Origin of the sequence: Marinobacterium sp. xm-m-383, from assembly GCF_013283255.1 — a bacterium.
In the GTDB taxonomy this organism is placed as follows: Bacteria; Pseudomonadota; Gammaproteobacteria; order Pseudomonadales; family Balneatricaceae; genus Marinobacterium_E.
In genome coordinates this window covers 1-740817 of the sequence record NZ_WBYT01000001.1, presented here as the reverse complement: position 1 = coordinate 740817, position 740817 = coordinate 1, and the positions used below count along the sequence as shown (strand labels likewise).

Below are 740817 nucleotides of genomic sequence, written 5' to 3'. Positions count from 1 at the left end.
GTGTGGGGTTTCCCCATGTGAGAGTAGGTCATTGCCAGGCACCTAACATAGAAAAAGGGTCATCCGTTCGGATGGCCCTTTTTTTATGTTTGGCAGCAAGGAGACTTCTGAGCGAATGCCCATGTGACAACCCATGCCCCAACGGGGCGGGGTTGAGGCGCTGCAAGCGTCGCGAAGCGATGACGAGCAACGCTCGGCACCTATTGTAGGTCATTGAGAGCTTCGTAAAGGATCTCTGCCAAATCCATCGCGGCCTTTGCAAGACCGCTCCAACGGTTTTAATAAAGATCTCTGCCAACGTCAACAGCGGATGACAGGCTGAAGGCCAGTCACCGTAGCTTCGTAGTGAATTAAGCACACCAGTGACAGGCTGAAGGCCAGTCACCGTAGTTCCGTAGCGAGTTAAGCACACCAGTGACAGGCTTTAGCCTGTCACCTGCTCTCCAATCACGCTCCCAACCTTCGCAGCCTTTGCAAGACCGCTCCAACGTCTCAACTTTCTCCCCCTACCATGCCCATTTAATGCTATATTTACTCTCATCTAATCAACGCGTTTTGGAGTGGTATAGCGTGTATTCTGAAGAAGACATTCGTCGTCTTACTTGGCAGTCTCGTCGTGGTATGTGGGAACTGGATCTGCTGTTTGTTCCGTTCATGGAGAATCATTTTCGGGACCAATCAGTTGAGGATCAAGATCGCTTTGTGAAGCTTCTTGATTGTGAGGATCAGGAGCTTTTTCTCTGGTTCATGCAGCGTGAAAAGCCGGCTGACCCAGATATGGAGAGGGCGGTCACTGTGGTGTTGGATTGTGTTCGCGCCAGTAAGGTTTGATCTTATTGAATCTAAAGCCAAACGTCTGTTTACGTTTGGCTTTTTTGTTTTAGTCGGTTTAACCCCTTTACTCACCGGTGCATCGACTGCGGTGTATCTTCTGTTACTTACCTTCTCACTATGGGTCTATCGTGCTTTGGCTCCATTTGAGCGCTTTACCGGCTTTGTTTGGAATGCCGATAAAGATAGGTTTTGCCTGTTTATAGATGAGAAGATGTTAGTGACAGCTCCACCTGTTCAAATTATAAACTTAAGGTTTGTTCTCTTTATTAAAGTACAACCATTAGAGCGTGCATTACCCGTTTGGATTTGTGTCTGGTTTGACCAATTACCAGAGAGTGGGTGGCGGCGCTTATCGGTTATTTCTCAATACGCGCCTATTGCTGCTAAGCGTTAACGCCCCAGAAGTAGTTTTCCGGCACCAGAACGGTGTCATAAAGATCAGGTGACTGTTCTGGGTAGTCGAGCGTGTAGTGAAGGCCACGTGATTCAGTGCGTTTCATAGCACAGCGGATAATTAATTCCGAGACGGTCACTAGATTACGAAGCTCGATCAGATACTTACTCACTTTATAGTTGCTGTAGTACTCATTGATCTCATCGTTCAATAGATCGATACGGTGCTGTGCTCGCTGTAGGCGTTTATCAGTACGTACAATACCCACGTAGTCCCACATAAAACGGCGCAGTTCATCCCAGTTGTGCGAGATTATGACATCTTCGTCTGAGTTAACTACCTGTGAGTCATCCCAGTTAGGGACTTCTGGGAAGGCTTCTCCACTCTCTTGTAGCAGTGATGCCACCTGTTCAGCCGCGGATTTACCGTACACGATACACTCAAGTAGAGAGTTTGACGCTAATCGGTTTGCGCCATGAAGGCCTGTAAACGCGGTCTCACCAATGGCAAAGAGTCCTTTGATATCGGTCTGGCCATTTATGTCGGTCATGACACCGCCACAGGTGTAGTGTGCAGCTGGTACTACGGGTATCGGTTCCTTAGTAATGTCGATCCCAAGTTCTAAACAGCGCTCATAAATGGTTGGGAAGTGCTCTTTAATGAAATCTGCGGGTTTGTGAGAAATATCCAAGTGAACATATTCACAACCAACACGTTTCATCTCAAAGTCGATGGCGCGGGCGACGATATCGCGTGGTGCCAGTTCGGCTCTCTCATCAAAACGGTGCATGAAACGGGTGCCGTTAGGTAGTTTCAGAATACCGCCTTCGCCACGGATCGCTTCGGTGACCAAAAAGCTCTGTGCCTTAGGGTGATAAAGGTAGGTAGGGTGAAACTGATTAAACTCTAGGTTTGCAACTCGGCAGCCTGCTCGCCAAGCCATTGCAATACCATCGCCGGATGCGACGCCGTTCGGGTTGGTGTTATAGAGGTAAGCCTTAGAGGCACCGCCAGTTGCTAATATGACGGTTCGAGCAAGAAACAGATCAACGCTCTCTGTCTCTTGGTTGTAGACATAGGCACCTACACACGCATCTTCACCTAAGCCTAATTTACGACGGGTGATCAGGTCGATCGCAATTCGATCTTCAAACAGCTCAATGTTGCTGGCCGACCTTGCTTGGCTGATTAGAGTTTGTTGAATCGCTTTGCCTGTTGCATCGGCCGAGTGAAGTACACGGCGATGTGAGTGGCCGCCTTCTCGTGTTAAATGATACTGCTCTTCCTGTCGTGTGAAAGGTACACCCTGATCAATTAGCCATTGAATGCCTTTGGGGCCATCTTTTACGGTGTGTTGAACAGAGTCTAAGTGTCCAAGGTTGGCACCAGCAACCAGGGTGTCGTTGATGTGGTTTTCGGTTTGATCTTTTGGATCAAAAACACCGGCAATTCCACCCTGTGCCCACCAGGTAGCACCATGCTCTAATTTACCCTTGCTCAAGACGTGTGCCTTCAGGTTAGACGGTAAATTTAGTGCGGCTGTTAAACCGGCTGCGCCACTGCCAATGATCAGTACATCTGCTTCAAATCGTGCCATCTGTTTTGACTTATTGAGACCGTAAAAAAGAGCTCTATTATGCGAGTGTGTTTAGCTCTTGGTAAGGGGTTTGTAAAAAAACTTCAATAATTGGGGAACTTTTCTACATTTTTTGAATCTTAGTCTGTGTAAGAGATTGATCGGCTTGATATTAGGTTGGTGTAACAATCATACTGTCATCCTCCGAAGCCCTTTGGCATTGACTAGGATAGAGAGTGAACGATACCAACCACAAGATAACCGATCAGATGCTTGTTGAGCGTGTACAGGCAGGTGATCAGCGTGCGTTTGATCTGCTCGTGAAGCGTTATCAGCATAAGATTATTGCACTGGTAGGGCGTTACATTCACGATCAATCAGAGTCGTTGGATGTTGCACAAGAGACGTTCATTAAGGCTTATAAGGCTCTTAAGAACTTTAGAGGTGAAAGTGCCTTTTACACTTGGCTGTATCGTATAGCCATTAACACTGCGAAGAACTATTTAGTCGCAAGAAGTAAAAGACCGCCTGATAGAGATTTAGATTTTCAAGATCTAGAGAGCGACACAGAGCTTAGAGATCTTGAAACACCAGAAAATAGTTTGCATCGAGATGAGATGTTCGAGGTGATGACCCGAACGCTCGAGCAACTTCCTGAAGAGCTTCGAGTGGCGTTAACACTGAGAGAGCTTGAAGGGATGAGCTACGATGAGATCTCCGAAGTAATGGGGTGTCCAATTGGCACCGTCAGATCAAGGATCCATCGAGCTCGTGAAGCGATTGATAATGAGTTGAAACCAATGCTCTCTAACTAGAGCAAATGAGGATCAAATATGTCGAGCAATAGAGAAAGTCTTTCTGCATTGATGGACTCGGAGGCAACTGAATTTGAGTTGCGTCGTGCTCTTAAACATTACGACGAGAACAGTGAAGACGCTCAAGTATGGCGTCGTTACCACCTCGCTCGAACCTTGATGCGTGAACAGAGCATCAACTCTACTGTTGATATCTCCTCTCAAGTCATGGCCTCTATTTCAGAAGAGCAATCAACTCAGGTTGAAGAGACAAAAACCTCTAGTTGGAGTGCGGTAGGTAGTATGGCTATTGCTGCATCCCTTACCCTAGCTGTCATGATTGGTTTGAACAGCGCTCAGCTGGGTGAGCCGAGCGCATTGGCATCCAGTGGCTACCTAGAGCGTAATCAAGGTTCTTCAGATCTTATGCGCACATCCCTTGCTTCAGGCGTTGAAGCGGTGCAAGAGAGTAAACCAACTCTCGAAGTGATTCGTCTATCTGAAGGTCTTCGCGGTCAGATCGATGAGCATATTGCACTGTTAAACAGCACTGGGACTGACTGGCAGGTTAACTGGCTACCCGATGGTTTTGCTGAAGTATCAGAACGAGTGACTGGTAACAGTCAATCTAAGCTCTACAAAAAGGGTGATCAGGTGCTAAGTGTGGTGATTAAACCGGCTGAAGCAGTCTCTGCATCGGAAGGCGCCTTAAGCGCACAAGGTTTGGTGGCTGTCGGTCGTTTAGTTGATGATCGTTTTGTCTCGGTAGTGGGTGATTTGTCACTGACGGATGCTGATAAAGTGGCTGCAAGCGTGGTGGTCGCTAGCAATTAATTCATGATCGAAGAGCGTGCGACGGTTCTCCGTTCTGAGGCCGATCAGGTTTGGGTAGAGGTGAGTCGCCAAAGTGCTTGTGCATCCTGTGCAAGCTCATCGACTTGTGGCCAGAAACGCCTCAGCGATTGGTTCCCAACCAAACGCGTTGAAGTTCTAATCGATAACCCCAGTCGACTTATTGTATCGCCAGGCCAAGAGGTTTGGGTTGGATTGGAAGAGGGTGCCTTGGTAGGTGCCTCTGTTACCGTCTACCTTATACCGCTGGTCGGTATGATCCTTCTGCCAATTTTGGCGAGATTTTTAAACTTTTCAGAATTTTTTCAGATAGTTGGCGCTATCCTTGGATTCATAGTCGGCTTGTTCATTGGCCGTAATATGGGTTTAAGAGGCGTAGCATCAGGGCAGTATCAGCCACGTTTGCTTCGCTAAGGTTTTTACCTAAGGAGTAAATATGACCTTTCTTCGATCAATTACCTTCGTAGCGGGTATCGCTATTTCATCCTTGGCGATGGCCAAGCAGTTACCCGATTTCACGGATTTAGTGAAAACGCTGTCGCCATCGGTCGTCAATATAAGCACGATTCAAGAACAGAAACAGAGTTCTCGTTCGGCTATGCCCCACAACTTCAACGACCAGGAAGTGCCAGAGATCTTCCGCGACTTCTTCAGGGGTTTTCAGCAGCCACCTGGGCAGCAGCCTCGTATGCATCCACAATCGCTGGGCTCGGGCTTTATTATTTCGGATGATGGCTACATTTTGACCAATCACCATGTGATCGATAAAGCTGAGAAAGTTCTGGTTAGACTGAATGATCGACGCGAAATTGAGGCAGAGATTATTGGTTCTGATCAACGTTCAGATGTGGCGCTACTCAAGGTCGATGCTAAAGATCTACCGGCACTGGAGATCGGTAGCTCTTCTGAGCTTGAAGTGGGTGAGTGGGTACTGGCTATTGGCAGTCCTTTTGGTTTTGACTCAACCGTCACTGCCGGTATTGTCAGCGCTAAGGAGAGAGCCCTTCCAGGTGACTCTTATGTTCCTTTTATTCAAACCGATGTGGCGATCAACCCAGGCAACTCCGGAGGCCCGCTATTCAATCTAGATGGCGAAGTGGTCGGTATCAACTCGCAGATATATACCCGCTCAGGTGGCTTCATGGGGGTCTCTTTCTCCATTCCCATCGATGTGGCTATGGAGGTTGCCAATCAGCTTAAAGAGAAGGGTAGCGTCTCTCGAGGTTGGTTGGGTGTGATTATTCAAGAGGTTACACGTGACCTTGCTGAATCATTCGGCTTAGATAAACCATCAGGTGCGCTGGTTGCACAGGTGTTAAGTGATAGTCCTGCAGAAGAGGCAGGGTTTGAAGCGGGTGATGTCATCGTTAAATTTAATGGCCGTGAGATCGGTTTGTCAGCCGAGCTACCTGCTCAGGTTGGTCGTATTGCACCGGGCGAAACAGCGGATGTCGAGGTGTTCCGTTCAGGTAGATCAGTCAACTTGAAAGTGACGATTGGTGAGCTTCCCTCAAATGAAGAGTTAGCCGCTAACCGAGCACAACCTGAGCCTAAAGAGAGAAAGTCTCTGGGCTTGGTGGTTCAAGATATGACGTCTGAAATCAAAGAGCGTACCGGTGTTGATGCAGGGGTCTATGTTGAATCAGTTGGACAAGGTCCTGCGGCCAATGCCGGCGTACGTCAGGGTGATGTGATCACTATGCTAGCCGGTCAGTCAATTAGCTCAGTGGAGCAACTGGCCGATATAGTGGCCGACTTGCCAGATGACAAAGCGGTGCCACTTCGAGTGATTCGTGGCGGTAATCCAGTCTTTTTAGCAATGCGTCTCGAGTGAACCTAGTGGATCGTTGAAAAGATCCTCTGCAGGGGCCTTAATGGCCCCTGTTTTCTATCTATAGGGCATGAATTCGAGTAGAATTGTGCGCTAAATTTTCTTTGTCGTTCCAAGAGTATAGGTTTTACACAGAGTGAGTGAACTAGATCACATTCGTAACTTCAGTATCATTGCACACATCGACCACGGTAAGTCGACGTTAGCCGATCGCATTATTCAAATTTGTGGCGGTCTGTCTGATCGTGAAATGGCTGAACAGGTCCTCGATTCAATGGATATCGAGCGCGAACGTGGCATCACCATCAAAGCTCAAAGTGTCACCTTGGACTACAAAGCGCGCAACGGTGAAACTTACCAGTTGAACTTCATCGATACGCCGGGACACGTCGACTTCTCTTATGAAGTTTCACGCTCACTCTATGCATGTGAAGGTGCACTTCTTGTTGTCGATGCCGCGCAAGGTGTTGAAGCGCAGTCGGTAGCCAACTGTTACACCGCGATAGAGCAGGGCCTTGAGGTTCTACCTGTCTTGAACAAAATGGATCTACCTCAGGCTGAACCCGAAGTGGTTCGTCAGGAGATTGAAGAGGTGATCGGTATCGACGCTTCAGCTGCGGTCCCTTGTTCAGCTAAAACGGGTATGGGCGTTGAAGATGTTCTAGAGGCGCTGATCGATGTAATCCCACCACCACAAGGTGACCGCGAAGCACCACTTCAAGCCCTAATTATCGACTCCTGGTTTGATAACTACCTAGGGGTCGTCTCACTGGTTCGTGTGACTCAAGGAACCTTGCGTCGTAAAGATCGCATCATGGTTAAATCGACTGGCATGAACTACCAGGCTGAGATGGTCGGTATCTTTACACCAAAACAGGTGAAAACTGACATCTTACAAGCAGGTGAAGTAGGCTTCGTTGTTGCCGGCATCAAAGATATTCACGGTGCACCGGTGGGTGATACCTTGACGCATCAAAAGACACCTGATGTTGATGCACTGCCAGGTTTCCAAAAAGTTCAACCACAGGTTTATGCCGGTCTATTCCCAACGAGTTCTGATGACTATGAAGACTTCCGTGAAGCGCTCGACAAGCTAACGCTTAATGATGCCTCTCTCTTCTTCGAGCCTGAAACATCGGATGCACTTGGCTTTGGTTTCCGTTGTGGCTTCTTGGGTATGCTTCACATGGAGATCATCCAAGAGCGTCTTGAGCGCGAATACGATCTCGATCTGATTACAACAGCCCCAACGGTTGTCTACGAAGTGGAGATGAACAACGGCGATATCATCTACATTGACAGCCCATCGAAACTGCCAGACCCAGGCGGCATTCGTGAGATGCGTGAGCCGATCGTGACAGCGAATATCCTTGTGCCTCAGGACTACCTTGGCCAAGTCATTGGCTTGTGTGTGGAGAAGCGCGGTATTCAGAAGAACATGCAGTTTGTTGGTAAGCAGGTTCAGTTAAGTTATGAACTGCCAATGGCCGAAGTGGTATTGGACTTCTTTGACCGTTTGAAATCGGTATCACGTGGATACGCTTCCCTTGAGTACAACTTCACCCGTTTCGAGGCCGCTAAGCTGGTTCGAATGGATATTCTCATTAACGGTGAGAAAGTGGATGCTTTGGCCGTTATCCTTCACCGCGATAACTCAATGTACCGCGGCCGTCTGCTCTGTGAAAAGATGAAAGACCTTATTCCACGTCAGATGTTCGATGTCGCTATTCAAGCGGCTCTGGGTGGTAAGATCATTGCTCGTACAACGGTTAAAGCTCTGCGCAAGAACGTTTTAGCAAAATGTTACGGTGGTGACGTGAGCCGTAAGAAGAAACTGCTCGCTAAGCAGAAAGAGGGTAAGAAGCGCATGAAGCAGGTGGGTCGAGTTGAGATCCCGCAAGATGCATTCCTAGCCGTACTGAAGGTAGACAGCTGAGGCTAATATGAACTTAGATTTTGCACTGATTCTGGTCGTAGTTACATTAGTTACAGGCCTGCTATGGTTATTGGATATCGCCTTTTTTGCGCCCTCTAGAAAACGCCAAGAGTCGCAAATGGTGGAAGAGGGTTTCGAAGAACCTAAGGTTAATAAACCCTACTGGGCTGAACTCTCTAGCTCTATCTTTCCGGTATTAGCGGCTGTTTTGATTCTTCGTTCATTTCTATACGAACCCTTTCAAATCCCTTCAGGTTCGATGCTGCCGACGCTGAAAGTTGGTGACTTCATTTTGGTGAATAAATACCACTACGGTCTTCGTACACCGGTTGGAAACATCAAGTTTGTTGATAATAACGAGCCGCAACGTGGCGACGTTATGGTATTTAAATACCCTCAAAACCCAAGCGTGTACTATATTAAACGTGTGATAGGTCTTCCGGGTGACGAGATTGTTTACAAAGATAAGATGCTCTTTGTGAACGGTGAGCCGCAGAATCAAACGTTGATTGCTCAAATACCAGCGATCAACCCCAAGCGTCTTCAAGTTGAAGAGCAGCTAGGCGATGTTGCGCACGAGATCTATCGCGATGTAAATGCACGTGTAATGAATGGTGGCTGGCGTGTGCCAGAGGGTCACTACTTTATGATGGGCGATAACCGCGATAACAGTAATGACAGCCGTTATTGGGGTTTTGTTCCTGATGAATTGATCGTCGGTAAAGCGGTGAGTGTTTGGATGCATTGGGCTCAACTATTGAGCATTCCAGATTTCACGGCGATGCGATCCATTCAGTAAATAATACTGAGGTTGAGTATGGATAAGCACATTCGACAAAAGGGCATCAGTACACTATCGATACTGTTACTGCTTATTGTTGGCTCAGTTGGCTTTAGCCTTGGGTTTAAACTGCTAGCGCCTTACTCAACCCATACAACCGTGGTCAGCATTATTGAAGATATTATTGCTGACCCGGCTGAACTCTCAAAAAGTCGCGCCGAGATTCGTCGTGATATCGAGCGTCGATTTACGATTAATCAAGTAGCTCTGCCTGGACGTGACGCTTTGCAGATCACTCAGGATACTGGTGAACTGATATTCACGCTGGACTATGAAGAGCGCGTCCCACTGTACGGCAACATTGATGCTGTCGTTGTTTTTAAAGATGAATTTAAAGCGATAAAACCTTGATACGACCTGTCTCAGAGTTGGCTAGAAAGCTTGGCCACACCTACCAAGATGAATCCCTGCTTGAATTGGCGTTAACGCACCGAAGCTGTGGTAAGCGCAACAATGAACGCCTGGAATTTTTGGGCGATTCAATCCTAAACTTTGTCATAGCTAATGCGCTGTTTGAGCAGTTTGAACAGGCTAAAGAGGGTGAAATGAGCCGTCTTAGAGCAAAGTTGGTGAAAGGTGAAACTCTTGCAGAGATCGGTCGTGAGCTAGGTTTGGGTGATTATCTTCGCCTTGGTTCGGGTGAGTTAAAGAGTGGTGGTTTCCGTCGCGACTCAATTTTGGCTGATGCGGTAGAGGCGATCATTGGATCCATTCACTTGGACAGTGATTTTGAGACGTCTAAACAGTTCATCTTAGGGTTGTTCAAAGAGCGTTTAGCAGCGATCGATCTTAAAAAGTCAGTCAAAGACTCTAAAACGCGCCTTCAAGAGTTTATGCAGTCACGACGTAAGCCGCTACCTGATTACCAACTGGATAAAGTCGTTGGTGAGGCGCATGATCAGACCTTCTATATCTCTTGTCAGGTTCAACTGTTGGATCAAAGCTGCAAGGGTGTTGGATCCAGCCGCCGCCAGGCAGAACAAGAAGCCGCTCGTGCTGCACTGATTGCACTAGGGCAGGAGTAATCATGGAAGCGAATACACGCTGTGGCTATGTTGCTATTGTTGGCCGACCGAATGTGGGTAAGAGCACACTGCTCAACCATATCCTTGGTCAAAAGCTGAGCATCACCTCAAAAAAACCTCAAACGACTCGTCATCAGATTCTTGGTATTAAAACCGAAGAGGATCTGCAGGTTATCTACGTTGATACACCCGGGCTACACAACGACGCTACAGGTAAAGCACTGAACCGTTACATGAACAAAGCCGCCTCTGAGGCGCTGCGTCATGTCGATCTAGTCGTCTTTATTGTCGATCGTACCGCTTGGACCGAAGAGGATGAGATCGTACTCTCTAAGTTGGAGAAGCTTCGTTGCCCAGTCATATTGGCGGTTAATAAAGTGGATCTACTCAAGGATAAAGAGTCGCTTCTCCCTTGGATCGAAACGCTCAATAGCAAACGCCATTTTGATCAGATCGTGCCTATCTCTGCTCACAAAGGGCATAACGTCGATCAACTAGAGCGTGCCGTTGAATCCTACATGCCGGAAGGGATGCACTTCTACCCTGAAGATCAGATCACCGACCGTAGCTCCCGTTTTGTCGCGGCAGAGCTTGTGCGTGAAAAACTGATGCGTAATCTAGGGGATGAAGTCCCTTACGGAACCACGGTTGAGATCGAAGAGTTTACTCAAGATGAACGTGGTCTGTTGACCATCAGTGCACTGATTCTTGTTGAGCGAGAGGGGCAAAAACGTATTGTTATCGGTGATAAGGGTGAGCGAATTAAAGTGATCGGTCGTGACGCTCGCATCGATATGGAACGCATGTTTGATGCCAAGGTCATGCTGAACCTTTGGGTTAAAGTGAAACGCGGCTGGGCAGACAACGAACGTGCCCTAGCAAGCCTTGGATATCATCACGACTAAATGAACAGTCGCACTGAACAGGTCGCAGCGTTTGTTCTTCACTCGCGTCCCTATCGTGAAACCAGTGCACTTGTCGATCTATTTACACTCGAGTATGGCAAAGTATCAGTAGTTGCTCGAGGTGTGCGCAGGCCAGGCTCAAAGTTACGCCATACGCTTCAACCCTTTACAGTATTGGCCGTTCGATTTGCAGGCCAGTCAGAGCTTAAAACGCTTCATCAAGCCGAATTGGCAGAACTACTCCCCACGTTGACTGGCAAAGCGTTAATGTGTGGCTTGTACGCCAATGAACTACTGGAGCGTTTGCTTCAACCCTTAGAGGCGACACCTAAGTTATTCCTCAATTACAAAGTGCTGCTTAATGATCTGCTTCAATCTCAAGATCACGAGGTGAGTTTACGGCTATTTGAGCAGGCGCTACTGAAGGAGTTAGGGAGTTGGAGCGATCTGTCAGGCTGTCATCAGCCGTACTACCGTTATGATGTTGTGCAGGGGATAAGTGCGGTAGATGAGGTTGCCTCGGCGCATTTCACAGGTGATCAGCTTCGTTCCATTGAACAAGGTGAGTATACTGATCCCAGCGTTAAGAAAGCGGCAAAGTATTTAATGAGAGAGCTCTTAAAAGAGCAGTTAGGTGACAAGCCGTTGCGATCAAGAGAGTTGTTTCAACCGAGATCTAAAGAGAGAAAAGGAGAGAGTGAGTGATCCAGCCAAATCGTATTTTATTAGGTGTGAACATCGATCACATTGCGACTCTTCGTCAAGCTCGTGGTACTCAATACCCAGACCCTGTCTATGCAGCGTCTATTGCTGAGCACGCTGGCGCCGATGGTATTACGGTGCACCTTCGTGAGGACCGTCGCCACATTCAAGATCGTGACATTCGTCTATTGGCGCAAACGCTTCAGACTCGTATGAATTTTGAGATGGCGGTTACTGATGAGATGGTCAGTTTTGCTGAAGAGATCAAACCTGCACACGCCTGTTTAGTGCCAGAGAAACGCGAAGAGTTAACGACTGAAGGCGGTCTGGATGTACTTGGTCATGAAATTCACATTCAGTCGGCGTGTCAGCGCTTGGCGAGAGCCGGAGTCGAAGTCTCACTCTTTATCGATCCTGATCAGGCACAAATTGATGCGGCTAAACGTGTGGGAGCTCCAGTGATTGAACTGCATACTGGTGCTTACGCTGAGGCAGAAGGCCAAGAGCAGTTAGACGAGCTTGAACGACTTAAAGAGGCAGCAACCTATGCTCACTCAATAGGTCTGGTGGTCAACGCTGGTCATGGTCTGCACTACCATAACGTAGAGCCGATTGCTGAAATTCCAGAGTTCAATGAGCTAAACATTGGTCATGCGATCATCGCCCGTTCACTCTTTGTCGGCTTGGATCAAGCGGTTCGTGAAATGCGTGATCTGATGCTTAATGCCAGAGCGATGGCCAGTTAAATGCTTGTTGGAACCGGTGTCGATATTCTTGAAATCTCTAGAGTGGAGCGCGCACTTGAGCGAACTCCCGGTTTTGCTGAGAGAATATTGACCCCCACTGAGTTGGAAGCGTTCAACCAATCTAGCCAACCCGCGCGTTTTTTAGCTAAACGCTTTGCAGCGAAGGAAGCGGCCGTTAAAGCCTTGGGTACAGGTATCGCTAAAGGCGTTAGCTGGCAGCACCTCGAGGTGGTTAAGAACAGTGCAGGTCGCCCTGATCTGTTGGTGACTGACAAAGCTCTAGAACACGCCGAGGTGCTTGGCATTACCCGGTGGTTTTTAAGCTACAGTGATGAGCAGCACTATGTGGTTGCTCAAGTAATCGCTCAGGCTTAATTCACCATTTCGATGGTGGAATTCCCCTGATATAATCGAATAATAAAATCAATTCTTATAACGGATTAGAGATGAGCTCAACTCAATACCCTACTATCGCTGAGCTGGTTGGCAATACACCGCTAGTCAGACTGCAACGTATCGAAGCGCCAAATAACAACACCATTCTCTGTAAATTAGAGGGTAATAACCCTGCGGGCTCCGTTAAGGATCGTCCTGCCTTGAGTATGATCACTCTAGCCGAAGAGCGAGGCGAGATCGCACCAGGTGATACATTGATCGAGGCGACTTCTGGCAATACCGGTATCGCGTTGGCGATGGCCGCTGCAATCAAGGGGTATACGCTTAAACTGATCATGCCGAATAACATGAGCGAAGAGCGTAAATCGGCTATGAGTGCTTATGGTGCAGAGTTGATTGAGGTGACAAAAGAGGAGGGCATGGAAGGTGCTCGAGACTTGGCCGAGGCAATGCAAGCGCGTGGTGAAGGCAAGGTTCTAAATCAGTTTGGTAACTTAGATAATCCTGAAGCGCACTACCGCACAACAGGGCCTGAAATCTGGCAACAAACCTCAGGAACTATCACACACTTTGTCAGCTCTATGGGAACTACAGGTACCATCATGGGGACCTCGCGCTACCTTAAAGAGCAGAATCCAAGCGTTCAAATTGTTGGTCTTCAACCCTCTGAAGGGTCTCAAATCCCTGGCATACGTCGTTGGCCAAAAGAGTATCTACCAACGATATTCGAAGAGAGTCGTGTCGATCGTGTATTGGATGTTGATCAGGCGGATGCTGAAGTCATGATGCGTCGTTTAGCGACCGAAGAGGGTATTTTCTGTGGTGTTTCGTCAGGTGGTTCCGTTGCTGGCGCGCTAAGATTGGCTCAAGAGGTTGAAAATGCAGTAATCGTCGCCATTATTTGTGATAGAGGCGATCGTTATCTTTCGACAGGTGTCTTCTCTAAGTCATCATAGGTTAAGCCCCGTCGTTCTAATATTGACGCCGTTTTTATGAGTTTGAGCTAGGGTATCAGCTCGCTACTCGCAATACAGGAGTAGCCTACATTGGTTAAGGTTCGTGACGATCAACCGGTCCGTGAAGATGGATCCGTTGATCTGGATCGTTGGTTAGAGATTCTATCTAACCGTTATACATTCGAAGATGAAGCGCGTTTCCGTCAGGCATGCGAATTAGTTGAAGCCTCCTTGAATGAAGAGAGCTCAACTCATGATGTCTGGTCACTGGGGCAAAACGCCTATCTTACTGGTCTGGAGATGGTCCAGATCCTCGTTGACCTGCAGCAGACAGAAGAGGCTCTGGTAGCCGGTGTGCTTTACCGTGCAGTGCGAGAAGAGCGACTATCAATCGACCGGGTTAAAGCTAAATTCGGTGCTGAAATCGCTCGTCTTCTGCGCGGTGTCTTGCAGATGGCTGCAATTGGCAGTCGCAAAAATCCACGTGATGAAGAGGGCGTGTTAGGCACTGGCGGCAGTCAGGTCGACAACGTTCGTAAGATGCTGGTCGCCATGGTGGACGATGTTCGCGTTGCACTCATCAAACTGGCTGAGCGGACCTGCGCGATTCGTGCAGTAAAAGATGCGGATCGACGTAAACGTTACATCGTTGCACGTGAAGTGTTCGATATTTACGCCCCATTAGCGCATCGGTTGGGTATCGGCCACATCAAATGGGAATTAGAAGATCTCTCATTTCGATATCTAAAACCTAATGATTACAAACACATAGCAAAGCTACTTGCTGAAAAGCGTCTTGCGCGTCAAGAGTACATCGACAGTGTCATTAAGCTGCTCGAAGAGAAACTTGTAGAGGTAGGTATTGATGGTCAGGTTTCTGGCCGCGCTAAACACATCTACAGTATCTGGCGAAAGATGCAGCGTAAGAATATCGAATTCAATCAGGTTTACGATGTCCGTGCCCTGCGTATATTGGTGCCAGAAATTCGTGATTGTTACACCGTGCTGGGCATAGTTCATGGCGCATGGCGAAATATCCCGCACGAATTTGATGACTACATCGCATCACCAAAACCCAACGGTTATCGTTCACTGCATACCGCGGTATTCGGTCCTGAATCACAGGCAGTAGAGATTCAGATTCGCACCTTTGACATGCATGAAGAGGCTGAGCTAGGTGTCTGTGCTCACCACCTCTACAAAGGGACAGATACAGCGAGTCGCGCCGATGGCTATGAAGAGAAGATCTCTTGGTTACGCCAGGTTCTCGAGTGGCATGACGAACTGGGCGATACTGAATCATTGGGTGATATTCTCCACTCCGATGTGACCCAGGATCGTGTCTATGTATTCACGCCAGAAGGGCACGTCATTGATCTTCCTGCTGGCGCTACCCCAGTTGATTTTGCTTACCGTGTGCACACGGAAATCGGTCACCGCTGTCGAGGTGCACGTGTCTCGGGTCGTATTGTTCCGCTCAACCGCGCGCTGCAGACTGGTGATCAAGTTGAGATCATGACAGGCCCAGAAGAGCGCCCAAGTCGTGATTGGCTCAACACCAACCTAGGTTATGTAAAAACCTCTAAGGGTAGAGCTAAGATTGCTCATTGGTTTAAGACTCAGGCTCGTGATCAAAATGTGGATGCGGGTAAAGAGATGATTCAGCGTGAGTTTAAGCGATTGGCATTAGACGCCACTGAGGTAGACCTATCGGATATCGCACAACGTCTTAAGTTCCTTTCCAATGAGAACATGTTTGCGGCACTCGGTGCTGGCGATCTAAGAATCTCGCAAGTGATCTCAGCTGCACAAGCGCGTGAAGAGCAGGCCGAACGTGAATCACAATTGGATCTGGATGTTCCTGCTTCGTCACCAAAACAGAGTAGGTCGAGTGACTCTGGTGTCCATGTTGTTGGCGTCGGCAGCTTGATGACTCAATTTGCTAGTTGTTGTAAGCCGATTCACGGCGATGCCATTGCTGGATTCGTGACACAGGGCCGCGGCGTCTCGATCCACCGTGAAGATTGTAAAGAGCTACAACACCTGCGCGAGGTGGAGCCCAGTAAAATTGTTCAAGTGGCTTGGGAAGAGGAGGCTGAAGCCACCTACCCAGTCGATATTGTCATAGAGGCCTTTGACCGGTCTGGACTGTTGCGCGATGTTATGACCATCTTAGCGAACGAGCGAATCAATATATTGTCGGCTAACACACTGACGGATAAGAGTAGCAACGAAGCGAATTTGGCGCTGACCCTAGAGATCGGTCGACTCGATAAGCTTGGCAAGGTGATGGATAAGATCAATCAAATTCCGAATGTCAGTGACGTTCGCCGTGAACGCTCAGGGGTTCATTAATGAGTGATCGCTATACCCTGGATGACCTCATCTACCTGATGGAGCGTTTGCGTGACCCAAAAGCCGGTTGTCCATGGGATTTGGAACAGACCTTTGCTTCAATCGTGCCTCATACCCTCGAAGAGGCTTATGAAGTCGCTGATACCATCGAACGACAGGATTGGCCTCATCTAAAAGATGAGTTGGGCGATCTACTGTTTCAGGTCATCTTCTATTCGCAACTGGGTAAAGAACAATCCCTATTTGATCTTCATGAAGTGGTTGATCAACTCTGCAGTAAGCTGCTGCGTCGCCACCCTCACGTCTTTCCAACAGGTCAGTTACGTGACAGTGCAGAGTCGATCGAAATAGATCAGCAAACTGTGAATGCACAGTGGGAGCGGATCAAAGAGCAGGAGCGCGAAAGCAAAGATCGCGCCCGTGTTTTAGATGAGGTACCAACGACACTGCCGGCTATGAGTCGTGCCGTAAAGCTAACCAAGCGTGCCTCTAAGGTAGGGTTTGATTGGGATGATGCTACCGGCGTGCTGGATAAGATTGAAGAGGAGATCCAAGAGCTCCGCGAAGCGATGCAGCAAGGTGATTTGGATGCGGTTCGCGAAGAGTTAGGCGACCTACTATTTGTTAACGCCAACCTTGCACGAAAATTATCAGTCGATCCCGAGCAGGCTGTTCGTAATACCAACCTTAAATTTGAACGTCGCTTCAACCATGTCGAGGATAGGGTGCTAGCCAGTGGTAAGGATTGGAGAGAGTTTACGCTTGAAGAGCTAGACGCTTGGTGGGATGAAGCCAAAAAGATCGAGAAATCTAAAAAATAGGTTTGATAGAGTCTTTGGCACTATTCGCTTAAAGCCTAATAGTGATTCAGTTCTCAAGCTCTATACAGCCATGCTAATATGCGTGGCTTGCTCGGGATAAGTGATTCCCTTGAGCGCACTTTAAACAGCTTTATAAAGTGCTAAAGGTGACACCGCACGGCTATGGTCGAATTGTGTAATAGCCACACCTAAATTAATGTCAGCGGTAAGAATTTTAATGCTGCGCCCAGGCGCAGCGTATTTTTTTAAGGAGAAAATTAATGCGAATGATACTTCTCGGTGCACCAGGTGCCGGTAAGGGTACTCAGGCTCAGTACATCACTGAGAAATACGGTATCCCACAGATCTCTACTGGGGACATGCTACGTGCAGCCGTAAAAGCGGGTACGCCTCTAGGTGTTGAAGCCAAGAAGGTTATGGACGCAGGTGGTCTGGTATCAGACGACATCATCATCGGCCTAGTTAAAGAGCGCATTGCAGAATCAGATTGTGCTAACGGTTTCCTATTCGACGGCTTCCCGCGCACTATTCCTCAAGCAGATGCTCTGAAAGAAGCTGGCGTTGCTCTAGATGCAGTCGTTGAAATTGACGTCGCAGATGAAGAGATCATCAAGCGTATGTCGGGTCGTCGTGTACACCCTGGTTCAGGTCGTACTTATCACGTCGTATTTAACCCACCTAAAACAGAGGGTAAAGATGACGTAACAGGTGAAGACCTTGTACAGCGTGAAGATGACCAAGAAGAGACAGTTCGCGCTCGCCTAAACGTTTACCATGATCAGACTAAACCTCTAATCGGTTATTACCGTGGTTGGGCTGATGAAGATGCTGCAACTGCGCCAAAATACGTATACGTAGAGGGCGTGGGTAGCGTTGACCAGATCCGTGATCGAGTATTCGAAGGCCTAGCTTGATATCAGAGCTACGGTAAATTAAACCGCACTTATTAGTGCGGTTTTTTTATGCCTACAGGGGGTTTTATTCTCATTCTAAAAGTCTCTTTAAAGGCAGCATTCGACCCAAAGCTGACATTAACGCCTTGCTAGGTGGCCTGAAAAGTAGCTATAACTGCCCCTCTTAGCCAGGTATAGCAGACGCAGTACACTTGAGTAACTTATTAGATGCACTGGATTAATGTGCGCTAGTTTTTGAAAGCAAGTTGAGAACAACAACGCCACTAACGATTAACCCCATCCCAACATATCCCCAAAGGTCAAGTTTTTGACCGTGCATAAACCATGCGACTAGAGTAACTAAAACTATGCCAAGCCCTGACCAAATTGCATATGCAATACCAACAGGGATTGATTTCAGAGTAAGTGAAAGTAAATAGAAAGCTGCGCCATAACCAATAATAACAAGCATAGATGGGGCGATTTTAGTAAAACCTTCACTCGACTTCAGACTAGATGTTGCAATTACTTCACAAATAATTGCAGCGGATAAAAACAACCAGTTTTTCAAGGTTTGCTCCAATGTATATATATTGCGATAGAGTAAACTAACCCTTTAATAATGTGCACTCTTGTTCTTTTGGAGAGACTGTGAGCACATGTACATCTAACATTTCAATTCTAAGACGGTTTGATTTGCCGTTTACTATATACCTATAAAGCATATGATTATTTATGTCCTCTTTTGGCACCTGGCAGACTAAGCAAATGGATGAACAGTCCGAGGATAATATCCCGCCTTGAGCGTCTGGCAGGTGAAATATTTATAGGTTTTGGCTTGAAGCGAGCCCCTTCGAGGTATTAGCAGAGACGGCAGCTTTGTGCCGTTAGACGTAGCCCCGCTTAGCGGTCAAACACGACCCAAAGCTGCCACTGACAATTCAAATGGGTTGCACCTGACGTACTTCGTATATAAGTGCGCAGCAAATAATACAGTTACTAGAAAAAACCTTTAATATCTTTATTTTACTATGCGGATGTATTCCTCAGAGGGAAAAGAATGTCGGAGATCAATTCTACTATTACAGAAGGTAAATCAATGCTGATAAGTTTTGCCGACTGGGAAAATCTTTCTACTGATGATCAGTGGTGTAAGCCTGTAGCGTTCAATTCGGCTGCTGATGAGATCAGCTATGTATTTGATCGATACGAGAATTATGGAGCATCACATGTTGAGTATCTGGTTAATCCTAAAAGGAAAACCTTTGAATATCTTCTGACCGACAGGCTTTATAGAGGGTTGATCGACGAAATGCCTATCAGGTTTTATGATTATAGCCTCCTGAGAAAAGATTATCTGGAAGCCGTGATGGAACGAGGACTAGATGAAAATATTTTCAGGCGGTACAAAGAGATAGAAGATCAGAAACTGGCGAAACTATTCAAATGGCTCTCCGATATTTATGAAATTGAAAATGACTGCTTTGAACTGATACAGACATTTTTCGAAAGATTTGAAACCTATGAATCGTATTTAAAATTTATAGAAGTAATGCAGAAAGATACTGCTACTCAGAAAACTGAAAACGAATCATATAAGGTGTTACTTGATCAACTTTCAAGCATCTAAGGCGATTCGGGGCTTGCCAATGTTTTAATTGGCTAGATTCTGACTTAATTCGCAGCTGTAAACGACTGCTATGTGCCGTTAAGAGACAAAAAAGGAGAGCATTAAACTCTCCTTTTTTTATTTGCTAGCCTCTTCGACTTAGTTTCGAATCAGGTGATCAAAGGCGGATAGAGAGGCTGTAGCACCGGCACCCATCGAGATGATGATCTGTTTGTAAGGCACGGTGGTTGCATCACCCGCTGCGAATACGCCTGGTACATTGGTAGCACCGCGATCATCGATCTGGATCTCACCAAATTTGGTTAGCTCAACGGCACTCTCTTTTAACCACTCAGTATTTGGCACTAAGCCGATCTGAACAAATACACCTTCTAGCTCAACGCTGTGAGATTCGCCAGAGGTGCGGTCGGTATAGATCAAGCCGTTAACCTTACCATTCGCTCCAGTGATCTCTGTGGTTTGCGCGTTCTTGATAATGGTGACATTAGAGAGCGAGTTTGCTTTGTCTTGCAACACTTGGTCTGCACGAAGTGTGTCACCAAATTCTAAAACGGTTACTTCACTGACCACACCGGCAAGATCGATAGCTGCTTCGATGCCTGAGTTGCCGCCACCAATAACAGCTACGCGCTTACCTTTAAACAGTGGGCCATCACAGTGTGGACAGTAGGCAACGCCTTTGCCTTTGTATTCCGCTTCACCTGGGACACCCATCTCACGCCAGCGGGCGCCCGTCGCCATAATAATGGTTTTCGACTGTAGGTTTGCACCGCTCTCTAAGTTCAGTTGATGTAGGCCATCGGCTTCAGAGAGGCCCGCTGCGCGTTGCGCCGTGATGATATCTACGTTGTACTCTTTAACGTGCTGTTCCATGTTAGAGACCAGTTTTGGTCCCTCTGTGTAGGGAACTGAGATTAGGTTCTCAATGCCCATGGTGTCTTGAACCTGACCACCAAATCGCTCGGCGACTAAACCGGTGCGAATCCCTTTGCGAGCTGCATAGATAGCAGCGGCTGCACCTGCAGGACCGCCACCTACAACGAGTACATCGTATGGGTCGCGTTCCGATAGCGCTTCTGCTTCGCGCTCAGCACCGGCAGTATCAAGCTTCGCTAGAATCTCTTTGAGCTCAGTACGCCCTTGGGTAAATAGTTCACCGTTCAGGAATACAGCGGGTACGGCCATCACCTCACGCTCTTCTACTTCAGATTGGTAGAGTGCGCCATCGATCATCGTGCTGGTGATGTTTGGATTTAGGCGTGCCATCAGGTTTAGAGCTTGCACCAAATCCGGACAGTTTTGACAAGAGAGCGAGATGTAAGTTTCAAAATGGAACTCACCCTCAAGGCTCTTAATCTGACTCTGAACCTCTTCAGGCTCTTTGCTTGGGTGTCCACCGGCTTGAAGAAGAGCAAGAATCAGAGTTGTAAATTCGTGACCCATTGGAATACCGGAGAACACAACACGTGGTTCAGCATCGGCTTCACCAAGAATGGCCATGCTTGGCACTCGGTGATGATCCCAATCAGTTAGCGTAATTTTGTCGCTACGCTCAGCGAGCGTTGTCGCGAGCTCTCTAAGTTCGTTACCTTTTGCTGAGTCGTCAGCAGCTAACTTAAGCTCAATCGGTTGTTTGATGTAGCTAAGGTACTGGTCCAACTGTTGGACAATATTTGGCTCTAGCATGATGACCTCATGAATAAAAAATAACTAAGCTTTAGAGAGAAACGAGGCTGCGAGTGCAGCCTCGGGAAAGGACTTAGGTCCGATTAGATCTTACCAACAAGATCCAAAGATGGTGCTAGAGTCTCAGCGCCTTCTTTCCATTTAGCAGGACATACTTCGCCTGGGTGAGCAGCAACGTACTGTGCAGCTTTGATCTTGCGAAGAAGTTCTGATGCGTCACGGCCTACAGAACCAGAGTTGATCTCAACGATCTGAATTTTACCTTCTGGATCGATAACGAAAGTACCGCGCTCAGCAAGACCTGCTTCCTCGATCATTACGTCGAAGTTGCGAGAGATCTGGCCAGTTGGATCGCCGATCATTGGGTAAGTGATTTTACCGATCGTCTCAGAAGAGTCGTGCCATGCTTTGTGAGTGAAGTGAGTATCAGTTGATACTGCGTAGATCTCAACACCGATCTTCTGGAACTCAGCGTAGCTGTCTGCAAGGTCACCTAGCTCTGTTGGGCAGATGAACGTGAAATCTGCTGGGTAGAAGAAAACAACAGACCACTTACCTTTAAGGTCAGCTTCTGAAACTTCTACGAATTCGCCAGCGTGGAATGCTGTTGCGTTAAATGGTTTAACTTCCTGGTTAATGTAAGCAGACATTCTGTCTTCTCCTTGGTTGGTTAAATTGTCATGTTTCAAGAATGCGACGAATCTTAAAGTTCGCCGACAAAAAGGTAAAATTAATTGTAACTAATGATGTTATTAATAAATGCTATCAGGCAGTCTCTTTTTCAAGGGCTGATGCAGAAATTAATTCGCGGGTGTAATCCGTCGAAGGGGCATTAAAAATAGCCTCTGCAGTGCCAGATTCAACCACTTTGCCACCTTTCATCACCATAACGCGGTGACTTAACGCTTTTATGACAGCGAGATCGTGGCTAATAAAAAGATAGCTTAGTTTATATTGGCGTTGCAGGGATTGAAGTAGATCAATGACCTGTTTTTGAACCGTTCTGTCGAGGGCAGAGGTCGGCTCATCTAACACGATTAATTTAGGCTTTAATACCAGTGCTCGCGCGATGGCGATTCGTTGTCGCTGGCCACCTGAGAACTCATGCGGGTAGCGATGTCTAGATTCTGGATCTAGCTGCACATCCAGAAGGGCTTGAATGACAGCGGCTTCTCTCTGTTCAGGTGAGAAACTCTGTTGTACTTCCAGCCCCTCACTAATGATCTCTGCCACAGTCATTCTCGGGCTGAGGCTACCGAAGGGATCTTGGAAAACGATCTGGGCAACACGGCGATGAGGTCGCATCTCCTTTTGGTTGAGCGAATCAACACGTCTGCCATCTAGCCATATCTCACCTTCGCTTTTGGTCAGTTTCAGAAGGGCAAAGGCCAGGGTTGATTTACCTGACCCTGATTCACCGACAATACCCAATGTCTCGCCCTTTTTGATCTGCAGATCGATGCCGTCAACCGCTTTAATGTGATCATAAACGCGTTTTAGAAGGCCCTGAGTTTTAGGAAACCAGACTCGAATGTTTTTAGCTTCTAACAAGGTGTTAGCGTCTGCTTCAACAGCAGCGAGGTCGCGCACAGGTTCTGCATTGAGCAGTGTGTTTGTGTAGGGGTGGTTGGGTGCATTAAACAGTGTAAGAGTATCTCCCTGCTCAACGACCTTTCCCTGTTGCATGACGAGAATTCGATCGGCGTAACGCTGCACAACATTCAGATCGTGAGTGATGATCAGTATGGCCATTCCCAATTTTTGTTGCAGTGCCATCAGCAGATCTAATATCTGCTTCTGTATCGTGACATCCAACGCAGTGGTGGGTTCGTCGGCAATTAGAATCTCGGGTTCGTTGGCTAATGCCATCGCAATCATGACACGCTGGCGCTGACCGCCTGATAGCTCGTGGGGGTAACTTTTCAAACGGGATTCAGGTGATGGGATACCCACCAGCTCTAGAAGCTCTATCACTCGTGTACGGGCCTTAGAGCCCGATAATCCCTTATGCAGTTTAAGCGATTCAGCTATCTGTTTCTCGATGCTATGAAGCGGATTAAGAGAGGTCATCGGCTCCTGAAAAATGTAGCTGATTCGGTGGCCTCTTATTGATCGAAGTTCGGCTTCTGTTGCGTCCTGAAGATCTTTCCCCTGGAAAACGATCGAGTCTGCTTGTATCTCTGTCTGCTCAGGCAGCAGTTTCAATAGCGACAGGGCTGAGACCGATTTGCCTGAACCCGATTCGCCAACAATCGCCAGTGTTTCACCTGCGTGTAGAGAAAAACTTAGATTCTCTACAGCTGCTTCAGGCTGATCAGGAAATCGAATCGATAAATGTTTTACGTCTAGAATCGGTTTCATCGGCTCTGTTTCCTGGGATCAAACGCGTCACGAACACCTTCACCAATAAAGATCAGTAACGTCAGCATGATAGAGAGTGATAAGAAAGCGGTCACACCTAACCAAGGTGCATGAAGATTCTCTTTGCCCTGTGCCACAAGTTCACCTAAGGATGGCGAACCGGGTGGTAGGCCAAAGCCAAGAAAGTCGAGCGCGGTTAATGTCACCAGTGCACCATTAAAGATGAAGGGCATAAACGTCAGAGTCGCAACCATAGCATTGGGAAGGACATGCTTAAACATGATGACTGAGTTCGGTTGCCCTAGAGCCCTTGCTGCTCTGACATACTCTAGGTTGCGTGCACGCAAGAATTCAGCGCGCACCACATCCACCAAATTCATCCATGAGAAGAGCAACATAATCCCTAGCAACCACCAGAAATTAGGCTCCACTAGGCTGGCTAGAATGATCAATAGGAAGAGAACCGGCAGACCGGACCAGATCTCAATGAAACGCTGCATCAATAGATCGATCTTGCCTCCGTAATACCCCTGTAAAGCACCCGCCACAACGCCAATAACTGAGCTGGCAAGGGTCAGGACCGTGGCAAACAGTATCGAGATACGAAAACCGTAGATCAATCTTGCCGCGACATCACGCCCCTGGTCATCAGTGCCTAACCAGTTGTCGGTAGTAGGCGGAGAGGGGGCCGGTTGGTCCAAGTTAAAATTGATTGTGTCGTAGCTGAACGGGATAACGGGCCACCATAGAGTGCCGTTTTGCTCCTCAATCAGTTCAGTAATATAGGGATCGCGGTAGTCGACCGGTGCATCAAAGTCACCGCCAAAATCGGTCTCTGTATAGTTTTCCATTAACGGATAGAACAGCCCTTGATCCGTTTTGATTAGGATCGGTTTGTCATTTGCGATCAATTCAGCAAAGAGCGACAGGGTAAACAGCAACATAAAGATCCAAAACGAGTAGTAGGCTCGTCGGTTGCTTTTAAACTGTGCAATGCGTCGCTGAGTAATGGGTGATGCCATCGTTTAACCCTCTCGACTCTCAAAATCGATACGAGGATCGACAAGGGTATAGGTGATGTCTGATACCAGCTTTAATAGAAGCCCCACTAGGGTGAAGATGTAGAGCGTACCGAAAATAACAGGGTAATCTCGGTTGATAACCGCCTCATAGCCAAGCAGCCCTAAACCATCCAGTGAGAAGATCACCTCAATCAACATCGATCCTGTGAAGAAAATACCAATCAATGCAGCAGGCATACCCGCTATGATCAGTAGCATGGCATTTCGGAATACATGGCCGTAAAGAACCTGATGCTCGGTTAAACCCTTAGCCCGAGCGGTCAGTGCATACTGCTTATGGATCTCATCAAGGAAGGTGTTTTTAGTCAGCATGGTCAGCGTTGCGAAGCTGGAAATAACGGACTCTAGGATTGGTAGAGCAAGGTGCCAGAAGTAATCCCCGATTTTTTCGATCAGAGTCATCTCTTCAAATCCGGGTGAAGTTAAGCCTCGCAACGGAAACCACTCAAAGTAGGTGCCGCCGGCAAATAGTACGATCAGTAAAATAGCAAACAAGAAGTTTGGGATCGCGTAGCCAACAATGATGATGCTGGAACTCCAGATATCAAACGGGGAGCCATCTCGAACCGCTTTTCGAATGCCTAAAGGAATGGAGACTAGGTAGGTGATCAGTGTGGTCCATAGCCCAAGAGAGATCGAGACAGGCATCTTTTCGATAATCAGATCAACCACCGGTTTATCACTGAAAAAACTACGGCCAAAATCGAAGGTTAGATAGTCTGTCAGCATCTTAAAAAACCGCTCATGGGCCGGCTTGTCAAAGCCATAGAGTTGTTCGATCTCAGCAACCAGTGCGGGGTCCATGCCTTGGGCACCCCGATATTTTGAATCGCCGCCTTGTGCATCGGCGCTGATATCTGAACGCTCTCCTGAACCAATACGACTGGTCGCATCAACCGAAAAACCCTGTAGGTGAGCGAGAGCTTGTTCAACCGGTCCACCAGGCGCCAGTTGAATAATTAGGAAGTTCAACAGCAAGATACCGAACAGCGTCGGTATCATGAGCAGTAATCGTCGAACAATGTACGCTGCCATTATGGCTTAGCCCACCAGGTATCCAGTCCAATGGTGTAGGTGGGGCGAATCGCAGGTAACTCAAATTTATCCCAGTAGGCGACACGGTGTGAGTCGATGTGGAACTGAGGCACCACAAAATGGTTCCACTGCAATACTCGATCCAGTGCTCGAGCACGCAGCACAAGCTGCTCACGATCCGGAGCTTGAATCAGAAGCTCCACTAACTGATCAATCGCGGGATCTTTGATGCCGATTAGATTTCTGCTACCGGGTTGATCGGCGGCTTCCGATCCCCAAAATTCGCGCTGCTCATTGCCTGGTGAGCTGCTCTGTCCAAAGCTGCCGACGATCATGTCGAAGTCAGTTGAACGAAGACGATTAATATACTGGGATACATCAACGATGCGGATGCTGACCTGCATCCCCAGTTTCTCTAGATTTTGAATAAAGGGTGCAACGACGCGTTCAAAATCCTTTTGCACCAGTAGTATTTCGAAATTGAATGAATCTCCGGCATCATTAACCAATTTGCCATCTTTTAGTGTCCAGCCAGCCTCTTTTAAAAGTTTAAGTGCTGTGCGAAGTTGAGTTCGGTTGCGCCCATCCCCTTTGGTGGTTGGCGCTTGGTAAACGGTTGTAAACACCTCATCCGGAATCTGGCCTCTGAACGGCTCTAAAATGGCCAACTCTTTTTCACTGGGTAGTTCAGTGGCGGCCATCTCTGAATTAGAGAAGAAACTGTGACTGCGAGTGTATGCGCTGTAAAACAGGTTGGCATTGGTCCACTCAAAATCGAAGCCGTGTGCGATGGCTGATCGAACACGAGGATCACTGAACTTGTCGAGGCGCGTATTCATGATAAAGGCTTGCATACCAGCCGGGTTGGCATCAGCAATCAGCTCCTTCTTAATACGACCCTCATCAAATGCCGGGCCCGTATAGCTGGTCGCCCAGTTTTTAGAGGAGTTCTCCTCTCTAAAGTCATACTCTTCAGCTTTGAATGCCTCCAGTGCGACGGTGCTGTCACGGTAGTAATCAAACTGCATGGCATCAAAGTTGTAGCGACCGCGGTTAACCGGAAGGTCGGTTCCCCAATAATCTGGGTTGCGCTTGTAGGTAATGGTTCTACCCGCTTCAAAAGAGTCTACAACGTAGGGCCCTGAACCCAAGATAGGGTCCAGCGAAGGCTTGGTGAAGTCTCGTTCTTTCCAATAGTTCGCAGAGAGAATAGGGACCTCGCCAATGATCAATGGCAATTCGCGGTTCTCTTCACTGCCAAACTCAAAACGGACAGTATGGTCTGTAATAGCGGTGATTGAACGGATGTCGCGGTAGTAAGCTTTGTAGAAGGGTGAGCCCTGTTCACGCAATAGTCTGAAGGTCTCGATGACATCGATTGCTGTCACAGGGGTACCATCGCTGAAACGTGCCTGCTTACGAAGATCAAACTCAACCCAGGCTCTGGATTCAGGCATACGGACCGCTTCGGCTAGTAAGCCGTACTGAGTGAAGGGTTCGTCGTAAGAGCGAGCCATCAGGGTGTCAAAGGTTAATCCGGTACCATCCGCTGCTGTGCCTTTGATAATAAAAGGGTTAAAGCTATCAAAAGTGCCGTTGGCGGCCTGTTTAAAAACTCCGCCTTTAGGTGCTTCTGGGTTAACGTACTCAAAATGACTAAACCCTGCATCGTATTTCAGGTCGCCGTGCATCGCGATCCCGTGCGAAGACTCGACACTGGCATGAGCCGTCAGTGCAACGGCGAATGAGAGAATGGCGCCTATTTTTTTTATGGAATTTTTTTGAATAGAACCCAAAGCCACGGAAACCTCCAACGAAACAGTTTATAAAACTATACGTTAGAAATAGGGTGCAAGGGTTAAAAATTCAACTTATTTTGTTGAATTGAGTGACTCAGCAAGCTTTTCCAGTTGCTGATGACGTTCGCCACGAGGCGTCTCTTGGCTTTTAAGCTGCTGATCCAACTCCATCAGCTTAGTCAGCTTAATTTGATCGCCCATCGAGAGACTGCGAATGAGGTCTTGATCAACCCATTCGCGGATGCGTTTCATCACAACTACTTTGAAGAACACAGCTAGAACCACCGAGATTACGATGATTGCAATGCCTAAAGTATCCATTAGCCCTGCTCAGGTTGTTTAACGCGAAGGGGTTGGCCTGGCATCAATAGGGTATCGATGCTGATGTCGTTCCATTTAAGCAGTTGCTGAACACTGATGTTGTGGCGCTGCGCAATGACGCTGAGGTTATCACCCTTGCGGACCAAGTACTGTGCAGTTGAAGAGGCTTGAGCATCGGCTTTGAAAATCGCTAAACGCTCACCAATTTTAAGCGTCTTAGAGGTGCCAAAGTTGTTCCAGCGAGCGATCGACTTGTGATCAACGCCGTAGATTTTCGCAATTTTCCAGAGCGAATCACCGGATTTAACCGTGTGAAGAATCTTTTTACTGCCTGCGGGTGCGCTCTTGCGGATACTGGCGGTGCGACGTTGCGTATCACTCAAGCGGTACTGGCTGGCATCAACCAGCGCTGATGGGATCAATAGAGATTGGCCAACGCGAATCAGAGAACTTTTCAAATCATTCGAGGTCTGAATGGTCGAAATGTTTGTGTTAAAGCGCTTAGCGATGACCGATAAGCTATCGCCAGGCTTAACTTCGTAACGAGCCCAGTTGATTCTGTCTGAAGGGGCGAGTGATGCTAGTTCGGTTTTAAAGCGCGCCGCGTTATCAACCGGAACCAATAGCTGGTGCGGGCCTTCTGGGTCCGTAGCCCATTGTGAAAATCCCGCGTTGAGCCTGTAGATCTCATCCAGTTCCACTCCGCTCAACTCAGCAGCGCGTGACAGATCAATCTGCCCCCCAGTATCGACGATTTCAAAATAGGGTTTGTCTGCAAGAGGTGCTAAAGCAAGACCATGCTTCTCGGGGTTTTTGAACACCTCAGAGATCGCTAGAATTTTAGGGACGTAGTGGCGAGTCTCACGCGGCAGTTTTAGATTCCAAAAATCGGTTGGCTTGCCGGCTTTTTTATTGCGTTTAACTGCACGACCTACGGTTCCCTCACCGGCGTTGTAAGCGGCCATGGCCAACAACCAATCCCCATCGAGGTAGTCGTGCAGATACTCTAGGTAGTTCAATGCCGCATGCGTTGATGCAACAATGTCGCGTCGACCGTCGTACCACCAGTTACGTTTAAGACCGAAATGATCGCCGGTTGCTGGCATGAACTGCCATGCTCCAGACGCTTTAGCCGGTGATTTGGCAAATGGGTCGTAAGAGGACTCTACTGCTGGTATTAGAGCGATCTCTGCCGGCATGCCACGTTTGATCACTTCATGCAGTACAAAGTGGTAGTAACGAGAGGCGCGGCCTGTTAAGCGGTTCAAATATTTGTCGTGCTCAACATACCAATCGATATGCTGTTGAACGACCTTTTTGTCCAGGTTGTGGTTGAGTCGCATGTTGTTGCGGGTTATTTCCCACAAGTCTGCTTTCTTTGGATCTTTCTCAAGTTCTAGAAGTACCGATTTAATCGGGGCTTCATCCCACTCTGGCTTCACTTTGGGTTCGGTACGCTGAACAAGAACAGGCTCGCTCTCAAGCACCTGGACAGGCTCGGTTGGACTCTGCTGTGCGCTCTGTTGTGTCGCGACGGTCTGACAGCCTGCGAGTGTGATCGCAAGGGCGCCAACCATCAGTGTCGATTTCAACTTTGCCATAGTGCCTTTCTGGACATTTATACCGAAAATTTAAAGCCGCAATTCTACCTGTGAGGGGCTATTGGGTCAATTTCATTAATTTTCTGTTAAGGAATAAAAAGTCCACTTCATAGATCACTATTTAGAAGCTGTTCTTCCATTCTCGCAGTGCCGCCAAGGTCTCGACTCCAGCAGAGAGTGTTTGGTTAGAATAGTGGCTGGCGCTTTGAATCAATGCCGCTTCACGCGTTCGCATGTAGGGGTTTATCTGGCGTTCTAATCCGATGCTGCTTGGCAGTGTCGGTCTGTTATCGGATCTTAGCTGTTCGCATCGAGTGATCGCTTGGTCGATGTCACTATTTTCTGGGTCAGCGGCTTTGGCAAAGGCCAGGTTGGCTAGAGAGTACTCATGCGTACAGTAGACCTCGGTCGCATCCGGTAGGCTTGCAAAGTAGTCCATTGCTTTTTGCATCTGATCTGCACTTCCCTCAAACAGGCGACCGCAGCCAGCTAAAAACAGTGTATCGCCACAGAACAGCTGCGGTGTATCGCCGTTAACTAAGTAGGCGATATGATCCAGAGTGTGTGCAGGGACAGCTTTGATACATAGAGACGCCCCAAACAGCTCAATGGAGTCTCCGTCAGATAGAGGGTGTGTTACACCAGGAAACTTTGACTCAGATGAGCCGTAAACAGGCACTGAGTATCGCGCATTCAAGGCGTCAACACCGCCAGTATGATCTCGGTGGTGATGGGTGACTAGGATAGCAGCCAATGTTTTGTTGGATTGAGTCAGATGCTGTTCAACCACATCCGCATCACCTGGATCGACAACGGCAATGGATGAGTCATCAGGTGATTCGATGACCCAGATATAGTTATCGTCAAATGCGGGTAATGGGGTTAGCTTAAACATCCTGAACTCCGAGGCTGAAATTTCCCCTCAGGTTACCTAGAATAGAGATCAATGAGAACCTCATTTGAAGGTGAAAACGATGAGTAGTGTGACTGATTTGAACGCAGTCAGCGAACTGCAAGCCTGGTACGACTCAGAGTTGGGGCAGCAGTTTTTGGCACAAGAGCGCCAGATGATCGAGCGTGCATTGCTCTCCGTGCAGGGCAGTCGTCTATTACAGGTTACTTTGGACGGTCGTCAGTGGCTCTGTGATACAGCCAGAGCTCAGCACGCTGTATTGGTTGCTCCTAGAGTTGAGCTAGGGATGGAAGAACGAACCCTAATTGCAACGCCAGAAGAGCTGCCCGTGCAGTCGGCGGTCATTGATATTTTGGTATTGCACCATGCTCATGAGTTTTCTGCGGATCCACACCAAGTTATTCGTGAAGCGGCCCGTATCCTTCGCCCTGGTGGTCATCTGATTTTGTTGGGTTTTAATCCGACCTCCTGGTTAGGGTTGCACTCACAGTTTAAGAGAAATCAGGGCGCCCCTTGGCGTGCCCAATTTATCTCGCAACACCGTTTAGGCGATTGGTTTAAGTTGCTGCAGCTCTCATCCTTAGGTGGGGACTCTAAAGAGTTCAACTACCCTCTGGAGAGTAACCAGTGGCGGCAACGGATCAGGCCTGTGGCCAAGGTGATTAAGGCGTTGCCGTTTAAATCAGGCAACCTGTTCACAATAACAGCAAGAAAAGATGTAGCGGGACTCACACCACTGCAACCGCAGTGGAATCGTCGTCTACTTGGCAAGTTACAAGTGATAGAATCTAAAGCAACAAGTGCTGGTGTAAGGCGAAATAAGAGTTGAAAGTAGTCAAGATATATACCGACGGGGCCTGTAAAGGTAATCCTGGGCCTGGTGGTTGGGGTGCGCTATTAAGTTATGGCGGTGCTGAGAAAGAGATGTGGGGTGGGGAGCATGAAACCACCAATAATCGCATGGAGATCATGGCGGCTATCGAATCGCTAGAGTGTTTAAAACGACCCTCTAAGGTAATTCTCTACACAGATTCGGAATACCTGCGCAAAGGGATCACAGAGTGGATCCACGGCTGGATGAAGCGAAATTGGAAAAACTCCCAGGGCAAGCCGGTTAAAAATGCCGAGCTTTGGCAGCGACTTCATCAGGCGACACAACAACATGACATTGAGTGGCGATGGGTTAAGGGCCATAGTGGTGATCCAGGTAATGAACGAGCCGATCAGTTGGCTAATCGCGGATATGAGGAACAGCTCTAATGAGTCGTCAAATTGTACTCGATACTGAAACCACCGGTCTTGAGCCCGAAGAGGGTCACAACATCATCGAGATCGGTTGTGTGGAGATGGTGGCACGCCGCTTAACCGGTAACAACTACCATCAATACATTCTGCCCGATCGTGAGGTTGATGCTGAGGCGATGCAGGTCCACGGCATTACCAATGAATTTTTGGCAGACAAGCCTAAGTTCAATGTTGTGATGCACGAATTCATTGAATACGTGCGTGGTGCCGAACTGATCATCCATAACGCGTCGTTCGATGTCGGCTTCATTAATAAGGAGTTTGAGCGCAACGGGATTAAAGAGCGCATCGAAGAGTTCTGTACGATTACCGACAGCTTAGCCTTAGCGCGTAAAAAACACCCTGGTCAGAAGAACAACCTAGATGCTCTCTGTCGTCGGTACTTTATAGATAACTCGCACCGTGAATTGCACGGCGCCTTGCTCGACTCTGAAATCCTAGCCGATGTCTATTTGGCGATTACGGGTGGTCAAACCGCCTTGAGTCTATCGGTGGATGGGCAAGATGAAGAGGGTGGTGGACAGCGAATCAGACGCCTTACTCCTGAACAGGTTTCTGGTCTTAAAGTGTTGAAAGCGAGTGAAGATGACCTCACTGAGCACGAACGTTTTTTGGATATGCTGGATAAGAAATCAGACGGCGCTGTGTGGCGAAACCTTTCTCAGGAGTCATGAGACTCTAGCCATTCAATCAAACGTTGAATGGCGTTGCCACGCGTGCGACTCAACTGCCTTTCCAAGCCAAGGTCCGTTAGGTAAGTCTTGATCTGTTCGACAGTGGATCCCTGATCAATCTGGTGCTTAAAAAGCTGAATCAGAGCAGTAATCTGACGGCTCTCTGAGCACCCATCGAACTGAATAAAACCCTTTTCACTACTCAGTTTTAGCCAAGTCTGACTGGCACAACCTGTGACGAGATTTTCTGGTCGCTTTAGGCTTGGGTCTATTGAGACTGATCCCAAACTCATCAGTGCATTCAGTCGTGTTGGCCAATCTTTCGCTTGCTCAACCTGTTCTATCCAAAGCTTTGCTGAATCGCTATTCGATGTCTCATCACTCGTCACAGGTTGATGGCTACAGAGTGAACGCAAAAGGGCGATACAAGTGTCTAGCTCTTCAATTGTGTTATAAAACGCTAAAGAGATGCGCACAGAAGAGTGCAATCCAAATGACTGCATGAGCGGTTGCGCGCAGTGGCTACCGGCACGAACAGCGATGCCCTGTGCATCGAGTTGAGCGGCTATGTCGTCGGCATTGATCGTCTCATGATAGAAACTCACAATGGGTAAGCTGAACTCTCCAGCAGGGAGTATTTTAATCCCCTCTATGGATTTGAGTCCCTGCAAGAGGTGACTGGTCAGTTGCTGCTCGTGCTCTTCTATCTCTGCACGGTCTAGATTGTTTAGGTACTCAGCGGCAGCTGCCAATCCAATGGCGCCGGCAATATCGGGCGTGCCCGCTTCAAAGCGCAGCGGCGCCTCGGCATACTGGGTCTCAGTTAAGCTGACCGACTCAATCATCTCGCCGCCAACTTGCCAAGGGGGCATTGCATTAAGCAGAGCCTCTTTCCCGTAAAGAACCCCAATACCGGTCGGACCAAACATCTTGTGACCCGAAAACGCATAAAAATCAGCGTCAAGATCCTGCATGTCCAAGACCAGGTGCGGTGCCGCTTGAGCCCCATCGATCAGAGTCGTTAGGCCCTCTCTCTTGGCCAGTTTTACCATCTCTTTAATGGGGTAGACGGTGCCTAGGACATTGGAGGCGTGGGGTAGTGCCACCAGTTTTGGATTGAGTTTAAGGTAGCTTTGGTACTGATCTGAATTGAGTTCACCTGACGCTGTCAGTTCGATGACGTCTAAGTGGGCGCCAACCTGCTGCGCTAATCGCTGAAACGGAAGAATCGCAGCGTGATGAGCAGAGATAGCGATAACAATGCGATCACCTGCCTTGAGAATGGGTCTTAGGTAACTCTCGGCGACGAGATTGAGACCTTCGGTTGCACCTCGAGTCCAGACAATTTCATTGGGTTTAGCATTAATGAACTGTGCTAATTGACCTCGAGCCTGTTCAAAGTGTGCGGTTGCTAGGCTGCTCAGGTGGTGAGCCGCACGGTGAACATTGGCATTCTCTTTCCGATAAAACTGAGTTATTGCATCGATCACTTCGCGCGGTTTTTGAGTGGTAGCCCCGTTATCGAAGTAGATCAGGGGGTTCCCATCAACTCGTGTATTGAGGATAGGAAAGCTCGAACGTATTCGTCGCAGGGTTTGGCTGTCCATCAGTGACTGGTTTGCTCACGCAGCCAGCGACTCTGCCAGCGTGTATACATCATCGCAGCGGTAAACAGAGTCGAAATCAACAACACTTCAATCACACCATAGAGGGCTAAATGGGGTTGGATAGCCGTCAGTACACTGCCCAAGAAATAGAGCAGCAATACGAAGCAGAGCCAAGCGTGAGGACGCGGTGTGCCCTTTAATATAGCGGGTGTAAAACCGATCAGTGGCAGTAAGTGAACCAGCCAAATCACCCAAGGGTTATCTCCAGAACTCGGTGCTAACCATAAGAAACGTAGAGTGTAGAAGATTAAAAGGGCGATAAAGCTGACACGGGTAATTAAACCACTGATTGACGCTTTGCGTTGTAGAGACATGTTAACTCCTTTAACGACTGCTCAAACGCTGCGCTAGGGTACCTAAACGTTTACCCTGAGCGACGGCAATTCTCTGTTCGTCTTGTGATAGGCGGTGACTGTTTTGCGATACCTGACTGGCACCGTAAGGTGTGCCACCACGGGTGGTTGAGTGCAGTTCAGCAACATTATAGGGAACACCGACTAACAGCATTCCTTGATGGATCAAAGGCAGAGCCATAGAGAGCAGCGTACTCTCTTGACCGCCATGCAGTGAGCTGGATGAGGTGAACAGTGTTGCCGGTTTATCGATCAGCGAGCCAGACAGCCACTCTGACGTGGTCGTCTCGATAAATGCGCTTAACGCACTGGCCATATGACCAAACCGGGTTGGACTTCCTAATGCTAGGCCTGAGCACTCTCTTAAATCGTCCTGTGTGACATAGAGTGTCCCTTCACTATCTGCGAGGTCAGACGTTTCTGCATCCGGAACGGTTCTTATTTGAGCGTTAATACCAGATTGTTCAATGCCCAGTGCGATCGATTCAGCCAGCGCACGGGTCGCGCCATGACGACTGTAGAATAGAACCAGTACGTACGGCGCAGACATATTACAGAATCTCTAATACTTGCTCAGGAGGGCGGCCAATGCGCGCCTTGTCACCGTTGATCACAACGGGACGCTCCATCAGTTTTGGGTACTCAACCATAGCGGCAATCAATGCATCAGCTGAGGACTCTTTAGTCAGACCGGCCAACTTGAACTCATCCTCTTTGGTGCGGACTAAGTCGATAGGTGTGACACCCAGTGCAGCGATCAGTTGGCGCAGCTCATCGGCGGATAGAGGCTCTTTTAAATATTCACGAACGGTGAGTTCAGCACCTTGCTCTTCAACCAGTGCCAAAGTTTGACGTGATTTAGAACAGCGAGGGTTGTGAAGAATAGTGATGCTCATTGAAATAGTTCCTTATTGGCCCAGTTTCGCGATCAGCGCGTCCACGGCATTATCCAGTGGAAGATCAGAGGCTTTAGCGTCACGACGGCCTTTGTACTCAAGTTGGCCGGCTGCAATACCGCGGTCAGAGATCACCAGGCGGTGTGGAATGCCTGTTAGCTCCATGTCAGCAAATTTAACCCCTGGGCGCTCTTTGCGGTCGTCTAGTAGTACATCAACGCCCTTAGCCTTCAGTTCTGAGTAGAGTTTGTCCGATAACGCTTTTACGTCATCAGATTTATCGTAGTTCAGTGGTACCAGAGCAACGGTGAAAGGTGCTAGGGATTCAGGCCAGATGATGCCGTTCTCATCGTGATTCTGCTCAATGGCAGCTGCAACGACACGAGTAACACCGATACCGTAACAACCCATAGTCATTGGCACCGCTTTTCCGTTTTCATCCAATACCGTTGCATTCATCGCTTCGGAGTACTTCAAGCCCAACTGGAAAATGTGTCCCACTTCGATACCGCGACGAATGTTCAGCGTACCTTTGCCGTCTGGACTTGGATCGCCAACCTGCACGTTGCGAAGGTCTGCAACGCGTGGGGTTGGAAGATCACGCTCCCAGTTAATTCCGAAATAGTGTTTACCATCGATGTTAGCACCGGCACCAAAGTCCGACGCGCACGCCACTGCACGATCAATAACGATTGGCATAGGAAGGTTGACTGGACCAAGGGAGCCTGGACCAGCGCCCACAATCGCGCGAATCTCTTCTTCAGTCGCCATAGTCAGAGGAGAGGCAACTTCAGGCTGCTTCTCGGCCTTAATCTCATTTAACTCATGGTCGCCACGAACCAGAAGGGCAACTATGTCTGAATCAACCTCATCTGACGCTTTGACCATTAAGGTTTTAATCGTCTTCTCGATCGGTAGGTTGTGCTGTTCAACGAGCGCGGCAATGGTTTTAGCATCAGGCGTGTCAACCAAACGCATCTCTTCTGTAGGTGCATCCGGAGCGGCTTTAGGTGCGATTGCTTCCGCCATTTCAACATTGGCTGCGTAATCGCTGCTGTCAGAGAAGGCGATATCATCTTCACCAGAAGCGGCAAGAACGTGAAACTCATGAGAGCCGGTACCCCCAATAGAACCGTTATCGGCAATGACTGGACGGTAATCTAGGTTAAGGCGGTCGAAGATGCGAACGTAAGCATCAAAGTAGTCGTCGTAGGTCTTCTGTAGTGACTCTTGGTTGATGTGGAAGGAGTAGCCATCCTTCATAACAAATTCACGTGAGCGCATTACACCGAAACGCGGACGAATCTCATCACGGAATTTGGTTTGAATTTGGTAAAAGTTAGCCGGTAGCTGTTTGTAACTCTTAAGCTGGTTGCGAACCAGATCGGTAATCACCTCTTCGTGAGTCGGTCCAACACAGAAATCACGCTGGTGACGATCTTTCAAACGGAGCAGTTCAGGTCCGTACTGTTCCCAGCGGCCTGACTCTTGCCACAATTCAGCCGGCTGAATCGCAGGCATCAGTAGCTCCTGAGCACCCGAAGCATCGAGCTCTTCGCGAATGATCTTTTCAACCTTGCGCAGTGTTTTAAGACCCATCGGTAGCCAGGTGTATAGGCCTGATGCCAGTTTGCGGATGAGGCCCGCACGAAGCATTAACTGATGACTGATAACCTCTGCATCAGCAGGAGTCTCTTTGACGGTCGCAATAAGAAATTGACTAGCACGCATGGTGAAATTGTTTCCAGCTCAAATAAAAAGAGCCCATAGTTTAAGGATGGGCTCTTTCGGCTACAAGTTTTAAAAACAATTATGCGGTTTCAGATACTAAATCTAGCTCTTCTAACATCGCTTCTAAGCGATCAATTTCCGTCTCATTAAAGACTGGGATGCCAGACTCAATGACCTCTTGCGCTGCAATACCAGCGCCAGACGCCTCTTTACCACTGAAGGCAGCGCCTGAGATGTCGCGATTACCACAGGCTGGGCTATCTGCTTTCATCAAAGCCGCAACGCACCCCTCTCGCTTTGCCAGTTCTGCTGTGAGCTCGGCGCCAAGAACAAACTGCGGAGTAACGTCTTCGCCTTCATCTGTGATGACTTCAACCGGAATACGACGAGCAATAGTGGCGTAGGGGCGAGGGACAGTGAGACCACCGGCGACCTCGGGACAGATCCTAACGAGGCGATCTTCGTTTTGTAGCCTCTCTAGCAGGGGGTGATTAATGAGGTTGTGACGTCCATCGTATCGAACGTTTTCGCCCAAAAGACAGGCGCTGATAAGCACTTTATTCATAAATGTGTGACCGTGTTTTTTTATTATTGTGTCGTAGATGTCGCTGTACGACGATTTAGTGGTTGGCGATCATACAGAAGTGGAAAGGGGAAGTCAGCCTGTGAGTCTCAATCAATGGTCTTACACAGGCTGTTAGGCTGTTTAAGCCTCTGGACGGGCGTCCACCATAAAGGTTGCTTCACCCGTTGCGATTACCTTGTCGCCAACATAAACGTTGGTGTCACAAAGGACACGACGACGGCGTTCATTGATCTCTTTAACGGTGATTTCTGCTCTCGCTGTTTGCCCGATAAAAAGGGGTGCCTTGAACTTAATCTGCTGATCAACATAGATCGCTCCAGGTCCAGGAAGTTTCGTACCGGCCACAGTAGAGATTAATGCCGCACTTAGCATGCCGTGGGCAATGCGCTGGCCGAATGGAGTTGTCGCCGCATACTCTTCGTTGATGTGTACAGGATTGGTGTCACCCGAAATGCCTGCAAAGCCATAGACATCTGCCTCAGAAATGGTCTTTGCAAAACTGTCGCTCATACCAACTTCAAGGTCTTCTAAGTAGTAGCCGTGTAAATTATCCATAAATCATCCTAAACAGTGTGGAATTGGGTTTTTGCAACAGGTTACTCACTTTTTCATGGGGTGCAAGAGAGGTTTCAAGATTCCCCAGTGGGGATAAATCAGGTATCTTTGCGTTACGTTATATTGAATGGACTAAACTTTCTACCATGATCATTAAACCAAAAATTCGCGGTTTCATCTGCACAACAACTCACCCAACAGGCTGTGAAGCAAACATTCGCGAGCAAATTGCGAAGACTCAAGCGCAAGGAACGATTGATGGTCCTAAGCGTGTACTTATTGTAGGTGCATCATCGGGTTATGGTTTGAGTTCACGTATAACAGCAGCCTTTGGTGCGGGTGCTTCTACCATTGGTGTCTTCTTTGAAAAAGAGGGAACCGAGAAGAAACCAGGTACCGCGGGTTGGTATAACTCGGCGAGTTTTGAAAAGCTGGCCCACGAAGCAGGGCTTTACGCTAAATCGATTAACGGCGACGCTTTCTCTCATGAAGCGAAAGCGAAAACCATTGAGATGATCAAAGAGGACTTAGGTCAAATTGATCTTGTGGTCTATTCGCTGGCGTCTCCTGTTCGTAAAATGCCAGACTCTGGTGAGGTGATTCGTTCTGCCTTGAAGCCGATCGGTGAGGTCTACCGTTCAACAGCGATCGATACTAACAAAGATGTCATCATCGAAGCGGAAGTCGAACCAGCCAATCAAGAAGAGATCGACGCAACCGTCAAAGTGATGGGCGGTCAGGATTGGGAGCTTTGGATCGAAGCTCTGGATGAAGCAGGAGTTTTGGCTGACGGTGCTAAAACCGTTGCTTACAGCTACATTGGTACCGATATCACTTGGCCGATCTACTGGCACGGTACCCTTGGTAAAGCGAAGCAGGATTTGGATCGTGCTGCCTCTGAATTGAATGCGCGCTTGTCGAAAAAGGGTGGTCAAGCAAACGTAGGGGTTCTTAAGTCCGTTGTGACACAGGCCTCGTCTGCTATTCCTGTGATGCCACTCTATCTAGCTATGGTGTTCAAAATCATGCGTGCTGAAGGTGTTCATGAAGGGTGCCAAGAGCAGATTGACCGACTATTCCGCACCGGTCTCTACGGTGACAGCTGCGAAATGGACGAAGGCAACCGCTTCCGTCTAGATGATTGGGAGCTTCGTGACAGTATTCAAACGGCGTGTAAAGCCCTATGGCCAGATGTCACTTCTGAAAATCTGTTTGAATTGACCGATTACCAACTCTACAAAGATGAGTTCTTGAAGCTGTTCGGCTTCGGTATTGACGGTGTTGATTACGACGCTGAAGTGGATACTTTGGTTCCGTTCAAGCCACTCGAATTGTCTTAATACAAGTCAACTCAAAAAAAACCGGCTATGTGCCGGTTTTTTATTGTCAGTTGCTACAGGTGATCGTAAAGCCCATAGAGTGCGTATGGATTTTTCTGATTTCAGTCTTGGTGCACTCACATAAGATTGGCTACACTGTCACCATCAAACATTTAGAGCGTTTTTTAGATGAAATACAAAGGCTTTCCAAAATTTTCTCATAGCCAGAAAGATAAAATCGGCGTCCTTGTGACCAATCTGGGTACACCGGATGCACCGACTCCCAAAGCGCTTAAACGCTACCTTAAGGAGTTTCTTTGGGATCCTCGTGTCGTGGAAGTTCCGCGTCCAATTTGGTGGATGGTTCTCAATCTTATCATCTTAAATATACGCCCGAAGCGTTCTGCTGAAGCCTACTCAACCGTGTGGACGGACGAAGGCTCACCGCTTCTTACTCATACTAAAAATCAGACAGAAGCTATCCGTAACCATTTTGAATCGCTGTATGGCGATCGCGTCGTGGTTGATTTTGCGATGCGTTATGGCAATCCATCGATTGAATCAGTGCTAGATCGCATGCAAGAAGCGGGTGTTCGAAAGTTAGTAGTGTTGCCACTCTATCCGCAATACAGCGCTTCAACGACCGCTTCTACCTTTGATGCGGTAGCGAGTGATTTTCAAAAACGCCGTCTGATTCCAGATTTCCGTTTTATTCAGCAGTACGCTGATGAACCTGCTTACATTGAGGCGGTAGCAGAGAAGATCCAAGCTCATTGGGCTGAGCATGGGCGAGCGGATAAACTCATTCTCTCTTATCATGGTGTACCAAAACGATACCTTTTAAATGGCGATCCGTACCACTGTCAGTGTCATAAAACGACACGACTGATTGCCGATCGTTTGGGGTTAGAAGAGGGGGAGTACATGACCTGCTTCCAGTCTCGATTTGGTCGCGAAGAGTGGTTGAAGCCATATACTGATGAGACGCTTAAATCCCTACCTGGCCAGGGTGTGAAATCTGTTCAGGTGGTCTGCCCTGGGTTTTCGTCTGATTGTCTTGAGACCATTGAAGAGATCGGTGAAGAGAACCGCGAATATTTCGAAGAGGCGGGTGGTGAGCGTTATGAATACATTGAAGCGCTAAACTCTGATGCATCACACATTAACATGCTGTGTGGATTGATTGATCGTGAACTTCAAGGGTGGATCTCCAAACCTGAAGATGATTATCAATTACGAGCATCCGAAGCCAAAGCTAAAGGCGCGGAACAGTAGAGTTTGTTCTGCGCTAAAAAGCACTTTGCCTAGTGAATACTTTAGGCCACAATAGAATCTAATCTATTGGATCAGGAGGTCTGTGATGTCTGCTACGAAACCGCACCCTAAATTTCTTGAAGCGATGAGTCAGTTGTCACAGATGGACGAAGATGAGCGATTATCAGAGGCGAACAAAGAGCTGTTTGATCAAGCGATCAAGTACGCCCCACTCGATATTCAGCCTCAATTGATTGCGATTCAGAAAAAGTACGAAACCCCACTGCACTGATTGCTCGTTTATTGATCACTCCAATGCGACAGCTGGGACTTTAACCTCTCAATTTTAGCTTCAGCTCGATCCTCTCTAATTTTCGGTGGCGTATCAGTTGTGCGTCGCCCACCGTAAGACTGAACGGTCACTTGCCCATGTTTGACCTCGCTGGCGCGTTTAACACTGTTAGCGCGTCGATCAAAAGGTGAAGTACGACGTTCGGGGCCTTCATAGGCATCATGAATCGCCTGTCGCCACCAGTCATAAGCCGCATCATAAGAGACCAGTAGTTCGCTGGCGCGCTCTCCAGAGGGGAATTCCCAAAAGTAACGTATCTTTCCTTCTACAAGGTCACGAATAAGATAAGCGTCTTTGAGCTGGTTGAGCAGTGTCATGTTTAGTCCGTTAAATGGATTGTCTGGAATCTTTTCATAAGAGTAGACTATAAATCTGTGTTCTTAAACGGAAGTCTTTCAGATAAGTAAGATTTTTGTGATGACAGATAGTCCCGCTCCTCATCAACGAAGTTAGCGATCGCTTTGTGAAATTCTGGGTGATTAACCCAATGTACAGAGTGAGTAAATATAGGTTCAAAACCGCGCTTAATCTTATGTTCTCCCTGTGCACCTGAGTCAAAGCGCTTGAGCTGTCGTGCAATGCAGTAGTCGATCCCCTGGTAGTAGCAGGTCTCGAAGTGCAGCGCGTCATACTCTTCATAACAGCCCCAATAGCGACCATAGAGCGTACTGCTGTCATGGAAGGATAGGGCGCCCGCAACGATTTTTCCGTCAAGTTGTGCAAAGACAAACAGCATCTGCTCGGGCATGGTGTGCACTAATTCGGTAAAGAAACTCTCATTTAGGTAGGGCTCACGTCCCCGTTTAAGGTAGGTGAGTGAGTAGAGTTCGTAAAACTGCTGAAGTTGATCTTGGGTAATATCTGAACCTGAGAGGTGAATGAATTTAAACGCCTCGGTTTTTTCGCGCTCTTTACGCAGCTCTTTGCGTTTTCGAGAAGTGAGCCCTTCTAGGAAGTGGTTAAAGTCACGATAATCTCTATTAAACCACTGATACTGCAGTCCGCTTCTGATTAACAAATCCCTAGGCAGAGCGCTTTTTATCGATGAGTCGTTTGGAAAGAGAAGGTGCCAGCTCTCTAATTTGTACTCGCTAGCAAAGGTTTTAATCGCTTGGGATATTCTCTGTAGAGACTCTTCAGCTTTCAGTTTACCTACCCATCTCGGGCCGGTTGATGGCGTAAAAGGGACTGCGCTTAGAAGCTTTGGATAGTAGTTTAAGCCGGATTGATGGAAAGCGTTTGCCCAACTCTGATCAAAAACATACTCACCCCAAGAGTGGTATTTAATATAGAGAGGGAGATAGATAATCGTCTCACCCTCCTCAATTAATTCTAAGTGACAGGGTTGCCAACCCTGTTCCGTCGAAACAGACCCTGAATGTTCCATCGCGGCCAAGAATTCATGACGCAGAAAGGGATAGTCGGAATCCTTAAGTTCATTCCAACGATGCTTATCAATACTATTAATGGATTGATGAGTCCTAATTTCCATCTGCTTGGTCTATATTTAAGAAAAGGTTAGGTCGTTACGAGGAGTATATAGAAATGGATGAACTAGAACTCGAATTTCAGTTAGATGCTCAACTTGCTGCGGATACGATTAAGTTGGGTGATTTCCCGCTCTCTTCGGTTTTGCTGATGAATGATAGCCAATATCCTTGGCTGATTCTTGTACCTCGTCGTGCGGGTATGACAGAGATCTACCATCTCAGTGCAGAGGATCAACAGCAGATGCTGCTGGAGACCAGTGCACTGGCTCAAGCGTTATCCGATATCTTCGCGGCCAAAAAGATGAATGTTGCGAATCTAGGTAACATGGTTTCCCAATTGCATATACATGTTATCGCCCGGTTAGAGAGTGATCCTGCTTGGCCAGGACCAGTCTGGGGGAAAGTGCCAGCACAGCCTTACAGCTCAGATGAGCTAGCCTCTGTCAAAGAGCGTTTGGATGCCTTGTTAACCGGTGAAGTTGAGTTTAGAGCGGTATAATCAGCGTTTGACAGGTTGAAAACCAGTTACCGCTCTTCGTAGATAGTTTGACGTCCCAAAGGTGACAGGCCTTAAGCCTGTCACCCGCTCTAGAATCCACAAGATACTCTTTGAAATACCAAAAATTGCCCTGTAATAGCCTGTTAATTCAGGTATAATTCTCGCCTTTCGGCCATAGGCCTAACCATTTTAGTTAATACTCGTTTCAGCGGGTTTTAGTAGATAGGACAGCAGAGTTATGCGCAGCCACTATTGCGGCGATCTTCGTGAAGAACATATTGGACAAGAAATTACCCTGGCAGGTTGGGTGCACCGTCGTCGTGACCACGGTGGCGTAATCTTCCTAGATCTTCGTGATCGTGAGGGTTTGACACAGGTTGTGTTTGATCCAGATCGCGAAGAGAGTTTCGCGTTGGCGGATAGCTGCCGTAACGAGTTCGTAGTTGAGGTTAAAGGCCTTGTTCGTGCTCGGCCAGAGGGTACTACCAACCCGGATATGCCAACGGGTGCTATCGAGGTGCTGGGTAAAGAGCTGATCATCCTGAACAAGGCTGAAACTCCTCCTTTTCAGTTGGATGAGCACCAGCAAGTGGGTGAAGATGTTCGTCTTCGTCACCGCTACGTCGATCTCCGCCGTCCAGAGATTCAAGAGAAGCTTCGTTTCCGCTCTAAAGTGACTCACCAGGTTCGTGCTTACCTTGAAGATCAAGGTTTCCTAGATATCGAAACGCCGATCCTGACTCGTGCCACCCCAGAGGGTGCTCGTGACTACCTAGTTCCAAGCCGTACTCATGAAGGTAGCTTCTTTGCACTGCCTCAGTCACCACAGCTATTTAAACAGCTCCTTATGGTCTCTGGCTTTGATCGCTACTACCAAATTGCTAAGTGTTTCCGTGACGAAGATTTGCGTGCGGATCGTCAGCCAGAGTTCACTCAGATCGATATCGAGACCTCGTTCCTTGATGAACACGAGGTGATGGCAATCACTGAAAACATGATCCGTGGGCTGTTCAAAGATCAATTGAACATCGATCTAGGCGAGTTCCCGCACATGCCATACTCTGAGGCGATGCAGCGTTTTGGTTCTGATAAGCCAGATCTGCGCATTCCTATGGAGCTGGTTGATGTTGCAGATCTGGTCGCAAGTGTCGACTTTAAAGTGTTTGCTGGCCCAGCAACGGATCCAAAAGGTCGCGTCGCGGCTCTTAAAGTACCGGGCGGTTCTGAGCTGACTCGTAAGCAGATTGATGAGTACACTAAGTATGTATCAATCTACGGTGCGAAAGGTTTGGCGTGGATCAAAGTGAATGATCTAGCGGCTGGCGCTGAAGGCCTTCAGTCTCCAATCGTTAAGTTCTTGGGTGCAGAGATTGCGCTGCAGATTATGGAGCGCCTTGAAGCGAAAGATGGTGATCTTGTCTTCTTCGGTGCGGATAAAGCCAACATCGTTAACGAAGCCTTGGGTGCGCTGCGTATCAAAGTGGGTGAAGACCTTAACATGCTTGAGCGTGAGTGGGCGCCACTATGGGTTGTCGACTTCCCAATGTTCGAAGAGAACTCCGATGGCAGCATGACAGCGCTTCACCACCCATTCACAGCACCGAGCTGTTCACCAGAAGAGTTGATTGCTCAGCCTGAAGGTCAGCTGTCACGTGCCTACGACATGGTTCTTAACGGTTGTGAGCTTGGTGGTGGTTCGGTTCGTATCCACGATCAAGAGATGCAGAAAGCGGTCTTCAAAGTACTGGGTATCAGTGATGAAGAGGCGGACGAGAAGTTTGGATTCCTATTGAACGCGCTTAAGTTTGGTGCGCCACCACACGCGGGTCTGGCATTTGGTCTTGACCGTCTGATTATGCTGATGACGGGTTCTACTTCGATTCGTGAAGTGATCGCCTTCCCTAAAACTCAGTCAGCGGCTTGTCCAATGACTGAAGCACCGGGTGAAGTGAGCGCGGCTCAACTGCGTGACCTAAACATCAAGTTGCGTAAAACACCTTAATCGAGTGTTTGATTAAAAAAAACCGGCAGTAAGCCGGTTTTTTTGTGTCTCTGGAAAATGCTGAAAGACTTACAACTCGCAGATGCGAGTTGATCGCGGTTTTTCGCTGCGCTCAAATTCGCTCCTACAGTCGAGCTACGCAGAGAGATCGTTGCAAAGTCCTACTATAGGAGCGTATTGGCGCCCCGCGCCAAACCGCGATCGATTGGACTTGCTAATCGAATTTAATGCTCCGGTGACTGGCTTTAGCCTGTCAACCGCTGTCTGTTTAAGGTATTGGTCTCAATCACAACTACTGTTAGTATATACAGCATTAAAACAATCTCTACGACAGGCGACCGATGCTGATATTGGGAATCGACCCAGGTTCAAGAATTACCGGATACGGCATCATCAATGCTCAGGGTAATAAGGCTGAGTACGTTGCCAGTGGTTGTATCAAAATCGCAGATGCGACCCTTCCTGATAAGTTAAACCAAGTCTTTAGCGGTGTCTCTGAACTGATTGAGCGCTACCAGCCTCAAGAGTGTGCGATAGAGCAGGTCTTTATGTCTCGTAACGCTGACTCTGCGCTTAAGCTCGGGCAGGCTAGAGGGGCAGCTATCGTAGCGGCCGTCAATCGAGGCGTAGAGGTTCATGAATATGCGGCACGCCTGGTGAAGCAGGCAGTAGCTGGAACTGGCGCTGCGGATAAGGGGCAGGTCCAGATGATGGTGCAACGTATTTTGTCACTTCCGGGGTTGCCACAGATCGATGCGGCTGATGGGTTGGCCATCGCACTTTGTCATGCCTATACCCGTCAAGGCTTAATAGCGACAGCGGGAACTCGTCGTTCAGTAAAAGGGCGATGGAGATTGTAGATGCTTTCGAATAATATCAATGCGTTACTTTATTGAGGTCAGATTGTGATAGGTCGTTTAACAGGTGAATTGGTAGAGAAGTCACCTCCAGAGTTGCTGATAGATGTTTCCGGTGTCGGTTATGAACTGGAAGCGTCCATGAATACCTTCTACAAATTGCCGGATGTCGGCACCTTTGTAACGCTGTATACACACTTCGTTGTGCGTGAAGATGCACAGCTTCTTTATGGATTTGCCGACAAAAACGAACGCACTCTGTTTCGAACCCTGATCAAGGTGAATGGGGTGGGGCCTAAGTTGGCGTTGACCATTCTTTCGGGTATCTCCGTCCAAGAGTTCATTCGAACGGTTCAGCATGAGGACAGTACAGCCCTGGTACGTCTGCCGGGTGTCGGTAAAAAAACCGCTGAGCGTTTAATCATCGAGATGAAGGATAAGCTGGATCGACTTGAGCTACCGACCCGTGTTGAAGCGGAACTGAGTGATTTTGCAATGCCCATCGTGGATGCGAAGCCTACCGTCGATTACAGAGCAGATGCAGAGACGGCACTGGTCGCATTGGGTTATAAACCGCTGCAAGCAACTAAGGCGATTGAAAAAGCGGTCACCGAATTGGGTGAGACGGCCGATACAGAATCGTTGATTCGTCAGGCACTTAAGATGATGGTGGCAAGCTAAGATGCAGATTGAACCTGATCGTTTTATATCGCCGGTTAAGACACCCAATGAAGAGGTGCATGATCGCGCGGTTCGCCCTAAGACACTTCAAGACTATGAAGGTCAGCCGCAAGTTCGAGAGCAGATGGAGATCTTCATCCATGCCGCTCGCAAGCGTAATGAAGCACTGGATCATACTCTGATCTTTGGCCCGCCAGGATTGGGTAAAACCACACTGGCCAATATTATTGCCAATGAGATGGGCAGTGAAATTAAAACCACCTCTGGCCCTGTTTTAGAGAAAGCGGGTGATATTGCAGCTCTTCTGACCAATCTTGAGCCGGGAGATGTGCTCTTCATAGACGAGATTCATCGACTCAGTGCCAGTGTCGAAGAGGTACTCTATCCCGCGATGGAGGACTACCAGCTCGATATCATGATCGGTGAAGGCCCAGCTGCACGATCGATCAAACTGGAACTGCCCCCCTTTACGTTAGTCGGTGCTACGACACGTGCCGGCTTATTGACGTCACCACTGCGTGATCGTTTCGGTATTGTGCAGCGGTTAGAGTTCTATTCGATTGCCGATCTGACCAATATTGTCATGCGAACGGCACGTTTAAGTGGTTCTGAAATCGATGAGGGTGGTGCGCACGAGATTGCACGTCGTTCTCGCGGTACTCCTCGTATTGCCAACCGGCTCCTGCGCCGTGCACGTGACTTCTCTGAAGTGAAAGGGGATGGGCGTATCACCGAAGAGATGGCTGATCTGGCATTGAATATGCTCAATGTCGATCAACATGGTTTTGATCACATGGACCGTCGAATGCTGCTCGCCATGCTAGAAAAGTTTGGTGGTGGTCCTGTTGGTGTGGACAGTCTTGCGGCAGCCATTAGCGAAGAGCGTGACACCATCGAAGACGTTCTCGAGCCCTATTTGATTCAGCAAGGTTTTGTCATGCGCACGCCAAGAGGGCGGGTGCTAACCGACCATGCTTACCGATACTTTGGTGTCGATAAGCCTGAAGGAAACTAGTTTATTATGGCGTTTCAGTGGCCTGTCAGAGTCTACATAGAAGATACCGATTTTGGCGGTATTGTTTACTACGTTAATTATCTAAAATTTATGGAGCGTGCTCGGACGGAGTTGTTGCGTTCGGCGGGTTGGTCGCAGCAGGAACTGTCACAGCAAAATTTAATTTTTGTGGTAGGTTCAGTCGAAGCGCAGTATTTAGCGCCGGCTAAGCTTGATGATTCGTTAATTGTCAGAACGACCGTCAAAAAACCGCAAGGTGCACGCGTTAAATTTCTGCAAGCTGTTGTTAAGGAGGGGTCTGATAGAGTCCTCTGCCAAGCAGAAGTTGAAGTGATATCCGTCACTGGAGCCATGCGTCCGAAACGCTGGCCAAAAGAGTTAATTACATCAATCACCCAAGCGCATCCGGAAGCTTGGGATTAACAGGAGTTGAGTGTGGAAGATCAGCTGTCGATTTGGAGCCTCGTATTTGGTGCGAGTTTCGTCGTCCAGTTAGTTATGTTGTCGCTATTGGCGGCTTCGTTTTTATCTTGGGTTGTTATCTTTCAACGTCGCCGCGTCATTAGCGGTGCACAAAAAGCGTTTAAAGCATTTGAAGAGCGTTTTTGGTCGGGTGCCGATTTAGGTCAGCTTTACCGAGAAGCCAATGCTGAACCTAATTCAGAGAGCGGAGCTGAAAATATTTTCCGTGCCGGACTCAAAGAGTTTACACGCCTGACACAGCAGTCAAATGCTGATCCGGATATGGTGATGAACGGTGTACAGCGAGCCATGCGTGTCGCAATGGCTCGTGAAGAGGAGAAGCTCGAAGCGCACCTTCCTTTCCTTGCAACGGTGGGTTCTACCAGCCCCTATGTCGGTCTGTTTGGAACTGTGTGGGGTATCATGAATGCGTTTCGTGGTCTGGCTAACGTTCAGCAAGCGACGCTTGCCTCGGTTGCTCCAGGTATTTCAGAGGCCTTGGTCGCGACGGCTATAGGTCTGTTTGCGGCGATTCCTGCAGTGGTGGCCTACAACCGTTACTCAGCATCGGTGGATTCTTTGTTGAACAGTTACGAAACCTTTGCCGATGAGTTCTCTAGTATTCTCTACCGTCGCGTTCATGCTCGTTAAGGGTAAAAGATGATTAGGCGTCAGCGCGCAAAGCGCAAATTGAATGCAGAGATTAACGTCGTTCCCTATATCGATGTGACCTTGGTTCTGCTGATTATCTTTATGGTGACAGCCCCAATGTTGACTCAAGGCGTTGATGTGGAACTTCCGAAAGCCTCCTCTGAGCCTGTAGAGACTCAAGATGAAGAGCCTTTGATCGTGACGGTCGATGCAGAAGGGCTCTACTACATCAATTTGGGTGAAGATGAGACGGTTCCGAAAAGCGCCGAACAGATAGCGGGTCAGATCAGGCAGATACTCTCGGTTAACCCAGGAAAAATGATGTTGGTTCGAGGTGATCGCCAAGCGAGCTATGATCAGGTGGTTCAGTTAATGGTGCTATTACAGGGTGCTGGAGCTGAACGAGTCGGTTTGGTGACGGAGTAGATCTTTGTTCGATCGTAGTTATCTTCTGCCAACCCTTTTTGCTGCACTGGTTCATGCACTGGTGTTGGTGGTTATTTCAGGGGTTTGGATCGGTCAAGAGGTGGATCGTAAAGCGCAGCCGCGACATATCGAGGCTCGAATGGTCGATCTTTCGGCTCTGGCTGAAAAGAAAGCCGCTGAAGAGAAATTGATGAAAGATAAAGCGGCTGCAGAGGCTGCGAAGAAAAAAGCCGCGGAACGAGCCAAGAAAGCCAAAGCCGATGAGGCTAAGCGCAAGAAAGCAGCGGACGCTAAACGTAAAGCGGATGCTAAAAAAGCCGCTGATAAGAAAAAAGCCGATGAAGCTAAGCGCAAAAAAGCGGCTGAAGAGAAAAAGAGAGCAGAGGCTGAACGTAAAGCGGCAGAGCGTAAAAAAGCTGAAGCGGCTAAGAAAAAAGCCGATGCAGAGGCTAAAAAAGCCAAATTAAAAGCCGCAGAAGAGGCTAAGAAAAAGGCGGAAGCTAAGAAGCGTCAAGCGGAAGAGGCTAAACGCAAAGCAGCCCAAGAGGCTAAACGAAAAGCTGATGCAGAACGTAAGGCACGAGAGCAAGCCGAAGCAAAACGTCGCGAAGAGCTGGCAAGGCAGCGTGCCGCAGCAGCTGAAAGAGCAGCACAAACGGTCGCAGATGTAGGTGCCTACATTCGAACGCTAACAGAAGATAACTGGCGTCTGCCCTCTACAGCTCGTAACGGGATGACAGCGACCGTACGGATTCACTTCTTCCCATCGGGTGAGGTGGATCTGGCTGAGATTATTAAAAGCAGTGGTGACATGGCTTACGATCGATCAGTACTACAGGCGATTGAGCGTGTAGGGCAGTATGAGTTGATTGCAAGCGTCGATCCGATTACGTTTGAGCGTAATTTGCGTAGAGTGTTAATTGAATTTAGACCTGAGGGATTGAGATGGTAAATCTTTACCAATTTAAAAGCCTGATTTTTGTTCTGTTGTGGGCGCCACTAATCGTTAAAGCTGAATTGGTTGTCGAAGTGACACAGGGTCTTTCTGAGCCAACACCAGTAGCGGTTGTCCCTTTTAAGTGGACAGGGCAGGGTGCGCTTCCAGAAGATGTGGCACAGATTGTCGATCAGGATCTGTCACGTTCAGGTCTATTCACTACTTTACCAAGATCAGCGATGTTAAGCCTGCCTTCTGAGCGAAGCCAGGTCTTCTTCCGTGATTGGCGAATGACGAAGAGTGACTTCCTTGTGGTTGGTAAAATCGAGCCGATCTCTGCGACACGCGTTAGCCTTCGTTATGAACTTTATGATGTTCTTAAAGAGGAGAACATCATGATCCAGCCTCTAGAGAGTGACATTAACCAACTTAGAGATGCGGCTCACTTTATTGCGGATCAGATCTATCAGGCACTGACAGGCAATCGTGGTGCTTTTTCAACTCGCATCGTCTACGTCACCGCTGAACAGTTGACCAGTCAAACCTCTCGCTACCGTCTTGAGATGGCTGACTGGGATGGCAACCGTCCGCGTGTAATTTTAGAGTCACGCGAACCGATCATGTCACCGAGCTGGTCCGCGGATGGCAAGAAGATCGCTTACGTTTCGTTTGAAACGGGTCGTCCATCAATCTATGTTCAGTACCTGGCAACCGGGAAACGCGAACGAATCCAATCATTCTCCGGCTTGAATGGTGCGCCGGCTTGGTCACCTGATGGCAATAAGCTAGCACTGGTGCTCTCTAAAGACGGTAATGCCGAGATCTATGTGTTGGATGTGACCTCGGGTCAGTTGCAACGAGTGACTAATCACTATGGGATCGATACCGAGCCAAGCTGGGCGCCCGATGGTGAGTCGCTCTTCTTCACCTCTGACCGAGGAGGGTCGCCACAGATCTATCGTCTATTCTTGGCGACACGTCAAATGACTCGAGTAACCTACGAAGGAAACTACAACGCCCGTGCCAGCATGACCCCTGACGGTCGCTTCCTAGCGTTGATTCACCGCTCAGGTGGGTCAGGTAATCGCTTCTCTGTTGCGGTATTGGATCTAAAGACTGATCGACTCGATATTCTGACAGAGACCGGTTTGGAAGAGTCTCCCACCATTGCGCCTAATGCCAGCGTAGTCCTTTATGCAACGCAAGAGGGTAATCAAGGTGTGCTATCAGCAGTCTCTTTGGATGGTCAGGTACGATTTAGAATGCCGAATACTCGTGGTGATGTTCGCGCTCCAGCATGGAGTCCCTACCTTTATTAATCTTGGTAGTTTAATTCCACACAACCGGGCAGGTTATTCCTGCCCGGCATAAACACCCCCGCCTTCAGTTTTAAAAAGCATCTATATAACAAACCGTTAACTGTTTATTCAAAATTAGTTAGCTGTTTGTCCTGTAAATTAACTACATAATCACTGAAAGCCCCTCTCCCTCTGTAGCGGCAATAAACCTCTGTCAGGTATAATTTGCGCGATTTTGGGAAAGGTCCGTCTGTACGATTGAGCTTCAAAAGAGCGAGATGGTTTCAGTACGAGGCTTTAAAAATTTTTAGCGGATTGGAATAAAGCGAATGATCAAGATCAGAAAGGGTCTAGATCTGCCTATCACAGGTGCACCAGAACAGAAGGTATCTCCTTCAGCTGATGTTAAAACTGTGGCGCTTCTAGGAGCCGATTACGTTGGTCTAAAACCAACGATGATGGTTCGGGAAGGGGATCGAGTAAAACTCGGTCAGGTGATCTTTACTGATAAGAAGAATGATGGCGTTCAATTCACAGCTCCTGGTGCAGGGGTTGTTACTGCGATTAATCGCGGTGAACGTCGAGTGCTACAGTCAGTCGTCATTGAATTGGATTCAGACGAAGACGCAGTTGAGTTTTCTAGTTACGCAGCTTCTGAGCTTGCCTCTTTAGAAGAGTCTCAGGTTCGTGAAAACCTAATTGCTTCAGGCTTGTGGGCTTCTCTAAGAACTCGTCCTTTCGGTAAGGTGCCAGCAGTCGATGCGGTACCAAGCTCGATCTTTGTGACTGCGATGGACACCAATCCATTAGCGATGGACCCAAACGTTGTTCTAAATGCCGAAAAAGAGGCGTTTGAACAGGGTCTAACTGTTCTGACTCGCATCCAAGCCAACAACGTTTATCTCTGTGCAGCTCCAGGTACAGAGCTACCTTCAGTATCAGGTGTTACAACAGAAACCTTTGAAGGTACTCACCCTGCCGGCAACGTAGGTACACACATTCACTTCCTTGATCCGGTTCACCGTAACAAGCAGGTATGGTACTTGGGTTACCAAGATGTGATCGCGATTGGTAAGTTATTTACAACGGGTCGTTTGAGCACTGAGCGTTACCTATCTTTAGCGGGTCCTCAGGTTGAAGTGCCTACGCTGCTTAAAACACGTGTTGGTGCGTCACTTGATGAGTTGACGGCTGGTCAGCTTAAAGCTGGCGATAACCGTGTGATCAATGGCTCTGTTTGGAATGGTGCTAAAGCGTCTGGTCCAACCGCTTACCTTGCGCGTTACGCCAACCAGGTAAGCGTTCTTCGTGAAGGCACAGAACGTGAATTCATGGGTTGGGTAGCACCAGGCACAGAGAAATTCTCTGTGATGAACATGTTTGTATCTATGTTCAAGCCGGGTAAAAAGTTTGCCTTTACTACAACAACAAACGGTTCAGAACGTGCCATGGTTCCTACTGGTCAGTTTGAACGTTTGATGCCCCTAGATATTCTTCCAACTCAACTGCTTCGTTCACTGGTTGTCGGCGATATCGCTGTTGCTATGGACCTTGGTTGTCTTGAGCTGGAAGAGGAAGATCTGGCGCTCTGTACTTTTGCCTGCCCAGGTAAATATGAGTACGGCGAGATCCTTCGTGACAACCTTTCTCGTATAGAGAAAGAAGCCTAAGGAGGAGAAGATTATGAGCTTACGTGGTTTTTTTGATTCTTTAGAACCTCACTTCCACAAAGGTGGTAAGTACGAGAACTGGTACGCACTCTACGAAGCGGTAGATACCATTTTCTACACGCCAGGTGCCGTGACTAAGACAGCCTCACACGTTCGTGATGCGGTTGACCTAAAACGTATGATGATCCTGGTTTGGATGTGTACCTTCCCTGCGGTATTTGCTGGCCTGTACAATGTTGGCTTCCAAGCAAACAGCGCAATGGAAGTGCTTGGCCTGACCGAAGCGGAAGGCTGGCGGGGTGCTGTAATTTCTGCTCTTGCAGGTTACGACGCAACAAGCGCCTGGGATAACATCCTACATGGTGCCATGTACTGGCTACCCATCTATGCAACGACCTTTATTGTAGGTGGCTTCTGGGAAGTCCTATTTGCAATGAAGCGTGGCCATGAAGTGAACGAAGGTTTCTTCGTAACTTCGATCCTTTTCTCACTGATTCTTCCTCCGACTGTTCCGCTATGGCAGGTCGCACTGGGCATCAGCTTTGGTGTTGTTATCGGTAAAGAGGTGTTCGGTGGTACTGGTAAAAACTTCCTTAACCCAGCACTGACAGGCCGTGCATTCCTATTCTTTGCTTACCCAGCACAGATGTCAGGTGATGCGATCTGGACCGCAGTTGATGGCTTCTCAGGTGCAACACCGCTTGGTCTAGCCGCTGCAGGTGGTATCGAGGGCGTTCTTGCTGCAAACGTGACTTGGATGGATGCTTTCCTAGGCTCGATTCAAGGTTCAGTGGGTGAAACCTCAACATTGGCGATCATGATTGGTGGTGCAGTGTTGCTGTTTGCTCGTGTTGCCGCGTGGCGAATTGTTGCCGGTGTTTTCCTCGGCATGGTTGCGACCACGTTACTGTTCAATGCGATCGGTTCTGAAACCAATCCAATGTTCAGCGTTCCTTTCTACTGGCATCTTGTTATGGGTGGATTCGCGTTCGGTATGTTCTTTATGGCGACCGACCCAGTTTCTGGCTCAATGACGGATAAAGGTAAGTGGGTTTTTGGTGCTCTAATCGGCGTGATGGTTGTTCTTATCCGCGTGGTTAACCCAGCATTCCCAGAAGGTATGATGCTCGCGATCCTATTCGCGAACCTCTTTGCGCCGCTCATCGATAATTTCGTGGTGCAAGCGAACATCAAACGGAGGATCGCACGTAATGTCGGCTAATAACGATACGATTAGCAAAACGGTTACGGTAACCGTTCTGCTATGTGTAATCTGTTCGGTAGTGGTGTCAGCAGCAGCTGTCATCCTTAAACCCAAACAGGTTGCTAACAAAGATCTTGACCGTAAGACAAACATTCTTGCGGCAGCGGGTCTTCTTCAACCAGGCAAATCGGTTGATGAGCTGTTCGCACAGATCACAACCAAAGTTGTTGATATGGAAACAGGCAAGTTCACTGATGCAGTAGACGGTGCTAAGTTCGATATCCAGAAGGCGGCTAAAGACCCTGCGCTATCAAAATCACTGTCGCGTGAAGATGATAAAGCGTCGATCAAGCGTCAGCCTAACTTCATGCCAGTCTACGTTGTAGAAGGCAATAACGGTGCACTGGATAAGATCATCCTGCCTGTTCACGGATACGGTCTTTGGTCAACGCTGTACGGCTTCCTAGCATTGGAAGGTGATCTAAATACAGTGGTCGGTCTAGGCTTCTACTCACACGCAGAGACTCCGGGTCTTGGTGGTGAGGTGGACAACCCAGCTTGGAAAGCGATCTGGCCGGGCAAAAAAGTCTACGCCAATGACATGCAGAAGCCAGAGCTTCAGCTGATCAAAGGTAAGGTTGATGCATCGACAGTTAACGCTGAGTACAAAGTTGACGGCCTTTCAGGTGCAACGTTGACGGGTAACGGTGTCACTAACCTTGTTCAATTCTGGATGGGCAAAAACGGCTACGCTCCGTTCTTGGCTAACCTTCGTGCAGGAGACGCTTAATCATGGCTAAGTCAAAAGAGATCTTGACGACCCCTATCTTTAAGGACAACCCAATTGCACTGCAAATCTTGGGTGTATGTTCTGCACTAGCGGTTACGTCAAACATGGCAACGGCACTGGTTATGTCGTTGGCTGTTATTGTGGTTACCGCATTCTCGAACATGTTCGTGTCGATTATTCGTAACCATATCCCGGGTAACATCCGTATCATCGTTCAGATGACGATCATTGCATCCTTGGTAATCGTTGTTGACCAGTTCCTGAAAGCCTACGCTTACGATATCTCTAAGCAGCTTTCGGTATTCGTTGGTTTGATCATCACTAACTGTATCGTAATGGGTCGTGCAGAAGCCTTCGCGATGAAGAACCCACCACTACCAAGCTTCTTAGATGGTATTGGTAACGGTCTTGGTTACGGCGCTGTATTGATGTTTGTCGGTTTCTTCCGCGAACTCTTTGGTGCAGGTTCACTGTTCGGTATCGAGATTCTTCCGCTAGTCACTAATGGTGGTTGGTACCAGAGCAACGGTCTATTGTTGCTTCCTCCAAGTGCCTTCTTCCTAATCGGTATCTTCATCTGGATCATCCGCTCTTGGGATCCAAAACAAGTTGAGGCGCCAGATTTTGAAATGGCGGCTAACACTAAAGGAGGTTCTCACTAATGGAACAGATGATCAGTCTTGCCGTTAAGGCGATCTTCGTTGAGAACATGGCGCTCGCATTCTTCTTGGGAATGTGTACCTTCTTGGCGATCTCTAAGAAGGTTCAAACAGCCTTTGGTTTAGGTGTAGCCGTTATCGTTGTATTGGCGATTACGACTCCAGTAAACAACCTGATCTTCAACCTATTGCTTCGTGAAGGGGCATTGGCTTGGGCGGGTTACCCAGAAGTTGACCTTAGCTTCCTAGGTTACATCTCTTACATCGGCGTTATCGCTGCGATCGTTCAGATCCTAGAGATGTTCCTAGATAAATTCGTTCCAGCGCTTTACAACGCGTTGGGTGTCTTCCTACCACTGATCACAGTTAACTGTGCAATCATGGGTGCTGCGCTGTTCATGGTTGAGCGTGACTACACCTTTGGTGAGAGTGTTGTTTACGGCACGAGCGCAGGTATCGGTTGGGCACTTGCGATCACAGCCTTGGCTGGTATTCGTGAGAAGCTGAAGTACTCAGATGTACCAGAGGGTCTACGTGGTCTAGGTATCACCTTCATCACTGTCGGTCTGATGTCGCTAGGCTTCATGTCATTCTCTGGCGTGTCTCTGTAACTGGTCTACTAGGAGAGGAATGAATTAGCTATGAATGCAGAAATCATCCTAGGCGTGGTGATGTTTACAGTCGTGGTACTGGCACTGGTTGCTATTATCTTGGCTGCCCGCGCTAAGCTGGTTAGCTCCGGCAATGTAACAATTGAAATTAACGGTGATCCTGAAAAAACAATCACAGTGCCTGCAGGCGGTAAATTGCTGCAGACTCTAGCGGACAAGGGTGTATTCCTTGCCTCTGCTTGTGGTGGTGGCGGTACCTGTGCCCAGTGTAAGTGTGAAGTTCATGAAGGTGGCGGTTCTATGTTGCCTACTGAAGAGTCACACTTCACAATGCGTGAAGCAAAAGAGGGCTGGCGTCTAAGCTGTCAGGTGCCTGTTAAACAGGACATGAAGATTCATGTTGAAGATGATGTCTTCGGCGTTAAGAAGTGGACCTGTACGGTTGACTCTAACCCGAACGTCGCAACCTTCATCAAAGAGCTGACCCTGCGTCTGCCTGAAGGCGAGAACGTCGACTTCCGTGCAGGGGGTTACGTTCAGCTAGAGTGTCCACCACACACCGTAAACTACAAAGACTTCGCAATCGAGGAAGAGTACCACCCAGATTGGGATAAGTTCGATATCTGGCGTTACGTCTCTAAAGTCGACGAAACAACGATTCGTGCTTACTCTATGGCGAACTACCCTGAAGAGCGCGGTGTGGTTAAGTTTAATATCCGTATTGCAACGCCACCTCCAGGTCGTGACGACGTGCCACCTGGCATCATGTCATCGTACGTATTTAGCCTGAAACCAGGTGATACGATTGATGTTTACGGTCCATTCGGTGAGTTCTTCGCTCGCGAGACTGACAATGAGATGGTCTTCATCGGTGGTGGTGCAGGTATGGCGCCGATGCGCTCACACATCTTTGATCAGCTTAAGCGTCTAAACTCTAAGCGTAAGATCTCTTTCTGGTATGGTGCACGTTCTGTTCGTGAAGCCTTCTACACAGAAGAGTTCGACAAGTTGGCTGAAGAGAATGAAAACTTCGAATGGCACCTAGCTCTGTCTGATCCACTTCCAGAAGATAACTGGGAAGGTCTGACTGGCTTCATCCATAACGTCCTTCTAGAGAACTACTTGAAGGATCATGAAGCGCCAGAAGATTGTGAGTACTACATGTGTGGACCACCAATGATGAACGCAGCGGTGATCGACATGCTACTCAACCTAGGTGTTGAACGTGAGAACATCATGCTTGACGACTTCGGTGGCTAATAGATGATTTCAGGTTTTCAAAGCCTTATTAAATGGCCGGTAGCTATGCTACTGGCCGTTTTTGTTCTAACGGGCTGTAACTTTTTTGAAAATGAGAAGGTGGTTGGCATTGATGGTCAAACCATGGGCACTACCTTCAGTATGCGCTGGGTTGACCTTAATGAAGATCGAATCAACGATATTCGCAATCGTGCCGGTAAGGTTCTAGCAACCGTTAATCAGCAGATGTCGACCTACATTCCTAATAGTGAACTCTCGACCTTTAATAAGCTTCCTGCAGGCAGTGAGATGGAAGTCTCAGACGCGCTGGCAGCGGTTGTAGAGCAGTCATTGACGATCAGTGAACGATCCGGCGGGGCGTTTGATGTCACAGTGGGTCCGTTGGTTAACCTTTGGGGCTTTGGGCCCAATGGCCGTATCGAAAAGGCACCTACCGAGGCAGAGATCGCTTCGTTGAAGGAACGTATTGGTTACCAAAAAGTCGAGGTTTTAAAAGACCCCACTCGTTTGCGAAAATTAGGACAGCAGTATGTTGATCTGTCGGCCATCGCTAAAGGCTACGGCGTTGATCAACTGGCTGAGACTCTCGAAGCCGAAGGTATTTACAACTATTTGGTTGAGATCGGCGGTGAGCTTCGCGCTAAAGGCTTGAAGCCAGATGGTTCACACTGGCGCATTGCCATTGAGTCACCGGCATCGATGGAGCGCAGTATCGGACGAATCATTAATGTTAAGGATACGGCGATTGCTACATCCGGTGATTACCGAAACTACTTTGAGGAAGGCGGTATCCGTTTTTCGCACACCATTAATCCTGAGACGGGTAAACCGATTACTCACCGCTTAGCGTCAGTAACCGTATTAACGCCGACCTGTGCTGAGGCGGATGCATTAGCAACGACCCTGATGGTCATGGGCGAAAACAGAGGCTTTGAGTTCGCCAAAGAAGAGGGGATAGCAGCCTACTTCTTATATAAGTCAGAGCAGGGTGATACATTTATCGAACAGGCAACAGCAGAGTTTGAAGCCTTTGTTCAAGAAGGAGAGTAAGCCATGGAAATTATGGTCATTACATTTATTGTTCTACTGGTTGTCATCGTTGGTATGTCAGTAGGCGTGATCTTCTCGAATAAGCCAATTAAGGGCTCTTGTGGTGGCATGAGTGCACTTGGCATGGATACAGTTTGTGATATCTGTGGCGGTCGTCCCGAAGATTGTGATGGCGAGCAAGACGCGGTCCAAAAGAAAGAGATTAATAAAGACGATCTAGCTTACGAAGTTAAGTAGATCGATCGACGATAACGACAAGGAAAGTTGAGGTACTAAATGGCAGCCTACGAATACGATGTAGTGGTAATTGGCTCGGGTCCTGCGGGTGAGGGTGCTGCAATGAATGCAGCTAAAAAAGGTCGCCGTGTAGCGGTGATCGAAGAGCAGTCCACAGTCGGCGGTAACTGTACTCATAAAGGTACCATCCCTTCTAAAGCGCTGCGTCACTCCGTTAAACAGATCATCGAGTTCAACACCAACCCAATGTTCCGTGATATCGGTGAACCACGCTGGTTCTCATTTCCTAAAGTGTTAAGTCGTGCCGAGAAGGTGATCTCTAATCAGGTCATGCTACGCACTAACTTCTATGCGCGCAATCGTGTTGATCTCTTCTTTGGTGAAGCCAAGCTGGTTTCAAACAGTGAAGTCAGTATTGTAGGTAATAACGGCAGTGCTGATACGCTCAAAGCGAAAAACATCATCATCGCAACGGGCTCCAGCCCATACTGTCCACCGGATGTTGATTTTAACCACCCACGTATCTACAACTCAGACACTGTGCTTAAACTCTGCCATACACCACGCAATATGGTGATCTACGGTGCCGGTGTTATCGGTTGTGAATACGCCTCTATCTTCAGTGGGTTAGGGGTGAAAGTGGATTTGATCGACAATCGTGATCGTCTTCTATCTTTTCTAGATGGCGAGATCTCTGATGCGTTGAGTTACCACCTACGCAACAACGGCGTCATGATTCGTCACAACGAAGAGTATGACAAGATTGAAGGGACAGAGAACGGTGTCGTAATCACCATGAAGTCTGGTAAGGTCCTTCGTACGGATGCCTTCCTATGGTGTAACGGTCGTACCGGCAATACCGCACAACTTGATCTTGATAAGGTCGGTTTGAAAGCCAACGGTCGCGGACAGTTGGATGTTGATGATCACTACCGTACGGAAGTCGATGGTATCTACGCTGTAGGTGATGTGATCGGCTGGCCTGGCCTGGCATCAGCAGCGCTTGATCAAGGGCGTGCCGCTTCAGAAGATATGTTGGATGCCGATGATTTTCGTTTTGTCAGTGAAGTGCCTTCAGGTATCTATACCATTCCAGAGATCAGCTCGATCGGTAAAACCGAAGAGGAGCTTACCTCGGCAGCGGTACCCTACGAAGTGGGTCAAGCCTTCTTTAAAGATACTGCGCGTGCTCAGATTTCCGGTGAACCCGTTGGTATGCTGAAAATCTTGTTCCACCGTGAATCTCTGGAAATTCTGGGTATCCACTGCTTTGGTGACCAAGCATCCGAGATCATCCACATCGGCCAAGCGATCATGGCACAAGAGGGTGAAGCGAATACTGTGAAGTACTTTGTAAACACCACCTTCAACTACCCAACCATGGCTGAAGCCTACCGTGTTGCTGCTCTTGCGGGCCTAAACCGATTAGAGAGTAAATAAACTATTCTATGGTTGTTAAGAGCGCCTTAGGGCGCTCTTTTTGTTTAAGCCAAAGATCTATAACGGTATAACTAAATTAGCTACAATGGTTCATTACTTCACCGAAGGGGTTTGAACCGTGAGCGAGCTGACACCACTGCATGAGTTAAGGTCTAAAATCGAAGAGATCATCGTCGGCCAAGAGTCTGTGATCGATCGTCTTCTTATTGCGTTACTCAGTGGCGGGCACGTGCTCCTTGAAGGCCCACCGGGTCTAGCTAAGACAACTCTGGTTCATTCTCTCGCCGCGGGAATGAATGCCCGTTTTCAGCGTGTTCAATTTACACCGGATCTTATGCCAGCCGATTTGACTGGCAGTGAAGTGTTCGATGCCAATAGTGGCAGCTTCCGTTTTATCGAAGGACCACTGTTTCATGAGGTGTTACTGGCTGATGAGATCAACCGTGCGCCACCTAAGGTGCAATCTGCACTGTTGGAAGCCATGGCCGAGCATCAAATCACGGTGGCCGGTAAAACCTATCCTCTGCCTCCTGTCTTTATGGTGTTGGCAACTCAAAACCCCCTAGAACAATCGGGTACCTACCCTCTGCCTGAAGCTCAACTGGATCGTTTCCTATTCAAGATCGTATTGGACTACCCAAGCATCGATGAAGAGATCGAGATCACTCGTCGAGCTCGTGCCGCCCAGGAGGGGCATGTCGAGGCCGACATGCAGGCCCTACTGACACCCAGTGAGCTTCTTGCCCTGAGAGAGTCGTTAAACAGTGTCTTTATTGAAGAAAGGGTAGAGCGGTTTGCGATAGAGTTGGTCTCTGCCACTCGTCGATTAAATCAATACATCCCAGAGTGGTGTGGTTATGTGAAAGCGGGTGCGTCGCCCCGCGCGTCGATTGCTCTGCTTCAGGCGGCGACCGCAAGAGCACTACTGAATCAGCGTGATTTTGTGCTTCCTGAGGATATTTATGCGCTTGCCGTTGATGTACTTCGTCATCGCTTGGTACTCAGCTTCTCGGCTAAGGCCGACGGGGTAACTGAAGAGGCAGTGATTCATCGTCTTTTAGAGACGCTCCCCGCGGTTTAACAGGTCTGTTGTGAACAGCTTAGTTGACCAACCACTGCTGACTCCTGATGAGATAGCACAACTGATTGCCTCTGGCGCTGCCTTGGCTTCACAGGTAGTAGGTCAGATTAATCAACGTCTAAACAGTGGTGCTAATAAAGCAGCATTATTAGGCAGTGGTACGGAATTTGATGACCTAAGGGTGTTTCAGTTTGGGGATGACCCTCGAAAGATCGATTGGCGCGCCTCTGCTCGATCTCAAGAGTGGTTAGTTAGATCCTACCGCAGTGAATTTCAGCAACCTCTTCAGTTGGTCGTTGATCGCAACTCAACCATGCGGTTTGGCACAAAGAAGCGTCTGAAAGTCACTCAAGCGGCTAGATTGTCACTCTGGTTAGCAGGTATTTACCATCAGCAAGATTATGCACTGGGTGCGTTTTTATTAGAGCAGAATGCCACTGTGTTTGACTCTAGGGTGGGGGATGACTGGCTCAACCTTCTCTGTGAGGCTTTGGTCTCGCCTGCACCGCCTTCGCAGAATTCAGCGATCAACTGGGATGCTGTTTTAACGCAACTTGTTTCTGATACACCCACCGGTGCTAAAGTCATTTTGATTTCAGATTTTAGATCGTTGAACTCAGATCACCGAGCGCTTTTAACTGAACTATCAGAAAAGAGATCATTGAGCGCGTTCCTCATTTCAGACCCCATGGAGAGAGATCCAAAGGCGCTGTTAGGTCGTGATTTGATCTGGGGTCCTAAGAGGTTCTGTGTCGATGACCAAGAGTCCATCGCTCGTATTCATCAAGCCTACTTGAATCGGTTGTTAGAGATTCAGGATCTAATGTCACAATCAGGCATCCCACTGATTGAGGTCTGTAGTTCGCTCGATCAGTTTACCCTGAGCCTGTTAGGTGGTGAGTATCATGAATGAAGCACCGTTAAGGCTGTTCGATATTTTGCCAATGGTTGACCACTCATCCAATCTGGCACTGACGGCTATACTCTCTCTGACAGTACTATTTACCCTATTTATTGCAATTTGGTACCGCTTTTTTACACCGCTGGCAAAGTTGCAGCGCGCACTATCAAATCAGTCAATGACGCCGCGTCAGGGCTGTCATCAATTAGCGGGAATCATGGTCATTGACACTGCCTTACTACAGGAACTGAACAGGTTGCGGTTTCAACCTGTTGAACCGACACTTGATGAAGTTCAAACATTGATCAAGAGGGCGCGACATGTTCTCTGATTGGGGAATGTTACAACCTCTTTGGTTGTTACTAACGCCTCTGATTTTGATTCTCTTTTGGCGTCGAAGAGACTCTGATGCGCCTTGGCCAGACCTACTGCAAAGAGAGAGAGTTCGTTACCCTCTTTATGGCGAACTGACTAATGAACAGCCGGAAGCATCGCAATACCAGCCTCGTCGTGAACGCCTATTGTTGATGTCGATGACATTATTCGTATTGGCTTTGGCGCAACCCGTTGTCTACCGTGACACCATTGAGCTACCAGATCAGAAAGATCCTGTAGACCTAGTGCTATTGGTGGATACTAACATCACGATGGTGCTGAAAGACTATTTTGACGGTCAACAGTCGATTGAAAGAATGAGCCTTACCAAAGAGCTCTTATCAGAGTTCGTTAATGGCTTTCAGGGTAATCGTATTGGCCTAAGTATTATGGGTAACCCTCCCTATCATTGGTTGCCGTTTACCGATGATCGAGACGCCGTGACACAAGCCATTGCTCGTATTAGGGTGACACTCGGCGGGCGTTTAAGCGACATGTCGGCTTCACTCAAGCTGGTCAGTGACAACTATCCAACGGATCTTAATCCTGTCGTTGTGATGGTGACCGACAGCGGTATGCAGTTGGGTGAAACCTCTCCACAAGCTGCTGCGAAAGCCCTAGCTGATGCCGGCTATACTCTCTATGTCATTGCGATAGGCTCGACTGAGCTCTCTCAGGAACAGAAAGCGCGTGCCGGATTTGTCTATGATCCCGTGGACCTCGCTCTGTTGGATGAAGTGGCTAAAGCGGGCGCCGGCAAGATGTTTCACGCTCTGAACATCGATGCTTTTGAAGAGGCTCTGCAAACCATTTCACGTGAGCAGACGACTCAGAATCGATCGATTAATACATTGCCCTTGGTGGAGCCGCTCTACCCCTGGTTTATTCTGTCTGGACTCACGCTGCTGATACTGATCTTTGTTAGGAGGAGCGTCTGATGGTTTATTGGCGCGAACCTCTTCTGCTATGGCTAATGCTATTGCCATTGGCGATTCTCGTTATCTCTACTGTTAGAGAAAAAAGGAGACTGACACAGCTGGTCGATGATGAGCTGCTCCCTTGGGTTCAGCCACCCAGTCGCTCTGGACAGGAGGGGTTAAAGCCGCTCTTATTGTCATCGGTTTGGGCGCTTTTGATCCTCTCATTAGCGGGACCTAGAACCCCCCAATTCATACCAAATGATCTTACATCAGCGCAGGATCGAGTCATTATCCTGTTGGATTATTCAGACTCCATGCGAGCGATAGATGCGCGAGGTATTCAGGGTGTGGTGCCTCGCATAACTGCAGCCACCGAGCTGGCAAACTCTTGGCTGGACCCTGATGTACAGATCGTTGAGACAGGTCTATTAGCTTTTTCTGGCAGTGCACACTGGCTATTAAAACCGACCATGGACAGTCATCTAATCCAACATTTTCTAGCTCAAGGTGATGAGTTTTATCTGCCCACTCTTGGGAGTAACCTAGTTGAGGCATTGTCGGCCATTCGGTCTCTGCCAAGGGGGCCTGATACAAAAAGCCATATAGTGCTTTTAACGGATGGAGATGTGCCTCTGGAAAACAGCGAGAGCATAGAGTCCGCTCTAGTATCCCTGCATGCCTCTATGCCGATGACACTGAATCTAATCGGGTTGGGCGGTGGAGAGCCTACTCAAGTACCCGGTCACCCTTCGGCAAACACTCAAATGAACATCACCTTTCTTAAATCGCTGGCGTCACTGCATCCTGATTTAAGCTACAGGACACCGGAATCCTTGTTAGGGCAGCCCTTGCTAAAGTGGCTCAATATTGAGTCTAGGCGTATCACTCCAGAGAACTACGCCCGAGTTGTCTGGTCTGAGTGGTTTTCGATACCGCTATTGATAGCACTTCTGCTCATAGTCGTTCTCATTCATCGTTCACCAACGAGGTGGTCGAATGGTTAGTCTAAAACGAGCTGCGCTATTCGGTTATGGCTTACTTTTGCTGTTAGTGATGCTGACCTATTGGGTGGTTCCGCAGTTTATTGAACCTTCGAAATATGAATCACAGTTTCAGCAAGCAGAAGCCTGCTATCGTCAGCAAGATTGGGAGTGCGCGCAGCTCAATTTTGCGTCGGCTGTCTGGTCCTCTGAATCGAATATTGATCGTGGGATTGCACTGTTTAACCTGGCGAATACTCACTTCTACCGAGGCGAATACACACAAGCTAAGTTGCTCTACCAAGAGGCAGAAGAGTTTGGGGTGGATGCGAAAAAAATAGCGGTGAACCTAGCCTTTGCGCGTTCACTCGAAGCATCAATGAAGCAGCTGTTATTGGATATTCAAAAGAGTGCCGATAAAGCCGATTGGCATAACGCTTCAGGTAACCTACCGATCGACCTTTTGGATCAGGTGGCCGAAGGTGTCTACCTTGGTGTCAGTCAGGAGCTTCCGGAAAATATACTTAACCTATCGGCCGATCAGGTCAAACCCCTGTTAATGGCCTCCATCGATCAGCATTTAGGCAGGCAGAGCGAGCTGGAGTACCAGCCACGCTGGATCAGAACTGAATCGACCGACTCCGGAACGACTGCAGAGTTATTGAGTCGTGTGATGCGCCTTGAGTTAGATTTACCTAATAGCATCGATCCAACTCCTATCAAAGTGGAGGGGGAACGGCCGTGGTAAAACTGTTATTGATGCTCGTCTTCAGCATCGGGCAGCTTCATGCTGCCAACTTGTCTATCCTGCCTGAAAAAGCTCAGATCGAGCAGGGCCGCTCTGTGATAGTCAATATCCTCTATGTTGGCCCCACCTCGCCAGATGAGTTGAATGTTAAGCGTTGGCAAACTCAGGTGTTTACAGAAAAAGGTTATCGTAAAGAGAGAGAATTGCCCGATGGGCAGGTAGAAGTAAAGCAGCGCCTTACACTCTTTCCAAGACAATCAGGTCTGCTAACCTTGGGCCCCCTAGCATTGGGTGGGGCTAAATCGCAGCGTTTTAATCTGATGGTGACACCTGCGGTGGTTAATAATGTAGACATTACACCTATCTGGGACACACTGCCGGAACAGATCTGGCAAGGCGAATCCATTGAGAGTTGTGTGAGTATGCCGTTATCTGAGCAACGCAACCGTATTAAGATTGAGTCGCTGGAAATTCCGGGAATCTCTACAGTGCAGACACTATCCAGAACAGGTTTATTTGAGGAGCAGCTCATCGCAAAACGGTGTTGGCGCTTCTCTGCCCAACAGTCTGGAAATTACCTCATTGAGTTACCACCCATTATCCAACGAGGGCGTGGCCGGTGGACTTTCTATCTACCAGCTCAGGTTATTGAAGTCTTACCTCTGCCAAGCTATCTGCCAAACAGCATCAGTATCGGCAAGCCGAATATTGAGGTACAGCAGGGTGAGCTTGGTTGGCGAATCAGTGTCCAGGTGGTTGCAGGGTCTTCGGCGCAAACCTTATGGGGTGTAAGAAGTGCGCTAGCCAGAGCGATGGCTATTTCTACAGATCAAATCATAGATTCTGAGGGTGAATTTTTTGTCCCCTATAAGCGCTGGTCGTTTGGCCAGATTGTCACAGTAAAACTCCCTTTTTTTAATACACTAACGGGGCGATTAGACACAGTTGATCTGCTGCTTAAAGCGCCCTGGAAATTACCAATGACCGCCATTGTGCTCTTATCGTTAGTCGCTGTCGCTATCCTCATTAAAGTGACTCTTTTAGCGGGAGCATTTAGGCAAAGAAGAGAAAGAGTGCAGGCGTTTAAACGTGCGATCTACTCAGCAACGACGGCTGATCAGCTTAGATCACTCGTGTTAGCCTGTGGTTGTGCTGGGGCAGAGCGTAGCGAGCGTTATAAAACCCTTCAACACTGGGCCGATGCGCAAGGTGATCAAGAGGCGACTTGGCTAGCTCACAGCATTAACCAATTGGCTTTTTCTAAAAGCGATCAAGCGCCTCTTGAAGAGATAAAACGAGCATTGATCAATCGATTAACTCTTTAGGTTTACCAATTGATCGCTCTTTTTAGAGTTCGCCTTTGATGACAATGTCATCTTTAGACACAGAAGCAATGTCACGATGTCCCATAAAGGCCATAGTCAATTCAGCCTCCTCATGGAAAATCTCTAACATTCTTGTCACACCCGCTTTACCCATAGCGCCTAGGCCATAGACCATAGGACGGCCGACCAACACGCCTTTAGCACCCAGTGCGCGAGCACGAATCACATCTTGGCCAGAGCGGATGCCACCATCCATCCAGACCTCGATCTGATCACCAACAGCATCAACAATCTCTGGGAGAACACTGATCGATGAGCGAGCACCATCTAACTGACGGCCACCGTGGTTTGAGACGACAATGGCGTCGGCACCTAGCTCGATACATTTCTTCGCATCCTCAGCTTCTAGAATGCCTTTGATGATCAAAGGGCCATCCCAAAGTTCACGGAAGAACTTCAAGTCGTCCCAATCTAGGTTGGGATCAAAGGATCCAGCGGTCCATTTCATAAGATCGTTCATGTCATCAACGCCGGTCGCACAGCCTTGAATGTTGCCAAACTCACGATTTTTAGTCCCCAACATGCCGAATGCCCAGCGTGGACGACGTGAAATATCTAAAATATTGGGGATAGTCAGGCGGGGTGGTGCGGTCATACCGTTGCGGTGATCTGCGTGGCGCTTACCAATCATCTGCAGATCCAGTGTAACGAGCAGAGCGGAACAGCCTGCCGCTTTAGCGCGTTCGATCAACTTCTTAGTGAATTCACGATCTTTCTGAACATAGAGCTGGAACCAGAAAGGCTTGGTGGTTGCTTCAGCGACCTTTTCAATAGAACAGATGCTCATGGTAGACAGAGTAAAAGGGACACCAAATGCCTCGGCAGCTTGTGCCGCTTTGATCTCACCATCAGCGTGCTGCATACCCAGAAGTCCAACCGGAGCCATCGCAACCGGCATGGAGACATCTTGTCCTACCATCTGAGTCGCTAGAGTGCGGGGTGCAAGATCACGCGCCACCCGTTGACGGAACAGAATTTTGTTAAAGTCAGAGTCGTTCATTGCCAACGTCTGTTGCGTCCATGATCCAGACTCACAGTAGCCTTGGAACATTTTAGGGACACGTTTGTGGTAGAGACGACGTAGATCAGATAGTTCGCAAATGATACTCATTGAAGGGCTCCTTAACTTTTTTTGCACTCTATCCTGTTGCAGAGTACTCTTGCAGAAAATAAACACCACTTGTCAGACCAGTTATGTCGATCACTTCTTCTCTGTTATCGCTATTGATGGATACCACTCGAGCAGGTGAAACCCTTCCGTCTGAGTCGAGGTTGGCCGCTCACTTTTCAGTATCGCGAAGTGCGATTAGGGAGGCTATGTCAGAGTTGCTTGCCGCCGGTCTGCTCATTAAACAGCAGGGACGTCTTACTCGTCTGGTTAACCCCTTAGAGAGTGTGGTTCTTAATTTACCGGTGAAAGCGGAGCCGACATTGAATGACGTTAGGGATGTGCTTGAGTTAAGAGCTTTTATTGAATCTGTGGCCGCTGGATGTTGTGCTGAAAACGCTTCGAAAAAGCAGATTGCAATCATTCGATCTGAGTTCGAGATGATGCAGCTGCGGAGTCAAAAGAACACGACATTGATTCGGGCAAAAGCGGATCTTCAGTTTCATATGCTGATCGCTAAATACAGCCACAACTTAGTAGTCGCTAGTTTAAGTGAACTCTTCTACAACCGTTATTTCTCTTCTATTTACAAGGCTTTAGATCTAACACTTAAACGTTATGGGCGATATCCTGAGCGGATTAATCCCCAGCATCAGCAGATATTCTCGGCTCTTGAACAGGGGGATCGGTTAGCTGCTGAGGAGGCGGCAAGAGAGCATGTGCTTTACACACGCTCTCTGTTGGAACTCGCTCGCTAACTCTCCCCGAGTTGATTGGAGACTGACTCGCCTCGGATGGCCCGAGTTAGATGAAGCTCAAGTACTGAGTTTAGCTTATCTTGGTCGATCGGCTTGGCAACGTAGTCGTCCATACCGGCCTGTCGCATGCGTTTAATGTCATCCTCAAAGGCTGCCGCAGTCAGAGCGATAATAGGGACTCTATCCATTGATCCTTTGGTCCGAATTAATGCAGCTGCTTCAAAACCATCCATAACAGGCATCTGGATGTCGGTAATGATCAGATCATAAGACTGACGTTCAACTTCATTGACCAGCTCTTGTCCGTTTTCAACAATCAGGTGATCAATGGGCAATTTTTGCAGTAGCTTATCGATGACCATTCGGTTGATCGGGTTGTCCTCTGCGACGATCACTTTTGCTCGTTGCTCAAAGTTGTTCAGTTCTGATGCTGTGCCCTCAGGCTCATTTATATTGGGTGTCTGGTGATGGTGCACCGGTATTCTCTCTTTGGGTAGAGAGATTCTAAAGCTGAATCGGCTGCCTTCACCTAGTGTAGACTCAATGTGAAGTCGCCCTCCCATTTTTTCGATTAACGATGAGGCAATGCTGAGCCCGAGCCCCGTACCTGTTCCTTTTCGTGAGAGCGAGTCGTCCAGTTGGACAAAGGGTTTGGCCAGACGTTCAATGTCATTTTGGGCCATGCCTGGGCCAGTATCCGATACAGAGATTTCTACACTGATATCCGCTTCTCGATCGTCTAGCAGATCTATTTTTAAGGTGACACTGCCTTGCTCAGTAAATTTGATGGCATTGTTACAGAGGTTGCTCACCACTTGGTAGAGTCGCACGTTATCAACCAACACCCACTGTTTGGCTAATTCGGGTTCTATCAGGGTTTTAAATTGAATCCCTTTCTCTTTGGCATTGGATTCAAAGCTTGATTGAACAAGTCCGGGTAGGTCTCCCATCATTTGTGCGATCGGGTGAAGTTCAACTTTGTTCTCTCTCAGTTTTGCTGCATCTAAAATATCATTCAAAATAGCCATCAGTTGCTGGCTAGAACGGCGCATAATCATCAAATAGGATAATTGCTCATCGTTAAGATCGGTTTCTTTCAATAGATCGAGCATCCCAAACATGCCAGTTAATGGCGTCCGAATTTCATGGGAGGCGGTGGCCAAAAACATATCTTTTGATTCGGTGGCTTTATTCGCCTCGATGAGGGCGAGTTCAAGTTCAGAGTTGGCTTGCTCTATATTAATCAACGCTTCTGCAATCTCTTTGCGTTGTTCAACAATTTCAGTCAAATCAACCAGTATGCGGGCAAAGTGCGTCTGTTCATTAATTTTGAATGAGGTAACGGATAAGTGAACATTGATTGGTTGGCCGCTCTTACTAACCGCCGTAACCTCACGTCCAATACCAATAATGTTTGTCTGCCCTGTCGAAATGTGGTTGCTCAGATAGCCGTCGTGATGTTTTGCAATTCCCTCTGGCATTAAGCAGCTGACGTTCTGTTGTTGTAGCTCTTTTTGGCTGTATCCAAACAGCTTTTCTGTTGCTGGATTACAGCGCTGGATCATACCCTTTGAGTCGATGGTGATCACAGATACTGGTAAAGCACTGAACAGAGCGTCTGTAAATTGTGACTGTTCAATTAGCCGGCGTTGGGCTTCTAGTTTATCAACTTGAGCTTTGGCGGCCTCATTAGCTTGACTCTCCAGTAGTTTCAGGTAGATCAGAGAGAGGCCCCCGATAAGCGCTACGATAATAAGTAGGACAATCTCAAAGAGTTGAGCATTATTGAGCTTATTGATGGACGCTAAATTGTCTTCCGCGATCTGTTTGGATCTCTTCTCTTCAACAGATCTTATCTGCAGTAGGTGATCTCTGAACTGCTGCTGTGTTGAGTAGTTGTAGATTGAGATACTATTTGCCGCACCAGTATTGGCTAGATCCACAGAGGGTTGTAACTCCGTGACCTCTTTGAATGCCTCGAGAATGGCTGAAATCTGTACTTTGCTTATTTCGTCAAGATTGAGGTTTAGCAGTTGATGTGAGGATTCAATGCCTCTCTAAGCAAATTGTTTTGCTTGGATCAGCCAAAAAAGCTCCTCGCGCATAACAAAATAGACCAGCTTCTCATCAAGTGCTCCAGGCGTCATGACCTTATACAGCTCAGTAAGATGCGGAATGAGTTGTGAATATCGATCATTCGAACTCTCTAAGCTATCACTCAAGCGTTTGAGTTCAATGGACGTCAGCGTTATGGCGGTGATGGTCATCGCTGCGATGATCAGTATTGAAATGATCAGTGTGAAAGATAAATTGCGTTTAAACATGTTCAATTATAAGCGGCTTAGTCACTGTTAAATTTACATAGTGATAAGCAATTTCTATGCCAATAGCTAATTAAGAATAATGATTTTTATACTTCTATGTTAGATCAGTTTTTAAATTTTGCCTGTGAACTTTATGAACAAAATGCTGTTTATAAAATTAATAATCCTTATCGCCACAAGCTTTTTCTTAAGAGTGGATTTTTTTAAATTCCCGTTAACTGTTCATCAAACTGCGATGTCAGTGTTCATAACAAGGAGAAGAAAATGAAACTAGCAAAAATTAAATTTCTAGCAGCAGGCGTTGCAATGAGCGTTGCCTCTTCTGCAATGGCGGCTGAGTGTATTGCACCTGCTAACCCAGGCGGTGGTTGGGACTTCACTTGTCGTCAAATCGGCAAAATCATGCATGACATCGGTGCCGTTAAAGATCCCGTTCAAGTCACTAACATGGCCGGTGCAGGCGGTGGTCTAGCGTACGCGCACGTGGTTAACGAGCGTAACGACGACGGTGATCTTATTGTTGCTGCTTCAACAGCTACTGCAACGCGTCTAGCTCAAAACGCTTACTCAGGTATGACGTCTGATCAGGTTCGTTTCCTAGGTGCTATCGGTGCTGACCCTGGCGTTATCGTGGTTGCTAAAGACTCGCCATACCAGACTCTGAATGAGCTTCTTGATGATGTTATTGCGAACCCAGGTAAGCACGCATTTGCCGGTGGATCAGCTGCAGGCGGTTACGATCACCTTAAAGTCCTAATGGCATTGAAACGTAAAGGTTTCACGGATATCCGTAAGGTTAAGTACATTGCTGTTGATGGTGACGCTGATGCGATCACTCAGACAGTTGGTGGCTTTACGTCAGCAATGACAGGTGACATCTCAGGTGTTGTAAGCTTCATCAAAAACGGCGACGTTCGCGTACTGGCTTCATTCACTGACGAGCGTATCGAAATTCCAGGTCTAGATGCTGTGATTCCAACGGCTAAAGAGCAGGGTATCGATGTTGTCGCGGTTAACTGGCGTGGTCTGTACACTCCAAAAGGTGCGTCTGAAGCTTCTTACAAGCAGTGGTCTGATGCGCTAGCTCAGGTTGCAGCCTCTAAAGAGTGGGCGGACGCTATGGAAGCAAACGGTCTTGTTAAGTTCACGAAAGTGGGCCCAGACTTCCAGAACTACCTAAACGGTGTGATGCAGGAAGTACAAGATATGTCTAAAGAGCTTGGTGTAATCAAGTAATGACAGATCGGATAACGGGGTTGATCGTCGTTGTGCTGGCGCTCGCGTATTTCGCGGGCGCCACTCAACTGCAAGAGCCTTTTTTCTCTGATCCTCTCGGCCCAAAAGCCTTCCCGATGATGATTGCGTCGGTAGCGGTAATCTGTGGTCTTGTGATGATCATGAAACCGGATCAAGAGCCAGAGTGGCCAGGTTTAACAACCTTTATGCACATTGGCTTTGCAGTTGTAGCGCTGGTTTTCTATGCCTACACACTTAAACCGCTGGGTTTCTTAGTTTCAACCGCGATAGCCGGTACCGCTGTATCCTATCTGATTGAAGCTAGAGCAAAAAATGCTGTGGTGACTGGAGTGCTTTTCTCAGGAGCGCTGTTCCTGATCTTTAAGTTCATCTTCGGTTTAAGTCTTTTCGCGCTACCGCGCTGGTTGATGGGGTAGGGTATGGATATCTTTGCAAATTTGGCCATTGGTTTTGATGTGGCGCTCTCGCCATTTACCCTGGCCCTTGCTATAGCAGGCTGTATCCTTGGAACGATGATCGGCTCTCTGCCGGGTCTAGGTCCATCGAACGGTGTTGCGATACTAATTCCTCTAACATTCTCATTTGGTCTAGATGCAACTCAGGCACTGGTGTTAATGACGAGTGTTTACTACGGCGCCATGTACGGCGGTCGTATCTCTTCGATTCTTCTGAATATCCCGGGTGATGAGCCGGCTATGATGACCTGTCTTGATGGGTATCCAATGGCCAAAGCAGGTCGCGCCGGAGATGCGTTGGTACTCTCAGGTGTCGCTTCGTTTGTCGGTGCACTGTTGGCGACCATTGGTTTAATGCTGCTTGCGCCGTTGTTGGCTCGTGTGGCTTACCAGTTCGGCCCGGCCGAGTACTTTGCGCTCTACATGCTGGCCTTTGCCACCTTAGGTGGTATCGGTTCTAACAACCAGGCTAAGGCAGCATTAGCCGTCTGTATCGGTCTGGGAATCGCGACTATTGGTGTGGATGCTTCAACGGGTATGACTCGCTTTACCGGCGATAACATGCACCTGTTTGATGGTATCGACTTCTTGGTAGCCATCGTTGGTCTTTTTGCGGTCTCTGAAGTACTGGTGTTTATTGAGTCACACGGTAAAGACTCTGCCATAGGCGTGAAACTAGAGAAAGTACGTATTCCTTGGGCTGACATTGCTCGCACTAAATGGACCATGCTAAAGGCAACAGTGATCGGCTTTATTGCAGGTCTATTGCCGGGTGCAGGTGCTTCCTTGGGTAGTTTCTTGGCGTATATGCAAGAGAAGTCATCGGTACGTGACAACTCGCAGTTCGGTAAAGGTGATCCACGTGGTATCGCTGCACCAGAGGCCGGTAACAATGCGGCGGCAGGGGGTGCGTTAGTACCTATGTTGACGCTAGGTGTTCCGGGTTCAGGTACAACAGCCGTTCTGCTAGCACTGTTGATGACGTTGAATATCACCCCAGGTCCCACGTTGTTTAACGATCGACCTGAGGTGGTTTGGGGTTTGATCGCCTCACTACTGATTGCCAACGTTGTACTGTTGGTGCTTAACGTCCCAATGGTGAAGATGTTCAGCCGAGTGCTACAGGTATCCCCTGCGATTCTGCTGCCAGGTGTGACCCTGGTTGCCTTTGTCGGTATCTACTCACTGACCGGTAGCTACTTCGATCTACTATTGATGATTGGCTTTGGTGTGCTGGGTTACCTGCTTCGCAAGATGGACATTCCTTCAGTACCGGTGATTCTGGGTATCCTGTTGGGTGGTCACATGGAAGTGAACCTGCGCCGTGCGATGGTGCTTTCTGATGGTGACTGGACCTATCTGTTCAGCAGTAACATCTCAGTCGGTCTATGGATTGCTGCTGTTCTTGGCTTCCTAGCGCCGTTCATCTTCCGTGGCAAATTGAAACCACCTACGCAGAGTAGCTAACCACGACAGGTTGGTAGATGCTCTAATAAAAAACGCTGATAAGACTCAGCGTTTTTTTGTTTATAGCCCTTTGTAGCGCCGTTCAGGTCGGCCGACCGTGCCATAGTTAATATCGGCATTGAGTCGCTCTTGTCCCACTAGATATTCCAAATAGCGTCTCGCGGTGGTGCGGCTAGAGCCAATGCGCTCGCCTACCTGTTCTGCACTTAAAGAGTCATGACTCTCCCTGAACACCGCAACGATTTTATCCAGTGTAATCTGGTCGATCCCCTTGGGTAGAGCTTCAAGTTTAAGGCTGCTGTTTTTGCTCTCTCTGTGACGCGAGAGCAGTTGATCAACATCTTGCTGAGACAGCTCGTTAGCTTGATTGGTAAGGATGGTTTTATGTGATCTGTACTGGTTTAAGGCGCCAGAGAGTCGATCAAAAACTAAGGGTTTCAGAACATAGTCAAACACACCCAGGCGCAGAGCCTCGGATAGGCTATCGACCTCTTTAGCGGCTGTAATCATGATGACGTCGGTTTGTGAGTCCCCTGAACGCAGGGTTTTAAGAAGATCTAAACCGCTTCCGTCAGGGAAGTGGATGTCTAACAGCACAAGATCCGGCTGGAAAACGTCGAGCATATCTTGTGCGTCTCGGGTTGAGTGGCTAATGCCTATGACGTCAAAGCCATCGATGCGCTCCACAAAACGTCGTTGAATTTCAGCAATCTGTGGATCATCTTCAGCGATCAGTATTTTCAATGTATCAGACATCCTTGCCACTCCTTGGTAGATAGAGGGTAAAACGGCTTCCGCCTGAGTGTGAGGCCTCAACAGTAATGTGGCCACCTAGGGCCTCTATGGTCTCTTGCACTAAAAATAGTCCTATGCCGCGACCTTCGCCTTTGCTGCTGACGCCTGAGGTAAATAGGTTGTTGATCTTGTTGGGATCAATACCCTCACCGTCATCTTCGACCTCAATAATGATATCCGAGCCCATATCGGTCATTGATAGACGTACCTCTTCGGAGTGGGCCGAAAGTGAGGCATCAAAAGCGTTATCAATGAGGTTGCCGATTAACGTCACCATCTGCTGTGATTCAATATGGGACGGAAGTTGGTGAAGCTGTGAACCCTCATCAATCTCAAGTGTCAGCCCTAGTTCATTCGCGCGATTGAATTTTCCGAGTATACAGCCTGCTACGACCGGATCTGCCACCGACTCTTTTAGCCAGGTTAATAGCTCCTGGTGCTCCTTAGTCTCCTGCCCAATAAGATCGAGCGCTTCCTGCTTGGCATCTAAGCTGATAAGACCTGCAATGGTGTGCAGTTTATTGGCGTATTCATGTGCTTGTGAACGAAGTGCTTCAGCATACTGGCGAATGCGGGTTAGCTTTCGGCTCACCTCCGTCAACTCATCTTTCGGGCGGAAGCTGGCAACCACACCCACCACCTGGTCCTCTTTAACGATGGGTAATCGGTTAATGATCAGCTGTCGGCCGTTGACGAGAGTCTCTCGGTCGTACTCGGCTTCACCGGTCTCAAGCAGCATGGGCATTCTTGAATCGGGAAGCACCTCACTGAGTGGGCGTCCTGAAACATCTTGATCATCAATCCCCAGTGTTCTCAAGGCTGCTCGGTTAAAGGTGGTGATTTCACCTTTTGAGTTAATGGAGATGATCCCTTCTCGAACCGACTCTAGCGTGGCGTTTCGCTCTAGGAATAGGGCAGCGATCTCGTGAGGTTCAAGGTCAAAAATGGCAGACCTAAAACGGCGTGCAATCCACATGGCCAACATAATCGATACCAAGAGTAGGGCAAAGGTGCCTACGATGACGGTGCCTTGATAGTTAAAGATGGTCTGGTCGATGGTTTTGGTTAAATAACCGACCGAAACCACGCCGACGATCTTACCCTGATCATCCAGCACCGGTGTCTTGCCTCGGATTGACTCCCCAAGGCTGCCAACGGCTTTAGAGATGTAGCTCTCACCGAGTTCCAGTGCGCGATAGTTATCACCACCCACCATCGGTTTTCCGATGCGTTCTGGTTTTGGGTGAACGAGACGTATGCCGTCAATGTCGCCAATAGAGATGAAACTGGCGTCGGTTGCTAATCTGAGGTCCGCTACAATGGCTTGGACAGCGTCACTATCACTTCGACTGACAGCGTCGCGAATAGAGGGGGTTTGAGAGATCATTGACGAGAGCTGCAGGGCGCGTTGACCGATCTGATCTTCGAGTGAATCCGCTAGATATCTTAGGGTGAAAATTCCCAACACAATCGCCTGCGTCAGGATCAATAGACTGACCAGTAGTGTTAAGCGGGTGCTGATTTTAAGGCGAGGTGCTTTCATCCCTGTGCTCTTATCATTTTTGTTGTCGCAATGATGCCACGATGCTTGATAAAAATCAGTCACTTCGTGGCTAACCATTGGGTTTTAAGCCGGATCAGGGTGGAGACTGGTTGGTTAGATCTGTATAATACTGCCCTTCAATTGAAACGCGCTTCGACTGAGTCGTTCGCACATAACTTACGTGGCCTGTCGTATGGGTCACCACTGAGCACTAGGATCTATAAATGCCTGTTATTACTCTTCCTGATTCAAGTAAACGTGAATTCGATCAGCCACTGTCTGTCTTTGATCTGGCGTCTGATATCGGCCCAGGTCTAGCGAAAGCTACCCTTGCTGGTCGAGTGAATGGTGAATTGGTTGATACCTCTTTTGTCATCGAGGCGGATGCAGACGTCTCTCTTATCACGGCGCGCGATGAAGAGGGTGTCGATATCATTCGTCACTCAACTGCGCACTTGATGGCGATGGCCGTTCAAGATCTTTTTCCTGGTGCTCAAGTGACGATTGGTCCAACGATCGATGACGGTTTCTACTACGATTTTGCTTATGAGCGTCCATTTACGCCAGAAGATCTAGAGAAGATCGAAAAGCGCATGGCGGAACTGGCTAAGTCGAATCTTCCTGTTGAGCGCTCAGTTATGAGCCGTCCTGACGCAGTGAAAATGTTTGAAGCGATGGGCGAGAAGTACAAGGTTGAGATCATTGAATCGATTCCTGGTGAAGAGGATCTCTCGTTCTACAAGCAGGGTGATTTCATCGATCTATGTCGTGGCCCACACGTGCCTAATACGGGCCACCTAAAAGTTTTCAAACTGATGAAAGTGGCTGGCGCTTACTGGCGCGGTGACGTTAAAAACGAGCAGCTAACTCGTATCTACGGCACAGCTTGGGGTGACAAGAAAGACCTTAAAGCCTACTTGCACCGCCTTGAAGAGGCAGAGAAGCGTGACCACCGTAAACTCGGTAAGCAGTTGAATCTGTTCCATCTTCAGGAAGAAGCACCAGGTATGGTGTTTTGGCATCCGAATGGCTGGACTCTTTGGCAGGCAGTGGAACAGTACATGCGTGAACAGCAGCGCAAACGTGGCTACCAAGAGATCAAGACACCGCAGGTGGTTGAACGTACTCTGTGGGAAAAATCAGGTCACTGGGATAAGTTCCAAGAGCAGATGTTCACGACCCACTCTGAGAGCCGTGACTTTGCCGTTAAGCCGATGAACTGCCCATGTCACATTCAAGTATTCAACCAGGGATTGCGTTCATACCGTGACCTACCTTTGCGTATGGCTGAATTTGGCTCGTGTCACCGCAATGAGCCATCTGGTGCACTGCACGGTATCATGCGTGTTCGTGGCTTCGTTCAAGATGATGGTCACACTTTCTGTGCTGAGGACTCTATTCAATCTGAGGTGGCTGAATTCATCGACTTCCTTCATGAGGTCTACACTGATTTTGGATTCAGCGACATTATCTACAAGCTCTCTACTCGCCCTGAGCAGCGCGTAGGTTCTGATGAAGTATGGGATAAAGCCGAAAAGGCGTTGGCTGACGCATTGGATGCAGCGGGTCTGGATTGGGAAGAGCTTCCTGGTGAAGGTGCCTTCTACGGTCCTAAGATTGAATTCTCACTACGTGACTGTCTGGGTCGTGTTTGGCAGTGTGGAACGATTCAGGTCGACTTCTCGATGCCGGGTCGACTCGATGCTCAGTTTGTTAACGAGAAGGGCGATCGTGAAACACCGGTTATGTTGCACCGTGCGATTCTAGGTTCGTTTGAGCGATTTATCGGTATTTTGATTGAGCACTACGCGGGGGCGCTGCCGACTTGGTTGTCTCCAGTGCAGGTTGCCGTCATGAATATCACCGATAAACAGTCAGATTTTGTCAATGAAGTGGTGTCTAAGCTGCAAAATAGCGGCATTAGAGCAATTTCGGACTTGAGAAATGAGAAGATCGGCTTTAAAATCCGCGAGCGCACTCTACAGAAAATCCCTTATCTTCTAGTAATCGGCGATAAAGAAGTTGAATCTGGCAGCGTTGCTGTACGCACACGCACAGGTGAAGATATGGGTGTATTTAGTGTTGAAGACTTTGCTAACTTGTTGATTCAAGAGAATAATCGCAAAGGTCGCAGCGAATAAAAACGCTTTAGGAGAAACTAGCTATCAAGCGTGATAACAAGCGCGGTCAAAAGAATTTGCCGCCAATTAATGAAAATATTCGAGCTCGTGAGTGTCGTTTAATCGGCGCTGACGGAGAGCAGGTTGGTGTTGTAAGCCTTAATGAAGCGCTTCGTGCGGCTGAAGAGGCAGGATTGGATCTAGTACAGATCTCCGATTCCGACCCAATCGTCTGTAAGGTGATGGACTACGGTAAACACCTTTACGACCAGAAAAAACGTGCAAATGAGGCTAAGAAGAAACAGACTCAGATGCAGGTTAAAGAGATTAAGTTCCGTCCAGGGACTGATGTGGGGGATTATCAGGTAAAACTACGCAACCTGATACGTTTCCTAGAAGGTGGAGATAAGACCAAGATTACGATTCGCTTCCGCGGTCGTGAGATGGCGCACCAGGAGCTCGGAATGGAGCTTCTTAATCGAGTTGAAACGGATTTGGCAGACTACGGTACTGTTGAAGCTCGTCCTAAACTTGAAGGTCGTCAGATGGTCATGGTCATAGCTCCTAAGAAAAAGTAGTTGGTTCCAAACTAAGACCTGCCGTGCCATCCAGTATGGTGTTGCAGGTTTTGTTCGTTCCAACAGATAACTAACGAATGCGTGGAGAAAGTAAATGCCAAAGATTAAATCTGTCCGCGGTGCGGCAAAGCGTTTCAAGAAGACTGCTAATGGCTTCAAGCACAAGCAAGCCTTCAAAAGTCACATTCTGACCAAGAAGACTACTAAGCGTAAGCGTCAGCTACGCCCAATGCTTCAGGTACATGCAGCTGACCAGGCTCTGGTTAAGCGCATGCTTCCATACATTTAATTGGTTACGAATAGGATTAAGAAGGAGTTACCATGCCTCGCGTAAAACGTGGTGTACAAGCTCGTGCACGTCATAAAAAAGTATTGAAACAGGCTAAAGGTTACTACGGCGCTCGTAGTCGTGTATTCCGCGTAGCCAAACAAGCTGTCATCAAAGCGGGTCAGTACGCTTACCGTGACCGCCGTCAGCGCAAACGTCAGTTCCGTGCTCTGTGGATTGCTCGTATTAACGCAGCAGCTCGCATCAATGGTTTGTCGTACAGCCGTCTGATCGCTGGCCTTAAAAAGGCTAACGTTGAGATCGACCGTAAGGTACTGGCTGATCTGGCAGTGCATCAGCAAACAGCGTTTACCGCTGTTGTTGAAAAAGCAAAAGCAGCACTAGCCTAAGACAATCGTCACCCTAGGGTGATGAATTGATCGACTCAGATAGGGGAAGGGTGCTCGCTCTTCCCCTATTTTTGTATTTGGACCCAGAGAGTGGAGCCGTAAATGGAAAATCTTGACGCCCTGTTGGCGGAAGGAAAAGCCGCTGCTGAAGCAGCGAGCGATGTAAAAACTTTAGACGAAGTTCGTGTTCAGTACCTAGGTAAGAAGGGGCACCTTACCCAGCTATTGAAAGGGCTTGGTAAACTATCTAACGAAGAGCGTCCTGCTGCAGGTGCACGCATCAACGTGGCCAAAGAGGCGCTGTCCGATGTGCTGAATGCGCGTAAGAGCCTACTCGAAAATGCTGCACTTGAAGCGAAGTTGGCTGCAGAGAAGGTGGATGTCACGCTTCCTGGTCGTCAGCCAGAGTTGGGTGGCCTGCACCCAGTGACAAAAACGATGGATCGTATTGAAGCTTTCTTCAGTCGCATCGGTTACTCGGTAGAAGAGGGGCCTGAGATCGAAGATGATTACCACAACTTCGAAGCGCTCAACATTCCATCGCACCACCCAGCGCGTGCGATGCACGATACCTTCTATTTTGACGCTCACCGTCTGTTAAGAACCCACACTTCTCCAGTACAGGTTCGTACGATGGAGGCGCAGAAGCCGCCTATTCGTATTATCTGTCCAGGTCGTGTCTACCGTTGTGACTATGACCAGACCCACTCACCAATGTTCCATCAGGTTGAAGGTTTGATCATCGATAAGAACATCAGCTTTGCAGATCTTAAAGGTACGCTTGAACAGTTCTTACGTGAATTCTTTGAAGAGGATGTGCGTGTGCGTTTCCGTCCTTCCTACTTCCCATTTACTGAGCCTTCTATTGAAGTCGATATCGATCGCGGTGATGGTAAATGGCTAGAAGTACTAGGCTGTGGCATGGTTCATCCAAAAGTACTTGAGATGTCGGGTATCGACTCTGAAGAGTACACCGGATTTGCCTTTGGTATGGGGGTAGAGCGTTTCGCAATGCTGCGTTATGGCGTTGACGATCTACGACTATTCTTTGAAAACGATCTGCGCTTCCTAAGCCAGTTCAACTAATTCAGCCGATAGCAGACGAGAGTATTTAACTATGAAATTCAGTGAACAGTGGTTACGTGAACTGGTTCAGCCTGCCATCGATACGCAGGGTTTAGCGGATCAACTCAGCCTAGCAGGTTTAGAAGTTGATGAGATTGAGTCGGTTGCCAAAGAGTTTTCCGGTGTGGTTGTGGGTGAAGTTCTGAGTGCCGAGCAGCACCCAGATGCCGATAAACTGCGCGTATGTCAGGTAAGCGACGGTAGTGAGACCTTCCAAGTGGTGTGTGGTGCCCCCAACGCCCGTGCTGGAATCAAGACCGCTTTTGCAACGGTCGGTGCCGTTCTACCGGGTAACTTTAAGATTAAGAAAGCCAAGCTACGTGGTGTTGAATCCATGGGTATGCTCTGTGCTGAAGATGAGCTAGGCCTATCGGATGATCATGGCGGCATCATGGAGCTTCCAGCCGATGCTCCAGTCGGTCAGAGTGTCCGTGACTACCTTAATCTTGAAGATATGATTATCGATGTCGATTTGACGCCTAACCGTGGTGACTGCCTAGGTATGGTCGGTATGGCTCGTGAAGTGGGTGTATTGAATAAAGCCGCTGTGGCTGAGATCGATTGCTCTGCTGTTGCAGCAACCATTGGTGATACCGTTTCGATCGAGTTAGAAGCCGCTTCAGCTTGCCCTCGCTACTTGGGTCGTGTCATTCGTGGCATCGATATCAATGCACAGACGCCACGTTGGATGGTTGAGCGTTTAGAGCGTTCTGGCGTTCGCTCTATCGATCCTGTTGTCGATGTTACCAACTATGTGTTGCTTGAGTTAGGGCAGCCAATGCACGCTTTTGATCTGAATAAGATTGAAGGTGGTATTCGTGTTCGCATGGCCGAGCAGGGCGAAGCGCTAACACTGCTTGATGGCAGTGAGATTAAGCTGAACGCTGATACGCTAGTGATTGCCGATCACAATAAAGCAATTGCGATGGCGGGCATCATGGGGGGCGGTAACTCTGAAGTCTCTGAAGAGAGTAAAGATATTCTGCTTGAGTGTGCCTACTTTGACCCTATCGCGATTGCAGGTCGCGCACGAAACTATGGTCTGCATACGGATGCATCCCACCGTTACGAACGTGGTGTTGATTGGCAGTTACAGGCGCGTGCTATTGAGCGTGCGACAGCCTTGCTGATTGATATTGTCGGTGGTGAGGTTGGTCCGGTTATCCAGGCTGTATCTGAAACGAACTTGCCGAAGCCGGTCGCACTTGAACTGCGTCACCAGCGTGTCACTGATATGTTGGCACTTGAAATTCCAGCGGCAGAGATCGAAGAGATCCTAACGCGTCTAGGTCTTCAGTTGCGTGCTAATGGCGATGGCTCATGGATGGTTGCGGTTCCTAGCTACCGTTTTGATATCAGCATCGAAGTTGATCTGATTGAAGAGATTGCACGCGTTTACGGCTACAACAATCTGCCGTCTAACACACCCCGTGCCGAGCTTCCTCTGCCCTCAATCAAAGAGTCGAAACTAACGGCAAGCACCCTGCGTCGTCATTTGGTCTCTCGTGGATACCAAGAGGCGATTACCTACAGCTTCATCGAAGCGGGTCTAGCAAAACAGTTTGACGATCAGAATGAAGCGGTAGCGCTTGCTAACCCTATCTCTGCTGAAATGGCGGTTATGCGTACCACTATCTGGCCAGGTCTCTCTAAAGCAGTTGCTTATAACCAAGCGCGTCAACAGAGTCGAGTGCGTCTGTTCGAGATTGGTCAGTGTTTTATTGCCAATGGTGATGAGCTTGAACAAGAGAACAGCCTAGCGGGTATTATTTCGGGTAACCGTTCACCAGAATCGTGGATGGGTAAGAGCGACAAGGTCGATTTCTTTGATATCAAAGGTGATCTGGAATCCTTGTTTTCTTTGGGTGGCGATGCGAGCCAGTTTAAGCTGGTTGCCGATACTCACCATGCCCTTCACCCAGGTCAGTCAGCTCGCATTGAGAAGGCGGGCGTGACAGTGGGTTGGGTTGGTGCGATGCACCCAAGCTTACAGAAGAGCTTAGATCTTGCAGGTCCAGTCTATCTATTCGAGATGAAGCTATCATCTCTGTTGGAAGGGCGTCTACCTCGTTTTGCATCCCTCTCTAAATTCCCAGAGTCACGTCGTGATTTAGCGATGGTGATCGGTGCAGAGGTGAGCTTTGACTCGGTTCGTTCTATTGCGCAGTCAGAGGGCGGTGAGTTCCTAAAAGAGGTCATCCTATTTGACGTATATACCGGCCAAGGTATTGATGATGGACAAAAAAGTCTTGCTCTTGGCTTGACCTGGCAGCACCCATCGCGCACTCTTAACGAAGAAGAGATCAATGCATCAGTGCAAGCGGTCGTTGAAAAACTGACCTCTGATCTAGGTGCAGTATTGCGAGATTAAACCTAATAAAGGGGTTTGGTATGAGTGCGTTAACAAAAGCGGATATGGCAGAGCGTCTTTTTGAAGAACTCGGTCTAAACAAACGCGAAGCGAAAGAGATGGTTGAATCGATGTTCGATGAGATCAAAGAGAGTCTTTCGCATAACGAGCATGTCAAACTCTCGGGTTTTGGTAATTTTGATCTACGCGATAAGCGACAGCGTCCTGGACGTAACCCTAAGACGGGTGAAGAGGTGCCTATCTCTGCCCGTCGAGTGGTAACCTTCCGTCCGGGGCAAAAGCTTAAAGAGCGAGTAGAGCTGCATTCAGCTAAGCAACAATAATGTCGAGCGATCTTCCTACCATCCCAACCAAGCGTTACTTTACGATTGGTGAAGTCAGCAAGTTGTGTGATCTAAAGCCTCATGTGCTTCGCTACTGGGAGCAAGAGTTCGAACAAATTGAGCCGGTTAAACGCAGTAATCGCCGCTACTATCAGCACCAAGACATTCTTCTGATTCGTGAAATCAAGGGCCTTCTCTACGAACAAGGCCTTACTATTGCTGGAGCAAAACAGTATCTGACAGCAGGTAATACACACGATGATCAAGGGCGGTATAAGCAGTTGATTCGCCAATCGATTACCGAGCTGGAAGATATTCTTAAATCGATGAGAATTAACGCCAACTAGGCTTTAAACCCGAAAGCGCATCCTGTAACATGCGCGCCAAGTTTCCGGAATGTAGCGCAGCCTGGTAGCGCACCTGCATGGGGTGCAGGGGGTCGGAGGTTCGAATCCTCTCATTCCGACCATACAAACACAAAGGGCCACCCGTTAGGGTGGCCCTTTGTGTTTCTGGTGACTGGCTTTAGCCTGTCATCCGCTGTTGGCTTAAATGGACCCTCTGGAAAACGCTCATAAAGCCGATGACAGACTGAAGTCAGTCACGTCGCAGGCGATCAAAGCGCGGCCCCGAAGGGGCGAAATACAGGGGTGTATTTCGTAATCCTCTCATCTCAAATTCGCGACTTTTCGCTGTGCTCAAAATCGCTCCAACAGGAATAAAGTCACCCGTTAGGGTGGCCCTTTGTGTTTTCCGGTGACTGGCTTTAGCCTGTCATCCGCTGTCCGGTTAATTGGGTTGTCTGGAAAACGCTCATAGAGCCGATGACAGACTGAAGTCAGTCACGGAGGCTTCGAGACAAGCTGATGAGTTGTTCTTCTAGCACCTTACGCACCTCATCACTTATATCGTCCAACAGGCGTCTATTGATCTCGACAGACAGCCACTTAGCGGATCCCTCCTTGAAGGCGGTCTCAAAGTGTTCAGACGCTTTATTGACGTCTTTAGCAACGACTCTTCCAGTGAGGTAGTAGTAGCCTAGATTCCAGTGCGCGAAGGCGTGTTTTTTGGAAGCTGCGCCTTGGTATAGCTTAAACGCTCTCTCCCAATCGATCTCGGTACCTTCCCCGTTTTCGACCATCTGCGCTAAGTTGAACTGTGCGTTGGGTCCGCCTTTTTCAGCGGCTTGTGAAATGAGCTGATAGGCCAGTGCTGTCTGTTTCGGTACGCCAGGGTGTCCCTCCCGGTACATCTTTCCCAATCGAAAGGTTGCACCATTAAAGCCGGCCTCCGAGGCGCGTTTGAAATAGGATTCAGCCTTAACAGGATCTTGTTCCAGCCCTTTACCAAACAGATACATATAACCAAACAGAAAATTGCCTCTGGGGTCTTCATTGAGCTGAATATCACGAGCACCGGCGATAGCTTCTGAATACTGTTCACTGAACAGTGCTTGCCAGGTCTCCCTGAAACTGGCGGCTTGAAGAGGAGTGGTGAGAAGCAGAAATGCAACAGCGATCAGTTTCATCATTAGCTTAGCTCCCAGAACGCTTCAATCAATGGGTTTTTTAAGCTACGTGTTAGTGTAAATAGTCCGATCTCATAGGGTTTTAGAGCGGGTTGTACATCCAGTATTCTGATTCGCTCGACCAGTGGACTGTTATCCAAAACAATTTTGGGCACGACACCAATGCCGAACCCCAAGCTCACCATGCTGACGATCGCCTCGTTACCTGCAACCTGAGCATAGATATTGGGTGTGATGCCTTGCTCGTTTAACCAGTCGTCGACCCGACTTCGAGCAACACCCGCTTCAGAGAGAATCATAGGGGTGCTCTGCCAATCCTCAACGCTTTGTGGTGAGCTGTTGGGTAAGTTGGGTTGTGCCTCTGCCGGTGCAATAAATACTAAGGGAGATTGGGTAATCGGTTTAAATGAGAGGCTTTTGCTCAGGTTGTCGGGTTGAGCGGCAATGGTGATCTCCTCTATACCCTCTTGGATACGTGCAATGGCGCGATCAGGGTCCCCTGTATGAAGCTTAATCTCGATATGCGGATGTACTTGGCGAAAGCGGTTTAACAATTCGTACAGGAAGCTGTAACTAGCTGTTACCGAGCAGTAGATACTGATCTCACCGCTGAGCTGTCCTGTTTTGTCCGTCAATTCGCTGCGAATAATATTCCACTGACTGTAAGTTTCGCGGGCGTACTGTAGAAAGCGTTGCCCCTCTTGGGTAAGAACTACAGTCCGATTATCACGTTTGAACAGTTCTACGCCCAGCTCCTCTTCGAGTTGGCGAATGTTTCGAGAGAGGGCTGATAGACTGACATGGCACTCTTCACTGGCCCGTCCAAAGTGCAGAGTGTCGGCCAATGCTAAAAACTGTTTCAGATTCTTTAAATTCATGGGGGTAGTCTATCTAAATTGTCTATTGTTGCGCAAATCGGGATGTTGTGTTGCAAATATATCAATTTAAGAAACTATTGGTTTTGCTTATAATCTGCCCACTTTGATTAGAACTCTAGTCAGTTGTCCGTGTCGTTCAACGACGCACCTCCCAATTAAATTAGGATCTGTTTAGCATGGCTAACTACTTCAATACACTGCCACTACGTGAGCAGCTAGCGGAACTGGCAAAGTGCCGTTTCATGGATATGTCTGAATTTGCTGATGGCGTTGAAGCGCTTAAAGGCAAAAAAATGGTTGTAATAGGTTGTGGTGCGCAAGGCCTTAACCAGGGTCTTAACCTACGCGACTCAGGCCTAGATGTCTCTTACGCTCTGCGTCCTGAAGCGATTGCTGAAAAGCGTCAGTCATGGAAAAACGCAACGGACAACGGTTTCACTGTTGGTACTTACGAAGAGCTTATTCCTACTGCAGACGTCGTACTTAACCTAACTCCAGATAAGCAGCACACAGCCGTTGTTAACGCGGTGATGCCTCTGATGAAAGAGGGCGCTTGCCTATCTTACTCACACGGTTTCAACATCGTTGAAGAGGGTATGCAGATCCGTGACGACCTAACCGTTATCATGGTTGCACCTAAGTGTCCTGGTTCAGAAGTACGTGCTGAGTACGTGCGTGGCTTCGGTGTACCTACACTGATCGCGGTTCACGAAGATAATGATCCTAAGGGTGAAGGTCTAGCACTGGCTAAAGCTTACGCTGTAGGTACTGGCGGTCACAAAGCGGGCGTTCTAATGTCATCGTTCATCGCAGAAGTTAAGTCTGACCTTATGGGTGAACAGACTATCCTTTGTGGTATGTTGCAGACTGGTTCGATCCTATGTTTCGACAAGATGGTTGAAGAGGGTATCGACGCTGGTTACGCATCTAAGTTGATTCAGTACGGTTGGGAAACCATCACTGAAGCACTTAAGTACGGCGGCGTTACCAACATGCTAGACCGTCTATCTAACCCAGCTAAGATCAAGTGTTTCGACCTTGCTGAAGAGCTAAAAGTGATCATGCGTCCGCTTTACAACAAGCACCAGGATGACATCATCGACGGCACTTTCTCACGTGTCATGATGGAGGATTGGGCGAACGATGACGCTAATCTTCTTAAATGGCGTGCAGAGACTGCAGAGACTAACTTCGAGAAGACTCCAGCAGGCGACGTAGAGATCTCTGAGCAAGAGTACTTCGACAAAGGCATCCTTATGGTTGCTATGGTCAAAGCAGGTGTTGAGCTTGCATTCGAAACAATGACGGCTGCTGGTATCATCGCTGAGTCTGCGTACTACGAGTCACTTCACGAGACTCCACTAATCGCAAACACTATCGCTCGTAAGAAGCTTTACGAAATGAACGCAACAATCTCTGATACTGCAGAGTACGGCTGTTACCTATACAACCACGCGTGTGTTCCGCTACTAGCTGACTTCATGAAGGGCATCAAGTCTGACGTTATCGGTAAAGGCCTAGATCTTGACGACAACGGCGTAGATAACGCTCGTCTAATCGAAGTTAACGCTGCACTACGCGCTCACCCAGTTGAAGCGATCGGTACAGTTCTTCGTGGCCACATGGCTGACATGAAGAAGATCGTTTAATTTTAGATAAAATTTAAACGACTCAAAGCCGAGTGCCTCGCAAGGAGTACTCGGCTTTATGCTTTTTATAAACTCTATTTGTTGATTAGGAATCCCCATGTCGACATCCATTCACATTGAAAACCTTGACGTAAACTTTGATGAACGCTTTGACCTTAAAGGGGTCGATTGGACCATTGAGCCCAATCAGCATTGGGTCATCACCGGTACCAATGGTTCTGGTAAGTCGGCGCTTGCAGCGGTGTTAGCAGGGTTTGGTGATGCATTGAATGGATCCATAGAGGGAGTCCCAAATAGAGTTGGACTCGTTTCATTCGAAGCTCAGGCAGAGTTGATCAAACAGGAGCTTAAAAAGGATGACGCCGATATTTTAGATGTCATCTCAGAAGGAACCCCCGTTCGGGAAATGATCTTTGAGCATTGTGAAGATCAACTGTTAGCGGCTGAATTAGTCGAGCAGTTCGGTTTGTCGCCGCTGTTGGATAGAGCATTCCGCAAGCTTTCGACCGGTGAGAGCCGCAAGATGATGTTGGTCCGTGCGTTGGCCAATAACCCAGAGCTTCTTATTTTAGATGAGCCATTTGATGGGTTAGATGCTGATACGCTTGCGATGCTGCAGCAGCATTTAGCCAGCATCATTGATACCACGCCGATGATACTGGTGTTAAACCGCTTCGACGAAATGCCTGATTTTATTACTCATGTTGCCTACATGGAGAAGGTGGGTAACGATGCGGGACGTCTAGCATTTCAGGTCGATCGCAGCGATGAATCGGCTTATGCAGAGCTATACCAACTGCTTCACTTGAAAACGACAGATCTAGAGGTTCCACCGGCGGATCCTGCTAACCCGCTTCCAGAACTGAATCCGAATGATCCACTGGTCAAACTGACCGATATCTCGATCAAATACAGTGATGCAGTAATTGTTGAGGGCTTCAACTGGACGATAAATCCTGGCCAACATTGGCAACTGAGCGGTCCAAACGGCAGTGGTAAAACAGGTGTGCTCTCATTGATTACTGGCGATCACCCGCAGTGTTACGTCAACGACATCTTTGTGTTCGGTTTTCAGCGCGGTAACGGCGAGAGTATCTGGCAGATTAAGCAGTTTATTGGTTATGTGTCGACCGCACTGCAATGGGAGTATCGTGTCAGCATCAGTTGTAAAAATGTCATTATCTCGGGCTTCTTTGACAGCATTGGTATGTACACCAAATCAACCGATAATCAGAAGATGATTGCCGATCAGTGGCTTGCACTGCTGGGTATGCAGGATCGCGCCGATGTGCCGTTCAACAAGCTCTCTTACGGTGATCAGCGACTCTTGTTGATTGCGCGCGCCATGGTAAAACATCCACCGCTATTAATTCTGGATGAGCCCTGTCTAGGGCTAGATGATATGAACCGACAGTTGGTATTGGCTCTGATTGAGAAGATCTGTGAGGGTAACGAGACGACCGTCTTGTATGTAAACCACCACGCTGAAGATCAAATCAAAGGGATAGAGCACTTTATGGCGATGCAGAAACGCCAATCCTAATCCGTTAACGAACCACCCATAGTGCAATGAGTAGTGCGGTTGGAATAAGATTTTTAGTAGTTATTGACGGTCCAATATACCTGTGTACGCAATGTTTCTTAAGAGTGGGGATTAAATGAAATATCCAGAAGCCCGCGAATGCGCTGTGACAAAGCTTGTGCTGATAGACCTTTTTTACACACCACGGTAGCACCAGCACTGTAGGCAATTCGCTCCATTTCTGGATCAGCGTGTGATGACAGAACAAAGACAGGTATTTTATGTTCGCTCAAATCATGGCGGATATAACGGGTAATCTCGATACCGTTCATTGAATACATGACAATGTCGACAACCACTAGATCTGGCAGTTGACCGGTGTCACTCAATTTATGAAGCGCCTGTTCGCCACTTTTTGCGACATTTACATCTGCTAATGTATCTAGAGCTCCACTGATGAAATCTTGAGAAAACTCATCGTCATCAACAATTAGTACTCTTGGCTTCCGGGTGTTGTCTGTCATTTTTTTATCTACTTTATGCTATGAATTCATCCTAGCACTGATTGAATCAGTTCAATACTGCACAGATTATGTTTCTGGTATAAATAGGAAAAATTTAGAATAAGAGTCTCTTCTAATGAGTAATCAGATTAGTGTTTTTAGTACCCCGGATATAAGTGATCTACCTGAAGATATCCGTGATCTTATTTTAACGGTTCAGGAAAAGTCCGGTTTCGTTCCTAATGTTTTTCTGGCATTGGCTAGGAGGCCAGAAGAGTTTCGTGCGTTCATTGCTTATCATGATGCGCTTATGGAGCGGGAATCAGGGCTGACAAAGGCTGAACGTGAGATGATTGTGGTGGCCACTAGCAGCCTGAACCAATGCCAATATTGTGTCGTTGCGCACGGCGCAATTTTGAGAATACGTGCGAAAAATCCATTGATTGCCGATCAGATAGTTGCCAACTACCGTAAAGCAGATATTACTGGCCGCCAGCGCGCCATGTTGGACTTTGCCATGAAGGTCGCTCAATCAGCTAATGAGGTCGGTGAGGCAGACTTTGATAGGCTGCATGCTCAGGGGTTCAGTGATGATGATATTTGGGATATCACGTCAATCACAGGGTTGTTTGGCTTCTCTAATCGCATGGCCAATGTCATGAGTTTGCGCCCTAATGATGAATTTTACAGTTTAGGTCGCTAGTAAGGATTGTTATGAAAAAACAGGTAATTGCTTCACTATTTGTTGGCTCTTTAACCCTAGTTTCAAGCGGAGTATGGGCAGAAGATTGTAAGGTTAAAACCTATGTTTCAGCGAGTGAAGAGCTTTCCGAACATGTAGCAGATCTATATGGATTCGAACGTAAGCCCTCATTGGGCTACTTGACGATCACTTGCGTTGATCCTGTGACTTTCGGTTCTTATCAATTTGAGGATCCAAAGGTAAGAGTGTCAGGATCAACAGGAGACGTGGTATTAGAGATGCGTGAGTTTTATGAAGGAATGCGCATCATGTACACCGCTAACTTTCCGTTCACCCATGGTGAGGTGACTCGATTCAGTGTTGTAACTGATCTCAAAGAGACAGACGCTCAACTCAATCATCAGTTTGAACAGCGTCTGTTTAATCGCTAACTATTAGCTTAAAGGGACGATCAACACAGGTATTACACTGTGGCTCATGACTTTGCGTGACGTTGAGCCCAATAACATGTGCTGAAGGGTCGCATGGGTCCGTACACCCATGACAATCATATCCGCATTGATCTTGTCAGCTGTATCGATGATGACTTGCCAAGGTGTGCCTTGATCGACGCAGGTGGCAATGTCGCTCGGATTAATGGACCCTTCTGGAACCTCGTCCTCGCAAAACGCTTTGATGCGTTGTTCCACTTTTTCCATCAAACGGGCAGAGCCACTTCTCTCTAACTCATTAAGCTCATCACGATCGATGACATTTTGTAGAACAGCAGCTGCGCCGTCACTGATCTTCTCTACGGCGTGCAAGTAGGTGAGTTTGGCATCGTACAGCTCGGCGAGTTTAACAGCGTGTCGAAACGCAGGGCGTGAGCCATCATTAATGTCTGATGCGTAAAGAATATTGTTTACGGCAGGTAGCATAACACTCTCCAGATTGGGTCTAATGCCTGTACTTTAGAGAGTGTTTAGTAGGGTGTCAGAAAAAGAACATCTTTGTCTGATTTAGAGCAATTTTAAATCGGGATTTTGTCAATTCCATCCGCCACGGTGTCGATTGACTCGTCAATTGGGTCACCGACCACGGGTACAACAGAGATGATTGCCCCACCAACGCGCATAGGTACCGTCACGACTTTAGTAAGTACACAGCCTTGAAGAGTCAGGGCTGCAAGGGATAAGGTAATGAGCTTAATATTCATGCGAGCACTATACCTTAAAAATGCCTATAAAAGTGGCTATGTTCGCAGAGTGCTTAAAGAAAAAATGAACGGTGATAAGAGGTAGTAAATGGTGCCGGCACCAAGAGTCGAACTCGGGACCTACTGATTACAAGTCAGTTGCTCTACCAACTGAGCTATACCGGCACAAAGAGATGGTCGGAGTAGTAGGATTCGAACCTACGACCCTCTGCTCCCAAAGCAGATGCGCTACCAGGCTGCGCTATACTCCGACGAGGAGTGAGAAAAAGTGGTCGGAGTAGTAGGATTCGAACCTACGACCCTCTGCTCCCAAAGCAGATGCGCTACCAGGCTGCGCTATACTCCGACTTTTTCTCTTGTTGAGTAAAGTTGGCTCCTCGAGCTGGACTCGAACCAGCGACCAATAGATTAACAGTCTACTGCTCTACCAACTGAGCTATCGAGGAACTGTTTGCTCAACTGAGGGCGCATATACTAATTACGGGGCGGACCTTCGTCAAGCGCTCATTTGAACTTTTTCCTACTATTTCTTCAGGTATAATCTTTCGAATAAATAATAAGTTAGCTGACACCTCTGTTAGTCCACAAAGAGTACAAAAAATGACCAGAATTCCAGGAAAAGATGCCCCGCTTGAAGAGTCGATCGAGCGCATGAGTCAGGGGCTGAAGGATCTTGGTTTTGACATAGAGGAGGTGAGTTGGCTCAATCCTGTGCCTCACGTCTGGTCACTGCATATTCGTGATCGTCACTGCCCACTATTATTTACTAACGGTAAAGGGTCTACTCCGGAAGCCTGTCTTGCCAGTGCGCTGGGCGAGTTCTATGAACGATTGAGTACTAATTACTTTTTTGTCGATTACTTTTTCGGTCAAGATATTTCCGATGGTGAGTTTGTTCACTATCCCAATGAGCGCTGGTTCCCAGCCTCTGCAGGTCAATGGCCAGAAGGCCTGCTGGATCAAAACAGCCGAAATCACTACGACCCTGATGAGGAGCTCAGTGCCGATATGTTGGTCGACCTAAACTCGGGTCGAGCTGATAGAGGTGTGTGCGCTTTACCCTTTGTTCGTCAGTCGGATAAACAGACAGTCTGGTTTCCAGTCAATGTGTTGGAGAATCTCTATGTCTCCAATGGTATGGCTGCCGGCAATAATCTCTTTGAAGCGCGCGTTCAAGCGCTGTCTGAGATTTTTGAGCGTCATATAAAGAACACCATTATCTCCAGTGGTATTACACTGCCGCGCATTCCGGCTAAGGTGATTGCACAATATCCTCGCATCGAAGCATCCATCAAAGCACTGCGTGTTCAAGGATTTTTGGTTGATGTGCGTGACGCCTCTCTTGGGGGAAAATACCCTCTGGTAAATGTCACGCTCTTTAATCGCAATGATGGTGGCTGTTTCGCTTCATTTGGTGCTCACCCTAAGTTTGAAGTGGCACTGGAGCGAACCGTCACTGAGTTGTTGCAGGGTAGGGCTTTGGACTCTCTGAACGATTTCCCGCACCCAACCTTTGATATTGATGAGGCGGCAGAGCCTCAAAACTTGGAGACGCACTTTATCGACTCCAGTGGGGTTGTCGCATGGGATATGTTCGCCGATGAGCCTGATTACCCCTTTACCGAGTGGAATATAGAGGGAAGTTCTGAGGATGAGTTTGACGAGCTCTGTCGAATCATTCATGGCGTAGATTTACAGATCTATATTGCTGACTATCAACACCTTGGGCTCGATTGTTGCAGGATTTTGGTCCCAGGGATGTCAGAGATCTATCCTGTTGATGAGTTAATTTGGCGAAACAACAATCTAGCTGCGCCTCTGCGATCACGACTGTTATCGCCCGCTCAACTTGATCAGGAGATGGCGTTGGATCTGTTGGAAGAGTTAGAGCAGGGTGGATTTGATGATCAACAGCGTCTTGCTAAGCTGTTAGGGGTCGCAACGGACTCTGATTCGCCCTGGGATCGTGTTCGCATTGGGGATATTAAGTTCAAGCTCGCGCTTAAGTCTGGCGAGTTAGAGTTAGCCCTAGAGCAAGTTGACTGGATGTTAAACTTTGGTCACCTAACAGACGATGAGATTAAATTGCACCGCTGTCTTTCTGAATTGATACGATTAGAGATAGATTCCAATCGTGAACGAGAACAGTATGAACGCCCATTGGTTGCGCTCTATGGTGAAGCGCTATACCAAGAAGCTCTGGCTAATATTGCTGGAGAGAAGCTGTTCGATGCTCTGTCCGGGCTTGATGAGACACTCTCTAACCTAAACACTCATCACTCTCTGCTAACAGTCTATAAGCGTTTGCATGATGTGAAGTCAGGTTCTTATGAAAAACGGTATTAAGACAATAGGGACAGTCAGCACAGTTGCGGTCGCAGAGGCTCTATTTAGATGCTAGTTTTAATTTGTGATTGTCCCTTGGCTGTCTAGTTCGATTCCTATTATTAGCAGCACAATTCAGGACCCGCAGTGGGTGCTTTTTTTTTCCACAAAAAAGGCCAGCATCCGCTGACCTTTTATCCTATGGGCAGTTAACCCTTATCGACCATTAACCTGCGATCAGTGAGCCTACAAAAATTAGGGCGGGTGAAATCGCGATCAGTAGAAAGACTAGATCCAGTGCCCATACAGTTGCCGGTGTGTGATCTTTTGAAATAGCAGCCATTTGCTTGCTCCTTCTGTTTGTTTGGTTAATTGTAGATTACGCCTTTCTAATATAGCCGCATTGATATGTGTCAAAAGATTCATTTGTCTTCAATTTGTAACAAAACGCTGAAATAATTCTGTCATCTTATGAAGGAGTATTTTATGCGCGTTGGTATCAATGGGTTTGGTCGAATGGGCCGTCTGACAGCTCGTGTACTGTTTGATAGTGCGGATGTGGAGATTGTTCAGATCAATGATCCCGCTGGGGATGCGGCAACCTTGGCTCACCTTATGAATTTCGATTCCGTTCATGGACGTTGGAGCAGAGAGGCACTTCCCGTTGATGGTGGCATGCAGGTGGCAGATCAGTTCATTGCCGTTAGCTCGCACAAGACCATTGATGAGACCAACTGGAGTGGCTGTGACCTGGTCATAGAGGCGTCAGGGAAGTTCAAATCAAAAGAGGCACTCCAGCCCTACCTTGATCAAGGGGTTAAGCGTGTCGTCGTCACTGCGCCGGTCAAGCAAGAGGGTGTGCTGGACTGTGTCATGGGGGTGAATGATGACCTATTTGACCCTGAGCAGCATCGAATTGTGACAGCCGCCTCTTGTACTACCAACTGTCTAGCACCTGCGGTGAAGGTAATTCATGAGAATTTAGGTATTAAACACGGTTCTATGACGACCATTCATGATATTACCAATACCCAGACTATTATTGATGCTCCGCACAAAGATCTGCGTCGTGCTCGCTCTTGTGGTACCAGTTTGATTCCCACCACAACCGGTTCGGCGACGGCAATTACGCATATATTCCCAGACCTAAAAGGTAAGTTGAACGGCCACGCGATACGTGTACCTCTAACCAATGCATCGATTACAGACTGTGTCTTTGAGGTCAACAGAGCGACCAGTGTTGAAGAGGTTAATCATTTGCTTAAATCCGCATCAGAGAGCTATTTAGCAGGCATTTTGGGCTATGAAGAGCGTCCACTGGTTTCGATCGATTACAAGACGGATCCTCGTTCAAGTGTCGTCGATGCGCTCTCGACCATGGTGGTTAACGACACTCAGGTGAAACTCTACCTCTGGTATGACAATGAGTGGGGCTACGCGAACCGTACGGCCGAACTGGCCCTTAAAGTCGGTCTGGCGAAGTAAGTAGGGGATAGTTGGAGCGGTCTTAAAAAGGCCGCGACGCCAATCCAGGTCCAGTGACTGACTTTAGTCTGTCATCTGCACTATCATTTGGCACTATTTTGTAGAGCGGAAGACAGGCTGAAAGCCAGTCACCGAGTTTGAGTAGTCCGACCCTAATTGAGTTGCGTAATCTCTTTAACTACTTTAAGGAGGCTGCGTGACTCAAATCGCCATTTTTCCCATTCCCGACTGTGTCACCTTTCCTGGCACAGTGTTTCCGTTGCATGTATTTGAACCTCGTTACCGACAGATGATCAATCACTGTTTGGAGACAGGTATGCCGGTAGCGATTTGTCACACACAAAAAGAGATCAGTCCTGCCAAATCGGGATTGCCTCTGAAAGAGGCGTTGCAGACAAACCAAGCAACCTATCGACCCTACACAGTGTTTAGTGCTGGTCAGTGCGAGCTGATTAAGCAGTTAGATGATGGGCGTCTAGTGGTGGATGTCCATATCGATCAGCGATACCGTTTGGGTCAATCACTGCAGCAGATTCCCTACTCGGTGTATGAGTGTCAACCAATGGCTGATCGTGAGATGACTGAAGATGAGTTATCAGAAGCGATTGAGCTGGTTGATAAGGTGCGCCATCGTGTACTGGCAATGGTGCAAGGTGATAGCCGAGCGGCCAATAAATTGAGAGACATTCTCAATCAAGAGGAGTGGTTAACAAAATCGCCACAAGCGTTCAGTTTTGAGCTGTTTGGATTAATTCGATTTGATGCTCACTATTTGCAGCAAGCACTGGAGATGGAGAGTGCGGTGGAGCGACTCAGATTCACACTGGATTTAATGAATCGCTGACCTAGGGAATCTGCGAATAAGTTTCGCATCTTCTCTGCGGGACTTGTTCGCAGGTTTCTTACTCCCAAACTTCTCGGATAGGCTCTCCGAAATCGTCGTAAATGACTTTGCGTTTAGGTTTACTCAGTTTTCTAGCTAATTTAGGGCGCTCTTTGATTAGGCGTCTTGCATCGATGGTCTGCAACACACCCTCGCAGGGGGTTCTCGACTCGCGCGGTTTGCCGTCATTAAAGACGGGGCGTATCAGTCCTCCGTGCGGAACTCCACTCTGACCCTGAGGAATCTCTTTAACCTCGCCACCAGAGCGCAGAAAATCCTGAACTTGCTGTTCAAGCTCGGCGCGGATCTGGGCTTTGGTCTTTTTGTCGAACATGATTCCATCCAAATAGGTCAGCCGAGTATTGTAAGGCTTTGCGCAGTGGTTGGCGATATCTATTGAGTGGCTGGTCTGGCGGATGACAGGCTGAAAGCCAGTCACCGCAGCTCCGAAGCCAAGTCGCTAAACCAGTGACTGGCTTTAGCCTGTCATCTGCCCTTGATGCTACACCCAACTGTCTTGGCAATTTTGTTAAGGCGTTGCGTCAGACAACTCCGAGTTGCTGTGCTGTTTCAAAAACTCGTTGGAGAGTTCAAACGTGACTTTGCGGCGTTGAATAGGGCAGTTGAATGCCAATTTGACAGCAAATAACTGCATGCCTGCTAGGTTTTTGTTGTCACTTCCGTAGCGTGGATCACCCATAACAGGGTGGTCGATCTGATTGAGATGACGTCGGATCTGGTGTGTTCGCCCGGTCAGTATCTCTACATAGAGATCCGAATAGTCACGATCGGAGTTGTAGTGCAGTCGGGTGAATTTGGTATGGGCCGGTTTGCCATCCAGTTTATTGATGATTTCACCGGACTCGGGTGCCTGCCCTGAGACAAGACAGCGGTAAAATTTTTCAACCTTACGGTTTTGGAATTCGCGCGAGATGGCGCCTGCAACACCCTGTTTATGAGCGATCACGATCAGACCTGCCGTTTCACGATCCAAACGGTGTATTAAAAACGAAGCGCGTTTCGGTTCAAGTGTTTGCTCGGCTAAACGAGTAATGGCAAGGTGATCACACCAGTCATTTCCCTGTGCAACCATACCGGCTGGTTTGAACCAGACAGAGTAACCTTGAGCATCCACCAAACATTGCGCGCCTTCTGGTTTACGGCCTAAGAGTTCAGAATCGTAAAAGAGAGAGATCCGATCGTTTTTTTGCAGAATCTCCTTGGCCTTACGCAGGCGCTTACGACCTTTTTGGCCACGCTTCAGCCAGCAGGCACCTTTACTCAGTGCGTCCTTAATTTTCTGTTTGGAGATTGCGGTCTCTTGCGCCAGAAAGTCGGTGACATTGCTGCCGGCTTGTTCAGTGGTGATGGATTTTTCGAACTCTATTTTCATAAAAATTCGGCACCCGAAGGTGCCGTTATCTCGTCTTGTTGAATCAGTCTTTTACGACATCGATGTAGTAGTGATCGACGCCGTTTATGTTCTCTCGCACTAGTCCGTGACAGTCTGTTTCGAAGCCAGGGAACTGGGCGTTAAATTCGCGAACAAACTTCAAGTAGTCAACGATGGTTGAGTTAAAGCGCTCACCCGGTATAAGCAGTGGTATGCCCGGTGGGTAAGGTGTCACGAGCATGGCGGTGGTTCGACCCTCTAGTTCATCGATTGAGACACGTTCAACTTCACGGTGCGCCATCTTCGACCAGGCATCTGCCGGTGTCATAGCAGGCTCAATCTTAGAGAGGTACATCTCTGTCGTGATTTTTGCGACATTGTACTTGCGGTAGATGTCGTGCAGTGAGTGACAAAGATCACGCAGACCAATGCGCTGATATTCAGGGTGCTGTGCGACAAATTCAGGCATAACCCGCCACATGGGTAGGTTGTTATCAAAGTCATCTTTGAACTGCTGAAGTTCAGTCACCATGGAGTTCCAGCGGCCCTTAGTGATGCCGATGGTGAACATGATGAAGAATGAGTAGAGTCCCGTTTTTTCAATGATAATGCCGTGCTCTGCAAGGTATTTGCTCACAATCGCCGCGGGAATGCCGTGCTCATCAAACTCACCATGGATGTTCAATCCCGGTGTGATAATGGTCGCCTTAATTGGGTCGAGCATGTTAAAGCCAGACTCAATCTTGCCAAAGCCGTGCCAAGTGTCTTCTTCATGGATGACCCAAGCATCACGATCGCCAAGACCTTCATCATCCCACTTCTGAGGCCCCCAAACCTTGAACCACCAGTCGTTCTCACCAAACTCTTTTTCAACCTTAACCATGGCGCGACGGAAGTCGATCGCTTCATACAAGGACTCCTCGACCAGTGCTGTACCACCGGGAGGCTCCATCATCGCAGCGGCAACATCACAAGAGGCGATGATCGCATACTGAGGGCTGGTCGATGAGTGCATCAGGTAGGACTCGTTGAATCGGAAGGTATCCAGCTTACGATTCTTAGCGTCCTGTACTAGGATCTGAGAGGCCTGTGACAAACCTGCCAACAGTTTGTGCGTTGACTGTGTTGCAAACACCAGGGTGTCGTCAGAGCGTTCACGGCTCTCTGTGCCGCCAATCGCGTGCATGTGGTTGTAAAACTTGTGGAATGCTGCGTGAGGCAGCCAAGCTTCGTCAAAGTGCAGCGTATCAATGGTGTCGCCCAGCATCGCTTTGATCGTCTCTACGTTGTAGAGAATGCCATCATAGGTCGATTGCGTCAGTGTCAGTACGCGAGGTTTTTTGTTCAGTGCTTCACGAGCAAAGGGGTTCTCTTCGATCTTGCGACGAATCGTCTCGGGATCAAACTCACTCTTTGGAATCGGTCCGATAATGCCGTAGTGGTTACGAGTTGGCATTAGGAAGACCGGTATCGCACCACACATGATGATCGAATGCAGAATCGATTTATGACAGTTACGATCCACTACCACAATATCGCCAGGGGCAACGGTTGAATGCCAGACTACTTTGTTCGACGTCGAGGTACCGTTAGTGACAAAGAAGAGATGATCAGCGCCAAATATGCGCGCAGCACTCTGCTCTGAATCTGAAACAGGGCCTGTGTGGTCCAGAAGCTGTCCAAGCTCTTCAACCGCATTACAGACATCGGCACGCAGCATGTTCTCCCCGAAGAATTGGTGGAACATCTGCCCAACCGGACTTTTCAAAAAGGCAACACCGCCCGAGTGTCCTGGGCAGTGCCAAGAGTATGAAGAGTCGCTTGCGTAGTTCATCAACGCATTGAAGAAGGGCGGTGCTAGTGATTCGAGGTACTTTTTCGCTTCACGAATAATGTGGCGTGCAACGAACTCGGCAGTGTCTTCGAACATATGGATGAAGCCGTGAAGCTCACGCAAAATATCATTCGTCACATGACGAGAGGTACGAGTTTCACCGTACAAGAAGATTGGGATCTCGTTATTACGCTTGCGAACTTCGCTAATAAAGTCGCGGATGTTATTCAGTACTTCGTCGGACAGATCATCCGTTTCACCCGAATCAAACTCCTCATCATCGACAGAGATGATGAAGCAGCTGGCGCGGCTCGCCTGTTGAGCAAATGCTGTAAGATCGCCGTAGCTGGTTAAGCCGACAACCTCCATACCCTCTTTTTCAATAGCGGCTGCAAGGTCACGAATGCCTGAGCCAGAGATGTTTTCAGAACGGAAATCTTCGTCAATGATGACGACAGGGAAACGAAATTTCATCCACAACGCCTTTAAGGTGGTGAAACGAATCCGCTTCGGTGAGATAGGTCACTCTGCGGTACTGATGGGCCATGTTGGCCCGCTTTAAAGCAGATAATAACAAGCTTTCATGTTAGGTAAAACAGTTCTTGTGGCAGGGTGGTTGAGGGCTGTTTTTTGACTCAAGGGTTAAAGATTTTTCTTTTACGCCAAAGTCTCATCTAAGAGGCCTATACAGCACTCCTTTTTTTGTTAGAATCGATGGTTATTCGATTTGCTGCCTATTGAATGGGCAGCCCTCAAATGGTGGATTTTTAGTGCTTTTCAATAAGCTACCAGACGATATATTTGCGCCGCTCTCTGGGCAGAATAGACAGGTTTACCAGTCTGTTCTTCTTGAATTGGCCGATCTCTTCTTTGATGAAGATCTTATAGACCCCTTTATTGCCAAAGATTTAGTCCGTTCAACCATCGAAAATGCCGTTGTTAAGCTTGGTGTTCGTCGCTGGGTGGCTGAGTCTGAAGAGGAGGCGGAGCTGCCTACCTCTAGCGCAGATTACACAAACCGTATCTACCGACGCCTAGTGCAAACGGGCTGGTTAGAGGAAGAGCAGAAGATCTATCGCACCTATGTGTTGCTCTCTCCTTCGGTCAGTTACCTGTTGCGTAACCTGGTTTCGATCGCGCGTTTGGAAAAACGCAGTTACGGTGGCACCGTTCTTAACGTGCTGTCGTCTCTGGAATCGGCCATCAATGATCCGGTGGGTCGTGGTATTACCCTATCGGAAGCGGCAGACACAGCAGCCGAGTTCAGTGCACACCTGACCGATATGATGTTGGGTCTGCGCGAACTTAAAATATCATTGGCTGAGTCGCATAACCCGCAAGAGATTGTCCGTGGCTTCTTTGATCGTTTCGTTGAGCACATTCTTGTTTCTGACTATAAGACGTTGAAAACAAAGAACAACCCCTTCCGTTTTAGACGTCAAATTCTCTCTTTATTGCGTGATCTTCAGTTCGATACGCTGAAGGTAGAGATGCTGACTGAGCACTATCAGATGCAGTATGAAATCGAATCTGAAACTGCGGAAGCGATGGTGCACCAGCACATCAATCGCATCATCCGGATCTTCGAGTCGGTCGACCAGCGTCTGGCGATCATTGATGATTTCCGTTACCAGCTAGAGAAACGGGTAGCCGACACAGTTCGTTACATGGACAAGACAACGCCGGGTATGGCGGCTCGACTGTCGCGTGTCATTGCCAAATTGGCGGAGAAAGATGGTCGGGAGATACCACCGGTTCAGTCGCTTGATCAGTATGGCTTTATCTCGCCTTCGTCCATTCGCTCGCCAGTGCGTCGACGTGTTGAGACAGCGCCTAGAGTCATTACCCAACAGCAGATCGATCCTAAGGTTCTTTACATGCGTCAGCTCTTCAAAGAGTGGAAGGCACGCCGTGAGGTGAAAGTGGATCGAATTGAGGCCTACCTAGATCGTCACTTTTTAAATGGTGAAACCCTGGTCTCGGCGTCTGAATTTACCATTGATTCAATCGAAGATTACATCTGCTTCAGCTATGTGCGACACCTAAATTCGTTAGGTAAGAAAGCGCGTAAGACAGCTGAACGCTACCAAATAGAATTTGATGAAGAGTACGTGCGCGTTGCCGATATGGTGGAGTGCCGTGGTTTCAAAATACACAGGAACAACGCCTGATGCTTGGTGATTTACAAAAAGCGCTGACGCGCAATGAAAAGAGTACAGAAGCCGATTTCGTTCGCGCTGCAAACTCACTACTGACAAACCAGTTCCTCTATGCGGATCGCCCTGCACAGCGTGATACTTATTTCCTTATTTCGCAGAATATGGAGTACTTCCGTAACCTGTTCGCGGCACTGGGTTGGTCTCTGGTCTATCAACCTGATGAAGCCTATTTGGGTGTGCTACCCCAGGGTGAAGAGCGAGTCATGCGATTGAAGCTCGATGAGTCTCTGTTGATGCTCTGTATGCGTCAAATGTATGAACAGAAACTGGAAAATTTCGAAGTAGAGAGCGGTAAGGCGTACACCACGTCTGATGATCTGTTGAGCACTTACGAGAGTTTAACCGGTAAAGAGATCCCTAATGAGACGCGTCTAAAAGAGATCCTGTCGCTCTTCTCACGTCACGGTTTGATTGAACGCGGCAAGGCGAATGAGACCGACCCTAAAAACATTCCAATCGGCATCTACCCCACCATTCGTCAAGTGGTGGTCGAAGATTACATCCGACAGCTTGAGGCGCTCTGTGACATCGAAAGCGCTGATGCGGCCTTGATGGATGATATTGCTGACACTCCAGAGGAGTCGATCGAAGAGGTGAGTGAGCCAGCTGATGAGTCAGTGGAGTCAGAAGAGAAGGGTGCAGTAGAGGAGTCTGACGATGAAACAGCTTAATCGCATCGTTCTAGTTAACTGGTATGTATTGGGTGCTCAAGAGATCCCGATCAAAGGTAATGTCGCGATTGTAGGTCCTAACGGCTCAGGTAAATCGTCACTACTGGACGCCATGCAGACCATTTTGATGGGTGGCCATAAGCGCCACTTAAGTTTTAACGCCTCGGCGGGTGAAAAGTCTGAGCGTTCACTGCGCACCTACTGTCTCGGTTTTATGGATGATGGTGGTAAAAGCAACAGTGCCCGTGAAGATTCTATCAGCTATCTGGCGATGAGCTTCTTTGATACTGAGACGGCACAAGAGAGCTGTATTGGTGTTGCGATCAGTGCATCAACCGCCAGCCCAGATGAAGAGGTTTTGGGTCGCTTTATTCTGCCTAACTTCTCTGTTTCGCTGGATGACTTTAGTCGAAAAGAGGGCGGTGGTCGTATGCCGCGTCCTTGGAATGAAGTTCGTGAAAGCCTGCTTAAACAGTGTCCGGATATGACGCTAGAGAAGCGTGCAAGCCGCTACATTCGTGAGGTTGTGACCCACTTGAGTCACGATCCAGCGATGCCGAATGACGATGACAAATTCATCAAGAACTTCAAAAACGCTCTTAAATTTGTACCCATTGATAGTCCGACTCGATTCGTTCGCGAGTTTGTCTTGGATGAGAACGTAGTGCATGTCGGAGCCTTCCGTAAATCGCTGGATGAGTATCGAGCGATGGAGGAGAAGACGCGTGATGTGGCTAACCGTATTGATGAACTGGTTAAAGTACAAGAGCTCTGCCAGGGTATCAGTCGTAACATCAAAAACGCCGTCGAGTACGAGTGGGTTGTTCACGAGTCACGTTTTGAAAGCGCCGACCTTCGTAAAGAGGAGGCTGAAGAGCGTCTAGAGAAGTGGCAAGAGCAAGAGGCGGAAGTTGAGCGAGAGCTAACCAATATTGGTGCTGATCTCAATCAGGTTATGCAGGATCTTGCCAACGCACGTGCAGCGCTAAACAACACCGATGCTGCGCATCAGATTAACGCGATGGAATCTTCTATACGCGTTGGTCAACACGAACTCAATGTCATCGAAGAGCGCATTCAGAAGGCCTACTCGCTGATGCGCACAGCGGTGAGCTTTAATCAGAATCGTGAGTTCTTGCCTGAAGAGTTTGCAGCACTGGTGGATCAAGCATCAGAGATCTGGCGCTCGGGTGAAAACCTAATGGCAGACGCTTGGCCTTCAGATCCTGTCAGCGTCGATAACACGCTAAACGCAATGCGTAAGTCGATTGAGAACGTTCGTCGTAAAGTGTCGCGTCGTTATGAAGAGTCAGTTATCCGTATTTCTGAACTGCGCGCTCAGATACAGAACCAGAAGAGTGCCGTAGAACAGCTTCAGCAGGGGCGCGCCCCCGTTCGTCGTAACACGGCTGAATTGATGGAGCTGTTGAGTGAGTACGGTATCGACTCAACACCCATTTGTGAGTTGGTTGATATTACCGATGACAAGTGGCGCATTGCAATTGAGTCCTTCTTAGGTGCTCGCCGCGAAGCATTGGTCGTCGATCCTGATCGTGTCAAAGAGGCGATTACACTCTACCGCCGTAAAGGGCGTCACCTGAAAGGCTGTCGTATCATCAACACCACTAAATCGGGTGACTGGTTACACCGCACTAAGCCAGGTTCTCTGGCTCAGTTTATCGAGTCTGACTCTGACGATGCCCGCGCATTTATGAATCGCGCACTGGGCGGTGTCATGGCGGTTGAGACGGAAGCGGAGCTTTTGAAACAGGAGCGTGCGTTGACCTATGACTGCATGTTGCAGACCGAAGGTTCAACCACATCAATTAATGAACTGACACCAATTATGGGTATTCGTCGTCGTGGTGATCAACTTGAACTGCAGGGCAAGCAGGTCGATCAGCTGGTCAATGAGTTCACACTGCTAGGTCGTCAGCACGAATCTCTAGAGAAGCTACGTGATGCGTTAATAAGCCTTGATGGCGGTCTGTCTCAAGTGAACGAGCCTCTGTTTGATTTGACAGAACAGCGTAAGAAACTGACGCATCAGATTGAAGGGTACCAGCAGACTATTGTCGATCTCCGTAACCATGACGATACCGGTATTCAGCAGCGCATTGCCGATCTGGCGGCTAAGCAGAAAGAGACCGAGTCCACTCAAGCTGCGTTGATGGATAAACTGCAAAAAGCCCGTACAGGCCTGATCCGTGATACTGCTCAGCTAGAGGTGCTAGAGACCGATCTAACAGAGCATGCTGAAGCGCGTGCAGCCTGTGAAGCGAAGAATGAGTTCGACGCTCAGTCTGCGCAGGAGAAACGCGACTACCTCGATGAGAGCTGTGATGGTGAGTTGGAACGCATCATCTTCGAAGCGGCCAAGAAAGCTCAGTCTGAACTGGCTCTGCATGAGAAGAAAAAGAACGGTGTCCGTGATGCCGTTGCACAGTATAAAGCGCGTCACCACGGTGGCGGTTTGACTCACCATGAGTTGGATAAGGTTGGACCAGACTCCAGTCATGAAGATCTCGAGGGTTACGTTAACGAGACCGTTGAGGCACTCCGTGAATCTGAATTGGCAGAGTACACAGAGAAGGCCGAGCGAGCTCGTCTAGAGGCTGAGTCTGCTTTCCGTTCTGACTTCGTGGCCCATCTGAATGACCAGATCAATAAGATTCGTGATCTGATCCGTGAGCTAAACTCGCACTTGAAGAACCGTCCTTTCCATAAAGAGATGTACAGCTTTGAGATGTCACCTAACCCTGAGTTGAAAGACATTCTTGAATTGGTTGAGGCCTATACGCAGCTCGATTCTGCCAATGTGGGCTCGTTGTTTGATATGAAGTTTGATGACAATGCGCAGCACAAGGATGCTCTAGAACGAATTCACGAAGTACTTAAAGATGAAGGCGAGAGCAGTCTGCTTCAGGACTACCGTAACTTCTACAACTTCGAGTTGGTGGTTAAAGATCTTGACGGCAATCGTAAGACAACCCTGTCGCAGCGTATCAAGACCGGTTCCGGTGGTGAGCACCAGGTACCGTTCTACGTCGCGATGGCGGCCGCCTTGGGTGCGACCTACCGCCTAAAAGAGGGTAGTGATGGTAAGCCTGTTGGTGGCTTCAGCCTGTCGGTATTCGATGAGGCGTTCAACAAGCTGGATTCAGAGAACACCGTTACCTCGCTTGGCTTCATGAGTGATTTGGGTCTCCAAACCATTATTGCTGCGCCGGATGAGAAGTACTCTCTGCTCAGTACTTGCATGGATACTATCATTAACGTCTGTCGTGACGGTCGTGTGGTCGACATTGATGTCGAGTTCCCAACGGATCTTGGTAAAGCGCTATTGGCGTCTGATCACCCTTACAAGGTAATGGCAGAAGAGGAAGCGGCGGAGCTTTAACAAATAGCGTCGCGGCCTCAATGAGACCGCTCCAACAGGTATTAATCGAGGCCTCTTAAGATCGCTCCAACAACTTAAGTGTCGGAACCTTATCGAAGATGAGGCGATCGATTGCCCGAAAAGGGGACTGGCCCAGGTCAGACCCCTTTTTTATTGTTCCTTTTCCACTCAGCGAAATCTACTAGTGCTCCCTTTGTGCAACTGCGGTATAGTCAGGTTATATGGTTATAAGTAAATCTATGTATTGGAGAGTCTATGCGTTTGATCAACCGCTCGGGTATTAGCATTAAACCCAAGGCTCCTTTTCATGAGTGGCTTTTGGCGGGCTCAGAAGAGCCGGTTCCTTCACTAGAGGAGCTGCGCAGTGAAGCCAACCTCTACCTCTTTGATGAGGTCGATTCTGATGAGGATTTCACCTCAGAGATTGAACAGCACTGGTTGACGATCTTTGAGAACGAACTCTCTGCCTGGGATGAGTTTCAGGATTTTTGGCCCAAACCGCTCTCGCTTGATCTCTTTAAGAGTTGGTTTGACATCGATTTACAACTGATGAGTTTTGATTTGAGCGATCAGCCCCTGATGCGGGCTAATCTGGATATAGAGTAAGGAGTCTCTGATGGTTGTCGCACAGCAGCAACACGGATTGGAATGGCATGAAGACCGTGATTGGCTCTATGACGAGCTGCACTCGCGCCCGTTCCAGCGCATTTCAGGGGATGCCAGTATTACCCACATTGCGGTGCTGGCAAACCAACAGGAGCGTGCCATTCAGAGTCAGCACATCCAGCGCTTGCTAGATACCCTCAACATCGAACACGACGGAGTGGATCAGGCGTGTAATATCTACACAGCGGGCGATCTGCGCATCCGTTGGGAGCAGCATCTCGAGTTTACGTCACTGACCATCACCGATTCACGTGAAGGGGTAGCGTCGACACAACCCTTTTTCACAACGGCGTTGGATCGACTGCCAGACGGCTGGTTAAGTAACTACCCAGGTAAAGCGGTAGCCGCTTTTCATATGCGCATTCAGAACATTCAGGGTGATGAACTACCAGAGCCCAAAGATGTTCGCTCTCAGCTCGATGATATGCAGATGATCGGCAGTCTGCCACAGAATGGTGCAGCACAAATCTGGACGACATTTAGAACGCACAGCGACAACTTTGGCCGTTTCCTAATCTTCAATAACAGCATGTCGAAAGGGCAGATGGGCCGAATGGTGCAGCGTGTAATTGAAGTTGAGACCTACCGTTTGTTAGCGCTGCTCGGTCTTCGCGAAGCGCGTAAGCTGTCACCGGTTGTTGCTGATATGGATAATCGAATGGCCGATCTGACGCGTCGCTTGTCAACGGGTGATAACTCAGATGACAGTCAGCTTTTGACAGAGCTCATCAACCTATCGGCCGATATTGAAGCTGAACGTGCGAGAACCACCTTCCGTTTCAATGCTAGCCGCTCATACCATGATGTTATGGCGGCACGATTGGATGAATTGCGTGAGGATGAGGTCTCTGGTCACCTGACCTTGAAAGAGTTTTTGATCCGTCGATTGACGCCTGCTGTGCGTGGCTGTGAGACCATGCACAATCGACTCGACGACCTATCGCGTCGTGTAAACCGCGCAGCCGATATGATGCGTACCCGAGTTGAGATGGCGATTGAGAACCAGAACCAAGAGCTACTGAGCTCCATGGATCGTCGATCCAAGATACAGCTAATGATGCAGCATACGGTAGAGGGTCTGTCGGTTGCTGCGATCAGCTACTACGCAGTTGGCCTAGTCAAGTACCTCATTGATGCGGTGCATGGTGCCGGTGTCGATTTCGATAAGAGTCTTGCAACTGGTGTCTCTGTCCCACTGGTGATTGGTGCGGTATGGTTCATTACTCGTAAAATTCAAAACCGATTTAAGAAACTCGCTGAAGTGAAAACCGAATCAACAGCGAAAGGGGATCAGTAAGGTGTCAGTAGAAGATCAGATCCAAACCCTGCTCAATGAAGGCCTTAATCTAGTTCACATGGAGTTAGAGAACGAAAGCCACATGCACGGTGGTAACCGTTTGGATACTCACTTCAAGCTCGTCGCCGTTAGCGATGATTTTGAAGGTAAGCGCCTAATTCAGCGCCATCAAACCATTTTTGGTCTGCTGTCAGACCTTATGCAAAACCCCATTCATGCACTCTCAATGCATCTATACACCCAAGCAGAGTGGGCCGAAAAGTCTGGTTTAGTTCCAGACAGCCCCAAGTGTATGGGTGGTTCAATGCACGATAAGTAGTGTTTCGGTGACAGGCCTTCAGCCTGTCATCCGCAGGTTAGCTTTACTACCTTTCTGGAAATCGCTGGGAAAGTGGATGTCAGGCTAAAGCCAGACACCGGTGCTAATAGCTAAATTCACATTAAGACCTATCGCGGCCTTTTCTAGACCGCTCCAACAATGTGCCAGATTCAAATCCCGTGCCAGTCGTCCACGTCCGATCGAGAGTGAGTACGATGATTTTTTACGGTTAAGAGTTCAATCGGCTGAGGCCGGGATGGCCGAAGTCTGCAACGGAGGCAGGAGCCGACTTATTGCCATGGAAGGCATGTATTCCGTTAATGCAGGAGCAATTAACGGTTTGCAGTGTCCTATTGGACTTCAGTGAAAAATCATTGAACGGAGCGTGCCGCAGGCCGAGTGAGCGTGGTCAGTTTTTGCTTACTTTTTGCTGACCAAAAAGTAAGGCTGGCCGCCTTTAGGCGAGTAGAATGTTTTAAAGTAGAGGTGACAGGCTGAAAGCCAGTCACCACCTAAAGGGCAGGTTACTTCGTAACCTCAGCAAACAGATCAAAATACTCTGGGAAGGTTTTGCTGGTACAGCCCGGGTCATTGATGATGATCTCGCTGTTGCCGAATGATGCGAGTGAGAAGCACATGGCCATGCGGTGATCATCGTAGGTATCGATCGCGGCGCTCTGGATTTCGGCTGGTGGTGTAATCTCGATGAAATCTTCACCTTCCACCACTTCCGCACCCACTTTACGCAGTTCGGTTGCCATTGCGGCTAGGCGATCGGTCTCTTTGACGCGCCAGTTGTAGACATTACGAATGGCTGTAGGGCCTTTTGCGAACAGGGCGGTTGTGGCAATCGTCATTGCAGCATCGGGAATGGCGTTCAGATCCAGGTCTACACCGTTCAGTTCGCCTTTAGAGACCTCTACCCAAGTTGGGCCATAAGTGACCTTAGCACCCATCTTACCGAGCACTTCAGCGAAGGCTTTGTCGCCTTGTACCGATTCAGAACCGACGCCGTAGACGCGAATCGTTCCGCCAGCAATAGCCGCTGCAGCTAGGAAGTAGGAGGCTGATGAGGCATCACCTTCAACCATCACTTCACCGGGCGACTGGTAAGTCTGTCCGGCTCTAACGACAAAGCTCTGGTAGTTGTTGTTCTCGACCTCAACACCAAACAGCTTCATCGAGTGCAGGGTGATATCGATGTAAGGCTTAGAGACCAGCTCGCCATCGACAACGATCTCTAGATCCTGCTGTGCCATTGGAGCGGCCATCAGTAGCGCAGTCAAGAATTGGCTCGAGATGTTGCCTCGAATCGATACTCGTCCGCCTTTTAGCTGTTGAGCGTTAATCTTTAGTGGCGGGTAGCCTTCATCTTTTAGGTACTCAATATCAGCGCCAATTTGACGCAGAGCATCAACCAAGTCCTCGATAGGACGCTCGTACATGCGAGGTTCACCGGTCAGTGTGAACTCACCTAAACCAAGGCACAGTGCGGCGGTTAGTGGGCGCATTGCAGTACCGGCGTTGCCCAGGAACATCTCAGCACTTTGCTGCTTGAAAGGACCTGCCACACCGGTGACAACGCACGAGCGACGATCATCAGCTAGCTCATAAGAGACACCCAACGTTTTTAGTGCATTCAGCATGTGGGTAACGTCTGCGCTGTCTAGCAGGTTGGTTACCTTGGTTTCACCTTCCGCCAGTGCAGCTAGAAGAAGAATTCGGTTTGATAGGCTTTTTGAGCCTGGCAGTTGAACGTCACCGTTTGCAAAATCGCGAGGTTGGAGTGAAAGAGTTTCCATAATCTTAAAAGTGTAGTTGATCGCCAAAAAAGGATCGAAAAAGGTACAGGTAAACGTCTGTTAAGTCCATTGTTCAGAGAGATTCGTTTTAATTGATTTCAATCAATGGACGATGGAGAAGAGTAGGGCATATTAGAACCATCAACACTGTATGGAATTAGGAGTAAAAAATGATCGGAGAACACCACGATCTAGTTCATGAACTTCCAGAGTACCGCGAACGTATTCATGAGCTTAAAACATCAAACAACCACTTCTCTCGTCTGTTTGATGAGTACCACGAAATTACTAAGCAGGCTGAGCTTGCTGCAGCTGAAGTTGAACCGACCACGACCAGTCGTGAAGAGGAACTTAAAAAGCGTCGTCTTGAACTGAAAGATGAGCTTTTCAAAATGCTTCAGGGTTAACCCTTTTCATTGTCCTTTCGTTGCTTGAACGTTACCCGTCTTTTTAGGCGGGTTTTTTTTGCTTCAATTTTTTGTTGGAGCGATCTTAAAAAGGTCGCGATATTCTGAACTGCTATTTGTCCAGGTTTCTCATAGCAATAAAAAACCCGCACTAGGCGGGTTTTTTTAATGGGGTAGGCTGTTATGCCCAATCACCTGGGTAGTCAGCGAAACCTGGGTTGTCAGAGACACCCACCACTTTAGGGTTGTTCACCTTAGGTAGTTTGATCACCATGTTCTCATCGCGTTCTGCTTTTAGGTAGTCAGCAATGATATCCCAGAGTAGTCGACCCTCTGGTGTGCGGTTAACAGTTGCCCAACCAGAGACGCTGTAGTTCTTGTCATCAGCAATCACTTCACCGTTGTCTAGGCGTACTTCAGAGATACGCTGGCCAAGTGGTTTGGTTGGATCGATGGTGTAGTCAAGACCACCCACGCGAACCATGTCGCCACCTGATTGTAGGTATGGATCTGGATCGAATAGGTTGTCGGCAACGCCTTCAAGCATCTCTTTGATCGCTTTACCAGTCATCTCTTGAACGTAAGTTTCAGAGTAGGTTGTTGCACACTGGCTCATGACATCTTCCATTGTGATCCACTCACCCTCTAGAGTAGTGGTACCCCAACGAACGCCGGCTGATAGTGCGATGTCTGCCTTGTACTCCCAACGAAGTGCGTTACAGATAACTTGGTCCCAAGTGCCCATGAAGTTACCGCGACGGTAAAGAGTACGATCCGCTTTAGCCAGTTTCTCTTGAAGAATCTCTTCGAAGGTTTTGCCGACACGGATTGGGTTGTTCTGCCACTTCTTGTTACGCGCTTCGATGATGTTCTCATCGTAACGACCTTGGCGCATCTGGTTGATGTACGCTTCCATCTCACCGTCAGCTTCAAGCCAATCAGAGATAACAGGTAGCTGTTTGTAAGTCATGTTGGTGATCTGGCCATCTTCGATCGAGAAGTCCATACAGCCGACAAACTTACCGTTTGAACCTGCGTTGGTTACCCAACATTCGCCACCGTCAACGTTCTTAACTTTGATCGGTTGTGGAACACCATCGTGAGTGTGACCGCCGAATACAGCATTCAGGCCAGGAACACGTTCAGCCATCTTGATGTCGACGTCCATACCGTTGTGCGATACAAGAACAACCGCGTCTGGCTGCTCCTCTTCACGGATCTGCTGAACAAGCTCGATCATCTCTGGTTCACGAAGACCGAAAGACCAGTCTGGGAAGAACTCTTTAGGGTTGGCGTTTGAGGTACGTGGGAAGGCTTGGCCTACTACAGCGATACGCTTGCCGTTGATCTCTTTAATCACGTATGGCTGGAACGCATGACCCGTATCTTCGTCGTACAGACCACGGCCATCGAAACGCTCAACCATTTCGTAGTACTCATCACCAAACAGTGAGTCTTCTAGTACTTTAACGTTCTGACCGATGAAGTCACCTTTGAACAGAGCAACGTTCGAAAGAACTTCCTCTTCACGGTAGGTGAACTCCCAGTGACCAACCATAACGTCGATGCCAAGAATGTTAGATGCCTCAACCATGTCGACACCACGTGTCCACAGTGAAGTACCCGATCCCTGCCATAGGTCACCACCATCAAGGGTTAGTGTGTTTTGGCGTCCGCCCGCTTGATCGCGTAGACGATCTAGAAGTGTTTTAACGTGTGCGAAACCGCCCGTACGACCGTACTTCTTAGCTTCTTCTAGGAAGTTAAGGTAGGTGTATGCGTAAGCTTCAGGAGAGTTCTCTGAAAGACCCATCTCCTTAAGGAAATTTTTGCCGACAACGTGTGGTGGACGACCAAATGCATCACCGACACCAAGGTTGACGTTTGGCTCACGGAAGTAGACAGGCTTTAGCTGGCCGTGAACGTCTGTAATGTGAAGGATACGAACATCACCTTCCATTGGAACATCATAAAATCCGCTTGGAGCAGTGTTGCTTGCTAGCGCGCGAGAAGTGTAAATTGCTGGTAGGCTTCCTGCTGCAGCAGCGGCGGCCATAGCCTTCAATAGTTGACGACGATTCATAGTTATCTTAGTTTCCCACTCTTCTTAAAGGGCCCACAGGCTGAAATCCACCAAAAGCACGCATGCTTATTACTAGAGACATACCAGTGAGACTAATTCCAGGCATTTTCGTTATATGCACATTAGTTACATCCTTATTCTACCCAGTTAGGGCTGATGTTGTGAAGCCTGCATTGATAGAGATCTCTGCAAATACGACTGAAGTGGTAGAGATTGAGATCCGTGCCAGCCTCGAAGCACTTCTGACCGGTATCAATGGACAGTATCGAAACACTCAAGAGGCGCCTAACTCAGATCAATACGACCATTACCGTGCAATGGAGTCGGCAGAGCTTGAGGCGGAGTTTAAAAAGTTCATGCCGACGCTCCTAGAGGGTGTTGAGTTGAAGCTTGATGGAACGCCCGCTGAGTTGCAGCTAAAAGAGCTAGTCGTGCCACCCCCAGGCTATACCAAGGTGCCTCGCAATAGTGTGATTATCTTGAAAGGGCGAATCCCCCGGGAGACTCAAAGTCTAACCTGGTACTACCCCATGGCGTTTGGCGATCATGCGACTCGAGTCAGACAGGTAGATGAGGCCAATAACGAGTGGCACTGGTCGTCACACCAGTGGGTAAAAGAGGATAAGCCAACTGAACCGTTCATGCTGAATGAGGTGTTTGCCAAACCGAGTTTTGCGCAGGTGGTGAAAACTTACACCCTAGGTGGTTTTCAGCACATTCTTCCCAAAGGGTTGGATCACATCCTGTTCGTACTGGGGATCTTCCTACTGAGTCGTCGTTTAAAGCCGATTGCCCTACAGATTACGATGTTTACCATTGCCCACTCGATTACCTTGGCAATGGGTACTTTGGAGATTATTTCGATCTCGCCTCGTATCGTAGAGCCTCTGGTTGCGTTATCGATCGCCTACGTTGCTATAGAGAATCTCTTCTCATCCAAAATTAATCGTTTCCGTCTTCCCGTCGTGTTCGGTTTCGGTCTGCTTCATGGTCTCGGCTTTGCCACCATGCTGTCGGAGTTTGGGATGCCGACGGATGATTTTGTAGCTGCGTTATTAGCCTTTAATGTTGGCGTTGAGTTGGGCCAGCTCGCCGTGGTGTTGATTGCCTATTTTGGTGTCGCTTACTGGTTTAGCTCAGAGAAACTCTACCACCGTATTGTTGTGGTTCCGGCTTCACTGGTGATCGGTATCATGGGAATGATCTGGTTTGTTGATCGACTCGCCATTTTTTAATGCAGAATTCGTGCTTTCTGTCTAAGCTTAATCTATCAATAACGATTGGGAGTCTGTTATGCGAATGAATAGAGTGTTGATTGGTGCAGTGGCCGCAGTTGCATTAACTGGTTGTATGCAGCAGAACCTGCAAGGAACAGCCTACACCGCTGCCGATGCACGCCAGGTTCAGACGGTTGAGTACGCGACTGTCGAGCAGGTGACACCGGTGATCATTAATGGTGATCCTAACAATCCTGTTGGTGTGGGTGCTGGTGCTATTGTCGGTGGTATTGCAGGCTCAACCATTGGTGGCGGTAAAGGATCATCTATTGCGACGGTCTTGGGTGCAGTAGCCGGCGGTATTGCTGGTTCTAAAATCCAAGAGAACAGCTCACAAACTCAAGGGCAAGAGATTCAGTTGTTAATGGATAAGGGTGGTCGCATCTCCATCGTCCAGGGTGTGCAGAACAATCTCTTCTTCAGACCGGGCGATAAGGTTCGTGTGTTGCGCTCTGGCAATACCGTTCGTGTCAGCTATTAATGAAGCAGCCTAAGCTCAACTCGATTCATCACGCGGCGATTATCTGCAGTGACTACCAACGATCCAAGCAGTTCTACACAGAACTTCTTGGATTGACGGTATTGGATGAGAATTATCGAGCTGAGCGTGACTCTTACAAGCTTGATCTAGCGCTACCGGATGGTGGCCAGGTTGAACTCTTCTCAATGCCCGGAGCTCCGCAACGTTTGAGTTACCCTGAAGCTCAGGGGTTGCGCCATTTGGCCTTCGCCGTAAGCGATATTGAGGTGTGGGTCGAATGGTTGGCTGACAATGGGGTAGGGCATGAGCCGGTAAGGGTTGACCCTTATACCGGCAAGCGTTTTCTCTTTTTTGCTGATCCGGATGACCTGCCGTTAGAGTTGTACGAGCAGGCCTAACTGAATCCTTTGAAGAGAGGTCTACTTCTCTGGTGCGTTAAACTGTAGGTAGAGATCGATCAGGATTTCTGGGATCTGTTCACACATCTCTTCGCTTAACGCGCGATCTTTACGAATATCTTTTACTTCACCTTCATCGAATAGATCGGATGCGACCATAATCGGTAGTAGAAGGCCGGCCACCGACTCTTCGTCATCACTGAACCAGGCCTCTTCATTGCTGAAAACGCCTTCCATAAAGGCTTCAGCCCAGAGTGTGATCTCAGGAATCTCATCCTCTTCGTCAGTTTCAAGGCTGAGATCACAAGGCAGGTAGATTTCCTGATCGCTGTAGAGATCGTTGGCGATGGTAGAGTTCAATTTTCTCAACAGGTTCTCTATTTCTGCCTGTTGCTCTGCGCTACTCCAGTTAGGCTTCTCGTCGAAGATAAGCGTCATCCACGTCGACTCGTCGACTTTTTCAGGTGCGATATTAAGAGCGCATAAAAGCCCGTGTGCACCGACTAGATCAAGAGCGGTCTCTGCCACCGCTTCAGAGTCTAAAAAGTTCTCTAGTTGATCCAGTTCGTCTTCGCTAATTAGAGCTACACTTTGATTCATTACTGTTTTCCATAGATTGAATCTTTTAATTGTACCCCGATCTCGATTAAGTGCCTATGTTTGAGTGACTTAATCCACGGCATATCCGATAATGAGCGCATGATTGAACAAGCCCGCCATCAACTGTTACACACCTTCGGTTTTAATGAGTTTCGTGATCCGCAGCAGTCCGTCGTAGAGACCCTGTTAGAGGGGCAGGATGCACTCGTGATTATGCCGACTGGCGGAGGTAAATCCCTCTGTTATCAGCTACCCGCTCTTGTCAGATCGGGTGTTGGGGTGGTGGTGTCGCCGCTGATCGCTTTGATGCAAGATCAAGTCAGTGCGCTGTCACAGTTAGGTATACGCGCAGGTTGTCTCAATTCGGCCATCGATTTTAACCAGTTACAGGCCACAGAGCAGGCGCTGTTAAATGGTGAGCTGGATCTGCTTTATGTCGCACCCGAGCGCCTTCTTCAACCAAGAACCCTGTCACTGTTGCAGCAATCACAACTTGCTCTGTTTGCGATTGATGAAGCGCACTGTGTCTCGCAATGGGGGCATGACTTTAGACCTGAGTATCTTCAATTAGGTTCTCTAGCGGAACGTTTCCCTAATGTGCCTCGGGTGGCGCTGACCGCCACGGCGGATGCTCGAACTCAGCAGGAGATCATTGATAAACTGCAACTTCAGACCGGTCGTGTCTTTATTAAGGGGTTCGATCGTCCCAATATTCGCTATCGCATCATGCAGAAGGATCGTGCAAGGGAGCAGCTTCTCAACTTTATTCGCACCGAGCATGCCCAGGATGCCGGTGTGGTCTACTGCATGTCCCGCAAGCGTGTGGAAGATACTGCCGCTTGGCTATCTGAAAAGGGTTTTAATGCACTGCCTTACCATGCCGGATTGAATGCACAACTGCGTGAGCATCATCAGCACCGATTCCTGACGGAGGAGGGGGTGATTATGGTCGCGACGATCGCTTTTGGTATGGGGATCGATAAGCCCAATGTTCGTTTCGTGGCTCATCTGGATCTACCGAAATCGGTAGAGGCCTACTATCAAGAGACCGGTCGTGCCGGTCGAGACGGTGAGCCGGCCAACGCTTGGATGGTTTATGGCCTTCAGGATGTGATCTTTCAAAGGCAGATGTTGGAATCAGGGCAGGCGCCTGATGAGCAGAAGCGTATAGAGCGACAAAAGCTTGAGGCGATGTTGGGGCTGTGTGAGATCACCAGTTGTCGACGTCAGGTGTTGCTCTCCTATTTTGGTGAGACAGAGCACCAGCCCTGTGGTAACTGTGACAACTGCCTAGAACCCCCCGAGGTATGGGATGGTACAGAGGCGGCTCGGAAAGCGCTGTCGGCTATTTATCGTTCCGGTCAGCAGTTTGGCGTTAATGCGATTATCGAAATTTTACATGCGGAACATTCGGATCGTTCGCGTGATCGCGGTCTCGATAAGCTCTCGGTTTGGGGTATTGGTAAAGAGATCGATAAAAACACCTGGCGATCAGTGTTTCGACAGCTGGTGGCTCAAGGGTTGGTACAAGTATCTGCAGAGCATGGTTCGCTCTCCTTAGCTGAGAAATGCCGTCCGTTGCTGAAAGGCGAGACGGAGATCCAGTTACGCAAAGATAAACGCAAGTTGCGCACATCGATGGCCAGTGGGCGCTCTCGTAAACCAGAGATGCAGCTGGATGATCAGGAATTTAAACTCTGGGAAGGTCTCCGAGCCTGTCGTAAACAGCTCTCTGACGAACAAAATGTGCCACCTTATGTCATCTTCCATGATGCTACCTTGATGGAGATGGTGGAGCGCAAACCAACCTCGCTGATTCAGATGCGTCGTATATCTGGGATTGGTGATCGTAAACTGGAACTCTACGGCGATGCCTTCCTAGAGGTTATTAACGAGTCGCTCTCCAATGAACGCGAGAAAGAGGTGGATTACCAGAAGGAGGAGGTGCTACAGCTCTATCGTGCTGGCATGACCACCGATCAAGTGGCTAGGCAGGTTCATCTATCCGAACAGCAGGTGTTCAATATTCTGGCGCACTGGATCGCTTTGGGTGATCTCGCGTTAACGGACGTGGTTGAACTGCCTCTATCAGAGATCAGTCAAATTGAGCAGCAGATTTTGGAAAGCTCAAGTATACATGGCGCGTCACTCAAACCCGTTTTTGAGCACTTCTCTAACGTCTACAGTTTGGGCGTATTACGCTGCGTTCAGGCAGCAATGGAGTAGGGTTGAATGGCTTGGGAGTTACTGCTCGCTGCATTTATCTCTTCAACGCTTTTGCCCGGTGGTTCCGAGCTATTGCTGGCATGGTACGTTGCTGAAAACCCTGCGAACTTCTACCCACTTCTCTTGACTGCGATTGTCGGTAATTTGGCCGGATCGATGCTCTCCTTCTTTATGGGGTGGTTAATCGCTCTGAAATACCCTCTGACACTGTTGGACAAGCCACAGCATCAAAGAGCGAAACGCTGGATAGGGAAATACGGTGCTGTGATACTGCTGCTGGCTTGGTTACCTGTAGTGGGAGATCCGCTCTGTCTAATGGCTGGTTGGTTGCGCCTAAATCCGCTAAGCAGTTTTCTGTTTATACTGATCGGAAAGTCGATACGCTACTTTGTCATCGCATGGCTGGCGCTTGAGGTCGCTGTCTGATGTGGAGTTGGCGGACAATCTCCTATATTGCGCTGATGTTGCTGGCGCTCGTGTTGTGGCTTAATCGCTTGCAGAGTGAGTCGATAACGCCCGATTGGCAAGAGCCGGTCTCACTGCGAATCTATCCTGTGAATGCGGATCAAACGATCGCAACAGCAGAGTACCTTGCAACGCTATCTGATGACGATTTTAACGACATCGAGCAGTTCTTCTCTGATGAGTCTAGGCGCTACGGTCTTCCCCTTGAAAAGCCTCTGTCGGTCGAGCTCTATCCTGTGGTCACGTCACTTCCGCCTGAAGCGCCAGAATCTGCGAGTATTTTGGACTCTCTATGGTGGGGTTTGCGAATGCGCTTGTGGGTGGCTGGGAATGATCAGTTTGATGCGGATGACAATACTATTCGTGTCTTCATGAACTACTATTCACCAACGCTTAATAGCACCATGAAACACTCCTTGGGTTTGCAAAAGGGTAGGATCGGGCTGGTAAATGGTTTCGCGTCAGATCGTTTTCAGGGCTTGAATCACTTTGTAGCGGTCCATGAGGCGCTGCATACTTTGGGGGCTTTGGATCGTTATGATCCCGAAACCGCTGAGCCGGTTTGGCCGGATGGATTTGCCGACCCTGTTCAAGTGCCGCTCTATCCTCAATCTCGAGCTGAGGTGATGGGGGGTAGGATTCCGCTTGTGCCCGGAGTGGCTGTATTACCCTCCGATTTGAGTTTTGCTCACATAGGGCCCGCGACTGCCAGTGAAATAGGTTGGCTCGATGCGTTAGGCGATCAGTAAGGGCTGTCGCTTTGTTGCCTTTTCGTTATACTTGCGCCGCCATTTAACTAGGCAAAACATTATTTAGATCGGATAGACCATGAAAGACGACACCCAGCAAGATGAGCTCAATCGCAAGCAGAAGCTTCGCTTCAATAAGCTGCATAAGCGACTCAGACGTGAAATGGGACAGGCGATAGAGGCCTTCAACATGATCGAGCAGGGCGATAAGGTGATGGTCTGTCTGTCCGGTGGTAAAGACTCCTACACGCTTCTCGATATTCTGATCAACCTACAGAAAAGTGCGCCGATCCACTTTGATCTGGTTGCCGTCAACATGGATCAGAAACAGCCGGGATACCCTGAACACATTCTTCCAGCCTACCTCGACTCTTTAGATATTGAGTACCACATCATCGAGAAAGATACCTACTCGGTGGTTAAGTCGGTTATTCCTGAGGGCAAGACCACCTGTGGTCTCTGCTCGCGTCTGCGCCGCGGCACGCTGTATGGCTTTGCAGATGAGATCGGTGCCAACAAGATAGCGCTAGGACATCACCGTGATGACATTATTGAGACGCTGTTCTTAAACATGTTCCATGGCGGTAAGCTGAAGGGGATGCCGCCCAAGCTGGTCTCAGATGATGGAAAAAATATGGTGATACGCCCGCTGAGCTACTCGCGTGAAAAGGATATTGCCGAGTACGCTGAGATAAAGGGCTTCCCGATCATTCCTTGCAACTTGTGTGGCTCGCAAGAGAATCTGCAGCGTGCATCCATTAAAGAGATGTTGAATCAGTGGGATAAGCAGTTTCCGGGTCGTATTGAGTCTATGTTCAGGGCGATGTGCAATGTCGTTCCGTCGCATCTGGCCGATGAGCAGCTGTTTGATTTTAAATCCCTCAAAACCGGATATGCTCACGGTATTGAGGATGAGTCAACCATTCTAAAATTGACTACATCACACGCCGATACAGTTGACAAACAGTCGGCCGTTCAAGTGGTCGAAAAGATAGAAATCACCTCCCTGTAAAAGGCTGCAAATCTTCTAAAATCCCGATTTTTATTATGTTGCACCGCACTAGTCCTTTAGGCTAATGCCGATAGCTTATTGATGGTCATAAGTTTCCTGTGTGGTAGGTTAATCCTTGTAGTTCCGTGGGTTTGGCTGTCATTTTATTGTCACTAAACCGACTTATATCGATTCGTTATAGCTAAAAGCTTTATATAGCTATAATTAATTTGCATATATGGTGATTGGGAACGTAGAATTCGTTCCGCTAGAACTAATTTTGATAATTCACAAACAGCCGGGAGGCAATTGATGGCCAAAATCATCAAAGGGCCGACGACACGTGAGCTAATGTCCCAGCTTGCGAGCGAGTCAGAAGGACTCTCTACTAACGATCGTCGTGATTTTCTCCGCAAGGGTATCGCTGCTGTAGGCGGTGTTGCTGCTGCTAGTGTCGCAGGCACTGCAACGGCATCTGATGCTCTACTTAACTCAAACAACTTGCCACCAAATGAGCCAACTTGGGGTAAGCAGCTAGGTCACGGTGTTATTGAATACCCGTACGGCAACCCTTCGAAATTCGAAAGTGATGTTGTTCGTCGTACCGTACCTTGGTTGACAGCTGAGTCTATCTCTTCAATCTCAATGACACCTCTTCACGAGCTGAAAGGTATCATTACGCCAAACGGACTTGTGTTCGAGCGCTACCACGGTGGTGTTCCAACAATTAATCCTGAAGAGCACCGTCTAATCATCCACGGCCTTGTTGAGCGCCCACTGATCTTCACTATGGAAGATCTAATGCGCTTCCCATCTGAGTCGCACATCAAGTTCCTTGAGTGTCCAGCGAACGGTGGTATGGAGTGGCGTGGTGCGCAGATGGAAGCGCTTCAGTTTACACACGGCATGTTAAGCTGCTGTGAGTGGACAGGTGTTCCTCTACGCGTTCTTCTTGAAGAAGCGGGCGTTAAACCAGAAGGTAAGTGGGTACTTGCTGAAGGTGCTGACGGTGCGCACATGTCTCGTTCTATCCCAATCGAGAAGTGTCTTGATGATGCTCTGATTGTTTACGCACAGAACGGTGAGATGCTTCGTCCAGAACAGGGTTACCCAGTTCGTCTTCTTAACCCAGGTTGGGAAGGTAATACCTCTATTAAATGGCTTCGTCGTCTTGAAGTCGGTGATAAGCCTTGGCACCACCGTGAAGAGACGTCTAAGTACACAGACCTCATGGCTGATGGCCGTGCGCGTCGCTTTACATTCGTTCAGGAAACTAACTCGGTTATCACTAGCCCATGTCCTGAAAAACCAATCCTTAGCCCAGGCATGATCGAGATCGAAGGTCTTGCATGGTCTGGTCGTGGTAAGATCAAACAGGTAGATATCTCGTTCGACGGCGGTGTCTCTTGGACGCCAGCTAACCTGAAAGGTCTAGTTCTTGAAAAAGCTCTGACTCGCTTCAGTCTTGTGACTAAGTGGGATGGTCAGCCATGGTTGCTACAAGCGCGTGCGATCGATGAGACAGGTTACGTACAGCCAACACTTAAGCAGCTTCGTGAAGTTCGTGGTGTTGAGTCTATCTACCACAAGAACGCTATCCATACTTGGAAAGTTGCTAACACTGGGGAGGTTTCGAATGTTCAACTCTCTTAAGCCAACCCTAGTTGCTGCTGCAGTTGCCGGCTCACTAGTTGCTGGTTCTGTAAACGCGGGTGAATCATTCGGCTTCGGTCGTACCGCGACTGCTGAAGAGATCGCTGGTTGGGACATCGATGTACGTCCTGACGGTATGGGTCTTCCAGTAGGTGAAGGTTCGGTAGAAGACGGTGAAGGTCTTTACGAAGCTAAATGTGCTGTGTGTCACGGTCTATTTGGTGAAGGTGAAGGCCGTTGGCCAGTGCTTGTAGGTGGTCAGGGTACTCTTGCTCAGGACCGTCCTACTAAAACTGTAGGCTCTTACTGGCCTTTCGCTTCGACTCTTTACGATTACATCTACCGTGCGATGCCATTTACGGCTCCACGTTCATTGACTCCGAATGAGACATACGCAATCTCTGCGTACATTCTGTACATGAACGAGATCGTAGAAGATGACTTCGTACTAACAAATGAAAACCTTGCTGACATCAAGATGCCAAACGAAGAGAATTTCTTCGTAGATCCGCGTCCTGATGTTAAGAACACGCGTTGTATGTCTGACTGTAAAGATCCTAATGCGATCATGATCACCGGTACTATCGGTGGTGTAACCCCAGTCGGTCACTTCGTTGAAGGTGCTGACGGTCCTGCCGCTTCTCACGAAGAGCAACACGCTCTTGAGCAAGCGAAAGAGAAAGAGCGTCTAAAAGCACTGGGTGTTGAAGTTGAAGAGGAGTCTCACTCTGCTAAGCCTGCTGAGCTATCAGCTGCTGCTAAAGAGGGTAAGGCGACTTACGAAGGTGCTTGTGCCGCATGTCACGGTATGGGTATCGCAGGCGCACCTAAGCTAGGTGATCAGGCTGCATGGGAAGCACGTATCGCACAAGGTATGGATGTCCTAGTAGACCACGCGATCAATGGCTACCAGGGTGATAACGGCATTATGCCAGCGAAAGGTGGTCGTATGGACCTATCTGACGAAGCTGTCGCTAATGCGGTTGCCTACATGGCAGAATCTAGTCAATAATTGACGGATGGCGGGGCGGTTAACGCCGCCCTGTTTTTTATAATAACAAGCACGAAAGTGCACGATCACTGAAGGAGTGACCATGCGAAAGTTGATCTCAGCCCTAGCAGTTGCAGGTGTAGCATTCACCGGTTCTGCAGTCGCGGGTTCACATAGCGAAGCGATGATCAAAGAAGGCCAAGCAATCTACCACGGTAAGTCACGTGGTAACTGTGTTGCTTGTCACAACATTCAAGATCCTATTACCAACCAAGCTGGTAACCAGGGACCTATGATTATTGCTATGAAAGCACGCTACCCAAATAAAGCTGAGCTTCGTGCTCAAATTTGGGATGCTACTGCGAAGAATCCTCTGTCTATCATGCCACCAATGGGTAAGCATAATATTTTGACAGAAGATGAAATCGACGCAGTCGTAGAATACATTTATCAGTACTAATTAGACTCGATTTAGGTGGAGTAAAATGAGCATGAATCGTCGTACAGTTGTAAAAGCGATCGCTGCAAGCGGTGCGCTAATCGGTCTAGGTGCAATGATGCCACGCGTGGCAGTTGCTGCATGGAATAAAGATGCATTTAACGCAAAATCACAAGCTGATGCGCTAAACGCACTATACGGAAGCGCTGCAGAAGCAAGTGCTGACGTAATGTTGAAAGCTCCAGATATCGCTGAGAACGGTGCAGTTGTACCTGTATCAGTTGAATCTAAGCTGGCTAACGTTGAATCAATGGCTATCTTTGTAGAGCAGAACCCAACGCCTCTAGCGGCTGAGTTCGGTATCCCTGCTGGTACTGCTGCAGACGTGTCTACTCGTGTACGCATGGGTAAAACAACTAACGTAACTGCAGTTGTTAAGGCTGGTGGCAAGACTTACAGCGCTACCAAAGAAGTTAAAGTCACTATCGGTGGCTGTGGCGGTTAATAAGCGGTTTAGATTAGGAGAAGTATAATGGCTAAGATTTTTCGAGTTAAAGCTAGCGCACGTGGCGGTAAAACTACCGTTAAAATGATGGCTAAACACAACATGGATACAGGTCTTCAAAAGGGTAAAGATGGTAATCTTATCCCAGCTAAGTTCCTGGATACTGTGTCTGTTTCTCACGGCGGCAAAGTCGTGTTTGAAGCGAACCTAAACACAGCTATCTCTAAAAACCCATACCTAGCATTCACTTTCGAAGGTGGCGCTAAGGGTGAAGAACTATCTGTTGCTTGGTCTGAAAACACAGGCGCAACTGGCACCGAATCTGCAAAGATCAAGTAATTGATCTCTGCTTACGGAGGACGCATGAATATAATAAAAAGCACACTACTTGGTTTGAGTGTTGCAGCTGCTAGCCAAATGGCAATGGCAGCAACTACGGGAGCTACTGTCGCAACTGTCGATCCAGAAGCTGACCGCATTGCACTGCAAGAATATATGAAAAACCGTTTCCCAGACACTCCAATGAGTGAGTACGTAAACGGTATCTATGCTGTTGACGCTGCGTCTCGTGCGCAGTGGGAAGAGATTGAAGAGTTCCCTCCTTACGAGCTAGACCTCGAAAAGGGTGAAGAGCTATTCAATACGCCTTTCGCAAACGGCAAAGGTTACGCTGACTGTTTCGAAAACGGTGGTATTGGCATTCGTCAAAACTTCCCTTACTGGAACGACGAGCGTAAAACAGTTGTAACTCTAGAGATGGCTATCAACGAGTGTCGTATGACAAACGGTGAGAAGCCACTAGGCTGGAAGAAGGGTGCTATTGCAGAGATCTCTGCATACATGGCCTACACTTCACGCGGCAACGAGTTTGCAATTGAGATTCCAAATGATGAGGCGAAAGCAGCTTACCTTGATGGTAAGAAGTTCTTCTACTCTAAGCGTGGTCAGTTGAACCTATCATGTGCTGACTGTCACTTGACTGGTACTAACCGTTTGGTCCGTGCCGACCTTCCAAGCCCAGCGCTAGGACACACTACACACTTCCCTGTAGTACGTTCTAAATGGGGTAACATCGGTACACTACACCGTCGTTACGAAGGCTGTCACCGTGACTCTCGTTCAGAGTACTTGAAGCCACAAAGCGAAACTTTCCGTAACCTTGAGTACTTCCAGACTTACATGTCTAACGGTCTCATCGTTAACGGTCCTGGCGCACGTAAGTAAGGGGCAAACAGATGAAAAAGATCATTTCGATCGCAGCTGTTGCTGCACTTACACTGAGCTCTATGGCTTCTGCTCAAAGCTTCAGTGAAGCATTTGATGCAGCTCGTGCCCTTCAAGGTGCTAACGGCACGTTTGAATGGAACGGCAAGAAGTACAGCACACAGACAATCGAAGAAGCTTTGGCATCGAAACCAGCTAACGCTGAAAATGCTCAAGCACTATTCGATGCTGCTAAGGCTAAGTACAAAGAGTCACAAGAAGCAGGCTTTGCTTGGCGTGATACTAAAAAGTACTTGAAAGAGTCTAAAGAGGCGATTGCTGCTGGTGAATTCCAGAAAGCAATGGATCTTGCTGCTCGTGCTCACTACCAAGCACGTAAGGGTGTAGAGCAGCGTGACTACGCTGAAAAACATTGGATTGATGCAGTTCCTCCGTTGAACTAATCATATTCCTTACAAAAACCCGGTTATTGTGCCGGGTTTTTTTGTGCCAAAATTTTATATGACATTTTGTGATTAGGTTATTGTTTTTGGTAATAATGGTGCTATGATACTTACATCTTTCCAGAGCGTGATTTATCACTCTCTTCTTGTGAATGATTTAACCGTTTTCGCAGTGATCTTTGGGGCCTTTGGCCCCATTTTTTTGCCTTAACTCCACATCATTAAGATCGATAACATCGTAGGTGTAGCCAGTGTGAGCGCAACATTGGGGCCCATCAATTGATTGAGTTTCGTCTGATTAGCGGCATTGTTTAAAACCAAAATAGAGAGCCTGATCGCGGCGGTTGAAACAACCACACCAACTAGTAGCCCAAATAGATCTGTTCCCATTGTCTGAATAAGCAGTACCATCCCAGCGATCATAACCGAGTTAAATAGGGTGTATACCTTGGCGCCGGTATGGCGTCCATAAGCGATGAGCAGGTGGTATCGGCCTGAGGCACTGTCTGCATCGATATCCGGGTATTGATTCAATAGCAGTAAATTGTTCACTAGACAGAATGGAATGATGGACGCCAGCACAGCCTGCTCTGCCAGACCGCCGGTCAGGCTAATGTGGGTACCCAAAACCATGATCGGCCCAAAGCCAATTCCCGCAGAGATTAGGCAAGCGATTGGGTGTCTGTTCAGTACCGGGGTGTAGGTTAAAACAATAAAGAGACCCAAAATCCCCAAAGGCATTAACAGAGCAAGGTTCTGTTGCATTAAATAGAGCCCAGACAGCGTGCACAGTGAAAGCAGTGTTAATGCGACACTTTTAACCTCTTTAGCAGACTCAGGATGGCTGGGAAGCGCACCACTGCCGCCACTGAAGGGGGTTCGATCAGTGGTTAAGTCTAAGCCTGAGCAGTAGTCATGGTACTCATTGAGCATGTTGACGCTTATGTGAGCCAATAGCGCAGTGATAAGAACTAGTGCAGCTAATCCAAGATTTATGGATGTGACCTGGCTCGCCGTTGCGATGCCTAACAAGACACAGACGAAGGTAAGGATTAAGAAGTTGGGTCGTGCAGTCGCAATCAGAGTGGCAATTCGACGGTTCACAGCTGGGAGCCTCTATAAGGTTGGTGTCCCTATTGTAGAATCTAGGCGAAGCCGAAGCGAATGTGATTGGATGGATGAGTATCGCGGCCTTTGCAAGACCGCTCCAACAGGATGCTTTTGTTGGAGCCTTATCGAAGATGAGGCGATTTTTTTTAGAGAATCGCGGCCTTTGCAAGACCGCTCCAACTGGATGCTTTTGTTGGAGCCTTATCCAAGATGAGGCGATTGGGGTCTGACCTTCGGTCTGACCCCATTGTTCGACTATTTATCTAAAGCGTTAAACCACTGCCCGAGCATGACGCGCTCTTCCGGTAGCATGCCCGTTAGGTTGCCTAAAGGCATCGCCTGAGTCGCGACAGACTGTGCATGAATGCGTGCAGCGCTCATTAGAACATCCTCTTCTGTCTCCAGAATGACACCGGCAGGGGGAGCAGTGAACATCTCACTGGTTGGGTTCTTAGCGTGACAGCTAGTGCAGCGCTCATAGACGATCTGAGTCGCTTGCGCCAGGGTGACGTTGTTACTGCTTAGGGTAGCTTCCATACCTCGATTAGGGTGCGTCACATAAGCAAGGCAGATCATACCCAGAGCCGCGAAGGGGAGTGTCCATGCAAATTTTTGACTCTCGTGGCGGGTATTGAAGTAGTGGCGAACACCGACACTCAACAACGCAATCGCAAATAGAATGGCCCAGTTCCACTCATGGCCATAGGTGCTTGGGTAGTGGTTGCTGATCATAATGAACAGCACTGGCAGCGTCAGGTAGTTGTTGTGGCGAGAGCGAAGCAGGGCACGAGCGGGCTGTTTTGGATCAGGTTCGCGACCCTCTTTAATTGCTGCAACCAGATCACGCTGTCCCGGCATGATGACGCGGAATACGTTACCCACCATCATGGTGCCGGTAATGGCGCCGATGTGAATGTAGGCAGCACGACCACTGAACACCTGAGTAAAGGCCCAGGCCGCAATAATCAGCAGCATCAGTAGAACCAATCCAAGCAGTGCCGGTTGTTTACCTAAGGGTGATTCACACAAGAAATCATAAATAAACCAACCTGCGATCAGTGACGCGATACTGATCGCAATGCCTTCCCATGCAGTTAGGCCTGAGCCAGGGGCGAGTAGGTAGAGTTCGCCATTTAGGTAGTAGACAACTGCCAACAAGGTAAAACCAGAGAGGAAGGTGGTGTACGCTTCCCATTTAAACCAGTGTAGGTTTTCCGGCATCTGTGGCGGGGCAAGTTTGTACTTCTCTAGATGGTAGATACCACCACCGTGGATGGCCCATAGATCGCCCGATAGACCCTCTCTAGGACTCTTACGGTTTAGGTTGTTCTCCAACCAGACAAAGTAGAAAGAGGCACCAATCCACGCGATACCAACGATCATGTGTATCCAGCGGACCAGTAGGTTGAGCCATTCTGTGTAGTGCGGATCCATATCGACCTCTAAGCGTTTAAATGATTAATATCTGCATCGAGAAGAGTGATCTCTCCGTCAGCAAAAAAGTGTTCGTCGCAGTTATTACCTTCGCCTTTGCGGTCAACGATCAGAAAATCACTGCCGTTCTCTAGCGCTAGGATAGGGTGATGCCACACCCCTTTACCGTAGTTCAGACCCTGACGCCCGTTGCTAATAAAAGCGCGAATATCGTTTGGGTTAGGCTGATCTGCAGGTGGCGCGACGACGATCAGAAAGCGTTGGCGCTCCATCGGGATGAAGGCTTGACTCCCCTGAGGGTGGCGCTCAAGCATCTTGATTTCGAGCGGGTAACTTAAGGTATCTGCCTTGAAGATACTGATAATGGCTTGGTCCTCTTGGCGATTCAGTTCAACCGTTGCCAATTGATGAAACCGCTGAGTTGAGCCATTGTTAATAGGAAAGTGATCAGAGCCTTCCGTCTCGATTACTTGGCCAAAAGGTTCAAAAGCCTCTTTTGTTAACGGTTCAATGGTCAGAGATCTCATCATTCACTCCTATTAAAGGGTTGGTTTACCAAAGACTCTTAAGCGCGACACACCACCATCTGGGTGGATGTTGAGCTTAACGTGAGTAATCGGTCCAAACTCAGGATCTACAGAAAATTTGTGAATCGAGTCGGCGCTTAGCTTCTGGTTAGGTAAGAGTGTTTTCCAAAACAGGCTCTGAGTGGCGATCTGTTCAGGTGAACCGCCACGAACATAGGCCGCTTGAATGTCACAGCTGTCAGGGAAGTTGCCTTTAAAGTGAGCAGTATCGATCTCGATCTCCTCTGCAACCCCTGGACTACCTAATGCCAGAATGACCCAGTCATAGCCTGGTGAGCGGCGGCGTGCTGTCTCCCAGCCATCACCCATATTAACGCCACGGCCAGGATTGGTTAGGTTGCCCATTTTCCCGAAATGCTCATCACTACAGGATAGGGCACAACCGCCATTCAGTGCCGAGACTAGATCGATGCTTTGTGAGTTGTCGACCGAATCCCAGTCGATAAACGGACGTCCATAGACTCGGAAACGCGCAATGCCACCGTCTGGGTAGATGTTTAGGCGAACGTGAGACCAAGGCTGATCGTTGTTCACTTCAAATAGGTGTTCGCTATCGCCCTGAAGATCGACCGATGGAAGCAGTGTGTACCACTTAGTTTTATCATCTGGATCCTGATCTGGCGAGTAACAGACATCGACAGAAGCTGACGGAGGAAAGTTTCCGGTAAAGAAGTTTGTGTTGATCTCTATGGCTTGAATCATGCCCGGTGCGCCAAGACGAATGATTGCATAGTCATAACCTTCAAAACGCTTGCGGCGTGATTCCCAGCCATCCATCCACTTACCAGCATCATCGTAAACACCCTCTTTCCAGACAGGGGGTTCAGGATTTAGCATGCGGTTCACTTCGGCGAACCAGTCATCGGTAACAAAGGTCGCTTTGGCTCCTAGGCGAGCATCTGCAAGGTTAACTAAGCGTTTCAGTTTCTGTTCGTTCATCTATACAACCTCACAAATCGGCCAGACGGAATGCGGCAATTTTATTTATTTCGGCTAACGCTTGAGCAAACTCTTGCTCTGGCGAGTTATTGATACGCTCCTCAAAGCCAGAGAGGATTGCATGTTTGTTGCTCCCTTTAACGGCCATGATAAATGGAAATTGGAATTTGGCTTTGTAGGCATCATTGAGCTCGGTAAAGCGAGCAAACTCCTCGTCGGTTAGTGTATCGATACCCGCGCTGGCCTGTTCTGACGTCGATTCAGCCGTTAGTTTGCCTGCTCGTGCCGCTTTGCCGGCTAAGTCAGGGTGGGCAACAATGACACCGAGCTGCTCCTCATGGCTAGCACTCAAGAAACAGTCGGCCATTAAGTGGTGAAGCGCATCAATGAGATCGTGCTCTGCTGTGATCCCTTGATCAAATGCTTGTTCAGCAATCCAAGCGGAGTGCTCATAGATGCCACCAAATTTGGTGACGAATTCCTGTTTTGTTAGCTCGCTAGGCGATCCAAATGCAAAGGTGACACTCATCATTAAGCCTCAGGTTTGTGGTATTGATGCCAGTGACGGGCAATATCGATGCGACGTGCGTACCAGACCTTGTCATGACTTTGAACGTAATCTAAGAAACGTTGCAGCGCGGCAATACGTCCAGGGCGACCCAGCAGACGACAGTGCATGCCGATCGATAGCATTTTAGGGGATGTCTCACCCTCTGCGTAGAGGACATCAAAGGCATCTTTTAAGTATTGGAAAAAGTGTTCTCCGGTATTGAAGCCTTGCACCTGCGCAAAACGCATATCGTTGGTATCCAGTGTGTAGGGGACAACGAGATGTTTGCCTTTCGGTCCATCGACCCAGTAGGGCAGGTCATCAGCGTAGGAGTCGGAGTCGTAAAGAAATCCACCTTCTTCCATAACTAACTGACGAGTGTTGGGGCTATCTCGACCGGTGTACCAACCCAGTGGGCGTTGTCCGGTTACTCGCTCGATGATCTCAATGGCTTCCTGCATCTCTTGACGCTCTTGCTCCATCGGCATCTCTTGGTAGGTAATCCATTTTAGAGCGTGTGAACAGATCTCATATCCAGCATCAACGAACGCTTGGGTGACATCAGGGTGGCGTTCCAATGCAGTCGCAACACCAAAAATGGTCAGAGGGATATCCCGTTTTTGGAAGGTATCTAATAAGCGCCATACACCGGCGCGACTTCCGTACTCATAGATCGACTCCATACTCATATGGCGTTGACCTGGGAAGGGGACAGCGGAAGGCATTTCCGAAAGAAAGGCTTCAGACTCTGAGTCGCCATGAAGAATGCAGCGCTCGCCTCCCTCTTCGTAGTTGAGTACAAATGAGAGAGCAATGCGCGATTCATTCGGCCAAGCTGCGTGCGGTGGATTCTTTCCGTAACCGACCAGATCGCGAGGGTAGTTGTTCATACCTAAAACTCCAATATTGATGAGCAGATTGTATACAATTTGTCAGTCAGGTAAATAGCGTAAAAGCATTAAACAGGCTCTAATCATGCAGATAATGCCAATTATCCGATAGACTTTAGTCGACTATTGCTCTATTTGTTAGATTTTATGTATACAAATCGGTATACATAATTAATCAATATTGAGGATTTCATATGAACGGTTATCTAACAACTCATGTTTTAGACACTGCCAACGGTTGTCCTGGTGAAGGGATTGAGCTAACCCTTTTTAAGGTTGAAGAGGGGCAATTAATCGAAGTGGTTTCTGCAGTGACGAATGACGACGGTCGTGTTGATTCTCCAATTCTTCCTAAGGGGGAGTGTGTCAAAGGGGTCTATGAGTTGCACTTCATGGCGGGTGATTACTTTAGACGTCGCGGCACTGAGCTCGCTGAGCCTGCTTTTTTGGATCAGGTTGTTATCCGTTTCGGTATTGCTGACGAAGAAGCGCACTACCATGTACCGCTTCTGATCTCGCCCTACAGTTACTCAACTTACCGCGGTAGCTAAGTAAGAGTTTTCACAGTGGTTGAGCCTAAATCCACACGTCAAAAATCTAAGACTCAAGATCAGCATATCTACGAGGAGATTTTTGACGCTATTTTAGAGCAACGGCTCTGGCCCGGTACTCGCCTGAAAGAGGAGTCCTTGGGTGAAATCTTTGGTGTATCTAGAACCATTATACGACGCACGCTCAGTCGTTTAGCCCACGAGCGTGTAGCAGTTTTTGAACCCAACCGTGGTGCCTTTGTTGCTGAACCCGATGTCTTGGATGCTCGTCAGATTCTAGATGCTCGTCGTCTTATGGAGTTAGCCATTGTTGAGAGGGTGGCAGAGCGTGCCTCGTCGATCAAAGGTGAATTTAAGAAACTCTATGATCTGATCGAGCAGGAGCATAAAAGCAGTGCGGCTGCCGACAAAGGGACGGCCATTCGTTTGTCGGGTGAATTCCACCTAGAGTTAGCAAGACTCTCGGGCAATAAACCCCTGGAGGGGTTTCTTCACTCCCTGGTACCGCAAACCTCGTTAATTATCGCCCTCTATCAGGCCAAAGAGGGGAGTCGTTGTGCCATTGATGAGCACAGTCGTCTGCTGGATGCGCTGAAGCTCGGTGATGCCGAGGAGGCGAAACGTTTAATGGGTGAGCACCTAGATCATATTGAAGAGCGTTTGGCTCTGGATGAGTCACCGGGTAATCGCAATTTGGCTAAGGTGTTTGGGCGCCGAGCTGAAAAAGCTGGCGCATAACGGTGCGTCAAGTTAAATTGGATGCACATAAAAGGTGCAACAGCTTAAGTTTCTGACCTATTGGTTAATGATTTATCCATTTATATCAATGGGTTAGTGATGTTGGCATTTTATGTGCTAACAAAAAATAAGAAAGCTGCATTGAGCAGTTGTTTGTAGGCAATAATGAGCAATGAAAAGATTTCGGCAGCGCAGATGCGCGACCCGAATTACACCCCACCGATGCATCTAGCAATTCCGCTAGGCATTCAACACGTACTGGCGATGTTTATCGCAAACGTAACCCCAGCGATCATCGTTGCGGGTGCAGCGGGATTTGGCTTTGGTTCAAATTCACCTGACTTCCCTAACATGATCTACATGATGCAGATGTGTATGCTCCTTGCGGGTGTTACAACACTGCTTCAGACAATTGGTGCAGGCCCTGTGGGTGCACGTCTTCCGATTGTGCAAGGTACCAGTTTCGCATTCATTCCTATTCTTATCCCATTGGTAGCGGGTAAGGGTGTAGAAGCGATGGCTATGGTGACCGGTGGTGTCCTAGTCGGTGGTCTATTCCAAGCAGCGCTAGCGCCATTTATTGGTCGCCTTCGTTTTGCTTTGCCTCCATTGGTAACTGGTCTGATCGTGCTGATGATCGGTTTGTCACTTCTTAAAGTGGGTATTCAGTACGCGGCAGGTGGCGTTCCGGCGATTGGTAAGCCTGAGTTTGGTTCGTTAGAGAACTGGACTGTTGCTGGTACCGTTATTGTGGTGACCCTAGGTCTGAAATTCTACGGTAAAGGCATGATCAGCTCAGCGGCTATATTGATCGGTCTGATTGCAGGTTACGTTCTGGCCTACTTTATGGGTATGGTTAACTTCGGTAACGTCGGCCGTGCTGCAAGCTTTGCGCTGCCACAGCTCTTCCCATTCGGAATCGAGTTCGGCGCAGGTGCCATCATCGGTATCGCACTTATGTCATTCATCTCTGCGATTGAGACAGTGGGTGACGTATCGGGTATCACCAAAGGTGGTGCGGATCGTGAAGCAACTGATACTGAGATCAAAGGCGCAACTTATGCAGACGGTCTAGGTACAGCGCTATCTGCTCTAGCTGGTGCACTGCCAAATACATCTTTCTCGCAAAACGTTGGTCTGATCGCAATGACGCGTATGATGAGTCGTCACGTGGCAACCATTGGTGCGATCTTCCTGATCGTTTGTGGTCTGATCCCTAAAGTGGGTGCTCTCATCTCTACTGTGCCAATCGAAGTATTGGGTGGTGGTGTTATCGTGATGTTCGGCATGGTTGCCTCTTCAGGTATGAAGATGCTGGCTGATGTGGATTGGAACAGCCGTAACATGGTGATCTTTGCAGTATTACTATCACTTGGCCTGGGTCTAATGCAGGTTCCAGAAGCGCTTCAGCACCTAGACGGTACAGTTAAGGCGCTTTTAACAACAGGTCTACTACCAGCAGCAGTCTGCGCCATCGTACTCAACCTGTTTATGCCTCATCCTAAGAAGGAAGAGGAGTAAGTTTTTAACTTACCTTTCTAATCGATCAAAGGCCCCTTATGGGGCCTTTTCAGTTGGAGCCTTATCACAGATGAGGCGATTTTTATCAGCACGCATCGCGGCCTTTTCAAGACCGCTCCAACGGTTCGCACGCTGAATTGATGTTGGAGCCTCATCGAAGATGAGGCGATTTATATCGGTAAAAATCGCGGCCTTTTCAAGACCGCTCCAACGGTTCGCACGCTGAATTGATGTTGGAGCCTCATCGAAGATGAGGCGATTTATATCGGTAAAAATCGCGGCCTTTTTAAGACCGCTCCAACGGTTCGCGTGCCGAGTTGATGTTGGAGCCTTATCGTAGATGAGGCGATCGTTTCTGACTGCGGATGACAGGCTGAAGCCAGTCACGGCAGCTCCGTAGTTGAGTTCTCGCCTGTCAGCCGCTATATGGCTAATCCCACAACCCCAAACAAGTGCACCAAAATACCCTTAAAAATTTACTTTTGCGATCTTTTGGTGCGCATTCCTGTCGCAAATGTCACTTAATGGTGCACTGCAAAATCTCTTCATATGCGTCAAATAGAATAATATTAATTGTTTATCTTATTGTTTTTAAACATAAATAAAATTAATTTACGGACTATTTCAAAAACTGGCACGCACTCTGCAATAAGAAAAACATCTAGGTTACTAATCAAAGGAGAAGACCCTGATGTCTAAATCAACTATGTTTAAATCTGCTGCGCTAGCCTTAGCTGTTTCTGCAACGAATCTTGCAATGGCGGCTGATACGATCAAAGTGGGCGTGCTTCACTCACTGTCGGGCACAATGGCGATCAGTGAGACAACACTGAAAGACACCATGCTGATGCTGATCGAAGAGCAGAACAAGAAGGGCGGTTTGCTAGGTAAACAACTTGAGCCTGTGGTTGTCGACCCAGCGTCTAACTGGCCACTGTTTGCTGAGAAAGCACGTGAGCTAGTTGAGAAAGAGAAGGTGGACGCGATCTTCGGTTGTTGGACATCGGTGTCACGTAAATCGGTTCTTCCGGTTATTGAAGAGCTAGACAGCCTCATGTTCTACCCAGTTCAGTACGAAGGTGAAGAGTCGTCTAAAAACGTCTTCTACACAGGTGCTGCGCCAAACCAGCAGGCGATTCCAGCGGTTGATTACCTAATGAACGAGTTGGGTGTTGAGCGTTGGGTGCTAGCCGGTACTGACTATGTCTACCCACGTACAACTAACAAAATCTTGGATGCTTACCTAAAAGCGGCGGGTGTTGCTGAAGAGGACATCATGGTGAACTACACGCCATTCGGTCACTCTGATTGGCAGTCGATTGTATCGGACATTAAAAAGTTCGGTTCAGCGGGTAAGAAGACTGCGGTTGTCTCTACCATTAACGGCGATGCCAACGTACCTTTCTACAAAGAGCTAGGTTCACAGGGCATCAGCTCTGAAGATATTCCAGTGGTTGCTTTCTCTGTCGGTGAAGAGGAGCTATCTGGTATGGATACTGGACCGCTTGTAGGTCACCTAGCTGCTTGGAACTACTTCATGAGCGTTGATAGTGAAGTGAACGATGAGTTTATCGAGAACTGGCACTCATTCATTGGTAACGAAGATCGTGTAACCAATGACCCAATGGAAGCGCACTACATCGGCTTCAACATGTGGGCTAAAGCGGTTGAAAAAGCTGGTACAACGGATCCATCGGCTGTCCAAGATGCTCTCATCGGTGTCTCTGTACCAAACCTTACAGGTGGCCTATCCACTATGATGCCAAACCACCACATCTCTAAACCGGTTCTGATCGGTGAGATCCAAGATGATGGTCAATTTGAAGTGGTCTCTTCAACTTCAGGTTTGGTGGTTGGTGATGCATGGTCTGATTTCCTAGAGGGTTCTAAAGACCTTATCTCAGACTGGCGCCAGCCACTCTCTTGCGGGAACTACAACGTGAAAACCGCAACCTGTTCTGGTCAGAACTTCTAATCTTTCTTAACAAGAAAAGACCAGGCGGCAGATACTGCCGCCTTTTTTCCACCTGTAAGGAATCTCATTATGATGCGATCTGTTAGAAAATCGCTTCTAAGCTCTCTGATGCTGATCATCTCGCTGCTTGCTCTGCCAGTTCTAGCAGGCGAGGCTGAGTTTAATCAGTACGAAGAGAAGCTGACAAAAGCAAAGTTTACTGAAAAATCACGCATTATTAGCGACTGGATGGCTACCGATTCAGGCGAGGCCCTATCCTTAGTTCAACTGATGCTCGACAGCCAACTCTACTACCACAAAAAAGAGAAGCAGCTCTATCGAGTTGAGAAGGCTGAAAAGGGGGCTGAGGCAATCAGGCTGCGTGATGGCAGTTTGGTTGTGATCGACAATAAGCGCCACTTTAAACGTGTCAGTATCAATAACACTTTGCGTTCTGAATTTGGTGCGCTGCTTTCAACCGCGGCTCTGCTTGCAGAGAGTCCAGCGGATCGACGCAGTGCTGCCCTGGATTTGATTGGAACCGCAACTCCAGAGGTGGTGGGTCAATTGCGTGAGCTCATCAAGTCTGAATCCGATTCCTCTGTTCTAGAGGCCTTTAATATCGTGCTAGCTGTGGCGGACCTAAACGGTGATAACACAACACGAGCAGCGAAAGCCATTACAACACTTGCGGATACCCTTGAGCCCGCGGCTCTGGCGGCACTGACACAGTTTGTTGAGCGCTCCAGTGATGAGGTGCTTGTTGCGGCTGCTAATAAGGCTATACAGACTCACCAAGATCAGGCCTCTTTCTACTCGGGTGTTGAGACTGTCTACTTTGGACTCAGTTTGGGGTCGGTATTGGTACTTGCTGGAATTGGCTTGGCCATCACCTTTGGTGTGATGGGGGTTATTAATATGGCCCATGGTGAGCTGATCATGATCGGCGCCTACACGACCTATGTCGTGCAACTATTGATGCCTAACTCGATTGAGTACTCCCTATTTGTCGCCATTCCAGCAGCGTTTGTTGTCTCTGGTCTGGTAGGTATTGCGATTGAACGAGGTGTGATTCGCTTCTTATACGGTCGACCGCTGGAAACGCTGTTGGCGACCTTCGGTATCTCACTGGTATTACAACAAGCCGTGCGCTCGATCTTCTCACCACTGAACCGAAGTGTTGAAACACCCTCATGGATGGCCGGTTCTATAGAGATCAATCCACTTCTCTCGCTAACAGAGAGTCGTCTTTACATCATCTTCTTCTGTCTGTTTGTCTTTGTTGCTCTGTCGCTAGTCATGAAGCGAACCCGCTTGGGTCTTCAGGTACGAGCGGTATCACAGAACCGTGCGATGGCTCGTGCTATGGGCGTTCGCTCTGAGTGGGTTGATGCGATGACCTTTGGTTTGGGGTCGGGCGTTGCCGGTGTGGCCGGTGTAGCGCTTTCACAGCTGACCAATGTGGGGCCCAATTTAGGCCAGGCCTACATCATCGACTCCTTTATGGTGGTGGTCTTTGGTGGTGTCGGAAACCTCTGGGGAACCCTGGTTGCAGGCTTGAGCTTAGGACTGGCAAACAAGGTCATGGAGCCTTGGGCGGGTGCAGTGTTAGCGAAAATTCTAGTGCTTGTGTTCATCATCCTCTTTATCCAAAAACGTCCACGTGGCTTGTTCCCACAACGCGGTCGAGCAGCGGAGGGTTAATTCGATGTTTCTATTACAGATTCTTAAAAATGATAAGGGCGGACGTTGGCTTATTGGCCTCTTGATCGCTCTGATTGTTGCGGTTCCGGTGCTGAACAGTCTGCCAGCGGATTCAGCTCTTCATGTGCCGACTTATACCATCTCTCTACTGGGTAAATACCTGACGCTGGCGCTTCTAGCGGTTGCAGTCGATCTGGTTTGGGGCTATTTGGGCATCCTTACTCTAGGGCATGCGGCATTCTTTGCGTTGGGCGGATACGCAATGGGTATGTACCTAATGCGTCAAATTGGTGATCGAGGTGTCTATGGGAATCCCGATCTGCCGGACTTTATGGTCTTCCTAAACTGGCAGGAGCTTCCCTGGTTCTGGAGCGGTTTTGATCAGTTCTGGTTCGCAGCCTTAATGGTCCTATTGGTACCAGGGTTGCTGGCTTATGTCTTTGGCGCTCTGGCTTTTCGTTCTCGCGTTTCAGGGGTCTACCTGTCGATCATCACTCAAGCGTTAACCTACGCATTAATGTTGGCGTTTTATCGCAACGAGATGGGGTTTGGTGGTAACAACGGCCTGACCGACTTTAAAGACATTATCGGATTCAGTCTGTCTGATGATGCGACCAAGATAGGACTCTTTATTGCCAGTGCTGTGGCTTTAATGGTCGGATATTTGATCAGTCGTGCGTTAACTGAAAGCCGCGCGGGCAGAGCCTGTGTCGCAGTGCGAGATTCTGAATCGCGTGCTCGCTTTATGGGTTACCGTGTGGAGAACATAAAACTCTGGGTATTTACTATCTCGGCCATGATTGCCGGCGTCGCCGGTGCACTCTACGTGCCTCAAGTGGGCATCATCAACCCGAATGAATTTTCGCCTCTGAACTCCATTGAGGTCGTGGTCTGGGTCGCGGTGGGTGGTCGTGCCTCGCTCTATGGCGCGGTGATCGGTGCGCTGTTAATTAACTATGCAAAATCTTACTTCACCGTCGAGTTGCCCGATGTTTGGCTGTTCGCTCTGGGTGGTCTATTTGTACTAGTCACGCTCTTTTTACCCAAAGGGGTAGTGGGACTGATTCGTAAAAAGGAGAGCGTCTAATGTCTGGATTCTCACTGCAAGAGTTTATGCGTCGTGATCAGGTGTTCGATATTGTGAATGCCGCACAGAGCGAACGACTCAATGTCGACAAACAGATTCTTCTCTATTTGGAAGGGTTATCGGTTAGCTTTGATGGCTTTAAGGCGATTAATGATCTCAATCTCTACATACGAGATGGGGAGTTACGCTGCATCATCGGGCCAAATGGTGCTGGCAAAACGACCATGATGGATATTATTACCGGTAAAACAAAACCCGATACAGGCACCGCCTATTTTGGTCAAACGATTGATCTGCTCAACATGGATGAACCAGCCATTGCTGAGGCAGGAATAGGGCGCAAGTTCCAGAAACCGACGGTGTTTGAGAACCTATCGGTGTTTGCCAACCTGGAGTTGGCGATGGCACAAAATCGAGATTTCATCTCGCTTTATACTGCCAAGCTAAGCTCTGAACAGTCGGATCGAATTGCCGACGTGCAGCAGCTCATCGGTTTGGCGGAGCACAGTTTTAAACTGGCAGGTGCTCTGTCCCACGGACAGAAGCAGTGGTTAGAGATCGGCATGCTGTTAATGCAGCGGCCACGACTTCTTCTGGTGGACGAACCCGTGGCGGGCATGACTCACCAAGAGATGGACAAGACCGCAGAGCTGCTGATCTCGTTGGCCGGAAAACACTCAGTGGTGGTGGTTGAACACGATATGGAGTTTGTTCGAAACCTAGCCGAAGGTGGTCGCACCGTGAGCGTGCTGCATCAGGGTTCGGTGTTAGCCGAGGGTACCATGGATCAAGTTCAGAATGACGACCGCGTGAAGCAGGTCTACCTTGGAGAGTAGTGGGATGCTTGAACTTAACAAAGTGAATCAGTTTTACGGTGAAAGTCACACCCTTTGGGATCTTGATCTTGCTGTTCAAGAGGGTGAGTGCAGTGTCTTAATGGGGCGCAATGGTGTTGGCAAAACGACTCTGTTGGACTGTGTAATGGGGCACAACAAGATCAAACAGGGTGAGATTCGTTTCATGGGGGAGGATATCTCTAAGCTTAGCGTTGAAAAGCGCCCCTATATTGGTATTGGTTATGTGCCACAGGGTCGTCAAATTTTTCCGTTGATGACCGTTGAAGAGAATCTACAGATTGGATTGCCTGTATTGCCGCGCGGCGCACGCAAAATACCGGACTATATTTTTGATCTATTCCCCGTTTTAAAAGAGATGTTGGCTCGTCGTGGTGGGGATTTGAGTGGTGGACAACAGCAACAGTTAGCCATTGCTCGAGCACTCGTGGTCAATCCTAAATTGTTGATCCTGGATGAGCCTACTGAGGGTATTCAGCCCAATATTGTCCAGCAGATCGGCGATATAATTCGACAATTGAACCAAGAGCTTGGGCTGACCGTTCTGCTCGTTGAGCAGAAGCTCCCTTTTGCTCGCAAAGTCGGAGATGTCTTCACACTGCTAGATCGTGGGCGCAATGTTGCTGCTGGCTCAATGGATCAACTTGATGATACATTGGTTTCAAAGTATCTAACGGTTTAAGGGATATTGTGAACTCACTGACTGGCCGCCAAGGGTGGCATGCTGAACTGACGCTTGGTTATCAACTGCGCGGTGATAAGACGCGCTTGGTGGACTCCAAACGGGAGGGGCCATTGGCAGTACAGCGCGCCTTTTATCCTGAAGGCGAGGTATGCCACACCTACCTGCTACATCCCCCCGGAGGTGTGGTGGCCGGTGATGACCTCAATATCGATTTGCAGGTCTCCAAGGATGCTAAGGTTCTACTGACAACACCAGGGGCGACTAAGTTTTATCGCTCTATCGGCCCTGTTGCGGAGGTCTCTCAGCGCTTAACGGTCGCTGGTGGCGGCTCTTTAGAGTGGATGCCACTGGAGAATATATTCTTCCCAGGCACCCAATCCCATATTGTCACCGAAGTGCATTTAGAGGCGGGCGCTCATTTTATCGGCTGGGAGATCAACTGCTTTGGTCGCCCCTCTAATGAAGAGCGTTTTGAAACCGGGCAGTTAAGTTCAGAGATGCGAATCTATCGTGACGGCGAACCTGTGATGTTCGATCGATTTGCAACCGATGGAGCTTCCCTGATCGACAGTTCGATCGGTTTAAAAGGGGTGTCAGGTTATGCGTCGATGGTCGCGACCGTTGATGATCAGGATCTGTTAGAGCAGGTTCAACAGCTGCTGTCAGATGACCCGCTTTCAGGCGCGACCCTGATGGATGGTCTACTGGTTGTTCGCACCATTTCAGAGCAGAGCCAAGAGGTTATTTTCCTCTTTTCTAGCGTTTGGCGTCTCATTCGACCTCAATCTCTTGGAAAAGAGGCCGCGGCGCCCCGCATTTGGGCAACCTGAACCAAGTTAATTCTTAAACGCACTTAAGTGGTGCGTTTTTTTTGCCAAAAATCCAGCCGGGTTATTCTGATTGTTGTCAATTTTTGGATTTTTCTAGACGATGTCTGCAATTTGTTCGATTTTATTCGCTTTTTAGGCTTTTTATAAAAACTGGTCTCTATTTTGCTAAGTCTAATTTATTAACTCTCATGAACACCGCTTAAGGGAACTATCATGGAACTGACACCCAGAGAGAAAGACAAACTACTGATATTCACCGCAGCGCTGCTCGCTGAACGTCGTAAAGAGCGTGGTTTGAAATTGAACTACCCCGAAGCGGTTGCGCTCATCAGTGCAGCAGTGATGGAAGGGGCACGCGATGGTCGCACGGTTGCTGAATTGATGGACTATGGCCGCACCTTGCTGACTCGTGAAGAGGTTATGGAGGGGGTGCCTGAGATGATCCATGACGTTCAGGTTGAGGCGACCTTCCCTGACGGGACTAAATTGGTCACCGTCCATGAACCGATTGTTTAAGAGGTGGCTTAATGATTCCAGGTGAATACAAAGTTGATGCGGGCAGTATCAATCTCAATGAGGGTCGAGAGACCATCAAAGTCAGCGTCGCGAATACCGGTGATCGTCCGGTTCAGATTGGCTCTCATTACCACTTCTATGAGGTCAATGAAGCCCTCATTTTTGACCGTGAAAAAGCACGGGGTTTTAGACTAAACATTGCCGCGGGAACAGCGGTCCGTTTTGAACCAGGTCAGTCGCGCGAGGTCGAGTTGGTGGCACTGACGGGTGACCGCGTTGTTTATGGGTTTCAAGCCAAAGTCAGTGGCCAATTGGATTAGGAGATCAGAATGTCTGTTATTGATCGCACCGCGTATGCAGAAATGTTTGGTCCAACCACAGGAGACCGTGTTCGCTTAGCGGATACCGAGCTCTGGTTAGAGGTCGAGAAGGATTACACGACCTACGGTGAGGAGGTTAAGTTTGGTGGCGGCAAGGTTATCCGTGATGGTATGGGTCAGAGCCAAGCCTGCCGCGTTGATACACCGGATCTGGTCATTACCAATGCATTGATTCTTGATCATTGGGGGATAGTAAAAGCCGATGTTGCCGTTCGCGATGGTCGTATCTTTGCGATCGGCAAAGCCGGTAATCCTGACATCCAACCTAATGTTGATATTGTCGTTGGTCCCAGTACAGAAGTGATTGCCGGTGAGGGCAGTATTCTAACGGCTGGCGGGATTGATGCTCACATTCACTTTATCTGTCCGCAGCAGGTCGATGAAGCGCTCTGCTCAGGCGTCACCACAATGATCGGGGGTGGAACAGGCCCAGCCACCGGTACTAATGCAACCACCTGTACACCGGGTGCATGGAACATTGCTCGAATGCTGGAGGCAGTAGACTCCTTACCAATGAACTTCGGTTTTTTAGGTAAGGGTAACGCCAGTCTTCCCGAGCCGTTAATCGAGCAGGTTGAAGCGGGTGCCATCGGGCTTAAATTGCATGAAGATTGGGGCACTACGCCCGCTTCGATCGATAACTGCCTGAGCGTTGCAGAGAAGTACGATGTTCAGGTAGCGATTCATACTGACACATTAAATGAATCAGGCTTTGTCGAAGCGACTCTGGATGCGATCGGTGACCGTGTGATTCACACCTACCACACAGAGGGAGCGGGTGGTGGTCATGCACCGGATATCATCAAGGCTGCAGGGCTTAAAAATGTGCTGCCTTCGTCGACCAATCCAACACGCCCATACACCATTAATACGGTGGATGAGCACCTCGACATGCTGATGGTTTGTCACCATTTAGATCCCAGTATTGCTGAAGATGTCGCCTTTGCAGAGTCACGTATTCGTCGTGAAACCATTGCTGCAGAGGATATCCTTCACGATCTGGGCGCTTTTTCGATGATCTCATCAGATTCACAAGCGATGGGTCGAGTTGGGGAAGTTGTCATTCGTACCTGGCAGACTGCGCATAAGATGAAAGTGCAGAGAGGCCCTTTAGAAGCGGACTCTGAGCGCAACGATAACCATCGTTTGAAACGCTACATTGCTAAATACACCATTAACCCGGCCATCGCCCACGGGATTTCACACGTAGTGGGGTCAATTGAGGTCGGCAAACTGGCCGATTTGGTGTTATGGAAACCGGCTTTCTTTGGCACTAAACCCAGTCTGGTGTTGAAGGCGGGTATGATCGCGACGGCCCCTATGGGCGATCCTAATGCATCCATTCCAACGCCTCAGCCTGTTCACTATCGTCCAATGTTTGCCAGCATTGGTAAAGCGGCTCAAAGCACGTCAATGACCTTCCTATCTCAAGCAGCTGTCGCTGCTGGAGTGGCTGAAGAGCTTGGTCTGCAGTCGATGATCGGCGTTGTAAAAGGGTGTAGAACCGCCACCAAAGATCAGATGGTTCATAACGATTGGCAGCCCGATATTCAGGTGGATCCTCAAACCTATGAGGTCACTGCAGATGGCATGACGTTAACCTGTGAACCGGCCGAAATATTGCCGATGGCGCAGCGCTATTTCCTATTTTAAGTAAGACAGTAACGAGATGATTAAACTGAATAAAAAGCTGGAGTCCCATTCAGTTGAAACCGATCTGACGCTTGAGTTGACCATTGATCAGCGCATACGCAGCCGTCTGAGAGTAACGCTCTCTAATGGTACAGAGGCCGGTTTGGATCTACCACGCGGGGAGATACTTCGTGGGGGCGAACAGTTAACGAATGATGACGGGGTGGTTGTGACAGTGCAGGCCGCGGCTGAACCTCTGTCAGTGGTTAGAACCAGTGACCCACTTCTAAAATCACGTATCTGTTATCACCTAGGTAACCGACACGTGCCACTTGAGATCAATGATGAGTATGTTAGCTACCAACATGACCATGTGTTGGACGACATGGTGGTTGGATTGGGTGGTGTAGTGACCTGTGAGTCACTGCCGTTTGAACCTGAGGCTGGCGCCTATGGTGGTTCTAGTCACGGACACTCGCACAGCCATTCACACAGTCATTCAGATGATCATGAACATTCACATTAATTCTTTATAGATTAGGTATTTAACAGGAATATAAAACAATGAACATTAAATTATTGTCGCTTCTTATGATCGCCCCAACTGCGGCCTTTGCTCATACGGGTGATCACTCTAATTTGGCTTCAGCTTTGGGGCATGCCTTCTCCTCAGTTGAGCATGCTGCACTCTCTTTGGCCGTTGTTGGCTCCATCGCAGCAACACTGGCCCTAGCGACCCGTATTAAAACCAAAGCACAGGCGCAACGTGCTAAGTGATCTTCGTCTTTTTCAGCTGATCAGTCCGTCACTGCCGGTCGGTGCATTCACCTACTCGCAAGGGTTGGAGTTGGCGGTTGAAGCGGGCTGGGTAGACTCTCAAGAGCGATTTGAAGCCTGGTTAACAGAACAGTTAAATCACTCCCTAACGACACTTGAGCTACCGATGCTGGATCGAATGCTTAACGCCTTATATGAAGCCGATGCACAGGCATTTAACCAACTGACAAAAGAGTTGATCGCTTGGCGCGAAACCAAAGAGCTCCGTCTTGAAGAGAAGCAGCGTGGGGCGGCGTTAGCGCGCTTGCTTCCCCAGTTGGATGTAAACCTAGAAGGTCTCTTGTTGGAGGCCTGCCAGCGAACACAATTAGCAGGGATCGCGATTGCCGCGCATCAATGGCAAATCCCTCGCGATAAACTGTTTGCTGGTTACCTGTGGAGCTGGCTAGAGAATGCCGTTATGGCTGGCGTTAAGCTGATTCCGCTCGGTCAGACACAAGGCCAGCAGACGCTGCAACGAATGGCCTCTTCATTAGAGCAGTCAGTTGAACATTCCAAAGGGGTATTAAACCCCAGTAGCGTGACGCCAGCATTAGCGATTGCAAGCAGTCGACACGAAACACAATACACACGATTATTTAGATCTTAGGAGCAGTCATGAGTGACTATAAATCCCCACTTCGAATTGGCGTAGGTGGTCCAGTAGGTTCCGGTAAAACAGCACTACTCGAGGCGTTGTGTAAAGCGATGCGGGATCACTACAACCTTGCCGTTGTGACCAACGATATCTACACCCAAGAGGATGCAAAGATTTTGACTCGCGCTGAAGCGCTAGAGCCTGATCGCATCATTGGTGTGGAAACGGGTGGTTGCCCGCATACCGCTATTCGTGAAGATGCCTCAATGAATCTAGCGGCAGTTGAAGAGCTGGCTAAACGACATAAAACGCTGGATCTTGTCTTTGTTGAGTCTGGTGGTGATAACCTCAGTGCAACCTTCAGTCCAGAGTTGGCGGATCTTACGATCTACGTCATCGATGTGGCAGAGGGCGAAAAGATTCCTCGTAAAGGTGGACCGGGAATCACTAAATCGGATCTGTTGGTGATCAACAAAATCGATTTGGCACCTTACGTCGGTGCAGATCTATCGGTAATGGAGTCGGATACCAATCGAATGCGCCCCGAGAAACCTTGGGTCTTTACCAATCTAAAAGAGGGAAAAGGGCTGCAAGATATCATCGACTTCATCGTGCATCAGGGGATGTTGGATAGTTAATTGAAGCAGCGGATGACAGGCTGAAGGCCAGTCACCCTAACCAGTGCATCGCGGCCTTTATAAGACCGCTCCAACGGTTCGTTCGCCGAGTTGGTGTTGGCGCCTTATCGAAGATGAGGCGATGGCCACCAGCTCGGTAGCATCGCCTGTATCTCACGCGATGCAAATCGAGGATCAATCAGCGTCAGCGTTCCTCGATCCTCAGCCGTGCGTATTAAACGCCCACAAGCTTGAATTACCTTTTGCAAACCTGGGTAAAGGTAGGTGTACTCATATCCCTTTCCGAAACGCTCATCAAAACTGTTTCGCATCAGATCATGAAACTCATCAAAGGGCGGTAGCCCCAAGGTGGCAACCGTTACGCCAATCAGTCGATCTCCTGGAAGATCGACCCCTTCCGAAAAAAGACCACCCAGTACAGCCAAACCCAGTTTTCGACTCGTTGGTGAAAAAGCATCTAAAAAGTCCTGTCGCTCGGCATTGGACATGGCCTGCCTTTGCGGATGCAGATCAATATCTGGGTCCATCTCAGCAACAGCCTTTTCAATCTCGTTTAGATAACTAAAGCTGGAGGAGAAGAAGAGGTGGTTGCCTGGATTTTGGTGATACAGCTCCACCAGTAACTCTGCGATAGGTTGTATCGAACGCGCTCTGAATTGATAACGAGTATCGATATCTCTGCGAAGGGTTAATCGGATCTGGTCAGGTTCAAAGGGTGAAGGCAGCGACCCTGATACGGGTTCATTTAGACCAAGCAGTTGTTGGTAGTAGTCAAACGGCTTTAGCGTGGCAGAGAACATCGTCAAGCTGTGAAGAGATTGCCAGCGCTCAACTAGGAATAGCGATGGATCCATATTGAGTATGGCTAACTCGCCTCTGCCTCTACGGCGTTTCTCTACTCGGGCAATGGAGTGCTCGCCAAACTGTTCAGCCAACTTTAAATAGGCCGAAGAGGCAAAGAGTAGATTTTGCAGCTCCATGCTTGATGGGTCCATGGCCAGCTCTTCACCGATGACTGAGCAGAGTTTCTGCAGTGCATTCTCTAATGTCTCTGGTAGGTAGTTAATAAATTCTTGTTCACCTGTTCGATCACTAAACAGCTGTTGCCACGCGCGTTGCACAGAATCCAAGGCGCGTTGTAAATCCTGATTGTTAGTATCAAAACGATAATCAATCTGGCGAAGTTCCAGCGAGTAGAGGTCGCGACAGCGGCTGATCAAATTGTGAGACTCATCCACCAGTGCCGAGACCTTTCGCTCATCTTGAACAAGGTAGCCATACAAAATAGCACTAGATGCCAGAAATTGATTGATATCAGCCACCACAATATCCGCCCAGCGCGCCAGTTCTTGCCCTAAAAAGTAGGGGCAGAGAGAGTGCTGCTTGGCGAGCCTTTGCAGAGCGGTCTGATCAAAGGTCTGTAGTTGTTTTGTAAACGCTTCATCACGAGCAGCCGGTAGGCGATCAAAAAAGCCTTTTGCCAGTGGGCAGCTATCGCCCTGGCAGAGTTTGTCAGGTTCGATGCAGCCCGCCTCTTTTGAGGTCATCTCAATGAGCGTGAGTGGAATGGGTGAGTCGCTTTGAATTAACTCAAAGGCATCCAGTGCCACTCTACGGGCTGTATTTCGGGTTGTCAGATAGTAGAGGCTGTCCAACGACTCGGTCTGAAGCGCCTTAATCGCTGGAAACAGGGTGCCCAAGGTTTTTCCTGAGCCAGTGGGTGCCTCTATAAGTAGTTGTTTAGCTCTGTTGTTCGCTTTGTAGACGGCTTCAGCCAGCTCCCGTTGCCCTTTTCTGAAATGGGGAAAAGGGAAAGCGAGCGACGCAATATGGCTTTGCCGAGCCGCTCGGTGTTGATCGAGAGTGCTCTGCCAGGTTTGATAGTGAGTCACTCGTTGTTTGAGCTCTTCGATCAGCTCTGCAGCATTCACAGTAAAGTCGAAGTGTGTAACTTCGTCGGAAGCGATCTCCAAGTAGCTCAATCTTAGATGGATCTCATGCAGTGATTCACTCATGCATAGCATGGCACCATAGCTTCGAAGTTGTGCCATATGAAGCTGTCGCTGTCCCGTTGACTGGCGTTCAAGATCCCCTCGGTGTGTCTTTATCTCTTCAACACGATTCTGGTTAGGGTCCCAACCATCGGCTCTGCCTTTTAGCTGGAAATCTTCGATATCCACTGCCAGGGGGAACTCTGGGATATAGCTCTTGGGACGACGCATTTGCAGTCGTTTATGCCCCTGTATTCCCTCCAGCGCTGTAGGGGCCGGCGTATATCTTAGATCTATATCACCAGATCGATCACAAAACTCACATAAAGTGCGAACGGAGAGGGCTCTCATTCGGGGTGGCTCCACTCGATCCAGTAGACGGAGCAGGGGATGTCATGACGAACAAAAAAATCGAGCCAGAGTTTTTGGTTGTCTTGAATGCGATCGCCTGGCCCCTTCACTTCGATCAGTTCATAACTCTCGTCGTCACTGTTAAATCGAATCAGATCAGGAAGACCGCTACGATGCGTTCTAATATCCATCAAAAGTCGTTCAAAAATCCTTTTTAAATGATCTGCAGGGATAAAATTTAATGCCCGCTCAACAAGTTCCTCTGTCAGTACAGACCAATGGATGAAGCTGTTTGTTATACCCTGTTTCTCTCTAAATCGTTGCCGAATGGTTTCACGATACTGGCCCGTTTCTATTTGAGTCATCGCCTCAGTGATGAGAGGGTAGCGTCTCTCTTTGAAGTGACTTCGGTAGAGGTCAGCTGGGCGGGATTGGAAGGGGTTAAAAAAAGCGCCAGGAACCGGGGCATAGATCACATCCCAGAAGAGCAAGCCAAAGAGTCCATTGATTAAGTGGTTTTCGACGTAATGGCTGTGCGAGTTTTCGCTCGTTAAGTGCTCTGCAACCTGTCGTTCAACGGATACCCCCTCTATTTGATCCAGGGTTAATCTCTGTTGAGGCGGGGCTAGGAGTGTAGACGCACTGTATTCAACGCCCAGTTTTTTACTGCTACGTTTTAACAGACGCTGGTAGGCAAGTTGAGTTAGCGGGGTAGGGTTGTCCTTTTGTAATAGCCGTGTCCGCTCATGACACTCTTCCAGTTTCCCTAAGCGCTCTAACAGGCGGAGTTCGCGTATGTGAGCATCTTGAATACTCAGTTGCTGATAGACCCTTAGCGCCTGTGTTTGTTCCTCGCGCTCCAACTCTCTCGCCAATAGATAGAGGACGCGATCTTTGCGACCTGCCAGCCAACTGCTTATCGGTTCGATTCTTTGGGTGGCTAGGACTCTCTCTTCAATCGATAAGAGACTATCGCCGGTCAACAGATGCTCTAATTCGATGTATTGATCAAGGTCCTCTCTGCGATGAAACGCTCGACTCTCTAGGCTAAGTTCAACGGGCTCATATTTGAAGTAACCTAGCTCCGTAACGACAAATTCACTCCAGCTTTGATGCAGGTTGCCAAAAAACATCAACTTGAGACGCTCAAACAGCGGATCACACAAAAGATGGAGAGTATCACCAAGCACAGGTAGATGCTGGTGAAGGGGAAGGGGGGCAGTGCTACTCCTTTGCAGTGAGTCATACAGGGTCTGTTTTGAACTGCTTTTACTCAATGGCTTTGAGCTCAGTTGGTTGTGAAGCATCAACAACTCTTGCCGATTAAGCAGTTTGAAACACTCTTGAACGGATAGCGGTTGGTTGAGTGCTATCAGTTTGGCACTGACTAATGAATCAATTAGCGCTTCAGTTGGCTCTATGATCTCTTGGTAGTGATCGATGTGGCGCATCAAAAATTGAGATTGGCTGCGCATCACCATTCTTATTAACAGTGCCTTCGCTGGCTCGCTCAATGACTGAAATTGAGACAGTCTATCTAACTCTTCTTCTGTAAGAAGATCCTGATAAACCTTAACGACCCAGCCGATTAGTGTCTGTGCATTTTGTAGGTAATAGAGAGGGTTGGTTAACTCGGCTGAAGTGATTGAATGGGTCATCTTAATGAGCTTATCTCTAAACCGAAAAGGCTACAAAGTAGAAAGAAAAAAACCAAAACATTGGTTTCATTATGCCAGAAATGGACTGCTCTTAAATGAGGACAAATCCCTTTTCTATCGGAAGTTATAAATGCAGTTCTCTCTTGGTAGCAATCTATTCATCAATGTCTTTTTACGATTATTAATTGTTCTGTTAGTTCCAATAGGGCTATACAGTTACACGATTATTGAGACTGAGACAGCGCGTTACGACAGTGAACGTCAAGTTACTGATGACCTGCTTGAATCCGTTGGGGTCGTTATCCAAGAGGATCTTGATTTTCTATCACAAGATTTAGAGACGTTGATCAACTCCAAAGAGATCATAGAGTACACCAATAACCCCAGCGAAGAGGCTAGACAAGGTGTTGAAAACTACTTCGCGCTTCTTTCAACGGTCAGTCGACGTTACGATCAGGTTCGAATCCTCTCAAATCTTGGGTATGAAACCGTTCGAGTGAACTACTCTTCAGGCGAGGCTGTCATCACTCCCACTGAACTTCTGCAAGACAAATCCAACCGTTACTATTTTTTCGAAGCGTTAAACCTAGGTCCGAATGAGAGTTATGCATCATAGCTTGACTTGAATGTTGAGAATGGTCAGATAGAACAGCCCCATAAACCGATGATTCGTTTAAGTCACAAACTGATAAACGATGCCGGCGATCTGGTGGGTGTATTAATACTGAACTATCTAGCTGAGAACATTCTGCATGAGATGGATGTGGCAGCAACGCTCCCAGGGAATATTGAGTTGGTTGATGATGAGGGCTACTGGATCTTTGATGAGACAGGTCAATTTAATTGGAGTCGCCAACTCGGGGGGCAAAGCAGTTTTGCCGATACTCACCAGGCGATCTGGTACTCACTCAAAGCCACTAACGATAACCAGGTCAATAAAATAGAGGAAGCCTCGGTGTTAAGGCTTCAATACCCACGTTCTATCGGAAGTCTGGTCGTTGAATCACCCCGATCACTTTATCTTATCTCCGAGTTTGAGCCCCTCAACCTTCCGAAGCTGGTACAAAAGGAGTTGCTTCAACCCATTCCCATTGGCGTTGGACTAACCCTGGCGTTATTGAGCCTGTTATGGAGCCGCGCGGCCGTTAACGAGTTGATTGCAGAAAATACTTTAAAAAAAGAGTCTGCGATACGTGAAAAAATCATCAGTAATTCACTGATTCCGACCATTTTGATCACCGATAAAGGACTGATTGTTGAGTTTAACCAGGCGGCCGAGAAGCTCTTTGGATATACACACTCAGAGGTGCTCAATCAAAACGTCAAAATGCTGATGCCGGATCCTATGAGGTCACATCACGATGGCTATTTAGACAGCTATAAAAGAACCGGCGTTAAACATGTAGTCGAAAGCTCGCGAAAAAGTTTTGCACTGACGAAAGAGGGGCAAACCTTCCCAGTCGAAATTGCCGTGACTCAGATCTGGATTGGTGAGAAACCCTATTTTGTCGGTAACCTGCGTGATTTGACGGCTGAGTATAAACTGGAAAGCCAAGCTCAAGCCTATCGAGAAGAGCTAGAGCAAGCAGTAGAACAGCGCACAATGGAATTGGCTGCAACGAACGAAGAGCTGATCAGTCGTTCGCAAGAGGCGGAAAGGCTCGCCGCGGTTAAGAGTGAATTTTTAACCAATATGAGTCATGAGATTCGCACACCTCTGAACTCAATCATTGCCATGTCACAGATGTTACAGCGCAAAGGCAGTGAGTTAGATGCTGAACACATTGGTGCTCGATTAATGGCCGCAGGACAATCCCTACTTGCGGTGATTAATGACATTTTGGACTACTCAAAACTGGGTGTTCATAAACTGGATTTATCGCCCAGTACTTTTGATTTAGAAAAATTGGTTAACAACCTATCGGCGATCATGCACAGCGCTGCACTGAATAAACCGCAGGTTGAGTTGGTGATTAACAATGCCACCCATCTGGAAAATCAGGTAGTGGGTGATGAAGTGCGCATTCAACAGGTCTTAGTGAATCTTATCGGCAATGCGATTAAGTTTACTGAGTCGGGTTACGTCAAATTAGAGATCATTACACTCAGTAAAACGGCTGATTCTGTTGAGCTGCTTTTCTCGGTCAAAGACAGTGGAATAGGCATCGCCGAAGAGAATTTAAATCTGATATTTGAAGCCTTCGAACAGGGCGAAGCAAGCACCCATTCAAAATTTGGGGGGAGTGGTTTAGGACTCTCAATCAGTCAATCACTCCTTAACTTGATGGGATCTACACTTAAAGTTGAGAGTCAGCAGGGTAAGGGCAGTACTTTCTCATTTGTTCTAACCATGCCTTTGGGGGATGCGTCCGTTAGACACCAGAGCCGCTCACTGGATGTATTAATCGCAGACGATCATGAGGTAGCGCGTGAAGCGATTCGATCCATTGTCGACTCGATTGGCTGGCGCTCTGAAGTGGTCAATGGTGGTGCTATGGTCATTGATAAAGTGATCAAGGAATCAGAAATTAAAGACATTATTCTGTTAGATTGGGATATGCCTGATGTGGATGGATTAACGGTTGCGAAGCAGTTGAAAACTCATTTGCCTAGCGATAAAACGCCAATCATCGTCATGGTGACCGCTTACGGAATGGATCAAGTTAAAAGCTCATCTGACAGTCAATACGTGGATCTAATTCTTGAAAAACCGATCACAGCATCAGATCTATACGATGCCTATCAAAAAACGATTCAATACAAAAATGATGCGGCCCACTCCTTGCAAGACATACGACTGTTGGTAGTAGACGATAATGAATTTAACCGCGAGGTGGCGGTTCTATCGTTTGAATCAGAAGGGGCGACTGTTATTACCCTAAATGATGGGCAAGAGGCGGTAAATTGGCTGAAGAGTCATGCAACTGAGGTCGATCTTATCTTAATGGATGTGCAGATGCCCATCATGGATGGTTATCAAGCAACAGAGATGATACGCAAAGAGTTGAAACTGGATATTCCAATTGTGGCTTTGACTGCGGGCGCTTTTGAACAGCATAAGCAGGCCGCTCTGGATTCTGGAATGAACGACTTTATCGCTAAACCTTTTGATATCGATAGGTCGATCGAAGTCATTAAAAAATGGGTGTCAAATGTAACTATGGTCGATGAGCTTTCGATAGAGGATTTAGAGCTTCGTCTAAAAAATCACGCGACTCAAGACCGTAATGATGTGCTCCAGCAAAGTACTGATAATGCAGGCCTTAGACAAGAGACTGCAAACATCTCTACAGAACAATCAAAGGATGCTGAAGAGTTTGATTCCGAATTTTTCAATCGAGAGCAGGCACTCTCATACTGGAAAACAGAGTCCAAACTGAAGAGCTATTTGGTTAGGTTTAAATCGGAATATCAATCGGTTGATGAACAGCTAAAAACACTGGACCCTGTTGCAGCTGAACAGTTAGCACACAAGTTAAAAGGGGCGTCAGCGGTGTTGGGTTTACCAGCAATCAGTCACAAGGCCAAAGCGTTGATGGATGTCTACAACTCTCCAATTCTTGGAGATGTTGATCTATTAATCGATGAACTTAAGACGATACTCGATGAAACTTGGCGTTTCATCGATCAGTATACCGAGTAACTCTCAACCCATTCCTAAGGTACAATCGTCGGTACGAATTAAACGATCCGGTGGCGATTGTGCCTTAGTTACAGGGATGAAATCTTGGAAAAACTCAAATTAGAACCGACCAAGCACACACTATTTGAAGATCTGCAAGCCATAGTGACGGGTACCCTTGCTGTAGCCATGGGTGTTCTTTTTCTTAAAGAGGCGGGCTTATTAACAGGGGGAACCACGGGGTTAGCGATCTTAATTCACTACTCAACCGGTTTTAATTTTGGGTTGACCCTGTTCCTGACGAACTTGCCATTTTACTTGTTGGCTATCGCTCAGATGGGGTGGGCTTTCACCTTAAAAACCATGCTCTCTGTTGCACTGGTCTCCTTACTGACAGAACTGATTCCAAACTGGTTGGTCATAGAGGGAATCGATCCTCTATTTGCCAGTATCGGTGGCGGCCTCCTAATTGGAATTGGCCTTCTGATAGTCTTCAGACACCAAGCCAGCTTGGGTGGATTGAATGTTCTCGTGCTCTTCATTCAAGAACGCTACGGTATACGTGCTGGTAAATTACAGATGGTGCTGGATTCACTGATAGTAATTGCAGGTTTGTGGTTAGTCACCCCCTGGCTTTTGGCGATCTCTGTACTCGGTGCCATCGTATTGAATTTCGTCCTGACCACCAATCATAAACCGGGCCGCTATACTGGTTTCTAGGAGTCATAATGAATCGCCGTTGTCCTGTCTGCCAAACGTCCCTTAGAGGACCTGAGTACTCACGAAAGCGCCAATCCTACCTAACAGCATTTGACTGTCCATCCTGTGAAACGCCGCTTAAGCTGGCCAATGATGTTTACTTATGGGTGTTGCTAGCCTTTCAAGTTCTGCCAATCTCCATTTTGTCAGAACAGCTCACTGAAACTCGCTTAGCAGATACTCTCATGACCGGCTCAGGTCTTTTGACTCTAATCGGAGTGATAGGTGTCGTTGTTCGGTTTCGTTACGTGAAAGCCTAATATCATAGGGTATTGATAGCCGCATCCGCGACTCTTTTTATTTTTATTACGTAATTTATTTAATTTTTTCTTGTTAGATAGATGCTTCCACTCTAAAATGTAATTAAATTACATATAAGAACGCCTTTAGGTGCAGAGGAGTGGGAAGTGGTACATCCTAAGTTAGCTGAAGTTACTGAACGTATAGTTGAAAGAAGCCGTGCTTCACGTGCTGACTACGTCGCTCGTATGGAAGCCGCAAAAAGCTCTAAAGTAACTCGCTCTACACTCGCTTGTGGCAACCTTGCTCATGGCTTTGCCGCCTGTGGTGAGCAAGATAAAAACACCCTAAAGATGATGGAGAGTGCCAACGTCGGCATTATCTCTGCTTACAACGACATGGTTTCGGCGCATCAGCCTTTCCAGCACTTTCCTGAACTGATTAAACAAGCGGTCAATGGCATGGGTGGCGTTGCACAGGTGGCGGGTGCTGTGCCTGCAATGTGTGATGGTGTGACTCAGGGTCAAGATGGCATGGAGTTGAGTCTATTCAGTCGCGATACCATCGCCATGGCTACCGCGGTTGGTCTATCACACAACATGTTTGATGCTGCCCTTTGCTTAGGGGTGTGTGACAAGATTGTACCGGGTCTGTTGATTGGTGCGCTTAGCTTTGGGCATCTTCCTGTTATTTTTGTACCGGCAGGTCCTATGCCGAGTGGTTTGCCTAACAAAGAGAAAGCGCGTATTCGTCAGGAGTATGCAGAGGGTAAGGTAGGTCGAGATGCGTTGTTGCAGTGTGAATCAGACTCTTACCACAGTGCGGGCACCTGTACATTCTATGGTACAGCGAACTCAAACCAGCTATTGATGGAGGCGATGGGTCTTCATCTGCCGGGTTCATCATTCATAAACCCTTACACACCGCTCCGTGACGAGTTGACGAAAGCCGCTGCTGAACAGGTCTGTCGTATTACCTCTTTGGGTTCTGATTACCGTCCGCTCTATCAGGTGATTGATGAGAAGGCGATTGTAAACGGTATTGTGGCACTACTGGCTACCGGTGGATCTACCAACCACACCATGCACATCATTGCGATGGCTCGTGCAGCCGGTGTCATTGTGAACTGGGACGATATGTCTGATCTATCTGATGTAGTGCCTCTATTAACCCGTATCTATCCCAACGGCTCTGCTGATATCAACCACTTCCAAGCGGCCGGTGGCATGTCTCTTCTATTCCGTGAGTTGCTTAGTGCAGGTCTGTTGCACGAGGATGTGCTGACAGTGACGGGTAATGGCCTAAAAGACTACACCCAAGAACCTTTCCTGGAAGAGGGTAAGTTAGTGTGGCGAGCAGGCCCTGAAGCCTCTTTGGATGCAGAGGTTATCTCAACTGCAAAAACGCCGTTCTCCAATAACGGTGGGGTTAAAGTGATGCGCGGTAACCTTGGTCGCTCAGTGATTAAGGTTTCAGCAGTACCTACAGAGAATTACCTGGTTGAGGCGCCTGCTGTGGTGCTTCACGAACAGGATGATCTTAAAGCCCTCTATGAAGCGGGTGAGCTCAATAAAGATTGTGTAGTGGTTGTTCGCTTCCAGGGGCCTGCGGCTATCGGTATGCCTGAACTGCATAAGCTGACGCCCTTCTTAGGATCTCTACAAGACAAAGGGTACAAGGTTGCACTGGTGACAGATGGCCGCATGTCGGGTGCATCTGGCAAGATTCCAGCGGCGATTCACCTAACACCAGAAGCGCTACACGGTGGTGCGATTGCTAAGATCCAAGACGGTGACATGATTCGTCTTGATGCGCATACCGGTGAGCTGACGCTGCTGGTTGATGAGACTGAATTGGCGGCACGTGACTGCGCGACACAGGATTTATCGGCCCACCAGTTCGGTATGGGGCGTGAGATGTTTGCAGGCATGCGTTCTCTAGTATCAGGTGCGGAAGAGGGTGCCTCTATCTTCTTCGGAACTAAACAGTAAAAGGATTTTCGAATAATGAGCATTAACGTCGATGCATTGCTAACGACCTCTCCGGTCATGCCCGTTCTTGTCATTGAACGCGTGGAAGATGCTGTGCCCTTGGCAGAAGCATTAAAAGCGGGTGGTTTAAAGGTTCTTGAAGTGACTTTGCGCACCGATTCAGCGATTGAAGTGATCAAAGAGATTGCTGACAAAGTCGACGATGTCATTGTCGGTGCGGGCACGGTGACTAAACCGGAAGAGTTTCAACAGGTTCAAGAGGCTGGCGGCATGTTTGCCATTAGCCCTGGTGCAACTGATGCTCTGTTTAAGGCGGGCTTGGAATCTGATATGCCCTACCTACCAGCAATCAGCTCGGTTGCCGAGATGATGCGTGGTATGGAATTTGGTTTTGAGGCGTTCAAGTTCTTCCCAGCGGAAGCTGCGGGTGGGCCTAAGATGCTTAAAGCGATTTCGGGTCCATTCCCACAGGTTCGTTTCTGCCCAACGGGTGGCATTAATGAAAACAACTTTACCGATTACTTGAGCCTGCCCAGCGTTAACGTGGTTGGCGGTTCATGGGTAGTACCAACCGATCTGATCGATGCAAAAGATTGGGACGGTATTACCAAACTAGCTTCAGACGCAGTGGCTAAGGCCTCTGCACTGTAGACCTCCTGTTTCCTAAAGGTCGTGGAAACTGAGTGCATCTGCACTCCTTTCGCCGCCCCATCCCGGGCGGCTTTTTTATGTCCAGGACGGACGGTATCCTGCGAGCGCAGGACGCGCAGGAGCAGGGCATGTCCAGGACGGACGGTATCCTGCGGTTCCACGGATGGAAAGGAGCAGGCGTTGGAGCCTTATCGTAGATGAGGCGATCTAAGGTGACAGGCCTTCAGCCTGTCATCCGCGGGTCAACTTTATAGTCTATCTGGAAAACGCGGAAAGAGTGGATGTCAGGCTAAAGCCAGACACCAGTTCCGTTAGCAACTATCTTATGAAGAGCATCGCGGCCTTTGCAAGACCGCTCCAACATTTCGCATTGAGTTGTTGGAGCCTTATCGAAGATGAGTCGATTTTTCGAAAAGCATCGCGGCCTTTGCAATACCGCTCCAACATTTCGCATTGAGTTGTTGGAGCCTTATCGAAGATGAGGCGATTTTCCTCGCGGCCTTTTCAAGACCGCTACAACATTTCGCATTGAGTTGTTGGAGCCTTATCGAAGATGAGGCGATTTTCCACGCGGCCTTTGCAAGACCGCTCCAACATTTCGCATTGAGTTGTTGGAGCCTTATCGAAGATGAGTCGATTTTTCGAAAAGCATCGCGGCCTTTGCAATACCGCTCCTACGCTGTGTGGATACCTTGCCTTAGGGTAAAACTTTCACCCGGTTCGATGCGGACCTTATCCTCCATTGCATTGGCCGCTTCAATACATAAGAAGCCACGGTAGTTTTCGGCGCCTATATCCGCCATATTCTTGGCCGTCTCTTTTCCTGGGTTCCAAACCACTGTGGTACCGCTGTTCTGTTTGTAGATTCGCGTTTCTTGGTTCTTGTCATTCAAGATCAGGCAATTTGAATCGTCAAAATAGACTCTATCCGTTGGCTCTTTTAGATCGACTGAATCTCTATCTTCCGTTGCACGTGCGAAATCTTTTAGCTTATCGGCATACTCCAGACCCCTCAGACCAGCGATACGGGCATTGTCTAGATCAGAGATGGGAAGGTAGGTATGCAGTGCCTGTGTGATCTCTATCGGTTGATTGCCAAGATTGGTAGTAATCAGTTCAACGCTGAGTTTGTCGGTCAGAGTGACCTTTATCGCTAGGCTGCAGTCGTACGGGAATAGGGGATTCGCAACGCTGTTCTCAAGTCCGAGCGTGACAGAGGCAAACTCCTCGTGATCTTGAGCATCAACCAGAGTCCAGATTGACGTGCGCGCAAAGCCGTGTGCCGGTTTACTCTCATCACTTGGGTGTGCACCAAACCAAGGCCAACAGACTGGGATGCCGCCGCGAATCGACTTGCCCGTCTCTAAGTTGGCTTTAGGGCTCATCCAGAGTCGCTCCTCGCCATTGGATTGATAGCTTAGTATGTGCCCCCCTGAAAGGGAGATGATGGCAAGGTCACTCTTGAAGGTCAGTTGAACAGCGTCTAGCTGCTCTTTGAAACGGGTAATATCGATGCTCATATTGGATTACGTATAAAAATTACAAAAAAGTTAACAGTCTGTTAAGTGTATCAGTTTCAAGGAAAATAGTAGGTTTTACTGCTCTAATCACCAAATTGACAGGGGTATAGTGCATTTAAATATAAAATTAGCTCATCACTTTTGTAGATCATTTGCTACAAAATGTACTAAAATTACATAAATTTTTTACATTTACTCTTTCCACCTCCAAAGGAGTGTAGCTCATGAACGATGCAATGCATCAAGCCTGTGATTTTGTTCTGTTCGGTGCCAAGGGTGACCTGGCAATGCGTAAGCTATTTCCTGCGCTATTCCAGCTCGACAAAGCGAAGCTACTGAACCCTGAGTCTAAGATCATCGGCGTTGCACGTGCGGATTGGGACCAGGCTGCCTTTGTTGAAGCGGTGGAAGCGACACTGGTTCGATTTTTAGCGCCTGGTGAGATGAGCTCTGAAGAGTGGCAACGTTTCTCAGCGCGTCTTGATTACGTTCAGGTCGATATGACCTCCGCCGATGATTTCAAGAAGATCAAAGCTAAACTTGATGACAGTCGAATCATGGTTAACTACCTTGCAACACCGCCTGCTGTGTTTGGTGACATCTGTAAAAACCTCAGCAGTGCAGAGTTAATCAATGAGACGACGCGTATCGTATTGGAAAAGCCGATTGGTCACGATTTGGCGAGCTCTAAGGTGATCAACGATACGGTTGCTCAATACTTTAATGAGAACCGTATCTACCGCATTGACCACTACCTAGGTAAAGATACGGTTCAAAACCTTATTGCCCTGCGCTTTGCCAACAACCTGTTTGGTTCACAGTGGAACAACTCGGCAATCGATCACGTTCAGATTACGGTTTCTGAAACCGTTGGTCTTGAAGGGCGTTGGAGTTACTACGATAAAGTGGGGCAGATGCGTGACATGGTTCAAAACCACCTGTTGCAACTTCTCTGCATGGTCGCAATGAACCCGCCGAGCAAGCTGGATGCAGACTCGATTCGCGATGAGAAAGTCAGAATTTTGAAAGCCCTCCACCCAATTAACTCTTCCAATGTCACTAAACGTGCCGTGCGTGGTCAATACACAGCCGGGTCTATCGGTGGTCAAGCGGTGGTTGGCTATGGTGAAGAGGAGGGCAGTGCTGCGACTAAGTCCAACACTGAAACCTTTGTCTCTCTACGAGTCAATGTCGATAACTGGCGTTGGGCCGGCGTACCCTTCTACCTGCGTACCGGTAAACGTATGCCGCAAAAGATGACCGAGATCGTGGTGGTTTATAAAAATAACCCACACTTTATTTTTGATCCTAAGCAGCGTGACATCGTCAACAATCGTCTGGTTATTCGTCTTCAGCCAGATGAGGGGATTCGTCTTCACGTGGTCACTAAACAGCTGGGCATGCACCAAGGCATGGATCTACAAAACCGTGCGCTCAACCTGGACTTCAGCGAAAGTGATCCTAACCAACGAACTCCGGATGCTTACGAGCGTCTGCTTCTAGAATCGATGGTCGGTGATCAGTCACTGTTCGTTCGTCGTGATGAGATTGAAGCCTCTTGGACTTGGTGTGACGAGTTGATTCAGGCATGGAAAGATGTCGGTGACGAAGTGAAACCTTACAACGCCGGTACCTGGGGACCTATTGGTTCAATCGCTCTGATCGAGCGTGATGGTCGTTCTTGGCACGAGTGAGGTTTAATGATGTCCAATATGTTTCAATTTGATACACGAGAGTCACTTGAATGTCGTTTAACGGAAGAGATAGTCGCGCTATTAAAAGCCGGAATTGAAGAGCGTGGCCGTGCGACACTGGTCGTATCGGGTGGTCGGACACCGGCGGCACTATTCCAATCGCTCTCTGTCCAAGAGCTAGATTGGTCTAAGGTTTGGATTACTCTGGCTGATGAGCGTTGGGTTCCCGATACCCATGAAGACAGCAATGCTCTATCTGTAAAAACACACTTGCTACAGAATCGAGCGGCGGCTGCGCATTTTATTCCTCACTTTAATGACGCTGAGTATCCCTGTTCTGGTCAAACCAAGCTAGAAGAGGTTCTGAGTGAACTTCCAAAAGAGTTTGATGCCGTGATTTTAGGCATGGGCGAGGATGGTCATACCGCATCATTCTTTCCCAATGCACCAGAGCTAACGGCAGCGTTAAACCCTTATGGTTTTAAAGCCTGTATGGGTGTGACTCCGCCCGTCGCTCCCCATTTGCGTATGACATTGACCTTGCAAAGGTTGTTGCACGCTAAACGTATCTTTATTCACCTTTGTGGCGATTCAAAACTGCCGGTACTTGAGCAAGCGATGGGTGAGGGCGACACCGAAGAGATGCCTGTGCGCGCTGTTCTACGCCAAAGCAAAACCCCTGTCGATATCTACTGGGCTCCCTAACCCGACAGCATGTTGGAGCGGTCTTGAAAGGCCGCGATGCTCTTTAAAATCGCCTCATCTGCGATAAGGCTCCAACATGCGTTGCTCCTTTCACTGTTGGAGCGGTCTTGTAAAGGCCGCGATGCACTTTGATCCAATCGCCTCATCTACGATAAGGCTCCTACTGTTATAGATTCTCGCGTCCGTGTGGCGCCATCAGATCAAACTCTGGACCGTAGGAGATGATGCCATGCGGATTTATAGTCGGGTGGCTGCGGTAGTAGTGGTGTCTGATATGATCAAGGTCACAGGTCTCTGCTACTCCGAGCTGCTGGTAGATGTCACGCATATAGTTCGATAGTGCCGGGTACTCTGCGATTCGTTTACGGTCACACTTAAAGTGTTGAACATATACTGGGTCAAAGCGAATCAAAGTCGTGAAGAGTCTGATATCAGCCTCGGTTAACTGATGACCCACTAAGTAACGACGAGTGGTTAGCCTCTCTTCCAGTCTGTCCAGATGCTTAAAGAGATTCACCACCGCTTCATCGTAAGCTTCTTGAGTCGTTGCAAAGCCTGCTTTATAGACACCATTGTTAACGGGTTCGTAGATGAACTCATTCCACTGATCAATCTCCGCTTGGAGCGATTCAGGGTAGAGATCCAGATCATTTGCGCCAATCTCGTTAAAACCTGAGTTGAGCATACGAATAATTTCTGAGGACTCATTGCTAACAATGGTCTGATTCTGTTTATCCCAAAGTACTGGAACTGTTACCCGACCGGTGTACTCTGGATCGCACTGGGTATAGATCTGGTGCATAAACTGCTTCTGATTGACACGATCACTGGTTGCAGCTGGAAAGTCTGAATCAAAAGTCCAGCCTTGCTCAAGCATCAAGGGGTGCACCACATCAAATGAGATCTGGTCTTGTAGACCCTTGAGTGCTCTGACGATTAGAGTTCGGTGTGCCCAGGGGCAGGCTAATGAGACATAGAGGTGGTATCGACCCGGTTCAGCTTTAAAACCTGCATCACCCGTTGGGCCTTCGGCACCATCAGGGGTAACCCAGTTTCGATATTGCGCCTCTGTTCGAATAAATTTTCCATTGGATGATTTAGTGTCATACCACTGATCATACCACTGACCGTCGATTAGAAGTCCCATTGAGTGATTGCCTGTTTAATCATTAATCTTATTAAGCACTACGACAAAGAGCTCCAACCTGTTTAATGGTCCGCAAAGAAACTCTTAATTATAAGAAAGATAGATTGATATAAAATGCTCTTCTAGGCAACTAATGGTTGATCCGGCTCTCTAGGCTTATTAAGCTGTCTTTTTTGTTTGGATCTAAGGAGTTACGTGATGAGACGCCCCCTAATTATGGGTAACTGGAAAATGAATGGATCGTTGATGACCAACGAATCTCTATTGACTGGTTTGGCCGATCAGGTCGCTTCTCTAAAAGGTGTTGATATCGCGGTCTGTCCATCCTTCATTTATATTCCTCAAGCACTGGAGTTAACCGCCGACACCGCCATAAAAGTGGGTGCGCAAAACCTAAGTGATCAAGAGAAAGGCGCTTTCACCGGTGAAGTGAGTGGTGAAATGATCCGTGATCTTGGCTGTGCTTATGTACTGACGGGGCACTCTGAGCGTCGCTCTCTCTATGGTGAAACCAGTCAATTGGTGGCAGAAAAAACGCTTAAAGCACTAGAGCTCGGCCTTGTACCGGTTCTCTGTATCGGTGAAACACTGGAAGAGCGTCAATCGGGTCAAATGAATGCTGTATTAGAAGAGCAGGTCAATGCGGTTGTCGATCTATGTGGTGCAGACACTTTTGCACAAATTGTGATTGCCTATGAGCCAGTCTGGGCGATTGGTACCGGCGAAACTGCGACACCACAACAAGCTCAGGATGCTCATGCCTTTGTTCGCAGTTTGATAGCCAAACACAACACTGATATCGCTGATCGCGTGACCATTCTTTACGGTGGTAGCATGAACGACAAAAATGCTGCAGAGCTACTTGCTATGGCTGACGTTGACGGTGGATTGGTCGGTGGTGCATCCCTTAAAGCTGACAGCTTCGCGACGATCTGTCGAGCCGCTGCAAACTGATCACATAAACCCTTATCAGGGTCTGGCCTTCAGCCTGACCCTCACTCCATGGGAAATCGCCTCATCTACGATAAGGCCCCAACCACTCAATCCAATGGGTTCCTAAATGATTAAACCACTCCTCGCTATTTTAACCTTAGCAATAACATCTCTGGTTCAAGCTGATGAGTTACAGGTCATAGAGGTGGCTCCAAATACCTATTCTATTGTGGGGCCGCTGACCGATCGATCTCCCGAAAATTTCGGAAACAATGCCACCTTTGGTTTTGTAGTCTCTGACCAGGGGGTTCTGTTGATTGACTCAGGTGGTAGCTGGAGAGGGGCTGAGAAAATCGAAGCTACGATCAAAACAGTCACCGATCAACCGGTCATTAAAGTGATTAATACCGGTGGCCAAGATCACCGCTGGTTTGGCAACGACTATTTTGCGCAACAGGGCGCTGAATTGATCAGTAGCACTGCGACCCAAACCGATCAGAGGGCTCGTGAAGCTCAGCAGGTCATGCGAATTACTAACTTGATTGGTGACGCCTATCAAGGCACAAAACCTGTCTACGCCAATACGCTTTTAGACTCAGAGAGTACCCTCACACTGGGTGATCGATCGGTTCAGTTTATTCCGGTCGGTCATACTCATACTCCGGGTGAAAACTTTGTCTGGTTACCTGAAGTATCCGCTCTCTATACAGGCGATACGGTGTTTGTTGATCGGATGCTTGGTGTGGCCTCCCAATCACAACATCTAACCTGGATAGAGGCGTTTGAGGTGATTGAGTTGTTAAATCCTAAGGTGATTGTTCCGGGCCATGGAGCACCAACAACCTTGGAAAAAGCTAAGGCTGATACCCTTGATTACCTCAGGTTTCTGCGTGAACAAGTGGGTGAGTTGATTGAAGAGGGTGGTGATATGCAGAGTGTGTCATCCATTGACCAGAGTGCATTCAGTTATTTGAACGTCTACGAAGAGATCCACGGGCGCAATGCACAGCGTGTCTTTGAAGAGATGGAGTGGGAGTGACGCTTTAAAACTCCCATTTCAAATTCAGTAGTGTGGTTAAATCGCCCTGTTCGGTGTTCACCCCTTGAGTATTCGATAGTGCTTGAGCGACAGATAAGTCGAATTGAAGTGACTCATGGACTCTATAGCTGGAGGCGACGCCCCAATCATAAGCAGATATTCGGTTATGGGACTCCAATGGGCTACCATTGATGTCGGTATTGTTGCTGCGTCTCTCCAGTTTTGCCCAGTCGATAAAACCACCAAATCGCCATTGATCGTTCAGCCGTTTAATAATATCTACACGAACCAGCGCGCCTTGATCGACAATCAACTCGTCAGCACTGAAACCCCGAAGTCCCTGAGACCCGCCTGCAATTAATCGTTGACTGTCATCTAAGTTGTTAGGGCTCATTTGGCCTTGTAAATGGGTCAATACTTGCCAGTTATCGGCTAACCGTTTTCGATAGGTTAAGAATCCACTGAATGTTTTGAATGCACCCGCAGTATTAGCATTTGCTAGGTCATGACCGCGGTTGGGTGAGCCCTCAAGGTCAGTGTTACCCAAGGTGGTTTGAAGTCGATACGTGAGCCTATCTTTGTGTAAGGCGCGGTTTCCATCGAGCGTCAGTCTCAATGTGTTTACTTCGTAATCGCTGTCTGTCAGTGAAGAGTTGTTGATTATTGAGCTCTCCTCAAGCAAGCGTTGTTCTGCGATGCCTGATAGGAATAGATTGCTGCCAAGGGTTCTAATCAGTGGGTGACGAACGCCTAAAGAGTAGGAGATTGATTGATGTCGTTTGCTGTCTGTATCGGCCGAAAGCCTTCCTGCTTGCAGGTCTAACGTCGTTCCTCGAAGCCCAATGGGCCCTCTATAAGCCATACTAAGAAATTGAGACTGGGTACTATTAATGGCGTTCAGGTAGCCAGCACCACCCCGTTGAAATGGGCTAGATAGCATCGATGTTAAAACGGCTTGCTCTTCACCCGTTCCATTCAGACCCTGGTTGTTTAGATCAATGGATCCAGAGAATCTGTCACTGTTTTCTATCCAGAGTTCTAGCTCCTGATCCCCGTCATCGTTTGCTTGCAGTCCGCCTGATACGCTGATGCCATGCATATCTATGGTCAGTAACTGCTGACGCTCTCGTTCAGAGAGTATCAGCGGTGCCCCTTCAGACCCTGGAAGAGAGGCGACTGCTTCGACACGCTCAAGTGAGACATTAAAATGATCTTCAAAACCATGATCTAGTATTGCCCCGACAAAATTTGACTCGTGTATCTCAAAAACAATCGTTCCGTTTTTAGCATCCTGTGGAGGGATGCGCGCCATAGCCGCAATGTCATGTTGACGATAGGTGTCGGTGATCAGATCCGTCAGCTCAAGCAGTTGCTTAGGGGTGAACGCTCTCTCCTCAAAGGGCGAGAATGCTTGATGCAGATACTTGATATCGATGCTGCTTACGCCGGTAAACTCAAACCCTTTGACGTACAAGCTGGGATCACCTGAGGTAGCATCTGGCAACTTAAAACGACGACGATCTACCTCACCGACAGAGGGTAGGTAGATGGTTGGAAATTGACTCTGAAATTGATTCAACATGACACCGGTGGTGACATCGGCGAATAATGCTTGCGAAGATAAAGAGCAACTTAGTCCCAGTGTGATAAGAGGTATCAGTGAGTGATAACGCGGTTGTCTAATCTGAAATGGAAACATCAAATAGCCTCTCCGCATTTTCGTAAGCAATTTTTTTAGCCACCTCTGAAGGCAGTGTACTTAACCAATCTCGTGTATCCAGAGTGTAAAGCGGCATCTTCTGCCACTGATCCAGGTTGAATGTATCAGCTCCTAAGGTGAATCGATTAGGGTTAGCCAGTAGAGCCTTTTCCCACTCAGGGTTGAAGCCTCCCCAGGTAACAATCTCTGGTCTAAAGGATAGATCAGCCCAGAGGTTTGGGTATTGATCAAATAGTCCAGCCAGATCACTAGGGGCTTCAAACCCAGCGTGTGCCCAGAGTACCTTAGCCTCGGGCCACTGCAGAAAGATCTGTTGCATCGCCTGACGATCGCCATGCAGGTGCAACACTAAGTTGTACTCTTTGGCTAAAGCCACTAACCGTTTTGACACGGGTGTCTGCATCTCATCGCCAAATGCATGAAACTCACCAATGGCGAAGTAATGGTTCTGTTTGAGCTGTGTCTCTAAATATTCAGTGACCGACTCATCATGCATCCAGGTTCTTAATTCACCACTTTTTCGAAAGGGGCGAAGTGCTGGCAGCACAAGATCAGGCGCCAAGCTCTTTAATCGTTGAGTGTTGTCATCACCGCTGCTTGAAACAAGGGCCTTCTGGATATCGTACTGACGAAGAAGAGAGACGACTCTCCGATCATCAAATTCATCCTGTGTTTTATCGTTGTGGTGAACGTGCGTATCGAAAATAGGAATATTAGAAGCCCAGCTAGTTAGGCTTAAAGTCATCAGTAAGGGTGCAAAGAGAGATTTCATTTCAGCATTTACGTCGATAGTTGTTAGCCAGATTGTTCTATTAAAAAATCAATCCGCATGTGAAAACTTGGCATCGAATTTGCTTATAAACAACAAAAACCTGGCTTTGCAAATTTTTGATCTATGGTTAAGTCAGACAATAAAAATAGTTTCGAGCAGTACAGGAACTTTAAGTAACATATAAAACAGAAGGACTTTAGCAATGCTCCATGTTAATGCGTCAGAATGTTTGAAACAGTCTACGAATGCATCTCACAGATCCTTAGATGCTCACCCTATCCTTAGATCTTTAGTGCGACCTACTCTGAATGAGCGAGAATATACTCTCGCTCTAGTTGCACTGGAACATTGGATTAAAAAACATCTACCTCTCTTTTTGAATCATTCCAATGAAGCGTTAAAACAGCGTGTTTCTGAGCGTTACTCTTGGTTAATTCAAGATCTTAAGTCTCTGAATGCGTTGGATTGCATTATTGAATCTGAACCTTTTGAAACTCATCACAACTCTCTATCTGAGGTGCTAGGCGCGATTTATGTCTTTGAAGGCGCTTCATTAGGGGGGAGGGTGTTAGCACCGCTCATAGAGCGGAGTATGAATAGACATGATGTGACCCACTTTTATAACGGGTACAGAGATAACACCTTCGCGCTTTGGAAAGCGACGCAATATGAACTCGATTCTCAGCTCATTGAACCCCAGCAAATTGAGACGGCAGTTGAATCAGCTAAAAAACTATTTTTAAGCATGAGTGACTCTCTAGATATTGTCAGTCACTCATATTTTAAATTGGATGAGGTGGCAAATGGCTAGTCAAAAAAAGACCGTTAAAGTCGAGCCTGAAATTGCTACAGAATTGAATGAATCAGAGCTAAGCCAATCACGTACTGAACAGTTAAAAGTCATAGCAACATTAAGTCATGAACTACGGACGCCGCTGCATGCCATCATGGGCCTAGCTGAACTCTTGCAATCGGAACAGATGTCTCCAATGGCGAAACGGCATGTTGATAAAATAAGTGTGGCGTCGAACGGGCTTCTTGACTCACTGAACAAGGCGATCGAAGCGGCAAAAAGTGAATCGGGTGCTGTTGTCATCAATCCCGTCACAACCGATATAACGGACCTTATTGAAAGGACCGTTAAGACTTTCTCAATTGCTGCTGAGGGTAAGGGAATTGAACTCGGTTTGATGATTGATCCGAAATTATTCAGACAAAATGTTGAGGTCGATGGTGTTCACCTTCAGCAAGTTTTAAACAATTTGATCGGTAATGCGATCAAATTTACCGATAGCGGTTCGATTGAGTTTTGGGCTGCACTAAAGGGGCAGATTGGATCAGAAGTAGAGATCCATTTCTCGGTCATTGATACCGGAATTGGTATTGATCAAAAAGATATACAAAAAATTCTTTCGCCCTTTGGTCAAGTGGTTGATGTTCAAAAGGGGAGGCCGTTAGGTTCAGGGTTGGGTTTGGGCATATGTTTAGACATAGTCCAAAAAATGGGTGGAAGCCTGGTTCTGAGATCTGATTTAGGAAAGGGGACTAAGGCCTCTTTTCAATTGAGGCTACCTGTCTCTCAGTCAATAGCTGGTTCAGCGCCCCTTATATTTAGATCAGACCCGATCGTGGCGGTTGTTGCTGATAAATCAGTTAAGTTTGAAATCATTGAGACCTTCTTAAGGGATTGGGGTGCCTCGGTCATCAGAGTCCAGTCTTTCAAACAGCTAACCAAGACAAACATTGATGCGTTGGTCGTCTCAGAGAAAATTGCGATTCAAGAGAATCATCTCTGTAGGGATTGGACGTTAAAAATCCTTGAGGGACGAATAGCGATCATTCGATCTGAGAATAGTGCTTTTCCACCAGGCTTGGTCGATCGAACGGATGAAATTTTTGAGCCTATTTTGCCAAGCCTGTTACACGACTTTTTTGCAAAAAGTGGTTTAAGTGATTCAGTTGCTCAACAGGTTAAATTAAAAGCAGAGAGCCCCCCTCAAGAGTTGATGTTGAAGGTGCTTGTTGTAGACGACAGCATGACCAATCTAATCCTTCTTAAATCACAGTTATTAAAGATCGGAAAGGTCGATGTGGTTTTGGCCAAAAATGGTGCTGAGGCTGTTGATAAAGTGGAATCAGAGAAAGACTTTCACCTAGTGTTTATGGATTTCAATATGCCGATATTAGATGGACCTGAAGCCACTAAACAACTTAGGGATAAGGGGTATGACCTTCCCATTATTGGTCTAACGGCACTGGATTCTTCATCTATTGAGCTCACCAATACGGCGCATCTATTTAACGAGATACTCAATAAACCCGCGGGAATGACTGCCATTGAAGCCGTTCTTAATAAGGTTCGCCTGAATCAATACCAACCCGTGATTAATGAAAACGAGCAAAAACATTATGTCTAACGTCGTCAAACTGAATACACAATACGATTTGAGTACCTGTGAAAAAGAACCCATTCACCTGTTGGGACGCGTACAGAGCTTTGGTTATTTTATCGCGTTCAACTCAGATTGGGGCATCATTGCCGCTTCCGAAAATGTCACAGAGCTGTTTAAGGTACCCGTGGATAAGATGCTGGGTCGAAATTTAGAGACTCTATTCGATAAGACTGAAGTGAATAGGATTAAAGCCACATTCCTCGGCATAAATGGCTCTGATCATTCTGAGAGACTCACAAACATTGATCTGTTTAAAACAGGTCAGCTATACGATCTGGCGATCCATTTATCGGGCAGCACCATAGTGGTTGAGCTTGAAAAGAGTGTTGATAGTTCTTCAGATCAACTTCAGGTCCTCAAGCAGATGATCAGAAAAGTAACAGACACTGATAATTTAGAGGATTTGCTCTCAATTTCGGCCGAACACGTCTCAACGTTAACGGGCTTTGATAGAGTCATGGTCTACCGATTCCATGGAGATGGTAGCGGAGAGGTTGTCGCTGAGCATCGCAATGCATCCGTCGATTCCTTTATGGGTCTTAGATACCCAGCATCGGACATACCACGACAAGCCAGAGCGCTTTACAAAAGAAACCTCACCCGTTTGATTGCTGATGTACATGACACGGGCGTGCCGATCCATCCGCAACACGCCACCATTGATCTTTCGATCAGTTCAACTCGTTCTGTATCGCCTGTTCACCTTGAGTATCTAAAAAACATGGGTGTTGCAGCGTCTATGTCTATTAGCATTCTTGTTGACGGTGAACTTTGGGGGTTATTCGCGTGTCACCACTATTCAAATAAATACGTATCGCTGTGTGATAGAACAATTGCAGAGCTCTATGTTGAGTCCTTGGCATTGGAGCTAAGAGTAAAGCTTAACAGCCAAAGTCACAGTGATACTGAGCTCTCCCGACAGCTGCATATGAAATTGGTGACAAGCTTAAACAATGATCTGTCACTCTTTGATAACCTTAAATCGCATGTCAATTTTATTCATAAACTCATTCCCTCCGATTCCATGGTGCTGGTGGTCGGAGGTGAATACCAAGTGGCCGGAGATCCGATTAGTTCTGAAGATATCCAACTGCTTGTAAAACGACTCAATCATTCATCACAAAGCGGTATTTTTAGTGTGGAGTCACTGCAAGAGTGGCTCAATGATGATCTCACAATCGCTGATCGTTTTGCTGGTATGTTAGTGGTTCCGATGTCTAGAAGGCCTAAGGATCTGCTTATTTTTCTTCGAAAAGAGGAGCCGCAAAAGGTGAGCTGGGCTGGCAATCCTGAGAAGCCAGTTGAGCTAGGCCCAAACGGTATTCGTTTAACACCAAGAAAAAGTTTCGAAGCTTGGATCGAAATGAGAAAGGGGTATTCAGCCCCTTGGACAGATCAACAAATTGCCTTGGCTGAACAGATCAAGACCGTACTGTTGGAAATAATTGTACGTAACTTAGATGATTACAACCGCATAGCCAGTGAAGCGCAAAGTCAAAAAGATATGCTCATACACGAACTTAATCACCGAGTTCGTAATATTCTTGGGTTGATATCAGGGATTGTCTCGCAGACATCGACACAAGATTTATCAATTAAGGATTTTCAATCGATTTTAGGGGGACGTGTGCAATCTTTAGCCATTGCACAGACGCATTTAACTGAAAAAAATTGGAATTTCGCTCCGCTCACAATGATTCTCGACAATGAAGAGAGAGCTTTAGTGGCGAAGACTAATCTCATGAAACGATCAGGTCCTGAGGTCAAACTGAGTCCTAAGGCCTTCACGACTATGACCATGGTGATTCATGAGCTTTTAACCAATGCCGTTAAATACGGCGCGGCTAAATCTGAAAATGGTCAAATAAATTTGAACTGGCAGATTCACCAAGGGGAACTGCATTTATATTGGCGCGAATCAGGTGTAACGATCGAACAGTCACCCTCACAGTTTGGATTCGGGTCGGTCATTATCAATCGATCTATTCCTCATGATTTGGGCGGGGTAGCCAAGATTGAGTATCAACGATCCGGTGTGGTTGCAGAATTTGTCATACCTGCGATGCATTTTGAGACTGCAGAAGCAGAGCATAAGAGCGACTCTACATCGAGTGAGGCAGTATCTATCATTCACAAGGGGCAACCGGATAAGGAGAGTGTTCTCATAGTCGAAGATAATATGATCATCGGATTTGAGTTGGAGAGAATGCTGCAGGCAATGGGTTACAAAAATATTGAGTTAGCTGCAACCGTTCAAGAGGCGCATGAATCGATCAATAAAAAGATTCCAGGTTTGGCGGTTTTGGATATCAACTTGGGCGATGAGTCGAGTGAAACGGTCGCAGATTGTCTTCGGAATAAGAGTGTGCCTTTCATCTTTGCCACTGGCTATAGCTCCGTTAAAGATGGCTTTAAGAAGAAGCATGCAAATGTTCCTGTTGTTGAAAAACCCTTTAGTAGCTCTGTAATACAGGCCGCCATTCAGTCGCTGGAGAGTTGATTGAGTAACTCAGCTAACTCACATCGATATCAGGGGTGGTTTAGTATCAATTGATGACGATTTTTTAACTCAATAATAAGTAAAAATTAACTTTTGTAATAGTTACGTAATTTTCACAAAAAAATAGGGGTTTTGTAGTTTTGTAGTCGACATTTGTTGGTTTTTTACAAGTTATATCAATAACTTATGAACAGTAAGTTGTATATCCTTTATTTCAATCTGTGTCATAATTAACGGGTTACTTAACCTTTATAAAGGAGTGTGCTGTGTCTCAAGAACTGATGCTAGCAGAGTGGAATGCTCGTGAATCGATCGCCGAAGCGATGGTCCCTGTGGTTGGTCGTTTGTACCGTGAATCAAACGTTGAAATTTCTGTTTTCGGCCAACTGTCTGTTCGTAAATCTGTGATCGATCTACTTAAAGATCACCGTTACGTTCGTCAGGTTGAGGGTGAAGAGCTTTCAGTCGTAGATACCTTCCCAGTACTTGAGAAGGTGTCTCAAATGGGCATCCGCAACGCACACATCGACATCGGTAAATTGGCTGTTAATTTCCGTAAATCGGGTGCAGCGGATTTGAATGATTATTTAGAGTCTGAACTTGCTGGCGCATCAACAGAAGATACTGGTGGTCAAGACGTCGTCCTATACGGCTTCGGTCGCATTGGTCGTCTACTGGCTCGATTCATGTTGAACCGCTCGGGTGCAGGTCACACGCTGCGTCTGCGCGCGATTGTTGTACGTAAGGGCAAAGCCGATAACGACCTAGAGAAGCGTGCAAGTTTGTTGCGTCGTGACTCAGTTCACGGTTCGTTCAAAGGCACTATCCAAGTTGATGAAGCAACGAACTCCCTGATCGTTAACGGTAATGCGATCAAAGTGATCTTCGCCGATGGCCCAGATCAAGTTGATTACACGCAGTACGGTATTAATAACGCTCTTGTGATTGATAACACCGGTATCTGGCGTGATGACAAAGGCTTAGCGCTTCACCTTCAATCTAAAGGTGTTGATCGCGTTATCCTTACAGCACCAGGTAAAGGCATCAAAAACATCGTTATGGGTGTTAACCATGGTGACATCGATGCATCGGATAAAATCTTATCGGCTGCTTCGTGTACCACTAACGCCATTACGCCTGTCCTTAAAGCGATTGATGACAAGTACGGTGTTGCTAATGGTCACGTTGAGACCGTTCACTCATACACTAACGACCAGAACTTGATCGATAACTACCACAAAGGTGATCGCCGTGGCCGCGCAGCAGCGCTTAACATGGTTATCTCTGAAACGGGTGCAGCAAAGGCGGTCTCTAAAGCGCTTCCACAATTGGAAGGTAAGCTAACTGGTAACGCGATCCGTGTTCCGACACCGAACGTCTCTATGGCGATCCTTAACCTGAACCTAGAGAAAGAGACTGAGCGTGAGTCTTTGAATGACTACCTTCGTGAAGTGGCGTTGCACTCTGATCTTCAGAAGCAGGTTGACTACTCTAACTCACCTGAAGCGGTTTCGAGCGACTTTGTCGGCTCACGTGCTGCAGGTGTTGTCGATGCATTGGCCACTATCTCAAGCGGTAAGAGCTGTGTTCTCTACGTTTGGTACGATAACGAGTACGGCTACAGCTGTCAGGTTATCCGTCTAGCGCGTGAGATAACTAATTGTACGCTTAAGGCTTTCCCACAAGAGTAATCACTCTTTTGTAAAAAAACCGGAGTCACCGAAAGGGGCTCCGGTTTTTTTGTCTCTGATTCATTCTTAATAAACAGGTATAATGCGCCCAACTTAAAGGCATAGGTCATTATGGAACGTATTAACTGGTTTCCCGGTCACATGCATAAAGCGCGTAAAGAGATTGCGCAACTTATGGATGAGGTCGACATTGTTATTGAAGTGTTGGATGCACGCTTGCCTCGCTCAAGCGAGAACCCCTTGGTGACCTCGTTACGTCGAGGCAAACCTGTTCTTAAAATTCTGAATAAATCCGATCTGGCAGATCCCGACAAAACCAAGGCTTGGTTGCAGGAGTTCAATGCGCAAGAGGGCATTACGGCCATCGAGTTAACGACAAGTGATAAGAGAACCATCAAGTCGATTCCGCAAATCTGTAAAGATGCCGTGCCTGCCCGTGCTAACAAAGATCGCCCAGTGCGTGCCATGATCATGGGCATTCCTAATGTGGGTAAGTCGACTCTGATCAATGCTCTTTTAGGCCGACGCATTGCCAAAGTGGGTAATGAACCTGCCGTGACTAAAGCGAATAAACGCTACAGTGTATTTCAGGGGATGGCTCTGTCGGATACTCCCGGTATCTTGTGGCCAAAAATTGAAGACCAAGACTCTGGATACCGGTTGGCGGTCAGCGGTGCAATTAAAGATACTGCGATCGATTATGATCAGGTGGCCGTCTATGGTGCTAACTTCATCCTTAATGCTTACCCTGAGCGACTAGTAGAGCGTTATAAACTGAAAGAGCTGCCGGAGTTAGGTGAAGGCTTATTGGATCAAATAGGCCGTAAACGAGGCTGCTTGCGACCCGGTGGTGTGGTCGATATACACAAGGCGGCCGAGATACTAATGAACGAGATGCGCGGTGGTAAGCTAGGGCGCATCAGTTTTGAAACAGTGGAAGAGTGGCAAGAGAAAGATCGTATTGCCGCTGAATTAGCTGCCCAAGAGGCCGAAGAAGCGGCCAAGGCAGAGGAGAGTTCTAAGTGACCCGTTTAAAAAAGCAGAAGCGCATGGCTAACAAAATCGTGCTGGATAAAACGCCCCGTAAGCAGGAGCGTCTAGCCGACCCCGACAGCTATGAGAGCCGAAAACAGCGTGCGCAAAAACAGAAGAAAAAGCATGTGTCGGTTGATCAGAAACGTATTAATGCGAAACCGACTAAATCAGCAATTGAGCGTGATACCGAGGCCGGCCGTCGTGGTGAGCGCAAGGGTGGCCGCTTAGCGGATAAGATCCGTCAATACAACGCTGACAAAGAGAGCGCTGAAAAAGCCGATAACAGCCGCGAGCAGACCAGCGACAGCGAATGAGTAAACGCAGGGTTGATGTCGTAATTATAGGTGCCGGTGCGTCCGGTCTGATGTGTGCATTAACGGCTGGCTATCGTGGCCGTTCTGTTCTAGTGTTGGAACACACTAAAAAAGTCGGGCGTAAGATTTTAATGTCAGGAGGAGGGCGTTGTAACTTCACCCACCTTCACTCAACACCGGCCAATTTTCTATCGAATAACCCCCACTTCTGCAAATCGGCATTGAGTCGTTATACACCGCAACACTTTGTCGATATGGTCGATCGTCATGGGATTGAGTACCACGAGAAGACCCCAGGCCAGCTCTTCTGTAATGAATCCAGTAAAGAGATTCTGACGATGCTCACCACTGAGTGCGATTGGGCGGGTGTAAAGATTGAGACAGAGGTGAGTGTCCATTCGCTTACACAAAATGAGCATGGTTTTCTCGTAGAAACCTCGGCTGATTCAATTCAATGTGAGTCGTTGGTTATTGCAACAGGCGGACTCTCCATCCCTAATGGTGGTGCGACCGGCTTTGCTTATGATGTGGCCGAACAGTTTGACCTACCGGTTACCCCTCGCCGCGCCGCACTGGTCCCATTTACGCTGCAGCCTGACATTTTAACACCACTCAAAGAGCTCTCTGGGACTGCACAAAATGCGCGTGTCAGTTGTGCGGGTATGAGCTTTTTGGAACCTATTCTGTTTACTCATCGAGGCATAAGCGGCCCTGGGGTTCTTCAGATCTCGAGCTATTGGCAGCCAGGTCAAAGTGTTGAAATTGATCTGCTTCCCGGTATTGATATTGACGAGCAACTTAAAGAGGCTCGACAAGCGACTCCAAAACAGAGCATTGAGCGTGTGCTCAGTGAATACATGAGTAAGCGATTGGCTCAGGTATTGTGCTCAATCTGGGGCTTTGCTGGGGCAGTGGGTGACTTCTCCAATGAGAAAATTGAAGCGCTCACCAAGCAACTGACTCAATGGCGGGTGAAACCATCGGGAACCGAAGGCTATCGTACAGCTGAAGTGACCATTGGTGGGGTAGATACTCAGGCCATCTCGCAAAAAACCATGGAAGTAAAAAGCGTATCAGGCCTCTACTTTATCGGTGAGTCGTTGGATGTGACAGGGCACTTGGGCGGGCATAATTTCCAGTGGGCTTGGGCATCAGGAAATGCCGCCGGCGAAGTTGTTTAGGCAAGTTAAGTTCAATTGTTGGAGCCTTATCGAAGATGAGGCGATAATCGCGGCCTTTGAAAGACCGCTCCAACGCTTAAAGCTTTGAATTGATGTTGGAGCCTTATCGAAGATGAGGCGATTGCGTGGAGTAGATTCGCGGCCTTTGAAAGACCGCTCCAACCCATGAAGTGTTACTTAGTTTTACAGCTGTTCAGTCCGAACAGTGTGTAAGCACCACAAAATCCAAACACACCGGTTAACAGCGGTATTACACCAATGTAACCCCAGCTACCCACTGTCTCAGTGAAGGCCAGTCCAATCAGGATTAAACCGACAATAATGCGCAGAGCGCGATCCATTCCACCGACATTACATTTCATATCACTATCTCCTTTTGAGAGGGTTTTAATAATTCGTTATACGATGTTAAGTGAAATTGAGCCCACCGCTTCAACACTGCCTTCGATACGGTCACCTTTTACAACGGGGCCCACTCCTTCTGGGGTACCGGTGTAGATAAGATCACCCGGCTGTAAGTGGTAATATTTAGAGAGGTGCATGACCAACTCTGCGGGTGACCAGATCAGATCAGAGATGTCAGCTGTCTGCTTGGTTTCACCATTCACACGCAGTTCGATTCTGCCACGTTCAAGCACTCCTGTGACCGATTTTGGAACCAGGTCGGTAATGATGGCACCGCCTTCAAAGTTTTTACCTAGATCCCAAGGGCGACGTTTGTCTTTGCCTTTCTGCTGCAGATCGCGGCGTGTCATGTCTAACCCACAGGCGTAACCATAGATCATCGCTTCCGCTCTCTCTTCATCAACCTCAAAGCCCGGTTGATCGATCGCGACGACCCACTCCATCTCGTAGTGTAGATCTTCGGTTCCTGGAGGGTAGGGTAGATCGGTTCCTGACGCCTGAATGGCGTTAAGGTCTTTAATGAAGTAGAAGGGCTCTTGTGTGGTTTTATCAATCTTATCGCCCATCTCGGCCGCATGCGCTTGATAGCTTCGGCCAACACAAAAGATGCGATTCACAGGAAATTGACGTTCGTCACCGCGAATCGTTAAAGCGGTGACTGGGCGAGGCGTAAATAGATAACTGTCCGACATATCATAGACTCTGGTTTTGTTGATCTATGGATTGTAATGCTTCCGTCAATTTTTCTACAGAGATAGGTTTTGCCAGTGCCGCAGAAGCGCCGGCTTCTATTAATCGATCACGTTCTTCACCGATTGTGGCGGCTGACACGCCGACAATAGGTCCGGAAAAACCGATCTCACGAAGCGCTGACACTAAGCCATATCCATCGAGGTTTGGCATGAAAATATCCGTCACTACTAGGTCAAAGTCGCCCTCTTTAGCCGCAGCGAGAGCTAACTGACCATCTTCCTGGGCAACCACCTCGGCTCCAAGACCCTCAATCATTTTTTTGGTAAGCGTGCGAATCATTAGATTGTCTTCAGCGACCAGAACGCGCTTATTGGTAAGGTCCAAAGCCTTAGTCGATTGTGTTGATTCTTTTGGTTCTGAAGTTTTCTGTGAATCGAGCTCGCTAGTGCCAGAGTCCGTTGAGATAAGATCCACGGCTAGATTGATCAAGAAGGTAGCGCCACCACCAGGGGTATCTTCGTATTGGATAGTGCCGCCCAATTCATGGGCAATTTGCCTACAGAGATACAGGCCAATACCGCTGCCATCCGCTTTTGAGTCACCGCGATAGTAGGCATTAAATATATTGGCTTGATACTCCTTCGGAATCCCCTGTCCGTTATCACTTATTTTAATGGTGTAGTTGACGATGTTGGTGTCGATCGTCGGTCTGTAGAGATCAACAGAAACCTGGCTAGCCTCGCTATGAATAAAAGCGTTGCGCAAAAAGTTGATCAGCATCTGCTTAAGCGAGGTCGTGTCAAAATAGGTTTCAGGGTCTTCCCAGTCCAACTCTGACACAACTAGATCAATTTGAGCCTCTTTGGCTGAGATTTGCATTGAGTTACACACTTCTAGCAAAGTTTGTGAAATGCGACCGGTTTTTCTCTGTCTTGCAGTTTGCTGTTCAGGTTTAACAACATTTCGAAGATCATCTATTAGATTCAATAGATGGTTTACACTCTGATTGATCTCTAGGCTGTGGTCGCTATCATCTTCAAGCATCATTTTTATTGCTGAGACGGGTGTTCTAATCTCATGTGCAATAATGCCAAATAGCCGTTTTTCACTCTCAAAGCGCTCCTGAAGTTGAACAAACGATAGGTTTGCCTGGTGCAAGAGTTCTTTTGACTCCTCTATGAGCCTCTGTCGATCTGTTGTTTCAATTATGCTACCAAGGATTTGCCGGTCAACCGACAATAACCCCTGACTGGTCATTGTAATATCAAAATAGCGTTTACCATTTTGACTATCTATTGTGACGTTAAAATGTTTAGGTCCTTTGAAGGTATACAAATTCAAAAGTGTCGATTTAAATTCACTATCATTTTCTTCGTCGAAGAGGCCTAAAAATCCCTTAATAGAGATAAATTCACTAACCGGTAAATCTAGTATCTCTCGCAAGGTTGCAGATGGACGCACTTTTTCATTGATTGGGTCTATCTCAAAGAGACCAATGCCCGATGTATCTGTCGTGATGTTGAGTTTTCGAATGGCCAGTTCTGCATCAGATCGAGACTTCAAAACTCTATCTTGGTTTCGTTTCTCCAAGCTTATATCTTGAATAAACAGGTTGTCATTGTTCTCAGGGTCAACGCCAATACGGTCGATTTTCCACCAAATGGTTTCAGTTTTCGAAAGGTTTAATGGAATTTCGCAGCTGTCAATTTTGCCCTGTAAGAGATAGTTAATTGCCTCTTTGTGCGATGGTTTTACTCTCTCTACTAATTGATGAACTGCAAAATCGGTAGAGGGAAAATTAACGCTATGACCCTTGAAAGCGAAGTGGATAGTCTCTGACTCTTGGTGCACTGTGGCCAGATCGAAACCTGACTTTTCAGCCGCCTGTTCCAATGTCTGCATTAATGCTGTACTGATCTTCTCAAATTGCTCTGCTTGACGCTTAGCCTTTAGAGCTATCAGTCCACGTTCAAGCGTATCAGTTTGATCAATCAGTGAACCAAATAGAAAACCTTGTTGATCGACATTCGCAGTAAGTAATACTTTTTTGGCAGTCACTGAGTTGCCATTAATGCTGACAATTGCTCTGTAGGGTTGGTTATCTAGAGGTGTTAGATCTTCAAGTCGTGCCGGTTGGTCGTTAATTGATATCTTGTCTAAAAGAGCCTGCAATGAAAGATTGGTCTGTTGATCAATGCCCAACAAATTGTTTAGTTGTTGGTTACTCCATAAAGAACCTTGCGCATCCATCTGCTCGAAAAGAGCGATCTCTGTAACAGCGGATACTTTCTCGAAGCGGTTAACGGCTTGCTCTAATAGAGAACTGTTTTGGAGAAGTCTCTGTTTAGACTGCCTTAGCTGTTGAATGTTAACTGCGATTAAGCTGCTAACGAGTGTAACCACGGCCAATGTAAGCAGAACACGATCGGTTACGATTGCTTGGGTATAAGGACTGATAGAAAACTCTACAGCGTTCAGTAGCAAGGCAATTGGCAAAAAGAGACAGAATAACCTGTAGGGTAGAGTGATAGCAGCAGCGAGTAGGGCAAGGGATATGACAATGCCCGGCCTCAAAAACGCGTCGGGTGCTAGGTTTACAAACAGAAATTGTCCAATGAGCAGTGCAACCGGAGTGAGATGAGTGATGTGAAATGGCTCTCTCTCTGTTTTTTCGACGTTTAGCCAAGTGATGAAGATTCGGGCACTTAAGATCGCGATAAAGGCCGGAAAGAACTGTTCAGCAAAACTAATGTAACTCAGTTTGCCATCAAGATAAGCTATGAAAAGCGATCCGATGATAACCGAAAGCACACCCAGTAAACGCCTGCTTCGGCTCTCTCTCTTCCAGTCATCAAAAATGGGGGTGCTAGTGTGCACAACGACGGTAACCACAATGGCAACAATGACCCCTTTGATAAGTGTTTGCTCTAGTGATTCAGCTGTCAGATGCTAAAGGAGTGGGAGATACCCCAAAAGGTAGAGCCCAATTTGGCGATTACGCAGGATTAGGCTTTTAGACGCTATTGCCGAGGCCGCGACAAGCACCAGGGGTGAAAACAGTCCAATATCGAACCAAGTAACACGATGAGAAGCGTCGAAGAAAAGTTTGGGGGTCAAACCAGCACTGGCCAATCCGACGAATAACGCTAAAGCCAGTGAGTAGATTGGGTGGCGTAACAGATTGCTTAGATGTGAATTCATAGACTGCATACTTATGAGTAATTAAGCGTTAATAAGAACACTATTCTTAGCAAATTTTGTGCCATCTAATCTGTGTCTCTTCGGCTTTTTCGGTTTGTTATAAACTCATTATAGTTGGATTTTAAGAAGTGAGGCCCTCTGAATTTATACCAATTTGGTCTTATCTAGGTTTTTATAAGAAAAAAAACGCGCCCGAAGGCGCGTTTTTTGTGAGCAGTGTCTAACGATTAAACGTTAGCGAACTGGTTCATTGTGTTGTCTTTACCGCCTGCTTTAAGAGCCGCATCACCTGCGAAGTACTCTTTGTGGTCGTCGCCGATGTTAGAACCAGCCATGTCCTGGTGCTTAACAGTCGCGATACCCTGACGGATCTCTTTACGCTGAACGCCGCCTGCGTATGCAAGCATGCCTTCGTCACCGAAGTAACCTTTCGCTAGGTTATCAGTTGATAGAGCAGCCGTGTGGTAAGTCGGTAGCGTGATGAGGTGGTGGAAAATACCCGCTTCACGTGATGCATCAGCCTGGAAGCTCTGGATTTTAGCGTCCGCTTCTTTACCTAGATCTGTTTCATCGTAATCAGCACTCATTAGTTTAGCGCGATCGTAGGCTGAAACATCTTTACCTTCAGCAGTCCAAGCATCAAACACTTGCTGACGGAAGTTTAGAGTCCAGTTGAACGAAGGTGAGTTGTTGTAAACAAGTTTCGCATTTGGAATCACTTCACGGATGCGGTTAACCATGCCAGCGATCTGCTGAACGTGTGGTTTTTCAGTTTCGATCCATAGAAGGTCAGCACCGTTTTGTAGTGACGTGATACAGTCAAGAACAACACGGTCTTCGCCTGAACCCGCTTTGAACTGGAATAGGCCAGACTGAAGACGCTTAGGCTTCATTAGTTGGCCGTTCGCTTTAACGACTACATCACCGTTGTTGATGTCTTCAGGACCGTTGATTACGTCGCCATCTAGGAAGCTGTTGTAAAGGTCACCTAGGTCGCCTGGCTCGTTAGTCACAGCGATCTGCTTAGTTAGGCCAGCACCTAGAGAGTCAGTACGTGCAACGATTACACCGTCATCTACGCCAAGTTCAAGGAATGCGTAACGTACAGCGTTGATCTTAGCTAGGAAGTCAGAGTGAGGTACAGTAACTTTACCGTCCTGGTGACCACACTGTTTCTCATCAGAAACCTGGTTCTCTAGCTGGATACAACATGCACCGGCTTCGATCATTTTCTTAGCTAGCAGGTAAGTTGCTTCAGCGTTACCGAAACCAGCATCGATATCAGCAATGATTGGAACGATGTGAGTCTCGAAGCTATCGATCTTAGCGATGATCTCTTGCTCTTTAGTGTTGTTGCCAGCGTCACGTGCAGCGTCTAGCTCACGGTAAAGGTGGTTAAGTTCCCACGCATCCGCTTGCTTAAGGAAGGTGTAAAGCTCTTCGATAAGCATTGGCACAGACGTTTTCTCGTGCATTGATTGGTCAGGAAGTGGGCCGAACTCTGAACGAAGAGCTGCAACCATCCAACCAGATAGGTATAGGTAGCGCTTGTCAGTAGAACCGAAGTGCTTCTTGATAGAGATTAGTTTCTGTTGACCGATGAAACCGTGCCAGCAACCTAGAGACTGAGTGTATTTAGATGTATCAGCATCGTAATCAGCCATATCTTTGCGCATGATCGCTGCAGTGTATTTAGCGATATCTAGACCCGAGTGGAAACGGTTCTGAAGTTTCATGCGTGCAGCAGATTCAGCATTGATTGCTGACCAAGTGCCGCCGTACTGGTTACAAGTCGCTTGTTGAGCTTCAATCTCTTGTTTGTATGTAGACATATCTCATCCTCAATAATGGGTACCTGTGCACCCGAATGTGTTAAATCTCTGTCGGTTCAAAAAAATCAAACCTGACCGATGGCGACATCATGAGGATTGCTGCACCTGCTGTCAAAGTGCTTTTGTGCATAGCAGCATAGAATGGAGGGTGTCAGTTAGGGGGTGGTCGTATTTCTTGTAGTTAAACTACAAGCAGTCAATGTGGTGATATTTGTTTTAATTTATATAAAACAATAACTTACTTTAATATAGACTATGGTTTAGCGACTTAAGTTTAATAGTAAATGGTCGTAAATTGTCTGTTTTTACAGCGATTAAATACTCTTTTTATATACCAATTTCTTCTATAAGACCTTTGGTGCATGGCAAGAAGTTGTAGGTGGAAAATAGTATAAAAGCGACATAAGCTGTCCTTTGGCGAACCGCTGGTTTAATGTGAAGGCACGATTACCTACTGAATGGCTCCCTGAGTAAAGAGCTGTTTGATGAGCGATGACTCGCCAATCTTGTACTGATTAGCTGATAGGTAACCTTGATTGGCTAGCTGTTTAGCAAGTTCTATCTCTGCGTCATCGACCTCTAGCTGAACGCCGTTACAGAAGAGTTTGAACTGTTCACCATCAGAATAGAGCAGGCGGTTGTTTGGAAGAAGCTCGATACCGTCCTCGGTGGCGCCCAGTATCCAATCATCGTAATCCTCTGGGTCAAGCTGTTCAGTTTGATCAGGATACTTAGGTTCTGAAAACAAGGACCCTAAAGCGCTTTCAAGCTGTTCCCGATTGGATAAAAGTGCTTTTAGGCGCTGTTCGATTTGAGTGATGGACGCTTGATCGATCTCCCCCGGCGATTGGCAAAGAGTTCGTTTAGGATCACTAAACCGGTGTTCGCTAGTCAGGGCTTCACCGATGCTGTCTGATACGGTTCGCAGTATCTCGGCATCGGATGGTGCTCTGAATCCTGCAGAGTAGGTGACGCAATCTTCACTGGTTGCTATGCCGTTATGAGCGACTTGTGGAGGGAGGTAGAGCATATCGCCCGGCTCCAGATCAAAGCTCTCTAGGCATTGGAATTCACTCAGAATCATAACCGGCGCATCCGGTAAACGGGGTGATTGGCTGGATTCGATAGCACCCAACTCCCAGCGACGTGTCCCTTTAGCCTGAATTAAAAAGACATCGTAGTTGTCATAGTGTGGTCCAACACCACCACCCGGCGTTGCATAGCTGATCATCAGATCATCGATGCGCCAGTTAGGGACAAAGTTGAAGGCATCTAGCAATGCTTTTGCTTCGGGGGAGTAGTGGTCTACGGCTTGCACTAGAAGCGTCCAGTGCGATTCTGGAAGATGTGCGAAGGTCTCCTCATTTAGAGGACCACATTCCAACTGGTATTCTGAGCTGTCCGGTTTGAATTGAATCAGTCTCGATTCGACTTCCTCTTCGAGGGATAAGCCTGCCAATTCATCAGAGCTGACAACGGGTTCAAGGTCGGGAAATGCATTGCGAATTAACAGTGGTTTCTGTTGCCAATAGTCACGCAGAAACGTCTCAACCGTTAAATCACCCCAGTTAATTGTGTACATAGCCAATCCTTTAAAAATGATGGCTTCATTTTAAATTAAAGGGCCGGTGGGTGATATCTACTTTGTTAAGAATTCCAGTGACTGGCTTCAGCCTGTCATCTGCTTTATCGGTGTTTTCCAGATAGGTATTAAATTCTAACTGCGGATGACAGGCTGAAGGCCAGTCACCGTCGCTACTAGCTAGATGCATACGAAAATTAATCGCGACCTCTTCGAGATCGCTCCAACAACCTAACTGCGGATGACAGGCTGAAGGCCAGTCACCAATAGATGAATTAGATAGACCGATCCTGGGTGAGCTACTATTATTCAGTGATGAATGAATTACAGATTACACGAGTCGATTACCTAGACCCGCAACAGGGTAAAGATCTTGTCACTCTATTAAATGCCTATGCATTGGATCCCTTGGGGGGTGACACTCCGCTTAGTGATGAAGTGAAGCAGGCTCTTCCTGCTAAATTAGCTGAGGTAGACGGTGCAAATAGCTTTATTGCCTATGTGAATGATCAGCCAGTGGGGCTGCTTAATGCCTTTATGGGCTTTAGCACCTTTAATGCCGCTCCATTGATCAATATTCACGACGTTTATGTGGCACCCCAAGCGAGAGGTAAGGGTGTTGTCGATGCACTCTTTGCTGCTATCGAAGCGGTGGCTAAGGAGTTGAACTGCTGCAAAATTACCTTGGAAGTATTAGAGGAGAATGGCGTTGCTCAGTCTGCTTACAAACGGTTGGGCTATAAAGGCTACGATCTTGGTGAACTAGGGGGTGAAGCCCTCTTTTGGCAGAAAAAACTGTCGTGAAAATCCCTCTTATCATCCTCCCCAAGCTCTCTAAAAAGAGCTTTTTGGTTGTTTTCATAATATTGACGGCATTTACTCTGTTCAATGTGAATAAGAGTTATAAAACCTATACGGTGCTTAACAATGCGAGGTTGTTGGGTTCTGAGACCGCTGCAGATATCCGTGCTAAAGATACACTGAGTGATTTAATTGACCATTATCAGGTTTCATTAGAGGGATTGGTAGGGGTGCTAGGTGCGCCGTTGCCAGAGAAGAGCTCAACGTTAAAATCGATTGCGGAGAGTCGAGGTATGAGTGAACTGACTCTGATTGCTAAGGTTCAGTCTTTAGTTCCCCAGTCAGGTGATTTGCAGCAGAGTGATGATGGCTCTTGGTCAGCGTCGCTCAATGAGCTCTTGTATGAGGGGTTGGCTCTTTATGGTCTTCCTATCGTGCTAGCGGTTGTATTACTTGGTGCTTTAGGTTTGCCTGTACCAGCGGGTCCAATGACCGGAATAGTGGGGCTAATGGCCTTCTCAGGTCTGTTCGATGCTTTTTTTGCGGCTGTTGGGATAGTGGTTGCAGCGTTTTTAGGTGATGTTCTGTTGTTTGAGTTGGGTCGACGAATGGATACCGCTTGGTTCGATAAGCACGGCGCAAAATTTGGTTTCAATAAGAAGAGTCGTCACAGGGTAGAGCATCTTTTTCACCGTTGGGGCTCTTTGACACTAATACTGTCGAGATCTTTGGTGGCGCACATCAGTGCAGTTGTCAGCCTGATGGCAGGTGCCTCTTCATTAGGTCGAACAAAATACTGGCTAAACTGTCTAATAGGTCGGCTTGGTTGGTTGTTAATCTATTTTGGTTTTGGGTATTTCGTTGGGGATAATCTTGCAATGGCAGGTAGCTTCTTGGGATACCTGAGTTTAAGTTTGTTGGGGCTGTTACTGATCATTGTGCTCTTTGATCAGTACCACAAGCAAAGTCATAGAGTGGTATGAGGTAACCAGGGAAGCTATGTTTGAATCGGTTCGTTCTTTAACAATGGAAGCGGCACTTGAATTGGCTAAAACCGTTCAAGCTGAAGCGGATACTCAAGGGTTCGCCATGAATGTGGTTGTCGTCGATCGCTCAGGTCTGCCTTTAGTGGTACTCAGAAACCCTAAGGCGCCGGATGCCTCTTTGGAGTTTGCGGAGCGTAAAGCTTACACCGCTGCGAGCTATGGCTGGCCAACCGCTAAGTGGCAGGAGATTGTGGGTGAGCGTCCATTGGTGATGCAGGGGCTAGCGCAAAATCCTAAAGTCTCTCTGATCGCTGGTGGTCTACCCGTTAAGCTGGGCGATGAAACCATCGGGGGGCTAGGGGTAGCAGGTGCTAAAGCGCCAGAGGATCATGCGGTTGCTGCTGCGGGTTTAGAGGCGTTTTTGGAAAAGCCTTAATGCGTGTGTGAAAGGGAAGACGAGTTCAATAGATTGTTGTTGGAGCCTTATCGAAGATGAGGCGATGTCCGGTTTCGCGACCTCTGCGAGATCGCTCCTACGGGGGTTCGGCCATTTGCGATCGAGAATGCGTTCGATGGATTGTTGTTGGAGCCTTATCGAAGATGAGGCGATGTCCGGTTTCGCGCGTTAGCTTCCCTTGTTTTCGCGATCCAGGGTCTCTTCGACGGCGTTGAGAATGCCTCGTAACATACCCATCTCGGTTTTCTCTGGACGGGTGCGATTGAAGTAGCGTTTCAGTTTATCCAATACGCGTCCTTCGTGTTGAGGGATGATAAAGCTGACTCGACGTAGCACGCGCTCTAGGTGTTCAAAGAATAGAACCATCTCATGTTGGCGCGGGTAGGGTGCCTCTTCAACTTTTTCAGGTGCTAGGCGACTGGCACGGCGTAACTCATAGCAAACCAGTTGAATCGCCTGTGAAACATTCAAAACCGGGTAGTCTGGGTTGGCATCAATAAACAGGTGTCGATTACACATCAGCATCTCTTTATTGTTTAAACCCATGGTCTCGCGCCCAAAGATGATCGCGACTTCGCCGGAGTGTGATTCAGTATGAATCTGTTGTGCAGCGCTCTCTAAGTCTTGCAAGGGGAGGTCGAAGGTTCTTTCACGAGCACTGGTGCCGACCACCAGCTGACAGTCTGCAATCGCCTCTTCGAGGGTTGCAACCACCTTCGCACTCTCCAATAAATCTTTAGCGCCAGCGGCACGCGAAGTGGCCTCTTCACTTGGAAACTCACGAGGGTTGACTAGCCAGAGTTGGCCCAGTCCCATGTTCTTCAGTGCGCGAGCCGCCGCTCCAATGTTTCCAGGGTGGAAGGTCTCGACTAAAACAATTCGAATGTTGTTCAGCATGATGGGTGATCTGTTGTGTTAAACAATAAAAACGCCCCATAAGGAGCGTTTTATTCAGCGCTTCATCGATTAGATGCGAGACGCTTGTTCTGCTGCATTACCGACGTAAGTACCCGGTGTCAGTGTGCGAAGCTCTGCTTTAGCGGACTCTGGGATCTCAAGTGTTTCGATGAAATCGAGCATCACCTCTTTAGTCATCCCTTTACCGCGAGTCAGTGCTTTTAGCTTCTCATACGGCTCTTCAATCGCATAACGGCGCATCACTGTCTGAATAGGCTCAGCTAGCACTTCCCAGCTGTTGTCTAGATCTTCATCTAGGCGTGCCGCGTTCACTTCAAGTTTGCTAATGCCTTTCAGTGTCGATGCATAGGCAATCAGACTGTGGCCAAACCCGACACCTAGGTTACGCAGTACGGTTGAGTCTGTTAGATCGCGCTGCCAGCGAGAGATTGGCAGTTTCATGGTCAGGTGGCCCATTACTGCGTTCGCGATGCCCAAGTTGCCCTCTGAGTTTTCAAAATCAATTGGGTTAACTTTATGTGGCATGGTTGATGAACCCACTTCGCCAGCAATCGTTTTCTGCTTGAAGTAACCCCAGGCGATGTAGCCCCAAACGTCACGATCAAAGTCGATCAGGATGGTGTTGTAACGACAGACTAGGTCGAACAACTCAGCAATGTAGTCGTGAGGTTCAATCTGCGTCGTGTAGGGGTTGAAGTTCAATCCTAGACCTTCAATAAAGCTCTTGGCATTCGCTTCCCAGTCGATCTCTGGGTATGCGCTTAGGTGGGCATTGTAGTTACCAACGGCACCGTTAATCTTGCCAAGGTACTCGATGCTGTCTAGCTGCTTGATTTGACGACGCAGACGGTAAGCTACGTTAGCCATCTCTTTACCTAAGGTCGATGGTGAAGCTGTCTGGCCGTGGGTGCGCGATAGCATTGGCTGAGTGGCAAAATCTTGTCCGATCTTTGCAATGGCCTGTTCAATCGCTTCCATCTCTGTGCGCATTACGGCGACGCCGTTTTTCAGCATCAGTGCGTGAGACAGGTTGTTAATATCTTCGCTGGTACAAGCGAAGTGAACAAATTCGCTGATCGCGTTGAGTTCGGCATTGCCAGAGATCTGCTCTTTAATGAAATACTCAACCGCTTTTACATCGTGGTTGGTGGTGCGCTCGATCTCTTTGATGCGCTCAGCCTGTTCTAAAGAGAATTCTGCAACCAGTGTATCTAACAGTGCATTGGCTTCGCTGCTTAATGCAGGGACTTCAGTGATCTGCGGATGTGAAGCTAATTGCTGCAACCAACGGATCTCAACTTCAACACGGAAGCGGATCAATCCGAATTCGCTAAAAATAGTACGAAGGGCAGAGGTTTTGCTTCCGTAGCGGCCATCAACGGGCGATACGGCTGTTAGAGCAGTGAGTTCCATGAATGGGGTCTCTTGAATAGCGTGAATTTAAGGGTCGAGATTATATAGAAAAAAGCAGAGGTTGGGGAGTGTCTAAGGTTGTGGTGACAGGCTTTAGCCTGTCATCCGCTCTATCAGCAATTTCCAGCGCCTCCATTGGAAGCCCGTCAGTGGATGACAGGCTAAAAGCCAGTCACCGCAACTTCGCGCTAATTCGCTCCCACATCCGAGTTCCGTACTATATTTCTACGAAGCACAATTGTAGTAGCGAATTCAGCGAAGCTGAAACCGCAAAAGAACCTCGCAACGATCCTTAATTAATTCCGCTTCAGCTCTTGAAGAGCGTCACCGACGCGCGATCTAAAGAAGATCAGATGCCAGCGTTGGCCGCCAACCTGTCTCCAAAGAATAGCCGCTCGAATGCCTGCCAGTAGAAGGGCGCGTATGCGGGCTGCATTTTCATTGTTCTGCAGATTGCGTGGGTCACCCTGTACCTGAATTCTGAAATTAAAGTTGCTGATCGTCTCTTGATAGAGAGCGTCAATACCAGCTAGTACTGAACTGTGAGTAAATCGACTGGCATCGGTCGGTTCGTCATCACGGTGATTGTTCAGCCAGAAGTAGTCCGCTTTTTTTGCAAGCTCATCCAGACGCTCTGAAATGGTATTCAGGTAGTCGCTGTTCTTGGCCAGTTTGCGCTCCAATGTGATCAGGCTTAGTGCGTAGCGCATCACCATTGGTGAGTAAGCATTCTCTTTTTTATCAATAATTTGCTGTATTGAATTAAAGCCGTCATTAAGATTGATTTTAAGTTGCTGCCGGCCGCCGAAGATATCCTCAGTCGTAGCTGGGTTCATCTCGAACAGTGACGCGATAGAGACTTCGAAACTGCTGCTTGAACAGCTCCCTTGGCGCGCAATCTGATCGACGAGGTGGGCTGCTTGAAAGATGGCAGCCATTGCGATCGCCTGCTCCTGTTTTGCCCTCGACATCTATCTATCCCCCCAAGTCAGATCTCGTGAACTCTGTTCAATGACACCGCCGCCTAAGCAGAGATCGCCTTGATAGAGAACTAGTGATTGTCCCGGTGTAACTGCTCGTTGAGGTTGGTCGAAATAGACCTTGTAGCCCTTTTCATGCTTTTCGATGCGGCAGGCTTGATCCGCTTGTCGGTAACGGACTTTTGCGGTGCAACTCATCGGTAGCTGAGGCTCTTCACCGTTGATCCAAAAAATCTCGGACGCATAGAGCCAATCACTGTAGAGCAGCTCATTATCGATGCCTTGCACTGCGATCAGTTCATTAGCGTTCAAGTCTTTACCCGCCACGAACCATGGATCTTCGGAGTAGTTGGCCAGGCCGCCAATGCCGAGGCCCTGACGCTGCCCAAGGGTGTAGTACATCAAGCCCTGGTGTTTTCCGATGACATCCCCAGTGGGTGTGACGATATTGCCTGGTTGAGCGGGGATGTACTGTTTTAAGAAATCGGTAAAGCGACGTTCACCGATGAAACAGATACCCGTGCTGTCCTTCTTTTTGGCGGTAATTAAATCGAGCTGTTCTGCAATCTCACGAACCTTAGGTTTCTCCAACTCACCAACAGGGAATAGCGTCATGGCCAGCTCTTGGTGGCCCACCTGGTGTAAGAAATAGCTCTGATCCTTGTTGGGATCTAGACCTTTTAACAGCTCGCCCTTCTCACCCTGCAGGCGACGACGTGTGTAGTGACCGGTTGCGATCATGTCGGCACCCAGTAGTTGGGCATACTCAAGAAAGGCTTTGAATTTGATTTCACGGTTGCAGAGGATATCTGGGTTGGGGGTGCGACCCGCTTTGTACTCTTCTAAAAAGTGTTCGAAGACGTTGTCCCAATACTCTGCAGCAAAGTTAGCCGTATGAAGCTTGATCTCAAGTTTGTCGCACACTGCTTGTGCATCGGCAAGATCCTCAAGAGCGGTACAGTACTCAGTACCGTCGTCCTCTTCCCAGTTTTTCATGAACAGACCTTCAACTTGGTAGCCCTGTTCTTTTAAAAGGTATGCAGAGACAGAGGAGTCCACGCCGCCAGACATGCCGACAATAACTTTTGTCTCGGTGATCGATTTTGTGCTCATGAAGTCAGTCTAATTGATCGTGTATTAAATTAAGTGGGTAGCGTTTGCCTGCCAAATAGTCATCGATGCAGTCCAGTACCAGGTGGCTGCGTAAACGGTGCTTGTTCTCTGCTACCTCATCGCGCGTCATCCAGACCGCTTGGAGAATCCCCTCATCCAATGCCTGTTCAGGGTTATGCGACAGCGCATTCGCGATAAAAGTCACCCTATGGAAGGTGAGATCTAATTCAGGCACGCGGTAGACATAGAGTCCCAGTAGGGCATCCAGTTCAACGCTCCATGCGGTCTCCTCTTCGGTTTCACGCAGTGCTGCTTGAAACAGAGTTTCTCCATTTTCAACATGGCCAGCTGGCTGGTTAAGCACCTTTTGATCGCCGTTGATGATCTCTTCTACCAGTAAAAAGCGATTCTCTTTCTCAACAATTGTTGCGACGGTCGCATGTGGAAACCAGCGGTTTGGTTTGGAGTCGTGCATCGTTTAACTATCTGCAATAAAATAGCTGATTATCATATCAGATTTTAAGCCGTTTCTAGGCGGTGTTTCTTAATTTTGAGGTCAGAATGCAAGATCGCATTGAAGTCGTTACGCAACCGATTGACAGTTCAGATGGTTTGACTTGGTTGAAAGAGTCACCAGAAGGGGTGGGGGCACTGGTCTCATTCACAGGCATGGTGCGTGAATTGCCGGATGCCGATTTAGAGTTCATGGAGCTAGAGCACTACCCAGGCATGACTGAAAAGGCCTTAGCCAATATAGCGACTCAAGCACGAGAACGTTGGCCGCTAAAACGTATCTATATTGTGCACCGAGTCGGTCCTATGGGGCTGTCCGAAGAGGTTGTGCAAGTGGCTGTGAGTTCGGCGCATCGCAATGCTGCATTTGAAGCGGCCAGCTTTATTATGGATTATCTAAAACGTGACGCGCCGTTTTGGAAGCGTGAGGTGAGTGATAAAGGATCGGTTTGGGTCGAGCAGAAAGCTAGCGACGTCGAGGCCGCGAAGAGCTGGGGCGACCGCTAGTCCGCCTGTTATTCGCAGGTTGAGTTCTCTTTTTAGGCAGTGGTGCTAGGTTAACGTCCAACTTTCGCCACTCGCCTGGTGCTAAATCATCGATTGTCCACTCACCCACGGCATAGCGAATCAAACGTAAGGTTGGAAATCCGAGGGCCGCCGTCATTCGTCTGACTTGGCGGTTTTTCCCTTCACTGATGACCAGCTCAATCCAGCTGGTTGGTATGTTTTTGCGCTCACGAATCGGTGGTGTTCTTGGCCAGGGTTCATCGATCTGGATGATGTTTGCTTTGGCGGGGCGGGTTAAGCCATCTTTTAACTCTACCCCTTGTCTTAGCTGATCCAAAGCCTGTTCAGTGATACTGCCCTCTACTTGAACCCAGTAGGTTTTGGGGAGTTTGAACTTAGGATGTGCGAGCCGGTGCTGCAGTTCGCCGTCACTGGTTAAGACCAGTAGTCCTTCGGAATCGTAATCTAAACGGCCTGCGGCGTAGATTTTGGGGATATCAATGAACTGTGCAAGCGTGTCTCTACCCTGATCATCGGTAAAGGTGGGTAGGACATTAAAGGGTTTGTTCAGTAGATAGAGGGTAGACATAGGGTAGGAGTACTCAAAACGTATCGCGCAGTGTACGCGATAAGTCTGCCAGCCCCAAGTCCCAGAATGAGCCCTTTTAGGCTACGTCGAACTGAATATTGATAGCGTGGTAGCCGCTCTCGACGGGTTTAGCGTCAAAGACGACCTCTTGACCCGCTTTAAGGGTTTTATAGCCCTCTTTCTGAATAGCACTGAAGTGTACGAAAAGCTCCTGATCAAACTGATCACACAGAATAAATCCAAAACCTTTGACGTTGTTGAACCACTTCACCTGACCTCTATGCATGACATCCTCCTATGCAATCTGATCTGTAACATGAGTGCGTAAACTGGTTAAATGAACGATCCGTAATGGGTTCAACACACTGACTGTTTGTTACACTTAAAGAGTATTTAGCGGGCGCTGGGTAATGAAGCGCTTTTCGAAAAATGCATAAACTCTAAAGCGGTAATTTTTTATATTTAGATTAATTTGGTGAAAATGAGTATTACAAAGCGTCATGCACAGCCTGAAATGTCCGATCAAGACGACGATCAACAGCATCCACCGGGATTGGCCACGGCTGAGGCGAAACCTGAATTGAAGCAACCCTCGCTCTATCGAGTGCTGCTCATGAACGATGACTACACGCCGATGGAGTTTGTGGTTCAAGTGTTAATGGGCTTCTTTAACATGAGCGAAGAGAAAGCCACTCAAGTGATGTTGGCCGTTCATACCCAAGGCAAAGGCGTCTGTGGCGTCTATACTAAAGATGTTGCTGAGACAAAAGCGGCACAAGTTAATCAGTATTCACGTGACAATAAACATCCGCTACTCTGTGAAGTAGAGCAGGCATAAGGAGATTCGCTATGTTGAATCGAGAGTTAGAAGATACTCTAAGTCAGGCTTTTCAATCAGCCAGTACGTCTCGTCACGAGTTTTTGACCGTTGAACATCTGTTATTGGCCTTGATCGATAATCGTCATGCGTTTGAAGTACTGGCTGCCTGCGGGGCTGACTTTGATGCACTGGTCAATCAGCTGCACAACTTCCTTAAAGAGACAACGCCTCAGCTTCCCGATAATGTCGAAGCGTCCGAAACCCAGCCAACACTTGGTTTTCAGCGTGTCCTTCAGCGCGCGGTATTTCATGTCCAGTCGTCGGGCAAGACCGAGGTCACCGGCGCCAATGTTCTGGTTGCTATTTTCAGTGAGCAAGAGAGCCAAGCTGTTTACTTCCTTAAGATGCAAGGGATAGAGCGGTTGGACGTCGTGAACTTTTTATCGCATGGCGTTTCGGACAGTGAGTCAGACAATGAGCAGCAGTCTGCTGCAGCGGATGCGAAAGATGAGCAGAAACAGGAGAGTGCGCTCTCTAAGTATGCGATCAATTTAAACAAACAGGCAGCGGTTGGTCAGATCGACCCGCTGGTGGGGCGTGACTCAGAGGTTGAGCGTGTTGTTCAGATTCTGTCTCGTCGTCGCAAGAATAATCCGCTGTTAGTGGGTGAGGCCGGTGTCGGTAAGACAGCCATTGCAGAGGGTTTGGCGAAGCTAATCATTGAAGAGCAAGTGCCTGATGTGATTGCCAATTCAGTTGTCTACTCCTTAGATTTGGGTGCGCTGGTTGCTGGGACGAAGTATCGTGGCGACTTTGAAAAACGCCTTAAGTCACTGCTAAACGAGATCAAAGATCAGCGCGAAGCGATTCTGTTCATTGATGAGATTCACACCATTATTGGCGCCGGCGCCACTTCGGGTGGCTCTATGGATGCCAGTAATCTGCTCAAGCCTCTATTAAGCTCAGGTCAGTTGCGCTGTATTGGATCAACGACTTTCCAAGAGTTCCGCGGCATTTTTGAGAAAGATCGCGCCTTGGCACGCCGTTTCCAAAAAGTGGACGTGTTAGAGCCTAGTGTCGAAGATACCTACCAAATTTTGAAAGGTCTTCGATCACGCTTTGAAGAGCATCACGAGATACGTTACACCGATGCTGCCCTGAAGTCGGCGGCTGAAATGGCGGATCGTTACATCAATGAGAAGCATCTTCCAGACAAGGCGATCGATGTCATCGATGAGGCGGGTGCTTATCAGCGACTCATTCCTGAAGAGGATCGAGTTGAAGCGATTGATGTGCCCGAAATCGAGACGATTGTCGCTAAGATCGCTCGAATCCCGCCTAAGTCGGTTTCAGCTTCTGACAAGCAACAACTGGCTAAGCTTGATACCAATTTGAAAATGGTTGTTTTGGGTCAGGATGAAGCGATCGATAACCTGTCGGCGGCAATCAAGCTATCACGTGCTGGACTTAAAGAGCCCAACAAGCCGGTCGGTAGCTTCTTATTTGCCGGGCCAACAGGTGTGGGTAAAACCGAGGTGACATCGCAACTGGCTCGTATTTTAGGTATTGAGCTGATTCGTTTTGATATGTCGGAATACATGGAGCGTCATACTGTCTCCCGATTGATCGGTGCGCCACCAGGGTACGTTGGTTTTGACCAGGGGGGTCTGTTGACCGAGGCGGTGACTAAATCACCGCACGCTGTTGTGCTGCTTGATGAGATAGAGAAAGCTCACCCCGAAGTCTTTAACCTACTGTTGCAGGTGATGGACAACGGTACCTTGACCGACAACAACGGTCGTAAAGCTGATTTCCGTAACGTGATTCTGATCATGACCACCAATGCCGGTGCTGAGGATATGGGACGTGCCAGCTTTGGTTTTGCTAAACAAGACCACAGCAGTGACGGTATGGAGGCGATTAAACGACTCTTTACACCTGAATTCCGTAACCGTTTGGACTCTATCGTTCAGTTCAAAGCGCTGACGAGAGAGATCGTGCGTGGTGTGGTTGATAAGTTCCTTATGGAGCTACAGGTTCAGCTAGACGATAAAAAGGTCAGTATTAATGCCAGTGATGAAGCCTGCGATTGGCTGGCCGAGCATGGCTATGATGAGAAGATGGGTGCGCGTCCAATGCGTCGCCTAATTCAAGAGAAGATCAAAAAGCCGTTGGCCGAGAAGATCCTGTTTGGTGAACTGTCGGAAGAGGGCGGATCCGTTGAGATTGTAGTGAACCCTGAAGGTGAACTCGATCTTGAAACCAGCACAGAAACAAAAATGGCCACTGTATAGTGGCCATTTTTTTGTAGGTCTCGATTAACGAGCGCGGTAAGTGATACGACCCTTGTTCAAATCGTAAGGAGTCAATTCAACTTTAACCTTGTCACCCGTAAGGATACGGATGTAGTTTTTACGCATTTTGCCAGAGATGTGCGCGATTACTACGTGACCATTCTCTAGTTCTACACGGAACATCGTGTTGGGAAGGGTATCGATTACCGTTCCTTCCATTTCAAAAGCGTCTTCTTTAGCCATTAATACCTACCTTTGGAATTCTTTACCAAGTATCGCTTAGCGTGGAATTGATCGCTTTTGTGCGTTACTTGACCTGAAGGTCGCGTATTCTGCACTAAATTGCTAAAAAAGTGAAATAGTTTAGGTCGTAGACTCTGGTCGGCTAGACAATCACTTGATCATATCGTCCGTGGCATCAACCCAAACATCATCCAGCAAGATCTCAATGGGTTGATACTGTGTTTTGTAGGCCATCTTTTTACAGTTTTTCACCCAGTAACCTAAGTAGTTGTAGGGAAGGTTAATCTGTTTCAGGTAATCCACCTGCCAGAGAACAGCAAACACGCCAAGACTGCGTTGATCATGATCAGGACTAAAAAAGCTGTAGACCGCTGATAGACCATCAACGAGCTGATCAGTCACAGCGACTGCGAGCAGTTCACCCTCACTATCACGGTACAGGTGAAACTGCGTGCTTTGGTTGCTCTCCACTAAAAAGCTGATGAACTGATCTTGTGAGGGAGGGTACATATCACCGTCATCATGGCGTGCGTTGATGTAACGGGCGTAGAGATCGTAAATCTCTTCATCGAAACGAGGTTCGATCGTCTCAACTAAGATGTCTTGGTTTTTATTCCAAATGCGACGTTGAGATTTTGAGCGTTTAAAACGATCGACCGGAATGCGCGCTGAGATACAGGCAGCACAGCCATCGCAATGGGGGCGGTAAACGTGGGTGCCACTGCGTCGGAAGCCATATTGAGTCAGTTGCGAGTAGGTCGGTTTATCTAGGGGGGCTTGTGGGTCAACGAACAGAGTTTTGGCTGTCGCTCGCTCTATATAGCTGCAGTCATGATCAGGCGTGACAAAAAACTTAAGCGTTTGCAGATTCGACATCGGGATACCAATTTCGCTTTGCCCAAGGATTATGGCTAGGCGTCCTTTTGCAATGTGTTAACAGCTGCTCAAACTCGGTCCGTTCGATCTCAACTGCACCCAGTGAGGCCAGATGTGGATTGTAGATCTGGCAATCAATTACAGCATAGTTCGCTTTTTCTAATTCTGCACAAAGAATTTTAGTGGCCACTTTAGACGCGTCTGGTACACGCGAAAACATCGACTCGCCAAAAAAGAGTCGCCCGATCGCAATGCCGTATAAACCACCGACAAGTTGATCATCTTGGTAGACCTCTACAGAGTGGGCGATCCCTTGATGATGTAGCTCGGTGTAGGCGGAAATAATCTGCTCGCTTATCCAGGTGCCATCTTCACCTCTGGGCGCAGCACACTGCCTAATAATCTCTTCGAACTGAGAGTCGATTCTGACAGCGAATTGCTCTTTTCTGAGGCGTTTTTTAAGCGATTTTGATTCATGGAATTGTGTTGGGTAGAGCACGCAGCGGGGGGAGGGTGACCACCATAGAATCGGGTCGTCTTCGCTAAACCAAGGGAATATCCCCTGTGGGTAGGCGGCAGCTAACCAGGCTGCATTCAGCTCCCCGCCGGCAGCCAACAAACCGTTTGGGTCATCGAGTGCGAGGCGGGTGTCTGGGAAATAGGGCTCTCCCGGAGTGAGCCAGGGGATCATTAGATTACTTAGCTAGATCGTCAAGGTAGCGTTCTGCATCTAGGGCTGCCATACAGCCAAAACCAGCTGAGGTGATCGCTTGACGGTATGAGTGGTCAGCGACGTCACCGGCTGCGAATACCCCTTCAATACTGGTTTGAGTGGCGTTACCTTCAAGACCTGTTTTGATTTTAAGGTAGCCATGTTGCATATCCAGCTGGCCGTCAAAGAGTTCAGTGTTGGGTTTGTGGCCGATTGCAATGAAGACACCTTGAGCGTCAATCTCTTGAGTCTCACCAGTTTCGGTACTTTTCACGCGAATTCCGGTTACACCCATATCGTCGCCCAGCACTTCATCGAGTTGATTGTTCCACATCAGAGTGATGTTGCCATTCTCGGCACGTTCAAAAATCTTATCTTGCAGGATCTTTTCAGAGCGCAAGGTATCGCGACGGTGAACAAGGACCACCTCTTTCGCGATGTTCGAGAGATAGAGTGCCTCTTCCACGGCCGTGTTACCACCACCCACAACCACTACCTTTTGATTGCGGTAGAAGAAACCGTCACAGGTTGCACAGGCGCTTACCCCTTTGCCTTTAAACGCCTCTTCAGAGTCCAAACCGAGGTATTGAGCGGAGGCGCCGGTTGCAATGATCAGAGCATCACAAGTGTAGACGCCAGTATCACCGGTTAGACGGAATGGACGCTCCGTCAATTCAGCTTTATTGATGTGGTCGTAGATGATTTCGGTGTTGAAGCGTTCGGCGTGCGCTTGCATGCGCTGCATCAATTCAGGACCTTGAACACCCTCAGCATCACCTGGCCAGTTGTCGACATCGGTGGTTGTGGTTAGCTGACCGCCCGCTTGCATACCCGTGATAACAACCGGATTTAGGTTGGCGCGAGCTGCGTAGACAGCAGCAGTGTATCCGGCAGGGCCAGAACCAAGAATGATAAGACTGTGGTGTTTACCGTCACTCATAGAAATGTTTCCAAATAAGATGTCATAAAAATGGGTCTAAAGGGTTTATGGGGGTGAATCCCTTTTTTTCAATCACAAGACCTAACCTACCACTTTATGGTATTTTCCCACAGCATAAAGTTGATTGAATTAAGGGTATTTTTTTGAGTAGTAATCAATCGCTGTCAACATTGACGCTAACCACCCAGTTGAACCGTGTGGTTCGCGAAACCTTGCTGGTGTTACTGATCGGTTTAAACCTGCTGTTTATGCTGAGTTTGATCAGTTACGACACGCGTGATTCGGGTTGGTCACATCAAGGGTATCAATCAGAAATTAGCAACTGGGCCGGCTGGTTCGGTGCATGGATTGCAGACTACTCGGTCTCTTGGTTTGGGGTAGTTGCGTTTGTTATTCCCTTTATTTTGGTTGTCCCTGCCTACCGTTGGTTGCGTCGTCGCTACATTGGCACCCTAGATATGTTGCCCTTTGTGGTAATGCGAACCCTAGGTGCGCTGTTATTTGTTCTTTCGGCCTCTTGTCTAGCCTCAATTCACATTAGCAATGCGGATCTTGGGTTGCCTTTCTCCGCTGGTGGGATTTCCGGTCAAGCGCTGGGTGATTTTGCGGTTCGTTGGTTGAATGTAGCCGGTGCCACCGTCGTATTGTGGATTGCTCTGTTAATCGGCCTAACACTCTATGTTGACTCAAGCTGGCGTCAGGTATTGGATTCTATCGGTGGTGGGTTAGAGACGCTCTGGCAGAGTCTTTTTGCGAAGAGCGAAGAGGAGACTCAAAAAGCGACAGTCTCTGAGCGCCCTATGGAAGTTCGTGTTGCAAAAAGAGCAGCGATGCAACGGGTAGAGCCTGATTTTGACGTTGAGCCAGGTAGCATGGAATCCCTCCCGGTGGTCGATTTCGGAGAGCCTTCGTTTGACTCTTCGCGTTCTAAACCGCTTGAGATCAAGACCGTTGGTGATCTGTCTGTGGGTTCTGAGGCTAAGTCAGACGGTGCGGAGGATAAGCCTGCGTCGAAATCGGTTTTTGACGATGCTAACCGCGAGGATGCTGAGAAGCGAACACCGAAAATCGTGCCCCTCTCTGAGACTCATAAACCCTTAGATAGCGATGATGATGCTGAGCCGGTGAAACCCAAAGCCGCTGTGAAGCCTAAGGTGAAAATTCCGAGTCTTGATCTGCTCGATCCACCAGAGATACAGACCGATCAGGGCTATACGGAAGAGGAGGTGGAGCATCTCTCTCGTCTTCTTGAGCAGAAGTTGAATGACTTTGGGGTCGTCGCTGAAGTGGTTGAGGTCAATCCAGGCCCAGTGATCACTCGTTTTGAGATTCAACCAGCTCCTGGTGTTAAAGCCAGCAAAATTTCAAATCTGGCCAAAGATTTGGCACGTTCAATGGCCGTCAGTGCCGTGCGTGTCGTTGAAGTGATTCCCGGTAAGTCGGTGATGGGTATTGAGATACCTAACCATTCTCGTCAGATGGTGCGTCTCTCTGAGGTGCTTAACTCTAAACCCTATCTGGGTGCATCCTCTAAATTGACTCTAGCGCTGGGTAATGACATCGCAGGCAACCCTGTTGTGGCCAACCTTGCCAAAATGCCACACTTGCTTGTAGCAGGTACTACCGGTTCAGGTAAGTCGGTCGGCGTAAACGCTATGCTTCTGAGTCTGCTCTATAAGGCGACACCCGAAGAGCTTCGTTTAATGCTGGTCGACCCTAAAATGCTTGAGCTCTCTATTTATGATGGCATTCCACACCTGTTAACACCGGTGATTACCGATATGAAAGAGGCAGCCGGTGGTCTACGTTGGTGTGTGGCTGAGATGGAAGATCGTTACCGTCTAATGGCGAAAGTGGGTGTACGAAATATTGCTGGGTTCAATGATAAGGTTCGTGAAGCGGCCGCTGCCGGTCAGCCTTTGAGGGATCCTCTATGGAATCCTATGGAGCAGGGGCTTTCACCGACAGACCCTGCGCCGGAACTGCAGCCACTCCCTTACATTGTGGTGGTGATTGATGAGTTCGCCGACATGATGATGATTGTCGGTAAAAAAGTGGAAGAGTTGATTGCGCGTATTGCACAAAAAGCCCGTGCTGCTGGTATTCACTTGATTCTTGCGACGCAGCGTCCATCGGTTGATGTGATTACCGGCTTGATTAAAGCCAACGTCCCGACCCGCATCGGTTTTCAGGTCTCTTCTAAAATTGACTCTAGAACCATTCTCGATCAGTCGGGCGCTGAGAACCTATTGGGTAACGGCGATATGCTCTACCTGCCTGCCGGTACCAGTGTGCCAAATCGTGTTCACGGTGCGTTTGTGAGTGATGATGAAGTACACCGTGTGGTTGAAGCGTGGAAGGCGCTGGGTGAACCTGAATTTATCGATGCCATCCTAAACGGTGAAGCAGAGGGTGGTGCTGCAGCTGGCGGTGGCGGTGGCCTGTTTGACGATGAAGCCGACCCACTCTATGACGAGGCGGTCGCGTTTGTCTTAGAAACTCGTAAAGCGTCTATCTCATCCGTGCAGCGCAAGCTAAAAATTGGTTACAACCGTGCAGCTAGAATGATCGAAACGATGGAGGCGGCCGGTGTTGTCTCGCCACCAGGATCGAACGGTCAACGAGAGGTTATGGCACCGGCTGGCCCAAGGGATTAACGAGATGTTGAGATTCACTAAAACCGCACTGTTCCTGCTATTGTCGCTGCCGATGATGGCCTGGGCCGAAACGGCTGATCAGCTATCAGCACTGCTTCAGTCTCACGCTAGGCTCTCTGCTGCCTTTCAGCAGTACACCTTAGGTGATGATAATTTAAAGTCTGAAAATGCCTCTGGCCGCTTGTGGATCGAAGGGGTTGATCGTTTTCGTTGGGAGACAGTGAGCCCCTTTCCACAAACCATCATCAGTGATGGCCAATGGTTGTGGGTCTATGATCCTGATTTAGAGCAGGCGACTCAACGCCCATTGGGCGAGGGCGAAGTGATGACCCCGGCTCGCGTATTGGGTGGTGATGTTGAACAGTTGAATCGCTATTTTAATGTTCAGCAGATTGAGGCTGGCGCCGGGAACAGTCTGTTCGAGTTAACGCCAAAAGAGGAAGGGAGTGCGGAGTTCCAATCCCTACGTCTACTCTTTAGTGGCGATCTACTCGCCGAACTGTTGATACAAGATGGGCTAGGTCAGCGTTCCCTCATTATCTTGAGTGAACAGAGTTTTCCGGCTGCTTTTGATCAGACGATGTTTCGCTTCGTGCCTCCAGCATCGGTTGATGTGATCCTGATGGATCAAAACGGATGAGCGATCTATTCGAAGACGCTCCAGTAACGGCTTATGAACCGTTAGCGTCTCGCATGCGCCCGAGGTCCCTCGAAGAGTATCGTGGGCAAGAGCACCTCTTCTCTGAGGGCAAGGCGTTGCGACGCCAACTCGAACAGGGGTCAATCCACTCGCTGATTCTGTGGGGTCCACCTGGTGTTGGCAAAACGACACTAGCCAGACTGATTGCGCACTATGTAGACGCTGAGTTTATCTCTATCTCAGCTGTTATGGATGGCGTCAAAGAGGTCCGTGCAGCGGTTGAACGGGCCAAGATGTTACGCCAGCAGAGTGGTCGTCAGTCGATCCTCTTTGTTGATGAAGTTCATCGTTTCAATAAGTCTCAGCAGGATGCTTTCCTCCCCTATGTTGAGGAGGGGACGCTGATCTTTATTGGTGCCACAACCGAGAACCCCTCGTTTGAATTGAATAATGCCTTGCTGTCGCGTGCCCGCGTCTATCCGTTAAAAGCGTTAACGGCAGAGACTTTAGAATCGTTGCTAGAACAGACTCTTAATAGCCCTAGAGGATTAGGGGATCGTGATCTGACCTTTGAAGAGGGTGCTTTAGCGGCTCTGGCTCAAGCAGCTGATGGTGATGCGCGTCGAGCATTAAACCTGCTTGAAATCGCTGCGGATCTCTCTGAAACAGTCGAAGGTAAAGAGTACGTGTCGATCGCAGCGCTATCCGAAGTGCTTGCTGCAGGGGTGCGCCGCTATGATAAGGGCGGTGATCTCTTTTATGACCAGATTTCAGCCTTTCACAAGTCGGTGAGGGGCTCCAGTTCAGATGGTGCGCTCTACTGGTACTGTCGTATGTTGGATGCGGGTTGCGATCCTCTCTACATTGCGCGCCGCTTAGTCGCCATCGCCTCAGAGGATATCGGTAATGCCGATCCCAGGGCGATGCAGGTGGTATTGAGTGCTTGGGATGCCTTTGAGCGAGTCGGACCAGCCGAGGGTGAGCGAGCCATTGCTCAGGCCGCTATCTACTGTGCGTTGGCGCCCAAGAGTAATGCTGTCTATCAGGCGTTTAATCAGTGCTTGGCTGATGTGGCTAAAGATCCAAGTTACGAGGTTCCAGAGCACTTGCGTAACGCGCCGACCCGATTAATGAAAGAGCAGGGATTTGGTGAAGGGTATCGCTACGCTCACAATGAACCTAACGCCTATGCAGCCGGTGAAGCCTACCTGCCACAGGAGATAGCGGATCGCTCCTACTATCATCCTGAAGAGCGTGGTTTAGAGATTAAATTGAGTGAGAAGATGCGTCGCTTACAAGCGGCTGATCAAGCCAGTCCGACTAAGCGTTACCCTAAGGAGAGTAGTTGATGATCCATCTGTTAAGTGTTGCTTTAGGGGGTGCTCTGGGGGCGATGGCTCGTTATTGGTTGAGTGGTTGGCTTAACAGTGCTGATCAAAAGTTACCGGTAGGTACCCTAACGGCTAACGTTGTTGGCTCCTTGTTAATGGGGGTGCTGTTTGTTTTAGTGATGGAGCGAGCTAAGTTGCCACCTGAGATGCGCCCGCTGTTAATGACCGGTTTTTTGGGAGCTTTCACCACTTTTTCTACATTTTCGCTGGAAACTGTTACGTTGATTAACGAAGGTCATGTAACGGCAGCCATCTTTTATGTACTATTGTCCGTCGTATTATCAGTCGCAGCACTTTCTGCTGCCATTTGGTTTACTCGACTGCTTTAAATTTTGTAAGGATATTTGATCGATGTTAGATCCACGCCAGGTTCGTGAGAACGCAGAGGCTATTGCTGAACAGCTTAAAAAGAAAGGTTACGAGTTTCCGCTAGCGGCATTTAATGCCCTAGAGCAGGAGCGTAAACAGATCCAAGTTGAGACAGAGAACCTTCAGCAGGAGCGTAACACCCGTTCCAAGTCGATCGGCCAAGCAAAAGCACAGGGGCAAGATATCGCACCGCTGTTGGCTGAAGTCGGCGAGCTTGGCGCTAAGCTCGATCAATCCAAAGAGAAACTAAACGAAGTACAAGCTAAGTTGGATGATATCCTGCTGAGTACTCCGAACCTGCCCGACGCATCTGTACCTGCGGGTGAGAGCGAAGATGATAACGTTGAAGTGCGTGTTTGGGGTGAGCCAGGTTCATTCGATTTTGATGTTCAAGATCATGTCTCTCTAGGTGAGGGCTTAGGCGGTCTGGATTTTGAAGTAGCCGCTAAATTAACAGGCTCTCGTTTTGCGGTGATCAAAGGGCCTCTAGCACGTCTGCACCGAGCGCTGGCGCAGTTTATGCTGGACACTCATATTGAGAAGAACGGATACACCGAGATCAATGTTCCTTTCATGGTCAACAGTGAGTCTCTGCAAGGTACAGGTCAACTGCCTAAGTTTGAGGAAGATCTATTTAAAGTGCCGTTCGGTGAACGTCACTACTACCTTATTCCAACCGCCGAAGTGCCCGTGACTAACCTAGTTCGTGATGAGATTGTCGATGCTGAAACACTGCCGATGGCTTACGCCTGTCACAGTCCATGTTTCCGTTCTGAAGCGGGTTCAGCAGGTCGTGATACACGCGGTATGATTCGCCAACACCAGTTCGAAAAAGTTGAAATGGTTCAAATGGTTAAGCCAGATACTTCGTGGAACGCATTAGAAGATATGTGTGGGCATGCCGAGGGTATTCTGCAAGCACTGAACCTGCCATACCGTGTGGTAAATCTGTGTGGCGGTGATCTAGGTTTTTCTGCCGCTAAGACCTATGACATCGAGGTTTGGTTACCGGGTCAGGCTAAGTATCGTGAGATCTCATCCGTCTCAAATATGACCGACTACCAAGCGCGTCGTATGCAAGCTCGTTGGAGAAATCCTGAGACGGGTAAACCTGAACTGCTTCACACACTCAACGGTTCGGGTTTGGCTGTCGGTCGTACACTGGTCGCTGTGCTTGAGAACTACCAACAAGCGGATGGCTCCGTAGTTGTTCCTGAAGTACTGAAACCTTACATGGGTGGTACTGAGGTGCTGCGCGCCTAATCGAATCGGGTAGGTTAGAGATGGAAGGTAGATTTGATCTAGTCATCGTTGGCGGCGGCATGGTCGGTGCTGCGGTGGCTCTGTCTCTAGCCGATACCCAACTTAATATAGCGCTATTAGAGCGCTCTCTGCCTGAGGCCTTCAGTGCAGATCAACCGATGGACTTGCGCGTCTCTGCTTTAAGTCCAGCCTCTATCGAACTGTTGGATCAATTAGGTGCTTGGCAGCCTATTCTCTCTTGGCGAGCTTGTCCCTATCAGCGCATGCGTGTCTGGGAGATGGACGAAGATGCGCCAGGTCTAGCAGGTCAAGCAGCACGTAACTTAGCAACAGAGTTCTCTGCCCAAGAGATCTCGATGCCCGAGCTGGGCTACATAGTTGAGAACCGTCTGGTTCAACGGGCGTTATTAGATCAATTGAGTGGCCAGAGTAATATCAGTTTAATCACTGACGGGGTCGAGCGGATCGACTACTCGGCGGCATCGACCATCATTGAACTCGATTCGGGTAAGTCGTTAATGACTCCTCTGGTGATAGCCGCTGATGGTGGACAGTCAATGGTGCGTGATGCTGCTGCATTAGGTGCGCATCAGTGGGACTACGAGCAGATGGCCATGGTCATTAACGTTGAGACGCTATTGCCGCAACAAGATATCACTTGGCAGCAGTTCCACCCGTCAGGCCCAAGAGCGCTACTGCCTCTGCCAGGATCGAATGCATCCTTGGTTTGGTATGACGCGCCTGAGCGGGTACAGCAGTTGATGTCGATGGAGTTTGATCAACTTAAAACGACCATCGAAGCTAATTTTCCTGATCGATTGGGTGGCATCAAATCGATTCAAGCAAGAGCTAGCTTTCCGCTGCGCCGTCTGCATGCCCAGCGTTATGTAGAAGAGGGCGTCGCACTATTGGGTGATGCTGCACATCAGATCAATCCATTAGCCGGTCAGGGGGTTAATTTAGGATTTCAGGATGTCGTTGCGTTTTCAGAGGTAATTCATGATGCGCTGTCTCGAAATGAGTCGATCAGCTCAGTTGATGTACTTAAACGCTACGAACAGAAACGCCGCAACGCTAATTTATTGATGATGCAATCAATGGATCTCTTCTATCGCCTCTTCAGTAATCAGAAAAAGCCCCTCAAATTGGTACGCAATCTAATGCTAGGTATTGCAGGTGCTGCCAAACCCGCACGCGTAAAAGCGCTAAGAATCGCTTCAGGGATTGATCGGTTTTAAACGGTTGGAGCCTTATCGAAGATGAGGCGATTTTCTTCCGATCGCGGCCTTTTCAAGACCGCTCCAACAGAGAGCTAAAATGGAGTCTGACCTTCGGTCTGACCCCTTTAATCCGTCACCTTCAGCTTGAATTAACAACGATCTGATCCTATTAATTAACTATATCGATTAAAGGTGTCTGTTATGCGGATTGCGATTGTTTGGTTTTTTTCTCTTTTGATCAGCTCAGTGAGTCAGGCTGGCCTACCGATCAGTGACTCGCAGGGGCAATCCTTGCCGTCTATTGCCCCAATGTTGGAGAGGGTGAATCCAGCGGTCGTCAACATCTCGACCTTCTCGACACGTCAGATCGTCAACCCACTGTTGAACGACCCCTTTTTTCAACGCTTTTTCAACATTCCTAGAGATGCCTTTCCGCAACAACGCCGCAGTCAGAGCAGTGCCGGCTCTGGTGTGATTGTCGATGCCGAGCAGGGTACGATCATTACCAACTATCACGTCATTAAAGGGGCTGACGAGGTTCAGATTGGTCTTACCGATGGGCGCAGTTTTAAAGCCCGTTTAATTGGGGCCGACCCTGAAGTGGACATTGCGGTATTGGATATCGATGCCACGGGGTTGAGCGAGTTATCGATCCGCGACTCCTCGTCACTCAGAGTCGGTGATTTTGTTGTGGCGATCGGTAACCCCTTTGGACTTGGGCAGACCATCACAACGGGTGTCGTCAGTGCGTTAGGGCGTTCAGGTTTGGGTATCGAGGGGTATGAAAACTTCATTCAGACCGACGCCTCTATCAACCCCGGCAACTCCGGTGGTGCTCTCGTCGATTTGAATGGAGACTTGTTGGGTATTAATACAGCCATTATTGCGCCAAGCGGAGGAAATGTCGGAATAGGCTTTGCAATCCCCAGTAATATGGCACGACGTGTTGCTGATCAATTGATTGAAGAGGGTCGCGTGACACGTGGCTGGGCAGGGCTTTCGGTGCAACCGCTAACCGCTGATTTACGTCAGGCGTTTGGGCTTGATGATCAGCAAAACGGTGTGATCGTTTCAGAGGTGATTAAGGACTCTCCTGCTGATCGTGCCGGTCTTCAAGTCGGCGACATCATTACCGCACTGGATGGTAGAGCACTGATCTCAGCGGCTACTATTCTTAACGCTGTGGCATTTGCAGCCGAAGGGGATCAACTAATGCTGGAACTACTGCGCAATGCTGAGCCGCGATCCGCCAAGCTGATCGTCGCCTATCAACAACCTAAATCTGATCCAGAACAGGGGGCTCTTCATCCGTTACTGTCTGGTGCCGTCTTTGAGCCAGTGACCAGTGGCAGAGGGGTTCAGGTCAAAAGTGTTGAACAGGGAAGCCGGGCCGCTCGGGCAGGGTTGGTCGCTGGCGATCTTGTTGTCTCTATCAATCGACGTTCGGTTCGAACCCTAGAGGATCTACAGCGTGAACTCTCTGGCAGTTCTAATCAGTTATTGATTCAACTTCAGCGTGGCCGCTCAATGTTTTATCTGGTCTTAAGATAAATCTGAGATTACCTAGCAACTTTTCAAAACTGTTCTACACTGAACACATTAATTACCTAATTGTCATATAGGGCTTAAAGAGAAATCATTAATGAAAGGTGTAGTGTTTAATATCCTTGAGGATATGGTAGTGGAAAAGGGCGGTGTTGTTCTCTGGCAACAGCTTCTTAATAGGGCCGGCGTTGAGGGTAGCTATATTTCAGTGGATACCTATGAAGATGCCGAACTCTTTAAGATTGTTCATGAAGTCCAACAGGCGCTCGATATTCCCCTAGAGGATGTGATTCGCAGTTTTGGTGATTTCATGTTTGCTAAGCTGGCGGAACGTTACCCTATGTTTGTTGAAGCTGAGGGCGATCTTTTTGGTTTCTTGAAAAGTATCGAGCCGGTGATTCACTTAGAGGTACAAAAACTCTACACAGAGGCTAACCTTCCGACAATTGATTGCGCCAATGGTGACAACAATCGACTGGTAATGAACTATCGTTCGCCGCGAAAACTCTGTATTTTGGCAGAGGGGTTAATCCAGGGGGCGGCCACTTACTATCAAACCCCTATCAATATTGAGCACGATATCTGTATGCACAGAGAGTCTGACCACTGCGAACTCAGCATAAGTAAAGTGAATGTCTGAAGAGTTAGAGCTGTACAAACAAGCGTATGAACGAGAACGTAAAGCGCGTCTTGCAGCAGAAGATGTGCTGGAGACTCGTTCGCGTGAGCTGTTTCTAAAAAACCAGGAGCTCGAAGCCTCTTTGGTTCAGTTAAAAGCGCAGCAAGATGCACTGATTCGATCTGAAAAGTTGGCTACGCTTGGTACGCTTGTCTCTGGCGTGGCACACGAGATTAACAACCCGCTGTCGTTTGTTCACTCTAATGTAGACACCTTGGGTCAGCACAGTGACGCCATCGCTAAACTCTATCCTCTATTGATCGAATCTCTAGCGGTAGATGAATCTGAACGACCTGCGTTTGCTGAGCGTGTGTTCAAGTTCCTTGAAGAGGAAGATCTTGAATATTTCACCGATGAATTAGATGAGTTGGTTTCTGATACCAATGACGGTGTCCAGAGGGTGAAGGAGATCGTTCGCAACTTAAGAAGCTTTGCTCGAATGGATGCTCAGGTTAGAACAGAAGCCGATCTTAATGAGGGAATTCGAAGTACCCTTAAATTGATTAACAACCAGATCAGTGCCAACACGCGGGTCAACCTCTCTCTTGAAGAGATTCCTCCAGTGCTCTGTAACCCCGGTGAGATCAATCAGGTCCTTTTAAATATTCTTGTTAATGCAGCACAAGCGCTTGAGGGTCAGCGTGAACCAACCTTAGAGATCACGTCCAAAGAGAACCAAGGCTGGGTTGAGATATCGATAGCCGATAACGGTAAAGGGATGACCAAAGAGATACAGCAACGTATTTTTGAACCCTTCTACACAACAAAGGATATTGGTAAAGGTACGGGGCTGGGTCTATCCATCTCCTATGGCATTATTAGCCATCATCAGGGTGAGCTTTTGGTTGATTCCGCACCAAATAAGGGCACAACTTTCACGCTAAGAGTGCCAATTCAAACCCGCTAATCACCGCTTATATAACAACCCATTTCTTTACATAAAAATGTCATATAAATGTGACGAAATTATCTATTTTCTTCTAGCCCGCACCACAGCTGAATCTTCGCCCCTTGCCCAATAAGTCAAGAAATTTTTGACGCATATTTGCTATTGCAAAGTTCGTCTAGATCACTATATTTAGTGTCTGTTGTTTGTCGAATAACTATATGTAGTGATTTATGTTGGATAGACAACCACAAGATATAGTGTTGTGTGAAGTAGCAATCAGCACCCTCAGGCAGCACGAATAATAACACCGACTAAGAAGTGGAATGTCGTTATGCAACAGGGTTTAAAGGTCACAAAACGCGATGGTAGCCAAGAGTCACTGGATCTAGAGAAGATCCACAAAGTTGTGACTTGGGCTGCAACCGGTCTAAAGACTGTGTCTGTCTCTCAAGTAGAGCTGAGTGCCAACATGCAATTCTTTGAGGGTATCTCAACATCAGACATCCATGAGACCCTAATCAAAGCGGCTGCCGATCTTATTTCAGAAGAGGCGCCTGATTACCAATACCTTGCTGCGCGCCTTGCGATCTTCCACTTACGCAAGAAAGCGTTCGGTGAATTCGAACCACCCCACCTATTTGCCCATGTCCAAGCCATGGTGAATGACGGTCGTTACGATAAGCACCTTTTAGAAGACTACACTGAAGCGGAATTCAATGAGCTGAATGACTACCTTGCTCATGATCGCGACATGAACTTCAGCTACGCGGCCGTTAAGCAGCTAGAGGGTAAATACCTTCTACAAAACCGTGTTACGGGTAAGATTTACGAGAGCCCACAGCAGCTCTACATGTTGGTAGCCGCTTGTCTCTTCTCTAAATACCCACAAGAGACGCGTTTGGGCTATGTAAAACGTTTCTACGATGCCTGTTCTCTGTTTAAACTGTCGCTACCGACGCCGATTATGGCGGGCGTTCGTACACCGACCCGTCAGTTCAGCTCTTGTGTATTGATTGAAACGGGTGACAGTCTGGATTCAATCAACGCGACAGCCTCTTCGATCGTTAAATACGTATCACAGCGTGCGGGTATCGGTATCAATGCCGGTAGCATCCGTGCCCTAGGTAGCCCAATCCGTCAGGGTGAAGCTTTCCACACTGGATGTATTCCTTTCTACAAACACTTCCAAACAGCGGTTAAAAGCTGTTCACAAGGGGGTGTGCGAGGGGGTGCTGCGACTCTGTTCTACCCAATCTGGCACTTGGAAGTGGAGTCACTGTTGGTTCTTAAGAACAACCGTGGTGTCGAAGAGAATCGTGTCCGTCACCTAGATTACGGTGTCCAGATCAACCGAATGATGTACCAGCGTTTGATCAAAGGCGGCAATATCACCTTGTTCAGCCCACACGAAGTACCTGGTTTGTACGATGCGTTCTTTGCTGACCAAGATGAGTTTGAGCGTCTCTATGAGCAGTACGAACAGGATCCAAATATCCGCAAACAGACGATCAAAGCGGTTGAGTTGTTTGGTATTCTTGCATCCGAGCGTGCATCGACTGGCCGTATCTACATTCAGAACGTGGACCACTGTAATACGCACAGTCCGTTCGATCCTACTGTGGCTCCGGTTAAGCAGTCCAACCTCTGCCTTGAGATTGCGCTGCCAACTAAGCCTTTGAAAGAGGTGAATGATCCGGACGGTGAAATTGCTCTCTGTACACTGTCAGCGTTCAACCTTGGCGCACTAGAGAACTTAGATGAGCTAGAAGAGCTATCAGAGTTGATTGTTCGTGCACTAGACAGTCTGTTGGACTACCAGGATTACCCTGTTCCAGCTGCATGCACTGCAACCATGGGTCGTCGTACTCTGGGTGTCGGTGTCACCAACATGGCTTACTACCTAGCGAAGAACTCTGTTCGTTACTCCGATGGCAGTGCTAATGGCCTAGTACACCGTACCTTTGAAGCGATTCAGTACTTCCTGTTGAAGGCATCAAACAACTTGGCAAAAGAGCTGGGTGCCTGTCCGAAATTCAACGAGACCACCTACGCTCAGGGTATTCTGCCAATCGACACCTACAAGCGTGAAGTTGATACCTTCTGCGAAGAGCCATTGAACTACTTCTGGGAGACACTTCGCGAAGATATCCGTGAATTTGGTCTGCGTAACAGCACCCTTACGGCGTTGATGCCCTGTGAGACCTCTTCGCAGATAACTAACTCAACCAACGGCATTGAACCACCACGTGGTTATGTTTCGGTTAAGTCGAGTAAAGATGGTGTGATGAAACAGATCGTACCTGAGTACTTAGAGCTGAAAGATAACTACGAACTCTTGTGGTCAATCCCAGACAACGAAGGCTACCTACAGTTGGTCGGCATCATGCAGAAATTCGTAGACCAATCAATCTCTGCAAACACCAACTATGACCCGGCTAAGTTCCCTGGTGAGAAGGTACCAATGAAGCAGTTGTTGAAAGATCTTCTAACTGCCTACAAGTACGGTGTTAAGACACTTTACTACCACAACACTCGTGACGGTGCTAAAGATCAGCACGATGACATGGGTGGCTGTGAAGGCGGCGCTTGTAAACTTTAAATCTGTAGTTCGCCGCCCAGTACTTCGGGCGGCCGTTTAAACTTTTACGAAGAGGTTAGGGCAGATGTCTTACTCTACATTCAGTACCAGTAATCACGATGCAACTCGCGAACCGATGTTTCTAGGTCGCAGTGTTAACGTTGCGCGTTACGACAAACAGAAATATCCAATCTTTGAAAAGCTGATCGAGAAGCAGCTCTCTTTCTTCTGGCGCCCAGAAGAGGTTGATCTAAGTACTGACCGTAAAGACTTCATGGCATTGCCAGAGCATGAACAGCACATCTTCTTGAGCAATCTTAAATACCAAACCCTGCTGGATTCAGTGCAGGGTCGGTCGCCAAACGTCGCGTTTTTGCCGATCGTCTCTATCCCTGAGCTTGAGACCTGGTTTGAAACTTGGGCGTTCAGTGAGACCATTCACAGCCGTTCGTACACGCACATCATTCGCAACATTGTGACTGAACCGTCTAAGGTGTTTGATACCATCGTGACCAACCCAGAGATCGTTGAGCGAGCTGAAGCGGTGACGCGTCTTTACGATGAGTTGATAGAGCTAGTGAATGTCTTCACCATTCATGGTGAAGGTAAGCACACAATCGACGGTAATCTGGTCGATGCAACGCTCTACAACATCAAAACGAAACTCTACTTAACGCTGGTATCTGTTAACGTTTTGGAAGCGATCCGTTTCTACGTTAGCTTCGCCTGTTCATTTGCATTTGCAGAGCGTGCAGTTATGGAGGGTAATGCGAAGATTATCCGTCTGATTGCACGTGATGAAGCGCTGCACCTCACCGGCACACAGCACATGATCAACATCATGGCCTCGGGTGCTGATGATCCTGATTTCAAACAGATCGCTATTGAGCAGAAAGAGGAAGTGATCAAACTCTTCCGTGATGCGGCAGAACAAGAGAAATCTTGGGCAGAGTATCTCTTTAGTCAGGGCTCAATGATCGGCCTAAACGCGCGAATTCTGGGTGATTACGTTGAGTACATTACCAACGTTCGAATGAAAGCTTTGGGTCTAGAAGAGATCTTCGAGAACCGCGCTAACCCATTGCCTTGGATGAACTCATGGTTGGTCAGCGATAACGTCCAAGTGGCTCCTCAAGAGTCAGAAATCAGCTCCTACCTGGTCGGTCAAATCGACAACGAAGTAGGGGATGAGGATTTCGAAGGCTTTGACCTTTAATTTGAGGGTTTGACGATGTCGGGTATCCCACGCATCAAAGTCAGCAACCATCACACCTTCTACTACCAGTATGAGTTTTCACTGCTTGATGCATTGGAAGCTCAACAAATACCTGCACCTTACAACTGCCGCGGTGGATACTGTGGATGTTGTAAGGTGCGTCTGTTAGATGGCGAAGTTGAACCTGTTCAGGATGCACTGGTGGACTGTGCAGAAGGAGAGGTTTTAACCTGCTGTTGTCGTCCCAAAGGGCACATAGAGATCGAAATTCCAGACGCCGAACAGCCCCTCTAAATCCGCACCAAAATGAGACAGAAATAATTTTTGTTCACAGTGCAAGTTTTTTATAAGAAAAAAGTACAAAAATATTTTAAAAAAATTATAAAATCCTGTTGAATAATTTAAGTTATTGAATTTTAAGGATATATTTTTACCGGTTCAAAATTGAACCAATTTGCTGAACGCCCCAGTTCATCGGTAGTAGCGCACTTCTTCCAAACATTATTCACCAAGTTATCCACAGATTCTGTGAGTAATAAAAACGGTGAAAAAAACACTTTTTGGTCTTGACAGGGAGAGATCAAAATACTGTCTTACTTCGCCCTTGGGTATAATTAACTAACCACTAATTTTCGACGAGTATTGGTAAATGACTGATTTTGAAAATGAAGTAATCAAATCGACCCAGCATTGGGTGGATAAAATGGTCGTCGGGCTAAATCTCTGCCCCTTTGCCAAGAAAAGCATCGATCAAAATCAGTTACGCTATCTTGTCTACACCGGTGACGACATTGAGTCGATTACTCAGCTGTTGGTCGAAGAGCTAGAGCGACTAGTGAACGATAAGAGTATCGAAACGACCCTATTGATCCACCCCAACTTTACGAAAGACTTTGATGCCTACTTAGATTATCTGGCCGGTGTCGATGAACTGATCGACGCACTGGGTTATTCGGGCGTTTTCCAAGTGGCTGGCTTCCACCCAGATTATCAGTTTGACGGTGTCGCAGAGATCGACCCTGCAAACCATACCAATCGATCCCCTTATCCCATGATGCATCTGCTTCGCGAAGCGAGCGTCGCCTGGGCCGTCGAGACACACCCTGACATCGACTCGGTGCCGGAACGTAATGTGGAGCTGTTGCGGGAGATGGGAGAGAAGGGGATTCAAGAGTTGATCTCTGGAAAACGCTGATAGGGCGGATGTCAGGCTGAAGCCAGACACCGGAGAATTAACCAAGCTACGGAGTGACGGTGACTGGCTTTCAGCCTCTCATCCGCTATCTTAATTTCGCGGTTTGTCGCTGTGCGCCAATTCGCTCCTACAATTTCGCGGTTTGTCGCTGCGCGCCAATTCGCTCCTACAATTTAATGCTCCGTTTGTAGGAGCGAATTACCACGAAGTGGTAAACCGCGAAACAACCGCAGAGCGGTTCGTTGTTAAACAAAAAACCCGGCAAAAGCCGGGTTTTTTAAGCGTTAATCAACCGATTACGCTTGAACCGTTGGAATCACAGAAGAGGCTTTCTCTACGTAGTTTTCCATCTGATCGAAGTTTAGGTAACGGTAGATGTCACCTGCCATGCTGTCGATCTTCTGAGCGTAGCTCATGTACTCTTCAACCGTTGGCAGCTTGCCCTCTAGAGCAGCAACTGACGCTAGTTCAGCAGAGGCTAGGAAGACATCGGCGCCATCACCTAGACGGTTAGGGAAGTTACGAGTCGAAGTAGAGACTACAGTCGATTTCGCAGCAACACGTGCTTGGTTACCCATACAGAGTGAACATCCAGGCATCTCCATGCGAGCACCGGCTTTACCGAAGATGTTGTAGTAACCTTCGTCACTTAGCTGAGCCGCATCCATCTTCGTTGGTGGAGCGATCCACATACGCGTTGGGATTGAGGCACCTGATGCTTCAAGCAGTTTACCTGCAGCACGGAAGTGACCGATGTTAGTCATACAAGAACCGATGAATACTTCATCGATCTTCTCGCCCTGTACTGTTGAAAGTAGGCGAGCATCGTCTGGATCGTTTGGAGCACAAAGGATTGGCTCTTTGATGTCCGCTAGATCGATTTCGATCACACAAGCGTATTCTGCGTCAGAATCAGCACGCATTAGGCTTGGGTTAGCTAGCCACTCTTCCATGCCTTTGATACGACGTTCGATAGTACGCGCATCACCGTAGCCTTCAGCGATCATCCACTTAAGCATGACGATGTTCGACTTCAAGTATTCTGCGACTGAATCTTCACCTAGAGTGATAGTACAGCCTGCTGCAGAACGCTCTGCAGATGCGTCAGATAGTTCGAATGCCTGTTCAACTGTTAGCTCTTCAAGACCTTCGATCTCAAGAACGCGACCAGAGAAGATGTTCTTCTTACCCGCTTTAGCAACCGTTAGGTGACCCTCTTTGATTGCGTAGTAAGGGATCGCGTGTACAAGGTCACGTAGCGTGATGCCAGGGTTACGTTTGCCTTTGAAACGAACCAATACTGACTCAGGCATATCCAGAGGCATAACGCCTGTAGCCGCAGCGAATGCAACTAGACCAGAACCTGCAGGGAAAGAGATACCGAGTGGGAAACGAGTGTGCGAGTCGCCACCAGTACCCACAGTGTCAGGAAGAAGCATGCGGTTCAACCAAGAGTGGATAACACCGTCACCTGGGCGAAGCGATACACCGCCACGGTTCATGATGAAGTCAGGAAGCGTGTGGTGAGTGTTAACGTCTACTGGTTTAGGGTAAGCCGCTGTGTGACAGAATGACTGCATAGTAAGATCAGCAGAGAAACCAAGACAGGCAAGATCCTTAAGCTCGTCACGCGTCATTGGACCAGTGGTATCCTGTGAACCAACCGTTGTCATCTTAGGCTCGCAGTACATGCCTGGACGAACACCGTCCATGCCGCATGCTTTACCAACCATCTTCTGAGCTAGAGTGTAACCTTTGCCAGAGTCAGCAGGTTGTTGTGGCTTACGGAACAGATCCGTTTGACCTAGACCGAGTGCTTCACGTGCTTTATCCGTTAGACCACGACCGATGATCAGTGGGATACGACCGCCTGCACGAACTTCGTCTAGAAGAACCTGAGTTTTCAGACCGAATTCACAGATCACTTCATCAGTGCCGTGCTTACATACTTTACCTTCGTATGGGTAAACGTCGATCACGTCGCCCATGTTTAGGTCGTCAACTGGCATCTCGATCGGTAGTGCGCCAGCATCTTCCATTGTGTTGTAGAAGATAGGAGCGATTTTGCCGCCGAAACAGTAGCCGCCAGCACGTTTGTTAGGCACGTTCGGGATATCATCACCGAAGAACCATAGAACTGAGTTCGTTGCAGACTTACGAGAAGAGCCAGTACCAACAACGTCACCCACGTAAGCAACTGGGAAGCCTTTTGCTTTAACTTCTTCGATCTGAGCTAGAGGACCTTTAACACCAGGTACTTCTGGGTTAATGCCTTCACGTTCCATCTTAAGCATCGCGTTAGCGTGCAGTGGAATATCAGGGCGTGACCATGCATCTGGAGCAGGTGATAGGTCGTCAGTGTTTGTTTCGCCAGGTACTTTGAATACAGTCACTGTGATTTTTTCAGCAACTTCAGGCTTGCTAGTGAACCACTCAGCGTTAGCCCAAGACTCCATCACCTGTTTAGCTGATGCGTTACCTGCATCCATCTTCTCTTTTACGTCGTGGAACGCATCGAACATAAGAAGTGTGTGCGATAGACCTTTAACAGCAGCAGGTGCTAGTTCAGCGTCATCTAGGCTCTTGATCATTGGCTCGATGTTGTAACCACCTAGCATTGTGCCAAGAAGCTCAACCGCAGCAACTTTGCTGATTAGAGGAGATGAAGCTTCACCGTTAGCGATCGCCGCCAAGAAACCTGCTTTCACGTAAGCAGCTTGGTCAACACCGGCAGGAACACGGTTAGTTAAAAGGTCTAGAAGAAACTCTTCTTCGCCTGCTGGTGGGTTTTTAAGTAGCTCAACCAGTGCGCTGGTTTGATCAGCGTCTAGTGGCTTTGGCGGTACGCCTTCTGCGGCACGTTCTTCAACGTGTTTACGGTAAGCTTCAAGCACGATATGGCCCTCATTAATGGCTACACCTAACACCCTTGTGAGGCGAAAGGAGGATATCTTCCCGATATCAATGGTTATTAAAAAAACGCCGTTATTCTACAGGAGTCGCCATTCTCTGTTAATCACCCAAAGGCTAAAAGGCCTTTATACTTTGGGCTTGTAACCGGCTGTTTATAGAACCTTTTCTTATTTTTTTAAAAAGAAAAAGTATATCGCTGCAGCGCAACATATCTAAGAGGGTACCGGACGGGTGCGCTGATCGTTATAATTCGCCCCACCCAACAATCATATGGAGAGAGACGTGGACGCGTTAACCGAGATTCAAAGCTTTTTAGGATGCCAAACACCGGATCAGTGGATCCAGGTGGCCAAAGATCCTAAGCATCAATCTCTGCTACTGACCGACCACGCTCACTGTGAGAAGAAAGCGGCCTCTACGGCCATGACACTGATGTTTCGATACGTCGATCGTCCAGAGCTTCTCAATAAGATGTCACGACTCGCACGAGAGGAGTTGATCCATTTCGAACAGGTGTTGGGTCTGATGGACAGGCGTGGTTTTAAATATGGCAACCTTTCTGCGTCGCGTTACGCCAGTGGTCTGCATGAGTTGGTTCGACGTGAAGAGCCGGGTCGATTGATCGATACGTTGATTGTCGGTGCGTTTATTGAGGCACGCTCCTGTGAGCGATTCGCCGCATTGGCCCCATACCTTGATGAAGAGTTGGCTAAGTTCTATCGCTCACTGCTGCGCTCTGAGGGCCGTCACTATCAGGACTATCTAAAACTGGCTGAAGATTATGCGGGTGAGCCGATTACCGATCGAATTGAACTTTTCCGCCAGAGAGAGCAAGAGTTAGTGGAGTCAGAAGATGATCTGTTCCGCTTTCATTCGGGTAAGCCTACACTCAATTAAGTAAAATCTTCTGGGGGTTCAAACTTAGAGAGTGTGAACTCCTTTTTGTGACTCAGAAGATAATAACCGCTTGAGCTCCAGTCACCCAAAACAACCCTGGTTAGCGAATCATTACCATTGATATTGGTATGAATGCTGGGTCTATGAGTGTGTCCATGGATCAGTATCTGACACTCTTCTTTTGTAAGTAATTCTTCGCAAAATCCAAAATTTACATCCATGATGTAATCTTCTTTGTTGCTGTTTTGCTGTTGGCTTTCATCGCGAATTTGGCGTGCAATGGCGAGGCGTTCCTCAATACTTTTCGCTAGAAAGCCTTGCTGCCAGTTTGGGTCTCTCACCTGGTTTCGAAAGGCCTGGTAGGCGGCATCATCAATGCAGAGTTCATCGCCGTGCATCAGTAGGGCGGTGCCGCGTTTGGGTAGCTCAATCTTGATCTGTTCAGGTAGTAGTTCGGCTGACAGTTTACTTGCACTTTTCTTGCCTAACAGGAAGTCACGGTTGCCGTGCATGAGATAGATGCTCGTACCCGTTCGGCTTAAGGCTTCGAAGTAGGGTTGAATCTCTTTGAGAACAGGGTCGGCAAAATCGTCACCAATCCAGGCTTCAAAAATATCACCCAGTAGGTAGAGTTCATCGCTAGAAGGCGCGATATGTGAGAGGAAGTAACGAAGCGCCCGAGTGATCTCGGGTCGCTCCGCTTGCAGGTGAAGGTCTGAAATGAATAGACGTTTCAAGATTAAGCCTGAACTTCAGCCTTCTCAATGATGACATCGTCAACCGGTACGTCTTGGTGACCCACTTTCATAGTAGTAGGTACCAGTTTGATTTTGTCGACTACCTCTTGGCCCTCAACAACTTTACCAAATACCGCGTAGCCCCAGCCTTGCGTGTTCTTGCCAGAGTGATCAAGGAAGGCGTTATCCGCTACGTTGATGAAGAACTGAGCAGAGGCTGAGTGTGGGTCCATTGTGCGTGCCATTGCAACGGTGTACATCTCGTTGCTTAGACCGTTATCGGCTTCGTTCTCAATCGGTTCGCGAGTTTTTTTCTGGTGCATGCCTGGCTCAAAACCACCGCCTTGAATCATGAAGTTGCTGATGACGCGGTGGAAAATCACACCGTCGTAAAAACCCTCTTTAACGTACTGTTCGAAGTTCGCCGCAGTTTTTGGAGCCTTGTCAAAATCGAGTTCAATTTTGATTTCGCCGAAGTTGGTCGTAAGAACGATCATCAGTTTTTCCCTTTAAGTTGAAATTTGTGCGAAGTATATCAGATCAAATAGAGGTTTCGCCCTGTATTGACGTGTTCGGATGGCATATAATTCCGCGCTTATTATTTTACAGTCACGTCAAAGTTGAATTATGAGTAAAAACGAAGCGGTTACCGTTACCAATTTCATTCATCAGATCGTTGAAAAGGATCTAGAGCAGGGCACGCATCAGGGTAAGGTTGTTACCCGTTTCCCACCAGAGCCCAATGGTTTTCTTCACATTGGTCATGCCAAATCGATCTGTCTGAACTTTGGTACGGCTGAGAAGTACCAAGGTGTCTGTAACCTTCGTTTTGATGACACCAACCCAGAGAAAGAGTCACAAGAGTACATCGATGCAATCACGCGCGATGTTGAGTGGTTGGGTTACAAATGGAATGGTGACATCCGCTACACCTCAAACTACTTCGATCAACTCTATGCTTGGGCGGTTCACCTGATTCAAGAGGGCAAAGCCTTTGTCTGTGAGCTGAATGGCGAAGAGATGCGTCAGTACCGCGGTAATTTGACCGAGCCGGGCAAAAACAGCCCGTTCCGTGATCGCTCACCTGAAGAGAACCTAGCGCTGTTTGAAAAGATGCGTGATGGTGGCTTCGAAGAGGGTGAAGCGGCGTTGCGTGCCAAGATTGATATGGCATCGCCTAACATGAACATGCGTGATCCGGTTATCTACCGTATCCGCAAAGCACATCACCACCAGACGGGTGATAAGTGGTGTATCTATCCGAGCTACGACTTCGCACATGGTCAATCGGATGCGATTGAAGAGATTACACACTCGATCTGTACGCTCGAGTTTGAAGATCACCGTCCACTCTACGACTGGTTTGTTGCCAATCTGCCAGTACCGGCAACACCCCGTCAGTATGAATTTGCACGTCTCAATCTGAACTACACCATCACCTCTAAGCGCAAGCTGAAACAGCTTGTCGATGAGCAGCACGTTTCAGGCTGGGATGATCCGCGTATGCCAACCATCTCTGGTTTGCGTCGTCGCGGTTATACACCCGATTCAATTCGTAATTTCTGTGACATGATCGGCGTGACACGCTCTAACTCAACGGTCGACATGGGTATGCTGGAAGCGGCTATTCGTGAAGATCTGGACGCTAAATCACCTCGTGCTATGTGTGTGACGGATCCCATCAAACTGACCATTACCAACTACGAAGAGGGTAAAGAGGAGTGGTTTGAGGTGCCTGTACACCCTAAAGATGAGTCGATGGGCGTACGTCGTATTCCGTTTACTAAGAACCTTCTGATTGAGCGCGAAGATTTTGCGATGGAAGCGCCTAAGAAGTGGAAACGTTTGGCACCAGGGTTTGCCGTACGTCTGCGTGGCGCTTTCTGTGTCACCTGTGAAGAGGTGATCACCAATGAGCAGGGTGAAGTAACCGAATTATTAGTAACCTATGATCCGGCGACTAAAGGTGAAAACCCAACCGATTACAAGCCTAAGGGTGTCATTCATTGGGTCAGTTCAGACAACTCAATTCCTTGTGAAGTGCGTCTCTACGATCGACTATTTACTGAAGCGAATCCAGATGGGGATAAAGAGCGCGATTTCTTGGAGTTCATCAATCCAGAGTCTCTATCGGTATTCCCCAATGCACGTGTAGAGGTTGGTATGGCTAATGCGGCAATCGAGAGCCGTTATCAGTTTGAGCGACAGGGTTTCTTTGCGGTTGATCCAGACAGTAACTCAGATCGCTTAGTCTTTAACCGCACTGTGGGTCTTCGTGACTCTTGGGCGAAAATGGCGAAATAGATGCGCTGGATCTCTCTGGCTCTTCCACTGCTGATCTTGATCGGTTGTTCATCGTCACCGGTGAATCGAGCGCACTGGTCAGAGCTGAGATTGATGCCAACATCGATTCGCTCCTTAGGCGAAAATTTGCCAGAAGGCTCTGGTTTGGCGCTTCACAATCAGACCCTATGGTCAATTAATGATGGCGGTAATGATCCCATCCTTTATGGGTTTGATTTAACGGATGACTCAGCCACAAAGGTGGAAAAGGTTACCCTAAGGAATGCGGCTAATCTTGATTGGGAGTCACTGATTACCACCAGTGAGGCGCTGGTCATTGCTGATTGCGGAAATAATCGCGGTGATCGTATCTGGTTTCAGTTCCACTCAATCAGTTGGGATCAGCTAGTGGAGAGCCAAGCCTTGGTGGATGCCAATACCATTAATGTGAAATTGGCCGATGTCACGCCAGCGGTAGAGCGCCAGGATCACAATCGTGACTGTGAAGCAGTCACAGAGGTTGACGGTAACTACTGGCTCTTTACTAAGAATTGGCGAGATCAAAAGAGTCGGCTCTATATAGTCGATCCAAACTCTGATCAACAGTCGGTAAGTTCGCACCAGAGTTTTGATGTGGCCGGTTTAATTACCGGTGCTGATTATGACGCAAAGAGTCGTCGTTTAGCGCTTATAGGTTATGGCAGTGGCTTTGCCGTCACCCAGCCCTTCATCTGGATAGTTCCAGTGTATCAGGGAGAGGCAGAGTTTGATCAGGCGGTGCGCTACTCACTGGCGAAGATGGGGCAGTGGGAAGCGATTCACTGGTACCAAGGTCATTTATTGATTTCACGCGAAACCAGTCCGCTGGGTGGCGCGTTGTTGGCAGAGGTTAAGCTGCCAACTCAAATGCATTAATACGGATAGAGTATGTTTCAACTATACAACACACTTTCAAAATCAAAGCAGCCCTTCACCCCGATTGAAGCGGGTAAAATCCGCATGTATGTCTGCGGGGTGACCGTCTACGATCTGTGTCATATAGGTCATGCGCGAGTAATGGTCTCGTTTGATGTGATCACTCGTTACCTACGGGCGCGTGGTTGGGATGTTGAGTATGTTCGAAACATCACCGATGTCGATGACAAGATTCTAAAGCGCGCAGCTGAGAACGGTGAGACTCCTGATCAGCTGACTCAGCGTATGATCGCGGCGATGCATGAAGATGAGGCTTCGCTAAGCGTACTGCGTCCTGATCAAGAGCCGCGTGCAACCCATCACATTCAAGACATTATCGACATGGTCCAAGCCCTTATCGACAAAGGTTTTGCCTATGCAGCGGCCAACGGTGATGTCTACTACCGGGTTGAGAAGTTTGAGACATATGGACGCCTAACCAATAAGGTGATTGACGAGCTTCGTTCAGGTGCTCGTGTCGAGGTTGAGGCAGCAAAAGAGAGTCCACTCGACTTTGTACTTTGGAAAGCTGCTAAACCAGGTGAGACCAGTTGGGAATCGCCTTGGGGAGCTGGCCGTCCAGGTTGGCACATTGAGTGTTCAGCCATGTCTAAATGCTGTCTAGGTGAAACCTTTGATATTCACGGTGGCGGACCTGATCTTCCCTTCCCGCACCATGAAAATGAGATTGCTCAGTCGGAAGCTGCTAATGGCAAGACCTATGTAAACTATTGGATGCATGCTGGCCCTGTGCGAGTGAACAAAGAGAAGATGTCCAAGTCGTTGGGTAACTTCTTTACGATTCGTGAAGTGCTTAAAGAGCATAATCCAGAGGTGGTTCGCTACTTCTTATCGAGTGTGCATTACCGCTCTTCGATCGATTACTCGCTGGATAGTCTTAAAGAGGCCCGTTCAGCACTGGATCGTTTCTATCAAGCGCTCGACGGGGTAGAGATACCTGAAGTTGAGATCGCCTCAAATGACTACAGCGATCGATTCTTTGCAGCGATGGATGATGACTTTAATACTCCAATGGCGTTTGCTGTGCTGTTTGAGATGGCCAGTGAGCTAAACCGCCTGAAAGGTAAAGATGAGGCAGCGGCTTCACAATTGGCAGGTCAGATTAAGGCGCTTGCCGGAGTTGTCGGTCTATTGCAGCAAAACCCTAAAGATTTTCTACAGCAGGGCGGTGCCGGAGAGATCAGTGGCGATGAAGTGGAAGCGTTGATCGTTGAGCGTAAAGAGGCGAGAGCGAACAAAGACTTTGCCCGCTCTGATGAAATTCGTGATCAGTTGGCTGCTGCGGGTGTGATTCTTAAGGATGGTCCAGAGGGTACGACCTGGTATCGGGAAGGGTAAACGTACAAACCGCTTGAGCGATTTGATCGCGGTCTGCCTTAGAGGCAGAGCGCTCCTACAGTAAGACTTCGCAACGCTCTTTTTGCTTAGCTCGACTGTAGGAGCGAATTGGCGCGAAGCGACAAACCGCGAACGTAATTCTCCGGTGACAGGCTGAAAGCCAGTCACCGCCACTCCGTAGCTTGGTTAATTCACCGGTGATAGGTCTTCAGCCTGTCATCCGCCACCTCACCGTCTTCCAGAAACCCCAGCTAAAGCACCGAAATCCCCGGTTTCTGATCAACTATTAATCAAAACGAAAAAAAATCTTTAAAAAAGTAAAACAGGGTATTGACCACCTGCAGGTCAGGTCGTAGGATACGCACCTCCTCGCAGATGACGACTTCCATCCAGTCACTTGTGAGGTCGGGCAGCACGTTAGGCGCCCATAGCTCAATTGGATAGAGCAACGGCCTTCTAAGCCGTAGGTTGCAGGTTCGAGCCCTGCTGGGCGCGCCAAGCAACCTGTCCAGATGTACCACAATGGTGGGTGTAGCTCAGTTGGTAGAGCCCCGGATTGTGATTCCGGTGGTCGTGGGTTCGAGCCCCATCATCCACCCCAATTTTTGGGTACATCATAAAAGTATGCGGTCGTGGTGGAATTGGTAGACACGCCAGATTTAGGTTCTGGTGCCGCAAGGTGTGAGAGTTCGAGTCTCTCCGACCGCACCATACTTTTATAATGAGCAACACTATTCGGCTCAGCCGAATCGCAACAATCCAGATGCGGTCGTGGTGGAATTGGTAGACACGCCAGATTTAGGTTCTGGTGCCGCAAGGTGTGAGAGTTCGAGTCTCTCCGACCGCACCATCTGGAAACACCCCTTAGAAGTTCCCTCTTTTTTATCGCTCACATTATCAAGCTCATCTTCGTTTTCTATACCTTGTAACTTTTTCAGTTCTGTTGGCATGTTTACTTGACTAATGGGCTCAGTTACCGGAAAATTTCGCGCTTGATTTTAATGACTCGGACTGCGTCATTTTTGATGACAGAAGAGTTTGACACTCTCAAAAGAATTAATGAGGAATTCCATGCAAGTTTCTGTAGAGACTACTTCAGGCCTTCAGCGCCAACTAACCGTGACTGTTCCGGCCGAACGTATCGATACTGACGTTGAGAAGCAGGTTGTACAGCAGGCTCGCACTCGCCGTATGGACGGTTTCCGTCCAGGTAAAGTACCTGCAAAAGTAATTAAGCGTATGTACGGTGACGCGATTCGTTACGAAGTACTAAACCGCGTCGTACAAGAGACTTTCTACGAAGCTGTTCAGCAGGAATCACTAATGCCAGCAGGCGCTCCTTCTATCGAGTTCAAAACCGATAAAGAAGGTGAAGACTTTGCATACGTTGCGACATTCGACGTTTACCCAGAGATCGAACTAAAAGATCTAGCGGGCGTTGAAGTTGAGAAAGCAACAGCATCGATCAAAGCGGCTGACGTTAAGAACATGATCGACACACTTCGCAAGCAGCAGAGCACGTTTAAAGCGACTCGCGGCATGGTTAAAGAAGGCTTCCAAGTTAACATCGACTTTGAAGGTTTCGTAGATGGCGAAGCGTTCGAAGGCGGTAAAGCAGAAGGCCAAGACCTAGTAATCGGTTCTGGTAGCATGATCCCTGGTTTCGAAGATGGCATCATCGGTAAGAAGAAAGGCGAAGAGTTCGACGTAGAAGTCACTTTCCCTGAAGAGTACCAGTCTGAAGCGCTAGCGGGTAAAGCTGCAACCTTCAAGATGAAGCTTAACGAAGTGTCTAAGCCAGAACTTCCTGAGCTAAACGAAGAGTTCTTCGCTAAGTTCGGTGTCTCTTCTGCAGACGAAGCTGAATTCAAAGCGGAAGTTGAAAAGAACATGGCTCGTGAAATGAACCACGCGCTTAAAACTAAGACTAAAACAGCTGTATTCGATGCACTGATCGCTCAGAACGATATCGAAGCACCAGCAGCAATGATCGATGATGAAGTGAACGTACTTCGTCAGCAAGCGGTTCAGCAGTTTGGTGGCCAGGCTCAAATCGATCCAAACACTCTACCTAAAGAGCTGTTCGAAGAGCAGGCAATCCGTCGCGTTAAGATCGGTCTTCTAGTACAAGAAGTGATCAAAGCGGGTAACCTTGAAGCGACTGACGAGCGTGTTGATGCGATTCTTGCGGATATCGCAGAGAGCTACGACGATGCTGATGAAGTGATCAGCTACTACAAAGGCAACGAACAGATGCTAAATCAGATCCGTAGCCTTGCTCTAGAAGACGAAGTTGTTGACCACCTTCTTGCATCTGCTAAGGTGAAGGAAGTTAAAGTCAGCTACGAAGAAGCTCTTAAGCCGGCTCAGCAGTAATTATTGTTGAGTAATGGATCTAAACCTCGTTTAGATCCCTATAAAAAACGGCAGTTAGCGAAAGCTGGCTGTCGTTTTTTGGTTATTAGTGCCGTGAATAAGGAAAACTATTGATGTCAGATATCTACTCAGGCCGCCCATTTGATGTAACAGACAGTGGCTTGGTGCCAATGGTTGTCGAGCAGAGTTCCCGTGGTGAGCGTGCTTACGATATTTACTCTCGCCTATTAAAAGAGCGAGTAATCTTTATGGTCGGTCCTGTGGAAGATCACATGGCGAACCTGATCGTCGCACAGATGCTCTTTTTGGAAGCGGAAAATCCAGAAAAAGATATCCACTTGTACATCAATTCACCTGGTGGATCGGTCACTGCCGGTATGGCAATCTACGATACCATGCAGTTCATTAAACCGGATGTCAGCACCATGGTATTGGGTCAAGCGGCTAGCATGGGTTCATTCCTTGCGATGGCCGGCGCCAAAGGTAAGCGCTTCTTGCTACCTGAATCACGTACAATGATTCACCGTGTCAGCTCAGGTACACCAGGTACACGTGGCTCTGTACATGTACAAGAGCTTGAGTTTGAAGATGCTCGTCGTCACATGGAAGAGGCTAAGCGCCTTAACGATCGTCTGACCGAGATCTACGCTGAACGTAACACAGCGGGTAAGTCGTACGAAGAGTTGTACGAAATCATGAAACACGACACCTTCCTATCAGCCGAACAGGCGGTGGAATTTGGTCTAGCTGACAAAGTGCTTAGTAGCCGAGAAGGCTAATCTTTTTAGAGGAATTAACATGTCTGAAGAGAACAACGATCAGAACGACAGCAAGCTATTTTGTTCATTCTGTGGCAAAAGCCAGGATGAAGTACGCAAGCTGATTGCTGGTCCTTCAGTCTTCATCTGTGATGAGTGTGTCGATCTGTGTAACGACATCATCACCGAGGAGATGGCGGAGATCGAAGAGTCACACTATGACGAAACGCTCCCTACGCCAAGTCAGATTAAAGACAATCTTGATGAGTATGTGATCGGTCAAGAGCGTGCCAAGAAAGTGTTGGCAGTAGCGGTTTATAACCACTACAAACGCCTACGTGCTACGGGTAAAAACAGTGACGTTGAGCTGAGTAAGTCCAATATACTTCTGATCGGCCCAACGGGTAGCGGTAAGACTCTGTTGGCGCAGACGCTAGCGCGTATGTTGAATGTACCCTTCACTATGGCTGACGCGACGACGCTGACTGAAGCGGGTTACGTCGGTGAAGACGTTGAGAACATTGTTCAGAAGTTGCTGCAGAAATGTGACTACGATGTAGAGAAAGCACAACAGGGCATTATCTACATTGATGAGATCGATAAGATCTCGCGTAAATCCGACAACCCATCGATCACGCGTGATGTGTCTGGTGAGGGCGTACAGCAGGCGCTTCTGAAACTGATTGAGGGTACCGTTGCCTCTGTACCGCCACAGGGTGGCCGTAAACACCCTCAGCAGGAGTTTTTGCAGGTAGATACCTCTAACATCCTGTTTATCGTCGGTGGTGCCTTTGCCGGCCTCGAGAAGATCATTGCCGATCGCAGTGAGCGAAGCTCAATCGGCTTCAGTGCTACCGTGCGTAGTAAAGATGACGAGAAGGGTGTCGATCGTATTCACGACGTCGAAGCAGAAGATCTAGTGAAGTTTGGTCTGATTCCAGAGTTCATTGGTCGTCTACCGATGATCGCGACGCTCTCTGAATTGGATCAAGAGGCATTGATTCAGATTTTGACTGAACCTAAAAACAGCCTGACTAAGCAGTACCAAGCACTGTTTGAGATGGAAGGTGCTGATCTAGAGTTCCGTGAAGACGCACTGTTCGCTGTGGCTGAGTTGGCGCTTGAGCGTAAAACCGGTGCGCGTGGTCTGCGTTCAATCCTAGAGTCTAAACTGCTTGAAACCATGTACGAACTTCCTTCATTAGAGGGTGTCTCGAAAGTGGTGATCGATCAGGGTGTGATTAAAGATAAGAACGATCCGATCCTGATGTATGAGACACAACAGCTCGATAAAGCGTCACCGGACGCTTGATCTAATCAATAAAAAAGACCGCCTATTGGCGGTCTTTTTTTACTCCGTGTTAGGTGACTGGCTTCAGCCTGTCACCCGCTTTCGATCTAAATTGTAGAGGCGGATCAGGCGGATGACAGGCTAAAGCCAGTCACCAAGTTGTTCCGTTACTCCGCATGATCCCGCGTAAACACCCACTTATCTCCTTCACTCATCGACGCATTAAATGCATAACCCTCTAGATCAAACTGTTTCAGATCCTCTGGATTCTCAATGCGGTTCTTGATGGCGTAGCGGGTCATCAGACCTCGAGCCTTTTTCGCGTAAAAACTGATGATCTTGTATTGACCGTTTTTTAGGTCTTTAAACTCAGGGCTGATAAGGCGAGCATTAAGTGCTTTAGCTTGCACCGACTTGAAGTACTCGTTCGACGCAAGATTCACAACGACCGGTGTTTTATCACTGGCTAACTCGTCATTGAGGCGATCGGTAATTGTTGAACCCCAGTAGCTGTAGAGGTTTTTGCCGGCATCGTTTTGAAGTTTTGTGCCCATCTCTAAGCGGTAGGGCTGCATCAGATCCATCGGTTTTAGGAGACCATAGAGGCCGGACAGAATTCTTAGGTGGTTCTGTGCAAATTGGTAGTCCGCTTCGTCGAACGAATCAGCATCCAAGCCGGTATAGACATCGCCTTTAAAGGCTAACATCGCCTGTTTAGCATTCGTCTCATTATGCTCTTTCACCCAGCTTTGGTAACGCGCTACGTTCAAAGAGGCCAGTTTGTCGCTGAGCTTCATCAGTTCAGCGATATCTTGCGGCGCATATTCACGCAAGTTGTTGATCAGCGTTTCAGCTCGGTCGGTAAACTCCGGCTCACTTTTCAGTTGGGTGCTGGCCGGTGTTTCATAATCGAGAGTCTTAGCAGGTGATATCAGTAGTAGCATGGATACAGTCTTCAGATAATGTACTTGAAATAGAGGGTTTGATAGCTGTTACGCGAAGCGTTTTATCCAGATCAATCTCGCAAGGGTGGCAATTGTAGATCCAAGAACCACCATCCCTGAGGTGAGTAGGGGGTTGCTAAGGCTCAATAACTTGATGGCGGCCCCAGAGAACAGGAAGCCAACAAATAGACAGAGCAGAGCCATCAACAGTGCGTGTACGATAGTCGCTGCTTGGTATCGGTCTAAACGAATGATAAAGACTAGAGCAGGCACTACAAAGCCTAGCAGAGTGATGTAGGACGGAAGTTGGCTATCCATCAAAAGATTCCTTAAATTAACAGTTCCTAAATTAAACCTTCATTAACCGGTAAGTGCAAATGGATTGGGGTGGGCGTTACAGCCACAACTGTGTAGAATCTGCACCTTAATTTTCACACAGACTCTTGAGTGTTCCATGAGCAATACACGCGTTTTAACAGGTATCACAACCACCGGTACTCCGCACATTGGTAACTACCTTGGTGCGATTAAACCTGCGATTGAAGCGACCCTTAATCCAAACACCAATTCGTTCTTCTTTTTGGCGGATTACCATGCACTGATCAAATGTCACGATCCGGAACGCGTGGCGCAATCAACACGCGAAATTGCGGCGACTTGGTTGGCACTTGGGTTGGATACCGACAAAGCGACCTTCTATCGTCAGACCGATATACCAGAAATTCCAGAACTCACTTGGATTCTTACCTGTATGTGCTCTAAGGGTTTGATGAACCGTGCTCACGCTTACAAAGCCTCAGTCGATGCTAACCGTGATGCTGGGTCAGAGGATCTGGACGATGGCATCACCATGGGCCTGTTTAGCTACCCCATTCTAATGGCGGCAGACATTCTGATGTTCAACGCGCATAAGATTCCGGTGGGTAAAGATCAGATTCAACACATCGAAATGGCGCGTGATATCGCTGGTAAGTTCAACCATACCTATGAAGAGTTGTTCGCACTTCCAGAAGCTCAGGTGGATGAGGAGACTCAACTGATCCCCGGTTTGGATGGTCGTAAGATGTCGAAGAGTTACGACAATACGATTCCTCTGTTTGCGCCAACTGATCAGCTACGCAAGCTCATCAATCAGATTAAAACCGACCTGCGTGAGCCCAGTGAGCCAAAGGATGCCGATAACAGCACCATCTTCCAACTCTACAATCTGTTCGCCAATAAGGACGAAAGTGCAACAATGCGATCAGCGTTTGAAAATGGCATCGCTTGGGGTGAAGCAAAGCGAGAGCTGTTTGAGTTTCTGGATGCCAAATTGTCAGCGCCACGTGCACGTTACAATGAACTGATGAACAATCTTGATGCCGTTGAAGCTGAGCTTCACAAAGGGGCTGAAAAGGCACGTGCAGAAGCGGCTCCACTGCTTGAAAAGGTTCGTATCGCGGCCGGTATTCGTCCGTTGACCTATGTAGCACCTAAGGCTGAAAAGCAGAAAGCCAAGCAGAAAGAGCTTACAGCAGAAGAGTTAGCGCGCATTGAAGAGGGGCGCCGTCGTGCCATTCTCCGTGGTGCCCAGCCTCTATTGGATCAGGTAGCCAATGCCGAGGATCCTGCAGCAGAAGCTAAAGCGATTGTTGCAGCGAAAACAGATGAGGTTGCAAGCCTTAAGAAAAAAGCGAAGCAGAAAGCGGAAAACGAGCTCGAAGCACTCAAAGCTGAGTGGGCTGATCTGCTGGCACAATGAAAAAGCTTGATATCTCGCAATGAGCTGAATCTAATAAAGGGATCTACTATTGATCCCTTTTTTATTACCGAAAAAATAGGAGTGAAGATGTCACTGCTGGGTAATTTAGCAGCTTGGTCTGCCTACGCCATATTTAGAAGCCCATTCGCACGTCGCTCTAAATGGATTCACGATAAGACGATGAAGCTCTTCAGGGTAGGGGCCCAACGCGGTAGCGTCAAAGCGCTCTCTACTTATGGGTTTCTTCTGCACTTTCGCGGTGCCGATGCTGCCAGCAAAGAGCAGGGGGCTTTGTATATTCAGGCTGCTGCTGAGCGCGGTGATGGAAAGTCACAATACCAAATGGCTAAGCTCTATGAGTCTGGGTATCCGCCAGTGATTTTCAAATTGGCTGATAAAGCCTATGAACACTACAAAGCTGCGGCGGAACAGGGCCACCCAGTTGCCATTCAGCGAATGGTGGATATCTACACCAAGGGCGAGCTGGGTAGGGAGATTGATTTAGAGAGAGCTCAGCAGTGGGAAGCGAAGCTTGGGCAAAATGCCGGGGTTTGACAGCAGTGACTGGCTTTCAGCCTGTCAGCTGCTTTCGAATTACATTGTAGATTCTGGAAGATGCTGATAAAGCGGATGACAGGCTGAAAGCCAGTCACCGGCACTCTGTAGGAGCGAATTTGAACGAAGTGAAAAACCGCGAATGGACGAACCCGCCAAATTAATTGTTCACGGTTTGCCTTCGGCAATTCGTTCCTACAGGATCGCGTTACTCCGCCGACGTATCCAACGCGGGGAAGGACTTAACCAACTCATCCACCGCTTTCATCTGTGCTAGGTAAGGCTCTAGCTTGGATAGCGGCAGGGCGCATGGGCCGTCGCACTTCGCAACATTTGGATTAGGGTGTGCTTCCAAGAATAGGCCGGCAATACCCTGTGAAAGACCCGCGCGTGACAGCTGTGCTACCAGTGCACGACGTCCATCGGCTGAATCCGAACGACCACCTGGCATCTGCAGTGCATGGGTAGCATCGAAGATAACTGGGTAACCAAACTCTTTCATGATGCTAAAGCCAAGCATATCGACCACTAGGTTGTTGTAACCAAAGGCGCTGCCGCGCTCACACAGAATCAGTTGGTCGTTACCGGCCTCTTCACACTTGGTTAAGATGTGCTTCATCTCATGAGGAGCTAAAAACTGTGCTTTCTTGATGTTAATCACCGCACCGGTTTTCGCCATAGCGACCACAAGATCAGTCTGGCGAGAGAGGAATGCAGGTAGCTGAATCACATCACAAACTTCAGCGGCAGGCTGACACTGGAAGGGTTCGTGCACGTCGGTAATAACAGGTACCTTAAAGGTCGATTTAACCTCTTGAAGGATCTTCAAACCCTCATCCAAGCCAGGGCCACGGAAAGAGTTGATAGAGGAACGGTTTGCCTTATCAAAGCTCGCTTTGAAAACATAAGGAATGTTCAGCTTGTTCGTCACTTCAACGTACTGCTCAGCAATGGTCATTGCTAAATCACGCGATTCCAATACGTTCATACCACCAAAAAGCACCATCGGCTTATCGTTATTCACATCGATTTGACCGACTTTGATACTGCGCTGTTCCATTGTTGTTCCTTATAAAAATGATTCCGCGATTATAAAGTAACTAGCCGGTATATTGTAGAAGGTAACTACTTTAGCAACGGTGACTGGCTTTCAGCCTGTCATCCGCTTTCGAATTACATTCAATCTTCTGGAAAACGCTGATAAAGCAGATGACAGGCTAAAGCCAGTCACTGGTGAATCCGGTAATTGCTTTAAATCGAGCCGCCGATAAACTCAACGATGATCGATTTTGCTAAAAAGGCAGCAAGGCCTAGGCCGAGTGCAAAGAAAAGAATAAAAGTACCGAATTTGCCGGCGTTCGATTTTTTAGCAAGATCGTAGATGATAAAGAAGATGAAGAGAGCGAAGACGGTGACACCGACGTTAAACATGATCGCTTCCATTTCGGCTAAACGCATAGTTCTCTCCTCTCAATTTGAGCGCGCATCATAGCAAATAGAGAAGAATTAACACCCTGTAAAAGGTAGGGTTTTTTACAGCTGGTTCGCTTTACGATAGCGCCCCTGGTAGTCAAAGATGCGCTCGGTCACTTGCCAATACTTACCCGATTTTCTGGAGACGACAAAGTCCGGTACGGGTAAAGGGCTGCTCAGCTCAAGTACTGATTCCACGCTATTGAAAAGAGTGGGTGATTGACCACTATTCACCCGTGATCCAAAGAGTTGATTAAACAGCACCCTTTGTTTGGGGTTGGTGAGGTTGAACTTCTCCGATAGGGTGTTTGCATCTTCATCATAGTAGGTCACTCGTATCGCCATATCCTCTTGATTGACTCTAAGTCCCGCACAGCGAATCACTTTGCAGCTGTTCAGTGATAGAGCTTTTTTGATCAGATCATCAGGGTCGATCAGAGCCTCATGACACCCTTGGCAGTTTCGTGCCGCGATATCATTTTCAGCGCCGCAATGAGGGCAGCTTTTGAACTTAAAGCGAAACTGACACTGCTCCCCGTCATCAGAGAGACCTTGGCAGCGGCGTCCATAGTGCTCAATGACGGCTCCATCTTGATCGGTTCTTCCCCAAAAGAGGTTAGCAAAGTCGCAGATAGGGCAGAACACCTGTACCGGCTCGGTATCAGGTGCTGGCTTGGGTACGCCGACTTCAGGGTCGAATAGATCGATTCCGTTGTTGGCGTAGTCGATGACTAAACACTCTTTTTTACCTTCACTCAGTCGTAAGCCGCGACCGACCATCTGTTGGAACAGACTGACTGATTGAGTGGGGCGAAGAATCGCAATTAGATCGACATGTGGTGCATCAAAACCGGTGGTCAGTACCGCAACGTTAACGAGGTATTTAAACTGCCGCTGTTTAAAGCGGTTGATGATCTCTGTACGTTGCTTAGCATCGGTATCGGCTATCACCAGCTCCGCTTCCCCTTTAGGGAGGTAGTCCAATATCTCTTTTGCGTGCTTAACACTGGCCGCAAACAACATGACGCCTTGCCGATCGTTAGCAAGTTCCACGACCTGCTCACAAATGGCTTCAGTGACTCTGGGGTATTTAGCCAGCAGTTCATTGACCTCCCGCTCTGCAAACAGTCCGTTAGGTGAGGGTGTCAGTGCTGAGAAGTCGTAGTGTGCGGTCGCTGCATTGATCAGCTTAGGCTCCGTTAAGAACCCCTGTTTGATCAGGTTGCGCATCGGCAGATCATAGATGCAGTGTTGGAAAATGGTGCTCTCTGATTGGCGGAAAAAACCACGGTAATCCCGATGGTATATCCAGCCATGGCCTAAACGATAGGGGGTGGCAGTGAGTCCTAATACCTTTAGCGATGGATTACTCTTCTTAATCTGGCTGATCAGTTGTTGATAGAGCGATTCGTCGTTATCAGAGACACGGTGGCACTCATCAATAATGATCAATGAGTACTGATGATCAAACTGATCGAGATTTCTGGCGATTGATTGGATCGAGGCAAACACCACTTGATGTTCAGTGTCACGCTGCTTTAGTCCCGCCGAGTAGATACCCGGTGTCAGCCCTAATGCCGCATATTTGGAAGCATTCTGTTCGACCAGTTCTTGAACGTGAGTGACCACCAATATTTTACGCTTTGCTAGGCGGGCTAGCTCGGCAATGATTAGGCTTTTACCGGCTCCGGTAGGGAGCACCAGTACGGCGCTCTCGGAGGTTTGGCGGAAGTGCGTCAGCGTCGCATCAACCGCCTGTTGTTGATAGGGGCGAAGAGTAAAGCGCTGTGTCACTCCCACTCCATCGCTTCAAAGATGCGCCCCGCGTTTTTGCCCGCTAGCTCATCGGCTGTCTCTAGATGAAGGTAGGGTGTTTGGTCAATTTTGTAGGCGTCATCGAGTGTGCCGCCCTCATCAATCAACTCTCCGATCTTACCCCGAACGTACTCAAGGTAACCGCGAGTATATCGATCGACCTCGGCAAAGTTAGTGGGCTCTCCGTGACCCGGAACAATGATCATATCCTGTGCTATCGGTGTAAACTCATTCACCCAAGTCTCTATCCATTCAGCCGTATTGGTCTCTGGAAAGACGGGCAGCATGCGTTGGTGAAACGCGATATCGCCGGCAATCATGACGTTGCGCTCAGGAATCACAACACTGATGTCCCCTTTTGAGTGGGCTGGGCCAAGGTGCATAAGTTCGGCCGTGATGCCCCCAAGATCTAGCGTCATGCTCTCTTCAAAGGTTTGATCGATCTCGGTCAATTCGGTGCCATTGATGCGCTCTTTAAGTGTCTCTTTGAGCATCTCTAGACCGCGAAATCCCTGTTCTTGAATCTCCTCTTCGGCATCGACGTGGGCAATAATGGTTGCCCCTTGCTCTTTCCAGTAGTTATTTCCTAGAGCGGCATGGGATTGGCCATTTTCATCAACGACGTATTTAACCGGTTTGTCGGTCAGTTGTTTGATCTCATCATGTAGGGCTTTGGCTAATAGGTAAGTACTTGAACCATTCACCACCAGGACTGACTCATCGCCAATCACGAAGCTAAGGTTATTGTTGTGGCCGGCATTCTCATAGGTGTAAAACTTCAACTGCCCGATGGCCGAGTAGACATCATCGGCGACTTTGACGGGTTTATCGTAGAGTAGGGACTCTTTGTACTTATCATCGGGCGTCACAGCAAAGGCTGAGGTCGACACTAGGCTTGTGAGAATTGACACACTTAAAGAGAGGGCTTTTAACGGCATAGCACACACCTTGTTCTGTTTTTATAGACCAGAAATATAACACGCTTTTATCGAACGGGTAGTGCCGATTCACTCTTAACATTGCGCATGACAAAACTCGAATGCACGCCGGTCACGCCCTCTATGCGGGTGATCTTTTCGAGCAATAAGCGTTGAAAATCTTCCATGTCATGCACCACCACTTTGAGTTGGTAGTCAGCATCCTGACCGGTAATCAGCAAGCACTCTAATACCTCTGGTAGATCATTAATGACCTTATCAAAGTTGGCGAAACGCTCTGGGGTGTGGCGATCCATCGAAATCATAATGATTGCGGTAAGCGTTAACCCCAATTTTTTGGCATCCAAGTTGGCGCGATAGCCGCTAATGATGCCGCTCTCTTCAAGGGCTCTGACACGGCGTAAGCAGGGGGAGGGTGAGAGACCGACCTTATCCGCTAACTCTTGGTTTGAGATGCGTCCATCTAGCTGAAGCTGCTGAAGAATAGCCTTATCGTAACGATCCATTTCTACAATCCGCAAAAAATTAGAATAAAATTGCTTAATTAATTAATTTATAGCAATTAATGATAATAAATTCATCTATTTCTTAGTTAATTCGCAATCATTCACCTCCGTAACCCCAGTAAACTGTGCAGCAATGAATTAACTCGAAGCCACTGTTGAGGATTGTATGTCTAACTTCGATTACCGCCGCTATCAGCCAGCTCCACAGATTCAAATTGAGAATCGTACTTGGCCTAACAACACAATCACCCACGCGCCGATTTGGGCGTCGGTGGATCTGCGTGACGGTAATCAGGCGCTACTTGAACCGATGACCGTAGAACAGAAGCAGCGTCTATGGCGTCTGTTGGTGAAGATTGGTCTAAAAGAGATTGAGGTGGGCTTCCCGTCAGCGAGTCAGCCGGACTACGATTTTGTTCGCTGGTTGATCGACAACGGTGAGATTCCTGATGACGTGACGATTCAGGTACTGGTTCAGGCCCGTAAAGAGCTGATCGACCGTACCTATGAAGCGCTTCGTGGTGTTAAAAGTGCGGTGGTTCACGTCTACAATTCAACCAGTACGATTCAGCGTGAGCGCGTATTCAATCAGGATCGCGAGGGTATCAAAGCGATTGCGACACAGGGTGCGCGGTGGGTCATGGAGGGTGCCAAAGATTACCCAGAAGTTGATTGGACCTTCCAGTATTCACCAGAGAGTTTTACCGGAACTGAGATCGACTATGCGATCGAGGTCTGTGATGCGGTAATGGATGTTTGGCAGCCAACGGCTGAGAACCGCTGCATTATCAATCTACCGTCAACGGTAGAGGAGTCGACGCCCAACATTTTTGCCGATCAGATTGAGTACTTCTGTACCCATATGAAGAATCGTGCTGGCGCGATTATCTCAGTTCACACTCATAATGACCGAGGATGTGCTGTGGCGGCTGCTGAGCTGGCAGTTTTGGCCGGTGCTGATCGTGTGGAAGGGACGTTGCTAGGCAATGGCGAGCGTACCGGTAACATGGATTTGGTCACAATGGCGATGAACTTATACAGCCAAGGCGTTGATCCTAAAATGGATCTGTCTAATCCGGATGAGATTATTACCACCTTTACTGAGTGTACGCGCTTGCCGGTTAGTCCCCGTCATCCTTGGATTGGAGAGTTGGTCTACACGGCCTTTTCGGGTAGCCATCAGGACGCTATACAGAAATGTTTGCACCGACAGGGTGAGGATGAGCACTGGCAGGTGGCTTACTTGCCAATCGACCCAAAGGATATTGGCCGTGATTACCAAGCGGTTATTCGCGTTAACAGTCAATCAGGCAAGGGCGGTATGTCCTTTGTACTTGAACGTGATTATGGCATTACTCTGCCGCGCTGGATGCAGACTGAATTGGCTCCGCTGGTTCAAAAAGCTTCAGAAGAGAGTGCTTCGGAAATGGGCAGTGATGCGATTTTTGAGATCCTTAAAGCGAACTTTATTAAATCGGCTGAGCCAGTAGCGTTGCAAGGCTTCTCCATTGATCGTCAGCAAAACGAGCAGTTCAAAGCGACAGTATCGATCAACGGCCAAGATCGTGAACTGATCGGTCAGGGGGAAGGGGTAATCTCCTCTTTCCTTGATGGTTGGGCCTCGTTGACTGGGCAGGCAGTCAACGTCATCGACTACTCTGAACATGCGGTCGGTAGTGGCACCGATGCATTGGCAGCAGCTTACTTCTTAATCAATGTTGATGGTCAGCGTGTCGTCGGTATGGCCTTTGATACAGACAGTTTAGGGGCTTCTCTAAAGGCACTGATCTCGGCCATCAACCGATCAGAGGTCGCTGTACAACTAGCGGCTTAGTGACGCTAACAACTGATTTAATCCGTTAATTGATAAGGCCGGTTCGCATTGTGAAATGTGTACTGGCCTTTTTATTTTCAATCAATCTATCAAAAAGTGTCATGAAATAGGCTGAAGGAGTAGAATATTGGCCTTAATTGAAACTTTCTAATTGTTAGTTGGAACCCTTCATGCCTCACTCTCACAGTACGCTTCAAGAACTTCGCGATTCTGATCAATTCATTCAGCGCCACCTCGGCTCAAATGATGCTGAGCAATTACAGATGTGCAGCACCCTGGATGTCTCTGATCGAGCTGATTTGATTCAGAAAACCGTCCCTGAATCGATCCTACTGAGTGATGCGCTCTCGATTGGTAATCCGGTGACAGAGGTTGAAGCCCTGTCGGAACTTAAGCAGATCGCGGCTAAGAACCAACTGAACAAAAACTTTATCGGTATGGGCTACTACGGCACCTTGGTACCGGGTGTTATTCAGCGTAACGTGCTGGAGAATCCCGCTTGGTACACCGCCTACACCCCTTACCAGCCTGAGATCTCACAAGGCCGTCTTGAGTCACTGCTCAACTTCCAGCAGATGGTCATGGATCTGACTGGCATGGACTTGGCAAACGCGTCGTTGCTTGATGAAGCGACCGCTGCAGCTGAGGCAATGACTCTGCTTAAGCGATCTAATCGTAAGAAATCAGACACCTTCTTTGTCGATTCTCAGGTACACCCACAGACCTTGGATGTTATTCAAACACGTGCCGAGTACTTTGGTATTGAGGTCGTTGTTGATGATGCCACAAACCTCTCTTCACACGACTGTTTCGGCTGTCTGGTTCAATACCCAGGCAGTGAGGGGGAGATTATCGATCTTGCCAGCGTCGTTGAAGATGCTAAGGCACAAGGTGCACTGGTTGCAGTGGCAACCGATCTTTTAGCATTAATGTTGCTTAAATCACCGGGCTCTCTCGGTGCAGATGTTGCACTCGGTTCAGCACAACGTTTTGGTGTACCGATGGGCTTTGGTGGTCCACATGCTGCATTTTTCGCGACCAGCGAAAAGCTTAAGCGCTCGGTTCCTGGTCGTATTATTGGGGTATCGATCGATTCTCGCGGTAACCAAGCCTACCGCATGGCGATGCAGACACGTGAACAGCACATTCGTCGCGAGAAGGCGACCTCTAACATCTGTACAGCGCAGGCACTGCTTGCCAATATGGCTGCGTTTTATGCGATCTACCATGGCCCAGTCGGTCTGAAAAAGATTGCCACTCGCGTTCACCGCCTTGCTCAGCTTGCAGCGAAACAGCTTAACTCTGCTGGCTTAACGACCAATACCCACTTCTTTGATACCTTGAGTTTTGATGCTGACGCGTCGGTCTATCAGCGCGCGCTGGATGCCAATATCAATCCTCGTAAACTGTCTGATACTCGCTTTGGTATCAGTTTCGATGAGACGCACAGCGTTGAAGATGTTGCCGAACTGATCAGTGTCATTACTGGTAGGGTCATCTCAGTTGAAGAGTTAGACGATGTTGAGGAGTCCTTCTCATTACCGACTGATTTGGTTCGTGAAGACGAGGTTCTTACACATCCTGTATTCAATCGATACCACGCTGAGCACGATATCCTTCGTTACATGAAGCGTCTAGAGAATAAAGATTACTCTCTGGTTCACGGCATGATTCCGCTAGGTTCATGTACGATGAAGTTGAATGCGACTTCGGAGATGGCGCCGGTCACTTGGCCAGAAATTGGTAATGTTCATCCGTTCGTTCCTGCAGAGCAGGCACAGGGCTACGCTGAAATGCTAGAACAGTTGGATCGTTGGTTGATTGATATCACCGGCTACGATGCGATCTCTATGCAGCCAAACTCAGGGGCTTCGGGTGAGTACGCTGGTCTGTTAGCGATTCGTAAGTACCAAGAGTCTATCGGTGAAGGTCACCGTAATGTCTGTTTGATTCCATCGTCGGCGCACGGTACCAACCCTGCTTCAGCCGCAATGATGGATATGAAAGTGGTTGTGGTTGCCTGCGATGAAGTGGGTAACGTGGATGTGGCTGACTTGAAAGCCAAAGCGGAACAGCACAGCGACAACCTGTCGACACTGATGATTACCTACCCATCGACGCACGGTGTCTTTGAAGAGGCTGTGGGTGAAATCTGTGAACTGATTCACCAGCATGGTGGTCAGGTCTACATGGACGGTGCTAACTTGAATGCGCAGGTAGGCCTGTGTAAGCCAGGTACGATTGGTGCTGACGTATCACACCTTAACCTGCACAAAACCTTTGCTATCCCTCACGGTGGTGGTGGTCCAGGTATGGGGCCTATTGGTGTGAAAGCACACTTAGCGCCATTCCTTGCTAGCCACAGTGTATCGCCCGTGCCAGGTAATGGCAGCAATGGAGCCGTAGCAGCAGCACCTTACGGTTCGGCGTCTATTCTGCCGATTACCTGGATGTACATCCGTATGCTCGGTGATCGCGGTTTGCGCGAATCGACCGAACTGGCGATTCTAAATGCTAACTACATTGCTAAACGTCTTGAGAATCACTATTCGATTCTCTACCGCGGCACGAATGGTTTTGTCGCACACGAATGTATTATCGATATCCGCCCTCTGAAAGAGGTCTCTGACATTACTGAAGAGGACATTGCTAAGCGTTTGATGGACTATGGCTTCCACGCGCCGACCATGTCCTTCCCTGTGCCGGGCACGCTAATGGTGGAACCAACTGAATCAGAATCTATTCAGGAACTTGATCGTTTCATTGAAGCGATGATTAAGATTCGTTAAGAGATTGCGGCGGTTGAGCGAGGTGAAGTCGCTGCGGAAGATTCTGTTCTTAGACATGCACCGCACACCCTGGAAGATCTGGTGGATGCAGAGTGGACCCGCAGCTACTCAAAAGAGCAGGCTGTGTTCCCAGTCAGTGCGGTTCGCCAAGCGAAGTTCTGGCCAACGGTTAACCGTATCGACAACGTCTACGGCGATCGAAACTTCGTCTGCACCTGTCCACCGGTGAGTGACTACGCAGAGTAGGTTATTTTGTATTAACAAAAAGGGGTCAGACCAAAGGTCAGACCCCTTTTTTTTTGGAGCGTTGGAGCGGTTTGAATGTTGGAGCGGTCTTGAAAAGGCCGCGATTATAAATCGCCTCATCTACGATAAGGCTCCAACAAGATCACTCCACAAACAAAAAATTTCGAATCAGCTCTTTACCGCCTTCGGTCGCAAAGGACTCTGGGTGGAATTGAATGCCGTGTATTGGATACTCTTTGTGCTTAACACCCATAATCTCAAAGGCACCGCCTTGGCGGATTCGATCGATGTTGGTCAGGTCGTTCTGCTGTAGCTCACCGACAGCTGCAGTGACCTCTAAACAGTCTGGAATCGATTCCGACTCTGCAATGAGAGAGTGGTAGCGCATCACCTCAAGTTGATCGGGGATATTTTTGAATACACCCTCGGCGTTGTGGGTGATCGGACTGATCTTGCCGTGCATCGGCAGTGGGGCTTTCACCACCTTTCCACCAAAACAGTGGACTATGCCTTGCATACCTAAACAGACGCCCATTAATGGCGTCTCTTTGCCTAGGCTGGTTATCACATCAGCACAGACGCCAAAATATTTAGGGTCATCCGGTGAGCCAGGGCCGGGCGAGATAATGATTCTATCTGGGTTGGCCTGGCGAACAGCCTCAACATCGACCTCATCGTTGCGTTTTACAATGATCTCAAAATTATCCAAGTTGCCTGCGAGGTGCTCAGCTTCAAGAATCTCGCCAATGAACTGGTAGAGGTTGTAGGTGAAGGAGTCATAGTTATCGATGATGTAAACCTTCATGGTTGTTGAGTCGGTCACGCCTGTTCCTCCACCATAAATTGATCCAGTACTTTTTTAGTACCGGCAAACTTGCGACGAATCTCTTCGTACTCATCTTCCGGATTAGAGTCGTAGACATTACCACCACAGGTCTGCACATACGCCTGTTCACCGTTGGCAAATACCGTGCGAATCGGAATGGCAAAGGTACAATCACCATTGAAGGAGAAGTGACCGACTGCACCTCCATAAGGGCCCCGGCCATCTGCTTCCAACTCATCAATGATCGTCATCGCCTCAATTTTTGGCGCGCCTGTCAGTGTGCCGGCAGGGAAGTTGCTGGCTAAAGCAGAGAACATGTCATGCTCATCAGAGATAATGCCGACAATCTCACTTGAGATGTGTTGGACATGACTGAATCGTTTGATGTCCATAAGGTTGCGCACTTTAACCGTACCAAAGCGTGCCACTCGACCGATGTCGTTTCGATGTAGATCGACGATCATATTGTGCTCGGCAATCTCTTTAGGATCGTTGAGTAGGGCGCGAGCTAACTGCTGATCTTCAACGGCATCGGCGCCACGTTTTGTTGTGCCGGCCAGTGGGAAGGTCTCCATTTCACCCTGACGTAAGCGGAAGAGTAGTTCGGGGCTTGCGCCAATTAGCTTCTGCTCACCAAACTTTACGTAGTACATCTGCGGCGATGGGTTCACTTCGCGCAATTGTTCGTAAATGTTGATGGTGTCACCCTCGAGGCGGAAACGCTTTTTAAAGCCCACTTCCGTCTGGAAAATCTTACCCTCAATGATGTCCTGTTTAACCTTCATAACAGCATCAGCATGATCTTGTTGGGTCATGGTATCGCCGAGGTTGTAGATCTTCAGCGGGCCATTGGCAGGGCAGTCGGAAGCGAGAATCTCATCGACCAACTCAATGCGGCTATCAGTGTAGTAGAAGTAGAAAACTTCACCGGTCATTTTGTCGAGAATTAGACCGTCTTTAAAAACACCAAAACGGAAGATATCGAACATCTCACTGTGTTGTAGGTTCAGTGAGGGTTCAAAGTAGTTCATACAGTCGTAACCGATATAGCCGGTCAAACCACCCGCATATTTTCGCGAGATGATGTTTTGAGGAACGATCTCACGTAGAAGGTAATATGGGTTTTCACTGGCGTAAGACTCGCGGTTGCCCTGGCGATCCTCGATATGAAGATAACCTTCGTCGGCCCACAAAATCTGCTCAGGATCAAAACCGATGATGGAGTGGCGTGAGATGTAACTCTCTTCACCCAAAGATTCGAGCATCACGCAGTTATCAAAGCGCTTTTCGATCTTCTTAAACAGTTGGAAAAAATCGATGTCGGCCGCCATTTTGACGTATTGAGGTTTTCGGGGAAGCTCAATTTTGGCCGGTTTACGGTTAATCATTCGTTACCTTCTTTGGCTTTCAATGCGCGCGAACCGCGCGTCACAGTCGCTATACCTACACCTAGCTGTTTCGCAATTTCGCGTTGGGGAACACCATCCTCTAAAAGTCGGAAGATCTGTAATCGTTTACTGATCTCTGTGACTTCACTGGGTGTTAACAGTTCCTGCAGCGCAACGGAAAGTGTCTCTTCGCTTTGACAAGAGAAGAGGTGAGTAATGAGTTGATCAAAATGGCTAGATGTATTCATGTACTAGTACGATAGCACAATGCTTTTCCAGTGAACAGCGCTTTTTAGGATTGTCTGAAGGGCGCTAGGGGATTAAACTGTCGCCTCTTTTTTGAACTACTGGAGTGACTTCCCGATGGGTCGTGCGTATCAAAACCGAAAAGCCTCGATTGCTAAAACTTCTGACCAGAATGCTAAGGTCTACAGTCGTTACAGCCGTGAAATTTACATGAGTGCCAAATCCGGTGGTTCGGATCCCAATGCTAACCTGTCTCTGCGTAGCTTGCTTGATCGTGCTAAAAAAGATCAGGTACCTGCGCACGTTATCGATAAAGCGATCGATAAAGCGCAAGGTGGTGGCGGTGAAGACTTCGCACCTGCTCGATATGAAGGTTACGGCCCAGGCGGCTCAATGGCGATCATTGAGTGTCTAACTGACAACCCGAACCGTACCTTTGGTGATGTTCGTCAAGCCTTTACTAAGACTAAGTGTAAAATCGGTAACCAAGGTGCCGTAGCGCACATGTTTGAACACGCTGCGGTATTTGTATTCAAACACGATGATGAAGACGCTGTGCTTGAAGCGCTGATGGAAGCCGACGTTGATGTAACCGATCTTGAGAACGAAGAGGGGTTGCTAACCGCCTTTGTTGCTCCTACCGACTACTTTAAAGCTAAAACAGCTCTAACTGAGATGGGCATTACGGATCTTGAAGTAGAAGAGATCCAGTGGGTACCTAACAGCTACACAGAGATCAGCGAAGAAGATCAGGTGTTGTTTGATAAGTTCTTAGGCATGCTAGAAGATCTTGATGATGTTCAGCACGTTTACCACAACGTTCAACTGTAAAGAATGACGTTGAATGAAGGCTCCATAGGGAGCCTTTTTTGTTGGAAAAAACCTTATTGTTGGAGCGTTGTTGGCACCTACGTTGGCACGATACTTGCTAGATAAACACAAGATTTAAGAAAACTGAGTATCAATATGTTTCGTGCAATCACTCTATTTTTACAGCTAATTTCTCTAATGCTCATTGGAAGTTCAAATGCCACTGCTAATGATGAAATATGGCTGTTTGAAGATACCACAGGGACTAAAACCTACGATGAGGTGATGGCCAATCCACATTGGTTTGAGCAGACCAGCGACACCTCGCGTGGGTTCAGCGACTCGGTATTCTGGATTAAGCTGAGCGTCAACAACTACTCATCCGCTCCAACAACGCAGGTGGTACAGTTCGACTCCCTGCGCCTGCCCCTGGTTGAGGAGTATCTGGTGACTGAGGCTGGCACGCGACTGCGTAGCAACGGTTTTTCGGTGTCTATGGCGTCGCGAGCTTCGACACTTACCAAAACCAGCTTCCCGATAGAGTTAGATGGTCAGTCTTCGGCCGAGCTGCTGTACAGAATTGAGAGTAACTTCAAGGTCGATCTGGGTTACCAGGTGACTGATCTTAATCAGGGTTACTTTTCAGATCACAAAGAGTCAGCCGTTGGGTTGCTTCTCTTCGGTGGCTTGGTTGTACTGGTGCTTTATAACCTCATTCTCGCGGTATCGCATGGAGGATTGCTCTATTTCGCCTATAGCGGTTTTCTGCTCTGTTCTGCGTCCGTGACACTATCGTACTTTCGCCTTTATGAAATCCTGGGTATTAGTGTAAATTCCGTTGCACTAGAGGCCTACTCCGGTGTGGCGCTCTACGCCTTTGCTTATCTGTTTTTATCGCTGTTGTTCAAGGATAACCAGACCAAGACAACGAAGCGATTGCTGATGCTCGGCTACGCAATCCTTGCAGGACATCTGATTTTAGAGCCGGCCGCACTGATAAAGTCTTACGCCGACTGGGCGGGGCCTATTGTCTTCTTTGTATTCACCTACCTTGTCATCAATGCGCTGTTGCAAAGAAATCCGCTGGCAAAATATGTGCTGTTGGGTTGGGGTGTCTACGCAACCTGTTCGCTTTTTTACGTTGCTAACTTAAACGGTTGGGTTGGGAGCGAATTTGAACATATCGTCTCCTACGCAAACCTGTTTGAAGGTGTCGTCCTTAGCGGTGTTCTGGCCTACCGTTTGCGCGGCATGGATCGCACCGAGGCGCTACTCAAGGAAGCCCAGGTTGAACTCCAACGCGAGCGCTTGGCAAGCGAGATCGGCTACGGCTACAAGTGGGAGTTTGATCTGGAGCGACAACTGATTCGACCGGATGAGACCTTTGCCGCTTGGCACGGTAAGGGTTGGCAGGCTGGGGAGTGGTATCCAGCAGAGGAGCTTTTTGCAGCGGTGCCTGAGGAGTGGCACGCCCGGGTTGCCGAGGATATGCAAACGTCTATTGAGTCTGCGATGGCTGACCCAGAGTTTATATTGCAAACACGCCATCCACTCATCCGTGAGGATATCGGCGCCACCATCTGGATTCAGTTATACGGGAAGTTGCTTGAGGTTGATGGCCGTAAGCTGCTCATCGGTACATCATTAGACGTAACTCAATTGGTTGAGAGCAATCAAGCCGTTGTGTCTGAAATTGAGAAGTTTGAAAGTCTGTGTGAGCGGACAACGATGCTCTTCTGGCGCCTCGATCTGGCGACGAAGGTAATAACCTACAACCGGACCTACGCCAAACGCTGGTCTTTGGAGCCGGGTGGAACTATCAAGTTCGGCGACTTTGCTAACTTTATGACTCCGAAATATGTCAAGATCTTCGAGGAGTCGGTCGCTCAGGTTGTTAGAACCCGCGAGCCAGTTGAGCGGGTGGTTCAGGCTCTGACTGGGCCGATTAAAGGGCAGTGGTATCGTATGCAGTTCTGGCCGCTGTTCAGCGAGCAGGGTGAGCTCACCGGGGTCGATTTTTTAAACACCAATATCAATACTATGATGGAGGCCCAGGCCGAGCTGCAGTCAACCCTCGCCAAACAGAAAGAGCTGTTTGCGATTGTTGGGCACGAGCTGCGTACCCCGGTCTCCACCATTAAGATGCTGACTGAAGATGAGCAGATAAACGATCGCGAGCGTACCCAGCAGATCGCTGAGATCTCAGAGAGTCTGCTCAATGTGCTAGAAGATATGCGTGTGGTGATCTCACCGGAACGTGCGCTAGAGTCGAAAGCAGTTGCGGAGAACCCTGCCAAACTGGTGTGTCGGGCACTTAACAGCCTTAAGGGCATCATTACCGAGAGAGGTCTGTCGCTCTCTACTGATGGGGTACAATGTTCAGCTGCAACCTACCTGCTGCATGCGCAGTCACTGCGCCAGATTGTAACGAACCTGGTGAAGAACGCTGCGATTCACTCGGGTGGCAGCCGAATAGATGTGGGCTTTGAGATCTCCTATGCCAATGGGGGCCCTCAAGGCTGTTTGAGGGTGGAGGATGACGGTAAGGGTATTCCTGCGGAGAAAGTCGAGCAGCTGTTTGAGGCGTTCTCTCGTGGTGATACCACCCAAGACGGCTCGGGGCTGGGACTCTACATCATCAAGCAGTTAGCCGAACGCCTTGGTGGCCAGATTCGTTATAGCCAAAGCCCATTGGGCGGCGCTTGCTTCACTCTTAACTTCGCGCTGGGTGATGAAGTTGTGGCTGTTGAACAGATCGCTTCAGAATCGACCCCGGTCAGCCTAGAAGGCATGCGTGTGCTCCTTGCAGAGGATGACAATACCCTGCGTATGCTCACCGAGCGGATGCTGACGAAGAAGGGGGCGATTGTCACTGCTTGTGTTAACGGCAGAGAGGCTTTGGAAGCCTTTGATCCCGAGCAGTTTGATCTGGTGGTTACTGACCTGATGATGCCTGAAATGGATGGCCACGAATTGACTCGCGCAATTCGGGCGACCGGGGCAACGACGCGCATTGTTGCAGTGACTGCGGCGGTGATTGGCGAAGAGACCGAACAGTTTATGCAGGAGGGTGCCGATGCGGTGCTCTCAAAACCACTTAAAGCCGAAGCATTGGTTGAAACACTAATGCAGATGGAAATAGCCACAGAAAGTATGTGCTAGTCCTTATCATGGAGCGATCTTGTAAAGGTCGCGATAGTACTTGCGCTGTTGTTGGAGCGGTCTTATTAAGGCCGCGATGATGCCAATCGCCTCATCTGCGATAAGGCTCTAACAAAAAGCCCCGCGTGTGCGAGGCTTTTGCTTTGGATGGCGGTTGAGGAGGGATTAACTCGCGACATCCCTGTCGCTCGGGCTCTGCCCAGCTTCGCTGTTCAAAAACGCTATCCTGCGTTTTTGTCGAACCCTCTGGTCGGGTTCTTATCCAAACAACCCAAAGCAAAAAGCCCCGCTTGTGCGAGGCTTTTTGTTTTGGATGGCGGTTGAGGAGGGATTCGAACCCTCGATACGTTGCCGTATACACACTTTCCAGGCGTGCTCCTTCGACCACTCGGACACTCAACCTAAACTTTAATTTGGCACAACACTTTCCAGGCGTGCTCGTTATTCGCGTCTCCTGACGCTCACCCCTTTGGGGTCGGGCTTCGTCCGTTCAAAAACGCTATCCTTGCGTTTTTAGTCGACCACTCGGACAACTGACCTAAACTTTTTATTGGCACATCACTCTTCAGGCGTGCTCTTCAACGCGAGCGCGGATTCTAGCAAAGATGGTTTAAATCACAAGGGTTTATCGCGGCTTGTGCTGTTACTGTGGGTGGTTTCGTTTAGAATACACTCAGATTTAATATTTTCATTAGGAACTGATTGATGTTGATGCCTATCTTGGCTGTGGTTGCGGGTCTTGTGTTATTGGTTTGGAGTGCCGATCGCTTTGTCGATGGGGCGGCTGCTACCGCTAAACATTTGGGTATGCCAACCTTATTGATCGGTATGGTCATTATTGGGTTTGGTACCTCTGCACCTGAGATGGTGGTCTCTGCTTTGGCCGCATCCCAAGGTAACCCTGGCTTAGCAATTGGTAATGGCTTTGGCTCAAACATCACTAATATTGCGTTAATTTTGGGGATCACCGCGCTGTTAAGTCCTATCAGCGTTAAGTCCAAGATTCTGAAGACGGAGCTTCCTCTATTAGCCCTTGCAACCCTGCTTGTGGGAGCGTTGATCTACGATTTAGAGATCACTCGTTTTGATGCTTTTCTGATGCTGTTTGTCTTTGCGCTGATCATGGGCTGGTCGATCTACTCTAGCATGAGAGCCAAAAACGACACACTCTCTGCGGACTTTGAATCTGAGTTTGAAGATGACGACTACCTGCCGTTAAGTCGAGCGCTTTTCTGGTTGGTGTTAGGCCTAGTGATTCTGATCGGTAGCTCACGCCTGTTGGTTTGGGGCGCTGTCGATATTGCGATGGCTTTGGGTGTCAGTGATTTGATCATTGGCTTGACCATTGTCGCGATAGGCACTTCGCTGCCTGAGCTGGCTTCGTCAATCATTGCGGTAAAGAAGAACGAGCATGATTTAGCCTTGGGTAATGTCATTGGATCTAACTTGTTCAATACTCTTGCCGTTGTGGGTATAGCCGGAGCTATTCAGCCTTTGGGTATTGAAGCTGCAGCTCTCTACCGCGATTGGACCATCATGGGCGTGTTAACTCTGTCCCTGTTTGTTCTAGGTTACGGAGTGTTGGGGCGTCGTCGCATTAATCGCGTTGAGGGTGGGTTGTTGGTGGCCGTCTACATTGGGTATGCGGGTTACCTTTTCTTTACCTTGTCGGCGTCTTTTTAACTCTTAATTCGCTTCGCCCTTTGGGCTAGCTCCTACAGTCATCATCGCGGCCTTTGCTAGACCGCTCCAACAATTTTTATCGCGGTCTTAAAAAGGCCGCGATAGCTTTTCAGACAAACTCCAACAACCAATTAGCTGGCACGATACTTGCCTTAAATTTTCTAACGAAAGTTTGTAGAGAGCAGTATGTTTAAGTTTGTGTCCAAGTTAAGTATCAGTGCTAAAACCATTATTGGTGTAGCATTAATCGAGATCTGCGCCTTCTCTTTCTTGATTCTGACAGAGTCAACCATTGTGCATGACACGAATAAAGAGCTTTATGAAGAGTCTGCACGAGGCATCTCAGAGCTCTTTACCTCGTCCATCACCAATGCGGTCATCAGTTTTGATATTGCCGAGGTAGAATCGACCATATCTCAATTCATGCAGCGTGAAACGGTATTGGGCGTTTCGGTTATAGCAGCCAATGATCGAGTCATGGCGAGCCAGACACAGAAGGAGCTTAGTGGGCTTGAATCCATATACGAAGTTCAGATACCTATTATTATCGATCAACAATCCTTTGGCTGGGTCGAATTTACCTATGACATCTCAATCGTTGACGATAACTCCAATTTTGCCAAAGTATTAGGTTTTCAAATCGCGATTGGCGGGCTTCTGTTGGTAGCTTTCTTTTCATACCTGCTTGGTCGATACCTGACTTATCGCATACGCGAGCTCTCTAAAAGTGTCGAATCGATTGCCAAGGGTGACCTAAATACTAAGGTGAAGATTATTGGCGATGATGAGATCTCGCAGTTTGCTAAGCTGCTTGAAGCGATGCGCAAAGAGTTAGTTGAAGCTCATACACTTATGGCTCAAAGCCAGGACAATTTAGCGCAGCAAGTCGAAAGTAAAACCAAAGAACTTCAGCAGGCGCTTGCACTATCGGAAGAGTCCAAACAGCGTGAAGCCGATGTGTTTGCCATTTTAGGTCATGAGATCCGCACGCCCATATCGATCATCATGATGGAGTTAGAGAATAGAGAGTCCATTAATCTCAATCGCATTCGCTCAAATGTTGAACATACTCTATCGCTTATTGATGATATGAGTTTGGTCGCACGAGCCGGTTCTGGTCGTGATATGAACGTCGATTCAGTCAATTTGGGTCAGCTATTCAGTGGTCTTATTACCAGCTATCGACAGCAAGCCTATGCACACGGAATTCGTTTAGTCGATGAGATAGTGCTTAGCGAGGCTCATGTTAAAACATCAGAGAAGGCGCTGCGTCAAATCGTCTCAAATCTAATGCGAAACGCCATCATTCACAGCCAGTGTAAAACCTTGTCTATCTCGGCCGATCTGCAACGCATTAACCCAAGCTCTGCACGTCTTGAAGTCACTATTACCGATGATGGTAAGGGCATTATGCCTGAGCTTCAGGCTCGGGTGTTTGAGAGCTTCACTCGGGGTAATAGCCAGGCTGAGGGGACCGGTATTGTACTCAGTGTCTGTAAGGAGTTGGTGACTAACATGGGCGGTGAGTTGGTGTTAGAGAGCGACGGAAAAACGGGAAGCCGTTTTACCTTTAGACTCTCATTGGCGATTGAAGAGGCTGAGAATTCTTTGCCAACATCTGAATTACCTCAGGTGGAACACTCAGTGTTAGAAGGATTATCCGTTTTGGTCGTTGAGGATAACCTAACAATCCAACTGTTAACCAAAAAGATGCTGGAATCAAAAGGCGCATCGGTTGTGACTGCTTCTAACGGGGATGAGGGGCTGCAAAAAGCTAAATTACAAACCTTTGATCTTATGCTGTCTGACCTGATGATGCCGGTCATGGATGGGGCAGAGATGATTAAAACCCTAAGGTCTATGGATGTTGATACACCCATTATCGGTGTAACAGCGGCAACCATCGGGGGGGAGCGAGATCAGCTATTAAAAGCGGGTGCAGATCTTGTGTTGGCAAAACCGTTAAAAATCGACAGCATTGAGGCGTTTTTGCACTCTCAATCTGTCAAAATCGTTAATAGTTAAGAGGAGTGAGTGATGAATAAGTTATTAAAGCGTTTTGTGTCAGTTGGCGTTTTGGCGACGGCGATTAGTGGTCAAGCTTGGGCAGAGACGTTCACCTTTGGTGTTGTCCCTCAGCAGTCAGCAACCAAGTTAGCTAAAGTCTGGGGGCCTGTTCTTAAGCATTTAGAAGATAAAACGGGCGTGCAGTTTCAGTTTGCCACCGCTACCGACATTCCTACCTTTGAGCAGCGTTTAATGGATGGTGTGTATGACTTTGCTTACATGAACCCCTACCACTTCACCTTCTTTAATGAACACATGGGTTACACTGCGCTTGCGCATCGAGCGGATAAGAAAATTCAGGGTCTTCTTGTAACGCGTAACGACAGCTCCATTACTGAGTTAAGCCAGTTAGAGGGTAAGGAGGTCGCGTTCCCTTCGCCAGCAGCCTTTGCGGCTTCGTTGGTTCCACGTGGGGAGTTGGCAAAAATGGGTATTACTATCACTCCCCGTTATGTCAGTTCGCATGACTCGGTTTATTTGGGTGTGTCCCGTGAGTTTTTCTTGGCTGGAGGCGGAATAGGACGCACGTTTAATAACTCCAAAGATGATATTAAGAGCCAATTAAAAGTGCTTTGGAAAACCGAAGAGTACACCCCCCATGCCTTTGCTAACCACCCAAGAGTTGATGCCGATATAGCCAAGAAAGTTTCAGCGGCATTGGCTGATATGGGTAATTCTGAAGAGGGTAAAGCTGCGTTATCAGGTTTAGGTATTCAATCGCTTAGAGCCGCTAATGACAGTGACTGGGATGATGTACGAGCGCTTAAGCTAACGCTGTTGGATAGTTTGTTGGATTGAGCGATCGCGGCCTTTTCAAGACCGCTCCAACATAAAAAGATCTCGAACCGTTGGAGCGGTCTTAAGAAGGCCGCGAACTTAAGAAAAGATTTCGAACCGTTGGAGCGGTCTTGAAAAGGCCGCGAACTTAAGAAAAGATTTCGAACCGTTGGAGCGGTCTTAAAAAGGCCGCGAACTTAAGAAAAGATTTCGAACTGTTGGAGCGGTCTTAAAAAGGCCGCGAACTTAATCCAAGCGAAACCTAAGCTGGAAAAGCGCGCTAGGTTTCGCTCTAACCAGCTCAATATCACCATCCATGCTTTTCATCAGGGTTTGCACCTTAAATAGCCCTAGCCCTGTTCCAGCCCCAATCTCGCGTGTGGTAAAGAAGGGATCAAAGATGTTGTTGATGTCTTTGGTCTCTATACCCAAACCATTATCTTCGATCGTCAGTTTAAGTTCTGATCCTTCTCTTTCACATTGAATGTTGACCAGAGCCTCTTTTTCATGAGGAACAGCCTGTATCGCATTGGTAACGACGCCAGATATTGCATCGATTGCTAAGCGTGCCTTCGCTCGAACAAATAGAGAGTCGGGCAGTTGAATCAGTATCTGACAATTACCTGCAGCGCGATCAGGTAACTGCTGTACAGCTTGTTCAGCGCTTTGTTCAACTAGGCTTCGTAGGTTGACCAACTCTAACTCTGACTCCTCTCTGTTTAACTCCAGATTACGAAGTTGCGAGATGATCAGTGTTACCCGCAAAATAGCCGCTTCGGACTCATCTATCAGTGACGGATAATCTGATGAGAGGTAATCAAAATCAGCTCTTTCTAAGATTGGATTGAGCTGTTCAGGATTGATCGACTCTTTTTTTATCTGCTCTATCGCGCTCACACACTGCTCTATGTAATCGCGCAGGGTGTCGATGTTAGAACGGACAATCGAAAGCGGGTTATTCACCTCATGCGCAATGCCTGACGCTAGAATTCCCAGTGAGGCCTGTTTTTCAGCAGCAATAAGTTTGGCTTGTGCGGCCTTGATTTCATGATTGGCTAATTCAAGCAGATGGTTTTTCTCTGATAGCGCTAGAGTACGCTGTTCAACTTTGTTTTCTAGCTCTTCATTTAAATTACGCAGCTGCTGCTCTAAGGTCTTTTCCTGTTCGCGAGTCGCTTTGAGGGTGGAGCTCATTCGGTTAAAAGCGGTTGCCACGACATCGATTTCGTCGTTTCCTTTAACCTCTATTTGAGTCTTAAGTTCGCCTCGGCTAATGGTCTCTGCAGCATCACGAAGCAGGGAGAGTTTATTAATCAGATAGCGTCCCAAGACAAAAGAGAAGATTGCCACTAATACCATTTCTAAAGCGGCAATGGCGTAACTCCAACGTTTAGCCTCTTCAATCGTGTTGAGTATAGGGTAGATACTAAACCCGACCTCTACCATGCCGTACTGATCGCCTTCGACCTCGATGACCGCTTTTGCATCAAAGATACCGTCATCAACTTCTGACGCTTCTAGGTCGATGTCACCAGGAGAGATAGTATCGGATTGAGTTAAGATGCGACCCCGTTGATCGAGAACACGCGCGTACAGAATGTCATCACTTTTCATGACCTCATCAACAAACGCATTCAGAGAGGCTAGATCGTAAGCTAAGACAGAGTCTTTAACAGTTATGGCAAAGAGTTTTGCGGTCGCATTTGCGCGCTTATCCATCTCGTTGAAGTTCGTATCACGAATAAAACCGAGCATCATAACGATCAGTGTGATCAGCAGGACCGCCTCGATAGCAGCTACCCCTAGGATCGTCTTAGTTTTAATGGAGTTTCGAATCAACGCGCTGTCTCAATAAACATCTGTTTCTCATTCGTTAACTATAGTCTATAGATCCTGAGTTGTTTTACTTCTTTTGTAGTAGAGAGAATATACGCCCATCTATAACAAGCAGTCCGAATCCAATGAACAAACCTCCTGTCACTTGAATCAGTGTAATGGTCTCATTAAGAACACTGATACCGAGCAGGGTGCCGCTAATAGGAACCAGAAGGGTGACCAGCATGGCGTTAGCGGCACCTGCTTTACTGATTAACTCAAAGAAGAGAATGTACGCAAAGGATGTTGAAGCCACTGCCAGCGCCAATATTGAAGCGATTACGCTGAAGGAGGGTAGCGTGTCGGGTATTTCGGTTGAGGTCAGTATCAGTACTGGAATCATGATAAGGCTTGAGGCGCTAAGCTGGCATGTCGCAGACTGAATCGAGTTGCGTCCGGCGAGGTGGCGTTTCGCCCATAATCCTGAAAAACCATAACTTACGGTCGCTAAAAAGCTTAGCAGAACTCCCAGAGGATCGGTGTGGAGAGCCAATTGGGTTAGGCAGCTAAGCAGCGCGACTCCCAATACGCCCAAAAGACTGCCAATGATTTTATTGGGTTTGAGTAACTCCTCTTTAAATAGCGCCAACACAATAAAGGTGCAGATCGGTGTCATGGCATTGATGATGGAGGCCAATGAGACACTGATCAGTGTTTGTGCATAAAAGATGAAGGTAAAGGGGATGACGTTATTGAGCAGCCCCATAACAAAAAATTTCTTCCAGGTATCAACATCTTTAGGAAGCGGAACTTTGAAAAGAGGCAGCAGGCTTAACATCACCAATGCTGCAATCATCACCCTTAAAAAAACCAGTAGAAGGGGATCTATCTCTTGAACGGCAATGCCGATAAATAGAAACGAGCCACCCCAAAGCAGCGACAGCGTAAAAAGATTGAGCAGTTGTGAAGTAGGCATCTAATTGGTTGATCTCTAATTATTTGCAAGCTTTGCCATCATAAGGGAACCGATGGTTGTTCACCTAGTATTTCATCATGTGACTTTGCCTGATTATGCCTTGATTCAAAAACGGTTCTTTCGCATTATGTGCTCAATAATTATTGATAAGGACAGACTATGTCAGGACTACTGCCAAACGTTGATCCAGATGGATTGCTAGAATTCTCGGTTGTTTACACAGACCGTTCCCTAAACCACATGTCGAATGCCTTTCAGCAAGTCATGCGTGATCTTTCGGGTCAGTTAAAATCCGTCTACAACGCCGATGCAGTTGCGATCATTCCTGGTAGCGGTACCTTTGGTATGGAAGCGGTGGCTCGACAGTTTGCTAACGGCAAAAAAGCGATGGTGATTCGCAACGGTTGGTTTAGTTACCGTTGGACTCAAATTTTTGAGATGGCTGGCTTGCCTCGTGAAGAGTTGGTTTTAAAAGCCCGTTTTGATTCAGACGATGCGCAAGCGCAACTCTCTCCGTACCCAATTGAAGAGGCGGTGGATGCCATTCGTAACGAGCGTCCAGATGTGGTCTTTGCACCACACGTCGAAACCTCGGCCGGTATGATTCTGCCTGATGAGTACATTAAAGCGGTTGCGGATGCGGCTCATGAAGTGGGTGCGCTGTTTGTTCTGGACTGTATAGCTTCAGGTGCTATCTGGGTTGATATGAAGGCTCTGGGTGTTGATGTGCTCTGCAGTGCGCCACAGAAAGGGTGGAGTGGTTCACCTTGTGCGGGCCTTGTGATGATGAGTCAACGAGCTCGTGATGCGATCGAGAATACCACTAGTAACTCCTTTGCTTGCGACCTTAAAAAGTGGCTTCAGATCATGGAAGCTTACGAAAACGGTGGCCACGCCTACCATGCCACTATGCCTACCGATGGTTTGCGTCAGTTACGTGATGTTATGGCCGAGGCTGAGAAGTTCGGCTTTGCTGAACTGAAAGCGGCTCAAGCACGCTTAGGTAAAGAGGCTCGTGAACTACTGGCATCACGCGGCATTAAGAGCTTAGCAGCTGATGGTTTCGGAGCGCCTGGTGTCATCGTTAACCATACGACGGATAGTGATATTCAGAATGGCTCTCGCTTTGCACAAGCAGGTTTCCAAATCGCAGCGGGCGTGCCACTCATGTGTGATGAGCCGGAAGGCTTCTGTACCTTCCGTATCGGTCTGTTCGGTATCGATAAGTTAATGAACGTTGATCGTACGTTGGATTACTTGAAAGAGGCGCTAGATAAGGCGGGTCTTTAAGAGTTGGAGCGGTCTTACCAAGGCCGCGATGCTCTTCTTCGCGGTGTCTGGCTTCAGCCTGACACCTATTCGCCTCATCTTCGATAAGGCTCCAATAGGTCACTTCGCACTCCGTGCTAGCTCCTACGATTGGGTTCGTCACTGTTGGAGCGGTCTAGAATAGGCCGCGATGCTCTTCTTCGCGGTGTCTGGCTTCAGCCTGACACCTAATCGCCTCATCTTCGATAAGGCTCCAACAGGGCGAAGCGATCAGTTTTAATAAAACACCCGCTCAACAAACCAAATCGCTCCAAGTAGCGAAATCCCCAAACTTAACGGTATGCGTACCCAGCGATTCCAAAAAGCTTTGGATGAGAACCAGTATCCAACCAGCAGATGCGCAATCACAAGGGTTGCGAGTTGCCCCAGCTCCACGCCAATATTGAAGGCGATTAAGCTCTCTACGAAGCTATCCGACTCTAAGCCGATTTCCCGTAGCACACCCGCAAATCCTAGTCCGTGTAACAATCCAAAGCCAAAGACCAGCCCAATTCGGGATTTAGAGACTCGATCTTTAAATAGGTTTTCAATAGCGACATAGACAATCGACAGGGCGATCAGAGGCTCCACAATGTATGGGGGTATGTTCACAAGCCCTAAAATGGCCAGTGCTAAAGTCAATGTATGCGCGGCTGTGAAGGCGGTGACCTGCCACAGAAGATCTTTAAGACGTTGACTTAATAGATAGAGACCAAGCACAAACAGAATGTGATCAAGGCCTAAGGGTAATATGTGTTCAAAGCCCCGCTTTACGTAATCCAAAAGCCCTTGGCGCTTCAACTCAAGACGACTTAAATTGATCGATTCTGATTGAGTGCCAGCGGCTACCCAAGATGCCCCTTTGATCTCACCCTGTTCACTTAACCGGACGACGGCATCGCTATAGGCCTCTGGCCAGCTAAAGGTGATCTCTGACGAGGTTGATTCGACAGTAAAGCGGTAGGTGACCAAAGATTGGCGGGCCAGATCAATATCGGGTTGATCGATAACGGCTAGATCAGAGCTAAGGAGTGATTTAGGTACTGGCCCATCTGTTGAGGCGAGTGTGATCTGATTAAACAGCTTAGCAACGAAGGGATCTGCTTTAGTTGACAGTTCAGCAGTGGGCAGTGCTCTTAATTGATTATACTGCTCAGCGGTGGGGGCGTTATCAGTATCCGCATGTTTAGTCCCGATTTCGCTCATCAGAGCCTCTAAGTTGGTATCAACACGCATTTCCAAACTATTGTCGGGTAATACTTCCATCTCAATGATGGTTGGAGTAATTTCATGGGCTCGGCTTAACGTGCTGACTAATAATAGTAGAGTGCCAAGAAGGCCAAAATAGAGACGAGCACGTAGAGTCATTGAATTTCCTTAACGGAGCTGGATGTGAAAATAGTTAAACCATTAGCACTGATAGTAGCGATTAGTTCATCGTTCGCAAGTGCTCATGAGCAATGGTTAGAGCCTAGCCAGTATCAGGTACGTCCGGAAGCTACGATAAAAGCGGATATCCGGATTGGGCAAAACTTCAAAGGGTACGCCTATCCCTACCTAGAACATGAGACTGAGCAGTTTATTGAACGAGATCTGTCTGGTGTTCGAAATGTTGATGCCATCACCGGAGATAAGCCGGCTTACACCTCTAAAATGCCCGAAATGGGTTTTCGCTGGGTGGCGCTTGAGTCTAAGGCTTATGATCTAACCTTTGATAGCGAGAAGAAGTTTGTCGATTATATCAACGGCGAAGGCCTTGAGTGGGTGCTCGATTGGTATCAGGCGCAGGGTAAATCCAGAGAGGGTGTAACAGAGACCTACTATCGCCATGCTAAAACACTCTTTTCTGTTGAAGGCAGTGAAGAGGCTGAATGGCTAACCGAACCTTTGGGTCACCGTTTGGAGCTGATCCCGGTTGCATCCTTCACCCAGTGTTCCACCGCCCCCACATTCCAACTCTTATGGCAGGGTAAACCGCTTGAGGGCGCCCTTGTAAGACGGTTTGTTAAAGGTAAACGCGGGACAGAACAGTACCGTACTAACCAGAATGGTAAAGTAAGATTTACTGCACAAGAGGGTCCATTTTTAATCAATGCCGTTCGTATTGATTACGGATCTGAACCAAGAGCTAAGGGTAAGGATTGGGTCAGTGATTGGGCCTCTTTAACTTACCAGTGTCAAAAATAAAGGATTAATAATGAGCGAGACAGTTAAAGCGATTCGAATTGAGCAGAATGGCGGTCCAGAAGAGATGAAGTTGGTTGATGTCGAACTTCCTGAACTGGGCGAGTTTGATGTGTTGGTTCGTCATGAAGCGGTAGGTCTTAACTACATTGATGTCTACTTCCGCACCGGTCTCTACCCACAAGAGATGCCGGGCAAGATTGGCATGGAAGGTAGCGGTGTGGTTGAGGCAATTGGCTCAGGTGTGACTTATGTCAGCGTCGGTGATCGAGTGGCTTACGCGGGGCAACCTCTTGGCGCCTACAGTCAAAAGCGCGTGATGCCGCAGGATACGTTGATTCAACTACCAGAGAGCATTAGCTTCGAGCAGGGTGCTGCTATGATGCTGCAAGGTCTTACCGTTCAGTACCTTCTGAATGACAGTTACAAGGTGCAGGCGGGCGATACCATCCTGCTTCATGCTGCAGCAGGCGGTGTTGGTTTGATTGCTGTACAGTGGCTTAAGGCATTAGGTGCGCGTGTTATAGGTACGGTCGGCAATCAGGCTAAAGCGGATTTGGCTAAGAGCTTTGGGTGTGATGAGACGATCATCTACACCGAAGAGGATTTTGTTGCTCGTACTCGTGAGCTGACGGACGGTAAAGGGGTGCAAGCGGTCTACGACTCTATTGGTAAAGATACCTTTATGCAGTCACTCGACTGCCTAGCGCCGCGTGGCACGATGGTTTCGTTTGGTAACGCAACCGGTGCGGTCCCTGCGTTTGAGATTGGCATGTTGGCAGCAAAAGGGTCCCTTAAAGTGACCCGCCCGACACTGATGACCTATGTTCATGATCGTCCTATGTTGGAGAGTATGGCCAAGGATCTGATCGCGCGCGTTGAATCAGGGCAGGTGAAGATTGAGGTCAATCAGCGTTACCCCTTGGCTGATGCGGCACAAGCTCACATCGATTTGGAGTCGCGTCAAACGACCGGTTCAACGGTGTTGTTGCCTTAATACTGGCAGTGGGTGACTGGCCTTTAGCCTGTCATCCACTCTTTGTATAGCGTCTGATCTACTCTGTTGGAGCCTTATCGAAGATGAGGCGAAATAGGTGTCAGGCTAAAGCCAGACACCTCTAGGAAGGTAATCGCGGCCTTGTTAAGACCGCTCCAACATTATTTGGTGCTAGTCACACACTCTTGATTTCACACCCCAATCGCTCAGCTTCGCTGCGCTGGTGGGTCACCATAATCAACATCTTCTGTTGTTCGGTTAATTGTCTATCGATCCAGTCCAAAACCTTCTGCTTAGTTTCGCTGTCTAAGCCTGTTAGAGGCTCATCCAGGACAATAATCGGTTCAGGACGCAGTAGGGTTCTGATGATGCCAATACGCTGACGTTGCCCGCCAGAGAGCTGATTAGGCATCTTGTTGAGATAGCCGAGCAGATCCAGTTCTTGCATCGCCTCTTGGATGCGTTTGTCCGGGTTTTGACGTTTATCCAATCCCAATCTCAAGTTCTGCTGGATGGTTAAGTGTTCAAAGAGATTATCCTCCTGAAACAGCATCGCGACAGGACGCTCTTCTGGAGGCTGATCAGTAATGACCTGATCATTGAAGCGCACTTCACCTGATTTAATCGGTGCAAAGCCGGCAATAGCCAACAGCAGGGTTGTTTTACCAATGCCGCTTTGGCCGAGGAGAGCGACTCTGGATTGGTCAGGGACATACAAGTCGTAACAGTACTCCCAATCGGGGTAGCTGACTATGAGGTTGTTGATCTGCAGGCCAAGGTTATTGCTCATGGTGAACACTGCGCTCCAGTAGAATTAATAGCAGGTAGCAAAGTCCCAACAGAATGACCGATGTGATAGCGGCCTCTGACATACGATAGGTACCAGCAAAGGTGTAGATCAGCCAGGGGAGGGTCGGTGATTCATAACTGCCAAATATAGCAAAAATGGAGACATCACCTAAGGCCAACAGAAGTCCCAAAGAGAAAGCGGCTAGTAGTGAGCGTCGAATAAACGGGTAGATGATGCGTACTCTATCCGTCGGTGTGAGTTTTAAATTGCCTACTAGTTTTGCATATTGCGAATCAAATTGAATGAATCTTGGGCGTAGCTGGCTGAGCAAAAAGGGTAGCAGAACAAAGGCGTTAAGCAGTATTAGCATCAGTGTGGCGTAAGTCTCGAGTAGCCCACGGCTGATCAGCCAAATGTAACTACCGGTCGATAACACCATGGCTGGAGCGACCAGTGACTGATTGGCTAACCAACTGAATAGCGTCTCTTGTATCGGCTTAACTTGTTGGGCTGCTTTTCTGATAGGTGTCAGCAGTGCGATGGCGGTGAGAAGTGCCAACAGTGATGCGCTTAATGCGATGAGCAGTGAGACGCCCATTGCTTTCAACATGGCAGCGTAGGGGTAGTTAATTAGTGCCTCTTGATTTAGTGTGATGAACAGTGCAATTAGCGGCCCTAATAGATAGACCCACCCCAGCAGGTAGAAAGCTAATTGAATAGGCACTTTTACCCCTTGCTCTAATCGATAAGCAGGCTGCTCTCGAGTGGAACCGAGCCAGTTCACTCTGCTGGCATAGATCAGGGCAAGATAGATAAGACCGGCTATCGCAAACTGCAGCCAGGCAAGGGTTAGCGCCTCGTTGAGGTTGAAGTCGTATTTAAGGGCTTGGTAGATGGCCAGTTCTAAGGTGGTGGCTTTAGGTCCACCGCCGAGCGTTAATACGATCGCAAAACTGTTAAAGCAGAGAATAAAGATTAAGCCCGCCAGTGTTGCGACCTGGCTCTTAATAGCAGGCCACTCAATGTGTCGAAGGCGTTGCCAAAAACTGAACTTAAGCTGGTCGGCTAATTGCTCTCGGCTTAAAGGGATAGAGCTGTAGCCCTGATAGAGAATACGAACGGCTAGCGGAAAGTTCAGATAGATATGGGCAATTAAGATTCCATTGAGGCCAAAGAGTTTCCACTCTTTTAACAGATCTGTAGAAGGCGATTGCGGTCCTAGCAGGTTGACGATGCCGGTAATCAATATGAGTGATGGCATCACGAACGCCAGCAGTGAGAGTCTTAGAAACTGATCTCTACCAGCGGGTCGCAATCGATGCAGGGCTCTTGCGATGGGTATTGCCAGTAGAAGAGAGCCCAAGGCACTTAACAGGGCCTGGTAGAGGGTAAAACTTAAAATGTTTTGTAGGTATGTGTCTTGTAACAGTTCGGGGGTGAATCGGGTCTCTTCGAATCCGATCAACCCCCAAAAGGCGAGCACCGTCAGAGAGAGGGTGCCCAGATAAGCAACCGCACTCATCAGTGGGGTGAAAGTGCGGCCTAGTAACATCAGGATTGGTTCACGCGATCGCTTTATTGTGAAACAGCGGTACGCCACTCACGAATCCAGCGAGCACGGTTTTCGGCCAGTTCGTCGCTGCCAAGGTTGATCTGCTGTGGGGTTACCAACTGCTCAAACGCTTCTGGTAGCTCTACATTATCAATAACCGGTAGCATCCAGTTGGTCACTGGTAGGATCTGCTGCGCTTCGTTTGAGATTAGAAACTCAAGGAACTGGTTCGCTAATTCAGTTTGATCGCTGTATGCGCTGATCGCGGCCACTTCAACCTGTGCTACATGTCCGTCTGTAAACTCTGCGGCCTTGTACTGATCCTTACCTTCAGCAACAACGTGGTATGCAGGCGATGTGGTGTAACTCAAAACGTAGTCAGAACCGCCCTCTAGGAACAGACTGTAAGCTTCCCACCAACCTTTGGTGACGGTAACGGTCTGCTTAGCTAGATCTGCCCATGCAGTCGCCGCTTCCTCACCGTACGCTTTATTAACCCAGGTCATTAACCCCTGGCCTGGCGTTGACGTACGTGGGTCTTGGTAGATAACTGAGGCGTCGGAAGCTAAGAGTTCAGCAAAGCTTGTTGCTGGCGCTTGGATCTTTTGCGCGTCATAAATGAATGCAAAATAGCCGTAGTCAAAGGGTACAAACTGATTATTGTTCCAGTTTAAGTCGCTGGTGATCTTTGAGGTGTCGACGCTGTGAGATTGAACCAGACCCAGTTGCGTAGCTTCTGTCATCAAACCGTTATCAAGGCCAAGCAGTACATCGGCTTGGGTGTTGGATTTCTCGACACGTGCGCGATTCAGAATGCTGACACCATCCTCTGCTGCGACGAAATTAAGAGTACAACCACATTGTGCTTCAAAGGCTGTTTTGAGCTGAGGGCCTGGACCCCACTCAGAGACGAAGCTGTCGTAGGTGTACACGTTAAGTTCGGGCTTATCGGAAGCGACTGCCGCAAAAGAAGCCGTTAACATTGCACCGGCAACAGATAATTTGAGTGTGGTTGCTGAATCCATCAAGAAACTCCTGTAATTTAAAAAACTTAAACATCCATTATTAAGTTAGGCGTTGAATGATACTAAGTGAGCTAGAGGCTGTCATTGCATCTAGGGCGGTTTCGGGAAGTTTGTCGCAATTAATTTCAGACAAAATTCCTTTGAACAGTCAGATAGCACCTCTTGATACGTCTGCTACGCGTCATAGGATGTATCTACTTGAGGAAAAAGGGGAGCGGTTTGTTGTTAGGGCAGAACCTGACAAAGAGACCCTCCCAGGGGTGGACCCGTTTCGTGAGCGAAACATTCTTGATGCCATCGCTCATTTTCAATGGTCCCCTAAGTTAATGATCAACGAGCCTCAGCAGGGTGTGTTGATTATGCGTCACGCAGGAGAGTGCTCAGGCGTGCTCTCATCGGCTCAAAAAACGGTTCTATTGAAGGCTATCACTGAGATGCAGAGCCTTACTGAACTGCCCATGTTAGATTATGCTGCGCTATTTCAGCAGTATCGAGACGAGTTGCGTGATTCAGGACATCAACAGTTAACTGATGAGACTGAGCAGCAACTACTCTCCCTTCCTAACATGCCTAGGGTGTTAGTTCACCATGATCTTCACCCGGGTAATATTTGCTGGCAGAATGGCGACGCCACCATTATTGATTGGGAGTACGCAGGCGTTGGAATCGCATGGTTGGATTACGCGGTGTTAATTCGAGATCTAGGCTTTACCGCAAGTGAGTTGATGCAGTTGCCTCTGTTGAACGCTTTTGACGAGCAGGCGTTAACCCACTGGCTGGCCCAATCAATTCAGGTGGTCGATCAGCTTGAGATGCTCTGGTCACATTATAAATCACAGGTTACAGGTTAAGGGTAATTAGAATGAACATGAATGAATTATTGGAACAGATTAAACAGGCACCTGAGAGCGTAGAGTTCGCTGAGGTGATGGCGGTTATTGATGCATCGTTTGACCATAAACCTTCTGCTTTTGTAAACGGTGATCTAGAAAACTCAGCAGAGCAAAACCAGGGCTCGGCTAAGATTTTGAGCTTTGCTAAGCTGAATAATCTTTCTGAATCAGAGACGCTGGCCTGTTTTGGTACTTACTACCGCGATGATGTGTTGGGTAATCCTGAAGGAACCGATCACGGCAATATTCGTAATTTCATGAATTCGGGTTGGGCTGGCGTTCAGTTACCTGAAGGTGTGTTGACGGCTAAGTAGGCTAATTCGCCTCATCTTCGATAAGGCTCCAACAGGTTGCGTCGAAACATGGCTGTTCCTGTTGGAGCGGTCTTGAAAAGGCCGCGATGCTCTCCTTCAAGGTTTCTTGCTAAGCTTGACACCTGTTCGCCTCATCTTCGATAAGGCTCCAACAGGTCGCTTCGCCCTTTGGGCTAGCTCCTACAATAAGGTTGGCATGTTGGAGCGGTCTTGAAAAGGCCGCGATGCTCCAACAAGTTTATTCACTCTCTTTCAGCGCATCGGTCGCTTTTTTCCGCAACACCAAAGAGTAGAGGTCGGTTCGACGGTCCTTTCCGTTGGTCACTGACCCTTTCTCCCTGACGTCGTACAACGAATCCAAGTTTAAATCGGCTATCAGTGCCATCTCAGTATTAGGTGTACTCTCCGCGATGATCGCATCGTGCGGGAAGGCGAAATCAGACGGCGAATAGACAGCCGACTGAGCATATTGGATATCGACATTGTGTACCTGCGGTAGGTTGCCGACACTGCCTCCGATGACAACATAGATCTCATTCTCAATAGCGCGCGCCTGTGCACATCGCTGTACTCTAAGAAATCCGTTCTTTGTATCTGTCCAGAAAGGGACAAAAAGAATGTCGATGCCCTCATCACGCAACAGTCGACCCAACTCAGGAAATTCAACGTCGTAACAGATCAGAATACCGATACGACCCGCATCAGTATCAAAGGCCTGCAGTGTGTCACCACCCTCAATGACCCAGTCACGACGCTCGTGCGGTGTGATGTGGAGCTTCGGTTGCACCTCTATGCTGCCATCACGACGGCATAAGTAGGTATTGTTGTAGAGAGTGTCACCTTCCAGTACCGGGATGCTGCCCGAGATGATGTTGATGTTATAAGCGACGGCAAAGCCAGAGATCGCTTCAATGGTTCTCTCGGCATAGCCTGCTAGGAATCTGATCGCCTCATATTGATTCTCTTGATTGCCGAGCCCCATGAGCGGGGCGTTAAAGAACTCTGGGAACATAATGAAGTCGGCCGTGTAGTCGGCCATAGAGTCGACAAAGTACTCAACCTGGGTTAACCAGTGTTCAAAGGATTCTGTGGTGCGCATCTGCCACTGTATGGCGCTGACGCGAACGGATCGTTTTCTGAAGTTTTCGGCTTGCAGAGACTCATCTTCTGGTTCGTAATCGATGTTGATCCACTCCAGCAGAGTCGCGAACCCTTTAGATCGCTCATCCTCTGGCAGGTAGTTTCGAAGAATACGTTTCACTTCAAAGTGGTTAGCAAACTGGAAACTTAGAATGGGATCATAAGCCTCACGTTTGCGCACCGCTTCGATGTACTCTTTAGGCGTCATCTCTTCAGCGTGCTTGTAGTAGTTTATGATGCGCCCACCCGCTAAAATTGATCGTAAATTCAATTGGATACAGATCTCTTTTCGAGCATCATATAATCTTCTGCCCAATCGATATTCACGATAGTCTGGGTGCACAAATAGGTCCAAACCGTAGAGTGCATCGCCTTTCTTATCGTGTTGGAAGGTCTCACGTCGACCGATCAAATCGTCGTAGGTGTGGGCTCGAGTGAAGCGGTTATAAGCACATTGAACAGAGAGCGCGCCAGCCACAATGGTGCCGCGATCTTCAATGACAATTTGCCCTTCAGGAAACTGTTTTAGAAGAAGAGCAAGGGACTCTTTTGGCCAACTGCCACCCAGATCATCGTAGACGCGATCCATCAACTCGACCAGTTGATCCAGATCGTCCAGGGTTAGGTTGCGCAGTTTCAGTTGAAGATCTTTCGGGTTTTCGTAGCTCATAAAGGTCTCTCGAACAAATTAAGCACTGTTTAGATAACTTAAGCATAGACCTGTTATGGGTTTTCTCGAAGTTTTATTTACAATGGCGTTTGTGATTATTGGAGGGATACTGTGTCATTGCCAACCCCACCGGACGCTATGTTTCCGGAACTCTTTCTTGCCATTCAACGTTCAGGTCTATTTCCTGACTCTAAAACCTTTGTTGATCTAGTGCCTACGGCCTCATCTGATGAAATAAACCAAGCATTCATAGAGTGTAAGAGTGAAGTTGGGTTTGAGCTGGCTGACTTTATTCCACGTTTCTTTAAGCGAGAAGCCCTTGAATCCTCGGTATCAGAGCGGGGGAGTATCAATCCTCATGAGCACATCGAACAGCTCTGGTCTGTGTTGAAGCGCCCGTCAGATCAGCATGTCGAGGGCAGTAGTTGTATCCCGCTGCCTAATCCCTACATCGTGCCGGGTGGGCGATTTAATGAGATCTACTACTGGGATAGCTACTTCACCCAGCTGGGTTTAGTAGAGTCAGGTGACGTGGAAACTGTTCGCCATATGGTGGAGAACTTTGCACATCTTATCGAGACACTCGGTTTTATACCCAACGGCAACCGCAGCTACTTTGCCTCACGAAGTCAGCCGCCTTTTTTTGCTTTGATGGTCGAGCTTCTGGCGAATCATACCGATGAGTCGGTGCTGGCTGAGTTTTTACCCCATATGATGCGTGAGCATCTTCTCTTCTGGATGGATGGCGCTGCAAACCTCTCTGTTGGTGAATCCCATCGTCGTGTTGTTATGACGGAAAAAGGGCCATTGAACCGCTACTGGGATGACGCCGCCACACCGCGTCAGGAGAGCTTCAGAGAGGATGAGTCGCTTGCTAAGGCTTCTGATAGGGATGAAGAGACCCTTTATCGAGATCTAAGAGCGGGGGCTGAGTCGGGTTGGGACTTCTCATCTCGATGGTTCAATGGTGAGGATCTCGGTTCGATCTCAACGTCAAACATTATCCCTGTGGACCTTAACTCGCTATTGGTCATGGTAGAGCGAGTCATTGCAAAAGCAGCGTCGATCAAAGGTTTACCAGAGCTGTCGAGCCACTATGAGCAGTTGGCTAATCAGCGTGCCGATGCGATTGAATACTACTTCTTTAATGACGACCTTGGCTGTTATGTCGATTTGGACCTAGATGGGTTTAAACAGAGAGACCATCAGTCACTGGCGATGAGTTTCCCATTATTTGCTGGTATTGCTTCACCACAGAGAGCCGCTTGCGTCGTTGCTAAATTAAATGAAGAGTTTTTGAAACCGGGCGGTTGGGTAACAACCAATGTTGAGTCGGGTGAACAGTGGGATTCCCCGAATGGATGGGCCCCTCTGCAGTGGATCTGTTTCCAAGGTTTAAAACAGTACCAGTTTGATGAGTTGGCAGAAGAGGGCGCTAAACGCTGGCTGAGCACCCTAGAGCTAGTCTTTAGCCAAACGGGCAAAATGTTGGAGAAGTACAATGTAGTCACACCCGGTGAGATCGCCGGTGGCGGTGAATATGCCGTTCAAGATGGTTTCGGTTGGACGAATGGGACTTATTTGGCACTAAAGCGCGCAATGGAGACTTAATTTTGGCACAATCATTGCTTAGTGTTTTGGATAGATCATAAAAGGAATGGATTAAATGAAAACTGTAATTATGGCCGGTGGCTCCGGTTCACGTTTATGGCCACTGTCTCGCTCCCTCTATCCGAAACAGTTTCTAGCCTTGGCAGGCCAACAAACCATGCTGCAGACAACGGCTTCACGTGTGGACGGTATCAGCGATGGAAAGCCGTTGGTGATCTGTAATGAGGAGCACCGCTTCATCGTTGCAGAGCAGATGCGTGCGATGGATGCCCAGGCCGATATTCTATTGGAGCCAGTCGGTCGCAATACGGCACCGGCCATTGCATTGGCTGCACTGCAGGCACTGACTTCCGAAGATGACCCTTTGCTACTGGTGTTAGCGGCGGATCATGTCATTGAGAATGTCGAGGTTTTCCAGCAGCAAGTGAACAAAGCCAAACCCCTTGCTGAAGCAGGTGCCCTAGTGACCTTTGGTATTGTCGCCACGGGTCCTGAAACCGGCTATGGCTATATTCGTCGAGGCGCTGCTGAAGCTGAGGGCTATCAAGTAGCGGAATTCGTTGAGAAACCAGATCTTGAACGTGCACAAGCCTACGTAGATTCGGGTGACTACTACTGGAACAGCGGTATGTTCCTCTTCAAAGCGTCACGTTACATCGAAGAGTTGGGTAAACACCGCCCAGATATCCTAGATGCTTGTACCGCTTCTTTAGAAACTCTTACTCCGGATCTAGATTTCGTGCGCATTAATGAAGAGGCGTTTAAAGCCTGTCCGGATGAGTCGATCGACTATGCAGTGATGGAGAAAGCTGACAATGTTGTAGTCGTGCCAATGGATGCCGGTTGGAATGATGTGGGTGCCTGGTCATCGCTTTGGGAAGTTACCCCTAAGGATGGCGACGGTAATGCCGTCAGTGGTGATGTTATGACCCACAACACCCAAGACTCCTTGATCAAATCGACCAGTAAACTGGTTGCGACTGTCGGGGTTAAGGACATTGTTGTGGTTGAAACCAAAGACGCAGTGTTGGTGGCAGGCAAGGATCAGGTGCAAGACGTTAAAAAGATCGTTGAGCGCTTAAAAGCAGAGGGTCGCAGTGAGTATGAGCTGCACCGTGAAGTCTATCGTCCATGGGGTAAATACGACTCCATTGATAACGGCGAACGCTACCAAGTTAAGCGCATTACCGTGAAGCCGGGTAATAAACTCTCGGTTCAGATGCACCACCACCGTGCTGAACACTGGATTGTTGTGTCGGGTACGGCTCGTGTCGGGCGCAATGACGAAGAGATCATGCTAACCGAGAATGAGTCGGTCTATCTCCCGGTTGGCTGTGTTCACTGGTTAGAGAACCCAGGCAAGATCCCACTAGAGTTGATTGAAGTTCAGTCAGGTTCTTACCTAGGTGAAGATGATATTGTCCGTTTTGAAGATCTCTACGGCCGTTCTTAACGCATTTGTAATTTGAGTGTGTGACTCTAGCTAGCTGTTAGCAGAGAGACAGACTTAACGATTAGGATTTTTATATGACAAAGATAGCGGTTGCAGGCCTAGGTTATGTGGGCATGTCCAACGCCGTTCTTTTGGCTCAACATAATGAAGTGACAGCCATAGATCTTGATGAGAATAGGGTAGCACTGGTCAATGACCGTAAAGCGCCTATTGAAGATACTGAACTTGAACTCTATTTAGCCGAAAAAGCATTAAATCTGGTTGCAACAACGGATCCGGAAACGGCGTATGCAGGTGCTGAATACGTCATTGTCGCGACACCCACCGATTACGATCCGGTGACTAACTTCTTCAACACTCGTTCAGTTGAAGCGGTGATTTCAGATGTTATTCGCATTAACCCGGAAGCGACGATCGTCATTAAATCGACCATACCTGTCGGATACACTCGTAATCTGCGTGAAGAGTTCAATTCACCCAATATTATCTTTTCGCCAGAGTTCTTACGTGAAGGTAAGGCGCTGTACGACAACCTATACCCATCACGTATCGTGGTAGGTGAGCGGTCTGAGCGTGCAGAGAAGTTTGCTGCAATGCTCGTTGAGGGGGCTCTTAAAGAGGATATCGACACACTATTCACCGGTAGTACCGAAGCTGAGGCGATCAAACTCTTTGCCAATACCTACCTTGCAATGCGTGTGGCCTATTTCAATGAGTTGGACACCTACGCGCTGTCACACGGCTTGGATACGCGACAGATCATAGAAGGGGTAGGGTTAGACCCGCGTATCGGCACTCACTACAACAACCCAAGCTTTGGTTACGGTGGTTACTGCCTGCCAAAAGATACCAAGCAGCTACTGGCTAACTACAATGACGTACCCAGTAACTTAATCGGTGCGATTGTTCAGTCCAACACCACCCGTAAAGATTTTATTGCGGACTCTATTCTTAAGCGCAATCCAAAGATTGTCGGGCTCTACCGTCTTGTCATGAAGTCTGGATCGGATAACTTCCGCGCCTCTGCTATTCAGGGGGTGATGAAGCGCCTGAAGGCAAAAGGCATTGTGGTCGTTGTTTATGAGCCAGTGCTTGAAGAGGATCTATTCTTCAACTCCATCGTTTACAAAGACTTGGATGCATTCAAAGCCGATGCGGATGTGATCGTCTGTAACCGGATGGATGAAGAGTTAGAAGACGTTCTTGATAAAGTCTTTACCCGCGATATATTCAATAGCGACAGTTAGTTTTTAACTAATAAAAAAGGTGGCCAGCTAAATAGCTCGCCACCTTTTTTGTTGTTACTGGACCGGTAAAAGAGTGGCCCTATTTAAATATTCTTTAAGCTTACTTTGATGGCTCTTGCAAAGAGTCGAAAAGGACCAAGCTTCTCGTTCGCCAGCTCTAACCCCCAAAGTTGTCGTTCAAACTCATCGAGTGATTGATTTTTAAACACCGATTGAGGCGTAAACAGACCCTGGGAAATTGGAAGCTCTGTTAGGGGGCGCTCATCTTCGATGGACTCATACTCGCTTCCAAATAGCTTTAGATCCCCATCGATCACCCCTAAAAGCTCAGGCCAGCGTTTTACCCAACCAATATTTGATGTGAAGTTAAGTTTGGTAAACCAGAGCGGGTGTAGACGAGATCCTCGGTTTGAGAGCTGATCTTCTCTATTTAATACCCCCGATTTTTGAGTAATCAATGCCAGTGGCAATGCGACGGGTGCTGATAAGATCATAAGCATAGATGCCACTAATCGTTCGCTGGTATTCGTTTTAACCAATGAGCTGCTGGGTATGATCGGACTAATTAATGCAGGATCTGCAATCTGTATAACACTCTGGTGTTTCAAGTCGACCAGTAAACTGCCCATCGCAATTGAGTCCGTTAAACTGACGTCCTGTCCAACATAAGTACCTGGAAATACAATAGCTCGATTCAGTTGAGCGCCTTTATCGACCATAGAGCCTGCCTCAACCGCCGTTTGAGACAAGGTTGCGTTCTGATCAATCATTACATCTCTGCCGATGTAGAGAGGTCCTTCAATTGAGTCTGAGCGACTTGAACTGAAGGTCGGTGTCGCTAGCCATTTGTCATCGTCTGCACGCAACCCCCTAGGAACTAGGCCATAGTGATCGCCGTTTAGCAGAGCAAAATAGGCTTTTACGTATGCATCCAGTGACGCGAGTGAGTTGGAATCACGCTGTTTATCTTCACTTCGATTCCACTCTAGGGTGTTTAGCTGTTCAACCGATTCAGAGTCCAGCGTTAATAGATTACTAATCGCTCCCTGTTCTGTTTTGACGGGCAAAACATCGGCTCGTGCAGCAATCATCTTACCTGTCATTGAAAAGTGCATCCTACTCCAAAAAGCGAGAGGCGGCTCTTCACCGGTTGATAAATGGTAGTTAAGTTTTAGCCCCCAATGATCACCATTGGGTACCGCTTTTTTAATCAGATCAGCGAACTGATTGATCACAATATCTACCTCTTTAACACCCATATCACAGAGCTGCTCAAGCCAGAACTCTAGGGGTGTTTTACCAGCAATGGGTAGCAAACAGATAGGGTAGCGATCATTGAGAGGAGTTAGCTCTTTCCCTTTTCGATCAGCGAAAAGAATGGCACGTTCAATGGTCATTAGTAGGCTCCTTTACCGCTAACTACAGCAGGTATGGTTTTAGCGATCAGCTTTACATCATTCATTGCTGATTGCTGGTTTACATAGGCAGTGTCCAACAGAACCTGCTTATCAAAGGGGAGGTCTGATCGACCTGAGATTTGCCACAGACCTGTTAAACCAGGCATAGCTTCTAAACGAGCGCGGGCTAGCACCGGGTACTGAGCGACTTCAGCTTCTAGAGCGGGTCTCGGGCCAACCAGCGACATATCACCGATCAACACGTTATAGAGTTGTGGTAGCTCATCAATACTGAGTCGACGGATGATGCGACCTATCGGTGTAATGCGAGGGTCTTTTTTCATTTTGAAAATGACGCCGTCAGATGATTCATTCTGTTCCATTAGTGCCGCTTTACGTGCGTCGGCATCGATATACATTGAACGGAACTTCCACATTCTGAACAGCTTGCCTCGGTGTCCTACCCGGACTTGAGAGTAAAAGAGAGGTCCAGGCGAAGTGACTTTTATCCCTACAGCAACGGGAATTAACAGCGGTAATAGCAATAGCAGCCCCAAACCGGCGCCTAATAAGTCAATAGATCGTTTTAAAATGCTTTGCATTTTGCATCGCAATAGCCACAGAGATGACTTGGTTCGTATTGATAGGCGCTTAATGCGGGTTGACCATCCCCACTGTCTTAAAATCGTATTGATACGTGAGTTTCGTTTCTCGTCACTGTTAGGGATTTGATAAAGCGTTCCTACGAAGGTTTTAAAAAATCGCATTGGAGAGAAGAGGACGCTGTGTCTTAGGCGAGATAAGTTAAAGCCCTCACTCACCTCAAAAATAGCATCAAACAGTGGATGCCCCAAAGTGACCAACAGAGGTACTTCACACTTTGATTTTACTCGAGACATTAAACGCTCTTGAAGGGGAGTCTCGAGAGCGAATAGTACCGAGCTTGGGTTTTTCTCTTTGATCTTATCTAAAAACCATTGTGTGCTTTTATCGTATTGTGTATCGCAAATAGTGATCTGGAGATTTAGGTTAGGGTAAAGTTTAGTAATCTCGAGCTCTGTTTTATGCGCGGCTTTTTTATTGTCTGTGAACAAAATGACCGGTTTTTCAAACGCTTCAAGTGATAGCAGTAGCTCTCGATAGAGTGATGAGCTGTTTGCTGACGGCATTTGTCCACGATTAATCAGGTTCATCGATACATTGATACCACGCCCGCGAGGGATGAGCAGATCGACAGATGAAAATGCCTGCTTGAGATCTGCCTGCTCATTCGCCATTGAAAGCCCTGCAGCGTCAATGAAAGAGACTGTTTGACTGCCACTGCTTTGGCGAAGTGAGAGTTCAATGTACTGACGAAAATCTGATTCATTGATTGGAGTGATTGATTCTAATATCTGCATATCATGCACCAACCTTTGCGTTTGAAATTTTCGATGCCTTATCAATCAATTCGGCCTCTTCATCCGTTGTGAAGCTTAAATTTGATTGAATTAGAACGGCGATAGCCGATGGATCAACTTTGGCGGTTCCATTGGAAACTGCCTTAGCGGCCTCAGAATCCCAGCAACAGTGACAAAGATCTTTGCTTGTTTCGTAGTGGTTTGATCGGTTAATACCTAGCACTCGTGTCACATACATGCCGTACAGAATGTACTCAGACACAGTCAAAGAGCGTGCAATCGCTCTTGTCCAGTGAGTACCGGTTTCTCTGCTAATGTCCCTTAACATAGCCATCAACGTCTCTCGATCCCATGTGATCAACTGTCCAACGTAATCAGAACCCGCATAAGCTGTGTCGCAGCCGAGCAATTCTCCAGCTTTCGCATGCCATTTAAGGTGAACACCGTAGTCCATATCCCCTGGAATAGAGTGCAGACGTGTGCGTCCTGACTGTTCAATTAAAGAGAGGTCAAGCGGGCGTATGAACTGTAGATCTGAGTCCACAAACATTAAGGTTTTAGCCTTAGTGGAGAAGCCTGCGCTTAGTTTTGTAATCTGTTGCATGACCCAACCGCGTGTTGGAAAACCCCAAGCCCCCAACCACCACTTGTTCGAAAATGGGAGTTGAATAAATGAGTCTGGTACGACAGATTCAACACTGACTACTCTGCGTCGCTCGTTTACGAGCGTTAAAAACTTTTTGAGATCACGTTTAGGAACAATCAAGACATGTTCGTAGATTGAATCAACGAATCTATCCACCGATTCGCACAATCGTTTACAACGATCTAAGTCCGGACCATACGAACAGGTGATTAGCGCCAGTTGATCAGATTGAGAGTTTGAACTCATTACTCACTCCAGTATGCATTTACTGGTGATTAGCATTAATCGTGCCAACTTATATTCATTTATATGAATACATTGGCACGAAATATGCTGTAGAGGTTCAATCGATCAATGTTTGGGTTTACGACTGATGATTTCTCGACTTAAGCACTTTCTAAATAAGGATGCTTTTTTAAAAAATATAATGGTGCTGGCCAGTGGCACGGCGCTGTCTAATGCTTTAACGCTTCTATTTTCATTGGTCATTACACGACTGTATGGTCCTGAACAGTATGGTTATTTAGGTGTTTTCACCTCGTCAATTTATATGTTTGCCCCTGCCATTGCTCTGACCTTACCTATGTCTATCGTACTGGCGAAAAGCGATGCCGAGGCTTGGAAATTGGCTAAGCTATCGCTGTTTATAAGCTTATCTCTATCGACCACTTTACTCATAAGTTTGCTGATCTTTGAAAAAGAGGTCCTGACATTAATAAATGCCGAGTCCCTTATTGGTTTGGGTTGGCTACTACCTGTGGCTATTTTTATTGCTGCGATATTCCAGGTTAATGAACAGTGGCAGATTAGAACTAAGAAGTTCTCCAACCTGGCAAAATCACTCAACATTAGGGCGCTGTTTATTGGAGTGAGTCAAACCTTGATGGGTTTGATTAAAGCCACCGGTGGATGGTTAGTCCTGTTTTATACCCTGGGTATGATGATTCAAAACCTCTATCTAGCGAAGCGATCTGGTCTATCCACTGAGTATGTCACTAAAGATTCCTATCGTGATTTGCTCAAACGCTATTACGATTTTCCAATCTATCGCGCACCACAGGTGCTATTAAACTCAGTCTCGTTGGCTGCGCCTACGTTGATGTTTGCCTGGGCGTTCGGATCAGCTGCTGCAGGTTATTACACCATCGCCTTCGCGCTGTTGACTGTACCTGCAACCTTGTTGGGGAAAAGTGTAGGGGACGTCTTCTACAAAGAGGTTGTTGATAGGGTAGAGCAAAAACAGACTATCACCGCACTTCTTAATAGAACGACGAGAAATTTAGTCTTATTGGGCATATTTCCTTTTGGTTTCATCGCTCTACTTGGGCCTAGCATTTTCGCTCTGCTTTACGGCGAAGAGTGGAAAACGTCGGGAGAATTTGCACAATGGATTGCCCTGTGGTTATTGATGATGCTGGCCTCAAGGCCTGCCATTGCATCAGTCCCCGTTCTAGGTCTGCAGGCTCATCTGCTTGCTCATGAAATCGTTTCACTCTCTGTTCGGGTGTTAGCCATCTACCTTGGCGTGCTAGCACAAAGCCCACTTCAATCGATCATCTATTTAAGCATTGCTAACGGTTTTCTCTACGGGACTTTAATCCTGTTTGTCTACCAAAAATCCAAACGCTGTAGTGATTTAACAGGAACCCAATGATGAAAATTCTGCTATTTAATTCTGTCTTCTTTCCTACCAAGCTAGGAGGTGCTGAACAGTCAGTTTATAACCTAGCGGATGGTCTGGTCTCCATGGGTTATGAGGTGGCAGTAGCCAGTATCGTGAAAGATCCCAGCTTGGTTGGTTCTCGGCGTTTAGAAAATGGCGTAAAAGCCTTCTACTTCCCAGATAGAAACATCTACTGGCCTTTCGTAACGCTAGAAACACCCAACAAAGTTAAACGTGTTGCTCAGAAGCTTGCACAACGTCTTCTGGATCTTAGTAATTTTCGTTATCGAAAAGATATTTTATCCGTCATTGATCAGTTTCAGCCAGACATTGTGCATACCAACAATCTTAAAGGAATCAGTGTATTGGTTTGGAAGATTGCTAAGCAACGAGGCTGCAAGGTCGTTCATACCTTGCGGGATTACTATATACAGTGTCATCGAGAGTCGAGAAGAAAAAATGAGATAAATTGCGAAGCAATTTGCAAGGAGTGTAGATGCTATTCGACGCCAAAAAGGTGGGGTTCTGAGCGAGTCGATGGCATCGTAGGGATTAGCAATTTCATCTTAAATAGCCACACCGAAGACGGTTACTTTAAGAAGAGTCATCAGCGAGTTATCTATAACAGCATCTCCCCTAATGACAATTTTGAAGAACAGTCACAGACTCCTCGGTCGAGTGAGGCGAAAGTCTTTGGTTACATTGGTCGTTTGGAGTACGACAAGGGTGTAATGCAGTTGGTTGATCGCGTGAAACAACTGCCTGAAGGGAGTGATTACCGCTTCGTTTTTGCCGGAACTGGTGAGAAAAGGATTGAGTCACAACTGGAGAGTGATCCAGCCATTGATTATAGAGGATTTACAAAACCTGCTGATTTCTTTGCAGAGATCGATGTGCTGATTGTTCCCTCCTTATGGTATGAGCCTATGGGGCGCGTTGTCATTGAAGCCTATGCCCATGGCATACCGGTAATGGTTCATGGTGCTGGTGGATTGCTCGAGCTCGTCAGGCAGGGAGAGACAGGTCTTGTCATAGATATTAACAGCCAATCAGAGTTTGAATCAGCACTGCAAACCTTTGGTCAGTTGGATTACGAAACACTCTCTAGGCACTGTTTAGAACAAGCAAAAAATTACTCTAACCGAGAAATGCTCTCTAAATACAGTGAACTCTATCAGGCTATTTGATTTGCACTTTGCAAAACTGGCAAGGTTTTTGCTTATTGCTATCTGAGAATTAATGATTAGGTAGCAGTGTGCAGGATAAAACCCGAGAGAGTAGTGAAGTATTTGCTGATTTTACGATCAGTCGAATTCCTCATAAAACTCTCTCTAGTCTCAGTGTTGAACAACTCAACGACGTCAGGTCGGCACTGGTCGCTCAGTCCACCGAAACACGACACAGTCTAGATATCCGCATTCGACTCCCGCTTTTTTTTAGAGCCTACTATCTCGTTCTGTTTGCAGGTCGTGATCGAAGACGTAAAACACACAATTTAGAGTTGAACCGGATCGAGCGTTTGCCCATTGGTTTACGACGAACTGTCTACCTGCTGGTGTCTGGCAGTTTAATGATGACCGCTCTTATTGTATTGGCTGCAGCTTTCTATCTAATCAAAAGCTTTGCTGGTATCGATTTGATGCCCAATTCTCATCTTAGTGATTATCTGCCTTTTGATCTGTTTCAGGAGGCTAAGGACCTGTTAGGTCTCAAAGGAACGTCAAATGAAAAGTGATCTACTGAAGCTTTTGTTACCGATAACAACGCTGTTTTTAGCGGGTTGTTCTGGTTTTGAACGAACCATCGATGTACCAGAGAGAACACTGTTAACGTCGATTGACGAATACAACACTTCATTGAATAAACGCTCACTGCATATTTTTGATCCACTCAATATTGAGCCGCGGGTTAATCAACTTCAGCTTGAGAGAAGAGCTGACCAATTTACCCTGATTGCTGACTGGACAACCCTAAAGGGTAAAGAGTATCGAGGTGTGCCCAGTACAGATTATGCCGAAGAGGTCGTGCGTCGTTTTCTGGTAACGGCACCCAAGACAAACCTTGAAAGCCGTTTGCTAGCTGCCAATGACCTGGCGCAATTCTCCTCGGACTTCAGCTTTAAGCCACTATCTAAGCTCGATCCTTATCAATTAGATAGTGAGCAATTTCAGTTCGTCGCTGAGGATTTGATCTCTCTGCTAAACGCTTTACATCAACAGTCTGCACAGGTGAGGGGTTTTCAAACGATAGTGATTCTGACGGATTGGAGTGTCGTTGATGAAAATTTAGTCAATGCCATTAATCGATTGCGTCAGGCATATCGCTACCCAGAAGGCCACCTTATTCAATCAAAAACGCCTAAATGGATGTCGCCAAAAGAGTTAAAAGGTAGCTGTATCTATTTGATTGGAATCAGTAACTCTTTATCAAGATCGCTTATAGATCAGATCGGAGACTGTGGTTTTTCAAGTGCTGCAGACAAAATAATGCCGCCTGAACAAATGGCGCATTTTGTTGAGAGAGTACTTTATAAAGGACCTAAAGATAGTGATGGCGATGGTGTTTTTGATTACAAAGATCAGTGTCCAAGCACCGCTTTAAATGCGCTGGTCAACTTTAACGGTTGCGAGAAGTTTGCTGATGAGTAAGAGGGTAATGAATATGTTTAACACGAATAGCTCTGTTCTGAGCGCTCTCTGTCTGTTAATGGCATTCACGGTCAATAACGCGTCGGCCAATTCACTGCCCGAGCGTCAGCAGCGTCAAGCAGCGATTAATGCGGCTCCAACCGGTCAGGACTTACCCTTAGAGGAGGTCCCTTTGGGGGTTGTGAAAAGCTTAATCATCGATGAGTTACAAGAGCCTTCTGAGATAGAGAAAAAGATTGCAGAGACGCTGAAGCCGGTTGAGTTAACGGAGAAAAGCCGCGATTTGAAAACTCAGCCTTCGCTTGAGCAATTTGGCTATGACATGTTCACTACGCTTGCCACAACCTTTGCACCCGTTGCAGGTATTCCTGTTCCTGAAGATTACATCATTGGGCCAGGTGATACCTTTGTGCTGCAGATTTTCAGTGTGACCGATTTGGAGTATCGACTTGTCGTCACTCGTGAGGGTCAAATCCTGGTTCCAGAAATTGGCGCCATTCAAGTTGCGGGTCTCAATTTTTCAGACGCTAAACTGTTAATCAAAGAGTCCATTGATCGCGTCCGAGTCGGTGTGAAAAGTATCGTAACGCTAGCTGAGCTTCACTCCATTCAGGTTCTAATGGTCGGTGAAGTCAATCAACCAGGCACCTACACGGTGAGTGGTATGAGTTCGCTACTGAATACGTTGATTCAGGCAGGGGGGATTAAACGAACTGGTTCACTACGCTCCATTCAGGTAAAGCGTCAGGGCCGGGTTGTTGCAGATTTTGATCTCTATGATCTGCTTCTACGGGGTGATGACAGCGGAAATGCGTATCTGCGCCAAGGCGACATCATCTTTATCAAACCTATCGGAATGACGGCAGGTATTGCGGGAGAAGTGCATCGACCAGCAATCTATGAAATCGAGGAAGAGCAGAGCGTTACTGACTTGCTCAAACTGGCTGGTGGACTGTTGCCGACGGCTGCCAAAAGCACCGTTATGATAGAACGTATAGGTTCAAGCGAGTCCTATGAGTTGATCTCTGCCGATATGACGAAGCAGGGTGGGGATATTCGTCTGATCAATGGCGATCTGGTTAAGGTGCTACCAGTGATAGATCGTGTTGAAAATGTTGTGTTGCTTGATGGTCATCTGCTTAAACCCGGTGCAATGCAGTGGCGAAGCGGTATTAAAGTCACTGATCTGATTAAGGATGTTGCCACTCTTAAACAGGGCGCTGACTTATCAACCGCACTGGTAGAGAGAGAAAATCCTGTTAGCAAGAGAACAGAGGTACTCTATTTTAATTTAGGTAATGCACTCTCTAACCCATTTTCAGAAGATAATTTGACTTTGCAGGCGCGAGATCGAATTGTCGTTTTCAATACGCACGATCAGCGTGCAGATCAACTCAATAATCTGGTTAAGAGAATGGAGCGCGAGGCGTCTGCATCAGAGCTTTCACCTCTGGTTCGGATCAAAGGGTTCGTTCGTCATGGCGGCACCTATCCAATCGCCAATGAGATGCGCTTAACCGATTTGATTGAGTATGCTGGTGGCTTCCAGGTAGGTAGTGATCGCTCCTATGTAATTTTGTCGCGCACCGATGCTGACAGCTTAAAGGTGGATGTGACAGCGTTGGATTTAACAGAGAATCGCTATAACCCTAAATTGAAAGCAGGGGATGAACTCTTCTTGTTTGGCCGAGACAGTAAACGATCTGAGATTTTAAAAGGTCTACTTGAGAAGCTTCGCCAGCAAGCTTCGATCAATACTCCTACACAAGTGGTTAAAGTGAGCGGATCAGTACGTTCTCCTGGCCTCTATCCCCTAGTGGCTGGAATGCGTATTGAGGATCTTGTGGTTGCTGCAGGTGGCCTAAAAGAGCAAGCATTCAACTCAGAGGCAACGCTAGCCCGTCGCTCAATTATCAAAGGCGATTATTCGCGCATAGATCAATACGATGTCTCTTTAATTCAAAGAGAAGGTATAAGCGAAGATTTAACCACTGTGTTGATACCCTCGGATCATCTGGTCATCAGACAAAAACCTGAATGGATCAGTAACCGTAAAGAGGTGACCATCGAAGGTGAAGTTCTATTCCCGGGCACATACACCGTTGATAAGCGTGAAACACTCTGTGGATTATTGCAGAGAGCCGGTGGCTTTACAGAGGACGCTTATCTCTTCGGTACGGTATTTACGCGTGAATCTGTCCGTCTTCGTGAACAACAGGCACTTGATCGCATGATGGGCGAGCTTGATGATCTGTTAGCGGATGTACATCTTTCACCAGGTTACCAAAAACAGGATAAACAGCCCGAAAACAACGGCGCAGAGGAAACTTTGAAAATCATCAAGCAACTGGCTCCTAAGCGTGCAGTAGGACGTATGGTGGTTGATATGGAGGCCGCTGTTAAAAACTGCTCAGAGCTGTCTGATGTGGTTCTAGAGTCTGGAGATCGCATTAGGGTTCCAAAATACCAAGATGAGGTCTCTGTCGTCGGTCAGGTCTATTTTCCAACGTCACACAAATATCGAAAAGATAGAGCCTCATTGGACTACATCAATCTAAGCGGTGGTATGAAAGAGTTAGCGCAGCATGAGCATGCTTTTGTGGTACAAGCTAATGGAGAGGTGATGAGTGTTCGTTCTAAAGCATCGAGTTGGGGCTGGTTAGGTAGCGCTTCAAACGTCAAAGTGACTCCAGGGTCTACTATCTATGTGCCGTTGAGTGTCGATCGAATCAATGGTCGAGAGTTCACACAATCTTGGGTCGATCTGTTCTATAAATTGACCTTATCAGCCTCAAGCGTCAGTTATCTTTTTAAGGGTAATTAATTATGAAGAACACAAATGAACCACCTATTCATATCGATCAACAGGTGGATCTTTTAGAGTATTTAGACGCTGTACTCCGCTCGAAATATCGTCTGTTGATCGCGGCCATTTTTTCAGCAGCTGCTGTCTTTGGTTTATCAAAGTTTGTGGATGATAAGTTTACCGCATCAGGAATCGCGGCTGTGAATATCAATGAAAATCCAGGTGGCGTAGCCCCAGAAAGTTATCGAGGTAGCGATGCCTTAGGATTATTAGAGCACGACTTCATTATTGATGTTGCACCTAGTAATGAACTTGATCGCTTGTTAGCTAAGTTAAATAGCTTTGAGTTTACAAAGTATTTTATTGATAAGCGCGGACTGCTGCCGATGTTGTTTCCCAACGAATGGAATGCAGAATCTGCCTCATTTCGTGAGGGGTTTGTTCCAGATTATCGAGTTGCCACTAAGATTTTTAGGGAAGAGCACGTTGGCCACTCTCATGATGAAAAAAGTGGTCTCTTGACCGTTTATGCGACCACTCACTCATCCGATTATTCTGCAGAGATTGTTAATCACTACCTTGCTGATTTTAATGCGTTTATTAAACAGCGCTCTGTAGAGACAATGAATTCTCGTCGTGACTATTTAGAACGCCGTCTGAGTGAGGTAAATAATATCGAAGTGCAACGTTCTATTTATCGTTTATTAGAAGCACAGTTGGGTGTCGAATCGATGATCCATGCTCGAGAGAATTATCCTTTTGAGATGATACAGCCTGCTAATCCACCGCTTTACAAGTCATACCCGAGCCGAAAAAAGTGGACCGTATTAGCTTTTGTAGGGGTGCTATTTTTAGGCCTCTTCTTTGTAATTGGGCTCGTCATTCTAAGAAAAATGAACGCTGCACTTTCTGAATACAAAGCCCGAGTTGGAAAGGTTCAAGCAAAGCCCATTTCTGGTGATGAGGTTACATCTCAGACTTTTGAAGAGTGGATTGATAAATAGAGACTCTCTATGCATTCGCCAGTTTCTATAGTGTCTATCTGTGATTCTGATACTCGAGTCTATAGATGACACTCAGGGCAATGATTATTGATGCATGGGCTAGACCATGGATATAAATATAGTGCACGGACAGTAAAGAGTTGAAAATATCGGTAATTAGTTTCGCAATGGATGCAACAAAAAATATGTTAGCTTTCCCCGTATGCTGAATAATTAACCAGTTGGTAGTCACTGCTTTCTTGAGTGTATAGATCATCAGTGCCACATAGAGCAAAGCACCCGTTATGCCAAATTTAAATGCCACACCTATTAAACCGAGATCTGAGCTGTAGAACTTATACCAAAAGATCTCTTGCTCTGTGATTGTCGCTGCACTTTGTTGACCAAATCCAAAAAATGGATGGTCCATCACAGTGTTAAGAGCAATCATGTAGGAGCGATAGCGAACACCATCATCGGCCCCTTCCATAACGGCAAAATATTGTTGAATGGCCAGTGTATAAAGCGGAATGATTAGAGCCATACCCAGGAAAAGCAATCCCATGCGTGGCTTTCTTGCAAACCATAGGTGATAGAGAAGAACACCCAGAATCATCATTGCCGTTGGTGCTCTTGCTTGAATAATGGACCATATCCAAACGGAAACACAAAATGTGATGCCCCAACCCAATTTTGCTCTTAAGCTTTCGGAAGTCACCATTAGATAGGCTGAAATTATGGTCGTTAGAAATAGAGCTACCTGTGGCGCTTTTAATCGATATCCTCGATGCTCGTCATGCGTTGTCATCCCTTTTATAGTTGGGTCAGAGGAGTTGTAGGCAGCTTCAAGATCGATACGGAAATAGTGAAATACATAACTAAAAACAATGGCAGCAAACACCAACAGAACGACTCTATTAATGTCCTCAACTTTGTAACCAATTCGGTACAAGAAGTAGAGAGTAGGGGCAATAAACACAATCAGAAATTCACGTGATGCCATCATGCTGGGTAGCATTGACACACCAGCATTCACAGAGAATTGATAGGCCGGTAGCACAAAGGTGTAAGCCACAAATAGCAGGGTGGTGAACACCCAAAAACTCCATCGAAGGTTTTGCTCTTTAACGTTCAGTGCTGCAACCAGTGCAGAGTAGCCAAATAGAATAAAGGTTAGGAGAAAACCGACCTCCTGTAATCTATTGGCCATAAAGTAATAGGCACCCTTAAACGCTGTATAGAAGATGACAGCCAGTGCAAAGGTGATAAGGGCTCGAGTCGAGATGAACACAGGGTCGATTAAGCCGATAGCAGATTGATTTCGTTGACCATGAAACCTAGAACCCTATCCCAGGTGTACTTTTCACGTACCCGCTCACGACTCTTTTGTTCCAGTGTCTCCCATAGCCTTTGATCATGCAGCAAGCGATCAATTGAGTTCGCCATATCTGCAGCGGTATCGTCTATGCATAGGTGGGTTAAGTGGTCCGCATCTATGCCTTCGGCACCCACCGATGTGGTTGATATGGGAAGTCCTCTGCACATTGAGTTGAGCACTTTGACTTTAATGCCTGAACCAAATGTGAGTGGTGCAACAAACACACGAGAGCGTTTGAACAGTGGCTCTAGGTCATCAACAAAGCCTAGCAAGTGAATGTCTTGGATCTGTGCAACTCTGTCGACAAGACGTTGTGCAGGATTACCACCTGCGATGTCTAGAATCAGGTTAGGATTGTTGGCCTTTATCTCCGGCCACACTTGTTCAATAAACCAGAGTAAGCCATCAACATTGGCTTCCCAACTGAGTGTGCCTACATAGAGAAGTCGCTTCTCTGTCTCTTCAAATCTGATGCTAGGGAGAGCAAGTTGAGTATCATCCCCAAGGTGGTATGTCTCTCTTGCTAGAGAGGTGTCTGCTCCGATTTTGGAGAGATTGTCTATATCGTTGGGAGAAGCAAAAAATAGATCAGAGCGACGACAGACATCAGATTCAAACTTTGCAACGCGTTTGGCTTCGCAATTTGCGATGGTACGCATAACCCAATTATTACCCTCTTTGCCATAACGATCCCACATTAGGTAGGTGGCGTTATGAGCATGAAATATTACTTTGCCTGTAAAATGGTTGGGTATGTATTGAGCTGCTTCGTAGTGATCTACCAATATGATTTCGTAATCGTTCGCGATCTCTGCAATACGCTCTTTCAGTTTTTTTGAGCCTGACCTTAAGACATTAAGAGGGATCGATTTCAGATAGCTCTTAACCAAGTTTTTAGGTGAACGTGGTTCTTCAACCCTTTCAAAGAGTAACTCCTCTAGATCTATCAACTGCGAAAATTCAGTTACATGTTCACTCCCATATTTAAGTGGGCAGGCCAGGGCAACAGAGTAGTGGTTGGTTAGGTACTTCAGCATATTCCAACTCTTGACTCGCCCACCGCTATTAGCGGGGTAGGGAAGCTCTATGCTGATCATTAACAGTGTCTGTTTACTCATAATATTTCTCAAGTTGGCCTGTAAATTGCTTATCACTTGGCAAGTAATGGGTTTGCACCCAGCTAGTTAAAGCAATTTGTGTGCCACATAGAGAGGAATTAGATGAGAGCTCTGTCGAAAATTTTATTCATCTTAGGATATCTATCTGTTATCGGACCACCTCGAGCGTCTAATCTACAGACTATGGAAAAAGCGGAGGCTGGTGAGTTGAAGAATCAGCCATTGGTCGTTGTGCTGATTGTTGAATACTTAATGAGATCGGTGATGCTGTTGCTTATCTTTTTTGGCATCGAATTCGTTGTAGGGAAGGCAATTTATGAAACCTACTATCTGGATTACCTTGGCTTACTGATGCTCAGTGTTGGCGCGTTCCACACATTCAGTTATTACCTCTGCTTTGCCCTAATAAACCCTTCTAAGAAGATAGTTCGATTCAGACTCTATCGACTGCTAAGAAATCTAGCCTACTCTTGGTTGCCCGGAGTTGGGATTGCCGCAGTGATCTTTTTGGTAGAGTTTTTACAAGAGAAAGACCCTTTTACCCATTTTGAAATGGTGGTGAACGTTTATCTTATCTCAACTGCACTGGTGTTATTGATCGCTATGATTGAGTGGGCGCTAGTGAAACGTCATCCACTGGGCTTGGATGTTGAATAATAGTGAATTGATCAGATACGCAAGCGTATTCAAACTGTTGCAGATGAACTGAATCAAGGTTTTTAAGCGTCAAGCTGTGACCGCTTATATTGATCTGCTTTTGCACCAGTTGTAGCAGGGCGATGAATGAACCATCCAGCCGAGATAGGCCTTTGAGATCGATTACCCGAACTCTCTCCTCTTCAATTAACTCAATTAATGCACTTCTAAGATTTGATAAGTTTCTGTGAAGTGCATCACCCGATATTTGTAGGGTGTTTGAGTCGTTTAGATAACTAAACTCCAAAGGTATCTGCGGTAGCTGAGACTGCTTCTGCATTAGATCTTTATAGGGACGTATTTTGGTGAGGTATTGCCAAATAAATGCACGACCATCATGCCAATACCGCTTAAATAGACTCGTCTCTTCCCATATACGCCATAACCACTCTAAACCGCTGCGTTGAATCCAAAGAGGGGCCCTGTTTACTGTTCCTGCAACAAAATTGATGACCGCACCGAGATGTGAAATGACCGGAACATCAAGATCGTGGCGGTTTAGTTCGATCCATTGCTGGCCTCGTTTTGCCCCTAACGCAACAATTAATAGATCCGCATCTGACTGATTGATCTGTTTTATGACCTTGGGGTCGCTCATCTCATCCATGGATCCAAAGCCGGGGCTGTAAAAACCAACGACTTCCATGCTGCTGTTGTCTAATGCGATCTTTTTGAACGCTTCAGCTGCGGTACCATCGGGGCCACCAAAAAAGACCACTCGGATGGGGCGATCTGGGTTTCGATACTCTTGCCTAACCCTTTCAAACACTGAAGAGCCAGCGACGCGTTCTGGCAAAGGAATCCCTAGAGTTTTTGCAATCCAGATAAGCGGCATGCCATCTGCGACCACCCAATCTGAGTTGATGACTGAATCTCTAAATTGCGAATCATTTTGTGCAGTGATTGCAAAATTTAGGTTCGGTGTAGTGAAGAAGCAGCGCTCCTCTTTTAGCATCGCATCAATCAGATGATCTGTCGTCTCTTGCTCTGTTGTGCAGTCAAACGGCAGGCCCATAACGGTCCATACATTTCGCGTTAGATCACGTGCAATCGCTTCTTCTCGTGTCATGATTTGGCTCTATTAGAATAGTGATAGAGTGACTCGTCGATTCAGTTGACGGCCCTGTTCGGTTCGGTTATTTGCAACGGGTTGGGATTCGCCCATGGAGGCTGTGGCCAGTTTTTCAGCTGGATAGCCAATATCAACCAGTGTTAGTAGGACGGACTCGGATCGATTTAACCCCAGTTGATCATTGTATTGTTCACTTCGATTCCAATCGGTATGCCCATTCAAAATGATTGACGGACGCTGCTCACCCAGTGTCTTAACAAACTCTTTGAGTTTGACCCTTTCGGTTGGCGTCACTTCATGACTGTCGTTGGCGAAGTAGATGATCGGTAGCACAATGTTGACTACTGCTTGAGGCTGTAAAGGCGTGGCGATATTCGGCAACGAGTGCGAAAAATAGATTGTCTCGTTTTCGTTTTGTATCGGTTGTTGGCTGCAACCAGACAGGAGTAAACTGACCAATGACTCCAGCATGAGGCCGTCATATTTTTTCATGATCACTCCTATCCGTTCACAACTGATTTCAACGGGGTCAGTAAACCTAGCCTCTTAAAGACTAAAAAGGGTGCCGCTAAACACTTAACTTTTTGGTCCCGTTTTATTAAACCCGGCATTAACAGGTTGGCTCTGCCGCTAAAGGGCGCACTGAGTACAAACTGCTCAATATCGATCGCATTGCGGTGAATATTAGCCAAAGATTCGTGCGTTAAATGGGTATCACTGTAGTAGACCTTCTCTAGCTCAAGATGCAGATTAGAAATGGCATCTAACCAGTGCTCATAACTCATCATGCAGTTGGGCGTAAGGAGCGAACGACGGACATCTTCTGGAAGTGTGTCCAGGATGTTCATCTGTCCGTTATTGAACCGTTCAATCAACTCAATGGCCGCCTTATAGAAGATAATTGAGGTGATGCGCGACTCAATAAGTGCATTGGGTAGCTTTGATCCCTTTGACTCCGCCAGTGTTAGGACGGCGGAGTCTAGGTGTTCACGAAGGGCTTCGTACATCAGTTAAGCCGCTTTGCTAACTCGCTCAATGGCAGCATTCGGATCTTGATAGATCTCGAATAGCTCTTGCAGGCGTGTAAGTTCCAGCAGTGATTGCACCGCTGGTTGAGGTGACAAGATCACCGCTGAACCACCCAGCTTTTGAATGTTTTTGTAGACAGCAACAAGCACGGCTAAACCACTCGAATCGGTAAAACTCATACCAGCCAAATCGATGACTAGGTTGGTTTTTCCTTCATCGATCATCTCTGTAAGTTGCTGTTTCACGCTGTTCGCATTGGCCATAGTAAGTTTCTCTGGCATGTGAACGACGTTAGCTGAATCGTAAGAACTGACTGTAAAACTCATCGGTAACTCCTAAGTTAATTATGTACCTATATATCCTTAGCAATAGGTGTGCCAACTTAGGGGGTTGTTCCGATTATCGAGGCAGTTTTAGTCTATTTTTAATAAAACTTTTTACATCTGAGGGGAGAGCGTCAATTCTAATATCGGCTTGATCGCGATATGGGGCAATGTGACGTTCGAATCCAGGTCGCACTTGGTCGTTGTATTGACGACGAATGTCGTCTGGTTCACGACCACGTTCAATTTGGTCTCGATCAAAACGGCGTTGGAAACAGATCTCTTGAGGGACATCTAAGTAGATTTTGACATCAAAGGCTGAGACTAAATTCGGTTGTGACAGTAGAAAAAGACCTTCAACCAGGATCACATCGAGTGGTTCAATGATCAGAGTCTCTTGCTGGCGTCTGTGAACGACAAAGTCATAGGTTGGAATTTCAGTTGCTAATCCCTGTTTAAGCTCGTGTAATTTTTCGGCCAGTAGATCAAGCTCTAGCGCTTGAGGCTCATCGTAATTATTGAGCGGGTGGCCAATAGGGTTGTAAAAATTGTCCTGGCTAAACAGCGTGGCCGTTAATCCCTGTGATTGAATGCCCTGCAACAGGGCGTTAGCTACGGTGGTTTTCCCAGATCCTGAAGCACCTGCAACGGCAATCAAAAGAGGTTTCACGTCAATTCCATCGGTTCAAAATGTGCTCAGATTATAGAGAGATCAGTGCTGGAAATGAATAAGCCGCAATAGATGCGGCTTATTTTGAGTGACTTTATTAGCTGTTTTTAAAACGCAGTCGCCATAGGTTTGCATCATTGGCACGCTTACAGCTGATTTGATCGATCCAACTCATCATTATGTGTTGGCCACGCCCTGACTCTGATTCACCTGAATAGGGCTTAGGTGGGCATAGATGAGGAAGCTCAACGGAATATTCTTGAATATTGAACTCAATCCAGCTTTTAGAGGTCGTTGTGATGATCTCTATTGGAAGCTCCGCGTAATCTTCAGGCCAAACAGTATGTTCAACAAAATTGTTCAGTAGTTCAGCTAGCGCGGTTCGTACCTTAGAGAGGATTAGATCATCGGTATTAAGCAGCTTTAAGTGAAGATAGATACGATCCAGTGTATTTTCTACGTCGCTCTCTGTAGGGCGTAAACTGGTCAGAAATGGCTGGACGTTCAACTCTGTCTCTTGGTTGTTTTCCGAGGAGCGTTTAATCAACATGACCGATACATCATCTTCTGGGGTCTCTTGGTTACCCCAATCATAGGCAAATTGCTTAATGATATCTAACTGAGTTGCGGCATCTTTACTGCGTTCACGTTTCAGTATGTTTTCAATCGCATTGCGGCCTATGGCTGAGTTTGTTTCATCAACAATATCAAACAGTCCATCACTACTTAACAGTAATGAAGAACCTGGTAAAAAGGGAAGTGATCGTGTTTCAAAGTCGGCAAACTCAAACATTCCAACTGGAAAGCTGCCGCGGCTTATCTGCATCATATCACCCTGTTCGCTTAACACGCAGGGGTGAGGGTGTCCTGCTTGGCAGTACCTTAGGGTATTGGCGTGTTCATCTATCATGCCAAGGAACATAGTGAAGTAGAGGCCTGAAAAACGCTCACTCGGGAAGCGCTCATTCAATCGACGAACAATTTGATGCAGCGGTGGCAAGACGCTCTGATTGATGTAGTACCCCAGCATCTGCTGAATGGCATTTTGTAGGGTAAAGGAGAGCATTGCCGATGCAACACCGTGACCCATTACGTCGATCTGATAAACGAGCACTTGATTGTTATTGGTGGTAACAAATCCCATCGAATCACCACCAATGCCACGTGCTGTTTTAAAGTGTGTAGCGAGTTCTAGGGTGGGTGATAACCACTGATTGTTTGGCACATACTCCTCTTGAAGATGCGTCGCAAATTGCAACTCTTCCTCATTTTGCTTCTGTGCAGCTTCCAGTGCAGTCACGGTTTCGTTAAGTTGCTCGTTCTGGTCGGTGACACTCTTACGCATGCTTACCAACCGCGAACCTGCAGCCAGCCGTACACGAAGTTCCTCTTTAACAGCGGGTTTACGCAAAAAATCATCCGCGCCTGCATCCATACAGGTGACCAGCTCATTTTGATCATTCTCTGCGGTCAGCATAACGACGTAGGGTGATCCGTATCGATCGTCACTTCTCAGAGTGCGACAGAGTGTTTTGCCATCCATCTCTGGCATCACTTGATCTGAGAGGATCAATTGAAACTGGTCTCTCTCTAACAGTGCGAGTGCCTCTTTACCATCACAGGCTTCAACGACTTCATAGCCTAGGTCTTTTAACATCGCGCCAAGGCGAGCTCGTTCGGTAGGGCTGTCATCAACCATTAGGATTCTATTGATATCAAAATGGTCTTGTTCGCTAATCTTCGCTGATACTGCAATATTCATCTTAAAACTCGGTTTATTTAGTTCGTATTGCAAGAGGGTAAGCACAAACCGTGCCAACAGCTCTGAATCAAATATCTAGACTTTTTGCATTTTGCGAATCACTATGAATAGATCTTTTTATAAGCAGTAAGAAGAGTTGGCATGGACCTTGCTTTCTCCTGTTGTACCTTCACTGTTTAGAAGGGTTATTTTAAGGAGATAGTTAAATGGGACAAATCATCGATTCAATGGATCAGGCGGTTGCTTCAAAGGTTTCTGAAGTACTGGATCTTGCAGTACTGGAGCGTCTTTTAGAGGACACGTCGATCGATTTTTTGCCAAGCCTTATCGAAGTGTTTGAATCAGAATCTTCACAGCGTTTAGAAAACATCAGTAAAGCGATGTCTGAAAATGATTTAGCGACTTTAGGTATCGAAGCACATTCACTGAAAGGTACCTCAGCAACCTTTGGTGCTGAAACGCTTCGTTCTACCGCTGAGCGCATAGAAAAAGCAGCCATATCTGGAGATCAAGCGACGGTTGATCAGTTTGTGCCTTCTGTATCCTCGCAGCTGGAATCTGTCCTTGCAGAGTTGAACCGTTTTTCATCAGCGCTATCGGCATAATAAAGTTAATTGAGGAAATTTCTGATGTCTCAGAATCAAGTATTAATTGTTGAAGACAGTGCCAGTCTGCGACGTATCTATGCACAGTACGTTGAGAAGGAGGGGGTACTAGTTGATGCCGCCGCAACACTGGCTGAAGCTCACACCGCACTTGATTCCAAGGTCTATCAGGTCGTTCTTCTGGATCTGCGCCTGCCTGATGGTGATGGCTTTGAGCTTCTTAAACGAATTATTGAGCATCAGATTAAGTCGTTGGTGATTATTATGACTGCGCACGGGTCGATCGATGTGGCCGTCGATGCCATTCGTTTAGGCGCTTATGATTTTCTAGAAAAACCTTTTGATGCGCGTCGACTAAAGGTAGCGATCAGCTCAGCATTTGCACAGGTGGCAAAACTCAACTTTGCTCCTGTCGATTTGGCAGAGAAGAGGGAGCGTGAAACCTTCCATAGCTTTATTGGTGCCAGTCCTGCGATGCAAGATATGTATCATCTTATCGAGCGTGCGGGCCCCAGTAAGGCATCTGTCTTTGTGACAGGGGAGAGTGGCTCAGGTAAAGAGCTCACTGCAGAAGCCCTGCATAAACAGAGCGCTCGCTCTGAAGGCCCTTTCGTTGCGATAAACTGTGCTGCAATACCTAAAGATCTTATGGAGAGTGAGATCTTTGGTCATGTAAAGGGTGCATTTACCGGTGCCAGTGCCAATCGTGAAGGTGCAGCCAGTAAGGCTAATGGTGGCACACTCTTTTTAGATGAAATTGGTGAAATGAGTCTTGATTTGCAAACCAAATTGCTACGATTCATTCAGACCGGCATTATCCAGAAAGTGGGCAGTAATTCAGATGAGGTGGTCGATGTCCGATTCATCTGCGCAACGAACCGAGACCCTCTGGTTGAGGTGCAAGCGGGTCGTTTTAGAGAGGATCTCTACTATCGCCTGCATGTAATTCCTGTTCACCTGCCGCCGTTACGGGATCGCGGTGATGATATTTTAATGATTGCCGAATTCTTCCTTAACCGTTACGCGCGTGAAGAGACCAAGTATTTCGAGGGCTTTGAAGATGAAGCTAAGCGTAGACTCCTGGAGTACCACTGGCCGGGCAATGTCCGCGAGCTTCAGAATGTGATTCGTAACGTCGTCGTTTTAAACGAAGGGGGTACAGTCGGTGTAGCCGATTTCCCAGCTCCGTTGAATTCGCTGCAGGAGATTGTGGCACCCCAACCCGTCAAAACAGAAGAGCCAGTAGAGGTTCAAACGATTAAATCCTCTAAGAAGTCTAAACCCTATTCAAAAGTGATGGCTCAGAGTTTAGACGAGATTGAACCTCTGGATGTATTAGAGCGAAAAATCATCGAAAATGCCGTCAAACTCTGTAAAGGCAATGTCCCTAAAGCGGCCGCGTTACTTGAGGTTAGCCCCTCTACACTCTACCGCAAAATAAAGGGTTGGAGTTAAGCACTGCGATCGCGACTCTGTTCATTAGGGTTAGGTATGCTGACCATGCCTAACTCTACCCGATCCCTTCCTTTTGCTTTGGCTCGATAGAGCGCATCATCCGCCCGTTTAAATAGCTCATCTGCTTCGACACCGGCAATAAAACTACTGATACCGATACTAGCCGTTACCTTACTCACGGGTGTGAATGGGTGATCTCTTAGTGTGTTTCTAAGTTTTTCTGCAAGAATCAACGCTTCAGATTGGTTGGTGTTGGGAAGTATCAGCATAAACTCTTCACCGCCCCAGCGACCCAATATATCCACATCACGAATATTATTCTGAAGTAGTTTGGCGACAGCATAGAGAACGTCATCGCCTACAAGATGCCCGTGGGTATCATTGATCTGTTTGAAGTGATCAATATCTAACAGCAACAACGAAAATTGAGTGCCGTATCGGTTTGCACGTCGCAGCTCTGCTTCAAATAGCTCATCTAGCCTCGAACGATTGTAGAGACCGGTTAACTGGTCCGTCATCCATAGCTCTTCCAGTTTTTTCTGAGTCGAAATGTCTTCGCGAATCTCGGTGAATCCAATCAGATTAGCGTTTCGGTCGTATTGAGGCTCGATCTGAAGCTTGACCCAATAGAGTCCACCGTAGGCATTTTTCTCTTGGGTCTCAACACTCACGCCCCCTTTCTGACTTGCCTCTTGATATCGTTGTTGCAAAAGGCGTGCGCTGTTTTCGTCTGGAATTAAACGAGCTAATGTGCCTGATTTAAGTTGCTCTTTTGTATATCCCGTGTGATCGCAAAAGGCGCTAGATGCCTTAGTCACCTTGCCGTTTGGATCGGTATTCACCATTAAGATATGTTTGTCGATGATAGCAAGATGTCGCTGTGTCTTGTGACGCTCACGCTTAAGCTGTCTAAACTGCTTATGTCCACGTGAACGAAGTAGCTGCAGGGTTCGAGTCATTGTGGCCAGCACAATGATGATAAGGGTAACAGAGACTAAAAAGATGACGGGGTGGAGTCTTATCTCAGCCATTAGAGAGCTCTCATTAGCCCAAAGAGGTTGGCTAATGAGTAACAAAGATAGGCAGGAAACTAGGTAACTAAAACCCATACAAAACCCTTCCAAACATAATGAAAGCTTAAGCCTAGCAGAGGATTTTGATTTTGCAGGATTTTTTTAGACGTTTTATTTATGTAAAACAGAACGTCCAAACAAAATAATACTTTATTTAAAATCAGTTACTTATCGATAACTTCTGATAGTGGTTGTGCAAAGGTTTGCACCATATCCCAAGGGAAACGAATCCAAGTATCTTGGCTGACCTCAGTAATAAAGGTATCAACCAGTGGTTTGCCAGCCGGTTTTGCATAGAGTGTTGCAAAGTGCGCTTTAGGAAGCATTTCACGAACGTATTTTGCGGTGCGGCCGGTATCAACCAGGTCATCGACCAAAATCATCCCTTCGCCATCACCTTCTATGCCTTTAAGTACTTCTATCTGCCCCTGAACAGAAGCTTCACCAGTGTCTGAGTTTGAGTAGCTAAGGACACAGATCGTATCGATCATACGAATATCCATCTCTCGAGCTAGGATGGCTGATGGTACTAAGCCGCCGCGAGTGATGGCAATAATGCCTTTCCAAGGCCCTTGTTCTAGAAGGCGCCAGCTCAGCGCTCGTGCATTTCGGTGCAGTTCATCCCAGCTTACGGGAAAGTCTTTGCTGTTGGGTGTCATTATCTTCTCCTAAGAAATCGCAGGAGCCGCAAGTGTATTTGCAGCCTCTTTATGTTCATGCATGATCCGTTCAATATCTTGACCGACTAACTCACCGGCCTTAACGCGCCACTCGCCATTCACCATAACGGCTTCTGCGCGATGCGCCCCACACAACAGCAGGGCGGCTAATGGATCGTGTGCACCGCTAAAGCGCGGCTCATCAAGCTTAAATAGAGCTAGGTCGGCAGCTTTACCCACCGCGAGCTCACCAATATCGTCACGGCCTAATACCTGTGCTGAGCCTTTGGTACCCCAACGATAGGCGTCAAAATGGGTGACCGCAGAGGATCCGTAACGCAGGCGCTGGATGTACATGGCTTGGCGAACTTCTTGAATCATATTCGAGCAATCGTTCGACGCAGAACCATCGACACCCAACCCCACGGGTGAACCGGCCGCTTCAAGCTCCTTCACTTTAGCAATGCCCGATGCGAGCATCATGTTCGAGCTTGGGCAGTGACAGACTCCGACGCCAGCCTTACCCAATCGGGCAATCTCTTCGTCATTAAAATGTATGCCGTGCGCCAACCAAGTGTTACTGGATAGCCAACCAACAGACTCTAGGTAATCTACCGTTCGCATACCAAAAGAGCGTTCACAGAAGTTCTCTTCGTCGATGGTCTCTGCTAGGTGGGTATGGAGTCGTACATTGAGTTGTTTGGCCAGACTGGCTGTGTCACGCATCAACTCGGTCGTTACCGAGAATGGAGAACAGGGTGCTAAGGCGATTTGTGACATCGAATAGGGTTCTCTGTCATGATAGCGGGAGACCAGACGTTCAGAATCCTGCAAGATCTCATCTTCTGTTTGAACCACGGTATTAGGCGGTAATCCACCTTGGTCTTGGCCAAGACTCATAGAACCTCGGGTCATCGCCATACGCACACCCATCTCACGACCAATTTCGATCTGATGATCAATGGCGTCAGTGAGATTGGCTGGGAACAGATAGTGGTGGTCAGAAGCGGTTGTGCAGCCGGACAACAGTAACTCGGCCAGTGCCAGTTTTGTGGCGGCACGATGAACCTCAGGATCTAAATTGGCCCAGACAGGGTAGAGCGTCTGAAGCCAAGGAAAAAGCTCTTTATTGAGCGCTGCGGGCAGTGCGCGAGTCAGTGTCTGATAGAAATGGTGGTGGGTGTTAATCAGACCGGGAATCAGAACCTGATCACTGACATCAATCGTTTGATCAATATTAACGGGTGTTTCACCCTTGGCAACCAGCTCTACGATCGTCTTGCCACTGACAACAATACCGCCAGAAGCATCCTCATCGTTTCCCGTGTAGATGGCTAATGGATTGGATAACCAGATGCGAAGATTGTCTGTCATACTTTGGCGGATCTCAAAGCTTGTTAATAATTGAAAAATAGTCGTCTATTGAACCCAATATTTGACTCAAAAATCAAATAAAAATTAACTTCAAGGTCAGTTTATTTATTTGACCACTTGGTTAGGTTTTAGCACAATAAGTCTATTATATATGACCCTTCAGGCAGCATTCATATGATCAGTTACTGGAAAAATGGTTCCATTGAGCAGGATAGTCCGCTTTCCAATACCGAGACTCTATTGGAATTCCTGCGTGAATCTAAACGTCTCACAGGGACCAAAGAGGGGTGTGCCTCTGGTGACTGCGGTGCCTGTACGGTTGTGCTTGTCTCTTTAGATGATAATAAAAGGCTTAAGTATGAGGCGGTCAATAGCTGTTTGATGCCGGCTGCTGAGTTGGCTGGTAAAGCGCTGATTACGATTGAAGATCTAGCGCAAGGCGATGATCTACACCCACTGCAACAGGCATTTATAGAGCAGCACGCATCGCAGTGTGGATTTTGCACCCCAGGGTTCATTCTTTCTGCACTTGCATTGAAAAAGCACGAATCCAATCCTGATGTGGAGGCGATCGATGAAGCCCTAGGCGGCAATCTTTGTCGATGCACCGGCTATTCACCCATTGTTAAAGCGGTTCAATTGGCCGATTGCAGCCAAGATCGATTTGCTCAGTGTGAAGTTGAGTTAATCAACTCCCTGAAGCAGCTACAAAACTCAACGGCATCCGTTGTCGGTTTCCATCAACCTCGAACATTAGAAGCCCTTTGTGAATTGAAATCGGAGCATCCAGAGGCCATTTTGTTATCCGGTGGTACTGATTGGATGCTGCGGGCGACTCAGGGGCTTGAACAGGTCGAGACGCTTATCAGTACTGATAGGGTTGCCGGCTTAAATCAGTTAACCCTTGTGGCTGGGCACTGGTCAGTCGGTGCAGCGGTCTCTTTGAGTCGAATTAAAAATCAGGCAAAAGCGTCTGGTTTTCATGCTCTTGATCAGTTGCTCAGTCGATTTGCGTCACAACAGATCCGTAATTGCGCGACCTTGGGGGGTTCTATCGGAAATGCCTCTCCAATTGGTGATTTGGCGCCGTTGATGCTCGCCTTAGATACAGAGTTGGTTTTGAACTCTGTTCACCAAGAGCGCAGGGTTGCACTAAAACATTTCTTCTTAGGCTATAAACAGACAGCGTTGAGTCCGGATGAGGTGATCAGTCAGATTAACTTCAACCTTGGTGATCAGGCCCAGGTTCATTTTGAGAAGGTATCCAAACGTCTGGATGATGATATCTCTGCCGTTGCTGTAGCGACTCATTACACCATGCATGAGGGACAGTTAACCTCTTTGCGAATAGGGTTAGGAGGTATGGCGGCCACTCCGGTTTTGGCACTGGGTGTGATGGCTGCTTTTGAAGGTAAAGAACCCTCATCCATTACCCTGGATCAGGTCACTGATGCGTTAGGCGAGTTAACACCTCTATCAGACCTCAGGGCCAGCGCTGATTATCGCCTCAAAGCCTGTGCCCGTGTCATTCACTTCCATCTAATCAGTGCGAAGGAGTCTGTATGAAACCTGTAGGCGTTTCAGTCACTCACGACAGTGCGTTGTTGCATGTGACGGGTAGAGCACGATATGTGGATGATACTCCCTTACCTGAAGGCACCCTGTTTGCTGCCATCGGGCAAGCATCCATCTCCCGAGGCCGTCTGTTATCTTTGGATCTGAGTGCAGTGCAAGAGGCTCCAGGTGTTATTGCCGTGCTGACGTCCAGTGATATTCCTGGAATCAAAGATATCGGTCCTGTCTTTCCGGGTGACCCACTTTTAGTGGATGGCGACGTGCTTTTTCACGGTCAACCGATCTTTCTTGTGGTGGCTACGGATGAGAAGCAAGCTCGCTCTGCGGCATTATTGGCTGAGGTTCAATACGAAGAGTCTAAGCCAATCCTCTCTATTGAAGAGGCCAAGTCCCAGGCGTATCGAGTACGTCCTCCTCATGTGATGCAGAGAGGCGATCTGTCCACAATGGACAGATCTGAACATCAGTTCTCTGGTGAATTGCGAATTGGCGGTCAAGAACATCTCTATCTTGAAGGGCAGGCCTCTTTGGCAGTGCCAACAGAGGAGGGAGGTATTCATCTTCTCTGCTCTACTCAGCACCCAACTGAGGTGCAAACCCTAGTCTCTGAAGTGTTGGGCCTTCCATTTCATGAGGTGGTTGTTGAAGTACGACGCATGGGAGGCGCTTTTGGCGGTAAAGAGACACAGGCAGCGCCTTGGGCTTGTTTAGCCTCACTGGCGGCGCACAAGCTAGGTAAACCGGTAAAACTTCGTCTACCTAGATCAACTGATATGACGGTAACGGGGAAACGACACCCCTTTATTAACCAATATCAAGTGGGATTCCGTAGTGATGGTCAAATCGAAGCGGTACAGATTGACATTAATGGCGACTGTGGCTGCTCTCCAGATTTGAGTGATGCCATTGTGGATCGTGCGATGTTCCACAGTGACAACGCCTACTATTACCCGGCTGCAAAAATCACTGGTGAGCGTTGGCGAACCGATAAGGTTTCTAACACGGCGTTTCGTGGCTTTGGCGGGCCTCAGGGGGTCATCACCGCTGAAGCGATGTTGGATGATATTGCACGCAACTGTAAACAGGATCCTTTAGATACACGGCTTAAGAACCTCTATTCAGGTCAGCAGACACACTATGGTCAAACCGTCGACGGAACAACGCTGCGGGAGATCATGACCCGCCTTAGAGAGAGTGCTGACTATGACCGTCGTCGTCAGAAAATAGCTAAACATAACTTAGCTTCATCTCGTTATCTTAAAGGGCTGGCGTTAACCCCGGTGAAGTTTGGTATCTCCTTTACTGTTAAGCATCTCAATCAAGCGGGCGTGCTTGTTCACATCTATACAGACGGTTCCGTTCTGGTCAGTCAGGCGGGTACTGAGATGGGGCAGGGACTTTACACTAAAGTGGCTCAAGTGGTTGCCTCAGTATTGGGCATTGAGATCGATCGAGTGAAGATGAGCAGCACTCGAACTGACAAGGTTCCCAACACGTCACCGACGGCTGCTTCAAGCGGTAGCGACATGAATGGTATGGCAGCCCATGACGCAGCGACCACACTGAAAAGTCGGATTGCAGAATTCATTGCCAATCGCGAATCGATTAATGCCGAAGAGATTGAATTCAAACAGGGGCTGTTGAGCTGGGGTGCCAGTTCAATCACGTTTGCCGAGGCTGTAAAAGCGGCCTATATGGATCGTGTTCAGCTCTCTGCCACAGGCTTCTACAAAACGCCCAATATCTGGTATGACAGAGCTTCTGCACAAGGCAACCCATTTCTCTACTACGCTAATGGGGCCGCCTGTTCGGAGGTCATTATTGACCGATTAACGGGCGCCACTCATATCGAGCGTGTCGATATATTGCACGATACGGGTAACTCATTGAATCCAGCCTTGGACAAGGGTCAGATAGAGGGAGGGTTTATTCAGGGAGCGGGTTGGTTAACCAGTGAGGAGCTTAAGTGGGATGACGAAGGGCGTCTACTGACAAACTCCCCAGCTACTTATAAGATCCCAGCGATTAGTGATCGACCCACTAAGCTAAGTATCGAACTGCTGGATAAACCGAACAGTGCGGCAACCATAGCAAGATCTAAAGCAGTCGGTGAGCCACCCTTTATGCTTGGCATCTCTGTCTGGTGTGCAATTCGCGATGCAATTTCGAGTGTTTCCGGCTATGGTATATCGCCTACCTTAGATGCACCGGCAACCCCTGAGGCCATTTTAAACGCCATTACTACCCTTGAGGACTCTCTGTGATTCAACGTTGGAGCTACAAACTTGCTGAGCTGTTAAAGCGGGGGCAACCGGTTGTTTTAATCACACAGGTCGGTGAGAGAGGCTCCAGTCCACGTTCGTCAGGTGCCAAGATGTTGGTCACCAGTAACGCCACGGTGGATTCACTCGGTGGGGGTAATCTTGAGCATCAGGCGATTGAATTCGCACGACAGCTACTGACAGAGCAGAAAGATGGTCTGCACGAACTTGAGTACACTCTGGCCGGTAATCTTGGGCAGTGCTGCGGTGGAGAGGTTAGGGTGCTGTTTGAGGTTTTTAATACCTCTCTACAGCCTCTTTACCTATTTGGTGCCGGCCACATAGCTCAAGCGTTAGTGCCTCTGCTCGCGCAACTGCATTTTGCCGTTAACTGGGTGGATGACCGAGATGAGCTCTTTGTTCAGCCTATTCCAGATGGTGTGACCCGCATTGAACGTGATCCCATTGATGTGGCGCGAGATATTCCGAATGATGCATGGATGTTGATTATGACCCATGATCATCAACTGGATCTGGATCTTCTACTGGCAGCTATCGATGGAGGTCTGCCGACCTATACTGGCATGATAGGCTCAGAAACTAAGGCATTGAAATTCAGACAGCGTCTTGCTCAGCGGGGTATCTCTCAGGAAATCATTGACTCCATTCACTCGCCTATAGGCTTGCAGAATTTGCATACTAAATTGCCGGTAGAGATTGCGATTTCGGTTGCGGCTGATGTCATGACTCGGCTGCAGCAACAGCGGGGTGAATTATGAGTCAATCCTGGGCGTTACGTTGTCAGATCCTGAGTTGTACTTCTCAACCTAAAGATGATGAAGGGTGGTTCTATCACTCAGATGGGCTTATCTGGATAGTCGATGGATTGATTAAACGGGTAGGCAGTTACACTGATTTAAGAGAGCATATCCCCTCTGATCTTCAAATCGAGCATCGTCCTGGGCATCTACTGATTCCTGGATTTATCGATACCCATGTTCACTACCCACAACTTGAAATGATCGGTGCCTACGGGACTCAACTGTTGGATTGGTTGAATCGATACACCTTCCCTGTGGAATTAAAGTATCGCGATATTGATTACGCGACAGAGCAGGCTGGACGGTTTCTCGACCAGTTATTGGCGAACGGAACGACAACCGCCCTGGTGTTTGCGACCTCTTCGGTTAACTCAGTGGATGCCTTTTTTGCAGAATCCCTACGTCGTAATCTACGTATGGTCAGCGGCAAGGTTTTAATGGATCGGCATGCACCAGATGATCTGTGTGATACCCCTCAATCGGCCTATGACGACTCCTGTTCGTTAATTGACAAATGGCGTGGTAGTGGACGGTTGGGTTACGCGGTAACACCTCGCTTTGCACCCACATCGACCGACGCGCAATTAGAGGTCGCTGGTGCTCTAATGAAAGAGAATAGTGATGTCTACCTACACACCCATCTCTCTGAGAATGTCGATGAGATCGCATGGGTAGGGGAGTTATTTCCTGATCGCCAGGGCTATTTAGATACCTATGATCACTTTGGACTCGTGACCGATCGTTCGGTGTTTGCTCACGGCATTCACCTCAATGACGCTGAGATGCAACGTCTTCATGACTGTGGCTCCGCTATTTGTCACTGCCCATCCTCCAATCTTTTCTTAGGATCGGGGTTATTTCCTTTGAAGCGTCTGCAACAGGCTGGCGTTAATGTGACTATGGGTACTGATGTTGGGGGTGGTACGTCGCTCTCTATGCTGAGCACCCAAGGTGACGCCTATAAAATTCAGCAGATGGCGGGACATCTTCTTAAACCTTTAGAAGCCTTCTATATGGCCACTCTGGCCGGTGCTAAGGCATTGGGGCTGGATGATCGAATTGGCGCTTTAGCAGAAGGGTTTGAGGCCGATATGGTGTTGCTCGACTTGGCCTCTACACCGGTGATCGAAGAGCGGATGAAACGGGCTGATCAGATTGAAGATGTCTTATTTGCACTCTCTATTCTGGGGGATGATCGATCAATCGCACAGACCTATGTGATGGGCGAGCCTGCCCTTTAGGTTATATCTTTACTTTTACTATCAAACGCTTGCCGCGACCTTCTCCAGCAATATTTAAATCCAGTTCGCCATTTAACTGATCAACCATAGCACCGACTATGGCCAAGCCTAAACCACTGCCTGGTTGCGATCGCTGATTACCGCGAACAAATCTCTGCTTCAATCCGTTTAGATCTTCTGGCGCTAAATCGGGTGCCAAATTCTCAACACTAAAGGCACCGTTCGACTCTAATCGAATAATGACGGGGCTCTCATTAGGCGCATACTTCAAGCCATTTTCGACTAGGTTACTGAGTATGACGGCTAAGGCGTCAGGATCGATATCTAACAGGGGCGGTGATTCGCTGATGATTTCGACTCGATCATTACGAGGGTCTAGCTCGCGAGCAATCATCTTAACGATGAGCTCAAGATTGGTTGGCTCACCCTTGTATAGGGTTACCGATTCGGCACGCGCTAATTGAAGCAGCTTATCAATCAGACGAGTTAGGCGTGCTAAGCTGGATTGAACAATCTTTAGTCGCTCAGCTTGATCCGTCGAACCAAGCTCATCAGAGAGTCTCTGCAGTTGAACGGACGCTACAGCCAGTGGGGTTCTTAACTCATGCGCACTGTTGGCCGCAAACTCACGTTCAGCTAGCAGTGCTGTTCTGAGTCGTTCAAGCAAAGCATTGGTAGCCTTTTGCACCTCTGTAAAATCTTCTGGGAGTTCGGCTTGTGCCATCGGCTCTAGATTGCTGCCGCCGCGGGTTGCCATATTCTCAGCAAATTGTTGAACGGGCACTAGACGTCGTTTCACTGCAATGTAGACCAGCAAAACGCTCAAAGGTAGCGCAATGGTAAAGACCAGTAAAAAGAGCAGGGCGGTATCAAATAGGACGCCGTAGCGGTGATCGACGGTCTCGGCGACCTGGAGATGGTAGCGACCATCTAGCGATGAGGCTGTGTAGATGCTGAAATTTTTGCCATGGGTAAAGCCTGTCTGCAAACTATCAAGCATTGGCGTCATCGGCGCATTATTCGAACGCACCAGTATTCGCCCCTTAAAGTCACGCAGTTGATACATTAGGTATTCAGGTTGATCACCCAAAATTCTTGGACCAACGCTTAGATTGAGCGTGCCCAGTAAGCTTAGCTCAGGTCTTAGATCAAGCAGACCGAATTGGTTAAGTCGGTAGTCGGATATAGCGAGGGGCAAAACGCGTTGTGCGGTCTCTTTTAGGCTTTGATCGTAGGTTGAATTGAGCTCTTTAACGAGTACCCATAGCGCGACCACCGTTGCCAATAACCAAACCAGCACCAAGCTCAGTGCAATTTGTACACCGAGCTGAGCGGCTAAGGTTTTGGGTTTTAGAAACACGCTAGGCCTCTAAACGGTAGCCAAGGCCACGTGCCGTTTTTATCAGCTCTTTACCCAGTTTCTTACGTAAGCGACTGATATAGACCTCGACGGTATTGCTCTCTACCTCATGTCCAAAGGCGTAGAGACGATCTTCGATCTGCTCTTTGCTGACAATGTGTCCGGGTCGTTTAATCAGTGTATCTAAGATACTCCACTCACGAGCTGTCAGCTCGACATCTTGCTCATCGACCTGCAGTGAGTGTTTTTGAAGGTCGGCTGTGATTCGACCAAAGGTGACCGCATTGGTCGCTAATCCGGCTCCTCGGCGTGTTACCGCCTGAATTCTGGCATTGACCTCATCCAAATCGTAAGGCTTGATCACATAGTCATCGGCACCGGCATCAAGACCGGCAATTCGATCGCTGATTTGATCACGCGCTGTCAGGATGATGACAGGGGTTGTAAGGCCTGCTTGGCGACGCTTTTTAAGCCATGGGATGGCATCGCCGTCTACCAGCTGTAGATCGAGAAGAACAATATCGTACTCTGTTGTTAGTAGAGCGGTTTCGGCTTGGCGCAAATGATCGAAACCATCAACTGCCATGCCTGACAGCTCCAGATGCTCTGTTAAAGCGTTAGCTAATGCCAATTCATCTTCGACGAGTAGTACGCGCATGGCCAGCTCCCTGGTAGTGAATGCTCAATTTGGTTATTGGGCCAAAAGAGAATGAAAACAACCTTAACTAAGGCGTTTAGCTGATCTGCATACCTGCAAGAACCAATGCCGTTAGCGTTTTCTCAGCCTGATCATAGACCTCTAAATTGAGTCGTCTTTGCCCCAGAGCGGCTTTCACTTGAAGTTCGTAATCGGCGTAGTGTTGGGTAGATGCCCAGATGATAAAGAGTAGATGCTCTGCAGAGAGGTCAGGATTAACCTTGCCTGTTGATTGCCACTGTTTGATGATGTCACAACGGCCGGTAAACCACTCATGGTACTGCTTACCGAAGCGTTTTTTCATATGCGGTGCGCCGTTGATCACTTCCGCTGCAAAGATACGCGAAGCTTCTGGGTTTTCGCGTGAAAAGGTGATCTTTTTAGAGATATATTCCGTGATGAAGGCTTTAGGATCATCTTCGGCGACCAGTAGATCGAGGGATCCATCCCAAAGTGAAAGAATGTGTGTTAACACCTCTTGGTAGAGAGCCTCTTTAGAGCCAAAGTAGTAGTGTACATTGGGCTTTGGAAGCTCGGCTCTATCCGCTATGGATTGAACGGTGGTGCCTGAAAATCCTTTTTGGGCAAATTCACGTACCGCAGCGTTAATAATGAGTTGGCGGTTACGTTGACGAATGGCGCCGGTGTTTGAATCTTGGTTCATAGTAGATCTCTACTGAAGGGTATAAATACCACCCGTTTGATGGGCTGTTCTGTTACTCTAACGACTTGATCTTGTGGGTCAAGTTTTTACCGATCTCAATCTGTTAGCTTAAGGTTTTTACTGTGTTTCGACTCTTTGAGCGTTTTACTCAGCCCTACCCAGAACAGGGTGAATTACAGCCCCCTTCAACGCTGTTTGCGTTCATGCGTTTTTATACCAAAGGGTTTGAGATTCCGCTGTTAATCCTGTCGTTAAGTACCGCTTCCATTGCGATTCTAGAGGCGGTTCTATTCAGTTTTATGGGTGATTTGGTTGACTGGATTTCGACCATGACACCAGCTGAGTTGCTCTCTGAAAAGAGCTCAGAACTCTGGATGATGGCAGCTGTGCTATTGATCCTGTTCCCGTTGCTAACGCTAATCCACTCTTTGGTGATGCACCAATCCCTGTTGGGTAATTATCCAATGGCGATTCGCTGGCTGTCTCACCGATACCTGCTTAAACAGAGTGTCAGCTTCTATCAGAATGACTTTGCGGGTCGTATAGCGACCAAAGTGATGCAGACAGCGCTCTCCGTTAGGGAAGCAGTGATGAAACTCTTGGATGTGATGGTCTATGTGCTGGTCTACTTTATCAGTATGTTGGTGCTGGTGGCTCAATCAGACTGGCGCCTAATGATTCCCATGCTGGTTTGGTTGATCTGCTACATCGGCATTCAACTCTTTTTTATTCCTAAGTTAAAGCGGGTTGCGACTGAGCAGGCCGATGCTCGTTCAGTGATGACAGGCCGTATTGTCGACAGCTACACCAACATAAGCACGGTAAAGCTGTTTGCCCACACTCAGCGTGAGTCAGATTATGCCAAAGAGAGCATGGATGGCTTCCTAAAAACGGTCTACAGCCAAATGCGCTTAGGGACCGGGTTTAACGTGCTGGTTAACCTCATCAATTACCTTCTGACCTTTAGTGTTGCCGGCGTTTCCATTTATCTCTGGTCAGACTCAATTGTTACAGTGGGTGCGATAGCGATCGCGGTGAGTCTCTCTCTGCGATTAAGTGGCATCTCTCACTGGATTATGTGGGAGATCAGCATGCTGTTTGAGAATATCGGAAGCTCAGTTGACGGCATGAGAACGCTCTCTAAACCGATCGATATCATTGACAAGCCTGACGCGTCTGAATTGGCGCTCGTGAATGGCGAGATTGAGTTTGATGCGATTCAGTTCAACTATGATGTCGAAAAGCCTGTGCTGAATAAATTGAGCTTACACATCAATCCGGGAGAGAAAGTCGGTATTGTGGGGCGCTCAGGTGCCGGTAAATCAACGCTGGTCAATCTTCTGTTGAGGTTTTACGACCTGCATTCTGGTCAGATTAAAATTGACGGTGTCGACATTACCGATGTGACGCAAGACACGCTTCGAGCGCAGATTGGCATGGTCACTCAAGATACATCTCTACTGCACCGAACGATTCGCGAGAACATTCTCTATGGACGCCCTGATGCCAGTGAGGAGGAGCTGTTGAAAGCCTTAAAGCAGGCTCAAGCGGATCTGTTCATTAATGACCTAACAGACCCTGAGGGTAATCGTGGTTTGGATGCGCAAGTGGGTGAACGTGGCGTCAAACTGTCCGGCGGGCAGCGTCAGCGCATCGCCATCGCGCGTGTGCTGCTTAAAGATGCGCCTATTTTGGTCCTAGACGAAGCAACGTCCGCCTTGGACTCTGAAGTGGAGGCCGCTATTCAAGAGAGTCTTTACCAATTGATGCAAGGTAAGACCGTCATCGCCATTGCGCACCGTCTATCAACCATTGCAGCAATGGATCGACTGATTGTGATCGATGAAGGGCAAATTGTGGAGCAGGGGACACACCAAGAGCTACTCAATTCCGGTGGGATCTATGCGCAACTCTGGGCCCATCAAACCGGCGGTTTCCTGGGTATAGAGTAAATATCTACTACTCAATACAGGATTGAGCTTGTCGCTCTTGCTCAGACAGGTGTGATTCTCGTTTGCGCATCCACAGGCGTGTTAACAGTGTGCCGATAACGTAAGCTGTTAACACGATCAAAATATCACTGTTAACAAAGCTGACCGCGGTGATCATTGGTCCTGGGCAGTAGCCAGCGATTCCCCAACCCACGCCAAACAGAGCCGCGCCAAGTATCAGGCGGCGATCAATCTGTTCCTTAAGTGGTGTTCTGAATAGTGTGTCGCAGACCGGTTTATTTCGCTTTAGAATCAAGGGTGTAGCCACTATGTTTACAGCTAAGGCTCCTGCCATGACAAAGGCTAATGAGGGGTCCCATTGCCCTGTAACGTCAAGAAAGTTGACCACCTTGGCGGGATCGATCATCTGGGCTACAGAGAGACCAAGACCAAATAGGGTGCCTGATATCAAAGCGACTAGTAAGGATTTAATGTTCATTAAGCGCCCCCTACAAGATGGCGAACAATGAACACTGTTATCATCGCTGTCAGCATAAAGATCAGCGTTGCTACAAGAGATCTAAAGCTTCTACGAGCCAAACCACATATGCCATGGCCGCTGGTACAGCCAGTGCCAAGTGCTGAGCCGATGCCGACCAAAAGACCGGCAAGGATCAAACCCACTTTTCCAGTAACGGGCTGAATGCTCTCTACACCAGGTGAGATGCCAAATAATTGGTAAAGCACACCGCCTACAACTAAGCCGACTAAAAATAGAATACGCCATGGGATATCACCTTTTTCGGGAAGAATAACACCACCGGCTATCCCTGAAATACCCGCTATCCTCCCTTTAAAAAGCAGAAGAACGGCAGCCGACAGGCCAATTAAGGCACCACCAAGGAGTGCACTGTAAGGTGTGAAATTAATAATTTCCATGGGTAATAAAAGAGTCTGAAATTTCGCGATCGATAATGCTAATGGAGATGAGTCGTTTTAGCTAGAAGTTTGGTAGATTAAAGGGTTAGAGTCTTAGATGATATTGAACGCTTATTGCGTCTCTCGGAAACGCTTCTCGATTTTATCGAGGGTTGAATAACCTAAGGCTAAGGGTATTACCGCCTCGTCGTTGACCAGAAGTAGGGCAGGAAATCCTTGAATGCCAAGGGTTCTACAAAACTCCAGTTCACTGTTCAGTTTTGATTCTATCCTATCGCTGCTGAGTAATTCAGCGAACTGGCTAGCATCAAGCCCAATCGATTCTGCGCACTCAAGCAGGGTGCTTGTTTCAGAGGGGTTTTTAGCATCCAAATAGTAGGCCTTTTGAATGGCTTGGCTCATCAATTGCCGACCCTCTGGATGAAGCTCACCTGCCGCTATGACGGCTCGACAGCTAGGGTAGGTTGAACGTCTTGGTGTATTGCGAGTCCAAAAATCGTAGTTGAAGCGAGTACCTGTTTGAGACTCAATCCGTTGCCAGGTCGATGCGATCGCCTCACGCATCGATTGCGGCATAGGCTCATCAGAGTCTGGTGCCAGACCACCCATCACCCAAAGTACGTCGAGATCGGGATGCTGTTGCAGCCAGTTATCTAACGTCTTTGAAAAGGCCCAGCACCAGGAGCACATCGGGTCCATAACATAGATGAGTGATCTGTTTTCCATGTTTTAAATCTTCACTGCAACGCGGCCACGCACTTTACCTTCCAGTAGAGCAGCCCCTGTTTCGATGACCTGATCTAGAGTGATCTCGTTGGTCATGGTGTTAAGATCATCTTGATTGATAATCTCTGCAAGAGCCGCCCAAGCGAATTCACGTTGAGCGATAGGTTGCATCACACTGTCGACACCCAAAAGCGATACCCCGCGCAAGATGAACGGAGCAACGGTCATTTTCAGATCCATGCCCTGTGCCAGGCCACAGGCAGCCACAGCGCCACCCCACTGGGTTTGAGCACAGGCATTCGCCAAAGTATGACTACCCACGCTATCGATAACCGCTGCCCAGCGTTCAGCTTGCAGAGGTTTGCCCGGCTCAGAGAGCTCGGCACGATCAATAATTTCAGATGCGCCCAATGATTTAAGATACTCAGCCTCTTCAGGGCGTCCTGTTGATGCACAGGTGGTGTACCCAAGTTGTTTCAAAATGCGAAGCGCAAAGCTACCGACACCGCCATTGGCACCCGTCACCAGCACCGTACCCGACTCGGGTGTAATACCTGCTGATTGAATCGCTTGTACACAGAGCATTGCAGTGTAACCTGCCGTGCCAATGGCCATTGTTTGGGCTGCGCTGAGTGCTTCAGGTTTCTTGATTAGCCAATCGGCTTTCACTCGCGCTTTCTCTGCTAGACCACCCCAGTGGGTTTCGCCAACACCCCAGCCATTCAAAATGACTTGATCGCCGGCTTGGAAACGACTGTTTGTGCTTTCGATAACGGTGCCTGCAAAATCAATTCCGGCAACCATTGGAAAGCGGCGGACTACAGGCGCTTTACCCGTAATGGCTAAACCATCTTTATAGTTAAGGGTTGAGTACTCAACTTGCACCAGAACATCACCCTCTGGAAGCTGCGCTTCATCTACCTCAGAGAGTTTGCAGGTGTAACCAGCTGTTTCGTCTTTGTTAATGAGAATGGCTTTCATCGAATGGATACTCCTCTAGAAAGGTTCGACTGGATATAAATTGATTAAAAAACAGGTAGAGCGGGGTGGCTGACTGCTGAAGTTTTGCTCGCAACACAGCACCTTCCCAACCGATCCAAAACGCTTGAGCGAGTTGAGAAGAATCGGCACTTCGAACAACTTGTCCCGCGTGTTTACCTAGCTCAAATAGATCACTTGTTAAATCAGCCCATTGATTAAAAATCGATTCAATCGCATTACGAAAATCATTATCCAACGCGCTAATCTCTTGCCCTAAATTGCCAATCAAACAGCCGCGTTGAAAGTTGTACTTCTGCATTCCATTAGCGGCGGAGGTAACAAAGGCTTTTAATCGCTCAATAGGGGATAGATCGGCATTTAGAAACTGCTTATTCAGTTGATGCTTAAAGAATTCGTTGTAACTTTCGATTACCGCTAACCCAAAGCCAGTTTTAGAACCAAAGTGGTGATAGAAAGAGCCCTTTGGTACCCCGGACTGTTTAAGTAACTTGTCGAGCGGCGTTGAGGCAAAACCCTGTGAGGTCATTAACTCGGTGCCTATTCGTAACAGCTTCTCTTTAGCGCTTAAGTCATTCATAGCAAAGTGTATAGCCAATTTTTAGCCATACTAGACCGAACGGTCTAGAGCGTCAATCAGTTCTAGTCCTCTTTAAATAATTAAAGTTGGCACGCTGATTGCTAGTTGATGGGTTGTATAGATCAACAGAGATATTGGACGAATTTAAGGGTGCATTATGAATAGACAAATCTGTGAGTCGCTAACGGATCAAGCGGTTTTTAATGTTGATAGCTTAACTAACAGCCAATGTAACCTGAACGATGTATGGATCACGGAGCAGATCGATGAAGATGGTAAAGATATCCTGACGACTATATCTTCATGGGTGAATGGCGAGGGAGCGAAATTCGCACTTCAGATCAATTTTCGTTTTGATCCAAACTGCCCCGGTAAAATATGGGCCGACTACCGCTCACAGCCATCGATTATGAATGGGCACATTCTTGATGAATATGGCTTTAAACTACCGACTTACAAGTACCGCCGCTTAAGCTGGGATCTGTTGATGCAGATAGATACCCAAACCTTAGAGGAGAGGGTATCTGAACTGCATAGAACAACCCATTAATCCAAAATGCTTAATTTTTGCTCGGCTATGCTCTTGTTAGGATTTAATTGATGAGTGAGTGAGTCGATACAGGCTGATAGAGCCTCTTCGACCACAGGATGGTATGTCGGCATTTTGGATAGCTGCATTGCTGTCTGTTTTTGCTCAATCGCCCAGGCCATTAAATGGGCCAGATGCTCACCATCAACCGAGACAATCTCGGCCCCTCTAATAGTCCCTGTCTCTCTATCTGCGATTATCTTTATACCGCCAACAGTGGCGTGTTTAACCTTTGCTCGCCCGTTAGCTGTCAGTTTAACGAGAGAAGAGAGAGTCGTTTCATCCTCGACTAAATTGCCGACACGTGCAATGTTTGGCTGTGTAAAGACAATGCCAAGCGCTGTTTTGCGTTTAAACCTTTTAGCGGTTGTTTGATTAGCGTTATAGCCTGCAATCAGACCTTCATCAGCAGCTTCATGCATAACCGCGCGTTCTGAGGTTGCATCACCTGCAATATAAAGTGATGTACCCTCGACGCCCATTGTCTGCTCATTAAAGCTCACCTGTCCATCTAAGATAGCTGCTCCCGCTGCTTCAAGGTTCATTTTCAAACTGTTTGAGCGTCGACCCAGTGCGAGCAAGACCGCATCAAACGACTCTTCAATGCCGTTGCATGCAACATTTACACCGCCAGAATCATTTTGATTAAGGGTCACGGGCTCCCCAAGGTGGATTGGGAAATACGTGGATAGTGATTCTAGTGCATCCTCGAGTAGTTCATTATCTTGAATTCCGGCAACCGTTTGAGCTTGATCAAAACCTGCAACACGAACACCCAATTGACTTAAAGCTTGACCCATTTCTAGGCCTATAGCACCCATCCCTATGATGGCAATTGATGAGGGGAGTTTCTCGATCTCAAAAAAAGTGTCTGTCGTGTATAGGTTAGCAAAGTCCTGCCAAGGTTTAGGTATAACAGGGGATGACCCAGTAGCGACGATAGCATTATTAAACGTGATATCTTGGCCGTTAGCCCTAAGGCTATTTTTACCTGTGAATTCAGCATAACCACGGATTAAATGGTTATCATCCATTCTCTCAGTGGTGCGTCCGCGTACACCATTTGTGAACATGTCGCGCATCTTCCTAAGGTGCGTCATTACAGCGACAGGATCCAACTCAAGATGCGAGCTGCCTAAAATACCTTGGCTTTCAAACTGATCTCTACTACTGAATAACTCAGCGGTTTTTAACAGTACTTTCGAAGGCATGCAGCCAACGCGAGCGCAAGTGGTTCCATCTTCACCACCCTGAATCAACAGCCAGGAACGACCGCTCTTTTTGACTTCTGAAAGAGCGTATAAACCAGCCGTTCCAGCACCAATGATGACGGTATCGACTTTGCGATTCGACATAAAAATCCCTTTAATTGATTAATATTAGATAATTCTAATGTGTATCAAGGATTAGATGTATGATCAAAATCAATATCAGGTCAAAAACTATCGATACACTTCATCCATTGGCTTAGCGTGTTGATTAGAGGTGTAGATCAGAGCATTTTTTCGGCTCAGTTTAGAGGGGGAAGAGACCCCACAGCTCTTAGCGATGGTCTCAAGCTCTTTGTGCATCTCTTTAGCATAAGCAGCAACACGAACTGATTTGTTGACGGGATCTAGACCCGCTTGAAGTCGCTTATCATGCGTCGTGATTCCGGTTGGACAGGAGTTTTTATGACACTGCAAAGCTTGTATACATCCCAACGAGAACATGAAGCCTCGGGCTGTTGTGACAGCATCTGCACCGGCACAAAGGGCCCAAGCTACATCAACAGGAGTAATCAACTTGCCTGAGGCGACCAATTTTATCCGTTCTTTTAGGTTTAACTCAGTCAGAATGTTAGAGACTAAGGGGAGTGATTCTTGCAAGTTCATACCCGCGGCATCGATAAGAGACATGGGCGCTGCCCCTGTACCGCCGTTACCCCCATCTAGAGTGATAAAATCAGGGGCATAGGCGTTAATCACATCATCAAACGCGCTTTGCTTTGATTGGCTATCAGCTATATCTGCGGCAGCCGCCGAAGCTCTACTCGTTAAGGCGGTAAGCATCTCCCTGAACTCTGAAATATTACCCACACAGAGTTTGATGCCTACGGGTTTTTCGGTCACTAATCTGACGTGCCTAATGAAATTGTAAAGGTCGTCATAATTCTGAATTTCTTGATGGGTAGGCGGGGAAATGCTGGCTTTACCCTCAGGAATGCCTCGCTGTGCAGCAATCTCAGCAGTCACTTTGTCAGCCGGGAGTATGCCGCCTTTACCGGGCTTGGCGCCCTGAGAGAGCTTAATCTCAAACATTTTCACATTTGAGTTTTCTGCAACGACCTTCAGCTTCTCTTCACTTAATGAGCCATCTGAGTTACGTACGCCATACTTTGCGGTACCAATTTGGTAGACCACATCCGCTCCACCTTGAAGATGCTCTGTGGAAGCTCCTCCTTCACCCGTGTTAATCCAAATACCGGCTTCACGTGCGCCTGCAACGAGCGCTTTGACAGCGGGTTTTGAAATAGCACCAAAGCTCATACCTGAAATATGAAACACCTTGTCTGTGGCGTAGGGGTTGGGACAGTAGGGGCCAAATACCTGTTGTTGAGGCTCTTCATTGCCCGTGTAGGGAAAGACCGAGTTCGCAAAGAGAACATCCCCTTCATGTTGAAGGCGCGTAGAACCAAAGGCTTGAAGAGTAGATTCCTGCTTAGCCGCCTGATAAACCCAAGTTCTATCGGCACGGTTAAAGGGCATCTCCTCACGATCTTGAGCAAAGAAATACTGCCTGAAAAAGACGCCCATCTCCTCAAACATGTAACGTAGTCGCCCAACAACGGGGTAGTTACGACGAATGGTGTGGTCAACCTGATGACGATCACTGACATAAAGCAAGATAAGGCCAGAGACAAAAATCAGAAGGATAACGCCCGGTAGATAGCTCAGAATGAAATCAAAAAAACCAGTAATAATACCCATATACACCTCAATCTATTTGCTTTAACTTAACACGAAGAGATTAATCAAATGTTAAATTTCTTATCCATTTATCATAGAGCAGGGAACAGAAAGTGACTAACCCTTTGACGACGTTAATGAGTACGAAAGAGTTGATTTCATTGGATTGTGAAACGGTTATTTTTGATTGCCGTTTTGATCTGATGACTCCAGAAACAGGGCAGCAAGAGTACGATGAAGGGCATATTGAAGATGCTATTTACGTTAACTTAGATGAGGTTATGTCCTCTCCAATCACATCCACAAGCGGAAGACACCCATTGCCATCAAAGGAGTCGTTCGCACAGTTTCTAAGGTCCTGCGGTGTTTCTGAGAATACACAGCTGGTTGCCTATGATAATTCGGCTGGTCTGTTTGCGGCTCGTTTCTGGTGGATGTGTCGATGGATAGGCCATGAATCAGTGGCTATTCTTGAGGGTGGCATTAACGCTTGGAAACAGCAGGGCGGAAAGGTCACAACAGAAGCGCCTAATATAAATCAAAAGGGTGATTTGACGGTTAAGGAGAGTTTGGAATCCGTTGTTGATGTTGATGATGTTATTAAGGCTTCTAAACTGAAGGATCGTATTATTGCGGATGTACGTGCAGCCGAGCGCTTCAGAGGTGAGGTAGAACCCATTGATCCGGTCGCAGGGCATGTTCCAAACGCAAAGAACATTCCACTGTCTGATAACTACGACGCTGAAGGACAATTTCTATCTGCAGACCAACTACAACAGATCTATCGCCACAAGCTGGGTGACTATAAAGCGCAGGACCCAATCCTGATGTGTGGTTCTGGTGTAACCGCTTGTTTAAGTCGTTTCTGCATTGAGTTGGCGGGATTGCCACCAGTCAGTGTCTACCCAGGATCCTGGTCTGAGTGGATTAGAGATCCCAATAGGGGTGTTGAAACTGGGAACTAAACAGTCAGGGCAGGGTGTCAGGCCAAAAGCCTGACACCTTAATACTTTAGGCCTTTTTAACGAACTCTGATTTCAGCATCAATTTGCCACAATCGATATTGTGATCCCCGTCTACTAAACGTCGCACTTGGAATTTAGTGCCAACTTTCTCTGTACCACCACCTTTGACTTTAAGATCTTTAATCAAGGTTACAGAATCACCTTCTTGCAGCTGATTACCGTTTGCATCTTTAACAATCAGCAGGTCTTCAGACTCAGCCGCTGCATTGGGATCCCACTCATGTCCGCATTCAGGGCAGACAAGTTGTCCTTGATCTTCATAGGCATATGGAGAGGAGCATTCAGGGCAAGCTGGGTATGAGTCTGACATCGGAAATTCCTTAATAAAAATAAGGGATTAATCATACCTGATTTAAAGCAGTTCATAAAAGTTATCCACACTGAAAAACCGCATCAATCCTCACCTAAAAGCATCATGAATCATTTAAATAGAGCCAAATAACGGCGGTTAGCAGGCTTAGATACGCGCGAAGATAAAGGGGTATAAAAATAAGGTTGATTATTGTTTTGTTCGGTAAACAGCTGTTTTTAAATATTTAAATAAAGGAGATAAGGCAATTTTCGTTAAAGGTTAGATAAGCTCAACTGTTTTTAACCCTTACGCAAATATATGACGGAAGGCGCTACAAGCTCTGAATGTGATTGTTTGCACACAAGTGATCCTCAGATTGATTAACACAACTATCAACAGCCAATGGTTTGGTTGGGGTCAATCGGTTTTCAGTGCTTATTAAGCCTTAAGGGTGGTGATTGATTCTTTTTAGGCGCTATTAGATGTGTTGATCTGATGGTTTTTATCGGTCTTTCAGTAATAGGTTAGCGAATAATTACCTAAACATAGCTACCGCAATAACGATATATAAAGATACGTATAATATATATTATGTTAAATATAGTATTATAAATAAAAGGCAGGAGATCCCTACCTCTATCTTTTGCCACAAAGCGAATAAGAACCTTACAAAGCGCCTTTGTAGATGCCCTTGGTGTCTATGTCGATAGCAAGCTCACCAGTTTGCAATGATGAGTCATCTGCAATGGTTGCGACCAGCTCGTCACTGTAGCCGATTAGGTTGATCCCCTCCTTGTCGAGAAGCGTCATGACGCGCTCTAGCGCAGAGATAACGGACATTTGGCGTGCTGTGAAGCCTGGGCTCTTTGCGGCGCTACTCTGGATATCTCGACGCTTAGTGGAGATCTGTTTTAGCACATAACCATCATCATCAATCAGTGATAGCTTAAGATCTATCGCCCTTGCATCAATGATTAGACCTTTGAGCTGCTCAAATTGCTGCAAGCTAGAGACATTGATATTGTCTCCAGGATTGCTGTTCGTAACAATTTTCTTGAGCTTATCGGTGTCCGCACAGGGTTTAACGTGAATGAGCATGCTATTTCCGGTCTCTATTTAAGCTTCAGCTGCGCGTTTTCTGTCGATAATCTCAACACTTCAGCATTAAGGCGCGCAATCTCTTCGGCCTGTATTTTCAACCGTACTTGTGCTTCAAGCAAGCCCTCATTGTTGTGTACGCCCGCTTCGGATTGCTTTAGCTTGGTCTCAGCATCCATTAAGGCTTTGGCTGCCCTGTATGACTGATCTCGCTCATTACCAAGATTGGTTACAGCCTGGTTCAATTCCATTTTAAGCTTGCTGATCTCGTTATTTCTTTCGCTAATAATAGTATTTAAATCAACTATTTGTTGGGTATATTTACTGTCAATTGTTGACAGCTCTTCTGTGAGTTTCTTGCGCTCTTCGTCAGCCTCTTTGTGCTTGCTTTCACTGGCTCGGTTTGCGTAGGCAATCGCATCCGTCCAGATCTTGCTGGCGAGCTTAATAACAGGCTCTGGAAGATCGTAGCCACTGGCTTGCGCGTCTAATCTCTGCCCTAACCCGCTCCACCACTCATTGAGTGCTTTGTTAATTGTGGTTAATGAGCCAGACCCGAGTCTGTCTCTGACATTTTGTTGGGTGGGTTTGATGCCCTGCCTTAGCAGTTCGTCGGCAATTTCGTAGACTTGTTCGCGTTTTATACTGGTCATTTGATACATAATACATATTTAAAATACGTACTATATAGATAAGACGAGCTGTTATCTAGCAACACACTGCTCAACAACTTCCAGAAAGGTATTCATTGATATGGGTTTTGCGATGACTTTATTCGCACCGGCATCGAGTAGTGCCTCAGACTCCTGCCCCATGACGGCGGCAGTCACTGCCACTATGGGTACAGACACACCCTCTTTTCTTAGCTTTTGGATCATTTGCCGGCCATCCAGTACCGGCATAAAGAAATCACTTAGAATGAGGTCATACTCTTTGCGAGTCGCCATTTCGTATCCTAGATGGCCATTTTCCGCGACATCCACCTGGTTTACTAATTTACCCAGTAGGTTTTTAGAGACCATTCTTATGATGGGGTCGTCCTCAACGACCAGTAGGTTAAGGCGCTTAAGCAGATCTCCAGTATCTTTAGATTCTTGTCTAAACACTGGCTCAGACTGCTTTGCATTAAGATCAACCATAGGTATCTTGACAACAAAACGAGCGCCACCCTGCTCATTTCGATCGACATCAACGTCGCCATGCAGCTCGTTGAGTGATTGCCTTACAATAAACAAACCAAGTCCGCTGCCATCAACCTTTGTGCCCAGCCTTTCAAACGGCTCAAAGATCTTATTGGTTGCCTCTTTCGGTATTCCTTGGCCATCGTCAGATACAGTGAGCACCAAGTAACCCTTATCTACTCTTTGTATCCACTCAACCTTCACATTAATTGTGCTGCCTTTTGAGTGATGTATTGCATTCTTTATCAGATTTAACGCTATGATTTTTATACGTTGTTTATCTGACTCAAGTCTTATATTTTCGTTATCGATGAGCTCTAATTTCACAACCATACCGTTAAGCTCAGCTAACCTTGTCATCTGTGAATGAGCATCGATTAATAGCTGATTAGGGTGGAATGCTGTCTTGCTTATTGGTAGCGCCCTTTCAGGATTAACGGCTTGGGTCATGTCCTGCAGTACAGACATCAGATGATCAACGGTATTTTTCATCTGTTCTGTATGTTTTGGACTAGGAGCACCCTGCTCTAGATCTTCAATAAGCATTTGCAGGGTAGCGACAGGCGTTCTCATCTCGTGAGAGATGATGGCGAACAATTGCCTCTGATTGATCAGTTTCTCTTCGATTTCGGTCAATTTTGATGGATCAAAGAGATCGATACGCTTAAAGCGAATATGTTTTAAATGAGGCGCAGTTTCTGTTCTCGTTTCATACGCTGACAGATGATGCAGCTCTTTATCAATTCCTCTGTATCGAAAGTTGGTGCCAGACCGTATTGGTGCCGTTTCAATGAGTTTATTAGCTGGGGTGAAATAAGCGTCGAACTGATTCAGAGGTAGAGGTGTTGATAAGACAAAAAACTGCTGAGCCCTGGCATCTAAATGAACCTTCTCAGTACTAGAGTCTATGACAATATCAAATTGAGATTCATCGAGTGAATCAAAGGCTTTACACAACTTTGTATATTGCGTGTCTGACTCGATTTGATGATTGTTTGATCGATTCTGCTTCAATGGTCACTGCTTTAACTAATAACTTTAGTTAAAACATAGCAGGAATTATGCCAATCGCTACTCGAGCTCTAATTTTTTTAATGAGTCAGGCGAGTTTTGCTCATCCGCTAGGGTAAAGTTCATCGGACGATTGGTGTTCGTGGTTGTTGATGAATTGTCTCTACTGTCCTTTATCTCTTCAACTTGAGAGACATAACGTTTAGATATCATCACAACCGGGTTGTTCTCTTTGGTGTCGTCTAGGTAGAGTGGGATGAAGGAGCGGTCATCATTCATAATATCTTGAAGTCGCTCCCCTGGGGCTAGATAGAATGCTCCGACTAGACGGGCCCCATCATGCATACGGACATACACTTTCAAAGCGCTTTTACTTACGACTTTACTGCCCTGCATGCTATTTCCCCTAGAGTGTTTTATTGCATTCTAGCCTAAATTATTAATTTTGAGTAACTGTAGGAAAAGCGCAGAGTGATCTAAGTCACCTTTACCCATATTCTCAGAAAGATCTTGATACCGCTCATAAATGGCTTTTGTAACAGGCAGCTCTAAGTTCAATGATTGCGCAGCTTCGAGAACATTTTTCTCATCTTTGAGTTGAGTTGTGACTTTGCCGCCCGGTTCAAATGTTCGTTCGCTCATACGCTTACCGTGTAACTGAAGGATGGTGCTATCAGCAAACCCGCCTGACAGTGCGCGTCTAAAGGCTTCAGAATCAACGCCTGCTCGTTCCAGCAGCAATACAGCCTCCGATACAATAGCGATGGTACCGCCTACTATAGCCTGATTGGCCAGTTTAGATAGCTGACCAGATCCTACATCCCCTACTCTTGTGGCTCGCCCCATTGATGAAAAAACGACATTGGCCTCTTCGAATGTTCGCTCATCACGACTTCCTGCCATAATGGCCAGTGTACCCTCTTCGGCGCCTTTTACTCCTCCTGACACAGGGGCGTCTATGAAACGAGCACCGGTTGATTCAACTTTGTCAGCGATGCTGATGACCTCTTTTTGCGATGTTGAGCTCATATCGATCACCAGATGCTGTTTCGTGAGTTGAGGCAGTAGCATAGAGATAACCTCTTCGACGACCTGGCCATCAGCTAGCATGGTAATAATGATATCGCTCTGTGCGACTTCGCTAAGGTCTTCGGCAACAGCGGCGCCATCCTCTTTTAAGGACAAGCATTTCTCTTGCGTTCTGTTCCAGACGGTTAACTCTACACCCTCACTCAACAAGCGCTTTGCCATAGGCAAGCCCATTAGGCCAATCCCAAGAAGAGAGATCTTAGACATAATTACCTCAAAATTTTTTAGCACTTTTTTATTTTTGTACTAATTTGTTAATAAACACCTTATATGTGAATTTACGACACATGCAGTTTGGGTGAACTTTAAACCGATTGATAAAAGGTGTTTTATGAGAATCGCCGCTCACCCTGAAGATGAAACTCAACGCATTGCTAGCTTAAAATCCATTGGTCTACTCGATACGCCCAGTGACCTCTATTTCGATCAGCTTACAGCTCAGGCGGCTCATATTTTTAATACCCCTATCTGCGCTGTCTCAATAATAGATAGTAAGCGACAGTGGTTTAAATCCATTTACGGATTAGATGTTTGTGAAACCGGTCGTGATGAAGCTTTTTGTTCCCATGTGGTTCACGATCACAAACTACTCGAGGTGCGTAATGCCCTTGAACATCCTGACTTTCATGATAATCCACTGGTGATCGGAGCGCCAAACATACGCTTCTATTGCGGCACCCCAATACACGACACTAATGGTTTCTGTCTAGGTTCGTTCTGTGTCATTGATACAAAGCCACGCCAGTTTACTGAGGAGCAGAAGGAGCTTCTAAACTCTTTTGCCCTGCAGGCTGAGGCTCTCATCGCCTTACATGTGCGACAAAAAGATAACGAAGAGAAAAACAGAGAGATTATTAGTTCACGTGATCTTCTTCGCCGTGAATTGGCTAGGCAATCAAGCCTTGTATCGAATGCAGCCGCTGCCGTTATTCGGATCAGTCACCGCGGCATTATCGAGGATGCTAACAAAAAAGCTGAATCTCTATTTGGCTACTCTATCGACGAGCTTGTAGGTCAAAACATATCAATGTTGATGCCTAAGGATATTGCTAAACACCATGATGGATACCTAAAACATTACGACCGTGATAAGCGCCAAAATGCCACTCACAACAGTTCGGTGATCGGTGAAGGTCGTGAAGTATCAGCCATCAGTAAAAGTGGCGAGCTGATACCCATACATTTGGCCGTCAGTGAAGTGGTTATTGATGACCAATCTCAAAATGAGTTCATTGGGATAGTGACGGATCTTCGTGAAACCAAGCGCAAAGAGCGTGAGTTAGAGCGACAAAGTATGCTGCTGGATAAACTTCACAAAGGTCTAACTGATTATGAAGCGCTGATCAGTGGCAACTCTATATGGTCTTTTCTGCAGGAGTCATTACGCGAGTTAACCAATAGCGAATATGCGCTGATTGGTGAGGTGGATCCAAGCAAGTCAGAACCTGAACTGATCGTTCACTCGTTAACTGATCTCTCCTGGGATAAAGAGTCGAAAAGTTTGATGCAAAAATTCTTGGCAGGTTCGAGTCGGGTAACCAACACGAAATCCCTGTTAGGTCGTGTGTTTGCTCAAGGCGAGGTGGTCTTAACAGAATCACCCGCCACAGCACCGGGTCGACGCGGTCTTCCTGATGGACACCCTCCTCTGCATAATTTGCTAGGAATGCCTATTAAACAAGGTGATAAAACGCTAGGCATGATCGCCATTGCCAACTCAGAATCAGAGCTGAATGATGAGCTGGTCAATTGGTTAGAACCCTTTGTTGCCACCTGCTCTTTACTGATTCAGCTCTACCGTCAGATGAATGAGCGGGAACGTTTCACAGCGGAGCTTGAAGCAGCGAAGGATCTAATCGAAGATGCAAGCCGTGCTAAGAGTGAATTCTTAAGCTCTATGAGCCATGAGTTAAGAACACCACTGAACTCAATCATTGGCTTCTCAGAACTGCTCCAAGCTAATAGAAAGACCCCTCTCAATGAGAAGCAGTCAAAACAGGTGCACCAAATCAACTCGAGTGGTAAGCATCTTCTGACACTGATCAATGACATTTTAGATCTTGCCAAAATTGAAGCGGGTAAGCTCTCAATTTCACTAGAACCTACGCTGGTCGATAGCGTTGCCAATGAAACCCTAGAGGTGCTGCAGCCAATAGCGGACAAGAGTGGTATCTCTATTCTGGTTAAAGCTAACGCACAGCATATTGAGGCGATGGCAGACTACACCAGACTCAAACAGGTACTGATCAACCTGCTCTCCAACGCCATTAAATACAACCGCCAACAAGGTTCAGTTGAATTGTCTTGGGAGGTGGTTGACCAATCAGTACTCGTGCATGTTCAGGATACCGGGATCGGTATCAGCGATGATCAGATTGATCATATATTTGAGCCATTCAATCGAAGCAATGCAGAAAACTCTGGCATAGAGGGAACCGGTGTCGGGCTAGCGCTAACAAGAAAGGTTGTCGAATATATGAATGGTACGATCGATGTGAAAAGCGATCACACCGGAAGTACCTTCACTGTAACGCTACCACTGGCTAACTGCCAGGTTAAGAGTGACTCATTCACATCCGGCAAGGTACAAAATGATCAACTCAATACTGATCTAACCAGCCAATCAGAAAAGGTTGTTCTTTACGTTGAAGATAATCCAGCCAATCAGCGACTCATGCAGGATATTTTTGAAGATTTTGAAAGCATAAATCTTGTCGTTGCTCATGAGCCCTTCCTGGGTTTAGAGATGGCTAAAACCCATCGGCCTGATCTTATTATTCTTGATATCAATATGCCGGGAATGGATGGATTTCAGTTATTAAAACGCCTCAAACAGGAGCCAAGTTTGGAGGGCACTCCCTGCATCGCGCTATCGGCCAATGCTATGCCAAACGATGTTAAACGAGGCTTAAACGAGGGATTTGATCACTACCTAACCAAGCCGATCGATATACCTAAATTTTACGACCTAATTGATGACTACTTTGAGGAGGTAAATTAAATGAGCCGCGAAAACATTCTTGACGCCAATATCCTCATAGTTGATGACAACGAAGCGAACGTACTTCTTTTAGAAGATCTATTAGAGGATCAGGGTTTTACCCACCTAAGGTCTTTAACAGACCCGTTACAGGTTCTTCAAGAGACAAAACAGAGCCTGCCAGACCTGATACTTCTAGATATTCGAATGCCTGGCATGAATGGCTTTGAAGTCATGCAACAATTGGACGAAGCATTCTCCAACAAACATCCTCCCATCATATTGCTAACCGCGCAAACTGATATGGAGACCCGCACAAAAGCGCTGGCATTAGGGGCGGTCGAGTTTTTAAATAAACCCTTTGATCATCAGCTGATTATTGAACGCATCAGCAATATTCTAAAAACGACATTGGGTTCGGTTAGAACAGCCTCTGACTCAACTTATGTCAATGCTTACATAGCGGATGATGATATTGCCTCTCTGAAAGCCCTGGGTTACACCGATGAAACCACTGGATTGCCTAACCGAAGAGCAATTCAGAAACATATCTTTGAAGAGTTTGCGCTAGAGAAGGACTTAACGGCCTACTTTATTGAAATAGATGGAGCGGATGCTTTAGCAAAAACGTACGGCTATGAGATATACGATCGAGCCATGCAAACGCTCGCCAAGCTTATATCGGAGTCAGCTGCTAATCAGGTCGCAATGATCGGTGCTTGGAATGCCAATCAATTTATCGCGATTAAAGAGACTGAAATTGACCCTGCTTTCGAAGAGCAATTCGCAAGACGCATGCATCGATTGTTAACCGGTATTCATGAAATCGGCACACTGCACTATAAACTTTCTGTCCGAATTGGATTCGCTGTATCTAAAGGACTGATTAAACAACCCGGTGAATTAATCCGGAGAGCGGTACTGGCTGTTCCCTGTCTTAATAGCGGCCTAGATTATGATGCCTACGACCAACAGATGGATGACTCGAACAATCACGAAGCAAAGATTGAATCTGAATTGAGACGTGCCATCATCAATAAAGAGCTCTATCTAACTTACCAACCTAAGGTTTCGATCAGCAAAGGATCTGTCATCGGCGCTGAGGCGTTATTAAGATGGGAAAATAGCAACCTTGGCAAAATTTCACCAGAGCTGTTCATTCCCATTGCGGAGCGAATTGGCATGATCAATGAAATTGGTGAATGGGCGTTTGATGAGTCAGTCAAACAACTTAACAGCTGGCTTAAATCGGGACGAGTCGGCATGGACTTTACATTGGCGATAAACGCATCGCCTATTCAGCTATTCAACCCAAACTTTATATCATTTGTGCAATCAACATTGGTCAAACATGGCGTCTCACCCTCTCAAATTCAAATTGAGATTACAGAGTCTATGTTCATCTCTAATGTCGACTATGCAATCTCAGTTCTTAATGAGATTCGTCAATTAGGCATATCCATTGCGATGGATGATTTTGGGACAGGTTTCTCTTCTCTCTCTTATCTTCAAAATTTACCTTTGGATACGTTAAAAATTGATCGATGCTTTATCGATCAGATGACTTTTTCTGAAAAATCGCGACGCTTAGTTCAAGCAATCATTGCTTTAGCGCATACCTTTGATCTGGTGGTAGTCGCTGAGGGTATAGAGACTAAAGAGCAGTACAGAATGCTCGTAAATATGGGGTGTGAAGAGGGACAAGGTTATCTATTTGATGCACCCCTACTACCAAATGAGTTCCCACCGCAGCCATTAGTGACCAGCGCGAATAGACAATACTCTTTCTCTTAGCAAAGAGGTAAGCAACTTTCTAATAATCGACTATGCTTAAGGTAGTTAACCATCAAGGCTGATTATATGTCGCGCTACACAACACAAATTGTGGATTCCCTAACGACTGAGTGGTTCAGGGATCAGCCACTGTTGAACGTGATACTAGAAAACTGTTTCGATCAGGTATTTATTAAAGATCTCTCGTCAACCTTGATTTACGCAAATAGGAACCTAGCCCTACATTATGGGCTAAAAGAGGTTGACCAAATACTGGGCAAGAGTGATTTTGACTTTTACACTGCTGAACATGCAGAAGCGATGAGACAGGAAGAGTTGGACCTTATGCAGACTGGTGAGCCACTGCTTGCCAAACTCTATACTGAAACCTGGCCTAAGGGCGGTGAGACATTTAATCTTTGTTCAAAGTTACCCCTTAGGAACAGTGATGGAAAAATTGTCGGGTTGATTGGTTTTGGTCGAGACATCACCAAAGATAAGCGTCGTGAAAAGCTCATCTGGCAACACACAAACTATGATGCCCTGACTGGACTACCTAATCGTAATTACTTTGTGGGTTGTTTGAATTCATCTATTCACGAGGCTAATACTGGGCACCGCTACACACTACTTGCACTGGATATAGATCGGTTTAAATCGTTTAATGACAGTTACGGTCATGGTTGCGGCGATGCGATACTGATTCATGTTGCTGAATGCATTCATAATAATGTGTCTGACCATGACATAGTGGCGCGAGTCGGTAGTGATGAGTTCCTGTTGCTCATCAATAATCAAAAGAATAAAACCAACATAGTCGATTTAGCGATTAAAATTCGATCCAACATTCAAGCACCATTTTTCTATCAAAATCAGCAATACGATATCTCCTGCTGTATTGGTGCGGCTGAATTTCCATCAGATGCGCTTGATGCAACCGACCTGCTGAAGTTTACTGAGCAGGCGCTCTATCGAGCAAAACAGCTCGGAGACAATCAATTTGTTTTCTATTCACCTGAAATGACGACCGCTTCGATTAGGCGTCAAACACTCATCGCAGATCTAAAACAGGCGGTTGCAGACGATCAAATCGAGGTGATGTTTCAGCCAATTATTAGTTGTGATACGGAGCAGTTATACAGTGTTGAAGCCCTAGCGCGGTGGCAACACCCCTACTATGGCCAGATTTCACCAGATGAATTTATCCAAATTGCAGAAGAGATAGGCATTATTGCGCAATTGGATGAGCGAGTTTTTCATAAGACGATTGAGGCCGCTCAGCGGTGGCAAACCGTTATCGACCCTTTGCCCGTTTTCTCTGTGAACGTCTCTGCGCGAAGCCTTAATACTGGTGAAAATAGTAGTTCAGATATCATCAATCTCCTCTCTAACTTAAACCATGGAAAACTGCTCAAGTTACGGCTTGAATTGACGGAAGGCTCGCTCTTTCTTCCGTCTGAAAAGCTCAATGATTTAATGGGATACTGTTCACAAAATCAGATTGAGCTGGCGTTGGATGACTTCGGAACCGGTTACTCTGCCTTATCTTATCTACTGGACTTTAAAATTGATTATTTGAAAATCGATAAAGTATTCATCGACGGACTACCCGAAAACAGTCGAAACCTATCCGTCTGTAAAGCGATTATTCAGATGTCAAAATCGCTAGGAATCAAAGTGATCGCTGAGGGTGTGGAACAAGAGGAGCAACTGCTTGCTCTGAAAGAGCTGGGTTGCGATTACATTCAAGGCTACTATTTCAGCAAACCGTTAAGTTCGCAGGAGATGTTAGATCGCTACTCAGCTTAGAGAGTGCGATCTAACAAAGTATCTACTCAGTCTCTAAAAACTTAGCGACCATCTCTTTAATGTAACGACCGTTACATGGCTTAGTTAAAAACGCCTTTGCTTCTAACTGTTCTGCACGCTCCTGTATCTCAGGGGTGGCAAATGCACTCAGGAAAATCACAGGTATATTGCTGGTCATGGTGATTTTGTCGAGCAGATCAGCCAACTCTAATCCATTCATTCCCGGCATATTGACATCAAGTAGAATCAGATCGGGTTGGCGTTTGACCGCTAATGAAAGTCCCACTTCAGGGTCAACTGCACAGACCAATTTATAATCAGACTCCAAAGCATCACGGATCTGGGCAAGGGTAAACGAGTCATCGTCAATGCAAAGGATGGTTTTTTTAGACATATCTCAACTACTTAATAAGAATGTTAAACGTAAATTTAGTTTAGCAAGAAGATGAAAGTAGACAAGAAAAAGTAGATAAAAATGGTGCCCCGGACCGGACTTGAACCGGTACAGCCTAACGGCCGGCAGATTTTAAGTCTGCTGTGTCTACCAATTCCACCACCAGGGCATTGATGATGTGTATCGTTTGATACATCCCTAAAGAGAGATCTTTAGGAAGAGAATATGGAGGCGAGCACCGGAGTCGAACCGGCCTAGTAATGATTTGCAATCATTTGCATCACCGCTCTGCCAACTCGCCATATTGGAGCGGGAAACGAGGCTCGAACTCGCGACCTCAACCTTGGCAAGGTTGCGCTCTACCAACTGAGCTATTCCCGCACTTGCTGAACAAGTGGCGCGTATTATAGACGCTTCACCCACCCTGTCAATCGCTAGATTGAAATTAGATCTGCTTAAAAAATAACCACTTACTCGACTTTAAGGCCTATCACTGATTAGGTTTAAGGTGTGGCCAAGCAGCACGCAGGTAGACAAACATAGACCATAGCGTTAGTAGCGCAGCAGCATAGAGAATACCGACCCCGATCCAGGCCAGAGTCGTTCCGGGCGCAGCACCAATCATGATAAAGATGGCTAGCATTTGAAGGGCTGTTTTAGCTTTACCAATCATAGAGACGGCAACCTGAGCGCGCTCCCCTATTTCAGCCATCCATTCACGCAATGCAGAGATCACGATTTCACGACCGACTATGATGATGGCTGGAATCGAGAGAATGGCAGGCCAATCAGAAAAGAGACGTCCATAGGTATCGACCAGTAAAATCAAAGCCGCAGCGACCATTAACTTATCGGCCACAGGGTCAAGGAATGCCCCAAAGCTGCTCTCTTGCTGCCATTTGCGAGCGAGATAACCATCCAACCAATCAGTAACGGCCGCTAAGGCAAAGATTCCTGCTGATATCCAACCGGCAAAAGGTGTCGGCCAGTAGTATGCAATGATGAAAAATGGAATTAAAACAATACGTAACAGAGTTAATACGTTGGGTAGATTCATGCAGAGAAGCACCTTTAGCTATCGGGGTGCAGAGCGAGATAGATCGTCTCTGCAAGACTATTACTAATACTAGAGACTTTTGCGATTTCTTCAACACTTGCTGACTCAACCGCTTTCGCACTTCCGAAATGTTTCAGTAGCTCTCTACGGCGTTTAGGGCCGACGCCATCAATGCCTTCGAGTAGTGACTGCTTTCTCGCTTTAGCACGACGCGCACGGTGACCCGTGATGGCAAATCGGTGGGATTCGTCACGGATGTGTTGCAACAAATGAAGCGCAAGAGAGTCAGACTGCAATATATTCTCGCTGCCTGTTTCGGCATCAATCAGAATTTCAAAGCCCGCTTTACGTGTTGGGCCTTTCGCGATACCAATTACCTTGATCCCTTGAATATTGAGCTCATTAAGCACCTCAACAGCCTGAGCTACCTGTCCTTTACCCCCGTCAATAACCAGGATATCAGGGAGTATTGCATCCGCACTGGTCGCCTTTTCAAAACGACGGTGCAAGGCTTGGTTCATGGCGGCGTAGTCATCACCCCCAGTAATACCTTCGATATTATATTTACGATAGTCACGTTTCAGCGGGCCATTGCGATCAAACACTACACAAGAGGCCACAGTAGCCTCTCCACTGGAGTGGCTGATGTCGAAACACTCAAGTCTTGAGGGGATCTCCTCCATGCCTAGCGCTGACTGAAGATCTAGGAATCGGTTATAGATATTTTGTTTATTGGCCAGCTGTGACTGTAAATTCTGTTCGGCATTTTGCTGAGCTAACTTAAGCCAACTGTTGCGATCAGAACGCACTTTACTAGTAATAGAGACTTTACGTTCGCGCATTTGACTAAGAGCTTCACTGAGAAGGTTAGACTCGGGCAGTTCAATCGCCGTAATAATAGACTCTGGTATCTCGCGCCCGCCAGCCAAGTAAAACTGAGCAATAAAAGCGCTTAAGACATCCTCTGCACTGTCTTCGATAGCAATTCGGGGATAATACACTTTGGAGCCAATAACTCGCCCCTGACGGACAAAAAGAACGTGTACGCAAACGCCGCCAGGTTGAACGGCTACGCCAAAGACATCCGCCTCACCTTTTTGACCGATAACGGTCTGCTGCTCTTGTACGTGCTGCAAGCGAGCCAATTGATCCCGAAGCTGAGCGGCTTTTTCGAACGCTAATTGACGAGAGGCAGCCTCCATTTCGGATGCGAGCTCACTCATCACTTTTGGGTTTTTACCCTGCAAAAAAAGCTTGGTATGACGCACGTCACGCTGGTAATCCGCATCGTCAACTAAACCCACACAGGGAGCGCTGCAGCGCTCTATTTGGTACTGCAGGCAGGGTCTAGAACGGTTACGGAAAAAACTGTCGTCACACTGACGTACTTTAAACAGCTTCTGTAGAAGATTCAGACTCTCTTTTACCGCGCCACCGCTAGGAAAAGGGCCAAATAGAGTGCCGTTGGGAGAACGTTTTCCGCGTTGATATCTAACGGCTGGAAATTCGTCTTTATCGGTGATCAATATGTAGGGGTAAGACTTATCATCACGCAACAATATGTTGTAAGGCGGTCGATACTGCTTAATTAAATTCTGCTCTAGCAGCAGTGCTTCTGTCTCAGAACCGGTTGACGTAATCTCAATGGATTGGATTTTGCTGACTAATGCTTGGGTCTTAATAGAGAGACCAGTCTCTCTGAAATAGCTTGAGACACGGTTCTTTAAGTTCTTTGCTTTACCGACATACAACAGCTCACCAGAACTGTCGTACATCTGATAACAGCCAGCTTTGTTAGGGAGTGTTGCTAAGAAGGCTTTAGGATCAAACGTCGTCAATCAATTAATCCCTGGCACGGTTACGTTTCGATTCCATGTAGATGTAAGTGGCCTCTTTGTAGAGGTTGTTTAAATCATCGCGAGTATCGTCGGTGATCCCTGCGCCACGTGAAAGTGACACCTCAAGGTAAGCACTGATTTGCGCATGATAGTAGAGACGATCATCATAGGCATCGGCACGTTTCATTTTGCTCAGTGCAATTTGTGCACCGTTGATGAGGATGTAATTAATATCCGTATCAGAGAGACGTGGACTACGAGTGGTTTTCTCCATTCGTGCTTCCGCTTCAGCTTCTAGAGCTTGACGTTTAGTCATTAAAGCCATTCCCTGCTCCTTAACTCGCTCACTAAAATTGAGACTATAGAGTACCGTATTGGCCGCTAGAATGTTAATTTGAATTTAAAATTCAGCCAGCGTGTTTTATGAAAAAGATCGTCTACACAACAGAGCAGACAGCGAGTGAACTTGCCTGGTTAAGCCAAGCCCAAACACTGGTGGGTGAAAACAAGTTTAGACGTGACCCTCTCGCTATTAACGCTTCCTTGATTTCGAAGCTTAAACATCATCACAGGCTAGGTGTTCACTTTGAGGACCTATTCGAGCTTCATCTTAAAACATTTTCTCAAATAACTGATTTAAAAAGTCATATTCAAATAATTGAGGATAAGAAAACCTTAGGCGAAGCAGATTTTCTAGTCTGCAAAGATGGCGCTTGGCAGCATATAGAGGTCGCCATAAAATTTTATCTTCGTGTTGGGAGTAGCGGTCAGATGAGTGACTATTTAGGTCCTAGTCTGACGGACTCTCTGGATAGAAAAATCACACATATAGAAAACAAGCAGTTAAAACTTCTTGAGTCTGAGCCAGCAAAACGCACTCTGCAATCGTTAGGGGTCGATTCGGCGGTTGAGAGCTATGCACAAATATTTGGCTGGCTCTTCTACCATGTCAGCGATAACCAATCGAAGATACCGGATAACATTCACCCGCAGCATTCTCGTGGCCGCTGGCTTTGCATCAACGAATTGGAAGGCTTTTTAGATGAATACCCAGACGCAGTTCGTTTTTTAATGCCATCGAGATCTGAATGGTTGACCTCCCCTTCACATATCCATGACATCGCAGTGAGTAAAAGCAACCTGTTAAAGAGAGCAAAGAGTGTGATCGACCGACCACAACAACTGTTCGTGGTGTTGGGCAAAGGCTGTTCAAGACAGTTAGTGGAAAGGCTGTTTGTTGTGCCAGAGGCCTGGGTGGATAATGCAGAGTCGATGATCAATCAGAGATAAAAAAACCGCCAATGAAGGCGGTTTTTTTAACAAGGTCGCTTATTCGCCAGCTTTCGCCGCATCTTTAGCAATTGCACCTTTTAGAAGCTTAATGCCGACAACTGTCATAACAAGCATTGCACCGATGATCACTAGGCTTGGAGCTAGAGAAATCATGTTGTATTTATCGATTGAGCCCATCTGACTAAACCTCATTAATTTGTTTGTTTAAGACAGAGTGCATTTTATTGATCTAAATCAATTCCTGCAAGATATATACAACTATTTATCCATCGACTGCAGTCGCTTCAGCAGACTGCTGGTATCCCAACGATTGCCTCCCAGCGCCTGAACTTCCGAATAGAATTGATCCACAATCGCTGTCACAGGAAGGCGTGCGCCATTGCTGCGCGCTTCATTAAGGACAATACCTAAGTCTTTACGCATCCAATCAACAGCGAAACCGTAGTCATACTTTTCATCGATCATTGTTTGGTGACGATTAACCATCTGCCAAGAACCGGCTGCCCCGTGCTGTATAACATCAATAACGGCGGCAACATCAAGGCCACTCTTCTGGCCGAAGTGGATCGCTTCAGCTAACCCCTGCACCAAACCTGCAATACAGATCTGGTTCATCATCTTAGCCAACTGCCCTGCTCCAGCATCACCCAACAAGCTTTGTGATTTAGCATAAGCATCAATAACTGGTTCAACCTGTTTGTAGACCTCTGAATCACCACCACACATCACACTAAGCACGCCATTTTCAGCGCCCGCCTGTCCGCCAGACACAGGAGCATCAATGAATCCCAATCCCTGTTCACGGCAGACCGTATTGAGTGTTCTAGCCGCTTCAGCGGATGCCGTGGTGTGATCAACAAGAATTGCACCAGTCTTCATGCCTTTAATGGCACCCTCGTCGCCCGTTGTAACCTGGTATAGGTCATCATCATTACCGACACACACAAATACAATGTCACAGCCTTCAGCGGCTGCTTGTGGGGTTTTAGCTGCTTTACCTGCGTATTCGCTGACCCAGGCTTCTGCTTTAGCAAAGGTTCGGTTGTATACAGTGACTTCATGTCCCGCCTTAGTAAGATGCCCTGCCATTGGGTAACCCATTGTACCTAAGCCAATAAAAGCAACGTTTGCCATGATATGATCCTTATTCTCTATATGATTCGTATTAATAACTATGAGCTTACACACTATTAAGTCCTATACGCTAGGAATGTTTTTATCGATTTGTTCGATCACTTCACAGGCCGCGCAACTTCCACCGCTGGATTTCAAAACCCTAGAGGGTGACCCTATCACGCTTGATGCGTACCAAGGTGAAGTACGCTTGATTAACTTCTGGGCAACCTGGTGCCCGCCCTGCATTCGTGAGATGCCTGCATTAGGGCGTTTAGAGGAGGCTGTTGAAGGTCACGCGCGAGTGGTAGCTATCAATGTAGGTGATATGAGTGATCAGGTGGAGGCCTTCGTATTGGAGAACTTTGATGGCGCAGAACCCGAAATCTGGCTGGATGAGCCGGGAGCGGCCTTTATGACTCTGCGTCTTGAGGGATTACCCATGACATTGGTGCTCGATAAAGAGGGCGAAGTGATTGATAAGGTGATCGGTGAGCGCGAATGGGACAGTGAATCGGTCGTCAACTATCTGAAAGAGCTGGCTGCTGAATAGCAACCAGCGACTCTTCGGATCAGCTTAGTTTTGCAAGTCTGGCAACAATTGCTAAAACCATCTGAGCCGAATTTTCTGATGCCGTTTCGATGAACTGATCAAAGCTGACATTAGATTCTTGGCCTGCGATATCCGACAACGCCCGAATAACTAGAAACGGAACCTCAAAGCGGTAACAGGTCTGTGCAATGGCAGCCGCTTCCATCTCTGCAGCTTTCATCGTAGGAAAGTTGGCTCTAACCTTCTCAACATGCTCTGGATCGCTCATAAAGGCATCACCGGTCGCGATTAAACCACGCTGACATGCGGTGTTTTCAAACTGAGCTATAGACTCTTCAGCCACCTTAAGTAGCAGTTCATCCGCTAAGTAAGCGGCTGGCATTCTAGCCATTTGACCGATCTCGTAGCCAAATACGGTTAGGTCAACATCGTGGTGACGAACCTCATCAGAGATCACCACATCCCCTACTTTCAACGTTGGATCAAAGCCACCAGCAGAACCTGTGTTAATCACACAGCTTGGTTTAAAGTGATCTAACAGCAAGGTGGTACCCACTGCAGCATTGACCTTACCGATGCCCGATTTAAGCAGCACCACGTCGACACCGTCGATCTGCCCTGAAAAAAAAGTAAAGCCTGCGATTTCACTTACTTGTAAAGATTGAATACTGTTTTTTAGGCGTTCAATCTCCTGATCCATGGCACCAATCAGTGCGATGACGGGGCTATTTTTAAGTGCGCTCTCTAAACTGGATGAAGTGGCATTGTCAGTTTGGATCTTGGCATTGATATCGTCAGGACGGCTCATCTGAAACTCTTAAGGTTTGGACTAATAAGGTGTAAATTCTAACACGATTTATTAGGACTTATTCAGCCCTATCGCTTCGTATAACCGCTCTATATCAACAGGTAGATCGGCATGAATTGTCATCAGTTCATCAGTCACTGGATGGGAAAACTGAATCGATCTCGCCATTAATACCAATCGATGAAGGTTGAAATGGTCTCGAAACATACGATTATGACGCCCCTCTCCGTATTTGGTATCGCCAATAATGGGGTGAAGATGGTGCTTCATGTGACGGCGAATTTGGTGCTTACGCCCTGTGTGCGGGAAACAGGCTACAAGGCTGTAGCGGGATGTTGAGTAGCGCCCAACCGGAATATCCAGCTCAGTTTGCGCGATGACTTCAAAGTCGGTTACCGCCTCTTTGGCCTCTTTATCCTGGCTTGCTAGGGGATCTGCATATTTATCGTATTTGGGCACCAATGCATGATCAATTCTGCCCTGGGGTTCACTAAACCACCCTCTTACAAGACACTCGTACTCTTTTTTTACACCTCTGGCCTGAAACTGCTCTTGCATTGTTTTCGATGACTCAAGCTCTTTACCAACCAACATAACCCCACTAGTTGCCCTATCAAGTCGGTGGATAGTATGCAGCTTTTCAGCATTAAAGTGCTCTTTCAGCAGGCCCATTAAGGTGGGTTCATCAGGCTTTGTAATCCAACTCGGATGAACCAATAAACCCGAGGGTTTATCTACTGCTATAAGATAGTCATCTTCGAAGAGTATAGAGAGTTGCATGTCGGTTTCCTTGTGTTGCCGCCATGATACCTATTCGTGAAAAAAACCACAGTGGGAGTTTCTAAATATATTTTTGTTGCGGTGCACAAAAAGGTTTGACAGTTAGCAAAAACCACAATATATTGACCCTATGGTGCAGTGCACAATAAATTAAATTAGGAGTATGACTCATGATGAACGAACTAAAAGATAGCATGAAGCCAATGATGGCGATGGCTGAGATCAACAAGAAGACTGCTGAAGCCCTAATTGGTCTTCAATCATCTTATGTAACAGAGGTTGTTAACGCATCTCTTTCACAGATGAAATCTCTAACTGAAGTTAAAGATCCAAAAGCAGCTCTAGAACTTCAAGTTAAATACTTGAAAGAAGCTGAAGCTAAAATGACTGAAGTTGCTGAGAAAGAGATCGCAGCACTTGCAGCCGCTAAAGCTGAATTGACTGAACTGATGGAACAGAGTGTAGAAGATTACGCTTCAGCTCCAATGTTCGAAGAACTAAAAAAGTTCATGTCTGCTAAAGCATAATGAGCAACTAAACATCACTGCACTTTGCATAGCAGAATGCTGTGATTTTAAAAAAGAGAGCTACGGCTCTCTTTTTTGTCTCTTAACGGCACTTAGGCGACATCTAAGATCCAGCTGCACGGCGACTGTTTATCTCATGAAGTGCATCTAGTAGAGCGGATTTAGATACTGGCTTGGGAATGACATAATCCGCTCCCTCAGCTAGAAATTGATCGGTTTCAATTCCAACAACGGCAGCTGTGACAGCGATGATAGGAGTCTCCGATGACCATGATCGAATCTTTCTAGTTAGCTCGTGACCGTTCATCTCGGGCATCATCAAGTCAGTGATTACGAGATCAAACTTTTCTGGTGAGTATGCAGCGAGGGCAAGCCTTCCATTTTCGTAGGCACTAACCTCTGCTCCCTCTTTAGTCAGCATATTTATCGTAAGCATTCGAAGCATTCGATCATCTTCAGCAAGTAGGATACGCATATTGGAGAGGCCTGCACGCTGTGTCTGTGTCTGTGCCTGTGCCTGTGCCTGTGCCTCAGAGTTAACTGCCTTGACGGGGAACGTGAGCTCAAAACAAGCGCCACCGTACTCGCTCGCCGAATAAGCGAGCGTACCACCCATCTGCTCTGCGAAATTCTTGACGATAAACAAGCCTAACCCTGAACCCTCTTGATTCGTACCGCCTCGCCTGAAAGCATCGAACACTTTATTTTTCAGTGTATCTGGGATGCCCGTGCCGTTATCCTCGACCCTGACGCGACAGATTACCTCGTTATTTTTGTTGACCTGATGCTCGTACTTAACGTGAACCTCAGATCCACCAGAGTGTAATGCGGCGTTTTTAACTAGGTTGGTAACACACTGTCGAAACTGCTGTGACCGGATCTCGAATAATTGACCTTTGGATTGCGCGGACTCGATATGCAGGGAGAAGCCATTTGCGGCGAGCATAGAACTCATCGGTGAGAGCGCACGCTTCAGAATTTCGACTGGGTCTGCTAACTCTAATTTGGCAACCAAAGCACGTTCGGGCGCCACCACAATTCGCAGATCCTCAAGAACATTCAAAAGATTTTCAGCGATACTTTTTATCTGGGCGACTTTATCGTTTGGTTGCATGTCGGCGTTATCAGCAACCATAGATATTATCGATACCGGTGTGCGCAGCTCGTGGCCAATTATGGCAAACATCTCTTTTTGGCGCTCATTGTTCGCTCGCTGATGCGCTAACAAGTCGACAGTCTGGTCACGGTCATGCAGACGATAGGCAAGGAGAACGGAGAACAAGGTGGCCTCAAGCAAGCTTCCAACAGCGTAGGCTGATTGAAATTCGAACGGTAGGACTCCGTTTCCGCCCATCAAGGCCAGAACCGTTCCACCCACAAAGGCCGTCCAACCCGCGAAAACCAACTTACTGTAAGGTTTACGTTTAACCAGCGAAACAATCACTTGTGCGCTGAGTAGCAATAAGTTGAGTGGAACGGACAAACTCATCAACGACTGATAGGCAGCCGCGGGTCCGTAGAGCACAAGGGGGATTAGGCTTGCAATGGTGCAAATAGCTATGCCCGAGCGGACAAACTTATCTCGTAGCTGATTGAAAAGAGAGGCGAGAAAAAGCGTTCCGCAAATCAAACCTAAAGCGCCGCTAACTGCGGCGAAGTGCCTGCCTAAAGGAATTAATTGAATCTCTATGGCCTGCGTGCAGAGCATGAACGAGACAAACACTACATACAACCAATGTAACGCCTGTCTAATGATAATCGCTGAGGCTATGTTGTAAGCCAGCAAGATCAAAAGTCCCAGCGTTAGTGCATAGCGAAGATTTTCAAACCTTCCGTTGTCCGCTAGGGCTACATTAAGGGTTTTAACCCCATAAGCCAGCTCAATTTCGAAGGACGATGTGATTTTAAAATGTAGAGTTGCAGAGCGGCCCGCCTCTAACTCAATCGGAAAACTGGGAAGCAGAGTGGGGAGCGGGCGCTCAGCCCTATCGATAGAAAGACCACTTACAGCGGCGTTCTCTAGGACACCGTAGAGCTCTATTTTGGGCAGCAGATGTGACTCGAACTGCACCACCTGCGTCTGCCTCTGCGCGGTCTCGTTTGTCAGATCGACACGGAGCCAAAATACCGACTGACTAAACCCTTTATGGGTATCGGTGGTCTTTACAAAAGAAGCAGGACTTCCAACAACGTCTTCAATACTTCGCGAAGCCGTTGTGTCTTCGAATACCCAGATCGCTTCTTGCGCCCATACGGGAAGTGCTACAAATATTTGAAGCAAACCAACTATCAAGAACCTAATCAACAATGCACATCCGCCAAAATTCTAGCTTCCAGTAACTATAGACCCAAACCTGACATTTAGGAATGATTTTTCAACGCGTGCAGTGGTCATAAATGACCGAGAAGGGTCGGGAACGCCACCTCATTCATTTTCACACCCTGCCACACACTCGGCTCAACCCGTCGTAAATCAATCAACGCTCGCCTGTTCTACACCTGAGCTCTGCAAGTGAATCGAGGTCAATGTATCTATTAGCTTTTCGCTGCTTATAGGCTTTGAGATAACAGCGTTGGCACCAGCCTCAAGCAGTTCGTCAGTCTCGTCACCAACAACGGCGGCCGTTATAGCAACGATGGGGACTGTATGATCGACCTGCCGGATACCTCTAATTAACTCCAAACCGTTCATTTCGGGCATCATTAAGTCCGTTAATACTAGATCAACGGGTTGTGCTAGGAAGCTATCTAGAGCCAGTCTCCCGTTCTCGTAACTTCTGATGGTAGCTCCCTGTTTGGTGATCGTTTTCTCAGTAAGCATTCTCAAAACACGATCATCCTCAGCCAATAGAATACTCATCCCAGAAAGGTTAACCTGTGCCTGTGCCTGTGCCTGTGCCTGTGCCTGTGCCTGTGCCTGTGCCTGTGCCTGTGCCTGTGCCTGTGCCTCAGTATTTGCGGCCTCGGCCTTAAATTGCATACTGAATTGAGCACCACTCGATGCCCTTTCTCGATACTCTAGTTCACCGCCCAACTGCGCTGCCAGCTGCTTCGCAATATATAAGCCTAAACCCGAACCATCCTTGCTGGTGTCGCCACGCCCAAAGGCCGAGAACACCTTAGCAACTTGATTACTTGGAATACCAATCCCGTTATCAGCAACCGCTAACTGGATTTCTAAATGTTCGCCGCAAGACGCAGCCTCAAGGGAAACCCAAACCTTGGAGCCTCCCGAATGGAGGGCTGCATTTTTGACTAGGTTTGTTACCAATTGGCGTAGCGCCTGGTCCTTCAGCCATACCGGTTCAACGCCAACTGGTGCCTGCAAATTAAGCTGAATTTGATTCTCTTTCAGCAACGGTGCCAGAGGCGCAAGTGCGCGCTGTACTATATCAACAGGATTGGCAATCACCGCCTTAGCCTCAATAGCGCGCTCAGGGGCTACAACTGTGCGCAAATCCTCCAGAATGTGAAGCAGGCTGCGTGATATCTCGCGAATACTAGTCAGACGCTCAGCGAGGTCTAGGTCGGTATCATTTAGCACCATGTCAATCGCAGCTACGGGGGTTCGCAGCTCATAACCGATCACGGCAAATAGCTCTTTTTGTTTCTCAGTAGCCGAGCGCAACTGTTCGTTTTTCTCTTGAAGCTCAGTCACATCGAGCCGCGCAAACAACCGCTTAGCTCTACCCTCGCGTTTATATTGGCTCCCCGTAACCACCTGACCCCATACCGGCTTATCACCAGTTTCGAACTGTACACGCGCGGTGTAACTGGCATTATCGCTTGCAAAGGTATTCTTCAAAGCCTGCCTAACCTCGGTCGAGGCAGAGAGACGATGAATCATCTGAACATGATCAAATGGCTGATTCCTTGGAATCAATTTGTGCTGGCCAGCTACCAATTGGGCAGTGCCCGATTCGATATCCAGCTCAAACAGCACAATTTCAGCGGTCGCTAGCAACAGATCCGTCTCACGCTGTGCCGCCTCAATCCGCGAGTTCTTTGCCTCCAGATCGCTGACCAGTGCGCTACGTGCTACAAGGTAATTAAGCTTTTCCCGATAGCCCGCAGCAACGCGTCGACGTAAATAGAGCGAGTAAGCGCCTAGCCCTACAAGCATTCCGAACACTGTAGCTGCCTCGTACCGGTACGCCTCCCATAATGTTGGCGTCAACGGTCGACTGAGCTCAACATCCGATGGCAGGTCGCCCTTTGTGAAACCGTGCCTTGATAGCGCTTCGCCATCATAAAGGGCTGGGTGATTGAGGAGACTGGGATCTCCGCCCAGGGCAGCAGTCCCGAGCGTCTCTCCCAAGCCAAGAACCGAGAAGAGCTTTCCGCCTAAAATGCCAGTACCCATCAATACCGAAACTGTAGAGAGGACCGGAACGCTAAGCTGTGCGACTAACCGCTGCATCTCACCAATAGGCTGAAGACCCCATTCAATTGGAGAGAATCTGGGGACTGCAATAACGATACTGTCAGATCCAATCGAGTTAAGCCGCTGCTCCAACTGCTTACCATTTTGATCATGCAGTATCTCAACATTAAGAGATCTGCTTGCTAGGACTGCTTTTAGAGCGTCAAATCCGGCAGCACCCACCGGATCTCTGGAACTTCCCAGCAAATATACAGTTTCTGGTTTAGTCAGACGAAGAGCTTCGTCAACGAATGACAATGGGGAAAATAGGTAATCGACATAAACTAGGTCAGACTGAACCTCTGTGGCGCGCCCAGCAAGGTTGTCGGTGACTTTGGTCACATTCTTGAGCAGATTGGGATGCATTTCAGCCAACTGCCGAGCGATATGACCAAAAAAGATGACACCCTGAAGATCCGTATCACGATATTTGCTCTGTAGATACTCAGCGGTCTCTTCCAATGGAAAAGATGTATGACGCAAGGCATCCAAGTTCTCCACGTACAATTGCCGCCCCTTGTTTTCGGTCGCAATCGAACGCTCTACACCGCTAATTAACTGCGTTGTGAACGGATCAGGCCCAAGCGTATTCACCAACAGAATGCCGGATGGTTTCTCTCCTGCGTTAGCCAGTGAGGCTGCCGAAAACAACCATAGAAATGTGGCCCAAATAGCACTCAGAAAAAACTTTGGTGAACTCATAAGCAATGTTAAACCCGCAAACTCATTAGCAAAACGCAACGCATATTGCATTGCATATTTCAATAAATTAGCGCTCAGCACGAGTTTTCTTAGAAATATGGCTGACGCTTGTACGCTACAGTGACAAGCAAGAATTGGGCCACCTTTAGACATTAATGTCACATATGTAGCTTGGCCTGATCAATGGCTGGCTAACTCTGAAAAGACCGAAGCAGGAATGAGCCCCCGAACTGCTTGCAGACAATCAAGCACTCCATGTGGTGAATCTAAGTGTACTAACCCCCACGTTAGCCCATAAACAAGACTACACAGAGGCCTCGGAGTGGATTGGAAATGACCGAGAAGGGTCGTTAATTGCCAGCCAGACTTAATGCACCAATAGTGGTGCATGAACGCGTGCATATCGTTCTATCGAATTTTGTTGGCTGTGCAAAGCTGTTTGGTAAGCTAATAGGCGCAGTGAGCTTCGTTTAATGGCTCTTAACGAGTAGTTACCCTTATCACTAAGAATGGCGATCTCTTTAGACATTGCCTCTTTAAGATCCTTAGCGTCCATCATCAGCGTTTCTAGTTCGAAGCTTGCTAAGTAATTTGAATCGTTTTGTGAAAGTTGCATATCAATCCCCTTATTATTGTTGGTGCGATTGATTAGGTTAAGCAAATGGCGTGCCAACTTTTGCAAAATAAAAAACCCGGCAAAAGCCGGGTTTTCAAATCAAACATCAATTAAGCATGTTTCTTCCAATGGTAGTGGTAGTAGACCACCGGAATTACGACTAAGGTCAGTATGGTTGATACCATCAAACCGAAGATCAATGAAACTGCAAGACCACCGAAGATTGGATCGTCAATGATAAAGAAGCCACCCATCATCGCAGCGACTGCGGTGAGTGCAATGGGTAACGAACGAACTGCAGCCGCATTAATCGTTGCTTCTTGGAAACTCATGCCCTCTTTCACTTGTTGCTGAATGAAATCCACCAACAGTATGGAGTTTCGAACAATGATGCCGGCCAGTGCAATCATGCCGATCATAGAAGGCGCCGTGAACTGCTGCCCCAGTATCGCGTGACCTGGCATGATGCCGATAATCGTTAGAGGAATCGGAGCCATGATAATCAATGGGATGCCGTAAGAACGGAACTGAGCAACAACCAGTAGGTAGATCATGATCAGACCGACTGAGTAGGCAATACCCATATCTCGGAAGGTTTCAAAGGTGATCTGCCACTCGCCGTCCCACTTCAAGCTCCACTCATAGGGATCAGAAGGTTCTGAGAAGAAGAAACGCTCTATCGGATTACCACTTGGTGCGACGTCATCCAGCTTCGATTCAATCTCAAATAGACCATAGAGCGGGCTATCCGTATCACCTGCCACATCACCGGTGACGTAAACAACAGGCAGTAGATCTTTGTGGTAAACACTCTGCTCTACTTGCGTATCGATACGCTGAGTAACATCAGCCAAAGATACTAAGGTGCCTTTATCTGATCGAACTTGAATAGACTCAATCTTAGCGATGTTTGCCTTATCTTGGTCACCCAGCTTAAGCGTTAATGGCACGGGAACGCGTGAGTTGTCATCATGCAGGTATCCCAAGCTTTCACCGCGGATCGCACTGTTTAGTGCCGCAACAATGGTCGCATCTGCTACACCAAAGTGCGCTGCACGAACGCGATCAATCGCAAAGATCTCTTTAGTCTGTTGGGCCTCAATGCTGTCATCGACATCGACCACGCCATCGGTAGACTCAAATTGCGCGCGAACTTGTTTGGCTACGTCAATTTGACCCTGCTTATCCAGACCATAGATCTCTGCCACTAGAGGTGCCATAACCGGAGGCCCTGGCGGCATCTCGACGACCTTCACGTTGGCGTTGAATTGCTTAGCCGTGTCGGCAAGCAGAGCGCGTGCCTCAAGCGCTATTTCGTGACTCTTACGATCACGTAACACCTTATCACTGAGGTTAACTTGAATGTCACCCATATGAGGTGCTGAACGCAAGTAGTACTGACGAACTAAACCGTTGAAGTTAATCGGTGAGGCAGACCCTGAGTAGATTTGGAAATCTTTCAGCTCAGGAAGTGCCTGCAGATCCTCTGCCAACTCAGTTAAGACACGCTGCGTCTGCTCTAGAGAGGTTCCCTCTGGCATATCAACGATAACCTGGAACTCACTCTTGTTATCGAAGGGTAGCATCTTAAGAATGACCGACTGATTAACAACTAAGTAGACGGATCCACCGATCATCGCCAGAATTGATACCAGCAAAAGGTAACGGTTCAACGCTCCTTTGCCTTGACGTAGCATCGGTGTCAGTAGCTTAACAAATAGACCTTTGAAGCGAGATTCAGAGTGGCCATGGTCCGCTGAATGACCTGTTTCAACATGACGTCTAAACAGCTTCAAAAAGAGCCAAGGGGTCAAGATGAAGGCGACGGCTAGTGAGATCAGCATACCTGTTGAGGCGTTGATCGGAATCGGCAACATGTAAGGGCCCATCAAGCCGCTGACAAAGGCCATAGGCAGTAGGGCTGCAATGACAGTAAAGGTTGCCAATATTGTTGGGCCACCCACTTCATCGACTGCAAGGGGAATCGCTTCACGTAGTGATTTAACACCCATCGACATATGACGGTGTATGTTTTCTACAACGACAATGGCATCGTCAACCAAAATGCCGATCGAGAAGATCAACGCAAATAGCGACACTCGGTTAAGGGTAAAGCCCCATGCCCATGAGGCAAAGAGTGTAATAGCCAAGGTGACGATAACGGCAATGCCCACCACAATAGCTTCACGAACACCCAGTGCAAATAGCACTAGGACGATGACCGACAGCGTAGCGAAAATCAGCTTTTTGATTAGGGTTTGCGCCTTATCATCAGCTGTCTCACCATAGTTACGGGTAATCGTTGTCTCGATGTTATCCGGAACATAGATACCCTGAATCGCTTCAAATCGATCGATCAATGCATCAGCGACTTCAACCGCGTTCTCACCCGGTTTCTTTGCCACGGCAATGGTGATTGCAGGGGTCAATGCAGTCTGATCTGCTGCAGCCTGCCCAGTACCAAAAGAGACGTATTGATTCGGTTGTTCTGGAGCATCGTAGATATTAGCAATGTCGCGAAGGTAAACCGGTGCGCCATTTCGAACGTTTATCACTAGGTTTTTAACCTCTGAGACATCCTGAAGTAGTTGACCTGCTTGAACTCGAATGGCGCTGTTCGCTTTGACGCGATCACCAGTATCGGCTGTCACATTAGCGTATTGCAACTTAGCGCGAACATCATCCAAAGTAACCGAGAGTGCCGCCATCTTGACTGGATCGAAGTCGATCTGAATGGCACGGTTAGCGCCGCCAATCACAGTGATATCGCGGGTTCCTTCAACTCGCTGAAGCTCAGACTGAATCGTATGAGCGACGTTCAATAGATCGGCACTGCTAACTGATTCATCACGACTCCATAAGGTCGCAGCTAGAACTGGTACATCATCAATGCCCTTAGGTTTGATGACCGGTTCACCAATACCCATATTCGGCGGGAAGATATCTCTGTTCGAGTAGAAGGCGTTATAGAGACGGACAATCGCATCGGTTCTTGGCTCGCCGACCTCAAAACGAACCGTCAACAGCGCCATGCCTGGGCTGGAAACAGAGTAGATGTTTTTGACGCCACTGATCTCTGACACCACCTGCTCTGCAGATGTGGTGATAAGCGACTCTACTTCAGCAACACTTGCGCCTGGAAAAGGAATCATCACGTTGGCAAAGGTGACGTTGATCTGTGGTTCCTCCTCACGCGGTGTCACCAGCGCGGCAAAAAGACCTAGCAGAAGACCCACGATCGCCAGTAGCGGGGTAATTTCAGTCGTTAAAAAACTCTTGGCAATTCGTCCCGATATGCCCAGTGTTTGAGTGTCATTACTCTGCACGATTCGCCTCCTTATAAATTGAGGCCGCTTTAATAGGATCAAGTGCTACGGTTTCGCCCTCTGCGAGACCAGAGATAATTTCTACCTGTTCACCAGCAGTTTGACCGGTTCTGATGTATCTAAATTGGAGAGCTGAATCGCCTGAAGCCACATAAACACCTTCCACTTCACCACGAGTCGCTATAGATGACTTAGGCAGAGTCAGCACAGGCTCTTCATCAATGGTAAATTGAACACGTGCTAACTCACCTGGAAGCGGCATTTGAGCAGGGTCACCCGCTGGTAACGTTAGAAGCAGTGTAAAGGTATGACTTAGTGGATCGGCTGTCGGAATTAAGCGTTGATCGACAGGTTCTACAACCTGATCACCCAACACAACATTAACAAACTGACTCTGTTTGGCATCGACCAGGTTGGCTTGCGGGATTTGAACTCGAACACGTAATCTATCCAGTGCAATCCCCTCTATCAATGGTGTACCTGGTTGTACCGTCTCCCCTTCAGAAACTAGCTTGTTAACCACTACACCTGAATAGGGCGCGATTACCTCAGTGTAATCAAAACGAGCACGGGCATTAGAAACCTGAGCTTTTGCTGCATCGAGTCTTGCTTTGGCTGCATCACGTTGTTGGCGAGCGCTGTCTACAGGCGCGATCGCGACCAATTTGCGCTCAAACAGTGCGGTTAAACGATCCAATTGACGAGTAGCTTCATCAAAAGCGGTTTGTGCTTCATTGATAGAAGCTCTTGCAGCATCCAGCCCTGCGCGCTGTTCACTCTGTGTTAGGCGAGCTATCACACTGCCCTGCTCAACAAAATCGCCATAATCAAAAGGTAATTCTAGAATTCGACCAGAAGTTTGTGCGGCAACAATAGCTCGATTAACCGCTTCCACAGTCCCGTCGAATTCGACCTTGATCGGTTGCTGAATAATTTTGGTCTCAGTAAACGCTAGCTCTTGGGCTGAAGCCAGTTGCGTTAGTGAAATGGTTGTCACTAGGGTGCACGCGGTCACTGCTAGGTTAACGGCCTTTCTGATCTGCATATCAAACACTCTATTCGTTTATAAGGGTTAAGTTCCGGTAATAATATATTAGGCAAAACTAATATAAAAGATTTTTTAATATTTTCTGTACTTTCTGAATGCCCTGCTACACTGAATGAAATTCAATCTATTAACAGAGATTATGAAAGTACTGATTGCCGACGACGATAAAGTCTTAAGAATGCTGATGGAGCGCCAACTTGAGGGTTGGGGCTTTGACGTAATGACCGCGCAGGATGGTGAAGAGGCATTTGAAATTCTGACAACAGAAGCAGAACCTCCACGTATGCTCGTTCTTGATTGGGAGATGCCCAATCTGGATGGCATAGAGCTTTGTCGTAAAATCAGAGCGCTTGAGAGTAATGACCCACCCTACATTGTGTTGGTCACTGCACACTCCGATCAAGAGCACTTGGCAACTGCACTGCAAGCCGGAGCTAACGACTACATCAGCAAACCTACTAAACCCGTTGAGTTGCGCGCACGACTGGGCGTTGGTTTACGAACTTTAGAGCTGCAAAATCGACTCAATATTGCCAATGAGATGCTCGCCTACAAGGCAGAGCATGATGAGCTGACCGGTTTGCAAAATCGCGCCTCTCTGATCGAGCATCTTGATAATGAAATTGAACGAACTAAACGAACCGGTGAGCCATTAGCACTGGCCATTTGCGATATCGACTTTTTTAAACGGGTAAACGATACCTATGGACACCCCGTTGGCGACAGAGTGCTTAAAGAGTTTGCTGATCGAATGAAAGAGACATTTAGACCCTATGATCTAGTGTCACGATACGGCGGTGAAGAGTTTGTTGTCTGCTGTACGGCGCTTGAATCAGATCCTAAAGCGATTTTCGAGCGATTCAGAGAGGTGATTGAATCAACGACCTTCTTAGAGAGCGATCTTTCTTTAGGAGTAACCGTCAGTGTCGGAATTGCGACCTTTGATGGCATCAGCACAATGACAACAAAAGAGATCATGCTGGGGCTGATCAGCGATAGTGACAAAGCACTTTACGCAGCCAAACACTCAGGCCGAAATCAGGTCGTGATGTATGATTCTGTAATACACTCTGACTCTGAAAAATCTGAAGAAGCCCTTACCGATGGCCAGATTTGCTAAACAGTGCATCCCCCATCTGATCAATCGTCATTTTTGCTTTGTTCATGGTGACCTCTACACAGATCTCTTTTGATGCCATGCTGTCAGCACGAATAAACGGCTGTTCCAACCATTGGCCATCAATCTCCTTGGAGATCATGCCACCCACACCATAGCCGCCATCCACTTTTCTCGGTTTGACTGAAACCTTGAACCCTTTGTATTCAAACTCCGAAGCCACCGGCTCTTCAACAGGGTCTGAACGGAGAAGTTTTTTTATAAACTCAATCACTTGGATACCTCTACAGGGGTGACGACCCCCTCAAATTGGATTAAACGTTTAGATAACTCAGAGAGAGCCTCTCTGTCTCGTCCTGTGGTCAGTATCTCTAATTTACCCGCTTGATTGGAGAGAGAGAGTAATTTCTGTTCAGTTAAACGACGTTTAACTTCGAGCGCGATCGATTCCGATGTGTCGATCACCTTAACTGGATGACTGAACAACTCGCTGATCTCTTTCTCAACAAATCCATAATGCGTACATCCAAGCGCTAAGGTATCAATATCGGCTGCTTCAAACTGATCAATATAAGTGGTTAGTAGTGTGCTGAGTTGTTGATTGGTGGTGTTTGGGTTTTCAATTAATTCGACCAATCCAGGGCAGCCAAGTGCTGTAATCGACTCTGCTTGCTGTTTAAGCTGGGAGACCAATCGTTGGAACTTCTGACTCTCTACCGTGTATTGAGTTGCCAGAACGCCAACGCGTTTTGACTGACTCATCTTAATGGCAGGCTTTAGTCCGGGTTCAACACCAATGATCGGTAAGGAGAATAGCTCTCTGCACTCGTGAACAGCAGCAGCGGTTGCTGTATTACACGCGATCACAATCGCCTTGGCGCCCTTCTCAATGAGGTAAGAGACGATCTGAACCACCCTCTCACGGATCACTGCATCGCTCTTATCACCATAGGGTGCATAGCCACTGTCAGCGATATACAGGTAGGACTCATTGGGTAGGTTGTTAAGGCAAGCGGATAAGATACTTAACCCGCCCACTCCTGAATCAAAGACTCCAATCGGAGCGTGTTCATATGGATTCATTAATCGTCAAATACAGATCTAAAGTTACGAATAAGTTTAACGCAGAATGATATGAGATGGTCAGAATAATTATTTTTGTGCAATGCACAAAAAAGTGTTGATTGTTTTTTAGTCAATGTCTAATATGGCGTCAAATGTTGCAGTGCAACAAACTTTTTAGATAGAAACTTAAAGACCTCGGAGGTCACCATGTACAACGAAATGATGAACCAGTTCAAAGCACAGATGGCTCCTTTCACTAAAGCAGCTGAAATCAACAAACAAACTGCTGAAAAACTATTCGGCATGCAGCAAACTGTTGCTACAGAGATGCTAAACCGTGGTCTTGAGCATGTTAAAGCATTGACTGAATCAAAAGAGCCAAAAGCTGCTCTAGAACTTCAGGTTGCTTTCTTTAAAGAGATGGAAGCAAAACTAAACACTGTTGCTGAAGAAGAGATCTCTGCTCTAATGGCTGCAAAAGCTGAACTGACTGAAATCTTCGAAAAGTCTACTCAAGAGATGACAGAAGAAGCGATGGCTCAGTTCTCTAAGTTCGACCTAGCGAAATTCGATCTAGCACAGTTCGACCTTTCTAAATTCGACATGAAAAACTTTGATCTTTCAAACTTCATGCCTTCAGTTGAAGCGGCTAAACCAGCTGCAAAAACAACTCGTAAAGCGGCTGCTCCAAAAGCAACTGCTTAATCGATCAGTCGATACAAAAAAGCCGCTTGAGATACCTCAAGCGGCTTTTTTAGTTTTAGAGATTAGCTTGTTAAATTAGCTAAGCTGAGCTTTTGCCCACTCAACCACCACTGCTTCACCCTCATCCAAGTGAGGCTCGAGTTCGGACAAGCTTTCAACTAGTGCGGAAACAGTCGGTCTAACGATGTTGAGATGACCTACCTTACGACCAGGACGGATCTCTTTACCATACCAGTGCACATGAGCGCCCTGTACCGCCAGCCACTCTGCTTTCCAGTCTCGTCCAAGCAAGTTATACATCATAGAGACACCACGAAACTCAGGGGTGATCAAAGGTAAACCAGCAAGCGCTCTTAGGTGCAATTCAAACTGACTGACACTAGCACCCTCTTGGCTCCAGTGTCCGGAGTTATGGACACGTGGCGCTAACTCATTAACCAATAATTCACCATCGACAACAAAACACTCCATCGCCATGACGCCGATGTAGTCAAAGTCATCCATGATCGATCCCAGCCAACCTTCAGCACTTGCTTGCATCGCAGGGTCATTATCTAACCCAGGAATACTCGCACGCAAAATGCCGTCTTGATGCCAGTTACGCGTCAATGGGTAGAAGACCTTCTCACCCTGTGCATTTCGTGCGCCAACTAACGACACCTCATGTGAGAACGGGATCATCGCTTCAGCGATGGCAATGCCATCCCATTCAGCAAGAATCTCATCACCCTGCGTCCAGCGCCATTGACCACGCCCATCGTAACCACCCATACGAGCCTTTACGACGGCACGCTCACCCAGAGAGGATAGCGACTCGGCAATGGATGCATCGGCACTGTTTAAATCAACCCAAGGGGCCGTTGGGACATTAAGGCGATCTAAGGTCGATTTCTGACGAAAACGATCAATGACCTGATATAGAGCCGCATCGTTGCGAAAGTTTGGGTGAGATTTAAGCTGATTACCGACAGGGTTCTCAGGCCAGTGCTCAATCTCTACCGAGATAACGTCGTCGTCATTCAACTCGACCAGTTGATCACCTATCGGGTGAATAGGTTGTACTTCAAGCTGCAGGGGTGCACCTGCTTGCTGAAGCATTTGACCTAGTTGACCATTACCGGCAATGACAATACGTGGCAACTGCATGCTTAACCTCGTGGATCTGGATTATCTAGAACCGTTTGGCTCTGTTCATTACGCCAATTTTGCAGACGAACGGCGAGCTCTGCATCGGTTGTTGCTAGCATCTGAGAGGCCAGTAGCGCGGCATTAAATGCACCTGCTCCACCGATAGCCAGGGTTCCAACAGGAATACCACGTGGCATCTGAACAATGGATAGAAGACTGTCTTGGCCGCTCAATGCCTTGCTCTGCACAGGCACACCCAGCACAGGCACAATGGTTTTAGCAGCAATCATACCTGGGAGGTGAGCCGCACCACCAGCACCGGCAATAATAACTTTGATGCCATTGTCGGCAGCTTGTTCAGCAAAGCGGAACATCTTATCTGGGGTGCGATGTGCCGATACCACTTCAGCGGTGTACTCGACACCCAGTACATCTAGCATCTTGGCGGCTTCTTCCATGGTTGGCCAGTCTGATTTAGACCCCATAACTATTGCAACGCGGGCGCTCATTCATTTCTCCATATCGAGTTTGATCTCGAAAAATAGGCAGTCGGTATCGACAAAAAAATAAGCGTGAAATTATAGCAAGAAAGAGTCAGCCAGACCTACCCTTTTAAACCAGTGCTGACTGAAAGTTGAAGATCAACACCAGTATTACAAGGCTAACAGGAATACTGGTAATGGTAAGAGCGGCAATACGATCGACAGGACCGCCATATCGAACCGTTAGAACATAACTCATCACAGCAACCGGCATCGACATCTGAATAAGCAGTGAGAGCGCTGCAGTGGTATCGATAGTAATTAGGGATACAACCAGCCAGGCAATCAAAAAACCCGACAAGGGTCGGTAGATGGATAAACCTGCAATGATGCCAACCTGACGGGCACCCCCTATCTTTAAACGGGCTAATGAGCGGCCTAACAACATGACCATAATCGGTATGGCTATACCGGAGATAGAATCTAAAGCACGACTGATAGGCACAGGAATCGTCAAATCCATCGATACCACGATTGCACCTGACAAGAGTGCTAACAGAGGCATATTGGTGACCAGTGAGCGCCAATTGTATTGGCCTGACATGGCGGTGGTTCCTAATGTCCAGTGACTAAGCGTCACAGTTGTTGAAATGATGACCGCAGATGCCAGAGCCTCAGGCCCCAACAGTGCAAAGACCAGTGGAATACCTAAATTGCCCGTATTGGGGTTGACCAGTGTCGAGAGATAGAAGCGCGGTGAGGTGTTAAGCAGCTTGCAAAAAATGGCTATCAGAGTAGCACCGACCGCTAAGCAGAGAGCGGTCACTCCCATCAAATACCCCATCTCTGTGACGGGAACTTTCATCTGAGTCACCGAGGTAAACACCAGAGCGGGCAAGGCGATCTGGCTGGAGAGCATGGCCAAACCAGGGTGTTCTAGGTAGTCCGTTTTTCGTGCCAGAAAGAAACCAAGGACGGCGATCAAAAAAACCGGAGTAATAGCAGAGATAAAAGCTGTAAACATGGAGTCACTATCTTAATGTTGGATGATGATTATACAGTTGTCCGCAAATAGATAGGCAACTATCATTGAGCGATTCTTCTTTAAGCTGGATCAAACATGACTCAGAGACTCTCCCCTTCAACGATTTTCCTGATCGCCAGTGGCTGCCTATTATTGATGATCTCCTTTGGTATACGGTCGAGTTATGGTTTGTACATGCGTCCTATTGAGGCTTCAACCGACTGGGGGCGTGACATCATAGGCTTTGCCCTAGCCTTGCAAAACCTGAGCTGGGGAATTATGTCGGTTTTCACTGGCGGGCTTGCCGACCGTTTCGGAAATCGCAACGTCCTGTTTGGTGGCGCACTGGTCTATGCCCTAGGTGTTTATCTAACAGCTGGTGTGTCGGATCTTTTCACGCTTAATGCAGGATTAGGGTTTCTCGTGGGTGCTGGCGTCGCCGGCACTTCGTTTGGCATCGTTCTTCCTGCTTTAGTTCAATCCGTTCCACCAGAACGACGTGACTGGGTACTCGGTTTGGGCACCGCTTGTGGCTCTGCTGGTCAATTTGCGCTTGTTCCATTGGTTCAGATGTTTATCTCTGATTTTGGCTGGATCAACTCACTGCATATTCTAACGGCTATCGCACTATTGATGATGTTGTTAGCCATTCCTCTGAATGCTAAAAAAAGTTCTGTCATTAAAGAGACGGATCAAGGATTTGCTGAAACAGTGCGATTAGCCGCTGGTCACAAATCCTACTGGCTTCTGGTATTTGGCTTCTTTGTCTGTGGCTTTCACGTCGCATTTATTACAGCGCACATGCCAGCCTATTTATCAGATTTAGGCTTCGCGCATCAGGTCGGTGCTTGGTCTCTCTCATTGATTGGTCTGTTCAATATCGCTGGGGCGTTCTGGGCCGGCAATATCTGTCGCAAGCACTCACGATCGAAGCTACTGGTGGCAATCTACGGAGGAAGAACGATTGCGATCGCCCTCTTCTTGATATTCCCTATCACGCTGACATCGGTGCTTATCTTCAGTGCAGTCATGGGGCTGCTGTGGCTAGCAACCGTTCCACCTACGTCCGGTATCGTTATGAACATGTTTGGTACACGATACATGGCCACCCTGTATGGTTTCGTCTTCTTTAGTCATCAGGTCGGGAGTTTCTCTGGAGTCTGGTTAGGCGGCTATCTCTACGAAACTTATGGTCATTATGAGTACATCTGGTGGGCCGGTATCTTCTTTGGTTTGATGGCGGTTATTCTTCACTGGCCGATTGATGAAAAACCACACCCTGCATTTGTGGCTAAAAAGAGCTAAGGGTTAAATTAAGATCCGCAACGACTTGCTATTCGTAACTCAGTAAAACAAAAGGATTCGTTTATGAGTCATACCATTCATTATTACCTATCACCAATCTCGCCGTTTACCTGTCTAGCAGGCAATCTATTAGAGAGAGAGGCTCCTGCCGAGGTGGTCTATCACCCATTCGATATTGGTCGCCTGTTTGCTGCGACAGGCGGTGTACCTGTTCCTCAGCGTTCGCCACAGCGTCAAGCTTATCGTTTAGCTGAACTTGGCCGAATTCAAAAACAACGCGGAATCACCATTAATCTTAAGCCAAAGAACTTCCCCGTGGATGGTCGCCCTGCCTCTAAACTACTACTTGCGGTTAGAGACGCAGGGTCGGATGTGCCAGGTTTAGCCCGAGCACTCTTGAGTGCCGTATGGCAGAGAGATCTGAATATTGCAGAGGACGCTGTGTTAGCTCGACTTCTCGATGAACTGGGTATTGATTCAGCTCTATTAGAGCAATCAAAAGGCTTAGATGATCAGTTGGACAAAGAGACTGACGAAGCCATTGAGGCTGGTGTCTTTGGCAGCCCCTTCTACATCGTTGATGGAGAACCCTTCTGGGGACAGGATCGTCTAGAACAGGCGATCGAAAGAGCCAAAAGTTAAATTGTCGCGGTTTGCACTTCGGGCAATTCGCTCCTACATATAAATCCGTGCATCTTCGCAACGAAGTTAAACTGTGGTGTCAATCGCGGTTTGCCCTTCGGGCAATTCGCTCCTACAAACGGAGCGTTAAATTGTAGGAGCGAATTGGAGCGCAGCGACAAACCGCGATCCATAGGGCCACACCTTCTATCAAGTAATAACGTCAGGTTCTGTGCGTCCTGTAAATTGCTTAATACCGATCAACTGATTCGCCAACTCGATTAAAGGTTTCAAAGCTGCTTGTGTGTCAGTAATCGACTCATCCTGAGTAAACTGATCTAGATAGACACGCAGCGTAGCACCGGCCGTACCGGTTCCAGATAGCCGAACAACGATACGACCTCCGTTATCGAACAGCATTCTAACTCCTTGATTATGACTGACGGAGCCATCAACAGGGTCTGAGTAGCTGAATTGATCGGCCAGAGTCAGGGTAACGCCATCAAAGGTCTCTCCTGCAAGACTATCCAAAGAGGCTGTTAGCTGCTGCATCATATTGGCTGCACTGTCTGAATCGATTGATTCATAGTCATGGCGGGTAAATAGATCCCTTCCGAATAGAGACCAATGATCTTTAACCAGATCAGAGACCGATTGACCGGTCGCGGCCAGAATATTGATCCAGCATAGAACAGCCCAAAGTCCATCTTTCTCGCGAACATGATCTGAACTGGTACCAAAACTCTCCTCACCACAGAAGCTGATACGGCCATCATCCATCAGGTTGCCAAAAAATTTCCAACCGGTAGGAGTCTCATAACAGTTGATACCGAGTTTTTCAGCCACACGGTCAACTGCACGACTGGTTGGCATTGAGCGAGCGACACCCTTCAATCCATCTTCATAGGCGGGAATCTTTTGTGCGTTCGCGGCTAATACAGCCAAACTGTCACAAGGGTTTACATAAAAATGGTTGCCAATGATCATATTTCTATCGCCGTCCCCGTCCGAAGCGGCACCGAAATCTAACCCTTGTTCATTGACTTGTTTGACCAATTCGGCTGCATGTACAAGATTGGGGTCGGGGTGATGACCACCAAAATCCTCTTTTGGAATCGCGTTGATAACGCTCTCTTTTGGTGCGCCCAACCGGTTGATGAATATCTCTTGTGCATAAGGCCCAGTCACGGCATGCATGGCATCGAAACGAAATGTGAAATTTGAACCGCTCAAGAGCTGTTTCATGATTTTAAAATCAAACAACTCCTCCATCAGATCGGCATAATCTGTGACAGGATCAATCACCTTAATCAGCGCATTTCCAATGCTAACCTCTCCAACACTATCAAGATCTACAGGTTCAGCATCAATCGTAAAGTATCGAGTAATGGTTTCCGTCGTTTGGTGAATACTGTCCGTCTGGGTCTCACTTGCAGGGCCACCGTTGGCACGATTAAATTTAATGCCAAAGTCTTCATCAGGGCCACCTGGGTTGTGACTGGCTGACAACACCAGTCCACCGACTGCACCATATTTACGGATCACACAGCTGGCTGCTGGCGTTGAAAGAATTCCTGCTTGACCCACGATTAAGGTTTCAAAGCCATTGGCGATCGCCATTTTAATAATGGTTTGAATTGCCTCACGGTTAAAATAACGACCGTCACCACCGATCACGAGTGATTGGCCTTGGCAGCTCTCTAAAGAGTCAAAAACAGCCTGAACAAAATTCTCTAAGTAGTTAGGTTGTTGAAATACTTTAACCTTTTTTCGAAGGCCAGACGTACCTGGTTTCTGACCAGAGTAAGGTGTTGTTGTGATGACTTTTCTATTCATTAAGACCACATATAGATTAGGTTTAAACCATTAACGATTGGAAAGAGTTAGATAAAAACTAGCAAGATATATGCCGCTTTTTAAACATCATCTTCAACTAATTCTAAGCCGTAATATTGAAGAAACTCAGTAGCCGGCATCGGTTTACCAAATAGGAACCCCTGCACCTGATCAACACCTAATTTAAGCAGTCTATCTGCCTCCGAGGCGTTCTCAACCCCTTCTGCTACGACTGTCAGCCCCTCCGCTTTGGACAAATATACGACCATTTTCGTTAAATGCTCAGACGAGGGGTTTAGATGAATGTCTTTGATAAAGGCTCTATCTAGTTTGATGGTATCGGCGGGTAGGTTTTGAAAATAGGCGAGTGAGCTCATACCGGTACCGAAATCATCCAAAGCGATTGAATAACCTAGCTCTTTCACGGCATCTAAGGAGCGCTTTAAGTTATCCAAAGAGACGTCTGTCTCCTGTTCAGATAGCTCAATCTGTAACTCTCCGGCACTAAAACCGTACTTTTCTTGGACCTGACTCAACTCGTAGGTGACACGCAAATCCTGAAGATCATTAGCGCTTAAGTTAAATGAAACCGAGATCGGTAGACCCGACTGTTTCATTGTTTCACAAAAATGTGCGGATTGCTCAACGACACTGTTTATAAATGTAAGCCTGTATGGGGAGGACTCAAGAAGATCGACAAAATCTTTTGGTGTTAGCAAACCTTTCTCAGGGTGAATCCAGCGGACCAGTGCCTCCGCACCTACCAGTCTATTGTTATCTTTAATATCGACCTTAGGCTGAAAGAACATCTGTATCTCATGGTTAGCAAATGCCTGAGAGACTTCATAAGATTGAATATCTGTTTGGCCGTTAAGATGATCACGATCTTTCAAATTGAATCGAGCAAAATCTGTTTTCTCTTTGGTGGCACGCACAAATACTGTATCCAAGTTATGCAGTGCACTATCCAGATCAGTTGAGTCATTAGGGGTATCGGTTGAAACAACAATCGGCGAGAGATCCGTTGCCTCTTTTTTTAACTGACGAAGTCCACGCTCAAATGCGTTCCAAAACCGTCGCTCTGACATCAGAACGTAAACCCCATTATCAAGCCTGCCAATGGATGCACCTGCAGGACAAACTTCCCTTAACAACTGATTAAATTGAGTAACGCTCTCTTTAAATTCAATCGAACTTTCTGAACTTTTTCCTACACTATCCAAGATATTTTTAATGTAGACACCATAGACTCTTACAACACCGTCAGGATTCTTATTTTTGAGCCAATCAAAATGCTGATGAATTTGATAATTGTCTATAAATTCAGACGTTAAGTCGCTGTTTTCTTTACACTCTTTATAAAAAACAAGAGAGTAGATACGATTAAACAGCACCGCTACTGAACCATAGACCAGCAAGGAGTAAGAGAGCGTTATTAGATGGGTATAGAGCTCAGAAATCAGCTCCTCTTGTACTCGATAGGAGTGAATAAATAAGAGGAGAGAGAGCCAGATAGGTATGAAGAGTAATACCCATTTTTGAGCCAATACAAAGCGAAGCAATACTGGCAAAAGCGCACCTGACAAATAGGCTAATGCTATATCATCCGACACTAAGGCTAGCGATATTGAACCAGCTCCCATAGTAAGGAAAGCTACAGCTCCACCCCAGCTTAAATGAATACGGTGCACAAAATATTGGATGACTAACAAAGAGAGAGTGAGCGGGTAAAAGTAGGAGCCCGTCAATGAATCTGTGAAAAGCTGCTGAAGCAGAGATAAAAGTGAAAGTGCTAATGATATCAACAGCAACGCATTAATCAGCAACCTAAACAGGCTTCGACGGTTCTTGAACCAGTTACTGCGGTTGTAATCTCGAACTTGCATTAGCCATCACTTTTTCGAATAGATTATTGATTTTATGGTAATCAGGGGCGAATCGCTACCACCAAGTCTCAGGGCTCGATAAGATAGAACCTCTTTGATGACAGGTTTAGATGATGAACGTTCTCGGGATTACCGCACCGCTCTTTACGTTAATGGCTATTGGGTTTTTAGCCGTTAAATATAACGCACTGTCTAAGGAGGCTATCCCTGGGATAGCCCGCTTTGTTTTGGTTTTTTGCATACCGGCGATCATTGTCGGCAATCTATCTAAGAATAGCCCTGCTGATATCTTTAATAGCGATTACGTATCGATTTATGCTATTGCCGCAGTCGCTACCTTCTTCATTTCGTTGGGTCTGATTCGGAGCGTCAGACAAGGTGATGCTAAACAGTCATCAGCATTAGCCATTGGGGCCGCTATGCCCAACAGTATTTTTGTTGGCTACCCTATTCTGCTGCAGGTCATGCCCGATATGGCCGCTCAAGTATTAGTTGTCTGTATACTGGTCGAAAACCTAGTGGTGCTTCCGTTAGCGCTCCTGACTACTGAGTACTTCTCAGCTGATCATAAAGACAAAACGCTGTTAGGCTCACTAAGCTCAATTTTTAAACGCCTGATCAACAACCCGATACTCATCGCAATAGCGGTTGGCTTAATTTTATCGTTGAGCGGCTTTCAACTGCCGTTGTTCATCGACGAAAGCTTAGGGGTGCTCGCAAAAGCGGCTGGTGGCGCAGCACTGATCGTTATTGGAGGATCTTTAGTAGGAAACTCTATTCGCGATGATTTGAGTACTTTAGGAATGATTGCAGGGGCAAAACTGTTGATTCAACCTGCTCTAGCCCTTCTGCTGATTACCCTCTGGTGGGACTTTGATCGACAATGGCAGATAGCTCTAATTGTCATCACCGCTTCACCCATGTTCACTATCTACCCTATTCTCGCTGCACCTTATGGCGCAGCAAAGACGGCTTCCAGCTCATTGCTGCTGACTACGGTCGCGTCTTACGCGACGCTAAACACTGTTTTGGCGTTTGTGTTGTAGGTTGGAGCGTAATTTGAGGGCGGATGACAGGCTGAAGCCAGTCACCGGTGCTTGCCTTGACAGCTTCGTGCCAGTGACTGGCCTTCAGCCTGTCACCTGCTCTCTCAGCGTCTTCCAGTGAAGAAGACAACAAAAAGGCCGCTACAGCGGCCTTTTTAACGACAAGCCAACACTTAATCCAAAAGCTGTTCTAGCTGGTGTAGTGTCTCCATCGCAGGCAATACTTGCTGAACGCTTGAGTTTGGCTCGCGGCCTTCGCGAATTGCAGAAATGAACTCACGATCCTGAAGCTCGATGCCGTTGTTAGAAACAGCAACGCCAGAGAGATCAATTGGGTTCTCGTTACCATCAACCAAATCATCGTAACGGGCGATGTAGGTACCCTTGTCACAGATGTAACGGAAGAAAGTACCAAATGGACCGTCGTTATTGAAAGATAAAGAGAGTGTACACAGTGCACCGCTCTCTGATTTCATACCAATCGACATGTCCATTGCAATGTTAAGTTCTGGGTGAATCGGACCCTGCATCGCTTGTACTTTTGTACACTTCTCGCCAGTCTGGTACTGGAATAGATCCACGGTGTGACAAGCGTGGTGCCAAAGCAGGTGATCCGTCCATGAGCGCGCCTTACCCAGAGCGTTCTTGTTAGAACGACGGAAGAAGTAAGTTTGAACATCCATCTGTTGAATCTTAAGCTCACCCGCTTGGATTTTGTTATGAATCCACTGGTGGCTTGGGTTGAAGCGGCGAGTCTGACCCGACATGGCTACCAAACCCGTGCGCTTTTGTGCCTCCACCAGTTTGATTGAGTCTTCAATGTTATCCGCCATCGGAATCTCAACCATGACGTGCTTGCCTGCTTCAAGACACTGAATAGACTGAGAGGCGTGCATTTGAGTCGGTGTTGCAAGAATGACCGCATCCACATCATCGCGCGCAAGCGATTCAGCAAGATCTGTTGTTGCGTGAGCGATACCACGCTCTTTAGCAAACTCAGCAATGGCATCAGGTTTAGTACCAACGACTGACGTCACAACAACATCCTCAATGTTACTCAATGCATCTAAGTGTTTTAGACCAAATGCGCCCATAGCGCCTGCAACACAAACTCTCATTAGTGTCTCCCTAATTCGAATGGATAAATATTGTCCCTAAGATTATCAAAATGGATCTTTCATAGAACCGTTAAAAATTCTAGACGTCATTCAAAAATGTGAATGTAAGCTTAGACAAAACCGCTTCTAAGATACGGCCAGCCGCAGTAGATCAATAAATTTTTGCTGGGCATTAGTGGGGTTCCATGAGCTGCGACGGGTAATGCCGATTGGGCGTTTAGTGCCTGACATCTCAAAAGGAAGCACCGCCAAATCCCCTTTGGATAACTCAAATTCCAACTGATGCTGAGAGATTAATGTGAGTCGATCACCGCCAAGTAACAGCTCTCGAATCAGCACATGGGAACTGGTTTCGACGATGGATAGACCTTCCCTCTCCTCACCTTGCAGAATCAGTTCTTCAAATAGGTTGCGGGTTGGCGCCCCACTTCTTGGGATAACCCAACCGTAGTTAAGAAGGTCCTCTCGAGTAATCTGATCTATATTGAGAGCGGGATGCCCTTTGCGTGCCACAATTGCTAATGGAGGCGCTATGAGTTCTTCTTGAACAATATCACTGGTTGGGATCGGGAAACGCAACGCACCGACCAAGAGATCCACATCCCCCTGAAGGATATGGGCTAAAAGATCTTCATAGGGCCCATCAACCAACTCTAAAGTGATACCAGGATAAGCTTTGGTAAATTCATTAATCGCTTTGGGCAACAGAGAGGTGCGTGCTAGTGGCATGCTGCCGATGCGCATCCGTCCCACTTCACGACCATCACCAAGGCCTGACAACTCTTGAAGCCCCTGATGAATCTCTGAAATGGCCAACTTGGTTGATTTGGAGAACACTTTGGCCGCTCGTGTTGCCGCAATGCCAGTACTGGTCTTTTCGAACAGCGACAGCCCCATGAGTGACTCGAGCTCACGAGCTGATCGATGCAGTGAAGATTGTGATACACCCAGATTACGACCTGCAACGCTGTAGTTTTGCGCATCGGTAACCGCTACTAGTGCTTTTAATTGGGTCGTCGTCAGCTGCGTCATGATGCGCTCAATCGTCTCCATACGACGATTCGACATGGACGACAGTGCATCGGCCAGACCTAATCTTAGAATAGCAAAGGCGCTGTTGACCCTCGCTTCCCAGACGCCACCAGCTTCAGTCAGATACATCCCGCTGGACTGGCGTTCAAACAGCTTTACACCCAGCAAGCGTTCTAACTTCGCAATGGCTTGAGTCATCGCAGGTTGAGAGAGAAAGACACGCTCTGCAGCCTGACTTATACCTCCTGCATTGGAGACCTCAATGAATACCCGAAGATGTCGTATGTTAGGAAGATTCTTGAACATAAGGGTCATTGTAACCTGATGTGATTTAAATACCTATATCAAAAACAAATACCTAAAAAGTAAAAACTAAATAGCTTAAAAAAGGCGATATAGAGAGGATAGAAACATAGAAATCCAATTCATTATAAAAGGACGTTTGAGACATGATTATCGATTGCCATGGTCACTACACAACCACACCTCCTGGTGTTGGCGCTTGGCGTGAAGCTCAAAAAGCAGAAGTAGAAAAGAATCCAGATTTTGTTGGTGAAAAAGGCGACTTTGGTGTTACTGATGATGAGATCCGCGAGTCGATCATCAACAATCAGTTAAAACTTCAGCAAGAGCGTGGCACTGATCTTACTATCTTCTCACCTCGTGCTAGCTGGATGGCTCACCATGTGGGTAATGAACACACCTCTAAATTCTGGACTGAAAACCAAAACGATCTCATTCGTCGTGTCTGTGACCTATTCCCAGAGAACTTTGTTCCTGTTGCTCAGCTGCCTCAATCTCCAGGTGTTGATCCAGCTAAATCTGTACCAGAGATCGTTCGTACCGTTGAAGAGATGGGTTTTATTGGTATTAACCTTAACCCAGATCCATCAGGTGGCCACTGGAATGGCAGCCGCCTTTCGGCTCGAGAGTTCTACCCTATCTACGAGAAGATGTGTGAATACGACATTCCAGCAATGATCCACGTATCAGCTGCCTGCAACCACAACTTCGATACGACAGGTTCACACTACCTAGGTGCTGATACCACGGCATTCCAGCAGTTGATGATGTCTGATGTATTTAAAGACTTCCCAACACTTAAGATCATCATCCCTCATGGTGGCGGTGCAGTTCCTTACCACTGGGGTCGTTTCCGCGGGATGGCATTGGATAAAGGTTTCGAACTTGAAGAGCGCGTATTGAATAACGTCTTCTTCGATACCTGTGTCTACCACCAGAAAGGTATCGACTGCCTTCTAGATGTCATCCCAACTGAAAACATCCTTTTCGCATCAGAGATGATCGGCGCGGTTCGTGGTATCGATCCAGAGACAGGTCACTACTTTGATGACACTAAACAATACATCGACGCGACAACTAAAGTGAATGCTGAGCAGAAAGAGATGATCTTCTCTGGCAATGCTCAACGTGTATTCAGTCGTTTGAAGGTTTAAGGAGAGGATTATGGCAGAGAACGTAGTTGTTCAACATATTGAACGTGCTGATTCAGAAGTAATCGCAGGTCTAGCTAAATTGGGCGTTGCAACCGTTCATGAAGCTCAGGGTCGTCGCGGTCTATTAGCGCACTACATGCGCCCAATCTACTCAGGTCGCTCTATTGCAGGCAGTGCAGTGACAATCTCTGGTGCTGCCGGTGATAACTGGATGATGCATGTTGCTATTGAGCAGTGTAAACCCGGCGACATCATGGTGTTTGCGCCAACTTCACCTTCTGTAGATGGCTTCTTTGGTGATCTACTGGCGACCTCAGCTAAATCGCGTGGCGTACAGGGCCTAATCATTGATGGCGGTGTTCGTGATACTGCTATCCTTAAAGAGATGGATTTCCCAGTCTGGTCTAAAGCTGTTTACGCCAAGGGCACCATCAAAGAGACTCTGGGCTCAGTGAACATCCCTCTGGTCTGTGCTGAAGCATTGATCTACCCAGGCGATATCATTGTTGCTGACGATGATGGCGTCTGTGTTGTTCGCCGCGATGAAGCCGAAGAGGTTCTTAAAGAGGCGCTAGCGCGTGAAGCTCGTGAAGAGGAGAAGCGTGTTCGCATGGCGAATGGTGAGCTAGGTCTTGATATCTACAACATGCGCCCTCGCCTTGAAGAGAAAGGCCTTAAGTATGTCTAATGGCATTCGCTGCATGTGGATGCGCGGCGGTACATCTAAAGGCGGTTACTTCCTAAAGAGCGACCTACCTTCAGATACTACCGCACGAGACGCTTTTCTTCTTGGCATGATGGGTTCTCCAGATCCACGCCAGATTGATGGTCTCGGTGGTGCTGACCCACTGACCTCGAAAGTTGCCGTTGTTAGCGCTTCTGATCGTGACGACGCCGATGTCGATTACCTCTTTTTACAGGTATTTGTTGATCAAGCAATCGTTACCGATGCGCAGAACTGTGGCAATATCTTGGCAGGTATCGGTCCCTTCGCCATTGAGCGTGGCCTAGTTCAAGCAACGGGCAATGAGACTCAGGTTCGTATCTTTATGGAGAACACGGGCCAGATCGCTATCGCGACAGTAGCTACACCAAACGGCCAGGTTTCCTATAAAGGCGACTCAAAGATTGATGGCGTACCAGGCACTTCGGCTGCGGTCCCTCTAGAGTTCCTTGATACAGCGGGTTCATCTTGTGGCGCCCTTCTTCCTACCGGTAACGCAGTTGATCTGATCGACGGTGTTGAATGCACCCTGATCGATAACGGCATGCCAGTAGTCGTAATGCGGGCATCGGATATGGGTATTACAGGCAGTGAGTCTCGTGAAGAGTTAGAAGCTAATAGCGACCTTCGCGCCAAGCTTGAAGCCATTCGCTTACAAGCGGGTCCAATGATGAATCTCGGCGATGTGACTGAGAAGTCTGTACCTAAGATGAGTATGGTGAGCGAAGCAACCGATGGTGGTGCGCTATCTACACGTACATTCATCCCTCATCGCTGCCACGCCTCTATCGGTGTATTGGGTGCAGTCAGCGTTGCTACGGCAGCTATTTTGCCGAACTCACCTGCCGCTTCAGTGGCCACTCTACCTGAAGGCACTAGAAAAACCTTAGCCGTTGAGCACCCGATCGGAGAAATGACGGTCGTTATTGATATCGATCAGGATGGCCAACCGAAAAGCGCTGCACTATTACGCACAGCGCGAAAACTATTTGATGGCGAAGTTTTCGCTGAATAATTAGGAATAAAGAACATGGATGCAGATTACCGCCCGTTTCACGACAACCCTAAAAAGCCTGACTTTGTAGCGCCTGCTGGTGCAGTGGATGCACACTGCCACGTATTTGGTCCTGCGGATAAATTCCCATACCACCCCAAGCGTAAATACACACCTTGCGATGCATCTAAAGATCAACTCTTTGCTCTGCGTGATTACCTTGGTTTCAGTCGTAACGTGATCGTTCAGGCTTCTTGTCACGGCACAGACAATGCAGCACTGGTTGACGCACTTGAGACTGCAGGCGATCTAGCACGCGGTGTAGCGGTCGTTGACCCAGCGATCACGGTAGAAGAACTTGAAGCGATGGATAAAGCGGGTGTCCGCGGTGTTCGATTTAACTTCGTTAAACGTCTAGTCGATACAACCCCTAAAGAGGTATTCCTATCGATCGCTGAGAAGATCAAACCACTAGGCTGGCACATCGTTGTCTACTTTGAAGCGCCAGATCTAGAAGATCTAATCCCGTTCCTTAACGAGCTAAACACAACCATCGTGGTTGACCACATGGGTCGTCCAGACGTGGCTAATGGTGTTGATCACCCTGACTTCCAGCGTTTTATGAATCTTATGCGTAACAACGATAAGGTGTGGACGAAAGTCAGCTGTCCTGAGCGTTTGACGCTACAGGCACCGGACTACTCTGACGTTGTGCCGTTCATGCGTGCACTCGTTGAAGCTTTCCCAGATCGCGTACTTTGGGGTACAGACTGGCCGCACCCGAACATGAAATCACACACACCTGATGATGGTGCACTGGTTGACGTGATTCCACAGATTGCCGTAACTGAAGAGCTACAGCGTAAACTATTGATCGACAACCCAATGCGTTTGTACTGGGAACGATAAGGAGTTCTTATGATTGAACCGATCATTGAAGGAACATACAAATTTGATGGCGTAGCAGCAAAACTCGGCTACAACCTCAATAAGATGTGTTTCTCTTTCAACGAGGAGAGCTGTCGCGAAGAGTTTCGTCAAGACGAAGCGGCTTACTGCGATAAGTTTAAGCTGAACCCTGCACAGAAAGAGGCGATCCTAAAACGCGACATCATCGCTCTACTTCGTAATGGCGGCAGTATCTACTACCTTGCAAAATTTGCAGGCACGCTTGGGCTTAACGTACAGGACGTTGGCGGCATCATGACCGGCCAAACGACTGAAGAGTTCCAAGCATATTTAGACAGTCAGGGAGTGGGCAAAACGAATGGCTAAAATCTTAGGTGCTATCGGCACATCACACGTTCCTGCTATTGGTGTAGCAGTTGATCGCGGCATTGAGGACACCCCTTACTGGAAAGACCTATTCGCTGCTTATGTACCAGTTCGCGAATGGATCAACGAGAACAAGCCAGACATCGCTGTACTGTTCTACAACGATCACGGTCTTGAGATGTTCTTGGATAAGAAACCAACCTTCTCTATCGGCTGTGCAGACGAGTACTGCAACGCTGATGAGGGCTGGGGTATCAAACCAATTCCACCTCTAACGGGTGAAACAGATCTATCTTGGCACATCGTTAACCACCTGATCGAAAACGACTTTGATCCAACTGTCTGTCAGGACATCAAAGTGGATCACGGCGCGACAGTTCCTATGTCTGTCCTCTACCCAGGCCATACCTACAAAGGCACTAAGGTGATTCCCATCGCCATTAACTGTGAACGTCACCCTATGCCTAAACCATCACGCTCATATGCTTTTGGTAAAGCGATAGGTGATGCCATTCGCTCTTGGGATAGTGACCAGACAGTTGTTGTTCTGGGTACTGGCGGTCTATCGCACCAGCTAGATGGCGAGCGTGCAGGCTACCTAAATACTGAGTTCGACCAGATGTGTATGGATAAACTGGTCACTGATCCAGAGTCACTGACCCACTACACCAATGATGAACTCACGGAAATTGCCGGTGCACAGGGTGTCGAGCTCGCCATGTGGTTAGCAATGCGCGGTGCTTGTTCTGGCCCTGTTGATGAGTTGGTTAACGTCTTGATCGCTCCAATATCAAACACTGCGGCTGGTGTACAGCTTCTTGTGCCTAAAGATTGATTCTGCGTGATGGTCTAAAAAAGCGCCTGTTGGCGCTTTTTTCTTGCCGAAATGATTCGGATTATTTTCGCGGTCTCAGCTGGGCTGAGATCGCTCCTACAGTAGGACTTCGGAAAAAATTATCTACGTAGCTCTTCTGTAGAAGCGAATTGGAGCGAAGCGACAAACCGCGACTTGCTTTTACCGCTCTGGAAAGAGCGTATTCATCACCTTCTCATTGGATGAACGGATGTGCAGTCTAAGCAGTTCTGTAGCCGTTTTAATATCTCGCGCAAATGCGGCATTCATAAGCTCTTCGTGTTCATCTTTACCTGATGGTTGATTCAATGGCTGGCTGGTTAATGCCAAACGGCGAAAGCGTTCACCCTGATCATACAGCGTCGATATGAAGCGTAACTGCCACTCAGAGGGACAGGCGCTAATGAGTGCCATGTGAAAACGGCGATTCTCACGAGTACGCGCAAGTACCTGATCATCTTCTTGCCCAGCAGACTGTGACTTAACCGCTAATTCGCGGTGGCGTGCTCCTGCAATGGCCGCCTCCCAATCGAGATCACCTAGCTTGATCGACTGCTTAAAAGCATCCACTTCAAGCATTTCCCGCAGACGACTCACCTCAACAAACTCATCCGCTGAAATAGGTGCAGCCCAATAACCACGCTGACCACGACGAGTTACCAACCCCTCTGCGGCGAGCCTTGAGAGTGCCTCACGAACCGGAGCCGCACTGGATCCATAACGGTTAGCTAAGACAGCAATCGATAACTTCGATTCAGGCTCTATATTGCCCTCTAAAATATCGGTACGCAGTTGTTGGTAGGTTGACGGGGTTTCTTGGTTTTCCACCCTTAGGCTCCATTTGTATCTATTAGCCTATATTTTCTCTTATCTTGAAAATTAAAGCTATTGAGCATTTAACTGTTTAAGTAGGTCTTAATCTCTTAGATATGTAGAATTCTGCTCTTAATATTTACAAGCTAATCCCGTATCATTGCCAATATTAGAATTTACTAATTAATAGGCTTATCTATGTTTCCTAAAAAACGCGCTCCTCTTGTTCAATCAGTGTTAATGTCTCTGGTGATGGTAACGATCATGACCTTTGTGATTACCACGGTGAATACCGGTTTAGATGAAGGTTTTATGGCTCGTTGGGGCTACGCTTATCTGGTTGCTTGGCCGATTGCCTTCTCTGTGATCCTAATTTTTGGTCGCCGAGTCGCTGCATTGACTCAAAAGCTTTGCACTAAGTAGGTTTTTAGATATCGTTGGCTGAACTCATTAAGGATTCGTGAATGGCCATTTACAACCTAGGCTCAGTCAACATAGATTACTTCTACTCACTGCCCCACCTAGTTAGGCCGGGTGAAACACTCGCAGCCAATAACTTTACACAGGGGTTGGGTGGCAAGGGTGCCAACCAGAGTGTTGCCATTGCTAAAGCGGGTGGTCGCGTTAAGCATATAGGTGCGATGCACCCTGCAGATAAACGATACTTCGACCAATTAGAAGCGTTAAATATCGATACGACCCACCTATTTATGTCGGAAACGCCAACAGGTCATGGCATTGTTATGGTCGATGAAGAGTCGGCTGAGAATCAAATCCTTGTCTACCCAGGTGCTAACTTTGCTATTACCGAACAGATGGTAGATGAGGGCTTAAAGGATGCAACCGCGTCTGATTGGGCGCTCTGTCAAAACGAGACCTCGCAAACTGAACACTTCATGAAATGCGCAAAGGCTAAAGGGATGAAGCTCTGCTATTCAGCAGCCCCCTTCGACGCAGATAAGACCCTAGTGATGCTCCCGTTAATCAATATGTTGGTCGTCAATGAGATTGAGGCCAAGGATTTAGAGCGCGCATTGAACCGCCCGATTAAAGAGTGCGGCGTTGATCATATTCTAGTGACACTGGGTAGTCGTGGTGTTCGATATATAGGCTCAGAGGATGAGTTTATACTGCCCTCACCCACTGTCGACGCCGTTGATACGACCGGGGCCGGTGACACATTTCTGGGGCTTTTCCTCGCGCGCTATGACCAAACCGGGGATCTTAAAGCATCACTTCACTTTGCGGTTACCGGTGCGGCGATACAGGTGACACGCCCAGGGACAGCGGATGCTATTCCCTCTTTAGAAGAGATTGAATTAGCCCTTTAATCGGTTAAGCGATGATAAAGCCCACTGGCTCTATCGGTCTGTGTACTGATTGTCTGCTGTGTCACACTGCTGTTCATCTCGATAAGAGTAAATTGTGAACTGGCACGTGTAATGGCGGTGTAGAGAAGCTCTCTACTCAGTACAGGATTCGCTCGACTAGGTGACAGATACGCAACGTGCTTGAACTCCGAGCCTTGTGATTTGTGCACCGTCATGGCGTAAGCCGTCTCTACCGACTCTAAACGAAGGGGGTCGATCCATCGTACCGCATCTCCGCATTCGTTGATAAACGCCACACTAGGCTTGCCCTCTCGCTCTAAACAGACACCCACATCTCCGTTCGCTAGACCTACCGCGTAATCATTGGCAGTAACCATTACTGGACGGCCGATATACCACTCTTGACTCAGATCGATTAGCCCTTTTCTGGCTAATAGGGTCTCACAAATATGGTTAAGCGATTCAACACCCTCTGGTCCGCGACGCAGAGGGGTCAATAACCTAAAGTGGTCAAACAGCCTAAGCACCTCAAGTGGGTCGCAACATGGCTGAGTGAGTTTTCCTAAGTAGCTCGTATAACCCGGTATCTGTGGATCGCTACTTAAGACTCGATCAGCGATCTGCTGACGCAGGTCAGCTCCCGTTTGATAGTGAATATCGCTGTAGGTCTGTCGCCAAACAGCTTGGTAGTCAGTTAAAGACCCCTGGTTGACGGCCTTGGCTAGCTGACCAATGCCAGACTCACTGTTGAAGCGGTGACTGATTTTAAGTTGGCTAACAAAGCCTTCTGGGTTTGTATCACTCTCAACACGGCAGAGGTCTGCCAAGACAGAGCCTGCCTCAACTGAGGCTAACTGATCCTTATCGCCTAATAGAATAAGCTGTGTGCGATCACTCAATGCATCAAGCAGCGCATCGAATAGCTCAATATCCAACATGGATGCTTCATCTACAATCAACAGATCAACCGCCAAAGTATGCCCCTTATGATAACGATTTCTTCGACCAGCCGAAGAGACACCAATGAGTCGGTGGACCGTATCAACTTGAGCGTGTAACCCCTCTCCAAAACCTTCTGGAAGGCGCTCAAGTGCACTCCCAATTGAGGATGACAAACGTGCCGCCGCTTTGCCAGTTGGCGCTGCAAGTGCAATGTCAAAGGTATCACCTTGGTCATCCGCTAGACGTTTAAGTAGCGCCAGCAATTTAACCACTGTCGTCGTTTTACCGGTACCTGGACCACCGGTAATAACTGAAAAACGCTTAATTGCAGACTTTGCACAGGCCTCTCGCTGCCAATCAATGCTGGCGTCATCGTTCGGAAACAGTTGGTTCAGATACTTTTCTAACGAGTCCGTGTTGCTGGAGGGTTTCGATAGACGCTGTTTTAACCGCTCTGCAACGCGAGACTCTACCTGCCACATGCGCCTTAAGTAGAGACGCTCATGATCAAATATTAGGGGGGTATTCTCATCGGGCAGGCCCATCAACGGACTCTGATGAACTGCGTCAAGCCACTCACTCTTTGTTAATTGCTTAAACAGCTCACTGGGTAAAGGTATACCGGCTAATTTTGCAAACTCCGGTGGAAGTGCCAGGTAACGATCAGGATCCTTATAGAGGGAGTGAACATCGACACAACTGTGCCCACGCCCTAGCTGATGACTGACTAAGACTAAGGCTAAACCCGCCCATGCCGATTGATTGTCATACAGTTCCGATAGGTGAAGTGCGAGTTCCATATCAATAGAACGAATCCAACCTGCTTCCAACCAAAGCTCTAAGATCTGATTTAGATTCAAATCAGTGTTTGAGTCAGACCATAAATCAACTTGCTGCACTGTCTGCTCCCTGTTTAAACAACTGATCCAAACGCTCGATCTGTTCATAGCTTGGCTTGATTGCTAAACACCCCTCTCCCTCTGGCACGCCACGAAGATAGAGGTAGAGTGCCCCGCCCACTTTCTCATTAAATCCTTTGACTGGATTCTCTCTATATTCAACATCGCGGGCCAACAGCTGTCGATGCAGGGCGAGCAGGTAGATCATCAACTGCAGATCATAACGATGCTCCACCAACGCCTCTTGCATCTTGGACTCAGTGTAATAGGAGGCATCAGGTCCTAGCCAGTTGGATTTATAATCACATACCCAGTACTGCCCATTCACTTCAAATGTAAGATCAATGAACCCTTTTAACAGGCCATTGATCGTCTGCTGTTCCAATCTCGGCCGCTCTAACTCAGGATAGATTGACTCAATACAGAGCTGATCCAGTTCCGCGACAGAGAGATGATGGGCACTGAAGATAAACTCCATCTCAGCTTGGTAGTGAGATAAGCCTGCAAGTGTCAGCTCAAAGCCAAGAACAATGGGTGTGGTTAGCATCGATTCAAGCCATTGCTCTATCATCAATCCACTCTGATGCCATCGACTTGGCTGTTGCTCAATGCATACGGCACTCTTTATGAGTTCGGAATGGGTCGCGGTTTGAGAAAAACTCTGCTCTGCTGCTCGCTCTAATACTTCATGCAAAAAATTACCTGGAATCGCACCACGCTCAAAGGCGTGAATGGTTCCGGTCTTGGCTTGATCAAAGCGAATTAAATGATCGAACGGCTCCATTTCAGCAATCGATTGATCCAACAAATTCTCTTCGATCTTAGAGTCGACTGCATGAGATTGAGTGCGACTTGCGATGGCAGAGTAACTGGTCATCCACCAAGATTCACGATTAACGGGTAGAGATAAATGTTGGCATTCGGGTGAGAACAGACGATCCGTTTTAACCTCTCTTTGTTCAACTTGATCAGAGACCGATTCCAGAAAAACCCCATCTCGCTGGGTCACATTGAGAATGGCCTGACTGAGTGCGTCGTAGAGATCCTCTTTGGACGGTTTTTTAGGAAGTGCCTCGTTGATTCCAAGAAGGCTTGCCATTGCGGATTTCTCAAAACCGTCAACGGCACCCAAGCCTATCCAACAGGCATATTTTGCTCGAGTGAGTGCGACGTACATTAGCCGCACCTCCTCTTCAAGCATCTCCCGTTCACTGAATGGCTTCTCGTGTTTCTGAGTATCTTTATTCAGTTCTTGAACTTTTTGCCCATTAAGACGATAGGTTAAGCCCTTATCACTCACCTTTATGGACTGGCTGCTGACACCAAAGGGGATAAATACAATCGGATACTCTAGCCCTTTGGATTTGTGCATGGTGATGACTTGAACTCGCCCGGAGTCCGATTCCATGCGAATGAGCTGCTCCTCACCTGTACCGCTCGGATTGACGATCTGCTCGCCTAGGTAACGAATAATACCCAGCTCACCATCCACAACCGATACCTGTTTCTGAAGCAATTCAGCCAGGTGCAATAGATTCGTTAAACTTCTCTCTACCCTATTGCCTCGAGTCGCTCTCAATTTACGAGGTAGATCAAACTCGGTGATCAGAGCTCGAATGACGGCCGCAATATTAGTTCGCTTCCAGATCTGATTGAGCTCAACAAAGATCTGACTAATATCGACCCACTCAGACTCAGATTGATTCAGATGCAAGAGTTGGTCACGTGTTAAGCAGAGAACCGGCGAGGCTAACGCAGCCATGATTAACGATTTTGACCGTGGATGAGCTATAGCATTTAGAATTCGCCAAAGATCTTCCGCCTCTTGTGACTCAAACACACTCTCTTTATCAGACAGATAGACTGAAGAGATACCTGATTGATCGAGTGCTGTTCTTACCACTTTAGCTTCAGTGAAATTTCTCACTAGCACGGCAATATCGTCATGCTGTATAGGCTCATCACCCATTGATAGTTCGCCAGCATCTGACCGGTTCAGTAACGAGGCGATTTTGCTTGCGGTATGAGTGGCCAGCGCTTGATGATAACGAGGCTTATTAATGCACTCGCCATCGTCCAAGCAGAACAGATGTAGACCATCGAGCCTCTGATTATTTGAGGTTAGGCTGCTCTTTAAGCCGTTGGCGTTAACCGGATAAAACGGCAGATGATTCACACCATGGACGTCTCTGAAGAGAAAAGCCCCCTTCTCTTTGAGATCAGCATCGACAAAGAGTCCATTAACCGCAGAAATGACCGATTCACTCGAACGATAGTTGGTGCCAAGGGTATAGAGTTTATCTTGGCTCTCCTCTCTCGCCTCGAGATAGGTATGAATATCAGCCCCCCTAAAACTGTAAATGGCCTGTTTTGGATCTCCAATCATGATCCACGCGCAACCATCGACATTTCGATAAAGCGTACTGAATATACTGAACTGCAATGGGTCGGTATCTTGAAACTCATCAATCAACGCAACTGGATACTGTGCACGCACTCTGGAAGCTAAGTTACTCCCTAGTGGCCCTTTAAGCCCCCTCTCTAGAAGGACTAAAAGATCATCAAAATCGAGGGCACCTGTGCTCTCCTTGAGGGTTGTAAAACGCTCTGATACCCAGTCTAAGGCGTGCAGTAAAATGGGTTCGAGTTTTGGGCGACACTGAAGACGGTCTGTATAGGCAGAAAGTAGATCCACTGCTGGGTGATCAGGCAGAGGCTTGCCTTTGTTTAGTTTGCCTTCAAAGGTCAAATATTGAATCAATGAATCCGGACTGTCAGGCACCTCTCCATCAACGGCCCACTGTCGCATCGCCAGAAGCTGATCACTGAAACCAGGCTCTTTAACTCGCCCAGCATTAAAGTGTTTAGCCTCAAACTGGCCTCTCAGTGATGCTTCAATCTGATCAATATTGTCGCGCCAAATAGTCAGCAGTTTAGTGCTACAGCTCTCTAAGTCGTTAAGCCACTCATTGATGGACTGAGCGACAGTGCGAGGATCAACACTCTTATCAATAGGCTCCCCTTTCCAGTGCAGTTTGGCATCGCTTGACAGTGATCGATAGATCCAACTGTAGAGAGCCTCTGGTGACTTCAAGAGCATCCCTATCTGTTCAGCCACTCTGGGCTCTAACACTGAACAGTGAATACGCCAGTAATCTCGACACGCCTCTTCGAGTTGGGACAAGCCATCATCACCCAGTTGGAGATCAAACAGAGTATTAGAGTCGAACGCATGTGCTGTCAGCATGCGCTGCGCCCAACCATGAATGGTGAAAATTGCCGCTTCATCCATCCAGTCAGCGGCGCGTTCCAATTTCAATGCGCAGCCTTCCCACTCCTCAGGGGGATAACTCTGCATCAATGCAGAGGTAAAGTGATCGTCACTCTGCTCTAGTTCCCTAAACACCCGTGCTGTCGTGCTTAAGTTACTGCGAATACGGTCTCGCAATTCGAGAGTCGCGGCATTGGTAAAGGTTACGACCAAAATTTCGGGTGGTAGTAGCTCTCTTGTGAAAGCCTGATCGCCGCCATGACCAAGCACCAAGCGAACATAGAGGGCCGCCAAGGTATAGGTTTTACCAGTACCCGCACTCGCTTCGATCAAGGATGCGCCTGAGAATGGGAACTCTAGTGGGTTCAGTGGCATAGGAATCATCGGCTACCCTCGCGCCAAATATCACTGTAATCAATCAGTGGCGAGTAGAGGCGCGCCGCAAAATCCGCTAATCCAGCCTCTTTGATCTGTTCAAAACTCTCCCAGAGTTGAGCCAATTCAGGCTCACGTTGCCGTTCATTAAAGGTGAACTCACCCTCAAACTGAGTGGCAGCCTGTGACTCGCCCTTATTTAACAGAGCCAGCGAGGTTCTAGCCGCGATCGGTTTGGGGCTTTCAAGCATCTCTCGACGCGCTTGATCTAAGGCTTCAAGCAACCGGATCGCTTCATGAGACTCAACTACTCTAAGGTAGGTCACAGCATCAGGACCAATGAAATAAGTGGTCGTAGGCCCTAAGCAGGCATTTAAGAGAAGGTGTTTTGGCCAACTGCCCAACATGCGATCCTGTTTGACCGCTCCTTTCTCAATGGCTGCTCCGCTAAGCTCAACCACAGTGGCCCACTGCTTTTCTAGCTGGTAAAGAGCACCAGTTTCACCGGTAATAGTCGCACCACTCAACGCAAGATGAAGCTTAAGACTGTCCTGCTGCTGCCAGTCGTATCGATCGATGAGCCAATCAAGATGTCGACAGATCGATCCAAGGTGGCTCTTTATGGCCCTAACGGGTTTTTCCGCGTAACCACCCCAGGGCAAGGTGCCCAGATCTTTTAACCGATCGACAACAGATGCTATCTTGACCTCACGATCCTCTTTGTTGGGGTATCCGAGCAGTTCTAATGCCGCCGACTTGAGCAGATGATCATCAAGCTTAGAGATCACGAAGGGTTCACTCTCCTGTGACTGCTCTTTCGGGAGTGGCAGTGAGGTTCCAATCAGTGATTGATAGTAGTATCGAGCAGGCGCTTTGTAAAAACGATTGAGCTCGTCAATGGACAGCTGCGGATCTAGCTCAACCGATGCTGCAACCGAGCTCAGCTCTGAATCAGGCTGATGCACTGCCTGCCACTCATGGGCAAAGGTGTTTAAGGCAGAGTTTTGATCAAAATAGTCCTGTGCGAATGGCTGCAGAGGGTGCTTGTCGGTTAACAGGTCTAATACCGGTAGTGCCTTGTCAGGATTGACCCAATGCGCATCAATAAAATCACGTAGCTGAGCCACCAAGACCGAGGGGGGGCGTTCACTATTGTCCACCGCACTGCGCCCTACCCAACTGATTGAAAGCGACTCCCTCGCTGATAGCAAGGCTTCAAGAAAGAGGTATCGATCATCGTCCCTGCGAGAACGATCACCCGGTCTAAAGAGTGACGAGCGAGCCATTAAATCAAAGTCGTTTCTAACCTGGGGTCGAGGGTAAGCGCCGTCCTGCATACCCAGTAGATAGATCCGTTTAAAGGGAATCGCACGCATTGGCATGAGGGTCGCAAAAGTGACGCCGCCGGACATAAACCGACGGTTAAGATCGGGGGCATCCAAAGCATCAAGCAGAAGCTGACTGAACAGATGGAGCGGGACAGGTTCTGAAACCTCAGCTGAGGCGGATCGCTCCTGTATCGCCTTAAGTTCAGTCAACAGCGACGACTCAATAATCTGCTCATCAGGTTCGATGCAATCGAATATCTGCGTCATCAGGTGCTCGATTCGCTCCACCCACAGATCAAGTGTGTGGTGATTCTCGATAAAACTGGCCCACTCAGAGAACACCCTTAAGAGTTGCGCCAGCGATCCTACGGCATTGGCACTGACCCCTTTAACTGACGTCAGAGGCACCACGCCTTTGACCCCATCAGATTCGCCTAGTGCGTAACCGGTCAGCAATCGGCGCAGGCCAAACAACCAAGAGTTCTGCTCTATTCCAGTAGTGACACCCAATAGGGATCGATGTTGTGCATTTAATCCCCATCGAACACCCGCATCATTGATCCACTCTTGAAGTGTCGCTAAAGACTCAGTGTCAAATTGGAACTTACGCCGTATTGCGGGCACATCTAACAACTCAAATAGGACCGTAACGTCCATGCGTTGGGTGTTTAGTGTCAATAGACGCTCGAGCGCACCAATCATGGAGTGGGTTGAAGAGCGACTTTGATCACTAATGCTAAAGGGGATGAAGCGTTCATCACTGGTTGAAAGTCGGCCAAACACGCTTTCGATCTGAGCACGATAATCATCGACATTCGGTACCATCACCAAGATATCGCGTGGTCGCAAGCTTGGATCATCCCTCAACGCGCCGATCAATTGATCTTGCAGGATATCTACCTCACGTTGTGCGCTGTAAGCTTCAAAAAAACGCAAACTCTGATCACCACTGGCTAATACCCTAGGTTCGAACTGAGGTGACTCTAGCTCGAGTATGTCATGCTGTATTTGGTGCAACAAACTGTTAGGTGTGGCTTCATCTTCAAATAGATCGATTCGATTTAAACCAAACTGACTCTGGAAAGAGTGACTCTCATCATAGAGATCCAACAGACGAACAAAATCGCGCCCCTGTTTACCCCAGGCCGCTAGCAGTGGCTGGGATGGATGCTCAATGGCGAATAGATCCTCTGCAGGTTTTTCTAACTGTCTTCGATTCTTAGCCGTTAACAGGTCGCGACCATCAATGATATCGGCCCAGTAGTGCTTACAAGGATTAAGAACACAGAAAAGAATCTGGATATGCTGTGATAAGGCATCAATCGCCTCTAGGGCTTGTTTAGGCAGCGACGAGACGCCAAATATGATCAATCGTTTAGGCAGTTTTGTCCGATCAACATGACCTTCTGAGCAGATTTGCAAAAAGCGTTGGTGTACAACAGGACGAGAGAGTGATTGTTCTAAACCCAAATCGTCACAGATGAATTGCCATAAAAGCGACTGCCAGCAATCATCCGCCGCAAGGGGTAATGAACGATTTTGGGCGTCAGTAACCTGCTCACCACCCTCTGCCCAATGGTTCAGCCAATCGCCACGATAGATCTGATATTGATCGTAAAGATCCGCCAACTGCTGTGCCAACTGCCAACGCCTCTGTTGATCAGAGTCGTCCTTCAGAAACTGAAGGAGAGGTTCGAAAGGTGCGGTTTGAGGTAAGCGATTGAGTAATCTGAATAGACGCCAGCTTAAGCGTGGTTTATCAAATGGAGAGACTTTAGGAACGGCTTCTTCACCCAGTACCGCTCGATAAGCGCGCCAGATAAACATAGAGGGTAGAGAGAATTGGATGTTAGCGGCAATACCCACACCGCCCTGCTCTCTATCTTCAGCTAGGGCAAACTTAATCCACTGTCCAATACCGTTGCTTTGAACCAGCATCTCCTCTTTATCGAAAAGATCCAGAGGATGATTGGCAAGCCACTCAACCAAGACTGATTTCAGAGTCTCTTGACGGTTTGAGTGAAGCATAACCAAACCCGGTTCTGGTCGGTTTTGACTGGCGTATGACTGATCCATTCACTCTCCCTGATTAAGATCTCCCATTGTCTCAATCAGGATAGAAAAAACAAGCATTTAGACGATTTGTCTGACTCGTTTAGCGATGGTGTTTACAGCAAAGCCAGCACGTGAACTCAGCTCTTTAATCCGACTCTTCATCTGAGAGCTGCTAACATCAACGGGCCCGTTCGTCGCAAAAAGAACCCAGTTACCATCGCCCGTAGTACAACTAAAAAGAGTATCGAATCGTTCACGCAGCCTGTCTAAAATCTCCACTTCACGATGATCACTCCAACAGTTAAGCACCAACCAACCCTTTTGACTTAATCGTGCCACTGCCGCATCGATAAACACCGCTTCAACTTGAATCTCATTTAATCCCTCAGAGGTGTATAAATCCGCAGTGATCAGATCAAACTTACGTTTTACTGGTCTTTGCAGATATTCATAGGCATCAGACACCTCAATGTTGATTCGTTTAGACCGAGGCAGATAGAAGTACCTGTGAGCAACCTCAACCACCTCAGGACTGATCTCAACAATCTCCTGTTTCACATTTGGCAAAATGGAGTGAAGCGCCCCATTCAGAGAGCCAGCTCCCAAACCTAGCGAGAGAGCACGGTTAGGAGAAAGATATAGAAGAGGATAGATCATCGCCCTTATAAAGGCATACTGAGGCACTTCTGGAGACTGTTTAAGGATACAGCTCTGCTCATCGGTTTCACCAAAGCTCAAATAGCGACAGTTTCCATCATCCAAAACAATGACAGAGCCAAACTCATCATGGCCGCGATAGATCTCTTTAGGCAGCATGACAACGATAGATCACGGTAGTACCTATGCCCAACTGACTGTCTAGCGTTAATTCAGCATTGTGTTGTCGTGCAATACCCTGCGCCAAACTCAACCCCAACCCTAATCCAGATCCAATAGATCGCGTGGTATAGAAGGGATCAAAGGCTCTCGCTCTCTGCTCATCACTCATGCCAACACCGCTGTCTTTAACCGATATCTCTATCTCACCACCCACTAAGCGACCTAGTATCCTGATCGTGCTCACCTCTTGAGACGCCAACACAGCATTCTCTATTACAGCGGCAAACATCTTCTCTAACTGTTTTGGATCGGCCACAACAAACAAGGCTTCAGGAAGCGACAATGTAGCTCCTTTAGGTAGAAGCTGAGTCAGCAAACTATTCAGATCAACAGACTGTCGCTGCAAACCCTGTTCGGAGTTGAATCTGAGTAACCCCTCGACTATCGATTGTATTCTGGTTACCCCCTGCAGTGACTCACGGGAAACCTCTTCGAGTTCATCAATCAATTCAGAGAAGTGGTGCCTGTTAAACCAATCTCTTAACTGAGGCAAGCTGGTCTCAGAGGAGTTAAGCAGCTCATTCAGTGTTGATAGTAGTGATGTTTGACTCGAAACATAATCCAAATTAGATCGCACAAACGCTAAGGGGTTATTGATCTCATGTGCCGCCCCGCTGGCTAGCTGTGCTACAGAGGAAAGCTTTTCAGCGGCAATGCGTTGCTCATTAATGGTTAGCAACTGCTGTCTAAGCAGAATATTTCGCTGCCCAACGGACAAGCGAGCCGCTAGCTCATCACGATTAATCGGTTTGGTTACGTAATCATCGGCCCCTGAAGAGAGACCATCAACAAGACTGGTTGTCTCGTCTCGACTGGTTACAAGAATGATGTGATTTGCTAGATGGGGATAAGCTAAGCGTATCTTTTCACAGAGGTCTGGGCCTGACAGACCTGGCATCTCCCAATCGAGTAGTAGTAGAGAGGGAGTGAGCCCATGTGATTGAATGTGCTCCCACAACTGGTCACCGGTTTCAAAAACACTAGGGTTATGGCCAATTTGTCTGGCTACAAATTCAAGCTGCGCCCTAAACGTTGGGCTGTCATCAGCAATCAGAAGCTGCATGTGAAATCTCAATAGAGGGGCCGAAGCCCCTTAGCGTTAAGGGCGTAAGTAAGCATAACCCTCTTTCTGAAGCTCCATCAAACGCACGACGCCAGAGGGTACTTTTTTGGCTTCACTCAGCAACACCAAATCCTTGCCAGCTTTCTTGCTCATTTTTGTATAAGTGTTATTACACGCCGAAAACTTGAAACTCTCATCCATACCTAGAGTTTCCAGACGCTCTTTTACCGGCGAATTTTCAAGATACATGTTTAAACCAGGGCCATAGGCAACCAGTTCAACAATCACATCATCACCTTTCGCTGAATAGTAAGCTTTAACATTTTGCGCATTGTTTAGTGCTAAGTTCATTACTTTAGGATCGTTTTCATCAACATGAATTGCGAGACGTTGAGTGTCAGCGAACGCTGAAGTTGAAACTAAAGCTGCAGCGAGTAGAAGTGTTTTTTTCATGGTAAAACCCTGTTTTTTTTAGTTATAAAAAAGCCCCGGCACTGCCGAGGCTTTCATTTTTAGAATCATAGGGTTAATTAGTCAAGCACTAGTCAATAACCCTAATGATTGAAGTGATGATATCGTGCTCATGGGCATCAACCTCTTCACGTTTAGCAACGTCATGAACTTTGACGATTGAGCCATCTCGACGTTTGATCTTGTAGGTCATGTCCCAGCCTTGCGTCTCACTGTCCTTGTAGTGATTAGCGACACGCTCCCTATCACCATGATCAACGATATCTAGGAAGGTTTCAGAATCTCTTAAGAGAACATCAGAGTTACGCATTGTGATCTGCTCTAAGCGCTGAGATACATGCAGGATCTTTGCAAAGCCTGGTGCTAGGATCATAACGCCTTCTGAAATAACTTTACCGACCTCATTTAACATGGCATCTACGAGAGAGGCATGATCAATCGATTCACTCAATTTGGTGGTTTCGGTAAAGGTCAGTACAGCACCCGAAATAATTCCTTGATCACGGCGATATGGGCTGATGTTCATAAGGTATTTTTCACCCTTACTTTCCAACTCCCGGCGCACAGGAGAGCCTGTCTGGATGACATTATCCAGAAGCTTTTCAAAATCTGGAACATCAATGTGACGAGGCAGCTTAGTCAACTTATGGCCTACATCGTCCGGCAAAATACCGAAGAGTCGAACGGCTTGCGGTGTGAATCGAGCGACGCGATGATCAGTATCCACCACGATCAAACCCATATCCAATGAACGCTGAATATTCACTAGGGTTTCATTACTGTCAGTCAACAGAATCGATTTAGCCTGTAACTCGTCGTTAACGGTAGTTAACTCTTCGTTGGTGGCTTGCAACTCCTCGTTAGTCGTTTCCAACTCTTCATTAGAAGCCTGCAGCTCCTCGGTCGACGCTTGCAGCTCTTCATTTAGAGCCTGAAGCTCTTCATTTGATGTCTCAAGCTCTTCAACAACAGCCTGAAGGTGATCGCGAGTACGTTGTAACTCCTCTTCTAACTCTTCAACCACTCCCGCATCCGCAGAAGCCTTAGGTGGATTATCGGTGCTGACGGCAGGAGTCTCTACAATACGGTTGAAACTCATGAGGTAGGCCTGAGTTTCACTGATGTTATCAACCACGCGTTGAACCGAAATATTAACGGTAGAGGTAACATCATCAGGAAACTTAAATCGCACGATGTGATCAATTCTGTCCTGCTCGCCATGGGAGACCCTATTGATCAAAGCGCGAACCTCGGTCTGTATCTGAGGATGTGACAGACTGACTATGTCAAAGTTAGCTTTACCTGGATTGATTTTTAGGTAGGGAGAGATATCCCCAAAGTACTTAATTGGTTGGAACTGATCACTCAACTGGATACTAGGAGGGGCAAAACTGTCGATCAGTGCTGAAAAGACCTTCTCCTCTATCCGGTGAGCTGGCGTTGGATTATTGGTGTTTTTTAATGACTGAACCGTATTGTTAATACCTTTCACCAATGCACCAGAGAAGCGACCATAAGAGACGGCACCTGGTTTACGCTTGTAGAGCTTGTTCGATTTATCTACAAAATCGAACAGTTTGTCACCCGTTGAACCTATGGATTCAGACTTTCCTAAGAATAGGTAGCCACCAGGGTTAAGAGCGTAGTGGAAATTATTGACCAACTGATCCTGCAGAGGGTTATTCAAATAAATCATTAAGTTACGGCAACTTACAAGATTCATTCTGAGGAAAGAGGGGTCTTTTACTAGATCATGCCTAGCAAACATACACATGTCTCTAACCCACTTTTTAATCCGATACTTATTAGCCTCTAGATCAAAATAGGTACTTAACACTTCAGGTGTAAGGTTTTCTACCGCAGCATCGACATAGACACCCTGCCTAGCGACATCTAGATTGAGCTCGTTGATATCAGTAGCAAAGATTTTAACGTTAAATCCTCTTAGAGTTGCCCCTAGACGCTCCGCCAACATAATGGCGATGGTGTAGACCTCTTCACCGGTAGCACAAGCAGGAACCCAAATACGAATGGAACCACTCTGTTCTGCTTGTTTAATGATGTTATCAAGAACTTTACCAAGTGCTTCAAACGCCTCTTCATCACGAAAGAAGCTGGTGACAGAGATCAGAAAGCTACGCTGAACTACCTCCAACTCATCAGGGTCTTTGTCTACATGCGCAAAATAATCATCGATAGAGTTGAGCCTTAACGCTGACATACGGCGCTGAAGTTGGCGCTCAAGCGTTGCGCGTTTGTATTGACGGAAATCCAGGCCAGTCTCTGTCAAAATACGCTCAATAAGAGTGTCGACTGAGACAACCGTCTCTTCATCTTTACCAACAGACTTCAACACCTCAGGACGGTGGTGACTGTCGGATAGGTAATTAGCAATCTCTTCTGGGGAAAGGATTAGATCAGCCAAACGCGCACGGATCGCTGAATTTGGCATGCCATTGTACTTAGCCGTATCCGGTTGTTGAGCAATCGTAATACCACCTGCATCACGCACTTCACGGAATCCCTGCGTACCATCAGAGCCGGTACCCGAGAGAACCACGGCAATGGATCGGCTTCCGTAGTTGATAGCTAGCGATTTAAATAGCTTATCGATAGAGGGCTTAGCACCCACATCATCAGAAGGTAACGAGATATGTAATCGACCATCAACCACTGAGATATCGGTATTGGGAGTATTAACGTAGACAGTGCTGGGTTTAATCTCGACCCCATCTTCAGCGCCAACCACTTCGTAATCACAGTTTTTAGAGAGCAACTCAACCAACAGACTGCGATGCTGAGGCGCCATATGCTGGGCAATAACAAAGGCTAAATGTTATTGGGTTGGGAGCTTCTTAGAAGGGCTGTAATCGCCTCAAGGCCACCAGCAGATGCCCCCAAAGCTACAACAATTAAACCATCAGACAACTCGGCAGGTCGCCGAGAATCATTCACATTATCCAAAACAGACCTCTAGTATCAGTGTTTATAGATTCAGAATAGTTGAATCATGTAAAAAAGGGAAAGTTATAAAAAAATAATCTGCATCCATCACTTTACTACTTGCAGAATAAATTTCACACCATAAAATACGCAGCCAAATACGACCGTAGCTCAGTTGGTTAGAGCACTACCTTGACATGGTAGGGGTCGGCAGTTCGAATCTGCCCGGTCGTACCAGACATTAAGCCTCGCATCAGCGGGGCTTTTTTGTGCTCTTCTGTTGGAGTCTTATCGAAGATGAGACGATACCCTATCGCGGCCTTTTCAAGACCGCTCCAACTTATACCCCATACAAAAGTTGAATATTGTTATAGACTTAAACAATCATAATTGTAACAGCAGTTATTTCTAATACTTGGCCTAATCTATTGGCCTTAGCTTTATCACAATAATTAATACTATTTCGTACAGAGGAATTTAGAGTGTCAGTCATTCTTAAAGAGAAATTCGAAGGCCCATCAGCTTGGAAAGGCAAAGATATAAAAGATGATGGATCTTGGATCTACCACTGGTCCGATGAGTCAATCGCCATTCTTGAAAAAGGACTTGCCGCAGTCAAAGCGAAAGGCCTAACTACACCTAACTTCACTAAAGAAGATTTCCCGATCACCGAGCTTGCGGAAGAGATCAACTACTTCAATACCGAGCTTGAGGATGGCAAAGGCTTCATACTTATCCGCGGCCTACCTATTGAGCGTTACACTGACGAAGAGACCGCAATTATCTACTACGGCCTTGGCCTTCATATGGGTATCCCTGTATCACAGAACATCAAAGGCGATATGATCGGCCACGTGAAAGATATCGGTGCAAAAGATCCTAAATCGGTCCGTGTTTATGAAACCAATGAGTATCTACCCTACCACGCAGACCTCTCTGACGTTGTCGGACTATTAAGTCTTCGCAAAGCCAAATCCGGCGGCATGAGCAGCTTGTCTAGCGCCATTACTCTTTTCAATGAGATTCAAGAAAACCATACCGAGTACCTTGGCCTGTTGCACCGCCATTTCCTAATGGAGCACATCAATAATGGTGATGCCGGCCCGGTACCAATTTTCAGTTACTACAAAGGCAAACTGAGTGCGATGCATCTGCGCCAGTACATTGAAATTGCACAAGAGAAAGCTGGACTGCCACTGTCACCAGTAGAGGTAGAAGCCTTTGATCTGGTTGATTCGATCTTGAATGACCCCGATATCCGCTTGGATATGATGATGGAACCGGGTGATATTCAGTTTGCTAATAACTATACAATTTTCCACTCTCGTACTGGCTTTGAAGATTACGAAGAGGAAGATAAGAAGCGTCATCTCCTACGACTTTGGCTGAAGATGCCGAACGCACGAGAGTGTGCACCTGACTTCCCTGGTAAAGAGGGTATCGCTAAGCGATAGTCGGTCTCTGTGTTATAAAAACCTCGCTTTTGCGGGGTTTTTTATTGGTTGTTGGAGTCTTGTCGAAGATGAGATGATTAACCCATCGCGGCCTTTGCAAGACCGCTCCAACAGACCGATCCAATATTTTAGAGGCTAGTCTTGTCCGGTATCGATTGCCGAGTGCTTCAACTGCTCTAGCTGATCGCGCAACTGAGCCGCCTTCTCAAACTCCAAGTTCTTAGCGGCTTCATACATTTTATCTTCCAATGTCGACAACGCTTTAGAGAGCTCTTTAGGCGACATCGCTTTGGCAGAGAGTTGGTACTCTGGCGTTGGTTCAGCCGCTTTACGAGCTGACTGTTTACCCACCTTCTTACCAGGAATGGTTGCCCCTTCCATGATGTCAGCAACGGACTTCTGAATACCTTTTGGCGTAATGCCGTGCTCTTCGTTGAATGCGATCTGCTTTTCACGACGGCGTGCGGTTTCATCCATCGCGCGCTGCATAGATCCGGTAATTCGGTCGGCATAGAGAATCGCACGACCATTTACATTACGCGCGGCCCGCCCAATGGTCTGAATCATAGAGGTATCCGATCGTAAGAAGCCCTCTTTATCGGCATCAAGAATCGTCACTAGAGAGACCTCCGGCATGTCGATACCCTCACGCAGCAGGTTGATACCAACAAGTACATCAAACTCCCCTATTCGAAGATCTCGTATGATCTCAACACGCTCCACGGTATCGATATCAGAGTGTAAATAGCGCACTTTGACATCATGTTCCGCTAGATACTCTGTTAAATCCTCGGCCATCCGCTTAGTCAGCACAGTTACAATAACTCGCTCACCTTTAGCGACGGTTTTCCGTACCTCCCCAAGCAAGTCATCGACCTGCGTTTGAGCCGGCCTCACTTCAACCACTGGATCGACTAAGCCCGTCGGTCTAACCACCTGCTCAACAATCGCTTGAGCATTAGCCGCTTCATATTTGCTGGGCGTGGCAGAGACAAAAATCATTTGGGGCGCTAGATGCTCCCACTCTTCAAACTTAAGCGGTCGGTTATCTAGCGCTGAGGGTAAGCGGAAACCGTACTCAACCAGCGTCTCTTTTCGTGAACGGTCACCACGATACATAGCACCCAACTGCGGAACGGTGACATGAGACTCATCGATCACCAACAACGCATTATCTGGAAGGTACTCGAACAGTGTCGGTGGCGGTGCACCGGCAGGCTTGCCTGACAGGTAACGCGAGTAGTTTTCAATACCTGAGCAGTAACCTAGCTCGAGGATCATCTCAATATCATAGAGCGTGCGTTGCTCTAACCGCTGCGCCTCCACCAACTTGTTGTTGTCGCGAAGCTGCTTGAGCCTCTCTCGCAACTCCTCTTTGATATGCTCGACCGCCTCAAGCAGTGTCTCGCGCGGAGTAACATAGTGGGTTTTAGGGTAGACCGTTGCACGCGGCACGCGACGCAATACTTCACCGGTTAACGGATCAAACCAGGCGAGCTCCTCAATCTCATCGTCAAACAGTTCAATGCGAAGCGCATCACGATCCGATTCTGCTGGGTAGATATCGATCACATCCCCTCGGACGCGATAGGTACCACGGTGCAAATCAATATCGTTTCGTGTGTATTGGAGCTCCGCCAGTCGACGCAGTAACCCGCGCTGATCAATTCGATCGCCCCGGTCTAAATGGAGCATCATCGCCAAATAGGATTTAGGGTCACCCAAACCGTAAATGGCTGAGACGGTGGCCACGATGATGGCATCGTCTCGCTCTAACAGAGCCTTGGTTGCAGAGAGTCGCATCTGCTCAATGTGATCGTTAACCGACGCATCTTTCTCGATGAAGGTGTCCGACGATGGAACATAGGCCTCAGGTTGGTAGTAGTCGTAGTAGGAGACAAAATACTCTACCGAATTATTTGGAAAAAACTCCTTAAATTCACCGTATAGCTGGGCCGCTAGGGTTTTGTTGTGCGCCAATATGATCGTAGGTCGTTGAACTTCAGCAATGACGTTGGCAACGGTAAAGGTCTTACCCGAACCGGTCACACCCAATAGAGTCTGCGACGCAAGACCCGACTCCAAACCATCCACTAGGCCAGCAATCGCCGTTGGCTGATCCCCTGCAGGTTCAAATTTGGATGAGACTTTAAACGGAGTTTTCATTCATCAGACCTAAAATATTAAAAAACGCGGAGTTATAAGGGTTTCAGGGGATTATAACGGAACTCAAACTCCTATATAATGTGCAACGCTTTATAAAAGCCACACGAACATTTCGTTTTTTGAGGATATTTCGATTGGACGTTCGACTCTCTAACCGCGTCAACAACATTAAGCCGTCACCTACTCTGGCTGTCACTAACCGTGCTGCTGAGCTTCGTGCTGCTGGTCAAAACATTATTGGCCTAGGTGCAGGTGAACCTGACTTTGATACTCCTGAACACATCAAAGCCGCTGCTATTGCAGCCATTAACAAGGGTATGACCAAATACACCGCTGTCGATGGTACACCAGCGCTTAAAAAAGCGATTATTGAGAAGTTCTCAAAAGACAACGGTCTCTCTTACGAGCCAAACCAGATTCTAGTCTCATCTGGCGGTAAACAGAGCTTTTTCAACCTATCACTGGCACTGATCAATGAAGGTGATGAAGTGGTTATCCCAGCACCCTACTGGGTCTCTTACCCTGATATGGTTCTGGTCTCTGACGGTGTGCCGGTCATTGTTCCAACGACTCAGGAACAGCGTTTTAAAATGACTGCTGAGCAGTTAAAAGCGGCTCTAACGGACAAAACTCGTCTTGTTGTTATTAACAGCCCTTCAAACCCAACAGGCGTTGCTTACACGCTTGATGAGCTGAAAGCACTAGCTGACGTACTGAAAGAGTACCCAGAGGTTCTGATTGCGACGGATGATATGTATGAGCACATTCGTTTTAATGACCAACCTTTTGTGAACATTCTTAATGCAGCACCAGAGCTTTACGATCGCACCATCGTATTAAACGGTGTCTCTAAGGCCTACTCAATGACTGGCTGGCGTATCGGTTATGCCGCAGGTCCCGCTAAACTTATCGGTGCAATGAAAAAGGTGCAGTCGCAATCGACATCTAACCCTTGTTCGATTGCACAGGAAGCGGCCCGTGCTGCACTGGAAGGCGATCAGGGTTGTGTTGCTGAGATGGTTGTTGCTTTCAAAGAGCGCCATGAATTTGTCGTTTCAGAACTGAACAAAATCGAGGGTGTTGAGTGCATCCCTGCCGATGGCACTTTCTACGCATTCCCAAGCTTCCAAGGTGTCATCGATGCACGTTCAGACATCAACGATGATATTGAACTGGCTGAATACCTACTTCAGGAAGCCGGTGTCGCACTGGTACCTGGTTCTGCATTCGGCGCGCCGGGCAATATGCGCCTCTCCTTTGCAACTAGCAAAGAGATACTGGCCGATGCGATTGAGCGAATCGCGAAAGCACTCGCCTAATCAGGTCTAACTGAACTACACTAAACCGGATCTCGTATCCGGTTTTTTTATGTACAGACCTTTGTTATTGATTTAGAAGTTGCTAATATAGCCTTCAATGACCATTTAACGAATTTAACAGGATCTTTTATGAACGCTCGCTTTGCAAAGCAGTCACTTGCGATTTCGATTGCCACCCTGATTTCAGCGTCAACACAGGCTGGTGTTTTGACCGATCTTTACAACAGCGCCCTTAAAAATGACGCCTCTTACCAAGAGAGTCGCGCATCTGCACTAGCAACAGAGACTGGGTATGACATCGCACTGTCTAATCTCTACCCAACGGTTGGTATGACCGCTACTCGATCTACATCGAACCCTTCAGGCAACTCTTCTACGACTAAAGGCATGACTCTGACGATCGATCAGACTCTTTTCAGTATGCCCGCTTGGTACGGTTATAAAGCAGCCAATCAGCTGCCAGAGATCACTCAGCTCTCTATAGAGGCTGCTGATCAGGGCTTGATGTTCCGCCTTGTCTCGACCTATCTTGGTGCTCTTAAAGCCAAAAACGGTCTAGAGGTCGCTGAAGCGCAGGAGCGCGCACTAAAACGCCGTCTAGATCAGGTGAACGCACAGTTCGAAGTGGGCTTAATTGCGATTACCGATGTGCTAGAAGCTCGCGCCTCTTATGATGATGCGCGCGCATCCCTGTTTACAGCACAGAGCGGTGTCGAAAGTGCTCTCGATTCGTTGGAGAAGATGACGGGCGTTAGCAGTGTCGATCTTAAGAAGATTAAAGCGAGTTACCCTATCGAGGGCATTACTGAAGGGTCAGAATCAGAGTGGGTAGAGAAAGCGTTGGCGGGTAATATCGCCCTTCGTCTGAAGAAATTGTCAGAGATTTCAGCCGGCTATGAAGCAGAAGCCTATGCATCTGCTCACCTGCCAACTCTATCATTCCGTTACAACGCACTGAGCGGTGATACTGCTTATGAAACACGTGGTGATTACAACACATCACTAACGCTAAGCATTCCGATCTTTAGCGGTTTTGAAACGACTGCGAACCAAGACAAGTACGCCTACAAACACACCGAAGCACTTTTCGCTTACGAAGGTGAAGTTAAAACGGTTAAAGCCGACACCCGCAAATTACTGCGTGACATCGAAGCGAGTGTTAAAACCGTTGAAGCTCGCAAAGTCGCACTGGAATCTCGTGAAAAAGCTCTAGAAGCAACTTCACAAGGGTTTGAAGTCGGCACACGTAACATCGTTGATGTACTTAACGCTGAAACCGCACTCTACGCTGCTAAAACAGACTACGCTGAAGCGCGTATCGATCACATCGCGCTTGTCACAGAAATGAAATCTACTCTAGGTACACTTAGCCCTGCAGACATTGAGTCTCTTGATAGCTGGCTAGAAGGTTAAGTGTATGAATGGTGCTGTCCGTCAGTACCTGCTAATTACGGGTAATTACTGGGCGTTCACCCTCACGGATGGCGCCCTTCGTATGTTGGTGGTGCTCTATTTCCACCAACTCGGTTACTCTCCTCTTCAGATCGCCTTTCTATTCCTCTTCTACGAACTCTTTGGGGTCGTCACCAATATAGTTGGTGGTTGGCTCGGAGCTCGTATTGGCCTGAATAGGACCATGAACATTGGGCTCGCCTTACAGATTGGCGCACTAGCCATGCTAGCAGTTCCTTCAGCCTATCTCACCATTCCCTGGGTGATGGCCGCCCAAGCGCTTTCCGGCATTGCTAAAGATCTGAATAAAATGAGTGCGAAAAGTGCCATCAAGCAACTGGTTCCTGAAAACGCCGAAAGCTCACTGTTTAAATGGGTCGCACTGCTTACAGGATCGAAAAACACGCTAAAAGGTGTGGGTTTCTTTATGGGTGGTGCCCTGCTAGTCTGGCTAGGGTTTCAAGGGGCGGTTACCGCGATGGCCGCGGTCTTACTGATTGTCTGGATCAGCTCTCTACTGCTGCTAAAAAAGGAGTTAGGTAAAGCGAGCTACAAACCTAAATTCAGAGAGATTTTCTCTAAAAGTGACTCCGTTAATAGACTTTCTGCTGCCCGGTTCTTTCTATTCGGTGCACGAGATATCTGGTTTGTGATTGCACTGCCCGTCTTTCTTGCCGATACCCTTAACTGGGGTGAAGAGGCAACTGGGGCGTTTATGGCAATGTGGATTATTGGCTACGGTATTATTCAAGCATCCTCGCCAAAACTGCTGAATAACAGAGAGCACCCACCCAGTCGTGACCGAGCCGTCACACTAGCAGCCCTGTTAACCCTAGTTCCAACCGCGATTGCTGCTCTACTCTTCGCAGAGGTCGAGCCCACCTGGGTCATAATGGTGGGTTTAGCGCTGTTTGCGCTGATCTTTGCCCTCAACTCAGCCGTTCACAGCTATTTAATTGTTAGCTATGCCAAAGCAGACGGTGTCTCGTTAGATGTGGGGTTCTATTACATGGCTAATGCCATGGGGCGCTTGATCGGCACCCTGCTATCGGGTGCACTGTTTCAGTGGACTGGATTAGGCGTTGCGGGGCTAGTGGCTTGCCTTGCTGGATCTGCGATTATGGTTTTAGCAGCGGCGCTGCTCAGCCGAAAACTGCCAATCTAACCCAACCTTATTAATGCAGTGTCGGTGGCTCTTCATCATCGACAAATAGAGGCTGACCTTCTGAATCCATTCCGATGGCGCCCTTTTCAATGGCATGATCCACCATTTGAGCTACCATCATCTCAGTCAGATGTGCACTAAGAATCATGCCAGCGGGTGGATCTTGATTGAACATCTCGGGATCCACCAATCCATCGTTTCGTAACCCCAACATTAAAGGGTTTTCGGCCAACAGCGGTGCCAAATCATCTGGAGCAAAAACAGCATAGTCCGACGCAATTTTAAGACTGAGCTGATAGGCATCCATCGTCTCACTGCTCAGCGCACTTTCGAAGGCTGTTTCAGCCGCAGCGAACAGATCAGAGAGCTGACTCCGTCCACTTTGCGGAACGAACTCTTTAGGGGTTTTCGTGTAATCGACACCTAAAACGGGTTTGCAGAGGTCCAGTTCATGCGCATCAACCAACAGATCGCCATGCTCATCACGCTCTAACCAGTCGCGCTTGGTCGCAACCATCATTAGACCATCCATACCCGCCGCCACAAGATTGGCACTGATGATCGCTCCGATGGTCGGGTTTGCACCCTCCTCTTCACTCTCGATCAGATCACCGGCACGTGAAGCCAACAGGCGTGGCGCTGATAGAATGAGCTTTACTAACTCGTCAGCTGGCAAGGCTAAACGCCTATGAGCAAGCTGGTGAGCCGTTTTAAAGGGGTAGCTGTGGCCGTTAGCCTCCATCTCTTTGAGATAGGCTTCGCGAAGGTCATCAAGCAGTTCGGTCAACTTGTCACTCATATTAGTGCAGATTGATACCAATGGGTTTAATGTCAGATTTAATCTGATCAAATTCAGATCTGAGCTGGGATAGCGGCGATAGCCCAAAATCACGTGGACAGGCTGGAAGTTCATACCAATCCAAGGCCCAAATTCGCACCATAATCTCGTACTCACCAATCAGCGCATCCAGTAGAATCATGACTGCCTCAACTCGCGGATCCATATCGAGCACGGTCGGTGCATCTTCCATGTAGATTGCGAGCTCTAACTTGCCATTAATGGTGCGCAGTGAATACCAGTAGTCGTTGATCTCACAGAGCTCTCCGCCCAGATCGACGGTGCGTGGCACAGGATCATGACGCTCATTGAAGGCGCGTACTTGGAAGCCATTCAGTTTAGGCGCAGCACCGACCAGTGTTAACACACTGTGAATCGACTCTGGGTAGCCATCACAACCAAAGACCAACTGAACAGGACCATCCTCTTGATTACGCTCAAAATGGAACGTCAGGTTAGAGTCGATCTCTTTCAGTGTCGGTCTGTAATCCATAAGCACACGCTCACCTTGCTCAGCGAGCTGCTCGAGCGTGGCGTGTTGAAGGGCATCTAGGGTAATCGCAAGATCATCCCAAAAGGCTTTAATACTATCGACTTGTTCTTGCATATTAAGTGCGTGGTAAGGTCACACCCGTTTGACCCTGGTATTTACCACCACGATCACCGTAGGAGACTTCACACACTTCATCACCGCCAATAAAGAGCATCTGAGCTACACCCTCGTTAGCATAGATCTTAGCAGGCAGCGGCGTGGTATTAGAGAACTCAAGTGTCACGTGACCTTCCCACTCTGGTTCGAGCGGTGTGACGTTCACAATGATGCCACAACGTGCGTAGGTACTTTTACCCAAGCAGATTGTTAGCACATCACGGGGGATCTTGAAGTATTCAACAGTGCGAGCCAGTGCAAAGGAGTTTGGCGGGATGATACAGACATCCGACTTCACATTAACAAAGCTCTCGCTGTTGAAGTCTTTAGGGTCGACAACCGATGAGTTGATGTTGGTGAAGATTTTAAACTCGTCAGCACAACGAACATCATAGCCGTAGCTAGACGTACCGTATGAGACGATCTTTTCACCATTCACTTCACGAACCTGACCCGGCTCAAACGGATCAATCATCTGTTGCTGTTCCGCCATGCGACGGATCCACTTATCGGCTTTGATACCCATTACTTATCACCTAAAAAGAAAACCGCGAAATAATAGCAAAAAAGGCTCCAGAAATAGAGCCTTTTCTTTACACATCAATCATCCATGATGTTGATGAAAGGCGCCTCAGCCTGTGTGTGATTGGCAAGCACTTCACTGACGGAAGCCGCAACCCTTTGATAGAGGCTGGCATACTCAGATTCAGGTTCGGCAATGACGATGGGTGTGCCCGAGTCGGCCTGCACGCGAATTGGCATTGCCAAAGGTAACTGACCCAAGAGCTTGGTTTGATACTGCTCTGCCATCTTATCACCGCCACCTTCCCCAAAAATGGGGTCAACATGACCGCAGTTTGAACAGACGTGCACGCTCATGTTTTCAATGATGCCTAGCACTGGAATATCGACCTTACGGAACATCTCAATGCCCTTCTTGGCATCAAGCAGCGCAATATCCTGAGGCGTGGTTACGACGATGGCACCATCGACCGGTACCTTTTGCGACAGCGTCAATTGAATGTCACCTGTACCAGGCGGCATATCGATCAGCAGAAGATCCAAATCATCCCATTGTGTCTGCATCAACAGCTGCTGAAGCGCACTACTTACCATGGGACCACGCCACACCATAGGTGTATCTTCATCGATCAAATAACTGATCGACATAGTCTGAATGTCGTGCGCGACGACGGGAATAAAGTACTTCTCTTCAGCTGTTTTCGGGCGAGTACCTGCAGGTACACCAAACATCATTGCTTGGCTGGGACCGTAAATATCAGCATCCAACACGCCGACACGAAGACCCTGTACAGATAGAGCAGCTGCCAGGTTAGCTGTGACCGTCGACTTACCCACTCCGCCTTTACCAGAGGAGATCGCGACAATTTTTTTAACACCCGCAAGATTTTCAAGTTTCTGAGACACGGTACCACCCAAACATAATAACCAAGTAATTTAGTAGGATTATTTCAAAAAGAGGATCGATTAACTAGACCTTCTTAGTAAGGTATACGCCACATTCGACATGATGGGTGTATGGGAACTGATCAAACAGAGCAAAACGCTGCACGTCGTGAGTCTGAGACAGTATCTCTAAATTCTCTTTTAAGGTTTCAGGGTTACAGGAGATATAGACAATCGCCGGGTAGGTCTGCACTTGCTTAACGGTCTCTGCATCTAAACCTGCACGAGGCGGATCAACCAGTACGGTTTGAAAATCAAAGCTGGTCAGATCCAACCCTTCGGTTCTACGAGAAGTACGAGTGCCTTGAAGTACCTCAGTAAACTCTTCTGAAGAGAGGCGCAAAATAGAGACGTTCTCAACACCATTTACCTCAATGTTGTACTGCGCACTGCGTACCGACTCTTTAGAGATCTCAGTACCGACAACTCGATCGAAGTTCTGCGCTAGCGGCAGACTGAAGTTACCGTTACCACAGTAGAACTCCACCAGGTCGCCCCTAGCATCTTGAGTTGCATCCAACGCCCACTCGATCATCTGTTCACACACCTTAGCGTTGGGTTGGGTGAAACTGTTTTCGGTCTGTTTGTAGGTGAAGGGCTGACCATTGATCTGAATCGTTTCAATAACAAAATCACGATCCAACACAATCTTGTTTTTACGTGAACGGCCTACAATATCAATGCCAAACTCTTCACGAAGGGGTTTTGCCGCCTCAATCCACTCTTCTCCGATCGCGCGGTGGTAGAGCATGCTGACCAACAGCTCCCCTTTTAAGGTCGCTAGGAAATCTATTTGAAATAGACGTTTACGCAGCTCAACGTCACCTTTTAAACGCTCGAGAAAATCGAACATCATCGATTCAATGCGCGTATCGACCATTTTGCATTCTGTCACCTTGACCGGTTTGCGCTTATCTCCCGGTTCAAACATCACGTAGTCGATCTCATCACCATCATGCCAAACTCGAAACTCTGCTCGCATACGGTAGTTCTCTGGTGGGGAGCGAAACAGCTCGAGCTCGGGAAGATCAAACTCTGAGAATAACTGCTGCATTGTTTCTGCTTTTTCAGCAAGTTGCTGTTCGTAGAGGGCAGGATCAATAACCGGTAAAGATGACATGCAATGGGTGCCTTTAAACGTCTAAAAAGAGTAATTGGGGCGCAGTGTAACAGTGCATTGAGTAGTGACCAAACCTGAGACCTTTAATCAATCGAAGTAAACGCGTAAAATCGACGCTCAATTTTTTCGTAGTAGATAGTGATTAACCTAGATGACTGATTCTAATCGCAAGATTCTTGTTACCAGTGCCCTGCCTTACGCTAATGGACCTATTCACCTGGGCCACCTAGTTGAATACATCCAAACCGATATTTGGGTTCGCTTCCAAAAGCAGCGCGGCCATCAATGTACATACGTCTGTGCAGATGATGCTCACGGTACACCGATCATGCTGAAAGCGGATCAGATGGGTATCTCACCTCAAGCATTGATCGACAAAGTCAGTGAAGAGCACCAGCGTGACTTCTCAGGTTTTTTGGTCAACTTCGACAACTACTACTCGACGCACTCGGAAGAGAACAAGCAGTTTGCTGAACTGATCTACACGCGTTTACGAGATAAAGGTCACATTGCTCGTCGCACCATCACTCAAGCGTACGATCCTGAAAAGGAGATGTTCCTTCCGGATCGTTTCATCAAAGGTGACTGTCCAAAATGTGGTGCGGAAGATCAGTACGGCGACTCGTGTGAAAAGTGTGGTGCAACCTATGCCCCGACTGAACTGAAAAATGCCTACTCTGCTGTATCAGGTGCAAAACCGATCGAGAAAGAGTCTGAGCACTACTTCTTTAAGCTTGAAGATTTCGAATCCTTCCTTAAAGGCTGGGTAGACACACACGTTCAGGATCAGATGAAACACAAGCTGAATGAGTGGTTCGAATCCGGTCTTCAACAGTGGGATATCTCACGTGATGCGCCCTACTGGGGATTTGAGATTCCTGACGCCCCTGGCAAATACTTCTACGTTTGGTTGGACGCTCCCATCGGCTACATGGCTAGCTTTAAAAATTGGGCGGATAAAAATGGCGTCGATTTCAATGAGTACTGGTCAGAAGATAGCAGCGCTGAACTCTATCACTTCATCGGTAAAGACATCGCCTACTTCCACACCCTATTCTGGCCTGCTGAACTGCATGGTGCAGGATTTAGAACACCAACAGGGGTTTTCTGTCACGGTTTCCTAACAGTCGATGGACAGAAGATGTCTAAGTCTCGTGGCACCTTTATTATGGCCGAGACCTACCTGAAACACCTACGTCCAGAGTATCTACGCTACTACTTTGCAGCGAAACTGGGCTCAGGTATTGATGACATCGACTTAAGCTTAGAGGACTTCCGTCTTCGTGTTAACGCCGATCTAGTTAACAAAGTCATCAACATTGCGAGCCGTTGTGCAGGATTTATCACTAAGAAGTTTGATGGCCAACTGGATAGCACACTGGCTCAACCAGAGCTCTATAACGAAGCAGTTGCCGCTGGTGATTCGATTGCAAATGCTTATGAAAAGCGCGAGTACGCCAAAGCGATGCGCGAAATCATGGCATTAGCCGATAAAGCCAACCAGTATATTGATGCAGCTGAGCCTTGGGTATTGGCTAAGCAGGAAGGTAAAGAGGCTGAGGTTCAAGCCTGCTGTACCATGGGCATTAACCTATTCCGAGTAATCATTAGTTACTTAACTCCAGTTCTTCCAGAGGTATCTGAACAAGCTAAAGGCTTCCTTAATATTGAAAGCTTTGCTTGGGATGAGATTCAAACACCTCTACTGGACCAAAAGATCAACAAGTTCAAGCCGCTTATGCAGCGTGTAGAGCCTGAAAAGATCGAGGCGGTCATCGAAGATTCAAAACAGAATCTACAAGCCGCTGCGCCTGTTAAAAAGGCTGAGCCTAGTAAAGAGCCCATTGCTGAGACCATCGAGTTTCCAGACTTTGCCAAAGTCGATCTTCGTGTCGCTCGCATCGCTAAAGCTGAGCATGTTGAAGGTGCTGACAAACTCCTTCGATTGACGCTTGATCTAGGCGATGAGACACGCAATGTCTTTGCAGGTATCAAATCGGCCTATGCTCCAGAAGACTTGGAAGGCAAACTGACCGTTATGGTCGCTAACCTTGCACCGCGTAAGATGAAGTTTGGAATGTCTGAGGGGATGGTACTAGCGGCTGGACCTGGCGGTAAGGATCTTTGGATATTAGAACCCCATGCCGGCGCTCAGCCAGGAATGCGCATCATGTAAGCCCTGTTTTCGAACAGTGCGTCTTTTTAAAAAGGAGCTTCGGCTCCTTTTTTATTACCTCTTGTTGATTAAATTACATCCCAATAAGAAGAGAATTAAGCTAAATCTTAAGCATCCTGAAAAATTTTAATAATCCGTATAAGTTAATTCAGTTTGGTTATTAATAACTTTCGTAGTAGATTATAAAGATTAGTTTTAGGTTAATTCTATTTAGTTATGGAATGGCCATATTATATAGGCTTAGCTTCTATGCTGAGCCAGGGTTATCAACAGCCATCCTCGGGTGGATACTATAAGAGAGGTGAAATCGATGAGAATCGGTGTACCCCGCGAGAACGAAGAAGGCGAAAAACGCGTCGCCCTCACTCCAGACGTTGCAGTTAAAATGCAAAAGCTGGGTTTCGACATCTCGATGGAAAGCGGCGCTGGCGCAGATGCTAGCTATGCGGACGAAGAGTATGAGAAAGCTGGTGTAGAGATCATTAAAGATCCTAAAGAGCTATGGGGTAATTCAGACATTATCCTGAAGGTTCGCCCACCTAAAGCCCACCCTGAACTTGGTTTCAATGGCGTAGAGTTGATGAAGAAGGATCAAACCATCATCAGCTTCCTATACCCAGCGATGAACCCTGAGATGCTCAAAGAGATGGCTGATCATGGTATCAATGCACTGGCTATGGACTCTGTACCACGTATTTCACGTGCACAGAAGATGGACGCCCTATCTTCAATGGCTAACATCGCGGGTTACCGTGCTGTTGTTGAAGCAGCGCAGCATTTCGGTCGCTTCTTCACTGGTCAGATCACCGCAGCAGGTCGAATCAACCCAGCTAAAGTACTGGTTATCGGTGCCGGTGTTGCCGGTCTTGCCGCTATCGGTGCTGCGAAAGGCATGGGTGCCATTGTTCGTGCATTTGATACTCGCCCTGAGGTTAAAGAGCAAGTTGAGTCGATGGATGCTGAATTCCTGATGCTCGATTTCGAAGATGACGAAGATGGCAGCGGTTCTGGCGGTTACGCTAAGACCATGAGCCCTGAGTTCATCAAAGCAGAGATGGATCTATTCGCGGCTCAGGCTGCAGAAGTGGATATCATTATCACTACCGCACTGATCCCTGGCAAAGAGGCACCTGAGCTGATCACTGAGCGTATGGTCGCTAACATGAAGCCTGGCTCTGTCATTGTTGACCTTGCAGCGGAAGCGGGTGGTAACTGTAAACTTACCGTCGCTAACGAAGTGGTTAAGAAGCACGATGTCACTATCATCGGCTACACCAACCTACCGAGCCGTCTTGCAGCGCAATCCTCTCAGCTCTATGCAACTAACATGTTGAACCTGTTGACTGAACTTTGCCCAGAGAAAAACGGCGAAATCGACATCAACATGGAAGACGAGGTGATTCGTGGTGCGACGGTTGTCAAAGAGGGCAACATCACTTGGCCACCACCAGCGCCTCGTATCTCGCTTGCACCTAAAGAGGACGTCGGCCTTAAAGCGAAGCAAGAGCTTGAGCCAGAGGTTGAAAAACCGGCTCACCCACTTGCGTTCCTGATCCCTCTACTGATCGCCGGTGGCGCTCTATTTGGATTGGGTTCTGTTGCTCCACCTGAGTTCATTGGCCACCTAACCGTATTCGTATTGTCATGTTTTATCGGATACATGGTTATCTGGGGCGTATCGCACTCACTGCACACACCATTGATGTCTGTCACCAACGCAATCAGTTCCATTATTGTGATTGGCGCTTTAATTCAGATCTCAAGTGACAATCCAGTGGTGATGGCGCTTGCCGGATTGGCTGTGTTCATTACCAGCATCAACATTGTGGGCGGTTTCGCCGTAACACAACGCATGCTTCGCATGTTTAGGAAGTAAGGAGATAATCGATGACTTCAGGAATTATTACAGCTTCCTACATTGCAGCCAGCGCCCTGTTTATCATGGCACTAGGCGGTCTTGCGCATCAGGAGTCTGCACGTCGCGGTAACTTCTATGGCATGCTGGGTATGGCGATTGCTGTCGGTGTTACCATCGTTGGCCTAGTCTCTAACAACTACGGACTTCTGGTCGGTGGTATTGTTGTCGGTGGTATCATTGGCTACATTCTGGCGCAACGTGTAGAAATGACCTCTATGCCTGAGCTAGTGGCGATTCTTCACAGCCTTGTGGGCCTAGCAGCCGTATTTGTGGGTTGGGCGAATGCTCTAGAGCATGCACCACTCACCGGTGTTGCTCAGTCGATTCACGCCGTTGAAACCTACCTTGGCATTCTGATCGGTGCGATGACCTTCTCTGGTTCCGTCATGGCTTACTTGAAACTAAGCGGGAAGATTGGCGGACGCCCTCTTCAACTACCAGGTCGTCACCTATTCAACATTGCACTCGGTGTGATCGCTTTATACTTCATGATTCAGTACATGGATACAGCGGCAACTGGCGGTGTCTTTGAATTGACGGTTATGACCATCATCGCACTGGTATTTGGTGTGCACATGGTGGCAGCGATCGGTGGTGCTGATATGCCTGTTGTAGTCTCAATGCTGAACAGCTACTCAGGTTGGGCTGCTGCAGCGATGGGCTTCATGCTAGGTAACGATCTACTCATCGTCGTCGGTGCTCTAGTCGGTTCAAGTGGTGCTATCCTCTCTTACATCATGTGTAAGGCGATGAACCGCAAGTTCCTAAACGTAATCTTTGGTGGTATTGGTCAGAAAGCTTCAAGCGGTGGTCCAGCAGGCCCTGCGGGTAATGCTGAAGACATTCGCTCGGTTGAATCGGATGAAGCGGCAGACATGCTTCTTAACGCTAAAGAGGTCATGATCCTACCAGGTTACGGTATGGCGGTTGCTCAGGCTCAACACACCGTATTCGAGATCACTAAGAAACTTCGCGACAAAGGCATCAACGTTCGCTTTGGTATTCACCCTGTAGCGGGTCGTATGCCTGGTCACATGAACGTACTGCTTGCTGAAGCGAAAGTACCTTATGACATCGTTTACGAGATGGAAGAGATCAACGAAGACTTCCCTAACGTTGACGTATCTATCGTTATCGGTGCCAACGACATCGTCAACCCTGCAGCACAGGAAGTACCAGACAGCCCTATCGCAGGTATGCCTGTACTTGAGCCTTGGAACGGTAAACAGACCATTGTCATGAAACGTTCTATGGGTACTGGTTATGCGGGTGTCGATAACCCACTCTTCTACAAAGAGAACACACGCATGCTATTCGGTGATGCTAAAGAGCGTTTGGATCAAATCCTTAAAGCGATTAGCTAATCCAGAGTTGATACTAAAACGGCACCCTCGGGTGCCGTTTTTTTTATGAGTAATCATTATCAGGAAGGCTGATATCAACCAGCAGAGGTTCAACCTTGTCGCCCTGCAACCCAATCATTTCGTCATAATAGGATTGATGCTCTAGCACCGCCCTTTCAACCCTTAATCCTTTGAACGGAATCTTGGCCGCTAGCTGAGATCGAAACACCTGAGGGCGCCCAGTGTCGTCAACTAGGGTTGATTGCCCAGTCTCAGTCGTTAATTGAACCAGATAGTGTTCACATTCAAAGGACTTCAATCTCAATTCAGATATAACCGGACGCTCACGATTGAGCTGCTCGATAGTTACTTTCATATGGCTTCCTTAAATCTACTTTTCAGGTTACGTCAGCTATACTCTTTCGGACCAAGCATTCATGCCAAACCTTCAAACCCAATATAAGTACAGAGACAAGACCTTGTGAATCCAATCTCTTTTATTGCTGTCGTTATACTGATTCTGCTGATACTCGGCTGGGTGAGATCTAAACCCAAAGAGCATCGACGCAGAGCTTGGCTTCAAGCCGGACTCATCACCCTAGCGCTGGTGATGCTCTTTTTAGCCATTACCGGCAGGATGCACTGGCTAGGCGCTCTGATTGCCGGCCTACTTCCCTTTGTTAAAAGTGCGTTTCCCTGGTTGCTGCGCCTACTCCCTTTTCTAAGGGCTCGACGCCAGCAACAAAAGAACAGCCCTAAACCCTCCGGAAACCCAAGCAAACAGGAGGCCTATGAAATATTGGGTCTTAAAGAGGGAGCATCAAAAGAGGAGATCCTTGCTGCGCATAAGCGATTGATGCAAAAAGCCCACCCTGATCGCGGTGGCAGTGATTGGCTTGCCTCTCGCATTAACTCGGCCAAAGAGACGCTTCTAAAGGACTAACCAGAGATGAAACTCGTCGACATCATCCGCTACCCGATCAAGTCGGGTCAGGCCGTGCATTTAGAGCAAGCGAACATAGAAACTAAAGGGATCGTTGGCGACCGTCGTTTCATGCTAGCGGAAGAGGATGGGCGGTTTATAACAGCTAGAAAAGATCCGATTCTGCTGGATCTGAACATCGAGTCAGACGGTCAGACTCTCTCTATCCTCTACAAAAACAAGATGATTGCGAAGGGTGATTTCAGCTCATCGGAGAGACTCAGCGTCACTGTTTGGAGTCGGATTACCTCAGTACAACGAATCAGGCTCAATAATAAGACGCTGGATTCCCTGTTCGAACGCAAAGTCTGCCTAGTGTTTAACGACAGTCAGGCAACAGAACTTGCAGAAAAGCGCTATGAGTGGGGCCCAATACTCAGTGATGGTTACCCTATTCTACTGACCAATACCGCCTCACTGGATGCACTTAACCATGCATCAGGCGGGCTGTTTGAAATGGCTCGATTTAGACCTAACCTTGTCATCGACAGTTCAATACCCTGGATTGAAGATAGCTGGAGTCGGTTTCAAATCGGAGAGGCCATATTTGAACGTCGCAAGCCATGCGAACGCTGTGTTTTAGTCACACGCGATCCCATCACTGGATTGAAAGATAGCCATCAGGAACCGCTCCGCACACTGCAGGCAATTCACTCTGGACCGAATGGGGAGATCAACTTTGGCCAAAATATTAGCTTGGTAAAGCCTGGAAAGGTCTCTCTTGGGGATAAAGTGACCCTAGTCGATGAACTGGGACACCCTATGTCGTAAAGCCTTGAGTTGATGCTTGTTCGGTTTAAGTTCAAGGTGACCAACCTCGTTATGCGCAACCCCCTTATCTAACAACTCAATCCAAGGTCTTACTAGTGTGAGTGGCGCACTGCCCTGAGCAAAGCGCTTTAAAGACTCAATCTGATGAGACGATAAAGCTCTCTGCTCAAGCGTTTTAGGTAGAGCCTCAAAACCAACTGGCATTGCCGACCTCAACTCTCTCTCAATCTCAAATTGATAACGAGAAACTGCCTGCTCGCATAGAAACTGAATATCGTCTGTGGCGTTGGCGTTTAACGCTTTCATAACCAGCAATGCGGGCTCACCCGCCACCGGATCGATACGATCGCCCATACGAATCGCTCTGTAGCCAGAAGCGTTCCAAAACTGCCACACCTCTTGGTATCCAGCAAAGCTAGCTCCCATGAAGTCGATCTGAGACGCAATCGCTTTCGCTTCAATAGAACGGAGCATAGCTGCGGCAATGCCTGATCTTCTGAAATCTGGCACGACCGCAATACGTGCAATTCGCCAGAAGCGCTTGGTACCTAGTGTGACCATACCCTCAGAGAATATGAGTGTTTGCGGAAGTAGATTGCCATTTGGCCGTCGAACACCCTGAGCGATCGCCTCAGAGAGCTCAGCAGACAGCTCACCCTCTTCTGAAATCCACGCAACACCAACCAACACTCCGCCCTGCACTGTCGCGAAAATAGATTGCCCTGGGGAGTCGAGTAGAACTCGTAGGTCGTTGGGTGAGGTTCGGTAGTGAGCTAGGTGTAGAAGCTGATAGATCGCCTGTAATCGATCAGGATGGCTAACAAGGCCATCGAGTTCTAAACCATACACGCAGTCATCAAAGCCTGAGAACGCCTTAGACGGCTCGCCTTCAGTCAGAAACAGCAGTTCATTGATCGTCTCTTCAAGCTGATCCCCTTGAGACCATCGAACCGGTTCAGCCAGCTGGGAGTAGTTAACACCCTCTCGCTGTAGACCCAAACGTTGTAGAAAACGAAGAGAGAAACCACGCCCAAATCCTTCATAGCCATTAACCGTTGTCGAGACTGCTAGATGATTGGCAATTTCAACCAGTTGATCAAGCAGAGGCGTTGCAATCGCGGCGGCTTCATCAATCACCAACAGTCGAATATCGGGGTTGGTACGCAGCTCCTGTAAGGCTTCAGCAGGATGGAGGAAGCGCGGCTGAAACTCATCGCTCTGCTGATAGAGAGAGTAAACGGCGCGCTTATCCGGTGCCGTCACAATGACCTGATTGGACTCCCAATCAGACTGTTTTAACGCATGGCCCAAAGCTGAGGATTTGCCGCGACCTCTGTCTGCTGTAATAACTCTGGTAGAGGTCGATAGAGACCAGTCATCAAGCAGGTTATCCACCACAGCCTGTTGGTCAGCAGTTAGGGCTATTGATTCAGATAATTGAGTGCTAGTTGTACTATTGAGCTCGACGGCGTCAATATCATAAATAATATTACTACTATGATTTAAACTATTGATTAATAATTGTATGTAGTTTGAATAATAACTTTCAGACTGCCCCAAGGCTTGTAAAAACGGATCAGCATAATTGGGCCAAACAGACGCTTTAGGAGTGATCAAAATCAGTACACCAGGAGCCCGAACAAGGCCCGCCCCTTGGGCCAGAGCATTAGGTGTGAAGCCGTCAAATGCATTGAAGATAAGGTAGTCAATGGATTGACCAAGCTCTGTCGCTAATCGATCGGCTCTAATCGAACTAAAACCCTCTTGCGACTGACCGACTAACAACCCTTTCATAGAGTTGAGAGGGAGTTGATCCTTAAGCTGATTGATCGCCTGACCTGCCTCTACTTCTGACTCACACTGAAGCCAAACCAGTTTTCGATCGTTGATGGCCACTATCGATGACGCTCTAGATTGGCGAGGCGCTGCTCTTCATTCTTACGTAACAACAGATAGATCGCTGCAAGCCCCCCATGCTGGGGCTGACAGCTATGAAAGGCTAACACCTCATCAATGTTTGGCAGCCAGAGTGTCAGTGCACTTTTCATCTTGTTCTGAGGTGCCTGCAGATGCTTGCCACGTCCATGGGTAATCATGACTGTGCGTAGACCCAATCGGTAACACTCCTTTACAAAATTAGGCACCTCTTCACAGGCCTCAGAGAGCGTTCTGTTAATCAAATCAAGGCGCGCATCGACAGTGTATTTACCCAAACGGAGATTGCGATAGACCCCCTCTTGAACGCCATCGCGTTTCCACTCGACAGGGTCCAAGGGGTTCAACAGTTGATTGTCAGTAAATCGAAAGCGCTCATCAACCCCTTCGGCCTCACGTCGACGCTGTTCAAGAGCCTGCATATCACCACGTCTTAAGTGCTCGCGCGCAGAGACCTTAGCCTCTGCCTTAATCGGTTTAACTCCTTCACCTAGCATTAACGATGTGAAATCGTTTGTAATCTCTTGATCAGACACACTCATTACCTCAAAACCGGCAGAAAGACTTTAAACCGGTCAATAAAGTGATTATTGTTGCTGTAATAACGAATAACAACCCTGATTCGAATCAGTCGCCTGTTAAGGACACACCACTATGCAACGCGTCATTATCGCTCTTATTCTGATTATCATTGCAGTATCGACTTACCTTTTCCTGAACAAACCGGAAATATCCACTGACTCCCAAACCGGCGAAAGTGTGCAACCACAAAGCACCCCCTCACAACAGCCCCTTGCAGAGACAGAAAAAGCGGCCAAAAAGGTCATTAAAACACTGACCGAAGAGACCAAAGATGAAGCGCTCGATATTAAACAAGCGAATAACTTTGTTACCGGTGATCAACTGCTAGAACTACCCAACATGAAGAGTGAGGCCGCTCAAGTAGAGACCATTCAGACAGCTATGGAGGCCGCTGATGAGGCTCAAACCCAGGGTGTACAAACCTCAACCCTTGTTGTGAAGCAGCCACTCGTCAGCAATGAATCGGTGAAGCCTGATCAGATGATGAAACTCATCTCTGAAGACAATGTTATCAATACCAAAACACTGTCACCCGGAGACAAAATTCGTCTTAAAGAGCTTCTATCTAATCCCGACATCGCTGCCGGCAGTGTCTTCTACATTCATGCGGTAACCCCCAACGACATGCAAGGGCTCTGGGGCATATTGCAGCGTGGCCTTACCAACACCTTCCGTGAAGGGATCAAGCTCAGTGGTGAGAACGGACAAACGCTCATCGCAGAGATTCCAGAACTTGCTGACGAAGTGCTTGAGAATCAACGCTCCTCTTTCTTAGGCGAGTTCCTCTACTCTAAGGTGAACGACATCTACATTTACAACTACCAACAGGGAATGCTGGGTCAGGATCCAGACCTGATTAAACCCGGTCAACAGTTGGTGATTGTTAGTTATAGTGAAGAGGAGCTGATTAAAATTTACCAACACTTCACACGAGGCTAATCAGATGATCGATTTCTACACCTGGGGCACACCAAACGGCCATAAGATCCGAATCATGCTTGAAGCCTGTGGTTTCGAATATCAACTCCATAGAGTCGATATTCTTAACGATGAACAGTTCAAACCTGAATTTCTAGCCATCAGTCCCAACAATAAGATACCCGCCATCGTTGATCATGATGGTCCTAATGGCGAGGCTATCTCCCTATTTGAAACCGGTGCTATCCTGCTCTATCTCGCCGAGAAAAGTGGCCAGTTTATGCCCACAGAACCTAAAGCCTACTGGCAAGTGATGCAGTGGCTAATGTGGCAGATGGGTGGATTTGGACCTATGCTTGGACAGGCACATCACTTCAATAAATTTGCACCGGAACCTATCCCCTACGCGGTTGATCGCTACTGCAAAGAGGCGCATCGTCTTTGGGGTGTTCTGGATAAACAATTGGAAGGACGCGACTTTGTTTGTGATCAACTGTCGATTGCTGACTTCGCAATCTTTCCATGGGCAAATCGCTTTGAATTTCAAAAAATAGAACCTGATCAATACCCCAATGTGGCCGCTTATATTGAGCGAATGAAGTCCTTTGACTTTGTCTCTAAAGGGCTAGAGATGCCTAGCACATAATGTTCAGGCCCGCTTTCATGGCGGGCCTTTTTGTTGTTTAAAAAATAAACAGCTGGCTTATTAGCCTAAAGTCTGTATAATTTGCGCCTCTTTCAACGATCCTCCACCTGCTTTTGACTTATGGGCCGCGGGTAACGGGATCCCCTAAAAGCAGGAAATCTGATGTCTGATACTGATCAGCCGATCACATTTAGTGATCTTGGCTTAAGCACGCCTATTCTCGACGCACTCTCTGACGTAGGCTATGAAACACCTTCTCCTATCCAAGCCGGCGCTATTCCAGCCCTTCTTGATGGCCGTGATATTCTAGGGCAAGCGCAAACGGGTACTGGTAAAACAGCCGCCTTCGCTCTGCCGCTTCTACAGAACGTCGATACTAGCAAGATCCACCCACAGGTATTGGTACTTGCTCCAACTCGCGAACTCGCCATTCAGGTAGCTGAAGCCTGCGAAAAGTACTCTAAGTACATCCCTGGTCTACGTACACTATCAATCTATGGTGGACAGGGTTACGACACACAACTTCGCTCTCTACGTAAGGGTGTGCATGTCATTATTGGTACACCAGGCCGTGTCATGGACCATGTTCGTCGCGGCACTCTTAGCCTAGACAAACTAAAGTGTTTGGTACTGGATGAGGCGGATGAGATGTTACGCATGGGTTTTATTGACGATGTAGAGTGGGTGCTTGAACACACGCCACCTACTCGTCAGATCGCACTCTTCTCGGCGACGATGCCACGTGAAATTAAAACGATCACTGAGCGTTACCTACAAAACCCTGTGCACGTAAAGATTCAAAGCAAGACTGAGACAGCCAGCACCATTCGCCAGCGCGTTTGGGAAGTTCGTGGCCTCTCTAAGTTCCAAGCGTTAACTCGCCTACTCGAAATGCATGAGCACGACGCAGCACTGATCTTTGTTAGAACTAAGACAGCGACTGAAGAGCTATCAGAACAGCTTATTCAGGCAGGCTTCTATGCAGCTGCACTGCACGGTGACATTCAGCAAGCACAACGTGAACGCGTTGTAGGCCGTCTAAAGTCTGGCAAACTTGATGTTGTCGTGGCGACCGATGTCGTAGCACGCGGTCTTGATGTTGAGCGTATTAGCCACGTTATTAACTTCGATATCCCTTACGATGTTGAATCTTACGTACACCGAATTGGTCGTACAGGACGTGCAGGTCGTCAAGGTGATGCGGTTCTTTTTGTGACTCATCGTGAGCGCCGCTTGCTTAAGTCGATTGAACGCCACACGCGTTCAACACTTGAAACACTTGAACTTCCCGATGCTAAAGCTCTGAACCAATTACGTTCACAGCGCCTAAAAGAGCGTCTTGTTAATGCGATTGATAAACCGCAGACAGCTGACTTCCATAACTTGATTACAGAACTCGTAACAGAGAGCGGTATCACAGCCTCTGCCCTGGCCGCTGCTGCACTTCAGCTTATCTACAAAGATAAGCCCTTCTATCTTGATGAGAAGGAGCCCAGCTTTAAAGAGCGCCCACGTCGTGAACGCTCTGATCGTGGCGAGCGCGGTGAAAGAGGTGATCGTAAACCTCGTCGTGACTCTGGTGCAGACGAAGGTAAGACCCGTTACTGGATCGGCGTTGGCCACCAACAAGGCGTTAAGCCGGGTAACATCGTCGGTGCGATCGCAAACGAAGCGAATATCAGCAGTGATCTGATTGGACGTATCAGCATCAGCGAGAACTTCTCAACGATTGATCTTCCAAATGATCTTAAGCATGCACAATTGAAGAAAATTGCCGATGCTCGTGTCTGCGGCAAACAGTTGTCGATTCGCCCATGGCAGGATGAGATGTCAGGTAAACCAACGCGTCGTAAAGGACCACCGCGCGACCGCAACAGCAAACCTAAAGGCAATCGCAAACCACGCGCAGAAAAAGCCTAACGGTATCCGATACTCAGCCTAAGGGGCTGAGTATCCTCCTCTACCCAACTATAAGCTTATGCAAAACCAGTCTTAAAAACCCACCTAATACGTTGATTTATTAATAATCAAATCCAACTAAAGTAGTAAACTGACGATCCTTTAGAGGCACAGCTTTGCCAATATCTGATAAGGATTATCTATGCTCCACTACACTCTCATCGCTTTTGCTCTGATTGCACTGTTAGCCATTGTGTTTGAAGAGGTAATTCATCTGAACAAAGCGAAATCGACTCTGTTTCTAGGCACGCTCTCTTGGATATTGATCTTCCTGTTTCCTGAACAAGGTGTTACGCCTGAGCAACTCAGGGGTATGCTCAATGAAAACCTTTTAGATATCGCAGGGCTTTGGCTATTTTTAATGTCCGCGATGACCTTTGTCGCCTTTTTAAACCATCAAGGACTGATTGAGACGCTTATATATAGACTACTGCCCAGTCAAATCAGTGAACGCAAACTCATCTTTCTGGTTGGCATCTTCTCCTTTGTCTTTTCAAGTCTTTGTGACAACATCACAGCCACCCTGGTCTCCATTGCCTTGGTACTATCGCTAGGGTTAGAGAGACGCAAAACCCTTAGACTCTCTGTACTGGTTGTATTTGCAGTCAACTCTGGTGGTGTATCGCTGATTACCGGCGATGTGACCACATTAATGGTATTTCTAGCCGGCAAGGTAGAGATTACTGACCTACTGCTACTTTCAGTACCAGCCTTCGTAAGCACCATGCTGTTAGCGGCCATGCTCTCTAGACCCTTGGTAGGTCAGGTGATTATTACCCCTACCCCTCGCAAGGACGACAAGGTCGGTAAAGCCATTGCGGTTATATTTCTAGCAACCATTATTTCGACCATTATTCTCAATATTGTTGCGGGCATCCCACCGGTTTTGACCTTCCTTTTTGGACTATCCATCATGTTTCTGCTGGGCCGTTTTCTCTACGAAGAGGACACTCGTGAAAACCTGTTGGACTACGTTAGACGCATCGAGTTCGATACATTGATGTTTTTTTTGGGTATTTTGCTATTGGTGGGGATGCTCAAAGAGATTGGAACCCTAGACAGTTTAGTAGGCATCTATCAGGTCCTACCCATCACCGTTGCAAACTTTGCGATGGGTGTCTTCTCAGCCTTTGTCGATAACGTACCTTTGACAGCGGCACTGCTCAAATCTGGAGTAGAGATGTCTAAAGCCGAGTGGTTATCCTTAACTTATTCTGTGGGTGTTGGGGGGTCGCTGTTGGCAATTGGGTCAGCAGCCGGCATCGTTGCAATGTCTAAAGTGGATATCCTAAATTTCGGAAGCTATGCACGCTACGTCGTCTATCTCTCGATTGCGTTTTTAGTCGGTTACCTTAGCAGTTATCTTTTAGGTAGCTATTTCGTCTAACGCACAATGAAAACGGGCGACACTCTTACTGTTAACCATAACTTCTAAACAGTGAGTTGCCGCCCGCTTGGCCGAAAGCAATATTTCGACTCGTAATACCCTTCAAACCCGGGCCAGGTAAGCCAACCACTGGATATCAGCTTCAGACTTTTCACTATTCAGTTTAGACCCATGGGTCTGGAGTTCAACTGAAAAAAATTCCATTCAGTAAGCTAAGATCATCCTAACTGACACGACCCTATTAATTGAGTTTTTTGCTGTAAAGTCATCCGCTTAATTGCGCACTCGCGCTGCGTGGCACTTGAACGATCTGCATGTTGCTCATGCCAGATAAGCTCCACAGGTCGTCTAGCTCGTGTGTATTTAGCGCCCCCAACCAGTTCACCATTATGTTGACGGAGTCGTCTAGTGGGATCCGTGGTAACGCCTGTATAGAGGGTTTTATCGGAACAACGAACGACGTAAACAAACCAGTGAGACAAGCCAAACGCTCTTAATAAAGATTAAAGCCTAGATATAATCACACCCTTAGCTGCAACTGCAACAGAGCGTTTTGCAAAGATTCAGAGGTGATCGGTTTACCCATAACGACATCAGCACCAGCTTTTAACAACAGATCTCGTTAGTTACCGACCGTTGCGGCGGTTACTCCTAACACCTTCACATCACTTCCTGTCGCACGTATCGCTTCGACCAACTCATAACCGTTCATCTCCGGCATAAAGATATCCGTTATGATCAGATCCCATTTCTGTTTATTAAACAGATCTAGAGCCAGCTGGCCATTTTCCACAAGAACGGGGTTAGCCCCCAATTTTTGCAGTAAGTTTTCACTAAGCTTTCTGAGCATCAAATTGTCTTCTGCCATCAAAACACTCAATCCCTCTAGTGATACCATCGATGCAGTCTCATCCGGGGTTGCTGACTGCTTAAGCTCAACCGGCATATTGATTGTGAAGCAAGCACCTCCTAGCGCCTCACTCTCTTTAACATTGAGCGTACCGCCATTCGCTTGAATGATCTCACGACAGATTGAGAGCCCTAATCCGGTTCCATCCGCATCTGTATCGCCTCTTTCAAAGGGTTCAAAAATCGACTCATACTGAGAGGTAGGAATACCACGACCATCATCTTCAACCGAGATACTAAGCTGATGCATAGCCCCCTCATCGGCTGATGATGGAGTAAATACTTCGACCTGAACTTGAACCATACCTCCATGCCCGTGCACAACGGCATTCTTAACCAAGTTGGTTAAAACCTGTCGAATACCCCGCTGATCGAGATTAAATTGGTGACCTGCCATATCATTCGATTTTACCGAGCATCGAATCTGTTTATTATCGAGCATCGTTTTAAGTGGTGTCAGTGATCGCTCTATTATCTCTATTGGACGAGCATTAGAGAGCGCTCTCTCTTGAATCAGTTCTGGTTCAACCACCGATCGTAAATCATGCAATACCGCTAACAGGTGCTGACTGGTTGAGCGAATATCACCAAACGACTCTGTAATCGCCGCATCGTCCGCTTCCAACATCATATTCAGTGCCGCAGCCGGTGTTCGAAGTTCATGACCAATCACAGCAAACATCTGTTTCTGTTTTTGCAGCGTCTCTTCTAACCGTTTGACAGCCAGACTGCGCTCAGTAAGCGTAACCTCCAGTTGATGCCTGAGCAGAACATCATCTGTACGATTGATGACTGCGCCGCTAAACCCCTGCAATACACCCTCTTTCACTTCAGGACGAGCATTCAACTCAAGGTAACGCCTCTCACCAGAGGGGAGTAACAACTCTCTCTGAATCTTTTGAAAATTATTTGATTGCCAATTGTGGAGTTGATTTTTAAGCTGATCCTCTCCACTGTCCGCAGCGATACGTGTGCTGATATCCTCTTGAGTAATCGTCGGATACTGATCTTTAGGGAGATCATAGAGGGATCTAAAGACATCATTCGCCGTGACGACACCGTTGATCAAATCACTGTGAAAGAGTCCTATATCACCAAATTCAGAAACATCGTTAAGCTGCTGCAGTACTTTTTCAGTCCGTTTTACCGACTCTGCAAGCGCCAACTCTTTCTCTTTAATGTCCGTTACATCCTGTGACAGCTGAATCCGAATCAGCTCACCCTGACTATTGGTATATTCAGAAATTGAAGAAGTTCTAACCCATTTCTCCATATTCAATTCTTCTATAAAGAGTGGGTACTCAACGACCACACCCGTTTGAGCAAGCGCATCACTGATTTGATCGCGATATCTAGGTTCAGTGGCATTTAATCTAGCCTCACCTACAAGTGGCAATCCAGGCTCATTTGGACCTTTTTCTATCCATTCAGCCGTCTGATGAGTAACATTCTCCTCAAATAGCACCAACTTCGATGTTGATAATGCTAAATGGAGCTGTCTATCTAGAGACTCTATCTTCGATAGCTGGCGATTTCGAAGGGTTAACTGATGCCAATTCCACCAGGCAAACAGAGCTGACAACAGTGCAGCCATCAATAAAAGTAGGCCGATGTATGTCTGAACTTGTCTCTCGGTAAATATAGAGAGAGGCTCATTGATGATCGAGATTGGCCCCTTAAGATTAGACGTATCAGCCTTCCAACGCTCTAGCTCGTTATAATCCAAAATATAGCGCTTTTGAGGTGGTTCATAACCTTCAGATTGACCATAAGCCAATAGTGCTATCTTTTGACCCAGCTCTTTAGATAGGGTCATATAGCCACCTAAACCACCGGCCTTAAGGCTTGAGCTCTGCATCGATATAAAAGGGGCCACATCAAGTTCAACAATCTGTTTAGTTAGCTGTATCGGCAAACCATCTTCAGAGACCGACCCAGTACCACGACCTAACCATAGAATGACTCGATCTGCCGGGAGCTTTTTTAATGTGGATAGGGTCTCGTCAAAACTTAACGACTCATCAAGTAGGGTTAAATCAAACTGATCGGCAAAGTTGAAATCCCAGAGATCTTCAACCTCTACTCTACGTGAGGCTGGGGCAAGAACAACCAACTCTTTGATGTTTGGAAATAGCCTTGGGATTGAATCCAGCGTTTTCTCTAGATCAAACAGCTCCCCTTTCGAAAATCCGGGAAGTGCAGACATGTTGGTGTTAACAGAAACAACATCAATTGCATTGGGTTGCTTACTGGAGAGACCCTGCGCGACTCGCAGGGCAAAATTGCCTTCGGCTATGATCGTAGCGGGTAGTTTAGGGTAATTTTTATAAAGGGAATCGATATTGTGACGAAGGTAATCCGGCTCACTTCTGAAAGCATCCAATCGGTGGATGTAAACCTCTTTTGTAAATAACTCAGATTGATTAACCAGTAGCTGATACTGTTCATCAATAAATCCCTGAAAAACCTCTTGCTGAAAAGGGATCTGTTCGTGGCCAGTAAACAGAATCATTATCCGATTAGGATCCACTGGCTTATGGGACGCCGAAGTCGCTGTTAATGGGATTGAGATCAGTAGAGAGAACAACAACTGGGATTTAGCTTTTGCAAAATATTTGCAAAACGCGACGCATAAATAAAAACAATAGTTCAGCATGAATAATCCAACACCTAACCTAAACAGTTTCGAGCATCATTAACTTTGATGCCTATCTACTGTGGGTTAAGCAAAAGCCATGCCAACCTACAAACTATTAAGCGGAAAGTTGCTGTACCTGCTCTAAAGCATGATTAGCCTCTTGATGAACCTCACCAAACCAGGCCAGTTCTGAGTGAAGCTTAACCACCTCGCCGACGATGATGATGGATGGCGCGGGAAGTTGGGCACTCTCTTGTAGATCGGATATTGTCGATAGTGTACCGGTTAACACTCTTTGATCCTTACAGGTACCACGAGAGACAATGGCGACCGGTGTAGAGGCTGAACGACCCGCACCCATCAATCCCGCAGAGATTTCTGGCAAAGTGTGCAATCCCATATAGAAGACCAGCGTCTCATTCGTAGCTAATAGATCTGAGAAATCCAATTCTGCTTGTCGGCTCTTTAACTGCCCGGTTACAAATCGAACGGATTGAGCAAAATCGCGGTGAGTTAAGGGAATACCCGAGTAACTACTGCAGGCACTGGCCGCTGTAATGCCTGGCACTACCTGAAAAGGCACTCCCTGCTCTGACAAGGTTTGAAGCTCTTCACCGCCACGGCCGAAGATGAACGGATCCCCCCCTTTTAGGCGGACCACTCGCTTACCCTGTTTCGCATGTTTGACTAGCAGCTCGTTAATCCCCTCTTGTGGCAAGGTATGTTGATCACGGCGTTTACCCACAAAGATTAAATCGGCATCTCGACGACAAAGATCCACCACCTCCGGTGAGACCAAGGCGTCATACAACACCACATCGGCCTGCTGCATCAAACGCAGTGCTTTAAAGGTCAGCAGTTCAGGATCCCCTGGCCCTGCGCCGACCAGATAGACTTCACCCATTGGTGCTTTATCTTCGGCCGCTTCAATCGCTGACCTAAGTAACTGCTCAGCCTCATCTTGCTGTTCTGCAAATACCTTTTCGGCGACAGGGCCTGACAGTATCTTCTCCCAAAATAGGCGACGACCATCAACGGTGGAAAATTTCTGTTTCACCTGCTGTCTAAACCGTCCCACCAATGCACCTAAGTCGGCATAGCCTTGAGGGATGAGAGTCTCCAGTCGTGCTCGAAGATTTCTCGCTAAGACCGGTGCTTTACCCGCCGAAGAGATACCGACAACGATTGGGGATCGATCGACAATAGCCGGAAAGATAAACGTACAGAGTGCAGGACTGTCTACAACGTTGACCGGAACATTAGCAGAACGCGCGTCAAAAGAGATCGACTCATTGAGCGACTGATAATCGGTCGCGGCGACGACCAAGACTCTGCCTTGCAGTAGAGATTTACGATACTTACCTAGCTCAACCTGACCACCCTTCTGCTCAACCAGCATTTTCACCTCTTCACACACCTCTGGTGCTATAAGATGAATGAGCGCGCCAGCACGTGTTAATAGCCGTGCTTTACGCAAAGCCACGTCGCCGCCACCTACCAGTAGAACAGGTCGGTTTTTAAGATCAAAAAAGAGCGGTAAATATTCCATAAGAGTGGCTCTACAGTTGCGTATGAAGCCCGCACTCACGGGTCTCTAGCGCTTTAGTTGGATCAAAATAGTCATGCTCATTCGGCAAATTGTGTTCTAGCAGATAGGACTCAAGTTGAGCCTCTGTCAGCTCAAACAGTGGCGCCACCTTCAGCACACCATCTTTTGATTGGCTTAAGACGTCCAGTGACTGTCTAAACTCAGTCTGATCTTTTCGAATGGCGTTAAACCAGACGTCCGGCTTCAGATCAGTAAGAGCCCGCTGAAATGGCTCGATTTTGACCTGCTGTGTAAAGGTTTCATGCAGTGGGCTATCCACGTCAGGGATGCCACCCATGACCACATTACGATGCGCTGCTGTTTGTGCTGGCACATAGGTAATCACATTCAGATTTAGGTCTTGGATTAGCTTTTCGGCGAAGCGGTAGGTCGCCGAGGTGTTGTAACCTGAGTCAACCCAAAGCACTTTAATATCCGGTTTAATGGAGGTCACTAGATGCAGAATGACCGACTCATAGGGACGAAAATTGGTCGTAATAATCGGGTTATCACCCTGCTCTAGTGCCCACTCGACAATCGCTTGAGGGGTTGCACCGGCGAGTTGTTGATTAGCCTTTTTAATATCTAAGCTCATAATGTCTGCCTATAGATGGGTTGGTCGTTTCGCGCATCAGCCTGATAGTGCACGGAAATTTCTTGATAGGCTGTTTGGGCTTGTTCAGCATCGATCGGAGCCTGCAACAGCACTGAGTCAAAGCCACACCGATAGAGATAATCCAGTCGATCACGGCTCACCTCACCGCTGGCACGTATCTCACCCTGGAAACCTTCACGACGTAACAGGCGAGCAAAACTGAAGCCTCTACCGTCGCGTAGCGCTTCAAAATAGATTTCAACCAGCGATACCTGATTTAAACGTGGAATCAGATCATCCAGTGACTCCTCACTGCTGAGTCTGACGCCCAATCGTTCCTGAGGTTGTGCAATCGTCACTTGCTGAAGAAGCTGAGTGAATGGCACAACGATGGATGACTCTGTAACGTCTGAAAACTCTTCCTGAAAAACCCAAGGATCATCACTGACTAAGGTTTTATGCTTAAGCAACGGCATAGACTCTCTCCTTAAACGGCTCAACACCTAGTCGGCGCACGCAATCGATAAACAGCTCATCACCCTTTCGTAGTTCCACATAGGTTTCTAGAAGACGTTTTAACGTATCGGCCACCTCATCAGCAGCGACAGCTCGTCCCAGCACTTTACCCAGTGATGCATCGGCTTCGCTCGATCCACCCAGTGTGATTTGATACCAATCCTCACCCTTCTTATCGACACCTAGGATACCGATATGGCCCACATGGTGATGGGCACAGGCATTAATACATCCCGACATATTGAGGCGTATATCACCAAGATCATGCAGATAATCAACATCATCAAAGGCATCATTAATCTGCTGAGCAATGTTCAGGGTTTTTGCATTGGCCAAAGAACAGAAATCAAACCCAGGGCAGACAATCATATCGGTTAACGTACCGATATTGGCACGAGCTAAATTTGCATCACTGAGCGCTAGCCAAACGGAGTACAAGTTTCTCTGTTCAACATCGGCCAATAGAAGATTTTGATGATGCGTTGAGCGTATCTGTCCAAAGGAGTAACGATCCGCCAACTCTGCCACCAGATCCATCTGCAAGGCTGTGATATCCCCCGGCGCTCCCAACTGCGGCTTAAGGGAGACAGTCACTGCACGATAGCCAGGCACTTTGTGCTGATGTGTATTTCTCTGATACCAATGTTTAAACTCTGAATGGGTCTCTAGATAGTGATCCAATGTCGTGTCAGCAGCAGCTTCAGTGTTGTAGTCATGTGGCGTGAAAAAGTCACTGACCCGTTCAATCTCCTCTTGAGTAATTTGCAAATCACTCCCTTTGAGATGCAGCCACTCCTCTTCGACAAGATCACGAAACGCATCAGCACCCAGCGCATCAACTAATATCTTGATTCGAGCTTTATACTTGTTATCACGACGCCCCTTTAAGTTATAAACCCTCAGGATTGCCTCCAAGTAAGAGATCACCTCATTAGCGGGTAAGAACTGACGAATCACTTTACCTATCTTCGGTGTACGCCCTAAACCACCGCCAACTAATACCTCGAAGCCTAGCTCGCCCTGAGCGTTCTTGATGAGGTGCAAGCCAACGTCATGAACTTGAGTAGCTGCACGGTCTTCTGGCCCTGAGGTAATAGCGATCTTAAATTTTCGTGGAAGATAGGCAAATTCAGGATGCAGAGTCGACCACTGACGAATCAGCTCACACCATGGCCTAGGATCCGAAACTTCAGTTGCGGAAACGCCAGCAAAGTGATCAGTGGTCGTATTTCGAATACAGTTGCCTGAAGTCTGGATCGCATGCAGTTGAACCTTAGCGAGATCCGCCAAAATATCAGGCACCTCTTCAAGTTTTGGCCAGTTAAATTGAATATTGGTACGCGTCGTAAAGTGACCATAGCCTCTGTCATATTTTCTAGAGATCGCAGCCAAAGCTCTTAACTGAGTCGAGGTCATCGTTCCATAGGGAATAGCTACCCTAAGCATAGGTGCCTGTCTCTGGATATAGAGACCATTCATCAGACGGAGTGCTAGAAACTCGTCATCACTCAAGTTCCCTTCTAGGTACCGCTTGGTTTGATCGCGATACTGTTCAACACGCTCATCAACGATCTTTTGATCAACGTCGTTATAGATATACATCGTCTACCCTAACCCTTTACTGAAATATTCTTTTAAACCGCTAAAACGAAACGGATACCTATCGCCATTAACAGACTGCCGATAATCGGCTGCATCAATTTAGGAGATAGATTCGCCCCTAATCGACTGCCTAACCAAACCCCGGGCAGTGAGCCCACTAATAGGTAGGCCAAAAGCTCCAAATCCACTGTACCCATCTGCATGTGACCAAACCCTGAGAAAGCCGTGAGCACGACGGCATGGACTAAGTCCGTTCCAACGATCGTACCCATTGAAAAACGCGGATAGAGCAAGATCAGCATGGCGGTTCCTAGCGCACCTGCCCCTACTGATGAAAGTGTGACCAACCCACCCAAAAAGAGACCACATAGCACCGTTAGATAGGGACGCAACTTTACAAGTGTTTGCGCAAAAGGCGTATCGGACTGCTTGTCTGAAAAACGACGAATTGCCTCACGAAAGAAGACTGCAATAGAGGTGAGTAACAGAGAGATCCCAAGCGTTAAGTTGATGGTTGATTCGAGAGTTGCCACCGAATCAACCTGACTGAGAAGAATCAGCGTCAAAAATGAGCTTGGCAAACTCCCCAACAACAGCAGTGCCGCTACACGCCACTCGACCAACTGTCTCTTTGCGTAATTAATGATGCCACCCGCTTTAGTAAATGCGGCGTATAGAAGATCCGTACTCACAGCCACTATTAAAGGCACACCAAAACCGACAATTAATATAGGCGTCATCAACGCGCCACCACCTATACCGGTTAAACCAATAACGAAACCAACCAAAAGGCCAGCAAAAGAGTATCCAAATTCCATGTGGTTGCTCCGTTATAAAGATAAGAATATAAATTACGAAATGGAATATATATACCTTTCTATATAACTCAAAATAATATTTAGTCGTAATATTATCCGAATCAGTTATATAGCTAATATTTATAGATGATAAATTTTATATAACTAAAACTGCTATCTTAATTTTTATATATTCTTTTGGGTTATATAAATTGGTATGCATAATGCGTTTTCGAAATTAAGGAGGCGCTATGAATCTTATTAGCTCGGATCGTTTGACCCATCTCAAACAGCTTGAAGCAGAGAGCATTCACATCATTCGTGAAGTGGCTGCTGAGTTTAATAACCCTGTTATGCTCTACTCTATCGGTAAAGATTCATCAGTCATGCTGCACTTAGCCCGTAAGGCTTTTTACCCTGGCAATCCTCCTTTTCCACTGCTTCATGTCGATACCACTTGGAAATTCCGAGAGATGATCGAGTTTAGAGATCAGATGGCAAAAGATGCGGGTATGGAGCTGTTGGTTCATATCAATCAGGAGGGCGTCGATATGAACATCAACCCCTTTGTCCATGGGTCCGCAAAACATACTGACATCATGAAGACTCAAGGCCTTAAGCAGGCTCTAAATAAGTATCAGTTTGATGCCGCATTTGGGGGTGCTCGTCGTGATGAAGAGGCGTCTCGCGCCAAGGAACGCGTCTTCTCATTTAGGGACCAAAACCACCGTTGGGATCCAAAAAACCAGAGGCCAGAGCTGTGGAATATCTACAACACTGAGATCAATAAAGGCGAGAGCATTCGTGTCTTTCCTTTATCGAACTGGACAGAGCTAGATATCTGGCAATACATATACTTAGAGAATATTTCTTTAGTACCACTTTACTTTTCTAAGCCGCGTCCAGTGGTTCAGAGAGATGGCATGACCATCATGGTCGATGATGAGCGTTTACCACTTAATGACGGTGAAGTACCTGAACAAAAATCGGTCCGTTTTAGAACCCTAGGCTGCTATCCATTAACGGGCGCCGTTGAATCTACAGCCACAACACTGCCTGAGATCATTCAAGAGATGCTATTGGCTACCACCTCTGAAAGGCAGGGCCGCGCTATAGACCATGACGGTGCAGGGTCCATGGAACAGAAGAAAATCGAAGGATATTTCTAGGATAGATATTATGAGTCATCAATCATCCCTTATTGCCAGTGATATTAACGCATACCTTGAGCAGCACGAGAATAAAGAGCTGCTCCGTTTTATCACCTGTGGCAGCGTCGATGACGGCAAGTCCACTTTGATTGGCCGCCTGCTTCACGACTCTAAAATGATCTATGAGGACCAACTTGCTGCCATCAATAAAGAGAGTAAGCGTGTTGGCACAACCGGCGATCAACCTGATCTAGCGCTGTTGGTCGATGGCCTTCAGGCCGAGCGTGAACAAGGCATCACCATTGATGTCGCTTATCGTTATTTCTCTACTGCAAAACGTAAGTTCATCATTGCCGACACACCCGGTCATGAGCAGTACACACGAAACATGGCGACCGGCGCATCAACAGCGGATTTGGCGATTATTCTGGTCGATGCCCGATACGGCGTTCAGACACAGACACGTCGCCACAGCTACATCGTTTCCCTACTGGGTATTAAACACATTGTCGTCGCGATCAACAAAATGGATCTCGTAGAGTTCGATCAGAATCGTTTTAACGAGATTCAGGCAGAGTATCTCGCTTTGGCCGATAAACTGGGCTTATCCGATATTCACTTCTGCCCTATATCTGCACTGCAGGGTGATAATGTTGTCGATCCATCCATCAACACTCCCTGGTACTCAGGTCCAACCCTTATGGAGTTGCTAGAGGATGTAGATACTGGACGTGCAACGTCTGAGGCTTTTCGCTACCCCGTACAGTATGTCAGTCGCCCTAACTTAAACTTCCGTGGCTATGCAGGAACCATCGCATCAGGCTCCATAGAGGTAGGTCAAGAGGTCAAAGTCCTTCCCAGTAATAAGCAATCCAAGGTTAAATCGATCGTTACGATGGATGGGAATCTTGAACGTGCTTTCGCTCCGATGGCCGTCACGCTGACGCTTGAAGATGAAATCGATATCTCACGAGGTGACACGCTGGTGCTGGCGAATGATGAGGTCGAGCCCATTAACGCCTTTAGAGCCAAACTGATCTGGATGGACCAATCTCCCCTTAAGGTAGGCAACAACCTTCTCATTAAAACAACAGCAGCGAAATCCTCTGGTCGAGTCACTGATATTCATTTCAAAGTGGATGTGAATAGCCAAGAGGCCTTGCCTGCAGATTCATTGACGCTTAATGAGATTGCAGAAGTCAGTCTGCAACTCGATCGCGCGATTCAGATGGATCCCTACCTAGAAAATGGTTCGACCGGATCCTTTGTTGTTATTGACCGCTTAACCAATAGAACCATTGCCGCGGGCATGATGGTTGACGCTGAGCAGCCGATTGAGAACAACGAAATACACTCTGAAACGGTGGTTGATGCTAGCCTTCGAGCTCGTCGCCTAGGCCATAACGCTCTGATTGTTGGACTACCGAATGTCACAAATTCGGTGCTGTTCACTCTGGAGAAACGTCTCTTCGATAGAGGCCTTCTACCGGCGGTGAGCAGCCGACTAGACGATGCAGTACTGTTAAAAGAGGCAGGACTCGTTGTTCTCAGTACTATCGAGGATGGAAGTGATATTGTCATTGGACCGCATGCAAACGCTGAGGTTTATCTCGATATCACCCTACCGACCGAAAAACAGGTAGATTTGATTCTGCAGTCACTGACTGAACTAAAGTTACTTTAGCGACGTCTAATTGACCTGAAACAACCGTTGATACTGGGTTATAGAGGCGGTTTAGGGTACACTCTAAACCGTTTTTATTAAGCTTCTTTTTGCTTTCAACGCCATAGCGATAGACGATGACTGAGTTTCTATTAATTTTAATCAGTACCGTACTGGTGAATAACTTTGTACTGGTTCAATTTCTAGGCTTGTGCCCCTTCATGGGGGTATCCAACAAGCTAGAGACCGCCATGGGGATGTCGCTCGCGACCACCTTCGTACTGACGCTCTCTTCTGTCTGCAGCTACTTGGTCTACACCTATCTGCTACTGCCATTTGATCTGATCTATCTACAGACGGTCAGTTTCATTCTCGTGATCGCTGTGGTTGTGCAGTTCACGGAGATGGTCGTACATAAAACCAGTCCACTGCTCTACAAGCTACTGGGTATCTTCCTGCCACTGATTACCACCAACTGTGCGGTATTGGGTGTAGCACTGTTGAACATTCGCAAACAGAACGACTTTATCGAATCCATTGGTTATGGTTTTGGTGCTGCAGTTGGCTTTTCGTTGGCACTGATTCTTTTCTCGGCGCTGCGTGAGCGCATTGCCGTTGCTGAGGTGCCAGTTGCCTTTAAAGGTCCAGCCATCGGTATGATTACGGCTGGCCTTATGTCACTCGCCTTCATGGGCTTTGCTGGCCTGGTTCAGTTCTAAGGTGGCCGCATGAGTAGCGTTGCACTAGCCATTCTTGTTCTCGCCATTCTGGCACTGATTTTTGGTGTCATTCTTGGCTTCGCAGCCGTCCGCTTCAAAGTGGAGGGTGACCCGATTGTTGATCAAATTGACGCCCTGTTACCACAAACTCAATGTGGCCAATGTGGTCACCCTGGCTGCCGCCCTTACGCTGAGGGTATCGCAGCAGGTGAAGCGATCAATAAGTGTCCACCTGGTGGGCAGACCACCATTGACCAATTGGCCGAGTTGCTTAACGTTGATTCTATTCCTCTGGACTCAGAGCACGGGGTCGAGGATGTTCGCAAGGTCGCTTACATTCGTGAAGATGAGTGCATTGGCTGTACTAAGTGTATACAAGCCTGCCCAGTCGATGCCATTTTAGGTGCAGCAAAACTGATGCACACCGTGATTGTCGATGAGTGTACCGGTTGTGATCTCTGTGTTGAGCCCTGCCCTGTCGACTGTATTGATATGTTGCCAGTGGCGACGACAACACTGAACTGGAAGTGGCCAGAACCACCTCAAACCAATAATCTGATTGCGACGGATAGACAGCCTCGCTTTGAGGAGAATCCATCGTGAAGGTATTCAGTTTTCACGGCGGCATTCACCCGCCAGAAAATAAGAAGCAGTCTACTCGCGCTTCAGTGCGGACCATGCCCATTCCTAAAAGCTTGGTCATTCCAACTCAGCAACACCTTGGCCTAGCCGCTGACCCTGTTGTCTCTGTTGGAGATAAAGTACTTAAAGGACAAATCATCGCTGAACCCGTAGGTCGTATTAGTGCGTCGTTGCATGCACCAACCTCCGGCACCGTTACCGCGATCGAAGCACAACCCGTGCCGCACGCGTCGGGTCTAACCGCTGAATGTATTGTGATTGAATCAGATGGCCTAGATCAGTGGATTGAACATCAGGCAATTGATTATAAGGGCATAGAGCGTTCTGCACTGGTTAACCAGATTCGCCAAATGGGTATTGCAGGTATGGGTGGTGCAGGCTTCCCAACCGATGTGAAATTGAACTTGGGTTCAGATCACATTGTCACCACCTTGATTATCAATGCGGCTGAGTGTGAGCCCTACATTACTGCTGACGATATGCTGATGCGTGAGCACGCCTCTGAAATATTAGAAGGTATTAAAATCATTCAGCATCTGTTGGAGCCAACTCATACCCTAATTGGTATAGAGGATAACAAGCCCAACGCGATTCGCGCCCTCAATGAGGCGCTCGCTGAAACTGATATCGATGTGGATCTCGTCGTGGTTCCGACCAAATACCCTTCCGGTGGTGAACGCCAATTGATTCAGCTTTTAACCGGTGTAGAAGTACCGAGTGGCAAAATACCGGCTGACATTGGCATTGTGGTGCAAAACGTTGGGACGGCTCAGGCGCTGCATCGCGCGATCAATCACGGGGAGCCATTAATACAACGTATTGTGACGGTAACCGGTGAGGCAGTTGAGCACCCTGGGAACTTCTGGACACTGATCGGAACACCTTTTTCAGAACTGCTTTCGGCGGCTGATCTAAAACCGGGCGCCATGCATCGTCTGGTGATGGGCGGTCCAATGATGGGGGTTGCCGCAGAAACCGATTCAATTCCGGTCATCAAAACAACCAACTGTCTGATCGCGGCGACCGATAGCGAGATGCCCGAAGCGCCTGCGGCACAGCCCTGTATCCGATGTGGAATGTGTGAACAGGCCTGCCCTGCACAACTGCTTCCGCAGCAGCTCTACTGGTTTGCAAAAGGCAAAGAGTTTGAGAAGGCGAAAAACCATAACCTGTTTGACTGTATAGAGTGCGGAGCTTGCGCCTACGTCTGCCCTAGCAGCATTCCTCTGGTGCAATTCTACCGTTTTGCCAAATCTGAGATCCGTGCAGAGGAACTTGAACAACGCAAAGCTGACCATGCTCGTGAGCGATTCGAAGCGAGACAAGCTCGCCTAGAACGCGAGGCAATCGAGAAAGCGGAACGACGTAAAGCACGCGCGGCTGAAGCGGCTAAAGCTCAAGCAGAACGTAAGAAACAGTCCAGCAGTGAAACTGCGCAAGATGACACAGCGGCACTGAAAACAGCTGCGGCCGTTGCCAGAACCAAATTGAAGAAAGCCGAAATCGCCCTCAAAAATGCCCAAGATAAAGGTCTGGATGGCGTTGAAACTCTGCAAGCGACTGTCGATAAACTTAAACAGGCAGCGACTGAGGCTGAACAGGCCCTTCAGAACAGCTCTACAACGGAAGCAGTCCAATCAACGCCAACTAAGAGCGAACCGAAAGAGACTAAACCGGATCTAAAAGCGCTGAAGCAGCAAGTTTCGATCATGCGCACCAAGTTGAAGAAGGCAGAAGCCGCCGAAGAGAGAGACGAAAGCGAAATCGAAGCGTTGAAGTCTCGCCTAGAAGAGGCAAGCAAAGCCCATACTGATGCTGACAATGCTCTGATTGAACTGGCCCAGAGCGCAGGAATTGATCTTAAACAGCTGCGCATTGATGTTGCCATGGCGAAGGTTGCCATAACCAAGATTGAACGTGCGATCAGCAAGAGTGATGACGAGACAGAGCAAGAAGCTCTGAAAACCGATCTTGAGTCAGCCAAAAGTCATTTCGCTCAACTTGAATCACAACTTAAACCGTACGAGTAGGATTAACAGATGTCACTGATACGGATGAGTTCACCCCACGTTACCCGCAGCAATACCAGCTCTGGTGTCATGCAGCTAGTCATTCTGGCGATGATTCCAGGCATACTCGCGCTGACCCTCTTCTTCGGTTGGGGTACTTTGATTCAGGTTGCGATCTGCCTAGCCTCAGGGCTCGCGTTTGAAGCGCTTGCTCTGAAGATGCGCGGACTGCCCATTTCACGCTACCTAGGTGATTATTCCGCCACGGTAACGGCACTTCTATTAGCAGTCTCTATACCGCCCTCAGCACCGCTCTGGATCGGTATTGTTGGGATGTTTGTTGCGATTCTATTTGCTAAACAGGTTTATGGCGGCATTGGTAATAATCCCTTTAATCCAGCAATGGTCGCCTACGCCCTACTGCTGGTCTCATTCCCGGTTCAGATGACCAGTTGGAACCTTCCCTACGTATTAAGTGGCAGTGAGGGTTGGTCCATTCCAGCTATATCGGAGTCACTGTCACTGATCTTTGCCGGATCATCACAGATGATGGATGCCTACACCGGGGCGACCCCTTTGGATATTCTGCGCAACCGTGATGGTTTTACGACAGAAGAGATGTGGCGCAGCAATCAAACCTTGATTGAGGGTGCCGCAGCCTATCACGCCCTTTCGGCCGCATGGTTTATGGGTGGCATCTACCTGATCTACAAAAAGGTATTCACTTGGCATACCCCTGTCAGCATTCTTGTCACCCTAGGCTTGGTGAGTGCCATCGCTTATGGTGTCGATCCCAGTAATTTTGTTGACCCGTTTAATCACCTAACACTGGGTGCCACTATGTTAGCGGCGTTTTTTATCGCTACGGATCCGGTTTCATCCGCTACCAGTAACCGCGGTCGAATCGTTTTTGGTATGGGTATCGGATTGTTAATTTTCATTATTCGAACCTGGGGTAACTATCCTGATGCGGTTGCTTTCTCGGTTCTTCTAATGAATCTAGCGGCGCCAATGATCGACCACTACACCCAACCGCGTAGTTACGGCCATAAACGTGCACGTCTTGGACCCAAAGGAGAGTGAGTATGGAGATCAATGAGAACCCTACCACCACTCAATCCATCTCTAAGAGCGCGGTTGGTATTGGTCTATTTGCCGTTTTGTCGGCTGCTGTGATCGCCATTACCCAAGTGACGACGGTCGATCGTATTGATGCCAACGTTCGTGAAGCTGAATCGAAGGCACTCTATGAGATCTTCCCTGCGAGCATTGATGAACAGCTGTATGACCATCGCATTGAACTGGATGCAGGACAGCTGAACGTCGAGACTGGGACCACTGGTTACCAAGCGATACAAAACGATCAGGTAGTGGGGGTTATTTTACCGGTCACCTCCTCTCAGGGTTACTCTGGCGACATTGATCTGATTGTCGGAATCAATGCGGACAGCTCCATTGCTGGTGTGCGAGTCATCTCCCACAAAGAGACCCCAGGGCTTGGCGATAAAATCGATAGAGCTAAATCAGATTGGATAGAAAGCTTCAGAGGGACTCGTCGACAGGGTCAAGATGATTCAAACTGGGCCGTGAAAAAAGATGGCGGTCAATTTGATCAATTTACCGGTGCAACGATCACACCTAGGGCTGTCGTCAAAGCAACCAGCGTTGCGTTAGACTACTTTGAGACCCACAAGAATCTGTTATTGTCACCCGCGAATCGTGAGAAGAGCTATGCAGAGTGAAACACAGACACTGATTAAGAATGGGTTATGGACTAACAACCCAGCCCTGGTTCAACTACTTGGACTCTGTCCACTACTCGCCGTCACCAACTCGGTGGTTAACGCGCTAGGACTTGGATTGGCGACACTGGTCGTTCTGACCGGCAGCAACTTGACGGTATCACTGTTCCGCAAGCTAACACCTGAAACGGTTCGTCTACCCATTTTCGTGATGATTATTGCCGCCTTTGTCACCGCCATCGAATTACTGATGCAGGCCTTCACTTATGAACTCTATACCATTTTGGGTATTTTCATTCCGCTCATCGTCACCAACTGCGTGATTATGGGTCGCGCCGATGCCTTTGCCTCTCGAAATGCGATCAAAGAGTCGTTTATTGACGGCTTCTTTATGTCGATTGGCTTTATGCTGGTCTTGGTCATTCTCGGCGCGATGCGTGAGCTACTGGGCACCGGTGCTCTGTTTGCCAACATGGATCTTCTATTCGGAGAGATGGCAACGAACTGGCATATTACACTGGCAGATGACTACCCTAACTTCCTATTTGCCATTCTACCGCCGGGCGCATTCCTCGGTTTAGGCCTTTTGATCGCACTGAAAAACCTGATTGATCAGCGAATCAAAGAGCGACAACCAATCCCTGAGCCAACCGAAGCTCCCGTAAGTACGGGTTCGAAACGGGTCCGCGTAACAGGCTAAGCGATGAACAAACTAAAACGCATCGAGATCTTCGAGCGACTAAAAGCGGACAATCCACATCCAACAACCGAACTAGAGTACAGTTCGCCGTTTGAGCTGCTGGCAGCCGTGCTTCTATCGGCTCAGGCTACTGACGTTGGAGTGAACAAAGCGACTCGCAAGCTATTCCCTATCGCCAACACACCGCAGGCGATCATTGATTTGGGCATTGAAGGGCTTAAAGAGAAAATTAAGACCATCGGCCTATTCAATACCAAGGCTGAGAATCTGATGAAGACCTGCCATATGCTGGTCGATCTTCATAACTCAGTGGTTCCAGACAACCGAGAAGATCTTGAAGCGCTCCCAGGCGTTGGACGCAAGACCGCCAATGTCATTCTAAATACCGCCTTTGGCCAACCCACCATGGCAGTTGATACCCATATATTCCGTGTCTCCAACCGGACCGGGATCGCCCCAGGTAAAAATGTATTAGAGGTCGAGAAGCGACTGCTGCGCCTTGTGCCAAAGGAGTATTTAATCGATGCCCACCATTGGTTGATACTGCATGGCCGCTATGTCTGCGTCGCTAGAAAGCCTCGATGTGGCGCCTGTAACATTGAAGATTTGTGTGAATTCAAAAAGAAAACAGACTACTAGGATCCATTATGAGCAACGATGACAACAAGCCCTACCAAGGTGAAACCAACCAGACCAAAAATGGCTTTTTAACACTGATGTCTCGTTTAGTAATTGATGAAAAGTTGCCGGTTCGTTTTATGTATAAAACCGTCCCTGAGCATCTAAATGATACCGGATGGCGACTATTCACTGGGTATGAAGATGATGAGTTTCTAGCCAACGAACAGGTGAATATGATTCCCATGCCCACAGAGAAAGTCGTGAAAATAGACCCCTCCTTAGAGCCCCTGCTTGAGTACAACGCTGGCACTGTCTGGGAGCGTGCACCTGAATCCGAAGGCTGGGAGCGTGTCTACGACTATAAGATTCCAAGTGCTAACGTCGATGTCGAGATCACCAATGATGTGGATCAGTTCGGTAACGAAACAACCCACTGATTAATCTCTATTAATCGCGACCCTTTTTACCCTACTCCCTTGGGTCGCGATTCAGTTAAATTCCGCTCTTGAATTTTCTAGTTACTATCCCCAAATAATCTATGTAGGCAGTGACCATGAGGTACTGCACTTCCTAACCACGCCGATTGGGTGGTTTAACTTTGAACTACATATTGCTTAATTTGAGGATATGACCATGCGTAATTTTGACCTAACACCCCTATACCGTTCAGCAATTGGCTTCGATCGCCTAGCCAACATGATTGATACCGCTAACCGAAGCGAACAATCAGCTTACCCTCCGTACAATATCGAAGCGACCGGAGAGAACTCTTACCGCATTACTATGGCTGTAGCCGGCTTTACTCGCGAAGAGATTGAGATTACCAGCGAGAGCGGCAACCTAGTGATTCGTGGTAACAAAGCGGAAGATCAAGTAGAGCGTACCTACCTCTACCAAGGCATCGCAGCCCGTAACTTTGAGCGCAGATTCCAACTAGCCGATCACGTCCGCGTTGAAAATGCGTCGATGGAAAATGGACTGCTTCACGTTGAATTGATCCGTGAAATTCCAGAAGCGATGAAAGCACGTCGGATTGAGATTAGCTAAGAATAGACTTAAAAAAACGCGGCATTTGCCGCGTTTTTTAACCGTGACTGGCCTTCAGCCTGTCATCGACCCTTGCCGCTTCTTCCAGAAGATAGAGCAAAATCTACCAGCGGATGACAGGCTGAAAGCCAGTCACCGTCACGAGATGTAGGAGCGAATTAGCGCGAAGCGATAAACCGCGATCTGTTATGAAAGCCAAAACTGATTACTGGAGTCGGCTTTTAAGAACATCCCCAATCTTCACAGCATCCCGCTCTGTTCTTAGCTCTTGGAATAGCTCTTTGGCTTGCGGATAGTGCCAGCCCAGCATATTGCACCACTGTTTAATACGACCATGCACATGACGCTCTTCAATTAACGAGAAGATATCATCATAAAACTCAAGGATATTCGGCTTTAGCAGCTGCCAACACTCATCCAAATCGGTCGGGTAGCTTCTATCTTTAATCTGAAGCGGTAGCAGTGGGTTAGCGACCCAGCCTCGCCCAATCATGACATCCTCACACCCACTGACCTCTCGGCATCGGTCATAGTCTTCGACGTTCCAGACTTCGCCATTGGCAATCACCGGGATCGAGACCGCATTTCGAATCTTGGCGATCCACTCCCAGTGTGCCGGCGGTTTGTACCCTTCTACCTTTGTGCGGGCATGCACAGTAAGATAGCTCGCACCAGCCGCTTCGATCGCCTGCGCATTATCGATTGCCAATGATTTGTCTTCATACCCTAGGCGCATTTTAGCGCTGACTTCGATATGGCTAGGAACCGCATCACGCACCGCTTTAACGGCATCATGAACGACCTCGGGCTCCTTAAGGAGAATCGATCCACCCCTACTCTTATTAACGGTTTTGGCGGGGCAGCCGAAGTTCATATCAATAGCAGGCGCGCCCAACTCAAGTGCAGTTAAAGCATTTTTAGCCAGGGATTCAGGATCAGAACCCAATAACTGAACAACCAGAGGGGTATCGCCGTAACCGCAATAATCCTGTTTCAGCTCTGGGATCAGTTTATGAAAGACTTTAGGGGGAAGCAGCGTGTCGTTAACGCGCACAAACTCGGAGACCATCTGATCGGCGCCGCCCACTCGAGCGATGAGGCGACGCATGCTGTAATCAACAACGCCCTCCATCGGCGCAACAATCAGACGCATAAAAGTCGATTTTAAATGGCGTCTAAGCCACGCTGTAGATCGCGCTTGAGATCGTCAACGTTCTCTAGGCCTACAGAGAGACGAATCAAGCTATCTTGAATACCCGCTTCTGCACGAGCTTCAGCTGACATACGTCCGTGAGTCGTCGTTGCAGGGTGAGTGATTGTGCTCTTAACATCGCCTAGATTACCGGTAATCGAGATGACTTCGGTTGCGTCGATAAACGACCAAGCCGCCTCTTGCTGGCTCAGGGTATCGCTCGCAACTTCAAATCCAAGTACCGCACCAAATCCTGATTGCTGACGAGCAGCCAGTTCATGTTGTGGATGCGAAGCGAGACCTGAATAGTAGACTCTCGCTACTTTAGGCTGGGCCTCTAGCCACTGTGCAATCTCTAGTGCAGCCTCGCTGTGCGCTCTCATTCGCAGTGGAAGTGTCTCTAAGCCTTTTTGGAAAACCCATGCGTTGAATGGACTCAGACAAGAGCCCGCTGTTCGGATAAACCCGAACACCTCTTCCATATCAGCGTCTGAACCAACCACAACGCCACCGACAACACGCCCCTGTCCATCAAGGTGTTTAGTAGCCGAGTGCATGACAATATCCGCGCCGAGCGACAGTGGCTTTTGCAAAGCGGGTGTTAGAAAACAGTTATCCACCACCAACTTAGCGCCCGCTGCATGTGCCACGTCAGCAACGGCCTGTATGTCCGTCACCTCGGCTAAAGGATTACTAGGCGTCTCTAAGAAGAACATACGGGTTGTAGGGCGCACGGCCGCTTGCCATGCGGTTAAATCTTTAGGGTCAACAAAGGTCGTTTCGATCCCCGCTCGACTCACGTACTTTTCAAATAGTGATACGGTTGAACCAAACACAGAGCGAGAACAGACCACATGATCGCCATGTTTCATTAATGACAAACAGAGACTCATAATGCCCGCCATCCCTGAACTGGTCGCGATGGCGCGCTCCCCACCCTCTAGCGCCGCAATACGACGCTCAAAGGCTTGAACCGTTGGATTGGTAAAACGTGAGTAGACATTGCCTTCGATGTTGCCGGCAAAGGTATCAGCAGCCTCTTTTGCTGAGCTGTAGACAAAACTAGAGGTTGGGAAGATTGCGTCGGAGTGTTCACCCTCTTCACTACGCCACTGACCCGCTCTAACTGCGAGCGTCTCTACCGCGTAGTGATCATCACTGAACTGAATCCTTTCAGGTCGTTCGAACTGCTTACTTCCCATGCTTCATCCTTAAAAAGCTTTATGTAGGTTGGTAGACTCGTTTCCTTCGGTCTGTTCATCATCAGCACTCGCCTTAGCACCGTCGTTGCGCTTAGCATCGATGTTATCAAGGTAACTGCTGGTCACTGTTCCAGTGACATACTCGCCATTGAAGACACAGGTATCGAACTGAGTAATCGCAGGGTTAAGATCTGTGACACAGGCTTTTAGATCATCAAGATCTTGGTAGAGCATCCAATCACAACCGATCTCTTTACCCACCTCTTCCGCAGTACGACCATGTGCAATCAACTCACTGGCACTGGGCATGTCGATACCGAATACGTTGGGGTAACGAACTTCAGGGGCTGCTGAGGCAAAGTAGACTTTACGCGCACCTGCATCACGTGCCATTTCAACAATCTGAGCGGACGTAGTACCACGTACAATAGAGTCATCAACCAGCATAACCACTTTGTCTTTAAACTCAGATTGAATCGGGTTCAGTTTTTGACGAACCGACTTCTTACGCTGAGTCTGCCCAGGCATGATGAAGGTACGGCCGATGTAACGGTTTTTGATAAAGCCTTCGCGGTAGGTCACTTTCAGGCTTTTCGCCATCTCAAGTGCCGCTGTACGGCTGGTATCAGGGATTGGAATGATGACGTCGATATCGTGCTCTGGGAACTCACGGCGCACCTTATCCGCCAATTTCACACCCATCGCCATGCGCGCGTTGTGAACCGGTGTCTCATCAATGATCGAGTCTGGACGAGCTAGGTAGACGTACTCAAACAGACAAGGAGCAAGCACGGGTGTTTCAACACACTGCTTGGTAAAGATCTCACCCTCTTGAGTAATGAAGATCGCTTCACCAGGCGCCACATCACGCACCATCTCGAAGCCGGCAGTATCCAACGCAACACTCTCTGAGGCCACCATGTATTCAACGCCTGCTTCGGTTTCACGCTTACCGTAAACCAGTGGGCGTATGCCAAAAGGATCACGAAAAGCGGCCAGACCCAGACCGGTGATGATCGCAACAACGGCATAACCACCCTGACAACGCTTATGGACCGTTTCCACGACGTTGAAGATATCTTCAGAGGTTGGGTGTAACTTGCCCAACAACTGCAGCTCATGGGCAAAAACGTTCAGTAACACTTCTGAATCAGAGGTGGTATTGATGTGGCGAAGATCAGAACGGAACACCTCATCAGCCAACTGCTCAGAGTTGGTTAGGTTACCGTTGTGTGCCAACGCAATACCGTAAGGTGAGTTGACATAGAATGGCTGAGCTTCTGCTGAGCTTGAGCTACCGGCTGTTGGGTAGCGCACGTGGCCAATACCCATCTCGCCATTCAGTTTTTTCATGTGTCGTGTACGGAAGACTTCGTTGACTAAGCCATTATCCTTACGCAGATAAAAGCGGTTACCTTCACAAGTAACCATACCCGCAGCATCTTGGCCACGGTGTTGTAGGACTGTTAACGCATCAAAAATTGTCTGGTTAACATAGGTTTTGGCTACGATGCCAACTATTCCACACATCCGATCTACCTATATCGAACTAATTCACGGCACTGGCGCTGGCTGGATCACTGCTGAGTGTCCAGATTACACCACCTATCTCTTTTGCAGTCTCTTTGGTCCACTCCTCCATCAAAACGAAGTGAGGAATGAGCTGAGAATCTTTCCACCATTGATCCTCAACGGCTGGGGTTAGCCCCAACAGAGCAACAATGACAACAACAACCAGACCGCCACGAACGGCACCAAAGCCCATTCCAAGGATACGATCGGTTGCAGACAAACCGGTTGCACTGATCAATGCGGTAATCAATTTACCGACAAGGGCACCCACGATCAGTGTTAATACAAATAGAGCGGCAAAGGCTGCCAACATACGGAGGGATGGGGTCTCGATGTAATCAACCAAATAGGTACTCAGACTGGTTGAAAACAGACGCGCCACTATAAAAGCACTGACCCAAGTGACAAGTGATAGAGCTTCTCGCACGAATCCACGCTTGAGGCTTAATAGACTGGACACGGCAACGATGCCGATAATTAGCCAATCAGTCCAGATCATCTTCTCTATCCAAAGTTAAAAACAGCTGCATTTTATCAGAGTGGATCGGTTTACCCAATGAACTCTTGATCTATTTATCATCGCTTACTGAGTTGTAAAGCGCACAATCATACCATCCAATGAGTACTGCTCTTTGATCGACTCTTTTAGCGACTCTAAACGGGTACGTTGCATTTCTGGGCCGATGTAGACACGAACTAGGTCGTTGGCACGACGGATATAGACCTTGTATCCCGCTTTTGTCAGATCAGCGCGAAGAGACTTAGCATTTCGCTCATCTTTGAAACTTGCTAACTGTAAAGACCAGGCCGCCGGAATTCCGTTCTCATCCAAAGCTGGCATATCTTCTGCCGGCGAGACCTCTTCAGGAGCACGTTGCTTCATCTTTTCGACCACCTCTACAGGGGGTGCTTTTATCACAACGGGCTGAGCCACTGGCGCTGGCTCGTTAATCACCTCGGGTTCGTTGATTGTATCATCCAAAACAACCGCTGGAGCCGCTTCCATAACGGGCGGCAAGGTCGGTGCAGGAGGAATACGATCCACAATTTTACGCTCTTTATAGCCTGCGGCATCGAAGATCAGCGGAGCGATAGAGAGTGAGATTACCAAGAGCGCTCCCAACCCTAACAATCGACGGCGAATACTTGCCTGAATTAATGCGTCTTGAGCCAACTCAGGGCCTCCGTAACGGTTAGAAAAGAGCCGCAGATCAGAACCTGCTCACTCTCTGAAGTAGAGTTTGATAATTGATCAAGCGCCTCGGATACAGACGCGAAACATTGATGAGGGTTGTTTGCCCCAACCAGATTCACAAGCTCTTCAGCTTGACTGGCGCGCGGTCCTTGTAGTGAAACCAAGTACCACTCATCGGTGATCGGCCTCAGTGCCTCAATCACACCCTGTCGATCTTTATCATTAAGCATACCCAGCACTAGGGTTCGCTTCGACGGCTTTGGCTGTTGCTGCAATCGATCCGCTAAGTACTCAGCCGCTTGCGGATTGTGTGCCACATCGAGCAGACACTCGGTTACACCGATTGTTTCACTCTGCATGCGACCGGTGAGATGTACACTCTCTAATCCACTAGCGATCGACTCAATGGAAACCTCAGGAGCAATCAGCGTCAATACTTGCAGGACAGTCGCAGCATTAATCAGTGGCAAAGGAGGCACTTGCAGATCAAAGTAAGCGATATGCTCACCCTTCAGATCGACACCCGACCAGTTCCAGACCTTCTGAGCGTCATCTAATCGATAATCTTGGTTAAATTGGTAGAGCGGAGCATTCAGTTCAGCCGAGTGTTGAACAATCGATCGAGCTGCCGGTGACATCGCACAGACCGCTGGTTTATTAGGTCGAAAAATACCCGCTTTTTCGCGCGCGATGGACTCGATGTCGTCGCCCAACCAATCAATATGGTCCAACGCAATGGAGGTAATCACAGCGATGTCAGCATCGACAATGTTAACGGCATCCAATCGCCCGCCGAGCCCAACTTCTAAAATCACATAATCAAGAGCCAGGTCTGAAAAGATGATCAGCGCAGCCAGTGTGCCGTACTCAAAGTAGGTTAAAGAGATCTCTTCTCGAGCTTGATCTATCCGACAAAATGCATCAACAATGACTTCATCAGATGAATCTAATCCGTTGATCTTTATCCGTTCATTGTAGTTTAAAAAATGAGGGGAGCTGTAGACACCGGTGGTAAAATCCGAGGCGCGAAGAATAGAATCCAACATCGCGCAGGTAGAACCCTTACCGTTGGTACCCGCTACAGTGATGACTTTACTGCGAGAAAAATCCAGATTCAGGCGACCGGCCACTTCAGCAACACGATCTAAACCCAAATCAATCTCAGACGGATGAGCGGCCTCAATGACTTCGAGCCACTCTTCCAAACTGTTAGTTGAGCTCAATTTGCTCATAACCCAATCGTCTTCTGAGCGCTTAGTCGGCGAGTTGTTGAGCAGGCTGGCCCTGCATTTGACGAAGCATTTTAGCAAGACGGCTACGCATCTCACCGCGCTCAATAATCATATCAACTTGCCCGTGCTCTAAAAGGAACTCACTGCGCTGGAACCCTTCAGGAAGTTTTTCACGAACGGTCTGCTCGATAACACGTGGACCTGCAAAGCCAACCAGTGCACGAGGCTCAGCAACATTCAAATCACCCAACATCGCTAGGCTGGCAGAGACACCGCCGTAGACAGGGTCAGTTAACACAGAGATGAAAGGAATACCTTTAGTACGCATCTCTTCAAGTACTGCCGATGTACGAGCCATTTGGAAAAGCGAGAATAGCGCTTCTTGCATACGAGCACCGCCTGAAGCAGAGAAGCAGACCAGAGGAATACCCTCAGCCAAAGAGACTTCAGCAGCACGAACAAAGCGCTCACCTACAACAGTACCCATTGAACCACCCATGAAGCGGAACTCGAAAGCGACCGCAGCAACTGGGTTGCCCTCTAAGGTACCCTTCATAGCAACCAATGCGTCTTTCTCGCCGGTATCGCGCTGAGCAGCCGTTAGACGATCTTTGTATTTTTTAGAGTCTTTGAACTTAAGACGATCGATTGGCTCAATATCAGCTGCAATCTCTGTAGTTGACCCTTCATCAAGGAAGTAGTTCAAACGCTGACGGGCGCCAATACGTAGGTGGTGATCACATTTAGGGCAGACGTGTAAGGTCTTATCTAACTCTGGCTTGTACAGCACACTTTCACACTTTGGACACTTCTCCCAAAGCCCTTCTGGAATGCTGTTACGTTTTTTCTCATCATTACGTGCCAGTGACGGTACGATCTTTTCCAACCAGTTACTCATGGTACTCCCTAAATGATCGACTTAAGCGTCGATCGCTTGACGCATTTCTTTAACTATACCTGCAACTGCAGCAGGAATCTTCTCTGGCGTGTTTGCCAGTTCTGCAATTTGATTAACCAGCACGGAACCGACAATGGCACCATCGGATACTTTAGAGACGGCTGCAGCAGACTGACCATCACGGATACCGAAGCCTACACAGATCGGCAGATCTGTATCCTGGCGCATATCGCTGATGTAGGCCCCTACTTCATCTACATTCAATGCTTTTGATCCAGTCACACCTTTAACGGATACATAGTAGAGATAACCACTGCCCTGCTCACAGATCGCCTTACGACGTTTTGGAGAGGTTGTCGGTGCAATGAGGAAGATGATATCAAGTGACTCAGCCTTCATTGCCGCCATTAGGCCAGCAGACTCAACCGGTGGCATATCGACCACTAGCACACCATCGACACCTGCCGCTTTAGCGTTTTTAGAAAAGGTTTCGTAGCCCATCACTTCGATAGGGTTAAGGTAGCCCATTAGAACCACCGGTGTTGTCTGATCCTGTTCACGGAACTGAGCAACCATTGCCAATACATCGGTCAAACTGGTGCCGTGCTCAAGGGCACGCTCACAGGCTAACTGAATCACGGGGCCATCGGCCATTGGATCCGAGAAAGGCACACCCAACTCAATGACATCCGCTCCCGCTTCAACTAGTGCATGCATTAGAGGCACGGTAACGCTTGGGTTTGAATCACCACCGGTTACATAAGGGACAATCGCTTTACGTCCCTCTGCCTTCATGGCAGCAAAGCAGGCTTCAATACGACTCATTTAACTCTCCAATTACATCTCAATGCCGTCGATGCCTGCGACGGTATGTATATCTTTATCACCACGACCCGATAGGTTTACAACAATCACTTGATCTGGACTCATCTCTTTTGCCATCTTCATGGCGTAAGCAACCGCGTGAGAGGATTCAAGTGCTGGCATGATACCTTCAACCTGCGTCAACGTACGGAATGCATCGAGTGCCTCGTCATCATTGATCGCAACGTACTCTGCACGGTTAATATCTTTCAAGTAGCTGTGCTCAGGACCTACACCTGGGTAATCAAGACCGGCCGAGACAGAGTGTGTACCGATAATCTGGCCGTTATCATCTTCCATCAGGTAGGTACGCATTCCATGCAGTACGCCTGGACGACCATCACTTAGCGGTGCTGCGTGTTCACCCGTTTCAAGACCGTGACCACCCGCTTCAACACCGATCATACGAACCGACTCATCTTCAATGAATGGGTGGAACATACCGATGGCGTTCGAGCCACCGCCCACACAAGCCACAACAGCATCCGGTAGACGACCAATCTGATTCATACACTGCTGTTTTGTTTCACGCCCGATGACGCACTGAAAATCACGCACAAGCATTGGATAGGGGTGCGGACCTGCAGCAGTTCCAATGATGTAGAAGGTATTATCGACATTGGTTACCCAATCACGCATCGCTTCGTTCATCGCATCTTTAAGCGTTTTAGTGCCCGAAGTAACTGGAATCACTTCAGCACCCAACAGCTTCATGCGGTAGACGTTTAGCGCTTGTCGGCGAACATCCTCTTCACCCATGTAGACCTTACACTCAAGACCCAGACGAGCAGCAACCGTTGCCGAGGCAACACCGTGCTGACCAGCACCTGTCTCAGCGATAACACGCGGCTTACCCATAAACTTAGCCAGAAGTGCCTGACCAATGGTGTTGTTCACCTTGTGTGCACCGGTATGGTTAAGATCTTCACGTTTCAAGTAGATTTTAGCACCGCCCACTTTTTCTGTGAGGCGCTCAGCAAAATAGAGTGGCGAGGGACGACCCACGTAGTGAGCGAGGTCTTTATCAAACTCCTCTTGGAAGTTTGGGTCGTTAGAGAGTTTTTTGTAAACTTCTTCAAGCTCTTCCAGAGCACCCATTAACGTTTCAGAGACAAATCGACCACCGAATTGGCCAAAGTGTCCATTCTCATCGGGTAGCTGCACCTGTGTATTATCTGTTGTTGGCACGGTAAACCTCGTTCATAAAATCTGTCATTTTATTTGAATCTTTAATCCCTTTAGATGCCTCAACACCCCCACTCACATCAACAGCGTAGGGAGACACCTGAGCGATGGCTTCAGCAACATTCTCTGCCGACAAGCCACCCGCCAAAATAATCTTGGTTGCCAGTTCAGTTGGTATTCTGGACCAGTCGAACATTTCACCAGTACCCCCAGGTATCCCAGGGGTATAAGCATCCAAAAGAATCCCTTGTGAGGATGCGTACGTCTCAAACTGAGCCGTTAGATCTAACTCCGGCTTCATGCGAAGCGCTTTGATGTAAGGTCGAGAGAATCTGGAACAAAACTCAGCACTCTCATCACCGTGAAACTGCAATAGATCAACACCTGCTGTGGCGATAACCTGATTAACGACCTCAGCAGATTCATTCACAAACAGAGCCACACTGGTAACGAACGCAGGCAGCTTGGAAATAATTTCAGCAGCCTGTTCTGGAGTAACAGCTCGCGGACTTTTAGCGTAAAAAACAAAGCCAAGCGCATCACACCCAGCATCAACGGCCGATAGCGCGTCATCTATATTGGTGATACCACAAATTTTTACACGAGTTCGCACAATAGAGGCTCTAAATTAGGTCGTTAAAGACAACTGAGTTGATCACTCAATTTATCGGTTGGAAAGTCTACCAAAACAGAGAGAGTTAGTCAGTCTAATGGCCCAAGAAATATGGCCCTGTACCACCCTTCGGCAGTGCAAACTCTTCAGGGTATTCAACATCACAAAAATAGAGTCCCCAAGGCGGAGCGGTCACCCCACCTTTGCGACGATCTTTGGCCTCTAGCACCTCAGCCGCCCACTCTACCTCAGCCTCTCCAGAACCAATTTTCATTAACACACCGGCAATATTTCGAACCATATGGTGTAAAAAAGCATTGGCTTGAATATCGATCACAATGATCTCACCGCTTTTATAAACCTGCAGATCATGCACCGTACGAACGGGACTGTTCGCCTGACAGGCAACCGCTCGATAAGAGCTGAAATCATGCTCACCGATCAGACAACGACTTGCCGATTGCATTCGCCCAACATCAAGACTCTTGTGAGTCCAAGTAACCCCTCTAGAGAGAATCGCCGGTTTAACAGGTGCCGAGTAGATCAGATAGCGGTAGCGTCTTGCTTGAGCAGAAAAACGGGCGTGAAATTGATCCGACACCGGTTTTGCCCAAAGCACCGCAATGTCATCAGGGAGGTGTCGATTCGTACCCATCACCCAGGCACGATCGATTCGCTGATTGGGTGTATCAAAGTGAACAACTTGATAACAGCCATTCACCCCGGTATCGGTGCGGCCAGCACAGACCAGATGCACATCGTGATTCGCAATCTTTGCTAACGCCTGCTGCAGACGTTCCTGAACCGTGACAACCCCTTCATCTGCCTGAATCTGCCAGCCATGATAGTTTGCACCAGCGTACTCAATCCCAAGGGCGTAACGAAAAAGGGCGACTTCCGTCGCCCCTTTGATGTTTTCAATATCGCTCATTAACTAAGCTTTATCCAATTGATCCAAGAGGTTTGCGACCTCCTGCTGCTGAGCAGAAGAGCCTTTGTCTTTCATACTGACAAGGATATCACGAGCAGCCTCATAATCATCCATTTCAATGTAAGCTCTTGCTAGATCTAATCGGGTTTCGTTTTCATCTGCACCACTGTAGAAGTGGGTATCAAAATCTTCTGACTCTGCGGTGTCATTAATCTCTTCTACCACCTCTAGATCGCCATCAACTTCATCGAAAATCTTTTCGATCTCCCCGTCCAGCGCCCCAGAATCACTCTCTTCTACGACAAATTCCCAATGATCGTCAGACTGTCCGTCAGCTTCAACATCTTGATCCACCTCGATATCAAATGCCTCATCGGGAACGCTGGCATCGCCCATCATTGCCTCTAGAGCGACCAGGTCCTCATCAATGGAGTCAGTGTGCGCTGGTTCATCCGTTGAGTCTGCTTGCGGCATATCAACGCCCGGAATTTGGCTCTCTTGTGGTTCTTCGTCAGATTCTGAATCAAACGGCTCGATAACAAAATCGAGGTCTTGCAGCTCTGCACTCTCCTCTTCTACAGGCTCCACAATCGATTCAACCGAATCGGCATCTGCCAGTGAGGCTTCTAGCTCAGAGTCAAGAAACTCCTCTAAATCATCATCTTCCGGCTGCGACTCATCGGCTTCGTTAACCATCGCCTCTTGCTCTTCAGGTGATGACATAGCTGCATTAGCTCTGGAGAGGAAATCATCAGCGTCAGAACTTGTTTCTGTTTCTGTTTCCAGTTCATTATCATCAATGACCTCAGGCTGAGGTTCAACTGAAGCGAGATCACCTGTATTTGATGATTCATCAACGGATTCATTTGGCGGTGACTCTTCAGCAACCTCATCGCTGATCGCTTCCATCTCAGCTTGGGCCGCCTGCTCACTGGCACGAGCTCGAAGCACCTCATCGATCATCGACTGAATCTCAGCTTCAGCCTTAGCGATACTCTCTGAATCAGAATCAGGCTTTGGATCGATGACTGGCTCAATCGACGTTTCCAAAGCGGGTTCAACAGCTGATGGCTCAACGACAGCCATAGTTGGGGTCGACGATGCTGAAGGTACTAGAGGCGCTTCAGAGATAACCTCATCCTCTTTTGCCGCACTGCTCGCGGGTTCACGATAAGGCGCAGGCTTTCTTGAAGATCGTATTAACAACAGCAGCAACAATAGAAAGGCTACAGCACTGCCACCAACGATTTCAGGATTCATTCGAACATAGTCGATCACAGCAGCGACTGGGTCCTCATTACGCTGTTGAGCTAGCTGCATCTGCTGTTCCAACTGCTGTTGCAGTTGCGCAACCTGTTGATCTTTTAGCTCAATTAGACGCTGCATGGTCTGTAGCTGCTCAGCTATAGAGTCCAATTTTGCAGAGAGATCAGCATTGTCACGTTCAACTTTCTCGACACTCTCCTGAGTTACAAGCAGCTGATTTTCCAAGTCTCGATTGAGTGCTTGAAGCTCCTGTTCGCGAGGCGTTGATTCAACGGGCGTAGCAACAGAATCTTGATCTAAAGAGAGAGAAGCTCCCTCCTCTTCAGTTTCAACCACAGAGTTAGAGGGTTCGCTATCAGCTCGGACCTCTACTGAATCTGATACCGTCTGACTAGCCTCAGCTTCTGAACTGCTGGTTGATAGAGGTTGATCTTGTGTCTCGTCAACAGAGACCAACTTCAATTTAGCCTCTGATGGATTAACCACTTCAGAGGTTTGAGCCGAGGGAGCTTCACTCTCTGGTTTAGCAACTGGAGTAACGTCCGCTTTCTCAATAGCTGCAGAAGCGGAGGAACGTCTGCCATTTTTCCAATCTTCATACTGCTTGCGAACTTCGATAGCCGCTTGCCTAACTGATAGCTCATTCGCTTGCGCACTATTGGGCAGCGTGACGACCGTACCGGCTTTAAGAACATTGATATTGTTGGTCGGAAAGCTACTAGGGTTTAGACGCTGAATCGCCAGCATCATCTGGTTGACCGAGACGGATTCATCAGGAAGATTACTTTGAGCCAATGCAAACAGGGTATCATTTACATCGACATAAACCTGATTCGCTGATGAGGTCTCAGTTCTCAGTGTGGTTTGGACAGTTTGCGCCGGGTTCGCTTTTAAAACCTTTTCCGGTTCAGCCTTAAGACCCTCTTTCTGAAGTGAGTCAGTTACTGGAGTGGACGGCACGGATATGGGTGTCGGTTGAGCTGCAGCCTCTACAAACAGAGGAGGATCCAACAACAGGGTGTACTCTCGAACAAGACGACCATTGGGCCAATTCACTTCCATCAAGAAGCTGATAAAGGGCTCACGAACAGGGGTGTCCGAACTAATGACGACTTTAGCACCACCCTGGGCATTGAGCTCAACGTCAAAATCAACCGAACTCAACACGCCAGATCGGCTTAAGCCAGCCAGACTGAAGGCGTCATCATCAGCCAATTTAGGACGAATATCGGATGCTTTTAAATCACGAACTTGTAGCAGTTGAATTTCAGCCTGAAGCGGCTCGTTCAATGCAGATTTTACATTGAGTTCACCTAGGCCTAGGGCATTAGCCTGACTGGCTAACAATGCGGATGAAACGGCAATACTGAGTGCTAAACGACGCACAATAACTTCACTCCACTCTATTAATCCGAAAGGATTAATCTCTCTCTATTGAATGAAGTATTGTTGCTACCCGGTAATGGGTCAAGTTTACCGGGCAGATTTTTTAAATTAGTGCTTAGTTACCAATGTAGCAAGCAGCTCTAAAAGTGCTGAGGCACGGCCGAAACGGTTCTCATCAAACATCAGGGTAGCTTGAATCGTCTGGTCCACACGTGCATCGACACGCAGGCGCGATACCAAACACTCAGTCTGCCCAATCATCGATTGAGTAGAGGCGTTGGGGCTGTGACTGAAACGCAACGCATTATCTCGATCAATGAGCGCTACTAGATCAGAGACCGATTGGTCCGCTTGTGTCTCAACCATCAGCATTGCAGAGGTACCGTGGAACATCGGCACTTGAACGGTTGATACCGTTACTTCGGCATCGTCAAACAGTGCATCAGCACCCTCAGCAATACGACGCTCTAACCCTGATTCACCTTGTTCGTCCAATACAAACGGCTGAGCCAATGCATTAAAGGCTAGGGTTGCATCTAAAAACTGCTCTGTCGCTTCACGACCATTAAGCAGTGCGGCTGTTTCACGTGCTAAAGCCTCAGCGCCTTTGCGATCATGAACACTGGCAGGCAAAGTCGCGGCAATGTGCATACGAAGAGGCTCAACTTTAGCGCTAATCGCCTGGCAGAACTTGTAGACTGCTACTAGCACAGGCTCAGCGAGCTGATACCACTCGCCAGACTCCAGACGGTCACGACCCGCGACGGCCAACTGAGACGATTCAGCAGACAGGTTAGAGTAGAGATCGATCAATGTAGCACCCAAGGAAGCGCGCTCCAAAAGATCTGCACTCGCCTCAGGTTGAGCCAGAATAACCACAGACGCTTCAGCAAACGGAGCTTGATCAACGGGACGCACCAGTGTGGAGTGCCCGTTAATCATCAATGAACGACCCGCTTCGCTCTCGTCATCCCATAAAGAGAGCTCAATTTCGCTCGCTAGAGGGTGATCTTCGAAGAGTTCAAAAAACTGGTCGGCTACTAGAGATGAGACACCAACAAAAAATAGTTTCATAGCTTTTCCAAAAAGATCGGCCCGCAAATGAGCGGGCCGTTAATTGATTCGTTACGCTTATTGAGCCAGAAGTATACGAAGCATTCGGCGAAGAGGCTCTGCAGCACCCCAAAGCAACTGATCACCCACACTGAATGCGTTTAGGTACTGTTTGCCCATCTTCATTTTACGAAGACGACCCACAGGGATACTCAATGTACCGGTCACTTTGGTTGGTGATAGCTCTTCCATAGTGATCTGACGATCATTAGGCACCACTTTCACCCAGTCGTTCGCCTCAGCAACCATCTGCTCGATCTCATCCATTGGAAGATCTTTATTCAGTTTGATTGTAAATGCCTGGCTGTGACAGCGCATTGCACCGATACGAACACAGGTACCATCGATAGCAATCGGGTTAGAGTTACGGCCAAGAATCTTGTTTGTTTCAACATAGCCCTTCCACTCTTCCTTAGACTGACCATCGGCAACAGGTACATCGATCCAAGGGATCAACGAGCCCGCAAGCGGCACACCAAAGTTATCAACGGCTAGATCGTTACGCATGGTGCTAACAACCTGACGATCAATATCAAGAATTGCCGATGCAGGGTCATTCAGAAGCGCTTCTGAACCATCGCGAATCTGCCCCATTTGAGTGATCAACTCACGCATATTGCGTGCGCCAGCACCTGATGCAGCCTGATAAGTCATTGAAGAGACCCACTCAACGTGACCCGCTTTAAATAGACCACCTAGACCCATCAACATGAGAGAGACAGTACAGTTACCGCCAACGTAAGTTTTGATCCCTTTCGCTAGACCCTTCTCAATTACATCGCTATTGACTGGATCCAGAACAATGATCGCTTCATCATCCATTCGCAGAGCAGAAGCAGCGTCAATCCAGTAGCCATTCCAGCCAGCAGCACGAAGCTTAGGGTAAACCTCTTTCGTGTAGTCGCCACCTTGGCAGGTAATAATCGCGTCCATCTCTTTTAGCGCATCAATATCAGATGCATCTTTAAGTGGAGCAATCTCTTTACCAATGTCTGGACCAGCAGCACCTACCTGAGAAGTGGTGAAAAATACCGGTTCAACGATCTGATCGAAGTCACGCTCTTCCTGCATACGCTGCATAAGAACGGAACCCACCATACCGCGCCAGCCAACAAAACCTACACGATTCATATTTACCCTCAAAAAACTTTTTCGCTATTCAATAGCTCTATCAAAAAAGGCCGGATCTAACCGGCCTTCTCGGTTAACGTTTGATTATGCGCTTAGCGCAGCAATCACCGCGTCACCCATTTCAGTTGTCGAAACCTTCGTCATGCCTTCAGAGAAGATATCGGCAGTACGCAGGTTTTGATCCAAAACCTTACTTACCGCGGCTTCGATTCGATCCGCAGTTTCGCCCTTATCAAGCGAGTAGCGCAACATCATAGCGGCAGACAGGATGGTTGCCAATGGATTTGCAATGTTTTGACCCGCAATATCCGGAGCAGAACCGTGACAAGGTTCAAACATACCCTGACCCTTCACGTTCATAGACGATGAAGGCAGCATACCGATGGAACCCGTCAGCATTGCAGCAGCATCTGAAAGGATGTCGCCAAACATGTTACCTGTTACCACCACATCGAACTGCTTAGGTGCACGTACTAGCTGCATTGCAGCGTTATCTACGTACATGTGGCTTAGTTCAACTTCAGGGTACTCAGCGCTCAACTCTTCCATCACTTCACGCCAAAGCACCGTCACTTCTAGTACGTTTGCTTTGTCGACAGAGCAGAGTTTCTTACCACGTGCCATTGCCGCTTCAAAAGCGACACGACCGATACGCTTGATCTCATCTTCGTTGTATACGTAAGTGTTGTAACCTTCACGTAGGCCATCTTCAGTGGTGCGAATGCCGCGTGGCTGACCGAAGTAGATACCACCCGTTAGTTCACGAACGATAAGAATATCTAGATCTGAAACCACTTCTGGCTTCAAAGTAGACGCGTGAGCTAACTGTGGGTAAAGAATCGCTGGGCGCAGGTTACCGAACAATCCAAGCTGAGTACGAAGACCTAGAAGCCCCTTCTCTGGGCGAATCTGAAAATCAGGGTTTGTATCCCACTTAGGACCACCCACAGCACCCAAAAGGATGCCTTTGGAGTCATGCGCCTTAGCTAGGGTCTCTTCTGGAAGAGGTACACCTGTCGCATCGATCGCAGCACCACCAACGTGTGCTTCATCAAATTCAAGACCAAGGTTATCTTGATCGTTAACCAGTTCAAGCACACGACGCGCCTGAGCAACAATCTCAGGACCAATGCCATCACCTGGCAAAATCAAAACTTTGTTTTCGTTCATTTTTCTATTCCTTATTTACCGTGTCTGGCTTTCAGCCTGACACGACTCTCTCAGCGTCTTCCAGACTACCGAGCGTAAATTAATAGCGGATGACAGGCTAAAGCCAGTCACCATCAATAGCCGCGAACAAATCAATTATTTAATCGCGTCGAACAACCAAGGCGCTTCGGCACGGCGTTTCGCTTCGTACGCACGGATATCATCAGCATGCTCAAGCGTTAAGCCGATATCATCCAAACCGTTTAGCAGACAGTGCTTGCGGAAGTCATCAACTTCGAAGCTATACTCTTTGCCGTCTGGGCTAACCACTTTCTGATTTTCAAGATCAACCGTTAGGCTCATACCGGGTGCTGCAGCAACGGCTTGGAAAAGCTCTTCCACTTCATCCTCTGTAAGAATGATCGGTAATAGACCATTCTTGAAACAGTTATTGAAGAAGATATCGGCATAGCTTGGTGCAATCACTGCACGGAAACCGTAGTCATCTAATGCCCAAGGAGCGTGCTCGCGGCTAGAACCACAACCAAAGTTGTTGCGTGCTAACAGAATGCTAGAACCAGCGTACTCTGGTTTGTTTAGAACAAAGTCTGGGTTGATAGGACGTCCAGAACAGTCTTGATCTGGCTGACCTTCATCAAGGTAACGAAGTTCATCAAATAGATTAGGACCAAAGCCAGAGCGCTTAATCGATTTAAGGAACTGCTTTGGAATGATCATATCGGTATCAACGTTGACGCGATCAAGCGGAGCAACAACACCGGTGTGAGTCGTAAACTTTTTCATATCTCTATCTCCGCCCTAACTTAAGAGTTCAACTCAAAATCGCGCACATCAACGAAGTGGCCTGTAATCGCAGCAGCCGCCGCCATTGCTGGGCTCACTAGATGGGTACGACCACCGAAGCCCTGACGGCCTTCGAAGTTACGGTTAGAGGTTGATGCACAGTGCTCACCATTACCCAACTTATCTGGGTTCATCGCAAGACACATTGAACAGCCCGGTTCACGCCACTCAAGACCCGCTTCAACAAAGATCTTATCCAAACCTTCCGCTTCTGCCTGCGCTTTTACAAGACCAGAACCAGGAACAACAAGCGCCTGCTTCACTGTGCTTGCAACCTTACGGCCTTTAACAACTGCAGCGGCAGCGCGCATATCTTCGATACGGCTGTTAGTACAAGAACCGATAAAGACACGATCAAGTTTGATATCGGTAATCGCCTGGTCCGCGTTCAAGCCCATGTACTCAAGCGCACGAGTAATAGAGTTCGCTTCATCTGCATCTTTAGCGTTCGCTGGATTTGGCACAGTGCCATCGACAGCAACCACCATCTCTGGCGAGGTACCCCAAGTCACCTGAGGTTTGATATCAGCGGCGTTGATCTCAACGACCTTATCGAACTGAGCATCATCATCAGAGACTAGATTTTTCCAGTTTGCTACAGCCGCTTCCCACTGATCCGCAGTTGGTGAGAATGGACGACCTTTAAAGTACTCAATCGTCTTATCATCAACCGCTACAAGACCTACACGAGCACCCGCTTCGATCGCCATGTTACAGATAGTCATACGACCCTCAACAGAGAGCGAGCGTATTGCAGAACCACCAAACTCCATCGCATAGCCTGTACCACCAGCCGTACCGATAACACCGATTACATGAAGTACAACGTCTTTAGCGGTGACGCCAACACCAAGATCACCGTCTACTTTAATCAGAAGGTTCTTCATCTTCTTAGCGATCAGACACTGAGTCGCAAGAACGTGCTCAACCTCAGAAGTACCAATACCATGCGCTAGCGCACCGAAAGCACCGTGGGTAGAGGTATGCGAGTCACCACAGACAACGGTAGAACCTGGCAGAGTCATACCCTGCTCTGGGCCTACAACGTGAACGATACCCTGACGCTCATCAAGCATCTTGAACTCAACAATGCCGTACTCGTCACAGTTCTCATCCAGTGTTTTTACCTGAATACGAGAAACGGGATCGACAATTTGATCGACGCCGCCAGCTCGTTCAGTGGTGGGTACGTTGTGATCAGGCGTCGCTAGGTTAGCATCGATACGCCAAGGTTTGCGACCCGCCATACGCAGGCCCTCAAAAGCCTGAGGTGAAGTGACCTCATGAAGAATTTGACGATCGATGTAGATTAATGAACTGCCATCATCGTTCTGACGCACCAAATGGGCATCCCATAATTTGTCATAAAGTGTTTTACCAGCCATCTCTCTCTCCTGGTTGGTGACCTATCCGTAAGGATTTAAAAGTGTCTAAATTTTATCCACACCTCTTTCAATAGACAAACTCTTATTATTTATAATTTCCATTCCAAATAAGAATAGTTAAATTATTTTTAAAAAAATTAATCTTTTTTTTGTAAAGTTCAAAATATGGTCTACATTTCATTGGTAACACATAAAAAAAACAGATTAACTTTTCCTAAGAAGGGACTCTTATCCATGCTTGTACTTACACGTAACGTCGGCGAAAAATTGATTATTGATGGCAACATTGAAGTAATGGTGGTTGAAGCAGGTGGCGGCAGTGTTCGTCTCGGCATAGAAGCACCAAAAGATGTGCACATCGTTCGCGAAGAGCTACTAGAAGAAGACGAATCCTGAGATAAGTCTTTGATCAAAAAGCACCCTCTGTGGTGCTTTTTTTATGCCTATTTCAACCGCTCTCTTGTAAGCTTAGGCTTATGGATACCTCTACCCTACAGGCTTTTGTTGAAACCGCTCAGCTAGGCAGTTTCTCCCAAGCATCACAGCGACTGTTTATAACTCAATCAGCAGTCAGCAAACGCGTGGCTCAGCTAGAAGAGCAGGTTGGAGCTCGGCTGTTTGATCGAATTGGTCGAACCATAGCATTGACCGATGCCGCTAAAGCACTGCTCCCCCAGGCACGTCGCATTCTGGCGGAGTTAGAAGACGCCAAGCGCGTCGTTGAAAATATAAAGGGTGATATCTCAGGTCGCCTGTCGGTCGCAGCAAGCCACCATATTAGCCTTCACCGACTTCCCAACACACTGCGCACCTTCACCACCCAATTCCCTGACGTAGAGCTAGATCTGCGCTTTTATGAGTCAGAAGTGGCTTATGAGGCGGTATTGCATGGTGACATTGAACTGGCACTGATCACACTCTCGCCAGAGTCAGACCCACGTCTCCACTCAGAAGTATTGTGGTTAGATCGACTCTTTTACTGTGTCTCCAACGACCACCCTATCGCTAAACATGGCTCAACCGATTTTGAAACGTTGAACCAGTATCCAGGTATTCTGCCAGCACCTAATACCTTCACCTCTCTGATTGTGCACGAACAGTTAGCCCAGCGAGGTCTAACACCCAATTTAGGTATCAGCACCAACTACCTTGATACCATTCGTATGATGGTCAGTGTTGGTTTAGGCTGGAGCCTACTTCCAGAGTCGATGATTGATAACAGCCTGCATAAGGTGGTGATCGACAGTGACGCCATTGAACGCCCACTTGGGTTTATCTACCACCGTGACAGAACACTCTCTAATGCGGCGGGTAAACTGCTCAATCTACTAAAAGAGGATGCGCAGAAGGGTTCATAACTGAATCAGGGTGAATTACTATGATTCAAAGAGTAAATAAGGGCTTAGCGTGAACCATCCGCTTCTAGATCAGTTCAATCAATGGCTGCAGCAGTTCGAGCAGACGGGATCTGTTATCGATACCACTCGTTTAAATGAGTGGAACCATCTAATGGATCAGTTCCAAACGCACCCTGAACAACTCTCTAGTAATCATGCCCAGTGGATCAAAACGCTTGCTCAAAACTCCAAAGCGATGATGAGTGTGGTTGAAGCACTGCAGGATCAAGCGACCGACTCCAGCGAGCAACTGAAAAAGCTAAGAGAAGAGTTGCACCAATTCAACGTCCAACTTCTTCTGCAACAGGCGAGTTTGCCACAGCAGATGGCACCGCTCTTGTTCACTCACACCCACTTATCGACCATGTTTAATGAGGAGCAACTCGCTAAATTTGAGCAGTTAAAATCCTCATTGAACACTCCTCAGTTTGAAAAACTTAACCAACTGATTGAATCCTTTATGCAGTGGCAGCAAGCAGGCCAAACACTGACCGAAGAGATGAATCAGATTACTGAGTTGGCAACGCAGACCTGGCAAGAGCAATTCGATGACTCACTCTCTGCCAAGGATCAGATTGAGCTCTGGGGTAAGATCTACGACAACACCTACCAGGTTCAATTCCAAGAGCCATCGATGCAGCTAGCGCAAAGCGGGTGGCTGAATGGATGGGCCGATCTAAAACTTTCTTGGAAACAACTTCTGACGCAACTGACAGAACAAGCGGGACTCCCCTCACCTGAGCAACTCGATCGCCTGATTGAACAGCTCGATCAACAACGCAGACGCATTCGACAGCTAGAGAAGCGACTCTCTGCCCTAGAATCAGGTGATCACAATGGCTAATCGGCATAACCAAGCCCTGCTCGATTCACAAAAAGAGCTGGCTAAGGCTATGGCGGTACTCAGTGAACTCCCCCCTTTGGAGGATAGCTCACTGAAAGCCGAGGTTGTGTTAACCCTCGATAAGATGAGACTACTGCACTTTAAACAGTCTGGACGACGCAGACAGCCACCGCTGATTATCTGTTACGCGCTGGTTAATCGACCCACTATTCTCGATTTAGCCCCCGATCGCTCTCTGGTTCAGGATTTACGTGCCAAAGGGCGTGATATCTATCTGATCGATTGGGGTTATCCTGATCTGTGTGATCGACATATTGGACTTGATGATTACATTGGCGACTATCTAGATAGCGTCGTACAGTGCGTTATAGAGCGTTCCGGTTTTGAACAGATTGACCTAATGGGCATATGCCAGGGTGGCGTATTCTCTCTCGCTTATGCGAGTTTAAAACCAGAGCGTGTTCGTAAACTGGTCACTTTGGTCACACCCGTGGAAACTGATGTCGAAGGGTTTACCCTTAGCGAAATGGTCCGAGAGACGAACATTGAACAGCTGGTCAAAGCCTATGGAAACCTTCCTGGTCAGTTTCTCAATCAGATCTACGCTGCGCTTAAACCACTGCAACTGGGTGTCGTAAAAGAGATGGGGCTGAGCCGCTCGATTCAAGACGCGACAAGCGCCGAGCTATTCTTACGCATGGAGCAGTGGATCAATGACAGTCCTGATCTAGCAGGCCGGGCCGCTATAGAGTTTGCAGAGACGTTTTTTAAAGGGAATGGACTGATGCAAGGATCATTCTATGTCGACTCCAAAGCCGTAAAACTAACCTCCATTCGATCTCCCATTTTGAATATCTTTGGCACTAAAGACCACTTGGTACCACCTGCCTCAAGCCAAGCGTTACAAACAGCCATTACTCCCAACACCCCCTACCAAGAGCTGGCTCTCCCTGCCGGCCACATCGGCGCCTTCATCAGTGATCGCTGTCGTGGCCAAGTGATTGATGCCATCGAGACGCACTTGAGCCAAAAATAGCAAAAGCACTCATTTTTTCGTAAATCACCAAATACCAGGATTGCAAAAAGGTTCAACACACTGTGGTTTGTTGGTAGACCTTGGCAGAGCTTTGCCATCCAATGATAAAGCCAACCACCCCTGCGGCATGGAAAGCATGTATGGAGCCGGAAGCTGTTTCTCACTGATCGATTGAAACCCCAGTTTGGAGTAAAAATTGGGGTCGCCATAAGTAACCAGAAATGGGTAAGACGCCTCCTTCAACTGCTCGATTGCAAATCTGATTAGATTTTGACCGACCCCCTTACCTTGAGCCTCAGGAATTACAGCCATCGGTGAGAGAAGTAAGCCATGTATTTGATCGGTGTAGATAAACTTCGAGAATAGCACTGCCCCAAGAAGCTGATCATCCTCAAGAGCCATAAAGCACAGGACATCTTCTTCTGGCAGGGTAAATAGATCAGTAACCAGCTCACGAATTAATGCGCCTTCACCCTCACCCTCACCTTCGGATGCGGAAAACGTTGTTAAAAACAGACCCGGAATGTCAGCAGCATCCGACTTAACTCTTTTGATGAAATCCATCATTTGTGACCTACTTTTTTTCTAACATGGTGAGAATATTAGAAGCATTCACTTACAACAAGCCAACGCTAAACGGTACATGACTAATGTGACATATTGAACTTGTTTCAAACTCTGATCGTACATCACAGTGATTTAAAACCCTCACATAGGAGTACTAAGTTGAACCCAGCCCCTCACGAACTGGATATGCTGATAACCAGTATCTTTGTTTTTGCACTGGTTTTGTTCATGGTGTTTGTTGTTTTGAAAGACCTTGTCCTTCCAAGCAAAATGAACAGATTTGGTGTCTTTTTAACAGTAGGCGTTCTACTAACAGCACCTGCGGTTTTCGTTGCGAAAAATATTTACGTGGTTTTCGCTTCATTTAACCTGTAAGGCATTTATCGACCTGCAAAGAACGCACTGTGAAGGTGGATAAAACTCGAGTAACGATGATCTGAAAGATGTAGGTAGTCGGGTTCGCCTTCACAATTTACCAAACAGGTAGACATGTTCGCGTTGCGTCCAGCCTCTAGATCGTATTTGTAATCACCCACCATCATGATGGACGGGTTAGGCAGAGAAAAATTCTTTGCAATTTCATTCAATGCAGTTGGGTCTGGTTTGGGCGCTGAATTTTCACGAGTATACACAAGCGAAATCGGTATGTTGTTTTTCGCAATCTTCTTGTTAGAGGAGAACTCAGAGTTTCGAGTCAAAATAGCGAGAGGCATTCCCGATGTCTGACATTGATCGACAAACTCTTTTGCACCAGGAAGCCATTCAGAAAGTTCTGCATCCTCAACTTCGTGTTGGTGGATAATCGCTTCGGCGTCAGCCCTCTCTGGCAATGAAAGTGTTTCAACAAAACTCAACACATCTACATCAGCTGGACACCCGATATCCAAACGAATTTGATTGAAATCCAGTGTGGATGTCACAAGCGTTCCATCAAGGTCAAAAACAATACCGCGTATATGATTCAATTTAAGAGTCCTCAATTTATGATTTGATTACGTAAATGTTCAGAACAGTGATCAATTCTCAAAGGCCAATAGTGTTAAATACTCCTCAACATTTCCAAAGCTGGCCTATTTTTTGCATTTGTTTATTGATGTTTCCTAATTCCCTACTAGAGTCAATAGATGCGAAACCGACACTTGATAAACCGTCTGATTGAACTGTCAAAAACAGCAGATCATCACGATATTCTGAGTAAGATCACACAGGCTTTCAGCGAAGCCTATTCACCCTCTCTGGTTTTTGTAGGTGTGTTAGTTGATAGCCACGCTGAGCTGATTGAAGGCCATGCCGCTTTTCGTGGGGAGGAGCCTTCTGAACCCTGGGTGTACTGCATGACCGATCAACCCTGTGCACTGGTTTATAAAGGGAAAAAGGTCTCTATACCCTGTGATGTCCAGAAAGACTTCATCAAAAAAGAGGGTTCAGGATTAGAGAGCTTTCTTGGCTTACCGATCAACCACCCCACTGCGGGTACCCTAGCTCACTTTGCCGTCTATGACAGTCAACCCAATCACTTTGATGACATCAAAGAGGAGACCCTCTGCCTCCTTCAAACGCTCATTGAGCGGGAATACTGGCGAATTCATGCGTTGCGTGCAGAACGTGTCGTTGACCTATTCAGCGACCTAGAAATCGGCATTCACCGCACCGAGACTGCAACCGGAAAAATTGTTGAGATAAACCCTTATCTGTCAGAAAAAACAGGGATTAAGATTAATGCTCAACAGGCTGTGCCAATCTGGGAAATGGATCTACTCAGCTCAGAGAACCAGATCAAGAATAGGGTTTTTGACCAAAACTTGTCTCATGAGTCCCTGTATAAGCTAGATGATGATCGTGAGTTCCCTGTTGAAGTGAGAACGATTTGTAACCCAGCGGACAGTCTAATGAATGAACATTGGGTAAGCGTGGTACTGGATCAAACAGAGCGATTAGCCAGAGAGAAAGAGCTCAGACTTGCGTTAGAACAACTCAAAGCTAAACAGGAACAACAAAAACAGTTTTTCGCAGTGGTTGGACATGAATTGCGTACCCCTATTGCATCGATCAACATGCTACTTAAAGATGAATCGATACCCCGCGAAGAGATCGATACCTATTTAAAATCGACTGCCAGCAACTTACTCGATGTTTTAGAAGATCTTCGCTTTATTGGCGAACCAGAAAAACGAGTAGTTCAATTTAAAACAGCAACTCCGGAATCCATTATTCAAGGTGTTTGCGGATCGCTTCATGGACTTCTGCTTCAACGCCAACAGCAATTGACTCTCAGCTTACAAGAGAGCGGTCAATTTGTACTGCCTGTACAAGCCATTCGACAAATCTGCACAAACCTAATCAAGAATGCATCGATTCACAGCGGGGGTCACCAGATTGCTGTCTCTCTGACACATGCAAGCGATCAAAACCTGTTGCAAATCGTTGTTGAAGATGACGGCGTAGGCATCCCTAAAGAAGCATTAGAGGATCTATTAAAGCCATTTAATCGAGGCAAAACAGACGCGGACGGTACAGGACTTGGGTTGTACATCGTAAAAGAGATTGCCAATGCTATTGAGGCTAAATTGGACTACAGCACTTCAGAACTAGGGGGTGCAAAATTCATACTGGAATTTGCCGTTAATGAACCTGAGATTAAAAATTCATCGCAGATAAGAGATTCAATCAACTTTTCAGACATGCGAATTCTGATAGCAGAGGATAATAAGACGCTTCAGCTACTGACCCAAAAGATGTTAAGTAAAGTTGGTGCACATGTAGAGGTTGCTGATAACGGTCGTGATGCGTTGCAGCTTGTAAAAAGAGATAGTTTTGATCTGGTGATTACGGATCTGAACATGCCAGAAATGAATGGCTTAGAACTGATCGAGCAACTCACGAAACAAGATTTCAAAGGGACGATTTTGGGATGCACGGCAGCGATTACGGGTAATGAGACAGAGCAGACGATAATTAAAGGCGCCAAAGAGGTTATCCCCAAGCCGATCTCATTGGATCAGATAGAACAGGCACTTAAGTAACAAAAAGAGAGCAAAAGCTCTCTTTTTTGTCGAATGAGAAACCAAGAAAAGAGCTATTTCTCCTCTTTCTCACCCTCTTGTTTAGCCGTTGGATTGAACATATTCCAGAAGGCCATGTTCTGATCCGTCAATTTGTTCATCATCGTTAATGGATTGGCTGCGCCCATCATCGTCTCCATCTGATCACGGATACGATCTTGGTGCTCTAGGAAGGCGCTGATGCTCTGTTCTAGGTACTGGCTCATCATGCCCTGCATGCTATCACCGTAAAAGCGGATGAGTTGCTGAAGCACCTGATTGGTTAGCAAGGTACCACCCCCATCAGCCTCTTGCTCAGAGATGATTTGCAGGAGAATGTTGCGCGTTAAATCTTGGCCTGTTTTAGAATCCTGAACCTGAAAGGTCTCACCGTTCATTACCAGCTGCTTTACATCTTCTAGGGTAACGTAGCAGCTGCGAGATGTGTCGTAGAGACGGCGGTTTGTATATTTACGAAGAATGCGCACAAAAGTACCTCAACAATTATTTATCGTTCTTATCGCTAGTGTTGCTGGTCATCATTCCGAAGAAAGCCTTTTGCATGGCCTCCATCGAATTTAGGCCTGAATTTAGATAGGGCTGCATTAAAGAGAGAGCGTCATAACCATCTGCGCCATTAAGCATCTGCTGTCTAAACTGTTCAACTAACTCTTTTTGAATTTCGGACACATCGGGTAGACCTAGGGTGCGGCGAAACTCTTCTGGGGTTAAATCAACATCTACACTGATTTTCATAACGATCTCCATGCAGCACTTTTAAGAAGCCTGTAGGCTTGAGCATAACGCGTTTATTTTCGCACTGCAAAAAAACCTTTTTAGCTATTTTGCTGCACTTTTGCCGGCAACTTTCCGAAGGATATCAACAACAGAGCTACGAGACTGGCCGCCGCCGCAAAGATGAAACTAACGCCAGAACCGAAGTGGTGCCAAAGGTAGCCGGCAATGATGGAACCAAACAGACCACCCAAACCAAAGCCGAGACTAGAGTGCAGAGCCTGCGCCCTGCCCTCGCTTCCAGCGGGAAAGAGCTGCTGCACAATACGAATACCACTGGCATGCAGCACCGCAAAACTGGCCGCATGTAGCAGTTGAGAGAGTATGATCATTAACAGTGAGTCAGACAGGGTTGCCATCATTAACCAGCGCAGCACTGCCAGCATTAAACTCGCCATAAAGACACTTACGAGCGAAAAGCGTTGCCACAATTTGTGCAACACAGCGAACATCGCTATCTCAGCCAGAACACCTAAAGACCACAATAAACCTATGGATAAGCCGCTGTACCCCTCTTGTTGCAGCAAGAGCGTGTAAAAACCGTTGTAGGGGCCGTGAGCCAATTGTGCAAAAAAGATCAGCGCAAAGAACTGCATCACTTCAGGACGTCTCATCACCTTTGCAACAGAGACAGATTTGGCTGAATTGATCGGTGCGGCAGCCGGCTTGGGAACCGTCCAGGTTGCAAAGTAGATAGCAATTAATACCACCAACAACCCAATAGGCACCCACTCGATCTGATCGTCTATGAACAACTCACCACCGATCAAGGTAGCCGCTATGAACCCAACGGAGCCCCACAAACGAATTTTCCCATAGCGATCTCGCTTCTCACCTAGATGACTTAAGGTCACTACTTCAAATTGCGGCAAAATCGCATTCCAGAAAAATGAGAAGCAGAGCATCGCAAGCAGCAGCGGCCAAAACCCCTCAATGAACAGCACCGGAATAAAGGCTAATACAGCCAGCAGCGCACCCAGTTTAACAACCCGCATGCGCTCCATATGACGATCGGCCACATAGCCCCAAATGCTGGGAGCATAAAGCCTAGAGAGGTGAAACGCGCCCAACAGGAGTCCAATCTCCTCAGCATTGAAACCTTCATGACTCAGGTAGGGAGCCCAAAAGGGCATCACCACCCCTAACAGCGAGAAGAAGGTGTAGTAGAAAAGCGAAAGTCTCAGCTCAAGGCGCATCGTTAACTACGCTCACCAAGTAAGAGGCGTAGTCCGAACATCAGATAAACAGTTCCACTTAAGCCATCTAAGGCTCTGATCACACCTCTATTGAACAGAAGATGACGGGCTCGATCGACACCTAATACCAAACCACCCTGCCAGACCATGGCAATACAAAAATGGATTAACGCCATCATCAGAGACTGTAGGAGAGGTGAATAGCCCGATACCAGAAATTGCGGTAACAGAGCCATATAGAAGAGTAAGGTTTTCGGGTTTAACAGATTGTTGAGAAAACCTTGGTAGAAGGCCGAGCGTAGAGCGCTTTCATTAGTAGCAGTTTCCAAAATCAATGCGCGTCCTCTGAACAGATCTTTAAACGCTTGCAGTGCAAGATAGATCAAATAGCCTGCTCCTAACATCTGCATGTAAAAGAACAGTGTTTCTGAACTGGCCAGAATGGCAGCCACGCCTAATGCACTCAATGTTCCGTGCACAAACAGCCCCAAGCAGATACCAAGACTGGCTAAAAACCCCTGGCTTCGACTGCCTACAGAGCGTCGCAATACCATCATCGTATCGACACCGGGGGTCAGTGTTAATAGGGTAATGGCCACCAGAAACGCGGCCCAAGGGAAGAGTTCAAGCATTAAAAAAGCCCAGTGCGATAACAAGTTTTCGTTATAACATCTGGGCTTGATGGGAGCTAGTCGATATTAAGAGAAATCGAGCGGACGCTCTCCATTTTCGTCACGGATCCATGTTGGCAGACCCATGTGGTTAAGATGATTCAGGAATGGACGTGGATCCAACTCCTCTACGTTAACCATCGTTTTACAATCCCATTCACCCGTCGCAATCAATAACGCAGCTGCAACCGGTGGAACACCAGCGGTGTAGGAGATACCCTGGCTACCGACCTCATTGTAGGCATCTTTATGGTCAGCAACGTTGTAGATGAACACTTCACGCTCTTGACCATCTTTAGTTCCTTTCACCTGATCACCTATACAGGTCTTACCGGTGTAGTTGGGTGCAAGTGACGCAGGATCTGGAAGACAAGCTTTAACCACTTTAAGAGGGACAACACTCTGCCCTTCAGCCGTTTCGATTGGCTGCTCAGAGAGAAGACCCAGATTCTTTAGAACCGTGAATACGGTGATGTAACGTTCCCCAAAGCCCATCCAGAAACGTACATTAGGACAACCTAGGTTGGCTGATAGAGAGTGGATCTCATCGTGACCCGTCATGTAGCTTGTGCGCTCACCCACCACAGGCAGATCGTCAGTACGACTGATCTCAAACATCTGGTTGGTTTGCCACTGATTGTTCTGCCAAGAGTAGACACGTCCGGTAAACTCACGGAAGTTGATCTCAGGGTCGAAGTTGGTGGCGAACCAGTGACCGTGATCGCCCGCATTGATGTCGATAATGTCGACTGACTCGAGCGTATCGAAGTACTCATTTTTAGCCAGTGCCGCATAAGCGTTTACGACACCTGGATCAAAGCCACAGCCCAAAATAGCCGTGGTGCCTGTCTCTTTACAGCGCTCGCGACGTTTCCACTCGTAGTTACCGTACCAAGGTGGGTTTTCACAAATCTTAAGTGGGTCTTCGTGAATAGCGGTGTCTAGGTAAGCGACACCCGTTTCAATACAGGCTTCAAGTACCGACATATTGACGAAGGCTGAACCGACATTAAGCACGATCTCAGAGCCCGTCGCTTTGATCAATGCATCCGTCGCGGCTGTATCCATTGCATCCAGTGCATGAGCCGTTAACTTGCCATCCACCTTCATTGCACCCTTCTCGTGGATGCTGTCGATGATCGCGTCACACTTCGATTTGGTTCTTGAAGCGATCGCTATATCACCGAGGATATCGTTGTGTTGGGCGCATTTATGCGCCACCACCTGGGCAACACCACCGCCGCCAATAATTAGTACATTCTTTTTCATAAGATCGCGCACTCCGATGCGTTACTTAACACTATTAAGAGAGGTTATCGACAAAGTCCTGATAACCAAATTCACGAACAAGTTTGATCGAACCATCAAACTCTTTAATGGCTATAGAGGGCATTTTCACACCATTGAACCAGTTTTTCTTAACCATGGTGTAGCCACCCGCATCCTCTATTGAGAGTCGATCACCGGCTTTAAGCTCATGATTAAAATTAAACTCACCAAAAATATCGCCTGCCAAGCAAGACTTACCGCACAGTTGATAGCTGTACTCACCATCACAAGGTGACATACGAGCGTCCTCTCGATAGATCAAAAGATCGAGCATATGCGCTTCAATCGAGCTATCAACAATCGCTAGGTGCTTACCGTTGTAGAGTGTATCTAATACCGATACTTCGAGCGTTGTGCTCTTGGTAATGGCCGCTTCACCAGGCTCTAAATAGACCTGAACACCATAGGTTTCAGAGAAGGACTTCAAACGCTGACAGAATTGATCAAGCGGATAATCATCCCCGGTAAAGTGGATACCACCCCCTAGACTGATCCATTTCATTTTGGCAATCAGGTGGCCAAAGCGCGCTTCGATATCACTGAGCATGGCACTGAAACGCTCAAAATCGCCATTTTCACAATTGTTGTGGAACATGAAACCGGAAATTTTATCGACTACCGTTTCGATACGCTCAGGGTCCCATTCACCCAGGCGGCTATACGGACGTGCTGGATCGGCAATGATGAACTCAGAGGTTGAAATACCCGGATTCACGCGCAAGCCACGCGTCTTGTCACGGCTCTGCTCTTCAAAGCGTTCAAACTGATTGATGGTGTTGAAGATGATCTTGTCACAGTTAGCGAGCACCTCCTCAATCTCATGATCGTCATAGGCGACCGAGTAGGCGTGTGTTTCACCTGGAAACTTGTCATGACCTAATTTAACTTCATAGAGTGAGGATGATGTAGTACCGTCCATATACTGCGACATTTGATCAAACACGGACCAGGTCGCGAAGCATTTCAGTGCAAGCAGTGATTTAGCACCCGAATGCTCACGTACGTAGGCGATCTTCTCCAGGTTCTTTTGGAGTTTCGATCGATCGATAAGGTAGTAAGGCGTTTTCAACATATGAGCAAATAATCAAGTTAATAGGGTGACAGGCTGAAAGCCAGTCACCGGTACACTCAGTTAACTACGGAGTCGCCGTGACTGGCTTAAGCCTGTCACCGACAGTACCAGCAACTCCATAAATTATGGATAAATTTTAAAGCTGACCCAGCACCGGCGTATCAACCGATACATCCGCATTTTGGCCGCGATGACGCAGCAGATGATCAACCAAAGTCAGAGCCATCATCGCTTCTGCAATGGGTGTGGCACGAATACCGACACAGGGGTCATGACGGCCTTTGGTAACCACCTCCACTTCATTACCAAACTTATCAATACTGCGTCCAGGCAGGCGCATGCTTGAGGTTGGCTTAAGCGCGATGTGCGCAATGATATCTTGGCCACTGGAGATACCGCCTAAGATTCCACCCGCGTGATTCGAAAGGAAGCCCTCTTTCGTCATCTCATCGCGATGCTCAGTCCCTTTTTGCGCAACCGATGCAAAACCATCACCAATCTCTACCCCTTTCACGGCATTGATACTCATCAGTGAGTGGGCAAGATCGGCATCCAAGCGATCGAAAATAGGTTCACCCAGCCCGACAGGAACACCCGAAGCAACGACAGAGATCTTAGCGCCCACTGAGTTACCCTCTTTGCGTAACTCGTCCATGTAGACTTCCATTTTTGCTGCAGCATCAGCATCAGGTGAGAAAAAGGGGTTATTACCCACTTCATTCCAATCAAACTGAGTGTGATCAATAGCGATAGGTCCGAGCTGTGACAGGTAGCCACGAATTTCAATGCCCTGCTTCGCTAGTACTTTCTTCGCAATAGCACCGGCTGCTACACGCATCGCAGTCTCACGAGCCGAAGATCGACCACCACCACGGTAGTCACGGATACCGTACTTGTGATGATAGGTGTAGTCGGCGTGAGCAGGACGGAATTGATCTTTGATGTTGCCGTAATCTTTTGAACGTTGATCGGTATTCTCGATCAGCAAACCAATGGATGTACCGGTGGTCTTACCTTCAAAAACCCCAGACAGAATCTTCACTTGGTCTGGTTCGCGACGCTGCGTCGTGTGACGTGAGGTTCCTGGTTTACGACGATCAAGATCCAGCTGAAGATCCTCTTCACACAACTCAATCCCAGGAGGACAGCCATCGACAATGGCACCCAGTGCTGGGCCATGGCTCTCGCCAAAGGTGGTGATTGTGAAAAGCTTTCCGTATGTATTACCGGACATGGTCCTAATCCTTCTGTTTGAGCCGCAGCTCAGTCATTAAATAAATTCTTGGTGTGCACGAAGACTGGGAGCATCAATAACAAAGACACCATTACCGCCCTGATCGAGCTCAACCCATATTAGTGGAAGCTCAGGGTAAGCCTGCATTAGATGCACCTCTGAATTGCCCACTTCCACCACCAGAAGCCCCTGTTCACTCAGATGACGACCCGCCTCTCTCAAGATCCGGCGAGTAATATCCAAACCATCATCACCTGAACCTAACGCCATTTCAGGTTCATGCTGATATTCAGCAGGCATTGAGGCTACATCCGGAGCATCAACGTACGGGGGATTGGTGACGATTAGGTCGTAAACCTCACCTTCTAAATTGTTAAACAGATCACTGTGGACAACGCGCACACGCTCTTCCATCTCATGACGTGCCACATTGATATTAGCCACCGCAAGTGCATCGTCTGATAGATCGGCAAGATCTACCTCAGCTTGATCAAATGCATAAGCACAAGCGATACCGATACAACCACTTCCGGTGCAAAGATCCAGAACGCGCTCTACATCCACATCGCCAAGCCAGGGCTGGAACTGCTGTTCGATCAGCTGTGCGATCGGCGACCGCGGAACCAAGACACGCTCATCAACAGTGAATGGCAGTCCCATAAACCAAGCCTCACCGGTGATGTACGGTAGTGGTTTACGTTGCTGGCAGCGCTGCTGCACAAAATCGATGACACGCTCTCTTTCTGAAGGCAGAAGTTTTGCGTCTAACAGTTCAGCTGAACTATCCCACGGAAGATCCACCGCATTAAACACTAACTGCAGCGCCTCATCCCAAGCGTCTACATGGCCATGACCAAAATAGACTTGGTGACGGTTCATCTCACTGAGTGTCCAGCGAACGTAATCGCGAAGAGTGAGAAGTTGTTCGATCACTGCTTGATCTGAGCTCATGGCTAACCTGATAATATCCGAATCAAAAGTTGCCATAGTTTACCTGTAATCAACATGTCTGATAAGAGTGATAAGATCAGTGATTTCGCTTCTCTAAAGGAGCTTTTTAAGGATGTGACGCCGATTGAGCAGAATCGCGCTGATATTCAACGCCCCGTCAACAAACCCGATGAGGGATCGATTGAATATCGTCGACTGGCGGCCGCCGAAAAAGAGGAGCTTATCGTCGATGGGCTAAACTCTACTCATCACGAATTACTCAGTGCCGAAGAGAGCATTCTTTTTGCAGTACCCGGTGTTCAACTGAAGTTAATCAAACGGATGCAATCGGGTCACTTAGGTTGGGATGCTGGTCTTGATCTGCACGGATTTACCGTCGACCAAGCACGCAACGAGTTGCATCTGTTTATTAGGGATTGTCGTAAGCAGGGCCTCAAATCGATACTGATTGTTCATGGCAAATCCTATACTGACCCTAACAAACCTGCCCTTTTGAAGACTTACGTCAGCGAGTGGCTGCAACAGACAGAGGGCGTGCTAGCGTTCTGCTCTGCTCAGCCAAAAGATGGCGGAACCGGAGCACTCTACCTGCTTCTTAAATCGGATGAGCGTCATAAATCCAATCGGTAAACCTTTACCCAAGGGTGACATTGGCGTATGTTTGCCCGCTTAGTTGTTAACGGGCATAAATAGGCCCGAGAAAGGAATAGAGTCATGGAAAAAGCCTACGAAAACATCATTGAAGCGATTGGCGAAGATCTTAACCGCGAAGGTTTGTTAGATACGCCTAAACGCGCTGCAAAAGCGATGAAGTTTCTGACCAAAGGCTACGACCAGTCGCTTGAAGAGGTGGTTAACGGAGCGCTTTTCCCATCAGACAACTCTGAAATGGTGCTCGTGAAAAATATTGAGATCTACTCAATGTGTGAACACCACCTACTCCCTTTCATTGGCAAAGCCCACGTTGCATATATTCCACAGGGTAAAGTGATTGGTCTGTCGAAAATAGCGCGCATCGTAGACATGTACGCACGCCGTCTTCAGATCCAAGAGAACATGACCAAAGAGATTGCCGAAGCACTTCAAGAGGTGACCGGTGCTCTGGGTGTAGGCGTTGTGATTGAAGCGCAACACATGTGCATGATGATGCGCGGTGTCGAAAAGCAAAACGCGATGATGAAGACATCAATGATGCTGGGAAGCTTCCGATCTAATCCCGCAACACGTGCTGAATTCCTGTCACTGGTAAACTAGTCACCTCAGCTGTTTGGTGTCTGACTTCCAGTCTGACACCCAATCGGATCTTCTATTTAGCGATCACGACCACAGCAGATTGGTCGGCACCCAGCACACTGGGTGCTAATGCCCCTATTCCGTGTACTTCGAGTTGGCCAGTGGCTACGCCTGCCCTATCCAGGTAAGCCTTCACCTGTTCAACTAAGCGCATTGATTCCTGTTCAGCAATTCCTTGATCACTGCCCTGCTGATGACCGACCAATCGAATTGGCGAAAGATTTTGCTGCAGATGATCAGCTAACAGCTTAAGGGTTGGCTCTTCGATGTTGGGTAATTTAACCCAGCCACGTTCTTCTAGTAGCACCAACCAAGGCACCGCCTGTTCCGCTTCAGTGATCTGATCGAGGTGAAGATAAACACGTCGGTTACCCCGTCTTACCGCGTAAGCCGCAAGGTATTGATCATCCAGCTTAGCAGCAAAATAGCGTTGGTAGTCATCACGACCATAGAGGTCGGCATTATTAAATAGGTCATTCGCCCAGATATTACTGGTTCCGCAATCTCTACCATCACACTCAAACAGGATTTCACCTTTTTGGGTAATTACCTGATCACGAAGCACCTGCAGCAGTTCATGGGGATCAAATGATTTTGGCATCTCCCAGGTTGTACGCGTGAGTTGGCCCGACAGTTGCTGCTCTTTATCGATGCGAACATCTCGATTGATCTTAACGACAGCGCCTAAAGGAAAGCGATAATCTCGAACGGTTTGAGTGATCTGTTTATCGAGCTCAGCGGATGGGTCAATACTGATGCCATTGGGCAGAGGAGCAGCCCCATTCGCAAACGCCATGGAGGAGAATAGAAACAGGGGTAACAGTCGATGTAACACTAGCCTAATCATTCAACACACTCACTCAACCAAAAAACTCATTAAATGCCGCAGCCATCTGTGGCACGACCTCATCCTCTAAGTGTAGATGATGCCCACCCGGCATCCATCTAAATTCGATATTTTTTACGAAGGGTAAGCGTGCTTGGGTCAGCTCCTGGCTCAAACCTGACTGACCCGCAATCACCAAAACAGGTGACTCTATCTGAGCAAGAGTGCTGCGAACCTGCTCTTCTGTTAAACGTACTGAAGAGCGCAATTTGAGTCTGGGATCCACTCGTATTCTGAGCTCTCCATTGGGCAGTTGTTCACTACTGCGCACCACTAAGCGCTCAGCCGCATCCACTGGCACAGGGAAGCGACCCGTTGCTCTTAACTTGGTCAGCAATGCTTTGGATTTAGCAGAAGCCTGTTTTTGAATCGACAAGTTATCCGTTATCGACTGGCTTAAATTCTCAGCAAATTGATCGGGGGCGTTTGTAAACGGAGCTAGGTTCTCTATCAAGCCAAGTGTTAACACCTGATCCGGAAATGTCCCGGCGTAGAGAGACGCCACACCAGCACCTAAAGAGTGAGCCAGTATTCGAATTGCCCCATCGGGTTGAAGTTGGCGCTTAACCGCATGAAGATCTTCTACATAACCCCAAACAGGATAGCCCGAATCCGCACTGCGCCAATCTGACTGACCATGCCCTGCCATATCGATAGCGACAACACGAAAACCCGCCAAGTGAGGCGCTAATTTGTAGTAACTCTCGGCATTATCTAGCCAACCGTGTAGTGCCAAAATCAACGGTTGGTCATCCTCACCCCACTGCAGTGCAGTAATGGTTCGACTGTGAACGGTAAACCTAATCTCTCTTGGATGAATCATGCTGTTTTCTATCAAATGTAAGCGGTAGGTTCAGGGGTAATGAGTAAACTGAGCAATGGAGCGACCCAGCCCCGCTGCAGGCAGATCACAATCGACCACCTCGATTTGAGCGGGCATAAACCCAACGCCAAAGCGACTTTCACCCTCAACGAGCGAGCTGAATAGACGACCCACCAAGGGCATGTGTGTCACTAATAGAACCCTGCTCTCATCGGGCAGAGATTGCAGATAGTTAAACACGGCTTCAGGCTCACCCTCAGGGGTAATCAGATCAAGAAGCAGAGCCTCCCGATTGGGCAGAAGGTTAGCTAATGTCTGCTGAGTACGCTGATAGGGGCTGACAAAGATGTGGGTCAATTCATCTAAGAAAGGCTGTAGACCTTCAGGGCGATTTTGCAGTGACGCCTCCCCATAAGGGGTTAAGCGACGTGATTCGTCTGGGAAGCCAGGGGCAGCCTCCGCATGACGCATCAATAGGATTCGCATGTTCAGGAACCCGAGAGTGTAAACTCAACATCGGCACTGTGGGCACCTTCCATCATCTTACCGATGACCACTTTGACGGGCGCCTGATTAAAGACTACCTCGTAGAGGCCACGCACAAGAGGCATGTAGACATCTTGCTGCTCTGCGTGCTCGCTCACCAACTTCAGTGTATTGACACCCTCAGCGACCTCTCCCAGCTCAGCCACTGCTTGATCCAACGACTTACCCTGCCCCAACGCATAACCAACTCGGTAGTTACGTGACAGAGGTGATAGACAGGTCACGACCAGATCTCCCACACCCGCTAATCCAAGGAAGGTCAATGGATTAGCGCCCATGCTCACCGCAAGACGACTCATCTCTGCTAGAGAGCGCGTGATCAGCATGCTTTTAGTGTTTTCACCCATACCCAACGCAGCACTCATGCCGGACGCAATGGCGTAGATGTTCTTCAAGGTGCCACCGAGCTCCACACCGAAGGTATCAGCGCTGGCATAGACACGGAAATAGCTAGACTGAAGAAGCTCTTGAACCGTCTCTCGAAGATTCTCATCGGTACTGGCAATGACCGTAGCGGTCAGTTCACGCTTGGCGATCTCTTTAGCCAGGTTAGGGCCACTGATCACACCCGATCGATGCGCTGGGCACTCCTGCTCCATGATTTGACTCATCAGACTGAAGCTAACAGCTTCGATGCCTTTGGTCGTGCTAACGATCAATTGTTCATCGTTGAGGTAGGGTTTAGCTTGATTCAGAACCGCTCGAAAGCCACTGCTTGGAATCGCAATAAAGACAACCTGAGCGTCTTTTAATGCGGACTCGATATCATCAGTCGCAACCAAGGAGTCGGCTAATGGGTAGTTGGGCACATAGCGATCGTTACAACGCTGCTGGTTAATATCATTAGCCAGTTCAGCTCGACGTACCCACAAGGAGGTCGGGATACCTTTTTCAGCCGTCATATTGGCGATGACGGTACCGAAACTCCCACCGCCTAACACGGCAACCTTAGTCACTGTCTGCATTACCTTTACCTAACTCAACCTAACCTAAGGAATCTAAAATTCGTTCAACCAACTTGAACAACATCGCAATCACATACCAAGAGATGATCGCTGCAACGAGAAAGAGGATCAGTTGAACCGGATCTCCACTATTGCTAAAGCCTAGCAATCCAATCACTGCGAAAAACGCACTGACAATCATGGCCACTATTTTTTGAATACCCGCTAGGCCGTGACGATCACCACTCATTAACTGCGAGACTCCTTATCGTCGTTCTCTTCAGTGATCTCTAAATCTAACTGCTCTTCGCTTGTCTCAGCAGCTCTTTCAAGGGGTAGCACATCAATCTCGCCAGCCGTCTCTTCTGATGAGACTTCCGTTAGGTCGACTGACTCATTTGCTAGAGGCTCTTCCGCCACTGGCGCGTCAACAACGGTTTCAGTCTCTGTCGCTTCCAATTCGGTCGACTCTGTTTCAACAGCCTCTTCCACTACAACACTGTTTGGATCAACCAGCAATTCAGCATCAGGGTGGATACAGTTCAATTTAACACCGGTCATCGACTCAATGTCTGGGATAAGGAACGAATCGTCTTCACAGGCAAAACAGATTGATTCACCGGTAGCGCCTGCACGGCCGGTTCGACCAATACGGTGAACATAGTCATCCGCATCTTCAGGAAGCTGATAGTTCACAACATGGCTCACACCATCAATGTGTATACCGCGACCAGCAACGTCGGTAGCCACTAGGACTTCGATCTTGCCACTGCGGAAACCCTCTAGGGTTTTGATGCGTTTGTTCTGTGGGATCTCACCCGACATCATGGCCGCTTTGACACCGTCTTTCTCTAGACGCTCTGCCAACTTACGCGTCTCATGACGACGGTTACAGAATACGATCGCTTTCTCGACGCCATTGATACGTAAGTAGTTACGCAGCAAGTTGTACTTCTCATCACTTGAGACAAGAAATACCGTTTGAGAAACGTTATCCGTAGTTTGATGCTCTGATTCGATCTCAATCGTGACCGGATCACGCGTCCACTGCGCCGCTAAACGCATAATCTCATCGGTGAAGGTTGCACTGTAGAGCAGTGTTTGACGCTCAGCGCCCTTACGCGGTGTTGAACGAATGATGGTACGCACATCGGGAATGAAGCCCATGCTCAACATACGATCAGCCTCATCCAGCACCAACACCTCTACGTTGTAGAGATCGATATCCTGATTTCTGACGAAGTCGATCAAGCGACCCGGTGTCGCGACCAAAATATCGACAGGCGCTTTGGCGAGTGCTGCACGCTGCACGTCATAATCCATGCCACCTACCAGCGAGACGATACTTAAACCAGTGTATTTACATAGGCCTTCTGCATCGGCTGCAATCTGCAGAGCCAACTCTCGTGTCGGTGCAATGATCAATGCACGGGGTTCACCCTTGCGCGGTTCAACATCCAACTTGAAGTCGAGAAGATCGGTAATGATCCCGATTAGAAAAGCTGCAGTTTTACCGGTACCGGTCTGAGCCTTACCAATGATGTCACGGCCTTGAAGTGCCGGCTTAATCGTTGCCGCTTGAATCGGTGTTGCGTACTCAAAGCCAAGCTCATGAATACCACGCATCAATGAGTCTGGCAGATAGAAATCGTGGAAACGATCCTTACCCTCTTGAGGCTCTACAACAAACTGATCAAGACTCCACTCTTGCGAGCGACGAGGTTTGTCGTCACGGCTTTTGCGGGGACGACGACGCTGGGTGCGACGCCGCTTTTCATTTGAATCTTGATTACCTTGTTGCTGTTCAGGGTTGGTATCTGTAGTCAAAATCGGGATCTCTCAATCAATAGATCATTCAAAATGGCGCGCAAAAGGAGGAAGCGCATCGATCAACTGCTGTCCATAACGACGTGTCACGACACGCCTATCAAGTAAAACAACACGACCGGAATCATTCTCCGTACGCAGTAATCTGCCTGCCGCTTGAGTTAGTTTGATAGAGGCTGCGGGTACACTTATCTCCATGAAAGGGTTACCACCGCGGGCTTCTATCCACTCAGCCAAGGTCGCATCCACAGGATCATCTGGAACACTAAAAGGCAACTTGGTAATGATAACATCTTTTAGGTAGTGACCGGGTAGATCTACACCCTCTGCAAACGACGCCAAACCAAAAATAACACTGGGTTCGTCACGGTCGATTCTCGCTTTGTGCTCTATCAGCATCGCTTGCTTACTGAGTTCACCTTGAACCGTTAAACGCGACAGCAGTTTGGTATCCATTAACTCTTCGACTCGACGCATTTGGCGCCAAGAGGTAAACAGAACCAATACAGAGGTTAAATTGGGTAACTCTCGGTTAAGCCAATCAGCAACCTCTTCGGTATGAAGATCCGCTTTTGAAGGATCGAACTTCATTTTCGGGACATGCAAAACGGCCTTATTGGCGTAGTCAAAAGGACTAGGCATTCGCAGTGCTGGCGTATCCAAAGGGAGACCCAATTGAGTAAAGAGGGAATCAAACCGCCCAAGGGCCGTTAGCGTTGCTGAGGTTAAAACCGCACCGTAACACTGATCCCAGAGCAGATCTTGAAGATGGTTTTGAGCGGAGACAGGGGCACTGTGAAGCTCAATATCGCGACCCGCTTCAGATTCATGACGAACCAACCATCTTGCAACTTTATCCTCTTCATTTTCAATATCTTGCGAAAAACTTCTACACAGCCACATCATCTTCTGGACACGGCTAAACTGGGTACTTAGCGGTGGCAACCAGCGCTCCCCTACACCCTTATCGAGTGCAGACTCTTCATCTTCCATCGCCCCTTTAAGGGCATTAATAATCTTCTCTAACTGAGGATCAACCTGTGATAAAAACTGAGCCAATTCACGTGTCAGGCTAGCCAAACTGTCGGGTACCCTGCCTTGCGGGTAGCGCAACCTGCGCTCATCCACCGGGAGTGGCAAAAACTGTTCAGAGACTAGATCGTCCAGACGCTGCAAATGCCCCTGAACCACATTGAGACTGGATTGAATACGACTGATTGGATCTTGCAAAACCAATGCAGAATCCGCTTCATCCAACAGCCCTTTTAACTGACGCTCCAGGGTTTTGAAGGCCTTTTCACTCGCTTTAACTCGCATAGAGAGCGCGAAGTGGTTAGTCGCCTTATCACCCAGATGATGCGCCTCATCAAATATGTAGATTGATTCGGCCGGTTCAGGAAGAATCGCACCACCGCCTAACGCCAAGTCAGCCAGTACAAGATCGTGGTTGACCACCAAGAGATCGGTTGTCTCAATATCGGCCCTAGCACGATAAAACGGACAGGCGTTGAAATGCGCACAGCGACGATTAGTACACTGCATATGGTCTGAGGTAAGCGGCATCCAGGTCTCATCATCCAGGTTGCGCTCTAGCTCATCACGATCACCCTTCCAACGACCACTGGCAAACTCATCCAACAGGCCGCTGTACTCTTTGATCTGTTCAGGCCCCAAAACTTGGGCCAACTCATCTTCAAACAGGGCTGACTGTGAAAGATCCTGCTGATTACTAAGAAGAGACTCTAATCGGCTAACACAGAGGTAGCGCCGACGCCCTTTAGCAATTTCGTACTTAAATTCAATACCGGCGTGCTCAGCCAACTCAGGAAGATCTTTTAATAAAAGCTGCTCCTGAAGCGCAACGGTAGCGGTCGAAATGATCAGCGTTTTACCTTTAGCCTGCGCTATTGGAAGTGCGGCCAGCAGGTAAGCAATGGTTTTACCGGTGCCCGTTCCAGCCTCTACGGCGACCAGATGATTTTCACCCAGACGCTGACCCGCATCGTCCGACAAGATACCGCCCAACTGCCGTGCGACCGCTGCAATCATATGCTTTTGTGCATAACGAGCCTTTAAATCGCGAGCATTTAGGAATGCGCGATAAGCTGTCTGTATGGTGGTTTGGGTCTCTTTGTTAAGCACATCGCCTCCGAATTAGTTGGCCATCATACAAAAATACTGGATATACAAACAGAAAAAACTTGACGACATTTAAAATACTGTATAAAAATACAAATACTGAATAAACAGACAGTCATTTAAATTCCAATCAGTACTGTCATAGGGGGCGTTTATGAAGCTTACAAATCGTCAAGAAGAGGTGCTGGATTGCATCCGTCGCCATATTGATGAAACAGGATTTCCACCTACACGCGTCGATATCGCACGTGATCTAGGGTTCAAATCTGCCAATGCAGCAGAGGAGCACCTAAAGGCCTTAGCACGTAAAGGGGCCATTGAGATGATTCCTGGCACCTCTCGCGGTATCCGTATCGTCGGTGAAGAGGAGGAGCAAGAGGGCCTTGCGATCATCGGTCAAGTTGCCGCAGGTGAACCCATCCTCGCTGAACAACACATCGATGATTACTGCACCATCAGTTCAGACTTCTTTCGCCCAAGAGCAGACTACCTACTCCGTGTACGCGGCATGAGTATGAAAGACATCGGCATTATGGATGGTGATCTCTTAGCAGTTCACCAAACACGTGAAGCACGTGAGGGTCAGATAGTCGTTGCTCGTGTCGGTGAAGATGTCACAGTAAAACGCTTCCATCGCGATGGTCACATGGTTTATCTAATTGCAGAGAACGAAGAGTTCGACCCGATTAAAGTTGATCTTCGTGAAGAGCAGTTAACCATCGAAGGCTTGGGTGTTGGTGTAATTCGTCAACAGAATGACTTTTAAAGGTGATGACCATGCTTGCGTACAATCAATTTGCACAGAATGATGCGGGTCTTAAACCACTGGTTTTGACTGAGCTGGTTCAGCACACCTCAGAGGTAAATCTGAACACCATGCTTCTGCCGATGCTTGCCGCATTAAGTCAAAAAGAGAGCTGGCTGGTTATGTTAGAGCCGCCAAAATCTTTGACTAAGCAGGTGCTGGCGGATGCAGGTGTCGACCTCAAAAAAGTGTGGATACTTCGTCGTGATAAGCGCCATGGTTTAGACAAACTTGCTCAGCGCGCACTGCAAGCGGGAACCTGTCACACACTGATCTGCTGGCACAATGACCCTGCCGATGACGCGTTAGTCAGCCAACTGAAACGCACTCAGATCTGTAGCGACACTGAGTGTCTATTGCTACGTAAAAAAATTTAGCCTCCCCCTTTGCTGCGTTGTAGCAAAGACCCCCATAGCCGCTCTTTGAGCGGCTTTTTTATTTAGCTTGAATCAGACCCTGAACCATCATAGGCTCAATAGAGGAGTACCACTTACAAGGAGAATAGTGTGGGATCGCACAAGCCAAATCAGCAGCCGTATCAGTTAACCGACTTCCCTATCCAAACATTTGATAAGATCCGTTATGCCGATACCGATCGTCAGGGCCACGTGAACAATGCCGCATTCAGTACCTACCTAGAGACAGGCCGTGTCGAATTTCTCTACGATCCAAAAGACCCACTGGCCAATGACAATTGCGAATTTGTCATTGCCAGTCTGCATTTGAACTTTCTAGGTGAGATCACCTGGCCAGGACGTCTGGATATTGGCACCGGTGTAACTCGGGTGGGTACCAGCTCATTTGGGCTCTACCAGGTGCTGTTCCAAGATGACGTCTGTGTCGCGACGGCAGAGACGACCATTGTTCAGATGGATGTGAGCAGTCGCAAATCAGCCCCACTTGCGGATGCGACAAGACACTATCTGAATGATCATCTCTTTGTGAAGGGTGTTGAAACAAAAGGAATGAACTGAGTTTACCACTCTTGCGCGTTAGAGCGATGTCTTAGGATCATCGCTCGCAACTGCTCAAACCATCCCTGCAACTGAGTCTCCAGTTGCTCCTCAAGGCTTTGTTCTTTGGCCAAATCTATAATTGCTATGTCAGATTGGCTAGCGCTCTCTTGCAAGGGAGGTAGGGGTTTATGAATAGCTTTGATGGCACTGATCAACTTAGACAACCAACTTCCGGAATCCTGACAGAGCAGCTCCATCTCATCCAACTCACTGGAATGGACTCCCTGTTGCTGAAAAGCTTTGCTTAATTCAAAGGGTGTTGCCTGGGTCAGCAGGACACGCTCACGTTCAGCCAACTCATTAAGATAGGCTTTAAAGGCGCTGTCTAAATGAAACAGCGCAGCCTCTTGCAGGCCACGAAGCTTCATACGATTGGTCGATTCACCGGTCAACTCAGTGTTGATACCCACCAGCGCGTATTGTGCAAACGCGAGTGTCTGATTCACACGCTGGGAGTATAGGTCAGCCATTAACGCTTCTTAGCTTTGGCTGCTTCAATTTGCCACATACCATTGGTGAAGTAAGCTCTCCAACCAGTCGCCTTACCGTCAACTTCCGTCATAAGGTACTGCTCTTTGGTTTTGCGGCTGTAACGTATTTGAGCGGGGTTACCCTGCTCATCTTGCTGAGGTCCTTCCATTAAGAAGTGATATTTAGGGTCAATCGCATTTTTATGTGGAATCAACTCTTTGACCAGAGGTGCACGGGTCTCACGATTACGTGGGAATTGGCTTGCTGCCAGGAATAGACCACTGGCTCCATCACGCAGGATGTAGGTATCGTCAACCTTCTGACACTTAAGCTCCGGCATCGGAACTGGATCCATCTTAGGCGGAGCCACTTCACCATTCTTGAGCAGCTTACGTGTGTTTTTACACTCTGAGTTGGTACAACCAAAGAACTTACCGAAACGGCCCGTTTTAAGGTGCATCTCAGCGCTACACTTATCACACTCGACTACAGGGCCTTCATAGCCCTTGATACGGTAGTTACCCTCTTCGACCTCAAAGCCGTCACAATCTGGGTTGTTACCACAGATGTGTAACTTGCGCTTCTCATCGATCAAGTAGGAGTCCATAGAGGAGCCACATTTACCACAACGGTGCTTCTCTAGAAGCAGACGTGACTCTGCCTCATCGTCTGCATCCACTGCGACAACCTCATCACCAGGAATCAGGTTGATGGTCGTTTTACAACGCTCTTTAGGTGGCAAAGCATAACCAGAGCAACCCAAGAAGACGCCCGTCGTTGCCGTACGAATCATCATTGGGCGCTGACATGCTGGACAGCTGATATCGGTCTCGGTTGGATCATTGGCACGCATGCCACCATCCGCTGATTGAGCCGCTTCCAGTTCGCCTTCGAACTGTGTGTAGAAGTTGTTAAGAAGATCCTTCCAGTTGATGTCACCATCTGCCACATCATCCAGCTTCTCTTCCATACGCGCGGTAAAGCTGAAGTCCATAAGGTCTGGGAAACTTTCAGCCAGACGATCCGTAACGATATCGCCCATTTTTTGTGCATAGAAGCGACGGTTTTGAACTTCGACGTAACCACGATCTTGAATTGTCGAGATAATCGCTGCGTAGGTGGATGGACGACCAATACCGCGCTTCTCAAGCTCTTTAACCAAACTCGCTTCTGTGTAGCGCGGTGCCGGTTTCGTAAAGTGCTGGCTAGGGTCCAAGGCTTTAAGTGTTAGTGATTCACCCACCTGCATGTCAGGTAGGATCTGATCTTCATCCGATTTACCGCGGAAGTTCATCACACGGGTGTAACCGTCGAACTGCAAGACACGACCTTTAGTGGTCAGCTCATAGGCACCCGCTTTCACTGTGACACGGGTACTTAGGTAACGAGCGGGTGTCATTTGACAGGCTAGGAATTGGTTACGAATCAGGTCGTACAGACGAACAGCGTCGGCATCGACACCATTCAATGTGTCAGAGGTAACATTGACATCCGATGGACGGATCGCCTCGTGCGCCTCTTGTGCGCCCTCTTTAGAGCTGTAGCGAATCGGCTGAGGTGGCAAGTATTCACCACCAAACTGAGAACCAATAAACTCTCGTGCCGCTTCAACCGCCTCGTTACTTAAGTTAGTCGAGTCGGTACGCATGTAGGTAATGTAACCCGCTTCATAGAGACGCTGAGCGAGCATCATGGTCTTCTTAACACCGAAACCTAAACGGGTGCTGGCGGCCTGCTGCAAGGTAGAGGTAATAAAGGGTGCAGAGGGCTTGCTGCTGGTTGGACGATCTTCACGATTAACGACCTCATAAGAGGCACTTTGCAGCGCTTTGACAGCAGCCATCGCCTGATCTTCATTGGTCGGTTTAAATGCCGCACCGGCCTGTTTAACGACCTCTAGACGAACCGCTTTATCACCTTGAGTCTGCGCATCCGCATGCAATTCCCAATACTCATCAGGAATAAAGGCACGAATTTCACGTTCACGTTCAACGACCAGGCGTACCGCAACGGATTGAACACGACCCGCCGACAGACCACGAGCGACCTTCTCCCAAAGAAGTGGAGAGACCATATAACCAACAACGCGATCAAGAAAACGGCGCGCTTGCTGCGCATTAACGCGGTTTAGGTCTAGATCGCTCGGTTTTTCGAACGCTTCATTGATCGCTTTCTTGGTAATCTCGTTAAAGACAACACGACGGTAGCGTGAATCGTCACCGCCAATCGCTTCGCGAAGGTGCCATGCAATGGCCTCCCCTTCACGGTCCAAATCGGTTGCGAGATAGATCTGATCAGCGCTCTTAGCTAGTTTGCGCAGTTCATCAACGACCTTCTCTTTACCGGGAAGGATCTCATAATGAGCTGCCCAATCCTTGTTGGGATCAATCCCCATACGGGCAATAAGCTGCTCTTTCTGTTTGCGCTTTTTATGCTCAACCTTCTGCTCTGGCGAGAGTTTGCGTGTCAAAGCAGCCTGTTTAGCGCGCTCTTTAGGATCAGACTTCTGGGCACTACCACTGGTCGGCAGATCACGGATGTGACCAACACTGGACTTAACCACGTACTGGTTACCAAGATACTTATTGATCGTCTTGGCCTTGGCTGGTGACTCCACAATTACCAGGGTTTTACCCATTTTTATCTACCTATTCAAAACTGTGTCTTTTTTTACAAATACGTGGAAACTGACTTCAGCGTCAAGTGAGCATTGCAAAAAATTTATCGGCGCAACAATACAGCGCTAAAAAATAAATGCAAATAAACGCCTTAATAATAAGTGCTAAGAGAGCTGTTTAGATCAGTGAAAATCGATCAACCTCTTCCCCAGACTCTAAACGCACTTTTTCAACAAACATCTCATAGGGACGCACCCAGAGATCGAAGTTGCCATAGAGTGTTCGATAGACCACCATCAACTCTTCTGTCTCTGAGTGTCTGGCGGTTCCAATCACTTCGTAGTCATTGCCTTTATAGTGTCTGTAAATCCCTGGGGTTAACTCGCCGCTCATTAAATCATCTCCGTTAACAGTTGATTGGCCTTTTCACCTAGCTCATCCAGTGCGCCAGCCCGCTCGGGTTCGCGCCAATAGAGCGTCAGGTGAATGGCGGTTGATTCAACCGCAACGACCTCTTCAGGCAACTGATCAAGCCAATCACTGAGCGCTTTCAGCTTAGTAGGACTCAACGATCTTTCACCCTTTGCCCAGGACCAGCCCTCAGGAAGGCCATCAGCGGCCATGGCGTCGACTCGAGCCACCATCCACTCAACCCACTGCTCTTTTGCTGATCGATCCAATTTGCCACGCAGCATACGGTAAGCCGCCATGTTGATAATTTCTGACTCCATCTCGCCCTTGGCTCTGGGTATCTCTAGACGCGATAGCTGCACCTGAAAACCGAGCTTGCGTGCCTCTAGTCTGAGCTTAGATTGGAAGCGCTGACGAGGACTTGGCATGACCCACATCATAGAACCGATCAAAGAGAGCATGATCAGAACAATAATTGCCCACTTCATATGTTAAAAACCTTCTTGTCTGCTATTAATAGTAGTAGGGACTAAACAGGGAGAATCACCATGAGTCACTACAATCGTATTCTTGTTGCCATCGACCTTTCTGAAGAGTCTGGTGTTGTGCTTGAAAGAGCCAAACTGCTAGCCGAACAGAATCAAGCTGAGCTCAATCTGATTCATGTGGTCGAGATTGTCAGCTACGCCTATGGCGGTGAGATCCCTGTCGACATTGCCGACATCCAAACTCAAATTGAGAACCACGCCGAGTCTAAACTGAGCGCCCTTGCCACCAGCCTTGGCTACCCTGTTAATAAAGCGATTGTCGCAACGGGCAACACTGGTTCAGAGATTCATGCCGTCGCGAAAGATCTTAAAACTGATCTCATCGTGATTGGCTCTCACGGTCGCCATGGTCTATCGCTGTTACTTGGGTCCACCTCCAATGGCGTTCTGCACGGCGCAGAGTGCGATATTCTGGCCGTACGATTGGGGCATTAACCCTCAGCCATCGCCTCTAACTCCATCCAGCGCTCCATCTGCGTCTCCAGCTGGGCTTCTAGAGTGCTTAACTTTTCAAGTTCAGCGGTGACCTCTTCATGAGGTCGCTGATAAAAGTCCGCTGAACCACAAACGGCCTGCTGCGCTTCAACGGCCGCTTCAGTCTGCTCCATCTGTTCTGGAAGCATGTCCAACTCTCGCTGCAGTTTATAGGAGAGTTTAACGGGCTTTTTAGCCTCTGCAGCTTCCTTTTTACCCGGTTTAGCTGGCTCAGATTTTGGTACAACACTCTGAGTCACTACATTTTTAGGTCGCTGACGTAACCAGTCGTTGTAACCGCCCACATATTCACGAATGACACCCTCACCCTCAAACGCAAGCGTGCTGGTGACGATGTTATCGAGGAATTGACGATCATGGCTCACCAACAAAAGAGTCCCTTGATAGTCGAGCAGAATCTCTTCGAGCAGCTCCAGTGTCTCGACATCCAAGTCATTGGTCGGCTCATCGAGCACCAACAGGTTCGAGGGCTGACTGAACAACTTAGCCAACATCACGCGGTTAGTCTCGCCGCCGGACAGGGCTTTAACCGGTGTGCGCGCACGCTCTGGTGTGAACAGGAAATCTTGAAGATAACTGATGATATGACGTGATCGACCGTTAATATCGATACTTTCACGACCGCCTGAGACGTTATCGATGATGCTCTTCTCGGGGTCCACTTGGCCACGCAGCTGATCGAAATAACCCACCACCAGTTGGCTACCAAGGCGCACATCCCCCTGATCCGGAGCCTGCTCCCCTAAAATCAACTTAAGCAGCGAACTCTTACCAATACCGTTCGGACCAATCAGACCGATGCGATCGCCTCGCTGAATACGCACTGACAGATCCTTAACGACTGGCTGTCCCGCATAACTCAGCGAGACATTCTGCAGCTCGGCCACCAACTTACCCGAGCGAACCGCCTCTTCCACATCGAACTTGGCTTTACCCTGACGTTCACGGCGTTCGGATCGCTCAACACGCAGCTGCTTCAGAGCACGAACACGTCCCTCGTTACGGGTACGACGAGCTTTGATACCTTGACGTATCCACGCCTCTTCCTGCGCCAATTTTTTATCAAACAGAGCAGCCTGCTTGGCCTCCTCCTCGAGCAATTTCTCTTTTTGCGTAAGGTAGGTTGCATAACTGCCTGGAAAGTCGACCAACTGACCTCGGTCTAACTCAATAATACGGGTTGCTAAACGCTCGACTAGAGCACGGTCGTGCGAGATAAATAGAAGCCCGCCTTTGTAAGCGGCTAATACCTCTTCTAACCACTCGATGGTCTCAATATCCAAGTGGTTGGTTGGCTCATCCAGCAGCAACAGATCAGGGCTTTGAACCAGTGCAGCCCCTAAGGCAGCTCGACGGCGCCAGCCACCTGAGAGTTCAGACATCAGCTTTTCGCCAGGTAGCTGAAGTTGACTAAGAATGCGATCCACACGCGTCTCAAGTGACCAAGCATCACGGGCTTCCAGATCATGCTGAAGACGCTCCAACTCATCGAGCGAAGCATTACTGTTAGCCAGTAATGTCTCGTAGCGATCTCGCAACTCAACCAGATCAGCCAAACCTGCTTCTACAACACTGCGAACCGATCGTTCATCGGCCGCGGGTAGGCTCTGTGGTAACTGAGCAATTCGAGCGGTTGGGCTGCGCCAAATGACACCGCTATCAACGTCCATTTCACCCGAAACGATTTTTAGTAGGGTTGATTTACCCGTACCGTTAATACCGACCAGCGCTACTCGCTCACCCGCCTCAATTTGCAGGTTTGCGTTGTCTAAAATTGCTCGGGTACCAAAGGCCAGAGAGACCTGATCAAATCGAATAAATGCCATGTGAGTCGCTTAATTGTAAAACTGGTCGCGTAGTTTAACTCAGTTGCTAAAAATTAACCTGACAAGGGGTGAAATTTTTGCAGATTTAAACCATAGTTAGTGCAGAGACTTATTTGAGTGCGAGCTTTGTTAACAACGAATAAATTGAACAAATACTTAGCCCCCATTCTCTTTAGCACTTTTGCCATCAGCATAGAATCCATGGCCAAAGGTAAAGAGAGTGCAGAGCAACTCGCATTTCTAAAAGCCGAGAGACTCGCCAAACTGGGTCGCTTAGATCTTGATGACCCCGCCGCTAAACAGCTCGAGTCTTACCCTCTCTACCCCTACCTAGTCTTCAATCAGTACAGTGCCGAACTGAATCGACTCACGCCAGAGGATATTCAACAGTTTGCCAACCGGTACCCTGATTCACACTTAGAGGGGCTATTGCGTTTCAACTACACAGAGCATCTAGGGGAAAAGAGAGATTGGGGGGCATTCCTCAGCCACTACACTGAGATCGATTCCCCTAATACTGAGATGCAGTGTCGCTATGCCGAAGCTCTCTATCGACAAAAGCGCACAACTGAAGCCTCTAAACTTGCGGCATCACTCTGGAGTGTGGGCCGCTCTCAGCCAGACAGTTGTGATGATCTATTCAGACTGTTTAGAGCCAATGGTGATCTGACCAGCGATGTCGCACTCAAACGGGTTCTCAATGCGTTGGATGCCAACAAATGGGGACTGTCGGGTTATGCGCTGCGCTTTGTTAAGTCAGAGTCTGATCGTCGCATTGCTGATGCGGCTCGATCGGTCTATCGATCACCCTTTAAAGTCCTTCGAATGGGCAGCGGTTACTCAGCTAAGCAGCTCGCCAAAATTCAACGCATTGCGATTGAACGTGCGTATCGTCACGACCCATATGAAGCGTTAAATCTGTTGCTAAAACTGGGCAAAGGATTTGATCTGAGTCTGGCGGATAATTTACAAGAGCTCACGCGTGTTGGTGTAAGGGTCGCTAAGGAGCTTGATGCACATGATCGAATCAAACTCGCCAAGCTTGATCCAACCTTTGCCAGTGCTGAACTCACTGAATGGCGCATACGCTTAGCCCTGCTTGAACAGGACTGGCAGGAGGTCGCCACCCTGATTGCCAAGCTCCCTAAAGAGCTGCAAGACTCCCCTCGTTGGCAATATTGGCTAGCCGCACTCCCCAATAATCCAATGCGAACAGAGATATTAGATACACTTCGTACCAAACGCAGTTTTTACGGATTTCTAGCAGCTGATCATCTTGGGCAACCCGCTGATTTGAATCATGAACCGATCACGCTTGATCCAACCCTGCTAGCTAAATTAAGAGACTCCAAACACTATCTGCGCATTAAAGAGCTGACAGCGCTTGATCGCTATACAGTTTCACGATCTGAGTTTAATCGTTGGATAGAGACGATGTCTTCGAATGAGATCCAACACGCCGCGCACTTGATGAATGAGCTAGGTTGGTACCAACAAGGAATACTCGCTGCCGCTTACAATGAGTTTTGGAATGATATGGATCTTCGCTTCCCAGAAGGCTTTGAGAATCTGTTTATCAAACATGCCAATAAGCGAAATATAGACCCTATCTGGGCACAGGCTCTTGCTAGACAGGAGAGCGCCCTATTCCCCTGGGCTCGATCCAGTGTTGGTGCTAGAGGGCTCATGCAGCTGATGCCCAGAACGGCTAAGCGCACTGCCAAAGCAATCAAGGTGAAGTATAAAAGTAGTAACCGCCTCTACGATCCTGATTTCAATGTACAGCTAGGTACAGCTTACCTAGCGCAGATGTATCGTCAATTTGATAAAAATCGAATCTATGCAACGGCGGCCTATAATGCGGGGCCTCACCGTGTCAGCCGTTGGCTGAAGGGCCGTGAGAATTTGCCGTTGGAGATATTCATAGAGCTCATCCCCTTTGATGAGACCCGTACCTATGTGCAGAATGTTCTCAGCTTCTCTGTAATCTACGCACAGCGTAAGGGCCAAACACGACAGATGCTAACACCGACCGAACAGGCCCTACTGGCCCTCAACTGATCTGATAAACTGTGCCAACTGCTCAGCATCAAACGGCCAATCCAGTGACTGCTTAGATTGAGGATCGACCAAGACCGGTATCCGGGTGGCATATTGATTCATCAACTCGTCATCAAAGGCTATATCGACCAGATCCACTTCATACTTTGACGGATCAATACCAGAGACCAACAGAGGGAGTGCTTGATCACACAGATGACAACCTTCTGTCGTCATTAATTCCAACAATTTCACGATTTAAAAATCCCTTAGTGTTAAAGCCATAGAGTAAGACTAACCTCTAACTTGTTCCCTACGAATCTTGGGGTTATTCTACGATAATATTTTGCGGTGCAACATTCACTGCATCAAACGTCATTCACACTGGAGTTTTACCATGGCGACTAAAGGTAACGGACCTACTGATCCTCAAGAGTTCATCAACTACGTAAGCCAAGAGACAAGCAAGATGCTTGAAAACTTCTCTGGCAAGGGTGCTGAGGATATGTTCTCTCAATTCACCAAGTCATGGACAGAACTTGCGACGCGCTCACTGCAAGATCCAACCCTGTGGATGCGTGCAATCGCCGATTACCAAACTGCGCAGTTTAACCTATGGCGCAACTTGTTAACCGGTAATACTACTGAAGCACCGGTTGCTGAGCCAGAGCGTGGCGATCGTCGTTTCCAGGCTGAAGAGTGGTCAACTAACCCTATTTACGACTACATCAAGCAGTCTTACTTACTGAGCTCTAAGATGCTGACTCAGATGGCTGAGAGCGCGAACCTATCGGATCAAGATCAGAACAAACTGGAGTTCTACACTCGCCAGTTCATCGATGCGATGTCGCCAACCAACTTTGCAGCAACTAACCCTGAAGTCCTGCAACAGGCGCTTGATACTAAGGGTCAGTCACTGCTCGATGGTATGAAAAACCTGCTAGCCGACTTTGAGAAAGGTCGCATCTCAATGACTGACGAGAGCGCGTTTACGCTGGGCGAGAACCTTGCCACAACCGAAGGCTCTGTTATCTTCCAGAACGATGTCATTCAGGTTATTCACTACAAGCCAGAAGGTGAACAGGTCTACACTCGCCCGACGCTGATCATTCCACCGAGCATCAACAAGTTCTACATCCTTGATCTTCAGCCACACAACTCATTTGTTAAGTACTGTATTGAACAGGGCCAAAACACCTTCCTAGTCTCTTGGCGCAACCCAACCTCTGAACAGTCAAACCTTAGCTGGGATGATCTTGTGTCAGAAGGTATCTTCGAAGCCGTTCGTGTGACCAAAGAGGTCTCTGGCAGCGATAAGATCAATACGGTGAGCTGGTGTGTCGGTGGCACATTAACAGCAACTGCACTAGCAGTAATGGCGAAGCGTAAAGATACCAGCATCGCAAGCGCAACCTTCCTTACAACGCTGACAGACTTCTCTGATCCAGGTGATCTCTGCGTCTTCATTGATGACTACCAAGTCAAACAGCTGGAGCAGAAAGTGAGCCAAGCAGGCTTCCTGAACGGACGCGAACTGGCGACGTCGTTCAACATGTTGCGCTCGAACGATCTCATCTGGTCATACGTTGTTAACAACTACCTAAAAGGTCAGACTCCACCGCCGTTTGATATCCTCTACTGGAACTCGGACAGCACCAATCTGCCAGCGGCCATGTACACCTACTACATCAATAAGATGTACCTAGAGAACAAACTGGTTGAGCCGAATGCACTGGAGATCTGTGGTGAAAAGATCGATCTTGGCGAGATCAAGATCCCTTGTTACTTCCTATCGACCATTGAAGACCACATTGCACCTTGGAAAGCGACCTTCAAAGCGACAGAGACCTTTGGTTCAGAGATCGAGTTCGTCCTTGGCGCAAGCGGTCACGTTGCCGGCGTAATCAACCCAGCTTCTAAAAACCGTCGCAACTACTGGGTTAAAGGTGAGCAGGGCCAAGGCGCTGACCACTGGTTTGAAACCTCTGAAAAAGTTGAAGGTTCTTGGTGGCCAAACTGGGCTGAGTGGGTTCGTCGTCGTGCTGGTAAAAAAGTGGATGCACCGAAAACTCTGGGTAGCAAAGAGAACAAACCGCTTGAAGCCGCACCTGGTAGCTATGTAAAAGTTCGTATCGATTAATCTTCCAAATCGATGTAAAAAACCGGACACTGTGTGCCCGGTTTTTTTATGTGTGACTGAAACGATCAGGAGATCAACATGGATAACTTTTTTGATAAGGGTTTAGAGATGCGTCGCAGCACACTGGGTGCTGAATACGTTGATAAAAACCTAGCCGCTGCTGATGACTTTAACCGCCCCTTTCAGGAGGCGATGACCGCTTGGTGCTGGGGATTTGGTTGGGGCGATGATGCCATTGATCCCAAAACACGTTCGTTAATGAATCTAGCGATGCTTGGCGCCATGGGCAAAAGTCACGAATGGGCAACCCACTGCAAGGGCGCATTGAATAATGGTTGCAGTGTTGACGAGATTCGAGCAGCTATTCATGCCGTCGGCATCTATGCCGGTGTGCCTGCAGCCGTTGAGTGCTTTCGTATTGCACGGACAGTGCTTGAGGAGGCAGGAGAGCTTTAAGCGCCCCTGATACAAGAAATAGCATGTCATTTTTTCCGCCCAACTCCAGAGTAGAGATCAAGCAGCTACTACACCTTGCCTGGCCCATGCTGCTGGCTCAGTCCTCGCAAACAGCGATGAGTCTATCCGATACTCTGATGGCCTCTTGGGCGGGCGCTGAAGAGCTGGCAGCTATCGCTCTGGGCTCCAGTATATGGACGCCACTCTCGCTATCCTTAGCAGGCGCTATGATGGCATTGACTCCGATCGTGGCACATCATGTTGGTGGAAAACGTGAAGAGGAGACCGCCTCAGAATTGTTTAACAATCTTCTGATCACACTTGCGATCGGCGTGCTCAGCTGGCTTTTCATCAATGGCGCCTCTGACTGGATTCTTACCCTACTGTCTGTAGAACCGGCTCTGAAATCCACAGCCAATGACTATCTGTTTGCGATCAGCTGGGGCATACCAGGCATGCTGCTCTATCAATCGATCAGGGCTTTTGCTGAGGGACATGGGCAGACAAAGATCGTCATGAAAATAGGCATCAGCGCTGTACTGCTCAATCTACCTCTTAACTATATTTTCATCTTCGGCAAACTGGGAATGCCTGAAATGGGCGGTGTAGGCTGTGGATGGGCGACAACAATTGTATTCTGGTACATGTTCATAGCCGGTGCTGCTTATCTGATCTACAGCCGCTATTTCAAACCGTTGAACCTCTTCAAACAGACGCTCAAACCGAACAGAGAGAAGATCAAACATCAGCTCTCTATTGGCATACCGATTGCCGCGAGCCTTGGCGTTGAGACCACCATGTTCTGCCTGATTGCGCTCTTTTTGGCCGATTACGGTGCAACGGTAATCTCTGCTCACCAGATTACACTCTCGATATCGAGCCTGATCTTTATGATGCCGCTCTCGCTCTGTTTAGCCGTCACCATCAGGGTGGGCCAACTGAATGGCGCTAAACGCTTTGCTGACGCCCAGCAAGTAGGTTTCCTAGGACTGCGCATCGCCCTTTTGATCGCCTGCTTCAGCTCAACGATTTTGTTTATACTGTCCGACGGAATCGCTGCACTCTTCTCTAAAGATGTTGAGTTAATCGCCATCGCCTCAACCCTGATTGGCTACGCCGCACTCTACCAGTTCTCCGATGCGCTTCAGCTGACCGCGAATGGCGCACTGCGCGGATACAAGGATACTCGAATCCCACTGCTGATCGCGTTTATCGCTTACTGGGTGGTTGGGCTACCCAGTGGGTATGTCATTGCCGAACATTTAGAGATGGGGGCTATCGGTTACTGGTTAGGCATACTCATCGGCTTAAGCTTTGCCGCCGTATTACTGATAAAACGACTCTATAAGCTATCCAATGAAGCACTGGTTAACCCTCCTACTTTCAACTAGTTTTATCACGGGCTGTATCAATACCGATCCAGCCCAATCTCTGGTTGAGACCTATGCCGAGCGTACCAGTCGAGCCATAGATATCGATTTTGATCTTCAACTGAACAAAACCTCTAAGCTCTACCCCATTCTTCCCGATCGAAGAGAGCGAACTGAAACCCTGAGACCCATTACCGAAGGCCTGATCGATGTTCTCGATCTTAAGCAGTGCGGGCTGATCGATCTAATCGCACAGAGAAACACCAGCCTTGGCAAATTGGCCGGTGGCTCACAACGACTGATTTACGAACTGGGGTTCATCCCAAAATTACGCAGCTGTCAGAAGCTGCTCACAGGTGACAGTAGTCAAACTGATGTGTTAGCGCGTGTTCAAGAGATCAATCAGATCAAGAGCGATAACTGGCCAAAGCAGATATGGAACAGCCTATACAGCAGCCCAGAGATGGAACAACACTTCTCACTGGGGGCTGCACCACTGTTACCCGATGCAGACTACTCAACCTCAGAGTTAATGCTGACAATGCAGCGCTTTGCTGAGATCGCTGAAACCCAAAACAATACAGACTGGCAAACACCCTCTTTTGCCAATGAGCTAGAGCGTGACTACGAAACGCTCTATCGATCCAATTTCGGATCAGAGTGGCTCGCCAGCATGGCACTGTTAACTCAGGTTTTAGAGCAGACCTCAGAAGCGATTAACCAAAGACTCAATGACAGACCGATCTGCTTTAATCAGAGGCAAAACCAGAAGTCAGAGATACTCTGGAACGTCTTTATGAAGTTTTACGTCAACAGTTTGCAACCCTACATCGCTCAGGTTGAACGTACAGGCCGCCAATGGAGTAACCTTCATCAAGCCATCATCGCGTCACTCAACCTCCCTCAAAGCCGATGGCTAGACACCTATACCCATCCCGAAGGAGAGGTCTGGTCTAGGTATCTAAAAGCTCGAGAGAACCACACCCAATCTTGGCAGAATATTTTGGATCAGTGTGGACTTCGTCCGGGTAATCAGAACTGAATTAACCCACCCACTGCTGCAGCTGGCTGATGTTCATTGCGCCCGACTGACGCTTAACCTCTTTACCGCCCTCAAAACGGACAACGGTTGGAAGGCTTCTGATGTTATAGCGAGCGGCCAGCTGTTGATTGGCTTCGGTATCAACTTTAACGAAGCGCATCTCAGGCTCAGTGCGTTTTGCCACTTCGGCAAAGGCGGGTGCCATCATTCGACAGGGTCCACACCAACCTGCCCAGAAATCAACAATAACCGGAATATCCGTATTGCGAATAAACTTAGCGAAATTCTCTTCGCTCAGGGCGATCGGTTGCTGAGTAAAGATCGCTTTTCGGCATTTACCGCAGGCAGGCCCTTTATCGAGCTTATCTTTGGGCACTCGATTGGTTGCTAAACAGTGGGGGCAGCTGAGATTAACTGATTGACTCATAACATCTCCTATATCATTAACTACTAATATATAGGCAGAAATTCAGAGTTCAAGGGGAGAACAAGACAGAGCAGCGAGAACCGTTGCCCTGCCTAAGCGATTAGAACTTCTTAACTAGGGCTTCTAGTTTAGAGGTAAGACGCTCCTCTTTTTGAGCAACGCGTTGTTGTTTACGAGCCTCTTGGTGGCGCTCTTTACGGCGCTGCTTGTACTCGTCTAGCTTAGCTTTAGCGTGCTTTTCATCTTCAGCAGTCACTTCAGCCACTTCAGCACCGGTCAAATCAACACGCTGAGCGCCAACAACCATTGACTGAAGGTAACGTGGGTTACGAACATAAGTCGCTAGCGCACGCTTAATCTTACCGCGACTGACCTTTTCATCCGCCACTAAGTCCTCTTGAATACCAATTTTCAGAGGCTTGGGTTCTTCAAGGTTGAATGTATTGGGGTAAGCGGCAATCAGCAGTTCGACTGCGGCTTGGTTAGCTTCACGGTTTTTATTGCGAGGCTTAGCTGTGTTCTGTTCTGTCACTGTTTTATTCTCTTGAAGTTGACGAGGTTCAGTTCGATCAACTTGTTGTTCAACTCTGATTAAAATTTCTTCTGCCTCTTGCAGAAGACGCTCTGTATCAGAGGCTATCTGTTGAATGATTTTACTCATCCACCTTTCCGTATTCGATAGATGAAAAGATCATCGTTCACTTCATGACTGACCAACTCGTGCCCTAAGAAGTTACAAAACTTAGGGATATCACGCTCTGTAGAGGGGTCCGTGGCAATCACCTCAAAGAGATCACCCACTTGAAGTTGAGCAATTTTACCATGCAACATCATCACTGGCTCTGGGCAGTAGAGACCGCGCGCATCCAGCTGTTCTATGGGTTCTTCAATGCTCATGGCACTATCCTTTCAATCAAGTCGCGCATTGTCGCAAATAGTTTTTAAAAACACCAACGAGTTTAAGGCCATTTAACCTTTACCTATATTAAGCCGAACGTTATTCTCAAGATATAACAAGTAGTTAGAGGACAAATCGATGATCAAGGTTTTTATAAACCGCAAGGTTCCTGCCGAACTAGAGCCACAATACACGGCCATTGCCAAAGAGACTCTGCAAGCGTCTATGCGTTCACCAGGTTTTATCAAAGGCGAGGTCATGCATGACATCAATGATCCAGAGCACCGTTTAGTCATTGCCACCTACAGCACACTGGCTGACTGGGAGCGTTGGTATCAATCTCAGGAACGTCTTGAGCTGATGAACAAACTGCGTCCCATGCTAGAGCGTGACGAGCTGATCAAAATCTACGAGCACTGATTAGACGTCTAACTCCAGGTAGCAAGTGATCTCTTCACGGTCGTGGTAGAGATGCTTGCTGACGAGACGGTAGGGTTTTTCATGCTCCTGAAGAATCATCTCCAACTGCTCTATTCGATCTGATACTTCAATGTAGCGCTTTTTCATTGGCAACTTTAAGTTGAAGATCAAACGATCAGCCCAGCCATTAATGGCCCACTTTGCCATCAACTCAATGACACGTGTCGGTTTATCAACGACATCACACACCATCAGATCCACTGGCTTGGCAGGCGCAAAGGTAAAGGCATCCTCGCGTTGGTGATCAACCTGACCGGTCTCCATTAGATCACCCTTCATGGGCCCATTATCAACCGCTGTGACAAACATGCCGCGTTTAACCAGCTGATAGGTCCAGCCACCGGGGGCCGCCCCCAAATCGACTGCTTTCATACCGCGCTGCAACCGCTCATCCCAGGCTTTTTGTGGGATAAAGTAGTGCCACGCCTCTTCAAGTTTTAATGTAGAGCGGCTCGGTGCATCGGCTGGGAATTTAAGTCGCTTAATCCCCTGCTCCCATTTGGAACTGTTATTGATCGGACTGACACCGACCCAAATCTGATTATTTTCGAGCAGGAAGATATGTAGCCGATATTCAGCCTTTGATTTTCTTGGAAGTAAAAGATCCTGCTGTCGTAAAAAGCCTGCTGCAGCACTACCGAGTTTTTTAGCCAAACCATTAAGGTTGCGGCCATCAGTAGTATCCGCACTCTCAACCAACAACTCAGAGGCTTTGGGCAGCTTAGCAACCGCTTCACTTATGGGTGTTAGGCGATCTTTTGACGAAACGCCCTGCAGCATTGGCTCACAGGCGATCCATTGGCGCGCAAAGATGAGATCGCGAAAGCGCAGCTTACTCATCAACTGCAGCGCGTTGTGAGGAGGGTTGATCACAAACTCTATATAACCCGCCAAATCATCAAACTTCGGATAACCGTAAACTCCAGCCTCCGCCGCTTTTACTGATATTTCACTGGCGGCCTCACTCTCAAAGCCACTGCGACAATAGATAATAATGTGATTCAAAGGAACCTCTCCCTAAAACAGAGGCAACAGTTTAACGAGTTAGCCGTCGTAATAGCAAAAATCAGTCACTTTTATGAAAATTGATACATATCAAAAAAGCGTTATTTTTGATGAATCAAAAAATTGACTAAAATCGAACAAATAATAAACAGATATATAGTTTGAACCAATCGTAATAAATGATTAAGTCATTTAATATCAGTAACTTACACCATTAACAAATCGTATCCGCCTTTTTAAAATTCACGACAACCGACTTATTAGATAATACTAATGGATAGCTACAACGCCCTATTTAGGGGCGTTTTGCATTGAAAAATCTTGCCCCATAACTGATAATTCGCAACGGTTTCAAAAACTATCAATTCACTTAGCTTTGATGAGAGCATGAAATGAGCACTGCAACAGCAAACACGACCTACAACTACAAAGTTGTACGCCAGTTCGCCATCATGACTGTAGTCTGGGGCATAGTTGGTATGACGATGGGTGTACTCATCGCCGCACAACTAGTCTGGCCGGCACTTAACTTCGACACTGCATGGTTCTCTTTCGGACGTCTTCGTCCGTTGCATACCAACGCAGTTATCTTCGCCTTTGGCGGATGTGCACTATTTGCAACGTCTTACTACGTTGTACAGCGCACCTGTCAGACGCGTCTAATCTCTGACGGTTTAGCATCGTTCACTTTCTGGGGTTGGCAAGCAGTCATCGTCGCAGCAGCAATCACGCTGCCGATGGGTCTGACAACCACTAAAGAGTACGCTGAACTTGAATGGCCTATCGATATCTTGATCGCGGTTGTATGGATCTCATACGCAATCGTGTTCCTAGGTACCGTTAAGAACCGTAAAACGTCGCACATCTACGTGGGCAACTGGTTCTACATGGCATTTATTATCACTGTTGCAGTGCTTCACATCGTTAACAGCATCTCTATGCCTGTTACACTGTGGAAGTCTTACTCTGTCTACCCTGGCGTTGTCGACGCGATGGTTCAGTGGTGGTACGGACACAACGCTGTAGGCTTCTTCCTAACGGCAGGCTTCCTAGGCATGATGTACTACTTCGTACCTAAGCAAGCAGAGCGTCCAATCTACTCATACCGTCTATCGATCGTTCACTTCTGGGCACTGATCGCGACGTACATGTGGGCTGGTGGTCACCACCTACACTACTCTGCGCTTCCAGACTGGACTCAGTCAGTCGGCATGGTCATGTCTTTGATACTTCTTGCACCTTCTTGGGGCGGTATGATCAACGGTATGATGACGCTATCTGGCGCTTGGCATAAGCTTCGCACAGACCCAGTTCTTCGCTTCCTTGTTGTCTCTCTATCCTTCTACGGTATGTCAACATTCGAAGGCCCAATGATGGCAATCAAGACAGTCAACGCACTGTCACACAACACTGACTGGACTATCGGCCACGTACACGCTGGTGCTCTAGGTTGGGTTGCAATGATCTCTATCGGCGCGGTTTACCACATGATTCCTAAGCTGTTTGGTAAGGCTCAGATGTACAGCGTCGGCCTAATCAACACTCACTTCTGGTTGGCAACAATCGGTACAGTTCTTTACATCTGTGCAATGTGGGTTAACGGTATCCTACAGGGTCTAATGTGGCGCGCAGTTAACGAAGACGGCACGCTTACTTACAGCTTCGTAGAAGCCCTAGAAGCGAGCCACCCAGGTTACTTTGTACGTTTCCTAGGCGGTGTCTTCTTCGTAACCGGTATGCTTCTAATGGCTTACAACGTATGGCAGACCGTACGTGCAGGCAGCACAGTAGCTAAAGCTGAAAACCCAGATCCATCAGCAGCTACTGCGTAATTAGTACCGGAGACATTAAGATGATTAAACACGATACTATTGAAAAGAACGTCGGCCTCCTTGCCCTACTGATCATCATCGTGATCAGTGGTGGTGGTTTGGCTGAGATCGTACCTCTGTTCTTCCAGAGCTCTACGACTAAGCCAATCGAAGGTCTTCGCACCTACTCAGCTCTAGAGCTTGAAGGTCGCGATATCTACATCCGTGAAGGCTGTCACGTATGTCACACTCAGATGATCCGTCCTTTCCGTGCGGAGACTGAGCGTTACGGTCACTTCTCTACTGCTAACGAGCACGTTTACGAGCACCCATTCCTTTGGGGTTCTAAGCGTACAGGTCCAGACCTAGCTCGTGTCGGCGGTCGTTACTCAGATGACTGGCAGCGTGCTCACCTATACAACCCACGTGACGTTGTACCTGAATCAAAAATGCCATCTTACCCTTGGTTGTTCGAACAGAAGCTAACGGGTAAAGACACAGCTGCGAAGATGGAAGCTCTTCGTAAGTTAGGCGTTCCATTTGACGATGCAACAATCGCTTCAGCGCGTGAAAACGTAGAAGGCAAATATGAGATCGATGCTCTAGTTGCTTACCTACAAGCGCTAGGCAAGATGCATACTGTGTACAACAACAAGCGGTAATTAATAGTGAGCTACGACGTCTACGGTCCATACATCCCAGTAGTAATGCTGGTAACGTTTCTGGCCCTGTTCATCTGGGTACTGAATCCGAAAAACCGCAAACGGTTTGACGATGCAGCCAACCTCCCCTTCCAGGATGAGGAGATTGATGAACGCACCAGAAAAACTGACAAAGACGTCGAGTAAGGAGTAGAAAGATGAGTGCTTTTTGGAGCGCATGGATCACAGTCATCACTCTAGCCGTTATTATCGGCTGTACTTGGCTGCTTCTAGCAACGCGCAAAAGTGAAACACACAAAGAAACAACTGAAGCGACTACGGGCCACGAATTCGATGGCATCGAAGAGCTTGATAACCCACTACCACGCTGGTGGTTCCAACTATTCATTGGTACGGTTATCTTCTCTCTTGGTTACCTAGCGCTTTACCCAGGTCTTGGTAACTTCAAAGGCCTTCTTGGTTGGACGTCGGCTAACCAGTGGGAAGAGGAAGTGGCACACGCAGAAGAGGTCTACAAACCTGTTTTCGCTAAATACGCTTCGCTATCAATTGAAGAGCTAAACCAACCAGGTAACGAAGCAGGCCTTAAAATGGGTCAGCGTATGTTTGCCAACAACTGTTCTGTTTGTCACGGTACTGGCGGTCAGGGTGCTTACGGCTTCCCTAACCTAACCGACAAAGATTGGTTGTACGGTGGCGAGCCACAAACCATTATGATGTCTATCGTCAATGGTCGTCGTGGTGCGATGCCTGCTTGGGGTGCGGTACTGGGTGAAGATGGTGTTCAAGACGTGACTAACTACGTGCTTAGCATCAGCGGCAACGAACACGACGCAGCAGCAGCTGAACGTGGTCAAGCACAATACAACACTCTGTGTGCGGCATGTCACATGCCAACAGGTAAAGGTATGGCGGCACTGGGTGCACCAAACCTAACTGATGACACTTGGCTATACGGCGGCAAGTTTGAGCAGATCGCTCACACTATCCGTGCTGGCCGTGCAGGCGTAATGCCAGCGCACAAAGATCTTCTTTCAGAAGATAAGATCAAACTGATCTCTGCATACGTCTACAGCTTGTCTAACAACTAATAGACCCCCTGCAGAAGAAAAGGCGACCTGATATATATCAAGTCGCCTTTTTTTTATTCCATTTATAATAGACAATCAAATCAAGTCATATAAGCACAGGCGAGTTGCATGTCTAATATCCCAGTTAAAGATGTCACCCCAAAAAAAGGCTCTGGCGCTGCTGAAACCTACGATCTATACGCTAAACGTGAAGAGATCTACGTCAAGTACACGACCGGCCTATTCAAGAATCTACGAAACATCTCAAGTGCGATCATGTTGCTGATGTTCTACGGTTTCTCTTGGATCCAATACGATGGCAAACAGGCCGTACTATTTGATCTACCAAACCGCCAGTTCCATGTCTTTAACTTCACGTTTTGGCCACAAGATTTCATGCTGCTTTCGTGGCTGCTGATCATTCTCGCCTTTACCCTCTTCTTTGTAACAGTGTTTGCCGGTCGCATCTGGTGTGGCTATGCCTGCCCACAGTTTGTCTGGACTTGGTTGTTCATACGCATCGAACAGCTGACCGAGGGTGATCGCAACGCTCGCATGAAGCTGGATAAAGCGCCTTGGAGTGCAAATAAGCTTCTGCGCAAACTGGCTAAGCACCTTATCTGGCTTGCTATAGGTGCCGTATCAGCCGTTGCGTTTGTTGGCTACTTCTCGCCGGTACGCGAATTGGTTCCAAACATCCTAAGTTTCAATCTTGGACCCTGGGAGCTTTGGTGGTTGGCCTTCTTTACGGTAGGCACCTACGGTGCGGCTGGCTGGTTGCGCGAACAGGTCTGTATCTACATGTGCCCATACGCTCGTTTCCAGAGCGTTATGTTTGACCAAGATACCTTGATCATCTCTTACGATGAGAAACGCGGGGAGAACCGTGGTGCTCGTAAGCGCCATATCGATCACAAGGCTGAAGGCTTAGGTGACTGTATCGACTGTGGTCACTGTGTGCACGTCTGCCCTGTCGGTATCGATATCCGTGATGGTCTTCAATATGAGTGTGTCGCTTGTGGTGCCTGTGTCGATGCCTGTGACAACATCATGGAGAAGATGGGCTATGAGAAAGGTCTGGTTCGCTACACCACCGAGCATGAGCTTAACGGTAAAAAAACCCATATCTTCCGCCCTCGCTTGATCGGTTACTTCGTCGCGATCTGTGCCATGTTCATCGCCTTCAGTTATGTACTCTTTACACGAGTGCCGCTTGAGGTGGACGTTATTCGTGAACGCGGTCAGCTCTACAGCACCACCAATGAGGGTTTAATTCGTAACACCTACACACTAAAACTGGCAAACAAATCACAACGTGATTACCAGTACGAGATCCGTGTTGAAGGGTTAGAGGATGCCATCATCAAAGGTGATACCGTAGTAAACGTAGCCGTTGGTGAACTACTCGATCACAACCTGTCGATCATTCTGGATCCTCGCGCTATGGAGCGAGCAAACTATGAGATCGATTTTATCGTAACAGCGACTGATGGCTCAGGCGTTGAAGCTGAATCAGAAAGTCGTTTTATAGGTCCTGCGCCGAAGCGTTAAGACAGTGTCACAGAGAATCTGTGATATACTCGCGCGCGGATATTCTTAGGGGTATCCGCGCTTTATTTTAGTCACTATTTTGAGGTTTACATGACTGAACAGACTCACGACATTGGCCCTTGGTACAAGCAGAAATGGCTATGGTTTGTATTGGCGCCGTTGATCGCTGTGGTTATCTATGGAACAACCTTCCTCTATCTTGCTATTACGACTATGGATGGCGTGGTTAAAGACGATTACTACAAAGAGGCACGTGGTACTAATGTCGACACCAGCCGTTCAGATGAAGCGGATCGCTTAGGCATTCACGGTGAAGTATTGCTGGACACACTGACCGGTGACATTCGCTTGGATCTTAAATCGAACAGTTTTTTGGGTGATCAACTCTCTGTTGATCTGGTTCACCCTACCCACCAGAAGTATGATCAAAGCCTTACGGTTCGTTCAGTGGGTGGTACAGGTGTCTACGTTGGCAACTTACAGAGCACACTTACCGGCAAACGCTACCTGATCATTACCAACACTGAGGGTAACTGGCGTCTACGTCGCGAAATATTGCCCCCTTACGATCAAAATACCTTCAAGGTGGGTAAGTTCTAACAGACCAAAATGAGTAATCCAAAAGACTCTTGTTTTCACTGTGCCACCCCTATTCCTAAGGGGGTGAAGGTTGAGCTTTCAATTGATGGAAAGCAAGAGTCATTTTGTTGCCCCGCCTGCCGTGCGGTCACTCAAACAATACTGGGCTCAGGTCTAGAGAAGTACTACCAGCACCGCGGCAGTCAACAGCAAGAACGCCCCACTGAAATAGAGTCCGAAGATCAACTCGCACTCTATGATAATGAATCCATTCAAGCACCCTTCGTCAGAACCATAGACTCCGATCGCAAAGAGGCCCTCTTTGTCATTGAAGGGATCCACTGTGCTGCCTGTGTTTGGCTTTTAGAGAAGCATCTGACCGAACAGGTTGGTGTCACTAGCTTTACCGTTAACCTAACCAACCACCGCGCTCGACTCGTTTGGAACCCGTCAGAGAAACCCTTAAGTGAACTGATGGCCGCCATCATTTCGATCGGTTACACACCTCACCCGTTTACGCCCAACCAAGAAGAGAAGCTCTACGAACAGGAGCAGAAAAAGGCGATGCGCCGACTGGGTGTTGCCGGTGTCGGCATGATGCAGGTGATGATGATGTCATCGGCACTCTACCTAGGTGACGCCTTCTTCATGGAGGAGCACATCCAGAACTTTATTCGCTGGACCAGCTTCATTGTTGCCACCCCTGTTGTATTTTATGCCGCGCGCCCCTTCTTCAACGCGGCCCGACGGGATCTTCGCACCCGACACCTCAGTATGGATGTGCCGGTATCTATCGCTATAGGTGGCGCTTATATAGCCAGCGTATGGGCTACGATCACGCAGAGCGGCGAGGTCTACTACGACTCGGTCTCGATGTTCACCTTCTTCCTATTGATTGGCCGCTTCTTCGAGATGAAAGCGCGCCACAGAACCGGTATGGCCGGCAATGAGTTGGCCAATATTCTTCCAGCCAGCGCTACGCGATTGACCGAGACAGGCGAACAGCTTGTCCCGGTATCGGAACTCAACCCAGGCGATCGCGTACTGGTTAAGCCCGGTCACTCCATACCAGCTGATGGCATACTCTTTACGCAACACACCAGCATTGATGAGTCGGCCCTCACCGGTGAGCCTCTGCCCGTCAGCAAAGCGCTTGGCGACCCTTTAGTAGGCGGTACCATCAATATGGAGCAAGCGATTGAGATGGAGATCACCAGCAGTGCTGAACAGTCTCGCATGTCCTCCATTTTGAATCTATTGGATCGTGCTCAGGCTGATAAACCCAAGGCGGCTCAGATTGCCGACAAGGTTGCGAGCTATTTTGTCGCTGGCGTTCTTCTAACGGCTGTCGTTGTCAGTCTTATCTGGTGGCAGATATCCCCTTCAGACGCTTTCTGGGTGACACTCTCCGTCCTAGTAGTCACCTGCCCTTGCGCACTCTCCTTGGCTACACCGACGGCTTTAACAGCAGCCATAGGTTCTCTGCGTAAAATGGGACTGCTGGTTACTCGCGGGCATGTATTAGAGAGTTTGGCACAGTGCACGGCCGTCTACTTTGATAAAACCGGCACACTGACCACCGGCAAACTGACGTTGCGTGAGACCACCCCTCTCTGTGAGCAGTCCGTTGATGAGCTCAATCAACTAGCGGCAGCAATTGAGAGCCGCTCAGAGCACCCCATCGCGTCCGCTTTTGCTCCCTACTTTGAATACTCTGTTGAAGAGGCCACTAACCATGTGGGTAGAGGCGTAGAGGGAACGATTAACGGAAACACCTATCGTATTGGTAAACCCGGGTTTGTATCCGAACTCTTTGGAAACCAACCTCCCACTCACCCAGAAGGGACAGGGATTTTTCTTCTGATGGGTAATAGCTCCGGCCCTCTCGCCTGGTTTTCGATTGACGATCAACTTCGACCTGAGGCTATTGAAGCGGTTAAGCAGATCCAAGCATTGGGATTACCTGTTGGCATGCTAACCGGTGATCGCGAAGCGAATGCACAACGCATCGCCTCTGAGTTAGGGATCGATCATGTTGAAGCGCACTTGTCGCCAGAAGATAAGCTAGCTCGTGTAAAGGCGATGCAAAACGACGGTGAACGCATCCTGATGATTGGCGATGGTATCAACGACATTCCCGTTCTGTCCGGTGCGCAGACCTCTATTGCGATGAACGGCGCGACAGACCTTGCCAAAACATCCTCTGATGCTGTGTTGGTCAGCTCTGATCTAAGACGCATCCCTGGTTCACTTAACATGGCTCGCAAAACACGCAACATCATTCGTCAAAATATTGGCTGGGCTTTGTTATACAACCTAATCGCGCTACCCTTAGCAGCAAGTGGTTTTATTGCCCCCTGGATGGCGGCTATTGGCATGTCCCTTAGCTCTCTGATTGTTGTCGGCAATGCCCTTCGTTTAACTAAACAGCTGTAGGATTTTATGGAAATCGTCTATCTACTCATCCCTGTCGCAATCATCTTAGTGGCATTTGCGACCTGGGCTTTCTTCTACAGCGTAAATTCTGGTCAATTTGATGACCTAGAGTCCCCTGCTCATCGCATTCTATACGACGATGATGAAGATATGATTCCTGAAGACGCGCGCGTCAAAAAAGAGCCTGAAGCTCCATCCTCTGAAACACCAAAAGATTGAGCATGCTGCCCGCCTCTCTTAGCTTCACCTCGGCATTCATCATTGGCCTTCTTGGCACAACACACTGCCTAGCCATGTGTGGTGGACTTGCCTCGAGTCTCAGTATAGGTGGAACAGGTCGAGCCAACTCCCTATTAGGTCTGTTTAGCTACAATCTTGGACGTATCGCTAGCTACTGTGCAGCGGGTGCCATTCTTGGTCTGTTAGGTGCAACCCTACAACAGACAGAGATAGCCTTTGCGCTACGCTGGATTGCAGGCCTTCTACTGATCAGCATGGGCCTCTACATCGCACAGTGGTGGTTTGGTTTAACCAAACTGGAACAGGCTGGTTCGCTATTGTGGAAACAGATAGCGCCTCTCCTTAAACCCTTTATGCCTGCCGATACCCCGTTTAAAGCCCTAGTACTGGGCATTGGCTGGGGCTGGCTACCTTGCGGTCTGGTCTACAGCACCTTAATCTGGTCATCGGCCGCCGGGAGCGTTACAGAAAGCACTCTACTCATGCTGGGCTTTGGCTTGGGTACATTACCAGCCATGCTCGCCACTGGACTACTGGCTAAACAACTACGCGAGCTGGTCGCCCACACTTTGGTACGCAAACTCTCGGGGCTGCTGTTGATACTGATGGGCATTTGGACACTGCTAAGCGCGTAGCGGTTGACCCGTATCAACACATAAACCTCTATTATTGCCTAATATTCTTAAATCTGATGATTAAGGAATATTACTGTGCTGCAACAGACCAACATCCAGTGGGATACCGACCTGATTCGCCGTTATGATTTAGCAGGTCCACGCTACACCTCTTACCCAACCGCACTGCAATTTACTGACACTCCAGACAGTGTCAAAACGCTCTCTAAAGCGATCAGTGAGCGCGACAGTCGTAAGCCTTTATCACTCTATATTCACATCCCCTTCTGTGCACACGTCTGCTACTACTGTGGATGCAACAAAGTGGTCACAAAAGATCGTTCCCGCGCAGAACCCTACCTTCAGACGCTGTTAAAAGAGATTAAACTGCGCAGCGCTGAACTGGGCAGTGACGTTCAAGTGGATCAGCTTCACTGGGGTGGTGGTACACCCACCTTCATCGATGATGAGCAGACCGCTCGCTTAATGCAGGCACTAAAAGAGGCCTTCAAACTGCGTGATGATGATCAGGGTGACTACGCCATCGAGATCGACCCTCGTGAGATGACACCTGGCCGCTTAAAACTGCTGCGTGAATTAGGTTTCAACCGCATCAGCATAGGGGTTCAGGATGTTAACGAAGCGGTTCAAATCAAGGTAAACCGCGTGCAATCTCTAGAGATGACAACGGACCTTCTTAAAGAGGCGCGTGAACTGGGCTTTCGCTCAATCAATGTCGATCTAATCTATGGCTTGCCGCTGCAAACTGAAGAGAGCTTTGCCGAGACCTTGGACCGAATTCTAGAGCTACGACCCGATCGTCTCTCGGTATTTAACTATGCTCACCTACCCGAGCGTTTCAAACCGCAGCGTCGCATCAATGCCGATGAGTTACCCGACGCGCTCACTAAACTTGCGATTCACCATCAAAGTATTGAGAATCTGACGGCAGCGGGCTACCGCAACATTGGTATGGATCACTTTGCTCTGCCAGACGACACACTGACACAACACCAAGATGATGGAACGCTGCACCGTAACTTCCAGGGCTATACCACTCACTCACAGTGTGACCTAATTGGTTTAGGCGTCTCATCTATTAGTCAGATTGGCGATTACTACCTACAGAACAGCCCTAACATTGAGCGCTACACTCAGGATATTGAATCTCAGGGCTCAGCATTAACCAAAGAGTACTGCCTCAATGAGGATGACAAAATTCGCAGAGCGGTGATTACCCGCCTGATCTGTGACTTCCAACTCGATTTTGCCGATCAATCCAAAGCGCTCAATATCGACTTTAAAGAGTATTTTGCTAACGAATTAAAACTGCTTGAGCCGATGGCACAGGATGGCCTGATTCATTTAAGAGAGGATGGAATGGATGTCACCGCCGCTGGGCGTTTGTTGATTCGTCGAATCTGCATGACCTTTGATGCCTATATCGATCACTCAGAACAGCGATTTTCTAAAATCATCTAATCCGATTTTGCACAGTAAATTTAACTAAAAGTGGACCGTTAAAAAGTCCACTTTTTTATCTAAATTGACTTGGGTCAATAAAGCGCTTTTGGATATACTGTCAGGCAACTAAGGAGCAGTTATGTCTGACACCAAAAACATCAAACTCGCCAGCATCGGCCAGGTAAGCTGTAACACCTGCAGCTTGAGTACACTCTGCTTGCCTGTCTCTCTAAACGACGAAGAGGCGCTTCGCCTCGACGATATCGTTGATAAGAGCAAACCACTTCACAAGGGCGACTTCCTGTTTAGACAGGGTGAAGAGTTCACGTCACTGTTCGCCATTCGTGCGGGGTCGTTAAAAACTTACTCTGTAAACCCTGAGGGAGAAGAGCAGATCAACGGTTTCTACTTCCCAGGTGAACTGGTTGGCCTAGCCGGATTCGATTCAGGCAGCTACCCAATGTCGGCTAAGATGCTTGAGACGACCACTGTCTGTGAGATCCCTTTCTCACGCTTGGACGATCTGGCAGGTCAAATGCCAGAGCTGCGTCGTTCTGTGATGCGCTCTATGAGCCACGAGATCAGCGATGACCAACAGATGATGATGCTGCTCTCTAAAAAGACGGCGGAACAACGTATCGCAACCTTTATTTTCAAGCTGTCGCAACGTTATGCCCTGCGTGGCTACTCTGCACAATCCTTCCGACTTTCGATGTCACGTAACGAAATAGGCAACTACCTTGGCCTAGCGGTCGAGACGGTCAGTCGAATCTTTACACGCTTCTCTTCACAAGAGCTGATTCGTGTTGAAGGTAAAGAGCTGGAAATTCTTGATCAAGCAGCGCTGCTGGATGCGGCAGGTGAAGCACCTAGCCCAGAGTGCAATCAACACCACGGTTAAATAAGGATCTTTAATGTCTTACGACGAGCACTATGTAAAATCGGTTGTCCGCTCTATTCCAGATTGGCCAGAGCCTGGCATTCTGTTCCGTGATATTACGCCGATTTTTCAAGATCCACGTGCCTCTCGCATGGTCGCAAACGCCTTTATTGATCGTTACATGCAGATGGATATTACCCACATAGCCTGTATCGATGCTCGAGGTTTTCTATTTGGTGCGATTATTGCGCACCAGCTGAACAAGCCTCTGATTTTGGTTCGTAAAAAAGGCAAGTTGCCCGGTGAAACGATTCACCAAGACTATACGCTAGAGTACGGCACAGCCTCCGTGGAGATTCAGAAGGATGCCGTTACCGCTGGCGACAAAGTGGTATTGATCGATGACCTTATTGCCACTGGGGGCACAGCACTGGCGGCCTGCACACTGATCAACGGTCTAGGGGCTAGCGTTGTTGAGGTGGCAGCGCTGATTGACCTGCCAGACCTTAACGGATCACAAAAAATCCAAGACACCGGCGTCCCCGTATACTGTTTACTGGCCTACGACGGTCTCTAATAGAAACCGAGGTTTAGCCACCTCGGTTTTTTTATACCTATTAACGATAAAAATTTTAAGTTTAATGGAGTTTTAAATGCTTCGACTATCGACCACCCTACTCGCTGCATCACTCATGGCTGCAACTGCACAGGCTGAACAGGTTCAGATACCGTTTGAGGGTTTAACACTGAACGGCAACCTTGAACTGACGGCTGATAAATCCCTGGCAGACGGTGTACTGATGCTGACGCACGGCACCCTGGCTCACAACGAGATGGAGATCATCAGCTACGTGCAGGAACAGATGGTCGATTACGGCATCTCTACTCTAGCCATCAACCTGAGTTACGGCCTAGATAACCGCGAATCAGCGATGTACGACTGTACCCTTCCGGCTCAACACACCATGCAGCAAGCACTGGCTGAAATGGATGCATGGCAAACCTGGCTAGATGGACAAGGCGCAGGCGATCGTTGGGTAATGGGTCACTCGCGTGGCGGCAACCAGACGGCTCAGTTTGCTGCAGCTAACCAAGATAAGATCAAAGGCCAAGTTCTATTAGCACCTGCAACTTGGGACTACACTAAGACCATAGAGGGTTATGGCAAACGCTATGAAACGCCTATCGAGCCGATTCTAGAAAAAGCTAAGGGAATGGATCCTAAGGCGATGATCGATGGCATCAGCATCATCTACTGTGAGAACAGCGGTGCGTCAGCTGAAGCGGTCCTAAGCTACTACGGTAACTACCCTGAGTACGACACACCCACCGTGTTAAAAGAGACTAACATCCCTACTCTGGTCATCGCAGGCAGCTTGGATACCGTGGTTGCAGATCTTCCTGAAAAGATGGAAAGTATCGACAAAGAGAACATTGAACTAGTAGTCGTTGAGGATGCGGATCACTTCTTCTTAGATCTGTTTGCCGACGAGGCGGTGGAATATGCGGTCGATTTTATCGAAAACCTGTAGTGCACTTCTTCTCAGCTTGGGCCTTATGATAAGCGCCCAAGCCGAGGTAACACTTAAGACAGCCACAGATCTTCAGTCGCTTGGTAAAGCGAACCCAAATGAAGTGATTGTTCTGTTGGTCTCTCAGGATGGTTGTGCCTTCTGTGTTACCGTCAAAGAGGACTTCCTAAAACCTCTTTTACAAACGAACGATGCACCCCCTATTCAGGTACTGGATCTGAGCAACCCTACTCCCGTCATCAACTTTGATGGCTCAACGGGCTCGGCAGAACAGGTCGCTAAGAGCTTGGGTGGACGCTTCACCCCGACCATTCTATTTGTCGATGCAAAGGGCGAGACTCGCGCTAAAAAGATCGTCGGTGTGAACACGCCAGAGTTCTACGGTTACTACATCGATGAAGCGATTAAATCGGCTCGTAACAGCTTTTAACCTCAGAAACTAACCGCAAGCAGAGGGCTCTCTGCTTGCATCCCTTCTATCAGAGCAACATAATAGCGCCCCTTCACCTAATCCGCATTTAGAGGTTTTATGCTCTGGTTTCGTAACGCCATTTGGTACCGTTTTTCTCCCAGTGATTCATTTAATGAAGCCGCACTGATGGAGGCGCTAGAAGCCAGACCCTTCGTACCCTGTAAAGGCGCTGAACCACGTTCAGTGGGTTGGGGTGAAGTGGCGCCTGGTGTCATAGATCTACCGGTACTGACCAGTCACGGTTTTCACCTAATCTCACTGCGTGAAGAGGAGAAGATCCTCCCTTCGAGTGTGATTAAAGATCAGCTCAACGAGAAGGTAGAGCAGATAGAGGCGACTGAAGATCGTAAGGTCTACCGTAAAGAGAAGGTGCAGCTTAAAGACGAGATTACCCTGACGTTATTGCCACGTGCATTTACACGCCGTAAAACCACACGTGCTCTTATCGCGCCTCACCATAAACTACTGATTGTGGAGGGCAGCAGCTTTAAGCGCGCAGAAGAGCTGCTAAGCACACTGCGTGAAGATCTAGGGTCACTATCGGTAAAACTGACCTCGACCGCGCTTCCGGCCAACAAAGTGTTCAGCGACTGGCTACTAGAGAACCGTGATCTACCCCGTGCACTTGAGCTGGGCGCTGTCACCGAGTTTACCGATCCTTTAGAGACCAGCAGCCAGATCAAGATTAAAGGCCAAAACCTGACTGACAAAGAGATCCAAGCGCACCTTAGCGGCGGCATGTTAGCAGAGCGCCTAGAACTGGTGTGGCGCGATCAGCTGCAGTTTGTCATGCACTCGGATCTAACCCTGCACTCGATTAAAATGACGGATCAGTACCAAGAGCAACAGAGCGACCGCGAGCAAGAGGACGAAGCACTGGCACTGGATGCTGATCTAGCCCTGTTGGGCATTGAATTTACCCGCCTACTCCCTGAGCTTTTGGAAGCCCTGGGCGGTGAGGCAGAAGAGGCTTAATTTTGGCAAAGACCTACTCCGTAAAAGAGATCTTCTACACCCTACAAGGCGAAGGCTTTCACGCAGGACGCCCTGCGGTGTTCTGTCGCTTTACCGGTTGTAATCTTTGGAGTGGTCGTGAAGCCGATCGAGTGGCTGCAGTCTGCCAATTCTGTGATACCGATTTCGTGGGTACGGATGGTCAAAACGGCGGCAAGTTCACCTCCGCCGAAGCCCTGGCACAAAGGATCGCTAGCTTCTGGCCAGATCCTAAGCAAGGACAACCCTTTGTCGTCATCACCGGGGGCGAGCCTGCCCTGCAGATGGACAGCGATCTGATCGATGCTCTACATAACCAAGGGTTTGAGATCGCCATTGAGACCAACGGCACCCTACCGCTTCCAAACGGAATCGATTGGGTCTGTGTCAGCCCCAAAGGGAGCTCCGAGATTGTTCTTTTAGAGGGCCACGAACTCAAACTGGTCTACCCGCAAAAAGAGCTCAGAGCACAGCCAGAACAGTTCCAAAATCTAAGCTTCGAACACTTCTACATCCAACCCCTGGATGACCAAAACGCGCTTGAAAATCGTGCACGTTGTATCGAATATTGTATGCAAAATCCTCAATGGAAATTGAGCATTCAGACCCACAAAATCCTTGACATCGACTGATCGTTTTTAACCTTTAATCCTCTAAAATCGAACACCCCAGTAACCATGCGGGCTAGCAAAGTGTGCTCACATTATCTGTGGATAACCCTGTGCACAGAGTCATCGAAGGGGAACTAAAGCGTCATAAAAAGGTAAAAGCAGCAAATTGGTTAAAAATTAACCAATACTATTAAAGCTTAAATAAACAATAACTTAAATAGGTAATGTAATCTTGAATTGTCTATTTTGGGCCTAACCTGATCTTAATGTCGAAAATAGAACTTAAGTTAGCACTTTAGCGACACTGATGCAGAATTACTCACTCGCCTCTTTAAAAAAGCGCTCAATATCATCTCTTAGCACCCTGCCTATGTGTCGGCCCTTTCTAGTGACAAGCAACTCATCTTGGCCACTCGATTGCATCAACTCCATCGCTTGTAACAGGGTCGCTTTGGACTCAATCACTACCTGATTATCTGTAGCAAAATCCGCATCACTCTCACTCAGCTGAATCATTAACTCTTTAACGCTGTGGCTGGTCATGACGCGTCTGTAGATTTTCGTGTTTCGACTCACCCCTTGAAGCAACAGCAGTCGCTCAAAGATCGAGGGGCGGTTAAACAGCGATCGCATGATCAGGTCTGAGAGTACGATTACCGTGAGGGCTAGCGTTAGGGTGTGGACATTGCCGCTTAGTTCAAATACGGCCAGCAGCGCTGCCAGTGGTGCATGTATGACCGCTGATAACATCGCAGCCATTGCGATTAGCGATAGGCTTGCCTGATCAATCTCAAAATCGGTACCGAGTAATTGATACCCAAGGATGGATCCAATCAACGCGCCTAAGGTAAGCGAGGGGCCTATCATTCCTCCAGGTATGCCTAGGCCGATTACTAGAGGCGGTATAAATAGGTAGAAGAGGAGTAATAGATAGAGGGCTTGTTCCGCATAGGCTTGATCAAGCGTACCCAGCATCACTTCGTGTACTGGGGTGAACAGGATCGGCTCATAAGCAACCAGCGCACCGACTAATAGACCGGAGAAGATCAATTTCGCTGGCCAATATTGCCCACGCTGCTTTGCTAATCGCGTGACGATCTCGTGAAACAGAAACGCCCCCACTCCAATAAGGGCTGCCAACAGCACTAGAACCGGCAGGTGAGCAAACAGGTCACTGCTTTTCAGGCTGTGGCCCAACAGCTCTGGCGAACCAAATAGAGCTCTGGAGATGGCATCGGCACTGATGGAAGCGACAATAATGGCGGTAAAGCCGACCAGGCTGTATTCAAGAAGAATGACCTCCATTGCAAACAGGACACCGGCCAACGGGGTATTGAAGAGCGCGGCAATGGCGGCCGCAGAGCCGCAACCTATCAGTAGCCTTTGATAACTGTTAGAGACGCCGACTTTGGTGCCCAACCAACTACTGAATGCTGCACCAATATGAACACCAGGCCCTTCACGACCTACGGGTTGTCCGGTGCCTATGGCTAGTGTCGCGCCCACTATCTGATTCAATAAGTTTTTAAAGGGTAAGGCGCCATGTTGGTAAGAGAGGTGCTCAAAAAGATGCGGTATGCCCACTCGGCGACTGTCTTTAGATTGACCACTCCAAAAGAGCCATAAGAGCACAGAACCCGTTACAGGCAGAGCAAAAAGAACCCAAGGATCAGATGTCGACAACCCAAGCCCGCTAACCAGTTCAGTCGGTAGCGTAATGAGCCAACGGAACAGCCCCATCACCAAAGCGGTGACGACGCCGACGGCGATACCTAATAGCACAAGCTGGGGTAACTTATTAAACGACGCTCTACTTGAGTTAGGTGTCGTATCTGACGGCTTTGAAGACATGTCGCTAGGCCAATAGTCATGAATGAATAGACAAAATTTTATCACATTCATTTTACAGACACTCTGGCCCTGAATGCCTTAGTCACTTATCCTTATCAAAGTTAACTCTGGGAGCTTTCATGCAAAACGAATTGGATACCCGCCGTAAAGAGGCCGAAAAAGTCACACTCATTGGTTCAGCCGTCGACCTCTTTTTAGGGGTGACTAAAATTGTGGTTGGTTTTTTTGCCAACTCGGCTGCCCTGATTGCTGACGGTGTTCATTCGCTCTCAGATCTTGCCACCGATTTTATGGTGATTGCGGTTCTGCGCATTTCTCATCAAGAACCCGACGAAGATCACCCTTGGGGGCATGGTCGTTTTGAGACGGTGGGTACCACGGCGCTGGGTGTTGTCTTGATTCTGGTGGGTCTTGGTATGGCCTACGAGTTAATCAGCAATCTATTCTCAGGTGTCCCTGCCGAGGTGCCTACCTGGCCGGCTCTGGTTGTTGCTGCTATCTCAATCATCTCTAAGGAGTGGATCTTCCGTTATAGCCTTGCGGTGGGCAAGCGCCTTAAATCGGATCTATTGATTGCGAACGCCTGGCACTCTCGTACCGATGCACTGTCATCGATTGTGGTGTTTGTTGCACTCATTGGGGCCATGCTCGGCTGGGTTTGGCTTGATGCTGTTGCAGCAGTATTGGTAGCGGGCCTAGTCACTAAGATCGGTTGGGGACTGGTTAAACGCAGTCTTACGGAGTTGGTTGATACCGCCCTACCCGAAGAGCAGGCCGCCGAGTTTCGTGCTGTTGTGAATGAGGTTGAAGGCATCATTAACGTTCACGACTTCAAATCGCGTCCAATGGGAAGCCAGATCATTCTTGAGATGCATCTTCAGGTTGCGCCGCATTTAAGCGCCAGCGAAGGCCACTATTTAGGTGACCAAGCGGTCTGCGCGTTGACCGAGGCGTTCCCGGAGATCAGCCAAGTGATCTTCCACATCGATACCTACAATGATGAGCATTTAGATGAGTTGAGCTGTCCGATCATGCCGACTCGTGGCACCATTAGAGAAGCCGTAGATGCAGCATTGCACGATGCCGTTGGCAGCAGCAGTGGATATCAGCTGCAGCTCTACTACTCACCGAAGAAGGTTGATTTAGAGATTCGTCTACTACCGGCTATGCAGCCGTTGCTGGATGAGAAATCACTTACGCCCAGCCAGTTGAAGCAAGCGCTCAAAGAGACGTTAAGCAAACACAGTTGGCTTCACCATCTAGAGGTGTTGGTTGTAGCGCAATAGGTAGTAACACACTGGTATCGGCCATCTAACAAACCGATACCAGTGACTTCAATGCTTAACGGGTTTTCTGCCTCATCGTAACAAACTCTTCAGCAGCGGTTGGGTGTATACCGATCGTTCGATCGAAATCACGTTTAGTCGCGCCAGCGGTGACTGCAACAGCAAGACCTTGCAAGATTTCACCGGCATCCGCCCCGACCATATGAATACCCACGATTTTGTCAGTAGCAGACTCCACGATCAGTTTCATCAGTGTGCGCTCTTCACTACCCGAGATGGTGTGGCGCATCGCTCTGAAATCAGAGACATAGACATCCACGCTGTCAAAGCGTTCACGCGCCTGCTCTTCCGTTAAACCCAGGGTTCCGATATTGGGCTGGCAAAAGACTGCCGTTGGGATTAACTCATAGTTAGGCAGCTCGCCCTCATCGCTGCCATAGAGGTGATCAACCAACGACATCGCTTCAGCGAGTGCGACGGGCGTTAACTGAACACGATCGATCACATCACCTAAGGCGTAAATTGATGGCACTGAGCTTTGAAAACGATCATTAACCTCAATGGCACCTTTGTTATTCAGCGTAACGCCGGCTGATTCGAGCCCAAGGTTGGCCGTTTTAGGCACACGACCTGTGGCATACAGAATCTGATCAACAACACGGACTTCACCGTTAGACAGGGTCACATCGAGTGCACCGTCAGAGCGTTTCTCAATGCTAGCGACATCGGTATTAAAGCTTAATTTAATCCCTTTGCGAACCACTTCAGTTGCCGTGAACTCACGAACCTCTTGGTCAAAGCCACGCAAGAATAGATCGCCTCGGTAGACCAGTTCCGTTTGTGCTTGCAGACCAGCAAAAATACCGGCGAACTCAATGGCAATGTAACCGCCACCGACCACCATGACGCGCTGTGGGAAGCTGTCTAGATCAAAGACTTCGTTTGATGTGATTGCGTGCTCTTTACCAGGAATATCGGGCACAAACGGCCAACCACCAACTGCCACTAAAATACGCTCAGCCGTTATTGTTTCACCATTCACGCTGACTGAATTAGGACCTGTCACCGTCGCACGTCCATTGATGCGGGTACAACCCGAGTTATCCAACAATTTACCGTAGATACTATTGAGGCGAGCGATCTCGTGCTTTTTGTTATCACGCAGCGTCGCCCAATCAAAGCTGACTGAGTCTGCATTGACACCAAAGCCGCGCCCCTCTTCGATCTCTTGCATGTACTCCGATGCATAGACATAGAGTTTTTTAGGCACACAACCGACGTTGACACAGGTACCCCCCAAATGGAGATCCTCTGCCACGGCCACTTTAACCCCTTTCGCCGCCGCCATACGCGCCGCACGCACACCACCAGACCCTGCACCAATAACAAAAAGATCGTAATCGTAACCGCTCATGCTCTACCTATCTGAGATCATTAATATTCAATCACTTAAGCTTACCCTGTGTGAGAGGCTGCATCCAATTAAGAAGCGCAAATGATGTGATTGAGTGGGGCTATTGGCACCGGTGTCTGGCCTTCAGCCTGACATCCACTATCTCAGCGTTTTCCAGGTAAGTAGTAAAGCATACTTGCGGATGACAGCCTGAAGCCAGTCACCGAAAAGATCGCCTCATCTTTGATAAGGCTCCAACAATAACAGGGTTATTCTTTTAACCCTCCCCCATTTTCGGTAGCATCCAAGCCACTAAACTTTGGAGGTTGTTATGTTTGTTGTCTCGTTTAATACCAATGGCATTCGTGCGCGTTTTCATCAGTTGCAGGCTTTGGTGGATAGCCACTCGCCCGATGTCATCGGTATTCAAGAGACCAAGGTGCATGATGATCAGTTCCCGATTGAAGAGATGGAGAAGCTGGGTTACCACGCCTATTTCCATGGTCAAAAGACCCACTACGGGGTTTGCCTTCTCTCCAAAGAGCCGGCTTTGTCGATTCAAAAAGGGTTTGTCACCGATGATGAGGATGCTCAACGTCGCATGATCATCGGGGATTTCAAAACAGCCAAGGGAGAGACACTGCGTGTCATTAACGGCTATTTCCCGCAAGGCGAGAACATAGCTCACGAGACAAAATACCCCGCTAAACGCAAATTCTACGCTGATCTCAGTGACTACCTACAAAATGATAATGACCCCAACAGCAATCTACTGGTGATGGGGGATTTGAACATCTCTGCGACCGACAAGGATATCGGTATCGGTGAACCCAACCGTGTGCGCTGGCTTAAAACCGGTAAAACCAGCTTCCAACCCGAGGAGCGTGAGTGGTTACAGCGCCTGTATGACTGGGGACTGGTTGACTCATTCCGTGAGCAACATCCTGAAACCAACGACCTGTTTAGTTGGTTCGATTACCGCAGTCGCGGGTTTGAAGATACGCCTAAACGGGGTCTGCGTATCGATGCGATCATGCCGACCAAACCTCTAATGCAAAAGTGCGTGGAGACCGGCATCGATCTGGATATTCGCGGTATGGAAAAACCCTCTGACCATGCACCAGTCTGGGCTAAGTTCGATCTTTAAATACTTTATTGATCGTGAATAACCAAAATATCGGACTCTATTCTATTTAAAAGACGTGCGGTGGTGCTGCCCATTAAGAAGCGCTCCACCCACCCTTTTTCGGGTGCGCCCAGAATCAACAGATCGATCTTCTCTTGCTGACAGAACTCAGGCAATTTTTCATCCGCATCCCCCACAATCAATTTAAGCAGTGGCGAACCCAATGGACGGTTTAGAGGTTCAATCAACGATTCAATTCTTTGACGATGCTCCTCACCCACCTGTTTTTGAAGCGACTCAAAATCTTCCACTAAATGCTCATCATAGATGACGCTCTGTGGAAGTGTTTGAAAACAGTGAACGACATGAAGCTCAGCTGACAGCCGTTGTGCAAACTGATCAGCCACCTCAAGCAGTTGCTTCTCCAACTTGTGATTTCGACTATCCAGGTGGAAAGGATCAATGGCTACAGCAATCCTTGGGTGGGCCTGCCAGGGTTGATCATTGGCTAGCAGAACCGGTTCATGGAGACGACGCACCAACTCTTGTTCATCACCGCCGATTAGCCAATCCAACAGATCATGTTTTCTGACACGGGGTACCACCATCAAGTCAGGCTGGTAACGATCTGACTCTTCTAGTGCCGCTTTAAGAAAGCTAGGGTGCCAACGAATATCAGCCGCTACATCCTGTGGTAGGTCTAACTCTTCGATGTGCCGCTCAGCTTGGTTGAGCCTGTGCGTCACATAGAGTGCCAACGCATCCTCTTGTGATGGTTGATCTTCCGCCGTCGCCGTTTCAAACGCAGCGTTATAGACCGACTGAAACCACTCAATATGAGACGACTCTGCACAGAGTGCCGACGCTTTTAACAGTGGCTGCGGGGAGTAGTGTGACTCTTCACTGGTGACCAGGACTCGTTGGAACATAAATACTCTCCTACCCTCTACTATGCGATTAATTGCAGTATAGCGTTAACTGTCGAAATGAGCGTGACTCAGCGCAATTAAGGGCGATTAAACGATGCGAGTGGATAATAAAAATTTACAAACACCCATCAAGTCGTTATATTCAAAACTGCTAATTAAGCAAATCAACATCCCTTTTGGGACAGATCAATACCGAGTTCAACTATGACAGATACACAACGCCTACCCGCAGACACATTAGAGCTAATGCGTGAAAACTCAAAAGAGGCCGCGCGCTTGATGAAGGCACTCGCGAACGGTAGTCGCTTGATGATTCTTTGCTACTTGGAAGGTAAAGAGCTCTCTGTCACCGAACTAAACGAGCATCTGGATCTTAGCCAGTCTGCCCTGTCACAACACCTAGCGGTGCTGCGTCGTGATGGCCTAGTTAAAACTCGTCGAGATTCGCAAACGATCTACTACTCACTTGAAGGCGATCGTGCACAACGAATTATCAGCACTCTGCACGGTATGTACTGCGGTATTTAAATCAATAGCATGTACAACAGGCTGCCCAGCGCAATGCTGAGCAGCGCATTTTTGCTCAACCACTGAGTCACGGCCACCAGTATTAAACTTCCCAGACTGATTACCCACTGTTGATTGGCCATCGGCAGATCAGAGACCGCATACACCACCAACAGCACCATCAAAACCGGTGGCAGATAGCGACCCAGATACTCCAGTAGTGGGTGCTGACTGTGACGCGATAAAAAGAGAAACGGTAGCGCACGTGTTGCCACTGTTGCCAACGCTGCTAACGCTATAAAGCTGATCAGATAGAGTGACTGGTCCATCGCTGCCTCAAGTAGTTAATTAACATTAGAACCAGTGCGGTAGTGATCGATAGCAACAGCATCTGATCTTGCCAAAGCCAAATGGCAATCAGCCCAATCAAACAGGCTATCAACATCAAACCCGCCGCTCTATGCGTTCGATACTGTTCAACGGCCAGTACCACGAACAGTGCTGGCAGCACTATCTCCAAACCTAAATCGGGCAGTGTCAGTTGAGCACCCAATAGTGCACCAATCAATGTACCGAAAACCCAGTAGCTCTGATTGATGCCTGCCAAGCGCCAATAATCTTGCTGCTGCAGGCCGCTCTCTTTTGGCAGCCCGGTAATCAGTGAGAAGGTCTCATCGGTCAATGCGAAGACCATATAGGCCTTACGCCACCCAGTAAGCTTTAGCGAAGATAGCAGTGTCAGGCCATAGAAGATGTGGCGACTGTTCAGGAGGAAAACAGCCACAAACACTTCTAACAGCCCTGCATGATTGGCAATCAAACCCACCGATAAAAACTGGGCAGAGCCGGCAAACACAATGACGCTGAATGCGACGGCCCAATACCAATCCAATCCCAACTCGGTGACAAACAGCACGCCGAAGGCCATCCCAAGTGGAAGGTAGCCAAATAGAACCGGCAATGAGAGTCTAAAAAGATGCATGCATTCACTTCTCGTAAAAAAGCGATCCTCGCTCAGGCTCTTGATCAGGTCAACTTTATAGATAGTTAAAATATCGATTTTTATTGAAATCAGATTGAAAAAATTAATTTTCTCAAAATTCTAAGCATGAACTATATTCCGCATTAACGGTAACCCTCGACCGTGACTAGCGTCAGAACTGAGCGATCAATTTTATAGAGTGAGATTAAGAGATGGGCAGCAAAGTCCGTGTCGATGAAAAGATCGAAGACCTCGACGATTGGAATGATCAATTCGAAGAGCAAGAGAGCCAACGTAACCGATCCAGATACACTGCTAAGCGCAGACGTCAGATCGAAGATATTATGGATGATCGCGTTCTAGCCAGTCAGTTACGTGACGCTTACGACGAACTTTACTAGGCCTAAGTCTTAATAAAAAAAGGTTGTGGTCAAAGTTTAACTTTGTTTATATGGAGTTGACTGAAGTTGACCTTAATTATTGAGGGCAAGTTCGGCACACCCGACCGGTGGCAGTATCAATAGCTGACACCGGTCGACCTCTTCTTCTTTCCCTACTTCGCTTCTGATACTATCTCAGCTCAAATTTATCCATTTGTAAGGTTTCGTTATGAGTAAGTTTTGGAGCCCGCAGATCAATGATCTCGTTCCTTATACACCCGGTGAACAACCTAAGGTTGCCAACTTAGTTAAACTCAACACCAATGAGAATCCTTACCCCCCTGCACATGGGGTTCAGGAAGTGTTAAACGCGTTTGAGACCGATCGCTTACGCCTCTATCCAGATCCTGAGTCTTCTGCGCTCATCAACGAGCTTTCAACCACTCTGGGTGTGCCTAACGAAAATCTATTTGTCGGTAATGGCTCAGACGAAGTGTTGGCTCATGCGTTTATGGCTTTCTTCCGTCAAGAGAAGCCACTGGTCAAACCAGACATCACTTACAGCTTCTACGATGTTTATGCTGATCTATATGGAATTGAGATTAAGAATCAAAAACTTAATGATGATTTCTCAATCTCTTTAGAGGATTACCCACTGGATAATGGCGGTATCATTTTTGCCAACCCGAATGCTCCTACTGGGTTAGCTCTGCCGTTAGATCAGATCAAAAACCTACTCGATCGCAACACTGAAACGGTGGTATTGGTGGATGAAGCGTACGTCGATTTTGGTGGCGAATCGGCCATTGAGCTAGTGAATCAATACCCTAACCTAGTAGTGACACAGACCTTCTCTAAGTCGCGCTCACTTGCTGGTTTGCGCATTGGTTATGCCGTCGCACAACCCCATCTGATCGACGGTTTAAATCGAGTTAAAAACTCATTCAACAGCTACCCTATGGATATGCTCGCGATCGCTGCTGGTGTTGCCTCATTGAAAGACAGCGCCTACTTCAAGGAGATGTGTGACAAAATCATCGCAACGCGCGAGACCACTCGTGATCGCCTTGAAAAGCTAGGTTTCAACATACTTCCATCAGCAACCAACTTCCTCTTTGCCGAGCACCGGTTTATTGAGGGGAGTGAGTTGATGGGCTATTTACGTACTAAAGGGGTGTTAGTTCGCCACTTCAGTCGCCCTGAGATCGCGAACTTCCTTCGCATCACCATTGGTACCGATGCTGAGATGGATGCATTGATCGACGCACTCAAATCGCACCCTGATATGGTCGAGCTAGACGCTTGAACCAATCAATAGCGTCACAACAGGACTCACACAAAGAGTATCGACAAGGACTCTTCCAAGGCACCCTAGCCTATCTAATCTGGGGTTGCTTTGGACTCTACTTCACCCTACTCGCCGAGGTACCCGCCGACGAGGTGTTAGCACACCGTATTGTCTGGTGTGTGCTCTTTGTTGGCTTGCTGATTCTTCTACAGAAAAAAATCCGTTCCACCTGGACGATGTTAACGTCCAAGAAGACGCTGTTCTGGTTAACCATTTCATCACTGCTAATCAGTGGTAACTGGTGGATCTATATCTGGGCGGTAGGCAGTGGCCAAGTGATCGCGGCCAGTCTGGGGTATTTTCTGTCACCTTTGGTTGCGGTGTTGTTGGGGCTGATCTTTTTTAAAGAGCAACTCAATAGGCTACAAAAAACATCGGTCTTTTTTGCCTCTGTCGGGGTCTTATGGCAGATAGTCGCCATTGGCGAGTTCCCATGGATCGCTGTTAGCCTCTCGCTGCTGTTCGGCTTTTACGGCGTCGTGCGTAAGCAGATAGCGGTCGATTCAGTCAGCGGATTGTTGATTGAGACCCTAATCATGTTGCCGATCGCTCTGATCTACCTAAGCTTGCTAGCCACCCAGGGTGTTGATCATTTCGGAGCATTCACTTGGGAGTTAATCGGTGCCGGCGTCATGACCGCTGTTCCACTGATGCTGTTTGCCTCTGCCGCCAGAAAGCTTCCGTTAGGTACCGTAGGCTTCCTAAACTACATCGCCCCGATCATGCAGTTTCTTAGCGCTGTGTTCATTTTGAACGAAGCCTTCGGCATCGATCGTTTTATCAGCTTTGCTTTTATTTGGGTGGGGCTGATTGTGTTCAGTGTCGATCTATTTCGTAAGGCTAAGGCAAACGGTTAACAGCGGTGTCAGACCTTAGGTCAGACACCAGAGTGTTAAACTGGCTACGCAGCTGCGGGTCTGACCTTTGGTCTGATCCAACTGTGCCTAATTTTGTTGGAGCGGTTTGAAAAGGCCGCGAACAAAAAAGGCCTGACAGTGTCAGGCCTTTTTGCTTCAAGTGGAGTGTTTAAGCACTCAACTCTAACAGCAGTTTGTTCAGACGAGCTGTGTAAGCTGCTGGATCCTCTAGCTGACCGCCGGTCGCTAGTTGAGCTTGATCCAACAGAATCATTGCCAGATCAGCAAAACGATCTTCATCGGACTCTTGATCAAGCTTACCGATCAGTGGGTGCTCTGCGTTGAACTCAAAGACGGGTTTAGTCTCTGGAACTGCTTGGCCAGCCGCTTCCATGATACGACGCATCTGTAGACCCATATCGTAATCCCCAAGCACCAGACAGGCTGGAGAGTCGGTTAGACGCTGTGAGACACGGACAGAGTCGACACGGTCGGTAAATACACCGCCAAGACGTTCAATCAGTGATGCGTACTGCTCGTTCTGCTCCTCTTGAGCTTTTTTGCTCTCTTCAGACTCTTCACCATCCAGTTTCAACTCGCCTTTGGTGACGTCTTGGAACGACTTGCCTGAGTAGTCCATCAAGTGGCTCATCATCCACTCATCAATGCGATCAGTCAGAAGCAGCACTTCAATGCCCTTCTTACGGAAGATCTCTAGATGTGGGCTCGCTTTAGCCGCGTTGTAGCTATCGGCAACTAGGTAGTAGATCTTCTCTTGATCTTCGCCCATACGCTCGATGTAGCTGTCCAGGCTAACGTTCTGATCGCCGTTGCTGTTCTCGGTCGATGCAAAACGCATTAGCTTAAGAATGCGCTCACGATTCGCATGATCTTCCGCAGGGCCCTCTTTCAAGACCTGACCAAACTCTTTCCAGAACTCTAGGTACTTCTCGGCATCCTTCTTAGCGAACTTCTCGATCATATCGAGGCTTCGCTTAGTCAGAGCGGACTTCAGCTTATCAACGTTTGGATCTTTCTGAAGAATCTCACGAGAGACGTTTAGTGATAGGTTTTTCGAATCAACGACACCTTTAATGAAGCGCAGGTAGAGCGGCAAGAACTGATCCGCTTGATCCATGATAAAGACACGCTGAATGTAGAGCTTAAGCCCTTTAGGTGCTTCACGGTTCCAAAGATCATACGGTGCTTTGGACGGTAGGTAGAGAAGACTGGTGTACTCTAAGTTACCCTCAACGCGGTTGTGGGCCCAGCTAATTGGCTCCTGGAAATCATGAGAGACGTGCTGGTAGAAGTTTTTGTACTCCTCCTCGGTCACCTCTGACTTGTTCTTAGTCCACAATGCCGTTGCGCTGTTAACCGTTTCGATCTCAGGCGCATCCTTTGATGACTCCTCATCACCCTCTGCCGGCATGGGCTGTTTCTCCATCTGCACAGGCATCGCGATGTGATCTGAGTATTTGGTGACTAGAGAGCGAAGGCGCCAATCGCTGGCAAACTCTTTCGCATCCTCTTTCAGAGTCATGACGATACGCGTGCCACGCTCGGGCTTGTCGATGGTTGCGATATCGAACTCGCCTTCACCCTTAGAGGACCAGTGAACACCCTCTGCCGCGTCTAGACCAGCACGACGGGTGTATAGATCAACCTGATCAGCCACAATAAAGGCCGAGTAGAAACCGACACCAAACTGACCGATCAGTTGTGAATCTTTTGCAGCATCGCCGGTCAGATTTTGCAGGAAGCTAGCGGTACCTGATTTAGCGATGGTACCTAGGTGCTCAATGACCTCATCGCGCGACATACCGATGCCGTTATCTTCGATGGTAATGGTATTGTTCTCTTCATCAGCAGAGACGCGAATACGCAGTTCACCATCGTTTTCGTAGAGGTCGGCGTTAGACAAGGCTTCAAAGCGTAGCTTTTCAGCCGCATCTGAAGCGTTGGAGATCAATTCACGTAGGAAGATCTCTTTATTAGAGTATAGAGAGTGAATCATCAGCTGCAGCAGCTGTTTCACTTCGGTTTGAAAGCCAAGAGTTTCTTGTTTCGTTTCGGTTGTCATAGCTTAGACCTGAATTCCCAAGTTACTGATTAACACTCCATCAGATATGGGGGATGCCGATCTAATTTCAACCCTTGGCGTTGATATCAGTACTCATCATTAAGGTTCTTAGCGTCGAAGAGCTGAATTCACGACGATAGAGAATCCAGACAACCACTGCACACAAGAACATAAAGAGCCAGGTATTGACCATCCACCCTAGCACTGCGATGGCAAAGTAGTAGGTTCGTAGGCCGGCATTAAAGTTATTTGCCGCCATACTGGCCATGCGAGCCGAGCGTTCTGCGTGCATATCGAGAGTCCGTGGATCGGCATTCTCTTTGGGGTTGGGGCCGCCACCAATCATGACCGAGACAAATCCATACTGGCGAATAGACCAGGTGAATTTAAAGAAGGCGTATACAAACATCACCATCAGCACGATGATGCGCAGGTCCCACTGCAGTCTGGTCATCGGCTCCGTGAACGGCAGTTCCGAAAGAAGGTCGATCGCCATATCAGAGCGAGAGAGCAGGGTCAGAAGACCGGCCAAAATCAGCATCGTGGTGCTGGCAAAGAAGGTGACACCACGCTCTAAGTTGGTGATCGTCGTGGTATCAGCCACCCTCACCTCACGATCCAGCGCCGCGCGCATCCACTCCTTACGATAGAGGTGCATTAGGCTAGCCAGACAGGTAACGCGATAACTGGCGCGCTTAGCGTAGACGAAATAGCCGTTGAAACAGATCAAAAACCAGATCAATGCGACCAGGTCCAGATTGAGTGAGATCAGCATCTCTAACAATGAGTTCATGCATTGCCTCCTTGCTGCGCTTGACGCTGTGCTGCCGTTAAAGCGCGATCCAACGCGTTGGCAAACTCACGACGATCTGCCTGACTCATACCCGATTGGCCACCAGACTGAATACCGCTAGCGCGCATGGTTTCGTAGAAGTCACGCAGATTGAGGCGCGCTTTGATGTTCTCTTTCGTTAAGGCCTCGCCACGATGGGTAAGTACGCGAGCCCCTTTATCGATCAGATCATTAGCCAACGGAAGATCTGTAGCGATGACAAGATCACCAGCGGTCACTCGATCAACGATCTCTTGATCAGCCTGATCGGCACCCTGAGGGACTCGACGCCAGTTTAAATAGGGGGAATTAGGTAACTGATAGAAGTGGTTTGCAACGAACTCCATCTCTACTTTTCGATTGAGTGCTGCCTTGATGAGAATATCTCTAATCACCACAGGACACGCATCCGCATCAACCCAAACTTTCACACTCATTCCTTGAAATCTAAGAAGCGTTCAGTATCCCCTCTTCCCCGTCGAGAAAACAAGTCTGAAACTGATATAGATGATCAATTTCACACAATTGGTAAGATAGAGAGGAGGTCAGATGGGGACCTACTCGATTTTTGGGACGGTAACTGGTGTTGTTCATTAACTCAAACACACTCAGATCGATCGTCTCAAATCGATTCTGACAAACGCCTATTGGACGCCAATGGCGATCGCTAAACCAGTCATACAGCCCACCCAAAAACTGATCAAACGAGTCGTGAGGCAGTTCAAAGTTAGACGTTTGACTCTTCACAGACTCAGCATCTAACTGAAGACCCGAGTGAATCAATGACTCGCATATCCATTGATAAGAGTGAGTTGAGAGTGTTGAGTCTGTTCCACCGCCAACATCTCCATGCGATCCGGCAAACCACCGCTGCTCAACACTCTGATGCGCCTCAAGCATAGGTGACCAGAGTGTCGGTATGAAATCAGCACGATGCTCATCAATGGCCAGTGCTTGAAAGCCTCGCTTCACATTGGAAGCTAAGCGTGTGTCATGAAAGCCCCAAAGATAGCGGTTTAACTGTTTAAAGCTACCTAATGGAATGCCCAACGACCCGACGGTATCCCAAACGGCAATCGCCTCAATCTGAATCTGAGTGGCAAACTGGGCTTTGAAGCGATTTTGTTCACGACGGGTGCCGCGTCTGTAGAGCTGGTAGCAGGATTCGAACTGCTCTAGATGCTCAAATTTAAGCAGACCCAATCGATCAATAAGACCTGACAGGCTTCTCGCCGCAAATGCCCCTCGACTGTAGCCGACCAGGTAGACCCGATCGCCCGTTTGGTAGTGCTCCATCAACCATAAATAGGCTTCGGCTATCTTGTCAGAGAGCCCCCAACCAAAGATACCTCCTCGAATCTGTTGCCAGGCTGAAGTACCAACGCCAGAGAGATAATGGACCTGTTGTGGGAGATCTGTGTCTGAATTGTGAAGAGCCTCAACCAAGCGCACAACATGGCTGTTTTGATCGCCATCACTCAAATCCGAATCGGTTTTTTGCCAAGTACCATCAAATGCTAGCAGTAAATTGCGCACCAGATTCTCCTGTCATTATTAGAAGTACTGTGCGCTTGAGATCGCTATGATGAGCAGGTTAAGAAGATTCCCTCTGCCCATTTCGGTGGAGCATCTGCATAGTCTGCCAGTGGCGCATAGTACTTGGTTGGTTCACGAACCATGGCAAGCAGATGATTCACGCGTTGATAGTCACCTTGGTGAGCGTCGCGAATCGCCTCTTCACACATGTAGTTACGTAAAATATAGACAGGATTTAAGGTTTTTGCGTAATCCAGACGTGATTTTAGTTGCTCATCTTCTGAGTGACGTACTGCATAGAATCGGCTTAACCAGTCTGAAAAGGATTCGGGACTCTCTACTTCAGCACCCAAAGCCTCGCCCTTTTCTAGATCCGTTAAAGCCAGCAAAAAACGATTGAGATCACCCTGCTGTTTTTCTAACAACGCGAGCATCTCATCGATCAGCGCTTTATGAGTGACCCCTGGATTCGGTAGTGCCAACCGCTGAGAGAGCTTAGTGTAATAGGCGTCAAAATAGAGTGTTGAGAATCTCTCGAGTTGAGCTTCCAGGTTGGATTTATCTATCAGAGGGATTAACGCCTGAGCTAAGGCCGCAAGATTCCACTGCATGATGCTCGGTTGATTACTGAACGCGTATCGACCTCTGTCATCGTTTTTATTGGCGATGTGATCCGGCTCATATCGATCCATGAAGGTAAACGGACCATAATCAAAGGTCTCTCCTATGATCGACATATTGTCGGTATTCATCACGGCATGAACAAACCCGTAACTCTGCCACTGTGCAACCAGGTAGGCACTTCGCTCAACAACCTGTTGATACATGAACAGGTAGGGATTTTCAGTCAGTTTCGCGTCAGGGTAGTAACGATCGATCACGTAATCGGCAAGCTGTTTCAGGTCCTCATGCTGACCTGAATAGTAGAAGTACTCAAAGTGGCCAAAACGTATGTGACAAGGTGTCACCCTAAGCACTTGAGCACAGGGCTCTGCCCCATTTCGAAGCGTAAACTCCTCACTGCCAAAAATAGCCAGCGCACGTGTGGTGGGAATGCCCAGACCAAACATCGCTTCACTGACAAGGTACTCACGAATACTGGAGCGAAGCACCGCTTTGCCATCAGCAAAGCGCGAATAGGCTGTTTTACCCGCCCCTTTAAGGTGGAAATCCCATCGATTACCAGCAGGGTCCAGATGCTCGCCGAGCAAGATACCTCGCCCATCACCGAGATCTGGGTTATAGACACCGAACTGGTGACCTGTGTATTTCATGGCCAAGGGTTCGGCACCCTCTGGGCCCTGTTCAGTGGTGAAAGTTTCCACCAACTGACTGGGCGCCCATTCACAGGGGTTTAGCCCTAATGCTTGAGCCAGTGGTGCGTTGAAACTGATTAGATGCGTGTTCTTTAACGGAGTGACAGAGACCGACTGATACCAATGAGAGGGTAAACGGGCATAGCTGTTATCAAAATTGAGCTTAGACATGGCTAATCCTCAAACTTATGAGCCTCTGAGGTAATACTCTCTAGACGATTACCAAGAAGAATTACTTGGCCACGGTAGCGCTGATCGCCGGTCGTGGTGAACTCAAACTGATATCGACGCCAGGGTGCCAAGCGGCCTCTATCATCTCGTTTTAGCCAAAGCGCACGCAAAGAGACATTTTGGTCCAACAGTTGCAGATCCAATTTGTTGCAGTAACTCTCAACCGCTTTAAGTGCGCGCTCTCTAACGGCTAGGCCTTTGTACCAAATATAGATAACAGCAGCGACTAGAGTCAGGAGAAAAAGATCGGTAAGTTCAATAAACACGCTGATGGCCTATAAAGTGTGAGAATGTCGACAGTCTAATCAAGCAACTTTATTTAGTATAGAGGCGATCGTATCGCCACCGTGCCCAGCGCTTATAGGCCAGATTAGCTATGGGCTTGATGATTGGCCAACCAAGAATGCGCCAAATCCAACCCCAGCGGGTATGCTGCCAAGCGGCTATGTTCGCATCGATTCCAGTTACCCACTGATCACCACGCTGCAGATGAAGAACCTTAAGCATGTTAATACGCTCCTCTTCTGTCAGTTGATCCGATACCTCATGGATATCTTGGAGTTCTAACTGTTCTCCCTTAATGACTGCCAACTTATCCATCTCGGCAACACAGAGCGAACATTTTCCATCGTAGTAGAGTGTCTCTTTCATGTAAGAAGATACGAAACACTTCTCAAAGCGGATGACCGGATAATCTGTCGATTAAAACAGATTACAGATCGCGGTTAACTGGCTTTTTGCGATTACCACCAAAACGGCGAGGTTTACGTTTGGGTGTTCCATCAGCCGGTCTATTGCGTCTTGGTTGATTTTGACGCGGTGCTGGTTGTGCAGATGCACCCTCCGCTTTCTGCTTTGGTTTCTTAGGTTTTTTCGGTTTTTTCGGTTTCAACGGCGGTTGTAGCTTAGACTCTGGCAGTGGATTGTTTGGAGCAAACCCCTTCAAGTCGCGACGTTCGAGAAGCTTTTGCGTCAAACGTTCAACCGCTCGAAGCTGATCGAACTCATCAATAGAGACCAAGGATACCGCCTGACCCACACTGCCGGCACGACCGGTGCGGCCGATACGGTGTACATAATCTTCTGCCACGTTGGGAAGATCAAAGTTAATCACATGAGGCAGCTCTTTAATATCGATACCACGTGCTGCTATGTCGGTAGCCACAAGGATCTGAATATCGCCCTGTTTAAAAGCTTGTAAGGCACGCGTGCGAGCGCCCTGGCTCTTATTGCCATGGATAGCCGCTGCCGTAATACCCGCCTTATCCAGCTGAACGACCAGACGGTTTGCACCATGTTTAGTTCGGCTGAAGACCAACACCTGAAACCAGTTATTGGTCTTGATCAAATCGATGAGAGCCGCTGTCTTGCTCTTCTTATCAACCCCAATGACCCACTGCTCAACGGTGTGGGCGGTCGCATTTTCTGGTGAAACCGAGACCTCTACAGGGTTGTTGACGATGTCGTGGGCAAGCTCTTTGATCTCTGGGGAGAAGGTCGCAGAGAACATTAGGTTTTGACGCTGTTTAGGCAGCAGGTTAAGGATCTTGCGAATGTCACGAATAAAGCCCATATCGAGCATGCGATCCGCTTCATCTAATACCAGCACTTCAAGCTGATCAAAACGAACTGCATTCTGCGAGTAGAGGTCCAAAAGGCGACCCGGTGTCGCTATCAATATATCCGTACCCGAGCGAAGCTTTTGCATCTGTGGGTTGATCTTAACCCCACCAAAAACCACATTGCTTTTGAGGTCGGTGTATTTGCCATAGAACTCAGCATTGTCTTGGATCTGAGCCGCCAGTTCACGAGTCGGTGTCAGCACTAATGAACGAACATTGTTGCTTTTTACCTTAGGGCCAGATTGCAATCTCTCGAGCAGAGGCAGAATAAAGCTAGCAGTTTTACCCGTTCCCGTTTGCGCAGCCGCCATAACGTCCTTACCGGACATCACGGCAGGAATGCCTTCACGTTGAATAGGAGTCGCTTCTGAATAGCCTTTTTCAGCTATTGCACGAGTAAGAGGAGCCGAAAGGCCAAGAGATTCGAAAGACATGAGGACACTCAAAATGTTAAGGCGCGCACAGTAACATAAAGCGTGGCTAGGCACACGTGAAAAACCATTGTGCTCGTTCTCAGTCGGACGGGGACTACTGGCACGAGATTTGAATCTGGCACCCTGTTCCCCGTCCGACTGAGAACGAGCTAACCTGAATAGGCGAAGCGATGTTTTTGACATTTCGCTTCGACCTTAGGGCTAGCTCCAGTAGGACTCCGTTGCGGGCTTATCGCGAAGTCCTATTGTAGGAGGGAATTCAGCTCTGCTGAAACCCCGATCGATTTCAACAGCGGGTGACAGGCTGAAAGCCAGTCACCATAGTTCGTAGGAAGATCAGCGCTCCAGTGACTGGCTTTAGCCTGTCACCTGCTTCAATTTAAACCTTTCTCCACGAGAACCAAGCCGCTAGCAGTGCGGTTAACAGCGATACTGTCAGGGCATTGGTTGTGACGCTCTCTAAAAGCTGTGGATCAGACTCCCCTATTGCGGCGCCAGCAAAGTAGAGTCCAAGTAACAGGGTAATCACCGCCATTCCGATCAACTGGCCACTCTGTCTCGATAGACTGAGGATGGCTGAGCCTATACCCATTCGCTCTGCAGGGAGTGTTGCCAGTGCGGCGGAGTTGTTTGGGGTAGAGAACATGCCATGGCCCGTTCCAATCACCATTATACAGAGCCCGATCACCCAAAGTGGTGTCTCGTGATTCATCAACGCTAACGCCAGTAAGCCAAGGGCTATGGACAAACTTCCTCCCGTCGCCAGTAGACGGTGCCCTATTCGATCAGAGACGCGTCCTGCCAGAGGCGCGATGATCGTCATCATCAACGCTTGAAGCATCATCAGCTGCCCAGTATCCGTTGGCGACAGTTGGCGGTTGTATTGCAGATAAAGTGACAAAATCAGGACAATGCCGTACTGGCTAGCGTACATAAACATGGCCGCGGTTGCAGAGTTGATGAAGGTTTTATTCTTCATCATCAAGTCGATTCTCACCAGTGGAAATGCCTGTTTGCCAGACCATTTGATGAAGAGATAACCCAGACCTACTCCTAAGAGTGCAAGCAACCAACCGTTGAGTTCAATCAGGCGAGTACTGCCAAAATAGAGAGCTGCAATGGCGGCTGAGAAAATGGCTGTACCGACCCAGTCGATCTTATGCTTTTCACTGCTTTTCCATTCACCCGGAATAAACAGTCGAATCGATAAAATGACCCCTAGCAATATCGGTACCGGCAACATAAACACAGATCGCCAGCCAAACAGATCGACCAACCAGCCACCTATTAGCGGGCCTGCAGTCATGCCGAGATAGACGGCTGATGTCATCCAACCCAAAGCGGCCCCTCGTCCACCTGCTGCGTAGATACGGGAGATCATGGCCATACCCGCGCTGGCTAGGATAGCCCCGGCAGCCCCCTGTACCACACGCCCTGCTAACAGTATTTCAATATTGGGCGCAAAAGCCGCCATGGCACCACCCAACGCAAAGAGACCACAACTGATGAGGAAAGCCTTTTTGAGACCGATTAGATCCGATAGACGACCGCCTGGCAGTTGGGAGATCAAACTCACCAGAAGGAAGATGGCCGGTATCCAACTGATCAATACCGCATTGACTTGAAGATCTTGAGCAATGGCAGGTAGTGCGACCAGAGATGCCGACACGGCTAAAGGAAACTGCAGAATCGCTAGACTGAGGATAATCAGTGCTTTTAGTCGAGCTTTTGAATAACGCTGATAGTAACGCGCAAACTGTGTCATCTAACGTCCTTGTGAAAAAATTTTAGCCATCAGCTAAATGTCAGCTTTGCACACTATTATGTACACAGCTGTTGTAAACACCCCTTTGAGAGGGTGAAGCCCTTTCCCCTCTCTTTCTTTTTTCTTCCCTTAGATGGCCCTGTCTGTGTAGAGCTCAACATTGGTCAGTTGTGCTACTTCATTGATGTAATCTACAACCTGCGTGGGCATCTGAAGATCTTTGATCACGGTTAAGTTGCGTAACATTGGAAAAATCATAACGTCATCCCAGCTAAGCTGCCCACCTCTATCCGAAGGCTTAATCAGCTTAGGCAAATCATTTAAGACCTGCTCTACAAGGGCTTGGTGTTCAGCTGTATTGTCCAGAGCTTGCTCAAAACTACACTCAATCATCGCTTCCTTGTTCACACGATAAAAATCAATTGCCGATTGAGTTTCAAACTCAGGCAAACCGATCTGTACATTGCGAGGAAAAAGCAGAGAGAAGATCGCGCGATTTACTGACATCAGTGGTTGTGTGAAACGATCAGAATCACCACCTTCGACTATTACCTGATCAGCCTTGCCTAACTCATCCAACTTATGAGCGATATCCAGACTTTCGCCCATAGATTGGCCATCAATCTGTAAAATCGGCACCATTTTTTTGCCAACACGCTCAATACAGCTGTCGGCATCGTCATTCAGCAGGTAAATCGACTCAAAATTAACCTGTTTGTATTTAGCGACCATGTCAGCACGAACACAGAATGGACAATGATCATATTGGAAAAGCTTCATAACACCTCTCTTACATCGGGGATGGCTTATTAGAGCACAACTTATCCATCAGTATGTATCAACCTAGATAAGATAATTGCTATTCTCTATTCAAAGATGTGAGAAGGAGTCTCAATGAAACAAGCCATTCAAGATCTCTATCCAGAGAGCCATAGCCACTGTTTTGGCTGTGGTCGATCAAACGCGGATGGATGGCACCTGAAAAGTTATGTAACAGGTGACACCATCCTAGCTCGCTTCACGCCAGAGACCAAATACAGCGGCGGCGTTCCTGGACACCTTTACGGCGGCGCGGTCGCTTCCCTACTCGACTGCCACGGCACTGCATCAGCGGCCGCTTTCAGCTACCTGCAGAAGCATGAAACACTCGAAAAAGATGCAAAGATTCAACGCCACGTCACAGGGCAATTAAATATTAAATACATCACCCCCACTCCGATGGGCGTGGAGTTAGAACTGCATGGCGAGCTGATATCCATCGAGGGGCGTAAAGTGCGAGTTAAGTTGACCTTATCCGCCGATGAAAGGCTCTGTGCAGAGGCTGAGATGGTTGCGTTTGGCGTTGAGTGATTGTTGGAGCGGTCTTGTAAAGGCCGCGATTGGTATTCATTAGAGTTTATCTGAAAGCAACAGTGACTGGCTTCAGCCTGTCATCTGATTTTTCGGTGTTTTCCAGATAGGCATTAAATTCTCACGGCGGATGACAGGCTGAAGGCCAGTCACCGTCAATACCGCTCACACAAAGAAGAAGGCTAGCCGACGCCAGTCGGATAGAAATGCTTTTGATCTTAGGAGATATCGCGGCCTTTTCAAGACCGCTCCAACGTTTTGAATGGATCTTGGGTCGATTAGTATCGACCCGCCATGTCATCCATTGAGATCGGTTTGATCTTACTGCCCTGTCCGGCACAGCCGAAGGCTTCGAAACGATCTTTGACGATACCTGAGGCTGCATCGCGGGCTGCGGCTAGGAATTTACGTGGGTCAAACTCGCTCTTCTTCTCGGCCATCATACGGCGCATAGCACCGGTCATTGCCAAGCGAATGTCGGTATCAATGTTGACCTTACGAACACCGTTTTGAATCCCTTTAACGATCTCCTCTACAGGGACACCGTAGGTCGGTTTCAACTCGCCACCAAACTCACGAATGATCGCTAACCACTCCTGTGGCACGCTGGAACTACCGTGCATCACCAGATGGGTGTTCGGGATTGCTTTATGAATCGCCGCGACACGATCAATTGCGAGAATATCGCCCGTCGGTGGGCGTGTAAATTTGTACGCACCGTGGCTGGTACCAATCGCAATTGCTAGGGCATCGACGCCAGTTTTCTCAACAAATTCTTTAGCTTCATCAGGGTCGGTCAGCATTTGATCATGGCTCAAAATACCCTCAGCACCCTGACCATCCTCTTCACCGGCTTCACCCGTCTCTAGCGAACCCAGACACCCTAGCTCACCCTCAACCGATACGCCAACGACATGCGCCATTTCACAGACTTGTCGGGTCACCTCGACGTTGTATTCATAAGTCGATGGCGTTTTACCATCACTCATTAACGAACCATCCATCATGACACTGGAGAAGCCAGAACGAATCGACTGCATACAGACTGCAGGTGATGCACCGTGATCCTGATGCAGGACAACCGGAAGATCCGGGTGTGTCTCGATAGCCGCCAAAATGAGATGGCGAAGATAAGCCTCACCGGCGTAGGTGCGAGCGCCAGCAGATGTCTGCAGAATCACAGGACTGTCTGTTGCCTGCGCTGCTTGCATGATCGCTTGCACCTGCTCAAGGTTGTTAACGTTAAACGCAGGAACACCGTAGCTATTCTCTGCGGCGTGATCAAGTACCTGACGTAGGGATACAAGTGCCATTATTTACCTCCGAAGAGTCGATTAAGTTATTGAATTGATGGGTTAATCCACCAACTCTGAAAAGTCTTGAATGACGCGATCGGGGTTAGCCGACTCAATCGGTTCACCCATGTTGTAACCGTAAGGAAGTAACCAAACATCAATGCCTGCATTACGCGCCGTGGCCGCATCGATCGAGGAGTCACCCACAAACAGTGCATCCTCTGCTGAGATTTGCCACTGCTCAAGGCAGTCTAAAATTGACGTTGGGTCAGGCTTCTTCACTGGAAAACTGTCGCCGCTGACTACAATATCGAAGAGTTCCGTTAAGCCGTGAGCCGCTAACACACGATCGGTGTATCGGCTCTCTTTATTGGTAACCACTGCCAACTTGACCCCTTCAGACCCAAGCTTTTTAACCACCTCTAAAACATGTGGATAGAGGTAACTGGTGGTACCGCAGCAGCGTTGATAGTGCTTATCAAAGACAGGTAGTGCGCCTGCCAAAATAGGTCCAGACTCAATCTCTTCAATGGATTGGTTGTGGATGTAAGCCAGGGCTTTAATCAACAGCGCACGTGTGCCGTGCCCTATCCACGAGTTGACCTGTTCTTGAGTCACCCTTGCATAACCACACTCTTCTAAAGTGGCATTGGTGGCATCATAGATCTCCGGCGCCGTCTCGACTAAGGTACCGTCAAGATCAAATAACATCGCTTTATACATTTCTGTTACCCCTAAACTCGCTGGCGAACAGCATCAGCAACTGCGTTAGCAGTAATGCCGAAGTACTCATAGAGAACAGGAGCCGGTGCTGAATCACCAAAGCTGTCGATGCCTACAACACCACCTTTTCTGCCCACATATTTGCGCCAGAAATCGGTATGCGCTGCTTCCACTGCAACCGCAGGAAGGTCCGATGGAATCGTCTGCTCTTGGTAATCTTCAGATTGGCGATCAAACAGATTGGTACAAGGCATTGAGACAACGCGGGTTGAGATACCCTCAGCCGCTAAAGTCTCTTGAGCTTGCAACGCCAATTGCACTTCAGAACCGGTTGCCATGATCACCGCTTGTGGACTGGCCATATCAGAGAGGATGTAGCCACCTTTACGAACTTTGTCTGCATCAGAGGCCGCCTTCAGTAATTTAGGCATCCCCTGTCGTGACAGCGCTAGAGCAGAGGGACCATCCTGTCGCTCAACCGAGTGCGCCCATGCCGTGGCCGTTTCAAGGGCATCACAAGGACGCCAGACATCAAGTCCAGGAATAATGCGTAAGCTTGGAACGTGCTCGATACTCTGGTGTGTTGGGCCATCTTCACCCAGACCAATCGAGTCATGAGTAAAGACATGAACCACACGCTGTTTCATCAGTGCAGCCATTCGAATCGCATTACGAGAGTAATCACTAAACGTGAGGAAGGTACCACCATAAGGTAGGTAGCCACCATGCAGTGCCATACCATTCATAATCGCAGCCATACCAAACTCACGAACACCGTAAGAGAGGTGGTTACCCCAAGTATCTCGGCCTGCATAGGTGGCTGTTTTGAAGTTAGTCAGGTTCGAACCGGTCAAATCAGCACTGCCGCCAAAAAACTCTGGAACAAGAGGTGCGATAGCATCTAGTGCATTTTGACTCGCTTTACGAGTCGCTACGTCCCCTTCTGCTGCAGCAATCTGAGCCATGACATCGGCAATCTTAGATTGATACTCATCGCTCAATTCACCGATCATACGACGTCTGAATTCTGCGGCTTTTTCTGGGAATGCTTTAGCGTACTCAGCAAAACGAATATCCCATTCCGCCTCTTCTGCTCTGCCTGAATCGGTGCAGTCCCAAGCGCTCTTCACGTCGCTAGGAATCTCAAATGGCGCATGATTCCAATTCAGTGCAGCGCGTGTCGCAGCGACCTCGTCAGCACCCAGTGCGGCACCATGAACGTCGTGTGTACCGACCTTATTGGGCGACCCTTTACCGATCTCGGTTTTAGTACAGATCAGTGTCGGTTTGCCATCAGCTAAGACCGCTTGAGCTTTGGCTGCACGAATCGCTGCATCGACAGCTGACGCATCATGACCGTTTACATCACGAATCACATTCCAGCCATAAGCTTCAAAACGTGCCGGCGTATCATCAGCAAACCACCCTTCGACGTGGCCATCAATCGAGATACCGTTGTCGTCGTAGATCGCGATGAGCTTAGACGTTCTTAGGGTCCCAGCCAGTGAGCAGACCTCGTGACTGATCCCCTCCATCATGCAGCCATCACCCAAGAAACAGTAGGTGAAATGGTCCACTATAGTGTGCCCTGATTCATTAAACTCTGCCGCCAACATCTTCTCGGCAAGTGCCAAACCGACAGCATTCGAGATACCCTGGCCTAATGGACCCGTCGTAGTCTCCACACCCGCTGTAACGCCCACTTCAGGGTGACCTGGTGTCTTAGAGTGCAGTTGGCGGAACTGTTTAAGTTCATCGATTGGAAGATCGTAGCCCGTTAAATGCAGCAGTGCATAGATCAACATTGAACCGTGACCATTAGAGAGAACAAAACGGTCGCGATCTGGCCAGTGTGGATTGGCTGGACTGTGTTTCAAGTGACGGTTCCAAAGAACCTCTGCAATTTCTGCCATACCCATCGGTGCACCTGGGTGTCCCGATTTTGCGGCTTCGACGGCATCGATCGCTAGAAAGCGAATCGCATTGGCCATCTCATTTGCCATAGCGGCATTCGGTGCTGTTCTGTTCATCTGTTGCTCCTAATTAGCGACGGCCTTAACCACGACCCAAGGCGCGATTACGACGTTCCATCATGCGCCATACAAAGGGTGTGAAGATCAACTGCATTGCCAGCTCCATCTTGCCCCCAGGGACAACAATGGTATTGGCACGTGACATGAAGCTATTGCCAATCATGTTCAAGAGATACTGGAAGTCGATCCCCTTAGGGTTAGCAAAGCGGATAATCACCATGCTCTCATCGGCAGAAGGGATGTCCCGAGCGATGAAAGGGTTAGAGGTGTCGACCATCGGTACGCGTTGGAAATTCACATGCGTATGTTCAAATTGAGGGCAGATGTAGTGAATGTAATCAGGCATGCGGCGCAGAATCGTATCCGTTACCGCTTCAGCACTGTAACCACGCTGGTTCTTATCGCGCCAAAGCTTCTGCGTCCACTCAAGGTTGATGACGGGAACCACACCGATACGTAGATCTGGGTATTGGGCTATATCGTTCTGCTCAGTTTTCACCGCGCCGTGCAGGCCTTCATAGAAAAGGATATCGGTATCTTTATCGATCTCTTCCCAAGGTGTGAAGGTGCCTGGCTCTTGTCCGTAAGGCTCAGCCTCATCTTGGTTGTGCAGGTAGAAGCGTTTTTTACCGGTACCCGTCTCAGAGTAGCTTTTAAACAGGCCTTCGAGCTCATCAAACAGGTTGTTCTCTGGACCAAAGTGGCTGAGATGTTTATTGCCCGCTGCATCGGCTTGCGCCAACTGCTTTTTCATTTCGGTACGATCGTAACGGTGGAAGCTATCGCCTTCGACAATCGCGGCTTTAACATTTTCACGACGAAAGATGTTTGAGAATGTGCGAGTAACGGTTGAAGTACCTGCACCTGATGAGCCGGTAATCGCAATAATTGGGTGACGTTCTGACATAATGTTTCTCCAGGTCCAGTAACTTAATCGCGGAATAGACTGCGTTCAGCAAAGAGCGGCATATCTTCGCCTTTCTCTTCGATCGGTTCGTTGTGGTAACGCTCAATGCGCTCGACCTCGTTTTTAGAACCAAACACCAAACCTATGCGTTGGTGAAGCTCAGTCGGTTTCACATCCAGCATGGGGTAGCTGCCTGTACTGGCACGACCACCGGCCTGCTCGATAATCATACCGACAGGATTTGCCTCATAGAGCAGTCGTAACTTACCGGCTTTGCTTGGATCTTTGGTGTCACGTGGATACATGAAGACACCACCACGCATTAGGATACGGTGCGCCTCCGCTACCATCGAAGCGATCCAACGCATGTTGAAGTCTTTACCGCGCGGACCCGTCGATCCCGCAAGACACTCATCTACGTAACGTTTAACGGGCGCTTCCCAGAAACGGCTATTAGAGGTATTGATCGCGAACTCTTGAGTCTCCTCAGGAATGGTGATGCTGGGGTGAGTCAACATAAACTCACCTAAAGCGGGATCCAGAGTAAAACCAACTACACCGTTACCCACCGTAAGAATCAGCATGGTCGAGGGACCATAAAGCGCGTATCCCGCCGCTACCTGTTGTGATCCGGGCTGAAGAAATACCTCTTCTTGAATAGGCGCTGTTGCATCATCCGGTGCACGAAGAATCGAGAAAATACTGCCCACCGAGACGTTCACATCAATGTTCGATGAGCCATCGAGTGGATCAAATACAATCAGATAGCGACCTTTCGGATTCCCCTCTGGGATATCCAGCGCCTCATCCATCTCTTCCGAGGCCATGCCGAGAAGATGTCCGCCCCACTCGGTCGTTTTGATGAAAATGTCATTACTGAGCACATCCAGTTTTTTCTGAGCCTCACCCTGGACATTGATACTGCCGCCTGCATCTTCATTATGCTCACCGTGTAGGCCCGCTAATTCACCATAGGCTACGGCTTTAGCGATCTGCTTACAGGCCATCGCCACATCCAAAATCAAGGCGTTAAAATCACCGCTGGCACTTGGGTAACGACGACGCTCTTCAATTAGGTATTGAGTTAAGGTCGTTCTATTGGTTCTAAATGGCATATCAGTTGCCTCTTATTATTTTTGAAAATCGGTATTGTTAAGCGATCAGTCGAGACAACTGCTCTAAATTCACATCGCTTAATGAGGGAACAATTAAGTCAGCCCCTGTGAAATCATGGTGCTTGGAAAACTCATTAGGGGTTATTACAGTAGCCAATTCGGCGCCTTTAGCGGCTCTTAACCCATTGTTGGTATCTTCAATGGCTATTGCCTCTGCCGATGAGACACCAAGACGCTCCAATGCTTGAAGGTAGACACTGGGGTCCGGTTTTTTATTCGGAGCAGTTTCTGCGTTTTCGACAACGGTGAACGTCTCCTGCCAGTCATCGCCCATGGCGTGAGAGAGCAGTGCTTCGATATTGGCAGGAGTGGTCGTTGTGGCGATGGCTAGCTTTAAACCAGCAGACTTCGCGGCTTTAATTAGCTCTAAAACACCAGGGCGCATCGCAACCTCTCCGCAAGCAACCATCTCTTCATAACGAGCAGTTTTAGTGGCATGCAGCTCTGGAATGATTGAGTCGATGCGCTCTTCGCTGACTTGAACACCTCGATCAGGCCGTTGGTTCCAGTAGTGACGAATTCGCTCTTTGCCGCCCGAGACTTCAAGCAGCTCTGTATAGGTCTCTAAATCCCATAACCAAGTGAGGCCCGCTGTTTCAAAGGCATAGTTGAAAGCAGCCATATGCGCCATTTCGGTGTCTGCCAATGTACCGTCGACATCAAAAATTAACGCTTTAAGTGCCATTTAATACCTTCAGTTATATTCTTATGTTTATTTTCTATTAACTAAGAGTATTCAGTGTGCTAAGTAAGCGCAATTAAAATGAGGTTATATTAGGATTAAGAAATCACTTAACTAACAACCGACGTAAAAAAGCCCCGGTGCTTTTACATCGAGGCTTACTAAATAAAAGTTAATCTGCCATCAAATCTCTATCCGCGTCCCACCCCTTTGATTTTGCATGAACAATGGCTTGTTCTTGAATATGTAGGTAACGCACTCGGATCTCATCTGGCAACTGACTGACAGAAAATCCATAATTCTCCCACTCATCATTGACCTGACGCCAGAGTGTCTCCAGCCCCTGCACTAACCAACCCTCACAACTTTCCGTTTCCGGAATCAAACCAAAAGCCCAAGCATCCCTGATGATTTTTCCGGTATCGGTCATCCCTCCGTAAAGGTCATTGTGAATGCCGACGTATGTTTTTGATTTTTGCATAACGACTCCTAACAGGTCAGGCTGGCAAATAAGCTGGGTAGCTTTTCTGGCAGACGATCAACGTTATCGACCACCGTATAGTTATTGGCCCCAAAAATTCGTTTAACATAACTATCAGCATTGGGGTCTAAGGTTAAGCAATAGGTTAAAACACCTTGGCTGTACAGCTCTTCGACAGCTTTCTTGGTATCGTGCCTAAGGTGTTGGGGATCACGCTCATCGATATCAGCTGGTTCCCCATCTGTGACCAACAGGAGCAGCTTGCGGCGTTCAGGTTGTTTCATCAAAAGACTTCCAGCATGTCGCATGGCTGCTCCCATACGAGTTGACAGCCCTCCCGTCATTCCTGCAAGACGACTTTTTGCTTCGTCATTAAAGCTCTGATTAAAATCTTTAAATTTAAAGTATTGAACATCGTGTCGACCATCAGAAGCGAATCCATGTATCGAAAAAGGATCACCGATGCCATTGATCGCGCTTGAAACCAGCGTCGCTGCTTCACGCGTCAACTCAAGCACACTTTTATCAGATCCCTCCATGGTCTCATTCGTCGACTCAGATAGGTCCAACAATACAGTCACTGCAAGATCGCGATTTTTGACAACATTACGCATTGTGATTCTGGGGTTGGGTTGTTCACCCATTCTGATGGCAATCATCGCATCGATGGCCGCATTCAGATCAATCTCATCACCATCTTCCATATTTCGCTCTCTTTGAACGCCATCCGGTGAGAGAAGATCAACAACCTGTTTAATTTTCTGCACTATCGGCTTATGTTCTTGAAAGATCCGATCAATCGTTTCTGGATCCCCTTTTTGAGCTCTTTTTTCGTACACCGTTGCCCAATCGGGTCGGTATAACTGCACCTGATAATCCCACTCCTGATAGTGGTATGGATCTGAAATAGGCTCTTTACCCCAGCGGTCATTAAAAGACTCGGTCGCTTCACCTGCATCCTCATAAGGCATGAACTCTGTCGCGCATACCCAAACTTCTTGGGCATCATCGCCCGCTAGCTCACAGTCCACCTCATTCGCCATTTCGACGGCACTGACATACTTTCTTACCTGTCGTTGCGAAGCGGGAATATACTCCAGACCATGCTCAGCTAGATTGAAAGGCTCAAACTCCCAAACAAAACGATTATCATCACGATAAGGTGTGCGCATGGACTGCAGAATACGTAGACTGGGCACCTCTTTACGGTCATCAAACAGAGCAAAAAGCGCCAGTCCTAACTGAAAGCTGATTTCAGAAGAGTCTTTTTTAGCAGAAATTTCATGATGAAACTTAGCCGATAATTCATTCAACTCTGGGTCGTCTGATCTTACTGTTTCATCCATCAGCATCAATGCAAACTGACCCAACCGCTGTAAGGTTGGGTGTTCCTCACGGCCCTCCGGCTCAATTGACAGTAACGCTTGCCAAGTGGAACGCAGTCCAGGAAAGTCTTGCATCGCACAATACTCAACCCTGGCATCTTCGATCAATGCGATAAAGAACATCTGCGCCTGACTAAGGCCGCTAGCATCCATTCGGTCAGTCGTATAACTCATATGAGCAGCAGCGTGTGCCACTTGAGCACGATATAACGAGACGCCATCCACCTGGTTGAGATCATCAACCGCATCTGGCAAATGCATAACATGATGTTCAATGTAAGGTTTAAAGTCTTCGTAATCTGCCGAGGTGGGACGAAGAAAAAAATCTCTTCCCCATAAAGCCCTTAAGTAAAAATTTAATTTGCGTTGCGCATCAATAAACAGCGTACCCTTGCGCTCTTGTTGCAGCATTTTTTGACTATCAGCGGTCTTGAGCTCGAAATAACTGACTAGATTAACAAAATCTCTTCGATAAGCATCCGCCCCAAAGTTAGCCCAACGTCGAAGTCCTGAAAGCGTCAGCTTTGATAGCAGCTCATCCATATGATTCAGCATCGGCCTAAGGCCGCGAGCTGCCTTAGCAGACAATTGATGGATGAGAGTAAGGTACCCTCTCAGCAATTCAGGATCACCAAGACGATTTGCAGCAATCGGCAGGGATTGCAATAACAGAGTAATGACTTCACCAGAGGTCATCGAAGCGAGTTTCATGGCTGCATGAATACAGTCACTCATGACATCCTCACCACACTCTTTCACGACCTGTGGCATGCATTCAATAAACGCGATCACGAGCTCTTTACCACGACCTAGATTCGCCAAACTCTGTGCACCCTCAAGATAGTCTTGTAAGGCAGGCGATGACATCACTCGTGCGGCTTCATGAAAGTGACTCTCTAAAACATCGTTCATTTCTGGAGCGATGCTCTCAAGAGATTGGCGATACTGGTCCATGTCGATACTCATCGGTGCTGCCCCTGTTAGCTCACAAAAAATGTGTTGACTGCAGCATCTAGGGTTTCTCGCATATCTGGATCATCGGTCAACGGTGTTACTAACGTCATTTTGCACGCAGACAACGGATCTACACCTTCAGCGATCATCTGCCCAGCATAGACAAGCAAACGAGTTGATATTCCTTCATCAAGGCCGTGCCCTTTCAAATTCCTCGCACGGTGGGCTATTTGAACCAATTTATTGGCGATATCAAGACCCACACCTGTCTCTTTATCTACAATTTCAGCTTCATCATAATCTTTCGGATAGTCAAAGTTCATCGCACCAAATCGCTGTTTAGTGGATTGTTTAAGATCTTTCATCAGGCTTTGATAACCGGGGTTATAAGAGATAACCAATTGAAAATCAGGGTGCGCCTCGATCAGTTCCCCTTTTTTATCCAAAGGCAGTGTTCTGCGATGGTCAGTTAAGGGGTGAATCACAACGGTGGTATCTTGTCTTGCTTCAACGACCTCATCCAAGTAACAAATTGCCCCTATTCTGGCAGCTGTCGCTAATGGACCATCCTGCCAATGGGTACCGTCCTTATCGAGCAAAAAACGTCCAACCAGATCTGAGGCCGTCATATCTTCGTTACAGGCAACCGTAATCAGAGGACGCTTCAGTTTCCAGGCCATATACTCCACAAACCTTGATTTGCCGCATCCCGTTGGCCCTTTGAGCATCACCGGCATACGTCTTGCATAGGCGGCTTGATACATATCGACCTCATTGCCTACCGCCTTATAAAAGGGTTCGTCCTTGATAATGTATTGATCCGTATTCACTGCACTCATACTCTTACCTTTTGTATTCATTGAGAGCAAAACCCCCTCATTAGAGGGGGTATCTATAGCGTTATACTGGGTTGCCTCGGTAAACCACCATCTCAGCACCTTTTGACTGAGCATAGTTGTCATAACCGACCAACCTAACGTGGTTATTAGGGTGGGCTTGGTGGCAAGCTTCAGCCTCATTCAGAACTCGATCAACGTCGGTCTCACCGAACAGTGGCAACTTCCACATGTACCAGTAGTGATCGAACGCATTCTCTGGCTCTGTATGCTCTATCGCCGGGTTCCATCCTTTAGACACGATGTACTCAACTTGCTTTCGAATTTGTTCAGCATTCATCTCAGGCAGGTAAGAGAATGTCTCGAATTTACGGCTATTCACATCACTCAGGCTTGATGCGTAATCTTGCATTTCACTCATCATCTATTCCTCAACTCTAATAAGAGCTCAATTTATTAAGGAGGGTCTCTAAGGAACCCTCCCATTACTTTATTTATGAGAGACGTCTAGCTTATCGACCGTATCGAATTCAAACTTGATCTCTTTCCAGGTTTCCATGGCAACTTTTAGCTCAGGGCTGTGCTCGGCTGCAGAGAGAAGGATTTGTTTACCATCTTTCTCAAGTTCAGCACCGTGATTTCGCGCTTCAACACAGGCTTCAAGAGCCACACGGTTCGCAGCTGCACCTGCGGCATTACCCCACGGGTGACCCAAAGTACCACCACCAAACTGTAGAACTGAGTCATCACCAAAAATGTTAACCAATGCAGGCATGTGCCAAACATGGATACCGCCCGAGGCAACCGGAATAACACCCGGCATAGATCCCCAGTCTTGATCAAACATAATGCCGCGACTGCGATCCTCTTTTGTAAAAGAGTCACGCATTAGATCGATCCAGCCCAAGGTCGCCTCACGGTCACCTTCCAACTTACCAACCACCGTGCCAGAGTGAAGATGGTCACCACCGGAAAGACGAAGCATCTTAGTCAGCACTCGGAAATGGATACCGTGATTAGGGTTGCGGTCTAGAACAGCGTGCATGGCACGGTGAATGTGCAACAACATGCCATTTTCACGACACCAATTTGCTAGACCTGTGTTAGCGGTAAAACCACCGGTCAGATAATCGTGCATAATGATTGGGGCGCCGATCTCTTTTGCATACTCGGCACGCTTATACATCTCTTCCGGAGTTGGAGCTGTCACGTTCAGGTAGTGACCTTTACGCTCACCCGTTTCAGCTTCGGCTTTTTCAATGGCTTCCATGACAAAATCAAATCGTTGTCTCCAGCGCATGAACGGTTGAGAGTTAACGTTCTCATCATCCTTGGTAAAATCGAGACCACCGCGAAGACACTCATAAACTGCTCGTCCATAGTTTTTGGCTGACAAACCCAGCTTAGGCTTGATGGTGCACCCCAACATTGGACGACCGTATTTGTTCATAATGTCGCGCTCTACCTGAATGCCGTGCGGTGGTCCACCACAGGTCATTACATAGGCGACTGGAATACGAACATCTTCCAATCGCAAAGAACGCACTGCCTTAAAGCCAAATACGTTACCAACAAGAGAGGTCAATACATTGACAACAGAGCCCTCTTCGAACAGGTCAATTGGGTAGGCAATGAATGCGTAGAACGCCTCGTCATTACCAGGAACATCCTCGATAGCGTAAGCGCGGCCTTTATAGTACTCAAGATCAGTGAGCAGATCTGTCCACACGGTCGTCCAAGTACCGGTAGAAGACTCTGCCGCAACTGCTGCTGCCGCCTCTTCACGTGGCACTCCATCTTGTGCAATTACCTTAAAACACGCCAGAAAGTCCGTATCTTTTGGTGTGTAATCGGGCATCCAATACGTCTCACGGTACTCCTTTACACCTGCTTGATAGCTTTTTGCCATGGTCAATTTCTCCTGTTGGATTAAACCTTGATTATTGTTGTGCTGTTTGAGTGCCAGGCTGAAATCAACTTAGCAATCGCATAGGAGAGACGTTATGGGAAAGTAATGTTAAGAACAACACAAACTTTCTTATCAAAATGATAAGTGATTACTTAACATTAATATTCAATCAGGAATTAAATAGATACTGTTTACATTAAGGTTAAACTTAACTATTTTGAATAAACCACAATAAATAACTCAAAGCATTAATCGGAGGAGCCAGTGCGTAATACAACCTTTCGTCAGCTCAGAGTCTTTAATGAAGTCGCAAAACAGCTGAGTTTCATTAGAGCCGCGGAATCTCTTCACCTAACTCCCCCGGCGATTACCATGCAAATTAAAGAGCTTGAAAGTAACGTAGGCATGCCGTTGTTTGATCGTGCTGGCAAAAAAGTCACGCTAACCACAGCAGGTGAATATATGCTGGTCTACGCTAGAAGAATCCTAGCGACCGTTAAAGACGCTGAAGATGCTGCAGCAAGATTAATTCACGCAGAAGCTGGAACAATTACGATAGGGATTGTTAGAACCGCAAAATACTTCATGATGCACCTTATTTCTGAATTCATTGAAGAACATAAGAGTGTCGACATAAAGCTATCGATTGGTAATCGTGAACAGCTGCTCAAATCTTTGCAAAACAATGAAGTTGATCTCGCTATTATGGGTCGACCACCCAAAGAGATGCGGACCCGAAATGAACCCTTTGCGGCTCACCCACACGTTTTTGTGGCCGCGCCCACAAACCCGTTATTTTTAAGAAGCCTGGATGAGCGGTTAACACCCGAGGAGCTGCGAGATATCCCGTTTATTGTTCGTGAAGAGGGCTCAGGCACACGAGCAGCGATGGAACGCTTTTTCGAGGGGAGAAGTATTGAACCGCATTATAAGTTTGAACTGGATTCCAACGAAATGATCAAACAGGCCGTAATGGCCGATCTGGGGATAGGATTTGTGTCACAGCACACAGTCGGTTTAGAACTGGAGCACCAAAAACTGGGGATACTCAATGTCGATGGCGCACCCATTGTTAGAGCCTGGAACCTTGTGCATACACAATCGAAGGTACTCTCCCCTGCTGCAGAGGCGTTCCGATACTTTATGCTTGAGCGTGCAGAGAGCTTCCTAGCTGAGCAGTTTGGGCGGTTAGAGTAAGCTTGGGGCGATCTTTTCGGTGACTGGCCTTCAGCCTGTCAACCGCATTTCTATCCGACTAGCGTCGGCTAGCCTTCTTCTTTGTGTGAGCAAAGAAGAAGCAAGAAAACACACCCCGCTCCTTCGGCCTTCGGCACACTGCGCGCGATACTCTTTTTCTAACATCAAAAGGCACATTTCAGAGCCTGCTCCGTGCAGGCGCTGAAACTCTCGCCCATCCGGGGCTCGATCCTTTCAACGTCTTAACGAAAAAGAGCACCGTGCTCGTTCTCAGTCGGACGGGGAACGGGGTGCCAGATTCGAATCTGGCACTGTTGGAGCGGTCTTGAAAAGGCCGCGATGGGTATTAAGTTAAGCTTAGCTATTGGCACCGGTGTCTGGCTTTAGCCTGACATCCACTTTCTCAGCGTTTTCCAGATTATTAGTAAATCTTACCAGCGGATGACAGGCTGAAGGCCTGTCACCAAATATCGCGGCCTTTTTAAGACCGCTCCAACTTAGATTACTTACGCGCTGCTTTAAGTGTATCCGCAATCATAAACGCCAACTCAAGTGACTGGTCAGCATTAAGGCGTGGGTCACACTGGGTGATGTAGCGCTCTGCCAGGGCAGATTCTGTGATTTGGTAGGCACCACCGACACACTCAGTTACATGGTTACCAGTCATCTCAAAATGAACACCACCGGCGTAGCTACCCTCTGCCTTGTGAATCTCGAAGAAGGATTTCATCTCTGAGAGGATCGCATCGACCGAGCGGGTTTTGTAGCCGCTGCTCGCTTTTACCGTATTGCCGTGCATCGGGTCGTTGCTCCAGACCACATTCACGCCCAGATCATTCACAGCACGCACTAGCTGTGGCAGGTGATCGCCGATCTTCTCGGCTCCCATGCGAGCAATCAGATTGATACGACCCGCTTCGTTCTCTGGGTTTAAAATCTCCAGAAGACGTTTCAAATCATCCACTTGAGTGGTTGGGCCCACTTTCACACCGACCGGGTTTTGAACACCGCGCAGGAACTCAACGTGAGCATGATCAGGCTGGCGAGTACGATCACCAATCCAGAGCATGTGCGCTGAACAGTCATACCAACCGTTGGTCAAACTGTCTTGACGCGTTAGTGCCTCTTCATAAGGCAGCAAGAGTGCTTCGTGTGAGGTGTAGAGCGTTGTCTCAGAGAGCTGCGGCGTATTGTCTGAATTCAATCCACAGGCCGCCATGAACGACAACGCTTGATCGATCTGTGCGGCTAGCGCTTCATACTTTTCATGCGCAGGCGACTGAGACACGAAGCCTTGGTTCCATTTATGAACCTGATGCAGATCGGCAAAGCCACCACGTGAGAAGGCGCGCAGTAGGTTTAATGTGGCTGAGGATTGATGATAAGCCTTCAACATACGCTCAGGATCTGGAATCCGTGCTTCTGCAGTAAACTCGGCCGAGTTGACGTTGTCACCACGGTATGAGGGTAGCTCGACACCATCAATCGTCTCAGTATCACTAGAGCGAGGCTTAGCGAACTGACCAGCAATGCGCCCGACTTTTACAACAGGACAACTGCCCGAGAACGCCAATACAACGGCCATCTGCATCAGCAGTTTAAACGTGTCTTTAATCTTATCGGCACTGAACTCGTTAAAGCTCTCTGCACAGTCACCACCCTGTAACAGAAACGCTTCACCACGACTGACACGAGCCAGATCAGCTTTTAAAGATCGGATCTCTCCTGCAAAAACCAAAGGCGGCTGTTGTTTCAGCTCAGCCTCAATCGATTGCAGTGCCGTTAGGTCTGGGTAAGTCGGTAACTGTTTAACCGGCAGATCGCGCCAGCTATTGGGCGTCCATACGCTCATGTGAAATATTCCTTTAGGTGGTGATTAAAGAGGTTGCTAGTCTACTAAATTAATGCCAACAACTGCAGTAGGTAGAGCCCGAAAGTTATCGTGATCATCGACACAAAGGTCGTCAGAACAATAATGTTGGCGGCAAGCTCATCGTCATCTCCTGCAATTTTAGCCATCACATAACTGGCAGCCGCGGTAGGAGATGCGAGAAACAGAAACAGAGTCCCTAACTCCATTCCACTGATACCCAAGTAGGCGCCAATGGCCGTGAACAGCAGCGGCACCCAAATCAACTTTACCAGCGTGGCATTGACGGCCAACCAACCCGACAGTCGAAAGGCTTTTAACGACAGCGTTGCGCCAATGCAGAGCAGTGCTAGCGGCAGTGACATAGAGCCGAATAGTTGAGCCGACTCCTCTACCCAGAGTGGCAATCGCAAATGCAACAGTGACAACAGCGCACCAATTAACACCCCGATAATCATCGGGTTCAGCACCACCTCTTTGGCAACAACCAATGGCGTAGGGCGATAGCGTGTACTGAAGACCGAAAAGAGCACAACCGAAAGACCGTTGTTTAGGATTCCCGCTAAACCTGCCATTAATCCGGCCACTTGCAGCCCCTCATTGCCATAGAGGCTCAATACCAGCGCCAGTGCGATGATGCCATGATTACCTCTGAAACCCGCCTGAATAAAGACAGCACGCTGATCCGGCCGAATCCACCGATAAGCGACGAATCCCATGAGTATGACTACTGCGAAGTTGGCCAGGATGTAGTAGCCAAACAGAACGGAATCAAGCAGTCCCACCACGTCCGCTCGGTAAGTAGCTAAACCTAACAGAGTAGGCAGGGTTGCTTTGTAGACCAACATCGAGGCGCCACTGATGAAACCATCACTCAACAGGTTAAATCGTTTTAGCAGCAATCCGATGATGACCAGGGAGAAAATGGGGGCCGTAACAGCAAATATTTGAGCAAACAGCTCGAAGTGATTCATGCGATTCCAAGTCCATGTGGAGTAGACGTCTATTATGGCCGATACCGCACCTGCGAAACAGATAAAAACTGTGATTTTTTCTCTACTTACCTGCCCTAATTACTGTTTGATCGCTACAATAGAATCTTTCTCATGCTATTTTCACTGGAGTCCAGGATTGTCAGGTCTAGATCAGTTTATTGCCCCAACTAAAGCCGGTGATTTGCGCCGTATTGGTGATGTAAAAGGGGCCGCCACCGGTTGGCTAATCGATCAGATACGCGACAAGCATCAGGGACCTATACTGATGCTCTGCAACGACAGTGAGAGCGCTAGCCGTATTCGTCGTGAGATACGCTTTTTTGCCGGTGACTCTCTGCCTGTGATGCTCTTTCCAGACTGGGAAACCCTAGCTTACGATAGCTTCTCTCCACACCAGGATATTACTTCCACTCGCTTAGAGACGCTCTACCGACTTCAAGGTTTAAAGTCAGGTGTCATTGTCGTGCCTGCTTCGACGGCGATGCAGCGTGTCGCTCCTAAAGAGTTTGTCAGTGGTAATGTCTTCTGGCTTGAAAAAGGTCAGCAATTAGACGCCGACAGGATGCGAGAGCAACTGATCGATGCAGGGTATAACCTGGTCGACACCGTCTATGAGCACGGTGAATTTGCTGTACGTGGCGCCATTATTGATCTCTACCCTACCGGCACTAGCGCGCCTCTTCGTATCGACCTATTTGATGATGAGATCGATACTCTAAGGACATTCGATCCGGAGACACAACGCTCCATTGAACAGATCGAGCGCATTCGCATTTTGCCGGCGCGTGAATACCCTTTTCACTCCAACGCGATTGATGGCTTTAAACAGCGTTGGCGTCAACGATTTGATGTCGATTATGGCAACTGCTCTATCTACCAGGACATCTCAAGCGGTTTAGCACCGGCGGGTATCGAGTACTATCTGCCGCTCTTCTTTGAGCAGTGCTCTACCCTGTTCGATTACCTTCCTGAATCAACCCTAGTGATTCAGCAGAAAGGGATACTGGAGGCCGCATCACAATTCCACAGCGGTGTGGTAAGTCGACATAACGAACGCCAAGGCGATATCACTCGCCCAATTTTGACGCCAGATGAGCTCTTTTTAACACCGGATAACTTGGCAAGTGACCTAAAACGTTGGCCTGGAATACGTCTATGCGCTGAACCAGAGGAGGTTAAACCGGGGCGTGAAAATATTGGTGCGACTGAGCCACCCAGTTTAAGCACCTCTCCCACTGCGGCAGAGCCTCTGCGCCCACTGGCCAATCACCTAGACAAAGCCACTACTCCGGTTCTCATTCTTGCTGAATCAGCGGGCCGTCGTGAATCTCTATTAACGCAACTGCAAGCGATGTCGATCAAGCCTGTGCAACTCGACAGCTGGCACGCTTTTCAAAACAGCAATGAGTCACTCGCAATAAGCGTTGCACCGCTTGAACAGGGTCTTGCCATCAGTGATCAATTTGAGGTGATCTCGGAGGCACAGCTGTTTGGCAATCAGGTCTTCCAACGTCGTCGTCGCCAGCGTGAACAGAGCGATGCCGACCAAGCCGTTAAATCACTGTCTGAACTGAGCGTCGGGAATCCTGTGGTCCACATTGATCACGGCGTAGGTCGCTATCTCGGTCTGCAGACGATCGATTTGGATGGATCAGCCACCGAGTTTCTGACCCTGCAGTACGCGAATGATGCCAAACTCTATGTTCCGGTCTCCTCTCTGCATCTGATTAGCCGATACACCGGTGCCAGTGAAGAGTCTGCACCGCTGCACCGTCTTGGCACAGAGCAGTGGTCCAAAGCGCGCCGTAAAGCGGCCGAGAAGGTACGTGATGCAGCTGCCGAGCTGTTAGATATCTATGCACGTCGTGCCGCTCGCCAGGGGTATCAATACAGCATTGATGATGCTATGTACGATCAATTCTCACGTGCATTCCCATTCGAAGAGACGCCAGATCAAGCGATGGCCATTGAAGCGGTGCGCCGAGACATGCAAGCCGTGCAACCGATGGATCGTCTAGTCTGCGGTGATGTTGGCTTTGGTAAAACTGAAGTGGCTATGCGGGCCGCCTTCATTGCGGCACAAGCTGGCAAACAGGTCGCTGTATTGGTACCAACTACCCTACTCGCCCAGCAGCACTTTGAGAATTTCCGTGATCGTTTCGCCGACTGGCCTATGGAGGTTGATCTGATCTCTCGCTTCAAAACAGGCAAACAACAGGATCAGATCGCAGCCAAGGTAGAGGCCGGTCAGGTCGATATTTTGATTGGTACACATAAACTGATTCAGGGCGATTTGAAATTCAGCAACCTAGGGCTGTTGATAATCGATGAGGAGCACCGTTTTGGTGTTCAGCAGAAAGAGAAGCTCAAATCGCTCCGTTCTGAGGTTGATATTCTAACCCTAACCGCAACGCCTATACCTCGCACACTGAACATGGCGATGTCGGGCATGCGTGATCTTTCGATCATCGCGACGGCACCGGCTAAGCGTCTATCGGTTAAAACCTTTGTGCGTCAATCAGATCCAGCGCTGATTAAAGAGGCCATTCTGCGTGAGTTGCTTCGCGGTGGTCAGGTCTACTATCTGCACAATGAAGTGAAAACCATTGAACAGACCGCTAAAGAGTTGGGTGAGCTGATTCCAGAGGCCCGTATTGGTATCGGCCATGGCCAGATGCGTGAGCGTGAACTGGAACAGGTGATGAGTGACTTCTATCACAAGCGATTCAACGTATTGGTCTCCACCACCATCATCGAAACCGGTATCGACGTTCCTAACGCCAATACGATCATCATCGATCGCGCTGATAAATTTGGTCTGGCTCAATTGCACCAGTTGCGTGGACGAGTCGGTCGTTCGCATCATCAGGCTTACGCTTACCTGCTTACACCGCACCACAAGGCGATGACTTCAGATGCCACCAAACGTTTGGAGGCGATTGTCGAAGCGAGCACTCTAGGGGCAGGCTTTACCCTAGCAACCCACGACCTTGAGATACGGGGTGCCGGTGAGCTGTTAGGTGAAGAGCAGTCGGGTCAAATGCAGACAATTGGTTTCTCCCTCTACATGGAGATGCTAGAGCAAGCAGTAGAGTCGATTAAAGAGGGTAAAACACCCAACTTTGATCAGCCTCTTCATCACGGCTGTGAAGTGAACTTGCATCTACCAGCACTGATTCCCGATGACTATCTGCCGGATGTGCATAACCGATTGACGCTCTATAAACGCATTGCCAATGCAGCCAATGACGAAGAGTTGCGTGAGCTTCAGGTGGAGATGATTGATCGCTTTGGTCTGCTACCAACGCCTCTTCAGAACCTAATTCGACAGACTTCAATCAAGTTGCGGGCTGAAAAACTCGATATTATCAAGTTGGATGCTGGCGCTGGGTCAGGACGCTTGGAGTTTGCTGAGGAGACCTGTGTCGATCCTTACACCCTTGTAAAACTGGTGCAGACACAGCCAAAGGTCTATAAACTCGATGGGGCTACCGCGTTTAAGTTCAGTGTACCGATGGAAAACAGTGAAACTCGATTCCAGACAGTTGAAGCGCTGCTTGATACACTGACACCGGCAAGTGATTGATTTGAACCTTCAGGAGCATATTAAAGTGAGAGTGATTGCAACGACCCTTTTGCTATTGGCTGGTATCGGCCAAGCCGTGGCTGACGATGAGGCGGTCAAGCTAGCGGTTGCCCCTGAACTGATCAGTGAAGAGAGTCTCTACACTGTTGAAGTGGTTATTTTCAAACAGGCTGAAGCCGACAAAGAGAGCGAAACCTGGCCTGCCGACTTAGAAAGTATAGAATTCACCAACGCTGAGCTTCCTCTCGTCAATGATGGCGAACCCTTAGCCCTGAATGAAGAGTTGCCAATAACCACCTTTGCATTGACTGAACAAGCCAATCGATTGGCGCAAAAAGGGTATGAGCTGCTCTACCACAATAGCTGGCTGGATCAGTTTAAACCTGGCGCTAACCGCACCACTCTGTTATTGGATGCATTTGGAAACTTCGAAGGTACATTACGCATTGAGCGTCAGCGTTATCTGCATATCTACCCATCGATCAACTACTACCCTAACGGTTTAAGCTTGACCGACGAGCCCGCTGAAACGATCCGTTTTGAGGAGTCACGTCGCATGCGATCGAAGGATCTGCACTACATCGATCACCCCGTTCTGGGAATGCTGGTACTCTTTAGACCGGTTGAAGCAGTCGAGATGGAGGTCACCGATCTGGTGACCTCAACAGAGACAGCAAACACCGTAAACTAGTTCGACGGCGCCTCATTCGGGGCAATATGAATTGTAGAGGTTGGGAAAGCGATCTCTGCGCCACGCGCTTCAACCAGATTGATAATCTTAACCAATACATCCTGCTTAACCGAGTGGAACTCCACCCAGTTAACCGTTTTGGTAAAGGTGTAGACCATGATATCGATCGATGAAGCACCAAAGTGGTTCAGGTTTACGATCAGAGTTTGACTCTGATCGATCTCAGCATGGCTCTGCAGCATCGCTTTAATATCCGCAACAATCTGCTCAACCACAGCCGCATCGTCATAACGAACACCAATGGTTTCATAGATACGACGGTTAGTCATACGCGATGGATTCTCAACGGCAATACTGGCGAAGGTTGAGTTAGGGACGTAGAGCGGTCGTTTATCAAAGGTGCGAATACGGGTTAAGCGCCAGCCGATCTCTTCAACCGTACCCTCAATCTCTTTGTCGGGGGAGCGAATCCAATCCCCCACTTTGAAGGGGCGATCCATGTAGATCATCAACCCGCCGAAGAAGTTAGCCAACAGATCTTTTGCGGCAAAACCGACGGCCAAACCACCAACACCACCGAAGGCTAGTATGCCTGAGACACTGACGCCCAAATGTTGAAGCAGCACCAAACCTGCAAACAGAAGGACGGTTAATCGCAGTAGTTTTGCGACCGCATCAGCGGTGGTACGGTCAACACCAGGACGACCAGAAACGCCATCCACTAACTGCTGCTCAACCCGTTTAATCAAACGGATCAACGTCCATGCTGCCAACAGAATATAGGCTAACGAGCGCAAAGATTGCGTCAGAACCAGGTCGATCTCGTCCAGTGCTCGTGCGGCAATATCGAGTGAGAGCGTAATACCCACCACCCAGACTAGAAGACTTAATGGGGCACGCACGGTATCAATGAATACCTGATTCCAAACGGACGAGAGATTATTGATGAAGGGAATCAGTCGATTCAGCAAAGTATTGCTGACGAGAGAGACGATCAGTGTCATCAACAGAATCACAGCGCCTTGCAGCAACCACTGATATTGATTCAAGGCAGGTATGGCATTTAATAGTGGGTTAAGCACCCAACTCAACAATTCAGTCACTTAAAAACTCCAATAAATAATCAGTTAGACCAACTCTTTCGCCATCGTTCTTACGCGAGCTAAGCGTTCTGAATCACTCGGGCGCTTAGGTCTAGCACGCATTCTTACAATTCGATTTGAGCCAGTGTGCCCAATGCTGCTTAGATGCTGAAGTACCTCCTGAGCACGCTCGGGGGCGTTGCAGACAAGCACCATGTCACACCCGGCTGCCAGCGCGGCATCGGCTCTATCAGAATAACTGCCAGTCTCTGCTGCACCCTCCATAGAGAGATCATCACTGAAGATCACGCCATCAAAACTTAATCGCTCACGCAGTTGGCGTTGCAACCAAAACTCTGAGAAGCCTGCGGGCTGTGAGCAGACACTGGTGTATTTAATATGGGCCGGCATGACCGCATCCAAGCCGCGTTTAATCAACTTGGCAAAGGGCTGTAGGTCTTGAGCATCAATTTCAGCGAAACTGCGCTGATCTTCTGGAAGACCCAAATGTGAATCCACCTCCACCCAGCCATGCCCTGGAAAGTGCTTACCCGTGGTCGCCATGCCCGCTTCATGCATGCCTGACATGAAGGCTCCCGCAAGTGCTTCAACCTGTTCGCTATCGGTGCCAAACGAACGGTCGCCGATCACCTCTGAGTGGCCGTAATCGAGATCTAACACAGGGGCGAATGAGATATCGATGTCATAGTCGCGCAACTCTGTCGCCATCAACCAGCCAAACTCATGAGCCCAAGCGACCGCTTTGCTCGGGTTGTCCTGCCAAGCTTCACTGAATACTCGCATTGGTGGCAGTCGGGTGAAGCCCTCTTTAAATCGCTGCACACGACCACCCTCTTGATCGACCGCCACTAACAGGTCAGGACGGACCTGACGGATCGACGTCATAAGTTGTCGAAGTTGTGCAGGGTTTTGGTAGTTACGAGCAAAGAGAATCAACCCTCCCACTTGGGAAGACTTGAGCGTCTCAACCTCAGCGGGCGTTAACTCAGTCCCAGCAATATCCAGCATTAGGGCGCCACTGCTCATTACTCTCTCCAATTAAGCCGTAATATTTACGATCATGTTGTTGTTGACCTGATCAAACAGTTCAATCAGATCCTGGTTTCTCATTCTGATGCAGCCGTGTGATTTAGGCACCCCCATCGGCTCAGTGTCAGGTGTGCCATGGATGTAGATGAAACGACTTAGTGTATCGACCTGACCACCACGATTGAAGCCGGACTCCATACCCTGTAGCCAGATGATTCGTGTCAAAATCCAATCGCGTTCCGGGTAATGCTTGGCAAGCGTTTCTGAGTAGATTTCACCGGTTGATCGACGACCAACAAAGACACTATTGATCGGTGCAGATTCGCCAATTTTAAGCTTTACCTTGTGCTGCCCAAGCGGTGTACAGCCTGACCCTTTTAGATTTCCCGACCCGTTTAAAGCCGTTGAGACGCTCCAACTCTGCTCACCTGAATCAGTAAGTAACCTTAAGGTTTGATCATCAATGGAGATCTCAATACGACTCATCAGCGCGCCCAGAAACGGCTCTGCGTCAGGCTCGACCAAGCTTTACCAGCAATGCCGGTAATGGCCGAGACTCCAAAGTGTTCGAGGCGCTCTTGTAGACTCTGCTTCACCTGATAGCTCACTTTGTAGATATCCGCTTCATCAGCGGCATTAACCAGATAGTCATCACTGGTCTCAATCTGATCGATAAGACCATTGGCAATGGCGCGACGTCCAAACCAGACTTCACCCGTCGCGACTTTTTCGATATCTAAATCCGAGCGGTAGTCAGAGACAAACTCTTTGAAAAGAGCGTGCGTATCTTCTAGCTCCTCAACAAACTTTTCACGCCCCTTTTCGGTGTTCTCGCCAAACATCGTTAGAGTTCGCTTGTAATCACCGGCCGTTAACACTTCGTAATCGATGTCATTCTTCTTAAGAAGGCGATGAAAATTGGGGATCTGTGCAACCACACCAATGGAACCGATCAGTGCAAAGGGAGCTGCGACAATTTTGTTAGCAATACAAGCCATCATATAACCACCGCTGGCAGCCACTTTATCGACACACACCGTCAGTGGAATCTGCTTACGACGAATGCGCTCTAATTGTGATGCAGCCAAGCCATAGCCATGAACCAAACCGCCAGGACTCTCTAGACGAACAACCACTTCGTCGACCTCTCTTGCTAGTGTCAGAACTGCTGTGACCTCTTGGCGCATCTTGTCGACTTCAGAGGCTTGGATATCTCCATCGAAGTCGATGACATAGATTCGTTTGCGATCCTCTTCTGCTTGAGCATCGGACTTGGCGGCCTTTTTACGGGCTTTAGCCTCCTCTTTATCCTGCTTCTTTTGCGCTTTATGCATCTGTTTGAGGCGATGCTCATCCAATATGTGGTCTTCTAACGTCTCCTTTAGCTCGGTGAAGTGATCATTCAGCGATTCGACTTCAATCTCTCCGTCGTTAGGCTTACGACGTTTTTGAGCCGCCGCTGCAATCATCGCAAGCACCAGCCCAATCGCAACCACCCAAGTGACCGTTTTAGCTAAGAAAAGACCGTATTCAGAAAAAAACTCGACCACTGATTACCTCGTAAGAAAGTCGATTAACAGAGAGGGGTAGGTTAACATAGCCACTTCTAATGAGCGCTAGGTTTTTATGTCTTCAAACGTCACCCTCACGCAGGTTTTCAACAAGCTGCAAGATCGATTCAATTCTGACAACGCCAAAGGTCTAAATAAGACCTTTCAGTTCTCGTTGAATGATGCAGATTCATTCTACCTAACGATCGAGGATTCAAAGCTAGACGCCAACTGGGGTGAGCACTCCGATCCAAACATCACTCTGATTATGGATGAAGCGACCTTCATTGGTGTTATACAGGGTGAGATCGATGGCATGAGTGCTTTTATGAAAGGTCAACTGCGCGCCGAAGGCGATGTTATGCTGGCCACCAAGCTAGGCAAACTCTTTAGGCACTGATACCCAGCTATAGCTGCAAATCAGCTTTGACGTGCAACCCAGTCGTCGATCAACGCTCTAGAAATAGCGAATTTGGGTGGCAGAACCACAGTGTGCAGCTCTTCCTTGGTAAACCAACGCCCTTCTAATATTTCGTGACCATCAGGTTTAATGTCGCCACCTGCATACTGAGCAAAAAACGCCAACATCAGTGAATCAGGAAATGGCCACTGCTGACTTTTGAAGTAACGGATATCGCTGATTTCAACACCCACTTCCTCTTTGACCTCTCGTGCTACCGCCTGTTCAGCTGTTTCGCCAGCATCGATAAAACCTGCAAGCGTACTGAATCGATTGGGTGTGAACTTAGCATTATGGGCCAATAAAATACGATCTCCGTCCTCAACGAGAGTGATGATACAGGGAGATAGCCTCGGGTAAGCGTGATGCCCACAGTCCGAACATTTCAAGACCATCTCCGTTAAACCGAACGACATGCTGCCTCCACAGCGACCACAAAACTGATGATTTACTCGCCAATTCAATAACTGCTGAGCTCTGGAGAGCAACTGGTACTGGAATGGATCGGACCGTTCAAGTTCAGCTCGAAGATCCACTACTTTGGCACTGTCAGGTACCTCAGACATTCTGACCAACTCATAGCCCGGTAACACAGGGTAACGTTCGATCTCACACTCGCTGTCAAAAGATAGGGAGAGATCAATACGATCCAACACGACCCCTAGTTTTGAGTCAGCTAAGATCAGACGATTTTGATGGGCAATTAAGTAGTTCAAAAAGACCCCCTAAAAACGGCAATGCTTATTTGTAATAGTTATATAAAACTAAAGTATTAAAACCACAGTTTCCAAAATAAAGGAATAACCTTATAATCTTTGCGCTTTTTTGCTTTTGGGCAAATTAAAATAACTGTAAGGACCCTACATGAATCAATCAACCATGTCGGCAATTACCCGAAACTTTTTGGGCAACTCGCCAATTTGGTACAAGCAAGCAATCCTTTTCTTCCTTGTAGCCAATCCTATCCTACTTTTAACAGCTGGCCCTGTCGTAACAGGCTGGTTGCTCATTTTCGAATTCATTTTCACACTGGCGATGGCGCTTAAATGTTACCCACTTCAGCCGGGTGGTTTGATTGCAATTGAAGCGGTCGTGATCGGCTTAACCGATCCACATAACGTATACCACGAGATCAACGCCAACTTAGAAGTCATCCTTCTGTTGATGTTCATGGTTGCTGGTATCTACTTTATGAAGGACCTTCTTCTGTGGGTCTTCACTAAGATACTGGTTAAGGTTCGCTCTAAGACAACGATCTCTCTGCTTTTCTCTATCTCTGCAGCCTTTCTATCAGCCTTCCTAGATGCGTTGACAGTGACTGCTGTATTGATCAGTGTTGGTGTCGGTTTCTACTCGGTCTACCACAAGGTCGCTTCGGGCAAAAATAACGACTCGGCACACGACCATACGTCTGACCATGACGTTCATGAAGAGCGTCGCCAAGACCTAGAAAACTTCCGTGGATTCCTAAGAAGTCTCTTGATGCACGGTGCTGTGGGTACAGCTTTAGGCGGCGTCTGTACACTAGTCGGTGAGCCACAAAACCTGTTGATCGCTCAGAAAGCAGAGTGGACCTTTATTGAGTTCTTCGTACGCATGGCACCGATCACTATGCCTGTACTGGCGGTTGGCCTTCTAACCGTTGTAGTACTAGAGAAGACCGGCACCTTCGGTTACGGCGCTAAATTGCCAGAGAATGTTCGCCAAATTCTGGTTGATTACGATAAAGATCAATCGGCTAAGATGACTAAGAAACAGCGCGTTAGCCTAATCGTTCAGGCTGCAGTAGCTGTATTCCTAGTTATTGGTCTAGCCTTCCACTTGGCCCCAGTGGGCATGATCGGTTTGACCGTAATCATTCTATTGACCGCCTTCAACGGCATCACAGAAGAGCACCAGATCGGTAAAGCCTTTGAAGAGGCACTCCCTTTCACCGCGCTGCTGGTTGTCTTCTTTACCGTAGTATCCGTGATTCACGATCAACACCTGTTCCAGCCGATCATTCACATGGCACTCTCACTAGAGCCAAGCCAACAGCCATCTGTCTTCTTCATTGCAAACGGTGTGCTATCGGCAATCTCGGATAACGTATTTGTTGCGACGGTCTACATTAATGAGATCCTAGCAGCATTGAATGCAGGTGATATCACTCGTGAACAGTTTGACCACCTAGCAGTTGCTGTAAATACCGGTACTAATATCCCATCGGTAGCGACTCCTAACGGTCAAGCAGCGTTCCTATTCCTGCTAACCTCTGCGATTGCTCCGTTGATTCGCCTCTCGTACGGTACGATGGTGTGGATGGCACTGCCTTACACGATTACGATGTCGGTAACCGGTCTGCTTGCAGTCATATATGCACTCTAAAATCTGACTTGAATAAAAGCCTGCCCTGCTCACGCTCGGCAGGTTTTTTTATCTTTAAAACTTCCCTCAGTCCTCTGAAGGCTATTGGCCGAGTAAAGAGATGTGCAATAATATCGCTTTAATTCTCTCATTAAGCAGTTTATATGACAGACCTACCCGCAAAAATCGCTTATCAGGGTGTTCCTGGTGCCTACTCTCACCTCTCTTGTACCCGTGTCCACCCAGAATTGGAGGCACACGCATGTGAGAGCTTTGCTGATGCAATGTTTATGGTTGAACGTGGTGAAGCGCGTTTAGCGATGATCCCACTTGAGAACAGCACTGCCGGTCGTGTCGAAGAGATCTACCGCTTAATGCCTAAGACTCAACTGCACATCATTGCTGAACACTTTGAGCCGGTTAATCACTGCCTACTCGCTATTCCGGGCACTAAAGTTGAGCAGCTAAAACGTGTTTGGTCACACCCCCAGGCGCTGGCACAGTGTGATGGCAACATTCGAGCACTAGGACTTGAACCTATCGCGGCACTTGATACGGCAGGCTCTGCGTCGGATCTTTCAGAGAATCCAGATCCAGAGCTAGGCGCTATCGCCTCTTCACTTGCTGCAGAACTCTATGGTTTAGATATCGTCAAAGAGGGGTTTAGAGACGTCGAAGGTAATACCACGCGCTTCTTAATTCTGGCACGTGACAGTAAGGTGCCGGAATACGATGCTGACAAAGAGTTCATGACCTCGATCCTGTTCACCGCTCGAAATATCCCAGCCTCGCTGTATAAAGCATTGGGTGGTTTTGCCACTAATGGCCTGAACATTCTTAAGCTAGAAAGTTACATGGCTTCGGATACGATGCAGGTCACCAGCTTCCACCTAGATGTAGCCTCGCACCCTCAAGAGCCAGCCATGCAGCTAGCCCTACAAGAGCTTCATTTCTTTGCTAAAGAGGTTCGCGTCATGGGCACCTATGCCGCACACCCATTCAGAAAGAGCAATCTAATTATCGAAGAGTAGCCTTATTCCGCACCGCAGCATACAGGATTGAGTCTTATAAATAAGTTGACTTAAAAATCAGCTTTTACATATTGTGCACCGCACAAATAAGACTTATATTTAATACATGCCTAATGGATTAGGTAACGAACAAATCCCTTGTGTTCGTTTTCTTCATTTTTCATCGATTGAAGATTCCTTTTTAGCCCCGCAATGCGGGGCTTTTTTATTCCCAGTGACTGGCTTCGGAATATTTTCGTGGTTTGCCCTACGGGCAATTCACTCCTACAGTAGGACTCCGTTGCGGGCTTATCGCGAAGTCCTATTGTAGGAGGGAATTCAGCTCAGCTGAAACCCCGATCGATTTCAACAGCGGATGACAGGCTGAAGGCCTGTCACCGAAAAGACCGCCACATCTTCGATATGGCTCCAACAGAAAAATCACTCTGCCTCAAAAAAGAAATCGACAGGGTAACTCTCGCCATCCTGTTCGGTAATGATCAAGCGAGCCTTCCAGACCATTAACCCCGTCGTGCAGACTGAAAGCTCGGTGACTCCCGACCAACTCTCACCATTGAATTTAATCGGTGTCTGGTTGATACCCATATACTCAGTGGTCCCTTGCAGATCGAGCCAGGCACTCGCAGGCTGCTGCCCATCGACTGTAAAGCTGAATGTCAGAGGCACTAGAGATTTTGCTGGCTTTGGATTCATGCTGAGGCTTAGCACCCTGCTCTTCTCGTTACCTGAAGGGAGCTCAATTAGGCAGGTCTCCAAATTAACATCGCAATCCGTTGTTATGGGATATCGCTCTAAAAAGCCACTCAACACCGATTGCAAAAGATAGACACTGACGCCCAGCGGCAGAATGATTAACAACGCCGTCAGGAGTGGCTTAATACGCTGCATTGAAACTAGTTTCCAACGTTAGCGGCATCGATATCCGCTTGCATCTCTTCTAGAATCCAGTCACGGAAGGCCATCATTGCAGGCGTTAGTCCATGATTCTTGCGGTAGACCAGATAGAAAGCGTTATGGCTATCCAAACTGATATCAAAGGGCGCGATTAAGCGACCACTCTCTAGCTCTCTGCCCAACAGAGCAGTATCTGCCAGTGCTATACCGATCCCTTCTGATGCCGCCGATACCGCCAACGAGGTGCTGGAGAAGGAGATGGTTTTGTTTATCTCAGTGATGGAGATCCCCTGTTCTTGGAGCAGCTTTGTCCACTCATGACTACGACCTGAGACATTAATCAAAGTGTGGTTTAGCATGTCTTTGGGTGTGTTGAGTGGATCTTTACCCTCAAGGAGTTTGGGACTCATGACGGGTGTCAGAAAGATATTACGCATCATATGCGACTCGATGCCTTTCCAATGGCCAGTACCATAATAGACAGCCATATCAGTCTCGGAGTTATCAAAGTCGATGTACTCAATAGAAGATTCAACTCGAAGCTCAACTTCAGGAAAGCGCTCTTGAAAACGCGTGATGCGTGGTACCAACCAACGTGTTAAGAAGGCTGGCGCGATGCTCACCTTCACCACGTTGGTATTAGGCGCTGCAACCAATCTGCGTGTCGCCTGCTCCAGTTCGTCTAAGGCTATCTGCACCGAGGGTAAATAACGCTCCCCTGCAGCCGTCAACGAAATGGTTCGCTTCTCACGTTTAAAAAGCTCAACACCTAAAAACTCTTCAAGTGACTTCAACTGATGGCTAACCGCCGATGGCGTGACACAAAGCTCTTCACTGGCGCGGTTAAAGCTACCATGGCGGGCAGCAGCATCGAACACACGAAGAGCATTAAGTGGTGGTAAGCGTCGCATAGAAGATTCCTGTAAGTGAATTTAACTCAACAATAAATCAAAAAAGGATCGTTTGTCGAGAGGCTTATACACCTTTAGTATGATCACAAATTGAACAGCGAAACGAATTAGAGGAAATGAACATGCCTTACACATACGCAACTGTAGATCTAGAAGCAGCAATCAAAGAAGCTCAAGCACTTCGCAGCCAAGCACTGGCTGAGTTGGTTGACACTACAAGCAAACGTCTAAGCCGTGTTTTTGTTAGCGAACTTCGCACAACTCGTGAATCAGCGCTAGCACGTCTAACTCAGGCTGCTTAAGCCTCCAAAGCATATTGCTCTTTGGCCGGTCAGACTCAGCTCTGATCGGCCTGTTTTCTCTCTCGGGCGACTCGCTCACTCATCTTGATCAACACTCGGCTTACTGCAACATTTGCGAACGCAGCCGTGACTGAAGTAACTGCTCCTAAGCCTCCAGAACAGTCTAAACGCACATCACTCTCACCAAAGTTTTTTGTTGCACAGACAGATCCATCCAACTGTGGATACCTAGCCTGCTCCTGCGAGAAGACACACTCGACACCAAATCGTTTACCGCTTCGACTGAACCCGAAATGGCGTTTCAATATTGAACGAACCTTAGCGGCCAGCGCATCGTGCTGAGTTTTACTTAGATCAGCTACTTCGATTTTAAGCGGATCAATGAGCCCACCAGCCCCGCCGGTAGTAACGATCGGAATCTTGCGGCGACGGCAGTACGCAATCATTGCTGCTTTAACACCGGCACTATCAATGGCATCGACGACATAATCAATCGGCTCAACCAACAGGTCGGCAAGATTATCTTGCGTCGCAAAACACTCATGCTCGTGAATAATTAAATCGGGATTAATCTCGCGCGCACGATCCGCCATCACCTGAACTTTTGAGGCACCTAAATTTGAGCTAACCGCATGCATCTGGCGATTCGTGTTTGAGACACAAATTTCATCTAGATCAATGAGGCTAAGCTCACCGATACCACTCCGGGCAAGCGCCTCTACCACCCAGGAGCCAACGCCACCTAAACCGACAACGGCAACATGAGCCTTGTGAAACTTTTCGAGTGAATCAGTGCCATAGAGGCGCCCAATACCTGCGAATCGATCAAGGTAATCAGAATTCATCGTCTGTAATCTCAGTCAGAACAACCTCTCCACACATCTGGCATTTCCCTTCCAGAAAGATAATACCGTGCAGTTCGTACTCAACAGGATCACTCATACCCAGATCCACTTTCTGACAATGGTCGCACCAGGTATGCAGTAGCAGCTCTTCACGATCCTCTTTGCTGCGCAGTGTAAAATCTCTAATGACTCGATCATCACTCATAACTTTTGTCTCATTAATTCTGGTTCTTAAGCCAATGTTCTGGCCAATAGTTGCCATTTTCAAGTTGCTTCAGCTTGTCGATAAAAGTGTTTTTGTTGAACCACTCACCTTCTAGAGGGGCTGACTCTATCTGAAAAGCCTCTTTTTGGTACTGAAATGCGATACGCCAAGCATGCAGGTAGGTACGATCAGAGGGCTGGCCATATCGCTGGTCACCGAGTATTGCCGCACCTTCACTTTTCAGGGCGACTCGAATCTGGTGCGTCTTACCGGTTTTAGGTCGACAGACGAAGAGACGTAAACCCGGCTCAATAGAGAGTGAAAAGAAGTCAGTAATAGCAGGGTTAGACTGAGTTTTGAGCAGCTTATAACTTCCATTGCGAGCTGCTGCCATATCACCTTTGATGCGACCCTGCTTTCGTTTCGGCTTCGATTGGCTTAGGGCGAGATAAGTTTTTTGAATCGACTGTTCACTGAACAGGTTTGATAGCTGCGCGGCTGCTTCGGCATGTTTAGCGAACAGAAGCACGCCCGATGTCACCTTATCTAACCGGTGCACCATCCAAAGCTTTAACCCAAACTGTTGTTCAGCAAGCAATTGAAGACCCAACTCTCCTGACTCAGAGTGCATCCCAACGCCTATCGGCTTGTAGATGGCCATAAAATCGGGGTGATCAAAAAGGCGTTGCAGCGTCACAGCCAACCCAACACCTGTTTAGCAAAGGGGATGGTCAGTTTTCGTTGCGCCTGCAATGAGGCTCGATCCAACTGATCAAGGTATTCATACTGTTTCGAAAGATCTCGCTCACCATGATTCAGTAGATACTGTGCAACCTCATCAGCCAACACCAAGCCTCTAGCGGCAGCCTCCTGCTGAATCGCTTCTCGCTTCTGCTCATCCGAGAGAGCCTCCAGCTTAAAAGTCAGCCCCCAAGCCAAGCGTGAACGAAGGTCTGGAAGCTCTATTTGACTATTTGCGGGCGAATCCATACCACTGATCAACAATGAGTGGCCAATGTCTCGAATGCGATTGAATAGATGAAAAAGCGCCTCTTGCCAAGCTGAATCACCAATCACAGAGTCAACATCATCCAAACAGACCAACTGAAAAGATTCTAACCCTTCTAGCATCTCTATCGACAGTTCATCGGTTTGACTCAGTGGTAGATAGATCGCCGAAATACCGAGAAGCTCTGCCTCGTTACAGACTGCCTGAAGAAGATAACTCTTACCGGTATTCTCGCGACCGTATAGATAGACAAAGGACTCTTGAGACTGATTCTCTTGTATATTAATCAAACCCTTTAACGCTGGTATTAATGCACTCTGTTGGGACTGTACAAAACGAGATAGCTTAGCGTCACTGCGAAGCTGAACACCTAAAGGGAGTTGCTGAGGAGTATTCTGTGATGAGAGGGACATCAGACTGAGGGTTCATCCTGATCAACTGCGTGATGGTAAAGCGAACTCTGTTTATAGCCACTGTGAAGATGTGACAATAACACGCGAATAATAGCCGCCACCGGCAGCGCCAACAACACACCAATGAAGCCAAACAGCTGACCACCCGCCATAATCGCAAAAATGACCGCAACCGGATGAAGACCGATCTGATCACCGACGAGTTTCGGGGTCAGGACCATACCTTCCAGCAGTTGGCCGACCATAAAGACCGCTGCTACACCAAGAAGAATGGTCGGATCTTGGAACTGAACATAGGCCGCAACCGAAGAGGAGAGAATGCCAATGATCACGCCAAGGTAAGGAACGATACTCGCCAACCCTGCAATCAATCCTAACAGCAGAGCAAGATCTACCCCGAGAAGTGCCAGGCCTATCGCATAGATAACACCCAACACCAGCATGACCACTAACTGCCCTTTCATGAAAGCACCGAGGACAAAATCACACTCTTTTGCCCAGATAGAGACCTTAGGTTCTAGATTTCTTGGCAACAACTCAGCGATGTTTGCGACCATCGTGTCCCAATCTCTCAACAGATAGAAAGTGACGACTGGAATCAATACCAGATTGGCTAACCAAGCAGCGATAGCCAATCCAGACTGTGTAATAGAGGATATAAGAGCGGTCGCGATTGAACCGGTACTCTGCCAGTGTTGAGCCAACACGGCTGTAATTTGAGCCAGATCCGGTTTAGCAATGGACAGACCTAAGTTAGCTTCAATCAGAGGGATCAACTCGTTGTTAACCAGTTCGATAACTACTGGAATTCGCTGAGCGACAATCTGAATTTGATGTGACAACTGTGGTATCAGCAGCAGTAATGCACCCACCAGAACCAAGGCTAAGGAGGTAAATACAACAATGACGGCCGGGGTTCGACCCATGCCTTTTGCCTCTAATCGATCAGCAATAGGGTCTGATATGTATGCCAATAGAGCACCCGCAACAAAGGGACTTAATACCGGTGCCAATAGATATAGAAGGATTGTGATAACAATTAGAACTGAGAGAATAAACCAACGCTGCTGCATTATTCGATCACTTCTTCAATTGATGGAGTGATTTCTGCCTCAGGCACAAGAGTAGCATCACTATCAGTAGACAAAGGCTCTAATAAGGCTTCAAGGGTTGCTGGCTCTTCCAGCTGAAAGGGTTTGTACTGGTAAGCATCAATACCCGTCTCCTCTAACCAAGATTGCTCAACCAATAGAGCACTCAGTTCGGCAAGCCCGAGATCAGAACCCACCACTAAACGGATTTCAACGTCGTTCATCTGTGACACATACAAAAATTTAACACCCTCTGTCTCACGTAGTTTACCTGTCACTCGTAACAGTGAAGAGAGATCATCCAGACCTGTCACGCTGATCTCATGACCAGTGTGTTGATAGTTACTGGAAACAATCGCAGAGCTCTGTGTGGGTAAAACGGGCGCAGCGGTTTCAACAGCCGAGATAACCGGAGGCGCAACCTGATCTACCTGAGCCGTTGGAGCCTCAACCCTTTCCGGTTTAATCGATTCTACGTCTGCGGTGTTAGCATTGGGCTGCTCGACTATTTCATCAGCGGTGGAGCGCTCATCAATGGCCGGACCCGCCTCTAAATCCAGTTGCATTTTTAGCCAACTCACACCCAAGGCAAGCCCATCGCTGGTCACGGAAGTACGAAGATTTTGACCTACACCCTCTTTAATAAATCGCCAATTGATACCACCCTCGTTCAATTGCACGAGCACTGCAGCACCATTTCCGGTGCCGGCCGCACTGCGTTGAAGTGTTTCATCAATGGCTTTGCCCTGAACCAGTTGAGGGTAGAAGAGTGGCCCGACGCCAAATTCACTGGGCAGTGCGACTGAGATAGATTCAGATCGACCTTTTTCGACCAAGAATTGCACCCAACGAGCACTCTCCTGCTCAGCTTTAACCGGCGATTCGCGCCCATCAACTGGCCACAATAGTAGATCTTTAGCCACCGCACTCACTGAGCAAGTCAGTAGAGCTGAAGCTAGAGCTAGAACCTTGATTTTCATTAAATGGCGAGACATCAAAAAACCTAAGAAAAAATCATCGCTAAATTTGCTAAGAACTGTAACACACAATAGCTCAGCGGTGCGCAAACTGATAGAATTCACAACCTATTAAATTCGCTTTCACCCCTGAGGTTAAACACAGATGTCTAGCAATACCAATACCCCTTCAATCAGCTACAAAGATGCTGGAGTCGATATCGATGCAGGTAACGCCCTTGTCGAGAAAATAAAAGGTGTTGCTAAACGCACAGCCCGTCCAGAAGTGATGGGTGGTTTGGGTGGCTTTGGTGCTCTGTGTGAAATCCCGGAGGGTTACCGCCAGCCAGTACTGGTCTCCGGCACCGACGGTGTCGGTACTAAACTGAAGTTGGCCATGGATCTTGGCCGTCATGACACCATCGGTATCGACTTGGTGGCTATGTGTGTTAATGACCTAGTCGTTGCTGGTGCAGAGCCTCTATTCTTCCTTGACTACTACGCAACAGGCAAACTGAATGTCGATATGGCAGCAGACGTTGTATCCGGTATTGGTAAAGGGTGTGAACTGGCCGGTGCCGCACTGGTTGGTGGTGAAACAGCCGAAATGCCAGGCATGTACGAAGGCGACGATTACGATCTAGCCGGCTTCTGTACTGGCGTTGTCGAGAAATCAGAGATCATTGATGGTACTAAAGTACAAGCTGGTGACGCTCTAATCGCACTGGGTTCATCGGGTCCTCACTCAAACGGTTACTCACTGATTCGTAAAATTCTTGAAGTGTCTAACGCTGACCTAAACCAACCAATGGGTAAGGGTACGCTCGCAGATGCACTGATGGAACCTACTCGCATCTACGTTAAATCGGTTCTTGAGCTGATCTCGAAGGTACAGGTTAACGCTCTGTCTCACATCACCGGCGGTGGCCTTCTAGAGAACATCCCACGCGTACTTCCTGAGAGCGCAAAAGCGGTGATCGATACCAATAGCTGGGAGATTCCAGAAGTATTCCGTTGGATTCAAGCCGGCGGCAACGTTGATCAAACAGAGATGTACCGCACCCTAAACTGTGGCGTTGGCATGGTGATCTGTGTTCCTGGCAGCGAAGCTGATAAGGCCATTGAGATCCTATCAGCCGCTGGCGAAGAGGCTTGGTTGATCGGCTCTATCGCAAACGCTGCCGCGGGCGACGAGCAAGTTGAGCTGGCAGGTATGAGCCACTAACGATGAAGAACATTGTAGTTCTAATCTCAGGGTCGGGATCGAATCTACAAGCCATCATAGATGCTACTGCCAACGACCAGCATTGCCGAGTTGTTGGCGTTCTCTCAAACAGAGAGAGTGCCTATGGTTTAGAGCGCGCTAAAAAAGCCGGTATAGAGACAGCTGTGGTTGATCATACCCATTTCGATTCACGCCTTGCGTTTGATAGTGCACTGATGGAGCAGATCGATGCATGGCAAGCGGACCTCGTGGTATTAGCTGGCTTCATGCGGATCTTGACCGACGAATTTGTTCAGCACTTCAGCGGTCGACTTCTCAACATCCACCCCTCTCTTCTGCCTAAATATAAAGGCACCAACACCCATCAGAGAGCATTGGAGGCTGGCGATACAGAGCATGGCTGTACGGTGCACTTTGTCTCAGAAGAGCTGGACGGCGGAGCTGCCATCATTCAGGCTGCTACCGACATCGAGCAAGGCGACACTGTTGATTCATTGATCCAAAAAGTGCATCAGCTAGAGCATCAAATCTACCCACTTGCAGTCTCTTGGTTTGCCTCTGAACGCATCACTCTAGAGAACAACCGAGTCTTTCTAGACGGATCACCTTTGGGTGAAACAGGCTACCTTTACCGAGTGTAAATGAGGATTAATGGGAAGATGAGAAGTTGGGTAGCACTGTTATCGATACTTCTTATCGGCCCATCCTTTGCTCAACCTACCCCTTTTAAAGCCTCTTACAGTGCCAACATCGATCTTTTAATTGATGTTCCAGTGACTGCGACACGAGAGCTCGTTAAAACCTCCACAGGAACCTGGCGATTTACCAACAGAGCCTCAGCGTTTATGGCCAAGCAGAGCGAAACCAGCGAGCTCAAATTCAGTCATGGTGAGTGGTCACCGCTCTTATACAACTACGAGCGCAGTCTGTTTGGTCGCTCACGCTCTATCTCAGTTGACTTTGATGAGGCTGGAGGCCGAATTACGACACTGGTCAATGGGGACCCCTGGAATCAACCTTGGGAGAGTGCAGTTCAAGATAGGCTCAGTTACCAGCTTCAACTCAGAGAAGATTTAAAGTCAGGGCGGCAACAACTTGACTATAGAATCGCTGATGGTGGGCAGATCAAGAGCTATCAGTTTAATCGGCTTGGCGAGGAGTTACTGAAAACCCCTGCAGGAACTTTTCTATGTGAAAAATTGCAACTGGTTAGGGCCGGCCAACAGCATACGACTCTTATCTGGATGGCAAAAGAGCTCGACTACCTCACCATACGTTTAATCCGAATCGATGCAGACGGCAAAGAGCACCTTCTTAACTTAAAATCCGTGGAATTTTATGATTGATTTAAAGACCCTATCCGATCAACTGTTAGAGCTTGAAACCGTCTCACTGGACAACCCTGATCAGCTGTTTGCGATCTCCTATATCAGGGGGCATATCGATCTACTTCATAGCCAAGATGCAAAACTGAATCTAGCTCAATTGATCACTGAGATTACCGAATCATTCAAGGTCGACAAGATGTCAGCAACCGATCAATCACTTGTTTTAGAGCTGTTGAATTCATTTTAATTCTTAGACTCTACACCTTCGAATAAATCCCCTTTACATCCCCCGTCGTAATTGACAATTCGCAAATTAAGAGTAGGATACTTACCTTAAGCTATAAGCATATAACTAAAGTCGAGACAGACCGTTAATTGCACCTTAAAAGCTAGATGGAGCATCCAATGCAGCCTATCGTTAAAACCTTCTTTGATGAACCCACCTTTACCTTCAGCCACGTTGTTTCAGACTCTGAAACGAAAGAGTGTGCAATTATCGATTCCGTTCTCGATTTCGATTACGCGTCAGGTAAAACTGATCGAGTATCAGCCGATCAAATCATCACCTACATAAAAGAAGAGGGACTGCAGACCAAATGGATTCTTGAAACTCACGTTCATGCCGATCACCTATCTGCAGCACCCTATTTAAAGGATCAACTGGGCGGCACCTTAGCCATTGGTGATCACATCACTGTAGTACAAGATGTTTTCGGCAAAGCGTTTAATGCCGGTACAGAATTCGAACGTGATGGCAGCCAGTTTGATCATCTATTCAAAGATGATGAGTCATTTAATATCGGCTCAATCGCTGCAAAAGCGATCCACACACCCGGACACACCCCTGCTTGTATGAGCTATTTAATCGGTGACGCTCTGTTTGTGGGTGACACCTTATTCATGCCTGACTACGGAACCGCGCGTTGCGATTTTCCTGGGGGCGATGCAACAACCCTCTACCAGTCGATTCAGAAGCTATTCACCCTACCGGATGAGACCCGTGTCTTTATGTGTCATGACTACAAGGCACCTGGTCGTGATGAGTACCAATTTGAAACCACCATCGGTGAAGAGCGCCAGCACAATATTCACGTCAGCGTAGAGCATGATCAGGCTGACTTTATTCAAATGCGTGAATCACGTGATGCAACACTTGATATGCCTCGCCTGATTCTGCCGTCGGTTCAAGTCAATATGCGTGCTGGTCACCTGCCACCGGCTGAAGATAACGGGCAGCGCTACCTAAAAATTCCGGTAGACCTTTTCTGATTAAGGAAACATTTCATGGATGTAAGAAAACTCACCGATTCAATCAGCGTGTCACCTCAAGTAGCGATTGAAGATATTAAGTCCATTGCTGATGCAGGCTTTAAAACCGTCATTTGCAACCGACCAAACGGCGAGAGTGAGGATCAACCTGATTTAGCACTGATTGAAGCGGAGTGTCAGAAGCTAGGGTTAACCTACGTCTCTCAGCCCGTTATCTCTGGCAACATCAGCGACCAAGATGTTGAGGCATTTGATCAATTCCTAGCCTCTGCGCAAACCCCAATCTTCGCTTTTTGTCGCACCGGCACTCGCTGCACCATGCTATGGGGAATGGCAGAAGGGTCAAGACAGGAAGCCCAAGCGATTATCGATAAGGCCGCTAATGCTGGGTATGACCTTAACGGAATTAGAGCGCGAATCGAGGCACGTCAGTAATAAAGCAGCGTTTTCTGCTTTTCAGGATTAATACTTTGAAGAACTATTTTCCGATTTTAGACTGGGCAAAATCGTACAATAAGCTGACGCTGACCAACGATCTTATCGCGGCAGTGATTGTAACGATCATGTTGATTCCTCAATCACTGGCCTATGCTCTGCTTGCTGGATTACCGCCAGAGGTGGGTCTATATGCAAGTATATTGCCGCTGATCGCTTACGCTATTTTCGGAACCAGTCGTACTCTAGCCGTTGGCCCTGTTGCTGTTGTTTCACTGATGACCGCAACCGCTTTAGGTAGCCTCGGACTTGCCAACACCACCGATTACATTGCCGCTGCCGGTGCTTTGGCGCTCATTTCGGGCACACTGCTAATACTGATGGGCTTTTTTAAATTGGGCGCGATGGCCAACTTGCTCAGCCACCCGGTCATCTCCGGCTTCATTACCGCCTCTGGACTGATCATCGCCGCCAGCCAGCTAAAACATATTCTTGGCATCAACGCGTCTGGCCACAATCTATATGACATTCTCTCTTCAATCATCATTCACCTAGAGGACACCAACATCCCGACACTGATTATCGGTGTCTCTGCGACAGCCTTCTTGTTCTGGACCCGTAAGTGCTTAAAGCCACTTCTGCTTAAAACCGGGATGAACTCAAAACTGGCTGATGTCATTGCCAAAGCGGGACCTGTTTTGGCTGTAGCCGCCACAGCCTTTGCGACCTACTACTACCGCCTAGAGCTTGAGGGGGTCAAAGTCGTTGGTATCGTTCCAACAGGACTACCCGAGTTTGCACTGCCACATTTTGATGCAGAACTTTGGCAACAACTGTTAATTTCAGCCATGCTGATCAGTATTGTCGGTTTTGTTGAGTCAGTCTCTGTTGCACAAACACTGGCAGCGAAGCGTCGTCAAAGAATTGATCCCAGCCAAGAGTTGATTGGCCTAGGCGCATCCAACGTAGGTTCAGCGGTATCTGGCGGCTTCCCAGTGACAGGTGGATTCTCTCGCTCCGTTGTCAACTTTGATGCCGGCGCAGAGACACCAGCTGCTGGGGCATTCACAGCAGTGGGTATTGCCGTGGCTACCCTCTTCCTAACACCGCTTCTATTCTTCTTACCCAAAGCGACACTGGCCGCAACCATTATTGTTGCCGTTCTGTCATTGGTCGACCTCGGCGCCCTAAAACGCACCTGGAGCTACTCGAAGCCTGACTTCATGGCAATGCTGGCAACCATACTACTGACGCTGTTAGTCGGTGTAGAAGCAGGCATCATCGCTGGTGTGACCCTATCGATCGCCCTGTTTCTGCAGCGTACAAGTAAGCCACACGATGCGATTGTCGGCCGAATTCCTGGCACAGAGCACTTCCGCAACGTCGATCGTTTTGAAGTGGAGTACGATGAGAAGATCATCACACTGCGTATCGACATGAGCCTCTACTTCGTTAACGCGCGTTATTTAGAAGATCGCGTCTACGACCTGATTGCCCAACAAAAAGGGGTCCAGCACTTTGTTCTGATGTGCCCAGCCGTCAATCTGATCGATGCATCGGCTCTAGAGTCTCTTGAGGCGATTAATCAGCGACTCAAAGACTTTGGTGTCTGCTTCCACCTATCAGAGGTAAAAGGCCCAGTTATGGACCAACTAAAGAAGAGTCATTTCCTAAACGAACTGACTGGCCAAGTATTCCTCAGCCAATACCAAGCCTGGTGCACTCTTCATAACGAGTCCGATACGCGCATGAGCAAATGCGCCAAAGCGGCTTTGTCCGACTAAAGACAGACATTAGAGTGGTTTAATGGCACACTGATGGCTAACTTTAAGTGTGTATGGTTTCATGAGTAAAACGCTTCGTTGGTTTATCGCGACCACCCTATTTTTAGCCCTAGCGATTGGAGTTGAGTATACAATCGGTTGGAGATCCATTCTCGAAGATTGGCAGGCTCTATCTGTTAGCAATCTACTCTTTTTGACCCTACTGACCTTTATCTCATATCTCCTAAGAGCTGAGCGTGTCTTTAACTACTTTGCCTCTGAATCACACTCCCGCGTTAGCTACATAAAGATCAGCTTTTTACATAACGCGCTGAATAACTTTTTACCGATGAGACTCGGTGAAGCCGCCTTCCCACTGTTGATGAAACGTGAATTTTCAGAATCCATGTTGATCACATCGGCGGGGTTGCTGGTGATTCGCTTGATGGACCTTCATGTTTTACTCCTTCTTGCTTCACTTGCCCTCTTCTCAGTAAACCCCTTACTGGGAGGCATAGCTTGCACAGCGCTTATCTTGTTACCACTGTTATTGAGAGCTGGAGGAGAGTCACTGATCAGTCTATTTCCTGAAAAAATTAAGAACCTGCTCAATAAAGTTGAACACCTATGGCCAAAGGACTACAGGCTATTAGGCCAAACCTATCTTATGACTTTACTGATATGGATTGTGAAGTTGGTCGCACTTATTCTGATCCTAATGAGCTTCCTTAATATCGACTTTTTCAATGGTGCTCTGGCGGTCATCTTAGCCGACATTTCAGGCGTTTTGCCGATTCATGGGCTAGCAGGTTCTGGCACTTATGAGGCTGCAATGTTAGCTGCTTTATACCCGATGGGATTTGAAACCATAGTGGCCGTAAAAGCGGCCATTAATGTACACATCTACCTTTTGGGCGCTTCATTGCTATCTGTCCCTATTGCGCTACTTCTGCCCAGCCCTAGCAGGAAAACTAGCTTTTAAAAAGAGACGACAAACTTTGTTAAGAGTCAGCCATAAGGTATGATTCACCACTCAAATCCAGACACGAGATCACCATGTCAAACAGACCCACCCTCTCCGTTGTAGTTCCTATGTATAAAGAGGAAGATGTCGCACAACTGCTTGTCGAGCGGGTTCATGATGGTCTTTCTGATTACCAAGGTAACTGGGAACTTGTCTGTGTGGACGATGGATCACCCGATCAGACGGTAGATCGCTTAAAGGCCGCCGCAGAACAGTTTGGTAATCAGGTTAGAGTCATTGAGCTGCAACGTAACTTTGGTCAGACAGCGGCTATGCAAGCGGGCATTGATGCAGCACGTGGTGAACTGATCGTGACTATGGATGGGGATCTACAAAACGATCCTAAAGACATCCCTAGAATGGTCGATGAGCTCATTGAACGAGACCTCGACCTACTCCAAGGCTGGCGAGTCAATCGTCAAGATGCCGCCATCAAACGCAAACTGCCGTCAAAAATTGCCAACCGTTTGATTGCAAAAATTACTGGGGTAAAACTTCACGATTACGGCTGCAGTCTTAAAGTGTATCGCGCGTCCGTGCTTAAACAGGTGCGTCTGTTCGGTGAAATGCACCGTTTCATTCCCGTCTGGGTTGCTGGTGTTACTTCACCCAGACGGATTGGTGAAACACCTGTAACACACCATGCTCGTGAATTCGGTGAGTCTAAATATGGCATTAGCCGAACCTTTCGAGTGATTATCGACATCATTTCCGTCTTCTTCTTTCTTCGTTACAAAGCACGCCCTGGACACTTCTTCGGGTCGATTGGCCTAGCATCCGGTGCCATCGGCGGTGCTATGCTGAGCTGGCTATTTGCCGTTAAATTTTTCTTAGGCGAAGACATCGGCAACCGTCCAATGTTGATGATCGCAATCTTTTTGATCTTGATGGCTTTGCAGTTTCTAACCACTGGCGTTATCGCAGAGATGTTGAGTCGAATTTTTTTCCAAGATAATCGAAGCGCCAGTTTTGTAGTTCGTCCATCAGCTCCCATTGCTGATGATGAGTGCTGGAAAAGAGCTGATCACGAATAATGCTAACGCTGTTTAGAGATCGCAGTTTTCAATTTCTGTTATTTGCGACTGCGATTTTATTTGCCTACCGTGAATGGATTACGCAGTCAGCACCGATTCACCTCTTTTTTGATGAAGCCTACTACTTTGGCTGGTCGCAGAGTCTAGACTGGGGCTATTACTCCAAACCACCGATGGTGGCATGGCTAATTCGAATCACCACGGATCTATTCGGTAGCAGCGAGTGGGCAATCAAACTGGCCTCTCCGCTTCTCTACTCAATTACTTCGCTTATTCTGTTCTCAATTGGTCAACGTCTGCATTCGACTAGAGCAGGTCTTTATGCCGGCTTACTGTTTCTTACCATGCCACTGGTTAGTTTCAATTCGTTGTTCATTACCACTGACGCACCACTGCTCTTTTTCTGGACATTGGCCCTACTGCTCTTTTTGAAGGCACAGCAGTCCAATCAATGGGCAGTATGGATGGCTGCGGGTATCGTAGGTGGACTGGGGTTGCTCTCTAAATACACCTTCATACTCTTTCCTGCAGGCTTTCTAGTCTACGCTGCGATTTCAAAAGAGGGCCGTGAACTTCTAGCCAATCCAAGATTCTGGGTTGCCTGTGGCATTGCTATTTTGTTGCTACTACCGAACCTATGGTGGAACTATCAACACGACTTCATCAGTTTTCAGCACACAGCCGAGATCGCTCAACAAGCCGAAAACGAACCTAAACTGAGTCGTCTTCTAGAGTTCCTAGCCATGCAATTTGTGGTGTTTGGTCCACTAGTTGCTTTGATCATCCTAGTTACACTAAGACATATCTTAAGCAGCGAAAGCAGTAAATTGTTATGGTCTATTTTCATCCCTATCTTTTTAGTGATTTCTATTCAGGCGTTGACCGCTCGAGCCAACATTAATTGGGGTGCCCCTGCCTATATTACCGGGTCATTGATTGTTGCAATTTGGTTAGCTCAAAGAGATTCAAAAAGACTGATTAAATTAGCGGTATCAGTCAATCTAGTGCTAGCAATTTTGTTCTACCACTACTCCACTTTTCAAAAGGTAGCTGGTGTCGAACCTACAAAGAACAACAACCCCTACACTCGAATCTCGGGCTGGTATGAACTGGGTCAGTCTATTCAGCCCTACCTTGATCAGTATCCAGAGGCGCCCATCGCCAGTGAATCAAGAAAGGTTCTTGCTTACTTTGGTTATTATCGAGAGCCTATGGATCTATTCGGGCGTGCTTTAACCTTTGATGATCATACGATCAGCCAATATGAGCTGCTCTACCCAATAGGCACCAGCACAGCGTCAGAGCATTTAGTGGTTAGCGAACATCTGACCGAAAAACAGTTAGCTAGCCATTTCAAATCAGCTAAAACACTCACTTCACAAAGTGTAAAAGTCACCAAAGACCTAACGCGCACCATTCATGTCACACTCGTTTCAGGCTGGCTAGGAAGATGAAAATACGTGCTGACTTATCTCTGTTCGTATTAAGTGTTGCTCTTTTCACACTGCTTCCATCTATCGATTTATGGGTAGCATCCCTATTCTACGACTCAGGATTTTTTCTTAAGGGACACCTTCTTGCAGTCGCTATTTACAAAGACTTTGCCGATATGCATTTCTATCTGCTACCAGTGTTGATAGTTATCGCTATCTATTACTATAGAAAATACCAAGATCCTGAACAGAGTTTCTTTAAACGAATCTACACATTTCTTTCACTATCATTAGTGTTAGGGCCAGGCGTATTAGTCAATGTGATTTTAAAAGATAACTCAATCGGACGTGCTCGCCCGTCACAAATCACCGAGTTTGGTGGGCAAGCAGACTTTACCCGCGCATTCGAATATTCCGGTGCCTGTGACAGCAACTGCTCGTTTGTCAGCGGTCACGCGTCGATGGGATTCTTCTTTATCGGCTTGGGCTGGTTAATGCAATCTAAGCGTTGGTTCTACATTGGTTTAGGCATTGGTGTGATTGTTGGTATCACACGGATTGTCCAAGGTGGGCACTTCCTATCCGATACTGTCTTTGCACTCTGGGCGGTTTATTGGGTGAACATGGGGTTGGGCAAGATATTAAAGATCAAATCCCCCATTTAGAGCGGCTGACAGGCTAAAGCCAGTCACCTAACAAACTATAAAGTGACTGGCTTCAGCCTGTCATCGGCTTTATCAGCCGGCAGTGATCCGATTCATTTCCCTCAACCTATACCTCTGAATCTACAGAGGTACCCATGCCAACCCCCATCAACATTGTCTGGTTTAAACGCGATCTTCGATTAACCGATCACCGCCCCCTAAAAGAGGCAATTGAATCGGGCTTAGCTCTGCTGCTTATCTACATCTTCGAGCCTGAGCTCATGGAAGATAGCCACTACAGTGAACGTCACTGGCGGTTTATCTATCAGAGCATCAACGATATCAATCATCAGCTTGCGGCATTTGATTCTAAAATAGTGATGCTTAATGGCGAACCAACTGAAGTACTCGCTACAATCCTCTCAGACACGCCTGTTCACTCAATCTATAGCCATGAAGAGATCGGCATGGCCAAAACCTTTGCCCGTGATAAACGGGTAAAGAGGTTATGCATGAAGCAGGGCATTCAGTGGAATGAGTCACCCTACGGAGCCGTTATTAGAGGGGCTCGCAGTCGTGATAACTGGTTGGATAATTGGGATGCACGGATCAAAGGTCCACTACATCAACCGGACCTAACCCAACTCATCCCTGCTAGGCTAGATCACTCAAACCCACTACCCTATTTTAAACCTCAACCGGATTGGTTAGAGACTGACTCGCTGATGCAATACGGTGGCCCTAGCGCAGCAGCATCTGTGATAGAGAGCTTTTTCACGGAGCGTGGTCAGCTCTATTCCAAAGCGATATCTAAACCCTCCGCCTCTCGCAAGCACTGCAGTCGACTGTCCCCCTACCTTGCGTGGGGAAATATCAGCCTGGCTGAGGTTTACCAACAATCCAAACCCCCTGGCATTAAAGGCCAGTGGGAGAGATCCCTTAGAGCGTTTCGATCGCGTTTGCACTGGCACTGCCACTTCATTCAAAAATTTGAATCTCAGATCGAGATAGAAACCCAACCGATCAATGCCGGCTACAACCAATTTCCGTGGCGAACAGATAAAAAAGTCGAAGAAGATCTAAAGGCGTGGGAGAGTGGTATGACAGGCGTGCCTCTGGTTGATGCCTGCATGCGAGCACTCAATCGTACCGGTTACATCAACTTTAGAATGCGAGCGATGCTCGTCAGCTTTCTCTGTCACTACCTGAAAATAGACTGGCGCCTCGGCTCACCTCACTTAGCTCGACAGTTTCTCGATTTTGAACCGGGCATTCACTTCCCACAGTTACAGATGCAAGCAGGTACAACGGGTATTAATACGTTAAGAATCTACAACCCCACCCTACAGGCCGAGGAGCATGATCCAGAGGGTCACTTCATCGCGAAATGGGTACCTGAACTAGCGGAACTACCCAAAGAGCTCAGACACTCCCCTTGGGCGATGGGTGGACTTGAGAAACAGATGCTAGAGAGTGAGCAGAGCTACCCAGACCCAATTGTCGATCTAAAACAATCAGCGGCAGAAGCCAGAGAGCTGTTTTGGAGTTGGCGGGAACGGCCAGAGGTTCAGATGCATAATCGAGCCATTCTTAGGAGGCATGTGATTGAGTAGCTTGCCGTTAACTCAACAGCGGATGACAGGCTGAAAGCAAGTCACCTTGGTAGTACTGACGTGACTGGCTTTAGCTTGTCACCTAACGGAGCTCCCGTGACTGGCTTTAGCCTGTCATCGGCACCAACAGCGTTTCAGAAACTACCTAGAAAGCGCATACCCCAACAACCCAAAGTAATCCTCAAACGCTTTATCAATCACATTAGCTTCAGACTCAAATGGATAGAGCCCTTTCGTATCTCGCACAATATCCTTAGGGTTGATCAATAGGCTATTTTTGATAACGGCTCTCGAGATCCAAGCCTCAAAAGCACGAGCAAACAGCTCTTCGGGCAAGCTCCAATAGAGCGTTCCTGCTTGTTTATCTAGCACAACGGATCGAGTGACATAGTCACTTGGACTCTGCTTATCGTTGGAAAGGTAGAGCGTCGTGTATAGCCTGTCTAAGGCATCATTAAGCGGATGCACTTTGTGGGTAAAGTCAGCCAACCATGCGGTCGTTGCGAAACGTGCACCAACATCCTCTTCGAAAGAGGTCTTAGCCAGATAGTGATCTAAAGCGTGCGCCCACTCATGAGCCAAACTGCCAATTCCGGCTTTTTTAGCCAGGGCAAGGGTTCTAGCTGAGGGTTGATAGTGCGCACAGACACCGGGACGTCCACCGGTGCCATAATGGAGTGATAGTTCGCCACGAAGTGACAGCGCAAAATTTGGAAGACCGAGAATCTCTTGCAGATCTAACAGAGCAATAAAGAACTCTTCAGCCCGTATCGCCTGCTCTTCAGCGGTGACCCACCCACCAATGCGCACCGAACGAAAATCGAAGAAATTGCGAATCTCATTAAACCCAGGGTTGTGACCCAGATTTCGGGGAGGGCCTCGTCGCCAAACGCGCTGCATTCGTTCTACAAATCAATCTCGATCAGAGGCGTTTTACTGCGTGAACAGCAGACCGTCATTTGTCGATTTGAGGCCTGCTCCTCTTCGCTTTGATACAGATCTCGGTGATCCGGCTCACCGGAAACAACATCAACTAGACAGGTACCACAGACACCCGATTCACAAGAGAGAGGCACAAAGACACCTGCATCCTCTAGAACTTCAGCAATGGTTTGATCAACCGGTACCAGATACTCATCACCGGTCGATTTCAACCTCACGGTAAAGGGCTGATCACCCTCTTCCACTTCTGGAACGGCCGCATTGAAATACTCGCGATTGATCTGATCCGTACGCCAGCCAGCCTCTTTAGCAGCATCAATTAACGCATCAATAAAACGCTGTGGGCCACACACATAGAGCTGCTCATCGGCCTGAGGACTTGCCAACTCAGCTGCGAGATCAAGTCCACCATCACTAGAGAGAGAGAAACGGCAGGCCTCAGAGAAATCACACTGCTGCAGTTGAGAGTAAAAGGCCGCTCTCTCCGGTGACTTTGCTCGGTAGAGTAGATCAAATTGACTTCCTCGTGCGTGCAGTTCACGCGCCATCGCAAGCATCGGCGTTATACCGATGCCTGCCGCAAATAAACGGTGATTGGACGCTGTTTTCAAGCCAAAGTGATTTTGCGACTCATCCGCCTCAATGATGTCACCGACTTCTAGCGCTGCGACGGCTTTAGAACCCCCACGTGATTCAGCTTCAATCAACACAGCAAGTTCATAGTGCTTAGTAGAGGTACCTGGATTACAGATAGAGTACTGACGGCTCAAACCAGTACCCAGGTGCAAATTGATATGTGCTCCTGCAGCCACTCCTGGCAAAGGCTCGCCTGATACGGATTCCAACGTCAGACTCACAATCTGATCGGTGAGTGGAGCTTTACTCGCAACCCGCAGCTTAAGCATTGCCCGCCTCCTGTTCTAACTTAATCGCACGCTCAATCATACGGCGCGCCTGAACACCGCCGGCATCAATATCCAATTTAAGCAGGTCACGATCTGGGTAACGATCCAAGTTCTTCTGCTGCGCTTCCAGTACTTCAAGATCTTCAGTAAAGATACCACCCTGTCCTTCACGAATTTTATCCGTTAGCGCGGCATCCTCAGGCTGGAAGTTTCGCGCCATACCCCAGAAGTAGTGCATTGTTGAATCCGTCTCAGGCGTAATAAAATCGACCACCACACTGCTAGCACGTTTCTCAAGCGGTGCATCAATACCGCCGTTACCAGCCAGCGCTACGCCTACGTCAATCATGATGTGACTCGGTGCATTAAAGCGGCAGATCTGCCAACGATCGACGGTCGCATTAGGGTCTAACCCCTGAAACTCCATCGCCATCTGCCAGAACGGTGGCGCTTTAACCTCTGGCATAAAGCGCTCAGTAATGACCTGATCACCCTCCATACGCGTTTTCACCGGTGCTTCATCGATCTCTTTCTGACCGATGCTGGTCGAGTGAACGTAGGTCTCGTGAGTAAGATCCATCAGATTATCAATCATCAAACGGTAGTCACACTTGATGTGGAACAGGCCTCCACCATAAGCCCAACCTTCAATCTCAGCCCAATGGAACTTAGGCAATTTAGACTCATCCGCTTGGGCTTTATCACCCGGCCACACCCAGATAAACCCGTACTTCTCCATCACTGGGAACGAGCGCGTGCAAGGGAATCGATCGGTACGCTGTTTAGGCATCGAGATCGTCTGACCATCTGGTCCCATACGCAGGCCATGATAACCACAGACCAACTCACCCTCTTCTACATACCCCAACGACATGGCCGCACCACGGTGAGGACAAAAGTCTTCAATACAGGCGATGGCATCATCTTTACCACGGTACATAACCAAGTTGTGGTTACAGATGGTGCGACCGAGTGGCTTATCGGTCACTTCAGACGACATAGCCGCGACGTACCAGGCGTTTTGAATATGCATGACGAACTCCTTTTAATTTTATGAAATCAGTATCGCAATTGGCTTAAGAACTCCCAACTCAAAAAAACGCCAATTAATTGCACTTTTCGATCAAATAATAGAAATTATAGGTAAATAACATCAATGGATTTACTTTTTTCGTCATGCAGAGATCTACAAAGTCATCTATAACGCCCAACTATGTACTCTACGGTGACAGCCAGAGTGACGCTCAAGCAGGATTTGTTCATATTGAAACGGTTCAAGAGAGTAGCAGACCCTACCGCGGCGTTATCAAACCGCATAAGCATAGCGATCTATTTCAGGTCTTAATCATTGAAAAAGGTGAAGCTGAAATTCAACTGGAGGATGATCAAGTCTCAATTAACGAACCGGTCATCGTTACGCTACCGCCAGATAACAGACACGGTTTTCACTTTCACAGCGGTATAAGAGGGGTCATTTTAAGCATCGCTCTGCCGATTATTCAGCAAGACATCGATATTGTGACCAGCAGCGCCTCTATTCTTCTTTTGGGGGATAAAGAGGAAGCGGCAAAACAGATACTGACCATCGCAGAACTTTTACTAGAAGAGCAGCAACAACCTACCGATCAACAGAGCGTGTCACTGCAATTGATTCATACACTGTTCGCAATGATCAAAAGAGTGGATACCGCGTTAACATTGAGTGAGAAGCTACCCGATGCGTTGAAACAGTTTTCTCAACTGATCGAAAGCAGTTTAGAGAACCGATTGGATATTGATGATTACGCATCGCAGTGCGGAGTTTCAACGAGCACCCTAAACCGTCTTTGCAAAAAGCACTTTGGAAAAAGCGCCCTACAAACGATCAATCAGCGTTTAGCCATTGAGATCAAACGACGGTTAGCCTTCACCCAGCGATCAATCGCATTAATATCGGATGAGTTAGGATTCAGTGATCCGGGGTATTTCACGCGATTCGTTAAACGAGAGCTTGGTGAAACACCCATGGCGTTTCGGAAGCGGCATCAGTTTGACGTAGAGAGCGGGTGACAGGCTGAATGCCAGTCACCAGTGTACAAATTACGCTACGGAGCCGCCGTGACTGGCCTTCAGCCTGTCATCGGCACTACCAGCAGACTTCCAGAGCCCTATACCAACGCCGCTGCAGCCCCAATCAAACCCGGCTCTTCAGCCGTCATAACATAGGTCGGAATGGTCGACATGTACTGATCGAAACGCCCTTTGGCTTCAAAGCGCTGTCTAAACCCACTCTCGATAAAGAAGTCGAGCATCTTAGGGACAATTCCTCCAGTGACGAATACACCACCCTGGGCTCCATATGAGAGAGCTAAGTTACCGGCAACACTGCCATAGATTTTACAGAACTGTTCCAGCGTCTCTAACGCGAACTGATCTCGCTCCTCAAACGCTAAGCGACTGATCTCAGCAGGTGAGATTCGCTCAACCGGAGAGCCACGTAATTCCGCTAGGGCTTGGTAGATGTTTTGAATCCCCATACCCGACACAAGACGTTCTGCTGAGACACGTTCATAACGTTTTAACAACCAACGCAGAATCGCAACCTCTTGCTCTGTGGTCGGTGCAAAATCGACATGCCCGCCCTCGGTCACCAGAGGAATAGACGCTCCTCCTGAGCGAACTAACCCTGACACACCTAAACCCGTGCCTGCGCCCAACACAGCAATAGGGAAATCCTCTAAAGGCTCTCCACGACCCACCTGAATCAGTTGATCACCCGTCAGATTAGCCGCAGCATAGGCCATCGCAGCGTAATCATTGATGACAGAGAGCTGTTCAATACCAAAATGGTTCTGCAGATCTCGCTTTGAAAATACCCAACCGTTGTTGGTCATCGAAATCCTATCGTTGTGAGTAGGACAAGCGATGGCAATACAGCAACGATCGGGAACATCACTTCCAAGATCACTAAGGTACTGTTTAATCGCCAGATCAATCGATGCAAAGTCATCGACTGCTAAATTACGAATATTAGTCGGATTAATAGAACCCGTTTCAACCATGGCAAAACGCGCGTTGGTGCCACCGATATCGGCAATTAGAGAGAAGTTGTCCACACTCATACCTATTTTGCTGGGTAACGTGTCTCTTTTAATGAGTCTTTGATGTTCTTGAGGTGCTTAAGGAAGTCCGGTCCGCGACGTAACGTGACACCCGTCGCCAGTATATCGATTACGGTCAGGTGCATAATACGAGAGGTCATTGGCATGTAGACATCGGTATCTTCTGGTGCATCAACCTCAACAACAATAGAACAGTGCTGTGCCAGTGGTGAATTCGGTGCGGTAATGCCAACCACGGTGGCACCACTCGCACGGGCTAGCTCAGCAATATCAACTAACTCACGAGTACGACCGGTGTAACTGATAATGACAATAACATCGCCTGTAGAAGAAGCAGCCGCAGTCATACGCTGCATCAGTACGTCGTCGTAAGCGACGACTGGGATGTTAAAGCGGAAGAACTTGTGCTGAGCATCTTGCGCAACAGGCCAAGAGGCACCCAAGCCAAAAAACATGATCTGCTTAGCCTGAATCAACTGATCCACCGCTAGATTGATCATCTGTGGATCAACGGTCTTCTTAGCAGTGACCAACGCAGCGATGGTCGCGTCGATGATCTTGTTGGTGTAGCTCTCTGAGTCGTCATCAGGTTCGACACTGCGACTAACATAGGGAACACCGTGTGCTAACGCCTGAGCTAGATGCAGTTTAAAATCTGGGAAACCGGCTGTATTGAAACGTTTACAAAAACGATTAACCGTCGGCTCACTCACCTGAGCAGCGCGAGCTAATACGGCAATAGAGGATCTTGTCGCCGCCTGCGGGTCTGCAAGAATGACTTCAGCGACTTTACGCTCGGAACGATTCAGCGACTCAAGCTCTGCACTGATCTGCTGCATGATGTTAGATGGCATTAGCTACCTCAACAAATTTCATCGAAATCTAATTAAGTTACTTTAACACACCAAAGGTTAGTAAAAAACTTACGAATTAAAAGAAATTACGTAAGTTAATAACTTTTATGAGAGTAGCCTTAAATAGCGTAAACCCTATGAAAATTGGCTATATACGCTATAAATAGGGTCATTATTGCAAAAAAGAATAGGGATTTTATAACCCATACGATTGAACTTTAGACGAAAGTCGGCAAAACTGTACGTAAATTTACAACATAAACTGATAATAAAATTAGTTACGAGGGTTTTGAAATGACAATTCGCGTTGGCATTAACGGTTTTGGCCGTATCGGCCGCATGGCGTTCCGTGCAATCTACCAAGAGTTCAATGGTGATATTGAGGTGGTTGGTATTAACGACCTGCTTGGGTCTGAATACCTGGCTTACATGCTGAAATACGACTCAGTGCACGGTCAATTTAAAGGCGATATCCAAACCGACAACGGCAACCTAATTGTGAACGGCAAAACCATCCGCCTAACCGCTGAGCGCGATCCTGCTGATCTTGCTTGGGGTGATATCGATGTCGATCTTGTCCTTGAGTGTACTGGCTTCTTCCTAACCGAAGAGGGTTGTCAAAAACATATTGAAGCAGGCGCTAAGAAAGTCGTCATGTCGGCTCCATCAAAAGACGGCACTCCGATGTTCGTTTATGGCGTAAACCATGAAACCTACGCAGGCCAAGCGATCGTCTCTGCAGCCTCTTGTACAACCAACTGTCTTGCACCCGTGGCTAAAGTCCTAAACGACAAATGGGGTGTGAAACGCGGTCTAATGACAACCGTTCACGCCGCTACAGCGACTCAAAAAACCGTTGACGGCCCATCGGCAAAAGATTGGCGCGGCGGTCGTGGTATTCTAGAGAACATCATCCCCTCCTCTACTGGTGCCGCTAAAGCGGTGGGAGTAGTACTTCCTGAACTCAACGGCAAACTTACCGGTATGGCTTTCCGTGTACCAACTACAGACGTATCGGTCGTTGACCTAACCGTTGAGCTAAATAGTGAAGCGAGCTACGAAGATATCTGCTGTGCAATGCGTGAAGCTTCAGAGACAGGCGCTCTGGGTGAAACGCTAGGCTTTACTGATGATGCCGTTGTTGCAACGGATTTCCGTGGTTGTAACAAGTCATCGATCTTCGACTGCAAGGCTGGCATCCAATTGGATGACACCTTTGTGAAAGTGGTCGCTTGGTATGACAACGAGTATGGCTACACCTGTAACATGCTTCGTTTTGCTAAAGTCGTTGCTCAATAAAACTGAACAACCATTTCACACAAACGCCATCTAATCGTGGTATAACTTTCTACAACTCTCTACAACTGAGGGCTAACACTAGTTAGCCCTGCTTACCCACCGAAAGCAAACCGCTTAAGGATTTAAGATGCAACGCAGAACCAAAATTGTCGCTACCCTTGGCCCAGCAACCGATTCACCAGAGGTACTTGAACGCCTCGTTCAAGCGGGTGTGAACGTTGTCCGACTAAACTTCTCGCACGGCGAGGCGGATGATCACAAGAAGCGCGCAGCCATGGTTCGTGAAGCTGCCGCAAAAGCGGGTCGATTCGTTGCGATCTTAGGGGACTTACAAGGCCCTAAAATTCGTATTGCGCGATTCACAGACACTAAGATCCATCTCAAAGTGGGTGATCGTTTTGCTCTGGACTCGAGCATGGACAAAACAGCCGGCACACAAGAGGCTGTGGGTATCGACTACGAGCAACTGGTAGAAGATTGTAAACCAGGTGATGTGCTACTGCTTGATGACGGTCGTGTACAGATGCGCGTTGTTGAGAAGAAGCCAAACCGCTTGGAGTGTGAAGTGACCGTTGGCGGCCCACTTTCAAACAATAAGGGCATCAACCTACAGGGCGGTGGCCTTTCAGCTGCTGCTCTGACTGAAAAAGATAAAGCGGACATCATTACCGCGGCAGAGATCAATGTGGACTACCTAGCGGTCTCCTTCCCTCGCTCGGGTGCTGACATCACAGAAGCACGCGAACTGATGAATGCGGCCGGTGGTGACGCAGGGATTGTTGCTAAGATCGAACGTGCAGAGACGGTTAGCTGTGTCGAAAATATCGATGAGATCATTCTGGCATCCGACAGCGTTATGGTTGCTCGTGGCGACTTAGGCGTAGAGATCGGCGATGCAGAACTGATCGGCATTCAGAAATTGATCATCGATCGTGCACGCACACTGGATCGCACCGTAATCACAGCAACGCAGATGATGGAGTCGATGATCTCCAGCCCAATGCCGACACGTGCAGAGGTTTTTGACGTAGCCAACGCTGTTCTAGATGGAACCGATGCTGTAATGCTTTCAGCAGAAACCGCCGCTGGTGAATTCCCAATAGAGACCGTCGAGGCGATGTCTCGCGTCATTATTGGCGCTGAGAAGAATCGTCAATCTCAAGTTTCTAAACACCGTATGAACGAGCGGTTCCACAAAATCGATGAATCGATCGCCTTGGCGGCTATGTATACGGCTAACCACTTAGAGGGTGTCACTGCGATTATTTCTATGACTGAATCAGGGGCTACACCCCTTCTGATGTCACGCATTCGCTCTGGCCTACCGATCTTCGCCTTCTCAAAGAATCCAAAGACACAGACCCGCGTGGCACTCTACCGTGGCGTTAAAACCGTTCCGTTTGATTCAGAAGCGGTTCCCAACGAAGAGATCAACCAACGTGCTGTCGAAGAGCTACAGCGTCGTAAGGTAGTAAAAGAGGGTGATATCGTCTTGATTACTAAGGGCGACTACGTCAACGCTCAGGGTGGTACCAACACCATGAAGATCGTTCGCGTCGGACCGAATATTAAGTAAATCTTACAAACTCACTGCGGATGACAGGCTGAATGCCTGTCACCGGTATATCCCCTCTTATGAACTAGCAGTGACTGGCTTCAACCCGTCACCTGTTTATCTACCTTACGAAGTGACAGTGACTGGCTTCAGCCTGTCATCTGCCTTATCAGCGTCTTCCAGACACCCCATTCTTAACGCACTGCAAAAAATTTAAGAAGCCGTTAAGAGGTATTTTTGACTTGCTTCTTAATCGTTCCCTGACTAAATTACGTAGCTACTAAATCGATTAAGTAAAGCGTCTGTTTTGCATAATCTTATAACTGCAGGAAGCAGTATTAATAATAAGCAACTGGAGGTTTTTGGTGGCATCGGTCAATCTGAGCAACCTAAACAAAATTTACGGCGAAAAAAGCAAAACGCCGGTCCACATTCTTCATGATGTTAATCTCGACATCACCGACGGTGAGTTTGTGGTATTCGTTGGGCCTTCAGGCTGTGGTAAATCAACCCTACTTCGTTGTATTGCAGGACTTGAAGAGATCTCTTCAGGCGACCTGAATATCGCTGGTGAGCGCGTCAACGATCACACACCTAAAGAGCGTGGCATCGGCATGGTCTTTCAGTCATATGCGCTCTATCCGCACATGTCCGTCTACCACAACATGGCGTTTGGTCTTGAACTCTCTGGCATGCCTAAGGATGAGATCCGCAGCCGCGTAACTGAAGTGGCTAAGACTCTGCAACTGGATCATCTACTGGATCGTAAGCCTAAAGCTCTATCAGGTGGCCAGCGCCAACGTGTTGCTATAGGTCGCGCCATAGTTCGTGAGCCTAAAGTCTTCCTTTTCGACGAGCCTCTTTCTAATTTAGATGCGGCACTACGTGTTCAGATGCGTATCGAAATTGCTCGTCTTCACGGTACGCTAAAGAACACTATGATCTACGTGACTCACGATCAGATCGAAGCGATGACGCTTGCAGACAAAATCGTCGTTCTAAGCGCAGGCCGCATTGAGCAGGTGGGTGCGCCACTGGAACTGTACCACCGCCCTGCTAACCGTTTTGTCGCTGGTTTCATTGGCTCACCGAAGATGAACTTCCTAGAAGTGAGTGTCGATGCAGTCGAGAAAAATCAGATCACGATCTCTCTTGATGGTCACTCTCTGACGCTAGAGCGCCAAACTGATGCTTTTGCCTGCGATAAAGCCGCTCTTGGCATTCGCCCAGAACACCTAACAGTAGATGGTAGCGGCGATCTCTTTATTGAGAGCACCGTCAGCCATGTCGAGCATCTTGGTGACCAGTGCATGATATATATGGATTTGGAAGGTTTGGAATCACCCGTTGTTGTTGTCGCTGATGGCGATGTCACTGCAAAGAGCGGCCAAACATTAAAGCTCGGCATTCCGGTTGAACGTTGTCACCTGTTTGATCAGAACGATCAGCGTGTGCTTCCGGTTGAATAAGAATTTGAGTTTCGTGCATTCGGCATGATTTTCACGGGTTGAGCACCCGGCATAGTGCAAGCCGCTCACACAATAAAATCAAAACAGAGGTTTACCCTGATGACTCTACGTAAGACTCTTTCGGTAGCAATCGCACTTGCTACTCTTTCAGGCACAGCGGCAGCTGAAGGTCTAAAGTTCGATAAAGCAGACAACCGTTTCTCATGGGATTCACTGTCAAAATTCGAAAAGATGGATCTAAATGGCAAAACAATTCGCTTTGACGGCCCATGGATCGATGGTGACGAAGCTAACCTTCGCACAGTGATTGCCTACTTCGAAGAAGCGACCGGCGCGACTGTTGAATACAACGGCTCTAACGACTTCGAACAGCTTGTTCTAGTTGATATGAAAGCGGGCAACCCACCCAACCTAGCAGCATGGCCACAACCTGGTACCGTGTCTGAGCTAGCATCACAGGGTAACCTAGTCGCTCTATCTGACAGTGTTGAGCAAGCGGTAGCAACTAACTACGCAGCAGGCCAAAGCTGGGTTGATCTAGGTACTTACAAAGGCGCTGACGGCAAAGAGGCGATGTTTGGTCTTCCATACAACGTTAACTTGAAGTCACTCGTTTGGTACGTACCAGAGAACTTTGAAGAGATGGGTTACGAAATCCCACAATCGATGGAAGAGCTTATTGCTCTATCTGATCAGATTGTAAAAGATGGCGGCACACCTTGGTGTATCGGCATGGAGTCTGGCGGTGCAACCGGTTGGGTTGGTACGGACTGGATGGAAGATCTAATGCTTCGCACTCAGCCACCTTCTGTCTACGATCAGTGGGTTTCAAACGAGATGCCATTCAACGATCCTAAAGTGATTGAAGTCATGAACACCTTCGGTCAGTTCGTGCTGAACGACGACTACGTGGATGGTTCATCTTCTGCTGTTGCTTCGATCTTCTTCGGTGACTCACCAAAAGGTTTGTTCGATACACCACCTAAGTGTTACATGCACCGTCAGGCGTCGTTCATCCCTGCATTCTTCCCAGATCAGTACAAAGAGACTATCGGTACAGATTCTGACTTCTTCTACTTCCCATCGTACGAAAGCAAAGATCTAGGTAACCCTGTTCTTGGCGGTGGTACGTTGATCACGATGATGAAGGACTCACCAGAATCACAAGTCTTCATGGACTACCTAACTTCACCCATCGCACACGAGTTGTGGATGGCTGGCCAAGGCTTCCTAACACCACACAAAGGCGCGAAGCTAGAAGCTTATTCAAGCGACACGCTTCGTAAGCAAGGTGAGATCTTCTTGAATGCAACAACCTTCCGCTTCGATGCGTCTGACCTAATGCCAGGTGCGATCGGTGCCGGTGCATTCTGGACAGGTATGGTTGACTTCACGTCAGGCAAATCGGCTGAAGAAGTGACTACCGACATCCAAAAAGCTTGGGATGCTATCAAGTAATAGCGCCCGCCCTCGCTTCATCTGCGATAAAGCTTCTACAGATTTGTAGGAGCGATCTCGCAGAGGTCGCGATTCAAAAGAGGGATCAGACTCTTGGTCTGATCCCACTCTCTGATCGACTCATATTGAGACCACTATGACTGAACAGATCTACTCTGCCCTAATCGCAATCCTAATTGGTGTATCGGCGGTTATTATCTACTTCTGGGGCAGCAACTGGATTCTAGATGCGCTGATTTCAAAATCATCACGCGCCAATAAAGAGGTACTTCGCGAGAAGATCCGCCCATGGCTGTTTGCTGGGCCGGCACTCTTCTTCTTGACGCTCTACCTTGTCTACCCTGTTTTCGAAACCCTGTGGTTATCGTTCCAAAACTCCGACTCCACAGAGTTTGTTGGCTGGTCCAACTACGCCTGGCTGTTTAATGATGGACAGTTCCACATTACGCTGCGCAACAACCTACTTTGGCTGATCATTGTGCCAACGCTCTCTACTGTTTTTGGTCTCGCAGTAGCTGTGTTAGCCGATCGTGCCAAGTTCGGCACCATCGCCAAATCGATCATTTTCATGCCGATGGCGATCTCATTCGTCGGTGCCTCGGTTATCTGGAAGTTCGTTTATCACTATAACGGTGAAGGCGATACTCAAATAGGCATTCTCAACGCCATTGTCGTGGCGTTCGGTGGGGAACCGCAGTTCTGGTTATCGATGGAGATCTGGAACTCTGTACTGCTGATGGTCATCCTGATTTGGATTCAGACCGGTTTTGCAATGGTGATTTTAGGTGCTGCGCTTCGTAGCGTTCCTGAAGAGACACTGGAGGCAGCGATCATCGATGGCGCGAACCGTCGCCAGCTTTTTTTCCGAATCACGCTACCGCAAATCATGCCAACGGTCATCGTGGTTTGGACCACCATCGCCATTCTGGTCTTGAAAGTATTTGACATCGTCTTGGCGATGACCAATGGCCAGTGGGAAACCCAAGTACTGGCTAACCTAATGTATGACTGGATGTTCCGAGGCGCCGGTGACTTTGGCCGAGGCAGTGCCATTGCCATCATCATCATGCTATCGGTCACGCCTATCATGGCTTGGAACATCTATCGCTTCCGCAAAGATGAGGCAGGACGCTAATGAGTAAACAATCTTCTTTCTTGCCGAGGTTCTTTAACGGCACCGCACTAACCGCCCTGGTTATTCTTTGGCTAGTCCCAACACTGGGTCTGTTTGTCAGCTCTATCCGTGACAAAGATCAGTTGGCGGCATCGGGCTGGTGGACCTCGTTTAATGAGTCAAAACAGGTCACCTTTGCCCGGACCGATCTACCTGAGACACAACAGCAGATTGATGGTCAGTTTGTCTTAAGCGGTCAACTGACGGCTGACGATGGCACTGCATTCACAAACATCTTAGCGTTCGGCAGCAGCTCACGGGATCCAGAAGAGGTTCCAGCCGGTGAGACAGCAACGCTAAAAAATGGTGCGCAGCTAACGGTGAACAGTGACGGTAGCTACACCTATGTCCAGGACAAAGAGATTACCGGCAGCCGTGGCAAGCGTATCTTCTTCGCCTACGGTCAACCGCCACGCTTTACGCTAGAGAACTACGACAATGTCTTGGATAAAGGCAAAATCGGTCAGGCGTTTCTTAATACACTGGCCGTAACCATCCCAGCGACCGTTATTCCGGTTCTGATCGCAGCCTTTGCGGCCTACGCCTTCAGCTGGATGCAGTTTGCCGGTCGTGAGTGGCTGTTCGCTGTGGTTATCGGTCTATTGGTCGTGCCGCTACAAACCTCACTGGTTCCGCTACTGCGTCTCTACTCAGATCTAGGTCAGATGTTCGGCTTTGAGAGTAAGGGCTACCCCGGCGTCTGGATGGCGCATACGGGCTTCGGCTTGCCATTGGCAATCTACTTGATGCGTAACTACATGAAGAGTCTGCCTGGAGATTTGATCGAGAGTGCGCGTGTCGATGGAGCTAGCCACTTCCAGGTCTTCACTAGAATCATTCTGCCACTGTCTCTCCCAGCACTGGCCAGTTTCACGATCTTCCAGTTCCTTTGGGTTTGGAATGACCTGTTGGTGGCACTGGTATTCCTAGGACAGGGCGAAGATCAGATTGTACTGACTGCCCAACTGCGTGCCCTACTCGGCACCCGCGGTTCCAACTGGGAAGTGCTAACCTCAGGCGCCTTCATCAGTATTATCTTGCCGCTGCTCGTCTTCTTTGCACTGCAACGATTCTTTGTACGCGGCTTAGTAGCAGGATCAGTGAAAGGCTAAGCCAGCCTTTGGCGGTGACTGGCTTTCAGCCTGTCATCCACTGTATGGAAATCACTGAGAAAGCAGATGACAGGCTAAAGCCAGTCACTGTTGATATGAACTGAATTAGGTGACTGGCTTTAGCCTGTCACTGGTGAATTAAAAAAACAAAGGTGACTGGCTTTAGCCTGTCACTGGTGAATTAAAAAAACAAAGGTGACTGGCTTCAGCCTGTCACCAAAACAGCGAATAAAACATGACCAACAAACCAGACCAAACACTACCCGAGCACTTTAAAGCTCAGCGCGGTTGGATCAACGATCCAAACGGCTTGGTCTATTTTGACGGTCGTTACCACCTCTTCTACCAGCACTACCCAGAAGGACTGACCTGGGGCCCTATGCACTGGGGACATGCCGTCAGCTCCGATCTGAATCAGTGGCAGCATAAACCCATTGCCTTAGAGCCTGACGAACAGGGTATGTGCTTCTCTGGAAGCGCCATTGTCGATTGGAAGGATGACTCGGGCCTATTTGATGGCCAAGTGGGCCTGATCGCTTTCTATACCGCTCATCGTGACAAAGAGGGGTTTGATCGCGACTACGAGCAAGATCAATGCATCGCCTACTCTAGCGACAGTGGTGAGACCTGGACCAAATATTCAAACAACCCTGTTTTGAGCAACCCCGGTTTTTCTGACTTCCGTGACCCTAAAGTCTTTTGGCACGAAGAGAGTCAGCACTGGATTATGTGTCTGGCAACACGTCAAACCATCTCTTTCTACCGTTCCAAAAATCTGCTCGATTGGAGCTTCTGCTCAGAGTTTGGAGAAGGCCAAGGGGCACACGAATGGCACCCTTGGGAGTGCCCTGATCTATTCGAACTGACCACCGAGAATGGTCTAACCGCTTGGGTATTGGTAGTGGGAATTGGTATGACACCCGACATCCACTACGGTTCGTACACCCAATACTTTATCGGTGACTTTGACGGAATACAGTTTACTAACCGAAACCCGGCCGGCACGGTTTTGCTGTTAGATGAGGGGCGCGACTACTATGCGACACAGAGCTGGTCAGACGCCCCCAATCAACAACGACAGGCCATCTCTTGGTTTAGCAACTGGCGCTACGCCAATGAACTCCCCTGCTCGGTCACCAATGGCCAGATGACTCTACCCCGTCAGTTAAGACTGATAGAGACCGCTGATGGATTAAGAATTGCACAACAGTTTGCGAGTCGTTCAGAAGCCGAGGCCATTCAGCCAACCGACTCTATTAGGTTGAACAAGGGCAAACACCAGAGCACTCAATTCAATTTGGACGTCGGTGAATCTGCCTATTTTGCATCAGACGATGATGCACATCGAATTGAGATTAAGCGAATAGAAGAGCGTTACCAGATAAGTATTGGTCGCTCTGTTGATACCGATGATGACGAGTTAAACCGACACTTTTCGCATCAATACAGCCGAGAGTTAAACGTGAACGGGCCACTATACGCTGAGTGGATCTTCAGTGAAGCGGGGCTGGAGATGCTGCTGGCCGATGGATTGATGAGTATTACGCAGAGATCGCTTCCGGAGCGACCTTAAAAGAGTGTTGGAGCGTCCTTAAAAAGGTCGCGAAGCTTTAAATAGATCTGGGATCGCCTCATCTTCGATAAGGCTCCAACAAAAGCTGGGTGACAGGCTGAAGGCCAGTCACCCCAAAAGGAACACCGGTGACTGGCTTCAGCCTGTCATCCGCAATAATAGAAAACAGTAGAGACAACACTATGAGCAACAACCCCTGGTGGAAAGGCGGTATCATCTACCAAATCTATCCTCGCAGTTACATGGACTCCAACGGCGATGGGATTGGTGATCTCCCCGGTATTACATCTAAGCTGGATTACATCGCTTCACTAGGTGTCGATGCCATCTGGCTCTCCCCTTTCTTCAAATCACCAATGAAAGACTTTGGCTACGACGTCTCTGACTACTGTGATGTCGACCCTATGTTTGGCACGCTCGATGACTTCAAAGCGCTGGTTGCTCGTGCACATGAATTGGGCTTAAAAGTGATGATCGATCAGGTGCTATCACACACCTCGGATCAACACCCCTGGTTTACCGAAAGCCGATCGAATAGAACCAATCCGAAAGCCGACTGGTATGTCTGGGCCGATCCAAAACCGGATGGTACGCCACCCAATAACTGGCTATCGATCTTTGGTGGCTCCTCTTGGCAGTGGGATACCCAACGTCAGCAGTACTACCTGCACAACTTCTTAACGAGCCAACCAGATCTTAACTTTCACAATCCAGAAGTATTCCAAGCAAACTTGGATAACATGCGCTTCTGGTTAGACTTGGGAGTCGATGGCTTCCGTTTAGACACAGTGAACCTCTACTACCACAGCGCTGGGCTAGAGGATAACCCACCACACCCAGAGGGCATGCCGTACATCAACAGTGTTGACGCTTCGAACCCTTATGTTCGCCAAACTCACCAGTACGATTTAAGTCAGCCGGAAAACCTGAACTTCCTTAAAGCGATGCGTGACCTGCTCAATGAGTATGAGGGTCGAAGCATGGTGGGTGAGATTGGTGTCGATCACACCGATCCCCTGCAACGTATGGCGGAGTACACGGCCGGTGGTGACAAATTGCACATGGCCTACACCTTTGACCTGTTATCACCCGAGTACAGTGCCGACTACTTCCGCCAAGTGATGACCACCTTTAAAGCGAACGCGGGTGATGCTTGGCCCTGTTGGGCGGCATCCAACCATGACGTAAAGCGCAGCGCGACGCGCTGGGGCGAGCAAGAGGATCCTAACCAATTCCCACTCGTTTCCATGGCCATGCTAATGAGCCTGCGCGGCAGTGTTTGTCTTTACCAAGGCGAAGAGCTGGGGTTACCTGAAGCCGATGTACCCTTTGAAGCTCTACAAGACCCCTACGGTATTGAGTTCTGGCCCGAATACAAAGGCCGTGATGGCTGTCGTACCCCAATGGTCTGGGATAACAGCGAGCAAGCGGGGTTCTCCCACGCTAAGCCATGGCTGCCAGTCGATCCAAGACATCTACCACTGTCCGTTGAGATGCAAGAACAGCAAAACGATTCAACGCTTCATAAAATGCGTCAGTTCATTCAATGGCGACAGCAACAGCCAGCACTGATTAAAGGCGATATGGAGTTGGTTGAAGAGACAGGCGAAGCCTTTGTATTCACGCGTCAATCTGATGAGCAGTCACTGTTGGTTGCGATCAATATGACCGGTACAGAGTTAACAGTACCTTACAGCGGAACGCTCAAATCAGTGTTAACTGGGCACGGTTTTAGCGGACGATACGAGAATGGTGCGATGGTACTGCCGCCTTATCAGGCTTTGTTTGCAGAGGTTTGAGTAAAACGAGACAGCAGATGACAGGCTGAAAGCCAGTCACTGTAAATGCACCGGTGACTGGCTTCAGCCTGTCATCCGCTTGCAAATTACGGGGAGTACTAGTCAAACCGATCGCCTCATCTTCGATAAGGCTCCAACGGGTAGAGGCGATAAGGCTCCAACGGGTAGAGATGATTATGAAAAAAATGACAATAAAAGAGGTGGCGAAAGCGATTGGTGTCTCTACAGCCACCATCTCAAACGCCTTTAACCGCCCTGATCAGCTCTCTGAAGCGCTTAGAACCAAAATCTTGGCACAATGCCATGAGCTGGGTTACGTTGGTCCTAGCGCGGCTGGGCGCTATCTACGCACAGGTCGCTCGGGTGTAGTAGGCATTGTGCTAACCGATCGGCTTGCCTACTCCATGAACGACTACGTCGCTAGCCACTTTCTCTCTGGCTTAGCCGATGAGTTCGATAAGGCGCATCTCAATATGCTGCTGCTGTCGGCCAGGGATTTGGATCATGCCAACCGTCAACGCTTGCATGAATCGATGGTTGATGGGTTTATTGTCTACGGCTTCATTCCGCCAGGCCCAACACTGGAACATCTAAAACGTCAGCAGAAGCGCCTGATTGTTGTGGATCATAAGATAGAGGGTTATGGGTCGGTTAACATTGATAACCGCGAAGCGAGCTACCAGATCGCTAAACATGCACTGAAGCAGACATCCAAGAACCCGGCCATACTGGCACTGCGTATCACCTCCGATGAAGGCATTAGCCAAGCCAATGAAGAGACCCTAAAAACCGTTGGCTTGCGTCTCTCTTTGGATCGTCTAAACGGCTACTTCGATGCCTTCGATGAAGCGGGAATCGAACGACCCATGGATCAAATTTGGAACCTTCACGTCAACGACTACTACGAAGCGTTCAAACTGGCCTACCAAGTACTAAGCCAACCCAACCGCCCAGACCTACTGCTATGCCAATCCGACGTCATGGCCATCGCCGCCATGCGAGCCGCCCTGCAGATGGGCATCAAGTTCCCAGAGGATCTAAGAATCACAGGCTTTGACGGCATTCCAGAGGCACAAGCCATGCCCAAAGCGATCACCACCATACAACAACACTCGTTCGAAAAAGGCCGTATGGCTGCAAAGCTGTTCATTGAGAATCGCATGAGTGAGGATGTCACATTACCGACTGAGTTGTTGATTGGAGAGTCTTGCCCGTAAGACTGTAGGAGCTTTATCGCAGATGAAGCGAAACAACTAAGGAAAAGCATCGCGACCTTTTCAAGGACGCTCCTACCCTTACTTAAACGCCCAAACCTTAGCCAAAGCAAAAGTTACCAATGGAACCACAAATACCATCGGCACAACAGCGTATAGGTACTCCATCTTGAGCCACTCGGTCACCAGCCAAACAGCCAATGAATTGAGCAACAATCCCGACAATGCGACGATCAAAAACCTTAGCTGAAATGCAAAGGCTTTATGCACTTTTTGCCCTTCTGTTTGAGCACGAAAGGTCCATAGAAAGTGCCCTGTATAAGAGAAGATAAAAGCGATAAGAAAGGCAATGAGATTGGCCAGCATCGGCTCTAGCAGCGTACCTGCAAAACCGTAAACAACTGCATGCACAGCAGTAGCAACGACTCCTACCGAAGCAAACTTAGAGAGCTGAGCTACTAGAGATTTAACCTCAATCGACACAAGCTACTTTTCAGCCTCTTCATCAAAACCCACCTTCTCGCGAATCAAATAGATAGGACGACGCTTGGTCTCAAGGAAGATTCGACCGACATACTCTCCAACCACGCCCAGCCCCATCAAAATAGCACCATTAAAGAAGAGCATAATCGCAACGAGCGATGGATAACCCGCCACATCGTTACCGTAAAGCAAAGTATCAGCAACAACATAAAGTAGATACATGGCTGAGAGCGCCGATAGACTAAAACCTAAATAGGTCCAAATCCGCAGCGGTGTAGTACTAAACGAGAAGATGCCATCAAGGGCGAAGTTCCATAGCTTCCAACTACCCCACTTCCCTTCACCCGCAAAACGCTCTTCACGCTTAAAGTAGAGCTGGGTTGTCTTAAAGCCTAGCCAAGCAAACAAACCCTTCATAAAACGAGTACGCTCTGGAAGGAGCTTAAGGGCTTCAACGACTCGTTTATCCATCAAACGGAAGTCACCCGCGTTATCAGGAAGATCTACATCACTAACGCGGCTAAAGAGTTTATAGAAGCTATTGGCCGTGAAGCGTTTCATAAAGCTATCTGTCGAGCGATCCGAGCGAATAGCTAATACAACATCAAAACCTTCTTGCCACTTGGCGATCATATCTGGGATTAGTTCTGGTGGGTCCTGCAGATCGACATCCATCGGGATCACAATATCGCCACTGCATAGTTCCAATCCAGCCGTTAAAGCTGGCTCTTTGCCGAAGTTACGCGATAGATCGACTACCTTGATGTCTGGGTACTCTGCTCGCATTTCGCAAAGCTGCTCGTAGGTGGTATCTCGACTCCCATCATTCACACAGACAATCTCGTAACCTAAGCTAGTCGATTTAAGAATCGGTGTAATTCGCTCAAAAAAGGGAGTAAGACTCTCTGACTCATTAAAGATAGGAACAACAATAGAGAGATAGGGAGATGATGAGGTAGCGCTCACAAGCAAGGTCACTTATTAATGGATGGTGGTATAGCAATGTATTCAATTTGAATCGGTTTGTCAGCTTTTGAAGGGTGCCAAATGAATGATCGACGTTTTGCATCCGACCTTTTAAAGCCATTAGATTCAATAAAATCAGTCATAGAAGCAGGTAACGCCTGCCCTGCCAGCCAAGCAACCAGCACTCCATTCGAAGAAACATCTTTATCCGTAACCCAGGGTGATTTAACCAAATCTGCATCAATACGTACGCGTAACTGTTCACCGCCACTAGAGGCAATCAATCCGCCTACCCAGTCAGTAGCAGCAACGATTTTTAATGGCAAACCTATTTCCGCCTGATACGCAGCTCTTAACTCACCAGCAATTTCAGCCTGGGGCCATAAAGTGCGCATCGGTTTATCGCTCATATCCGCACGATAGATATGCTGTACAGCATAAAGCGCACCTACTGAAGGCAATAACAGTAGCGCACCCAACATGATTCGTCGTGATCGAGCATCTGTTAAACGACCACCCAAGAAGTAGAGCAACACCAAGCCACTAAAATTAAACATAGGCGTACCCCACATCGGTTTAAGCCCCATCCCAGCAACAACCGGCAGTAGAGCAACCATTACCACAGGGGCAATAACAACCAACCAAAGGAAGATGGTTTTATCAAATACACGCGATGCCTTAGCAACTAAAGCACCTCGCCCTATTAAGCCACCAATAATAAGCAAAATGATAAAGAAGAGATGATCCGCTAGTTGTGCACCTAAAAACGAGACACTCTCCGCAATGCCACCACTACTGGCACGATCTTGCGCGTAGTGAATAGGAAGAAAATCGGAATCGATCAAGTACGACACCTGTGGTAAGGCAATTACCAAAAAGAGAATCCCCGTAAACCAAGGACCTATACTCTTAAATGATCTACGCCCAGATGGAGTTACTAGCAGCCAGATGAATACCCATAAGAGCAGAATACCCGCAGAGTACTTGGTCCAAACCATAGCACCTGCAGTCAACCCTAAAGCTATCCAATAAAGCAGCTTTTGAATTGTCACCGCTCGCCAAGCAAACAGGGTAACCAGCGCCCATAACGGCATCTGTAGTACATTGTGGTTAAATTCCGGCGTAGGCCAGTGGTAATAGAAGATAGAGCTAGTCAGCAGCGTAGCTACTAGCGCTTTCTGCTTGCCGATAAACTCTTTGCTTAATAGGTAGATAGCAACGTAGGCAACAACGATAGAGAGCTGAGACAGTAGATAGACAACCTCAACTTCTCCCGTAACACCGATAAAAAGATCAAGTAACAAACCCGGTAGATTTGGGTGTTTGTAGTTTGCGATGACACCTTCATCGCTGAGAGTCATTAGCTCAGCGACATCGAGGGGGAGTGCGGTGTGGAATACCGGTGCAATGATGCCCCAGACCATGATTTGAAGTGTAATTAGTAGCCAGAGTGAGTAGCGTTCGATGAAGTTCATTAGTATCCGAGAAAGCGGATGACAGGCTGAAAGCCAGTCACCGTCACTTCGTAGTTTGGTCCAAACACCGGTGACTGGCTTTCAGCCTGTCAACCGCTGTAACAGCTTCTTCAATTACCTATTTGCTGCCGCCCTATAAGCAACCACCGAACTTCGGCAGCCACTCAACCAAAATATACCAAAAACAGCAAACGCCAGACATAAAAAAGAGGGACTAAAAGCCCCTCTTCTATCTAATAAGTCGCTGAGTCTAGCTCAGCGCTAAATTAGAATTTGAATACAACGTTTGCGCCAACTTTAGTCACATCATCAGTTGCACCAGCACCTACAGTCAAGCTTGCACCTGAAACTGGTAGAGCAGTTTTGTATGAACCGTAGAAGTGAGAATCAGTTGCTTCATCGTCAGAAAAGTTCACGTCGAAAGCACCGTAAGCAACGTTGATGTTAGATGTACCAACATTGGTCTGTGTATTTTCAGCGTAAGATAAAGTAACAGTTGCGTCTGCTAGTTTAGCAGAAACTGAAGCGCCGTAACCTTCAGAAACACCATCTTCATCTTCGTAGTTAGCAGCAACTGTAGCCATGCCTAGGTCAGCTTTAATGTAAGCAACAGTAGCATCAGCACCACCTTCATCTAGGTTGGTACCGATCTGGCCTGATACCGCACCAGCAGCGAAGTTAAGAGCAACGTCAGATGCGCGCTCAGAAGCGTTTGCTTTGAAGCCGTGAGCACCAGCCATGTAATCGTCATTACCAGCAACGAAAGCTGATGAAGTTACGAAGTTACCAACAGTAACTGAAGCAACATCGTAACCAACAGTAAGTTTGTTGTCATCGATATCGAAAGATTGAGAAGCGTTCTGATCAGCCTGGTTAGCTTCGATCTGTAGGTAAGCTTTAACAAACATACCGTCTTCAGCAGTAGCAGAAGCGTTGATGTCGATATTTGTTTCAAGAGAATCTGCAACAGAACCATCAGTGCTTGTTAGTAGGTAATCAGCCGAACCGCCGATAGTTAGGTCAGCCATTGCTGGCGCAGAAATAGCTGTAGCAACAGCAACTGCAAGTAGTTTTTTCATTTGGAAATCTCCAGAATTTTTAATTTAAGCCTCAAATATCCGGCCAACTCATCATTTGTTGTACGAATACACCAAACCCGTTTGGCTTTGGACAGGTTGCACTCTATCCCCCACTACAACAGGGGTCAACACTAATTTTTTAAAAAGTTCCCTGTTTTTGACTTTTTTTTCGTTAATCTTTTGTTCAGAAAACTCAATGATATATAAAATCATTTAATTTCAATAACTTAAAGCGAGCGTTCAGGTTTCGTTAATTTTGAGATGATTTTGTTATATACAACCTTATTTTTTGGAATATGTAACAAAATTGGGGAGTTAGCTGTAAAAGTGGTGTCAGACCGGAGGTCAGACACCGGTGCCACTAGCTAATTTTAAAGTTACGGGTCTGACCTCCGGTCTGACCCGACTCTATCAGCCGATTTCCAGAGATTGGTGTGTAATTAAAATGTAGGGTCAGACCATAGGTCAGACCCTGTATGCTATTAAAATTGCAACAAAGTATGTAGTAAAATTACGTAAATACATTCTATTGACTCCATTATTCCCGTAGAATTGACGTAACTTAAACAAAAAACCTTATTTTAGGGGCCCAAAATGAATCTTCTTACCTCATCTGTGACTTGGAAAAAGCTGGAGCAGCTCGCGCAAGAGACTCAAGAGGACCGAATTAGCGACTATTTTGAACTAGACGCAAAACGCTTCGATAAGATGAGTGTTCGTTTGGGCGAGCTATTTTTAGATTTCTCTAAGAACAAGATTAATGACGATGTTTTTAAAGCGCTCATCGATCTGGTAGAGCACTCTTCTTTGCGCCAGCGCCGCGCACAAATGTTCTCGGGTGACATAATTAATGTCACAGAGAAACGCCCTGTCTTACACACCGCACTGCGTAACCGTGGTGATGAGCCGGTTATCGTCGATGGCGTAGACGTGATGCCCGAGATTCGTGCGAGCTTAGACAAGCTTAAGGTCTTCAGCGAACAAGTTCGAAACGGTGACTGGAAGGGCTATAAAGGCAACCGCATCACAGATGTGGTGAATATCGGCATTGGGGGTTCGGATCTTGGACCTAACATGGTGGTACGCGCTCTACTCCAATTCCGCCACCCCGATATCAAATTTCACTTCATCTCTAATGTCGATGGCCAGCATATTAAGAAGACTCTGAAAAACTTGGATGCAAAGTCCACACTCTTTGTTGTTTCGACCAAGACCTTCTCTACGCAAGAGACACTACTGAATGCCAAAACGGCTCGTCGTTGGTTCCGTGAACAGACCGGCGGCCACGAAGATATTAGTCAACATTTTGTGGCGGTATCGACTAACCAAGCTGCTGCTATGGAGTTTGGTATTGCACAAGAGAACATCTTTGAGTTCTGGGCCTGGGTGGGTGGACGTTACTCGCTCTGGTCTGCAATCGGTCTACCTATTGCGCTATCGATTGGCTATGACAACTTCATTGATATGTTGGAAGGCGCCTACGAGATGGATCGCCACTTTGTGGAAGCGCCAATGGATCAGAACATGCCAGTGATCATGGCACTGATCGGCATCTGGTACATCAACTTCTTGGGTGCAGAAACTCAGGCGGTGATTCCATACGATCAAGCACTTCACCAACTTCCAGCTTTCCTACAGCAGCTGGATATGGAATCGAACGGTAAGTCGGTGGATATCAATGGCGATCCGGTTGATTATGCAACCGGACCTATCGTCTGGGGGCAGACAGGCTCCAATGGCCAACATGCCTTCTTTCAGCTACTGCACCAGGGCACACGATTCGTACCGATCGACTTTATCGCTTCATTAGAAGCGGATGAACAGACAGAAGAGCACCACTTCGCACTGCTAACCAATATGCTTGCGCAAGCCAACGCCTTTATGAACGGTGATGATTCAGACGGCCTATTGGAGTATCAAAGCTGCCAAGGCAACCGCCCGAGTAATGTATTACTGATGGATCGCATCAGCCCACGCAACCTAGGCGCGCTGATTGCACTCTACGAGCATAAGGTGTTTGTTCAAGGCGCTATCTGGAACATCAACTCGTTTGACCAGTGGGGTGTTCAGCTTGGTAAACGTTTAGCGAATGAGATCAGCCAACAGATTGGTGAGTCGACGCAAGGGTATGATCAGTCGACACAGGGGTTGATGGCGTTAGTTCGGAAGCACGTCAAATCGTAGATTTGACCGTGACAGGCCTTCAGCCTGTTTATTCCATGGATGGCATGTATGCCGAAAATGCAGGAGCAATTTTCGACCATCGGATCTTTAAGCTATCTCCCATGGATTCGAGCAAGACTGCCAGGCATACTTTTCCAGAGCCTTTTCCGTAATTTCAAAGCGGTTGACAGGCTGAAGCCAGTCACCGTGACTCCGTAGCCTGTTTATCACACCGGTGACTGGCTTCAGCCTGTCATCCGCACTAGCAGTTACTTCCCATACAACCGATCCATCGCTACTTGGTTATCTTCAATCACCTTAGAGCGTTTGATCTTCTGTGTGGGTGTTACGTAACCATTCTCAATCGAGAAGAGTTCCCGTTGTACAATGAACTTACGGATACGTTCGGTACCGTTAAGTTCTTGGTTCACTCGTTTCACCGCTTTCGAGATGATTTTTTCTAGCTCTTCATCCGAGTCTGTCGCTTTTTGCAGATCCTCAGACGGAACAATAATGGCGGACAACCAAGGTTTGGCATCGCCAAGCACAACTGCTTGATCCACCTCCTCTTCCAGCGTCAGCTTCGCTTCTAGCTTGGCAGGCGCAACGTTATCACCACCCGAAGTGACGATAAGGTCTTTCGAACGCCCTACAATAGAGACAAAGCCCTCTTCATCGATCTCGGCGAGGTCACCCGTATGCAACCAACCATCGATGATGGTGACTGCCGTAGCTGACTCATTCTGCCAATACCCTTTCATGACGTTGTCGCCACGAACTAACAGTTCACCATCGTCCGCTAGCTTCAATTCACAATCGAGCGGCAAACCGACGGTCGACATACGAATGTTTCCTGGACGGTTCACGGTAATCAGTGGCGATGCCTCTGTCTGACCATAGCCTTGGATAATGCCGATACCTAAGGCAGCAAAGAAGTTACCGATCTCTGGGTTCAGCGGTGCACCACCTGAGACGAAGTATTTGATCTTGCCACCAAATCGATCACGCAATTTTTTGCGGACTAGCTTCTCTAATAGAGGATCAAGAATAGATTCAATTAGAGAGAGTTTTTCATCATTAAGCTTTTTCGTACCGATCGACAAAGCCTTATAAAAGAGGCCTTTTCTAAATCCACTGGCTCGATCCACACCCGACTTGATACGCGCATAGAGCATGTCGTAGAGGCGAGGAATCGATCCTCTTCATTAACAGGTATGGTATCCAACACTCGCGCAGCAGCTTCGACGTTATGAATAATGTTCTTATGGGTCAGCATCGCCGCTTTAGGATGACCGCCCGTGCCCGAGGTAAAGATCAGGGTACAGACATCGTCAGTTTCTATGGCTGACAGATCTGGACGCTCGGCTCCTTGTTGAACCTCTGGCCAAGACAAAATCTCTGTGTGCCAATCCGGTTTATCATGCTCACCCTGATCGATAACAATCATATGAGTGACGCATTCGTGGCTGATATTGGCCTCTAAGACTCTATCTGCCAGCTCCTGAGAGGAGACAATGGCAAATTTAGGGCTGGTCAACGACAAAATATGGCGAAGATCATCAACAGTGTGCGCTGTATAGGCAGGCACCACATAGGCACCTACGGACATGATGGCTAAATCACTAACCGCCCACTCTGGCCTGTTTTCAGAGAGAATCAAAACGCGATCGTCTTTACCAACGCCGTACTGAGTTAAATAGTGACTGAGTGTCGAAATTTGATCAGCCGTCTCTTTCCAAGAGTGTGTCTTCCACTCACCGTCGGATTTGTAACCAAGAAAAGTACGATCTTGGAAACGATCGACCTGTTTGTAGAAGCGGGATACTAGGTTCATAAATTATTATTGTCTGGTTGTTGTAAAGTTTATTATTAATTATCGCCTCATCTTCGATAAGGCTCCAACAAAATAGAGTTCTGATCTGTGGTTCAAATGAAGCAACAATGTTAATGTGGCAACATTATTACATTCAATAACCTAGGCTATATGAACTCACTCTTTGAATCACGAAAAAGCGTCATCGCCGCTCTCTTTTTTGCTGTCTTTTTACTGAATAACACTCTGTTTGCATTCATCAATTACGTCGGCTCTTGGCTTCCAGATTCGTTATGGGTGTTTATAACTAACTTAGGCGATACTTCCATAGCACTAGCCATTATTTTAGCGCTCTACAATTTCAAAGAGGATCGCGGAGCGCGCTTACTCATTTTGGCAATTACAGGGACTTTGGTTATTCAAGGGTTAAAGCACCTGTTGGGTGTCGATCGACCTTCAGTAGTGCTTTTTGGAATGGAGGGCTACAACCTGATTGGCCAAGCCATCAAATCCCCCTCTTTCCCTTCAGGCCATACTGCAACGGCGTTTATTGGTGCGGGTATTTTAGCGGCTCAATTTAAGTCAAAACCTATTACTCAGTGGCTTGTTGCTATTGCCTCTTTAATAGGTTTTTCCAGAATCATGATGGGCGTGCACTGGCCGTTTGATGTGTTAGTTGGCGCAGCATTGGGTTGGTTGATTGGCTTTAAGGGATACCAGTGGCTTTTAGAGAAAGAGCTTTCATCAACTGCTTGGACAGTGACAGGTGCCATCACGGTTTTGATTATCTTTACTAACCAGTTTATTTATCAACCTCCTTATCAGGAGTTTGGTTCTGCTGTTACGACTGAGAGAGTGGCAGTTTTATTGGCTGCTGTTGGTCTGTATCGATGGTACAGAGCTTTTAGTGCGGACTGATAGAGCGGATGACAGGCTGAAGCCAGTCACGAATCATCGGAGCGACAGTTACTGGCTTTCAGCCTGTCACTTATGGATAGACTAGATAATGAAATTATTTAAACGCACTTCACTCCTGCTGACACTCACCTACCTATCCGCTTGCGGGTACATGTACTTTGCGCAGGACTCTTTGATCTTTAAGCCGACCTACGAAACGGAGTCGGTTGAAACTGTCTTTCCCGGTGCAAGCGAGCTCTTTATCAATACCCCGCAAAGCGGCGGTCTTCAGACCTGGTATAAACCGGCTAAAACTGGGCAAGAAACGCTTGTCTATCTGCACGGTAATGCTCGTAACCTGAGTACACGTGGGCGATTGATTAATATTTTGTCTGAGGATGATCGAGGGCTATTGATCTTCAGCTGGGGTGGATTTGGTCAAAGCACTGGTACACCCAGCGAGGTTAGCTTTTACGACGACGCACGTGCGATCTTTGATTGGTTAGCCATAGAACAGAATCTGAATTCATCAGATCTAATCATCTACGGCGAATCACTGGGAACCGGCGTGGCGGTTCAACTGGCCACTGAACGCGATTTTAAAGGAGTGATTCTGGCCGCGCCCTATACCTCTATTGCGCAGATGGCGGCTGATGACTACCCCTGGTTACCGGTTAATCTGTTACTTAAACACCGATTTGATTCGATTGATAAGATTCAACAAGTGGATGAGCCTTTAGTGATCATGCACTCAACCGATGATGACACCATTCCTTACGAACAAGGCATAAGGCTTTTTGAAGCTGCTGAAGAGCCGAAGCTATTTATGGGGTTTGAGGATCGGGAACATACGCGGTTTCGATCTGAGGATGTTGATCAGGCAATTGAGTGGATTTTGGAGCGGGAGTAGAGAGCAGATGACAGGCTGAAGGCCTGTCACCGGTGCGCTGCATAGGCTACGGAGTCGCGGTGACTGGCCTTCAGCCAGTCATCCGCCCCATCACCGTCTTCCAGAAAACGCGCTAGACCACCGATACTCCGACGACATTCCACAAATCCCAGCCCGCACCGGATTCTGTTCGATATATGCTTTGATCTGCTCTACATGTGTTGAACTCATCACAGGAATATTCTTATACCGCCCTTCCCAAATCGTTCCAGTCAATCCATAACGCATATTGAAGTAACGACCGTAACTTCCTGCGATACGTTTCATCATCTCTGAAATGCCATCATCAGAACTAGGCGTTAATAAAAAGTGAATGTGGTTGCCCATCAGTACCCAAGCATGCAATTGAACTTGGTATACATCTGACCAATACTCGAGTTTACTGAGGTACATTTCAAAGTCGGCAGTGGTTTTAAAGATGTATTGTCGGTTATGGCCGCGGTGAATAATGTGCTGGGGCACACCTGCGGGACATAATCTTGGCTTCCTTGCCATGGTTAAACTCCTTTTTCTTTGGAGTATAGATCATGGTTAGGAGTTTGCATTGACAGCGGATGACAGGCTGAAGCCAGTCACCGGTGCGCTGAACTAACTACGGAGTCGCGGTGACTGGCCTTCAGCCTGTCATCCGCCCTATCAGCGTTTTCCAGACACAAAAAAACCCGCCGAAGCGGGTTTTTCTTTACAGCTAGAAACGAATTACTTCATTGCCCAGCCAGTCACTTCAGATAGGGCTACGCCGATATCTGCTAGTGAACGTACAGTCTTAACGCCTGCGTCTTCTAGTGCTGCGAACTTCTCGTCTGCAGTACCTTTACCGCCAGAGATGATGGCACCTGCGTGGCCCATGCGTTTGCCTGGAGGCGCTGTTACACCTGCGATGTACGATACAACAGGTTTAGTTACGTTTGCTTTGATGTAAGCAGCCGCTTCTTCTTCTGCTGAACCACCGATCTCACCGATCATAACAATCGCTTCAGTCTGTGGATCGTTCTGGAACATCTCTAGGATATCGATGAAGTTAGAACCAGGGATTGGGTCACCACCGATACCAACACAAGTAGACTGACCGAAACCCGCGTCAGTTGTCTGTTTAACCGCTTCGTACGTAAGCGTACCAGAGCGTGAAACGATACCGACTTTACCTGGTAGGTGGATGTGACCTGGCATGATACCGATCTTACATTCGCCCGGTGTGATGACACCTGGACAGTTAGGACCGATTAGACGTACGCCTAGCTCGTCACACTTAACTTTACACTGAAGCATGTCCATGACTGGGATGTGCTCTGTGATACAAACGATTAGCTTGATGCCAGCGTTAGCCGCTTCAAGGATCGAATCTTTACAGAACGCCGCTGGTACGTAGATAACTGATGCTTCTGCGCCAGTCTGCTCTACTGCTTCAGCAACAGTGTTGAATACAGGAAGACCTAGGTGAGTTGTGCCACCCTTACCTGGAGTCACACCGCCAACCATTTTAGTGCCGTAGGCGATCGCTTGTTCAGAGTGGAAAGTACCCTGACCACCAGTGAAACCCTGACAGATTACTTTGGTGTCTTTGTTAATTAGTACTGACATGATTAGTTGCCTCCTGCTGCTTTAACTGCTTGCTGTGCAGCGTCAGTCAAGCTGGTAGCCGCGATGATATCTAAACCAGATTCAGATAGCAGTTTAGAGCCGAGGTCTGCGTTGTTACCTTCAAGGCGAACAACCACTGGAACTTCTACGCCCACTTCTTTAACAGCACCGATGATGCCTTCTGCGATTAGGTCACAACGTACGATACCACCGAAGATGTTAACCAATACCGCTTTAACTTTGCTGTCTTCTAGGATGATCTTGAACGCTTCAGTAACACGCTCTTTCGTCGCGCCGCCACCTACGTCAAGGAAGTTAGCTGGGAAACCGCCGTGTAGAGAGACGATGTCCATAGTACCCATTGCAAGGCCTGCACCGTTAACCATACAACCGATGTTGCCAGTTAGTGCTACGTAGTTAAGATCCCACTCAGCCGCGCGTGCTTCACGCTCGTCTTCCTGTGATGGATCTTCCATTGCTTGGATATCTTTGTGACGGTAAACCGAGTTGCCATCGATAACGACTTTCGCATCAAGACAGTGTAGGTTGCCTTCGTCAGTGATAACCAGAGGGTTGATCTCTAGAAGGGCTAGATCTTTCTCTTCAAACATCTTCGCAAGACCCATGAAGATCGCGACGAACTGTTTGATCTGTACGCCTTCAAGACCCAACTTGAATGCTAGCTCACGACCCTGGTATGGCTGCGCGCCAGTCAAAGGATCGATGGTTGCTTTAAGAATCTTCTCAGGTGTTTCGTGAGCGACTTTCTCGATCTCTACACCACCTTCAGTCGATGCCATGAAGACAATGCGACGTGATGAACGGTCAACAACCGCACCTAGGTATAGTTCGTTTGCGATGTCTGTGCAGGTCTCAACAAGAATTTTAGAGACTGGCTGACCGTTCGCGTCAGTTTGGTAAGTTACCAGATTAGTACCTAGCTTATCTTTTGCGAAAGCTGCTGCTTCTTCTGGAGAGTCTACTAGTTTAACGCCGCCCGCTTTACCGCGGCCACCTGCGTGTACCTGTGCTTTAACAACCCACTTATCACCGCCAATTTGTTTGGCTGCTTCTGCGGCTGCTTCCGGTGTATCGACTGCAATGCCTTGTGACACTGGCAGACCGTACTGTGCAAACAGCTGCTTGCCCTGATACTCGTGAAGATTCATTCTATAGTCCGTTATTTAGGTCGGTTAAACGAACACGGGGTTACCCGTGCCATCGATCTGAACAAAAGCGCTTCAAGCTTTTGACCTGAAGCGCTCTCTGTTCCGCGATTAACGCTTTTTGCGATTCGCAATGTGGATAGCGTGATTATCCACAGCTAGAGCTGCTTCGTGGATCGCTTCACTCACGGTTGGGTGAGCAAATACGGTCAACTGCAGATCTTCCGCGCTTGATGCAAATTCCATTGCGATAACACCCTGAGCGATCAGCTCAGAGGCGATACCACCAACGATGTGTACACCAAGAATACGGTCGGTAGCTTCATCAGCGAGCATCTTAACGAAGCCCTCTGTCGCATTCGCTGCCATGGCACGGCCAGACGCTGCGAATGGGAATTTGCCACTCTTGTATTTGATACCTTCCGCCTTAAGCTGCTGTTCGGTCTTACCGACCCAAGCCAACTCAGGGAAAGTGTAGATGATGTTAGGAATGCAGTCGTAGTTCATTGCCGCTTTGTGGCCTGCAATGATGTCTGCAACCATGATGCCCTCTTCTGATGCTTTGTGTGCAAGCATCGGGCCACGTACTGAGTCACCAATTGCGTAAACGCCTGGTGCACCGGTACGACAGTTTTCGTCAACGAAGATGAAGCCGCGCTCATCCAAAGAGACACCTGAGTCTTCAGCTAGAAGACCGTTGGTTTGTGGACGGCGGCCGACAGCAACAATCAGCTTATCAACAACAAGCTCTTTATCGCCTTCTGAATCGGTGTATTTAACTTTTACTGCTTTACCATCAACGATCTCAGTGCCAGTACAACGTGCACCCAGCTTGATGTCCAGACCCTGTTTGGTTAGAAGCTTTTTAGCCTCTTTCGCTAGGTCTTGGTCCGCTAGGGCTAGGAAGTCATCCATCGCTTCTAGAACGGTCACTTTAGAGCCACAACGAGCCCAGATAGAACCCATCTCTAGACCGATAACACCGGCACCGATGATACCCAGGTGCTCGGGGGTTTCATCGATATCCAACGCACCTGCGTTGTCTAGGATTAGACCCTCTGTCAGAGGTGCTGGTGGGATCTCTACAGGGACAGAACCTGATGCAAGGATCACGTTGTCAGCTTGGTAAGTAGAGACAGAACCGTCAGCAGCGGTCACTTCAACCTGCTTACCCGCTAGCAGTTTACCTGTACCAGCAAGGGTTGTGACACCGTTCGCTTTGAACAGACCTGCGATACCGCCAGTTAGGTTCTTAACAATGCCATTTTTACGAGCAACCATCGCTTTAGGGTCGATCGATACGTTTTCAGCAACGATACCCTGAGCCGCGAAGCCGTGTTGAGCCTCGTGAAGTTTGTGAGTTGTTTCAAGCATCGCTTTCGATGGGATACAACCTACGTTTAGACAGGTACCACCTAGGACAGTACCGCCCTTCTCATCAATCCACTTTTCAACACAGGCTGTTTTCAAACCAAGCTGTGCTGCACGAATCGCTGCTACGTAACCGCCAGGGCCAGCACCGATTACAATTACGTCAAACTTATCAGACATTACTCTTTCCTATCTCAGTAACTTTTTAAAGATTCCTAGAATGCGATTCGCATTAAACGTCTAGGAGCATGCGCGCTGGATCTTCCAGCAGGTCCTTAATTGTTACAAGGAACTGTACAGCCTCTTTACCATCGATCATACGGTGGTCGTAAGAGAGTGCTAGGTACATCATTGGTAGGATTTCAACCTGACCATTCACCGCCATTGGACGCTCTTGGATCTTGTGCATACCCAAGATAGCTGTCTGTGGTGGGTTAAGGATCGGTGTCGACATCAATGAGCCGAATACACCGCCATTGGTGATTGTGAATGTACCGCCCTGCATGTCTTCCATGCCAAGCTTACCTTCACGACCGCGCTTACCGAAGTCTGCAATAGTGCCTTCTACTTCTGCAAGGCTCATCGCATCCGTATCGCGCAATACTGGCACCATTAGGCCACGATCAGTCGATACAGCGACACCAATATCTTGGTAACCGTGATAAACCATATCGTTACCGTCGATGGATGCGTTAACCGCTGGGAAGCGTTTTAGTGCTTCAGTCGCCGCTTTAACGAAGAACGACATAAAGCCTAGACGTGTACCGTTGTGAGTCTTCTCAAACAGATCTTTGTACTGTTTACGAAGTTCCATGACAGGCTTCATGTTCACTTCGTTGTACGTTGTTAGCATCGCTGCATTCTGCTGCGCTTCTACTAGACGCTTAGCGATGGTTGCACGTAGACGAGTCATTGGAACGCGTTTCTCAACACGCTCACCTGCTGGAACGTTCACCGATACCGCTGGCTGGGCTGCAGCAGGAGCGGCTGCAGGTGCTGCTGCAGCAGGAGCAGAAGCCGGCTTGTTCGCCATGAAGTTCATTACGTCTTCTTTAGTGATGCCACCGTTTTTACCCGTGCCAGGGATCTGGCTAGCATCAAGACCGTTCTCATCAATCAGTTTACGAGCGGCTGGGCCTACCTTCTCAGCGTCACCTGCTGGAGCCGCTTCAGTCGCTGCTTCTGCTGCTGGAGCTGCTGCACCGGCTGCACCCGCTTCAAACTTAGCAAGAATCTCTTCGCTAAGAACCGTTTCACCTTCGCCTTTTAGGACTTCAGTGATCACACCGTCGGCTGGAGCGACAACTTCAAGAACCACTTTATCGGTTTCGATGTCGACAATAAGTTCATCGGCAGAAACCGCTTCACCTGGCTGCTTGTGCCAAGTTGCAACAGTTCCGTCTGCTACTGATTCTGGAAACGTAGGTGCTTTAATTTCGATTGACATGATTTTTCCTTTCTTGCCTTCTGCTCGTCGTACGAACGAATTCTTTATTAACCGTTTAGGGCGTCGTTAACCAATTTCTCTTGCTGCTCAACGTGAACAGAGATGTAACCTACTGCAGGCGCTGCAGCGTGTGGACGACCCACACCGTCTAGGTGAATCTCTGGCTTCACTTTACGTAGAGCGTTGCGCATGTGGTGCTGACTGCAGTACCAAGCGCCCTGGTTCATTGGCTCTTCCTGACACCAAACAACCGATTCAAGATTAGGGTATTGGCTCAACTCATCTACCAGATCCGCCTCTGGGAATGGGTAGAGTTGCTCAATACGAACGATCGCAACATTCTGCTTCTCTAGCTCTTCGCGACGGTTGTATAGGTCGTAGTAAACCTTACCGCTACACATCACAACACGATTCACTTTCGACTTATCAAGCTGATCCACTTCACCAATAACCGGTTGGAATGTGCCATCCGCCAGCTCTTCTAGAGTAGAGATCGCCTGCTTGTGACGAAGCAGAGACTTCGGCGTCATGACCACCAACGGTTTGCGAAGTGGGCGAACCACCTGACGACGCAGTAGGTGGAAGATCTGCGATGGAGTTGTAGGGACAACAACCTGAATGTTGTGCTCAGCACAGAGCTGTAGGTAGCGTTCCAAACGAGCAGACGAGTGCTCTGGACCCTGACCTTCAAAGCCGTGAGGTAGCAACATTGTCAGACCACATAGACGCTGCCATTTCGCTTCGCCTGATGTGATGAACTGATCGATCACGACCTGAGCACCATTGGCGAAATCACCGAACTGCGCTTCCCAGATCACCAACGAGTTTGGTGTCGTGGTTGCGTAACCGTATTCGAATGCCAATACCGCCTCTTCAGACAGGTATGAATCGTGGATCGTGAATTTTGGTTGATCCTTATCCATGTTCTGAAGGGGTACGTAAGTCGTCGCATCTTTCTGATCATGCAGAACCGCGTGACGGTGTGAGAAGGTACCACGACCGACATCCTGACCCGTCAAACGGACTGGGTGACCCTCTGCAAGAATTGACGCGTAGGCCAATGTCTCTGCAAAGCCCCAGTTAGCGGCCATTGCACCGGCTGCCATACGCTTACGGTCGTCATAGATCTTAGAAACCTGACGCTGCACGCTGAAGTGCTCAGGGGTTTCAGCAATGTTCGCCGCAAGCTCTTGAAGCACTTTGATGTCGACACGAGTATCACACTCAAACGACCATTGGTGACCAAGGTAAGGCGCCCAATCGACAAACATCTTAGTGTTTGGTTCAAGCACAAGAGAGTGAGCAACGTGTTCGCCATTTTCTAGCGCCGCACGGTAAGACTTTTCCATCTCTTTGCTCTGTTCAGCAGTGATTACACCCTCTTCGATCAGCTTAGTTGCGTATAGATCGCGTGTGGTCTTCTGCTTTTTGATGACGTCGTACATCAACGGTTGAGTACCGCTTGGCTCATCCGCCTCGTTGTGACCGCGACGACGGTAACAGACTAGATCGATAACAACGTCTTTCTTAAATTCGTTACGGTAATCAACCGCCAACTGTGTCACGAAACGAACCGCTTCTGGGTCGTCGCCGTTAACGTGGAAGATTGGCGCTTCGATCATCTTAGCAACGTCGGTACAGTAATCTGTAGAGCGAGCGTCCTCTTGCTTAGAGGTCGTAAAGCCAACTTGGTTGTTGATCACGATGTGGATTGTACCACCTGTCTTGTAAGCGCGTGTCTGAGACATCTGGAATGTCTCCATAACAACACCCTGACCAGCAAAGGCTGCATCACCGTGGATGTTAACAGGAACTACCGTATTACCGACTGGATCTTCACGACGATCCTGACGGGCACGAACTGAACCTTCAACCACTGGCGCTACGATCTCAAGGTGAGATGGGTTGAATGCCATCGCAATGTGCACCTCACCACCGTCAGTATTGACGTTCGATGAGAAGCCCTGGTGGTATTTAACGTCACCCGATGAATCAACCAGCTTCTTACCTTCGAACTCACCGAACAGGTCAGCCGGGTTTTTACCGAAGATGTTAACCAGTGTATTAAGACGACCGCGGTGTGCCATGCCGATCACAACCTCTTTAGCACCCTGCTTACCAGCACGCTGGATCAGAGTATTCAAAGAGACGATCAGAGATTCACCACCCTCAAGACCAAATCGTTTAGCACCAGCAAAGCGGGAGCCAAGGTACTTCTCTAGACCTTCAGCTGCCGTCAGGCGCTCTAGGACCATGAGTTTCTTCTCAGGCTCAACCGTTGGGTGTGCACGGGTTGGCTCAATGCGAGACTGAAGCCATAGACGCTCTTCAGTGTTCACAATGTGCATGTACTCAGAACCTACCGAACTGCAGTACGTCTCTTGAAGATCCTGAAGGATCTCACGCAGTGTCGCCTCTTCGCGGCCAAACTGCAGACTACCGAGTTGGAAAGTTGTATCAAAATCCGCTTCTGAAAGTTCGTGGTAGCGCAGATTAAGGTCGGCCACTTCTGCACGTTCTAGCAGATTCAGTGGGTCGATCTTAGCGATCTGGTGTCCACGCATGCGGTAAGCATCAAAAAGGGCCAGCGCGCGAACTTGCTTACGCTCGTGTTCAGAGCTGACAGAAGATACCGCTGCAGGCTGTGCACGTTTTTGATTCTTAGCAATGTATTGGAAATGTTCACGAATCGGTGCAAGAGGAACATCAGGAGTAATGTTTTCACCGACTTTAGGGAGTTTATCAAACTCTTCACGCCACTCTGGGGGAACGGAGTTTGGATCTAAAAGGTACGTTTCGTATAGCTGTTCTACGTAAGAGAGGTTGCCGCCGTATAGATGAGCATTCTTCCACAGCTGCTCCATCAGACCGTCTTGCATTATATATTTACCCTCGTTGTGGGGTACGGGACCTCCGAAGCTCTTGTGAAGCCTCTTCATCCATCGCCCTTATGCTTCTAATTTCCATTTTTCAGCGCATTATTCGGTGTTGCAACCAAATAAAACTCGCGTAGTTTACGCCTTTTATTCAACCCTGAACACCGCAGTTTTAGCGATTTAATACTAAAGTAATCAATGTTTTATCGCGTTTTGGAATAAGTTAATTCTACGGGCTTTTAACAGCCGTTTTTAGTTCTTTTAGGCTATTAAGTAAGAGCTTTTTAAACTATTTTATACACTTTAGTCTAAATGAAATGACACTTCCTACATTGAACATCACACAACGCCTTACCAGCCCATCCTTGGCTCTAGCTACACTACTCACCCTTATCACCGAATTTGGGATTGCAGACCTATCCTATGCTGCCGGAATTTTGATTTGGAGTTACCTAGGCTTTAGATTTGGACATTTAAAGCCTAAGCAGAAACGCCAAATAGGCACCCTTCTAGTAATAGGGGGAGTATTGATTGCGCTTGCAGCTGTCATCAATCCATATTCGATTGATCTTTTGACACTACTAAAAGCCAACCAACTGATTATCGCACTGCTAGTAGCCGTCTCATTTTTAAGGGTTATTACCCATATTAGAAGTGATGAGCAGACAAGCACTGGCAACGTCTCTATTCTGAAAACGCTGCTCGGCACGCACGCCATTGCATCGATCATAAACATCTCAGCTTCACAAATCGTTGCCGATCGTATTCAACGCTCGGGCGAGCTTAATGCCGCTCAGGGGGTTGTCATTGCCCGCGCGTTTGGATTGTGCGCTTTTTGGTCACCTTTCTTTGCAGCAATGGGTGTCACACTGATAAGCGCACCAGACGCCCAACTATTCACACTGGTGATCTGGGGATTGCCCAGCACGGCTATCGCCCTTCTGTTCACCTACCTGCAGATAGCTAAGAAGAGTGAATATTCACCCTTTATTGGCTATCCCTTATCAATCAACAGTCTCGCTCTACCTGTCGGATTGGCTACGACTGTATTATTGACACACTACTGGTATCCAAACACATCAGTCATTCTTCAAGTCTCTCTGCTTAGCATTTTGGCTGCACTACTCATTGCGCCCATGATCGGTAAAAGCCAAGCCTTTAAATCTCATGTTTTTGAAGGGCTTAACGGCTCATCAGGGGAAGTATCACTGTTTGTCGCTGCATCCGTTCTAGCGACAGGCTTTAGCGCTGTGATCAACGCAACAGGAGCTGACCTAACCCCCGACACCTTTGGATTTTCAGAAGCCACAATAACGCTCACTTTTTTGGTGGGATTATCAATGATTGGCGTTCACCCTGTGACCAGCAATCTAATAGCAGGCGCTCTGCTACTGCCTGTAGCAACCGACCATAATTTACTGGGAATCACCCTTCTCTTCTCATGGTCCATGGGAGTGACTCTGTCACCACTTGCCGGAAACCAGATACTGCTTCAGGCGCGCTATGGGGTAAGGGCCAGAGACCTCCTAAAAGCTAACCTGCCCTTTGCCTTGGTGATGATGCCGGTCTGTTTTGGGGTGTTGTATCTGTATCAAGAGTTTGGAGGGTAATCTGGCAGCGGATGACAGGCTGAAGGCCTGTCACCAATGCACAACCTTATCTACGGAGTGACGGTGACTGGCTTCAGCCTGTCACCAGTAAAGAGACCTAACTACGGAGCTGCCGTGACTGGCCTTCAGCCAGTCATCGGCTCCAACAGCGTTTTCCAGACACTTTATAGCAAACACAAAAAAACCCGCCAAGGCGGGTTTTTTTTGAGCTTCAACCTAATCTTAGGTTGCGCGTGATATCAGCATGTTACGGATCTTACCAATCGCTTTGGTTGGGTTTAGACCTTTAGGACATACATTCACACAGTTCATGATGCCGTGGCAGCGGAATACGCTGAATGGATCATCTAGCTCTGCAAGACGCTCGTTAGTCGCTGTATCGCGGCTGTCCGCTAGGAAACGGTAAGCCTGTAGAAGACCTGATGGGCCGACAAACTTATCTGGATTCCACCAGAACGACGGACAAGAGGTTGAACAACAAGCACAGAGGATACACTCGTAAAGGCCATCTAGCTCTGCACGCTCTTCAGGAGTCTGCAGGCGCTCGATCGCTGGAGCCGGAGTATCGTTGATCAAGAATGGTTTGATCTTCTCGTACTGCTTGTAGAACTGACCCATATCGACAACCAAGTCACGGATAACCGGAAGACCTGGAAGTGGACGAAGAACCAGCTTGTCGTTCTTAACCACTTCAGAAAGAGGGGTAATACACGCAAGACCATTCTTACCGTTCATGTTCAAACCGTCAGAGCCACATACGCCCTCACGACAAGAACGACGGAATGTCATTGATGTATCTTTCTCTTTGAGAAGGTGTAGAAGATCCAACACCATGATGTCCTTGCCACCAGGGATATCGATCTGGATATCCTGCATGTAGGGAGCATCATCAATCTCAGGGTTGTAACGATAAACACTTACTAGCATCGTAACGACTCCTTAATATGTACGAACTTTAGGTGGGAACGCTTCCATGGTCTTCGGAGCGAAGTTCACGGCACGTTTGCCCAGCGTTTTCGTTTGTGGGTAGTAAACTGAGTGACACAACCAGTTTTCATCATCACGCTCAGTAAAGTCGTTACGAGCATGCGCACCACGAGACTCTTTACGCTCGTATGCAGCAATGGCAGTTGCCTCAGCCACTTCCATTAAGTTCTCAAGCTCAAGCGCTTCAAGACGTGCAGTGTTGAATGACCCAGTCTTATCTTCAAGATATACGTTCGCTACACGCTCACGGATTGCCTTAAGCTTAGTCAAACCTTCCTGCATCGCATCGCCGTCGCGGAATACACCGAAGTAGAGCTGCATGCACTGCTGAAGATCTTTACGAATATCCGCAACCTTCTCACCGCCAGTCGAGTTATTTAGACGGTTTAGACGAGCCATTGCTGCCTCGATCTCTTCTTCAGTAGCGTCTTTAACTTCGTAGCCTTCGCGCATCTGCTGTTCGATCTGAAGACCTGCAGCACGACCGAAGACAACCAAGTCTAGTAGTGAGTTACCACCTAGACGGTTAGCACCGTGTACCGATACACAAGCAACCTCACCACAAGCGAATAGACCTTCAACGATCTTATCTTCACCTGATTCAGGATCTGGGTTAATCACCTGACCACCGATGTTAGTGGTCACACCACCCATCATGTAGTGACAGGTTGGCACCACTGGAATTGGCTCTTTCACAGGATCAGCTGCTGCGAATGTCATTGAAAGCTCACAGATACCTGGTAGACGTGAGTGAAGAACCTCTTCACCTAGGTGATCAAGCTTCAAGTAGACGTGATCGCCGTCTGGACCACAGCCACGGCCTTCAAGGATCTCTAGGATCATTGAGCGCGCAACAACGTCACGACCGGCAAGGTCTTTCGCATTAGGAGCGTAACGCTCCATGAAGCGCTCGCCGTCTTTATTAACTAGGTAGCCACCTTCACCACGACAACCTTCAGTTACCAGCGTACCTGCACCCGCAATACCGGTTGGGTGGAACTGCCACATCTCCATGTCTTGCGCAGCAATGCCGGCACGAAGTGCCATACCCATGCCGTCACCAGTGTTGATCAAAGCGTTGGTAGTCGATGCGTAGATACGACCTGCACCGCCAGTAGCCAATACAGTCGCTTTCGCTTTAATGTAAACGGTTTCACCTGTTTCGATACAGATCGCAATACAACCGACAACCGCGCCGTCTGCATTTTTAACAAGATCGACTGCAAACCACTCGTTTAGGAAAGTTGTACCTGACTTCATGTTTGCTTGGTATAGCGTGTGAAGCAGTGCGTGACCTGTACGGTCTGCCGCAGCACAAGTACGAGCAGCCTGACCACCTTCACCGAAGTTCTTAGATTGACCACCAAATGGACGCTGGTAGATACGACCTGTCTCTGTGCGAGAGAAAGGAAGACCCATGTGGTCAAGTTCGAATACCGCACGTGGACCTACAGAACACATGTATTCGATCGCGTCTTGGTCACCGATGTAGTCAGAACCTTTAACGGTATCGTACATGTGCCAGCGCCAATCGTCGTTTGGATCCGCACTCGCGATTGCACAAGTAATACCACCCTGTGCAGATACTGTGTGTGAACGTGTTGGGAATACTTTTGTAACACACGCAGTGTTTAAACCTGACTGTGCAAGTTGAAGGGCTGCGCGCATACCTGCACCGCCACCGCCGACAACAATTGCATCAAATGTAAGCGTACGTAGCTTAGACATCTATTAAACCCCCCAAAGAATCTGAATACCCCACACCACGTAAACAAACGCGAGCAGGCCACAGGCAGATTGGAATACGAAACGAATGCCAGTTGGTTTAATGTAGTCGGTAGAAATTGACCACATACCGATCCAAGCATGCGCAACCAATGAAAGCAGTGTTAACAGTGTGAAGATACGCATTGCAGTACCTTCAAACAGTGCTGACCACTGGTTGTAATCTAGTTCAGGGTTAAGCAGCATGTAGCCGATCATGAAGATCGTGTAAGCTGCAAGGACAACCGCAGTTACGCGCTGCATCATCCAATCGTAAAGGCCGCTACGGCCAAAGCTTGTTACCGAAGTTACCATACCCAAACTCCTGCTAGCACAATGGAGATAGCTGAAATCGCAAGCGTTGCTTTCGCAGCCGCATTGCCAGATTCAATCTCTTCACAGTAACCCGCATCCATAACAAGGTGCTTGATACCTGCGAAGAAGTGGTACAGAAGTGCAGACAACAGACCCCAAGCGATGAACTTGGCAATGAATGATTCTGTTAGAAGTGCAGCTGCTGCATCAAAACCCTCTTGAGACTCAAGAGAAAGGCTCAGTGCGTACATCATGAAAATGGTACCGACAAATAGAATCAGACCAGTGACACGGTGCAGAATTGAAGTCACAGCCGGTAGAGGCTGCTTAATGGTTCTCAAATCGAGATTTACAGGTCGTTTTTTGTTCACGGCTCTAGTTCACACTTATGTGCCCTCTCCGGGGCCTCGTTTACTAGTAAGTACCTGATTCGGTAGTGACAGAGTCAACTACTCAGGACGACGATTAAAACTGCACGTTTATGACAAATATTCATATGAATATTCACATATTGCAGCGCGCAATTTTCGGAGGCTGATTATAACAATTGATAGGCTTTTGACAATCAATCTAAGGCCCTATTAGCCAATGGTTTAATAGGGCCATGTACAGTTCCGACGCGATTCATACGCCAGAGCGCATAAATTCGACTTATAGCTTTTTGTCCTTACTTTATAGCTTTTGCACTGCAACAATTGACGATTGACAATCACTTTGGGCTCACTATAGTGATCAGGCCTTAAAGAGTTCTGAGCCAACCTCAGAAGACCTCTAAGATGCTTAAATACCCATATTAAGCAGTAACGGAAATAGATAGGAGCCAACCATGGCTGATAAGAAAGCTCGTCTCGTAGTAGACGGTGTAGATAAAGAGATCGAACTGCCGGTTTATCACGGCACAGAAGGTCCAGATGTTGTTGACGTTCGCCCACTAACAGGTGAAGGCCTGTTTACTTACGACCCAGGTTTTGTATCAACAGCCTCTTGTGAATCAAAAATCACATACATTGACGGCGCTAATGGTGTTCTTCTTCACCGCGGTTACCCAATCGAAGAACTGGCCGAGCACTCAGACTACTTAGAAGTGTGTTACCTCCTTCTAAATGGTGAACTCCCTACTCCAGAGCAGAAAGCTAAATTTGACTACACTGTGAACCAACACACTATGGTTCATGAGCAGCTTCGCTCTTTCTACAACGGTTTCCGCCGTGACGCTCACCCTATGGCGATCATGTGTGGTGTCGTAGGTGCGCTATCCGCTTTCTACCACGACTCACTGGACATTAATGATCCTCACCACCGCGAAGTCTGTGCATACCGTCTCATCGCTAAAATGCCTACGCTAGCGGCGATGTGTTACAAATTCTCAATCGGTCAGCCATTCATCTACCCACGTAATGATCTTGGCTACGCTGATAACTTCCTACGCATGATGTTTGCGACACCTTGTGAAGATTACAAAATCAATCCAGTGCTTTCACGCGCGATGGATAAGATCTTCACACTTCACGCAGACCACGAACAGAACGCGTCTACCTCAACTGTTCGCCTTGCTGGTTCATCAGGTGCTAACCCATTTGCCTGTATTGCAGCGGGTATCGCAGCACTTTGGGGTCCGGCTCACGGTGGAGCAAATGAAGCTGTATTGAAGATGCTTGCTGAGATCGGTTCTGTTGAGAACATCCCTGCGTTCATCGAGAAAGCAAAAGATCCAAACGATCCATTCCGTCTAATGGGCTTCGGTCACCGCGTATACCGCAACTTTGACCCACGCTCACGCGTTATGAAACAGACCTGTGATGAAGTATTGGCTGAACTGGGCATCACGGATGATCCAATGCTAGACATCGCTAAAGAGCTTGAGCGCATCGCGCTAGAAGATGAATACTTCGTTAGCCGTAAACTCTACCCTAACGTTGACTTCTACTCAGGCATCATCCTGAAAGCGATCGGTATCCCTACCTCTATGTTTACCGTTATTTTCGCTCTGTCACGCACGATTGGATGGATCTCACACTGGAACGAGTTCCACTCAAGCCCGAACAAGATCGGTCGTCCACGCCAGCTTTACACTGGTGAACCTAAGCGCAAGCACCCACGTGCTTAATCGCTACTAGCGACCCATAAAAAAACCCCGCCGTAGCGGGGTTTTTTATTGTCTAGCACCAGACATCAATTAGTGCTGTGTACGCATCAACGGTGAGCTAAACACCTGCTGAATAGCGCGATGATTAACAACCTGTGCAGCCACTTGGGACGCTTTTTTCTGAGCCTGAACAATAAGCGCTGCCAATTCAGAGCGACGAATCTGTTTTGCATTCCACTCAACCAGAGCGATCTTTTCTGACTCGCTTAGGTCGTTGCTGTCTAGAAGTTCTAGAAGTGTTTTTTGATCAAGGATCTGTGACATGAGGTCATCCTCCACTGTTTAATTAAGTTGGCGCTAATATATTCGACCAAGGTATTAGTCAGCAAGAGAGGCTTTTTCACAGAATAGGTGAGTTAAATTCAACTGACGTGGTTTTATTTTCCGCAGTACCAGTGACTGACTTCAGTCTGTCATCTACTGTTCCAGACAATTCTTGAGTCTACATTGAAACCAAACAGCGGATGACAGGCTAAAGCCAGTCACCGGTGTGCAGACTTAGCTACGGAGTCGCAGTGACTGGCTTTCAGCCTGTCATCCGCTCTTTCAGAAAAAAATATAAACAAAAAAGCGAGCCTAAGGCTCGCTTTTCATTCACAAGGTAAATTCAATTACCCAGCAATCATTCCATTATCACGCATGATGCCTTCGATCTCTGGCAAGCTTGCTGGATCATCGATGGTTGAAGGTACTGTGTACTCTTGACCATCAGCGATCTGACGCAGTAGCTTACGTAGGATTTTGCCTGAACGAGTTTTAGGCAGACGTTTAACCACTGCCGTGCGCTTGTAACAGGCGATTGGGCCAATCTCTTTACGAATATTAGCAACCAATTCCGCTGAAAGTTGCTCATCTGAGATATCAGCTCCGTCTTTCAGAATGACAAGACCAACAGGCTCCTGACCTTTTAGCTGCTCAGAGATACCGATCACGGCACACTCCGCAACAGCAGGGTGCGCGGCTACGATCTCTTCCATCTCACCCGTCGATAGACGGTGACCGGCAACGTTAATCACATCATCGGTACGACCCATGATGAAGACATAGCCATCTTCATCTTTATAACCACCGTCACCTGAGGTATAGAAACCTTCAACATCTGACAGGTAACCCGACTTGAAGCGATCGAAGTCACCCCAAACCGTTGGCAGACAACTTGGTGGTAGTGGCAGCTTGATAGCTATAGAACCCTGCTGACCTGCTGGCAATTCATTACCCGCTTCGTCAACAATCTGCACATTAAAGCCTGGGCTTGGCAGCGTTGCTGAACCGGCTTTTGGTGGCATCGGCTCGACACCCATCAAGTTGCCACAGATCGCCCAACCGGTCTCCGTCTGCCACCAGTGATCAATAACGGGTTTACCGGTTTTCTCAACGGTCCAATCATAGGTTGGTGGATCGAGACGCTCACCCGCCATGAAGATAGTTTGCAGTTCAGACAGGTCGTATTTACCCACTTCCTGAGCTTCGGGGTCTTCCTTCTTAATCGCACGAAAAGCGGTCGGTGCAGCAAATAGAATCTTAGCTTTGTACTCTTCACAGACACGCCAGAAAGCGCCAGCGTCCGGTGTACGAACCGGCTTACCTTCATAAACAATCGTACTACAGCCAGCCAGAAGTGGTCCGTAAACAATATAAGAGTGACCAACAACCCAACCTACATCCGAAGCGGCCCAGTAAACATCACCCGCTTTCACGTTGTAGATCGCTTTCATTGAGTAGTTCAGTGCGGTCGCATGACCACCATTATCACGAACGACACCCTTAGGTTTGCCCGTAGTACCTGAGGTGTAAAGAATGTATAGAGGATCTGTACCTTTAACCGCCACTGGCTCTGCTGGCGTCGCGTTAGCCATCTCTTCAGCCCAGTCACAATCACGTGGAGCCGTTAGCTCGGCCGTCACCTCTTCACGCTGGAAGACAATAACAGACTCCGGCTTATGCTCAGACAGGTTAATCCCTTCATCTACCATCGGCTTGTAAGGAAGTACCTTGGCAACTTCGACACCGCAAGAAGCCGTCACAATCGCCTTAGGTTGTGCATCATCGATACGTACAGCAAGCTCGTTAGGCGCAAAGCCACCAAATACAACTGAGTGGATGGCACCTAAGCGTGCAACCGCCAGCATGGCAACCACGGCTTCAGGAATCATTGGCATGTAGATAACGACACGATCGCCCTTCTCGACCCCTTTAGATTTCAAAACACCCGCAAAGCGTGACACCTGATCTTTCAGTTCAGAGTAGGTCACAGTGCGTTTAGTGTTAGTTACTGGTGAATCATAGAGTAGAGCCGCTTGATCACCGCGACCCTGTTCGACATGGTAGTCAACAGCCATGTAAGAGGTGTTCATCTCACCATCAGCAAACCAACGATCGATGCCATTCTCATCTTTCGAAAGAATCGTTTTTGGTGCTTTAAACCATGGCAGATCCGCCGCTTTCTCAGCCCAAAACGCTTCTGGTTGCTCAATCGACTTAGTGTATTCGCTTAGGTAAGACATACTCATTCCTCATTAACTGACGAGATGTGATTATTTTTAGACGCTCGATATGAGCACTTTTCTAAAATAAGATTGTCGACACTTTACCGGAAAAGATTGGGGATTTATTTAAGACTTATGGCGATATTGTCGACAATCCTATCCATCCTTATAACCAGATAAATGGATTTAAGGCACTTTTATCGCCAGCATGTAGTTCTACTACAGCCCTATTTGGGTTGGATTTGTTCGAAAGCATAGGCTACTCTGCGTCCACATTTTGAAAAGTTACATACCCTTTTATTAATGCACACCCCATCCATAGAGTTAAGTCACGTCACTCTGACTAGAGAGGGACGCACCATCTTCGATGATCTGACGCTGTCACTTAATGAGTCACGCATTGGTATTATCGGGTTTAATGGCAGTGGCAAAAGCAGCCTGATTCGCCTGCTTAACGGTTTACTTACCGCCGACAGCGGCACCATCAGCATCAACGGCAAAGACCCATCGAAAGGGCCTGCCGCCATGTCGACTGAAGTCGGTTTTGTATTTCAAAATCCAGATCACCAACTGATCTTCCCTACCGTGCTTGAGGAGTTGATCTTTGGTCTGCAAAACCAGGGCAAAGATAAGTCAGAGTCAGAAGCCGAAGCACTCGCACTATTAAAAGAGCACGATCGACTGGATTGGAAAGATCTTCCGGTCCACAGCCTCTCTGAAGGACAAAAGCAGTTGATCTGTATTTTCTCGGTACTCCTATTGAAGCCTAAAGTTATTGTCTTCGATGAACCCTTCTCTGCACTTGATCTACCCACTCGATATCAGCTTCAGAAAGTGATCAGCACTCTGTCCCAGCAGGTCATTATGATCAGTCACGAGCTAGACGGTTTTGACGGGTTTGATCGACTGGTATGGCTAGGTGATCAAGGGGTCGTAAAAGACGGTCCCACTGAAGAGGTGATCACTGACTATAAACAGCATGCTGTTAAGACCGCTGAGTCATGATGAGTCTCTACCTTGCACAAATATCCTGGCTGCACCGTCTGCCGGCCGGGCTAAAGCTCCTCTGTTTAGCCATCGCCACGGTACTGCTCTATCCTGTAAAAGAGGTAGGAATCATCTCATTAGCCGTTGCTGTAACGCTGGGGATTTACGTCAGCTTGGGCAGATCTGGCTTGGCGCAACTGAAACTATTGAAACCGCTGTTCTGGATGATGCTGGCAATCTTTGCCTTGCAGTATTGGACCATGGGGCTTGCCGAGGCTTGGATACTACTGGGTCGCATGTTGGTGCTTATCCTGCTGGCTAATGCCATCAGCATGACTACACGCATGGATGAGATGAACGCGGTTTTTCAATTTTTGCTAACGCCACTTCGATGGCTGGGTGTTCAGACCCAACGAATCGCGTTTGCACTCTCTTTACTGATACGGTTTGTTCCTGTGTTGGTCTCGTTTATGCATGCCCTGTTAGCGGCATGGCGAGCACGTGGTGGACAACGTCGCTATTGGCAAATTATAGCCCCATTAGTGGTACAGGCACTTAGAATGTCTGACCAGGTGGCTGAAGCGGTCGCCGCTCGTGGCGGCATACCAAAAATTAAAAACTAGAGAGCCATTTCGGCTTCAAGCAACTCAAAAGGAGTCACTGTGAGTGAAATAACGAAAGACAAACAGGTTGTTCAAATTGCAATCTTCGCGGCGCTGCTAGCAGCACTGGGCTTTATCCCGCCAATCCCATTTGCGACGGGTGTTCCTATCTCAGCTCAATCGCTGGGCGTTATGCTAGCGGGCACGATTTTGGGCGCACGTAATGGTGCTCTATCGATGATTCTGTTCCTAGTCGTCGTGGCTCTAGGTGCTAACCTTTTGGCTGGTGGTCGTGGCGGTCTTGGCGTCTTTGCAGGCCCTACTGCTGGCTTCCTATTTGCTTTCCCATTTGCTGCGTTCACAGCAGGCCTTCTGACACGCTCACTGTCAGGTAAATTCTCCCTCACCATTGCAGCAGGCATTGGTGCTCTGGTTGGCGGCATTGTCGTGATGTACCTCTTTGGTATTGCTGGATTCAAACTGGTCACTGGACGTACATGGCTTGAGTCACTGATGATCATGTGGGTCTACATTCCAGGTGACGCAGTGAAGGTCGTTCTTGCAGCGGTCGTAACAGGTGCAGTCGCTCGAGCGCTTCCGGGCACTTACGCCAACAAGTAACACCAACATTGAACACAAAAAAACCCGCTACTTGGCGGGTTTTTTTTACTTCTAGAAACGACTTACATTGAAGCAGGCTGAACAGGAATCGCTTTTTTCACACCGGTCAACTTGTTACGAGCGCGGATCTCTTCATCGGAGACTCCGTCTACCTCATCAAACTTAGCGCCTTCGAAATAGCAGAGCGTTGGTTGGAAGCCATCCAGTTCTGAACTATCTAGCTGGACGTAAGCGGCAATAATAAGCAGGTCGCCCTTGTTCGCTTTATGAGCCGCAGCACCGTTCACAGAGATTACACCGCTGCCACGCTCAGCACTGATAACGTAGGTCGAAAAACGTTCGCCGTTATTGATGTTATAGATCTCAATTTTCTCATACTCATGAATACCTGAAGCATCTAGAAGGTCCTGATCAATGGCGCAAGAGCCTTCGTAGTGCAGTTCAGCATGAGTGGCTGTCACGCGGTGCAGCTTCGCTTTTAAGAAAGTTTGTAGCATATCTATAACCCATGAATTGGTTGGGGATTCTATCCCTGAGTCGAACGAGGTCGCGATTTTACTCTTATCATCTAAATTTTGCACCTGCGTAATCGTTCTAACAATATTCAACGTCAATTCAGGTTAAACATGAGCTGATTTCAGTCAAAGATGAAATGCAATCAAAACCATTCCAATCAACTTGTTATAGAATATGCGCCTCAAAATTCGTTTAGATAAAAGGCGTGACAGCGTGCGTGACTATTCTGCAACAGATCAACTACTAAAACAGCTACTCAAAGAGCGCATCCTTATTCTGGATGGTGGCATGGGTACGATGATCCAGGGGTACAAGCTAGAAGAAGCCGACTACCGTGGTGAGCGCTTTGCAGATTGGCACTGTGACGTCAAAGGTAACAATGATCTATTGGTGTTAACGCAACCCAAGATCATCGAAGATATTCACTACGAGTACCTCAAAGCGGGCGCCGACATTATTGAAACCAACTCATTCAACGCGACCACCATCGCAATGGCCGACTATGAGATGGAATCGATCAACCACGAGATCAATGTCGAAGCGGCTAAAGTGGCACGTCGTGCTGCGGATCGCATGACGGCCGAGACACCGGACCGCCCTCGTTTTGTTGCAGGCGTGCTAGGCCCGACCAACCGCACCGCTACCATTTCACCCGATGTAAACGATCCCGGTTTTCGTAACATCACCTTTGATCAACTGGTTGAAGCGTACACCGAGTCGCTTGATGGTTTGATCACCGGTGGTGCAGACCTGATTCTGATCGAGACCATCTTCGATACCCTGAACGCTAAAGCGGCCGTTTTTGCCTGTGAACAGTACTTTGACGATCACAATTTAAGGCTCCCATTGATGATCAGTGGCACCATCACTGACGCTTCAGGCCGCACGCTCTCTGGCCAAACAACCGAGGCGTTCTGGAACTCTCTGCGTCACGCTAAACCACTCACCATCGGTTTGAACTGTGCCCTAGGCCCTAAAGAGTTACGCCAGTACGTAGAGGAGCTCTCGCGTATAGCGGATACTTTTGTCTCTGTTCACCCTAACGCGGGTCTACCTAACGCCTTTGGTGAATATGATGAATCGCCTGAAGAGATGCTGAGCGAAATTGCTGAATGGGTCGACTCTGGCTTCGTCAATGTCGTGGGTGGCTGTTGTGGCACAACCCCGGATCATATCCGTGTCATTCGCGAAGGGATCATCTCTAAAGCGCCACGTCAGATTCCAGATCTACCGATTGAGTGTCGCCTAGCCGGCCTAGAGCCTCTTAACATTGGGCCAGAGACTCTATTCGTTAACGTCGGTGAACGGACCAACGTTACCGGCTCTGCTCGTTTCCGCCGACTCATCAAAGAGGGTGACTACGAGACAGCACTCGAGGTCGCTCGTCAGCAGGTAGATAACGGTGCACAGATCATCGACATCAATATGGATGAGGGGATGCTGGATGCCGAAGCGGCCATGATCCGCTTCCTCAATCTGATTGCATCTGAGCCAGACATTTCTCGCGTGCCGATCATGCTCGACTCCTCAAAATGGGAGATCATCGAAGAGGGTCTAAAACGCATACAAGGTAAAGGCGTTGTTAACTCCATCTCACTCAAAGAGGGTGAAGAGAAGTTCATAGCTCAAGCCAAGCTGATTCGTCGCTACGGTGCTGCGGTGGTCGTGATGGCCTTTGATGAAGTGGGTCAAGCCGACACCTATGAGCGCAAGATTGAGATCTGTGAGCGCTCTTATCGCGTGCTGGTCGATACCGTAGGCTTCCCACCTGAAGATATCATTTTTGATCCGAACATCTTTGCCATTGCTACCGGCATCGAAGAGCACGACAACTACGCAGTCGACTTTATTGAGGCGACTGGTTGGATCAAAAAGAACCTACCGCACGCTATGATCTCGGGCGGTGTCTCCAACGTCTCGTTCTCGTTCCGTGGTAACGACAAGGTCCGCGAAGCGATCCACTGTGTATTCCTCTACCACGCCATCAAACAGGGCATGGACATGGGTATCGTCAATGCGGGTCAGTTGGCGATCTATGACGACCTACCTGAAGCGCTGCGTGAGCATGTTGAAGATATCGTACTTAACCGTCGCGAAGACGGTACCGAGCGAATGCTCGAGCACGCTGAACAGTATCGAGGTGATGCGGCCACTCAAGCGAACGGGGCTGATTTGGCATGGCGTGAACTGCCTGTCCAAGAGCGCCTATCGCACGCCCTAGTCAAAGGCATTGCCGATTACATCGATGAAGATACCGAAGAGTGTCGTCACCTGTACGATCGTCCACTGCACGTCATCGAAGGTCCATTAATGGATGGTATGGGCGTTGTAGGTGATCTGTTTGGCGCCGGTAAGATGTTCCTGCCTCAGGTGGTGAAATCGGCCCGCGTTATGAAGAAAGCGGTTGCCTATCTGATGCCTTACATTGAGGCGGAGAAAGATGGCAGCGAGTCGAGTTCAGCCGGCAAAGTGATCATGGCGACCGTAAAAGGTGACGTGCACGACATCGGTAAGAATATCGTTGGGGTGGTACTGCAGTGTAACAACTTTGAGATCATCGACCTCGGTGTCATGGTCCCTGCAGAGACCATTCTGAAAACAGCCCGCGAAGAGAACGCCGATATTATAGGTCTGTCTGGACTGATCACACCGTCACTGGATGAGATGGTGCATGTTGCTAAAGAGATGCAGCGCCAAGGCTTTGACATACCGCTGTTGATCGGTGGCGCAACCACGTCAAAAGCACACACTGCAGTTAAGATTGAACCTAGCTACCAGAACAACCAAGTGGTGCACGTAACCAACGCATCACGTTCGGTCGGTGTTGCCTCTGCCCTACTCTCGAAAGAGCGTAAAGAGCAGTTCATTGCCGACACTCGTGAAGAGTACCAGGCGGTTCGTGAGCGTCACCTGGCCCGTCAAAATGAGCAGCGTCGCGTCAACATCGATGCGGCTCGTGCGAATGCAGAACCGGTAAACTGGGAAGGCTACCTACCGCCAGTACCCAACAAACCTGGCATCCACACCCTCAATAATATTCCACTGGAATCACTGCTTGAGTTCATTGACTGGACACCCTTCTTCCAATCTTGGGAGCTGGCCGGCAAATACCCTCGTATCCTGACCGATGAGATTGTTGGCGAACAGGCAACTAAACTGTTTGAAGATGCCAAATCGATGCTAAATAAGATTATTTCGGAAAAACTGTTAGAGGCACGCGCTGTCGTTGGGCTATTCCCAGCTAACCGCGTCGGTGATGACATCGAACTCTACACAGATGACAGTCGCACAGAGCTATTAACGACGGTTCACCACTTACGTCAGCAGACGCAAAAGATTGAAGGTCGATACAACCACTGTCTGTCGGACTACATTACGAGTAAAGAGAGTGGTACACCGGACTATCTAGGCGCCTTTGCCGTCACGGCGGGCATTGGTGTTGACGAGATGGTGGCCGAGTTCGAAAAAGACCATGACGACTACCAGTCGATTATGGTTAAAGCCCTCGCTGACCGTCTTGCTGAAGCGCTTGCTGAGAAACTGCACGCAGATGTCCGCAGGGATTATTGGGGCTATGCTTCTGAAGAGTCTCTCGATAACGAAGCGTTGATTCGCGAAGAGTATGTTGGCATTCGCCCAGCACCTGGCTACCCAGCCTGCCCTGACCACACCGAAAAAGGGTTACTGTGGGAGCTTCTGGATGTCGAGCAGCAGGTCGGCATGACGCTGACTGATAGCTTTGCCATGCTACCCACCGCCGCTGTCAGCGGATGGTACTTCAGCCACCCTGAGGCGAAGTACTTTGGTGTTGCCAAGATCAGCGAAGACCAGGTAGAGGACTACGCTCATCGTAAAGGGATGGAGTTGTCAGAAGCTGAGCGCTGGTTGGCACCGAATCTAGGGTATGAGCCGGAGTCGTTGTAAAAGCACGTGATTTGAATGCGGTGACAGGCTGAAGGCCTGTCACCCGTACCTTGATCGGCACCATTATGATTATTCGCGGTTTTTCGCTTCGCTCAAATTCGCTCCTACAACACTGCCTTGTAGATAATCTGCTACAAAACCCGATTGTAGGATCGAATCCCCCGAAGGGGAAACCGCGAACCTAAGGCCTCTCAACGTTGTGATGAACTTACACCAAAGTGCCCGTGACTGGCTTTAGCCTGTCATCGGCATCACCAGCGTTTTCCAGAACCTCTGCGAACACCAGACAGCGGATGACAGGCTAAAGCCAGTCACCCGGTCTTAGCAAAACCTCTGGATAAACCACGCCAAACCACCTTATAACTTTCCCGACTTAACTTGATCCAAATCGACCTAGCACTCCTACACCTTAAGTCTTAGTCCCGCTCTGTAAAATAACTACACACCCCAGTATAATGCGCGCTGCGAAACTATCACCGCAGATTCCGAAGGAAATAAATTGAGGTCACAAACTTCAATTTGATGGAATCCTACCGTTAACATTTGGGGACTAGAATGGCTAAAAAACCAAGTACCATCGTCTACACACTCACTGACGAAGCACCAGCACTTGCGACAGCATCACTACTACCGATCGTACGTAAGTTTGCTAAAACCGCAGACATTAATGTTGAACTCTGCGACATCTCACTAGCAGGACGTATCCTCTCCTCTTTCCCCGAGTACCTTAACGATCAACAGAAGGTTGAAGACGGTCTAGCACAACTAGGTAACATGACCTCTGATCCAAACCTTAACCTGATCAAACTACCAAACATCTCAGCCTCTGTACCTCAGTTGAAAGCTGCAATTGCTGAACTTCAGGGCCAGGGCTACCACGTACCTGAATTCCCAGATGAGCCACGTAACGACAAAGAGATCGAGATCCGTGATCGTTACTCTAAGATTCTAGGTTCCGCTGTTAACCCTGTACTACGTCAGGGTAACTCAGACCGTCGTGCTCCAGCGGCTGTTAAAGCCTTTGCACGCAAGCACCCACACAGCATGGGTCAATGGAGCAAAGCGTCACGTACGCACGCTGACTACATGAACGGCGGCGACTTCTTCTCAAGCGAACAGTCTGTAACGATGGAGAAGGACACTAAGGTCCGTATCGAATTCATCTGTGGCGATGGCAACATCACTGTTAAGAAAGAGCTAGACCTTCAGAAAGGCGAAGTACTTGACGGCATGTTCATGAGCGCTAAAGCGCTACGCAACTTCTTCGAAGAGACACTTCAAGACTGTAAAGAGTCTGGTGTTATGTGGTCACTGCACGTGAAAGCGACCATGATGAAAGTCTCTCACCCAATCGTTTTCGGTCACGCAGTGACTGTCTTCTACAAAGAGGTATGGGACAAGTGGGGCGAGCTGTTTGAAGAGCTAGGTGTTAACCCTAACAACGGTATGGGTAACATTCTTGATAAGCTTGAAACACTGCCTAACTCTAAGCGTGAAGAGATCCTAGAAGATATCCACGCAGCTGCACTGCACCGCCCAGAAATGGCGATGGTTGATTCCGTTAAAGGCATCACTAACCTTCACGTACCTTCAGACGTTATCGTCGACGCCTCTATGCCTGCGATGATCCGTAACTCAGGTAAGATGTGGGGCCCTGACGGCAAGACTAAAGACACTAAAGCGGTCATGCCTGAATCGACTTACGCTCGTATCTACCAGGAGATGATCAACTTCTGTAAAACGCACGGTGCGTTCGATCCAACGACTATGGGTACCGTTCCAAACGTCGGTCTAATGGCGATGAAAGCGGAAGAGTACGGTTCGCACGATAAGACCTTCGAAATGGAAGAGGATGGCATCATGCGCGTCGTTGCTGAAGACGGCACTGTATTGATGGGCCACAAAGTTGAGAAAGGTGATATCTGGCGTGCGTGTCAGACCAAAGATGCTGCGATCCGTGACTGGGTTAAATTGGCTGTGACTCGTTCACGTCAATCAGACACTCCTGCGATCTTCTGGCTAGACGCTGAACGTGCCCACGACCGTGAACTTCGTAAGAAGGTAGAACTCTACCTACAAGAACACGACACTGAAGGTCTAGATCTTCGCATCATGTCTTACGTACGCGCGATGCGCTCTACTTGTGAGCGTCTAATCCGTGGCATGGATACCATCTCTGTTACCGGTAACGTACTTCGTGACTACCTAACCGACCTATTCCCAATCATGGAGCTAGGCACTTCTGCTAAGATGCTATCCGTTGTTCCAATGCTTGCGGGCGGCGGTATGTACGAAACAGGCGCTGGTGGTTCTGCACCTAAGCACGTACAGCAGGTTGTCGAAGAGAACCACCTACGTTGGGACTCTTTAGGTGAATTCCTTGCAATCGGTGTCTCACTAGAAGAGCTAGGCATCAAAGAGAACAAACCACGTGCTAAAGTTCTTGCAGCAGCACTCGATCGTGCAACTGAAACACTACTTGAGCGTGGTAAGTCACCCTCTCGTCGTACTGGTGAACTGGACAACCGCGGAAGCCACTTCTACCTAGGCCTTTACTGGGCACAGGAACTTGCACAGCAGGAAGAAGATAAAGAGCTAGCAGCAACCTTCGCTAAAGTTGCTGAAGATCTAAGCGCTAACGAAGCGAAAATCCTAGAAGAGCTAGCAGCCGTTCAAGGCAACCCAGTGGATCTTCAGGGTTACTACCATGCACCGCTAGACGTTGTAACTAAGGTTATGCGCCCAAGTGAGACTCTAAACAGCATCATCGATGCCTAAGGGTTAGCGTGAATAAAAAAACCGCGGCTTGCCGCGGTTTTTTTGTTGGAGCGATCTTGAAAAGGTCGCGAAAAAAGATCGCCTCATCTTCGATAAGGCTCCAACGTACTGGTGACAGGCTTTAGCCTGTCATCCGCTTTTAAATTACGTGCAGAGCTTGGCAGTAAACTAAAAGAGCGGGTGACAGGCTAAAGCCAGTCACCGGCAATCTGCCCAAACTAGGCTTTCGCTTTCAACGTCATCACCCCACCCAACACAATCAACCCCATACCGGCAATCGTTAAGGTTGCTAGAGTCTCATCCCACAACAACCAACCGACCAGACTGGCTATGATGACTGAGCTGTAGGTGAATGGCCCAAGATAACCAGCGGGGGCGCTATGGTATGCCTTAGTCATTGAGAGTTGCGCCAAGGTCGATAGCGCAGCGATTCCAATTACACCCGCCAACTCAAACCAGCCCAATGCTACCCACCCTTGCAGTGCAAAGGGTGCACTGAATAGGGACGCAAACAGCGAGAAGTAGAAGACTACCCTGCGAGAGGGTTCTGTATCTTTCATTTTACGCACGAAAATTTTTGCTTGAGCCCCCAGCACAGCACCAGCAAGGCCTATCAATACTGCCAGTTGCAAACCGGCATTGGCCGGATTAAGGACTAGTGCTACCCCAACAAACCCGATCGGTAGGGACCAAAAAAGAATGGGGTGGATCTTCTCTTTCAAGAACCAGAGCGCCAGCAGTGGCATGAACAGCGGTGCCGTCTGTTTTAATAGGGCTGCCGTACCCAGAGGAAGATGGGTCCAGCCATAGTAGAGACAGGACATAGCAGAGACACCAACCAGAGCCCTACCCAAATGAAGGTTGATGCGTGAGGTTTTCAGCGAGATACCCTTCGCACCCAACACCAATGGCAGCATAATGAGCAGACCAAAGGCGTTTCGTAAGAAGACCAACTGTGCAACCGAGAGCGCCTCAGCAACGGTTCGAATTAACACACCGGTAGCCACCAAGACAGCTTCTGCAAAAATAACTAACAGAACTCCTTTTAAGAGCTGGTTCGCCCCCTGCTCACTCACAACGAGAATCGCTGGTAGTCGTCAGAGAGAGTCTCTGCCGTTTTAGCGCTGGTCACAATCGCTTCATAGCCCTCTTCAGGGTTTGATAGATACTGATTAACGACGCGCTCAATATCACCTAAGGTGACAGCTAACACTCTTGAGCGATACTCCATGCGTTGTTCCGGTGTACGGCCAAAGAGCGCATTCAGGTGAGTCGCTTTAGCTTCGCCAGCCGGTGAACCCGGTTTATCGATCGAACTGATCACACCCAAGATTGCCTCTTCCAACTTTTCAGAATCCGCTCCACCGTCAAGCAACCAAGCCACTGATTGATCGAAATGGTTGATCGTCTCGATGCTGTTTGGATCACGGTAGCTGTAGAAACGGAATAGCCCGTCACCACTGTCTTGGCTAGCACCCGAACCGTAAGCACCACCCTGCTCTCGAATGGCACGATGCAGGTAACCGTTGCGGAGAATCTCACCAGCAACGGTCAACGCGGCGGCATCTGGATGCGCAACAGTAACGGTCCTGAAGACCTTGGCACAGAAGTTTACCTGTGTATTAACAATCCAAGCCTGCTGCTTCACTGGCGCTTCAGCCGATACTTGGAAAGGCTTATCGACCGAACCAGAGGATAGACGCGCGAACTCTTTTTCAAACTGGCGCAGACAGCTCTCTTTATGCTCTGAATCAGCCACTAACAGCGCTTTAGGGCTAGAGGCCATTATTGCTTGGTGAATGCCTCTAAGCTCTTCAGCCAGGGCGTTCAACTGGCTTTCATCACTGGATTGATCAGCCAACTCACGGGCCAATTTAATCGATGGCAAACCTCTAGAGGCGTGTGAGAAACCGGCCCCAGGTGCTAGACCTGCACTGGCGGCCAAAATCGCTAACGAGTGACCCTGCCCAGTAACAGACTGCTCTTTTCGAGACGCGTTCTGGTTTAGCAACTCAGCAATACGAGCCGTCTCATTAAAAGGTGCTGAAACCAACATATCGGCCATCAACTCAGAGAGTGCCGCTTGATTAACAACCAACCCTTTGCAGGATAAGATCAGGATAGCGCGCAGTTGTGTCGCATCATCGGTCGCCGCTCGCGCATTGATAGAAGCTGAGATTCCACCACTGATGGCACTCTCCAATGCCTGGTGCTCTTTGTAGGTTCGGCCAGCACTACCCAATTCCGTTAGACACTGAGTGTAGAGTGGTAGAAGGGTCTGCTGCCTTGCCGTTAGTTCTGGCAGATCAAACAGCAGCTGTTGGTAGACGATGCCATTGGTGCCGGCTGTAAACCAAGTAGTGGAATCATTGACCTGATCACCTACCGGGAAGTGACATTCAACAGGAACATCCTCTAAGGTCACTTTTGGCAGCAGTGAAGGGTCATCGGCTTGGGTTTGACGCTCTTCGAGCTGTTTAGCGAGCGCATCGATCGACTCTAACGCTTCACGACTCAAACTCTGTTTGTATTGGGCCAGACGATCCGCCTCAGCCTGATCTTTACGCTGACTCAATTCGGTATCAGGCCTTAGAGTGAGTAGCACACGGTGCGGGTTATCGAGCAACCAAGTTTTTACTAGATTCGGAATGAACTGAGGGTCTTTAATCTCCTCTCGTAGTTGATCCAGAACAGAGTCAATATTGAGGCTCGCAATGGCATCACCACGGTGAATCGCATTTGATAGGGAGGCTAGGATTAGCGACATACCAAAGGGGTAGTGATCACCAGTAATTTCTCGTTGTTGAAGCTCCAACTGGTGCAGTTGGGCGGCCACAACGGATGGATCAACACCCTGATCAACCACCTCTTGCAGCGTATCCAACACCAGCTGCTCAAACTGCGCCGCTCGCTCAGGCTCACTCCCCTCGATACCACAGAGGAATGACATTTCGCGATTAGAGTCCTCGATACCACAAAGCGGTGAAGGTGCAGCTCCTAAATCTGTTGACTCTAGAGCGGCTCGCAGGGGTGAACTGGAATTATCCAACAGAACGCGTGACAGAAGTTGCCCCTCAAGTTCTGCCTTAAGATCGATCGAAGGCTTGGTCAACCAACCGAGGACATGATGGGTCTTCCCCTCTGTCTCACCCTGATCCAGTGGGTAGGCCTCTTCCACCTTGATCGGGGCAAAGTAACGCTTCTCATCAGCCACACTCAATTCAGCATCGAGTCGTTCAAAACGATTAAACGCCTGCTCTTCAAAGCGACGCTGTAATTCGTCAACGGGAATATCACCAAAGGTCATGACAATGGCATTACTTGGGTGATAGTGGGTCTCATGAAAGGCTTTTAACTGATCGTAGGTCAGATCCGGAATATCCGCAGGTTCACCACCCGAGTTGTAGTGGTAGGTCGTCGTTGGAAACAGGTATTTAGATACCGTTTGCCACAGCACCGATGTGGTTGAGCTCATGGCCCCCTTCATCTCGTTGAATACGACTCCTTTAAAGAGCAGGTCCGACTCTGGATTACCCGCTTCCGCTAGCTCTACACGGTGTCCCTCTTGCGCAAAATCTAATGGGTCGAGACGCGGGAAAAATGCAGCATCAAGATAGACATCCAAGAGATTGAAAAAGTCTTTACGGTTTTGGCTGGCAAAGGGGTACGCAGTCCAATCGCTGCTGGTAAACGCGTTCATGAAGGTATTCAATGATCGACGCGTCATCATGAAGAAGGGGTCACGAACGGGAAAACGCTCACTACCACAAAGCGCTGTATGTTCGAGGATATGAGCCACCCCGGTTGAATCTTCAGGCATGGTTCTGAAGGCCACTAAAAAGACGTTTTCATCATAGTCAGTTGCAAGGTGGAAGTGCTTAGCCCCTGTCGCCTTGTGCTCATACTCACTCATCTCGATACCGAGCGAGTTGATCATTTCTGAACGGATAAATTGAAAACTCTCGTGTGCTTGTGCCAAACCGAACAACCCTTTAATAAAAATTTATTGCAGAATTGTACCGACATTGAAGCATTTAAGCATCCACTTCGAACCATTCGATATTACTTAAAAGCCCCATATTTACTGGGGGTTAAGGTTAAAAATCATAACTAAAAACTTGAAATCTTGAGTAAAATGCTCAACATTATAGATAGCTATAAAACTAAAGCGTTCAGGTTGAAATAAACCGAACCAAACCAGCAACGAGAAGAGGACATTATGGCCACTTACGACAGTATCAACACACAAGCACAGGGTGCCGTACGCGATACCAATAAAATGATTCGCAACACATACATGTTGCTTGCGATGACCATGGTATTCAGTACCGTCACTGCCGTTATCTCTATGGCGATCAACCCACCGTTTATCGTCTACCTAGGAAGCATCATTGTCAGCTTCATTATGCTTTTTGTCATCAACAAGAAGCAGAATACAGCCGCTGCACTTCCATTGACCTTCCTTTTCACAGGTCTAATGGGTTTTGGTCTAGGACCAATCCTTAACTCCTACCTAGCACTACCGAATGGCGGTCAAATTGTAGCGACGGCTCTGGGTATGACTGCTGTAACCTTCTTCGGTCTAACGGGCTACGTCATGTCTAGCCGCCGTGATTTTAGCTTCATGGGTGGATTCCTGGCTGCGGGCTCTATCGTACTGATCGTAGCAATGCTTGCGATGTTCATCCTGCCTCTCTTCGGTGTGGATGTATCAGGCATGCAGCTTGCTTTCTCTGCTGCGGTTGTTTTCCTAATGGCAGGCTTCCTTCTGTACGATACAAGCAACATCATCAACGGTACCTACACCAACTACATCATGGCGACGGTGGGTCTCTACCTAAACGTCTACAACTTGTTTGTTCACCTACTGAGCCTAGTGGGTGCGTTTAACGACGACTAATTTGTTGTTTTAGTTTCTTTAAAAATCCCCGCAATTGCGGGGATTTTTTGTTGGAGCTATATAGAAGATGTGGCGATCTTTTCGGTGGCAGTAATTTGCTCCTGCAATGACTGCATATAGACCATGCCTGGACTTAACTGGCCTTCAGCCTGTCAACCGCAGGTAGGCTTTATTACCAATCTGGAAAACACCGATATAGCAGATGACAGGCTAAAGCCAGTCACTGGTGCCGTTAGCTAAATTCACGTTAATACACATCGCGGCCTTTTCAAGACCGCTCCAACATTGCCAGATTCGAACTTCATGCCAGTCGTCCACGTCCGATCGAGAGTGCCAATGGCCAGCCTTTAGGCTGGGTATTCGCTTTTGATCTTCAATAACAAAACACCCACAAAGATGTGCCTATCAAAAATAAGTTGTTAGAATTCTCACCATGAAATACACCCTCATCATTCAATCCGCGCCGATCGATCATCAGAGCAGCCATACCGCTTTGCGCTTTGCTCGTACGCTTTTGCAGGCTGGTCATAGTATTGAGCGCCTCTTTTTTTATGGTGCAGGTGTACACAATGCGACGAGTCACAGTGTTGCTCCACAAGATGAGTTAAACCTGCCTGAGCAGTGGCAGCAGTTTGTCTCTCAACACTCTCTGGATGCTGTAGTCTGTATTGCCGCGGCAGTTCGGCGTGGGGTGATTAACTCAGCGGAGAGTAGCCGCTACAGCAAGACGGGTGACAATTTAGCGGACGGCTATGATCTATCGGGTCTTGGTCAGCTAGTCGCCAGTGCGGTGGAATCTGATCGTGTCATCACATTTGGGGCCGGTTCATGAAACAGTTTCTTGTGATCACCTCTTCAGCACCTTATGGAAGCGCTCAAGCCCGAGAGGCAACTGACCTTGCTTTGGCTACCGCTCTGTTTGACCAGAAGGTCTCTCTTCTGTTTCAGGGTGATGGCGTATTCCAGCTGATTCCGGATCAAAACCCAGCAGTGATAGAGCAGAAAAACCTTTCCGCCATGCAGCAAGCGCTTCCGCTCTATGATGTAGAGGATCTCTTCTATTGTGCTGACTCATTGCAGGAGAGAGGCATAGATCAAAACAGACTAGCTCTGCCGGCAAAAGCGTTGAGTCGTTCTGAGATCGCACTACTCATTCGCCAACAGGATCATATTTTCCATGTCTAGTTCCAACGACAAGATCAGAGGCACTCTCTACATTGTCAACACTCCGCCTAACAGTCCCAACCAGCTTCAGGCATGCCTCGAGCTACTGCAGGCTGATGATCATCTACTTCTTATCGAAAATGGCGTCTACTGGGCTTCTGAAGGCTTAAGCCGTTCATTACAAGAACTACCCTGCCCCGCGACGGTTTTAGAGTGCGATTGCCAGGCTCGTGGGGTCCTTAGTTCATTACCGACCTGTAGCGATGGTGGGTTTGTCGATCTGACGATTCAGTATCCGCGCTCTGTGAGTTGGTTCTAATGAGTGATCTGCTGGTTAACGGTGTTAGCTACCCATTGGATGCCGAAGGGTACCTAGAAAATTTAACTCAGTGGAATGTTGAGCTGGCTGAGTCCTTTGCAGAGAGCATTGATCTAGAGCTTACAGAAGCTCACTGGGAATTGATTGACCTGATGCGTCAGTTCTATCAAGAGTTTGAACTATCCCCTGCGATGCGTCCGTTCATCAAATACACCACACTGCATCTGGGGGCTGATAAAGGGAAAAGTATCTACCTAATGCAGCTCTTTCCTGGCGAGGGTAGCCCGGTAAAGCGTATTGCCCTGATTGCAGGACTGCCTAAACCGGACAACTGTCTGTAGGTTAGCTAAGCCTAAGCCGCTTTTTTGAACAAACGGTGGAAGTTAGCCGCTGAACGTTCAGCCACCTCTTCTACTCGTAGCCCTTTAAGATCAGCAACGCACTGTGCGACTTCTGCGACGTAACCTGGTTGGTTCGGTTTACCGCGATAAGGTACAGGCGCTAGATAGGGTGAATCGGTCTCAATGAGGAACTTATCCAGTGGGACCGCTTTAACGACCTCGCGAAGATCTGCGGCGTTCTTAAAGGTGATAATGCCTGAGAAAGAGATCATAAAGCCGAGCTCAATTGAGCGCATCGCCATCTCCATCGTCTCTGTAAAACAGTGCATCACCCCAGCAGTCTTTGGATCCGCATGCTCCTGCATCACCTCAAGCGTCTCTTCTCTCGCTTCACGTGTGTGAATGATGACGGGGAGATCCAACTCACTTCCCAGCTTTAAGTGGTTAGCAAAACTCTCTACCTGCTGCTCTTTGGTATCCGTCTTATAGAAGAAATCGAGTCCAGTCTCACCTAAGGCAACGACACGCTGATTAGCCGCAACCGCTTGGCGAATCTGAGCTTCATCCCAAGGACTCTCTTCGACGTGGCATGGGTGAATGCCAACCGAAGCGTAGACATCAGACTGTCCCTCTATCGCCTCCAACATCGCAGGGTAGAGATTCATATCGATACCGACACAGAGCATTTTAGATACACCGCGTTGACGCGCATCATTAAGCAGCTCAGTCAGTGAATCGTTATGTTTGGAGAGATCTAAACGGTCTAAGTGACAATGAGAATCGATGAACATGATTGTAAACTTTGAAAACGATGAAAATTAAATGGTAAGGGTTTGACGGCCCGATTCGTGTGCACCCGCAAGGTAGGTATCAATCTTCTTAAGCAGCTCAGTCTCGTCAGATGAGAGTTGAATGCCAATCCCCGGCACTTTACCGCCCTGCGCATTCTTGGGTGTTTGCCAAACCACTTTGCCGGTGACAGGGATCTTATCAGGCTCGCCCATTAGCGATAGCAGCAGGAAGATCTCTTCGCCTAGCTCGTACTGATCTTTGGTTGGTATAAACAGACCACCACGCTCTAAAAACGGCATGTAAGCACGATAGAGATCCTCTTTCGTATGTATAACGAGACCGAGGATGCCGTGATTTTCTGATTTAACTGTCTCAACCATTACTTAACACTCAACTCTTTCCAATCAAAAAACAGTTTCTCTAATAGTAGCTGCTTATTGGGGTTTAGGTGGCGTTGGATCGCGTTTAATTCAACTTGAACTGACTCATAGAGTTTCAGTACACGGCTTGCATTCGCCTGTTTTGCAACTGAATCCACCATCTTACGCATATCCAAGTTGATACGAGGCTGTTCATCCTGCGCCATCTGAATTCTAACAATATCACCCAACAGAGATTGCCACCAAATTAGAGGCAGACGCAGATCCTCTTTTTGGTATTTCTCTGCCAAGGCGACTGGGCTGACTCGTGCACGCAACAGATCGGCCAAGCCACCCAGAAAATTGGCACGAAGATCAATCGCACCGCCGGACTTCCATTCGTAAGCTGTTAATGGAGCTCCTTGCGCTAACCCCAAGTAACCTTTGGCTTTTTCCGGTGGTAGCTGAAGCTTTTCGGCCAACCAATCGGTCGCCAAACCGGCTTCAGGCAGGCTAAATTCAACTCTTTGACAACGACTACGAATGGTCGGCATCACTTGACCTAACTGGTGAACAATCAACAGAATGAGTGTGTTATTGCCAGGTTCTTCGAGGGTTTTCAACAGAGCATTGGCCGCAGAGATATTCATCTCTTCTGCAGGATCGATGATCAAGACGCGATAACCACCCTGCTGCGCAGTGCCGTGCAAGCGATCAATGGTTTCGCGCACCTGATCAACTTTGATCACCTTGCCGGCCTCTTCAGGTGAAAGGTGAAGCAGATCCGGATGCGTTTCGTGCTGAATCAGCTCACAGGTTTTACACTGACCACAGGGTTCTGAACCCCTAGGGTTATTACAGAGCAAGCGTTTAGCGAGGTGCTCAGCAAACGCACGTTTACCCACCCCTTTATGCCCAGCCAATAGCAGCGCATGAGGTAATTTATTATCAGCGATCAACTGATCAATACGCTGCCAATACTCTGCCTGCCAAGGAAGAATGCTCACAAGGCAACTCCAAACTCACGCAGCACCGCCGCAATTTGGGCTTGAACCTGAGGAATGGAAGGCTCTGCATCAATAATTCGAATGCGTCCGTTTGAAGCCGCTGCACGCTCTAGGTAACGATCGCGTACCCGACCAAAGAAGCTCATCTCCTCTTGTTCGAAGCGATCGAGCGCAGCTCGTGCACGCGCACGGCTCATACCTACCTCAACCGGTAGGTCTAGCAGTAGGGTTAAGTCGGGTTGAAGATCGGACAACACCAACGACTCTAGCTGATCAATAGTCGTTTGATTCATCGCTCGGCCACCACCCTGATAAGCATGAGTCGCATCGATAAAACGATCACAAAGCACCCATTTACCTTCAGCCAAAGCGGGTTTAATGAGGGTCTCAACATGCTGTGCTCGAGCAGCAAAGACAAGAAGGAGTTCTGTCATCTCGGACATCGATTCAGATCGCGGGGTCAAAAGCAGCTCACGAACCTGTTCAGCCAATTCAGTTCCACCCGGTTCACGTGTCACGACCAGATCGATACCCGACGATTCGAGACAGTCTTGAATGTAGTCTAAGTTGGTCGTTTTACCGACCCCTTCACCACCTTCGAGTGTAATGAACTTGCCTTGCATTAGTTGGCCTCTGGTGTAGAACGATAATCTTTGCGACGTTTCAATTGATACTCTCTTACGGCGCGATTGTGTTGCTCTAGTGTATCTGAAAACTGGTGCGAACCGTCACCTTTGGCGACAAAATAGAGCGCCTTACCAGGCTCAGGATTAAGCGCTGCGACAATCGCATCCTCCCCTACCAATGCAATTGGCGTAGGAGGGAGCGCTGGAATTCTATAAGTGTTATAGGGTGTCGACTCTTTTAAATGCTTACGTGTCAGATTGCCCTGATAACGCTCACCTAAGCCATAGATCACGGTTGGATCGGTCTGCAGTCGCATCCCCCGATTGAGACGACGAATGAAGACACCCGAGATCTGCCCCCGCTCACTACTCAAACCCGTCTCTTTCTCGATGATAGATGCCAGAATAAGGGCTTCGTAGGAACTCTCAAGCGGCAATGTTATATCACGACTCTGCCAATGCTTATCTAACACATCATTAAGCATTCTGTGTGCACGAAGCAGCAGTTCTTTGTCCGTTGTACCCCGCTCAAAATAGTAGGTCTCGGCTAAAAATAGGCCTTCAGATGAATCGACATTGAGGCCCAGTTCAGTCGACAAACTGGCGGCATCCGTAGCACTCAATGTTTTCTCAAGCAGTTCATTGTCTGCAAGAGAGGCCAGCATCTCTTTAACGGTTGCCCCCTCAATAAGGGTCACTCGATACTGCACAGATCGACCCGATATGAGACGATCAAGCAGGGTCTCTAGGGTATCACCCACCCTTACCTCATACTCGCCGCTGCGCAACTTGGTGAGTTCTGGCTGAAGCTTAAACAGTAACTTAAGTTTGAACGGCTCATCCAACCAGTGACGATCGGATAGCTCTTGAACCAAGCGTGAGGCCGTATAGCCAGTAGGAACCGTCAAGGTGGTTGGTTGCTGGAGCGCTAGACGCTGTTTAGGAAGATCAAGAACGGACTGATATTGGCTCCACCCAACAGAGGCAAGCACCATAAAAAAAGCAACAAATACTATGACTGTTCGTTTTAACAAACCTAAACCCAATGAGTATTAGCAATCAGTATGAGTCGGGGCCGATAGGCACCCGACTCAACGGTCGCTAGATCTTGTTAAAGACGAGTGTACCGTTGGTACCACCAAAGCCAAATGAGTTGGACATAGCGGCAAATAGCTTCGCCTCTTGGGCCGTGTGAGCCACATAGTTAAGGTCACAGCCTTCACTTGGGTTATCCAAGTTGATCGTAGGCGGCGCTACTTGATCACGAAGAGCCAGCACACAGAAGGCTGCTTCGACAGCACCTGCAGCCCCTAATAGGTGACCTATCATAGATTTAGTCGAGCTCATACGGACATCTGAAGCAGCGCTTCCCAACACCGCTTTAGCCGCATTGGATTCCGCAATATCACCCGCCGGAGTCGATGTGCCGTGTGCATTGATGTAGTTGATTTGATCGACGTTCAGACCGGAATCTTTAATCGCATTAGTCATCGACAGAGCAGCACCGGCACCATCCTCTGGTGGTGAAGTCATGTGGTAGGCGTCATCACTCATACCAAAGCCACTCAACTCACAGTAGATCTTCGCACCACGCGCTTTAGCATGCTCATAGGACTCAAGTACCAACATTCCGGCACCATCACCCAGCACAAACCCATCACGATCACGATCCCATGGACGACTTGCTGCTTGTGGATCGTCGTTACGACTCGACAAGGCACGCGCAGCGGCAAAACCACCCAAACCAAGTGGCGTTGTCGCCATCTCAGAGCCACCTGCGATCATCACATCAGCATCACCGTATTGAATCATGCGCATCGCATGACCAATGTTGTGGGTACCGGTTGTACAGGCGGTTGTGATCGCAATATTCGGTCCACGGAAGCCATATTTAATGGCTAGGTTACCGGCGATCATATTGATGATACTGCCAGGAACGAAAAATGGAGAGACTCGACGAGGGCCTGATTTATTCAGTATGTCGTGTGTGTTTTCAATCATTGGTAGACCACCGATGCCGGAGCCAATGGCACAACCAATGCGTGGTGCATTCTCTTCTGAGACTTCAATACCGGAATCTTCAACTGCTTGAATAGCAGCCACCATGCCGTATTGAATGAACAGATCCATCTTACGAGCCTCTTTAGGGTTGAGGTAAGGCTCTAGTTGAAAATCTTTAACAGATGATGAGAAACGTGTGCTGAAAGCCGAAGCATCAAAATGCTCAATTGGGCCTGCACCACTCTTTCCCGCAAGAATATTTGACCAAGTGTCATCGACCGTTTGACCAACAGGTGTTAATAGACCAAGACCTGTGACTACAACTCGATTGCGCGACATCTAAAACTCTCCGATGGGCTAATAAAAGAAAAGCCGCAACTACTCTAGGCAGGTGCGGCTTTTCGAACGTACGTAGAACCGATTACTGGTTAGCGTTAACGTAGTCGATTGCTAGCTGAACTGTAGTGATTTTCTCAGCTTCTTCATCAGGAATTTCAGTTTCGAATTCCTCTTCAAGAGCCATTACTAGTTCAACAGTGTCAAGTGAATCAGCACCGAGGTCTTCTACGAAAGAAGCTTCGTTAGTCACTTCTTCTTCTTTAACACCAAGTTGCTCGGCGATAATTTTCTTAACGCGATCTTCAATATTGCTCATATCGATTCCTATAATGTTTCAACGCCCACTGTATCTATACTGACACTTTGGGAATTTTAGAAAACCGCTGCTTACATAAAAGATAAGCAACAATTGTTAACTGGGTGCAATTATCCGCTATCTGATGGAAATTACAACCTTTTATACGGTAAAAAACCACACCTAAACGGGGGTTTTAACCCATGTACATACCACCGTTGACCTGGATCGTTTCACCGGTCACATAACCGCCAGATTCGCTGCATAAGAAACCAACGACTGCTGCGATCTCTTCAGGCTTACCTAGACGTGACAGTGATATCTGAGACTGCAGCATCTCTTTATGTGCTTCAGGTAGATCAGCCGTCATATCGGTATCGATGAAACCAGGCGCAACACAGTTGACCGTCACGTTACGACTACCTAATTCACGAGCCAATGCACGTGAGAAACCTTCCATACCTGCTTTAGCTGCTGCGTAGTTTGCTTGACCCGCGTTACCCATAGAGGCCACAACAGAGCTGACGCTGACCACACGACCCCAGCGCGCTTTTGTCATGCCGCGTAGAACACCTTTAACCATGCGGTAGACTGACGAAAGATTGGTATTCAGCACAGAATCCCACTCATCATCCTTCATACGCATCATCAGGTTGTCTTTAGTAATACCAGCATTGTTGACCAGAATGGTAACCGCACCGAACTCCTCTTGGATCTGTGCCAGTACCGCATCAACCGACTCTTTATCAGAGACGTTTAGTACATAACCTTTACCCGCATTACCGGCTGCAGCTAAGTATTCAGTGATTGCACTAGCACCACCTTCACTGGTCGCAGTTCCTAGAACGGTAGCGCCCTGTGCAGCGAGGTTCTCTGCGATCGCTTTACCGATACCGCGGGTAGCACCTGTTACTAGCGCAACTTTATTTTCTAAACTCATCTTTTAATCCTTAGCTATTTTGTGCTTCTAGGGCTTTTTCTAGACCCGCAGAATCACCAATATTCAAAACGGTTAGTGCGCGATCGACTTTCTTATTCAGACCCGACAGAACTTTACCTGGACCACACTCAACGGTGCGATCAACACCCAGTGCTAACATTGCTTGTACGCTCTCAGTCCAACGCACTGGACTGTACAGCTGCTGCACCAACAGATCACGCAATTCAGCAACATCTTCACAAGTCGATGCATTGACGTTGTGAATGAGTTTAATCGCTGGCAGTGTAATCTCAATCTTTGCCAATGCTTCAGCCAACTTCTCAGCTGCTGGCTGCATTAACGCACAGTGAGAAGGCACCGATACAGGTAGCTCTACTGCACGTTTTGCACCCGCCTCTTTACAGGCCTCAACTCCACGCTCAACCGCCGCTTTCTCACCGGCTATTACGACCTGACCGGGGCAGTTAAAGTTAACTGCAGAGACCACTGCACCTTGAGCGGCTTGCTCACAAGCAGCCACAACAGCCGCGTCATCAAGACCAAGAATTGCCGCCATCGCCCCAGTACCAGCAGGAACCGCAGCCTGCATCAACTCGCCACGAAGGCGAACCAGACGCACACCGTCAGCCAAGGAGATAGCACCAGCACAAACTAGCGCGGAGTATTCACCCAGTGAGTGACCTGCGACAACCGAGGGTGCTTCACCACCCTGCTGTTGCCATAAACGCCACAGAGCGACACTCGAAGTCAGCAGAACGGGTTGTGTATTCTCAGTGCTATTAAGAACCGCTTCAGGCCCATCTTGAGCAATAGCCCAAAGATCCTGACCTAAGGCTTCAGAAGCCTCTTTAAACGTATCCGTGATAATAGAGTGCTGTGCAGCTAGATCACTCAACATACCGAGTGATTGTGAACCTTGGCCTGGGAAGACCAATGCAAGTGATTGAGACATGTTGTCCTCGATTAACTGTCGGAGATTAACTCCATAAAAAAACCTAGTGCGGAGTTTACATCATATGAGGAATATCTGAACCCTTAAGGGGAACTGTTTAGATCCTGAGCAACCTGATCCGCCAACTGGTTAGGCAGATCGGCTTTAAGCATATTAAGAGTGTTTTCTAAAGCCGCCTTAAAGTCATTAGCGTTCGCAGCACCATGACTTTTAACGACCAGACCATTCAAACCTAAAAACAGTGCACCATTTCTTTGACCTGAATCGAGCGATTTAGTCAGGGCTGTCAGCATTGGGCTAGCCAGCCATGCGATGACTTTACTGTAGAGTGAACCTGCAAACACCTGGCGCAGTCGATGAGCTAGCAGCTTAGCGACCCCTTCGCTACTCTTTAGGGCCACGTTACCGACCAGACCATCACAGACGATCAAATCCGCTTCACCAACAAACAGATCAGCGCCTTCAACAAAGCCGATGTAGTTCACCTCTGGAAGTTCCGCTATCTGAGCACTCGCTTCACGAAGCGTCTCGTTGCCCTTGGTCTCTTCAGAGCCTACGTTAAGCAGACCAATTTTTGGATCTCTACCTGTTGTAACCCGCACCAAAGCGCGCCCCAACACAGCAAACTGCTTTAGCATCTCTGGGGATGAGTCTAAGTTAGCGCCCAAATCGACGACCTGACACTCGCCTTTCAAGGTCGGCATAGCTGCAGAGATAGCGGGACGATCGATCCCCTGAATCATTCCCAAGGTGCGTCTCGCAAGGGCCATCAAAGCCCCCGTATTGCCAGCACTCACAACGGCACAGGCCGAACCTGATGCGAGCTGATCCAGAGCTAACTGCATTGAGCTGTCCGAGCCTTCACGCAGAGCGGAAATTACCCTCATATCGGCCGTAATAACCGATGAAGCATGCACAAGGCTTAACTGTGAATTAGCGTCTTTAGGAAGATAGGGAGCGATCTGCTCTTGATCACCCACAAGGGTAATCGATAGATCAGGGTGATCTTTAAGAACTGCGAGGGAGGCCTCAACAGTAATACGGGGACCGAAGTCCCCGCCCATTGCATCAACAGCGATGCAATAACTGTGTTGCACGGCTAAGACTTACTCGTCGCCTTTTGCAACAACCTGACGACCGCGGTAGAAACCGTCAGCTGTCATGTGGTGACGACGGTGAGTCTCACCAGTAGTCTGTTCAACTGAAAGAGTTGGGTTGCTAAGTGCATCGTGTGAACGGCGCATATCGCGACGTGAACGAGACTTTTTGTTCTGCTGTACTGCCATGGTTTTTACTCCTGGATCTTACTTTACTAGCGCTACTTCTTAAGGCTCGCTAGCACACTAAATGGATTCGGTTTTTCAATCTGCTCCGCAGGTATCTCATCTTCGCCGAAGGACATTTTTACTGAACAGTCATCATGATAACAGACGGCTGGTAAACTCAGTATCAACTCTTCTCCGACCAAATCTGCAAGATTTACATCATCCTCTAACAGTAGAGGATCATAGTAACGGGGCAAATTCTTGGCCTGCTCTTCGTTTAACACAACGGCTAAACTGAACTCTGCTTCCAATTGCAATGTCACTGGCTCCAAGCAACGTTGACACTGTTGCTGAACTTCAACGTTCGCTTGTCCGGTCACAGTTCTTAGCTTCTGCTCATCAAGGGCAAAAGCCAGTTCTACATTGACATCACCACAGGGACTGACCAGCAAGGAGCAGAGGTGAGGCATAGATTGCAGTGCAATGGTGCCTGTTAAAACTGCTTCCCGCTCGGCAAGTTTCCGAGGGTCGACTTTTTTCGGAAGAGGGCCGTTCGACATAAGCGCGCAATTCTAGGGATCTGAAGCCCAACTGTAAAGGAATATATGCCATTAATTGAGGATATTTGTTAGGTTAGAGCCTCTTTAGCTAACAAAAGCCCAATCTGCACAAAATCGCAGCGGAATATCGATGAAAAGCCACCAATTACCGATCGTTTTAGCCTCAAGCTCAAAATATCGCCGCGAACTACTGTCTCGCATTTTAAATGAGTTTGAACACGCCTCTCCCGACATCGATGAGACGCCAATAGCCGGTGAGTCTCCAGAGGCTTGTGCGGCTCGTTTAGCCCAACTGAAAGCCAAGGCGTTAGCTAAAGAGTTCCCTGCACACTGGATTATAGGGTCTGATCAACTGGCTACGCTTGACCAGCTGATTCTTGGCAAACCTTTAACCAAAGAGAGAGCGATTACCCAGCTCTCTTTGTGCAGCGGTCGGCGTGTCAGCTTTCTAACCTCTTTGGCGCTTTTCAACAGCCAAACTGAGGAGACTAGAGAGTATCTAGAAGAGGTTGTCGTGACCTTTAGAGAACTGTCAGACGCAGAGATCACAGCTTACATTGATCGCGAGCAACCGCTGGACTGCGCAGGCAGTTTTAAATGCGAGGGGTTAGGTATCACTCTGTTTGAGTCGATTGAGAGCAGAGACCCTAATACTCTAATTGGCCTACCACTGATTGGGTTAAACCATCTATTACTAGAAGCGGGCATCAACCCGCTTCTAAAATAGACGCTATTAGCGATCTATTTGAACTGGATAGAGCTCGTTATACCGAGAGTGTTCATAACCTGACTGGCCACCCCAACACCTAGACGCTCTGCCAAGCGTTCAACCGCGTTTGGACGGTAGCTGTAATCAATTAGATGATCGGTATTAAACTGTTCGCGAGCAACAGAGCTAGCACTGCCTAACCCATCAATCAAACCCAATTCAACGGCCTGTTCACCTGTCCAGATTAGTCCAGAGAACAGCTCAGGGTTATCAGCAAGACGATCACCCCTACCCTGCTTCACAGCGTCAATAAACTGTTGGTGAGTAGTATCCAACACAGATTGCCAAAAGCGCTTCTGTTGATCCGAGAGCGGCTGGAAAGGGTCTAGCAGTGCTTTGCTGTCGCCTGCGGTAAGAGCACGGCGTTCAACCCCTAGCTTCTCCATCAAATCGACAAAACCAAATCCACTTGAAATGACCCCAATTGAACCGACCAGGCTGGCTTTATCCGCATAGATAGCGTCCGCGGCACTGGCTAGGTAATAACCGCCACTGGCGCCAATATCGGTAATAACGGCCATCACCGCCTTATCAGGATAGAGTGCACGGAGTCGAACAATCTCATCATAGACGTAACCGGCTTGAACAGGACTACCACCCGGGCTGTTAATACGCACAATAACACCGAGACTGTCAGATGCCTCAAACGCATCGCGCAGAGAGGTGATCAACAGATCAGCACTGGCTTCGCTGCTGTCTGAAATAACGCCACGCACTTGAACCACTGCCACATGTGGCTTAGAGATCTCCTCAATGGAGGCGAACTTCTCACTCCACAGAAAAAAGCCTGCGATACCAAACAGATAGATAAAGGTCAGAGACTTGAAGAAGATGCCCCAACGGCGAGATCGGCGCTGCTCACGGTTGACGTTATCAACCAGCTTTTCAAGCAAGCGCCAGCTTTTTTAATCGGTACTGTCTACAGCAGGCTGATCACTCTTCTCATTAGTTTGCACAACCGTTCCACTAGCCTGCTCAATACTCTCTTTTGAATCACTAGGCTTTTCACCCCAAGGATTGTGTTCCACATTAACTCCTTAACCAATCCACTAACTCATTAAAATGATCAAACACCTGCAACGGTTCAAAGGCATGCAGATCATCCACCTCATGCACCCCATAGCTCATAGCCACTCGATCAATACCCGCACTGCGCGCCATCTCCAAATCATAACTGGTGTCACCAATCATAAGGACTTCGCTAGCATCCAAACCTGTCTCTTCTAGGATCTCATGCAGCATCAAAGGATCTGGCTTGGATGCCGTCTCATCAGCACACTTGGTCAGTTCAAAATGGCCCGCCAACTCTGTATCAGACAGGACGCGATCCAAACCACGGCGGCTTTTTCCAGTCGCGACCGAGAGTCGATAGCCATGCTGTTTGAGTAGCCCCAGTCCATCAAATGCACCGTCAAATAGCGCCGTGGGTGTCTGATCAACCTCTAGATAGTGTTTACTGTAACCCTGCCGAATGAGCTCTCGCGTTGCGGCATCACATTCAGGCATGACTTTAAGAATAGCCTCTGGCAAGCCAAGGCCAATAATATCTCGCACTGACTCATCACTGGGGATTCTTAGACCTAGCTCACGCGTAGCGCCCTGAAAACTGGATACGATACGCGCTTGAGAATCGATTAAAGTTCCATCCCAATCGAAAATAAGTAGCCTATACTTCACGTAAACCTCAAAGTTTGAGCATTATGTATTTAAACAAGCGTCTAACACTGCTGTCGACACTGCTGATAGTCAGCTCAGTCTACAGCACCTCTGCGAAAAGTGAGAGTTCGCAGACCATCTATAAATTTCGCAACGAGTCAGGCGTGCTCTCGTTCAGCGATCGACGCCCTAAACAGACCACTCATTATGAAATACTCAAATTTGACTGTTATGCCTGCCGGTCAAACCCATCAATCGATTGGCACACTGTGCCTCTAAACACTCGAGACTTTCGCAGCATTACACAAATCGCCGCCAACCAAGTCAAGGTTGACGAATCTCTTATTCGCGCCGTGATTCATGCGGAGTCGGCATTCAAAAGCAACGCGCTCTCTTCACAAGGGGCAATGGGTTTGATGCAGCTAATGAAAAAGACAGCACTCTCCCTAGGTGTCGAGAACCGACAGGATCCTAGCGCGAACATCTTTGCCGGGAGCCAATACCTAAAAGAGCAGCTAGAGCAGTTTGGTGACACAAAATTGGCCCTAGCAGCCTACAACGCAGGGCCAACGGCTGTAAAACGTTACCAAGGCATACCACCCTATCCCGAGACAGAGCGCTACATCGAACGTGTAATGATTCTTAAAGCACGCTACGACAAAGCACTCTAGAAAGCATTTAGGCTTAGCTAAAATTTAGGCAATAAAAAACCGCAGGCCGGATAAAGGGGGAGTTCCAGGCTGCGGTCAGCAGTAATAACTGCTCATTTAGAGGCTTTCAAGCTGGTGATTTACCAAATAGGGCTTAAAAAATGCCCTGCTTGTAGAACAGTAGACCCTCTGTGAAGTCTTTTAGTTCCGTGAATCTGTAACTTTTTTTGAAAAAATTTTAAATCTGTTTAAAAACAACAACTTATAAAATAGAAAAAATTACAGCCGCTCAACTAAGAACGGGCTGTGGATAATAGACCTATGCTGGTCAATTTTCAATCAATCGTTAACTCTTTTTCGCTAACCAGCAGACCGTTGTTATCAGCGTAGAGATATTCACCCGGAATGAAATCAACACCGCCAAAACGAAGCGTGACATTTAATTCCCCCGCCCCTTTTTTCTCGGTCTTCAACGGGTGGCAGCCCAACGCTTGAACACCTAGGTCAAGATCACCAATGGCATTCACGTCACGGATACAGCCGTAGATAACAATACCCGACCAGCCATTCTTGACTGCTTTCTCAGCCAGCATGTCACCCAACATCGCGCGACGCATAGAGCCACCGCTATCAACTACCAGCACTCGACCTTCACCAGGTAGCGCAACTTGTTCACGAACCAAGGAGTTATCTTCAAACGCTTTGATCGTCACGATCTTTCCGCTAAAGCGTTCACGACCGCCAAAGTTACCAAACATCGGTTCAAGAATGCGCACATCATCTTCATAGCGATCGCACAGTTCGGGTAGTAGATCTTCCATCGATTTCTCCTGATAGATTTTAAGATTTTAGACGAAGGCCATCCGCTTCAATTTGGATCTTGCCCTCTTTCAACAGCTGACCAATCGCCATTTTGTAGGCTTTTTTACTGCAACCAAAACGGGCATTAATCGCTTCAGGCGGACTCTTATCACCCAGTGGACAGAAGCCGCTGTTCGCCTCCAACTCAGCCAACAGCTTATCGGCAACAGACCCGACTCGTTTATAACCAGGTGGCGTCAGCATAAGGTCAATCTGTCCATCCTCACGAACCTGCTTAACATAGCCCGTCAGACGCTGACCCAATTTCAAATGCTGAGTGAGGTCTTGACGATGGATAAGGCCTTCATAGCGATCATTGATGATGCAGAGCATGCCTAAGTCAGTCATACGCCAGGGCAGCATTTCAACCAGCATCTCTTTGTTTAGGTCGGTTGGGTTGGACTCAAGATAACGATCCGTTTTCATTGAGGCCGCGATACGGTTCGAGTTATCAATGTAGATGAAGACATTCACCCACAGACCTTCCGTCACATCACGCTGCTGCTCTGAGAAAGGCAGCAGCAGATCTTTAGATAGTCCCCAATCCAGGAAAGCACCTATCGGCGTGGTCTCTTTAACACGCAGTCGAGCGAATTGACCCACTTCCGCTTTGGGATGCGCCAAGGTCGCGATCTCTTGATCTTGGGAGTCAAGGTAGACAAACACACGCAGCTTATCGCCAGGCTTAGTACCTTCAGGCACTTCACTTCGAGGGAGCAGTATGCCGCCACCATCACCTGTCTCTAAATAGACACCGTATGGACTCTCTCGCAACACCGTTAATTGATTGCGCTTACCGAGTTCAAACACGCCTCTCTCCCAATATTAAAAACCCTATGATAACCGGTTAGGCCAGAACGAAAAACGGCCAGGGAGTGAATCCTGACCGTTTTTAAGGATTTAGCCTCTTTTAGGCTTTGTCATTCGCCAAGTAGAACCAGGTATCCATGACTGAATCAGGGTTGAGTGACACACTGTCGATACCCTGCTGCATCAACCAACGGGCAAGATCAGGGTGGTCCGAAGGTCCTTGTCCACAGATACCCACATATTTACCCTGCGCCTTACAGGCGGTAATCGCCATCTCAAGAAGACGCTTAACCGCTTCGTTTCGCTCATCGAACAGATGCGCAATAAGGCCCGAATCACGGTCCAAGCCGAGTGTCAGCTGAGTCAGGTCGTTCGAACCAATTGAGAAGCCGTCAAAGTACTCAAGGAACTGGTCAGCGAGTAGTGCGTTGGATGGGATTTCACACATCATGATCAACTTAAGACCGTTCTGTCCGCGCTGAAGCCCATTCTCCGCCAACAGATCTACGACCTGTTTTGCCTCGCCTGGTGTGCGTACGAACGGCACCATGATCTCAACATTGGTTAGACGCATCTCATCACGGACACGTTTCAATGCACGACACTCCAGCTCAAAACAGTCACGGAAGTCTTCAGAGATGTAGCGAGCAGCACCACGGAAACCTAGCATTGGGTTCTCTTCATGCGGTTCGAACGATTGACCACCGATCAGGTGACCGTACTCATTAGATTTGAAGTCCGACATACGAACGATCACTTTCTTAGGGTAGAAAGCGGCCGCAAGCGTTGAGATACCCTCAGTCAATTTATCAACGTAGAAATCAACAGGCGATTTGTAACCTGCGATGCGGCGTTCAATAACCTGACGCACATCACGTGGTTGCTCCTCTAGATTAATCAACGCTTTCGGGTGAACACCAATCATTCGGTTGATAATGAACTCTAAACGCGCCAGACCAACACCAGCATTCGGCAGTGATTGGAAGTCAAAGGCACGGTCTGGGTTACCCACGTTCATCATAATGTCGAACGGCAGCGATGGCATCTGTTCAACATTGTTTGTAGTGTGTTCAAAGTCTAGACAACCCGCGTAGACGTAGCCTGTATCACCTTCTGCACAGCTAACAGTCACCTCTTGGCCGTCAGTCAGTGCAGAGGTTGCATCACCACAGCCCACGATAGCAGGAATACCTAACTCACGTGCAATGATCGCCGCGTGACAGGTACGACCACCACGGTTCGTTACGATCGCTGATGCACGTTTCATAACCGGCTCCCAATCTGGGTCGGTCATATCCGTTACCAACACATCACCATCCTGAACGGTGTGCATCTCATCAAGTGACTTAACAAGACGAACAACACCGGCGCCAATTCGGTGACCAATCGAACGACCTTCAACGAGGACCTGACCCTTCTCTTTCATCAGGTAGCGTTCGATCACGGTTTTTTGTGTCTGACTGCGAACCGTTTCTGGACGAGCCTGAACGATGTAAAGCTGACCATCATCCCCATCACGAGCCCACTCGACATCCATTGGACGGCCGTAGTGGTTCTCAATGATGACGGCAATGCGCGCCAACTCTTCTACCTCTTCATCCGTCACACAGAAACGGTTGCGATCCGCATAAGAGACATCGACCGTCTCTACCGCCTTACCCGCACTGTGCTCATCCGTGTAGATCATCTTGATCGCTTTAGAGCCCATGGTACGACGAAGAATCGCAGGAGCGTTCTGCTTTAGAGTGGGTTTGTAGACGTAGAACTCATCAGGGTTAACTGCGCCCTGAACAACGGTTTCGCCCAAACCGTACGCGGCGGTGATGAAGACAACGTGCTGGAAACCTGATTCTGTGTCCAATGAGAAGAGAACGCCCGATGCGCCGGTCTCACTGCGAACCATGCGTTGAATACCCGCAGATAGCGCTACTTCAGCGTGAGTAAATCCTTTGTGAACTCGGTAAGAGATGGCGCGATCGTTATATAGGGAAGCAAACACCTCTTTGATCGCGTGTTTAACATTATCTAGGCCTTTAATATTTAGGAAGGTCTCTTGCTGGCCAGCAAAAGAGGCATCTGGCAAATCTTCTGCAGTCGCCGATGAGCGCACTGCGACACTGATCTCAGCTTGGCCATCCAACATCTCTGCGTAAGCTGTTTCGATCGCAGCATCCAATTCAGGTTGAAAATCCGCATCCATAATCCACTGACGAATCTGACCGCCAGTTTCCGCCAATGCACGCGTATCATCTGCATCCAGCTCATCAAGACGTGCATTAATACGATCCGCCAAACCACCATAGGCTAGGAACTCTCGATACGCTTCGGCAGTCGTGGCAAAGCCACCCGGTACACGCACACCGGCTTCACTCAATTGACTGATCATTTCACCAAGAGAGGCATTCTTACCACCTACTTTTTCCACATCGGTCATGCGCGCCTGATCAAGACGAATCACGTATTCTGTCAAAGCACTATCTCCTAAACTTTGGTCGTTAAACTGAGTATTTACTACCCAATACACGCCATACTAGAGGAAGAAAAGAGAAATAAAACCCCCTTTTAAAAATGTAATTTCGCTACAAAAACTCTAGTATAGGGCATTGAATTTAGTCGAATTGAGTATCCAAAATGAAGCGCACCGCTTTCTTTATATCGGACGGAACCGGCATCACAGCTGAAGTTCTTGGTAACAGTCTGCTTAGCCAATTTGAGTCGGTAGAGTTTGAAGAGATCACCCTTCCCTACATCGATACACCCGAAAAGGTCGAAGCCGTTATTCAACGCATTAACGAAACAGGCAAACAAGACGGACATCGTCCAATTGTGTTCGATACCTTTGTTAATGCAGAGTACCGCGCAATGATCGCTGATGCTGAGTCCTACAACATCGACATCTTCTCGACCTTTTTAAAACCGCTTGAATCCGAGCTCGATACCGCATCGACCTACACGGTTGGTAAATCACACGCGATTAACCAAATTGATCGCTACAAGGCCCGTATCGATTCGGTTAACTTTGCGTTGGATAACGATGACGGCGCCAGAACTCAGCAGTACAAAGAGGCTGACATTATCCTAGTAGGTGTCTCCCGTTGCGGTAAAACACCCACCTGCCTCTACATGGCACTGCAGTACGGTATTCGCGCCGCCAACTACCCACTGACCGAAGAGGATATGGGCGGTGAAGATCTACCCGATATTCTTAAGCAGCACCGTGAAAAGCTGTATGGATTGACCATCGATCCGTTCCAGCTTGCCGCGATTCGTAATGAGAGACGCCCAAACAGCCGATACTCGTCACTCGACCAATGCGATCTTGAGACTCGCACGGCTGAGCGCTATTTCCGCCAGAACAATATGCAATCGATCAATACCACCAACTTCTCGATTGAAGAGATCAGTACACGCATCATGGCCGATGCTAATCTCAATCGACGCATTGTTTAGGAGCCTATCATGCCACTACCCACACCGGCTGCGAGGACGCATCGCCATACACGACAGGTCACCTGCACTGGCTATCAGCGTGAAGATGGGCTTTGGGATATTGAAGGCCATCTCGTCGATACCAAAGCTGATGAGATGCCATTAAGTGAATTTATCTTAAAAGCGGGCGACCCACTGCACGATATGGCGATCCGCCTGACTGTTGATCTTGATCTGAACATACACGCCGTTGAAACCACGATGGATGCCACCCCCTACACAATGTGTCCAGGTATCGCACCGGTATATAAACAGTTAGAGGGAGAGTCGATTAGACCCGGCTTTACCAAAAAGGTGAGAGATCTGTTTGGCGGCATTCAAGGCTGTACACACCTGGTTGAGCTATTAGGTCCAGTAGCGACAACGGCCATACAAGTCACCTTTCAAGAGCGCCATCGATTAGCAAAAAGCACGGCTGAATCACCGGTTTCCGCGCAACTCAACAGCTGCCACACCTACGCTGAAGACTCGCCTGTCGTCGAACAATATTGGCCCGAACTCTATAAAGGTTAACCAGTATGGCACTGATCGACAGAGATAACTGCACGCTATTCGTAATTGATGTTCAGGGGAGGTTGCTACCGGCTGTGCAATCACCAGAACAGACCCTCGCTAATACCGTCGCACTGGTTGAGGTGGCGCAACTTCTTGAGATACCCATCGCCTACTCTGAACAGTATCCACAAGGTCTTGGAGCCACTGAAGAGTCGCTACTATCGCTTCTTGAAGGTAAGGCTGAGCGGTTCGAAAAACAGAGCTTTTCATGCGTAAGTGAACCACAGATAAAAACCGCGTTGAATCAGTGGGAGCGCAAACAGATCATCATTGCAGGCATGGAGACACATGTCTGTGTTCTTCAAACAGTCTTAGAACTTAGTGAAATGGGATTTCAGGTTTTTGTGGTCGAAGACGCTGTCAGTTCACGAAAGGCCGAGGATAAAGTGCTGGCTCTTAAGCGAATGCAACAAAACCAAGTGACCCTGGTTTCAAAAGAGATGGTGATGTTTGAGTGGTTAAAGCGTGCCGATCATCCTAAGTTTAAAGAGATCAGTAGAGAGTTCATTCGATAGATAGCTAGAAACAGAAGAGCCAGCTATTTGCTGGCTCTTTAGCAACTAAAATTAATGACTACTCTTGTGGGAACTTGTAGTAGGTCTTGTTGAGGTAAGCCGTAACATCGGCAACCTCTTCCGGGAACCAGCCGACATTCATCTTGTCGTTACAGCCCTGAACCCAGGCCTGTTCAAGATTTTTATAGCTCGAAGCCATACGGTCTGAACGAGTGTAAAAGGCAGGTTCGTGACAGGTTGCGCAGGTCACATCATCACGCATTTCGCCGTTAATCTCTCGCTCAAAATAGGTTTCATCATAAAGCTCCTTGCCGTTATCCGCGTCGGCAGCAAGTGCTACGACAGGGGTCAACAGAAGGGCTGCAAACAGAGTACTTTTTTTCATTTTCATCACTCCAAAGAGCAGGACAATTGTCTTGCCTAAGCTCAGTTATTGCTTAAAGTTGATTGCTCATTTGTAAAAACTGTTCTGGCGAGGGTACACCCACCAGAGTTAACTCTTTTCGATACTGACCAAGTCCATCATAAAAGATAAGCGTTGGCGGACCAAGTACTTCATAGCGCTTTGTAAGCTGCTTCGACGCTTCATCATTAGCCGTCACATCTACTTTTACCAGCAACATTTGCGCCATCCTGTTCTGAACGGCTGAGTCAGCGAAAGTGACGTAATCCAGCTCCTTACAGGAGACACACCAATCCGCGTAGTAATCCAGTAAAACAGCCTGTCCTCTCGATTTAGCCAGGCTCAATTGAGCGTCTAAATCGGTTGGATTGGTCACGGTTACAAACTCAATCTTCGCTGCAGTCGTGGCTTCACTTGTCGATACGAGGCCTTTCAATGGGTAGATCAAACTCTTACCACCGGACAGAAGTCCTAGAGTTAAAGAGGCACCGTAAACGAGCAGGATAACCCCTACCCCTTTGGCGATCTTCTTAACACCATGAACTTCTGAGGCGTGGCTTTCAAAGACACCCATAAAGACAGAGGTGATGATTAGGATCAGCGCGACCAATCCCATCGTCACCTCAACCGGCACGATGCGATCTAACATCCAAACCGCCATCAAAAGAAGAACGACACCAAAACCGGCTTTGACACTCTCCATCCAAAGACCCGCACGTGGCATGTACTTGGCTGCAGAGGTGCCGATCAATATCAGAGGAATACCCATACCAATCGACAGTGAGAATAGTGCTAACCCGCCAATAACAGGATCACCCGTTTGACCAATATAGATCAAAGCGCCCGCCAACGGAGCAGCCATACAGGGACCCACAATCAGTGCAGAGAGGAAGCCCATAACAGCCACACCAACATAACTGCCACCTTTCTGTTTATCAGAATTGCGACTCAACCAGGTTTGAACAGAGGACGGCATCTGCAGCTCGTAAAAGCCAAACATAGAGCCTGCCAACAGCACAAACAGAAGACTGAAGAGAGCAATTACTGCAGGAGCCTGAAGTGCCGCTTGCAGATTCGCTCCAAACACTCCTGCCAGCACCCCAGCGATTGTGTAGGTCACCGCCATAGCCAGCACATAGATGATCGACAAGGCTAAACCATGCTTGGCATTAGTGTTGTGACCATGACCGGCAATAATGCCCGACAGAATGGGAATCATCGGAAATACACAGGGCGTCAACGACAGAGCCAAACCCGCTAAAAAGAAGACGCCAATCAAAGTCCAAGAGGAGCTACCTGATAGGGTTTGTAAGAACTGATCCTGCTCACTGACAATCTCTGTCGTAGTTGCGTCAGCTGAAGCTGTTTTTGCAGCCTGTGAAGCCTCCGCTAGACCAGTATAGGCAACCACACCAGTCACCGGTGGATAACAGATCCCCCCTTCCCAGCAACCTTGGTAGCTGACATCAAATTGACCGTCAGCCGCTGCAGTGGTTTGACGCGCCAGCTCAACGGTCACCTCAGCGCGATCATGAAACACCTCTACAACACCAAAGACAGGATCCTCTTTAGTATCAGTCGCTGAATCCGTTCGGCTAACTTGGCTAACCCCTTCTGGAAGGGTTAGTTCGATTCGATCTTGGTAGAGGTAGTAACGAGGTTCAATATCCCATACCAATAGAAAGCGATTAGCATCTAGCTGCTGAGCACTGAATTTAAACGCCTGTTCAACCTCTAACGGCTCATCACTGTTACCACCAAACAGAGACGCATTAGCGCCTGACAGTGACAATATGAACGCCATTAACAGGCTGAGTGTGAATTTGATAGAACGCACAAAGTCCTCGCATTAAAACTTATCTATCGCAATAACGAAGATTTAAATTACACAGTTAGAGCTATTATTCCGTTTTGTCGGTCATAGATCACTAAAATTCGTATTTTATACTGACAGAGCCCTTAAACCTGACCATTGACTGTGTTACAAACGCTCTTCTTTCAAAGGATTATTCGGATTTAACCCATGAGCGATACTCGTATTGACGATTTAAACGTCGAATCAAATGACCCACTGGTCACGCCCAACCAGCTTAAAAAAGAGTTACCTCTGTCTGATAAAGCTGCCGCGAGCGTGATGGCCGGCCGCAACACCATCAAACAGATTCTTAAGCGCGAAGATAAGCGCCTGTTCATCGTGGTAGGTCCTTGCTCTATTCACGATCCAGAAGCCGCGATCGAATATGGTCGTCGCCTATTGAAGTTGCAAGAGCAGGTGAAAGATTCACTCTACCTAGTGATGCGAGTCTATTTTGAAAAACCACGTACCACCGTCGGTTGGAAAGGGTTGATCAACGACCCTCATATGAACGACAGCTTTGAGATTGAAGAGGGTCTTCGCATTGGTCGTAAGTTGCTGCTTGATCTAGCTGAGATGGGCCTTCCTCTGGCGACTGAAGCATTGGATCCAATCTCACCACAGTACATGCAGGACCTTATTACTTGGTCAGCCATTGGCGCGCGTACCACTGAATCGCAAACTCACCGTGAAATGTCCTCAGGCCTATCTGGCGCCGTTGGCTTTAAAAACGGAACTGACGGAAGCTTAGATGTTGCTATTAATGCGATGCAATCGGTCAGCCACCCTCACAGTTTCTTGGGGATCAACTCAGAAGGTCAGGTATCCATTGTCCGCACTCGTGGTAACCAATACAGTCATGTCGTACTTCGTGGTGGTGCGGGACGTGCCAACTACGACACCGTCAGCGTCAATCTAACAGAACAAGCGTTAGAGAAAGCGAAGCTGCCACAGAACATTATGATCGACTGTAGCCACGCTAACTCAAACAAAGATCACAACCGCCAGCCGCTAGTGGCTAAGGATGCAATGCATCAGATTGTTCAGGGTAACCGCTCAATCATCGGTCTTATGATCGAGTCGCACATTAATGAGGGCAACCAGTCGATCCCTTCAGATCTCAATGAATTGAAATACGGTGTCTCGGTGACGGATGCCTGTATCAACTGGGAGACGACCGAAAGCTCACTGATTGAGATGAATGATCAGCTTGCTGAGATTCTAAAAACTCGATAAGCATCGATCGGATACAAAAAAGGGAAGCCATTAGGCTTCCCTTTTTCAATTCAACGGATCAGTGATGATCGCTGCCACAACCACAGGATGACTCACCCCAGTACTTCAACTTACTGGTTTGACCAATACCTGCGTTGAATCCATTGGTTGGATCCAGACTGCGGTAGAACTCTTTAAGCGCCTCTTTCGCAGCGTATTCATGACCAACGTTATGTTCCGCTGGGTATTCAGCACCACGCGCATCAAAGGTATCCAAAATCTGGTTCTTAACCGCTTTGGCATCAACACCGGGCTTCATGATGTAGTTCTGGTGCATGACGTGACAGAAGAAGTGACCATAGTAGACCTTAACGGCAATTTGATCCGCTAGCTCTTGTGGCAGCGTTTCAAACCAGTCGCGCTCATTACGCGGGAAGGCCACATCGATGGTCATAACCGCACCTAGTTTGTCGCCTTCCATGATCTTGTTACGTCCAATCGCACCACCCGCGACAAAACGGTGCAGAATCGCCTGCTCTGCTTCGCGCTCAGTACACTCGAAATACTCACCCTCATTCGTTTTAAAGAACTCATTAAGGTAAGCGCGCATCTCATCGACACACTCATTGCCTGTTTCGAGAATCCAGTGGTGTTCAAAGCGATCACGATACTCTTCCATGCTAGCCGGCAGATGATTTGGCCATAGGTAGCTCATCCACTGCAGCATCTTGTCCGAGAAGTTTTTCGGTAAAAAGCCTAGCTTATTGGTCCAACGATCAACCGTGCGTTTAATCGCGAACATCTTAGGCATGTAGGAAGCACCGAGTTTGTCGATCACGATGAACGAATCTTTACCGTACTTCTTAGAGACGTCATAACAGGTACGGTGAATGTACTCACCGGCGATAGGCAGATTCTTAAAGGTCGACAAGATATCGCGACGCATCTGCTCCATAACCGCAGGGTCATTAGTACCAACGTAGAACACCTGCTGTTTCTTTGGAATCTCGAAGGTATCCATACGCACAGCAAAGACGGCCAATTTACCGGCACAACCAGACGCTTCGTGCAGACGACGACCATCATTGTTGTAGCGAGAGGGTGTCTCAGCATCAATATCACGAATACGATCGTTGTACTCGTTATCGGAACCCAGCAGATCTGGGTACTGGACATCATCAGCGCGATAACGCTCGTACTGAAGATTTTCGAGCATCTCCTCAGGTGTATCACCCAAGTTGATTCCTAGATTGTTCACCAACTCCAACTCACCGTCGGCATTGATCTGAGCAAAGATAGACATCTCTGTGTAAGCAGGACCACGCTGAACCAGCGCACCGCCAGAGTTGTTACAGATACCGCCAACAATTGACGCACCGATACAAGAGGAACCGATAACAGAGTGAGGCTCACGACCGTATGGACGCAGGCGATCTTCCAGACCAAAGAGCGTTGAACCCGCAAGACCAACAATCTGTTTGCCCTGATCAATCAGGTGAATAGAGTCGATGCGCATGGTGCTGATGATCACGATAGGACGATCGTAATCGTCACCATTGGGAGTAGAGCCACCGGTCAAACCGGTATTCGCGGCCTGCATAATGACAATCACATCCGCTTTGACACAGGCTTGCAGACAGTGCCAAACCTCAACCAAGGTTCCAGGACGAACGACAGCTAATGCACTACCACCACCCAGACGAAAACCGGTAGCGTAAGGCGCCACACGATCAGATTCGGTTATTGCGTACTTCTTACCAACAATGGTTTGTAACTGCGAAATAAGTGCCTGAGTCGACATTATTCAAAGCCTCTATCTTGAAATCAGATGCGGATTATAGCGGATCCTGCGGGGAATTAAATTTAGCTTTCGCAATGCACAAAAAAAGAGATCACTTTTATCTGCCCTCATTATGTAAAAACCAAAAAGTTGACATATCAACTTTTTGGATCTATTGTTCATTTCACAATAAATAACACCATCGGAGAGAAGCAATGAGTTCAATGGATACCGATCTAATTCATGACGATCAGCCTTACAAAAACCACCCATATCAAGGTAAACAGATCAAAACACTACCCCTGGCTTCATCGATGGGCGCCGAGGTGCTGGATGTTCAATTAAAAGATCTTGATGACGAAGCCTTTGAGGAGCTCAAAGAGGCGCTTTGGCACCACAAGATGATCTTCTTGCGTAAGCAGAATCTCTCCCCTGCTGATCAGTTGGAGTTTACAAAGCGCTTTGGCGAGTTAGGTACCGATGCTTACACCACAGGTCTTCCTGGCTTCCCAGATGTACAACCTGTTATCAAAGAGGCTGATACCAAATCTAAAATCATCTTTGGCGGTGGCCACCATACCGATTCAGCCTTTCTAGAAAGACCACCATCAATCAGTGTACTTCACGGCATCGAAATTCCACCCTATGGTGGTGATACCATCTGGTACAACTCAGTGATGGCGTATGAGAGCCTGTCTGCTGGCATGAAAAAGATGCTAGCGCCGCTAAAGGTTCATATGGCTGCTGACCGCGTTATAGGCTCGATGAAAAAAGTGGTTGAACAGACAAAGAATATGACTTCAATGACCGATATCGAGTTAGAAATTGATATCGACGCGATGATGCGCGGAAACTTCCATCCGATGGTTCGCAAGCATCCAGAATCTGGTCAAGTGTCACTCTATGTTGATGGTGTCTACTCAGTCAATATCGAGGGAATGGAGCGCCGCGAGTCAGAACCTCTGCTTAAATTCCTACACGAGCACGCAACGCAAGAGTTCTTCTGTTGTCGTTTACGCTGGGAAGAGGATACTGTCGCCATTTGGGACAACCGCATCTGTCTTCACCGCGCGTTTAATGATTACGATGGGTTCCGTCGTGAACTGCATCGCACAACAGTCATGGGCGAAAAACCTCAGGCTGCGTTTGAAAGTTAATGTCAGATAAATTGGACATTATTCGACACAGAGAGGGGCATGAAGTTCTCGACTATGATCGATACCTTCAACACCTTATCTCTGTGATCGCCAATAGGCTGACAAGCTACTCATCAAGCCAGTACCTATCGCAATTTGGTTTGGGCTCAGTTGAGATGCGGGTTCTCGCATCTCTGGCTTATCAGCCAAACCAAAAGGCAGCTGAAGTCTGCTCCCTGATCAGCATAGATAAGGCAGCGGCCAGTCGAGCCATGGCTAAACTGGACTCACAAAATCTGCTCATTGGTGAAACAGCCACACCCAAAGGCAAGCAAAAACGCTGGTCACTTAGTGAAAAGGGTTGGGCACTACATCAACGCTTCTTGGACGTGGTGCTTGATCGTCATGAGAGAGTCGTAAAAGAGATTGATGAGAGTGAATTAGTTCAATTTGTTGGGACCCTTCACAAATTGATTAAAAATATTGAAACGCTCGACACCGAATAAATAAAAGGACAGAACATGAGTAACGATCCAAGATTTCAGGTAGATCTACCCGATGCACCTGAAGGAATGAGTGACACTGAATGGCAAGCCCGCCTTCAACTCGCAGCGACCTACAGAATGGTTGATCACTTTGGCTGGACATTCATTGTCTACAACCATATCAGCCTGCGTATTCCTGGAACTGATGAGTTTTTAATCAACCCGTTCGGGGTTCGTTATGATGAAATGCGCGCATCAGACCTGATTAAGATCGATATTGATGGTAACGCCCTTTCTGAAAGTGAGTGGAACGTCAACAAAGCAGGCTACACCATTCACTCAACGATTCATAAAGCCCGCCCTGATCTGCACTGTATATTACATACACACGAGCCAGTTTCGCAGTCACTGTGCGCGCTGGATTCACCATTAATTCCTGTTACGCAAGAGGGTTGTCAGTTCTTCGAACGCACTGGCTATCATGACTTTGAAGGGATCGTTCTGGATGGCTCTGAGGGGCCGCGACTAGCGGCGGCAATGGGTGAAACCAACCACACGCTTGTTCTCAAGAACCACGGTCTTCTCACAGCAGGCCCAACTTGTACCTGGGCCTTTGTAAGACACTTTGCTTTCATTAGAAATGCAGAGGTGCAATTGGCTGCTATGGCAGCAGGCAACCTGAACCCAATTGATGAAGAGATCATTCGAAAAACTCGTCATCAGTTCGAAGGCGGCGAAGCTCAAGCCAATGCAAAAGTTAGACACCCTGAGTGGCCGGCGTTGATCCGTTTGATCGATCAGAAAGATCCTAGCTGGAAACTGTAAAAGAAAAAGCCCTCTGACAAGAGGGCTTTTAGTGGGCATAATTATATGCCACCCATACAGAGGTATTTAATCTCTAGGTAGTCATCCAGACCGTACTTAGACCCTTCTCGACCTTGGCCACTCTGTTTAACCCCACCAAAGGGTGCCATTTCTGAAGAGATAATCCCTTCATTGATGCCCACAATCCCAACATCCAGTGCTTCAGCAACACGCCAGACACGGCCAATATCGCGACTGTAGAAATAGGCTGCCAAGCCGAATTCTGTGTCATTTGCCAGTGCGATGGCCTCCTCTTCTGTTTCAAACTTGTAGATAGGTGCCACAGGACCAAAGGTCTCTTCGTAAGTCACACACATATCGGTTGTGATGTCAGCCAGTATGGTCGGCTCAAAGAAGGTGCCACCCAGTGCATGGGGCTTTCCACCTAATACAATCCGAGCCCCCTTCTCTACCGCGTCTTTGATGTGTCGTTCAACCTTGTCGACCGCAGCTTGGTTGATCAGAGGACCTTGAACAGCGTCGTCCACTTCAAGACCGTTACCCACTTTAAAGGCTGAAACACGCTCAGCGAGCTTTTGAAGGAATGACTCATAGATACCGCTTTGGACAATAATACGGTTGGCGCAGACACAGGTTTGGCCAGTGTTTCGATACTTAGATGCAATCACACCTTCGATAGCCGCATCCAAATCAGCATCATCAAAAACGACGAAGGGGGCATTTCCTCCCAGCTCCATACTGACTTTTTTGACGCTGTCGGCGGCTTGTTTCATTAGAATCTTGCCGACCTGCGTCGAACCAGTGAAGGAAATTTTACGAACTTTATCTGAACTCGTAAGCGCACTGCCTACGGCAGCCGCTTTAGCTCTCGAGCTTGTCACAATGTTGATAAGACCCGTAGGGATACCTGCTCGTGCTGCAAGTTCTGCCAGTGCGAGAGATGAAAGCGGTGTATCTTCTGCCGGTTTAGCAACCACTGGACATCCCGCTGCTAGCGCTGGTGCAATCTTGCGCGCAATCATGGCATTCGGGAAGTTCCAAGGAGTGATTGCACCCACTACACCGACTGGCTGCTTGATAACAACTAAACGCTTATCACCCGTAGCTGCAGGAATGGTATCACCATAAACACGCTTGGCCTCTTCAGCGAACCACTCGATGTAGCTCGCGCCGTAAGCGACCTCACCACGCGCTTCTGCAAGAGGCTTACCCTGTTCTGCTGTCATCAAACGCGCTAGATCTTCCTGATTCTCCATGACCAAATCAAACCAACGGCGGAGAAGATTAGCTTTCTGTTTACATGGAAGGGTTTTCCAATCGGCCCAAGCAGCATCGGCCGCGTCGATCGCTCGTTGAGTATCAACCTCATCCATATCGGGGACTTCAGCAAGTAACTCTCCAGTAGCGGGATTGATCACGGCAAATGTATCGCCGGAATGTGAGTCTACCCACTGACCATTAATAAATGCTTTAGAGATAAGAAGAGAGGTGTCGCTAAGTTGAAGTGGCATGATCGAAAGATCCCGTGATTTGATTATTAACATTATTCGTTACAAACAATACGTTAAACCTATGGAAAGGATCAATTCAATGCGGTTTTGCGGAGTGAAATTCACTTGTTTAGTGGTGAATAAAGAAAGGGCGGATGACAGGCTAAAGGCCTGTCACCTGGGTACTAACCCACTACGCAGTTACCGTGCCAGGCCTTCAGCCTGACATCGGCACTTTCAGCATTTTCCAGAGACTAAAAGGTATCCCCTGGAACATGCACAGAACCCGTCATTAGAAGACGCGCACTTCGGCTCATGATGGCGGCTTTAGCAGTCCACTCACCATTCACCTCTTCCGCTTTTGCACCGACACGCAAGGTACCCGATGGGTGACCAAAGCGAACGGCATCGCGCTCTCCGCCACCGGCAGCGAGGTTAACCAGCGTACCCGGTACTGCTGCTGCCGTTGCGATAGCAACTGCCGCTGTACCCATCATCGCGTGATGAAGTTTACCCATAGACAGTGCACGAACTAGAACATCTACATCATCCGTTGTGATCTCTTTACCACTAGACGCTGTGTAGTTCTTTGGTGGTGAGACAAAAGCAATTTTAGGGGTATGTTGACGCGTCTCAGCCTCTTTAAGATCCGTGATTAGACCCATCTTTAGCGCACCGTGGGCACGCATGGTTTCAAAACGCGCTAGCGCTTCAGGATCATTATTGATCGCTTCACGAAGCTCAGTACCTTGGTAACCAATCTCTTCTGCATTGAGGAAGATGGTTGGGATACCTGAGTTGATCATTGTCGCTTTAAAAGTACCCACACCAGGAACTTCAAGATCATCGACAAGATTACCTGTTGGGAACATAGAACCTTCGCCATCGGCTGGATCCATGAACGACACTTCAATCTCAGCTGCGGGGAAAGTGACACCATCAAGCTCGAAGTCACCTGTCTCTTGTACCTGACCATTAGTGATCTGGACTTTACCGATGATGGTCTTCTTGATGTTGGCCTGCCAAATTTTGACTTCGCAGATGCCGTTTTCAGGAATCTTAGCTGGGTCGATTAGCCCTTCATGAATAGCAAAAGGGCCAATAGCCGCCGATAGGTTACCGCAGTTACCTGACCAATCCATAAATGGACGATCGATCGCGACCTGACCAAAAAGGTAGTCAACATCATGATCTGGCATGGTGCTTTTTGAGACGATAACCGTCTTCGATGTCGATGAAGTCGCACCACCCATACCATCAATTTGAGCACCGTATGGATCTGGGCTACCAATGACACGCATTAACAACTTATCGCGCGCTTCACCTGGAACCTGACACGCATCTGGTAAATCCTTCAGATTGAAGAAAACACCCTTAGATGTACCGCCACGCATGTAGGTAGCGCGAACCTGAATTTGAGGAACAAATGCCATTTCAAACATCTCCCTTAATTTAAAAAAGGGCCGCGATGCGACCCCTTGTAGTTAGCCAATTGCTTATGCATTGCCCTCAAGAAAATCTTGAGCAAAGCGTTGCAACACACCACCAGCTTTATAGACACGAACTTCTGCAGCCGTATCAAGACGACAGGTCACTGGTACGCGAACCTGTTCACCGTTACGACGATTGATGATCAGCGTTAGATCTGCACGTGGCGCGATCTCACCTTCCACATCGTACGACTCAGTACCATCAATACCGTAAGTATGACGTGTTTCGCCCTCTTTGAATTGAAGAGGTAGTACGCCCATACCGACTAGGTTAGTACGGTGAATACGCTCGAAACCTTCAGCAACGATCGCTTCAACACCCGCTAGGCGAACACCTTTAGCCGCCCAGTCACGTGATGAGCCCTGACCGTAGTCAGCGCCAGCAACGATGATTAGGTTCTGCTTGCGCTCCATGTAAGTCTCAATCACTTCCCACATGCGCATCTGTTCACCCTGAGGTTCTAGACGAGCTAGAGAACCCTGAATGATCTCGCCGTTCTCATCACGACACATCTCATTCAACAGTTTCGGGTTAGCGAAGGTTGCGCGCTGTGCTGTTAGGTGGTCACCACGGTGAGTTGCGTATGAGTTGAAGTCCTCTTCTGGAAGACCCATCTTAGCAAGGTATTCACCCGCTGCAGACGACGCAAGAATCGCATTCGATGGCGATAGGTGGTCAGTTGTGATGTTGTCACCTAACACTGCCAATGGAAGCATACCTTTTAGCGTACGCTCACCTGCCAACGCACCTTCCCAGTATGGAGGGCGACGAATGTAGGTCGACATTTCACGCCAGTCGTAAAGTGGGCTTGGCGCTTTCTCAGCTTCACCTAGGTCAAACATAGGGATGTAGATCTGCTGGAACTGCTCTGGCTTAACGGCCTTAGCGACAATCGCATCGATCTCTTCATCTGATGGCCAGATATCTTTAAGCGTTACTGGGTTACCGTTGGTATCCGTACCCAATACATCGTTTTCGATATCAAAACGCATCGTACCGGCAATCGCGTAAGCAACGACAAGTGGTGGTGATGCTAGGAATGCCTGCTTAGCGTATGGGTGGATACGGCCGTCGAAGTTACGGTTACCCGATAGTACAGCTGTCGCGTAGAGGTCACGATCAATAATCTCTTGCTGAATCACAGGATCAAGCGCACCCGACATACCGTTACAGGTTGTACAAGCGTATGCCACGATACCGAAGCCCATCTTCTCAAGTTCTGGAAGAAGACCCGCCTCTTCTAGGTAAAGTTTTGCAACTTTTGAACCTGGAGCAAATGACGATTTAACCCAAGGCTTGCGCACAAGGCCAAGCTCGTTAGCACGTTTAGCAACAAGACCTGCAGCAACAACGTTGCGGGGGTTAGAGGTGTTGGTACACGAAGTGATCGCTGCGATGATCACTGCGCCATCTGGTAGCAGGCCATCAGCCTCTTCCGCTTTCGCTGCAGCCAATTTCGCTTCGTCAGCGATACCGCGATTGGTTAGATCCGAAGTTGGTAGACGACGGTGTGGGTTTGATGGACCTGCCATGTTACGGACAACAGTTGATAGATCAAACTCAAGAACTCGCTCGTATTCAGCCGTAACAAGATCGGTCGCCCATAGGCCAGTCTCTTTAGCGTACTGCTCAACCAGTGCAACCTGCTCTGGTTCACGACCCGTCAGTTTTAGGTAGTCGATCGTCTGGCCATCGATGTAGAACATCGCAGCCGTTGCACCAAACTCTGGAGTCATGTTCGAGATAGTCGCACGGTCACCAATCGATAGTGAATCAGCGCCTTCGCCGAAGAACTCAAGGTATGCACCAACGACACGCTCCTGACGTAGGAACTCAGTCAGAGCCAATACGATATCAGTCGCAGTGATTCCTGGATTACGTTTACCCGTTAGCTTCACACCCACGATGTCTGGAAGACGCATCATTGATGGGTGACCCAGCATAACAGTTTCAGCTTCAAGACCACCGACACCGATCGCGATAACACCCAGTGCATCAACGTGAGGCGTGTGCGAGTCAGTACCGACACAGGTATCAGGGTAGGCAACCCCATCACGCGCCTGAATAACCGGAGACATCTTCTCAAGGTTGATCTGGTGCATGATGCCGTTACCGGCTGGAATTACATCAACGTTTTCAAACGCAGTCTTGGTCCAGTCGATAAAGTGGAAACGGTCTTCGTTACGACGATCTTCAATCGCACGGTTCTTATCGAACGCTTCTGGATCAAAGCCTGGTGCCTCTACTGCCAACGAGTGGTCAACAATCAGCTGAGTTGGCACGACAGGGTTAACCTTAGATGGGTCACCACCCTGATCCGCAATCGCATCACGCAGACCTGCTAGGTCAACCAGTGCTGTTTGACCAAGAATGTCATGACAGACAACACGCGCTGGGTACCAAGGGAAATCGAGGTCACGCTTACGCTCGATTAGCTGTTTTAGCGAATCAGTTAGAGCGTCCGGCTCACAACGGCGAACCAACTGTTCTGCCAATACACGCGATGTGTAGGGAAGCTTCGCATAAGCGCCAGCTTCAATTGCTTCAACCGCTGCACGAGTATCGAAGTAGTCGAGCGTCGTGCCAGTTAAAGATTTACGGTATTGAGTATTCATCATTTCAAGTTCCTACTCTTAATTAGGCACGGTCTTCAATCGCAACCCACTCAGCCGACTCAGGGCCAGTGTAGTCTGCAGAAGGACGGATAATACGGTTGTTTGCACGCTGTTCGATGACGTGAGCAGTCCAACCCGCTACGCGCGAACAGACAAAGATCGGCGTGAACAGTTCAGTAGGGATACCCATGAAGTGGTAAGCCGATGCGTGGAAGAAGTCCGCGTTACAGAAGAGTTTCTTCTCACGCCACATGACCGCTTCAACACGCTCAGAAACAGCGTAAAGGTGCGTATCACCTACCTGTTTAGAGAGTTTTTCAGACCACTCTTTGATGATCGCGTTACGTGGATCTGACTCGCGGTAGATCGCGTGACCAAAGCCCATGATCTTATCTTTACGAGCCAACATACCCATGATCGCTTCCTCTGCTTCGTCAGCAGATTTCCAGTTTTCGATCATCGCCATCGCCGCTTCGTTAGCGCCGCCATGCAAAGGACCACGCAGTGAACCGATGGCACCGGTCACACAGCTGTGAATATCAGACAGCGTTGACGCACAGACACGAGCCGTAAAGGTTGAGGCATTGAACTCATGCTCTGCGTAAAGGATCAAAGAGGCGTGCATAACATCGACGTGCAGCGGCTCTGGTTTTTTATTGTGAAGCGTCCATAGGAACTGCTCTGCAATAGAGTCTGCGTCTGTCTCTGTCTCAACTCGGATGCCTTTGTGAGCAAAGTTGTACCAGTAGTTGATGATGCCAGGGAATACCGCCAGCATGCGATCGATGTGATCGTGCTGTTCGCTAAAGTCCATCTCTGTCTCAAGGTTACCCAACATAGAGACACCGGTACGCATCACATCCATTGGATGAGCATTTTTAGGGATGTTCTCTAGAACCGTTTTAAGCGCTGCTGGAAGTGCGCGCATGCCTTTCAGACGTGCTTTATAAGCATCCAGTTCCGCTTGGTTAGGCAGTTTGCCGTATAGAAGAAGGTAGGCAACCTCCTCAAACTGCGCATTGTCAGCCAACTCTTTAATATCGTAGCCGCGGTAAGTAAGACCAGCGCCCGATTTACCAACCGTACAGAGTGCCGTTTCACCCGCAGATTGACCACGCAGACCTGCACCACTTAATTTTTTTGCTTCAGCCATCTCTTTCTCCTTGAATGACATGGACCTGCGACAGAACAACAGATCCGAGAGTTAGGGATTAGTTACTTGTTTTTACCTTCTTGGAACAGAGCATCTAGCTTCTGTTCAAAGTCGTGGTAGTTCAAGAAATCGTAAAGATCCATGCGAGTCTGCATCGTATCCACAACGGCTTTCTGATCGCCATCACGCAGTAGCGCTTCGTAAACGTTCAAAGAGGCTTTGTTTGCTGCACGGAAACCAGACAGTGGGTAAAGAACCATCGTACAACCGTTCTCTGCCAACTCCTCTTTATTGAATAGAGGTGTCGCACCAAATTCAGTGATGTTCGCAAGTAGGTGTCCACCGTTAATACCCTGAGAGAAGGCTTTATAGTCTTCAAGCGTATGAACCGCTTCAGCGAAGATACCGTCAGCACCCGCTTCTAAACAGGCTTGTGCACGTTCAACGGCTGCGTTAAGACCTTCCATCTGGAATGCATCGGTACGGGCAATGATAAAGAAGTCATCGTCTGTTTTAGCATCAACGGCCGCTTTAACACGATCAACCATCTCTTCTAGAGAGACGATCTCTTTGTTTGGACGGTGACCACAACGCTTCTGAGCAACCTGGTCTTCAAGGTGACACGCCGCTGCGCCACCACGAATCATCTCTTTAACCGTACGTGCGATGTTGAATGCACCACCCCAACCTGTATCGATATCAACCATCAGAGGCGTATCACAGGCTGCTGTTACACGACGTACATCTTCCATCACATCGTTCAATGAGGTCATACCTAGATCAGGTAGGCCGTAAGAGGCGTTTGCAATACCACCACCAGAGAGATAGATCGCTTGGTGACCAACACGTGTTGCCATCATTGCGTTGTATGCGTTGAAAGTACCCACAACTTGAAGTGGCTTGTTATCGGCTAGTGCCTTACGGAACTTAGCGCCTGGGGACATCGACTGAGTCATCTCTATCTCTCCTTAGGGTTGATTTAATTTAGATTCGATATTGCGTCTTGATGCACTGATGTGACGACGCATTAAAAGTTCGGCCAGCTCTTCATCACGCGCTTCAATGGCATCCAATATTTGATGGTGCTCACGTAAAGCCATGGTGGGACGAGAACTGGAAAGACTGAATTGGAAACGATACATTCGCACCAAGTGGTATAGATCGGCCGCTAATAACTCTTGAAGTTTTGAGTTACCAGACGCCATCACAATTCGGTAGTGAAAATCGAGATCGCCCTCTTTCTGAAAGTAGGCCTGTCCCTCTTGCTCTTCGATACCTGACTGATGCTGATCTAGCAGAGCACGAAGCTGGTTGATCTCCTCTTGCGGCATAACGGTCGCGGCTAAACGGCACGCCATACCCTCTAGCGCTTCACGAACGCGATAGATTTCCAACAGCTCTTTGACACTTAACTGAACAACACGCGCGCCAATATGAGGCTTTCGCTCAACCAGACGCAGCCCCTCTAAACGACGTATCGCTTCACGAAGTGGGCCTCGCGAAATACCGTAGGTTTTAGCCAGTTCTGGTTCAGAAATTTTAGCGCCCGCTGGAATTTCACCCTTCACAATCGCAGTAATAATTTCATGACACACTCGGTCTGCAAGCGTGCTACTCTGTTGTGATTCTGAAGCGTAAAGCGGTTCAATGGTCATAAATATTGTCAACAATCTGATTGTGCAATGTAGAATAACCCGCTTTATATAGGCTGACAATCAACCAAAAGGCTAACATTGTCGACAATTTTGTTATCTCGACTGATCAGTCGGATATAAGCAGGAGTGAAATATGGATACCTACGCTGCAGCATTGATGCTCTTCTTAATCATGGATCCGTTGGGCAATATCCCTGTGGTGTTATCCATTCTTAAAAAGGTCGACCCCGCCAGACGTATCAAGGTACTACTCAGGGAGTTAGTGATCGCCTTAATCCTAATGCTGATCTTCTTATACAGCGGCTCGGCACTGTTAAAACTGTTATCGCTCTCTAAAGAGGCGGTCTCTATCTCTGGCGGTTTAGTACTACTGATTATTGCAATCCGAATGATCTTCCCATCCCGTGGTGGCGTTATGGGCGATGATGAGGATGATAGCGAACCGCTAGTGGTCCCCTTGGCTACGCCAATGATCGCAGGCCCTTCAATACTGGCCACTCTGGTACTTTTAGCAGAGAGCGAACCGAGTCGCAGTATAGACTGGTTAATCGCCCTTCTGATCAGCTGGGTGGCGACCGCTATTATTTTAATCGCAGGACAATCACTCTATAGAATACTCGGCAAACGTGGCTTGAAAGCGATAGAACGTCTGATGGGTATGATATTGATCTCGATCGCTGTTCAGATGCTAATCAATGGATTTTTAGCAATTCAGTAGCCTTTTAAATAGCGCTTTAACTCATCATTCATGATACGGGCGATCTGACGAGGCTTTTGATAAGGTAGGGAGTGATCTGTCCCTGCCACAAAATGGTAGTGCCAATTACGCATACTGTCTGACAGGTGCTGATGCAGTTGATGCATCGGCTCGACACTCAATCCACCTATAAAACTGCTGACATCCCCTTGAGCCGCTAGCAGTCTCTCTCGATCGATGAACAGGGCCGCATTGGTAACGGCGTCTAGAGAGTTAGCAAAACCCAGTCGACGCTCGCCCAAACGCTGCAAAGTCATTTTTTCAACCGCTTCACTCACCTTACGATTGGGCGAAATGGTATCAAGAAAGGTTCGAATCCCTTCATCACCCTCTGTATTGCGTAGGCTTTTAGCCGCGGCAGAGAAGGATTGACGAATGGAGACGGTCTCTTGCCAATCATGACGATCGAGCAGCGCACTCTCAAGCAGGAACTGTTTGCGCACCCGATCTCTGAGGTTCTGTTTTAACAACAGTGACACCAAGCCCCCAAGAGAATAGCCCGCTAGATCGAACTCATGCCAGCCTAAATGATCCACTAGGTGGGTCATATCCGACACCAGGTCATTGACACTGAAGGGGTGCTCTACTCCATCATCACTGACGGTCTCACCTGCCCCTCGTAAATCAGGTACAAGGATTTCACCCCAGCCTTCAAGAAAGTGCTGCATCGCTTCCCAAGTATATCGACCCGCCACACCAGCGCCGTGGATTAACAGTAGTCGGCGACCACCTTCAGATTCTGGGTGACGATAAATGCGATAAGCGTGCTGATAACCTGCATGGGCTAGAGTGTCTGAATGACAGTGACTATCTGATAGTCGACTCATGGTAAGCACTACTCGGGATAAGTAGGGGCAGCTAATGCTACCCCCAATAGGCAGTTTTAAAGGGAGAGATTGCGGTTACTTGCCGCTAGAAACTCTTTCTTAAGATCTTCGTAGGTGTGTACCGCTGGGAATTGCGGGAACTCTTCAATGACGTTCTGCGGAGCATGGAAAAGAATGCCCTGCTCAGCTTGAGCCAACATAGTCGTGTCGTTGTAAGAGTCGCCTGCAGCGATAACACGGTAATTAAGCAGCTGGAAAGCACGCACTGATTGACGCTTAGGGTCGCGCTGACGAAGCGTGTAGTCAGTTATACGACCGTTTTCGTCTGTCTCAAGTCGGTGACAAAGCAGCGTTGGGTAACCCAATTGAGCCATCAACGGTGCTGCAAACTCATAGAAGGTATCGGAAAGAATCACCAGCTGGAAACGCTCACGCAACCAATCGGTGAACTCTTTAGCGCCTGGAAGTGGGCTCAGCTTAGCAATGGTCTCTTGGATCTGAGGAAGGGTTAGACCGTGCTCATCAAGAATACGAAGGCGCTGCTTCATCAACACATCGTAATCAGGGATATCACGAGTCGTTGCTTTTAACTCCTCGATACCAGTCTCTTCGGCAAATGCGATCCAGATTTCAGGGATTAGGACCCCTTCAAGATCAAGACATGCTAGTTCCACGCTAGGCTCTCCTTTAAAAATTGAGAGGCTACTCTAGCGATTTAGTCGCCGCCTTTCAAACGAAAGACGACAATATTAGAGGTTCATTAGACCTATGGCCTTACATCGAAGGGATCTGTATATCCTGGAACAGCTCATCCACTTCAGCACGACCGCTACAGGCTTGAACTTTTTCAAGAACGTCGTGAGTAATGTGTGGAGCAAACTTCTGAATGAAGTCGAACATGTAACCGCGAAGGAAGGTGCCACGACGGAAACCGATTCGAGTGATAGAGGGCTCAAACATATGAGATGCATCGATCGCTACCAGATCCTGATCTAGCTGCTGATCGACCGCCATGCTGGCAATGATACCTACACCCAACCCTAGGCGAACGTAGGTTTTGATAACGTCCGAATCCACCGCAGTGAAGACCACTTTAGGATCGAGACCTTGCTCTTTAAACGCTTCATCCAACTTGCCACGACCGGTAAAACCAAAGGTATAGGTAACAATTGGATAAGAAGCTAACTTCTCTAGAGTTAACTCGCCACCTTGCGCAAGCGGGTGATCTTTAGGTACGACCACTGAACGGTTCCAGCTGTAGCAAGGCATCATAATTAGATCTGAGTAGCTGCCCATCGCTTCCGTCGCAATCGCGAAATCGACAGTACCATCGGCGGCCATCTCAGAAATTTGAGTAGGTGTACCCTGGTGCATATGAAGCGCAACTTCAGGATACATTTTGATGAATTCATTAATCACAGGAGGCAGAGCGTAACGTGCCTGTGTGTGAGTGGTGGCTACCGATAGGCTGCCTTTACGCTCATCGCTGAACTCTTGAGCAATCTGGCGAATAGAGTCCACTTTCTGGAGAATCTCTCCTGAGATCTCAAGAATCGCTTTACCAGCAGGTGTAACGCGCGTCAGGTGCTTACCACTACGAGCGAACACTTCAACACCCAGTTCATCTTCTAGTAGACGGATCTGCTTAGAGATACCTGGTTGCGATGTGTATAGGCTTTGTGCCGTAGCAGAGACATTGAGGTCGTGTTTAGAGACTTCCCAAATGTAACGCAGCTGCTGAAGTTTCATCTATTGCTCCAATTTATAGCCAATTATTAGCCAATTATTAGCCAATTATTAGCCAATCGCCCTTAGTCGGCGTTGATATCTATTAATAAGCCAAATATAACACTAGAGAATAAGCTAAAGCAAAAGGCTATATCCTTATACACGACTAAAGGCGAGCATTGAGTCGGCGAATCTGATCTTCCTGCTGAGTAATACGCTTCTCCAGTGAGTTCACTCGAGCGGTAGCGCGCGTCAGCGATTCATCTTTCTCTTTGAGCTGCTGACGAAGCACGCTTTCGCGCTTTGCAGCTTCCGTTGCTGCGACCGTCAACTTCTGATTCAGTACACGAACCTGATCATCGCGCTCTTTAATCTGAGCTTCCAAACGACGGTTGGCGTTAGTTTCACGCAGCAGCTTAGAGTTGATATTCGAGATATCACGACTGGCCGATGTCATGTTCTCTTTTAGTTCGTTCAGATCACGCTCCAGATCGCTGATGGTCTTCTCTTGCATCTCAAGACGTGCATCTTTCTTCGCTATCTGAGCCTGGTTTTCATGAACTGAACGCGTCAGCTCTGACTCTGTTCGAGTGCCCTCATCACGAAGCTTTTCAAGCGCATTACGATAGTGACGAGCTTCAACCTCAGCACGGGTAACGTTCTCCAATGCCTGCTGCTGCTCCGCTTTGATACGTGCATCAAAGGTTTTCTTGGCATCTTCGTGCATCTTACGAAGCTGGTTCAATTCGGTCTCTAGGTTAGTACGAACCTGTTCAGCCTTTTTACGTTGATTGATCTCACCGGCAATGTTGGCTTTAAGCACGCCCATTTCAGCTTCAATCGCTCGAAGAGCCTGCTCACTCTTATCCATCTGCTGAGTTTGCGCGCGGTATTTCACTTCCAAGTCACGATAGAGTGCTTCCGCGTCACGAACCATGTCGCGAGTCGCCTTGCGATCCTCTTCATCACCCGCTCGTTCACTCTGCAACTCAACTCGCAGCTCGGCCATCGCCTCTTGCAACGCAAGATCCCAGATCTGTTCAATGCCTTTACTCAGTGACTCGGGCACAGAGTTATGTAACTTTGCACTGGCATGCACCTCAGGCAGTCGGGCATAACTCAAACTCTGCGCCCACTGACTTAATGCCGCACTGGCTTCATCTCTAGAGAGACCCAGTCGTTCAGAGATCACAACCTCAGTCGGCAATTGGCCTTCGGCCAACAGCTCTTCTGCTAACTCAACTACTTTAAGATCTAACTCGCTCATCTTTACCTTTTCGTTCCACTGCAACGAACTACAAATTGTCCATCAATCTTAACAAACTATCATCTAACGGAGCACGCACTTCTAGCTCTTCGCCATCAGGCAGGATGAACCTGAGGCCGGCTGCATGAAGCATCAATCGTTTAAAACCCAGCTTTTTAAATTCAGCGTTGTTCTCATCCGAAGTGTACTTAACATCACCCACAATCGGATGACCCGTATATTGGGTGTGCACTCTAATCTGGTGAGTGCGACCCGTTTTAGGCCGAGCTTCCACTAGGGTGGCAAGATCACCAAATCGACGCAGCACTGAAAAGTTAGTAACCGACGGTTTGCCCTCAGGGGAGACGCGGACGGTTCGTTCACCTGATCGGTGCTCATCTCGCAGCAGAGGTGCATTGATCTGTTTGTGCTTAGCATCCCAACGACCCACAACCAGTGCCTGATAGATCTTATGCACTCGACGCTCCCTAAACGCATCGTGCATGTAACGTAACATCGAGCGTTTTTTAGCAATCATGATGCAACCTGAGGTGTCACGATCGATTCGGTGAATCAGCTCTAAAAAACGCGCATCTGGGCGCAATTTTCTAACCGCCTCAATCAGCCCTAATGAGACGCCGCTACCACCATGCACCGCTATACCCGAGGGTTTATTGATGATCAGCAGTGAGTCAGTCTCATAGACCACTGAACGCTCTAGCAATTCGAGCAACTGATCACTGACAGGGGCACTCTCCCCTTTTTCGGGCAGGCGAATCGGTGCGATGCGTATTTGATCCATCGCTTGAAGCTTATAGTCAGGTTTAGTGCGTTTTTTGTTAACTCGAATCTCACCCTTGCGCAACAGCCTGTAGATCAGCGTTTTTGGCGCCCCTTTAAGAAAGGTCCGCAAGAAATTATCGATACGCTGACCCGCTTGATCGGCATCGATATCAACAAACTGAACTTTATTCAAAGAGCCGGACTTAGGGGGATTTGAAGGCATGATGTGTGGGTAAAATAAATTGCTGAAAAACCAGTAAGTTGCTATATTCTACCGCTGCTGGATGAAGAAGGCTTCATTTTTATTTACACCCCACTAGAGCGAACAGTGATTCACTCACAATTTGGCGGTAGTTACCCAGCTTGAATAGCCATGTAATGGCTGAAGAAATTTATAAATAGCGACGTATTTTTCACGAGTGCTGAACAACAGCCCTCGGCTGAAGGATGGAGACGCACATCAACCAGGAACCTGCAGCCTCCCACTCCACGTTGAGTAAATTGGGCAGAGCAGCAGCCACAGCTAGAATCGATAACGATATTGGTTGATGTTTCCTTCATCGCTGAAGAGACCCTAATTATCCGGTGCAGAGCGTACTGGAGATTAGTTATTGCTTCGATAAAGCCAGGACACAGGTTTGTTGCCCGTCAAAGATGCGTTGCGTTAAGAGAACGTCAAAATGAAACGCATGTTAATCAACGCGACTCAACAAGAAGAGTTGCGTGTTGCGCTTGTCGATGGACAGCGCATGTTCGATTTGGATATTGAATCCAACTCCCGCGTGCAGAAGAAGGCAAACATCTACAAAGGCCGTATCAGCCGTGTAGAAGCCAGCCTTGAAGCTGCATTTGTCGATTACGGTGCCGAACGTCACGGTTTCCTACCCCTAAAAGAGATCGCTAAAGAGTACTTTGTCTCAACGCCTGAACGCGGCCAGCGTCCAAGCATCAAGGATCTTGTTAAAGAGGGTACCGAAGTCATCGTTCAGGTGGATAAAGAGGAGCGTGGCAATAAAGGCGCCGCTCTGACAACCTTTATCAGCCTTGCCGGTCGTTACATGGTTCTAATGCCTAACAACCCTCGTGCAGGTGGTATTTCGCGCCGCATCGAAGGTGATGAACGATCTGAACTGAAAGCAGCTATGAACGGCTTGGACATTCCGAAAGGCATGGGCGTTATCGTTCGTACCGCCGGTATTGGCCGTTCGACTGAAGAGCTGCAGTGGGATCTTAACTACCTAGCAACGGTTTGGACTGCGATTACTGAAGTTGATGATCGCCCTGCTCCATTCCTGATCTATCAAGAGAGCAACGTCGTTATTCGTGCTATTCGCGACTATCTGCGCGATGACATCGGTGAAGTGCTGATCGACGAGCCGAAAGTGTTTGAACAAGCTCAGCTGTTCGTTCGTCAGGTAATGCCGACTTACGAAAATCGTATCAAGCTTTACAAAGAGTCTGTGCCACTGTTCAACCGCTTCCAGATCGAGACACAGATCGAATCAGCATTTGAACGTGAAGTGAAGCTCCCTTCTGGCGGTTCGATTGTTATCGACCCAACAGAAGCTCTAGTTTCAATCGATATCAACTCCGCTCGCGCAACTAAGGGCGGTGATATTGAAGAGACCGCACTAAACACCAACCTTGAAGCGGCTGATGAGATTGCTCGCCAGCTTCGCCTTCGTGACATGGGCGGCCTAGTGGTTATCGACTTCATCGATATGACGCCAATCAAACACCAGCGCGAAGTTGAAAAACGCCTTAACGATGCACTCAAGCTTGACCGCGCACGCGTTCAGATGGGTCGCATCTCGCGCTTTGGTCTTCTAGAGATGTCACGTCAACGCCTGCGTCCATCGCTTGCAGAGAGTCGCGGTCACGTCTGTCCTCGCTGTAATGGCCAAGGCTACATTCGTGATATTGAATCACTGGCACTCTCTATTCTGCGTATTCTTGAAGAGGAAGCGTCTAAAGATCGCACCTCTCAAATTCGCGCGATTCTTCCAGTCAGCGTAGCGACCTTCCTGCTTAACGAGAAGCGTCATCAAGTGCACGCTGTTGAGCTGCGTCAAAACGTTCGTATCGTTGTGGTTCCTAATCCAAACATGGAAACACCACACTACGAAGTGGTTCGTTTGCGCGATGATCACACCATCACTACCGTGAATGATGCGAGCTACACGCTGCAACCAGAACAGCCAGTCGAAGATCCTACCGACAAACCACTTCCGGTCGCTCCTCGTGAGCAAGCGGCTGTGCAGGGGGTTCTTAACTCATCTGCGCCACCAGCACCTAAGAGCGAGAGCTCTGAACCAAAAGCAGAGCCAGCTCGCCAACAAAAACGTCAGCAGACTAGTCGTAAGCCTGTCGCTAACAAGTCATTGGGCGAGCGTATTATTGCAGCGATTAAAGGTCTGTTTGGTCTATCCGATTCTGCCAAAGAGGACGATAAAAAGAGCACTCGCCGTGATGACAAGAAAGGCTCTGACCGCGATGGCAACCGTAACAACCGTCGTCGTAACAATAACCGTAACGATCGTCGCCGTGGTAACAATCGCCGTAACGATCGTCGTGAGCGTCGTGATGCAGACGAAGTCATTACGGTTGAGACGGAGAACAACCTGCCGACCATAGGCGATAACGATAAGAGTTCATCGAATGACGAGCAGCGCTCTGGCCGTTCACGTCGTCGCCGTCGCGGTGGTCGTGATCGTCGCTCTGAAAACGGCAATGAAGAGTTCAACTCTGGAAACAATAGCGAAACGGAACTACCACCTCGCAGTAAAAACCGTGGACGTCGTCGTCGCGCCAATGATGAGCGCAGTGCTGAACGTAGCAATCCTATCCCAGAGGAGTTGCTCAATGCACCGCTAGAAGCCGTTTCAGAAGAAGTTGCTGCGGAAGCCTCAACTGAAGCTCCAAAAGCATCTGAAACAGCGACCACTACTGAAGCGCCAGCAGCTAACGAAGTGTCAGAAGCAACAGCAGAGCAAGCCGCGGCTACTGAAACAGAGAGCCAAGCTACTGAAGTGACTACCGAAGCTACTGCTGAAGAGTCTGCAGAAAATACACCGGTTGTTGAACAAGAGCCGGAAGTCGTTGTAGAAGAGTCAACTGAAAACACAGTAACTGAAGTTGAAGCTACGGCTGAAACAGTCACTGAGACACAGGTTGAGTTGGATCTGACTCCTGCTGTAGAGCCCTCAGCTAGTGAAGAGCCTTCAGCCAATGAAGAGCCTGCTGCAGAAGCAACTGAAGAACCTACTGCTACTGAAGAGACTGTTGAAGAAGCACCTGCTGAAGCAGAAGCGAGCGAAGAGGAAGCAAAACCTCGTCGCCGCCGTCGCGCTGCAAACGATCCTCGATTGAAGCGTCGTCAAGCAGAAGCGGCTGAATAACAGCGCACTTCCAATAGAAAAGCAGCCAATGGGCTGCTTTTTTTTGGTTTTAATTTCTGCTCAGGCTAGGGATAGGCGATCGGCTCTTGCTCTAGGCGAACCGAGAACCGATTAAACACGCTCTGTTTAATATCATCGGCTAGCTCATCAATATCCTGACGCGACCCACCCGCATGATTCACGATCACGAGTGCCTGATCTTTATGAACACCCACTCGTTCACGATAGAGACCTTTCCAACCGCACTGATCGATTAACCAACCCGCAGCAAGCTTTACTCCAGAAGCATCTGGGTAGTTGGGAATCTCTGGATAGATTTGCCGTAAACCCTCAAAGCAGTCGTTTGAGACAACAGGATTCTTAAAGAAACTACCCGCATTAGGGAGCACTTCAGGATTCGGCAGTTTAGATTGGCGCACAGCGACCACTGCGTCAAAAATCGCTTGAGCGCTCAGCTCTTTAATCCCTTGGGCATCTAACCAACCCTGAAGTGCCGCATAGGAACATTTAGCTTCAAATTGTTTTGAGAGATTGAATCGCACTGAAGTGATAATGAAACGGCCAGGGTTTCGCTTGAACAGCGAGTCACGGTAGGCGAACTGACAATCCGCTTTCTGCATGACGTCAAAGGTGTTGGATAGCGTATCAAACACCTCTACCTGATCGATCAGATCCGCTACTTCAACACCATAGGCTCCGATATTTTGTACAGGTGATGCACCAACCGAACCTGGTATCAGTGCGAGATTCTCTAAACCATACCAGCCATTTTCAAGACAGTGAGTCACTAGGCCGTGCCAGCTCTCTCCTGCAGCCACTTTAATCAAAACCGACTCTTCTGAGTCTGATTGGATCTCAATGCCTTTCGTTGCAATATGAACTACGCAACCTGGCACTTCATCTGCCAACACCAGGTTACTGCCACCGCCTATCCAAAGAGAAGGAAGATCCTGCTTAGCAATAAAATCGAGCAGTTCAGGAAGGTCATTTAAGTCAGATAACTCAGCAAAAAATTGAGCTTTAGCCGGCATCGCCAAAGTGTTGAACGCCGTTAAATCATGCCACGAGTGTATGGTGAGCATTAGGCGAGTCTCACCTCTAACTGCTTGATTAAGCCATCGGATGCCGCTTCAATCAGATCAACCACCTCATGAAAACCTGAGTCACCCTCACCATAATAGGGATCTGGTACTTCTGCCCCGCTCTTCCCTGAAAAATCGAGAAACAGGCTCAGGTGACCAGAGTAATGATTCGGCGCAATGGCCTGCAAGTTATCCAGATTGGCCTCATCCATTGCAAGGATATAGTCAAAGCGTTCAAAGTCAGCAGGTGTCGCTTGTCGTGCACGCAAAGGCGTTAGATCGTATCCACGCTCAGCCCCCACTCTGACCGAGCGAGGATCTGGCGGGTTACCCACATGCCATGCTGCGGTTCCCGCTGAATCGACTTCAACTCGATTGGCTAACCAAGGGTGATCATCCAATTTTTTTCGAAAAATAGCATCGGCTGATGGGGAGCGGCAGATATTACCTAAACAGACAAACAACACTCTTATCATTGCACACGACACTCTTATTACTGCAACCGACCTACTGGCCTTCCATTATCCGTTTAAGCCTTTCAAGGTCTTCAGGGGTATCAACGCCGGCTGGAGGAGCCTCGACGGCATTGGCTACATGAATCGAAACACCATTAAATAGAGCTCGCAGCTGTTCAAGGGATTCAGTCTTTTCAATAGGTGCAGGTGACCATTGAACATAAGCATTAAGAAAGCCTACACGGTAGGCGTAGATACCAATATGACGGCGCCAAGCAAATAGAGAAGGCAGAGTCTCAGGCAGCTCATCATTGGTCATCATATCTCGCGGCCAAGCGATCGGAGCTCGCGAAAAATAGAGCGCCATGCCGCGAATGTCCGTCACCACCTTGACCACATTTGGATTCAAAAGATCGGTTTTCGTCTCGATAGGCTCTGCTAATGTTGAGATGCCTGCATCTTGATGTGCCGCAAGGTTATCGGCGACTTGATCGATCAGCTTTGCTGGAATTAGAGGCTCATCACCCTGAACATTGACGACAATTTCATGATCCGCCAAACCAATCTTATTAACGACCTCTTGGAGTCTATCAGTGCCAGAAGGATGATCCGCAGAGGTCATACAGACCTCTGCACCAAAACCTTTGGCTACCGCCTCAATTCTTGGGTCATCGGTTGCGACAATGACACGACTAGCACCACTCTCTAGTGACCGTTCATAGACGTGTTGCACCATCGTTTTACCGGCCAGCTCAACCAAAGGTTTACCTGGGAAACGGGTAGATGCATAGCGCGCCGGAATAACAACAGTGAAACTCATCAAGCTTACTCCGGAAGGCGCTCTTCACTGGTTAAAGTGCGAGCTTCGCTCTCAAGCATCACAGGAATACCATCACGGATAGGATAGGCTAAACCACTGGTGCGACAGACTAACTCATTACTCTCCTTATCCCACTCCAATGGGGCTTTGCTGACAGGGCAAACAAGGATATCGAGTAGTTTAGGATCCATTTTATTCTCCGTTAGGGTTAACAACACGTTTCAGTAATTGGGCCAAATTCTCCGCCTCTTTGGGTGCAAATTCTGCCTCTACTGAAAGCGCCCAACAATTATCTGGGGCGATAGAGTGACATTTTACTGCATCTTTATCGGTCATCACCAATGGCAATGAGCGGTATTGATCGAGCAGCTCTTTAGTAATCGGTGCGTGATCTCTTAAAGGGATGGTTTTAAGCTCTAAGCCCAGCCCCATTAGGGTATCAAAAAACCGTGAAGGGTTACCGATACCGGCCAATGCATAGACTGTTTTGCTACCTAGCTCATCAATCTGAAGCGCTTTTTGTTCACCCGATGCTAGATGTCTAAACGCAGTAGGACGTAGACGATAGGTAAGCGCACCTGGATAGCTATAGGAGCCCTCACCATTCAACACAACCAGATCAACTTCATCTAAGCGCGACAGCTCTTCTCTTAAAGGCCCTTCCGGCATCAACTGTTGGTTACCTAACCCTCGCACAGAGTCGATCACCGCAATTTCGAACTGACGCCCCATTTGATAATGCTGCAGACCATCATCACTGAAGATGATATCGACCGGGTGTTGGTCAATTAGATGCTGGCATGCAGAGACTCGATTCGGATCAACGACGACAGGCACGCCTGTCTTCTCGAAGATCATCTGCGGCTCATCCCCCACCAACTCTGGCGAGGTCTGATTAGAAACGTGCATAGGATAACTTGTTGCCTGACCACCGTATCCACGACTGACCACACCGGGGTTGAACCCCAAGGATTTTGCTAGGGTTACCAAATAGATTAAGAGAGGTGTTTTACCGGTACCACCGACACTGATATTACCGACCACGACAACCGGCACATCCATTGTGACCGCCTGTTCGGTCAGAAGAGCACGGCGGCGTCTAGAGATGAAACCATATAGCAGTGATAAGGGACGCAGTAGAACTAGCCAGCCTGCTTTCTGATACCAAGCTTTCTCAATCAACTTAGTCGATCTCTCTGGTCGTAAGACTCAATTGAGAAAACCCTAAGTTTGCTGCTACATCCATGGCGGTAATGACCGCTTGATGAGGAGTCGATGCATCGGCGGAAATCTTTAGAGGTGTTGTAAGATCACCACTACTCTCTTTTAGCAGTGCCGCCCTAAGAGTTTTAGGCTGCGCATTGACCAATGCTTTATCGTTGATTGCGAAACTACCATCAGCCTTGATAATAATCTCAAGCATATCGACCTGAGCCACCTGGTCTGTCGTTGCTTGAGGGAGGTCCACTTTAAGCTGGGTCTCTTTAGTAAAGGTGGTCGACACCATAAAAAAGATCAGCAGCAGGAAGACAACATCAATCAACGGAGTTAGGTTGATGGATATCTCTTCCGATTGAGGTCTTGGAAAATTCACAGAGCGCCCTATTTCAGATCCACTTTGCGATCACCATGGATAATATCGACCAACTTGACCGACTCCTGCTCCATTGCCAACACCAGTGTCGATACACGACGTTGCAAGAAGCGGTGCGCTACCAACGCAGGGATGGCAACCGTCAAACCGGCTGCTGTTGTGATCAGGGCTTCGGAGATACCTCCGGCCAAAAGGTTAGCGTTGCCCGTGCCAGAAATCATGATCTGGGAGAATACTTTAATCATGCCGATCACTGTCCCTAACAGACCCAACAGAGGGGTAATGACTGCGACAGTCCCCAAAGCGTTTAAAAATCTCTCCATCTGATGGATGGCGTCACTGGCGGCATCGGTAATGGACTCTTTCATCACATCTCGACCTGAGCCTGCGTTACTCAATCCGGCGACAATCAGTGATCCTAATGCACTCGCCTCTCTTATCTCTTTAAGACGCTCGTTAGTTAGCTGCCCACCTTTATAGAGCCCCCAGACATCGGCCAGAAGACCCGGTGGCAAAATCCTATCAGCCCTCAGGGCCATTAAACGCTCAACCGTGATAGCAAGTGCAAGAATTGAACAGGCTAAAATCGGCAGCATCAACCAACCACCGGCGGAAATTAACTCTAACAACGAAAAACCTCAAAAAGACAGATTAACCAGCCAAGACGGCCTATAAAAAACCCATAGTATCGCAGCATTAATGAGTTCGCCAATAACGTGGATATAAGTTTGCAAAAGAGTCACTTAGACACTGATCTTGGGTCGCTGTTAATACTATTTCACCCTGCTCCGCTGTATCCAAAAGGGTGATACCTCGATCGGCCAAACGCTGTTTTACAGATTCATTAGGATGCCCAAAACGATTGTGCTTGCCTCTCGATGCGATCGCAGCCTCCGGCAAAAGTTGATCCAACCAGACACCTGAGGAGGAGCTATGGCTACCGTGGTGGGATAAGACCAACCAAGTCACGGGGGCTAATCGCTGCTGATTGAGCAACTCGATTTCTGCACGGCTGGACATATCTCCTGCAATCAATATTGAGCAACGACCATTTTCGACGTGCAGAACACAACTTTGATCATTATCGGATTGCTGGTTCTGTAGCGCGTAGAGCTGAAAATAGACCTCTCCTTTTTTCCAGCTTTGTGATGCACAGGCAGTGCCTCCCGTTAAAGAGGGCTGGCCTGAATAGAATCGCTTCACTAAAAACTGATCTAACGTTCTATCCAAGCCTCCACTGTGATCAACGTCTGAATGACTAACAACCAGATCTAACTCTCTATAGCCCAGTGCTCTGAGAGTTGGAAACAGAGTAGCTTGGGCTGCGATCCAACCGCTTCGACTTTTAGCCGCCAAATCATAGACCGTCACTCCCTCTCGAGTCTCAATCAAGATTGATAGACCCTGCCCCACATCCAGAAGACGAACGACATACTCACTTGCATCGGGCCGATTCTGTTTGGGTATGAGCAATGGCATTAGAAGCAGTAGACTCATCACTTTGAGGCGTCCAGGTAGAAACAGCATCACCAGAGCAACCAAGCTCACAAAAAGCCCAAACATCGCGGGGGTTTGCCACTGAGCATGCAAACCGATCACTGAATGAAAAGAGAGCCCATGCCAAAACCCTGAAGCCCAAATTTCATAGAACGCTAAGATCGGCTCAAAGACTCCAACCAGTGCTAGCGTGATGGGTAACAGCGCAACAAAGAGTGAGACATAGGGGATCGCCCAAAGGTTGGACAGTGCACCGCCTAAATTAAACTGTCCTAAGCCAAAGAGCAGAATTGGCAACATTAATAGGGTTAAAAAGAGCTGTACTGCGAAGATCTGTATCAGCCTTGAGTAGCCATTGCGCCAATTGGCGAACTGAATCAACAACCCTACCAGACTGAACGAAAGCCAAAAGCCGATCTCTAAAATCGATAGAGGCTCATAAACCAGTACCAAAAAAAGTGCAATTTTAAGTCGTTTCATGGGGTCTATTCGCCTTGCAAACAACTGCGGCAGCAACAAGCAGATCGCCATGATCCAAGCTCTCTGAAGCGGCACACCAAAGCCACCAAACCAGAGATAAAAAGAGGCTAAACTGATCGCACATAAAACGGGCAGGGTTTGTATTATCGAGTTGGGCCTAACACCCAAGTACTGGATCGTCACCACAACCAACCTACCCAATAGAAGGCCTGTTAAACACATCACCCCTAGATGTAATCCGCTAACAACCGCTAAATGGACGGTTCCACTGACCCTAAGAAGCTCCCACTGACTGTCATCTAGATCTCCTCTGTAACCCAAAACAAGGGCGGACATCAGAGCGGATGTCGATTGGCTCATATTATGATGTAGCCAATCATGTACCCGTTGCCGAATGGAACTATTCTGCTCATGTTTTATCAGCTGTTTGACATACCCTGACCCGCCGATCCCCTGTGCAAACTCTCTTCTGCGTCGATCCGGACTGAACTCATTTTGGTAGGCATTCAGTGGACCCACCTTGGCCAGCACTTTAATGCGATCGCCAGCCGCTATTCTCACCTCAGAGTCGTATAGCCCCAGTCGCACACTATCGATTCCCATCAACTGAACAGGCGCACTCTCTATATCCAACAGCAGTGATTGAAAGCCCTCAGGAGCCTGAGGCTGCAAGTTGATGACCTGTCCTTCAATCTCAAACTCATCTGGCACAACGCTCATTGATAGGGTTTTAGAGAGTCCATCAACTGCGTGCCAGTGGGCCACCATAAAACCTATTAGAGCAAACAGCAGATGAGATCTAAGTATAGGAGAGCCCCAACAAAGACCAAGCGTTCCTAGGGTTAGGATAATAAGAAAATAGGACCCCCAACTGATAGAGGGAAGAAAGGCGTGCCCGAGCACTGCTAAGAGAAAACTGATCATCCTTGATCCAAGCCAAACTATTTATTCAATCTAGCAGAAGTTTCAGTAATAGCAGGTTGGTTTATTAATAATCGAAGGGCATAATCTGACTTCCAGATAATTTGATAGGTCGTTCAGGGATGCCACGTAAGCTGTTAAAGCGTTACATGCCGAAACAGGATGCTTTAAAAAGTCATAAGCATCTTAAATGGCTTGGTGAACATCTGCACAACCCAGACCTATTCCATTTGACTCGAAAGTCCGCCGCCAAAGCCTTCTTAGTGGGTATTTTCTGCGCTTTTCTTCCCATTCCTGGTCAGATGCTTGTGGCCGCTTTCTTAGCACTCTGGATTGGCTCAAACCTACCCATTTCGATCGGGCTAGTTTGGTTAACCAACCCTATCACCATGCCACCTATTTTTTATACAACCTATAAAATTGGAGCTTGGATGTTAGGAACCCCGCCGATCAACATTAGTTGGGAGTTACACAACATCCATTCAGAGCTGGCAACGATCTGGTGGCCCCTACTGACGGGCTCTCTTCTCTGTGGAGTGCTATTTTCTGGAATCAGTTATCTAGCCATTAACCGCTTATGGATTTGGCAAGTGCGACGCCGTTGGCAGAAACGTTTACTAAAGGCTCGTGCTAGCAAACACCTCAACTAAACGCCCCTCTTTCAATTCAAGAACACGATCCATTCTTTTTGCCAGGTCATGATCATGAGTGACGACAATCTGTGCCACCCCCTGCTCCTGATTGAGCTTCAATAGATAGTGTTCAACATCTTCGGCGGTATGAGGATCAAGATTACCGGTCGGTTCATCCATCAAAACACAAGCGGGCGTGTTTGCCAGAGCACGGGCAATCGCGACACGTTGACGCTCTCCCCCACTCAACTTAGCGGGTTTATGTTGTGCACGTGACGAGAGACCGACCTGATCAAGAAGATAAGCAGCACGCTGCTGAGCGGCGTCAACAGACGCACCGCCCAGGAGTTGAGGTATGGCGATATTCTCTAATGCAGAAAACTCCGGCAGCAGGTGGTGAAACTGAAACACAAAACCTAGTTGCGAGTTACGCAGTTCAGCGCGGCGATTCTCCGATAGCTGACTGATCGATTCACCTGCGATAACCACCTCACCAGCGGTAGGCGTATCCAGCCCCGCTAATAGGTTGAGTAACGTACTCTTACCACTACCTGAGGAACCAATGATTGCCAGACGTTCACCGGCAGCTACAGATAGATTCAGATCATTAATGATGATCAACTGACGCTCCGCTTCATCAAAAGAGCGGCATAGCTGATTTGCAACCAAGACATTACTCATAACGAAGCGCCTCCGCAGGTTCAACCTTAGCCGCTCGCCATGCAGGATAGAGCGTGGCTAGGAAGCTCATCGCGAGAGTCACGCCAATCACCAGCGAGACATCCCCTAATTGAAGCTCAGAGGGTAGATAGCTGATGAAGTAGACCTCCGAAGAGAGGAATTGAATGCCTAACACCGACTCTATCCAGGCCACCAGATCAGAGACAGTTAGCGCTAACGTAATGCCTAAAATAGCCCCCAGCAGAGTTCCTAGTAACCCTATAAGGGAACCTTGAATCATAAAGATCCTCAATATCATTCCTGGCTTCGCACCTAGAGTGCGCAATATTGCGATGTCGGAGCGCTTATCGGTGACGACCATGACCAGCGTTGAGACGATGTTAAAGCCGGCAACAAAGACGATCAGGAACAGCAGCAGTCCGATCATTCGTTTCTCTAACTGAATTGCTTGAAATAGATTGCCATGGGTTCGAGTCCAGTCAGAGGTGTAGACAGGATGGTTCAACTCTCGAGCAAGTTCATAGACTCGAGTAGGCGCACTGAACAGGTCATTGAATTTAATTCTAAGCCCTTCAACAGCATCACCCTTAATTCGTTTCAAACGGGCTGCATCCTGTAGATGAACATAGGCTAAATTGGCATCCAACTCAGCACCAACTGAGAAAATACCGGACACAGTAAAGCGTTTTAAGCGTGGAATCACACCGGCCACACTCACCGACGCTTCAGGCAGAACCAGATTGACCTTATCACCAATCGATACGCCCAAAAACTTAGCGAGAAGCTCACCTAAAACAATCTGATACTCTCCTGCTTGCAGGGAGTTTAGATCACCCAGGGTCATCTGACCGGCAGCTATCGAAACACTCTCTTCCAGCATTGGGTCGATACCTGATACCAATACAGGTTGTACACGACCGGAGGCGGTCAGCATCCCTTGAGCCTGAACAAAGGGTGCCACCCCTTCGACGTCTGACGCAGTCAGAAGCGTTTCACGAAGCGGTTGCCAATTATCTAACGGAGCGTTGTATCCATTGATAGTAGCCTGCGGAACCATACCGAGAATCCGTTCTTTCAATTCACGGTCAAAGCCGTTCATGACACTCAGTACTAGAATCAATGCAGCCACACCGAGCATCAGTCCGAGTGTCGAAACCAAACTGATAAAGGATATGAAGTGATTTGAGCGGTTTGCTCGGGTGTAGCGCCAGCCAACAAAGAGAGAAAAGGGATTGAACATCGACTGGCGATTTCCTGGATAATGAATTGAAGCATAAGTTAACAATTCTGACCGCTTGAGTGAACCTAAATCAGGGAGTATTTCGCGATTAACATTTAAAATCGCCGATGAAACCTCTATTCTCAGCACAGCGTATCTTTGGGGTTCTGAAAAACATGCTCGACAATAAAAAACTTCATCACATTGGAATAGCTGTTGGCCTGATTGGTTTGGGCTGCTGGTATCTAGTTGCAGAGCGACTATCGTTATTCAGCTTGATTACGGAACAGTTCCCAGAATCTCATAAAGGCGCAGGCTTAATGGTCGCAATCATGGTAGTGATGACGCCTGGCTTTTTCATATGGAAACACTACAACCGTTGGTTAGAAAAGGTACTGGCCATCAAGGGGAGGTACTATGAAGATAGCTACTATCAGAATGACTCAGAAACCAAGCAGAAGTAATTAACCAAGCGAATTAGCTTCTCGCTATACTCTCCTTGGTAGGCTTAAACACTGACTCTGTAGTAAATTTTCTCATTAAATGAGCGGCTGAAATCGGCACAAAGCTGCCGTCTCTGCTAATCCCTCGAAAGGGCTCGCTTCAAGCCAAAACCTATAAATATTCCACCTGTCAGACGCTCAAGGCGGGATATTATCCTCGGACTGTTCATCCATTTGCTTAGTCTGCTAGGTGTCAAAAGAGGACATAAATAATCATATGCTTTATAGGTATATAGTAAACGGCAAATCAAACCGTCTTAGAATTGAAATGTTAGATGTCCATGTGCTCACAGTCTCTCCAAAAGAACAAGAGTGCACATTATTAAAGGGTTAGTTTACTCTATCGCAATATATATACATTGGAGCAAACCTTGAAAAACTGGTTGTTTTTATCCGCTGCTATTATTTGTGAAGTAATTGCAACATCTAGTCTGAAGTCGAGTGAAGGTTTTACTAAAATCGCCCCATCTATGCTTGTTATTATTGGTTATAGCGCAGCTTTCTATTTACTTTCACTTACTCTGAAATCAATCCCTGTTGGTATTGCATATGCAATTTGGTCAGGGCTTGGCATAGTTTTAGTTACTCTAGTCGCATGGTTTATGCACGGTCAAAAAATTGACCTTTGGGGATATGTTGGGATGGGGTTAATCGTTAGTGGCGTTGTTGTTCTCAACTTGCTTTCAAAAACTAGCGCACATTAATCCAGTGCATCTAACAAGTTACTCAAGTGTACTGCGTCAGCTATATCTGGCTAAGAGGGGCAGTTATAGCTACTTTGGGTCAGGCCACCTAGCAAGGCGTTAATGTCCGCTATGGGTCGTGAGCCGACGTCAGACATGAACCGAAACCAGCCAAAAAAGCATTACCACTTACGGAACACGAAGCTCCAGCTTTCCGTCGCTTTGAACAAGGTCTAGGTGTTTTAGAAAACTCATCCCTAACAGAACAATCTGACTATCTAGCTCAGGCACAATCATTGCAGGTACGTTACCCATGGAGAGCCCCCCTAAGCTAACCTCCTCTAACTGAGTTAAATCAACGGGTACTCGTCCATTAGCGGTTATCGCAAAGCTTTTGCCCTGACGGGGTAACGAGAGCTCATTGGCCAGGGCATCAGAAAGTGACACATAGGTCGCACCGGTATCAACCACAAAAGAGACGGGGTAACCATTGATGGTACCTGGTGCTCGATACTGCCCTTTTTGATCGGCAATAAGGCGAACCTGATCGGTGCCGTTCGCCAAAGATAGTTGTGAGTTGGGATAGTCGCGCTGCTCAAGATAGGCGTTAAAGCCATAGGTAAGCATCACCAGAATAAGAATCCAGGTCATATGCGCAGAAAAACGGGCCATTTTTCGCTGTGTACTCGGAACCTTATTCACACAAAACCTCTCTAGAAAAGCGCTCTCTGTTTATCTATCAGATCATTAAAGCTGGCACCAAGAAAGGGTAATACTGTGTCAGCGACCGGCTCTAACTGTTTAGAGACATAGTGTTGATAATCAATGATTGAACTACGACAGATGGTTGGTTCTGGACCGTTAACTGTTATGACGTACTCAATAGGGTCCCCTCGCCCTAGACGCAGGTTTAACCCCTGCTTCTCTAGGTATGATTGCATTTTTTTGGCCGCTTTCACATGCGGTGGATTACTGGCCTGATAGGCATCTAGAGGTCGTCTTAGTCGACGACGATAGGTCAATAGGTGATCCGCGTTGCCGCTGAGTAGTTGCTCAGTGGTTTCGACGACTAGGTCACGCCAAGACTCGTCATTGAATATTCTGGACAACAACTCTGTCTGGAATCTTTTCGCCAAAGGTGTCCAATCGGACCGAACCGTCTCCAACCCTTTAAAGAGCAATTGATCTTCACCACCCGATCTCTTAAGACCCGCATAGCGTTTCTTAGTGCCCTTCTCAGAGTGGCGCATGGTTGGCATCAAAAAGCGTTTGAAATGACTCTCATATTGCAGCTCAAGAGCACTCTCTACACCGTATTGCTGTTTAAGGTGATCTCGTAGCCATTGGTTGGCTTGATCTGCCAATTCAGCACCGTACTGCGCCATATCACTCTGTTGGCAATCATCGCCCAACCAGACAAAGACTGAATCGGTATCACCATAAATCACCTGATGACCCTGTTCAGATTCAAACCATTGTGCGGTTTTTTGCAGGAGCTCATGGCCCCTCAATGTAATTGCTCCCGATAGGTTCTGATCATAGAAGCGACACACATTGGACCCTAATACCCCGTAGCAGGCATTCATCTGTATTTTGATCGCTTGTGACAACGCAGAGTTACCTTGCGCCTTAGCTCGATCTCGGGCTAACCAAAGCTCTTTGATGATCGCGGGAAGAATCGCCACATCAGAATTGAACTGCGCACCAAAAAAGCCCGGTACTAATGACGCCTCTGAGGCCTCACCCGCCAGAGCGAGTGCTAAAGGGTCCACTGAGAAGGTACGAATGATACTGGGATAGAGGCTCTTAAAATCGAACACTAACACATCACGATAGAGACCGGGTTTAGACTCCATGACAAACCCACCAGGCACAGAGAGGTCACTGCGACCAGAGGCATAAGGAGGTGCAACATAGCCTGCGCGATGCAGCTTAGGCAGATAGAGATTATCGAATGCCGCTTGGGAACCACCCACTTTGTCCAAGGCCAAACCTGTAAGACGAGTGCGTTCGATCAAATACTCAAGCAACTCAGCTTTTTTGAAGATCTCTAACACCAATCGACAATCTTCAATGTTATAGGTTGCTAATGCTTGTTTATCCTCTCTAAAGAGCTGCTGAATCTTCTCGCCACGATCATAGGGGTTATCAATCGCTTTACCACGCCCCAAGAGTGACTGAGCGACACTCTCCAGGCTGAAACTATCAAATTGCCAGGTGGCCCCTTTTAAAGTCTCAATGCCGTCGATGGCAACACGACCAGCAATACGACTGAACCAACGACCATTTTGACCAACATCGACCTGCATTTCACTGCTATCGCGTCCAAGCTTGAGCCCTACACGATTGGCCTTAGCTCGCCGAGCGAGCACGCGCAAATCAAAGCCAATCAAATTCCAGCCGACGATCAAATCAGGATCCCACTCTGCCACTATCTCGACAAAACGCTGAAGCAGAGCTCGCTCATCCGAGCAGCCTTCACACCAGGTCAGATCGGGCGCCTCACCATTAAACAGCACGAGACTCTGATCGCCCTGCTGCAAGCCAATCGAGAGCAACTGATTAGCATTTAACGTGGTTTCAATATCTAATGAGAGAAGCTTTAAATCAGGTGTAAAGTCACAGGGGCGCAACTCTAGCCCTTTAACACTTTCTACCTGAACAGCCCCGGTGCGAATAAACCGTTCCATCAAATAGCGATCAACCGGCCTGATATCCTCTTCCATGAGAGCAATCTGCACCGCCTCGAGTCGCTTTAACACTTCCCAGTAAACTTTTAGGCTTTGGCAGTAGAGACCCATGACAGGTTTTAAGGAGAGGGATTTCAGTTCTAAATGACGCAGCGTCCAACCCGATATATCTTTCAGACAGGACTCAATAGCAGCTTGATCAGTGGCAAACACAAAACAGACCGCCTCTGCATTCGAGACAGTAACCGCATGAGCACCCTCCACCCCAGTCAACCAGAAGGTGTATTCAATGCCCTGCGGGCCATCGCGCTGGGTTCGGGTGAGAGGGAAGCCAGTGGTTGGCATAACCGCGCTAGACACCGAAAGGGGTGACTACCTCCAGTTCAGGGAAGTGAGTCAATAGGTCAGTTAAAGACTCTTTCTGGAAAAGAAGCTTCAAGTTAGGGCCTGCATCCATGGTGAAATAGACCTCCAACCCCTGCTCACGAAGGTGCCATACCTTGTGCATCGCCTCTAACGACTCTGGCTGCCAATAGACTAGCGGAGGCCAGCTCGAAGCAAAGGTGGCATGCATCGACATGGCGTTATGCTCCGCAGTAGAACCCAACAGGGTAAAGTCCTTATCTGAGATCGCCTGATGCAGTTTCGACAGATCGGCATTCGCTTGTGCAGGCCAACTGTTATAAAGGTGAGAGGTCTCTTTGGTGCGCTGCATCCCAGATCGGCTATCAACGGACTTCTCGCCGATATCCACTTTGACCAGACCGATTCGAAGATCATCCCAGGTCGCATCAATTGGATGAGCATGACTGTCCAAACCATCTTCGCGATGCCCCATATGCCACTCTACAAATCCATTAAAGATGGATCGACAGGCACTGCCACTTCCCATACGAGCAATCATTGATAGCGCTTCATTGGAAAGCTGCAGTGATAGTGCATCGTTCAGCGCCAACGTCAGTGCAGCAAAGCCGGAGGCTGAGGAAGCAAGACCTGCTGCAGTAGGAATGTTATTTCGAGTCTCCACTCTGAAAGCGAGGGACTTGCTACCACGAAAGAGATCGATGAACTGACTAACGCGACCTGCAAACTGTGAATCCTGGTGCATCTGTTGGCCGTTTAACCAAACCTCATCAATCGGCTGATCAATTGGCGTCACTCGAGTTCTAGAACCCAAATCATTCAATGAGACAGAGAGGGATGGGTTGATCGGCAAATTAAGCTCAGCATCACGCTTGCCCCAGTACTTACACAGAGCGATGTTACTCGGAGCAAAGTGTTCCGATGATGCAGAAACAGCCCCCAACTCGGGTAGCACTTTAGTCAGCACTTCTTGCTTAGTAATCACATTGACTCCTGTTTCAGACCTTCACTGTGTATCGAGACGGGCAGATGTTGATAAGGGATCTCTGAAGGATTGGTCAAACCTAACGAGATAACAGAGTCACCCAAACCAGACCCTGAAATCTTAGCACCCAGAACACCAGACTGCTGACGCATTCTAAATTGCAGGTCTGCCAAATTAGCATCACACACGCCTAGCGCATCCATTAGGCCTGAGTATTGATCCATCAATTGCCCTACTCGGATCCACTCTTGTGACTCTATCGCCTCTTCTGCTGCGCGAGTCACCTGCCCCATCAATTGATAGATCGAGGCGTATATAGCGGGATCGGCCTCAGCTCGCTGATTAACCAAGGCAATCATATCAGGCGTTTTCATCTTGTAACCGACATAAAAGAGATCAATGTCAGGAGTGCCTTTCAGTGGACGAACCTTGGCACCGTTCATTTCATAGGCGATCAAACCACCCCATATTGAAGCGGCCAAATCAGTGCCGGAACCACGACCAAATTGAACCCTGTGAACAGCCTCTAGAGCCAGCTTGAATACCTGATCATTGGTAACCGGCTCACCACAGAAGTTTAACAGACAAGCAAGGGTTGAAGCCGTGACTGCGGCAGATGAACCCAAACCAACTTGGTCAGAAAACTGGCTGGAGACTTTTAAATCAAACCCCTGTTTTAACTTCGACTGACACAGCTGAATTGCAGCGACCATAAAGCTAAACGTTGAATCGTCTGTTAACTCACTCAAAGCGCTCTGATAACGACCCAGTTCCGACTCGATAGTGACGACCTCATCCACTCGCGGGATCAAAGAGACAGACAGCCTGTTACCAACGGCCAGTGCAATAGCAGGTTGGCCATGCAAGATGGCATGCTCGCCCATTAACATCAGGTTACCGGGTGCCGAATAACAGATCATACATCGTCTCCGAGAGTGACACCCAAACCATCCGACTCAACTCGCCCCCAGCGCATCAAAGTCGGTAACTTCAAAGCATCCGGTGTTTGATTGGGCAGATACGCCAGCACAAGCCCACCGGTATCACCCGACACCGCACCAGCACCTGCGATTTTAGCCGCACCGCCTAACCTCTCGATCTGCTCAATCAATGCGGTGACTCGGGCGGGCACCACCCCGATACGGTTTAATAGGCGGTGGTTATCTTGAATCGCAGAGAAGAGCTGATCGAGATCGGTTTGAGCCGTTTCGATGCGGTTCGTCACCGCAGCAAACTCGCTCCATATATCCGACTGCTCAAACTGGGCGCGGACACGCTCGACACAGACACCGGTACTTGTAGCGGGAGTTCCAGTGAATATCCAATACCAATCCTGATTAAATATTTCCGGTAATTCCCCTAATCGACTCGCTTGATCTTGCTCGACTTTGACCAAACCACCCATAGTAACTGTAGCCGCATCAATCAAACTGCCACGACCGTGTTGTAACCGTTCACAGTGTCGCACTTGCTCAATCAAGGTTGGCAAATCTTCGTGTTTGGAGAAGAGTTTCAAAAGCGCCGCAAGCAGAGCGGCAGATGAGCCCATGCCCGCACCAACAGGAATATCCGATTGAATATCAAATTTGCCGCGTGGAATGCGTTCAAGGTTACCTAGTATGCGAGCCACATCAACGGTGTAGAAAATCAACTCTGCCGGTCGAGAGAAGATCTCGCTGATGGAGCGCTCACCTCGAAGGTAGCCATCAAACGCTGCGTCCAATTTGTGACGAAGAGTGGACAACTTCTCCAGCGCCATCTCATGTGCTCTGTCTGGAGCAAACCAGCTAAGACGCGGCAGTAGATCGGGAGTGAAGTTAACGGTTAAACGCTGTTTTACCGAGAATGCGAGAGCTGGGGCACCGTACACAACAGAGTGCTCACCACTTAAAATGATCTTTCCGGGAGCACTCGCAACCGACATGACTAGCGTTCTACGTACTCACGTTTGTGATCGCTAATCGCCGCCAAACGGAAGCGACCCTGTGTATCGGGCTCAATCACATGTTGCCCACCATCACGTGGATCTGGGTAACGGTAAAGGGTGAGATACTCTTCGTAGCTCAACTCAGTCCGATCCTTTAACAGTTCAGCGTGGCGGCCTGTATTCAACGCCGATTGGTAGCCAGACACCACCTTAGCGGTAAAGAACTCACTGACTGAACCCGATCCATAACTGAACAGCCCGATGCGTTTATCGGTTAAATCTTCGTTGAGTTGCTCAAGAAGGGAGCAGAGCCCAATATACATTGACGCTGTGTAACAGTTACCGATCAAACGGTTGTAGATGAGTGTTGGTTCAATCTGAGCAGCAAGCTCTTCCGGAGTTTGACCCGTCTTATTGACACGAGCTAACTGTGAGTGAGCTTTCTGTGCCATCTTGCCGAACGGCAGGTGGTAACAGAAATAGTCGATATCACCGTAGCGAACTGAACTCTCTTCACAGAAGTTTTCCCAGCTACGTTTTAACGATGTTAGGTAAATTTTGGTCGAGTATTTGCCATCAACCAGCGCCGTTGTTCGGTAGTTGGGACGCCAAAAATCCATCACATCTTCAGTATGAGTACCCGATTCTGGTTCAATCTCTAGAACTCTTGGATTTGCTTTAATCAGCATTGCAACCGCACCACAACCCTGGGTGGCTTCACCTGGAGAGTCCAGATCGTAACGGGCCACATCGGAGGCGATCACAAGCACCTGTTTACTTGGGTTACGAGCAACCAGTGCACAGGCCATTTGAACGGCCGCTGTTGCACTGTAACAAGCGTGTTTGAGCTCAACGACGCGGCAACGACTGTTCAATCCCAACAGACGATGTACATAGACTCCCGCCGCTTTGGATTGATCAATACCGGTTTCAGTCGCAAACAGAATCGTTGAGATAGCATCGGTTCCAATGCGCTCAACAATGGGAAGTGCAGCGTTCGCAGCAAGCGTGACGATATCCTCATCATGCGCCGCCATCGCCATCTTCTCTTGACCAATACCATCGTAATACTTGTTAGGATCAGTGCCTTGACGTTCAGCCAGCGTGCGCAAATCGAGGTAGTAGCTCGATGTATAAAAGCTGATTTCGTCGATACCTACGGACATACTTTGATCAAATCCTTAAAACTGTTCGATGATAAGCGCTCGCTGACCCTTAAGCGCTGTCGTACTGGGCACACCTAAAAGAAACAGTGCCGTTACATATTCACGTTTGATACGTTCAATTACGTCGACAACCGCTTCAGCGGATTGCATTGCCGGTTGCAGTAGAGGCGCTGCAAATCCCCCCAGCGAGGCGCCGAGTATAACAGACTTAGCTAGATCAATCCCATTGCGTAGACCACCACTGGCAATCAACGTACTCTTATCCTGCCAAGGCTGACATTGATCTAACGCCACTGGAGTTGGTAATCCCCAATCTTGAAATAACAGCCCAAGATCATCCTGATCACGACGATGATGTTCGATTCGACTCCAAGAGGTTCCACCACTGCCTGCCACATCGAAATAGCGAACACCTGCTCGGTAACCAAGCTCCACATCGGCGGCCGACAGGCCAGAACCCACCTCTTTCAACCAGACTGGAACGGACAAACCCTCGACAACCTGTTGGATCTGATCCGTCAGATTCGCGAAATTACGATCACCCTCTGGCTGAATAGCCTCCTGCAAAGGGTTCAAGTGAAGGTAGAGAGCATCAGCCTTAAGCAGGTCAACCGCAGCCTGACACTGCTCCAGTGAAAAACCATAGTTGAGCTGCACAGCACCAACATTGCCAATCAATAACGCATTGGGAGCAACCGATCGAAGATCAAAACTACTCTTAGCCGACTCATCACTGAACATCACTCGCTGCGAACCCACCGCCATCGCCACACCACAACGCTCGGCTGCTTCTGCAAGATTACGGTTAATGGTTCGGATCAACTCATGATCACCACCCGTCATCGATGAAATAAGCATCGGGAAGCTTAGCGATTTACCCAACAATTCAATGGACGGATCGATCTTTTCGAAATCGAGCTCTGGCAACGCCCTGTGCGTTAACTTGATACGATCGAAGTAGCGCGCATCACGATCGGTCTCTGCATCCTGCAGAATCGCATTGATGTGCTCAATTTTTCGATCGTTGGTCAGCTGACTCATTTGCGTTCCATTTGCAGGTGCGACTGCATCAGCTCACCTGGGTTAGTCTGCGCAGCAATCAGCGACAGCTCACCACACAGAACCGTAGCACCACAGATAGCCGCCAATCGACGTGCATTAGCACCCGGCTCACGATCATCTCGACAGCCAAGGCGTTCTAGGTTCTCTTCTACAAAGTCGATCCCTTTGCCGTTACCGACACTGCCGACGATTAGGTTGGGTAGCGTACAGCTGAAGTATAAATCGCCGTTGCGAACCTCAGCGTGAACCACACCTTGTGATCCCTCAATGATGTTGGCCGCATCCTGACCTGTCGCCAAGTAAAAGGCGAGCAGCATATTAGCGTAGTGCGCATTAGCACTGCGTAAACCGCCGGCAATCATTGTTCCGATCAGGTTTTTCTTGATGTTCAGATCAACAATTTTCTCTGGCGTAGAGTGAAGGCGGCGCTCAACGATATCCCGTGGAATCAGGATTTCACAAACCACATACTTACCACGACCAAGAATGCCATTAACGGCGGTCGCCTTTTTATCGGAGCAATAGTTACCGGATATAGAGCTGTACTGAAGGTGTGGATACTCTGTCAAAATCCAAGGGATCAGATGATCAGCAGCATTGGTCACCATATTGTGACCAGAAGCATCGCCCGTCGTAAACTCTAGGCGTAGGTAGATAAGGTTACCAACCACCTGAGAATTCAGATCAATTAACTTGGCGAAACGACTCGATTTTGCCACTACCTCATTGAGGTCATCCATTCGAGCTTTTAGAGACTGGATCGCTTGGTGCGCTGCATAGGCATCTTCCGCTTCAAGCAAAATCGAGCGGGTCATACGCTCATCAATCACACTGACTTTAATCCCCTCTTCACAGAGAGTAGAGATGCGTGCACCACGACCAACGGATGGCCACAGAGGGGTTTCGTAAGTGGCTAGAGGAACACTCAACTTCTCTTCAATCAGATGACCTGACAGTTTCATCGGACCGACCCAGCGCATTGGGATCGGAGCTTGAAGAATTTTGTGTGTTTTCATCCGCTGAAAATCCAATAAAAAAGGGTTGTAGCAACAACCCTTTAGGTTCAAAAACTAACTAAGAGCAATTTTATCGATCACATCTACCTGATGCAATTGATTGAACTCATAACAGAGCAACTGAGATCACTGAAAAAACAAAAAACCCGAGTCATCTTAACGATGATTCGGGCTTCGATTTAGCAAACTAGACTAGTTGACGATTAGTCGAACTTACGACCTTTGCTAGCAGCGATACGCATACGAAGTGCATTCAACTTAATGAAGCCAGCTGCGTCTTTCTGATCGTAAGAGCCTGCGTCATCTTCAAAGGTTGCAATGCTCTCGTCGAACAGACTCTCTTCAGAGCGACGACCAACAACCGTCACGTTACCTTTGTACAGCTTCACACGAACTTCACCGTTCACGTACTTCTGACTCTCGTCGATCATCGTTTGAAGCATCTTACGCTCTTCTGACCACCAGAAGCCGTTGTAGATGACTTTAGCGTAACGTGGCATCAACTCATCTTTTAGGTGAGCCGTTTCACGATCTAGAGTAATCGATTCAATCGCACGGTGTGCAGGCAGCATGATGGTTCCACCCGGTGTTTCGTAACAGCCACGTGACTTCATACCTACGAAACGGTTCTCTACGATATCAAGACGACCGATACCGTTTTCACCACCCACCTTGTTAAGGTAAGTCAATACGGTAGCTGGAGACATCTCTTCACCGTTGATCGCAACGATGTCACCCTGACGGTAGGTCAATTCAAGGTAAGTTGGCTGATCTGGAGCCTCCTCTGGAGAGACAGACCAACGCCACATATCGGCTTCAGCTTCTGCCCAAGGATCTTCAAGAATGCCGCCTTCGTATGAGATGTGAAGCAGGTTCGCATCCATAGAGTAAGGTGATTTTTTCTTTTTGTTAGAGAAATCGACTGGGATGTTGTGAGTTTCACAGTAAGCCATCAACTTCTCACGCGAGTTAAGATCCCATTCACGCCAAGGTGCAATGACGTGCACGCCCGGTTTCAGTGCGTAGGCACCCAATTCGAAACGTACCTGATCGTTACCTTTACCGGTCGCACCGTGTGAAATCGCATCAGCACCAGTCTCGTTAGCGATCTCAACCAGACGCTTAGCGATGAGTGGACGAGCGATTGAAGTACCCAGTAGGTATTCACCTTCGTAAATAGTGTTCGCACGGAACATTGGGAATACGTAGTCACGAACAAACTCTTCACGAAGATCTTCGATGTAGATCTCCTTGACGCCCAAGGCTTCAGCTTTAGCTCGCGCTGGCTCAACCTCTTCACCCTGACCGATGTCAGCAGTAAAGGTTACAACTTCGGCATTGTACTCATCTTGTAACCAACGAACGATTACAGAGGTATCCAAACCACCAGAATAAGCTAAAACGACTTTTTTAATGTCGGACATTGACGACTCCAACTCCATGCTCACCCGATCTGGGTAGAGGTTAATACGGCGCACTGAACTCATGAATCAGACAGCGCTAAAATTTATGGGGGGAAATTATAGCGAACATTTAAATAAATATCAGTAGATCTGAGTTTTAACTCTGCCCTTATCCTTTGGATTTGTTAAACTCCATAAAACCCCATCGAAGAGTAAGGATCTACTGTGCCAAATTCGAAACAGCGTCACCCAATGGCAGACCGTTTCCGTGGTTATCTTCCCGTTGTTGTTGATGTCGAAACGGCTGGATTCAATGCTCAAACCGATGCTCTCTTAGAGATTGCAGCGGTCACTCTGACCATGGATGAAGAGGGCTACCTGATCGTAGATCAGTCAATTGAGGCGCACGTAGAGCCTTTCGAAGGGGCAAACCTAGAACAATCGGCGTTGGATTTCACCGGCATCGACCCTTGGTCGCCGGATCGTGAGGCCGAGCCAGAACTCATGGCGATGGAGAAGATCTTCAAGCCTATCCGCAAAGCGGTTAAAGCGCATGACTGCAAACGAGCCATTTTGGTTGGACATAACGCCCACTTTGATCATAGCTTTGTATGCAATGCAGCTGATCGTTGTGACATCAAGCGCAATCCATTCCACCCATTCTCCACTTTTGATACCGCCACACTGGCGGGTCTAGCGTATGGCCATACGGTCCTCGCTAAGGCGTGCGATCTCGCCGGAATTAGCTTCGACAACAAACAGGCGCACTCCGCTCTCTACGACACAGAGAAAACGGCCGAGCTATTTTGCATGATTGTCAATCAGTGGAAAGAGATGGGGGGATGGGACATGATGCTCGCCCTCAGAGAAGAGAGCGAGCTGGACTAACAAGCGTCAGCGGGGATTAACCCTCAGCGTTGTCACCCTCTTCAGATTTAGCCGCTTCAGAGACCAATGTCTGTAGTTCACCGCTCGCTGCCATATCACAGATAATGTCACACCCGCCGACTAGCTCACCATTAACCCACAACTGAGGGAAGGTCGGCCAGTTAGCGTACTTTGGTAGTTCTGCACGAATGTCAGGGTTCTCAAGGATGTTTACGAAAGCAAAACGTTCGTTACACGACATCAACGCTTCAGATGCACGTGATGAAAAACCACACTGAGGAAAGCGAGGTGTGCCTTTCATGTAAAGAAGAATGGCATTGCTTTCGATCTGTTCTTTAATTGTCTCTAAAGTGCTCATTAACTCACCTCTTAAATCTCATTGAACGAATGGGCGCACTATACAGTAAATCTGAGTAAAAAACTCGGTTATAACCACTCTAAGATTGCTTATTTTGTAAGCACAAAATAATATTAGTCTCCAGCGACAGCCACGGCTGTCTTTTTGCGTTTTATGGAGAACACTTTCAATGACCATGACCCCTGTAATGCCCACCTACGCTCGGTTACCTGTTGCTTTCACCCACGGTGAAGGCGTTTGGTTGTACGACACTGAAGGGCGACGCTATCTGGATGCACTCTCTGGCATCGCAGTTACCGGTCTTGGTCACGCTCACCCTGCCGTCACTCAAGCACTCAGCGAACAAGCCGCTAAACTGATTCACACTTCCAACCTGTACGAGATCTCTCTGCAACAGCAGCTGGGTGAAAAGTTATGTACAGAGACCAATATGGAAGCGGTCTACTTCTGTAACTCCGGTGCGGAATCGAATGAGGCTGCAATCAAGATTGCTCGTAAATACGGTAACGACCGCGGCATCACTAACCCGTCTATCATTGTGATGGAGCAGAGTTTTCATGGCCGCACCATGGCAACGCTGTCAGCCACTGGAAATCGTGCCATTCAAGCCGGGTTCGAACCACTTCTGAGTGGCTTCGTGCGCGTGCCATACGATGATGTTGAAGCGATTAAGAAGGTCGCATCAAACAACCGGAGCATTGTAGCAATTCTTGTAGAGCCCGTTCAGGGTGAAGGTGGCGTGCACGTCCCTACCGACGGCTACCTAAAAGCACTGCGTGAGATTTGTGATGAGAATGAGTGGCTGCTCATGCTTGATGAGGTTCAAACAGGTAATGGACGTACTGGCAAATACTTTGCCTTCCAACATGAAGGTGTACAGCCTGACGTATTGACCACAGCAAAAGGTCTAGGCAACGGGGTTCCTATTGGTGCCTGCTTGGTTGCAAAACATGGCAACCATGTATTCGGTCCTGGTAACCACGGCTCAACCTACGGTGGTAATCCATTGGTATGTGCGGCGGCGCTTGCCGTTTACAACACCATCCAAAATGAAGAACTGATGGCCAATGCGATGGCTCGTGGCCAACAGATTCGTGATGGCTTGGCCTCTCGCTTTGCCGACCTTGAAGAATTTGTTGAGGTACGAGGCAAAGGGTTGATGATCGGTTGTCAGTTCAATACTGACATTGCTGGCTTAGCTAAACTTGCCTCTGACAATCAGCTATTGCTCAATGTGAATGGAGGAGGTAAGGTTATTCGATTGCTACCACCTCTAATCATCTCTGAGTCTGAAGCAGAGCAACTGATAGAGACTGTATCTGAGCTAGTTCATCAGCTACTTGCAAAGTAATCAAAACTAACTTTATTTAGGATATCGTCAGCCATGCATTTGGCTGACGTTTTAATTTTTATGGGAACAAGACACTTTCTAACTCTTCTAGACCTAACGCCTGAAGAGCTTAACAAACTGATCAATCGTGCGATTGAACTCAAACGCATGCGCAATGCGGGAGAGATCTACGAGCCACTCAAGAATCGCGTTATGGCGATGATCTTTGAAAAGTCGTCTACACGAACACGTGTCTCCTTCGAAGCAGGCATGGCACAGTTTGGTGGTCATGCGATGTTCCTATCCCCTCGCGACACCCAGCTGGGACGCGGTGAACCGATTGAAGACAGCGCTCGAGTCATCTCTAGCATGGTTGATGTAGTGATGATTCGCACCTTCAGCCACGAATTAGTTGAAACCTTTGCAGCCAACTCCAAGGTGCCGGTCATTAACGCGCTGACCGATGAGTTCCACCCCTGTCAGCTTCTTGCCGACATGCAGACCTATCAAGAGATCCGAGGTTCTATTAAAGGTAAGACCGTGGCATGGGTTGGTGATGGCAATAACATGTGCAGTAGCTACATCAATGCGGCTCGCCAGTTTGATTTCCATTTAAACGTCGCTTGTCCTAAAGGTTTTGAGCCAGATGCAGAGCTACTCGCCGCAAACCCTGGTCGTGTAACAATTACTCATGATCCTAAAGAAGCCGTTAAAGATAGCGACCTGGTTGTAACCGATGTTTGGGCATCAATGGGACAGGAGGAGGAAGAGGCTCTTCGTCTGAAGCGTTTTGATGGATTCCAAGTCAATACAGCATTGATGGATCTCGCTAAACAGGATGCTCTATTCATGCACTGCCTGCCGGCTCACCGCGGTGAAGAGGTCAGCGACGAAATGATGGACGACCCACGTTGCGTTGCATTTCAAGAAGCTGAAAACCGCCTACACGCCCAAAAAGCACTTCTGGAGTTCCTTCTAGTAGGCATTTAACCCTTTGAGTAAGCAGTCCATGGGCTGCTTACTTGTTATGGTCTATACTGGCCTCAATGCAATTAGCCGGAGTCAGCCATGATCGATCTTCGACATCTTAAAACTCTTGTGGCATTAAGAGATGCCGGTAGCCTTGTCGAAGCTGCAGAGCGGGTTCACTTAACCCAATCGGCCCTTTCACACCAAATCAAAGATCTCGAAGAGCGCCTAAACTGCTCGCTGTTCATCCGCAAAACCAAACCGATTAGTTTCACCTCTGCTGGTCAACGCATACTATCGTTGGCAGATGACATTCTACCGATGATCCGAACAGCCGAGCGTGATATTGCTCGCTTAGCGGGTGGTGAAGTTGGTCGTTTGAATATCTGTATTGAGTGTCATAGCTGTTTTGATTGGCTCATGCCAACCATCGACTCATTCCGCAAGAATTGGCCTGAAGTTGAGATGGATCTCTCAACCGGTTTTACATTCCAGCCACTGCCAGCACTGGCTCGTGGTGATATTGATCTTGTCATCACATCGGATCCAGAGCCAAGAAACGGCATTCACTACGTTCCACTGTTCAGTTACGAATCGATGCTCGCCCTAAGCCGCCAACATCGACTCAATGCTAAAAAGCAGATTGAGCCGTCAGATCTATCGGAGGAGACCTTGATCACCTACCCCGTCGATCAAAACCGTTTGGATCTGTTCACACGATTTTTAGACCCAGCAGGTATCGAACCTCAAGAAATTCGCACGGCGGAGTTAACCGTTATGATGGTGCAGCTGGTTGCTAGTGGTCGAGGCGTGGCTGCGCTGCCAAACTGGGCACTGCACGAGTATCTTGAAAAGCAGTTCATCGATGCCAAGTCTTTAGGTGAAGAGGGTTTGTGGTGCACACTCTATGCGGCTATCCGCGAAGAGCAGAAAGAGTCAGACTTCATGCTGGACTTCCTAAGCACCGCGCAAGAGATCAGCTTTAAACGACTCAACGGCATTAAAGCCGCGATCACCAAGTTCGAAAACAACGATGAGTAAAGCTCAAGCCGTTACACTCTCGATCGCAGCGATCAGAGATGAGATGGAGCGTTTATCCCTGTGGGAAGCATCGCCACCGTCCCAGGAAGCGTTAAGCAGCCAGCAACCCTTTTGCATCGACACGCTTGAGTTTACTCAGTGGTTGCAGTGGATTCTGATCCCTAGGCTTGAAGCTATTTTAAAAACCGACATTCCTCTGCCCGATTCCAGTGCCATCCACCCCTATGCCGAAGAGGCACTGAAGAGTCGTACAGAGAACGCCCAATTAATCGCTCAGATTCAACAACTCGATAGAGCACTCAGCGGGGATACTAATGGCTGAAAGCTACGGTCTATTTGAACAGATACTGCTTATTTTCATTGGTGCCGTTATTGCCACCACCCTGTTCAGACGTTTAAAACTGCCAGCCATTTTGGCCTACCTAGCTATGGGTGCCCTGATTGGCCCGTTTGCGCTTCAAGTTGCACACCCCGACCAGATGGCGCTTCTTTCAGAGCTTGGCGTTGTATTCCTTCTGTTCATGTTGGGTCTTGAGTTCTCATTGCCAAAAATGATTGCCATGCGCAAAACCGTTCTTGGCTTAGGTTCAGCCCAAGTCATTACTACCTCCGCTATTTTCATCGGCTTATCGCTACTAATGGGGATGGAGTTGGCACCCTCCATCGTTCTAGCCGGTGCGTTAGCCTTATCTTCTACAGCCATCGTGACCAAAGAGCTCATTCGACTCCAGCAGCTAGGACAACCGCATGGGCAGCTATCCTTCGGGATTCTGCTATTTCAAGATATTGCCGCGGTCGTCTTTCTGATCTTAGTTCCTGCGCTAGGAACCAGCACCGCTGAAGCTAGCGAATCAATCATCTGGCCACTACTGCAAGGCGCTGGATTGCTACTTTTACTTCTTATTCTTGGGCACAAAATTCTTCCCGCACTGTTTAATGAGATTGCCCGTGAACGCTCGGATGAGCTCTTTGTCCTAGTTGCACTGGTCACTGCTATGACGGCAGCTTGGATTACTCACGCAGCGGGCCTATCAATGGCTTTAGGTGGCTTCTTAGCGGGCATGATGTTGGGCGAGAGTCACTTTAAGCATCAACTTGAGAATGACATACGCCCATTTAGAGATGTGCTGCTTGGCCTCTTCTTCGTCACTGTGGGTATGCAGCTTGATCTGTCTGCGCTGGTTGAAAACATCCACTGGGTTATTCTAACGACTCTGATGCTGGTCACGGCGAAAACCCTCGTCATTTTGCTGCTAGGTCGTCTATTCGGTAATAACGCAAACACCTCCCTGAAAGCAGGCATCAGTCTAGCTCAAGGCGGTGAGTTTGGCTTTGCCCTACTCGCGGTTGCTCTGACCTATCACGTGATCGACAGTGACCTAAACGCTGTCTTAGTCTCCACCATTATCATTTCGATGGTCATTACACCTAGTCTATTAAATAAAGCCGATTGGATCGCAGAGCGCTTTTTCCCAACCGAAAACAGCACTGAGTCTGTGCCAGAGCACCAACATGCTGATGCCGCCAGCCAACATCACGAACTCGCCGACCATGTCATCATTTGTGGCTATGGTCGTGTTGGACAGATTGTGGCTCGTTTTCTGAAGCAGATGGGGATTCAATACGTAGCCATCGATCCGGACCCGATTCGCATTAAAGAGGCCTCTTCAGCCGGTGAGCCTGCCTATTACGGCGATGCCAAACGTGTCGATATTATGCGAGGCTTAGGAGCTGCGAAGGCTCGCCTTATTATTCTGACGCTGCCTAACCCCAAGTCGAGCCTTGAGACGTTAAAACAGATCAAGCGCGAATTCGGTGATATCCCAGTACTCGTTAGAACCCAGGATGATTATCACTTAGAGCAGTTTCAGATATACGGCGCAGCAGAGGTGGTACCTGAGGCCCTTGAAGGCAGCCTAATGTTGGTCTCTCACGTCCTCACACTGCTGGATGTTCCCGCAGATATCATCAAGGAGCGCATTCGTACCGTAAGATCACAACGTTACCGAATATTGCATGGTTTCGTGCACGGCGGACAATCCCTGAAAGCGGATTTAGACCCAAGCCGAGTGATTCAAAAGCACGCGGTTACTCTCTCTGAAAACGCCTATGCTTGTGGCAAAACCCTAGACGCCCTCGACCTAGAGTTGGAGATCAGCTCACTGATTCAACAGGGTGAGGAGATCGATAACCCATCGGGAACTCTGCTGCTTAATGAGGGTGACACTTTGATTCTGAACGGATCGCCTAGGGAGATTGAACAAGCAGAAGAGAGGATTCTGCTCGGCAACCTGTGATTCGCTCGCCGACATGGTAAAATCGCGCGCTTAGAAAATGGAGTCAGCGATGAGCGATCAACAGGTAACTTTAACCGCACTATTCAAACAGGCCGGAACCGCGATGCGTATCTACGATCTCGGCCGTCGTATCAGGGCATTCAGTGCTGACGAGTTTGAACGCATCGAGACTCAGGCCACCCCTTACCCTACTCCCTACCTGCAGCACGCTTGGATTGCGCTGCTACTTTGGAATCCTAAGTCTGCTGATGAGAATGCCGTCTGGTTTTTGAAGTTACCGCTTGATGAGCAAGGGTTTCTGCTCAGCGCTGTGCGTGATGATATCGTCAATCGCCTACTGCAAAACGTTCAATCCAGTATCGACGGTGTTCCAACAGAAGACAGCCTCAAAGAGAATCCTTTTGCGTTTAAACCAAGCGATGAAAAGATGGCACTATTTCATGCCAAAGCAGCACTGGATAACCAACAAGCAGCATCAGCCTATTACGAGCCTGTGCAGCAATTTATCAGCCAACCCAACCTTGATACTGGCTGGGAGAACTTGTCACTTCAAGGCTTGGCTGATTTTGTTGTAAGACTTGAACAGTCCGGTAACGAAGCCACTCTTGTGAACGCACTGAATCAGCTTCCAGAAGGCTTACACGCACAAGTTCTTGGGTTGCTTGAACACGCAAAGCCTAGCAGCGACCTATCCGAAAAGCTGTTGCATCAGCTAACAGAGGCATTAAGCGAAAACAGAGACCCTGTGCTTATCTCGCTTCTTATCCGTGCGCTCTCTAGTGCTAAAACAGAAAGCCATACGCATCAGGCGATTGAAGCTGTTCTCAATAGCAGAGCAGCACAGAGTGCTGAGCTGCTCGCTGCGATCGCTACCCGTTGTGAAAATGCGCTGCTTGAGCCAACACTTCTAACTCTGTTTTTAGAGGCTCTAGCTAAGTGTGATGCCGGGCAGAACGCCTTCAGTCGTATCCTAGCAGACTTGATGTACCTGCCGGTGCATCGAGTCTTGATGGTTCAAGCGCTTCGCTCATCCTCGGTGTCCGATGCACTGAAACAGGCAACCGATCAAATGTTCGGCCCACACTTTCGCCAACCACAATAGGCTCTTGCAATGAACAGTGTTCGCGCTATCGCTCACCGATTAACTCGTCAAACTGGTGATCAGTCATTTCACCTAAAAGAGCAACCTATTGGGTCAGAACTGAATGCCCGAAAACTGCTGAACGAAATCGATCAAGTATTCACACGCAGGGCCACCAAGCGTTATGGCCGTTTTGCGGATGAGGCAACGAGCTTCAAAGGACTCCTGCTGAACTGGCAAGAGAAGGGTCTGGACCTGACTCAATTCAGTTCCAAAGTGATCGAGCTGTTAGCGGTGATGTTTGAGAGTGAGGATTTAGAGACGGATGGTTACTGGGCGTTCATCGAGCAAGATGAAACTGACCTGCACGAACTCTGGATAGCTCAATTAAAACAGTCCGACGGATGGTGTTTTGATGAGAGCAATGAGCTGATTGAATCAGAACAGCTTGAGTTTTCAAAAATGGGGCTCTGTTGCTGCATCGATCTAAAGCGCCTGTTTGACCCTAGTGCCAGTCGCTACCTAACCTTAGGCTTCGGTTTTGGTGACCGCTCCGCCACTCGAGCTTTGGCTGAGTTTATTGGCTTCTTCGATACTGTAGATACTCAAGCTGACACAGAACGCTTCATGGAGGTGGTTCGTGACTACAGTGCCAATATGCCGGAAGAGTCTGGTAAACGTTATCAGAAAGAGGTCGCCGAGTTCTGTATAGAACAATCCAAAGCGGGTGAGTCCGTAAGTTATCGTGACCTAACTGCCTCTGTTGAAAGTGACCAAGAGGTTGGGTTTGATCAATACATCGCCTCTGAAGCCCCAGAACTTAAAGAGCAGTTCATTCCCGATCGCGCCAGTCTGAAAAAATACGTTCGCTACACCGGCAGAACGCGTGAGGTATCGATCAGCTTCAGCAACGAATCCCTCGGGAAATCGATCTCTTTCGATCCAAACAGTGAAACTTTGACAGTAAAGGATCTACCTGCGAACCTGATCAAGCAGCTCAAAGAGCAACTCGAGCCAGAGACTAAGGAGTAACCGATGCACTTTTTCATCATCATCGCGGGGGTCGCTTTCTTCATCTATTGGAAGTTTTTTAGACCACGCCAATTAGAAGTATTTATCGTTTCGGTCATTGCCACAATGATCACCATGACGCTGGTCGCGATTGTATTTGATGATGTGAAATTGGGCTTTCTCTTTTCAGTATCGATTCTGGGGTGGAGTAAACTGTTTGACCAACTGATCAGCGATCAAAATGCCTCGAAAATGTCGAAGCACCTTAAACGCTTTCTTGGAAGAAAATAGTTCTCTTGAATCTGACTATTGAGTAGTCGGCAGCGTCCAACCACGATCTTGAGCCGTTGCTAAACTCTGCTGGTACTGTCGCGAACGGACATTAGAGCCCTCAGGCAAGGTCAAGTAATAGAGCAATTTGCAGGCTTCAGCCTCATCGATCTGATGGGTTTTAGCAAACTCGAGCATGGTGGTTGCATGCGTCACTTCGCTTTTGGCTTCAATCGCAACAGGCACTGGTTGATCAATCGTCTCACCAGCACGCACCCGCTTTGAAATCATATCGTAGTAGTATCGAAAACGTGGGTAGATATTGGCTTCCGCCTCCCCTCGAATCTCATACCAACCGGTCTGCTTGGCCGCCTCATAGACAGCAGGGTGAGACCAATCGTGATGATGATCGCCCGCGTATCGACAAGCCTCTTGGTAAGCTTCATAACTGCTAGGAAGACCAAAGTCTGCTCCAACCTCTTTTAGTATGTTGAGGAACTCTGAGATGGATGGCATCCAAGCTAAGGTCTCTTTACAACGATTAATAGCCGCTACCAGTTCATTTTCACCATAGCCAGAGATGCTCATTGCCCACTCACGTTTGGCAATCATAATCTCCTGCTCGGTTTCAAAAGCACTTTTGAATTTATGGCCATAGATCGCCATGAAACGAGCAAACACCATGTTGACCATCGCTTTGGTCTCTTGGCTGATCAGCTCGCGTTGCGGCGCCTCATGTTCCGGCGTACTGAGTGAGCGATTACCAGTCGAGGTTTTTGAGGTCCATGACGGCTGCGGTAACCCGTTTTCGGTTTTCCCGAGTATCTCGTCGACTTTTTTCATGCTGCCCACCGGCTTGTGAAGATTCGTTAAAACGTTCAGCTTTAGCCGAACGGCTCTCTTGATCACGAACGGCACGTTTTACCCAGGCTAAGAATTTCTGGTTCCAAACGCTCTGGTGATCAAGTTTATCCAGATAGTAGAGTGTAAATTCATCAAGATGCGATTCCGCAAATCGAGCTTCAATACCATGCTGCTGAAGCAACTGATAGAAACTCTCATCAGGCCTCCAAGAGACATCCATACGAATTTGAAGTTTGCGTTTTTGTTCAGCCGCTTCGAAAATTTCGTCCAACTCATTGGTTGATCGACGCCAGCCACCACCAAAACTGGGCGGCACGTTCCGTCTAGAGTTTGGCAAACGATGAGTTTGAGGTCGAGCAGCTGTCGCCTGGATGGCTGCAGGCGCTTGTTTTGTCGCAGGCGTTGCTACGGATTGAGAAGCTCCCTTTTCAAAACTAATCAGCAGTTGATCATCAGATACTTGCAGACCAAACAGGGATTCAGATGCCAGCGTGTAAAGATGCTCAAGCAACTGTGCCTCACTCCAGAAGGGGCAGCGCTCCTGCAACGCAGACAATGAGAGAGTTAACTCATCTGCTTTGACAATAAGGCGGTACTGTTCAATCAGACCCAACAGCAGCGCACCATCCACACCATACTTGGATGCTAGGGATGGGGAGACAGATAGAGGCTGTTCGGGTAGATCGTTCATCAATACACTCTCAAAGTTGATCAATTATTTTAACAGCGCCGATTGATCCATAACAGTAGAAACCTCATTACTGTTTGAACTCTTGTGGAAAGTATCCCGTTTTTAAGTAGACTGAATTTAGTCTTAGTATAAGAGTGACCTATGTTTCCAGAGAAAATGAATCCCTTAAGGGCACGCCGTTTAGGGATTGATACACACCACGAACCCAACATCTACCTTCGTTCAGACAGTTCTGTCTGCAAATCGGAAGGGTTTAACAGCCTAACGCGCGTCCTCGTCTCGACAGAACAGAATCACATGATCGCCACGTTGAATATCGTGACGGGAGACCTAATTGACGAGGGGGAGATCGGACTCTCTGAATCGGCTTGGGAGAAACTTAAACTGATAGGACATGAGTCCATATGGCTGTCTCACCCAAGGCCTGTTCATTCGCTGTCGCATGTGCGATCAAAGGTCTATGGCCATAAATTAAATGAAGAGCAGTTTAGCGAAATTATTAATGACATCGTTGATGAACGTTACGCTGATGTTTACTTAGCCGCCTTTATTACCGCCTGTGGTGACGACAAGTTAGATGATGAAGAGATCACCTCTCTCACGCGCGCAATGATCAATGCTGGAAGCACTATTGATTGGGGGCTGGATCAGGTCCTAGACAAACACTGTGTGGGTGGTTTACCCGGCAACCGCACCACGCCCATTGTGGTCTCCATATTAACGGCTGCAGGCTTAACCATTCCCAAAACCTCTTCACGAGCAATCACCTCGCCGGCCGGTACCGCTGACACCATGGAGACGCTCACAGATGTCAGTCTCACCTTAGATCAGATGCGAGAGGTCGTTCACTCGGAAGGAGGTTGTTTAGCCTGGGGAGGGTCCGTGAGGCTGAGCCCTGCTGACGATCTACTCATTCAAGTAGAACGCGCACTCGATATCGACAGTGAAGGACAGCTGATCGCCTCTGTTTTATCAAAAAAAGTAGCCGCAGGCGCGACCCACGTTTTGATCGACATTCCAGTAGGGCCAACCGCTAAAGTTAGAGATGATGAAGCCGCCGATAAGCTAGCAAACAGTTTTAAACGAGTGGCTGATAACTTAGGTGTCACCTTAGCCATTGTTAAGACAGACGGGACTCAACCGGTCGGTGAAGGAATTGGACCCGCTCTTGAAGCGCGAGATATTGTCCGAGTTTTAAAATGTGATGAGCAAGCACCTCAGGATCTGCTAAATCGCGCGGTCTACCTTGCCGGTGCAATGCTCGATTTAAGCGGTAAAGTATCACCTGGCGAAGGTGAAAAGCTCGCCAGAGAGTTGGTTACAACGGGGAAAGCTTGGGAGAAATTTGTTGCCATCTGTCAGGCGCAAGGCGCTTTTAAAGAGCCACCTATAGCCCACTATCGTTACGAAATGTTAGCGGAGAAGGATGGCACTCTCGCCACTGTTGATAATCGTATCCTAGCCAAAGTCGCCAAGTTGGCCGGTGCGCCAGCTGATGCGGCGGCGGGGGTTGATCTACACGTTAAAGTAGGCGATCTGATTAAACGTGGACAACCCATGCTAACGATTCATGCTGAGCACATTGGCGAGCTCAACTACGCAGTTGATTACCTGCAATCACATCTACAAATTTTAACCTTTGGTGAATAGGTGACTTATGAAAAACTCCATTCTATTTAATCTATCTCCAAGCCACCCTATTCCGGAAAAACTCGCTGAAACCACCGGTCTACCCTTGGGTCAATTTGAAATCCGTCACTTCCCTGATGGGGAGACGTTTCTCAGGGTTGATACCGACGTAGCACAATCCAACGTGGTTATTTTCTGCGACCTATACCAACCCAATGAGAAACTGTTTCCACTACTCAGTTTTGCAGAAAATGCGCGCGAGCTAGGCGCTAGCAATATCTGTCTGATCACACCCTATCTTCCGTATATGCGGCAAGATAAACGTTTTCATACGGGCGAATCGATCACCTCTAGACACTTTGCTAAGCACCTATCCCTCGCCTTTGATGCACTGATAACGGTCGATCCACACCTACATCGTTATCCAACACTGGATGCGGTTTATACACTCAACGGAATGGTCTGCACGGCGCAAACGGTGATTACCGAGTTCCTAAAAACGCAAACCGACAACTTATTATTGATCGGCCCTGATGAAGAGAGTGAACAGTGGGTAGCTGCCATCGCCAACGCATCTAATCGACCCTATCAGATCCTGTTGAAAGAGCGATCAGGTGATTACGATGTCTCTGTGACAGAGCCTGAACTGGCCCAATACATAGGCTATCGTCCTGTATTAGTCGATGACATCATCTCCAGCGGAAGAACCATGCTAGCGACCATTGAACACTTGGAGTCAGCGGAGATGGGTAAACCTTTGATCATCGGAGTCCATGGTATTTTCGCTAAAGATGCATATGCACTATTGAAAGGTATTGCCGAAATTCACAGCTGCAACAGCATCGTCCATGAGACAAATTCCTTAGATCTGACACCGGTCATAGCCGATCAACTGCTAAGATATCTTAAACAACTGTAATGAGTAGTCGTTTGAACGCTGAGCTGATCGAAGGTTTTCTCAGTTCGACTGAAGCAGATGAGTTGCTCATGGAGCTCACAAACACCTTAGAGTGGCGCCAAGAGAGTATTACCCTTTATGGAAAAAGCCACCCTATTCCAAGACTGCAGTGCTTTGTAGCATCAAAAGGTGTTGGTTATCGCTATTCTAATCTGACGATGGAGGGTAGCGGCTTTCCGAACATTCTCGAATCCATTAAAGACAAAATCGAGTCAACGGCCAACCACACATTTAATGCCGTTCTTTGTAACCTCTATCGAGATGGGCATGACAGTATGGGGTGGCACAGTGATAACGAGCCAGAACTGGGCGAACAGCCTGTCATCGCGTCACTGTCACTAGGGAGCTCTCGCACCTTTCGATTTAGAGATCTAAAGAGTAGAAAAGAGACCGTCGACTTTGAACTCAGCCACGGCTCTCTGCTGATCATGAACCCTGGAGTTCAAGAGTATTGGGAGCACTCAGTGCCAAAACGTCTTCGCGTTAAACAACCGAGAATCAATCTAACCTTTCGACTAATCGATCCAGCTCGCTAGCCAACGCATAACAGGTTCTGCTGGCTCAGGATCTTTATTGGCATCAACATAGAGCGGCTCAACCAACGATTGAGCCTTCAGATTTGAAAACACTTCAAACAGTCGTTTGGCCGCCCCGTTGAAATAGTCATAACTTGAATCCCCTAACCCTACCAATGCAAATCGCTGATGGGTTAAATTGGGCTCTTCATCTAATAGATCACAGTAGAGCGGCATCAAACCGTCTGGGATGTCTCCCATTCCTGTCGATGCCGTCATAATCAGCAGGGAAGCTGATGGATCAAGATCAGAGAGCTCGGGTGTATCTAGCCATTCACACTGATGTCCCTGAGTGGTCAGAAATTCCTGACACTCATCAGCCAATTCAATAGTTGAACCATAAACGGTACCGACGATGACTTGAAACTTAGACATCCAATAACCCTGCTGGAGAGCCGCTTATATTAGCAAAGTTAATAAATAACCAAGAGATCTATAACCAAACTAGTTAAGAAAAACTTAACCTAAGCAGCATCTATTATTAACGCTTATACCTAGCCTATTATTAGGAACAGTTAATATAAAAACAATAGAGGATCACTGATGAGAAACCCACTGTTTCACCCAATGAGTTACGACATGGTCAACGACAATGTTGTTAGAACACGTGCCGCTTTTCTGTTCTTAGTACCCGTCTCTATATTAGTCATCTTCTACAACACGATCAATGGTTCGGCTTTCATTGTTGATCCCAGCACACTGGAAGATACTTGGGATACCAACATGGCTGGGCAGATCATCTACTCCGCTGAGGTCGTTCGCCAGGTCTACGACTGGACCCCACAAACTTACCTATTGCTCTATGTCCTTTGGGAGATGGTGCTAAGTCAAAGCAAACGCACCGCCTGGCTCTGCCCCCTGTTCTGGATTGCCGGTGCTATGAACCGTCACCACAAGCCAGTCTACCGCCCATACCAGCCTAAGAAGTTTGCTTGGAAGATTGGTACCGCACTGGTTGCCGCCTGCCTGCTGTTCTTCAACCCGGTACCGGTTGCCGAATTTGTAAACAGCCTCACAGGAAGTGAACTGCTGACAACTACTCAGAACTGGATGCCTCGCTGGACCCCTCTGGTGACCATTCCTCTCTGTCTAACCTTCATGTGGCTTGAAGCCGCTGCAGGTTGGTGTGCAGGCTGTTGGTTCCACTCGGTGCTGGTAAAAGTTGGTATCTTCAAAGAGCACTGTGACACCTGTGTTGACAGCAGCAACGACTAAAAGACGATAGCTAGTTCACTCAAAACCTTATAAATTGTGAGGATCTTATACGATCTATACGGTCCTCACTGACATGCCACATCGATCACGTTTTAATTCGGTACTCCCTTTCACTGCTCTGCGTGAGGTCTTTAAAGAGGGGTACCGTTTTGATCATTTCATCAAAGACCTACTCGCCGGTTTAACTGTCGGTATCATCGCCATTCCGCTCTCTATGGCACTCGCCATTGCCAGCGGTGTACCTCCACAGTACGGTCTCTATACAGCGATCATTGCCGGTATATTGATCCCTTTAACCGGTGGCTCTAGATACAGCGTTTCAGGCCCAACGGCTGCATTCGTAGTCATACTCTATCCAGTTGCTCAAAGTTACGGCTTGAATGGACTTCTGCTAGCTACGCTTCTGGCCGGTTTGATCATGCTCACGCTCGCTTTCGCGAGGTTAGGTCGGTTGATTGAGTATATACCCGAACCGGTGACTCTCGGCTTCACCAGTGGCATTGCCGTCGTTATCGCAGTATTGCAACTCAATGATTTCCTAGGCCTTCATATAGCTGAAATGCCTGAATTCTTCTTTGCCAAGCTTGTCACCCTGTTTGACCATCTTCCTGCCATTCACACCGGGGAGCTCGTTGTCGGGGTGGTGACACTAGCCTCATTGATCATTTGGCCAAAATTTAAAACGCCCATCCCAACCTATCTTCCAGCAGCCATTGTCGGAACCCTAGCGGCTTTTCTCTGGGGCTTTAACGAGATAGAGACTATTGGCACCCGTTTTCACTATCTATTACCGGATGGCACCTCTGGAGCCGGCATACCTCCTGTTTTACCCAGCCTAACTTGGCCATGGCAGCAACCTGGCCCTAATGGCGTCCCTCTTGATTGGAACTTATCGCTGGTCATTGAGCTACTGCCAGCGGCGTTCTCAATCGCTATGTTAGGTGCTATTGAGTCACTGCTCTGCGCTGTCGTGCTGGATGGCATGAGTCAAAAAAGACACCACTCCAACGGAGAGTTACTGGGTCAAGGGATCGGCAACCTAGTAACGCCTTGGTTTGGCGGCATTACAGCAACCGCTGCCCTGGCTCGATCGGCCACTAACTATCGAGTTGGGGCGGTCTCCCCGATTGCGGCCATAATCCACTCGCTGGTCGTATTGGCAGCTATCCTATTGCTCGCCCCTTGGTTAGCGAAGATTCCTATGGCTACCATGGCCGCAATGCTCCTTCTGGTTGCTTGGAACGTGAGTGAAGCGCCCAAAGCGATTAAGTTAGTACGACAGGCCAATTTGGGTGATGTATTGGTTCTGCTTAGCTGCTTCTCGCTGACCGTCATCTTTGACATGGTGATCGCCATTTGCGTGGGCGTCGTGCTAGCGGCACTGCTCTTCATGCGAGACATAGCACAGATGACCCAAGTAAAAGATATCAGTGGCGTGCGTAAACATGTCCCTAGGCCGCTCTCTGAAAGAACCGCCGTATACAAAATCAACGGTCCGCTTTTCTTTGCTGCCGCTGATCGAGTTTTTGACCAACTGGAGCACCTAAGCCAAGGAAAACAAAAAATCATCTTATACCTAGATGGTGTATCGATACTGGATGCCGGCGGGCTGTCGGCACTTGAACGTTTCATTGAACGTCGAATTCAGGATGGCTGTGAAATCGTTTTGGCAGATCTGCAGTTTCAACCGTTAAAAACTGTCTCTCGATCTGACCTGACACCTCTACCGAACCATTTAAGTTTTACCGCCACCTTAGCAGAAGCGCTAGAGTAGATCTGATAGAATACACAACATAACCATTTCGAGAGAGACTATGGCCACCGCATCTGCAGTACACATTTTGGTAAAGACCAAAGAGGAAGCTTTGGCGATATTAGCTGAGCTTAAAAAGGGCAAGAAGTTCGATCAGCTCGCTAAAAAACACTCTATCTGCCCATCAGGCAAGAGAGGCGGTAGCCTCGGTGAGTTTCATCGTGGCGATATGGTCAAAGCCTTCGATGATGTGGTCTTTAAGCGCCCGATCTTAAAGGTACACGGCCCTATCAAAACCCGTTTTGGCTACCATCTAATTAAGACCCTTTACCGTAACTAAGGTCAAAGCCTATCTAACCAACCAGAAACAGTGTCGACCAACTCAGATTTATGTGTTTTGAAGTAGTGCTCTGCCCCTTCAACAACCAGCTGTGCCGACTTTGGATTACCTGCTTTTTCCAGCATAGCCAGACGCTCTGGCGCTTTTCTGATAACAGCCGGGAAATCTTCACTGCCATAAAGGTCTAAGACTGGCATTGGCATTTTATCGAGCTGAAAAGGTTCTACCATCGGTTGTTTGTAATCGGTGGCTCCCATCCCGATTCCGACATAGGCATCAAATGAGGCTAAGCTCGCTTCAGGTTGATTCTTAATCCAGCGCTGCGCCATGTGTGAACCACAACTGTGAGCGAGCAAAACAACTTGACCACCCTGCTCCTTAGCAAACTCAGTCGCAGCCTGGAAACGTGGGGCAGCTTCATCAAAGATATCGACGTAGTCAAAATACTTAGCGCTCTTTTCCAAAACCGGAAGTTGAATGCTGAGGGTATTCCAACCCGCTTCAACCAAACCCACTCGCAAAGGGTTTACAACGCTCTCCCAGTCGGCGTGATAACCACGTCCATGAGCGATGATCACTGTCCCTTTTGGCTCGTCGGCCTCCATAAAGATCGCTAGAAACTCCCGATCACCGTCACTGAGTTCTATAGGGTCGCCATCAAAGATGACATCAACTATTTCATCCACCATCCGTTGTTCACGCTCAAGATCAGGGACTCGTTGAGCATGAGCGACAGTGGCAAGCATCGATACCCACAGTGTAAATGCTAACGGGAAGGTAGATAGGCGCATGACAAACTCCTAAGATGAATCAGACAGATTAACTGTATTAAAGCAGAATACGAAAAGGTGTAAATATTGAGTCACTTTTAAAATAAATTAATAACTTAGGGAACTTTTCAGGAAAACCTGTCTCTATATAGATAAGTGTCACAATGTTCATTAATGGTACAAAAGCAAAGTCAAATGAGAATCATCGCAACCTCTTTAATCTGCTCAACACTGCTGGTAAGTGGATGCTCAAGCGTGAGTTACGACACGGCTCATAAGCTACGTATCAATGGCGATGTAGTCACTGCCCAATGTGAATCATCCATGTCAACGGTCACAGAGCATGAGAAGTTAAAATGGGGACGTAACATTGCAACGCCTATTTTGACGGTAGCGACCGTGGGTTTGGCACCCATCATCATCGGTGCCAATGCAGCCTTGGACTATGTCGATCGCAAAAATGCTTCCAATATGTTGGAGAGTTGTGGCAAGAATCCACTCAATGAAGAGCAGATACTTGCGGATGTTGGCACTAACGCCATGGTAAACGTCGCATTAGGCGCGGTTGATGTGGGTGGTGTGCTATCACCTGTTAGCTCAAACGCCGCGAACTAAGTTTCTACTCTGTGCCCAATCGATACGCATCGTGGCAGGCTACACACTGCGACGTAAGATCGGCCATTTTCAGAAAAATCTCCTGACTATCTTCAGTAATCTCCGAATCCCTGAGCGTCGTCGCTAACGCGTTCGCTTTTGTGTGCATCCCGTGACCCAACATCTGCATTCCAGGAGGCATGTACTCTCGAGCCGAATGCAGACCATTGGCGCCGTGACTGTTGCCAAAACCAAGGTGCTGCTCAATCGCTTCTGCAGCCTTAACATAGTCTCCAGAGGCCACATTTATTAGGGCTAGGTTTACCCCCCTCAGGTGGTCTCGCATGTTCTGCAAAGTGAGATGGTATTCAGCTTCAGGAAACAATACGAGTTCTCTCTGGTCATTGACGACAGGTGTAGCCTCCTCTTCAGATATGCCGAGATGCTTCATCATCATCTCGTGATCATGTTGAGTCATTTTGCTGTGATCAACGGACATCTCTGCCATTGAGTGACTAGAAGCCGTCATCAAAAACAGGGCTAATGAGAGTGGAGTCAGTTTTTTCATGCCAGGACCTACGAAGTAATTATTCGATCAAAGAATAATAGCAGAGGTTAAAAATTAATAAGACTTTTCCAAAGCAGAAGAGGATAATGGTAATAAGACTCTTGTTTATGGTTATAAAAAGTAAGAGTCGCTATTAACACTGAGGAAAGATCATGAAAAAGCTTTTAAGCATCGCTACCGCTGCAGTATTTGCGGGTACCACATTAACTGCAATCGCCAGCGACGAAAACATCCAGCTATGGGACAAAATGAACGCGTATACCGTTGAACTTGAAGACGGTCCAATGGAGATCACTCGAGTTAAAACTCCACCTGCGTTGATTAAGGGTTACCTACAACCTATGGTTCCAGCAGAAGGTGTCACGCCAGTTGGTGAGATCGATGTAATCGAAGCGATTGGTAAAGAGAACAACATGATCGTTGATATGCGAATGAAAGATCACGTTCTTCAACTAGGTACCATCCCTGGATCTATCAACATTCCATACACTGAAGTTGCCATGAACATGGATCAATTCGGTTGTGAGAAAGAGGGTGAGGGTTGGAGCTGTGCAGACGTTACAACTAAGATCTACGCTTTCTGTAACTCAAGCACCTGTCCACAAAGCCCAAGCGGCATTCGTGCCATGATCCGTGAAGGCTACCCAGCAGAACTGATCTACTACTACCGTGGTGGCTACCAAGATTGGACCATTCATGGACTTACAACGGTTGAGGGTGAACTCTAATCGACAGAGTGAGCTGATAAATATTCTAAAGAGGCCTTAGGGCCTCTTTTTTTATTCCTGTTCAATGAATAAAATAGGCTAAATTTTGATCAGGAACATGAATTGAAAAACTACTCTCTAAAAGCCCTTATTATCTCAGCCGTGTTATTGGCCAGCGGCGCTCTCAAAGCCGATGATTCTGCTAGAGCCTTCTACCAACTTGCCGAGAGACCGGTCACACTGATTGATATGGGCTTTTACAGACTCAACCTTGATCTAGATAAGCAGTTAATCCCGAATATTGCTGATCTTCTTAATACCCGAGACGAGCAGATTGGCATGCGCGCCTACCTCTCATCTTCTCCTGAAACCGATATTATTTTAATCGTTGAGACACGCCTTAAGGGTGCGTTTGATGATTCCCGAAGCACGCGCAAAGCAAAAGCACTGTGCGACAAAATTACCGCTGAATCCGCACTCTATTTCTTTAGAAATCCTTTAATCGATTACTTTCAGACATTTGACCCATTTGAAGAGCCACTACCTAAGGAGTTAGCGGGTCATCTTGAAAGCGCACTTCGCCTCAGTGCGATTGTACCCACCAAAGAGGGGTTACCTGAGTATCGTTGCATGCGCCCGCTTAAACTTCGTTAAAGCTCAACGATTCGGCGCTTAACACCGCTCAACGTAAACGCATCACGATCGGCGGCCGCCGGGAAGCGAGATCGATATTCCATAAGATCGTCTTTATTCAGCGAAACAGATTCGATCGTTACTTGAAACGGTTCACTCTCTTTTAACAGCTCCCCATCAAACGAGATCACCTGGCTGTCGCCAGAATACTCTAGTCCATTTCCGTCCGTACCGACTCGATTGACTCCAACAACATAGGCTAGGTTTTCCACGGCTCGCGCCTGAAGCAGAGAGCGCCACGCGACTCTTCTAGCAGCCGGCCAGTTAGCCACATAGAGAAGCAGATCATACTCATCACAATTTCTTGACCATACTGGGAAACGAAGGTCATAACAGACCAGTGGCATAATTCGCCACCCTTTATAGTGAATAATGACGCGCTCTTCACCGGCCGTGTAGTGATTGGGCTCATCACCCATAGTGAACAGATGGCGTTTGTCGTATTTAGCGACACGCCCCTCAGGGGTGATAAATAGGAAGCGATTTCGAAACTCCCCTGCCACAGAGACGGAGAGACTGCCTGCCAGAGCTTTCCCGCTTTGAGACGCGAGTTCAATCAGCCATTGTAAGTTCTTACCATCAATCGGTTCTGCACAGGTTTCAGGTGACATGGTAAAACCTGTCAAAAACATCTCAGGCAGAACGACTATATCGCAACTATCTAAAGCTAATATCTGCTCATCGATAGCCTTACGGTTGGCCTGAGAGTCCTCCCAAGCAAGATCGATCTGAAAATAGCTCAGCGTTAAATTCGACATAGGCGTTCAATCGCTTTATCAAGGGTGTCATCAGCTTTGGCGAAGCAGAGACGAATACAACCTGTCTGCTCACCGTTTGAGTAGAACGGAGAAAGAGGAATGGCTGCGACACCCACCTCATCAATCAAACGCAGTACGAATTGATCATCAGGCTCATCGCTGATCTCAGTGTAATCAACCAACTGAAAATAGGTACCACTCGAGTTGAGCAGTTTAAAACGGCTGTTTTGCAGCCCCTTAGCCAATCGATCGCGTTTTTGCGTAAAGAAATCCGGCAGTGTTCGTGGGTAGTCTGGCTCTTCAACCATAAAGTCCGCTATCGCATGTTGAATCGGGGTGTGGCTAGTGAATGTAACGTACTGGTGAACCTTGCGCAGCTCTTTGGTTAATGGCGCAGGTGCAACACAATACCCAGTGCGCCAGCCTGTGACGTGATAGGTTTTGCCGAACGAGGAGACAATGAACGAACGCTCAATCAACTCTGGATGAGTATTCACACTTTGATGCACCTGTCCGTCATAGACCAGGTGCTCGTAGACCTCATCACTGATGATCAATATGTCGGTGCCCCTGACAACGTCTGCCAGCGCATCTAAATCGGATCGCTGCCAAATAGATCCCGTCGGATTATGTGGCGTGTTAATGATGATCATACGGGTTTTAGAGGTGATGGCTGCTCTTACCTCGTCCCACTGCACCGAAAAGTTGGGCGGTAGCAACTTAATGTGAACCGGCACTCCACCATTAATCTCAATGGCAGGATGATAGCTATCATAGGCGGGATCAAAGACGATCACCTCATCACCGGGCTGAATCACGGAGGTAATCGCTGAGTAGATCGCCTCTGTAGCACCTGGCGTTACAGTCACTTCATTGGCCACATCCAAATCACGACCATAATAGTTTTTCACTTTGAGTTTAATCTGTTCCAACAGTTTGGGAACACCGGCCAAAGGGGCGTATTGATTGTTGCCTGAGGTAATCGCACGACCAACACCGTCTAGTAACTTCTGTGGGCCTAGGTAATCTGGAAAGCCCTGTGACAGGTTGATTGCCTGTTTTTCAGCCGCTAATGCAGACATTGTTGTGAAGATGGTTTCACCGACAGAAGGCAGTTTAGTTTTGGGGTAGTTCAGCACGTTTGGCTCCTAAAACTCTCGTATTGTGGGCTCTTTTTTTATCGCTTTTTTTAACCGTTCGAGAACCTCTGCAATGCGCTCTCGACCTTTTCGATCATATAGATAGTTGGCGAGACCTTCACTCGCTTTTTGTTCGCCATCAAGTCCTTCATGTATCCTGAGGCAATCAATCCTTGCCTCTTCCAGTAGTGGATCTGACTGTATTGGCAAGCCTAGAAAGAGATCCCACTCGGTCACTTTGGCTTCCCCAGAGAGCACACGTTCAAGTAGATTGATCACCGATCCTCTTGTTGGACGATAACTGGGTGTTCTGCCAAAGGTCAGTGCCGCGACCAACAGTAGAGTTGCCAGCAGAGTAAAGATAAATACTGGCAGTATGGACATCAGTGCACCCTATGCATCTCATGATCAATCAGACGTTGAGCCGCGGCGTGGATTCTTTCTTGGCATTCAGCCTCCACTTTCAGCATCTCCATCTGAAATTTTCGCTGTGACTGTTTATCCAAGGCTTTCCAATCTTGAAGGATAGGAATGTGGGAGGTTTTACCATAGACCTCTTCGATCACTTGGTAGTCAGGGTCTTGATGCAGCGATGCGTCATAATTATCAATCATCACTTTTAGACGCATGCACCCCTCTGTCAAAGTGATCTTGTCATCGTGCAGTATGGCATTAGAGATGATACGAATACTCTCTGTTAGGTAACGTCGATTGGCTGCTGCCTCTACCGCCAATTTCTCCTCTTGCTCGGCTAACTGACGCGTTATCTCTCGCTGTTCACGCAACTGTTTGGTGATAAACCAGGCCAGCAGTGCTATGGCTATCACACCAAGTAAAATCAGGGTGTATACTAGACTCTCGTTCATGTTCACAAATCCATTACCATGTTAATTCTCGATTCAAACGCACAGCTGGGAACTCTTATTGAAGAGCTCTACTTAAAACCAACCGGGATGACTGCAGAGCAAGCTGCTGAGTTATGCGGTCTCGATACGAAAGAATTTAGCGCTATTCTAGCCGGTGAGCTGCCAATGAACCACAAAAGAGCACTCGCTCTTTCTCGTGGTTTTAATACTCATATCAGTTTTTTTCAGAACTACATCCCTAGCAAATCCGATCAATAACTCAAAACCGGCCGACCACCGACAAACGGCTTGAAAGCTGATAAAATTGCGGACTTTCGTTTTTCAATACCCTGAAGGTCCCAATGAGCCCATCACTACACTACAACTGGTTCTCTAACGTACGTGGCGACATCCTCTCTGGTTTGGTTGTTGCTTTGGCTTTGATTCCAGAAGCGATCGCCTTCTCGATCATTGCAGGCGTTGACCCAAAAGTCGGCCTATACGCCTCTTTCTGTATCGCTGTCATCACCGCATTTGCCGGTGGACGCCCGGGCATGATCTCGGCCGCCACGGGGGCCATGGCCCTACTGATGGTCACCTTGGTGAAAGAGCACGGCCTTGAATACCTCCTGGCAGCAACCCTCTTAACAGGTGTTATTCAGATTGGTGCCGGTTATCTTCGCTTAGGCTCGTTGATGCGTTTTGTATCACGCTCGGTAGTGACTGGGTTTGTAAACGCTCTGGCGATCTTGATTTTTATGGCGCAGTTACCTGAGCTGATTGATGTCACTTGGCACGTCTATGCAATGACAGCAGCAGGCTTGGTGATTATCTACACCTTCCCCTACCTAACCACTAAAATCCCATCACCACTTGTCTGCATCCTTGTTTTGACCGCGGTTTCAATGGCACTGGGACTGGATATTCGTACGGTAGGCGATATGGGTGAACTGCCTGACACACTTCCTATTTTCTTATGGCCAGATGTGCCTCTGACACTAGAAACACTGTGGATCATCCTTCCCTACTCACTACCTCTTGCAGTCGTAGGTCTTCTTGAGTCTCTTATGACCGCCACCATCGTTGATGATCTTACTGACACGTCAAGCGATAAAAACCGTGAGTGCAAAGGCCAAGGCCTTGCCAACATCGGTGCTGGCCTGTTTGGTGGCATGGCAGGCTGTGCGATGATCGGCCAGTCAGTGATCAACGTGAAATCAGGTGGTCGAACACGCCTATCAACACTGATCGCAGGTGTGGTTCTGCTAATACTCGTTGTTTTCCTAGATGAGTGGGTCTCGCAGATTCCTATGGCGGCACTGGTGGCCGTGATGATCATGGTCTCTATTGGAACCTTCTCTTGGGAGTCGATCTTTAACCTACGCAAACACCCAATGTCGACCAACATCGTCATGTTGACGACGGTCGCCGTCGTTGTGGCGACTCACAACCTAGCCTTTGGCGTCTTTGCCGGTGTGCTGTTAGCGGCCCTATTCTTTGCCAACAAAATTGGTCAATTCCTCTACATTGGCAAAGAGGATGGCGAGGGCGAAAACCATCGTGTCTATCGTGTTGTCGGCCAGGTATTCTTCAGTTCAAGTGATAAGTTCACCGCTGCGTTTGATTTCAAAGAGGACACAGATCGTGTCACCATTGATCTATCACGTGCACACTTCTGGGATTTAACTGCCGTCGGCGCACTGGATAAGGTGATTCTTAAATTCCGTCGTGAAGGGATTGCGGTTGATACCGTTGGTTTGAACGAGGCGAGCGCGACCATCGTGGATAAATTCGCCGTACACGACAAACCTGATCAGATCGATGAGCTGATGGGACACTAAGGAGTATTTATGACTCAAGTTGTAGCCTGTATTGATGGCATCGGTGAACGCTCAGAAGCCGTGTGTGACACGGCCGCTTGGGCGAGCCGAGTTCTTCAAGCACCTCTTAAGCTTCTGCACGTTCTAGATAAACGTGAATTCCCAACGGAAGAGAAGAGTCAACTCAGTGGCACCATTGGGCTCGGTGCCCGCGAGTCTCTTCTAGAAGAGCTCGCCTCTCTTGATGAGCAGCGTGGTCGCATTGCCCGTGAACAGGGTCGTGTCATGTTGAATGCCGCTCTAGAGAGAGCCAACCAAGACCGCGCATTCGAACCCTCAACCTCACAACGTCATGGCGACCTGCAGCAGACCCTTGAAGAGGAGCAGTCAGATACTCGTCTGCTCGTGTTAGGCAAAGGCGCGCATGGGGATGCAATGGGGGTTCATATCGAACCGATCATTCGCGCACTGCATCGCCCTATTCTGATTACAGATACAGCACTGGTTGAACCCAAGCGTTTTATGATCGCTTACGATGGTAGCAAAACCGCTCGTAAAGCTCTGGATATGGTTGCCAAAAGCCCACTGTTAAAAGAGGCTGATTGTGAGCTATTAATGGTAGGGCCAGCGACATTCGACTTTAAACAGGAGTTGGAGATCGCTGAAAAGGTCCTAGTGGAGGCTGGCTTTAATGTGAATGCCACATTAGCGGCAGGTGAAGCAGAAGAAGTTATTCTGGAGCATGAGTCTAAGACGGGTTCAGAGCTGCTGGTAATGGGCGCTTACGGACACTCGCGTATCCGCCAGATGCTGGTTGGCAGTACCACTACCTCACTTCTAAGACGAACACCGACGCCCGTCCTTCTGTTGCGTTAGTCTTATCTGTTTTTGATAGCATTGCCTAGGAGGTTTAATACCCTCTTAGGCAATGTACATAATTACTTTTGAGCTTGATACTGCTCGAACGCCTCGATTGCTTGTGCACCATAGACCATTGAAGGTCCACCGCCCATCAACATAGCAACCCCAATCATATCGTCAAGCTCTTCTCGAGTAACACCAGCGTTGGTCGCGGCATTCATATGGTAGGCGATACAGCCATCACAACGGATCGCAATTGCAATGCCCAGCGCAATAAGCTCTTTCGTTTTAACATCCAACACCCCCTCTTTCATGGTGCCTTGATGCAACGCAGCAAAGCCTTTTCGCGCACCGTTCGGCAGCTTAGCGGCAAATTCATTAAGGTGATCGCGATATTCTGGGTAGTTATGACTCATAGCCTGCTCCTAAATTAAGTTAGAAGCAGAATAGAGAAGTGGGTAGGAAAGGTATTGAGATAGGTCAGTTAAATTAGAATTCCCTAAATTAAGTGCATAGATTCTAATAGGGCTTCAACTAAACCGATCAGGGCCAGACCAATAAAGAGTCCCGTTATCCGTTTAATCGACTCTTCACTAAAACGTGAAAAGAGCTTAGAGGCCAACGGCAAAGAGACCACACAGCCGACCATCAAGGAGGCCACCAGTGCATAATCCATGACACCGCGGCTACCAAAGGTGATTGAGACTGCCAGTGATAGAATCAGTCCAACAGGAATCGACGTCGCTACGGCAGATTTTACAGAGAGCCCGCCAGATGAAGAGAGTGCTGGAACCACTAGGACTCCGCCACCCACACCCGTAAGACCCATCAAAAAACCAGTGATACCACTGAGCCAAGAGAGGCTGAGTCTGCTTAAATATTCTTTAATCCGTTTAGTAAACATCGAAGCGAGAGAGAGCAGGCCAGCAAGAAGAACGAGTAGCATCAGCACTCGATCCACTGTCACTCTCATCTCTGGATCCGAAACGAGTGTTAAGCTCAAGGCACTGAGGATGGTGACCGGCAAGCATAGGTAGAGAAACTTTCGACCAACCGTCCAGTTAACCCCACCCTGCTTCGCATGACCAACTGTCATCAACACCTTCGCTAAAAAGGCAAAGAATGAGCCACTGGCAACCGCCAATGTTGGATCCAGATTAAACAGAACAATCAGGGAGGGAACCACCAGAACGCCAGCGCCAACACCCGATAAAAAGATCAGCATCGAGAAGAAGAATCCTGCCACAATTGCATAAGGATCCAGACTACTGAAGAGAGAGAGTTCCATCACATTGTCCTAAATTAAAAACCGCAGCTTATCGCTGCGGCATATCTGCTCGACCATAACCCAAACTAACAGAAGCATCGTCAGGGATGCTTGGAATAGTATCATTCCAATCCATCCAAACTTGACGCATCTCAGCCAGTTTATCTGGATAGTTCTTAGCTTGGTTCGCACGTTCGCGTGCATCGTTGACGACATTGAATAGATACTCATGCTCATCAACTTTCAGGTATTTCCAATCGCCCATACGGTAGGCACGCTGATCACGGTGATTCATACGCCAGAAGAGAGGACGTTCAAAGCTCTCAACTTGACCCGTTAGAACAGGTGTCAAATCTACTCCGTCCGTTGCGTAGCTTGGGTCCGCTTCGCCGCCACCGATCTTCATCAGAGTGTATGACCAATCCATTGTCATACAGTGCTGAGTCGTTTTCTGGCCAGCCTTAATGCCCTTAGGCCAACGAACCACCCAAGGGACACGAATACCGCCCTCTGTTAGGTCCATTTTACCGCCGACCAGAGGCCAGTTATCGGAGAAACGCTCACCACCGTTGTCGCTGGTAAAGACGATCAAGGTATCCTCTGTTAGGCCCTGCTCTTCAAGCGCAGCCATGATGTTCCCGATCCCCTCATCCATGTGGTGAATCATACGTTGATAGGTATGAATGTTACCGCCATCAAGATGGAAAAGATTGGTGATGTTTTTAGAGACCTCTTCGTCGTCGCGCGTCTCCCAAGGCCAGTGTGGCGCCGTGTAGTGAAGACTTAGGAAGAAAGGTTTACCGTTTTTCGCATCATCAGCTTTACGGTTTACAAACTGAACCGCACGCTCTGACAATAGATCCGTCAAATAACCCGGCTCATGGTGCTCCTCTTCATCAATGTAGAGGTCATGGTCACCCTTACCACTGACATGGCTAAAGTAATCTACACCACCCGCCATAATGCCATAGAACTCATCATAGCCCGATTTGAGTGGGCTGAAATGAGGTGGGTAGCCAAGGTGCCACTTGCCGATTAGACCCGTGTTGTAACCCGCTTTTTTTAGCTGTGAAGGCAAGGTTGGGATTTCTGGTGGTAAGCCTAAACGGGGGTCACCTTTTGATCGACTGTTGATTGGCTCTTCCAATGCACCGCGCAAGCGGTACTGATAAGCCATAGTCATTAAGGCAAATCGTGTGGGTGAACAGACGGGGGAGTTCGCATAACCGTCGGTAAAGATCATACCCTCTTCTGCCAAGCGATCGATGTTTGGAGAGATCATGCCAAACTGTGCTTCACGACCACCGTAACAGCCTAGATCTGCATAACCCAGATCATCAGCAACAATGTAAATAATATTGGTCATAGTGCCCCACCTTCCTTAATAAGGCTGTTAAATCCAAGAATACGACGGTGAGCAAGCAGGATAAGAACCGCTCCACCAAGACCGACTAGATCCCAGTAACCGTCAGGAACAAACATCAACACGACACAGTTGATGCGCAGTGCAATTTCGAAGATATTCAGTTTTGATTTATCAAAACCGATCAGTGCACTTGAAAGAACTGGAATGCTGACAATCAGTTTCAACATCAACCAGGCCCAAGGCAGCCAAGCGAACTGAATATTCTCTTGATCGACACTCAACATCATAGGGTTGTAAGCAAACATGAAAGGTATCAAGAAGATCATGATACCGATTCGAGAGGCATCAACGGATGTCTTAATCGGTTTACCCCCTGAGATGGTGGCTGCAGCATAGGCCGCTATTGCAACGGGTGGGGTGATGGCTGAACCCACTGCGATCATGAACACAAACATGTGAGCCTTTAGCGTGTCCAAACCGAGCATCTGCATCGCTGGAATCGCGATTGTTGCTACCGTTACATAAGCGGGTAGCGTTGGCATACCCATACCCAAGATCACACACCCGACTGCCGCAACAATCAACGAAATCATCAATGAATCGGTCACCACTGAGTTTAGAAGTACCCCAAATTTGACCGGCACACCCGTTGCTGAAAGCGCTGAGATAACAATTGAGACCGCCGCAATCGCCATTAAAAGGCCTGCGAAGGTGGATCCACCATCCGACAGACACTTAATCAAACGAGCAGGCTGTTTACGAATCTCAGGGTTAATGAAACTCAATGGGAATAGCAGTGCTAGAGCGGTAATCGAAGCGCCCGATGGTGACATACCTCGAATCAGTAGAACAACGATCACAAGCAGCGGGCCAAAAATCATTAGAAGATTAAGGTAGTCCTGTCTCTCTGGAACTGGAGTATTGGCAATATCCTCTTCGTTAGGCTGAATTCCCAAACGCTTAGTCTCGAAGTAGATCATCGTGCAGACACTGACGTAATAAGCTACAGCTGGTACTAATACAGCTACGATAACCGTCAGGTAGCCAACACCTGCAAAGTCCGCCATGACCAGTGCAGCGGCACCCATGATAGGTGGCATAATCTGACCACCAGAAGAAGCCGATGCCTCTACAGCGCCAGCAAAACTTTTCGTGAAGCCACGACGCATGATCATTGGGATGGTCACGACACCGGTGCCGACAACATTAGCTACTGCACTGCCCGACACGGTACCAAACAGGCCCGATGACATGACCGCTGCATAGGCAGGGCCACCCGCAGTGCGACGCATCCAGTAGAATGCGATGCGAATCATCGACTCACCGGCACCAACGCCCTCTAAAACGGCACCTAGAATGATGAATGGGAATACTGTTGTAATAACGATTGAGAAGGTACTTCCCATAATGCCTGTATCAAGCGAGAAGAGTAGATTCTGCGCCAACATCTCTTCGATACCGCTGTTAACAGTACGTAAAGGCCCCGGCCAAAGGTGCCCTGTCCACATATACGCAATTCCGATCACCCCAAGGATTGCAACCGGAATGCCCCAAATACGCCAACAGAAAAATAGAGCACCTGCAGCCGAGCAAACTGCGACCCACATCTCGTATGAGCCAAATAGGAACATTGCATCATCAATATCGCGCGCGACGAAATAGAACTCGAAGCTACCCCAGAAGAGGCCAGCAGTAGCTGCCAATCCTGTAAGAAGAACCCACCATGGCGTTTTCTTGCTTGAATCAGCCAGATCAACCAACACCATCGCTACACAAAGTGCGAAGAAGGTAGGTCGGAACCAGTGCATAGGGAAAGGCCCTAAACGGAAATCACCAATAGCTGGAAGGATATTTGCAAGGCCGTAGAAGGCCACCACAATACCCAAAACAAAAGCGATCGACTTTTGCACAGTAGCTGCGAGAGAAGTATTCATAATTAAGACTCTAAATAAGCGAGGCAAAGCTGCCCCGCTTTATAGGTAACGAGTAACTGAATAATTACTTAAGGTTTGCAGGAACTTCAATACCCTGCTCTTCGTAGTACTTGATAGCACCAGGGTGAAGTGGAGCAGTTACACCTGTAAATGGGCTGTACTTAACTAGGTGGTTAAGTAGACGGTTGTCTTTACCCATCTGCTCACGTGACTCCATGTAAACCTTAGTCATTGTGTAGGCAAGATCATCAGACATCTTCTCGTTCACACCGATAAACATCAGTGTTAGGAATGCGCCTGAATCAGTCTCATTAGCTTGATCTGGGTAGGTACCCGCAGGAACGACAGAAGCTTCCATACCCAATCCAGCTTTAGGCTGTGTACCTTCAGGAATTCCTAGGATCCGAATTGGACGCTTAAGGCTTAGCTCAGCAACAACCTGCGAGCCTACTGGGAAAGAACCTACGTAAACGTCAAACTGGCCATCCTGGAAAGCCTGAGCTGCAGCACCCCAAGGTGCTTTGATGCCCTCGTATGCATCTTTAGCTAGGCCACCCGCTGCTGCAAGAGAGGTGATCTGAGCGTTAGCAGCACCCGCTGGTGGACCGATGTATACGCGTTTGCCGGCTGCATCCTTCCACTCGTTGATGCCGTTATCAGCCCAAGTGATCGCGTGGTAAGTACTGCCAGGGAAGCCGTAGAGTGCACGCACAGTTTTAGCCATTTCAGCGCCTTTCTCAGCGCCCATCTTCTTGTAAGGGCCTTTACCTACTGTTAAGGCTTTAAAAGCGCCTGGTGGAATAACGGCTGAATCTAGTTTGCCCGTAGCTACTTTTAGTAGTGACTTAGTCAGTGTCTGACCCATCGCTAGCTGAACATTGACATCCTTATCAGCAAGGTAAGAGGCCATAGTCTGAGGCATTAGACCGACAACAGACTGAGCAGTTGCTGCTTCCATACTGATATCTGCTGCTTGTGCAGTAACTGACGCGAGGCCTAATGTAGTCGCAAGGACAGTTTTACGAAGTGCGTTCTTGAACATCATTTAACTCCAAGGGTTATTATTTTTAGAACTTAGCCAGTCTAGTAGATTGCTTATAAATGTGTAAAATGCATTTTTTAAATAGCCAAATTAAAAAAAACGTATGGATCCAAAACACCTCTATTATCTATCGGTGGTCCTTGAGAAGGGCTCTTTGACAGAAGCCGCTAAACATTTAGCACTGACTCAGCCAACCCTGACTCGCACCATGGCGACACTGGAGATGCAGGCTGGAACACAGCTGTTCAGCCGAAGTCGATACGGCGTTAAAGGAACTCCCGTTGGTGTCGCCTTGGCTCGTGAGGGTCGAACGATCAATCGAAGCATGGAGGCGGCACGATTTCATGCATCGCGTTACAGAATTGGTTTGGACAAAGAGATTCGCATTGGCATTGGTCCACTACTGTCGGCAACCATCATGCCAGACGCCATGAACTCACTGTTAGAGCGGCACCCTAAGGCCTCATTGACGATTGAAGTCTCTCGCCCAACGGCTGTCATTGATCATCTAATCGATAATCAACTGGATATTGCGATTGCACCCTCTGCGTCTGACAAAATGATACCTGGCTGTGACCGACAGCTCCTCTTTAATGATGAAATCGCCATCTACTGCAGTAAAAACCACCCTTTAGCCGACAAATCGGATTTAACGATTGAGGATTTAGCGGCAGCGAATTGGTTAAGTCTTGGCCACGGGTCACCTTTTGAACGTGAGGTGATGGAACTGCTTAAAGAGTCTGGTCTAGCAAAAATACGTACTCAGATTGTCTTTCGTAATGAGGGGTATCTTCTGTTAGAGACTCTTCGTCAAGGGAAGCATCTGGCGGTATTGCCCAACGTGCCGATGCAGGTATTTAAAGATTCTGAAGAGTTTAAGCGGATAGAGTTCAAACGAGAGCTATCTCAACCGAGAAATATCTATCTTTGGGCGCGTGAAGAGATGCTGGAGAATAGCATCTATGAAAGTATTAAAGAGGTGATGCTGGCACAAGCAAAGACACTCATCGCCAGCACTCAGTAGGATTAATTAGCCTACCTTTTCACCTTTGGCTTGTAGGTCAGCATGGTAAGATGAGCGGACCAATGGTCCACTGGCAACATGACTAAAGCCCATCTCTTTTGCCAACGCCTCAAACTCTGCAAACTCATCAGGTGTGACAAATCGATCAACCGGAAGGTGATCACGGCTTGGCTGTAGGTACTGCCCAATCGTAATCATGTTGACGTCATGTGCACGAAGATCCTTCATCACCTCAACAATCTCTTCGTTCGTTTCGCCGACGCCGACCATCAAACCAGACTTGGTACGCACTTCTGGACGCAGTACTTTGTAGCGTTTTAGAAGCTCCAATGACCAAGCATAATCAGCCCCTGGGCGAACCTGTTTGTAGAGACGAGGCACTGTTTCTAGGTTGTGGTTAAAGACATCGGGCGGAGTATCTTTAAGGATCTCCAATGCGATATCCATGCGGCCACGAAAGTCAGGCACCAGGGTCTCTATTTGAATAGAGGGCAGACGTTCACGGGTTTCACGAATACAGTCAGCAAAGTGCTGTGCGCCACCGTCACGTAGGTCGTCTCGGTCTACAGAGGTAATGACCACGTAACGAAGACGCATATCCGCAATCGCTGTGGCTAACTCAATAGGCTCGTCTGGCGATAAGGCATTAGGACGGCCATGTGCAACGTCACAGAACGGACAACGGCGAGTACAGATATCGCCCATGATCATGAAGGTCGCTGTACCATGAGTAAAACACTCACCTAGGTTTGGGCAGCTCGCCTCTTCACAGACCGACGCAAGTTTATGCTTACGCAGGGTATCTTTGATGCGCTTAACTTCAGCATTAGAGCCCATGCGGACACGAAGCCAATCAGGCTTACGTGGCATATCCTCTTTTTCAGTCGGTATTACCTTAACCGGAATACGTGCTAACTTTTCAGCGCCACGCAGCTTAACTCCCTGCTCCGCTACACCCTTAGGTTTGATTGTCTCTTCACTCATTCGCTATCCCATCCATGAATAGTGTGCCACTCTGCGTAGCCAATTGCGTTTGCCAGATATTGTACTAGTTCAGACCCAACCTTTTCTACTTTAGTCGCAGAAGGATCAAACCTTGATAACTGTGTCATCTGAAGCCCTGCATAGCCACAGGGATTAATTCGTAAGAAAGGCTCAAGATCCATATCGATATTGAGCGCTAAACCGTGAAAGCTACGACTCTTGCGTACGCGCAGTCCCAGTGAACAGATCTTGTCTCCATCGACATAAACACCCGGCGCATCTGGTTTTGCGGCGGCTATGACTCGATAATCCGCTAACAGAGAGACAACCGAATCCTCCATCAGTGTGACCAGATCTCTAACACCCAACTTATTACGTTTTAAATCAAGCAGTAGATAGATCACCAGTTGACCCGGCCCGTGGTAGGTAACCTGACCCCCTCGATCGACTTGGACGACAGGTATATCACCGGTGCCCAACAAATGCTCCGCTTTACCTGCCTGCCCCTGGGTAAAAACAGGCTCATGCTCTAACACCCAGAGCTCATCCGCTGTGTCTGCTGTCCGCTCATTAGTAAAAGCCTGCATCCTATCAAAGGCTTCTAGATAAGGCTGACGCCCTAAATAGCGAACGTTTAGAGGTAGATCAGATACCACTAAAGCACCATTTTGACACGACCTGACGCCTTCAGATCGGTATGAATCTGCGCCAACTGCTCTTCACTGGTTGCAGTGATCAATACACGAACTGAGGTAAAGCGTCCTTTACTACTAGCATTGATCTCAACTTTAGACTCATCCAAATCCGGGTCGTAAAGTTTCATGGTATTAACCACGAAATCTCTATAGTCCGGTGCACTGTCACCGACCACCATGATTTTGTAGTCAGGACAAGGAAACTCAATTTTAGGAGGTGTAGGTTCGCTCATAGGTACCTCTAAAGTGAACGAAAGGTGGCTCAATCAGTGACTAACCGAACAACCCTTGGAAAAATAGAACAATGCTGTGCCAGATCGCTTTCACGAAGCCTGCCTCTTCAACAGACTGAAGCGCAAGCAAGGGCTCACGAGCAACCTCTTCACCCTCTAGTGTGACTAAAAGATGACCTACCACTTCACCCGCTGCCAAAGGTGCTTCAATAACCTCTGGAAGGTCTAAGGTCGCGGCTAACTGATTCTCACTGCCGCGAGGAATAGTTAACGACAGATCACCACCCAAGCCGAGAGAAACTGAATCGGTTACACCCTTCCAGACTTTTGGCTTGTTGAGCTCTTGTCCCGCTTTGTAGAGAGGGTAATTTCTGAAGAAACGAAAACCGTAAGCCAACAGCTTTTGACTCTCTTGGGCACGAGCTTGATCAGACGTCGTTCCTAGAACCACAGAGATCAGACGCATATCATCACGCACGGCTGACGATACCAGGCAGTATCCCGCCTCTTCCGTATGACCCGTCTTGATACCATCGACCGTTGGATCGCGCCACAACAGACGGTTACGGTTAGGCTGTTTGATATCGTTGTAGGTAAAGTACTTCTCTTTGTAGATAGCGTACTGTTCAGGGAAGTCCTGAATCAACGCACGACCAATCAACGCTAGATCTCGTGGTGAAGAGTAGTGACCCTCAGCAGGTAAACCGGTCGCATTTTTAAAGTGGGTATTGGTTAGACCCAAACGCTCAGCATGCTGGTTCATCAAATCAGCAAAGGCCTCTTCACTCCCGGCCACATACTCAGCCAAAGCAACCGACGCATCATTCCCTGACTGGATAATGACTCCACGAAGCAGATCCTCTAAACGAACTTGGGTCCCTTCACGAACAAACATACGTGACCCTTCCGTTTTCCAAGCTTTAACGCTGATTGGCACCAGGTCGTTAAAGCTGATGTTACCCTCAGACACTTCGTGCTCAACAATGTAGCTGGTCATCATTTTAGTCAAACTCGCTGGTGCAAACTGACCATCTGCACCTGACTCAGCAATAATGTCACCCGTCGAGGCATCCATTAAGACATAAGCTGTTGCCGCTAATTGAGGTGGTGGAGGCAGAACGGCTGCCTGAATTTGAACCGTCGCAACCGCGACAAACAGTAGAACTAGGGAACGAATCTTTGAGTGCATCTTTACAACTTTTAAATAGGTTAAAACAGTTTAGGGGGATTTTATCAGCAATGGCGATGAATAGCCCATCGACTCCAAACTTTGCACCATTGAGTCAATCGATAGTGTGTCAGTCAGCGGTCCAACGAGCACTCGATGAAACTCTGCATCACCCTGGCGAACTCTCTTGATGACAGCTTGGACGCCATCCATCGCTGAGAGTCGACGTTGAACCGATAGTGCCGAACTCTCTTTACCAAAGGATCCTACTTGCAGGAATGCACCGGTCTCGTCAGGTTTTGGCTGTTGAAGAGACGCAACAGGTTGAGGCGTTTTCTCTACTGTTTCAGTGGTATCAGCAAGATTTCGAGCATCAATGGCCTCGACCCTAACTCGACCGGTACCCTGCTTCAAAATTTCCAAACGCGCCGCAGCTGAGTAACTTAGATCGATCAAACGATTTTCATGGAAGGGGCCGCGATCGTTAACGCGCACAACAACCGACTTACCGTTATCCAGATTAGTCACTTTTGCGAAGCTGGGAATGGGCAGGCTCTTATGTGCAGCAGACATCTTGTAGATGTCGTAGATCTCACCGTTAGAGGTTTTGTGACCATGAAACTTCAGGCCGTACCAAGAGGCGATACCCTCTGCTCTGTAACCAATGTGCGAAGGGAGCACATTATAGCTTTTACCCCAGACCTCGTAGGTCGAACGATTGCCCCCACGACTATAAGGTATATCGACAGGAATAGCATCGGCCACATTGGAAACATCCGGTGGATTATCAGGAGCAAAGTCTTTGCGAACTTTATATCGACCGCCTGCCGTTTCACGATCGTAGGTAGGCGTGGAACTACAACCCACCAGAGCCAGGGCGAATAGAGCTACGATTGCTTTCAGCGTGAACCTTGTCACCAGTTAACCCTTGTTGATCTCAAGACGAATGGCTTCGCTAAGTTCACGAACCGCATTGGCATAGAGACGACTGTGATTGTAGCGAGTGATGACATAGAAGTTATGCAGCCCGAGAAGATATTGATCGCCTTGATCGCTGCTCATACGCATCAGTGTTGCTAGTTGATCGTCTGCAACCTCGCTCTTGGCAATCACTCCACGTCGACGCCACTCACCCAGTGTAAGCTCTGGTTTAAGGCCCTTGTTAAACCACTCTGAATCAACACTGCCGTTCAAAAGGACGTCACTGACAATAGGCTCACCCGCACGCCAGCCATGACGAGCAAAGTAGTTCGCCACACTACCAATCGCATCAACAGGGTTACCCCAAATATCGCGCTGTTGATCGCCGTCAAAATCGACGGCATAAGCTAAGAAGCTTGAAGGAATGAATTGACCATAACCCATGGCGCCAGCGTAAGAGCCTTTCAAAACACCGGGTTCAACACCCTCTTGGCGTGCTAAGCGAAAGTAGTCACCCAACTGCCCTAGGAAGAAGTCGGCACGTTTAGGGTAGTCAAAACCCAAGGTCGACAGCGCATCCAAAACTCGATAATTGCCAGTGATACGCCCAAAGCGTGTCTCCACACCCATGATCGCTAAAACTATCTCAGGCGGAACGCCATAAACTTCTTCAGCCCTTAACAGGGTCTCTTTGTGCTCTTTCCAGAACTGAATGGCTTGGTTGATACGACGCTGCTCAATAAAAATCGCTCGGTACTCGCCCCAATTTAGGCGGCGCTCTGCTGGACGGCTGATCGCATCAATAATGCTCTGCTGATACTTTGCTCGACCTAACACATCACGAATGTAACTCTCTTCGAAACCGTCAGCCTTCAGATCATCAATCAATATCTGAGCTCGTGGATGGGCCTCATAACCAGCAAAAGAGGCTGTTGATACCGCTAAACAACCCGCTAACACCATCGTTTTAAAACGTTTAAGCATGCTTATCTCCAAGCAGTCATCTTATTATTCTAGCGTCGCAACATCGATTTATGGGTATGAATCGACATCAGAATTCCGAAACCTATCATCAACGTCACGATAGAGGTACCACCATAGCTCACCATTGGTAGAGGGACCCCTACGACCGGCAGAATACCACTGACCATGCCGATGTTGACAAAGACATAGACAAAGAATGTCAGCGTGATACTTGCAGCTAGCATACGGGAAAAACTGTCAGGTGCCTTAACAGCGATCATTAAGCCACGACCTACAATTAAAAGGTATAGAGCGAGTAGCACCAATACCCCTTTCATTCCCAGCTCTTCGCCGATTACTGCAATGATAAAGTCTGTATGAGATTCAGGAAGAAAGTCCAGTTGAGACTGAGTACCACTCAAGAAGCCTTTACCTGAGAGGCCACCCGAACCGATCGCCGTTTTAGACTGTATGATGTTCCAGCCCGAGCCAAGAGGGTCGCTCTCTGGATCTAAAAATGTCAGCACCCTCTGTTTCTGATAATCCTTCATGATCATCCAGAGCCCAGGCAGTGAAGCCGCTACAATCCCAGCACTCAGAAAGATCCAGCGCCAGTAGATTCCCGAAAAGAGCAAAATAAATACACCAGAGGCACCGATCAGCAGCGAGGTACCAAGGTCCGGTTGCTTCATAATCAGTGCAAATGGGATCGCAATTAAGATCAAACTCACTATGATCGCTTTGAAGTTGGGTGGCAGTGTGTAGCGAGCGATGTAACCCGCCACCACAATAGGTAGTACCAGTTTCATTAACTCTGAAGGCTGAAAACGAAAACCGGGCAGCGCCAACCAACGTTGAGCCCCTTTAGCACCGACCCCAAACAAGATAACGCCAACCAACAAGGCCACTCCTAGTAGGTAGAGCCAGGGCCCTACCCTCATAATCACCCTTGGAGGGACTTGCGCGAGAAAAATCAACGCGGCAAATCCTGCAGCCATGCGGATGGCCTGACGCTCAACATAGGCCCAGTCTTGCCCTGATGCACTGTAAAGAATGACCAGCCCTGCTATACAGAGCGCCAGCAATAGTAGAAGCAAGGGTAAATCTAGGTGAGTGTAACTCCACAACGAGCGCTGCTTGCGAAGTCCTGACTGATCTGGCGAGACGGAGCGGTGGAAATCTTTAGACATTAATCATCTCCCAACTCACTGGTGTAATCGCCCAGTAACCAAGCATCAATCACTTCACGCGCGACCGGTGCTGCAGCTCTAGAACCACCCTCGCCGTTCTCGACGACTACCGCCACTGCAATTTTAGGATCATCAGCCGGTGCAAAGGCAACAAAGAGTGCGTGGTCTCGCTGACGTTCTAGCAGAGCCTCTGAGTCATATTCAGCATCTTGAGCAATGCCGACCACTTGGGCCGTACCTGTTTTTCCTGCCATGGTATAAGGCGCTCCCGCACCGGCTTTTCGAGCCGTACCGTAGGGAGCATTCACCACATTCACCATACCCTCAATTACCTTTTCAAAGTACTCGGGGTGATTGAGTTCAACATCGGGTAGTGTCGGCTTCTGTTGTAGCTGTTGGATAATCTCTGTCTGTTCCGCCGTTAGCTCATTTTCAGCGATGAAGCTCTTGATCATCTGTGGACGCACCCACTTACCTCGATTGGCTAACACTGCAGTGGCGGTCGCGAGCTGCAGTGGCGTAGCTATCATATAACCCTGCCCAATACTTAGATTGAGTGAATCACCGGGGTACCAAGGCTGTTTCTCGCGACGCTTCTTCCACTCATTGGATGGGAGAATAGCTCGGCCCGCTTCAGGCAGATCCAGACTGGTGACCTGTCCAAAACCGAAACGCCCTAAATAGTCACTGTAAACATCAATCGATGTTTTAGAAGCCGTATCATAAAACCAGACATCACAAGACTCAGCCAATGCGTGATTCAGATCGACTCGACCGTGACCAGATTTCTTCCAATCTCGCCATTTCCGACCATTTTCAGAGAGTTGATAGAAACCTGGATCCCAAACTTTGTGATCAATCGGTACCGATTTAGAATCAACTGAGGCAAGCGCTGTGAAGGGCTTTAGCGTTGATCCCGGTGGGTAGGCTCCACGGATGGCCCGATTATAAAGAGGCTGGTCTTTATCATCGCGAAGCGCATTGTAGTTGTCGAACGATATACCTGTTACAAACTCATTGGGGTCGTAAGAGGGGTTGCTCACCAATGACAAGATTTCACCGGTTTGGGGTTCAATCGCTACAACCGCAGCTCGCTTACCCTCCAACAGTTTCGCTGTAAACTGCTGCAGCTTTAAATCGAGACTTAACTGGATATCCAAACCTGGGGTTGGGTCCTCTTGCTCCAAAACACGCATGACTCGGCCGCGCACATTGGTTTCAACACGCTGCAAACCGACCTGTCCATGCAGTAGCGGCTCGTAATATTTCTCAACCCCAAGTTTGCCAATATAGTGTGTTGCAGCATAGTTATTAGGGTCTAAGGTTTTGAGTTCACGCTCATTAACACGCCCAACATAACCAATGGCATGCACCAGTGAATCAGGGTGAGGATAGTAACGAACAAGATCAGCTTCAATCTGTAGCCCCGGTAGACGATAGAAGTTCACTGAGAGCTTAGCGATCTCCTCTTCGGTTAAGCGAGATTTGAGAGGAACGGTGGAGTGTGGACGACGACGGTGCTTAAGGCGCTTTTTAAAGCCTTCTACCTCTGCCGCAGAGAGCTCTACTAGAGAGGCGACATCCTCTAATAGCGAATCCACATCATCGACCTCCTCTTTAAGGAGCGTCAAACTGAAGCTAGGGCGGTTTTCTGCCAACAGTTCGCCATTACGATCGTAGATAAGACCTCGTCTGGGGGCGACTGGCTGAAGTTTAATGCGATTGTTTTCTGATAACAGAGAGAATCGATCGTGCTCAACGACCTGCAAGAAGTAGATTCGACTGACCAGAATGGCCATCAGCACTAAAACGAAAAGAAACGCGACGACTGCTCGGTTAACAAAGAACCGATTCTCTTTCTGGTAGTCGTTAAATCGTCTCTGATCCATCTAACTCACTTATGGTAGGGATGACCTTGAAGTAAGGTCCAAGCTCGATATATCTGCTCAGCAAGAATAATGCGAACCAGCGGGTGCGGTAAAGTCAGCGCTGATAGCGACCACTTTTGATCGGCAGCGGCGATGCATCTTGGATCAAGACCATCGGGACCACCCACCAAAAGCGTTATATTATTTCCTTCCATCCGCCAGTTTTCAGCCTGTTCTGCAAGCTTTTCTGTCGACCAGTTCTTGCCATCAACACAGAGAGCGATCACTCGATCCCCTTTTGGGATGGCCGCCAACATGGCGTCACCTTCAGAGCGCATAGCCCGTTGGATATCAGCCCCTTTGCCACGATGGCCAGGCTGTAATTCAACCAGTTCTAGCTGAAAATCAGAGGGAAGACGCTTGCAGTACTCTTGGTAGCCGTCCGTGACCCATTTTGGCATCTTAGTGCCGACTGCAAGCAATCGTATGCGCATAAGGCTTAGGCGTCGCCTACTGACCAGAGGCGTTCAATGTCATAGAAATCACGAGCATCTGGCATCATCACGTGCACAATGATGCTACCAAGATCGACCAATACCCAGTCACCAACCGTTTGACCTTCAATACCCATAGGCAAAAGACCCTGCTCTTTCACCTTGTCGATCACCTCTTGAGCAGCGGCTGCTACTTGACGCTTAGATGTACCACTTGCAACCATCATGTAGTCAGTGACGGTGGAGCGGCCACGAACATCGATTAGGTTGATATCTTTTGCTTTCATTCCCTCAAGCGCATCTTGCACTAGGGCGATCAATTGATCATCTTGCATGTAAATTAAATTACCTTTCATTGGCGTCATAGAGACGCTCATTTCTAATAAAATTCCAAACGCTGTCTGGAATTAAAAATCTGGGGTTTGAGCCCCGCTTAATAATCTTTCTAACCTGAGTCGCAGAGACATTCATCGGAGTCAACTGATGCATCGCCAAATGACCTGAAGGACGAAGGCTTAACGCTTCTAAATCCTCAACCCTATGCTGATCAATAAAGCACTGAAGCTCTGAATCAAACTCAGGTTCATAACCGGGTCGAGCAACGATCAACAAGTGACCGAAATCCGTTAACTGCTGCCAATGGGACCAACTCTTAATGCCCAGCAGAGAGTCCATCCCCATCACCATTATTATGGGCAAATCCTCACCCACTTCGGCACGTTTTTTCATCAACGTGTTGATGGTGTAGCAAGGCTCATCACTGATCAATTCACAATCATCAGCAACCAGTGCAGGCTCCGATTCTACCGCTAGCCGAACCATCTCAAACCGCTGCACGGCAGAGCCGCCGGTTGATGCTTTATGGACTGGCTCACCGGTTGGGACCAGATTAATGTGAGGCACATTGAGCACCTCCTGAAGTTCTAGCGCAGTTCTGAGATGTCCATAGTGAATAGGATCAAAGGTACCACCAAAAAGAACCAGAGGAGGTTTCTGCATTACTTACGAACCTGCCCTTCTCCGTAAACAATGTATTTCTGAGACGTCAGCCCCTCTAGACCGACCGGCCCACGAGCGTGAATCTTATCCGTAGATATACCGATTTCAGCACCTAGGCCGTATTCAAAGCCATCGGCAAATCGAGTAGAGGCGTTGATCATGACAGAGCTGGAGTCGACCTCACGCAAAAATTGACGCGACAGCGTGTAGTTTTCAGTAATGATCGCGTCGGTATGGTGAGAGCCGTAGTGATTGATGTGCTCAATTGCACGATCAATACCCTCAACAATTTTGATTGAGAGTATCGGTGCCAAGTACTCCGTCGCCCAATCCTCTTCAGTCGCTCCATTAGCTTGAATAATGGCACATGTCTTGTCACATCCACGAAGTTCTACACCCGCCTCAGCGTAGGCTTCAGCTAGCTCTCTAAGAACCTCATCAGCAACCGATTCATGAACCAGCAGTGTCTCCATGGTGTTACAGGTACCGTAGCGATGAGTCTTGGCATTGATGGCAATATTGACAGCCTTAGCTAGATCAGCCTCTGCATCAATATAGACATGACAAATACCGTCGAGGTGTTTAATAACAGGCACGCGCGCATCGTTCGTGATACGCTCGATCAACCCCTTACCGCCACGAGGCACGATAACATCCACAAACTCTGGCATAGTAATCAACTGACCAACGGCTTCACGATCCGTGGTTTCCACCACCTGGACAGCCGTTTCAGGCAAACCAGCCTGTTTTAGGCCCGCCATAATCGATTTAGCAATCGCCTGATTAGAGTGAATTGCCTCAGAACCACCGCGAAGAATCGTAGCGTTACCCGACTTTAGACAGAGACTGGCGGCTTCCATTGTGACATTCGGGCGTGACTCATAGATGATGCCTATTACGCCTAGAGGAACACGCATCTTACCTAGCTGAATTCCGGATGGCAGAAAACGCATGTCGGATACATCACCGACAGGGTCTGGTAGAGCGGCAACCTGACGAAGACCCTCGATCATGCCATCGATACGCTCTGGAGTTAGCGCTAGACGATCCAGCATCGCATCATCAAGCCCACGAGCCTTTCCAGCCTCAAGGTCTTTCTGGTTAGCTTGAGTGATCGCATCGCGATCGGCATCAATAAGTTCAGCCATTGCAAGCAATGCACTGTTTTTCTGTTCTGTATTAGCACGTGCTACGACACGTGAAGCTTCGCGCGCATTCGCACCAAGCGTCTGCATGTAATCCGCTACATTCATCAGGTCTTTACCGATCAATTTATTGAGAATTCTAGTATAGCGTGACAGCGATCAAGAACCCACCAATAACAAGAAATTACGCCAGCAAAAATTGCTTTTAATGCCTATGAAATAGTTACAAATTTTAGGAACCAACTGGTCGATCGGTCGAAGACAGACTGGTATTATGAAACTCTTATTTTGTGTACTGGAAACAAAGGCATGCTTGAACAAGACGGCGAACAATACAAAGGTTACCTACGTTGGTACCAACGCCCTGCCTTTGCTGCAGCCATCGCTCTGGTTTTGCTCTTCTCTTCGACCTTGGTTGGCTCCTATCTGTTGGCCAAAAATGCCGCAGAAAACGAAGCACTAAAACAGGCCAAAATTTGGAGTAACAGCGCCTCCATGCTGGTTGCCCCTCTGATTCTCTCTAAGGATTTGGTCAGCCTTAACTTTGTCACTAACCAGATTGCAGACGACCCCTTCGTAGCAGGCATTCAAATCACCGATAGCCAGACCATGCGGTTAGCCGCGGCTGGCAAGCAAGAGGGTGTCCACACAGCAAAATCTATCGCACCTAATAACGAAACCATTGCTCAATTAGAGGTCTGGATCGACCCAACTCCCGTTCAGCAACAACTCAATTACCAGACGGGACTAATCAGCAGCGGCGCTATTATCGCTTTTCTGTTATCACTGTTTATCTATCGCCGGCAGAGCAAACTTCTTGAAGAGGAAGTGGCTTATATTGAACAAATTGAGCAACATTTTGACGATCAAATCACAGACTCAACGGAAGCTCAGGAAACAATCGACGACAGCGATGAAGAGGTTTATGAAGACGGTGTTGAGGCAGAAGCGCTAATCGAACAAGAACCAGAGCTAGACTATCAAGAACAGGACACTGAGTTCAACTCCCTAGATAACCACCTTGGATCCGAGGCGGAGACAGAGATTGAATCGACTATTGAGACTGAAGTGGACACCGAAGTAGATTACGATGACATAGGCAATTTCGGATCCGCGTACGATGACCCGATTGTTGAAAACAGCACTTCAGATGAGCCTAGCGAACCTAACTTTGAAGAAGTTCACGAGCCAAACACTGATGAGGCAGACATTCCGCCTTGGGAACCTAGCGAAAATGAGACGATGGTAGAGACCAATGAACCTACCAACATTGAACCGCCAATCGTCAAAATGCAGATAGATGAGACCGATAAGGATGAGATCGATCTGGTTGAACTTCTAAAACCAGAGAGACGCGAACCGAGCGTACCGCCCTTCAAGCCTCTATCAAAAGAGCCCGAACAAGAGCGTGAAGAGCCCAGCTTTGAAACGTTGATGTTTGATACAACGCCAGAGCGCCAAGAGCCCGTGAAGAAACTGGCGCGCAAACTGCCTATCATCAATGAAGAACAGCTCGATCTATACACCATTGAACAGGAGCTTGATCTGTTAACACCAGCCAGTGAAGCGGCCTACGTTGTCCTGATCGACTTTACCAGCCCCCACTCGGCGCTGATCTCCAATGAAGAGCAGTTACAGATCAAACGCACTTACCGAACACTGGCGAACTCCGTTGCCAATATTTACGAAGGCGAGGTCTCCGCACTTGGCGAAGACATACTGATTCAGTTTGATAATGCCAGCGAGGATGACGAGCATGGCGTTAATGCGGCTTGTGCAGCCATGCTATTTGCCCAACTTGCCCGTTCGTACAATAGAAGTCGTTCAGATCAGCAGGAGCCGATACTGAACGTCCACACCGCAATTGTAAGAGGTCAACAGGGTCGTCAGGATAGAATGGCCGACGAAGCCCGCTTCTTAACTCGCTCAACCAAAACAGATCGATTGATTAGCCATACAGCACTCTCAGAGGCACCCGATCTAAAAAGCGGTGTTCTATCAACCGCTGAGATCAAACGCGAAGATGAGGACAAGGTGCTGATCCTATCGTTGAGTAAAAGCTATCAAGATCTGTTAGAAAAACAGGGGCGTTATCTTCTGGCAAAACTGGCACAGCAGGCCGCACAGTAATCTGCATAAACCGCACATTATTGATTCAACAAAAAAGGGAGCCAGTGGCTCCCTTTTGATATTTAGGTAGTCATTACTCTACCGATAGATGGCTCACTCGCTGATAGCCCCTTGGCAGTTTATTGCCTCGACGACCGCGCTCTCCACGGTAGTGTTCTAGATCGGCTTTGGTCATTTTTAGGTACTGCTTACCCGCATGAACCAGAAGTTCCTGATCTTCATTAAGAACAGCCACAGCAACCATCAACTCTTCACGAGCTTGAGCCCTTGCCGACGGGATGTTAATGATCTTATTACCTTTACCTCGTCCCAATACAGGCAGCTCAGAGACTGGGAACACCAGTAGACGCCCTTCAGAAGTTACGGCAGCGATCAAACCATTTTCGCTATCAGAAATGGAATCAGGCGCTACGATATTGGCCCCTTTGGGTAGCGTCAGTACCGCTTTACCGTTTTTCGTCTTACTGGTCATATCACCTATCGACGTGACAAAGCCATAACCAGCATCTGAAGAGAGAAGAACCTTATCACTCTCTTTACCCGCGGTTAGTGCCTCTATCGAAGCACCCTTTTGCAGACTAATGCTACCGGTAACAGGCTCGCCTTGCCCCCGAGCTGAAGGCAGGTTATGAGTCTCTAATGTATAACTGCGCCCCATACTGTCTAGCAGGATCGTCGGCTGGTTCATGCGTCCAGCAATCGAGAGTTTATAACCATCACTCGCTTTGTAATTCAGAGTAGCCGGATCAATGTCATGCCCTTTAGCAGCACGGATCCACCCCTGTTTAGAGAGGACGACGGTAACAGGATCAGAGGTAAGCAGATCTTTATCACTGAACGCTTGAGACTCTTCACGCTCAACCAGAGGAGAGCGGCGATCATCGCCAAACTCTTCAGCAGCCTGTTCAATCTCCTCTTTAATGAGATTACGCATCAACTCATCAGAACCAAGAATAGATTCAAGTTTTTTACGCTCTTCATCTAACTCAGACTGCTCTGCACGGATCTGAAACTCTTCCAGTTTCGCCAAATGACGAAGTTTGAGATCGAGGATGGCGTTAGCTTGGACATCCGTTAGACCGAAGCGCTCCATCATAACCGTTTTAGGCTCATCCTCGTTGCGGATGATTGCGATCACTTCATCGATATTAAGATAAGCAATGATCAAACCATCGAGGATATGCAGTCGATCTAATACTTTCTGCAAACGGAATTCGAGACGGCGTCGAACAACCTGGGTACGCCAAGTAAGCCACTCCGTTAAGATCTGACGAAGATCTTTAACCTGTGGACGGCCGTCAATGCCGATCATGTTGAAGTTAACTCGGTAGCTTCGCTCTAGATCGGTGGTTGCAAACAGGTGAGCCATCAACTGCTCAATATCGATACGATTTGAGCGTGGCACAATCACGAACCGAGTCGGATTCTCATGGTCTGACTCATCACGCAAATCGCTAACCATTGGCAATTTTTTCTGCTGCATTTGAGCTGCAATCTGCTCAAGCACCTTAGCACCAGATACCTGATATGGAAGAGCCGTAATGACAACGTCACCATCCTCAATTTCATAAATAGCACGTGCTTTTACAGAACCACGACCGGTCTCATAGATCTTTTTAAGATCAGCCGTCGGTGTAATGATCTCAGCAGCGGTTGGGAAATCAGGGCCTTTTACTTTCTGACAAAGACGCGCAACACTGGCATCAGGATTGTCGAGCAGATAAGTACAAGCCCGAGCGACTTCGCGAAGGTTATGGGGAAGAATATCAGTCGCCATACCAACGGCGATACCCGTAGAACCATTCAAGAGTACGTTAGGTAGACGCGCTGGCAGAACCTCAGGCTCATCCATCGTGCCATCAAAGTTAGGTACCCATTCAACCGTTCCTTGACCTAACTCTTTTAACAACACCTCGGCATATTTAGAGAGTCGCGCTTCAGTGTATCGCATTGCTGCGAAAGATTTAGGGTCGTCAGCAGAACCCCAGTTGCCTTGACCATCTACAAGTGGATAGCGATAACTGAAAGGCTGTGCCATAAGCACCATAGCCTCATAACAGGCCGAATCACCGTGCGGATGAAACTTACCTAAAACGTCACCTACCGTACGTGCTGACTTTTTAAATTTGGCGCTCGCCTTTAGTCCAAGCTCAGACATTGCATAAACAATACGGCGTTGTACTGGCTTCATACCATCGCCTAGATGAGGCAATGCACGGTCAAGAATGACGTACATTGAGTAATCTAAGTAGGCTTTCTCTGTAAAGGTCTTTAAAGGAAGGGTTTCGACCCCTTCATCGATCAGATTTTCCACAAATAGTGTTCCCAGACGGGTTAGCATTTACAAAAACAGTTGTTTACGAGTATGCCACCATAGACACGCGCTTGCATCTGAAAAGCACCAAGATAGGATCAAATGCGTAGAGTGAAAACGAGTATCAACAAAAAGACACGGACAAGATGAACCTGTTAAAAGCTGTTTCTATTTCAATTCTATTTGGCATATCAGCCGTATCAGCAGCTGAGTGGCAAACTGATATAAAAAGTAATAATCCCATTGTTGGAAAAATATGGGATAACGCAAACCAGCGTTTCATAACTCAACAGCAATTACTGGATCAAATGAGTGAGATAGATTGGATATTGTTGGGTGAAAATCATGAAACGGATATTCATCACGAACTTCAAACAGAGATACTAGAGCTACTGTCCCAAAAGAAGATACTCGGTAATGTTGCCTTTGAAATGGCGAATACAGATCAACAGAGTGCACTAGACAGCGCATTAGGGGAGCCGTCGAATCCAGAACAACTCAACTGGCAAAAAGGCTGGCCTTGGGAGTGGTATGAATCACCCGTGAACTTAGCTTTAACGAAAGCAAACAGAGTACTCAGCACAGACCTAACTCGACAACAACAGATGCAAGCCTACATGGATGAATCAATAGATCATCCTAACGAACACTACAAAAACTTTATGCTCGACATACTCTATGAAAGCCACTGCGGCAAGCTACCCAAATCACAACTGGGCAATATGTTAAGAGTTCAAATAGCCCGTGATCGACAGATGGGTAGAGTACTTAAAGAGAACAGCACCGATAAAGTCGATCTATACATTGCAGGCAACATGCATGTCAGAAAAGATGCCGGCGTCCCCTTTCATAATGAGCTGAATAGCTTATCGATCATGATGCTATCCGTTGGTGACAGCAGAGACCCCTTTGAAATCATACCAGACAGCTATCAGGATGAAGCGATAGCTGATTATGTGATATTCACACCGGAAGTAGAGCAGAGGGATCACTGTTCGCAGATTGAAGGGTAGTAGTTAGCTGTTGGAGCGGTCTTGCGAAGGCCGTGAAGGTTGGGCGCGTAATTAGAGAGCAGGTGACAGGCTAAAGCCAGTCACTGGTGTGCTTAACTCGCTACGAAGCTAGGGTGACTGGCCTTCAGCCTGTCATCCGCTATTGACGTTGGCAGAGATCTTTTACGAAGTCCGACTGTAGGAGCGAACTGCCGCGTAGCGGCAGACCGCGATCACCGCGAAGCGGTGTATCAATGATTATGGACTGGTGCCGGATTTATCTAACGGAGTGCCGGTGACTGGCCTTCAGCCTGTCATCCGCTGTTGACGTTGGCAGAGATCTTTATTAAAACCGTTGGAGCGGTCTTGCAAAGGCCGCGATGGATTTGGCAGAGATCCTTTACGAAGCTCTCAATGACCTACAATAGGTGCCGAGCGTTGCTCGTCATCGCTTCGCGACGCTTGCAGCGCCTCAACCCCGCCCCGTTGGGGCATGGGTTGTCACATGGGCATTCGCTCAGAAGTCTCCTTGCTCCAAACATAAAAAAAGGGCCATCCGAACGGATGACCCTTTTTCTATGTTAGGTGCCTGGCAATGACCTACTCTCACATGGGGAAACCCCACAC

General features: G+C 48.1%; 697 protein-coding genes, 14 tRNA genes and 4 pseudogenes. 354 read left to right on the top strand and 361 right to left on the bottom strand.

The features are described 5' to 3' along the window. The first annotated feature begins 570 nt into the window (after positions 1-570). Both XMM383_RS03565 and XMM383_RS03560 read left to right on the top strand, forming a co-directional pair. Positions 571-831, top strand: a complete 261-nt coding sequence (locus XMM383_RS03565) for a succinate dehydrogenase assembly factor 2 (protein WP_173482130.1) — start codon at positions 571-573, stop codon at positions 829-831. Beyond that, positions 809-1228: a hypothetical protein gene (locus XMM383_RS03560; protein WP_173482129.1), complete on the top strand. Its 420-nt coding sequence runs from the start codon at positions 809-811 to the stop codon at positions 1226-1228. Before XMM383_RS03565 ends, XMM383_RS03560 begins: the two co-directional genes overlap by 23 nt. Here the strand turns inward: XMM383_RS03560 and nadB are convergent. Next, on the bottom strand, positions 1218-2825 hold the full coding sequence (gene nadB, locus XMM383_RS03555) for an L-aspartate oxidase (protein ID WP_173482128.1): 1608 nt from the start codon (positions 2823-2825) through the stop codon (positions 1218-1220). The two genes, XMM383_RS03560 and nadB, sit on opposite strands and share 11 nt — an antisense overlap. Before the next feature lie 215 nt (positions 2826-3040). Between nadB and rpoE the strand changes: the two genes are divergently transcribed. From rpoE to adk, 16 genes are all read left to right on the top strand, one after another. Continuing rightward, a complete protein-coding gene (rpoE, locus tag XMM383_RS03550) occupies positions 3041-3619 on the top strand; it encodes an RNA polymerase sigma factor RpoE (protein ID WP_371731473.1) in 579 nt (192 codons plus the stop codon). 18 nt (positions 3620-3637) lie between these two features. Further along, positions 3638-4432: a MucB/RseB C-terminal domain-containing protein gene (locus tag XMM383_RS03545; protein WP_173482127.1), complete on the top strand. Its 795-nt coding sequence runs from the start codon at positions 3638-3640 to the stop codon at positions 4430-4432. 3 nt (positions 4433-4435) lie between these two features. Continuing rightward, complete coding sequence (locus tag XMM383_RS03540; protein WP_173482126.1) at positions 4436-4864, top strand: SoxR reducing system RseC family protein; 429 nt, start codon at positions 4436-4438, stop codon at positions 4862-4864. Between the two features lie 22 nt (positions 4865-4886). After that, a complete protein-coding gene (locus XMM383_RS03535; protein ID WP_173489137.1) occupies positions 4887-6284 on the top strand; it encodes a DegQ family serine endoprotease in 1398 nt (465 codons plus the stop codon). 133 nt (positions 6285-6417) lie between these two features. Continuing rightward, positions 6418-8217, top strand: a complete 1800-nt coding sequence (gene lepA, locus XMM383_RS03530) for a translation elongation factor 4 (RefSeq protein ID WP_173482124.1) — start codon at positions 6418-6420, stop codon at positions 8215-8217. Positions 8218-8224: 7 nt separating this feature from the next. Beyond that, on the top strand, positions 8225-9016 hold the full coding sequence (gene lepB, locus XMM383_RS03525) for a signal peptidase I (protein ID WP_173482123.1): 792 nt from the start codon (positions 8225-8227) through the stop codon (positions 9014-9016). Positions 9017-9034: 18 nt separating this feature from the next. Continuing rightward, positions 9035-9409 (top strand): DUF4845 domain-containing protein, encoded by a 375-nt coding sequence (locus XMM383_RS03520; protein WP_173482122.1) that lies wholly within the window; start codon positions 9035-9037, stop codon positions 9407-9409. Next, the gene (rnc, locus tag XMM383_RS03515; protein WP_173482121.1) at positions 9406-10083 is read left to right on the top strand and encodes a ribonuclease III; all 678 of its coding nucleotides are present in this window, start codon (positions 9406-9408) and stop codon (positions 10081-10083) included. Before XMM383_RS03520 ends, rnc begins: the two co-directional genes overlap by 4 nt. A 2-nt stretch (positions 10084-10085) precedes the next feature. After that, complete coding sequence (gene era / locus XMM383_RS03510) at positions 10086-10988, top strand: GTPase Era (RefSeq protein ID WP_173482120.1); 903 nt, start codon at positions 10086-10088, stop codon at positions 10986-10988. Continuing rightward, on the top strand, positions 10989-11693 hold the full coding sequence (gene recO / locus XMM383_RS03505; RefSeq protein ID WP_173484079.1) for a DNA repair protein RecO: 705 nt from the start codon (positions 10989-10991) through the stop codon (positions 11691-11693). It begins immediately after the preceding gene. After that, the gene (gene pdxJ / locus XMM383_RS03500) at positions 11693-12436 is read left to right on the top strand and encodes a pyridoxine 5'-phosphate synthase (RefSeq protein ID WP_371731474.1); all 744 of its coding nucleotides are present in this window, start codon (positions 11693-11695) and stop codon (positions 12434-12436) included. The genes recO and pdxJ overlap by 1 nt, the downstream gene beginning before the upstream one ends. Further along, positions 12437-12811: a holo-ACP synthase gene (gene acpS / locus XMM383_RS03495; RefSeq protein ID WP_173482117.1), complete on the top strand. Its 375-nt coding sequence runs from the start codon at positions 12437-12439 to the stop codon at positions 12809-12811. 71 nt (positions 12812-12882) lie between these two features. Then, positions 12883-13788, top strand: coding sequence for a cysteine synthase CysM (gene cysM, locus XMM383_RS03490; RefSeq protein ID WP_173482116.1), 906 nt, complete (start codon positions 12883-12885; stop codon positions 13786-13788). A 90-nt stretch (positions 13789-13878) separates the two neighbouring features. Further along, positions 13879-16143 (top strand): GTP diphosphokinase, encoded by a 2265-nt coding sequence (relA, locus tag XMM383_RS03485; protein ID WP_173482115.1) that lies wholly within the window; start codon positions 13879-13881, stop codon positions 16141-16143. Continuing rightward, positions 16143-16964: a nucleoside triphosphate pyrophosphohydrolase gene (gene mazG / locus XMM383_RS03480; RefSeq protein ID WP_173482114.1), complete on the top strand. Its 822-nt coding sequence runs from the start codon at positions 16143-16145 to the stop codon at positions 16962-16964. The genes relA and mazG overlap by 1 nt, the downstream gene beginning before the upstream one ends. A 260-nt stretch (positions 16965-17224) precedes the next feature. After that, positions 17225-17878 (top strand): adenylate kinase, encoded by a 654-nt coding sequence (adk, locus tag XMM383_RS03475; RefSeq protein WP_173482113.1) that lies wholly within the window; start codon positions 17225-17227, stop codon positions 17876-17878. Between the two features lie 217 nt (positions 17879-18095). Here the strand turns inward: adk and XMM383_RS03470 are convergent, their stop codons facing one another. Further along, positions 18096-18428, bottom strand: a complete 333-nt coding sequence (locus tag XMM383_RS03470; RefSeq protein WP_173482599.1) for a Qac family quaternary ammonium compound efflux SMR transporter — start codon at positions 18426-18428, stop codon at positions 18096-18098. 489 nt (positions 18429-18917) lie between these two features. Here XMM383_RS03470 and XMM383_RS03465 point away from each other — a divergent pair, with 489 nt between their 5' ends. After that, positions 18918-19487: a hypothetical protein gene (locus XMM383_RS03465; RefSeq protein ID WP_173482299.1), complete on the top strand. Its 570-nt coding sequence runs from the start codon at positions 18918-18920 to the stop codon at positions 19485-19487. 138 nt (positions 19488-19625) lie between these two features. Here the strand turns inward: XMM383_RS03465 and ahpF are convergent, their stop codons facing one another. The 9 genes from ahpF to gloB form a co-directional block, all read right to left on the bottom strand. After that, a complete protein-coding gene (ahpF, locus tag XMM383_RS03460) occupies positions 19626-21173 on the bottom strand; it encodes an alkyl hydroperoxide reductase subunit F (protein ID WP_173494515.1) in 1548 nt (515 codons plus the stop codon). Positions 21174-21256: 83 nt separating this feature from the next. After that, positions 21257-21823 (bottom strand): alkyl hydroperoxide reductase subunit C, encoded by a 567-nt coding sequence (gene ahpC, locus XMM383_RS03455; RefSeq protein ID WP_173482111.1) that lies wholly within the window; start codon positions 21821-21823, stop codon positions 21257-21259. 115 nt (positions 21824-21938) lie between these two features. Beyond that, positions 21939-23534: an ABC transporter ATP-binding protein gene (locus tag XMM383_RS03450; RefSeq protein ID WP_173482110.1), complete on the bottom strand. Its 1596-nt coding sequence runs from the start codon at positions 23532-23534 to the stop codon at positions 21939-21941. Then, entirely contained in the window at positions 23531-24556 is a 1026-nt protein-coding gene (locus XMM383_RS03445) for an ABC transporter permease (RefSeq protein ID WP_173494514.1), read from the bottom strand. The genes XMM383_RS03450 and XMM383_RS03445 overlap by 4 nt, the downstream gene beginning before the upstream one ends. Positions 24557-24559: 3 nt before the next feature. Next, positions 24560-25651, bottom strand: a complete 1092-nt coding sequence (locus tag XMM383_RS03440) for a microcin C ABC transporter permease YejB (RefSeq protein WP_173494513.1) — start codon at positions 25649-25651, stop codon at positions 24560-24562. Beyond that, complete coding sequence (locus XMM383_RS03435) at positions 25651-27453, bottom strand: extracellular solute-binding protein (RefSeq protein WP_371731515.1); 1803 nt, start codon at positions 27451-27453, stop codon at positions 25651-25653. Before XMM383_RS03435 ends, XMM383_RS03440 begins: the two co-directional genes overlap by 1 nt. Before the next feature lie 69 nt (positions 27454-27522). Continuing rightward, positions 27523-27771: a hypothetical protein gene (locus tag XMM383_RS03430; RefSeq protein ID WP_173494512.1), complete on the bottom strand. Its 249-nt coding sequence runs from the start codon at positions 27769-27771 to the stop codon at positions 27523-27525. Continuing rightward, the gene (locus XMM383_RS03425; protein ID WP_173494511.1) at positions 27771-29372 is read right to left on the bottom strand and encodes a LysM peptidoglycan-binding domain-containing protein; all 1602 of its coding nucleotides are present in this window, start codon (positions 29370-29372) and stop codon (positions 27771-27773) included. The genes XMM383_RS03430 and XMM383_RS03425 overlap by 1 nt, the downstream gene beginning before the upstream one ends. Before the next feature lie 121 nt (positions 29373-29493). Next, positions 29494-30267, bottom strand: a complete 774-nt coding sequence (gene gloB, locus XMM383_RS03420; protein ID WP_173482105.1) for a hydroxyacylglutathione hydrolase — start codon at positions 30265-30267, stop codon at positions 29494-29496. Between the two features lie 79 nt (positions 30268-30346). On the opposite strand from gloB, the gene XMM383_RS03415 reads away from it, so the two are divergent. The 3 genes from XMM383_RS03415 to dnaQ are packed head-to-tail and all read left to right on the top strand — an operon-like array spanning position 30347 to position 32264. Continuing rightward, positions 30347-31114, top strand: a complete 768-nt coding sequence (locus XMM383_RS03415; protein ID WP_173482104.1) for a class I SAM-dependent methyltransferase — start codon at positions 30347-30349, stop codon at positions 31112-31114. Then, a complete protein-coding gene (gene rnhA, locus XMM383_RS03410) occupies positions 31111-31545 on the top strand; it encodes a ribonuclease HI (protein ID WP_173482103.1) in 435 nt (144 codons plus the stop codon). Before XMM383_RS03415 ends, rnhA begins: the two co-directional genes overlap by 4 nt. After that, positions 31545-32264, top strand: coding sequence for a DNA polymerase III subunit epsilon (gene dnaQ / locus XMM383_RS03405; protein WP_173482102.1), 720 nt, complete (start codon positions 31545-31547; stop codon positions 32262-32264). The genes rnhA and dnaQ overlap by 1 nt, the downstream gene beginning before the upstream one ends. Here dnaQ and XMM383_RS03400 read toward each other — a convergent pair. The 7 genes from XMM383_RS03400 to XMM383_RS03370 all read right to left on the bottom strand — a co-directional run bounded on the left by XMM383_RS03400 (position 32252) and on the right by XMM383_RS03370 (position 38052). After that, positions 32252-33871, bottom strand: a complete 1620-nt coding sequence (locus XMM383_RS03400; protein WP_173494510.1) for a SufS family cysteine desulfurase — start codon at positions 33869-33871, stop codon at positions 32252-32254. The two genes, dnaQ and XMM383_RS03400, sit on opposite strands and share 13 nt — an antisense overlap. Continuing rightward, positions 33871-34245, bottom strand: coding sequence for a DUF2069 domain-containing protein (locus XMM383_RS03395; protein ID WP_173482100.1), 375 nt, complete (start codon positions 34243-34245; stop codon positions 33871-33873). Before XMM383_RS03395 ends, XMM383_RS03400 begins: the two co-directional genes overlap by 1 nt. Positions 34246-34255: 10 nt before the next feature. Beyond that, positions 34256-34834 carry an NAD(P)H:quinone oxidoreductase gene (gene wrbA / locus XMM383_RS03390; protein WP_173483477.1) on the bottom strand — a complete coding sequence of 193 codons (579 nt, stop codon included), beginning with the start codon at positions 34832-34834 and terminating at the stop codon, positions 34256-34258. Between the two features lies 1 nt (position 34835). Next, positions 34836-35180 carry an arsenate reductase (glutaredoxin) gene (arsC, locus tag XMM383_RS03385; protein WP_173483478.1) on the bottom strand — a complete coding sequence of 115 codons (345 nt, stop codon included), beginning with the start codon at positions 35178-35180 and terminating at the stop codon, positions 34836-34838. 12 nt (positions 35181-35192) lie between these two features. Then, a complete protein-coding gene (locus XMM383_RS03380) occupies positions 35193-36911 on the bottom strand; it encodes a proline--tRNA ligase (RefSeq protein WP_173494509.1) in 1719 nt (572 codons plus the stop codon). A gap of 79 nt (positions 36912-36990) precedes the next feature. Next, on the bottom strand, positions 36991-37476 hold the full coding sequence (locus XMM383_RS03375) for a DUF523 domain-containing protein (RefSeq protein ID WP_173482096.1): 486 nt from the start codon (positions 37474-37476) through the stop codon (positions 36991-36993). Positions 37477-37617: 141 nt separating this feature from the next. Next, positions 37618-38052: a MaoC family dehydratase gene (locus tag XMM383_RS03370; RefSeq protein ID WP_173483480.1), complete on the bottom strand. Its 435-nt coding sequence runs from the start codon at positions 38050-38052 to the stop codon at positions 37618-37620. A gap of 146 nt (positions 38053-38198) precedes the next feature. On the opposite strand from XMM383_RS03370, the gene fabV reads away from it, so the two are divergent. The 3 genes from fabV to XMM383_RS03355 all read left to right on the top strand — a co-directional run bounded on the left by fabV (position 38199) and on the right by XMM383_RS03355 (position 40917). After that, entirely contained in the window at positions 38199-39392 is a 1194-nt protein-coding gene (fabV, locus tag XMM383_RS03365) for an enoyl-ACP reductase FabV (RefSeq protein WP_173494508.1), read from the top strand. A gap of 168 nt (positions 39393-39560) precedes the next feature. Beyond that, positions 39561-40646, top strand: a complete 1086-nt coding sequence (gene hemH / locus XMM383_RS03360) for a ferrochelatase (protein WP_173482093.1) — start codon at positions 39561-39563, stop codon at positions 40644-40646. An 85-nt stretch (positions 40647-40731) separates the two neighbouring features. Next, positions 40732-40917 carry a hypothetical protein gene (locus XMM383_RS03355; RefSeq protein WP_173482092.1) on the top strand — a complete coding sequence of 62 codons (186 nt, stop codon included), beginning with the start codon at positions 40732-40734 and terminating at the stop codon, positions 40915-40917. A gap of 8 nt (positions 40918-40925) precedes the next feature. On the opposite strand, the gene XMM383_RS03350 is transcribed toward XMM383_RS03355, so the two are convergent. Then, positions 40926-41294 (bottom strand): hypothetical protein, encoded by a 369-nt coding sequence (locus XMM383_RS03350; protein WP_173482091.1) that lies wholly within the window; start codon positions 41292-41294, stop codon positions 40926-40928. Between the two features lie 47 nt (positions 41295-41341). Continuing rightward, positions 41342-42469: a GNAT family N-acetyltransferase gene (locus tag XMM383_RS03345; protein ID WP_173482090.1), complete on the bottom strand. Its 1128-nt coding sequence runs from the start codon at positions 42467-42469 to the stop codon at positions 41342-41344. Between the two features lie 53 nt (positions 42470-42522). Here XMM383_RS03345 and XMM383_RS03340 point away from each other — a divergent pair, with 53 nt between their 5' ends. The 26 genes from XMM383_RS03340 to XMM383_RS03215 all read left to right on the top strand — a co-directional run bounded on the left by XMM383_RS03340 (position 42523) and on the right by XMM383_RS03215 (position 66546). Next, positions 42523-42966 (top strand): HIT domain-containing protein, encoded by a 444-nt coding sequence (locus tag XMM383_RS03340; RefSeq protein WP_173482089.1) that lies wholly within the window; start codon positions 42523-42525, stop codon positions 42964-42966. A gap of 238 nt (positions 42967-43204) precedes the next feature. Next, positions 43205-44968, top strand: a complete 1764-nt coding sequence (aspS, locus tag XMM383_RS03335) for an aspartate--tRNA ligase (RefSeq protein ID WP_173489143.1) — start codon at positions 43205-43207, stop codon at positions 44966-44968. 341 nt (positions 44969-45309) lie between these two features. Continuing rightward, positions 45310-45828, top strand: coding sequence for a crossover junction endodeoxyribonuclease RuvC (gene ruvC, locus XMM383_RS03330; protein ID WP_173484071.1), 519 nt, complete (start codon positions 45310-45312; stop codon positions 45826-45828). A 45-nt stretch (positions 45829-45873) separates the two neighbouring features. Further along, positions 45874-46506, top strand: coding sequence for a Holliday junction branch migration protein RuvA (ruvA, locus tag XMM383_RS03325; protein WP_173482086.1), 633 nt, complete (start codon positions 45874-45876; stop codon positions 46504-46506). A 1-nt stretch (position 46507) separates the two neighbouring features. Then, complete coding sequence (gene ruvB, locus XMM383_RS03320; protein WP_173482085.1) at positions 46508-47521, top strand: Holliday junction branch migration DNA helicase RuvB; 1014 nt, start codon at positions 46508-46510, stop codon at positions 47519-47521. Between the two features lie 6 nt (positions 47522-47527). Beyond that, positions 47528-47944: a tol-pal system-associated acyl-CoA thioesterase gene (gene ybgC / locus XMM383_RS03315; protein WP_173489144.1), complete on the top strand. Its 417-nt coding sequence runs from the start codon at positions 47528-47530 to the stop codon at positions 47942-47944. A 12-nt stretch (positions 47945-47956) separates the two neighbouring features. Further along, the gene (gene tolQ / locus XMM383_RS03310; protein ID WP_173482083.1) at positions 47957-48634 is read left to right on the top strand and encodes a protein TolQ; all 678 of its coding nucleotides are present in this window, start codon (positions 47957-47959) and stop codon (positions 48632-48634) included. 9 nt (positions 48635-48643) lie between these two features. Continuing rightward, positions 48644-49060: a protein TolR gene (tolR, locus tag XMM383_RS03305; RefSeq protein ID WP_173489145.1), complete on the top strand. Its 417-nt coding sequence runs from the start codon at positions 48644-48646 to the stop codon at positions 49058-49060. 4 nt (positions 49061-49064) lie between these two features. Beyond that, positions 49065-50012, top strand: a complete 948-nt coding sequence (gene tolA / locus XMM383_RS03300) for a cell envelope integrity protein TolA (RefSeq protein ID WP_173494507.1) — start codon at positions 49065-49067, stop codon at positions 50010-50012. After that, complete coding sequence (gene tolB / locus XMM383_RS03295; RefSeq protein ID WP_173494506.1) at positions 50006-51316, top strand: Tol-Pal system beta propeller repeat protein TolB; 1311 nt, start codon at positions 50006-50008, stop codon at positions 51314-51316. The genes tolA and tolB overlap by 7 nt, the downstream gene beginning before the upstream one ends. A gap of 308 nt (positions 51317-51624) precedes the next feature. Continuing rightward, positions 51625-52965 carry a Na(+)-translocating NADH-quinone reductase subunit A gene (locus XMM383_RS03290; protein ID WP_173494505.1) on the top strand — a complete coding sequence of 447 codons (1341 nt, stop codon included), beginning with the start codon at positions 51625-51627 and terminating at the stop codon, positions 52963-52965. Positions 52966-52978: 13 nt separating this feature from the next. Continuing rightward, on the top strand, positions 52979-54187 hold the full coding sequence (locus XMM383_RS03285; protein WP_173482078.1) for an NADH:ubiquinone reductase (Na(+)-transporting) subunit B: 1209 nt from the start codon (positions 52979-52981) through the stop codon (positions 54185-54187). Then, positions 54177-54959 carry a Na(+)-translocating NADH-quinone reductase subunit C gene (locus XMM383_RS03280; protein WP_173482077.1) on the top strand — a complete coding sequence of 261 codons (783 nt, stop codon included), beginning with the start codon at positions 54177-54179 and terminating at the stop codon, positions 54957-54959. Before XMM383_RS03285 ends, XMM383_RS03280 begins: the two co-directional genes overlap by 11 nt. Positions 54960-54961: 2 nt before the next feature. Beyond that, positions 54962-55621: an NADH:ubiquinone reductase (Na(+)-transporting) subunit D gene (locus tag XMM383_RS03275; RefSeq protein ID WP_173482076.1), complete on the top strand. Its 660-nt coding sequence runs from the start codon at positions 54962-54964 to the stop codon at positions 55619-55621. After that, positions 55621-56229 carry an NADH:ubiquinone reductase (Na(+)-transporting) subunit E gene (gene nqrE / locus XMM383_RS03270; RefSeq protein WP_173482075.1) on the top strand — a complete coding sequence of 203 codons (609 nt, stop codon included), beginning with the start codon at positions 55621-55623 and terminating at the stop codon, positions 56227-56229. The genes XMM383_RS03275 and nqrE overlap by 1 nt, the downstream gene beginning before the upstream one ends. A 30-nt stretch (positions 56230-56259) precedes the next feature. Then, positions 56260-57489, top strand: coding sequence for an NADH:ubiquinone reductase (Na(+)-transporting) subunit F (gene nqrF, locus XMM383_RS03265; protein ID WP_173482074.1), 1230 nt, complete (start codon positions 56260-56262; stop codon positions 57487-57489). A 3-nt stretch (positions 57490-57492) separates the two neighbouring features. After that, complete coding sequence (locus tag XMM383_RS03260) at positions 57493-58539, top strand: FAD:protein FMN transferase (RefSeq protein ID WP_173484066.1); 1047 nt, start codon at positions 57493-57495, stop codon at positions 58537-58539. Between the two features lie 3 nt (positions 58540-58542). Then, a complete protein-coding gene (nqrM, locus tag XMM383_RS03255; RefSeq protein WP_173482072.1) occupies positions 58543-58776 on the top strand; it encodes a (Na+)-NQR maturation NqrM in 234 nt (77 codons plus the stop codon). Between the two features lie 39 nt (positions 58777-58815). Continuing rightward, positions 58816-60216, top strand: coding sequence for a Si-specific NAD(P)(+) transhydrogenase (gene sthA, locus XMM383_RS03250; protein ID WP_173482071.1), 1401 nt, complete (start codon positions 58816-58818; stop codon positions 60214-60216). Between the two features lie 118 nt (positions 60217-60334). After that, positions 60335-61297 (top strand): MoxR family ATPase, encoded by a 963-nt coding sequence (locus XMM383_RS03245; protein WP_173482070.1) that lies wholly within the window; start codon positions 60335-60337, stop codon positions 61295-61297. A gap of 10 nt (positions 61298-61307) precedes the next feature. Further along, positions 61308-62210: a DUF58 domain-containing protein gene (locus tag XMM383_RS03240; RefSeq protein WP_173482069.1), complete on the top strand. Its 903-nt coding sequence runs from the start codon at positions 61308-61310 to the stop codon at positions 62208-62210. Then, entirely contained in the window at positions 62203-62529 is a 327-nt protein-coding gene (locus tag XMM383_RS03235) for a hypothetical protein (RefSeq protein ID WP_173483491.1), read from the top strand. The genes XMM383_RS03240 and XMM383_RS03235 overlap by 8 nt, the downstream gene beginning before the upstream one ends. Positions 62530-62536: 7 nt before the next feature. Next, complete coding sequence (locus XMM383_RS03230; RefSeq protein WP_173494504.1) at positions 62537-63511, top strand: VWA domain-containing protein; 975 nt, start codon at positions 62537-62539, stop codon at positions 63509-63511. Then, on the top strand, positions 63511-64497 hold the full coding sequence (locus XMM383_RS03225; RefSeq protein ID WP_173483493.1) for a VWA domain-containing protein: 987 nt from the start codon (positions 63511-63513) through the stop codon (positions 64495-64497). Before XMM383_RS03230 ends, XMM383_RS03225 begins: the two co-directional genes overlap by 1 nt. Continuing rightward, positions 64490-65221 carry a hypothetical protein gene (locus tag XMM383_RS03220; protein WP_173482065.1) on the top strand — a complete coding sequence of 244 codons (732 nt, stop codon included), beginning with the start codon at positions 64490-64492 and terminating at the stop codon, positions 65219-65221. Before XMM383_RS03225 ends, XMM383_RS03220 begins: the two co-directional genes overlap by 8 nt. After that, positions 65215-66546 (top strand): hypothetical protein, encoded by a 1332-nt coding sequence (locus XMM383_RS03215; protein WP_173494503.1) that lies wholly within the window; start codon positions 65215-65217, stop codon positions 66544-66546. Before XMM383_RS03220 ends, XMM383_RS03215 begins: the two co-directional genes overlap by 7 nt. Positions 66547-66568: 22 nt before the next feature. Here XMM383_RS03215 and XMM383_RS03210 read toward each other — a convergent pair whose 3' ends face one another. Next, complete coding sequence (locus XMM383_RS03210; protein ID WP_173494502.1) at positions 66569-67717, bottom strand: alpha-hydroxy acid oxidase; 1149 nt, start codon at positions 67715-67717, stop codon at positions 66569-66571. Positions 67718-67800: 83 nt separating this feature from the next. Here XMM383_RS03210 and XMM383_RS03205 point away from each other — a divergent pair, with 83 nt between their 5' ends. Continuing rightward, positions 67801-68472: a FadR/GntR family transcriptional regulator gene (locus tag XMM383_RS03205; RefSeq protein ID WP_173494501.1), complete on the top strand. Its 672-nt coding sequence runs from the start codon at positions 67801-67803 to the stop codon at positions 68470-68472. On the opposite strand, the gene XMM383_RS03200 is transcribed toward XMM383_RS03205, so the two are convergent. Both XMM383_RS03200 and XMM383_RS03195 read right to left on the bottom strand, forming a co-directional pair. Further along, a complete protein-coding gene (locus tag XMM383_RS03200) occupies positions 68469-70415 on the bottom strand; it encodes an ATP-binding protein (protein ID WP_173494500.1) in 1947 nt (648 codons plus the stop codon). The genes XMM383_RS03205 and XMM383_RS03200 overlap by 4 nt on opposite strands. A gap of 114 nt (positions 70416-70529) precedes the next feature. Beyond that, complete coding sequence (locus XMM383_RS03195; RefSeq protein WP_173494499.1) at positions 70530-70796, bottom strand: hypothetical protein; 267 nt, start codon at positions 70794-70796, stop codon at positions 70530-70532. Between the two features lie 264 nt (positions 70797-71060). On the opposite strand from XMM383_RS03195, the gene XMM383_RS03190 reads away from it, so the two are divergent. Genes XMM383_RS03190 through XMM383_RS03180 form a run of 3 tightly spaced genes read left to right on the top strand, consistent with a single transcriptional unit; the run spans position 71061 to position 73975 of the window. Then, positions 71061-72032, top strand: a complete 972-nt coding sequence (locus XMM383_RS03190) for a tripartite tricarboxylate transporter substrate binding protein (protein ID WP_217363566.1) — start codon at positions 71061-71063, stop codon at positions 72030-72032. Further along, the gene (locus XMM383_RS03185) at positions 72032-72469 is read left to right on the top strand and encodes a tripartite tricarboxylate transporter TctB family protein (RefSeq protein ID WP_173482061.1); all 438 of its coding nucleotides are present in this window, start codon (positions 72032-72034) and stop codon (positions 72467-72469) included. Before XMM383_RS03190 ends, XMM383_RS03185 begins: the two co-directional genes overlap by 1 nt. A 3-nt stretch (positions 72470-72472) precedes the next feature. Then, positions 72473-73975 (top strand): tripartite tricarboxylate transporter permease, encoded by a 1503-nt coding sequence (locus XMM383_RS03180; RefSeq protein ID WP_173482060.1) that lies wholly within the window; start codon positions 72473-72475, stop codon positions 73973-73975. A 60-nt stretch (positions 73976-74035) separates the two neighbouring features. Here XMM383_RS03180 and XMM383_RS03175 read toward each other — a convergent pair whose 3' ends face one another. Together XMM383_RS03175 and XMM383_RS03170 are read right to left on the bottom strand one after the other, a co-directional pair. Further along, positions 74036-74731 carry a response regulator gene (locus XMM383_RS03175; protein ID WP_173494498.1) on the bottom strand — a complete coding sequence of 232 codons (696 nt, stop codon included), beginning with the start codon at positions 74729-74731 and terminating at the stop codon, positions 74036-74038. Beyond that, entirely contained in the window at positions 74724-76313 is a 1590-nt protein-coding gene (locus XMM383_RS03170; protein ID WP_173483498.1) for a sensor histidine kinase, read from the bottom strand. Before XMM383_RS03170 ends, XMM383_RS03175 begins: the two co-directional genes overlap by 8 nt. A 224-nt stretch (positions 76314-76537) precedes the next feature. Between XMM383_RS03170 and thrS the strand changes: the two genes are divergently transcribed. The 9 genes from thrS (at position 76538) to XMM383_RS03125 (ending at position 83977) form a co-directional block, all read left to right on the top strand. Further along, entirely contained in the window at positions 76538-78454 is a 1917-nt protein-coding gene (gene thrS / locus XMM383_RS03165) for a threonine--tRNA ligase (RefSeq protein ID WP_173483499.1), read from the top strand. A gap of 56 nt (positions 78455-78510) precedes the next feature. Then, positions 78511-79011 (top strand): translation initiation factor IF-3, encoded by a 501-nt coding sequence (infC, locus tag XMM383_RS03160; RefSeq protein ID WP_173482056.1) that lies wholly within the window; start codon positions 78511-78513, stop codon positions 79009-79011. A gap of 94 nt (positions 79012-79105) precedes the next feature. Beyond that, positions 79106-79300: a 50S ribosomal protein L35 gene (rpmI, locus tag XMM383_RS03155; RefSeq protein ID WP_173482055.1), complete on the top strand. Its 195-nt coding sequence runs from the start codon at positions 79106-79108 to the stop codon at positions 79298-79300. A gap of 32 nt (positions 79301-79332) precedes the next feature. Next, positions 79333-79689: a 50S ribosomal protein L20 gene (gene rplT, locus XMM383_RS03150; RefSeq protein ID WP_173482054.1), complete on the top strand. Its 357-nt coding sequence runs from the start codon at positions 79333-79335 to the stop codon at positions 79687-79689. 102 nt (positions 79690-79791) lie between these two features. Beyond that, positions 79792-80775, top strand: a complete 984-nt coding sequence (pheS, locus tag XMM383_RS03145; RefSeq protein WP_173483500.1) for a phenylalanine--tRNA ligase subunit alpha — start codon at positions 79792-79794, stop codon at positions 80773-80775. A gap of 31 nt (positions 80776-80806) precedes the next feature. Next, positions 80807-83185: a phenylalanine--tRNA ligase subunit beta gene (gene pheT / locus XMM383_RS03140; RefSeq protein ID WP_173494497.1), complete on the top strand. Its 2379-nt coding sequence runs from the start codon at positions 80807-80809 to the stop codon at positions 83183-83185. Between the two features lie 20 nt (positions 83186-83205). Next, positions 83206-83508, top strand: a complete 303-nt coding sequence (ihfA, locus tag XMM383_RS03135; RefSeq protein ID WP_173482051.1) for an integration host factor subunit alpha — start codon at positions 83206-83208, stop codon at positions 83506-83508. Beyond that, positions 83508-83855, top strand: a complete 348-nt coding sequence (locus XMM383_RS03130) for a MerR family transcriptional regulator (RefSeq protein ID WP_173482050.1) — start codon at positions 83508-83510, stop codon at positions 83853-83855. The genes ihfA and XMM383_RS03130 overlap by 1 nt, the downstream gene beginning before the upstream one ends. A gap of 45 nt (positions 83856-83900) precedes the next feature. Next, positions 83901-83977, top strand: a tRNA-Pro gene (locus XMM383_RS03125). A 369-nt stretch (positions 83978-84346) separates the two neighbouring features. On the opposite strand, the gene XMM383_RS03120 is transcribed toward XMM383_RS03125, so the two are convergent. Both XMM383_RS03120 and ilvY read right to left on the bottom strand, forming a co-directional pair. After that, positions 84347-85039, bottom strand: a complete 693-nt coding sequence (locus XMM383_RS03120) for a tetratricopeptide repeat protein (protein WP_173494496.1) — start codon at positions 85037-85039, stop codon at positions 84347-84349. Continuing rightward, on the bottom strand, positions 85039-85914 hold the full coding sequence (ilvY, locus tag XMM383_RS03115; protein WP_173481120.1) for an HTH-type transcriptional activator IlvY: 876 nt from the start codon (positions 85912-85914) through the stop codon (positions 85039-85041). Before ilvY ends, XMM383_RS03120 begins: the two co-directional genes overlap by 1 nt. Positions 85915-86090: 176 nt before the next feature. On the opposite strand from ilvY, the gene ilvC reads away from it, so the two are divergent. Continuing rightward, positions 86091-87563: a ketol-acid reductoisomerase gene (ilvC, locus tag XMM383_RS03110; RefSeq protein ID WP_173483503.1), complete on the top strand. Its 1473-nt coding sequence runs from the start codon at positions 86091-86093 to the stop codon at positions 87561-87563. A 97-nt stretch (positions 87564-87660) separates the two neighbouring features. Beyond that, on the top strand, positions 87661-89106 hold the full coding sequence (modF, locus tag XMM383_RS03105; protein WP_173481118.1) for a molybdate ABC transporter ATP-binding protein ModF: 1446 nt from the start codon (positions 87661-87663) through the stop codon (positions 89104-89106). A 98-nt stretch (positions 89107-89204) separates the two neighbouring features. Here the strand turns inward: modF and XMM383_RS03100 are convergent, their stop codons facing one another. Further along, complete coding sequence (locus tag XMM383_RS03100; protein ID WP_173494495.1) at positions 89205-89609, bottom strand: response regulator; 405 nt, start codon at positions 89607-89609, stop codon at positions 89205-89207. Positions 89610-89724: 115 nt separating this feature from the next. Here XMM383_RS03100 and XMM383_RS03095 point away from each other — a divergent pair, with 115 nt between their 5' ends. Together XMM383_RS03095 and XMM383_RS03090 are read left to right on the top strand one after the other, a co-directional pair. Continuing rightward, a complete protein-coding gene (locus tag XMM383_RS03095; RefSeq protein WP_173481116.1) occupies positions 89725-90291 on the top strand; it encodes a peroxidase-related enzyme in 567 nt (188 codons plus the stop codon). A gap of 11 nt (positions 90292-90302) precedes the next feature. Continuing rightward, positions 90303-90722, top strand: coding sequence for a DUF4426 domain-containing protein (locus XMM383_RS03090; protein WP_173484058.1), 420 nt, complete (start codon positions 90303-90305; stop codon positions 90720-90722). Positions 90723-90725: 3 nt separating this feature from the next. Here the strand turns inward: XMM383_RS03090 and XMM383_RS03085 are convergent, their stop codons facing one another. From XMM383_RS03085 to XMM383_RS03060, 6 genes are all read right to left on the bottom strand, one after another. Next, positions 90726-91208, bottom strand: a complete 483-nt coding sequence (locus XMM383_RS03085) for a universal stress protein (RefSeq protein WP_173481114.1) — start codon at positions 91206-91208, stop codon at positions 90726-90728. Positions 91209-91300: 92 nt separating this feature from the next. Then, complete coding sequence (locus XMM383_RS03080; RefSeq protein ID WP_173481113.1) at positions 91301-91486, bottom strand: DUF6726 family protein; 186 nt, start codon at positions 91484-91486, stop codon at positions 91301-91303. A gap of 89 nt (positions 91487-91575) precedes the next feature. Continuing rightward, positions 91576-91651: transfer RNA gene (locus XMM383_RS03075), tRNA-Thr, on the bottom strand. A gap of 9 nt (positions 91652-91660) precedes the next feature. Further along, positions 91661-91737, bottom strand: a tRNA-Pro gene (locus XMM383_RS03070). 18 nt (positions 91738-91755) lie between these two features. Then, positions 91756-91832: transfer RNA gene (locus XMM383_RS03065), tRNA-Pro, on the bottom strand. Between the two features lie 24 nt (positions 91833-91856). Then, positions 91857-91932: transfer RNA gene (locus XMM383_RS03060), tRNA-Asn, on the bottom strand. Between the two features lie 154 nt (positions 91933-92086). Here XMM383_RS03060 and ycaO point away from each other — a divergent pair. The 3 genes from ycaO to XMM383_RS03045 all read left to right on the top strand — a co-directional run bounded on the left by ycaO (position 92087) and on the right by XMM383_RS03045 (position 96140). Then, entirely contained in the window at positions 92087-93832 is a 1746-nt protein-coding gene (ycaO, locus tag XMM383_RS03055) for a 30S ribosomal protein S12 methylthiotransferase accessory factor YcaO (RefSeq protein ID WP_173481112.1), read from the top strand. Between the two features lie 465 nt (positions 93833-94297). Continuing rightward, positions 94298-95296 (top strand): ArsJ-associated glyceraldehyde-3-phosphate dehydrogenase, encoded by a 999-nt coding sequence (locus tag XMM383_RS03050; RefSeq protein WP_173484055.1) that lies wholly within the window; start codon positions 94298-94300, stop codon positions 95294-95296. A gap of 196 nt (positions 95297-95492) precedes the next feature. Further along, positions 95493-96140: an LON peptidase substrate-binding domain-containing protein gene (locus XMM383_RS03045; RefSeq protein WP_173481110.1), complete on the top strand. Its 648-nt coding sequence runs from the start codon at positions 95493-95495 to the stop codon at positions 96138-96140. Positions 96141-96198: 58 nt separating this feature from the next. On the opposite strand, the gene XMM383_RS03040 is transcribed toward XMM383_RS03045, so the two are convergent. The 3 genes from XMM383_RS03040 to XMM383_RS03030 all read right to left on the bottom strand — a co-directional run bounded on the left by XMM383_RS03040 (position 96199) and on the right by XMM383_RS03030 (position 99880). Beyond that, on the bottom strand, positions 96199-96513 hold the full coding sequence (locus tag XMM383_RS03040) for a hypothetical protein (protein ID WP_173483509.1): 315 nt from the start codon (positions 96511-96513) through the stop codon (positions 96199-96201). A gap of 195 nt (positions 96514-96708) precedes the next feature. Beyond that, positions 96709-97572 carry an RluA family pseudouridine synthase gene (locus XMM383_RS03035; protein WP_173481108.1) on the bottom strand — a complete coding sequence of 288 codons (864 nt, stop codon included), beginning with the start codon at positions 97570-97572 and terminating at the stop codon, positions 96709-96711. A 43-nt stretch (positions 97573-97615) separates the two neighbouring features. Further along, positions 97616-99880: an Orn/Lys/Arg decarboxylase N-terminal domain-containing protein gene (locus tag XMM383_RS03030; protein WP_173481107.1), complete on the bottom strand. Its 2265-nt coding sequence runs from the start codon at positions 99878-99880 to the stop codon at positions 97616-97618. 296 nt (positions 99881-100176) lie between these two features. Between XMM383_RS03030 and XMM383_RS03025 the strand changes: the two genes are divergently transcribed. The 6 genes from XMM383_RS03025 to XMM383_RS03000 all read left to right on the top strand — a co-directional run bounded on the left by XMM383_RS03025 (position 100177) and on the right by XMM383_RS03000 (position 107978). Then, positions 100177-101577, top strand: coding sequence for a Wadjet anti-phage system protein JetA family protein (locus XMM383_RS03025; RefSeq protein ID WP_173483510.1), 1401 nt, complete (start codon positions 100177-100179; stop codon positions 101575-101577). After that, on the top strand, positions 101577-102296 hold the full coding sequence (locus XMM383_RS03020) for a DUF4194 domain-containing protein (protein ID WP_173481105.1): 720 nt from the start codon (positions 101577-101579) through the stop codon (positions 102294-102296). Before XMM383_RS03025 ends, XMM383_RS03020 begins: the two co-directional genes overlap by 1 nt. After that, positions 102283-105696 (top strand): SbcC/MukB-like Walker B domain-containing protein, encoded by a 3414-nt coding sequence (locus XMM383_RS03015; protein ID WP_173481104.1) that lies wholly within the window; start codon positions 102283-102285, stop codon positions 105694-105696. Before XMM383_RS03020 ends, XMM383_RS03015 begins: the two co-directional genes overlap by 14 nt. A gap of 255 nt (positions 105697-105951) precedes the next feature. Continuing rightward, entirely contained in the window at positions 105952-106302 is a 351-nt protein-coding gene (locus XMM383_RS03010; RefSeq protein ID WP_173481103.1) for a hypothetical protein, read from the top strand. Positions 106303-106312: 10 nt separating this feature from the next. Then, positions 106313-107659: a DUF3422 family protein gene (locus XMM383_RS03005; RefSeq protein ID WP_173484053.1), complete on the top strand. Its 1347-nt coding sequence runs from the start codon at positions 106313-106315 to the stop codon at positions 107657-107659. 1 nt (position 107660) lies between these two features. Next, on the top strand, positions 107661-107978 hold the full coding sequence (locus XMM383_RS03000; protein WP_173484052.1) for a BolA family protein: 318 nt from the start codon (positions 107661-107663) through the stop codon (positions 107976-107978). A gap of 524 nt (positions 107979-108502) precedes the next feature. Here XMM383_RS03000 and aroA read toward each other — a convergent pair. Further along, positions 108503-109780 (bottom strand): 3-phosphoshikimate 1-carboxyvinyltransferase, encoded by a 1278-nt coding sequence (gene aroA / locus XMM383_RS02995; RefSeq protein WP_173481100.1) that lies wholly within the window; start codon positions 109778-109780, stop codon positions 108503-108505. Positions 109781-109950: 170 nt separating this feature from the next. Here aroA and XMM383_RS02990 point away from each other — a divergent pair, with 170 nt between their 5' ends. After that, positions 109951-110187 carry a YdcH family protein gene (locus tag XMM383_RS02990; protein ID WP_173481099.1) on the top strand — a complete coding sequence of 79 codons (237 nt, stop codon included), beginning with the start codon at positions 109951-109953 and terminating at the stop codon, positions 110185-110187. Between the two features lie 181 nt (positions 110188-110368). On the opposite strand, the gene XMM383_RS02985 is transcribed toward XMM383_RS02990, so the two are convergent. Continuing rightward, on the bottom strand, positions 110369-112270 hold the full coding sequence (locus tag XMM383_RS02985; protein WP_217362054.1) for a 5'-nucleotidase C-terminal domain-containing protein: 1902 nt from the start codon (positions 112268-112270) through the stop codon (positions 110369-110371). Positions 112271-112431: 161 nt separating this feature from the next. Here XMM383_RS02985 and XMM383_RS11860 point away from each other — a divergent pair, with 161 nt between their 5' ends. The 3 genes from XMM383_RS11860 to XMM383_RS02970 are packed head-to-tail and all read left to right on the top strand — an operon-like array spanning position 112432 to position 114426. Continuing rightward, a complete protein-coding gene (locus XMM383_RS11860; RefSeq protein ID WP_173481098.1) occupies positions 112432-113505 on the top strand; it encodes a HupE/UreJ family protein in 1074 nt (357 codons plus the stop codon). A 58-nt stretch (positions 113506-113563) separates the two neighbouring features. After that, positions 113564-114028: a glycine zipper 2TM domain-containing protein gene (locus tag XMM383_RS02975; protein ID WP_173483512.1), complete on the top strand. Its 465-nt coding sequence runs from the start codon at positions 113564-113566 to the stop codon at positions 114026-114028. Then, on the top strand, positions 114028-114426 hold the full coding sequence (locus XMM383_RS02970; RefSeq protein WP_173481096.1) for a VOC family protein: 399 nt from the start codon (positions 114028-114030) through the stop codon (positions 114424-114426). The genes XMM383_RS02975 and XMM383_RS02970 overlap by 1 nt, the downstream gene beginning before the upstream one ends. 21 nt (positions 114427-114447) lie before the next feature. Here XMM383_RS02970 and XMM383_RS02965 read toward each other — a convergent pair whose 3' ends face one another. Then, complete coding sequence (locus XMM383_RS02965; RefSeq protein WP_173481095.1) at positions 114448-115026, bottom strand: YecA family protein; 579 nt, start codon at positions 115024-115026, stop codon at positions 114448-114450. Positions 115027-115125: 99 nt separating this feature from the next. Here XMM383_RS02965 and recQ point away from each other — a divergent pair, with 99 nt between their 5' ends. The 11 genes from recQ to XMM383_RS02910 all read left to right on the top strand — a co-directional run bounded on the left by recQ (position 115126) and on the right by XMM383_RS02910 (position 124712). Beyond that, a complete protein-coding gene (gene recQ / locus XMM383_RS02960) occupies positions 115126-117252 on the top strand; it encodes a DNA helicase RecQ (RefSeq protein ID WP_173494530.1) in 2127 nt (708 codons plus the stop codon). A 6-nt stretch (positions 117253-117258) separates the two neighbouring features. Beyond that, the gene (locus tag XMM383_RS02955; protein ID WP_173481094.1) at positions 117259-117678 is read left to right on the top strand and encodes a YqaA family protein; all 420 of its coding nucleotides are present in this window, start codon (positions 117259-117261) and stop codon (positions 117676-117678) included. Next, positions 117678-118466, top strand: a complete 789-nt coding sequence (locus XMM383_RS02950) for a hypothetical protein (protein ID WP_173481093.1) — start codon at positions 117678-117680, stop codon at positions 118464-118466. Before XMM383_RS02955 ends, XMM383_RS02950 begins: the two co-directional genes overlap by 1 nt. A 79-nt stretch (positions 118467-118545) precedes the next feature. After that, a complete protein-coding gene (gene ttcA, locus XMM383_RS02945; RefSeq protein WP_173481092.1) occupies positions 118546-119478 on the top strand; it encodes a tRNA 2-thiocytidine(32) synthetase TtcA in 933 nt (310 codons plus the stop codon). A gap of 291 nt (positions 119479-119769) precedes the next feature. Continuing rightward, positions 119770-121110 carry a sulfite dehydrogenase gene (gene soxC / locus XMM383_RS02940; RefSeq protein WP_173481091.1) on the top strand — a complete coding sequence of 447 codons (1341 nt, stop codon included), beginning with the start codon at positions 119770-119772 and terminating at the stop codon, positions 121108-121110. Continuing rightward, a complete protein-coding gene (locus tag XMM383_RS02935; RefSeq protein WP_173481090.1) occupies positions 121094-122122 on the top strand; it encodes a c-type cytochrome in 1029 nt (342 codons plus the stop codon). The genes soxC and XMM383_RS02935 overlap by 17 nt, the downstream gene beginning before the upstream one ends. 82 nt (positions 122123-122204) lie before the next feature. Then, entirely contained in the window at positions 122205-122561 is a 357-nt protein-coding gene (soxX, locus tag XMM383_RS02930; protein ID WP_173481089.1) for a sulfur oxidation c-type cytochrome SoxX, read from the top strand. A 31-nt stretch (positions 122562-122592) separates the two neighbouring features. Beyond that, positions 122593-123045 carry a thiosulfate oxidation carrier protein SoxY gene (gene soxY / locus XMM383_RS02925; RefSeq protein WP_254442920.1) on the top strand — a complete coding sequence of 151 codons (453 nt, stop codon included), beginning with the start codon at positions 122593-122595 and terminating at the stop codon, positions 123043-123045. Between the two features lie 27 nt (positions 123046-123072). After that, complete coding sequence (gene soxZ, locus XMM383_RS02920; RefSeq protein ID WP_173481087.1) at positions 123073-123384, top strand: thiosulfate oxidation carrier complex protein SoxZ; 312 nt, start codon at positions 123073-123075, stop codon at positions 123382-123384. Positions 123385-123408: 24 nt separating this feature from the next. Further along, positions 123409-124269 (top strand): sulfur oxidation c-type cytochrome SoxA, encoded by an 861-nt coding sequence (soxA, locus tag XMM383_RS02915; protein WP_173481086.1) that lies wholly within the window; start codon positions 123409-123411, stop codon positions 124267-124269. A gap of 11 nt (positions 124270-124280) precedes the next feature. Beyond that, positions 124281-124712, top strand: a complete 432-nt coding sequence (locus XMM383_RS02910; RefSeq protein WP_173481085.1) for a hypothetical protein — start codon at positions 124281-124283, stop codon at positions 124710-124712. Positions 124713-124919: 207 nt separating this feature from the next. On the opposite strand, the gene XMM383_RS02905 is transcribed toward XMM383_RS02910, so the two are convergent. From XMM383_RS02905 to puuE, 6 genes are all read right to left on the bottom strand, one after another. Continuing rightward, the gene (locus XMM383_RS02905) at positions 124920-125816 is read right to left on the bottom strand and encodes a prenyltransferase (RefSeq protein WP_173484050.1); all 897 of its coding nucleotides are present in this window, start codon (positions 125814-125816) and stop codon (positions 124920-124922) included. Between the two features lie 261 nt (positions 125817-126077). Beyond that, complete coding sequence (locus XMM383_RS02900) at positions 126078-127256, bottom strand: urate hydroxylase PuuD (protein ID WP_173494494.1); 1179 nt, start codon at positions 127254-127256, stop codon at positions 126078-126080. Between the two features lie 8 nt (positions 127257-127264). Beyond that, positions 127265-127783, bottom strand: coding sequence for an ureidoglycolate lyase (locus XMM383_RS02895; protein ID WP_173483639.1), 519 nt, complete (start codon positions 127781-127783; stop codon positions 127265-127267). 12 nt (positions 127784-127795) lie between these two features. Then, complete coding sequence (alc, locus tag XMM383_RS02890; protein ID WP_173481081.1) at positions 127796-128782, bottom strand: allantoicase; 987 nt, start codon at positions 128780-128782, stop codon at positions 127796-127798. Positions 128783-128792: 10 nt separating this feature from the next. After that, positions 128793-129314: a 2-oxo-4-hydroxy-4-carboxy-5-ureidoimidazoline decarboxylase gene (gene uraD / locus XMM383_RS02885; RefSeq protein WP_217363565.1), complete on the bottom strand. Its 522-nt coding sequence runs from the start codon at positions 129312-129314 to the stop codon at positions 128793-128795. Further along, complete coding sequence (gene puuE / locus XMM383_RS02880; RefSeq protein ID WP_173494493.1) at positions 129314-130222, bottom strand: allantoinase PuuE; 909 nt, start codon at positions 130220-130222, stop codon at positions 129314-129316. Before puuE ends, uraD begins: the two co-directional genes overlap by 1 nt. A 194-nt stretch (positions 130223-130416) precedes the next feature. Between puuE and uraH the strand changes: the two genes are divergently transcribed. From uraH to XMM383_RS02865, 3 genes are all read left to right on the top strand, one after another. Next, positions 130417-130773 (top strand): hydroxyisourate hydrolase, encoded by a 357-nt coding sequence (gene uraH, locus XMM383_RS02875; RefSeq protein ID WP_173481079.1) that lies wholly within the window; start codon positions 130417-130419, stop codon positions 130771-130773. 15 nt (positions 130774-130788) lie between these two features. Continuing rightward, a complete protein-coding gene (locus XMM383_RS11665; RefSeq protein WP_173489181.1) occupies positions 130789-131511 on the top strand; it encodes a GntR family transcriptional regulator in 723 nt (240 codons plus the stop codon). 165 nt (positions 131512-131676) lie between these two features. Continuing rightward, positions 131677-133032, top strand: coding sequence for a uracil-xanthine permease family protein (locus XMM383_RS02865; protein WP_173494492.1), 1356 nt, complete (start codon positions 131677-131679; stop codon positions 133030-133032). 36 nt (positions 133033-133068) lie between these two features. On the opposite strand, the gene XMM383_RS02860 is transcribed toward XMM383_RS02865, so the two are convergent. Then, positions 133069-133419 (bottom strand): hypothetical protein, encoded by a 351-nt coding sequence (locus tag XMM383_RS02860; RefSeq protein ID WP_173494491.1) that lies wholly within the window; start codon positions 133417-133419, stop codon positions 133069-133071. A gap of 304 nt (positions 133420-133723) precedes the next feature. Between XMM383_RS02860 and urtA the strand changes: the two genes are divergently transcribed. The 13 genes from urtA to ureG all read left to right on the top strand — a co-directional run bounded on the left by urtA (position 133724) and on the right by ureG (position 144726). Beyond that, a complete protein-coding gene (gene urtA, locus XMM383_RS02855) occupies positions 133724-135007 on the top strand; it encodes an urea ABC transporter substrate-binding protein (protein ID WP_173483644.1) in 1284 nt (427 codons plus the stop codon). 69 nt (positions 135008-135076) lie between these two features. Further along, on the top strand, positions 135077-136690 hold the full coding sequence (urtB, locus tag XMM383_RS02850) for an urea ABC transporter permease subunit UrtB (RefSeq protein WP_254443043.1): 1614 nt from the start codon (positions 135077-135079) through the stop codon (positions 136688-136690). A 4-nt stretch (positions 136691-136694) separates the two neighbouring features. Further along, positions 136695-137777, top strand: coding sequence for an urea ABC transporter permease subunit UrtC (gene urtC, locus XMM383_RS02845; protein ID WP_173484045.1), 1083 nt, complete (start codon positions 136695-136697; stop codon positions 137775-137777). Beyond that, positions 137777-138613, top strand: a complete 837-nt coding sequence (gene urtD / locus XMM383_RS02840) for an urea ABC transporter ATP-binding protein UrtD (protein WP_173484044.1) — start codon at positions 137777-137779, stop codon at positions 138611-138613. Before urtC ends, urtD begins: the two co-directional genes overlap by 1 nt. A gap of 4 nt (positions 138614-138617) precedes the next feature. After that, positions 138618-139313, top strand: coding sequence for an urea ABC transporter ATP-binding subunit UrtE (gene urtE / locus XMM383_RS02835; RefSeq protein ID WP_173484043.1), 696 nt, complete (start codon positions 138618-138620; stop codon positions 139311-139313). A gap of 8 nt (positions 139314-139321) precedes the next feature. Continuing rightward, on the top strand, positions 139322-140146 hold the full coding sequence (locus XMM383_RS02830; RefSeq protein ID WP_173484042.1) for an urease accessory protein UreD: 825 nt from the start codon (positions 139322-139324) through the stop codon (positions 140144-140146). A gap of 213 nt (positions 140147-140359) precedes the next feature. Next, complete coding sequence (gene ureA / locus XMM383_RS02825; RefSeq protein ID WP_173484041.1) at positions 140360-140662, top strand: urease subunit gamma; 303 nt, start codon at positions 140360-140362, stop codon at positions 140660-140662. 11 nt (positions 140663-140673) lie between these two features. After that, positions 140674-140982 carry an urease subunit beta gene (locus tag XMM383_RS02820; protein WP_173484040.1) on the top strand — a complete coding sequence of 103 codons (309 nt, stop codon included), beginning with the start codon at positions 140674-140676 and terminating at the stop codon, positions 140980-140982. Between the two features lie 9 nt (positions 140983-140991). Further along, the gene (gene ureC / locus XMM383_RS02815) at positions 140992-142695 is read left to right on the top strand and encodes an urease subunit alpha (RefSeq protein ID WP_173483651.1); all 1704 of its coding nucleotides are present in this window, start codon (positions 140992-140994) and stop codon (positions 142693-142695) included. Positions 142696-142711: 16 nt separating this feature from the next. After that, positions 142712-143200 (top strand): urease accessory protein UreE, encoded by a 489-nt coding sequence (gene ureE, locus XMM383_RS02810; RefSeq protein WP_173484039.1) that lies wholly within the window; start codon positions 142712-142714, stop codon positions 143198-143200. 38 nt (positions 143201-143238) lie between these two features. Beyond that, positions 143239-143451, top strand: coding sequence for a hypothetical protein (locus tag XMM383_RS02805; RefSeq protein WP_173484038.1), 213 nt, complete (start codon positions 143239-143241; stop codon positions 143449-143451). Next, positions 143441-144100, top strand: a complete 660-nt coding sequence (locus XMM383_RS02800) for an urease accessory UreF family protein (RefSeq protein WP_173484037.1) — start codon at positions 143441-143443, stop codon at positions 144098-144100. Before XMM383_RS02805 ends, XMM383_RS02800 begins: the two co-directional genes overlap by 11 nt. A gap of 8 nt (positions 144101-144108) precedes the next feature. Further along, the gene (gene ureG, locus XMM383_RS02795) at positions 144109-144726 is read left to right on the top strand and encodes an urease accessory protein UreG (RefSeq protein WP_173483655.1); all 618 of its coding nucleotides are present in this window, start codon (positions 144109-144111) and stop codon (positions 144724-144726) included. Positions 144727-144830: 104 nt separating this feature from the next. Here ureG and XMM383_RS02790 read toward each other — a convergent pair whose 3' ends face one another. Both XMM383_RS02790 and XMM383_RS02785 read right to left on the bottom strand, forming a co-directional pair. Then, on the bottom strand, positions 144831-147068 hold the full coding sequence (locus XMM383_RS02790) for an ATP-dependent DNA helicase (protein ID WP_173494490.1): 2238 nt from the start codon (positions 147066-147068) through the stop codon (positions 144831-144833). Then, complete coding sequence (locus tag XMM383_RS02785) at positions 147065-148726, bottom strand: VRR-NUC domain-containing protein (protein WP_173484035.1); 1662 nt, start codon at positions 148724-148726, stop codon at positions 147065-147067. Before XMM383_RS02785 ends, XMM383_RS02790 begins: the two co-directional genes overlap by 4 nt. A gap of 130 nt (positions 148727-148856) precedes the next feature. Between XMM383_RS02785 and XMM383_RS02780 the strand changes: the two genes are divergently transcribed. The 6 genes from XMM383_RS02780 (at position 148857) to XMM383_RS02755 (ending at position 155989) form a co-directional block, all read left to right on the top strand. Next, a complete protein-coding gene (locus XMM383_RS02780; protein ID WP_173494489.1) occupies positions 148857-149342 on the top strand; it encodes a hypothetical protein in 486 nt (161 codons plus the stop codon). 6 nt (positions 149343-149348) lie between these two features. Further along, positions 149349-152369 carry a response regulator gene (locus tag XMM383_RS02775; RefSeq protein ID WP_173494488.1) on the top strand — a complete coding sequence of 1007 codons (3021 nt, stop codon included), beginning with the start codon at positions 149349-149351 and terminating at the stop codon, positions 152367-152369. A gap of 84 nt (positions 152370-152453) precedes the next feature. Next, positions 152454-153068 carry a YitT family protein gene (locus tag XMM383_RS02770; protein ID WP_217363564.1) on the top strand — a complete coding sequence of 205 codons (615 nt, stop codon included), beginning with the start codon at positions 152454-152456 and terminating at the stop codon, positions 153066-153068. 8 nt (positions 153069-153076) lie between these two features. Beyond that, on the top strand, positions 153077-153367 hold the full coding sequence (locus XMM383_RS02765; protein ID WP_173481073.1) for a hypothetical protein: 291 nt from the start codon (positions 153077-153079) through the stop codon (positions 153365-153367). Between the two features lie 147 nt (positions 153368-153514). Beyond that, the gene (gene edd, locus XMM383_RS02760) at positions 153515-155338 is read left to right on the top strand and encodes a phosphogluconate dehydratase (RefSeq protein ID WP_173494487.1); all 1824 of its coding nucleotides are present in this window, start codon (positions 153515-153517) and stop codon (positions 155336-155338) included. Positions 155339-155353: 15 nt separating this feature from the next. Next, positions 155354-155989 carry a bifunctional 4-hydroxy-2-oxoglutarate aldolase/2-dehydro-3-deoxy-phosphogluconate aldolase gene (locus XMM383_RS02755; RefSeq protein ID WP_173481071.1) on the top strand — a complete coding sequence of 212 codons (636 nt, stop codon included), beginning with the start codon at positions 155354-155356 and terminating at the stop codon, positions 155987-155989. A gap of 674 nt (positions 155990-156663) precedes the next feature. Here the strand turns inward: XMM383_RS02755 and XMM383_RS02750 are convergent. After that, positions 156664-157509 carry a D-hexose-6-phosphate mutarotase gene (locus XMM383_RS02750; RefSeq protein ID WP_173494486.1) on the bottom strand — a complete coding sequence of 282 codons (846 nt, stop codon included), beginning with the start codon at positions 157507-157509 and terminating at the stop codon, positions 156664-156666. Positions 157510-157733: 224 nt separating this feature from the next. On the opposite strand from XMM383_RS02750, the gene zwf reads away from it, so the two are divergent. Then, positions 157734-159203 carry a glucose-6-phosphate dehydrogenase gene (gene zwf, locus XMM383_RS02745; protein ID WP_173484032.1) on the top strand — a complete coding sequence of 490 codons (1470 nt, stop codon included), beginning with the start codon at positions 157734-157736 and terminating at the stop codon, positions 159201-159203. Positions 159204-159221: 18 nt separating this feature from the next. Further along, positions 159222-159908: a 6-phosphogluconolactonase gene (pgl, locus tag XMM383_RS02740; RefSeq protein WP_217362056.1), complete on the top strand. Its 687-nt coding sequence runs from the start codon at positions 159222-159224 to the stop codon at positions 159906-159908. A gap of 166 nt (positions 159909-160074) precedes the next feature. Here pgl and XMM383_RS02735 read toward each other — a convergent pair whose 3' ends face one another. Next, entirely contained in the window at positions 160075-161055 is a 981-nt protein-coding gene (locus XMM383_RS02735) for a glutathione S-transferase family protein (protein WP_173494485.1), read from the bottom strand. 198 nt (positions 161056-161253) lie between these two features. On the opposite strand from XMM383_RS02735, the gene tpiA reads away from it, so the two are divergent. Both tpiA and XMM383_RS02725 read left to right on the top strand, forming a co-directional pair. Beyond that, positions 161254-162009, top strand: coding sequence for a triose-phosphate isomerase (tpiA, locus tag XMM383_RS02730; RefSeq protein WP_173481066.1), 756 nt, complete (start codon positions 161254-161256; stop codon positions 162007-162009). A 106-nt stretch (positions 162010-162115) separates the two neighbouring features. Beyond that, positions 162116-163027 carry an MBL fold metallo-hydrolase gene (locus tag XMM383_RS02725; protein ID WP_173484031.1) on the top strand — a complete coding sequence of 304 codons (912 nt, stop codon included), beginning with the start codon at positions 162116-162118 and terminating at the stop codon, positions 163025-163027. A gap of 4 nt (positions 163028-163031) precedes the next feature. On the opposite strand, the gene XMM383_RS02720 is transcribed toward XMM383_RS02725, so the two are convergent. Together XMM383_RS02720 and XMM383_RS02715 are read right to left on the bottom strand one after the other, a co-directional pair. Next, complete coding sequence (locus tag XMM383_RS02720) at positions 163032-164726, bottom strand: ShlB/FhaC/HecB family hemolysin secretion/activation protein (protein WP_173494484.1); 1695 nt, start codon at positions 164724-164726, stop codon at positions 163032-163034. Next, positions 164707-165519, bottom strand: coding sequence for an amidohydrolase family protein (locus XMM383_RS02715; protein ID WP_173498570.1), 813 nt, complete (start codon positions 165517-165519; stop codon positions 164707-164709). Before XMM383_RS02715 ends, XMM383_RS02720 begins: the two co-directional genes overlap by 20 nt. A 202-nt stretch (positions 165520-165721) precedes the next feature. On the opposite strand from XMM383_RS02715, the gene XMM383_RS02710 reads away from it, so the two are divergent. The 7 genes from XMM383_RS02710 (at position 165722) to XMM383_RS02680 (ending at position 174693) form a co-directional block, all read left to right on the top strand. Beyond that, positions 165722-166330 (top strand): biliverdin-producing heme oxygenase, encoded by a 609-nt coding sequence (locus XMM383_RS02710; protein WP_173484028.1) that lies wholly within the window; start codon positions 165722-165724, stop codon positions 166328-166330. Further along, entirely contained in the window at positions 166323-167936 is a 1614-nt protein-coding gene (locus tag XMM383_RS02705) for an ATP-binding protein (RefSeq protein WP_173494483.1), read from the top strand. The genes XMM383_RS02710 and XMM383_RS02705 overlap by 8 nt, the downstream gene beginning before the upstream one ends. Further along, positions 167929-170472, top strand: coding sequence for a GAF domain-containing protein (locus XMM383_RS02700; RefSeq protein WP_173484026.1), 2544 nt, complete (start codon positions 167929-167931; stop codon positions 170470-170472). The genes XMM383_RS02705 and XMM383_RS02700 overlap by 8 nt, the downstream gene beginning before the upstream one ends. Positions 170473-170738: 266 nt before the next feature. Beyond that, entirely contained in the window at positions 170739-172163 is a 1425-nt protein-coding gene (locus XMM383_RS02695; protein ID WP_371731516.1) for a glyceraldehyde-3-phosphate dehydrogenase, read from the top strand. Between the two features lie 111 nt (positions 172164-172274). Beyond that, the gene (ylqF, locus tag XMM383_RS02690) at positions 172275-173189 is read left to right on the top strand and encodes a ribosome biogenesis GTPase YlqF (protein ID WP_173481059.1); all 915 of its coding nucleotides are present in this window, start codon (positions 172275-172277) and stop codon (positions 173187-173189) included. After that, entirely contained in the window at positions 173186-173512 is a 327-nt protein-coding gene (locus XMM383_RS02685) for a hypothetical protein (protein ID WP_173484025.1), read from the top strand. Before ylqF ends, XMM383_RS02685 begins: the two co-directional genes overlap by 4 nt. Continuing rightward, positions 173509-174693, top strand: coding sequence for an NAD(P)/FAD-dependent oxidoreductase (locus XMM383_RS02680; RefSeq protein WP_173494482.1), 1185 nt, complete (start codon positions 173509-173511; stop codon positions 174691-174693). The genes XMM383_RS02685 and XMM383_RS02680 overlap by 4 nt, the downstream gene beginning before the upstream one ends. Before the next feature lie 173 nt (positions 174694-174866). On the opposite strand, the gene XMM383_RS02675 is transcribed toward XMM383_RS02680, so the two are convergent. The 6 genes from XMM383_RS02675 to XMM383_RS02650 form a co-directional block, all read right to left on the bottom strand. After that, a complete protein-coding gene (locus tag XMM383_RS02675; protein ID WP_173484023.1) occupies positions 174867-175055 on the bottom strand; it encodes a DUF2892 domain-containing protein in 189 nt (62 codons plus the stop codon). Between the two features lie 36 nt (positions 175056-175091). Continuing rightward, on the bottom strand, positions 175092-175790 hold the full coding sequence (locus XMM383_RS02670; RefSeq protein ID WP_173494481.1) for a fumarylacetoacetate hydrolase family protein: 699 nt from the start codon (positions 175788-175790) through the stop codon (positions 175092-175094). Between the two features lies 1 nt (position 175791). Next, on the bottom strand, positions 175792-178668 hold the full coding sequence (locus XMM383_RS11855) for a hybrid sensor histidine kinase/response regulator (RefSeq protein WP_173494480.1): 2877 nt from the start codon (positions 178666-178668) through the stop codon (positions 175792-175794). 72 nt (positions 178669-178740) lie between these two features. Continuing rightward, complete coding sequence (locus tag XMM383_RS02660) at positions 178741-178992, bottom strand: hypothetical protein (protein ID WP_173494479.1); 252 nt, start codon at positions 178990-178992, stop codon at positions 178741-178743. A gap of 227 nt (positions 178993-179219) precedes the next feature. Further along, entirely contained in the window at positions 179220-180824 is a 1605-nt protein-coding gene (locus tag XMM383_RS02655) for an isocitrate lyase (RefSeq protein ID WP_173483676.1), read from the bottom strand. Positions 180825-181275: 451 nt separating this feature from the next. Next, positions 181276-182406 carry a cupin domain-containing protein gene (locus XMM383_RS02650; protein WP_173489208.1) on the bottom strand — a complete coding sequence of 377 codons (1131 nt, stop codon included), beginning with the start codon at positions 182404-182406 and terminating at the stop codon, positions 181276-181278. Between the two features lie 294 nt (positions 182407-182700). On the opposite strand from XMM383_RS02650, the gene XMM383_RS02645 reads away from it, so the two are divergent. Genes XMM383_RS02645 through XMM383_RS02635 form a run of 3 tightly spaced genes read left to right on the top strand, consistent with a single transcriptional unit; the run spans position 182701 to position 184629 of the window. After that, positions 182701-183210, top strand: a complete 510-nt coding sequence (locus XMM383_RS02645) for a GNAT family N-acetyltransferase (RefSeq protein ID WP_371731437.1) — start codon at positions 182701-182703, stop codon at positions 183208-183210. Beyond that, entirely contained in the window at positions 183207-184190 is a 984-nt protein-coding gene (locus XMM383_RS11850; protein ID WP_173481050.1) for a VTT domain-containing protein, read from the top strand. The genes XMM383_RS02645 and XMM383_RS11850 overlap by 4 nt, the downstream gene beginning before the upstream one ends. A 16-nt stretch (positions 184191-184206) precedes the next feature. Next, the gene (locus XMM383_RS02635; RefSeq protein ID WP_173481049.1) at positions 184207-184629 is read left to right on the top strand and encodes a heme-binding protein; all 423 of its coding nucleotides are present in this window, start codon (positions 184207-184209) and stop codon (positions 184627-184629) included. A 189-nt stretch (positions 184630-184818) separates the two neighbouring features. Here XMM383_RS02635 and XMM383_RS02630 read toward each other — a convergent pair whose 3' ends face one another. The 5 genes from XMM383_RS02630 to XMM383_RS02610 all read right to left on the bottom strand — a co-directional run bounded on the left by XMM383_RS02630 (position 184819) and on the right by XMM383_RS02610 (position 189549). After that, positions 184819-185547 carry an RNA methyltransferase gene (locus XMM383_RS02630; protein WP_173484018.1) on the bottom strand — a complete coding sequence of 243 codons (729 nt, stop codon included), beginning with the start codon at positions 185545-185547 and terminating at the stop codon, positions 184819-184821. Positions 185548-185616: 69 nt separating this feature from the next. After that, the gene (gene purB, locus XMM383_RS02625) at positions 185617-186981 is read right to left on the bottom strand and encodes an adenylosuccinate lyase (protein WP_173489209.1); all 1365 of its coding nucleotides are present in this window, start codon (positions 186979-186981) and stop codon (positions 185617-185619) included. Positions 186982-187277: 296 nt separating this feature from the next. Next, the gene (gene hflD / locus XMM383_RS02620) at positions 187278-187952 is read right to left on the bottom strand and encodes a high frequency lysogenization protein HflD (protein ID WP_173494478.1); all 675 of its coding nucleotides are present in this window, start codon (positions 187950-187952) and stop codon (positions 187278-187280) included. Then, on the bottom strand, positions 187953-189074 hold the full coding sequence (gene mnmA / locus XMM383_RS02615; protein ID WP_173481045.1) for a tRNA 2-thiouridine(34) synthase MnmA: 1122 nt from the start codon (positions 189072-189074) through the stop codon (positions 187953-187955). Between the two features lie 4 nt (positions 189075-189078). After that, positions 189079-189549 carry an NUDIX hydrolase gene (locus XMM383_RS02610; protein ID WP_173481044.1) on the bottom strand — a complete coding sequence of 157 codons (471 nt, stop codon included), beginning with the start codon at positions 189547-189549 and terminating at the stop codon, positions 189079-189081. An 86-nt stretch (positions 189550-189635) separates the two neighbouring features. On the opposite strand from XMM383_RS02610, the gene XMM383_RS02605 reads away from it, so the two are divergent. Continuing rightward, complete coding sequence (locus XMM383_RS02605) at positions 189636-190094, top strand: molybdenum cofactor biosynthesis protein MoaE (RefSeq protein WP_173483679.1); 459 nt, start codon at positions 189636-189638, stop codon at positions 190092-190094. Here the strand turns inward: XMM383_RS02605 and XMM383_RS02600 are convergent. Further along, the gene (locus XMM383_RS02600; RefSeq protein WP_173494477.1) at positions 190054-190683 is read right to left on the bottom strand and encodes a pseudouridine synthase; all 630 of its coding nucleotides are present in this window, start codon (positions 190681-190683) and stop codon (positions 190054-190056) included. The genes XMM383_RS02605 and XMM383_RS02600 overlap by 41 nt on opposite strands. A gap of 76 nt (positions 190684-190759) precedes the next feature. After that, positions 190760-190969 carry a cold shock domain-containing protein gene (locus tag XMM383_RS02595; protein ID WP_173481041.1) on the bottom strand — a complete coding sequence of 70 codons (210 nt, stop codon included), beginning with the start codon at positions 190967-190969 and terminating at the stop codon, positions 190760-190762. Positions 190970-191164: 195 nt separating this feature from the next. Between XMM383_RS02595 and clpS the strand changes: the two genes are divergently transcribed. Beyond that, positions 191165-191521 carry an ATP-dependent Clp protease adapter ClpS gene (gene clpS, locus XMM383_RS02590; RefSeq protein WP_217362057.1) on the top strand — a complete coding sequence of 119 codons (357 nt, stop codon included), beginning with the start codon at positions 191165-191167 and terminating at the stop codon, positions 191519-191521. 11 nt (positions 191522-191532) lie between these two features. Further along, positions 191533-193797 (top strand): ATP-dependent Clp protease ATP-binding subunit ClpA, encoded by a 2265-nt coding sequence (gene clpA, locus XMM383_RS02585; protein WP_173494476.1) that lies wholly within the window; start codon positions 191533-191535, stop codon positions 193795-193797. Between the two features lie 24 nt (positions 193798-193821). Here clpA and infA read toward each other — a convergent pair whose 3' ends face one another. The 4 genes from infA to trxB all read right to left on the bottom strand — a co-directional run bounded on the left by infA (position 193822) and on the right by trxB (position 196568). Further along, on the bottom strand, positions 193822-194040 hold the full coding sequence (gene infA, locus XMM383_RS02580; protein ID WP_169450742.1) for a translation initiation factor IF-1: 219 nt from the start codon (positions 194038-194040) through the stop codon (positions 193822-193824). Between the two features lie 150 nt (positions 194041-194190). Further along, positions 194191-194916 carry an arginyltransferase gene (locus tag XMM383_RS02575; protein ID WP_173481039.1) on the bottom strand — a complete coding sequence of 242 codons (726 nt, stop codon included), beginning with the start codon at positions 194914-194916 and terminating at the stop codon, positions 194191-194193. Then, positions 194894-195607: a leucyl/phenylalanyl-tRNA--protein transferase gene (gene aat / locus XMM383_RS02570; protein ID WP_173481038.1), complete on the bottom strand. Its 714-nt coding sequence runs from the start codon at positions 195605-195607 to the stop codon at positions 194894-194896. Before aat ends, XMM383_RS02575 begins: the two co-directional genes overlap by 23 nt. A gap of 4 nt (positions 195608-195611) precedes the next feature. After that, a complete protein-coding gene (gene trxB / locus XMM383_RS02565; RefSeq protein ID WP_173494475.1) occupies positions 195612-196568 on the bottom strand; it encodes a thioredoxin-disulfide reductase in 957 nt (318 codons plus the stop codon). A gap of 143 nt (positions 196569-196711) precedes the next feature. On the opposite strand from trxB, the gene XMM383_RS02560 reads away from it, so the two are divergent. The 13 genes from XMM383_RS02560 (at position 196712) to XMM383_RS02500 (ending at position 212210) form a co-directional block, all read left to right on the top strand. Next, entirely contained in the window at positions 196712-199225 is a 2514-nt protein-coding gene (locus XMM383_RS02560) for a DNA translocase FtsK (RefSeq protein ID WP_173494474.1), read from the top strand. Between the two features lie 4 nt (positions 199226-199229). Beyond that, positions 199230-199865, top strand: coding sequence for an outer membrane lipoprotein chaperone LolA (gene lolA / locus XMM383_RS02555; RefSeq protein ID WP_173494473.1), 636 nt, complete (start codon positions 199230-199232; stop codon positions 199863-199865). Next, positions 199862-201214 (top strand): replication-associated recombination protein A, encoded by a 1353-nt coding sequence (locus XMM383_RS02550; RefSeq protein WP_173494472.1) that lies wholly within the window; start codon positions 199862-199864, stop codon positions 201212-201214. Before lolA ends, XMM383_RS02550 begins: the two co-directional genes overlap by 4 nt. Then, positions 201214-201585, top strand: coding sequence for a fluoride efflux transporter CrcB (gene crcB / locus XMM383_RS02545; RefSeq protein WP_173494471.1), 372 nt, complete (start codon positions 201214-201216; stop codon positions 201583-201585). Before XMM383_RS02550 ends, crcB begins: the two co-directional genes overlap by 1 nt. Positions 201586-201607: 22 nt before the next feature. After that, positions 201608-202888, top strand: coding sequence for a serine--tRNA ligase (gene serS / locus XMM383_RS02540; RefSeq protein ID WP_173494470.1), 1281 nt, complete (start codon positions 201608-201610; stop codon positions 202886-202888). Between the two features lie 20 nt (positions 202889-202908). Beyond that, a complete protein-coding gene (locus XMM383_RS02535) occupies positions 202909-204126 on the top strand; it encodes an FAD-dependent monooxygenase (RefSeq protein WP_173494469.1) in 1218 nt (405 codons plus the stop codon). 183 nt (positions 204127-204309) lie between these two features. Then, complete coding sequence (locus XMM383_RS02530; protein WP_173494468.1) at positions 204310-205659, top strand: Do family serine endopeptidase; 1350 nt, start codon at positions 204310-204312, stop codon at positions 205657-205659. A 91-nt stretch (positions 205660-205750) separates the two neighbouring features. Continuing rightward, complete coding sequence (locus XMM383_RS02525; protein WP_173484010.1) at positions 205751-206293, top strand: heme NO-binding domain-containing protein; 543 nt, start codon at positions 205751-205753, stop codon at positions 206291-206293. Then, positions 206286-207239: a sensor histidine kinase gene (locus XMM383_RS02520; RefSeq protein WP_173484009.1), complete on the top strand. Its 954-nt coding sequence runs from the start codon at positions 206286-206288 to the stop codon at positions 207237-207239. The genes XMM383_RS02525 and XMM383_RS02520 overlap by 8 nt, the downstream gene beginning before the upstream one ends. A 313-nt stretch (positions 207240-207552) precedes the next feature. Further along, positions 207553-209820 (top strand): class 1a ribonucleoside-diphosphate reductase subunit alpha, encoded by a 2268-nt coding sequence (gene nrdA, locus XMM383_RS02515; RefSeq protein WP_173494467.1) that lies wholly within the window; start codon positions 207553-207555, stop codon positions 209818-209820. Between the two features lie 64 nt (positions 209821-209884). Then, on the top strand, positions 209885-211015 hold the full coding sequence (nrdB, locus tag XMM383_RS02510; RefSeq protein ID WP_173483685.1) for a class Ia ribonucleoside-diphosphate reductase subunit beta: 1131 nt from the start codon (positions 209885-209887) through the stop codon (positions 211013-211015). 15 nt (positions 211016-211030) lie between these two features. After that, on the top strand, positions 211031-211309 hold the full coding sequence (gene yfaE, locus XMM383_RS02505; RefSeq protein ID WP_173481025.1) for a class I ribonucleotide reductase maintenance protein YfaE: 279 nt from the start codon (positions 211031-211033) through the stop codon (positions 211307-211309). Between the two features lie 355 nt (positions 211310-211664). Then, the gene (locus XMM383_RS02500) at positions 211665-212210 is read left to right on the top strand and encodes a DUF1415 domain-containing protein (RefSeq protein WP_173484008.1); all 546 of its coding nucleotides are present in this window, start codon (positions 211665-211667) and stop codon (positions 212208-212210) included. A 296-nt stretch (positions 212211-212506) separates the two neighbouring features. Here XMM383_RS02500 and acnB read toward each other — a convergent pair whose 3' ends face one another. Continuing rightward, complete coding sequence (gene acnB, locus XMM383_RS02495) at positions 212507-215104, bottom strand: bifunctional aconitate hydratase 2/2-methylisocitrate dehydratase (RefSeq protein ID WP_173494466.1); 2598 nt, start codon at positions 215102-215104, stop codon at positions 212507-212509. A gap of 301 nt (positions 215105-215405) precedes the next feature. Between acnB and XMM383_RS02490 the strand changes: the two genes are divergently transcribed. After that, complete coding sequence (locus XMM383_RS02490; RefSeq protein WP_371731436.1) at positions 215406-216020, top strand: tRNA-(ms[2]io[6]A)-hydroxylase; 615 nt, start codon at positions 215406-215408, stop codon at positions 216018-216020. Here the strand turns inward: XMM383_RS02490 and XMM383_RS02485 are convergent. After that, positions 216017-216757 (bottom strand): UDP-2,3-diacylglucosamine diphosphatase, encoded by a 741-nt coding sequence (locus XMM383_RS02485; RefSeq protein ID WP_173489220.1) that lies wholly within the window; start codon positions 216755-216757, stop codon positions 216017-216019. The two genes, XMM383_RS02490 and XMM383_RS02485, sit on opposite strands and share 4 nt — an antisense overlap. A 2-nt stretch (positions 216758-216759) precedes the next feature. Next, the gene (locus XMM383_RS02480) at positions 216760-217254 is read right to left on the bottom strand and encodes a peptidylprolyl isomerase (protein ID WP_173483688.1); all 495 of its coding nucleotides are present in this window, start codon (positions 217252-217254) and stop codon (positions 216760-216762) included. A gap of 130 nt (positions 217255-217384) precedes the next feature. On the opposite strand from XMM383_RS02480, the gene XMM383_RS02475 reads away from it, so the two are divergent. The 10 genes from XMM383_RS02475 to clpX all read left to right on the top strand — a co-directional run bounded on the left by XMM383_RS02475 (position 217385) and on the right by clpX (position 225799). Continuing rightward, positions 217385-219061: a glutamine--tRNA ligase/YqeY domain fusion protein gene (locus tag XMM383_RS02475; protein ID WP_173494465.1), complete on the top strand. Its 1677-nt coding sequence runs from the start codon at positions 217385-217387 to the stop codon at positions 219059-219061. Beyond that, a complete protein-coding gene (locus tag XMM383_RS02470; RefSeq protein WP_173494464.1) occupies positions 219062-219955 on the top strand; it encodes a hypothetical protein in 894 nt (297 codons plus the stop codon). 12 nt (positions 219956-219967) lie between these two features. After that, positions 219968-221353 carry a cysteine--tRNA ligase gene (cysS, locus tag XMM383_RS02465; RefSeq protein ID WP_173484003.1) on the top strand — a complete coding sequence of 462 codons (1386 nt, stop codon included), beginning with the start codon at positions 219968-219970 and terminating at the stop codon, positions 221351-221353. Positions 221354-221774: 421 nt separating this feature from the next. Next, positions 221775-221851 (top strand) — tRNA-Arg (locus tag XMM383_RS02460). A gap of 27 nt (positions 221852-221878) precedes the next feature. Then, positions 221879-221954, top strand: a tRNA-His gene (locus tag XMM383_RS02455). Between the two features lie 25 nt (positions 221955-221979). Further along, positions 221980-222064: transfer RNA gene (locus XMM383_RS02450), tRNA-Leu, on the top strand. Positions 222065-222118: 54 nt separating this feature from the next. Beyond that, a tRNA-Leu gene (locus XMM383_RS02445) sits at positions 222119-222203 on the top strand. Between the two features lie 221 nt (positions 222204-222424). Then, on the top strand, positions 222425-223729 hold the full coding sequence (tig, locus tag XMM383_RS02440; protein ID WP_173483692.1) for a trigger factor: 1305 nt from the start codon (positions 222425-222427) through the stop codon (positions 223727-223729). 113 nt (positions 223730-223842) lie between these two features. Continuing rightward, entirely contained in the window at positions 223843-224508 is a 666-nt protein-coding gene (locus tag XMM383_RS02435; RefSeq protein ID WP_173483693.1) for an ATP-dependent Clp protease proteolytic subunit, read from the top strand. A gap of 19 nt (positions 224509-224527) precedes the next feature. Then, entirely contained in the window at positions 224528-225799 is a 1272-nt protein-coding gene (gene clpX / locus XMM383_RS02430) for an ATP-dependent Clp protease ATP-binding subunit ClpX (RefSeq protein WP_173489225.1), read from the top strand. Between the two features lie 146 nt (positions 225800-225945). On the opposite strand, the gene yaaA is transcribed toward clpX, so the two are convergent. After that, on the bottom strand, positions 225946-226722 hold the full coding sequence (gene yaaA / locus XMM383_RS02425; RefSeq protein WP_173489226.1) for a peroxide stress protein YaaA: 777 nt from the start codon (positions 226720-226722) through the stop codon (positions 225946-225948). A 48-nt stretch (positions 226723-226770) separates the two neighbouring features. Beyond that, on the bottom strand, positions 226771-227040 hold the full coding sequence (locus tag XMM383_RS02420; RefSeq protein WP_173481012.1) for a hypothetical protein: 270 nt from the start codon (positions 227038-227040) through the stop codon (positions 226771-226773). Between the two features lie 136 nt (positions 227041-227176). Between XMM383_RS02420 and XMM383_RS02415 the strand changes: the two genes are divergently transcribed. Together XMM383_RS02415 and XMM383_RS02410 are read left to right on the top strand one after the other, a co-directional pair. Continuing rightward, complete coding sequence (locus tag XMM383_RS02415; RefSeq protein ID WP_173494463.1) at positions 227177-228463, top strand: tryptophan--tRNA ligase; 1287 nt, start codon at positions 227177-227179, stop codon at positions 228461-228463. An 87-nt stretch (positions 228464-228550) separates the two neighbouring features. After that, entirely contained in the window at positions 228551-229018 is a 468-nt protein-coding gene (locus tag XMM383_RS02410; protein ID WP_173489228.1) for a tetratricopeptide repeat protein, read from the top strand. Between the two features lie 208 nt (positions 229019-229226). Here the strand turns inward: XMM383_RS02410 and kdsA are convergent, their stop codons facing one another. From kdsA to XMM383_RS02385, 5 genes are all read right to left on the bottom strand, one after another. Further along, positions 229227-230078, bottom strand: a complete 852-nt coding sequence (kdsA, locus tag XMM383_RS02405) for a 3-deoxy-8-phosphooctulonate synthase (RefSeq protein ID WP_173483998.1) — start codon at positions 230076-230078, stop codon at positions 229227-229229. A 191-nt stretch (positions 230079-230269) separates the two neighbouring features. Next, positions 230270-230476, bottom strand: coding sequence for a DUF2788 domain-containing protein (locus tag XMM383_RS02400; protein ID WP_173481007.1), 207 nt, complete (start codon positions 230474-230476; stop codon positions 230270-230272). Positions 230477-230551: 75 nt separating this feature from the next. Further along, positions 230552-232285, bottom strand: coding sequence for a DEAD/DEAH box helicase (locus tag XMM383_RS02395; protein WP_173494462.1), 1734 nt, complete (start codon positions 232283-232285; stop codon positions 230552-230554). Then, complete coding sequence (locus XMM383_RS02390; protein ID WP_173481005.1) at positions 232282-233244, bottom strand: MBL fold metallo-hydrolase; 963 nt, start codon at positions 233242-233244, stop codon at positions 232282-232284. The genes XMM383_RS02395 and XMM383_RS02390 overlap by 4 nt, the downstream gene beginning before the upstream one ends. A 47-nt stretch (positions 233245-233291) precedes the next feature. After that, positions 233292-233750 (bottom strand): Lrp/AsnC family transcriptional regulator, encoded by a 459-nt coding sequence (locus XMM383_RS02385; RefSeq protein ID WP_173481004.1) that lies wholly within the window; start codon positions 233748-233750, stop codon positions 233292-233294. 166 nt (positions 233751-233916) lie between these two features. Between XMM383_RS02385 and leuA the strand changes: the two genes are divergently transcribed. Together leuA and gcvP are read left to right on the top strand one after the other, a co-directional pair. Further along, positions 233917-235584: a 2-isopropylmalate synthase gene (leuA, locus tag XMM383_RS02380; RefSeq protein ID WP_173481003.1), complete on the top strand. Its 1668-nt coding sequence runs from the start codon at positions 233917-233919 to the stop codon at positions 235582-235584. A 170-nt stretch (positions 235585-235754) separates the two neighbouring features. Then, a pseudogene (gene gcvP / locus XMM383_RS02375) lies at positions 235755-238619 on the top strand (aminomethyl-transferring glycine dehydrogenase). Between the two features lie 142 nt (positions 238620-238761). Here the strand turns inward: gcvP and XMM383_RS02370 are convergent. Genes XMM383_RS02370 through XMM383_RS02360 form a run of 3 tightly spaced genes read right to left on the bottom strand, consistent with a single transcriptional unit; the run spans position 238762 to position 241081 of the window. Continuing rightward, positions 238762-239424, bottom strand: a complete 663-nt coding sequence (locus XMM383_RS02370; RefSeq protein WP_173481166.1) for an aminodeoxychorismate/anthranilate synthase component II — start codon at positions 239422-239424, stop codon at positions 238762-238764. A gap of 14 nt (positions 239425-239438) precedes the next feature. Further along, entirely contained in the window at positions 239439-240833 is a 1395-nt protein-coding gene (locus tag XMM383_RS02365) for an anthranilate synthase component I family protein (RefSeq protein ID WP_173483775.1), read from the bottom strand. Beyond that, positions 240830-241081: a Trp family transcriptional regulator gene (locus XMM383_RS02360; RefSeq protein WP_173481000.1), complete on the bottom strand. Its 252-nt coding sequence runs from the start codon at positions 241079-241081 to the stop codon at positions 240830-240832. Before XMM383_RS02360 ends, XMM383_RS02365 begins: the two co-directional genes overlap by 4 nt. 115 nt (positions 241082-241196) lie before the next feature. On the opposite strand from XMM383_RS02360, the gene XMM383_RS02355 reads away from it, so the two are divergent. Both XMM383_RS02355 and XMM383_RS02350 read left to right on the top strand, forming a co-directional pair. Continuing rightward, complete coding sequence (locus XMM383_RS02355) at positions 241197-241910, top strand: YebC/PmpR family DNA-binding transcriptional regulator (protein ID WP_173483994.1); 714 nt, start codon at positions 241197-241199, stop codon at positions 241908-241910. A gap of 135 nt (positions 241911-242045) precedes the next feature. Further along, complete coding sequence (locus tag XMM383_RS02350; RefSeq protein ID WP_173494461.1) at positions 242046-245051, top strand: response regulator; 3006 nt, start codon at positions 242046-242048, stop codon at positions 245049-245051. Between the two features lie 314 nt (positions 245052-245365). On the opposite strand, the gene XMM383_RS02345 is transcribed toward XMM383_RS02350, so the two are convergent. Beyond that, positions 245366-245453: transfer RNA gene (locus XMM383_RS02345), tRNA-Ser, on the bottom strand. 303 nt (positions 245454-245756) lie between these two features. On the opposite strand from XMM383_RS02345, the gene XMM383_RS02340 reads away from it, so the two are divergent. The 3 genes from XMM383_RS02340 (at position 245757) to XMM383_RS02330 (ending at position 249599) form a co-directional block, all read left to right on the top strand. Next, complete coding sequence (locus XMM383_RS02340) at positions 245757-246734, top strand: calcium/sodium antiporter (RefSeq protein ID WP_173494460.1); 978 nt, start codon at positions 245757-245759, stop codon at positions 246732-246734. Positions 246735-246920: 186 nt separating this feature from the next. Further along, entirely contained in the window at positions 246921-248759 is a 1839-nt protein-coding gene (locus XMM383_RS02335; protein ID WP_173494459.1) for an ATP-binding protein, read from the top strand. Positions 248760-248771: 12 nt separating this feature from the next. Beyond that, positions 248772-249599, top strand: a complete 828-nt coding sequence (locus XMM383_RS02330) for a phosphate/phosphite/phosphonate ABC transporter substrate-binding protein (protein WP_173494458.1) — start codon at positions 248772-248774, stop codon at positions 249597-249599. Positions 249600-249824: 225 nt separating this feature from the next. On the opposite strand, the gene XMM383_RS02325 is transcribed toward XMM383_RS02330, so the two are convergent. Beyond that, positions 249825-251417, bottom strand: coding sequence for a sensor histidine kinase (locus tag XMM383_RS02325; RefSeq protein ID WP_173494457.1), 1593 nt, complete (start codon positions 251415-251417; stop codon positions 249825-249827). 64 nt (positions 251418-251481) lie between these two features. Further along, entirely contained in the window at positions 251482-252369 is an 888-nt protein-coding gene (locus XMM383_RS02320; RefSeq protein WP_173494456.1) for a DMT family transporter, read from the bottom strand. Positions 252370-252528: 159 nt separating this feature from the next. Here XMM383_RS02320 and XMM383_RS02315 point away from each other — a divergent pair, with 159 nt between their 5' ends. Beyond that, positions 252529-253659, top strand: a complete 1131-nt coding sequence (locus tag XMM383_RS02315; RefSeq protein WP_173494455.1) for an aminotransferase class V-fold PLP-dependent enzyme — start codon at positions 252529-252531, stop codon at positions 253657-253659. Positions 253660-253914: 255 nt separating this feature from the next. Here XMM383_RS02315 and XMM383_RS02310 read toward each other — a convergent pair whose 3' ends face one another. After that, on the bottom strand, positions 253915-255045 hold the full coding sequence (locus XMM383_RS02310) for a HupE/UreJ family protein (RefSeq protein WP_173494454.1): 1131 nt from the start codon (positions 255043-255045) through the stop codon (positions 253915-253917). Positions 255046-255069: 24 nt separating this feature from the next. Here XMM383_RS02310 and XMM383_RS02305 point away from each other — a divergent pair, with 24 nt between their 5' ends. Together XMM383_RS02305 and XMM383_RS02300 are read left to right on the top strand one after the other, a co-directional pair. Next, the gene (locus XMM383_RS02305; RefSeq protein ID WP_173483767.1) at positions 255070-255864 is read left to right on the top strand and encodes a DUF4198 domain-containing protein; all 795 of its coding nucleotides are present in this window, start codon (positions 255070-255072) and stop codon (positions 255862-255864) included. A 10-nt stretch (positions 255865-255874) separates the two neighbouring features. Continuing rightward, positions 255875-256858: a quinone oxidoreductase gene (locus XMM383_RS02300; protein WP_173480987.1), complete on the top strand. Its 984-nt coding sequence runs from the start codon at positions 255875-255877 to the stop codon at positions 256856-256858. Between the two features lie 175 nt (positions 256859-257033). On the opposite strand, the gene XMM383_RS02295 is transcribed toward XMM383_RS02300, so the two are convergent. The 3 genes from XMM383_RS02295 to thiB are packed head-to-tail and all read right to left on the bottom strand — an operon-like array spanning position 257034 to position 260225. Next, on the bottom strand, positions 257034-257648 hold the full coding sequence (locus XMM383_RS02295; RefSeq protein ID WP_173494453.1) for an ATP-binding cassette domain-containing protein: 615 nt from the start codon (positions 257646-257648) through the stop codon (positions 257034-257036). Next, complete coding sequence (locus tag XMM383_RS02290; RefSeq protein ID WP_173494452.1) at positions 257638-259248, bottom strand: ABC transporter permease subunit; 1611 nt, start codon at positions 259246-259248, stop codon at positions 257638-257640. Before XMM383_RS02290 ends, XMM383_RS02295 begins: the two co-directional genes overlap by 11 nt. Continuing rightward, positions 259224-260225: a thiamine ABC transporter substrate binding subunit gene (gene thiB, locus XMM383_RS02285; protein WP_173480984.1), complete on the bottom strand. Its 1002-nt coding sequence runs from the start codon at positions 260223-260225 to the stop codon at positions 259224-259226. The genes XMM383_RS02290 and thiB overlap by 25 nt, the downstream gene beginning before the upstream one ends. Positions 260226-260413: 188 nt before the next feature. Between thiB and XMM383_RS02280 the strand changes: the two genes are divergently transcribed. Together XMM383_RS02280 and XMM383_RS02275 are read left to right on the top strand one after the other, a co-directional pair. Further along, entirely contained in the window at positions 260414-261076 is a 663-nt protein-coding gene (locus XMM383_RS02280; RefSeq protein ID WP_173480983.1) for a phosphotransferase family protein, read from the top strand. A 17-nt stretch (positions 261077-261093) separates the two neighbouring features. Further along, the gene (locus XMM383_RS02275; protein WP_371731435.1) at positions 261094-261432 is read left to right on the top strand and encodes a HopJ type III effector protein; all 339 of its coding nucleotides are present in this window, start codon (positions 261094-261096) and stop codon (positions 261430-261432) included. Positions 261433-261670: 238 nt separating this feature from the next. Here XMM383_RS02275 and XMM383_RS02270 read toward each other — a convergent pair whose 3' ends face one another. Further along, complete coding sequence (locus XMM383_RS02270; RefSeq protein ID WP_173483982.1) at positions 261671-263242, bottom strand: bifunctional GNAT family N-acetyltransferase/carbon-nitrogen hydrolase family protein; 1572 nt, start codon at positions 263240-263242, stop codon at positions 261671-261673. Between the two features lie 111 nt (positions 263243-263353). Between XMM383_RS02270 and treF the strand changes: the two genes are divergently transcribed. The 3 genes from treF (at position 263354) to XMM383_RS02255 (ending at position 267553) form a co-directional block, all read left to right on the top strand. Then, positions 263354-264853: an alpha,alpha-trehalase TreF gene (treF, locus tag XMM383_RS02265; protein ID WP_217363563.1), complete on the top strand. Its 1500-nt coding sequence runs from the start codon at positions 263354-263356 to the stop codon at positions 264851-264853. 55 nt (positions 264854-264908) lie between these two features. Then, on the top strand, positions 264909-266306 hold the full coding sequence (locus XMM383_RS02260) for a mannose-1-phosphate guanylyltransferase/mannose-6-phosphate isomerase (RefSeq protein ID WP_173494451.1): 1398 nt from the start codon (positions 264909-264911) through the stop codon (positions 266304-266306). A gap of 74 nt (positions 266307-266380) precedes the next feature. After that, complete coding sequence (locus XMM383_RS02255) at positions 266381-267553, top strand: nucleotide sugar dehydrogenase (protein WP_173480978.1); 1173 nt, start codon at positions 266381-266383, stop codon at positions 267551-267553. Positions 267554-267636: 83 nt separating this feature from the next. On the opposite strand, the gene XMM383_RS02250 is transcribed toward XMM383_RS02255, so the two are convergent. From XMM383_RS02250 to XMM383_RS02240, 3 genes are read right to left on the bottom strand one after another with little or no spacing between them, the layout of a single operon-like run. Next, positions 267637-268950: a hypothetical protein gene (locus XMM383_RS02250; RefSeq protein ID WP_173483978.1), complete on the bottom strand. Its 1314-nt coding sequence runs from the start codon at positions 268948-268950 to the stop codon at positions 267637-267639. After that, positions 268950-270350 carry a sugar transferase gene (locus tag XMM383_RS02245; RefSeq protein ID WP_173480976.1) on the bottom strand — a complete coding sequence of 467 codons (1401 nt, stop codon included), beginning with the start codon at positions 270348-270350 and terminating at the stop codon, positions 268950-268952. The genes XMM383_RS02250 and XMM383_RS02245 overlap by 1 nt, the downstream gene beginning before the upstream one ends. Position 270351: 1 nt before the next feature. Next, positions 270352-271242, bottom strand: coding sequence for a DUF6492 family protein (locus tag XMM383_RS02240; RefSeq protein ID WP_173480975.1), 891 nt, complete (start codon positions 271240-271242; stop codon positions 270352-270354). 127 nt (positions 271243-271369) lie between these two features. On the opposite strand from XMM383_RS02240, the gene XMM383_RS02235 reads away from it, so the two are divergent. The 5 genes and pseudogenes from XMM383_RS02235 to XMM383_RS02215 form a co-directional block, all read left to right on the top strand. Then, complete coding sequence (locus XMM383_RS02235) at positions 271370-272650, top strand: lipopolysaccharide biosynthesis protein (RefSeq protein WP_173494450.1); 1281 nt, start codon at positions 271370-271372, stop codon at positions 272648-272650. Beyond that, positions 272647-273846 (top strand): glycosyltransferase family 4 protein, encoded by a 1200-nt coding sequence (locus XMM383_RS02230; protein ID WP_173483977.1) that lies wholly within the window; start codon positions 272647-272649, stop codon positions 273844-273846. The genes XMM383_RS02235 and XMM383_RS02230 overlap by 4 nt, the downstream gene beginning before the upstream one ends. 68 nt (positions 273847-273914) lie before the next feature. Continuing rightward, complete coding sequence (locus XMM383_RS02225) at positions 273915-274394, top strand: hypothetical protein (protein ID WP_173494449.1); 480 nt, start codon at positions 273915-273917, stop codon at positions 274392-274394. Further along, the gene (locus tag XMM383_RS02220; RefSeq protein WP_173480971.1) at positions 274384-275307 is read left to right on the top strand and encodes a hypothetical protein; all 924 of its coding nucleotides are present in this window, start codon (positions 274384-274386) and stop codon (positions 275305-275307) included. Before XMM383_RS02225 ends, XMM383_RS02220 begins: the two co-directional genes overlap by 11 nt. Continuing rightward, positions 275261-277462: pseudogene (locus XMM383_RS02215) on the top strand (SLBB domain-containing protein); the annotation flags it as partial. The gene XMM383_RS02220 and the pseudogene XMM383_RS02215, both read left to right, overlap by 47 nt. Before the next feature lie 389 nt (positions 277463-277851). Here XMM383_RS02215 and XMM383_RS11845 read toward each other — a convergent pair. Continuing rightward, positions 277852-277989, bottom strand: coding sequence for a hypothetical protein (locus tag XMM383_RS11845; RefSeq protein ID WP_371731440.1), 138 nt, complete (start codon positions 277987-277989; stop codon positions 277852-277854). A gap of 144 nt (positions 277990-278133) precedes the next feature. Here XMM383_RS11845 and XMM383_RS02210 point away from each other — a divergent pair, with 144 nt between their 5' ends. Further along, positions 278134-279117: a hypothetical protein gene (locus tag XMM383_RS02210; protein WP_173480969.1), complete on the top strand. Its 984-nt coding sequence runs from the start codon at positions 278134-278136 to the stop codon at positions 279115-279117. A gap of 34 nt (positions 279118-279151) precedes the next feature. Here the strand turns inward: XMM383_RS02210 and XMM383_RS02205 are convergent, their stop codons facing one another. Both XMM383_RS02205 and XMM383_RS02200 read right to left on the bottom strand, forming a co-directional pair. Beyond that, on the bottom strand, positions 279152-280387 hold the full coding sequence (locus XMM383_RS02205; RefSeq protein ID WP_173480968.1) for a hypothetical protein: 1236 nt from the start codon (positions 280385-280387) through the stop codon (positions 279152-279154). Positions 280388-280395: 8 nt separating this feature from the next. Further along, complete coding sequence (locus XMM383_RS02200; protein WP_173483975.1) at positions 280396-281592, bottom strand: glycosyltransferase; 1197 nt, start codon at positions 281590-281592, stop codon at positions 280396-280398. 183 nt (positions 281593-281775) lie between these two features. On the opposite strand from XMM383_RS02200, the gene XMM383_RS02195 reads away from it, so the two are divergent. Beyond that, positions 281776-282249, top strand: a complete 474-nt coding sequence (locus XMM383_RS02195) for a hypothetical protein (RefSeq protein ID WP_173483974.1) — start codon at positions 281776-281778, stop codon at positions 282247-282249. Here XMM383_RS02195 and XMM383_RS02190 read toward each other — a convergent pair. The 6 genes from XMM383_RS02190 to XMM383_RS02165 form a co-directional block, all read right to left on the bottom strand. Beyond that, the gene (locus XMM383_RS02190) at positions 282194-283357 is read right to left on the bottom strand and encodes a WecB/TagA/CpsF family glycosyltransferase (RefSeq protein WP_173480964.1); all 1164 of its coding nucleotides are present in this window, start codon (positions 283355-283357) and stop codon (positions 282194-282196) included. The genes XMM383_RS02195 and XMM383_RS02190 overlap by 56 nt on opposite strands. Positions 283358-283369: 12 nt before the next feature. Continuing rightward, entirely contained in the window at positions 283370-283852 is a 483-nt protein-coding gene (locus XMM383_RS02185) for an OmpA family protein (RefSeq protein ID WP_173494448.1), read from the bottom strand. A gap of 8 nt (positions 283853-283860) precedes the next feature. Beyond that, complete coding sequence (locus XMM383_RS02180; RefSeq protein ID WP_173494447.1) at positions 283861-284367, bottom strand: hypothetical protein; 507 nt, start codon at positions 284365-284367, stop codon at positions 283861-283863. A gap of 3 nt (positions 284368-284370) precedes the next feature. Continuing rightward, a complete protein-coding gene (locus tag XMM383_RS02175; protein ID WP_173480961.1) occupies positions 284371-284715 on the bottom strand; it encodes an STAS domain-containing protein in 345 nt (114 codons plus the stop codon). A gap of 73 nt (positions 284716-284788) precedes the next feature. Next, entirely contained in the window at positions 284789-285382 is a 594-nt protein-coding gene (locus tag XMM383_RS02170; RefSeq protein WP_173494446.1) for an AAA family ATPase, read from the bottom strand. Positions 285383-285479: 97 nt separating this feature from the next. Next, entirely contained in the window at positions 285480-287144 is a 1665-nt protein-coding gene (locus tag XMM383_RS02165; protein ID WP_173494445.1) for a SpoIIE family protein phosphatase, read from the bottom strand. A 206-nt stretch (positions 287145-287350) separates the two neighbouring features. Between XMM383_RS02165 and XMM383_RS02160 the strand changes: the two genes are divergently transcribed. Both XMM383_RS02160 and XMM383_RS02155 read left to right on the top strand, forming a co-directional pair. After that, positions 287351-287749: an Hpt domain-containing protein gene (locus tag XMM383_RS02160; RefSeq protein ID WP_173494444.1), complete on the top strand. Its 399-nt coding sequence runs from the start codon at positions 287351-287353 to the stop codon at positions 287747-287749. Positions 287750-287773: 24 nt separating this feature from the next. Continuing rightward, positions 287774-289204 (top strand): sigma-54 dependent transcriptional regulator, encoded by a 1431-nt coding sequence (locus tag XMM383_RS02155; protein ID WP_173494443.1) that lies wholly within the window; start codon positions 287774-287776, stop codon positions 289202-289204. On the opposite strand, the gene XMM383_RS02150 is transcribed toward XMM383_RS02155, so the two are convergent. The 3 genes from XMM383_RS02150 to XMM383_RS02140 form a co-directional block, all read right to left on the bottom strand. Continuing rightward, complete coding sequence (locus XMM383_RS02150; RefSeq protein ID WP_173488854.1) at positions 289201-290235, bottom strand: diguanylate cyclase; 1035 nt, start codon at positions 290233-290235, stop codon at positions 289201-289203. The two genes, XMM383_RS02155 and XMM383_RS02150, sit on opposite strands and share 4 nt — an antisense overlap. A 206-nt stretch (positions 290236-290441) precedes the next feature. After that, positions 290442-290936, bottom strand: a complete 495-nt coding sequence (gene gpt / locus XMM383_RS02145) for a xanthine phosphoribosyltransferase (RefSeq protein ID WP_173494442.1) — start codon at positions 290934-290936, stop codon at positions 290442-290444. Between the two features lie 9 nt (positions 290937-290945). Beyond that, a complete protein-coding gene (locus XMM383_RS02140) occupies positions 290946-292310 on the bottom strand; it encodes an 8-oxoguanine deaminase (RefSeq protein ID WP_173494441.1) in 1365 nt (454 codons plus the stop codon). 174 nt (positions 292311-292484) lie between these two features. Between XMM383_RS02140 and XMM383_RS02135 the strand changes: the two genes are divergently transcribed. From XMM383_RS02135 to guaD, 4 genes are read left to right on the top strand one after another with little or no spacing between them, the layout of a single operon-like run. Further along, positions 292485-293876, top strand: a complete 1392-nt coding sequence (locus tag XMM383_RS02135; protein ID WP_173494440.1) for a xanthine dehydrogenase small subunit — start codon at positions 292485-292487, stop codon at positions 293874-293876. Next, positions 293873-296149: a xanthine dehydrogenase molybdopterin binding subunit gene (gene xdhB, locus XMM383_RS02130; RefSeq protein WP_173494439.1), complete on the top strand. Its 2277-nt coding sequence runs from the start codon at positions 293873-293875 to the stop codon at positions 296147-296149. Before XMM383_RS02135 ends, xdhB begins: the two co-directional genes overlap by 4 nt. Next, positions 296146-296925, top strand: a complete 780-nt coding sequence (gene xdhC, locus XMM383_RS02125) for a xanthine dehydrogenase accessory protein XdhC (protein WP_173480951.1) — start codon at positions 296146-296148, stop codon at positions 296923-296925. Before xdhB ends, xdhC begins: the two co-directional genes overlap by 4 nt. Then, entirely contained in the window at positions 296922-298208 is a 1287-nt protein-coding gene (gene guaD / locus XMM383_RS02120) for a guanine deaminase (protein ID WP_173482501.1), read from the top strand. Before xdhC ends, guaD begins: the two co-directional genes overlap by 4 nt. A gap of 1 nt (position 298209) precedes the next feature. Here guaD and XMM383_RS11840 read toward each other — a convergent pair whose 3' ends face one another. The 3 genes from XMM383_RS11840 to XMM383_RS02105 form a co-directional block, all read right to left on the bottom strand. After that, positions 298210-299568, bottom strand: coding sequence for an ATP-binding protein (locus tag XMM383_RS11840; protein ID WP_173494438.1), 1359 nt, complete (start codon positions 299566-299568; stop codon positions 298210-298212). A gap of 1 nt (position 299569) precedes the next feature. Further along, the gene (locus XMM383_RS02110; protein ID WP_173494437.1) at positions 299570-300226 is read right to left on the bottom strand and encodes a response regulator transcription factor; all 657 of its coding nucleotides are present in this window, start codon (positions 300224-300226) and stop codon (positions 299570-299572) included. Between the two features lie 76 nt (positions 300227-300302). Then, a complete protein-coding gene (locus XMM383_RS02105; RefSeq protein WP_173482499.1) occupies positions 300303-300929 on the bottom strand; it encodes a TetR family transcriptional regulator C-terminal domain-containing protein in 627 nt (208 codons plus the stop codon). A 122-nt stretch (positions 300930-301051) separates the two neighbouring features. Between XMM383_RS02105 and XMM383_RS02100 the strand changes: the two genes are divergently transcribed. Then, positions 301052-302881 carry an ABC transporter ATP-binding protein gene (locus XMM383_RS02100; protein WP_173494436.1) on the top strand — a complete coding sequence of 610 codons (1830 nt, stop codon included), beginning with the start codon at positions 301052-301054 and terminating at the stop codon, positions 302879-302881. 7 nt (positions 302882-302888) lie between these two features. Here the strand turns inward: XMM383_RS02100 and XMM383_RS02095 are convergent, their stop codons facing one another. From XMM383_RS02095 to XMM383_RS02075, 5 genes are all read right to left on the bottom strand, one after another. Next, positions 302889-303359 (bottom strand): YeeE/YedE family protein, encoded by a 471-nt coding sequence (locus tag XMM383_RS02095; protein ID WP_173480945.1) that lies wholly within the window; start codon positions 303357-303359, stop codon positions 302889-302891. Beyond that, positions 303359-303799 carry a YeeE/YedE family protein gene (locus XMM383_RS02090; RefSeq protein WP_173480944.1) on the bottom strand — a complete coding sequence of 147 codons (441 nt, stop codon included), beginning with the start codon at positions 303797-303799 and terminating at the stop codon, positions 303359-303361. The genes XMM383_RS02095 and XMM383_RS02090 overlap by 1 nt, the downstream gene beginning before the upstream one ends. Positions 303800-303910: 111 nt before the next feature. Further along, positions 303911-304525: a DsbA family protein gene (locus tag XMM383_RS02085; protein WP_173483959.1), complete on the bottom strand. Its 615-nt coding sequence runs from the start codon at positions 304523-304525 to the stop codon at positions 303911-303913. 3 nt (positions 304526-304528) lie between these two features. Further along, a complete protein-coding gene (locus tag XMM383_RS02080) occupies positions 304529-305506 on the bottom strand; it encodes an MDR family oxidoreductase (protein WP_173480942.1) in 978 nt (325 codons plus the stop codon). Next, entirely contained in the window at positions 305487-306104 is a 618-nt protein-coding gene (locus XMM383_RS02075) for a TetR/AcrR family transcriptional regulator (protein WP_173494435.1), read from the bottom strand. The genes XMM383_RS02080 and XMM383_RS02075 overlap by 20 nt, the downstream gene beginning before the upstream one ends. A gap of 157 nt (positions 306105-306261) precedes the next feature. Between XMM383_RS02075 and XMM383_RS02070 the strand changes: the two genes are divergently transcribed. Then, positions 306262-306654, top strand: a complete 393-nt coding sequence (locus XMM383_RS02070; protein WP_173480940.1) for a hypothetical protein — start codon at positions 306262-306264, stop codon at positions 306652-306654. Here the strand turns inward: XMM383_RS02070 and XMM383_RS02065 are convergent. Then, on the bottom strand, positions 306651-308048 hold the full coding sequence (locus XMM383_RS02065; protein ID WP_173494434.1) for a dihydrolipoyl dehydrogenase: 1398 nt from the start codon (positions 308046-308048) through the stop codon (positions 306651-306653). The genes XMM383_RS02070 and XMM383_RS02065 overlap by 4 nt on opposite strands. An 87-nt stretch (positions 308049-308135) precedes the next feature. Further along, entirely contained in the window at positions 308136-309662 is a 1527-nt protein-coding gene (locus tag XMM383_RS02060; RefSeq protein ID WP_173482495.1) for an FMN-binding glutamate synthase family protein, read from the bottom strand. A 92-nt stretch (positions 309663-309754) separates the two neighbouring features. On the opposite strand from XMM383_RS02060, the gene XMM383_RS02055 reads away from it, so the two are divergent. Beyond that, positions 309755-310606 carry a sulfurtransferase gene (locus tag XMM383_RS02055; RefSeq protein ID WP_173483954.1) on the top strand — a complete coding sequence of 284 codons (852 nt, stop codon included), beginning with the start codon at positions 309755-309757 and terminating at the stop codon, positions 310604-310606. A gap of 46 nt (positions 310607-310652) precedes the next feature. Here the strand turns inward: XMM383_RS02055 and XMM383_RS02050 are convergent, their stop codons facing one another. From XMM383_RS02050 to XMM383_RS11835, 6 genes are all read right to left on the bottom strand, one after another. After that, entirely contained in the window at positions 310653-310976 is a 324-nt protein-coding gene (locus XMM383_RS02050) for a zinc ribbon domain-containing protein YjdM (protein WP_173488863.1), read from the bottom strand. Positions 310977-311624: 648 nt separating this feature from the next. Beyond that, positions 311625-312056 (bottom strand): response regulator, encoded by a 432-nt coding sequence (locus XMM383_RS02045; RefSeq protein ID WP_173480935.1) that lies wholly within the window; start codon positions 312054-312056, stop codon positions 311625-311627. Between the two features lie 14 nt (positions 312057-312070). Continuing rightward, on the bottom strand, positions 312071-312718 hold the full coding sequence (locus XMM383_RS02040; protein WP_173495570.1) for a DNA-binding protein: 648 nt from the start codon (positions 312716-312718) through the stop codon (positions 312071-312073). 42 nt (positions 312719-312760) lie between these two features. Continuing rightward, positions 312761-314251 carry a hybrid sensor histidine kinase/response regulator gene (locus XMM383_RS02035; protein WP_173494433.1) on the bottom strand — a complete coding sequence of 497 codons (1491 nt, stop codon included), beginning with the start codon at positions 314249-314251 and terminating at the stop codon, positions 312761-312763. A 57-nt stretch (positions 314252-314308) separates the two neighbouring features. After that, entirely contained in the window at positions 314309-314644 is a 336-nt protein-coding gene (locus XMM383_RS02030) for a hypothetical protein (protein ID WP_173480932.1), read from the bottom strand. A gap of 30 nt (positions 314645-314674) precedes the next feature. After that, positions 314675-315568, bottom strand: a complete 894-nt coding sequence (locus XMM383_RS11835) for an NAD(P)-dependent oxidoreductase (RefSeq protein ID WP_371731517.1) — start codon at positions 315566-315568, stop codon at positions 314675-314677. Positions 315569-315668: 100 nt separating this feature from the next. Between XMM383_RS11835 and XMM383_RS02020 the strand changes: the two genes are divergently transcribed. The 3 genes from XMM383_RS02020 to XMM383_RS02010 all read left to right on the top strand — a co-directional run bounded on the left by XMM383_RS02020 (position 315669) and on the right by XMM383_RS02010 (position 321899). After that, a complete protein-coding gene (locus XMM383_RS02020) occupies positions 315669-318338 on the top strand; it encodes an ATP-binding protein (RefSeq protein WP_173494432.1) in 2670 nt (889 codons plus the stop codon). Beyond that, entirely contained in the window at positions 318339-320111 is a 1773-nt protein-coding gene (locus XMM383_RS02015) for an EAL domain-containing protein (protein WP_173480929.1), read from the top strand. A 66-nt stretch (positions 320112-320177) separates the two neighbouring features. Then, positions 320178-321899, top strand: a complete 1722-nt coding sequence (locus tag XMM383_RS02010; protein ID WP_173494431.1) for a GGDEF domain-containing phosphodiesterase — start codon at positions 320178-320180, stop codon at positions 321897-321899. 22 nt (positions 321900-321921) lie between these two features. On the opposite strand, the gene XMM383_RS02005 is transcribed toward XMM383_RS02010, so the two are convergent. From XMM383_RS02005 to XMM383_RS01975, 7 genes are all read right to left on the bottom strand, one after another. Continuing rightward, positions 321922-322293: a response regulator gene (locus XMM383_RS02005; RefSeq protein ID WP_173480927.1), complete on the bottom strand. Its 372-nt coding sequence runs from the start codon at positions 322291-322293 to the stop codon at positions 321922-321924. Positions 322294-322375: 82 nt separating this feature from the next. Then, positions 322376-322462: transfer RNA gene (locus XMM383_RS02000), tRNA-Leu, on the bottom strand. Between the two features lie 57 nt (positions 322463-322519). Then, a tRNA-Cys gene (locus XMM383_RS01995) sits at positions 322520-322594 on the bottom strand. 4 nt (positions 322595-322598) lie between these two features. After that, positions 322599-322674: transfer RNA gene (locus tag XMM383_RS01990), tRNA-Gly, on the bottom strand. A gap of 109 nt (positions 322675-322783) precedes the next feature. Beyond that, a complete protein-coding gene (gene pgsA / locus XMM383_RS01985) occupies positions 322784-323350 on the bottom strand; it encodes a CDP-diacylglycerol--glycerol-3-phosphate 3-phosphatidyltransferase (RefSeq protein ID WP_173480926.1) in 567 nt (188 codons plus the stop codon). Between the two features lie 14 nt (positions 323351-323364). Beyond that, on the bottom strand, positions 323365-325188 hold the full coding sequence (gene uvrC / locus XMM383_RS01980; RefSeq protein WP_173480925.1) for an excinuclease ABC subunit UvrC: 1824 nt from the start codon (positions 325186-325188) through the stop codon (positions 323365-323367). A gap of 4 nt (positions 325189-325192) precedes the next feature. Further along, entirely contained in the window at positions 325193-325513 is a 321-nt protein-coding gene (locus tag XMM383_RS01975; protein ID WP_254443042.1) for an excinuclease ABC subunit C, read from the bottom strand. A 98-nt stretch (positions 325514-325611) separates the two neighbouring features. Between XMM383_RS01975 and XMM383_RS01970 the strand changes: the two genes are divergently transcribed. Then, on the top strand, positions 325612-326478 hold the full coding sequence (locus tag XMM383_RS01970; RefSeq protein ID WP_173480924.1) for a DUF1853 family protein: 867 nt from the start codon (positions 325612-325614) through the stop codon (positions 326476-326478). Positions 326479-326517: 39 nt separating this feature from the next. On the opposite strand, the gene XMM383_RS01965 is transcribed toward XMM383_RS01970, so the two are convergent. Further along, positions 326518-326658: a hypothetical protein gene (locus XMM383_RS01965; protein ID WP_173480923.1), complete on the bottom strand. Its 141-nt coding sequence runs from the start codon at positions 326656-326658 to the stop codon at positions 326518-326520. An 81-nt stretch (positions 326659-326739) separates the two neighbouring features. Further along, positions 326740-327615: an NAD(P)-dependent oxidoreductase gene (locus XMM383_RS01960; RefSeq protein WP_173480922.1), complete on the bottom strand. Its 876-nt coding sequence runs from the start codon at positions 327613-327615 to the stop codon at positions 326740-326742. A gap of 76 nt (positions 327616-327691) precedes the next feature. Between XMM383_RS01960 and XMM383_RS01955 the strand changes: the two genes are divergently transcribed. Next, the gene (locus tag XMM383_RS01955) at positions 327692-328147 is read left to right on the top strand and encodes a TlpA disulfide reductase family protein (protein ID WP_173482484.1); all 456 of its coding nucleotides are present in this window, start codon (positions 327692-327694) and stop codon (positions 328145-328147) included. Between the two features lie 19 nt (positions 328148-328166). Here the strand turns inward: XMM383_RS01955 and mtnN are convergent, their stop codons facing one another. Next, positions 328167-328955: a 5'-methylthioadenosine/S-adenosylhomocysteine nucleosidase gene (gene mtnN, locus XMM383_RS01950; RefSeq protein WP_173480920.1), complete on the bottom strand. Its 789-nt coding sequence runs from the start codon at positions 328953-328955 to the stop codon at positions 328167-328169. A 51-nt stretch (positions 328956-329006) separates the two neighbouring features. Further along, positions 329007-329738 (bottom strand): annotated as a pseudogene (locus tag XMM383_RS01945) (RluA family pseudouridine synthase); the annotation flags it as partial. Between the two features lie 167 nt (positions 329739-329905). Here XMM383_RS01945 and XMM383_RS01940 point away from each other — a divergent pair. Continuing rightward, complete coding sequence (locus XMM383_RS01940; protein ID WP_173482481.1) at positions 329906-330262, top strand: phasin family protein; 357 nt, start codon at positions 329906-329908, stop codon at positions 330260-330262. Positions 330263-330365: 103 nt separating this feature from the next. Here XMM383_RS01940 and XMM383_RS01935 read toward each other — a convergent pair whose 3' ends face one another. The 5 genes from XMM383_RS01935 to XMM383_RS01915 form a co-directional block, all read right to left on the bottom strand. Beyond that, a complete protein-coding gene (locus tag XMM383_RS01935; RefSeq protein ID WP_173483949.1) occupies positions 330366-332543 on the bottom strand; it encodes a response regulator in 2178 nt (725 codons plus the stop codon). A 192-nt stretch (positions 332544-332735) separates the two neighbouring features. Continuing rightward, positions 332736-335387: a hybrid sensor histidine kinase/response regulator gene (locus XMM383_RS01930; RefSeq protein WP_173494430.1), complete on the bottom strand. Its 2652-nt coding sequence runs from the start codon at positions 335385-335387 to the stop codon at positions 332736-332738. 367 nt (positions 335388-335754) lie between these two features. Then, positions 335755-336003, bottom strand: coding sequence for a hypothetical protein (locus tag XMM383_RS01925; protein ID WP_173480915.1), 249 nt, complete (start codon positions 336001-336003; stop codon positions 335755-335757). 110 nt (positions 336004-336113) lie between these two features. Further along, positions 336114-339329, bottom strand: a complete 3216-nt coding sequence (locus tag XMM383_RS01920) for an efflux RND transporter permease subunit (RefSeq protein ID WP_173494429.1) — start codon at positions 339327-339329, stop codon at positions 336114-336116. Beyond that, positions 339319-340374, bottom strand: a complete 1056-nt coding sequence (locus XMM383_RS01915) for an efflux RND transporter periplasmic adaptor subunit (RefSeq protein ID WP_173494428.1) — start codon at positions 340372-340374, stop codon at positions 339319-339321. Before XMM383_RS01915 ends, XMM383_RS01920 begins: the two co-directional genes overlap by 11 nt. A 115-nt stretch (positions 340375-340489) precedes the next feature. Between XMM383_RS01915 and XMM383_RS01910 the strand changes: the two genes are divergently transcribed. Further along, positions 340490-341497, top strand: coding sequence for a diguanylate cyclase (locus XMM383_RS01910; protein WP_173495550.1), 1008 nt, complete (start codon positions 340490-340492; stop codon positions 341495-341497). Here the strand turns inward: XMM383_RS01910 and XMM383_RS01905 are convergent. Together XMM383_RS01905 and murI are read right to left on the bottom strand one after the other, a co-directional pair. Next, on the bottom strand, positions 341475-341768 hold the full coding sequence (locus tag XMM383_RS01905; RefSeq protein WP_173480911.1) for an HlyU family transcriptional regulator: 294 nt from the start codon (positions 341766-341768) through the stop codon (positions 341475-341477). The genes XMM383_RS01910 and XMM383_RS01905 overlap by 23 nt on opposite strands. Further along, positions 341765-342577, bottom strand: coding sequence for a glutamate racemase (gene murI, locus XMM383_RS01900; RefSeq protein ID WP_173480910.1), 813 nt, complete (start codon positions 342575-342577; stop codon positions 341765-341767). Before murI ends, XMM383_RS01905 begins: the two co-directional genes overlap by 4 nt. 189 nt (positions 342578-342766) lie before the next feature. Between murI and XMM383_RS01895 the strand changes: the two genes are divergently transcribed. Next, positions 342767-343264, top strand: coding sequence for a phasin family protein (locus XMM383_RS01895; protein ID WP_173480909.1), 498 nt, complete (start codon positions 342767-342769; stop codon positions 343262-343264). 75 nt (positions 343265-343339) lie between these two features. Here the strand turns inward: XMM383_RS01895 and purK are convergent, their stop codons facing one another. The 3 genes from purK to XMM383_RS01880 all read right to left on the bottom strand — a co-directional run bounded on the left by purK (position 343340) and on the right by XMM383_RS01880 (position 345898). Continuing rightward, positions 343340-344410 carry a 5-(carboxyamino)imidazole ribonucleotide synthase gene (gene purK / locus XMM383_RS01890; protein ID WP_217363562.1) on the bottom strand — a complete coding sequence of 357 codons (1071 nt, stop codon included), beginning with the start codon at positions 344408-344410 and terminating at the stop codon, positions 343340-343342. 2 nt (positions 344411-344412) lie between these two features. Beyond that, positions 344413-344901, bottom strand: a complete 489-nt coding sequence (purE, locus tag XMM383_RS01885) for a 5-(carboxyamino)imidazole ribonucleotide mutase (RefSeq protein ID WP_173480908.1) — start codon at positions 344899-344901, stop codon at positions 344413-344415. 103 nt (positions 344902-345004) lie between these two features. Further along, entirely contained in the window at positions 345005-345898 is an 894-nt protein-coding gene (locus XMM383_RS01880) for an AEC family transporter (protein WP_173480907.1), read from the bottom strand. Between the two features lie 96 nt (positions 345899-345994). Here XMM383_RS01880 and XMM383_RS01875 point away from each other — a divergent pair, with 96 nt between their 5' ends. Together XMM383_RS01875 and XMM383_RS01870 are read left to right on the top strand one after the other, a co-directional pair. Then, entirely contained in the window at positions 345995-347203 is a 1209-nt protein-coding gene (locus XMM383_RS01875; protein WP_173483946.1) for an MFS transporter, read from the top strand. Between the two features lie 63 nt (positions 347204-347266). Then, a complete protein-coding gene (locus XMM383_RS01870; protein ID WP_173494427.1) occupies positions 347267-347845 on the top strand; it encodes a 2-hydroxychromene-2-carboxylate isomerase in 579 nt (192 codons plus the stop codon). A 189-nt stretch (positions 347846-348034) separates the two neighbouring features. Here XMM383_RS01870 and XMM383_RS01865 read toward each other — a convergent pair whose 3' ends face one another. Together XMM383_RS01865 and XMM383_RS01860 are read right to left on the bottom strand one after the other, a co-directional pair. Continuing rightward, positions 348035-349660 (bottom strand): alpha-D-glucose phosphate-specific phosphoglucomutase, encoded by a 1626-nt coding sequence (locus tag XMM383_RS01865; protein ID WP_173480904.1) that lies wholly within the window; start codon positions 349658-349660, stop codon positions 348035-348037. Between the two features lie 80 nt (positions 349661-349740). Next, entirely contained in the window at positions 349741-351546 is a 1806-nt protein-coding gene (locus XMM383_RS01860) for an EAL domain-containing protein (protein ID WP_173480903.1), read from the bottom strand. Between the two features lie 110 nt (positions 351547-351656). Here XMM383_RS01860 and XMM383_RS01855 point away from each other — a divergent pair, with 110 nt between their 5' ends. Further along, entirely contained in the window at positions 351657-352592 is a 936-nt protein-coding gene (locus tag XMM383_RS01855; RefSeq protein WP_173494426.1) for an AEC family transporter, read from the top strand. Positions 352593-352765: 173 nt separating this feature from the next. Here the strand turns inward: XMM383_RS01855 and XMM383_RS01850 are convergent, their stop codons facing one another. Both XMM383_RS01850 and XMM383_RS01845 read right to left on the bottom strand, forming a co-directional pair. Continuing rightward, positions 352766-353710 (bottom strand): Gfo/Idh/MocA family oxidoreductase, encoded by a 945-nt coding sequence (locus XMM383_RS01850; RefSeq protein ID WP_173480901.1) that lies wholly within the window; start codon positions 353708-353710, stop codon positions 352766-352768. Between the two features lie 126 nt (positions 353711-353836). Beyond that, positions 353837-355048, bottom strand: a complete 1212-nt coding sequence (locus tag XMM383_RS01845; protein WP_173480900.1) for a LysR family transcriptional regulator — start codon at positions 355046-355048, stop codon at positions 353837-353839. Positions 355049-355191: 143 nt separating this feature from the next. On the opposite strand from XMM383_RS01845, the gene XMM383_RS01840 reads away from it, so the two are divergent. The 6 genes from XMM383_RS01840 to XMM383_RS01815 are packed head-to-tail and all read left to right on the top strand — an operon-like array spanning position 355192 to position 360027. Continuing rightward, positions 355192-356199 (top strand): amidohydrolase family protein, encoded by a 1008-nt coding sequence (locus tag XMM383_RS01840; protein ID WP_173480899.1) that lies wholly within the window; start codon positions 355192-355194, stop codon positions 356197-356199. 10 nt (positions 356200-356209) lie between these two features. After that, the gene (locus XMM383_RS01835) at positions 356210-356887 is read left to right on the top strand and encodes a 4-carboxy-4-hydroxy-2-oxoadipate aldolase/oxaloacetate decarboxylase (protein WP_173480898.1); all 678 of its coding nucleotides are present in this window, start codon (positions 356210-356212) and stop codon (positions 356885-356887) included. Next, positions 356880-357938, top strand: a complete 1059-nt coding sequence (locus XMM383_RS01830) for a 4-oxalomesaconate tautomerase (protein WP_173494425.1) — start codon at positions 356880-356882, stop codon at positions 357936-357938. Before XMM383_RS01835 ends, XMM383_RS01830 begins: the two co-directional genes overlap by 8 nt. Positions 357939-357953: 15 nt before the next feature. Beyond that, complete coding sequence (locus tag XMM383_RS01825) at positions 357954-358826, top strand: amidohydrolase family protein (RefSeq protein WP_173480896.1); 873 nt, start codon at positions 357954-357956, stop codon at positions 358824-358826. A 9-nt stretch (positions 358827-358835) separates the two neighbouring features. Then, complete coding sequence (locus XMM383_RS01820) at positions 358836-359192, top strand: protocatechuate 3,4-dioxygenase (RefSeq protein WP_173480895.1); 357 nt, start codon at positions 358836-358838, stop codon at positions 359190-359192. Beyond that, the gene (locus tag XMM383_RS01815; protein ID WP_173480894.1) at positions 359185-360027 is read left to right on the top strand and encodes a class III extradiol dioxygenase family protein; all 843 of its coding nucleotides are present in this window, start codon (positions 359185-359187) and stop codon (positions 360025-360027) included. The genes XMM383_RS01820 and XMM383_RS01815 overlap by 8 nt, the downstream gene beginning before the upstream one ends. A 180-nt stretch (positions 360028-360207) precedes the next feature. On the opposite strand, the gene XMM383_RS01810 is transcribed toward XMM383_RS01815, so the two are convergent. Next, complete coding sequence (locus XMM383_RS01810) at positions 360208-360873, bottom strand: GntR family transcriptional regulator (RefSeq protein WP_173488885.1); 666 nt, start codon at positions 360871-360873, stop codon at positions 360208-360210. Between the two features lie 183 nt (positions 360874-361056). Here XMM383_RS01810 and XMM383_RS01805 point away from each other — a divergent pair, with 183 nt between their 5' ends. Together XMM383_RS01805 and XMM383_RS01800 are read left to right on the top strand one after the other, a co-directional pair. Further along, a complete protein-coding gene (locus tag XMM383_RS01805) occupies positions 361057-361281 on the top strand; it encodes a DUF2798 domain-containing protein (RefSeq protein ID WP_173488886.1) in 225 nt (74 codons plus the stop codon). 41 nt (positions 361282-361322) lie between these two features. Continuing rightward, positions 361323-362189, top strand: coding sequence for a ribokinase (locus XMM383_RS01800; protein ID WP_173484506.1), 867 nt, complete (start codon positions 361323-361325; stop codon positions 362187-362189). On the opposite strand, the gene recD is transcribed toward XMM383_RS01800, so the two are convergent. The 7 genes from recD to XMM383_RS11830 form a co-directional block, all read right to left on the bottom strand. Continuing rightward, positions 362186-364030, bottom strand: a complete 1845-nt coding sequence (gene recD, locus XMM383_RS01795) for an exodeoxyribonuclease V subunit alpha (protein ID WP_173494424.1) — start codon at positions 364028-364030, stop codon at positions 362186-362188. The two genes, XMM383_RS01800 and recD, sit on opposite strands and share 4 nt — an antisense overlap. Beyond that, on the bottom strand, positions 364017-367685 hold the full coding sequence (recB, locus tag XMM383_RS01790) for an exodeoxyribonuclease V subunit beta (protein WP_173480889.1): 3669 nt from the start codon (positions 367683-367685) through the stop codon (positions 364017-364019). The genes recD and recB overlap by 14 nt, the downstream gene beginning before the upstream one ends. Further along, complete coding sequence (gene recC / locus XMM383_RS01785; protein WP_173494423.1) at positions 367682-371080, bottom strand: exodeoxyribonuclease V subunit gamma; 3399 nt, start codon at positions 371078-371080, stop codon at positions 367682-367684. Before recC ends, recB begins: the two co-directional genes overlap by 4 nt. A 57-nt stretch (positions 371081-371137) precedes the next feature. Then, entirely contained in the window at positions 371138-371875 is a 738-nt protein-coding gene (locus tag XMM383_RS01780) for a spermidine synthase (RefSeq protein WP_173494422.1), read from the bottom strand. After that, the gene (locus tag XMM383_RS01775) at positions 371865-373001 is read right to left on the bottom strand and encodes a sensor histidine kinase (protein ID WP_173494421.1); all 1137 of its coding nucleotides are present in this window, start codon (positions 372999-373001) and stop codon (positions 371865-371867) included. The genes XMM383_RS01780 and XMM383_RS01775 overlap by 11 nt, the downstream gene beginning before the upstream one ends. 36 nt (positions 373002-373037) lie before the next feature. Then, the gene (locus tag XMM383_RS01770; protein ID WP_173484500.1) at positions 373038-373454 is read right to left on the bottom strand and encodes a DsrE family protein; all 417 of its coding nucleotides are present in this window, start codon (positions 373452-373454) and stop codon (positions 373038-373040) included. A gap of 88 nt (positions 373455-373542) precedes the next feature. Then, positions 373543-376293 (bottom strand): CheR family methyltransferase, encoded by a 2751-nt coding sequence (locus XMM383_RS11830; protein ID WP_371744226.1) that lies wholly within the window; start codon positions 376291-376293, stop codon positions 373543-373545. A gap of 282 nt (positions 376294-376575) precedes the next feature. Between XMM383_RS11830 and XMM383_RS01760 the strand changes: the two genes are divergently transcribed. After that, positions 376576-376652 (top strand) — tRNA-Val (locus tag XMM383_RS01760). A 245-nt stretch (positions 376653-376897) separates the two neighbouring features. Then, positions 376898-377869: a TauD/TfdA family dioxygenase gene (locus XMM383_RS01755; protein ID WP_173480883.1), complete on the top strand. Its 972-nt coding sequence runs from the start codon at positions 376898-376900 to the stop codon at positions 377867-377869. Positions 377870-378004: 135 nt separating this feature from the next. Here XMM383_RS01755 and uvrB read toward each other — a convergent pair whose 3' ends face one another. After that, entirely contained in the window at positions 378005-380035 is a 2031-nt protein-coding gene (gene uvrB, locus XMM383_RS01750) for an excinuclease ABC subunit UvrB (protein ID WP_173482455.1), read from the bottom strand. A gap of 134 nt (positions 380036-380169) precedes the next feature. On the opposite strand from uvrB, the gene XMM383_RS01745 reads away from it, so the two are divergent. From XMM383_RS01745 to arsJ, 3 genes are all read left to right on the top strand, one after another. Further along, positions 380170-381354 (top strand): pyridoxal phosphate-dependent aminotransferase, encoded by a 1185-nt coding sequence (locus XMM383_RS01745; protein WP_173484498.1) that lies wholly within the window; start codon positions 380170-380172, stop codon positions 381352-381354. A 129-nt stretch (positions 381355-381483) separates the two neighbouring features. Next, positions 381484-382767 carry a TolC family outer membrane protein gene (locus XMM383_RS01740; protein ID WP_173494419.1) on the top strand — a complete coding sequence of 428 codons (1284 nt, stop codon included), beginning with the start codon at positions 381484-381486 and terminating at the stop codon, positions 382765-382767. Between the two features lie 4 nt (positions 382768-382771). Next, positions 382772-383971 carry an organoarsenical effux MFS transporter ArsJ gene (gene arsJ, locus XMM383_RS01735; RefSeq protein ID WP_173494418.1) on the top strand — a complete coding sequence of 400 codons (1200 nt, stop codon included), beginning with the start codon at positions 382772-382774 and terminating at the stop codon, positions 383969-383971. A 10-nt stretch (positions 383972-383981) separates the two neighbouring features. Here arsJ and XMM383_RS01730 read toward each other — a convergent pair whose 3' ends face one another. From XMM383_RS01730 to trmA, 5 genes are all read right to left on the bottom strand, one after another. Continuing rightward, positions 383982-384770, bottom strand: a complete 789-nt coding sequence (locus tag XMM383_RS01730) for a hypothetical protein (RefSeq protein ID WP_173494417.1) — start codon at positions 384768-384770, stop codon at positions 383982-383984. A 1-nt stretch (position 384771) separates the two neighbouring features. After that, the gene (locus XMM383_RS01725) at positions 384772-385416 is read right to left on the bottom strand and encodes a hypothetical protein (protein ID WP_173480877.1); all 645 of its coding nucleotides are present in this window, start codon (positions 385414-385416) and stop codon (positions 384772-384774) included. A gap of 1 nt (position 385417) precedes the next feature. Further along, the gene (dcd, locus tag XMM383_RS01720) at positions 385418-385984 is read right to left on the bottom strand and encodes a dCTP deaminase (RefSeq protein WP_173480876.1); all 567 of its coding nucleotides are present in this window, start codon (positions 385982-385984) and stop codon (positions 385418-385420) included. Positions 385985-386058: 74 nt separating this feature from the next. Continuing rightward, complete coding sequence (gene apbC, locus XMM383_RS01715; RefSeq protein WP_371731518.1) at positions 386059-386886, bottom strand: iron-sulfur cluster carrier protein ApbC; 828 nt, start codon at positions 386884-386886, stop codon at positions 386059-386061. A 64-nt stretch (positions 386887-386950) separates the two neighbouring features. Further along, entirely contained in the window at positions 386951-388045 is a 1095-nt protein-coding gene (trmA, locus tag XMM383_RS01710; protein ID WP_173480875.1) for a tRNA (uridine(54)-C5)-methyltransferase TrmA, read from the bottom strand. Positions 388046-388196: 151 nt separating this feature from the next. Here trmA and metG point away from each other — a divergent pair, with 151 nt between their 5' ends. The 3 genes from metG to XMM383_RS01695 all read left to right on the top strand — a co-directional run bounded on the left by metG (position 388197) and on the right by XMM383_RS01695 (position 393503). Continuing rightward, positions 388197-390221 (top strand): methionine--tRNA ligase, encoded by a 2025-nt coding sequence (gene metG / locus XMM383_RS01705; RefSeq protein ID WP_173482451.1) that lies wholly within the window; start codon positions 388197-388199, stop codon positions 390219-390221. A gap of 310 nt (positions 390222-390531) precedes the next feature. Further along, the gene (locus XMM383_RS01700) at positions 390532-392097 is read left to right on the top strand and encodes a Re/Si-specific NAD(P)(+) transhydrogenase subunit alpha (RefSeq protein WP_173480873.1); all 1566 of its coding nucleotides are present in this window, start codon (positions 390532-390534) and stop codon (positions 392095-392097) included. 11 nt (positions 392098-392108) lie between these two features. Further along, positions 392109-393503 carry an NAD(P)(+) transhydrogenase (Re/Si-specific) subunit beta gene (locus tag XMM383_RS01695; protein ID WP_173480872.1) on the top strand — a complete coding sequence of 465 codons (1395 nt, stop codon included), beginning with the start codon at positions 392109-392111 and terminating at the stop codon, positions 393501-393503. Positions 393504-393546: 43 nt separating this feature from the next. Here XMM383_RS01695 and XMM383_RS01690 read toward each other — a convergent pair whose 3' ends face one another. Next, a complete protein-coding gene (locus tag XMM383_RS01690) occupies positions 393547-393858 on the bottom strand; it encodes a DUF6482 family protein (RefSeq protein ID WP_173480871.1) in 312 nt (103 codons plus the stop codon). A 105-nt stretch (positions 393859-393963) separates the two neighbouring features. Between XMM383_RS01690 and XMM383_RS01685 the strand changes: the two genes are divergently transcribed. Together XMM383_RS01685 and XMM383_RS01680 are read left to right on the top strand one after the other, a co-directional pair. Beyond that, positions 393964-394425 (top strand): DnaJ domain-containing protein, encoded by a 462-nt coding sequence (locus tag XMM383_RS01685; RefSeq protein ID WP_173480870.1) that lies wholly within the window; start codon positions 393964-393966, stop codon positions 394423-394425. 6 nt (positions 394426-394431) lie between these two features. After that, positions 394432-395235 (top strand): MOSC domain-containing protein, encoded by an 804-nt coding sequence (locus XMM383_RS01680; RefSeq protein WP_173480869.1) that lies wholly within the window; start codon positions 394432-394434, stop codon positions 395233-395235. Here the strand turns inward: XMM383_RS01680 and XMM383_RS01675 are convergent. Further along, positions 395203-397131, bottom strand: coding sequence for a GNAT family N-acetyltransferase (locus tag XMM383_RS01675; protein WP_173494416.1), 1929 nt, complete (start codon positions 397129-397131; stop codon positions 395203-395205). The genes XMM383_RS01680 and XMM383_RS01675 overlap by 33 nt on opposite strands. Then, entirely contained in the window at positions 397131-397706 is a 576-nt protein-coding gene (gene smrA / locus XMM383_RS01670; protein WP_217363561.1) for a DNA endonuclease SmrA, read from the bottom strand. Before smrA ends, XMM383_RS01675 begins: the two co-directional genes overlap by 1 nt. Before the next feature lie 118 nt (positions 397707-397824). Between smrA and XMM383_RS01665 the strand changes: the two genes are divergently transcribed. The 4 genes from XMM383_RS01665 to nhaD all read left to right on the top strand — a co-directional run bounded on the left by XMM383_RS01665 (position 397825) and on the right by nhaD (position 402662). Next, positions 397825-398691 (top strand): hypothetical protein, encoded by an 867-nt coding sequence (locus XMM383_RS01665; RefSeq protein WP_173480866.1) that lies wholly within the window; start codon positions 397825-397827, stop codon positions 398689-398691. Between the two features lie 4 nt (positions 398692-398695). Continuing rightward, positions 398696-399316 (top strand): glutathione S-transferase family protein, encoded by a 621-nt coding sequence (locus tag XMM383_RS01660; RefSeq protein WP_173480865.1) that lies wholly within the window; start codon positions 398696-398698, stop codon positions 399314-399316. 162 nt (positions 399317-399478) lie between these two features. Then, positions 399479-401236: a DEAD/DEAH box helicase gene (locus XMM383_RS01655; protein ID WP_173480864.1), complete on the top strand. Its 1758-nt coding sequence runs from the start codon at positions 399479-399481 to the stop codon at positions 401234-401236. A 181-nt stretch (positions 401237-401417) separates the two neighbouring features. Next, positions 401418-402662 (top strand): sodium:proton antiporter NhaD, encoded by a 1245-nt coding sequence (nhaD, locus tag XMM383_RS01650; protein ID WP_173482444.1) that lies wholly within the window; start codon positions 401418-401420, stop codon positions 402660-402662. A gap of 218 nt (positions 402663-402880) precedes the next feature. Here nhaD and XMM383_RS01645 read toward each other — a convergent pair whose 3' ends face one another. The 7 genes from XMM383_RS01645 to XMM383_RS01615 all read right to left on the bottom strand — a co-directional run bounded on the left by XMM383_RS01645 (position 402881) and on the right by XMM383_RS01615 (position 411328). Continuing rightward, positions 402881-403144, bottom strand: coding sequence for a GIY-YIG nuclease family protein (locus XMM383_RS01645; protein WP_173482443.1), 264 nt, complete (start codon positions 403142-403144; stop codon positions 402881-402883). Between the two features lie 140 nt (positions 403145-403284). After that, positions 403285-406083 (bottom strand): hybrid sensor histidine kinase/response regulator, encoded by a 2799-nt coding sequence (locus tag XMM383_RS01640; protein ID WP_173494415.1) that lies wholly within the window; start codon positions 406081-406083, stop codon positions 403285-403287. Positions 406084-406324: 241 nt separating this feature from the next. Further along, positions 406325-407758 (bottom strand): siroheme synthase CysG, encoded by a 1434-nt coding sequence (cysG, locus tag XMM383_RS01635; RefSeq protein ID WP_173480860.1) that lies wholly within the window; start codon positions 407756-407758, stop codon positions 406325-406327. A gap of 10 nt (positions 407759-407768) precedes the next feature. Then, complete coding sequence (locus tag XMM383_RS01630) at positions 407769-408392, bottom strand: phosphoadenosine phosphosulfate reductase family protein (RefSeq protein WP_173480859.1); 624 nt, start codon at positions 408390-408392, stop codon at positions 407769-407771. Next, positions 408389-408868, bottom strand: a complete 480-nt coding sequence (locus tag XMM383_RS01625) for a DUF934 domain-containing protein (RefSeq protein ID WP_173484492.1) — start codon at positions 408866-408868, stop codon at positions 408389-408391. The genes XMM383_RS01630 and XMM383_RS01625 overlap by 4 nt, the downstream gene beginning before the upstream one ends. Next, positions 408855-410510, bottom strand: coding sequence for a nitrite/sulfite reductase (locus XMM383_RS01620; protein ID WP_173484491.1), 1656 nt, complete (start codon positions 410508-410510; stop codon positions 408855-408857). The genes XMM383_RS01625 and XMM383_RS01620 overlap by 14 nt, the downstream gene beginning before the upstream one ends. A gap of 32 nt (positions 410511-410542) precedes the next feature. Continuing rightward, positions 410543-411328 carry a sulfite exporter TauE/SafE family protein gene (locus XMM383_RS01615; RefSeq protein WP_173494414.1) on the bottom strand — a complete coding sequence of 262 codons (786 nt, stop codon included), beginning with the start codon at positions 411326-411328 and terminating at the stop codon, positions 410543-410545. 230 nt (positions 411329-411558) lie between these two features. On the opposite strand from XMM383_RS01615, the gene cysD reads away from it, so the two are divergent. From cysD to XMM383_RS01560, 11 genes are all read left to right on the top strand, one after another. Next, entirely contained in the window at positions 411559-412476 is a 918-nt protein-coding gene (gene cysD / locus XMM383_RS01610) for a sulfate adenylyltransferase subunit CysD (RefSeq protein WP_173480855.1), read from the top strand. A gap of 10 nt (positions 412477-412486) precedes the next feature. Continuing rightward, the gene (gene cysN, locus XMM383_RS01605) at positions 412487-414142 is read left to right on the top strand and encodes a sulfate adenylyltransferase subunit CysN (protein WP_173480854.1); all 1656 of its coding nucleotides are present in this window, start codon (positions 412487-412489) and stop codon (positions 414140-414142) included. Positions 414143-414258: 116 nt separating this feature from the next. Beyond that, positions 414259-414840 carry an electron transport complex subunit RsxA gene (gene rsxA, locus XMM383_RS01600; protein ID WP_173480853.1) on the top strand — a complete coding sequence of 194 codons (582 nt, stop codon included), beginning with the start codon at positions 414259-414261 and terminating at the stop codon, positions 414838-414840. 9 nt (positions 414841-414849) lie between these two features. Next, entirely contained in the window at positions 414850-415443 is a 594-nt protein-coding gene (gene rsxB / locus XMM383_RS01595) for an electron transport complex subunit RsxB (RefSeq protein WP_173480852.1), read from the top strand. Next, positions 415440-417512 (top strand): electron transport complex subunit RsxC, encoded by a 2073-nt coding sequence (rsxC, locus tag XMM383_RS01590; protein WP_371744225.1) that lies wholly within the window; start codon positions 415440-415442, stop codon positions 417510-417512. The genes rsxB and rsxC overlap by 4 nt, the downstream gene beginning before the upstream one ends. 9 nt (positions 417513-417521) lie before the next feature. After that, a complete protein-coding gene (locus XMM383_RS01585) occupies positions 417522-418574 on the top strand; it encodes an RnfABCDGE type electron transport complex subunit D (protein ID WP_173482436.1) in 1053 nt (350 codons plus the stop codon). Between the two features lie 2 nt (positions 418575-418576). Further along, positions 418577-419233, top strand: coding sequence for an electron transport complex subunit RsxG (gene rsxG, locus XMM383_RS01580; RefSeq protein WP_173480850.1), 657 nt, complete (start codon positions 418577-418579; stop codon positions 419231-419233). Beyond that, the gene (locus tag XMM383_RS01575) at positions 419223-419933 is read left to right on the top strand and encodes an electron transport complex subunit E (RefSeq protein ID WP_173480849.1); all 711 of its coding nucleotides are present in this window, start codon (positions 419223-419225) and stop codon (positions 419931-419933) included. The genes rsxG and XMM383_RS01575 overlap by 11 nt, the downstream gene beginning before the upstream one ends. 3 nt (positions 419934-419936) lie before the next feature. Next, a complete protein-coding gene (gene nth / locus XMM383_RS01570; protein ID WP_173480848.1) occupies positions 419937-420572 on the top strand; it encodes an endonuclease III in 636 nt (211 codons plus the stop codon). Between the two features lie 8 nt (positions 420573-420580). Continuing rightward, the gene (locus tag XMM383_RS01565) at positions 420581-420991 is read left to right on the top strand and encodes a DUF2185 domain-containing protein (protein WP_173480847.1); all 411 of its coding nucleotides are present in this window, start codon (positions 420581-420583) and stop codon (positions 420989-420991) included. Positions 420992-421187: 196 nt separating this feature from the next. Beyond that, on the top strand, positions 421188-421601 hold the full coding sequence (locus XMM383_RS01560) for an Hsp20 family protein (protein ID WP_173480846.1): 414 nt from the start codon (positions 421188-421190) through the stop codon (positions 421599-421601). A 205-nt stretch (positions 421602-421806) separates the two neighbouring features. Here the strand turns inward: XMM383_RS01560 and XMM383_RS01555 are convergent, their stop codons facing one another. The 17 genes from XMM383_RS01555 to leuC all read right to left on the bottom strand — a co-directional run bounded on the left by XMM383_RS01555 (position 421807) and on the right by leuC (position 440779). Further along, complete coding sequence (locus XMM383_RS01555) at positions 421807-422754, bottom strand: tRNA-dihydrouridine synthase (RefSeq protein WP_173494413.1); 948 nt, start codon at positions 422752-422754, stop codon at positions 421807-421809. An 11-nt stretch (positions 422755-422765) separates the two neighbouring features. After that, positions 422766-423995 carry an O-succinylhomoserine sulfhydrylase gene (locus tag XMM383_RS01550; RefSeq protein ID WP_173480844.1) on the bottom strand — a complete coding sequence of 410 codons (1230 nt, stop codon included), beginning with the start codon at positions 423993-423995 and terminating at the stop codon, positions 422766-422768. Between the two features lie 9 nt (positions 423996-424004). Continuing rightward, a complete protein-coding gene (gene purF / locus XMM383_RS01545) occupies positions 424005-425525 on the bottom strand; it encodes an amidophosphoribosyltransferase (RefSeq protein WP_173480843.1) in 1521 nt (506 codons plus the stop codon). A 19-nt stretch (positions 425526-425544) separates the two neighbouring features. After that, on the bottom strand, positions 425545-426066 hold the full coding sequence (locus XMM383_RS01540; protein WP_173480842.1) for a CvpA family protein: 522 nt from the start codon (positions 426064-426066) through the stop codon (positions 425545-425547). A gap of 84 nt (positions 426067-426150) precedes the next feature. Continuing rightward, positions 426151-426741 (bottom strand): SPOR domain-containing protein, encoded by a 591-nt coding sequence (locus XMM383_RS01535; RefSeq protein WP_217362025.1) that lies wholly within the window; start codon positions 426739-426741, stop codon positions 426151-426153. After that, on the bottom strand, positions 426723-427994 hold the full coding sequence (gene folC, locus XMM383_RS01530; protein ID WP_173480841.1) for a bifunctional tetrahydrofolate synthase/dihydrofolate synthase: 1272 nt from the start codon (positions 427992-427994) through the stop codon (positions 426723-426725). The genes XMM383_RS01535 and folC overlap by 19 nt, the downstream gene beginning before the upstream one ends. 22 nt (positions 427995-428016) lie before the next feature. Continuing rightward, complete coding sequence (gene accD / locus XMM383_RS01525) at positions 428017-428892, bottom strand: acetyl-CoA carboxylase, carboxyltransferase subunit beta (RefSeq protein WP_173494412.1); 876 nt, start codon at positions 428890-428892, stop codon at positions 428017-428019. Positions 428893-428913: 21 nt separating this feature from the next. Beyond that, on the bottom strand, positions 428914-429717 hold the full coding sequence (gene trpA, locus XMM383_RS01520) for a tryptophan synthase subunit alpha (protein WP_173482432.1): 804 nt from the start codon (positions 429715-429717) through the stop codon (positions 428914-428916). 12 nt (positions 429718-429729) lie between these two features. Then, positions 429730-430944: a tryptophan synthase subunit beta gene (gene trpB / locus XMM383_RS01515; RefSeq protein WP_173494411.1), complete on the bottom strand. Its 1215-nt coding sequence runs from the start codon at positions 430942-430944 to the stop codon at positions 429730-429732. Beyond that, a complete protein-coding gene (locus XMM383_RS01510) occupies positions 430928-431554 on the bottom strand; it encodes a phosphoribosylanthranilate isomerase (RefSeq protein ID WP_371731704.1) in 627 nt (208 codons plus the stop codon). Before XMM383_RS01510 ends, trpB begins: the two co-directional genes overlap by 17 nt. A 94-nt stretch (positions 431555-431648) precedes the next feature. Beyond that, positions 431649-432485 (bottom strand): tRNA pseudouridine(38-40) synthase TruA, encoded by an 837-nt coding sequence (gene truA, locus XMM383_RS01505; RefSeq protein ID WP_173480837.1) that lies wholly within the window; start codon positions 432483-432485, stop codon positions 431649-431651. Positions 432486-432488: 3 nt separating this feature from the next. After that, entirely contained in the window at positions 432489-435137 is a 2649-nt protein-coding gene (locus XMM383_RS01500) for a FimV/HubP family polar landmark protein (protein ID WP_173482430.1), read from the bottom strand. A 108-nt stretch (positions 435138-435245) separates the two neighbouring features. After that, positions 435246-436211 carry an Asd/ArgC dimerization domain-containing protein gene (locus XMM383_RS01495; RefSeq protein WP_173494410.1) on the bottom strand — a complete coding sequence of 322 codons (966 nt, stop codon included), beginning with the start codon at positions 436209-436211 and terminating at the stop codon, positions 435246-435248. A 57-nt stretch (positions 436212-436268) separates the two neighbouring features. Continuing rightward, positions 436269-437381, bottom strand: a complete 1113-nt coding sequence (asd, locus tag XMM383_RS01490) for an aspartate-semialdehyde dehydrogenase (RefSeq protein ID WP_173482429.1) — start codon at positions 437379-437381, stop codon at positions 436269-436271. An 84-nt stretch (positions 437382-437465) separates the two neighbouring features. Continuing rightward, positions 437466-438551, bottom strand: coding sequence for a 3-isopropylmalate dehydrogenase (gene leuB, locus XMM383_RS01485; protein WP_173480833.1), 1086 nt, complete (start codon positions 438549-438551; stop codon positions 437466-437468). Between the two features lie 135 nt (positions 438552-438686). Continuing rightward, positions 438687-439334 (bottom strand): 3-isopropylmalate dehydratase small subunit, encoded by a 648-nt coding sequence (gene leuD / locus XMM383_RS01480; RefSeq protein ID WP_173482428.1) that lies wholly within the window; start codon positions 439332-439334, stop codon positions 438687-438689. 20 nt (positions 439335-439354) lie between these two features. Next, positions 439355-440779 (bottom strand): 3-isopropylmalate dehydratase large subunit, encoded by a 1425-nt coding sequence (gene leuC / locus XMM383_RS01475; RefSeq protein WP_173488914.1) that lies wholly within the window; start codon positions 440777-440779, stop codon positions 439355-439357. A 234-nt stretch (positions 440780-441013) separates the two neighbouring features. Between leuC and XMM383_RS01470 the strand changes: the two genes are divergently transcribed. The 4 genes from XMM383_RS01470 to XMM383_RS01455 all read left to right on the top strand — a co-directional run bounded on the left by XMM383_RS01470 (position 441014) and on the right by XMM383_RS01455 (position 444056). Continuing rightward, complete coding sequence (locus XMM383_RS01470; RefSeq protein ID WP_173480830.1) at positions 441014-441175, top strand: carbon storage regulator; 162 nt, start codon at positions 441014-441016, stop codon at positions 441173-441175. Between the two features lie 80 nt (positions 441176-441255). Next, entirely contained in the window at positions 441256-442137 is an 882-nt protein-coding gene (locus XMM383_RS01465) for a LysR family transcriptional regulator (RefSeq protein ID WP_173494409.1), read from the top strand. A 49-nt stretch (positions 442138-442186) separates the two neighbouring features. Continuing rightward, complete coding sequence (locus tag XMM383_RS01460; protein WP_173494408.1) at positions 442187-443020, top strand: hypothetical protein; 834 nt, start codon at positions 442187-442189, stop codon at positions 443018-443020. Further along, complete coding sequence (locus tag XMM383_RS01455; protein ID WP_173488916.1) at positions 443013-444056, top strand: alpha/beta fold hydrolase; 1044 nt, start codon at positions 443013-443015, stop codon at positions 444054-444056. The genes XMM383_RS01460 and XMM383_RS01455 overlap by 8 nt, the downstream gene beginning before the upstream one ends. A gap of 24 nt (positions 444057-444080) precedes the next feature. Here the strand turns inward: XMM383_RS01455 and XMM383_RS01450 are convergent, their stop codons facing one another. Both XMM383_RS01450 and XMM383_RS01445 read right to left on the bottom strand, forming a co-directional pair. After that, a complete protein-coding gene (locus XMM383_RS01450; RefSeq protein ID WP_173494407.1) occupies positions 444081-444623 on the bottom strand; it encodes a GNAT family N-acetyltransferase in 543 nt (180 codons plus the stop codon). Between the two features lie 380 nt (positions 444624-445003). Further along, on the bottom strand, positions 445004-445588 hold the full coding sequence (locus XMM383_RS01445) for an HAD family hydrolase (protein ID WP_173488918.1): 585 nt from the start codon (positions 445586-445588) through the stop codon (positions 445004-445006). 159 nt (positions 445589-445747) lie between these two features. Here XMM383_RS01445 and XMM383_RS01440 point away from each other — a divergent pair, with 159 nt between their 5' ends. Then, positions 445748-447646, top strand: coding sequence for a response regulator (locus XMM383_RS01440; protein WP_173494406.1), 1899 nt, complete (start codon positions 445748-445750; stop codon positions 447644-447646). Between the two features lie 53 nt (positions 447647-447699). On the opposite strand, the gene phaR is transcribed toward XMM383_RS01440, so the two are convergent. From phaR to prmB, 8 genes are all read right to left on the bottom strand, one after another. Continuing rightward, positions 447700-448152 carry a polyhydroxyalkanoate synthesis repressor PhaR gene (gene phaR / locus XMM383_RS01435; protein WP_173488921.1) on the bottom strand — a complete coding sequence of 151 codons (453 nt, stop codon included), beginning with the start codon at positions 448150-448152 and terminating at the stop codon, positions 447700-447702. 16 nt (positions 448153-448168) lie between these two features. Continuing rightward, positions 448169-448420, bottom strand: a complete 252-nt coding sequence (locus XMM383_RS01430) for a DUF6489 family protein (RefSeq protein WP_173480824.1) — start codon at positions 448418-448420, stop codon at positions 448169-448171. Positions 448421-448500: 80 nt separating this feature from the next. Beyond that, complete coding sequence (locus XMM383_RS01425; RefSeq protein ID WP_173488922.1) at positions 448501-449655, bottom strand: MFS transporter; 1155 nt, start codon at positions 449653-449655, stop codon at positions 448501-448503. A 2-nt stretch (positions 449656-449657) separates the two neighbouring features. Then, positions 449658-450287 carry a LysE family translocator gene (locus XMM383_RS01420; RefSeq protein ID WP_173480822.1) on the bottom strand — a complete coding sequence of 210 codons (630 nt, stop codon included), beginning with the start codon at positions 450285-450287 and terminating at the stop codon, positions 449658-449660. Between the two features lie 66 nt (positions 450288-450353). Next, positions 450354-451595 (bottom strand): saccharopine dehydrogenase family protein, encoded by a 1242-nt coding sequence (locus tag XMM383_RS01415; protein WP_173494405.1) that lies wholly within the window; start codon positions 451593-451595, stop codon positions 450354-450356. A gap of 34 nt (positions 451596-451629) precedes the next feature. Then, on the bottom strand, positions 451630-452727 hold the full coding sequence (gene nspC / locus XMM383_RS01410) for a carboxynorspermidine decarboxylase (protein WP_173488923.1): 1098 nt from the start codon (positions 452725-452727) through the stop codon (positions 451630-451632). 136 nt (positions 452728-452863) lie between these two features. Further along, positions 452864-453961, bottom strand: coding sequence for a chorismate synthase (aroC, locus tag XMM383_RS01405; RefSeq protein WP_173480819.1), 1098 nt, complete (start codon positions 453959-453961; stop codon positions 452864-452866). A 36-nt stretch (positions 453962-453997) separates the two neighbouring features. After that, a complete protein-coding gene (gene prmB / locus XMM383_RS01400; RefSeq protein ID WP_173482416.1) occupies positions 453998-454912 on the bottom strand; it encodes a 50S ribosomal protein L3 N(5)-glutamine methyltransferase in 915 nt (304 codons plus the stop codon). Positions 454913-454966: 54 nt separating this feature from the next. On the opposite strand from prmB, the gene XMM383_RS01395 reads away from it, so the two are divergent. Together XMM383_RS01395 and folE are read left to right on the top strand one after the other, a co-directional pair. Then, complete coding sequence (locus XMM383_RS01395) at positions 454967-455542, top strand: Smr/MutS family protein (protein WP_173480817.1); 576 nt, start codon at positions 454967-454969, stop codon at positions 455540-455542. A gap of 84 nt (positions 455543-455626) precedes the next feature. Then, on the top strand, positions 455627-456166 hold the full coding sequence (folE, locus tag XMM383_RS01390) for a GTP cyclohydrolase I FolE (protein WP_173480816.1): 540 nt from the start codon (positions 455627-455629) through the stop codon (positions 456164-456166). Positions 456167-456218: 52 nt separating this feature from the next. Here the strand turns inward: folE and XMM383_RS01385 are convergent, their stop codons facing one another. The 7 genes and pseudogenes from XMM383_RS01385 to dinG form a co-directional block, all read right to left on the bottom strand. Then, positions 456219-457052, bottom strand: a complete 834-nt coding sequence (locus XMM383_RS01385) for a DUF4892 domain-containing protein (protein ID WP_173494404.1) — start codon at positions 457050-457052, stop codon at positions 456219-456221. A gap of 13 nt (positions 457053-457065) precedes the next feature. Beyond that, positions 457066-457914, bottom strand: coding sequence for an alpha/beta fold hydrolase (locus tag XMM383_RS01380; protein WP_173480814.1), 849 nt, complete (start codon positions 457912-457914; stop codon positions 457066-457068). A gap of 30 nt (positions 457915-457944) precedes the next feature. After that, complete coding sequence (locus XMM383_RS01375) at positions 457945-458400, bottom strand: histidine phosphatase family protein (RefSeq protein WP_173480813.1); 456 nt, start codon at positions 458398-458400, stop codon at positions 457945-457947. A 2-nt stretch (positions 458401-458402) separates the two neighbouring features. Further along, a complete protein-coding gene (locus XMM383_RS01370) occupies positions 458403-459425 on the bottom strand; it encodes an NAD(P)H-dependent glycerol-3-phosphate dehydrogenase (RefSeq protein ID WP_173480812.1) in 1023 nt (340 codons plus the stop codon). A 19-nt stretch (positions 459426-459444) separates the two neighbouring features. Beyond that, a complete protein-coding gene (locus tag XMM383_RS01365) occupies positions 459445-459654 on the bottom strand; it encodes a hypothetical protein (protein WP_173480811.1) in 210 nt (69 codons plus the stop codon). 263 nt (positions 459655-459917) lie between these two features. After that, positions 459918-461231, bottom strand: a pseudogene (locus XMM383_RS01360) (DEAD/DEAH box helicase); the annotation flags it as partial. A 24-nt stretch (positions 461232-461255) separates the two neighbouring features. Then, the gene (dinG, locus tag XMM383_RS01355; protein ID WP_173494403.1) at positions 461256-463373 is read right to left on the bottom strand and encodes an ATP-dependent DNA helicase DinG; all 2118 of its coding nucleotides are present in this window, start codon (positions 463371-463373) and stop codon (positions 461256-461258) included. Between the two features lie 151 nt (positions 463374-463524). On the opposite strand from dinG, the gene lexA reads away from it, so the two are divergent. The 3 genes from lexA (at position 463525) to XMM383_RS01340 (ending at position 465149) form a co-directional block, all read left to right on the top strand. Continuing rightward, entirely contained in the window at positions 463525-464136 is a 612-nt protein-coding gene (gene lexA, locus XMM383_RS01350; protein WP_173480808.1) for a transcriptional repressor LexA, read from the top strand. An 11-nt stretch (positions 464137-464147) separates the two neighbouring features. After that, positions 464148-464552, top strand: coding sequence for a SulA-like leucine-rich domain-containing protein (locus XMM383_RS01345; RefSeq protein ID WP_173494402.1), 405 nt, complete (start codon positions 464148-464150; stop codon positions 464550-464552). A 129-nt stretch (positions 464553-464681) separates the two neighbouring features. Beyond that, positions 464682-465149 (top strand): thioesterase family protein, encoded by a 468-nt coding sequence (locus tag XMM383_RS01340; RefSeq protein ID WP_173482408.1) that lies wholly within the window; start codon positions 464682-464684, stop codon positions 465147-465149. A gap of 2 nt (positions 465150-465151) precedes the next feature. Here the strand turns inward: XMM383_RS01340 and XMM383_RS01335 are convergent, their stop codons facing one another. The 4 genes from XMM383_RS01335 to XMM383_RS01320 all read right to left on the bottom strand — a co-directional run bounded on the left by XMM383_RS01335 (position 465152) and on the right by XMM383_RS01320 (position 469179). After that, positions 465152-465661 carry a DUF6586 family protein gene (locus XMM383_RS01335; RefSeq protein ID WP_173494401.1) on the bottom strand — a complete coding sequence of 170 codons (510 nt, stop codon included), beginning with the start codon at positions 465659-465661 and terminating at the stop codon, positions 465152-465154. Continuing rightward, complete coding sequence (topA, locus tag XMM383_RS01330) at positions 465661-468300, bottom strand: type I DNA topoisomerase (protein WP_173480804.1); 2640 nt, start codon at positions 468298-468300, stop codon at positions 465661-465663. Before topA ends, XMM383_RS01335 begins: the two co-directional genes overlap by 1 nt. A gap of 157 nt (positions 468301-468457) precedes the next feature. Beyond that, positions 468458-468673, bottom strand: a complete 216-nt coding sequence (locus XMM383_RS01325; RefSeq protein ID WP_173480803.1) for a DUF1653 domain-containing protein — start codon at positions 468671-468673, stop codon at positions 468458-468460. Continuing rightward, a complete protein-coding gene (locus XMM383_RS01320) occupies positions 468673-469179 on the bottom strand; it encodes a hypothetical protein (RefSeq protein WP_173480802.1) in 507 nt (168 codons plus the stop codon). Before XMM383_RS01320 ends, XMM383_RS01325 begins: the two co-directional genes overlap by 1 nt. Positions 469180-469239: 60 nt before the next feature. Between XMM383_RS01320 and XMM383_RS01315 the strand changes: the two genes are divergently transcribed. Continuing rightward, positions 469240-469674, top strand: coding sequence for a universal stress protein (locus XMM383_RS01315; RefSeq protein ID WP_173480801.1), 435 nt, complete (start codon positions 469240-469242; stop codon positions 469672-469674). Here XMM383_RS01315 and XMM383_RS01310 read toward each other — a convergent pair. Beyond that, on the bottom strand, positions 469671-471560 hold the full coding sequence (locus tag XMM383_RS01310) for an ATP-binding cassette domain-containing protein (protein ID WP_173480800.1): 1890 nt from the start codon (positions 471558-471560) through the stop codon (positions 469671-469673). The two genes, XMM383_RS01315 and XMM383_RS01310, sit on opposite strands and share 4 nt — an antisense overlap. 201 nt (positions 471561-471761) lie before the next feature. Between XMM383_RS01310 and XMM383_RS01305 the strand changes: the two genes are divergently transcribed. After that, positions 471762-473621, top strand: a complete 1860-nt coding sequence (locus XMM383_RS01305; RefSeq protein ID WP_173494400.1) for a transglycosylase SLT domain-containing protein — start codon at positions 471762-471764, stop codon at positions 473619-473621. Here XMM383_RS01305 and XMM383_RS01300 read toward each other — a convergent pair. Then, entirely contained in the window at positions 473604-473855 is a 252-nt protein-coding gene (locus tag XMM383_RS01300; protein WP_371731430.1) for a glutaredoxin family protein, read from the bottom strand. The genes XMM383_RS01305 and XMM383_RS01300 overlap by 18 nt on opposite strands. A gap of 142 nt (positions 473856-473997) precedes the next feature. Between XMM383_RS01300 and XMM383_RS01295 the strand changes: the two genes are divergently transcribed. The 4 genes from XMM383_RS01295 to XMM383_RS01280 all read left to right on the top strand — a co-directional run bounded on the left by XMM383_RS01295 (position 473998) and on the right by XMM383_RS01280 (position 478608). Further along, positions 473998-475740, top strand: coding sequence for an alpha/beta hydrolase (locus XMM383_RS01295; protein WP_173494399.1), 1743 nt, complete (start codon positions 473998-474000; stop codon positions 475738-475740). Positions 475741-475818: 78 nt separating this feature from the next. Beyond that, a complete protein-coding gene (locus tag XMM383_RS01290; RefSeq protein WP_173480796.1) occupies positions 475819-476196 on the top strand; it encodes a carboxymuconolactone decarboxylase family protein in 378 nt (125 codons plus the stop codon). Positions 476197-476219: 23 nt separating this feature from the next. Next, a complete protein-coding gene (locus XMM383_RS01285; protein WP_173480795.1) occupies positions 476220-477587 on the top strand; it encodes an MATE family efflux transporter in 1368 nt (455 codons plus the stop codon). Next, positions 477553-478608, top strand: coding sequence for a DUF3080 family protein (locus XMM383_RS01280; protein WP_173480794.1), 1056 nt, complete (start codon positions 477553-477555; stop codon positions 478606-478608). The genes XMM383_RS01285 and XMM383_RS01280 overlap by 35 nt, the downstream gene beginning before the upstream one ends. A 1-nt stretch (position 478609) precedes the next feature. On the opposite strand, the gene trxC is transcribed toward XMM383_RS01280, so the two are convergent. The 3 genes from trxC to tusA form a co-directional block, all read right to left on the bottom strand. Next, positions 478610-479035: a thioredoxin TrxC gene (gene trxC, locus XMM383_RS01275; protein ID WP_173482399.1), complete on the bottom strand. Its 426-nt coding sequence runs from the start codon at positions 479033-479035 to the stop codon at positions 478610-478612. A 100-nt stretch (positions 479036-479135) separates the two neighbouring features. Further along, entirely contained in the window at positions 479136-479696 is a 561-nt protein-coding gene (locus XMM383_RS01270) for a ProQ/FINO family protein (protein WP_173482398.1), read from the bottom strand. Beyond that, entirely contained in the window at positions 479693-479932 is a 240-nt protein-coding gene (tusA, locus tag XMM383_RS01265; protein ID WP_173488938.1) for a sulfurtransferase TusA, read from the bottom strand. Before tusA ends, XMM383_RS01270 begins: the two co-directional genes overlap by 4 nt. Before the next feature lie 139 nt (positions 479933-480071). Between tusA and XMM383_RS01260 the strand changes: the two genes are divergently transcribed. Then, positions 480072-480353: an antibiotic biosynthesis monooxygenase gene (locus XMM383_RS01260; RefSeq protein WP_173480790.1), complete on the top strand. Its 282-nt coding sequence runs from the start codon at positions 480072-480074 to the stop codon at positions 480351-480353. On the opposite strand, the gene rlmM is transcribed toward XMM383_RS01260, so the two are convergent. Then, positions 480354-481418, bottom strand: coding sequence for a 23S rRNA (cytidine(2498)-2'-O)-methyltransferase RlmM (rlmM, locus tag XMM383_RS01255; protein WP_173480789.1), 1065 nt, complete (start codon positions 481416-481418; stop codon positions 480354-480356). A 392-nt stretch (positions 481419-481810) separates the two neighbouring features. Between rlmM and ccoN the strand changes: the two genes are divergently transcribed. From ccoN to queE, 16 genes are all read left to right on the top strand, one after another. Continuing rightward, on the top strand, positions 481811-483250 hold the full coding sequence (gene ccoN, locus XMM383_RS01250; protein WP_173480788.1) for a cytochrome-c oxidase, cbb3-type subunit I: 1440 nt from the start codon (positions 481811-481813) through the stop codon (positions 483248-483250). Between the two features lie 20 nt (positions 483251-483270). Next, positions 483271-483891 carry a cytochrome-c oxidase, cbb3-type subunit II gene (gene ccoO, locus XMM383_RS01245; protein ID WP_173480787.1) on the top strand — a complete coding sequence of 207 codons (621 nt, stop codon included), beginning with the start codon at positions 483271-483273 and terminating at the stop codon, positions 483889-483891. Between the two features lie 6 nt (positions 483892-483897). Further along, positions 483898-484077, top strand: coding sequence for a cbb3-type cytochrome c oxidase subunit 3 (locus tag XMM383_RS01240; protein ID WP_173480786.1), 180 nt, complete (start codon positions 483898-483900; stop codon positions 484075-484077). Positions 484078-484088: 11 nt separating this feature from the next. After that, positions 484089-484982: a cytochrome-c oxidase, cbb3-type subunit III gene (gene ccoP / locus XMM383_RS01235; RefSeq protein ID WP_173480785.1), complete on the top strand. Its 894-nt coding sequence runs from the start codon at positions 484089-484091 to the stop codon at positions 484980-484982. 108 nt (positions 484983-485090) lie between these two features. Then, a complete protein-coding gene (ccoG, locus tag XMM383_RS01230) occupies positions 485091-486512 on the top strand; it encodes a cytochrome c oxidase accessory protein CcoG (protein WP_173494398.1) in 1422 nt (473 codons plus the stop codon). 90 nt (positions 486513-486602) lie between these two features. Then, the gene (locus XMM383_RS01225) at positions 486603-487112 is read left to right on the top strand and encodes a FixH family protein (protein ID WP_173482395.1); all 510 of its coding nucleotides are present in this window, start codon (positions 486603-486605) and stop codon (positions 487110-487112) included. A gap of 9 nt (positions 487113-487121) precedes the next feature. Beyond that, a complete protein-coding gene (locus XMM383_RS01220; RefSeq protein WP_173494397.1) occupies positions 487122-489527 on the top strand; it encodes a heavy metal translocating P-type ATPase in 2406 nt (801 codons plus the stop codon). Positions 489528-489533: 6 nt separating this feature from the next. Next, positions 489534-489746 (top strand): cbb3-type cytochrome oxidase assembly protein CcoS, encoded by a 213-nt coding sequence (gene ccoS, locus XMM383_RS01215; RefSeq protein ID WP_173480781.1) that lies wholly within the window; start codon positions 489534-489536, stop codon positions 489744-489746. Between the two features lie 2 nt (positions 489747-489748). Then, on the top strand, positions 489749-490402 hold the full coding sequence (locus XMM383_RS01210) for a sulfite exporter TauE/SafE family protein (protein WP_173494396.1): 654 nt from the start codon (positions 489749-489751) through the stop codon (positions 490400-490402). A gap of 75 nt (positions 490403-490477) precedes the next feature. Next, a complete protein-coding gene (hemN, locus tag XMM383_RS01205; protein WP_173494395.1) occupies positions 490478-491863 on the top strand; it encodes an oxygen-independent coproporphyrinogen III oxidase in 1386 nt (461 codons plus the stop codon). A 121-nt stretch (positions 491864-491984) separates the two neighbouring features. Continuing rightward, the gene (gene fnr / locus XMM383_RS01200; protein WP_173480778.1) at positions 491985-492746 is read left to right on the top strand and encodes a fumarate/nitrate reduction transcriptional regulator Fnr; all 762 of its coding nucleotides are present in this window, start codon (positions 491985-491987) and stop codon (positions 492744-492746) included. Positions 492747-492759: 13 nt separating this feature from the next. Further along, entirely contained in the window at positions 492760-493302 is a 543-nt protein-coding gene (locus XMM383_RS01195; protein WP_173480777.1) for an adenine phosphoribosyltransferase, read from the top strand. A 76-nt stretch (positions 493303-493378) separates the two neighbouring features. Then, positions 493379-494257, top strand: coding sequence for an alpha/beta hydrolase (locus tag XMM383_RS01190; protein WP_173482392.1), 879 nt, complete (start codon positions 493379-493381; stop codon positions 494255-494257). Positions 494258-494282: 25 nt separating this feature from the next. After that, positions 494283-494687, top strand: a complete 405-nt coding sequence (locus tag XMM383_RS01185; protein ID WP_173482391.1) for a thioredoxin fold domain-containing protein — start codon at positions 494283-494285, stop codon at positions 494685-494687. 99 nt (positions 494688-494786) lie between these two features. Continuing rightward, positions 494787-495704, top strand: a complete 918-nt coding sequence (locus tag XMM383_RS01180; RefSeq protein ID WP_173482390.1) for a recombination-associated protein RdgC — start codon at positions 494787-494789, stop codon at positions 495702-495704. Then, on the top strand, positions 495704-496354 hold the full coding sequence (gene queE, locus XMM383_RS01175; RefSeq protein ID WP_173494524.1) for a 7-carboxy-7-deazaguanine synthase: 651 nt from the start codon (positions 495704-495706) through the stop codon (positions 496352-496354). The genes XMM383_RS01180 and queE overlap by 1 nt, the downstream gene beginning before the upstream one ends. A gap of 294 nt (positions 496355-496648) precedes the next feature. On the opposite strand, the gene XMM383_RS01170 is transcribed toward queE, so the two are convergent. Then, a complete protein-coding gene (locus XMM383_RS01170) occupies positions 496649-498184 on the bottom strand; it encodes a chloride channel protein (RefSeq protein WP_173494394.1) in 1536 nt (511 codons plus the stop codon). Between the two features lie 119 nt (positions 498185-498303). Between XMM383_RS01170 and XMM383_RS01165 the strand changes: the two genes are divergently transcribed. Further along, on the top strand, positions 498304-499470 hold the full coding sequence (locus tag XMM383_RS01165) for a cation diffusion facilitator family transporter (protein ID WP_173494393.1): 1167 nt from the start codon (positions 498304-498306) through the stop codon (positions 499468-499470). A gap of 55 nt (positions 499471-499525) precedes the next feature. Here XMM383_RS01165 and gorA read toward each other — a convergent pair whose 3' ends face one another. Beyond that, the gene (gorA, locus tag XMM383_RS01160) at positions 499526-500884 is read right to left on the bottom strand and encodes a glutathione-disulfide reductase (protein ID WP_173494392.1); all 1359 of its coding nucleotides are present in this window, start codon (positions 500882-500884) and stop codon (positions 499526-499528) included. Between the two features lie 310 nt (positions 500885-501194). Between gorA and xthA the strand changes: the two genes are divergently transcribed. Then, positions 501195-502010, top strand: a complete 816-nt coding sequence (xthA, locus tag XMM383_RS01155) for an exodeoxyribonuclease III (RefSeq protein ID WP_173494391.1) — start codon at positions 501195-501197, stop codon at positions 502008-502010. Positions 502011-502015: 5 nt separating this feature from the next. Here xthA and XMM383_RS01150 read toward each other — a convergent pair whose 3' ends face one another. Continuing rightward, on the bottom strand, positions 502016-502918 hold the full coding sequence (locus tag XMM383_RS01150) for a universal stress protein (RefSeq protein WP_173494390.1): 903 nt from the start codon (positions 502916-502918) through the stop codon (positions 502016-502018). 204 nt (positions 502919-503122) lie between these two features. On the opposite strand from XMM383_RS01150, the gene XMM383_RS01145 reads away from it, so the two are divergent. Next, on the top strand, positions 503123-503446 hold the full coding sequence (locus XMM383_RS01145; protein ID WP_254442871.1) for a metalloregulator ArsR/SmtB family transcription factor: 324 nt from the start codon (positions 503123-503125) through the stop codon (positions 503444-503446). On the opposite strand, the gene XMM383_RS01140 is transcribed toward XMM383_RS01145, so the two are convergent. Together XMM383_RS01140 and XMM383_RS01135 are read right to left on the bottom strand one after the other, a co-directional pair. After that, positions 503443-503754, bottom strand: coding sequence for a branched-chain amino acid transporter permease (locus XMM383_RS01140; RefSeq protein WP_173481496.1), 312 nt, complete (start codon positions 503752-503754; stop codon positions 503443-503445). The two genes, XMM383_RS01145 and XMM383_RS01140, sit on opposite strands and share 4 nt — an antisense overlap. Beyond that, complete coding sequence (locus XMM383_RS01135; RefSeq protein ID WP_173484244.1) at positions 503733-504407, bottom strand: AzlC family ABC transporter permease; 675 nt, start codon at positions 504405-504407, stop codon at positions 503733-503735. Before XMM383_RS01135 ends, XMM383_RS01140 begins: the two co-directional genes overlap by 22 nt. A gap of 212 nt (positions 504408-504619) precedes the next feature. On the opposite strand from XMM383_RS01135, the gene XMM383_RS01130 reads away from it, so the two are divergent. The 3 genes from XMM383_RS01130 (at position 504620) to rarD (ending at position 506992) form a co-directional block, all read left to right on the top strand. Then, on the top strand, positions 504620-504808 hold the full coding sequence (locus tag XMM383_RS01130; RefSeq protein ID WP_173494389.1) for a PA3496 family putative envelope integrity protein: 189 nt from the start codon (positions 504620-504622) through the stop codon (positions 504806-504808). 208 nt (positions 504809-505016) lie between these two features. Then, positions 505017-506093: a histidinol-phosphate transaminase gene (gene hisC, locus XMM383_RS01125; protein ID WP_173494388.1), complete on the top strand. Its 1077-nt coding sequence runs from the start codon at positions 505017-505019 to the stop codon at positions 506091-506093. Further along, positions 506090-506992 (top strand): EamA family transporter RarD, encoded by a 903-nt coding sequence (gene rarD, locus XMM383_RS01120; RefSeq protein ID WP_173488952.1) that lies wholly within the window; start codon positions 506090-506092, stop codon positions 506990-506992. Before hisC ends, rarD begins: the two co-directional genes overlap by 4 nt. Positions 506993-507161: 169 nt before the next feature. Here rarD and htpG read toward each other — a convergent pair whose 3' ends face one another. The 10 genes from htpG to grxB all read right to left on the bottom strand — a co-directional run bounded on the left by htpG (position 507162) and on the right by grxB (position 517591). Beyond that, a complete protein-coding gene (gene htpG / locus XMM383_RS01115) occupies positions 507162-509075 on the bottom strand; it encodes a molecular chaperone HtpG (RefSeq protein ID WP_173494387.1) in 1914 nt (637 codons plus the stop codon). A gap of 67 nt (positions 509076-509142) precedes the next feature. Next, positions 509143-509868: a DUF599 domain-containing protein gene (locus tag XMM383_RS01110; protein ID WP_173494386.1), complete on the bottom strand. Its 726-nt coding sequence runs from the start codon at positions 509866-509868 to the stop codon at positions 509143-509145. Further along, positions 509865-510338: a YaiI/YqxD family protein gene (locus XMM383_RS01105; protein WP_173494385.1), complete on the bottom strand. Its 474-nt coding sequence runs from the start codon at positions 510336-510338 to the stop codon at positions 509865-509867. Before XMM383_RS01105 ends, XMM383_RS01110 begins: the two co-directional genes overlap by 4 nt. Positions 510339-510354: 16 nt before the next feature. Continuing rightward, complete coding sequence (locus XMM383_RS01100) at positions 510355-511443, bottom strand: DUF2235 domain-containing protein (RefSeq protein ID WP_173494384.1); 1089 nt, start codon at positions 511441-511443, stop codon at positions 510355-510357. A 44-nt stretch (positions 511444-511487) separates the two neighbouring features. After that, entirely contained in the window at positions 511488-512930 is a 1443-nt protein-coding gene (locus XMM383_RS01095) for a YdiU family protein (protein ID WP_173494383.1), read from the bottom strand. Positions 512931-512932: 2 nt separating this feature from the next. Beyond that, positions 512933-513256, bottom strand: coding sequence for a DUF3301 domain-containing protein (locus XMM383_RS01090; RefSeq protein WP_173494382.1), 324 nt, complete (start codon positions 513254-513256; stop codon positions 512933-512935). 49 nt (positions 513257-513305) lie between these two features. Further along, positions 513306-513641, bottom strand: coding sequence for a thiol-disulfide oxidoreductase DCC family protein (locus XMM383_RS01085; protein WP_173494381.1), 336 nt, complete (start codon positions 513639-513641; stop codon positions 513306-513308). Positions 513642-513702: 61 nt separating this feature from the next. After that, a complete protein-coding gene (locus XMM383_RS01080) occupies positions 513703-515046 on the bottom strand; it encodes a DEAD/DEAH box helicase (protein WP_173494380.1) in 1344 nt (447 codons plus the stop codon). A gap of 379 nt (positions 515047-515425) precedes the next feature. Further along, the gene (locus XMM383_RS01075) at positions 515426-516811 is read right to left on the bottom strand and encodes an MFS transporter (protein ID WP_173494379.1); all 1386 of its coding nucleotides are present in this window, start codon (positions 516809-516811) and stop codon (positions 515426-515428) included. A gap of 129 nt (positions 516812-516940) precedes the next feature. Beyond that, complete coding sequence (gene grxB / locus XMM383_RS01070) at positions 516941-517591, bottom strand: glutaredoxin 2 (RefSeq protein ID WP_173494378.1); 651 nt, start codon at positions 517589-517591, stop codon at positions 516941-516943. A gap of 114 nt (positions 517592-517705) precedes the next feature. On the opposite strand from grxB, the gene XMM383_RS01065 reads away from it, so the two are divergent. Then, entirely contained in the window at positions 517706-518161 is a 456-nt protein-coding gene (locus XMM383_RS01065; RefSeq protein ID WP_173494377.1) for a PaaI family thioesterase, read from the top strand. Positions 518162-518439: 278 nt separating this feature from the next. Here XMM383_RS01065 and fba read toward each other — a convergent pair whose 3' ends face one another. The 11 genes from fba to XMM383_RS01010 all read right to left on the bottom strand — a co-directional run bounded on the left by fba (position 518440) and on the right by XMM383_RS01010 (position 530541). Next, positions 518440-519474, bottom strand: coding sequence for a class II fructose-bisphosphate aldolase (gene fba, locus XMM383_RS01060; RefSeq protein ID WP_173494376.1), 1035 nt, complete (start codon positions 519472-519474; stop codon positions 518440-518442). A 42-nt stretch (positions 519475-519516) separates the two neighbouring features. Beyond that, the gene (gene gph, locus XMM383_RS01055) at positions 519517-520179 is read right to left on the bottom strand and encodes a phosphoglycolate phosphatase (protein ID WP_173481512.1); all 663 of its coding nucleotides are present in this window, start codon (positions 520177-520179) and stop codon (positions 519517-519519) included. Positions 520180-520190: 11 nt separating this feature from the next. Next, entirely contained in the window at positions 520191-522209 is a 2019-nt protein-coding gene (tkt, locus tag XMM383_RS01050) for a transketolase (RefSeq protein ID WP_173494375.1), read from the bottom strand. A gap of 25 nt (positions 522210-522234) precedes the next feature. Beyond that, positions 522235-523119: a phosphoribulokinase gene (locus XMM383_RS01045; protein WP_173483141.1), complete on the bottom strand. Its 885-nt coding sequence runs from the start codon at positions 523117-523119 to the stop codon at positions 522235-522237. 23 nt (positions 523120-523142) lie between these two features. Then, positions 523143-524234, bottom strand: a complete 1092-nt coding sequence (locus XMM383_RS01040; protein ID WP_173483142.1) for a class 1 fructose-bisphosphatase — start codon at positions 524232-524234, stop codon at positions 523143-523145. A gap of 37 nt (positions 524235-524271) precedes the next feature. After that, on the bottom strand, positions 524272-524979 hold the full coding sequence (locus XMM383_RS01035; RefSeq protein ID WP_173484259.1) for an HAD-IA family hydrolase: 708 nt from the start codon (positions 524977-524979) through the stop codon (positions 524272-524274). Between the two features lie 169 nt (positions 524980-525148). Then, positions 525149-525457, bottom strand: a complete 309-nt coding sequence (locus XMM383_RS01030) for a hypothetical protein (RefSeq protein WP_173481517.1) — start codon at positions 525455-525457, stop codon at positions 525149-525151. Positions 525458-525465: 8 nt separating this feature from the next. Continuing rightward, positions 525466-527808 (bottom strand): nitric oxide reductase activation protein NorD, encoded by a 2343-nt coding sequence (locus tag XMM383_RS01025; RefSeq protein WP_173484260.1) that lies wholly within the window; start codon positions 527806-527808, stop codon positions 525466-525468. A gap of 14 nt (positions 527809-527822) precedes the next feature. Continuing rightward, the gene (locus XMM383_RS01020; protein WP_254443041.1) at positions 527823-528656 is read right to left on the bottom strand and encodes a CbbQ/NirQ/NorQ/GpvN family protein; all 834 of its coding nucleotides are present in this window, start codon (positions 528654-528656) and stop codon (positions 527823-527825) included. A gap of 40 nt (positions 528657-528696) precedes the next feature. Then, positions 528697-529053, bottom strand: coding sequence for a ribulose bisphosphate carboxylase small subunit (locus XMM383_RS01015; protein ID WP_173481520.1), 357 nt, complete (start codon positions 529051-529053; stop codon positions 528697-528699). A gap of 69 nt (positions 529054-529122) precedes the next feature. Beyond that, on the bottom strand, positions 529123-530541 hold the full coding sequence (locus tag XMM383_RS01010; protein ID WP_173481521.1) for a form I ribulose bisphosphate carboxylase large subunit: 1419 nt from the start codon (positions 530539-530541) through the stop codon (positions 529123-529125). A gap of 264 nt (positions 530542-530805) precedes the next feature. Here XMM383_RS01010 and XMM383_RS01005 point away from each other — a divergent pair, with 264 nt between their 5' ends. Then, complete coding sequence (locus XMM383_RS01005) at positions 530806-531738, top strand: LysR family transcriptional regulator (RefSeq protein WP_173481522.1); 933 nt, start codon at positions 530806-530808, stop codon at positions 531736-531738. Positions 531739-532240: 502 nt separating this feature from the next. Here the strand turns inward: XMM383_RS01005 and XMM383_RS01000 are convergent. Then, positions 532241-533590: a class II 3-deoxy-7-phosphoheptulonate synthase gene (locus XMM383_RS01000; protein WP_173494374.1), complete on the bottom strand. Its 1350-nt coding sequence runs from the start codon at positions 533588-533590 to the stop codon at positions 532241-532243. Between the two features lie 44 nt (positions 533591-533634). Beyond that, the gene (locus XMM383_RS00995) at positions 533635-534582 is read right to left on the bottom strand and encodes an AEC family transporter (protein WP_173494373.1); all 948 of its coding nucleotides are present in this window, start codon (positions 534580-534582) and stop codon (positions 533635-533637) included. A 157-nt stretch (positions 534583-534739) separates the two neighbouring features. On the opposite strand from XMM383_RS00995, the gene mfd reads away from it, so the two are divergent. Together mfd and XMM383_RS00985 are read left to right on the top strand one after the other, a co-directional pair. Beyond that, on the top strand, positions 534740-538189 hold the full coding sequence (mfd, locus tag XMM383_RS00990; RefSeq protein ID WP_254443040.1) for a transcription-repair coupling factor: 3450 nt from the start codon (positions 534740-534742) through the stop codon (positions 538187-538189). Beyond that, entirely contained in the window at positions 538182-538880 is a 699-nt protein-coding gene (locus XMM383_RS00985; RefSeq protein WP_173506469.1) for a CsiV family protein, read from the top strand. Before mfd ends, XMM383_RS00985 begins: the two co-directional genes overlap by 8 nt. Here XMM383_RS00985 and XMM383_RS00980 read toward each other — a convergent pair. From XMM383_RS00980 to sohB, 4 genes are read right to left on the bottom strand one after another with little or no spacing between them, the layout of a single operon-like run. Then, positions 538877-539983, bottom strand: a complete 1107-nt coding sequence (locus XMM383_RS00980) for a mechanosensitive ion channel family protein (RefSeq protein WP_371744224.1) — start codon at positions 539981-539983, stop codon at positions 538877-538879. The genes XMM383_RS00985 and XMM383_RS00980 overlap by 4 nt on opposite strands. Positions 539984-540007: 24 nt before the next feature. Beyond that, a complete protein-coding gene (gene nagZ / locus XMM383_RS00975) occupies positions 540008-541009 on the bottom strand; it encodes a beta-N-acetylhexosaminidase (protein WP_173494371.1) in 1002 nt (333 codons plus the stop codon). 12 nt (positions 541010-541021) lie between these two features. Beyond that, positions 541022-541498, bottom strand: a complete 477-nt coding sequence (locus XMM383_RS00970; protein ID WP_173494370.1) for a L,D-transpeptidase — start codon at positions 541496-541498, stop codon at positions 541022-541024. Then, positions 541498-542562: a protease SohB gene (gene sohB, locus XMM383_RS00965; protein WP_173494369.1), complete on the bottom strand. Its 1065-nt coding sequence runs from the start codon at positions 542560-542562 to the stop codon at positions 541498-541500. Before sohB ends, XMM383_RS00970 begins: the two co-directional genes overlap by 1 nt. Before the next feature lie 76 nt (positions 542563-542638). Between sohB and XMM383_RS00960 the strand changes: the two genes are divergently transcribed. Then, positions 542639-542962, top strand: coding sequence for an SCP2 sterol-binding domain-containing protein (locus tag XMM383_RS00960; protein WP_173494368.1), 324 nt, complete (start codon positions 542639-542641; stop codon positions 542960-542962). A 20-nt stretch (positions 542963-542982) separates the two neighbouring features. On the opposite strand, the gene nudC is transcribed toward XMM383_RS00960, so the two are convergent. Continuing rightward, on the bottom strand, positions 542983-543738 hold the full coding sequence (gene nudC / locus XMM383_RS00955) for an NAD(+) diphosphatase (protein WP_173494367.1): 756 nt from the start codon (positions 543736-543738) through the stop codon (positions 542983-542985). Positions 543739-543886: 148 nt separating this feature from the next. Here nudC and nhaB point away from each other — a divergent pair, with 148 nt between their 5' ends. Together nhaB and XMM383_RS00945 are read left to right on the top strand one after the other, a co-directional pair. Beyond that, positions 543887-545389 (top strand): sodium/proton antiporter NhaB, encoded by a 1503-nt coding sequence (gene nhaB / locus XMM383_RS00950; protein WP_173481532.1) that lies wholly within the window; start codon positions 543887-543889, stop codon positions 545387-545389. A 143-nt stretch (positions 545390-545532) separates the two neighbouring features. Next, the gene (locus tag XMM383_RS00945; protein ID WP_173481533.1) at positions 545533-546399 is read left to right on the top strand and encodes a prephenate dehydratase; all 867 of its coding nucleotides are present in this window, start codon (positions 545533-545535) and stop codon (positions 546397-546399) included. A gap of 420 nt (positions 546400-546819) precedes the next feature. Here the strand turns inward: XMM383_RS00945 and XMM383_RS00940 are convergent, their stop codons facing one another. After that, complete coding sequence (locus XMM383_RS00940; RefSeq protein WP_173481534.1) at positions 546820-547287, bottom strand: hypothetical protein; 468 nt, start codon at positions 547285-547287, stop codon at positions 546820-546822. A 5-nt stretch (positions 547288-547292) separates the two neighbouring features. Then, a complete protein-coding gene (gene gcvA / locus XMM383_RS00935) occupies positions 547293-548204 on the bottom strand; it encodes a transcriptional regulator GcvA (RefSeq protein WP_173481535.1) in 912 nt (303 codons plus the stop codon). 122 nt (positions 548205-548326) lie between these two features. Between gcvA and XMM383_RS00930 the strand changes: the two genes are divergently transcribed. Continuing rightward, complete coding sequence (locus XMM383_RS00930) at positions 548327-548506, top strand: RSP_7527 family protein (RefSeq protein WP_173481536.1); 180 nt, start codon at positions 548327-548329, stop codon at positions 548504-548506. Positions 548507-548541: 35 nt separating this feature from the next. On the opposite strand, the gene tcdA is transcribed toward XMM383_RS00930, so the two are convergent. The 6 genes from tcdA to XMM383_RS00900 are packed head-to-tail and all read right to left on the bottom strand — an operon-like array spanning position 548542 to position 553064. Next, a complete protein-coding gene (gene tcdA / locus XMM383_RS00925; protein ID WP_173481537.1) occupies positions 548542-549351 on the bottom strand; it encodes a tRNA cyclic N6-threonylcarbamoyladenosine(37) synthase TcdA in 810 nt (269 codons plus the stop codon). Next, positions 549341-549556, bottom strand: a complete 216-nt coding sequence (locus XMM383_RS00920) for a hypothetical protein (protein WP_173481538.1) — start codon at positions 549554-549556, stop codon at positions 549341-549343. The genes tcdA and XMM383_RS00920 overlap by 11 nt, the downstream gene beginning before the upstream one ends. Before the next feature lie 13 nt (positions 549557-549569). Further along, the gene (locus XMM383_RS00915) at positions 549570-550253 is read right to left on the bottom strand and encodes a TIGR01621 family pseudouridine synthase (protein WP_173481539.1); all 684 of its coding nucleotides are present in this window, start codon (positions 550251-550253) and stop codon (positions 549570-549572) included. Continuing rightward, positions 550250-550978, bottom strand: coding sequence for a DnaA regulatory inactivator Hda (hda, locus tag XMM383_RS00910; protein ID WP_173481540.1), 729 nt, complete (start codon positions 550976-550978; stop codon positions 550250-550252). Before hda ends, XMM383_RS00915 begins: the two co-directional genes overlap by 4 nt. After that, positions 550978-552051: an AI-2E family transporter gene (locus tag XMM383_RS00905; protein WP_173494366.1), complete on the bottom strand. Its 1074-nt coding sequence runs from the start codon at positions 552049-552051 to the stop codon at positions 550978-550980. Before XMM383_RS00905 ends, hda begins: the two co-directional genes overlap by 1 nt. Further along, entirely contained in the window at positions 552051-553064 is a 1014-nt protein-coding gene (locus XMM383_RS00900; protein ID WP_173481542.1) for a hypothetical protein, read from the bottom strand. The genes XMM383_RS00905 and XMM383_RS00900 overlap by 1 nt, the downstream gene beginning before the upstream one ends. A 127-nt stretch (positions 553065-553191) precedes the next feature. Here XMM383_RS00900 and purM point away from each other — a divergent pair, with 127 nt between their 5' ends. The 12 genes from purM (at position 553192) to XMM383_RS00840 (ending at position 564793) form a co-directional block, all read left to right on the top strand. Next, positions 553192-554250, top strand: coding sequence for a phosphoribosylformylglycinamidine cyclo-ligase (gene purM / locus XMM383_RS00895; protein WP_173481543.1), 1059 nt, complete (start codon positions 553192-553194; stop codon positions 554248-554250). A gap of 2 nt (positions 554251-554252) precedes the next feature. Beyond that, positions 554253-554891: a phosphoribosylglycinamide formyltransferase gene (gene purN, locus XMM383_RS00890; protein WP_173484276.1), complete on the top strand. Its 639-nt coding sequence runs from the start codon at positions 554253-554255 to the stop codon at positions 554889-554891. 18 nt (positions 554892-554909) lie between these two features. Next, positions 554910-555596, top strand: a complete 687-nt coding sequence (locus tag XMM383_RS00885; protein WP_173481545.1) for a DUF3108 domain-containing protein — start codon at positions 554910-554912, stop codon at positions 555594-555596. Beyond that, on the top strand, positions 555589-555825 hold the full coding sequence (locus tag XMM383_RS00880; protein WP_173481546.1) for a YfcL family protein: 237 nt from the start codon (positions 555589-555591) through the stop codon (positions 555823-555825). Before XMM383_RS00885 ends, XMM383_RS00880 begins: the two co-directional genes overlap by 8 nt. A gap of 158 nt (positions 555826-555983) precedes the next feature. Next, positions 555984-556847, top strand: a complete 864-nt coding sequence (locus XMM383_RS00875; protein ID WP_173483162.1) for an MBL fold metallo-hydrolase — start codon at positions 555984-555986, stop codon at positions 556845-556847. A 15-nt stretch (positions 556848-556862) separates the two neighbouring features. Beyond that, positions 556863-557282 carry a TIGR01244 family sulfur transferase gene (locus XMM383_RS00870; protein WP_173483163.1) on the top strand — a complete coding sequence of 140 codons (420 nt, stop codon included), beginning with the start codon at positions 556863-556865 and terminating at the stop codon, positions 557280-557282. 26 nt (positions 557283-557308) lie between these two features. After that, positions 557309-559066, top strand: coding sequence for a sulfate permease (locus XMM383_RS00865; protein ID WP_173494522.1), 1758 nt, complete (start codon positions 557309-557311; stop codon positions 559064-559066). Between the two features lie 61 nt (positions 559067-559127). Beyond that, entirely contained in the window at positions 559128-560027 is a 900-nt protein-coding gene (locus XMM383_RS00860) for a lysylphosphatidylglycerol synthase domain-containing protein (protein WP_173494365.1), read from the top strand. 74 nt (positions 560028-560101) lie between these two features. After that, a complete protein-coding gene (locus tag XMM383_RS00855) occupies positions 560102-561103 on the top strand; it encodes a glycosyltransferase family 2 protein (protein ID WP_173494364.1) in 1002 nt (333 codons plus the stop codon). Further along, positions 561103-562557 carry a glycosyltransferase family 39 protein gene (locus XMM383_RS00850; protein ID WP_173494363.1) on the top strand — a complete coding sequence of 485 codons (1455 nt, stop codon included), beginning with the start codon at positions 561103-561105 and terminating at the stop codon, positions 562555-562557. The genes XMM383_RS00855 and XMM383_RS00850 overlap by 1 nt, the downstream gene beginning before the upstream one ends. After that, positions 562554-563201, top strand: a complete 648-nt coding sequence (locus tag XMM383_RS00845) for a phosphatase PAP2 family protein (RefSeq protein WP_173494362.1) — start codon at positions 562554-562556, stop codon at positions 563199-563201. The genes XMM383_RS00850 and XMM383_RS00845 overlap by 4 nt, the downstream gene beginning before the upstream one ends. A 134-nt stretch (positions 563202-563335) precedes the next feature. Next, positions 563336-564793, top strand: coding sequence for a deoxyribodipyrimidine photo-lyase (locus tag XMM383_RS00840; RefSeq protein WP_173494361.1), 1458 nt, complete (start codon positions 563336-563338; stop codon positions 564791-564793). 141 nt (positions 564794-564934) lie between these two features. Here the strand turns inward: XMM383_RS00840 and XMM383_RS00835 are convergent, their stop codons facing one another. Genes XMM383_RS00835 through XMM383_RS00825 form a run of 3 tightly spaced genes read right to left on the bottom strand, consistent with a single transcriptional unit; the run spans position 564935 to position 567673 of the window. Continuing rightward, complete coding sequence (locus XMM383_RS00835) at positions 564935-565693, bottom strand: CLCA_X family protein (RefSeq protein WP_173489111.1); 759 nt, start codon at positions 565691-565693, stop codon at positions 564935-564937. 5 nt (positions 565694-565698) lie between these two features. Beyond that, on the bottom strand, positions 565699-566640 hold the full coding sequence (locus XMM383_RS00830) for a PDR/VanB family oxidoreductase (protein ID WP_173494360.1): 942 nt from the start codon (positions 566638-566640) through the stop codon (positions 565699-565701). Beyond that, the gene (locus XMM383_RS00825) at positions 566633-567673 is read right to left on the bottom strand and encodes an aromatic ring-hydroxylating dioxygenase subunit alpha (protein ID WP_173494359.1); all 1041 of its coding nucleotides are present in this window, start codon (positions 567671-567673) and stop codon (positions 566633-566635) included. The genes XMM383_RS00830 and XMM383_RS00825 overlap by 8 nt, the downstream gene beginning before the upstream one ends. Before the next feature lie 143 nt (positions 567674-567816). Between XMM383_RS00825 and XMM383_RS00820 the strand changes: the two genes are divergently transcribed. After that, positions 567817-568689 carry a helix-turn-helix domain-containing protein gene (locus XMM383_RS00820; protein ID WP_173494358.1) on the top strand — a complete coding sequence of 291 codons (873 nt, stop codon included), beginning with the start codon at positions 567817-567819 and terminating at the stop codon, positions 568687-568689. Positions 568690-568787: 98 nt separating this feature from the next. Here the strand turns inward: XMM383_RS00820 and glk are convergent, their stop codons facing one another. Beyond that, on the bottom strand, positions 568788-569741 hold the full coding sequence (gene glk, locus XMM383_RS00815; protein ID WP_173494357.1) for a glucokinase: 954 nt from the start codon (positions 569739-569741) through the stop codon (positions 568788-568790). A gap of 2 nt (positions 569742-569743) precedes the next feature. Beyond that, positions 569744-570595 carry a MurR/RpiR family transcriptional regulator gene (locus XMM383_RS00810; protein WP_173481555.1) on the bottom strand — a complete coding sequence of 284 codons (852 nt, stop codon included), beginning with the start codon at positions 570593-570595 and terminating at the stop codon, positions 569744-569746. Positions 570596-570889: 294 nt separating this feature from the next. Here XMM383_RS00810 and gap point away from each other — a divergent pair, with 294 nt between their 5' ends. The 9 genes from gap to XMM383_RS00765 all read left to right on the top strand — a co-directional run bounded on the left by gap (position 570890) and on the right by XMM383_RS00765 (position 583251). After that, positions 570890-571894 carry a type I glyceraldehyde-3-phosphate dehydrogenase gene (gap, locus tag XMM383_RS00805; protein ID WP_173481556.1) on the top strand — a complete coding sequence of 335 codons (1005 nt, stop codon included), beginning with the start codon at positions 570890-570892 and terminating at the stop codon, positions 571892-571894. Between the two features lie 127 nt (positions 571895-572021). After that, the gene (gene pyk, locus XMM383_RS00800) at positions 572022-573470 is read left to right on the top strand and encodes a pyruvate kinase (RefSeq protein WP_173481557.1); all 1449 of its coding nucleotides are present in this window, start codon (positions 572022-572024) and stop codon (positions 573468-573470) included. 344 nt (positions 573471-573814) lie between these two features. Beyond that, a complete protein-coding gene (locus XMM383_RS00795; protein WP_173494356.1) occupies positions 573815-574918 on the top strand; it encodes a sn-glycerol-3-phosphate ABC transporter ATP-binding protein UgpC in 1104 nt (367 codons plus the stop codon). A gap of 99 nt (positions 574919-575017) precedes the next feature. Continuing rightward, the gene (locus XMM383_RS00790) at positions 575018-576376 is read left to right on the top strand and encodes an ABC transporter substrate-binding protein (RefSeq protein ID WP_173494355.1); all 1359 of its coding nucleotides are present in this window, start codon (positions 575018-575020) and stop codon (positions 576374-576376) included. Positions 576377-576512: 136 nt separating this feature from the next. Further along, the gene (locus tag XMM383_RS00785; protein ID WP_173483173.1) at positions 576513-577511 is read left to right on the top strand and encodes a carbohydrate ABC transporter permease; all 999 of its coding nucleotides are present in this window, start codon (positions 576513-576515) and stop codon (positions 577509-577511) included. After that, on the top strand, positions 577511-578662 hold the full coding sequence (locus XMM383_RS00780; RefSeq protein ID WP_173494354.1) for a carbohydrate ABC transporter permease: 1152 nt from the start codon (positions 577511-577513) through the stop codon (positions 578660-578662). Before XMM383_RS00785 ends, XMM383_RS00780 begins: the two co-directional genes overlap by 1 nt. A 235-nt stretch (positions 578663-578897) precedes the next feature. Then, on the top strand, positions 578898-580235 hold the full coding sequence (locus XMM383_RS00775; protein ID WP_173494353.1) for a glycoside hydrolase family 32 protein: 1338 nt from the start codon (positions 578898-578900) through the stop codon (positions 580233-580235). A gap of 182 nt (positions 580236-580417) precedes the next feature. After that, on the top strand, positions 580418-582034 hold the full coding sequence (locus XMM383_RS00770) for an alpha-glucosidase (RefSeq protein WP_173494352.1): 1617 nt from the start codon (positions 580418-580420) through the stop codon (positions 582032-582034). A 176-nt stretch (positions 582035-582210) separates the two neighbouring features. Further along, positions 582211-583251, top strand: a complete 1041-nt coding sequence (locus tag XMM383_RS00765) for a LacI family DNA-binding transcriptional regulator (protein ID WP_217363557.1) — start codon at positions 582211-582213, stop codon at positions 583249-583251. A gap of 78 nt (positions 583252-583329) precedes the next feature. Here XMM383_RS00765 and XMM383_RS00760 read toward each other — a convergent pair whose 3' ends face one another. The 4 genes from XMM383_RS00760 to XMM383_RS00745 form a co-directional block, all read right to left on the bottom strand. Continuing rightward, entirely contained in the window at positions 583330-583731 is a 402-nt protein-coding gene (locus XMM383_RS00760; protein ID WP_173494350.1) for a GtrA family protein, read from the bottom strand. 3 nt (positions 583732-583734) lie between these two features. After that, positions 583735-584697: a glycosyltransferase family 2 protein gene (locus XMM383_RS00755; protein WP_173494349.1), complete on the bottom strand. Its 963-nt coding sequence runs from the start codon at positions 584695-584697 to the stop codon at positions 583735-583737. An 8-nt stretch (positions 584698-584705) separates the two neighbouring features. After that, positions 584706-586172 carry a glycosyltransferase family 39 protein gene (locus XMM383_RS00750; protein ID WP_173494348.1) on the bottom strand — a complete coding sequence of 489 codons (1467 nt, stop codon included), beginning with the start codon at positions 586170-586172 and terminating at the stop codon, positions 584706-584708. Positions 586173-586438: 266 nt separating this feature from the next. After that, complete coding sequence (locus tag XMM383_RS00745; RefSeq protein ID WP_173494347.1) at positions 586439-587251, bottom strand: porin; 813 nt, start codon at positions 587249-587251, stop codon at positions 586439-586441. Positions 587252-587845: 594 nt separating this feature from the next. Here XMM383_RS00745 and pgi point away from each other — a divergent pair. Next, entirely contained in the window at positions 587846-589435 is a 1590-nt protein-coding gene (gene pgi / locus XMM383_RS00740; RefSeq protein ID WP_173494346.1) for a glucose-6-phosphate isomerase, read from the top strand. 248 nt (positions 589436-589683) lie between these two features. Here pgi and XMM383_RS00735 read toward each other — a convergent pair whose 3' ends face one another. Further along, a complete protein-coding gene (locus XMM383_RS00735; RefSeq protein WP_173494345.1) occupies positions 589684-590517 on the bottom strand; it encodes an AMP-binding protein in 834 nt (277 codons plus the stop codon). Further along, positions 590472-591248 (bottom strand): AMP-binding protein, encoded by a 777-nt coding sequence (locus XMM383_RS00730; RefSeq protein ID WP_173494344.1) that lies wholly within the window; start codon positions 591246-591248, stop codon positions 590472-590474. The genes XMM383_RS00735 and XMM383_RS00730 overlap by 46 nt, the downstream gene beginning before the upstream one ends. 150 nt (positions 591249-591398) lie before the next feature. Between XMM383_RS00730 and XMM383_RS00725 the strand changes: the two genes are divergently transcribed. Both XMM383_RS00725 and XMM383_RS00720 read left to right on the top strand, forming a co-directional pair. After that, positions 591399-592145: a phosphatase PAP2 family protein gene (locus tag XMM383_RS00725; protein ID WP_173494343.1), complete on the top strand. Its 747-nt coding sequence runs from the start codon at positions 591399-591401 to the stop codon at positions 592143-592145. Between the two features lie 88 nt (positions 592146-592233). Then, the gene (locus tag XMM383_RS00720) at positions 592234-593034 is read left to right on the top strand and encodes an alpha/beta hydrolase (RefSeq protein WP_173494342.1); all 801 of its coding nucleotides are present in this window, start codon (positions 592234-592236) and stop codon (positions 593032-593034) included. 90 nt (positions 593035-593124) lie between these two features. On the opposite strand, the gene XMM383_RS00715 is transcribed toward XMM383_RS00720, so the two are convergent. The 6 genes from XMM383_RS00715 to XMM383_RS00690 form a co-directional block, all read right to left on the bottom strand. Then, positions 593125-593568, bottom strand: a complete 444-nt coding sequence (locus tag XMM383_RS00715; protein ID WP_173494341.1) for a transposase — start codon at positions 593566-593568, stop codon at positions 593125-593127. Between the two features lie 204 nt (positions 593569-593772). Continuing rightward, on the bottom strand, positions 593773-594654 hold the full coding sequence (gene sucD / locus XMM383_RS00710; RefSeq protein ID WP_173481570.1) for a succinate--CoA ligase subunit alpha: 882 nt from the start codon (positions 594652-594654) through the stop codon (positions 593773-593775). 2 nt (positions 594655-594656) lie between these two features. Further along, positions 594657-595823, bottom strand: coding sequence for an ADP-forming succinate--CoA ligase subunit beta (gene sucC, locus XMM383_RS00705; RefSeq protein WP_173481571.1), 1167 nt, complete (start codon positions 595821-595823; stop codon positions 594657-594659). Positions 595824-595931: 108 nt separating this feature from the next. Beyond that, positions 595932-597371 (bottom strand): dihydrolipoyl dehydrogenase, encoded by a 1440-nt coding sequence (lpdA, locus tag XMM383_RS00700; protein ID WP_173483186.1) that lies wholly within the window; start codon positions 597369-597371, stop codon positions 595932-595934. 52 nt (positions 597372-597423) lie between these two features. Continuing rightward, on the bottom strand, positions 597424-598638 hold the full coding sequence (gene odhB / locus XMM383_RS00695) for a 2-oxoglutarate dehydrogenase complex dihydrolipoyllysine-residue succinyltransferase (protein WP_173481573.1): 1215 nt from the start codon (positions 598636-598638) through the stop codon (positions 597424-597426). 47 nt (positions 598639-598685) lie between these two features. Continuing rightward, positions 598686-601517 (bottom strand): 2-oxoglutarate dehydrogenase E1 component, encoded by a 2832-nt coding sequence (locus XMM383_RS00690; protein ID WP_173489104.1) that lies wholly within the window; start codon positions 601515-601517, stop codon positions 598686-598688. Between the two features lie 314 nt (positions 601518-601831). Here XMM383_RS00690 and XMM383_RS00685 point away from each other — a divergent pair, with 314 nt between their 5' ends. Next, positions 601832-603124, top strand: a complete 1293-nt coding sequence (locus XMM383_RS00685; RefSeq protein ID WP_173494340.1) for a hypothetical protein — start codon at positions 601832-601834, stop codon at positions 603122-603124. Positions 603125-603346: 222 nt separating this feature from the next. Here the strand turns inward: XMM383_RS00685 and XMM383_RS00680 are convergent, their stop codons facing one another. The 4 genes from XMM383_RS00680 to sdhC are packed head-to-tail and all read right to left on the bottom strand — an operon-like array spanning position 603347 to position 606561. Then, positions 603347-604051 carry a succinate dehydrogenase iron-sulfur subunit gene (locus XMM383_RS00680; protein WP_173481575.1) on the bottom strand — a complete coding sequence of 235 codons (705 nt, stop codon included), beginning with the start codon at positions 604049-604051 and terminating at the stop codon, positions 603347-603349. A 12-nt stretch (positions 604052-604063) separates the two neighbouring features. Beyond that, on the bottom strand, positions 604064-605839 hold the full coding sequence (sdhA, locus tag XMM383_RS00675) for a succinate dehydrogenase flavoprotein subunit (RefSeq protein ID WP_173481576.1): 1776 nt from the start codon (positions 605837-605839) through the stop codon (positions 604064-604066). A 3-nt stretch (positions 605840-605842) separates the two neighbouring features. After that, positions 605843-606190 (bottom strand): succinate dehydrogenase, hydrophobic membrane anchor protein, encoded by a 348-nt coding sequence (sdhD, locus tag XMM383_RS00670; protein ID WP_173481577.1) that lies wholly within the window; start codon positions 606188-606190, stop codon positions 605843-605845. Continuing rightward, a complete protein-coding gene (sdhC, locus tag XMM383_RS00665; RefSeq protein WP_173481578.1) occupies positions 606184-606561 on the bottom strand; it encodes a succinate dehydrogenase, cytochrome b556 subunit in 378 nt (125 codons plus the stop codon). The genes sdhD and sdhC overlap by 7 nt, the downstream gene beginning before the upstream one ends. A 455-nt stretch (positions 606562-607016) precedes the next feature. Here sdhC and gltA point away from each other — a divergent pair, with 455 nt between their 5' ends. Further along, positions 607017-608297: a citrate synthase gene (gene gltA, locus XMM383_RS00660; protein WP_173494339.1), complete on the top strand. Its 1281-nt coding sequence runs from the start codon at positions 607017-607019 to the stop codon at positions 608295-608297. Positions 608298-608366: 69 nt separating this feature from the next. On the opposite strand, the gene XMM383_RS00655 is transcribed toward gltA, so the two are convergent. Both XMM383_RS00655 and XMM383_RS00650 read right to left on the bottom strand, forming a co-directional pair. Beyond that, positions 608367-608600 carry a hypothetical protein gene (locus XMM383_RS00655; protein ID WP_173494338.1) on the bottom strand — a complete coding sequence of 78 codons (234 nt, stop codon included), beginning with the start codon at positions 608598-608600 and terminating at the stop codon, positions 608367-608369. A 347-nt stretch (positions 608601-608947) separates the two neighbouring features. Next, positions 608948-610840: a propionyl-CoA synthetase gene (locus XMM383_RS00650; protein ID WP_173494337.1), complete on the bottom strand. Its 1893-nt coding sequence runs from the start codon at positions 610838-610840 to the stop codon at positions 608948-608950. A 285-nt stretch (positions 610841-611125) separates the two neighbouring features. Here XMM383_RS00650 and XMM383_RS00645 point away from each other — a divergent pair, with 285 nt between their 5' ends. Genes XMM383_RS00645 through XMM383_RS00635 form a run of 3 tightly spaced genes read left to right on the top strand, consistent with a single transcriptional unit; the run spans position 611126 to position 613032 of the window. After that, positions 611126-611827 (top strand): energy-coupling factor ABC transporter ATP-binding protein, encoded by a 702-nt coding sequence (locus XMM383_RS00645; RefSeq protein ID WP_173483191.1) that lies wholly within the window; start codon positions 611126-611128, stop codon positions 611825-611827. Further along, entirely contained in the window at positions 611824-612432 is a 609-nt protein-coding gene (locus tag XMM383_RS00640; protein WP_173483192.1) for an energy-coupling factor transporter transmembrane protein EcfT, read from the top strand. The genes XMM383_RS00645 and XMM383_RS00640 overlap by 4 nt, the downstream gene beginning before the upstream one ends. 39 nt (positions 612433-612471) lie before the next feature. Then, positions 612472-613032 carry a biotin transporter BioY gene (locus XMM383_RS00635; RefSeq protein ID WP_371731723.1) on the top strand — a complete coding sequence of 187 codons (561 nt, stop codon included), beginning with the start codon at positions 612472-612474 and terminating at the stop codon, positions 613030-613032. 62 nt (positions 613033-613094) lie between these two features. Here the strand turns inward: XMM383_RS00635 and panD are convergent, their stop codons facing one another. Continuing rightward, positions 613095-613529, bottom strand: coding sequence for an aspartate 1-decarboxylase (gene panD / locus XMM383_RS00630; RefSeq protein ID WP_173481584.1), 435 nt, complete (start codon positions 613527-613529; stop codon positions 613095-613097). A 232-nt stretch (positions 613530-613761) separates the two neighbouring features. Between panD and metH the strand changes: the two genes are divergently transcribed. After that, positions 613762-617472: a methionine synthase gene (gene metH, locus XMM383_RS00625; protein ID WP_371731508.1), complete on the top strand. Its 3711-nt coding sequence runs from the start codon at positions 613762-613764 to the stop codon at positions 617470-617472. Positions 617473-618027: 555 nt separating this feature from the next. After that, positions 618028-620250 carry an NADP-dependent isocitrate dehydrogenase gene (locus XMM383_RS00620; protein ID WP_173494335.1) on the top strand — a complete coding sequence of 741 codons (2223 nt, stop codon included), beginning with the start codon at positions 618028-618030 and terminating at the stop codon, positions 620248-620250. Positions 620251-620468: 218 nt separating this feature from the next. On the opposite strand, the gene XMM383_RS00615 is transcribed toward XMM383_RS00620, so the two are convergent. Together XMM383_RS00615 and XMM383_RS00610 are read right to left on the bottom strand one after the other, a co-directional pair. After that, positions 620469-621326: a DMT family transporter gene (locus XMM383_RS00615; RefSeq protein ID WP_173494334.1), complete on the bottom strand. Its 858-nt coding sequence runs from the start codon at positions 621324-621326 to the stop codon at positions 620469-620471. Continuing rightward, a complete protein-coding gene (locus tag XMM383_RS00610; protein ID WP_371744223.1) occupies positions 621323-624229 on the bottom strand; it encodes an insulinase family protein in 2907 nt (968 codons plus the stop codon). The genes XMM383_RS00615 and XMM383_RS00610 overlap by 4 nt, the downstream gene beginning before the upstream one ends. 240 nt (positions 624230-624469) lie before the next feature. Here XMM383_RS00610 and XMM383_RS00605 point away from each other — a divergent pair, with 240 nt between their 5' ends. The 5 genes from XMM383_RS00605 (at position 624470) to XMM383_RS00585 (ending at position 626974) form a co-directional block, all read left to right on the top strand. Beyond that, the gene (locus XMM383_RS00605) at positions 624470-625150 is read left to right on the top strand and encodes a Bax inhibitor-1/YccA family protein (RefSeq protein ID WP_173481588.1); all 681 of its coding nucleotides are present in this window, start codon (positions 624470-624472) and stop codon (positions 625148-625150) included. A gap of 433 nt (positions 625151-625583) precedes the next feature. Then, the gene (gene tusD, locus XMM383_RS00600; RefSeq protein ID WP_173494333.1) at positions 625584-625982 is read left to right on the top strand and encodes a sulfurtransferase complex subunit TusD; all 399 of its coding nucleotides are present in this window, start codon (positions 625584-625586) and stop codon (positions 625980-625982) included. Beyond that, positions 625979-626335 (top strand): sulfurtransferase complex subunit TusC, encoded by a 357-nt coding sequence (gene tusC, locus XMM383_RS00595; protein ID WP_173494332.1) that lies wholly within the window; start codon positions 625979-625981, stop codon positions 626333-626335. Before tusD ends, tusC begins: the two co-directional genes overlap by 4 nt. Next, positions 626328-626633, top strand: coding sequence for a sulfurtransferase complex subunit TusB (tusB, locus tag XMM383_RS00590; protein ID WP_173494331.1), 306 nt, complete (start codon positions 626328-626330; stop codon positions 626631-626633). Before tusC ends, tusB begins: the two co-directional genes overlap by 8 nt. Beyond that, entirely contained in the window at positions 626633-626974 is a 342-nt protein-coding gene (locus XMM383_RS00585) for a TusE/DsrC/DsvC family sulfur relay protein (RefSeq protein WP_173481592.1), read from the top strand. The genes tusB and XMM383_RS00585 overlap by 1 nt, the downstream gene beginning before the upstream one ends. Positions 626975-626985: 11 nt before the next feature. Here the strand turns inward: XMM383_RS00585 and XMM383_RS00580 are convergent, their stop codons facing one another. From XMM383_RS00580 to XMM383_RS00525, 12 genes are all read right to left on the bottom strand, one after another. After that, positions 626986-627765, bottom strand: a complete 780-nt coding sequence (locus XMM383_RS00580) for a TatD family hydrolase (protein ID WP_173494330.1) — start codon at positions 627763-627765, stop codon at positions 626986-626988. Positions 627766-627792: 27 nt separating this feature from the next. Beyond that, complete coding sequence (locus XMM383_RS00575) at positions 627793-628146, bottom strand: PilZ domain-containing protein (RefSeq protein ID WP_173481594.1); 354 nt, start codon at positions 628144-628146, stop codon at positions 627793-627795. Next, positions 628146-629132 carry a DNA polymerase III subunit delta' gene (locus XMM383_RS00570; RefSeq protein WP_173483196.1) on the bottom strand — a complete coding sequence of 329 codons (987 nt, stop codon included), beginning with the start codon at positions 629130-629132 and terminating at the stop codon, positions 628146-628148. Before XMM383_RS00570 ends, XMM383_RS00575 begins: the two co-directional genes overlap by 1 nt. Further along, complete coding sequence (gene tmk, locus XMM383_RS00565; RefSeq protein WP_173483197.1) at positions 629129-629755, bottom strand: dTMP kinase; 627 nt, start codon at positions 629753-629755, stop codon at positions 629129-629131. Before tmk ends, XMM383_RS00570 begins: the two co-directional genes overlap by 4 nt. After that, positions 629755-630792, bottom strand: coding sequence for an endolytic transglycosylase MltG (mltG, locus tag XMM383_RS00560; RefSeq protein WP_173481597.1), 1038 nt, complete (start codon positions 630790-630792; stop codon positions 629755-629757). Before mltG ends, tmk begins: the two co-directional genes overlap by 1 nt. Positions 630793-630859: 67 nt before the next feature. Beyond that, positions 630860-632098 carry a beta-ketoacyl-ACP synthase II gene (fabF, locus tag XMM383_RS00555; protein WP_173481598.1) on the bottom strand — a complete coding sequence of 413 codons (1239 nt, stop codon included), beginning with the start codon at positions 632096-632098 and terminating at the stop codon, positions 630860-630862. Between the two features lie 82 nt (positions 632099-632180). Then, entirely contained in the window at positions 632181-632414 is a 234-nt protein-coding gene (gene acpP / locus XMM383_RS00550) for an acyl carrier protein (protein WP_173481599.1), read from the bottom strand. Positions 632415-632589: 175 nt separating this feature from the next. Next, complete coding sequence (gene fabG, locus XMM383_RS00545) at positions 632590-633333, bottom strand: 3-oxoacyl-ACP reductase FabG (RefSeq protein WP_173481600.1); 744 nt, start codon at positions 633331-633333, stop codon at positions 632590-632592. Between the two features lie 10 nt (positions 633334-633343). Continuing rightward, positions 633344-634285 carry an ACP S-malonyltransferase gene (gene fabD, locus XMM383_RS00540; RefSeq protein WP_173494329.1) on the bottom strand — a complete coding sequence of 314 codons (942 nt, stop codon included), beginning with the start codon at positions 634283-634285 and terminating at the stop codon, positions 633344-633346. Positions 634286-634368: 83 nt separating this feature from the next. Then, complete coding sequence (gene plsX / locus XMM383_RS00535) at positions 634369-635382, bottom strand: phosphate acyltransferase PlsX (RefSeq protein WP_173483199.1); 1014 nt, start codon at positions 635380-635382, stop codon at positions 634369-634371. A gap of 9 nt (positions 635383-635391) precedes the next feature. Then, the gene (gene rpmF / locus XMM383_RS00530) at positions 635392-635571 is read right to left on the bottom strand and encodes a 50S ribosomal protein L32 (RefSeq protein ID WP_173481603.1); all 180 of its coding nucleotides are present in this window, start codon (positions 635569-635571) and stop codon (positions 635392-635394) included. Positions 635572-635603: 32 nt separating this feature from the next. After that, positions 635604-636110 (bottom strand): YceD family protein, encoded by a 507-nt coding sequence (locus tag XMM383_RS00525; protein ID WP_173494328.1) that lies wholly within the window; start codon positions 636108-636110, stop codon positions 635604-635606. A 130-nt stretch (positions 636111-636240) separates the two neighbouring features. Here XMM383_RS00525 and XMM383_RS00520 point away from each other — a divergent pair, with 130 nt between their 5' ends. Next, on the top strand, positions 636241-636837 hold the full coding sequence (locus XMM383_RS00520; RefSeq protein ID WP_173481605.1) for a nucleoside triphosphate pyrophosphatase: 597 nt from the start codon (positions 636241-636243) through the stop codon (positions 636835-636837). Positions 636838-636851: 14 nt separating this feature from the next. Here the strand turns inward: XMM383_RS00520 and XMM383_RS00515 are convergent, their stop codons facing one another. Genes XMM383_RS00515 through XMM383_RS00510 form a run of 3 tightly spaced genes read right to left on the bottom strand, consistent with a single transcriptional unit; the run spans position 636852 to position 638556 of the window. Then, on the bottom strand, positions 636852-637772 hold the full coding sequence (locus XMM383_RS00515; RefSeq protein ID WP_173494327.1) for a S49 family peptidase: 921 nt from the start codon (positions 637770-637772) through the stop codon (positions 636852-636854). Positions 637773-637784: 12 nt separating this feature from the next. Beyond that, positions 637785-637907, bottom strand: a complete 123-nt coding sequence (locus tag XMM383_RS11740; RefSeq protein ID WP_256368116.1) for a hypothetical protein — start codon at positions 637905-637907, stop codon at positions 637785-637787. A 1-nt stretch (position 637908) separates the two neighbouring features. Continuing rightward, positions 637909-638556, bottom strand: a complete 648-nt coding sequence (locus XMM383_RS00510; RefSeq protein WP_173481607.1) for an HAD-IA family hydrolase — start codon at positions 638554-638556, stop codon at positions 637909-637911. Positions 638557-638579: 23 nt separating this feature from the next. Between XMM383_RS00510 and XMM383_RS00505 the strand changes: the two genes are divergently transcribed. Further along, positions 638580-639206 carry a lytic transglycosylase domain-containing protein gene (locus XMM383_RS00505; protein WP_173483201.1) on the top strand — a complete coding sequence of 209 codons (627 nt, stop codon included), beginning with the start codon at positions 638580-638582 and terminating at the stop codon, positions 639204-639206. Positions 639207-639520: 314 nt separating this feature from the next. Here XMM383_RS00505 and rraA read toward each other — a convergent pair whose 3' ends face one another. From rraA to ppsA, 3 genes are all read right to left on the bottom strand, one after another. Then, positions 639521-640006: a ribonuclease E activity regulator RraA gene (rraA, locus tag XMM383_RS00500; protein WP_173481609.1), complete on the bottom strand. Its 486-nt coding sequence runs from the start codon at positions 640004-640006 to the stop codon at positions 639521-639523. A gap of 19 nt (positions 640007-640025) precedes the next feature. After that, the gene (locus tag XMM383_RS11825; protein WP_173481610.1) at positions 640026-640856 is read right to left on the bottom strand and encodes a S1-like domain-containing RNA-binding protein; all 831 of its coding nucleotides are present in this window, start codon (positions 640854-640856) and stop codon (positions 640026-640028) included. 100 nt (positions 640857-640956) lie between these two features. Beyond that, on the bottom strand, positions 640957-643326 hold the full coding sequence (gene ppsA, locus XMM383_RS00490) for a phosphoenolpyruvate synthase (protein WP_173484298.1): 2370 nt from the start codon (positions 643324-643326) through the stop codon (positions 640957-640959). A 161-nt stretch (positions 643327-643487) separates the two neighbouring features. Between ppsA and XMM383_RS00485 the strand changes: the two genes are divergently transcribed. From XMM383_RS00485 to XMM383_RS00475, 3 genes are read left to right on the top strand one after another with little or no spacing between them, the layout of a single operon-like run. Beyond that, entirely contained in the window at positions 643488-644306 is an 819-nt protein-coding gene (locus XMM383_RS00485; RefSeq protein WP_173481611.1) for a pyruvate, water dikinase regulatory protein, read from the top strand. 9 nt (positions 644307-644315) lie between these two features. Further along, positions 644316-644858 carry a DUF2889 domain-containing protein gene (locus tag XMM383_RS00480; protein WP_173481612.1) on the top strand — a complete coding sequence of 181 codons (543 nt, stop codon included), beginning with the start codon at positions 644316-644318 and terminating at the stop codon, positions 644856-644858. Between the two features lie 5 nt (positions 644859-644863). Further along, entirely contained in the window at positions 644864-645415 is a 552-nt protein-coding gene (locus tag XMM383_RS00475; protein WP_173481613.1) for a hydrolase, read from the top strand. A gap of 58 nt (positions 645416-645473) precedes the next feature. On the opposite strand, the gene XMM383_RS00470 is transcribed toward XMM383_RS00475, so the two are convergent. Beyond that, positions 645474-645800 (bottom strand): hypothetical protein, encoded by a 327-nt coding sequence (locus XMM383_RS00470; RefSeq protein ID WP_173481614.1) that lies wholly within the window; start codon positions 645798-645800, stop codon positions 645474-645476. 52 nt (positions 645801-645852) lie between these two features. Next, complete coding sequence (gene dsbD / locus XMM383_RS00465; RefSeq protein WP_371739811.1) at positions 645853-647655, bottom strand: protein-disulfide reductase DsbD; 1803 nt, start codon at positions 647653-647655, stop codon at positions 645853-645855. Between the two features lie 186 nt (positions 647656-647841). Here dsbD and XMM383_RS00460 point away from each other — a divergent pair, with 186 nt between their 5' ends. After that, positions 647842-648909, top strand: a complete 1068-nt coding sequence (locus tag XMM383_RS00460; RefSeq protein WP_173494326.1) for a 3-deoxy-7-phosphoheptulonate synthase — start codon at positions 647842-647844, stop codon at positions 648907-648909. A gap of 58 nt (positions 648910-648967) precedes the next feature. On the opposite strand, the gene dld is transcribed toward XMM383_RS00460, so the two are convergent. After that, positions 648968-650689, bottom strand: a complete 1722-nt coding sequence (gene dld / locus XMM383_RS00455; RefSeq protein ID WP_173481616.1) for a D-lactate dehydrogenase — start codon at positions 650687-650689, stop codon at positions 648968-648970. Positions 650690-650883: 194 nt separating this feature from the next. On the opposite strand from dld, the gene XMM383_RS00450 reads away from it, so the two are divergent. From XMM383_RS00450 to XMM383_RS00440, 3 genes are read left to right on the top strand one after another with little or no spacing between them, the layout of a single operon-like run. After that, complete coding sequence (locus tag XMM383_RS00450) at positions 650884-651825, top strand: TauD/TfdA family dioxygenase (protein ID WP_173481617.1); 942 nt, start codon at positions 650884-650886, stop codon at positions 651823-651825. After that, entirely contained in the window at positions 651825-652310 is a 486-nt protein-coding gene (locus XMM383_RS00445; protein ID WP_173481618.1) for a MarR family winged helix-turn-helix transcriptional regulator, read from the top strand. Before XMM383_RS00450 ends, XMM383_RS00445 begins: the two co-directional genes overlap by 1 nt. Positions 652311-652325: 15 nt before the next feature. Further along, positions 652326-653114 (top strand): class II aldolase/adducin family protein, encoded by a 789-nt coding sequence (locus tag XMM383_RS00440; protein ID WP_173483206.1) that lies wholly within the window; start codon positions 652326-652328, stop codon positions 653112-653114. Between the two features lie 41 nt (positions 653115-653155). Here the strand turns inward: XMM383_RS00440 and XMM383_RS00435 are convergent, their stop codons facing one another. From XMM383_RS00435 to XMM383_RS00410, 6 genes are all read right to left on the bottom strand, one after another. After that, complete coding sequence (locus tag XMM383_RS00435; protein WP_173494325.1) at positions 653156-654625, bottom strand: NAD-dependent succinate-semialdehyde dehydrogenase; 1470 nt, start codon at positions 654623-654625, stop codon at positions 653156-653158. 233 nt (positions 654626-654858) lie between these two features. Beyond that, positions 654859-656037, bottom strand: coding sequence for a 2-methylaconitate cis-trans isomerase PrpF (prpF, locus tag XMM383_RS00430; protein ID WP_173481621.1), 1179 nt, complete (start codon positions 656035-656037; stop codon positions 654859-654861). A gap of 63 nt (positions 656038-656100) precedes the next feature. Further along, a complete protein-coding gene (gene acnD, locus XMM383_RS00425; RefSeq protein ID WP_173481659.1) occupies positions 656101-658710 on the bottom strand; it encodes a Fe/S-dependent 2-methylisocitrate dehydratase AcnD in 2610 nt (869 codons plus the stop codon). Between the two features lie 22 nt (positions 658711-658732). After that, positions 658733-659863, bottom strand: coding sequence for a 2-methylcitrate synthase (gene prpC, locus XMM383_RS00420; protein WP_173481622.1), 1131 nt, complete (start codon positions 659861-659863; stop codon positions 658733-658735). Between the two features lie 62 nt (positions 659864-659925). Further along, positions 659926-660819, bottom strand: a complete 894-nt coding sequence (gene prpB / locus XMM383_RS00415) for a methylisocitrate lyase (RefSeq protein ID WP_173481623.1) — start codon at positions 660817-660819, stop codon at positions 659926-659928. Positions 660820-660831: 12 nt separating this feature from the next. After that, positions 660832-661518 (bottom strand): GntR family transcriptional regulator, encoded by a 687-nt coding sequence (locus XMM383_RS00410; protein ID WP_173481624.1) that lies wholly within the window; start codon positions 661516-661518, stop codon positions 660832-660834. Positions 661519-661651: 133 nt separating this feature from the next. On the opposite strand from XMM383_RS00410, the gene XMM383_RS00405 reads away from it, so the two are divergent. Then, the gene (locus XMM383_RS00405) at positions 661652-662236 is read left to right on the top strand and encodes a MarC family protein (protein WP_173483207.1); all 585 of its coding nucleotides are present in this window, start codon (positions 661652-661654) and stop codon (positions 662234-662236) included. Here the strand turns inward: XMM383_RS00405 and XMM383_RS00400 are convergent. The 5 genes from XMM383_RS00400 to rluC form a co-directional block, all read right to left on the bottom strand. Beyond that, on the bottom strand, positions 662230-663102 hold the full coding sequence (locus XMM383_RS00400) for an alpha/beta fold hydrolase (protein WP_173483208.1): 873 nt from the start codon (positions 663100-663102) through the stop codon (positions 662230-662232). The genes XMM383_RS00405 and XMM383_RS00400 overlap by 7 nt on opposite strands. 56 nt (positions 663103-663158) lie before the next feature. Beyond that, positions 663159-663776 (bottom strand): bifunctional phosphoserine phosphatase/homoserine phosphotransferase ThrH, encoded by a 618-nt coding sequence (gene thrH, locus XMM383_RS00395; RefSeq protein ID WP_173481627.1) that lies wholly within the window; start codon positions 663774-663776, stop codon positions 663159-663161. A gap of 100 nt (positions 663777-663876) precedes the next feature. Beyond that, a complete protein-coding gene (gene cysB / locus XMM383_RS00390) occupies positions 663877-664851 on the bottom strand; it encodes an HTH-type transcriptional regulator CysB (RefSeq protein WP_173494324.1) in 975 nt (324 codons plus the stop codon). A gap of 145 nt (positions 664852-664996) precedes the next feature. After that, entirely contained in the window at positions 664997-666097 is a 1101-nt protein-coding gene (locus tag XMM383_RS00385) for a DNA-binding protein (protein ID WP_173494323.1), read from the bottom strand. A gap of 28 nt (positions 666098-666125) precedes the next feature. Next, a complete protein-coding gene (rluC, locus tag XMM383_RS00380) occupies positions 666126-667082 on the bottom strand; it encodes a 23S rRNA pseudouridine(955/2504/2580) synthase RluC (RefSeq protein WP_173483210.1) in 957 nt (318 codons plus the stop codon). A gap of 457 nt (positions 667083-667539) precedes the next feature. Between rluC and rne the strand changes: the two genes are divergently transcribed. Beyond that, positions 667540-670257, top strand: coding sequence for a ribonuclease E (gene rne, locus XMM383_RS00375; protein ID WP_217363556.1), 2718 nt, complete (start codon positions 667540-667542; stop codon positions 670255-670257). A 65-nt stretch (positions 670258-670322) separates the two neighbouring features. On the opposite strand, the gene murB is transcribed toward rne, so the two are convergent. The 8 genes from murB to XMM383_RS00335 all read right to left on the bottom strand — a co-directional run bounded on the left by murB (position 670323) and on the right by XMM383_RS00335 (position 677109). Continuing rightward, complete coding sequence (murB, locus tag XMM383_RS00370) at positions 670323-671339, bottom strand: UDP-N-acetylmuramate dehydrogenase (RefSeq protein ID WP_173484305.1); 1017 nt, start codon at positions 671337-671339, stop codon at positions 670323-670325. Next, positions 671339-671815 (bottom strand): low molecular weight protein-tyrosine-phosphatase, encoded by a 477-nt coding sequence (locus tag XMM383_RS00365; RefSeq protein ID WP_173484306.1) that lies wholly within the window; start codon positions 671813-671815, stop codon positions 671339-671341. The genes murB and XMM383_RS00365 overlap by 1 nt, the downstream gene beginning before the upstream one ends. A 31-nt stretch (positions 671816-671846) precedes the next feature. Then, positions 671847-672614: a 3-deoxy-manno-octulosonate cytidylyltransferase gene (gene kdsB, locus XMM383_RS00360; protein ID WP_173483214.1), complete on the bottom strand. Its 768-nt coding sequence runs from the start codon at positions 672612-672614 to the stop codon at positions 671847-671849. 5 nt (positions 672615-672619) lie between these two features. Further along, positions 672620-672805 (bottom strand): Trm112 family protein, encoded by a 186-nt coding sequence (locus XMM383_RS00355; protein WP_173483215.1) that lies wholly within the window; start codon positions 672803-672805, stop codon positions 672620-672622. 1 nt (position 672806) lies between these two features. Beyond that, entirely contained in the window at positions 672807-673796 is a 990-nt protein-coding gene (lpxK, locus tag XMM383_RS00350; RefSeq protein WP_173494322.1) for a tetraacyldisaccharide 4'-kinase, read from the bottom strand. A gap of 1 nt (position 673797) precedes the next feature. Continuing rightward, positions 673798-674208 (bottom strand): biopolymer transporter ExbD, encoded by a 411-nt coding sequence (locus tag XMM383_RS00345; RefSeq protein ID WP_173483217.1) that lies wholly within the window; start codon positions 674206-674208, stop codon positions 673798-673800. A gap of 8 nt (positions 674209-674216) precedes the next feature. Next, positions 674217-674837: a MotA/TolQ/ExbB proton channel family protein gene (locus XMM383_RS00340; protein ID WP_173489098.1), complete on the bottom strand. Its 621-nt coding sequence runs from the start codon at positions 674835-674837 to the stop codon at positions 674217-674219. A 67-nt stretch (positions 674838-674904) separates the two neighbouring features. Then, a complete protein-coding gene (locus XMM383_RS00335) occupies positions 674905-677109 on the bottom strand; it encodes a DNA internalization-related competence protein ComEC/Rec2 (RefSeq protein ID WP_173494321.1) in 2205 nt (734 codons plus the stop codon). Between the two features lie 119 nt (positions 677110-677228). Between XMM383_RS00335 and XMM383_RS00330 the strand changes: the two genes are divergently transcribed. After that, on the top strand, positions 677229-677756 hold the full coding sequence (locus tag XMM383_RS00330; protein ID WP_173494320.1) for a DUF2062 domain-containing protein: 528 nt from the start codon (positions 677229-677231) through the stop codon (positions 677754-677756). Here XMM383_RS00330 and XMM383_RS00325 read toward each other — a convergent pair. Continuing rightward, positions 677724-678419, bottom strand: a complete 696-nt coding sequence (locus tag XMM383_RS00325) for an ABC transporter ATP-binding protein (RefSeq protein WP_173494319.1) — start codon at positions 678417-678419, stop codon at positions 677724-677726. The genes XMM383_RS00330 and XMM383_RS00325 overlap by 33 nt on opposite strands. Further along, the gene (locus XMM383_RS00320) at positions 678412-679659 is read right to left on the bottom strand and encodes a lipoprotein-releasing ABC transporter permease subunit (RefSeq protein ID WP_173494318.1); all 1248 of its coding nucleotides are present in this window, start codon (positions 679657-679659) and stop codon (positions 678412-678414) included. The genes XMM383_RS00325 and XMM383_RS00320 overlap by 8 nt, the downstream gene beginning before the upstream one ends. Positions 679660-679766: 107 nt before the next feature. Here XMM383_RS00320 and XMM383_RS00315 point away from each other — a divergent pair, with 107 nt between their 5' ends. Beyond that, positions 679767-680102: a hypothetical protein gene (locus tag XMM383_RS00315; RefSeq protein WP_173483130.1), complete on the top strand. Its 336-nt coding sequence runs from the start codon at positions 679767-679769 to the stop codon at positions 680100-680102. Positions 680103-680512: 410 nt separating this feature from the next. Beyond that, on the top strand, positions 680513-680845 hold the full coding sequence (locus XMM383_RS00310; protein WP_173483223.1) for a Qac family quaternary ammonium compound efflux SMR transporter: 333 nt from the start codon (positions 680513-680515) through the stop codon (positions 680843-680845). 168 nt (positions 680846-681013) lie between these two features. Here the strand turns inward: XMM383_RS00310 and XMM383_RS00305 are convergent, their stop codons facing one another. The 9 genes from XMM383_RS00305 to XMM383_RS00265 form a co-directional block, all read right to left on the bottom strand. After that, entirely contained in the window at positions 681014-681526 is a 513-nt protein-coding gene (locus XMM383_RS00305; RefSeq protein WP_173484696.1) for a retropepsin-like aspartic protease, read from the bottom strand. Positions 681527-681537: 11 nt separating this feature from the next. After that, a complete protein-coding gene (locus tag XMM383_RS00300) occupies positions 681538-683874 on the bottom strand; it encodes a DNA polymerase II (RefSeq protein WP_371739864.1) in 2337 nt (778 codons plus the stop codon). Then, the gene (mvaD, locus tag XMM383_RS00295) at positions 683867-684862 is read right to left on the bottom strand and encodes a diphosphomevalonate decarboxylase (RefSeq protein WP_371731727.1); all 996 of its coding nucleotides are present in this window, start codon (positions 684860-684862) and stop codon (positions 683867-683869) included. The genes XMM383_RS00300 and mvaD overlap by 8 nt, the downstream gene beginning before the upstream one ends. Continuing rightward, positions 684859-685782: a mevalonate kinase gene (gene mvk, locus XMM383_RS00290; RefSeq protein ID WP_173494317.1), complete on the bottom strand. Its 924-nt coding sequence runs from the start codon at positions 685780-685782 to the stop codon at positions 684859-684861. Before mvk ends, mvaD begins: the two co-directional genes overlap by 4 nt. Next, on the bottom strand, positions 685779-686786 hold the full coding sequence (locus XMM383_RS00285) for a mevalonate kinase (RefSeq protein WP_173484698.1): 1008 nt from the start codon (positions 686784-686786) through the stop codon (positions 685779-685781). The genes mvk and XMM383_RS00285 overlap by 4 nt, the downstream gene beginning before the upstream one ends. Positions 686787-686788: 2 nt before the next feature. Next, the gene (locus XMM383_RS00280; RefSeq protein ID WP_173483227.1) at positions 686789-687955 is read right to left on the bottom strand and encodes a hydroxymethylglutaryl-CoA synthase; all 1167 of its coding nucleotides are present in this window, start codon (positions 687953-687955) and stop codon (positions 686789-686791) included. Between the two features lie 15 nt (positions 687956-687970). Further along, on the bottom strand, positions 687971-688996 hold the full coding sequence (gene fni, locus XMM383_RS00275) for a type 2 isopentenyl-diphosphate Delta-isomerase (protein WP_173483228.1): 1026 nt from the start codon (positions 688994-688996) through the stop codon (positions 687971-687973). Beyond that, positions 688993-690033, bottom strand: a complete 1041-nt coding sequence (locus XMM383_RS00270) for a hydroxymethylglutaryl-CoA reductase (RefSeq protein WP_173483229.1) — start codon at positions 690031-690033, stop codon at positions 688993-688995. The genes fni and XMM383_RS00270 overlap by 4 nt, the downstream gene beginning before the upstream one ends. Positions 690034-690236: 203 nt before the next feature. Further along, entirely contained in the window at positions 690237-691457 is a 1221-nt protein-coding gene (locus tag XMM383_RS00265) for an argininosuccinate synthase (RefSeq protein WP_173483230.1), read from the bottom strand. 231 nt (positions 691458-691688) lie between these two features. Between XMM383_RS00265 and rnt the strand changes: the two genes are divergently transcribed. Next, the gene (gene rnt / locus XMM383_RS00260) at positions 691689-692324 is read left to right on the top strand and encodes a ribonuclease T (protein WP_173483279.1); all 636 of its coding nucleotides are present in this window, start codon (positions 691689-691691) and stop codon (positions 692322-692324) included. A 16-nt stretch (positions 692325-692340) separates the two neighbouring features. Here the strand turns inward: rnt and grxD are convergent, their stop codons facing one another. Continuing rightward, on the bottom strand, positions 692341-692682 hold the full coding sequence (grxD, locus tag XMM383_RS00255) for a Grx4 family monothiol glutaredoxin (RefSeq protein ID WP_173483231.1): 342 nt from the start codon (positions 692680-692682) through the stop codon (positions 692341-692343). A 169-nt stretch (positions 692683-692851) separates the two neighbouring features. Between grxD and XMM383_RS00250 the strand changes: the two genes are divergently transcribed. From XMM383_RS00250 to XMM383_RS00215, 8 genes are all read left to right on the top strand, one after another. After that, entirely contained in the window at positions 692852-694033 is a 1182-nt protein-coding gene (locus tag XMM383_RS00250; RefSeq protein ID WP_217363555.1) for an aspartate aminotransferase family protein, read from the top strand. Between the two features lie 60 nt (positions 694034-694093). Continuing rightward, on the top strand, positions 694094-695002 hold the full coding sequence (gene argF, locus XMM383_RS00245) for an ornithine carbamoyltransferase (RefSeq protein ID WP_173494518.1): 909 nt from the start codon (positions 694094-694096) through the stop codon (positions 695000-695002). A gap of 78 nt (positions 695003-695080) precedes the next feature. After that, positions 695081-696022, top strand: coding sequence for a LysR family transcriptional regulator (locus tag XMM383_RS00240; protein WP_173484701.1), 942 nt, complete (start codon positions 695081-695083; stop codon positions 696020-696022). After that, the gene (locus XMM383_RS00235; protein ID WP_173494316.1) at positions 696015-696344 is read left to right on the top strand and encodes a YqcC family protein; all 330 of its coding nucleotides are present in this window, start codon (positions 696015-696017) and stop codon (positions 696342-696344) included. Before XMM383_RS00240 ends, XMM383_RS00235 begins: the two co-directional genes overlap by 8 nt. Beyond that, positions 696337-698319: a monovalent cation:proton antiporter family protein gene (locus tag XMM383_RS00230; protein WP_173494315.1), complete on the top strand. Its 1983-nt coding sequence runs from the start codon at positions 696337-696339 to the stop codon at positions 698317-698319. Before XMM383_RS00235 ends, XMM383_RS00230 begins: the two co-directional genes overlap by 8 nt. Positions 698320-698368: 49 nt before the next feature. Further along, positions 698369-699421, top strand: a complete 1053-nt coding sequence (locus XMM383_RS00225; protein WP_173489076.1) for a DUF3549 family protein — start codon at positions 698369-698371, stop codon at positions 699419-699421. Positions 699422-699430: 9 nt separating this feature from the next. Further along, on the top strand, positions 699431-700432 hold the full coding sequence (locus tag XMM383_RS00220; protein ID WP_173494314.1) for a nucleoid-associated protein: 1002 nt from the start codon (positions 699431-699433) through the stop codon (positions 700430-700432). Positions 700433-700435: 3 nt separating this feature from the next. Then, on the top strand, positions 700436-700702 hold the full coding sequence (locus XMM383_RS00215) for a hypothetical protein (RefSeq protein WP_173481997.1): 267 nt from the start codon (positions 700436-700438) through the stop codon (positions 700700-700702). A 15-nt stretch (positions 700703-700717) separates the two neighbouring features. Here XMM383_RS00215 and XMM383_RS00210 read toward each other — a convergent pair whose 3' ends face one another. Then, positions 700718-701524 carry a replication protein P gene (locus XMM383_RS00210; RefSeq protein ID WP_173483238.1) on the bottom strand — a complete coding sequence of 269 codons (807 nt, stop codon included), beginning with the start codon at positions 701522-701524 and terminating at the stop codon, positions 700718-700720. After that, the gene (locus XMM383_RS00205; RefSeq protein WP_173483239.1) at positions 701442-702236 is read right to left on the bottom strand and encodes a DnaT-like ssDNA-binding domain-containing protein; all 795 of its coding nucleotides are present in this window, start codon (positions 702234-702236) and stop codon (positions 701442-701444) included. Before XMM383_RS00205 ends, XMM383_RS00210 begins: the two co-directional genes overlap by 83 nt. A 141-nt stretch (positions 702237-702377) precedes the next feature. On the opposite strand from XMM383_RS00205, the gene XMM383_RS00200 reads away from it, so the two are divergent. The 3 genes from XMM383_RS00200 to XMM383_RS00190 are packed head-to-tail and all read left to right on the top strand — an operon-like array spanning position 702378 to position 705359. After that, positions 702378-703886: a thymidine phosphorylase family protein gene (locus XMM383_RS00200; protein ID WP_173483240.1), complete on the top strand. Its 1509-nt coding sequence runs from the start codon at positions 702378-702380 to the stop codon at positions 703884-703886. Between the two features lie 7 nt (positions 703887-703893). After that, a complete protein-coding gene (locus XMM383_RS00195) occupies positions 703894-704784 on the top strand; it encodes a ribose-phosphate diphosphokinase (protein WP_173489072.1) in 891 nt (296 codons plus the stop codon). Then, positions 704784-705359 (top strand): alpha-ketoglutarate-dependent dioxygenase AlkB, encoded by a 576-nt coding sequence (locus tag XMM383_RS00190; RefSeq protein ID WP_173489071.1) that lies wholly within the window; start codon positions 704784-704786, stop codon positions 705357-705359. The genes XMM383_RS00195 and XMM383_RS00190 overlap by 1 nt, the downstream gene beginning before the upstream one ends. On the opposite strand, the gene XMM383_RS00185 is transcribed toward XMM383_RS00190, so the two are convergent. After that, entirely contained in the window at positions 705339-705773 is a 435-nt protein-coding gene (locus tag XMM383_RS00185; protein WP_173494313.1) for a flavodoxin domain-containing protein, read from the bottom strand. The two genes, XMM383_RS00190 and XMM383_RS00185, sit on opposite strands and share 21 nt — an antisense overlap. Positions 705774-705941: 168 nt before the next feature. Here XMM383_RS00185 and XMM383_RS00180 point away from each other — a divergent pair, with 168 nt between their 5' ends. The 3 genes from XMM383_RS00180 (at position 705942) to ppiC (ending at position 708706) form a co-directional block, all read left to right on the top strand. After that, complete coding sequence (locus XMM383_RS00180; RefSeq protein ID WP_173494312.1) at positions 705942-706613, top strand: DUF4395 family protein; 672 nt, start codon at positions 705942-705944, stop codon at positions 706611-706613. Between the two features lie 73 nt (positions 706614-706686). Then, positions 706687-708387: a C4-dicarboxylic acid transporter DauA gene (gene dauA / locus XMM383_RS00175; protein ID WP_173494311.1), complete on the top strand. Its 1701-nt coding sequence runs from the start codon at positions 706687-706689 to the stop codon at positions 708385-708387. A gap of 40 nt (positions 708388-708427) precedes the next feature. Next, complete coding sequence (gene ppiC, locus XMM383_RS00170) at positions 708428-708706, top strand: peptidylprolyl isomerase PpiC (RefSeq protein WP_173483246.1); 279 nt, start codon at positions 708428-708430, stop codon at positions 708704-708706. 2 nt (positions 708707-708708) lie between these two features. On the opposite strand, the gene XMM383_RS00165 is transcribed toward ppiC, so the two are convergent. After that, positions 708709-709497 carry a DUF3530 family protein gene (locus tag XMM383_RS00165; RefSeq protein WP_173482007.1) on the bottom strand — a complete coding sequence of 263 codons (789 nt, stop codon included), beginning with the start codon at positions 709495-709497 and terminating at the stop codon, positions 708709-708711. Positions 709498-709731: 234 nt separating this feature from the next. Here XMM383_RS00165 and XMM383_RS00160 point away from each other — a divergent pair, with 234 nt between their 5' ends. Then, a complete protein-coding gene (locus XMM383_RS00160) occupies positions 709732-710091 on the top strand; it encodes a hypothetical protein (RefSeq protein ID WP_173482008.1) in 360 nt (119 codons plus the stop codon). A 4-nt stretch (positions 710092-710095) separates the two neighbouring features. On the opposite strand, the gene XMM383_RS00155 is transcribed toward XMM383_RS00160, so the two are convergent. Next, positions 710096-710638 carry a hypothetical protein gene (locus XMM383_RS00155; RefSeq protein WP_173494310.1) on the bottom strand — a complete coding sequence of 181 codons (543 nt, stop codon included), beginning with the start codon at positions 710636-710638 and terminating at the stop codon, positions 710096-710098. Between the two features lie 152 nt (positions 710639-710790). On the opposite strand from XMM383_RS00155, the gene XMM383_RS00150 reads away from it, so the two are divergent. Further along, positions 710791-711366, top strand: a complete 576-nt coding sequence (locus XMM383_RS00150) for a rhodanese-like domain-containing protein (protein ID WP_173494309.1) — start codon at positions 710791-710793, stop codon at positions 711364-711366. Between the two features lie 102 nt (positions 711367-711468). Further along, positions 711469-711999, top strand: a complete 531-nt coding sequence (locus XMM383_RS00145) for a hypothetical protein (protein ID WP_173483250.1) — start codon at positions 711469-711471, stop codon at positions 711997-711999. Here the strand turns inward: XMM383_RS00145 and XMM383_RS00140 are convergent. The 4 genes from XMM383_RS00140 to XMM383_RS00125 are packed head-to-tail and all read right to left on the bottom strand — an operon-like array spanning position 711996 to position 714801. Continuing rightward, positions 711996-712796, bottom strand: coding sequence for an amidohydrolase (locus tag XMM383_RS00140; RefSeq protein ID WP_173494308.1), 801 nt, complete (start codon positions 712794-712796; stop codon positions 711996-711998). The genes XMM383_RS00145 and XMM383_RS00140 overlap by 4 nt on opposite strands. Further along, on the bottom strand, positions 712784-713935 hold the full coding sequence (locus XMM383_RS00135) for a methionine aminotransferase (protein ID WP_371744222.1): 1152 nt from the start codon (positions 713933-713935) through the stop codon (positions 712784-712786). Before XMM383_RS00135 ends, XMM383_RS00140 begins: the two co-directional genes overlap by 13 nt. A 9-nt stretch (positions 713936-713944) precedes the next feature. Beyond that, positions 713945-714319, bottom strand: a complete 375-nt coding sequence (locus XMM383_RS00130; protein WP_173482013.1) for a hypothetical protein — start codon at positions 714317-714319, stop codon at positions 713945-713947. Beyond that, positions 714319-714801, bottom strand: a complete 483-nt coding sequence (locus tag XMM383_RS00125) for a DUF2489 domain-containing protein (protein ID WP_173494307.1) — start codon at positions 714799-714801, stop codon at positions 714319-714321. The genes XMM383_RS00130 and XMM383_RS00125 overlap by 1 nt, the downstream gene beginning before the upstream one ends. Positions 714802-714819: 18 nt before the next feature. Here XMM383_RS00125 and XMM383_RS00120 point away from each other — a divergent pair, with 18 nt between their 5' ends. The 3 genes from XMM383_RS00120 to XMM383_RS00110 all read left to right on the top strand — a co-directional run bounded on the left by XMM383_RS00120 (position 714820) and on the right by XMM383_RS00110 (position 717476). Further along, positions 714820-715059: a hypothetical protein gene (locus tag XMM383_RS00120; RefSeq protein ID WP_173482015.1), complete on the top strand. Its 240-nt coding sequence runs from the start codon at positions 714820-714822 to the stop codon at positions 715057-715059. 83 nt (positions 715060-715142) lie between these two features. Continuing rightward, complete coding sequence (locus tag XMM383_RS00115; RefSeq protein WP_173482016.1) at positions 715143-716621, top strand: SulP family inorganic anion transporter; 1479 nt, start codon at positions 715143-715145, stop codon at positions 716619-716621. Positions 716622-716630: 9 nt separating this feature from the next. Next, positions 716631-717476, top strand: coding sequence for a universal stress protein (locus XMM383_RS00110; protein WP_173482017.1), 846 nt, complete (start codon positions 716631-716633; stop codon positions 717474-717476). Between the two features lie 62 nt (positions 717477-717538). On the opposite strand, the gene XMM383_RS00105 is transcribed toward XMM383_RS00110, so the two are convergent. From XMM383_RS00105 to XMM383_RS00085, 5 genes are all read right to left on the bottom strand, one after another. Further along, the gene (locus XMM383_RS00105) at positions 717539-717877 is read right to left on the bottom strand and encodes a carboxymuconolactone decarboxylase family protein (RefSeq protein WP_173482018.1); all 339 of its coding nucleotides are present in this window, start codon (positions 717875-717877) and stop codon (positions 717539-717541) included. Between the two features lie 83 nt (positions 717878-717960). Beyond that, entirely contained in the window at positions 717961-718749 is a 789-nt protein-coding gene (locus XMM383_RS00100) for a sulfite exporter TauE/SafE family protein (protein ID WP_173482019.1), read from the bottom strand. Between the two features lie 28 nt (positions 718750-718777). Further along, the gene (locus XMM383_RS00095) at positions 718778-720094 is read right to left on the bottom strand and encodes a sulfatase (RefSeq protein ID WP_173482020.1); all 1317 of its coding nucleotides are present in this window, start codon (positions 720092-720094) and stop codon (positions 718778-718780) included. After that, positions 720091-722028: a TRAP transporter fused permease subunit gene (locus tag XMM383_RS00090; protein ID WP_173494306.1), complete on the bottom strand. Its 1938-nt coding sequence runs from the start codon at positions 722026-722028 to the stop codon at positions 720091-720093. The genes XMM383_RS00095 and XMM383_RS00090 overlap by 4 nt, the downstream gene beginning before the upstream one ends. A 64-nt stretch (positions 722029-722092) precedes the next feature. Further along, positions 722093-723073 (bottom strand): TAXI family TRAP transporter solute-binding subunit, encoded by a 981-nt coding sequence (locus XMM383_RS00085; protein WP_254442903.1) that lies wholly within the window; start codon positions 723071-723073, stop codon positions 722093-722095. A 100-nt stretch (positions 723074-723173) separates the two neighbouring features. Between XMM383_RS00085 and XMM383_RS00080 the strand changes: the two genes are divergently transcribed. After that, positions 723174-724094, top strand: a complete 921-nt coding sequence (locus tag XMM383_RS00080; protein ID WP_173494305.1) for a LysR family transcriptional regulator — start codon at positions 723174-723176, stop codon at positions 724092-724094. Between the two features lie 6 nt (positions 724095-724100). On the opposite strand, the gene lipA is transcribed toward XMM383_RS00080, so the two are convergent. From lipA to XMM383_RS00020, 12 genes are all read right to left on the bottom strand, one after another. Further along, positions 724101-725078: a lipoyl synthase gene (gene lipA, locus XMM383_RS00075; RefSeq protein ID WP_173482025.1), complete on the bottom strand. Its 978-nt coding sequence runs from the start codon at positions 725076-725078 to the stop codon at positions 724101-724103. Further along, positions 725075-725665, bottom strand: a complete 591-nt coding sequence (gene lipB / locus XMM383_RS00070) for a lipoyl(octanoyl) transferase LipB (protein ID WP_254442908.1) — start codon at positions 725663-725665, stop codon at positions 725075-725077. Before lipB ends, lipA begins: the two co-directional genes overlap by 4 nt. Positions 725666-725733: 68 nt before the next feature. Then, positions 725734-726006: a YbeD family protein gene (locus XMM383_RS00065; protein ID WP_173482027.1), complete on the bottom strand. Its 273-nt coding sequence runs from the start codon at positions 726004-726006 to the stop codon at positions 725734-725736. Positions 726007-726046: 40 nt separating this feature from the next. Beyond that, complete coding sequence (locus XMM383_RS00060) at positions 726047-727195, bottom strand: D-alanyl-D-alanine carboxypeptidase family protein (RefSeq protein WP_173494304.1); 1149 nt, start codon at positions 727193-727195, stop codon at positions 726047-726049. 30 nt (positions 727196-727225) lie between these two features. Beyond that, entirely contained in the window at positions 727226-728092 is an 867-nt protein-coding gene (locus tag XMM383_RS00055) for a septal ring lytic transglycosylase RlpA family protein (RefSeq protein WP_371743740.1), read from the bottom strand. Between the two features lie 3 nt (positions 728093-728095). Beyond that, positions 728096-729079 (bottom strand): lytic murein transglycosylase B, encoded by a 984-nt coding sequence (mltB, locus tag XMM383_RS00050; RefSeq protein ID WP_173494303.1) that lies wholly within the window; start codon positions 729077-729079, stop codon positions 728096-728098. Between the two features lie 29 nt (positions 729080-729108). Next, positions 729109-730248 carry a rod shape-determining protein RodA gene (gene rodA / locus XMM383_RS00045; protein ID WP_173482030.1) on the bottom strand — a complete coding sequence of 380 codons (1140 nt, stop codon included), beginning with the start codon at positions 730246-730248 and terminating at the stop codon, positions 729109-729111. Next, a complete protein-coding gene (mrdA, locus tag XMM383_RS00040; protein WP_173482031.1) occupies positions 730248-732137 on the bottom strand; it encodes a penicillin-binding protein 2 in 1890 nt (629 codons plus the stop codon). The genes rodA and mrdA overlap by 1 nt, the downstream gene beginning before the upstream one ends. A gap of 5 nt (positions 732138-732142) precedes the next feature. Then, a complete protein-coding gene (rlmH, locus tag XMM383_RS00035; RefSeq protein ID WP_173482032.1) occupies positions 732143-732610 on the bottom strand; it encodes a 23S rRNA (pseudouridine(1915)-N(3))-methyltransferase RlmH in 468 nt (155 codons plus the stop codon). 5 nt (positions 732611-732615) lie between these two features. After that, positions 732616-732945 carry a ribosome silencing factor gene (gene rsfS / locus XMM383_RS00030; RefSeq protein WP_173482044.1) on the bottom strand — a complete coding sequence of 110 codons (330 nt, stop codon included), beginning with the start codon at positions 732943-732945 and terminating at the stop codon, positions 732616-732618. Between the two features lie 10 nt (positions 732946-732955). Beyond that, positions 732956-733609: a nicotinate-nucleotide adenylyltransferase gene (gene nadD / locus XMM383_RS00025; RefSeq protein ID WP_173483268.1), complete on the bottom strand. Its 654-nt coding sequence runs from the start codon at positions 733607-733609 to the stop codon at positions 732956-732958. Continuing rightward, positions 733609-734862, bottom strand: coding sequence for a glutamate-5-semialdehyde dehydrogenase (locus XMM383_RS00020; RefSeq protein ID WP_173494302.1), 1254 nt, complete (start codon positions 734860-734862; stop codon positions 733609-733611). The genes nadD and XMM383_RS00020 overlap by 1 nt, the downstream gene beginning before the upstream one ends. A gap of 201 nt (positions 734863-735063) precedes the next feature. Between XMM383_RS00020 and XMM383_RS00015 the strand changes: the two genes are divergently transcribed. Continuing rightward, positions 735064-736884, top strand: coding sequence for a hypothetical protein (locus tag XMM383_RS00015; protein ID WP_173494301.1), 1821 nt, complete (start codon positions 735064-735066; stop codon positions 736882-736884). A gap of 73 nt (positions 736885-736957) precedes the next feature. Here XMM383_RS00015 and parC read toward each other — a convergent pair whose 3' ends face one another. Continuing rightward, positions 736958-739198 carry a DNA topoisomerase IV subunit A gene (gene parC, locus XMM383_RS00010; protein ID WP_371744221.1) on the bottom strand — a complete coding sequence of 747 codons (2241 nt, stop codon included), beginning with the start codon at positions 739196-739198 and terminating at the stop codon, positions 736958-736960. A 146-nt stretch (positions 739199-739344) separates the two neighbouring features. Between parC and XMM383_RS00005 the strand changes: the two genes are divergently transcribed. Further along, positions 739345-740211 carry a ChaN family lipoprotein gene (locus XMM383_RS00005; protein ID WP_173483270.1) on the top strand — a complete coding sequence of 289 codons (867 nt, stop codon included), beginning with the start codon at positions 739345-739347 and terminating at the stop codon, positions 740209-740211. The last annotated feature ends 606 nt before the right edge of the window (positions 740212-740817 follow it).

What these genes read in the sequence shown, in the direction of transcription:
- XMM383_RS00015 (WP_173494301.1), top strand. Translation starts at nt 735,064, where the DNA reads ATGCTTGAACAAGACGGCGAACAATACAAAGGTTACCTACGTTGGTAC.
- ureC (WP_173483651.1), top strand. Translation starts at nt 140,992, where the DNA reads ATGTCTGTTATTGATCGCACCGCGTATGCAGAAATGTTTGGTCCAACC.
- XMM383_RS02065 (WP_173494434.1), bottom strand. Translation starts at nt 308,048, where the DNA reads ATGTCGAATCGCAAAGTCGATACCGTCATCATTGGTGCTGGAACGGCT.
- serS (WP_173494470.1), top strand. Translation starts at nt 201,608, where the DNA reads ATGTTAGATCCACGCCAGGTTCGTGAGAACGCAGAGGCTATTGCTGAA.
- XMM383_RS01830 (WP_173494425.1), top strand. Translation starts at nt 356,880, where the DNA reads ATGTCTAATGGCATTCGCTGCATGTGGATGCGCGGCGGTACATCTAAA.
- XMM383_RS01015 (WP_173481520.1), bottom strand. Translation starts at nt 529,053, where the DNA reads ATGAGTGAAATGCAAGATTACGCATCAAGCCTGAGTGATGTGAATAGC.
- XMM383_RS02085 (WP_173483959.1), bottom strand. Translation starts at nt 304,525, where the DNA reads ATGGAAAACAGATCACTCATCTATGTTATGGACCCGATGTGCTCCTGG.
- XMM383_RS01095 (WP_173494383.1), bottom strand. Translation starts at nt 512,930, where the DNA reads ATGTCTAAGCTCAATTTTGATAACAGCTATGCCCGTTTACCCTCTCAT.
- XMM383_RS00475 (WP_173481613.1), top strand. Translation starts at nt 644,864, where the DNA reads ATGGCACTGATCGACAGAGATAACTGCACGCTATTCGTAATTGATGTT.
- XMM383_RS01940 (WP_173482481.1), top strand. Translation starts at nt 329,906, where the DNA reads ATGATGAACGAACTAAAAGATAGCATGAAGCCAATGATGGCGATGGCT.
- alc (WP_173481081.1), bottom strand. Translation starts at nt 128,782, where the DNA reads ATGAACGAACAGAAACTGAAACGCTTAGTTAACCTTGCAGATGCTCGC.
- XMM383_RS01495 (WP_173494410.1), bottom strand. Translation starts at nt 436,211, where the DNA reads ATGAAACTATTTTTTGTTGGTGTCTCATCTCTAGTAGCCGACCAGTTT.
- XMM383_RS02635 (WP_173481049.1), top strand. Translation starts at nt 184,207, where the DNA reads ATGTTTGAATCGGTTCGTTCTTTAACAATGGAAGCGGCACTTGAATTG.
- ylqF (WP_173481059.1), top strand. Translation starts at nt 172,275, where the DNA reads ATGGAACGTATTAACTGGTTTCCCGGTCACATGCATAAAGCGCGTAAA.
- thiB (WP_173480984.1), bottom strand. Translation starts at nt 260,225, where the DNA reads ATGGATTCAGCAACCACACTCAAATTATCTGTTGCCGGTGCAATGTTA.
- XMM383_RS02435 (WP_173483693.1), top strand. Translation starts at nt 223,843, where the DNA reads ATGTCAGATATCTACTCAGGCCGCCCATTTGATGTAACAGACAGTGGC.
- rsfS (WP_173482044.1), bottom strand. Translation starts at nt 732,945, where the DNA reads ATGCAAGATGATCAATTGATCGCCCTAGTGCAAGATGCGCTTGAGGGA.
- XMM383_RS00325 (WP_173494319.1), bottom strand. Translation starts at nt 678,419, where the DNA reads ATGAGTAATGTCTTGGTTGCAAATCAGCTATGCCGCTCTTTTGATGAA.
- XMM383_RS02900 (WP_173494494.1), bottom strand. Translation starts at nt 127,256, where the DNA reads ATGGATCCGCACTACACAGAATGGCTCAACCTACTGGTCCGCTGGATA.
- XMM383_RS03015 (WP_173481104.1), top strand. Translation starts at nt 102,283, where the DNA reads ATGAAACAGCTTAATCGCATCGTTCTAGTTAACTGGTATGTATTGGGT.
- XMM383_RS01425 (WP_173488922.1), bottom strand. Translation starts at nt 449,655, where the DNA reads ATGCGCCTTGAGCTGAGACTTTCGCTTTTCTACTACACCTTCTTCTCG.
- XMM383_RS02975 (WP_173483512.1), top strand. Translation starts at nt 113,564, where the DNA reads ATGCGAATGAATAGAGTGTTGATTGGTGCAGTGGCCGCAGTTGCATTA.
- XMM383_RS01045 (WP_173483141.1), bottom strand. Translation starts at nt 523,119, where the DNA reads ATGTCAGAACGTCACCCAATTATTGCGATTACCGGCTCATCAGGTGCA.
- purN (WP_173484276.1), top strand. Translation starts at nt 554,253, where the DNA reads ATGAAGAACATTGTAGTTCTAATCTCAGGGTCGGGATCGAATCTACAA.
- ccoO (WP_173480787.1), top strand. Translation starts at nt 483,271, where the DNA reads ATGATTAAACACGATACTATTGAAAAGAACGTCGGCCTCCTTGCCCTA.
- XMM383_RS02750 (WP_173494486.1), bottom strand. Translation starts at nt 157,509, where the DNA reads ATGAGCATCGATATTACCCGTTTCAAAGAGCAGCTAGACGCTGTTCAA.
- ureG (WP_173483655.1), top strand. Translation starts at nt 144,109, where the DNA reads ATGAGTGACTATAAATCCCCACTTCGAATTGGCGTAGGTGGTCCAGTA.
- XMM383_RS00835 (WP_173489111.1), bottom strand. Translation starts at nt 565,693, where the DNA reads ATGCAGCGCGTTTGGCGACGAGGCCCTCCCCGAAATCTGGGTCACAAC.
- XMM383_RS02080 (WP_173480942.1), bottom strand. Translation starts at nt 305,506, where the DNA reads ATGAAAGCCATTCTCATTAACAAAGACGAAACAGCTGGTTACACCTGC.
- XMM383_RS02010 (WP_173494431.1), top strand. Translation starts at nt 320,178, where the DNA reads ATGTCGCGCTACACAACACAAATTGTGGATTCCCTAACGACTGAGTGG.
- mnmA (WP_173481045.1), bottom strand. Translation starts at nt 189,074, where the DNA reads ATGAGCACAAAATCGATCACCGAGACAAAAGTTATTGTCGGCATGTCT.
- trxB (WP_173494475.1), bottom strand. Translation starts at nt 196,568, where the DNA reads ATGAGTGACGGTAAACACCACAGTCTTATCATTCTTGGTTCTGGCCCT.
- recC (WP_173494423.1), bottom strand. Translation starts at nt 371,080, where the DNA reads ATGGATCAGTCATACGCCAGTCAAAACCGACCAGAACCGGGTTTGGTT.
- XMM383_RS00780 (WP_173494354.1), top strand. Translation starts at nt 577,511, where the DNA reads ATGAGTAAACAATCTTCTTTCTTGCCGAGGTTCTTTAACGGCACCGCA.
- XMM383_RS01440 (WP_173494406.1), top strand. Translation starts at nt 445,748, where the DNA reads ATGCGAAACCGACACTTGATAAACCGTCTGATTGAACTGTCAAAAACA.
- XMM383_RS00065 (WP_173482027.1), bottom strand. Translation starts at nt 726,006, where the DNA reads ATGAGCGAACCTACACCTCCTAAAATTGAGTTTCCTTGTCCTGACTAC.
- XMM383_RS03535 (WP_173489137.1), top strand. Translation starts at nt 4,887, where the DNA reads ATGACCTTTCTTCGATCAATTACCTTCGTAGCGGGTATCGCTATTTCA.
- XMM383_RS02040 (WP_173495570.1), bottom strand. Translation starts at nt 312,718, where the DNA reads ATGTATCAAATGACCAGTATAAAACGCGAACAAGTCTACGAAATTGCC.
- XMM383_RS03005 (WP_173484053.1), top strand. Translation starts at nt 106,313, where the DNA reads ATGGTTGTCGCACAGCAGCAACACGGATTGGAATGGCATGAAGACCGT.
- sthA (WP_173482071.1), top strand. Translation starts at nt 58,816, where the DNA reads ATGGCAGCCTACGAATACGATGTAGTGGTAATTGGCTCGGGTCCTGCG.
- XMM383_RS01870 (WP_173494427.1), top strand. Translation starts at nt 347,267, where the DNA reads ATGAGTCATACCATTCATTATTACCTATCACCAATCTCGCCGTTTACC.
- sucD (WP_173481570.1), bottom strand. Translation starts at nt 594,654, where the DNA reads ATGTCAGTACTAATTAACAAAGACACCAAAGTAATCTGTCAGGGTTTC.
- XMM383_RS01130 (WP_173494389.1), top strand. Translation starts at nt 504,620, where the DNA reads ATGGGCAGCAAAGTCCGTGTCGATGAAAAGATCGAAGACCTCGACGAT.
- XMM383_RS00840 (WP_173494361.1), top strand. Translation starts at nt 563,336, where the DNA reads ATGCCAACCCCCATCAACATTGTCTGGTTTAAACGCGATCTTCGATTA.
- XMM383_RS01560 (WP_173480846.1), top strand. Translation starts at nt 421,188, where the DNA reads ATGCGTAATTTTGACCTAACACCCCTATACCGTTCAGCAATTGGCTTC.
- XMM383_RS00265 (WP_173483230.1), bottom strand. Translation starts at nt 691,457, where the DNA reads ATGTCCGACATTAAAAAAGTCGTTTTAGCTTATTCTGGTGGTTTGGAT.
- XMM383_RS00165 (WP_173482007.1), bottom strand. Translation starts at nt 709,497, where the DNA reads ATGCGCCTATCTACCTTCCCGTTAGCATTTACACTGTGGGTATCGATG.
- XMM383_RS02270 (WP_173483982.1), bottom strand. Translation starts at nt 263,242, where the DNA reads ATGAGCTACGAAAACCCGAAAGATCTTCAACTGAAACTGCGCAACCTA.
- prmB (WP_173482416.1), bottom strand. Translation starts at nt 454,912, where the DNA reads ATGAGCTCAGATCAAGCAGTGATCGAACAACTTCTCACTCTTCGCGAT.
- XMM383_RS01065 (WP_173494377.1), top strand. Translation starts at nt 517,706, where the DNA reads ATGAAACAAGCCATTCAAGATCTCTATCCAGAGAGCCATAGCCACTGT.
- XMM383_RS01930 (WP_173494430.1), bottom strand. Translation starts at nt 335,387, where the DNA reads ATGAGTTCACCAAAGTTTTTTCTGAGTGCTATTTGGGCCACATTTCTA.
- XMM383_RS01080 (WP_173494380.1), bottom strand. Translation starts at nt 515,046, where the DNA reads ATGTCTTTCGAATCTCTTGGCCTTTCGGCTCCTCTTACTCGTGCAATA.
- accD (WP_173494412.1), bottom strand. Translation starts at nt 428,892, where the DNA reads ATGAGTAACTGGTTGGAAAAGATCGTACCGTCACTGGCACGTAATGAT.
- gloB (WP_173482105.1), bottom strand. Translation starts at nt 30,267, where the DNA reads ATGTTTAAGCTAACCCCATTACCCGCATTTGACGATAACTATATCTGG.
- nagZ (WP_173494371.1), bottom strand. Translation starts at nt 541,009, where the DNA reads ATGAGCAGTGGCGCCCTAATGCTGGATATTGCTGGGACTGAGTTAACG.
- trpA (WP_173482432.1), bottom strand. Translation starts at nt 429,717, where the DNA reads ATGAGTCGTATTGAAGCCTGCTTTGCTGCCATGAAGGCAGAGGGACGT.
- XMM383_RS01465 (WP_173494409.1), top strand. Translation starts at nt 441,256, where the DNA reads ATGGATACCTCTACCCTACAGGCTTTTGTTGAAACCGCTCAGCTAGGC.
- leuB (WP_173480833.1), bottom strand. Translation starts at nt 438,551, where the DNA reads ATGAACGAAAACAAAGTTTTGATTTTGCCAGGTGATGGCATTGGTCCT.
- XMM383_RS01850 (WP_173480901.1), bottom strand. Translation starts at nt 353,710, where the DNA reads ATGAGAGTTTGTGTTGCAGGCGCTATGGGCGCATTTGGTCTAAAACAC.
- XMM383_RS02330 (WP_173494458.1), top strand. Translation starts at nt 248,772, where the DNA reads ATGAATAAGTTATTAAAGCGTTTTGTGTCAGTTGGCGTTTTGGCGACG.
- nqrF (WP_173482074.1), top strand. Translation starts at nt 56,260, where the DNA reads ATGAATGCAGAAATCATCCTAGGCGTGGTGATGTTTACAGTCGTGGTA.
- zwf (WP_173484032.1), top strand. Translation starts at nt 157,734, where the DNA reads ATGAACGATGCAATGCATCAAGCCTGTGATTTTGTTCTGTTCGGTGCC.
- XMM383_RS00825 (WP_173494359.1), bottom strand. Translation starts at nt 567,673, where the DNA reads ATGCATATTCAAAACGCCTGGTACGTCGCGGCTATGTCGTCTGAAGTG.
- XMM383_RS02275 (WP_371731435.1), top strand. Translation starts at nt 261,094, where the DNA reads ATGAATGAATTATTGGAACAGATTAAACAGGCACCTGAGAGCGTAGAG.
- XMM383_RS00385 (WP_173494323.1), bottom strand. Translation starts at nt 666,097, where the DNA reads ATGAGCGAGTTAGATCTTAAAGTAGTTGAGTTAGCAGAAGAGCTGTTG.
- XMM383_RS00240 (WP_173484701.1), top strand. Translation starts at nt 695,081, where the DNA reads ATGATCGATCTTCGACATCTTAAAACTCTTGTGGCATTAAGAGATGCC.
- XMM383_RS01630 (WP_173480859.1), bottom strand. Translation starts at nt 408,392, where the DNA reads ATGAGCTTAGATATTAAAAAGGCTAATCAACAACTCGCCGGTGCAACC.
- XMM383_RS00575 (WP_173481594.1), bottom strand. Translation starts at nt 628,146, where the DNA reads ATGGTTGAGACAGTTAAATCAGAAAATCACGGCATCCTCGGTCTCGTT.
- adk (WP_173482113.1), top strand. Translation starts at nt 17,225, where the DNA reads ATGCGAATGATACTTCTCGGTGCACCAGGTGCCGGTAAGGGTACTCAG.
- XMM383_RS03520 (WP_173482122.1), top strand. Translation starts at nt 9,035, where the DNA reads ATGGATAAGCACATTCGACAAAAGGGCATCAGTACACTATCGATACTG.
- XMM383_RS01145 (WP_254442871.1), top strand. Translation starts at nt 503,123, where the DNA reads ATGACAGATACACAACGCCTACCCGCAGACACATTAGAGCTAATGCGT.
- soxX (WP_173481089.1), top strand. Translation starts at nt 122,205, where the DNA reads ATGCGAAAGTTGATCTCAGCCCTAGCAGTTGCAGGTGTAGCATTCACC.
- XMM383_RS01450 (WP_173494407.1), bottom strand. Translation starts at nt 444,623, where the DNA reads ATGATGGATTTCATCAAAAGAGTTAAGTCGGATGCTGCTGACATTCCG.
- urtD (WP_173484044.1), top strand. Translation starts at nt 137,777, where the DNA reads ATGTCTGGATTCTCACTGCAAGAGTTTATGCGTCGTGATCAGGTGTTC.
- XMM383_RS02150 (WP_173488854.1), bottom strand. Translation starts at nt 290,235, where the DNA reads ATGGCTGAGATAAGACTCCACCCCGTCATCTTTTTAGTCTCTGTTACC.
- XMM383_RS01775 (WP_173494421.1), bottom strand. Translation starts at nt 373,001, where the DNA reads ATGCAGCTTCTGATTGCTGATGACAGCCCAACGTTTAGGGCGCAGCTT.
- ttcA (WP_173481092.1), top strand. Translation starts at nt 118,546, where the DNA reads ATGAAAGACGACACCCAGCAAGATGAGCTCAATCGCAAGCAGAAGCTT.
- XMM383_RS00845 (WP_173494362.1), top strand. Translation starts at nt 562,554, where the DNA reads ATGAAAATACGTGCTGACTTATCTCTGTTCGTATTAAGTGTTGCTCTT.
- tusC (WP_173494332.1), top strand. Translation starts at nt 625,979, where the DNA reads ATGAAACAGTTTCTTGTGATCACCTCTTCAGCACCTTATGGAAGCGCT.
- fni (WP_173483228.1), bottom strand. Translation starts at nt 688,996, where the DNA reads ATGAGTCAGCTGACCAACGATCGAAAAATTGAGCACATCAATGCGATT.
- XMM383_RS00920 (WP_173481538.1), bottom strand. Translation starts at nt 549,556, where the DNA reads ATGAGTGATGATCGAGTCATTAGAGATTTTACACTGCGCAGCAAAGAG.
- XMM383_RS00830 (WP_173494360.1), bottom strand. Translation starts at nt 566,640, where the DNA reads ATGCTTAAGCTGCGGGTTGCGAGTAAAGCTCCACTCACCGATCAGATT.
- tmk (WP_173483197.1), bottom strand. Translation starts at nt 629,755, where the DNA reads ATGCAAGGCAAGTTCATTACACTCGAAGGTGGTGAAGGGGTCGGTAAA.
- soxY (WP_254442920.1), top strand. Translation starts at nt 122,593, where the DNA reads ATGAATCGTCGTACAGTTGTAAAAGCGATCGCTGCAAGCGGTGCGCTA.
- XMM383_RS01660 (WP_173480865.1), top strand. Translation starts at nt 398,696, where the DNA reads ATGATCGATTTCTACACCTGGGGCACACCAAACGGCCATAAGATCCGA.
- XMM383_RS01075 (WP_173494379.1), bottom strand. Translation starts at nt 516,811, where the DNA reads ATGACACAGTTTGCGCGTTACTATCAGCGTTATTCAAAAGCTCGACTA.
- XMM383_RS00150 (WP_173494309.1), top strand. Translation starts at nt 710,791, where the DNA reads ATGAAAAAGCTTTTAAGCATCGCTACCGCTGCAGTATTTGCGGGTACC.
- XMM383_RS00235 (WP_173494316.1), top strand. Translation starts at nt 696,015, where the DNA reads ATGAGTAAAGCTCAAGCCGTTACACTCTCGATCGCAGCGATCAGAGAT.
- ilvC (WP_173483503.1), top strand. Translation starts at nt 86,091, where the DNA reads ATGGCTAACTACTTCAATACACTGCCACTACGTGAGCAGCTAGCGGAA.
- XMM383_RS03370 (WP_173483480.1), bottom strand. Translation starts at nt 38,052, where the DNA reads ATGGATAATTTACACGGCTACTACTTAGAAGACCTTGAAGTTGGTATG.
- leuA (WP_173481003.1), top strand. Translation starts at nt 233,917, where the DNA reads ATGTCTAACTTCGATTACCGCCGCTATCAGCCAGCTCCACAGATTCAA.
- XMM383_RS03010 (WP_173481103.1), top strand. Translation starts at nt 105,952, where the DNA reads ATGCGTTTGATCAACCGCTCGGGTATTAGCATTAAACCCAAGGCTCCT.
- recO (WP_173484079.1), top strand. Translation starts at nt 10,989, where the DNA reads ATGAACAGTCGCACTGAACAGGTCGCAGCGTTTGTTCTTCACTCGCGT.
- XMM383_RS00440 (WP_173483206.1), top strand. Translation starts at nt 652,326, where the DNA reads ATGAGTAACGATCCAAGATTTCAGGTAGATCTACCCGATGCACCTGAA.
- XMM383_RS01855 (WP_173494426.1), top strand. Translation starts at nt 351,657, where the DNA reads ATGATGAACGTTCTCGGGATTACCGCACCGCTCTTTACGTTAATGGCT.
- panD (WP_173481584.1), bottom strand. Translation starts at nt 613,529, where the DNA reads ATGCTACAAACTTTCTTAAAAGCGAAGCTGCACCGCGTGACAGCCACT.
- XMM383_RS01700 (WP_173480873.1), top strand. Translation starts at nt 390,532, where the DNA reads ATGAGAATCGGTGTACCCCGCGAGAACGAAGAAGGCGAAAAACGCGTC.
- XMM383_RS01805 (WP_173488886.1), top strand. Translation starts at nt 361,057, where the DNA reads ATGTTTCCTAAAAAACGCGCTCCTCTTGTTCAATCAGTGTTAATGTCT.
- XMM383_RS01585 (WP_173482436.1), top strand. Translation starts at nt 417,522, where the DNA reads ATGTCACTGATACGGATGAGTTCACCCCACGTTACCCGCAGCAATACC.
- XMM383_RS01380 (WP_173480814.1), bottom strand. Translation starts at nt 457,914, where the DNA reads ATGATTCATCCAAGAGAGATTAGGTTTACCGTTCACAGTCGAACCATT.
- XMM383_RS02015 (WP_173480929.1), top strand. Translation starts at nt 318,339, where the DNA reads ATGAGCCGCGAAAACATTCTTGACGCCAATATCCTCATAGTTGATGAC.
- XMM383_RS02475 (WP_173494465.1), top strand. Translation starts at nt 217,385, where the DNA reads ATGAGTAAAAACGAAGCGGTTACCGTTACCAATTTCATTCATCAGATC.
- XMM383_RS02575 (WP_173481039.1), bottom strand. Translation starts at nt 194,916, where the DNA reads ATGTCGAATCTGCAAACGCTTAAGTTTTTTGTCACGCCTGATCATGAC.
- XMM383_RS01555 (WP_173494413.1), bottom strand. Translation starts at nt 422,754, where the DNA reads ATGCGTCTGATTGTTGCGCCGATGGAGGGCGTTGTTGATTACAGCATG.
- yaaA (WP_173489226.1), bottom strand. Translation starts at nt 226,722, where the DNA reads ATGCTACTACTGATATCACCTGCTAAGACTCTCGATTATGAAACACCG.
- rraA (WP_173481609.1), bottom strand. Translation starts at nt 640,006, where the DNA reads ATGGAAGATCTACTACCCGAACTGTGCGATCGCTATGAAGATGATGTG.
- pgi (WP_173494346.1), top strand. Translation starts at nt 587,846, where the DNA reads ATGAATCTTCTTACCTCATCTGTGACTTGGAAAAAGCTGGAGCAGCTC.
- tusA (WP_173488938.1), bottom strand. Translation starts at nt 479,932, where the DNA reads ATGAGCATTGAAGAACCCATAGAACAGCTGGATGCGCGCGGTCTCTAC.
- XMM383_RS00860 (WP_173494365.1), top strand. Translation starts at nt 559,128, where the DNA reads ATGAGTAAAACGCTTCGTTGGTTTATCGCGACCACCCTATTTTTAGCC.
- XMM383_RS01845 (WP_173480900.1), bottom strand. Translation starts at nt 355,048, where the DNA reads ATGTTCAAGAATCTTCCTAACATACGACATCTTCGGGTATTCATTGAG.
- ccoP (WP_173480785.1), top strand. Translation starts at nt 484,089, where the DNA reads ATGAGTGCTTTTTGGAGCGCATGGATCACAGTCATCACTCTAGCCGTT.
- odhB (WP_173481573.1), bottom strand. Translation starts at nt 598,638, where the DNA reads ATGTCAATCGAAATTAAAGCACCTACGTTTCCAGAATCAGTAGCAGAC.
- XMM383_RS01110 (WP_173494386.1), bottom strand. Translation starts at nt 509,868, where the DNA reads ATGAACTCATTGTTAGAGATGCTGATCTCACTCAATCTGGACCTGGTC.
- XMM383_RS01925 (WP_173480915.1), bottom strand. Translation starts at nt 336,003, where the DNA reads ATGCAACTTTCACAAAACGATTCAAATTACTTAGCAAGCTTCGAACTA.
- arsC (WP_173483478.1), bottom strand. Translation starts at nt 35,180, where the DNA reads ATGAGCATCACTATTCTTCACAACCCTCGCTGTTCTAAATCACGTCAA.
- cysM (WP_173482116.1), top strand. Translation starts at nt 12,883, where the DNA reads ATGAGCTCAACTCAATACCCTACTATCGCTGAGCTGGTTGGCAATACA.
- XMM383_RS00110 (WP_173482017.1), top strand. Translation starts at nt 716,631, where the DNA reads ATGACTCAAGTTGTAGCCTGTATTGATGGCATCGGTGAACGCTCAGAA.
- purF (WP_173480843.1), bottom strand. Translation starts at nt 425,525, where the DNA reads ATGTGTGGAATAGTTGGCATCGTAGCCAAAACCTATGTTAACCAGACA.
- XMM383_RS01820 (WP_173480895.1), top strand. Translation starts at nt 358,836, where the DNA reads ATGATTGAACCGATCATTGAAGGAACATACAAATTTGATGGCGTAGCA.
- XMM383_RS03030 (WP_173481107.1), bottom strand. Translation starts at nt 99,880, where the DNA reads ATGAAATTTCGTTTCCCTGTCGTCATCATTGACGAAGATTTCCGTTCT.
- soxA (WP_173481086.1), top strand. Translation starts at nt 123,409, where the DNA reads ATGAATATAATAAAAAGCACACTACTTGGTTTGAGTGTTGCAGCTGCT.
- XMM383_RS01415 (WP_173494405.1), bottom strand. Translation starts at nt 451,595, where the DNA reads ATGAAAAAGAATGTACTAATTATTGGCGGCGGTGGTGTTGCCCAGGTG.
- htpG (WP_173494387.1), bottom strand. Translation starts at nt 509,075, where the DNA reads ATGACAACCGAAACGAAACAAGAAACTCTTGGCTTTCAAACCGAAGTG.
- XMM383_RS02610 (WP_173481044.1), bottom strand. Translation starts at nt 189,549, where the DNA reads ATGCACGACTCCAAACCAAACCGCTGGTTTCCACATGCGACCGTCGCA.
- soxC (WP_173481091.1), top strand. Translation starts at nt 119,770, where the DNA reads ATGGCCAAAATCATCAAAGGGCCGACGACACGTGAGCTAATGTCCCAG.
- XMM383_RS02535 (WP_173494469.1), top strand. Translation starts at nt 202,909, where the DNA reads ATGGAAGGTAGATTTGATCTAGTCATCGTTGGCGGCGGCATGGTCGGT.
- XMM383_RS03395 (WP_173482100.1), bottom strand. Translation starts at nt 34,245, where the DNA reads ATGTCTCTACAACGCAAAGCGTCAATCAGTGGTTTAATTACCCGTGTC.
- XMM383_RS02250 (WP_173483978.1), bottom strand. Translation starts at nt 268,950, where the DNA reads ATGACCATTGAACGTGCCATTCTTTTCGCTGATCGAAAAGGGAAAGAG.
- XMM383_RS03440 (WP_173494513.1), bottom strand. Translation starts at nt 25,651, where the DNA reads ATGGCAGCGTACATTGTTCGACGATTACTGCTCATGATACCGACGCTG.
- uraH (WP_173481079.1), top strand. Translation starts at nt 130,417, where the DNA reads ATGAACGGTTATCTAACAACTCATGTTTTAGACACTGCCAACGGTTGT.
- XMM383_RS02420 (WP_173481012.1), bottom strand. Translation starts at nt 227,040, where the DNA reads ATGGATAGCCAACTTCCGTCCTACATCACTCTGCTAGGCTTTGTAGTG.
- xdhB (WP_173494439.1), top strand. Translation starts at nt 293,873, where the DNA reads ATGAAACCTGTAGGCGTTTCAGTCACTCACGACAGTGCGTTGTTGCAT.
- prpB (WP_173481623.1), bottom strand. Translation starts at nt 660,819, where the DNA reads ATGACTCAGTCGATGTCCCCAGGCGCTAAGTTCCGTAAGGCACTAGCC.
- XMM383_RS01040 (WP_173483142.1), bottom strand. Translation starts at nt 524,234, where the DNA reads ATGCCATTTAGAACCAATAGAACGACCTTAACTCAATACCTAATTGAA.
- mazG (WP_173482114.1), top strand. Translation starts at nt 16,143, where the DNA reads ATGAGTGATCGCTATACCCTGGATGACCTCATCTACCTGATGGAGCGT.
- ureE (WP_173484039.1), top strand. Translation starts at nt 142,712, where the DNA reads ATGATTAAACTGAATAAAAAGCTGGAGTCCCATTCAGTTGAAACCGAT.
- XMM383_RS03180 (WP_173482060.1), top strand. Translation starts at nt 72,473, where the DNA reads ATGGATATCTTTGCAAATTTGGCCATTGGTTTTGATGTGGCGCTCTCG.
- XMM383_RS00765 (WP_217363557.1), top strand. Translation starts at nt 582,211, where the DNA reads ATGAAAAAAATGACAATAAAAGAGGTGGCGAAAGCGATTGGTGTCTCT.
- XMM383_RS02895 (WP_173483639.1), bottom strand. Translation starts at nt 127,783, where the DNA reads ATGAGATCTCTGACCATTGAACCGTTAACAAAAGAGGCTTTTGAACCT.
- XMM383_RS01140 (WP_173481496.1), bottom strand. Translation starts at nt 503,754, where the DNA reads ATGGACCAGTCACTCTATCTGATCAGCTTTATAGCGTTAGCAGCGTTG.
- XMM383_RS00770 (WP_173494352.1), top strand. Translation starts at nt 580,418, where the DNA reads ATGAGCAACAACCCCTGGTGGAAAGGCGGTATCATCTACCAAATCTAT.
- XMM383_RS00750 (WP_173494348.1), bottom strand. Translation starts at nt 586,172, where the DNA reads ATGAACTTCATCGAACGCTACTCACTCTGGCTACTAATTACACTTCAA.
- XMM383_RS00480 (WP_173481612.1), top strand. Translation starts at nt 644,316, where the DNA reads ATGCCACTACCCACACCGGCTGCGAGGACGCATCGCCATACACGACAG.
- XMM383_RS03205 (WP_173494501.1), top strand. Translation starts at nt 67,801, where the DNA reads ATGTCGATCACTTCTTCTCTGTTATCGCTATTGATGGATACCACTCGA.
- arsJ (WP_173494418.1), top strand. Translation starts at nt 382,772, where the DNA reads ATGAATGGTGCTGTCCGTCAGTACCTGCTAATTACGGGTAATTACTGG.
- XMM383_RS00900 (WP_173481542.1), bottom strand. Translation starts at nt 553,064, where the DNA reads ATGTCTCGCCATTTAATGAAAATCAAGGTTCTAGCTCTAGCTTCAGCT.
- ureA (WP_173484041.1), top strand. Translation starts at nt 140,360, where the DNA reads ATGGAACTGACACCCAGAGAGAAAGACAAACTACTGATATTCACCGCA.
- XMM383_RS03080 (WP_173481113.1), bottom strand. Translation starts at nt 91,486, where the DNA reads ATGAATATTAAGCTCATTACCTTATCCCTTGCAGCCCTGACTCTTCAA.
- XMM383_RS00580 (WP_173494330.1), bottom strand. Translation starts at nt 627,765, where the DNA reads ATGTTCATCGATTCTCATTGTCACTTAGACCGTTTAGATCTCTCCAAA.
- murB (WP_173484305.1), bottom strand. Translation starts at nt 671,339, where the DNA reads ATGCTCACCATACACTCGTGGCATGATTTAACGGCGTTCAACACTTTG.
- nth (WP_173480848.1), top strand. Translation starts at nt 419,937, where the DNA reads ATGAACAAACTAAAACGCATCGAGATCTTCGAGCGACTAAAAGCGGAC.
- ccoG (WP_173494398.1), top strand. Translation starts at nt 485,091, where the DNA reads ATGTCTAATATCCCAGTTAAAGATGTCACCCCAAAAAAAGGCTCTGGC.
- XMM383_RS01165 (WP_173494393.1), top strand. Translation starts at nt 498,304, where the DNA reads ATGCAAAACGAATTGGATACCCGCCGTAAAGAGGCCGAAAAAGTCACA.
- lepB (WP_173482123.1), top strand. Translation starts at nt 8,225, where the DNA reads ATGAACTTAGATTTTGCACTGATTCTGGTCGTAGTTACATTAGTTACA.
- XMM383_RS03340 (WP_173482089.1), top strand. Translation starts at nt 42,523, where the DNA reads ATGGATGAACTAGAACTCGAATTTCAGTTAGATGCTCAACTTGCTGCG.
- XMM383_RS02075 (WP_173494435.1), bottom strand. Translation starts at nt 306,104, where the DNA reads ATGAATGACTTAAGCGCTAAAGAGAAGCTGTTACGAATAGGCACCGAG.
- XMM383_RS02315 (WP_173494455.1), top strand. Translation starts at nt 252,529, where the DNA reads ATGTCAGGACTACTGCCAAACGTTGATCCAGATGGATTGCTAGAATTC.
- acnD (WP_173481659.1), bottom strand. Translation starts at nt 658,710, where the DNA reads ATGAATACTCAATACCGTAAATCTTTAACTGGCACGACGCTCGACTAC.
- XMM383_RS01225 (WP_173482395.1), top strand. Translation starts at nt 486,603, where the DNA reads ATGACTGAACAGACTCACGACATTGGCCCTTGGTACAAGCAGAAATGG.
- XMM383_RS01835 (WP_173480898.1), top strand. Translation starts at nt 356,210, where the DNA reads ATGGCAGAGAACGTAGTTGTTCAACATATTGAACGTGCTGATTCAGAA.
- ruvC (WP_173484071.1), top strand. Translation starts at nt 45,310, where the DNA reads ATGCTGATATTGGGAATCGACCCAGGTTCAAGAATTACCGGATACGGC.
- ycaO (WP_173481112.1), top strand. Translation starts at nt 92,087, where the DNA reads ATGACCAGAATTCCAGGAAAAGATGCCCCGCTTGAAGAGTCGATCGAG.
- XMM383_RS03175 (WP_173494498.1), bottom strand. Translation starts at nt 74,731, where the DNA reads ATGTCTGATACATTGAAAATACTGATCGCTGAAGATGATCCACAGATT.
- XMM383_RS00940 (WP_173481534.1), bottom strand. Translation starts at nt 547,287, where the DNA reads ATGCAGCGTATTAAGCCACTCCTGACGGCGTTGTTAATCATTCTGCCG.
- XMM383_RS02950 (WP_173481093.1), top strand. Translation starts at nt 117,678, where the DNA reads ATGTGGAGTTGGCGGACAATCTCCTATATTGCGCTGATGTTGCTGGCG.
- XMM383_RS01085 (WP_173494381.1), bottom strand. Translation starts at nt 513,641, where the DNA reads ATGAAAGAGACACTCTACTACGATGGAAAATGTTCGCTCTGTGTTGCC.
- XMM383_RS00205 (WP_173483239.1), bottom strand. Translation starts at nt 702,236, where the DNA reads ATGAACGATCTACCCGAACAGCCTCTATCTGTCTCCCCATCCCTAGCA.
- gap (WP_173481556.1), top strand. Translation starts at nt 570,890, where the DNA reads ATGACAATTCGCGTTGGCATTAACGGTTTTGGCCGTATCGGCCGCATG.
- XMM383_RS03090 (WP_173484058.1), top strand. Translation starts at nt 90,303, where the DNA reads ATGAAAAAACAGGTAATTGCTTCACTATTTGTTGGCTCTTTAACCCTA.
- XMM383_RS00875 (WP_173483162.1), top strand. Translation starts at nt 555,984, where the DNA reads ATGCAGCCTATCGTTAAAACCTTCTTTGATGAACCCACCTTTACCTTC.
- XMM383_RS01455 (WP_173488916.1), top strand. Translation starts at nt 443,013, where the DNA reads ATGGCTAATCGGCATAACCAAGCCCTGCTCGATTCACAAAAAGAGCTG.
- XMM383_RS01385 (WP_173494404.1), bottom strand. Translation starts at nt 457,052, where the DNA reads ATGATTAGGCTAGTGTTACATCGACTGTTACCCCTGTTTCTATTCTCC.
- XMM383_RS02185 (WP_173494448.1), bottom strand. Translation starts at nt 283,852, where the DNA reads ATGAAAAAATATGACGGCCTCATGCTGGAGTCATTGGTCAGTTTACTC.
- ihfA (WP_173482051.1), top strand. Translation starts at nt 83,206, where the DNA reads ATGAGTGCGTTAACAAAAGCGGATATGGCAGAGCGTCTTTTTGAAGAA.
- gcvA (WP_173481535.1), bottom strand. Translation starts at nt 548,204, where the DNA reads ATGCGACGCTTACCACCACTTAATGCTCTTCGTGTGTTCGATGCTGCT.
- XMM383_RS01730 (WP_173494417.1), bottom strand. Translation starts at nt 384,770, where the DNA reads ATGAGTGACAAGTTGACCGAACTGCTTGATGACCTTCGCGAAGCCTAT.
- XMM383_RS01195 (WP_173480777.1), top strand. Translation starts at nt 492,760, where the DNA reads ATGTCTTACGACGAGCACTATGTAAAATCGGTTGTCCGCTCTATTCCA.
- XMM383_RS02070 (WP_173480940.1), top strand. Translation starts at nt 306,262, where the DNA reads ATGAATAGACAAATCTGTGAGTCGCTAACGGATCAAGCGGTTTTTAAT.
- XMM383_RS01375 (WP_173480813.1), bottom strand. Translation starts at nt 458,400, where the DNA reads ATGCGAATCCTATTGATGCGTCATGCGGAGGCTGCCCCTGGCTTCCCA.
- XMM383_RS00185 (WP_173494313.1), bottom strand. Translation starts at nt 705,773, where the DNA reads ATGTCTAAGTTTCAAGTCATCGTCGGTACCGTTTATGGTTCAACTATT.
- fabG (WP_173481600.1), bottom strand. Translation starts at nt 633,333, where the DNA reads ATGAGTTTAGAAAATAAAGTTGCGCTAGTAACAGGTGCTACCCGCGGT.
- purE (WP_173480908.1), bottom strand. Translation starts at nt 344,901, where the DNA reads ATGAGCGCCCGCGTTGCAATAGTTATGGGGTCTAAATCAGACTGGCCA.
- XMM383_RS00620 (WP_173494335.1), top strand. Translation starts at nt 618,028, where the DNA reads ATGGCTAAAAAACCAAGTACCATCGTCTACACACTCACTGACGAAGCA.
- XMM383_RS02675 (WP_173484023.1), bottom strand. Translation starts at nt 175,055, where the DNA reads ATGAAATGTAATGTCGGTGGAATGGATCGCGCTCTGCGCATTATTGTC.
- metG (WP_173482451.1), top strand. Translation starts at nt 388,197, where the DNA reads ATGACTGATTCTAATCGCAAGATTCTTGTTACCAGTGCCCTGCCTTAC.
- guaD (WP_173482501.1), top strand. Translation starts at nt 296,922, where the DNA reads ATGAGTCAATCCTGGGCGTTACGTTGTCAGATCCTGAGTTGTACTTCT.
- fabD (WP_173494329.1), bottom strand. Translation starts at nt 634,285, where the DNA reads ATGTCTCAATCACTTGCATTGGTCTTCCCAGGCCAAGGTTCACAATCA.
- urtB (WP_254443043.1), top strand. Translation starts at nt 135,077, where the DNA reads ATGATGCGATCTGTTAGAAAATCGCTTCTAAGCTCTCTGATGCTGATC.
- XMM383_RS03225 (WP_173483493.1), top strand. Translation starts at nt 63,511, where the DNA reads ATGGTTTATTGGCGCGAACCTCTTCTGCTATGGCTAATGCTATTGCCA.
- leuD (WP_173482428.1), bottom strand. Translation starts at nt 439,334, where the DNA reads ATGAAAAAGTTTACGACTCACACCGGTGTTGTTGCTCCGCTTGATCGC.
- XMM383_RS01325 (WP_173480803.1), bottom strand. Translation starts at nt 468,673, where the DNA reads ATGAGCGGCGAGTTAACCCCAGGGATTTACAGACACTATAAAGGCAAT.
- rplT (WP_173482054.1), top strand. Translation starts at nt 79,333, where the DNA reads ATGCCTCGCGTAAAACGTGGTGTACAAGCTCGTGCACGTCATAAAAAA.
- XMM383_RS03085 (WP_173481114.1), bottom strand. Translation starts at nt 91,208, where the DNA reads ATGCTACCTGCCGTAAACAATATTCTTTACGCATCAGACATTAATGAT.
- XMM383_RS01030 (WP_173481517.1), bottom strand. Translation starts at nt 525,457, where the DNA reads ATGCAAAAATCAAAAACATACGTCGGCATTCACAATGACCTTTACGGA.
- XMM383_RS02910 (WP_173481085.1), top strand. Translation starts at nt 124,281, where the DNA reads ATGAAAAAGATCATTTCGATCGCAGCTGTTGCTGCACTTACACTGAGC.
- XMM383_RS00720 (WP_173494342.1), top strand. Translation starts at nt 592,234, where the DNA reads ATGAAATTATTTAAACGCACTTCACTCCTGCTGACACTCACCTACCTA.
- ccoS (WP_173480781.1), top strand. Translation starts at nt 489,534, where the DNA reads ATGGAAATCGTCTATCTACTCATCCCTGTCGCAATCATCTTAGTGGCA.
- XMM383_RS00090 (WP_173494306.1), bottom strand. Translation starts at nt 722,028, where the DNA reads ATGAATACTTCTCTCGCAGCTACTGTGCAAAAGTCGATCGCTTTTGTT.
- XMM383_RS01395 (WP_173480817.1), top strand. Translation starts at nt 454,967, where the DNA reads ATGTCTGATAAGAGTGATAAGATCAGTGATTTCGCTTCTCTAAAGGAG.
- XMM383_RS00905 (WP_173494366.1), bottom strand. Translation starts at nt 552,051, where the DNA reads ATGCAGCAGCGTTGGTTTATTCTCTCAGTTCTAATTGTTATCACAATC.
- XMM383_RS02180 (WP_173494447.1), bottom strand. Translation starts at nt 284,367, where the DNA reads ATGTACGAAGCCCTTCGTGAACACCTAGACTCCGCCGTCCTAACACTG.
- urtC (WP_173484045.1), top strand. Translation starts at nt 136,695, where the DNA reads ATGTTTCTATTACAGATTCTTAAAAATGATAAGGGCGGACGTTGGCTT.
- XMM383_RS00745 (WP_173494347.1), bottom strand. Translation starts at nt 587,251, where the DNA reads ATGAAAAAACTACTTGCAGTTGCTGTTGCTACAGCTATTTCTGCGCCA.
- rpmI (WP_173482055.1), top strand. Translation starts at nt 79,106, where the DNA reads ATGCCAAAGATTAAATCTGTCCGCGGTGCGGCAAAGCGTTTCAAGAAG.
- XMM383_RS03190 (WP_217363566.1), top strand. Translation starts at nt 71,061, where the DNA reads ATGAAACTAGCAAAAATTAAATTTCTAGCAGCAGGCGTTGCAATGAGC.
- XMM383_RS02410 (WP_173489228.1), top strand. Translation starts at nt 228,551, where the DNA reads ATGTCACTGCTGGGTAATTTAGCAGCTTGGTCTGCCTACGCCATATTT.
- XMM383_RS02470 (WP_173494464.1), top strand. Translation starts at nt 219,062, where the DNA reads ATGCGCTGGATCTCTCTGGCTCTTCCACTGCTGATCTTGATCGGTTGT.
- XMM383_RS03400 (WP_173494510.1), bottom strand. Translation starts at nt 33,871, where the DNA reads ATGGACAGCCAAACCCTGCGACGAATACGTTCGAGCTTTCCTATCCTC.
- purK (WP_217363562.1), bottom strand. Translation starts at nt 344,410, where the DNA reads ATGCAGTTGCCACGTATTGTCATTGCCGGTAATGGTCAACTAGGTCAA.
- XMM383_RS01335 (WP_173494401.1), bottom strand. Translation starts at nt 465,661, where the DNA reads ATGGCTGACCTATACTCCCAGCGTGTGAATCAGACACTCGCGTTTGCA.
- XMM383_RS00650 (WP_173494337.1), bottom strand. Translation starts at nt 610,840, where the DNA reads ATGTCTTACCTAAGCGAATACACTAAGTCGATTGAGCAACCAGAAGCG.
- XMM383_RS00330 (WP_173494320.1), top strand. Translation starts at nt 677,229, where the DNA reads ATGCCACGTAAGCTGTTAAAGCGTTACATGCCGAAACAGGATGCTTTA.
- XMM383_RS03100 (WP_173494495.1), bottom strand. Translation starts at nt 89,609, where the DNA reads ATGACAGACAACACCCGGAAGCCAAGAGTACTAATTGTTGATGACGAT.
- XMM383_RS00115 (WP_173482016.1), top strand. Translation starts at nt 715,143, where the DNA reads ATGAGCCCATCACTACACTACAACTGGTTCTCTAACGTACGTGGCGAC.
- XMM383_RS03220 (WP_173482065.1), top strand. Translation starts at nt 64,490, where the DNA reads ATGGTTAGTCTAAAACGAGCTGCGCTATTCGGTTATGGCTTACTTTTG.
- XMM383_RS00470 (WP_173481614.1), bottom strand. Translation starts at nt 645,800, where the DNA reads ATGAAAAAAAGTACTCTGTTTGCAGCCCTTCTGTTGACCCCTGTCGTA.
- nhaD (WP_173482444.1), top strand. Translation starts at nt 401,418, where the DNA reads ATGCTCCACTACACTCTCATCGCTTTTGCTCTGATTGCACTGTTAGCC.
- XMM383_RS00355 (WP_173483215.1), bottom strand. Translation starts at nt 672,805, where the DNA reads ATGGATCCTAAACTACTCGATATCCTTGTTTGCCCTGTCAGCAAAGCC.
- leuC (WP_173488914.1), bottom strand. Translation starts at nt 440,779, where the DNA reads ATGGCTGGTAAAACACTTTATGACAAATTATGGGATGCCCATTTGGTG.
- XMM383_RS03545 (WP_173482127.1), top strand. Translation starts at nt 3,638, where the DNA reads ATGTCGAGCAATAGAGAAAGTCTTTCTGCATTGATGGACTCGGAGGCA.
- mrdA (WP_173482031.1), bottom strand. Translation starts at nt 732,137, where the DNA reads ATGGATCAGAGACGATTTAACGACTACCAGAAAGAGAATCGGTTCTTT.
- XMM383_RS01550 (WP_173480844.1), bottom strand. Translation starts at nt 423,995, where the DNA reads ATGGGAAGTAAGCAGTTCGAACGACCTGAAAGGATTCAGTTCAGTGAT.
- folE (WP_173480816.1), top strand. Translation starts at nt 455,627, where the DNA reads ATGGAAAAAGCCTACGAAAACATCATTGAAGCGATTGGCGAAGATCTT.
- sdhD (WP_173481577.1), bottom strand. Translation starts at nt 606,190, where the DNA reads ATGGTAACTTCGGTAACAAGCTTTGGCCGTAGCGGCCTTTACGATTGG.
- XMM383_RS01815 (WP_173480894.1), top strand. Translation starts at nt 359,185, where the DNA reads ATGGCTAAAATCTTAGGTGCTATCGGCACATCACACGTTCCTGCTATT.
- XMM383_RS00880 (WP_173481546.1), top strand. Translation starts at nt 555,589, where the DNA reads ATGATTGATTTAAAGACCCTATCCGATCAACTGTTAGAGCTTGAAACC.
- XMM383_RS03380 (WP_173494509.1), bottom strand. Translation starts at nt 36,911, where the DNA reads ATGCGTGCTAGTCAATTTCTTATTGCGACCGTCAAAGAGACTCCTGCT.
- XMM383_RS03120 (WP_173494496.1), bottom strand. Translation starts at nt 85,039, where the DNA reads ATGATGAAACTGATCGCTGTTGCATTTCTGCTTCTCACCACTCCTCTT.
- XMM383_RS00285 (WP_173484698.1), bottom strand. Translation starts at nt 686,786, where the DNA reads ATGTCGGTTGCGAGTGCTCCCGGAAAGATCATTTTAAGTGGTGAGCAC.
- XMM383_RS02105 (WP_173482499.1), bottom strand. Translation starts at nt 300,929, where the DNA reads ATGAACCAAGATTCAAACACCGGCGCCATTCGTCAACGTAACCGCCAA.
- XMM383_RS00450 (WP_173481617.1), top strand. Translation starts at nt 650,884, where the DNA reads ATGAGTTCAATGGATACCGATCTAATTCATGACGATCAGCCTTACAAA.
- gltA (WP_173494339.1), top strand. Translation starts at nt 607,017, where the DNA reads ATGGCTGATAAGAAAGCTCGTCTCGTAGTAGACGGTGTAGATAAAGAG.
- XMM383_RS01320 (WP_173480802.1), bottom strand. Translation starts at nt 469,179, where the DNA reads ATGAAGTGGGCAATTATTGTTCTGATCATGCTCTCTTTGATCGGTTCT.
- XMM383_RS02865 (WP_173494492.1), top strand. Translation starts at nt 131,677, where the DNA reads ATGAGCAATGAAAAGATTTCGGCAGCGCAGATGCGCGACCCGAATTAC.
- XMM383_RS02090 (WP_173480944.1), bottom strand. Translation starts at nt 303,799, where the DNA reads ATGGAAATTATTAATTTCACACCTTACAGTGCACTCCTTGGTGGTGCC.
- gph (WP_173481512.1), bottom strand. Translation starts at nt 520,179, where the DNA reads ATGTATAAAGCGATGTTATTTGATCTTGACGGTACCTTAGTCGAGACG.
- XMM383_RS02765 (WP_173481073.1), top strand. Translation starts at nt 153,077, where the DNA reads ATGAATCGCCGTTGTCCTGTCTGCCAAACGTCCCTTAGAGGACCTGAG.
- XMM383_RS03185 (WP_173482061.1), top strand. Translation starts at nt 72,032, where the DNA reads ATGACAGATCGGATAACGGGGTTGATCGTCGTTGTGCTGGCGCTCGCG.
- XMM383_RS00995 (WP_173494373.1), bottom strand. Translation starts at nt 534,582, where the DNA reads ATGAATCACTTCGAGCTGTTTGCTCAAATATTTGCTGTTACGGCCCCC.
- aroA (WP_173481100.1), bottom strand. Translation starts at nt 109,780, where the DNA reads ATGGAAACTCTTTCACTCCAACCTCGCGATTTTGCAAACGGTGACGTT.
- XMM383_RS00405 (WP_173483207.1), top strand. Translation starts at nt 661,652, where the DNA reads ATGGATACCTACGCTGCAGCATTGATGCTCTTCTTAATCATGGATCCG.
- XMM383_RS01680 (WP_173480869.1), top strand. Translation starts at nt 394,432, where the DNA reads ATGAAACTCGTCGACATCATCCGCTACCCGATCAAGTCGGGTCAGGCC.
- XMM383_RS02735 (WP_173494485.1), bottom strand. Translation starts at nt 161,055, where the DNA reads ATGGGACTTCTAATCGACGGTCAGTGGTATGATCAGTGGTATGACACT.
- nrdB (WP_173483685.1), top strand. Translation starts at nt 209,885, where the DNA reads ATGTCTTACTCTACATTCAGTACCAGTAATCACGATGCAACTCGCGAA.
- nrdA (WP_173494467.1), top strand. Translation starts at nt 207,553, where the DNA reads ATGCAACAGGGTTTAAAGGTCACAAAACGCGATGGTAGCCAAGAGTCA.
- XMM383_RS02245 (WP_173480976.1), bottom strand. Translation starts at nt 270,350, where the DNA reads ATGCAGATATTAGAATCAATCACTCCAATCAATGAATCAGATTTTCGT.
- XMM383_RS01540 (WP_173480842.1), bottom strand. Translation starts at nt 426,066, where the DNA reads ATGATCTGGACTGATTGGCTAATTATCGGCATCGTTGCCGTGTCCAGT.
- dauA (WP_173494311.1), top strand. Translation starts at nt 706,687, where the DNA reads ATGCCACATCGATCACGTTTTAATTCGGTACTCCCTTTCACTGCTCTG.
- aspS (WP_173489143.1), top strand. Translation starts at nt 43,205, where the DNA reads ATGCGCAGCCACTATTGCGGCGATCTTCGTGAAGAACATATTGGACAA.
- trxC (WP_173482399.1), bottom strand. Translation starts at nt 479,035, where the DNA reads ATGAGTCAATCAGTTAATCTCAGCTGCCCCCACTGTTTAGCAACCAAT.
- tkt (WP_173494375.1), bottom strand. Translation starts at nt 522,209, where the DNA reads ATGAACAGAACAGCACCGAATGCCGCTATGGCAAATGAGATGGCCAAT.
- XMM383_RS00605 (WP_173481588.1), top strand. Translation starts at nt 624,470, where the DNA reads ATGGCCACTTACGACAGTATCAACACACAAGCACAGGGTGCCGTACGC.
- prpF (WP_173481621.1), bottom strand. Translation starts at nt 656,037, where the DNA reads ATGGCATTTGTTCCTCAAATTCAGGTTCGCGCTACCTACATGCGTGGC.
- XMM383_RS00100 (WP_173482019.1), bottom strand. Translation starts at nt 718,749, where the DNA reads ATGGAACTCTCTCTCTTCAGTAGTCTGGATCCTTATGCAATTGTGGCA.
- XMM383_RS01575 (WP_173480849.1), top strand. Translation starts at nt 419,223, where the DNA reads ATGCAGAGTGAAACACAGACACTGATTAAGAATGGGTTATGGACTAAC.
- XMM383_RS02415 (WP_173494463.1), top strand. Translation starts at nt 227,177, where the DNA reads ATGAGCAATACACGCGTTTTAACAGGTATCACAACCACCGGTACTCCG.
- puuE (WP_173494493.1), bottom strand. Translation starts at nt 130,222, where the DNA reads ATGAACAACTACCCTCGCGATCTGGTCGGTTACGGAAAGAATCCACCG.
- XMM383_RS02820 (WP_173484040.1), top strand. Translation starts at nt 140,674, where the DNA reads ATGATTCCAGGTGAATACAAAGTTGATGCGGGCAGTATCAATCTCAAT.
- urtA (WP_173483644.1), top strand. Translation starts at nt 133,724, where the DNA reads ATGTCTAAATCAACTATGTTTAAATCTGCTGCGCTAGCCTTAGCTGTT.
- XMM383_RS03465 (WP_173482299.1), top strand. Translation starts at nt 18,918, where the DNA reads ATGTCGGAGATCAATTCTACTATTACAGAAGGTAAATCAATGCTGATA.
- XMM383_RS01305 (WP_173494400.1), top strand. Translation starts at nt 471,762, where the DNA reads ATGGCCAAAGGTAAAGAGAGTGCAGAGCAACTCGCATTTCTAAAAGCC.
- XMM383_RS00190 (WP_173489071.1), top strand. Translation starts at nt 704,784, where the DNA reads ATGAGTAGTCGTTTGAACGCTGAGCTGATCGAAGGTTTTCTCAGTTCG.
- clpS (WP_217362057.1), top strand. Translation starts at nt 191,165, where the DNA reads ATGAGTATTACAAAGCGTCATGCACAGCCTGAAATGTCCGATCAAGAC.
- hda (WP_173481540.1), bottom strand. Translation starts at nt 550,978, where the DNA reads ATGTCCCTCTCATCACAGAATACTCCTCAGCAACTCCCTTTAGGTGTT.
- gpt (WP_173494442.1), bottom strand. Translation starts at nt 290,936, where the DNA reads ATGACACCCAACAGCAAAGACTTTCCCGTAAGCTGGGATGAACTGCAC.
- XMM383_RS00195 (WP_173489072.1), top strand. Translation starts at nt 703,894, where the DNA reads ATGAAAAACTCCATTCTATTTAATCTATCTCCAAGCCACCCTATTCCG.
- dld (WP_173481616.1), bottom strand. Translation starts at nt 650,689, where the DNA reads ATGTCGACTCAGGCACTTATTTCGCAGTTACAAACCATTGTTGGTAAG.
- XMM383_RS02705 (WP_173494483.1), top strand. Translation starts at nt 166,323, where the DNA reads ATGGCTAGTCAAAAAAAGACCGTTAAAGTCGAGCCTGAAATTGCTACA.
- nqrE (WP_173482075.1), top strand. Translation starts at nt 55,621, where the DNA reads ATGGAACAGATGATCAGTCTTGCCGTTAAGGCGATCTTCGTTGAGAAC.
- XMM383_RS02200 (WP_173483975.1), bottom strand. Translation starts at nt 281,592, where the DNA reads ATGAGTAAACAGACACTGTTAATGATCAGCATAGAGCTTCCCTACCCC.
- XMM383_RS03375 (WP_173482096.1), bottom strand. Translation starts at nt 37,476, where the DNA reads ATGAATAAAGTGCTTATCAGCGCCTGTCTTTTGGGCGAAAACGTTCGA.
- XMM383_RS00585 (WP_173481592.1), top strand. Translation starts at nt 626,633, where the DNA reads ATGAGTGATCTGCTGGTTAACGGTGTTAGCTACCCATTGGATGCCGAA.
- mvk (WP_173494317.1), bottom strand. Translation starts at nt 685,782, where the DNA reads ATGATCTGTTATTCGGCACCCGGTAACCTGATGTTAATGGGCGAGCAT.
- XMM383_RS01640 (WP_173494415.1), bottom strand. Translation starts at nt 406,083, where the DNA reads ATGATTCTGTTTACTGGCCACGAACAGATCCCTTTTCAGCAAGAGGTT.
- XMM383_RS02295 (WP_173494453.1), bottom strand. Translation starts at nt 257,648, where the DNA reads ATGAGCAATAACCTTGGCCTGCAGATCAACAACCTCATAGTCAGCTAC.
- acpS (WP_173482117.1), top strand. Translation starts at nt 12,437, where the DNA reads ATGCTTGTTGGAACCGGTGTCGATATTCTTGAAATCTCTAGAGTGGAG.
- XMM383_RS00225 (WP_173489076.1), top strand. Translation starts at nt 698,369, where the DNA reads ATGAGCGATCAACAGGTAACTTTAACCGCACTATTCAAACAGGCCGGA.
- XMM383_RS02990 (WP_173481099.1), top strand. Translation starts at nt 109,951, where the DNA reads ATGATCGGAGAACACCACGATCTAGTTCATGAACTTCCAGAGTACCGC.
- purM (WP_173481543.1), top strand. Translation starts at nt 553,192, where the DNA reads ATGTCTAGCAATACCAATACCCCTTCAATCAGCTACAAAGATGCTGGA.
- ccoN (WP_173480788.1), top strand. Translation starts at nt 481,811, where the DNA reads ATGAGCACTGCAACAGCAAACACGACCTACAACTACAAAGTTGTACGC.
- XMM383_RS02970 (WP_173481096.1), top strand. Translation starts at nt 114,028, where the DNA reads ATGAAGCAGCCTAAGCTCAACTCGATTCATCACGCGGCGATTATCTGC.
- XMM383_RS03350 (WP_173482091.1), bottom strand. Translation starts at nt 41,294, where the DNA reads ATGACACTGCTCAACCAGCTCAAAGACGCTTATCTTATTCGTGACCTT.
- XMM383_RS01665 (WP_173480866.1), top strand. Translation starts at nt 397,825, where the DNA reads ATGCAACGCGTCATTATCGCTCTTATTCTGATTATCATTGCAGTATCG.
- XMM383_RS02195 (WP_173483974.1), top strand. Translation starts at nt 281,776, where the DNA reads ATGGAAAAAGCGGAGGCTGGTGAGTTGAAGAATCAGCCATTGGTCGTT.
- XMM383_RS00155 (WP_173494310.1), bottom strand. Translation starts at nt 710,638, where the DNA reads ATGAAAAAACTGACTCCACTCTCATTAGCCCTGTTTTTGATGACGGCT.
- XMM383_RS00525 (WP_173494328.1), bottom strand. Translation starts at nt 636,110, where the DNA reads ATGTCGAACGGCCCTCTTCCGAAAAAAGTCGACCCTCGGAAACTTGCC.
- XMM383_RS00120 (WP_173482015.1), top strand. Translation starts at nt 714,820, where the DNA reads ATGTTAATTCTCGATTCAAACGCACAGCTGGGAACTCTTATTGAAGAG.
- tig (WP_173483692.1), top strand. Translation starts at nt 222,425, where the DNA reads ATGCAAGTTTCTGTAGAGACTACTTCAGGCCTTCAGCGCCAACTAACC.
- XMM383_RS01010 (WP_173481521.1), bottom strand. Translation starts at nt 530,541, where the DNA reads ATGGCAAAAAGCTATCAAGCAGGTGTAAAGGAGTACCGTGAGACGTAT.
- XMM383_RS01740 (WP_173494419.1), top strand. Translation starts at nt 381,484, where the DNA reads ATGAACGCTCGCTTTGCAAAGCAGTCACTTGCGATTTCGATTGCCACC.
- XMM383_RS00855 (WP_173494364.1), top strand. Translation starts at nt 560,102, where the DNA reads ATGTCAAACAGACCCACCCTCTCCGTTGTAGTTCCTATGTATAAAGAG.
- XMM383_RS00320 (WP_173494318.1), bottom strand. Translation starts at nt 679,659, where the DNA reads ATGTTCAATCCCTTTTCTCTCTTTGTTGGCTGGCGCTACACCCGAGCA.
- clpA (WP_173494476.1), top strand. Translation starts at nt 191,533, where the DNA reads ATGTTGAATCGAGAGTTAGAAGATACTCTAAGTCAGGCTTTTCAATCA.
- mltB (WP_173494303.1), bottom strand. Translation starts at nt 729,079, where the DNA reads ATGCTTAAACGTTTTAAAACGATGGTGTTAGCGGGTTGTTTAGCGGTA.
- trmA (WP_173480875.1), bottom strand. Translation starts at nt 388,045, where the DNA reads ATGTCATCTTTACCGGTTATTGATCCTGCCCTCTACGAACAGCAACTT.
- XMM383_RS00790 (WP_173494355.1), top strand. Translation starts at nt 575,018, where the DNA reads ATGACTCTACGTAAGACTCTTTCGGTAGCAATCGCACTTGCTACTCTT.
- XMM383_RS02365 (WP_173483775.1), bottom strand. Translation starts at nt 240,833, where the DNA reads ATGATTAACCGTAAACCGGCCAAAATTGAGCTTCCCCGAAAACCTCAA.
- XMM383_RS00060 (WP_173494304.1), bottom strand. Translation starts at nt 727,195, where the DNA reads ATGCACTCAAAGATTCGTTCCCTAGTTCTACTGTTTGTCGCGGTTGCG.
- XMM383_RS03345 (WP_173482090.1), bottom strand. Translation starts at nt 42,469, where the DNA reads ATGGAAATTAGGACTCATCAATCCATTAATAGTATTGATAAGCATCGT.
- era (WP_173482120.1), top strand. Translation starts at nt 10,086, where the DNA reads ATGGAAGCGAATACACGCTGTGGCTATGTTGCTATTGTTGGCCGACCG.
- kdsA (WP_173483998.1), bottom strand. Translation starts at nt 230,078, where the DNA reads ATGGAACAGCGCAGTATCAAAGTCGGTCAAATCGATGTGAATAACGAT.
- XMM383_RS02260 (WP_173494451.1), top strand. Translation starts at nt 264,909, where the DNA reads ATGAAAACTGTAATTATGGCCGGTGGCTCCGGTTCACGTTTATGGCCA.
- XMM383_RS03445 (WP_173494514.1), bottom strand. Translation starts at nt 24,556, where the DNA reads ATGGCATCACCCATTACTCAGCGACGCATTGCACAGTTTAAAAGCAAC.
- thrS (WP_173483499.1), top strand. Translation starts at nt 76,538, where the DNA reads ATGCCTGTTATTACTCTTCCTGATTCAAGTAAACGTGAATTCGATCAG.
- XMM383_RS00220 (WP_173494314.1), top strand. Translation starts at nt 699,431, where the DNA reads ATGAACAGTGTTCGCGCTATCGCTCACCGATTAACTCGTCAAACTGGT.
- XMM383_RS01295 (WP_173494399.1), top strand. Translation starts at nt 473,998, where the DNA reads ATGGCGACTAAAGGTAACGGACCTACTGATCCTCAAGAGTTCATCAAC.
- purB (WP_173489209.1), bottom strand. Translation starts at nt 186,981, where the DNA reads ATGGAACTCACTGCTCTAACAGCCGTATCGCCCGTTGATGGCCGCTAC.
- grxD (WP_173483231.1), bottom strand. Translation starts at nt 692,682, where the DNA reads ATGAGCACTTTAGAGACAATTAAAGAACAGATCGAAAGCAATGCCATT.
- XMM383_RS01000 (WP_173494374.1), bottom strand. Translation starts at nt 533,590, where the DNA reads ATGAGCGTATGGACGCCCAATAGCTGGCGCGATCTGCCGGTTAAACAG.
- XMM383_RS02300 (WP_173480987.1), top strand. Translation starts at nt 255,875, where the DNA reads ATGAGCGAGACAGTTAAAGCGATTCGAATTGAGCAGAATGGCGGTCCA.
- XMM383_RS00315 (WP_173483130.1), top strand. Translation starts at nt 679,767, where the DNA reads ATGAAACCTCTATTCTCAGCACAGCGTATCTTTGGGGTTCTGAAAAAC.
- XMM383_RS02780 (WP_173494489.1), top strand. Translation starts at nt 148,857, where the DNA reads ATGCAGTTCTCTCTTGGTAGCAATCTATTCATCAATGTCTTTTTACGA.
- fabV (WP_173494508.1), top strand. Translation starts at nt 38,199, where the DNA reads ATGATCATTAAACCAAAAATTCGCGGTTTCATCTGCACAACAACTCAC.
- XMM383_RS00640 (WP_173483192.1), top strand. Translation starts at nt 611,824, where the DNA reads ATGATGAGTCTCTACCTTGCACAAATATCCTGGCTGCACCGTCTGCCG.
- glk (WP_173494357.1), bottom strand. Translation starts at nt 569,741, where the DNA reads ATGAGTGTGGACAACTTCTCTCTAATTGCCGATATCGGTGGCACCAAC.
- XMM383_RS00725 (WP_173494343.1), top strand. Translation starts at nt 591,399, where the DNA reads ATGAACTCACTCTTTGAATCACGAAAAAGCGTCATCGCCGCTCTCTTT.
- crcB (WP_173494471.1), top strand. Translation starts at nt 201,214, where the DNA reads ATGATCCATCTGTTAAGTGTTGCTTTAGGGGGTGCTCTGGGGGCGATG.
- lipB (WP_254442908.1), bottom strand. Translation starts at nt 725,665, where the DNA reads ATGCAGGCTTTTACTAATGAGCGGACAGCAGACACAGCGGATGAGCTC.
- XMM383_RS02500 (WP_173484008.1), top strand. Translation starts at nt 211,665, where the DNA reads ATGACTGATTTTGAAAATGAAGTAATCAAATCGACCCAGCATTGGGTG.
- XMM383_RS00820 (WP_173494358.1), top strand. Translation starts at nt 567,817, where the DNA reads ATGCAGAGATCTACAAAGTCATCTATAACGCCCAACTATGTACTCTAC.
- tolR (WP_173489145.1), top strand. Translation starts at nt 48,644, where the DNA reads ATGATTAGGCGTCAGCGCGCAAAGCGCAAATTGAATGCAGAGATTAAC.
- XMM383_RS02255 (WP_173480978.1), top strand. Translation starts at nt 266,381, where the DNA reads ATGACAAAGATAGCGGTTGCAGGCCTAGGTTATGTGGGCATGTCCAAC.
- XMM383_RS02095 (WP_173480945.1), bottom strand. Translation starts at nt 303,359, where the DNA reads ATGAACATTAAATCCTTACTAGTCGCTTTGATATCAGGCACCCTATTT.
- XMM383_RS02660 (WP_173494479.1), bottom strand. Translation starts at nt 178,992, where the DNA reads ATGAATTCACATCTAAGCAATCTGTTACGCCACCCAATCTACTCACTG.
- hflD (WP_173494478.1), bottom strand. Translation starts at nt 187,952, where the DNA reads ATGTCGAGGGCAAAACAGGAGCAGGCGATCGCAATGGCTGCCATCTTT.
- XMM383_RS00095 (WP_173482020.1), bottom strand. Translation starts at nt 720,094, where the DNA reads ATGACCAATATTATTTACATTGTTGCTGATGATCTGGGTTATGCAGAT.
- XMM383_RS01975 (WP_254443042.1), bottom strand. Translation starts at nt 325,513, where the DNA reads ATGGCTTTAATGACTAAACGTCAAGCTCTAGAAGCTGAAGCGGAAGCA.
- truA (WP_173480837.1), bottom strand. Translation starts at nt 432,485, where the DNA reads ATGAGCGATATTGAAAACATCAAAGGGGCGACGGAAGTCGCCCTTTTT.
- XMM383_RS03275 (WP_173482076.1), top strand. Translation starts at nt 54,962, where the DNA reads ATGGCTAAGTCAAAAGAGATCTTGACGACCCCTATCTTTAAGGACAAC.
- XMM383_RS02935 (WP_173481090.1), top strand. Translation starts at nt 121,094, where the DNA reads ATGTTCAACTCTCTTAAGCCAACCCTAGTTGCTGCTGCAGTTGCCGGC.
- XMM383_RS01035 (WP_173484259.1), bottom strand. Translation starts at nt 524,979, where the DNA reads ATGGCACTTAAAGCGTTAATTTTTGATGTCGACGGTACATTGGCAGAC.
- XMM383_RS02650 (WP_173489208.1), bottom strand. Translation starts at nt 182,406, where the DNA reads ATGTACACAATTAACTGGGGTGATTTAACGGTTGAGACGTTTCTGCGT.
- XMM383_RS01840 (WP_173480899.1), top strand. Translation starts at nt 355,192, where the DNA reads ATGATTATCGATTGCCATGGTCACTACACAACCACACCTCCTGGTGTT.
- XMM383_RS02725 (WP_173484031.1), top strand. Translation starts at nt 162,116, where the DNA reads ATGATTAAACCACTCCTCGCTATTTTAACCTTAGCAATAACATCTCTG.
- XMM383_RS00960 (WP_173494368.1), top strand. Translation starts at nt 542,639, where the DNA reads ATGTCTTCAAACGTCACCCTCACGCAGGTTTTCAACAAGCTGCAAGAT.
- XMM383_RS00125 (WP_173494307.1), bottom strand. Translation starts at nt 714,801, where the DNA reads ATGAACGAGAGTCTAGTATACACCCTGATTTTACTTGGTGTGATAGCC.
- XMM383_RS01655 (WP_173480864.1), top strand. Translation starts at nt 399,479, where the DNA reads ATGTCTGATACTGATCAGCCGATCACATTTAGTGATCTTGGCTTAAGC.
- XMM383_RS02670 (WP_173494481.1), bottom strand. Translation starts at nt 175,790, where the DNA reads ATGTCGGACAGTTATCTATTTACGCCTCGCCCAGTCACCGCTTTAACG.
- XMM383_RS03290 (WP_173494505.1), top strand. Translation starts at nt 51,625, where the DNA reads ATGATCAAGATCAGAAAGGGTCTAGATCTGCCTATCACAGGTGCACCA.
- soxZ (WP_173481087.1), top strand. Translation starts at nt 123,073, where the DNA reads ATGGCTAAGATTTTTCGAGTTAAAGCTAGCGCACGTGGCGGTAAAACT.
- XMM383_RS03050 (WP_173484055.1), top strand. Translation starts at nt 94,298, where the DNA reads ATGCGCGTTGGTATCAATGGGTTTGGTCGAATGGGCCGTCTGACAGCT.
- XMM383_RS00930 (WP_173481536.1), top strand. Translation starts at nt 548,327, where the DNA reads ATGCCTTACACATACGCAACTGTAGATCTAGAAGCAGCAATCAAAGAA.
- XMM383_RS02655 (WP_173483676.1), bottom strand. Translation starts at nt 180,824, where the DNA reads ATGTCTACATACAAACAAGAGATTGAAGCTCAACAAGCGACTTGTAAC.
- XMM383_RS03280 (WP_173482077.1), top strand. Translation starts at nt 54,177, where the DNA reads ATGTCGGCTAATAACGATACGATTAGCAAAACGGTTACGGTAACCGTT.
- aroC (WP_173480819.1), bottom strand. Translation starts at nt 453,961, where the DNA reads ATGTCCGGTAATACATACGGAAAGCTTTTCACAATCACCACCTTTGGC.
- XMM383_RS00870 (WP_173483163.1), top strand. Translation starts at nt 556,863, where the DNA reads ATGGATGTAAGAAAACTCACCGATTCAATCAGCGTGTCACCTCAAGTA.
- XMM383_RS00130 (WP_173482013.1), bottom strand. Translation starts at nt 714,319, where the DNA reads ATGTCCATACTGCCAGTATTTATCTTTACTCTGCTGGCAACTCTACTG.
- XMM383_RS01185 (WP_173482391.1), top strand. Translation starts at nt 494,283, where the DNA reads ATGATAAGCGCCCAAGCCGAGGTAACACTTAAGACAGCCACAGATCTT.
- XMM383_RS03355 (WP_173482092.1), top strand. Translation starts at nt 40,732, where the DNA reads ATGTCTGCTACGAAACCGCACCCTAAATTTCTTGAAGCGATGAGTCAG.
- XMM383_RS03230 (WP_173494504.1), top strand. Translation starts at nt 62,537, where the DNA reads ATGTTACAACCTCTTTGGTTGTTACTAACGCCTCTGATTTTGATTCTC.
- XMM383_RS01960 (WP_173480922.1), bottom strand. Translation starts at nt 327,615, where the DNA reads ATGGCAAACGTTGCTTTTATTGGCTTAGGTACAATGGGTTACCCAATG.
- lipA (WP_173482025.1), bottom strand. Translation starts at nt 725,078, where the DNA reads ATGAGTGAAGAGACAATCAAACCTAAGGGTGTAGCGGAGCAGGGAGTT.
- cysG (WP_173480860.1), bottom strand. Translation starts at nt 407,758, where the DNA reads ATGGAATATTTACCGCTCTTTTTTGATCTTAAAAACCGACCTGTTCTA.
- XMM383_RS01800 (WP_173484506.1), top strand. Translation starts at nt 361,323, where the DNA reads ATGGCCATTTACAACCTAGGCTCAGTCAACATAGATTACTTCTACTCA.
- XMM383_RS00655 (WP_173494338.1), bottom strand. Translation starts at nt 608,600, where the DNA reads ATGTCACAGATCCTTGATCAAAAAACACTTCTAGAACTTCTAGACAGC.
- XMM383_RS02385 (WP_173481004.1), bottom strand. Translation starts at nt 233,750, where the DNA reads ATGGATCGTTACGATAAGGCTATTCTTCAGCAGCTTCAGCTAGATGGA.
- rsxG (WP_173480850.1), top strand. Translation starts at nt 418,577, where the DNA reads ATGGAGATCAATGAGAACCCTACCACCACTCAATCCATCTCTAAGAGC.
- XMM383_RS01690 (WP_173480871.1), bottom strand. Translation starts at nt 393,858, where the DNA reads ATGAAAGTAACTATCGAGCAGCTCAATCGTGAGCGTCCGGTTATATCT.
- XMM383_RS02240 (WP_173480975.1), bottom strand. Translation starts at nt 271,242, where the DNA reads ATGAGTTCAAACTCTCAATCTGATCAACTGGCGCTAATCACCTGTTCG.
- mtnN (WP_173480920.1), bottom strand. Translation starts at nt 328,955, where the DNA reads ATGAGCCGTCCTGACGATATCAATGCCAAGATCCAAACTGACAATGCC.
- XMM383_RS01170 (WP_173494394.1), bottom strand. Translation starts at nt 498,184, where the DNA reads ATGTCTTCAAAGCCGTCAGATACGACACCTAACTCAAGTAGAGCGTCG.
- XMM383_RS02175 (WP_173480961.1), bottom strand. Translation starts at nt 284,715, where the DNA reads ATGAGTTTTACAGTCAGTTCTTACGATTCAGCTAACGTCGTTCACATG.
- XMM383_RS02210 (WP_173480969.1), top strand. Translation starts at nt 278,134, where the DNA reads ATGAAGAACACAAATGAACCACCTATTCATATCGATCAACAGGTGGAT.
- XMM383_RS01780 (WP_173494422.1), bottom strand. Translation starts at nt 371,875, where the DNA reads ATGCTGCCTAAAGAGATCTATCGCGGCCATGATGAGTTTGGCTCTGTC.
- urtE (WP_173484043.1), top strand. Translation starts at nt 138,618, where the DNA reads ATGCTTGAACTTAACAAAGTGAATCAGTTTTACGGTGAAAGTCACACC.
- XMM383_RS02360 (WP_173481000.1), bottom strand. Translation starts at nt 241,081, where the DNA reads ATGAATACATCTAGCCATTTTGATCAACTCATTACTCACCTCTTCTCT.
- XMM383_RS03430 (WP_173494512.1), bottom strand. Translation starts at nt 27,771, where the DNA reads ATGGATACTTTAGGCATTGCAATCATCGTAATCTCGGTGGTTCTAGCT.
- modF (WP_173481118.1), top strand. Translation starts at nt 87,661, where the DNA reads ATGTCGACATCCATTCACATTGAAAACCTTGACGTAAACTTTGATGAA.
- XMM383_RS00140 (WP_173494308.1), bottom strand. Translation starts at nt 712,796, where the DNA reads ATGTCGAATTTAACGCTGAGCTATTTTCAGATCGATCTTGCTTGGGAG.
- XMM383_RS02350 (WP_173494461.1), top strand. Translation starts at nt 242,046, where the DNA reads ATGTTTCGTGCAATCACTCTATTTTTACAGCTAATTTCTCTAATGCTC.
- recB (WP_173480889.1), bottom strand. Translation starts at nt 367,685, where the DNA reads ATGATTCCTATGCCACTGAACCCACTAGAGTTCCCATTCTCAGGCGCA.
- XMM383_RS00335 (WP_173494321.1), bottom strand. Translation starts at nt 677,109, where the DNA reads ATGATCAGTTTTCTCTTAGCAGTGCTCGGGCACGCCTTTCTTCCCTCT.
- acpP (WP_173481599.1), bottom strand. Translation starts at nt 632,414, where the DNA reads ATGAGCAATATTGAAGATCGCGTTAAGAAAATTATCGCCGAGCAACTT.
- XMM383_RS02340 (WP_173494460.1), top strand. Translation starts at nt 245,757, where the DNA reads ATGTTGATGCCTATCTTGGCTGTGGTTGCGGGTCTTGTGTTATTGGTT.
- XMM383_RS03035 (WP_173481108.1), bottom strand. Translation starts at nt 97,572, where the DNA reads ATGAAAATAGAGTTCGAAAAATCCATCACCACTGAACAAGCCGGCAGC.
- XMM383_RS02595 (WP_173481041.1), bottom strand. Translation starts at nt 190,969, where the DNA reads ATGCATAGAGGTCAGGTGAAGTGGTTCAACAACGTCAAAGGTTTTGGA.
- cysN (WP_173480854.1), top strand. Translation starts at nt 412,487, where the DNA reads ATGAGTCATCAATCATCCCTTATTGCCAGTGATATTAACGCATACCTT.
- XMM383_RS02060 (WP_173482495.1), bottom strand. Translation starts at nt 309,662, where the DNA reads ATGGGTATTATTACTGGTTTTTTTGATTTCATTCTGAGCTATCTACCG.
- recQ (WP_173494530.1), top strand. Translation starts at nt 115,126, where the DNA reads ATGATTGAACAAGCCCGCCATCAACTGTTACACACCTTCGGTTTTAAT.
- rsxB (WP_173480852.1), top strand. Translation starts at nt 414,850, where the DNA reads ATGAGTAGCGTTGCACTAGCCATTCTTGTTCTCGCCATTCTGGCACTG.
- folC (WP_173480841.1), bottom strand. Translation starts at nt 427,994, where the DNA reads ATGAGCAAATTGAGCTCAACTAACAGTTTGGAAGAGTGGCTCGAAGTC.
- uraD (WP_217363565.1), bottom strand. Translation starts at nt 129,314, where the DNA reads ATGATGAGTGTCACCTTTGCATTTGGATCGCCTAGCGAGCTAACAAAA.
- XMM383_RS01345 (WP_173494402.1), top strand. Translation starts at nt 464,148, where the DNA reads ATGCTTGCGTACAATCAATTTGCACAGAATGATGCGGGTCTTAAACCA.
- uvrB (WP_173482455.1), bottom strand. Translation starts at nt 380,035, where the DNA reads ATGAAAACTCCGTTTAAAGTCTCATCCAAATTTGAACCTGCAGGGGAT.
- XMM383_RS00230 (WP_173494315.1), top strand. Translation starts at nt 696,337, where the DNA reads ATGGCTGAAAGCTACGGTCTATTTGAACAGATACTGCTTATTTTCATT.
- XMM383_RS00210 (WP_173483238.1), bottom strand. Translation starts at nt 701,524, where the DNA reads ATGAAAAAAGTCGACGAGATACTCGGGAAAACCGAAAACGGGTTACCG.
- cysB (WP_173494324.1), bottom strand. Translation starts at nt 664,851, where the DNA reads ATGAAACTTCAGCAGCTGCGTTACATTTGGGAAGTCTCTAAACACGAC.
- XMM383_RS00715 (WP_173494341.1), bottom strand. Translation starts at nt 593,568, where the DNA reads ATGGCAAGGAAGCCAAGATTATGTCCCGCAGGTGTGCCCCAGCACATT.
- XMM383_RS00410 (WP_173481624.1), bottom strand. Translation starts at nt 661,518, where the DNA reads ATGACCATTGAACCGCTTTACGCTTCAGAATCACAACAGAGTAGCACG.
- XMM383_RS02805 (WP_173484038.1), top strand. Translation starts at nt 143,239, where the DNA reads ATGAACATTAAATTATTGTCGCTTCTTATGATCGCCCCAACTGCGGCC.
- XMM383_RS03210 (WP_173494502.1), bottom strand. Translation starts at nt 67,717, where the DNA reads ATGAGTATCATTTGCGAACTATCTGATCTACGTCGTCTCTACCACAAA.
- XMM383_RS00105 (WP_173482018.1), bottom strand. Translation starts at nt 717,877, where the DNA reads ATGAGTCATAACTACCCAGAATATCGCGATCACCTTAATGAATTTGCC.
- tpiA (WP_173481066.1), top strand. Translation starts at nt 161,254, where the DNA reads ATGAGACGCCCCCTAATTATGGGTAACTGGAAAATGAATGGATCGTTG.
- XMM383_RS00085 (WP_254442903.1), bottom strand. Translation starts at nt 723,073, where the DNA reads ATGATGTTCAAGAACGCACTTCGTAAAACTGTCCTTGCGACTACATTA.
- XMM383_RS00445 (WP_173481618.1), top strand. Translation starts at nt 651,825, where the DNA reads ATGTCAGATAAATTGGACATTATTCGACACAGAGAGGGGCATGAAGTT.
- XMM383_RS01025 (WP_173484260.1), bottom strand. Translation starts at nt 527,808, where the DNA reads ATGAGTATCGACATGGACCAGTATCGCCAATCTCTTGAGAGCATCGCT.
- nhaB (WP_173481532.1), top strand. Translation starts at nt 543,887, where the DNA reads ATGAATCAATCAACCATGTCGGCAATTACCCGAAACTTTTTGGGCAAC.
- XMM383_RS01875 (WP_173483946.1), top strand. Translation starts at nt 345,995, where the DNA reads ATGACTCAGAGACTCTCCCCTTCAACGATTTTCCTGATCGCCAGTGGC.
- XMM383_RS01965 (WP_173480923.1), bottom strand. Translation starts at nt 326,658, where the DNA reads ATGGGCTCAATCGATAAATACAACATGATTTCTCTAGCTCCAAGCCTA.
- xthA (WP_173494391.1), top strand. Translation starts at nt 501,195, where the DNA reads ATGTTTGTTGTCTCGTTTAATACCAATGGCATTCGTGCGCGTTTTCAT.
- XMM383_RS02335 (WP_173494459.1), top strand. Translation starts at nt 246,921, where the DNA reads ATGTTTAAGTTTGTGTCCAAGTTAAGTATCAGTGCTAAAACCATTATT.
- XMM383_RS03195 (WP_173494499.1), bottom strand. Translation starts at nt 70,796, where the DNA reads ATGTTTAAACGCAATTTATCTTTCACACTGATCATTTCAATACTGATC.
- fba (WP_173494376.1), bottom strand. Translation starts at nt 519,474, where the DNA reads ATGGCACTTGTATCCCTACGTCAGGTACTTGATCACGCCGCAGAGAAT.
- XMM383_RS01880 (WP_173480907.1), bottom strand. Translation starts at nt 345,898, where the DNA reads ATGTTTACAGCTTTTATCTCTGCTATTACTCCGGTTTTTTTGATCGCC.
- XMM383_RS02985 (WP_217362054.1), bottom strand. Translation starts at nt 112,270, where the DNA reads ATGAATCGTCGTCAACTATTGAAGGCTATGGCCGCCGCTGCTGCAGCA.
- XMM383_RS02005 (WP_173480927.1), bottom strand. Translation starts at nt 322,293, where the DNA reads ATGTCTAAAAAAACCATCCTTTGCATTGACGATGACTCGTTTACCCTT.
- XMM383_RS00730 (WP_173494344.1), bottom strand. Translation starts at nt 591,248, where the DNA reads ATGAACCTAGTATCCCGCTTCTACAAACAGGTCGATCGTTTCCAAGAT.
- XMM383_RS03450 (WP_173482110.1), bottom strand. Translation starts at nt 23,534, where the DNA reads ATGAAACCGATTCTAGACGTAAAACATTTATCGATTCGATTTCCTGAT.
- XMM383_RS00200 (WP_173483240.1), top strand. Translation starts at nt 702,378, where the DNA reads ATGTTTCCAGAGAAAATGAATCCCTTAAGGGCACGCCGTTTAGGGATT.
- ruvB (WP_173482085.1), top strand. Translation starts at nt 46,508, where the DNA reads ATGCAGATTGAACCTGATCGTTTTATATCGCCGGTTAAGACACCCAAT.
- XMM383_RS00785 (WP_173483173.1), top strand. Translation starts at nt 576,513, where the DNA reads ATGACTGAACAGATCTACTCTGCCCTAATCGCAATCCTAATTGGTGTA.
- tcdA (WP_173481537.1), bottom strand. Translation starts at nt 549,351, where the DNA reads ATGAATTCTGATTACCTTGATCGATTCGCAGGTATTGGGCGCCTCTAT.
- XMM383_RS02155 (WP_173494443.1), top strand. Translation starts at nt 287,774, where the DNA reads ATGTCTCAGAATCAAGTATTAATTGTTGAAGACAGTGCCAGTCTGCGA.
- lpdA (WP_173483186.1), bottom strand. Translation starts at nt 597,371, where the DNA reads ATGTCTGATAAGTTTGACGTAATTGTAATCGGTGCTGGCCCTGGCGGT.
- XMM383_RS00080 (WP_173494305.1), top strand. Translation starts at nt 723,174, where the DNA reads ATGGATCCAAAACACCTCTATTATCTATCGGTGGTCCTTGAGAAGGGC.
- topA (WP_173480804.1), bottom strand. Translation starts at nt 468,300, where the DNA reads ATGGGTAAAACCCTGGTAATTGTGGAGTCACCAGCCAAGGCCAAGACG.
- XMM383_RS03095 (WP_173481116.1), top strand. Translation starts at nt 89,725, where the DNA reads ATGAGTAATCAGATTAGTGTTTTTAGTACCCCGGATATAAGTGATCTA.
- hemH (WP_173482093.1), top strand. Translation starts at nt 39,561, where the DNA reads ATGAAATACAAAGGCTTTCCAAAATTTTCTCATAGCCAGAAAGATAAA.
- XMM383_RS03170 (WP_173483498.1), bottom strand. Translation starts at nt 76,313, where the DNA reads ATGAAAGCACCTCGCCTTAAAATCAGCACCCGCTTAACACTACTGGTC.
- XMM383_RS01135 (WP_173484244.1), bottom strand. Translation starts at nt 504,407, where the DNA reads ATGCATCTTTTTAGACTCTCATTGCCGGTTCTATTTGGCTACCTTCCA.
- cysS (WP_173484003.1), top strand. Translation starts at nt 219,968, where the DNA reads ATGTTTCAACTATACAACACACTTTCAAAATCAAAGCAGCCCTTCACC.
- XMM383_RS03235 (WP_173483491.1), top strand. Translation starts at nt 62,203, where the DNA reads ATGAATGAAGCACCGTTAAGGCTGTTCGATATTTTGCCAATGGTTGAC.
- kdsB (WP_173483214.1), bottom strand. Translation starts at nt 672,614, where the DNA reads ATGAGTTTCACTGTTGTTATTCCGGCGCGCTATGCATCTACCCGTTTC.
- XMM383_RS01180 (WP_173482390.1), top strand. Translation starts at nt 494,787, where the DNA reads ATGCTCTGGTTTCGTAACGCCATTTGGTACCGTTTTTCTCCCAGTGAT.
- XMM383_RS01420 (WP_173480822.1), bottom strand. Translation starts at nt 450,287, where the DNA reads ATGCTTGAACTCTTCCCTTGGGCCGCGTTTCTGGTGGCCATTACCCTA.
- infA (WP_169450742.1), bottom strand. Translation starts at nt 194,040, where the DNA reads ATGGCTAAAGAAGACGCTTTTGAAATGGAAGGAACGGTAATCGATACC.
- clpX (WP_173489225.1), top strand. Translation starts at nt 224,528, where the DNA reads ATGTCTGAAGAGAACAACGATCAGAACGACAGCAAGCTATTTTGTTCA.
- XMM383_RS02230 (WP_173483977.1), top strand. Translation starts at nt 272,647, where the DNA reads ATGATGAAAATTCTGCTATTTAATTCTGTCTTCTTTCCTACCAAGCTA.
- XMM383_RS00690 (WP_173489104.1), bottom strand. Translation starts at nt 601,517, where the DNA reads ATGCAAGACGGTCTGATGGAGCAGCTGTGGAAGAATGCTCATCTATAC.
- XMM383_RS01315 (WP_173480801.1), top strand. Translation starts at nt 469,240, where the DNA reads ATGAGTCACTACAATCGTATTCTTGTTGCCATCGACCTTTCTGAAGAG.
- XMM383_RS02755 (WP_173481071.1), top strand. Translation starts at nt 155,354, where the DNA reads ATGAGCATTAACGTCGATGCATTGCTAACGACCTCTCCGGTCATGCCC.
- nspC (WP_173488923.1), bottom strand. Translation starts at nt 452,727, where the DNA reads ATGTTGAAAACGCCTTACTACCTTATCGATCGATCGAAACTCCAAAAG.
- XMM383_RS03020 (WP_173481105.1), top strand. Translation starts at nt 101,577, where the DNA reads ATGCTTGGTGATTTACAAAAAGCGCTGACGCGCAATGAAAAGAGTACA.
- tolB (WP_173494506.1), top strand. Translation starts at nt 50,006, where the DNA reads ATGGTAAATCTTTACCAATTTAAAAGCCTGATTTTTGTTCTGTTGTGG.
- XMM383_RS00435 (WP_173494325.1), bottom strand. Translation starts at nt 654,625, where the DNA reads ATGCCACTTCAACTTAGCGACACCTCTCTTCTTATCTCTAAAGCATTT.
- XMM383_RS00775 (WP_173494353.1), top strand. Translation starts at nt 578,898, where the DNA reads ATGACCAACAAACCAGACCAAACACTACCCGAGCACTTTAAAGCTCAG.
- XMM383_RS00460 (WP_173494326.1), top strand. Translation starts at nt 647,842, where the DNA reads ATGAGCGATACTCGTATTGACGATTTAAACGTCGAATCAAATGACCCA.
- XMM383_RS02600 (WP_173494477.1), bottom strand. Translation starts at nt 190,683, where the DNA reads ATGTCTACCCTCTATCTACTGAACAAACCCTTTAATGTCCTACCCACC.
- XMM383_RS00180 (WP_173494312.1), top strand. Translation starts at nt 705,942, where the DNA reads ATGAGAAACCCACTGTTTCACCCAATGAGTTACGACATGGTCAACGAC.
- XMM383_RS00970 (WP_173494370.1), bottom strand. Translation starts at nt 541,498, where the DNA reads ATGAGTCGTATTGAGATCTCCATTGATGATCAAACCTTAAGGTTACTT.
- rnt (WP_173483279.1), top strand. Translation starts at nt 691,689, where the DNA reads ATGGCAGACCGTTTCCGTGGTTATCTTCCCGTTGTTGTTGATGTCGAA.
- XMM383_RS02110 (WP_173494437.1), bottom strand. Translation starts at nt 300,226, where the DNA reads ATGCGCGTACTACTCGTCGAAGATGAATTGGCATTAGCTAACGCTTTA.
- lexA (WP_173480808.1), top strand. Translation starts at nt 463,525, where the DNA reads ATGAAGCTTACAAATCGTCAAGAAGAGGTGCTGGATTGCATCCGTCGC.
- rsxA (WP_173480853.1), top strand. Translation starts at nt 414,259, where the DNA reads ATGACTGAGTTTCTATTAATTTTAATCAGTACCGTACTGGTGAATAAC.
- XMM383_RS01970 (WP_173480924.1), top strand. Translation starts at nt 325,612, where the DNA reads ATGAAAAAGATCGTCTACACAACAGAGCAGACAGCGAGTGAACTTGCC.
- XMM383_RS01895 (WP_173480909.1), top strand. Translation starts at nt 342,767, where the DNA reads ATGTACAACGAAATGATGAACCAGTTCAAAGCACAGATGGCTCCTTTC.
- XMM383_RS00945 (WP_173481533.1), top strand. Translation starts at nt 545,533, where the DNA reads ATGACAGACCTACCCGCAAAAATCGCTTATCAGGGTGTTCCTGGTGCC.
- XMM383_RS01365 (WP_173480811.1), bottom strand. Translation starts at nt 459,654, where the DNA reads ATGAGTGGTGATCGTCACGGCCTAGCGGGTATTCAAAAAATAGTGGCC.
- XMM383_RS00270 (WP_173483229.1), bottom strand. Translation starts at nt 690,033, where the DNA reads ATGAAAACACACAAAATTCTTCAAGCTCCGATCCCAATGCGCTGGGTC.
- XMM383_RS01285 (WP_173480795.1), top strand. Translation starts at nt 476,220, where the DNA reads ATGTCATTTTTTCCGCCCAACTCCAGAGTAGAGATCAAGCAGCTACTA.
- XMM383_RS01260 (WP_173480790.1), top strand. Translation starts at nt 480,072, where the DNA reads ATGATCAAGGTTTTTATAAACCGCAAGGTTCCTGCCGAACTAGAGCCA.
- XMM383_RS01625 (WP_173484492.1), bottom strand. Translation starts at nt 408,868, where the DNA reads ATGCCGTTGCTTAAGCATAAAACCTTAGTCAGTGATGATCCTTGGGTT.
- XMM383_RS02550 (WP_173494472.1), top strand. Translation starts at nt 199,862, where the DNA reads ATGAGCGATCTATTCGAAGACGCTCCAGTAACGGCTTATGAACCGTTA.
- XMM383_RS01270 (WP_173482398.1), bottom strand. Translation starts at nt 479,696, where the DNA reads ATGAGTAAAATCATTCAACAGATAGCCTCTGATACAGAGCGTCTTCTG.
- XMM383_RS02955 (WP_173481094.1), top strand. Translation starts at nt 117,259, where the DNA reads ATGGCTTGGGAGTTACTGCTCGCTGCATTTATCTCTTCAACGCTTTTG.
- XMM383_RS02390 (WP_173481005.1), bottom strand. Translation starts at nt 233,244, where the DNA reads ATGCCGTTAAAAGCCCTCTCTTTAAGTGTGTCAATTCTCACAAGCCTA.
- XMM383_RS00215 (WP_173481997.1), top strand. Translation starts at nt 700,436, where the DNA reads ATGCACTTTTTCATCATCATCGCGGGGGTCGCTTTCTTCATCTATTGG.
- XMM383_RS02050 (WP_173488863.1), bottom strand. Translation starts at nt 310,976, where the DNA reads ATGTCAGACTCATACCCAGCTTGCCCTGAATGCTCCTCTCCATATGCC.
- XMM383_RS02400 (WP_173481007.1), bottom strand. Translation starts at nt 230,476, where the DNA reads ATGCGTTTAGCCGAAATGGAAGCGATCATGTTTAACGTCGGTGTCACC.
- sucC (WP_173481571.1), bottom strand. Translation starts at nt 595,823, where the DNA reads ATGAATCTTCACGAGTATCAGGGCAAGCAGCTGTTTGCACAGTACGGT.
- XMM383_RS00485 (WP_173481611.1), top strand. Translation starts at nt 643,488, where the DNA reads ATGAAGCGCACCGCTTTCTTTATATCGGACGGAACCGGCATCACAGCT.
- XMM383_RS01430 (WP_173480824.1), bottom strand. Translation starts at nt 448,420, where the DNA reads ATGAAAATCAGTGTAGATGTTGATTTAACCCCAGAAGAGTTTCGCCGC.
- XMM383_RS00365 (WP_173484306.1), bottom strand. Translation starts at nt 671,815, where the DNA reads ATGATAAGAGTGTTGTTTGTCTGTTTAGGTAATATCTGCCGCTCCCCA.
- XMM383_RS03040 (WP_173483509.1), bottom strand. Translation starts at nt 96,513, where the DNA reads ATGTTCGACAAAAAGACCAAAGCCCAGATCCGCGCCGAGCTTGAACAG.
- XMM383_RS01620 (WP_173484491.1), bottom strand. Translation starts at nt 410,510, where the DNA reads ATGTATATCTATAACGACGTTGATCAAAAGATCGTTGATGAGCGTGTT.
- XMM383_RS00020 (WP_173494302.1), bottom strand. Translation starts at nt 734,862, where the DNA reads ATGAATGTAGCGGATTACATGCAGACGCTTGGTGCGAATGCGCGCGAA.
- XMM383_RS01825 (WP_173480896.1), top strand. Translation starts at nt 357,954, where the DNA reads ATGGATGCAGATTACCGCCCGTTTCACGACAACCCTAAAAAGCCTGAC.
- ahpF (WP_173494515.1), bottom strand. Translation starts at nt 21,173, where the DNA reads ATGCTAGAGCCAAATATTGTCCAACAGTTGGACCAGTACCTTAGCTAC.
- XMM383_RS02135 (WP_173494440.1), top strand. Translation starts at nt 292,485, where the DNA reads ATGATCAGTTACTGGAAAAATGGTTCCATTGAGCAGGATAGTCCGCTT.
- cysD (WP_173480855.1), top strand. Translation starts at nt 411,559, where the DNA reads ATGAATCTTATTAGCTCGGATCGTTTGACCCATCTCAAACAGCTTGAA.
- XMM383_RS02480 (WP_173483688.1), bottom strand. Translation starts at nt 217,254, where the DNA reads ATGATCGTTCTTACGACCAACTTCGGCGAAATCAAAATTGAACTCGAT.
- XMM383_RS02020 (WP_173494432.1), top strand. Translation starts at nt 315,669, where the DNA reads ATGAGAATCGCCGCTCACCCTGAAGATGAAACTCAACGCATTGCTAGC.
- XMM383_RS02165 (WP_173494445.1), bottom strand. Translation starts at nt 287,144, where the DNA reads ATGAATATTGCAGTATCAGCGAAGATTAGCGAACAAGACCATTTTGAT.
- prpC (WP_173481622.1), bottom strand. Translation starts at nt 659,863, where the DNA reads ATGGCTGAAGCAAAAAAATTAAGTGGTGCAGGTCTGCGTGGTCAATCT.
- XMM383_RS01865 (WP_173480904.1), bottom strand. Translation starts at nt 349,660, where the DNA reads ATGAATAGAAAAGTCATCACAACAACACCTTACTCTGGTCAGAAACCA.
- XMM383_RS01220 (WP_173494397.1), top strand. Translation starts at nt 487,122, where the DNA reads ATGAGTAATCCAAAAGACTCTTGTTTTCACTGTGCCACCCCTATTCCT.
- XMM383_RS01470 (WP_173480830.1), top strand. Translation starts at nt 441,014, where the DNA reads ATGCTTGTACTTACACGTAACGTCGGCGAAAAATTGATTATTGATGGC.
- XMM383_RS01725 (WP_173480877.1), bottom strand. Translation starts at nt 385,416, where the DNA reads ATGCAAGAACAAGTCGATAGTATTAAAGCCTTTTGGGATGATCTTGCG.
- XMM383_RS02700 (WP_173484026.1), top strand. Translation starts at nt 167,929, where the DNA reads ATGTCTAACGTCGTCAAACTGAATACACAATACGATTTGAGTACCTGT.
- XMM383_RS00645 (WP_173483191.1), top strand. Translation starts at nt 611,126, where the DNA reads ATGCACACCCCATCCATAGAGTTAAGTCACGTCACTCTGACTAGAGAG.
- nqrM (WP_173482072.1), top strand. Translation starts at nt 58,543, where the DNA reads ATGGAAATTATGGTCATTACATTTATTGTTCTACTGGTTGTCATCGTT.
- XMM383_RS02605 (WP_173483679.1), top strand. Translation starts at nt 189,636, where the DNA reads ATGCAAGATCGCATTGAAGTCGTTACGCAACCGATTGACAGTTCAGAT.
- XMM383_RS01020 (WP_254443041.1), bottom strand. Translation starts at nt 528,656, where the DNA reads ATGAATACAAAAGGTAAGAGTATGAGTGCAGTGAATACGGATCAATAC.
- XMM383_RS02630 (WP_173484018.1), bottom strand. Translation starts at nt 185,547, where the DNA reads ATGCTGAACAACATTCGAATTGTTTTAGTCGAGACCTTCCACCCTGGA.
- XMM383_RS02520 (WP_173484009.1), top strand. Translation starts at nt 206,286, where the DNA reads ATGTCTGAAGAGTTAGAGCTGTACAAACAAGCGTATGAACGAGAACGT.
- XMM383_RS02965 (WP_173481095.1), bottom strand. Translation starts at nt 115,026, where the DNA reads ATGAATCAAAGTGTAGCTCTAATTAGCGAAGACGAACTGGATCAACTA.
- XMM383_RS02280 (WP_173480983.1), top strand. Translation starts at nt 260,414, where the DNA reads ATGTATCTACTTGAGGAAAAAGGGGAGCGGTTTGTTGTTAGGGCAGAA.
- XMM383_RS00810 (WP_173481555.1), bottom strand. Translation starts at nt 570,595, where the DNA reads ATGCCATCTAACATCATGCAGCAGATCAGTGCAGAGCTTGAGTCGCTG.
- hisC (WP_173494388.1), top strand. Translation starts at nt 505,017, where the DNA reads ATGAGTAAGTTTTGGAGCCCGCAGATCAATGATCTCGTTCCTTATACA.
- XMM383_RS01955 (WP_173482484.1), top strand. Translation starts at nt 327,692, where the DNA reads ATGTTTTTATCGATTTGTTCGATCACTTCACAGGCCGCGCAACTTCCA.
- yfaE (WP_173481025.1), top strand. Translation starts at nt 211,031, where the DNA reads ATGTCGGGTATCCCACGCATCAAAGTCAGCAACCATCACACCTTCTAC.
- gorA (WP_173494392.1), bottom strand. Translation starts at nt 500,884, where the DNA reads ATGAGCGGTTACGATTACGATCTTTTTGTTATTGGTGCAGGGTCTGGT.
- ahpC (WP_173482111.1), bottom strand. Translation starts at nt 21,823, where the DNA reads ATGTCTGCTTACATTAACCAGGAAGTTAAACCATTTAACGCAACAGCA.
- XMM383_RS03425 (WP_173494511.1), bottom strand. Translation starts at nt 29,372, where the DNA reads ATGGCAAAGTTGAAATCGACACTGATGGTTGGCGCCCTTGCGATCACA.
- XMM383_RS03540 (WP_173482126.1), top strand. Translation starts at nt 4,436, where the DNA reads ATGATCGAAGAGCGTGCGACGGTTCTCCGTTCTGAGGCCGATCAGGTT.
- fnr (WP_173480778.1), top strand. Translation starts at nt 491,985, where the DNA reads ATGTCTGACACCAAAAACATCAAACTCGCCAGCATCGGCCAGGTAAGC.
- XMM383_RS02235 (WP_173494450.1), top strand. Translation starts at nt 271,370, where the DNA reads ATGATTTCTCGACTTAAGCACTTTCTAAATAAGGATGCTTTTTTAAAA.
- XMM383_RS02715 (WP_173498570.1), bottom strand. Translation starts at nt 165,519, where the DNA reads ATGAAATCTCTCTTTGCACCCTTACTGATGACTTTAAGCCTAACTAGC.
- pgl (WP_217362056.1), top strand. Translation starts at nt 159,222, where the DNA reads ATGTTTCAATTTGATACACGAGAGTCACTTGAATGTCGTTTAACGGAA.
- XMM383_RS03130 (WP_173482050.1), top strand. Translation starts at nt 83,508, where the DNA reads ATGTCGAGCGATCTTCCTACCATCCCAACCAAGCGTTACTTTACGATT.
- XMM383_RS02310 (WP_173494454.1), bottom strand. Translation starts at nt 255,045, where the DNA reads ATGACTCTACGTGCTCGTCTCTATTTTGGCCTTCTTGGCACTCTACTA.
- tusB (WP_173494331.1), top strand. Translation starts at nt 626,328, where the DNA reads ATGTCTAGTTCCAACGACAAGATCAGAGGCACTCTCTACATTGTCAAC.
- XMM383_RS02710 (WP_173484028.1), top strand. Translation starts at nt 165,722, where the DNA reads ATGCTCCATGTTAATGCGTCAGAATGTTTGAAACAGTCTACGAATGCA.
- XMM383_RS00505 (WP_173483201.1), top strand. Translation starts at nt 638,580, where the DNA reads ATGTATTTAAACAAGCGTCTAACACTGCTGTCGACACTGCTGATAGTC.
- asd (WP_173482429.1), bottom strand. Translation starts at nt 437,381, where the DNA reads ATGAATCGTGTAGGTTTTGTTGGCTGGCGCGGTATGGTGGGTTCCGTT.
- dnaQ (WP_173482102.1), top strand. Translation starts at nt 31,545, where the DNA reads ATGAGTCGTCAAATTGTACTCGATACTGAAACCACCGGTCTTGAGCCC.
- XMM383_RS02320 (WP_173494456.1), bottom strand. Translation starts at nt 252,369, where the DNA reads ATGCCTACTTCACAACTGCTCAATCTTTTTACGCTGTCGCTGCTTTGG.
- tusD (WP_173494333.1), top strand. Translation starts at nt 625,584, where the DNA reads ATGAAATACACCCTCATCATTCAATCCGCGCCGATCGATCATCAGAGC.
- XMM383_RS00250 (WP_217363555.1), top strand. Translation starts at nt 692,852, where the DNA reads ATGACCATGACCCCTGTAATGCCCACCTACGCTCGGTTACCTGTTGCT.
- XMM383_RS01565 (WP_173480847.1), top strand. Translation starts at nt 420,581, where the DNA reads ATGAGCAACGATGACAACAAGCCCTACCAAGGTGAAACCAACCAGACC.
- XMM383_RS03260 (WP_173484066.1), top strand. Translation starts at nt 57,493, where the DNA reads ATGATTTCAGGTTTTCAAAGCCTTATTAAATGGCCGGTAGCTATGCTA.
- wrbA (WP_173483477.1), bottom strand. Translation starts at nt 34,834, where the DNA reads ATGTCTGCGCCGTACGTACTGGTTCTATTCTACAGTCGTCATGGCGCG.
- ybgC (WP_173489144.1), top strand. Translation starts at nt 47,528, where the DNA reads ATGGCGTTTCAGTGGCCTGTCAGAGTCTACATAGAAGATACCGATTTT.
- XMM383_RS01150 (WP_173494390.1), bottom strand. Translation starts at nt 502,918, where the DNA reads ATGTTCCAACGAGTCCTGGTCACCAGTGAAGAGTCACACTACTCCCCG.
- XMM383_RS01290 (WP_173480796.1), top strand. Translation starts at nt 475,819, where the DNA reads ATGGATAACTTTTTTGATAAGGGTTTAGAGATGCGTCGCAGCACACTG.
- XMM383_RS00400 (WP_173483208.1), bottom strand. Translation starts at nt 663,102, where the DNA reads ATGAGTCGACTATCAGATAGTCACTGTCATTCAGACACTCTAGCCCAT.
- XMM383_RS01770 (WP_173484500.1), bottom strand. Translation starts at nt 373,454, where the DNA reads ATGAAAAAAACACTTCTACTCGCTGCAGCTTTAGTTTCAACTTCAGCG.
- nadB (WP_173482128.1), bottom strand. Translation starts at nt 2,825, where the DNA reads ATGGCACGATTTGAAGCAGATGTACTGATCATTGGCAGTGGCGCAGCC.
- rlmH (WP_173482032.1), bottom strand. Translation starts at nt 732,610, where the DNA reads ATGCGCATACGATTGCTTGCAGTCGGCACTAAGATGCCAAAATGGGTC.
- murI (WP_173480910.1), bottom strand. Translation starts at nt 342,577, where the DNA reads ATGAATCCATATGAACACGCTCCGATTGGAGTCTTTGATTCAGGAGTG.
- XMM383_RS01695 (WP_173480872.1), top strand. Translation starts at nt 392,109, where the DNA reads ATGACTTCAGGAATTATTACAGCTTCCTACATTGCAGCCAGCGCCCTG.
- pgsA (WP_173480926.1), bottom strand. Translation starts at nt 323,350, where the DNA reads ATGAATCTACCCAACGTATTAACTCTGTTACGTATTGTTTTAATTCCA.
- XMM383_RS00850 (WP_173494363.1), top strand. Translation starts at nt 561,103, where the DNA reads ATGCTAACGCTGTTTAGAGATCGCAGTTTTCAATTTCTGTTATTTGCG.
- XMM383_RS02785 (WP_173484035.1), bottom strand. Translation starts at nt 148,726, where the DNA reads ATGACCCATTCAATCACTTCAGCCGAGTTAACCAACCCTCTCTATTAC.
- XMM383_RS03285 (WP_173482078.1), top strand. Translation starts at nt 52,979, where the DNA reads ATGAGCTTACGTGGTTTTTTTGATTCTTTAGAACCTCACTTCCACAAA.
- ppiC (WP_173483246.1), top strand. Translation starts at nt 708,428, where the DNA reads ATGGCCACCGCATCTGCAGTACACATTTTGGTAAAGACCAAAGAGGAA.
- aat (WP_173481038.1), bottom strand. Translation starts at nt 195,607, where the DNA reads ATGATCCCCTGGCTCACTCCGGGAGAGCCCTATTTCCCAGACACCCGC.
- XMM383_RS02790 (WP_173494490.1), bottom strand. Translation starts at nt 147,068, where the DNA reads ATGAGAGCCCTCTCCGTTCGCACTTTATGTGAGTTTTGTGATCGATCT.
- sdhA (WP_173481576.1), bottom strand. Translation starts at nt 605,839, where the DNA reads ATGTCTAAGCTACGTACGCTTACATTTGATGCAATTGTTGTCGGCGGT.
- XMM383_RS00680 (WP_173481575.1), bottom strand. Translation starts at nt 604,051, where the DNA reads ATGCTAGTAAGTGTTTATCGTTACAACCCTGAGATTGATGATGCTCCC.
- argF (WP_173494518.1), top strand. Translation starts at nt 694,094, where the DNA reads ATGGGAACAAGACACTTTCTAACTCTTCTAGACCTAACGCCTGAAGAG.
- XMM383_RS02030 (WP_173480932.1), bottom strand. Translation starts at nt 314,644, where the DNA reads ATGCAGGGCAGTAAAGTCGTAAGTAAAAGCGCTTTGAAAGTGTATGTC.
- fabF (WP_173481598.1), bottom strand. Translation starts at nt 632,098, where the DNA reads ATGTCGCGCAATCGAGTTGTAGTCACAGGTCTTGGTCTATTAACACCT.
- XMM383_RS02525 (WP_173484010.1), top strand. Translation starts at nt 205,751, where the DNA reads ATGAAAGGTGTAGTGTTTAATATCCTTGAGGATATGGTAGTGGAAAAG.
- XMM383_RS00520 (WP_173481605.1), top strand. Translation starts at nt 636,241, where the DNA reads ATGAAAAGCCACCAATTACCGATCGTTTTAGCCTCAAGCTCAAAATAT.
- XMM383_RS02355 (WP_173483994.1), top strand. Translation starts at nt 241,197, where the DNA reads ATGGGTCGTGCGTATCAAAACCGAAAAGCCTCGATTGCTAAAACTTCT.
- lolA (WP_173494473.1), top strand. Translation starts at nt 199,230, where the DNA reads ATGTTGAGATTCACTAAAACCGCACTGTTCCTGCTATTGTCGCTGCCG.
- XMM383_RS03415 (WP_173482104.1), top strand. Translation starts at nt 30,347, where the DNA reads ATGAGTAGTGTGACTGATTTGAACGCAGTCAGCGAACTGCAAGCCTGG.
- pheT (WP_173494497.1), top strand. Translation starts at nt 80,807, where the DNA reads ATGAAATTCAGTGAACAGTGGTTACGTGAACTGGTTCAGCCTGCCATC.
- XMM383_RS02045 (WP_173480935.1), bottom strand. Translation starts at nt 312,056, where the DNA reads ATGCTCATTCACGTTAAACCCTGTGCGGACACCGATAAGCTCAAGAAA.
- XMM383_RS01280 (WP_173480794.1), top strand. Translation starts at nt 477,553, where the DNA reads ATGAAGCACTGGTTAACCCTCCTACTTTCAACTAGTTTTATCACGGGC.
- XMM383_RS02680 (WP_173494482.1), top strand. Translation starts at nt 173,509, where the DNA reads ATGAGTAAACGCAGGGTTGATGTCGTAATTATAGGTGCCGGTGCGTCC.
- XMM383_RS02220 (WP_173480971.1), top strand. Translation starts at nt 274,384, where the DNA reads ATGAAAAGTGATCTACTGAAGCTTTTGTTACCGATAACAACGCTGTTT.
- XMM383_RS00685 (WP_173494340.1), top strand. Translation starts at nt 601,832, where the DNA reads ATGACACTTCCTACATTGAACATCACACAACGCCTTACCAGCCCATCC.
- XMM383_RS00005 (WP_173483270.1), top strand. Translation starts at nt 739,345, where the DNA reads ATGAACCTGTTAAAAGCTGTTTCTATTTCAATTCTATTTGGCATATCA.
- XMM383_RS01210 (WP_173494396.1), top strand. Translation starts at nt 489,749, where the DNA reads ATGCTGCCCGCCTCTCTTAGCTTCACCTCGGCATTCATCATTGGCCTT.
- nadD (WP_173483268.1), bottom strand. Translation starts at nt 733,609, where the DNA reads ATGCAGAAACCTCCTCTGGTTCTTTTTGGTGGTACCTTTGATCCTATT.
- XMM383_RS02140 (WP_173494441.1), bottom strand. Translation starts at nt 292,310, where the DNA reads ATGACAGACAATCTTCGCATCTGGTTATCCAATCCATTAGCCATCTAC.
- XMM383_RS01915 (WP_173494428.1), bottom strand. Translation starts at nt 340,374, where the DNA reads ATGCAGATCAGAAAGGCCGTTAACCTAGCAGTGACCGCGTGCACCCTA.
- XMM383_RS00885 (WP_173481545.1), top strand. Translation starts at nt 554,910, where the DNA reads ATGAGAAGTTGGGTAGCACTGTTATCGATACTTCTTATCGGCCCATCC.
- rne (WP_217363556.1), top strand. Translation starts at nt 667,540, where the DNA reads ATGAAACGCATGTTAATCAACGCGACTCAACAAGAAGAGTTGCGTGTT.
- XMM383_RS01370 (WP_173480812.1), bottom strand. Translation starts at nt 459,425, where the DNA reads ATGCAGACAGTGACTAAGGTTGCCGTGTTAGGCGGTGGGAGTTTCGGT.
- rpmF (WP_173481603.1), bottom strand. Translation starts at nt 635,571, where the DNA reads ATGGCAGTACAGCAGAACAAAAAGTCTCGTTCACGTCGCGATATGCGC.
- XMM383_RS02530 (WP_173494468.1), top strand. Translation starts at nt 204,310, where the DNA reads ATGCGGATTGCGATTGTTTGGTTTTTTTCTCTTTTGATCAGCTCAGTG.
- XMM383_RS01860 (WP_173480903.1), bottom strand. Translation starts at nt 351,546, where the DNA reads ATGCAAGTTCGAGATTACAACCGCAGTAACTGGTTCAAGAACCGTCGA.
- XMM383_RS01190 (WP_173482392.1), top strand. Translation starts at nt 493,379, where the DNA reads ATGCTTCGACTATCGACCACCCTACTCGCTGCATCACTCATGGCTGCA.
- XMM383_RS01910 (WP_173495550.1), top strand. Translation starts at nt 340,490, where the DNA reads ATGAAATTCAATCTATTAACAGAGATTATGAAAGTACTGATTGCCGAC.
- XMM383_RS01615 (WP_173494414.1), bottom strand. Translation starts at nt 411,328, where the DNA reads ATGGAATTTGGATACTCTTTTGCTGGCCTTTTGGTTGGTTTCGTTATT.
- XMM383_RS02160 (WP_173494444.1), top strand. Translation starts at nt 287,351, where the DNA reads ATGGGACAAATCATCGATTCAATGGATCAGGCGGTTGCTTCAAAGGTT.
- XMM383_RS02190 (WP_173480964.1), bottom strand. Translation starts at nt 283,357, where the DNA reads ATGACACGAGAAGAAGCGATTGCACGTGATCTAACGCGAAATGTATGG.
- ilvY (WP_173481120.1), bottom strand. Translation starts at nt 85,914, where the DNA reads ATGAATTTAAAGAATCTGAAACAGTTTTTAGCATTGGCCGACACTCTG.
- grxB (WP_173494378.1), bottom strand. Translation starts at nt 517,591, where the DNA reads ATGAAGCTTTTCCAATATGATCATTGTCCATTCTGTGTTCGTGCTGAC.
- XMM383_RS02720 (WP_173494484.1), bottom strand. Translation starts at nt 164,726, where the DNA reads ATGTTTCCATTTCAGATTAGACAACCGCGTTATCACTCACTGATACCT.
- rluC (WP_173483210.1), bottom strand. Translation starts at nt 667,082, where the DNA reads ATGCCTTCAAATCCCCCTAAGTCCGGCTCTTTGAATAAAGTTCAGTTT.
- pyk (WP_173481557.1), top strand. Translation starts at nt 572,022, where the DNA reads ATGCAACGCAGAACCAAAATTGTCGCTACCCTTGGCCCAGCAACCGAT.
- XMM383_RS00280 (WP_173483227.1), bottom strand. Translation starts at nt 687,955, where the DNA reads ATGTCCGTAGGTATCGACGAAATCAGCTTTTATACATCGAGCTACTAC.
- XMM383_RS02370 (WP_173481166.1), bottom strand. Translation starts at nt 239,424, where the DNA reads ATGAAGGTTTACATCATCGATAACTATGACTCCTTCACCTACAACCTC.
- pheS (WP_173483500.1), top strand. Translation starts at nt 79,792, where the DNA reads ATGGAAAATCTTGACGCCCTGTTGGCGGAAGGAAAAGCCGCTGCTGAA.
- rodA (WP_173482030.1), bottom strand. Translation starts at nt 730,248, where the DNA reads ATGTCTAAAGATTTCCACCGCTCCGTCTCGCCAGATCAGTCAGGACTT.
- dcd (WP_173480876.1), bottom strand. Translation starts at nt 385,984, where the DNA reads ATGGGTATCAAAGCCGATAAGTGGATCCGTCGCATGGCGGAACAGCAA.
- XMM383_RS01310 (WP_173480800.1), bottom strand. Translation starts at nt 471,560, where the DNA reads ATGGCATTTATTCGATTTGATCAGGTCTCTCTGGCCTTTGGTACCCGA.